Origin of the sequence: Caulobacter segnis, from assembly GCF_031454995.1 — a bacterium.
GTDB classification, from domain to species: Bacteria; Pseudomonadota; Alphaproteobacteria; order Caulobacterales; family Caulobacteraceae; genus Caulobacter; species Caulobacter segnis_E.
On record NZ_JAVDRV010000001.1, the window covers coordinates 1 to 908046 of the forward strand.

Here is a 908046-nt window from a genome sequence, read left to right on the forward strand (position 1 = left end):
GTCAGCGTCAATGATCCACTCCGTAGAGTGAACCGCCAGAGCGCCGCCGCCTGCGTTTCTCTTTCCAAATCAACAATGTCAAAGACCCGAACCGCTTCAGCGACCCCACCGTTTAGCGCCCGGTGTCGGCGGAGGCGGCTATCTATCCAACCTCGAATTCCGTGTCAAATCGTTTCTTGAAGAAACTCTCCGACTTTTTCCGCCAGCCGGCCCAGGAGGCTTTCGGCGGAGCCGGCAGCTTCTAAAGAAGTCACCGGAGCCAGTCAAGCATCTTTTTCAAAAGAAAGAGAAGCTCTTCTGGAGTGAAATACTTAAGCAACCTTGCGGCGGCTCGAGTATTTCAGGGAGGGCGGCTTCTAGCGAAACCGAATTCCCAGGTCAACCGCCTCTTTTTTCTTTTTCTCTACTTGAGGCCGAAGCCACTTTAGAGCGCAAAAGACACCCGAAGCGCGCCGTAAGGAGCGCCACAAGTTCGAAGAGATTCGATTGAGGCTGCGGAACTTAGCGATCTACTGTTCGAAACGCAAGCCCCGAAAGGCGAAGGTTTCGTTCAGCGGCCGCGGCCCCGAAGCGAGGGGCGGCTTCTAGAGGCCCTCTTCCCGCCCGACAAGCCTGAAATAGCCATCTTATCCCCAGATGGACCATTCCTCTGTGCATGAACATCGGCATGCGAGGCTTGCGTCGCGGCGAAGCGTCGCCCAGAAGGCTGAACGCTCTTTAAGAGACGCGCCCCGCGCGTTCGAACAAGGTCACCGGCGTCCATGTTGTCCCAGAAGGCGCGCTACGCCCTGCGCGCGATGATCGAACTGGCCCGCGAGAACGGGCAGGTCACGGCCGGCGAACTGGCCGAGCGCGCCGACGCGCCGCGCAAGTTCCTCGAGGCGATCCTGCTGTCCCTGTCGCGCGAGAGTCTGGTGATCAGTCGGCGCGGCAAGTTCGGCGGCTATGTCCTGGGGCGCGCGCCCGACCAGATCAGCTTCGCCGAGATCATCCGCCTGGTCGATGGACCCCTGGCCTTGACACCCTGCGTCAGCCGCACGGCCTTCCGCCGCTGCGAGGACTGCCGCGATATCGCCACCTGCGCCCTGCGCGAGGCCCTGCTGCGAGCGCGCGACGCCACCGCCGCCGTCCTGGAGGGCTATAGCCTGGCCGACGCCGTGCAAGGCGTCGGCGCGGAGTTGATCGAGGGCTGAGCGTTCAGCCCTCTCTTATATAGACGACCCTCGCCGTCACCCCGCGGCGATATAGGCCTTGAGGCCGTCGGCCTCGGCCAGCGCCTCGTTGATCTTGTGCTTCACGAGGTCGCCGATCGAGATGATGCCCGCCAGGCGCCCGCCCTTCACCACCGGCAGGTGGCGGATCCGGCGATCGGTCATGCGCTCGAGCAGGGCGTCGACCGTTTCGTGCGGCTCGGCGAAGATGACCTTGGCGCTCATGCAGCTGGAGATCGGCTTGGTCAGGGCCGCGGCCCCTTCCTTGGCGATCACCCGGACGATGTCGCGCTCCGAAAGGATGCCGACCACCGCCTCGGTCTCGTCGACCACCACCATGGCGCCCACGCGGCGCGTGTGCAGAAGGGCCGCGGCGGCGCCGACGGTCTCCTGGGGGGAGGCCGTGAACACCAAATCACCCTTGTCCTTGAGGATTTGAGAAATCAGCACTTAGCTACCTCCCTTGTTCTTTATGGAACGAGGGTCTCGCAAATGGGCCCCGGGATCAATGGGGATCGCGCGACGCGGGATCGGCGGACCCAGCCCACTGGGCGAAGGGGCCGATCAGCAGGACCCCGGCGGCGAAACCGATCAGGTGCGCCTCCCAGGCGACGCCCGCCCCTCCCCCCGTCAGCAGGCCGCCGGCGACCGCCATGACGAGATTGACGACCAGCCAGCCCAGCCCCAGCGACAGCACCTGGGGTCCGAACATGGGGCCAAGCCCGCCGCGCCCGTCCATGGTGCGGGCCGCCGCGCCCATCAGGCCCGAGACCGCGCCGGACGCGCCGACCACGGGACCGGCGCCGTCGGGGTGCAGCATCGCGTAGCCCAGTCCCGACACGATCCCGCACGCCATATAGAAGAGCCAGAAGATCGCCCCTCCCCGCGCGTTGGTTCCCAACAAGCGGGCGACCGGCGCGCCGAAGGCGATGGCGAAGGCCGAATTCATGAACGCGTGCAGCCAGCCGCCATGCACGAACATCATGGTGACGACGCCGGTCCAGTGTCCGGCCCAGAAGTCCCTCGGAACCAAGGCCAGCGAGAGGATCGTCGGCTCGTCCGCCCACATCAACAGCGCGGTGGAGACCAGGATCGAGGCGGCGGCCAGCAAGGCCGGCCAGGGCGCGTTGAAGATCGGTTCGGGACGTTCACGCGCCATCGTTACTCGAAATCCTTGGCCGGGCGTCTGAATCGAGGCCCGCGTCCCTAACGCTTATCTAGTGGGCTCCGGCGCCGGCACAAAGCCCGGCGCGAAGCAAAGACGGCGTGAGCGCGGTCAGGTCGAGCCGCCGCTGGACTGGGATCGCGCGTCGATGACGCGCCGCCCGCCCCAGCTCGTGATCTTCGCCAGCAGCGCGCGGGGATCGATGGGCTTGCCCACGTGATCGTCCATGCCGCTGGCGCGATAGAAGGCGATCTGGTCGGGCAGGACGTTGGCGGTCAGGGCGATGATCGGCGTCGAGGCCGCCTCGCCCTCGAGGTCGCGGATGGCGCGGGCGGCGGTCAGGCCGTCCATGCGGGGCATGTGCACGTCCATCAGCACGAGATCGTAGACGCCGGCGCGCGCCGCCTCGACCGCGGCGAGTCCGTCGGCCACCGTCTCGGCCTCGTGCCCCATCACCCGGACCAGCGTTCCGATCAATTCGCGATTGGCGTCGTTGTCGTCGGCGACCAGCAGTCTCAGCGAGCGCTCCGGCGCCAGCCGCGCGTCCTCCGCGGTCATTTCGGGCGGAGCCGCCACGGGAAGATCCAGCACGCACCAGAACCGCGCGCCCTCGCCCGCGATGCTGTCGACGCCGATTTGACCGCCCATCAGCTCCACGATCTCCTTGCTGATCGCGAGGCCCAGCCCCGTGCCGCCGAAACGACGCGACACGTCGCCCCCGCCCTGGGCGAACCGGTCGAACACGTGATCCAGCAGGGGCGCCGCTATGCCGACGCCCGTGTCCGACACCGACAGCTCCAGCCGCTCGAACCCCGGCGCCGCGCCCGGCAGCCGCTCGACCGCCAGGGCGACTCCGCCCGCGTCGGTGAACTTCACCGCGTTGCCGAGGAAATTGACCAGCACGTGACGCAGCCGTTCGCGATCGCCCTCCAGCCAGCGCGGGCAGTCGGGGGCGACGTGGACGCTTAGCGAGAGTCCCTTGCTCCGCGCGGCCGCCTCGAACATGCCCGCCGCCCGCGCGGCCAGTTCCGGCAGGTCGAACGGATCGCGCTCCAGATCGACGCCGCCGGCCTCGAGCTTCGAGAAGTCGAGGATGGCGTTGAGCGTCTCGAGCAGCATGGCGCCGGCGTCGCGAATCCGCTCCAGGTGACGCATCTGCGCGTCATCCAGCGTCGTGTCCTCCAGCAGTTCGGCGAAGCCGAGAATGCTGGTGAGGGGCGTGCGGAGCTCATGGCTCATATTGGCCAGGAACGCCTGGCGCGCGGCGGCGGCGGCTTCGGCGCGCTCCCGCGCGTCGGCCAGGGCGGCCTGGGCCTCGACCGCCTCTGTGATGTCTGTCTCGTTGACCAGCACGCAGGGCTCGCCCGTCATCGGATCGGGCGTCCGCCGGATGGTCAGGCTATGCCAGCGCGGCCCCCTGGCCGTGGCCATGCGATAGCCGCCCTCGACCACGTCGGTGTCCAGAAGCGCGGCCCATAGGATTTCGCCCGCGTCGGTGTCGGCGAACACGTCCGCGAAGCGCGCGCCGCGATCGGGATAGGTCGCCAGCGCGGCGGGATTTCCGAAGATGCGACAGCCGTCGGCGTCATAGAGCGAGACCAGCGCGCTGGTATGGCGAAGGGCCTCGATCGCGCGCTGTTCCTCGGCTTCGGGACTTAGCCTTACGCCCTCGCACAACATGGCCCAGCCGCCGTCCGCAAGGGTGATGCGCGAGATCATGGTGTTGACGGTGACCGCCGCGCCGTCGGGATAGAAGGTCCAGCGCTGCTCGGCGGTCCCGGTCTCAAGTCGCGCGGCCAGGTCGCTCATCCGGGTGCGCACCGCCTGGGACGCGTTCGAGAAATCCCGGGCGCGCAGAGCGTCCAGCGACGGCGCGCGCCAAAGCTCCAGCGCGGCCTGATTGGCGTATAGCGTACGCTTGCGGACGTCGTCGAAGACCCAGACCGGGCGCCGCAGGGCGTCGAAGTCCAGGGCGAGCGACGCCTGAACCTCCGAAGCCACGGTGCTTTCGACGCTCGACTTCAAGGTGGGGAGTCCCGCTTGGCGATGTAGAGCTTCTAGCAAAACCACCTTTGGCCAGCTGTTAACGGGGGATTTTGTCGCACCTGGGAGGGGCGAGGCCTCGGCGGGGTCGATTTGCCGTTTCCTCGGAGGCGCGCCTGCGATAGGGCCTCGCCTTCCGATCCTCCCGCTCCATATCCGTGACGACCATGGCCTCTCCTTCCCGCGCGCCCGTACTCGCCCTCAAGGACGTCCGTCTCGCCGACGGCGCCAAGCCCCTGTTCGACGGGGTCGATCTGGCGCTGGAGCCGCGGGTGCGCGCCTGTCTCGTCGGCCGCAACGGCGCGGGCAAGTCGACGCTACTGAAGATCCTCGCCGCCCAGGGCGTCGAGGCCGACAGCGGCGAGCGCTCGGTGCAGCCGGGCGCCAAGATCGTTTATGTCGGCCAGGAACCGGAGATCACCGGCGAGACCCTGCTCGACTACGCCACCGCCGGCGGCGCCCAGGACTACGAAGCCCAGGCCGCCCTGACCGATTTCGGTCTCGATCCCGACAAGGCCGCCAAGGGCCTGTCGGGCGGCGAGACCCGCCGGGCCGCCCTGGCCCGCGCCTTCGCCGAGCAGCCGGACGTGCTGTTGCTGGACGAGCCGACCAACCACCTCGACATCTTCGCGATCCAGACGCTGGAAGAGGAGTTGGCCGCCTCGAAGTGCGCCGTGCTGATCGTCAGCCACGACCGCGCCTTCCTGAACCGCGTCACCGAGCGCTGCTTCTGGCTGGAGCACCGCAAGATCCGCCGCCTGGACCGGGGCTTCTCGGAGTTCGAGGCCTGGGCGGACAGCGTGATGGCGGCTGACGCCGAGGAGGCGCGGCGGCTGGACAAGGTTCTGGAGCGCGAGAACGCCTGGCTGGCGCGCGGCGTCCAAGGCCGCCGGGCCCGCAACGAAGGCCGCCGCCGCGCGCTGCTGGCCCTCCGCGCCGAGAAGAAGGATCGCCAGGGCGATCAGCGCGGGACCATGACCATGGCGGTCGAGTCCTCGGGCATCTCGGGCAAGCGCGTGGTCGAGGCCAAGGGCGTCACCAAGCGGTTCGGCGAGCGGACCATCGTCGAGGACTTTTCGACCCGCATCCTGCGTGGCGACCGCGTGGCGCTGGTCGGCCCCAACGGCGCGGGCAAGACCACCCTGGTCAAGCTGCTGCTGGGCGAGCTGCCGCTGGACGCCGGCTCGGTGCAGCTGGGCGCCAATCTGGAGGTCTCGTACATCGACCAGGCGCGCATGGCGCTGTCGGACAAGATCACCGTCTGGGACTTCCTGACGCCGGGCGGCGGCGACTCCATCGTCGTGCGCGGCCAGTCCAAGCACGTGGCCGGCTACGCCAAGGAGTTCCTGTTCACCGACGCCCAGCTTCGCCAGCCGGTGACCAGCCTGTCGGGCGGCGAGCGTAACCGCTTGCTGCTGGCGCGCGCCCTGGCCAACCCCACCAACCTGATGGTGCTGGACGAGCCGACCAACGATCTCGACATGGACACGCTGGACCTGCTGGAGGACCTGCTGGCCGATTTCGAGGGCACGCTGATCCTGGTCAGCCACGATCGCGACTTCATCGATCGGTTGGCCACGTCGACCATCGCGCTCGACGGCCGGGGCAAGGTCGTCGAGACGCCGGGCGGCTGGACCGACCTGATGGACCAGAACCCCGGCTTCTTCAGCGCCGTCCGCGCGCCGATCACCGTCGCCGCGCCCAAGACCGCGCCGGCCGCGCCGCCGCCTCCGAAGAAAAGCGTGAAGCTTTCGTACAAGGATCAGCGCCGCCTGGAGGAATGCGAGGCCCTGATCGCCAAGAGTCCGGCGATCATCGCCAAGCTCGAGGAAGCGCTGACCGACCCCAATCTCTATAGCCGAGATCCCGCGACGTTTGATAAAACCATGAAAGCCTTGGACAAGGCGCGGGCGGATCTTGAACAAGCCGAGATGGAATGGCTGGAGCTTGAAGAGAAAAAGGAAAGCCTGGCGGCGAACTGATCGCATATGTTGCTGGGCGAGGTCTTGGCGCTCTAGTCCGTCGACCTCATACGACTATCGCCCCTTGAATTGCTCCACCCGACATGCATTGTCGCCGTGACCCATTACACGGGCGCGGCTGGGGCCAGTCGTGGGGCGTGGCGACCGCGGAGGCGTCCCGCGGCGAAACGACACATCCCCCGATAAGCAAGCAACCTAGCATCGCGTGGGCGTATTGAATGGTCGCGTCGCCCGCCGCGAAGCGGAAGCGGCGAACGCCTGATCCGCGCCGCTCCCCAAGGGCGGCCGTAGGGCGTGTTCGGGCTTTGCCGCCAGGCGCGGCGGACTGGGGGAAGAAACGCGTATGCCGCACGGGCTGGCGCAGCATGAGGGAAAGCGGCAGGCAGCCTTGCTGCAGGGCCTCTCCGTCGCTCTTCTGTGCGGCTTCTTCTTTAGCGAACAGCTGACCCGCACGCCCCTTGGAGTCGCCGCCTTCTGGCCCTCCAACGCCCTGCTGGCCGCGGGCCTCGTGGCCTTGACCCCAAGGCTTCGGCTGACCCTGGTCGCCGTCTTCGTGATCTTCCACATCGCCTCGAATCTGCTGGCCAGAGACGGCGTCGTCGAGAGCCTGCTCTATACGGCGATCGACACGCTCGAAGCGCTGGCCGTCTGGTGGGCCTGCGTGCGTCTCTGGGGGCGAGCGCCGCGCGTTCGGACCATGCGCGCCCTCGTCATCCTGCCCGCGGTGACCACGCCCATCGCGGCGACCTCGGCCTTGCTTTGCGCCTCGACGCTGTCGCTCTTCTTCGGCGAGCCGTTCCTCCGGACCTGGGTGGACTGGTTCCTGCGCGGCGCCCTGGGCCTGGCGGTCGTGCTGCCGGCGGCGCTCGTGCTGATCGACGCCCAGCATCGCCGGGCCTACCGCATCCCGTTACGCGAGCAGGGCGTCCTGCTGTTCGCGGTGGCGGCGGTCACCCTCCTCTGCGCGCATCCGCGATCGGGCGCGCCGCCGTTTCTGATCTTCCCCGTCGCCCTGTTCGCCGCCTATCGGCTCGGCGCCAGAGGCGCGACCATGGCGTCCATGATCGTGGCGCTGATCACCCTGCCGATCGCCATGTCGGGCGCTTCGCCGCGCTTCAACGCGATCCTGGGGCTGACGGCGCAAATCCGCACGATCCAGGTCTTCATCGCCGTGCTGTTCTACACCTGCATGGCCGCCAGCCTTGCCCTGACCCAGCAGGATCGCCTCAGGCGCCTGCTCCAGCGTCGTGAACTGTTGACGCGCGCGGCGCGCGCCCGCGCCTTGGCCGCCACGCAGGCCAAGACGGAGTTCCTGGCCACGATGAGCCACGAGATCCGGACCCCGCTGAACAGCGTGCTCGGCTTCGCCCAACTGCTGGCCAAGCGCGACGACCTCTCGCCCGACGCGCGGCGACAAGTGAACATGATCGACAGCGCCGGCGCCGCCCTGCTCGCCGTGCTGGACGATGTCCTGGACTTTTCCCGTGTCGAGTCGGGCCAGATCGAGCTGCAGCTCCAGCCGACCTCCGCGGCCGACCTCGTGCGCCATACGGTGGCGATCATGGCGCCCGAGGTCCGGGCCAAGGGGCTCGACCTCGATCTCGACATCGTCGATCCGACCCAGGGACACCACGCCCTGGACGCCGATCGCCTGCGCCAGGTGTTGATCAACCTGCTCAACAACGCCGTCAGGTTCACCAACCAGGGGCGCATCTCCGCGCGGTTGACCATCGAACCGGGGGTGGCCGCGGACAGGCTTCGTTTCGAGATCGTGGACACCGGTGTCGGTATTGGCCTGGAGAAGCAGGCCCTGCTGTTCCAGCGCGCCTCGGCCGATATCGCGCTGGGTCGGATGCCCGCCGGCGCGGGGCTGGGCCTGGCCATCTGCAGGGCGCTGGTCGCCGCCATGGGCGGCAAGATCGGCGTCGACAGCGCGCCCGAACGCGGCTCTTGCTTCTGGTTCGAGCTCTCGGCGCGGCGCGTGGAGCCGGCCGCCTCGCCGCCTCCCGCTCCGGCCAGGGAAGCGGCGGTCGGTCGTGTCCTCGTCGTGGACGATCATCCAATCAATCTGGAGATCGCCGCCACCCTGATGAGCATGGCTGGCTACGAGGTCGACCAGGCGGAAAGCGGAAGCCAGGCGATCGCGCGCGCCCGAAAGACGGCCTACGACCTGATCCTGATGGACATGCACATGCCCGAGATGGATGGGCTGCAAGCGACGCAAGCGATCCGCGCTCTGCCTCCGCCGTTCGGAACGGCGCCAATCATCGCCATGAGCGCCGACGCCCTGCCCAGCCAGGTCGAGCGCTGCTACGCCGCCGGCATGGTCGATCACATTCCCAAGCCGGTGCAACGCGAGGCGCTGTACGCCAAGGTCGATCGCTGGCGGCGCAAGCCCGCGGGCTGATCCGCTCGCCTTGGCGCTTGGAAGTCAGCCGCCTCGCCCCTAACTTCACCGCGAACCAAGGGGAGAGCCGCTCGATGCGCCGCCGCGCTTTTGTCGTCCTGGGGGCCGCGCTGAGCCTCGCCGCCCTGACCGCTTGCTCTCCCTCGCCCAGCAAGGACGCCGCGCCGGCCGGCGTCACCAAACTAAAGCTGGCGACCGACTGGCGGGCCGAGGCGGAGCTTGGCGGCTACTACCAGGCGCTGGCCACCGGCGAGTACAGGAAGCGCGGTCTGGACGTGACCCTGATCCAGGGCGGCCCGGCGGTGAACGTGCCTCAGCTCTTGGCCACCGGCGCGGTCGATGTCGGCGTCGGCTCCAACAGCTTCATCGTCATGAACCTGGCCAAGGAAGGCGCGCCGGTGAAGGCCGTGGCCGCCTTCATGCAGAAGGACCCGCAAGTCCTGATCGCCCACCCGGACCAGGGGATCAATTCGATCGCCGACATGAAGGGTCGCCCGATCCTGCTGGCCGACGCCTCGATCACCGCCTTCTGGGTCTGGCTGAAGGCCAAGTACGGCTTCGGCGACGACCAGGTGCGCAAGTACAACTATTCCAGCGCGCCGTTCCTGGCCGACAAGCGCGTGATCCAGCAGGGCTACGCCACCAGCGAGCCCTACCTGATCGAGAAGGAAGGCAAGATCAAACCGGCGGTCTTCCTGCTGGCCGACAGCGGCTATCCCGCCTACGCCTCGATGGCCCTGGTCCCCGACAGCCTGATCGCCAAGAACCCGGCGGCCGTGCGAGCCTTCGTGGAGGCCACCGCGGCCGGCTGGAGGTCGTATCTGTACGGCGATCCCAAGCCCGGCGACGCGGCGATCCTGAAGGACAATCCGGAAATGACCCAGGACGTGCTCGACCAGGCCCGCGAAAAGATGCGGTCGTACGGCATCGTCGGGAAAGACGGCGAGATCGGCCAGATGAGCGACGCCCGCTGGACCGAGTTCTTCAAGGTCGCGTCCGACCAGGGCGTCTACCCCAAGACCATGGACTATAAGAAGGCCTACACGCTGCAGTTCCTGCCCAAGGGCCAATGAGCAACCCCAAGAACAATAGGGGCGTCGCCAGCCTTGCCGGGGTCGAGGTCGACTACGCCCGGGGCCGCGCGCTGGGGCCCGTCGATCTGACGCTCGCGCAAGGCGAGATCGTCGCCCTGGTCGGACCGTCCGGCTGCGGCAAGTCGACGGCCTTGCGCCTGCTGGCGGGCCTGGAGACGCCGACGCGCGGCGCGGTGACGCGCGACGCCGACAAGGGCGAGACCTCGGTCGTCTTCCAGTCGCCCACCCTGGCGCCGTGGCTATCGGCGCGGGACAATGTCGCCCTGCCGCTGGAGCTGGCCGGGGTCGCCAAGCGCGAGGCGCTGACCGCCGCCGATGAGGCGCTGCGCAAGGTGGGCCTCGCCCAAGCGGTGGCCGCCCGGCCGGCGCAGCTGTCCGGCGGCATGGCCATGCGGGCGTCCCTGGCTCGCGCGCTTGTCACCCGCCCTCGCCTGCTGCTGCTGGACGAGCCGTTCGCCGCCCTGGACGAGATCACCCGCCGCGCCCTGGCCGACGACGTCCTGGCCCTGGCCGCCGAGCTTTCGCCCGCCGTCGTCTTCGTCACTCACAATGTCGAGGAGGCGGTCTACATGGCCCGCCGCGTCGTAGTCATGACCCCCGGCCCCGGCCGCATCGCCGGCGAGATCGCCATCGACGGCCCGCTGGTCCGCCCGCCCGGCTTTCGCACCACCGAGGCGTTTCGCGCCGCCGCCGAAACCGTCTCCGGCCTGCTGGCTCGCGCCACCGAGGCGGCGGCATGAAGCGGATCCTGGCCCCGTTGATCCTGATCGCCATCCTGCTGGGCGGCTGGGAGATCGCCTGCCGCGCCCTGGCCGTGCCGCCCTACCTGCTGCCCGCGCCCAGCGCGATCGGCATGGCGTTCGCGGAGTCCTGGCCGTTGCTGCTGAGCTCGGCCTGGGCGACCCTGTCCACGGCCCTGATCGCCCTGGTCATCGCCAGCCTCGTGGCTTGCGCCCTGGCTCTGGCCGTCAGCCTGAACACCCTCCTGGAGGACGCCGTCCGACCGATCGCCGTCACCTTGCAGGTCACGCCGCTGGTGGCGATCGCGCCGCTGGTGACCATCTGGGCCGGCATCGAGCATCCCGGGCGCGCCGTGACGGGGCTGGCGGCCGTGGTCGCGTTCTTCCCGATCTTCTCGGGCGCGCTCACCGGCCTCAAGGCCGTCGATCCCGACCTAGCCCGCCTGTTCGACCTCTATGGCGCGACGCCGTTTCAGCGCCTGGTCCGCCTGCGCCTGCCCTCGGCCGTTCCCGCCCTGCTGGAAGGGCACAAGGTGGCGGCGGGCCTGGCGGTGATCGGGGCTGTCGTGGCCGAGTTCGTGGCCGGCTCGGGCGGCGCCCAGGGCCTGGCCTGGCGCATCCTCGAAGCCTACAATCGTTTGCAGACAGCGAAGGTCTTCGCGGCCCTGGTGGCCCTGGCCATCCTCGGCGTCGGACTTAACGCGGCGATGGAGTTTGTCGAACGTCGACTTCTCAACACTTGGCGCGGTCGTTAGGCCAAGATTAAGCCGCCGCCTCTACGAACGTATCGACGTTCTTTCGGTTCGGATGTTCATGCGCGTCGCAGCTTTCACCGCCGCTCTCGCCGATCGGAAAGCTATCGCGCGTGGCGAGGCGCGCTGATGGAATCCCGCCTCCACGAACTGATCACCCTGGCCAACGAGCCCTCCAGCGAGAAGCGGCGCGAGCTGCTGCGCGGCGTCACCGACATGTTCTTCGCCGGCGACGGCCACAGCGCGCTGGAAATGGAGCTGTTCGACGACGTGCTGAGCCAGCTGGCCGGCGACATGGAAGAGGCCGTGAAGGCCGAGCTGGCCCAGCGGCTTGGCGACGCCCAAACCGCGCCACGCGGCCTGTCCCGGGCCCTGGCGTCCGAGACGATCACGGTGGCGGCGCCGATCCTGCGCGGGTCGGGCGCGCTGACGGATGAGGACCTGCTGCACGTCGCTCGCACCCAGGGCCAGGATCACCTGCGGGCGATCTCCCAGCGTCCCAGCGTTTCGAGTGTCGTCTCCGACGCCATCGTCGCGCGCGGCGATGACGACACCCTGGGCGTGCTGCTGCGCAACGAGGGCGCGGTGCTGTCGCGCGAGGCGCACGAAACCGTCGTCGACCGGGCCGCCGCCAACCCCGCGCTGCACGAGGCGGTGATCGACCGCCATAGCCTGCCCGTCGACCTGCTGAACGAGATGTACTTCGTCGCCGAGGCGCGACTGCGCGACCGCATCCTGGAGCGCAACGCCGACGTCGATGCGGCGACCCTGGAGGCCGCGCTCGCGGCGGGTCGCAAGCGGATCGCGGCCAAGGACGGCGCTCTGCCGCCCGACCACGCGGAGGCCGAGAAGGAGTTCCGCGCCCTGCGCGCCAAGGGGCCGATCTCGCCGCAGATCCTGGCCAACATGCTGCGCGCCAAGCGCACGACCCTGTTCCTGGTGGCCTTGGCCGACCTGGCCGACGTCGACTTCCACACCGCCCGCAAGATCCTGGAGCGGCGCGAGATGGACGCCCTGTCGGTGATCTGCAAGGCGGCCGACTTCGACCGCGCTCTGTTCCTGACCTTCGCCCTGCTGATCCTGGAACCTTCGGACGAGGTGATGGGCCGGGCCAAGGCCTATGGCGAGCTCTACGCCGCCCTGCCGCGCGAGGCGGCCTTGCGCACCATCCGCTTCTGGCGCCTGCGCCGGCAGACCGGCGACGTCGCCGCCGCCTGACCGCCAGGGACTAAAACCCGCCTTTGTCGCGCCTTGCGCCCGCCATGCGGGACAGCCAAGGTGCGACCTCCTTTTTCCTGCCTTGGATTCTCGATGATCAGCGCTTCGCGCTTGGCGCTTGTCGCCGCCGCCGGTTTCTCGCTCGCCGCCTGCTCCCACGTTCCTAGGCCGTCCCTGCCATCGCTGAAGCGCGAGCCCGCCATCGAGGCGCCCGCCCTGTCCGGCCCGCGCAAGGAAGACCTGAAGCCCGGACAGTGGGCGCAGGCCCTGTCGGACATCGCGCCCGATCCCGCCTGGCGCTTCGGCGTGCTGCCCAACGGCATGCGCTATGCGATCCGCAAGAACGCCACGCCGCCGGCGCAAGCGTCCTTGCGCCTGTGGATCGACGCCGGATCGCTGATGGAGGCCGACGACCAGCAGGGCCTGGCGCACTTCCTCGAGCACATGGCCTTCAACGGCTCCAAGAACGTGCCCGAAGGCGAGATGATCAAGATCCTGGAGCGCCACGGCCTGGCCTTCGGGGCCGACACCAACGCCCAGACCAGCTTTGACGAGACAAGCTATCAGCTGGACCTGCCCAAGACCGACGCGGACACGGTCGACACCTCGCTGATGTTGCTGCGCGAGGCGGCTAGCGAATTGACTATCACCCAGGACGCGGTCGACCGCGAACGCGGCGTCGTGCTGTCCGAGGAGCGCGCCCGCGACACGCCCGGCTATCGCGTCGCCATCAAGACCCTGTCGGCGCAGATGGACGGTCAGCTGCCGCCCAAGCGCATCCCGATCGGCAAGACCGAGATCCTCAAGAACGCCTCGGCCCAGCGCATCCGCGACTTCTACGAGGCCTATTACCGCCCCGAACGGGCGGTGCTGGTCGCCGTGGGCGACTTCGACGTCGACGCCATGGAGGCCAAGATCAAGGCCAAGTTCGGCGACTGGGCCGGCAAGGGCCAGCCGGGCAAGAACCCGGACGTCGGCGCGGTGGCCAAGCGTGGCCCGACCGCCAAGCTGATCGTGGAGGCCGGCGCGCCGTGGAGCGTCCAGATGACCTGGACCCGCAAGCCGGACGGCCTGGTCGAGACCAAGGCGCTGGACGAGCGCGATATGCTGGAGAACCTGGCCTTCGCCGTGCTGAACCGCCGCCTGCAGGCGCTGGGCCGCCTGGCCGAGCCGCCGTTCATCGCCGGCGGGGCCTTCAAGGGCGACCAGTACGGCGCCGTGCGCGTGACCACCCTGGGCGCGACCGCCCAGCCAGGCCAATGGCAAGACGCGATGCGGGCGCTGGACGCCGAGCAGCGCCGCGCCGCGCAATATGGCGTGCGCCAGGACGAGCTGGATCGCGAGATCGCCAGTCTGCGCGCGGGCCTGGCGGCCGCGGCCGCGGGCGAGGCCACCCAGCGCACGCCGGCCCTGGCCAATCAGTTGGTCGACACCCTGGGCGACGCCGAGGTCATCACCTCGCCCAGCCAGAACCTGGCCTTCTTCGACGCCCTGACCAAGGGCCTGACCGCCGAGCGCGTCAACGCGGTGCTCAAGTCGTCTTTCGCCGGCTCTGGCCCGCTGGTGGTCATCGCGGCGCCGAGCAACATCGAGGGCGGCGAACCGGCGATCCTCAAGGCCTATGAGGACCTGAAGGCCCAGCCCGTCACGCCGCCGGCCGCGCCGGGCGTGACCGTCTGGCCGTATTCCAGCTTCGGCCCCAGCGGCAAGGTGGTCGAGCAGAAGGAGGTCAGCGACCTCGACACCGTCTTCGTGCGGTTCGAGAATGGCGTGCGCCTGACGGTGAAGCCGACCAAGTTCCGCGACAGCCAGGTCGTGGTGAAGGTCCGCGCGGGCAACGGCCTGCTGGACATGCCGTCCGACAAGCAAAGCCCGCTGTGGTCGGGCTCGGCCTTCATCGAGGGCGGCCTCAAGCAGATCTCCGCCCAGGACATGGAGCGGGTGCTGACCGGCAAGATCTGGAACGCCCAGCTGGGCGTCGAGGACGACGCCTTCACCCTGAACGGCCGGACGCGTCCCGAGGACCTGTCGACCGAACTGCAGGTGCTGGCGGCCTTCGCCACCGAGCCCGGCTGGCGTCCCGAGGCGTTCAATCGCGTCAAGACCAGCTACGGCACGCTGCACGACCAGCTGCAGAGCACCACGGGCGGGGTCCTGGGTCGTGATCTGGGCGGCCTGATGCATGGCGGCGACCAGCGCTGGACCTTCCCCTCGCGCGAGCAGATCGCCAACGCGTCGCTCGACGACCTGAAGACCGCCGTCGCCAACCCGCTGACCAAGGACGACATCGAGGTGGTCATCGTCGGCGACACCACGGTCGACAAAGCCATCGCCGCCGTGGCCGACACCTTCGGGGCCCTGCCCGCCCGGGCCGAGCTGGCGGCCTCGGACGCAGCTCGCCAGGCGCCGTTCCCCGCGCCGTCGGCGACGCCCATCGTGCGCACGCACAAGGGCCGCGCCGATCAGGCCGCGCTGTTCATGGCCTGGCGCACCGACGACCTGTTCTCGAACCTGCAGCGCTCGCGCGATGTCTCGGTCCTGGGCCAGGTCCTGCAACTGCGCCTGATCGACGAGCTGCGCGAGAAGCAGGGCGCGACCTATTCGCCCAACGCCTCCTCGACCGCCAGCGTGGTGTTCAAGAACTGGGGCTATCTGGCGGTCAGCCTCGAGGTCCCGCCCGAGAAGTTGGACAGCGTGGTCGCCTCGATCCGCGAGATCGCCGCCGACCTGCGCGACAAGCCCGTCACCGAAGACGAGCTGGAACGCGCCAAGAAGCCGCGTATCGACCAGATCGAGAAGGCGCGTGTGACCAACGAGTACTGGGTGGGCGCGCTGTCGGGCGCCCAGACCGATCCGCGCCTGCTGGACGCCACCCGCTCGGTGCTGGCGGGCCTGGCCCGCGTCACGCCGGCCGACGTCCAAAAGGCGGCCAAGACCTATCTCGCCGACGACAAGTCCTGGCTGCTTCTGGTCAAGCCAGAGGCGGCGGCGAAGTAGAGTTCAAGGCGAAGGGCCTCGCTTCCGGCGGGGCCCTTTGTCTTTTGAAGGACTGGATTGTGCGCCAAAATGGGACAGTCCAGCCCTTGGCCCGGTTCCTCCAGCAAGCTCCGTGCGGCCCACCAGCGGCCGCGAAGGAGCTCGCCGGGGGACAAGGATGTTCCATCCCAGCACGGAACGACTGATCGACTACTGGCGCGAGCGCCGGGGCGAAGAGCCCTTGCCGCGCCGCGCCGACATCAATCCGGGGGACTTCCTGGAGCTGCTGCCCCAGGTGTTCGTGCTGGGCCGCGACGGCGCGCGTCTCCCGTTCCGTCTGGCGGGCGGCTTCGTCAGCGACCTGCACGCCCGCGATCTGCGCGGACAGGACGCTCTATCGCTGTGGGCCCTCGCCCACCGTCTCGAGCTGAAAAGCGCGCTCGACGTCGCGCGCAAGCGCCGCACGCCAGTGGTCGCCATCGCCGACATCCGCGCGCTGGGCGTCCCGTCGGTCGGCATGGAGGTGCTGTTCGCGCCCCTGCGCGGCGCCAAGGGCGAGACCGACCGGTTCCTGGGCCTCTATCAGCCGATCGGCGCGACGGCCCGTCTGATGGGCCGCCCCGCCTATGAGCTGGGCCTGCGCGAGGTCCGCCCGCTGGGCGAGGACAATCGCGACATGCCCCGCCTGCGCCTGGCGACTCTGGACGGCCGCCGGATCGCCTAGCCGCTAAGCCGCCACCGCCTGCTCGTCGCCGTAAACCGGCACGTCCAGCGGGGCCAGCGTCTGCTTGCCTCGGATCAGGTCCGACGCCCGCTCGGCGATCATGATCGTCGGCGCGTTGGTGTTGCCGCCGATCAGGTTGGGCATCACCGAGGCGTCGATCACCCTCAGTCCCGACAAGCCCTGCACCCGCAGCTGGTCGTCGACCACCGCCAGCGGATCGCCGGCCACGCCCATGCGGCAGGTGCCGACGGGATGGTAGATCGTCTCGGCCTTGGCGCGGATCCAGGCGTCGAGGTCGGCGTCGGTGCGCACGTCCGCGCCTGGCGCGTATTCGGCGTCGCGATAGGGGTCGAAGGCGGCCTGGGCCACGGTCTCGCGGGCGATCCGGACGCCTTCGCGGATGGCGCGGCGATCCTCGTCGGTCGACAGATAGTTGGCCAGGATGGTCGGATCATCGAACGGATCGGCCGAGCGTAGGCCGACGTGTCCGCGACTCTCCGGGCGAAGCTGACAAACGTGCAGGGTGAAGCCGTCCTTCTCGACCACGACCTTGCCGTGGTCCTGCATGATGGCCAGCACGCCGTGGATCTGCAGGTCGGGCCGGTCGAGATCGGGCCGCGACTTCAGGAACGCGCCGCTTTCCAGGAACTGCTGGCGACCGATGCCCTTGCCGAACAGCATGTAGTTGAGGCCAACGCCCAGCTTGTTCAGGCCTTTGTTGGCCGAATAGGCGGTCTTGAGGTTCTTGGCGGTCCACGAGACACAGACGTCCAGGTGGTCCTGGAGATTGGCGCCAACGCCCTTGGACTCGTGGACGACGCCGATGCCCTGGGCCTTCAGTTCATCCGGCGCGCCGACGCCCGACAGCTGAAGGATGTGGGGCGACTGCACGGCGCCGGCGCTGAGCAGCACCTCGGCGTCGGCATAGGCGGTCCGGCGCTCGCCGCCCTTGCCGGCGACATATTCGACACCGACGGCGCGACGCTTCTCGATGATGATCCGCGTGGTTCGGGCCTCGGTGACACAGGTCAGGTTCGGGCGCGACAGGGCCTGGGACAGATAGGCCATGGCCGCGCTCCAGCGCTTGCCGTCGCGGATCGTCAGATCGTAAGGGCCAAAGCCCTCCTGCTGGAAGCCGTTGAAGTCCTTGGTGGTCTTGTGGCCCGCCTGGCGGCCCGCCTCGACCAGGGCGGTGTAGAACGGGCTGTCGGACTCGCCCTTCGACACGTGCAGCGGGCCCTTGTCGCCATGATAGGCGTCGCCGCCGCCATGGTGGGTCTCCGAGCGTTTGAAGTACGGCAGCACCTCGGCATAGGACCAGCCGGTCAGGCCCATCTGCCGCCACTGGTCGTAGTCGCGGGCATGGCCGCGGATGTAGATCATCCCGTTGATGGCCGAGGACCCGCCCAGGCCCTTGCCGCGCGGCCACCAGAGCTTGCGGTTGTCGAGATGCGGCTCTGCCTCGGTCCAGAAGCCCCAGTTCTGCTCGCCCTTGGCCTTGATCAGCTCGCCCACCCCGGCTGGCATCTTGACCAGGACCGAGGTGTTCTTGCCGCCGGCCTCCAGCAGCAGGACCTTGATGTTGGGGTCTTCCGTCAAGCGCGCGGCCAGCACGCAGCCGGCCGACCCGGCGCCGATGACGACGTAATCATAGCGTTCGCTGGCCATGGCCTGGACGCCCTCCCTCGAAGGTTATCGTTGTTAAGGCGAGAGTGATCCGGCTTTGGCCAGCGCGCAAGCCGTGCCGCGACGTAACGCCGCGACCCGGAAAACGAGTGTCTCGCATTTTAACTCTACCCAGAACCTGCTATATACGACCTATGGATGAACGGGGCGCGATACAGCGCACCGTCCCTACCTTGCGGAAGACGCCTCTTGCAGGGTGGGTCCTTCCCGCGTTGGCCCTTCCCGCGCGGGAAGCGGGAGCGCCGCCTTGCGATCCCCCAAGCAGCAGGCGGCGCTCCCACGGCGTCTGGTTCCGAATTTGAACCCTAGGCTTCGACGCGCTTCAGATCGCGGGCGTAACGCTTCCAGTTCTCGACGTAGTGCAGGGCCGAGGCCTGCAAGATCATGGCGTGCTGCTCGCCGATCTCGCGCACCACCTTGCCCGGCGCGCCGACCACCATCGAGTTGTCGGGAATCTCCTTGCCCTCGGTGATCAGGGCGCCGGCGCCGATCAGGCAGTTCTTTCCGATCCGGGCGCCGTTCAGCACGATTGCTCCAATACCGATCAGAGACCCGTCACCGATCGTGCAACCGTGCAGCATCACCATGTGACCAATGGTCACGTTCGCGCCGATGGTCAGCGGCGAGCCAAGATCAGTGTGAAGCACCGAACCGTCTTGGATATTGCTGTTCTCTCCGACCGTGATCGGATCGTTGTCCCCGCGCGCCACCGCGCCCCACCATATACTCGCATTTCTCTTGAGAATTACATTACCCATCACGCTCGCCGTCGGCGCGATCCAGTATTCATCCTTGGGGGGCAGCGTCGGATTTAGCTCGCCCAGGGAATATACATTCATCCGTATGCCTCGTTTCTTGTCGGCGATTTCGAAATTAACGATCCGGAAACCCTATCGTCGCCATTGTAGTCTGGCGATTCAGGAGGGAACATTCCCCCAGCGGGAATCATTCTCCTGATCATGACGGGCCGGGGCGGAGACGCTCCCGCTCGCCCGCTGACGAAGACGAGGTGTCGCACTTGGCGTTTCGGCGTACAGCACCGTCCCCCGCCCACGGGGAGAGCTCCTCCGAGCCGCCCGGCCGCGTTCGCGGCTTCGTTCAAATCCAGCTCACCGCCAAGGACGACGCCTTACGGCCTCGTCCTTTTTTCATGCCCGAATGGAGGCTTTGATGACCAAGCGAGCCCTGAAGCGGATGGCGCGCGAAGGCGCGTACGAGACCGGTCAATATGACGACGCCAAGGTGCGCCGCCTGCCTGTCGATCACCGCGGCGGCTGGTCGCCTCTGCCCGATGAGGGAGGCGCGAGAGGGGATAGTCGGGACCAGAGCTATCTTAAAACCATAAAACCAAAATCGCCGGGTCAGGCCGAACTGATGGAAGCCATCGACGAGAAGAACCTCGTCATGGCCCTGGGTCCGGCCGGCACCGGCAAGACCTACATCGCCATCTCCAAGGCCGTGGAGGCGCTGGAGGCCGGTCGCGTCAGCCGCATCGTGCTCTCGCGCCCCGCCGTCGAGGCCGGCGAGTCGATCGGCTACCTGCCGGGCGACATGGAGGACAAGCTGGCCCCGTACCTGCGCCCGCTCTACGACGCCCTGACCGACCGCCTGTCGGTCAAGCGGATGCGGGCCCTGATGGCCGAGGGCGCGATCGAGATCGCTCCGGTCGGCTTCATGCGGGGCCGCACCTTGAACAACGCCTTCGTGGTGATCGACGAGGCTCAGAACTGCACGTACATGCAGCTGAAGATGCTGCTGACGCGCCTGGGCTGGCACTCGACCATGGTCGTCACCGGCGATCCCAACCAATCGGACCTGCTGCCGGGCATCTCGGGCCTGGCGGATGTCGCGGCGCGGTTCGAGGCGGTGTCCAACATCGCCGTCGTTCGCCTGGCCGACCGCGACATCGTCCGCCACCCGCTGGTCGCGGAGATGCTCGGCGTCCTGTAATTTTGTAACAACGATCTGAACTGAAGGCTTGAGTTCTGGGCGGTCGGACGTGCAAGGTCCGGCCGCCTTAATCGTTTTCTGGACATGTTCATGGCCGACTCGACCGCGCCGCGCAGCGAATTGACCCTCCGAGGGATACTCCTCGGCATCGCCATCACCCTCGTCTTCACCGCCGCGCAAGTCTATCTGGGCCTGAAAGTCGGCCTGACCTTCGCCACCTCGATCCCCGCCGCCGTCATCTCGATGGCCCTGCTGCGGGCGTTCAAGACCTCGACCATCCAGGAAAACAACATCGTCCAGACGATCGCGTCGGCGGCGGGGACGCTGTCGTCGGTGATCTTCGTCCTGCCGGGCCTCTTGATGATCGGCTGGTGGGCGAACGTGCCGTTCCTGCCCACCTTCGGCGCCTGCGCCGTCGGCGGCATCCTGGGCGTGATGTACACCATCCCCCTGCGCCGGGCCCTGGTGACCAATTCCAACCTCCCCTACCCCGAAGGCGTCGCCGCCGCCGAGGTGCTGAAGGTCGGCACCGGCTCGCGCGAGGGCGCGGCCGAGGGCAAGGCGGGCCTGGTCGCCGTCAGCCTAGGCGCGATCGCCTCGGCCCTGTTCGGCGCCCTGGGCGCGGCCAAGCTGTTCGCCGCCGAGGTCGCGGCCTACTTCAAGTTCAAGGCTGGCGCGGGCGCGACCGGCCTGGGCGCCTCAAGCTCGCTGGCCCTGATGGGCGCGGGCCACCTGATGGGCATCACCGTCGGCATCGCCATGTTCACGGGCCTGTTCATCGCCTGGGCGATCCTGGTCCCCATTCTCACCGTCGCCACGCCGATGCCGGACGCCGACGCCGCCACCCACGCCCTGGGCGTCTGGAAAACCCAGGTGCGCTTCCTGGGCGCGGGCGTCATCGGCGCCGCCGCCATCTGGACCCTGGCCAAGCTGGTCGGCCCGATCACGGCGGGCCTGAAGTCGGCCTTCGCCGCCGCCAAGCAGCGCAAGTCGGGCGGCGAGGCCCTGCCCCGCGTCGAGCAGGACATTCCGATCGGCATCGTCGGCCTGGTCTCGCTGATCCTGCTGGCCCCGGCCGGCTGGTTCCTGGCCCACTTCCTGGCGGGCGGCCCGATCGTCAGCCTGACCGCGCCGCTGGTCGCCATCGGCATCGGCTATCTGGTGTTCGCCGGCCTGCTGGCCGCCGCCGTCTGCGGCTACATGGCCGGCCTGATCGGCTCGTCCAACAGCCCGGTCTCGGGCATCGCCATCCTGAGCGTCCTGGGCGCCTCGCTGATGGTCGGCATGGTCGGCCGCGGCGTTATCGGCCCGGACGTGACCCAGGCCCTGATCGCCTTCGCCCTCTATGTCACCACCTGCGTCCTGGCCGTGGCCGTGGTCGCCAACGACAACCTGCAGGACCTGAAGACCGGCCAACTGGTCGACGCCACGCCGTGGAAGCAGCAGGTCGGCCTGATCATCGGCGTGCTGTCGGGCTCGATCGTCATCCCCTTCGTGCTGGAGCTGCTGAACCGTTCGAACGGCTTCGCCGGCGCGCCGAACCTGCACGCGATCTCGGACCAGCCGCTGGCGGCCCCCCAGGCCACACTGATCTCGACCCTGGCCAAGGGCGTGCTGGGCGGCGACCTCGATTGGGGCCTGCTGGGCGTCGGCGCCCTGATCGGCTTGGCTTTGGTCGCCGTCGACACGGTCCTGCGCAAGACCAGCAAGGACCGCTACAGCCTTCCGCCCCTGGGCGTGGGCCTGGCGATCTACCTGCCCAGCACCGTCACGGCTCCGGTCGTGGTCGGGGCCGTCGCCGGCTGGCTGTTCGAGAAGATCGTCGCCAAGGACCGCGCCGCCGAGCCGGCCAAGCGCCTGGGCGTGCTGATCGCCTCGGGCTTCATCGTCGGCGAGAGCCTGTTCAACGTCTCCCTGGCGCTGATGATCGTCTCGACCGGCAAGGGCGAGCCCCTGGCCGTCCCGTTCGCGCCGCCCGAGCACGTCGGCATGATCCTGTCGCTGATCGCCGCCGCGATCGTGGTCGTCGGCCTCTACCGCTGGGCCCGCAAGGCCGGCGCGAAGGCGTTGGAGGCGTAAGGGCCTCGATACTATCCCAGCGCGAGCCCCGGAAGGTCCAACCTTCCGGGGCTTTTCTTTGGGCGGCTTAGCGCCCCCTCCGTCTCGTCGCTTCGCGCCGATCCACCTCCCCCGCGAGCGGGGCAGGAGGGGGACCGCGTCCTCCTCACCCGAGAAACGGGGGAGGTGGCGCGATGCGGATACGCATCGTGACGGAGGGGGCGCTACGCCGACTTCACCACCGTGAACACCACCTCGCGCCGCCCCCGGTAGCCCAGCGACTCGTAGAGCCCGATCGCCGTGGCGTTGTCGGCGTAGCTGTGCAGGAAGGCCTGGTCGCCGCGCGCCAGGATCCTGGCCGTCACCTCGCGCAGCAGCCTGGCCGCGTAGCCCTTGCCGCGATGGCCGGGATGGACGCAGACGCCGCTGGCCTCGGTGTAGCCATCGGGGCGCATCCGCTCTCCGGCCATGGCGACCAACTGGCCATCGACCCGAACGCCGATGAACGCGCCCAGCTGGTGGGTGCGCGAAAAGAACGGGCCGGGCTTGGTCAGGGTGGCCAGGGCCAGCATCTCGGCCGCGTCGGCGTCACCCAGCGCCAGCATGTCGAAGGGAACGTCCCAGCCCGGCGCGACGGTCTCGGCCACCATCTGCAGGCAGACGGCGCTGGAGACGACCTCGGTTCCGGGAACGGGCGGTGGCGCGACCGGCTCGACGAGGCCCACGGGCCCCATCTGGCGCACCAGATCGCCGAGCGCGGCCAAGCTCTCGGGACCATCGTCGGTCATGGCGGCGAAAAGCCCGAAGTCGGGCGACATCCGGATCGCGGGGCCGTGTCGGACGGCGAGATCCGCCTGGCGTCCGTTCAGCGTGGCCCACACGGGGCGATCAAGGATGTGGGAGGTCATGTCCCCATTGAAGCGGGACAACGGACGGGGATCAACGCGTCAGCGCGCCCCGTCCGGTCACAAGTCGCCCGAAGGCCGGAGTTTTAGTCCAGGTCTTCGGCCAGGATGGCCATCTCGAACATGAACGAGCCGTCCTCGTCCTCGTCCTGGAAGATGACGCCGATGAACTCACCGGCGACTTCGACCTCGGCCGAGTCCTTTTGCTTGGGACGCGGCTTCAGCTGGATGTGCGGGTTCCCGAACGTCCGCTTCAGGTGCTTTTCGATCTTGGCGATGGTGTTGGCGTCCACGGGGGATCCTTATTCTTGGCTAGAAGCGCCCGGGGCGCGTCCTCGGGGCGAAACTAGCGTCCGGCGCGAGACTGGCAAGCCGCTTCCGGCGGAAGAGGTGTGGACGCTCCTTCCGCCAACAGCCAATCGCGGAACAGACCGGCCTCGGGCGAGGCTCCCTCCCGGGGGGTCAGCGCCACGATCCAGGTCTGGCCCGGCGCGAAACCAAGTGGCGCGACAAGGCGTCCGCTGGCGAGATCGCGCTGGGCGAACGCCCACGGCGCGACCGCCACGCCCAACCCGGCGGCGGCGGCCTCGAGCATGTAGAAGAAGTGGTCGAACTCCTGCTCGCGAACGGCCGGCGGCAGGCTTTCGGCGCCGGTGTCCCGGATCCAATCGCTCCAGCTCTGCGGATAGGTCCGCGTCTGGAGGCGTGGGGCGGCGCACACGGCCTTGAAGTCCAGGACCCGCCCGCCCGCGAATTCCGGGGCCATCACCGGGCCGTGGTAGTGACGCAGGAAGGGCTCGGCCACGGAATCCGGATAGTCGCCCTCGCCCGGTCGCCGCATCCGGATCGCCAGATCGATCTGGTCATCGCGGAAATCAAAGGGACCGTTCGACTCCGCGACCCGCACCGGGATGTCCGGATGCGCCGCCTGGAAGCGCGGCAGGCGCGGGATCAGCCACTTCATGGCGAAGGTCGGCAGGCAGGAGACCACCAAAGGCTTGGGGCCCGCCTCCACCGGACGGGGCGTGGCCGCTTCGATCTGGTCGAAGGCCGGCGACAGGGCCTGGGCCAGCTTCAGCCCCGCCTCGGTCATCCGCAGGCGCGTGCGTGGCCCCTCGGTCAGGGCGACGCCGAGATGTTGCTCCAACTGACGGATTTGGCGGCTGACCGCGCCGTGGGTCACGCATAGTTCGTCGGCGGCGAGCGTCATGCGTCCATGCCGTCCGAACGCCTCGAAGGCGCGCAGGGCGTTCAGCGGCGGAAGGGCGCGACGGGCCATGTGAAGAAACCTCACAGAAGCCTGACGGATAAGTCGTTATCCCCGGGCGCGCAATCACGGGATAAGGGCGACATGCCCTCCCCATCCCGCATCACACCGCCTCAGGTCCTGGCTTTGCTGGCGATCTGGGCGGCCGCGATATACGGCGCGCTGAAGCCGGCGGCGGGCTCCGACGTTCAATCCGCCGCCGCCAAGGCGCCGCCGAACGTCGCCTGCGCCAAGCCATTTCGGGAAAGCTGACCCCAGACAAGGTTGAGCCCTGGCGGCGATACGCGCGGCCAGGGCTCTGGTCCGCCCACTAGGTCGGGGGGGCGTAGGGGGGCGGACACGAGATTAACGCCATCCCCCAAACGTGGTTCCGTCTCAACGCGACGAAGCGGTCAATTTGATCTCGAAAAGTTTCGGCCACAGCTTGCCGGTCACGAACAGGCGGTCGGCGGCCGCGTCGTAGGCGATGCCGTTCAGCACGTCGTCGCGCTGGCCAGTGACGCCGGCTTCCTTCAAGAGGCCGCCCAGTTCGATCCAGCCCAGAACCTTGCCGGTCTTGACGTCGATGCGGGCGATGCGGGTCGTTTGCCAGACATTGGCCAGCAGCTCGCCCTTCACCCACTCCAGTTCATTGAGGTTGCGGACGGGAACGCCGTCGTCGGTGACCTCGACGCGGCCGGTCTCCTTCAGGGTGTCGGGATCCAGGAAGCGGATGAACGATGTGCCGTCGCTCATCATCAGCCGCTTGTCGTCGCGGGTCAGGGCCCAGCCCTCGCCCGGATAGCTGAACTCGCCGACCTTCTCGAAGCTGTCGATATCGTAGATGAAGCCCAGCTCGTTGGTCCAGGTCAGCTCGTACAGCCGGTTCTTCCAGTCGACGATCCCTTCGCCGAAGTAGCGGCTGTCGATCAGCCGCTCCTGCTCGACCGCCCCGGTCTCCAGGCTCCACTTGCGGATGAACGAGCGGCCCGCCAGCCCCGTGCTCTCGAAGATGAAGCCGTCGCGATAGAACAGCCCCTCGGTGAAGGCGGCCGTGTCGTGCGGATAGCCGCGCACGATCGTGTAGCCGCTGACCGGCGCGGGCGCGGCCTGGGCCGTGATGGCGAAGCCGAGGGCCAGGGCGGCGCACACCAGGCCACCGAGGCGAAGACGCTTGGAACTCAAGGGACCGGGCTCAGATCACGTAGTCGCCAGCGGCGTAGACCGTCTCGGCCAGGGTGTGGTCCATGGTCTTGGCCGGCTCTTCGCAGGTCGGGCAGTTGACCAGGCGCGCGGGCACGCCCGCGGCGGTGCAGTGGGCCGGCACGGGGCGCAGCACCACGGAACCCGAGGCGATCTTGGCGTAGTCGCCGACCGTGATGTTGCCCAGCACCTTGGCCCCGGCGCCCAAGAGGACGCCCTTGCCGATTTTGGGGTGGCGGTCGCCGCGCTCGGCGCCGGTGCCGCCCAGGGTCACGCCGTGCAGCATGGAGACGTCATCGCCGACCACCGCGGTCTCGCCGATGACGATGCCGGTGCCGTGGTCGATGAACACGCCCTTGCCGATCCTGGCGGCGGGATTGACGTCGACCTGGAAGACCTCGCTAGAGCGGCTCTGCAGGTAGAAGGCCAGGGTCTCGCGCCCCTCGGTCCACAGCCAGTGCGAGACGCGGTGGGTCTGCAGCGCCAGGAAGCCCTTGAAGAACAGGAAGGGCTGGACATAGCCCTTGCAGGCCGGATCGCGCTCGAACACCGCCTTCAGGTCGGCCTCGGCCGCCTCGACGATCGAGGGATCGCTCCTGAACGCGTCGGCGGCGAACTCGCGCGCCGTCATCGCCCGCATCTCCTGGTCGCCCAGCTTGCGCGCCAACTGGAAGGTCAGGGCGTCGGCCAGGTTGTCGTGGCTGAGGATCACCGCGTTGAGCAGCGACGCCAGGGCCGGCTCTGCCTTGGCGGCGTGTTCGGCCTGGTTGCGCAGGGCGACCCAGACGGGGGTTTCCGTCTCGGGGGTCACCACTTCCAAGTGCTTGGCCATCGGGCTCTCCCTTCCCAGCAGGCTGGGCGCGTGGCGCATCTATAGACCAAATGCTCCACAAATGCCGAACGGATGTTCAAGACATCCGCCCGGAGGCGCCCCGCTCAGATCAGGGCAAAAGCGCCGGCGTCAAGGTCTCGATGAAGAAAGACACGATGTCGCCGGTCCGTTCCAGCGGGTTCAGACCCTCCTCGCCCGCCGCCAGCATGGCCGAAAGCGTGCTGCTGGACTGGGCTTCGGGCCCGGCCGGAACGACGTCGGAGATCACCCCGCACTGGATCGCCCGCATCGTCCGCCCGGACGAATTGATCCGCGCCGCCGCGTAGAGGTGGGCGCAATCCAGATTGACGATGTCGCAGCCCTCCAGCCGATAGGCCTCCAGCATCGGGTCGTACTCGCGATAGATCGCATCGCCCGTGGCGACGCGGACGGGCTTCAACGGCGTTGGGCCGGGCCACAGCTCGAGCGCGGCGTCGACCAGCGCCTGGTCCGCCCGCAGGATGCGGGCTCCGGTGTAGTGCGGGGTCGTGCCGTCCGCCGCCAGGGTGTCCTCGGCCAGGTAGAAATCGCCCATGCCCACGTCGCCGGTCCCAAGTCCCCCGGCCAGGCCATAGGCCAGCACCAGCTCGATCCCGTAATAGGCCAGCTCCTCGGCCGTCGAGCTCGACACCGGGCCGCCGTAGACGTGGGCCAGCGACAGGAACTTTCGGCCGCCGTGGCTCAGCAGCCGCACGCTGTCGGGCGACAGGTGGATGAAGTGCTGCGCCTCGACGCGCTCGGGCTGGTAGCGATCGAGCGTGGAGGGCGGCGGGCAGTAGCCGACCAGGGCGACCTTCACGTCGCCGAAGATGTCGGGCGGAAACCGGCGACCGACCAGGCTTTGCGGGGTGAGATGGGGCGATTGCGTCATGACGATCCTGGCGACTCCGCAGGTGGGCGGGATCGGTTTTGAACCGGAACGCGACCGCGCGACACGATCAGGATCAATTCGCGGATGCGCTAGAGCATGAGAGCCGCCAAAGCCGCTGGCAGCTCGCCCCGCGCCGCCATCAGATGGGTCCGCAAAAGCAGCGCCACGGTGATGGCGTCGGGCATGTGACCGGCGATCGCCGCGTCCAGCGCGTCGCGGAACGGCACGCGGACCACGGCCAGGTCCTCGGTCTCGTCGGGCGCGGTCTCGGTCGGCGACAGGTCCATCGCCAGAAAGCCATGAGCGATCTCGTCGGTGACCGAGTTGGAAAGCTCCATCCGCAGGATCGGCCGCCAGTCGCGCGCCACGAGCCCCACCTCCTCGGCCAACTCCCGCTTGGCCCCGTCCACGGGATCCTCGCCGTGCGGCGCGCCGCCCTCGGGCAGCTCCCAGCTATAGTTGGCCAAAGAGAAGCGGTTCTGGCCAACCAGGGTCACCGTGCCGTCCTCGTGCAGCGGCACGATCCCGATCGCCTGGTTCTTGAAGCCGACCTTGCCGTACAGCGCGGGCCGGCCCGTCGGCGCGATCGCCTGGTACTCGGTGACCGTGATCCAGGGATTGTCGTAGACGACCTTGCTGGAGGCGACGCCCCAGGGCTTTCCGTGCGGCTTCAGCCAGGCGGGCTTGTCGGACATCGTCGCTCCAGACTTGAAGGCCGCTCATTTTTGCGAGCGCGCGGTTCCATCGGGGCCGCGCAAGGCCTAACTGAACGGGCTTACAACGCCGCAACGCCCATGAGGAGGCCGTCTTGGCCGGTTCCGTCCCCCCCGCTCCTGAATTTGGCGAAACCCTGCCGGTGGAAGCCTCTCCCGAGACCGTCGCCTTTCTGGCCCGCCGCCGTTCGGCCAGCGCCATGACCCTGACGGCGCCGGGGCCGGACAAGGCTGAGTTGACCGACCTTCTTCGCCTGGCCGTTCGCGTGCCCGATCACGGCAAGCTCGCGCCCTGGCGGTTCATCGTGCTGGAAGGCGACGCCAAGGCGGTGTTCGCCGAGCGCATCACCGCGCTGGCCCCCAGCCAGGCCAATCCGGCCAAGGCCACGGCCGCCCTGCGCAAGCTGACCAACCCGCCGGTCTGTGTCGCCGTGATCTCGCGCCACCTGCCCGGCGAAATTCCCGAATGGGAACAGCGCCAGAGCGCCGCGGCCGTCTGCCACCAAATCCTGCTGGCCGCCTCGGCCCTGGGCTGGGGCGCCAACTGGATCACCGACTGGTACAGCTACGACCCGCGCGCGTTGGACATCCTGGGCTGTGGCCCGGACGAGAAGGTCGCCGGTTTCCTGTATATCGGCACGGCGAGCGAGCAGCCGCAGGAGCGCCAGCGCCCGGACGCCACCGCGCTAACGAGTTGGTGGAGCCCTCGCTAGCCTCCACGCGTTGAAACTCCGACACCTAAGGAAAAGCTGAGATGGCGCGACGCAAGGACCCCTGGACCAGCCTGGCTTTCGACAGCTGGGCGCTAGGGCTGGAGGCGTCGACCGTGATCGGTCTGCGCATGATGAAGCTGGCCGCGGGCGGCGCGGCGGCGCAGGCGGAAGCTCAATTGATGGTCAGCGAGAAGGTCGCCGCCAGCGTGACCTTGCCCATGCTGGCCGCGACGGGTCAGCTGGGCGCGACTGGGCCGGCGATCGCCTCGGGCTCTCTCGCCCACCTGCGCCGCAAGGTCCGAGCCAACCGGCGCAGGCTGTCGAAGTCCTAGGCTCAGCCGCGACCGCGATAGGGCGCGACGCCTTGGTCCGGCACCCAGAGGCCCTCGGGCGCCGGTCCGGTCTGCCAGAACACGTCGATCGGGATGCCGCCGCGCGGGTACCAGTAGCCGCCGATGCGCAGCCAACGCGGCTCCGCGATCTCGACGATCTTGCGCGCCACCTTGACCGTGCAGTCCTCGTGGAACGAACCGTGGTTGCGGAAGCTGGTCAGATAGAGCTTGAGGGACTTGCTCTCGATCAGCCAGTCGCCCGGCGCGTAGTCGATCACGAGGTGGGCGAAGTCGGGCTGGCCGGTGACGGGGCACAGCGAGGTGAATTCCGGCGCGACGAAGCGGGCCAGGTACAGCACGTCGCTCTGGGGATTGGGCACGCGCTCGAGGACGGCGGCCTCGGGGCTGTCGGGCGCGTCGACGACGCGGCCCAGCTGGGTGACGTTCAGATCGGTCATCGCCGCGATTTAGGCCTCCCCCCCTCTCAAGACAAGATCGAGCGCCGCGAGACAAGCCGCGCGCCCCTCGCTACAACACCTCTAACAAGTGTTTGGGGAGAGAATGATGTCGGGGCGGGACTTCGAAGGCTTCACCGTGGTGATCACGGGCGCCTCCACCGGGCTTGGCCGGGCGATCGCCGTGGAGACGGCCCGACGGGGCGCCGGCCTCGTGGTCGTCAACTACGCCCGTAGCGCCGAGGAGGCCGAAGAGACCGCCCGGCTGGTCGAGGCCGAGGGCGCCCGGGCCGTGCTGGCGCGAGGCGACGTGGCCCAGGACGCGGACTGCCGCGAGATCGCCGCGGCCGCCGCCTCCACGGGCCGCATCGACGCCCTGTTCAACAACGCCGGCGTCACCAAGTTCGCCCCCAACCACGCCGATCTCGACGCGGTGAACGCCGAGGACTTCCTGCGGCTCTATTCGGTCAATGTGGTCGGCGCCTTCCAGATGGTGCGCGCGGCCCGCTCGCTGCTGGAGGCCGCGCCGGCGCCGGGCGCCGTGGTCAACACCGCCTCGATCGCCGGCGTGGTCGGCAATGGCTCCTCGGTGCCCTACGCGGCGTCCAAGGGCGCTATGACGACCATGACCCTGTCGCTCGCCCGCGCCCTGGCCCCCCGCATCCGCGTCAACGCCATCTGCCCCGGCTTCATCGACACCCCCTGGTTCGGCAAGGCGATGGACGCCGAGCGGGTCGATCGCCTGCGGGCCGGGGCGGCGGCCGCCACGCCGCTGAAGGTCGCCTCGACCGCCGAGGATGTCGCCGGCGCGGCTGTCTTCCTGGCCTCGCCCGCCTCGCGGCACGTCACCGGCGAGACGCTGCTGGTGGACGCCGGCCTGCACCTGGGCGGCGCCAGCCTCTCGATGCGCTAGAGGCCGCGCGGTCCGGGACTCGCCCCCGAGCGGCGGCTAAGGCGCCACACGACAAGCGAGTTTCACCTTTCCGTCGCCTGTTGCGCATGTGCGTACGTTCTGAAGCAAAATCGTCACACTCCGCTCAAACTTTAGGCGCGAGGCGCCCTTCTCACTGGCGCTTCGCCCGCCCCGATTGCAACTAAGGACTCGTGCACCGCTAATTGGCGGGGGACGCAAATGCGCTTGCAGGCGCGTCGGGGCTCGGGAACCAACCCGGGAGACGACACACAGAAGGGGATAACGAATGAAAGTCATGAAGATTGCGCTGGTCGCCGCCGCGGCCACGGTCGCCCTGAGCGGCGCCGCGATGGCCGAAGAGCTGAAGCTCTCCTACAACGTCGGCGTGACCAGCGACTACGTCTTCCGCGGTATCAGCAACACGCAAGAAGACCCGGCGGTCCAGGGCGGCGTCGACGCCACCTACGGCATCGGCTACGCGGGCGTCTGGGCCTCGAACGTCGACTTTGGCGTCGATGATCCGTCGGCCGAGATCGACCTGTACGCTGGCGTGCGTCCGACGATCAATGACGTCTCCTTCGACCTGGGCGTGATTTACTACGGCTACACCAAGGACAAGGGCCTGACGCCAGGTTCGTGGAGCTACGTCGAATTGAAGGCGGCCGCTTCGCGCGCCATCGGCCCCGCCACGGTCGGCGTCGCCTTCTACTACTCGCCGGAATTCCCGGGCAAAACCGGCTCGGCGACCTATGGCGAGCTGAACGCCTCGGCCCCGATCTACGAGAAGCTGACCCTCAGCGGCGCCATCGGCCGCCAGGAAGTTCAGAGCTCGGCCGACTATGCCACCTGGAACCTGGGCCTGTCGTACGCGCTGACCGACAAGCTGGCCGTCGATGTCCGCTACCACGACACCGACAAGCACAAGCTGGGCTCGACCTACGACAGCCGCGTGGCTGTCAGCCTGAAGGCGGCCTTCTAAGCCAAGTCTTCCATCGGTAAACGAGGAAAGCCGCTCCGGTCCGCCGGGGCGGCTTTTCTTTTGGCGTCTAGAGCGCTGGCGCCTTGGGCGGCCGCATCAGCAGCACCGCGACGAACACCACCGCCGTCACCGCCGCGAAAAGCTCGAAGGTCGGCGCGAAGCCGCCCAGTCGGTCCCGCATGGCGCCGGCGACAAAGGGCCCGGCGGCCGACACCGCGCCGACCAGGCAGGTCAGCGAGAACAGCTCCAGATTGCTTTGGCGACCGTAGTAGTTCAGCAGCAGCACGGTGACGGCCAGGACCGTCAGGCCAAAGCCGACCCCCGTCCCGACCGCGTAGACCAGCATCAGGCCCGGCGTCGCCGCCTTGGCCAGGGCCAGCAGGCCGACCACCAGCATCCCTTGCGCGAAGACCAGCAGCCAGCGCGGATCGATCCGGTCGCCCAGCGCGCCGCCGCCCAGCCGCGCCAGGGTCTGCATCAAGGACTCCAGGCTCAGCATCTTGGCGGCCAGGGCCCCCGCCGCGACCGCGCCGACGCCGGCGGCCACGCCCAGTTCCGTCAGGTGGGTGACCGAGACGCTGGCCACCGTCACGCCGACCAGCAGGTGGCTGAAATAGGCCGCGACTAGGATGTAGAACTGCGGCGTGCGCAGCGCCTGCGGCACCGTCCACTCATAGGGCGTGCGGTAGACGCGCGCGTCGGCGGACGCCTCGCGGGCTTCCTGCTCGACCTCGAGATCGACCTCGTGGGCGGCGGCGGCCAGCCACTTCGAGCCGCCCACCATCAGGGCGCAGACCGCGCCCACCACCGCCGCCAGGACGGCCTGAATGATCCAGTACTGCCGCCAGTCGCCGCCGCTGGCCCCCATCAGGGTCAGCGCCATCCAGGGTCCGGCCGCGCCGCCCAGCGAGCCGAAGGTGAAATAGATCCCGAACGGCAGGGCGCGCTTCTTGAACAGCGACGACAGCACGTGCGTGCCAGGGATCAGCGCCGCCATCTGGAAGCCGACGCCGCACGCCGCCGCGCCGGCGTAGTAGCTGAGCAGACTCTCGGCGTTGGCGATCCCGATAAAGCCCGCCGCGAGCACGACGGCGCCCGCCAGCAGCGTCCCGCGCACGCCGATCCGGCGGATCAGGATGGCCGGCAGCCAGGACGAGGCGCCGGTGAAGACGCCCAGCACGGAAAAGCCGAGGAAGGCCTTTTCGAAGCTCCACTTCAGCTCTCCGATCATCGCCGGCAAGACGACGCCCAGCGAGCCATAGGTCGAGGCGGTGATCAGGAACAGCAGCAGGCTGAACGCCGCCAGCAGCAGCCACGGGCGGAAGCGGTCTTCGGCTTGGGTCAAATCAGAACGTCCGCTTCAGGGTGGCCCGCCACTCGCGCCCCTTGCCAGGCAAGGCGCCGAGGTTGGCGTAGGTGTCGGCGTCGGGTGTCACATAGAACTTGTCGAACAGGTTATCGACATTGACCGACAAGGTGTAAGGCCCGCGCGCGACGAAAGCCGACGCATTGACCAGTTCATAGCTCGGATAGCGCACCGCGTTCTGGACCGTGCCCGCCGTGCGCCCCACATGGCTGACGCCCAAGGTCGCGCCCGCCTGCCCCCAATCGTAGCCCTTGCTGGTGTAGGTCCCATAGAGGCTCAGCACCGACTTCGGCGTCAGGGTGTAGGCGTAGTCGCCGCCACGCCCCGGCAGGCTGGCGAAGCTCCAGACGACGTAGGAGCCGCCATAGCCTTGCGCCCCCGGAACGCCCGCCGTGTAGGCCGGAATGTACTGGAACGAGGTGTCCGGTCCCTTCACCGTCGTGCGCTGGTTGTTGCCGGCGAAGGTGAAGGACAGGCGCTCGGACGCCAGCCAGCGCACCTCAAGCTCCACGCCCTTGGACCTCAGCCCCTGCACGGTCGGCGGCGAGATCGCGCCGGCGATCTGGGTGCGGCTCTGGCGATAGGCCGCCAGCGAGCCGATCAGCGTCCCGCGCAGCAGCTGGAACTTTACCCCGGCCTCGGAGAGGTCGGAGCTGGACAGCCAGGAGCCGTCGGCGACCAGACCCGGCGCGATATCGCCCGCCTGGCTCATCTCCAGGGCCGAGGCCTTGGCGTAGCTGGCGTAGGGCATCAGCCCGACCGGCAGCTTGTAAGTCAGGCTGGCGCTCCAGGTCGCCTTGTTTCGGTCCGCCGACTGGCGGCCCGCCGCCGTGTAGCTGAGAAAGCCGGTGTCCTCGCTATCGACCTCGTAGTGGTCCCAGCGACCACCCAGCACCAGGTTCCAGCGCCCGGCGACGATGTCGGAGGTGACGAAGGCCCCGGTCTGCTTCCAGGTCGAGCGGTTGTCGTTCTCCCAGCGCACGCCGATCCCGCCGGGTTCGTCGTCGAACGGACTGTCGATGGTGTCGGTCGCCGTGACGCCGAAGCTGATGTCGCGGCGGTCCAGCGCGATCAGGCCGCTGTTGTAGCTCTCGCGCCGCCGCCCATCGAACCATCGGCGCGAGACGCCCGCCAAGGTCCGCGCGCGCACCGGCCCGAGATCCGTCGGAAAGGCGTAGGTCAGGCGGATCTCGCTGACCTTGGCGTCGATCGCCGAGGGATAGCCGTACGAGACAAAGCGCTTGTTGTCCTGGCGGTCGTGGAACAGCTGCAGCTTCACGGAGCGGTCGCCGCCGAGGTCCTTGGCGAGGTCGAAGTACAGGGTCTGGGTGTTGGTCTTCGAGAAATCGGCCGGGCTGATATAGACCGTGCGGCGGTCCAGCTTGGTGGTCCCCACACCGACGTCCAGAGTGTGGACGGCGTCGCTCGTCGGAGACCCGTAGTAGGGCAGGTACAGCGCGCTGGCGTAGGGATAGAACCCGATCTCGTTGGGCGTGATCTTGCCGTTGCCGTCGGCGTCCCGCAGCGTCGTGTCGCGGCCCGTGACATAGGTCCGGTGGTCGATCAGGTCCTGGGTCAGGCGGTTCCAGCCCGGCGTCTGGACATCGCCCTCGCTATGGAAAGCCATGCCGCCAAAGGCGGTGCTCCAGCCGTTCCCGAAATCAAAGTCGGCCGAGGCCTCCAGCGTCTGGTGACGCGGATAGATCCCCCGATAGTAGCTGTGGCTGTCCTCGGCCTCGCCGTAGACATAAACGCCGCCCTCGGCCGCCCCCAGGGTGACCGGCGCGCCGAACTGCCCCGTGACCAGTTTCTTGTTGTAGCTGCCGAAGGTGGCCGTCACCTCGCCTTCCGGCTCGGCCAGGAAGCGCCCCTCGTCGCGGGCCGACTTGGGGATGAAGTTGACGAGGCCACCGACCTTGCCGGCGCCATAGACCGGCGTCGGCGGTCCGCGCAGGATTTCGATGCGAGCCGCCCCGCCGATCGGGGTGGAATAGGTTCCCCGGTTCTCCACACGCTTGAAGCCGCGGAAGTAGTTCTCGGCCAGGGCGCCACGAATGTTCAGCGATCCCGGCACGCCGTAGAAACTGGCGGTGTGGGTCCCCGGCGCGACCTTGGTGGCGCCGTCCAGCGACTGGACGCCGTAACGCTCCAGGGTGAGGTCGCTGACCAGGCTGGCCGAGCGCGGCGTCTCGATCAGCGGCTTGTCGAGACCGAACACCGTATTGCTGGGCGCCTTTTCCAGGAGACCGGCCTTGTCGCGCGCCACGATCACCACGGCGTCGACCTGATCGGCCACCTGGGTCTCGGCGCGCGCGCCAGTGGCGGAAACGGACAACGCCAGAAGGCTTACGGACAACATCAATCGTCGAGACGGCATTGGATCTCACCTCGCCGGCGAGAGGGAAGCTCGACGGTCGCGATCCGTTATCTGGGGATCGCTTGATCTTCGTCAAAATGCCTTCTGACATTTTAGACGAGATTGCGAAGGCACTGTGGCGACGAAGTCTCAGGTCACGCGAGGGAACTCGCGGCGCGCGGGCGGCGCTTAGGCGCGGCCCTGAGCTTCGGGCTGGACATCCAGGATCCGCAGCATCGCCTGGCGGGAGGCCTCGACGTCGCCGCCGCCGATGACTCGGGCCACCTCCCGGTGCTCCTCGATCTCGTCGATCAGCTCTTGCTCGCTGGCGCCGTTGAACGAGAAGACCCAGAAGCGCGCGGCCTTGTGCTGGAGCGGGATCAGGATACGGGCCAGGGCCAGATTGCCGGACGCGCGGGCGACGGCGGCGTGGAAGCGCAGGTCCATGGCCACCAGCGCGGGCAAGTCGCAGGTCCGGGCGGCCTCCTCCCCGTCCGCGAAGATGTCGAACATCGCCTGCGCCTCGGCCTTGGAGGCGTTGCGGGCGGCGAGGGCCGCGCAATGCGGCTCGATCAGCACCCGCGCCTCGTAGCCTTGGCGAAGTTCGACCAGATCGAGCGGCGCGACGGTGGTGCCCGACCGGGCCCGGCGCATGACGAGGCCCTCCAGCGCCAAGCGCCCCAGCGCGTCGCGAACGCCCGCGAGTCCGGCCTCGTAGCGAGCGGCCAGGAACTGCTCGTCCAGCCGCGAGCCGGCCGCCAGCTCGCCCAGGATCAGGTCCAGCAGGATGCGCTCGTAGACCTTGGTCTTTTGCAGCTCGGGCGCCCAGTCGTCGAGGCCCGACGAATTGGCGACATCGAGCACTAGCCGGGGGCCGGCGGGCGATTTCAGCGAGGGCGAGGCCATGGAGACTCCGAGGCGTGCGAGCGCTGATAGGTAAGGTGAAATGTTAGACAACGCCACACAATCCTACCCCTCAGGGGGAGGTGTCGGCTCGAAGAGACGACGGAGGGGGAAGAGGCAAGGTCAGCGGACTTCCCCCTCCGGTCCTTCGGACCACCTCCCCCGCTAGGGGGAGGATTTGGGCATCAGAACGCCGGCACCACCGCGCCCGAGTACTTCTTTTCGATGAACGCCTTCACCTCCGGCGAGGTCAGGGCCGCGGCCAGCTTCTTCACGCGGGGGTCGTCCTTATTGTCCGGACGGCCGACCAGGTAGTTCACATAAGGGCTGGTCTTGTCCTCGATGATCAGGGCGTCCTTGCTGGGGTTCAGCTTGGCGTCGAGGGCGTAGTTGGTGTTGATCACCGCGAGATCCACCTGGTTCAGCACGCGCGGCAGGGACGGCGCTTCCAGCTCCTTGAACTTCAGGTTCTTCGGGTTGCTGGTGATGTCCTTCAGGTTCGACAAGGCGTTGGTGGGGTCCTTCAGGGCGATGACGCCGTTCTTGGCCAGCAGGATCAGGGCCCGGCCCTCGGTGCTGGCGTCGTTCGGAATGGCGATGGTGGCGCCTTGCGGAACCTCTGCCAGAGACTTCCACTTGGCCGAATAGGTCCCGATCGGCTCGACGTGAACGCCCTGGATGGGGATCAGGTTGGTCCCCTTGTCGCGATTGAAGGTCTCCAGGTACGGCAGGGTCTCGAAATAGCTGACGTCGATCCGCTTCTCGGCCACCTGGACGTTGGGCTGGACGTAGTCGTTGAAGACCTTGATCTCGAGGTCCAGGCCCTCGGCCGCCAGCTTCGGCTTGATGAACTCCAGGACCTCGGCGTGCGGAATCGCGGTGGCGGCGATGGTCAGGGTGTTGGCGTCGCTGGCCTTGGGGGTCTTCTGGCCGCAAGCGGAGAGCATCATGCCAGAGATGGTCATGGCGGCGAGACCAAGGACGAGAACAGCGCGGCGGGCGACCATGAACGGCTCCAGAAGACGATCGTAGAGGTAGGCTTTTGCCCTGATACGGCCGGGCGAGGAAATCAGATTTCCTGAGCGTCCGTCGAGTTCCGTCGGCGCGGGCGCTTGACGCCGCCTCCGAACAGGCCGCTTGGATGGGGATGGCCAAGGAAACCGTCCACATCGTGCAAGCCTATGTCGCCGGGCGCGGCAAGGGCCTGAAGGCCGAACAGCAGATCGGCTGCAAGACGGCGGAAGAGGCGCGGCGTAAGGCCGAACGCCTAGCGCCTCTGCGCGAAGGAGTCGTCGCCTTCTCGGCCAGCGCCGACGTCGAATTGGGCGACTACGACGAGAACCCCGACATTCTGTTCAAGGCCGGCCGCCTGCCGTTCCCGTTCGATCAGGCCTGATCGAGCTCGTCGTCGAGGTCGTTGGCGACGTCCGGCGGCCCATGGATGATCCAGCTGGCCACGAAGTCGGGCTTGTCGCCGGCCAGGCTGATGACGCCGGCCTCGGCCGCCTTGATCGCCGAGGTCTGCGGCGGCAGCGTGTAGGTGTCGCCGTCGTGCTCGCCCAGCAGGTCGAGCGTGATCCCCTCGCCTTCATCGGCGTCGATGACCACGCCGAAGAACTGCTGGCGCTCCAAGACCTCGCCGTCGTCGTCGAGGAAGGTCAGGTTCATCAGCAGGGTCTTGCCGATCAGGCTGGCGGCGAGCGCCGGATCCCAGTGAAGGTCGGTGTGTTCGTCGGTCATGGCCCGCTCCTACCTGTGCGAAACGCGGCGTACCAGGGCGTCGCCGATCATCTGCAGCGCCTGGACCAGCACCAGCATCAGCACCACCGTCACGATCATCACGTCGGTCTGGAAGCGCTGATAGCCGAAGCGCACGGCCAGATCGCCCAGACCGCCCGCGCCGACGACGCCGGCCATGGCCGTGTAGCCCACCAGCGCGATGGCGGTCACGATCGCCGCGGCGATCAGGCCCGGCAGAGCCTCGGGCAAGAGCGCGCCCAGCACCACCTGCCGACGCTTGGCGCCCATGGCGAAGCTGGCCTCGACCACGCCCTTGTCGACCTCGCGCAGGGCGGTCTCGACCAGGCGGGCGAAGAACGGCGCCGCGCCCGCGACCAGCGGCGGGATCGCGCCGGCCACGCCTAGCGAGGTGCCGACCAGGGCCACGGTCAGCGGGATCATCACGATCAGCAGGATCACGAACGGCACCGAGCGCAGGATGTTGACCAGCAGCGACAGCGCGCTGTTGGCCAGCCGGTTCTCCAGCATCTGGCCCTTGCCGGTCAGGAACAGGATCACGCCCAGCGGCAGGCCCAGGGCGATGGTCAGCACCATCGATCCGCCCAGCATGGCCAGGGTGTCCAGGCTCGCCTGGCCGATCTCGCTCCAGTCGACGTTCGAGAAATCGAAGGTTCCTGCGCTCATCGGGCGGCCTCCCCGGTCAGGTCGTCGACACGGACGCCGGACGCCTCGAAGCTCTTGATCGCGGCGTCGACGTCGCCGCCGGTGAGCGCCAGGGTCAACTGGCCGTAGGGCGTCTCGCGCAGGCGGTGGATGCGTCCGCCCAGGATGGAATAGTCGACGCCGGTGACGCGGGCGACCTCGCCCAGCACCGGCTTGTAGGTCGCCTCGCCCTTGAAGGTCAGGCGCACCAGGCGGCCGCCGACGCCCGGCGCGGCGGTCACTTCGCCATCGGCCTCGCGCACGAAGCGGCGGGCGGTGTCGCTGGCCGGATGCAGGAAGACGTCTTCCACCGCGCCCTCTTCCACCACGCGGCCGGCCTCCAGCACCGCCACGCGATCGCAGACGCGGCGAACCACGTCCATCTCGTGGGTGATCAGCACGATGGTCAGGCCAAGCTCCCGGTTCAGGCCCGAGATCAGGTCCAGGATCTGCTCGGTGGTCTCGGGGTCCAGCGCGCTGGTGGCCTCGTCGCACAGCAGCACCTTGGGACCCGTGGCCAGCGCCCGGGCGATGCCGACGCGCTGCTTTTGGCCGCCGGAGAGCTGGGCCGGATATTTGTCGGCGTGGGCGGAAAGGCCCACGCGCTCCAGCAGCTCGGCCGCGCGCGCCTTGACCTCGGCGGCGGGGCGGCCGGCCAGCTTCAGCGGGAAGGCGACGTTCTGGGCGACGGTCTTGCCGGACAGCAGGTTGAAGTGCTGGAAGATCATCCCGACCCGGCGGCGCAGGGCCCGCAGGCCCTCGACGCCCAGGGCCGCCACGTCGTCGCCGTCGACGATCACCTTGCCGCCCGTGGGCGTCTCCAAGCCGTTGATCAGCCGGATCAGGGTCGACTTGCCCGCGCCCGACGCCCCGATCACCCCGAACACCTCTCCGGCGGCGACGGACAGCGACACGGCGCTAAGCGCGGCGTGCCCTCCCTGGGCGTAGGTTTTCGAGACGTCCTGAAAGGTGATCACGCGGCCAAGTCCAAACGGTTTTCGACGGCCCAAGGCCGCAGGCCGCCCGATTTAGGCGTTCAGTCGGTAAAGGTGAAGGGAAACCGACGCCCTCAGCCCGCGCGGCGCGCGTCGGCGGTGATGACCTGGGTAATCCCGTCCAGCAGAGTCGCTACCGTGATCGGCTTGGCCACATGCAGATCCGCCCCCGCCGCCAGGGCGTCCTGGCGGTGGCCGGCCATGGCGTTGGCGCTGAGCATGATGATCGGCGTACGCCACCTTCCGGCTTCATGGGCGCGGATCGCCCGGGTCGCCGCCAAACCGTCCATGACCGGCATCTGCATGTCCATCAGAACCACGTCGTAGGGGCGCGTCGCCATGGCCTCGACGGCCTGGGCGCCGTTCTCCACCACCGTCACGGCGGCGCCGCAGGGCTCGAGGATCAGCTGCACCACGCGCTGGTTGATCGGGTGGTCCTCGGCCAGCAGCACCCTCAACCCTTCGGCCTGGATCCCCGGCGTGATCGGATCGGCTTCGACAGCGGTCTCCGCCGCGGTGCGATGCAGCGGCAGGACCACCCGGAACAGGCTGCCCGAGCCCGGCTTCGAGCGCGCCGTGATCGCGCCCCCCATCATCTCCACCAGCGTCTTGCTGATCGACAGGCCCAGGCCAGAACCGCCAAAGCGACGGGTGATCGTGCTGTCGGCCTGACTGAAGCGCTGGAAGATCATCTCGACCTTCGCCGCGTCGAACCCGACGCCGGTGTCCTCGACCTCGACACACAGAAGAGACTCTTCTCCGCCCCGCTCCTCGACATCGACGCGGACGATGACCTCGCCCCGATCGGTGAACTTCACCGCGTTGGACATCAGGTTGTTCAGCACCTGGCCAATCCGGACGCTGTCGCCCAGGAAGCCGCCGCTCGCGGAAGGACCGCGCTCGACACGGACGCCCACGCCCTTCTCCTTGGCCCGCAGCCGCGTGACATCCAGCAGGCCGTCGAGTAGCCCGCCCAGGTCGAAGGCTTGCGTCTGGATGTTCATCTGCCCGGCCTCGATCTTCGAGACGTCCAGAATGTCCGAGACCAGACGCTCCAGCGTCTCGCCGGACCGCCGGATCAGGTCGACCATTTCGCCCTGCCGCGCGGTCAGCTCGGTCTCGCCGAGCGCCGCGGCGATGCCGATGACGCCGTTCAGCGGGGTGCGGATTTCGTGGCTCATATTGGCCAGGAAATCGCTCTTGGCCTTGTTGGCGGCCTCGGCGGCGTGACGAGCCTCGGCCATCTCGGCCTCGATCCGAAGGCGCTCGGTGACATCCCGCGCCACGCCAAACACCAGGTTGCCGCATCGCCGCGCCCGCCACTCCAGCTGACAGTAGGACCCGTCGGCGCGGCGATAGCGGTTCACGAACCCGTTCACGTCGCCATTGCTGTTGGCTTGGCCCATGTTGGCGCGCGTGGCTTCCAGATCGTCGGGATGCAGCAGGGACAGGAGGCAAGCCCCCTCCAGCGTCTCGATCGGATAGCCCAGGACCGTCTCCCAGGCCCGGTTCACCTTGACGAACCGCCCCTCCATGTCGCGGATGCAGAGCATGTCGGCCGACACCTCGAAGAAGCTCGAGAGGTTCTCCGCCGTCTCCAGGGCCTGCTGCGCCGAGAGCCGCGCGCGAACCTCGCTAGCCGCCAGCACCTCCTCGGCGCGCCGCCGGTCGATGGCGATCGCCGCCAGTTCGGCGGCGGCCTCGATGAAGGCGATGTCCTCCTCGTTCGGCGCGCGGGCCTCGCGGTGATAGATCGCGAAGGTGCCGACCACCGAGCCGTCGGTCGTCTTGATCGGCTGCGACCAGCAGGCGGCCAAGCCCGCGTCGGCGGCCAGCTGGCGATAGTTCGCCCACAGTGGATCGGACTGGATGTCCTCCACCACGACCCGACGGCCAAGATAGGCCGCGGTCCCGCACGACCCGACGTTGGGGCCGATCTCGACGCCCTCGATGGCCTGATTATAGGAGGCCGGCAGACTGGGCGCCGCGCCGACCGCCAGACAGCGCCCATCGGCGTCGAGCAGCACGATGCTGCAGAGGATCGCTGGATCCTCGGCCTCGACCGCCTGCACGATGGCCTGCAGCGCCAACGACAGGGATTTGCCGCCGGCGATCAGGTTCATTGTGCGTCGAAAAGCGCGGTGAGCGGATGTTCGGCTCATGGGGGCGTCTCCACAAAGACAACCTTGCCACCCGACCTACATACAAGCGGTCAACGCCAGTCAACTCACGCGCCAAAGAACGCGACATATTGAAGCGGCGGCCCCGGAGTTCAGGGCTGTTTGATCACGCTCCCGCCCTTGATCACGAGCATTGGCTTTTCCAGCACCGTCACGTCCGCCAGCGGATCACCGGCCACCGCGATCATGTCGCCGTACCGGCCGACGGCGACCTGCCCCACGTCCTTGGTCTGGCCCAGCGCCTCGGCGGCGGTGATCGTCGCGGCCTGGATCGCCTGCAGCGGCGTGGCGCCGTAGCGGACCATCACCGCGAACTGCTTGGCGTTGTCGCCATGCGGATAGATGCCGGCGTCGGTGCCGTAAACCATCTTCACCCCGGCCTTCAGCGCCTTCTTGAAGTTCTGCCGCTGGATCTCGCCGATATCGCGGTCCTTGCGCAGATTGTCCTCCAGCACGCCGTTCTTCTTGCCCTCGGCCTGGGTGTAGTCGGTGTTGTAGATGTCCATCGAGAAGTAGGCGCCCTTCTGGACCGCCAGCTTGATGCCCTCGTCGTCGACCAGGCTGGCGTGCTCGATGGTGTCCACCCCGGCGCGGACGGCCTCGCGGATGCCCGAGGCGCCGTGGGCGTGGGCGGCGACCTTGAGGCCGGCCATGTGGGCCTCGTCCACGACGGCCTTCATCTCCTCGTAGGTCAGCTGCTGCTGGCCAGGCTCGTTGCCGCGCGAAAAGACCCCGCCGGTGGCGCAGATCTTGATCACCTGGGCCCCGTACTTCTTGAGCGTCCGGACGACCTTGCGCGCCTCGTCGGGGCTGTCGCTGTTGAATGGGCTCTTCTCGTCCATCGACGGCGGGAAGAAGGTCGAGTCGCAATGGCCGCCCGTGGCGCCGAACGAGATGGCGGCGGTGACCACGCGCGGGCCCAGCACGTAGCCGGAGTCGATCGCCTCGCGCAGGCCCACGTCGTCATAGTCGGCCGCCCCGACATTGCGCACCGTCGTGAAGCCCGCTTCCAGCGTCTTCCGGGCGTTGGCGGTCTGCACCACGCTCCAGAAGCGGTCGCTGTACTGCAAGCCGTTGTAGCCGCCGATCTCGGCCAGGCTGTCGAGGTGGACGTGCATGTCGATCAGGCCCGGCAGCAAGGTCGCGCCCGGCAGGTCGACCACCTTGGCGCCGGCCGGAACGGCGTCGCCCTTCTTGCCGACGGCGGTGATCCGCCCGTCGGTGACGATCACCAGCGGATTGTCGACATACTTGCCGGACGCCACGTCCAGCAGCCGCGCGGCGCTGACCGCCGCGACCTCGGCCGCGCTGGCGGCGCCGCAGACCGATAGTCCCGCCACGGCCGCCGCCGTCGCCAGCGCCGCGGCCTTGATCCCTGTAAGCATCTTGAACGTCCCCTCGAATGACGGCGGAACGCTAGCACGTCGAGACCGGGCGTCGAGCGTCCGTTGACGCGCTCGACGACGCTCCTCGTCCAAGGCCGGAAAATCATCACCGCGCGCCCCGCCTCGACCCCGACGCCGCGATGGCTTAAGGGGTCGGGATGACGGGGACGTGGCGGAACGGTAGACGCGCCGGACTTAAAATCCGTTGGAGCAATCCGTGTGGGTTCGAGTCCCACCGTCCCTACCAGCCGTGGTTGGCGTAAGTTTTGGCCCGAAAACGATTTCTCACCCCGGAAGAAACTACTCATGGCCGAGTCGGCGAGACGACCTCCCGCATCGGCTGAATCGACGCTCTAAACTGCAATATTCATTTCTCGTTTGCTCGACTCTCGTCAGAATTGCGCCGTTTTCTAGGAGAGGCCGCGACGCGCGCGACGTTCGGTCGGCAAGCCCGATACGATCGCGCATGTCCCAAGCGCTCCTGGCGCGGCGAAAGGCTTGCCCGATCGCCGGGCACGACTATCGTCCGTCCTCTGTTGCGTTCGAGTGCTTGACCCATGGCTGATGACAAGACCCCCGATCCCGTCGACGTCCACGTTGGGCGCCGACTGCGCATGAGACGCAAGGATTTGGGCTATTCCCAGCAAGCGCTGGCCGACGCCCTGGGACTGACGTTCCAGCAGGTGCAGAAGTACGAGGGCGGCGCCAACCGCATCAGCGCCAGCAAGCTGCACGCGACGGCCATGTTCCTGAAGACGCCGATCGGCTTCTTCTTCGAGGGGCTGGACGATCCGGAAGGCGCCGACACCACCGCCGCCGACCTCGCCAACGAGATGGCCGAGTTCTGGTCCACGCCCGGCGGTCCGGAACTGGCGCGCGCCTACGTGGCGATCGAGTCGACCGGCATGCGTCGCCACCTGGCGGACCTGGCCAAGGCGATCGCCGACGACGAATAGGCCTGCTTAAGCCGGGTTCGCCACCAGCTCGATATTGTTGGCCCCGGCCTCTTCCAGCGCCGCCATCAGCTCGCTCACCGCCACGTCCAGCTCGGCCGCGTCGCGACCGCGCAGCACCAGGTTGGCGCCATAGACATCCGGCGGGCTGAAGAACGGATAGCTGCCCAGCGACATGTCGGGGTGAGCCTTGGCCACCGCTTCCAGCGGCGCGGCGATGACGCCCTCGCCCGTGCCGGTGACCCGCACGGTCTTCGACAACACCACCGCCCCGGTCCGCAGGCGCGGCCCCACGTCCTCCAGCATGCCGCGCATGATCGCCGGCACGCCCGCCAGGACGAAGACGTTCTCCTTCTGGAAGCCGGGCGGGCCCTGCACGGGGTTCTTCACCAGGCTGCCGCCCTCGGGCACATGCGCCATGCGGCGGCGGGCGGCGTTCGGCTCGCCCCAGCGCTCGCGCAGCATGGCCATGATCTCGGGATGCTCGGGCGCGGTGACGCCAAACGCCTTGGCGATCGAGTCGGCGGTGATGTCGTCGTGGGTCGGACCGATGCCGCCGGTGGTGATCACGTAGTCGTACTTGGTCCGCAGGGCGTTGACCGCGTCGATGATCTCTTGCTCGACGTCGGGCACCACGCGGGCTTCGCAGAGGTCGACGCCGTAGGTCGCCAGGTACTTGGCGATGGCCGAAAGGTTGGTGTCCTGCGTGCGGCCCGAGAGAATCTCGTCGCCGATGATCATCACCGCCGCCGTCACGCGCTCGGATTGGGTGGCCGTCATCGTCTGGATCCCCTACATCGCCGTCTGGTCTTCGAGGATCGACTTAGGCTTCGCATGCTGCTCCCGCAACCGCTCGTTCGCGGCCGACTGGTGTCGCGCTACAAGCGCTTCTTCGCCGACCTCGTCCTCGACGATGGCCAGGAAGTCACCGCCCACTGCCCCAACCCCGGCGCCATGCTGGGCGTGAAGGACCCCGGCCAGGTCGCCTGGGCCTCGTGGTCGCCCGATCCCAAGCGCAAGCTCGCCTACACCCTGCAACTGGTCGAGCAGGGAAACACGCTCGTCGGGATCAACACCCTGCTGCCCAACAAGCTGGTCGCCGAGGCCCTGGCGGCGGGCGCGATCCCGGAGCTGGCCGGCTACGACACCGTCCGGCCCGAGGTGAAGTACGGCGAGGCCAGCCGCGTCGACTTCCTGCTGACCGCCGACGGCCGCCCGCCCTGCTGGCTGGAGGTCAAGAACTGCCACTTCTCGCGCGTCCCGGGCCTGGCCGAATTCCCCGACTGCAAGGCGGAGCGCTCGACGCGGCACCTCGCCGAACTCGCCGCCCGCGTGGCGCTGGGCGAGCGGGCCGTGGCGCTGTTCGTGGTTCAGAGGGAGGACTGCGAGGCGTTCAGCGCCTGCGCGGACCTTGACCCGGCGTTCGCGCGGGGCCTGGAGGCGGCGGCGAAGGCGGGCGTGGAGGTGGTGGTCTATGCCTGCGCGATTAGCACGGGGGCCGTGCGGATCGCGCGTCGGATCAACTGGCGTGGCTAGGCGACGCCTGACGAGGCGCCGCGCGTGCGAAACCAGAGATAGGCCATACCGAGCGGGGCCACAAAGATAGCGAAGCTCCACAGCATTGCGTTGATCAAGAACTTGGCAAATACGACAATGATGGCATTACCGAAGAACACGGTGTCGCCGACGATGAAATCTCGCGCCTCGTTCCACACCAACTTGGAGAACGGGAACAGCAGGGTCGAAACGGCGAAAAGCAGGAATACAGGAACTGACCGCACTAAGTCATGGCTGGCTTGCAGCTGGATCCAAACCGTCATCGCGAAGAACAATGCGCCGAGGAAATAAGCGCGGGCCAGAAATCGAGGCTGCACAGCTCCGAACATACGGCTGATGATGTTCATGGTGCCCCCTGATGTTTGGACCTGAAGTGAAAGCCATTGGTTGCAACCAAACAACTATCAACCTTTGCGCTATTTAAAGGTTAGGTAGCATGGTAAATTTCGCGTTGCACATCCCTGGAGCAATGCTCACCTAACACCGATTTAAGCTGCATTCCCCACGGCTTGCGTTACCCCTTCACACACCCGCGCGAGAGGGGCGCGGTTGTGGGGGGGAGCGTATGAAGAGGACCGTCCTGGCTCTGACCGTCCTGGCCGTGGCCTTGGCGGGGTGCGGCCCCGCCGACCCGAACCAGCCCGAGAGCAAGATGATGACCGGCCTGCGCGCGATCTTCGCGTTCAAGGCCTGTGTCGGCGAGCTTGAGGACCGCTTCGATCTGAAGTCGGGCAGCAGCGTCAATTCGAACGACATGGACCCCCAGCCCACCGGTCGCCCGGGGGAGTGGGACGTCAAGTTCACCGCCGACGTCACCGAGAAGGGCACGGGCCGGATCACGCGCTACAAGGGCGTCTGCCACGTGCGGCGCGACAAGCCCACGACGCTGGACGCGACCTTCGTCAAGGAGGTCCACGCGGGCGACGGCGTCGTGCGGCGCCTCACCCCGTGACACTCTTGTCCGCCAAAGTCTTGAAATCCGTGCTAGGATGGCGAGATACGCCTTTCCCAGACAAGATCGCCGCCTCCGAGCGGCGGTGACGCCGAGTAGAGCATGACGTTGGACAACACCCTCGAGATCGAAGCCGAAACCCGCACCGGCCAGATCAAGATCCACAAGCCGGAAGACTTCGAGGGCATGCGCCGCGCCGGCAAGCTGGCGGCCGAGTGCCTGGACATGCTGATCCCGCACGTCCAGCCGGGCGTCTCGTCCGACGAACTGGACCGGCTGGCCCGCGAGTTCATCCTGGACCACAAGGCCCTGCCCGCCTGCCTCTATTACCGCGGCTATCCCAAGACGGTCTGCATCTCGCGCAACCACGTGGTCTGCCACGGCATTCCGGGCGACTGGAACCTGAAGGAAGGCGACATCGTCAACATCGACGTGACCGTGATCGTCGACGGCTGGCACGGCGACACCTCGCGCATGTACGGCGTCGGCGAGGTCGGTCCGCGCGCCCGTCGCCTGGTCGAGATCACCTACGAAGGCATGAAGCGCGGCCTGGAAGCGGTGAAGCCGGGCGCCACGCTGGGCGACATCGGCCACGCCATCCAGTCCTATGTCGAGGCTCAGCGCTGCGGCGTCGTCCGCGACTTCTGCGGCCACGGCCTGGGCAAGGTCTTCCACGACGCCCCGAACATCCTGCACTTCGGCCGCCCTGGCCAAGGCGCGGTGCTGAAGCCGGGCATGTTCTTCACCGTCGAGCCGATGGTGAACCTGGGCAAGCCCGCGGTGAAGGTGCTGCAGGACGGCTGGACGGCCGTGACCCGCGACAAGTCGCTGTCGGCCCAGTGCGAGCACTCCATCGGCGTGACCGAGGACGGCTACGAGATCTTCACCGCCTCGCCCGCGGGCCTGTTCCAGCCGCCGATCCTGGGCGGCTGATCCACCGATAGTTCCTCCCCCGCGACGCGGGGGAGGTGGCCCAGAGGGCCGGAGGGGGCAAGCTGGGCTTTCTCGGCACTAGCCCCCTCAGTCACTCCGTGACAGCTCCCCCGCAACGCGGGGGAGCATCTAAAACAACTAGACAACCCTAGATCGATCACGCCTACTACTCGCTCAGAGTCGAGGGCGGCATGGTCAGCGCTTCATCCCTGACGATCTCGGACGGCGCGGCGGATGAGACGCCCACGCTCGTCCCGGCCAAACCCGACGCGGCCAAGCCCACGCGCAAGTCCGCTCACGCCCACCACCTCGGTCACCGCGACCGGCTGCGCCAGCGGGCCAAGGCGGGCGGCTTCGTCGCCCTGCCCGACTACGAGCTCTTGGAGCTCTATCTCTTCCGCACCTATCCGCGCGGCGACGTCAAACCCTTGGCCAAGGCCCTGTTGACGCGGTTCGGCTCGCTGGGCGGCGTGCTGGGCGCGACGATCGAGGAGCTAGCCACCGTGCCCGGCGTCGGCGAGACGGCGGCCATGGACCTGAAGCTCCTGCACGAGGCGACCTTGCGCGCCGGCCGCGACAAGATCGTCAAGCGGCCGGTCATCTCGTCCTGGAGCGCCCTGCTCGGCTATGTCCGCGTGGCGCTGGCCAACGAGTCGCGCGAGCAATTTCGGGTCCTGTTCCTGGACAAGAAGAACCAGCTGATCGCCGACGAGGTGATGAACCGCGGCACGGTCGACCACGCGCCGGTCTATCCGCGCGAGGTGATGCGCAGGGCGCTGGAGCTTTCCAGCAGCAATATCATCACTGTCCACAATCACCCCTCGGGCGACCCGACGCCGTCACGGCCCGACATCGACATGACCAAGCAGATCGTCGAGGCCGGAAAAGCCCTGAAGATCGCCGTCCATGATCATTTGGTGGTCGGCCGCGAGGGCGTGGCCAGCTTCAAGGCGCTGGGATTGATGTGAAGCGGTAAGATGGGTTGACGGGTCCAAGCCAAGCCGTGAGCCTCGCCGGGCGAAATTGCTCCGGAGTCCGCCCATGCGTCGCCTGCTCACCGTTCTTCTCGGCTCGGCCGCCCTGCTGGGAGGCGTCGCCGACGCCCAAGCCCAGACAACGGCCAAGGCCAAGACTCCAGCGGCCCCGCCGGCGGTGTCCAAGGCCGACAAGGCGCTGCACGACAAGTTCCTGACGCTGGACACCCACCTCGACACCCCGACTCACTTCGCGCGGCCAGGTTGGAACATCACCGACCGCCACGAGGTCGAGCACGACTTCAGCCAGGTCGACCTGCCCCGCATGAACGAAGGCGGCCTAGATGGCGGTTTCTTCGTGATCTACACCGGCCAGGGCGACCTGACCGCCGCCGGCTACGAGTACGCTCGCGACTACGCCCTGCGCCGCGCGATCGAGATCCGCGAGATGCTGGCCGGCAACAAGACCGGCTTTCAACTGGCCCTGACCTCGGACGACGCGCGTCGGATCAACAAGGCCGGCAAGAAGTTCGCCTTCGTCAGCATGGAGAACAGCTGGCCGCTGGGCGAGGACCTGACCCTCTTGACCACCTTCCACAAGGAAGGCCTGCGGATGGCCGGGCCGGTCCACTTCCGCAACAACCAGCTGGCCGACAGCTCGACCGACCCCAAGGGCAAGATCTGGAACGGCTATTCGCCGCTGGGCCTGCGCTGGCTGGCCGAGGCCAACCGCCTGGGGATCGTGATCGACGTCAGCCACGCCAGCGACGACGTGGCCGACCAGTCCGTGGCCCTGTCCAAGGTTCCGATCATCGCCTCGCACTCGGGCCCCAAGGCGATCTACAACCATCCGCGCAATCTGGACGACGCCCGCATCAAGAAGATCGCCGACGCCGGCGGCGCGGTCTGCATCAACTCGATCTACCTGACCGACACCACGCCCAGCCCCGAGCGCAAGGCCGCCCTGGAAGCCCTGGGCCGCATGCCCGACATGAAGACGGCCACGCCCGAGATGGTGAAGGCCTATGGCGACAAGCGCGCCGCCATCGACAAGGCCTATCCGGCCCCGCGCGGCGACTTCGACCTCTACATGAAGAGCATGCTGCACGTCCTGAAGGTGGCCGGGCCCAAGGGCGTCTGCGTCGGCGCCGACTGGGACGGCGGCGGCGGCATGGACGGCTTCGAGGACATCACCGACCTGCCCAAGGTCACCGCCCGCCTGAAGGCCGAAGGCTATTCCGACGCCGACATCGAGGCCATCTGGAGCGGCAACGTCCTGCGCATCGTCGACGCGGCCCAGGCCTACGCGAAGAGCGTGGCGAAGTAGCCTTGGTTCGTTCCTCCCCCGCGATGCGGGGGAGGTGGCCCAGGGGGGCGGAGGGGGCTAGCTGGAGCTAAAGCCGAGTTCGCCCCCTCAGTCGCTCCGCGACAGCTCCCCCGCGGCGCGGGGGAGCATCTTCGATCTTCCCTCCCAAACCCGCCAAGCCATCAACGCCACGAACACCACGCCATAGACGATCGGCGGGCGGTGGTCGGCCTTGACCAGCAGGTAGTAGTGAACCACCCCCAGCGGGACGATCACATAGATCAGCTTGTGCAACCGGCTCCACGCCGCGCGGCCCATCCGGATCAACCAGCCGTTGGTCGAGGTCACCGCCAGAGGGATCAGCAGCAAAAAGCCCAGCATGCCCAGGGTGATGAAGGGCCGCTTGAGGATGTCCTTCCACAGCTGGCTCCAGTCGAAGAACAGGTCGACGCCGATATAGCTGAACAGGTGCAGCACGATGTAGCTGAAGGCGAACAGGCCGATGGTCCGCCGGAAGCGGACGAGCCGAGGCTGCTTGAAAATCCGCGCCGCCGGCGTGACGGCCAGGCCGACCAGCAACAGCCGCAGGCCCCAGACGCCCAGCTCGCGGATCAGCTTCTCGATCGGATTGGCCCCCAGCTCGCCCACGACGCCCCGCCACGCCAGCCAGACCAGCGGCGCGAAACACGCCAGCCAGACGAGGCCGTAGACAAGGTTGTCCCGGGTTTTCGAGGGGCGTTTGCGGGGGGAGCTCAAAACAACGCTCTCATGCTCGTGTCATCCCGGCCGCGGCGCATCGCGCGGAGAGCCGGGACCCAGGGGTTGACGAAACGCCGTGCGCGCCGCCCCTGGGTCCCGGATAGCCTCTCCGAGGCTTCCGGGATGACGCGCTGAAACAGAACCCGCACCTAATAGAACCGCTTCAGGTCCATGCCCCGGTACATATCCGCCACCCACTCGCCGTAGCCGTTGAACGGCAGGGTCTCGCGGCGGCGGAACTCGCCGATGCGGCGCTCGGTGGCCTGGGACCAGCGGGGGTGGTCCACGGCCGGATTGACGTTGGAATAGAAGCCGTACTCGCGCGGGGCCAGCTTGTTCCAGGCCGTCGTGGGCTGGGTCTCGACCAGGCTAATCCGCACGATCGACTTGATGCCTTTGAAACCGTACTTCCACGGCACGACCAGCCGCATCGGCGCGCCGTTCTGGTTGGGCAGGACGTCGCCATAGAGGCCGACCGCCATCAGGGTCAGCGGATGCATGGCCTCGTCGATCCGCAAGCCCTCGCGATAGGGCCAGTCCAGCGTGTTCCAGGCCTGGCCGGGCATTTCCGAAGGCCGCATCACGGTCTCGAACGCCACGAACTTGGCCTTGGAGGTCGGCTTCACCGAGGCCAGCAGGTCCTTCAGCGGGAAGCCGACCCACGGGATCACCATCGACCAGCCCTCGACGCAGCGCATGCGATAGATGCGCTCCTCCAGCTTGTTCGCGCCGATCAGATCCTCGATCCCGACCGTGCGGGGCGCCTCGCAAGCGCCATCGATGCGCACCGTCCAGGGACGCGGCTTGAAGCGGCCCGACTTCTCGGCCGGATCGCCCTTGTCGACGCCGAACTCATAGAAGTTGTTGTAGGTGGTGATGTCCTCTTTCGAGGTCGGCTTCTCGGTGGTCGAAAAGCCCTTGGTGAACGAGAGACCGGCCTGGGCCTCGCCCGCCGCGGCGCCGGCCAGACCCACGCCCGCCAGCCCCGCCATCAGCGTTCGGCGCTTCAGATAGAGACCCTGGTCGGTGACGTCATTGTCCGTCAGGTCGGGGGCGTGGCGGATCAGCATGGAAACGCTCCGTAAGCGGCTATCGCTACAGATACGAACGCGAACGCCCTTTGGTTACCCGCCGCGCGAAATTCAGTTCGCTCCGGCCATGGCGGCCCGTCGCGCGCCCAGCGGCGTGTAGACCTTCGCCAGGCCGTCGGCCAAGGCCGCGCGCTCCGGTGGCGACAGGGTCGCGGTGAAGGCGGTCAGGGCGGCCTCGACATTGGCGCGGGCCTGCTGGTCCAGATCGCGCGCCGTCGCCAGCCGGCGGCTGACCTCGGCTGGATCGTAGCCCGGCGCGCCGAGCGCGCTCAGAGCCGCCTGCCGCTCGGCGCGCGCCTGCTGGATAATCGGGCGGTTGCGGCGGTTGGCCTCGTTGAGCGCCTTGCGGAACGCCCGCCGGCTCTCGGGCGACAGCACCTCGCCGGCCGAGATCAGCGGCGGGCGCGGGGCGCCGACGACGACGGGCGCGGACGCGGCCTCCGGCGGCGCTTGAACGGGCGGAGCGCTGGCGGCGGGCGTCGACGCCGCGGGCCGGGGCGAAAGGCGGGGCGTCGGCTTGGGCGTCTCCACCGCGGGCGGGGGAGCCGGCCGAGCGCTTGGCGCGGCCGGGACGACGACCGGAGCCGCCGGCGGCGCAGCCGTGGCCGGCGTTGTCAGACGCACGAAGGCCATGCCCGCCACGCCGCCGATCAGAAAGACGTTGATCGCCGCCGAGGCGGCCAGGGCGATGATCCAGACGCGTGATCCGTTCATAGGGCGGCGGGCTCGAAGATGGCGTCCTGCAGGGACGAGGCGGTGTCGACCGCCGTCACCACCGGCTCGGCGGCGGTCGCGACGGCGACCGGCGCGGCCATCTGGGCTGGACGCCCGACCGTCACGCCGACAAGCACGCCAGCGAAGGCCGCCGCGGATAGGCCCAGAGCCGCGCTCAAGCCGGCGATCCAGCGCCGGCCGCCGCCGGACGGACGAGGCGCGGCCGAGATCAGACGGCCCATCAGGGCGGCGCTGGGGCTTTGGGCGGGCGCGAGGTCGAGCAAGCGATCCAGCTGGGCGGCGGCGGCCAGCAACGGCGCCAGGCGCGGAGCCTCGGCCGCCAGCAGGGCGCGCGCGGCCTCGCGCTCGCCTTCCGGCCAGCGGGCGATGTCGCCGCCATGGATATCGGCCAAGTCTTCGAACCTTTCGAGAGACATCATGACCACGCCTCCTTCACGATTCCGTCCATCAGGCCGCTCCCCGCAAATCCGCCAGCGACGCCTTCAGCGCCCGGCGGCCTCGCCCGAGCAGGCTTTCCAGGGCCTCGACGCTGATCTCCATCAACGCCGCGGCCTCGATATTCCCCAGTCCCTGATGGTGGCAGAGCACGATCGCCTCGCGCTGCCGCGCCGGCAGCGCCGCCAGCGCCGCCTCGACCCGTCGCGACAGCTCCGCCCCCATCAAGCCCGCGTCCGGCGCGGGTCCGGTGTCGACCTGCTCCGGCGGCGTGTCGGTCGCGACCTCGCGCCGACGCCGCAGGCGATCGTAGCATAGGTTCAGAGCCACCCGGTGCAGCCAGGTGTCGAACCGCGCGCCGCCCGGCTTCCAGGCCCTGGCCTGTTTCCAGGCGCGCAGGAAGGTCTCCTGCGCCACGTCCTCGGCCTCCCCGGCGTCGTTCAGCATCCGCCGAGCGAGCGCGAGGATGCGCGGCAGGCGTCGGTCCAGCAGCTGACGCACGGCGACGGGCTCGCCTCGGCTCACCCCCGCCAGCAGCACTTCGTCGGGATCGTTCCCGTCGGACAAGCTTCAACCCGCCGCGCACGCCGCCATCAGACCCCGACCTTGGCCTTGCCGCCCTTGGCCTGCAACTCCTCGATCGTCAGGATCCCGTCGTTGTTGGCGTCCATGCGCTTGAACCGCCAGGCCAACACGTCGCTGGCCTCGGCCCGCGACAGCGAGCCATCCTTGTCCTTGTCGAAGCGGGCGAACATCCGCTTGCCGCGCTTGCCGGCCTTGCTCGCCTGGGCGTCGGCCTTGGCGTTGCTCTCGCGGAAGGCGGCGAACTCCTCGGGCGAGATCTTGCCGTCCTTGTTGGCGTCCAGGCGCTCGAACATCTTGTCCGTGTTCTTGGTCTGGAACTGTTCGAGGGTCATGCCCGAAGCGGGTTGACCCGAAGGCGCGCTGGTTTGAGCCAACGCGGGCGCCGCCACGGCCAGCACGGCGCCGGCGGCGATCAGGGTGCGTATGATCATGTCTCTCAAGGTCTCCGAAGCTGGAAGGCCCGTCCCTGTGAGTGAAACGCGCGGGAAGGGGAATTCCGTCGCGCGGCCGTTCAGGTTTCTCGGCATCCATCCCGCCGTCATTCCCGCCCCCCGTGGCGGGAGCCTCTCTATCGACCGTGGGCAAGGGAGAGGCGGACGGTTGCTTGCGAATGATCAATGCGATCGTCGTGACTCCGAGATCTTGTGGCGCCGCACATGTCGTTTCGAAACTCAGACGAAATTCGAGCTTCGAGGCGCGGCTGAGAGACGGGCCAGATAGTCATGGGAACCACGCAACTGCATCGCGGTCGGCTCATCGACCACATCCAGCTGGTCGTCCGTGATCTCGAGGCCAGTCGAGAATTCTACACCGCCATTCTGAAGGTGCTGGAGATTCCCGTCATCGATACGCCCGACGGCTATTTCTGGGCTGATGAGCTTGTCGTGTCCTCGCCAGAAAGCGCGGCCAGCCAGGGCGCCCCGACGGGCCGACATCACCTGGCCTTTCAGGTCAAGGATCGCGCGACCGTCGACGCTTTCCATCGGACGGCGCTGGCCCATGGCGCGCGCGACAATGGCGCGCCGGGCGAGCGAGCCTATCATCCAGGCTACTACGCCGCTTTCGTGCTCGATCCCGACGGCAACAATATCGAAGCCGTGCACCACGGCGAGGCGCGGCGTAGCGCGCCATCGGTGGTGATCGATTTCTAAGAGGCTCGAGGAGACCGGACGCTACCCTCCCCCGCAGCCTCGGAGGGACAGGCGCCCCCTACCCCTTCACCACCGCCTCGTAGGCGGCCCGCGCCTCAGCCTTGGCCTTGGCCAACTTGGGCTTCAGCGACTTGAACTGGGCCACCCCGCCGGCCTTGGCCAGCAGGGCCTTGAAGGCCTTGGGCTCGGCCTCCGGATCGCCGCCGTCCTCCAGCGCCACCTTGATCAGTTGAGAGAGGTCCTGCTCCAACCGCCAGGCCGCCTCCAACCGCGACAGCGCCCCCTCATCGGCCAGCCCCGCCTCGCGCAGGGCGGCCAAGGCCTCGCCGGTGTTCTGGCGCAGCGGACCGTCGGCGGCGGCGTGGGCCAGTTGCAGGAACTGAGCGGCGAATTCGATGTCCACGAGACCGCCGGGATCGAGCTTCAGGTCCCAGTCGCCCTTGCCGGGCCGTTCGCGCTCCATCAGCTGGCGCATCTCCACGACGTCGGCCGCGGTTTTCTTCGGATCACGGGCCCGGCGCAGCGCCGCGGCGATCGCGGCCTCCGCCCGTTGTCGGAACGCCTCGGAACTGGCCCAGACCACGCGCGCGCGGGTCAGGGCCAGCAGCTCCCAGGTCTCGGCCTCGCGCTCGTAATAGTCCTCGAAGGCCGCGAAGCTGACCGCCACCGGCCCCTTGGTGCCCGAGGGCCGCAGCTTCAGATCGACCTCGTACAGCGTCCCCTCGCCCGTCGGCGCCGACAGGGCCGACGTCAGGCGCTGGGTGAAGCGGGCGTAGAAGACGTCGGCGCTCCACTCCTTGACCGCCGACATCCCCGCGGGATCGTCGGCGGCGTAGAGGGTCATCAGGTCCAGGTCCGACTTGGCGGTCATCTCGCGCGAGCCGGCCTTGCCTAGCGCCACCACGGCCACTTGGCCCGGGAAGGCGCCGCCCAGCCGCTCGACCTCGGCCAGGGCGGCCGGCGCGAGACCGTCGATGATCAGGTCGGCCAGCTCGGCGAAGGCCCGGCCGATGTCGCGGGCGTCGGCGCTGCCGCTCATCACCCGCACCCCGATCCGGAAGCTCTGGTCGCGGAACAGGCGCCGGGCGGCGTCCATCGCACCCTCGAAGTCCTCCGGGTCCCACGGCGCGAGGACGGGCGTCTCGATCGGGCCGAAGAAGCTGGGGTCCAGCAGAGCGTCCAGAGCCGTCGGCCGCTTGGCCATGGTGGTCGCCAACCGGGGGGCGAAGGCCATGACCTCGACGATCAACTCGAACAGGCGCGGCTGGGCCAGGAACAGCGACTGGATCTGCACGCCCGAGGACAGGCCCGCGAAGAAGTCGGCGAAGCGGTTGAAGGCCTGATCCGGCGCCCCCGTGGCGTTGGCGGCGTCGAGCAGGCGCGGGGCCAGGCGGGTGAACAGCTCCCGCCCCCGCTCGGTGCGGGTGGCGGCTATGTGGCCATGGTGCCAGCCGCGGATGGTGGCGGCCACGCGTTCGGGGCTGGAGAAGCCCATGCGCTTGAGGGTCGCCAGGGTCTCGGGATCGTCCTCGACGCCGGTGAAGACCAAGCTGCCGAAACGCGAGGACAGCTCCTCCTCGCCCGCGAACAGCCGGCCGTAGCGCAGATTGACGCCTTTGAGGATCTTGCCCACGGCCGCGTCGAACACGCGCAGGTTCGCCTCGCCCCACAGGGCCGCGACCTTCTTCCGCTCGACGTCGGACTCGGGAAGCTTGTGGGTCTGGTCGTCGGCGATCATCTGGGCGCGGTGCTCCAGCGCCCGCAGGTCCTTGTAGGCCTGGGTGAGCCAAGCGGCGTCCTCGGGGGTCACATGGCCGGCGGCGGCCAGGGCGGCCAGGGTGTCGAGCGTGCGCGGGCCGCGCAGGTCCGGCTGGCGGCCGCCCAGGATCAGCTGCTGGGTCTGGACGAAGAACTCGATCTCGCGGATGCCGCCGCGGCCCAGCTTCAGGTCCGCGCCCTTGGCGGTCAGGCGGTCGTCGACCTTGTAGGTGTGGATCTGGCGCTTGATCGAATGGATGTCGGCGATGGCCGCGAAGTCCAGGTTCCGTCGCCAGATGAACGGCTGCAGCCCCTCCAGGAAGGCGCGCCCCTCGGCGAGGTCCCCGGCGGCGATGCGAGCCTTGATGTGCGCCGCGCGCTCCCAGTTCTGGCCGACGCTCTCGTAGTAGTCCATGGCCGCGTCGACCGGCATGGCCGGCGGGGTCGAGGACGGGTCCGGGCGTAGGCGCAGGTCGATGCGGAAGACATAGCCGTCGCCGGTGCGCTCCTGCAGCACGCGGCCCAGGTGGTTGGCGATCCGCACCGCCACGGCCTGCGGCTCGTGCCCTTCGGCGACCGGCAGCTTCTCGGGCGCGTAGAAGATCGAGAAATCGATATCGCTGGAGTAGTTCAGCTCGAACGCGCCGTGCTTGCCCATGGCGACGCAGAAGAGACCCGGCGCCGGACCGTCCTCGCCATCTCCGACGCGGGTCAGGGCCCCGCGATCGACCTCCTGGCGCACGGCCTGGGCCAGGGCGGCGTGAAGCACGGCGTCGGCGAAGCGGGTCAGGGCGCCGGTGACCTGGTCCAGGTCCCAGACGCCCGACAGGTCGCACAGGGCCGTCAGCAGGTGCAGGTCGGCCTTAAGCTCGCGCAAGGTCCGGCGAGCGGTCTCGAAGTCGGGCTCGGCGGCGACGGCTTCGGCGGCGTCGAGGATTCGGGCTAGTCGCGCCTCGGGCTCGGCCTCCAGGATCGACGGCAGCCGCGCGCCGTCCCGCCGCGCCAGGCTGGTCAGATAGGGTGATGCGGCGAACACGGGCGCCAGGGCCGGCCAGGCGGCCTCGACCACCGGAAAGGCCTCGCCCACCCGCTTGGCGATCGCCTCGTGGGCGCGCTCGGCGGCCTTGGGATCGACGATGGGGCCGCGGGGCGTCAGTTGATCAGCGAGGCGAGTCATGGCGGCAACGTCGCGCGACGCCGCCGCCGGGGCAAGATCAGGTCGCGCGCGCCATGCGGCCGTACAACTCGGCGACGGTCATCACCGCCGCGCGGGCCTCTTCCAGATCGGGAACCTCGCGGTCGTCGCCATAGCCGTAGGCGTCGCTGGCGCCAACCTGCTGGAAGACGATCCCGTCCCGCCGCGGCAGCACCGAGACGTGCCTGTAGTAGAGGCCATAGCGCAGCTCGGGCTGAGGGATCAGCCAGGCGATCTGGCCGCGCACCGGGATGACGCTCTCGTCCTTCCACAGGGCCCTCGCGCCATATCCCGTGCAGTTGACGATGACCGGCTCCCTCAGCGCCGTGAGCTCACCGGGCGTTTTGAACTCGCGGACCTCGATGCGCCCGCCCGCCAGCAGGAAGTCGGTCATCAGCACGTGGGCGTATTCGGTGACGTTGAACTGCAGCGCCGCGCCCCGACGAACATTGGCGATCGGAAAGGGATTGTCCGCCGCCGCCAGCGGTGTCTGCCGAGGCATGATGTCCCGCACGCGATCGGCGTATTCGACAAAGCGTGGCGCGCCCCCGCCGCTGTCGTCATGGCGCGAGGCCGGCGGGCCGTCCGACAGGCTGTACCGGTCACTCCACTCCACCGGCGATCCGGCCAGGCCGACATAGTCCTGGAAGGTCCGGAACGAGGTTCGGCACATGCCTTCCCAGAGTTCGGGAAACCCGGCCACCACCTCGCCCTCGGCGGCGATGCGAGAGTCGGGAGACCAGGTGCCCGTGGCCCGCGACGAGCGCGTGTCGGCCAGGCGATCGGCGGCGTAGATGGTGACATTGGCGCCGGCGCGCCGCAGCACCGTGGCCGTGGTCAGGCCCAGAGCCCCGCAGCCGATCACCGCCACGTCGCGGGCGCCGCCGGCCAAGGCCTTGCGGGCGGCGATCTCCGCAGATCCCCAGGACAGCGACCAGCCGCTGCCGCCGTGGCCGTAGTTGTGGACGACGGTCTTGTCGCCGACGGCCTCGACGTCGAGGCGCGGTCCGGCCTTGCGGAACGGACGCAAGCACACGGTCACGCGGGTGATCCGATCCAGCTCGGCCCGGATGGCCGGCAACGGCGGACGTCCGCCGACGGGCGCGAGCCTCGTGGCCGAGCCGGTCACGCACCCCGCCAGGCCGGATGCGCCGAAACCGCCCAGCCCCGCCAGAACCGCGCGCCGCCCCAGTGTCGCCATCCCCATCGTCACGCCCGTTCGCGATTGTCCCAAGGTCCGCAGTGGAGCGTCATGGGCGACGGGGGTCACCAGGGCTGAAGCGACCGAAGCCCGATTTCCAGCGATCGCCAAGCGATTGAGCGCGTTTATACCGGTCAAGGCGCGCGCGGAGGCGCGAAGGCCTCACGCGACGGCTTGACGCGTCAAATTACAGTTGTAACCATCGCGTTCGAGGAAACGGCGGGAACCGTACGCGAATGATCGAGCTCTTCGCCCTAGCCCTGATCCGCGCCCAGGTGGCGGCCGCCGCGGCGGTGCTGCTGATCATCGCCTTGCGGCCGCTCGCGCGCCAGCTGTTCGGACCGCGCCGGGCCTACGGCCTGTGGATCATCGCGCCAGCCGCCGCCGCCGCCGCCTTCTTTCCCAGCCTGGCCGAGACCATGGACCTGGGCTCGCCCGCCAGGCCGCTGGGCGCTTGGGCGCCCAAGCTGGTGATGCTGTGGCTGGCCGGCTGCGCGATCGCCACGGCCGTCCTGGTGCTGCGCGAGCATCTCTTCCGCCGCAAGGTTCGCCAGGGCGTGGCCGGTCCTGCCGTCATGGGCGCCCTGTGGCCGCGGATCGTCCTGCCCGCCGACTTCGCCCAGCGCTTCGACGCCCGCGAGCGCGAGATGATCCAGCTGCACGAGCGCACCCACATCAATCGCGGCGACCCGATCGCCAACCTTGTCATCGCCGTGTTTGGAGTCCTGGGCTGGTGCAATCCCGTCGTGGCCCTGGCCCAGCGTTTCGTCCGCATCGACCAGGAGCTGGCCTGCGACGCCACGGTCGTGGCCCTACGCTCGGACATCCGGGCCGACTACGCCAAGGCGCTAATGAAGGCGCAGCTCAGCGTCTCGACGTCGCCCCTGGCTTGCGGCTGGGCGACCCATCCGCTGATCCTGCGGGTCTCGCTGCTGAATCGCCGCGAGCCCAGCCTGACGCGCGACGTGACCGGCTTTCTGACGATGACCTTCCTGGCGATCGCGGCCATGGCCCTCGTCTGGAGCGTCGCCCCGCGCGGTCCGGACTACCGCGATCTGCCGCCGGCCTACGCGCCGCAGATGGACCCGTACACCGGGGCGATCACCTGGGTGGCGGAGCGGTAGGCGACGAGACAAAGGGGGCGCTTAAGCCTTCCCCCCGCTACTCCACCCGCGGCAGCACCAGCGCCACCCGCAGACCGGGGCCCGTGCCATTGTACTCGCCAGGCCCTTCCGACAGCTCCAGCCGCCCGCCGTGCGAGGCGGCGACGGCCTGGACCAGCGACAGGCCAAGGCCCGCGCCCGGCTCGCTGCGGCTGTTCTCCAGGCGCACGAAGCGCTGCACCACCCGGGCGCGATCGGCCTCGGGCACGCCGGGACCGGTGTCGGTGACCGAGAACTCCAGCTCGCCCGACGAGGCGCGCCGCGCGCGCAGCATGATCGCGCCGCCCTCGGGCGTGTACTTGATGGCGTTGTCGAGGATGTTGGCCAGGGCCTGGGCCAGGAACTCGCGGTTGCCCTTGATCGACAGGGCCGGCGTGATCTCGGCCTTGAAGTCCAGACCCTTGTCCTCGCAGGAGAGCTCGTAGAGCTCGGCCATGTCGCCGGCCAGTTCCGAGGCGTCGAACACGCGCTGGTCGGGAGCCGAGCCGGCGGCTTGCAGGCGGGCGATGGCCAGCACGGCGTTGAAGGTCTTCAGCACCCCATCGGCGTCGGCCAGGGCGGTTTCGAGCGCCGCCACGGGATCGCCCTTGCCGTTCTCGGCGTCGATCAGGGCGACCTCCATCCGCGCCCGCAAACGGGTCAGCGGCGAGCGTAGGTCGTGGGCGATGGCGTCACCGGCGTGGCGCAGGCCGCCCATCAGGCGCTCGATCCGGTCGAGCATGTCGTTGAGGCCTTCGGCCAGCTCATCATATTCGTCGCGCGTGCCGCGCACCTTGGCGCGGGCGCGCAAATCGCCGGCCCGCACGTCGTTGACCACGTCGACCAGGCCCTGCATCGAGCGGCTGACATTGCGGCTGATCAGCACCCCGCCCGCCAGGCCCAGCAGGATGACCAGCGCCCCCGCGCCCCACAGCGCCCGGACGATCTTGCGGACATAGGCCTCGGACGCGTCGACGTCGGCGCCCACGAACAGGATCTCGCCATGGTCGAGCCGCTGCTGCACGCCGCGGGCGGCCGCCTTGACCTCGGCGCCGTCGGGATCGGTCTCGGTGACCTTGAAGCTGGCCCATTCGGGCCCGTCGCCCGAGAAGTTGGGGATCGGCGACTCCTCGATCGAGCCCGAGATGCGCTTGCCGGTCTGGTCGGCCAGGAAATAGAGGAACGGTCGCTCGCCCGTGGCCCGCTCGACGATGGTCTGATTCAGGGCGTTGACGCCGCCCTGGCGATAGGCCGCCTCCAGGCTCTCGAACTCGCGGCTGATCTCGGCCTGGGCGCGCCGGTTCACCTCGCCCGCCGTGGCCACGTAGATGTAGCCCAGGAAGGCGCTGGCCGCCGCGGCGAACAGCGCCAGGAACAGCAGGGTCAGCCGAAACGGCGTGGTGCGGAGAAGGCGCGGCAGACGCATGACGGTTCCGGCGGCTAGACCGCCGCCAATCTCCTACGGATCGAGCCGGTAACCGGCGCCGCGCACGGTCTGCAGCATGGCCCGATCGAAGCCCTTGTCGATCTTGCTGCGCAGGCGCGAGATGTGCACGTCGATGACGTTGGTCTGCGGGTCGAAGTGGTACTCCCAGACCTTCTCCAGCAACATGGTGCGGGTCACCGACTGGCCGGCGTGGCGCATCATGAATTCCAAGAGCTGGAATTCGCGCGGCTGCAGGTCGATCTCCTTGCCCTGGCGATGAACCGTCCGGTTGATCAGGTTCATCTCGAGCTCGCCGACCTTCAGGGTCGTGGCGACGGCGCCCGTCTCGCGGCGCCGCGACAGGGCCTCGACCCGGGCCATCAGTTCGGGGAAGGCGTAGGGCTTGACCAGATAGTCGTCGGCGCCGGCGCGCAGGCCGGTGACGCGGTCGTTGATCTCGCCCAGGGCCGACAGGAACAGCACGGGCGTCTGGTCGCCCTCGCGGCGCAGCGTCTCGACCACTTGGACGCCGTCCATCTTCGGCATCATCCGGTCGACGATCAGGACGTCGAAGCCGCCCTTCTGGGCGACGCCCAGGCCAGCCTCGCCGTCGGGCGCGTGCTCGACCTCGTAGCCGGCTTCGGTGAGGCCGTGCGCCATGGCGCCGGCGGCTTCCAGGTCGTCTTCGATAATCAGAATACGCATCAGCGAGCCCCTCATGCGCCTGGACGGAATGGCGGAACGTTCGACGTTCTCCCGATTCCGCGCCAACGCGCCACATTTGTCAGGGTTGATAGCGGTTTCGGCGATCGTCGTAACTTAAACCTTGGTCAGAAACGAAAAAGCCCCGCTCCGGAGACCGGAACGGGGCTGTCTCGTTCAGAAGGCCGTCAGCTTACGGCGCGATCTTCAGCGGCACGAAGACCGGGCGGTTCTGGCGGATCACCTTGACCAGGACGCTGGTCCGTCCGGCCTTCTTGGCGGTCGCGACGGCGGCGTTGACGTCGGCGGCGCTGGTCACCGGAGCGCCGTTGACGTTGGCCAGGACGTCGCCCTTGGCCAGGCCCTTCTCGCCGGCGTCGCTGTCGCCCTTCACGCTGGTGATCAGCAGACCCTTGATCTCGCTATCGATCTTGTAGGTCTGGCGCGCGGCCGCGTCGATCGGGGCCAGGGTCAGACCCAGGGCCTCGATCCGCTGGGTGGCGGGCTTGTCCGGGGTGGGAGCGCCGGCGCCGTCCTGGTCCTGATCGTCGTCATTGGCCGCGAGCGCGTTCTCGGAGGGGCGGACGCCCGACTTGATATCGATGACGCGCGGCTTGCCGTCGCGCAGGATCGACATCTTGATGATCTCGCCCGGACGCGCCCTGGACACCTCGCGGGTCAGCTCCGAACGGTCGGCGACCTTGACGCCGTTGACCCCGACCAGGATGTCGTCGGGCAGCAGGCCGGCCTTGGCGGCGGGACCGCCGGCGATGACCTCGGCGACGATGGCGCCCTTGACGTCCTTCAGGCCTTGGGCTTCGGCCATCTCGGCGCTGAAGTCCTGGATGCTGACGCCGATATAGCCGCGAACCACCTTGCCGCTGGAGATCAGCTGCTTGGCCGTCGCCTCGGCGATGTCGGCGGGAATGGCGAAGCCGATGCCGACCGAGCCGCCCGACGGCGAATAGATGGCGCTGTTGACGCCGATCACCCGGCCGTAGATGTCGAAGCTGGGACCGCCCGAGTTGCCCCGGTTAATCGGCGCGTCGATCTGGATGTAGTTCACGAACGACGAGGTCGTGTCGCCCAGGTTCCGGCCATAGGCCGAGATGATGCCGGCCGTGGCGGTGCCGCCCAGGCCAAAGGGGTTGCCGATCGTGATGACCCAGTCGCCGACGCGCGGCTTGGCCTGGTTCTCGAAGTCGACATAGGGGAACTCGGCGTTCTTGGCCTTGGGATCGACGACCTTGATCACCGCCAGGTCCGTGCCCTCGTCGCGACCGACCAGGGTGGCCTTCAGCTCGCGGCCGTCCTTCATCACCACCTGGATGTCGTCGGCGTCGGCCACGACGTGGTTGTTGGTGACGATGTAGCCGTCGGCCGAGATGAAGAAGCCCGAACCGGCCGATTGTTGCTTGGGCGTGGCGGGCGCGTCGCCGTCCTCGCCGTCCTGGCCTTGGCCGGGAGCCTTCTTGCCGCGCGGCACGATGTCGAAGCCCTCGAAGCCCGGGATCCGCAGCGGCTGCGGCGAGGCCTTGGACGTCACGTTGATCTGCACGACCGCGGGCGAGACCTTCTCGAAGATGTCGGCGAACGACATCGGCGCGCCTGGCGGCGGCGCGAAGGCCGGGGCGCTGGCGACGTTCGCGCGGACGACCTGGGCCTCGGCGGCGTCAGCCGTTCCCATGCGCATTCCAACGCCCGCCAGGGCCGCGCAGGCGACGCCCGCGCCGGCCACGGCGCCCACAATGAAACCCGACTTCCTAGCGGTCATTCTCGTCTTTCCTCACCCGCGCGTCACGCGCGCGGTCCCTTACGTCTCAAGCCGCGCCGGCGCGGCGCCTCTCGTCAAAGAACCTAGTCCCGCGCGTGAAAGGTGCAATGGCTCTCGACCAAGGTTTGACGCCCCGGCCCGCACTTCTTGCGGCCCCTTTTCGGCGCAATCGTGTCAATCGTCTTGAAGCAGCTGCCTCAGACGCTCCTCCTCGTCCCGCGAAAGCTCGCCCTGCGCCGGCTCGCGCCGACGCAGCAGGCCGACCATCAGGACGCCGCCAATCAGCAGGATCCCGATCGGGGCCAGCCACAGCACCGCGTTGCCGGCGGAGAACGGCGGCTTGAGCAGCACGAACTCGCCATAACGCTCGACCAGGAACGCGCGGATCTCGCGGTCATCGCGGCCGGCCTTGACCTGCTCGCGGACAATTCGCCGCAGGTCGGCGGCCAGCTGGGCCTCGGAGTCGTCGATCGACTCGTTCTGGCAGACCAGGCAACGCACCTCGCGGAACAGGGCCCGGGCGTGGGCTTCCTGCGCCGGATCGGCCAGGCGTTCGGAGGGCTCGGACGCGCCGGCCGTCAGGGCGATGGCGCACAGGGCGACGGCGGCGGCCTTCAACTTGCGGATCACGACACCGTCTCCCCCGTCCGACGTCCCACGCCCAGCCGCGCGCGGCGATCCGACAGCGAGACGACGCCGCCGATGGCCATCAGCAGCGGCCCCAGGAAGATCAGCCGCACCCAGGGGTTCACATAGGCGCGGATCAGCCAGGCCGGCTTGCCGCCCTCGCCCGCCCGACGCTCGCCCATCACGACATAGACGTCGTTGAGCAGGCTGGGACAGATCGAGACCTCGGAGGTGGTCTGGCCGCCGGTGGGATAGAAGCGGCGCTCGGGCGTGGCGCGGCAGACCAGGCGACCGGCCTTGTCGACGACGTCCACGACGCCGCGCTCGGCCAGGTAGTTGGGCCCCTCGACCGTGCCGACCTTCTTCAGGGTCAGGGTGTAGGCGCCCAGCGGCTGGCTGCCGTTCAGGCCGAGGGCTTGCGCCGCCTCGACCCGCCAGGCGGTCTCGAACGAGGCGCCGAGCACGAAAAGGCCAAGACCCGCGTGGGCCAGGGTCGTGCCCCAGGCGCCGCGCGGCAGACCCTTGGCGCGGCGGGCGCTCTCGGCGGCCGGGACGCGGAACAGCTTCAGGCGCTCGGACAGCTCCAAGAGCGCGCCGCCGATCAGCCAGAAGCCGACGACGAGACCGCCGCTGGCCAGGGCCTTGCGCGGCTGGACGACGGCGTAGGCGATCAGGCCCAGCACGACGGCGGCGGCCAGCACGATCCACAGCTTGCGGGCCACCCCGGCGGCGTCGCCGCGCTTCCAGGCCAGCAGCGGGCCGGCGGGCAGCACGGCGAAGGCCAGGATCATCAAGGGAACGAAGGTCAGATTGAAGAACGGCGCGCCGACCGAAACGGCCTCGCCGTCCATCGCCTCGCGGATCAGCGGAAACAGGGTGCCCAGCAGCACCACCGCCGTGGCCGTCGACAGCAGAATGTTGTTGAGCACGATCGCGCTCTCGCGGCTGATCGCGCGGAACTGGCCGCCGGGGTTCAGGGTCGGGGCGCGAAGGGCGAACAGCAGGAAACCCGCGCCGGCCGCCACGCCCATCATGATCAGCAGCAAGACGCCGCGCGTCGGGTCGACGGCGAAGGCGTGAACGCTGGTCAGCACGCCCGAGCGCACCAGGAAGGCGCCCAGCATCGAGAAGGTGAAGGCCGCCAGGGCCAGGAACGCCGTCCAGCCCGGCAGCGCGCCGCGCTTCTCGGTGACGATGGCCGAGTGCAGCAGGGCCGCGCCGATCAGCCAGGGCATGAAGCTGGCGTTCTCGACCGGGTCCCAGAACCACCAGCCGCCCCAGCCCAGCTCATAGTAGGCCCAGAAGGCGCCCAGGGTGATGCCGACGGTCAGCAGGCTCCAAGCCGCCAGGGTCCAGGGCCGCACCCAACGGGCCCAGGCCGCGTCGATGCGGCCCTCGATCAGCGCCGCCAGCGACAGCGAATAGACCACCGAGAAGCCGACATAGCCGGCGTAGAGGAACGGCGGGTGGAAGGCCAACGCCGGGTCCTGAAGCAGCGGGTTCAGCGACCGCCCCTCGATCGGCGCGTCCAGCAGGCGCTCCATCGGGTTCGAGGCGAACACCGTATAGGCCAGGAAGAGCACGCCCAAGGCGCCCTGGATGGCGATGGCGTAGGACCTAAGGCGCGGCGGCAGGCTGTCGCCGAAGAAGGCCATGGCCGCGCCGTAGCCGGTCAGCACCAGGCACCACAGCAGCATCGAGCCCTCGTGGCTGCCCCAGGCGCCGGCCACCTTGTAGAGCATCGGCTTGGCGGTGTGCGAGTTGGCCGCCACGTTGGCGACCGAGAAGTCCGAGACCACGAAGGCGTGGATCAGGCAGGCGAAGGCGACGGCCACGGCCAGGAACACCGCGACGGCCGCGCCGCGTCCAGCGCCGGCCAGCACCACGGACCGCCGCGCGCCGCCGACCGCCGACAGGCCGGTCTGGGCGACCGACAGCGTCAGCGCCAGGACGAGGGCGAAGGCGCCAAGCTCGGTGATCATTGGAACTCTCCCCTTCTCCCCTTGCGGGAGAAGGTGGCTGGCGAAGCCAGACGGATGAGGGGTCGAACGGACGGGATCGAGAACACCCTCATCCGTCGCTGCGCGACACCTTCTCCCGCAAGGGGAGAAGGAAACCGACGGGCGATCATTTCGGATACCCCTCGTAGGAAGGCTTCGCGCCCTCGCCGCGCCACTCGCCCTGCTCCTTCAGCGCCTTGGACACCTCGCGCGGCATGTAGCGCTCGTCGTGCTTGGCCAGGACCTGCTTGGCGACGAAGACGCCTTGGTCGTTGAACGTCCCCTCGGCGACGATCCCCTGCCCCTCGCGGAACAGGTCGGGCAGGTCGCCGTGATAGACGATCTTGGCGGTCGCCTTCTGATCGGCGACCACGAACTCGACATTGCCGTCCGGATGCTTGACCACGCTGCCGTGCTGGACGAGGCCGCCCAGCTGGACCTTGCGGCCCGGCTTGACGTGAGCCTCCTGGGCCTGGGCCGGCGTGTAGAACAGCGAAATGCTGTCGCGCATGCCGTACAGCGCCAGGCCGACGGCCAGGGCCAGCACGGGCGCGACGGCCAGCAGGATCGTCAGGCGCCGACGCGCCTTGCGGGACTTTGGTAGCAAGCTTTGGGGCCAGAAGCTCATTGCGCGGTCTTTGGGTCCTGGGTCTGGGCGGCCATGCCGGATTGCGGCGGCGTATCGGCCGCCTGGCGCAGGGCGGCCAGCACCTTGGGCTGATCCTTGAAGCGGGCGGTGGCGGTCGCCAGGGCCGCGTCGCGCTTGGCGGTGTCGCCCAGCACCGCGTAGGCGCGGACCAGCCGCACCCAGCCGTCGGGGTCGTCGGGCGATTGCGCCAGACGCGCGGCCAGGCCCTCGACCATGCCGGCGATCATCCCCTGAACCTCGGGGTTCTCCGACGCCTTGGGTTGGGCGGCGGGCAATCCCCCAGCGGCCTCGACCTCGGCGATCTCGCGGCCCAGCGCCGTGCGCGCCGGATCGTCGGCGGCGAGGCTGTTCAGCAGGGCGCGCCAGTCGCCCACGCCGCCGGCCACGTCGCCCTCGGCGATGCGGGCGCGGCCCAGATAGTAGCGGGCGCGCAGATCCTTGGGATCAACCTTCAGGGCGCGGTTGAAGGCCAGCTTGGCGTCGGCGCCGATGTCGCCCTTGGCCTCGATGACGAAGGTCTCGCCCAACAGGCTCCAGATGTCGGCGCGGCCTGGCGCGCGGTCCACGGCGCGGCGCAGGGCCTGCTCGGCCCCGGCCATGTCGCCGGCGGCGGCGCGGGCCTTGGCCAGGAACACCAGCGGCTCGGCGTCATTGGGCCGCTCGGCCGCGACGCCTTCCAGGACAGCGGCGATCTGGGCCGGATGCAGGGTCGCCGGATCGGCGGCCTTCCACTCGGCGACACGCTGGCGATAGGGCTGGTCGGAAAGCTCGGGATGACCCAGCCAGACATAGAGGCCGACGCCCGCGACGCAGGCCGCGCCGGCGATGGCGACCACCGCCTTACGGACGGCCATGCCGTCGCGCGCCCAGGTCTCGGCGTGGTCCGCGGCGGCCAGCAGGCCGCGGCCCGCCTCGGCGCGGGCGGCCTTGAGTTCGCCCTCGGCCAGAAGGCCATCCATGGCCAGGCGCTCGACCTCGGCCAGGCGCCGGCGATGCGGTTCCAAACGGGCCTGCGCGTCATCGACGGGCCGGGCTCGCGCGGCGCCGCGCAGCACCAGGCCCGCGGTCACGGCCGAAAGCCCGGTCGCGGCGATCCAGAATGCGATCATAATGGGCGTGTTAGCTTGTTCTGAGGCCGGCCGTTAGTGGGAAAAGCGCGTAAGGGGCGCAAAGCCTGGCTGGCCTAGGCCGCGATCGCGGCGGCCGCGCGGCGACGGACGATCTCGGCGGTCTTGTCGTCGCGGGTGTAGGCGATGAAGCTGGCGGCGACGTCCAGATACTGTCTGGCCAGGCCTGGATCGCCGCCGTCGCCGGTGCGAGCCACGTGCAGCACATCCTCGATATAGGGGTCGAGGCGGGCGTTCAGCTTCTCGAGGATCTTGAGGCGGCTGCTGCCATAGCCGGCCTTGTCGGCGCAGGCGCGCAGCTCGGCGATGAAGGCCAGGCCGCCCCGGGCGCGGTTCAGCATGGCCTCTTCGGGCTCGGCGACCAGCTTGGCCACGCCGCGCGAGCCCTTCTTGGCCAGCATCGAGATCGGACGGGTCGGCAGCGCCTTCTCCAGCTCGCGATCGATCTGGTCCATGCGCAGCTCGCAGGCCTTGGCCATGGTCTGCTTGAAGCGCGCCACGCGCCGGCCCCAAGGGCCGTCCTTGTTCAGGTCGACCGACTGCTGGAACTCGACGATCTGCAGCTGGACCTTCTGGGCGCGCTGGGCGGCCTCGCGTCCGGCCGCCTCGCCGCCGCCGAAGTCGAAGGTCTCGATATGGGCGATCGAGGCCTCGATGTCGGCCAGGACGCGCTCGCCCAGCCCCTTGACCTCGGACGAGGCCAGGTAGCGGTCGCTGGGCCGATCCATGACGGCCGAGATCACCCGCAGGATGCGCCACTCGTCGGGCAGATGGGCCGACAGGATATCCAGCAGCAGCGGACCGGCGTCCTCGCGGATCCGGCAGGCGTCGTTATAGGCCAGGCGCGCGGCGGCGGCGCGCTCGTCGGACATCCGGCTGACCCATTCCGACAGCCTGGGCAGGCAGCCGCGGATGATCGGGGCCAGTTGCAGGCACATGGCCAGCTCTTCGGGGTCGCACAGCGAGCGCACGCTGTCGAACGCGGCGTTCTCGGGATCGCGCAGCGCCGCCGCGCCGATCTTGCACAGCTCGTCGAAGACCAGCGGCGTCCCCTGCTCCAGATCCCAGGGATTGCACTTGACCGCCGCCTCCTGGGCCTCGCGCGGCGCGATCCCGCGCAGCGCGCGCCAGGTCCGCGCCAGCACCGGCGGGGGGAAGGCGATCACGCCCTCGTCCCGCCTGGCGCAAAGCGGCACGATGGGGGCCAGGACATTGTTGCGGACGAAGCGGTTGGCGGTCTCGTCCTCGACCAGTTCGCGCACGGGCGTGAAGATGCTCTGGGCGCTGGTCCCCGCCAGGGCCAGCTCCAGACTGCGCAGCGCCGCGTCCGGCGCGGTCTCGACCAGCGTCCGTATCAGCTGCAATTTATGGGCGGCAATGGCGGCCATGGTTCCCCATGTCGGCTCATGCGACCGACAGTTCCGTCAACCATGTTCGAAACGGGGTTAAGGATTTCCGAAACGCCGCAAAAAGTCGCGCGCCCGGCCCGAGCGAGTCACGGCGGGAAAGCTTAAGCGTGAAAGCGGCTTAGCCGCTCCCGGCGCGCCCTTCGCGCCCCGCGACGCGCCGACGATTCGTCAGGTTTCGGCGCGCGGCAGGTCCAGAGTGACGCGCAATCCGCCCAGCGCCGATTCACCAAGCTGGACCGACCCGCCATAGGCGCGCGCCAGTTCGTCGACGATCGACAGGCCAAGACCCGAGCCCGGCGCGTTCTCGTCCAACCGCTGACCGCGCTTGAGCGCCTGGGCGCGCTCCTCGGGCGGCAGGCCGGGACCGTCGTCGTCGACCGTGACGATCATCCGCGCCTCGCCCGAGGACGTGGCGTCGACTCGGATCCTCCCCCGGCACCACTTGCCGGCGTTCTCCATGACGTTGCCGACCAGTTCGAGCAGGTCCTGCTTCTCGCCCTGGAAGGCCAGGTCCTCGGGGCACCGCCAGTCGATCTCGATCCCCCGCCCGTCGGCCTTGTCCTGGAAGATGCGCTCCAGGGTCACGGCCAGCTCGTCCAGGATCGGCTCGACCGGCGTGCGCTCGCCGCTGGTCTGAGAGCGGGCCGCGGCGCGGGCGCGGCGCAGGTGATGGTCGACCTGCTCGCGCATGGTCTGGGCCTGGCGCTCGACCACCTCGGCCAGCTGGCCCGGCTGCTGGTTGGCTTCGGTCAGCATCACCGAGATCGGCGTCTTCAGGGCGTGGGCCAGGTTGCCGACGTGGGTCCGCTGACGCTCGACGACTTCCTGGTTGTGGGCCAGCAGGGCGTTGAGCTCGGTCGCCAACGGCGACAGCTCCTCCGGATAGACCCCCTCCACGCGCTCGGTCTTGCCGCGCCGCACCGAGGCGACCTCGCGGCGCAGGCGAAACAGCGGCTGCAGGCCAAAGCGCACCTGGACGACCATGCCCAGGATCAGGCCGCCGCCCAGGATCAGCAGGGCGAAGGCGGTAATGCGGGCGAAGCGGTCGGCGTCGGCGTCGATCGGCGAGCGGTCCTCGGCGGCCAGGAACACCACCGGGTCGGGATAGCCCGGCAGGCGCGTCAGGATGGCGGCCGCGCGCAGCGGCTTGTCCTGGGGTCCCCGCATGTCGAAGTACTGGGTCTTGCCCGGCGCGGCGTCCAGCTTGTCGATCTGGGTCGAGGACAGCATCAGGTCGCTGTCGAACAGCGAGCGCGAGCGCTCGATCGGCTTCATCGCCCCATCCGGCGACTTGTCCAGGATCACCCAGTAGCGGCCCGAATAGGCGCGCGTGGCCCGGATGTCGGTCAGGAACGGCGCCTTCAGCTGGCCCGCCTCGACCGTAGACCCCGCGTAGAGATCATCGGTCAGCACCGCCAGCGACTGATCGAACCGCCGGATGGCCGCGCCGCGGAACTGGGCGGTCAGGAACACGCCCGCGATCACCACGACCAGCAGGGTCCAGATCCCGGCGATCAGGATCAGGCGGCGGACCAGCGAACGGCGGCGCAGGTCCAACAAGGTTTAGGCGGCCTCTTCCCCGGGCAGCGGCGCCAGGCGATAGCCCAGACCCCGGACGGTCTCGATCCGCTCGGCGCCCAGCTTCTTGCGCAGACGGCCGATGAACACCTCGATGGTGTTGCTGTCGCGGTCGAAGTCCTGGTCGTACAGGTGCTCGACCAGCTCGGTGCGGCCGATCACCCGGCCCTGGTGCATCATCATGTAGTGCAGCAGGCGGTATTCCAGCGAGGTCAGGCGCAGCGGCTCGCCATTGACGCTGGCGCGGGCGGCGCGCGGGTCCAGGCGCAAGGCCCCGCACGACAGCGACGGCGCGGCGTGGCCGGCCGAGCGGCGTAGCAGCGCCCGCAGGCGCGCCAAGAGCTCCTCGGTGTGGAACGGCTTGGCCAGATAGTCGTCCGCGCCCGCGTCGAAGCCGGCGACCTTGTCGCTCCAGGCGCCGCGCGCGGTCAGGATCAGGACGGGCGTCGCCACGCTGCCGCGCCGCCAGCGCTCCAGCACCGAGACCCCGTCCACCTTGGGCAGGCCCAGATCCAGGATCACGGCGTCATAGGGCTCGGTCTCGCCCAGGAACTGGGCTTCCTCGCCATCGGGGGCGTGGTCGACGGCGTAACCGGCGTCGGCCAGGGCCAGCTTCAGCTGGCGCGTCAGATCGGGATCGTCCTCGACGAGCAAGATGCGCATGGCTTTAAGAAAACTCCTCAGCCCCCGCTGATGATCTGTCCGGTCTCGGCGTCGACGATGAAGTCGATGCGGCGACCGTCGGCGGCCGCCCAGCGGACCCGGTAGTTGCGGCCTTCAAGGCCCGCGTCCAGCACCCGGCCGGGCACGCGCGCCGAGATCATCTGGATCACGCGCGACAGCGGCACCAGACGCCCCGACTGCACGCCGCCACGCGCCTGATCCGACTGCGCGCGCCAGTCGGCGCCCAGCGAGTCAGGACCACGCCGCTGCGCCGAGGCCGCGCCCGGAAGGGCGGCGGCCAGCGCGGCGGCGACGAGGATGACGCGGATCGTTTTCATGCTCTCCGGTCTAAAGGAACGCGGCTGAATGGAGACTGAACGCCCAGCTTATGAACGGGCTGCGTCGTTCTGTCACGGCCGGACACGTTTTGCCGCCGGAGGCGAGCGACAACCCTACCTCCGCTTCGGCGCGTAAGGCTTCTGATCGCGCCAGGCCTGGGCGAATTTCTCGAGGTCCTGGTCGATCGTGTCGGGCAGGGTCACCACCAGACGCGCGAGCAGATCGCCGCGCTTGCCCTTGGCGTCGGCGAAGCCGCGGCCTTTCAGGCGCAGGGTCTGGCCGCTGTTGCTGCCCTTGGGGACGTTCAGCATCACATTGCCGTCGGGCGTCGGCGCCTCGACCTTGCCGCCCAGCACCGCGTCGGGAACCGAGATCGGCAGATCCATGACCAGGGCCTCGCCCTCGCGGCGATAGATCGGATGCGGCTTGATCACGAGCTCGATCAGGGCGTCGCCCGCCCCGCCGCGCCCAGGGCTGCCCTGGCCCTTCAGGCGCAGGGTCTGGCCTTCCTGGGCGCCGGCCGGGATGGTGACATCGATCGTGCGGGCGTCCGAGAAGGCCACGCGCTTCTTGCCGCCCTTGATCGCCTCTTCCAGGTCGATCTCGAGGCGCGCCTTCACGTCGGCGCCGCGCGGGGCGAAGCCGCCGGTCTGGCCGCCACCGCCGAAGGGTCCGCGACCGCCGCCGAACATCCCGCCGAACAGGTCCGAGAGGTCCATCTCCGCGCCCTCGTCGACGCGGAAGCCGCCCCGGCCAAAGCCGCCGGCGTTGAACGGGCCATTGCCGGGCTGGCCGCCGAAACCGCGCATGGTCTCGCGCCCGTCGGCGTCGATCTGGCCCAGGTCGAACTTCTTGCGCTTGTCGGCGTCGCCGATGATGTCGAAGGCGGCGCTGACCTGCTTGAACTTCTCCTCGGCCTTCTTGTCGCCGGGGTTGGCGTCGGGGTGATGCTGCTTGGCGAGCTTGCGGAACGCCTTGCGGATCTCGTCCGCGCTCGCGGTGCGGGAAACGCCGAGTTCCTGGTAGGGGTCACGCGCCAAGGAAGGTCCTCATCGAACTTGCGGGCAGGTTGGGGTAACGCCCTCCATCTAGAACGTCCAGCGCGGCGCGCAAGCCCCAATGTGGCATTTTTACCACAACCCTATCGTCGTCACCGCGCCCCAGCCGTAAAGGGCGTCGGCTTGAGCCACCTCGATCCGCGCGGCGGCCGAGGGCACGTCGGCCGCGCGCATCGCCGCCGTGTAGACGAAGACGGCGTCCGAAACCTCGGCCTCGCGCGACACCGACGTCCCGTCCAGAACCCGGACGCGATAGCGCGAGGCGCCCTCGACCAGCGGGACCTCGCCCGCCCAGACGTCGCCGCCGGCGCGGGCGCGGCGAATCCACCAGACCTTCAGGTCGCCGCCGACCATCCGCGTCCGGAGGTGGGCCGGCGCCAAGGGACGCAAGGCGCGACCGGACCAGACCGCCGTCGCCTCGGTCGTCCCCGCCCCCGCCGGAGGACCGCCGGCCGCGGCCGCGCGGATCTTCAGCGGAACGCCGCGCTCGAAGGCGGCCACCGCCATCGGGACCACCGCCTCGTCCAGCAGCACCACCGGCGCGCCGGCCAGAATCGTCGTCTCGCTGGCCGCCCCATCGCGCTGTCCCCGCAGCAGGCCGGACAGGCGCCAGACGTCGAGCGAGAGGAGCGCCGCGTCGCGGAAGCCGACGACCTCCCAGCCGCCGTCCGCCGCCTGGATCGCCAAGGCGTTGCGGCCGGCCAGGGCGGCGGCGAGCGACACGGAGGACAGGCTGCTTCCTTCCATACGAACCGTCACGCTCCCGGCGCGATCCACGCGGTGCGGCGAGGCGGGCGAAAGATCGGTCAGGGTCACGCCCAGGGTCGCCGGCTGGGGCAGGCGCGCTCTCACGCTCAGGGTGTCGAGGTCGGCGCCGGCGTGGATGTCCAGCGGCCGCCAAGGCTCGGCGGCCGCAGCGACCAGGGGCCGGGCGTCGTCTTCCAAGGCGCCATTCGACGGCAGGTCCAGCACCCACAGCATCGGCGGCGGCGCGGGCTCGCGCGGCGGGGCCGGCGTCCAGTCGAGGCCGCCCGCCACGCCCTGGCTCGCCACGACCGGAACCAGGGTCGCGCGGGGCCGCTCGTCGAGGTCCAGCCGCGACACCCGCCAGGCCCCGCCGTCGTGGGCCAGGCGGTCGCCGGGCTCCAGGCGCAGGGCGGCCGAGGGCGACAGATGCACGATCCGCGAGCGCCGCGCGGCCTCGTCGGCGGCCAGCATCCGGCGGGCGGCCGCCTCGGCGTCGGGCGCGGCCAGCACGATCGGCGCGTCGGCGTCCCGCGTCCCCGCCCCTTGTTCGCGGCGCGCGACCACCGCCCCGACCTGGTAGTCGCGGCCGGCGTCGAGGAAGCGCAGGCGCAGGGCTTCCGCGGCGGGCTCCAGCACGCGGATCTCGCGCTCGACCACGCCGTCGTCGGGCCGAACCAGATCGGCCTCGGCCAGAACGCCGGCCACGCGGCCCGAGCGGGCCATCATCCGCACATGGTCGCCGCGCTCGACGGGATCCAGCGCGAAGGCCTCCGTCAGGGGCGCGAGCGCGTCGCGCAGGCGCATCGGCCGGTCGACGACATAGCCGCCCACCGAACCGCCCGCCTCGCCCGGATCGATCGAAACGCCGGCCCGGGCGCCCAAGGCCCGGATCAGCTCGGGCAGCGGCGCGATTCCCGCCCGGCCGGTCAGCCAGTGACCCAGGGTCCACGAACTTCCGTCCGCCCAGACGTCCGAACGCGCCGGGAAGTCCGGGAACGGCCGCGCGTCCCAGCACCAGGCGCTGGCCGCCTCGATCATCGGTCCGCCATAGACCGGCGAAGGCGGATTGGCGGTCGGATCATCGATCCAAGCCAGCACCGCCTCCAGGAAGCGCCGCTGGCCGAAGTCGTCCCGCTCGCCGGTGGAATACGGCGGCAGGAAGCTCTCGGAGCTCTTGGGATCGATGAAGAGGTTGGGCGAATTGCTCCCCTTGTCGACGGCCGGGCAGCCGAACTCGGTCAGGCGGATCGGCTTGGACCGCGGAACCCAGGCCGTCGGCGTCGTCGCGCGCACGCCTCCAGGGCGGTCGTAATGCGCGTTGCTCCACCAGGCCCTCAGGTCCTTGGGCCGGAACATCCAGGGCTCGCCATGGGCGCCGTCGGTGATCGGGGCGCGAGCCTGAGCGTCACGCGCGGCCTGGCTCGGATAGTACCAGTCGAAGCCCTCGCCGCCCGTCAGGCCCGCGCGCAGATAGGCCGGATCGTGCGGCCCGAGGAAGCCGGCGGCGGCGTCCAGGTGCGTCTCGCCCTCCCGCCAGTCGGTGATCGGCGGATACCAGTCGACGCCGATGAAATCGATGTTCGGGTCGGCCCACAGCGGATCGAGGTGGAACACCGCGTGACCGCCGCCGTCGGCCGGCTGGTGGCCGAAATACTCGCTCCAGTCGGCGGCGTAGCCGAGCTTGGTGACGGGGCCCAGCACGCCCCGGACCTCGGCGGCCAGGCTTTTGAGCTTGGCGACCGCGGGATAGGTCCCGCCCGGCCCGCGCGTGGTGGTGACGCCGCGCAGCTCCGAGCCGATCAGGAAGCCGTCCACGCCGCCGGCTTGCGCGGCCAGGCTCGCTTGATGCAGCACCATCCGGCGCAGACCCCAGGCGCCGTCGAAGAAGGCGTTCACCTGGCTGGTCGCCGCGGTGGTTCCATCGGCGCCGGCCTCGCACGTGATCCGGCCGCGCCAGGGATAGGCCGGCTGGCCGGGCGGGGTGTCCATCAGGATAAACGGATAGAGCGTGACCTTCAGCCCGCGCCGCTTCAGTTCGGCGATCGCCTGGAGCACCACCGCGTCGGCCGGCGTGCCGCCATAGGCCGGTTTGCCGTCCTTCAGCGAGACCAGATGCGCGCCGGAGCGGTCGACGCCCGCCACGCTCCAGGTGATCGGCAGGGTGTCCTTGGCCGCCTGCTCGACGCCCGGCCGGATCTGGCACTGGCCGCAGCGCAGATCGGTCCCGAACCAGGCGACGACCAGGGTGACATGATCGACGCTCGGCAGCTGGGCCCGGAGCTGGTCCAGCGCCACGACGAGATCGGCGCGGCCGTCGGCGTTGTGGACGCTCTCGCTGGCCGCGCGGGTCAGGCCGTCGCGACGCAGCACGGCCTCGGTGGCGTAGACGAACTCGCCCGCGCCCGGGATCAGGCAGACGCCCTTCAGCCGCTCCTCCGGGCCCGGCGGATCGTCCGGCGCGCGGGGACGGCGGAAGACCTCGAACGACAGTTGCGGCGGGCGGTTTCCGAACGGCTCCAGCGGCAAGTCCTCGAACACGACATAGGCCACGCCGCGATAGGCGGGCGCCGAACCCTCGATGGCGGCGATCAGCGGATCGGGCGCTTGGTCCTCGGCCCCCAGGTGGACGCGCATGGTCGCGCCCGAGAGGTCCATGACCCGCCCGTCGGCCCAGACGCGGCCGATGCCGTCGATCGGCCCCTCGGCCACGGCGACGGCGAACGACAGGCTGTAGGCGTACGAGGTCGTCTTCTGCCCCTTGGAGCCGCCGACGCGGCCCTCGACCCGCTTCTCGCGAAAGCGCGCGGCCCAGATCACCTGGCCCCCGACCCGCGCGCGGCCGAACACGCACGGTAGGGCCGCGCCCTCGGCCGCGCCGGTCAGGCGCAGCTCCGGAATGCGCGGACCGACCGGCCGCGCCGGCGACAGGGCCGAGAGCGCCGCCTGGTCGACCGCCGCGCCCAGCGCCGCTCCCGCGACGGCGCCCAGAGGTCCGCCGATCGCCGCGCCGACGCTGGAGAGGATGACTTGAGCCATGAAATGCTCCTCAGACGGAGGGAAACCGGAACGCCGCGAGCAGGCGCTCGCGCCACCAGCGGCCGAGCGCGCTCTCGACGCAGGCCCGGCCCCAATAGGCGTGGATCATCCGGTCCTCGCCGGACTGGATCGCGCAGTGCTTGGCCACCGCGCCGGGCGCCATGCGGAAGACCAGGACGTCGCCGGGACGGGCGTCGGACAGCGGGACCGGCGTCAGCCAGCGGCCGAACGCCTCAAGCAGCAGCTCGCGCTCGCCGAGTTCGGCCCAGTCGGGGCGGTAGGGCGGCGGGGCTTCCGGCTCGACGCCGCGGATCGCCCGCCAGACGCCACGCACCAGGCCCAGGCAGTCGCAGCCCGCGCCGAGCGTCGAGGCCTGGTGGCGGTAGGGGGTTCCGAGCCAGAGGCGGGCGTGGGCGAGGACCAAATCCTCCCCCCAGCGGGGGAGGTGTCGGCCCGCCAGGGACGACGGAGGGGGAAGAGGCAAGCGCTCAAGCACTTCCCCCTCCGGCCCTTCGGGCCACCTCCCCCGCTGGGGGGAGGAGTTGCCGCCGCCCCTCACCGCCGCCCGCCGTCATTCCGCTCGCCCTCGACGGGGTACAGCGTCAGGAAGTCCTCGCCGGGCGAGGTGGGGAAGCCTCGGAAGTTCACGCCGTTGCCGAACACCCCGACGCACGTGCTCCAGCGCTTGTCGCAGGTCGCGCCGGGATGAGCCGAGAGATCGACCCCGCAGCGCCCATCGCCCAGCCTAGCGTCGCACAGCCGGGTGAAGGTCCGCCCAGCGATCCGCTCCAGCGCCGCGGCCGGTCCGGCCAGGGTCGCCTTGAACGCCTGGCCCTCGCGGCTCAGCGCCGCGATCGTCGCGGTCCACAAGCGCACCCGCCGCGACGGCGCGCTCCAGTCGACCCGCAGCGCCGAGACCTTGGCGCCGTCATAGAGCCCCGCGTCCAGATCGGCCTCCGAGATCCCCGCGTCGTCCAGCACGCCCAGGGCGGCGGCCTGGCTGGGCGCATAGCCGACGCCGGCCTCGCTGGCGCCGGGGCTCCAGCCGCCGCTGGCCTCGCAGGTCACGCCGTCGATGACGAGCTCGCGGTCGTGATCGGTGAAGCCCAGCTTCACGCCGTCGGCCCGCTCGACAATCCAGGCGTGGCACAGGCGGGCGAGGTCGATCCCCTCGGGTAGCGCCCGCATCAGTCGCGCACCTCGATCAGGCCGCAGGCGCTGACGCGTCCGGCGGCGAAGCCTTCCAGGGTGATGTCCAGGCGATCGGTGTCGAAGCGCACCGGCGTGTCGAACTCGAAGCCCGCCGTCACCGCCGCGCCGGCGGCTGGGGCGGAGGACAGCGTGACCAGGCCCGTCGCCACATCGACCGAGAAGGCGGCGGCCGTCAGGACCACGCCGCCCACCGCCACCTTGACCGTGCCGGCGACCGGCTTGGCGATCGGCCGCGCCAACGCCGTCTGGCCGCTCCCGTAGGTCTTGGTCAGCGGGAACACCTTGCGGCTTCCATCGCCCGTCCCGATCGGCTGATCGGTCGCGGCCGGCTGGGCCGAGGGCGCGCACGACTTGAAGTCGGCCGGGTCGCGGAAGCGGAAGCCCGCCAGCCGCCCCCGCCGCGCCTCGAAGAAGGCCAGCAGCTGGGCCAGCTCATCCAGAGGGCGAGTGGCGGTGGCGATCAGATAGCGCCGGCGGCCGCGCGCCCAGGCGCTGGTCCGACGCTCGTCGCCCGAGGCCAGGGCGACGATATCGGTGCGCCATTCGACGCCGCCGGCGCAGCCGAACGCCAGGCGCGCGGGCAGACGCGCCTCATGGAACTCGCTCATGGCGATCCTCACGAAAGGTTTTGCGAAAATTGGACGAGAAGCGCAGCCGTTACGGCCGAACGCCATTAAGTCTTGGTCATGACCCGCTTTTCACTTCATCAGCGGGTCGTCGGCTCCTACCTATGGAGTCGAGATTGGAGACCGATATGGATTGGAAGACCCTGTTCCTGTCGCCGGAAGGCCGGATTGGCCGCCAGGCGTTTTGGATCGGCTGGCTCGTCCTGCTGGGCGTGAACGTGGCGTTGGGCTGGCTGCCGGTGATCGGCGCCGTGATCAGCCTGGCGACGATCTATTCCAGCGTCTGCATCCATTCCAAGCGCCTGCACGACATGGGTCAGACCGGCTGGTGGCAAGTGCTGCCCTGGGTGCTGGGTCCGGTGCTGATCATGGGTTCGGCCCTGTCGGTCGGCGTCATGCCCGCGATCGCGGCCCTGACGAACGGCGAGCCCGAGATCGCGGCCCTGACCGCGCTGGGCGGCTTCTTCGTCTCGTGCTTCATCGCCTTCGCGATCTGGCTGGCCTTTACGCTCTGGGTCGGCTGCAGCCTGGGCCAACCGCGCGACAACCAGTACGGCCCGCCCGCGCCGAACACGACCGCGGTGGTGCTGTAGGGGCCTCAGGCGCTCCTCGGCTTCTATTCAATCGCCTTCCTGGGCCTTGTGCCCAGGACCCATGGCGGCGGCTAACTCTGATCTTCCGTTCGAGGCTAGGTCGAAAGTCCGAGGCGTCCGTCGGGCGTATTGCGAGCTGAACGATGGGTCCTGGGCACAAGGCCCAGGAAGGCGGGGTTTTTCGATGCGACTGGCTACAGCCGCCGCGCCCCGACACTCACCGCCCTAGCCAACGCCTGCGCGATCTGGGCGTCGGAGCGGATCAGGCCTCGGGCCTCGCCGCCCTGGACATTGATCGTCACCGACACCCCGCCGCCTCCGACCGGCTCGATGCTTCCGGCCGAGGCGGGTCGAAACACCTCCGGCCCGCGCTCGCCGACCAGATAGGCGCCGCCGGGCAGCACCGGACCGCCGTCGGCCCTGGCGCCGGCGAAGCTCTTCGACAGCGCCTCGGTGAGACCCCCGCCCTTCAGCGCCGCCCCGGCCGCGCCCAGCACGGCGCGCGCCAGTTCCGACAGCGACACCTGCCCATCGGACGCCGCCCGCGACAGCGAACGGACCAGCGACGCCCCGGCGCGGGCGAAGGCTTCGTCGATCGAGCGCGCCGCGCGCTCGGCCGGCGCCTTCAGCCCGTCGAGGGCGGCCGCCGCCTCGGCGGCGCGGGCGGGCACAGCGGCCAGATCGTTCTTGGAAAGGCCGTCCTGGTCGAAGCTCATGGCGGGGTCTCCTCGTCGGGATAGCGGGCGATCAGGGCGGAGAGGTCGGCGCGGGACGGCGCCGGCGCGGGCGGCGCCTCGGTGAGCGCGCGCCACTCCTTCAGCGACAGGCGCCAGAAGGCCTCGGGCGGCAGGCCCAGCGACACCGCCAGACGCAGCGGCGCGGACCAGGCGCTCATGCGCAGGCCACGAGGGCGGCGGCCAAGGCCGAGGCGGCTTCGGGGACGGTGGCGCGGGCGGCGATCTCGGGCGCCTCGCCGCCGCCCTCCAGCAGCGCGGCCAGCACGGCGGAAAGGTCGGCGGCGCCGAGCGTGGCGATGCGGTCGGGCAGCTGGGACCAGTCGGCGAGGTTCAACGCGGCCTCGATGCGCGCCAGGGCGCCCAGCGTCAGGCACAGCCGTCGCGGCGCGCCGGCCAAGGTCACGACGACCTCGCCGCGCGCGGGGTTTGGTGGGAGCATGGGGTTTCCTTTCAGGAGCGCCCCCTCCGTCTCGTCGCGTATCCGCGCCAATCCACCTCCCCCGTTGGCACGGGGGAGGATGAACATCCTCCTCACCCGCATCGCGGGGGAGGTGGCGCGATGCGAAGCATCGTGACGGAGGGGGCGCTTTTGCTGATCCTAAAGCGCCGTGAAGCTCACCGCCCCGGCGCTGGCCAGGCTGATCGCGAACGACGCCTCGCCGTCGTGCTCGCCGGCGTATTCCAGGGCCGCGACCAGGAACGGGCCCTCCAGTTGGCCGAAGTCCGGGATCACCAGACGCCAGGTCCGCGCCGACTGGTCGAAGAAGCTCGTCCGCACCTGGGCGTCCGAGGGAGCGTCACGGAAGATCCCCGAGCCCGACACGGCCACCGACTTGACCCCGGCCCCCGCCAGCAGCTCGCGCCAGCGGCCGGCGCTGTCGCTATCGGTGGCGTCGATGGTCTTGGCGTTGAGGCTTAGCGTGCGGGCGCGCAGGCCCGCGACGGTGTGGAAGGTCGGGCTCGCGGCCCCGTCGCTGATCTTCAGCAGCATGTCCTTGCCGGCTTGGGCGGCCATGGGTGTCTCCAGTTCAGGGGTTTTCGGTGACCGCCCGCACCCGGACGATCCCGAGCGTGGTCTCGCGGTCGGCGCCGGTGAAGCAGTCGGCGTACGGGACGCGCAGGTTGACGAGCCGCCGGCCGCTCAGGGCCGGCTTGGCGTCGTGCAGGGCCGCGCGGACGGCGGCGACCAGGGCCCGCGCCTCCTCCGGCCCGCCGAAGCGGCTGGCGCAGGTGAGCGTCAGCAGGTGCTCGATCGCGTCGCCTTCGGAGACCGGACGCCCCTCGGACCGCGTGACGACGACGCAGGGATAGGTCGGCAGGCGCGGCGCCGTGGCGTAGACGCGCTGGCCGGCGACGGCGGTGACGGCGGGCGCGGCCTTCAGCGTCGCGACCAGGGCGTCGATCAGGGGTTTGTCGGTCACAGCCGGGCCTTTCGGTAAGGGGTCAGCCACGGCTCGACGAGCGCCAGCGAGGGTTCGCCGGCGTCGCCCAAGGACGAGCGAAGCTCGTAGGCGTGGGCGACCAGGGTGAGGACGGCCAGACGCAGCGGCGCGGGGCTCGCGGCGGTCAGGGCGAGCCCGGCCGCGGCCGCGATCCGGGTCTCGGCGGCGTCGATCAGGAGGGTGAGGACCGTATCTTCCGCGGCGTCGGAGACGCGCAGGAACGCCCGGGCCTCGGCCAGGGTGAGGGATTGGGGCATGGGGGGCTTTCGAAAAAGGGAGCGCCCCCTCCGTCACGGCGCGTATCCGCGCCGCGCCACCTCCCCCGCTTCGCGAGGGAGGATGGGGGACATTCATCCTCCCCCGTGCAAACGGGGGAGGTGGATCGCCGCGCGCGCGGCGAGACGGAGGGGGCGCTAGGGACGACTAGCTCGCCGCGAACTTCAGCAGCTTGATCGCGTCGAAGTTCTGCACGCCGCCGCCCACGCGCTTGGTGGTGTAGAAGAGGACGTGGGGCTTGGCCGAGTACGGGTCGCGCAGCACCCGCACGCCGGCGCGGTCGACGATCAGGTAGCCCTTCTCGAAGTCGCCGAACGCCACGGCCAGGGCGTTGGCGGCCACGTCGGGCATGGCCTCGATCTCGGTGACCGGGAAGCCCAGCAAGCTCGCCGACTGGCCCGGCTGCAGGGCCGCGTTCCAGATGTAGTTGCCCTGGCTGTCCTTGAACTTGCGCACGGCGCTGACCGTGCGGCGGTTCATCACGAAGCGGCCGTTCTGGCGGTACTGGGCCTTGGTCGCGTAGATCAGGTCGATCAGCTTGTCGGTCGGGTTCGACGCCGTCCAGCCGCCCGCCACCCCGGTGGCCAGATAGCCGACCTGACCCCAGGTGTAGGACGCGTCCGGCGCGGCGGTGTAGGCCAAGAGGCCCTTGGGCTTGTTCATCCCGTCGCCCGACACGAAGGCCGTGGTCTCCTGGGCGGCGAAGGCGTCCTGCACTTCCTCGGCCAGCCACTCGTCGATGCTGACATAGGCGTCGTCCAGCAGGGCCTGGGTCGCGGCCGGGCTGGCGTAGAGTTCGCCGGCCGGGAAGTCGATGACGTCCAGGGTGGGGGCCGTGGTCTCGGGCCGCGCGGCGGTCTCGGCCACCCAGGCGGCGGCGAGGCCCGTCGGCGAGACCGGCTTGCGGAAGGTCCCGGCGCCGATCGTACGGACCTGGCAGATCTCGCGCATCGGCGAGGTGGCGGCCAGGCGCCGCAGGATCAGCCGCTCCAGCTCCGGCGGAGCGACATAGCCGCCGGCCGTGGCCGTTCCTTCCGACAGCCCCTTGGCTTCGAGCAGAGCCGCAGGGGTCTCGCCGGTCTTCACATAGCGGTCGAAGGCGGCCTTGCGCTCGTCCACCGTGACGACCGGCGCCTCGCCGCCGAGGGCGGGCCGGCGCAGGTCGGACAGGATGCGGTCCAGGCGATCCTGGGCGCGCGAGACGGCCTCGTCGATGCGGCCGACCTTCTCTTCCAAGAGGACGTCGGCCCGCTTGGTTTCGATGGCCGCCAGGCGCGCGTCGTTGGCGGCCTTGAAGCTCTCGAACGCGGTCAGGACGTCGGCCAGCGCCGCGCGGGCCTCGGGCGAGGCCGCGTGTTTGGTTTCCTTCATGGGGTTCTCCGGAAAAGCCCCCTCCCCTCGATGGGGAGGGGTAGGGGTGGGGTGACGCGGCCATGGCCGCGCCCCGAAGGGTGGGATGGGAGTCGCGGAACGGCCGCGCACCCCCATCCCCGCCCTTCCCCCATCAAGGGGGAAGGGAGTTCCGCGTGGGACTCATGCTAGCGTCGCCGCATGCCTGACCGCGCCACGCCGAATCTTCCGTCCAGCGACTTCGACGCGACCGAGAGCTTCTATGCGACCCTCGGCTTCGAGCGGGCCTCGCGCGATCCGGGCTGGATGGTGCTGGAGCGCGGCCGGCTGACGCTGGAATTCTTCCCGTTCCCAGGCCTGAAGCCGTCCACCAGCAACTTCGCCTGCTGCCTGCGGTTGGATGACCTGGAGGGCTTCTACGCCGTCTGCCAGGCGGCCGGGATCGAGGAGAAGACCGAAGGCTTCCCCCGCCTCCACCCGCCCGGCGACAAGAAGCTCATGGCCGCCCTGATCGACCCGGACGGCACCCTGCTCAGGCTGATCCGGAACTGAGGGTCAGGCGGGCTTGCGGCAGCATCGGGAAGGTGACGATCGACACCTCCCAGAGCTCGACGCGGGACAGCACGCGCAGGCGGCCCTGGGTGCGCGCCTTCACCTGACGAAAGCCGATCGACAGGCCGTCCAGCGCGCCGGCCTCGACCAGGGCGGCGACGAGGCGGCCACGCGGCGTCGTGCGTAAAATCCGCCCACGGACGAACAGCCCCTTTGCGTCCTCGACCACCTCGTCCCAGACGCCGATCGGCTCGGCCTCGTCGTGCTGGTGCAGCATCTTGACCGGCGCGCTGGCCGCCAGGCTCTCGGCGAAGGCGCCGGCGGCGGTGACGTCGTCATTGAGGTCGCGGATCCAGAACAGGGACGCGTAGCCTTCGATGGAAAGATGATCGGACAAGGAACAGGCCTTTCCTTTTCTGCGCCTTCCCAGGGCTTGTCCCTGGGACCCAGCGTTCCGCCGGCGCGGCGTAAGCCAGGCAGGCGCGGCGCGAGCGGCGACATGGGTCCTCGCCTCGAGGGCGAGGAAGGCGGGGTTGTGGGTGGCGGCTAGCGCGAACGCTCCAGCTTGGCTTCGATGCGGTTCAGCGACTGGCGGGTGGCGTCGGCCTGGGCTTCGAGGCGGGCCAGGCGTTCGGCGACCGGGGCCTGGGCTTCCAGCCGGCGCTGCATCTCGTCGATCCGCGCCGAGGCCTTGCCGGCCCACAGCAGGGCGGCGGCGGCCTGCAGCGCCACGGCCACCAGCACCGCGGCCGACACCTGGCGGTCCAACCGCCAGCGGGTGGGTTGGGTAGACATGTGCAAACTCCTCCCTTCCCCCTGGATGGGGGAAGGGTCGGGGATGGGGGTGATCGCGGCGGGGGAGGTTGGGCCAGACCTTGAACGGAGGTGGCGTAGCGGTCGCCCTATTCACCCCCATCCCAACCCTTCCCCCATCAAGGGGGAAGGGCTCTAACCGTGCTCCAGCCCCGCCAGCCGCCGACGCTCGGCGTCGGTGAGGAAGGACGCCGTTTCCAGCCGGCTCCACAGAGCGTCGCGCTCGGCCGACAGGGCCGGGACGGCGTCGAGGTCGGGGGCGATCCGCGCGCCGGGGAACTTCACGGCCAGCCAGGCGGTCAGGGCCCGCGCCGCCCGCTCGGCCAGCGGAACCGCCGTCCCGCGCCAGAAGGCGGCGTTGGCCTCGCGGTAGTTGGCGTAGGTGTTGTCGCCGGGGATGCCCAAGAGCTGCGGCGGGACCCCGAACGCCAGGGCGATCTCGCGGGCGGCGGCGTGCTTGCCCTGCGTGAAGTCCATCTCGGCCGGCGTCAGCGACATGGCCCGCCAGTCGAGCCCGCCCTCCAGCAGCAGCGGCCGACCAGCGTTGGCCTGGCCGGAATGGGCGTTGGCCAGCTCGGTCTTCAGCCGGTCGAACTGCTCGTCGGTCAGGCGATCGCCGGCGTCCTTGGACGAATAGACCAGCGCGCCCGAGGGCCGGGCGGAGTTGTCCAGCAGCGCCTTGTTCCAGGCGCTGGAGGCGTTGTGGACGTCGATCGCGAAGGCGGCGGCTTCCAGCGGCGAGAAGCCGTAGTGGTCGCTGATCGGGTTGAACAGCTTCAGGTGCAGCACCGGCAGCCAGCCGTCGCCGTCGCGGCCGATCCGCACCGTGCGCCCGGCGGCCTGATAGTCATAGGCCAGCGGCCAGCCGCGCGGGCCAGGGACAACGGTCATCCGGTCGGGCCGCAGGGTGTAGAGCTCAGCGGGCGCCCCCTCCCCGGCCGCCTCCAGATAGCCGTTGCCGGCGACCTGGAGGTTGCCAAAGAACGCCTCCATCAGATCCGGCCCGCCCTGCTCGGGATTGGGGCGATCGAGCAGGCGCTTGAGCGGGTGATCGTCGGCGCGACGGCCCTCGACGAACACCGCCAGGGTCGTGGCGGCGGCGGCCTCGGCGATCATCCGCACGCAGCGATAGGCCACGGGGTTCTTGGCGAACCCCTCGGCCGCCAGCGCGCCATAGTCCCGCGGCGTCCACTGCGGGCGACCACCCGTGGTCAGCGCGATCAGCCGCGCGGCGCGGGAGTCCTTGCGCTCGGGCGGGCGCGGTTTGGGGAAGAGCATGGGGCAGCGCTCCGGGATGGTTGAGAACGAAATGGGAACAATGTAGGGTGGTGGGGAAGGCGAAAACACACCCCTCTCCTCCCCCTCTCCTCCCCCTCTGGGGGAGGGGGACCGGCGAACGCCGGTGGAGGGGCCAGCCGGGGCAAGACGCCATGCAGACGCCAAGAGACACGGTCGCCCTCGCCCGCCGCCTTCGGCGAGAGATGTCGCCGCCGGAAGCGCGGCTATGGACCGCCCTGAGACGCGGCGGCTTGGACAGCCTGAAGTTTCGAAGACAGCATCCGATGGGGCGCTGCGTGTTGGACTTCTACTGCCCGGCCCTGAAGCTGGCGGTCGAGGTGGACAGCTACGCGCACTGCATCAACGAGCGGCCGGAACGCGACGCCGCGCGGGACCGGTGGCTGCTGAGCCAAGGTGTTCGCACCCTCCGCATTCCGGCGCACGATGTGTTGGAGTCCGTGGACGGCGCGCTAGGTCAGATCCGGGCGTTTATCGCGGCGAACAGGCCGAAGGCCCCTCCACCGCCGTTCGGCGGTCCCCCTCCCCCCGAGGGGGAGGAGAGTTATTTTATTGACCCTCACAGCGCCCTAAGCCTCGGCGTCTGCCGCCCGCCCAGCATCAACTCGCTCACCGCCCAGACCAAGGCGTCCGCGCGGTCGGGGCTGTGTTCCAGGTCGCCGGAGCCGAGCGCCATCAGCTCCTCCTCCAGCGCCACGAACGACCCGCAGTGCAGGACCCGGCCCTGTTCATACAAAGCCGCCACCGGCTCGGCCCGGGCGCGTTTGCCGACGCTGGCGCGGACCAGCTTCACGCGGCACGGCGGATCGGCCTGGGCCAGCACCGAGCGCACCATGTCGCCGCCCTGGTTGGCTTCGGCCACCAGCGCGTCGGCGGACCAGGCCCGCGCGGCCGCCACCGCCCTCGCCGCCCAGCCGGCGGGAGACAGGCCCCGCGCGGTCTCGTCGGCCAGAACGAAGGCGCGGTCGTCTCTTCGGCCCACGACCACGATCCCGCAGGCGTCGCCGCCGGCGGTCGCGGGCGGGTCGACGGCCACGACCACGCGGTCCAGGCGCGCGGGCCGCGCGGCGCGACAGCGGGCCAGATCCTCGGCGCGGAACAGGCCGCCGTCGGTCTCGACGATGACCCCGTCCAGCTCCTGGGCGGCCAGGCGCGTGCCGCCATAGAGGCTCTTCAGCGTCCGCAGGAAGGCGGGCGCCAGGTTGCCGGCGTTGGCGGACGTGCCCGCGCGGGTCAGGGAGACTCCGGGCTCGGCCATCAGCACCTTCAGGGCCCGATGGGGCTTGGGCGTGGTGGTCACCACCAGCCGCGGATCGGTCCCCAGGCGCAGGCCGAAACGCAGCATGGCCAGGGTCTCGCCGGGCTTGGGCCAGGCGCAGAACTCGTCGGCCCAGGCGGCGTGGAACTGCGGGCCGCGCAGGCTGTCCGGGTCCTCGGCCGAGAAGGCGTAGGCGGTCGCGCCGTTGGGCCACAGCAGGCGTCGGCGCGAGGCTTCCCAGCGGGGGCGTTCGTCGGGTGGCGAAAGCGCCTTAAGGCCGGAAGGCCCTTCGATCATCACCTCGCGCACGTCGTGGAAGGTGGGACCGACCAAGGCCAGCCGGGCGCCCGCCTTGGCCTGGTCGATCATCCAAGTGGCGCCCGCGTAGGTCTTGCCCGCGCCGCGTCCGCCCAGGAACAGCCAAGTGATCCAGGGGTCAGGCGGAGGGACCTGGTGATCCCCCCGGATGCGGAGCGTTCGAAGGCTCTCCGCCAGTTGGCTCGCCAAGTCCGGACGGTTCTCGTCGATCCCGCTCAGCCAGATATTTAAGCTCTCGGGATCCAGCAAACTTCGCCAGTCGCTCACGCACCTCGGCATGAAGCTCGGCGATACGCTGGGCGTTCCATGGGACGTCGTCATTCATCGCGGTCTCCGTATTGTTCCGGTCGGCGCCGGCCTCCGCCTTGTCGGCGCGCTGCAGGCTTGAGAGCGCTCGGCCGACCCGGCGGGCGCTCCCCCGGAACAGCTTGATGGCTCGGCCGGCCTTCGCGGCCTTGGCGGCGATCTCCATCCGCGCGTCGGAGGTCTTGTCCTCGCTGGCGGTCAGGATCTCGGACGCCGCCTTGGCGTAGGTCAGGGCCACCAACTCCTCGATGGCGCCGAGGGCGGCTTCGATGTCTTCGCTTTTCTGGGCCATGACACAAAGGTACGGCGCCAGCGGACGCGGATGATCCAGAAGGCTATAAAAGTGACAAGCCTCTGATTTCCCACAACTCCGTCTCGCCTACGCCGAGCATGGAGCGGCCTGAACGCTCGTACTTGCCCTCGCGGCCGGCTCGACAGCGGCCCGCGAGCCCGCCACGCTGCTCCGAAAAAGGGAGCGAGCATGATCGATCTTTCCGGAAGGACTGTGCTGGTCACCGGGGCCTCGTCCGGGATCGGGGCGCATCTGGCCCGCCGGGCCGCCGCCGCGGGCGCCAAGGTGGCCCTGGCCGCGCGGCGCGCCGACCGGCTGCAAGCGCTGGTCGACGAGATCGGCCCGAACGCGGCGGCCTTTTCGATGGACGTCGAGGACGAGGGCTCGATCATCGCCGGCTATGACGCGATCGAAGGCCGCCTGGGCGTCCCGGACACGGTGATCGCCAACGCCGGCATCAGCATCCAGGGCTCGGCGCTCGACATCGAGGCCGCCGACTTCGACAAGGTGATGGGCGTCAACACCCGGGGCGTCTTCCTGACCGCTCGCGAGGGGGCGCGGCGGATGATCCGGGCGGGCTCGGAAGCGAGCGGTCGCGGCCGCGTGCTGCTGATCGCCTCGATCGGCGCGCACAAGGTGCTGCCGGGCCTGACCGCCTATTGCACGTCCAAGGCCGCGACGGCCATGCTGGGCAAGAGCCTGGCGCGCGAATGGGCCCGCAAGGGGATCAACGTCAACGTCCTCTGCCCCGGCTATATCCGCACCGAGCTGAACAGCGACTGGTTCGACACCGAGGGCGGCCAGCGCCTGGTGGCCGGCTTCCCCCGCAAGCGGCTGATGGACGAGGAGGATCTGACGGGTACCGCGCTGTACCTGTGCTCCGACGCGGCGCGGGCGGTGACGGGCGGCGTGTTCACGGTCGACGACGGGCAATCGCTGTAAAAATCCTCCCCCTAGCGGGGGAGGTGGTCCGAAGGACCGGAGGGGGAAGTCCTGCTGCCCCTGCGTCTTCCCCCTCCGTCGTCTCTTCGAGCCGACACCTCCCCCGCTAGGGGGAGGATTTCCGATAAACCCACGCCCCCGGCAGCCCAAGGCGCTCGCAGGCCTCGTAGGGGGGCGCGCCGGGGATGGGGGCGCGGTCGGCGAGGCGGGCGGCGGCGCGGATCAGGGGGAGCTCCAGCGGCCTCGGCGACCACTCGCCCCCCAGGCCCAGCACCGCGCGGACCTCGCCCGGAACGAGCCCGACCGCCGCGCGGATCAGCGGATGCTGCAGCCGGCTCAAGGGCCCCGCGATCCGCACCCCGCGCATCAGGTTCAGGAACTCCAGCACGATCGCCGAGCGCTCCAGCCTGGGCAACATGGCCGCCAGCTGGGCCTTCCACGCGGCCTCGGACGTCGGCGCGCCCAGGGCCCCGTAGAGCCGCGCGGCCGGAGCGGCCTCCGCGTAAAAGCGGTCCCGATCGGCCGCCGACAGCGGCTCGACCAGGGCGTCATAGGCCGCGAGAAAGCCGAAGCTGGCCGTGGCCTGCACCCAGTCCAGCAGGGCGACCTCGTCGGCGCGATAGGCCTCGCCGCCGGGCGTCTTTCCGGCCACGCGGGCGTGCTGGCGGCCGACGCCGGCGATCATCGCCTCGGCGACCGAGCGCGCGCCATAGACCGTGACCATGGCCGCCAGGCCCGTGCGCTTGAGGCGGGTCAGCGGATCGGCGCGGAAGCTGGAATGCTCCCAGACGCCGGTGCGCACGCGCGGCTCGGCCAGTTCCAGGATCACGGCGGTGACGCCGCCCACGAACAGGCTGACCGGGTTCTTGAACACCCGCCAGGACACCGAATCCGCCGCGGCCAAGGCGGGCTCGCCCGCCGGCTGGCGGAAATCGACGCGCGGTCCGCCCTGAATCTCGAACAGGGACTTGGCGGCGTCGGCGAAACGGGCTTTCAAGGGGCGGCTCCGGGAACGGCTATGCGCACCCTAACGCTCAAAGCCGGACCGCGCGCATGGACTTGTCATGTTAGCGCTCCCATCTATAGCCATCGCAACGACAACACTCGCAGGACGACCAACGTGAATCTGACCGGCCAGCTTCTGATCGGCGGCGAAAGCCGCAAGGGGACCAACGGCGAGATCAAGGGCGTCAATCCGGCGACCGGCGAGATCCTGGAGCCCGCGTTCGGCGGCGCGACCAAGGCCGACGTCGACGCGGCCGCGGCCCTGGCGCACGAGGCCTTCGCCAGCTACCGCGCCCTACCCTACGAGACCCGCGCGACGTTCCTGGAGACGATCGCCGAGCACATCGAGGCGATCGGCGATGATCTGATCGTCCGCACCATGGCCGAGACCGGCCTGCCCCGCCCGCGCCTGGAAGGCGAGCGCGGCCGCACGGTCGGCCAGCTGCGCCTGTTCGCCGGCGTGCTGCGCGACGGCGGCTTCCTGGAAGCCCGCGTCGACCCGGCCATGCCGGACCGCAAGCCGCTGCCGCGTCCCGACCTGCGCCTGCGCAACGTGCCGCTGGGCCCGGTGGCCGTGTTCGGTGCCAGCAACTTCCCGCTGGCCTTCTCGGTGGCCGGCGGCGACACCGCCTCGGCGCTCGCGGCCGGCTGCCCGGTCATCGTCAAGGCTCACCCGGCCCACCCGGGCGCCTCGGAGCTGGTCGGCCGCGCCATCCAGGCCGCCGTCGCCGCCTGCGGCCTGCACCCGGGCGTGTTCTCGATGATCCACGACAGCGGCTACGAGGTCAGCCAGGCCCTGGTCGCCGATCCGCGCGTCAAGGCCGCCGGCTTCACCGGCTCGCGTCGCGGCGGTCTGGCTTTGCTGGCCATCGCCCAGGGCCGCCCCGAGCCGATCCCGTTCTACGCCGAGATGAGCAGCATCAACCCGGTGATCATGCTGCCCGCCGCCCTGAAGGCGCGCGGTCCGCAGATCGCTCCGGACTTCGTGGCCGCCCTGACCCTGGGCGCGGGCCAGTTCTGCACCAATCCCGGCCTGATCCTGGCGATCGAAGGCCCCGAGCTGGACGCCTTCGTCGAAGCCGCCGGCAAGGCGGTCGAGGCGGCGCCGGCCTCGGTCATGCTGACCCCCGGCATCTGCAAGGCCTTCGCCCATGGGGTCGCCGCCCTGACCGAAGCCAAGGAAGTGACCACGGTCGCGCGCGGCATCCCGGGTCCGGACGGCAGCCACACCGGCCGCGCGGCCCTGTTCAGCGTCGCGGCCAAGGACTTCCTGGCCAATCCGCACCTGCACGAGGAAGTGTTCGGCGCGGCCTCGGTCGTGGTCCGCGCCGCCGACCAGGCCGAGCTTGAGAAGGTCGTGGCCACCGTCGAAGGCCAGCTGACCATCGCCATCCACATGGACGAGGCCGACCATCCGATCGTCGCGGCCCTGCTGCCGACCCTGGAACTGAAGGCCGGCCGCATTCTCGTGAACGGCTTCGGCACCGGCGTGGAGGTGGCTCCGGCCATGGTCCACGGCGGCCCGTTCCCGGCCACCAGCGACGGCCGCACGACCTCGGTGGGGACACTCGCCATCGCCCGCTTCCTGCGCCCGGTCAGCTACCAGAACCTGCCCGAAGCCCTGCTGCCGGCCGAGCTGAAGACCGACAACCCGCTGGGCATCGCGCGGCGCGTGGATGGCAAGGTGAAGGTCGGCTGATAGCGGGCAAGCGATATTCTCTCCTCCCCCTCTGGGGGAGGGGGACCGCCGAACGGCGGTGGAGGGGCCAGCCGAAAGGTGCGGCCCCTCTTTCGTTTTCAGAACGGGTCTAGTTCGGCCTTCGACAGGATGTAGCCCCGCCTCTCAGGCCCCCTCCACCGGCGTTCGCCGGTCCCCCTCCCCCGAAGGGGGAGGAGAGATGGGTCAGGTCCGCCCCCTAGTGCCCCCCGGCGCTCGGCGGCTTGGCCATCTTGGCGACGTCCGCTTCCGTCACCGGCTTGGCATAAGCGTTGCCGAAGTGGGTGCGGACATAGGTGATCGCCTCGGCCATCTGGGCGTTGCTGAGCGTGCCCACGAAGCCGGGCATGGCGCCCTTGCCGCTGGTCACCACCATGATCGGATAGGCCGCGCCGGCCAGCTTGGGATTGCTCGCGAGCGCGGGAATGGTCCCCGCCCCCGTCCCGCCCTTGGCGTCGGCCATGTGGCAGGCCTGGCAGACCTGGGTATAGACCTGCTCGCCGGCCACCGGCTTGGCCGCGCGGACGATCCCGCCGCCGGTGTCGCCGCCGCCAGAAACGGGGGTTTGGGCGGGCGTCTGGGCCATGGCCGGGAAGGCCGCCAGCGCGGCGACCACCAGAATGAGCTTTCTCATGATCAAGCCTCCAGCGCGCGCTTGTGCAGACGGGTGATGGCGTCGATGGACGAGAGCAGCGCGCCCTCCATCCAGCAGCCGACGTAGCTGGCGTGCTCGCCGGCCAACACGATCCGGCGGTCCATGCCGACCAGGGTCTGGTAGTGCTGCTTGCGGGTGTCCTCGTTCCAGCGGGCGCAGCAGCCCAGGCTCCAGGGCACGCGGCTCCAGGCCACCGAGGCGCCCGAGGCGAACTCCTTGCGGTAGCTTTCCGGGTGGATCACCGAGCCTTGCGCCAGGGCGACCTCGATCCGCTGTTCGGGGGTCATGCCGGCCAGGCGATAGGCGCCCATCTCGCGGGCGAAAGCGCCCAAGAGCACGGCCGGGCCGTCCTTGAACATGTTGTTGTTCGGATAGGAGATCAGCGCGATCTCCTGGTCCGTGAAGCTGTGACCGCCATAGATGTAGTCGTCCTCTTCCCAGAAGCGGCGCTTCATCTCGAGGCCGATCTTGACCTGGCCGGAATACGGCACGGCCTTGATCGCGGCCATCATCTCGTCGGTGACCGCCAGGTCCATCTGTCCCAGCACGCCCAGCGGGATCGTGCAGACGCACCAGTCGGCCTTGGCGTCGGTCGCTTTGCCCGTGACGGTGTCGGTCCAGCTGACGGTGACGCCCTTGTCGTCCTGGGCGATCTTGCCGACCTTGGCGTTGTAGGTGATCAGGCCGTCCACCTGCTTGGCGAAGCCCTTGCCGATCATGTCCATGCCGCCGACGGGCTGGAACATGGTGGTCTGCATCTCGTGGTTCATGAAGAAGCCCATCGAGGTCCAGACCTGCGGGTCCAGCACGTCGTGCAGGCTGTAGAGGTCCTTGGAAGCGACCGGCGCGCCGTTGACGCCGCCGCCCGGCGGACGCTCGTAGCCCCGGTGCGACGAGGCCTTCAGGCTGGGCGAGTACTTGTAGTTGTTGTCCAGCAGGCCCCAGCCCTTCATGGCCTCCAGCAGCTTGTCGCGATCCTCGGCGGTGACGGTGTCGTCCAGCGCCTTGGCGTTGACCGACTTGGCCAGCAGCTCGGCGATATTGCCCTCGAAGTCGGCGGCGGCGGCGTTGAAGCGCACCGGCTTGCCGCCGAAGGCCTGGGACGAGTGGACCCAGCCGGAGTGGTTGAACTGGATGAACGGCTCCAGCGCCACGCCGAACGCCTTGCAGTAGTGAAGCAAGGTGCGGTGGTGGTGCGGGATCCGCCAGGGACCGGGGTTCAGGTAGTTGCCGGGCGAGAAGGCGACCTTCTGGGTCGCGCCGCCCAGCTCGGTGTAGGTGTCGCCGCCCCGCAGCGACCAGTTGCGGCCGCCGGGACGGTTCTGGAACTCCAGGATCTGAACCTTGTAGCCGGCCTTGCGCAGCTCATAGGCGGCCAGCATGCCGGCCAGGCCCGCGCCCAGCACGATGACGCTGGCGCCCGGGCGCGCGCCTTGCAGGTTCGGCGGGCCGTGGAACTGAGTCTCGGCCGCGTGGCCCAGCGTGGTCATCGCCTGATAGAGCGCCGCCGTCCCGCCGACCTTGGCGATGGCGGACAGAAGCTGGCGCCGCGTCGGCGCCCTGACACCCATGTCCATGTAAGCTCTTCCCCTCACGCGCCGCCGAATTCGGCGTGCGGATGAAAGGGCTATCAGCCGTCGCGCCCGCGGCGAGGGCTGGCTGGCCATCAAGCCGAACGATGCGGCCAAGGCTCCGATTTATCGGCGCCCGGACGGCTTGGCTGCGCGGGAACTGTGCAGCCTCAGGACCCCACCACCCGCAGCGACGGCCGCTGGTCGGACAGCCGCTCGAGCGGGACGACGAAGAAGAAGCTGGAGCCCTGCCCCGGCTCTGAGCGCACGTCGATCGATCCCCCCATCAGCTCGATCAGCTCGCGGCAAATCGACAGCCCCAGACCCGCGCCCTCATGCGACCGGGTCGTGGAGGAGTCGGCCTGCGAGAAGCGCCGAAACAAGCGGGGCAGCGATTGCGACGCGATGCCCGGACCGGTGTCCTCGACTTCGAAGCGCAAGCCCTTGGTCAGAGGACGAACGCGCACCGTCACGCCGCCGACCTCGGTGAACTTGATGGCGTTGGCCACCAGGTTGCCCAGCACCTGACGCAGCCGTATGGGGTCACCCGCCCACCGTCCGCGCGCCTCGGCCGCGACATCCACCTTCAGAGCGAGGTTCTTGGCCGCGGCCGCACCCGAGAAGGCCGAGCAGGCCGCGTCGACCATCTCGACCAGATCGAAGGGCTGATCGCGCAAGCGCATCGCGCGGCGCTCCAGCCGGGCGACATCGAGGATGTCGTTGAGCAGCGCCATCAGCGAACGCGCCGACTCTTCCAGAATGCGCAGGCGTCGGGCCTGGGGCTCGCTCAACGCATCGGCCGACATGACCTGGGCCATGCCCAGCACACCGTTCAGCGGCGTGCGAATCTCGTGGCTCATATTGGCCAGGAACAGCGTCTTGGCGGCGTTCGCGGCCTCGGCCTCTTCCTTGGCGGCGATCAGCTGGCGACGGCTTTCGCGGATCTGGTCCAGCGCCTCCATGACGCGCCGAAGCAGGAAGAAGGCGGCCAGGCTCATCACCAGGAAGCCGAGCGCGAGCCAGGGCGCCAGGCTCTTGATCAGGGACAGGCCCGGATCGGCGGCGTCCCACGACAACACCCCGATCGGCCGCCCGTTGATATCGGCGAGCTGCACGCGAGGCTTGAGGCCGGGAGGCGCGGCGAGCAGTTTGAGGTCCTCGAGGCCCAGGTCGCCGGCGAAGCGGCCGACGAAGCGCCCATCCATCCGCCGAGCGGCGACGACCACCGCCGACGGGCCGGCATAGGCGTCGGCGACCGCCCGGCTTTCGGGGGTCACGGACGCGAAAGCCACCAGATAGACCGCTCCGTCGACCTTCATCAGCCCCGTACGGGTCACCTCGGCGCCGGTGCTCAGGCGGCCCTTGGACAGGACGGCGGCGGCGTCCTTGGCCACCTGGGCGGCGATCGGCGCGGCCTGGGCCGGGAAGCCGCCCAACGCCCGCGCGTCGCCGCGCTTGCCGTCCCTCGACGCGTAGATCACCCTGCCGTCGCGCAGGACGAAGGCCACGTCGTGCTCGAACTGCTCCTTGTAGTAGGCGCCGAAATTGATGTCGGCCCAGGGCGCGTCGACCTTGGCCCCCATGGCGGTGTAGGCCGCGTCCCAAACGGTGGCCGAGGTCAGCTCGCGCGTCATGCGCTCCAGCGAAACCTCGATCGAGCGGCGGACAAGGCGGATCTCATCCCGCGCCTCGATGCGGTCCAGGGTGCGCGCCGTCAGGACCATCAGGCCCAGACCGCCAAGAATCGACACCACCACCAGAACGGCGACAGCGGCGACCATCCCCTGGATCAATCGCATCGGCCGCTTGAAAGGCCGGCGGGAAAAAGAAGACTTCCGCATCATCACCCACGCCTACGCCGCTAGGGATAGCGAAGCGTAAAACGCGGCTTTTGGCCACATGCGCCGTCCGCCGCGGTCTCTCGCCAGGCGAAGCGTTGGATCAATCCACCGCCAGCATGCCTTCCAGCTTCAGGCGGAAGATCAGCACGCTGTCGGGCGGAATCTCGCCCATGTCGCGCGAGCCGTAGCCGAGCTCGGCGGGGATGTAGAGCGTCCACTCGTCGCCCACATGCATCAGCGGCAGGGCGTCCAGCCAACCCTGGATCAGGCCGTCGGCGGGCATGATCGCCGCCTTGCCGCGCGCGAAGCTGCTGTCGAACACGGTCCCGTTCAGCAGCTTGCCCTCGTAGTTGACCTTGATGATGTCGCCCAGCTTCGGCGAGGGGCCGGTCTTGGGGCCGCTGGTCACGACCTTGTATTGCAGGCCGGACGGCAGGGTGACGACGCCCGGGGCCTTGGCGTTCTTCTCTAGGAAGGCCTTGCCGGCGACGGCGGCGGCCGAGGGCCCGGCGTTCAGTTGCGGCGGCGGCGAGGGCTGAGGGGTCTGGGCGTGGGCGGCGCCGGCGACGAGCGCGGCGGCGAGGGCCAGGGGAGCGAGAAGGCGCATGGGGACTTTCGGGACTCATTGGTCGGTGTCGATCAGCGACACCCTAGCGGGGGTTCACCCGAACTTCGCGGCGAAATTTGGGGGAGGACGTAAGCGCCCCCTCCGTCACGCCGCCTTCGGCGTCGCGCCACCTCCCCCGCTTCGCGAGGGAGGAGGACGAGTCATCCTCCCCCGTGCAAACGGGGGAGGTGGATCGCCGCGGATACGCGGCGAGACGGAGGGGGCGCTCTACCTACCGCTCCGCCCCGTGGGCATAGACGCCCAGCATGGTCCCGACGAAGCCGCCGGCGACCTTGGTGCTCAGAGAGGTCCCGTCGGCGCCGGCCTTCAGCGTTTCCCACTTCCCGGGCGCGGTCCCGTAGGCGAAGTCCAGCGCCCCCGCCTTGACGTCGATCTTCAGGTTCAGCGGTTGACCGTTCTTGAGGGAAACCGGCTTTTCAGCCACCACGACGCCGTCCACCGGGTCGTCCTTGCCGGTGCGCTTCTCGACCCGCACCAGCGTCTTGCCGCCGTCGCGGACCAGGCCCACGAACCAGTAGAAGTCGTCGGACTGCAGGGCCACCAGGCCCGCCTTGTCGCCGTCGGCCTTGGGCGTGAAGCGCACGGTGGTCGAGGCGGTGGCGTTCATGTGCTGCTGGCGGCGCGCCCAGATCGAGGGCTGCTGCTGGCCGCCCAGCTTGTCCTCGCGGGCTTCCAGATTCAGCGTCCCGCCCTTCACCGACCACCAGCGCGAGGTCGGGATGCGCATGGTCATCCAGCCAGGGGGCAGTTCGGGGCCCGCGAAGCTCTCGGCGGCCTTGAACGGACCCGAGGTCGGCGGGGCCGGCGTTTTCGGCAGCTTCGGCGCGTCGGCGACGTAGGGGATGGTCTTGCCGTTCTCCAGGATCACCGGCCAGCCGTCCTTCCACTCGACGGGCAGCAGGAAGGTCTCGCGGCCGGTGTTGTAGAGGTCGTCGCCATAGGGCCGCACGGCCAGGAAGGTCGCCCACCACTTGCCGTCCGGCGTGTCGACGATGTCGGCGTGGCCGGCCGAGGTGATCGGCAGCGGCCGGTCCTTGGGCAGGCCGCGCTGGGTCAGGATCGGGTTCTTCTCATAGGGGATGTACGGACCGGTCACCGCCTTGGCGCGCAGCACCACCTGGCTGTGGCCCTCGGCCGTGCCGCCCTCGGCGGCGGTCAGATAGTACCAGCCGTCCTTCTTCAGGATGTGCGGCCCCTCGGGCCAGATCGGCTTGGTCGAGGGATCCACGCCCTTGTCCAGCAGCACCGTGCGCGGGCCGATCGTCTTTTGGCTCTTGGGGTCGTACTCCTGGATCCAGATGGCGCGGTGGCCGCGGTATTCGGCGGGCCCGGGCGGTTCCTCGTTGTTGACGATCCAGCCGCGGCCGTCGTCGTCGAAGAACAGCGAAGCGTCGATGCCGCCCACCTGTGGCAGCCACACCGGATCCGACCACGGCCCCTTCGGGTCCTTGGCGGTGATCAGGAAATTGCCGCCGCAGTCGACGCAGGTGTTGAGGATGTAGAACAGGCCGTCGTGGTGGGTGATGGCCGGCGCGAACACCGCCCGCGACAGGCCCAGGCGCTTGAAGTCCAGCATGCCCGGCCGATCGATGGCGTTGCCGATCTGGGTCCAGTTGACCAGGTCGGTCGAGTGGTGGATCGGCAGGCCCGGGAACCAGGCGAAGGTCGAGTTGACCAGGTAATAGTCACCTCCCACCCGCGTGACGCTGGGGTCGGGGTAAAAGCCCTGCACGACCGGATTACGGTACTGGCCGGGGCCCACCTTGATCGCGTCGGACGGGTCGCTGCCCTGATAGACGAAGTTGCTGAAGGCGGCGGTGTTGGGCGCGGCGTTCGCGGCCAGCAGGGCCAGGGCTACGGTCAGTCTGATCATCCGCCTATTCCTTCAACAGTATAAAATGACGTGTCATCCCGGAAGCCTCGCAGAGGCTATCCGGGACCCAGGGAGTGCGGGAACGCCGCGCTTGCGGCCCCTGGGTCCCGGCTCTTCGCTTCGCTGCGGCCGGGATGACACGGATGTTTGGTGCGAGACCCCTACCGCGCCGGCGCGGCCCGCAGCGCGGCGGCCACGGCCCCGCGCAGGGGCTTGGGCTTGTAGTCGTCGTCGTAGAGGGTCGGGCGCTTGGGTTTCTTGTCCTCGCGCAGCCATTGGCCCTGCAGCCACGAGTACTTGTCGATCATGCCCCAGGCCAAAACCTCCTTGGTCTGGCGGTAGCTGAGCACCTGGTCGAGGAAGGCCTTGGCGTAGGCCGCCACCGCCGCGTCGCGCGGCGCGAACTCGGCCGGCAGGCCCTTGTCGTGGACGTCGAACTCGGTGACCAGCAGGTCGTAGCCCATGCCGGTGACGTCGTTCAGGAACGCCGTCCACTCCTTCTCCTGCGGCTTGCCAAAGCCGGTGAAACTATCTGCATTTTCCGCCCCGATGTGGCTCTGGATGCCCAGGGCGTCGACGGGCGTGCCGCGCTTCTTGAAGCCTTCCAGCAGCTTGAGCACGCCGTAGCGATGCTTCTCGTTGCCGACCTGCTGGCTCATGTAGTCGTTATAGACGAGGCGGGCCTTGGGCGCGGCCTGGCGGGCGACGTGGAAGGAGAGGTCCAGCACCTCCTCCTTGCCCATGGCGTCGGACAGGAAGGTCGAGCGGATCGAGCCGTCCTTGGGATCGACCGTCTCGTTGACCACGTCCCACGAGATCATCTGCGGATAGCGCTGGCACAGGGCCTGGATGTGCTCGGTGACCATCTTGGCCGCCGCCTGGGCGGGCTTGGCGCCGAAATCATAGGTCTTGGTCCAGGCCGGGAACCACTGCGGGTGGTGCCACAGCAGGGTGTGGCCGCGCAGGGCCTGGCCGTTCTCCTTGGCGAAGGCGGCGATGCGGTCGGCGCGGCTGAAGTCGAAGGCCTCAGGCCCGGCCAGGCGGACCACGTACCACTTCAGCTCGTTCTCGGGGACCAGCACCCCGCACTCGCGGGCCAGGATGGCGCGGTAGCGAGCGTCCTCGAACGGGCCGGTGGTCGCGCCGGGGGGGCCGGCCGGGACCGCCGAGCCGAAGTAGAGGCCCTTGGCCTGGGCCAGATCACGCAGCGGCGTCTCGTCGGCGAAGGCGCGGGGCGCGGCCAGGCTGGCGGCTGCCGCGGCGGCGAGTCCCAGGGCCTGTCGTCGCGTGGGGTCGATCGTGTTCGAAGCCATGGGCGCCTCCCGCTTATCGGCAGCTCGTTACCGCTACCATTTTGCAGGCAGATCACCCTAGGCCGGCGATGGGGTCAACCCATTAGAGCGCGCCTTTCCACACCTGCACCAACAGCCATGTCATCCCGGCCGAAGCGGAGCGGAGAGCCGGGACCCAGGGGGTGCGGGAACTCAGCGCTTGTCGCCCCTGGGTCCCGGATAAGCGCTGCGCGCTTTCCGGGATGACACGGGAGTTGGTGGCTGGAGTTTTACTTCCCCGTCACCGACAGCACGGCCAGGGTCATGGCCTCGACGCCCGTGCGGATGCTGGGCTCGGGCGTGGGGGCGAAGAACGGCGAGTGGTTGCTGGGCAGCGCCTTGCCCTCGGCCTTGGCCTTCTCGACCGTCGCGCGGTCGAAGCCGCCGATGCCGAAATACAGCGACGGCACGCCGGCGATGACGAACTCCGAATAGTCCTCCGACGCCGAGCCGGGCTTGGTCTGGGCCACCGCGCGGGCGCCGAAGGCGGCCTTGAACACCGCCGCCGTCCGATCGGTCAGGGTCTGGTCGTTGACCACCATCTTGCCGCCGGGGTTCAGCTTGACGTCGGCGGGCGGCGCGCCGGCCATGTCGACCACCGCCTTGGCCGTGCGCTTGACCCCGTCGAGGATCTTCTCGCGCACGGCGTCGTCCTGGGTGCGGACCGTGCCGCGCACCCGGGCCATGTCGGGGATGATGTTGCCGGCGCTGCCCGCCTGGATCGAGCCGATCGTGACGACGCCGAACGCCGAAGGGTCCTTCTCGCGGCTGATCACGCTCTGGACGTCGACGGTGAAGCGGGCGGCCATCATCACCGGATCGATCGTCGTCGACGGCATCGAGCCGTGGCCGCCGCGGCCGTTGAAGGTGATGTCGAGGCCGTCCGAGGTCGAGCTGATCACGCCGGCCTTATAATAGACCTCGCCGGCCACGCCGTTGCCCACGTGCAGGGCGAAGCCGTAGTCGGGCTTGCCGCCGATCTTGTCCCACAGCCCGTCGGTCAGCATGGCCTTGGCGCCGCCGATGACCTCCTCGGCCGGCTGCGCGACGAAGACCAGCGTGCCCTTCCACTTGGACTTCATGGCCACCAGCTGGCGGGCGGTCCCCAGCCAGGCGGCCATGTGGATGTCGTGGCCGCAGGAATGGGCGACGAAGGTCTGGCCGTCGCGCCAGGTCGCGGTCGCCCGGCTGGCGTAGGGCAGGCCCGACTTCTCCTCCATGGGCAGGCCGTCCATCTCGGTGCGGATCAGGACCTTGGGGCCCTCCCCGTTCTTGAGGACCGCCACCACGCCGGTCTTGCCGACACCCTCGGTGACGGTGAAGCCGAGAGCCCGCATCTCGGCCGCCAGGGTCTTGGCGGTCTGGACCTCCTGGAAGGCCAGCTCGGGATGGGCGTGGATCGTCTTGTAGACCGCCTCCAGCGCCGGATAGTCGCGGTCCAGCTGGGCGTCGATGACCTTCAACGTCGCCGGCGCGTTCTTGACCGCCATTTGGGGCGCGGCCTGGGCGCTGGCGGCGAGAACGAGGGCCAAGGCGGCGGCGGCGAACAGGGGCTTCATGGGACTCTCAAGCGAATGGCGTCGCTTAAGATGACGCATGGCGGACGCTGATCCGCCACCCTTATCGTCATCCCGCGCTTTATGCGCGGGACCCATTTATCCGCCGCACGGGCAGCGAAAACCCATCAGCGCACTTGCGAGCTGAACCATGGGTCCCGCGCATAAAGCGCGGGATGACGGTGGTTTATTAGGAGCCCCCTACTGACCGTTCCCCGGCGCCCAGCGGAACTTCAGGCCCTGATAGTACTCCAGCGGTTTTTCCGGAGGCTTCTCCCCCGCCGGCAGCGCGCGCTTGGAGAAGGTCTGGAACCAGGCGATCGAGGCGTCGCGCCACCACTGGGCCTCGTGGCGCTGGATCTTCAGGAAGTCGGCGACCTCGGCGTGGCGCGGGGCGTCGACATACGGCGCCAGGCTGGCCCACGCGCGGTTCATGCCGTCGACGTACGAGACGCCGCGCGAGTAGTGCTTGACCATGCCGTCCCACAGGGTGTCGCCGGACTTCAGGCGATAGTCCCAGGGCAGGTGGTGGAACCACAGCAGGTCCTTCTCGTCGACGCACTTGAGGTCGGCGAAGCAGGCCCCGACCGGCGGCGCGTACTGGCTGGTCGCGTCGCTGCCGGTCGGCGTGCGGTCGAAGCCGATGCCGTCGGCGCTGGCCTTGGCGTAGTAGACGCTGGTCCAGTCGGCGCGCGGACCGCCCGACACCCAGGGACCGGGACCGTAGTGGTGGCCCTCGCCCATCTGGTGGTGCAGGCCCAGCGGGGTCATGTAGTCCACCGCCGCCTCGCGCGAGCCCATCATCATGTCCACGGCGGGCTTCACGAAGCGCTCGTCGTTGGTGAAGGTCATCTTGGCCCAGTCGCGGGCGATGGCGCGGGTGTCGGCCTCCGGATCCCAGGCCAGGCGGCCGAAGACGTACCAGTTGGCCTGGTCGAACTGCGAGCCGCTCCAGTTGCGGTCGGAGCCGATGTTGGCCACGCCCGCCATCACCGTCAGCTTACGGCCGTCCAGCTGGCCGTCGACCACCTTGGCCACCGTCGAGCCCTTGCCCTTGACCATGGTGTCGGCCTTCAGGGTCTCCTCGAATAGCGGGCCCAGATAGACGAGGTGGGTGGCGAAGCCGAGGTATTCCTTGGTGATCTGGAACTCCATGCCGATGTTGCTCTTGGGCATGGCCCCGAACAGCGGGTGGAAGGGCTCGCGCGGCTGGAAGTCGATCGCGCCGTTCTTGACCTGGATGACCACGTTGTCGGCGAACTGGCCGTCGAACGCCTTGAACTCGGTATAGCCCTGCTTGGCGCGGTCGTCCGGCTGCTCGTGCGAGTAGACGAAGGCGCGCCAGATCACGACGCCGCCGTGCGGGCCCACGGCCTGCGCCAGCATGTTCGCGCCGTCGACATGGGTGCGGCCGTAGTCCTGCGGACCCGGCTGGCCTTCGGAATTGGCCTTCACCAGGAAGCCGCCGAAGTCGGGAATCTCTTTGTAGATCTCGTCGGCCTTGGCCTTCCAGAAAGCGCGGACGGCCGGGTCCAGCGGGTCGGCGGTCTTCAGGCCGCCGATCTCGATCGGGGCCGAGAAGCGGGCCGACAGATAGACCTTGATGCCGTAGGGGCGGAAGGTGTCGGCCAGGGCCGCGGCCTTGTCGATGAAGGGCGCGGTCAGGCTGTCGGCCTTGGCGTTGACGTTGTTCAGCACCGCGCCATTGATGCCAATAGAAGCGTTGGCGCGGGCGTAGTCGACCATGCGTGGGTCAACGTGGTCGGGCAGCTTCCACCAGTCGAAGATCGACTGGCCCGAATAGCCGCGCTCGACCGTGCGGTTCAGGTTGTCCCAGTGGTTGAGCATGCGCAGCTTGACCTTGGGCGCGCTGGCGAGGTCGAGGCTAGCGACCGGCTGGCGGGTCTGGATCAGCTCCAGATAGCGGAACACGCCATACAGCACGCCGATGTCGCGGTTGGCGGCGATCACCGTGGTCGCCTTGCCGTTCACCGGCAGGGTGCGGATCAGATAGCCGTCCTCGCCCAGGGCCTTCAGCGGCAGGTTCAGCTTGGCGATCGCGGGATCGGAGGCCGCGCCCAGCAGGATGACGCCGTCGCGCGTCCCGGCGGCGGCCTCGGCCGGCTTGCCGACGAGGCCAGTCAGGCCCCGCTCCAGCTCGGCGCGGGCGACCTTGATCGTGGGCGCGTCGCGGGTCGGGGCGATGGCGGCGGCGCGGGCGGCGTAGGCGCCCTTGGCCGAGGCCTCGACCGGCTTGTAGCGCAGCCACAGGTCATAGCCGTCCTCGGCGCGCGCGGCCGGAGCGGCGAGCAACAGCAAAACAGCCGCGAAAGCCATCAAACGCATCATCGTTTCCTACCCTAATCCCGGCTCTTATGACCTTCCGAACCCGGAAAGACGCGAGAACTCAAGCGTCTTCGGAGGTCCGGTCTTGTAGTCTTAGAGGTCAGACCACTGGGTTGACAACCTTTATGGTACCGGTACATCGATAAGCCAGGGAGGAAGTCTTGGATAGCTGGCGCGGCTTGCGCCTGGCGTCCCGTGCTTTCGGCCCAACCCTTTCACGCCCCCGCGGCCAGCCGAAGCGCCCCATGCCCAAGATCATCGCCGCCAAGACCATCGTCACCTGCCCGGGGCGCAACTTCGTCACGCTGAAGATCATGACCAGCGACGGCGTCTACGGCATCGGCGACGCCACGCTGAACGGCCGCGAGCTGGCGGTCGAGGCCTATCTCTCCCAGCACGTCATCCCCTGCCTGATCGGCCGCGACGCCCACCAGATCGAGGACATCTGGCAGTACCTCTATCGCGGCGCCTACTGGCGTCGGGGCCCGGTGACCATGGCCGCGATCGCCGCGGTCGACATGGCGCTGTGGGATATCAAGGGCAAGATCGCCGGCCTGCCGGTCTACCAGCTGCTGGGCGGCGCCTGCCGCTCGGGCGTGATGGTCTATGGCCACGCCAACGGCGAGACGATCGAGGAGACCCTCGACAACGCCGCCCACTACGCCGAGCAGGGCTACAAGGCCATCCGGCTACAGACGGGCGTTCCCGGGATGCCCGGCGCCTACGGCGTCTCCAAGGACAAGATGTTCTACGAGCCGGCCGACAGCGACCTGCCCAAGGAGACCATCTGGTCGACCGAGCGCTATCTGCGCGGCGCCCCCGCCCTGTTCGAGGCCGCTCGGGCGCGGCTGGGCGATGACCTGCACCTGCTGCACGATGTCCATCACCGCCTGACCCCGATCGAGGCCGGGCGCCTGGGCAAGGATCTGGAGCCCTACCGCCTGTTCTGGATGGAGGACGCCACGCCGGCCGAGAACCAGGCCAGCTTCCGGATCATCCGCCAGCACACGACGACGCCGCTGGCCGTGGGCGAGATCTTCAACTCGATCTGGGACTGCAAGCAGCTGATCGAGGAACAGCTGATCGACTACATCCGCGCCACGGCGGTGCACGCCGGCGGGATCACCCACCTGAAGAAGCTGGCCGCCTTCGCCGACCTGCACCACGTGCGCACCGGCTGCCACGGCGCCACGGACCTGTCGCCCGTCTGCATGGGCGCGGCCCTGCACTTCGACCTGTCGATCCCGAACTTCGGGGTCCAGGAGTACATGCGACACACCCCCGAGACCGACGCGGTCTTCCCCCACGCCTACACCTTCAAGGACGGGATGCTGCACCCCGGCGACGCGCCGGGCCTGGGCGTCGACATCGACGAGGCGCTGGCCGCCAACTACCCCTACAAGCGCGCCTATCTTCCGGTCGCCCGCCGCCTCGACGGTTCGATGCACGATTGGTGATCAGGGCGGCGGGAGCCTGTCAGGAGAAAACACGCCAAGCGTCGCCATGGTCCGTGTTAGAATCCGGACCTAGAGCCCGCCGCTTGTGATGGAACCATCACAAGCGGATAAACAGGCTCTAATTTCTGGTGATCGAGAGCGTGGCGGCCGCCGAAACCGCTTACACTTTCGGCTGCCACGCTCTCCACACCCCAGCGTCTTTCGGGCCCCTTCGCCGACCATGTCAGACAACGTCAAGCTCTACCGCAAGATCGCCGACACCGTGGCCGAGGCCATCGAGGCGGGGCAGTACCGGATCGGCGACCGCCTGCCGACCGAGCGGGAGTTGGCCGAGCAGTTCGGCGTTTCCCGCCCCACCCTGCGCGAGGCGATGATCGCGCTGGAAATGCTGGGCATGATCGAGGCTCGGCATGGCCTGGGCATCTATGTCACCGGCAATATCCGCCCGATCGCGCCCTCGGCCGACATCGACTTCGAGATCGGCGCCTTCGAGCTGATCGAGGCCCGCCGGCTGTTCGAGGGCGAGGCCGCCGCCCTGGCCGCCACCTCGATCTCCGACGAGCAGATCGACGAGCTGGAGACCCTTCTGCAACGGATGCACGAGGAGGAGGAGATCCGGGGCGAGGACGCCGACCGCGAGTTCCATCTGACCATCGCCCGGGCCACCGGCAACGGCGCGATCATCGCCACGATCGAGAACCTGTGGGACTGGCGCAACCGCTCGCCCCTGGCCCGCAACATCCTGACCCGCGCCCGCGGCATGGGCCTGGAGCCGCGCATCGTCGAGCACCGCCGCGTGGTCGACGCCCTGAAGGCCCGCGACTCCGCCGCCGCTCGCCAGGCCATGCGCGACCACCTGGAACGCGTCATCGACCACCTGCTCCACGCCACCGAGACCGAAGCGGTCCAGAAAGCCCAACAGGAAACCAAGGCCCGCCGCAGCGCGATCGCGAAGCGGGTGGCGATCTAGGGGCGAAGAACGCCCCCTCCGTCACGTCGCCTATCGGCGCCGCGCCACCTCCCCCGCAAGCGGGGCAGGATGGCGGTCACCCTCCTCACCCGTGCAACGGGGGAGGTGGCGCGATGCGAAGCATCGTGACGGAGGGGGCGCAAAGGCGCATGCTCAACCCATGCGATCATTAAGCCGGGCCCACACGCGCGCGAAGTCGCTACGTCGCGAGATGACGCCGCCCGAGGTCATACTCTGGGTTCGCCTCCGCGCGCGACAGCCCGGCGGACCTCGCATCCGGCGCCAGCACCCGATCGGCCCCTACATCGCTGACTTCTACTGTTCGGAAGCCCGACTGGTGATCGAGATCGACGGCTGGGGCCACAACATGGGCGGTCGGGGCGCTCGGGATGAGCGGCGCGACGCGTGGATGCTGGACCAAGGACTCGAGATCCTGCGCTACGCCGCTGATGACGTCATGCGCGATCCGACAAGCGTCGCGGATGGCATTTGGGATACCTGCATGGACCTGATGAGGCAACGCGCGGCGAAGAACGCCCCCTCCGTCACGTCGCCTATCGGCGCCGCGCCACCTCCCCCGCAAGCGGGGCAGGAGGGGTAAAGCCGCTTCCTCCTCACCCGTGCAACGGGGGAGGTGGCGCGATGCGAAGCATCGTGACGGAGGGGGCGTCTCATGCCACAGCTTGCCCATGCGCCTGCCCCCCCTGAAACCTGATTCCGACCAGATGCTGCACCTCGACGCCCTGCGGATCGTCGGGGCGGTCATGATCGTGGTGTTCCACTTCAACCGGTTCATCAACCTGGACGGCCACTGGCAGTGGGCGGACGATACGATCAAGAGCTTCAGCCTGATCGTGGACCTGTTCTTCCTGATCTCCGGCTATGTGATGGCGGCGATCTATACCGGGCGGCTGACGACCTTCGCCAAGTACCGGGACTTCCTGCAAAAGCGCGTGGCGCGGCTGGGGCCGCTGCACTGGCTGACCATGCTGGTGTTCATCGCCGTGGCCGCCGCCGGCGCGGCCGGCTGGATCCAGGACCGCGACCCGCGCCGCTATGACGTGGCCTGCATCGTCCCCAATATCCTGTTCGTCCACGCCTGGGGCGTCTGCCATTCCCAGACCTGGAACTTCGTCAGCTGGGCGATCAGCGCCGAGATGGGGATGTACCTGATCCTGCCGCTGCTGTTCGTGCTGACCGCGCGCGGCCCGTGGGTCACCCTGGCGGTGGCCCTGCTGTCGATCGTGGTCATGCTGCAGACCCCGCACGGCGACCGCCCCTTCCACCAGTGGACCTGGGACTATGGCGTGCTGCGCGCGGTTCCCGGCTTCCTGATCGGCATGGCCGCCTTCCAGCTGCGAGGGCCGCTGGCCAAGATCCCGCGCCCGAACCTGCTGATGTGGCTGCTGCTGGGCGCCTATCTGGTCGCCTCGTGGGCGGGGACGCCGCGCACGGCCCTGCTGTTCGTCGTCTACGCCATTGGCCTGCTGGGCGTGGCCGCCGACGCCAAGGGCGTTCAGGGCGGCGTCAGCCAGCGCCTGGCCCCCTGGGCCCAGCTGTCGTTCAGCCTGTACCTGCTGCACCCGATCGCCCTGAAGATGGGGCTGGCCTGGGTGGGCCTGGGGATGTGGAACCTGAACGGCGACCTGATGCGCCTGTGGGTCCTGTTCTGGGTCGTGGCCCTGTTCCCGATCGCCTATCTGTCGCTGGTGCTGTTCGAGCGCCCGGCGCGGGACTGGATGGCGGGGCTGGGGAAGAAGCGGGCGGCCTGAGCGCCCCCTCCGTCTCGCCGCGTATTCGCGACGAGCCACCTCCCCCGCATGCGGGTGAGGATGAACTGTCGTCCTCCTCACCCGTGCAACGGGGGAGGTGGCGCGATGCGAAGCATCGTGACGGAGGGGGCGCTCTAGGCGCGCGCCACCCCATCCACCCACGCCGGCAGCTCGCCGATACTGCCCAGCTCGACATAGCGGGGATGGTCCGCCGGCGCGTCGGCGGCCTCGTGCGACCAGACCAGCGGGTACGGGATCAGGGCGCCCCAGCAGCCGGCCTCCAGCGCGGGCAGGATGTCGGACTTCATCGAGTTGCCGGCCATCACGGCCTGCGCCGCGCCCGTGCCGTAGCGGTCGAACACCCGGCGGTAGGTGCCCACGTCCTTCTCGGAGACGATCTCGACGGCCACGAAGTAGTCGCCCAGGCCCGAGGAGGCCAGCTTCTGCTCCTGGTGCAGCAGGTCGCCCTTGGTGATCAGGATCAGGCGGTAGCGCTTGGAAAGCTCGGCCAGGGCGTTCTCGACGCCGGGCAGAGGCTCGATCGGCTCGGTCAGCATCTCGCGGCCGACGGCCAGGATCTCGCGGATCACGCGGGTGTCGACGCGGCCGTCGGTGACCTCCAGCGCCGTCTCGATCATCGACAGGGTGAAGCCCTTGGCCCCGTAGCCATAGACGCGAAGGTTACGCTTCTCGACGGCCGTCAGCTGGGCCTCGATCTTGTCGGGATCGCCGTGCTCGGACAGCAGGTCCAGGAAGCGCTGGTGGGAGAGACGGAACAGGCTCTCGCAGTGCCAGAGGGTGTCGTCGGCGTCGACGCCGACGGTAGTTATTGTATTCATTAATTTTTTATCGTTCTCGCCGCGCCGACTTGGCGGAAAAATCAGGCAACTTGCCTGACTTCGCTTCTCGCGCCGATAGACGGCCTTTTCTCGGTCGTAGAATTAGCAGGATCGGACGCGGTCAGCGAGATGCATCGTCGATCGAAAGGGGCAGAATTAGATTCCGATGGGCGACAAGTCGAAGAAGGGATGCCCTCCCTCACCGGCCTCCGCGCGGCTTAGAATTTTGTCCTCGTAATTTCTCGCCACGTTCATCCTCACGCCTCGATAGCGAATGCCATGCAGGATGTTTGTGCAGGCCACGGGACTTCCGTGCGGGATGCGACAATAGCTGTCGACCGAAAGCATGACAGCGCCAGGGAGCAGACCGTCATCATCCTTTTCCGTCGCCTCGGCAGCCATAATCGCGAACAGGTGGTCGACGTCTTCAAGCGTCATGGCGCTCGGCTAAGGCGATTCTCGCGGTCGCTTCCTCAGCTTCGCGCCTCATGCACAACTATCGATCTTGGCGCCAACCGCGGTTCAATGCCGCCCCTCTTTGCAGGCGCCATGTCATTCAACTTAGATGGCGGTCGCGAACAGCTGCCGGATCTGGTGAACTGCGCCCCTGCGACAGCCGAGACACGTTCAGGTCGCCGGGCCCGTGCGGACAATCCTGGTCCGCACGGGCCCGGCGCATCTGAGATCGCTGCCAGATCATCACCGCCGTCTCGCCGTCCTCGTCGGGCAGGAGGACCATCGAGATAGGCGCGGGAAAGAGAGGATCGTCTAGGTCCACTCGAACCATCGGGCGTGACGGCCGAGAGCGCGAATTGGCCTCCCAGGCGTCGCCGACATGCGACCACCCCACCATGACGCGAAAGGCCGGCGCGTTGGGGTGCGTCCGATCATCGTTAGGTTTTAGCCGCAGGCGAACATCGAGCGTCAGGGTCCGTAGGTCACCTTCCCATCCGCCTGAGCGGCTGCGCCGAAAATGGCCGATCAGCGACATGTCAGCCTGCCTTGGCCTTCGAGGCCTTCAAAACCCTGGCGAACTCGCGATCGCCCTCGATGTAGTCGGCCAGTATGTGCGGCGCGATGTCCGCGGCGCTGACCACCTGGCCGGTCTGGGCCGAGTGCCGTTCGGCATAGAGCCTCAGACGCTCGTCCAGTTCGGGCCAGAGGCTCAGGGTAAGCTTGCTGGGCGTGCGGTTGGGCAGCTTGCCCAGGCGAAGATCGGGCATTGGGTATCTCCTCTAGGACGGGCGCCAGGGGCGCAGCACGAGATCCTTGTGAACGATGACCTTCAGCGGCCACCCCGGTCGGACCCTCAGGGTCGGCTGGACGTCGAGCCGCCGGCTGACGATCTGCTGGCCAGCCTGGCTGATCGATTGTTGGGTCGAACGCTGAAGCGCGCGAACAAGGTCGCCGTCGTCATCCAACGAGAGCTCCGATCCAACGCCCAGCAGTGTCGACATCCCCACGCCTTGCAAAAGCCGCCAGGTGTGGAAGTCGACCCGGTCTCGAAGCCCCGCATAGCCGCGGGTGTCACTAGCCGGCAGGTTGTCGAGCGGCATCGACCAGCCATCGGGCAGAACAAGCCGCCGCCACACGACGAGGGCCCGCTTCTGCCCAAAGGCGACCACGCTGTCGTAGGACCCGATCAGCCGCGCGCCCTGAGGGATCAGCAGGAAGCGTCCTGTCACCGTGTCGTAGACGTTTTGCGTGACCTGGGCGATCACCACCCCCGGCAAGTCGGAATCCAGGCCCGTCACTAGCGCGGCCGAGATCACATCGCCGGCCATGACCTCGTAGGGCGACATCGGCGGCGCGAGGTCGTGGGCGTTTCGCACGACGCCAGCCCCTTGCCCTTCGAGGAAGCCAAGCTTGCCGGCTTGCCTGGCCGTGGTCGTTGTGGCGGTGTTAGCCTCCGCCATCGGCGCCGCCGGCCCGCCTGCAAGTTCCAAAGCCTGGACGGGTGGCTCGCCCCGCGCCGAGGTCTGGATGAGCAAACCAGACGCGCGCGCCTGCAGAGCCTCGGCGGCCAAACGCCCCCGCTCCTGCTCGGCCGCCTGCTGCGCGGGCGTCAAGGTTCGCGACGGCGTCGTGGGCGTCTCGCCGCGCCCCTGCTGTTCGACGATGGCCCGGCCAAGATCGCCCGGCAGCGGCGGTCCAAGCTTCGGCGCTCCAGATTGCGCATAGTCCTTGGGCAGCATCGACAGCGTCTCCTCGCCGCCGTTAGAGGCCAGGGTCGGCTGCGGCTCCCTGGCCTTGGGCGGCGCGGGCGAGGCCGATAGCGCCACCCAGGCCAACACCGACAAGCTCGCCGCGCCCAGGCCGGCGCCGCCGATCAACAGCCAGCGACGAAAGCGCGCGATCGGTCGAGGACGCGCGCGCAACACCAGCGGCTCAGCGGGCGCCTTGCCGCCATCACCGACCGCCTCCTCAGCCCCGGCGCTCATCGCCCGTCTCGCGCGCCGGCCGCGTCGTTGCGGGTTATGCGAACGACCTGCTGGGGCTTTTCGCCCAACCGCAACTCCGCCGCCGCGAAGAGGCGGTCGACCACGTAGCGGGCGCCCTGGACGCGATAGTTGACGAGCTGGTGGTCGCCCAGCGGCCCCACCACGAACAGCGGCGGCGCCTCGCCTTGATCGAGGCGAGCGGGAAACTCGACATAGACCTTCTGGCCGTCGTCGAAGACCTGGACGGGCCGCCAGGGCGGATTGTCCCCTGAGAGGACATAGCGAAATCTGAGCTGATCGACATTCACCGCCGGGCCCGCGGCCCGCTCGGCGCTTGTCGCCGCCTGCCGCTGCAGCGCCAGAAGCTGGTCCTTGGGATAGGTCCAGGACAGGGCGGCCATCGCTGTCGCCTCGGTGCTGACGAGGGACAGGTGGTAGGCGCGGCGATCGGTGGTGATCACCATGTTCGTGGACAGGCCCGCCGAGAAGGGCTTGACCAGCACATGCGCGCGGCGGGCCGCGCCGGCGCCGCTGGCGGTGTCACCGATCACCCAACGCGCCGTGTCGCCAGCCGAGACGGCCAGCAGTTGCTCGCCCGGCTCCAAGCCAATGTCGCTGACATGCTCGGGCGCGGTGAACAGGCGATAGAGCGCCCCTTCGCTCCAGGGATAGACCTGGACCGCGTTGACGTAGCCGGCGCTGGTCGGCTCGCGGATGGCCGCGCGGTTGGCCGCATCGACTCTCGCGATCGGCTTGGCCGCCTCTGGGCGGGTCGAGGGCGGCGCCAGCAACTGCCCCGGCAGGGGCAACGGCCTGGGCGTTTCGACCACAACGATCCGAGGCGGCGGCTCCTCGACGATCCGGGCCGGTTGGAAGGCGGCCGCGTCGAGGGGGATGGCCGGCGGCGGGCGATGATGGGCGCAGGCGCAGAGGCTGGTCCCAACGAGCAGGATGAGCATACGGGTCATGGCTGGGTGGCTCCTTGCGCGGTGAGGCCAGAGGCAGGCGGTGATGTCGGGCTAGTGGCCAGGCGGGCCGTTGACTGCTCGGACCAATCGATGTCGTCGACGAACAGGCCGATCGGATTGCGCTTCAGATCGGCCTTGGACTTGGGTTTGACCCGCCGCAGCGAGACCATCGCGGTCCAGTGGCGGGTCTCGGCCAAGGCACCGCGCTCGAAGGTCTGCTCGATCCAGTCGACGCGGAAGGAGCGGTCGGAGGCGCGCACCACGCTGGTCGGCTGGACCGAGACCGTGCGATCACCGATAGCGGCGAAGGGGTTGGCCCCGCGCGCATAGCCGTCGAGGAACACCCGTCCCCGCGCGGTGACCATGTCGTAAGCGTCCAGCCAGCGCTCGCGCACCACCACCGGATCGGAGGAGAGCGATCGAACATCAACGATGAAGCGCTGCAGCGCGCTGGCCACCACGGCGTCGCCAGGTTCCCAAGTCTGCTCGGCTGGCCCTATGGCCCTGGCATCGCCCAGCCGGTCGATCTCGACGACATAGGGCTCGATACGGCTCTGACCCGACTGCCAGAGATTGCCGGCCACCGAGGCGCCCGCCAGAGCCAGACAGCCAAAGAAGGCCAGCCGCCAATTGTAAGCCGCGGCGCGGGCCGTGCCGATCCGCTCGTCCCAGAGCTGCCCGGCGCGCTGGTATGGCGTCTCGGCAGGCGGGGTAACGCCATAGCGCTGCGGGGATCGCGAGAAGCGCATGGATCATGCCTCCTTGTTGCTGAGATCGGGATTGGCCGCGCCGCCTTGGCGGTCGCCCTCCTTGAGGGCCTGGATCGCGGCGTGGCGGCTGATGTCGGACGCTGGCCGCGCGCGCAGACGCTGCGCCCAGGCCGGCGCCACATCCACCCCCGCGCCGACCGAGGGGGTCGCGGCCTCGGCGCCACCTGTAACCGCGCTGGTTCCACCGCTCCCGCGCCAAGCCGCGACCCGGCCTTGCGCGGCGCTCTGGCCGAGCGCGGTTCTAGCGCGGTCGGCCATGTCGCCGGCGCCCTGGATCGCCGCGCCGCCGGCGGCTCGGGCCACGCCGCCAAGGCCGGCGCCGACACCTGCCGCGCCGGTCGCGCCGCTTGTTGCTTGCGCCAGGCGGTAGGCGGCGCTCGCCCCCGCGCCCATCGCCGTTCCGGCTCGCATCGCGGCCAGGCCGCCGCTGGCGGCCGCGCCGAGCGCGCGCGCGCCCAGGGCCGCGCCGCCGCCCAGCATCAGCGCCGCGCCGGCTGCTGTGCCGACCGCCGCGCCCGCCCCCAGTTGCGGCGCGCCCGAGACGAGCCCGGAGGCGATGCTGGGGCCGAAGATCGACAGGGCCGCCAGCGTCAGAGCCGCCAGGACCAGGGTCATGGCCGCGGCGAGATCGGGGTCTTCGCCCAGCGTGGCGACCAGCGGATCGAAGAAGTTGGCGCCGATGCCCACGATGATGGCCAGGACCATGACCTTGACGCCGCTGCTGACGACGTTGCCCAGCACCCGCTCGGCCAGGAAGCTCGACTTGTTCCAGAAGGCGAAGGGCACCAGCGTAAAGCCCGCAAGGCTCGTCAGCTTGAACTCCAGGATCGTGACCAGGAGTTGGATGGACATCACGAAGAAGGCCAGCACCACCAGGAGCCAGGCGACCATAAGCAGCACGATGGTCAGCAGGTTGACGAAGACCTCCGGAAAGCCAGTCAGTTGGCTGGCCTTGTCGATCAAGGGATGCGCTGCTGAGAACCCGACCCCGGCGATGCGACCAGGCCGCATCAGATCCTCGGCCGAGAGCCCGCCGCCGCCCGCCGTCAGGCCCAGGGTTGAGAACGACTTGAAGACGGTCTCGCTGAGGGTCTGGAAGTTGGTGAGGATGAAGGCGAAGGCGCCGATATAGAGCACCTTCTTGATCAGACGCCCCAGGACATTGTCGTCGCCCTCGCTTAGCCACCACAGCGCCGCGAGCGTCACGTCGAGCGCGATGAGGATGTTGCTCAACGCCCCGACCTTCGGCTGAACCAGCCCAAAGCCGCTGTCGATATAGGCGCCGTAGGCCGCCAGCAGGCGGTCGATGATGTTGAGGTCTGGAGCGACGTCCACGGGCGCGGCCCTTTCCAGGCTTGTGGGAGGGGCCGGCGGTCAGTCGGGCGTGTAGGCCTGGCGATCGCCGACGAAGGCGCGCGCCGAAAGCTTGCCCGCTTCGAGGATTTGCGACTGACGGGCCCGCTCCAGCGCATCGGCGCGAGCCTGGGCGACGATCAGCGCCTGAAGCTGGTGGTCCTGCTTGATCGCCAGGGCCTGCAGCTGATTGGCCGCTTGCTGGGCCTGAAGGCCGCCCTGCGCGCCCTGGCTTTGGGCCACGAGCTCGGCGATCAGCGGCGCGTCGGCCTGGAGGTTCTCGACGATCTGGGCCTGCACTTTGAGGCTCTGGCGATAGCCGTCCATGGCGGCTCTCGCCTGGGCGCGGGCGCGCGCGACCATCTGTCCGGTCGAGGACGCCCCGTCGAGCGAACCGAGGAGCTGATCCAGCGCCGCCTGTGTCGAGCGGACGTCCATCGCCACGCCCTCGGCGCTGGCGATCGTCTCGTCGATCCTGGACAGGGCTTCGCGCATGGGCGCCAGGGCGCTGTAATCCAGCGCCTTCAGTTGCAAGGCCTGGTTCTGCAGCATGCGGGCCTGGTTCTGCAGGGCCGCGATCTGGTTGTTGACCTGCTGCAGAGTGCGCGCGGCGGTCAGCAGGTTCTGGCTGTAGTTGCTGGGATCGAACACCGTGAACTGGGCGGCCGCCGGAGCGGAGCCGAGAGAGGTCGCCATAAGGGCGGCGCAGGCGCCGAGCGCGACGAGGCGATAACCGACGGTCATGACGTTTCTCCAGAGGATTGGGGAAAGTCGGCCGCCAGGTCGGCGGCCCAAGTCAGGCCGCGAGCGGCCAGGAAACGGACAAGGAAGGAGAGGTCCGAGGGCTTAGCCAAAAGCTGGTCGATGAGCGTCTGGTTCGCCGGATCGGAGGATCCGCAGAGGGCCAGGGCCACGGGCCCCAACTGGAGTTCGAACAGGCGGTTGCCGCGCCGCGACTGCAGGTAGTAGTCGCGCTTGGGCGTGGCCCTGGCGATCAGCTCGATCTGGCGATCATTCAGCCCGAAGGCTTCATAGGCCTGCCGCGACAGAGGCTCGACCGCCCGGTCGTTCGGAAGAAAAAGCCTCTGGGGACAGCTCTCGATCAAGGTCGGCGCGATGGCGCTGTTTTCGATATCGGCCAGCGACTGGGTGGCGAAGACCACGGCCACGTTGCGCTTGCGCAGTTCCTTGAGCCACTCGCGGATGCGGGCGGCGAAGACGGGGTTGTCGAGGAAAGTCCAGGCCTCGTCGAGCACCAGGAGACTGGGCCGCCCGTCGAAGCGCGCCTCCAGCCGATGGAAGAGGTAGGTCAGGACCGGCCCGACGACCGAGGGGGCGCCGACCAGGGCGTTGGTCTCGAAGCAGAGAACGTCGGCGAGCGCCAAATCGTCCTGCGACGCATCGAGCAGCCGGCCAAAGGGGCCATCGAGGGTATAGGCTAGGAGCGCGGTCTTGAGCGCGCGCGACGGCACAAGCATCGAAAGCCCGGTCAGGGTCCGTTCCTCGGCCGGCGCGCCCGCGAGGTTGTCCAAGGCCGACCAGAGCGCGTCCTTGGCCTCTGGCGTCACGCTAACGCCTTGCTGGACCAGCAGGTCGGCCAGCCACTCCGCGGCCCAGGCGCGTTCGGCGGGCTCGTCGATGTGGCGCAGCGGCTGGAACGCCAGGCCGCTGTCGACGGCGAGCGGGAAATGTTGGCCGCCCATGGCCAGCACCGCCGCGCGGGCCGACAAGCGCTTGTCGAAAACATAGACCTGGGCGCCAGGGTAGCGCCGAAACTGCAGGGCCAGGAGGCTGAGCAGCACGGACTTGCCCGCGCCGGTTGGCCCCACCACCATCAGGTGGCCGACATCGTCCACATGGGTCGAGAAGCGAAAGGGCGTCGCGCCGCTGGACTCAGCCAACAGCAGCGGCGGCCCCTCCAGATGGGCGTTGGCCGTCGGGCCAGCCCACACCGCCGACAACGGCGTCAGGTGGGCCAGATTCAGTGTGTGGACCAGCGGCTGGCGGACATTAGCGTAGACTTGGCCTGGCAAGGCGCCAAGCCAGGCTTCCACCGCGTTGACCCGCTCGCGAATGCAGGTCAGGCCAAGGCCGCCCAGGACGCGCTCGACCGCCCGCGCCTTCTCCTCGGCCGCCGCCGGCTCGCAGTCAGCGACGGTGATCGTCGCGGTCAGGTGGCCGAAGGCGACCAAGTCCGCGCCAAGCGCCTGCAGGGCCAGGTCGGCGTCGATGAGCTTGTTGTCGGCGTCGCTGTCGGTCAGCGGCGCGGGCTCGTTGCTGAGCACTTCGCGCAGGATTTGGACGACGGACTTTCGCTTGTTGAACCATTGGCGCCGGATACGTCCCAGCGCCTTCTCGGCGTCGGCCTTGTCCAGGGCGATAAAGCGCGTCGTCCAGCGATAGGCGAACGGCAGGTGGTTGAGGGTGTCGAGCAACCCCGGCCGCGTGGTGTTGGGAAAGCCCAGGACCGTCAGGGTCCTTAGGTGCAGGTCGCCAAGCATCGGTTCGATGCCGCTGCTCAGCGGCGTGTCGACCAGCAGACCATCCAGATACATGGGCGTCGGCGGGACGGCGACCCGATGTCGACGATCCGACACCGTCCCGTGCAGGAAGGTCAGGGTCTCCTCGTCGTCGAGGGGACGCGCCTCGGGCATGAAGCTCGCCAATAGGTCCAGCACGCGGTCGCTCGCCGCGACGAAACCGTCCAGTTCCTGCCGCCAGTCGCGGCCACCCGCGGGACGGACGCGCTCGATCAGCGCGTCCTCGGCCCTGCGAACCTGATCGGGCGGTGGCAGGAAGTAGAACGTGAGGTGCGCCAGGCTCTCGAAGTGCTCGCCGCGGCGCCCGTCGAAGGCGGCCCGGCGCTCTTCGTCGAGCAGCCAGGAGGCCGCGTCGGGAAAAGCGCTGACCGGATAGTCCAGGGCGGGCGCACGCTCGCAGTCGAAGAAGAGCGCCCAGCCAGAGCCCAGCCGACGCAGGGCGTTGTTGGCGCGCGCGCAGAAGGCCACCAGCTGCGCCTCGGTGGCGCTTTCCAGGTCGGGCCCGCGAATGCGGGCGGTGCGCTGGAAGCTGCCGTCCTTGTTGAGCACCACGCCAGGGGCGACGAGCGCGGCCCAGGGCACGTGGTCGGCGAGGCGGTCGGCCTTGTTGCGGTACTCCCGAAGGTTCAGCATGACAGCCAGGCCCTCTGACGAAGGTGGCGCAGCAGAACGGGCAGAAAGTCGGGATCACGCTTGGCGGCGAACACCGCCAGGGTGTGACCCACCAGCCAGAGCGCCAGGCCCGCCGCCCATTGCTGGAGGCCAAGCCCCAGAGCCGCCGCCAGCGTGCCGTTGAGGATGGCCACCCCGCGCGGCGCGCCGCCGAGCAGGATCGGCGTCGTCAGGGCCCGATGCAGCGGCGCCTCGAAACCCTCGACAGGACCTGGCGTTCTGGCCGGCCCGCTCATGCGACCAGCGCTCCGCCGCCAAACGAGAAGAAGCTGAGGAAGAAGCTGGAGGCGGCGAACGCGATCGACAGCCCAAAGACGATCTGGATCAGCTTGCGAAAGCCGCCCGACGTCTCGCCGAACGCCAGGGCCAGGCCCGTGGTGATGATGACCAGCACCGCCACGATCTTGGCCACCGGTCCCTCGACCGACTCCAGGACCTGTTGAAGCGGCGCCTCCCAGGGCATACCCGAGCCGGCCGCACGGGCCGAGATCGGGGCTAGGAAGACGCCGGCGACCAGGGCCGCGAGCGCGCCGTTCAGCGCCGTGGGGGCAAGCAGGCGCGACGTCAGGTTCGGTGACATCAGTTGTCTCCTCTGAGGACTTTCAGTTGCGGGGGGGCGAGGTCGGCGAGCAGGTAGTCGCCGTTGGCGTCAATACCGGTGACCCGGACGATGGTCTCCAGGCGGCGGCTGGTTCCCCGGCCGCTCAGATAGACGACAAGATCGACGGCCTCGGCGATCAGGCGGCGCGGCGCGACGGCGACCACTTCCTGGACGAGCTGTTCGAGGCGATAGAGCGCCGAGCGCGCCGAATTGGCGTGGATGGTGGCCAGGCCCCCGGGGTGTCCGGTGTTCCAGGCCTTCAGGAGATCAAGGGCCTCGCCGCCGCGAACCTCGCCCACCACGATGCGGTCAGGGCGCAGGCGAAGGGTCGAGCGCACGAGGTCGGCGAGGCTGACGAGGCCGCTGCGCGTGCGCAGAAAGACGCAATCTCGCGCCGCGCACTGAAGTTCGAGCGTGTCCTGCAGGATCACCACGCGCTCTTGGAGCCGACCGATCTCGGCCAGCAGCGCGTTGGCCAGGGTGGTCTTGCCCGAGGCGGTGGCTCCGGCGATCAGGATGTTGGCGCGCTCGGCGATCGCGCGGCGCAGCGTCTGGGCCTGGACCGGCGCCATCACCCCGCTTTGCACGTAGTCGTCGAGGGTGTGGACCCGGGTGGCGGGCTTGCGGATCGAAAAGCAGGGGGCGGGCGCCACCGGCGGCAAGATCCCCTCGAAGCGCTCGCCGGTCAGGCTGGGCGCCCTGGCCGGCAGCTCGCCGCTGACGATCGGCGCGTCGGCGTGGACCTCGACGCGCGCGTGGCTGGCCACGAGGCGGATGATGCGTTCGACATCGGCCGCGCCCAGCACCACGCCGGTGTCGGCGCGACCTTCGCTGAGACGATCGATCCAGAGCCGCCCGTCCGGATTGACCATCACCTCGACGACAGCCGGGTCGCCCAAGGCCTGGGCGATGGCCGCGCCCAGGGCGGTGCGCAGCATGGTGGCGCGACGGCTTTCGGTTTCAGCGCGCATAAGGCTCATCCCTCGCCTCCCTCAGGGTCTGGGAAGGTCGCGCGGCCGGCGGCCAGTTGGCGGCCGACCTGATCGACGAAGCGCTGGAATCGCTCGCGGCCGATCGCCTGGGCGGCCTTGTCGGCCTCGGGGAGCGGCGCGGTGACCGTCAGCTGGTAGCGCACGAACAGCGCCAAGCTCTCCAGCAGCACCTGCTGGTTGCGCTCCAGCCGTCCAAGCGCGCGGGTCATGCGGTCAAGGCGCAAGCGCAGCAGATCATCGACGGCGGCGGAGGCCTGGCGCTCGAAGAAGGCGCGCAAAGCCGCCGCGACGATGGCTGACTTGGACGCGCCGGGCTTGGCGCCCAGGCGATCGAGTTCGCCGCCCAGCGCCGTCTCGAGCCAGATCTGATGGCGATCCTTCATGATCGGCCCCTCAGAAATTGGGGAGAAGATCGTCGTGGTCGCGACCCTCCCCCTGGTTCATAGCGTGGGCTCGGACCACCGACCGCCGCGACGCGGCCTGATCGAAGGCGCGCTTGTCGGCGACCGCATCGCCGGCGCCGTCGTCAAAGGCCGATGTCCCATCGCCGGGATCGCAAGCGGCGTCGCTGACCGTCGTGTCGAACCCGGGATGGCGCTGCTGCTGCAGGCCGCCCTCGGCCTCCAGGCCGTGCTCGTCGTCGATCGCCGCCGCGAGGCCCGCATGGAGATCGCGCACCTGACCGCCCCAATCGTTGGGTCGCGGTGGCGGCCGATCAGCATAGACGCTTTCGGCCAGGGTCGGCGGCGGCGCGACACGGCGGGTGAAGTTGGCGTCCTCGAAGTAGCGCAGCTTCTTGGCGCGGATCGGCGCCAGACCCGAGACCAGCACCAAGGCGTCACTGGCCGGCAGTTGCATGACCTCGCCGGGCGTCAGCAACGCCCGGGCCGTCTCCTGGCGGCTGACCATGACGTGGCTGAGCCAGGGCGCCAGGCGATGGCCGGCGTAGTTACGCTGGGCGCGCAGCTCGGTCGCCGTGCCCAGAGCGTCGGATATGCGCTTGGCGGTGCGCTCGTCGTTCGAGGAAAAGGCGATCCGGACGTGGCAGTTGTCCAGGATAGCGTTGTTCTCGCCGTAGGCCTTGGAGATCTGGTTCAGGCTCTGGGCGATCAGGTAGGCCCGGATGCCGTATCCAGCCATGAACGCCAGCTGGGTCTCGAAGAAGTCGAGTCGCCCCAGGGCCGGGAACTCGTCGAGCATCAGGAGGAGCTTGTGCTTGCGCTGCTTGGCCGGATCGCCTTCCAACCGCTCGGTCAACCGCCGGCCGATCTGGTTGAGCACGAGACGCACCAGGGGCTTGGTGCGCGAAATGTCCGACGGCGGGATCACCAAGTAGAGGGTCACCGGAGCGGGCGCGTCGACGAGATCGGCGATGCGCCAGTCGCAGGCGGCCGTCACCGCCGCCACGGTTGGGTCGCGGTAGAGGCCCAGGAACGACATCGCCGTGGAGAGCACCCCGCTACGTTCGTTCTCCGACTTGTTGAGGACCTCGCGGGCCGCGCTGGCCACGACTGGGTGGACGCGCGGCGCGTCCGCCGTGCCCAGATGATTGGTGGCCATCATTCGCCGCAGGGTGTGGGCGAAGGAGCGCTGCGGATCCGACAAGAAGGTCGCCACCCGGGCGAGAGTCTTTTCCTCCTCGGCGTAGAGCACGTGGAGGATCGCGCCGACCAAGAGGCTATGGCTGGTCTTTTCCCAGTGCGATCGGCGCTCGAGCGCCCCGTCCGGATCGACCAGCACGTCGGCGATGTTCTGAACGTCGCGGACCTCGTCCAGGCCCTTGCGTACTTCCAGCAGCGGATTGTAGCGGGCCGAGCGCGGATCGGTCGGATTGAACAGCAGGCAGTGCGAGAACCGGGCCCGCCAACCAGCGGTTAGGGTCCAGTTCTCGCCCTTGATGTCATGGACCACGCAGCTGCCGGTCCAGGACAGCAGCGTCGGCGCCACCAGCCCCACGCCCTTGCCCGAGCGGGTCGGCGCGAAGGCCATGACATGCTCGGGCCCGTCGTGACGCAGATAGCGCTCACCTAGGCGGCCGAGAAACACGCCCGCCCCCTTGAAGAGACCGGCGGCGGAGACCTCCCCCGCCGTGGCCCAGCGTGACGAGCCGAAAGTCGTGGCCCGCGCGCTCTGGCGGGCGCGCCAGAGGGATCCGGCGATCGCGCAGGCGCAACCCAGGAACCCGCTGGCGCCCGCGATCAGCCCGGCCAGGTCGAAGACCCGCGGCGCATAGGCTTCGTAGTGGAACCACCAGTCGAAGAGCTGCCACGGGCGATAGACGGGCAGCCCACCCAGCCGCGTCCAGGGCGGGCCAAGCTCGGGCTGATAGCCGAGATGGGCGGCGGCCCACTGGGTGGCGAACCAGACACCCAGGATCACGACCGCGAAGACCGCGGCGATCTGGCCGATGAGGAGCTTTGTGGGCGTCACGGGGAAGGCTCCGTCGCCCGCCGCGACATGCGGCTGGGTCGGACGGAGACTCGGTCCGGCGCCTATTTTCCCTTAGATCGGCCAGGCCCCTCCAAGGCGCCCTCTGGGCGCAACGGGCCCAACGGCAAACCTCGCGGCGGGCTAAGGCGCGCCGCGCTCGACGACTCGCAGGTCCAGACCCGCCGCCAGGAGGACGGCCAGGACCTTGCCGAGCTGGACGGTCGGCTTGCCGCGCCTTTTTGCGCAACAAAATTTGCGCAAAGGCCTGCCACCCTTGCGCATAAAACAACACGAGTTGCGCAAACGCCCATTGCGCAACTATATTTGCGCAATGTCACGCCCCGCCTCAAACGATCTAATCCCAGCGATCCTGGCGGCCGTCGCCGCGGCGCCCGCCGGGTTGACCTTCGGCGAGATCACCACGGCGCTCGGTGAGAAGACGGTGCGGCGGACGCTGCAATATCGACTGCAACGCCTCGTCGAAACCGGCGAGCTCAGGATGAGCGGCAACAGGCGCTCGGCGCGCTATACCATCGCCGCCCCGCGCCAGGACGGCCCCGCGCCGCCTGCCGAGGTCGTGCCGATCTCGCCTACGGGTCGCGCGGCCCTAGACTACGTGCGCCAGCCCGTAGCGGCCCGCACGCCCGTCGGCTACGACCGCGCCTTTCTCGAAGCCTATCGCCCCAACGAGACCTTCTACCTTGCCGCCGGCGAGCGCGAACGGCTGGCCCGGATCGGCGCCCACGAAGGCGACGCCGCGCCGGCGGGAACCTACGCCAAGCGGATCCTCGACCGACTACTGATCGATCTGGCCTGGAACTCCAGCCGCCTGGAAGGCAACACCTACTCGCTGCTGGACACGCGCCGCCTTATCGACTTTGGCCAAGAAGCCGAAGGCCGGGCTCATCGCGAAGCCCAGATGATCCTGAACCACAAGGACGCCATCGAGTTTCTTGTCCAGTCGGCCGACGACATCGGCTTCAACCGCTACACGATCCTCAACCTGCACGCCCTTTTGGCCAACAACCTTCTGGCCGATCCGCAGGCGGTCGGGCGGCTGCGCCATATCGCCGTGGGCATCGAGCGCTCGGTCTTCCATCCTCTTGAGACGCCGCAGTTGATCGAAGAGTGCTTCGACCAACTGCTGGCCAGCGCCGAGGCGATCACCGACCCATTCGAGCAAGCCTTCTTCGTCATGGCGCAGTTGCCCTACCTGCAGCCTTTTGACGACGTGAACAAACGCGTCTCGCGCCTGGCCGCCAATATCCCCCTAGTCCGGGCCAACCTCGCCCCGCTGTCATTCACCGACGTGCCGGACGATCTCTACGCCCAAGCCATGCTGGCGGTTTACGAGCGCCAGGAGACCGACCTGCTGAAGGACGTATTCCTTTGGGCCTATGAGCGCTCGGCCGCGCGCTACGCGGCCGTTCGCCAATCGGTCGGCGAGCCCGATCCTTTCCGGCTGCGCCATCGCCAAGCGCTCCGCGACCTGATTAGCCAGGTCATCCGCCGCGGCCTCGGCCGCGTCGAGGCCGCCGACTATATCCGGGCGCAGGCCCAGGTCCTGGTCGAACCGGAGACGCGCGAGCAGCTGGTGGAGGTCGCCGAAACCGAACTTCTGGCGCTGCACGAGGGCAACTTCGCACGCTACCAGATCCGCCCGAGCCAGTACGTGGCCTGGCGCAAGATCTGGGATGCGTGACGGCGCTTTCTGGATTGGCAACAGGCCGCTGCACAATCGCTTGTTGAGCCCGCCTTTCGCTTCTGATCGCACAGCCGATTTTAATTATAGTCGCGGCAACAACTCAAATCGGTTGTCGCTACGACACCGACGGCCCTCGCTCGCGTCCGAAGCTCCAGCTGATCGAAGCGCCGCGCACCACGCCCGTCACCACCCGCCCTTCCCGCCCCTCCAACACCGGTCGCCACGGGACCAGCGTGAACTCCCGACTTTTCTCGACCAGGGCCATCGGCCCGCTATTGAGGTCGATCCGTCGCCGCAAGACGCCCTCGATCCGGTCGCCCTGGCGGGCCGCCGCGTAGGGAAGTCCCGTCTCGGCCGCGATGGCCTGGGCGATGTCGGCGCGCTCCATCCCCTCCAGCCGCCGCATCAGCCCGGCCCGCAATAGGATCCGCTCGCCGTCTTGCTCGGCCAGGTCCTGCTGCAGCAACCATTGACGCCGCTGGGCCAGGGCCTGGCGCGCCGCGCGGCCAAAGCCCGCGTCGCGCAACGGCTCGGGGGCCTGCGACAACAGCTCGCGATCAAGCCAGGTCGGCCCCAAGGCGCTGGCCTGGCGCTCGACCGACAGCGGCGAAAGCACCTCCACCACCACCGGCGCGTCCAGAGCCTTCCTGCGCTCGAAGGCGGCGGCGCGCGCGAGATGGTCGGCGGGAACGGTCCAGGTCCCATCCGCGCCGCGCTCGACACCGGCCCCGCCGCGCCGCAGCGCTTCGAGCCGTCGCAGATGCGCCTGCGCGAACCCCGCCGTCGCGGCCGGGTCGTGGGCCAGATGATGATCAAGGCTGTAGCGGCCGCCGTTAGCTCTGGCGACCTCCGCCACCGTCTGGTCGGCGACCGTGGCCTCCACCGAGCGCGGCGAGACGCGGACCACCGCGTCGTCGGGGATCATCTCGGTGGCCGCGCCCTTGCCGATGTCGATATAGTGCGCCCGGCCATCGCACCCATCGATGATCATAAAATGCCGATCGCCGACCTCGTCGGAAAGTCCGCGCCGCACCAGCCGCCCCACCAGCGGGCGTTGGCCGGGCGCCCTAGGCTCGAAGACCACCTGGTCGCTGGCCGCCCGCTCGACCCCAGCCTCCGCCAGGGCCCGGTAGAGCGTCTTCTGGATGTCGCCGCGCTCGCCCAGGGTCCGCAACGTCGCCTCGAGCCCCTCGTCCAGTCGCCAGAGGGTCGGCGCGACCTCGCGCGCCAGCCCCAGCCGGGCCAGCGTCTGAAGGCGGCCGGCGCGGGCGGCGTATTGCAGCGGATCACCGTGGCGCGGCGAGACCAACCCATCCTCGTCGACGGCGGCGAGCAGCCTGCGGTCGAGACTGGTCAAACGCTCCTGTTTCGCCTCGCGCGTCAGGCGCGCGACGATCTCCTGGTCGGAGATCGGGCCAAGATCGAAGGAGACCAGATCCTGGGCCCGTTCGCGCAGGCCGCGCGTCAGATAGTCCTTGGCGATGATCAGGTCACGGCCCCTCTCATCGCGGCCCCGGATCAAGACATGGGTGTGGGGATGGCCGGTGTTGTGGTGGTCCACCGCCACCCAGTCGAGCCGTGTTCCCAGGTCGATTTCGACCTGCCGCATCAACCGCCGCGTCAGCGGCTTGAGATCGTCGTACCGCGCGCCATCCTCGGCCGAGACGATCATTCTAAATTGCCGCGCGTCGCCGCCGGCCTGAGCGCGATCAAGAAAGGCGCGACCGTCGGCGCGGTCGGTGTCCGCCCCATAGAGCTGGCCAGGTAGCCCTTCGCGCGTGACGCCATCGCGCTGAATGTAGCGAAGATGGGCGCGGGCGGTGGCGAGGCCTTTTCCAGACAGTCTAGGCGTCGAGATCTTGATGACCACACGACGGCTTCGCAGCCCAGCGCGATGATCCCCTGTGGCAAGGACCGCCGCGACTCCGGCGCCCCGGCCGATGCGCGCGCCGGTGAAGCCCGTCCGCCCCGACGCGCGGCCGAACCGTCCGCCGCTGGCCAGCATCGCCGCGCCGAGCACGCGCGAGACATAGCTTTTGGCCCGTCCGCCAGCCGCCCGCGGCTTGCCCAGCCGCGGCTCGAACTCGTCGTCCCCACTCACCGACGCACCCGAGCGGCAGGCGGCGAGCGGCGCCAGAAAATCCCGTGCGATCTCGGGGCCTTGAGACCACACCGGCGCCAAACCTGCCTTAGCGGCGCCAAGCCGAGCGCCGGAAAAACGATGTGCAGACAACGCCTTGGGCCGACAGAGCGCAGCGTTGGCGCCATTGCTTTACCTTGCCTTCGCTCCCTCCAAGGCCAAGCTTGCCTTCGCTCCCTCCAAGGCCAAGCTTGCCCCAAGCCTCTATCGCCCCTCATCGCCGAGCCTCGCTCGCCCCGGCCGACAACGGCGCGAACAGCGGCGAGATCGGCGGCGGCGCATCGCCTGGCCTTGCCTGGGACACCGCGCCCAAGGGAAAGAAAAGCCGCGTCCCAGCCAGGCTCGCGGGCGGAGTGTCGCGGGTTGGCGCAAGGCCCGAAAGCGTGCGGATATAGGCCCGTGTCTCGGCCGGAAGCGCCCGCCCCTCGCGCAGGAACGCGGCGTAGCGGGTGGGACCGGCGTTGTAGGCGGCGAAGGCGCCGGGGTATCCGAACCGCGCGCGCATCTGCGCCAAATAGGCCGCGCCCGCCAGGATATTGTCGCGCGGATCATGCGGATCAGGACCCAGTCCGTGGCGCGCGGCGAGCATCCGGTAGGTCCTTGGCATCACCTGCATCAGCCCCATGGCCCCGGCCTTGGAGGTGATCGGCGCGCCGCCGATGTGGGTGCGTCCGCCGCTTTCGGCGGTCATCACCGCGACAATCCAGGCCCGCGGAACGTCAAAGCGCGCGGCCGCCTCAGCGATCCAGACGCGCCATCGCTCGACGCGCGGCGACGCCGTCGCGGCGTCCGCCACGACCACGGGCGGGGCGATCAGGGCAGCCATAGGGGTCTTGCCCGACCGATGATCGCCGCCCCTGAAACCGGCCCGAAATAGCGGCTGTCGAACGAGTCCGGGGCGGGATTGATCAACAGCGCCGCGCCCTCCGTGAGGCGCACGCAGCCGCGCCAGCCTGGCAGCGGGCGGCCCTGTCCGTCGCGCGGGCGGCCCTGTCCGTCGCGCGGGCGGCCGATGGCGACCACCGCGTCATTGACCCGGACGACGTGTCCGTCAGCGCAGACGGTGTCGCCCTCGATCGCCGCCACGGCCTTGAGCAGCGGGATGTTGAACGGCAGGTAGCCCCGCGCCGCCGCCAGGCGCCGCGCGGGCTCGGGGGCGAGGGCCAGGACCGTGTCGCCGGCCGCGATCGGCGCGCCGGGCGTGATCGCCCAGAGCCCGACCGGCGCGCTCGCCGTGGCGTTCCACACCAGGCGCGGCGCTGGATCAAGGCGCATAGGCGCGGCCAGGGCGACGAGCGCCAGGCCGCCGGCGACCATCACGCGGTCCCGGCTAGACATGGCGCGTCTCGGCCGCGACCGTGCGCGGCTGGCCGCTGGACCTGGACCAGGCGTCGAGGTCGTCGATGTGGTAGCGGATGAAGCGGCCGTGGCGGCGAAAGGCCGGTCCCTCGCCTTGGCCGCGCATGCTTTCGAGCGTGCGCTCGGCCAGGCCCACATAGTGCGCCGCCTGGGCGGTGTTGAGGAACGGGCTGCCCTTGCGCGCGCGGGCGGCCCGATTGATCGCATCCTCTTGGTCCATCATCGCCGTGCTCCTTCGTGTTCCTGGACGCGGCGGGTCGAAGGGCTTTGGCCGCGCCGGAGCGAGCAAACCGGGACGACGGCGCGGGCGGGACGTACGCAAACGCCCCTCGGGAAAATCGTTCCCCCTCTTGCCTTGCGGTCTTGGCGGGCGAGCAAGCCCCCGCGCCGGGTGGCGCGGGGGCGGGGTCGGCGTCAGCCTTCGGGGTTCCAGATCATGGCGTAGACGTTGTCGTCGTCCTGACCGGCGGCGCGGCCGAGATTGACCTTGTAGGCGCGCGGGCCAAGGTCGGGATGGGCCAGGGTCAGACTGACATACGTCTCGCCGGAGACCTGGCCGATGTTGTCCCAGCCGGCCCCGATCTCGACGCCCGAAGCCGTCACCCGGTAGTCGGGATGGGCGGGCGAGAGCTTGGCGCGGACGGGCACGACGTCGATCTCGGTGCGGATATTGAGGGTGTGGAGCGGGCCCCTGTAGGCGCCGGTTTCGGGGTTGAGGGTGAGGTAGCCCATGACGGTGGACATGGCGGAGTTCCTTCAAGGTCTTGGCGTCGGGGCCGATCCCCGGCGACCGGCGCCCCTGATGGACGGGCCGGACCGCCAGGACCCGGAGGCCTTGGCCGGAGGGCCGCAGCGCGGCGGAGGACCCGAGCGCGGGGCTTTTTTGAAAGCGAAGCGGCCGCGAGGAGCCGCGTCCCCTTGGGGGGCGCGGCGGGGAAAAAAGCCCCGCGCGACGGTTCTTGGCGGGCCGGGCCGTCCATAGGGTTCAAGCCATCGTCGTGGGTTCGTCGGCGACGTGGAGGCCGCGAAAGGACCCCGCCATGGCCGCTGTCGTGGGCTGCCCCGCCCTCAACCCCGAAGCCGGCGCCTACAGGGGCCCGCGCCGCGCGCGCGGCGGCCGCTTCAAATCCTAGGCCCCATCGGCGCCGAGCCCTCGCCCGCCTATCCTGGCGACCGGGTGAGCGCGTCGGCGCCGAGATCGGGGCCGGCTGGGACAACATCGGCCAGGTCTCCGGCGAGACGTATGTCAGCCTGACCCTGGCCCATCCCGACCTTGGCCCGCGCGCCTACAAGGTCAATCTCGGCCGCGCCGCCGGCCAGGACGACGACAACGTCCACGCCATGATCTGGAACTCCGCGGGCCGGCGGCGACCCGTCCCGGCGGAGCCCGGCGCGGGGCCTTGCTCGCCCGCCTCTTCGCCACGCCTAGCCCGCCCCCGCGCGTGGCGCGGGGGCGGGCTAGGCGGAGCGGGCCGCTCCAAGGTCACCAGGTTCATTCGGCCGCGAGGATGGCCGGGTTGGGATCGCACGTCAGGGCGACGTCCGGGACCGGGGCGGGCTCGACCGGGGGCCGTACGCGGCGCAGCAGCGGCGCGACGGCCTTGCCGCGTTCGGCCATCGGACAGGGCCGGCCGGTATAGGCCCCCGCCGGGAAGGTCAGCCACTTGGGCGTCCAGCGCTGAACCTTGGGCCGGTCGTTGGTCCCCTCCAGGAAGTCGCGGAGGATGGCCTTCTGGGTCTTGATCTTCTCGCCGACATTGCCGTCGGCGACCTTCTTGCCGCCGACCTCGGCGAGCATGGCGTTGATCGCCTCGCGGTCGCGGATCAGGTCGAAGAACGCCTGGTCGGGACTCCAGAAGGCGCCCATGTCCACCTTCAGGCAGAGTCCCGCCGCCTCGGCTTCCGCGCTTCCGGCGGCCAAGGTTTCGCCCATGACCACGGCGGCGAACGCCAGGACGTCGGCGTCGGGCAAGGACAGCAGCTTGGCGAAGAGCCCCGTCGCGCCGTCTGGACGCCGCGCGCCGACGATGTCGCCGTCGCCGGAGAGCCCGACGCGGGCGGCGACCGCCGCGCGCCTAGCGCGAAAAGCCGCCTCGCCGGGCGACGCCGCGAGGCTGGCGGCGATGGCCTCCGACGCGGCTTTGCGCGGATCGACCTTGGCCTGGACGTGGCGCGCCCCGGCCACGACGTGGGCGAGGAGCAGGCGCAGAGCCACGCCCGGATGGTCGGCGAGCACGGCCCGGACAGCGGCGTGGCGGTGCAGGTCGATATAGTTTTGCTGGGCGCTGGTGACCTCGGCCCGCTCCGAACCCGCGCTCGTCTCCCCCGCCTCGCCGCGCGCGGCCTTGGCGGCGGCGGCCTGGGCGCGCCTCACCTCCTTGGTCGACAGCCAGCCTTCATGCACGGTGACATCGCCGCGCGAATGGATGGCGATATAGACCTTGCCGCCCTCGGTTTTCGACGCGCGGACATGGTTGTAGGCGTCGAAGGGCTTGCCGATCTCCAGCACCTCGACCCCGCTCCAGCCGTCGGCCAAAAGCGCGTCGCGGCGGGCGGCCACCGCCGCGTTCTGATGGTGCCAGAAGAGGTCTGGCTCGGTGAAGTAGCTGTCCTCGCCAAAGAGGTCGCCCCGGATTTGACCCGGATAGTCATTGAGCGAAAAGAGCGCGCTCTTGGTCGCGATCGGCGCGCCGCCAAACAGCCAGGCCTTGAGCTGGGCGCCGGTGGGCGCGCGCTGGTCGGGATCGTCGAACAGCGCCAGCCATTCGCGCTGCTGGGCCTTGGTGGCCAGGGTCATCAGCCGCACGGTGGCGACCTCGATGGCCTCCTGGCGGTGGAGCGTGCGCAGGCGCGGCAGGAGATTGCCCAGCGCCAGGGTGCGCCGCACGACCGCGTCGCTCATGTGGAAGGTGGCGGCGATCTCCTCGGGCGTTCGGCCTTTCTTGATCAGCTTGGCGAAGGTCTCCCAGCAGGTGACCTCGTCGGGCGGCAGGTGCTGCAGGTTCTCGATTAGCGAGGCCTCGATGGCGGCGGCGTCATCGCCCGGCTCCAGGATGCCGATCGGCACTGGGTCGATATCGACGCCGGCCTTGATCGCGGCCATGGCGGCGAACCAGCGCCGCCGCCCGGCGACGATCTCGAAACGGCCAGGAACGACAGCGCCGTTTTCGACCTTCTCCAGGACGAGGAGGGCCAGGAGAACGCCGCGCTGGCGGATCGAGGCGTCGATGTCGCTCGTATCGGGCGCGGGGCGACCATGGCGCATGTTGAGCGGCGAGATGGTCATGTTGCGGGGGTCGGCGAAGGCGAGTTTCATGACAAAGGCTCCAGTCGGTAAGGAAAGCCGACCCCGCCGATGACGTCGCCCAAGGGCCGTTGAGGCCAGGGGCGAGGTCGGCGTTGCGCCGGGATTGGCGCGATCGACCAGCGGCGGGCGAACCCGACGCTGGAAGGGCGGGGTCAGGCGGCCTGGGACACAGCGAGGGGCGCGGCCAGCGCTTCTGTTTGGGCGGGCGGTGGCCCGGGGTCGGCCTGGAAGCTCAAGAGAAGGTCGGCGGCCTTGGAGGCCTGGGAAGCGGCGCGAAAGATGGCGCGATTATCCTCGCGCAGGGTCTCCAGCCACGCGCCCAGATAGTCGGCGTGGCGCACGGTGGGCGTGATCCCAAGGCTGGCGCAAACAAAGGCCGCGCCCAGTTCGGCGACCAACTCCTCGCGCCCATAGGCCTTGCCGCCATGGGGGCCGGACTGATCACGGGCCAGCCGCGAGGGATGCCCCGTCCAGTGCGTTAGCTCGTGGAAGGCGGTGCGGTAATAGTTGATCTGGTCGGTGAAGGCTGGTTGCGGCGGGACCCTCACGTAGTCGAGAGCCGGGGCGTAGTAGGCCCGCGCCCCGCCGATGCGGAAGTCCGCGCCCGTGGCGGCGATCAGCGCCTCGGCGACGGGAACGACCTGGCGTTCGGGGACCGGCGCCGGGTCCTTGTCGAGGCCTTCCAGCCCTTCGCATTGGGCGAGGTTGAAGACCTTGAAGCGCTTGAGGAAGGCGACTTGGCCGGGCTCATCGCCATCGCGGGCGGCGCGTTCCTGCTCGGCCTTGGGCGTGAAGCGGTCGGCGAAGACGACGGTGGTTCCATGCTCGCCGCGTCGCACCGCGCCCCCGGCGGCCAGGGCTTGGCGGAAGGTCACCCAGCCTTGCGAGGGATGGCCCTGCTCGATGACCGCGCCCCAGAGCAGCAGGATATTGACCCCCGAATAGCGGCGGCCGGTGAGCCCGTTGCGGGGCAAGGCCAGGGCCGGGCCTCGCGGCCGCCCCCAAGGCTGGACCCAGGGAAACCGGCCGGCCTCCAGCTGGGCGATGATCTTGCCGGTGACCTCGTCATAGAGACTGACGTCCGACCGGGCGGCGGAAGGCCGCCGAGACGGCGCGGCCTTGGTCGCGGACCGGCGGGAGGGAGCGGACGGGCGCATGAGCGAGCCTCCATCACCGCCCCAAAACCCCACGTCCTTTCCCCGGAAAGGGGGGTGGGCGGCGACGAAAGCCGGCTAGGCCCGCCGCAAGGCGGGGCGTCACCCGAAGGGCCGCAACGTGAGTGGAGGAGCCGGCCAAAGGCCGGCTTGGCGCCCCGTCGGGCGGGCCTAGACCGGCTCGCCGCCCACCCCGCTTGGAGGGGAAAGGAAAAGCAAGAGAGTCATCGCGCGCAGCGCGATGGCCTTATGCGGCGCCTCAGGTTGTCGCCCCCTCGCGCCCCCGGAAACACAGAGGCTGGAAGGGCCCGTCCCCCCGACGCCGTTTCCAATCTAGATCTTGGGTAATAGCCAATCGGCGCCAGCACGATCACCAGCGCTAACTCTGTGATCGATAGCGGCGCGATCGCGACGCCCAGACCTATCGGACCATCGTCAGCATCGCGGCGATACCACGATCGCCATTCGCGAATGGCGACGAACGCTTACAGGCGACGGACTGTTCGGCCGGTGACGTGGAGTCGCCAGCCGCCCAGGCCTACCAGCTGTAACGCAGCGTCGCCGTGACCGTCCGCGCCGCGCCGAAGTAGCAGCTGTTGTTGAACGGGCAGGCCGAGACATAGGTCTTGTCGAACAGGTTGGCCGCGTTCAGCGCGCCCTCCCAGCCCTTCAGACGCGCCGAGACCTGGCCCAGGTCATAGCCGATCAGCGCGTCCACCAGCACGAAGCCGTCCGTGCGGAAGCGCCGGAACTTCGTGACGTTATTGATCACGGCGTAGGTCGTCGTGCCGTCCGAACCGCCGACATAGCGAACGCCGGCGCCCAGCCGCAGGCCGGCCAGCGCCCCCGTCGCCCATCCGCCACGGCCGAAATCATACGAGACGAAGCTCGAGGCGCCCCACTCGGGAACGCCCAGTTGACGCGTGCCGGTCGTCGTGGGCGTGCCGCTATTGGTGGCGGTCGCCGCCACGGCGGGCGCGCCCTGGGTAATGATCGCGTCCGTATAGCTGACCGCGGCGACCACGCCGAGGCCGCGCGCGACCTCGCCGCGACCTTCCAGTTCGACGCCGCGCACCCGGACCTCGCCGATCTGCACCTGCGAGGTGCTGGGAATCCCATTCGTGCCGGCGAGCGGATCGGCGACCGGGACTTTCTGGCGCTCCAGTTCATAGGCGGCCAGGGTGAAGAGGGCGGACGTCCCCTTGGGCTGGTACTTCACGCCGCCCTCGATCTGTCGGCCGGTCACCGGCACGAAGGCCTCACCCTGCCAGGTGGTCCCCGCCTGCGGCTCGAACGATTCCGAATAGCTGACATAGGGCGCGAGGCCTTGACCCAGCTCATAGAGCGCGCCCAGCCGCATGGTGAAGGCGTTCTGCTTAAGCGTGCTGCTGGTTGCGGTCTTCTTGTTGTCGGTGACTTGCTCGTACCAGTCGTAGCGGCCGCTGGCGATCAGCCGCAGCCGACCGATCGACATCTGGTCCTGAGCGTAGAGGCCCTTCTGCTCGCGCCGAGTGTAGGTGTTCACATAGGCCGACGACAGTGTCTTCAGATCGAAGCTAGGCAGGGTCCCGCCATAGGTCGGGGCGAACAGGCTCAGGTTCGGGATGCTGGTCTGCGGGTTGCTGGTCTGGCCCGTGTTGAACTGCTGGAAGTTCTCGCCGGTGATCCGTTGATAGTCGAAACCGGCCAGCACCTGGTGCTTGACGACGCCAGTCGAGAATTGGCCGCTCAGCTGGTTGTCCAGCGTCAGGGTGTTGAAGTCCTCGTCCGCGCCGCCGCCGCCGCGGATGATGGTCGAATAGTCGGTGTTGCGGTTCGCGCCCGTCCCGGTCGTGGCGAAACCGGCGACATACAGCTGGCGATACGACAGCGTGTTGTTCTGGAAGCGGGCGTTGGAGCGGAAGGTCAGGTGCTCGTTGAGGTCGCGGCGGAAGAAGGCCGCCAGCGACTTGGCCTTGTGGTCGTAGCGCTCATAGCCTGGATCGCCGGTGTTGATGTCGCGCGGCAGCTTGCCGAACGGGTTGGCCAGCACCGAGCCATAGGCCGAAACCCCGGAATAGCCGCCGCCGCTGGGCGATTCCTGATAGGCCGCCACCAGGGTCAGGCTGGTGTCGGCGGTGGGCTCGAAGGTCACCATCGGACTGACGTGGAAGCGTTCGCTGAACGTCCCCTGGGTCAGGCCGTCGCCCTTTTGCCAGCCCGCGACCAGGCGGCCCAGCCACTTGCCCTGGCTGTCCAGCGGCGTGTTGAGGTCCGCCGCCACGCGCCGCGTATCGTAGTTGCCCAGCTGGCCCTCCACGCGGCCAAACCGGCCCTCCTCGGGCATCTTACTGGCCAGGTTGACCAGGCCGCCCGGCGTGGCGTTGCCGTAAAGCACCGAGGCGGGGCCCTTGACGATGTCGATATGGTCGATGCGATTGAAGTCGATCTGCGGCGTCGAGTACGGCCCAGCGATCAGACGCATGCCATCCAGGAAGACGCCCGGCGCGAAGCCCCGGATCACCAACTGGTCATAGCGGGTGACCATGCCGCCGCGCTGATTGGGGGCGACGCCGGCGACAAAACCCAGCGCCTGGTTGATCGACTGCACGTTGCGGCGCGACAACTCCGCGCCGTCGATCACGGTGATGCTCTGGGGCGTCTCGATCAGCGGCGTCTCGGTCTTGGTCCCGGCGGCGGCGCGACGCGCCTTCAGGCCGGTGATCTCAACCCTCTCGACGGCGTTTGGATCGCCGTCGGCCTCATCCGCCCCGGCCGCGCCGACGCACAGCCCCTGCAACGCGGCGGCGGCGGCCAACGTGATGGCCAGCCCTTTCCAGGCCTCCCGGCCGGCGGTCGCGCCGCGCGCGGACTTAGAACGGATGATCATGAACGCCCCTTACAGAGTATATTAAGATTGCGAATTAGTTGCAACTATAGAGGCGAGCCGTTAAACGCAAGCCAGCTTCTGGAGGGCGCGTGAGTCACGATCGACAGCCGAGAAAGACCGGCGCCTGGCCTGGCGCGGCGCGGATGACCGCGCGTGGACTCACCGCCTTGGTGGGCGGGTACGCGGCCGCCGCGGCCTTGTCCTCGCTGCTGGCCAGGCTGTTGCCCGGACCGCCCGCCGAGGCCTCGGCCTGGGGCATGATCGTGTCGTTCCCGCTGCTGGCCGGGCTCGGCCTGTGGGCTTTCCACGCGCGTCGGCTGGTCCATGTGGCGGCCGTGCTGTGGGGCGCGGCGCTGCTGGCCGGCGGCGCGGTTCTGCTGCTCGGAGTCAGGCCTTGAACATCAGGTGGAACCCGAATGAGAGCTCCCCGACCGTCCGGGGTCTTCGCCAGTCGATGGCCTGGATTCACGCTTGGCTCGGCTTGCTGGCGGGCTGGATCCTGTTCGCCATGTTCCTGACCGGCACGGCCAGCTACTTCCGGCCGGAGATCACCCGCTGGATGCAGCCCGAGTTGCGCTCGACCCGCGCCTCCGCCGAGCAGGCAGCCCAAGCGGCCATCAACCACCTGCAGGCGACCTCGCCGGGCGACCAGCAGTGGTTCATCTATCTGCCCGATGAGCGCACCGGGGTGACCCGGGTCTTCGCCCGCGCCAAGCCCAACCCCGCCAAGCCAGCGCCGCGTCGTCCCGAACTGAAGCTAGACCCGTTCACTGGTCAGCCGTTGACGGCCCGTGACACCAAGGGCGGCGAGCACTTCTACCGGTTCCACTTCCAACTCCAACTGCCCCATCCGTGGGGGCGGTGGCTGGCCGGGGTCTGCGCGATCTTCATGCTCGCGGCGATCATCTCCGGCGTGATCACCCACAAGCGCATCTTCGCGGACTTCTTCACCCTGCGCTGGCGCAAGGGCCAGCGCAGCTGGCTGGACGCGCACAACGCCTCGGCGGTGCTGGCCCTGCCGTTTCATGCCATGATCACCTACACGGGCCTGATCACATTGGTGGCGATGTACATGCCCTGGCCCGCCCAGGCGAACTTCAAGCGGTTCGAGGATTTCACGGCCGCGGCCTACGGCGCGCCGGCGGAAGGCAAGGCGTCGGGGCAGGCCGCGCCGCTGCGACCGGTGGGTCCGATGATCCAAGCCGCCGCGCGCGCCTGGGGCGGCGATCGGCCCCGCACCATCGTGATCCGCAATCCAAACGACGCGGCCGCCACGGTGACGGTTCTGCGCACCACGGCCAGCCGTCTGAACGCGCGGCCGGACTCGATCACCTTCTCAGGCGCGAGCGGCCAACAGCTCTCAAAATCGCCACCGCCCGGCCCGGCCATATCCACCGCCGGCGTCATGCTGGGTCTGCACCTTGGTCACTTCGCCGACCCCGCCCTGCGGTGGATCTGCTTCCTTCTGGGCTTGACCGGCGCGGCGATGGTCGGGACCGGCCAGGTCCTATGGGTGGTCAAGCGCCGCAAGGCGAACAATTCGCCTTTCTTCGGGCTGCGCCTGGTCGAACGCCTGAACATCGGCGCCATCGCCTGCCTGCCGGCGGGCATGGCCGCCTTCCTGCTGGCCAACCGCCTGATCCCCGCCGACTTGCCGGGTCGAGCGAACCTTGAAGTCTCGGCCATGTTCTGGACCTGGTTCGGCCTGGCGGCGCTTTCGCTGCTACGCCCCGCCCGTCGCGCCTGGATCGAGACCCTGGGGCTGGCGGCCGTCGCCTTCGCCGCGATTCCGGTCGTCAACGCCATGACCACCGATCGCGGACTGGTCGCCAGCCTGGCCGCCGCCGACTGGCTGTTCGTCGGCTTCGACCTGGCCATGCTGGCCGTCGCCGCGCTCTGCGGCTTCGGCGCGCTGAAGGCCGCCCGCAAACAGGAGCCGCGCTCCTTCGCGCCCGCTCGCCAGGTCCGAGCCGCGACGCCCAAGCCCGCGCCCGTTCGAGAGAACGCCGATGCCGTATGAGAGTGGCCTGATCAGCTACGCCGCCTTCGCCAGCCTGGCCCTGGCTATGAAGAAACACGGGAGCAGCCTGGGTTGGAGCGCCCTGCCCCCGCCGCGGGTTCTCCGGATACTGGGCTGGGCGCTGATGGCGCTGTCGGCCATGGCCGCCGTCGCGCGCTTGGGCCTGGCCTTGGGCGTCACCGCCTGGTTCGCCCAGATGTGCGTGGCCGCGCCGCTGCTGGTGCTGGTGCTGTCATGGCGGCCGAAGCTGTCGGCGATCCTGGCCGGCGTTGGCCTCGTCTGCGCCGTCCTCATCGTGATGCTCTGATCCCGACGTCCTAATCGCCAGCTTGGCGGCAAACCTCGCCATCACAAGCCTATCTGATCAACGCCTCCGGCGAGACCGACGGGCGGGAGATCAATCTGGACCTTGCGGTGGGGTCCGAGCCGATCGAGCGGCTGTCGGTCGGGGTGGCCGCTGGCCTGTCGTGGAAAGACGAGGCGCTGACCTCCTGACTGTACGGCCTGAGCGTGAAAGAGATCGGGGCGACAGGGGCCTTTGAATTTGGCCGCTCACCCCTGCCCCGTCGGGCGGCGCCTCGCTCGGCGTTCAGATCCGGCGCCAGCTCAGCTTTGGAGTTGACGCCTTAAGCTAGACCGCGCGCCAGCGACCTTGACCTTACGTTTCAAGCGCATCAGCGCGCGCGGCTTGCCCTGGAGAAACTCCAAAGGCGCGACGGTAAAGTCGCGCGAAGTGACTGAGATTGACGTAGCCGACCTGCAGCGCCGCGTCGGTGACGGTGACGCCTCGCTCGATCAGGAGCGTTCGGGCGGTCCATAGCCTCTGGTCTTGCAGGTAGCCGATCACCCCAACGCCAAAAAGTTGGCGGAACCCCTGTTTCAGAGTCTTTTCGCCAAGACCGACGCGGCGGGCCAGGGCGGCGATGGTCCAAGGATGGGCGAGATCGGCCCGCAGCAGCGCGGCGGCCTGCTCGACCTGACGTCGCCGGCGCGTATCGAGTCCTTCCTGGCGGACAGCCTCCCGCGGCGCGATCATTTCCATCGAGAGCATCAGGAACTCAAGGGCGCGCGCATCCAGCAGCAAATCATCGACATGATCGCCGCGCGCGATGGCGTGCAACTGCTCGCCGACCTGAGCCAAGGCGGGCGTCACGGGCGCGGCGGCGACCCATATCCCGGGCCTGGACATGCAGTGGCGCGGATGGCGGGCGTCCAGCGCCATCAGGTCTTCAAGCCGTCCGAGACGGTCCAGAAAGGCGTGTGAAATCCGCAACTCAACAAGTCGATAGCGCGACCCGCCGGGCGCGGTCGAGCGGCCCTTCAACGTCCGCGTCGAGAAACTGGCGTACCAGGTCATGGGGCCATAGCCGACACCGAGGTCCGGGCCGTCGGCGTCTCCGAGGATGACGCCCTCCCCTCGCCCTTCGAACATCAAGGTCAAGGCCAGGCAAGGCTCGGACTGTATCTCCTGGGCGCTAGCCTCCAGCACCTCGACATCATGCGCCAGCACGTCGAGCCCCTCGCGGGCGGCGAAGCGTCGGCTAAAGCCGGCGACCGGAATCCGCTCCGCGAAGTACTGCGCCGCGGGCATGCCCACGCACGCGGCAAGATCCCGCGCCGCATATTGAGCAAGGCGCCGCTCGCGAAGCTGAAAACGGCGAGGCAAGGCCGGTTGGGCGGCGTCAGTGAGCATGAGCGATCCTATTTGCGAATAGTTCTCAAAGTCAATTAATCCCCGATCGCGGTTGTCGGCGCCCCGATCCCGTTAGCCCCCTCCCGTGCGCGGGCTTAAGCGCGGCCCTACGAGAAAGGCGCGCTGTCGGGGCGACGCCGGTCACCAGGAATGCGATATGACGTCGATCAAGCTCTGGCTGCTGAGCGCCAGCCTTTTGACGGGCCTTGGCGCCCAGGCCCATGCGGAAGCCGACACCGGCTTCCAGTCCGAGACGCTGATCGTCACCGCCAGCAAGCGGGCCCAGAGCCTTGAGTCGCTGAATGGCCAGGCCGTGGTGATGCGGGGTGACGACATCGGCCTGTCTCGCGCCACCTCGGTCGATCAGCTGGGCGGGGTTATTGGCGACTTGACCGTTCGCCAGCGGGCCAGCAAGACCTATCTGAGCCTCACCCTGCGGGGCCAGTCGTCGGTCGACTTCTACAATCCCACCGTCCAGATCTATCTGGATGGAGTCCCTCAGGACCAGGCGACGTTCGGCCAAGCCCTGCCGCTGAATCTGCGGCAGGTCGAGGTCTTGTACGGCCCGCAGAGCACGCTCTATGGCCGGGGCGCGATGGGCGGGGTCATCAGCCTGGTCTCCAGCCCGCCGGACGGTCATACCGCCATCGCTCAGGGCGAGGTCGCCTCGCGTCTGCGCGCTGGATCCGCCCTGGCCAGCGCCACCTTGGGCGCCTCGACCTTTCTGGAGCTTTCGGCCGGCTATCGCGAGGAGGACGGCGAGTATCGTAGCCCGACGGACGGCTCGCGCCTGGGCGACAGCCGAAGCGTCAGTGGCCGCGCCCGCCTTCGCTTCGCCCCAGAAAGCGGCCCCGTCAGCGCGCTGCTGACCCTCTCGCGCATGGATGTCCGCTCCACCGAGGAACAGTACGTCCTGGCCTCCGACCAGGCGACCCGCACCGCCTATCCGGCCGACAGCCGCCACCGGCTGACCCATGACCTGGCCAGCCTGCGCCTGGATGCGGACCTTGGGCGGGCCAAGCTGACCTCGGTGACGGCCTACCAGGACCGCGACTACCAGCGCACTGTGCTCAGCACCTTGAGCCCCGAGACCCAGAAGACCCTCACCCAGGAGCTAAGGCTCAGCGACGATACGGCGATCGGCGGCGCGCTGTCCTACGTGGCGGGCCTGGCCTTCGAGCATACCGATTTCACCTTCGCCCGCCCCCAATACGCCCAGAGCGCGGCCCAGACGCTGAAGACCTACGCCGCGTTCGGCGAGGCGACCTACAAGCTGTCCGCACGCCTGGACATCACCGGCGGCCTGCGCCTGGACCAGCACAGCGTCGAGGCCACGGCCGGCCAGGGCGCTCTGATCCTGCAAAGCGACAAGGACTTCCACAGCGTCTCGCCCAAACTGGCGATCGGCTATCAGTTGCGCGAGGACACGCGGCTCTACGCCCAAGCCAGCAGCGGCTATAAGGCGGGGGGCTTCAGCCGGTTCGTCACGCCCGCGACGGTCGGCTTTTCCTACAAGCCCGAAAAGCTATGGAACCTCGAAGCGGGCTTGCGCGCCCGTCGGCTGGAGGGCCGGCTGCGCTTCACCGCCGCGGCCTATTTCACGCGCAGCGACGACTATCAGTACTATGTCGGCTTCGCCCCCAGTCAGTACCTGAGCAACGTTGGCAAGGTGGAGTCCAAGGGCGCCGAGGCGCGGCTGGACTGGGACGTGGACGCCGCCTGGCGGCTCGAGACGCGGGTCGCCTACAACAAGGCCAAGTTCACCGACTATCATAACGCCACCAATCCAACCGCGAACCTGACGGGCAATATCCTGCCCTATGCGCCAGGCTGGACAGGACGGGCGGCGCTCACGCGGCGCGTGGCCCTGCCCGGCGAGCTTGGCGGGCTAGAGGCGCAGGTCGGCGTGAGCTATTCGGGCCGTTCCTGGTTCGAGGAAACCAACATGCTTGGCCAGGCCGCCTTCGCGCTCTACGACGCGCGCCTCTCTTGGCGGCCGACGGACCGCTGGAGTCTCGACCTCTACGGCGAGAACCTGGGTGACACGCTCTATGCGCCCTATGGCGTGGCCTTCGCCCCCGGGGTCAATGTCTATCAGGCGGGACCCAGCCGCCAGGTCGGCCTGCGCGTCCGCGCGTCGTATTGAGGCCCGCCATGCGTTTCTGGATCTGGGCGCACAAGTGGTCGAGCCTCATCTGCACCGCCTTCCTGCTGGTGCTCTGCGTAACCGGTTTGCCCTTGATCTTCCGGGGCGAGATCGACCACGCCTTGGGGTATGGCGCCGGCGGTCAAGCCACGGCCAGGCCGGCCCCGCTGGCGGCGATCGAGGCGGCCGCCCAGGTCGCTCGGCCGCTTGGCAAGATCCACTTCCTGGTCTGGGAGCCCGACAAACCCGGCGTGATCACCCTGTCGATCGCGCCGCCGGGCGCCAAATCCTTCTTTGAAAATGAGAACGTGCTCGTTGACGCCGCCACGGCCAGCCCGCCATCGGGGGGGGACCGCGCCAGCCCCACCCAGTGGCTGATCGATCTGCACGGGACCCTGTTGCTTGGACCGATGGGGCCACTGGTGCTGGGCGTTCCCGCCGTCCTGTTCATCGTGGCCCTAGTCTCGGGGATCGTCATCTACGGTCCCTTCGCGCGCAAGGCGGGCTTCGCTCGCGTCCGCGTCGGCAGGACGAAGCGCACGGCATGGCTGGACCTGCACAACATGCTGGGCGCGGTGATCATGGCCTGGATGCTGGTGGTCGGTGCCACCGGCCTGATCAATACCTGGGGCGCCTCGATCATCCAGTTCTGGCAGATGAGCGAGCTTTCGACCTACGCCCAGCGCGGATCGCCGCCGACAGGCAAGACGGCGTCGATAGACGCGATCGTCGCCGCGGGGCGCGCCCGCTTTCCCGACTACCAGCCCTACTTCGTCGCCTATCCGGGCTCGTTGATGGCGGGCGAACGGTTCCACGCGCTGTATCTGCGGGGCCCCGACGGTCTGAAGGAGCACATCTTCCAGCCGGTCCTGGTCGACAGCGTCACCGCTCGCGTGATCGGCGCGCCTCGGCCGCCCTGGTACATTTCCGCGCTCGCCCTCTCCCAGCCGCTGCACTTTGGCGACTATGGCGGCATGCTGCTGAAGATTATGTGGGCGCTGCTGGATTTGGCGACCATCGCCGTGCTGATCAGCGGCCTGAAGCTGACCTTCTCCAAGGGCGGCAAGCGCCCGCGCGACATCGGCCCCGAGGTCCCCGCATGAAAACACCCCTCCTATTGGCCGCCCTTCTGGCGATCGCCATACTCGCCGGGCTTATCCTGGCGCTGCTTGGCGACGGAGCCTGGGATGTCGTCGCCTATGTCCTGATCGCTCCGGCCCTGCTTGTTGTCGCCCAAATTTCGATAAGGGCGATGCGCCATTGAGCAGACATTGTCCCCGTCAAGAATGAGACGTTCCACTCTGGTCACATCCCTGCTGATCTCGGTCGCTTCCAACGCGGCCGGCCTTTAGCCGGCTTGCGCGCCCTTGCGTTGATCCTCGATCGTGAACCTCGCTAGGCCTTTTGCGGCGCCCCGCGGATCGCCTTGGTCGGCGACGGCGCGGAGATCGACGCTGAGAACATCTGGAGTCGCTTCGATCAGGGTGTAGCCGGATCGCTCGATATCGGCGAAGCGGACGCCGGGGTTGCGGGCTCGAACCTGTCCGTAGCGGGAGGATGGCGCGTGACTGGCGGCCAGACAGGTGGTCACCAGTTCGGTCGCCGCTACCCCCTCCCCCGCGCCTGTCCGCAGATCGTTGACCATGAAGGCGTGGATGTCACCGCTGAGGACGACGGCGTTGCGCACCGACGGCTGGGTCAGCCCCGCAAGGAGGCGATCCCGCGCCGCGGCGTAGCCGTCCCACTGGTCCGACATGACGCCCTCGGGCGTGTCGATCGGCGCGACCACCGTCTGCTGGGCCAGCAAGGTCCAGCGGCCACGCTCGGCCTTCAAGGTCTCGTCCAGCCAGGCCTCCTGCGCCGCGCCCAACATCGTGCGTCGCGGATCCGCCATCGTCGGGCAGTCGCGGCGCGGACGATTGCCGCTTTGGCCCGGCGGGTTGCAGGCCTGGGCCGAGCGGTGCTGGCGCCCGTCCAGCACCGGCAGGCTCACCAAGTCGCCCCAGGCAAGCCGGCGGTAGAGGCGCGGGCCGCCCGGCCTGGCCCAAAGGCTGGGGCGGACCGGCAAGTGCTCGAAATAGGCTTGGTAGGCGGCGGCGCGGCGGCGCGCGAAGACCGCCGGATCCAGTCCTTTCAGATTGGCCAGGTCGGCATAGTCGTTCTCGACCTCATGGTCGTCCCAGGTGACCACCCAGGGTGCCTGGCGATGAGCCTCTCGCAAGTCGGGGTCGGACTTATAGATGGCGTGCCGGCGCCGATAACCCTCCAGGTCGACCGGTTCTGGCCCATCGAATTGGCGAACCTTTGGAAACTGGGCGTAGCTGTTCTCATAGATGTAATCGCCCAGCTGAACGACCAGGTCGGGTTGAGCGGCGACCATGTCGCGGTAGGCGCGAAACCACCCCAGCTCGAAGTGCTGGCAGCTGCTGACCGCGATCCGCGCCCCTGTCGCGTGTTCAGGCGCGGTGGCGGTGCGACCGACCGGGCTGACCGCGCCCAGCGCGTGGAAGCGATACCAGTAGGTCCGTCCGGGGCGCAGGCCCTCGATCTCGACATGCACGGCGTGGCCAAGAGCCGGGCTCGCCGCGCGCCGGCCGCGCCGCGCGATCCGACGGAAGCCCTCGTCCTCCGCGACCTCATAGGCCACGGGAACGGCCGGGGCGTCCAGCAACGCGCCGCCGGCGCTGAGACGGGTCCAAAGCACAAAACCGTCGGTCGAGGGATCGCCGCTGGCCACGCCCAAGGCGAAGGGTTGGGCGGGCGCGGCGCGGCGGATCTCCAGCCCCTGCGCCGCGGTCGCGCGGGCCAGGAAAAGGCCGGTCGAGGCGGCCATCACGGCGCGGCGCGAAAGCAGGGTCATCAGGGGCCGCTCCAGGAAGCGAAACGGAGGCGACCCGGTGAGAGACCGGGTCGCCTCCGCGGGGTCAGAAGTCGAACCGCGCGCCGACGCCGTAGGTGGCGGGCGCGCCAACGAGACGGGCGGCCCCGTTCAGCTCGGGGAAGTAGACCTCGTCGGTGATGTTGCGCCCGTAGGCGTAGAGGGTCCAGTTCTTCGGTGTCGCCAAGTCCAGGCGGGCGTTGACCAGGGTATAGGCCTTGGCTGTGTTCCCCGCCGTGGCGTTCAGACGATTGGACTCTTCGCCGTGATGGGTGACGCCCAGGCGGCTGCGCAGCGTCCAGCCGTCCTTCAGGGTGACGCTGTGGTTCAGGCTCGCCGTCGCCGAGACGTCCGGCGCGCCCGGCAACGGATCGCCGACCGTCTGCAGCACCTCGGCCACGCGGTTGGAGCTGAACGACAGCACCTCGGTGTCCAGCCAGGCGGAACTGACGTCGAAGGCCAGGCTCTGGCGCGGGGTGCGTAGAAGCTGAGCGCTCAGCGCGACCTCGATCCCCTTGCTGCTGGCCTTGCCGACATTGGCCCGGCCGTTCGTATCGTTGGCCAGGCGCGTGGTGGCCTGCAGCTCGCTGAAGCGGTAGTCGAAGGCGTCCAGCGACAGGCGCAGACGCGGCGCGCTCCAGCGCAGGCCGGCCTCGTAGGCGCGCACCGTCTCGGAGGCGAACGGCTTGGTTTCGGCGACGGTGAAGATCGAGGTGCCGTCAAAGCCGCCGCCGCGATAGCCGGTGCCGCCCGACACGAAGACGTTCAGGTTGGAGGTGACGTCGTACTTGACTGTCAGGCGGCCCGAGACGTTGTCGTCCTTGAACTTCTCGTCCCACGAAAACGGGTTCGTCGTGGCGAAGGTGGTCGTGAAGGTGCTGATGCCCCACGGATTGCGGTCGACGTTACGGCCGACATAGTGGGCGTTGTCACGGGTGTAGCGCAGGCCGGCCGACACCTGCAGGCGCTCGACCAGGCGGTAATCGACCTGGCCAAACAGAGCCAAGCTCTTGCGATCCTGATGGTGCAGGTTGTCGTACTGGGTCAGCGCCGAATAGCTGGTCCAGGCGGTGTTGAACTCGACGTCGTCGGCGACGTAGAAGGCCCCGGCGATCCAGTCGAGCTTGCCGCCGGTGTCGTCGGCGAGACGCAGCTCCAGCGACGACTGGCTCAGCTTTTCGTCGGCGTCGAAATATGAGGCCGGATAGGGCGAGCCGTCGCCGTTGCCTTGCACCGAGCGCTTGCTGCCCTGCCAGCCGCCGACGGCGGTGAAATTCAGGTTCTCCCGGACCTTGTGGCTGAGCGTGGCCGAACCGCCATAGATGTCGATGCGTTGCGTCGGATAGCCCGCCGAATAGAACTCGTAGGGATCGCTATTCTCGCCGGCGTTGGCGATGGTGGCGTCCTGGGCGCGCGCGATCCGATCGTACTGGCGGGTGTCGCCCCGGTCGCGGCTGCCGAACAGTTTGAGAACCAGATCGCTTTCCGGCGCCAGCTTGACGTCGAAGGTCGCGCGACCGGCCACGAGGTCCTTGTCGCCGAAGCCTTCCCGGCGGCCTGGATCGACAAGGGCCGGAACCTGGGTCTGTACGACGCCCTTCACCGATGGACGATAGCCGGCCAGCAGACCAGCGCCCGCGCCCGTCATGAAGCCGCCGCCGTTCTGGGCGAGGACGGCCAGGCGCACGCCAAGCGTGTCGCTGACCGGACCGCCGATCGAGGCCTCGGCTTCGGTGTAGCCGTAGCTGCCGCGTTCCAGCCGGGCCGAACCTTCGGTCACCGGGCCGGGTCCCCGCGTGATGGCGTTGATGACCCCGGCGGTCGTGTTGCGACCGTAAAGCGTACCCTGCGGTCCTTTAAGGACCTCGACCCGGTCCAGATCGAACAGCGGCATGCCCAGATAGGCGTTCGAGGTCTGGTAGACGCCGTCGACATGCAGGGCGACCGAGGGGTTGCCGTTGGGCTTGTAGTCGTCGGCCCCGCCGATGCCGCGGATGCTGATCAGGCCATAGTTCGTGCCCCCGAAAGCGTAGTTGACCGACACGCCCGCGATCTGGTCGACGAGGTCGACAACATTGGTGACGCCGCGCCGCTGAGCCTCGCCGCCGTCGAGCACGGTCACCGCGATCGGGACATCCTCGATCCGCGCCGAGCGCTTTTGCGCGGTGACGACGACTTCTTCGAGTTCGGCGACGACCGGATTTTCCTCCGCCGAGATCAGGAAGGTGCGGGGCCCGGTAGCCGTCGCCTTCAGGCCCGTCCCGGCCAGGAGGTCACGTAGCGCCTCGGCCGGCGGACGGGTCCCGACCACCGCATTGGCCCGCTTTCCCTTGACCAGGTTCGAGGCGTAAAGCACCTGCACGTCGGCCTGGCGAGCGAAAGCCGGCAGGGCCATTTCCAGGGGCTGGGCCTGCAACGAGAAGGCCGCGGGCGGCGCGCCGCCCTCCTGGGCCAGAGCCGGCGCGGCGGCGCCCAGAACGGCGATGGCGCAGCAGGCCATCAGGCCGCGCCGAAGGTTGGCGGCGTGGAAAACTCGGTTCGTCATCGTGCTGTCCTAGGCAATCCGGCCCCCGTCGACCGATCACCCCCAGGAACTTCGACGTGGCCGAAAGCCTCACTCTGTCTTGAAAATTTCATCGACCGCGAACATTCGGGCCGTCAGTCGCCGATTTCCCAGGTCGTCTCGTCCAGCTGGCGCATGCGCACCCCAAAGCCCGCCACCAGCGCCTGAGCGAACTCGCGCGTCCCGTCGTAGCGGAACGAGCCGGAGATCCGGATGGCGTCCAGCCGCGTGTCGGCGGCCAGGGCCAGGCGGTCGCTGGAATAGCGGTTGAAGGCGGCGACGACCTGCGGCAATGGCGCGTCGTTGAACACCAGCCGGCCGTCGCGCCAGGCGGTCAGCTGGTCCAGATCGGCCGGCGCCACGCGTCGCGCGCGCGCCGCGCCAGAGGCCATCTGCCCCGTCGTCAACCGCAGCCGCTGGCCGCCGCGGGCCGCCACCTCGAGGAGGCCGTCCTCAAGCAGGATCTGCGCCGTCTGACCTTGCTTGGTCACCTGGAAGCGGCCGCCGCTGCCCTCGGCGCGCTGGTCGCCGACGACGACCTCGAACGGCCGTCCGGGAACCGAGCGCGCGTCGAAATAGGCCTGCCCCTCGACCAGCCGCACGCGGCGGCGAGCCTTGTCGTATTGGACGCGGACGGTCGACAGCGGCGCCAGGGTCACGCTCGAGCCATCGGGCAAGGGCGCGGTCAGGCGCTCGCCAGCCTTGGTGCGGATCGTCGCCCCGGCCGCCCCGGCGATCAGCAGCGCCGCGCCCCCCGCTCCCGCCGCCGCGAGCCCGCCGCCGAGGCCAAGGATCGTCCGCCGCCGGCTAACGCCGGAGGCCTCGCGCAGGGCGGCCGCGCGCATCGCCATCAGGCTGTCGGCGCCCTTGGCCGCGCCCAGGGTCGACCAGGCGTCGGCCGTCTCCTGGTAGGCGTCGGCGTTGCCAGGCGCCTCCAGCCATTCGAGGAACGCCTTGCGATCCTCGCCGGTCAGCTGCCCGCGGTCGGTCTTGGCGAACCAGCGGGCGGCTTCATCCTCGCGGGACAGACCGCGCGCCATCAGCCCTGCTCCCGCAGCGCGTCTCGCAGCACGGCCATCGCCCGCACCAGATGCTTTTCGACAGCGCTGACCGAGATGTTCAGCCGGGCGGCGATCTGGGCGTGGCTCATGTCCTCGAAGCGGCGAAGGATGACGATGGCGCGCGCGCGCGGCGACAGTGCCTTGAGGGCGACGTGGATACGCTGAAGGCTTTGCCGCCCCCCGACGACATCCTCCGCGCCGGGAAGATCATCGGCGAGATTGATTCGGTCCAGATCCACCGCGCTGAGCATCGGACGCGTCCGCTCCCGTTTGACCTTGTCGCGAAGAAGGTTGGCCGCCGCCTCGAACACGTAGCCGTCGACGCTCTCTAGGCTCATTAGGCCGGGGCGGCGCAGCAGGCGCAGGAACAGGTCCTGGACCAGTTCCTCGCTGTCCGGCTGGGAGCCCGTGCGGCGCGTGAAATAGCGCATCAGCGGGATCCGCAGCCGTCGGGTCAGGGCTTCGAAACGCTCGGCGCCCGTGGCGCCGTCCGGCTCGCGCGCCGCCGCGGGATCAAAAGCAGGCAGGGACATGAGAGGGCCGCATGCCAGCGGCCGACGACAATCGTGTGAACCCCAGAGCCCCGCCCCCCGCTTTCAGCGGTGGTCGCGACCGTGACGCGCTGCTCTCACCGCATCCTTGCCCGCCTGCGTGTCGGCCGGACCCAGCGCGCCGTCTGGCTGGACCTGTACAACATGCTGGGCGCGCTGATCGTGGCCTGGATCCTATTGGTCGGCGCCACGGGCCTGATCAATACCTGGGGCGCCTCGATTATCCAGTTCTGGCAGATGAGCGAGCTTTCGACCTTTGCCGCGCAGGGCACGCCGCCGACGGGCAGGACCGCCCCGATCGATAGAATCGTCGACGCCGCCCGCGCCCGCTACCCCGCGTTCCAGCCCTATTTCGTGGCCTATCCTGGCTCGATCATGGCCGGCGAGCGGTTCCATGCCGTCTATTTGCGTGGCCCGGACGGGTTGAAGGAGCACATCTTCCAGCCGGTGCTGGTCGACAGCGTCACCGGCCAAGTTATCGCCGCGCCGACGCCACCCTGGCCGGCTTGGTCCTGACGCTGTTCAGCGCCGGCGGCTGGGATCTCATCGCTTACGCCCTGCTCTCCCCGGCTTTGATCCTGGCGGCCTCGTCCTGGCTCGGGCCGTCGGAGCCCTGAAGGCCTGAGCCCATCATCAAGAACTCGATATTGTTGCGAGTCATTCTCAACACGGCTATCTAGACCGCTATCGACGCGGTAGCGGACGACAGAGGAGCAGCCCATGGCCAGCCGGCAGACCCGATCGATGTCCTCCAGCCTGGCCGCCGTCGTGACGATGGCGATCGGCGTGGGCCTGCTGGGACTGGCGGTGCTGCGATGGCGCCAGAACGGTCCGGGCGCGCTGGTCTGGTTGGCGGCCCTGCTCGTCATGTTGGCGATCCGCACGCCCCACACGCTGCGCAACCGACGCAACGTCGTGGTGGATGCGCGCAAGGACGTCGCCGAGGCCGCGCTGCTGGCGGCCATGTTCCTAACCATGATGGTGCTGCCGCTCCTGCAACTGGCGACCGGCGTCTTGGGCTTCGCCGACTATCGGCTGCCTTCGGGCGCGATCGTCGCCGGCGCGCTACTCCAGGTTCCATGCCTCTGGCTGTTCTGGCGCTCGCACGCCGACCTCGGTCGCAATTGGAGTCCGGGGCTGGAGGTCCGCGAGGACCACAGCTTGATCACGCGTGGCGTCTATGCGCGCGTCCGCCATCCGATGTACGCGGCGATCTGGATCTCGGTCCTAGCCCAGCCCTTGCTGATCCAGAATTGGATCGCCGGCTTCCTCGTCGCGCCGGCCTTTGCAGCCATGTGGTTCATCAGGGTTCCCAAGGAGGAAGCCGTGATGCGCCTCCAGTTCGGCCAGGCCTGGGAAGCCTATTGCGTCCGCGCCGGACGTCTGCTGCCACGGTGGACGGCATGATCGATTTGCTGACCACGGCCACGCGGTGTTGGCGCCTGGCCCGCGACCAGCACGCGCCAACCCAGCAGCGCCTTCACGCGGTCCTTGCGACGCGGCGCGAGGAGATGCTGGCGCCCGTGTTCGACAGCATCATTCGCCTGCTGGAAGCGGTCTTGGGACGCCCGATCGCGGTCGGCGATTTGGCGCCCTCGGAGGACGAGCGTTTGCTGGCGGGACTGCTAGACGGCTCCCGCACCTACGACGCCAACATCCACTGCTCCGCGGGCCTGGCTGCCGCGCTGGACGGAGCGGTTAAGTCGATGCGGATCATGATGGCCATGAGCCCGTCCCCCTCGGCCGCGGCGTCGGCATGACGCCCGCCCCCTTCAAGGAGACCGCCGCGTGACGCCCCTAGAAAAGCTCTGCCTGGAACGCGGCGTCCGCATGACCGAACAACGGCGGGTCATCGTGCGGGTGCTTTCGGCGGCCGATGACCATCCCGACGTGGAAGAGCTTTACCGCCGAGCCCACGCCATAGACCGGCATATCTCGATCGCCACCGTGTACCGGACGATGCGCCTCTTCGAGGAGATCGGCGTGATCGAGCGGCGCGACTTCCGCGACGGGCGCGCCCGCTACGAGGAGGCGACCGACCAGCATCACGACCACCTGATCGACATGAAGACCGGCAAGATCGTCGAGTTCGTGGACGCGGAAATCGAGGCGCGGCAACAGGCCATAGCCCATAGGCTGGGATACAGGCTGGTCGACCACCGACTCGAGCTCTACGGCGTCCCTTCCGGTACTGCAGACTAGATGGCGTTGGGACCTCGGTCGACGCGCCGAGGACCTTGCCCGCCCGACGTCCCGTGCTCTCCGCGGACCCGGACCGTCCTGGCCAAATTGTCAGCGCCCGGCGTCGCGTCGCAAGGCGACGATTCCAGACAGAAGAAAGGCGACAATTCCGAGAAGCGGCGGCTTTGGTGATCGAGCCTAGCCAGGGGCTTTTCAACCCGCACCTTGGCCGACCGGTAGGCCGCCCTCGGCGCGTCGTCGGCTTGGACGAAATCCGGCGCGTCCACGGCTCTCCTCTTAGGTCGCCCTTAAGTAATGCGACTCATTTGCATTTGCAAATATGAGCCGTTAGAAGCCCCGCCACTCAACAAGCTCAAAGGGGTTAGAAGTGATGATCGGGATCAAAAGCCGCGTGATGCTGATGGCGGGCGCCAGCAGCGCGCTGTTGGTCGGCGCCGACCTAGCCCGCGCCGACGAAAGCAAGACGGACGTCAACCAGGTCGAACAGGTGGTCGTCACCGCCGCCGCCACCCAGCAGAAACTGACGGACGCGCCAGCCAGCATTTCGGTGGTCACCGAGGAGGACCTGCACCTTCGTCCGATCCGGGACCTGACCGACATCCTCGACCGGGTCGAGGGCGTGACCATCAACCGCTCAGGCAATCAGCGCACGATCCAATTGCGAGGCCTTGGCAGCGCCTACACGCTCTTCCTGATCGACGGCAAGCGCGTCAACTCCACCAGCGCCATGTTCCGCGGCAACGACTTCGACGCCGGCTGGGTGCCGGTCGAGGCGATCTCACGGGTCGAGGTGGTGCGGGGTCCAATGTCGTCGCTCTATGGCTCTGACGCCATCGGCGGCGTCGTCAACATCATCACCAAACCGGTCGGCAAGCATTGGACGGGCTCGGCCAGCCTCGACTACGTGCTGCAGGAGGACGGCGACGCTGGGGACGCCTACAAGGCTGGCTTCTTCGCCAGCGGCCCCCTGAAGGATGACGTCCTGGGCCTGAAAATCTACGGCGGTTACAACCGCCGCCTCAGCGACGCCAATACCGTCAACCCACCCACGGCGGCCGCCGGCACGCCGCTGTCCGGCATTCGTGACAAGCACGAGGGGTATGTCGATGGCACCCTCGCCTGGACGCCCGACGCGGCCAACACCGTGCTGGCTAACCTCGGCTGGAACCGCCTGACCCACGACAGCTTCCCGATGGAGCGTCGCGACTGGTCGCTCACCCACAAGGGCAAGTATGGCTTCGGGACGACTCAGCTGCGCGCCTATGGCGACCGCATCGAGAACGAGGTTGGCAACGTCACCGGTCAGAAGAACCCGAACAAGGCGACCAACGCCGCTGTCGACGGCCGCGTCACTCTGCCTTGGGACGCCGCGCGCCAGACCGTCACCCTGGGTGCGGAGTGGCGACGCCAGGAGCTGAAGGATCCCGCCAACCTGCGGGGCCTGCCGGGCACGCCAACCTACAACCAGAACCCGGTGACCCAAGTTGATCAGAAGGCCATCTTCATCGAAGACGAGGTTCGTTTCACCGATGACCTGCGCCTGACGGTCGGGGACCGCTATGACGATCACGAAAACTTCGGCGGTCACCACAGCCCGCGCGCCTATCTCGTCTTCCACGCCACGCCGAACATCACGTTCAAGGGCGGCGCGGCCAAGGCGTTCCGCGCGCCGACCCTGCTGCAGAACAGCCCCAACTGGGGTTCGGTCTCCTGCGGCAGCGCCACGACAGGCTGCTACATCATCGGCTCGACCGAACTGAAGCCCGAAACAGCCACCAGCCGCGAACTGGGCGTGCGCGCCGAGTTCGACCGGCTCAGCGGCGGGATCACCGTTTTCCGCAACGACTTGAAGAACATGATCGACATCACCAGCCGCACGCGCGACGTGACGCTGGCGCCGACCTATTCCAACTTCGTGGGCTTCCTGCCCGATGGTCGGCCGATCTTCCGCTATCAGAATATCGCCAAGGTCCGCTCGCAAGGCGTCGAGACGAACGCCCGTTTCCAAGTCAGCGACAAGATCGATGTGACCGCCAACTACACCTACCTCGACAGCAAGAACCGCAGCAATCCGGTCGAATTGGCGATGATCTATCAGCCCAAGCACTCGGCCAACGCCACGGTCAACATGCGCCCGACCGACGCCTGGTCGCTGTTCGCCACCTGGAACTATGTCGGCGAGCAGTTCCTGGCCGTCTATACGAACGCGGCCTACAACGTGAAGCGTCAGGGCTATGGCACGGTCGATATCGGCGCGGCCTACGCTTTGAATCCCGAGACCACGGTGCGGTTCGGCGTGCTGAACACCGCGGACAAGGCGATCAAGCGCCAGACATCGGACGAGTATAACGAGGAGGGACGGCGCTTCTTCGCCGCCGTGACGCGACGGTTCTGATGACCTCGCGCTCCCGGCCGATCCTTGCTGGCCTGGCGACGGGCGCCCTGACGACGGGCGCCCTAGCCGCGCCGCTGGAAAGCCAACGGCTTGAGGCCCTGCGCCAGACGCTGTCGGCGCCCGGAGCTGCGTCGGAGTTCTGGGCTGGCGTGAAGGTCAGCGGTGCGCCTCTGATCGAGTCCAGGCCTGACGGCTCGGCGCTGGTCACCTTCCTCTGGCGCGGCGAGTCCAATCGCGAGGTCGAGCTCGGTTGGCCGGTATGGACAGCGGACCGCCGCGAGAACCATCTCCAACGGCTGGCCGGCAGCGACGTCTGGTTCAAGACCGTGCGCCTGCCCGCCGGAACGCGACTGTCCTATCAGCTCGCGGCGGATCCCAAGCGCGGCGCCCCGGGCGACCGCGCCGCCTACCGCGCGGGACTGGTCGCGGCGCTGGCGCCCGATCCGCTAAATCCGCGTCGCTGGGAGAGATCCTCGGTGGTCGAGCTGCCCGGTGCGCCTCCCCAGCCCTGGGTCGCGCCGCGCGCTGTCGCCAAGGGCCGGCTGGCGACCAGCGTGTTCGAGAGCAAGGCCCTGGGCAACCGGCGCGAGGTGACACTCTATTCGCCGCCAGGCACGGCCAAAGCCACGCCGCTGATCATCGTCTTCGACGCCGATCGCTACCTGTCCTCGATCCCGACGCCGACCATCCTGGACAACCTGATCGCCGCCGGCGCCATCCCGCCGGTTACGGCGGTGTTCGTGGCCAATCCGACGCGAGAGTCGAGAGGGGGCGAACTCGCCTGCAACCCCGCCTTCGCCGACATGTTGGCCTACGAACTGCTGCCCTGGATCCGCGCGAGGGCGTCGGTCTCCGATGATCCGAACAAGACCGTGCTGGCCGGTTCCAGTTTCGGGGGACTGATCAGCGCCTGCGCGGCCCTGCGCCATCCCGAACGGTTCGGCGCGGCGCTCAGCCAATCCGGCTCCTTCTGGTGGGAGCCCGAAAACGGCAAGACCCCGCCAGACGCCGCCGGTTGGGTGGCCCGACAGGTCCAGGCGCAAGACCGCAAGCCCATCCGCTTCTATCTCGACGCTGGACTGCTGGAGGCGAACGGCGGATCGGAGAGCATCCTTTCGACCACTCGCAAACTGGCCGACGTCCTGCGGGCCAAGGGCTACGAAGTCCGGCAGGTGGAATTCGCCGGTGGTCACGACGACCTGGCCTGGCGTGGGACGCTTTCCGACGGATTGATCCATCTGCTTGGAGACGCGCGATGATCTCCCGACGTCATGCGCTGGCCATGCTGACCAGCCTGCCCGCCGCGCCGGCGCTCGCTCAGCCCGGAACAGGCCCTGCCGGCCCCGGCCTGTTCGAGACGGGCGCCACGACACACAGCGTAACGCGCCACGCCTTCCTCTCGGCCGACGGCCAGCGCCGCTATCGGGTCGATATGGCCATGCCCAAGCAAAGGCCCCCCGGGCGGGGCTGGCCATCCCTCTATCTCCTGGACGGCAACGCCGCCTTCACGATCCTGACGCCCGCGGATCTGGCGAGCGTTCCCAATCTGGCGCTCGTCGCCATCGGCTACGAGACCGAGCAACGGTTCGACAATCTGGCGCGGACCTTCGACTATACGCCATCCTGGTCCGGCCCACCCGAAACGCCGGGCCGTCCAGAGGGGGGATCGGCCGCGTTCCGCGAGCTGCTGCTGGGCGATATCCGGCCGCGCCTCGAACGTCTCGGTCGCCTGAATCCCAAAAAAGCGACGATCTGGGGGCATTCCTACGGCGCGCTCTTCGTAATGGACACCTTGCGGACGGACCCGGACGCCTTCCGAACCTATGTCCCGGTCAGCCCCTCGCTGTGGTGGCGCGACGGCGCGATCGCCGCCGCGCCGTTCCGCTCGCCGCGCCATTCTGTCCGCGTCGCCTTGATGGTTGGCGACCGCGAAGCGCGCCGGACCGGCGGCGGCGCGCCGCCCTCGCTGGATGACTTCGCCGCCTCTATCGCCCGCGTCCGCGCCCTCGGCGAAAGCTTGGCGGCCACGCCCCGACTGATCGTCGACGTCACCGTATTGCCCGGCCAGTCCCATGGCGGCGCCCTGACAACGTCCCTTCCCCTGGCCCTGCGCATAGCCGCCGAGGATCGCCCATGAAATCCGTCTCTTTCATCGCAAGCCTCACGCTCGCCGCCGTCCTAGCCCTCCCGGCCGCGGCCCACACACCCTATCTGCAACCCACCACCTTCGAACCCGATGGCGACCATGTGACGGTGATGACGGCCCTGACCAACGGCCGGTTCTTCGTCCCGGAGTTCCCGATCAAGGGCGACGACTTCCTGGTCACTGACGGCGCGGGCAAGACGATCGCGGGCAAGGGCTTGACCCTGCGCGACTTGGGGGTCTTCGAGGCTGCCCTATGGGGCCCTGGGACCTACCGCATCTCGACCGGCGAGCGGAATGTTCGCACGCTGAGCCTGGGTCAGGTCGGCGACACGTGGCGGCCGGTGAAGGACGCCAAGGACGGCCCGGTTCAGCCGCCGTTCGTCGATCGCGCCACCCTGCCCGCCGACGCGCGGATCGTGCCCGTCGCCACCATCGTTCGATCCGAAACCTACGTCACCAAGGGCGCGCCCTCCGCGACGATCCCGCCCGCCGTCGGCAAAGGCCTTGAGGTCGCGCCCAGGACCGCGCCCACCAGCGTGTTCGTCAACAAGGGCTTCGACTTCGACCTGCTGTTCGACGGTAAGACGATGCCGGACATGGCCTTCACGGTGTTCCGGGCCAACGACGCCTACGCCGGCAAGACCTTCGTCCTCAACGGCAAGACCGACGCCAAAGGCCGGGGTAACGTCACCTTCGATGGCCCCGGAATCTACGTCTTGGAGGCGCAGCACTCTTGGCTCTTGGGCGATCCCGCAGACGCCAGGACGCACCTCTACAGCCTGACACTGGAGGTGACGCCCTAGCGAGACCACCGCCAGCGACGTTGATCTCACATTTCAAGCATCAGCGCGCGTGGCTTGCCCCGGAGAAACACCGAAGGCCCCGCGGTAGAGTCGAGCGAATTGACTCAGATTGACGTAGCCGACCTGCAGCGCCGCCTCGGTGACACTAGCCCCTTGTTCGATCAGGAGAGTTCGGGCCGCCTGCAGACGCTGGTCTTGCAGGTAGCCGATCACCCCAACGCCAAGAAGTTGGCGGAAAGGCGCCAGGAGCCGACGTTGGCCTACCTCCAGAAATGCGACCTTCACTTGGGAAGCGTCACGCTAGCAGAGCTCGCTTGCGAGATCGCGACTTGCGGCCCCGCGCGATCTAGCGCCTTGGGTTTATCCACGCCTTCGCCAGAAGACCCGACTGCCCGCGTCAGGATGGGCCGCGGCGCCTCTCAGCCGTGGAGTTCCCAAAGCCTGATGCTCTCCTTACGATCGCCGCATGAATTCCTTCATCCGTGGTCGCGCCAAACTCTCGGTTCTCATGGGCGGACTTCTCGTGCCGTTCAATCGTGCCCTCGGCAACATCGTGCGATATTGTCGGCCGCTAGCGTTCCACAATGACGACGAGCACTACGACTTGTCGATGGCAGGCTCGGCGTTCCTGGTTCGGGTGTTGGGCAAGAACTACCTCTTTGCGACGCAGCACCAGCGTGGCGATGTCGGCGGACAACGTGACGCGTCCCAAATCGTGATCTTGGTCGCCGAGGGTGATCACCATGTGGGCGTCGCGCCAAACGAGTTGATCTCCGTCTGGCGCTCAAACAGCTCAGGCCGAACCTGTGACGACCTGATGGTTCTGCGCTACGACGATGTCCGCGAAGGACGCGACCTGACACCCCACTTCTTTCCCTTGCCCTTCGCGGCGCTGCTCGAAGCGGGCGAGCTGCCGTCTGAGTGCGAGGTAATCGCCCATGGCTTGATCGGCTTTCCGAGCCGCTTCACGGAGTACGACGTCAGCTGGGACGACGACGCCGACGCTCCTGGCCCCACGAGCGTGAAGTCAAAATGGAGCCGCTACTACCTGGCGCCGGCGGCGCGGACGGCCTGGGACGAAGACGACTTGACGCCCTACGTCTTGGAACCCTCAAGCCACCCTGGGGACATAGAACCTGATGGTCTGAGCGGCTCGCCGGTTTTGATGATCTACCGTGACGCCAACGGACAGGCCCAGTTCGCCTTCGCCGGCATCGCGCTGAAGGCCAACGCCAAGGGACGGTTCAACGTCTTTGGCGCCGCGCGTATCCGGGCGCTCTTCGACCAAGGCCTCGGCGAGGGGAGCTTTTAGATGGGTGGGACTGATGGTTGGCGTGAATATCAGGAGGACGCCGCCGAACTTTTTCGGGCGATGGGCTTCACCGCAACGGTTGAGGCCGACATTTCCGGCGCTCGCGCTCGCCATAAGGTGGACGTCGCCGCTCGGTTGACGATTGCCGGTGTCACGGTCCTTTGGATCGTCGAGTGCAAGCACTGGAAGTCCGCGGTCCGTAAAGAACAGGTGATGACCCTGGCGCAGATCGCCCAGGACGTCGGCGCCGATCGGGCATTTCTACTCTCCGAGAGCGGCTTTCAGTCGGGCGCGATCGCAGCCTCACGCCACTCCAACATCACTTTGAGCAGTTTGGGCGATTTGTCCGAAGCCGCGACGGACGCAATCAGCGCCCGTCGCCTAAGCGCCTTGCTCGGCGCGAAGGCCTCGCTGGAAAGAAGGCTGCGCAACCATCTGTATGACGATCAGGGCCGCTTTCCATCAGTCCTGGCCGTAGAGATGGATGAGGTCACCGATTTGCTCGGCGCCTGTTTCGCGGTGGGCATGGCGATCAACCAAGCGCTCGTCGACGAGTTTCCAGTTGTCGTCAGCAATATCCTGGACGACGGACCGGACGCCAGATTCTCCAAATCATCGGACTTGGTCGCGCACTTGGAGGCGCAGATCGGAGAGATTACGCTTCGAACGAACGCGATCGACGAAGCTGCGCCAGTCCAAAGAGACAGCCTGCTCGCCACTGCGGATCAGCTCGTCAGCGAGGTTGATGAACTTGTTCGTCTGACGGGGCTAGCGATCGATTTGAGTAATGACGAGGGCCGCTGTGCAGCGACACAGGGCCTTGGCCTCGCATCGATGCGAAAGATCGGCGACCTGGCCGAGATCGGCAGGCACCGGTTCAAGCACGATCTCCGCCATCAGCACTGGGCATTGATGGCCTTACTAGTCGACGGCGTCTATCTGGCGCTCGCCATGCCCCAGGCCCATGCGGAAGGTTGGACGAACCTTGCCGCCCGGACCAACGACCAGGCAAGCGCACTGGTCGCCGCCGTCAACGCTGTACGAAATGGCGAAGCGCCGTGATCTCCCACCTAGGTCGGGAGTCACGAGCCGAGTTGAACCGCACCAACGGCGAGAAATCTTGTCGCCGGAAAGCCGAGATCCTCAACCAGGTTTTGACCCAGGAAGCCTAGCGGGCAGCTCTTAAGGTCGAGCCATGCCGCGCACAGGCAGAGCGTCGCGATCAGACACCCCGCGTCTCGCATGACGAGGCTTTCGGGATGGGTGTAGGCCGCGCCGACCTTGTCCAGGTCGGCGACAAGACGGATCGTACATCCCTGGCTTCGACCCAGAACCTGCAAGACCTCAAGATCGTTTCTCTGGGGAATATCGCCCGCGGGCAGCATATGAAAGCTGTGCGTGAGGGGGTCATAGAGCGCTACCGTTCGTGCGGCGCAGTCGATAGCGACCAAACGGATCGGGTGCAGACCGCCCGCCGACGGCGCGGCCCGATGCTGGGTGGGAATAGCGGCGCGGCCCAGACCTAGCGGCGTGGCCGACCCGACATGCCACAACAGGTCGGAGACCCGCTCGAAACTGAGGGCTCCACCGACTCCTGAGCGGCGCTCGTAAAGGACGTCGGCGAATGGCGTGCTTGGGCTTGACGCGGGCGGCGCCGTCGCCTCGATCCGCAGCGAGGGTGGCCAGTATTCCTGCCAGGCCAGAGGCGGGACCCGCGGACGAGGCTCGTCAGTGGGGATCCCAGCCAAGCGCGCTCCAGGTCTTGTAGTGCTTGTTGCAACCGCGGCATCGGCCGCAGGCGAAGTTGCCGGTATGGCAGGAATGCGCCCAGCCTAAGATCTCCCGGCCGATGCCCGAAGCTTTGACCAGTTCAACAGCGTCCAGGGCGATGGCCGGCGCGGACACTGTCAGTCCCCCTTCCTGCATCGCCATTAGGTCGCTAATGCGCTCGATGAATTCGGCGCGGCCGTCCGCGTGTTCGCCGTCCGTGCGCAGAGCGCCGATCTGAAGCTCAGACACTCCGAGCTTGATCGCCGCCATTCCCGCTAGGGTCAGGATCAATTGGTTGCGAAAGGGCCACCACTCGGGCACCGGCGCAACGGCGGCGGCCGGTGCCTCGGCCATGTCTCCAGAACCTAAACTCGAACAGTCGACGACATAGCTTTCGTGCCTGATGTTCATCGCCGCACACGCCGCCAAGCCAGCCGCCTTTTCGGCTTCCGCTGCGCGTTGTCCGTAGTCGATGAAGATCGCGACCTCGGGCCGACGCCAGTACGCCAAGCTAATGGAATCCATCCCGCCGGACATCAGCAGGCCCTTCATGCCGGGAGTTTCCAGATGGCTCGGTAGGCGGCCGAGACGAAGTCGTCGCTGATATCGCAACCTGTGCCCGCGAACATCTTGAGATCCTCCTCTTTGATGTTCTGGGCGAGTGCCACGACGGGGATGCCCTTCTTAATTGCGTAGCCGACCTCGAAGATCGTGCCTGGATCCATGCCGTTGAGGATGGCGAACACCACGTCCGAACGTTCCAGGCCGGCGATATCTTCTGGCGCGACAATGCTCGCGGGTCCTGGCCCGACCTCGTGCACCGGCGAAAACACCTCGGCCCCGAGATTTTTCAGCGTCGCTCGGGCCTCATCGACCAACCAGCGCTGCCCCAAATCGAAGAACGGTCCCGCGAGATAGATCAGGCCGGAGCCCGGCGTAAGCGGGGCGAATGAAGAGGCGCGTAGGGCGTCGATCTGCGGTACGGGCAATGAACGGCTCGAGCAATAGGCCGCCGTCGCCCGCGATGCGAGGTCGGCGGCTTCAACATGCCCCAACCCCCGGGCTCCCCAAAGGGCGGCGAACGTGGCGGAAAAGACATCGCCAGAGCCCAGCTTGAAGACGCGCTCGGTCCTATAGAGCGGGACCTGACTATGCCCGTGTTGATCGACGACCATCGCGCCCTTGCCGCCCATCTTCAGAACGACGACCTCGGCGCCTTCGCGGCTCCGGATCGCTTTAGCGGCTTCAAAGGGTTCGTTTTCGCCCGTGAGGGCGTGCGCTTCAGCCCTGTTGAGCACAATGGCCAGACGCCTCGCCTGGGAGCCGTTCGCACCGAAAAACTGAGGCCCATAGGCTGACTGCGGATCGTAGACCGCAACGTCAGCATCGACGATCGCGTCGCCCTCGAGCATGCCGTATCGCAGCACGACGTCGCCCTCGACCCGTATGGGAGGGTTCTGTGCGATTTTCGACGGCACGGGTTGTATCGCCGGACGGGCCAGCGGATGGATATAGTCGAACGAGACATACTCGTTGGCCGCCACGGCCTTCAGTTCGGCGCCAGCGGTGTCGGCAAGGTACTTCGCGGCACCCGCCAGGGTCTCCGGCACATAGGCGACGAGCGTGAGCTTGCCTTCGGTCAGGGATCTGATCGCGTGGATCGCCCGCCCGGCCGAGCCATAGACAGCGTCCCAGAGTGGTTGGACGCATCGCTCAAGATAGACTCCGCCAACGACTGTCACGTCCGTCATAAGGCAGGATCAACCCGGACTTCGTAGACGCCTCCGGTGATGCTAACGAGCGTCGCTTTGTATTTGATGTCGCGCTCGATCATGCAGGCGATGATGTCGAGATAACCGTGAAACGTCAGCGACCCCGCGTCGACGCCAGGCGGCGCCGTAACGATCAAGACCGGCGAGGCATTGGAGCGATCGACCCTGACACCAAGGACCTGCCCGACTAACAGTGGGGCTAGGACCGCAGCTTTGGGGCTATTGATCGGTCCGCGCCACGTTCGAAGGCAGTCGTCGCGATCCTTTATCCCACCGTCGCCATCGTTCCTGACGGAGTCGTTTCCTGACATTCACCGGCGCCCCACTGGAGAAGTGGTAAACGCTCGCCGAAACAATCTTGAGTGTCAATGAGACTGGCGAGCATTCGTCTCCCCAATCTGCGCATCGTTCCCCACATCACCGCATCGAGAACTGAGGCCCGCACGCCGCCAACTTCACAAAATTCGAGGAAGCGGCGCTCAAGATCCATGTAGCTCCTGGCGAGATTAGCGCCGCGAGGAAATACGCCCATGTGCTCGCAGGCGCGGATGATGTGAACATCGAGAATGGCGACGCGGTCACTGGCGCGACGGTTTCTTACGATCCAAGAGGCGGTCTTGGGACCGATGCCCGGCAAGTCGCGCAGGGCGTCACGAAGCGCCAGATCGTCCAGCTCCTCATCCACGAGATGCCGAAGCCCTTCCAGGGCCCCGGTGAGATACTTCGCGCGCTGGCGCGCAAACCGGTAGTGGATCAGCTTGCCGTTCACCCAAAGCGGCTCAAGGAGCATTGTCTCGATCCGATCACGGCCGAGCACGCCATCAGCCTTTTCGGCAAGCGCATCCAGTACACGCTTCGACGCCGCCAGCCCCACTTCCGCCGGCGCGCCATGGCCGCCGAGCAGGCAATACACCACCTCTTCTCTAAGGGTCGGCGCCAGCTCGAATGACAGGTCGCCACCATCGTCCTGCAGCCAGGCCTGAGAAACCCAGAACGCCGGCGTCAGGGCGTGCTCGAACGATCCCCACCGGACACCCGGCATAAGGGCGACGGCCGGATCCGGCAGGTCCAGAAACCGGTACTTCCCGTGGCTTCCGCCGATCACCCGTTGCATGAGCAAATATCTCTATGTATTACATGATAAATTATGCATTTTTAACACCGGCCGTCAATGACTCCGAAGGACCTGATTGCGCAAGTTTCCGAACGTATGGACCGCGATCATGTCAGCCAACTTGTGTTGGCCGAGATGTGCGGCCTTTCGCAACCACACATCAGTAGAGTATTGTCTTTAAAGATAAATCCTGGACGAAAAACTCGACTTAAGCTGGAGGCATGGCTGGCCGCAACAGCAGCTGAGCGCGTCAGAGATCCGTCCGGGCAGATGGAATATCTCGCCCGACGCCTTGCTGACGCGTCACCTAAGAAGGCTATGCAAATTATGCAATTGCTGAGAGCGGTCGAGGACGTTCTGAGGAACTAGCTCTCGCCGATCGAAACGCCTCTCGGACAGGCCCCTCAGCTTGCGCCGCCCCGCCGACATCGTTGGATTTAGCCATGTTGTTCGCCGCAGCGCTCACCGCCATCATCGCGTGCAACGCCCTCGCCGTTCATGACGGCGACACCCTGTGCTGCGGTTCCGAGCGTGTGCGCCTTTTCGGCGTTGATGCGCCGGAGGTTAGTCGCGGTAACGCATCCGCCGAGCCGCTGGCCCATGAAGCGCGCGACGAACTGATCCGTCTCACACGCGGACGCGTCGGCTGCCGCTTCGTGGATCGCGACCGATACGGAAGGTTCGTGGGAAGGTGTTGGTCCGACGCTAGCCCCGACATCAACGCCGCCCTGATCCGGTCGGGACTGGCGACGGAGTATCGGCGCTACAGCAAGGGCGCCTATGCCGCAGCGGAGGATGAGGCGCAAAGCGCCGGCCGTGGAGCCTGGTCGAGAGCGATCAAATCAGGTCCCGATGAATCGAGGTAATGTACTCGAACGGAGAGTTGGAGGCCTTGGCCTCCTTCAAGCCAAGACCAACGCCAAGGGACCCGAAACGGGCGGCCGCCGCGACAAAGCCGCCTGTGAGAATAGCGGTCGCCAACGGAAGATGCGCCTGCAGCGCCACATTCGCTGCCGCACACCGATTTGTTAGCGGTGGACGAAATGCGGTCGTGGGCGGGTACGAGGGATATCGGCGACACGTTGATGGTGTCGCGACCCATTCAAGAGAAATATCCGCGATCGGACGCAAGTTTTCCGTTTGACCGTCCCCGGAATTCACCGAACATAACCCTTGGGTTCCTTGATGCTTTTGCTGAGGAAGCCGTTGTGACTGACCCCCGAAAACCCAAGGCCCCCAACAAGCTTCGATCGGACAGCGATAGGCTGACGGCGACCATCTGGCCACCGAAGGTCGAGGGAACGGGGCATGGGGTGAGGTTCGCGTTCTGGCTTGCGCTGGTGCTTTGCGCTCTCACCCTCGCCAATGTTTTGATTTTTGCCCTTCGCGGCTAGCGAACAGCGGTAGCTTAGGTGGGTGATTCAGCTCCGCTGAAGCGGACCAATGGTTCACGTTGCCAAAGATATTGACGTTCACCGTGTTCGGATGCGCTGGCAGATCGCCGCCAATAGATCGAGCGTGATCGCCTTGTTCACTGTGTCGTAACGAAGTTGCCGGACCGCGTAAGCGTACCCGGCCGCGAGCACTGCCAAGTCGGTGCCCGCCACGTCGTAGGCCCAGTCGCGGCACGCTCGGGCGAAGGCCGGAAAGGGATGCCGTGCGTAATAGTCGTCTGGGTCTGGCCAGGAAGACAGGGCCGGCGCGATTTTAGCTGAGAGACCAAGCTTTACCGCGTCGGGATGGAAGGCCGCGCTGAGCTCCAGCGTCACGGGATCGATGCACGAAGGGCCGTAGCCAACGTCGCCAAAATCAATCAGCACCGGCTGGTTACCGGGGTCCAAAAGAATGTTTGTACCGTGAAGATCGCCATGCAAACAGCTTTCGACGTACTGCAGGGCATTGGCCTCGATATCATCGAGGTTCAGGCCGTTGTCGGATACCACTTGTGCGAAGGTCTCGTCCCACAGTGTGCGTCTGCGGGCGTCGGCGATAGTCGCCCGGCGCATGGTCCTGGCGTTGATCCAGATCCCCATGCGCTCGCGCACGATGGCGAGCGCCCGTACGGCCGCAGCCTCGTCCTCAGCAAGAAGGTCAAATAGCGACCGGGCATAGCCTTCCGCCAGCGTGTAGAAGATCGCCGCTGCCCCGCAGGCCCCCTTATCCACCGTATCGGTAATTGGCGGGAAGAAGCCGATCGGTAGGCGCTTGGCATCCCTGTCGAACGCGGCGATTTCCGCCTGAATCTCGCCCAGTGAGCCGAGTTTGGCGACGGTCGCATGGAGCACCTGATCGGCGTCGTTCCGAAGTGTCGCCCTAACGACGCTAGCGCGGGAGAGACCGCCACTAAGGGGGACGACCTCGGCGATGCTCGCGCCCATCCGCCGGGCCGCAACACGAATGCATCGCTCGGCTCCCGGCGAGAGGCCAAGGTGTTTGCCACGCGTGTTGATGGTGACCGCGTTCACAGCGGTGACTTCTCGGGCGACATCCTCGACCTCGGTGAACAACCGGTCGGCGTTCTCCTTTTCGAAGTAGTCGAGAGTGTTTTTCTTGGCCCGCGCGCCCCAAAGATCAACCTGCTCACCGTGCCGGACCAGGCCCTTGATAAAGTCGTCCATCTCCGATCCCGTAAGTATGAAGATGGGGATGCCAGGGCATCTCTTGATGGCCTCGTAGAAAACTGCTTGGCCATGCTCGGGAGCGATGTCGAGATCGCCCTCATTTGCCGGGATCGTTAGATCCAGGATGAGAAGATCGTAAAATTCCCTGGTCAACGCCTCCAAAGCAAGCGCTTTGCTCCGGAATAGGTCTACGCGCTCGACACCGGTGATGTCGGCGAGCATGCCGGCCATGGAGGGGCCGAAGCTGAGATGATCCTCAACGAACAGGATCTTCATTGTCTCTGAACCAGCGGATTTCGAAATGAGCGCCGTCCTCGTCGTTCTTCAGAACAATGTCGCCCTGCATGGAAAGCATGGCCTGGTGGGCGAGCGCGAGACCATAGCCGACGTGACCGCTCTTGCTCGTTGCGCCGAGCTTGAGAGCAGCGGCGGGGTCGCCTCGGAAACCTGGGCCATTGTCCTTGATGACCACGAAGTTGTCGCTTTGCGTCGCGCCCCAGGTGATCACGATCCGGGCTGGAGTGCTGTCGGCGTAAGGCTTGACCGCTTCAAGCGCGTTCCGTAGCCCATTGCCGATGGCTAGAGTCAACTGGTCCTTATCGGCCGACACGATCAATCGCGAAGGACCAGCAGTCTGGATCAGAACACCGTCGGGATTGGGTGCTGCCGCGATAACTGCGCCAATCAGTTCGGCGATCTGAAAGTCCTTGTAGCTCGGGACGGCGTTGGCGCGCTTGAGCGCCCGGATGGCCGTCATCAGGCTGTGGAGTTGGTCGAGATAGACCCTCGACTGCGAGGCCTTGAAGGCTTCGTTCAGCTCTTTGGGCAAGACCACTCGTAGCAAGCCCACGACCGGCGCCAGTTCGTGAATAAGGCTGTCGGCGACTTCCTCGGCGGCTTTGGCGTAGATCTGCTGGGCGTCGAGGCCTTCAAGTGTCTCTGCGGCAGGCCGGTCAGTGGGCGCAACAGGGCCCGGTGGCTGATCGGCACGTGTCACGGCCGATTGCAGGGCTCGTTTGATCCAGGGAACGGTTTCTTTCCTTAGAGCCGCCTTGAGCCTTGTGCCATCCTCCGCATTAGCTTCGAATGAAAAGAAGCGCGCCGCCCGCAGGCGGACCTCGGTGGCGTCCGAACTGAGTGCTGCGATGGCCTCGTCACGCGTCATAGGAGGTGGTTGTCGTAGAACTTGGCGCGCTCGCGGAAGGCATCGATGCCCCCTTCCATCAACGAAGTAATCGCCTCCACTGCCGCTTCGTCGTCAAGCGGCTTGCAGACTTCAACCGAACCATTCCGGCCATCCGATGTCAGTTGCACGACCAATTTTGCGTCGCCTAGGACCGGAATGTTGGCGTTGTGCGTCGAAACGATCAGCTGCGAGTGCGGCGACCGCGCGCGCATCGCTTTGATGAGGCTGTCGGTGATGAAAGCGTTGTCGATGTGGTCTTCAGGCTGATCGATGATCAGGACCCGCTCGTCGTGCTGCAGTACGATGGGCAAGATGACAGTGCAACGCTGACCCGCCGATAGTGTAGCGATGTCCTTGTATTCGGCACCGTCAAGCAGGCGCAGCCGGCAGTTATCTTCAATGGCGCAGGTGACGATGTCACCAAGACCAATTTCTTGCAGGACGCCAAGCGCACGGGCGGCGCGATCGCGTGGTAGGCCGGTGGCTTGGGCAAGCTCGGCGAAAGCCTGATCTTCCACAAACCGCACCAGTTCGCGCGGGCTGACCGCCTCGGTGATTGCGGTCGCCAGGTCGTTGTACTTCAAGCCGCTGCCGCGAAAGGCCTCCGTCAACGCGCGAGTATATTCACCATACTGGCCGAACTTCTCGACGGTCACGCCGATGCGCGGCCCCAAGGCGTTGTTCAGTTTTTCGGCGACAGCGACACGGGCGCGGAAGCGTCGATCACGCACCGCCTCCAGATCGTTCAAGAGGTCGTCGCGGCGCCTACGTTGCGTCGCTAGGCGCGCGCGCCTGTCGGCGATTACCTTCTCAACCGCTTCGAGTTGGGCGATCTTGGCCCGCGTCGTCGAAAGTTGCCGGGTGATCGCACCGGCGCCCTCGACGAGCTTGTCCACTTCGCCGCGCAGTGCGCGCGCCTCCGTCTCAAGGGCTTGGCGCCCTGACGCTACTACGGCGCACTCGGCCTCCACGCGCTGTGACAACGCTTTGAACTTGGCACTGGCCGACCTGACATCGGCTAGTGCGGCGTCATATCCCGTTCGAAAGGCTCCGATGGGATCGGTGGTGCCTTCCCCTTCCCAGGGCTCAGGCCCGAAGTCCTCGTCCAGATAATCGTCCAAGGCGGCGGACCAATCGTTGAGCTGCTGCTTGAAGCGCTCGAGCGCGTCGGAGCGGACCGCGATCCGGGTGAGGTCAGTCGAAAGGGTCTCCAGGCGCTGGGATTTCTCCGCCGTTGCCGCCGATGTCGTGCTGACCTCGGCCGCACGCGCCTCCAGGGTGACTATCTGGGCTCGCAGGCTGGGCAACTCCTCCAGGCCTGTGGAGGTTCGGGCGATCTCGCCTTCCAGATTGGCGATCTCGCGGTAGAGCGACTTGATCGAATTGGCCAGTTCGGCTTCCTGGGCCCGCAGTTTGGAACGGTCCTTGACGAACCCGTCCAGCAGGCTCAGGCGCCCGGCCTCGCTGAGACCGATCGTCTCGATCTCTTTTTGCGAGAAGATGATCGGTGGCTGAAAGGTCTGGGTGGCGCGAGGCTCGGGGTCATCCGCGGCGCGCGACACGACGACGTCCTCGATGATGTCATCGAGCGTCACGGTGATCTCGCCGCCGTCCAGCGTGTGTTTGGCGTGCTCGATCGATTCCGCTCCGGCCTCGCTGGTGTGATTACGCGCGCCTAGACAAAAGCGGATCGCCTCGATCAGGGAGGTTTTGCCGGTGCCACGCGCCCCGATCACGGCCACGAGCCCTGGCGGCAAGCGAAGGTCGAGGCCGCTCAGGAAGCCTTCTTCGATTTGGATTCGGTTGATATGCACGGCGCCAGCTTATCTCGGCTTTGCCTACAAGCAAAAGTTCAGACATTGTTTTCGGGTGCCACCCGCGATTTGAATGAACGCGGCACGCCCTAAAGCGGCCCCTCCTAAGGTCGGAGAAGAGTCACGAACGGTCCAAGACAAAGCGTCAGCGATCGTCACCCGCATGGGCCGAGACCGCCGCGCGGGCTCGGCGGTGTCCGGCGCAGCCGGCACCGTAGAGCGCGATCGCGCGCGACAGCGCGCGAGACGCCCAGCTAAGCCCTAATCACAAACTCTAGGGTCGCCTTACCAAATCCGTTTCGGCGACGGAAAGCGCGACAGCCAGTCGCTCCAGAACACGCAGGCTGATGTTCCGCTTTCCGTTTTCAATGCCCGAGAGGTAGGTGGCGTGGATATCGGCGCGGTAAGCGAGCTCGTCCTGCGGGAGGCCTTTCGCCTCCCGCAGGAGGCGAATATTCGCTCCTACGACCACTCGGAGATCCATACTCCGAAGGCGCACGATCCCCCGGCGACACGGAATAGACTATGAGTAAAGTTGAGAAAAAGCCGAGGCAAACAATTCAGCGAACGACCTAGCGACGAATTACAAGATCCGTCTCGGGGACGCGTAGCGCTGCCGCCAGCCGCTCAAGCACTCTTATGCTGATATTTCTCTTCCCGTTTTCAACGCCAGACAAATAGGTCACGTGGATATCTGCTAGGTGAGCCAATTCGTCCTGCGGAAGGCCTCTCGCCTCTCGCAGGGCGCGAACGTTCGCTCCCACCACCGCCAGAAAATCCATGGCAGGAAAGCGCCCGGTCAGCGCTGGACTGTGAATAGACTATGAGTAAAGTGAAGGAATATCGTCGTGCGCTTGCGACGCCTCTCGCGGGCACGGTTCACCCCGGATTCCCCCGCATCACCTGGCCTGGAATGCGGCTCATGCCCCCGCTCGACACCAAACGCCCCGCCCCCACCGCTCATCGCGGAGACGCCGCGCGGGCCTCCGCGCGCGAAGCAGACCCAAGCGTCCCGCCGCCCCCCGCCCCGCCCCTGGCCGAGGCCTATCTCGTTCACCGTGACTGGCTGACCAGGGCGCTGGCCTGGCGCTATGGGCCCGAGGAGGCCGACGACATCGCCCAGGACACTTGGCTGAAGGTGCATGGCTACGCCCCACCGGGGCCCGTGCGCAGCGCCAAGGCGCTCTTGATGCGCATCGCCCGCAGCGTGGCGGCCAACCGCTCACGCAAGACCGGCCGCGAAAGCGCCACCGATCCGCGCGCGCCGCTGCTCGACCCCGCCGCGCCGGGCGAACAGGAGCAGGCGGTGGCTTTCGAGCAGATGATGCTCGCCTTACCGCCAAAGTTGCGCGATGTTTTTGCCCTGAACCATGTCAGAGGCCTGACCTACCGGGAGATCGCGCAACTGCGCGGGATTTCGGTCAAGGCGGTGGAAAAGCGGATGACCCAGGCGATCGCGCGCTGCGCCGAGATGATGCGGGGCTGACGGCCGCGCCATGAGCGAGCAGCAAGCCCAGGCCGGCGACGGCGGGACGGCGGAGGCCAAGGCCGCGCGCGCCGCGCGCGAGGCGGCGCGGTGGTATGGCCGCCTCAATAGCGGCAATCCCAGCTACCAGGACGTTGATGCCTTCTTCGCCTGGCGGGCCGAGACGCTGAACGACGTGGCCTATACCCGCATCGAGAGCCTGACGACGACGGCGCGGGCCCTGGCCGATGATCCAAGGCTGCAGGCGATCGCGCGGGCGGCCGCGCGGCGGCCGCGCGAGACCAGGGGCTGGCGCGGCGCGCTGACGCGCCGGCGCGGCCAGGTCCTTGGCGGCCTGGTCACGGCCGGCGTTCTGGCCGGCGCGTTCCTGATCCTTCAACCGCTAGGCCGGACATATGACACGGCGGTGGGCGAACGTCGGGCGATCAGCCTGGAGGACGGCTCGACCATCGAGCTCAACACCGACAGCCGGGTGCGGGTGCGCCTGACAAGGGGCGAGCGTCGCCTTTGGCTGGAGAAGGGCCAGGCGATGTTCGCCGTGGCCCATGACCAGGGCCGCCCGTTCATTGTCACGGCCGGAAAGACGGCGGTGCGGGCCCTGGGCACGCGGTTCGAGGTCTGGCGGACGGATCAGGCCGTGCGGGTGATCCTGGCCGAGGGCAAGGTCGAGGTCAGCGGCCCCGCCCCGCAAGCCGCGCCGGTCACCCTGACGCCGGGTCAGCGCCTGGAAGTGCGCCCAAACCGCCCCGCCAAGCCCGCCCCAGTCGATGTTGCGGCCGCCACGGGCTGGACGCGGGGCCGAGTGACGTTCCGCGACGTGCCCCTGGCCGACGCGGTGGCCGAGGTCAACCGCTACAGCCGCCGCCCGGTGGTGCTGGGCCCTGGCGCGCCGGCCGATGAGCGGGTCACCGGGGTCTTCGACACCGGCGACACCCAGTCCTTCGTCAACGGCGTCACGACAATGCTCGACCTCAAGAGCACGCCGCGCCCCGACGGCGGCGTCGAGCTGACCGCGGGCTGATCGGGCGCGCCGCCCACAGATCGTCACAAAAATTTCGCAAGGCTGGTAGGGTCGAAGGCCTTCCCAGGTGTCTCACCCGCGCCATGCCCGGCAGCGACCGCCAAGACGGCGGCCCCGAGGCGTGATGGGGGATCAGGAAATGCGTGTCAGTCCACGCCGTCGCTTGCTGGGTTTGAGCACACTGGCGCTGGCCGCCGGGGCCGCGCCCGCCGCCCTGGCCGCGCCCAAACCCGCGACCACCGCCGAGATCCATTTGCCGCCGGGCCCGCTCGACGCCGCGTTGCTGACCCTGGCCAAGCAGACCGGCGTGTCGATCGTCTTCACCAGCCAGATGGTCGATGGCCGGCAGGCGCGGGCGGTGGATGGACGCATGACGCCGCAGCAGGCGGTCACCCAGCTGATCGCCGGCACGGACCTGGAGATGCGCTTGGCCGGCGAGCGGGTGCTGGTGCTGCGCCCGCGCGACGCGGTTTTTCGGACGGCGACGTCCCCGGACGCCGCCGGGAGCGCCGCCGCTGATCCAGGCGAGGTCAAAGCCCAAGACGCTATTCCCACGGCGCAGGAACCGACGGTGGTGGCCGAGATCGTGGTCGGCAGCCACATCCGGGGCGTCAAGGACACCGCCTCGCCGGTGGTGGAGCTCAGCCGCGAGGACATCGACCGGGGCGGCTACGCCAGCGTGGCCGAGGCTCTGACCGCCCTGCCGCAGGCGTTTGGCGGCACGGTCAGCGAGGACAGCGTCTCGACCGGCGCTGATCCCAACGGGACCAACATCACGCGCGGCACGGGCGTTGATCTGCGGGGCCTTGGCGCCGACGCCACCCTGGTGCTGGTCAATGGCCGCCGTATGGCCGGGGCTGGCGTCTATGGCGACTTCTCCGACATCTCCTCGATCCCGTTCGTGGCCGTGGGCAAGGTCAATGTCCTGCTCGACGGCGCCTCGGCGCTCTATGGGGCAGACGCGGTGGGCGGGGTTGTCGACATCCGTCTGCGGAACAATCTCGACGGCGGCGAAACGCGGGTGTCGGCCGGGACCGCGACGCAAGGCGGCTATAGCCGCTACCTGGCCAGCCAGGCCCTGGGCCGCGCATGGCCCGGCGGTCACCTGTTGGCGGCCTATGAGTACACCCGCAACGACGCCCTGCGCGGCGCCGACCGCCCCTACACCGGCGACGCCGACCTGCGCCCCTGGGGTGGGAGCGACCGGCGCAGCGCGGTGGCCGGCGCGCCCGGCAACATCCTGCGGCTCAACGCGGCGGGCGCCTATGTGGCGACCTACGCCATTCCCGCCGGCCAGGACGGCACGAGCCTGAAGGCTGGCGACTTCACGGCCGGGACGGTCAACCGCACAAACCAGAAGGCCGCCTACGACGTCATTCCGCGCTCGACCCGCCACAGCGCGGTGATCGCCGCCGAGCAGGCGCTGGGCGCGGTGACGCTGAGCGGCGACTTGCGCTTCGCCCATCGCGAGATCGACGCCCGCAACGCCGCTCCAACCACCACGCTCGTCCTGACCGCGGCCAACCCCTACTTCGTCTCGCCGACAGGCCAGAGCGCCGAGCGCATCGCCTACGCGTTCCAGAACGAAGCCCCCGGCGTGCGCAACTGGGGCGAGGCCGAAAGCCTGGGCTTGAGCCTCGGCGCCAAGGCGCGGCTCGGGGCGGGGTGGAACGCCGACCTGCACGGCGCCTACGCCCAGGAGCTGGGGATCAGCCGCAGCGCCGGCCAGATCAACAGCACCAACCTCTCCGAGGCGGCGGGTCTTGCCGCCGACAGCCCGCTAACCGGCTTCAGCGCCGCGCGCGACGGCTATTTCAATCCCTATATCGGCCAAGGGTCCAACAAGGCCGCCGTGCTGGGCTTCATCCTGTCGGGCTGGGACCTTTCCAAGGTCCGCGGTCAGAGCAAGGCCGTGGACCTTGGCTTCGATGGCCCGCTGCTGCGCCTGCCCGGCGGTCTTGCGCGCCTGGCGATCGGCGGCCAGCTACGGCGCGAGGAACTGCGCACGGGCGGGGCGCGGTTCCTGTCGGGCTATGCGCCGACCGCCAAGGCCCCGGCGCGCTACAGCCGCGACGTACGCAGCGCCTATGCCGAACTCAACGCGCCGCTGGTCGGCCCAGGCAACGCCCTGCCGGCGATCGAGCGGCTGGAGCTGTCGCTGGCCGGACGGATTGAAGACTATGACGATGTCGGCGCCACCACCAACCCCAAGGTCGGGCTGATCTGGGTCCCGCGCCAGGGCCTAACGGTCAAGGCCAGCTATGGGACCTCGTTCCGGGCGCCGGCGCTGTCGGAACTCAACATCCCCTACACGATCACGCCGATCGCGGTCTCCGCCCAGGGCGGCCAGGTCCCGAGCCTCGTCTACCAGGGCGGCAATCCAAGCCTGCGTCCCGAGACCGCGCGATCATGGACGGCCGGCGTCACCGTCTCCCCCGACAGCGTCCCGGATCTGACCTTGAGCCTCTTTGTCTACCGCACCCGCTTCAAGGACCGGGTCGGCTCGCCGGTGGTGCTGTCCCAGGCCCTGACCTCGACGGAGTTCGCGCCGTTCCGCACCCTGCTCAGCCCCGCGACCAACCCGAGCGACCGGGCCAAGGTGCTGGCGGCGATGGCCGATCCCCACGCCGTGGGCCTTACGGCCTACGCGGTCGACACCTACGGGGCGATCATCGACCTGCGCTATGTCAACACCGGCAGCCTCGATGTGGCGGGACTGGACGCGAGCGCCGCCTGGAAGACCACCGTCAAGGGCGATCCCCTGGCGCTGAACGCCAGCCTCTCGTGGCTGACCCGCTACGCCCGCAAGCTGACGCCCGCCTCGGCCAAGACCCAGCTAGCCGGCCAAGCCGGCTATCCCGCTGACCTGCGGGCCCGCGTGTCAGCGACCTGGACCCACGGCCCGGCCTCGCTGACCACATCGCTCATCCATGTCGGCGATCTCAGCGCCGAGACCGGCGCGCGCATCGCGCCCTGGACCACCTTCGACCTGCAGGGCCGCTGGCAGGGCAAGGTGCTGGGCGCCCAGGGCCTGACCCTGACGCTCAATGTGCAGAACCTTTTCGACAAGGCTCCGCCGTTCTACGACAACCCGTTGGCGATCGGCTACGACCCCGCCAACGCCGACCCGCTCGGCCGCCTGGTTAGCCTGCAACTGACCAAGACCTGGTAGCCCACACCGGCGCCAAGCCCCCGTCATTTTCGGAGACATCCTCATGCGACGCTTCGCGGCGTTTGCGGTCGGCTGCGCGCTGGCCCCGCCCACGGCCGTTTCGGCCGCCCCGTTCACCGTCGATCGCCTGCTCAGCCTAGAGCAGCTGGGGTCGGCGCGGCTGGATCCGACCCGGCGCTGGCTGATCCTCCAGCGCTACGCGCGCTGGGACAGCGCCAGCGCCTACGACCTCGATTTCAACACCAAGCTTAGATTAGCGCGCATCCAGGCCTTCGACCTGCTGGCCGGCGGCGCGGAGGCCAAGCTCGATCTGCCGGAGGGGGCGGGCTACACCGCGCTGGGCGCCTCGCCCAAGGGCCGCCGCCTGGCGCTCGCGCGGCTCCGCGGCCACGCCTACGAGCTTGGCGTCGTTGATCTGGCCAGCGGCGAGGCGCGCTGGTTGGGGGTGAGCCCCCGGCAGGCGATCTGGGGACCGGCCGTCCTCTGGCGGGGCGAAGAGGAACTGCTAGTCGCCGCCCGGCCGGCGGACTTTCCGGACGTGACCTTTGGCTTTGGCTACCAGGGCCGCGCGCGGATCGGCCAGCAGTGGGCGGCGAGCGCGCGCGGCGACCTGGGGGCGACGGTGATTGGCAGCGGCCGCTACCGCGCCCTGCGGCCCAAGGCGCCGACCGTGGGCCTGCTATCGATCAACCTCAAGACCAACACCCAGCGGCTGCTGGTGGCGGGAAACATCCGCGATATGGCCCTGGCCCCGGGCGGTCGCACGCTCGCCGCGGTCGTCGAGGGCCAGGACATCCAGCCGACCACGCCCGAACCGACCAACGCCGCTACCGAACCCATGCGCAAGTCGCTGGTCCTGGCCGATCTCGACAGCGGCCGGGCCTTCACGCCCTGTCCCAATTGCGATCCGGCCGGGCGTTTCCTGTCCTGGTCGCCCAATGGCCGCGAGCTCTTGGTCTTCGCCCGGCAAGGCGAGGTCGCCTGGACGGATGGCCGCTTCTGGCGGCTGTCGGCGAGCGGCGCGGCCGCGCCGGTCGCCATCAACGGCCTGACGGCGGCGTTCGGCGCGACCTGGGATGTGGCGGGCGTGCCGTTGGCCGGCTGGCTCGATGGCGCGCCGGTGGTTCGGGCCCGGCCGGCCGGCGGCGGCCGGGCCGACTATTGGCGCATCGACGGAGCGCGACGCACGAACCTCACGGCCGCGCTCGCCGAGGACTTCCGGGCGATTGGCGCGGCCCCCGACGCCTGGGCGGTGGCCGCCGGCGGCCAGGTCTGGCGCGTCACGGCCAAGACAGCCCGCCCTTGGGGGATCGCGCCGGCCGCCGTGCAGTCGGTCGCGCCCCCCATCGATGGCTTTCGCGGGGCCATGAACACCGTGCCGGCCTTAAAGGACCTGGCCCTGGCCGATCCGGCGGCGAGGCCCGCCCTGCCCTGGCCGGGCCCGCGCCTGCCAAGGGCCGTCAACGGCGGCCGCATCGTCGACGTCGCCGCCCAAGGCGCGGTGGAGATCATCAAGGATCCGCATGGCGTGGAGTCGGTGGTGTTGGCCGCGAAAGACGCCGCGCCCCAGACCCTGGCGCGCGTCAACGCCAGTTTGGACGAGGTCGATTTCGCCGAGCCGGTCGCCATCCGCCATAAGGGCCTGGACGGCAAGGACCTGACCAGCTGGCTCTACCCGCCCCCCGGCGCGCGCCCGGGCGATCCGCCCCCGCCCGTGGTCGTGTTGCCCTATCCCGGCGACGCGCCCGCCGCCGCGCCGCGCGTGCAGCAGCCGGGCGTCCCGCAGATGTCGGTCAACGCCCGGGTCCTGGCCGCCCACGGCTTCGCCGCGATCGTCCCGGCCATGCCGTATATGGCTGGCAAGGAGCCGATCGAAGGGCTGGCCGACCAGATGCTGGCGCCGGTCGACGCGGCGGCCGCCCTAGGCCTGATCGATCCGGCCAAGATCGCGATCTGGGGTCACAGCTATGGCGCCTATGGCGTGCTGGGCGCGGCGAGCCAGAGCGCGCGCTTCAAGGCGGTGATCGCCACCGCCCCGACCGTCGACCTCATCAACAGTTATGGCCGGCTGGGTCCGATGGTCCACGCCGTTCCGGAATCGGGTCTGACGATCTTCGCCTCCTCCGGCTGGCAAGAGACTGGCCAGGCGCGGATGGGCGTTCCGCCCTGGAAAGATCCGCAGCGCTATCTGCGCAACAGCCCGCTGATCTACGCCGACAAGATCACCGCGCCGGTGCTGATCTTCCATGGCGACAACGACAAGGGCCTCGACCAGTCCCAAGCCTTGTTCAGCGCGCTCTATCGCCAGAACAAGGACGCGATCTTCGTCACCTATCGCGGCGAGGCGCACGTCTTCTATTCCCCGGCCAATGTCCGCGACTACTACCGGCGCGTCCTTGGCCTCCTGGATCGAACCCTCGGCCCGGGCGATCTGGCTTCCTCGCCCTAGGCGGCGGCCGGCCGGGCCCGCGCCAATCGCGCCTCCCAGCGTCGCACCCAGGCCTCGGCCGCCATCAGGACGAAGACCTCCGAGGTGATCGAGGTCCAGACGAGCTGGCCAACGTCGAGCGCCTGGTTAAGACGGTCGCGATCGATCAGGCCCGCCTCGACGAGGCGCCCGCCCAGCAGCCAAGCCCGCAAGGGCTCGAGGCTTTCGCCAAGCGCGCGGGCGAACCATGTCGTCAGGTCGCCCTTGCCCTGGCGCCCCAGAACCAAAGGCGGCAAGCGCTCGGCGAAGGCGGCGCGGGCGAAGGGGCGGTCGTTGTCGCCCACGGCCAGGCGCCCGGCGGCCACCGACAGGCAAAATTCCACCACCGGCTGGCTCATCAGCGGGTCGATGACGTCGCCGGCCTGGTGGCGCTGGCTTTCGCCAAAGGCGCTGAGACCGTTGACCAGGGCCAGGATCTGGAGCTGCTTGGCCGGCGCCAGGGCGCGCGCCTCCTCCAGCCAAGGATGCAGGCGCGCCGCGCCGGCCGCCGCCCCGTCCGTCAGGAACGCCCCCAAGCCAAGGCCCGCCGTCATATCCTGGGCCGACAGCCCCTGGCGCACCAGGCTCCAGACGGTGGTGGCGTTACGCCGCGCCAAAAGATCCAGGCCCCGCAGGCGGCCAACGCCAGCGCGGCCGGCCAGGACGTCGGGAACGAGGACCGGATGGCGGGACTGGTAGAACACCCCGTCGCCGCCGCGGCCGGTGAACATCGCCTCCACGTTCGGCGCGCGCAAACGCTGGGCCAGGTCGGCGTCATGGTCGGGATCGCCGCCAACATAGTTGAGCTTGGCGCCGCCGGCCGCGCCGGCCAGCTTGGCGGGATCGAGCCGGAGCGGCGCGCGCTCGACAACCTCGAGCCGCACGCCGATCGCGTCGGCCACGGCCTGGGCGTAGAGGCGCTCATCGCTTTCGGCGCGCGCGAAGGCGTGGTTGAGGCCGTAGAGCGGCGCGGCGCTGGTCCGCGCCAGGCTGGTGGCGACGATGGCCGAATCCAGGCCGCCGGAGATCTCGCAGAACACGCCTTGGCGCCCCAGGGCCCAGGCCGAGACCGCGCCGTCCAGCACGGCCCGGAGCCCGGCGGGGTCGGCGGCGGCTGGGCGGCGCGCGAACCGCGCGGGCGACCACAGACACGCGCCCTCGCCGTCTGGGCCCGACAGCACGCCCGGCCGATAGCTGACGACCCCAGCCAGGGGCGAGATCAAGCTGGCCAGGTTCTTCTGGCGCAGAATGGCGGCGAGGCGGTCGAAGTCGATCGCCAAAGCGACGGGCCAGAGCTCGGGAAGATCCGGCAGGCGCGAGGCGATGAAGCGCAGCGGTCCGCGCCGCCAGCCGATGGCCTCCATGACGCCGAGCGGATCGCGCAGGACCCGCGCGGGCCCCTCGCCGTCGTCGAGGATGGCGACGTAGCGCCCAAAGGCGCGGTCCGCCAGACGCTGTGCGATCGTGGCGGGATCGCCGCCGAAGCCCTGCGGTTCAAGCCGCGCGCCCACGCCGCGCCGAGCGGCGTCCGCATCGAAGACATCGCCGATCAGGGATCCGGCCACGTTGGGCAGATGGCGATAGGCCGGCGGCCGGGCCGCTTCAAGGAACACGGAAAACCCGCGCCGCTCGGCGACCTTACTCCAGCCGCCGCTGGCCAGGACCCGCGCCTCGCAGGCGCGCCAGGAACCGGTGTCCGCGCCGGCCGCCGTCTCGATCACCAGATAGTCGCGCATGGTCAGACCACCAGAATGGGAGAAAAGCCGGCGACATGGCTTGGCGTGTCGTCGAGCACGACCTCGCCGACCTGGAGCCAGCAATGGGCCTCGAACGGCCAGGTCCGCACGCCAAACACCCAGGCGGCGGCATGGCCGCGCCGCGCCAGGAAGAGACGCTGCTGGAGACTGCGCATCAGACAAAGGCCCGCGCGCGGCAGCCAGGGCGCCATGCGGGCGAAAGCAGCCGACGCGGCCAGGACCGAGGGCTTGGGCGCTTGCAGGGCGGCCGGATCGAGCTGGCCAGCCAGCGCCAACACCTCACGGAACGGAAGATCGGCGATCGCACGGGCGGCGATGTGATTGACCCTCACGGCCAGACCGATGGACGCCGGCGTCAGGGTCGCGGCGGGCCCCTCCAGGCCGCGCCGGACCGGTGGAAGGCTTGGCTTTGGGAGCCCCTGAGGACAACGCGCCACCAGGCCCGCCCGCCCCAGCTCCTCGGCGAGCGCCGCGCTCGTCAGCGCCACCGCGCCGCCGGGGCCAAGGCGAAGATCCTCAGCCGCGCCGGGCAGGCACAGATAGGCGTCAGCGCCGATGTCGAGGAAGACGATGTCGGTTTCCACGCGCGCGGCGCTCACGTCCGGCGCCAGCCAGATCCGCATGGTTTTCTCCCGGGGATCGAGGACCGGGCGATAGACCGCCCAGTCCGCTCTTCAGACGCCCCAGCAATCGGTGGGGTCTTGTGTCTCCAGCATGCCGGTGGGCAGCTGGGCCATCGTCAGGCGCTTGGCGGGGCCAAGCGTGATCAAAGAAATTCGGCGAGCGACGGTCATCAGCCGGCTCCTTGCTCGAGGGTTGAAGCGAACGCCGCCGGCGCGGCGGGGCGCCGGCGGCGGGCCGGGCCTTAGACGCCGTAGCGGTCGCTGGGGTCCTCGGCCTCGATCTGGCCGAACGGTAGTTGGGCCTGGGTGAGGGACTTGGCCGAGCCAAAGCGGATCAGCCGGATGGTTTGACGGGGGGTCATCATGGCCTCCTGGTTGCGAACGCCGCCGATCGCGGCCCTCCAAGCCAGCGCCCTCACGGTTCGATATTCAAAAGATATCCGGCTGATATTTGCGGTCATCGGCCAGGCGCACGATCGTGGCCGCCGCCTCCATCCGCCGGCGGTGATACTGGCGCGTCGCCGCGCGCAGGGCCTTGGCCTCGCCGGTCTCGAAGGCCGCGACCAAGCCGAGCGCCTCGGCGGCGGGGTTGTTTTCCAGCCGCGTCTCGATGGGCGCGAACGGCGCCAAGCGCGCGGCGGTGCGCTGGAACGCCAACGCAAGCGCCAGATCGTTGGCGCGCAGCACCAGCTCCAGGAACAGCGCATCGACCACCTGCGACGGCGCCGTCGCCGGATCGGCCAGTTGCGCCGAGAAGCTGAACGGCGCCCGCGCCGGCCAAGGACCGCGCCGCGATCGTCTCCGCGCCTCGGGCGAAAGCGCGGCGGCGATGTAAAGCAGGCGCATATTATAGAGTTCGGCCAGGGACGGCGGGTCGAGCTTGGGCCGCGTATAGGCATGACCACTCTTGTCGACGAGCTCCTCGCCCGCCAGGCGCGACAGCGCTTCGCGGACCGGCGTCGTCGATAGCCGCAATTCGGCGGCGATGAGATGGATCGGCAGGGGCGCGCCCGGCGCGTCGACGCCCTGGCGCAAGCGGCGCCGAAGGGCCTTGAGAGCCAGGCCAAAGGAGTCACGCGGTGGGGGCAAGGTCTGCGTCCTGCTCGGATCGCCAGTCTGCCCGCCCGCCGCCCGGGTCGACACCAAGATCGCCCCGGGGACGTGATCGACGTTGGCAGATCAGCCCTGGCGTCCACATGCCGGGATGATCCGTGCACGTCATACGCCCAGCGCGGCGGGAACTCCGCATGATCGGCGCCCCGAAAGCGGAACCGGCCGCGCGGATCGCGCAGACCCCGGACAATCAGCGCTCGACCACAGGGGCTGGAACCGGAAAAAAGGACGGGCGCGCCCCAAACGCAGGGTTGTACTTTGACCGAGCGTTCGCGGCGCGCTTTGATGGCGCAAGCAAGTGTCGAGTCCCGCTTTGGTCGAGAGCCCCTCCAACGATCTGGAGCAGCAGCGACAGCTCCTGTCGACAGTTCTGAAGACGATCCGCGATCTGCGGCGCCTGAAGGCGCGCGTCGTGGCCGCGCGCATGGGTATGAAGCTTCGCACCTACTACAGCTTCGAGGGCGGCGAGGGCCCGCTGATCATCGCCAGGATCTGGCGCTTCGCGGCCGCCACCGAGACCGACCCGGCTGGCATCATGGACGCCCTGATGACGGGCCGGATCGAATACGCCTTGCGAACCATGGACAACAAGGCCTCCACGATCCTTCTGGGCTCCTACCGGCAGTTCAACGACCGGGTCGGCGACCGGCTGACCACGATCACCTCGCCCGTGCTGATCGAGGCGTTCAAGCGGCCGTTCGATAGTCTGGAGGAACACATCGACCGGCGAGATCTCAGCGCCGAGCGTTGGCTCGCGGAAAACCTGTCGCGGATCGTGCCGCCGGAGGAGTAGTCGTCGCGCCCCGCGCCGGCGTGCGCCAGAGCGTACGATGATCGACCTTGGCCACTTCCGGATCCGTGGGACGGGCCAGGCCCCAATGCTCGGGAAGCGCCGCCAGCCGCCCGGCGCGAAGCGCTTGATAGTCCGCGACGTAGACGGGGTTGCGCCGCAGGAATTCCCAAGCCAAGGCGGCCGGCGCGAGCGCCCCGATCGCGCCGGTGAGCGCCTGGGTCTTCCCACCAATGACAGGAAAACTGGAGCTGACGGCGACGCGGGACTTTGCCATGCCTCATTGAAGCGCCTGATCGACGCGGGCCGGTAGCGCCGGGGTCGGGCAAGCGCCAGCCCGATCCGCAAAATCTTTTCGCCGGCTCGCCGCGCGCCGGCTAACGGCGGAAGAATACGGGTTTGCCGCACCCGCTTTACACAAGGCCGCACGGCTCGCGCAGGTATCCCGCACACAGCCACATTGCCCCCAGAAATATGCCAGTCATCACCGATGGGGCCGTCACGCGGCATCGCCAGGCGGCCGAGCGCCAGATCTCAACGACCTTCACGCGAGACGTTTGAGGTCGAACGCCTATCCCCAGAAGGCCTCGATAACCCCCGGCCGCGAGACGATCGGCCGTTCGCAGCAGGCGCTGGACGCGCATGCGCATGTAGTCCGACCGGCCGGCCCAGTCCTCGCGCACGCGCTCTTCGCCGAACAGCAAGGTCGCGATCTCACGGTGGCTAGCCCCGGCGCGGCGCGCGTCATGGGCTCGCAAGCTTTCCAGCCAGCGGCCAGCCCGGGCAGGCTCGCGCGGCGCGGCGGCCGGGAGTCGCCCCGTATCCCTAAGCGCGACCAAACCCCGAAGGCCTTCCAGCGCGGCGCTCGCGCCACCGGGGAGCGGCAGGGCGAGCCGGCAGGTCACGGGTCCGCCAAGGATGTCGCCTTCGATGACCGCCAGCCGCAGCCGACGCGGCCCGTCACAGACCAGCACCTGCTGGTCGCCATCCTCGATACGCGCCACGAGAATGGGAAGGTCGCAAGCGGCGATGTCCAGAGCGTGCCCGGTGTCGGCGGGCGCGGCGCTCACCGAGACCGCGGCGGCCGAAGGATCGGGCCGCCAGAGGACCGCGGGCGCCGGATCGCCAGCGGGACCAGGACCAACGTAGCAAAGGCCAGGGGGATCGACCACGTCCACCATGCGCGCGTCACGGGCCAGACCGCGCCGCGCGAACTCCCACGCCCAGACCGCCGCCTCGGCGCGTAGCAAGGGCCGGTAGGTGTCCGCCCGTCTCCAGTCGGGCGCAAAGGGGTGTTCATCCAGCATGGCGGCGCTCGCCGCCCCCCGCTGTGAACTGTTCCGTATCTGGCGCGACCTGTCGACTCCGCCGGAGGCTGCAAGCTCGTCATCGGCCCGCTTGCCGGTCTAAGCTCACGCGGGCGCCCAGAACCGGGAGCCGCGCGCCCTGACCGCCGAGGACCCTTTGACGCCGAAGCTCGATCAGCAAGTGACCGACGAAGCGCCGTGTGGCGACACGGTCACCGACTACGACCGCGCGCACCTGGTGACGTACCTGCGTCTGCTCGACGCGTCGCGAGAGGGCGCCGACTGGCGTGAGGCCGCGCGCCTGGTGCTGGACCGCGATCCCGATCATCCCGCTTCCCGCGCCTGCTGGGAAAGCCATATGCGCAGGGCAGAATGGATGACGCACACGGGATATAAGGATTTGGCGGGGCTTCAGAACCTCTAGCCGCGTGGCGCCAAGGCCCGCCTCCTCTGTCCGCCGCGACCGCCGCAGCACAACCAAGGTTGGCTGACCCGTCGCCCCGAACCTGGCGGCATCCTTCCCACCACAAGCGCGGCGGAGGCTTGCCGCGAAAGCCAAGTCGCCGCGGACAAAGAACCTGGTCCTGGCTATCGCGCCTCCTGCCTGGCCGTGTGACCGACGCAGGAATCGCAGGCTTTGGCCACATCGTCACGCTGTCCAAACTGGAACCAGATTTCGAACGCCGTGGTCGGCGACACGCCTGTGGGGGGCTTGGGAAACGGTCCCGCCCGCTGAACCGTGGCCATGGCTAACCGGTCCAACATAGGATCGCCGCTACCGCGCGTGATACGGATGTCGCAGGGCGCGCCACCCGGCATCAGATGGAAGGCGATCCCAACACCCCCGCGCAGGTGGCTCATCGGCGGGCGTCTCGCCATGATCATCCGCCAAATCAGATCTTGATAGCGCCTCAGAGCATCATCCTCGCCAGGCGACTTCGCGCCGGCGGCCATTTGAGGCGGAGATGGCGGGGCGGCGGTCAGTTCGGCGGGGAGTATCCGCGACGGCTCGACGACCGTCGGCGCACGCTCGGCCACACTCGACTCTCCGCCCCGTTCGGTTCGGGCCGAGACCCTACTGGCGGCCGACTGCGAGACCGGCCGCCGGTAGGGCTGGACCTTGATTTTAACGACCGGCGCGGGTTGGGGTTCGAGGCGGGCCCAATCGGCCGGGACCAAGCTGACCACCATGTCTGGCGGCGGCGCCCTTGGCGGGGTCGGCGCTTCAAAGGTCACCAGCGCGAGTTGGGCCGCGACAATACCGCAGGAAGAGACGAACGCGCCCCCCTTGGACAGTAGCGCCTGGAGGCGCCACTGTCGCAAGCCGATGGGACGCCCGGCGGCAAGAAGGCTGATCGGCGTCATGTTAGAATCTGGCGGTCAGCCCGACGTCGACCGAACGTCCCCGCCCCGGCGTCTGGCGCAACGCGCCGGTCGCGCCGTAGTCGCCCAGCGAGACGCCGCCCAGCGGCAGATCATAGCTTTGGTTGGCCAGATTCTCGACCGCTAGGCTTAGGGTCACCGTCTTCCACTGATAGGCCGTGCGGACGTTCAGGAGCTGATAGGCGGCCGTCTTTCGCTCGTTGCGAGTGGGATCGACGCGATCTTTCTCGGCGACCAACTCCAGTTCGACGGCGCTGGTCCAAGGGCCTTTAGCATGCCGCACCGCTATACGGCCATTCAGCGGCATCTGACGATAGAGCGGCGCGCCAGTGGCGCGGTTCTCGCCATGCAGGGCGCTGAACGTCGCGTCCAACCGCGCCTTGCCGAACGTTTCGCTCGACCACAACGGCGCTTGGGCGGATACATCGACGCCCCGGAACTCAGCGTCCACATTGACGAACTGCAGTTGGACGAAGCCGCTGGGCTTGCCCATCATGTTGGTCAGGTCGGCGATCTTGCGCGCGTCGATGAAGTCGGCGACCCGCGTGTAGAACGGCTCGACCGTCAATCGCCAACCGTCCTCGCCGCCGCCCGCGAACCGCACCGCGCCGCTGAAGGTGTCGGCCTTTTGCGACTTCAGCGCCAGATTGCCAACATAGCCGTTGCCGTCACCGTACCAGCCGATCATCTGGCTGGACATCGCGCCGCGCCCCCAAGCATACAGCTGGTAGAGGTTCGGCGATTGGGTCTTGCGCGCGTAGCCAGCCTCCAACGTCACGCCATCGATCGGCGCATAGCGGAGCAAGGCGGTCGCGCCCCAATTGCCATCATCGTGCTCGTGGTCAGCGGCGTTGAAGGCCTGGGCCGCCATGGCGTCCTTCATGCTCATCATGCCGGTGGAATAGGGCTGGACGTCGCCGGTGTTCATCGACACCGCGTCGTGGCGCACGCCGATCACGCTCGACAGCTTGTCGGACCAACGGGTGTCCAACTCGGCGAAAACGCCGAAACGGTCGCGGCGACCGTCATTGACGTTCAGATAGGTGTTGGGTCCCATCATCATGCTGCCGGCCACCGCGGGCCAGCTGTCGTCCAGCGCCTGATGGTGGAACTCGCCGCCGACGCGCAGGGTCTGGCGGGCGTCCAGAACGATGTCGGCCTTGGCTGTGACGCCGGTGGACTTTACCCAGGTGTCCATAGGCATGCCGCCGTCGGCGTCGCCGCCCTTGTCGTCCAGGAAGTTCATCTTGTGGCGGACGTCCCGATGATAGGCGGTGACCTCCAGCGCCCCCCAGGCGAACGCGCCCTGGTAGCGGCCAGTCAGCGCCCACGACCGGTTCAGGGTCATGTCCATCCACTGGTTGGGGAAGCCCTCATAGGGCGAATAGTCCAAGCTTCCCTTGACCGTGAACAGACCAACGCTCGTGCGGCGGCCAACCGTCAGGGCGTGGCTGGTCTTGGCGTATTCGGTCGACCGCACATGGCCATCCCCGGCGCCGCCCCGATAGTTCCGGGCCTTCGCGCCCGATCCGGCGTAGCCGACGCTCCACCGGTCGCTGGCGATGGTCGCCTGGACCGCGCCCCCCACGGCGTCGTCGTTGCTCCGATAGAAGACCGAAGTCTCGCCGGCGAACAGCCTCTGGCCGGCCTCGGCGAACTTGGGATCGGCCGAGCGCGCGGCGATGACGCCGCCGATATTGTCGCCGCCAAAGCTGACCGGCGAGACGCCCTTAACGACCAGAACCGAACCTAGGGTGAGCGGATCGACATAGGATAGCGGCGAGTTCATGAAGTTGGGACACGCCATATCGACCGGCGCGCCGTCGATGGTGACGATGACCTTGTCTTCGCCGATCCCTCGGATCGAGGGCAGACTGGAGAAGCCGCCGGCCCCTTGCGCCGCCACGCCAGGCGTGGCCCGCAGGATCTCCGTTAAGTCGCTTGATGAGACGGCTCGACGGCTGGCGGCGAGGTGATCGACAACATGGGTCGACAGCCCCGCCGTACCGCCATTGGGCTCGGCTTGGTTCGTCTCGACCTCGACATCACGCAATCGCATGGTCGTCTGGGCGGCGGCGGGGCTCGTCGCGAGGGCCGCGACAAGCGCCAGACACGAGGTCGTCAAGAAGGCAGTACGGGTCATGATACGCTATCCCATCAAGCACGGCGCAACCGGCGTGCGAGACACTTGTCTTTAGGAGGAAAGGGGGCTCAGCCTTGGACGTCGCGGATTGCGGCGCGGCGCGCGGGGCGCATGGTGCGAGCGCGGGCCTTCAGCAGACGGCTCAGGGCGCGAAGCGCCATCTGTTCGGCCACCGAAAGCGAAGTTTCGAGCGCGCAGATCATCACGTATCTCCCGGGTCAAGTCGCCCGACCGCGACCCTAGGACCTAGACATCGTTGGACATTGTTCGCGCTCAATGTCGCGATCGAGGACGCCTACTTAAGGCGCCGAGATCAATGGCCAGACCTTAGGCAGGTCCATCGACATCGCGAGCCAGTACGTCGCGTGAAGGAAACCACGCCCCCCTCCGGCCGCCCCACCGCCGCCGGACTTGGGCGGTGAGCTGGGCTGGCCCCGCAGATCGATGATCCGCGCCGGCGACCTTCAAGGGACTCTAATTTCTGCTTTTTCCGGCCCGAAAGCCGCTTCGAATCTATCGCAAAATACTCACGTGAGCGCCGACCGCGCCCCACGGGGTCCAAGCCCGTAGCCTATCGAATGGCAGCTCCACTGCGCCTTGCCATTGGAACATACGCCCCTCTGGGGCGCCCGGAGGCGCCCCAGAGGGGCGAGGAGGCAACGCTATTCCGCGGGCGTCAGGACGGCCGCCTCGCCCGACACGCGCCGCCGCGCGCCCAACACCAGCTTGCCGGCGAAGATCGCCAGGGTCAGCGCGCCACCCGCGAAGACGACGTCTCCCGGCACGCGCATCCAGACCAGAAACTGGACCAGGGGCGAGTGGACCACGGCCGGCGAGCGGGCGAACCACAGGCCATGGTCGATGCTGGCGATCGCCTGGATTACGCCCACCGGCAGCAGCGACAAGAAGATCATCATCGCCAGCCCGCCGTTGAGCAGCCAGAACGTCAGAGCCAGCAGCCGATCATCCCAAACAGCCCGACGCGACAGGCCGCGGAAACAGAACAGCAACAAGCCAATGCCCAGCATGCCATAAACGCCGAAGAGCGCCGCGTGACCGTGGGTGGCCGTCGTGTTCAACCCCTGGATGAAGTACAGGCTGACCGGCGGGTTGATCATGAAGCCGAAGACCCCCGCGCCCAGCAGGTTCCAGAACGAAACCGCGACGAAGAAGAAGATCGGCCAGCGATAGGTCGCGACCCAGGGCGCGGCCTTTGTATGCCTGAAGGTCTCGAAGGCCTCGGCGCCGATCAGGGCCAGCGGCACGACCTCGAGGGCCGAGAACACCGAACCGATGGCGATCACCGAAACCGGGGTGCCGGCGAAGTACCAGTGGTGCGCGGTGCCCAGCACGCCGCCGAACAGGAACACGATGGTCCCGAACAGCACCGCGCCATTGGCCGACTTGGCGCGCACCAAGCCCAGCTTCACCATCAACAGGCTGATGACGGCCGTGGCGAACACCTCGAAGAAGCCTTCGACCCAAAGGTGGACGACCCACCAGCGCCAGTACTCGACCATGCTGATGTGGGTATGCTTACCCCACATGAAGCCCGCGCCGTAGAACAGGCCGATGGCGATCGTCGACAGGAACAGGATCCAGAGGACGGGCTTGCTCTCCGACGGCGACTTCAGCGCGGGCCAGAGGGCGCGGCCGACCAGGACCAGCCACTTCATCAGACCCACGAACAGCAGGATCTGCCAGAAGCGACCCAGGTCGACATATTCCCAGCCTTGGTGGCCAAACCACCAGTTGGCGTTCAGGTCGAACACCTGCTGCACGCCCAGCCACTCGCCGGCCATCGAGCCCAGCACCACGACCACCAGGGCGACCCACAGGAGATCGACGCCCAGCTTCTGGCCCTTGGGCTCGTGGCCCGAGATCATCGGCGCGACATAGAGCCCCGTGGCGAGCCAAGCGGTGGCGATCCAGAAGATCGCCAGTTGGGTGTGCCAGGTACGGGTGACCGCGTAGGGGATGATGTCGGAGATCGGCACGCCGAAGAAGGCGTGGCCTTCCACCGAATAGTGGGCGGTGACCGCGCCCAAGCCCACCTGCAGCAGGAAGAGGCCAATCACGGTCAGGAAGTATTTGCCGGTCGCCTTCATCGATGCCGTCGGCTTGATGTCCGACAGGGGGTCTTTGTCCGGCGCGACCAGATGGTCTTCGGACTTCGTGCGGGCGTGCCAGAAGGCCAGCGCCCCGACGGCGGCGATGAGCAGGATGATGCTGGCTACCGACCAGACGATCGTGGCGGTGGTCGGCTTGTTGCCGATCAGCTCTTCATGCGGCCAATTGGCCGTATAGGTGATGTTCGAGCCGGGACGGTCGGTGCTGGCCGCCCAACCGGTCCACCAATAGAAGGCGCCGATGGCCGCGCGCCGCGCCGGATCCTTCACCGCGCCATTGGCGATGGCGTACTGCTCGCGCAGCTTCTCAAGCGCTGGGTCCGAACTCAGAAGAGCCTCATAGTGCGCGCGCACCTGGCGCATGGCCTGGGCGCGGTCGGCGCTGACCACGATCGTCCCAGTCTTGGGATCGTAGGTATTGGTCCGAACCTCGCCCTTCAGGCGCTCCCGCAGAGCCGCTTGCCGCTCCGGCGACAGGGCGTCGTAAGCCGCCTTGAAATCGCGCCGAGCCCAGATGTCGAGTAGGGCCGTAGCCTCGCGGTGGACCTGATCGGCCGACCAGTCCGGCGCCACGTAGCCGCCGTGCCCCCATATGGAGCCGACCTGTTGGCCGCCCATCGACTGCCAGGCCAGTTGCCCAGTCTCAATCTCGGCCTTGGTAATCAACACCCGCCCCGATGCTTCGACCACGCGGATCGGAATCGGCGGCGCTTGCCGGTGAATTTCACGTCCCATCAACCCCAGGACGGTGAACGACACCGCCATCACCAGGGCGAGGACGAACCATAGTCTTCGTGTGTTCATCTCGCTTACCCCTGCCGTTCGGGACTCTCCCACTCGGCGTTCGGGGACCACGAATGCGTCCAAGCTCGCGCGGGGACGTTGTCGGGGCGCAATCTCTTCGATCAGACGGCCTTGGCGTGACGCATCGCGGCCTGGGGCAAGCGCGCATCAAAGGCGGCGGCGACCACCCGCATCAGGCGGCGGGCCGGCTCCGGGATCGAGACCACCGCGTCGTCGCGGGTGCAGAGGCCCGCCAACCGCAAGGCATCGGTCGCCGCGAGGCCGTCGGCCAGATGATCCTCGGCGAAGGCGTGCTCTCGACAAACGGCCGCTACGTCAACCGTCATGTCGCACATCAGCCGCTCGATAACGGCCGCCCTCAGACGATCCTCGGCGTCGACGACAAGCGCCCGGTTCAGCGGGAGTTCGCCCCGGGCGATGGCGGCCGACCACTGGTCGGTCGGCACGTGGTTGCCAACAAACCCCTCGCGGAATTGACCGATCGACGACGGACCGATCGGAACGAGCACGGGCGCCGGATCGTCCGTATACCCCTGGAAATTGCGTCGCAGCCTTCCTTCCGCCGCCGCAAGCGACAGCGCATCGTCGGGCAAGGCGTAATGATCAAGCCCAATGCGAATATAGCCAGCCTCGACCAAGGCGATGTCTGCGGCTTCGGCCTGGGCCCAGCGACCGTCCAGATCAGCCAGATCGGCCTCGCGGATCATGGTCTGGTGCTTTTTCATCCAAGGCACGTGAGCGTAGCCAAACACCGCCACCCGGTCGGGCCGCAGTTGGACCGCCAGGCGCGCCGACTCGTGGACGTTCTCGGGCGTCTGGCCCGGCAGGCCGTACATCAGGTCGAAGTTCAGCCCCTTGACGCCCACCGCCCGGAGACGCTCGGTTGCGCGCGCCACATGGTCGTAGGGTTGAATGCGATTGACCAACGCCTGCACGGTCGGGTCGAAGGTCTGGACGCCCAGGCTGACGCGATTGACGCCCACGGCGCCGGCAGCGTCGACGAAGGCCTCGGACAGCATGCCCGGATCCAACTCGGCGGCGATTTCGGCGTCTGGACGCGATCGGAAGGCGGTCTTCAATTGGGTGACCAGCGCGACGAAGTCCTCGGGGCTCAGCGCGTTGGGACTGCCGCCGCCAAAGTGCAGGTGCGCCAGGCCGTCGTGCCGGCCAAGACGCTCGGCGACCAGATCGACCTCGCGCGTCAAGGTCTCGAAGAAGTTCCCGACTCGTTCATAGGTATGGGCGATCGAGGTATGGCAACCGCAATACCAGCACAGGCGCCGACAGAACGGCACATGCACATAAACCGATAGCCTGTCCTCGGGGTTCGTCCCCGCGATCCAGTCGTGGGCCTTCGACGCCTGCCGCGCGTCGAAGGCGAGCGCCGTCGGATAGCTCGTGTAGCGCGGCAGGTTACGCTCAGCGTGAACGCGCTGGGCGGGTGTCAGCAACGAGCGGCTCATGTGCGAAGTCCTATAGATCCGTCCCGCCCGGCTACTGGCGCGACGTGAGACAAGGGCCGGCGATCAAGTTCTGAGCGAAGCTCCTCGCCAGTCCGCGACAAGTAGAGAACGACGCCCGCTCTCACTTGATCGCGGCCCTACTTGATCGCGGCCCTACTTGATCGCGGCGAAGTCGACCGTCAGACGCTTGCGGGCCAGCGGCGGAGCCTTGGCGATGGCGGCTTCGGCTTCGGCCGCGTTCGGTTTGCCGTCGCCGACCTTGGCTACGAAGGTCATGCCCATGGTCCAGTGCGGCATGCATTTGAAGCCGTAGACGCCGGTCTTGGTAAGCTTCACGACGACTTCCTTGCCAAGCACGCCCTTCATCTCGGGAACACCGGCCGGCCACATTTCCTTAATGGTCTCGGCGTTGTGGCCCGGGTCGGTCGGAATGAAGCGCACGGTGTCACCGACCTTCAACTTCGCCGTCGCTGGCTCGAACACCATCATGCCTCGCGCGCCGGAGTTCAGCATCTTGACCTGAAGTTCCGCCGCGCCGGCCGCTCCGGCGACGGCCAAAGCGCCCACGACGGCGCCGACCAGGAGAACGGACTTGAGCATTTAAATCACCTTGCTTCGCGGCGGAAAGCCCGCTCGCTCGCCGTTGTCGATAGACTCGACGGAGAGGGGCGACATTGCGCCAGCGCAAGCGATCGCGGAGATTCGTGACGCAAGCGCCGCCGCCTCCAGCCGTCTGGGCTCGCGGAAGTCGTCCTAGCACGCCAGGATTTCCAGAGGATCGCGTTGGGCCGCACCATTCTGATCCGCGCTCTGGCGTGACGCGCGGACGACCTCCTTGTTCTTCGACAATTCAGACCGATGTCGAATCCTCCAACCTCTCCCATCCCTTGGTGACGGAGCAGGACCATGGCCTTCGACATTCCCCTCGCGGCGGAGATATGGGCCGCCAAGTACAGGTTCACGCCGGACGGTGGCGGCGGCGACGCCGGTGTCGAGGACAGTTGGCGACGGGTGTCGGAGGCTATCGCTCTGGCCGAACCCGAAGAGGTCAGGGAAGAGTGGCGCGAGCGATTCCTAGAAGCCCTGACCGACTTTCAGTTCCTGCCCGCCGGCCGGATCTTCGCCGGCGCCGGCACCGCCCGGGCCGTGACCCTGTTCAACTGCTTCGTCATGGGAACCCTACCCGACGACCTGCCGGGCATCTTCGAGCACCTGCGCGAGGCGGCGGTCACCCTGCAGCAGGGCGGCGGCGTGGGCATGGACTTCTCGACCATCCGCCCGGCCGGCGCGCCCGTGCGCGGGGTCGGCGCCGACGCCTCGGGCCCCTTGAGTTTCATGGATGTCTGGGATTCGATGTGCCGCACCATCCTATCGGCGGGCCAGAGACGCGGCGCGATGATGGGCTGTCTGCGCATCGACCACCCCGACATCGAGGCCTTCATTGACGCCAAGCGCGATCCCACCCGTCTGCGGAACTTCAACCTGTCGGTGCTCGTCACCGACGGGTTCCTGGAAGCCCTGCAGGCCAACGCCGAGTGGCCGCTGGTGTTCAACGGCGAGGTGTTCCGGACTGTCAAAGCCGCCGATCTCTGGACGCGGCTGATGACGGCGACCTACGCCTACGCCGAGCCCGGCGTGATCTTTGTCGATCGGGTGAACGCTCGCAATAACCTGGCCGCCTGCGAGACCATTAGCGCCTCCAACCCCTGCGGCGAGCAGATGCTCCCGCCCTATGGCGCTTGCCTGCTGGGCTCGATCAACCTAGCCCGCCTGGTGGCGACTCCGTTCGCCGGGGGCGCGGCTCTGGATGAGGAGCGGCTGGCCGCATTGACCCATGTCGCCATCCGCTTCCTGGACGATGTCATTGACGTTTCGCGCTTCCCCCTCGAGGCCCAGGCCCAGGAAGCGCGCGCCAAGCGGCGGCTGGGCCTGGGCGTCACGGGCCTCGCCGACGCCTTGATCTTCTGCGGCCAGATTTACGGCTCTGAAGAGGCCGCGCGGACCACAAAGCGCTGGCTGGGGATCATCAAGCGCGAGGCTTACCGCGCCTCGGCTCTACTGGCCGCCGAAAAGGGCGCCTATCCGGCCTACGACCCCGAGGTGCTTAGCCGACCCAACCTGATGGATCTGGACGAGACGACGCGCGCCCTAGTCGCCAAACACGGGCTGCGCAACGGCTGCCTGACCTCGATCGCTCCGACCGGCACCACATCGCTGGTGGCCGGCAACGTCTCGTCGGGGATCGAGCCAGTGTTCGCCTATGCCTACAACCGCAAGGTCCGCCAGCCTGACGGCTCGACCCGGCAAGAGGCGGTCGAGGACTATGCTCTAACAGTCTGGAAGCGTCTTCACGGCGACGCGGAGCCGCCGCGGGACGTCTTCGTCTCGGCTCAGACGCTGTCGCCGCGCGAGCATTTGGTCATGCAAGCCGCCGCCCAATCGATGATCGACAGTTCGATCTCCAAGACCGTCAATTGCCCGGCCGACATTGCCTTCGACGCCTTCTGCGACGTCTACCTCGAAGGCTGGCGCTCGGGGTGCAAGGGCCTGACGACCTATCGGCCTAACGCGGTGACGGGTTCGGTGCTGTCGGTCGACACGCCGCCGCCCGTCGAGGAGCCCGCGCCCGACCTTCCGCTGGCCGCGCGCGACGAGGCGTTGGCGGGCATGACCTACAAGATCAAGTGGCCCCACAGCGCTCACGCGGTCTACGTCACCGTCAACGACGCCGAGATCGACGGCCAGCGGCGACCGTTCGAGATCTTCGTCAACTCCAAGAACATGGAGCACTACGCCTGGACACTGGCTCTCACGCGGATGATTTCGGCGGTATTCCGGCGCGGCGGCGACGTCGGCTTCGTGGCCGAAGAACTGAAGGCGGTGTTCGATCCGCAGGGCGGCGCCTGGCTGTCGGGGCGCTATGTTCCGTCGCTGCCAGCCGCGATTGGCGGCGTGGTCGAGCGCCACCTGCGCCACGAGTTCATCGCCGCCACACCCCGGATCGGCGAGGCGGTAGAGCCGACCGATCACCCGCGTCACGCCGAAGCCGCCCGTCCGGCCGTCTGCCCGCGGTGCGGCAGCTCGGCCCTAATCCGCAAGGAGAGCTGCGACACCTGCACCGACTGCGGCTACTCCAAGTGCGGCTAATCGGCCATATTGAATGACCCAACAAAAAGGGCCCGCCTGGCGCGGGCCCTTCCTTTTTTGCGCCCTTCTCCAGGCTAGAGTTTGAAGTCCAGGCTGAGCCAGGCGCGCGTCGCGTCGGGATAGGTCGGCCCTTGCGTCTCGAACCGGGCCACGCCCAGTTCCAGGGTCCACCCCTTGGCCAGCGGCGTCGATACCAAGAAATCGATCTCTCGGCCCAGGTTCTGGCCGCCGACCGTGGTGTCGAAATCGTGCGCCTCGCCGCTCAGTTTCAGCGGCTGCTTGGAGCCAACCATCGTTGTCCCCCGCAGGAAGACGTCGCGCACGCCCTTGGCCGGCGTCGCGCCGATCACATCCGAAAGACCTTGGAACGAATGCAGCGTGGCCAACGGCGTCTGAAAGGCGTGGACGCCATCGCCTTCCAGCCGTTCCAGGTTCAGCGACGCCGCCGACCTTGCGGTCTTCAGTCCGGCCGAGACCAGATCGTAGTCGGCCGAGTAGCGCTGAGGGCTGCTTCCCCAATCCTTCTGATTGGCATGCTCCAGCTCCCAGGTCGCGCTGAGGCCGGGCTTAAGAACGCGGACTCCCGCCAGCCGAACGCCGAAGGTTTTTGAGGACTGGGTCGGGGCGTTTTTGAAGTCCATCAGAAAGGCGTAGGCGCTGGCCTTGCCGATCGCGCCCAGATCACTCTCCGCCAGGAACAGGTGCGCGTCACCGCGCCAGACGCCTTGGGACGACTTGTGTCCCAGCGGACGGCGCACACGGTCAACATAAGCGTAGGTGACGACGACCGTCTTGGTTGGCTTAGCCACCAGCTTGATGGCGTCAAAGGTCTGCTCATTCTGTCGCCAGCCGACATTGCCGACGAAACGCGCGTTGCCCAGAATGATCCGCTGCCGCCCGACATCGACGCCGAGCTTGGCGTTCGGACGCCACTCGACCACTGCGCGGTTCAGCTCAACGCCTTCCGGATCCTGGATCGTGGCCTTGCCAGGTCGGGCGTGGACGCCGTCGGCGTAGGCGTCCTCGATCGCACCGATAGCCTCCATCTCGATCAGGCCGGTAAGGGTCTTGGAGATGGGCTGTCGCCACCCCAGACGTAGGCGGGTGGTGATCGCCTCTGCGTCGACTCCATCGGGATCGTAGAACTCGTAGCGCGTCCGCGCCTCAAGCAATAGCTGACCAGAATTGGCGGGCGTCTCGGCGGCGATGACCGGCGGGCCGAAGGCTAGCGCGCTCGCCCCGGCGAAGGCCAACAGGACATGCTTTCTCATGGAATGAACCTGATTAACTGCCTAAGGAAGACGGGGCCGCGATCGCTCGCGGCCCCGCTATGCGCCGTCCTAGTGGCCGCCGCCCTTGTGCGGGTTCGGCGGGGCGTTGAACACCTCGAGATTGGCGGGACCCTCGACGGTGAGAATCCCGGCGCCGCCGCGTTCCAAACGGCTCAACGCATGGTCGACAAGAATGTAGTTGCCAGGCGCCTCGAGCTTGAAGTCCACGATGGTGGCGCCGCCGGGCGCGACCGTTACGGTCTGCACGTCATTGATGACCGGGCTGGTAGCCGAGCCGTAGGGATAGACGTGGTCGAAGATCTCGCCGATCACATGGAAGCTTGAGGTCTTGTTGGGACCGCCCACGCCGAAGAAGATCCGGACGGTCTCACCGACCTTGGCGCGCAGAGCCTTGTCGCCGGTCAGGGCTTTGGAGGCGCCGTTGAAGACGTAGTATTCGGGCTGTTCATTGAGCAGCTTCTCGATGCTCTCATTCAAGAGCCCCTGCGAGCCCAGGGCCTCGTCGGTATAGATTTCGCCCTGCACGACGTAGAACTCGTGATCGACCTTGGGCAGCCCCTCTTCGGGCTCGACCAATATGGCGCCATACATGCCGTTGGCGATGTGCTGAGCCACCATCGGAGTGGCGCAGTGATAGATATAGAGGCCCGGCGCCATGGCCTTGAAGGTAAAGGTTCGCGTCTCTCCCGGCGCCGCCATGGTGGCGACGCCGCCGCCGCCGGGGCCCGTCACGGCGTGGAAATCGACATTGTGCATGTGCTCGCTGTCGGCGGCGTTCTTCATCGAGACCTCAACCGTGTCGCCGACGCGGACCCGGACCATCGGACCGGGAACCTTGCCGTTAAAGGTCCAGAACTTGTAGCTGGCGCCGTCCGCCAGTTTGCCAACGATCTCCTGGGTGACCAGATCAACCTTGACCTTCGCAGGCGCGCGGCGGGTTATCGGCGACGGCAAATCGGTTGCGGGGCGAACGATGTCGGCGACGGCCGGGGCCGAAGCGTCGGGCGCGGCTGCGTGGGCGCCCGCGACCCCGGTCAGGGCGAGCGTCGCGGCGGTGGCGAAAAGAGCGAGGGCTTTCATAATCCTATCCTCCGGCGCCCGAGCGGCGCCGATGGGCCGATGCGTAGCCTTCCCCTCAACGCGTTCTTTGCGCGCGCGCAAACTGCTTCGGCGCGCCGCGCTTGCGGACCTGGCAAGCAGCCGAGATTTCACCGCGCGCGGCCGCGCGCTTCATAGGTCGATAGGAGCAAAACGCCTGCCAGCGGGACCTCGACGCGGCCGGAGCCGCACTGGAAGGACAGGAGACTTGGGGTCCCTGATCTCTGTTGCGGCGTCCCCTTACGTGGTCGCCCCATCCTCAATCCAGCCGTGGCTTGGCTCGTCATTGATGACGTAGTCTAAGCGCGACGGTTTCATCCGGCTGGTTGCGCGTCCGATGATCATGGTCGAAAGCTCGAAAGAGCTTCCGTCAACCCGCCAACCGCGCGGGCGCGTATCGCTCGGGGATGACGCCGAGCGCGGTCAGCGTCGACGGGACCGCCTCGCCGAGAATCTGGCTGGCCGCCAACAGGCTCACGGCGGGCGAGGTCTGGACGCCGAAGCCGCCAAGACCCGCCAACCAGAAATAGCCCTCGATCTCAGCCGACCAACCCACCACCGGCGCCTGGTCGGGGGCGAATGTCCTAAGGCCGGCCCAGCGACGCTCGATCCGCGTCAGTCGATGATCGCACATGGTCTCGAACCGCAGCACGGCGCGCGCGACGTCGGCGATATCAGGGGCTGGATCGCAAGGGGGCGAAGGACTTGCATCCGCGGGCGTGATCAGCAGAGCGCCGTGATAGGGTCGGAAATAAAACCGCTCGCGGACGTCCTTGAGGATCGGCCAACTCTCGAAACCTTCTCGCGCCACCGCCGCCCCCAAGACGACGGTCCGTCGCATGGGCGTCAAACCCAAGGGCGCGACGCCGCAACGCGCCGCCAGACTATCGGCCCAAGCGCCGGCCGCGTTGACGATGATCGGCGCCTCCAGCAAGCCTGACGGACTCCCGATGCGCCACGCGCCTGCGCTACGCTCCGGGGAGATTTCGCCAGCATCGACCTGCAGATAAGCTCCCGCGCCGAGGGCCATGCGACGAAACCGCTCCAACAGCGCCGCCACATCGATGTCGCCAGCTTGGGTCTCCAACCACGCGCCGTCGATCACGCTCTCGCGCAAGATCGGAAAAAGCTCGACAGCCTGACGGGGCGCAAGAGCTTGCAAGGCTAGGTCAGGGGCTCGCTCCTGGTCGAACGCCGTCAGATGCGGTTGGCGACCAATATGCAATGCATGGCGCGGCTTCAGAAGAGGCGCCGACGCATTCGGAGCCTCGGACAGGAAGGCCTTGCTCGCCAAGGTCAGCGGCGTGATCGCGGCCCCGCCATACGACGGTAGAAACATGGCCGCCGACCGCGCCGTGGTCATTGTCCCCAAGGCTGGCTCACGCTCGATCAGCGCCACCTTGAGGTGGGGCGCGAGTCGGGCGGCCAGGGCTACTCCGACGATACCGCCGCCGATGATGACGACGTCGAATCGCATGTCAGCGCTCCGCGACCGTCAGCATCCCGGCCCTGCCGTACAGATAGCCGTTGATCAAAGGCCCTGGCGGGCGCGTCGCCGTCACCGCCGCCCGCAGCCCCGCGCCGTCCAAATCTCCGCGAACAAAGGCCCCGAAGGCCGCCAAGACGCTGTGGACGTCGCCGGTGTGCGGCGAAATCCGCAGCGCCTTCACGCCCGCCGCCGCCAGGCGACCGACCTCCGCGTCGGCCAGGTGAACGCCATACGACAGGGTCTGGATGCCGTTGACCGCGAGGAATGGTTCGCCGTCGACCGTCCGGACAATCATGCCGTCCGGATCGGTCTCGCAGACGAACAGGCAACCGTCCTTGTGGGCCTTGTGGGCCCGCGCGTGATAGCAGCGGCCCGACAGCGCCAAGGGCAGCCGGCCATAGGCGAAGAGCTCGATCTCGACCTGGGGACAGGCCTTGGCGATCGCGGCGATGGCTTCCAGCGACAGCTCGACATTGGCGCAGATTCGCCGGCAGCCCCGCGCCGCCAAGGCCGCCACGGCGCTTTGGTTATAGAGGTTCAGCATCGGCCCGGCGACGAAGGCCGCGCCTTTGGGCAGGCTGGCCAAGGCCGCGACATCATTGACCTCAAGCAGAGCGCTGGCCTCGGCCAACTCGCGCACCGATCTCGCTTCGCGCGGCGTGGCCGGCAAGGCCTGGCTGGCCCAGACCACCGCTTTGCCAGCCTTGGTCAGCGCCTCTTCGGCCAGCAGCAATGGTTCCACGGTCAAGGGCGAACGCTTGCCGCAGACGACCTCGCCCAGATAGACGCGCGACACGTCCGGCGATGCGGCGATCGCGGCGTAGTAATCGGCGATGCGCTCCGGCGACCATAGGAACATCAACGGCCCAACCGTCAGTTCCAGCGCGCTCATCGCCACTTCCTCTTGTAGGCGCCTTCGGTTTCGCGCCCGCCCTCGGCCAGATCCGTCAGCATCCGGGCGAAAGGCTCGCAATCGCGGCCCGCGTCTAGAGCATCGATCGCCCCCCGGAAGGCCGCGGCCACGCGCCGGACATAGGTCTTGCCCCGTTGGCGGCCCTCGACCTTGATCGCCTTGACTCCCGCCGAGCGCAGGTCGCGCAGAACAGCCATGGCGTTCAAACTGACCGGATCCTCGAACAGGTATGAGGTCTCGCCCATCGCTTCGAACCGGCCCTTGCACAGGGTCGGATAACCAGCCGCTTCATGGGCGCCGAAACGGTCGATCGCCACCCCGGCCAGGCGCGGCGTCAGGCCGTTCGCGTCGGTCTCGAAGCTGACCGCTTCGGGCGGCGAGCAGACGCCCGACAGGTTGGGCGAGCGGCCGGTGGCATAGGACGACAGGGCGCAGCGCCCTTCGGCCATCACGCACAGGCCGCCGAACACGAAGGCCTCCAGCTCGACGCTGGTGGCCTTCACCAGGGTCGCGATCTCGGGCGCGGTCATCACGCGCGGCAGCACCACCCGGCGCACCCCGAAGGACTCGGCGTAGAAGGCGATCGCCTCGGCGGAGTTGGCGGCCGCCTGCACCGAGAGGTGCAGGCGCAGGTCCGGATAGGCCTGGCGGGCGTAGGACAGCACGCCGATGTCGGCGACGATCACCGCGTGGGCCCCGGCCGCGACCGCGGTATCGACCGACTGGCGCCAAGTTTCGTCGGCCCCGGCGCGGGCGAAGGTGTTGATGGCCACCAGCACCTTGGCGCCATGGTCTCGCGCGAAGGCGACGGCCTCGTTCATCTCGGCCGGCGAGAAGTTCAGGCCCGGGAAGTTGCGGGCGTTCGTCTCGTCGCGCAGGCCGCAATAGACGCTATCGGCGCCGGCCTCGACGGCGGCGCGCAGCATCGGCGGCGAGCCGGCGGGGCAGACCAGTTCGATCGACCCCATGCTCAGGCGCTCCGCCAGCGTTGGGTGGTCCAGGCCAGGCCGCGATTGACGAAATCCCGCGTCGGCTTTGGCGCGCCGACTAGATCGGCCAATGTGAGGTCAGCCGCTTCGAGCGCGTTGTGCAGGGCGACCACCGCGCTGGTGTCGCCCTCGACTTGAATGCGCCGCGAGAAAAAGGCCGCGTCGGCGTCCAGCGTTCCGTCGAACAGCTGCAGCAGATCCAGAAGCGGACCGCGCACTCGCACCGCCGCCTGTGGCGCGTCCTTTGCCACGACCAGCCGAATTTCGCCATCGGCTCCAGCCGGGCGGAGGCAGAAGGCCAGCGGCAGGTCGGTCGGCGCGATCAGATAGAGGCGCTGGCCGTACTCGCCCAGCCGGGCGAAGGCCTCGGGGTGAGCGCGCGCCAGTCGGCGCAGGCTGAAGGTCAAGAAGGCGCTTGGCGGCAGCAGCAAAGGACGCGCCAGCAGCGCCTCAAGGCGGCTTCCGCCTCCCTGTCGTCTTGCATCGGTCATGTCGCCTCCAAGCTTGGGGCGGCGACCCTAGTCCGCGCCGCCAGGCGGGCAATGACGCGGCTCAAGGGCGGGTTGGACACTTATCAAGTCGCCCGACCGGACAGCTCGATTTGGCGAGGAAAAGCGAGCCCTGTCGCGCGCCGCGCCACGCCATGATGGGGAGCCGTTCCGCATGAGGCTGGACGGTGTGTCCTCGTGTCTTGGTCGCGGCGCCGCGAGTTTGCCGGCGCGCAACGTTGGAGATCGCATCGCCGTCTAGGTTTGGGCCGAGAGGAGACCATCATGGACACCACCGCCCCCCTGCCCAGCCTCGCCGTTCGCGACATCGCCATCGGCCGCCCCGGCGCGACCGCCGTCTTTCGCCGCTTCAAGATCGACTATTGCTGCGCCGGCGACGCGACCTTGGCGGCGGCCGCCGAGAGGCGTGGCGTCGAGATCGAGGCGCTGGTCGAGGCGATCGAGGCGCTCGCTCCCGGTTCGGATAATGTACCGGTCGACACCGGCGCGTTGATCGACCACCTTCTCGAACGCTATCATGAGGTTCATCGGCGGCAGTTCCCCGAAGCGATCCACCTGGCGGCCCGGGTCGAGTCGGTCCATGGCGACAATCCCGACTGCCCTATAGGGCTCACACAGCACCTGGCCTTCATGTTCGACGACCTGGAGACGCATCATCAGAAAGAGGAAATGGGCCTCTTCCCGATGATCCGCCGCGGCGAGGTCCACGTGGACGGTCCGATCGCCTGCATGACGGCCGAGCACGAGGATGTCCTCGAACAATTAAAGGGTCTGGCGCGGTTGACCCATGACTTCACGCCGCCCGTCGGCGCTTGCAGCACGTGGCGGGCGCTCTACGACCTCTGCCAGGAGATCGACGCCGATCTTCGCGACCACATGCACCTTGAGAACAACGACCTCTTCCGCCGAATGGGTTGAAACGTCTTCCGACGATATGACGCTGGCGCCATGTCGGAAAAGGCGGCGACAAGAAAGAGGCGAGCCTAGAGCGCCGCCCGCCGCCGACCGCGCCAACGTCGGAGCGCGCACTGGGCGGAGAAGGACCGACAGGTTCATCCTATCCGCGCCCCGTCCAACATCCGTGACCGGGTCAAGGGCCTCCCGATGAACCGCTCAGGCGTCAGCGCGCTAACCAAGCTACGAGGCCTTTGCGGCGCCTAAACGCTGCTTCTGATCGACGGAAAACGCCGCAACTCGACCAGCGCCCGGTTTCATGGCGACGATTTCGACGCCGGATCGGTTCTGGTCGGGGCGATCTCGCACGTCAAGGTCGCCTGCCCCCCCATGTCATCGCTCTAGGTGTTCGGTCCCAGGGTTCGATAGCGCGCCGATCACGTCTGAAGTTGCGCCAGCGCAACTTCAGATCGGAACCGCCGTGCTATTTGCGATCGACTCTCAATCGCAAATGTTGCCCTCGATGCCCTATTCCGAGTTCCGCGTCCCCCGCCGACCTTCTCGCGATGCCGTCCCGCATCGACGAGAGCCGCACGCCGCCCTCGTCGCTCTGGCTGTCGCCGCTGGACTGGCGCCGGCGAGCGCCTTCGCCCAGTCGGCCAGCCCCGGAGCGGTGGTCGAGGAGGTGATCGTCATTGCACCCGACAACGCGGTGGCGCGACGGTTCTCCGCGACGCCCGGCGGCGGCGCGATCCTGACGGGCGACAAGATGCCCTCCAGCATCAACCTAACCGTCTCGCGCGCGCTCGCGGCGGCGCCAGGCGTTGTCGTCCAGGACTTCTTTGGAGGGCCGGATCAGCCGCGGATACAGATCCGAGGCTCGGGCCTGCAGCAGAACCCCGTCGAGCGAGGTGTTCTGGTTCTCGAAAATGGCCTGCCGTTGAACCGAGCCGACGGTTCCTATGTGGTCGGCTTCGCCAATCCCGGACAGGTGACGGCGCTGGAGGTCTACCGGGGCTATACGGCCAACCGGCTGGGCGCGACGGTGCTGGGCGGCGCGCTCAACTTCGTGACCCCGACAGGGCGCGATGCGCCAGGCGGAGCGCTCAGGGCCAGCGGCGGCAGCTTTGGCCAGTACGACGTGTCCGTGCGCCAAGGCGTCGCGAGTCCGCGCATGGACCTGTTGGCGCAAGGCGAGATCACCGGCAGGGATGGCTACCGCGAGTACAATAGGTCCCGCCGGGCGAGCCTTGGCGCCAATCTTGGGGTCCGCCTCTCGGAGACCGTGAGCGCGCGCCTCTTCGCGCGCTACGCCGATCTGGACTTCGACGTCTCGGGACCGCTGACGCGAGAGCAGTTGGATCGCGCGCCCGACAGCGTCTTCGCCGGTCCCACGGTGACCCCCACGGGCGCGATCAACCCTGGCCCCAACGTTCCGCGCGACCGGCCGCGCCGAGAGGCAAGTCAGGCGCAGTTGGGGGCGCGCGCGACGGCCACGCTCGGCGCGCACGTCCTCGACGTGGCCTTGGGCTATGTCCGAACCGATGATCGCTTCCGCTTTCCGATCTCGGCGGGCGAGCGGGTCACCGACGGCGGCGACGGCGCCGCGGTGCTGCGATACGCCTACAAGCCCGACGGCGTCCGGGCCCTCCCCCTGCTGGAAATGACGGCGCAGTATGCGGCCGGCGCCGCTGATCGCGAGTACTATTTGAACCGCTCGGGCCAAAGGGGCGCGCTTTTTGGACGCAACCGTTTGAAGGCCGACACCCTGGCGCTAAACCTCGGTCTGAACCTGCCGCAGGGCGAGCATCTGACGGTATCGCCTTCGCTATCTTGGTCTCACGCCACACGCGACAATGAGGATCGCTACGGCGCCGCCACGCGCCCCACGGCCGCCTACAATCCCGCCAAACCGGCCCTCGCCCTGCCCGATGGCGCGGTCCCGGCGCTCAGCACAAGCTACGCCAGGACCTACGAAGGCTGGAGCCCGGCCTTGGGTCTCTCCTGGCGCCTGGCGCCCCGCCAGACCCTATTCGCCGCGGCGAGCCGCAGCTTCGAGCCGCCGACGCATGAGGATCTGCTCGCCACGATCAACGGCACGCCCAACAGCAGCCCCGGTCGCCCCAATCCGGCCATGCCCAATCAACCCGCCGCCGCCTTCTCGACCCCGGCGCTCAAGGCCCAGCGGGCTCTAACGCTGGAAGCGGGCTGGCGCGGCGCGACCGAGCGCCTGACGTGGGACGCGGTGGTCTATCATGCTTGGCTGAGGGACGAACTCCTCAGCCTGAGAGACGAGACCGGGGTGTCCCTAGGCGCGGTGAACGCGGCCAAGACCCGTCACCTGGGCGTCGAGATAGGCCTCGCGGCGCGCCTGACGACGGCCCTCTCCGGCGATGTCGCCTACACCTACCAGGACTTCCGGTTCCACAACGACCCGGTCCGCGGCGACCATCGCCTCGCCGGCGCGCCGCGCCACTGGATCAATGCGAGCCTGAACTGGCGACCGGCCGACCGATGGACGGCTCAGGCCGCCCTGCATTGGTCCCCAGAGAAGACGCCGGTCGACAACCTCGGAACCCTCTACAACGACCCCTACGCGACCTTGGATCTGCGGGCCGAATATCGGCTGGCCAAGAGCATGACGGTCTATGCGGAGGTCACCAACCTGCTCGATACGACCTACGCCGCCTCGACCTTGATCGTCGATCAGGCCCGCCCCGACCAGGCGGTCTTTCTTCCCGGTGACGGCCGCGCGATCGGCGCGGGCGTGCGCCTCGCCTTCTGACCGCTCCCAGAAAAGGAACCTCTCATGAACCGCCCCCTTCTTGTTCTCGCCGCCTGCGCCGCCCTCGCGCCCAGCCTGGCGCTGGCCGAATCCACGCGGCTCGACCTCTCAAAGCTCCAGAGCGAAGCGATCGCCGAAGGCGCCCAAAGGACCATCTTGGCGCTCGGAGAGGATGGCCGGCCGCTGTCGGTCCTACTGCGCCTGAGCAAGGGGCAGGTCCTTCCGCCGCACGGAGGCGACGGCGGCGTGCGCTTGGTCACCGTGGTGAGCGGAACCCTGTCCTGGGGCGACGGCGCCGAGGTCTCTCCAGGCGCCGAGCACCGGTTTGGCCCCGGCAGCGTCGTCGTGGTTCCCGCCGAGGGCGGCGAGCATTGGGCCGCGGCCCGCCACGACGACGTGGTGATCCAGGTCGTCCGAGTCCCTACCAACGGGCTGACGCCCGCCGTCAAGGCGCAACTCGTCCCATGACATGGGCGAAATACTGGAACTTCCGCCCCACATCCCGCGCCCTATACTGGCGGCGGTCGACCTCGGGTCGAAAGGTTTGAACGATGGATGATCTGGCGCTGGCCCGCGCGCTGCACGTGTTGGGCGTCGTCATTTGGATCGGCGGGGTGTCGATGGCGACGACCATCGCTCTGCCCGCCGTCGCGCGCGGTGAACTGGGCGAGAATCGACTGAAGGCCTTCGAGGCCATAGAGCGGCGCTTTGTCTGGCAGGCGCGCGCGGCGGTCATCGTGGTTGGCCTAAGCGGATTCTACATGACCGCGCGGCTCGATCTCTGGTCCCGGTTCGCCGAAGCTGAGAGTTGGTGGATGACCGCGATGGTCGGCGTCTGGTCTCTGTTCGCGCTTCTGCTCTTTGTCGGCGAGCCCCTCGTCCTGCATCGGTTCTTCCCGATCTGGGCCAGCCAGCGGCCAAGACTCGCCTTCGCCGTCCTGCGGCTTGTCCACCAAGTGCTCCTTGGCCTCAGCCTCTTGACCGTGCTCGTGGCGGTCGCGGGGAGCCACGGATGGAGATTCACGTAGGCCCCCGTTGGCCAACGCGAACAAGGCGGCCGGATGCCTGAGCATCCGGCCTAGTCGTCCAGACGCGGGCATGACGCCACGTCTGACCGGGGGTGACGGCCTTGAGGCGGCATGGGCCGGCTCGAAGGTCGCGGACAGTTTCCACCGGAAGCCGAAAGGAACGTTGTTCGCCGACAATTTCGCGCGATTTTTCGCGCGGCGGTCGGGTGACGTCATCTGGCGGCGTGTTCTGACGCGAAGACGTGTTCGAGCGTGCAGATGCCTGGATCGCGCGCCCGCTAGAGCATTTTCCGATAAGTGTGAAACGGTTATAGGATCGAAAAATGCTCTAAACTTTGAATTAGAGCCCTTTTTATCCGATCTGATTGATGCGATCAGATCGGAAAGGGCTCTAGGTAGCCCTGCGTATACCGACCCGGATCAAAGAGGCCTAGAATACGGCTCTATTTCAGTGTGAGCGTTATGCCCAGATCCCTAGACACCCAAGCCCTCGCCGACGCTGATATGTTCTCTCATCTTGGTCGCGAGGCGCTGGAGGCGGTCATCGCGGCGGGGCGAATCCGACCGCTTGCGCCAGGCCGGGTGATTTTCAGTCAGGGTGAGCCTGGCCTATCCTGCCATTCACTGCTTGATGGTCGGGTCAAGATCGTCCAGGCCCGTCCCGATGGCGCCCAGTCGGTGATCCGGTTCATCGGACCTGGGGAAATGTACGGCACCGTGGCGGCGCTGATGGGACGCCCGTTCCCGGCCGATGCGGTCGCCGTCGTGGACAGTCTGGAGATCTATTGGCCGCTCAGCGTAATGCGTGAGCTCATGAGCCGCTATCCGGACATCGCCATGGGCTCGGCCGCAGCCGCGGGTCAGCGCCTGTTCGAGCTTCAGGATCGCGTAGGGGATCTGGCGGGTGAGCGGGTCGAACGACGCATCGCCCGCACCCTTCTGCGTCTGATCCGCCAAGCCGGCCGCAACACCAGCCTCGGCGTCGAGATCGACTTTCCCGTCACACGCCAGGAGCTTGCCGAGATGGCCGGCTCGACGCTTCATACCGTCAGCCGGACCTTGGCGGCCTGGGACGAGCGGGAGTTAATCGGCGGCGGACGGCGTCGCATCGTCGTCCGCGATGTGGCCGGCCTGACGGCCCTGGCTGGCCCGATGTAAGTCGAAATCGCCACGGCCTCCAAGGCCTACGGCGGGACACGGCGGTCCCGTCGCGTTAGAGCGCTCCTGGCCCGAGCATGAGCGGCCAAGCGCTCGGACGCGCTTCTTGGAGCCCTAAAGTTTAAGAGTGTTTTCCGATCGGATCATCGTTTCACACCCATCGGAAAACACTCCAGCGTATGAGGATAGACCGCGCGTTCAGGCGACCCTGATGAAGTCGATGACCACTCCGTCGTCGCCACGTTCCCTATACTCAACCGCTATGGCGGCGCCGAAGCGATCCTGCATCTGTCGGAGCAAGGGGATCGGGTCATGGTCATTGACGAAACGCATCGCCTCGCCCGGCTCGAGCGTGGCAAGCGCGCCGAAAATAGCCGCATGGCGAAAGCGCTTGGCGACGCCCCGCGCATCGAAGGGATAGGCCGCCAGCACGGCCGCGCCAACGGTCGACGATGAAGAATCGGCTTGAGTCATGGAAACTCCTGTCTGAAGGGATTTTCAGGATATGGCTGGCGCCGAAGACGCTCGTTGCGCGGCGACAACAAGCCCCCAGCGCAACCAGAATTCCCGCCGCGCCGCCCCATTCTTGAACAGGATCAAGGCCGTCGAGACACCGGACCGGATAGGCTTCGCCGACGAGAGGCGACCAAGCCATGACCGACCAGGATGAACACGATGCGGCCGAGGCGGCCTTCCTGGCCGAGGTTCGCGCCTTCCTCGACGAGAACCTCACCGAGGATCTGCGCGCGGCCGGACGACGCACGATCGGCCTCTTTTCCGATATCCAGGCCGGGAGGACTTGGCAGAAGCGTCTGCAGACTCAAGGCTGGGCGGCGCCATCCTGGCCCAAGGCCCATGGCGGCGCGGGCTGGAGCCCCCGTCAGCGCTTCCTGTTCGACCGGGAATGCGTCCTCAACGACGCGCCAGCGTTGTTCGCGGCCGGCGCGCGCAGCCTGGGCCCTCTGCTGATCGAGGAGGGGTCGGCGGCCCATCGCGCGCGCTATCTGCCCGCCATCCTCGCCGGCGACGACCTGTGGTGCCAAGGCTTTTCCGAACCTGACGCGGGCTCCGACCTGGCCGCGATCCGAAGCCGCGCCGACCGCGTCGGGGATCACTATCGTCTGCGCGGCTGCAAAATCTGGACGACAGGGGCGCACCTGGCCAACCGGATGTTCGCTCTGATGCGCACCGGTCCGGAGGGCGGCGGACGTGAGGGCTTGACCTTCCTGCTGATCGACATGGACAGCCCAGGCGTGTCGGTGGCGCCGGTCCTGGACCTTTCGGGGGAGCACGAATTCAATCAGGTCTTCTTCGACGACGTCCCCGTCCCGATCGGCCACCGCGTCGGGGCGGAGGGCCAGGGCTGGCGGGTCGCCAAGCGACTAATGCAGTTGGCTCGGTCGAACAACACGCCCGCGGCGTCCGTCCGTCGCGCGCTGCAGCAGATACGCGCCTTGGCGACCGGGCCTGAGTTCGCCCAGCGCCTGGCCGCGCTGGCGATCGACTTGGAGGCCTTCGAACAGCTTGAGCTGCGCCTCTTGCCCGGCGGGCAACCGCGCCCCGGCGACGACCTGGCCCCCTCGTTGCTCAAGCTGGTGGGGAGCGAACTTCGCCAGAACATCGCCGCCTTGGGTCTGGAGGCGGCGGTTCCGTTCGGAGCGATCCGTCACGGGTCTTCCGCGCCGGGGTCTTCATCGGACCTTGTCGCGACCGGCGCCGAGGCCACCGCGCGATATCTGGCCAGCCGCGCCAACACGATCTATTCCGGGACCAGCGAAATCCAACGCAATCTGATCGCTCGCGGGCTGGGCGCCTCTTGAGATCCGGCGCCCGGGCGCGACGCGCCCGCTATTTGTCGCCGCGCAAGGACAACCCGAAGCCGCCCGACTAGTCAGACGCTTCCGACAAGGCGAGGAGCGCGATGTCGACAGCCCAACAACGCCGCGCCTATGCCGGTCCGGCCATCTTTAGCCATGGCTTCCGCCCATTCTTTTTCGCTGGCGCGGTCTGGTCGGCCCTGGCCGCGCCCCTATGGATCTGGGGTCTCTTCGGCGGGCCCGCGGTCGTCGGAAGCCGGGACTGGCACGTCCACGAGATGCTGTTTGGCTTCCTGCCCGCCATTGTCGCGGGCTTCCTGACCACGGCGGTGCCCAACTGGACGGGGCGGATGCCCGTGATCGGCGCGCGCCTAGCCATACTGTGGAGCCTGTGGCTGTTGGGCCGCGTGGCCATGCTATTTCAGGATAGGCTAGGTCCGTTCGCGGCGCTCGCCGACAGTCTGTTCCTGCTAGCGTTCTCCGCCGTGATCTGGCGCGAGGTGACCGCGGGCCGTAATTGGCGCAACCTGCCCGTCTGCCTGATGACGAGCCTGCTTGCTCTGGCCAATATAGCCTTCCACCTCGACGCCGCGCTGGGATTGAACGGTCTCGGGGCCCGGTTGGCCATGGCCGCGGCCTGTCTCCTGCTGGCGCTGATCGGCGGCCGGATCACGCCGAGCTTCACGACCAACTGGCTGCGACAACGCAAGGCGACCGTCCTGCCTAAGGCCTTTTCGGTCGTGGACAAAATCGCTCTGGCGGCGACGGGCCTGGCCGTGGCGGGTTGGACCCTTGCGCCTCAATCCCTCCCCGCCGGCGCGGGCCTCATGATCGCCGGCGCGCTTTGCCTCTTTCGGCTCACCCGCTGGCGCGGCCTGCGGACTCTCGCCGAACCCCTGCTAGCAATTCTGCATCTTAGCCACGCCTGGCTGGGCTTTGGGCTCGGCTTGCTCGGCGCCAGCATCATCTGGCCCCAGCTTGTCCCCGGTCCGGCGGGGATACATGCGATCACGGCCGGCGCCGTTGGCGTCACTTGCCTTGCGGTTATGTGTCGGGCCAGCCTCGGCCACTGCGGACGGGCGCTAAGCGCCGACGGCGCGACGATCGCGATCTTCGCCGCGATCAACCTGGCGGCCGTAGCGCGGCTCATCGCGGCGCTGTGGCCCGCCCAGACCCCGACCTTGTTGGCCGCCGCCGCGCTCTTGTGGAGTCTGGCCTATGGCGGCTTCGCGCTCGCCTACGGTCCTTTGCTCTGGCGCAGGCGCCTCTGAGTCTGGCGCGCTCTGGGGCGGCTTGGCCGCCCACACCTAGACCTAACAGCCTGCTAGAGCATTTTCCGATAAGTGTGAAACGGTTATCGGATCGAAAAATGCTCTAAACTTTTGAATGAGAGCCCTTTTTATCCGATCTGATTGATGCAATCAGATCGGAAAGGACTCTAGCGCACGGCGTGATGCTCGAAGGCGGCGGCGCGGCTTGTCGACAAGACCGCCGAGGGCCCGGCCGCGGCGGCCAGAACCGGATCGGCGCACCCCTGGGCGCGGAAAGCCTGGGTCGCATAGCGCTTGACGCCCAAGGTTTGCAGTTGGCGCGCCAAGAGATCGAGATCCTCGCCCCTTAGTAAATCGGGATGCACCGTCGTGCGGACTTCGTAGTCGACTCCGCTGGCCAGGAGCCGCCTCAGGCTCTCGGCGGCCCGATCACCGCTGCCGACCACGCCGGTGACCGCATCATAGCCGGCGAACGGCGCTTTAACGTCGAAACCGACCCAATCGAGCAGCGGCAACAGGGCGCTCAGGCGCTCGGGATAGGGACCCGCCGTGTGGAGGCCGACCGCGAAGCCGAGCCCGCGCACGGCCCGCACCGCCCCGACGAGTTCGCCTTGCAGCGTGGGCTCGCCGCCCGAAAACACCACGCCGTCAAGAAGCCCCCGGCGGCGGGCCAGGAACGCCATGATCTCGGGCCATTCGGGGCCTTCGCCCGCCGTGGCGGGGATCAGGTGGGGGTTGTGACAATAGCCGCACCGCCACGGGCATCCCTGCAGAAAGACGGTCGCCGTCAGGTGGTCGGGCCAGTCGCAAGTCGACAGACGGGCCAGACCCCCGACGCGGAGCCTAGACCCGGCCATGGGGCTCGACGAAATTCACGCGCTGGGCGTGTTCGCCTTTCTTGCCGATATTGAACGAACTGACAGGGCGGTGATAGCCCATTACCCGGGTCCACACTTCGCAGCGTTGGCGTTCTTCCGGACGCAGATGGGATGCGGCGCGGGCGGTGTCGAACTGGCTCATGACATGGTCCTTTGGTTGGTTTGGGAAATCAGGCGGCCTGGGCGGCTCGGCGCGCTAACAGGGCCTCGTCGCACCGGGGGCAGAACTCGTGCTCTCCCTCCAGGTAGCCGTGGGTGGGGCAGATCGAGAAGGTCGGGGTGATGGTGATGTAGGGAATCTGGAAGCCCTCGAGAGCCCTCCGCACCAGCTTGCGGCACGCCTCGGTCGAGGTCAGCCGCGACCCCATATAGAGGTGCAGAACGGTGCCGCCGGTATATTTGCGCTGCAGCGCTTCCTGGTGGGCCAACGCCTCGAACGGGTCATCGGTGTAGTCGACGGGCAGCTGCGAGGAGTTGGTGTAGTAGGGCTGTTCCGCCGTCCCGGCCTGAAGGATGTCGGCGAAGCGCTTCTTGTCCTCCTTGGCGAAACGATAGGTCGCGCCCTCGGCCGGCGTGGCTTCCAGGTTGTACATGTGGCCGGTCTCGGCCTGGAACACCACGATCCGCGCGCGCACATGGTCGAGCACCCTCAGGGCGAAGTCGCGGCCCCATGGCGTGGCGATATCCTCGGCCCCGGCGGTGAAGTTGCGGATCATCTCGTTGAGCCCGTTCACCCCCAGGGTGGAGAAGTGATTGCGCAGCGTCCCCAGATACCGGGCGGTATAGGGGAATAGGCCATCGTCCATCAGCTGTTGAACCACCCGACGCTTGATCTCGAGGCTGTCGCGCCCCAGGTCCAGCAGAGCGTCCAATCGCTCAAGCAGCCCGGCCTCGTCGCCGCGGTGGACATAGCCAAGCCGCGCGCAGTTGACGGTCACCACTCCCAGAGAGCCCGTCTGCTCGGCGCTGCCAAACAGCCCATTGCCGCGCTTGAGCAACTCCGAGAGGTCCAGCTGCAGCCGGCAGCACATCGACCGGATCATGTTGGGCTTGAGTTCGGAGTTCACGAAGTTCTGGAAGTACGGCAGGCCATACTTGGCCGTCATGGCGAACAGACGCTCGGCGTTTTCGCTCTCCCAGGGAAAGTCCGGCGTGATGTTGTAGGTGGGGATCGGGAAGGTGAACACCCGCCCCTTGGCGTCGCCCTGGCTCATCACGTCGATATAGGCGCGATTGATCATGTCCATCTCGGCCTGGAGGTCGCCATAGGTGAACGGCATGTCCTCGCCGCCGATGACTGGCGTCTGTTCGCGCAGGTCCTCTGGGCAGATCCAGTCGAACGTCAAGTTGGTGAACGGGGTCTGGGTCCCCCAGCGCGAGGGGATGTTCAGATTATAGATCAGTTCTTGAACGCCCTGACGCACCTGCTCGTAACTCATGGCGTCCTTGCGGACGAACGGCGCCATATAGGTGTCGAACGAGCTGAACGCCTGAGCTCCGGCCCACTCGTTCTGCAGCGTTCCCAGGAAGTTGACTACTTGGCCCACGGCGCTCGAGAAATGCTTGGCCGGCCCACATTCAACGCGGCCGGGAACACCATTGAAGCCTTCGGTCAGCAGAGTGCGAAGCGACCACCCCGCGCAGTAACCGGCCAGCATGTCGAGGTCGTGGATGTGCAAGTCGCCTGAGCGGTGCGCCGCCCCAATCAACGCCGGATAGACCTCCGAGAGCCAATAGTTGGCCACCACCTTGCCGGAGACGTTGAGGATCAATCCCCCCAGCGAATAGCCCTGGTTAGCGTTGGCGTTCACGCGCCAGTCGCGTCGATGAAGGTACTCGTTAATAGACGCTCCGACCTCGATCGACACCGCGCTAGGCGTCGAGATCTCCGGGGCGGACTGTTTCGCCGCAACATTCACGATCGTCGTCGCGTCCATATCGACACCATATATTGGATATTTCTGACGGATGAACACTACATGTGGTGCCGATTCAGCAAAATGATCCAAGCCGATCGGGCGGCTGATGTTTATCAAGACAGGTCACGGCAAGCTTTGCCCCAGCGAGTTCGGCCCCGTCGTCCAAATGTTCAGCGCAAGCGGCGCCTGACCGCGCATGGCTTAACCCGACGCCAAGAGGGTCTCGGCGTTAGACCGAACATCCAACCGGATCGTGAAGGCTCGAAATCAATCATTGGAGCCCGCGCCGGACGCTTCCCTCGAAGGCCGGAGGTCTCTGAAGCCGGGTAGATTTGGGCGTGAGGGGCTGAACCGCTCGAATGCGCTAACTCGCTCGCTCCGCGAGCACCGACTCGGCGGCCTGCAACTCTTCGGGGCGATTGATGTTTAGAAAACGATCGGAGGCGCCCTGGTCCCAAGGGACCTCGACCGCGCCGACGAACGAGGCAAAGCCCTTCAGTGATCGGCGTCCCGTCGCGGCGTAAGCTTCCAGCCGCGCCATGCATGACGCGCGCCAGAGCCCGCAAACGGCCTGCAGCTCGCCCCCCACGACCGGCAGAGCCGCCAGCGCCGTTTCGCCAAGTCCCGCCAGAAGCTGGTCTGCCAGCTCGTCGGGGAGCCAAGGCATGTCGCATGGAATCGTCAGGACATGGGCCGCCGCCTGGGCGTCGGCGAACGTCAGGGCCGCGCCCAGTCCCGCGAGCGGCCCTTCCAGGCCCGGCGGATCGTAAATCTCGACCAGGCCGTCCAGCTCGGCGATTTGCCCTGGCCAGCGCACGCTGATCGCGATCGGTCCGCCATAGCCGCGAGCCCGCTCAAGCGCCCAATCGACGAGCCGCCGGCCGCCCAGCCCCCTCAAGGGCTTGTCTCCCCCAAGACGGGCGCCCTCCCCTCCGGCCAGAATGACGACGGGGTTTGGCGGCATTGAGCTCAGGGCCGACGTTGCATCAGCGTAAAGCGGCGCGGCTCTGCCCCCAGCGCGCGCTTCAAGATCGCGCCCAGACCAGCCAAGGCAGGATCCTCCGCGCCCTGGGCCGCCGAGATCAGGCGCGTCCAGGCGTCGTCGTCGGCCTCGCGGACAAAGGCGTCGGCTTGACGCAAGACCCAAGCGGCCAAGTCCAGCTCGGCCTCGGCCGCGGCTGTCCGCGCGCGAGCCAGCAAGGCTGGATCGCCCGCTTCCAACCAGGCTTCCAACCCCGCCGCCGCGCCAGGCGAGCGCATCAAGGCGCCAAGGGTCGCGCCACGCGGCGGTTCGGCCTCGTCCTCGACCTTCAAGAGGCCGCTCTGACGGGCTTCCGCGGCCAGGTCGGCGACATAGCGCGCGGCGGCCGCCGCCCAAGCGCGTCCCTCGAGGTTGAGACGAATCTCGGCCTCGACGCGCTCGAATGGCAAGGCCTGCCTAGGCGCCCGTCGGTCCAAGCGCAGGACGTGCCAGCCGAAGCGCGATCTGATGGGCTCGTCCGCGACTTCGCCCGGCTCCAACCGCGCCAAGGCCTGCTCGACTTCCGCGACCAGATCGCCTTGCGTCAACTGCCCCAGGAACCCACCCGCCGTGGCCGACGGGCAGGCTGAGTGGGCCTTAGCCAGTTCCGGGAACCGTTGAGGGGAAAGCGCCAAGTCTTGGATCAGACGTCGGGCCAGTCCGCTCGCCGCCTCGATATCCTCGGCCCGGTCGCCCGCCGGCGCCACCAGGATATGGGAAGCCTCGATCAGGCTGGGGCTCATGAACCGGTGGCCCTGGGCGACATAGACCTTGCGGCACTCCTCGGCCGTGGGCGGCTGGATTGCCACCTCAAGATCGAGCACGGCGCGGATCAACGCCTCCTCGGTCGTCTCCTCCCGCCCCTGGGCGTCAAATTCCGGCTCAGCGCTCAGACCCAAGGCCGCGGCCCGGTGCAATAGCAGCGCGCGAATGGCCAAGGCGTTGGCCGCCTCGCTCCAGGCTTGCGCCCCATCGCCGGCCGGGTGGTTCTGGGCTTCGCGCGCGATCAACGCCTCGGGAATCTGCACCCCGCCAATGACCTGGAACCGCATGCTCAGTCCTTCCTGATCCGGGGGGTGGAAGGGGGATAGACCGCTTGAACCGGGCCCGTTGGCCTGAACCGGGCGGGGCGGCTCCAGGGCATGGCGCGCTTGCTGCGGACAAGTTGCCAGCCACGCCGGCCCAAGAACCAGATCGGCGCGGACAACATATGCACCAGACGAGTGAACGGGAACACGAGAAGGATCGTCATGCCCAGCACCAGGTGCGCCTTAAACACAAGGCCCACATCGGCCACATGGTCGGCGACACGGGGCTGGAACGTGAAGACCCCCTGCGCCCAAGACATGAACTTGACCATCTCGTGGCCGTCGCGGTGTTCAAGCGAGGTCGGGATCGTCGCCAAGCCCAGGCACAGTTGGGCGACCAGCAAGACCAGGATGGCGATATCGCTGAAGCTCGAGGTCTTACGGATGCGAGAGTCGGTCAGACGGCGGTGCAGCAGGACAAGACCACCGCAGAGGCCCAGCACGCCAGCGATACCGCCGGCGACGATCGCCAGCATCTGCTTGGCGGAATGGGGCACGCCCAGCGCGTCGAAGATCCAGATCGGCGTCAACAGGCCCACAACGTGCCCAGCAAAGATCATCAGTACGCCGAGATGGAACAGCACCGAGCCCAGCATCAACTGCCGCCGTCGCAGCAACTGCGAGGAGCCAGAGCGCCACGTGTACTGCTCGCGATCAAACCGGACGACCGAGCCGATCACCAGCACCGACAGGGCGATATAGGGATAGACGCCAAAAAGAGCCTGATTGAGGTTCATGATCCTCTCCCGCCTAGGCCGTCGCCGCGGGCGACGACGGGTTCATGGCCGCCGTCGCGACCTTGGGACATCCAGCTTCGCCCGGCCCGAACGTGACGGCGGTCTCAGCCCATTGCTTGTCGAGCGCTGCCAGGTCAGCCGGATCATCGTCCGGTTCGTCCAGCAAGGCGGCCAGGGCCGCGGCGTCGGGAACCTGTCCGGCGAGGGCCGTCAGGGCTCCAAACACCGCGCGATAAGGACTGCCACGCTTGTGGAGACGCTCGCCGATCGCGGCCAGCACATGCAGGGCCTCGGCCAGAAGCGAAGCGGCCTTCTCGTCAGGCAGGCTGCTGAGGAAATCCAGAAACGCGGGCAGAAAGTCCGGCAGTTCGTTGGCCGCCAGTTCCAGGCCGTGCTGGCGGTAGAGCTCCAGCAAGGCGGCCATCGCCTGGCCGCGATCACGACTTTCGCCGTGAACGTGCTCATAGAGGTTTAGCGACAGCGATCGGGTGCGGTCGAACAGCCAGACATACTCTTCTTGCCGGTCGAGCAGATCACCCGCCGCCAACGTGGCGACAAGACGCGACAGCGCCTTACCGATCGGCGCGGGCAAGGCGGGATCGGCCAGAAGGGCGGACTCGATATCCGGCAGGCCGGCTCGAAGCTCATCGGACGGATAGGTCAACAGCAGTCCAAGAGCGCGATAGGTCAAAGCCATGGCTAGACCTCCATCGTCGGTTTGGCGCGCGAGCGCGTGTTGGAACCGAACAAGCCCACCTCCGTGCGACCGCCCGAACAGCCGTTGCCAAAGCTAAAGCCGCAGTCGCCGCGCATCTCGTAGGCGTCCTCGGCCCATTCTCGATGAGTGGTGGGAATGACAAATCGGTCTTCGTAGTTGGCGATGGCCATGTAGCGATACATGTCTTCGATCTGGGTCGCCGACATCCCCACGCGCTCGGCCAGTCCGTGGTCGATCCGCCCGTCGATGCTGCGCGCGCGCATATAGGCTCGCATGGCCAGCATCCGCTGAAGACCCAGGCGAACCGGAGCCTCATCGCCGGCCGTCAGCATGTTTGCCAGATAGCGAACAGGGATCCGCAGACTTGAGACGTCCGGCATGTCGCCATCGGTCTCAAGAGCGCCGACCGCCGCCGCGTGCTGGATCGGCGACAGCGGCGGGACGTACCAGACCATCGGCAGCGTGCGGTACTCCGGGTGCAGCGGGAAGGCGACCTTCCAGTCAACCGCCATCTTGTAGACGGGGCTATGCCGGGCGGCCTCAAGCCAGGCCTCGGGCACGCCGTCGGCGCGGGCCTGGGCGATCACCTTGGGATCGTTGGGGTCCAGGAAGACGTCCAGTTGCGCCTGGTAGAGATCCTTCTCGTCAGCCGCCGCAGCGGCCTCGCCAATCCGGTCGGCGTCATAGAGCAGGACCCCAAGATAGCGGATGCGGCCCACGCAGGTTTCCGAGCAGACCGTCGGCAGCCCCACCTCGATGCGGGGATAGCAGAAGGTGCACTTCTCCGACTTTCCCGATTCCCAGTTGTAGTAGATCTTCTTGTAGGGGCAGGCCGAGACGCACATCCGCCAGCCGCGGCACTTGTCCTGATCGATCAGGACGACCCCGTCTTCCTCGCGCTTGTAGATAGCGCCCGACGGACAGACCGCCACGCAGGCGGGGTTGAGGCAGTGCTCGCACAGGCGCGGCAGGTACATCATGAAGGTGTTTTCGAAGGCCCCGTAGATCTCCTTCTCGACGCCTTCGAAGTTGTAATCGACCGAGCGCTTGGCGAACTCCCCGCCCAGGATTTCCTCCCAGTTGGGTCCCCACTCGATCTTCTCCATCCGCTCGCCCGTGATCTTCGAGCGGGGGCGAGCAGTCGGAAACGCCTTCATTTCCGGAGCGTTTTGCAGGTGCGCGTAGTCGAAATCGAACGGCTCGTAGTAGTCGTCGATCTCCGGCAGGTCGGGATTGGCGAAGATCTTGGCCAGGATTCGCCACTTGGCTCCCATCCTGGGCTCGATCTTGCCATTGGCCTTGCGTCGCCAGCCGCCGTTCCAGCGCTTTTGGTTCTCCCAATCCTTGGGAAAGCCGATGCCTGGCTTGGTCTCGACGTTGTTGAACCAGGCGTATTCGACGCCGTCGCGATTGGTCCAGACGTTCTTACACGTCACCGAACAGGTGTGGCAGCCGATGCACTTGTCCAGGTTCAGGACCATGCCGATCTGAGCGCGAATTTTCATTGAGCGGCCTCCGTCTGAGCCCGGGGCGTATCCAGCCAATCGACCTTGGTCATCTTGCGCAACACCACGAACTCGTCGCGGTTGGAGCCGACCGTCCCGTAGTAGTTGAACCCATAGGCTAGCTGCGCGTAGCCGCCGATCATGTGGGTGGGCTTGAGCACCACGCGGGTGACCGAGTTGTGGATGCCGCCCCGTTTGCCGGTGATCTGCGACCCCGGCGTGTTCACGATCTTTTCCTGAGCGTGATACATGAAGGTGGTGCCTTCGCGGATCCGTTGGGAAACCACCGCCCGCGCCGTCAGCGCGCCGTTGGCGTTAAAGACCTCGATCCAGTCATTGTCCTGGATGCCGGCGCGCTTGGCGTCGACCTCGGAAATCCAGACCACCGGCCCGCCGCGATTGAGGGTCAACATCAGCAGGTTGTCGGAGTAGGTCGAGTGGATGCCCCACTTTTGGTGCGGGGTGATGAAGTTCAGAACGATCTCGGTCTCGCCGTTCGGCTTGTGGCCCTTGACCCAGGTGGTCTTCAGGTCGACCGGCGGACGATAGACACACAGGGCCTCGCCGAACGCCCGCATCCAAGGATGGTCCTGATAGAGCTGCTGACGGCCCGTCAGGGTTCGCCAGGGGATCAGTTCGTGAACGTTAGTGTAGCCGGCGTTGTAGCAGACGTGCTCGCTCTCGAGCCCTGACCAGATCGGCGAGGAGATGATCTTGCGCGGCTGGGCCAAGAGATCGCGGAAGCGGATTTTCTCGTCCTCCTTGGGCAGCGCCAGGTGGGTGTGATCGATACCGGTCTGGGTCGACAGCGCCGCCCAGGCCTTGACCGCAACCTCACCGTTGGTTTCCGGCGCCAGGGTCAGGATGGTCTCGCAGGCGTCGATGTCGGTTTCGATCCGCGGCAGGCCCTTGGCCGGCCCCTCGGCGACGACGCCGTTGAGACCGCCCAGCAGATCGACCTCGTGCTGCGTCCTCCAGGCCAATCCCTTACCGCCGTTGCCCGCCCGCCCCATCAACGGGCCTAGCGAGGTGAAACGGGCGTAGAGGTTGGGATAGTCGCGCTCAACGACGCTGATCTGCGGCATGGTCTTGCCGGGGATGGCCTCGCATTCGCCCAGGTACCAGTCACGCGGGCCGTAGGCCTGGGCCATCTCGGCGGCGCTGTCGTGCTGGATCGGCGTCAGGACCACGTCCTTTTCGACGCCCAGCACCTCCGGGGCGACCCTGGAGAAGGTCTTGGCGATCGCCTTGAAGATCTCCCAGTCCGACTTGGCTTCCCAGGCGGGGTCCACGGCCGCAGACAGCGGGTGGATGAACGGGTGCATGTCGGACGTGTTGAGGTCGTTTTTCTCGTACCAAGTGGCGGTCGGCAGCACGATGTCGGAATAGACCGCCGTAGTGCTCATCCGGAAATCCAGCGTCACCAGCAGATCAAGCTTTCCTTCGGGGGCCTCGTCCCTCCAGACAACGTCCTTGGGCTTTTCGTGTCCGGCTTCGCCAAGGTCCTTGCCCTGCACGCCGTGTTCGGCGCCCAGCAGGTGCTTCAAGAAGTATTCGTGCCCCTTGCCGGACGAACCCAAGAGGTTGGAGCGCCAGACGAACATGTTGCGCGGCCAGTTGGCCGGATCGTCGGGGTCCATGCACGACATTTCCAACTGCCGCGCCTTCATCGCCTCGACCGTATAGGCGATTGGGTCCTGGCCAGCCGCGGCGGCTGCCTTGGCCACCTCCAGCGGGTTGGTCTTCAGAGCCGGAGCCGATGGCAACCAGCCCATACGCTCGGCGCGAACGTTGAAGTCGATCAATGCGCCGTCCCAGGCCCCTTCAGGCGCGGTCGGAGACAGGATCTCCTTGGTCGACAGGGTCTCATAACGCCACTGGTCGGTGTGAGCGTAGAAGAACGAAGTGGAGTTCTGCTGCCGCGGGGGGCGGATCCAGTCGAGGCCAAAGGCTAGCGGCGCCCAGCCGGTCTGCGGGCGCAGCTTTTCCTGGCCGACATAGTGCGACCAGCCGCCGCCCGACTGACCGACGCAGCCGCACATCACCAGCATGTTGATGACGCCGCGGTAGTTCATGTCCATGTGGAACCAATGGTTCATGGCCGCGCCGATGATCACCATCGAGCGTCCATTGGTCTTTTCAGCATTGGTCGCGAATCCCCGCGCCACGGCGATGATCTGGTCGCGCGGCACGCTACTCACCGCCTCGGCCCAGGCCGGAGAATAGGGCTGGGGATCGTCGTAAGAAGCGGGCATGTGATCGCCGCCAAAGCCCTGATCGACCCCATAGTTGGCCAGGAACAGGTCATAGACGCAGGCGACCAGCGCCTCGCCGTCCTGCAGCTTCAAGCGCCGCGCAGGCACGTTGCGGGTCAGTACATCGGGGTGGTCGGTGGCGTCGAAGCCCTGCGGCGCGACATTGCCAAAGTAGGGGAAGCGGACCGGCGCGACCTCGTCATGAACGCCCTTCAGGCCCAGACGCAGTTTGGTGTCGCGACCACGGCCATCCTTCTCCTGCAGGTTCCACTTGCCGTCCTCCCCCCAACGGAAGCCGATCGAGCCTGACGGAGCGACAATCTCGCCGCTGGCCTCGTCGATGGCGACCGTCTTCCAGTCGGGATTGTTCGTCTCGTCCAACGCGCCGTCGAAGTCGGCCGCGCGCAGCAGGCGGTCGGGCGCATAGCCGTCGCCTTGCGGGACCAGCTTCACCAGCATCGGCAGGTCGCTGTAGCGACGCAGGTAGTCCTGGAAATAGGGCACCTGGCGATCGATGTGGTACTCTTTGAGGATGACATGGCCAAAGGCCATGGCCAGGGCCGCGTCGGTGCCCTGCTTGACCGGCAACCAAAGGTCGGAGAATTTCGAGGCCTCCGAATAGTCGGGGCAGATCACCACCGACTTGGCGCCGCGATAACGCGCCTCGGTATAGAAGTGCGCGTCGGGCGTGCGCGTCTGCGGCACATTCGAGCCCCACAGGATCAGGAAGCCGGAATTGTACCAGTCGGCGCTTTCCGCGACGTCGGTCTGCTCACCCCAGGTCTGGGGCGAGGACGGCGGCAGGTCGCAATACCAATCGTAGAACGAGCCGCAAACCCCGCCCAGCAACTGCAGATACCGCGCGCCGGCGGCGTAGGAGACCATCGACATCGCCGGGATCGGCGAGAACCCGAACACCCGGTCCGGCCCCCAGCGCTTGACGGTGTGGGCGTTGGCCGCCGCGACGATCTCGGTCGCCTCCTCCCATGTCGCCCGCACGAAACCGCCCGAACCGCGCATACGAGTGTAGCTTTCTCGCGCGGCCGGGTCGCCCTGGATGGCGGCCCAAGCCGCCACCGGCTGAAGCGTCGCCCGAGCCTCGCGCCAGAGCTTGAGAAGCCGGCCGCGGATGAGAGGGTATTTCACCCGGTTGGCCGAGTAGAGGTACCAGCTGTAGCTGGCCCCCCGCGCGCAGCCGCGCGGCTCGTGGTTGGGCAGTTCAGGTCGCGTGCGAGGATAGTCGGTCTGCTGGGTCTCCCAGGTGACGATGCCGCCCTTGACGTAGATCTTCCACGAGCACGAGCCCGTGCAGTTCACGCCGTGGGTCGAGCGCACGACCTTGTCGTGGCGCCAGCGCGAGCGATAGGCCTCTTCCCAGGCGCGATCCTCGTCGTTGGTGACGCCATGGCCGTCAGAGAAGAGTTCAGTCTTGCGGGTGAAGAAGGCAAGACGGTCAAGGGTGTGGCTCATGCCGCACGCTCCGCGGTTTGATTGGCGACGAGGGGACGCAGGATCGAACCGGGACGGGCATAGAACACCCAGTTGACGATCAGACAAAGGAAATAGAAGCCCAGGAAGATGTAGAGGGCGGTCTGCGGACCGCCGGTGGCTTTCAGAGAGTCGCCGAAGGCCTTCGGGATGAAGAAGCCCCCAAAGGCGCCGATCGCCGAGGAGAAGCCCACGATCGCCGCGGCCTCCATTTCCGAGGCCTTCAGGCGTTGGGCGACTGGCGCGCTGGCCATTCGCTTGGCCAGATCTCCGCGCACGATCGCCGGGATCATCTGGAAGGTCGAGGCGTTGCCCACGCCGGTCCAGAAGAACAGCCACAGGAAGCCGCCGAAGAACACCGGGAACGACGCGGCCGCGCCAAAGGCGCCGACGCCGTGGAGTACGATGGCCACGCCCGCCCCCAGGGCCAGGAACACCCAGTGGGTCACCCGCTCGCCCCCGAACTTGTCAGCCACCCAGCCGGTCATCGCCCGGGCTACGGCCCCCACCAACGGTCCCAGGAAAGCCAGCTGCAAGGCGTTTACGTCTGGAAACAAGGTTTTCATCAGCAGCGGAAAGGCGGCCGAAAACCCGATGAAAGACCCAAAGGTCCCCAGGTACAGCCAGCACATCAGCCAGTTGTGCATCCGCTTGAAGACCACCGACTGCTCGCTGAACGAGGCCTTGGCGTCGGCGATGTCGTTCATGCCAAACCACGCCATCAAAGCGGCGACCACGATGAACGGGACCCAGACATAGGCGGCGTTCTGCAGCCAAAGCTCGGTTGCGCCGCCGGCTTGGCCCACGGCCTGGGGGCCGCCCAGGAACGGCAGCACGCCGCCGACAGTGATCACGAGCGGAACCAAAAGCTGCATGGCGCTGACGCCCAGATTGCCGACCCCGGCGTTGATCGCCAGGGCGTTGCCCTTGGCGCGCTTGGGAAAGAAGAACGAGATGTTCGACATCGACGACGCGAAGTTGCCGCCGCCAAGCCCACAGGCCAAAGACAGGGCGACAAACACCCAATAGGGCGTGGTCGGATCCTGCACCGCCAAGCCAATGCCGATCGCCGGAACGAGCAAGGACAAGGTCGACAGCGTCGTCCACAGCCGCCCGCCGAAAACCGGCACGATGAAGCTGTAGAAGATCCGCAGGGTCGCACCCGACAGGGCCGGCAGGGCCGTCAGCCAGAAGAGCTGCTCGGTGGTGAACTTGAACCCCACCATTTTCAGCTTGGCCACGACCATCGACCAAACCATCCAGACCGCGAAGGCCAGAAACAGGTTGGGCACCGAGATCCAGAGATTGCGCCGCGCCACGGCCTGGCCGCGCTCAGCCCAAAAGGCTTCGTCTTCGGGCCGCCAGTCGACCAGCACGCGCTGACCAGCACTTTTCGAGAGGGACGATCTGTCCATGGGACGGTTCACTCTTCTAGGGGTTCTGGCCGCGGATCGCCGCAGTCAAGGCGCTGGGCGCGGGATGGAGGGTCTCCATCTCCGGCAGCTCCGGCAGGTTGGACAGTTGCGGCGTGCGGGCCCGCTCCATGCGGCGGACCGCCAGGTGCATCCAGATCAAGGCCGTCGCGACCAGCACGAACAGCAGCATAAAGCAGCTGGTCCACACGCCGGTCAGGTCGTTGAGCGCGCCGAACACGATCGGCAGAATAAAGCCGCCGACACCGCCGACCATGCCGACCAGACCGCCGACCGCGCCGATGCTGTCGGGATAGTAGACGGGGATGTGCTTGTAGACGGCCGCCTTGCCCAGGCTCATGGCGAAGCCCAGAACAAACAGCAGCGCAACGAACGGAGCAAGGCCGAGCGCCAGGCGGAAGCTGATCGGGCCGCGCACCCCCTCGATCACGTACTGCGTGGGTGGATAGGATAGGATGAAGGTGCAGATCACGCTCACCCCGAAGGTGATGTACATGACCCGCCGCGCGCCGATCTTGTCCGACAGCCAGCCGCCGACCACCCGGAACAAGGACCCCGGGATGGAGTAGGCCGCCGCCAGCAGGCCGGCCACCCGGATATCGAGACCATAGACTCCCACCAAGTAGTGCGGCAGCCACAGCGCCAGAGCCACAAAGGCGCCGAAGACGAAGAAATAGTAGAGCGCGAACCGCCAGACCTGCAGCTTGAGCAGCGGCGAACTTGCAGGCTTGACCGACGTCGCGTTTCGAGCGGCGACGCGACGCTCGGCCAAGCCCGGCTCGTCGCGGGTCAGCAGGAAGCTGACGATGGCGATCACCGCCAGGGCCAGCGCCCAAACCTCGGCCACCGCCTTCCAGCCAAACGCCAGCATCACCATCGGCGCCAAGAGCTTGGTCACCGCCGAGCCGACATTGCCCGCGCCGAACACGCCAAGCGCAGTGCCCTGACGCGACTTGGGAAAGAACTTCGAGACATAGGCGACGCCGACGGCGAACACCCCGCCCGCGACGCCGACGCCCAGCGCGCCCAAAAGGAATTGGAGATAGGTCTGGGCCTGGGTCAGCAGCAGCGTCGCGGCCGCCGCGCTCAGCATCAACCCCAAGCTCAAGCGGCGTCCGCCAACGCGGTCGGCCCACACCCCAAGCCCGACCCGGATCAGCGATCCGGTGAGGATCGGCGCCCCGGCCAGAAGCCCAAACTGAGCCTCCGTGAGGCCCAAATCCTTCTTAATCTGGACGCCTATGATCGAAAAAATGGTCCAAACCGCGAAGCACGCGGTGAATGAAAAGGTACTAAAACCCAGGGCCGCCGTCGCGCCAGGCGCGTTCTTTTCGGGACGAGCGCCATTCATGCGTCTGTTCCTCGACCAATGGCGACGCCTTACACGCAGCCTTCAATGGCGAAGTGCCCACCGGCAGCGTTCGCGCCATTGAGAAAAGTCAAAATCAGCACACGCCTCCCCCGAAAACAGAAGAGGACCGCAGTACGCCAAGACGTGACTTGATAAATATTGGGTGGTGACCCAGCAACCGTATGGTCGCACCCGAAAAACGTCAACCGCATATCCGCGATTTGCGCCAGATCAAGGCAACCTCTCTCGTCTCGCGGTTGCCTTGGTGAAAGCTCGGAGGTTACGCATGCCGTTGCACGGTCTCGATCTGGATCGTCTGAGATCCCACGCCCTTCTGGCGACGGCGTCGGACCAGACGGTGCAAAGACTCGCTTGCGGCGCCTTTCTGCAGAGCTTTCCCGCCGGAACCACGCTCCTGACGGAGGGCGAACCGGTTCACTTTCTCTATATTCTGCTTGAGGGACAGGTTGAGCTTCAGGGCACCTGGAGCGACCGGGAGACAACCCTGGCCGTCCTGCGCCCACCCGCCACCTTCATCCTGCCCGCGGTGATCATGGAGGCAGAGGCGCTGATGAACGCTCATACCATCGAGCGTTCGCGCCTAGCCATGTTGCCCGCCGAGGCGGTGCGGCGGGCGTTCGAGGATGACCCAGGCTTCGCCAAAGCGGTGGCGCATGAGCTTTCGGCCAACTATCGCGGCCTGGTGCGGGCGTCCAAGAACCAAAAGCTCCGGGTCGGCGCCGAGCGTCTGGCCAATTACCTTTTCTCCGAACAGGCGCGGCAAGGCGGCGCCGCGACGTTCGACCTGCCCCACAGAAAGACCGTCCTGGCCTCACTGCTGGGCATGTCGCCGGAGAACCTGTCGCGAGCGTTCGCGACGCTCGCCGACTATGGCGTGGGGGTCAGCGGACCCAGGGTGACGCTGACACGCAACGCCGCGCTCAACCGACTGGCCAAGCCTGACCCGCTGATCGACGAGGCGGCTATCGCCCACTCGGCCGGCGAGCCGCCCATGGGGAACGGGCGCACCGCCGCTTAGAGTGCGTTCGAGCGACTTACCCGCCCACAATTAAACCAAAGCGCTTGAGACCAGCTTGGCTGCGGCTCGAGTGTTCTGCGAAAGCCCTCTTCAGGAAGAGACGCCAGCACCCGGCTCAGGATGGCCGGGCGCTGGCGAAGTCGCGCGCGCATCTTCGCGGCGATGTCCAGAGAGTGAAACGTCGCCTGGAGGTTCGAAGACATCGACACCTTAGGCGGGTGGGCGGAACTTCGCCTTGACCCGCGGGCTTCCACGGCTTGACGAATGTGTGCCGCCTCACGCGCTTACCACGGCGCGCTTCCAGATGAAGTCATCCAAAGCCCAAGGGGCACGGATGCTTGGCTCCACCGCCTGTCTATCCCGTTACGGGGGTCCTTCTAACGAGGTAGGCGGAAGCCTAAAGGGCCAGGCAGGACACCCGCGCGCCGATCGGAGTCGACGCCCCTCCGCCGGCGAGGCGGATCAGCAGATCGGCCTGGGCCAGCGCCTTTTGTGACGCCGAGTCCTGATCCTCCAGCGGCTCGGCCCCGGCCGCCGTCAGGCGCGCGCGCACGAAGGTCTCGCGCGGCCCTGGCGCGGCTAGCGATGCGGCCAAGGACTGGTCACGCCAAACCAGAGCCTCGGTCGGATCTCCGCCGCCCAGGCCGACGATCAGAGGGACGAGCAGAAGGCGCGCGGTCACCAAGGCCGAGGTCGGGTTGCCGGGCAGGCCCACGATCCACCGCTCCCCCGCTCGCCCGCTCCAAACCGGTTTGCCCGGCTTGATCGCCACGCCCGCGAAGACCAGCCGGAAATCCGGACCGACGAAGGCCGATCGCGCATGATCGCGCTCGCCGACCGAGGCGCCGCCGATCAGCACCACCACATCGACGGTCTGCGCCAACTGGGCGGCCAGGGCTTGCAGAGTGGCGAGGTCATCGGACGCGCATCTGCGCGCTGTGACCTCGCCGCCCCAGGCCGCGATCAAGGCGGCGACCCCGAACGACACGCTCTCGCTGATCTTGTTGGGGTCGGCTCCGGCCTGGCCTGGTTCAGCCAGTTCGTCGCCAGTGGCCAGGATAGCCACCCGCGGGCGTCGCCAGAGGCAAACCGCGCCAAGATCGGCGGCCGCCGCGGCTGTGAGACGTTGTGGATTCAGCGTCAGCCCGGCGTCCACCAGGATCTCGCCGCGCCGAAAATCGCAGCCCGCCGGGCGGATATGTCGCTTGCCGCCCACCGCCTCCAAAAACTGCGCGCGCCCATCGACAACCGCGACCTCCTCCTGCAGGACAATCCGGTCGGCGCCGTCGGGAACCGGCGCGCCGGTGAAGACGCGCGCGCAGGCGCCGTCCGGCAGGCTTTGCCCAAGACCCCGTCCAGCATAGGCGGCCCCAATGATCGGCAAGGACCGGCTAACGCCCTTCAAATCTCCATCGCGTAGCGCATAGCCATCCATCGCCGAAACCGCCACCAGCGGGGCGTCGCGCGCGGCGATCACCGGCTTGGCCAGTCGTCGGCCGGCTGCGTCGGCGAGACCTATGGTCTCGATACCTAGCGGCCGGACCTGATCGATGATCCGGTCGAGGGCCTCCTGATAGGGGATCAAGGACAGATCCCTCGCAGCCGGGGCAAATTGCCCGCGATTGAGCAAGGTCGGAAACGGCTATCAAGCTCCTGGGCCAGGACGCCGTCCCAGGCGTCGCGGCAAGCTCCAGTCGAGCCGGGAACCGAGAAGACAAAGGCGTCGCCGATCTGGCCGGCGAAGGCCCGCGACTGCAGGGTCGAGACTCCCACCGTGCCAAAACTGACCTGGTGGAAGACCACCGAGAACCCCTCCATCTCCCGACTAAACAGCGGGCGAATGGCTTCCGGCGTGACGTCTCGCGGCGAAAAGCCCGTGCCTCCGGTCGTGAGGATGATCTCAACCCGCGGGTCGGCCACCCAGTCGAGAACCCGCCGCCGGATCACCTGGACATCGTCGGTGACGATGGCGTGGTCGATGAGGTGGTGCCCGGCCCCCGTCAGCCGTTCGACCAGCAATCCGCCGGATGTGTCGGTTTCGGGGGTGCGGGTGTCGGAGATCGTCAACACCGAGATTCCCAGCGGATGGAACTCTAGGCTGGGGTCGACGCCGGGCATGAGGAACCTCTTGGGCTGGGCCTTGCGGGCAAGGCGTAATCCGGAACGGCAGACACCGGCTTCGGCGTCGTGGCCAGGACCGCGCTGCTCTTGGCGCGGCTGAAGCGATGGGATAGCCGAAGGCCGAGCCTTTACCCTTGCGTCAGATCAACCACCGGGTCGATCCGTGAGGGTCTGGGCGCTGACCGGCGAAACCCAGTCGCCCGACTTACCTCCGGTCTTTCGGAGGAGGCGCACGGCCTCGATGACCATGCCCTTCTCGGCGGCTTTCAGCATGTCATAGATGGTCAGGCAGGCGACGGACGCGGCGGTCAGGGCCTCCATCTCGACACCGGTGGGGCCAGTGGTCTTGACTCGCGCGGTGACGCACAGTCCGCCCTCGGCCGCCTCCACCGAAACCTCCGCCTTGGACAGCGCCAGGGGATGGCATAGAGGGATCAGGTCCGAGGTCCTTTTGGCCGCCATCACCCCGGCCAACTCGGCGACGGCGCGGACATCGCCCTTGCGGACATCGCCCGACAGCGCCAACGCCAGGGTCTCCGGGCTCATCCGCACGAAACCGCTGGCAACCGCTTGGCGGGCCGTCGCCGCCTTATCCGAGACATCAACCATCCGCGCCCGCCCCTGCTCGTCGAGATGGGTCAGGCGTGGCCCGTTAAACCTGGATCGATCATCGGGCCGGCCAGTTCCGACGGGGGGCTCGTTCACGGCCGCGCCGCGGTCCCAGCGCAAGGCGTCGCGCCGATCCTGGTCGGTCGGCTCCACCCAGCGCGCGCCGCCTGGCCCATGCTCCTTCTTCCAAAACGGCGCCCGGCTTTTCAGATAGTCCATCAGACAGTCGCAGGCTTCGAAAGCGGCGCGGCGGTGAGCTGCGCCGGCGGCCACGAACACCACGGCCTCGCCGGGCGCGATCCGGCCGGTCCTATGGACCACCATGACGTCATCGAGACCAAAGCGCTCGACCGCCTCGCGCGCGAAGACAGCGATCGCCTGTTCGGTGAAGCCGGGATAGGCCTCCAGCTCAAGAGCGAGCGCCGCGCCGCCCTCGGCGCGCGCCAGGCCCACGAAGCTCGCCGCCGCGCCCATGTTCATTCGCCCCGCGCAAAACCGCGCCATCAGCGCGCCGGGGTCGAGCGGAGCCAGACTCAGGGCGACGTTCATCCGCCGCTCATGGGCGGCAGGAAGGCCACCTCGGTCTGGGGGCTCAGGAGGGCCTCGCCGCGCACCAGCGCCTTGTCAACCGCCACCTGAACCCCCGGCGCGACAAGCGCCTCACCCAAGCGAGGATTTTCCCCGGCCAGCACCGCGCGCAACGCGCCGAGATCATCGGCCGCGATCAGACGCTCGCGCCACCCGGCCTGATCGGCCAGGCGTCCAAACAGCAATACTCTGGCCATGGATCAGTCCCGTGCTCAGCCGCCCGTCGTCGACATATGCCGCGTAACAGCGGGGCGACTTCTGGTAATGTCGAAATCGTGTCCGCGCGGCTTGGCGTCCAGAGCCGCCCGGATCGCCGCCTCTAGGTCGCTATCCGACGCCCCCGACCGCAGCAGCGCGCGCAGATCAGTGGCGTCCTCATGGCCAAGGCAGGTGTGGAGCGTACCTGTACAGGTCAAGCGCACGCGATTGCAGGCCTCGCAGAAGTTGTGGCTCAGCGGGGTGATGAAGCCAAGCCGCCCCCCGGTCTCGGCCACCCGCGCATAGCGCGCCGGCCCGCCCGTCGTGTGGGCTAGGTCCTCTAGCGTCCAGAACGACGATAGCTCCTGGCGCACGGTCTTCAAGGACAGGAATTGATCGGTGCGGTCCTGCTCGACCTCGCCCAAGGGCATGGTTTCGATCAGGGTCAGGTCATGACCTTGGCCATGCGCCCACTGGATGAGTTCGGGCAGTTCGGCGGCGTTGTCGCGCTTCAACGCGACAGTATTGATCTTGACGGCGACGCCGGCGGCCTTGGCCGCCGCGATGCCGTCCATGACTTGGGCGAGGTCGCCGCCGCGGGTGAGGGTCCTAAACAGCGATGGATCAAGCGTGTCGAGCGAGACATTGACGCGTCGCACGCCATGACGCGCCAAGGCCTCGGCGAACCGCGCTAGCTGCGTGCCGTTGGTGGTCAGCGTCAACTCGTCCAAAGCGCCGGTGCGCAGGTGGCGCGCGAGCGTGGCGACCAGGTCCATCATACCCTTTCGCACCAGAGGCTCGCCGCCGGTCAGGCGCAGTTTGCGCACGCCCAGTCGGACAAAGGTCGAAGCCAGCCGGTCGAGCTCTTCCAACTGAAGGACCTGCGCCTTGGGCAGGAACGTCATATGCTCGGCCATGCAATAGTGGCAGCGCAGATCACAGCGGTCGGTTATCGACACCCGCAGATAGGTGACCGTGCGACCAAGACCATCGCTCAGGCGCGGGCGCGGCGTAATCGCGGGCGACATGGCGTCGAAGGGGGTCATGAGTCATATTCCACGATTTGGTCGACCGCCCCACCCGTTATCGTCGGCGACGGGTCCGAAGAGGTCCCGCCGGCGAGGCCAAACAGCCGCCAGCAGGGCTGCCCCGCGCATCGCGCGGATCACTCCGATGGATACATCGACCATCGAAGGTCTCGCCGAACCAAAGCCTCCGATCCAAATAGCGACAGTCATAGACCGAGCGCGATCAGGTCGCCGGTCATCGCACCGCCGGCTCTCCAGTGTTCCAGGCTGGGCGAGATCACGCACCGACCAAGCCTCTCGCGGGCCGCCCAAGTCCTATCGACCGGCGGACGAGGCCGACGCTCATGTGCGGACGAGGCAAGATGGTCTCCTATGTGCGTCGCGCCAGGACCGCTGTAACCTGAAGCCTATAGTTCCAGCGGAATCTCTTGACTTTGAGGCGCGTCAATTGAGGGCGGATGGATGAAGACAGACGGGCCATTGGGGCGTCGGCTGATTGAGGCGCGGCAGATGGGTATTGAGGCGGGCATGTCGTTGGCGCCGCGCCATCGCGAACCAGCCCTCACCCTTCGTGACGACGATGTCCGAGCAGCCCTCCTCATGGGTGTCGTTTTGCACCCTTGCGCATGATCAAGGCGGTTGGGGCGCCCCGCGCCTAGGGTCTCCTCGGCGCGCCTTGCGCCGACCGGGAAGGAAACGCCAGCATGAACGGCGCCGAGGCGCTCATCGCCACTCTCCGCGGGTGCGGGGTCGAGGTGTGCTTCGCCAATCCGGGCACCTCGGAAATGCAGCTGGTCAGCGCGATCGACAAACAAGAGGACATGCGCGCGATCCTCGGCCTGTTCGAGGGCGTCGTGACCGGGGCGGCCGATGGCTACGGCCGTATGGCGGACAAGCCCGCGGCGACCTTGCTGCACCTGGGTCCGGGTCTCGCCAACGGCCTAGCCAATTTGCACAATGCCAGGCGCGCCGGCGCGCCAGTCATCAACTTGGTCGGCGACCACGCCACCTACCATCTTCGCCACGACGCACCGCTCACATCGGACACAGCCGGCGTGGCGCGGCCGATGTCGGACTGGGTGCGGCTCTCGCAATCCGAACGCGATCTGGCCCAGGCTGGAGCCGAGGCCGTCCAGGTCGCCCAGACCTATCCGGGCCGCATCGCCACCGTGATCATACCCGCCGACCATGCGTGGAGCGAAGGTTCGGCGGCCGTCGCGCCGTTTTCACCGTTGGAAACGCCCTCGGCGCCCGCGTCCGTCATCGCGGCCGCCGCGCAAGCGCTGCGCGCCGAGTCAGGTCCGAAATGCCTGTATCTGGGCGGGCGGTCCCTGCGCGAGGACGCCTTGCTCCAGGCCGGTCGGATTGCGGCGGCCACCGGCGCGCGCCTTATCTGCGAGACTTTTCCCGCACGGCTGCAGCGCGGGGCGGGCCGCGTGAGCGTAGAGAGACTGCCCTATTTCGGAGAAATGGCCGAAGCCCTCCTGAACGGCTTTGGCACGATCATCTTTTGCGGGGCCGAGCCGCCGGTGTCGTTCTTCGCCTACCCTGGCAAGCCCAGTTGGCTGTCGCCGGGCGGGGCCAAACTCGTCCGCCTGGCCTCGATGCGCGAGGACGCGTTGGCGGCGCTATCGGAACTAGCCGACGCGCTGGACGCCCAGGCCCAAGCCCCCGCCCGGCAACCGCCGCGGACCTTCACGTCCGGCGAGGGCAAGCTCTTGATCGAGCATATTGGAGCGGCTCTATCCGATCTGATGCCAGAGCATGCCGTCGTCTCCGACGAATCCGCCACATGCGGCCCGGCGCTTTACGGCATGACAGCTGGGGCCGAGCCGCACGATTGGATATGCTTGACCGGCGGCGCAATCGGCCAGGGCCTGCCGGTGGCGGTCGGCGCGGCGGTCGCCTGCCCCGATCGCAAGGTCATCGCCCTGCAAGCCGACGGCTCGGGGATGTACACCAACCAGGCCCTATGGACGATGGCGCGCGAGCAGCTCGACGTTGTCACCATTCTATTGAACAACGGGTCTTACGCCATCCTCAACATCGAACTCATGCGAGTGGGCGTGCAGAACCCCGGTCCCAAGGCGCTATCGATGCTCGATCTACGCCGGCCCGAGATCAACTGGGCCCAGATGGCCGAGAGCCTGGGCGTGCCGGCGGTTCGGACAAACACCGGCGAGGCGTTTCGCCAAGCCCTGGCGGACGCCTTGGCGATCAAGGGCCCGCGCCTGATCGAAGCGCTGCTCTGAGGCGAGCGAAGAGGAAGGGTGGATCATGGGTTTGCTAGAGGACATCCGCGCTATCGTCGGTGAAGCTGGTCTCATCACCGGCGATGAGGTCGGCCAGCGTTCGGACTGGCGCGGCGTCGCTTGCGAAGCCAAGGCCGTGGTGCGGCCGCGCTCGACCGACGAACTCTCGGCGGTAATGCGGCTTTGCCATGCCGCCCGGCAGCCGGTCGCGCCGGCCGGCGGGCTGACCGGTCTAGTCCGTGGCGCCTATGCTTCTCCCCAAGAGATCCAGGTCTCGCTTGAGCGAATGCGCGCCATCGAGTTCGTCGATCCGGTAGGCCGGACCATGAGGGTCGAGGCGGGTGCGCCCCTGCAGGCCGTGCATGAAGCCGCGGCGCCGCACGGCCTGACCTACGGCGTGGATTTGGGCGCGCGCGGTTCATGCACGATCGGCGGCAATATCTCGACCAACGCAGGCGGCAACACCGTCATTCGATACGGCATGACCCGCGAGAACGTGCTGGGACTTGAGGCGGTGCTATCCGACGGGACGATCGTTTCATCGATGAACAGCCTTCTGAAAAACAACACCGGCTATGATCTCAAGCAGTTGTTCATCGGCAGCGAGGGCACGCTGGGGATCGTCACGCGCGCCGTTCTCCGCCTGCATCCCTCTCCGACCAGCACGGCCACGGCGATTCTAGCCGTTGATCGGTTCGACAATCTGACCAGACTCTTCGCGTTGGTTGGCCAGCGCCTTGGCGGTGCGCTGCTCTCATTCGAGGTGATGTGGAACAACTACTACGACCTGATCGCCGTGCGCAGCGGTCGCCACAAGCCGCCGCTGGCCTCGGGCCACGACTACTATGTGATCGTTGAGGCCGCCGGCTTCGATCCAGAGCGCGACGAGATTCGGTTCGCCGAACTCATGGTGGAGATTCTGGAACTGGACCTAGCCGCCGACGCGGTGATCGCCGCCTCAAGGGCGCAACGCGGCGCAATCTGGGCGATCCGCGAAGACGTCCCGGGTCAGATCATGATGATGGCGCCCGGTGTCTCATTCGATGTCAGCCTTCCGATCGACCATATGGACGCTTATACGCAAGGCCTACGGGCCTCCTTAGCCAATCTCTGCGGCGTGGAAGCAATGATGATTGTCTACGGCCATCTCGGCGACAACAATCTGCATCTGCTGGTCGCGCCACGTCCCTGGAGCGAAGCAGCCAGTGAGGCCGCCAAGGAGATGGTCTATCGCCCGCTGGAGGCTTTGGGCGGCTCGGTATCCGCCGAGCACGGCATTGGCCTAGACAAGCGTGAATGGCTGTCTCTGTCCCGCTCCCCCGAAGAGATCGCCCTGATGCGTCGCGTGAAGACGGCGCTCGACCCGCACGGCGTACTCAACCCGGGCAAGGTGTTCTGAGACGGGAGACGATTGAGATCTGGCGATCTGGCAATCGCGCTCGGCCGCATCGCCTAACAATTCGGCGATATATTCAAGGCTTTCCCTCCTGCGTAGGCGGGCTTCGCCAAGCCTAGAGCGTTTTCCAATCAGTGTGGAACGGTGGTCAGATCGGAAAGGTATAGCCTACCCCGCGCCGCGGATTTCAGGAGTCCGCCCTCTCGGCGAGGTTGACGAGTTCAGGCAGGACGTAGATGGCTGACTTGGGGCCAGCGCCTTCGCTCACCTCCACAATTTGTGACGTCCCATCACGCCTTTAGGCGCACTCCAGGGCCTCCGCTCGTGGTGTCGGCGGATGAGAGCATAACGACCCCCGCACGCTCGAAGGCTTGCACGATGGCCGCCACATTGGCCGCGGTGCTCCTGCCAGGACCGATATCGCCCTCCATCCGTCGAATGGTAGGTAGCGAAAGCCGGGCCGCTTCAGCGAGTTCGGGCTGGCTCCAATCCAATAGCGCCCTGGCCGCACGAATTTGACCGGCCGTAAGATTGTTATTGTTTTCCAATCATATTATCCTTTTATGTTGACGACTTTGATCTGATATGATAGGAAAACAATAGTTTCGGATTCTCGCAAATGCGCCACAACCCGTTCGTCGCAGATGGATTGAGATCCGCCGGCGCGTGGACTGTGGCTGGGTGTGGCGGGCTGCGCCGTGACTGGACTTGAAGGCGCACGCGATCAGATCGAGGCTTGGAGGCCCCCCCAAAGGTTGGCCACCATGACAATCGAACGCCTAGCCGCCTCCGACGGAGCTGAGCGCCACCACGTCACGGAGCCCGGCGACAAGGTCGCCTTCTCTCGCATTGAGGCGGCAGCCTACCTGGGCATTTCCACCGACACCCTCGACCGAATGCGCGCGGCTGGGGTTATCGAAGCCTTTCGCGCCGGGAGAAGGCTAGTCCGGTTCCGGAAATCAGAACTCGACGCCTTCATGTCACGAGAATGCATCTCGTCCGAACCAAGAACTCTCCCAACTGGTATGTGCAATGGCAGGAAGATGGCCGTTCGCAACGCCGCAGCACTGGGACGCCAAGCCGTCGCGAAGCTGAGACATTCCTCAAGGTCTTCCTCCTAGAGCAACAGACGCACCCCACGAGCGACCCAACCGTGTCGGAGGTTCTGGATTGGTACGTTGAGAACCACGGGCGCACCGTCGCCAGGCCCGACAATATCCTCCTTGGCGTACGTTATCTGAAGGAGTTCTTCGGCGTCATGCCGGTCAGTTCCGTGCGGCTCAGGCTGCAGCAAGCGTTTCTCGAAGATCGTAAACGCAAGGGCGCCGGACAGGAGAGTATCCGGCGGGATCTTTCGGTGTTGGCGGCTGCTCTCAGGCGCGCTGAAAAGTACGACCTGATCGATCGAGCGCCCCCCCTACTCACGCTTCCGCCATCGCCGCCCCGTGAGCGTTGGCTGACTCGCGAGGAGGCCGCCGCGCTCTATCGGCAACTCCGTTCTCCGCGACATCGGCACGTACTTCTCTTCGCGCGATTGGCCATCGCCACCGGAGCAAGATCAGCGGCGATCTTGGAGCTGACCTGGGACCGCGTGGACCTTCAGCGCGGTGTCATTGACTACAATGTCCCCGGCAGGCGGCAGACCAACAAGCGCCGCGCGATCGTCCCCATCGAGCCCCATATCATCAGGGCGCTCAGCCACGCCAAACGCCACGCGCGATGCGACCATGTAGTTTCTTGGGCCGGCAAACCGATCGTTCGGATCGCCGCGGCCTTCCGCCGGCAGGCGCACGAAGCTGGGTTGAAAAATCTATCGCCTCACACGCTTCGGCACACAGCTGCGACCTGGGCCGCACAGCGCGGCGTCTCCTTGTTTCTAGTTGGCGGCCTTCTTGGTCAGAACGTGGTGTCGACCACCGCCCGATATGCCAAATACAATCCTGACGCCCTGCGCCAGGTCAGCTCGGCAATTCGGCATGGAACACGTCAAACTTCTGGGAAAAAGGGGCATGGCCGATAGAGGAAAGAAGACTGACGCAAGTTGCCTGGACAGGTGCGTTTCAGGGCCATCTTCCGCCTATTTTTGCGGAGCCACCCCATAAAATATTATAATTTCTTCAACATCTTATGCACCACCACCCTGACAGTGCCAGAGGGTGTCGTCGGCGTCGACGCCGACGGTGGTGATGCTGGTCATGGCGCGGGATTTAGCATCGTCGCGCGCGGGACGCACCCGCCAGGAGACGTCAGAAGGTCAGGACCGCGAAGACCACCAGGCTGACCGGAACGGCGGCCGACAGCACCATGCCCACGAGGCCTTCAACCAGGGAAAAGACGAAGCGCGAGGCCGAGAACAGGTCTTGAGGCGGGTTGGGGATCATGGGTTTGGGCGCTCCTTTCCGGAAGACGTAGCCCGATCCTGGTTAAGGTTCCGGTAGCCGTCGGCCGCGCGAGGCCGCGACAGATTGTCCGCCTCGGCCGCGCCGCCCAAAAGAAAAGGCCCGGCGCGAGGCCGGGCCAGATGGTCTTGGGGGAGGAAGCGCGGTCCGGGCGCCGAAGAGCCCGGACCAGAAGTCGATGAGCCTAGAAGCTCATCCGCATGCCGACCACGTATTGGCGGCCGGGCTTGTAGTAGGTGAAGGTCGCGTTGTCGTACTGGAAGTACGAGCGCAGCGACTCGTTGGTCAGGTTGGTGACGTTGAAGGTCAGCTGCGGCGCGTTCTTCATGCCGAAGATCTTCTCCAGGTCGTAGCTCGAGGAGAAGTCCGTCTGCTTGTAGTCGTCCGAGAACAGGGCGGCTTGGGTCACGCCGTTCTGGTTGGCGCCGCTGGACTGCGAGCCCTTCCGGTAGACGTGGCTCAGACGCAGGCTGACGCCGTTGTGCTCGTAGTAGCCCGTCAGGTTGTAGGTGTACTTGGCCACGCCGTAGGCGGTCGCCGGACCGTTGCTGGTCTGGTCGACGATCGTGGCGTTGGCGTTGAAGCCCAGACCCTCGACGCCGAACCGGCTGGTCAGGAAGTCGAGCGGCTGCACCCACTGGAATTCCAGGCCGTTGATCGTGAGCTTGTTGGGCACGTTGATCTGCGACTGGATCTGAACCTGGGCCTGGGTCGGGCCGCCACGCGAGTTGATGGCCGTCTTCTGGGTGTCGTTCAGGGTGTCGTAGGTGATGCCGTACTGGGCCAGGGCCGAGAACGGTTGGGTCACGACGTTGTTGGTCGTGAAGCCGGTCAGCGACTTGCGGAACGCGTTGACCGCGATCACGCCTTCCTGGCCGGTGTAGAACTCGAAGCCCAGGTCGATGTTCTTCGAGAAGTACGGCTTCAGGGCCGAGTTGCCGATCGTGGCCTGGTCGGCCGACGGGGCGCCGAAGCTGACGCCCGGCAGCTGGGCGGCCGGATCCGGACGGGTCATCGTTTCCGAGACCGCGACACGGGCCACCGCGTGCTCGCCGACGTCATAGGCGATGTTCGCGGCCGGCAGCCACTTGGAGTAGGTGTTCTCGGTGTAGACGAAGTTGGTGACGTTCGGATAGCGCGCGCCGTCCGGCAGCTGGGCGCCGCCCGGCAGGGTGTTGCGCGGATCGGCCAGCGAGACGCGGCCGCCGATCGTCTGCTTGGTGTGAACGTAGCGGACGCCGACGTTGAAGCGCAGGTCGCTGTCCATCACTTGCGTGACGCCGTTCACCTCGGTGTAGGCCGCGCTGTTCTTCTCGTTGATGTAGCCGCCGCTGGCGCCGGTGTTGGAACCGCCCGACTCCGGCGAGTTGTCGTGGAACTGGTCGTACTTGGAGGCTTGCTTGACCTTGTCCCAATCGACGGTGACGAAGCCGGCCGGGCCGGGCTTCAGATAGCTGGCCAAGCCCGAGGTCGGGATCAGCGAGCCGCCATAGGTGAGCGTGCCGGACTGACCAGCCGTCGCGCCCGTGCCGTAGCCCGGATAGGTCGGATAGCCGGCCGGCGCGGCGCCCGGCTGGTTCAGGCCTTGGCAGGGCGGCTGGCCGTTGGGCGAGGTCAGGTTGAGGCTGGGGTTGTTGCCGCAGGTCGCGTTCTGCCAGGCGCCGCTGTTGTCGTAGCCGCGGATGGTGCGCGAGATGTCGTCGTAATTGGCGCCGAACTTCAGGTTCAGAGCCTCGTCGCCCCAGGTGACCACGCCGCGAGCGCCCTTGGTCTCATACCAGCGCTTCTCGTCCTGCATGTTCACGCGACCGCCGGTCCAGACGAAGTTGGCCGGGTTGTTCAGGTCGACGCTGCTCTTGATCGTCGGCGCGCCCTTGGGGTTGTAGGTGTAGTCCACCGTCGTGCCGACGCCCAGCGCGGTCACCGGACCGAAAGTCGGGCTTTCGCGGTGGAAGTTGCTCTTGGTGTAGTTGGCCTGGGCCTCGACCTTCAGCTTGTCGGTGATCTGCCACTCGCCGCCCGGATTGATCCCCCACAGCTCGGTCTTTTCGAGGTAGGGGCGGAATTCCAGGAAGAACTGCGAGTTGGCGTAGGTGCCCTGCGTGACCGTGCAGCCGGTCGAGCAGTCGGTCTTGTCGTACTTGGTGTTCGTCGGGATGATCGCGCCGTTGCGGACGATCCACATCATGTCTTCGCGGATCAGGTCGGTCTTCTTGTAGCCGTACATGCCGTCGACATAGAACTTCATGTCGTCGTTGGGCTGCCACTCGAGGCTGCCGACCAGGTTGATCCGGTCACGGGTGCCGTAGGAGGCCGACGGACGGCCCAGGCGCGGCAGCAGGCCGTTGTCGATCTGCTGGATCGTGGCGCCGGGGTTCTTGGAGAGCAGGAAGTCGCGGTCTATGACCGTGCCGGCCACCAGGCCACCGCCGGCGCCGACCGGCACCGTGCCCGGGATCGTCCAGTTGCCGCCGCCCGTGGCGTTACAGCCCGTGGCCGCGCCGCACTGGGCCGCCGACAGGTTCGGGTTGGTGTAGCCGATGGTTTCGTAGCCGCGGGTGTCGGTCTTCAGGCGCTGGCCCGAAACCCCGAACAGGACGCCGAAGTTGTCCCAGGTCTTGCTGGCGATCAGCGAGCCCTTGCCGCCCAGCTTGGCGCCGTCGGCCTTCACGCCCTGGATGTTCATGGTCAGGTGCTGGCCGGGACGGTCGAACGGACGGGCCGAGCGCATGTCGATGTTACCCGCCGCGCCGCCTTCCAGCAGGCCGGCCGAGTAGCTCTTGTTCACCGTCAGCTTGGTGAAGAGGTCGGTCGGGAAGAACGACAGGTCGACCGAGCGGTCGGTGCCTTGCGCGTCGGTCGCGCCCGACGAGGCCACGGCGATCGAGGCGCCGTTCAGCGTCACGTTGGTGAAGTTGCTGCCCAGACCGCGGATGGCGACGTTCGTGCCCTCGCCCGTGATGTCGCGGGTGATGGTGATGCCGGGAATGCGGTTGAAGGACTCGGCGATGTTCGAGTCCGGGAACTTGCCGATGTCCTCGGCGAAGATGGCGTCGGCGAAGCCGGTGGTCTCGCGCTTGGCGACCGTCGATTGCGCCAGGCTCTTGCGATAGCCGGTGACGACGATCTCTTCGACGGCGCTTTCATCGGCGGCGGCCGGAGCCTGGGTCGGAGCGGTCTGGGCGTGGGCGGCCTGGCCGATCGCCAAAGTGGTCAGGCAGGTCGCGCCGATCAGAGCTAGACGACGGGCGGAACGGTTTTGTGGAGTAGTCCGCATGTTTCTCCCCCTAAGGTTGGCGTCTCGCGCCAGTTCATTGTTCGCCGCGACCCGCCGGCCCTTTTTAGAGCCTGACGCACCGCCCGAAGGCAGTGGTAGCGGTCACACTGGAAGGGTTACGAGGTATGTCCTCATGTGTCAACGTGGTCAGACCTCGCCGCCCTAGGCCTGTCGGACCTTTGGTTGGCCACTGCGGCGCCGGCGCCACGGTGTTTGGTTAGGGAGAAATGAATCCCTCTCTTTTTGAGAGAGGGAGGGGCCCGCCGCCGCGGGCGGCGGGAGGGTGAGTGGTTTCGACGTCGGCGGGGAGAAGCGCCGATCGCTCTTCGGAGATCGTCGCGGCCAGCGTGTCTAGGTCGGAGTTTTAGCGTGAGAGCGCGGTCCTCCCACCCTCCCAAGCTTCGCTTGGGCCCCTCCCTCTCTCCATGAGAGAGGGATTTCTACGCCCACTCCGCCGGCCGCTCGCGCCCAGGCGTCGAGACGGGGGCCGCCGGCCGGTGCGCCTTCAGCACCCGTCTCAGCGAGGCCGGGAAGCGATGCAGCTGGACCTCCGGACGGATCGGGCGGGCGACCAGGCCGCCGCCGCAGTCGGGGCAGAGGTCGTCGAAGCGCAGCTCGGCGCAATCGGCGCAGAAGGTGTGCTCGAAGGTGCAGATTCGCGCCTCCGGACTGGCCGGCGGCAGATCGCGGTCACAGCACTCGCAATTGGGACGCAACTCGAGCATGGGCCGTCCTCCCGTGTCCGCCGCGCTTCGATGTCTGGAAGCCCTTTACTATAAAGCGTTTTCCGCCCCTCGCGCGAGGGCGCGCGTTCATCGATCACGGGAATGTGGAACCTCGGAAAATTCGTGTGATCGGCCAGGGGAAGACGAGGGGTTGACCCCCTCCCCCATACCCCCTAGACACCGCGCCGTTTGCGCGGCGGACGGGCCCAAAGCCCGTCCGCTTTCTTGCAAGGAGACGCCCCCGCGCGCGGGGGGCCGGCCGGGGGTTACCCCGGGTCCGCCTTTTTGCGAAAATGACCGCCCAATTCCGGGCCCGATTGCGTTCAGGAGCGCTCAACAGAATGTCCCAAGACCTTCTCCCCGGCGTCACCCTCCTTGAAGGCGTAACGGGCGTTCTGGCCCTGGCCGACGGCACGATCCTTCAGGGCGTCGGCTGCGGCGCGGTCGGCGACGCGGTCGGCGAGGTGTGCTTCAACACCGCCATGACCGGCTACCAGGAGATCCTGACGGACCCCTCCTACATGGCCCAGATCGTGGCCTTCACCTTCCCGCACGTCGGCAATGTCGGCGCCAATTCGGAAGACGTCGAGCAGATCACTGGCGTGGCCGAGACCGCCGCCCGCGGCGCCCTGTTCCGCGATGTCCCGACGCAGCAGGCCAACTGGCGCGCCGGCGGCGACTTCGACGCCTGGATGAAGGCGCGCGGCGTCATCGGCCTGGCCGGCGTCGACACCCGCGCCCTGACCCGCAAGATCCGCGAGACCGGCATGCCGCACGGCGTCATCGCCCACTCGCCCGAGGGCAAGTTCGACCTTCCCGCGCTGGTCGCCAAGGCCAAGGCCTGGGCCGGCCTCGAGGGCCTGGACCTGGCCAAGGACGCCTCGACCACCCAGACCTTCACCTGGGACGAGGGCCTGTGGTCGTGGCCGGAAGGCTACGCCAAGCTGGACAAGCCCAAGTACGAAGTGGTCGTCATCGACTACGGCGTGAAGCGCAACATCCTGCGCGCCCTGGCCCATGTCGGCGCCCGCGCCACGGTGGTGCCGGCCTCGACCTCGGCCGAGGACATCCTGGCTCGCAACCCGGACGGCGTGCTGCTGAGCAACGGCCCCGGCGACCCGGCCGCGACCGGCGAATACGCGGTGCCGGAGATCCAAAAGCTGGTCGCCAGCGGCAAGCCGGTGTTCGGCATCTGCCTGGGCCACCAGATGCTGGCCCTGGCCCTGGGCGCCAAGACCGTGAAGATGGAGCAAGGTCACCATGGGGCCAACCACCCCGTGAAGGACCTGACCACCGGCAAGGTCGAGATCGTCTCGATGAACCACGGCTTCACGGTGGACTCGGCCTCCCTGCCCGCTCCGGTGCAAGAGACCCACGTCTCGCTGTTCGACGGCACCAACGCCGGCATCGCCCTGGCCGACAAGCCGGTGTTCAGCGTCCAGCACCACCCGGAAGCCTCGCCCGGCCCGACCGACAGCCTCTATCTGTTCGAGCGCTTCGCGGGCCTGATGGACAAGGCGAAGTAGGGATCAAAATCCCTCTCTCTTTGAGAGAGGGAGGGGCCCGCGCCGCGGGCGTGGGAGGGTGAGAGGTTTCGCCGTCAGACGGCGTCCCTCGCCCTCGAATAGATCGATTTTGGTTTTTCGGAAGTCAGCCCGGGGTGTCTTTCCGGGAGAGCGTAACCTCTCACCCTCCCATCGCCGAGCGATGGGCCCCTCCCTCTCTCCAAGAGAGAGGGAGTTCATTAGGGGCCGCCTCCCGCAAACATAGGGGGCGCTGCGGGAGGCGGCGGCCAAGCGCCCTCGGCAAAAGGGGGCGCGCTTCGGGCGCTTGGCTGGGGGTAGAGTCGGGCCCTCGCCCGGCGAGCCGGGAGGGCGCGAACTCAAACGCGTGGAACGGACTTAAGCCTTGATGTTCAGCAGCGCGCCGGACATCTGGTCGGCGGTCTGAATGACCTTGGCGTTGGCCTTGAAGTCGTATTGAGCGCTGATCTGCTCGACACGTTCCTTGGCGTAGTCCACGTCCTTCAGTTCCTCGACCTTCTCGGCGTGCGCGTTGGACGACGCGACCCGTTGAGCGCTAGCGTTCAAGCGGTTGGCGGCGACCGTCATACCGGCGGCGGCGATAGCGAGAGCCTCCATAAGGCGTCCTCCATTCTCGTCGCGAGTTATCCGGGCGGTTGGGTTAAGCGGTCGCAACCAAAGATGGTAAAATTTACCCCTTGGTCATCTTTTTTAGCGGCGGTTAACCATAAAGCCGGTTCGCGCCCCACCCTCCGGCCGAGGTCGAAACGCCCCCTCGCCCTGAGGTAGAGAACAAGAACAGTCAAAGCCAAGGCCGGTGAAGGCGCGACTAGGCCTCGCGCCTGACCATGCCGCGCAAGATCCTGCCGAACATTACAAAACGTTCAGAGAGCCGCGCTCGACAAGCCGTCATCGTCCCGACATGGTTCGCGACCGCGCCCCGGAGCCCTTCGGCCCTGGGGCCCTGTTTTCGACAACCGTTTGGACGCGACCGAGGCCGATAGGCATGGGGGTGACGTCCCGAGGAGCCTCTTGAGAATGTCGTTCACGCGTCGCGCCGCGCTCGCCAGCGCAGCCCTGCTGATGGTCGCCCAGCCGGTCCTGGCGGCCGCGCCCGCCAAACCCGCCGCCGCCCATAAGGTCGCCCCGAAGAAGGCGGTCGCCGGTTCGGACTTCGTCCCCTCGCCCGAGGCGATCAAGGCGCACATGGGCTTCCTGGCCGACGACGCCCTGGAAGGCCGCGAGGCCGGCACGCGCGGCTACGACATCGCCGCCAACTATGTCGCCGCTCAATACGCCCTGCTGGGCGTCAAGCCGGCCGGCGACAAGGGAAGCTATCTGCAGCGCGTGCCGCTGCTGGCCTTCCGCCCCTCGGGCGAGGGCGCGGTGACCCTGATCGGCGCCGACGGCGCGGCCTCGGCTCTGAAGTACGGCGAGGACTATCTGCCGAACGCCCAGGCCCAGGCCGCCGATCTGACCGTCGAGGCGCCGCTGGTGTTCGTCGGCTTCGGCGTCGTCGACGCCACGCGCGGCCGCGACGACTACGCGGGCCTGGACGTGAAGGGCAAGATCGTCGTCATGCTGACGGGCGCCCCCTCCTCGATCCAGACCGAGGAGCGCGCTCACCTCTCCAGCCCCAACACCAAGCGGACCGAGGCCGCCAAGCGCGGCGCGATCGGCGTCCTGACCATTCCGACCACCAGCGGCGAGAAGCGCCGTCCGTTCGCGCGCGGCCTGGCAGGCATGAAGGAATGGCGGGTGACCTGGCGCGACGCCCAGGACGTCGGCGCCATCCGCGCGCCGGGCGCTCCGGCCCTGGCCCAGATCAGCCTGGCCGGCGCGGCCAAGCTGTTCGCTGGCGCGCCCGTCGCCCTGGACGCCGTGCTGGCCGAGGCCGAGAAGCCGGAAGGCGCGGTCAAGGGCTTCCCGCTGGCGAGCAAGGCCAAGGTCGACCTGAAGACCGAGATCGAGAAGCGCGACAGCAGCAATGTCGTCGGCCTGATCGAGGGCTCGGACCCGACACTGAAGGCCCAGACCATCATCCTGTCGGCGCACCTGGACCACATCGGCATCAAGGAGAACGCCAAGCCCGGCGAGGACCGCGTCAACAACGGCGCGCTCGACAACGCCTCGGGGATCGCGACCCTGCTGGAGGTCGCGCGCGGCTTCAAGAACACCAAGGTCCGCCCCAAGCGCTCGATCGTGCTGCTGGCGGTCACGGCCGAGGAGAAGGGCCTGGTCGGCTCGGACTACTTCGCCACCAACCCGACCGTGAAGAAGGCCGACATCGCCGCCGACGTGAACCTGGACATGCCGGTGCTGCTGTATCCGTTCACCGACGTGATCGCGTTCGGCGCCAATCGCTCGACCGTGGGCGAGGCGGTGGCGAAGGCCGCCGGCCGCGTGGGCGTGGGCCTGTCGGGCGACCCGATGCCGGACGAAGGCCTGTTCACCCGCTCGGACCACTACCGCTTCGTCGAGCAGGGCGTCCCGTCGGTGTTCCTGATGACCGGCTTCCAAAACGGCGGCGAGAAGGCCTTCACCACCTTCCTGAAGACCAACTACCACCACCCGGGCGATGATCTGAACCAGCCGATCGACTACCAGGCCGCCGCCAAGTTCGCCCTGGTCAACTACGAGATCGCCCGCGAACTGGCCAACGCCCCGGCCCGCCCCGTCTGGAAGAAGGGCGACTTCTTCGGCGCGGCGTTTGCTGCGGCGGGGCACCCGTCCGCGGCGAAGTAGCCAAGCCCAAAATAGCTCGTCATCCCGGAAGCCTCGAAGAGGCTATCCGGGACCCAGGGGCCGCCGCACGGCCGCTTGCCCCTGGGTCCCGGCTCTTCGCTACGCTACGGCCGGGATGACGAGAGCTTTATCGCAATGGGGCGGCCCCACGCCCATTGACCCCGCCCCCGCCCAGAGCGATTTTCAGCCTCCCCTTCCGCCCCGAGGCCTCTCCTTTGCTCCGCACCGGCGCTTTCCTGAAGATCGGCGTGATCGCGCCGGCCGTGATGGTGGCCGACGTGTGGATCGCCCAGCGGCTGTTCCCGGGCTTCGACGCCGGCGCGCAGTTCATCAGCGAGCTTGGTGGCCCCAAGGCGCCGATGCCGGAGGTGTTCAACATCGGCATGGTGATCGCGGGGATCGCCGGCCTGTTCGCGGGCGCCGGCTTCACCCATGCGCTGGAGCACGCCGGCGGCCGGCGGGTGGTCTCGGCCTTCGCCGGCCTGTTCGTGGCGCTGACGGGCCTGGGCGCGGTCTTCGCCGGGATCTTCCACTGGCCCGATCCGATGCACCGCGCCTGCGGCGTGGGCCTGGCCATCCAGTTCGCGCCGCTGTTCACCGCCTGGGCCCTGTGGGGCAGGCCCGAGCACCGGCGGCTGGCCAACTTCTCGCTGGGCTGGTTCATAGGCCTTTTTCTGGTGTTCGCCTTGCTGACGGGAGTCTGGAACGTCCGCACGGGCCACGACGTTGGCTACTGGCAGCGCGGCCATGCCTTCCTGGGCCTGCTGTGGCTGGCGGTGGCGGCCTGGACCCTGGAGCGGCACTGGAAAGCCGTCACGGCCCAGCCCGAACCGGCGGTCGCCTGACCACATCAGCGGGATACGCCATGACCGGACACTCACGCGCGGCGCTCGTCGCCCTGGCCGCTCTGACCCTGGCGGCCTGCTCGCCCCGGCCGACCGCGGAAAAGGCCGAGCCCGCCCCCGCGCCGGCGACCTCCGCGCCCGCGCCGACCGTCCCGGCTTCGGCGCCCGCCGCGCCGAGTCCAACCGTCGGCGGCGACGGCTCGCCGATCCAGCTCTCGGGGCTTGGCGCGGCCGACATGGACGCCAATTCGCTCGAGGGCGAGCTGGGTTGTAGTTTCAGCGCGGGAAACGCCCCGCCCCTCCTGATCGCCAAGGGCGATGTCGGTTCGCGTGACCCGGCCTTTGGCCTGGTCAAGGTCGGCGACTATGTCGAGCGCGTCGCCGCGCCCGGCGGCTTCGACGGCATGCTGAAGGGGGCGACCTTCAGCGGCGCCGGAAAGACCGTGACCATCGCCGTCACCGGCCCGGCGAGCGGCGGGGGCGAGTCGCCGCCCCGCCCCGCGACCCTGACCTATGATCGCGCCGACGGGGCCCGCCGGGTGATCGACGGCGAATGGACCTGCGGCCCCTAGCCCGTCGGACCTCGCCTCAGCGCATCGCCTTGGCCGCCGTGCGGAGCAGCACCGAAGGCGCGTGGTCGTGGCGCGTGACCGGCGGGATGGCGCGGTCGACGCCCATCAGCTGGTAGACGGCCGTCTGGGCCGCCCGCACCGAATATTCGACCGTGAAGACCACGTCGTCCGGGATCTCCACGAACTGGCTGATGAAGGCCAGGTTCGCCGAGGTCTCCGGGACCGGCGAGGGCCGGTCTTCCTTGCGGCGCGGCATGAACATCGAGGTGATGTAGGGCAGCCGGCAGGGCACGCAGGTGGCGGTCTCGAAGACGTCCATCTCCAGACCCAAATGGCCACACAGCTCCCTCAGAATCTCGCGCCCGCCGCACTCGCTCATCGGCTTGGCCACGAAGTCGCCGACCCGGTCGGGATGCAGGGCGTAGCCCCAGAACACCGACCAGCCCTCGGGCTGATCGCGGAAGTGCGGCTGGTGGTACAGCACCACCGACATCAGCCAGCGCGAGTCCTTGAAGGTCACCAGGCCGCCGGTCCCGGCCTCATTGCCGCTGAAGGCCTTCATGGCGTCGAAGAACCTGGGGTCGCGGCAGGTGACCGTGAACGACTCCCATAGGCTGCGGGTGATGGCGGTGTTGAAGGCGGCGGGGTTGCCGAACTCGGGGCGGCCGGCGGCGATCTTCTCCCACAGCGCCCAGCCCTGGCTGTCGGCCTTGGTCATGGCCGGCGGCGGGGCGTCCATGGTCCCCAGGCTGGTGGCGTCGGTCATCGAGCCGTTCTGGTAGAAGACCAGGTCATCCGCGGCCAAGTCGACCGTCTCGCGCCTGCCCTCGCGGTCCAGGGTCAGGCGGGTGACGCGGTGGCGGCCGTCCTCGGTGACGATATCCATGTCCGTGACGGCGGTGTCGCCGACGAAGTTGACCCCGCGTTCGCGCAGCCAGCGCTCCAGCGGCACGACGATGGCGTCATACTGGTTGTAGACCGTGCGCTTGACCCCGCCGAGCGTCTCGATGCGCGGGAACTCGTTCATGAAGCGGTGGAAGTAGCGCTTCAGCTCCACGGCGCTGTGCCAGGGCTGGAAGGCGAAGGTGGTCTGCCACATGAACCAGAAGTTGGTCTCGAAGAACGGCGGCGACAGCCAGTCGGTGATCGGATCGTCGCCCAGCGTCTCCTCGGGCGTCTGCATCAGCCGAACAAGCTCAAGCCGGTCCTGCATGGAAAAGCCCATGTGGGTCACGTCCACCTTGTGCAGGTTGCGATCGACCAGCCGCGCTTGGGAGTGGGCGACGACCTCCTTGTTGAAGGCGACCGTCTGCTCGCGCACCGTCTGGCCGGGCGCGTCGACGCTGGGGATGGTCGAGAGCAGGTCCCAGGTGCATTCGTAGTGGTCGGTGGTCAGCATCCGCCCACCGCGCAGCGAGTACGAACCGTCAGGCAGGCGCGAGCCGTCCAGCGCGCCGCCGAACACCTTGGGGTGCTTCTCGTAGATCGTGATGTCCGAGCCCCGCGCGCCCGCGTCGCGGATCAGGAAGGCGGCTCCGGCCAGCGCGCCCACGCCGCCGCCGACAAAATAGTGCTTCATGGCCCTCATCCTTCCGGTACGCGTGATCGAGGGCGGCATTCTCCGCCAGCGGGCGGCGCGGCTCCTTGAGGCGGGTCAACGATTGACGCGGGCGCCGGTCGGGCCCACCTGTACGACGGGTCTGGAGGGCGTTTCGATGGCTCGGGTGACGGTGTGGTTCGACGGCGCGTGCCCGCTGTGCGTCCGCGAGATCGCCCTGATGCGCCGGCTGGATCGTCGGGGCGCCATCAGCTTCATCGATGTCGCGAGCGAGGACGCCAGCTGCCCGATCGACCGCGCCGACCTGCTGGCCAAGTTCCACGCCCGCGAGGACGGCCAGCTGCTGTCCGGCGCGGCGGCCTTCGCGGCCATGTGGCGGGCGATCCCGGCGCTACGGCCCTTCGGCCTGCTGGCGCGGCGCCCCTGGGCTCTGAAGGCGCTGGACGCGCTTTACCGCCGCTTCCTGCGCGCGCGGCCGAAGCTGCAGAAGTTCTTCAAGCAGCGAGAGCTCGCTAACCGTTAGAGCAAAATCCCGCGTCATCCCGGCCGCGGCGAAGCGAAGAGCCGGGATGACACGGATTGAGGTTACTCCGCCGACTCCATCGGCGTCGGGTCGCCGTCGTGCGAGATCAGCACCGCCAGCCAGCGCAGGTCGTCATACTGGGCCAGGGCGTACATGACCGCCAGGGTCAGCGGGATGGCCAGAAACGCGCCCGGCACGCCCCACAGCACCGTCCACATGCCGACCGCGATCAGGCTGGCGGCCGGGTCGATGTTCTGGCTGTCGGCCTGCATCTTGGGCAAGACCAGATTGCCGACGATCGACGAGACGATCTGGATGCCGACGAACACGACGATCGCCGGCGTCAAGCCAGGGAACTGCAGCAGGGCGAACAGGGTCGGACCGATGCCCCCGGCCAGCACGCCCAGCACCGGCAGATAGGCGAACAGGAAGATCACCAGGCTCCAGAACAGCGCGTTGTCCAGACCCACGGCGGCCATGACCACCCACGACCCGGCGGCGATCATCAGGCCGGTGATCGACTGGACGTACATGTAGCTCTCGACGCCCGAGAAGCTGCGTTCCAGCACCGTGGCCAGGCCCCGTCCCCCGCGCGACGCGATGATCGACTGGACCCGTTTCTCGATCATCGACCGCGAGATCAGCAGGAAGAACAGGAAGATCAGGGTCAGGCCCAGGCCCGCCGACGCGTCCTGGACGCTGCTCAGCAGGCGGTCGGCCAGCGGTCCCAGCTCGACCTTCTGGGCGAGGGCCTCAAGGCTCAGCCTTCCGCCCGGCGCGGGGATCATCGCCAGCAGCTGGTCGATCCGCGCCAGCATGGCCGGCATCTTGATCACGATCCGCGAGGCCCCCTCGACCACCACCGCCATGCTGGCGACGATGATCCCGCCGACGATCACGGCGGTGATGACGAACACCGTCCAGCGCCGCGCCTTGGGCAGCAGGAGCACCACCCGCTCGCTCAGGGCGATGATCAGGATGGCCAGGACCAGCGCCAGGGTGAACGGCCACAGCACCGCGCGGAAGACGTACAGCAGGGCCGACGCCATGACGAAGTTCACCAGGAACGAGGTGCCGGGCTTGGTCATGCGGTCTCCGGGGGTCTGCGCTCGGGGGCGATACCATTTCCCTAGCGGCAAGCGCTACCGTCGAGAGGTTAGCGGATCGCTTTGGCTCACCGTTCTTTCGCCAAAGCCCCAAACACCCGACCTCCCCGGCGAACGCGGGGAAGGCCGAATTCATGGCGCCGGCTAGAGAACCAAGGCGCCCTTTATCGCCAGGCGTAGTTGAAGCTGACGCTGATGCGCTGCTCGTCGGCCTGGTTGGGCGTCACCTCGTGGCGCAGCCAGCTTTCCCACAACAGGATCGTTCCCGGCGCCGGCTGGACATAGACGAAGGGCTGCAGGCTCTCGGGCGCGTCGGCCAGGCGGTTGGGCGCGGCCATCATCATCGGCAGCCGCGGATCCTCGAACTTCAGGGCCGAGGCGCCTGGCGGGATGGTCACGTAGATCGTGCCGGAGATGACGCTGTGCGGGTGGATGTGGCCGGTGTGCTGGCCGCCCGGCTCCAGGATGTTGATCCAGAAGCTGTCCATGACCAGCTTGCCGGCCCCCAGGTCGAAGCACAGGTCCTTGGCGAAGGCGCCCGCGTGCTTGTCGAGCTTCTTCTTCAGGTCCGCGAACAGGCTGTCGCGTTGCGGCAGGTCGTTCAGCGAGGCGTAGGACGTGTAGCCCAGATAGCCCTTGTTATAGGCCCAGGCCTGGCCGGCCTCGTCCTCCTCGGCGATGGCGACGCAGGCGTCGTGCAGGTCGTCGATGAAGGTCTCGAAGCCCTTCTCGCCGGCGAGACTGGCTTGGTAGATCGGGGTGGCGAAGAGGCTGCGCGTGGTCATGGGGCGCGTCATACAGGCGCGGCGCGTTGACGACAAATAGGGAATGGAACATGATGAGAACATGCCTGACGGTGACCTCAACCTGAAAATCGATCCGGACCTCGCCGAGCGCCTGAGGGCTCGCGCCAACGCCGCCGGCCAGAGCGTGGAGGCGTATGCTCGAGACATCCTCTGGCGCGACGCCGAGCAATCGGGTCTCGCGGAGCGAGAACCGCGTTGGGACGGCCCCTTGGCGCGCTCTCCTGAAGAAGACCTCGACCAGGATTCCGAGGGCTATGCCGACTACCTCGACCGGATATGCGATGAAGCCGAGCGGACCGATGGCGTGCCTTTCGAGGTCTTCCGAGAACGTCTCCGCAATCTCGGCCAGCGCCGCTGATCCATGTACCGGGTCGTCGTCACTCCGGCGGCCATGGCCGATGTCGATTCTCTGGAAGACTGGCTTCTTGCCCGAGGTGCTCTTTATGCCCGCGAACTCGGCGATGCGCTCGGTGAGGCCGTGGATACGCTTGTCGACTACCCGGAGCGCGCGCCGATCAGCCGCAAGGGCCGCTATCGAGAACTTTACGTCACCTTTCACTCGAACCAGTACGTGATCCAATACCGAGTTCGCGGCAACTGGGTGACGATCGCCCGCATCCGACACAGCCTGGAACGTCGCTGAACGCGCCGGACTCGCCTATATCTGCCCCGTGACCGACACCACCACCGACACCTCGCCCGAAGTTGGCGCCTCTCCCCGCCTGACCGGCGCCGCCCTGATCAAGGACGAGGTCACGCGCCTGCCTGACGCGCCCGGCGTCTATCGCATGATCGGCGAGGGCGACGAGGTCCTGTACGTCGGCAAGGCCAAGAGCCTGAAGAAGCGGGTGATCCAGTACGCCCAGGGCCGCTTCCACACCAACCGCATCGCCCACATGGTCGACGCGACGCGGTCGATGGAGTTCGTGACCACCCGCACCGAAGCCGACGCCCTGCTGCTCGAGATCAATCTGATCAAGTCGCTGAAGCCGCGCTTCAACGTGCTGCTGCGCGACGACAAGAGCTTTCCCGAGATCGTCATCCGCCGCGACCACGACGCGCCTCAGCTCCGGAAGCATCGCGGGGCGCACACGATCAAGGGCGACTATTTCGGCCCCTTCGCCAGCGCCTGGGCGGTGAACCGCACGCTCAACACCCTGCAGAAGGCGTTCCTGCTGCGCTCGTGCAGCGACAGCGTCTACGAGAGCCGCGACCGGCCCTGCATGCTGCACCAGATCAAGCGCTGCGCCGCCCCCTGCACCGGCCTGATCGGCAAGGACGACTACCAGGCCCTGGTCGACCAAGCCGAGGCCTTCCTACGCGGCAAGTCCCGCGCGGTCATCGCCTCGATGGCCAAGCAGATGGAGGACGCCGCCGAGGACCTGGAGTTCGAGCGCGCCGCCCGCCTGCGCGACCGCATCCGCGCCCTCTCCAGCGTCGCCCAGGAGACCCAGATCAATCCCGAGACCGTGGACGAGGCCGACGTCGTGGCCCTGCACGTCGAGGGCGGCCAGGCCTGCGTGCAGGTGTTCTTCTTCCGCGCCGGCCAGAACTGGGGCAACCGCGCCTACTTCCCCCGGATCACCGGGGCGGCGGATGAGAGCGAAGAGGAAGGCGTCACCGAGGAGCAGCGGATCATCACCGCCTTCCTGGGCCAGTTCTACGACGACAAGCCGATCCCGCGCCTGATCCTGGCCAATGTCCAGCCGGCCGAAAGCGACCTGCTGTCCGAAGCCTTCGCGCTGAAGAGCGGCCGCAAGGTTGAGATCAGCGTGCCCAAGCGCGGCGAGAAGGCCGACCTCGTGCAGCACGCCCTGACCAACGCGCGTGAAGCGCTTGGGCGAAAAATGGCCGAAGGCTCGGCCCAGACCAAGCTCTTGGCCGGCGTCTGCGAGGCCTTCAAGCTGGAGGCTCCGCCCGAGCGGATCGAGGTCTACGACAACAGCCACATCCAGGGCACGAACGCCGTCGGCGGCATGATCGTGGCGGGCCCGGAAGGCTTCATGAAGGGCCAATACCGCAAGTTCAACATCAAGAGCACCGAGCTCACACCCGGCGACGACTACGGCATGATGAAGGAGGTGCTGCGCCGCCGCTTCGCCCGCCTGGTCAAGGAGGAGGAGGAAGGCGACGACGCCAACCGCCCCGACCTCGTCCTGGTCGACGGCGGCAAGGGCCAGTTGGACGCGGCGCTGGAGATCATGGCTGACCTGGGCGTCGACGACATCGCCGTCGTCGGCGTCGCCAAGGGCCCTGACCGCGACGCGGGGCTGGAGCGCTTCTTCCTGCCCGGCCAGCCGCCCTTCATGCTCGAGCCCAAGTCGCCGGTGCTCTACTACCTGCAACGCCTCCGCGACGAAGCCCACCGCTTCGCCATCGGCGCCCACCGCACTCGCCGGTCCATGGACCTGAAGAAGAACCCCCTCGACGAGATCGAGGGCGTCGGTCCGGGCCGCAAGAAGGCCCTGCTCCACGCCTTCGGCTCCGCCAAGGGCGTGGGCCGGGCCAGCGTCGAGGACCTCGTGAAGGTCGAGGGCGTCAGCCAGGCCCTAGCCGAGCGCATCCACGGATTTTTCCGGAAGGGGTGAGGGTCAGCAGGCGACGGTGGTCAGATAGTCGCCCCGCGCCCGCGAGAGGCCGAGAATGACCGCGTCACGCGTTGCTAGCGAAAACCCTCGCATCCGCGCCGTGGCGATCAGAAAACAATCGCCGGGGTCCTTGTGTCCCGTCTCGTTGACGACGCGCGCTGCTTCCAGAGATATCTTTTGCTGGATCGGCGCCAGTCTCGCGCCGAGGGCTCGGGTCGCCGACCTGAACCAGCGGTCTACAGGGTCGGCGCCCAGGTGCGGACGCCCGACCGCTCGGGGCTTCTGGGTCGCCACGGAGAGCTCCCAGGCGGATATGGGCGACACGAACAACGCCCCCGCCTCCTGGGCTCGGCCGACGGCGATCAGAGCTTCGTTCGACAGAGCCTCCTCGCCGCTCGCCAGCCAATAGAGGGCGTGCGTGTCGAGCAAGAGACTCGCCAAGCTCAGACTATGCCTTCGTGGGAGAATGGCCGCGCTTCAAGGCCTGCGACGCGATCGGCTTGGTTAGATCGACGCCCTTCTTGAGCGACAGCTGGCCTTTCAGGGCGCCAACGCCGCGCACGGTCACGAACTGGCCGGTGCGGGCATCGCGTACGCTGCGCGAGGTTCCTGCGGGATCATGTTCGATCGGCTTGGCCATGGGAGCAATATAGGTCGAGCCGATAGATCTGTCAGGCCCCTCGCCCGCTACCCTACAGATACTTCATCCACGCCTGCCCGCTCCGCCGCTTGAGGTCGCCGAACCAGCGGGTGGCCAGGCCGCAGGGGATCGCGACCAGCGCCGCCAGCAGCCACAGCGACGCGACGTTCGGCAAGCTGAACACCGCGCCCTGGTTGGGGCCGAACACCGTCAGGGCCGCCAGGTTCAACAGGTTCAGCGCGTAGATGTGGATCAGGTAGAAGAACAGCGGCGCGCCGCCGAACGCGACGAGGACGGCCGTCAGGCGGTCCGGCGCCCGCTCCAGCGCCGCCAGCAGGATCGCGCCGACGCTCAGGGTCAGCAGCAGGAAATCGGCCGAGGGCGGGTACTTGGTCACGTTCAGCACGCTCATGACCGTCAGCAGCGGTGTCGCTCCCTGGGTCCAGGGCGTGGGGTCGCCGTAGAGGTTGATCGCGCGCAGCACGGCTAGCAGCGCCAGCGACGCGGCGGCCAGGACCAGCAGACGCCAGCGGCGGGCCTGGGCCTCCATCCTGAACCACGGTCCGATCGCGTAGCCCAGCGCCGCCACGCCGATCCACGGCAGGATCGGGTAGGACGTCCGCGCGCGGCCGCCCCACGGCAGGTCGATGAAGCCGCGGTCGTGCAGGATCGCCCAGAGCGCGTGGCCCGGCGCGCCCTTCGGAATGGTCACCGGATCCAGCAGGTTGTGGCCCAGCACGATCACGAGGCCCACGGCGATCAGGGCCGGGCGCGGTAGGCGGACCAAGACCGCCAGCGCGATCATCGACAGGCCGATGGCCCAGATCACCTGCAGATAGATGATCTGGGGCGTCAGCGAGAAGGTCCAGCCGAAGTTGACCAGCGTGACCTCCAGCACGACCAGGAACAGGCCCCGCTTGAACAGGAAGTCGGCGGCCGCCCCGGCCCCGCCCGCCTTCTGGCCGTAGAGCCAGGCCGACACGCCCGTCAGGGCCACGAACACCGGCGCGCACAGGTGCGCCGACAGCCGCGTGAAGAACAGCGCCGGCGACGTCGTCGACAGGTCCATCGGGTCGGAGACCTGGGCGTGGATGAAGAAGGCCTCGCGCGTGTGGTCGACCAGCATCAGCAGCATGACGAAGCCCCTGAGGGCGTCGATGGCGGCGATGCGGCGGGACGCGGCGGCGAGGGACGAGACGGGAGTTGACAGCATGGCTTCGCCCGAATAGCCGATACTTTATAACATTACAACGGAGCTCTCCTTGCCCCTGCTCTCCAGCTGCGCCGCCGCCTGTCTGCTCGCGACCGCTGGCGCCGACGCCGCGCCCCCGACCGATGGCGCGGTCGACGAGATCGTCATCCTGGGCCGTCGCGCCGATCCGGCCGACGCCGCCCTTGGCGCGGGCCCGGTGACCCAGCGCATGTCGCCCTCCAGCCGCTCGGTCGAGCACGAGCTGATCGAGGCGGTCGGCGCCACGCGCCTGTCGGACGTGCTGGAGCTGGTCAGCGGGGTCAGCCAGCAGAACAACCGCGGCGGGGTGATGGACAACTTCGCCATCCGCGGCTTCCTGGGCACGCCGGACGGCGGGGCCGAGTACTATGTCGACGGCTTCCTGGCCAATCGCGGCCTGGCCCCGCCGCGCGACCCGGCCGTGGCCGAGCGCGTCGAGCTGCTGAAGGGACCGGCCGGCGCCCTGTTCGGCGACATCGACCCGGCCGGCCGCGTCAACATCGTCTCCAAGACCCCGCGTTTCACCCGGAGCCTCGAGGCCATGGCGACCGTCGGCTCGTTCGGCCTGCGCCGGGGCGAGCTGGACGTGGGGGGCCCGCTGAGCCAGGCGCTAGCCGGCCGCCTGGTCGTGGCGCGCGAGCACGCCGACGGCTGGCGCGACCATGTGACCATGGACCGCGCGACGATCGCCCCGTCCCTGACCTGGCGCCCCTCGGACCGGACGCGCCTGACCTATGTCGGCGAGTGGACCCGCTTCGACACGCCGTTCGACCGAGGCCAGCCGGCGGTGAACGGGGACGCGACCGCCCTGCCCGCCTCGCGCTTCTTCGGCGAACCTGGCGACGGTGTCACCCACTTCCGCAACCTGCGCCACCAGCTGACCGGCGAGGCCGCGCTGAGCGGCGAGTGGCGCCTGACCGGGGGCCTGGCCTGGCGCGAGGGCTCGCTGAAGGGCTTTTCCAGCGACCAGTCGCGGCTGGTCGGCGACACCCTGTGGCGCCAGCGCCGCCAACGCGACTACTCGGCCACCGACATCTCGGCGCGGCTGGAGCTGTCGGGCCGGATCGACAGCCCGCTGGGCGTGCATCGGCCAAGCCTGGGCCTGAAAGCCTACAGCCTGGACTATCACGAGGGTCTGATGCGCCGGAATCCCAGCGCCACGGCGACCTATGGGATCAACATCTTCAACCCGGCGTATGGCGGCCAGGCTCTGCCCCTGCTGCCGTTCACCGACAACCGCGAGACCCGTAGCGTCACGACCCTCTATGTCGAGGACCTGTGGGAGGTCACCGATCGGCTCAGCCTGACCGGCGGCCTGCGCTATGACGACTATGTCCAGAAGATCCGCAACCGCCGCACCGGGATCGCCGGCAAGGCCACGGGCCAGCCGCTGGACTACCGCCTGGCGGCCCGCTACCGCCTGACCGACGCCTGGGCGCTGCACGGCAGCTATGGGCAGTCGTTCGTGCTGAACTCGGGCCTGTCGCGCACCGGCGCCGGCTTCGCGCCCGAGCGCGGCAAGGGCGGCGAGCTGGGCGTGTCGGGCCACTGGAAGGGCGTCGACCTGGGCGTCACCGCCTTCGACATCACCAAGCGGAACATCCTGGCCAACGACCCGGTGGACTCGAACTACCTGGCCACGGTCGGCCGGCTGAAGAGCAAGGGCGTCGAGGGCGACCTGTCGGCCGAGCTGACCGCCGCCTGGCGGGTGGTGATCAACTACGCCTACACCCACGCCCGCGCCGACGACACGGCCTTCGCCACGAACGCGGTGCTGAACGTGCCCAAGCATTCGGGCGGCGCCTATCTGATCGGCCGCTTCCCCACCCGCCACGGCACGGAATGGTCGATGACGGCCGGCGCGGCCTATATCGGCGATCGGGCCGGCGCGATCGACGCCAGCGGCCTGCGCCTGCCGGCCTACTGGAAAGCCAAGGCGGCGATCGACTACGGCCTGACGCCGGCGGTGACCGTGCGCGCCGAGGTCGACAACCTGTTCGACGAGCGCTACGCGGCCAGCTCCTACAGCCCGGTCTGGATCTATCCGGGCGCGCCGCGGATCTTCAAGGCGTCGCTGCGGGTGGCGATGTAGCCCGGTCGCCGCGCCGACCATATAATTACAATCGTAATTAGTTTAAACTTGTAATTCCACAATCCTCCGCCATGCTGTCCTCATGGAGAGCGGCGCATGGCGGTCAAGGATTTCGGAACGCGGACGGTCAGGCGGTCTTGGACGCCGCTGGTCTTCTCGGGCCTGGCGGTCGTCGGGGCGCTGGGCGCGCTCCTGTTCACGGTGGTCGACCTGGCGCGCTTCGAGCGGGAGAACGCCTTCAAGCGCGCCCCCACGCCCGTCCAGCGCGCCCGCTACGCGCCGGTGGCGCGCGGCGAATGGCGGCAGGTCCGGGCCAATCTGGAAGCGCGGCTGAACCAGACCTTGCCGCTGGAGCTGGGCGCGGTGTGGGCCACGCGCTCGGGCCAGGTCTGCGGCCTGGTCAACGGCCGGGGCAGCTTCGGCGGCCTGACCGCCATGGCTCGTTTCTACACGGTCGACCAGCGGCCGGTGTTCCACCAGGACGTCGACCACATCGCCTTCCAGAAGGCCTGGTTCGAATGCCGCCGCGACCAATACGTGATGCTGCGCGAGGGCACGATGGAGCCCGGCTTCTGCGGCACCGAGCTGGGCAAGCGGCGGTGCTACGCGGTGAGGAACGGGGTTCGGGTGGAGTAGGTCAGGCTAGTTCCTCCCCCGCTTCGCGGGGGAGGTGGCCCAGAGGGCCGGGGGGGCCAGCTCGGCCTATGCGGCGTTCGCCCCCTCGGTCACTCCGTGACAGCTCCCCCGCAGCGCGGGGGAGCATCCTTGGATCACGCGTAGCTTTGCAGCGGACGCACGTCCAAGGACTCCGCCGGGGCGCCGGCGATGGCTTGGGCGGCGGCCAGGGCGCCAGCGCTGGTCGTGTAGTACGGCACCTTCATCATCAGGGCCGTGCGGCGGATCTCGAAGCTGTCTTCCAGCGCCTGCTTGCCCTCGGTGGTGTTGAACACCAGCTGCACGCCGCCGTTCTTCATCACGTCGACGATGTGCGGACGGCCTTCCAGCACCTTCTTGACGTGCTCGACCTGGACGCCCTGCTCGGCCAGATAGGCCTGGGTGCCCTCGGTCGACAGCACCTTGAAGCCGGCCGCCAGCAAGAGCTTCACCGGCTCGACGATCCAGGGCTTGTCGCTTTCCTTGACCGAGACGAAGGCCGCGCCCTTGGTCGGCAGCTTCACGCCGCCGCCCAGCTGGCTCTTGGCGAAGGCGCGGGCGAAGGCCGGGCCCATGTCGGTCTCGCCGTCACGCTTCCAGTCCAGGCCCATGACCTCGCCGGTCGAGCGCATTTCCGGGCCCAGCACCGTGTCGACGCCGGCGAAGCGGGCGAACGGGAAGACCGCTTCCTTGACCGCGATGTGGTCGTAGGGAACGTCCTTGAGGCCAAAGCTGGCCAGGGTCTCGCCGGCCATGATCTTGGCGGCGATGGCGGCCACCGGCTGACCGATGGTCTTGGCGACGAACGGCACGGTGCGCGAGGCGCGCGGGTTCACTTCCAGCACGTAGATGCGGGGGTTGTCGCCGTGCGGCTCCTCGATGGCGAACTGCACGTTCATCAGGCCACGGACGTTCAGGGCCAGGGCCATCTTCACCGTCTGGCGCTTCAGCTCCTCGACCGTCTCGGCCTTCAGCGAGAAGGGCGGCATCGAGCACGCCGAGTCGCCCGAGTGGACGCCGGCTTCCTCGATGTGCTCCAGCACGCCGGCCACGAACACGTCCTTGCCGTCGCACAGGGCGTCGACGTCGACCTCGGTGGCGCGGCTCAGATAGTGGTCCAGCAGGATCGGGTGCTCGAGCGAGATCTCGCCGGCCCCGGCGATGTAGCGCTCCATGGCCTCGTGATCACGGATGATCTCCATGCCGCGGCCGCCCAGCACGTAGGACGGACGCATCACGAACGGGAAGCCGATCTTGTCGCCTTCCGCCCGGGCTTCGTCCCAGCTGCGGGCGATGGCGTTTTCCGGCTGGGCGATCTCGAGGCCGTTCAGCAGCTGCTGGAAGCGCTCGCGGTCCTCGGCCAGGTCGATGGCGTCGGGGCTGGTGCCCAGGATCGGGATGCCGGCCTCTTCAAGAGCGTGGGCCAGCTTCAGCGGCGTCTGGCCGCCGAACTGGACGATGACGCCGGCCAGCGTGCCCTTGCTCTTCTCGACGTGCAGCAACTCCAGCACGTCCTCGGCCGTCAGCGGCTCGAAGTACAGGCGGTCGGAGGTGTCGTAGTCGGTCGAGACGGTCTCGGGGTTGCAGTTGACCATGATCGACTCGATGCCGATGGCGTCGAGCGCGAAGGCCGCGTGGCAGCAGCAGTAGTCGAACTCGATGCCCTGGCCGATCCGGTTGGGACCACCGCCCAGGATCACGGCCTTCTTGGCCGAGGACGGGTCGCTCTCGCACTCGGGGACCTGGCCCAGGGCGCCGGTCTCGTAGGTCGAGTACATGTAGGGCGTGCTGGCCAGGAACTCGCCGGCGCAGCTGTCGATACGCTTGAACACCGGGCGGACGGACAGCTCTTGGCGCAGGGACCGCACGGCGGCCTCGGTCTGGCCGGTCAGCTTGGCCAGGCGGGCGTCCGAGAAGCCTTGGGCCTTCAGGGCGCGGAAGCCGGCGGCGTCGGTCGGCAGGCCGCCGGCGCGGACCCAGCCTTCCTGGCGGATCAGCTCGGCGATCTGGCGCAGGAACCAGGGCTCGTAGGAACAGGCGGCGTTGACCTCTTCCACGGTCAGGCCGTGGCGGAAGGCCTGGGCGATCACGCGGATGCGGTCCGGGGTCGGCGTGCCGAGCGCGCGGACGACGGCGGCCTTGCCGGTGTCGGGATCATCGGCGCCGTGGATCTCGATCTCGTCGAAGCCCGACAGGCCGGTCTCCAGGCCGCGCAGGGCCTTCTGGACGCTTTCCTTGAAGGTGCGGCCGATGGCCATGACCTCGCCGACCGACTTCATGGCCGTGGTCAGCAGGGGCTCGGAACCCGGATACTTCTCGAAGGCGAAGCGCGGGATCTTGGTGACGACGTAGTCGATGCTGGGCTCGAACGAGGCCGGGGTCGCGCCGCCGGTGATGTCGTTCTTCAGCTCATCCAGGGTGTAGCCGACCGCCAGGCGCGCGGCGACCTTGGCGATCGGGAAGCCGGTGGCCTTCGAGGCCAGGGCGGACGAGCGCGACACGCGCGGGTTCATCTCGATGACGACCATGCGGCCGTCCTTCGGATTGACGGCGAATTGCACGTTCGAGCCGCCGGTCTCCACGCCGATCTCGCGCAGCACGGCGATCGAGGCCGCGCGCATCCACTGATATTCCTTGTCCGTCAGGGTCAGGGCCGGGGCGACGGTGATCGAGTCGCCGGTGTGGACGCCCATCGGGTCGATGTTCTCGATCGAGCAGACGATGATGCAGTTGTCCGCCTTGTCGCGGACGACCTCCATCTCGTACTCCTTCCAGCCCAGGACGCTCTCCTCGACCAGCACCTCGGTGGTCGGCGAGAGGTCGAGGCCGCGCTCGACGATCTCCTTGAACTCCTCGACATTGTAGGCGATGCCGCCGCCGGTGCCGGCCAGGGTGAAGGACGGACGGATGATCGCCGGCAGGCCGACGAACTCCAGGCCTTCCATGGCCTCGTCCAGGGTGTGGCAGGCGCGCGAGCGGGGCGATTCCAGGCCCAGCTTGTCCATGGCGTCGCGGAACTTCTGGCGGTCCTCGGCCTTGTCGATGACCTCGGCCTTGGCGCCGATCATCTCGACGCCGAATTTCTTCAGCACGCCCTGTTCTTCCAGGGCCAGGGCGGTGTTCAGAGCCGTCTGGCCGCCCATGGTCGGCAGCAGCGCGTCGGGGCGCTCCTTCTCGATGATCTTGGCGACCATCTCCGGCGTGATCGGCTCGATATAGGTCGCGTCGGCCACGTCCGGATCGGTCATGATCGTGGCGGGGTTCGAGTTGACCAGGATGATCCGGTAGCCCTCGGCGCGCAGCGCCTTACAGGCCTGGACGCCCGAATAGTCGAACTCGCAGGCCTGACCGATGACGATCGGGCCGGCGCCGATGATCAGGATCGAGGAGATGTCTGTTCTCTTGGGCATGGCTAACTCGCGCAAAGACACGGTCGCGCACATCCGCGCGCCCGCTGTCGACCATCTTGCAGGTTAAGGCGCCCGTGTAGAGACGGAGTCGGCTCGGCGCAACCCCGCATCTTATGAAGGGGTTAACGCCAGCTTTGCCGAACAGGGTTCAAGGAGCTTCGCAAGCCACGAGATCGAAGAACTGGCGGGGAATGCTCTGGCGCGGACGGTCCGCCGGAGGGTGCCGAAGGGCGTCATCCAGGGTCGGCAGCAGGAAGTGGACCGGGGCCGGCCCGCCCCGCGCCGGTATGGTCTCGAACAGACGATAGGTCTCGTCGAAGCCCAGATACTGAAGGTTCCCCAGCGGACGCGGGCCGCCGTCGGGATTCGGAGGCCTCCAGCCCGGCTGGGTGGGATCCAACGTCGAGGCCAGGTTCTGCTCGCCATTCGTCCCGCCGGCCCAAGGCAGGAACCAGTCACGACCGCCGTGGGCGTCGATCCTCAGCGCCAGTCCGGCGGGCCAGTCGCGGGTTTTCTCGACGGGCGCGAACCGCGCGGTCACCCCGGGCTCCGTCCTCAGCGCGTAGACCGCCTGCTCGGCGGGACAGGCGGTCACGGCGGCGGTCATCAGCAGCGCGGCGATCATGGCGGTTTCCAGGGAGCGGGAAAGCGCGATCACAGGATGTCAGCGGGGCGAAATCAAGACCGCGCTTTCGTTTCGGGATCGTCGCCTAGAGCCTGTCTGATCTAGATGCCTCCCCCCGAAACCCAGGGCGCTCTAGGCGGCGGCGAAGGGCGACGGCCGACGCCTCAGCCAGACCTCGGCCAGGAGCAGGTTGGGGACCCAGCACAGGAACGAGATGGCGCGGTAGGCCTCGACGAACGGGATCGGCCCCACGGCGGCCAGCGGCAGGTAGAGGCGCAGGGTCACCGCCGCCAGGGTCAGGGCCAGCGACCGGATCATCCAGGCCCGGTGCTCGACGATGCGACGCGCCATCGCCATGCGCCAGGCCTGCACGGTCGTTCCGATCCAGGCCACGGCCAGCAGGCCAAAGCCCGCCATGGCGATCGGCCCGGCGGTCGAGCCGAAGGCCAGGACCAGACCGCCGACACCGCCCGTCAGGCAACTGGCCACGTAGATCCGTCCGAGCACTCGGTGCAGGCCAGGACGGCGGGCGCGCAGACCAGGCAGGACCTGGAACGGCGCGATCAGCAGGGCGGTCGCCGCGCCGGCCACATGGACGACCAGGAACGGCGTGGCGAACAGGTTGGCCAGGACGTTGGGGGCCAGCGGTCCCACGTTCAGCACATAGCGATAAGCGGTCAGCGCCACCGCCAAGCTCAGCAGGGTCATCAGCGTCCAGGCGGGACGGGACAGGATTTTCGACATCTTCGGCTCCGGTTTCGGGCCGAGATTGCAAGGGTCGAGGAGCCGCGCTACGCCAAGCCCGTGAGCGGCGCCCATTCTGCGCGAACGGCGCCGCGGCGGAGAGACATGGGTTCCATCGCTAACGGTCTGCCCCTACGGCGCCTCGCCATCGACCTGGCGCTGCTGACCGCGCTCGGCCTGGTGCTGGCGGTCCTGGCGCCGTTCGACACCGCCAAGCTCACCCCGTCGGGGCGCGCCACGTACTGGTTCGAGTGCATCGTCGGCGGCGGCGTGATCGGCGTGATCGTCGACGAGCTGATCGGCCGACGGCTGGACGGCTTTTTGCGTCGGCTGCTGGTCGTCACCACCCTGATGACGCCGGGCGTGGTGCTGCTGGTCGGGGTCATCGACATGGGCGCCCACGGCCGCTTCATGGCGCCGCCGCTGCTCTGGTGGCGGGTGTGGGTGATCAGCGGCCTGGTCATGGCCGTGCGCATCCTGACGTGGCGCAAGCCGGCCGCCTCGGCGCCGCTGGTCGAGACGCGGGTGCTGGTCGAGCCGCCCCTGCCCGAGGCCGAGGCCGCCTTCCGCCGCCGGCTCTCGGCCAAGCGTCGGACGGCCAGGTTGATCGCCATCGAGGCGCACGATCACTACCTGCGGGTCCATACCGACACCGGCCCCGAGCTGCTGACCTTGCGCTTCTCCGACGCCCTGGCCGAGCTGGCCGGCGCCCACGGCTTCCAGACCCATCGCTCGTGGTGGGTGGCGGGCGAGGCGATCCAGTCGGCCCATTGGCGACGCGGCGCGGGCGAGCTGCGCCTGTCCGGCGATCTGACGGCGCCCGTCAGCCGGCGCCACGCGCCCGTCCTGCGCGCGGCGGGCTGGCTCTAGCCGGGCGTCTTCTCGCGCGTCGCGGCGGCCTTGACCTCCGCGGCGGGATCCGTCGGCGCGACCCAGGCCGCGCCCGACTGGCCCAGGTCATGGCCCAGCTTGAACAGCGCCCGCCGGCCCTCCGACGCGAAGTCCAGTCCCGAGAAATCGCCCTGGGCGTCGTCGGGAATGGCGGTGTAGCGGAACACCCCGCCGTTGCGCCGGGTGAAGGCGGCGTTGGCGGTCAGGTGGGTGCGCAGCTGGGCCTTGTTCATGGCGATCCACGACCGGCCCAGGATCGACAGGGCGTCGCCCTTGGTGAAGCCGAAACCGCCGTCGATCTGGCCGTTGACGATCACCGACACCTCGCCGGGGCCCGACTTCTCCTGGCCCGGCAGGATGGACAGCAGCAGGGTCTCGGGCGCGACGAAGAACGGCGTGGTGACGCTGCCGTCGACATGCATCTCCGAGAACTTGCGGTTGGCCCCCTCGACCTCGATCAGGCTGGGCGGGAAGACGCCGGGGATGCTGGCCGAGGCGACCAACACCTGACGGAACAGCTTCAGCGCCGCGTCGTCGCCGCGCGAGGCGATCGCCCCCATGTCCCAGATCATCGTCTGTTCGGTGTCGAGATTGGTGGTGGCGATCATCAGCCGCCGCCCCTTGGCGTGCTCGATCGCGACCGCGTAGAGCAACGGCGGGTCGACATACTTGGCCACCAGGTCGCGCAGGGCGTGGTTGCGGAAGATGCTGGGCGCGAAGAACAGATCCAGGCCCCGCTTCTGCAGGATCCGGTCGGCGGCGTCGCTGGTGTAGGCCTCGGTCAGGCGGCGGTCCCAGTCCTTGCCCAGATAGGCGAAGGGCGCGGTCAGGGCGCCGGTCGAGACGCCGGTGACGATGTCGAAGTCGGGCCGGTCGCCCGCCGCCGTCCAGCCGACCAGCACGCCCGCGCCATAGGCTCCGTTCGAGCCGCCGCCCGAGATGGCCAGCACATTGACCTTCCGCCCGGCCGTATAGCCATGGACCTCCTTGGCGAACTTCAGGCCGGCGGCCGGATCGGCGGCGCTGAAGCGCACGTCGGCCAGGCCGCGCGGCGCCACGGCTCCCAGATCCTGCGCCGTGAACGCGTCGCGCGACACGGTCCCACAGGCCGACAGGACGAGGGCCGACATCAGGGCGGCGAGGACCGCAAAGCCGCGCATCGAGAACGTCTCCGAAGGATCGCTAGATGATTAGCCGCCTCGGCCCCTTAGGGGAATTGCCGCCTTGCCATCGCTGATATTTGCGAGTCATTCTCAATATCAGCGGCAAGGAGTCGATCATGGTCTACCGAACGACGGGCGCGAGCGTGCTGGCTTGGATGATGCGGGCCGAGCGAAACCGGCGCGCGGCGCTGGAGCAGGATTTGTCCTGGCTGCTGCACGGACCGACGGATCCGGACGTGGTCGAGCCGGCGGACGAAGCTCCGGCCCCGTTGCTGGCGGCGGAGTAGATTCCGGCGCTCGCCCCCGCGGCCGCGGGGCTCTAGTCGCCGATCCGGTCGATCTTGAAGTGCTGCTCGACCAGGGTCGCGCTTCCCAGAATGGTCATGAACGCGATGTCGGCGGCGTCGCGCCCGGTCGCCACCCGGACCAGCCCGTCGATCGGCGCCAGGCCCGTGGCGTCGATCAGCCGCCATCGCCCGCCCAGATAGACCTCGGCGACCGCGTGCAGGTCCGGCGGCTCCAGCTTCCATGCATAGGCGCTGACCGCGCGGGCCGGAATATTGGCGGCGCGGCACAGGGCGATCACCAGGTGACTGAAGTCGCGGCACACGCCGGCGCGGTCGATGAATGTGTCGATCGCGGTCGTGCCGGAGTGACTGACGCCGGCTTCGTAGTCCACGTGCTCGGCGATCCAGCCCAGGATCGCCGTCACCTTTTGCCCGCCCCTCAGGGAGCCAAACTCGCGATCCACGAAGCGCAGCAGACGGTCGGACGGGCTGTAACGGCTGGCGCGCAGATAGGCGAGAACCTCGCTGGGAAGGTCGCGGACCGCCATTTCGGCCAGCTCGGCCAGGGCCTGATCGACCGGCGCGACCCGGACGGCGGCCCGATAGAGCGCGTTCACCCGGCCGGCGGCGGCGAAGACGGTTCGCCGCTCCCCCGTCACCGGGTCGTCGATCCGCGTCGCCTCGACCGGCGGCCAGAAGGTCAGCGCGTCGGAGACCACCTCCTGGCCCCGACCATGGGCCGCCTCCACGAGGAGCAGCACCTCGCAGGGCGTGGCGAAGTCGTAGGTAAGGGAAGCTTCGACCTCGAAGAGCATGGCCTAATCCTGGGGGCGTGAACGTCGCCGGCGCGACCGACAGCGTCGTCAACCCACCGGACGGCGCAAGGTTCAATGGCCAAATAAAACGACGCCATATCGCGTTACGCTATCATTCCACCCAAAAATGGCGCATGCTTATTTCAAGAAGTCGAACGACGAATTATTTCGAAAAATCCCTGCCTCGGCGCTGACGACGATGTATCTCGCGCCGCATATTTCTAGATTTCGATATGATCGCGCCATTCAATCCGCCGCTTACATTGAAGGAAAACTATAATGGCTCGCGAATCTCGATCCAACTTCGAACTCGTCAACCTGTCAGAAACGCTGCATCAACTGGCCGACCGCCTGCGGACGGACCGCAATGAATCGCGCTTTCTGGTGCACGAAACCCTGATGACCGCCTTCGCCACGCCCGCCGATCGACGCCCCGCGGGCGATCGGGGCCTGGCCCTGCGCCGCTGGATGGTCGCCCGTTCGCGGGCCAGCCGCGGCGCGGCCCCGACGCCCCGAGCGCGGGGTCAAGAATGACCGACGAGCCAGACGCCGTTTCCAGGCTGAGAGTGATTCCCGCGGCCGAGCACGATCCCAGCCCGTCGGGGCTGTCGGTCGACCTGCTGCGCACGCTCCGGCAGTTGGAACGGCGAACCCGCAGCGGCCAGCTGGAGGCGGTGAACATTCGGCACGCCCAGCAGCTGGCGGGCCAGGGCCTGGCCCATCACGGCCGAGGCGGATGGACGCCGACGCGCGAAGGGCTCGCCTATCTGGAAGACCTCGAGCGCGCCGGCCCGACGGGGGGCCGGGACAGCCAACCCGACCCCGGCTCCTGATCGGGCGCCGAACGGCACCAGAGCATTTTCCGACGGCCGCGAGCGGGCCACCGGATCACAAGGTGCTCTAGGCCTTTGAAATATAACCACTCCCACCCGAAACGATTGGTTCGATCGGATCGGAAAGGGCCCTGGCGTCCGCCGATGGCCGACGTTCTGGCCCACAGCCCTAGGACACCCATGCACAAGCCGCTTCTCCACCGCGTCGTCATCACGGTTTGCAAGAGCGAGGGCCTCTGGGCCGCCGAGGAGGGAGGCGTATTCTTCGGCGCCTCCGTCGAAAAGGACGTCGCCAAGGCCTCGGCGACCAAGCGGGCGCGAGAGCACATGCAGCAAGGCCAAGCCTGCCAGATCCGCGTTTGCGGCGAGCACGGCTTCGCCCTCTAGGCCGGACGACCGGGCCCGGGCCGGCGGATGCGCTGGCCTGGGGTCCGCACTCAATCAGCTAAGATCGTTCTCTTTCGTCATCGCGGACGAAAGACCGCCTGGCGTACCGCGGAGCCGGGATGACGAGGGGTCTGGTCCTCGCGGTATCGCGGCTTCGCCTCCGCGATCGAGACGGACCCTAGACCTCAAACAAAAGACCCTAGACCCCAAACAAAAGGCTGTTTTCACGTTGAGTGTGGGCGGGTTGGTTAACGGCTAAATGGACTTGGGTGGTGCTAACCGATTGCGTTCCGCCTCAAGCGCAGTGCGAAGCTCTCCGAGAGCTTTATCGGCCTCTTCCAGAGCTTTGATGGCGGCTTCCTCGATGGAGTCCGCCACCACATGAACATCGAACACATAATCGCGCGGTCTGGCGGTGGTCACCGTGACGGTGAGAACGCCATACCATTTCCGAGAGTGGCTGAGTTCGAGGCTGTCTCTACCAGTGATGGTTACAGGCATAATCATCCTACACGCTTGAACTAAGCGCGTGGTTATGTCCGAAGATAAATAGAATTATGAGGAAATCCGCACCGAAATGGAAGATCAGGCTTCTTGATTTGATCGCCCGAATGCTTGGCGTTCAGATTCGCATCGGCGCCACTGACTACGGACATATTACCGAAATTAGTGGAATGATGCTGGCAAGAGAGAAAAATAGATTTCTTAAGTCTCAGGAGAATTAAATCCAACCGGCCTTCCAGAAATTTCGGCTATGAACAAGCTGTCAATTTCTTGGTTAAACATATTTTCGAGATACAAATACATTTCAGATATATTGCGCTTTGTATCTACGATCCACGTTGAACCTTGAAGTCGGACGGCACCTAAAGAATCCATCTTATTGTCCAAGTCTGAATAACTGGCTTTGCTATCCTTATTGACATCATAGCAGACAATAAAAAGTGCCATTATCGGTCCTCAATAAGCCGCCAGAATTTCCCCCAAAAGATCATTACCGAACGGCTTGTGCTGGGTGATTCGACGCGCCCAACCAAAGTAGTTCATCAGGTAGCGAGTGCCTACACCCATACACCGCCGGTTGACTAAGTTCTCCACGTCCCGGTGGTAAGCGTCGATACGACCGATGCTCAGATTGCGGGTGTTCCCGCCACCGCTCCCCTTCTTTACGACCATGTGTTCGCAGCCGGTTTGACCAGCGACACGGGCATAGGCGCCGTTGCCGTCCGAACAGATCATCGACTCCGCTTCGACCCACGGCTTCATAGCACCGCCAATGGAATCCCATCGCGTATCGGGAAGCTGCGTCTGGAAAATCGTTCCTGAACGATCCAGAGCCGTCAGAACCGGAACTTGCTGATCGCCAAATCCGCGCTGGTCCGCACCGCCCCTGCGACGCATCTTGCGGTCCTGTGGACGCGCACCGCGCTTCCAGCCGCGAGAGCCCTTGAACGACGTGCGGAAGAACTTCTCGTCAGCTTCAATCAACCCCGCCAGCTTTTGGGCCGGATTAGCGATCAGAGCCGTCAGGAAACGGTGACGCCAGCGGTGCAGCGTCGGCAAGCTCAGGTCGATGCCGTGCTGTTCGCGCAGCTTGACCAGCGGAATGTGCGTGGTCATCAGGCCAAGATACTTGGCCCAAAGGTGGCGATTGCGGAGCCGATAGAGCGGCGTGCCCGTCGTCGCGCCGAACGTTGCCTTGCAGTTCCGGCACTTGAACCGCTGCGTTCCGCTGTTGGCGCGACCCCATTGGACAAGGCAGGCGAATCCGCACTGGATGCAGGCCGAACAACGCATGGTTTGGCTGCGCTTGGTCAGAGCGACTTGAACCGCTTGGTTCTGGACGTGATTGGCGATGAAGCTGCTGATGTCCAGAATATCGGACACCGGAAGCCTCGCTATCACACCTTTTATCGCGCTGATCTTTGACATATCACCTCATCTGTTCGCTACAGATGGGCAATATACATTGTAGTTACGTCAATATTGGACGTATGTATTTGGCGAATACGGTTAGCTGGCGATTAACCAGACCGCCCACACTCAACGTGAAAACAGCCAAACAAAAAGGGCTGGCGCATGCGCCAGCCCGTTCCGCGCGAACCCAGGGGTCCGCGAAAGCTTGAGCGGATTAGACCGCTTGAAGCTGACCAGCCGAGGTCTTGCCGCTGCGGCGGTCGACTTCGGGTTCGAACGACAGCTTTTGGCCTTCGTTCAGGCCGTTCATGCCGGCGCGTTCAACGGCCGAGATGTGGACGAAGATGTCCTGGCCGCCGTTGTCCGGCTGGATGAAGCCAAAGCCCTTGGCGGCGTTGAACCACTTCACGGTTCCAGTAGCCATGGTGAGTATCCTTGTAGGCATGTGTTCGCCGCCCGAAAACGTCTCGGCCGACGATCAAATTTCGTTGGAAGTTCGGAAGGCGCGTCCGGCGCTCCGGCACGCGGAGCAAGGAATAGCAGGCCGAGCGGCAGCGAATTCGATAGCCTTATCTTGGAGGACTTCTACGAAATAACAAGAAAAATATTTTCGAACGACTTTGGCGGAGGCCCGGACCCAAGCTGCGCTTCACGCGTTTTCATACGGAAGCAGCCGTCTCTCGACGTCGAACAGGAGCCTTCCATGACCCTTCTCGAAAAGATTCCCACGCTCCGCGACGCCGAACTGAAAGCCCTGCTGGCCAATGCTCGCCGCCTGGACGTCACCGGCACTCCCGAGCAGCGCCGCGCCGTCGCCGAGGTGATCACCCCGCTCGAGCGCGAGGCCTCGCGCCGCCGCTCGGTTGGCCGCGGCGGGCGCTAGAGGCGCGAAGCCTCCTTCCTTGAGAACCAATAAGCGTGTCATCCCGGACAGCCTCGCCAGGCTTCCGGGATGACGCCGTTTTGGGGCCCTGGAAACCGGCCCTCAGGCCAGCGCCTTGCGCGCCGCTTCCCAGTACTGAGCGCCCGTGATCAGGGTCACCACGGTGGCCAGCCACAGCAGGCCGTGGGCGACCACGGTGAAGCCGCCGATCACCGACGGTTCCTGCGACAGGCCAAAGGCGCCCCACGAGGCCAGGATCATCTCGGCGCCGATCGACACCAGCTGCAGCGTGGTCTTCCACTTGGCCAGCAGGGTGACCGGCAGCTTGACGCCCCTGCCCGCGCCGACCTCGCGCAGGGCGCTGACCGTGAACTCGCGGAACAGGATCAGGCCGGCCGGCAGCACGACCAACGGGTTGGGCCCCAAGGCCATCAGGCCCAGCAGCGCGCCGCAGACCAGGATCTTGTCGCCGATCGGATCGAGAATCGCGCCCCAGACACTGACCGCGTCCAGCTTGCGCGCCAGCCAGCCGTCGAAGAAGTCGGTCACCGCCGCGACGACGAAAGCGTAGAACGCCCAGCGCTCCAGGCGCAGCTGGGTCTCGGCGGTCAGCTGGTCGCTGACCCACGGGACCGCGCCGGCCGCGGCCGCCAGGGCCACGAACATGAACAGCGCCATCACGAGGCGCGAGCTGGTGAGGATGTTGGGCAGGGATTTCATGAGCTCTCATAACCCACAAAGCCGCGGCGGCGATACGGTTCCGCCGCGCCGAGCCCGACGAAGACCGTCGAGAGAAAACAGCGATTTTTGAGACGCCGTCGCCGACTCGCTTCGATATACAAGTGCGTGAGGGCGAAGCTGGGCCCTCGTCGAGGCGGGCGCGCCGACGAATGAAGGCACAGGATCGCGGCGATTTGGGCGACCGCCGTCGCGCCGGCACGGTGCGCGGACGGCTGGTGCTCCTGACGGTCAGCCTGTTGATCCCGGCCGTGGTTTCGATGGTCCTGCTGCTCGCCGGCGCGGACCGGGAATCGCGCGGCAAGCTCTATCAGCAGCTGGTCACCACGGCGCGCGCCCTCTCCGGCGCCGTCGATCGGCAGGCCGCCGTCGGCGTCGCGGTGGTCGAGACCCTGGCCAGCGACCAAGCTTTGATCAATGGCGACTGGGCCGACTTCCACGGCCGCGCCCAGCGCGTCATCCAGCGACGGCCCGGCTGGATCGTGGTGTCGGGCATCGACGGCCAGCAGATCCTGAACACGCTCAAGCCCTACGGCTCGCCCCTGCCGATCTCGCCCCGGGCCAACGAGCTGACCAGCGCCCTGCTGGCCGGGCGCAGCAAGATTTCCGACCTGCGCGAAGGCAAGGTCGCCGGCAAGCCGGTGATCACCGTCGCCACGCCGATCCTGGTCAAGGGCCAGCCCTACGTCCTGTCCTACGTCGTGGAGTCGGCCTCGTTCACCTCGGTGTTCCGCCAGCAACGCGTGCCCGACCGCTGGGTCGCCACCCTGCTGGACAACAATCGCCGGGTCATCGCCCGCTCGCGCCTGAACGAGCCGTTCACCGGCGCCCTGGCCCCCAAGGACATGGAGGAGAACCTGCGCCACTCCACCGAGGGCGTGAACAAGAGCGTGTCGCTGGAGGGCGTGCCGACCATGGTCGCCTACACCCGCTCTCCCCAGACGGGCTGGACGCTGGTGGTGGCGATCCCGAGGGACGAGCTGGCCAGCACGGTCAACCGCTCGGTCGCGATCGCGGGCGCGGTGTTCCTGGCGCTGCTGGCGCTGGGCATCACCCTGTCGCTGGCCTACGCCCGCCGGATCAATGGCGAGATGCGGCGGCTGGTCAGCGACGCCGCCGCCATCGGCCGAGGCGAGACCCCGCCCTCGTCGTCTCCCGACAGCCTGGAGGAGATCGCCGCCGTCCACTCGGCCCTGCGCGAGGCCTCGCGCGAGCTGAAGGCCCGCGAGGAGCGGCAGGTGGTGATGATCAACGAGCTGAATCACCGCGTGAAGAACACCTTGGCCACGGTCCAGGCCCTGGCCCGCCAGACCTTCCTGAAGACCGAGGGCGCGCCCGTCGACGTGTTCACCGAGCGGCTGATCGCCCTCTCCGGCGCCCACGACCTGCTGACCAAGACCGGCTGGCGCGAGGCCGACATGGACCAGCTGGTCCAGAAGGCCCTGGGCGCCCACGCGGGCCGGGTGCGCCGCGAAGGGCCGACGGTGGCCCTGGCGCCCCATACGGCGGTCGGCCTGTCGATGGTGTTCCACGAGCTGGCCACCAACAGCGCCAAGTACGGGGCCCTTTCGACTCCTGGCGGCGCGGTCGAGGTCTCGTGGCGACTGGATCCCGTCACCAACAATCTCGGCTTCACCTGGCGCGACGTCGGCGGCCCCCGCGTCTCTCCGCCCACGACCCGGGGCTTCGGCACCCGCCTGATCGAAAGCTCGATCCGCCGCGAGCAGAAGGGCCACGCCCGCTTCGACTTCCGCCCCGACGGCCTGGTGTTCGAGGCCAGCCTGCCGCTGCCCGAGACGGTGCGCTGGAACAACGCCTACTGATGGACTCCGAAGCCGCCATCATCGCCGCCTTCATCCGGGACGAGGGCCTGCCGGAGGGGTTCGCGGCGCTCGCCCAGCGCCTGCACCGGCCGCTGGCGACGCGGATCGCGGCCTGGGCGGCCGAGGGTCGCTCGCCCCTCGTGGTCGGCATCGGCGGGCCGCAGGGCTCCGGCAAGTCGACCCTGACGGCGCTGGTCGCCCGCCTGCTGACGGCGCGCGATCTGAAGGTCGCGGTTCTGTCGATCGACGACCTCTATCTGACCCGGGCCGAGCGGGCGCGGCTGGCGCGCGAAGTCCATCCGCTGCTGGCCACGCGCGGGGTCCCGGGCACGCACGATCCGGCCCTGGGGCTTGCGGTGCTGGACGCCCTGGGAAGACCCGGAACCATCGCCCCGCCCCGCTTCGACAAGGCCGCCGACGACCGCGCGCCGGAGGCCGCTTGGCCGCGCGTCGAGGGGCCGGTCGATGTCGTGCTGCTGGAGGGCTGGTGCGTCGGGGCGCGGCCTCAGCCGGCTTCGATGCTCGACGCGCCCGTCAACGCCCTGGAGCGCGACGAGGACCCGGGCGGCGTCTGGCGCGGCTTCGCCAACGCGGCGCTGGCGGGCCCCTACGCGCCGCTGTTTTCGCGGCTGGACCGGCTGGCGCTGCTGACCGCCCCGGACTTCGCCGTCGTCCGCGCCTGGCGCGGAGAACAGGAAGCCCGCCTGCGCGCGCGGCTCGAGGCCGAGGGCCGCGATCCGGCCCTCGCCATGGACGAGGCCGCCCTCGACCGCTTCGTCGCCCACTACGAGCGCCTGACCCGTTGGATCGCGGAGGACCTTCCCGGCGCCGCCGACGTGGTCATTCCGCTGGACGCGGCGCGGCGACCGACGCGGCCGCTCTAGGCGCCCGCCCGCGCGGTGGCTAACACCGTTCCATGAGCTACACCGACGAAGAGATCGCCGCCCTCGCCGAGGGTCTGGTCAGCCGCACCCTGCCCAAGGAGCGCTGGACGCACGCCGCCCACCTGGCCGCCACCCTGCGCCTGGTCCGTATCCGCGACGCGGGGCTGGAACGCGACCTGCCGGGGATCATCCAGACCTACAACGTCGCGGTTGGCGGGGTGAACGACGACACCAGCGGCTATCACGAGACCATCACCCAGGCCTATCTGGCCGCCATCCGCGCCTTCGTCGCGGCCCTGCCGGCCGGGACTAGCGACAGCGACGCCATCGCGCGCCTGCTGGAGACCCCGATGGGCGATAAGGCCTGGCCGCTGACCCACTGGTCCCGCGAGCGTCTGTTCTCGGTGGAGGCCCGGCGGGGCTGGGTCGCGCCGGATCTGAAGCCGCTGGAACATCCGCCCATGGTGGCGGCGGCCGGCGACGAATAACGTCCGATAACGACCCTTGGTCGGACGCCGCGCGAAATCCCTCTCTCTTAGAGAGAGGGAGGGGCCCAAGCGAAGCTTGGGAGGGTGAGTGGTTACACCCTCGGCCGGCGTGCCGGCACAGAGTCCCCAGCCGCGCCAGGATCGTCCTTGGGCTTCGCCTACCCACTCACCCTCCCACGCCTGCGGCGCGGGCCCCTCCCTCTCTCCATGAGAGAGGGATTCGGAAGGGCGGCTCCCCACCCTAAGTGGACTCAACGCGGGTCAGAAGTCTACGCGATGGTCAAACAGCACCGTGCTGGACACCAAGTCGCGCGACATGAAGACATAAACATGCCCTTCCGCCCGCTCCACCACCAGAATTTCGGCATTTTGCGGACCACAGTTCTCCTGCGCGGTTTTGCGCGCAGAGCAATAGATCTCAACAATTTTACCCATTTCGCCGCCGATCAAATCGGAACGAGACTTACCAAAGAATAGCTTTTCCACGCTCGGCTTAGCCTGAGCGCAGGCCGACATGAGCGCGACGATGCCGCTGAGCAATCCGATCTTTATGACACCCATCGAGCCGCCCCTAGAGCCACGCGCGTGTAATGCTGAGGGGGGAGGTCTGAACCGTCAACGGCGGCTCCCCACCCAAAGCAGACTTCAGGTCTTCAGTTTAGAGGCGAGCCTCGCGGCCAAGGCCGGCTAGGCTGGATCGGCCTTGGGCGCTCTCGGCTTGCGCTTGGGTTTGGCCGGCGCCTCCGGCGCTTCCGGAATCTCAACCCCAAGCCGCGCCAGGATCTCGCGCGCCGCGCGATCGGTCTCGTTGACCGGCTCGTAGGTCCAGCCGTGGAAGGCGCCGCCGTAGGGTCGGGCCGCGCCCATGCGCTCCAGCTCCTCGTGGAACAGGCGGAACTTCAGGCTGGAGCCGTCCATCTTCAGCACGAAGACCGGCTTGCCGGTCGAGGCCGCCTCGGTGGCCATGTTGGTCGAGTCCTCGGTGACGAGGATGTAGTCGGCGGCGGCCAGGAAGGCGAAGTAGGGGTTGGGCCCCTCCCCGTTCCAGATCACCCCCGGCACGTGGCGCAGGCGCGCGGTGATCAGGGCCCGCGCCGGCTCGGGCGTGCGGCGCGAGAAGGTCATCATCAGCGATCCGCCCTCCTGCTCCAGCGGGATCTGGATGGAGTGGGCGATCTGGGCCGCGCGCTCGCTTGAGAGGTCGAAGGCCTTGGACTTGCCGCCGATCAGCACCGCCACCCGAGGGCGCGGCAGCGGGTCGATCAGCGCCTTGAACGCCTTGGCCTCGCTGGCCAGGCGCTCGGGCGTCACCCGGTGCGGCGAGCCGGTGATCGGCAGGACGTTGTCGCCCGATAGGCGGTCGTGCTTGGGCGGGATGACCAGGTCGAACATGGTGGCCGGGACCCGCGGGTCCTGGATCTGCACGACATAGGTCTTGCCGCCCGACCAGCGCTTGGCGCGGATCGACAGGGGCAAGGTGGCGCGGCCGGCGGCCAGCCAGACGTCGGGCCAGGCCTCGCCGTCCTTGGGCCCGGGAATGTCGCTCTCGGGCGTCAGCCAGCGGCGGGGAAAGAGGTTCAGCCACCAGGGCAGCCGCCCCGTGCGGCCCGTCCAGGCGACGCGCTTGACCGTCACTTCGCAGGGAACCAGGCGCGACAGGGCGTCGGCCAGGCCCACGACCTGGGCCTCGATACCGGCGCGGCCGTCGGACACGGCCCAGACCTTCAGCGGAAGGGCGGGCGGAGATTTCGGCGTTTCGGCCAAGTCGTCACCCCGGGCAACGAAAACGAAACAAGGCCGTCCCCGGGCGGTGCGCCTGGAACGGCCTTGTCTAGTTCGGTCAGACTTGTGGCGTCGCTAAGGCGGAGAGCCCTAGAGCCACTCCACCTTGGTGATCTCGTAGGCCTTCACGCCGCCGGGCGTGTTGACCTCGACCACCTCGCCGACTTCCTTGCCGATCATCGCGCGCGACAGCGGCGAGGACAGCGAGATGCGGCCCGACTTCACGTCGGCCTCGTGGTCGCCCACGATCTGGTAGCGGGCCTCTTCCTCGGTGTCCTCGTCGATCACCGAGACGGTGGCGCCGAACTTGACCTGCTTGCCCGACAGCTTCGACACGTCGATGACCTGGGCGCGCGCGATCTTGTCCTCGATCTCGGCGATCTGGCCTTCGATCCAGCCCTGACGCTCCTTGGCGGCATGGTACTCGGCGTTCTCCGACAGATCGCCGTGCGAGCGCGCCTCGGCGATCGCGGCGATCACCGACGGACGTTCGATGGTCTTCAAACGCTTCAGTTCTTCGTCGAGGGTCTGATAACCCCCGACGGTCATCGGCACTTTTTCCATTGCGGATTTTAGCTCGGACGCCTTGGGAGGAAAGACTTCCGGTCGCGGGCGCTCGTGACCGGGGGCTGGGAGGATAGGCGCCCGGTTCTGGATAAGCAAGAGGGGCCGGGCTTGAGGTCAAGCTTGCGCCCAAGACTTCAATCCGACCTCTCCGGCGAACGCCGGGGGCCCAGGTTCATCCGTGACGTTCGCGGTTGAAGGGGCTAAACGCGCCCGCGCCCCATCGGTTCCACGCCTAGGCCCGCAAGCGCTCCATCGGCGAAGGGCCATGCGGCAGGTCGAACTGGTCGACGAGGTCGGCCAGCAGGGCGGCGTCGGCGTTCAGGGTCTGGGTCGCCTCGGAGGTCTCCTCGACCATGCCGGCGTTCTCGCGCAGCCCCTGGTCCATCTCGGCGACGGACGTATTGACCTGCGCCAGGCCCTGGGCCTGGGCCTGGGCCGAGCCGGCGATCTCCGACACCAGCGCGTCGATCTCCGAGATCTGGGTCACCATCCGCTGCAGAGCCTCGCCCGTGCGGCCGACCAAGCCGACGCCGGTCTCGACGTGCTGGGTCGAGGTCGAGATCAGCTGCTTGACCTCCTTGGCGGCCTCGGCCGAGCGCTGGGCCAGGGCCCGCACCTCCATGGCCACGACCGCGAAGCCCTTGCCGCTCTCGCCGGCCCGCGCCGCCTCGATCCCGGCGTTGAGGGCCAAAAGATTGGTCTGGAAGGCGATCTCGTCGATCACCCCGATGATGTTGGTGATCTCCTGGGACGAGCTTTCGATGGCGGTCATGGCCGCGACGGTCCGCTCGACCACCTCGCCCGAGCGCTCGGCGTCGTCGCGGGTGCGGGCCACCACGTCGGCCGCCTTCTTGGCGCCGGAGGCCGTCTGGCCGACCGTGGCGGTGATGTCGTCCATGGTCGAGGCGGTCGCCTGCAGGCTGGCGGCCTGGCGCTCGGTGCGCCGCGCCAGCGACTGCACGGCGTCGGCGATCTGATCGGAGCCCGAGCGCACGCCGTCGACCCGGCTTTCGATCACGGTCAGGGCGTCGGCCAGGCGGTCGGCGGCGGTGTTGTAGTCGGCGCGAAGAGCCTCGTAGGCCTCGGCGAACTGGGTGTGCAGCCGCGCCGTCAGGTCGCCGCGCGCCAGGTGGGACAGCGCCTGGCCCAGGGCCGCGATGGCGGCGTCGCGCTGGGCTTCGGCCCGTTCGTACGCCTCGGCGTGGCGCTTGCGGTTGTCTTCCTCGGAGCGCCTGGCCTCGACCGCCGAGTCCTGGGCGGCGCGGGCCTCGCCCACCGCCGCCTCTGCCTGGACGCGGGCCTGCTGGGCCAGGGTGAAGCGGTGATTGACGCTGGCGGCCACGGCGATCAGGGCGGCGGCCTCGACCACCACCACCACCGCCTGAACGATCAGCCGCCCCCAGGCCGCCGCGCCCTCGAACAGCGCGTGGGGCGCGAAGAACGACAGACCCAACTGAGACACCATGACGGCCGCGGCGGCGGCGGCGATCACCACCCAGTCGCAGTAGATGACGAGCAGCCCCAGGGCCGCGAAATAGGTCACGTGCATCTCGGCCTGCCAGGGATGGCCGGCCAGCGCGGGGATCAACAGCGACAGCTGCGCCATCAGCGCCACCCCGATCGCCATTCGGCCCAGCGAGCCTTCGCCGACGCGCAGCAGGACCACGGTCGAGGCCAGGGCGAGCGCGAGCGCCGCGGCGGCCAGGCCTATCGGCGCGCCGTGCGTCGCCAGGCGCGCGATCAGCAGCATCGGCACGATGCTCCAGATCAGGGCGACGACCAGCCGTCCCCCGGCTTGGCGCTGGGCCTCCAGGGTCGAAAAGATCAGCCCCACGGGCGCTTTCATCTTCGCGGCGACGCTCAAGGCGGGCGTGCTCCCTCTCCACGTCGCGGATGGACGCCGGGACGCTAAGGCCACGATTGCGCGGGCGCTGGTTTGCCAAGCCTTAACTTTAACGCCACGGCGACGCTTGGTCGCAGGCGGTCAAGCTCGCTAGGCGTAAGCGTAGGGCCCGCCGCGCTCCAGGGCCCTTTGATAGGCCGGGCGGGCGTGGATTTTGTCCAGGAACGCCTTGATGTGGGGACGGCTCGCCGCCCCGGCCCGGCTGGCGCCGGCTTCCAGCGGGAAGCTCATGGCGATGTCGGCGGCGGTGAAGTCCGAGCCGGCGAACCAGGGCGACTTGGCCAGCTCCGCCTCCCAGTAGTCGATGTGGGTCTTCAGCTGCGGATCGACGAAACCGGCCTGGGCCTTGGCGGCGATCGAGCGCACAAGCGGCTTCATCAGCCCCGGCGCGCGGTTGGGCAGGGCCGAGAACACCAGGGTCAGCAGCAGCGGCGTCATGGCCGAGCCCTCGGCGTAGTGCAGCCAGTAGGTATAGCGTAGCCGCTCGGACGTACCCGAAGCGGGGACGAGCCTTCCCTGGCCGTGAACCCCGGTGACGTACTCGATGATCGCGCCGGTCTCGGCGACGACCGTGTCGCCGTCGGTGATCACCGGCGACTTGCCCAGAGGGTGGATTTTCTTCAGCGCCGGCGGGGCCAGCATGGTCGCCGCGTCGCGCTCGTAGCGCTTGACCTCGTAGGGAACGCCCAACTCCTCGAGCAGCCACAGGACACGCTGGCTTCGAGAATTGTTCAGGTGATGGACGATGATCACGACGCGTTCCTCCGGCCTCTATGCCTAACCCATTCCCAGCCGTTCAACGTTCGGCAAGGTTTACCCAGTCTTGTGCGCCCCAGTAGAGTTGGGGGACTTGGGATGACCGGAGCGTTCAAGCGACTTTCGCTTGCCGGGAAGCTCATGGCCGCGGGCGGCGCGGCCTTGGGGGCCTTGCTGATCGTGGCCTCGCTGCTGATCAGCGTCGGCAGCGGCCAGGCCGTCCGAGGCCTCGCCGAACGCTACGCCGCCAGCATGACGGCCGAGACCGCCATGAGCGTCAAGAACGATCTGGACGACGCCGACGCCGTGGTGCGCGCGGCCGCCGGCGTGTTCTCGGCCTCGTACGCCTCGGGCCAGCGCGATCGCGCCGCCTACATGGCCCAGCTGAAGCCCGTCTCGGCCGCGTCGAAGGCGATGCTGGGCGGCTGGCTGATGTTCGAGCCCGGCGCCCTGGGCGACGACGCCGCCTTCGCCGGCCGCGCCGAGCTGGGCTCGACCCCGTCGGGCCGCTTCATCGGCTACTGGGTCCGCGACGGCCAGACCCTGACCGCCGAACAGGGCGAGGACGCCGAGTTCGGCCAGGACTTCTACACCACGAGCTTCCAGAGCGGTCGCCCCGCGATCCTGGAGCCCTATTCCGACAACGTGGCCGACGGCGGCCAGCGGAAGCAGGTCCTGATGACCTCGATCACCTATCCGGTGATCGCCGACGGCAAGACCGTGGGCGTGATGGGCGCGGACCTGGCGCTGAACGACATCGCCGCGCGCCTCAACGCCATGAAGCCGTTCGACGACGGCCGCGCCATGCTGGTCTCGCCCGGCGGCCTGTGGGTTTCGCACCCCGACGCGGCCCTGCGCATGAAGGCCTACGCCGATCCCGGCCTCGACGTGGTCAAGCAAGCCATGGCCTCGGGCAAGCCCGCCCTGATCGACGGCGTCAAGCTGAAGGGCCGCAAGGCCCAGCGCCTGGTGGCCCCGGTGCGCCTGGCCTCGGGCGCGACCTGGGCCGTGGTGGCCGACGTCAGCGAGGACGCCCTGCTCGCCCCCGCCCGCCGCCTATCGCTGGGCCTGGCCATCGGCGGGCTCGTGCTGCTGCTGGCCTCGCTGGCCGTGCTGGCGGTGGCCTCGCGCCGGCTGATCGCCCGCCCGCTGCTGACCCTGCGCGAGACCGTGAAGGGGCTGGCCGAGCACCGCTACGACCTGCCGGTGGCCGAGACCGAACGCGCCGACGAGATCGGTTCGATCGCCCGGGCGCTGGAGACCCTGCGCAGCGAGCTGGCCCGCGCCCAGGCCCTGCGCGACGAGCAGGACGCCCTGCGCCGCGCCGCCGACGCCGACCGCGACCGCGCCGCCGCCCTGTCCCTCTCGATCGACGAGCAGACCGGCGTGGTCCGCGAGGTCGGCGCGGCCCTGGCCGCCGTGGCCGAGGGCGACCTCTCGCGCCGCATCGCCGGCCCGTTCGCCGAGGTCTACGAACCGCTGCGCCAGGACTTCAACAAGGCCGTCGCCAGCCTGGAACAGGCGATCGGCGAGATCGCCGAGGCCGCCGACGCGATCGGCGCGGCCAGCGACACCCTCTCCAACGCCTCGGGCGAACTGGCCCGACGCACCGAGCGCCAGGCGCAAGGCCTGGAACGCGCGGCCGGCTCGCTGAACGCGGTGACCGGGGCCATGGGCGAGGTCGCCGGCGGGGCCGACGAGACCCGCCGCCTGGTCGCCTCGGCCCGCGCCGAGGCCGACGACGGCGGCGCCGTGGTCACCGAGGCCGCCCAGACCATGGGCGAGATCGACGCCTCCTCGCGCCGCATCGGCGACATCGTCGGCCTGATCGACGAGATCGCCTTCCAGACCAACCTTTTGGCCCTGAACGCCGGCGTCGAGGCCGCGCGCGCGGGGGAGGCCGGACGGGGCTTCGCCGTCGTCGCCCAGGAGGTGCGGGCCCTGGCCCAGCGCTCGGCGGACTCGGCCAGGCAGATCAAGGGGCTGATCACCCAGTCGGAGGCCAGCGTCGAGGCGGGCGTGGCCCTGGTCGAGAAGACCGGCGCCGCCCTGCACGGCGTGGCGGGCCAGATGGCCGGCATCGACGCGGCCGCCACGCGCATCGCTTCGTCGGTGCGCGAACAGGCCCAGGACCTGTCGACCGTCAACGCCGAGGTCGCCGAGATCGAGCGCTTCACCCAGCAGAACCTGGCCATGGTCGAAAGCGCCCGCGACGCCGACCAGGCCCTGGCCGGCCAGGGCGCGCGGCTGATGAATCTGGTCGGCCGCTTCCGCCTGGGGCGCGCCAGCCCGCGGCGGGCGGCGTAGGGGCGGCTGGCCTTTCCCCGCGAGACGCCCCATCATCCGCCCATGATCGTCGCCATCCTCCAGGCCCGCATGAGCTCCACCCGCCTGCCGGGAAAGGTGCTGATGCCGCTCGTGCGCCAGCCGATGATCGTGCGGCAGATCGAGCGCGTCTCCCGGTCCCGCAAGATCGACAAGCTGGTCGTCGCGACCTCCGAGAACCGCGAGGACGACGCCATCGAGAAGGCCGTGCTGCGCGAGGGGATTCCGGTGTTTCGCGGCTCGCTCCACGATGTCCAGGAGCGGTTCCTGGGCGCGCTGGACGCCCACCCTGCCGAGCATCTGGTGCGCCTGACCGCCGACTGCCCCCTGGCCGATCCCGACCTGATCGACGCCACGATCGACCTCTATCTCTCCAGCGACGCCGACTACGCCAACAATGTCGCGCCCGGACGCGCCTGGCCCAAGGGCACCGACATCGAGGTGATGCGCGCCTCGGCCCTGCGCGAGGCGGCCAAGGTCGCCACGCCCGAGGCGCGCGAGCACGTCACCTGGGACCTGCGCACCCAGCCCGAGCGTTGGCGGCAGGTGTTCCTGGCCTGTCATCCCGACCAGGGCGCGGTGCGCTGGACCGTGGATCGCCCCGACGACTACGCGTTCGTGGCCGCGGTCTATGACGCGCTCTATCCCAAGAACCGCGCCTTCACGTCCGACGACGTACGGGCCTTCGTGCGCGAGCGGCCCGATCTGGAAGAGTACGGGGGCGACCGGCGGGTATGAGCCGGATCCTGTTCGTCTGCGCGGCGGGCGCCAAGGTCGGCGGCGGCCACGTGATGCGGTCCCTGACCCTGGCGCGGGCGCTGGAACGGACCGGCGCGACCTGCGCGTTCCTGGCCAGCCCCGAGGTCGGCGCGGTGCTGGACGCCTTCGCCCCGGACATGGCGCGGGCGGCGGATGACGCGGGCTTCGACGCCCTCGTCTTCGACCACTACGGCCTGTCGGCCGACGACCACCGCGCCCTGGCCAAGGGCCGCCCCGCCCTGGCCCTCGACGATCTGGCCGACCGTCCGCTGGCCGCCGACCTGGTGCTGGACTCGGGACCCGCGCGGAAAGCCGAAGACTACGCGGGCCTGGTCCCTAGCCACGCCCGGCTGCTGCTGGGCCCAGCCTACGCGCCGGTGCGCCCGGCCTTCGCCGCCCTGCGGGCCGAGGCCCTGGCCCGGCGAGCGGAGCGACCGCCCGTTCGGCGCATCCTGGTGTCCCTGGGCCTGACCGACGTCGGCGGCGTCACCCAGCGCGTGGTCGAGCTGCTGCGGCCCCTCGTTGGCGAGGCGGCGCTGGACGTCGTGGTCGGCGGCGGCGCGTCCAGCCTGCCGGCCCTGCGCGCGCTCGCGGCCCAGGACCCGCGTCTCGCGCTCCACGTCGACGCCCAGGACATGCCGCGCCTGACGCTGGAGGCCGACCTCGCGATCGGGGCCGGCGGCTCCACCACCTGGGAGCGCTGCGTCCTGGCCCTGCCGACCCTGACCCTGATCCTGGCCGACAACCAGGCGCCCGCCGCCCGGGCCCTGGAGGCCGCTGGCGTCGCGCCCTGCCTGGACGTGGCCGCGCCGGACTTCGAGGCGGCCTTCGCGCGCGAGGTCTCCGATCTGCCGCGAAACGCCGACCGCCGCGCCGCGCTCTCGGCGGCGAGCGCCCAGGTCTGCGACGGTCTAGGCGCGCCGCGCGCGGCGGAGGCGTTTCTGGAGATCATCCGGCGAGGGCCTCCAGCGGCGCCGCGGTGACACGCCGCCGGCCAGCCCTCAGCGGGGCCGGGCTTGGGCGAGAGCCTGGGCCAGGGTTTCCAGCGAGAACGGCTTGGAGATGAATGGCCAGTCGCCGGCGCGAGCCCGGCTCTGGTCGCCGCCGACATAGCCCGAGCACAGCACCACCGGCAGGCCGGGACGCGAGACCGCCAGCTGCTCGGCCAAGTCGACGCCGCTCTTGCCGCCCGGCATGATCACGTCGCTGAGCACGAGCTGGACGCCCTCGTCCCGCTCCAGCCGCGAAAGCGCCTCCTCCACCCCGCTGGCGCGGACGACCGTGTGTCCCAGATCGCCTAGCATCGCCTCGAGCAGCTCGGCCACCTGCGGGTCGTCCTCGACCAGCAGCACCCGCGAGGGCGTCTGGGCGCGGATGGGGTCGATCGTCGTCGCGGGCTCTCGCGCCGGGTCGGCCTCGACCACCGGCAGCAGCAGCGAGACGGTCGAGCCCTGGCCCACCACGCTCTCGATCTCGACCGAGCCGCCGCTTTGCCGGGCGAAGCCATAGACCTGCGACAGTCCAAGGCCGGTGCCCTCGCCGGGCGGCTTGGTGGTGAAGAACGGCTCGACCGCGCGGGCGATCGTGGCGGCGTCCATGCCCGAGCCGTCGTCGCGCACCGAGACCTTCAGATAGGCGCCGGGCTCGAGCTCGCCGCTCCGCTCGGTGAGCGTCACCGCGTTCGACTCGATGGTCACGGTCCCCCCCGGCGGGGTGGCGTCGCGGGCGTTGACCACCAGGTTCAGCAACGCCGCCTCGAACTGGCCAGCGTCGATGCGCGCGGCGCGCACGCCGGCGCCCAAGCGCATCTTGAAATCATAGGCGTCGCCCAGGGCGCGCTTGAGCAGCTCCTCGCTCTCGGCGATCAGGCCGTCGACGCGACGCACCTCGGGCTTCAGCGGTTGGCGGCGGGCGAAGGCCAGGAGGTGCTGGGTCAGCTTCTCGCCGCGCCTGGCCGCGGCCAGGGCCGCGCCCATCATCCGCTCGCGCCGCGGGACGTCGTCGGGATGGCGCGCGACCGCGTCCAGCGCGCCGATCACCACGGTCAGCAGGTTGTTGAAGTCGTGGGCCACCCCGCCGGTCAACTGGCCGATCGCCTCCAGCTTCTGGGCCTGGAGCAGCGCCGCCTGGGCCGCGTCGCGCTCGGCCACCGCCGCGGCGGCCCGCTCGCTGAGCAGCTCGTTGATGTTGGTCAGCTTCGCCTCGGCCCGCTTGGCGTCGGTGATGTCGAAGGCGATGCCGACGAAGCCGGAGAAGGCGCCGGCGGGGTCGAAGCGCGGCTGCGAGAACGACTTCAGCCAGCGCCATTCGCCGTCGCCCCGCAGGTAGCGGCCCTCCAGGCTGAACGGCTCGCGCGAGGCCTCGCCCTCGATCTGGGCCTTCAGGATCAGCGGCAGGTCGTCGGGGAACAGCCGCGTGCGCCAGTCCAGGTTCAGCGCCTCGTCATAGGACAGGCCGGCGAAGTCGACATAGGCCTGGTTGACGAACTCGCGCACCCCGCCGGGGCGCGTGGTCCACATCAGGGCCGGGGAGCTGTCGGCCAGGCTGCGGAACCGCGCCTCGCTCTCGCGCACCTGCTCCTCGGCGCGGCGCCGGTTGGTGACGTCGAAGTTCAGGCCGATCATCCGCGTCGGCTTGCCGGTCTCGTCGCGGATCACCTCGCCCCGGCCATGGATCCAGCGCTCGCCCTGGCTGGTGTCGGCCAGACGGTATTCGACCTCGTACTCCTCGGACCCGGCCAGGGCCGCCCGAACGCGCTCTCGGGCCATCTCCTGGTCGTCGGGATGGACGTAGCCGGCCATGTCGGCCAGCCGGATCGGACCTTCCGGCGGCGCGCCCAGGTTCCGTCGCGCGGCGGGCGAGAGATAGAGCTCGCCGGTCTCCAGATCGAACTCCCAAGGGCCGACGCCCGAGGCGGTCTGGGTGACGCGCAGGCGGGCTTCGGCCTGTTCGAGCTCCCGCTTGGTCCGGGTCAGGCCGCGCATGGCGCCGCGCAGGCCCTCGGCGACGGTGACCACCATCGCGCCGCAGATCAGATAGATGACCACGGTGGCCAGTTCGTCCGGGGACAGGCGCGCGCCTTCGCGGCCGCCCCAAAGCCACCAGCCGAACACCGCCCCGCCCAGGGTCGGGACCAGGCCCCAGCGCCACCCGGCGTAGAGGGTGACCATCATGATGGCCGGGAAGAACGGCAGGGTCGCGCCCACGCCGCTGCTTAGGCCCAGCACCGCGACGCGGATCAGCACGGCCATCCCCAAGCCGATCAACGCCGCCAGCGCGCAAAGCGGCGCCGGTGGTGGAACCGGTGGGATCAGCCAAGCGCTAATCAGGCCGTGAATGCGTCCTTGCTCATCGGAGACAAGGGACGGGGGGTCTTTGTTCTCCATCTTCGTCCCGGCAAAGATGTCTTGCGCGAAAGATGGGCACGCTTACCTAAGACAAGCAACACGGGAGATCACGATGGCCGATGCTCTGAACACCGGATTGAGCGCCAAACAACGCTCCGACATCGCCGCGGCGCTGAACAAGGTGCTGGCCGACAGCTACGCGCTGTATCTCAAGACGCACGGCTATCACTGGAATGTTCGCGGCCCGAATTTCCAGTCGCTGCACGTTCTTCTGGAGGGCCAGTACACCGAGGAATGGACGGCGCTGGACGCCATCGCCGAACGCATCCGCGCCCTGGGCGAGCTGGCCCCGCAGGGCTACGCGGCCTTCGGCAACCTTTCGAGCATCAAGGACGGCAATCCCGAAAATGACTGGGAAGCCATGTTCAAGGAGCTGCTGGCCGACAACGAGACGGTGATCCGCACCCTGCGCGACAGCTTCCCGGTCGCCGACGACGCCGGCGACGAGGCCACGGCCGACCTCTTCACCCAGCGCCTGCAAGCCCACGAGAAGCACGCCTGGATGCTTCGCTCCACCCTCGGCGGCAAGTAGCCGCCAGAGAGGGGACGGGGTGGGGACCCTGAGCGCATCGCATGTTCGCAAGGCCGCCGCGACCCTGCTGGTCGTCGGCGGTCTTTGCGCGTGCTCGACCACGACCTACTACGTCGCCGCCGGCGAGGGCCGGGAGGCGGGGCTGGTGCGCGTGACCGGCAGCTTCAGCGACAAGGGCCTGGCCCGTTATGTCGCCGACTACGATCCGGCGATGCTGGCCCTGGCCAAGCGCCACGACCCACGTCCCCACAAGGACTACTGGGGGCGCGTCGAGGGCTGGGAGGTCATCGACCTCAAGGCCATTCCGCGCCTGGGCGACCGCGACCCGGATTTCGAGGAAGCGCGGATCATCAACGCGCTTCGCCCCGCCGTTCCCGAGGGGCTGGAGCCCGCCAAGCCGTTCGTGCTGACCGGCTCGGCCGACGCCCGCGCCAAGGCGCTGAGGTGCCTGACCCAGGCGGTCTATTACGAGGCGGGCTTCGAGCCGGGCGAGGGTCAGATGGCCGTGGCCCAGACCGTGATCAACCGCATGCGCCATCCGGGTTATCCGAAGTCGATCTGCGGCGTGATCTACGAGGGCGCGGCGCGGGTCACCGGCTGCCAGTTCAGCTTCGCCTGCGACGGGTCCCTGGCGCGCGAGCCCGTGCCCGTGATCTGGGCCAACGCCGAGGCCGTGGCGCGGCGCGCCCTGAAGGGCTTCGTGTTCAAGCCGGTCGGCACGGCCACCCACTACCACGCCGACTACGTGGCCCCGTACTGGGCCCCGACCCTGGTCAAGCTGAAGCAGTTCGGCCAGCACATCTTCTATCGCTGGACCGGTCCGTCCGGGATGCTGGCCGCGTTCAGGGGCCGCTATTCGGGCAACGAGACCGTCTCGGCCGACATCCTGATGGCCGCCGACCCGCGCACGCTGGAAGCCGCCCCGCCCGAGGTTCTGGCGGCCCAGGCCGCCCCGCCGCCGGCGGCGACCGGAGCGGTGGCCGATATGCTGGGGGTCTCGAACCTCATCCTGCCCAACGCCAAGCTGGTCAGCGTGCCCGACGCTAACTCGCCGACGGGCGAGCGGGTGGTGGCCCAGGGCGTCGTCGCCGGCCGCCGCATCCCGACCGCCGACGAGATCGCCAAGATCAACAAGGCGATGGAGGCCGTGTCGGAACCCGCGCCGCCCGCCGTCACGGCGCCGCCCGCGCCGCCGCCTCCGCCGCCCAGGCCCAAGCCCCGGCCGCCGAGTTTGCTGAATCCGTTGAATTAGGGGGAAAGCGCCCCCTCCGTCTCGTCGCTACGCGCCGATCCACCTCCCCCGCACGCGGGTGAGGATGATCCTTCCTCCTCACCCGTGAAACGGGGGAGGTGGCGCGATGCGAAGCATCGTGACGGAGGGGGCGCTGCCTAACTCACCAAACCCCGATCTTGTTCGCCTCGGCGTGGCTGATCGGGTGATGGGCTTTCTTATGGTCTTCCTCGGCCAGGAAGCGGACGGCTTCCAGGGCGGCCATGCAGCCCATGCCGGCGGCGGTGACGGCCTGGCGGTAGACGTCGTCGGTGACGTCGCCGGCGGCGTAGACGCCCTTGATCGCGGTCGAGGCCGTGCCCGGCTTGACCTTCAGATAGCCGCCCGGACCGGTGTCCAGCTGGCCGGCGAACAGCTCCGACGACGGCGCGTGGCCGATGGCGATGAAGACGCCGTCGCAGGCCAGGTCCGTGGTCGCCCCGGTCTTGATGTTCTTCAGGCGCACGCCGGTGACGCCCATCGGATCGGTGTCGCCCTTGACCTCGTCGATGACGCTGTCCCAGACCACCTCGATCTTCGGGTGGGCCAGCAGGCGCTCCTGCAGGATCTTCTCGGCGCGCAGCTCGTCCTTGCGGTGGACCAGGGTCACCTTGCTGGCGAAGCTGGTCAGGAACAGAGCTTCCTCGACGGCCGTGTTGCCGCCGCCCACCACCACGACTTCCTTGTTGCGATAGAAGAAACCGTCGCAGGTGGCGCAGGCGCTGACGCCGAAGCCCTGGAACTTGCTCTCGCTCTCCAGGCCCAGCCATTTGGCCTGGGCGCCGGTGGCGATGATGATCGTCTCGGCGATCCAGTCCTGGCCGCTGTCGGTCTTGACCGTGAACGGGCGCCGGGAGAGGTCGACCGAGGTGACGATGTCGTTGACCAGCTCGGTCCCGACATGCTCGGCCTGGGCGCGCATCTGGTCCATCAGCCACGGGCCCTGGATCACGTCGGCGAAGCCCGGATAGTTCTCGACGTCCGTCGTGATGGTCAGCTGGCCGCCGGGCTGGATGCCGGCGATCAGCACGGGCTTGAGCAGCGCACGCGCGGCGTAGATGGCGGCGGTGTAGCCGGCGGGACCCGATCCGATGATCAGGCAGCGGGTTTGGCGGGGAGCGGTCGTGGACATGGCGGATATCTAGGCGCGATTCCGCTTCCGCGCCAGATTGGCGCCCCTCCAGCGCGATCATGTCACGGTGAAGGTGCATGGACATAACCCTGGTTTTGGTGTGGACTTCCCCTTCAGTGGCGACAAAAGCCACCGGAGGAAAAACTCATGAAGCTCGGAGTCATGCTGGGCGTGGGTCTGGTCATCCTGTTCGCGGGGCTGGCCAATTTCTGGATCGGCGACGTCAAGCTGGGCTTGGCCCTGATCGCGGTCTTCGTCGCCCTGGCCGGCGTTTCAGCCCTTGTCGGCAAGCGCGAATACGAGGAACGGCGCGGCCGCCGGCCGCCGCTTCACGACTACGAACCGCATCTGGAATAGGGGCGAAGCCGATTGACGGCTCGTCCACCTTTGGCGGGTTAAGCTGACGGCAACCACGTTTCCGGGTGATCCGTCATGTCCGCCCCCTTCATCGAGATCGCCGGTCGCCGCATCGGCGCCGACTATCCGCCCTATGTGATCTGCGAGCTGTCCGGCAACCACAACGGCAGCCTGGACCGCTGCCTGGAGATGGTCGACGCGGCCGCCGACACCGGCTGCGACGCGATCAAGATCCAGACCTACACCGCCGACACCATCACGCTCGACGTCGACCGACCCGAGTTCAAGATCCATGGCGGCCTGTGGGACGGCCGCACGCTGTACGAGCTCTATCAGGAAGCCCAGACGCCGTTCGAATGGCACAGGGCGATCTTCGAGCGCGCCCACGAGCGCGGCGTGACCATCTTCTCAAGCCCGTTCGACGAGACCGCCGTCGACCTGCTGGACGACCTGGGCGCGCCGGCCTTCAAGATCGCCTCGTTCGAGGCCGTCGACCTGCCGCTGATCAAATACGCCGCCTCGAAGGGCAAGCCGCTGATCATCTCGACCGGCATGGCCAATCTCCAGGAGATGAAGACCGCCCGCGACACGGCCCTGGCCGCCGGCGCGGCGGGGGTGCTGCTGCTGCACTGCGTGTCCAGCTATCCGGCGACCTTCGCCGACGCCAATGTGCGGACCGTGCCGGACATGGCCGCCCGCTTCGGCTGCCCGATCGGCCTGTCGGACCACACGCCCGGCACGGCCGCCTCGGTGGCGGCGGTGACCCTGGGCGCCTGCTGCGTCGAGAAGCACTTCACCCTGGCCCGCGCCGACGGCGGACCGGACGCGGCCTTCAGCCTGGAGCCGGCCGAGTTCAAGGCTCTCGTGGACGACACCAAGAACGCCTGGGCGGCGCTGGGCGTCGCCCACTACGACGTCCTGGGCGCCGAGCGGGCCAACCTGCAGTTCCGCCGCTCGCTCTATGTCACCGCCGACGTCAAGGCCGGCCAGACCCTGAGCCGCGCCAACATCCGCTCGGTCCGCCCCGGCGCGGGCCTGCCGCCCGGCGAGCTCGACAAGGTGCTGGGCCGTCCGGCGACACGGGACATCGCGCGGGGCGAGCCGCTGGACTGGTCGATGGTGGGCTAGCGCCCTCCTCCTGACATCAACGCCGACTTGACTTATCCATAGCCAGAAAGTTATGGAATAATTCATAGCCAACAGGTTATGAATTCGATGCTCTCCGCCTCCGACGACCTCTTCCGCGCCCTCGCCGACCCGACCCGCCGGGCGCTGTTCGAGCGGCTGTGCCAGGACGGCGAGCAGACGGTCGCGGCCCTGACGGCGCGAGCCGGCGTCAGCCAGCCGGCGGTGTCCAAGCATCTGGCGGCGCTGAAGGCGGCGGGCCTGGTCAGCGACCGGCCGGAGGGACGCCAGACCCACTACAGCGCCCGCCCCCAGGCGCTGGCCCCGCTGATCGACTGGACGGGCCGCATGGCCGGCTTCTGGGAAGCCCGCTTCGACGCCCTGGAAGACCTCTTGAACAGGATGGACCAATGACCAGCCCCACCGGTCAGCTCAAGACCGTCGTGATCGAGCGCGAGATCGCCCACCCGCCCGAGAAGCTGTGGCGCGCCCTGACCCAGCCCCACCTGATGGCCGAATGGCTGATGAAGAACGATTTCCAGCCCCAGGTCGGCCACCGCTTCAACCTGCGCGGCGATTGGGGCGGGGTGCTGGACTGCGAGGTGCTGAGTGTCGAGCCGCCCAAGAGCCTGTCCTACACCTGGAACCACAAGCACGCGGATCCGGCCTACGACCTGACCAGCGTGGTGACCTTCACCCTGACGCCGACGGCGACGGGGACTCGCCTGCGCGTCGAGCAATCGGGCTTCCGTCCCGACCAGAAGCAGGCCTTCGGCGGCGCCCACGCCGGCTGGAAGGGCTTCCTCGACAAGCTCGAAACCCTGCTCACGAAGGAAGGATGACGCCATGAGCCGCCTGACGCGCCAGATCCACCGCTGGCTGTCGATCGCCTTCACCGCCGGGGTGTTGGGCTACATCATCGTGATGACCCAGGGACAGCCGCCATACTGGGTCGGGCTTTTCGCCCTGGTCCCCTTGATCCTGCTGCTGGTCACGGGGCTCTATCTGTTCGTCCTGCCCTACCTCGCCAAATGGCGAGGCGGGCGCGGCGCGAAGGCTTGAGGAGGGCGACGTGGTCGACAAGCCAGTGCTGCTGTCCGGCGGCAATCCGCGGATCGCCAAGGGCGGCGGCGACGGACCCGTCCAGGCCTATATCGCCGCCATGCCCGGCTGGAAGCGCGCCGTCGGCGAGCGGCTCGACGCCCTGGTGGAGACCGTCGTCCCTGGCGTCAGAAAGGCCGTGAAGTGGAACTCGCCGCTGTACGGCGCCGAGGACGGGACCTGGTTCCTGAGCGTTCACGTCTTCGCCCGCTACGTCAAAGTGGCCTTCTTCAAGGGCGCGCGCCTGGATCCCCAGCCGCCCGTCGCGTCGAAGCAGGCGGACGTGCGCTACCTCCATATCCACGAAGGCGAGACGCTGGACGAGGACAGGCTGACGGACTGGATCCGCCAGGCCGCCGCCCTACCCGGCCAGCGCCTGTGACCCGAAAGGAGCCTTGATGGGCAAGATGAAACCCGCGCCCGAGGGTGTCCCGGCCTCCGACCTGATCGACCGGGCCATCGCCGAGCTGGGCGACTGGCGCGGCGAGATCCTGGCCAAGCTCCGCCAGCTGATCCACGAGGCTGATCCCGACGTCGTCGAGGAGTGGAAGTGGGGCAAGCCGGTCTGGTCTCACGGCGGGATCCTCTGCACCGGCGAGACCTACAAGGCCTATGTGAAGACCACCTTCGCCAAGGGCGCGTCCGTGCCGGATCCCTCGGGCCTGTTCAATTCCAGCCTGGACGGCAACGTCCGCCGCGCGATCGACTTCCGCCGCGACGAAGCCTTCGACGAGGCGGCGTTCAAGGCCCTGGTGCGGGCGGCGGTGGCGGTGAATTTGGCGGGGCGTTCATAAACCCGACTTCCCCGGCGAATGCCGGGGAGGTCGGAAGAGGGGGCAATCGCGCACCGTGAGAGAAGGAAGCCTTCGCCTAACAAGTAAGTAAAACTTTCATTGAACTGACATCGAACCGGCCTATAGCGCGGGGCGTGATCCGCAATGGGCCCTGACGCGATGAGCCATCGCGCGCCCCGCTAGCGGCTCGCGTCTCTCGAACGACGGCCACAAGGCCGCGAACAAGGTCTCTCACATGCGTACCCAATCCTCCCTCAAGCTGGCGTGCCTCTTGGGCGTGTCCCTGCTGGGCGTCGCCTCGGCGGCCCAGGCCCGTCAGGCCGCCGAGCCCGCCACGGCTCTGGAAGAAGTCGTCGTCACCGCCGAGCGCCGCTCGGAAAACCTGCAGAAGGTGCCGCTGTCGGTGGCCGCCGTCGGCGGCGACCAGCTGCGCGCCGTCCAGGCCGGCGGCGAGGACATCCTGGCCCTCTCCGGCCGCGTCCCCAGCCTTTACGCCGAAACCACCACGGGCCGGATCTTCCCGCGCTTCTACATCCGCGGTCTCGGCAACATCGACTTCTACCTGGGCGCCTCGCAGCCCGTGACCATCATCCAGGACGACGTCGTCCTGGAGCACGTGACCCTGAAGTCGAACCCGATGTTCGACATCAAGCAGGTCGAAGTGCTGCGCGGCCCGCAAGGCTCGCTGTTCGGCCGCAACACCACCGCCGGCATCATCAAGTTCGACACCGCCAAGCCGACCCAGGACCTGCAGGGCCGCTTCTCGGCCTCGTACGGCAGCTACGGCACGACCACCTTCGACGGCGGCATCGGCGGCCCGATCGTTCAGGACAAGCTGGCCTTCCGCGTGTCGGCCCTCTACCAGCACCGCGACGACTGGGTGGACAACACCTTCTCGGGCGTCAGCGCCGACGGCACCGCCACGCCCAAGAAGAACGCCATGGGCGGCTATGACGAGAAGGACGTCCGCGTCCAGCTGCTGGCCACGCCGAACGACCAGCTGACCGTGCTGGCCTCGGCCCACGCCCGCGACTACGACGGCACCTCGACCCTGTTCCTGCGGAGCGCCCTGACCAAGGGCTCGAACAAGCCGAACGCCCCCCGCGACAGCGTCGCCTATGACGAGGCCGACAACAATCAGCAGGCCTATCAGATGGCCGGCGCCAGCCTGAACATCGCCTACGATTTCGGTCCGGTCACCCTGACCTCGATCAGCGCCTACGAGGCCGCCAAGGGCAAGAGCCGCGGCGACACCGACGGCGGCGCGGCGGCCAACTTCCCGGTCAATGGCGTGCCGAACGGCTTTGGCCAGTCGATGGGCCAGCTGAAGGACCTCGACCAGGTCAGCCAGGAAATCCGCCTGGCCAGCAACACCGAGGGCCGCCTGAAGTGGCAGGTCGGCGGCATGCTGTTCAGCTCCGAGGACCTGACCAACTTCTATCAGCGCGCCTACTTCACCAAGGCCAACCCCAACAACTGGGTGGCGCTGCGTAACGAGAACACCTCGTGGGCCGTGTTCGGCCAGGCCAGCTACAAGGTCACCGACAAGCTGACCGTCACGGCGGGCGCCCGCGAGACCAAGGACGTCAAGAAGACCAACCTGCTGAAGACCGCCGACACCGCCGCCGGCGTCGTCACCTACACGGGCCGCCGCTATGTGCGCCTGGCCGACACCCAGCCCAGCTGGGACCTGTCGGCCCTGTACGAAGCCACCGACGACTTCAGCGTCTACGCCCGCGTCGCCAAGGGCTTCCGCGGTCCGACCATCCAGGGCCGCTCGGCGGTGTTCAACGCCGACTTCACGACCGCGAACTCGGAAACGATCCTGTCGTGGGAAGCCGGCTTCAAGAGCCGCCTGCTGGACAACACCCTGCGCCTGAACGCCTCGGCCTTCACCTACGAGGTCAGCGACATCCAGCTGAACGGCAACGACAGCAACGGCAACGGCGTGCTGTTCAACGCCGACAAGGCCAAGGCTTACGGCCTGGAAGCCGACGCCGAATGGCGCCCGATCCCGAACCTGCTGCTGACCGCCGGCGCCAGCTGGCTGCATAGCGAGATCAAGGACAAGCGCGTCTACGCCCAGGTCTGCGCCCTGAACGGCGTGGTGGTCTGCACCGTGGAGAACCCGACGATCAAGGTCGGCGCCAACACCTTCGCCCAGATCGACGGCCAGCCGCTGCCGAACGCGCCGAAGTACAACCTGAACTTCACCGCCCGCTACGACGTGCCGGTGGCCGACGACCGCCGGGTGTTCATCGCCACGGACTGGAACGTCCAGGGCTATACCAACTTCGTGCTCTACAAGACCCGCGAGTTCTACTCGAAGGGCAACTTCGAGGGCGGCGTGAAGCTGGGCTACGAGAACCTGGACAAGGGTTACGAGGTCGCTCTCTTCGGCCGCAACATCACCAACGAGAAGAACCTCAAGGGCGTGATCGAGAACTACATGGCCGCCGTCTACAACGAGCCGCGCGTGATCGGCGTCTCGCTGAGCGCCAAGCTGAAATAACCCCCCCCGCCCCGTCGTCCTGGCGGGACGCCCCTACCGAGGCCCCGGCGCGCGAGCGCCGGGGCCTTTCCTTTGGCGACAATCCGCGCCAGACACCGGCCGCGCCAGACACCGGTCCGCGCCCGCGAAGGGCGGTCTTGATTTTGATGGGCCGCGCTGGCGCCACCGGCTTCTCGCCTTGCCTCGCGGCATGGGGAAGGCCACGTTCGAGCAAGCGCCGATTTCGAGCGCGTTCAATCGCTTTAGGGAGAAAACCATGCCCGCCGCCGATCCCGTCGTCATCGTCTCTTATGCTCGCACCCCGATGGGCGGCTTCCAGGGCGCGCTGGGCGGGGTGAAGGCGACCGAGCTGGGCGCGACCGCCGTGAAGGCCGCGATCGAGCGCGCCGGCGTGTCGGGCGACAAGGTCGAGCAGATCATCATGGGCTGCGTGCTGCCGGCGGGTCTGGGACAGGCCCCCGCCCGCCAGGCGGCGCTGGGCGCGGGGCTTCCGCTCTCGGTCGAGGCCACCACCGTCAACAAGATGTGCGGCAGCGGCATGCAGGCCGCGATCATGGCTCACGACGCCCTGGCGGCCGGCTCGGTCGACCTGGTGGTGGCCGGCGGCATGGAGAGCATGACCGGCGCGCCCTACCTGATGGCCAAGCACCGCGCCGGCGCCCGCATCGGCCACGACCAGATCTGGGACTCCATGTACCTGGACGGTCTCGAGGACGCCTACACGCCCGGCAAGCTGATGGGCGCCTTCGCCGAGGAGACGGCGGCCCAGTACCAGTTCACCCGCGAGGCGATGGACGCCTACGCCACGAAGGGTCTCGCCAAGGCCAAGACCGCCATCCAGAGCGGCGCCTTCAAGGGCGAGATCACGCCGGTCAGCGTCCAGACCCGCAAGGGGACCGAGGTCGTCGACACCGACGAGCAGCCGCTGAAGGCCGATCCGGCCAAGATCCCGACCCTGCGGCCGGCCTTCGCTCGCGACGGCGGCATCACCGCGGCCAACAGCTCCTCGATCAGCGACGGCGCCGCGGCCCTGGTCATGACCCGCGAGAGCGTCGCCAAGGCCCTGGGCCTGCCGATCGTCGCCCGCGTCGCCGGCCACGCCGCCCACGCCCACGAGCCTGGCCTGTTCACCACCGCACCGGTTCCGGCCATGAAGAAGGCGCTGACGAAGGCCGGCTGGAGCGTCGAGGACGTCGACCTGTTCGAGGTCAACGAAGCCTTCGCCGTGGTCGCCATGATCGCCCAGCAGGAGCTGGGCATCCCCGAGGACAAGCTGAACGTCAATGGCGGCGCCTGCGCCCTGGGCCACCCGATCGGCGCCTCGGGCGCGCGCATCCTCTGCACCCTGATCGCGGCGCTACAGGCGCGCGGCGGCAAGAAAGGGCTGGCGTCGCTCTGCATCGGCGGCGGCGAGGCCACGGCGATGGCGGTGGAGTTGGTTTGAACTCACAAATCCTCCCCCTAGCGGGGGAGGTGTCGGCTCGAAGAGACGACGGAGGGGGAAGAGGCAGGCTCTCCGGCACTTCCCCCTCCGGCGCTTCGCGCCACCTCCCCCGCTAGGGGGAGGATCGCAACGCCTCGGCCTCACTCGCGTTGGAAGCATCATGACCGACACCTTCCGCCACAACCCCGAACTCGCCCGCTACGAACTGGAGGTCGACGGCCTGCTGGCCTTCGCCGACTACCAGCGCTCGGGACATCGGCTAGTGATCCCGCACGTCGAGGCCGACCCCGCCCTGCGCGGCACGGGCGCGGCCGGCCGGCTGATGACCAAGGTCGCCGAGACCGCCCGCGCCGAGGGCATGCGGATCACCCCGCTCTGCTCCTACGCGGCGGCCTGGCTGAAGCGGAACGATCCGGACTTGATCGCTTAGACTCCTTCCGCGCCGACCTCCCCGGCGAAGGCCGGGGAAATCGGAAGAACTATTGGACTCGCGTCGCCATGAACGCCACGCGCTCCAGCACCTCGGGCCCCGCCGCCGGTCCGGCCGCGTAGGTGAAATGCTCCGGGGTGATCGGCTTGCCGCTGACCCGGTCCACCAGGATCGGCTCGGCGGGCTCGCCTGTCTCGCGATCGACCAGTTGCCCGGCGATCCCCTCGACCGCGAAGTGCCGGTTGCCGAAGGCCAGCATGGCCGTCAGCACGCCGCCGAAGTCGCGGCCCAAGTCCGTCAGCAGATACTCGTAGCGCGGCGGCCGGGTGCTGTAGGCGCGCTTTTCCAAGAGGCCGTTCTCGACCAAGGCGGCCAGACGCTTGGTCAGGATGTTCGGCGCCACGCCCAGGCTCTTCTGGAACTGATCGAAACGTCCAAGACCCTGACTGGCGTCGCGGAGGATCAAGAAGGTCCAGACATCGCCCACCCGCTTCAGCGTGCGAGCGACCGGACATTGGGTGGGGACGGGTTCGGATTTGCTCATGACGAAACATTTGGCAAGTGACTTGCGAAATGCAAGTTACTTCATAGCTAGGATGACAAGCCGGACCACTGGGGCCACGGCAAGGGACTTCAGAAAACGATGAGCGACATCGACATCCAAGGCGCGGCCCTGATCACCGGCGCTTCCACCGGCATTGGCGCGACCTATGCCGACCGCCTGGCCAAGCGCGGCCAGGACCTGATCCTGGTCGCCCGCGACGAGGCGCGCCTGAACGCCCTGGCCGAGCGCCTGCGCGCCGAGACCGGCGTCAAGGTCGAGGTCATCAAGGCCGACCTGACCAACAAGGCCGACCTTCTGAAGCTCGAAGAGCGCCTGGCGAGCGATGCGGCGATCTCCACGCTGGTCAACAACGCCGGCGTCGCGGGCGCGGGCGACTTCGTCGGGTCCGATCCGGAAGCGTTCGAGAAGATGATCCAGCTTAACGTGACGGCCGTGACCCGGCTGGCGGCGGCGGCGGCCCGAAACTTTGTCCCGCGCGACGCCGGGACGATCATCAACCTGGCTTCGGTGGTCGGCCTGGCGCCGGAGATGGGCTTGCCGGTCTACGGCGCGACCAAGGCCTATGTGATCTATCTGACCCAAGGCCTGCGGGCGCAACTGGCCAAGTCGGCGGTCCGCATCCAGGCGGTGCTGCCGGGCGCGACCCGGACCGAGATCTGGGAGCGGTCAGGCACGGACATCAACGCGATCGACCCGAACATCCTGATGGACGTCGACGACATGGTCGACGCGGCGCTCGCGGGCTTCGACCAGGGCGAGCTGATCACGATCCCGTCGCTGCCCGACGCGGCGGATTGGGAAGGCGCCATGGCCGCCAGGGCCAAGCTCTACCCCAACCTGTCCCGCAGCCAGCCGGCGGATCGGTTCAAGACGGCTTAAGGACGGATCGACATCCAAACACGACCTCGAAGCCAAAATCCTTGCCTTCCTGGGCCTTGTGCCCAGGACCCCTGTCGGAGGCGGGCTCGGCCGTTCAGGATAGCCAAGGCCGGGAGGCCCCGGTCACTGGTCAAAATCGGCGGCGGCGGAACGATGGGTCCTGGGCACAAGGCCCAGGAAGGCGGGATTGATCTCCGCTTCCAACGCCATTCCGTCCCAGGACGGAATCCTCGCCGGCGCGGCGCTCACTCCCGCGCCGGCGAGTCCGCCCAGGAGAGATGGCTCGGCTTGATGCCGACCGAGCCCTCCCTCCGGAACGCGGGGGAAACTAGCTAAGCACCATCACGACGACGCGGCGGTTCTGGGCTCGGCCTTCGCGCGTCTCGTTCGGGGCGACCGGAGCCTCCTGGCCGTAGGAGATCGTCGCCATCCGGTTCAGGGCGACGCCGTGCTGGCTGAGGAACTTGCGCACCGTCTCCGCGCGCTTTTCACCCAGCTCGTCGTTGTATTCCTTCGAGCCCGAGTTGTCGGTGTGACCCTGGATCTCGAGGTAGACGTTCTTGTTGTCGGCCTTCAGCTTCTCGGTGAACTCCGACAGACGTTGCTCGGCCTCGGGCGACAGGGTCGCGGCGTTGACCGGGAACTTCACGGAGTCGTCGGACAGCACGAGGGCGTACTGGAACTTGCCCTCGGCCAGCTTGCCGGCGGCGATGGCGCGGTCCAGGGCCTCCTTGGAGGTCTTGTCCAACTCGCCGATTTGGGTGTCGTGAGCGCTGACCCGCTCGTTGACCGCCCCGACCTGGGTGTTGACGTACTTCTTGGTCGCGCAGCCGCTGACCGTAAGGCCGCCCATCACCAGGGCGGCGGCGACCATCATGGTCTTGGTGCTTGCTATCATCTTGGCTCTCATCCGTAGTGGGCGCGAGGCGTCCTGCAACGCTCGCTGTTTCAAAACGGACAGCCGAACTTGGCTAAAGATAGGCGCGATTCCGGCGCTTCCGGGCCAAGCTTGAGCATTGAATTACAAGCACATTATAGCCGCGCGCGAACCCCGCCGACGCCATTTGGTTCCCATGAAAAATTATCCGTCTTCGGCCTCCGAAAGCCACGCCAGGAAGGCTTTCATCGCCTGAGTCGGCACCTTGGACTTCAGCCAGGCGAGCCAGTAGCGACCCGCGCCGACCTCGATGTCGAAGGGGCGGACCAGGCGTCCTTGGGCGAGATCCCGCGTAAACATATTGGGCGGCGCCAGCGCCACGCCAAGACCCTGGATCGCGGCCTCGACCATCACCCAGGAGCTGTCGAACACCGGCCCGCGGATCGGCGGCGGCGAGAGACCGGCGGCGGCGAACCAGTCGGGCCAGTCGGCGGCGCGGTAGCTGCGCAGCAGGGTCTCGCGGAACAGGTCCTGGGGTTCGGCGAGGCGCTCGGCCACCGCCGGCGCGCACAGCGGGCTCATGGGCGCGGGCAGCAGCGGCGCGGCCTCGGTCCCGTGCCAGGCCCCATCGCCGAAGCGGATCGCGCAGTCCAGCCCCTCCCCCGCCAGGTCGGCGCGGTTGTTGTTGGTGAAGAGGCGCAGGTCCACGAACGGATGCGCCTCGCGGAAGGCCGGCAGGCGCGGCAGCAGCCAGCCGACCGCGAAGGTGCCGACCACCCCGACGCTCAAGACCTCGGTGACCCGCCCGCCCTCGAACCGCGCCAGAGTGTCGTCGAGGCGGTCGAACGACTCCCGCACGCTGGGCAGCAGCGCCAGCCCCTCGTCGGTCAGGGCCAGCCCGCGCGGCAGACGCCGAAACAACGCCGCGCCCAGCCGGGTCTCCAGCCCCTTCACCTGATGGCTGACCGCCGCCTGGGTCACGCACAGCTCGATGGCGGCCTTGGTGAAGGACAGGTGGCGGGCCGAGGCCTCGAAGGCGCGCAGGGCATTGAGGGGCAGTTGGGCGCGGCTCACGCGTCAGACCCTAATCCAGCTAATGGGTGCGCCAAGCTATCGTCGTTTGCGCTGAAAGCCAGGCCTGGGCAGTTTCCGCGCCGAGGAGACCCCACATGCTGCATCGTAGAACCCTGATCACGGCCCTGACGGCCGCGCCCGCCCTGCTGTCCGCCGCCCGCCCCGTCCTGGCGGGCGACCGCGCCGCGGCGTCAAAAGCCCTTAGCTCACGTATTAACGAATTGGAGCGCGCCAGCGGCGGCCGGATCGGCCTGGCGGTGCTGGACACCCACGATGGCCGCCGTTTCGCCTGGCGCGGCGACCAGCGCTTCCGCATGTGCAGCACGATCAAGGCGCCGCTCAGCGCCGCCATCCTGCGCCGCGTCGACCAGGGCCGCGAGCGGCTGGATCGGCGCGTGACCTTCGGGCCCGAGGTGCTGATGGACAACTCGCCGATCGTCGAGAAACACGTCCGGGACGGCATGACGATCGGCCAGCTTTGCGAGGCGACCATCACCGTTAGCGACAACGCCGCGGCCAACCTGCTGTTCGAGGCCCTGGGCGGTCCGAGCGGCGGGCCGGCGGCCCTGACCCGATTCCTGCGGGCCGTCGGCGACCAGACCACCCGCAGCGACCGGCTGGAGCCGGAACTGAACCGCGGCGCGCCCGACGATCCGCGCGACACCACAACGCCCGCCGCCATGCTGGCGACCTGGAAGACCCTGCTGCTGGACGACGCCCTCTCCCCCGCCTCGCGCCAGCAATTTCGCGACTGGCTGATCGCCAACAAGACCGGCGACCGGCGGCTGCGGGCGGGCCTGCCGCCCGGCTGGCGCGTCGGCGACAAGACCGGCAACAACGGCCGCGACATCACCAACGACGTCGCCATCGCTTGGCCGCCGGGCCGGGGGCCGGTGTTGATCGCCGTCTTCCACGATCGCGGCGGCGACGATGCCGCCCGCAACACCGTCCACGCGAACGTGGCCCGGGCAGTCGTGAAGGCGGGGTTCGGGGGCTAGCGCGAAAAGTTATCCACAGGACGTCCTCTCCCCTTGCGGGAGAGGGTGGCCGGCCCCCGGGTCGCGCAAAGCGCGCGCCCGAGGATAAACTCCGGCGGTCGGGTGAGGGGTCACTCCGATCCGCCCGCTCAACCCCTCATCCGGCCCTTCGGGCCACCTTCTCCCGCAAGGGGAGAAGGATCCATTCCCGTACCTTTCCCCGCCTAGAAACGACCATTTCCGTCGCGCCACGCCGACCCAGACGAAAACGCAGGCTTCTTACGCACGGTGGTCGCGGCGCCCTCATGCTTTGACCTCATGAGCAAGCGACGGTAGCGGCTTGGCCGCCGTCGCTGGAAACCGTGAGACCCGACAGGGGTAAGCGAACGGGGCAAGCGAACCGAGCGCGCTAGACGCGAAGGCGCATGCCGTGGATTTCCACATAGGCCGGTCGATAGTCGTCGGGCCGTGAGCCGCGATCGGTCAGGAAGTCCACCGCCCTCTGAACGTTCGCATGCTTGAACTCGTAGTCTTCGCTGGCTTTCACCAGCGGCTCCAGTTTCGCCAGCAGCGCGCGAGCCTCCACGGGCGTCACCTGATCGGTGTCTCGACTATCGAGATCACGCCAAATCATCATGACCGCCTCGTGGTTGGCTCTGCCGGCCTCATTCTGAGCGACCAACCACGTCCGGTCTTCGGGCGTCAGGTTCTCGAAATCGATGTCTTTGATGGAGCGAGGCTTCGTCGGGGCCGACTCGGTCTTCGCCTCGGGCGCGGCCGTCGAAGGAGCCGCCTGAGGTTCCGGCTCGAGAGCGGGCGTCGCTGGCGTCGATGATGTCGGGGACGGGGACCGGACGCTAGAGTCCGGCCGCGCCTGGACGGCCGCCCGGGCCTGGGCCAGGGCCGTCTGGGCCGCCTGGCTCAACGAGACCGTGACCGCCGGCCGCTCGGTCGCTTTTGCCGGGAGCTCGGCTGCTTTAGCCGGGGCAGCCTTCATCGCGCGGTCGGCGCGCAAGGCGGCGGTGCGGATCAGATTGGCGGTGTCATCGCTCGAAGCGCCCAGCCGTCCTCGGCCCAGCAGCGCCGACATCGCCAGATAGGAATTGCTAACGCGGTTCACGGAACCCGTCCTCTCCGTTCGCGCCGAGGCGCATGGCGCTAGCCATGCACGACTCGGGCCAACCTGAAGGCGAGCGGCCAATCGCCGGGGTAGAGCGCTCTAGCTCCCCTCCTCGTCCACATAGATCACCACCGGCTTGCCGCGCGACAACGGCTCCCCAGCCGGCCTCGATGGCCGAGGCGATGGCCTTGGCGACGATACGGACCGGGATCCGCGAGGCTTCAGCGGCCGGGTTCGGGGCCTAGCGCGCCCAGCCTTGAGGACCAGGCGCGCGCCGTGGCGGTCGGCGGCTAGAACGCCTCGCCGACCATCTTCTCGCTCAACGCCCACAGGGCCTGGGCGCGCGCCGGGTCGACGGCGTAGGGACGGACGCCAGCGCGGAGCAACGAGTCGCTCTCGACCCGTTCGGCCACGTGACAGTCCTCGCAATAGCGTCCGCCGACGGACTCGGCAGGCGCCACGACCCCGGCCCACACGCTGGTCGCCGCGCCTTGCGGAATGGTCTTCATCTGGATCGGCGGCTGCCCCTGGGCGGCGGCCTCCGCGTTCAATTGGTCCAGCCACTGCTGGATGAAAGCCGGGTCCATGTGTCGGCTCAGCTCGGTATGGATGCCGCCCGGATGCACGGCGGCGGCCCGGACGCCGCGCGCCTTGTGCCGGCGGTCGAACTCGACGGCGAACAGGACGTTGGCGGTCTTGGAGCGGCCATAGGCGCCAAACGGCGTGTACTCGGTGGTCTCGAAGTTCGGGTCCTCGAGGTCGACGTCCGAGAAGCGATGGCCGGCCGAAGCCAGCGACACCACGCGCGAGCCCGCCTTCAGCAGGTCGGCGATGCGGTTGACGAACACGAAGTGGCCGAGGTGATTGGTCCCGAACTGGGTCTCGAAGCCGTCGACGGTCTTGCCGAACGGCGGGGCCATGACGCCGGCGTTGGCGATGACCAGATCGAACGGGCGCCCGTCCGTGACCAGGGCGTCGGCGGCGGCGCGGACGCTTTTCAGGTCCGCCAGATCAAGCTCGATCAACCGCAGCGAGCCGCCGCTCGCCTCGGCCGCTTGGCGCACGACGGCGGTCGCGCCCTCGGCCTTGGCCAGGTCGCGGGCCGCGCCGACGACATCCGCGCCGTGGGCGGCCAGGGCGCGGGCGGTCTCGACGCCCAGGCCAGCCGAAACGCCGGTGACCAGCACCCGCTTGCCCTTGAGATCGACGCCGGCCAGAACGTCGTCGGTGGTGGATGTGGCGCCGAAGGTATTGCTCATGGCTCTCTCGTCCCGCTGATGGGTTGTTGTCCGAGCCGATCCGGAGGATAAGTGGAGGAAGGCTCCGGATAGATATTCGGAGGCGCCCTCCGTTTTTCAAGGTCGATGCCGAAAGATTCTCAAACCCCAAAGGAAAAGGGGGTCCGCGGACCTCGCGCCGACAGCCTGCGCAACCGCGAGCGGCTGCTGTCCGCCGCCAAGACGGCTTTCGGCGAGATGGGCGCTGAAGCGCCCCTAGAGGAGATCGCCCGGCGAGCCGGCGTCGGCATCGGCACGCTCTATCGCCACTTCCCGACCCGCGAGGCGTTGGTCGCGGCCGTCTATGCGCGCGAGATCGAGCAGTTGGCCGCCTCGGCCGACGCGCTCTTGGCGCGCGAGCCGGCGGGCCAGGCCCTAGGGGCCTGGCTCGACCTGTTGATCGACTACGTGGCCACCAAGCGCGTCATCGCCCCCGCCCTGCGCGCCGATCCCGGCGAGGGCTCGCGGCTCTACGCCAGCTCGGGCGGAACGATCCTGGCGACCCTCCAGAAGCTGACCGACGCCGCTCACGACGCCGGCGACATCCGTCCGGACATCGGCTTCGAGGACATCCTGCGCATGATGAGCGGCCTTAGCCAGGGCTACGATCAGCCCGGCTGGGACGCCGGCGCGCGGCGGTTGCTGAGCGTGATGATGGCGGGGTTGCGCGCCAGCTAGGGCGCCCGCCGCCAGGTCCGGATCACGCCGTCGCCGGCGGCAGCGGCTGGGTCGGCGGTTGAGGCGGGACGCCCCCCGCCTGCCAGCCCGGCGCGCGCAGGTTGGCCGCCGCGATCAGTTTCGCGCGATAGAGGCCGATCATGTGGTCGTCGATCAGGGGGAACTTGCGCGAGAAGAACCACCAAACTCCGAACCAGGCGAAGCGCAGGACGAGCGAGATCGGCGTGCGCTCGTGCCGTCGCAGCTCGCCGGATCGGCTGAGCACGCGCACGTCGCCGCCGTGCGAGAACCCCATCCAGGGCGGCGGCACGGAAGGGACGACGTCGCGCGAATTGACCAGGCGGTAGTGCGGGCACTTCACCTCGGCGTCGAACCGCTTCTCGCCCACGCGCGGGGAGCCGAACGTGTAGCAGGCGGCCAGGGTGTCGCGCTCGAACGCCGCCGAGGCGATCTGGGCCAGGGCGCCGCCCAGGGAGTGCCCGGTGATGTACAGACCCTTGTCGACGGGCGTCTTGCGGGGATCGTCCAGGTCCGCCCGGATTTCCGCCTCGACCTTCTGGAAGGCTTCGAGGAAGCCCTGATGGACACGCACCGCGCCGACCATCGTGCTCAGCGGCGTCAGCCGCGCGGTCAGATTGACCGACCAGTCCCTCTGGTCCTGGGTGCCGCGGAAGGCCAGGACGGTCATCTGGTCGCTGGTCGCCAGATAGGCCTGGGTGCCGATCGGCGTGTCGTACACCCCGACCAGCTTGAACGCCCCGCTGTTCAGCCGAACCTTCATCAGGTCGAGGCCCGCGCCCGTCTGGTCCTCGAAATTATCGTAGGCGACCCCACACAGCGACGCCATCAGCGCGCAGGTGCGGTCCGAATAGGCCGCGCGCCAAGTCGGCGCGGCGGCGACCATGGCCGGCGTGATCGGACTGAGCTGGCCGGCGAGTTCTCGCGCGCGCCGAGTGACCTCGGCGAACTCCGCTTCGAGCGCCCGGACCGCCGATTGATCGCTCATGCCAAAGCCCCCGGCGGCACGTGAAAACGCTCAATGGTTGTCTTGAGACGTTAGCACCACCGAAGTCCAGATCAAGACGTCCCGGGCGAAGAGCGCCCTTAAGCCCCCTCCTCGTCGACATAGATCACCACCGGCTTGCCGCGCGACAGCGGTTCCCAGCCCGCCTCGATGGCCGAGGCGATGGCTTTCGCCACGACGCGCACGGGGATCTGCGAGGGCTTCAGCGGCGGGGCGCTGAACTTGGGCTTGGGGCCGGGCGGGAACTCGATCATCGCCTCGCGCTGGCCTTCCTTATGGCGGACAGCCAGCACCTTTCCGTGCCGCTCGGACGGGTCGTAGGACCACTGCGGCAGGCGGTGCAGCCGCCACACATAGGGGTCACCGTCGACCTCGATGTCGAACTCGACGATCAGCTTGTTGGGTTTAGCCATGAGCGGAGATAGCGCGAAGGGCGGCGGAGAAAAAGCCTCCCCCTTCTCCCCTTGCGGGAGAAGGTGTCGCTGAAAGCGACGGATGAGGGGGCGCGTGGACGAAACCCCTCACCCGACCCACTTCGCGGGCCACCCTCTCCCGCAGGGGGAGAGGGACCCATTTTCGCGCTTACTGCAGCACCGCCTTGCCGAACGACAGCTGCCCATCGGCGACGCCGACGGCGATGACGCCGCCGTCCTCGATCTCGCCGGCCAGCAGCTTCTTGGCGATCGGGTCGACCAGTTCCTTCTGGATCACGCGCTTCAAGGGGCGCGCGCCGTAGACGGGGTCATAGCCCTTGTCGGCCAGCCAGTTCAGGGCCTCGGCGTCCAGCGCCAGGCTCATGCGGCGATCGGCCAGCAGCTTTTCGACGCGCTGCAGCTGGATGCGGACGATGTCGCCCATGTTGTGACGCGACAGGCGCTTGAACAGGATGATCTCGTCGATCCGGTTCAGGAACTCGGGGCGGAAGTGGCCGCGCACCATGTTCATCACCATCGGCCGAACGGCCTCGACGTCCTCGCCCTCCTCCTGGTTGGCCAGGAATTCCGCGCCCAGGTTGCTGGTCATGATGATCAGCGTGTTGCGGAAGTCGACCGTGCGGCCCTGACCGTCGGTCAGGCGACCATCGTCCAGCACCTGCAGCAGCACGTTGAAGACGTCGGGGTGAGCCTTCTCGATCTCGTCGAACAGCACCACCTGGTACGGACGGCGACGGACGGCCTCCGTCAGCGCCCCGCCCTCGTCGTAGCCGACATAGCCAGGAGGCGCGCCGATCAGGCGGCTGACCGAGTGCTTTTCCATGTACTCGGACATGTCCATCCGGGTGATGGCCGCCTCGTCGGCGAACAGGAACTCGGCCAGGCTCTTGGTCAGCTCGGTCTTGCCCACGCCCGTCGGGCCCAGGAACAAGAAGCTGCCGATCGGCTTGGACGGATCCTGCAGGCCGGCGCGGGCGCGGCGGACGGCGTCGGAGACGGCCTCCAGGGCCTCGTCCTGACCGACCACGCGGCCGCGCAGCTGGTCTTCCATCTTCAGCAGCTTGTCGCGCTCGCCTTCCAGCATCTTCTCGACGGGCACGCCGGTCCAGCGGCTGACGACGGCGGCGATCTGCTCGGCGTCGACGACCTCGGGCGTGAGGGCCTGGGCGTCGCCCTGCTCGGCCTCGGCCAGGCGCTTTTCCAGGGCCGGGATCTCGCCGTACTGGATCTGGCCGGCGCGGGCGAAGTCGCCAGCGCGCTGGGCGTTGGCGAGGTCGGCGCGCAGGCGGTCGAGGGCTTCACGGGCTTGCGCCGCGCCGCCGACCTTTTCCTTTTCGGCCTTCCACTTGGCGGTCATCTCGTCCGACCGGAACTGCAGGTCGTCGATTTCCGTCTCGAGGTTCTCCAGGCGCTGGCGCGAGGCCGCGTCGGTTTCCTTCGAGAGGGCCTCGCGCTCGATCTTCAGCTGCACCAGGCGCCGGTCGATCTCGTCCAGCTCCTCGGGCTTGCTGTCGATCTGCATGCGCACGCGGCTGGAGGCCTCGTCCACCAGGTCGATCGCCTTGTCGGGCAGGAAGCGGTCGGCGATGTAGCGGTTGCTCAGGGTCGCGGCGGCGACGATGGCGCTGTCGCTGATCCGCACCCCGTGGTGGACCTCGTACTTCTCCTTCAGGCCGCGCAGGATCGAGATGGTGTCCTCGACCGTCGGCTCGCTGACGAAGACGGGCTGGAAGCGACGAGCCAGGGCCGCGTCCTTCTCGACGTGCTTGCGGTACTCGTCCAGCGTGGTGGCGCCGACGCAGTGCAGCTCGCCACGCGCCAGGGCGGGCTTCAAGAGGTTGGAGGCGTCCATCGCGCCGTCGCTCTTGCCGGCCCCGACCAGGGTGTGCATCTCGTCGATGAACAGGATGATCGAGCCCTCGGCCGCCGTCGTCTCGGCCAGGACGGCCTTCAGGCGCTCCTCGAACTCGCCGCGGTATTTCGCGCCGGCGATCAGGCTGCCCATGTCGAGGGAGAGCAGCTTCTTGTCCTTCAGGCTTTCGGGCACGTCGCCGTTGACGATGCGCAGGGCCAAGCCCTCGACGATGGCGGTCTTGCCGACGCCGGGCTCGCCGATCAGGACGGGGTTGTTCTTGGTGCGACGCGACAGGACCTGGATCGTGCGGCGGATCTCCTCGTCGCGGCCGATCACCGGGTCCAGCTTGCCGTCGCGGGCGGCCTGGGTCAGGTCGCGGGCGTAGCGCTTCAGGGCGTCATAGCCCTCCTCGGCGTTGGCGTTGTCGGCGGTGCGGCCCTTGCGGATGGCGTTGGCGGCGGTCTCCAGGCTCTGGGCCGAGACGCCCGCCTCCTTGAACAGCTTGGCCGCCTCGCCGCCTTCCTTGGCGAGGGCGATCAGCAGGCGCTCGGTGGTGACGAAGGCGTCGCCGGCGGTCTTGGCGGCCTTCTCGGCCTCCGCGAACACGCGGGCGGTGTCGGGTTTCATGTAGAGCTGGCCGCCGGCGCCGTCGACGCGCGGGGTCTTGGCCAGCAGGGTCTCGACGCCGCCGTCCAACTGGTCGGGGCGGCCGCCGGCGCTCTGGATCAGGGCGCGGGAAAGCCCGTCCTTTTCCTCGAGCAGGACCTTGAGAATGTGTTCGGGCGCGAACTGCTGATGGCCGCGCGCGAGGGCCAGGCTCTGGGCCGACTGAACGGCCTGCTTGGCGCGGTCGGAGTAGAGATCGATGTTCATAATGTCCCCTTCCTAGGCGGATCGGGACGCGTCGCCTTGATGAAGCACAACACGTCCTGACGGGCATTTAGGTGTGGCCATTCAGCCACACAAGGGCTACCAGCCCTTGCTGGCCAGATATCGTTCCAGAGCCTGGATCCGCACGGTGTCCGACGGGTGGGTCGAGCCCAGATCGCCGCCGCCCTGGCCCTTCGCCTGGTCCGCCGCCTGCATGTTTTCCCACAGCTTGACCGCCTCGCGGGGGCGGTAGCCGGCGCGCTGCATGAAGTCGACGCCCATGCGGTCGGCCTCCAGCTCCTGCTTGCGCGAGAAGGGCAGCAGCACGCCGTACTTGGCCGCGTCGTCGCCGTGGTCCTTCAAGAGCTTGCCGAAGTCGGTGCCGCCCGCCGCCGCGCCGGCGATGCCCAGCAGCACCTTGGCCGTGGTCTGCTGCGAGACCCGCTCGGCGGCGTGGCGGGCGACGACGTGGCCGGCCTCGTGGCCGATCACGGCCGCCAGCTGGTCGTCGTTCTCGACCATGGCCAGAAGGCCCACCGTGACCCCGACATGGCCGCCCGGCAGCACGAAGGCGTTGGGCGCCTCGTCCAGGAACACCGCGTAGTCCCAGGGCCGATCGGAAAGGCCCGCGGCGTTGATCACGCGCTGCCCGACGGCGCGCACGCGATCGTTCTTGCGCGGCTCCTTGGAGATGTAGGCCGTGCGCAGGGTGTCGGCCCAGGCCTTCTCGCCATCGCGGGCCAGGCTGTCGTCATTGACGATCAGCAGTTGGTCGCGACCGAGGTCGGCGTTGTAGGCGCAACCGCCCAGCGCCGTCGCGGCGGCGAACAGAAGCGGCAGGGTCAGGCGGCGCATGGCGATCAGTATGTTTCCAACTCGACACAAGCTTATCGGCGCCCGTATCCCTGACGCAACGGCCTCCGCTTCGCCTTACCGAAATGTCATGGCGAGGGGCGACAGACCGCGCGGCCGGTTCAGCGCCGCAGCTCCAGCAGGTCCAGCTTGGACTCCTGCTTGGGCCAGGGCAGGGCCAGGCGATAGCGGCCCGCGCCGATGCGCTCCATGACGCCGACCTGATCGCGCTCCGGGTCACGACCGTAGCGCGCGTAACCCTCGTCCGCGCCCCAGGCCACGGCGCCCAGGAACACCAGCCGGCGCGCGGCGTCCGGATAGAGATTGCCGTACTGTCGCTGCGAGCCGGTGACCTTTTCGAGCACCAGGTCGCCGCCCGGCGTCAGCTCCACCCGGCAGCGGAACCAGCCATAGGCCACGAACGGCAGGCCGTTGCTCGGCGAGCCCAGCTTGATCGTTCGGCAGCGGTAGTTTCCGGGCGTCGGTTGCGGGCGGGACAGCGAGACGCGCGGATCGGTCACCGCGCCCAGGGCCTTCACCTGCCGCCCGTAGCCGCCGGCGCGCGCCTGAGCCAGCGCTTCGCTCCAGGCCCGGTCCAGCCGCTCCAAGCGGCGGACGTCGCCGGACTTGGCGTCGGCGCGCCAGTCGCCCGACGCGGCGCCAAAGGCAGCCGAGGCCGGTCCGGCGACGGCGAGGGACAGAGCGAAGGCGGCGGCGAGGCGCATGGAGGGCTCCTGAGCTTGACGATCAGGGCTAACGCCAGGCGACGGCGGAAGTTCGGCGGTCCGGCGTTTTGGGCGCTCAAGAAAAAGGGAGCCGCTTTCACGGCTCCCTTCCAAGATGGCGACGATGGCGGCGTCCGGGGTCAGGCGGCCGCCGAGGCGCTCGCGAAGGCGGCGGCGCGCTGCTGAGCCTCGGCCACGGTCAGTCCGCCCGAAGCGCCGGGCCGACTGGCCGGAGCCTGAGTCGCGGCGCCCTTGCTCAGGTTGAAGCGCGCCACCAGGCTGGCCAGCTTCCCCGTCTCGCCGCGCAGGTTCGAGACGGCGGCGGTGGCCTCCTCGACCATGGCCGCGTTCTGCTGGGTGACCTGGTCCATCTGGTTCACCGCCTGGTTCACCTGGTTGAGGCCGGTGGCCTGCTCCTGGGACGACTGGGCGATCCCGGAGATCAGCCCGTCGATCTGGGCGACCTTGGAGACGATGTCGCTGAGCGCCTTCTCGGTCTCGCCCACCAGCTGGACGCCGCGCGAGACGTGGGCCGAGCTGCCGGCGATCAGCTCCTTGATCTCCTTGGCGGCCTCGGCCGAGCGCTGGGCCAGGGCCCGGACCTCCTGGGCGACCACCGCGAAGCCCTTGCCGGCCTCGCCCGCCCGGGCCGCCTCGACCCCGGCGTTCAGAGCCAGCAGGTTTGTCTGGAAGGCGATCTCGTCGATCACGCTGATGATGCTGTTGATCTGGGTCGAGCTCTGCTCGATCTCGACCATGGCCGAGACGGCGTCGCGCATGACCTTGCCCGAGCTGGAGGCGTCCCGCGTGGCCTGGGCGGCGGCGTCGGAGGCCTGGCGCGCGCCTTCGGCGCTGGTCCGGACCGTGGCCGTGATCTGGTCCAGAGCCGCGGCGGTCTCCTCCAGATTGGCGGCCTGCTGCTCGGTGCGGCGCGACAGGTCGTTGGACGCCACGGCGATCTCCTCGGAGCCGCCTCGGATGCCGCTGGTCGATTCCGAGATCGAGGCCATGGCGCCGCGCAGGCTTTCCACGGCCGCGTTGAAGTCGGCCTTGATCTGGGCGTACTGGCCCAGGAAGTCCGCTTCGATCTGGGCGGTCAGATCACCCTCGGCCAGGCGGCTGAGGCTGGCGGCCAGCGCCTTGACGACCATCTCCTGTTCGGCCTCGTGGGCGCGGCGCTGCTCGTCGGCCCGACCGCTGGCGACATCGGCTTCCGCCTTCAGGCGCTCGGCGTCGGCGGCCAGCGCCCGCGCCTTCAGTCCGTTATCCTTAAAGATCTGGACGGCCTGGGACATCAAGCCGACCTCGTCGCGACGCCCCTGCCCCGTCACCGCGACGTCCAGATCGCCGCCGGCCAGCCGCGCCATGTCGCCGGCCAGGGCCTTCAGCGGCCGGGTAATCGCCGTGGTCGACATCCAGAGGGCCGCGCCGATCGCGGCCACCACGGCCAGGCCCGAGACGATCAGCAGACTCCACGCCGTCTTGCCGGTGGCGTCGCTGAGGGCGCCGGACTCCTCGACGACGCTGTCGACGCTCCCATCCAGCATCTTGGAATTCAGCGCCGTGTAGTCCGCGACGATCGGAACAGCCCGTTCCAGAGCCGCGCTCGCCTCGGCCTGGCGCCCCTGCTGGACCAGCGCGAGCGCGGTGTCCATGGCGGCCGTGGCGCGCGCCAGCTTGCTTCTCAGCTCCGGAAAGCTGGCCGCCTGGCTGGGCAGGGCCTTCGCCGCCTTCTCCAGATTGTTGGACGCCCCGCTCCGCGCCACCCTGTAGCTCTCGATCGCCTCGGCCGCGTGCGCGGGGTTGGAACCGAGAACACCGAGCGCCGTCGAATAGCTCATCTGGCTGACCGAGCGGTTGGCGCGGGCCAGCGCCACCTGCCCAGGCCCGCGCACGTCGGTCATGACCGAATAGCCGCTGTCGACCTTCACGATCCGCTGGGCGCCATAGCCGGCCATCCCGAGACAGATCACCGCCAGGGCGATCACGAGAATTGAGATCTTCGTGCCGATTTTCAAGTTTTCCAAAGCGCGTACTCAGCCCCCACAGACGCGCCGGCATCGCCTCGGGGTCGAGCCGTCCCGTGCGCGCGATATGCAAAACTGATGTTTTGCATATCGGGTTAATATTCCATTGCCCCTACGTCACGCAGACCCCTCCAAACCCGAAATAGGCCACTCCAACGCGCCCTGCGGCCCGGGCGAGCGAAGGGCCATTTGACTTTCGGCAAGGGCTCAGAACATCGTTCGGCGATGAGACGGAGGTCCGAAGATAGCCAGCGCGAGGACGCGGCCCAGACGCGCGCCCGCCTGGTGGACGCTGGGGTGAAGGTGTTCGCGCGTCACACCTACGAATCGGCCAGCGTCCGCGACATCGCCGCCCAGGCCGGTGTCACCGTCGCCATGGTGGGCTATCACTTCAAGGGCAAGGAAGGCCTCTACCTGGCCGCCGCGGAGCACATCGCCGAGCGGGCGCTGAAGTTGATCGGCCCAGCCCAGGTCAAGGCGCGCGAAGTCCTGGCGAGCGGCGCGGCGGATCGCCCGGCTCTGATCGAAGCGACCGGCGATGTCCTGCGCGCGCTGCTGGAGGCTCGCAGCGAAGACGGCAGCCTGGACTGGGCGCGCATCCTGCTACGAGAGCAGATGCATCCGTCTCGGGCCGTCGACATACTGCACGAGCGGCTGACCGAGCCGTACATGACGGTTCTGGCGGCCTTGCTGGCGGCGCTCGACGGCCGCGCGCCGGAGCGTCGCGACATGATCCGCGCTTTCTCGTTGATGGGGCAGGCGATCATTTTCCGCAACGCGCGCCACGCCTCGATCAAGCTCTTGGGAGGCGAGGAAAGGAGCCAGGCCGATTACGACGAGATGATGCGCCTGATGGAGCGACAACTGCGGGACTGACGCGGCGCGCCGCTCGCCAGCGTCGAGACGAGGCGGCCCTAGCCCAGGACCTGGAGGATACGGGCCAACTGGCGGGGATCGATCGGCTTGGAGAGGATGGGGACGTCGCGCAGATCCGGTCGCACGCCCTGCTCGCCGTAGCCGGTGACGAAGGCGAACGGCACGCCGCGCGAGCGCAGCATCTCGGCGGTCTCGAAAGAGGTCTCTCCGTCGCCCAGGTTCACGTCCAGCAGGGCGAAGTCGAACACCTCGTCCTCCACGGCTCGGACGGCCGCGCGCGCCGAGGCGGCCGGGCCGACAACCCGGTACCCCAGGTCGCCCAACAGGTCCTCGACCAGCATCGCCACGAACAGCTCATCCTCGACGACGAGGATCCGAAGCGGATCAGGCCGCGCCGCTGATGAAACGGTTTGACTGGCCAGTGCGGGCAAGCTCCGCGTCGATCTCGCAGATGACACCCGCCGGTCGGTAGTCGAGAGCGACAGACCCGCCAAGCTCCCGCGCCAACCCGCCGGTGATAAGACGGGTGCCGAAACCCTGACGCGTCGGCTCGGTGACAGGCGGCCCATCGGTTTCCTCCCAGCGCAGTTGCAGTCGCTCGCCAGGCGCGCTCTCGGTCCGCCTCCAGGTCAGGCGCACCTGCCCATCGGGGTGAGAAAGCGCGCCGTACTTGGCGGCGTTGGTCATCAGTTCGTGCAGCGCCATGGACAGAGCCAAGGTCGCCTTCGGCGCCAGCCGCACCACGGGGCCGTCGACGCGGAACCGTTCCACCTCGCCGTGGGCGGCCACCACCGCGTCGACGATGTCGCCCAGATCGGCGCCGTCCCAGCTCTCGCGGGTCAGGATGTCATGCCCTTGCGCCAGCGCCAGAAGACGACAGGTCAGGCTCTCCCGAGCCCCCTCCAGGTCGTCGGCGTTGCGGAGCGTCTGTCCAGCCACGGACTGCACCGTGGCCAAGGTGTTCTTCACCCGGTGGTTCAGCTCGTTGATCATCAGCCGCTGCAGCTCCTCGGCGCGGCGGCGATCGGTGACGTCCCGCATGACGCCGGTGAAGAAGCGGTGCTCGCCGTCGCGCCATTCGGCGATCGACAGCTCCAGGGGAAAGGTCGTCCCGTCGCTACGCCGGCCGCTGACCTCGCGGCCTATGCCGATGATCCGGCGCTCGCCCGTGCCGCGGTAGCGCTCCAGATAGCCGTCGTGCTCGCCGTGATAGGGCTCTGGCATCAGCCGATTGACGTTCTGGCCGATCATGTCGGCCGCCGAATAGCCAAACAGGCGCTCGGCGGCGGGATTGAACGCCTCGATCCGTCCGCGTTCGTCGATGACGACGATGGCGTCGACCGCCGTATCGACGATGGCGCGATAGCGCGCGTCATCGGCGGCGGCGGCGCGCCGTCCAGCGAAAGGTCCAGGGGTAAGCTTACGCGCTCCGGCCATTGTCGGCTCCGCCCTGTTGGTGATTTGGACCCTATCTTGGAAGTCGGCGCCTCGCCAGGGCCTGTCGGACCGTCGGTGACGCTTCCCCCGAGACGGATCGACGCAGACAAGCCGCCAAAAGAAAAGGGAGCCGCTTTCACGGCTCCCTTCACATGGATCGATCCTCGAAGGATCAGCTTTCGTCGGAGCCGGCGGCCGCCGGAGCCGCCTCGCCGGCCTCGAAGCTGCGCGGGGCGCGGCGGCGGCGGGGCTTCTTGACCTCTTCGCCTTCGGCCGAGGCCTCCGGCGCGGGGGCGGAGGCGGGGGCGGGTTCGGCGACCCGTTCGGTCTTGCGGCCGAGGAACGCCGGGGCGTGGCTGACGGCGCCGTCCTGGCCACGCAGCAGGGGCGAGCCCTCGCTGGCCGGGGCCTCGGCGGTCAGGGGCGAGGCTTCCGGCTCGATCACGGCCAGCGGATCGCGCTCGCCGCGCGGCTGCCAGTCGCGATCGCGGCCGCGGCGGCGGCGGCTCTCGCGGAATTCGCCCTGCCCCTCGCCTTGCGGCTGCTCGCCCTCGGCGGCGGGACGGTCGTCGCGCGGACGGTCGTCGCGGGGGCGATCGTCACGCGGGCGATCATCACGGGGACGATCGTCGCGGTCGCGGAAGCGGTCTTCGCGGGGGCGGTCGTCACGGGGGCGGTCGTCGCGAGGACGGTCGTCGCGAGGACGGTCGTCACGGGAACGATCATCACGGGGGCGGTCGTCGCGGTTGCGATCGCGATCGTCGCGGTCGCGCCAGCGGTCGCGGCGGCCTTCGCCGTCGCGGCCGCGGTCGTCGCGCGGACGGTCATCGCGGTTGCGGTCCCGATCCCGGTTGCGATCGCGGTCGCGGCTTTCGAAGCGGTCGCGGCGTTGCTCGCCGCCCTCGCCCTCGGCGCCTTCGCCCTGAGCCTGGCCGTCGGCCGGGGTCTCGCCGACCTCCGGCTCTTCCGGCGGCTCGGCCTCGAAGTCGATCTCGTAGGCGGCGTAGACGTCCTTGCCGACGATGTCCGCGACCGGACGATTCGGCTGGATCGCGCGCAGGACGCGGAAATAATGCTCGGCGTGCTGGAGATAGTTTTCCGCGAGCACCCGGTCGCCGGACGACGAGGCGTCGCGAGCCAGCTGCTGGTACTTCTCGTAGACGCTCTGGGCCGCGCCGCGCACCTTCACGCCTTCCGGACCGTTCGAATCGAACGCGCGGTTAGCGTTGTGCTGCTGAGGCTTGCCGCCGTTGCCGCCGCGATTGTTGCGGCCGCGTTGGCGCTTCATGCCTTTGAAATCTCTCATGTTCTCTTCTGGACCTGTCCGGAGGGTCAGTCTTGAGGCTGGCGCATCCGGCCTTGTTGGTCTCTGGGCGGGTCGAACCCTGTTCGTTTCAGAGACACTGGTTTCCGTAGAGCCCCCGCCCTGCTCTTTGCGGCGCGGCGACCGGCGGACCGGGCGCGCCTGCCGAGGGGGTGTCGCGAGCGCTCGACGCGCTAACTTTTCCCGTCACCCGGCGATCTGGAAGGAGACATGACTCGTCTAACGGTTCACGCCCCGGTTTCCAAGGGATTTTTCACCCCGGTCACCACACGGTCGTGCGTCGACAGATCCTTGACCGTCCGGACACCTTGCGCGCCGGCGGCTTTGAACAGCGCCTCGACCGCCTTGGACTGGTCGTAGCCGATCTCCACCGCGAACATGCCGCCGGGCTTCAGCACCCGCAGGATCTCGGGCGCCAGCAGGCGGTAGGCCTCCAGGCCGTCCTCGCCGCCGTCCAGGGCCAGACGCGGTTCGTGGTCGCGAACCTCCGGCTCCAGGGTCTCGATCACGGCCGAGGGGATGTAGGGCGGGTTGGAGACCACGAGGTCGAAGCTGGCGTCGGCCAGGCCCGCCGTCCAGTCGCCGTGCATCAGGGCCGCGCGGTTGTTCAAATCCAGGTTGGCGGCGTTGTCGCGGGCCACGGCCAGGGCTTCGCTGGAGGCGTCGACGCCCAGCCCCTTGGCCGCCGGCCGCTCGGCCAGCACCGCCAAGAGGATCGTGCCCGAGCCGACGCCCAGATCCAGCATCGAGAACGGCATGGCCTCGGGGAAGGCCTTCAGCACCTCATCGACGATGACCTCGGTCTCGGGACGCGGGGTCAGGACGTTCTTGTTCACCTGCAGCAGGATCTTCCAGAAGCCCTTGCGGCCGATGATGTGGCTGACCGGCTCGCGGCGGGCGCGGCGGGCCAGGAACTCGTCGAGCATCGCGGCCTGCTCGGCGGTGAGCTCGCGATAGGGATCGGTGACGATCTCGGTGCGGGTGACGCCGGCGGCGACCTCCAGCATCAGGCGCGCGTCGATCGACGGCTGATCGATGCCGGCGTCCTTCAGACGATCCTTGGCGGCGGTCCAGGCTTTGACGAGGGTCTGGGTCATGGGCGGGGATTTAGCGCGTCGGCGGCCGGGAGGCGAGGTGTGTTTACGGCTCGGACGAGCTATCTTGGCGGCCCGGAGGATGTCCAATGGATCAACAGGCGAAAGACGCGGTGTACGAGGCGAAGCTGGCTAGGCTTAGAGCGGCGATCCAGGAAGGTCTGGACATCGGGCCGGCCGAAGAGTTTGACCTCGATGCGCTCATCGCCGAAATGCACGCGCTTCATCCCGAGTAAAATCTGCACGTCATCCCGCGACTTGTTCGCGGGACCCATTTGTCCGCCGCATGGGCGGAGCGGGGCGGCTCCTCACGTGTAAGCTGAACCATGGGTCCCGCGCATGAAGCGCGGGATGACGGGGGTTTAATTCACGACCACCCCATCCCCCTCGCCCACCGCGCCGCCGGCCGTCACGGTCAGGTAGATGCCGCAGAACATGTGGCCGTAGTGGTCGAACAGCGCCTTGACGAGGTCGGCGTCGCGCTCGCCCGTGTCGGGATCGACGTGGGTGGCGGCGCAGCGGACGATGGGCTTGAGGACCTGGGCGGTCGCCCCGCCGATCGTCAGCGTCCGGCCGGTCCAGTCGTTCTCGACCCAGGCCGGCCAGCCCTCGACATAGAGGTTGGCGCGGAAGCGAAGGGGATCGAGCTCACGGCCCACGCGCTGGGAAAGGTCGCGGACGCTGGCCAGGTTCACGATGGAGACGAAGCCGGACTTGCTGTCCATGAACCGGTGCGCGCCGGGACCTTCGATGAGCCGGAGGGGCCCCGAGGCGTCCTCGCCCAGAAAGTTCGCCAGCCAGGTCTCGAACGCCGCGCGACCACCCGGATCGCGCAGGTCGCCGGCGAAGTCCGGCTGCCCCTCGGCCTTGGCGGAAAGCACGCCGCTGGCCTCGTCGTAGGCGGTGCGCGCCCGCGCCACGGCCGGGATCTTGGCCAGGACCGTGAACTTCATCTTCGAAAGGTGCGCGGGCGCCGCCGGATCAAAACCGCTGGGCCCATCCTCGACCGCGTAGAGCCGATCGCAGGGAAAGCACGCCCCCGCCTCCAACGTGACCGAGGTCAGCCGCTCGGGCGTGAAGCCCTTGATGGGGTGGCGATAGAGCGAGGCGATCTTGGCGTCCATGGCGCGGCACCATCCGGCCCGACTCGCTCCATGGCAAGGCTTGGCTGGCCCAAGGCTGGCCCCGGGGCTGGAACGGAGCGGCGCGATCGGGGTTGTTGCAGGCTCGGAGGCGCTCCATGCCCGACGCGAAGCCGCGTCCGATCCTGTCCTGGCTGAAGTCGCGGCCCTATCACCTGGCGCCGTGGATCGTGCTGCTGGCCGCCGCGCCGTTCGCCCTGCCCCGCAAGCGGGTGGAGACCGAGCTGGTCGATCCGCCAGGCCTTTCCGAGGACCGGGCGATGCCGCCGCACGAATTCGACGCCGCCGAGCCGCGCCGAGGCCGCGCCGCGCGGCATCCCGCGCGCATCCCCCCGCTGGGCTGGCGCGACATCGTCTGGCGGACCTGGCGCGAGATCACCGTCGACCGACTTCCCGCCGTCGCGGGGGGCGTGACCTTCTACACCCTGCTGGCCTTGTTCCCGGCCATCGGCGCATTCGTCTCGCTGTACGGCCTGTTCGCTGACGTGCGGACGGTCGAGCAGCAGCTGCGCGACATGGCCGGCGTCTTCCCCCCGTCGGTGGTCAAGATCGTCGGCGAGCAGATGCTGCGCCTAGCCAGCCAGGGCGAGGCCAAGCTGGGCGTCGCGTTCGCCTTTTCCCTGCTGCTGTCGATCTGGAGCGCCAACGCCAGCATGCGCGCGCTCTTCGACGGGCTGAACGTCGCCTATGACGAGGAGGAGAAGCGCCACATCGTCCGGCGCACCCTGCTCAGCTACGCCTTCACCGTCTGCGCCCTCGTTTACGCGGCGGCGGTGTCGGCGGTGCTGATCGTCACGCCGTGGCTGCTGAAGGCCGCCCGGCTGTCGGCCCTGGAGGGCTTCTGGGCGCCGATCCGCTGGTTGATCGTGCTGGTCATGACCGCCGCCGCCTTCGCCGTGCTCTACCGCTTCGCCCCCAGCCGGGCGCGAGCCCGCTGGCGCTGGGTCTGGATCGGGGCCGCGACGGCCTCGGCGGGGTGGTTGGTCGGATCGCTGGGCTTTTCGGTCTATGTCAACCAGATCGCCCATTACGACGCGATCTACGGACCGCTGGGCGCGATCATCGCCTTCATGGTCTGGGTCTGGTTCTCGATCATGGCGATCCTGATCGGCGCCGAGCTGAACGCCGAGATCGAGCACCAGACCGCCGTCGACTCCACGACCGGGCCGGAGCGGCCGATGGGCGAGCGCGGCGCGGCCATGGCCGACACGGTTGGCCTGGCCTTCCACCCCTGGGAGTTCATCCGCCGCGAGGCCGGCGCGGTGAAGCGCATGACCGGCGGGGCCTGGCGGAAGGTGCGTCGACGCTAGAGCTGGATCCGGGACGGCTTGATGGCCCGCAGCGCGAACTTGAAGGTCTCGCCGTTGTCCTGGCTGAAGGCCAGGTCGTAGTCGGCCTGGTAGATGGCGCGATAGTCGGTCAGCGCGGTGATCCCGATCTGGGCGTATTGCGGCTGCTGCAGGAAGATCAGGGTCTCGGGCTGGATGACCCGCGTGTGGCCCGGATCGCCCCACGCCCAGCGCGAGGTCACGGACGGACAGGTGGCGCACAGCAGGCCGTCTGGCTTCAGGATGCGCCAGAACTCGCTGAACTGGGCGAAGAAGAACCGCCAGTCGCCCTGCTGGCCGGTATGCTCCAGCACCTCGTAGGCGTGGATCTCGTCGAATTGGTCGTCGGCGAACGGATAGGGCAGCACATTGAGGTCGTGGACGACGTCGGCGCCGGCGTTGGGATCGATGTCGAGCGTGGTCAACTCGGTCCAGTCGGGGCTGGACATGGATCCCACGCGCTTGTCACGGCGATTGCCGCAGCCGATCAGAAGCTCCGGCATCGTTTCCCCCAACGCCATCGAACACAGATCGCGAGGCTAGACGATTCTCGCGTGGCTTGGCTTGTCCCGCGCGCGCCGGCTACAAATCGCGTCATGTCGCCCGCCCTTGTCCCCGCCCTCGCCCCCGTCCAAGACGCCGAACTCGCCGACATCGTCGCCCTGGTGAACTCGGCCTATCGCGGCGCGCTGGCGACCCGGGGCTGGACCAGCGAGAGCGATCTTCTGGGCGGCCAGCGCACGGACGAGGAGACCCTGCGCGCCGATCTAGCCGCCAAGCCGGGCGCGGCGATCCTGACCTTCCGCGACGGCCCCGAGGACAAGCCCCACGCCTGCGCCTGGGTCGAGCCCACCGACGGCGAGGCGTGGTACGTTGGCATGGTCACCGTCTCGCCGCTCCGCCAGGACGGCGGCCTGGGTCGCGCCATGCTCGAGGCCTGCGAGGCCCATGCCAAGGCGCGCGGCGGCCGGCGGATGCGGATGACCGTCATCTCGGTGCGCGACACGCTGATCGCCTGGTACCAGCGCCGCGGCTACCAGCTGACAGGCGAGACCCAGCCCTTCCCCTATGGCGACGAGCGCTTCGGCCAGCCCCAGCGCGACGACCTGGCGTTCGTGGTGCTGGAGAAGACGCTCTAAAGCCCCGCATTACCGAAGCTTAAGTAGCCCCTCGCCGCGCGGCGCCGTCACATGTCGACGCTTTCCGCCGAGGGGTTTTCCATGTCATTCCCACACCGCGCCGCCGCCAGCGTCGCGCTCGCCGTCGCGCTCGTCGCGTCGGCCGCTAGCTCCGCCGCCTGGGTCGCGCCGACGCCTGTGTCGGTTGGCCAGGCCCTGGCGCGGTTCGACAAGCTCAAGCCGGCCACGCATCGCTATCTGCGCTATCGCCAGATGGGCGACACCATCACCCCCCTGGACGTCTGGACGCGCGAGATCCGCATCGAGCCCGACGCGGCCGGGGTCAAGCGCCTGCATATCGTCCAGCACTGGGACGGGTCGACGCCGGGGACGGTCAAGACCCTCGACTCCTGGTTCGAGCTCGGGACCTTCCGCCCGTTCAGCCACCAGCGCAGCACCACGGGTAAGGACGGCCAGACCAAGATCGAGGGCTTCGACTTCAAGCCCGACCGGATCGTCGGCCTCAAGGACCTGCCCGGCAACGCCCAGGCCGCCTACGACATGGCCTCGCCCCAGCCGGCCTTCAATTTCGAGACCGACATGGAGACGCTGCAAGCCCTGCCGCTGGCGGCGGGATACGAGGCGGAGATCGTCTTCCACCATCCGGGCGGCGAGGCGCCCGCGCCCTACCGCTTCAAGGTGACGGGCTCGGAGACCCTGACCAGCTCGGCGGGTGGCAAGGTCGACTGCTGGGTGGTGACCACCGACTACAATCACCCCGAATGGGCGCCGGCCCGCTTCTGGCTGGCCAAGGACAGCCAGGTGGTGGTCAAGGTCGTCTCGCCCGCGCCGGACGGGTCGATCTGGGTGAAGACGCTGCTCTGGTAAGGGCGATAGCCGCGCCCCCTCCGTCACGATGCGTATCCGCATCGCGCCACCTCCCCCGCTTCGCGAGGGAGGAGGAAGCTCCTCCTCACCCGTAGCGCAGCGTGCGGGGGAGGTGGCGCGGCGCCGATAGGCGACGTGACGGAGGGGGCGCTTCCCCGCCTCAGATCACCGCCCGCGACCGCTCGCCGACCTCGCTGGACAGCGCGCCGGCCACGATCTCCAGGCCCTGACGCAGCCTCGCGCGGTCGGGCGTCGCGCCCAGGCAGACGCGGACGCCGGTGACGAGGCCGGGCGTGACGATCGGGGCGTCGGGCGGGGTGACCTCGGCGCCGCCGCGCAGGGCGCGGCCGGCCAGGCGCTCGGCCTCCAGCTCGCTCATCGGCAGCCAGACGTGCGGGGCGCTGTCCGAGCGCGGCGGCTCGATCGCGGGTCCCAGGATTTCCCGCGCCAGGGACAGGCGCGCGGCCGCTTCCTCGCGCACCTCGGCGACGATCTGGTCGGCCGCGCCGTCCTCGATCCACTGGGTCGCGACCAGGCCGCCAAAGCCCGAGGGCGCGTAGGTCAGAGCCCGCACCGCCTCCAGCACCCGCTCGAACGCGGCCTGGTCGGGCGCCACGAGAAAGCCCCCGCGCAGGCCCGGCCCCAGGGTCTTGGAGACGCCCGAAACGTGAAAGGTCCGCTCCGGCGCCAGCAGGGCCAGCGGCGGCGGCGCGTCGGGGGCGTAGGCGCCGTAGATATCGTCCTCGATGATCGTCAGGTCGAGGCGACGGGCGACGGCGGCGATCGCCTCCCGCCGCGACACGCTCATGACCCGGCCCGTGGGGTTCTGCAGCGTGGGAATGACCGACAGCACCCGCGCGCCGGTCGCCTTGGCGGCGGCCTCCAGGGCGTCAGGCGCCAAGCCTTCCTCGTCCAGCGCCACGCCCTGAAGCCGCAGGCCCATATGGGCCGCCAGCGCCTTGACGCCATTGTAGGTCGAGGCCTCGCACAGCACGGTGTCGCCGGCCCGGGCGACCGCGCCCATGGCCAGGGCCAGGCCTTGCTGGGCGCCATTGCAGCAGACCAGCCGCGACCACTCGGCGCCCTCGTAGCCCCCGAAGCGTTGGAGCCATAGCGCCCCCGCCCGTCGCTGGGCCTCGTGCCCAGCCGCCGGGGCGTAGGCGAGATGCTCCAACAGGTCCGGCCGGCGGCGAAGCCGCGCCAGGGCCTCGGCGATGCGGCTGGCGGCGGGTCCGGCCGGCGCGATGTTCTGGGCCAGGTTGATCGGCCCCTCGCGCGTCGGCGCGCGGTGATCGGCCGGCGCGTTGACGAAGCTGCCGCGGCCGACATGGGCGCTGACCAGCCCCGCCTTCTCGGCCTCGACATAGGCCCGGGTGACGGTGCCGAGGCCAATCCCCAGGCGGTAGGCCAGGTCCCGTTGCGGCGGCAGCCGCGCCCCCGCCGCCAGCGCGCCGGACACGATATCGGCCCGCAGCGCCGAAACCAGCCGCTCATAGAGCGGGCCCTCGCCGTCGGGAATGCGGGGCGTCCAAGCCGAAACCACGCGAAGCCTCCGTTATTGTCATGATGACAATATGCAATTTGACTCCCGATACAATGGAAATCATCACGGTGACATTCTATCCTCCAAGGTCGAGACAAAGAGGTCACGATGACTCTGGAATTGCTACTCGCCTACGTCCTGTTCTGCTTCGCCACGGCCGGCACGCCGGGCCCGAACAACATGATGTTGCTAGCCTCGGGCGCGAACTTCGGCTTCCGCCGCACGGTGCTGCACATCCTGGGGATCAGCTGCGGCCTGGGCTTCATGGTGCTGTGCATGGGCTTTGGGCTGGGCGGCGTGTTCAAGGCCTTCCCCGTGCTGCACGAGATCCTGCGCTGGGTCGGGGCGGCCTACATGCTGTGGCTGGCCTGGAAGATCGGGACTTCCCACACCATCAGCGATCGCGAGGCCGCCAGCCGGCCGATGACCTTCCTGCAGGCCGCCGCCTTCCAGTGGGTCAATCCGAAAGCCTGGGCCATGGCCCTGGGCGCGGTGACGACCTACGCGCCCGAGGGCGGCTCGTGGACGATCGTGCCGCTTCTGGCCGGGACCTTCATGCTGGTCGGCGCGCCGTGCAGCGCGGCCTGGGCGGGGTTTGGCCAGGGGCTTCGCCCCTTCCTGGACCGCCCCGCGGTCCTGCGGACCTTCAACGTGACCATGGCGGTGCTGCTGGTGATCTCGCTGCTCCCGATGGTCCTCGACCATGGCAAGCCGCCGGCGTTCATGGCGCAAGACCTGCCGATCGCCGCGCCGCCGATCGTCGTGACGCCCTGGCGGGGCTGAGGCTCGACGCCAAAAGAAAAGGGCCGGCCCCTTTCGGAGCCGGCCCTCTGACTAACGACCCGAAGGTCGGCGGTCCTTAGTACTCGAAGCGCACGCCCACCTTGAACGTCCGGCCGATCAGGCCGGCGTAGTGCCAGGTGGTCAGGAAGTTCGGGCTGGACCCGTAGGCGCCCGGCGCGATCGGAGCCTTCTTGTCGAACACGTTGCCCACGTTGGCGTACAGTTGCACGCCGTCCTTGATCTGGGCCGTCGCGTTCATGTCGACGTTGATGAAGCTCTTGATCTTGCAGAACTTGTTGGCGGCGTCCGGGCTGCCCGAGCCACCGTACGGGTTGCCCGGAACGCATTCCGTGCTGCCGTTGGTGTCCGCGGCGACCGACTTGATGCTGCCGACATAGTAGGCCGTGGCCGACAGCGTGTACTTGTCGCCGAAGGCCAGGGTGTTCTGCCAGTTGCCCTTCCAGTCGGGCGTGCCGTTGCCCGACGACAGGTCGTACGGACCCAGCGTGCCAGCGTACTTCTGCACGCCGTCCGCAGTGTGCAGGTCGTACTTCAGGACGTGCGTCACTTCCAGGCGGCTGGTCCAACGGATGTCGCCCGGCAGGTTGAAGCGGCCCGTGGCCGAAACGTCGACGCCCGAGGTCTTCGAGTAGTCGGCGTTCACGTACGGGACGTTGATGATCAGCACGCGCGGCAGGGCGGTCGGGAACAGCGGATCGACGGCGTCGGTCACGTTGCACGAATAGCCCGCGCCCACGGCGGCGACGGCGGCGCAGGCGTCAGCCAGCGTCGTCTTGCTGTAGTAGGCCTTGACCGCGTCGCTGATCTTCGGACCGGACACGATCAGGTCCGACTTTTTGACGTCGTAGTAGTCGACCGTCAGGCTCAGCCAGCGGGTCGGCTCATAGATCGTGCCCAGCGTGAAGCTGCGCGACTTCTCCGGCTTCAGGTCCGGGTTGCCGACGACGCCGCGCCCCAGGCTGTAGGACTGCGAGTACGGGTTGGTCGGACCGCCATGCAGATTCTGGAAGGCGGCCGGCGGGGTCGTGGACACGAAGCCGGCGTACTGCGAACGCGGGCCCGATTCAGCGAAGGTCGGCGCGCGGAAGCCCTTGGAGTAGGTGCCGCGGAAGGCCAGTTGCTTGATCGGCGTGAACTTCGCGCCGAACTTCGGCGAGAAGTTGTTGAAGCCTTCCGAGTAGTCGTCGTAGCGGCCCGACACGTTCAGCTCGAGGCTGTCGAGGACCGGCGCGGCGACTTCGAAGAAGGCGGCCTTGACCGTGTGCTTGCCGAACGCCGAGGCGGTCGACAGGCCGTAGGTGTCCAGACGGGCGTTCTGGTTGTTGTTTTCCAGAACTTCCTTACGCGCTTGGGCGCCAACGGCCAGCATCATGTCGCCGCCCGGCAGGGCCCACAGACGCTTGGTGATCGAGGCGTCGATCGACATCAGCGACGAGTGCGACGGCGTCACCTTGTCCGGCGAGATCGCGTTGCGGACGGCGGCGCTGTTCTGCGACGGATCGACGAAGTTGTACGAGCCCGTGTTGATCGCGTTGGTCAGGGCCGCGATGTTCAGCAGGCCGTGTTGCGTCAGACGCAGGTTGTCGCGGGCGCCGACGGCTTCGACGCGCCAGTGCCAGTCGTCGCCGACCGAGCCGTTGAAGCCCATCGTGCCGCGGATGACTTCGTTGTCGCGCTCGCTGCCGGCCGGGATGTCGCCGAACAGGTAGTAGAGACGCGCGGCGCCGTTGGCCGGATCGGCGGCGAAGGCGGCCGCGTAGGGGTTGTTCGGGTTCAGGCGACGATCGACGGCGGTCGAGCAGTTCGTGCCGCTCGAGCAGACGTAGACCGGCAGGACGATCCCCGGGTTCGACGAGGCCAGCGACGGCGCGCCACCGAAGGGCTGGGTCGCGCGGACCGCCGAGGGCAAGCCCTTGATGCTGACATAGCTCTTCGAATAGCTGCCGGTCGCGTAGCCTTCGACGTTCTCGTTCAGGCGGAAGCTCAGGCGACCGTTAAAGGCGTAGCGCTTCTGCTTCGGCGCGATCTGGCGATAGGTGTCGACCAGGTCCCACTTACAGCCGACGCCACGATTGGTCAGGTTGGTCGAGGTGTACGAGCCGTTGGCGCAGTTCGAGTTCAGCGTGGTGTAGTTGTAGTAGTTTTGCGTCTTGCCCGCGCTGTCGACATAAGTGCCGCTCGCGATCAGCGCAGCGCCGCCCGCCAGCGGATTGTTCAGATCGCTCTGGGTCGTGCGGACGACCACGGCGTTCGGGGTGGCGGTGGTCAGCGAGCTGTCGGCGCTGTTGCCGTCCAGGCCACCGATCGAGCTCAGGTCCTGGGTGTTGTACGGGAAGCCGCGGCTGTGGTTGGTGACCCGGCCGTTCGTCTGATACTCGGCGTTCACATAGACGTTCCAGCCGGTCTCGGCGTAGTCGCCATAGCCCAGCGTGATGTCCGCGCGGCGGTGTTCGGCGTCGCCACGGTCGCTCTCGCCGGCTTCCATGCTGCCCTTCACGCCGACGAATTGCTTCTTCAGCTTCAGGTTCACCACGCCGCCGATGGCGTCGGCGCCGTACGACGACGACGCGCCGTCCTTCAGCACTTCGATCCGGTCGATCAGGCTGAACGGGATGGAGTTCAGGTCGACGTAGGCGTTGTGACCGTCATCGTTCAGCGGGAAGTTGGTCGAGCGCAGGCCGTCGACCAGAACCAGGGTCGAGGACACGCCCAGGCCGCGCAGCGACACGGCCGAACCACCGGCCGAGAAGCCGCTCTGGAAGCCGGTGCCGATCGAGCCAGCGCCGTCGGCCGAGATCGAGCGGATGGCGTCGGCGGCGGTGGCGATGCCCGCGCGCTCGAGGCTTTCCGAGGTCAGCACGGTGACCGGCGACGGGGTCTCGGTGTCGGTGCGGCGGAACAGCGAGCCGGTGACGACGATCTCTTCGACTTGCGTCTGGTCGCTGGCGGGCGCGGTCTGCGCGGCGGCCTGGCCGGCGAAGACCATCGTCGCGGCGGTGCAGATCATGGATGACGCGAGCAAGCGCATCCTGACAGACTTCGTTTTCACGGTGATAAACTCCCCTACATAGCGGCGCGCGACAAAAAATGATCGCACCCCGAACCCCTCTTCGAGTTCGAAGTCAGGGAGCTACGAAGCCAATCCATCCACGGTCAACGAACATTGATGTAAAGAAATAAACTCCAATCTGACTGTCGCATTATAGCCACATCATTACATTCGCGTAACGTCGTTACGCTTACAGCATAAATGAATATTGCTCCAACTCTTCAGAGATTATCCTCAAATCCATCGGCGGCGGCCCGGCCGTAAATCGATAGAGTTTGAACGAACCGACATCTGTACATTTAAAATTGCACGACAAGTCCAAGATAAATCTTTCTCCCATCCCGCCGAAGCGCGATCGCTACTTCACATTGCGGATAGGAAAGGATCAAATCTGGCCCTCACACAGCCAAATCGAGCAATCTTCGTGCCGATACCCGACAGACTTGGGGACGTCGTTCGCGCGCCTGTCACATCGGGCTCGACCGTTTGCATTTTCCGCGTGAAGCGCTATATGTCACTCGTCAGTTATGCTCAATTTCAGCATAACTCCGACGTCGGAGGCCTGGAAAAGGTCCCGGCGTTTTTTGAGGCCCTGGAAATGCTCACTTTGAGCATAACGGAGGATCAGATGGCCGACGGGTTCACGGCTCCGCTGGAGTTCACCGCCGAGATCGAGGCCGAGACCTCGCCGATCTGGGACAAGGTCAAGCACCACGTCACGCCGCTGGAATGGCGGACGCAGGCGCCGCTGATCGCCGAGATCAATCGGCTGAAGCGCGAGAAGAACGCCGCCATCCTGGCCCACAACTACATGACGCCGGACATCTTCCACGGCGTGGGCGACTTCGTGGGCGACAGCCTGGCCCTGGCCAAGGAGGCCGCCAAGAGCGACGCCCAGATCATCGTCCAGGCCGGCGTCCACTTCATGGCCGAGACCAGCAAGGTCCTTTCGCCCCAGAAGAAGATCCTGATCCCCGACCTGAAGGCCGGCTGCAGCCTCGCCTCCTCGATCACGGGCGCGGATGTGCGGCTGATCAAGCAGCGCTATCCCGGCGTGCCGGTGGTGACCTATGTCAACACCACCGCCGACGTGAAGGCCGAGACCGACATCTGCTGCACCAGCGCCAACGCCGTGCAGGTGGTGGAGTGGGCCGCCAAGGAATGGGGGACCGACAAGGTCATCCTGATCCCCGACGAGTTCCTGGCTCGCAACGTCGCGCGCCAGACGAACGTCAAGATCATCGCCTGGGCCGGCCACTGCGAAGTGCACAAGCGCTTCACCGCCCAGGACATCGCCGACATGCGCGCGGCCTGGCCGAACGCCGAGGTCTTGGCCCACCCCGAGTGCCCGGCCGAGATCCTGGAAGCGGCCGACTTCGCCGGCTCGACGGCGGCGATGAACGACTATGTGGCGGCCAGGAAGCCGGCCCAGGTGGTGCTGATCACCGAGTGCTCGATGGCCAGCAACGTCCAGGCCGAGAGCCCGGCGACCCAGTTCATCGGCCCCTGCAACATGTGCCCGCACATGAAGCGGATCACCCTGCAAAACATCCACGACGCGCTCGTTTACGAGCAGTTCGAGGTGACGGTCGACGCCGATGTGATCGACCGGGCGCGCCTGGCCGTTCAGCGGATGATCGACCTGCCGCCGCCGGTGACGCCCGCGCGTTACGACCTCGTGAAGGCCCGGCATCACGTGGATGTCGAGCTGATCTAAAGCCCCCTTCCCCTCGATGGGGGAAGGGTTGGGGATGGGGGTGACGCGGCCGGCCCGCTTCACCGCCCTCTCCGGACTTTCTCGATGAGGCTGAACCGTCGCGTTCACCCCATCCCCGGCCCTTCCCCATCAAGGGGAAGGGAGTGGAGCGCAGAATGACCACGCGTTTGGATTTCGACGGCCCGATCATCCTCGGCGCGGGCCTGGCTGGTCTCTCGGCCGCCCTGGCCGCCGGCAAAGCCCTCGTCCTGTCGCCGACGCCGCTGGCGACCGGCTGCTCCAGCGCCTGGGCGCAGGGCGGCATGGCCGCGGCGCTGTCGGGTGAGGACACCCCGGAGCTCCACGCCGCCGACACCGTCGCCGCCGGCGCCGGGCTCTGCGATCCGGACGCCGTCGCCCTGCTGACCCGCGAAGGCCCGCAAGCCGTCCGCGATCTGGCCGCCCTGGGCGCGCCATTCGACCGCAAGCCGGACAACGCCTTCGTCCTGAGCCTCGAAGCGGCCCACTCCAAGGCCCGTGTCGCCCGCGTGGGCGGCGACGGCGCGGGCGCGGCGATCATGGCGGCGGTGATCGCCAAGGTTCGCGCGACGCCCTCGATCGAGATCCGCGAGAACGCCCGCGCCCGCCGGCTGCTGCAGGACGCCAGCGGCCGCGTGGTCGGCGTCCTGGCCGAGATCGACGGCGCCCTGGTCGAGATCCGCGGCCCCGCGGTGATCCTGGCCACCGGCGGCGTCGGCGGCCTCTACGCGGTCACCACCACCCCGGCCGAGGTGCGCGGCGAGGGCCTGGGCCTCGCCGCCCTGGCCGGCGCGACGATCGCCGACCCCGAGTTCGTGCAATTCCACCCCACGGCCATCGACATTGGCCGCGATCCCGCGCCGCTGGCCACCGAGGCCTTGCGCGGCGAAGGCTCGATCCTGCGAAGCCAGGACGGCCGCGCCTTCATGGCCGACTACCACCCGGCCAAGGAGCTGGCGCCGCGCGACGTCGTCGCCCGCGCCATCCACGCCGAACGCATCGCCGGTCGCGGAGCGTTCCTGGACGCTACGGAGGCCGTCGGCGACCACTTCCCGCGGGAATTCCCGGCCGTGTTCGAGGCCTGCCAAAGCGCGGGGATCGATCCGCGCCGCGAGATGATCCCTGTTGTCCCGGCCGTGCATTACCACATGGGCGGGGTCGCTACCGACCTCGACGGCCGCGCCAGCCTGCCGGGCCTCTACGCCGCCGGCGAGTGCGCCTCGACCGGGGTGCAGGGCGCCAACCGCCTGGCTTCCAACAGCCTGCTGGAGGCGGCCGTGTTCGGCGCCCGCGCCGGACGCGCGGCGGCCAGCGAGGGAACCCATGGGGGCGAGCCGGTCAGCCTCGAGCCCCTGCCCGACCTGCCCGACGCCGCGCTTCAGATCCTGCGCAAGGCCATGAGCCGCGACGCCGGGGTGATCCGGGACGCCGCGGGCCTCGCGCGCCTGCTGGAACAGGTCGAGGCGCTGGAGCCGGCCTATGGCCCCTGTCCCACGGTCGTCGCCGCGCGCCTGATCGTCGAGGCGGCCCTGGCCCGCCAGGAAAGCCGGGGCGGCCACTATCGCGCCGACTTCCCCGCGACGGCCGAACCCGTCCGCACCTTCGTGACCTTGGAGAACGCGGACGCCGCCGTCCGCTACGCCGCCGAATGAGCATCGTTCCTCTGGACGACATCCTCGTCCGCCCGATCGTCGACCACGCCCTGGCCGAGGACCTGGGCCGCGCCGGCGACATCACCGGCCAGGCCTGCATCGACCCGGACGCCCGCCTGTCGGTGGTCTGGGCCAGCCGGCAGGATGGGAGGGTTTCCGGTCTTTCCTGCGCGCGTCTGTCCCTGGCCGCCCTCGATCCCACCGCGACCTTCGAGGTCGTGACGCCCGACGGCCACGACGCCGCGCCGGGCGCGATCCTGGCCCGCGCCGAGGGGAACGCCCGCGCCGTGCTGGCCGCCGAGCGCACGGGGCTGAACCTGCTGGGCCGCCTCTCGGGCATCGCCACCCTGACGCGGTCCTATGTCCGCCTGGTCGAGGGCACGGGCGCGACCATCGTCGACACCCGCAAGACGACGCCCGGCCTGCGCGCGCTGGAAAAGTACGCCGTCCGCTGCGGCGGCGGGGTCAACCACCGCTTCGGCCTGGATGACGCGATCCTGATCAAGGACAACCACGTCGCCGCGTGCGGCGGGGTGGGCGAAGCCGTCAGGCGCGCCCGCGCCCACGCCGGGCACTTGGTCAAGGTCGAGGTCGAGGTCGATGGCCTGGACCAGCTGGAAGAGGCGCTGAAGCACGGCCCCGACGTGGTCATGCTGGACAATTTCAGTCTCGACGACCTGAAGACCGCCGTCCGCCTCGCCAAGGGCCGGGCGGTGCTGGAGGCTTCCGGCGGCGTGAACCTGACCACCGTCCGCGCGATCGCCGAGACGGGCGTGGACGTGATCAGCGTCGGTGCGCTGACGCACTCGGCGCCAGTGCTGGATATCGGGCTGGACGCGGTCTAGATGCTCCCCCGCGATGCGGGGGAGCTGTCACGGAGTGACTGAGGGGGCGAGCTGGAGACTTGCCGCGCTAGCCCCCTCCGGCCCTCCGGGCCACCTCCCCCGCATCGGGGGGGAGGAATTGAGGCCCTAGAACAGCTTCATCAACTCCCGCACCACCATCCCCGCCAGCACGCCCGTGGACACCGCGAACAGCAGGAACCGCAGCGCCACCAGGTTGATGCTGACCTGCACCAGGCTGTGCAGCACGCGCAGGCCGACATAGACCCAGGCTAGGTGAACGGCCATGCCGTCGGCGTGGCCGGCGACCTGGATGGCCAGCGCCGCCGCGTAGAAGATCGTCGGCTGCTCCATCAGGTGATTGTAGTTGTCGGCCGCCTGCCGCGCCGCGTCCGGCAGCTTGTCCAGCGAGCCCGGAAACCGCGCGTCCTGCGGCTTGATCCCCGCCTTCTGCATGGCCGGGATCCGTTGGACGTACATCCAGACCCAAATCACCAGCGTCCAGGCCACCAGCGCCATCACCGGCGCGATCATCGAGTTCATCGCGAAGTCCTCCCCGCTCGGCGTCTAGCGCGCCAAAGCGGGGAGGTTATTCAAAGAACGACGTTACTTAAAGATATCCGCTAGGTCAGGCCGCGTTCCGGACGGCGTGCGCCCTTTCGAGCACGAAGGCCGACATCATCTCGTTCATGCCCCGCGCCTCGCGCGCCAGGGTGTTGGCCGCCGCGGTGGCTTCCTCGACCATGGCCGCGTTCTGCTGGGTCACGTTGTCCAGTTCGGTGATCGCCTCGGTCACCTGACCCAGACTGACCGACTGCTCGCGAGACGAGGCGGCGATCTCGTGGATGCGCTCGACCAGCGAGCCGACCCGATCGACGATCTCCTCGAGCGCCTCGCCTGAGGCCATCGACTTCTCGACGCCGTTCTGGACCTGGCTGTTGCTGTCGTTGATCAGCGCCTTGATCTCCCGCGCGGCCTCGGCCGAGCGTTGGGCCAAGGCGCGGACTTCCTGGGCGACCACGGCGAAGCCCTTGCCGCTTTCGCCCGCCCGGGCGGCCTCGACCCCAGCGTTCAGCGCCAGCAAGTTGGTCTGGAAGGCGATCTCGTCGATGACGCCGATGATCTTGCCGATCTCGTTGGCCGACCGCTCGATGCCCGACACCGCCTCGGACGTCTCCTGGACGATGTCGCGGGCCTTGGTGGCGACGCCGCGCATCTCGCCAAGATAGTCGCGGACCGAGCCGGCGGCGGCGGCGGCGGTCGTCACCGACTGGCTGACCTCGTGCAGGGCGGCGGCGGCTTCTTCCAGCGACGCGGCCTGGAGCTCGGTGCGACGCGCCAAGTCGTCGGCGGCCGACCGGATCTCGCCGGACGCCGATCCGACGCCGCCCGAGACCGCGATCAGGCTGGTCATGGTGGCGCCGAGGGTCTCGGCGGCCGCGTTGAAATCGGACTGCAAGGGACGGAAGGCTTCCGGCACGGCGCCGTCCACGCGCGTCGTCAGGTCGCCTTGAGCCAGGCGCTTGAGCGCGCCGCCGAAGGCGCTGTTGACCGCCGCCTCGCTGGCCGCCTGGGCCTGCAGGCGCGCGCGCTCCATGGCTTCGGCCGCCTCCGCCCGCTCGCGCTCGCGCTGGGCCTCGCCCTCGCGCCGAGCGCGCTCGTTGGCTTGGAACACCGTGAGGGTCGAGGCCATGGCCGCGAACTCGTCACGACGTGTCTTGCCAGGAATTTCGATGTCGATGTCGCCGTCGGCCAGCTTGCGCATCGCGCCCGTCTGCTCGGCCAGCGGTCTGAGAATGCTGGCGCAGACCCGGCCGCAGACGAACAGGACCACCGCGCCGCCCGCCAGGGTAAAGCCGATCGCCACCATCAGGCTGGTCAGCGCGTGCCGCGCCGCCTCGGAGGCCATGGCCCGCAGCGACTGGTTCTCCAACTTCAGGATCTCGCCGTACTGGACGATGCGCGCGGTGGCCGCGTCGAACCACTCCGGCCCCGTCACCGGCGCCTTGACGCCGTCGCGGACGGCGGCCAGCGCCTGGGCGCGCATCGCGATCACCTTGGCGCCGACCGGGCTGGCCTCCACGGCCTTGATCTGCTCGCAGACCGACGCCCGCTCGCGGCAGGCGTCGCCGATCCAGCCCTTCTGCTCGCCTTCGAGCGCCCGCATCTTGGCCAGGATATCGGCCGAGAACGCCTCGCCCGCGAAGCCCGCCGAGCCCGCCGCCCGCTCCTGACCCGCGGCTTCCTTGCTGCGCATCAGCGCGGAGTAGGCGTTGACCGCCTCCACCGTCTCGTGGCCCAGGTTGGAGACCTCGATCTCTTCCGCGGCGCTGATCAGGCCGTCGATGGCGCGGGTGTATTCCCCGACCACCTCCGCGCGATCGCTCCCCACGGCGTCGGCCTTCGCGCGCAGGGCTTTCACGCCCTCGACCCGGCTCCAGACCTTGTCGAGCGCCAGCTCCATCCCGCCGCTGTGGTCGCCCGCGTCGCGAATGTGGGCCAGGGCGACAACGGCGGCGTCCGCGGCGGCGCGGGCCTTGGTCACCTTGTCCACGAACACCGAGCGATCGGACGCGCCCATCATGCCGGAGGTCACGCCGCGCTCGACCTGCAGCGCGTCGACGGTCGCGCTGATCGGCCCCGCGGCCGCGATGGAGCCGGCCGCCGCGCTGGCCGAGCGGTACCGGCCCGCGAGCCCGACGCAAATACTGACGCTTAGAGCGGACAACACGAGAAGCGGCACGATGACGGCCGCGAGCATGCGATGCTTGATCAGCACTTTCGCCCCCCTTGGAAACCTGGCGGATGTGTGAGGGGGTAACGCTAACAGGCAGGCCGCCACGAAATGGTAAAACCACAGCGGTAGCGACCGATTGCCGCACGCCAAATACTTGTACGCGCGCCACCAGGATAGCGGGCAGTGCTCGCAAGAACACTACCCTATGGGCTCATCCTTAATTGGCGTGTTACGGACGCCGAAATGTCTCCCCATGAGGAAAGGCGGGCGGCGGACTTTACTGGCCTATAACGCAAGACGCCGCCGCTCATTACTTGGATGACGGCCAAGATCGAAGCGGTGGAACTGATAATCATTCCGAGTTTCTACGCTCGGCAAGGCGCCGACGGGCGCGAGAAACCGCTATTTTCCGCGATCCCTAAACGCGTCCGCCGGATAGACCCCCAGGATCTCGAACTTCTCCGAGAAGAACTTCAGTTCATCCAGGGCCAGGGCCAGGCTGCGATCCTCGGGCCGACCGTCGACCTCGGCGTAGAAGAAGGTGGCCGTGAAGTTGCCGCCCTCCATGTAGCTTTCCAGCTTGGTCATGTTGACGCCGTTGGTCGCGAAGCCGCCCAGCGCCTTGTAGAGCGCCGCCGGCAGGTTGCGGACGCGGAACACGAAGCTGGTCACGCAGCGGTGCGTGAACGCCGGGGCCGGCGGGTTCGCGTCGGCCGTCATCACCAGGAAGCGGGTGGTGTTGTGGCGCTCGTCCTCGATGTCGCGGGCCAGGATGTCCAGGCCGTAGATCTCGGCCGCCAGGGCCGGGGCGACCGCGCCGCGCGTCGGGTCGGGCTTGGCCGCCAGGTCCTTGGCCGCGCCGGCCGTGTCGCCCGCGGCCTCGGTGGCGACGCCCAGCTTCTTCAGGCTGTTGCGGCACTGGGACAGCGCGATCGGCATCGAGGCCACGGTCTTGATGTCGGCCAGCTTGACGCCCTTGTTGGCCATCAGCTGGAAGCGGATCGGCTTGAAGCGCTCGCCGATGATCTTCAGGCCCGAGGCCGGCAGCAGGTGGTGGACGTCGGCGACCCGCCCGGCGATCGAGTTCTCGATCGGGATCATGCCCAGCGCGGCGACGCCGGTCTTGATCGCCTCGAACGCCTCCTCGAACGTCTTGCAGGGATAGGCCTCGTAGTCCGGGAAGTAGGTCCGGCACGCCTCGTGGCTGTTGGCGCCGAGTTCGCCCTGGAAGGCGATCTTCTTGAGGATGCTCATGGGTTACTTTCCGGCGGCCGCGCGGGCCGCCTCGAGGTCGGAGGGATTGTCGACGGAGATCGGAGCGGTCTTGGCCACCGCCGCGCGAATGGTCAGGCCCAGCTCCATGGCGCGCAGCTGCTCCAGCTTCTCGCGCTTTTCCAAGGGCGACGGCGCGGCGGCGTTGAACGCCTCCAGCGCCTCGCGCCGATAGCCGTAGATGCCGATGTGGCGCCAGACCGGGCCGTCTCCATAGAGGGTCGAGCGGGTGAAATAGAGCGCGCGGCCGCTTTGGCCGTCGTCTTCCATGGTCAGGACGGCCTTGACGACGTCCGGATTGCTCCGGTCGGAGGGCGAGGATTCCGGGGCCACGACGGTGGCGATATCGGCGTCGCCAAACTCCTTAAGTATTCGCGCGCAGTCCGACAGCACGACCGGATCGACGAACGGCATGTCGCCTTGCAGATTGATCACCACGTCGTGCTCGAACCCCGGATCGAGTTCGGCGAGCGCGGCCAGGATGCGGTCCGAGCCGGACGGCAGGTCGGGATCGGTCAAAACCGCCGTCCCGCCAGCCTTTTGAACGGCCTCGACGATTTCGGGATCGCCCGCGGCCACGGCCACGGGACCAATCGCCGCGGCCCGGGCCTGGTTCAGCACCCGGACGATCATCGGCAGCCCGCCGATATCGGCCAGCGGCTTGCCCGGAAGACGGGTCGCCGCCATCCGCGCGGGGATCAGGACGATAGGGTTCATGGCCTCAAATCTTTGCTGCCCGGTTGCGCGAGGGGCGGTAGCGTGTAAGAGACGCGAGCGCAACATGACGCGCGTCGGGGACTCGCTTGCGGCCTCTCGCGCGTCGGGGAATCCGAGCCCGCCATCGGCGGGCTGGCAAGAGGCTGACAAGGCTGAGATGAGCGACCTGACGTTCAACAAGATCGCTGGCGGCGTGCTGCTGACCGGCCTCGTTATTTTTGGTCTCCGGGAAGCTTCGGACATCGTCTTCAAGAAGACCGAGGTCGAGAAGGCCGGCTACGAGATCGCCATCCAGGAAGAAAGCGCCGGAGGCGGCGCGGCCGCCGCGGACGTCCCGCCGGATTGGAACGCCGTGCTGACGCCGGCCAACGTGGCCGCGGGCCAGGCCGTCTCGGCCAAGTGCGCCGCCTGCCACAAGCTGGACGCCTCGAACGCCAACTCCACCGGCCCTGGTCTGTGGGACGTTGTGGGCCGCAAGCCGGCCGGGCACCCGGGCTTCAACTATTCGGGCGCGATGAAGGACTTCGCGGGCAAGCAGCCCATCTGGGACTACGACGCGCTGTACACCTTCCTGAAGGCGCCCGGTAAGGACGTCCCCGGCACCAACATGACCTTCGTGGGTCTGAAGAAGCCGGAAGATCGCATCGCGCTGATCGCCTACCTGCACAGCCTGGGCTCGACGCTGCCGGTTCCGCCGCCGCGTCCCGCCGCCGCCGCTGCTGATGCCGCGGCTCCTGCCGCCGAGGGCGCGCCCGCCGCCGACGCCGCCGCGCCTGGCGCTCCGGGCGGCACGACCGCTCCGGCCGCCGGCGCCGCCGCGGCCCCCGCCGCTCCGGCGGCTGGCGGTAATACGGCTCCGCCGAAGGCCTGATCGCTTCCTAGGCGGATCATCTAATCTGTAAGGGCCGCGAAGTTTTCTTCGCGGCCCTTTTCCTATTGTGGAGCTAGGAATTTCGGACCCATCGTCCGTTGAAAGCTCCAGTCCGATGAAGCTCCGCGCCCTGGCCGTCGCCGGCCTGATCGCCTTTTCCGCCGCGCCGGGCGTCACGCTCGCCGCCACCAAGGCCCCGGCCGTCGCCTTGCGGTCGATCGACGGCCTGCCGACGCCCCTGCCCTATCCTTACAACGAGACCGCCGACGCCGAGGCCGACCTCGCCGCCGCGATCAAGAAGGCCAAGGCCCACAAGAAGCTCGTCCTGATCGACCTGGGCGGCAACTGGTGCGGCGATTGCCGCGTCTTCGCCGGGGTGATCGAGCAGCCCGACGTCAAGCGTTGGGTCGACAAGCACTACGAGATCGTGGCGATCGACGTCGGCCGCTACAGCAAGAACATGCAAATCCCGGCCCGCTACGGCGTCGACAAGCTGAAGGGCGTGCCAAGCTTCCTGGTGGTCGACACCAAGGGCAAGCTGATCAACGACGGCGCCTTCTTCGCCCTGACCGACGCTCGCCACATGACGCCCCAGTCGATCGTCGACTGGCTGGCGCAATGGCCGAAGTAGGCGGCGTCCAACGTCCGGCGGGTATCCAGAATTTCCGACTCGCCCGCAGATCGGCGGATCGGGTGGGAGAGCAAGGATGAAGCGTTTCTGGGTGATCGCGGCGGCCATGGCGGCGCTGGCGGCGGGACCAAGCCTGGCCAAGGCCGCCGAGCTCAATCCCGCCTGCCGCGCGGCGGGCCGGCCGGTGTCCGAGGCCGGGTTCGTCGACATCGGCGGCATCCGCCAGTGGCTGACGATCGACGGCCAGGACTGCGCCAATCCGGTGGTGCTGATCGTCCACGGCGGCCCGGGCAATCCCAACACGCCCTTCGCGCACAACCTGTTCGGCGATTGGTCGAAGCGCTTCACGGTGGTCCAGTGGGACCAGCGCGGATCGGGCAAGACGTACGGCGCCAGCAAGCCCCCGGAGGACGAACCGCTGACCATAGACCGTCTGACCCAGGACGGCGTCGAGGCGGCGCGCTACGTCGCCCAGCGCCTGGGCAAGCGCAAGGTGATTATCATGGGCGGCTCGTGGGGTTCGGCCCTGGCGGTCAACATCGCCCAGGCCGCGCCCGAGCTCTTCAGCGCCTATGTCGGGACGGCCCAGTTGGTGAACTACCAGCTGGACATGAAGACCAGCTATGACCTTACCCTAGCCAAGGCCCAGGCGGCGGGCGACGCGGATGCGATCACCAAGCTGACCGCGCTGGGGCCGCCGCCCTGGACCGATCCGCGCGCGTTCGGGATCCTGCGCCGCATCACCCGCAAGTACGAGGCCCTGGCGACCGAGGCCCCGCCCAAGGGCTGGTTCGCGTTTGGCCCCGGCTACGACACCCCGGCCTACGAGGCCGACTACACGGCGGGCGAGGACTATTCGTTCTTAAACTTCGTCGGTCCCAAGGGCGACGGGATGGGCCCCAAGATCGACCTGCGCAAGCTGGGAACGACCTTCGCCATGCCGGTCTACATGCTGCAGGGCGAGGCCGACCTGGTCACGCCGCCGGCGGTGTCGAAGGCCTATTTCGACGAGATCCGCGCGCCCAAGAAGGAATTCGTCGTCCTGCCGCGCACCGGCCACGACCCCAACCGCATCATGATCGACGCCCAGTTCGCGGCGCTGACGAAGGCGCGGACCTCGACCGACGCCGGCCGGCGCTAGGAGCCCGCCTTCCGCGCCATCCAGTCCGCCGCCAGTCCGGGCCAGGCGGCCTGGGTCCCATCCAGGTGGCGCAAGCCGAAGCCGTGCGGCGCGGTTCCGAAGACGTGAGCGTCCAGGTCGAGGCCGGCGTCGCGGGCTGTCCGGATCAGGTTCAGCGCGTGCTCGACGGGCACGGCCTGGTCCATCAGGGCGTAGGCCAGGAACACCGGACAACGCGGCAGGCCATGCGGCTCCCCGGCGATCCCGATCGGCCAGGCGTCGTAGAAGGCCTGCTTCTCCGCCGGCGGATAGTCGGGCTTGCCCGCCGGCGCCTTGTAGGCCCGGTGATTGGCGTTGATCGGCGCATAGGCGATCAGCACGCCCGCCAGGTCCGCATCCGGCTGGCAGGCCAGCGCGCCGGCCAGATGGCCGCCCGACGACAGGCCCAGCACGAAGCGCGGCAGGTCGCGGGGGATACGCTCCAGCGCCGCCAGGCCGTCCGTCAGGGCGATGTCGAACGGCCAGACGCCCTCCCCGCCCGGCGCGCCGGGCAGGCGGTGCGCCAGCACATAGGCGTCATAGCCAAGGTCGTTCAGCCAGGCGGCGATCCGCGTCCCCTCGCTGTCGATCATCAGCCGCAGATAGCCGCCGCCCGGACAGACCAGCACCCGCCCCTTGGGCGCGGCGACGCGATAGGCCAGCAGTTCGCCGCGCGAGACGGTCTCGATCACGCGGTCGGGCGCCGCCCCCTCCAGCACATTGGCTGGACCGGGGCCAAGCGCCAGGACGTCGGGTTGGATCATGCGACGCGCCTGTAGCCCAGCGGCGCGCCGGTCGGCGTCGCCTCGATCCGCGCGATCGCCTCGGCCAGCGGCTCGATCGCCACGGCCATGTGGTGGGCGTTGGCGTGCAGGATGGTCGCGGGATCCAGCAGGATCGCCACGTGGCCCTTCCAGAAGACGAGATCGCCGCGCCGACGGTCGGCCTGCGCGATCTCCGGGAAGAAGCCGCGCTGCAGGTCGGTGTCGCGCGGGCAGGCCCGGCCGCAAGCATAGAGCGCCTGCTGAACCAGGGCCGAGCAGTCCAGGCCCAGGCTCTCGCGGCCGCCCCACTGATAGGGCGCGCCCAGGAACCGCTCGGCGACGGCGACATAGTCGGTCTCGAAACCGTTGCCGATCGGGGCCAGGTGATGCTCGACGAACCAGCCCGTCCGCGCGCCCTTCACGAAGCGCCCTTCCCGCGCCTGGACCGTGACCAGGGCGTTGAGGCTGTAGAGCCCGACGATGGCCGACTTGATGTCCGGCTCGGCGAAGGCGTAGGTCCGCGGGGCCGAGACCCGGTGCTCGGGCGTCAGCACCGGGGCCGACAGGGCCTCGACCGGCACATAGCCGACATAGCGGTCGCGGCGCGCCTGGCCGAAGGCGAACTCACCGGTCTCGAACAGCACGTCGAACAGCTCGCCGAACAGCAGCTGATCCTCCTGCTCGGCGTCGGGTGCGGGGGCCACGCGCAGGCTGGCGATGGGCGCGCTGACCTGCATCGGCCTCACCTCGACGAAGCGGTCGGCGGCGACGAGGCCCTCCAGGCGGCGATCGGCCAGGCCGTCGCGCACCAGCGTCAGGCGGCGATCCGGAACGCTCATCGGGCGAACCGCGCGCGCAGCATGGCGAAGACGGCGCGGATGGCCTGAACCTCGGCCCCGACCGGATAGCCGGGTCGCCCCTTCGGGTTCCAGGCGAAGACGTCGAAGTGCGCCCAGGGGCCGATGTCGTCTCCTGAAGGCGCGAAGCGTTGCAGGAACAGGGCCGCCGTCGTGGCCCCCGCCTGGGCCCAGCCGTCGGGGTCGTTCTTCAGGTCGGCGATGTCGCTGTCCAGCGCCTCGCGATAGGCCTGGGTCAACGGCAGGCGCCACAGCGGATCGGCGACGGCCTTCGAGGCCGCCTCGATCTGGCCGGCCAGCTTGTCGTCGGCCGTCCAGAACGGGATCACGAACGGGCCCATGGCGATGCGCGCCGCGCCCGTCAGGGTGGCGAAGTCCAGGGTCAGGGCCGGCTTCAGCTCGGCCGCGCGGGTCAGGGCGTCGGCCAGGATCAGGCGCCCCTCGGCGTCGGTGTTGCCGACCTCGACCGAGAGGCCCGCGCGGGTGGCCAGCACGTCGCCGGGCCGCATGGCGTCGCCGGCGATCGCGTTCTCGACCACGGGCGTCAGGATCACGAGGCGCACCGGCAGATTGGCCTCCATGACCATGCGGCCCAGCGCCAGGGCGTGGGCGGCACCGCCCATGTCCTTCTTCATCAGCCGCATGCCGGCCGAGGGCTTGATGTCGAGGCCGCCAGTGTCGAACACCACGCCCTTGCCCACCAGCGCCAGCACCGGATGCGAAGGATCGCCCCAGGTGACCTCGATCATGCGCGGCGCGCGCGAGGGAACGGCGGCGCGGCCGACCGCGTGGACGGCCGGGTAGTTCTCTTTCAGCAAGTCGTCGCCGCGCACCACCGAGAGCGTGGCGCCGTACTTCTGGGCGATCTCGCCGGCGATCGTCTCGATCTGCAGCGGCCCCATGTCGTTGGCCGGGGTGTTGACCATGTCGCGAGCCAGGGCGCAGGCGTGGGCCATGGCCGTGACGGCGGCGGCGTCGACACCCTTGGGCGCGACCAGGCGAGCGATCGGCTCGCCGTGTTTCTTGTAGCGGTCGAAGCGGTAGGTCCCGAGGGCGAAGGCCAGGGCCGCCTGCTCGGCGTCGATCCCCTTGGGCAGCTTGGCGAGCGCGTAGACGCCGGCGGGCAGCTTGCCGGCCAGGGTCCGCAGCAGCGACGGATCGACGCGGCCGCCCCCCAGCCCCAGCAGCACCTGCTCGACCGCGCCGCTGGCGCCGGGCACGGCCAGCACCTGCCCGAGCTTGCCCGAGAACGTGTTGGCGGCCGCGAAGGTCCGCACCGGACCGCGTTTGCGGGCCAGGAACGCCTCGACCTCGCTCTCGGCCAGCGGATGGACCGGAATGGCGCCGGTCTCGCCCTGGCTGAGGATCGGATGCGTCGCGTCGGACATCGGCGGCCTCTTCGAAAATTATGCTTAACGCTTCCTTTAAGGGCCCGCGCCAATCATGGCCGGGCTCTTTTCGGAGACTCGTCTTCCCATGTGTCGCAAGCGCGCGCGCCTCGCAACCGTTCTCGCCCCCGCCGCCCTGGCGCTGGCGTCGCTTTGCGCGAGCGGCGGCGCCCTGGCCGCCGACGCCCAGCAGCGCGCGGAAGCCCGGCGGCTGGATCCGCTGGCGCGCGCGGCCTTCTGGGGTTCGGAATTCCAGGCGAACGCCGCCGACGCCGAGGCGGGCGCGGGCCTGGCCCAGGCGCTGCGGGGCCTTGGCCGCGACGACGAGGCCGCCGAGGTGGCGGCCAGGGCCCTCGTGGCCCATCCCGACGACCCGTCGCTGCTGCTGGAGCTGGCCCGCGCCCACATCGCCCGCGGCCAGGGCTTCTACGCCATCGAGCCGGCCCGCGAGGCCGCCAGCCTCGCCCCCAAGGATTGGCGGCCGCTGACCCTGCTGGCCGTGGCCTACGAGCAGGCCGAACGCGGCGACGAGGCCGAGGCCGCCCACCGCCAGGCCCTGGCGCTGGCGCCCAGCGAGGCGACGCCGCTGACCAACTACGCCATGCACCTGGCCGCCAAGGGCGACCTGGCCGGCGCCGAGGCCCAGCTGCGCCGCGCCGTCGCCCTGCCCTCGGCGGGGATCCAGGCGCGCCAGAACCTGGCCCTGGTGATGGGCCTGCAAGGCCGCCTGCCCGAAGCCGAGAAACTGGCCCGCGCCGACCTGCCGCCCGAACAGGTCGCCAACAACCTGGCCTATCTCCGCGCGGCCCTCGGACAGAGCGGGCGGACGTGGGAAGCGCTGAAGGCCGGCGGCGGGCGGTAGAGCGGCGGGCCAGGGTCTGACCAGGCCCTTAGTGCTTGGCGAAGACGTCCTGCACCTTGATGATCGCCGGGCCCAGGATGACGATGAACAGCACCGGCAGGAAGAACAGGATCATCGGCACGGTCAGCTTGGCCGGCAGGGCGGTGGCCTTCTTCTCGGCGGCCGACAGGCGCAGCTCGCGGTTCTCCTTGGCCATCACCCGTAGCGCGGCGCCCAGCGGCGTGCCGTAGCGCTCGGCCTGGATCATCGCCGTGGCCACCGACTTGACGCCGGGATGGTTGGTGCGGCGGGCCAGGTTCTCATAGGCCTGGCGGCGCTCGGGCAGATAGGAGAGCTCGGCCGTCAGCAGGCTCATTTCCTCGGCCAGCTCCATCGACTGGGCGCCGACCTCCGACCCGACCTTGTGGATCGCCGCCTCGACCGACATGCCGCTCTCCACGCAGATCAGCAGCAGATCCAGCGCGTCGGGAAAGGCCGCGACGATCGACTCCCGCCGCTTCTGGGCGATGTTGGTGATGTAGACGTTGGGCGCGTAGTAGCCGAAGGCCAGGGCCGCGACGCAGGCGCACAGCTTCTGGATCGGCAGCAGGCCAAAGTCGTTGACCACGTAGAGATAGGCCGCCACCACCGCGGCGAACACGAACGGCGCCACGAAGCGGAAGAAGTAGAAGGTCGTCACCGGCCGGGGGCCGCGGAAGCCGGCCTGGGCCAGCTTGTCGACGACCTTGGGGTCCTCCAGCAGGCGCGACAGCTGCAGGCGTTCGACCACCTTCTTGTAGAGCCCCTCGTCCTGGTGGCGCAGCGTGCCGGCGGCGCTCCCGACGGCCTGCCGATGGGCCAGGGCCTCGCGCGAGCGGCGGCGCAGCTCCTCGCGGCGGCTGGCGACCGACTTCAGCCGCCCCTCCAGCCCCTTGTCGTCGCGCATCAGGGGCGAGGCCAGGGTGATGATCGTGGCGAACACCACCACCGCGATGAAGGCGGTCAGCAGGTTCGAGGGGTCGGTCAGGATCTCGACGAGCGTCATGCGGCGGTCCCCCTCAGAACTTGAAGTTGATCATCTTGCGCATCACGAACACGCCGATGCTCATCCAGATCGCCGCCGCCAGCAGCATCAGGTGGCCGCGCGGATCGGTGAACATCGGATGCATGTAGGCCGGCGAGGAGACGCTGATCAGCACCACCACGCCCGGCGGCAGGGCGCCGATGATGAAGGCCGAGGCGACCGCTTCGGCGGACAGGGCCTTGATCTTCTCCTTCATCATCTTGCGCGCCCGCAGAACGGCCGAGAGATTGCCCAGCGCCTCGGCCAGATTGCCGCCGGTCTTCTGCTGGATGGCCAGCACGATGGTGAAGAAGCGCAGCTCGTTGGTCGGCATGCGCTCGTGCATCTTCTCCAGCGCCGCGTCCAGCGGCACGCCCATCGCCATGTTCTCGGTCAGCATGCGGAACTCACCGGCCAGGGGCTCGGGGCTTTCCTGGCCGATGATGCGCAGGCAGTCGTGCAGCGGCAGGCCCGACTTGATGCCGCGGACGATGATGTCGATGGCGTCCGAGAAGGCCTCGGTGAACTTGCGGATGCGGTTCTGGGACAGGGCGGCCAGCACCCAGCGCGGCAGACCCAGCCCCGCCGCGAAACCGGCGCCCAGCGCGATCCACGCCGTCTGCCCCAAGGCCAGGAGGATCAGGATGACGCCGACGGCCAAGCCCAGGCTGACCAGCCAGAACATCCGGACGTTCGCGCCCAGACCCGCCGCCTGCATCCGCGCGGCGATACTCAAGGTGGCCTTCTTCTGCCGGCGCTCCTGCTCCTTCAGCGCCTTCAGGATGGTCTGGCGGCGAACGTCGTTCGGGTTGGCGGCGGACTTGCCCCGGGCGGCCTGACGGTCCGCGCCGCCCGCGCCGATCATCTGGGCGCGCTTGGCGGCCTTGGCCTTCTGCTCGTCGCCGCCCACGAACGCGAAGCCCAGGCCAGCGATGGTGATGAAGCCCAGGACCCCGGCGAGGATGAACAGCATCGCCTACTCCGCCGCGTCGAGGGCTTCGGCCAGCTCGCGCTCGAGACCGTAGTAGCGGGCGCGGTCCCAGAACTTGGGCCGGGCGATGCCGGTCGAGCGGTGGCGGCCCAGAACCCGGCCTTGCTCGTCCTCGCCGGTGATGTCGTAGACGAACAGGTCCTGGGTCACGACCACGTCGCCCTCCAGCCCCACGACCTCGGTGATGTGGGTGATGCGGCGGCTGCCGTCGCGCAAGCGGGCGGCCTGGATGATCACGTCGACCGAGCCGACGATCATCTCCTTGATGGTCTTGGAGGGCAGGCCGTAGCCGCCCATGGTGATCATGCTTTCGACCCGGCTCAGCGCCTCGCGCGGGCTGTTGGCGTGCAGCGTGCCCATCGAGCCGTCGTGGCCGGTGTTCATCGCCTGCAAGAGGTCGAAGGCCTCGGGACCACGCACTTCGCCGACGATGATCCGCTCGGGCCGCATGCGCAGGCAGTTGCGGACGAGGTCGCGCATGGTGACCGAACCCTGGCCTTCCAGGTTCGGCGGCCGCGTTTCCAGGCGCACCACGTGCGGCTGCTGCAGCTGCAGTTCGGCCGCGTCCTCGCAGGTCACGACCCGCTCGGTCGGGTCGATGAAGGCGGTCATGGTGTTGAGCAAGGTGGTCTTGCCCGAGCCGGTGCCGCCCGAGATGATCACGTTGCAGCGGCAGGCGCCGATCACGCCCAGCACCCGCGCGCCCTCGGGACTGATGGAGGCGTACTCCACCAAGTTCTTCATCGTCAGCTTGTCGCGTCGGAACTTGCGGATGGTCAGGGTCGGACCGTCCAGCGCCAGCGGCGGGGCGATGACGTTGACGCGGCTGCCGTCGGGCAGACGGGCGTCGCAGATCGGGCTGCTCTCGTCGACGCGCCGGCCGACCTGGCTGACGATCCGCTGGCAGATGTTCATCAGCTGCTGGTTGTCGCGGAAGCGAACATTGGTCAGCTGGACCTTGCCGCCCACTTCGATGAACACCCGGTGCGCGCCATTGACCATGATGTCGGCGATGTCGTCGCGGGCCAGCAGCGGCTCCAGCGGGCCATAGCCGAGGACATCGTTGGTGATGTCCTGGACCAGGGCCTCCTGCTCGGCCACCGACATCGAGACGTTCTTGATCGCCACCAACTCGGCGACGATGTCGCGGATCTCCTCGGCCGCCTGGCGCTGATCCAGTTGGGCCAGCTGCGACAGGTCGATCGTGTTCAGCAGGGCGTTGAAGATCGTCGTCTTGGTGACGTGGTAGTAGTCGCTCTGCTCACGGACGATCGGCGCGGCCAGCGGCGCGGCCTGGTTGGCCAGGGCGCGCGGCGGCGGACCGGTCACCTTGGGCGACGGCGCGACCGGCGCCGGCGCGGGCTCGGCGGGCTCGACGCGCCGGGGACGCGTGACGACCGGCGCGCCCTCGGCCGGGGTGGGCGGCGGCGCCTTCTGTTCGGCGGACGGAGCGCGCTTGCCGAACATCTCAGCTCTTCTTGAACAGCGCCGACAGCAGCGAGGCTTTCGGCGGCGTCGGCGGCTCGCGGCGGCTGATCAGCCGCGCCAGTTGCTCGATCCCCTCGGCCGCCTTCGAACGCGGGGCGATCTCGGCCAGCATCTGGCCGTTGTTGGCCGCCAGCCCGTAGGGCTTGGGATCGAACGGCAGCACCAGCGACGGCTCGAGGCCCAGGGCCTCGCCGAAGTCCTTGACCGGGATCTCCGGCCGCCCCGGCACGCCGACCTGATTGAGCACCAGGCGCGGCGGGGCGTCGTTGGGGCGCGCGGCGCGCACCAGGTCGATCATGTTCTTGGCGTTGCGCAAGGACGCCAGATCGGGCGTGGCCACCACCACCAGCTCGTCCGAGCCCAGCAGCACGCGGCGCGTCCAGGCGCTCCACACATGCGGCAGGTCCAGCACGACATAGGGCGCGGCGGCGCGGATACGGTGGGTGACCTCGTCGAAGGCGTCGGCCTCGATCTCGTAGTCGTCGTCCAGGGTCGCGGGGGCGGCGAACAGCGACAGGCGGTCGCCGCAGCGGACCATCATCCGGTCCATCAGCACCGGGTCCAGGCGGTCGGGCTGGTTGAGGGCGTCGAACACCCCCTGCACCGGGTCCTGGTTGAAGTCGAGGCCGGCGGTGCCGAAGGCCAAGTCGAGGTCCGCCAGCACGGTGGCCGTCTGCAGGCGCTCGGACATGGTCCAGGCGAAGTTGTGCGCCAGGGTCGAGGCCCCCACCCCGCCCTTGGCCCCGACGAACGCCACCTGGCGACCGACGAACGGCGCCGAAGGGTCGGCGTACAGGTCTGCGATCGCGCGGATGACCTGCAAGGGCGAGAGTGGCTGGGTCAGGTACTCGCTGACGCCGCGCCGCATCAGCTCGCGATAAAGCGCGATGTCGTTGGCCTGCCCGATCACCACGACCTTGGTGCCCGCGTCACACACTTGGGCCAGGGCGTCGAGGCCCTGCAGCAGGCGCTGGGCGTCATCCAGGGTCTCGACCAGCACCAGGGAGGGCGTCGGCTGGTTCTGGTAGCTATCGACGGCCGCGGCCAGGCCGCCCATGCGGACAACCGTCGTGGCCCGCGCCATGCGGCGATCCTTGGCCGCGTGCTCCAGCAGGGTGGCGGTATCGGTCCGGGCGCAGAAGGCGTGGATGGTCACGCGCGGGATCAGCGCCTCGCCGACGCCGTTGTCCGGCAAAGACGGCGGCGGGCCGACCGCGCTCGACGGCGCGCGCGGCGCCAGCGGATCCTCGAAGCCCCCGATGGTCGGCTCCAGCGCCGGCGGCGCCGATGGACGCCACGGATCGGAGCTCCCCGTCGTGAAGCTCTCGGCCTCCTCGAGGCCCAGGTTGAAGGGGTCGTTGTCGGCCGGGCTCATCAGGGGATCGCCCTGGAGATCGCGCCGTCGGCCTTGCCGTCGCGCGCCGCGCTGGTGACTTCGCCGCGCCGATACTTGCCCACCACCGTGTCACGACGGCCCGCGTCGGCGGGGGTCATGTCGCGTGGCCGAACCAGGTCCTCGGGATCGGCCACCTGAGCGGCCATGTTGGCGGCGACCGCGCAGCCGAAGTTCTCGTAGGCCCTGTTGTCGCGCGTGGCCGTCAGGCTCTCCCACGCCTGGCCGCACTTGGGAACGCGCGCCTCATGGCGGACGAAGCCGACGCGCAGGACAGGCTCGGGCGCGGCGACGGGATCGGCGCCGACGACGCGGACCTGGGCGGCGGGCGCGCCGAGGAAGATCAGGCGCTCGCGCACCTGGGCGGCCATGACGCCGGCGCCGCTGGGCGCGGTGACGACCAGCTCGCGCCCCTCGGCTTCCAACCAGCGACCGACCAGGTCCCGCAGCGCCGCGCGCTGATTGTCCGACAGGCCGGTGGCGTGGACCGCCAGCAGGATCTCGTCGGGCGTCGGCGTGACCTGGACCCGCTCGGCCCAGGCTTGCGTCTCGGTCGCGGCCCGGGGCGCGGGCGCGGGGGCGGGCGCCGAGGCGCAGGCGCAAAGACTGGCGACGGCGGCGAGCCAGAGGCCGGTCTTCAGGACGGTCTTGACGGAGGCGTTACGCGTCATGGCGGCCCTACTCGATCACGTAGCCCACGGGGCCCTGGTAGGCGCGCCCCGCGTTGGCGCCCGGCGGTGCCTTGACGACCTTGTTCAGTCGCCCGAACAGCACCGTGCTCATGTCGCCGGCGATCTCCAGGCCGTCGGCCGGGGTCTGCAAGTCCCGAGGCTTGGTCGGGTCGACGATGTAGGGCGTGACGATGATCACGAGCTCGGTCTCGCCATTGAGAAAATCGCGCGAGCGGAACAGCGAGCCCAGGATCGGCATGTTGGTCATGCCCGGCAGGGAGTCGATCGCCTGGCGCGTGGTCTGCTGCAGCAGGCCGGCGATCATCAGCGAACCGCCCGACGGCAGCTCGACCGTGGTCTCCGCGCGGCGCACCGAGAGACCCGGCACCGTCAGGGACCGCGACGCCGAGCCGTTGCTGAGCGTGAAGGCCCCCAGGTTGGAAAGCTCCGACACCTCGGTCGACAGCTTCAGCGAGATCCGGCCGCCCGCCATCACGACGGGCGTATAGCCCAGACCCACGCCGTAGGGCTTGAACTCGATCGCGATCCTGCCGGTGTTGTCGCTGCCGGTGGGCACCGGGAATTCGCCGCCGACCAGGAAGTGGCCGGCCTCGCCCGAGACCGCCGTCAGGTTGGGCTCGGCCAGGGTGCGCACCAGGCCCACGCGCTCGAAGGCCGACAGGCACGCGGAGAGGCTGTTGCCGGTGGTGGCCGACCACGCGGCCGACGCCGCGCTGCTGACCGCGTTGGTCACCAAGCTGGACGTTCCGTTGGCGGCGTCGCCGGTGGATGTGTTGACCGAGTTCTGGCTCGAGGCGTTGGCGCTGTTGCTGAAGTTGCTCTTACGGAGGTTGTCGCGGCCATAGCAGGCGCCGCCCCCGCCCACCAACGCGCCGTTCACGCCGAACGTGTTCTCGCGCCCCAGGGCGTAGGACTTGAAGCCGTCGTTGAGCAGATTGTCGGTGGAGACGCCCAGCTGCTTGATGACGTTGCGCTGCACCTCGACGATGCGGACCTGCAGCATCACCTGGTCCTTGCCGGCGATGCTCAGCATGTTCAGCACCTTGTCGGCCGCGCCCGTGAACTGGGCGGCGATCCGCGAGGCGGCTTCGGACTCGCCCGGCGTGCGGACCACGCCGCTCAGGACCACGCTGTCGCGGATCGGCCGGACCTCGATCCTGGCGTCCGGCAGCACGCGGTTCAGGGTGTCGGCCAGCTGGTCGACGGGCTGGGAGACCTTGATGGACAGCGACAGGATCCGGCGGCCGGCGTCGTCGAAGAAGGCCGCGTCGGTGACGCCTTGGGCCAGACCCACGATATAGACACGACGACGATCGCGCAGCACGGCGTCGGCGACGACGGGGCTGGTGACCAAGAGGTCGCGGACGTCCGACGGCAGCTCGACGATCGCCGACTTGCCCTTGGCCAACTCCAGGCTGGCGGCGGTCTGGTCGGCGGTCAGGACGACGCGGGCCACCTGCCCCCCGGTCGGGTCGGACAAGGCGACCGGCGCGGTCGAACGCGGCGCGGCGCGCGCGGCGGGCCGATAGACGTGGGTGCCGCCCGGAGCCCCGTCGGCGAACACCGGCGTCGCGGCGCTCAGCCCCACCAGGGCCGCCAAATGGATCGTCAGCAGGCGCCGGCTCACGGACGCACCGCCATGACGGTGGTCTGGCCGCCGCGGTTGATCCGCACGGCGGCCGCCTCGGCCGTCGCGCTGGCGAGGCCGCCCGAGGGCGCGCCGACGTCGGTATAGGCGCGCAAGGCCAGGGTGACCGGGCCGCCAGCCTTGGCGCTGGCCAGGGCCTCGGCGCCGGACGCGTCGACCTCCAGCGTGGCGGTGGCGGCGACCAAGGTCTTGGCGTCCTTGTCGGCGGCGGTCTTCTGGTCGAGAGCCAGGACGCGGACGTTGCGCAGCACCGTCTCGCCGATGATCACGCGGCCGCCGCCGGTCGGCATCGGCCCGTCGCGCGTCGAGAGCACGTCGACGCGGTCGCCGGGCAGGATGAAGCCGCCGGCCGTGGTGTCGGCCGAGACCGGCACGGCCACGGCCCGCTTGCCGGGAGTGAGCACGACCGACAGATAGCCGCCCTCGCCGCCGCGCACGATCTTGCGGGCGGTGATCGGCTCGCCGGTCAGGATGGGATCGCGGACGATCGCGCCCTCCAGCGCCTTGGCCGGATCGCCGCCGACGATCTGGCTGGCGACGGCGGCCTTGGCCTGGGCGACCGCGCCCTCGGCTTTCGGTGGAGCCGTCCCATTAGTGATGAAGGCGGCGTTGACGGAGTCCGACGGCCAGGCCTGCCAGCCGATGTCGGCCTCGGCCAGGCGGGCGCCGATTTCGAGATCACGCTTGGCCACCAGAACCTGGGTCATCGGCTTGGCCGGCGCGGCGATCGGCGTGGCGGTGGCGACCGGCTTGTCGGCCGAGCCGCCCAAGGCGTGCCGCAGCGCCACGGCCATGCCAATGGCCGACACGGCGGCGATCACGACGATCAGGAGACGGACGGGGCTCATGCGCGGCGGAACTCGTGCGGTCACTCTGGAAAACCGGGGCCGCCTCCGGGCGAACACGCGCGATTCAAAAACCGGCCTTTCTGGCCGAAGCGCATGGTCGTCCGCTTATAGTTAACGAGGGCTGAAATTCCGGTTAACGCCAGGTGGGCGCGGGTGCGGCGGGCTGTCGCGGGCTCAGCCCAGAACGCCTTGAGCCAAAAGCGCTTTTGGGAACGCGATCAGGGCGCCGGCGGCGATCGCCACGCCATAGGGGAGATCCCCGCCCGACCGCCCCAGACGACGCACCCAGGCGGGTCCGCCGGCCACCATCGGGGCCACCCATCCCGACCGCAGCGTCAGGAGGGCCAAGGTCAGGGCGCCGCCGGCCAACGCCGTGTACAGCAGGAACGGCGCCACCGCCGGCCAGCCCATCCACAGGGCGCAGGCGGCCAACAGCTTGCCGTCGCCGCCGCCGATCCAGCCGGCCGCGAACATGCCCATGCCCAGCACCAGCGCGCCGAGGCCCGTCGCCAGACACAGTCCGATCTGCGGAAGGCCAACACCGCCGGCCAGCGCCGCGGGGACGAAGGCGGCGATCAGGGCCAGCGAGATCCAGTTAGGGATCGTGTAGCTGGTCAGGTCCTTCAGCGCCCCGACGATGGCCAGGGCCGGAAAGACCAGCAGCAGCGAGATCTGGAGAATCTGCATCGCATCGGGCGCTTGTTGACGACGGACGCATTCTGCGACGCGACCCGTGAAGCAATGGTTTCGCCCCCAGGACATTCGCCCAAGACAAAGGGGCCGCGACGTCCCCACGCCGCGGCCCCTCTTTAGAGCGAGAAGAGCTTGAGCCCTATTCGCCGCCGAAGCCCACGCCGGTGACGCGCGCGGACGGGCTGAAGATGATGCCCAGGCCCGTCACGCAGGCGGCGGTGACCAGCGCGATCAGGGCGACGAAAAGGCCGTACTGGATGCCCGCGACGCCGGACTCGTCCTTGGCGAAGGCCTTGATAAGTTGGGTCACAGCGCGATTTCCAAAGGGTGATCCGATGAAATCGAAGCTACATTCAGCGCCGTGAATTTCACGTTATTCACCGAGGTTAATTGCATATTACCGAGTAAAGCCGAGGAGCCTCGGGCGCGGATTTCAAATAAAAAAGGCCGGGTTTCCCCGGCCTTTCTCGGTATGGGATTTAAACCCCGAAACTTAGCCGGCGGCGGCGGCCGGCGCGGGCGTCTTGATCGCGTCGCCAGCGGCTTTGAGCGACGTGTCGAGCTTGCCCCCGAGCGTCGTGACGGCGGTCACGATCACAACGGCGATCAGGGCGACGATCAGGCCGTATTCGATGGCCGTGGCGCCGGATTCATCCTTCAGGAAGCGCGTGACGAACTTGCTCATGACTTGGTCTCCAAAAGCAGGGCTTGCGGTTTGAGGCTTCCAAGTCAGTTCGACTTGCCACCCCTTTCTAAGAACACGATCAACTTCCCGCCCCGCACTTAATTGGTAGTAAATTGGAAATGGTTTATTTCATATTTAGCTAAGTTTATTCGAATTTACCATTATCAACACTTAACCATACCGCTGAGATCCAGCGCAAGCCGCTGAATCAAAGGACATTTTCGCTGGGACGGGCCGAACGTCTCCAGCGGGCCTTAGGTCTTTATTGACCAATCAGACCGATCCTCACCGGTGTCGGCAGCAGCCCAAGGCCCTCTATGCGTCGCCTCTCGTTCATCTTCGCCGCGCTTCTGATCGCCTGGAACGTCGACGCGGCCGCCCAATCGCGGCCCTTCGCCCTGCCCCTGACGAAGGGCCAGGCGATCTCCCTGCCGCTGGGCGCGGCCGCGCGCGACGTCGTCGTCGGCGACCCCGAGGTCGCGGACGTCAGCATCCTGAGCGACCGCGCCGTGATCGTGCTGGGGAAGAACCCCGGCGTCACGAGCCTGCTGATCTTCGGCGCCGACGGCCGCCCGCTGACCGAGCGCCAGGTGGTGGTCTCCGACGGCGGCGCCGCCGGCTCGGTCACCGTCTATCGCGGCGCGGCGACCAGCACCTATGCCTGCGGCCGCCAGTGCACGCGTCTCACGCCGCCCGCCGCCGGCTCGCCGCCCTGATCGTCTGAAAACACCTCTCTTTTCTAACCAGCGGTTAGGGCCGTTGCGCCTAGGCTGGCGGTCCGTTCACGAAGCGCCGCTCCGCATGGCCCATCGCCCTCTTCTCGATCGCGCCCCTATCGATCGCGCGCGGCGTCGGCTGGCCAGGCTCGGCCTGACGCGAACGGCCGTCCGCTTCGCGCGAGCCGAGCGCGGAGCGACGGCCGTCGAGTTCGCCCTGGTGTCGATCCCGTTCCTGCTGCTGGTCATGGCGATCATCGAGCTGGGCCTGGTGTTCCTCGTCTCCCTGACCCTGGAAAGCGCCATCATCGACGCCGGACGCACGATCCGCACCGGCGAGGTTCAAGGCGCCAAGACCACGGCGGCCGATTTCGAGACCGCGGTGTGCGGCAAGATGAACTGGCTGGGCGATCGCTGCGCCGGCGCCCTGACGTTGGACGTGCGCACCTATGCCGACTTCGCCAGCATCGGCGGATCGGCCGCCAACGCGACCGCGCCCGACCCGCCCGCCTGGGATCCGGGCCAGGCGGGGTCGATCGTGCTGGTCAGGGCGTATTACACCTGGCCGCTGGTCACGCCCCTGTTGAACACCGGCCTACAGAGCGCGGACGGCAAGCGGATCATCTACGCGGCCGCCGCCTTCATGAACGAGCCCTACGAGCAATGAGCGGTCGTCGCACAACCTCGCGGCGCTTCTGGCGCGACCGGCGCGGCGTATCGGCGGTGGAGTTCGCCCTGATCGCGCCCGTGCTGATCCTGCTCTATTGCGGCCTGGCCGAGATGACCCAGGCGATGATGGCCAAGCGCCGGCTGTCCAGCATCGCCTCCTCGATCGGCGACCTGACCGCCCAGGCGTCACAGACCGGCCCCACCCGGATGGCCGACATCTTCAACATCGGCGCGATCATCATGACGCCGTTCCCCACCACGGACCTGAAGATGTGCGTCGCCAGCGTCGTGTCGGACGCGAGCGGCAAGAACACGGTCGATTGGTCCCGAGCCTCGGCGACGGGCAAGGACGATTGCCCAGCCCAGGGCGCCATCCTGACCGACGTACCGGTCGACGTGCTGCCCGCCAACAGGAGCGTGATCCTGGCCCGCGCGTCCTACGTCTACAGCTCGCCGATCCAGCTGGTCATGCCCAGCCCGCTGACCTTCAAACGCACGCTCTATCTTCGCCCGCGCCGGGTGGACTCGGTGCTCTGGTCGAACGCGAGCTAGGCGTCAGGCCGGCAGCGCCTCGCGCAGGCGCTCCACGAGCGGATGCGGCGTGAAGCTCCGCTCGCCAAGACGCGAGACGGGACGCACGCCAATCAGGCTGTTGGTCAGGAACACCGCTTCGGCGCGCTCGATCGCCTCCGGTCCGACGGCGACCTCCTCGACCGCCTGGGCGGCCAGAAGCCGCGCTCGCGTGATGCCGGGCAGGACGCCGCAGTCGAGCGCCGGCGTGAACAGCCGCCCGCCCGAGACCCAGAAGAGATTGGCGGCCGCCCCGCAAACCACCTGGCCCTGGTTGTTCAGCATGATCGCTTCGTCGGCCCCGGCGGCGACCGCCTCGGTCCGCGCCAGGACGCTGTCGATATAGGACAAGGTTTTGAGCCGGGAGGCCGGCGAGCCTTCGTTGCGCCGAACGCTCGAGACGATGGCCCGCGCCGGGGTCGTCACCGCCGCCACCGCCGCCACGCGCGCGAACAGACGCGGCGTCAGGTCGGCGGGACGATCCAGCCCCCGTCCGCCAGAGCCGCCCGTCAGGGTCAGGCGCAGCGCCACCCGCCCCGTCGCCGGGATCATGCGGCGGCACAGCCCTTCCGCCTCGGCGCGATCGAACGGCAGGCCCAGCGCCGCGCAGCCGCCGGCCATGCGGTCGAGGTGGGCGTCCAGATGCCGGATCTCGCCGTCCACGGCCAGCAGGGTCTCGAACAGTCCCTCGCCCAGAAGCAGGCCCCTGTCGTCGAAGGGAATGGCGTCTTTGAAAGTGGCGGCGGGGGCGATCATCCAAGGCTCTCCGTCAGCGCGCGCCGGATGGCGGCGATCTTGGCCTCGGTCTCCAGCCGCTCGGCGCCGGGGTCGCTGTCGGCGACGATCCCCGCGCCGGCGCGCGCCTCGACCCGCCAGCCGGCGCCATCCTCGACCAAGGCGACGGTGCGGATCAACACGCTGGAGTCGAGTGCGCCATCATGACCCGCCCAAAACAGGGAGCCGCAGTATGGGCCGCGCGGCGGTTCCAGGCCCGCGATGACCTTCATGGCCTGAACCTTGGGCGCGCCCGTGATCGAGCCCGGCGGGAACGTCGCTCTCAACAGCTCGGCCACGCCCCGCCCCTTGGCGAGCCGCGCGGTGACCGTCGAGACCAGGTGGTGGACGTTGGCGAAGCTCTCGATCCTGAAAAGCTCGGGCGCGCGGACGCTGCCGGGGGGACTGACGCGCGCCAGGTCGTTGCGCATCAAGTCGACGATCATCAGGTTCTCGGCCCGGTCCTTCTCGCTGGCCAGCAGCTCGGCGGCGAGCGCCAGGTCCCTGGCCGGATCGCGGTCGCGGGGGCGGGTGCCCTTGATCGGCTTGGTCTCGATCGCGCCGTCGGCCTGGACCTTCAGGAAACGCTCCGGCGAGTTGGAGACCACCGCCCGCCCCGGCAGGCGCAGATAGGCCGCGAACGGCGCGGGGCTCTGGCCACGCAGCCGGGTGAACAGGTCGAACGGGTCGGCGCCGGTCGCCAAGCGACCGCTCCAGGCGCGGGCGATGTTGGCTTGGAAGATCTCGCCGGCCAGGATCCGCTCGACCACCTCCGCGACGGCGGCCTCGTAGGCCGCGGGGTCGTCGGCGATGAGGCCGGAGCACAGGGCGCCCTTGGGTTCCGGACGCGAGGCGGCCGGCGCGTCCAGCCAGGCCAGCGCCGCGCGGGCGCGGGCGTCCGCCTCGGCCTCGGTCGCGCCGCGTCCGATCGCCAGCACGTGGCGGGCGTGGTGGTCGAAGGCCAGCAGGGCCGGATAGCGGGCGCAGGCTAGGTCCGGCCAATCGGAGCGCGCGAGGCCCAGGCGCTCGATCCGGTCGCCCAGCTCGTAGGCGGCCAGACCCACCACCCCGCCCTGGAACGGCGGGCCCTCCGGATCGGCGGACTGGCGCGGCCCCAGCAGCTCGGCGAGCGCCGCGAAGGGATCGGCCGCGTCCTCGGCGGCGAGGCTGAAGGTGTGGTCCGGCGCGCGCAGCAGATACGACCACCGCCCGCCCTGGCCGCCCGACATCAGCGCGCAGGCGTACGGCTCGTCCCGGAAGGGCGCCATGGCCCACACCGGCTCGCGCCAGGGGGTGGTGAGGATGGCGACGCGGCGCATGGGGGCGTGTGTAACAGGCGGGAAGCGCCCCCTCCACCGCTTCGCGGTCCCCCTCCCCCGTTGCACGGGGGAGGATGAGTTATCCTCCTCACCCGCAAGGCGGGGGAGGTGGCGCGCGACGCCGTCGCGCGACGGAGGGGGCGCGCTAGGGTTCCCGTCCTCCGCCCTTCACGGTCGACAGACCCACCAGTCCCACCAGCATCAGCGCCAGGATCGGGATGAAGCCGGCGACCTGGGCCTGGAAGATCTTGGTCGCCAGGGCCACCAGCAGCGAGCCCAGCCACACCGTCGCCGTGCCCGACAGCGAGAACAGGCCAAAGAAGGCCGCGATGCGATCCGGCGGGGCCAGGCGAACCAGCAGGGTGCGGCTCGAGGCGTACTGGGCGGTGACGAACACCGCGATCATCAGGCCGCAGCCCAGATAGACGAGCTCCGGCAGGGTCTGGAACAGCGGGCCGCCCCACACCGGCGGATGGGCCGCGGCCGGCCAGGACCAGAAGAATAGGATCTTCTCGCGGCTGGTGCCGATCATGCCCAGCAGCATCAGGATACAGCCGGCGATCTCGACCTGCACGGCGCGGCGCGGCCCCAGCTTCCGGTCCAGCACCGGGGCGACAAGCCCCCCCATCACGCCGAAGATCGACAGCGAAATGCCATAGGCCAGCATCTCCAGCTCGCCCCAGCCCATAATCCCCGCCGCGAACAGGCCCCCGAAGATGATCATGGCCGTCATGCCGTCGCAGTAGAACATGCGCATGGCCAGGAACTTGGCGGCCTCGGCGTGGCCCTTCAGATTGGCGAAGGTGTCGATGATCAGGCGCACACCCTCCTTCAGCGAAGCGCCGATCGAGACGCCGGTGCGGGCCGCGTCACGGGTCCACAGGAAGAACGGGATCGCGCCCAGCAGCATCACCGCCGCCGACAGGGGCCCCGCCAGGCGGCTGGGTTCGTTGTCGGCCTGGCTGAGGCCGAACAGGGGCGTGTCGGGGACGAACGACCACGGGACCTGCCCCGGCAGCACGAAGGCCCACATCACGAAAATCAGCAGAGAGACCGACAGCCCGTTGGCGACCGCGTAGCCCAGCCCGGACAACACCGGCTCCTGCCCAGGCTCGGCCGCCCGCGACAACAGCGAGTTGTTGAGCACGTCGCCCAGGTTATAGGCCACGCCCAGGGTGATCAGGGCCGCGCCGACCAGACCGACCGAGAGACCGCCGGGGGTGGCGAACCACAGGGCCAGCAGGATCGGCAGCATGATCGCCAGGATCATGGCCATGAACGGCTTGCGCGGCCCGTAGCGCTCGATCGAGGCGCCCAGCAGCGGCGCGGTCAGGGCGGTGATGATCCCATAGACGGTCGAGATGTCGGCCACGACCGCCTGGCCCTTGACCGGATCGCCGACCAGCACCCGCGAGAAATAGGGCGCGAAGACATAGATGGTGACCAGGATGACATAAGGGTCACGGCTGCCCTGGTGCAGGATCCAGCTGAGCGCTCCGCGCGAGAGCCGTTTTCGCGGCGCCGGAACCAGGACGTCCTCGTGGCCCTTGGGACCCACGACCTCGCTCAAGCCCGGAGGCGACCCCGCCAACTCGCTCATTCCGCACCCTACTGTCACCGACCCTCTGACGGGGCCATGCGACGAGGCTGGACCTTAAACGAGCGTTTGTCACCGTATGAAATCCCTCTCTCATGGAGAGAGGGATCATAATAGGATATGCGCCCGCACCCGCTCGCGGGTGTCGTTGTCCAGCCCCACGACCCGCTCCAGATAGCCGTCCAGCGAGCCGCACTCGTCCTTGATCACCGCGAAGGCGGCGGCCAGGTAGCGAGCCTCGACCCCCATGGCCGCGCGCATGGCGGCTTCGTCGGGACGGCGGCCGGTCAGGTCCTGGATGTGGTCCATGAAGAGACGGCCGCGACGGTCGAAGCGGCTGGGATCGTTGGTCAGCAGGTAGTCGTCGATGACGTCGTCGTCGGCGACGCCGGCGATGTGGTGGGTCAGGGCCGCCAGCACGCCGGTCCGGTCCTTGCCCGCCGCGCAGTGGATCAGGGCCGGCCCCTTGCCTTCGGCCAAGGCCAGGAAGAAGCGGCGGAAGAGGTCGATGTGCCGCTCCTTGAACGGCAGGCGGCGATAGTACTCGTCCATGTAGTCGTGGACCGCGTCCTCGGTCAGATCCGTGCTCGTGACGAACTCGATCCAGGGGTCGGTCCCGGTCACGCCCAGGTCGTTGTCGATCACCTGGGCGGAAAAGCCGTTCCAGCGGCGCGACGGCGAGCGCTCGCGCTCGTTGGGCCGGCGCAGGTCGACCAGGGTGACGACGCCCAGGGCCGCCAGGACCGCGAGGTCCTCGTCGGTGGCCTCGGCCTGGTGGGCGGCGCGGAACAGCACGCCCTTCTTCAGCCGTCCCGCCCCGGCGGCGTAGTCGCCGAAATCGCGGAAGTTCTCGACGCCGTGCAGAGGGATCAGTCTGGTCATGCGGGGGGATTTAGCGGCGAGGACGGCCAATGGCGAGAGGGACGCGGGGGAAAGTCGCCGCTCGGCCAGTCACCACCATTTCGCCTTGCGGTCTTCCTCGGTCGCCGGCTTGGCGCGCCAGAGGAAGACGAAGTTTCGATGCTCGGCCCAGGTCTGGCCCTCCAGGCCGTCGGCGGCCTGGCAGACGCTGGTGTGATAGGGGCCCTGGCCGTCGGTGGTCCGGAAGCTGGCGCAGGTCCGCCCCTTGGAGGTCTTCCAGCGGCCGGCCAGGATCTCGCTGTCATAGAAGCCGCCGGTCACGCGGCCGTCCGCCTCCAGGCGTAGGCTCATGCCCTTGAAATAGGGCTGGTCGGGCCGGACCGAGAGGTCGACGACCCAATCGCCGGCCAGCGGCGTCGGCGGGATCGCCGCTTCGAGTGAAAAGGCGAGCAGCAGCGCTAGCATGGCATCCCTCCGACAGCTTGGACACCAGCGTTACGCGAGATCGGCGAGATCGGACGCCTAGCGCCTCAGCAGCGGGCGCAGCCGGTCCTGGATCGGCTGGTCGATATAGGTGTGGAACAGCCAGGCCGCGCCATAGGCCAGCGGGAAGCCGGCCAGCCACATCAGCCACTGCCAGCCGATGCCGATCGGCACGGTGTCGATCAGCTTGTGGATGGCGCTCCAATAGATCACCCCGACGAAGATGTGGGTGATGAACAGCGCGAAGGACAGCTTGGCCCCCTCCTCGATCCAGGCTTGGGGGCGCTTCACGGGCAGGCGCCCGGCGCCCAGCACGATCATGGCGATGGCCAGCAGCGACGGCGCGTCGAACATCCACGGCTTGGGCAGGGCGTAGCGGTCCAGCGGCTGGGTCACGACCAGCAGGGCCACGCCGCCCCACAGCAGGGCCTTGGCCGCGCCCTCGGAGGGCCAGCGCATGTCGACCGCCCGCGCCAGGCAGACGCCCAGGATGAACAGCGGCAGGGCTCGGACGACCCCGAACTGGAACTGCAGATCGGCCAGAGCGTGGTCGAAGACCACCTCGGCCAGGACTTCGAACGCCGCCAGCAACGCCAGGCCAAACAGCGGCAGCAGCCAAACGTGGCGAACCTTGCTGGCCGTCCGCCAGAACAGCGGGAACAGGGCGTAGCAGACGATCAGCGCCGACAGCGACCAGCTGGGCAGGTTCCAGCCGTCGCTTGGAAAGCCCCAGGCGTGGATCAGCAGGGCCTGGGTCGGCAGTTGGTCCCAGGCGAAGCGGCTGGGCTTGTGGGCGTCGGTGCCGAAGCTGTTCAGGATCAGCACCAGCACCGCCAGCATCGCCAGCACCACCAGGTGCCCCGGCCACACCCGCGCCGCGCGGCGGACCCAGAAACGCGGCGTGCTGATGTGGCCCTTCAACACCGAACCGCCATAGGCGCGGCCCAGCACATAGCCCGACAGCATCAGGAAGAAGTCGGTGGCCAGAAAGCCGCGCGAGAACACCTGGGCGAACCGCTCGATCCGCATCGGGCTCTCGGCGCCGTAGTGGTAGACCACGATCAGCAGCGAGGCGAGGAAGCGCAGGAAATCCAACGCGCCGCCGCGCACGACCTCCTTGCCGGCGGACGCGGTTTCCGACGAGGTCGGGGCGGACGGGGTAGGCGGCGCGGTCACGGCTCGCGCATACCAAAGCCGCTCGCGCCGGGAAAGGCTCCGTAACGGCGCCCCGTTGCGGTAGGACGTCGCGCCGCCTATCTGTAACTCAATCTGTTCCTAATGAGCACTCGCATGTCTCGCACCCCCGTCCTCTTCCTCGGCCACGGCTCGCCGATGAACGCCATCGAGGACAACGCCTGGAGCCGCGACTGGGCGCGCCTGGGCCGCGAGCTGCCGCGCCCGCGCGCGATCCTGATGATCAGCGCCCACTGGGAGACGCGCGGCGCCTCGGCGGTCAGCGCGGCGAGCGCGCCCGAGACGATCCACGATTTCGGCGGCTTCCCCCAGGCGCTGTTCGACGTGCGCTATTCCGCGCCCGGCGATCCGGCCCTGGCCGCGCGGGTGGCGGAGCTGCTGTCGCCCGATCCCGTGGTCCAGCACCCGACGCGCGGTCTCGACCACGGCACCTGGGGCGTGCTGAGGCCGATGTATCCGGACGCCGACATCCCCGTGGTCCAGCTCAGCCTCGATCGCGGCCGCCCGGACCGCTGGCACTACGAGGCGGGCAAGCGCCTGGCCCCGCTGCGCGACGAGGGCGTGATGATCCTGGGCAGCGGCGACATCGTCCATAATCTGCGCGCCATCGACTTCCGCCGGCCGGAGACCCTGCCCTGGGCCGAGCGCTTCAACGAGAAGGCCAAGGCCTTGATCCTGGCCGGCGACCACGAGCCGCTGATCGATTGGCGCAGCCTCGGCCCCGACGCCGAGGCCTCGATCAACAGCGCCGAGCACTACCTGCCGCTGCTCTACGTGCTGGGCGCGGCGGGCAAGGACGAGCCGATCACCTTCTTCAACGACGACGTCTTCGCGGCGATCTCGATGACGGGGGTGAAGGTGGGGTGAGGGGCGGCAGTCCCCTTCCCCCTTGATGGGGGAAGGGTCAGGGATGGGGGTGACCCGGCGGTTCCACCTGCACGGCTTTGCTCACCCCCACCCAACCCTCCCCCATCAAGGGGGAGGGCTCAAAAAAAATAGGCCTCACATCGCCGCCGCCGCCCGCTTCGCCGCCTCGACCCGCTCCCCCATCGCCTTGCCATAGAGCGCGGTGATCCGCTCCAGCACCTGGGCCGGCGCGGTCTCGGGACGGCCGGAGTCGAACGGCGGGGCGGGCGCGTACTCGACAGCCAGCTGGATGCCCTGGGCCATCTCGTCGCCCGCCAGTTCGGCGATCAGGGTCAGGGCGAAGTCGATGCCCGCCGTCACCCCGCCGCCGGTGATGTAGCGCCCGTCCCGCGCCACCCGCGAGGGATCCGGGATCGCGCCGAACAGCGCCAGCTGATCGCGCCAGGCCCAGTGGCAGGCCGCCCGCTTGCCCTTCAACAGCCCCGCCGCCCCCAGCACCAGCGAGCCGGTGCAGACCGAGCAGACATAGCGCGCGCCGTCCGCCAGCCGGCGGATTTCGGCGATGAAGTCGGGGTCGCCCATCGCCTCGGTGGTCCCGAAGCCGCCGGGCACGATCAGCACGTCGCAGGCCTCGATGTCCGACAGCTTGGGCAAACGCGCGAAGACCAGGCCGTCGGCCTCGATCTCGCCGCCCGCCAGGCTGGCGACCGTGACCTTGGCGCCCGGCAGGCGGCACAGCACCTGGTGCGGGCCGGTGAAATCCAGGTGGGTCACGCCCGGGAACAGGGCGATGACGATGGAGAGAGGCTGGCTCATGCGGTGGTCTCCGTCACGATTGACGTGGAGAACATGGTTCGATTAGCCTCTGGCGGAAATGACATAGTTCCCACGGTTTCAGCCAAGGCGCTGTCCATGCCCCGCGCGATCGGCTTCCTCGTCTATCCAGGCTTCCAGCTGCTGGACGCCACCGGCCCGATCGCGGCCTTCGAGATCGCCGCGCGGTTCTCGCCAGGCGCCTACAGCCTGCACTTTCTGTCGCTGCGCGGCGAGCCCACGCCCAGCTCCTCGGGCCTCGTCATCCAGACCACGGCGTTGAAGGACGCCCCGCCGCTCGACACGCTGATCGTTTCGGGCGGCGATGGGGTCAGGGTCCCGGCGACCTGCCCCGAAACCCAGGCCTTCGTCCGCAAGGCCGGCCGCGAGGCCCGCCGCGTCGCCTCGGTCTGTTCGGGAACCTATGTCCTGGCCGAGGCGGGCCTGCTAGACGGCAAGCGCGCGACGACCCACTGGAGCCGGACGAAGGACTTCCAGCGCCGCTATCCGAACGTCCGACTGGAGCCCGACCGCATCTGGATCCAGGACGGCAAGATGTGGAGTTCGGCGGGAATCACGGCGGGCATCGACCTGTCGCTGGCCCTGATCGGCGCCGACGAGGGCGAGGCGGTCGCCCGCCGCACGGCCCAGCAGTTGGTCGTCTATCACCACCGCCCCGGCGGCCAGTCGCAGCATTCGGCCCTAATCGACCTGCGCCCCGGCCGCTTCGACGCCCTGCTGTCGTGGGCGCGACAGAACTTGGCCGAGCCGCTCACCGTCGAGCAACTGGCCGACCGCGCGGCCATGAGCCCCCGCAACTTCGCCCGCCTGTTCGCCCAGGAGACCGGCGCCACCCCGGCCAAGGCCGTCGAGCGCCTGCGCGTCGAGGCCGCCCGCGCCCTGCTCGACAGCGGTCCGCTGCAGGTCGAGGACGTGGCGCTGGAGACAGGCTTTGGCGACCCCGAGCGCATGCGGCGGGCGTTCATCCGGGCGTTTGGTCAACCGCCCCAGGCGCTACGCCGGGCGGCGAAGGCGGGCTAGGCGCGCCGCGTCATCAGCTCGATGCGGTTGCCGAACGGGTCGTCGGCATAGACCCTGTCCCAGCCCTCCAGCGGCTCGTCCTCGACCACCCGCACCCCAGCCGCTTTCAAGCGCTTCGCCAGAGCCCAGACATCGTCGACGACCAAAGCCGGATGCGCCTTTCGCGCCGGATGAAAGTCAGCCTCAACGCCCAGGTGGATCTTGACCGGCCCGTCCTCGAACCAGCACCCGCCGCGCGCGGCCAGATGCGGCGGCTTGGGCTTCTCGGCGACGCCCAGCAGGTCGCGGTAGAACGCCCGGGCGGCGTCTTCCTCGCCTGCCGGCATGGCCAGCTGCACGTGCTCGATCGCCAGGATGGTCATGGACGCCTCCTTGCATGTCCGCGCTTGGCCCGGAACCCGGATCGGTCCAGGTTGGCGACCATGCTCTATCTCGTGGTCAAGGCCGCCATCTCGGGCGTGATCGTCGCCGCCGTGGCGGAGATTTCCAAGCGCTATCCCGGCCTGGGCGGTCTGGTCGCCTCGCTGCCGCTGATCTCGGTGCTGGGCATGATCTGGCTGTGGCGCGACACCCACGACCCCGTCCGGCTCGCCGACCATGCGACCGGGACGTTCTGGTTCGTGCTGCCGTCGCTGCCCATGTTCCTGCTGATCCCGGCGATGCTGAAGCGCGGCGCGCCGTTCTGGGCGGCCCTGACGGCGGGATGCCTGCTGACCATGGCGCTCTACGCGGCGATGGTCTGGGCGGGCCCGCGGTTTGGGCTGAAGCTCTAGCCCCGCGCCGCCCGCAGCCGCGCCACCTCGTCCTGCAGCACCGCCAGGCGCGTGGCGTGTTCGCGGCACAGGACCATCAGCTCGTCGCTGCGCAGGGCGTCCAGCTTGTCGATGACGCGCATGATCTCCAGCTCGGCCCGCAGATTGACGGCGTAGTCGTGCTCGGCGGTCAGGCGGTCCTTCGCCGCCTGGCGGTTCTGGCTCATCATGATCACCGGCGCCTGGATGGCCGCGACCGTCGACAGCATCAGGTTCAGGAAGATGAAGGGATAGGGATCGAACACCAGGCCCAGCGGCTTGGTCAGGACGTTCCAGGCGATCCACAGCAGCAGGGCCATCGAGAAGCCGCCGATGAAGCCCCACGAGCCGCCGACCGCGGCGACCTGGTCGGCCAGCCGCGTCCAGAACGCGCCCTGCTCGTCCAGCGCCAGGCGGGGATCCGACGGTTGCTCGGCCAGGATCAGGTCGATGACCCGCCTCTGAACGTCGTTGAGCTCGTCATAGCGCCGCCCCAGCAGGTCGAGGGACAGCTGGTCGAGATGGTCTTGGGTCATGCTTGGGGCTCTTGATGGCGAGGCCCGGATCATTCCCGGCGTCGGCCAAGCCTGGCAAGAGCGCGCGACACGGGCTTGACCCCTCGCGTCCCGCGGCATCTGATCGGCGATAACAAAGATATCGGGAGGGACGACGCCAATGACCGCCAACGGTCGAAAGAGCATCTTCATCACCGGCGCGGCCAGCGGCATCGGCCTGGCCTGCGCCAAGCGGTTCGCGGCCGAGGGCTGGTTCGTGGGCCTGTCGGATATCGACCAGGCGGGGCTGAAGGCCGCCCTGCTGGCGATCGGCGCCGCCAACGGCTCGATCCATCCGCTGGACGTGCGCGACCGGGAGGGCTGGGAGAACGCCCTGGGCGACTTCGGGCGCGGGACGGGCGGCAAGGTCGACGTGCTGCTGAACAACGCCGGCGTCGCGCGCTTTGGCGTGCTGGAGGACATGTCCGACGCCGATTGCGACATCCAGATCGACATCAACATCAAGGGCGTGATCAACGGCGCGCGGGCGGGGCTGCCCCCGCTGAAGGCGGCCGGCGGGCGGCTGATCAACGTCGCCTCGTGCGCGGGCCTCTATGGCTCGCCCAAGCTGGCCGTCTATTCGGCGACCAAGTTCGCCGTGCGCGGCCTCTCGGAAGCCCTCGACGTCGAATACGCCCGCCACGGTGTCAGCGTCGCCTGCGTGATGCCGTGGTTCATCGAGACGCCGATCCTGAACGCCGGGGCGTCAGGCACGAACGAGCACATGAGCGACGCCCTGCGCGCCGGGGGCCTGGAGGTCTACCCCGTCGAGGACGCCGCCCAGGTCGTCTGGGAAGCCGCGCGGGGCAAGGCCCTGCACTACTTCGTGGGCAAGCGGGCCAAGCAGATGCGCTTCGCCTCCAGCCACATGCCCGGCGTCGTTAGGAAGCAGCTCCGCTCCCGGCCCCTACTGTCGACTTGAGGCCGTCCAGCGGCGCGCGTTCGGTCGAGATCGCGATCGGCTTGGCGATGGCCTTGTCGGCGGTCGGAGCCGAGGCCGGCTCGGTCACCGGACCCAGCGGACCGCCCTGGCCGGCCGAGGTCGAGACCGGCTCGACACGGGCGATGGCGTTGGCGGCGTAGACGACCGGCGGCTTGCCGTCGGCGGTCAGGCTGGCGATGTCCGAAGGCGCGATATCGTCGACCGTCGGCAGGTGGGTCGGCGAGGCGGTGCGCCGGCCGAAGCGGTAGAAGATGTGCATCCCCACCTGGGTCACCCGCATCAGGCGCGGTCCCCAGACCGGCGAGACGTTGATGGTGTGGAAGTGGGTCGCCGAACCGACCTGGTTGCCGATCGCGCCCGACAGCGCGCGGGCGGCGACCTTGCGGGCCCGGTTCCAGGCGCTGACGTCGCGCGCGCGGCGCATCGAGCCGTCGCAAGCGAAGGAAAACTGGCAGCCGGTGCGGTGGTAGGCGCCCTGGAACACCACGCCGCAGATCGACTTGGGGAAGGCCGGGTGGCGCACGCGGTTCATCACCACCTGGGCCACGGCCGCCTGGCCGCTGGGGGTCTCGCCCCGGGCTTCGTAATAGACGGCGTCGGCCAGGCACTCGAGCTCGCGCGAGCTTTCCAGGGCGTTGCCCAGTTGGAACGGGCCGGGCAAGCCGGGACCGAAGGCGGAGTCGAAGCTGGCCCGCAGCATCAGCGGGCCGGTGCGGCCGCTCTGGCCCGGCATCAGGGTCGCGCCGGCGCCTTCGAGGCGGGCGGCCAACTGGGCCGATTGGCGGTCGCGCTGATCGACGGCGGCGAAGAGGAAGGGATCATGACGCTTGGCCACGGCGAGGGCGCCGGGGTCCATACGCGTAGCCGCGCTAACCATGGCCGCGTCCGAAAAGCTTCCGGAGGCGCCATCGGCCAAGCGGGTGACGCGGGCGTGGGTGGAGGCCGATTGAGCCAGGCCACCCATGAGGTAAACGCCGCCCAGGGCCAGACCCGTGATGGATCCGACCAATACGGCGCCGACCAGCCCGCGCGCATCCGCGCGCGTCTGCGACTTGATATACAAAACTCGTGTCCTGCGCGGCGAGGGCGCTCCGGCCCCCCGACAAAAACCGCTTCGAGATCCCCGGAAAAGCACTGTCGGGGAGGCCTTCGAAGCGGGGGATTGGCCGTATCACGACGTGGCCAAGATCCCGCTGTTAGCGGCTTATGAACGATTGGTGACCGACTCGCAAGCGCTCGCCCCCCCCCCTCCCCCCCGCCGCGCGCTCACGCCGCGGGGGTCAAATCGTTAATCCGTTGAATCCGCGTAAAAAGCTGGACGGTAGCGCGCGACGATTTTTTTCCCGCCGAAAACCCTTGCGCGGCCTGTTTTCCACTCATGGTGGCGCTGGCGGCGCGCCCTCGCCCGGCGCGGCCTGGGCGGGAAAAGGTTAATACGGAACCTTAAGCTTAGCTTTCCGAAGGGCGCTTTTCAGCGCCCTCGCGAGAGACGCCAACCATGGACCACGACCTTGGTCAGGTTGATGGCGGCGGCGACCCAGAGCGTGATTTCGAAGGTCAGGTCCAGGGTGCGTTGCAGGTTGGCGAGCCCCGCCTCGGAGGCCGCGGGCGCCAGGACCGTGACCAGGGGCTGAGCCGACCACAGCGCCCAGACCAGGGCGACGCCGCCCACCGCGCCCACGATCTCGGCGAGATTGCGAGCAACCGTCCAGCCCGGCTTGACCACCAGGAACAGCGACGAGACCACCTGCGCGATCGCGAGGGCCAGGATCGGCCAATAGAGCTGCTGGAACACCGGGGAAACTCGCAGGAACGCCTCGCCCCCTCGCGTCGTGATCACATTGCCCACGGGGAACGCGACGACCCCGGTCCACCAGCCGATGAACAGCAGCATCACCACCAACTCGAACAGCCCGTCGAAGCGGCTCTTCACGAACCACTCTCGACTGTCGGAGACGCGGGGCAACTCGCTGACCTTCCAACGCCGGAATCCGTCGGTCTTGATCCAGCCGCGCTCGATGGCGGCGGCGATCAGGGTGGCGGCGCCGATCAGGCCGAGCGCCGTTGGGATGAAGTCCTGCACGGTCCGGAAGACCAGGCGGGCGTCGCCATGGGCGGTGAGCAACGCCACGCCCGCGGGGACCGCCGCGGCCAGGGCGGCGATGGCCAGCAGGGCCTTCACCCCAAACAGCCAGAACGGATAGATTTCCGGCCCGACCAGGGCGCGCGCGGGTCCGTAGCGGCCCGCCACCGCGATCGGATGGCCGATCTCGCGCAGCAGGTCCTCCATCTCGCGCTTGTCGAGGGGGCGGCCGCGCTGGGCCTCGGCGTCCTCGACGCGGTTGAGGATCAGGTCGCGCAGCTCGGCGACGATGTCCTGGCGCGAGGCCTTGGGCAGCAGGGCGGCGACGGCGCCCAGGTAACGATCGACGAGATCGCTCATGTCATAGGGTCCTTCGGTGAGGGTGGCCGCTGTCACAACAGAGGCTCCAGGGCGGCGTTGATCCCGCGCCATTCGTCGGCGAGGCGCGCCAGCACGGCCCGCCCCTCCTCCGACAGCTGATAGAAACGCTTCTTGCGCTTGTCTTCCTCGCGCCACTCGCTGGCCAGGAGGCCCTGGGCTTCCAGCCGCCGCAGCATGGGATAGAGCGCGCCTTCGTCGATCTCGACACCGACCGACGAGAGGGCCTGGCGCAGGCTGTAGCCGTAGCGCTCCTCCCGCAGCTGGGCGAGGACGGCCAGGATCAGCGTCCCCCGCCGCAGCTCCTGGCGGAGCGATTCAAAGATGTCCGTATCGGTCGGCATAGAGTGTGCGCCACATAGTGTGCATCACATGGTGTGTGATACACACTGTATGTCACACAGTATAAACGCGCGTCAATGGCGTAACGTGGATCGCTCGGAGGCGACGCGTATTCTCCAGACGACCACCGCGACGGGAGCCGCCCATGGCCGACCTTTCCCGCTTCGTCGAGGCGCAGGCCACGACCTATCAGAGCGCCCTCGCCGAGCTGCGGCGCGGACGCAAGGCGAGCCACTGGATGTGGTTCATCTTCCCGCAGATCCAGGGCCTGGGCTCCAGTCCGACCGCGCGCCTCTACGCCATCGCCGATCTGGCCGAGGCCAGGGCCTATCTGGAGCATCCAGTGCTGGGGCCCCGCCTGCTGAAGGTCGTGGCGGCGATCAACGCCCTGCCCGGCGGCGACGCCCATGCCGTGTTCGGCGCGCCCGATGACTTGAAGCTGCGCTCAAGCCTGACCCTGTTCCAGGCCGCCGCGCCCGACGAGCCGGCGTTCGGCCAGGCGCTGGACAAGTACTTCGGCGGCGCGCCCGATCCGCGGACGCTGGAACGACTTGCGGTAAAACCGTAGGTAGTCGCCCCGACTGCGATCTCGCCGGGTCGGGCGTACTATGGCCGCCAAGAGCTTCAGCTCGGGGAGAACGCCATGGACACGATGATGAAGGCCGCCGTGGTGCGGGCCTTTGGCCAACCGCTGGTGATCGAGGATCGCCCGCGCCCCAAACCGGGTCGCGGTCAGGTGCTGGTCAAGATCGCCGCCTGCGGGGTTTGCCACACCGACCTGCACGCCGCCCACGGCGACTGGCCGATCAAGCCGTCCCTGCCCTTTGTCCCTGGCCATGAGGGCGTCGGCGCCGTGGTCGAACTCGGCGAGGACGTCGAGCACCTGAAGATCGGCGACCGCGTCGGCGTGCCATGGCTGCACACCGCCTGCGGCCGCTGCGTCCACTGCCTGGCCGGCTGGGAGACCCTCTGCGAGAAGCAACAGAACACCGGCTACTCGGTCGACGGCGGCTTCGCCGAATACGTCCTGGCCGACGCCGACTATGTCGGGCTGATCCCGGCCAACCTCACCTACGTCGAGGCCGCGCCGATCCTGTGCGCCGGGGTCACGGTCTATAAGGGCCTGAAGGTGCTGGACGCCAAACCGGGCGACTGGGTGGCGATCTCCGGCGTCGGGGGCCTGGGGCACCTGGCGGTGCAATACGCCAAGGCCATGGGCTTCAAGGTCGCCGCCGTCGACGTGGCCGAGGACAAGCTGGCCCTGGCCCGCGCGCTGGGCGCCGAGCTGACGGTCGACGCCAGCCGCGAGGATCCGGTCGCGGTGTTCCAGGCCAAGGTCGGCGGCGTGCAAGGCGTGCTGGTCACGGCCGTCTCGCGCGGCGCCTTCGCCCAGGCGCTGGGCATGGTTCGGCGCGGCGGCACGGTGTCGCTGAACGGCCTGCCGCCCGGCGACTTCCCGCTGTCGATCTTCGACACCGTGCTGCGCGGGATCACCGTGCGCGGCTCGATCGTCGGCACGCGGCTCGACCTGCAAGAAGCCCTGGCCTTCGCCGCCGACGGCCGGGTCAAGGCGACGGTCTCGACCGAGGGCCTGGACGCTATCAACAGCATCTTCCAACGCATGGAGCAGGGCGCCATCGAGGGTCGCGTGGTGCTGGACTTCGAGGCCGCCCGGTGAGAGCGGCCCTCCTGGCGCTGGGCGTGGCGCTGGTCGCCTCCCCGGCCTGGGCCCAGGCGTCCGCCGAGAACGGCGAGCGGATCGCCCGGCGCGCCTGCGGCGGCTGCCATGCCGTGCGCGGAACCAAGAGCCCCCTGCCCGACGCGCCGCCGTTCACGCGGCTTCACGCGCGCTATCACAAGGGCGGCCTCGACGCCCTGCTCGACGAGGGCATGCTGGCGCCCGCCGATCCCCCGGAGGAAGGCTCGCCCCGCACCCATCCGCGCATGCCGATGGTCAAGCTCGACGACGACCAGCGCGCGGACCTGAAGGCGTATCTGCGGAGCCTGGAGCCGAAGCGGTAGGGCTATAGGCCTGCGGCGTTGGAGCTAAGAACTCGCCCTCCTGGGCCCTGTGCCCAGGACCCATGCTGGCGGCTGGCTCTGATTTTGCGGATAGGCGAGGCGGACAGGCCCAGATCATGAGTCGATTTCAGCGACGACGGACCGATGGGTCCTGGGCACGGGGCCCAGGAAGGCGGGAATTGATCTCCACTTTGAATGTTGGTCCGCCATAAGACAGCGCCCCTAAACGTCCGGCATCGGCGGCGGCGGCCCCGGCGTGTCGTCGGCGTCGAGCGGGAAGCTGATCTCGCAGCGCACCCCCGCCGGGTCGTGCTCCAGGCGCACCTGGCCGCGCAGTTCCCGCGCCAGGGCCTGGGAGATCAGCCGGGTCCCGAAGCCCCTGCGGGTCGGGGGAACGACGGGCGGGCCGCCCTCTTCCGCCCAGAGGAACTCCAGCTGGCCCGCCGCCACGCGCCACGTCACGCGGATCAGGCCTTCCGGCGCGCTCAGCGCTCCATATTTCAGGGCGTTGGTGCTGAGCTCGTGCAACGCCATCGACAGGGCCAGCGACCGCGCCGGCGACAGGCTGACCGACGGCCCTTCGGCGATGAAGCGATCGGCGACGAACGGCTCGGCCGCCTGGCGCACCAGGTCGCCAAGCTCGGCGCTGGCCCAGCTGGACTGGGTCAGCAGATTGTGGGTCGCCGAAAGCGCCATCAGCCGCCGGTCGAACGCCTCGCGCGCGGTGGCCAGATCGTCCGACGAGCGCAGGGTCTGGGCCGCTAGGGACTGCACCGTCGCCAAGGTGTTCTTCACCCGGTGGTTCAGCTCGTTGATCAGCAGGCGCTGCAGCTCCTCGGCCCGGCGGCGCTGGGCGAGCTCGGCCTGGGCCGACTGATAGAGGCGGGCGTTGTCGATCGCGATGGCCGCGTGCGAGGCCACGCCCTCGGCCAGCCATTGGGCGCGTTCGTCGAACACGTCCGGATCCGAGTGGCCGAAGAACAGCCCGCCGATGACCTCGCCCGAGCGCGATCGGACGGGCACGGCCAGGTAGCTGCGCACCGGCAGGTGGCCCTCGGGCATGCCGCGATGCGGCGCGTTTTGGCCGTAGCGGGGGTCCTGGGTGATGTCGCCCGAACGCACCGTGCCCGTCCCCTCAAAGGTCGGGGCGAAAACCTCGGTGGGCCTGGGATGTCCGAAGGCCTCGAACGCCGAGCGCGGCGCGCCCGACAGGGCGTAGAGCATCATCGACCGCCCCTCGGCGTCCGGCGCGGTGTAGAAGAACGCCGCGTAGCGCGCGCGGGTCAGGGCCGCGCCGGCGTCGATCACAACCTGGACCGCGCGCTCCAGGTCGAGCTCGGCGGCGATCACCGCGCCGGTCTCGTTGAGCACCGCGAGGGCGGCGCTCTCGGCCTTGTAGCGGCTCTCGCTGCGTTCCAGGGCCTCGCGGCCGCGCCGCTCGCTGGCCACGGCCGCCAGGATCAGGGTCGTCGAGGCCATCACAGCCACGAACTGCTGGGTCAGCAGGATGGACCCGGCCGGCCCGGCGTTATGGAACGGTCCGCCGCCCTGCAGCGTCCCGACGAAGGCGCAAAGGCTGACGATCAACGTGGCGAGCGCCGCGCCCCGGGCGTCGAAGGCCAGGCCCGCCCAGACCAGCAACGGGAACACGAACCAGGCCCGCGAATAGGCCCCCTCGCCCCGCAAGAAGATCGCATAGGCCAAGGCGCCGGTCGCCACGCAGATCAGCGCCAGGTGGCCAAGGCGGGCGGGTGTCCACCGCTCTAGCGCCCCGCGCCAGGTCAGGAACGCCGGCGCGAAGGTCAGCACCCCGGTCACGAAGCCGAACCACCAGTTGACGAAGGCCTGATCGACCTTGCTCGGCGCCGAGCCCCCAAGCAGCAGCATCACCGCGCCCGCGCCGGCCGAGATGGTCGCCCCGCCCGCGCCGGCGCCGATCACCAGCCATAGAGCGCTCCGTAGGCTATCGAGCTTGGCGTTGGTCTTCAGACGATTGAGGATCAGAACGGGGATCAGCGCGCCGAGCGCCGTGGCGGTGGCGATCACCAGCTGGGCCCACGGAGGCTGAGGCGCGGCCATCACCCAGAAGGTCAGCAGACGGCCCAGCAAGGCCCCCAGCCACACGCGCGGCCCGTAATAGGCCACCGCCGCCAGGGCGATGCCGGCCGAGGGCCAGAACGCCGTCCCCGCGCCCGGCACCACGGCCCAGCGCAGGCTGATCACCGCGGCGACGCAGTAGATCAGCGCCAGGCTGGCGACCAGCAGCCATTCCCGAAGCGTGCGCGGCGTCAGATTGGCGCGCTCCAGCCAGCGTACGACCGACGTCACGCGCTCCGCTCCCGGCCCGTCCGCGCCCTCAAGATGTCCACACTCCCAAAGCCTACGTTCAGCTTATCGCCTTCCGCCGACTCGTCGCCATACGCCTTTTTGCTCGGACGGGCGCCCCTGCCGCCACCCTGCCGCCATTCCCTGTCAGCAGCCCCCCTAGCCGCCGGCCGTCCGCGCGCCTACCTTGGGGCCATGCCTCGCAGCCAGAACCCCGGCGTTTCGGACGTCTCCGCGCCCTTCGTGATGGATGCCGTCGCCGATGTTTCGGCTGGCGTCATGCCCATGCTGTGGACCCCGCACCGTCCCGCGCGGCCGGACAAGACCGAGGGCGGGCGCAAGTTCAAGCTGGTCAGCGAGTACCAGCCCGCCGGCGACCAGCCGACCGCCATCGCCGAACTGGTGGGTGGCCTCCAGAACGGCGACCAGGACCAGGTGCTGCTGGGCGTCACCGGCTCGGGCAAGACCTTCACCATGGCCAAGGTCATCGAGGCCACCCAGCGCCCGGCCTTGATCCTGGCCCCGAACAAGACCCTGGCCGCCCAGCTCTACAGCGAGATGAAGTCGTTCTTCCCGGAGAACGCGGTCGAGTACTTCGTCAGCTACTACGACTACTACCAGCCCGAGGCCTACGTGCCCCGGACCGACACCTATATCGAGAAGGACAGCTCGATTAACGAGCAGATCGACCGGATGCGCCACTCGGCCACCCGGGCGATCCTGGAGCGCGACGACGTCATCGTCGTGGCCAGCGTCAGCTGCATCTACGGTATCGGCTCGGTCGAGACCTACACCGCCATGACCTTCACGCTGGAGGTCGGGCAGCGGGTCGACGAGAAGCAGCTGATCGCCGACCTGGTGGCCCAGCAGTACAAGCGCAACGACCAGGCCTTCGAGCGCGGCGCGTTTCGCCGCCGCGGCGACACCATCGAGATATTCCCCGCCCACTACGAGGACCGCGCCTGGCGCGTGACCCTGTTCGGCGACGAGGTCGAGGCCCTGGCCGAGTTCGACACCTTGACCGGCAAGAAGACGGCCGACCTTGAGATGATCAAGGTCTACGCCAACAGCCACCACGTCACCCCGCGTCCCACGCTGCGCCAGGCGATCATCGCCATCCGCCAGGAGCTGAAGGAGCGGCTGGAGTGGCTGACCGCCAACGGCAAGCTCTTGGAGGCCCAGCGCCTGGAGCAGCGCACGACCTTCGATCTCGAGATGATCGAGACCACCGGCTCGTGCGCCGGCATCGAGAACTACAGCCGCTATCTGTCGGGCCGTAAGCCCGGCGAGCCGCCGCCGACCTTCTTCGAATACATCCCCGACAACGCTCTCCTCTTCACCGACGAGAGCCACCAGACGGTTCCGCAGATCGGCGCCATGTACAAGGGCGACCGCAATCGCAAATGGACCCTGGCCGAGTACGGCTTCCGCCTGCCCTCGGCCCTGGATAACCGGCCCCTCAAGTTCGAGGAGTGGGACGCCATGCGGCCGCAGTCGGTGCATGTCAGCGCCACCCCGGCCGACTGGGAGATGGAGCGGGCCGGCGGCGTCTTCGCCGAGCAGGTCATCCGTCCGACGGGCCTGATCGACCCGCCGGTCGAGGTGCGTCCGGTCTCCAAGGACGGCGCTTCCCAAGTCGACGACGTGGTCGACGAGATCCGCCAGACCATCGCCAAGGGCTACCGCACCCTGGTCACCGTGCTGACCAAGAAGATGGCCGAGGACCTGACCGAATATCTGAACGAACAGGGCATCCGCGTCCGCTACATGCACTCGGACGTTGATACTCTTGAGCGCATCGAGATCATCCGCGAGCTGCGGATGGGCCATATCGACGTGCTGGTCGGCATCAACCTGCTGCGCGAGGGCCTCGACATCCCCGAGTGCGGCTTGGTGGCGATCCTCGACGCCGACAAGGAAGGCTTCCTGCGCTCGGAGACCTCGCTGATCCAGACGATCGGCCGGGCGGCGCGGAACGTCGACGGCAAGGTCATCCTCTACGCCGACCGGATCACCGGCTCGATGGAGCGGGCCATGGCCGAGACCTCGCGCCGCCGCGAGAAGCAGCACGCCTACAACCTCGAACACGGCATCACGCCCGAGAGCGTCAAGCGCGACATCAAGGACATCCTCAACAGCCCCTACGAGCGCGGCGACCGCGTGCTGGTGCCGATGGGCATGTCCGAGACCGACGACCGTCCGTTCAGCGGCGACAACTTCAAGGCCGCGCTCAAGGACCTGGAGGCCAAGATGCGCGAGGCCGCCGCCAACCTGGAGTTCGAGACCGCCGCCCGCCTGCGCGACGAGATCAAGCGCATGAAGCTGATGGACCTGGAGTTCGCCAACGAGGTCCTGGCCGCCACCGGCGACGAGGTCGACAAGGCCGCGCCCAAGCGCCTGCGCGCCGAGATCCGCGAGGAGAAGGCCGCCGAGTTCCGCAAGAAGCGGCGCTAGCCTTGGCGACCGACGCCCCCGCGCCCCGGCCGCTTCCGGAGAGCATCCAGACGACCCTGGGCCGCAAGGCGCTGGGCCTGGCGCTGGCGTTCAGCCTGACCCTGCTTGGGCTGCTCGGGCTCCAGGCCGTCCAGACCCTGCTCGACCGGCCCAACGAGGCCGTCGTCGCCACGATCCCGGACGTCCTGGCCATCTGGCGCGAGGAGGAGTCGTCGGCCCTGTTCTGGGCGTTCCTGCTGATCATCATGCCGCCGCTGGTCCTGATCCCCAACGCGTTCGGCGTGCGTCATCGCCCGCCCGCCCCGGGGGTTTCCGCCCGGACCCGCTGGGCGATCGTGGCCCTGTCGGCCCTGATCGTGGCCGCCGGCGTCGGCGTGGGCGCCGTCTTCGGCCGCGCCGAGGTCGCCGTCGCCACCCCGGTCGGCGTCAGCTGGCTGAAGGACGGCAAGGTGCGCGAATACTGGTCCTGGGGCGCGGCGACGACCATCGCCGCCGCCTGTGTCCAGCGCGACGCCAGCGACGGCGGCGACAAGGCCGGCTTCGCCCTGAACTACGACGTCACCTTCCCCACCGGCCGCGAGGCCCGCCTGGTCCGCGCGCCGGACAAGCTCGCCGACCAGGTCCCGCGCCTGGCGGTGCTGGACCAGCGCCTGCGCGCGACGGGCGTCCCGCGCTTCACCAGCGCGGAGCCGGCGTGTTTGGAGCACTACGGGCGCGAGCTCGCGCCGGCGGAGCGGGCGACGCTAGGCGCCCTGCTGACGCGCTAGCCGTCACCCCCTCCCCTGGTTGGTTCGACGCGCCGACCTCAAATTGCCCGCGACGGCGGCCCGCGCAGGGCCTAAACAGCCGCCTCGTTCGAAAGGCCCGACCATGTCCCTCCACATCGCCCTGCTGCGCGGCGTCAACGCCACCGGGGGTCGCTTGATCACCGGCGACGAGTTGACGGGCCTGCTGACCGATCTCGGCCACACCGACGTCCGCATGGCCCCCAAGGTCGGCGACCTGGTGTTCGAGAGCGGCGAGCGCACGGGCGCGGAACTTCAGACCCAGATCGAAACCGAGCTTCTGGCGCGCCTGGGCCTGCGCACCGATGTCTATGTCCGCACCGCCGAAGCCTGGCGGGCGTTGATCGCGGCCAACCCGTTCCCGGACTTCGCGGCGGCCAATCCGGGCTGGCTGATGACTCTGTTCTGCAAGGACACTCCCGACAAAAAGGCCATGGGCGCCCTGCGCGCGGCGATCCGCGGCGCCGAGCAGGCGCGGGCTGAAAACCGTCAGATCTATGCGATCTACCCCGACGGCGTCGGTGGCTCGAAACTGACCAACAGCCTGGTGGAGAAGACCCTCGGCGCGCGGATCACGGGGCGGACGTGGACGGCGGTGCTGGCGCTCGCCGAGATGCTTGAGCCGAGCTAGTCCCTCGGTGTCTTTCTCGGCTCTATCGTCCCGCCCCTCCTGAACCGCGCTGGCTTCGGCGCCGGACGCCTTGCCCCTACGCCGCGACCGCCTCGCCAGGTTCGCCGATGATCTCGTGGCGATCACCGATCCAGCGCCCCACGAAACGGCCCGTTCGGTCATGGATCCAGACCTCGGCCTCGCCGCCGCGCGCGCGGACCTCGGACGCCAGGGCGCGGGCGCGGCGTTCGGCTTGGCCGCCGGTGTCGAAGACCATCGGCTCGCCGGCCGAGGACGTTCTGACGGACCATCCCCCATCGAAGGGGGAGACCACGAAAATACTCCGCATGGTTCTCTCCGCTCAAATGGATGCTTCCGAAGGAAGCGTGCTGAACGTAGGTGTCATTCGGGCGGTTCCAAGCCCCCATCCAATGATGGCGGCGCCGGCCGAGGCCCCCCGGAACCGCCGAGACGGCCGCCCGTTGCTGCACGGCGCTGGAGGCCGCCGGAGCGGTCGACGCTCGGATGCTCGCATGACACCCCTCGACTCGGACCGCCCCGCTCAAGACACGGCCTACGACGCCATCGTCATCGGCGCGGGCCCCGCCGGCCTGACGGCCGCGACCTATCTGGGGCGCTTCCTGCGCAAGGCGCTGGTGCTGGACGGCGGGCGCTCGCGGGCCAGTTGGATCCCCGAAAGCCACAACACGCCCGGCTTCCCGCACGGCGTCGGCGGCGAGGCGCTGCTGGACCGCCTGCGCGATCAGGCCGACCGCTACGGCGCGGAGCGGCGCGCGGGCAGGGCGCGGACGCTGCTGCGCGGCGCGGACGGCTTCGTCCTGGCGATCGATCAGGAGAACGCCGACGCGCCGGTGATCGCGCGCGCGCCGTTCGTGCTGCTGGCCACGGGGGTGGTCGACCGCCTGCCGGTCCTGGAGGGCGTGGAGGATGCGATCCGCGCCGCCCGCGTGCGCCTCTGTCCGATCTGCGACGGCTACGAGGCGAGCGGCCAGCGGATCGCCGTGCTGGGCGACGGCGAGCACGGCGCGCGCGAGGCGGCGTTCCTGACCACCTATTCCCCCGCGGTGACACTGCTGGACCTGCGGCCCGACGCCCCGATGGAGGGCGAGCGCGAGGGGGACGGCGCCTTCGAGCGGCTGCCGGTGAGTCTGGCGGACATCACGCTGGGGCCCGACGGGGTGATGGTCGGGGACCGGACCTTCGACTGCCTCTATCCAGCCCTGGGCTTCGACAGCCAACAGGCCCTGGCCCAGCAGGTCGACGCCGCCCGCGACGCCGACGGCCGCCTGGTCGTCAGCGCCCACCAGCAGACGTCCGTGGACGGGCTCTACGCGGCGGGGGACGTGGTGCGGGGCTTGAACCAGATCGCGGTCGCCACCGCCGAGGCGGCGATCGCCGCGACGGACATTCACAACCGGCTGAGAGCCTTGGCGCGGCCGGGCTAGCCGCCCGTCATCGGGCCATCCCGGAAGCGTCAAGCGCCACGGCCGGGATGAAACAGGAAAGGCCTACAGAGTCGCCTGCGGTTCCGGCTCGCCGACCGAGCAGATCTCGACCCACACGCGATAGAGTTCGTTGCGGGTGTCGTTGGCCAGGGCGGCGCGGCCGTTGACCACGATATAGGGCTGGAACTCGGCGCCCGCGCCCAGGCGGACCTCGCCGCACACGGCGACACGGCCTTGGCGGTGCTCGATATGCTCGTTGCGGAAGCCGACATTGTCCCAGACTTCCATCTGGCGCTTGACGGTCCATTGGGCGCCGCTGATCTCCATCTGGCGGATGCGCGGCAGGGCCAGGGGCGTCTCGATCTGAGCGGACTTGGCGCTGGGGTGGTAGCCGATCGCCATGAAGCCGACGAAGGCCAGCAGGATCAGATACGGCGCGAGCGAGCGGATAAGCGGCGTACGGAGCGTCGGCCCTTCCGCCATGTTTCCAGCCATCGGAAATCTCCGCCTATCGTCAAGCCGCCCCGGTGGGAAAAAGGGTCGGCCCACGTAAAACGTCGTTAACACGAAACGACGCCAAGAACCACGGCCGCCCGCCCCAAAACTAGTAAGAAGCAGGCGGATCCACACCGCTTTGAGTGTAATCAAAATCACACTCGCCGCCAGAACGAGCACTGACTCAGACTATATTTCAGATCGGCGTTATCCGCGCGGCGACCTAGTGGCGCACGGCGCGGCTCGCCGAACCATGATCAACGCTTCCGGCTCGACTTGCCCTTTTCACGGTGCTCGTCGGCGGCGATCTGGCTGAGGATCAGCAGGGACGAGGAATAGTAGTCTTCGTTCTGGATCCGGGCGGTCGAGGCCTTGCCGGTCAGGGCCAGGTCCGCGACGCTGGCCATGCCGACCGGGGCGGCGAACGGGGCGACCTCGCCGGTGCTCACGTCGATCCAGGCCGGGGCCGGCTTGCCCGCCGACCGGAACGAGGTCCACCAGCGCTTGACCGGATCCAGCGAGGCGTCGCCGCAGCGACCCGACCAGCACATGTAGAGCGGCACCCGTATGGCGTCGAAACCGAAGCGCGGCGGACGGTCGGGATCGGTCCACATCGCGCCGGCGGTGTCGACCTTGACCCAGTCCACGGGCAGGTCCGCCGCGCCGAAGCGGGCGTCGCGCAGGGCCTTCAAGGCCTGATCGCGCACCATCGGCCAGGGCGACTTGGGCTCGCGCGCGGCGAAGGCGTCGAGCGCGGGCATGATCGCGTAGGACGGGTTGAAGATCATCCCCTGGGCGTTGACGAAGCCGTCGACGCCCGGGACCAGCAGCGTCCGGTTCCCCTGCTTGACCAGCAGCTTGCTCAGGATCGCGCTGCGGATCTGGGCGCTGGCCTCCAGATACTCCGGACGCTTCCAGCGCTCGCCGCCGCGCAGCAGGGCCCAGGCGATCAGCAGGTCGCCGTCCAGGGCGTTGTTGGGATCGGGGGTGTGCAGATCCCCCGTGGGGATGTAGCGCCACTTGAACAGGCGCGTGTCCGGCCGCGACAGGGTCTGGTCGGTCCAGGTCCACATCTTCTTGAAGGTCGCCGGATCATCATAGGCCGTGGCCATGATCATCGCGAAACCCTGCCCCTCGGAGTGGCTGACATTGCCGTTGCCGGTGTCGACCACCCGTCCGTCGGACTGGAGGAAACGGGTCTTGTAGTCCGTCCAGTTGCCGGGCGTCGGCGCGGCGCAGGCGCTCATGGTCACGGCCTGGAGGCCCAGGGCGGCGACCACCAGCAGCATCGCGCGCCGATTAGAGGCCATAGGAGAATTCCAGGACGTCGTCGCTGGCGCCTTCGCGGTGGGTGGCGGTCATTTCCGGCCGGCCGCCCTGGCTTTGCAGCCAGACGGTGTAGACGCCTTCCAGCAGCGCGCTGAAGGCCCGGCGCCAGTGGCCGCTGGCGTCTTCCAGGTGCTGGCCCGGATAGGCGCGGTGACGGATGGCGATGGCGCTGTCGGCCAGGGCCAGCGAGACATAGCCCCAGTCCATCTCGGCCAGGACGACGTTCAGCGAGGCTTCCAGCTCGTCCAGGGTCTTGACCGGCGGCAGGGACACCGAGCGCGACACGCGCAGGCCGATCTGGCGATAGAAGCCCCACGCCTCCTGGGCGCTGAAGTTCTCGAACAGCTCGTCGGCCATGGCCAGCATCACGGCGCGCCACTGGGCGCTGAACTGGCGGGCGGCCAGATAGCGCAGGTCGGCGGTGTCGGCGACCTTGGCGGCTTCCGGCGCGACGGTCCGGGACGAAAGGCTCTTCAACATCGGTCGTTCCTATTGGCTAGCCAGGATCCGCCGCAGGTAGAAGCGGAACTTGTATTCGTTGTAGATCCCGAAGGTGTCGAGCGAGAGTTCGCCGCCGGCGGCCGAGCCGCCGCGGAACTTGTACTCGCCCAGGAGCTGGCCGGTCAGACCGATGCCGGTCTTGCTGGCCGAGTCATAGCGAGCCAGGACCGTGTTGTCGGCCGCCGCGTAGGACTCGATGGCCTGCTGGGCCGCCGGGTTGTTCGGGAAGATCGGCGAGCTGTCCTCGCTGTAGGCCTGCACGCCGACGCTGAAGCCCGCCTTGGCCCGCCAACGCTCGCGCTCCTTGGAGTACGACACCGGCAGGGCCACGCTGACGAACTGCTGCGGGCTGAAATAGCCGCCCTGGCCGAAGCTGAAGAAGCGCAGGTTGCGGTCGTAGGCCTGCATGTTGGCGTTGATGCCGATCTGCAGTTGGTCGCCATCGCTGTCGATCGGGCGGAAATAGGCGCCGGCATTGATCTCGTAGCCAGTGTTGCTGGCGACGTTGTGGCCCTTCAGCTGGCGGTAGGCGGCGTCCATGTACGCGCCGGCCGAACCGAAGTTGGCCGAGGCGCCCAGGCTGGCGTTGCGCTTGACCACCCCGCCCCACTCGACGCCCGTCAGCGGGTCGCGGTCGCCGGAATAGGCCAGGACGCTGTCGGTCACCGGACGCTGCTCGACCGTGAGGCGCACCTGGGCCTCGCCGATGTCGAGCCGGCCGGTCAGGCCGCCGGTGAAGCTCTTGCGCATGAAGCCCAGCGGCGTGACGCCGGCGTCCAGCGAGAACGGGCCCGTCTCGTAGAACATCGACATGCCCACGCCGGCGCGGCTGCGGCTGTCCAGGGCGGGCAGGACGATGGTCTCGCCCGCCACGATCGCCTCGGCGTTGACCAGCGGATTGGTCCCGATGATGGCGATGGCGGACTGCTTGGGCGCGCCGGCGCTGATGATCACCGGATTGACCGCGACGCCCAGGCGGCCGATCCCGAACGGCGAGACCGAGGCGGCGATGCGGGTGTTGGCCTCGAACAGGCGGCTCGTGCCCTCCTCGCCGCTGCGGGCGCGCAGATTGGCCGCGCCTTCGAACTGCGGCGCCGTCGACTGGCGCAGGGCGGCGATCTCGCGTCCGACCTTGGCCGGCAGCGGGGCGTTGGCCGGCAGCGGCGCGTTGCCCGACTTCGAGGCGTAGGCGCGCGGCGGCGTATAGGCCGGGGCGGGCGTCGGCATCGGGGCCAGGGCGGCGGGACCGGCGGCGTAGGGCGAGGCTTGATAGGCCGGAGCCGAATAGCTCGGCGGAGCGCCCGCGTCGGCATAGGTCGGCGTCACCGGCGCCGGGATCGCCGTCGGGTTCGAATTGGCCGGCAAGCTCGGTCCGCCGCTCATCGCGACCGGATCGCTTTGCGGCGAGTTCGACGGGATGGGCGCGAAGCTCTGGACCGGGGCCGGCGCATAGGACGCGTAGGCCTGGGGTTGCGCGGCCGCCGGGTTCGGCGGGCGCGGCAGGGCGAAGACCGAGGTCGACGCCGAGGCCGCCGGCGCGCCATAGGTCGGGGCGTCGGCCGCCTGGGCGATGGCGCGGGCGGCGAACGGGTTCGCCCCCAGGGCGCCGCCGACGGCGGCCGGAGCGCCAGGCTGCGCGCCCGCCCCCCGGGCCAGCAGGCTCTGAGCGCGCTCGAACGCCTTCAGCGCCGCGCGCTCACGCCCTCTGGCCTGCTCCATCTGGCCCAGCTGGTAGTAGAGGTCGGGGTTGTTCGGCTGGATCGCGATCGCCCGACGCAGCAGGTTGTTGGCGCGATCGTGGTCGCCCGTCCGGACCGCCACGCGGGCCGAGCCGGCCAGAGCTTCGTAGTCGTTCGGATTGATCGCCAGCAGGGCGTCATAGGTCTGGGCCGCCTGCGGCGCCAGGTCGCCAGTGTCGTAGAGGCGCGCCAAGGCCGACAGCAACATCGGATCGCGCGGCGCGACCGTGAAGCCTTGCGACAGGGTGTCGAAGGCCGAGGCGAAGTCGCCGGCCAGACGCAGGCGGTCGGCGCGGCGAGCGCTGTAGAGCGCCGCCAGGCTACGGTATTCGCCTTGCGGCTGTTGCTGGGCGGCGGCGTTGAGCAGGTTGAGCGCGGCGGCGTCCTGGCCCGTCTGGGCCAGCACCGCCAGGAAGCCCGAGGCCTCGGACGGCTTGAAGCTGGCGGGCGGCTGGCGGGCCGCTTCCAAGGCCAGGGCGGTCGATTGATAGCTGTCGCCCAGGTCCAGCAGGGTCTCGGCGATGCGGCCCCGCACGCCGAAGCTGGGCGAGGTGCGGGCCATCAGGCCGCGCAGCAGGCTGACGCCGTCGACGGGTCGGCCCTGCGCGCCCCAGCGCTTGGCCTGCTCGATCGTGCTGAGGGCGTCGACGCGGGCGATCAGATCCTTGACCGCGCGGGTGCGGCTGGCCTCGGGCACGCGGCGCAGCAGACCGACGGCTTCCTCGTTGCGGCCGCGCGATTCCGAGTACAGCGCGGCGGCTTGAAGGGCCTCCGGATCGCTGGACTGGTAGAGCGGGGCCATCAGCGACTGAGCCTCGGCCTCCTGCCCCTGATCGGCCAGGAACTTGGCGTAGTCGTAGCGCGACCACGGATTGTTCGGATTGGCGGTCAGCGCCGCGGCCAGCGCCGCGCCGGCGCCGAAGGTGTCGCCGCGCTTTTGCAGTTCGTTGGCGCGGGCGCGTTCGATGGCCGCGCGGGTCTGGCCGGCGGTCGGGCCGGTCAGGGTCGCGGCGACCTCGCTGGCTTCGTCATAGCGCTCCTGGTCGGCCAGGGCCTGGGCGAGGCCGGAGACGGCTTCGGGACGCCGCGGCGCGGTCGCCAGGACGGCGCGGAACGCGGTCTCGGCGTCGGCGGAGCGGCCCAGGGCGGCCAAGGATTGGCCCCACAGGACCTGAGCCTCGACGCGGTCGGGGTTCTGGCCATTGGCCAGCGGGCGCGCGTCCTGCTCGGCCTGGGCGTAGCGACCAGCCTCGTAGGCGGCGCGGGCCCGCGAAAGGGTCGAGAAGAATTGGGCCGAGCGCAACGCCTCGCCCCAACGCTGCTCGCCCGACGCGCCGCCGCTGGCGCGCTTGAGCAACGCCTCGGCGTCGGCGAACCGACCTTGCTGCAGGCGGATGATCCCCAGGCCGCCGGCCGCGTCCAGGTCGGTCGACCGCTCGCGCAGAGCCTGGTTGAACAGGCGCTCGGCGCCGGCGAGGTCCTTGCGCTCCAGCGCCTCGAAGCCGGCCGCGCGCGCGGCGCCGCTGGGATCGATCGGCGGGGAAGGCTTGGTCTCGGTCTTGCCCTGGGGGAGATCGACCACCGCCGTGTCCTGGCTGTTGGCGACCGAGTTGGCGACGGAGCTGGCGAAGCGCGTCTTCAGCGCCCTGTCCAGCGCCACGACCCGGGGGTCGGACGGGCTGGTGACGCCGCGCAGCTGCCGCAGCCAGCGATCGCCAGCCCCGACGTCGCCATCCTCGATGGCGTAGGTGGCCAGGCGCTGCAGCACCCGAGGATCGTTCGGGCTTTCCCGCAGAGCGCGCTGCAGGGCCTGCAGGCTGAGGTCGTTGCGGCCACGCTTGCGCTGGCTCGCCGCCTGGTTCAGCAGCACCTGCACCACCCCGCCCTGGCTCGCGCCTTGGGTGGGCGCGGGCGCGGTGACCTCCGGCTTCAGCGTCTTGGCCCCGGGGACCAAGGGCCGGGCCGCAGGCTTGTCACTGGGCAGACGGGGCTGGACCTGGGCGATGGCCGTCGAGGCCAACAGGCTCGACGCCAGCGAGATAAAGGCGATCTTCCTCATCGCGGGTCCACTTCCCTGTCGGACAGGCGCTTACGTTCAAGGGCGCGGAGCACGACCCAGAAGCCCAACCCGATAACCAGCGAGGCGCCGATCACCGCCAGGGCCAGCAGCAGCGGATTGCGGCTGCACCACCACATGACCGCCACCCACCACGGCAGGTGACCAGACCAGAAGCCCGGCGACACCTGGAAGCTATTGAAGCTCTTGTCGGTGGCGATGGCTAGATCGCCTTGCATGGCCGCGTTGGCTTCCGACTTGGCCATGGCGTCGACGATCTCGGGCAGGCGCGAGGGCGTCGCCGCCAGGACGGCAACCACCACGCGGCTCTTGTCGAACGGCGAGCGCCAGCTGGAGACGCCGGCGAAGTCGCTGACCGTCACCAGGGCCGCGTCGGCGGCGGCGGGATCGCGCTGATCGACGTTGGAGCCGAAGCGCGAGAACAGACGCGCGATCGGGGAGTTCGAGGACACCCGCAGTTGGCTGCCCTCGACGCGAACCGGAGCGCTTTGGAACAACTCCGAGGCCTGACCGGCGAGCGACAGCGGGCCAACCACCAGGACGTCGCGACCACGCAGGGTCGGCGCCTCGCCTGGGCGGGCGATGGTGACGCCGACGGCCGGGGCGCCGGTCGAGTCGCCGATGCGGCCGATCAGGGTGAACAGCGCCTGCAGGGTGTCCGGCGACGGTTGTTGCGGGATCAGCACCAGCGTCTCCGACAGGTCGGCGACACGGCTGAAGGGGAAGCCGGAGCTGGCGAAGAACGCCAGGTCGGGCATGCGCGAGAAGTGATGCGCGCTGGTCAGGTCCAGCTTGGAATCGGCGTCGATGCCGACTCGGATCCCCACCGGCAGGACGCCTTCGCAGGCGCCCTTCTTCTTGCTGTGCAGGTCGTAATAGAACTGCAGCTGGTTCTGGCCAAAGATGTTGTAGCCAGGGATGTCGACCGAGGCCGTGTTCTGGATGGCCGACAGGCCGATGGCGTCGCGGACCTTTTCGGCGGTCCGCTCCTGCCGCAGCGGGATCGAGCGGATGTACTTGTCGTTCGCCAGCACATCCAGACGCGACATCGAATAGTCGAGCCAGGGACCGGCCGGATAGCGATAGCCAAAGGTCAGCTTCGCGCCCGGACGGGGCCAGAAGAACAGGTCCGGCGCCGTGCGGAACTCGGCCGTCAGCAGGCCCGGGCGCAGACCCGCGCCCTCCAGGTTGGACTGGCCGACCAGGTCGCCCAGTCGGACGGGATGGTTGGTGTCGACCCAACGCGGCGCGTCATAGGGTTGCCGGCGCGCGATCGGTTGCGGCGTGATCTGGGCGCTCTGGCCCGACAGGCTCTTGGGCGAGGACGCCAGCACCCGGGCGGCCGCCAGCACGTCCTCGTCCGAGCCGCCGCTGATCACCAGCAAGGAGGCGTAGGGGTTGCGCGGGTTGCGGACGATGCTGATCACCGGCCCGGAGGCCTGCGGCGCGACCCAGCCGCCGATCTGGCTGCCGCCGCGCGCCAGGACGACCGCGTTGCCGTCCGGCAGGTCGTTCAGCAGCACCGGGAACGAGAAGCCGTGGAAGCTGGCGGTCATGCCGAAATACGAGGCCGTGGCCGCGCCCGCGGCGATCAGCTCGTTGGACGGCGCGCCGGCGAACACGAACGGCAGCTTCAGCTGGCGGCCTTCGGTCGAGTCGAAGAACGGACCGGGCAGACGCGAGAGCGAGTCGCCCACCGACAGCTGTTGCAGGGTCAGGGTCAGACGGCTGCGGGTGTTGCTGATGTTGGCCCACAGCGTCGAGTGCAGCGGGTCCTCGCAGCTGCGCGTGTAGTGGCTGACGAAGCGGAAGCCCAGGCGGTTTTCGCTGGTGAACAGGCCCGGATCGATCGGCAGGGTGACGACCACGCCGCCGGCGCCGTCCGGCGTCAGGGGCACGGTGCCGATCACCTCGTCGTTCATCAGCACGGTCAGGTGGCTGAGGTCGGCCAGCAGCGTCGGCGAATAGGCGAAGTTCAGGGTCAGTTGGGCGCCCGTGACCACCTCGTCCTGGCGCAGATTGACCGGGATGCCCGCCTCGCCGGCCGAACCGATCAGGCGCAGCGGCCGGTTAACCTTAAGATCCTCGAGCGTCATCGACAGGGTGCGGACCCCGCCCGGAACGGTCGCCTTGGCCGGCGCGGCGACGGTCGCGTCGGACGCCGCGGCGGGACGGGCCGCGGCGCGCGCGGACTGGGCGTGACCCTCGCTGGGGCTCAGCAGACCAAGGCCCAGTCCCAGGGCGAGCAGGAGGGCCGCGGTCGTGGCGCCCGTGCGCTTGAAGGCCACCGAGGCGCGCGGGGTGTCGCGATAGCGCCACCAGAGCAGGATCGAGATCGAGGCGCGCATCAGGTCCGTGAACGACTGCCAGGCCGACCAGGACACGTGATCGTCGATCAGCGGCCAGGCGTCGGCGCGGCCCATGACGACCCGCACCAGTTGCCGCCGCGACTCCAGCGTCATTTCCGTGAACATAAACCTCAGCCCGCCCTTCCCGCTTCCCAACATCTTGACCGGGAACCCAAACGTCTTTTCGGCCGCGAGCACCTCGACATGGGTCACGGTCCGTCCCTCGATAACCTCGTCGTCCGGCGCCGGAACCGCCATGCCACCCATCGAGATGTTCATCGTCTCGGTGGACAGCACGTGACCGTCATCGAAATAGAGCCGCGTGGGCAAAACAACGCCCAAGTGCTCGTGCTTGCGAATCTGACGGGTCTCGCGTCCCACCGCGATCGCCGTGATCAGGATCAGCAGGCTGAAACTGGACCAGCCGACGTTCAGCATGATCGTGCCCAGCTGCACATCGAAATACTGCGGAAGCAGCAGCTTGGCGATCCCCGCGCCGATGCCGCCGAACAGCAGCCCCGTGGTGATCAAAAGGGGCAGTAGCACCTTGAAGTCGAAATAGCCTTCCTCCAGCAGCCCGCCCTTGTCGGTGACGTTGAACTTACCCTTCTTGGGATCGAGCAACGGCAGGATGGTCGGCCCCACCAGGTGGAACGAGATCAGCGACTCGTAGACCTCGCCCCAGAACGCGCGGCGATATTTTCCCTGGATCCGCTCATTGACCAGCACCGACAGCAAGAGGTGCGGAATGGCGTAGGTGACGATCGTCCAGGCGGCCGCGGCGATGATGTTCTGCTCGAAGATCAGATACGCCAGCGGCGAGGTCAGGAACACGATGCGCGGCAGCGGAAACTGGAAGTGCAGCATCGCGTTCAGGTAACAGAGGCGCTGACCGATGGTCAGGCCCGGCCCCAACAGCGGATTGTCGATCCGGAAGATCTGGGTCATGCCGCGCGCCCAGCGCGCCCGCTGGCCGATGTGCAGCGCCAGGCGCTCGGTGGCCAGACCGGCCGACAGGCGCGTGTTCAGATAGGCCGTGTTCCAGCCCATGCGCTGCAGCTTCAGCGCGGTGTGGGCGTCTTCGGTCACGGTCTCGCCGGCGAAGCCGTTGGTCTGCTCCAGGGCCTCGCGACGGATCACCGCGCACGAGCCGCAGAAGAAGGTGGCGTTCCAGAAGTCGTTGCCCTTCTGGACCACGCCGTAGAACAGGTCGCCCTCGCCCGGGATGTCCTTCACGGCGCGGATGTTCCGCTGCACCGGATCGGGCGAGTAGAAGTAGTGCGGCGTCTGCATCAGGGCCAACTTGGGGTCGGCCTGGAACCAGCCCACGGTCAGCTGCAGGAAGGCGCGCGTGGCGACGTGGTCGGCGTCGAAGATGCAGAGCAGCTCGCCGGTCGTCTGCGGGATCGCGTTGTTGAGATTGCCCGCCTTGGCGTGCTTGTTGTCGGTGCGGGTGATGTAGCCGCAGCCGGCCTTGCGCGCGAATTCCTCGAACTCGGGCCGGCGGCCGTCGTCGAGGATGTAGACCTTGAAGCGATCGGGCGGATAGTCCTGGTCCATCGCCGCGAACACGGTGTCCTGCACCAGCTCGAGGCTTTCGTTGTAGGTCGGGATGTAGATGTCGACGGTCGGCCAGGTCTCTGGCGGACCGGAGATCTCGCGCACCTTGCGGTCCAGCGGCCAGACGCACTGCACATAGCCCAGCACCAGGATCAGCCAGGCGTAGAGCTCGGCCAGATAAAGACCTGTCCCCAGGCCGGCGGCCAGGGGATTGTCGAAGTGCAGGGTCTGGGTGGTTCGCCACCAAATGTAGCGGGTCGACAGGGCCGTCGAGACCACGACCAGGCCGACGGTCATCTTCCGGCTGTCGCTGAGCTGGCCGATGGCGGCGGAGATGGCGAAAACGCCAAGGCCGAAAATCAGCTGACCGTTGGAGTCCAGAGGCACGACCACGGCCAGCACCACGATCACGGCGGCCAGCGCGAAAATCGCGTAGCGCGCCGGCGCGGACGCCGCGACGCGGCCGAAAAGGCCTTCGCCGAGGTCCGATGCCCCCTTGATGTTCATGGTCAGTAGGGTCCCGGAGATGTCAGTCGATCAAGACTGGCCGCTATGCCGTCGATGTCGATGGCCGCCACGCTGCCGGGGGCCACGCCAACGACGGACTCGCCCCGCGCGGCCGCCTCGGCCAGCGCCTCGTCATAGTGCACGACGCCGATGAAGCGCTCGGCCGCGTGGGCCGAAATGAAGTCGGCGATGTCGCGGCTGAGCCGGCGACGGGGATCCACCTGGTTCAGGATCCCGAACGTGTCGGGCCGCTCGGCCATGGGGCGCAGCATCAGGCCGCCGCGATAGGTCGGCACCAGGGCCATCGAGCCGGCGTCGGCGAGCAGCACGATCAGCTTCAGGTCGGCCAGCGCCTCGAGACGCTCCTGCATGCGACCCTCGCCCGGCGTGGTGTCGACGATGACGATCTCGTCGGGCGAGCGGGCAAGGCTGGCCAGGGCCTCGGACAGCGCCTTCTCGACCAAGACGTCCTTCATGAGCAGGCGCTCGGCCGTGGTCGCCTCGCCATACGGCGCGACGCGCACGCCATCTTGGCCGCTGACGATGGCGTCCGACCAAGGCAGGCCGCGCGCGGTGCAGCGCGCTATGCCCAGCTCGCTCTCGTGATTGGGCGCCAGCAGGAAGCGCAGCGCGTTCTGGGAATCGAAATCAACGGCCGTGACGTTCCGCCCCCGCCGGCGCAGCGCCACGGCGAGATTGGCGACAAGCGTCGTCTTACCCACGCCCCCCTTGGGCGACGACACAACAACGAGAACCATTTTAGAGCGCCTTCCGCCCGATCCGCTCGAAGATCTCCGAAAGAGCCTGGGGCGCGTCTTGGGCGGGCTGAGCCGCGCCGTATCGGCTGAAGGCGGCGGCCTTGGTCGGCGTGGCGTCGGCCTGCAGGCGCTCGAACAACGACCCTTCGGCGGGCGCTTGGCTGACGAGGATGTCGGTCGCAACCGGGGTCGCCACGGGGGGCGCCGCGGGCGCCGCCGCCAGGGGGGCGTTGGCGGGAGCGATCCAGCCCGTCGGGGCCGCGACCGGAGCCGCCGTCACGGGGGGCGGCGTCACTGGGGCCAACGGCGCTGGGGCCAACGGCACGGGAGCCGGCGCCGCCATCACTTGAGAGGTGGGTTGCGACAGGGCGCTCTTGGCCCGCGCCATCTTTTCCAAGACGGGCCAAGCCAGGTCCCCGGCGCGCGGCGCGTCGAACTGCTTGTAGCTGACGGTCGCTTTCAACTTATCCATCAGGGCGCTTACGTCGCTCACCGGCCAAATCCTTCGTTCCAATCAAAGCGGCTATTGCCCGATTGGAGATGAACCCAAAACTCTTGATCTAATCCGACAACTTCAACGCACAAGGCTTGAAAGTGTTTTCCTTCCGCGCCGCCAACCCGACGAAACATTGGAACTGATAGAGACATCAGCATCGAAATTAGTAGCTGAAAAGTAAACCTACAACTCAAAGTTTATTATTATTAACGCCTTATTTACTCACCAGATCGAGCTCGAAGCATTCCAAGCACAACCCAACAAGGTAAACGCATGTACACTATCGCAGTCACCTTGGGTCAAGGGCCACAAGCTCACTAGAAGCCCGTGACAGCCCCAAAACGGGTAAACTCAAAGATATACTCAGATAAAAATACCACCTAGAAGTGAATTTCATTTCACGGGATGCCGTATTCCATCTGGGTATATTGCGAACTAGTTGCTTGCTCTAGGGCACATACTCCGCTCGGTCGATGATCATGGGTATACGAGTAGTGATCCGAACATCACAGGCTCAACCCGCGCGCTCTATTGTCGCATCTCCGACACACGCCGTCACGCCCCGCGCCACGCGAACCCAAGCGCCATAAGGGATCGCGACTCCGGCTTCCGCGAAGACGTCGGGCGGCAGCGCGCCCATGACGCAGGCCAGACCCGTCCGAAGTTTTGACTTAAAGCAGCTCTCTCACCATGCCGAATTCCCCCCGCGGTGACCGGCGATAACGGGACATGGGGCCCGGAGGCGACCTCCGGGCCCCATGAAAGGGCTCAACGAATACTTTGGGAAAGGCGGTCGGCGGATCGCCTTCCGCGCCGCGCTCTAGATGATCCCGGTCAGGGGATCGAACCCGGAAACCCCCTCGAGCACCACCACCGCGCCAACCTGGTGCGTCGCCAGCGTATCGGCGAACACATAGAAGTCCTCGCCGACCTGCACGCCGACATAGACCAGGGTCGCCTTGCTGGTGAAGGCGGCGTTGGCCTCCGCCAGCGCGCTGTCGAGCGTCGTCGCGCCGGTCAGCAGCTGGTAGTTCGTCGGCGTGGCCGCGGCCAGGCCCTGAAAGTCCAGCGCGTCCTCGCCGTCGAAGTCGAGGACGTGATCCGGGGCCGACGCCAAGGAGTCCGACGCGCCGAACACGAACACATCGGCGCCCGAACCACCGCTCAGGGTGTCCGCGCCCAAGCCGCCGGTCAGGGTTTCGTCGCCCGCGCCGCCCAGCAGGATGTCCTTGCCGACGCCGCCTTGGAGCACGTCGTTGCCCGCGCCGCCGTCCAGCGTGTCATCGCCGCGGCCGCCGATCAGGGTGTCGCCGCCCGAGCCGCCAAGCAGGCTGTCGTTGCCCGAACCGCCGTCGAGGACGTCCGCGCCCGAGCCGCCGGACAGGGTGTCCGCGCCCGAGCCGCCCTGCAGCGTGTCGCTTCCCGCGCCGCCGTCCAGCGTGTCGTCGCCGTCGCCGCCCATCAGGGTGTCGGCGCCGTCGCCGCCATCCAGGGTGTCGTTCCCGCCCGCGCCGTCCAGCGCGTCGGCGCCCACGCCGCCGACCAGGCGGTCATTCGCGTCGCCGCCGGTCAGGATGTCGTCGCCCGCGCCGCCGAACGCCGCGATCGCATGGGTCGCGGCGACGGCCGTGGGTTCGTAGAAGTCGTTCCCGACGCCGCCGACAACCAGATGCGAGCCGTCGGCGAACTTGATGCGGTCGGCGGCCGCCGCCGCGGGCAGGCCGAAATTGACGCCCGCCTGCGGGAAGGTCACCGAACGCGCGCCCAGCGTCAGCTGGTAGGAGCCGTAACCGTTCGACTGCGGATTGAAGGTGATTTCGACGTTCGTCGCCGATCCCGAGGTGAAGACCAGGGTGTCGTAGGTCAGGATGTTGAAGCGCTGAGCCTCGGCGGCGGTGATCTTGGAGAAAGTATAGGTCGCCATGGTCAAGCCCCCGGAGCGCGAAAATTCAGCCGTCGATGGTCGATAGAGGCTGACGCCCGGATCGTCGAGCCCTTCGCTCGGTCATTTTGTCACAGGGTCGGGTTTCTCAGGGAAATAACGCCGCGAACATCCCCAATGCGGGTAACAGCTTGGTTCGGTTAATAGAGCCAAGTAGACGCGGCGGCGGGAACTCTAGGCGGACCTTGACGACCGGGCGCGGAGGCCAGGCCTAGGACACCATCCCCGCCAGCCGCCGCCGGATCAGGGTCTCGGCCTCGGAGACGATACGGTCGACCAGGTCGCGCACGGTCGGCACGTCGTGGATCAAGCCCTGGACCATGCCGGCGGTCCAGACCCCATGGTCGACGTCGCCGCTCTCCAGCCCTTCCCGGCCCCGCGCGCCCTTCACGAGATCCGCGACGTCCTCGAACTTGGCCCCGCCGGCCCGCTCGATGGCGACCACCCGCTGGCTGATGGCGTTGCGGGCCACGCGGGCGGTGTTGTGCAGAGTGCGGAAGATCAGGTCCGTGGCGCGCTCGTCATTGGCGACCATGGCCCGCTTGAAGTTCTCGTGGATCGGCGCCTCGACCGTGGCGCAGAAGCGGGTGCCCATGTTGACCCCGTCGGCGCCGAGGGCCAGGGCCGCGACCAGGCCGCGCGCGTCGCCGAAGCCGCCCGAGGCGATCATCGGGATCTTCACCTTGTCGGCGGCGATCGGGATCAGGATCAGGCCCGGGATGTCGTCCTCGCCCGGGTGGCCGGCGCACTCGAAACCGTCGATCGAGATGGCGTCGACGCCCATCCGCTCGGCGCTGAGCGCATGGCGGACGGCGGTGCACTTGTGGATCACCTTCACGCCGTGGGCCTTGAAGTGGTCGACGTGCTCCTGGGGCTTGTAGCCGGCCGTCTCGACGATCTTGATCCCGCTCTCGATGATCGCCGCGCGGTACTCGGCGTAGGGCGGCGGGGTCATGGCCGGCAGGATGGTCAGGTTCACCCCGAACGGCTTGTCGGTCATCTCGCGGGTGCGGGCGATCTCTTTCGCCAGCGCCTCCGGCGTCGGCTGGGTCAGGGCGGTCAGGAAGCCCAGCGCCCCGGCGTTGGCCACCGCGCCCACCAACTCGGCCTTGCCGACCCACTGCATGCCGCCCTGGGCGATCGGGTGCTCGACGCCGAACAGCTCGGTGAAACGGGTCTTGATGGCCATGGCGCGCGGGCTCCCTCTGGTTTCGAGGGACTATGCCGAGGCGGCCCTTAGGTCAGGCAAGAACAAGATCGTCCCCCGCATCACGGGGGAGCATCTAACGAAGCCGCCGATACATCTCCAGCGCGTCGGCGCGGCGGGCGGTGTGGTCCAGCATGCAGGCATTGGCCTCGATGCGGGCCAGGCTGCCCCAGTCGGGATCGTAGACACTGGCGCAGTCGGCGTCGCGATAGGCGATCCAGGCCCGCTGGGCCTTCTTGAGCGCCGCCTTCTGACGAGGCAGGTCCACTCGCTTCATCGCGTCCTGGTAGGCGCGGTTCAGGCGCGCGTCCTGCAGCTTCAGCTCCGCGGCCGCGCACTGGATCATGCCGATGGTGCTCTCGCCCTCGGGCGAGGCCAGGCAACGGTCGTAGGCGGCGCTGTACTTGGGCTCGGCGGCCTGGCTCGCGACGGGCGCGGCCAGGATCGAAAGGCACAGCAGGGCGGGGGCGAAACGCATGCGAAGCTCCGGTTGGTCCCCCGACCTGATGAGATTGCTTACTGCAGGCCCGCGCGGCCGATCGCGTAGAAGCGGTCGGAGCGCTGCTTGCGAAGCTGCTCGGCGCTCATGCGCGCCATGGCCTTCAGCTCTTCCTCGACCGCGTCGCCGACCGCCTGGATCGCCACGTCCTGGTTCGAGTGGGCGCCGCCGGCCGGCTCGTCGACGATGCGGTCGACGATGCCCAGCTTGATCAGGTCCTGGGCGGTGATGCGCATCTGGGTCGCCGCGTCCTTGGCCCGGGCGCCGTCGCGCCACAGGATCGAGGCCGCGCCTTCGGGCGAGATCACCGAATAGATCGAGTGTTCCAGGATCAGCACGCGGTTGGCGCCGGCCAGCGCGATCGCGCCGCCCGAACCGCCCTCGCCCACGATCGTGGCGACCATCGGAACACCCAGGGTCAGGCAGCGCTCGGTCGAGCGGGCGATGGCCTCGGCCTGGCCGCGCTCCTCGGCGCCCAGGCCCGGATAGGCGCCGGCGGTGTCGACGAAGGTGATGACCGGCAGGTTGAAACGCTCGGCCATGTCCATCAGGCGGACGGCCTTACGATAACCCTCGGGACGGGCCATGCCGAAGTTGTGCTTCAGGCGGGTGGTGGTGTCGTGACCCTTCTCGTGGCCCATGACCACGACCGGCTGGCCGCGGAAGCGGCCGAGGCCGCCGACGATGGCCTGGTCGTCCGCGAACTTGCGGTCGCCGCGCAGCTCCACGAACTCGTCGATCAGGCCCGCGACATAATCGCGCAGGTGGGGCCGCTGCGGGTGCCGCGCGACCATGGTCTTCTGCCAGGCGTCGAGGTTGGCGTAGGCCTCCTTGCGGAGCTCCTGGGCCCGATCACGCAGGGCCTGGATTTCGAGGTCGAACGCGCCCGGGCCGGCGGTCTCGGAGAGCTTGGACAGCTCTTCGATCTTGCTTTCCAGGTCAGCGATCGGGCGCTCGAAATCGAGATAATGGGCGGCCATGGACTCTCAAACGTCGCCGTGAATGAAAGGGTGCGAACCTAGTGGCGGAATCCTCCGAGGGAAAGAGGCGAGATTCCGTCGGGGAACCGCCCCGAATCCGCCGGGTTTTATCCACAGCATCGATCAACAGGTGAGTCTCGATTCAGGACTCTCTTGATCTGGTGAATCGCGACATAGAGTCCTATGTTGTTTTGTAGCGGGGCGCGAAGCCGGCTCCGCGCCCACCGCGGCCCCCGCCATCGAATATGCGCGGTCCCGCCTGATGAGAGCGCACAGTTCCCATGCAGGTGTTCACCTTCTTCTGTGTCGAGTCCGACGGCTCGGTCCCCCGTTTCGACGTCACGCCCTGCGCGGACGACCGCGCCGCCCGCGCCCGCGCGTTCGAGCTGCTGGACATGCACCGCCGCTGCGACTTCGTGGAAGTGTGGCGCGGATCGCAGCGCGCCTTCGACGTATCGGCCCAGGCGGCGGCGGCCTAATTCACCGCGCGATGAATTATTGCGCCGCGACGTGAGCGGCGCTAGGCTATTTTTCCGGATGGGGCCTCTTTAGCGCCCCGCTCTCCGGAAGGCCGCTCCATGGACGTATCAGTCCGCGACGCCCAAATCCGCGACGCCCAGGCTTCTTCCGGGCCGCTGATCCCTCCCGCTCCGAAAGTTCACGCAAGGCCGCTGGGCGGCTCGCTGCTTGGCGAGTTGCGGATCGCCCGCGAGATGGGCCGCAGCCTGGTCGGGGCCTATTGCGAAGAGGATTTCAACGCCCTCTTCACGCCTTACAGCTTCTTCGGCCAGCCTGGCTTGGTGGTCAGCGACCCCGCCAGCGCCCGCCAGGTGCTGACCTCGCCGAACTACGTCCGGCCCATCAAGGCCAACCGCTCGCTGCGGCCGCTGGTCGGCCAGGGCCTGCTGCTGGCCGAAGGCGCGACCTGGAAGCGCCAGCGCAAGAGCCTCGCGCCCGTCTTCACCCCCGCCGCCATCGGCGGCCTTCTGCCTCACTTCCAGGACGCCGGCGCCGGTCTGGTGGCGACGTTGACCGGCCGCGCCCGCGCCAATCTGGCCGAAGCCTTCCATCAGGCCACGCTGGACGCGGTGCTGCGCGCCCTCTTCTCCCGTCGGGCCGACGCCGAGGGCGCGGTGCTGGCCAGCCTGGCCCGCCGCTATATGGAGGGTCCGGCGCACTTCAACCTGATGGACTTCGTCAGCAAGGGCGCGGACGACCTGACCTTCATGGACGGCGAACGCCGGCGGCTGGGCCGCCAGTGGCTGGACGCCGTGGACGCCCTGATCGCGTCGCGACGCGCGGCGCCTCACCCGGAGGTTCGCGACCTGCTCGACCGTCTGCTGGCCGCGCGCGACGAAGACGGCGCGGCCCTGTCGGACCAGGAAATCCGCGACCAGTGCAGCTCGATGCTGGCCGCCGGCTTCGAGACCACCTCGCGCCTGCTGTTCTGGACCACCCTGCTTCTGGCGTACGACCCGGTGACCCAGGATCGTCTGCGCGCCGAGATCCAGGCGTTCCCGGCCGAGCGGGTCTCTTGCCTGGACGACCTGAAGGCCTGGCCGCTGATGCGCTCGGTGCTGTTCGAGACGCTGAGGATCTACCCGTCCGTGCCGCTGATCGCTCGGACGGCCGTGGCGCGCGACGAGATCGGCGGCCATGCGGTCGTTCCGGGCTGCATGATCACCATCAGCCCCTGGCTGATCCACCGGCACCGCAAGCTGTGGGACGAACCGACCGCCTTCCGGCCCGAACGCTTCATCGACCAGCCGCACCCGTGGGGCATCGAGGCCTTTCTGCCGTTCGGGGCGGGCCCGCGCGTCTGCATCGGCGCCGGCTTCGCCCTGGCCGAGGCGCAGATCATCCTGGCCAGCCTGCTCACGTGCTTCGAGATCGGCCTGGCGAGCGAGCGGCCGGTGATCCCGATCGCCTCGATCACCCTCGGGCCCGACCACGAGCCGGACTTCATCCTGAACCCGATCGTGCAAGCGCGCCCCTGAACGCGATGGTAAGGGAGACGACGACCCACTTGAGGATCAGAGACGCCATGACCGAAGACCTCCGCACCCGCCCGTTCGCCACCGCCACCGACAGCGGCCATGGCGGCTTGCAGACCTTCGTCACGGCGGGGCCCTCGACCATCGTCGCCGACATCGCGGTGGCCCAGGGCGGTCTCGACCTTGGCCCCGATCCGCACGAGCTGGTCGCCGCGGGCCTGGCGGCCTGCACCAGCATGACCCTGCGCCTCTACGCCAACCGCAAGGGCTGGACGATCAGCCACATGCACGTCGAGGTCTTCTCGCACTTCGACAAGGACCAGACCCCGCACGAGCGCTTCGAGCGGGTGATCACCATCGAGGGCGACCTGAACGACGAGCAGCTGGAGCGCCTGTTCGAAATCGCCGACCGCTGCCCGATCCACCAGCTGCTGACGAATGGCGCGCGCGTGGTGACGACGGTGGGGGGGAATTAGGGACCAGTTCCTCCCCCGCGATGCGGGGGAGGTGGCCCAGAGGGCCGGAGGGGGCCAGTTCGGCCGCCACGGTGCTCGCCCCCTCAGTCGCTCCGCGACAGCTCCCCCGCATCGCGGGGGAGCATCTGGAAATCAAAACCCGTACAGCCCCGCGTACTCGGCGTCCTTCGCCGCGATCTGCTTGGCGCAATCGACCATCACCTTGGCCTGCTTCCAGGTCGCGTCGTCCTGCATCTTGCCGTCGATCATCGCCACGCCGGTGCCGTCGGGCATGGCCTCGAGGATCTTCTTGGCGAAGGCGACCTCGGCGGGGTCGGGGCTGAAGACCTTCTTGGCGATCTCGATCTGGCTGGGGTGTAGGCTCCAGGCGCCGGCGCAACCCATCAGGAAGGCGTTGCGGAACTGCTGCTCGCAGGCGACCGGGTCGTCGATCGCGCCGAACGGGCCGTAGAACGGCTTGATGCCATGCGCCGCGCAGGCGTCGACCATCTTGGCGAAGGTGTAGTGCCAAAGGTCCTGCTGCACCGAGGCGCGGGGCGAGCCATCGGCGTGCGGGTCCTCGATCACCCGATAGCCCGGATGACCACCGCCGACCCGCGTGGTCTTCATCGCCCGGCTGGCGGCCAGGTCGGCCGGGCCCAGGCTGATCCCCTGCATGCGCGGGCTGGCCGCGGCGATCGCCTCGACGTTCATCACGCCCTCGGCCGTCTCCAGGATGGCGTGCAGCAGGATCGGTCGCGTGACGCCGTGCTTGGCCTCCAGCGAGGCCAAGAGCTGGTCCATGTAGAAGATGTCCCACGGCCCCTCGACCTTGGGGACCATGATCACGTCGATCTTGTCGCCGGCCTTCTCGACGATGGTGGCGACCTCATCCAGGTGCCAGGGCGAGTTCAGGCAATTGATCCGTGTCCAGAAGCCGACGCCCAGCGCCTTGAAGTCCACCTCGCGCGACATGGCCACCAGGCCCGCCAGGGCGGCGCCCTTGGCGTCGGCGGGGATGGCGTCCTCCAGATTGGCCAGGATGACGTCGACGGTCGGGGCGATCTCGGGGATCTTGGCGCGCACCTTGTCCAGGTGCGGCGGCACGAAGTGGATCATCCGCTCCACGCGGGCGGGCAGCTCGCGATAGGGCGTCGGCGCGCCGATGGCCAAGGGTTTGAAAAAGCCGCGCGGCGTCTTCATGCCGGTCACTCCCCGTTCTGTCGCCGCCATCTTGAGCGGTCATTTCGCAATTGCGAGAAGATTGCGGCGGCGCGGCATTGAGGTCAAGACTGACGCTAGGCGAACATAGTCAGCCCCCAACCCCCGCCTCCCTGGGCCTTGTGCCCAGGGCCCATGTTTGAGGCGTGCGCGACCCCTCCGAATTTATGTCGCCGGAAGGCCAAGCGCACTTTCAAACGCCTTCGAAGCTGAAAGATGGGTCCTGGGCACAAGGCCCAGGAAGGCGTGTGGCTATAGGGCGCGAATTTCCTAAGTCAGCTCCTCGCGGCCGGCGGCGGCTTGGGGGCCTCTTCCGGATCCTCGCGTTCGAGGTCGGCGGCGGCGTCGTTGCTGGAGCCGGCCTTGGCGGCCTTGGCCTTGCGGCGACGGGCGGCGGGCTCCAGGCGCAGGCTGGTGAGCGCGTCCTCGCCCTCCTCGCCGAACAGGCCGCGCAGGCGCACATCGCGCTGCGGATAGGGGATCTCGATCCCGGCCCCGCGCAAGGCGTCGTCGATCAGCCAGGTATAGGCCGCGAAGATCGCCGCCGGTCGGCGCACGGCCTCGACCGTCGGCCAGACGATCAGTTCGAATTTCAGCGCGTGGTCGCCATAGCCCACCAGCCAGACCTGAGCCCGGCGCGTGGCGTCGTCGGGCGAGGTGAACGGCGCGGACTTGGCGGCCTTCAGCACCGCCTCGCGGACCTTTTCCTTGTCGACGCCAAAGGCCGTGACGAACGGCACCCGGATGCGGCGGTTGGTGCCGCGCAGGGTCCAGTTGATCACCTGATCGTTCACCAGCACCGAGTTGGGCACGATGATGTCGGTGCTGTCATTGGTGCGGATGCGGGTGGCGCGCGCGCCGATCGCGTGGACCACGCCGCGCCCGCCATTGGGCAGCTCCACGAAGTCGCCCACCGCCACCAGGCGTTCGAACACCAGGCTGACGCCCGAGGCGAAGTCCTTGATCACGCCTTGCAGGCCAAGACCGACCCCGACGCCCACGGCGCCGGCGAACACGGTCAGCGAGGTCAGGTCGACGCCCATGGTCGACAGGCCGACCACCACGCCGATGATCACCAGGCCGTAGGTCGCCACCTTCTCGACGACATAGAGCGAGGCCGCGTCGCCGGCCGCCCGCTCGCGCAGCCGTCGCAGGCCCGCCGAGGTCAGCCGCGCGGCGACCAGCGCCGCCCCGACGATCAGCACGCCCGCCGCCAGCCCGCCGACCGTCACCGACGCCTTGCCCAGCTTCAGAAGTTCGAAGGAGTCGAGCGTGCGAAGCGGATTGTCGGCCATGGGCGGAGTGTGGGCTCAGGTTGCGGCGGCGATCAAGCGCGGGCGTCAGCCAGGCGTGAACAGGCCCTGCACGCCGACGATCATGGCGATGACGCCGAACACGGCCAGCAGAAGACCCGGACCTCGCGCGGCGCTGTCGGGCAGGGCGCGGCCCACGCGCAGCCGCTCCCAGAGAAGCAGCACGCCGACCGCGATCCCGACGACCTCGAAGTGGAAGACATGCGGGCCGCTGGTCAGATGGACGATCAGGAAATAGCCGCCGCAGACCAGGGCGGCGATCCCGACGATCCAGCGGAACCGCGCCAGCCGCGCCGCGAAGCGTTCGAAATCGTCGCCGATGCGCGGGGCCAGCACCAACAGACCAATCGCCAGCAGGAAGCCGCCGAGGATGTTGCAGAGGTCGAGGATGAGCGAGAGCATGGGCCATCAATGCCCAAGCTCCGCAGGTGTTCCCGGCCGCTAGCGTCCCACCATCGCCAGACCCGCCTTGGTATAGCGCTCGCCTTCGACCGCCGTCTCCGGCACGGCCGCGGCGATGCGGGCCAGATCGTCGGCGGACAGAGACAAGTCGACCGCCCCGAGGTTCTCCTCCAGCCGCGCGGCCTTGGTCGTGCCCGGGATCGGGGCGATGGACTCGCCCTGATGCAGGATCCAGGCGAGCGCCAGTTGGGCCGGGGTCGCGCCCTTCTTGGCCGCGATCTCCGTCAGCGCCTCGACCAGCGACAGGTTCTTGGCCAGGGCCTCGCCTTGGAAGCGCGGCAGGTTGCGGCGGAAGTCGTTGTCGGCCAGATCGGTCTTCATCGCGCCGGTCAGGAAGCCGCGCCCCAGGGGGCTGTAGGGCACCAGGCCAATGCCCAGTTCGCGCAGGGTCGGCAGGACCTCGGCCTCCAGCTCGCGGAACCACAGCGAATACTCGCTCTGCAGGGCGGCGACGGGCTGGACGGCGTGGGCCTTGCGGATGGTCGCCGCGCTGGCCTCGGACAGGCCGAAATGCTTGACCTTGCCCTCGGCGATCAGGTCCTTGACCGTCCCGGCGACATCCTCGATCGGCACGTTCGGGTCGACGCGATGCTGGTAGAACAGGTCGATCACCTCGACGCCCAGGCGCTTCAGCGAGGCCTCGGCCACGGCGCGGATATGCTCGGGGCGGCTGTCGGTGCCGCGCATGCGCGAGAAGCCCTCGCCCGTCCCCTCCGGCGCGATGTCGAAGCCGAACTTGGTGGCGATCACGACCTTGTCGCGGAAGGGCTTGAGGCCTTCGCCGACCAGCACCTCGTTGGTGTAGGGGCCATAGACCTCGGCGGTGTCGAAGAAGGTCACGCCCAGCTCCACCGCGCGGGCCAGCAGCTTGTGGGCGTCGGCCGTCTCCAGCGCCGTGCCGTACACCTGGCCCATTCCCATGCAGCCAAGGCCGATGGCCGAGACCTCGAGGCCGTCGCCGAGCTTACGCGTCTTCATGGGATGCTCCTTGGTCTGGCGGCTGTCGCCGGCGCTTCGCAGATGGGGTCCGCGCGCGCGAGGCCTAGACGCCCGCTCGCCGATCTGGAGGATCAGGCAATCATCCCGGCGCGGGCGTCAATCAGCGCGGCTCTTAATTCCTCGGCCCCTGTCGGAACCATCGTAACCAGATCGTTCTAGGGTTCGGCAACGGAGGACGTCATGCCCAAGATCACCCCCTTCCTGTGGTTCGACACCCAGGCCGAGGACGCCGCCAAGCTCTACGTCTCGCTGTTCCCCAATTCCCGGATCACCGACGTCACCCACTATCCGAGCGATGCGTCCGGCGAGCGGGGCAAGGTCATGACGGTGGCGTTCGAGCTGGACGGTCAGAAGATCCTCGCCCTGAACGCTGGCCCGATGTTCAAGCTGGACGAGGCGTTCTCGTTCGTCATCGACTGCGACGGCCAGGCCGAGGTCGACCACTACTGGAACGCCCTCACCGCGGATGGCGGGACGGAGTCGCAGTGCGGCTGGCTGAAGGACCGCTTTGGCCTGTCCTGGCAGGTCACGCCGCGCCAGCTGATCGAGATGACCTCGGGCCCCGACCGCGACGCCGCCGGACGAGTGTTCCAGGCCATGATGGGCATGAAGAAGATCGACGTCGCCGAGCTGAAGGCGGCGTACGAGGCGGGGTAAGCGGAAAGCGCGCCCTCCGGCCCTTCGGGCCACCTCCCCCGTTTGCACGGGGGAGGATGAAACTGAACCTCCTCACCCGCATCGCGGGGGAGGTGGCGCGGCGCGAAGCGCCGTGACGGAGGGGGCGCTCTCCCGCCGCCCCTCAGGCCTTCTTGACGAACTCCGTCCGCAGGACCAGGCCCCGGACCTTGTCGACATTGGCTTCGATCTCGTCGGGGTCGCCGGTCAGGCGGATCTTCTTGACCACCGTGCCGCGCTTGAGCGTCACGCCGCCCGAGCCCTTGACCTTAAGGTCCTTGATCAGGGTGACGGTGTCGCCGTCGGCCAGGACGGTTCCATTGGAGTCGCGGGTTTCGTCCGACATGGCGGGCCTTTCGGGATAGGGCGGCCAATGAAGGCAAACCCGTAGATTTGGTGTGGGCTTTCCTAAGCGGTGGGCCCGCCGCGCGTCAATGCGGCGTCTTCTTGCGCCCCAGCGGATGCTTGGTCTGAACCACATGCGCCAGGTGTTCGCCCGCGACGTGGGTGTAGATCTGGGTGGTGGCGATGTCGGCGTGGCCCAGCAGGGTCTGGATCACCCGCAGGTCGGCGCCGCCCTCCAGCAGGTGCGTGGCGAAGGCGTGGCGCAGGACGTGGGGGCTGACCTTGTCGCGGTCGATGCCGGCGGCGATGGCCGCGTCGTCCAAGAGCTGTCCCACCCGCCGCGCCGTCAGCCGGCCCGAGCCGCCGCGCGAGGGAAAGAGCCAGGGGCTGTCCTTCTGGCCCTTCGGCAGGAAGGCCGGACGGGCGACCAGATAGGCCTTCACCGCCGCGCGGGCCGCGTCGTTCAGCGGGGCCAGCCGCTCCTTGCCGCCCTTGCCCTTGACGATCAGATAGGCCGGATCCCGCGCCAGAGCCGCCAGCGGCAGGGCCAGAAGCTCCGAGATCCGCAGGCCCGAGGCGTAGATCAGCTCGATGACGCAGGCCAGACGCAGGCCCTGGGCGCTGTCCTTGGCCGAGGCGGCGGCCAGGAGGCGCTCGATCTCGTCGCGCTCCAGCACCTTGGGCAGGGGCCGGCCGGCCTTGGGGGCGGCGACGCGGCGGGAGGGATCGTCGGTCCGCCAGCCCTCGCCCAGGGCGAAGCGGTAGAACTGCCGCACGGCGGAACGACGGCGCGCGGCGGTGGCGGGCGACAGGCCGCGCGCGCCCAGGTCCTGGAAATAGGCCTCGATGGCTTCGGCGTCGGCGTCGTCGAGGTCGCGCCGGGTCCGCCCGAGAAAGCCCCGGGCGTCCTCCAGGTCCTTGCCATAGGCCGTCAGGGTGTTGCGGGCGGCGGCACGCTCGACCGCCATCATCTCGAGGAACGCGTCGACCCAGCCGGACGCGGCCGCGCTCATTTGGCGTAGGCCAGGCCCAGCAGCCCCTCGACCACCACCGCCCGCGCGTCGACGGGCAGACCGGCGCGGTTCAGGGCGTGGGCGACGCGGGCGCGATCCACCGGCGCGAGACCGGGCGCGCCGGCGTCCAGCGCCAGCGACAGGGCCAGCAGCGCCGCCTCGCCCTTGCGCTTGGCGCCGGCGGCGTCCTCGACGAGCTGGACCCGCGCGGCCGAGGCTGCGGGGCGGCCAAGGTCGAAGGCGGCGAACTGGGTCCGCGTATCGGCGTCCATCGTCCCGCCCAGGCTGGACAGCATGACGGCGGCGGCTTGCGCGGACTTGGCGGTCGCGCCGCGGCTGACGAGGTTGCTCAGCACCTGATTATCGACCTTGCCCGAAGCCGCGCCGATCAGGGCGTCGAGGATCGCCAGGTCCGTCGCGGTCGCGCCGGGGATCACGTCCTGGGTCAGGCGACCCCGGATCGCCTGGGCGCTCTCGACGTCGCCCGCCGCCACGGCCGCGCGGGCCAGCAGCACCGGGTCCTGCAGCGGACCGCCGGCCTTGGCCAGGGCCGCGATCGAGGGGGCCGAGGCGCGCGCGGCCTCGATGAAGGCCGGCAGGGTCTTGGCCTGGCGCAGGAAGGCCAGGTCCGAGGCCTCGGCCGCGGTCAGGTCGTGGCCGATGTCGGCGATCTCGGCCGGCGGCGGCGCGACCACCCGCTTCAACGCCGGCGAAGCGGTGGCCAGGGCGGCGGCGGACTGGACGTCCAGGTTCAGACGGCGCGACAGGGCGTAGTTGAGTCCGGTCTTCAGGTTGGCGGCGCCGGGCGGGGTTCCGGCGAGGGCCGCGCCCATGAGCCGGGCGTAGTCGGCGTCCGCCCCGACCGGCTTTGGCGTCTGCGGCTGAGCCAGCTGGAAGGTCAGCTGGGCCGCGTCGGTCTGGCCGGCCTTCAGCTGGCAGAAGGCGCGCAGGCGCAGCCAGTAGGCCGCGCCGCGATCGACGGTCAGGGCCTGCTCGGCCTGGCAAGCCTTGTCGTCGTTGCCCGTGATCAGGGCCGCCTCGGCCTGGGCCATCGACAGCGCCGCGCTGCCCGCGCCGCCGGTGGCGCGATCGAGGATGGCGTCCGCGCCCTTGGCGTCGCCCAGGGCGATCAAGGCAAGACCCCGCGCCGCCCCCATCTCGACGTCGTCGCCGACGCCGGCCGGGCCGTTCGCGCCGGTCGATAGCACTCGCCGCGCCAGACTGGCGAAGGCCGGCGACAAGGGCTTGGGTCCCGCCAGCTTGGGCAGCACGTCGCGCATGATCCCCGGGGCGGTGTCTTTCCAGAGGTCGCTCGGAATTCCGGTGTCGGCGACGGCGCCGGAGAAGTAGTCCGGCGCGGCCAGGGTCTTGACCGTGACGTCTTCCTGGGCGCGCGCGGCTCCAGAAAGCGACAGAACGAGCGCGCTGGACAGCAGCAGCAGGCGCGAGGAACGCGGGGGCGAGATCATGGAACGGTTATGACGCATGACGAGGGTCTCGCAAACTTGGGCTTTGGCTAAGCCTCGTGTAAACCCGCGACCGCATCATGACCGAGTCCGCTCATCCTCCCGAAGACAAGGCGCTTCCCCCCGAAGAAAGGGCGTCGGCGCGCCAGGGGTCCGAAGACCTGGCGCCGCTGCGCCGCAAGACCATCGTGCTGGTCGGGCTGATGGGCGTGGGCAAGTCCAGCGTGGGACGCCGACTGGCCACGGCCCTGAACCTGCCCTTCCGCGACGCCGACAACGAGGTCGAGGCCGCCGCCGGCCGCTCGATCTCGGAGATCTTCGCCGACCTGGGCGAGGCCGCCTTCCGCGACGGCGAGCGCCGGGTGATCGCCCGCCTGCTGGAAGAGCCGCCGCACGTGCTGGCCACCGGCGGCGGCGCCTTCGTCAACGCCGAGACCCGCGCCCTGATCAACGAAAAGGCCCTGTCGGTCTGGCTGAAAGCCGATGTCGAGCTCTTGGCGCGTCGCGTCTCGCGCAAGGACACCCGGCCGCTGCTGAGGGGCAAGGACCCGGTGGCGGTGCTGACCGAGCTGGCCCGCGTCCGCGACCCCGCCTACGCCGAGGCGCAAGTGCACGTCCAGACCGGCGACACGCCGCACGGCGTCGCCGTCGACGCCATCCTGACCGGACTGCGCCAACACCTGGCGCGAGGAGTTTCCAACCCATGATCCGCACCGTCCCCGTGGGCCTGGGCGAGCGCGCCTATGACGTCGTCATCGGCCCCGGCCTGATCGATCGCGCGGGCGAGCGGATCGCTCCTGTTCTCGGCAAGCGCAAGCGCGTCGCCATCGTCACCGACACGATCGTCGGCGAGCACCACGGCGAGCGCCTGGCGGCGTCCCTGGAAAAGGCCGGCGTCGCGGTCGACGTCATCACCATCCCGCCGGGCGAGGAGAGCAAGAGCTTCGACGGCCTGGCCGATCTGTCCGATCACCTGCTGGCCCTGAACCTGGAGCGCGGCGACCAGATCGTGGCCTTCGGCGGCGGCGTCGTGGGCGACCTGGCCGGCTTCGCGGCGGCGATCTACAAACGCGGCATCGACTTCGTGCAGGTCCCGACCACCCTGCTGGCCCAGGTCGACAGCTCGGTCGGCGGCAAGACCGCCATCGACACCCCGCGCGGCAAGAACCTGATCGGCGCCTTCCACCAGCCGCGCCTCGTCCTGGCCGATCTCGACGTCCTGGCCACCCTGCCCGCCCGCGAGCTGTCGTGTGGTTACGCCGAGATCGTCAAGTACGGCCTGCTGGGCGACTTCGCCTTCTTCGAATGGCTGGAGACCAACGTCGCCAAGGTGCTGGACCGCGACGTCGACGCCCTGGTCCGCGCCGTCGGCCGTTCGGTGGAAATGAAGGCCGAGATCGTCGCCGAGGACGAGAAGGAAGCCGGCCGCCGCGCCCTGCTGAACCTTGGCCACACCTTCGGCCACGCGATCGAGGCCGAGATGGGCTTTGGCGACGCGCTCAAGCACGGCGAGGCCGTCGGCGTCGGCATGGCCCAGGCCTTCCGGTTCTCGGCGAGCCAGGGCCTGTGCTCCGGCCAGGACGCCGCCCGCGCCGAAGCCGCCATCAAGGCCGCCGGCCTGCCGACGAAGCTCGCGGACGTCCGCCCCGAGCCCTTCGACGCCGACGCCCTGGTCGCCCACTGCGGTCAGGACAAGAAGGCCGAGGGCGGCAAGCTGACCTTCGTGCTCGTGCGCGGCATCGGCGACGCGTTCGTGGCCAAGGACGTGGACCGCGCGGCGCTGAAGGCGTTCCTGGTCAGCGAGGGGGCCCGTTAGGCCCCCTCTCCCGAGACGTCCGCGCGACGCCTAGGCGCGCTTGCGACCCTTGAGGGTCAGAGCCACCGCCGAGACCAGGAAGTAGAACGCCCCGAAGCCCGCATAGGGCGCGATCTCGATCGGCGCGGGCGGATGGCCGCCATGCCGCAGCGACTGGGTGATCATGAACACCCCGGCCAACACAGACTGGGCGCCGCTCAGCACCATCGGCCATTGGCCGCCGACCGAGCGCCAGCGGCGCAGGCCCGCGACCAGCTGCAGAATACCCGAGAACCCGGCCCAGACGCCGAACACGGTCAGCACCCGGCGCGGCTCGACCTGCAGCGCGAGCAGCACCGCGGCCGCGACGAGCAGGCTGACGAACAGATTGAAAGTCTGCGGCGGATTGGCCGCGAAGCCGCCGTTGGATCGCGCGTCCATCGCGTTGGCCAGGGCGTCCCAGGCCGGATAGGCCACCAGCAGCACGCCGCCGAGCAGCGGGTTGCTCGTCCCGACCGCGACGGCGGCGAGGATCCAGGCGACCGACACAGCGGCCCGTAGGAAATAATAGCGCTTGAGACCGCGCTGGACGTCGTCGACCTGGGCCATGGCGGCCTCCCTGAAGCTGAAATTTCCATGTCGAGGCATTATATGTCGCGACATTTAATTCCCTCTATAGGGCCTCGCTCGGCGCGTCGAGTCATTATTTGTCACGACATCTAATTTCGCGGTACGAAAGAGGACGATCAGGAGCGCGCCGTGTCCGACTACATCCCGACCCTCGACCAGCAGCTGTGCTTCTCGCTGTACGGGGCCAGCATGGCGATCAACCGCGCCTACAAGCCGCTGCTGGACGCGCTGGAGATCACCTATCCGCAGTACCTGGTGCTGAGCGCCCTTTGGGAAACCGACGGCATGAGCGTCGGCGCGATCGGCGAACGGCTAGGCCTCGACTCCAGCAACGTCACGCCCCTGGTCAAGCGCATGGAGGGCGCGGGCCTGGTCAGCCGTGTCCGCAACCCCGCCGACGAGCGCCAGGTGGTGGTCAGCCTGACCGACGCCGGACGCGACATGCAGGCCCGCAGCACGTGCCTGGGCCAGACCCTGTTCGCCGCCGGCGGCATGAGCGTCGAGCGCCTCGTGCAACTGAACAAGGAAGTCCAGGCGTTTCGGGATTCGGTTTCGCGCTTCGTCAGCGAACAGCCCCGCGGGTAAGGCCTTCAATTGTGCCGCCTAGTCGCGCTCCAGCACTGGCGTTCCGCGCCCAGCCGGGGTAGCAGCCCCGCCCATGATCCGCCTCGACAACATCTCCAAGCAGAACGGCCACCAGATTCTGTTCATCGAAGCCTCGATGGGCATCCAGAAGGGTGAGAAGGTCGGGCTGGTCGGCCCGAACGGCGCCGGCAAGACGACCCTGTTCCGCATGATCACGGGGCAGGAGCAACCCGACGACGGCATCGTCTCGATCGATCCGGGCACGCGGATCGGCTATTTCAGCCAGGACGTCGGCGAGATGTCGGGCCAGAGCGCCGTGGCTGCGGTCATGGACGGCGTCGGCCCGGTCAGCGCCCTGGCCGCCGAGATGGCCACCCTGGAAGCGGCCATGGTCGATCCGGACCAGGCCGACCAGCTGGACGCCCTCATGGAGCGCTATGGCGAGGTGCTGGAACGCTTCCAGGAGCTCGACGGCTATGCGCTGGAAGCCCGCGCCCGCGAGGTGCTGGCGGGCCTGAGCTTCAGCCAGGAGCGCATGGACGGCGACGTCGGCCTTTTGTCGGGCGGCTGGAAGATGCGCGTGGCCCTGGCCCGCATCCTCTTGATGCGCCCCGACGCCATGCTGCTGGACGAGCCCAGCAACCACCTGGACCTGGAAAGCCTGATCTGGCTGGAAGCGTTCCTCAAGAACTACGACGGCGCGCTGCTGATGACCTCGCACGACCGCGCCTTCATGAACCGGATCATCGGCAAGGTGGTCGAGATCGACGCCGGCCAGCTGATCACCTATTCGGGCGACCTTGATTTCTACGACCAGCAGCGGGCGCTCAGCGAGGCCCAGCGCCAAGCGCAGTACGAGCGCCAGCAGGCGATGCTGGCCAAGGAAATCAAGTTCATCGAGAAGTTCAAGGCGCGCGCCTCGCACGCCGCCCAGGTCCAGAGCCGGGTCAAGAAGCTGGACAAGATCGAGCGCGTCGAGGCGCCCCGCCGTCGCCAGACGGTCCAGTTCGAATTCCAGAGCCCGCCGCGCTCCGGCGAGGACGTGATCAGCCTACGCGGCGTTCACAAGGGCTATGGCGAGCGGCCGATCTACCAGGACCTCGACTTTCTGGTCCGCCGCAAGGAGCGCTGGGCCGTGCTGGGCGCCAACGGCGCGGGCAAGTCGACGCTGCTGAAGCTGGTGGCCGGCGCGACCGAGCCCGACCAGGGCAAGGTCGCCATCGGGGCCAGCGTCAAGATGGGCTACTTCGCCCAGCACTCCATGGACCTGCTGGAGGGCGAGGAGACGATCTTCGAGTCGCTGGAGCGCTCGTTCCCGCAGGCGGGCCAAGGGGCCCTGCGCACCCTGGCCGGCTGCTTCGGCTTCTCGGGCGACGACGTCGAAAAGCCCTGCCGCGTGCTGTCGGGAGGCGAGAAGGCGCGTCTGGTCATGGCCAAGATGCTGTTTGATCCGCCCAACCTGCTGGTGCTCGACGAGCCGACCAACCACCTGGACATGGCGACCAAGGAGATGCTGGTGGCGTCGCTGGCCGACTTCGAGGGCACCATGCTGTTCGTCTCGCACGACCGCCACTTTCTGGCTGCCCTGTCGAACCGGGTGCTGGAGCTGACGCCCGAGGGCGTGCACCAGTACGGCGGCGGCTACACCGAATATGTCGCCCGCACCGGCCAGGAAGCACCGGGCCTGCACCCGGGGGGCTAACGCTCATCGCCGGCTTGGCCTAGAACGATCGATATTCAAAATAGGGCTCAAATCCCGCCTTCCTGGGCCTTGTGCCCAGGACCCATCTTTCCGTCACGACTGAATTCGACCAGCGACCTGGGCCTACCCGCCTGGCCATTTTCGACACCAGAGCCCGCCGTGGACATGGGTCCTGGGCACAAGGCCCAGGAAGGCCAGCTCTGGGCTTCGGAGTCGTGTTGGATCTCGATCCCATCTAAAACACCCCCATGTTCACCGCCCTGCTCGGCCTCGCGCCCATCGTCATCGCCCTGCTGACCCTCTCGGCGCTGTTCTCGGCGGCGGAGACGTCGATGACGGGCGCCAGTCGGTCGCGGATGCACCAACTGGAGCGCGACGGCGACGCCCCCGCCCGGCGGGTCAACAAGCTGCTGTCCGATCAGGAGACGATGATCGGGGCGGTGCTGCTGGGCAACAACCTGATCAACATCCTGGCCTCGGCCCTGGCGACCCAGGTGCTGACCACCCTGATCCCCGGGCCCTGGGGCGTGGCCCTGGCCACCGGCGTGATGACCGTGCTGGTCCTGGTCTTCGCCGAGGTGCTGCCCAAGACCGTGGCCATCGTCCGCTCCGACGACGTGGCCCGCGCCCTGTCGGCGCCGACCCTGTTCCTCGTCGGGCTGTTCGGCCCCGTGATCTACGCGGTGCAGTGGATCGTGCGCCGCACGCTGCGGATCTTCGGCGTCAGGCTGGACATGGCCGTCGACGTGCTGGCCGCCCACGAGGAGATCCGCGGCGCGGTCGACTACCACCACTCCGAAGGCCTGGTGGAGACCGACGACCGGCGGATGCTGGGCGGGGTGCTGGACCTGTCGGACATGGACGTCTCGGAGATCATGGTCCATCGCAAGTCGATGGTCCTGCTGGACGCCGCCCTCCCCGCCCGGGAGCTGGTCGACGAGGTGCTCGAGGCCCAGCACACCCGCGTGCCGGTCTATCGCGACGAGCCCGACAACATCGTCGGCGTTCTGCACGCCCGCGATTTGCTGAAGGCCCTGGCGGAGTCGCCCACGGGCGTCGAGGGCCTCGACATCGCCGCCATCCTGCGCGAGCCGTGGTTCATCCCCGACACCACCAACCTCAAGGACCAGCTGAACGCCTTCCTCAAGCGCAAGAGCCACTTCGCCCTCGTGGTCGACGAGTATGGCGCGCTGCAAGGCCTGGTGACGCTGGAGGACATCCTCGAGGAGATCGTCGGCGAGATCGACGACGAGCACGACACCGCGCTGGACGGCGTGCGCGAGCAGCAGGACGGCTCGGTGAATGTCGATGGCCACGTCACGGTCCGCGACCTCAACCGCGCCATGGACTGGCGACTGCCGGAAGGCGACGCGGTGACGATCGCGGGCCTTGTCATCCACGAGGCTCAGATGATCCCCGAGCCTGGCCAGACCTTCATCTTCCACGGGCATCGGTTCCAGGTCCTGCGTCGCCAGCGCAACCAGATCACCGCCCTGCGCATCAGCGCGCCCCTGAACGAGACGGACGTTTCATGACCCTCGTTTGAGAACGCTGGAACCGAGTCGACGCCCACGCGTTTCGCGCCATTGCTGGTCAGGGGCGGCCAGATTGGAGGGGCATGTTGGTCAGCGCGGTTAAGACCGAGATTCGCGGCGGTTCCGACGACGACACGCGCGCGCGGTTGGCCGAAGCGGAGGCGGCGTTGGCCGAGGAAATCCGTAAGTCGGAGGCCCTGGCGCGGGTCACCCAGGCGGTGGCCTCCAGCAACGATGTCGACACCTGCGTCCAGGCGGTGATCGACGGCGCCCGCGAGATCATCGGCGCGGCCTACGGCGCGTTCTTCCACAATGTCTTGAGCGCGGACGGGGAATCCTACGCCCTGTATCGCCTGTCGGGCGCGCCGCCCGAGGCGTTCGCCAACTTCCCCATGCCGCGCAAGGCCGAGATCTTCGCCCCCACCTTCGACGGCGTCGGGGTCGTGCGCTCGGACGACATCACCCAGGACCCGCGCCATCGTCGCGACGCGCCCTGGCGCGGCGCGGCGTCCGGTCACCTTTTGGTGCGCAGCTATCTGGCCATCCCGGTGATGACGCCGCGAGGCGGCGTCCTGGGCGGCCTTTTCTTCGGTCACGGCGAGCCTGGACGGTTCACGGCCCGCGACGAGGCGCTGTTGTTGGGCCTGGGCGCCCAGGTGGCGGTGACCATCGACTCCATCCGCGTCAACGCTAGCGCCCTGGACGAGCTGGACCAACGGCGGCGCGCCGAGGAGCGGCTGAAGTTCGCCCTCGATTCCGGCCGCATGGGTTCCTGGGACCTCGACGTGGCCACCCGCGCCTACGAAGCCTCGGACCTCTGCAAGGCCAATTACGGCCGGGCTCCCGACCAGGCGTTCACCTTCGCGGACCTGATCGCCGCGATCCATCCCGAGGACCGGCCGCGGATCATGGCGGCGATGGAAAGCGCGATCCGCGATGGCGCGGACTACGACGTCGAGTACCGCGTGATCCTGCCCACCGGGGAGCCGCGCTGGCTTCACGCCCGAGGCCGGGCGGCCCAAACCGCCGACGACGGCGGGGCCCGCCGGCTGGCGGGCGTGTCGCTGGACATCACCGAGCGCAAGCGGGCCGAGGAGCGCCAGATGCTGCTGGTCAACGAGCTGAACCACCGGGTCAAGAATAGCCTCGCCACCGTCCAGTCGATCGCCGCCCAGACCCTGCGCTCGATCACCTCTCCCGAGTTCTTCCGCGAGGCGTTCGAGGCGCGGCTGATCGCCCTGTCCCAGACCCACGACCTGCTGACCCGCGAGGGATGGGAAGGCGCCAGCCTGCGCGAGGTGATCGATGGCGAACTGCGCGCCATGGCTGGCGAGGATCGGGTCACGTTCCAGTACGCCAGCGACATTCGCCTGAACCCCAAGGCGGCCGTGGCGCTGGGCATGGGAATTCACGAACTGGCGACCAACGCGGTCAAGTACGGCGCCTGGTCGGTTCCCGGCGGGGAAGTGGTCGTCACCTGGCGACAGGACGCCCATCTGTTCCGCCTGACCTGGACCGAACGCGGCGGTCCGCCGGTCGAAAACCCCACCCGTCGCGGCTTCGGCGCGCGGCTTCTTGAACGCGGTCTCGCCGCCGAGCTATCCGGCGCGGTCGAGCTGACCTATGATCCCACCGGACTCGTCTGCCACATGGCGCTGCCCCCGCGCGCGCTGGAGCCCTGATCTATGAAGACACTCTCGTCCCTGAAGGTGCTGGTCGTCGAAGACGAAGCCCTGGTTTCCATGCTGGTCGAAGACATGCTGACCGACCTCGGCTGCACCGTCGTCGGTCCCGCCGCCGAGATCGAGGAGGCCCTCAAGCTGGCCAACTCGGCCGATATCGACGCGGCCCTGCTGGACGTGAACCTAGGCGGGCGGCCGATCTTCCCGGTCGCCGACGCCCTGCGCGGCCGCGGCGTGCCATACGCCTTCGCCAGCGGCTATGGCGAGGCGGGCATCAGCGAAGACCACCGCGGCTCGGCCGTTCTGCAGAAGCCCTTCCGCGAGGCCGACCTGCGCCGCGTGCTTGAGGGCCTGGTCGCTCAGACGGCCTAAAAAGCCCTCCGTCGACGCCATCGGGCGCCGCCTGGAGCGCGGACGAGAAGACGGCGCCCCCCCGCGCTTCCGGTCGATCGCGCCGTCACCCAGCGCTCGTTTCCGCGCGCCGGCGGGAACATCCTTGCGAGAAAATAGGTTCGAGAGCGGTTTGCCACCTGTCCTCTAGCGGAGAATGTGGTCGCCTCGCGCCGTCGGTCTTTCGGAACGCGCGCGCCCCAAACAAAAGCGGCGGGGAAACTTTCCCCGCCGCTTAAGCTGGAACGATGGCCGACCGCTCAGGCGGTCGGCCCGTTGAATATTACCACTTCTTGGTGACGGCCACGAAGATGCGGCGGCCGATCATGTCGTAGTTGCCGAGCTGCGCGGTGCCCACGCGGAACTGGCCAGACGAACCCGCCGGAGGCCGTTCGTCGAAGGCGTTGTTGACGCCGATCTGGGTCGACAGATCGCCGAACTGACGCTTCACCGAGAACGTATGGTACACGGTGAGTTCCGCGTGCAGGTTGTAGTAGGCGCAGGCGTTGACCGTGGCCGAGCAGTTCGTGGTCACGCCGTTGACCACGTCCGTGTACTTGTTCACGGGCAGCACGTCGGTCATGTTTTCAGGCTGATCGGTGTCGGACCCCTTACCGATCATGTTCACGCCCCAGTAGAAGGTCCAGTCATCCTTCTTCCACGTGGCGGAGATGTTACCCGAGAACCCCGGACCGTCGTAGTTATAGGTCGTGCCCAGTCGGTTCAGCGGCGTGGCGCCCCCCAGCAAGGTGACGACGTTCTTGGTCGTCCAGGTGAACTGCGAGTTGGTGCTCAGGCGACCGCCCAACAGGTCACGGCTGTACTGGGTGGTCAGGTCGATGCCGTGGTTCACCTGGTTGGCGACGTTCACGTAGCTGTTCTGCACCGAGAGGATGTAGAACTTGCTCGGATCGCGCGTGAACAGCGAGCAGAACGGGTTGGTCGGGAAGTCGGTCGAGTTGTAGCACTGCTTCAGGATGTTGGCGGCGCCGAACTGACGGACTTCGTTGTCCACGTTGATCGTGAAATAGTCGACCGCGACGTTTAGGTCCGCGAAGCGCGGCGACCAGACGATACCGAACGTGTTCGCGGCGGCCGTTTCGGCCTTCAGGTTGCCCTGACCGCCGGTGGAGAACACCGTCGCGCTGCTGCCGCCCAGGGCGTTGTAAGAGGTCGGGATGCCCTGCGACGCACAGTTGTTGCGGGTCGTCTGGCTGGCCGTGCTCGAGTTGCCAAGGTCATAGCAGGGGTCGATGACGCTCTGCGACGAGTAGCCGATCTGGTTGCCCAGATAGAGCTCGTACAGCGACGGCGCGCGGAACGACGTGCCGTGCGTGAAGCGCAGCGTGACCGAAGGCAGAACCTTCCAGTTCGCGCCGACCTTCCAGGTCGCATCCGAACCGTAGCTGTCATAGTCCGAATAGCGAGCCGACAGATTGACGTCGAGACGCTCCATGAAGCGCGCGTCGCGGACCAGCGGCAGGTCCAGTTCGCCGAAGACTTCCTTCGAGCTGTCCGAACCCTTGGTCTGACCGGCCGAGCTGTAGAGCGCCATGTTGCGGTTGGCGGCCTGGTAGCCCGGCTTGTCGTTGATGCGCTCCTTGCGGACCTGGAAGCCGAACGCGCCGGCCACGGGGCCGGTCGGCAGGCTGAACAGGTCGCCCGAGATCGAGCCTTCGACATAGGCGTGCGAGTACTCGGTCGTGCCTTCTTCTTCGAAGAACAGGAAGTCACGCTCGGCCTGGGTGAACTGACCAGCCAGCACGCGGTTCGACATCCACGGGATGCCGTTGGGCAGTTGCGAGCAGTTGAAGTTCGAGAAGTTGCCGCCAGCCGGGTTGTTGGTGCAGGCCACGTTCGGGCTGTTCAGGGCCGCGAAGCGGTCCAGATAGATACGCGGACCGAAGTCGTAGGTCGCGTCCGACTTCGAGTACTGGCCGAAGATGTCCCAGTCCCAGCCGCCGTTCCAGTCGATAGAGCCACGCAGGCCCGCGACCGCGCGATAGTACTTCACGTCCTGGTGGCCGTTGGACTCATAGGCCGCGACCGTGACGGCGTTCTGGCCAATGGTGTTGTTCGGGTTGCTGGCGGGCAGGTAGTTCAGCGCGCCGTTGAGGGTGTTGCGTTGCGCGAACGACTGGAAGATTTGCCCGACGCCGGTCTGCGAGGACTGGCGACGGCTGATCATCAGCTCGGTGTAGGCTTCGACGTTCGGCGTGATCTGATAGCCGCCATTGAAGGCCACCGTCGAACGGATTTCCGGGCTGACCGTGCTGGAGCGATCGTACAGCGGGCTCGTGGTCGGCGCGTAGGTGTAGGTGTCCGGATAGCCGATGCGGTTGAAGCGCGCGAAGCCCGGGATGGTCGAGTTGTTGCCTTGGGCGGCGCTAGGATAGTTGATGCCGCTGACGATCGGCACCAGGTTGACCGATCCCGTGACGAGCTGGACGTAGCCGTTCGTCAGGTTCAGGCACTTGTATTGGCCGGTGACGGCGTCCTTGTAATCCTTGCGGGCGCCGGTCTTCGGGTCGAACAGGTAGTCGGCGGCGCAAGCGGTGTCGTCACGGTCGCCGCGGCGCAGAATTTCCTGACGGAAGTATTCGCCCGAAACGTTGAAGTAGCCCTTGTCGAAGGTTTTACCGTAGGCGCCGGTCATCCGGTACGCCTTACCGCCCTTCTCAAGCGGGTTGCTGCCGTAGATCTTCAGCTCGCCGCCATCCAGCTTCTTGCGCGTGATGATGTTGACGACGCCGGCCACGGCGTCCGAGCCGTAGATCGAAGACGCCCCGTCCTTCAGAATCTCGACGCGCTCGACGATGGACTCCGGCACGACGCCGAGGTCGAAGGGACCGACTTGGCCGCGCACGCCGGCCGGACCGGCGCGGCGGCCGTTCAGCAGCACCAGGGTGCGGTTGGCGCCCAGACCCCGCAGCGAGACCGTGCTGACGCCCGGGCCGCCGGTGACGTTGTAGCCGGTGTACTGGTTGTTGATCTGGCCCGTGCCGGCGGCGAGGGTCGAATTTTGCAGGATCGCCGACATCGTGGCCGAGCCCTCAAGCTCCGCGCGCTCCGCGGTCAGCACCTGGATCGGCGAGGAGGCCGTGAACTCCGAACGACGGATGCGCGAGCCGGTGACAGTGATCGCCTCAAGTTCGTTGGCTTCAGCCGCGGGGGCGGCGGGCGCGGCGGTCTGAGCGTGCGCCGGAGCGGTTACGGCCATCAACGACAGGGCGCCGGTGATAACCGTCGTTCCCAGCAGAAAATTCTTATGCAAATTCAACCTAAGTCCCCTAAGGCGACGAAAACACAAAGGATGCGGCGGAGAACAAATTTGCCTCACCTTCCGCAGCGCGGCTGCGTAACACGGCGGTCACAATTGGGAACCAAGACAGACAGAAAACGGGCATCTTTTGCCCCTTTTTGCCAGAACGTGGCTATTTGAACACAAATCATAGCCTGATTGACGAACAGTGATCCGCGACGCTCACCGTCGGCGGCAGGCCAGAGCAAAAAATTGCCCTGGCAAAAAATCACCTCAAAATCAAAAGACAAATTCGCTCATATTTCCCTCAATAAGATAGAGAGGGGGAGCATCTTCCAATAACTCGGCGCCGACCATCTCAGCCAAGAGGGAAGCGCCAGTCTGGTTTTCAGTTGTGCTTAGTCCAGATCGCGCGGTCCGAACGATTGTGGCAGCAAGCTCCAGAAGGGCGTCCTTTGGGTCACCGCCCCGCCCTGCACGGAGACGATCTCGCAGGCTTCGCTCGCGAATTCGGCGATACGTTGGCGGCAGGCGCCGCAGGGCTGGACCACCGCGTCGGAGCCGGCGGCGATCAGCACCTTGGCGATGCGGCGCGAGCCCCCAGCCGTGATCATCGCCCCGATCGCCGTCTGCTCGGCGCAGGTTCCCGAGGGATAGGCCGCGTTCTCGACGTTGACGCCGTAGTGGGTCCGCCCCGCCTCGTCGATCACCGCCGCGGCCACCGTGAAGTTCGAATAGCGCGCGTAGGACCGCTCCAGCAGTCCGGGCAGGGCCCGGGCGGCGTCCTGTTCAAGGGTGTCGGCGATTAGGGTGACGTCGGCGCTCATGCTTGTCCTGCCTGCCCGGCCAAGGATCGCGCCGGGGAGAGAGGCAATCAGTCGCGGTCGCGCCACGCAAGCTCAAAATGCGGCGGGCTCAGGCCTCGCCCGGCGCGGTCGCCACGATCGACAAGGCGTGCACCGGCCCGGCCAGCTCCTCGGCGAGCGCCTTCATCACCATGCGCTGACGCATGACCCGCGCCTTGCCGGCAAAGGCTTCCGACTCGATCCGCAGGCTGAAGTGGCTCTCGCCCGCCCCGCTATGGCCCGCGTGGCCGTGGTGACGGTCGCTGTCGTCCGCCAGCTCCAGCCGCGACGGCGCGAAAGCGGCCTCCAACTTGGTGCGAATAGCTTCCGCAACGGCGCCCATGACGCGACTCCCGCATGTCAATCCTTGAACGGAAATAGCGCGGGCTTACTCTAAGCGCCATGAGCCGGCCGTTCGAGTATCGCCCTAAATTCTACGACATCCGGGTTCGCCCCCCGAAGGAAGGCGAGGACGAGGCTGTCCACGACGTGCTGCGCCTGAAGCCAGGCGAGAAGCGCTGCGACCATCCCGACTGCAGCCTGCCGGGCTCGGCCAAGGCGCCGAAGTCGCGCGACATTCCCGATCAGCACTACTGGTTCTGTCAGCGGCACGCGGCCGAGTACAACAAGAACTGGAACTTCTACGCCGGCATGAGCGAGGCCCAGATCCGGGCCGAGCAGGAATCCGAGCGCATGACCGGCGGCCGCCCGACCTGGAGCTTCAAGGCCGACGCCCGCTCGCGCGAAGCCGCCGCCCAGGCCGCTCGCGACGCCCGCGCCTTCGCCGACCCGTTCGGCATCTTCCGCGCCCAACAACGGCGGGCCGAATCGCAACGCACCGCCGCCGAGCGCGGCCTGGGCAAGCTGGAGCGTCAGGCCCTGGCCGACCTCGACCTGGAGGCCGGCGCCGACGGCGCGGCGATCAAGGCCAAGTACAAGGAGCTGCTCAAGCGCTGCCACCCCGACGCCAACGGCGGCGACCGCAGCGCCGAGCACAAGCTGCAGCGGGTGATCAAGGCCTACAAACAGCTGCAGAAGTCGGGGCTGGTGTAGGAAGCGGCGGACGAGCGCTTCCTCGCCGCCGTCACCCCACCTTCAGGTCGCCGAGCATCGCGCCTTCACGATGCGCCCGGGCGCGGTTACGCCGCGCGTCGATGGCTGTCGGCCAGACGGGCCGTGATATTGAAGCGCGCGATCAGTCGTTCCAGCTCGCAGGCCTCCATGCGCAAGTTCGCCGCCGCGGCGGTCGCCTCCTCCACCATGGCGGCGTTCTGCTGGGTGACCTGATCCATCTGGTTGACCGCGACATTGACCTCGCCGAGGCCCGTGGACTGTTCTCGCGAAGACTGCGCGATCTCGCTGATCAAGGTGTCGATCTCGCTGACCTTGCCGACGATCGAGCCCAGCGCGCGTCCGGTGTCGCCGACGAGCTTTACGCCACGTTCAACTTGCGCCGAGCTGTTGGCGATGAGGACCTTGATCTCCTTGGCGGCGTCGGCCGAGCGTTGCGCCAAGGCGCGAACTTCCTGGGCGACGACCGCGAAACCTCGGCCCGCTTCCCCGGCGCGGGCGGCTTCGACGCCAGCGTTCAGCGCCAGCAAGTTGGTCTGGAACGCGATCTCGTCGATCACGCCGATGATTTGATTGATCTGGGTCGAGCTTTCCTCGATGCCGTCCATGGCCGCGACCGCGCCACCCACGATCTCTCCGGATTTCGCCGCGTCGACACGCGCGCCAGAAGCCGCCTCCGAGGCGCGCTTCGCCCCCTCGGCGCTACGGCCCACCGTGGCCGTGATCTGATCAAGAGCCGCGGCCGTTTCTTCCAGGCTCGCCGCCTGCTGCTCGGTTCGACGCGAAAGGTCGTCCGACGCGGTGGAGATCTCATTGGCGCCAGCGGTGACATTTTGAGTGGCCGAGGCGACGGCGCCAATCGTCTCATCGAGCGCCGTCACGGCGCTATTGAAATCATCGCGGACGCGGGCGAACTGCGCGTCGATCGCGTCGGGCATACGATAGCTCAGGTCGTTCGCGGCCAGGCGCTCCAAGGCCATGGCGATCTGTTCGATCGCATTGACGCGCCCCGTCACTTCGGTGGCGAACTTGACGACCTTGGCCACCCGCCCCTTGGCGTCGAACACCGGATTGTAGGAGGCCTGGATCCAGACCTCCTTGCCGCCCTTGCCGAACCGCTTGAACTCTTCCGCCACGAACTCGCCGGCGTTCAGCTTGCGCCAAAACTCCGCGTAGGCCGCCGAGTCCGCATAGGCTGGATCGACGAACATGCGGTGATGCTTGCCCTTGATCTCCGAGAGGGCGTAGCCGACCACGCTCAGGAAATTCTCGTTGGCGTTCAAGATGACGCCTTCGGCCGTGAACTCGATCGTGGCTTGCACCCGTTCCACGGCGGCGAGCTTCGCCGTCCGCTCCGCCTCCGCCTCCTTTTGGGCGGTGATATCGGTCGCGACCTTTAGGATCTTCGTGACCCGGCCCGCGGCGTTCTTCACTGGATTGTAGGACGCCTGGATCCAGACCTCCCGACCGCCCTTGCCCAGGCGCATATATTCACGCGCGTCGAACTGCCCTTGAGCGAGTCGAGCCCAGAAGTCGCGGTAGGCTTGGCTCCCGGCGTACTCGGGCTCGAGAAACAGGGTGTGGTGCTTGCCGACGATCTCCCGCGCCTCATAGCCAAGCGCTTCGCAGAAGTTCGCATTGGCCGCGAGGATTGTTCCCTTCACGTCGAATTCGATCATCGCCAGAGATTTATCGAGCGCATCGATCTTGCTGGCGGCGTCGCCGCCAAGGCCCGCGCGGAGGTTGAGCATCACAACTAATCCCTACTTCTTCGCGAAAATCACGCCGCATGTAAGGTCAACGTCTCTTTTTGTGCTAAATATAGAGTGAATATAAGATCTGGCGCGACAATACGCCGTCCACAACCTCAAGACCCTTAGTACATCCCTGAGATGTACACCCATTCCAGCTCTTTACCCGCCATTTATTGTTAAAATACGCTCATTAAGCGCCGCAAGCACGTCTTGGCCAGCTTGACCGTACAGTGTCTGTCCGGCGCCGGCGCGCGAGCGGCCATTCGGCGTCCAGGCCCACCTCCAACGACCTCGGTCGTGGCCGAAGCGGCCCGCGAGCCGCCGCCGCCTCCAGGGCGCGCGCCGCCACGCTTCAATCCCTTGCGACGCACGGGGCGAATGGGCCATTGTCCCGCGCCGACACGTGGCGGGCGGGGACCCCTTTCGATGACAGTCAGCGATCCGGAGTGGCGCGCGCCGACCCAGGCGCCGACGCCGGTGACGCCGGTGCCCTTCGGCAAGCCGTGGAGTATCTGGGCCTGGGGCGGGCTGATCTCGACCGCTGGCCTGGCGCTGGCCGTGGCGCCGAACGCGGTGCTGCATCTGCTGAAGTCGCCGGTCGATCCCGCCGCCCTGCCGTGGGTGCGGTTCTGTGGCCTGCTGCTGCTGGCCTACGCCATGGGCTATCACGTCGCCGGCTGGACGGGCCAGCGGACCTATATGCGCGCCTCGGTCGTGCTGCGGGTGCTGTCGCTGGTGGTGATCGGCGCCTTCGTCCTGGCCGACTGGCTGCCCAAGGCCTGGCTGGCCGTGGGCCTGGCCGACTTCGCCGGCGCGGTCTGGACGACGCTGGAGCTCAGGTGGCGTCCGAAGCCGAAGACGGCTTGATCCGCCGCCGAACCAGATAGGCCGCCAGCCAGCAAATCATCGCCCACGCCGCGCCCACGCACCAGCCCGCCAGCACGTCGCTGGCCCAGTGGACGCCCAGATAGACTCGGCTGGCGCCGACCAGCAGGCTCAGCAGGACCGCCGCGCTGATCGCCAGCACCTTGACCCGCCGCCGGTCGGAAAAGCGCGCCGTCAGGACGCCCAGGGTCAGGAACACCACCGCCGACAGCATGGCGTGGCCCGAGGGGAAGCTGGCGTTGACCGCTTCCACCACGCGATAGGCTAGATCCGGCCGCTCGCGCCCGAACACCGCCTTCAGCCCTTGGCTGATGCTCACGCCCCCCACCGCTCCGCCCAGCAGCAGAACGGCCTCGCCCCAGCGTCGCAGGGACGCCAGCAGCGCGAAGGCCAGCAGGATGATCAGGCTCAGCACCGCCACCGAGCCCAGCGCCGTCACGTCGACGGCCGCGACGTGCAGCCACTCTGGTCCGACCGGGGTTCCAGGTTGGCCCTGAACCCTGAGGGTTCGCAGGACAGCCAGGTCCAAGGCGTGGGTCTCGCCCTCGGCGACCTCATCGGCGATGGCCAGGAACGCCATGGCGCCCAGGGCGGCGATCAGCAGGGCGGTAGCCAGCCCGATCTCTCGGACGGCCACGGCCACAAGTCTCTGAACATCCAGACGAAACAACGGGGCGCTTCTCCCAAGCAGACTCGATATCACCGACAGAGAGACATTCCCCTTTTGAGTCATGAACTTAATCCTAGCAAGTCTGTTGCGGCCGTGACCATGTGGGCGTTCCAGGCCGTCGGCCTGGACAAAGGAAGCCAAGATGAAACGCACTCTGACGGTTTCCGTCGCCATGCTGATGCTGGCCGGCGGCGCGGGAGCCGCCTCCGCCCAAGCGCACCAACACGACCGGCATGGCAACGCGCGGGATCAGATCTACGAGAACGTGCGCCGCGACCAGGCGCGCCGGGACGCCCGCCGAGACCTCCGCCAACATCGCCTCTGGGTGAAAGGACAGCGCCTGGACGCCCGCTATCTCGACCGCGCCTACTATGTCGGCGACTGGAAGCGCCACGGCCTGCGCGCCCCGCCGCGCGGCTATCAATGGCGCAAGATCGACGATCAGTTCGTGCTGGCGGCCGTCGCGACCGGCCTGATCGCCTCGGTGATCATCGCCAGCTACTAAAAAACGACGTGGAAAGGGCGTCGGGGCGCGGCGCCCTCTTCCCTCCCCCTGGGTCAAGGCGCTAATCGGAAAGCATGCCCGAGTTCGCCGAAACCAGCTCCGCCCAAGATCCGCTGATCACCCTGGTCCCCGACAAGTGGGTGACGCTGCGCGACGCGTTCGGCGTCGATAGCGACATGAAGGTTCCGGCCTTCAGCCACCGCGATCCGCACGTGCCGGAGATCGACGGCGCCTATCGCTTCGATCCCCAGACGACCAAGGCGATCTGCGCGGGCTTCGCCAAGGACCGCCGCGTGATGGTCCAGGGCTATCACGGCACCGGCAAGTCGACCCACATCGAGCAGATCGCCGCGCGCCTGAACTGGCCGCTGGTCCGCGTGAACCTGGACAGCCACGTCTCGCGGATCGACCTCGTCGGCAAGGACGCCATCGTCCTGAAGGACGGCAAGCAGGTCACCGAGTTCCGGGAAGGCATTCTGCCCTGGTCGCTGCAGCGCCCGATCGCCCTGGTGTTCGACGAATACGACGCCGGCCGTCCGGACGTGATGTTCGTGATCCAGCGCGTGCTGGAAGCCGGCGGCAAGCTGACCCTGCTGGACCAGAACCGCGTCATCCGCGCCAATCCCTATTTCCGGCTGTTCGCCACGACCAACACGATCGGTCTGGGCGACACCACGGGCCTCTATCACGGCACCCAGCAGATCAACCAAGGTCAGATGGACCGCTGGTCGATCGTCACGACGCTGAACTACCTCGAGCACGACGTCGAGGCGGCGATCGTGCTGGCCAAGAACCCGTCCTACGACACGACGGACGGCAAGCGCACGATCTCGGCCATGGTCCGCGTCGCCGATATGACCCGCAACGCCTTCATGAACGGCGACATCTCGACGGTCATGAGCCCCCGCACCGTGATCACCTGGGCCCAGAACGCCGAGATCTTCGATCACGACGTCGCTTTGGCCTTCCGCCTGACCTTCCTGAACAAGTGCGACGAGCTCGAACGCCCCACCGTGGCCGAGTTCTTCCAGCGCGCGTTCGGGACGGATCTTCCGGAAAGCGCGGCGCGGGTGAAGGTGGCTTAGAAGGTCATTTGGGCTGAACGGAGTCGGTGCGTCACGTCTTCGACCCCAGGAACGTCCAAAACCGATCGCCGGAAGACAAACCGGGGACGCGTCTCACGACTGGTGCGTAGGCCCGTCAAGACAGGAACTGGGACCAAAGCCGCGTATAGGACCGAGAAGTCCGCCTCGAAGATGACAGCAGCCAAGGTGTCAAAGGCGAGGAGTTCATCGCTGGGCATTCCGCCCAATTCGCACGAGCGGTTGGTCGGCGACAACCGGCGGCTCTTGACCTGATAGGTCTTCACGCCATCCGTGGCGTCGAACGCGTTGTTCGAGTTCGACGAAAGATCCCAATCAAAAGCACGCGCAAACAGGGTTTCGGCGTAGTCGCCGACGATGTTTTTCGTGCGAACAATCCGCCGTTCGTGCAACGCATCGATCGCAAAGCCATAAGCCCGCAAAAGATCGAGCGCGATCGCGCCTTGCTCCTCCATCTTGGTCACGCCGCCCGCGGCGTGATCTTCTCCAGCTCCGCGCCCATCTTCCGGCGCTGCTGCATCAGGTCGTAGTCCATCTGCAGACCTAGCCAGAAGCCCGCCGACAGACCCCAGTATCGGGCCAGCCGCAGGTCGGTGTCGGCGGTTACGGAGCGCTTGCCCAGCACGATCTCGTTGATGCGGCGCGGCGGCACGCCAATGGCCTTGGCCAGCGCCGTCTGGCTCATCCCGATCGGCTTGAGGAAATCTTCCAGCAGGATGTCGCCGGGCGTGGGATTGGGCAGCCAGTCCTCGGGCGGGATATCAATGGTAATCGCAGATCTCGACATCCTCGGCTCCTCCATCCCGCCAGCGAAAGCAGATCCGCCATTGGTCATTGATCCGGATGGAGTGTTGCCCGGCCCGATCACCGCGCAAGGCTTCCAGCCGATTTCCCGGCGGCGCGCGCAGTTGCTCCAGATGCGTCACCCGGTTCAGAACGCGCAGCTTCCGCATCGCCGCCGCCTGGATATCTCCCGGCAACCGACGCGAACGCCCGCCTTCCCAGATGCGCTCGGTCTCGCGACTGGCGAAGCCGCGGATCATTTATAACGCATAACGTTATAGGGATCAAACAAACCCAATCTCCAGGCATCGAGCCGAGAGAAAATACCACAGATTGCAAAATCGGGCGTAACTCTCCCTGAGCGTCTATCGACCTTGACGCCGCTTTCCTACAAGACAGCGTCATCGGAACCGTCCAGGTGGCGGATCGTTCGACGACCAGCTTCACGGAGACTCCTCATGACCCAAGTCACCTACATCATCGTCGAGCATGACGGCGGCTGGGCCTACAAGGTGGGCGACACCTTCTCCGAGACCTTTCCGAGCCACGACGCGGCGCTGAAGGCCGCCCAGCGCGCGGCCGGCGAACAGCGCCAGCCGGGCGAGACCGAAGGCATTGTCTACGAGGACAAGCAGGCGGTCTGGCATCAGGAGCTGTCGGCCGGCGACGATCGCCCGACGACCCGCGTCCAGGACCCGGAATAGCGTCGGGCGCCGGCGAAAAGCGCGCTTTTTCGGCGCCGAGGCGGGGCCTGTGGCGAGCGCGCCACGGGGTCCCGCTTTCACCGTCTCTCCCGGGAACGGTGATCCATGGTCAGGCTTTGTAGAAATGTGGGTCGATCGGATCGACCGTTTCTAGGAGCCCTCCACCCATGGCCGGCAAGCCGCTGAAAATCGTTTCGTCCCTATCGGGCGCGGCTGAGATTTACGACCTCGGGCGCGGCCCCGAATCCACGGCCGACCGCGTCAAACGCCTCCAGGCCGAAGCTCGCATGCTGGCTCGCGAGGAAGTGGAACGCCTCGAGCGCGATATGCGTCGTCTCGCCGAGCAGGCCCGCGCCATCGCCGAGGGCGGCGAGGCGTATCCGGCGGGCGTGCGCGAACTGACCGGCCGGATCTCGGTCGAGACCACGCAGAGGGCCGAGATCCTCCAGGCCCTCTTCCAGCGCCTGGCCTGATCCCGCCTCAGACCGCGTTGGCCATTCGCCGCAGGCGGCGCGCCAGGTCCTCCGGACGGTCGGCGATCTGATCGAACAGGGCCTGGACCTCCGCCTCGCCGAAGCCGGCCGCTCGCAGGGTGCGCCAAGCGCCCGCCAGCACCGCCTCGGCGATGTCCAGGCGATCCTCCGTCAGTCTCAGGCCCGCGCCGAACGGGGTGGACGCCAGGGAGGTTGGCGACAGGGAGGTTGACGAAAGAGGCGACGGAGTGAGCGGCGACATTCAGGCTCTCCTGCTGGCGGGGGAGTAATGTTCCTTTTTTGTTCTCATTCCACCAGAGAGTCGAGTCCCGCCAGGCTAAACCGCGACAAAAAGCCCCAGGCCCCGAAGGACCTGGGTGCTCCAGGCGGATCGCCAGCTCACGACGGCGACCCGATCGTCCGTATGTCTCAGCGGCACACGGTGCGTTCGTAGTAGCTGCCGCTCCAGCGGTCATACTCGCGGGTCGTCCAGCATTCGCGGTCGCCGTAGTACGGACGGGGAGCGTAGCCGTAGCCATAACCGTAATAGCGGGGGGGCGGCGGCGGGGGCGGCGCATAGACCCGGCGGCCGTAGTAGCGATCGTCGTAACGATCGCGCCGATCGTTGTCGGACAAGGCCGCGCCGACCGCCAGGCCCAGGACTCCGGCCGCGATGGCGGCCACCGCGACGTCGTCGCCGTTGCTCTTGTGATGGCGGTGATAATAGCGCGGATCGGCCGAGGCCGTCGTCGCGGCGGCGGCCAGCGACAGGGCCGCGACGCCGGCGCCGACCCGACCCAGAGTGTTGACGAACTTGCGGACCATGACGGCCTCCCTGACCTCTCTCGCTCTCGGCGCGGCGCGCCCTCGAAGCGTCACGAGAACGATCGGCCTCTCCGCCTGAACGACGCCTGAACGAAATTGTCGGGTTCCTGGAACCGGTTTGTTCATCTTTTTCCACGAGCGTGGGGATGACGAAATTCGCGCTCCCCGGAGGCCGCCATGACCACCACCGTGTCTTACGCCCAAGGCCAGGCCCTGCAGGTCCTGTCGTTCGAGGTTGGCGCCCAGACCTATTGCGTGCCCGTCAGCGCCGTTCGCGAAATCCGTGGCGTCACCCCGCCGACCCCGCTGCCCGACGCGCCGCCCTTCGTGCGCGGCGTCATCAATCTGCGCGGTCAGGTCATGCCGGTCATTGATCTGTCGCAACGCCTGGGCAAGGGCGCGGCGCAGGACGGTCCCCGCCAGGTGATCATCGTCGTCGAGAACCAGACCGACGTCGCCGGCCTGCTGGTCGACGCCGTCTGCGACAGCTTCACCGTCGAGGCCGACGCGATCAACCCGCCGCCGTCGCTCGGCGACGTCGAGGAATCCCCGCTGGTCTCGGCCGTGATCACCACGGGCGAAGGCGACATGACGGTCCTGCTGGCCGTCAGCCGCATCCTGCCCGAGCGCCCGATCGCCCTGGCGGCCTAAGCAAACAGCGCGAGCCGTCCCCGGCTTGCCACCTCACGACGCATCGAACATGTTGCCGCCTCCGGGCGCGACGAGGTTTGCTGCGTATGAACGATGCGAGGGTTGAACGCGAACCCGGCGAAACCGCCGAGTTGTGGCGGCTATGGAGCGCGCTGCATCGCCTGTTTCCGACCTGGGCCCTGATCCCCGAGAGCTTCGTCACACCCGGCGCCTGGGGCTATATGGGCCTGGACTTCCTCAGCGGCTTTCGGCGCAATCCCTCGACCCTGAAGGCGTTCACGCTGCTCGGCGACGTCAGCGATGAGCTGTTCGACGGGCTGACGGCGATGGCGGCCCTGAACGCGCGCCGGCAGGACCAGCTGCTGCGGGTGGTCATCGTGGGCTACCTGACCGTTCCGCTCTCGATTCTCGCCCTGGTCGCCGAACTCGCCGGCGCCAGCCTCATGACCTTCGTAAAGGCGCACCAGAACATCACGCTTTGGATCGCGCTCACCCTCGCCGCCGCGCCACTCGGCTACATGATGAGCGCCTGGCGCGCCAAGCAACTGATCGGCGTCTTGGACCTGATCCGCATCGAGCGCCAGCAACGGCCCTACACCGCGCTGGAACTCCGGGACGAGTAAGGCGGCTCGCGCCAAACATTTGTTCGAATAGCCCCTTCCACTCGCCCCGAGGGGGACGCTAGTCTCTCCTCGACAACAGGGAGACGAGCATGAAGGCCGCTGTTCTGCGCGAGGTGGGCAAGCCCCTCGAGATCGAGACCGTGGCCATCGGCAAGCCCGGCCCGCGCGAGGTGCTGATCCGCACCAAGGCCGCGGGCGTCTGCCACTCGGACCTGCACTTCATCGAGGGCTCCTATCCTCACCCCCTGCCCGCCGTGTTGGGTCACGAGAGCGCCGGGGTCGTCGAGGCGGTCGGTTCGGAGGTGCGGACGGTCAAGGTCGGCGACCACGTCATCACCTGCCTCAACCCCTATTGCGGCCATTGCGAGGTCTGCCTGACGGGGCACATGAACCTCTGCATCAGCCCGGAGACCCGGCGCGGCAAGACCGAGGAGCCTCGCCTCTTCAAGGAGGACCTGAACGGCGGGACAGGCCCGATGGCCCAGTTCCTGAACCTATCGTCGTTCGCCGAGATGATGCTGGTCCACGAGCACGCGTGCGTCGCGGTGCGCAAGGACATGCCGTTCGACCGCGCCGCCCTGATCGGCTGCGCGGTGACCACCGGCGTCGGAGCGGTGATCCAGACCTCCAGCGTCCGCGCGGGCGAGACCGTGGCGGTCATCGGCTGCGGCGGCGTGGGCCTGGCCACGATCAATGGCGCGGCGATCGTCGGTGCCGGCCGGATCATCGCCATCGACCGCGTGCCCGCCAAGCTGGAGCTGGCCAAGACCTTCGGCGCGACCGACGTGATCGACGGCTCGCAGGTCGATGACATCGCCAAGGCGGTGATCGAGCTGACCGGCGGCGGCGTGCAGCACAGCTTCGAGGCCATCGGCCTCAAGGCCACCGCCGAAGCCTCGTTCAAGATGCTCAAGCGCGGCGGCACGGCCAACATCATCGGCATGATCCCGGTCGGCACCAAGATTGAGCTGCACGGCCCCGACTTCCTGGGCGAGCGCCGGATCCAGGGCAGCTACATGGGCTCCAACCGCTTCCCGGTCGACATGCCTCGCCTGGTCGACTTCTACATGTCGGGCAAGCTGAAGCTGGACGAGCTGATCTCGCGCCGGATCAAGCTGGAGGACGTCAACTCGGCGTTCGACGAGCTGAAGCGCGGCGAGCTGGCGCGGTCGGTGATCGTGTTCGATTGATGGAAGACTGACGCCCCCTCCGTCACGATGCGTATCCGCATCGCGCCACCTCCCCCGTTGCACGGGTGAGGAGGAAGCCGCTCCCCTCCTGCCCCGCTTGCGGGGGAGGTGGATCGGCGCGAAGCGACGAGACGGAGGGGGCGCTATGACCTCCCCACATCTGGTCTAGTCCAGTTGTCACAGGACTGACGAATAAGCCGTGCTATTTCCGGCGGAGTTCATCGGAGTCCCGCCATGCCCCAGATCGATCGTCGCGGCCTGCTCGCCGCCATCGGCGCCCTGAGCCTGCCGCCCGCCCTGGCGCGCGCCGCCGCCATCGACGCCGACGTCCGCGCCGGCACGCTTCAGGACGTCGAGCACATCGTGATCCTGATGCAGGAGAACCGGGGCTTCGACCACTATTTCGGGACGCTGAACGGCGTGCGCGGCTTTGGCGACCGCTTCCCCGCGCCCGTCCGCGACACCGCGGGCCGCAAGGACGCCTCGGTGTTCGTCCAGGCCTATGACAAGGACAAGCTGCTGGCGCCGTTCCCGCTGAACAGCGCCCAGACCTTCGCCCACATGCGCGTCGAGGGCACGCCGCACAGCTGGACCGACGCCCAGGACGCCTGGGACCAGGGCCGCATGGACCGCTGGCCCGACGCCAAGCACCCCTGGTCGATGGGCTATTTCCAGCGCGCCGACATCCCGTTCCAGTACGCCCTGGCCGACGCCTTCACCCTCTGCGACGCCTATCACTGCGCCACCCAGACGGGGACCAACACCAACCGCCTGTTCCTGTGGACCGGGACCAACGACCCGGCGGGTAAGGCCGGCGGTCCGTCGATCTCGAACAGCCACGACAACTTCGCCGAAAAGGGCGGCTCCAAGGAGTCGTACAGCTGGACCACCTATCCCGAGCGGCTGCTGAAGGCCGGCGTCTCCTGGCGCATCTACCAGGACATGGCCGACAACTTCACCGACAACCCGCTGGCGGGGTTCAAGGCCTATCGCGACGCCTACAAGGACCTGCCGGGCTCGGACCAACGCCTGAAGCGGCTGGGCCTGTCGACCTGGCACCTGGACAAGCTGCGCGAGGACGTGGTGGCCGGCCGCCTGCCCCAGGTCTCGTGGATCATCGCCCCGGCCGCCGATTCCGAGCATCCCGGCCCCTCCAGCCCCGCCCAGGGCGCGGACTACACCGCCCGGGTGCTGGACGCCCTGACCGCCGATCCCAAGGTCTGGGCGCGGACGGCGTTCCTGGTGATGTTCGACGAGAACGACGGCTTCTACGACCACATGCCGCCGCCCTCGCCGGCCTGCCGCGGCGCTGACGGCAAGCCGCTGGGCGGCTCGACGGTGGACGAGACGGGCATGCACCACCACGTGCGCAACCCGACCGAGGCCAAGTCCGAGCGCGACGACCTGATGGGTCGGCCCTATGGCTTGGGTCCGCGCGTGCCGCTGTATGTGATCTCGCCCTGGAGCCGCGGCGGCTGGGTCAACAGCCAGGTCTTCGACCACACCTCGGTGATCCGCTTCCTGGAGGCGCGCTTTGGCGTCGCCGAGCCGAACATCGCCCCCTGGCGGCGGGCGGTCTGCGGCGACCTGACCACCTGCTTCGACTTCAAGACGCCGAACGCCAAGCCCTTCGCGCCTCTGCCGCCGACGGCCGAGGCGGCCAAGCGCGCCAACGCCCTGGGTCGCACCAAGCCGCCGACGCCGACGAGCGTGGTCGCGCCCGTTCAGGCCAAGGGAACCCGGCCCTCGCGCGCCCTGCCCTACGCGCTCGTCGCGGACGCCAAGGTCCAGGACGGCGCCGCGCGTCTGACCCTGACCAACACCGGCGCGGCGGCCGCCGTGCTGCACGTCTATGACCGCCTGCGGCTGGAGACGGTTCCGCGCCGCTACACCCTGGCGCCTGGGACCAGCCTGGAGGACGCCTGGCCGGCCGGCGCCTATGACCTGTGGGTGCTGGGCCCTAACGGCTTCCATCGCCGCTTCGCGGGCAACGACGAAGGCGTCGAGATCACCGCCCGCGCCGAGGGCGACACGCTGCGGGTCAGCGCCGTCAACACGGGCCAGACGCCCCGCGCCCTGTCGGTCGAGGTCCTGGACGGCGAAAGCCTGAACGTGACCCTGGCGCCGGGCGAGACCCGCTCCAAGGCCTTCCCGACCCGTCAGGGCTGGTACGACATCACCGCCCGCCTCGACGGCGTCCCGGCCTGGCTGCGGCGGGTCTCCGGCCGGATCGAGACCGGCAAGGACTCGGTCAGTGACCCGTGGATGGGCGGTCCGGCGCCGCTGAAGGTCTAGAGGCGTCAGGGCGCTTCGCTTCGCCCAAGCCGACGGTCTAGGGTGGCGGCGTTTCCAAGGATTCGCCGCCATGACCCTTCGCCACGCCGCCTCCCTCGCCGCCCTCGCCCTGGCCCTGACGGCCGCGCCGGCGATCGCCGCGCCCCCCATGGCGGCTTCGAAGGCCGACCCCGCCAAGACCGTCGGCAAGCTGGTCGCCTCGCCGGCCTTCCAGAAGGCGGTCGCCAAGCTCGACGCCGACTACGACCGCACGGTCGCCGACATCATCACCCTGACCGAGATTCCCGCCCCGCCCTTCAAGGAGGAGAAGCGGGCCAAGGCCTATCTCGAGATGCTGAAGGCCCACGGCCTGACCCATGTCGAGATGGACGCCGAGGGCAATGTCATGGGCGTGCGTCCGGGAACGGCGACCAAGGGCGCGGGCCCGTTCGTGGTCATCGCCGCTCACCTGGACACCGTCTTCCCCGAAGGCACGGACGTGAAGGTGCGCCGCGAAGGGACCAAGCTGATGGCGCCCGGGATCGGCGACGACACCCGCGCCCTCTCGACCCTGCTGGCCTATCTGCGAGCGATGGACGCCGCCGGGATCAAGACCAAGAAGGACATCCTGTTCGTCGGCAATGTCGGCGAGGAAGGCCCCGGCGACCTGCGCGGCGTCCGCTACCTATTCAACAAGGGTCCGTACAAGGGCCGGATCAGCGCCTTCTTCTCGATGGACGGCGCCAATCCCGAGCACATCGTCGACCAGGGAACGGGCTCCAAGCGCTATCGCGTGACCTTCTCGGGCCCGGGCGGCCACAGCTATGGCGCGTTCGGCATCGTCAACCCGATGGCCGCCATGGCCCAGGCCGTGACCGACCTCTACGCGATCCAGCCGCCCAAGGACCCCAAGACCACCTATTCGGCCAGCGTCACCGGCGGTGGCACCTCGGTGAACTCGATCCCGCACGATGTCTTCATGGAGTTCGACATGCGCTCGGAAAGCGCCGCCGAACTGGCCAAGCTGGACCAGTCCCTGATCGGCATCCTCGACAAGGCGGTCGCGGGCGAGAACGCCGCCCGCTCCACCCGAGCCGGCGCGGTGACCTATACGGCCAAGGTGATCGGCGAACGGCCGGCCGGCGCCACGCCCCGGACGGCGGAAATCTCGGTCCTGACCGAGGCGGCGATCACCAGCCTCGGCTACAAGCCCGCGCGCCACGCCGGCTCGACGGACGCCAACATCCCGATGAACCTGGGCGTGCCGGCCCTGACCATCGGCGCGGGCTTCCTGGGCGGTCGCGCCCACGCCCTCGACGAGTGGATCGACATCGAGAAGGCCCCGACGGTGAAGGGCATGAGCGTGGGCCTGGCCGCGTTGCTGGCCGTGGCGGGGGTGGACTGACTCGTCAGGTCGACAGGGCGATCAGCACCGTCGGGATCACCGTCCCGACGCCCAGCAGGATCCACGACAGTCTCTTCTCGCGCCCATAGGCGACGGCCATCCAGGCCCCCAGCACGGTGGCGGCGGCCAGCGCGATCGAGACCAGCAGGAAGATCGCCTTCAGCAGCGTCGTGGCCAGCTTGGGCTTGGTCGCCGGCGCCTTGGCTTCGGCCGGTTTCGCCGCGGCGGGGGCCGCCGTCACCTTGGCCGCTTCCGCGGCGGGCGGACCGGGCCGCTTCCCGCGCGCCTTGTAGACCTGGATCTTGTGGACCATGCCCAGCTTCTCGACCACGGGCGGCGGGACATAGCCCTCGTGCGCTTCGTGCAGCTTGTAGATCTGGACCGCGCCGGTAAGGGCGAAGAACAGAACGCTGGGGGCGATCAGCAGGCCAAGATAGGTGTGGATGCGGCGAACGGCTGCGAAGCGCAGCGCCGGATTGCCGCGACGCTTGGGGGCGACCATGGCATGTCTCCTGGGACGGATATCGCCACAGCATTCCGCCAAGGCCGCGCCCGCGCTTAGCGCCAGATCAAATTTCGGACGCGAAGACCGCGTCTCGCCTATTCGAGCGTCGCCAGCTTGGGCGTATCCATCACCGCCCCGCCATCCGCCAGCAGGCGGTCGATGTGGGCCTTTTGCGACCTGAAGGCGGCCAGCTCCGAGCCGGCCAGCACCGTGCCTTGCGGCACCTTCGCGCCGATCGGATTGACCCGCTGGCCGCGCTGCCAGATCTCGTAGTGAAGGTGCGGGCCCGACGCGAGGCCGGTCGAGCCGACATAGGCCACCACCTGACCCTGACGCACCTTCATGCCCGGACGAATGCCTGGGGCGTAACGCGAGATGTGGCCGTAGCCGGTGTCCCAATTGCCTGAGTGGCGGATGCGCAGCCAGTTGCCGTAACCGCCCCAGCGCTTGGCCTCCAGCACCACGCCGTCGCCGGCGGCCAGGATCGGCGTCCCCGTTCCCGCCCCGAAGTCGACGCCCTGGTGGGCGCGGGTGTAGCCCAGCACCGGGTGGCGGCGCATGCCGAACACCGAGGTGATCCGCGCCCCATCGACCGGCGTGCGCAGCAGGAAGCCTTTGATGTTCTTGCCCATCTCGTCGAAGAACTGGGTCTTGCCGTCCCCCCCACCGCTATTTGGGTCCCTGCGGTCGAAAGCGTAGAACTTCTGGCCCTTGACCTCGGCGTATTCCAGGTCTCCGGCCTCGATCGTGCGGCCGCTCTCGGTGACCTTGCGCTCGAACACCAGGCAGAAGCGGTCGCCCTCCTGGATGTCGCGCGAGAAGTCGATCTTGTGCGAGAACAGCTTGGCCGCCTGGCTGATCACCTGCGGGGTGCCGCCGACGCTGGCCACGCTCTCGTAGAACGAGCCGTTCATCTCGCCGCACGCGACCTTCTTCTCGTCGCGGACCTTCTCCTCCAGCTCGCGCAGGCGCAGGGCGCCGTCGAAGGTGCGCGAGACGGTCAGGGTCGAGGACGGGCTGGCGCGCATCGACAGGCCGATCAGGCGGGCCGGACCGCGCTGGTCGCGACGCTGGGCGATGGCGGTCTCGAAGGCCATGCCGGCCTTGATGTTGACGGTGTCGATCGCGCCCTGCAGGACCGAGACGACCTGGCGAGCGTCTTCCGGCGCGACGCCGGCGCGCTGGACGGCGCCCAGCAGGGTCTCGCCGGGCCGCACCTTGACCTCGACGTTCTCGGGACGCTCGAAGCCGGGCTGGGCCTCGGCGCCGGCGAAGGCGACATGCTGCAGGGCGGCCAGGGCGGCGGGATCCAGCGGCGCCTTGTCGGCGGGCGACTTCACGTCGTCGGCGGTCAGCTTCAGACCGAGCCCCAGCGCGGCCAGGCCGGCGATGGCGGTAAAGAGCCTCGGCGCCCAGCGCGTGGCGCTGCGTCGCGGATCGAATTCCTGCATCGTGCCCCCGTCGATATCGACGCCGCGCAACTCAGTCGCGTACGGCTGGGAAGCCCCCCAGTCGTTGTTTTCGCGCCGGACCATGGTCGCCCCAGCGGCCAGCTGGCAACGACTATTCGGCGCTTCGGTCGATTTGTCACGGGGCGGATCGACACGCAAGCTAAGCTATTGAGACAAAAAGAAAACGCCCGCCGTTTCCGGCGGGCGTCTTGGGTACGCTTACTCAAAAAGGGGCGGCTTAAGCCGCGTTGACCTGCTCGTTCGGGTCGCGCAGGACGTAGCCGCGGCCCCAGACGGTTTCGATGTGGTGCTTGCCGTGCGCCGAAGCGGCCAGCTTCTTGCGCAGCTTGCAGATGAAGACGTCGATGATCTTCAGCTCGGGCTCGTCCATGCCGCCGTACAGGTGGTTCAGGAACATTTCCTTGGTCAGGGTCGTGCCCTTACGCAGGGAGAGCAGCTCGAGCATCTGATATTCCTTGCCGGTCAGATGCACGCGGTTGCCGTTCACTTCGACGGTCTTGGCGTCGAGGTTGACGACGATGTCGCCGGTCTTGATGACCGACTGGGCGTGACCCTTCGAACGACGGACCACCGCGTGGATGCGGGCGATCATCTCGTCCTTGTGGAAGGGCTTGGTCATGTAGTCGTCGGCGCCGCCGGCGAACGTCTTGACCTTGGTGTCGATCTCGGACGAGCCCGACAGGATCATGATCGGGGTATTGATCTTCGCGACCCGCAGGGTGCGCAGAACATCGATGCCGCTCATGTCGGGAAGGTTCAGGTCCAGCAGGATCAGGTCGTAGTCGTAGATCTTACCCAGATCCACGCCTTCCTCGCCCAGATCGGTCGTGTAGACGTTGAAGCCTTCCGACTTCAGCATCAGCTCGATCGTCTGCGCGGTCGCGCTGTCATCCTCGATCAACAGTACGCGCATGAGCCCCTCCACGCCATTCAGGCGTAATTCGACGTCTTGGCGGAATGACCGCCGGTTAAACCCTTCGACCATCCTGCCGGAGAGTTAATTTAAGACTGGTTAATGGTGAATGTTCGTCTTGGTCGAATGGTTAATCTGATTTGCGAATCGGGTGCAAGCCGTCCGCTGCCGCTTTGGCACATTGGTCGCAGGCGTCGCACCCAGCGTTTCCGGGCCTTCCAAAACAAGCTCGCCCAGGCCGGAAACCGATAACCGCCAAGCATCACCGGGCGTCCGCAACCGTTAATCCACGGTCGTAGCACAAGGAGGCCGACCCGCTATTGCGGCGTTCTGTCGCGAGATTTCTGGGCGTTGCTTTGAGATGGCCAGCGCTCTTCTCACCGCCGTCGATCCAAGACCCGCGACGCCTCGACGCGGCGCTTCAGGTCAAGTTTTCGGCGACCAGCCAGCCCGCGGCGCGAAGCTTGGCCACCGAGGCACGGCTGACCGGCGCGGTCTGGCCGTCGACGAGGCGCAGACGCAGGTTGCGACCGTCGCGCTCGACGCCGACGATGGCCCGTCGCGCCACCCACCACGAGCGGTGGGTCTGGAGGCCCTCGACGCCGGAGAGCCCGGCGGTGACCCGCGCCAGCGGTCCCATCTCGAGTCTGGAACCGTGCTCGGTTCGGATCCGGACATAGTGGTCCTCCATCCTCAGATAGAGGACGGCGCCAGGATCGACGGTCGCGGCGGGCGCCGCCACCGGGACCAGCGCCTCGCGCGCGCGGGCGAGCGGTCGAATGCGGATGAAATAATAGGCCAGGACGATCGGCGTCGTGATCGCCACGCATTGGCCATACCACGCCAGCGGCGGGACCAGCTGGTCGATCTCCGGCCACAGGGCCACCGCGACGAGGCGCAGCGGCGCGCCTTGCAGCAGGGCGCCGATCAGCACGATAGGCGGCAACACCGCCCAGAGCGGCCAATCCCGACGCCAGGCGAGCGCTAGGCCCAGCCGCGCCAGCCAGCCGATCACCGCCATGCCGGTGACGACGCTGCCGACCCAGTAGGCGATCCGCACGGGAGCCCCGCCGTTGAAGAAACTGCCGAACGGCCCCATCAGCCCCAGCAACACGCCAATGCCCACGGCCACGACCAGATCGACCGCCCATTCGCGGGCGGTCCCCATCAGCGGCGCTGTCGAGCGGTGGACGGTCATGTCCCTCGTATAGAGCCAGGCTCGCCGGAGTCGCCAGCCCAGGCCCGTTCGCCCGCTCGCGAACCCGTTCGCCCGCTCGCGAACTCGTTCGCCCATTCGCGCGGAAGCGCTGGCGGAGGCCCGCTCGACCGGCGAAGGCGGCGACATCGTCATCCACTTGAAGGCTTCCCATGTCGCTCCGCGCCCTCCTCGCCGCCGCCCTGCTGACCGCGACCGCCACCCCCGTCCTGGCCGCCAACGCCGGCTTCATGACACTGCGACAGCCGCGCCCCGACGCGCCGCCGGTCGAGGTCGGGGTCTGGTATCCCACCGACGCCGCGCCCTCGCCGATGAAGCTGGGCCTCAACGCCCAGACCGTGGCGGCCGGCGCGCCGATCGTGGGCGGGCGCCTGCCGCTGATCGTCATGTCGCATGGCAACGGCGGCTTCTTCGGCGGCCACGCCGATACCGCCCAGGCGCTGGCGGAGGCCGGCTTCGTGGTCGCGGCCCTGACCCATCCCGGCGACAACTACCGCGACCAGAGCCGCGCCACGGCCATGGCGGACCGGCCCGCCGCCCTGTCGGCCCTGATCGGCTGGATGCTGGACAGCTCGCCCCTGAAGGCGAAGCTGGACCCGGACCGCGTCGGCGCCTTCGGCTTCTCGTCCGGCGGATTCACGGTGCTGGCGGCGGCGGGCGGAGAACCGGACCTGTCGCGCATGACCGACCACTGCCTGAGGTCTCCCGGCAACTTCGACTGCAAGCTGACCGCCAGCCGCCCGGCGCCCGCCGACTCCCTGGCCGCCCGCTGGGTTCACGATCCGCGCATCCAGGCCGTGGTCGCGGCCGCGCCGGCGCTCGGCTTCACCTTCGGCGAGGCCGGCCTGAAGGGAATCACCGCGCCCGTGCAGGTGTGGAAGGCCGCCGGCGACGAAATCCTGCCCGGCGACGACTATGCCGAGGCCGTGCACCGGAACCTCAAGCGTCCGCACGATTATCGCGTCGTCCCGAACGCGCGGCACTTCGACTTCATGGCCCCGTGCGTCACGACTCCGCCGGCCGATCTGGCCTATCTGTGCGCCAGCGCGCCTGGCCTTGACCGCCAAGCGTTCCACCGCGACTTCAACGCCGCCGTCGTCGGCTTCTTCACCGACCAATTGGTCGCACCTAAAGACGTCGCGCCCGGCCGCTGATTTCACACCTGGTTAACCACGTTGCCCGACTGTGGCGACACGGAGGCAACGGCCAAGTTCGGCGCCTTCGTGGGGTTTTCGGGGTCCAGCTTGCGCAGTCTCATCGCCGCCGTCGAACGTATCGACCCGCTGACGGTCTATGGTCGCGTGGCCGCCGTGAACGGCCTGCTGATCGAGGCGCGCGGCGGCCTCACCCGCCTGGCGGTCGGCGCCCGCGTCGAGATCGAGCGCCTGGGCCAGACCGCCCTGCCCGCCGAGGTCGTCGGCTTCCGCGAGACCCGCGCCCTGCTGATGCCCTTCGGCCCCGTCGAGGGCGTCGCGCCGGGCGCGGAGATCCGCATCGTTCCCGAAGGCGCCGTGGTCCGCCCGACCAAGGCTTGGCTGGGCCGGATCATCAACGCCTTCGGCGAGCCGATCGACGGCCTGGGCCCTCTGCCGCAGGGCGAGGTCCCCTATCCGCTGAAAACCGCCCCGCCGCCGGCCCACGCCCGCGGCCGGGTGGGCGAGCGCCTGGACCTGGGCGTGCGCTCGATGAACGTCTTCACCACCACCTGCCGGGGCCAGCGCCTGGGCATCTTCGCCGGCTCGGGCGTCGGCAAGTCGGTGCTGCTGTCGATGCTGGCGAAAGAAGCCACCTGCGACGCCGTCGTCGTCGGCCTGATCGGCGAGCGGGGCCGCGAGGTCCGCGAGTTCGTCGAGGAGACGCTTGGCGAGGAAGGCCTGCGCCGCGCCGTCGTCGTGGTCGCCACCTCGGACGAGCCGGCCCTGACCCGCCGCCAGGCCGCCTACATGACCCTGGCCATCAGCGAGTACATGCGCGACCAGGACCAGGAAGTCCTCTGCCTGATGGACTCGGTCACCCGCTTCGCCATGGCCCAGCGCGAGATCGGCCTGGCCGCCGGCGAGCCGCCGACCACCAAGGGCTATACGCCGACCGTCTTCACCGAGCTGCCCAAGCTGCTGGAGCGCGCCGGCCCGGGGCCCATCCGCGCCGACGGCACCACCGCCGCGCCGATCACCGCGCTCTTCACCGTGCTGGTGGACGGCGACGACCACAACGAACCGATCGCCGACGCCACGCGCGGTATCCTGGACGGCCACATCGTCATGGAGCGGGCCATCGCCGAGCGCGGCCGCTTCCCGGCCATCAACGTGCTGAAGTCGATCAGCCGGACCATGCCCGGCTGCCAGCTCCCGCACGAGCGCGACATCGTCAAGGGCGCGCGCCAGGTGATGGCCGCCTATTCGAACATGGAAGAGCTGATCCGCATCGGCGCCTATCGCGCCGGGGCCGACCCGGTGGTCGACCGCGCGATCCGCCTGAACCCCGCCATCGAGGCTTTCCTTAGCCAGGATAAGGAAGAGGCAACCAGTCTCGACGACTCTTTCGGCTTGCTGGGCCAGATCCTGCAGAGTGAGTACTGATGACCAAGTGGGCCGCCTCGCTGATCCGCATCTCCACCCACGAGGTCGAGACCCTGCAAAAGCGCCTCGCCGAGATCGTCGAGCGGCGCACGGCGGCCGAGCTGCGGGTGGCCATGCTGGACGCCGAGGCCGAGGCCGAAGCCCAGCGCGCCCAGGGCGACGCCTCGGCGGGCTGGTACATGATCGGCTATCGCGAAGGCCATAAGCGCCGCCGCGCCGAGGTTCTGCTCCAGATCGACCAGTGCCACGAGGAGGAGGTCGGGGCCCGCGACGCCCTGGCCGAGGCCTTCGAGAACCTCAAGAAGTACGAGCACGTCGCCGAGCAGGCCAAGGTCCTGGCCGCCAAGAAACAGGGCGCCTTCGAGTCCGCCCAGCTGGACGAGCTGGGCCTGCGCCGCAAGGCGGCCGGATTCTAGCCAAGCCCTCGCCGAGCCGAGACCAGACTAGTCGAAGCGCGCGAAGACCCTGTGCGCGAAGGACGCCAGGACATTGTCGACCTGATCCCAGGGGACCGTGCGCCAGCCGATCTCGGTGTCGTGCCGGTTGTGGTCCAGCGGGCCGGGATAAACGCCGCCGTAGATGACATCCACCAGGCCCACCTCTCCCGCCGAGAAGGCGATATAGGGTAGCGGCTGGTCGGCCGGGTGGTCGGGGCGCTTGACCTCCAAGCGATACTTCGACGCCTGCCCCTCGCCCGCGATCTCGAGACGCGCCTCGAAACCGTGGGCGCGGGCGCGATCGGCCACATCGCGCAGCAGGGGCTCCAGCTTTTCCTCCGCCGCCTCGCGAAACCCCGGCTGGACGGCGGGCCGTCGTTCGAGAGCCTCGTTGGCGCGCTCCGTCACGCGCGGTGTCGGCCCCGTCGCCCTTCTCGAGCCCCCGGACCAGGGCCCCCGAAATCCAAAGATCGACACGATACAGGTCACAACAAGCGCGAAAGCCAGAATGCCTGGCCATCCGCCCAACTCTTCTAGGTACATGGACGCCTCCGGCCTTCGGTAGGCCATCGGCGCCCCGATCGGACATTGTCCTAGATCAACCCGCGCGCCGCGTCGCGAGCGGCGCGGGGGCCATGCTCAAGGTTAATTCGAGGTCATGAAGGTCTTGTAAGTTGAGGCCCGAGTTTAGCGACCGTAAACCCCGCCCCTCGGCGCGTAACGCCGTTTTTTGAACAGCAATTTGACAAGCCTTGGCAAGGGCGCGGCGGTCGTCGCGCGTCCAGCGCCGCGCTTTGTCTAGTCATTAGGGATATATCGTGATCCACCATCTTTCCGTCAGCGCCTCGGATCCGAAGGGCGTGGCCGAATTCTTCGCCGACATCATGGGCGGCGTCGTCGTCGACTTCCCACCCAATCCGGGGAGCTACATGGTGTTCAAGGGCGACGTCCTGGGCACCGCCATCGAGATCTACCCCGCCGGTAGCGTCATGGTCCCGAACGGCGAGCCCGGCGCGGTCTTCGAACGCCAGGCCGAGGCCGCCGATCGCCGCTCGCCGACCCACTTCGCGCTCAGCGTCTCGCTGGCGCCGCGGGAGGTGCTGGACCGGGCCGCCGCCCGGGCCTGGCACGCCTATGTCTGCGATCGCGGCGGCTGCTTCCACGTGATCGAGGTGTGGGTCGAGAACGCCTGGCTGGTCGAGATCCTGCCCCAGGACTTCGCCGCCGAATATCTGAGCTTCGCCAACGCGGTGACCGAGATGGCCGATCCGAACACGGCTCTCGACACCCACCAGCCCCAGGCGCGTACGCTGGAGAACGCCTGAGGTGGAGGGGCGGCGACTCCTCCCCGAACGTCGCCCCCGCCGCACCCCGCATTACGGAGAGTTCACTTTCTTCGCTACAAGTGTAGCGCTACGACTGTAGCGAACCCGGTATCGGAGGCCGCCCTTGATCGACGCCCTGCCACGACGCGAACGCGAGGTCTTCGAGACGTTGTGCCGGCTCGAAACCGGCACGACCGCCGACGTCCGCTCCGGCCTCGCCGATCCCTTGAGCGATTCCGCCGTCCGCACCCTGCTGGCCCGCCTCGAGAGCAAGGGGCTGGTGGAGCGCTCGACCGGCGCGCACGGCGTCGCCTATCGCCCCGCCCAGGCCACCGAGACCGTCGCGGTCGGGGCCCTGCGGCGCCTGATCGACACCTTCTTCGCCGGCTCGGCCGCCAGCGCCGCCAGCGCCCTGCTGGGCCTGGGCCAGAAGCTGACGCCGGAAGAAGCCGCCGCCCTCGAGGCGATGATCGACAAGGCCGTGGTGACGAAGGACGGAGAGGACAAGCAATGACCTGGACGCTGCTGATCTCGCTGCTGGTCAAGTCCAGCCTGATCGCGGGCGCGGGCCTGGCCGCGTCTCGCCACCTCACCCAGCGCCCGGTCGAGCGGGTCGACATCCTGCGCGGGACCGTGTGCCTGCTGCTGGCCCTGCCGGTGATCATGAACGCCTTGCCGCCGATCGAGCTGGCGCTGCTGCCGCCGCTGACGGAAACCCCGGCCCTCGCCGTGGCGGAGGTCGCCAGCATCACCCCGCCGCCGCCCACCGCGCGCTGGGCGACGCCGGGCGCCATTCTGGGCGGTCTGTGGCTGCTGGGCGCGGCGCTGATCGGCGCGCGGCTGGCGCTGGGGCTGCGCACCCTGACACGCTGGACGCGGAAGGCCGCGCCGGTCACCTGCCCCGCCTGGCTGGCGCCGATCGAGGACCTGCCGCCGGCGGATCGTCCCAACCTGGTCTGCAGCGACAAGGTCGCCGGCCCCCTGAGCTGGGGCGTCGCGCCGGGCGCCATTCTGGTCGATCCGGCCACCCTGGCCGAGCGCCACACCGCCCAAGCGATCATGGCCCACGAGCTGGCGCACCTGCGTCGCCACGACTGGATCTTCCTGGTGATCTCGCGCGTGGTGCTGGCGATCTTCTGGTTCAATCCGCTGGTCTGGCGCCTGCACGCCGTCCTGCGCCAACGCTCCGAGGAAGCGGCGGACGCCGCCGCGCTGGGGACCGTCGATCGCGCGCTCTACGCCCGCACGCTGGTCCGCCTGGCCGCCCACCCCACGTCCCTGCTCGCGCCGGCCGCCTCGCTGCCGATGGCCGCCGACGCCCGGACCCTGAAATCGAGGATCGCCAGCATCATGACCGACGCCCCCGCGCGCCGCCGCCCCCTGACCGTCGCGCTTTGCATCGGCGCCATCGCGCTGGTCGCGACCCCGCTGGCCGCCTTCGCCGTGACCCGGCAGCTCGCGCCGCCGATCCCGCCTGTTCCGCCCGCCGGGGTCGCGAGCGCGCCCCTGCCGCCCCTGCCGCCCGCGCCGGCGGCCGAGCCCGCCGAAGCCGCGCCCGCCGCTCCGCCGGCGCCTGCCGCGCCTGCCGCGCCTGCCGCGCCTCCGGCTCCAGCAGCTGACGCGGCTGACGCCTACGACATGGCTCAGGCGCGAGCCCAAGCCGCCTGGGACAGGGCGCAGGCGCGAGCCGAGGCGCGGACTCAGGCGGCCTTTGACAGAGGCCAGGCGCAAGACCAGGCGCGCGCTCAGGCCGCTTGGGACCGGGCGCAAGCCCAGGCGCAAGCCGAATGGGCCAGGGCCCAGGCGGACGCCGCCCGCGTCAACGCCGACGAGATCCGCCGCCAAGTCGAAGCCCATCGCGACGAGATCCAGGCCGCCGCGCGGGTAGCCGCCGCCCAGGCTCGCGCCCAGGCGCGCGTCTACGCCGAACAGGCGCGTCTCTCGGCCGAGGACGCCCGCCGCATCGGCGAGGAGGCCCGCAGGGCCGGCGAGCACGCCCGCGTCGTCGCGATGAAGCAGGCCCGGCTCGACATGGCCAAGGGCGCCGAGCAGATGCGGGCCGGCGCGCGCCAGATGCGCGAGGAGGCCACGCGCCTGCGCGATCCGGCCTACCGCGCCAAGCAGATCGCCGACAATCGCGCGCGCGGCCAGACGGTTACGGACGAGGAGCTGAAGGCCCTGTCCCGGAGCCTGCCGAGCAAGGCCGACGACCTGGAACGCCGGGCGGATCGGTTGGAGGAACGGGCGCGGGAAGTGTCTTGAATTGATCCTTCTCCCCTTGCGGGAGAAGGTGTCAGCGAAGCTGACGGATGAGGGGTCGAGAAATCCATCCGGATAGCGAAGCGCGACCCCTCACCCGGCCCTTGGGGCCACCCTCTCCCGCATGGGGAGAGGGATTGGGGCTCCCCAGAACGAAAAACGCCCCGGTCCTGCGACCGGGGCGTCTTCGTTTGGCTGGCTCCTCGGGACAGGCCCGAGGACGTGCTTACGAGTCCAGGAAGCTGCGCAGCTTGCGCGACCGCGAGGGGTGCTTGAGCTTGCGCAGGGCCTTGGCCTCGATCTGACGGATGCGTTCGCGGGTCACCGAGAACTGTTGGCCGACTTCTTCCAGCGTGTGGTCGGTGTTCATGCCGATGCCGAAGCGCATGCGCAGCACGCGCTCTTCACGCGGGGTCAGCGAGGCCAGCACGCGGGTGGTGGTCTCCCGCAGGTTGCTCTGGATGGCCGCGTCGATCGGCAGGACGGCGTTCTTGTCCTCGATGAAGTCGCCCAGGTGGCTGTCTTCCTCGTCGCCGATCGGCGTTTCGAGGCTGATCGGCTCCTTGGCGATCTTCAGGACCTTGCGGACCTTTTCCAGCGGCATGGCCAGCTTTTCGGCCAGCTCTTCCGGGGTCGGCTCGCGGCCGATCTCGTGCAGCATCTGGCGGCTGGTGCGGACGATCTTGTTGATCGTCTCGATCATGTGCACCGGGATACGGATGGTCCGGGCCTGGTCGGCGATCGAGCGGGTGATCGCCTGACGGATCCACCAGGTGGCGTAGGTCGAGAACTTGTAGCCGCGGCGGTATTCGAACTTATCGACGGCCTTCATCAGGCCGATGTTGCCCTCCTGGATCAGGTCCAGGAACTGCAGGCCGCGGTTGGTGTACTTCTTGGCGATCGAGATCACGAGACGGAGGTTGGCCTCGACCATCTCCTTCTTGGCCTGACGGGCCTCGCGCTCGCCCTTCTGCACGGTCTGGACGATGCGGCGATAGTCGTCGATCGGCACGCCGGTCTCGGTGGCCAGCGCGGCGATCTCCTGACGGATGTCGCTGATCGAGCTGTTGTCGTTCTCGACGAACTTGGTCCAGCGCACGCCCATCGCCTTGACCTGCTCGCCCCAGGTCGGGTTCAGCTCCGAACCGAAATAGGCCTTCAGGAACTCGGCGCGGCTGATGCCGTAGCTGTCGGCCAGGCGCAGCAGGCGGCCTTCCAGGCCGATCAGGCGCTTGTTGATCGCATAGAGCTGCTCGACCAGAGCCTCGATGCGGTTGTTGTTCAGCTTCAGCGTCTTCAAGTGCTGGATGATGGTCGCCGACAGGCCTTCGTAGGCCTTGCGGTCGGCTTCCGAGAGGTCCTCGCCCTTCAGGCGGCTGCCGACCAGCTTGTCCTGCAGCTTGCGGAAGCTTTCGAACTCGCTGGCGATGGCGTCCAGGATGGCCATCACGCCTTCGCGCAGCTCGCCTTCCATGGCGCTGACGGTCGGACCGGCGCCGTCGTCGAAGTCGTCGTCGTCCTCGCCCTCGGCGCCCTCGGGCTTGGCCTCGCCGGCCTCGTCGTCGACCGGCTCGGCCGGACCTTCGTCATCCTCGGCGGCGGGCTGGGCGGCCACGCCGTTGATCGCGGCGTAGGTGCCTTCAAGGTCGATGACCTCGCGCAGCAGGATACGGCCCGAGCCTAGCTCCTCGCGCCACACCATGATGGCCTCGAAGGTCAGGGCGGACTCGCAGAGGCCGCGGATCATCGTGTCGCGGCCGGCCTCGATGCGCTTGGCGATGGCGATTTCGCCCTCGCGCGACAGCAGCTCGACCGAGCCCATTTCGCGCAGGTACATGCGCACCGGGTCGTCGGTGCGGTCGTAGGCGGCCGGCTTGTCGCTGGTGATGACGGTGGTGTTCTCGTCGCGCGTCGCGACTTCACCGCCCTCGCCGCCCTCGGCGTCCTCTTCGGCCTCGACGACGTTGACGCCCATCTCGCTGAGCATGGCCAAGGTGTCTTCGATGGCGTCGGGGGAAACCTCCTCCGACGGCAGCACCTTGTTCAGCTCGTCCATGGTGACGTAGCCACGGGCTTTCGCCTGCTTGATGAACTTCTTGACGCCGGCGTCGGTCAGGTCGAGCAGCGGACCATCGCCACCGGTGGTTTCCGGGGCTTCGGTCTCGGCCGAGGAATTGTTGCTCATCAAGCTCTCCGCAATCGACGTCGCCTCGGTCTTGCAAGGCGCGCGCCGAAAAAATCCGTATCGAAAAGGTTTGCCGGCCTCGTCCGCGCCTTTGATCAGCGCTTACCCAGGGATCACGTTCCCGTCAGATCGCCATCCTGCGCCCGTCGCCACGTGAGAACACTCCGCGAGAGACCCGTCGGAGACACAAGGCGATAAGCGCGGCCTGGCGCATCTCCCGAAGGGGTCAGCGACCGCTGGGGACTTGGGGCGGCGGCGAGGGTGACATCCTATTTCGATAAGGGCGCGCGCTCCGGCGGCCCGAGCGATGTCAATCAGCTGCGTGGCAAATCCTTGAGTCGGCATGTGGCTTTCGGAGGGCCTAGTGTCAAGATCAGAAGACACTCAAGCGCGAATATTCGCCAAGCCAAGGCCAGACCGCCGAGGCCTCGACGCCCCGTCTAGGCGATCCGCACGGGCAGCCTCGCCTCGACGCCCGACGGCGGGAAGATCAGCTCGGGCTTGCCGCCCAGGTCACCGACCAGGCCGCGCTCAAGCAGGCGCGCGCCAAAGCCCCGGCGCGTCGGCGCGATGACCTCGGGCCCGCCGCGCTCGCGCCAGGTGACAATGGCGTGCCTGTCGCCCTCCAGCGACCATTCGACGCTGACCCGCCCCCCTGGAGACGATAGGGCGCCATACTTGGCCGCGTTCGTGCCCAGCTCGTGCGCGGCGAGGGCCAAGGCCAGGGCCGCGCCGGGCTCGACCCGCAAGGAGGGCCCGTTGATGGAGATGCGCTCGGGATCCTGGTCGTCGGCGAAGGGGCGCAGGGCCTCGCGCAGGATGTCGTCGATGACCGCGCCCGACCAGCTCTCGCTGGTCAGCACGTTGTGGGCGGCCGACATGGCCATCAGACGCTCGATGAACTGGTCCCGCGCCCGCGGCGCCACATCGTCCGAGCGCAGGGTCTGGCGGGCGATCGACTGGATCGAGGACAGGGTGTTCTTCACCCGGTGGTTCAGCTCGTTGATCAGCAGCTGCTGATGGGTCTGGGCCGTCTTGATCTCGGTGAGGTCCATCGCCATGCCGACATAGCCCAGGAAGGCGCCGCTGGCGTCGATGCGCGGCTTGGCGTTGACCAGCATCCAGCGCCACCCCTCCGGCTGACGCCGGAACCTGGCCTCGAAGGTGTAGGGATCGGGCCCCTTCCGCGCCGCCTCGCGCCGGACCAGGATCTCGGCGACGTCGTCGGGATGGATCAAGGCGATCCAGGCGTGGCCCATCAGCTCGCCGCGACCGACATTGGCCAGTTCGGCGAAGGCGGCGTTGACGAACTCGACCTCGCCCGAGGGCTCCGTCATCCAGATCGGGGCCGGCGCCGCGTCGGCCAGGGTGCGGAACAAAGCCTCGCTTTCGCGCAGCTTGTCGGCGGCCGCCTTCTGCTCGGTGATGTCGGTGTGGACGCCGACCCACTCGCGGATCTCGCCGGTCTCCTCGAACAGGGGGACGGCGCGGATGCGACAATCACGCCATACGCCGTCGTGACGCCGCACCCTGTGTTCGAACTCGAACGCGCGTTTTTCGGCCACCGCGGCCAGCCAGGCCTTCAACGTGGGCTGGATATCGTCGGGATGCACGGCCTTGGTCCAGCCGAACCCATGGTACTCGGCGAGGGTCTGGCCGGTCAGGGCGCCCCAGGCCGGCTGCTCGCCTTCCATCTGGCCCTTGGCGTTGTTGGTCCACAGCACGCCCTGGACCGCGTCGACCGCCGCGCGCAACCGCGCTTCGTTGGCGACCACGTCCGACAGCGCCCCCTGACGCCCCGCGGTGTCGCGGGCGAAACCCAGGACCAGCTCCCCGCCCTCGTTCTCCGCCCAGCGGGTCATCGAGAGCTCGATCGAGACGGGGCCGCGGTCGCGACGGATCGCGATCAGGTCTCGCCGCGCGTCAAACACGAGCGGACACCCCGAGGCCGAGAACAACCCGTCGCCATGCTGGCCTGACGGCAGGATCAGGGCGCCGAGGGGCTGTCCGAGCACCTCCGCGCGGCGCCAGCCGAACAGCGTCTCTGCGCGCGAGTTCCAGTCGACCACGGCGCCTCGCGCGTCCATGACCACGATCGCGTCGAGGGCGGCGGTCAGGATCGGCTGCAGTCTTTCGAGGTCCGACACGCTGGTCTCGCAGTGATTTCCGACGCGCGGTCGAGGGGCTAGCGACCAAGCCTCCGACCGCGCCATCCCCCAACACACAACTCCAGCGATCGAAAGGCAACCGCGAAGGTGTAAGCCTCGGGTGACTCTAGTGCAGCACCTCGGCGACCAGGCTGGGATCGGTCCAGCCGCCGCTGTCGATCAGGCGCTTGACCGCGTCGCGCTCGGTCTTCAGGCGCAGCAAGGTCTGGAAATCGCTTTCGTCGGCGAGATCGGCCTTGGCGTCGTCCACGGCGCGCTCCAAGGCCGTCAGCCGCAACAGCAGGTCGAAGGCCTGGGACCATAGTCCGCGGATGGCGTCCTCGGGGCCATGGGCGGCGCCTTGGGTCGCGTGCAGCGCCGTCACGTGCGCGGCCGCGCGCTCCAGCGCCGCCAGGTTCTGATCGTCATAGCCAGCCGAGGCGAGGCGGCCGCGCACCACGCCCACCTCGATATGGTCGGCGTCCATGCGCAGATTGACCAGCTCCCGGGCGATGGCGTCCAGCCGCTGGTCGCCGAAGCCCTGGTTCATCAGCACCTCGATCCGGTCGTCGATCACCTTGGGATCGCGAATCGCGGCGATCAGCAGAGCGGCCGAGAACGGGCGGGGAGCCTGCTGTAGGGCGGCGGCGGCCTGGCGGCCTTCGGCGGTGGAGCCTTCCAGCCGCCCCTTGCCGCCGCGGCGCGCCGTGTTGTCCCAGCGCTGGCGCGAGAGGGCGCGGCCCGCGTCGCTGGCGTCGGCCTTGACCCGCCGCGCGGCGCGCATCTCGTCCAAGCGGTCGAGCAGCTCTTCCTTGTAGGCGTGGGCCAGGTCCTTGTCGGCGATGGTCGCCGCCAGGGTCCGCAGGCGCACCTTCAGGTTCGTGCGCTGCTCGGGCGTGTCGAAGGGCTCCAGCTCCTTCTCGCGCTCGAACAGGGCCTCGACGAACGGCTTGGTGTCGGCGATCTGGGCCTTCAGCGCCGCGGGCCCCTGCTCGCGCAGCACGTCGTCCGGGTCCTTGCCGCCGACGGGCATCGAGAACAGGAACGAACGGCCGGGCTTCAGCAGCGGCAGGGCGCGGTCGATGGCGCGGTCGGCGGCCCGGCGGCCGGCCTTGTCGCCGTCGAAACACAGGGTCGGGGTCGGATGCAGGCGCCAGAGGCCCTCCATCTGCTCCTCGGTCAGGGCCGTGCCCATGGCCGCCACGGCCGGGATCCCGGCGCGCTGGCAGGCGATGACGTCCATATAGCCCTCGACCACGACCATCGGCGGCTTCTCGCCCGCGCTCTGGCTGGCGTGCAGGATCTTGCGGGCCTCGAACAGGCCGTACAGCACCCGCCCCTTGTGGAAGAGGCTGGTCTCGGGGCCGTTCAGGTACTTGGCGCGGGCGGCGGGATCCATCGCCCGGCCGCCGAACGACACGACCTTCCCCCGGCTGTCGGCGATCGGGAAGATGATCCGGTCGCGGAAGCGGTCATAGGGCTGGCCGCCGTCCTCGGGCGAGATCAGCACGCCCGCGTCGACCAGATCGCCCGGCTTGGCGCCCTTGGCGATCAGATAGTCCTTCAGACCCGTGCGGTTGTTGGGCGCGAAGCCGATGCGGAAGCGGCTCCACTCTTTCTCGGGCAGGCCGCGCTTTTCCAGATAGGCGCGGGCGGCCTGGCCGACCGGGCGGCGCAGCTCGCTCTCGAACCAGGCGGCCGCCAGCTCCATCCAGTCGCCCAGCGACGAGCGCTTCTGCTCCTCGCGCGCGGCGCGGGGGTCGACCTCCGGCAGGCTCATCCCGGCCTCGGCCGCCAGCCGCTCGACCGCCTCGGCGAAGGTCAGCCGCTCGGTCTCCTGCAGGAAGCTGATGATGTCGCCGTGCTTGCCGCTGGAGAAGCAGTGGTAGAAGCCCTTCTCGTCGTTGACGAAGAACGAGGGGCTCTTCTCCTTCGTGAACGGCGACAGCCCCGCGTACTCGCGCCCCTGCCGCCGCAGCTTCACCGTCTTGCCGACGACGTCGGACGGGCGAAGGCGGGACTTCAGTTCTTCGAGGAAGCGGTCGTCGAAACGCATTGAGGGGTGAACGGTACTTCGCGGGCTTGAACCCTACACCTTATCTGGCGAGCCGCTTCGCCAGAACCGGACGTGGCGGTGTCGTCCCAAGCCATACCCCGAGTCCCCACAGGTTACCCACAGATTCACCGATCAAGCGCGGCATTAGGAACAGCCGTTCGCGTCCGTCCGTTTTCGTCTCGGAGCGCCTCGACGCGCTTTCCCCCTTCTGAACGTGACGGAGCAGACCCATGCCGCAACGATGGAATGACCGCGAAGGTCGATTTGATGTCGAGCCGGACGGCGATTTCGACCGCGATCGGGGCTACGGTTACGACGCCGCGCGGCGACGCGACCCGGCCTACGACACCCCGCGACACGACCGCCCCCATCGCTCCGGGAGCAGCCAGTTCCTGCGCGCGGCCCAGCAGGGCGGCGACTTCGGTTATGGGCGGATGAATTCGGGCGCGGACTATGGCGCGGGCGCTAGCGGTTACCGCCAGCCAGGCGACTGGGGCCGCGTCGGCGGCCACGACTTCGGCGGTGCCACGGGCGACTACGGGTCGAGCGGCTATTCCAGCCGCACCCCGGACTATGGCGATGAGCGCTACTTCGAACACCGCGAGCGGGAGGGCCGCGGCCGGGACGCCGCCTATGGCGCCTACGGCGACTATAACCCCTATCGCGCGTTCAACCCGCGCGACCGCGCGCGCCCTCGTGACGAGGAGCGCACCTGGTTCGACCGCGCCCGCGACGAGGTCTCCTCGTGGATGGGCGACCGCGACGCCATGCATCGGCGCCAGGCGGACGGCGAACACCGCGGCCGCGGGCCCAAGGGCTATCGCCGCTCGGACGAGCGCATCCGCGAGGACGTCAGCGACCGCCTGACCGACGACGCCTGGCTGGACGCCCAAGGCGTCGAGGTGATGGTCCAGGACGCCGAGGTCACCCTGACCGGCACGGTCCGCTCGCGCGAGGACAAGAAGCGCGCCGAGGCCATCGCCGAGACGGTCTCGGGCGTCGACCACGTCCAGAACAACCTGCGCGTCGATCGCGGGACGAGCATGACCGGAACGACCGCGACCACCGTGCCGCCGTCAGATCCGTTGGGCTGAGATAGGAAGGCTCCTCCCCCGCGGATGCGGGGGAGGTGGCCCAGAGGGCCGGAGGGGGCAAGCTGAGCTCCGGCCGGGTAGCCCCCTCAGTCGCTCCGCGACAGCTCCCCCGCCTCGCGGGGGAGCATCTTGTTTCGTTGCGCCCCCGTCGCTTCGTTTCACCCCTGAAACGCCACCCCATATTCCGCGTACGGAGGCCAACTTGGCCTCGACAAGCGGCCGCCGACGCCACAAACATCCCGGCTTCTCGTCGCGGGAGCACGCCCGCGCGCCGCATTGGGGTGTTTCGTGAAAGCGCTGTTCTTCTCCGTCTCCGTCCTGTCCCTGGCCGCGACCGCCGCGCTGGCGCAAGTCCCGAGCCCGATCGCGCCCCAGCCTTGGCCGGAGTCGGCGGCTCCGACCGCGCCGATCCCCGCGCCCCAGGACGTCCCCTACGCCGGCACGCTGAAGCTGTCCGTCGACGCCACCGATCTGGACCGCAAGATCTGGACCGTCACCACGACCATCCCGGTCAGCAAGGCCGGCGACTTCGTCTTCCTGTACCCGCAGTGGGTTCCGGGCGGTCACTCGCCGCGCAACGACCTGGACAAGCTGGCGGGCCTGGTGGTCACGGCCAATGGCAAGCGCATCCCCTGGACGCGCGACGTCGTCAGCGTCCACGCCTTCCATGTCGACGTGCCGACCGGCGTCAGCGAGATCCAGGTCAGCTACCAGTTCCTGACCGCCGTCGAGGCCAAGGTCGGCCGCACCGAGGTCACGCCCGAAATGCTGAACCTGCAGTGGCTGCAGGTGACGATGTACCCGGCCGGCTACTACACCCGCCGCATCCCGATCGAGGCCAGCGTCAAGCTGCCGGAAGGCTGGAAGCTGGCCTCCGCCCTGGAGACCGCCAAGGTCGACGGCCAGGTCACGACGTTCAAGCCGACCACGGTCGAGACCCTGGTCGACAGCCCGATCTTCGCGGGCAAGTACTTCAAGTCGATCGACCTGGATCCGACCGGCCCCGCGCCGGTGCGCCTGAACCTGGTCGCCGACAGCCCCGAGCTGCTGGACGCCAAGCCCGAGCACATCCAGGTCCACAAGGACCTCGTGCAACAGGCCTACAAGGTGTTCGGCTCGCACCACTACGACCACTACGACTTCCTGGTCGCCCTGTCGGACAAGATCGGCGGCATCGGCCTGGAGCACCATCGCTCGAGCGAAAACCGCGTCACGCCCAAGTACTTCACCGAGTGGGACAAGAGCTTCGTCGGCCGCGATCTGCTGAGCCACGAATTCACCCACTCGTGGAACGGCAAGTTCCGCCGCGCCGCCGACCTGTGGACCCCGAACCTGAACGTGCCCATGCGCGACAGCCTGATGTGGGTCTACGAGGGCCAGACCCAGTATTGGGGCAATGTGCTGGCCGCCCGCTCGGGTCTGCTGACCAAGCAGCAGGCGCTGGACTCGATCGCCGCCACCGCCGCCACCTACGACAACCGTCGCGGCCGCGACTGGCGCCCGGTGCAGGACACCACCAACGACCCGATCATCGCCAGCCGCAAGCCGCTGTCGTGGCTGTCGTGGCAACGCAGCGAGGACTACTATTCCGAAGGCCTGCTGGTCTGGCTCGACGCCGACACCCTGATCCGCGAGAAGACCGGCGGCAAGAAGTCGCTGGACGACTTCTCCAAGGCCTTCTTCGGCGTCGACAACGGCTCGTACGTGCCGCGCACCTATGTGTTCGAGGACGTGGTCTCCACGCTGAACGGCGTCTACGCCTATGACTGGGCGACCTTCCTGAAGACCCGCATCCAGGAGGTCCAGGAGAAGGCGCCGTTGGATGGCCTGGAGCGCGGCGGCTACAAGCTGGTCTACACCGCCACCCCGACCGAGTTCATGAAGTCGGCCGAGAGCCGCGCCAAGAGCACCGGCCTCAGCTACTCGCTGGGTCTTTCGGTCGGGTCGGACGGCGTGATCAGCGACGTCCAGTGGGGCGGTCCGGCGTTCAAGGCGGGCCTGACGCAAGGGCTGACGGTCGTGGCCGTCAACGGCGAGGCCTTCGACGGCGACAAGCTGAAGGCCGCCGTCACGGCCGCCATGAAGCCCGAGAACCCGCTGGTCGAGCTGCTGCTCAAGGACGGCTCGCGCTACAAGAGCGTCAAGATCGACTACCGCGGCGGCCTGCGTTATCCGCGCCTGGAGAAGATCGCCGGCGTCCCCAGCCGCCTGGACGACATCCTGACGCCGCGCAAGTAACCGCGAACGATTCTCAGCCTGCGACGAAATGGGGAAGGGCGGGAAAGCGGCCGATATGCCATTTTCCCGCCTGTTCATTCCCTCTGAACGCGTACCGAAGGGCCCGCTCCCCCCCCTCTCCCAAAGCGGGCCCTTCTTCGCGTCTGGACCCTGGACGCCCTCCCGACCCGCGGCGGAGCCATGAGACCGGTACCATTTCCGGCTTGAGTGGTCAGACAACTGCCCCCATAGTGCCCCGCGAAGGCGGCCCGAGAGCCGCCGCGCCATTCGCGTAGCCCCGGGGAAACGTCCAGATGACCACCGCCATCACCCGCCGCCTGTTCGGCGCGAGCCTCGCGGCTCTGTCCGCCGCCGCCCTTCCGGCCCTGGCTCAAACCGCCAACAACGCGCCGAGGACCTCGGGCGGCAAGCCGCTCTACAAGGACCCCTCCCAGCCGATCGACGCTCGCGTGCAGGACCTGCTGGGCCGCATGACGCTGGAAGAGAAGGCCGCCCAGCTGATCGGCATCTGGCTGACCAAGAACAAGATCCAGACCCCGGAGGGCGAGTTCTCGCCCGAGCAGGCCAGCAAGAACTTCCCCAATGGCCTGGGCCAGATCTCGCGTCCGTCCGACCGCAAGGGCGCCAAGCCGGTGACGGTGATCGGCGCGGCCGCCGGCGCCGACGACGGCGCGATCAACCGCAACGCCAAGGAAACCGCCCGCTACACCAACGCCGCCCAGAAGTGGGCGGTCGAGAAGACGCGCCTGGGCATCCCGATGCTGATGCACGACGAGGCCCTGCACGGCTACGTCGCCCGCGACGCCACCAGCTTCCCACAAGCCATCGCCCTGGCCTCGACCTTCGACACCGAGCTGACCGAGAAGATCTTCGCCGTCGCCGCCCGCGAGATGCGCGCCCGCGGTTCGAACCTGGCGCTGGCCCCGGTGGTCGACGTGGCCCGCGATCCGCGCTGGGGCCGCATCGAGGAGACCTTCGGCGAAGACCCGCACGTCTGCGCCGAAATCGGCCTGGCCGCCATCCGCGGCTTCCAGGGGACGACCCTGCCGCTGGCCAAGGACAAGGTCTTCGTCACCCTCAAGCACATGACCGGCCACGGCCAGCCCGAGAACGGCACCAATGTCGGCCCGGCCCAGATCTCCGAGCGCGTCCTGCGCGAGAACTTCTTCCCGCCGTTCGAACGCGCGGTGACCGAGCTGCCGGTCCGCGCGGTCATGCCCTCGTACAACGAGATCGACGGCGTGCCCTCGCACGGCAGCCGCTGGCTGCTGACCAAGATCCTGCGCGAGGAGTGGGGCTACAAGGGCTCGGTCCAGAGCGACTACTTCGCCATCAAGGAAATGATCAGCCGCCACAAGCTGACCAACGACCTGGGCGAGACCGCCGTCCGCGCCATGCACGCCGGCGTCGACGTCGAGCTGCCCGACGGCGAGGCCTACGCCCTCCTCCCCGAACTGGTGAAGGCCGGCCGCATTCCGCAGTTCGAGGTCGACGCCGCCGTGGCCCGCGTCCTGACCATGAAGTTCGAGGGCGGCCTGTTCGAGAACCCCTACTGCGACGAGAAGACCGCCGACGCCAAGACCGCGACGCCGGACGCCATCTCCCTGGCCCGCGAGGCCGCCCGCAAGGCCGTCGTGCTGCTGAAGAACGATAAGGGCGTGCTGCCGCTGGACGGCAAGAAGATCAAGCGCCTGGCCCTCCTGGGCACGCACGCCAAGGACACGCCGATCGGCGGCTATTCGGACATCCCGCGCCACGTCGTCTCGATCCATGAAGGCCTGACCGCCGAGGCCAAGGCCCAGGGCTTCGCCCTCGACTACGCCGAGGCCGTGCGCATCACCGAGCAGCGCATCTGGGCTCAGGACGAGGTCAAGTTCACCGATCCCGCCGTCAACGCCAAGCTGATCGCCGAGGCCGTCGAGGTCGCCAAGAAGGCCGACGTGGTCGTCATGGTGCTGGGCGACAACGAGCAGACCAGCCGCGAGGCCTGGGCCGACAACCACCTGGGCGACCGCGAGAGCCTGGACCTGATCGGTCAGCAGAACGACCTGGCCAAGGCGATCTTCGACCTGGGCAAGCCGACCGTCGTGTTCCTGCTGAACGGTCGTCCGCTGTCGATCAACCTGCTGGCCGAGCGCGCCGACGCCATCATCGAGGGCTGGTACCTGGGCCAGGAAACCGGCAACGCCGCCGCCGACGTGCTGTTCGGCCGCGCCAATCCGGGCGGCAAGCTGCCGGTCAGCATCGCCCGCAACGTCGGCCAGCTGCCGATCTACTACAACCGCAAGCCGACGGCCCGCCGCGGTTATCTGGGCGGCGACGTCACCCCGCTTTATCCGTTCGGCTTCGGCCTGTCGTATACGACCTTCGACATCTCGGCGCCGCGCCTGGCCAAGGCCAAGATCGGCCAGGGCGAGAGCGTCAAGGTCGAGGTCGACGTGGCCAACACCGGCAAGGTGGCTGGCGACGAGGTGGTCCAGCTCTACGTCCACGACGAGACCGCCACGGTCACCCGTCCGGTGCTGGAGCTGAAGCACTTCAAGCGCGTCACCCTCGCCCCCGGCGCCAAGACCACGGTGACCTTCGAGATCAAGCCGTCGGACCTGTGGATGTGGAACCTCGACATGAAGCGCGTCGTCGAGCCCGGCGACTTCTCGATCATGGTCGGCCCCAACTCGGTCGACCTGAAGAAGACCACGCTGACGGTGGCTTAGGGTTTAGCGCCCCCTCCGCCGGCTTCGCCACCACCTCCCCCGTTCACGGGGGAGGATAGGCCCTCCTCCTCACCCGCATCGCGGGGGAGGTGGCGCGGCGCGGATACGCGCCGTGACGGAGGGGGCGTCCCCGCCCTTAAGTAACAATCTAAAGCCAAGTTTGATCGCGGCGGGGTTCAGTCGCGGCGCTTAAGGGCCCATATCGCGGCCATGTCCGCCCCAGACCGCGCCCAGAATCCCCGCGCCCAGACCCGCGCCGACGCCGCTCCGTTCACGGACGAAGAGATCGACCTGCTCGTCGAGACCTTCTACGCGCGCATCCGCCGCCACCACCGCCTGGGCCCAATCTTCGAGACCGCGATCGGCGAGGACGGCTGGCCCCAGCATCTGGCGACGCTGAAGGACTTCTGGTCGTCGGTGCTGAATACCTCGGGCCGCTACAAGGGCCAGCCGGTGGCGGTCCACCAGCATGTCGAAGGCCTCACCGAGGGGCTCTTCATCCCCTGGCTGAACCTGTTCCACCAGACCTGCGTCGAGCTGTTCGACGCGCCGCGCGCCGCCATCATCGGCCAGAAGGCCGAGCGCATCGCGCGCTCCCTGAAGCTTGGTCTCTTCTTCAAGCCGGAAGCCGTGGCGTGAGCGCGCGCGCGGCGCTGGCCGCCGACGGCTTCGTCCGCTTCGAGGGCCACCAGACCCTGGCGCTGCTGGGCGCCGAGGCCGCCGGCGATTGGAAGACCTTCGCCGACAGCTGGAACGACCTTCCGCTGGACGGTTTCATGGCCGATGGCGGCCGCTATCGCCGGCGCCGGTTCGCGGCGTTCGCGGCTTCCCCCAATGAACTGGCCCGCAAGCCGCACCAGCCGCACTGGCAGAGCCGCGACTACAACCCGCTGAACGGCGGCGTGCAGCGCTGGTTCGAGCCCGTGACCGACGCGATCGCCGACCATCCGGTGACGCGCGGCTTGATCGCGGCGGGCCTCGGGCTCTTCCAGCCGCTGACCACCGATCCGCCCGTCGCCTGGCACGTCGAGCTGCATCAGTTCCGGATCGAGGCGCGGACCGGCATGGCCGGCCTGCCGACGCCGGAGGGCGCGCACCGCGACGGCGTCGACTGGGTCATCGTCATGCTGGTCGACCGCCGCAACGTCGACAGCGGCGTCACCGACATCTACGCGCCCGACGGGACCAGCCTGGGCTCCTTCACCCTCACCGCGCCGGGCGACATGGTCTGCGTCGACGACCACCGGGTGCTGCACGGCGTCACCGCGATCAGGCCCGTCGATCCGGCCCTGCCCGCCGTGCGGGACGTGCTGGTGGCGACCTTCCGACGTCCGGACGAACGACACATCCAAGCTTCGCCGTAACAGCGCGGCGACATTTCGACATCCGCGCGCCACCTGGGCGTCGGAAAAGCGATCAATCCGGCGCGAGGCCCGCCTTCGCGCTTGATATTGCAATTCGTTCTCAAGTAAGGACGAGCCTTCATCGCCAAGGTTCCTCGAACGCCCGTGAAGTCCGCCGCCGACCAGCACCGCCGCTCGTTCTGGCTGAAGCAGCTGCACCAGTGGCACTGGATCAGCGCGGCCGTCTCGCTCATCGGCATGCTGCTGTTCGCGATCACCGGCATCACCCTGAACCACGCCGGCCAGATCGAGGCCCAGCCCAAGGTCGTCAGCCGCACGGCGACCCTGCCGCCCGACCTGATGGCCTTGCTGGCCAAGGGTCCGGAAGAGGGCAAGCGCCCCCTGCCCGTCCCGCTGGAGCCTTTCCTCGACAAGGCCGTCGGCGCCGACGTCGCCGGCCGCGAGGGCGAGTGGTCGCCCGAAGAGGTCTATGTCGCCTTGGCCCGTCCCGGCGGCGACGCCTGGGTTTCGATCGACCGCAAAACCGGGGCGATCGAGCACGAGAAAACGACGCGCGGCGTCATCTCCCTGCTCAACGACCTGCACAAGGGCCGCAACTCGGGTAAGGCCTGGAGCTGGTTCATCGACATCTTCGCGGTCGCCTGCGTGATCTTCACGGTCACCGGCCTGATCCTGCTGCAGTTCCACGCCCGCGCGCGGCCCCTGACCTGGCCCCTGGTGGCCCTGGGCCTGGCCGCGCCGGTCATTCTCGTCATCCTGTTCGTCCACCTTTGAGGCAGACACCGTGAAGTCCAAGCTTTCGCTGCTCACCTTTGCCGGCGCCGCTGCGGCGGGCGCCCCGGCCCTGGCCGCCGACCTCAACGTCACCGTCGAGATCCCGCGCCTGACGGTCGCCGAGTATCACAAGCCCTACGTCGCCATCTGGATCGAGAACCCGGCCGACGCCAGCGCCGCCGGCACCCTGGCCGTCTGGTACGACGCCGACAACCGGGAAGATCACGGCGCCAAGTGGCTGAAGGACATGCGCCAGTGGTGGCGCAAGGCCGGCCGCGAGATGAGCTTCCCCGCCGATGGGATCAGCGGCGCCACCCGCGCGCCGGGCCCGCAGAAGCTGGTCTTCGCCGGCTCCAAGGGCGCCCTGAAGGCCCTGAAGCCCGGCCAGTACAACCTGGTCGTCGAGGCCGCCCGCGAGGTCGGCGGCCACGAGGCCGTCCGCGTGCCGTTCACCTGGGGCAAGCCCGGCAAGCCGGCTTCGGCCAAGGGCGCGGCCGAGCTGGGCGCCGTCACCGTTTCCGTGAAGTGAGAACAGCCATGACCTTCAAGAAGCGCCTTCTCGCCGTCGCCGCCGTTAGCGTGGCGCTCTCCCTGCCGATGTCGGCCTCGGCCCACCGGGGTTGGCTGCTGCCGGCCTTCACCACCCTGTCGGGCGACAACGCCTGGGTGACGGTCGACGCGGCCATCTCCAACGAGCTGTTCTATCCCGACCACCGCGCCATGCGCACCGACGGCGTCCAGGTGCTGGGCCCGGACGGCGCGGCCGACAAGATCCAGAACGCCTCGACGGGCCAGTACCGCTCGACCTTCGACGTCCAGCTGAGCAAGCCCGGCACCTACAAGATCTTCACGGCCAGCAACTCGGTCATGGCCAGCTGGACCGAGAACGGCGAGGTCAAGCGGTTCCGAGGTTCGGCCGACGACTTCGCCAAGCAGGTCCCGGCCGGCGCCGCCGACCTGAAGACCATCAAGATGGCCGGCCGCAACGAGACCTTCGTCACCCGCGACAAGCCCTCGACCGGCGCCCTGGCGCCGACCGGCAAGGGCCTGGAGCTGGTCCCGGTGACCAACCCGACCGACGTCGTGGCCACCGAGCCCGCCACCTTCAAGTTCGTGCTGGACGGCAAGCCGGCGGCTGGCCTCGACGTGACCTTCATCCCCGGCGGCGCCCGCTGGCGGGCCACGCCCGGCGAAATCAAGGTCAAGACCGGCGTCGACGGCGCGGTGAAGTTCACCCTGCCCGAAGCCGGCATGTACTGGGTCAACGCCACGGTCCGCTCCGGCGAGACCGGCCGTGGTCCGGGTGGCCCCGGCATGGGCGGTCCGGGCGGCGCGCCGCAAGGCCCGGCCACGCCACTCGCCGGCAACGGCATGAGCGCCAGCTATACCGCCGTCATCGAAGCCCAGCGGCCTTAACCCTCAAACAGCCGTGTCATCCCGGGCGGCGTAGCCGACCCGGGACCCAGGGGCCAAGTCCGGTGCGGGCGATCCTGGGTCCCGGCTCTCCGCTTCGCTGCGGCCGGGATGACACGGCTTCTTCTGTTTCTGAAAAGCCATGCCCCGCGTCCTCGTCCCCGCCCTGACCACGCCCCCCGCCTGCCCGGTGGGCGGCGCCGTGCGCGCGTTCGGCGGGGCGACCATGGGCACGAGCTGGTCGGCCAAGGCGGTGCTGCCGGCGACCGTCGACCTTCCGGCGCTCGAGGCCATGGTCCAGCGCGCGCTGGACGCCGTCGTCGCCGAGATGAGCCCGTGGGAGCCGCTGTCGGACCTTAGCCGCTACAATCGCGCGCCCGCCGGAAGCTGGGTTACGCTTCCCGAGGCGACCCTGACGGTCCTGCGCCGCGCGATCGAGGTGGCCGAGGCCAGCGACGGGGCCTTCGATCCGACCCTGGGCGCGCTGACCGATCTCTGGGGCTTTGGCCCCCGCCCCTTCTCCGGCGCGCCGCCCGAACGCGACGCCGTGACCGCCCTGCGCGAAGCCGGTGGCTGGAAGCGCCTGACGCTGGACGGCGAGGCCCTGTTCCAGTCCGGCGGCCTTCGCCTCGACCTCAACGGCGTCGCCAAGGGCTTCGGCGTCGACCAGGCCGCCGCCGCGCTCGATCGCGCCGGGGTGAAGAGCTACCTCGTCGAGGTCGGCGGCGAGCTGCGCGGGACGGGCGCCAAGCCCGACGGCCAGCCCTGGTGGGTCGAGCTGGAGCGGCCGCCGAGCGCCAACGACACGGAAAAGACCGTCGTCGCCCTGCACGACTTGGCCGTCGCCACCTCCGGCGACTACCGCCGCTTCTTCGACCACGAAGGCCGGCGCTACGCCCACACCCTGGACCCCGCCACCGGCGCGCCCGTCACCCACTCGACCGTCAGCGTCACGGTGCTGGCCAAGGACTGCACGGGCGCCGACGCTTGGGCCACGGCCCTGACCGTGATGGCGCCCGACGCGGCGCTGGCCTTCGCCGCCCGGAACGACCTGGCCGCCCTGATCGTCAGCCGCGCCGTCTCCGGCGGGCTGGAAGAGCGCCTGTCTCCGGCCTTGCGGGCCATGCTGGACTGATGCCCGACCTTTCCGCCTTTTCGCCCGAGGCCCGCCGCCTGCTGGCCGCTGGAGCCGTGGCCGGCGTCTACGCCCTGTTCTGCAGCGGGATCGCCCTGCGTGAAGCCCTCCGTCGCCGCGCGGTCGTGCGCGCGGCCGAAGCGCTGTCGCGAGGCGCGGGCGAGCCCGTGCTGGTCGCCTACGCCAGCCAGACCGGTTTCGCCGAGGAGCTGGCGAGCGCCACCGCCAAGGCGCTGTCGGACGCCGGCGCGCCCGTGACCCTGCGCGAGCTGTCGACCGTCACCGCCGCCGATCTCTCCGGCCCCGCCCTGTTCGTTGTCAGCACCACCGGCGAGGGCGACGCCCCCGACACCGCCCGCGCCTTCATCCGCGACGTCATGAAGGACGGGCTCGACCTCTCCGCCCTCCGCTACGGCGTCCTGGCGCTGGGCGACACATCCTACGCCCACTACTGCGCCTTCGGCCGGACGCTCGACGCCTGGCTGACCCACGCCAGCGCGCAACCCCTGTTCGACCGCGTCGAGGTCGACGACGGCGATCCGGCCGCCCTGCGCCACTGGCAAGGCAAGCTCTCGGTCCTGACCGGCGTCACCGACGCGCCCGACTGGAGCCGCCCCGCCTATGGCCGCTGGACCTTGGCCGAGCGCGAGCACCTGAACCCCGGCAGCCCGGGCGGCGAGGCTTGGCGCGTGCGCCTGACGCCGCCCGACGGCGCGAGCTGGCAGGCCGGCGACATCCTGGAGATCGGCCCGCGCAACGCGCCGGCCGAGGTGGTGGCGTTGGGCCTGCCGGCGGAAACAGCGGAGATCTTGTCGGGCTTGCGGCTGCCGCATGAGCCGGCCGCGATCGAGGCCTTGCGTGGTCTGTCCCCATCGGCCCTCGCCGAGCGCCTGACGCCGCTGCCGCATCGCGAGTATTCGATCGCCTCCCTGCCCGCCGACGGCGGCGTCGAGCTGATCGTGCGCCTGATGGTCGACGCCGAGGGCCGTCCGGGCCTCGGTTCGGGCTGGCTGTGCCGACACGCCGCGATCGGCGGGCCGATCGACGCTCGCGCGCGGACCAACCGAAGCTTCCACGCGCCCGATCCCGCCCGACCGATGATCCTGATCGGCTCGGGCACCGGCCTGGCGGGCTTGCGCGCGCACCTCAAGGCGCGGATCGCCGCCGGGACGACCCGAAACTGGCTGGTGTTCGGCGAGCGCACCGCCGCCCACGACTACTTCCTGCGAGACGAGATCGAGGGCTGGCTGGCCGCCGGCGCGCTGGAGCGCCTGGATCTGGCCTTCTCCCGCGATCAGGCCGAACGGCTCTATGTCCAGCACCGCCTGCGCGCGGCGGCCGAGACGCTGCGCCAGTGGGTGGCGGACGGCGCGGCGATCTATGTGTGCGGCTCGCTGGAGGGGATGTCGCGCGATGTCCACGCCGCGCTGCTGGAGGTGCTGGGCGCGGAGGCGGTCGAGCGGCTGACGGACGAAGGCCGGTATCGGCGGGACGTGTACTGAGCCGTTGAGCGCCCCCTCCGTCACGATGCTGCGCATCGCGCCACCTCCCCCGCTTTGCGTGGGAGGAGGAACTTCACCTCCTCACCCGTGAAACGGGGGAGGTGGATCGTCGCGAAGCGGCGAGACGGAGGGGGCGCTCAGCGGCGCGATAAAGCCCGAAACTCCTCCGGCGTATTGGCCCCCCGCAGCCGCGCCAGCGCGCCCTCGGGAACCGGCAGGGCCGTCAGCCCCGCCCGCTCGACGAGCCGGCGCAGCGGCCAGCCAGCTTCCGCGTCAACCGGCAAGGCGGACGCCTCGACCACCATCGGCACGGGCAGCCCTTCGTAGAACCCGCCCGCCGCCAGCAACGGCGCCAGGTCGTCGAGCGTCACCGTCGGCGCGTCGACCGCCAAGACTAACAACCGCGCCGTCCCCAGCGCCTTGGCCCCGGCCAGCACCCCGCCGACAGGCCCCGCGCCGGCCGCGTCGTCGGGAACCCACGGCAGGCCAAGATCGGCGCCGGCCGTGACCAGAGCTCGCGCCCCCGCCATCCGCGCCAGGTCGGCCACGCGGTCCACGGCCCGCCGGCCGTCCCACTCCAGCAACGCCTTGTCGCGGCCCATCCGCCGAGAGCCGCCGCCGCACAGAATGATCGCGCCGAGAGAGGTCATTCGGCTTGCCTATCGCCTCCGCCGTCCCGCGAGAAGACCTTCGACCTTCACCGTCTTCCAAGCCGCGCCCAAACCGGTCTAGTGTCCCGCCCGCATAGGGATACCCATAAGAAAATGAGCCAACCGCCCGAGCGCCAGCGTCGTCGCACGACCCAGAGCGCCACGATCCGCGACGTCGCCGCGCGCGCCGGCGTCTCGCCGATGACCGTTTCCCGCGTCATCAACCGCGAAAGCACGGTCAAGGAAGAGACCCGCGCCCTGGTCGAGCAGGCCATCGCCGAGCTCAACTACGCGCCCAATCCCGCCGCCCGCAGCCTGGCCGGCAGCGCGCCCTTCCGGATCGGCCTGCTCTACGACAACCCCTCCACCGGCTATCTGTCGGAGTTCCTGGTCGGCGCCCTGGACGAGAGCAGCCGCACCGGCTCGCAGATCGTCATCGAGAAATGCGCCGAGCCGGAGCTTGCCGGGGCCACCCTGGCCCGGCTGCTGAAGACCGGCGTCGATGGCCTGATCCTGCCGCCGCCGCTGTGCGAGTCCCCGCAGGTCCTGGCCGAGGTCAAGGCCGCCGGCGCGGCCGCCGTGGCCGTCGCGCCCGGCATGGCCAGCGCCGACATGGCCACCATCCGCATCGACAACGAGGCCGCCGCCCTGGAGTTGACCCAGCACCTACTGGCCCTGGGCCATAAGCGCTTTGGCTTCATCAAGGGCCACCCGAACCAGACGGTCAGCCAGCAACGGCTGGACGGCTTCATGTCGGCCCTGAAGGCGGCCGGCGTGCCGCAAGAGAATATTCGGGTCGAGCAGGGCTACTTCACCTATCGCTCGGGCCTGGAGGCGGCCGAGCGACTGCTGGCCGCCGAGCCCCGCCCGACCGCCATCTTCGCCGCCAACGACGACATGGCCGCGGCCGCCGCCGGGGTCGCTCATCGCCTGGGCCTGGACGTGCCGGGCGACGTTTCGATCGTCGGCTTCGACGACACCTCGATCGCCGACAACATCTGGCCGCCCCTGACCACCGTCCACCAGCCGATCGCGGCCATGGCCCGCGCGGCCGTGGACCTGGTGCTGGAGGAAATCCGCCGCCACCGCGACGGCGGCGGCGAGCCCCGCCAGTTGATGCATCCGCACACCCTGATCGTGCGGGACTCCAGCGGGCCGGTGGCGGAGTAGTCACCCTCTCCCACGCCTTCGGCGCGGGCCCCGCCCTCTCCCTTCGGAGAGGGTTTTGGGTATTGGTCTGACAACGCGCTTGCAGCCGAAACATGTTAGCGCTACCAAGCTTTCGACCAACGAGCGCCGCCGACGGTTTCGGCGCCTTCAGACGCTCGGCAAAGGGGAGACGACGCCGTGGGCGTAAGCGAATTCCTTCCGGATGACTGGAAAAACGCGACCCTGCTGGGCCGCATCGACTTCGGCGAAGGCCCGACGCCCGTGCTGGTGCGCGGCGGCCGCGTCGAGGACATGTCCAAGGTCGCGCCGACCGTCGCCGACCTGATGAACGCCTTCGGTCCCGGCGCGGCGATCCCGCGCGGCGAGGACAAGGGCCCGCTGGAAAGCCTCGACATCCGCCCGGTCTGGGAAGACCCCGACGGCGCCGCGCCGGTCAAGCTGCTGGCTCCCGTCGACCTGCAATGCCTGAAGGCCGCCGGCGTCACCTTCGCCGTCTCGACCCTGGAGCGGGTGATCGAGGAACGCGCCCGCGGCGACGCCGCCGCCGCCTTGAAGATCCGCGAGCAGCTGTCGGCCAGCATGGGCGGCGACCTGCGCGGCGTGAATCCGGGTTCGGAGGGCGCCGAGCGCCTGAAGCAGACCCTGATCAAGGACGGTCTCTGGTCGCAGTACCTGGAAGTGGCCATCGGCCCCGACGCCGAGATCTTCACCAAGGGCCCGACCCTGTCCTCGATGGGCTGGGGCGACCATGTCGGCGTCCGCTACGACAGCCACTGGAACAATCCCGAGCCTGAAGTCGTGCTGCTGTGCGACGGCGCGGGCCAGATCCGCGGCGCCTCGCTGGGCAACGACGTCAATCTGCGCGACTTCGAAGGCCGCTCGGCCCTGCTCCTCAGCAAGGCCAAGGACAACAACGCCTCGTGCGCCATCGGTCCGTTCTTCCGCCTGTTCGACGACACCTTCGCCCTGGACGACGTCCGCTCGGCCGAGGTCGAGCTGAAGATCACCGGCCGCGACAATTTCGTGCTCGACGGCAAGTCGAACATGAGCCTGATCAGCCGGGATCCGGCTGTGCTGGCCGGCCAGGCCTATGGCAAGCAGCACCAGTATCCGGACGGCTTCGCCCTGTTCCTGGGCACGATGTTCGCCCCGATCCAGGACCGCGACACCCCCGGCCAGGGCTTCACCCACAAGGTCGGCGACCGCGTCCGCGTCTCGACCCCCAAGCTGGGCGTGCTCGAGAACGAAGTCACCACCTGCGACAAGGCCAAGCCGTGGACGTTCGGCATCTCGGCCCTGATCCGCAACCTGGCCGGCCGCAGCCTGCTCTAATCTCGAGGAAACCGCGATGACCGACACCCTGCGCCACTACATCGGCGGCGAACGCGTCGCCGCCGACGCCCCGGCCGAGAGCCTGAACCCGTCCAACACCAACGACGTCGTCGCCAAGGTCCCGATGGGCGGCCAGGCCGAGGTCGACGCCGCCGTCGACGCGGCCAAGCAAGCTTTTCCAAGCTGGTCGGAAGCCTCGCCGGAAGTCCGCTCGGACCTGCTGGACAAGGTCGGCTCGACCATCATCGCCCGTAGCGCCGACATCGGCAGGCTGCTGGCGCGTGAAGAGGGCAAGACCGTCGCCGAAGGCGTCGGCGAGACCGTCCGCGCCGGCCGCATCTTCAAGTACTTCGCCGGCGAGGCCCTTCGTCGCCACGGCCAGAACTTGGAAAGCACCCGTCCCGGCGTCGAGGTCCAGACCTACCGCCAGGCGGTCGGCGTCTACGGCCTGATCACGCCCTGGAACTTCCCGATCGCCATCCCGGCGTGGAAGGCCGCGCCCGCGCTGGCCTTCGGCAACACCGTGGTGATCAAGCCGGCCGGACCAACGCCCGCGACCGCCAACGTGCTGGCCGACATCATGCAGGAATGCGGCGCCCCGGCCGGCGTCTTCAACATGCTGTTCGGCCGCGGCTCGATGGGCGACGCCCTGATCAAGCACAAGGACGTGGACGGGATCTCGTTCACGGGCTCGCAAGGCGTGGGCGCGCAGGTCGCCGCCGCCGCCGTGGCTCGCCAGGCCCGCGTCCAGCTGGAGATGGGCGGCAAGAACCCGCTGATCATCCTGGACGACGCCGACCTGGAGCGCGCCGTCGCCATCGCCCTGGACGGCTCGTTCTTCGCCACGGGCCAGCGCTGCACCGCCAGCTCGCGCCTGATCGTCCAGGACGGCATCCACGACAAGTTCGTGGCCCTGCTGGCCGAGAAGGTCGCCGCCCTGCGGGTGGGCGACGCGCTGGATCCCAACACCCAGATCGGCCCGGCCGTCTCCGAAGACCAGATGGAGACGAGCTACAAGTACATCGACATCGCGCGCGGGGAAGGCGGTCGCCTCGTCACCGGCGGCGATCGTCTCAAGCTCGACAATCCGGGCTGGTACGTGCAGCCGACCCTGATCGCCGACACCGAAGCTGGCATGCGGATCAACAACGAGGAGGTCTTCGGCCCTGTCGCCTCGACCATCCGGGTCAAGTCGTACGAAGAGGCCCTGGAGATCGCCAACGGCGTCGAGTTCGGCCTGTCGGCCGGCATCGCCACGACCTCGCTGAAGTACGCCCGCCACTTCCAGCGCCACGCCAAGGCCGGCATGACCATGGTCAACCTGGCCACGGCCGGCGTCGACTATCACGTGCCGTTCGGCGGCACGAAGAGCAGCTCGTACGGCGCGCGCGAACAAGGCTTCGCCGCCGTCGAGTTCTTCACCCAGACAAAAACCTCCTACTCGTGGTCGTAAGCAGCATGTCCTCAGCCATCTATCCCAGCCTGAAGGGCAAGCGGGTCGTCATCACCGGCGGCGGTTCGGGCATCGGCGCCGGCCTCGTCGCCGGCTTCGTTCGCCAGGGCGCCGAGGTGATCTTCCTCGACATCGTCGACGCGGACTCCCAAGCCCTGGTCGCCGAGCTGTCGAAGGACGCGGCCATCGCGCCCGTCTACAAGCGCTGCGACCTGATGGACATCGACGCGCTGAAGGCGACCTTCGCCGAGATCGGCGACGTCGACGTGCTGGTCAACAACGCCGGCAACGACGACCGCCACAGCCTGGCCGACCTGACGCCCGTCTATTGGGACAACCGCATCGGCGTGAACCTGCGCCACATGGTGTTCGCGGCCCAGGCCGTCGCGGACGGCATGAAGAAGCGGGGCGGCGGCGCGATCATCAACTTCGGCTCGATCAGCTGGCACCTGGGCCTGGAGGACCTCGTCCTCTACGAAACCGCCAAGGCCGGCATCGAGGGCATGACCCGGGCGCTGGCCCGCGAGCTGGGTCCGGACGACATCCGCGTCACCTGCGTGGTGCCGGGCAACGTCAAGACCAAGCGCCAGGAGAAGTGGTACACGCCGGAAGGCGAGGCCGAGATCGTCAAGGCTCAGTGCCTGAAGGGCCGCATCCTGCCCGATCACGTCGCCTCGCTGGTGCTGTTCCTGGCCTCGGACGACGCCTCGCTCTGCACCGGTCACGAGTACTGGATCGACGCCGGCTGGCGCTAAGGGTTGGGGATGGGGGTGACGTGGCGGTTCGGCCGCCGATGTCCTATCACCCCCACCCTACCCTCCCCATCGAGGGGGAGGGATTCGAAGAGGCTGATATGACCGCTGAACCGACCTGCGTCTGGGACCTGAAGGCCACGCTGGGCGAAGGCCCGATCTGGCATGGCGCGTCCCTGTGGTTCGTCGACATCAAGCAACGCAAGATCCACAACTACAATCCGACCAGCGGCGATCGCTTCAGCTTCGACGCTCCCGACCAGGTGACCTTCCTGGCGCCGCTGCCGGACGCCGGCGGCTTCGTGGTAGGCTTGAAGAGCGGCCTCCACCGCTTCCATCCCGACACGGGCTTCCAGTCGCTGGTCGAGGTCGAGGATCCCACCCTCGACAACCGTCCCAACGACGCCACCGTCGACGCCCACGGCCGCCTGTGGTTCGGCACGATGCACGACGGCGAGGAAAACAAGAGCGGCGCGCTCTACCGCATGGACGCCGAGGGCGTGGCGCGGATGGACCAGGACATCTGCATCACCAACGGCCCGTGCGTCTCGCCCGACGGCAAGACCTTCTACCACACCGACACCCTGGAAAAGACCGTCTTCGCCTTCGATCTGGCCGCCGATGGGACGCTGTCGAACAAGCGCGTCTTCGCCCAGATCACCGAGGACGACGCCTATCCCGACGGCTCGGTCGTCGACGCCGAGGGCCATGTCTGGACGGCGCTGTGGGGCGGCTTTGGCGCCATTCGCTTCTCGCCCGCCGGCGAGGTCGTGGACCGCGTGAAGCTGCCCGCGCCCAACGTCACCAAGGCTTGCTTCGGCGGGCCCGATCTGAAGACCCTCTATTTCACCACCGCCCGCAAGGGCCTGAGCGACGAGACCCTGGCCCAGTATCCGCTGGCCGGGGGCATCTTCGCGATTCAGGTCGACGTCGCGGGCCAGCCCCAACACGAGGTTCGCCTTGGCTGAACGCACGCCCCGCCGGTTCCGGTCTCGCGATTGGTTCGATAACCCCGACCACATCGACATGACCGCGCTCTATCTGGAGCGCTTCATGAACTACGGGATCACGCCGGAGGAGCTGCGAAGCGGCAAGCCGATCATCGGCATCGCCCAGACCGGCAGCGACATCTCGCCCTGCAACCGCATCCACCTCGACCTGGTGACGCGGATTCGGGACGGGATCCGCGACGCCGGGGGCATTCCCATGGAGTTTCCGGTCCACCCGATCTTCGAGAACTGCCGTCGCCCGACGGCGGCTCTGGACCGGAACCTCTCCTATCTCGGCCTGGTCGAGACCCTGCACGGCTATCCGATCGACGCCGTGGTTCTGACCACCGGCTGCGACAAGACCACGCCGGCGGGCATCATGGCCGCCACGACGGTCAACATCCCGGCCATCGTCCTGTCGGGCGGCCCGATGCTGGACGGCTGGCACGAGGGCGAGTTGGTCGGCTCGGGCACGGTGATCTGGCGCTCGCGCCGCAAGCTGGCGGCCGGCGAGATCACGGAAGAAGAGTTCATCGACCGCGCCGCCTCGTCGGCGCCGTCGGCCGGCCACTGCAACACCATGGGCACGGCCTCGACCATGAACGCCGTGGCCGAAGCCCTGGGCCTGTCGCTGACCGGCTGCGCGGCGATCCCCGCCCCGTACCGCGAGCGCGGCCAGATGGCCTACAAGACCGGCCAGCGGATCGTCGACCTGGCCTATGAGGACGTCAAACCGCTCGACATTCTCACCAAGAAGGCCTTCCAGAACGCCATCGCCCTGGTGGCGGCGGCCGGCGGCTCGACCAACGCCCAGCCGCATATCGTGGCCATGGCCCGTCACGCGGGCGTCGAGATCACCGCCGACGACTGGCGCGCGGCCTACGACATCCCGCTGATCGTCAACATGCAGCCGGCCGGCAAGTATCTGGGCGAGCGCTTCCACCGGGCCGGCGGCGCGCCGGCGGTGCTGTGGGAGCTTCTCCAGCAGGGCCGCCTGCACGGCGACGTGCTCACCGTCACCGGCAAGACCATGGGCGAGAACCTGCAAGGCCGCGAGACCAGCGACCGCGAGGTGATCTTCCCCTACCACCAGCCGCTGGCCGAGAAGGCCGGCTTCCTGGTGCTGAAGGGCAACCTGTTCGACTTCGCGATCATGAAGTCCAGCGTGATCGGCGAGGAGTTCCGCAAGCGCTACCTGTCCGAACCGGGCAAGGAAGGCGTCTTCGAGGCCCGCGCCATCGTGTTCGACGGCTCGGACGACTACCACAAGCGGATCAACGACCCGGCGCTTCAGATCGACGAGCACTGCATCCTGGTGATCCGCGGCGCGGGTCCCATCGGCTGGCCCGGCTCGGCCGAGGTCGTCAACATGCAGCCGCCGGATCACCTGCTGAAGAAGGGGATCATGAGCCTGCCCACCCTGGGCGACGGCCGTCAGTCGGGCACCGCCGACAGCCCCTCGATCCTGAACGCCTCGCCCGAGAGCGCGGTGGGCGGCGGCCTCTCGTGGCTGCGCACCGGCGACACGATCCGCATCGACATCAACACCGGGCGCTGCGACGCGCTGGTGGACGAGGCGACGATCGCCGAACGCAAGAAGGACGGCATTCCGGCCGTCCCGGCGACCATGACGCCGTGGCAGGAAATCTACCGCGCCCACACCGGTCAGCTCGAGACCGGCGGCGTGCTGGAGTTCGCGGTCAAGTACCAGGACCTGGCGTCTAAACTGCCGCGTCACAACCACTGACGGGCCCCAAATAACGGACCGCCACGGCGAACCTCGCGGTTCACCGTGGCGGCGTTCGTTCTCGGATCCGCCGCCGCCCTCCTTCATGAACGAAGCGCGGCGAGGAGCCGGTTAGAACCGGTTGCCGGTCGACGCGGCGTTGATATTGCCGGTCTGGGCCCCGAGGTTGTTGTCTCGGAAGTCGTTACCCACCACCAGCACCTCGGCGTTCGTGACGATGCCCCAGTCCTGCTGGCCACCGCCCGCGCGGGATCGAACGCCGGTGACGACGCCCGAACCGCTCTCGAAGTAGTAGATGCCGTTGGAGCGACCGGTGACCTTGCGACGCCCGTTCGCGATGAACTGGCCGCCGGTGATGGTCGTGTCCGGACAATTGACCAGGATGCCGTCCAGGCCATTGTTGACGAAGATGGTCGGTCCCACCTGAACCTGCCGGTTGTGATCCGACAGGTAGACCCCGCATTCCGTGGAAAGCTCGATGAAGCCGGGCTTGATCAGGTGCTGAGCGCCCCAGGTGTCGAGGTAGATGCCGTGGCCGCCGTCCTCGCCATAGAAGCCGCCGTCGATGCGGATGCTCGCGATAGGGTTGGATTGCGAACCATAGGCGCCGACGCCGTTACCGCCGTTCTTGTAGGTGACGCAGTTCTCCAGCGCGCCGACCGAGGTCGCGCCCGCCGTCCCGAAAGAGGCGTATCGATAGCCGTCGCCCCCGTTGAGCAGCGAGGCGCACTTGGTCAGATAGTACTGCACCGGGTTGGGGAAGAAGTTGGCGTCGGCCGTGAACCTGAACCCGTGCGAGACGTTGTTGTTCGCCCCGCAATTGACCAGCGTGGTGTAAGCCGTCATGCCCAGGTTCCAACCGATATGGTTGTAAGCGCAGCGCACGTTGGTGATCACACCGTTGTCCCAGCTGTATTGCAGGGACTTCTGCAGCTGAATGCCATCGCCCCCGGCCAGGGGCGTGACCCCCCGGTGGTCGGCGGTGAAATCCATCATCGTCACGTAGTCCGTGGCCGCCGGGATGAGGATCACGGGTTGGCTCGGATTGGTGGACCGCAGGAAGGTTACGCCGATCCCGCAGCCTTTCAACGCCGTGCCGCCGCGCGGAAACTGCACCGGCGCGCTGACCGTGTAGACCTTGGCGAGCATGCGCACCTCGTTCGAGGCCGCGAAGGCTCGTTGGAAGCTCAGCGTGTCGTCGGGATCGCCCGGCAAGCGATAGTCATCGGCGAAAACATAGTTCGTCATCTTAAAATTCTCCACAATATTACAGGCACTTAACCGCGAAATAGCGGCCCGACGCCTTGGCTTCGCTTGGCTTGTCCAAGGGCGTTGCGGGGATCAATCTGGGGTCCCGATGCGTCAGACTCGGACGCAGTTTGTTCTATTTTTGTTCTCATCTTCTAGGGCGGCGAGCGGGGGGGCGGCGGGTGCGCTCGCGGTCTGGTCTTGCGAGCCGCGCCACGTCAGGATGGCCGCCGGAGGACCCCGCCTTGCACGATTTCGAGCCGCTTTTTGTCGCCGCCCAGCAAGCCAGCGCCGCGGGTCATCCCGACCAGGCGCGGGACCTCTACGCCAAGGCGGCCGACCGAGCGCGCGCCGCCGGCGTCGCCCTGCCCTTGGCCCAGGCTCTGCGTCACCTGTCCGATCTGGATCGCGAGGCCGGAGAGACCCAATCCGCGCTCGCCGCCGCCGACGAGGCCGTCGCCCTCTACCGCGCGAGCCCCGACGCCACCGACCTGGACCTCGCCAACGCGCTTCGGCTGAGCGCCCTCGCGCGCGAGGCCTTCGGACAGGCCGCGACCGATATGTGGCGCGAGGCCGGCGCGCTCTATCAGGACGCGGACGTCGAGGCTGGCGTCGAGGAAGCCCGGCGGCGGCTGAACCTGGCGACCCGCGCCGCCGAGCCCGAGGACCTCGCGCCGCTCGCCCGGCTCTGGCGCCAGGGCTGGCTGGACGCGCATCAGGGTATCGTCCCCGACGATCTGGTCGCGCTGCGCACGCCCGAGAGCTTCGCCGAGCGGATGGCCGCCGCGCTCCCCCGCGTTCGGGCCCTGGGCCCAGTGGGCGCGCCGATCGGCTTTCATCTGATCAAGGGCGACGAGCTGAACCAGTTCTATCTGGCCGGCGCGGCGCGCGGCGCGGGCGCGGCCGGCGTGCTGATGGCCGACGCCGAGGCGCGTCTGGCCGAAGCGGGCGTCGCGACGGCCTGGCTGGCCTGCGCCATCGGCAACGCGCGCGCCGCCCGCTTCTACGAGAAGTCGGGCTGGACGCGAACGGGGGTCGAAACCGTGCCGACCGAGACGTCGGAAGGCCCTTTCCCCCTGGAAGTCTGGCGATACGAAAAGCGCTTGGCGGTCGACGGGCTATAGGTCGACCGCGCCAGCCTTAGAATTCCTCCCAGTCCTCGCTCTTGGCCGCCGCGGCCGCGCCGCCGGCGAACGCCGCCGCCCGTTGGCGAGCCTGATGGACAGGATGGCCGCCGGGACGCGTCACGGGAGCGGCCTTGGGCGCCGGCTCGGGCGCGGCGGGGCTGGCCGAGCGGGTGGGCGTCGACGCCGCGGAGCCGCCGCCGACATTGAACTTGGCGACCAGTTGCGAGAGCTCGGCGCCCTCGCCGTTGAGGCTGGCGGCGGCGGCCGTGGCCTCCTCGACCATGGCGGCGTTCTGCTGCGTCACCTGGTCCATCTGGTTCACGGCGGTGTTCACCTCGGCCAGGCTGTCGGCCTGTTCGGCGGCGGACCGGGCGATCTCGGAAATCAGCAGGTCAATCTGGCTGACCTTGTCGACGATGCCTTGCAGCGCCGCGCCGGTGTCGGTCACCAGCTTGGCGCCGCGCTCGACCTGGGTGCTGCTGTTGGAGATCAGGGTCTTGATCTCCTTGGCCGCGTCGGCCGAACGCTGGGCCAGGGCCCGCACTTCCTGAGCCACGACGGCGAAGCCGCGACCGGCCTCGCCCGCGCGAGCGGCCTCGACGCCGGCGTTGAGGGCCAGAAGATTGGTCTGGAAGGCGATCTCGTCGATTACCCCGATGATGCTGGTGATCTTGGCCGAGCTTTGCTCGATCTCGCCCATGGCCTCGACGGCCTGGCGCATGATCTCGCCCGAGCCCTCGGCCTCGGCCTTGGCGCCCGACGCGGCGCGGGAGGCCTCCCGGGCGCCCTCGGCGCTGCGCTTGACGGTCGAGACCACTTCGGTCAGCGCCGCCGCGGTCTCCTCGATGCTCGCGGCCTGTTGCTCGGTTCGGCGCGACAGGTCCGAAGAGGCGCTGGCGATCTCGTTCGAGCCGCCGCGCACGCCCTCGGCCGTCACGCTGATCGAGCTCATCGCCTTGCGCAGGCTGTCGATGGCGGCGTTGAAGTCGTTTCGGATCTGGGCGTACTGGCCGGTGAACTCCGCATCGATGCGCGCGGTCAGATCGCCCTGGGCCAGACGGTCCAGGCTCTTGGCCAAGGCCGTCACCACCGTGGCCTGCTCGGCCTCGGTCTTGCGCCGCTCCTCGTCGTTGCGAGCGCGTTCGGCCTCGCCGCTGGCGCGGGCCCGCTCGGCTTCCCCAGCCAGCTCCTTGGCCTTCAGGCCGTTTTCCTTGAACACCTGCACGGCCTTGGCCATCAGCCCGACCTCGTCCCGGCGCGCCTGGCCCTCGACCTCGACGGCGAAGTCGCCGCCCGCCAGCTGGTTCATCCGCCCGGCCAGAGCGTTCAGCGGCTTGGAAATCTTGAAGACCGCCATCCAGACACCGACGGCGACGCCCACCACGATCGCCAGGGCGGTGATCCCGATGAGAACGGCCATGTTGATGCGCGATTGCTTGGAGAGCTCGGCGCTGTCCTCGGCGATAGCCTGGGTCAAGGCGTCGTTCCGTTGCTTGATCTCGGCGCTGAGCTTGACGACCTCCTTGTCGTAGCTCTGCAGAAGCACCTTGGCCGCTTCATTGTCGTTGATCATGCCGGCGCGGATCACGGTTTGCCCCGCCTCGGTCACCGCGTTCAGCTTCGGTATGATCGAGTCGACGAACGGTCCCTGGTTCGGGTCCAGCGTCTTGGCCTTCGCCGCCGCGGTGTTGATCTCCTTGATCGCCTCCGCGCCAGCCTTGGCCGCCGCCTTCGCTTCCGCCGAAGCGCCGTCATAGACCAGCGTGCGGTAGGCGGCGTAGCTAAGCTTGTTCAGCGAGCGGTTAATACGCACGAGCTCGACGGCCGCGGGGGTCCGTTCATCGGTAAGGTGCGAATAGGCCTTGTCGACCTTCAAGATCTGCACCGCGCCGAAGATGGCGCCGCCCAACGCGAGCACGGCCAAGAGGCCGATAACGCTCATCAACTTGGTCAACAGTTTCCAGTTATCGATCATGGCCCAAGCCCGGGTTGGAGGTCGCGATTGCGCTCAATCTCCCCCCCGAGTCTCGCGAGAGACTTAACCGTGGCGGACAAAACGGTGCTCCGCGACCATCGGTCGCTGATGTCGCGGTTCGCGGCCGAAGCCCTCTCGGCGTCCCCGCCACACCGTCAAAAGCGGCGAGGAACTGGCGCCCTCGACCACGAGCCGCCACATTGGCCAGGTCACGAGCGCAGGAGATCCGCATGACCGACGCTACCTACGTCCCCCCCAAGGTCTGGACCTGGAACAAGGAGAGCGGCGGCCGGTTCGCGTCGATCAACCGGCCGATCGCCGGCGCCACCCACGACAAGCCCCTGCCGGTCGGCAAGCATCCGTTGCAGCTCTATTCGCTAGGAACGCCCAACGGCGTGAAGGTGACGATCATGCTCGAGGAGCTGCTGGCCCTGGGCCACGCGGGCGCCGAGTACGACGCCTGGCTGATCAATATCGGCGAGGGCGACCAGTTCGGCGGCGGCTTCGTCGAGGCCAACCCGAACTCCAAGATCCCGGCCCTGGTCGACCACAGTGGGTCCAAGCCGATCCGCGTCTTCGAGTCCGGCGCCATCCTCATGCATCTGGCCGAAAAGTTCGGGGCCTTCCTGCCGACCGAGACCGCGGCGCGGGCCGAGTGCCTGTCGTGGCTGTTTTGGCAGATGGGCAGCGCGCCGTTCCTGGGTGGCGGCTTTGGCCACTTCTACGCCTACGCGCCCTACAAGATGCAGTATCCGATCGACCGCTACGCCATGGAGGTGAAGCGCCAGATGGACGTGCTGGACCGTAATCTGGCCGAGCGCCCGTTCGTCGCCGGCGACGAGTACACCATCGCCGACATGGCCATCTGGCCCTGGTACGGCGGCCTGGCCAAGGGCTTGCTGTACGAGGCCGGCGAGTTCCTGTCGGTGCAGGACTACAAGAACGTCATCCGGTGGGCCGACGACCTGGCCGCCCGGCCGGCGGTGCGGCGCGGGCGGATGGTCAACCGCACCTTCGGCGAGCCATCCAGCCAGTTGCGCGAGCGCCACGACGCCAGCGACTTCGACACCAAGACCCAGGACAAGCTGGAGGCGAAGTAGGAGGGGGAAGCCCCCTACCCTGGCCCGCCAGCGCTGAAGTCGAACTGCTCGGGCCGGGACTTGCCACCGCCGAAGGCGTAGCTGAAGCCGAAGAACACCGAACGGACGTTGGCGGTGCGGCGCGTGCGGTCGCGCAGGGCCGGCGTGTCGGTCACGATGACCTCCTGGAAGTCGCCCATCACGTCCTGGGCGGTGGCGACGAACGAGAGCTTGTCGTTGACCTTCCGGCGATAGCCGAGGTTCACCATCTTGAACGGCTCGCGATAGCCTTGCGGCGTCAGGCGCTTGCCCGAGCTGAAGGCGTTCAGCTGGAAGAAGTCCTTGGGCGTGGCCTGCCAGTTCAGGTTCGCGCGGCCCGACAGCGCCGTGCCCGAGCGGGTCCCGGCGAAACCCAGATTGCCGGCGTCGATCTCGTTCCAGAACAGGTTGCCGCTGAGGTTATAGGTCAGCTTGGGCGACAGGCGGCCGTTGGCGACCAGCTCCAGGCCGCCGCTGCGGCTCTTGCCGAGATTGGCGCGGGAGGTCAGCAGCACGCCGCCGCCCAGGTCGCTGACCACGTCCGTGACGCTGTCGCGGGTGTCGCGGAAATAGGCCGTGGCCAGGTAGTAGGTCTGGCCTTTGCGGTACTGCCAGCCCAGCTCGTAGGAGTCGGTGATCTGCGGCTTCAGGTTCGGATTGCCCTGCCGGTAGTTGAACGGATCCAGATAGACCCGATAGGGGTGCAGATCCTGGGCGCCAGGACGTTGGACCCGCCGGCTGTAATTGGCGCTGAGGGTCTGGTTCTGGCTGAGCGTGTAGCCGGTGTGCAGGGTCGGGTAGACGCGGAAGTAGTCGTTCTGAGCGGTCGCGCCGTGAGTTACGTCGTTGACGTCGATCTGGACCTGCTCCGCCCGCAAGCCGCCCTGGACGGTGAAATCGCCGAACGGCCGCTCGTAGGTGACGTAGGCCGCGTAGACGTCCTGGTCGTAGTCATAGACGTTGGTGCGGGACGGATCGACGATAAGCCCGTCGGCCGTCGGCCCCGCGGCGCCGCGGTTCTTGTAGGCGTTGTTGGCCTGCTCGAAATCGAGGCCAGTCTTCAGCTTGACGTCCTTGGGCAGCGGCTTGGTGTAATCGACCTTCAGGTTGGCGCGGTTCTGGAAGATGTCCAGGCCGATGCGCTCGTACTGGTCGACGCCCGGACTGTTACGGGTGAAGGCGTTCGCCTCGCGGGTGAAGTCGGTGACCTCATATTCGAGGTGCGTGGTCAGCAGATGGTCCGCGCCCTTGAACTGACGACGCCAATCGGCGCTGACCGCGCCATTGTCGCGCTGGATCTCACCCGTCAGGTCGCGGACATAGGCCCGGGTCGGCGCGCCGGCGGCGTCCGAAGCGGCGTAGGTCTCGCGGTTGTCGGTGTCGAACGCTATGCGGCGCAGACGCAGCTCGCCGCTCAGGCGGTTGTTCTTGTCCAGATCATAGTCGACCGCGCCCCGCAGGTTGGTCATGCCGCCTTCGTTCTCGACGTCGGCGTCCTGCGTGCTGGAGGCGTAGCCCCCACCGGCCTGCCGCACCGACCGTTCGATCAGTTGGCGCGCCTCCTGCTTGTCGTGACGGTAGCTGGCGTCGCCGGTCAGGGTCAGCTTGCCAGCGCGGCGCGTGGCGCTGATCCCGCCATTGTGCCGGCCGGTCGTGTCGACGTTTAGCCGGACCGTGCCGTTCGTTCCGGGCTTCTGGGTCTTCTTGGTGATCAGGTTGATGATCCCCGCCGAGCCGTCGGGGCGATAGGCGGCCGAGGGGTTGGTCATCACCTCGACGCGGTCGATCTGGTCCGCCGGCATGGATTGCAGCGCGTCGCCCTTGCCCTCGCCCGTGAACTGGCTGCTGGGCTTGCCGTCGATCATGATCGTGACATTGGCGTCGCCGCGCAGACTGACATTGCCCTGCACGTCGACCTCGACCGAGGGGATGTTGCGCAGGGCGTCGGCGATCGAGCCCGTCTTGGCCGACAGGTCGTTGGTGACGCTGTAGCTGCGGCGGTCGATCGCGGTCCGCATCGCCGTCGAGTCGGAGGTGATCGTCACACCCTCGACGGCCGTCGGCGCGTCCTTGGCCGGGGCCTTGGGCGCGGCGGGCGCCGGGGCGGTCTGGGCCTGGACCAGGGTCGGCGACAGCGCGGCGACCACCGCCAGCAAAGCGTACTTCAAGCGCAAAGACGTCCCCCACGAGGCCGGAGCGGCGCGCCAACCAGGCTGGCGGCCAAAAGATTACAAAAAGTACATCTGTAAAACAGGGTGTTCAGCTCTTAGACCCGTGTTTCGCGAACAAGACAAATGTCTTTTCCGCAATGTTGGCGCTGCTGCTATCGATGGCGTCGGAGGTGAGTCCCACGCGCCAGTAAAAGGTCGCCAGAACCCGCGCTTGCGTGCTGATACCGGTAACACTAAGGTCGCGCCAACCAGAGACCCCTTAAGGGGTCGTAGGGGCGTCAACGGGCCGGAGTAGGCCCAATGGGAGGAAACCCGTGGCAAGTGTATCCAACGCCGGCCCCAGCGCGGGCATGAGCGCTGACGGCGCGAAGGTGAACATGGCCTTCGTGGCCGCGATCGTCGCGGTCGCCACGATCGGCGGCTTCATGTTCGGCTACGACAGCGGCGTCATCAACGGCACTCAGGAAGGCCTGAACAGCGCCTTCAATCTCACCGAATTCGGCACCGGCCTGAACGTGGCCGCGATCCTGATCGGCTGCGCCATCGGCGCGTTCGCGGCGGGCCGTCTGGCCGACGTCTGGGGCCGCCGCACCGTGATGATCATCTCGGCCGTGCTGTTCATCATCAGCGCCCTGGGCACCGGGGCGGCGCACACCTCGACCATCTTCGTCATCTTCCGCCTGATCGGCGGCCTGGGCGTCGGCGCGGCCAGCGTGCTGTGCCCGGTCTACATCTCGGAAGTCACGCCCGCCAACATCCGCGGCCGCCTGTCGTCCGTGCAGCAGATCATGATCATCACCGGCCTGACCGGCGCGTTCGTGGCCAACTACTTCCTGGCGGCCAAGGCCGGCGGCTCGACGGCCGAGTTCTGGCTGGGCCTGCCGGCCTGGCGCTGGATGTTCTGGATGCAGGTCATCCCGGCCGGCGTCTTCTTCCTGTGCCTGCTGACCATTCCGGAAAGCCCGCGCTACCTGGTCGCCAAGGGGCAGGACGCCAAGGCCGAGGCCATCCTCTCGCGCCTGTTTGGCGCGGGCGCGGGCGCGGCCAAGGTCGCCGAGATCCGCGCCTCGCTGAGCGCCGACCACAAGCCGAAGTTCTCCGACCTGCTCGATCCCGTCAGCAAGAAGATCCGCCCGATCCTGTGGGCCGGTCTCGTCCTGGCCGTGTTCCAGCAATTGGTCGGCATCAACATCGTCTTCTACTACGGCTCTGTGCTGTGGCAGTCGGTGGGCTTCACCGAGGACGACAGCCTGAAGATCAACATCCTGTCGGGCGCCCTGTCGATCGTGGCCTGCCTGGCCGCCATCGCCCTGATCGACCGCATCGGCCGCAAGCCGCTGCTGCTGATCGGCTCGGCCGGCATGGCCGTGACCCTGGGCGTCCTGACCTGGTGCTTCTCGACCGCCACCACGGTCAACGGCGCCCTGCACCTCGACGGCAACGTGGGCCCGATCGCCCTGGTCGCCGCCAACCTCTACGTGATCTTCTTCAACCTCTCCTGGGGTCCTGTCATGTGGGTGATGCTGGGCGAGATGTTCCCCAACCAGATGCGCGGCTCGGCCCTGGCCGTCGCCGGCTTCGCCCAGTGGATGGCCAACTTCGCCATCTCGTTCAGCTTCCCGGCCATGGCCAAGGTCAGCCTGGCGGCCACCTACGGCTTCTACGCCGTCAGCGCGGTCATTTCGTTCTTCCTGGTCCAGAAGCTGATCCACGAAACCCGCGGTCGCGAACTGGAAGCCATGGAGGGGTAAGAGTCCAAATCCTCCCCCTGGCGGGGGAGGATCTAGAGAATCCACAACGCCCGGAGGCTTGGCTTCCGGGCGTTTTCTTTGCGCCCGCCCCTTATGACACCGGTGGACAAAACCGCGCCACCGGCTAGCCTCGCGCCAAGAATTAAGTCCGCGTTGGGGAGAAACATCATGGTCGACATCAATCGCCGCGGCGCGCTGGGCTCGCTGCTGACCGGCGCCGGCCTGGCCGCCCTGCCCGCTTCCGGCGAGGCCGCCCAGATGGGCCTGCTTCCCGCCAAGCCCACCACGGGCCCGACCTGGGCCAAGGGGATCGAGGGCCAGCGCAAGGCCGACCTGGGCGACGGGACCTTCCTCAATCCGATCCTGGCCGGCGACCATCCCGACCCGTCGATCCTGAAGGACGGCGACGACTACTACATGACCCACAGCTCGTTCGACGCCTATCCGGGCCTGCTGATCTGGCATAGCCGCGACCTGGTGAACTGGACGCCGGTCACCACGACGCTGAAGACCAATGTCGGCTCGATCTGGGCGCCCGAGCTCTGCAAGCACAAGGGCCGCTACTACATCTACCTGCCGGCCAAGAAGCCGAACAACAACACCAGCTACGTGATCTGGGCCGACAGGGTCGAGGGTCCGTGGTCCGAGCCGATCGACCTGAAGCTGCCCCGCTACATCGACCCCGGCCACATCGTCGACGAGACGGGCCAGCGCTGGCTGTTCCTGTCCGGCGGCGACCGCATCAAGCTGGCGCCCGACGGCCTGTCGACGGTCGGCCAGCCCGAGCATGTCTATGACCCCTGGCGCTATCCGGACGACTGGGACGTCGAGGGCTTCTCGCCCGAGGGCCCCAAGGTCATGCGGCGGGGCGCGTACTACTACATGATCACCGCCGTGGGCGGCACGGCGGGCCCGCCGACCGGCCACATGGTCATCGTCGCCCGCGCCAAGTCGCTGGTGGGCCCTTGGGAGGACCATCCGCGCAACCCCCTCGTCCGCACCGTCGACAACAGCGAAAAGTGGTGGTCGCGCGGCCACGCCACCCTAGTCGAGGGGCCGGGCGGCGACTGGTGGACCGTCTATCACGGCTACGAGAACGGCTATTACACCCTGGGCCGTCAGACCCTGCTGGCGCCCGTCACCTGGACCGCCGACGGCTGGTTCGACGTTGGCGGCGGCGATCTCAGCCAGCCGATCCCGAAGCCGAAGGGCGGCAAGCCCGGCCCGCACGGCATGGCGCTGTCGGACGACTTCACCACCGACAAGTACGGCGCGCAGTGGAACTTCTTCGACCCGCGCCCCGACGAGCAGCAGCGTCTCACCCGCGCCGGCGGCGTCCTGGCCCTGAAAGGCGCGGGCGAGGCGCCGTCCAGCGGGGCGCCGCTGATCTTCGTCAATGGCGACCAGGCCTATGAGATCGAGTGCGAGATCGAGGTCGATCCCGAGACCCGCGCGGGCCTGATCCTGTTCTACGATCGCCAGCTCTATTGCGGCCTGGGCTTCGATGCGAAGGCCTTCGTCACCCATCAGTACGGCATCGAGCGCGGTCGCCCGGCCAATCCGCACGGGGCGCGGATGCTGATGCGCTTACGAAATACGCGCCACATCGTCGCCTTCCACACCAGCGGCGACGGCGGCCAGACCTGGAAGCGCTTCGACCGCGGCATGGAGGTCAGCGGCTACCACCACAACGTCCGCGGCGGCTTTCTCATGTTGAAGCCGGGGATCTACGCCGCGGGCAAGGGCTCGGCGCGGTTCCGGGGGTTCAAGTACCGGGCGTTGGATTGAGCTGCGACGAGACACTCAAAATCCGTGTCATCCCGGAAGCCTCGAAGAGGCTATCCGGGACCCAGGGGCCGGCGCATTGCGGTTGCCCCTGGGTCCCGGCTCTCCGCTACGCTGCGGCCGGGATGACACGGGAATTTTGGCCTAATGCCTCCCTACCCCCGATACGCCTCCAAGGCCGCCCGCAGCACATACAGCAGCCGCTCGCGGTCGGCGTCGTCGGGGGCGGCCTTCAGCGCCTCGCCGAGCGCCAGCTGGAAGGCGGCGCGCTGGTTGTGCCAGTCGAGCGAACCGGGCGCCCGCGGCGGCAGGCGGGGCGGCGCCTGATCGGCCAGGGTCGCCGGGCCCGCGCCCACCAGGAAGGTCTCGTCCAGCGCCGGGACCAGCAGGCGATCCTCGGGAAAGCCCGCCTCGGCCAGCCGGCGCTTGAGGCCCTGGGCGGCGTTGGGCTCGCCGTGGGCGATGAACACCGAGCCCGCCACGGGCCCGCGCGCCTTGGCCCAGGCCACCAGGCCGCTGGCGTCGGCGTGGCCGGAATAGGCGTCCAGCTGCCGGATCCGGGCCCGCACCCGCACCTCGTCGCCCCGTATCGAGACGCGCGGCGCGCCCTCGGCCAACAGGCGCCCCAGCGTGCCGGTGGCCTGGTAGCCGCACAGCAGCACCGTCGCCTCCTTGCGCCACAGCAGGCGCTTGAGGTGCTTGCGCACGCGGCCCGCGTCGCACATGCCGCTGGCGGCGAGGATGATGTGCCAGCCATCAAGGCGATCCAGGCCGTCGCTCTCGGCCGGCGAACTCAGGAACCGCAGGTGATCCGAGGGCCTCAGCGCCTCGAATGGATTGGACTGGACGCCCGGGCGCCAGCCGCGCGCCTGGAACACCTTGGTCGCCTCGATGGCCAGCGGCGAGTCCAGGAAGATGTCGCCCCGGGGGACCTCGCCGGAGTCCATCAGGTCCAACAGGTCGACCAGCAGCTCCTGGCTGCGCTCGACCGCGAAGGCCGGGATCAGCAGCGGGCCGCCGGCCTCGCGCGCGGCGCGGACCTCTTCGGCCAATTGCTGGCGACGCGAGGCGCTGTCGAAGCCGGTGCGCTCGCGGTCGCCATAGGTCGACTCGATGATCAGGTGGTCGACGCCGACCGGCGCGTCCGGATCGTCGACGAACGGGCTGCCGCCGGGACCCAGATCGCCGGAGAACAACAGGGTCTTGGTCTTGCCGGGCGGGCCCACCTCGACCGCGATCGAGGCCGCGCCCAGCATGTGGCCGGCGGGCCACCAGGTGGCGGTGATCCCTTCGGCGATCGTGACCGGCTCGCCCAGCTTGACCTTGTGGAACTGGGCGGCGACCGCCTTGCCGTCCTCGGCGGTGTAGATTGGCTGGACCGGCGGGATCCCGCGCCGCTGGTTGCGGCGATTGAGGCTCTCGACCTCGTTCTCCTGGATGCCGCCCGCGTCGACCAGCATGACGGCCGCCAGATCGCGGGTCGCCGCCGTGGCGTGGATCGGCCCCTCGAAACCGGCCAGCATCAGCTTGGGCAAGAGGCCCGAATGGTCGATGTGCGCGTGGGTCAGCAGGACCGCGTCGACCTTGCCCACATCGAACGGAAACGGCTGATAGTTCAGCGCCTTCAACGTCTTGGAGCCCTGGAACATGCCGCAGTCGATCAGCACCGTGGCGTGCTCGGTGACGAGGCGGGCGCAGAAGCCGGTGACGCAGCCTGCGGCGCCGTGGAAGGTCAAGGTTGGGGTCATCGCCACGCCATCATTAGGGAAACCTTGGCGAGCATGGCCGCTCCGGACGCCGTCTCGCCCTGATCCAGGTCAACCCCGCGAGCGGATTGCGTCATAGTCTGCCCCTCGACGCAAACCTTGAGTCTTTCCCGTGACCGAAGTCCCCCTGCCGACCGACGCCCCCGACAACCACGCGCAACTGACCTCGCCGTCCTACCGGCTGGCCGCGCTGGACCAGGACTTCCTGCTGGGCGACTCGATGCGCGGCGTGCGGTTCCTGCTAGAGTTCGCCAAGGCCGACGAGGCCTTGCGCCGCTGGGGCGTGCGCTCGACCGTGGTGGTGTTCGGCAGCGCGCGGATCCGCCAGGACGGGCCGCCAGAACAGGCGCGCTGGTACGAGGAGGCCCGGCGCTTTGGCCGCATCGTCTCCGAGCGTGGCGGGGCCAAGCTGGTCAACGGCGACCACGTTCGCGACAACGTCATCGCCACCGGCGGCGGTCCCGGCGCGATGGAGGCCGCCAATCGCGGGGCCTACGAGGCCGGCGCCCCGACCATCGGCTTCAACATCACCCTGCCGCGCGAGCAGACGCCCAATCCGTACTGCACGCCGGACCTGACGTTCCGCTTCCACTACTTCGCCATGCGCAAGATGCACCTGGCGATGCGTGCCAACGCCCTGGTGGTGTTCCCCGGCGGCTTTGGCACCTTCGACGAGCTGTTCGAGATCCTGACCCTGCGCCAGACCGACAAGGCCCCGCCGATCCCGATCGTGCTGTTCGACGAAGCCTATTGGCGCTCGATCATCAACTTCGAGGCCCTGGTCGAGCACGGCATGATCGCCAAGGAAGACCTTGATTTGCTGCACTTCGCCGACGACGCCGAGGAGGCCTGGGCCGAGTTGGTCAAGTGCGGCCTGAAGCTGCCCGAAGGAGACGCCTAGGCCGCCCCCCCTAGGGACGGGCCGCGGACCTCAGCACAGCAGGTAACGCACCGTGGAGCGCAGCACCTGGCTCAAGGCCTGGCGGTCCAGATCGGGGTGGTTGACGCCGCGCATCAGCAGGCCGTCGAAGATCAGGCCGATCGCCTCGCAGCGCGCCTGGAACTCGGCTTCGCTCCATTCGGGCTTGCGGCTGCGCTCCATCAGCGACCTGGCCATCTGCCGCTCCTGGTCGTCGGCCGAGCGCACGATGGCGGCGACCTTGGGGTTGCGCGCGGCCTCGGCGATGACTTCCAGCGCCAAGGCGGCCCGGCCGGGCTCGAAGCACTTGTCGATGCTCTCGGGCAGGTGTTCGTCGATCGCGTCCGCCAAGGTGCCTGGCTGGCTTTCGAGTTCGGCGAACTTGTCGCGCATCTCGGCCAGGTCCTGCTCGACGATGGCGGCGATAATCGCCTCCTTGTTCTCGAAGTAGCGATAGATCTGGCCCACGCTCAGGCCCGCCGCCTTGGCGATGTCCGCCATGCTGGCGCCATGGAAGCCGGACTGGCGCACGCGCTCGCAGGCGGCGTCCAGGATCTGCTGGCGGCGCGATTCCGGCGACGGTCGGCCCGCGTGGGCGTCATCAACCATTGAACTTCCTAGGCGACATTACATTTCCGTTAGGGCAGCTTCAGCGGCGGGCTTGAAGGTTGACATGCGATAGTCGCGCTCCTATGTCCAGCCCGCTTGAGAATGAACGTTCATTCTCAGATTGTTCATCATGCCGGGCTAGTCAAGAGCAATAGCTCGCTAGCCCATCGCATCCGGGGTCACATATGCACTTTCAACGCACCGCCGCCTCGACGGCCGTGGGACTTGCCGCCATCGCTCTCACCCTCGCCGCCTGCGGCCAAAAGGGCGGCGCGTCCGGCATGGGCATGGGCGGTCCGACGGAGGTGGGCTACATCGTGGTTCAGACCCAGTCGGTGGGCCTGAGCACCGAGCTCTCCGGCCGCACGTCGGCCTTCCTCGTCTCGGAAGTCCGTCCGCAGGTGGGCGGCGTGATCAAGGCGCGCCTGTTCGAGGAGGGCGCGATCGTCCGCGCCGGCCAATCGCTCTACCAGATCGATCCGGCCACCTACCAGGCGACCTACAACAGCGCCGCGGCCTCCCTGGCCCAGGCCCAGGCCCAAGCCCTGGCGGCCAAGCTGAAGGCCGACCGCTACAAGGCGCTGGTCGAGGGCGGCGCGGTGTCCAGGCAGGACAATGACGACGCCCAGGCCGCCGCCGCCCAGACGGCCGCGGCCGTGGCGGTGCAGAAGGCGGCGCTGGAAACCGCCCGCATCAATCTGAACTACACCAAGGTCGCCGCGCCGATCACCGGCCGCATCGGCAAGAGCGCCGTGACCCCCGGCGCCCTGGTCACCGCCAGCCAGGCCACGCCGCTGGCCACGGTCCAGGACCTGTCGAAGGTCTATGTCGACCTGACCCAGACCTCGGCCGAGCTCCTGAAGCTCAAGCAGCAGTTCGCCAGCGGCAAGCTGGGCCGCACGAACTCGGCCACCGTCAGCCTGAAGCTGGAGGACGGCTCGACCTATCCGACCCCGGGCACGCTGGAATTCTCGGACATCACCGTCGACGCGGGCACCGGCTCGGTCACGCTGCGCGCCGTGTTCCCCAACCCGAACGGCGTGCTGCTGCCGGGCATGTATGTCCGCGCCAGCCTGACGCAGGGCGTGGCCCCGAGTGGGATCCTGGTCCCGCAGACGGCGATCAGCCGCGACCCCAAGGGCGGCGCCACGGTGATGCTGGTCGGGGCCAAGGGCCCCGAGCCGCGCCCGGTCGCCCTGGGCCAGACGGTCGGCGACAAGTGGCTGGTCACCAGCGGTCTCCAGCCGGGCGACAAGGTCATCGTCGAAGGCCTGCAAAAGGTGCGCCCCGGCGCGCCGATCAAGGCGGTCCCCGCCGGCGCGGCCCCCGCCGCCGCTCAAGCCCAGCGCTAAGGCCAGGTTCAGATGCTTTCCCGCTTCTTCATCGACAGGCCCATCTTCGCGTGGGTCATCGCCATCGTGATCATGCTGGCCGGGGCGCTCGCCATCCGGACCCTGCCGATCGCGCAGTATCCTGAAATCGCCCTGCCGCAGGTGTCGATCTCGGCCAACTATCCCGGCGCCTCGGCCAAGACCGTCGAGGACAGCGTCACCCAGGTCATCGAGCAGAAGATGAAGGGCCTGGACGGCCTGGATTACATGTCGTCGACCAGCGACAGCTCGGGCTCGGCCACGGTCACCCTGACCTTCAAGGCCGGCACCGACATCGACATCGCCCAGGTGCAGGTCCAGAACAAGCTGCAGACCGCCACCGCCCTGCTGCCGCAGGAAGTGCAGCAGCAAGGCCTGACGGTCGCCAAGTCGGCGCGGAACTTCATGATGGTCGTGGGTCTCTTCTCGGAGAACCCCAAGACCACCAACACCGACCTGGCCGACTATCTGGCCTCGAACATTCAGGACCCCCTGAGCCGCGTGGACGGCGTCGGCGACATCCAGCTGTTCGGCGCTCAGTACGCCATGCGCATCTGGCTGGATCCGCAGAAGCTGGCCAGCTTCAACCTGACCCCGGCCGACGTGTCGGCGGCGATCAAGGCCCAGAACGCCCAGGTCTCGGCCGGTCAGCTGGGCGGCGCGCCCAACCTGCCGGGCACCGGGCTGAACGCCACGATCACGGCCCAGTCGCGCCTGCAGACGCCGGACCAGTTCCGCCAGATCATCGTCAAGAACAGCACCGGCGGCGCCACCGTGCGTCTGTCCGACGTCGCTCGCGTCGAGCTCGGCGCGGAGAACTACGGCTCGGTCGCCAAGTTCAACGGCAAGCCCGCCGCGGGTCTCGCCATCCGTCTGGCGCCCGGCGCCAACGCGCTGGACACCGCCGCGGCCGTCAAGTCGCGGATGGCCCAGCTCGAGAAGAACTTCCCGGCCAGCTACAAGTACGTCGTTCCCTATGACTCGACGCCGTTCGTGGAGCTGTCGATCCACGAGGTGGTCAAGACGCTGATCGAGGCCATCATCCTCGTCTTCATCGTCATGTTCCTGTTCCTGCAGAACTGGCGCGCGACCCTGATCCCGACCATCGCCGTCCCGGTCGTGCTTCTGGGCACGTTCGGGGTGCTGGCCGCCTTCGGCTACTCGATCAACACCCTGACCATGTTCGGCCTGGTGCTGGCCATCGGCCTGCTGGTCGACGACGCCATCGTCGTGGTCGAGAACGTCGAGCGCGTGATGAGCGAGGAGGGGCTCTCGCCCAAGGAAGCCACCCGCAAGTCGATGAACGAGATCACCGGCGCCCTGATCGGCATCGCCCTGGTGCTGGCCGCGGTGTTCGTGCCGATGGCCTTCTTCGGCGGCTCGCAGGGCGTGATCTATCGCCAGTTCTCGATCACGATCGTCTCGGCCATGGGCCTGTCGGTCCTCGTGGCCCTGGTGCTGACCCCCGCCCTCTGCGCGACCATGCTCAAGCCGGTCGAGGCCGGCCACAAGGAGCACCAGAAGGGCTTCTTCGGCTGGTTCAACCGCAGCTTCAACGACATGTCCTCGCGCTACCAGGGCTCCGTCCGCGGCATCCTGGGCAAGAGCGGCCGGTGGATGGCGGTGTACGCCGCGATCATCGTGGCCATGGGCCTGCTGTTCGTTCGCCTGCCCAGCGCCTTCCTGCCGGAAGAGGACCAGGGGATCATGATCACCCTCGTCCAGCTGCCCGCCGGCGCCACCGAGCAGAAGACGCAAGCCGTCCTGAGCCAGGTTCGCGACCACTTCCTGAAGGACGAGAAGGACGCCGTGCAGTCGGTGTTCACCGTCTCGGGCTTCAGCTTCAGCGGCGCGGGTCAGAACGCCGGTCTCGCCTTCGTTCGCCTGAAGGACTTCGAGCACCGCAAGGCCGCCCAGCTGAAGGCGCAAGCCGTCGCGGGCCGCGCCATGGGCGCCTTCAGCCAGATCCGCGACGCCATGGTGTTCGCCGTTATCCCGCCGTCGGTTCCGGAACTGGGCACCTCGTCGGGCTTCGACTTCCAGCTGCAGGACATCGCCGGCGTCGGCCACGACACCCTGATGCAGGCCCGGAACATGATGCTGGGCATGGCGTCGCAAGACCCGAACCTGGTCGGCGTGCGTCCCAACGGCCAGGACGACACCCCGCAACTGAAGATCGAGGTCGACCAGGCCAAGGCCGGCGCCATGGGCCTGACCACCGCCGACATCAACAGCGCGCTCAGCGCCGCCTGGGGCGGGTCGTACGTCAACGACTTCATCGATCGCGGCCGGGTCAAGAAGGTCTACATCCAGGCCGACGCGCCCTACCGCATGACCCCCGAGGACCTGAACCGGTGGTACGTGCGGAACGACCAGGGCCAGATGGTGCCGTTCCCCGCTTTCGCCACGGCCAGCTGGACCTACGGCTCGCCGCGCCTGGAGCGCTATAACGGCCTCCCGTCGATGAACATCCAGGGCTCGCCCGCGCCGGGCAAGAGCTCGGGCGACGCGATCGCGGCGATGGAAAAACTGGCGGCCAAGCTGCCGCCGGGCGTCAGCTTCGAATGGACCGGCCTGTCGGCTCAGGAGCTGGAATCCGGTAACCAGGCTCCGGCCCTGTACGCGATCTCGATCCTGGTCGTGTTCCTGCTGCTGGCGGCCCTCTACGAGAGCTGGTCGATCCCGCTGGCCGTCATCATGGTGATCCCGCTGGGCATCGTCGGCGCCCTGCTGGCCACCTTCGTGCGCGGCCTCAGCAACGACATCTACTTCCAGGTCGGCCTGCTGACGACCATGGGCCTGGCGTCCAAGAACGCCATCCTGATCGTCGAGTTCGCCAAGGACCTCTACGAGAAGGGCATGAGCCTGATCGACGCGACGCTGGAGGCCGTGCGCCTGCGCCTTCGCCCGATCATCATGACCTCGCTGGCCTTCGTGTTCGGCGTGCTGCCGCTGGCGATCTCGAACGGGGCCGGCTCCGGCGCCCAGCACGCGATCGGCACCGGCGTCATCGGCGGCATGATCTCGGCCACCCTGCTGGCGATCTTCTTCGTCCCGCTGTTCTTCGTGGTGGTCGAGAAGCTCTTCAAACCCAAGCACAAAGGCCACGACAAGCCTGTCGCCGAACACGGCGGCGAGGTCTCGTCGACGGAGGCCCACTGATCATGCTTCGTAATCTCTCCCTGATCCTGTTGGCCTCGACCGCGGTCGGCGCCTGCACCCTGGCGCCCAAATACGAGCGCCCGGCCCCGCCGATCGCCCAGACCTGGTCCACGCCGACCGCCGAGCCCACGGGCCAGGTCACGGCCGCCGACCTCGACTGGCGCCAGGTGCTGGTCGACGCCCGCCTGCAAGGCGTGGTCGACCTGGCCCTCAAGCAGAACCGCGACCTGCGCGTGGCGGTTCTGAACATCGAGCGCGCCCGCGCCCAGTACGGCGTCCAGCGCTCGGCCCTGTTCCCGACGATCAATGGCGTGCTCAGCGAGCAGCGCAGCCGCACGCCGCCCTCGACCTCGCAGACCGGCCAGGCGCTGGACGTCGAGGCCTATAGCGCCACGATCGGCTTCACGGCCTACGAACTGGACCTGTTCGGCCGCGTGCGCAGCCTGAACGCGTCAGCCCTGCAGAGCTTCTTCGCCGAGCAGGAAAACGCCCGCGCGGTGCGCGTCAGCCTGATCGCCGAGACCGCCAACGCCTGGCTGACCCTGGCCGCCGACCAGGATCGGCTGGCCCTGGCCAAGGACACCCTGGCGACCCGCGAGGAGTCGCTGGCCCTGATCCAGCGTCAGGTCGACGGCGGCGTCGGCTCGCTGCTGGACCTGCGCAACGCCCAGACCCTGACCGAGACCGCGCGCTCGGACGTCGCGACCTACACCGCCCAAGTGGCCCAGGACCGCAACGCCCTGGTGCTGCTGGCCGGCGGCGAGATTCCCGCCGACCTGCTGCCGCGAGGCGTCTCCGGGGGCGATCTGGCCTCGGCCAACATCCTGGCCGACCTGCCGGCCGGCGTGCCCTCGGACGTGCTGGTCCGCCGTCCCGACGTCCTGGCCGCCGAGCACCAGCTCGAAGGCGCCAACGCTAATATCGGCGCGGCCCGCGCGGCCTTCCTGCCGCGTATCGCCCTCACGGGCTCGACCGGCGCGGCCAGCGGCGACCTGGACGGCCTGTTCAAGAACGGCACGGGGGCGTGGAGCTTCACGCCGTCGATCAGCCTGCCGATCTTCGCCGGCGGGGCGAACGTCGCGAACCTGAACAGCGCCAAGGCCAGCCGCGACATCGCCGTGGCGACCTACGAGAAGACGGTGCAGACGGCCTTCCGCGAGGTGTCCGACGCCCTGTCGGTGCGCCAGACGGTGACCAATCGCGTTAACGCCCAGGAGCGCCTGGTGGCCGCGGCCGCCGACACCCAGCGGCTAACGCGGCAGCGCCGTGAGGCGGGCCTTGATAACGCCCTGACTCTGCTGGACGCCCAGCGCACGCTCTATTCGGCCCAGCAAGGCCTGATCACGGCGCGCCTGGACCGGGCCGCCAACCTAGTCACCCTCTACAAGACGCTCGGTGGCGGCGCCCCGGCCCGCTAGACGTCAAACCCCTTCCCCGGCCTCGGCCGGGGAAGTTCGCCGGCCATCATCCCCCCCCCCCCGGTGGTCGCGAACGGAGGGGGCGCGCTCCTCTCCCCCATTCCGGGAGCCGCCCCTTCCCCCCCCTTCTCTCGGCTCTGGCCGCCCCAACCCGATCCGGGGACGGGGTAAGTCGTGTATTACTGTTCGGTAATCCTTTTAGGTAAACGTTTGCACGTTAACGGTGTTTCCGCGCGCGCAGAAGCCAAGGCCGGAAGAGGATACCCATGACGACCAGAGCGAAGAACGATCAGACCACGAAACAAGCCGCCCAAGTGGCCGGCATCGTGCTCGCCAGCCTGCTAGCCCTCACCGCGGTCGTTTCCGCCGTGGTCGCGCCGACCGATCTGTCCGGCCGCCCGCTCTCCAGTCACACGCTCGACCACTAGAAGGCTCAGAGCGGCAACTGCACCGTGCTCTTGACCTCCTCGAGCACGGCGTAGGTGCGGGTCTCCCGCACCCCCGGCATCTTGACCAGGATGTCGCCCAGGAAGCCGCGATAGGCGTCCATGTCCTTCACGCGAGCCTTGATCAGATAGTCGAAGCCGCCGGCCACCATGTGGCACTCCAGCACCTCCGGGGCGCGCCGCACGGCGGCGGCGAAGTCCTCGAAGGTCTCGCCCGTGGTCCGCTCCAGCACCACCTCGACGAAGATCAGCAGCGCCCGGTCGACCTTGGCCGGGTCCAGCAGCGCCGCGTAACCGGTGATGTAACCGCGCTCCTTCAACCGCCGGACGCGGTCGAACGTCGCCGCCGGCGACAGATTGCAGCGCTTGGCCAGCTCGGCGTTGGTGATGCGGCCGTCGGCCTGCAAAACCTTGAGTAGTCGGCGATCGGTGTCATCCAGAGAGGAACTGGCCATAGTGATTTTCCGCCGAAGAAGCTTCGAAAAATAGCGCTCACAAACGGAGCACCTTCGACAAGCTTAGCGTTACACCCCCGATCGTTCCAGCCCACCCGCGCCACCCCCTCCTCCTCAGGGCGTCGGTGGGACGGCTTTGCCGTTCGGAACGTCGCGACGCTCGCCCCTCTCCCCCTAACCGGGCGTCGCGCTAGAGAGGAAGGGACGCAACCGTCTCCCCGACTGGCGTCCCTTCCTCCCTCCCCACTTCCAGAGCATTGTCGCTTCACGCCGCCCGCGTTCGCTGGAGCGGACGATCATTTTTGGCGCTCTAGCCGAAGCCCTATCGGCCTGGGCGATCAACAAACGAAGCACCTTTGGCGCAAGTCGCGTTAGACCGACGATATTCTAAATTCAGGGAACGCCATGTCCGCGATGAACTGGGATAGCCTCGACGACGGCAAGTATCGTGACGAAGCCGCCGTGATCGCCGACCTGCTGGCCTCGACGCCGCTCTCCAGCGAGGACCGCGCCGCCGTCCGCGCCGAGGCCGAAGCGCTCGTGCGCGGCGCCCGCCGCAGCGTCCGCAAGCAGGGCGTGGTCGAAAGCTTCCTGCAGGAGTTCAGCCTGGGCACCCGCGAGGGCCTGGCCCTGATGTGCCTGGCCGAGGCGCTGCTGCGCACGCCCGACGACGACACCCGCGACAAGCTGATCGCCGAGAAGATCGGTTCGGCCGACTGGGCCAGCCACCTGGGCGGCTCCGACAGCCTGTTCGTCAACGCCTCGACCTGGGGCCTGATGCTGACCGGCAAGATCGTCGAGCCCGACGACGAGGCCCGCAACGACATGCCCGGCTTCATCAAGAAGCTGGCCGGCCGCCTCGGCGAGCCGGTGATCCGCGCCGCGGTCGGCCAGGCCATCCGCATCATGGGCGAGCAATTCGTCCTGGGTCGCACGATCGAGGCCGCCATCAAGCGCGCCGCGAACGAGGACACCATGTGCTCGTTCGACATGCTGGGCGAAGGCGCCCGCACCGCCGCCGACGCCGAACGCTACGAAAAGGCCTATGCCGACGCGATCACCACCGTCGGCAAGCTGTCGAACGGCGCCGGCCCCGAGAAGGGCCACGGCGTCTCGGTCAAGCTGTCGGCCCTGTGCCCGCGTTACGAGGCCACCCACGAGGACCGCGTGTGGGAGGAGCTCTATCCGCGCACCCTGCGCCTGGCCGTGATCGCCGCGCGCTACAACATCAACTTCACGATCGACGCCGAGGAGGCCGATCGCCTGGCCCTGTCGCTGAAGCTGCTGGACAAGCTGTGCCGCGAGCCGGAACTCGCCGGCTGGACCGGCCTCGGCCTCGCCGTCCAGGCCTACCAGAAGCGCTGCGGCGAGGTGATCGCCCGTCTGCGCGCCCTTTCCGAGGAGACCGACCGCCGCCTGATGGTGCGCCTGGTCAAGGGCGCCTACTGGGACAGCGAGATCAAGCGCGCCCAGGTCGCCGGCCGCCCGGACTATCCGGTGTATACGACCAAGCCGGCCACGGACCTGTCGTACCTGGTCAACGCCAAGGCGCTGATCGACGCCGCGCCGGGGCTCTACGCCCAGTTCGCCACCCACAACGCCCACACCCTGGCCGCCGTGGTCCGCATGGCCAAGAACGCCGGCGTCCGCATCGAGCACCAGCGCCTGCACGGCATGGGCGAGGCTCTGTATAAGGCCGCCGACGACCTCTATGACGGCGTCACCCTGCGGGCCTACGCGCCCGTCGGCGGTCACGAGGACCTGCTGCCCTACCTGGTCCGCCGCCTGCTGGAGAACGGCGCCAACACCAGCTTCGTCCACGCCCTGCTGGACGAGCGGGTGCCGGTCGAGAAGGTCGTCACCGACCCGATCGACACGGTCGAGGCCCACCCCGACCGCCACGCCAAGATCCCGACGCCGATCGAGGTCTATGGCCCGCGCCGTCAAAACAGCGCCGGCCTTGATCTGTCCGTGAAGGCTGATCGCGAACGCCTGGCCGCGGCCGTTACGACGATCGACACCGAGACCCTGTCGGCTGGTCCGCTGGTCGGCGGCAAGCTGGCCGTTGGCACGCCGCCCCTGCCGGTGGTCGCCCCCGCCGACGACAACCGCGTGGTCGGCGCGGTGTCCGAAGCCCAGCTGCCGCAGATCGACGAGGCCTTCCGCCTGGCCCGCGCCGCGCAACCGGCCTGGGATCGCGCCGGCGGCGCCGCTCGCGCCCAGGTGCTGCGCGCCATGGCCGACGCTCTTGAGACCAACATCGAGCGCCTGATCGCCATCCTGGCCCGCGAGGCCGGCAAGACGCTCAGCGACGGGATCGCCGAGGTCCGCGAGGCCGTGGACTTCTGCCGCTACTACGCCGTGCTGGCCGAAGACCAATTCGGCGCCGGCGAGATCCTCAAGGGCCCGGTCGGCGAGACCAACAGCCTGCGCCTGGCCGGGCGCGGCGTCTTCGTCTGCATCAGCCCGTGGAACTTCCCGCTGGCCATCTTCACCGGCCAGATCGCGGCCGCCCTGGCCGCCGGCAACGCCGTCCTGGCCAAGCCCGCCGAGCAGACCCCACTGATCGCCTACGAGGCCGTGAAGCTCTATCACGCCGCGGGCCTCGACCCGCGCCTGCTGGCCCTGCTGCCGGGGCGCGGCGAGACCGTCGGCGCGGCGCTGGTCGCGCACGAGGGCCTCGACGGCGTCGCCTTCACCGGCGGCACCGACACGGCCTGGCGGATCAACCAGACCCTCGCTCAGCGCCAGGGCCCGATCGTCCCGTTCATCGCCGAGACCGGCGGCCTCAACGGCATGTTCGTCGACACCACCGCCCAGCGCGAGCAAGTGATCGACGACGTCATCGTCAGCGCCTTCGGCTCGGCCGGCCAGCGCTGCTCGGCGCTGCGCCTGCTGTTCCTGCCGTACGACACCGCCGACCACATCGTCGAAGGCCTGAAGGGCGCGATGGACGCCCTGGTCCTGGGCGATCCGGCCCTGGCCATCACCGATGTCGGCCCGGTCATCGACACCGAGGCCAAGACCGCTCTCGACAAGCACCTGGAGCGCCTGAAGCGCGAGGCCAAGGTGCTGCACGCCCTGGCCGCCCCCGCCGGCGGGACCTTCTTCGCGCCGGTCCTGGCCGAGATCCCCGCCGCCGACTTCCTGGAGCGCGAGGTGTTCGGTCCCGTGCTGCACGTCGTCCGCTACAAGCCCGAGGACCTGGAGCAGGTCGCCGGCGCCCTGGCGGCCCGTCGCTACGGCCTGACGCTGGGGATCCATTCGCGGATCGAGAGCTTCGCGGCCGACGTCCAGCGCCTGGTCCCCGCCGGCAACGCCTACGTCAACCGCTCGATGACCGGCGCGGTCGTCGGCGTCCAGCCGTTCGGCGGCGAGGGCCTGTCGGGCACCGGCCCCAAGGCCGGCGGCCCGCACGCCCTGCTGCGCTTCGCCGTGGAGCGGGCGCTCAGCGTCAACATCACCGCCCAGGGCGGCGACCCGGCGCTGCTGAACCTGTAAGACCACGGGCCAACTTCACAACCGTCGCGCGCGGGGCCTAAGCTTTCCGAAAACAGCCGGAGAGCTTCGACAATGGCCCTGTCGCGACGCGACCTCTTCCTCGCCGCCGCCCTGCCCCTGCTCGGCGCGGCGGCGAGGCCCGCCAAGGGCTTCGTCGCCGTCGAGAAGGGCCGCCTGTTCCTCGACCGCAAGCCCTACCGCTTCGCCGGCGCGAACCTCTGGTACGGCGCCTGGCTGGGCGCGCCGGCCGCCTTTGGCGACGTCCCGCGCCTGAAACGCGAGCTGGATCGGCTGAAGGCCCTGGGCGTCACCAACCTGCGGGTGCTGGGCGCGGGCGAGCGCTCGCTAGCCAAGGCCGCCGTCTCGCCGACCTTCCAGGAAGAGCCCGGCGTCTATCGCCAGGACCTGCTGAAGGGCCTGGACGTCCTACTGGCCGAGATGGCCAGGCGGGACATGAAGGCGGTCGTCTACGTCAACAATTTCTGGGACTGGTCGGGCGGGATGCCGGCCTATCTGAACTGGGTCGGGAACGGTCCCTGGTTCCAGCAGGGCGACCCCGCTCATCCGTGGCCGGAATATCCCGACTACGCGGCGCGGTTCTACGGCGACGCCAAGGCCAACGCGCTGTTCCTAGGCTATCTGCGCGGGCTGGTCGGCCGGGTGAACACCGTCACCGGCAAGCCCTATCGCGACGATCCGACGATCATGGCCTGGCAGTTGGCCAACGAGCCTCGCCCGGGCGGAACTCAGGCCTTCGGCGAGCGCGACATGGCCGTCTTCCAGCAGTGGGTCCGCGACACCTCCAAACTGATCAAGACGCTCGATCCGCGCCACCTGGTCTGCACCGGTAGCGAGGGCCTGAAGGGCTGCCTGGAGAGCGAGGCCTGCGTGCTCGACGCCCACCGGCCCGACACCATCGACTACGTCACCGCCCACGTCTGGCCCAACAACTGGGGCTGGATCGATCCCAAGAACCAGCCGGCGACCTATGAAGCCGGCGAGGCGCGCTGCCGCGACTATGTCGCCCGCCACATCGCCATCGCCCGCCAGCTGGGCAAGCCGCTGGTCATCGAGGAGTTCGGCCTGATCCGCGAGGCCCGCGCTTTCGCCCCCGGCTCGGCCACGGCCGACAAGGACCGCTTCTACCGGACGATCCACGGCCTGGCGCTGGCCGACATGAAGGCCGGCGGGCCGACGGCCGGGACCAACTTCTGGGCCTGGAACGGCGAAGGTCGCGCCCAGCATCCCGACGCCTGGTTCGCGGCCGGCGACAAGAGCTTCGTCGGCGATCCGCCGCAGGAGGAGCAAGGCCTCTACGGCGTCTTCGACACCGACGCCTCGACGCTGGCGGCGATCGCCGAGCACGCGGCGGCGGTGAAGGCGCTGGGGTGACAATAGGGATTGCCACCGGTGTCATCCATGCTACCGCTGGCATGAAGCTCGCTAGAAGCCGCCGGAGGAAGCCATGGAAACCACCCGCCGCACCCTGATCACCGGGGCCGCCGCCCTGGCCGCCTATACCGCCCTGCCCAGCGCTGGCTTCACGGCGGAGAGGCGCTCGCCGGTGGTCAAGACCACCAACGGCAAGGTGCGCGGCTATGTCGACGGCGAGGTCAGCGTCTTAAAGGGCCTGCGCTATGGCGCCGACACCGGCGGGGCGCGGCGCTTCATGCCGCCGGTCAAGCCCGAGCCCTGGACCGACGTGAAGGACGCCCTCGCCTACGGCCCGGCCTCGATGCAGACCGGCAAGGGCGAGGAAGGCGAGACGCTCTCGGAAGACTGCCTGTTCCTGAACGTCTGGACGCCCGCCAAGCCAGGCAAGAACGGCCTGGCCGACGGGGCCAAGCGGCCGGTGATGGTCTATATCCATGGCGGCGCCTACAACGGCGGTTCGGGCGCCAGCCCCTGGTACGAGGGGACCAAGTTGGCCAAGCGCGGCGACGTGGTGGTGGTGACGGTGAACCACCGCCTCAACGCCTTCGGCTATCTCTATCTGGCCCGCCTGTTCAACGACCCCAGCGTCGCTGACAGCGGCAACGCCGGCCAACTGGACTTGGTGCTGGCGTTGCGATGGGTGCGGGACAACATCGCCGCCTTCGGGGGCGATCCGGACCGGGTGATGCTGTTTGGCCAATCGGGCGGCGGGGCCAAGATCGCCACCCTGATGGGGATGCCGGCGGCCAAGGGCCTATTCCACCGCGCCGCCACCATGAGCGGTCAGCAGGTCACCGTCGGCGGCCCGTTCAACGCCACCCGGCGCGCCAAGGCCTTCCTGGACAAGCTGGGCGTGAAGGATCTCGCCGCCCTGCGCGCCCTGCCCGCCCAGGACATGCTGGCCGGCCTGAAGGCCATCGACCCGATCGCCGCCTCGGGCGGGGTCTATATGGGTCCGGTGCTGGACGAGCGGAGCCTGACCCGCCACCCGTTCTTCCCCGACGCCACGCCGCTTGGCCTGTCGGTCCCGATGATGTGCGGCAACACCCATGACGAGACCAAGGGCTTCATCGGCTTGGACGCCAACGCCTTCCCCCGGACCTGGGACGAGGTGATCGCCCGACTGCCGAGCCAGTTCAACGCTCGGATCGACATTGATCCCGAGACGGTGGTGGCCTTCTACCGCCAGACCTATCCAAGCTATTCGCCGGCCGACGTCTATTTCGCCGCCTCGACCGCCGGGCGCTCGTGGAAGGCCGCGATTATCCAGGCCGAGGAGCGGGCCCGCGCCGGCGCGCCGGCCTATGTCTATCAGGTGGACTGGAAGTCGCCGATCCAGGGCGGGATCTTCGGCGCGCCGCACGCGATCGACATCGGCCTGGTGTTCGGCACGCTGGACGCCAAGGGCTCGATCGTCGGGACGGGACCGGAGTCGGTCGCCATGTCGAACACGATGAGCGACGCCTTCATCGCCTTCGCCCGCGGCGGCGATCCAAACGGTGGAAGCTTGCCGCGCTGGGAGCCCTACAGCCTGCCCCGTCGTCAGACGATGGTGTTCGACAATGTCTCGCGCATGGAGGACGACCCGCGCGGAGCCGAGCGTGAATTCTTCAACCGCGTGCCGTTCACTCAGTTCGGGACCTGAGCTCGTAGGGCTCCGACGGCGGAAGGTGCTGAACCAGGATCCGAGCCGTCAGCTCGGCGTCGGCCTCGATCGGCGGCGGCTCCCCGAAGACGGCCCGCCATAGGTCCGCCAATACGCGACGCTTTTCTTCCGAACTCAATTCGAGACTCCTCGCGGAGCCGAATGTGTCCGTGAGGACAAGGTTGCTGGTTAACGGCGCGCTAACCTTGAAATCGTGCTGAAGCTCGAGACCGAGGCGCGATCCCCGCGCGCTCCGCCCTCCACGCAAAGAAAAAGGGCGAGCCCGAAGGCTCGCCCCAAGAGGCCGGCGCGAACGCCGACGCTCAGGTCTTCTTAGCGGAACAGGCTCAGGATCGACGAGCTCGACGAGTTCGCGATCGACAGCGCTTGCACGCCAAGCTGTTGCTTGGTTTGCAGCGACTGCAGCTTGGCGCTTTCCTTGGCCAGGTCGGCGTCCACCAGGTTACCGACACCGGCTTCCAGGCTGTCTTGCAGCTTGCCGACGAAGGTCAGGTGGGTGTCGAGACCGATCGAGGCGGTGCCCAGCGCGGCCAGCTTGTTGGTGGCGGTGCCGATGGCCTTGTCGATGGTGGAGATCATCGTCTTCGCCGCCGAGGCGTTGGCGAAGGTCGGCGTGGCGCTCAGGCCCAGACCACCAACGGTCAGGGTTTGAGCCGTCACGGTCAGGCCAGAACCGTCCGCGTTGGCCAGGAAGGCGAGCGACTTGGCGCTGGCGCCGACCAGGCTGACACCGTTGAACTTCGAATTGTCGGCGGCCTTGGTGATCTGCTTGTACAGCGAGTCAAAGTCCGACTTCAGCGCGTTGAACGAGGCGCTGTTCAGCGAGGTGTCGGAAGCGGCCAGGGCCTTTTCCTTCATCTTGCCGAGCAGGTCGGTGATGGTGTCGCCGGCGGCCAGGGCCACGTCGATGGTGGACTGACCGCGTTGCAGCGAGTCCTTCACCGAATTCATCGATTGGGCGGTGCCCGATTGCGTCTTGGACATGGCCCAGACGGCGCCGTTGTCCTTGGCGCTGCCCACCTTCTTGCCGGTGTTGATGCGCTGTTGGACGGTGCCGAGTTCGGCGTTGGTGGCGTTCAGGTTTTGCAGGGCGATCAGGGCCCCGGCGTTCGTATTGATGCTGTTCAGCGCCATAACGAAACAACTCCTATTCGAGGTGTTCCGGCGTCGTTTTGACTACCGGTGGGCGTTTTACCCACGACAAGTATCCAACAACGTACTTTCGACTTCGTTTAAAGAAGAGGGATAAAGAATTAAATAGAAGAGCTATTTTGTTAATGGTGAATATGAAATTTACCGCACCTATATTTAACTCGGTAATGAACTTGTCTCGATTTGATACACAAGCCCTACGCGGTATTGTTAATCTAGATTCAAGATCTCGCGCCCGCGCGTGTTGGCGACGGTTCCGGGACCACGGGCGGAACGCGGCGCGAGCGGCAGGGCTTGGCCGCCGCGCGGACGGTCACGAAGAACACCAGCGCCTTCCAGGCGTCGGACAGGATACGAAGGTGACGCATCGAGAGAACCTCCTTGCCTCTCCTTCCAACGAAGAAAAGGCCGGCGGGCTCCCTCGAAAACGCGCCGGCTATTTCCGGCGCGTCACCGTCACCGGCGTTCCGGCGTAGTCGATCGTCGCGTCGGTCTCGTCGAAGTCGACGGATTTCACGCCGGGCCCGATGAAGCGGACCTTGAACACGCGCCGCTCGACCATGCCCTCGAACCGGCCCGAGCGGGCGCCGATCGTCAGGCGGCCGCTGGCCTCGTCATAGCTGATCGGAATGCGGCTATAGGCGCCGCGCTGGTAAGCGGTCGACAGGCCATCGTCCTCGTAGAGCTCGAACCGACCATCCTTGCCCGTGTAGACGACGAAGGTGATCGGCGCGGCGGGCTTCTCGCCGACGTACTGCTGGACCTCGGTGGTCGGCACGATCGCGCCGGCCTTGACGAACAGCGGCATGCGCGACAGCGGCGCCTGGGCCTTGATCGTCTGCCCGCCCGCGTGGCGCTGGCCGGTCTCGAAGTCGTACCAGGACGCCCCCGCCGGCAGGTAGACCTCGCGCGAGCGGGCCTTGAAGCGGGTCACCGGCGCGACGAGGAACGATGGGCCGTAAAGGTACTGGTCGTCGATATTCCGGGCCTTCAGGTCATTGGGAAAGTCCATGACCAGGCCGCGCATGATCCCGCCGTCGCGGTGATAGGTCTCGCCGGCCAGGGTCAGGGTGTAGGGCATCAGCCGGTAGCGGAGCGCGTCGTACCAGGCCAGGCTCTGGTAGACCTCGGAGCCTTCCGGAGCCAGGTTGTAGATCTCGCGGTACGGGAACTCGCCGTGGCTGCGGAACAGGGGCGAGAAGGCGCCGAACTGGAACCAGCGCAGGTTCAGCTCTCGCCATTCCTCCAGGTGCTTGGGGTCCTGGTTCGTATAACGGTCCTCGACCGAGAAGCCGCCGATGTCGGTGGTCCAGTTGGGCACGCCCGACATCGAGAGGTTCACCCCCGCCGAGATCTGGTCGCGGAAGTCGTCCCAGCGGGCGACCACGTCACCGCTCCACAACGCCACGCCGTGACGCTGGATGCCGCCAAACCCCGAGCGCGACAGGATGAAGCCGCGCTTGTTGGGGTCGAGCTCACGCTCGCCCTCGAACACGCCGCGGGTGTGGATCAGCGGGTAGGAGTTGAAGAACTCGGCGCCCGGCCCCAGCGCCGTCGGGCCCATGCGCAGGGTGCGCTCGGCCACGTCGAGGTTGGAGTGCATGTCCGGCTCGTCGCTGTCCATCCACCAGGCGTCGACGCCGTAGCGCTTCAGGCTGTCCTTGACCTGGCGCCAATAGATGTCGCGCGCTTCCTTGGCGTATGGGTCGTAGAACGAATTGGCGTAGCCTGGCCCCACCCAGTCGACCGCGCCCTGCTCGATGTTGCGCTTGTACATGAAGCCCTTGGCGTCGAGCTCCTTGAAGTGGTCGGTCCACGGATAGAACTTGGGCCAGATCGAGATCATGAAATGGCCGTTCATCCCATGGATGTCGTCCAGCATCTTCTGGGGATCGGGGAAGCGCGTCTCGTCGAACGCGTGGCTGCCCCACTGGTCGTCCTTCCAGTAGCGCCAGTCCATCACGACGTTGTCGATCGGCAGCTTGCGCGCGCGGTATTCCTTGAGCACCCCGACGATCTGATCTTGCGTCTCGTAGCGCTGGCGGCTTTGCCAGAAGCCATAGGCCCAGCGCGGCAGGGCCTCCGCCTTGCCCGTCAGCTGGCGATAGCCAGACACCACCTGGTCGAGGTTGTCCCCCGAGACGAAATAGTAGTCGACCGCGTGGGCGACGTCCGAGGTCAGGGTCAGCGACTTCCGCTGGGCGGCGGGCAGCGGGTCATTGTGCAGCAGGGCGATGTAGCCGTCGTCGGGCGTCCATTCGATCCGCACCTTGTGGCGGGTCCCGGCCTTCATCGGCGCCGTGAAATTGTGGAACCACGGGTTCCAGTTCTGCCGCCAGCGGTCGATCTTCAGCTGGCCGTCGACCCAGAGCTTGGCATAGCTGGACGAGTACAGCTGAAACTTCTGGACGCCGGCGGCCTTGGGCTCGACGGAACCTTCCCAGACCACGCTGGCGCCCTTGAGCGGCTTCTTGTCGGCGCCCGTCAGCTCGCTCGGCCAGTTCGGCAGGTCCTTCAGGTACTGGTAGTTCACGTCCGTCTCGACGCGGGTCAGCTTCAGCTGGCCGTTCACGTAATACTTGGCGGTGAAGCCGCCGGGCTTGCCGGCCGCGTCGAAGATCTTCAGGTCGCGCGAGGCCAGGGCGTAGGGCGTCGGGTCGCCAAAGCGAGTGATCCCGTTGTTGTCCCACAGGAGCCCGTAGTTGCGGGTCGACAGCACGAACGGGATGGCGATGGCGCGATTGTACTGGGCCAGCTCGACGTCCTGGCCGTTGTAGTTCATCTGGCCGTTCTGGTGCTGCCCCAGGCCATAGAAGCCCTCGTCGGTGTTCGGGTTGAACCGCTGGCTGACCGCGTAGAAGCCCTTGCCGTCGATGGTCAGCGGCTTGAAGGCCGACCGGTCCCGCTCGGCCAGAACGGTCCGGCCCGAGGCGTCCTTGAACGAGACCGCGCCGTCCTTCAGCGCCACCTCGGCCGTCGCCTTGCCGGCGTTCAGCACGACCTTGCCGGCGGCCTGCTCGACCGTGAAGCCGGAGCTCTTCGGCGTGGCGATCACCATCAGGCTGGGCGGGACCTTGATCTCTTCGGTCGGCGAGGCGGTGACGCGGATGATCCGATCGCTCATCACCCGCAGCCGGACCGTCTTGGCCGGTCCCGTCGCGGGGGTGACGACCACGCCGTCGGCGGTCCGCTGGAAGCCCCCGTCCAGGGCCCAGGCCGAGGTCGACGCCATCAAGGCGCCCAAGGAAACCACCGCCGCCACACGCCAGGCGCCCATTCGCATCCTCCCTTGTCGAGCGCCACTTCCGATAGCGCTACCGCCCTTGCGAGCGACACTCGCCGCCCGGCGGCGTCTTGGCCAGACCCCAGATGGTCGTAAGCAGGTCGATTGCACCGAGCGATATTGTACTATAAATCCCCCCACACCGGGCGGCCCAAGGCCCGGCGCTAGGGACGATCATGAGCGACGGCAGCACAGGACGGCGACGCGCGGCGGCGAAGGTTCACGCTTGATGGACCAGGATGTCGTGATCGTCGGCGACTGGGGCACCTCCCGCCTCCGCCTGTGGCTACGCCAGGGCAAGAGCGTCATCCATCGCCGCGATGGCCCCGGCGTCTCGGCCCTGACCGACACCCCCGAAAAGACCTTCCTGGACCTCGTTGGCGACTGGCGCGAGGCCAATCCGAGCGGCGCGATCCTGTGCGGCATGGTCGGCTCCAGCATCGGCTGGACGCTCGCCCCCTACGCGCCCTGTCCCGCCGATCCGGCGGCGATCGCCGAACGGACGATCCGGCTCGAGGCCGACGGCCTGCCGGTGACGCTGGTTCCCGGCCTATCCTGCGTGAACCCGTTGGGCGGTCCCGACGTGATGCGCGGCGAGGAGACCCAGGTCTTCGGCGCCCTCTCCCTGAACCCCGCCCTTCAGACCGGCCGCCACCTGCTCGTCTTGCCCGGCACCCACAACAAGTGGACCGTGGTCGAGGACGGCAAGGTCACCGGCTTCGTCACCGCCCCGGTCGGCGAGACCTTCGCCCTGCTGAAGAAGCACTCGACCCTGGCGGCCGGCGGCGGAAGCCAGGCCGACGGCTCGGCCGAGGGTTTCGCCCTGGGCCTTTCCCGCATCGCCGAGCATGGCGCCGCGCGGCTGACCCACCTGATGTTCGAGACCCGCGCCCGGCAGCTGCTGGACGGCATGAGCCCGGCCGACGCCATGGGCTATTTGTCGGGCCTGTTGATCGGCGCGGACGTCGCCGCGGCCCGTGACTGGTTCGGGCCAATGCACGCCGTGACCGTGATCGGCGCGGGCGCCCTCAGCGACCTCTACGTCCAGGCCCTGGCCAAGATCGAGGTCGGCGCGTCCGTCGTCGATGGCGACTCGGCCGTTCTCGCCGGCCTTTCGGCGATTTCCAGATCTCAGCGAAAGTGAAGCTTATGACCAACGCCGCCCCGCCCCCCATCGTGGCCATCCTGCGCGGCGTCAAGCCGACCGAGATCCTCGACATCGCCGCGGCCCTGGTCGCCGCCGGGATCAAGGGCATCGAGGTGCCGATGAACTCGCCCGATCCGCTGGAGAGCATCGGCAAGCTGTGCGACGCCTTCGGCGACCAGGCGCTGTGCGGCGCCGGCACGGTGCTGTCGCCCGAAGTCGTGGACCAGGTCGCGGGCGTCGGCGCCAAGCTGATCGTCACGCCGAACATCGACGCCGACGTGATCCGCCGCACGGTCGAACTGGGCCTGACCGCCATGCCCGGCTTCGCCACCCCGTCGGAGGCCTTCGTGGCCGTGAAGGCCGGCGCCAAGGCGCTGAAGCTCTATCCAGCCACCTCGTTCAGCCCCAGCCACATCAAGGCGGTCAAGGACGTGCTGCCCAAGGACATTCTGGTCTACGCCGTCGGCGGCGTGGGCGCGACCAATCTTGAGCCCTGGCGCGCGGCGGGCGTCGCCGGTCTCGGGGTCGGGGGCGACATCTACCGGCCGGGCTACACGGCCCAGGAGGTCGGCGAACGAGCCGCCGCCCTGGTCGCGGCCTGGAACGCCTAACACCGACAAGAACAACAAGAGGGGGGAGACATCATGAACCTGGCCACGATCGACATCGCGGTTCTGGCGATCTACGCGGTCGCCATCTTCGGCCTGGCCCAATGGGTGTCGCGCGACAAGGGCGGCCACCAGAAGGACTCGACCGACTACTTCCTGGCCGGGAAGACTCTCCCCTGGTGGGCGATCGGCGCCTCGCTGATCGCCGCCAACATCTCGGCCGAGCAGATCATCGGCATGAGCGGCTCGGGCTACGCGATCGGCCTGGCCATCGCCTCCTACGAGTGGATGGCGGCCCTGACCCTGCTGCTCGTCGGGAAGTTCTTCCTGCCGGTGTTCCTGAAGAACGGCGTCTACACCATGCCGCAGTTCCTGGAGCAGCGGTATGGCCCCAGCGTGCGGACCCTGATGGCCGTGTTCTGGCTGGGCCTCTACATCTTCGTGAACCTGACCTCGATCCTGTGGCTGGGCTCGATCGCCGTCCACACCGTCACGGGCCTGGACCAGATGTGGGCCCTGGCCGCCATCGGCGTCTTCGCCCTGGCCTATCAGATCTGGGGCGGGCTTAAGGCCGTGGCCCTGACCGACATCGTCCAGGTGGCCCTGCTGGTCACCGGCGGCCTGATCATCGCCTGGCTGTCGCTGGGCAAGATCGGCGGCGGCGACGTCGTGGCCGGCTTCCACCACCTGACCACCCAGTTCCCCGAGAAGTTCGACATGATCCTCTCGAAGGACAGCCCGCACTACAAGGAGCTACCCGGGATCGCGGTGCTGGTCGGCGGGCTGTGGATCATGAACATCAGCTACTGGGGCTTCAACCAGTACATCATCCAGCGGGCGCTTGGCGCCAAGGACCTGGCCGAGGCCCAGAAGGGCATCGCCATGGCGGCCTATCTCAAGCTCTTGATGCCGGTGATCGTCGTGCTGCCGGGCATCGCCGCCCTGGTGCTCGCGCCGGAAGGCATCAAGCCCGACCAGGCCTATCCGGAGATGATGAAGCTGCTGCCGCCGGGCCTCCTGGGCCTGGTGTTCGCGGCGCTGGTGGCAGCGATCGTCGCCTCGCTGGCGGCCAAGATCAATTCGATCGCCACCATCTTCACCCTCGACATCTACGCCAAGGCCCGCCCGAACCAGAGCGAGGGCCGCTTGGTCGCCGTGGGTCGGATCACGGCCGTCGTCGCGGTGATCATCGGGATCTTGACCGCCAAGCCGCTTCTGGGCGGCGCCGAGCAGGCCTTCCAGTTCATCCAGGAGTTCACCGGCTTCTTCACGCCGGGGATCGTGGTGATCTTCATCCTGGGCATGTTCTGGAAGAAGGCGACCACCGCCGGGGCCCTGACCGCCGCGATCGGCTCGGCCGTCCTGTCGGGCCTGTTCTGGCTGCTGCAGGAGAAGGGGATCTACACGATGCCCTTCATGAACCGCGTCGGCGTGGTCTTCCTGTTGTCGCTGGCCGGAGCCGTCCTGGTCTCGCTGGCCGCGCCGCAGAAGAAGGCCGTCAGCGTCGTGACCCTGGAAGGCGTCAGCTACAAGACCTCGACCAGCTTCAACATCGCGGGCGTCGGCGTGATCCTGATCCTGATCGCGCTCTACGCCACCTGGTGGTGATCACGGCGGGAGCCAAGCGCGCGAAGGAATGGCGAATGCGGACACGCTCGCGATTTGGCCGTGCCGTTAGTCCGAACGCTCTTGCCCAAAGCGGACGGCGCGGTTGTATTCGGCTCGACGGATTCCGCTGCTTCGCGGGGCCCGGAACCATAGGGAGCGGCGGTCGTCTCAAGGCCGCCGCCACAGGAAAGAAGAAGAGTCCATGCGCACCCAGCCTGGCCTGAGCTTGACCTACGGCCTGGTGGAGCAGCTAGGACAAGCGATCGTCACCGGCGAATACGCGGCGGTGGGCTTTCCGACCGAGGGAGAGCTGTCCAAGCAGTTCGGCGCCAGCCGCACCGTGACGCGCGAGGCGGTCAAGATGCTGACCGCCAAGGGCCTGCTCAGCGCCCGCCCGCGCCATGGCACCGTCGTGGAGCCCGAGGCCGAGTGGAACATGCTCGACCCCGACGTGCTGCGCTGGCTGCTGGAGCGCAAGTTCTCGCTGCGCCTGCTGGCCGACTTCACGGAGATGCGCTTAGGGATAGAGCCCGCCGCCGCGGCCCTGGCCGCCCGCAACGCCGACGAGGCGGGGCTGGAGGAAATCCGCAAGGGGCTGGGTCGCATGAAGGCCGCCGCCGAGGGCGAGGACGATCCGCTGTCGGCGGACATCGCCTTCCACATCGCCATTCTCGACGCCACCAAGAACCCGTTCTATCGCGAGCTGCACGAGCTGGTGAACACGGCCCTGCGCATCTCGATCCGCTTCACCAACCGCATCAAGGGCCGCACCGCCTCGATCCCCTCGCACGAGGACGTGGCCGAGGCGATCATCGCCCGCGACGCGGATAGGGCCTCGTCGGCCATGCGCGAGATCATCGTCGACGTGCTGGAGCTGATCCGAGCGGCCTCGCCGAGCACGGAATCGGAGGCCGCGCGCCGCGAGGCGTAGGCCTTTCGAAAACGACTCGCGGGACCCATGGCCAAGGTTTAATGTGGCGACGCTTGGCCGAAAGGCGGCGGACCCTTAAAGTTCTTGCCATGGACAAGGGCGATCCCTCTGTGACGGACCAGGTCGAGGGTCTCGACCGTCTCACCGAGCGTGAGCGTGAGTGCTTGCGCCTGGTCGATCGGCACATGAGCTCCAAGGAAATCGCCCGCGAACTGGGCCTCTCCAAGCACACCGTCGACTGGCATCTCGACAAGGCTCGGCGTCGCCTCGGCGCGGCCGATCGCTATGACGCCGCCCGGCGGGTGTTCGATCGCGCGCATCGCGCGGACGCCCCCCCTGTCACGGCCCCTGTCACGACCCCTGTCACCCCCCCTCCGATCGCGTCGGGGTCCGATCCGGCGCGGCTAGGCGAACGTCCTTCTTCACGGTCTCCTGACCTGGCTGAGGAAGGAGCTTTCCGTGACCGAACTTACCCCCTACCAGAAAGAGGCGATTGGCCGGGCGACGTACATGCGCCAGGACATCATGAGCTTCCGGAACAGCTGGCCGGCTCTCAACTCGGCCGAGGCCCTGCCGCCCATCACCTGGAGCGAACTCGAGCGCCAGCTGATGAGCCTGTCGGCGACGCCGGATGGCGCGGCCATGGTCCACGACCTGGTGGCGGCCACGCGCAAGCAGGCCTCCTTCAAGCCCAGCGAGCTGGTGATGCGGGAGATCCTGTGCATCGCCAGCGCGGTGATGGACGAGACGTTCCCGTCGGACTTCTCGTCTTCGGACTCGGAAATGGACGACCTAACCATCTAAGCGTCCCGCTCCGGTTGGCTTTCATCGCCGCCGTGATGATCGTGACGGCCTTTGCGTTCGGCTCGATCCTCGCGGGACTTCACGCGCTGCAAGCCCTGTTTCCCTGATTGAGACGCCCCAAGGGCGTCTGCTTCCAACATTCACCCTTCTTGCAACGCGCCGGGACGCCCGGCGTGAAGGAGACCGCTCATGCTTAAGCAACGCCGCCTGGCCGCCGAGACCGTCGCCGAAGCCCTGTTCGCCGCCGAGAGCGCCATCGACGCCGCCATCGCCCGCACCGCCGCCCTTGCCGGTCTCATGCCGACCTCGCGCCAGGACGCCAATCTCTCGGCCCTGATCGGCCAGGACGCCATCATGTCCGCGATTTCCACGATGCAAGCCCTGGGCGTGGCTCGCGAGAACATCGTCACCACCCACAAGCACCTGACGGTCGCCCAGCGCGACATCGGCCTCGCGGCCGTTTCGTTCGGTCAAGCGCCCGAGAAGCCGGGGGACGGGGCGACGCGCACCGGCCGTCTCAGCGTCGCCGCCTAACGCGCGACTTGCTCATCCGCCAAGGCGCTCCCGCGCCGTCGCGCGCCCCTGGGCGGTTCCCGCCGCCGAGGGGCGTTGCAATCTGGAAGAACGGCGCCACCCTGGCGCGATGAACTTCAACCACCTCTATCAGTGGGCCAGCCTCGTTGGGCTGTTGATCACGACCGGCGCGGCGCTCTGGCGCGGCGGCCCGCCCGAGCGGCTCGCCGCCGTCGCGATGATCCTGGCCTGGTTCGCCACAGGCCTCTTCTACAAGAGCCACCTGTGGTTCGGCCCGCAGACGCCGGTGTTTCTCGTCGACATGACGCTGCTGGGAGTTCTGCTGTTCATCGCTCTGCGGTCGGATCGTTGGTGGCCCATGTGGGCCTGCGGCTTCCATGGCCTGACCCTGTTCCTGACCCTGGCCACCCTGGCCGATCCCAAAATCCCCAACCGCGCCAGCTTGATCGCGGGCGGCGGCATCTTCAGCTACCTGGCCATGACCGCGCTGTTTCTCGGCTCGATCCGTCGCCGAAACCCGCCCTCCCCTGACGCCGCGTCACCGCTGACATAGCCCCGAACGCCTGTTTCACTCTCCGCAACGCAAGCGCGTCAGGCGAAGTGTGAGCGGTTCGCCGCCCGGACGCGCGTCAAGGCAAAAGGGAGAGAACTCATGGGCGAAGCCTATATCGTGGCGGCCGCGCGGACGGCCGGGGGGCGCAAGGGCGGCAAGGTCTCGGGCTGGCACCCGGCCGATCTGGGCGGCGTCATTCTCGACGCCCTGGTCGATCGAACCGGCGCCGATCCGGCACTGGTCGAGGACGTGATCATGGGCTGCGTCGGCCAGGTCGGCGAGCAGGGCCTGAACGTCGCCCGCAACGCCATCCTCGCCTCCAAGCTGCCCGAGAGCGTGCCGGGGACCTCGGTCGACCGGCAGTGCGGTTCGTCGCAGCAGGCCATCCACTTCGCCGCCGCCACCGTGATGTCGGGCGCGATGGACATCGTCATCGCCGCCGGCGTCGAAAGCATGAGCCGCGTGCCGATGGGGCTGTCCTCGCAGCTGCCGTACAAGAACGGCTTTGGCACCTACAAGAGCCCGCGCATCGAGGACAAATACCCCGGCATCCAGTTCAGCCAGTTCATGGGCGCCGAGATGATGGCCAAGAAGTACGACCTGTCGCGGGCCGACCTCGACGCCTTCGCCCTCGAGAGCCACCAGCGCGCCATGGCCGCCACCAAGGCCGGCAAGTTCGCCGCCGAGATCGTGCCCATCGACGTGAAGCTGGAAGACGGCAAGACCGAGCGCCACGCGGTCGACGAGGGCATCCGCTGGGACGCTTCCATGGAGTCGATCGGCTCGGTGAAACTGCTGGCCGAGGACGGCCGCATCACCGCCGCCACCTCCAGCCAGATCTGCGACGGCGCGGCCGGGGTGATGATCGTCAACGAGCGCGGTCTGAAGGCCCTGGGCGTCGAGCCGCTGGCCCGCATCCACCACATGACCGTGATCGGCCATGACCCGGTGATCATGCTGGAGGCCCCGATCCCCGCCACCCTGAAGGCGCTTGAACGGGCCGGCATGAAGATCGGCGACATCGATCTCTACGAGGTCAACGAGGCCTTCGCCTCGGTGCCGACCGCCTGGCTGAAGGTCACCGGCGGCGATCCGGCCAAGCTGAACGTCAATGGCGGCGCCATCGCCCTGGGCCATCCTCTGGGCGGTTCGGGCGCCAAGCTGATGACCACCCTGGTCCACACCCTGAAGGACCGCGGCGCGCGTTATGGCCTACAGACCATGTGCGAAGGCGGCGGCCTGGCCAACGTCACGATCGTCGAGCGGCTGTAGGCCTCAAGACGATAAACACGTGTCATCCCGGAAAGCGCGGAGCGCTTATCCGGGACCCAGGGGCCGGCGCATCGCGGTCGCCCCTGGGTCCCGGCTCTCCGCTACGCTACGGCCGGGATGACATGGTTTAATTGGCTTGGTCAGATAGCCCCATGATCACCCTCTGGCACTGCCGCGACGCCCGCTCGTTCCGCCCGCTGTGGGCGCTGGAGGAGCTGGGGATCCCCTACGACCTGAGGCTCTTGCCGTTCCCGCCGCGGTTCCACGCGCGGGCGTATCTGGACGAGAACCCGCTGGGCACGATCCCGCTGCTGGTCGACGGCGACACCCGGATGACCGAGTCCGCGGCGATGATCGAGTACCTGTCGATGCGCCACGGCGAGGGCCGCCTGTCGGTGCGACCCGAGGAGCCGGGCTACGGCGCCTATCTGAACGGCCTGGTCCAGGGCGAGGCCACCCTGACCTTCCCCCAGACCCTGGTGCTGCGCTATTCGCGGCTGGAGCCCGAGGAGCGCCGCCAACCGCAAGTGGCCGAGGACTACGCCCGCTGGTTCCTGGCCCGGCTGAAGGGGCTGGAGGCGATCCTGGAAACCTCGGCCTTCGTCGCCGCCGACCGCTTCACCGGCGCCGACATCTCGGTGGCCTACGCGCTGTTGCTGGCGAGGGCCCTGAAGCTGGACGGCGGGTTCTCGCCCGCAGTCGCCGACTATTGGACTCGCATGAGCCAGCGGCCCGCCTTCGTCCGCGCCAAAGCGGCGCAAAGCCAGGCTCCAGCAAGCGTTTGAACGTTTTTATCGTCTTACGGCAAATTAACTCAGCGACCCGGGGTTTGTCGGCTAGAAGGCCGACGGACTAACAACAGTCGCTGGGGATGAACGTGCTTTACCGGATCAATGGGCGTCGCCCGACTTTGAGCGCGCTGGTCTTGGTCCTGGGGGTGAGCGCGATCGCCCTTTCTGGATGCGGCGACAAGAAACCCAAGAAAGCCAAGGCGCCGGCCGCGGCGGCCACCGTCAGCGTCGCCACGGTGACCAGCCAGCCGATCGCCCGCCAGATCAGCGCCACCGGCACGATCTCGCCCTGGGAAGAGGTGCCGGTCGGCGCCGAGACCGGCGGCCTGACGGCGCTGGCGGTCAACGCCGAGGAAGGCCAGGTCGTCCAGGCTGGCCAGGTGCTGGTCAAACTCAATGACGCCCTGATCAGCGCCCAGCTGCGGCAGCAGGAAGCGGCTGTCGCCAGCGCCCGCGCCACCCTGGCCGAGGCCCAGGCCGCGCTGGTCCGCGCCCGTGAGCTGCAAGCCAAGGGCTATCTGTCCCAGGCCTCGCTGGACACCGCCACCGCCAAGCAGGGCACGGCGAGCGCCAACCTGGCCGCCGCCGAGGCCGCGCGCGGCGAGACCGCCGCCCGCCTGGCCCAGACCTCGATCCGCGCGCCGGTCGGCGGCCTGATCAGCCGTCGCAGCGTCACCAAGGGCCAGATCGTCACCTCCGGCTCGGAGCTGTTCCGCATCGTCCGCGACGGCCGGCTCGAACTCGACGCCGACATCCCCGAGACCGAACTCGCCGCCGTGAAGGCCGGGATGCCGGCCACGATCTATTCCGACAAGGTCGGCGAGACGAGCGGCCGCGTGCGCATCGTCACCTCGGAGGTCAACGCCAGCAGCCGCCTGGGCGTGGCGCGCGTGGCGCTGTCGTCGATGGGCGGCTTCCGTCCGGGGATGTTCGCCCGCGTCCGCATCGACGCCGGGGATCAGCCGGCCCTCGTCGTGCCCAGCGCTTCGGTGCTGTACCGCGAGAACCGTCCGGGCGTCTTCGTGGTCGACAACGCCAAGAAGGTCCATTTCCGCCGGATCCAGATCCTGACCACCACCGGCGACCGCGTCGCCGCCACCGGTCTCGCGGCCGGCGACCAGGTGGTCGTGGACGGCGCGGGCTTCCTGGGCGAGGGCGACCTGGTGCGCGTCAGCGCCGCCACCACGCCCAAGTCCGCTCGCTAAGGACGCCCCGATGCGCAACATCTCGTCCTGGTCGATCAAGAACCCGATCCCCATCATCCTGCTGTTCCTGCTGCTGACCATCGCCGGGATCGCGGGCTTCCGCTCGATGCGGATCAACAACAATCCCGACGTCGACCTGCCGATCGTCGTCGTCACGGCCGTGCGCCCCGGCGCCGCCCCCAGCGAGCTGGAGACCCAGGTCACCCGCCTGATCGAGGACTCGATCGCGGGCCTTGGCCAGGTGCGGCACACCAACTCCACGATCGTCGACGGCGCCTCGACCACGGTGATCGAGTTCGAGCTGGGCGTGGACCACGAGCGCGTCACCAACGACGTGCGCAACGCCATGTCCAACCTGCGCGGCTCGCTGCCCCAGGACATGCAGGAGCCGACCGTCACCCGGGTCGACATCTCCGGCGACGACCTGATCACCTATGTGGTCAAGGCGCCGACCCTGACGCCCGAGCAGCGCAGCTGGTTCGTCGACAATGACGTCAGCCGCGCCCTGCTGGCGATCCGCGGCGTCGGCGAGGTCAACCGCCGCGGCGGCGTCAATCGCGAGATCGAGGTCGCCCTGGATCCGGACCGTCTGGCCGCGCGCGGCGTCACCGCCGCCGCCGTCAGCCAGGCCCTGGTCTCGTCGAACGCCGACCTGCCCGGCGGCCGCGTGACCATCTCCGGCGCCGAGCGCGCCATCCGCACCCTGGGCGCGGCCGGCTCGGTCGAGCAGCTGCGCGAGACCCGCGTGCCCCTGTCCGGCGGCGGCGCCGTGCGGCTGGCCGACCTGGGCCAGGTCACCGACCACTGGGCCGAGCCCCGCTCGCGCGCCCGCTTCGACGGCCAGGAGGTGGTGACCTTCTCGATGATCCGCTCGCGCGGCGCCTCCGAGGTTCAAACCGCCGAGAAAATCCGCAAGGCCGTCGAGAAGCTCGACAAGGAGCACCCCGAGGTCGAGATCGAGGAGATCACCTCGAACGTGAAGTACATCGAGGAGAGCTATCTGGCCTCGATGGAAGCCCTGATCATCGGGGCGATCCTGGCCGTGCTGGTGGTGCTGCTGTTCCTGCGCGACTGGCGCGCCACCCTGCTGGCGGCCGTGGCCATCCCGACCTCGCTGCTGCCGACCTTCGCGGTGCTGGCGCCGATGGGTCAGTCGCTGAACGGCGTGACCTTGCTGGCGCTGTCGCTGACCGTCGGCATCCTGGTCGATGACGCCATCGTCGAGATCGAGAACATCGTCCGCCACATGCGCGGCGGCAAAAGCCCCTACGCGGCGGCCATGGAGGCGGCCGACGAGATCGGCCTGGCCGTCGTGGCCACCACCTTCACCATCGTGGCGGTGTTCGCGCCGGTGGGCTTCATGCCGGGGATCATCGGCCAGTTCTTCAAGGCCTTCGCCCTGGCCGCCTGTATCTCGGTGCTGTTCTCGCTGGTCGTCGCCCGCCTGCTGACGCCGCTGATGGGCGCCTACATGCTGAAGGCCGACCACAAGCACGAGGACAAGGACCCGTCTTGGATGGGTCCGTACCTCAAGAGCCTGAACTGGGGCCTGAACAACCGCTGGAAGGTCCTGCTGATGGGCATTCCGCTGTTCCTGATCTCGATCTTCCTGGCCACCCGCCTGCCGTTCGAGTTCCAGCCCCAGGCCGACCGCGGCCGGGCCGAGTTCTCGATCGAGCTGCCGCCCGGCGCGACGCTGGACGAGACCGACGCCGTGGTGCAGCGCGTGACCAAGGCGCTTCTGGCCCGTTCGGAAGTGGTCAGCGTCTACGCCTCGGTGGGCCGCAACAACGCGGTCAACAAGGGCCAGGTCACCGCCGACCTGACCGAGAAGGGCCAGCGGATCAGCCAGCAGCAGTTCAGCCGCCAGATGGTCGACCAGTTCGCCGCCATCCCCGGCGCGCGGATCGGCGCGGGCAGCAACAATGGCGGCGGCCCCTCGAGCGGCGGCACGTACACCCTGAGCCTGGTCAGCGACAACGGCCCGGCCCTCGAAGCCGCCGCCCGCAAGGTCGAGGCCGAGATGCGCACGGTCCCGGGCCTGGCGCACGTGGTCAACACCGCCGCGATCGCCCGTCCCGAGATCGTCGTGACGCCGCGTCCCGACCAGGCCGCCCGCGCGGGCGTCTCGGCCGGCGCGATCTCGCAGGCCGTGCGCGTGGCCACGATCGGCGACGTCGACCAGAACCTGCCCAAGTACAATCTGGGCGACCGCCAGGTGCCGATCCGCCTACGTCTGAACGACGACGCGCGTGGCGACATCGCGGTGCTGCAGACCCTGCAGGTGCCCTCGGCCGACGGCGCGGTGCCGCTGAACGCCGTGGCCGACGTGCGGTTTGGCGCGGGTCCCTCGCAGATCGACCGTCGCGACCGCTCGCGCGTGGCGACGATCACCGCCGAGCTGGACGGCATCGTCGTCGGCGAGGCCGCCACCCGCGTCCACGCCCTGCCCTCGGTCAAGAACCTGCCGACCGGCGTCAAGGAAGTGGCCGCCGGCGACGCGGAGTTCATCCAGGAGATGGTCAGCGGCTTCCTGGGCGCGCTGATCACCGGCATCCTCCTGATGTACGTCGTGCTGGTGCTGCTGTTCCGCAGCTTCGCCCACCCGGTCACCATCATGGTCGCCTTGCCGCTGGCCATCGGCGGCGCCTTCGGCCTGCTGGTGCTGGCCAAGTCCAGCTTCTCGATCTCGACCCTGATCGGGATCCTGATGCTGATGGGCATCGCCGCCAAGAACTCGATCCTGCTGGTCGAGTACGCGATCATGGCGATGAAGGAGCACGGCATGGACAAGCGCACGGCCATCATGGACGCCGCCCACAAGCGGGCGCGGCCGATCCTGATGACCACCGTGGCCATGGGCGCGGGCATGCTGCCCACCGCCGTCGGCCTAGGCGCCGAGGTCGAGTTCCGGGCGCCGATGGCGATCGCCGTCATCGGCGGCCTGATCACCTCGACCCTGCTCTCGCTGCTCTACATCCCGGTGGTGTTCGTGCTGATGGACGGGCTGAAGACCCGCTCCGAGCGGATGATGCACCGCCTGTTCGGCCACCAGCACCACGCCGCCGCGCCGAAGGTGGTGGAGTAGACCTTAAAACCGTCATCCCGGCCAAGCGCGAAGCGCGCCGAGCCGGGACCCAGGGGCCGCCGCATCGCGCTTGGCCCCTGGGTCCCGGATAGCCTCTTCGAGGCTTCCGGGATGACCCGGGGGATATTTACCCCTTCAACGCCTTCGCCACGACAGGCGCCAGGCGTTCGGCGATGATGCGGGCGCCCTCGGCGTTGGGGTGGATGCCGTCGCTCTGCATGTAGCGCGAGACGCCGATCACGCCGGTGAAGAAGTCGGGCGCGTAGAAGACGCCAAGCTCCCGCGCCAGCGCCGGATAGATTTCGGTGAAGCGACGGGCGTAGTCGATCCCCAGCAGACCCGGCGCGCGCACGCCCGCCAGCACCACCCGCACGCCCCGCGCCTTCAGCCGCGTAACGATGGCGCGCAGGTTCTCGCGGGTCCAGGCGGGGTCCGCGCCCAGCAGAAGGTCGTTGCCGCCCAGGGCGACGACGCAGACGGCGGTCTCGGCGGGGATGCGCTCGACGCGGGACAGGCCGGCCTGGGTGGTGTCGCCGATCACGCCGAAGCCGAACACGCGGGCCTGGATCTTCATCCCGTCCAGCGCGCGCTGCAGCCAGGCCGGCAGGGCGCGGTCCTGGGCCAGGCCAAGGCCCGCGGTGATCGAGTCGCCCAGCACCGTGACGAGCGGCGGAGGCGGCGGGGCGATCTTGCGACGCGCCGCCTGGGCCGCGCCAGGAAGGCCAAGCGCCAGCAAGGCGCCGATGACAGCGCGACGATCGCGGAATGGGGTGTGGAACTTCTCCATGGATCGAACCGTATGAGTTGCCTGCCAACATGAAACGCGTTTGGCTTGAACGCGGGATGAAGGGGAGTGGCGGCTATGCGTCGCAGGTTTCGCGAAATCTTGATCATCGGCGTCGCCGCGGCGGCGTTGTCGGCCTGCGGCCAAGGCCAGTCCCAGACGGCTCCCGTGGGCTACGGCCCCAATCCCGCCCTGCCCGAGCCGCGCAAGACCCTGATCCCGACCGTTAAGGTTTCCGAGGTCGTCGGCTGGCCTTCGGGCGTGACGCCGACCGCGCCGGCCGGCTTCCGAGTCCAGCCGTTCGCCACCGGCCTGGACCATCCCCGCTGGCTGCTGGCGCTGCCCAATGGGGACGTGCTGGTCGCCGAGAGCGCCGCCCCGCCGAAGGCCGAGCCGCCGTCGGGCCTGCGCGGCTTCTTCCAGAAGATGCTGATGAAGAAAGCCGGCTCGGTCGTGCCCAGCGCCAACCGCATCACGCTGTTGCGCGACGCCGACAAGGACGGCGTGGCCGAGCTGAAGACGCCGTTCCTGACCAACCTCTATTCGCCGTTCGGCATGGCTCTGGTCGGCGAGACCCTCTACGTCGCCAACGCCGACGCCATCATCGCCTTCCCCTACAAGACCGGCGAGACGAAGATCACCGCCGCCCCGCGCAAGGTGACCGACCTGCCCGGCGGGCCGATCAACCACCATTGGACCAAGAACATCATCGCCAGCCGCGACGGCTCGAAGCTCTACGCGACGGTCGGCTCCAACAGCAATGTCGGCGAGAACGGCATGCAGAACGAGGTCGATCGCGCCGCGATCCTAGAGGTCGATCTGGCCACCGGCGCCAAGCGGGTCTTCGCCTCGGGCCTGCGCAATCCCAACGGTCTGGGCTGGAACCCGGCCAATGGCGAGCTGTGGACCGCCGTCAACGAGCGCGACGAGCTCGGCAACGATCTGGTGCCCGACTACATGACCTCGGTGCGCGAGGGCGGCTTCTACGGCTGGCCCTACAGCTATTTCGGCCGCCACGTGGACAAGCGGGTGAAGGACAGCGACCGCCGCCCCGACCTCGTCGAGCGCGCCATGGTCCCGGACTACGCCCTGGGCGCCCACACCGCCTCCCTGGGCCTGACCTTCTATGAAGGCGCCCAAAACCCACAAGGGGGCTTTCCGGCCCGCTACAAGGACGGCGTCTTCGTCGGCCAGCACGGCTCGTGGAACCGCAAGCCTCAGGCCGGCTACAAGGTGATCTTCGTGCCGTTCGCGGGCGGCAAGCCGGCGGGCCCGGTCGAGGACTTCCTGACCGGCTTCCTCGACAAGGACGGCAAGGCCCAGGGCCGCCCGGTGGGCGTGACCGTCGACACCGCCGGCGCGCTGCTGGTGGCGGACGACGTCGGCAACGCCGTCTGGCGGGTCAGCGCGAAATAAACCCTCTCCCGCCGGGAGAGGACGGGGCCCGTCGCGGAGCGATGGGAGGGTGAGGGATACCAACGCGGCGACACGAAGCGCTGACTCAACAGCCCCTCACCCCTACCCCTCTCCCAAGGGAGAGGGAGGCTCCTTAGCGGAAACTTGCACAACGAGACTAACCGGCCATACCCTCCTACCAAAATAAGGGAGGACCTCCGGATGAAACTCGAACGCCTACCGCCGGTGCGGACCTCGCTGTCGCCGACCAACCATCCGTACATGACGGGCGCGTGGACGCCGCAGCACGAGGAGGTCAACGCCTGGGACCTCGAGGTGCTGGAGGGCGCGATCCCCGCCGACCTGGACGGCGTCTATCTGCGCAACACCGAGAACCCGGTCCACGACCCGCTGGGCCGCTATCACCCGTTCGACGGCGACGGGATGATCCACCAGATCGAGTTCAAGGGCGGCCAGGCGACCTATCGCAACCGCTTCGTGCGCACCCGCTGCTTCGAGGCCGAGCAGGAGGTCAACGGGAGCCTGTGGGGCGGCCTGATGGATGGCCCTGGGACCTCGAAACGTCCCGGCTTCGGCGCCCATGGGTCCCTGAAGGACAGCGCCAGCACCGACATCGTCGTCCATAACGGCGAGGCGATCGCCACCTTCTACCAGTGCGGCGAGGCCTATCGCCTGGATCCGCTGACCCTGGAGACGCTGGGCGTCGCGTCCTGGGCGCCGCTGGACGGCGTCTCGGCCCATCCCAAGGTCGACGAGGCGACCGGCGAGTTGATGTTCTTCAACTACTCCAAGGCCTGGCCCTACATGCACTACGGCGTGGTCGGGCCGGACGGTAAGCGGAGCCTCTATCAGGGCGTGCCCCTGCCCGGCCCGCGCCTGCCGCACGACATGTGCTTCTCCGAGCACTGGGCGATCCTCAACGACCTGCCGGTGTTCTGGGACCAGGACCTGATGGCGCGCGACATCCACGCCGTGCGCCTGCACAAGGGCCTGCCCAGCCGCTTCGCCCTGGTCCCGCGCCACGGCGGCGAGCCGCGCTGGTTCGAGGCCGAGCCGACCTATGTGCTGCATTGGCTCAATGCGTACGAGGACGGCGACGAGGTGGTGCTGGATGGCTACTTCCAGGAAAAGCCGATCCCCCGCCCGCTGGAGGGCGCCCCCGACGGCCACGGCCACCTGATGGCCTATCTGGACGAGCACAGCTTCCTGCCCAAGCTGCACCGCTGGCGCTTCAACCTGAAGACCGGCGAGACGACGGAGAAGCATCTCGATGACCGGATTCTCGAGTTCGGCATGTTCAACCAGAAATACGCCGGCAAGCCCTATCGCTACGCCTATTCCACCACCGCCAAGCCGGGCTGGTTCCTGTTCAACGGCTTCGTCAAGCACGACCTGGAAACCGGCGAAAGCTGGTCGATCACCCTGCCCGAGGGCCGCTACGCCAGCGAGGCGCCGTTCGCGCCCAAGGTCGGCGCTACGCGCGAGGACGACGGCTATCTGGTCAGCTTCATCATCGACGAGAACCGGGGAACCTCGGAGTGCGCGATCATCGACGCGCGAGCCTTCGAGGTCGTCTGCCGCGTCGCCCTGCCCCACAAGCTCAGCAGCGGCACCCACAGCGTCTGGGCCGGGCGGGAGATGCTGCGGGGGTAGCGCGGCCGCTCCTTCCGCAACGTCCGCTTGCCGGGCCGGATAACGCCAGTACACTCACCTGAACAACGATAAGTCAGGAGGGTGGAATGGCGACCGGAATCCCCCAGGCGAGACCGCCGAAGGCCTGCGTGATCGGCGCCGGCTGCAGCGGCTTCACCACGATCAAGCGGCTGAAGGACCACGGGATCCCTTACGACTGCTTCGAGATGTCGGACGAGATCGGGGGCAACTGGTACTACAAGAACCCCAACGGACTGTCGGCCTGCTACGAGAGCCTGCACATCGACACCAGCAAGTGGCGCCTGGCGTTCGAGGACTTCCCCGTGCCGAAGGACTGGCCGGACTTTCCGCATCACGCGCAGCTCTTTCAGTACTTCAAGGACTATGTCGACCACTTCGGCCTGCGGCCGACCATCACCTTCAACACCCGGGTCGAGAAGGCGCGCCGCACCGCCGACGGCCTGTGGGCGGTGACGCTGTCGAGCGGCGAGACGCGGCTCTATGACGTGCTGTTCGTCTGCAACGGCCACCACTGGGATCCGCGCGTGCCGGAGTATCCCGGCGAGTTCGACGGCCCGGCCTTCCACGCTCACGCGTACTGCGACCCGTTCGATCCCATCGACATGCGCGGCAAGAACGTCGTGGTGGTCGGCATGGGCAACTCGGCCATGGACATCGCCAGCGAGCTGTCCCAGCGCCCCATCGCCAAGAACCTTTGGGTCTCGGCCCGGCGCGGGGTCTGGGTGTTTCCCAAGTACCTGAACGGCAAGCCCGCCGACAAATCCGCCATGCCGGCCTGGATGCCGCGCAAGCTGGGCGTCGCCTTGGCGCGCTCGGTGCTGAAGAAGACCATCGGCCGGATGGAAGACTACGGCCTGCCCAAGCCCGACCACGAGCCGCTGGAGGCCCACCCGTCCGTCTCGGGCGAGTTCCTGACGCGCGCGGGCTGCGGCGACATCAAGTTCAAGCCGGCGATCAAGGCGCTTGAGGGCAAGCGCGTGCGCTTCGCCGACGACAGCGTCGAGGACGTCGACGCCATCATCTTCGCCACCGGCTACAAGATCAGCTTCCCGTTCTTCGACGATCCGGACCTCAAGCCCGACGCCGACCACCGCTTCCCGCTGTTCAAGCGGATGATGAAGCCGGGCGTCCCGAACCTGTTCTTCATGGGCCTGGCCCAGCCGCTGCCGACCCTGGTGAACTTCGCCGAGCAGCAGGCCAAGCTGGCGGCCGCGTACCTGGCCGGCCGCTACGCCCCGCCGCCCCGCGCGGAGATGGAGAAGATCATCGCCAAGGACGAACAGCGCCACACCGGCCACTTCTACGAGTCGGCTCGGCACACCATCCAGGTCGACTTCAACGTCTATTGCGCCGACCTGAAGAAGGAGATCGCCAAGGGCGAGGCGCGGGCGCGGAGCCAGGGCGGGAAGCCGCCGGCGCCGGGCCGGGCGGGGATCAAAGGTGAAGCTTTGCCCGCTGAGTAAAAAACGTGTCATCCCGGAAGCGCGCAGCGCTATCCGGGACCCAGGGGCCGGCGGTATTGCGGTTGCCCCTGGGTCCCGGCGCTCCGCTACGCTGCGGCCGGGATGACACGCAGAAAGACAGAGCCCATGCCCAATATCACCTTCGACAAGGACACCCGCGCCAAGCTGGTCGCCGGCCTCTCGCACTATCTGAAGGACGAGCTGGACCTGGAGGTGAAGGGCTTCGACGCGGAGTTCCTGCTGGACTTCGTCACCGAGCGGCTGGGTCCCTACTGGTACAACCAGGGCCTCCACGACGCCCAGGCCCTGTACCGCGAGAAACTGGAGGCGATCAGCGAGGCCGTCTACGACATCGAACAGCCGGTCAAACCCTTATGATCGGGGGGGCTTGCCGGGCGGAGCGGAATGGGGGCACGTTCCTGACGGAGCGTCACGATCGCTCCCTCTTCGAGTCGGGGCCCATGTCGAACATCGCCTACTTCCCCAAGCCTCACATCGACCAGCGGCCGGGGAAGCGTGAGCGGACCAAGACCGCCAACCGCCAGGCCATCCTCGACGCCGCGCGCGAGGTGTTCGGCGAGCTGGGGTATGACGCCGCCACCGTGCGCGACATCATCCGCCGCACGGGTTTGGCCTCCGGCACCTTCTACAACTACTACAAGTCCAAGGAGGAGGTGTTCGACGCCCTGGCCGACGACGGCGCCCGCCGCTTCCGTCCGCTGCTGCGCGCCGAATCCGAGAAGGCTGACGATTTCCAGTCGTTTCTGCGCGGGGCCGTGCTGGCCTATTTCGAGTTCCTGGCCAAGGAGCAGGAGAGCTGGCACATCAATCGTCCCCCCGGCGAGCCGATCCCGCACGCGCGCTCCACGCCCGAGCTGGCCGCCGTGTTCGACGAGGTGCGCGAGGCTTTCGCCCGGGTGCTGGCGCACGACAACGCCCCGCCCGTCGATCTGGACTACCTGACCTCGGCCTGCATCGCGATCGCCCGCGAGCTGGGCGACAGGATGCTGGAGCGCCGCCCCGTCGATACGGCCACGGCCGCGGACTTCGCCGTCAAGCTGATCCTGGGCGGCGTACCCGCCCTGCCAAAACTGTAAGAAAACGGCGAAACTATAAAACAAAAGGAGGGGAAACATGGCCTCGGACGCCACGCAGAAAGCCATACTGAAGCTGATCCTGTCGCTGCCCAGCCCGATCCTGCGGGCCATGTCCGGCGGGGGCGTGGTCTACAAGGGCGGCCGGACCCTGGACCCGCGCTTCCAGTTCTTCGCCCACGCGGCCAAGAAGCTGCCCCCGATGTCCAGCCTGTCCCCGGCCGAGGCCGTGGCCGGCAGCGCCAAGGGCCTGGCCGCCGTGCAAGGGCCGCTGGAGCCGGGCGTGCGCACCGAGAGCCTGTCGGTGGAAGGCCCCCAAAATAGCGAAGGGAGGGGCGGCCCGATCCCCTGCCGCGCCTATCGCCCCGAGGTCCAGGACGTCCACGCCCCGCTGATCGTCTACGCCCACATGGGCGGCGGGGTGATCGGGGACCTGGAGACCTGCCACGCCTTCTGCTCGATCCTGGCCAAGATCGCTCGCACGGCGGTGATCTCGGTCGACTATCGCCTGGCGCCGGACCACAAGTTCCCCGCGGGACTGGAGGATGTCCTGGCCGCCTATCGCTGGGCGCGCGACAACACAGCCCGCTTTGGCGCCGCGCCCACCCCGCCGGCCATCGGCGGCGACAGCATGGGCGGCAACTTCTCGGCCATCGTCGCCCAGGAGATGAAGCGTACGGGCGAACCCCAGCCGGCCGCCCAGATCCTGATCTATCCGGCCGTGGACGTGGCCAGCGAGACGCCGTCCATGACCACCTTCGGCGACGCCTATCCGCTGACCCGGGAGACCATGGACTGGTTCATGGGCCACTATATGGGCGCCGACGCCGACCCGGCCGACCCGCGCCTGTCACCCGACCGGACCGAGGATCTTTCGGGCCTGGCCCCCGCCGTGATCGCGACCGCCGGCTTCGATCCGCTGACCGATCAGGGCGAGGCCTACGCCAAGCGCCTGCAGGCCGCCGGCGTGCGCGTGCGCTACCGCCGCTACGACAGCCTGGCCCACGCCTTCACCGCCTTCACCGGCGCCATCCCCGCGGCGGACGCGGCCTGCCGCGAGATCGCGGGCCTGGTGCGCGAGACGTTCGAGGCGGGGACGTAAGGCTCCAACCTCCATTCTTAATCGTGTCATCCCGGAAGCCTCGCAGAGGCTATCCGGGACCCAGGGGGTGACGAAGCGCTGTACGCACCGCCCCTGGGTCCCGGCTCTACGCTTCGCTACGGCCGGGATGACACTGGTTTTATGGAACCGAGTATGAGCATCCCCACCACCATGCGCGCCCTCGTCGTCGAGGCCCTGGCGCCCGACTTCGGCGGTTGCGCGGTTCGCGAGGTTCCGACGCCCACGCCGAGGCCCGGCGAAGTGCTGGTGCGCGTCCGCGCGGCCAGCGTGAACTTCCCCGACCTCTTGATGACGCGCGGCGAGTATCAGCTGAAGCCGCCCCTGCCCTTCACGCCCGGCCTGGACCTGTCCGGCGAGGTCGTCGCGCTGGGCGAGGGCGTCACGTCCCTGGCCATCGGCGACGCCGTGGTCGGCGGGGCGCGGCTGGGCGGCTTCGCGGAATACGCCGTGCTGCCGGCCGAGGCGCTGAAGCCCAAGCCCGCGCGGCTATCCTTCGCCGAGGGGGCGGCCCATGGCGCGGCCTATCTGACCGCCTATGTCGCCCTGGTCCGCCGCGCGCGGCTGGAGCCTGGCGAATGGGTGCTGGTCCACGGCTCGGCGGGCGGCGTCGGGCTGGCGGCCGTCGACATGGCCAGGGCCCTGGGCGCGCGGGTGATCGCCGCCTCGGCCTCCGACGACAAGCTGGAAGCGGTTCAGGCGCTCTACGCCCCCGACGCGGTGGTCAACGTGACCGGCGGCTTCCGCGACCGGGTGAAAGAGATCACCGGCGGCCATGGCGCGGACGTGATCTATGACCCCGTCGGCGGCGACGTCTTCGACGAGAGCGTCCGCTGCGTCGCCTTCGACGGGCGGTTGCTGGTGATCGGTTTCACCTCGGGACGGATTCCGACGATCTCGGCCAACATGCCGCTGATCAAGGGCTTCTCGGTCGTGGGCGTGCGGGCCGGCGAGTATGGCCGCCAGTTTCCGGAGAAGGGCCGCGAGAACAGCCAGGCCGTCTGGCGGATGGCGGACGAGGGCTTGATCCGTCCCCACGTGCATGCCGAGGTCCCGCTGGACCGCTGGCGCGAGGCGTTCAACCTGCTGGCCGAGCGCAAGGTGGTGGGCAAGGCGGTGATCGTTCCCTGAACCGACTCAGGTTGACATCCCGCGTCCGTTCTTTTATCCACCGCCCCTCACTCGCGGGGCCCTAGGCTTCGCGTCCAACGTTTTGCATTTCGGAGCCACGTCGTGAAGCGCACCTTCCAGCCGTCGAAGCTCGTGCGTGCCCGCCGTCACGGCTACCGCGCGCGTATGGCCACCAAGAATGGCCAAAAGGTCGTCGCGCGTCGCCGCGCCAAGGGCCGCAAGCGCCTGACCGCCTAATTGTTCTTCCTCCTTCGGGAGGCGAGACCATGATCAAAGCCGCCTTTTCCACAGACCTGGTCTCAGGTTCTCGCCGGAAAGGCGGCTTTTTTCATGCCTGACGCCATGTCCGAGGCCCCACTCCGCTTCGAGCGGCTTCGCAAGCGGCCCGACTTCCTGCTGGCGGCCAAGGCCCCGGCCCTGTCGCGCGGCGCGGTGTTCATCCAGATGCGCAAGCGCGACGACGGGAATTCGGTGGTCCGCGTCGGCTTCACCGCCACCAAGAAGATCGGCGGCGCCGTCGAGCGCAACCGCGCCAAGCGCCGCCTGCGCGAGGCCGCCAGGCTGGTCCTGCCCCTTCATGCGCGCCCTTCGCACGACTATGTGTTCATCGCGCGGGGCGGCACGGGCTCGCGCGAATGGGGACGTTTGCTTGACGATGTCAAAAGCGCGCTGATAAGCCTCGCCGCCGAGCACGATGGGGCGAAGGTCTCGCGGTCATCGTCCGGCGCATCCTCGAAAGCCGTCTCTTCCCAACAACCCGATCCCACAGTTTCCGGTTAAGCGCTCCATGCAGAACGACAACAAAAACACGCTGATGTTCATCGTCAGCGCGTTCGCGATCCTGATCGGGTACCAGTTCTTCATCCTGGGTCCGCAGCAGAAGAAGGCCGAGGCCGAGGCGCGCGCCAAGAAGGCCGCGCAGCAACAGGTCGCGACCCAGGCCGGCGTGCCGCTGGACGCCAACGGCAACCCCGCCCCGCTGCGCCTGTCGCGCGACGCGGCCAAGGCCCAGAGCCCGCGCGTCGTGGTCGACACCCCCGCGCTGTCCGGCTCGATCGCCCTGAAGGGCGGCCGTATCGACGACCTCTTCCTGCGCAAGTACGCCGAGACGACCGCCAAGAATTCGCCGCCGGTCGAGCTGTTCCGCCCCGAGGGCGCCGAGCACGCCTGGTTCGCCGATTTCGGCTGGGCGGGCGCCAACCTGCCGGGCCTGCCCGACAGCCGCACCGTCTGGACCGCCGCGCCGGGCCAGGTGCTGCGTCCCAATTCGCCGGTGACCCTGACCTATGACAACGGCATGGGCCTGACCTTCACCCGCGTGATCGCCGTCGACGACCAGGCGATGTTCTCGGTCACCGACAGCGTCAAGAACAACGGGACGGCCGCCTTCCAGCTGGCCCCCTACGCCACGGTCCAGCGCCAAGGCATCACCGACCACCTGGGCAAGAACCAGATCGTCCACGAAGGCGCCATCGGCGTGCTGGGCTCGGGCAAGGACCAGAAGCTGGAACTGGCCAAGTACCAGAAGTGGAAGAAGGACAAGCCTCTCCAGACGTTTGATTCCGTCGGCGGCTGGGCTGGCGTCACCGACAAGTACTGGCTGGCGGCCCTGATCCCCGGCCAGAACGAGGCCATCAAGGCCCAGTACCGCGTGACCAACGTGGGCGGCGTCGATGTCTATGACGTCAACTTCGTCGGCCCGACCCAGGCCCTGAACCCGGGCGCGACCCTGACCCAGACCACGCGCCTGTTCGCCGGCGCCAAGACCGTGCCGCTGCTGCGCAAGTATCAGTACGGCGGCGCCAAGCCGCCGGCGTGGTGGGAGTTCTGGAGCAACGCCAAGGCCGAGATCCCGCGCTTCGACTGGGCCGTGGACTGGGGCATGTTCTCCATGTTCACCCGCCCGATCTTCAACGTGCTGGAGATCTTCTACAAGCTGGTCGGCAACTTCGGTCTGGCCATCATGCTGCTGACCGTCGTGCTCAAGCTCGTCCTCTACCCGATGGCGGACAAGAGCTATGAGTCCATGGCCAAGATGAAGAAGATCGCCCCCGAGGTCGAGAAGCTGAAGGTCAAGCACAAGGACGACCCGGCCAAGCAGCAGCAGGAGATGATGGCGCTGTATCAGAAGGAGAAGATCAACCCGATGATGGGTTGCCTTCCGATGCTGATCCAGATCCCGGTCTTCTACTCGCTGTACAAGGTGCTGACCGTCACGATCGAAATGCGCCACGCGCCATTCTTCGGCTGGATCCAGGACCTTTCGGCGCCGGATCCGACCACGGTCTTCAACCTGTTCGGCCTGATCCCCTGGGATCCGGGTTCGCTGCCGCTGATCGGCGCCATGATCGCCCACCTGGGCGTCTGGCCGCTGCTGTACGGGATCACCATGTGGCTGACCACGGCCATGAACCCGCCGGCCGGCGACCCCATGCAACAGCGCATCTTCCAGCTGTTCCCGATCATCTTCACCTTCACCCTGTCGGGCTTCGCCGTGGGCCTGGTGATCTACTGGTGCTGGAGCAACGTCCTGACCATCGTTCAGCAGTACGTGATGATGCGCCGCTACAAGGTCGAGAACCCGATCGACCGCATCATCGCGCGCCTGCAGGGCAAACCCGCCAATGTGACGACGTAGTGGGCGACCTGATGAGCGAGGACCCGATCTTCACCGAGGACGAGATCGAGACGGCGCGGGTGTTCTTCGCCCAGCCGGTCTCGTTCATCATGGGCGCGGTGCGCATGGACGCCATGCCGCCCGCCGACCTGCCGGAAGTGGCCTTCGCCGGCCGCTCCAATGTCGGCAAGTCCAGCCTGATCAACGGCCTGGTGAACCAGAAGTACCTGGCCCGCGCCTCGAACGAGCCGGGCCGCACGCGGGAGATCAACTTCTTCCTGCTGGCCGAGCGGGTGCGCCTGGTCGACCTGCCCGGCTACGGCTTCGCCCGCGTCTCGCGCTCGATCGCCGACAAGTTCCAGGACCTGGGTCGCGCCTATCTGCGCGGCCGGGCGAACCTGAAGCGCGTCTACGTGCTGATCGACGCCCGCCATGGCCTGAAGACGGTCGACCTCGAGGCGCTGGACGCCCTGGACGAGGCCGCGGTCTCCTACCAGATCGTCCTGACCAAGGCCGACAAGATCAAGCCGGCCGAGGTCGACAAGGTCGTCGCCGACACCCTGAAGGCCATCGCCAAGCGCCCCGCGGCCTTCCCGCGCGTCCTGGCCACCTCGTCCGAAAAGGGCCTGGGCCTGCCCGAACTGCGCGCCGAGATCGTGCGGGTCTGCATCGACGAATAAGCCGAGCGCGTCCCCTCACGCCACGTGGGCTGGGGGATATTCTTGTCCCGTTAACTCTGCGCTAGGGTTCACCCGCCAGAACCCCGCCTCCCCGCTTTCCAGAAAAGTCTCCCGACCATGCACCGCCACGAACTGAAGACCTGGCCCAAGTACTTCGCCGCCGTCCGCTCGGGCCAGAAGCGCTTCGAGATCCGCCGCAACGACCGCGAGTTCAAGGTCGGCGACATCCTGGTGCTGCGCGAGTTCGATCCGGCCACCGACACCTATACCGGCCAGTTCGAGGAGCGGCAGATCACCTTCCTGCTGTCGGAAGAAGACTATGGCGGGGTGATCCACGGCTTCGTCGCCATTGGCTTCGGCGATGTGGCCCCGCATCCGGACGCGGCCGACGACCTGACGCCCGAGGCCCTGGCCGACTGGCACGAGACCGCCGCCTCCAACGCCGCCCTGCGCGCCCAGGAGGCCCGCAAGGTCTCGGAGAGCTACGCCGAGAGCAACATGGGCGTGGCCCGCGACCGCCACGCGGCCGTCGCCGACGCGGCCGAGGCCGAAGCCGGCTTCCACGCGGCCGCCGCGCGGATCGTTCGCAAGGGATGATGGGTGCTGGCGGTGAGGTTCATGATCTCCCGCCTCCCTAGGCCTTGTGCCTAGGGCCCAGCGTTCCGCTTTTTCGGGACATACAAAATGAAAGCGGCGGCGCCCCATTCCTCTGGAGAGGTTTGGAGCCACCGCCGCCATGGGTCCTGGGCACAAGGCCCAGGAAGGCCGTGCTTTTTGAGCTAACGCCCCTTAAGCCGCTTCGTGCACGACGGCGGGGAACACGTCGTCCATGCGCAGATAGGTGATCAGGCGGTTTTCCATCGAGATGATGGCCTGGATGTAGCGCAGCTCGTCGCCGACGTCCGGGGCCGGCTGCAGGCTGTCGCGCGGCACGGTGAAGGTCTCGGACACCGCGTCGACCAGGATGCCGGCCAGGCGGTCCTGGCACTCGACCACGACGATGACGTGGCGGGTCTCGGGGATGGTGACGCCCAGGCCCAGGCGGTTGCGCAGGTCGATGACCGGCATGATCGCGCCGCGCAGGTTGATGACGCCGCGCAGATAGGCCGGAGCGTGGGGGATCGGGGTGGCCGGAGTCCAACCGCGGATTTCGCGGACGGTCTTCACGTCGATGCAGAATTCCTGCTCGCCGATGCAGAACGAGATCAGCTCCAGAGCAGGCGCGGTGGTGTCGGTCATAAGCGGTCCCCGGGAACAAAGAGCTCGTCCCAGGGCCGCGGTTCGACGCGCTCCAGGACACCTTGCCAGATAAGCGCGCGCCCTCTTTAGCAAGCGTTAAGCCAAACCCATTCGGGGCGCGCCTAAATGTCGCGGCGCCCCGGAATGAGTCCTTTCGCGGCCCTTACGGCTCGGACAGCCCCTCGTCGCCGTCATCGGCCAGGTTGAACTCGTACCAGACGCCGTTGAGGACGCCGAAGGCGACGGCCAGGCCCAGGCCCAGGATCCAGGTGAAGTACCACATCGGATTGTCTCCTTCGGATCAGTAGAGGTCGGGGTTGGTGGCGAGCGCGCCGGTGGTGCTGCGGCCCCACAACACCTTGTAGACCCAGGCGGTGTAGAGCAGCACCAGCGGCAGGAAGACCGCCGTCACGATCAGCATGATGAACAGGGTCATGTGGCTGGACGAGGCGTTCCAGACCGTCAGGCTGGAGCGGGGGTCGAAGCTGCTGGGCAGGATGAACGGGAACATCGACAGACCGACGGTCCCGATGATCCCGACCGTCGACAGCGAGGAGCCGCCGAACGCCATCCACGCCTTGTTCCAGCGCATGCCGGCCAGGGCCAGGGCCGCGCCGACGAAGCCCAGCACGGGGGCCGTGATCATCCAGCCGTGGCGGCTGTAGTTGTCGAGCCAGGCGCCCGGGGCGCGCACGGCGGCGGCGCCGCGCAGCGGGTTGGACGGGCCGGCCGCGTCGGCCAGCCCCTCGATCCGGAAGCCCAGCCCCCCGAAGGCGACCCAGAAGCCGCCGGCCGCGAACAACACGATGCTGGCCAGGCCGGCGATCTCGCCGATACGGCGGGCGCGCTCGGTCACCGGGCCTTCCTCGCCCTTCACCGTGATCCAGGCCGCGCCGTGCAGCACCAGCATGGCCACCGACAGCAGGCCGCACAGCAGGGCGAACGGCGAGAACAGGCCCAGGAACGAGCCCTCGTAGAAGGCGCGTAGGTCCCCATCGAGGCGGAAGGGCGCGCCTTGCAGCACGTTGCCCAGGGCCACGCCGAAGCACAGCACCGGCACGAAGCCGCCGACGAACAGCGCCCAGTCCCAGAACGCGCGCCAGCGCGGGTCGGCGCGCTTGGACCGGTACTTGAAGCCCACCGGCCGCAGGATCATGGCCGTCAGGACCACGAACATGGCCAGGTAGAAGCCCGAGAAGCTGATGGCGTAGACGAAGGGCCAGGCCGCGAAGATCGCGCCGCCGCCCAGGATGAACCACACCTGGTTGCCTTCCCAGGTGGCGCCGATGGTGTTGATCACCATGCGGCGTTCCTTGTCGGACTTGGCGACGAAGGGCAGCAGGGCGCCGACGCCCATGTCGAAGCCGTCGGTGAGGGCGAAGCCGATCAGGAGGATCCCGACCAGGGCCCACCAGATGACGCGAAGCGTGGCGAAATCGACGGGGATATCCATAAGGTTCGCTCCTCTCAGGCCACGGCCGGTTCGGCTTCGACGGATTCGTCGAGCGCGGGTTCGTGGTGGGCGAAGGGGCCCTTCTTGACGGTCTTGATGATCAGTCCGATCTCGACGACAGCCAGGGAGCCATACAGCAGGGTGAAGACCGCGATGCTGGTCAGCAGCTGCGGGACGGTCAGGCTGGACGCGCCCAGGAAGGTGGGCAGCACGCCCTCCACGGCCCAGGGCTGACGCCCGACCTCGGCCAGCACCCAGCCCAGCTCGGTCGAGATCCACGGCAGCGGGAGGGCCGCCACCGCCAGATACAGGAACCACTTGGTGTCATGCTTGCGCAGGGTGACCAGCAGGAAGGCCGTGGCGAACAGGGCGATCATCAGGAAGCCGATGCCGGCCATGATGCGGAAGGCCCAGAACATCACCGGCACGGGCGGCACCGTGTCCCAGGCCGCCTTCTGGATCAGTTCGGGCGAGGCCTGGCGCGGATCGGCGACATAGCGCTTCAGCAGCAGGGCGTAGCCCAGGTCGCGGCGGTGCTGTTCGAAGGTCGCGCGGGCGGCCAGGTCGTTCGGGTTGACCTTCAGCGCCTCGACCGCGCCGTAGGCGATCGTGCCCGACTCGATGCGGTCCTGCGCCTTGGCGACCAGTTGGAAGATGCCCTCCACCGGCTTGTCGAAGCTGCGGGTGGCGATCAGACCCAGGACGTAGGGGATCTTGATCTCATGGTGGGTCTTGCGATCGGCCATGCTGGGAATGCCGAAGGCCGTCAGGCCGGCGGGCGCGGCTTCTGTCTCCCACATGGCCTCAAGCGCGGCGAGCTTCATTTTCTGGTTGTCGGTCAGGGCGTAGCCGCTCTCGTCGCCCAGCACGACCACCGACAGCGAGCCGGCCAGGCCGAAGGCGGCGGCGACGGTCATGGACCGCTTGGCCACGCCGATATACTTGCCCTTCAGCAGGTACAGCGCCGAGATGCCCAGCACGAAGACCGCGGCGATGACGTAGCCGGCGCTGACGGTATGCACGAACTTGGCTTGCGCCACCGGGTTGAACAGCACGTCGCGGAAGCTGGAGACCTCCATGCGCATGGTGTCCGGATTGAAGGCCGCGCCCATCGGGTTCTGCATCCAGCCGTTGGCGACCAGAATCCATAGAGCCGAGAGATTGGTGCCCAGAGCGGTCAGGAAGGTCACCGCCAGGTGGCCGACGCGGCTGAGCTTGTCCCAGCCAAAGAACATCAGGCCGACGAACGTCGCCTCCAGGAAGAAGGCCATCAGGCCCTCGATCGCCAGCGGGGCGCCAAAGATGTCGCCGACATAGTGCGAGTAGTAGGACCAGTTCATCCCGAACTGGAATTCCATGGTGATCCCGGTCGCCACGCCCAGCACGAAGTTGATGCCGAACAGCGTCCCCCAGAACCGGGTGACGGTGCGCCAGATCGGGCGCTTGGTCATGACATAGATGCTCTCCATGATGACCAGCATGACCGAGAGCCCCAGGGTCAGGGGCACGAACAGAAAGTGGTAAAGGGCCGTCAGCGCGAATTGCAGTCGCGAGAGGTCGATAACCGCGGGGTCCATGGACAACTCCGAGACGAACGGTCGATACGCATGCCGACCGAGGACGTCGTCCTAGACCTGGCGGTTGCGCCGATCCTTGACCGCGATCAAGGATCGGAGGAGACGGCACTCTACACTCAAGCCATGGGTTCCCGCATAGTACAGATTGTCCACCCCCTGCCTTCCAAAGCCTGGTTGAAGCGGCGCGACAGGATCGCCGGCCCCGCCTTGCGCCGCGCCCAGAGCCTCGGCCTGCTGGACGGTCTGGCCGCGATCGGCTTCGCCGGGGGGCTGGCTTTCGGCGCCGACGCCATCGCCAACCAGCGCCATCCCTTGGTCTTTTTCGCCAGCTTGATGGGCGTGCTGGCCGCCATGGTCTTGCGCGCGCTGCTGGCCTACGCCAACGCCCGCATGGGCGCCGAAGCGGCGGCCGGGGCCAAGGCCGACCTGCGCGCGGAGCTCGCGCGGTCGGTGTTCGGCGGCCCGCGTCGCCCGGCCGGCGAGGCGACCACGGCCCTGGTCGAGGGCGTCGAGGCGATGGACGGCTATTTCGCCCGCTTCCTGCCCGCGCGCCTGTCGGCCGCCGCCCTGCCGCTGTTGATGATCGCCGCCGCCGCGATCGCCAGCCCGATCTGCGCGGCGATCATGCTGGGCACCCTGATCCCCTTCATCGCCGCCATGATCCTGGCTGGAACCGCCGCCGCGGCCGAGACCCGCGCCCAGTTCCAGGCCCTGGAGCGGCTGTCGGGCCTGTTTCTCGACCGCGTCCGCGCCCTCCCCGTCGTCCTGGCCTTCGAGGCCGAGGGGACGACCACGACGGCCCTCGGCCGCTCGGCCTCGGCCCTGGCCGAACGGACCCTGAAGGTGCTGCGGGTGGCCTTCCTCTCGTCGGCCGCGCTGGAGTTCTTCGCCGCCCTGTCGGTGGCGCTGGTGGCCGTCTATTGCGGCTTCAACCTCTTGCGCCTGCTGCCTTTCCCCGTCCCCGAGCAGCTGGACCTGAAGCGCGCCTTCTTCGTGCTGGCCCTCGCGCCAGAGGTCTACGCCCCGATGCGGCGCCTGGCCGCCGCCTATCACGACCGCCAGGCCGCCGAGGCCGCCGCCACGCGGCTGTCGACCTTCGAGACGCCCGCCCCGGCGCCCGTCGTCGCCCCCCTGCCCGCCGCCCCGGCGATCCGCTTCCAAGGCGTGACGATCCGCTATCCGGAAGCCGACGCTCCGGCCGTGGCGGGCTTCGACCTCGACATTCCGGCGGGCGCGATCGTGGCCCTGGTCGGCGCCAGCGGCGCGGGCAAGAGCTCGATCCTGAACCTGCTGCTGGGCCTCTCGCCGCTGACCGAGGGGCGGATCCTGATCGACGGCGTCGAGCGCCCGGTCACGGCGGCCGACATCGCCTGGGCCGGCCAGTCGCCGTTGATCCTGCCCGCCTCGATCGCCGAAAATATCGCCCTGTCCCGCCGCGACGCCTCGCGCGACGAGATCGAGGCCGCCGCCCGCGAGGCGGGGCTCGGTCCGGCCTTGGCCCAGCGGCCCGGAGGCCTCGACTTCGTGCTGGACGAACGCGGCAGCGGTCTGTCGGGCGGCGAACGCCGGCGCCTGTCCCTGGCCCGCGCCATGCTCAAGCCCGCGCCGATCCTGCTGCTGGACGAGCCGACCGCCAATCTCGACGCCGCCGCCGAGGCCCAGATGCTGACGGCCTTGCGTCGCGCCGCCCAGGGGCGCACGACGCTGATCGCCACCCATTCCGACGCCGTCGCGGCCTTGGCCGATCGGGTGGCGCGGCTGTGAAGAAGACCTTGCCCACGCCCCTCGACGATCTGATCCGCGTCCAGAAGCGCGCTCGCGCCGGCGATCTGCGCCTAGCGATCCTGAGCGCCGTGGTGGTCGGCGCGGCCTCGACCCTGCTGCTCGGCCTCTCGGGTTGGTTCATCGTCGCCAGCGCCGCCGCCGGCGCGACGGGCCTGGCGGCCGCCCACGCCTTCAACGTGCTGCTGCCCAGCGCCGGAATCCGGCTGCTGGCCATCCTGCGCACCGTCGCCCGCTACGCCGAGCGCCTGACCGGTCACGCCGCCGCCCTGCGGGCGCTGGCCGCCATCCGCCCGGCGGTCTTCGCCAGCCTCGCCGCCGCGCCGCCCGCGGAGTCCCTGGCCTTGTCGCGGGGCGAGGCCTCGGCCCGGCTGGTGCAGGATGTCGACGCCGTCGAGACCCGCTTCGTGCGCCTGTCCGCCCCGTGGAGCGCCGTCGCCGGTCTGGGCGCGGGCCTGTTCCTGACCGCCTTCGCGGGATGGGCGCCCAGCCTCGTCATCCTGACCGCCGCCGCCGCGGCGATCCTGTCGGCCCGCGCCCTTGCCCGCCGCTTCTCGGCTCCCGCCCGCGCCGCCGTCCAGACCAAGGTCGGCGTCTTGAAGGACAGCGCCGCCGCGCTGGTCTCGGCCGCCGCCGAGTTGCGCGCCTACGGCTTGGAAGACTGGGCCGGCCAGACCCTGAACCACCGCGCCGCCGATCTGGAGGCCGCCCGCCTGGCCGCCGCCCGCGCCCAGGGCCTGGTTTTGGCCAGCCAGGCCGCGATCCTGGGCGCCGCCGTCGCCGCGGCCATGGCCGCCGCCGCCCCGGCCGGCGCGCCGCTGGCCGCCCTGGCGGGCCTGGCCGCCGCCATGAGCGTCGAGGCGCTGGCGGGCCTGGCCCACGCCTTCGACCAGGACGGCGCGGCGCGGGAAGCCCGCGAGCGGCTGAACGCCTTGTTGCGCCACGCGCCGCGCCCGACCTCGGCGCCCTTGGTTGAAGCGCCCGTCCTGACGATCCTGGACCACACCCTCCAGCCCGGCGCGCGCCTGGCCATCGTCGGCCCTTCCGGCTGCGGCAAGACCACCCTGGTCGAGACCCTGCTGGGCCTGCGCGAGACGCCCGCCCCGCTGCCCCGCGCCGCCTTCGCCTGGCTGCCGCAGGACGCGGGCCTGGTCGCCGGGACCGTGCGCGAGAACCTGCGCCTGGCCGCGCCTCAGGCCAGCGACGCGATGCTGTGGGAAGCGTTGGAGGACGCGGGCCTGGCCGATCGCGTCCGCGCCGCGCCGGGCGAGCTGTCGGCCTATGTCGGCGACGACGGCGAGCGGCTGTCGGGCGGCGAGCGCCGTCGCCTGGCCCTGGCCCGGGCCTATCTGCGCCAGGCGCCCTGGCTGCTGCTGGACGAGCCAACCGAGGGCCTGGATGCTCGAACCGAGGCCCGCGTGGTCGAGGGCCTGAAACGACGCCTGGCGCGCACCGGCCAGGGGCTGGTGCTGATCAGCCACCGCCCGGCGCCGGCCGCGATCTGCGATCGCGTCCTGCGCCTGGGCCAAGCATCAGGGCACGAAAAAGGCCCGACGGTCGAACCGCCGGGCCTCGTGACAGCGCCTTGAAGGACGCCCTATTTTAGGTTCACCCGGATATGAGTCGCGAACAGCGCCAGCGCGAAGGCGGCGAACGCCACGACCACCAGACCCAGATAAGCGGTTTGTCCGTCCGACATGAGCGTCTCCCTTGATTGAAGACAAGAGCTTGAACATCGCCACGACGGCTCGCCTTGACCTGCCTCAAACCACGTCGCCTATAAGGGCCGCGTTTCCGTCGGAGTGTTTGCGCGGATGAAGCCCGCCCGAGGTTGGTCCTCGACCCTGTTCAGCGATCCTCGCCCCGCCGCCTATGTCACCGCCCTGGTGTCGGTCATGGCGACGGCCGTCTCGCGCCTGTATATGCCCGAGGCCTTCACCGCGCCGTCGTCGTTCCTGCTGTTCGTGCCGGCGGTGCTGATCAGCGCCGCCCTCGGCGGGCTGTGGCCTGGCGTCTTCGCCACCATCCTGGCCTGGGCCGGCGTCTGGTGGATGACGCGGGACATTCCGTTCAACCTGGTCAGCGGTTTGTGCGCGGCGATCTTTCTGTCGACCGGCTTTGGCATGGCGCTGGGCGGCGGCTGGTTCCACGCCGCGCGCCGGCGCGCCGCCGCGGTCAACGACCACCTGCGCTCGATCCTCGACACCGTGCCAGACGCCGTGGTCGTTATCGACCGCCAGGGCCTGATGACCTCGTTCAGCCCCGCCGCCGAGCGGATGTTCGGCTGGAAGGAGCCGGAGGTGCTGGGCAAGAACGTCAGCCTGCTGATGCCCGAGCCGTACAAGGCCCAGCACGATGGCTATCTGGGGCGCTACGCCCGCACCGGCGAGCGCCGCATCATCGGCTCGGGCCGGATCGTGGTCGGCTGCCGCAGGGATGGCTCGACCTTTCCGATGGAGTTGGCGGTCGGCGAGACCAAGGGCCCGACGCCCTCGTTCACCGGCTTCATCCGTGATCTGACGGAAAGCCAGGAGACCGAGACCCGCCTCCAGGAGCTGCAGAACGAGCTGGTCCACGTCTCGCGCCTGACGGCCATGGGCGAGATGGCCTCGACCCTGGCTCACGAGCTGAACCAGCCGCTGTCGGCCATCGCCAACCTGCTGACCGGCTCGCGCCGTCTGATGGATCGCGGCCGCGAGGCCGACCAGGCAAAGATCCGCGACGCCATCGACCGCGCCGCCGCCCAGGCCCTGCGGGCCGGCGAGGTGATCCACCGCATGCGCGACTTCGTCCGCCGCGGCGCCAGCGAGCGCGAGGCCGAGAGCCTGTCCAAACTGATCGAGGAGGCCAGCGCCCTGGCCCTGATCGGCGAGAAGGAGCGCCAGGTCGACGTGCGCCTCAATCTCGACCCCAAGGCCGACGCGGTGTTCGCCGACCGGGTCCAGGTGCAGCAGGTGCTGCTGAACCTGATCCGCAACGGCATCGACGCCATGCAGGTCCAGGAGCCCAAGAAGCGCGCCCTCTTGATCAGCAGCGACCTGACCGACGAGGGCTGGTCGCGGGTCATCGTCGACGACACCGGCCCCGGCATCGCCGAGGCGGTGCTGGAGCGCCTGTTCCAGCCGTTCATGACCACCAAGCCGCAGGGCATGGGCGTGGGCCTGTCGATCTCGCGCTCGATCATCGAGGCGCACGGCGGCCGCATCTGGGCCGAGGCCAATCCGGCCGGCGGCGCCCGTTTCTGTTTTACGCTACCGCCCGCCGAACAGGCGGCCGCCAAGGAGACCGTCGATGAGTGACGCCCCCGTCGTGCATGTGGTCGACGACGACGAAAGCGCCCGCGAGTCCCTGGCCTTCCTGTTGGAGTCCGCCGACTTCGAGGTGGTGACCTACGCCAGCGCCCCGGCCTTTCTGGACGCCCTGGAGACCGCGACACCGGGGGTGATCATCACCGACGTGCGCATGCCCGAGATGAGCGGCCAGGACCTGGTCGCGCGGCTGGCGGCCCTGAAGGTGAAGATGCCGATCGTGATGATCACCGGCCACGGCGACATCCCGATGGCGGTCGAGGCCATGCGCTCGGGCGTCGTCGACTTCCTGGAGAAGCCGTTCTCGGAGTCGCGGATGCTGGACGCCCTGCAGCGGGCGTTCAAGTCGGTCGAGGCCGCCCCGGTCTCCACCGACCAGGCCGCCGTCCTCAAGCGCATCGAAAGCCTATCCGAGCGCGAGCGCCAGGTGCTGGACGGGGTGGTCGCCGGCCACGCCAACAAGGTCATCGCCCGGGAGCTCGGCATCAGCCCGCGCACCGTCGAGATCTACCGCGCCAAGCTGATGACCAAGATGCAGGCCGACAACCTGGCGGCCCTGGTGCGCATGACCCTGTCGGTGCGCGGGGATTAGCTAGGGCGCTGGCCTCGCCGAAGTTAGTGCTTGGCCAGCAGCGCCGCGACCTCGCGCCCCAGCGCGTCGTCCAGCAGCGGCTTTTCCACCACCGTGACGTCCTTGACGCCCTGGCGCTGGAAGCGCTGGGCGTCGCTGGTCAGGACGATGGTCGAGCGGCCGGGAACGGGCGGCGGCAGCGGCGCCGAGCCGTCGTCGATGATCACGCAGGCGGCGGCGCGGCAGTCCAGGCACGACGCGCAGCCGTCCGCGCACGGCGGCGCCGTCACGCTGTAGCCTTCGGTCTCCAGGGAGAACCGCAGCGCGTCACGCAAGGGCTCGTCCGAAACAAGCAAGAGGATCAGGGGTCGGACGTCGCCGTCCGACAGGTCGGGCCGGTCGCACATGACCGAGAACATCGCAGCCAGGCCCGTCGCTGACTTTGATCCGAGTCAAAACGCGTTTGTAAAGGGTCGCCGCATAAGGGGTTTCCCTTAGCGAGGCTTCCTTAGGCGGCTCCCCCGAATTTCGCGACTTTTGCTTTGGCGCAATAACCCTCGGGCAACCAGGGGTTTCCAATGCTGTCTCCGATCCGCGCTCAGAGCTTCGAACCGGCCGTCCATCTCGACGCCAGTCTCGACGTGGTCCTCTCCATGCCCTGCGCCTGCCCGCGCTTCGCTCGCGACGAGGAGATCTTCGGCGAAGGCGAAACCGCCGACTACGTCTATCAGGTCGTCTCGGGCGCGGTGCGGACCTACCGCATCCTGCGCGACGGCCGTCGCCAGATCGACGAGTTCCACTTCGCCGGCGACTATTTCGGCCTGGAGCTGGGCGAGGCCCACCGGGTCACGGGCGAGGCCATGACCGACACCACCATCCGCATGATCCGTCGGGGCGCCCTCAGCGACCTGGCCGCCAAGCGCGGCGACGCGGCCCGCGCCATCCTGCGCCTGACCGCCGAGGGCCTGCAACGCAGCCAGGACCACGTGCTGATGCTGGGTCGCCGCTCGGCCCAGGAGCGCGTCGCGGGCCTCTTGCTCGACATCGCCGAGCGCACGAACGCCAAGGCCGAGCTGGACGTGCCGATGAGCCGCCAGGACATGGCCGACTATCTGGGCCTGACCATCGAGACCGTCTCGCGCACGCTGACCAGCCTGCAGGACGAGGGCCTGATCGCCCTGCCCAGCGTCCGCCACGTGGTGCTGCAGGACCGCCGCGCGCTTGAGCGGATGACGGCCTAGCGCTCTAGACCCCGCCTTCGTCGCTACGCTCTAGTCCCGCCATCGTCGCCTCCTGCTCTGGCGAGCCCTGGCTGACCGAGCGCAGCATCGCCTGGCGCAGGGCGTAGACCAGCATGGCCAGCAGGATCAGGGCGTTCAGCACGAACGGCCCCCAGCCGACCTGCTCGTAAAGCAGCACGAACAGCGGCGCGACGACCACGTTCAGGCCGTTGATCGCCGCGATCGCGCCCGCCGCGCCGGCCTGGTCCTTGGCCCCGACCGACAGCGACGCCCCGGCCGTGAAGCCGGGCCGCGCGAAGCCGTAGCCCAGGCTGGCGATCGCGTAGCCGATGGCCACGGCCGCGTAGTCCGGCGCGAAGGCCACCACGACATTGCCCAGCACCGCCGCGGCCGCGCCCCAGCGCATCAGCTCGCGCGGGCCCATGCGGAACATGCGGATCAGGCCCCATTGGGCCAGCAGCCCGGCCACGGCGCCCGCCGCCATGGCCAGGGTGATGAAGCCCTGCGCCTTCACCGGCGGCAGGCCCAGCTTGTCGATGATCAGAAAGCCCAGGGTCTGGGTCTGGGCCGTCTGGCACGCGGCCACCAGGAAGCCGTAGATCAGGAAGGGCTTCAGCCGCGGATCGCGCCACAGCGCCGCCCCCTCGCCGCGCCACGGCAGGCCCATCTTGCTGCGCGGCGGGGCGTCGCCTCGTCCGGGCTTGAAGGTCTCGGGCAGGCCGCGATGCACGACCACCAGCATGATCGCGGCGATTAGGGCGAAGGCGAACATCGGCCCGGCCAGCCCCACGAACGGCAGCACGAACAGCGGCGCCAGCAGCGGGCCGACCACCGTGCCCAGGCCAAAGGCGCCGGCCAAGGTGGCCATGGTCTGGGTGCGCTCCTCGCGGCTGGTGCGATCGGCCATATAGGCCTGGGTGGCCGGATTGGCGGCCGAGCCCACGCCGCCGAACAGCGCTCGGCACAGCAGGAACAGCACGAAGATCACCATCGGCGGGGCCAGGTGATGCAGGCCGGCCGAGACGACGATCGCGCACAGCGTCATCGAGACGCAGAAGCCCGCCAGGCCCAGCATGATGAGAGGCTTGCGGCCGCGCAGATCCGACTGACGCGCCCAGAACGGCGACGTCACGGCCCATAGCACCGCCGACAGGGAGAAGATCGCCGCGACCATGGCGTCGGGGATGCCGATCTGCCGGCCGATGGCGGGCAGCACCGACAGCATGCCGGTGTTCCCCAGGGCCGTCGCCACCGACACGCCGAAGAGGATCGCGAACGCGCCGCGGTTGGTCCGGGCTTCTGATGTCTCCCCAGTCATCAAAACGATCGTTAGACCCGGTCGCGCGCCCGCGCAACGTGTCGCGGGGCCGCGCCGCCCTTAATCGTCGCGGCGAGAACCTTGGATTAAGCATTAACTCCGATGATGCGCGCTCAAACTCGGGGTCGGCTGCTCACCATGTTCCAGATCATTGGCATCGTCCTGCTGTTCGCCCTGGTGTTCGGCAGCTACCTGATGGGTGGCGGCAAGATGGACGTGATCCTGCACGCCGCGCCGCACGAACTGATGGCCATTCTGGGCGCCGGCATCGCCGCGTTCCTGATCTCCAACTCGATGACCGTGATCAAAGCCACGGCGGGCGGCTTCGGCAAGATCTTCGCCGGCCCCAAGTGGAAGGCCAGCGACTATCGCGACCTGCTGTCGCTGCTGTTCCTGCTGACCAAGACGATGAAGTCCAAGGGCGTCATCGCCCTGGAAAGCCACATCGAAAAGCCGCACGAGAGCAAGATCTTCGAGCGCTACCCGAAGATCACCCACGACCACTTCGCCGTCGACTTCATCTGCGACACCCTGCGGATGATGACCATGAACCTGGAGGATCCCCACCAGGTCGAGGACGCGATGGAAAAGCAGCTCGAGAAGCACCACCACGAGGCGCTTGAGCCGGCCCACGCCCTGCAGAGCATGGCCGACGCCTTGCCCGCCCTGGGCATCGTCGCCGCCGTGCTGGGCGTCATCAAGACCATGGGCTCGATCACCGAGCCGCCAGCCGTCCTGGGCGGCATGATCGGCGGCGCGCTGGTCGGCACCTTCCTGGGCGTGTTCATGGCCTATGGCCTGGTCGGTCCGATGGCCGCCCGCCTGCAGGCGGTCGTCAACGAGGACGCGGCCTTCTACAAGATCATCCAGGCCGTCCTGGTCGCCCACCTGCACGGCAACGCCGCCCAGATCTCGGTCGAGATCGGCCGCGGCAACGTCCCCTCGCCCGCCCAGCCCAGCTTCGCCGAGCTGGAAGAGGCGCTGGCCCAAATCCCGAACGAATAGATCCCGAATGAATAATGCGACACGTTCGGGCTCCCGCGTTTGCGCGGAGCCCTGAACGCGTTATGCCTTCCATGAAGACGTCGCGTTCCAGCGACGCGTCCACTCGGAAGGGAAACCTCATGCGCACCACCATGCTCCGCAAGCTGCTGATCGCCGGCATGGCCGTCTCGGCTTTGTCGCTGGCCGCCTGCGGCAAGAAGGACGAAGGCGGGGACGAGAGCGCCGCCGCCAAGGCCGCCGCCGCCGACGCCAGCACCGTGACCGAAGCCGCCTCGGCCCAGGACCAGGCCGCCGCCGACGCCAACAAGGAAGCCGCCGAGGCCGCCAACGCCCCGGTCGATCCGGCCGACGCCGCCGCCACCGGCGCGACCTCGACCACCGCTCCGGCCGACGCCTCGGCCACGGCCGCCGCGGACGCCAAGCCGGCCGAGAAGAAGGCCGCGCACTAGAGCCTCGCGCGTCCAAACGGAATCGGTTTGACGCGATAACGAGGCTCTAAATCAAACACTTAGAGCGTGACTCGCGCCGAAACCGGTTCCCACTTTCGGCGTCACGCTCTAGGCTCAACGCCCCTCGAGGTTCAAAGGGCCGCCTCCCGCGAGGCGGCCCTTTTTCGTTGACGCCCGCCCGCCGCCGGCGCTCTAGCAACCGCATGGATCCCACCGCCCCTTCCAGTCCGCTCGTCTGGCGCGAGGACGGCCTGCCGCAGTCCAGCCTGTATGGCGACGTCTACTTCTCCAGCGTCGATGGGCTGGCCGAGACGCGGGCGGTGTTCCTGCGCGGCTGCGGCCTGCCGGAACGGTTCGCGGGCCGGCGCGACTTCGTCGTCGGCGAGCTGGGCTTCGGCTCGGGGCTGAACATCGCCGCCCTGCTGGACCTGTGGCGGCGCGAGAAGCCGGACGGCGCGCGCTTGCGGATCTTCTCGATCGAGGCCCATCCGCTGGACCGCGAGGAGGCCGCCCGGATCCTGGCCCACTGGCCCGAACTGGGCGAAGCGTCGCAAGCGCTGCTGGACGCCTGGCCAGGCCGGGCGCGCGGTTTCCACCGGGTGGACCTGCCCGGCTTCGACGCGGTGCTGGACCTGGCCGTGATGGACGTGGTCGAGGCGCTGGAGGCCTGGGACGGCGCGGCCGACGCCTGGTTCCTGGACGGCTTCTCCCCCGCCTTGAACCCCGCCATGTGGCGCGAGGAGGTGCTGGCCGCCGTCGCCGCGCGATCGGCGCCCGGCGCGCGGGCGGCGACCTTCACCGTCGCCGGCGCGGTGCGGCGCGGTCTGCAAGCGGCGGGCTTCGAGATCGCCAAGCGCCCCGGTTTCGGCCGCAAGCGCGAGCGGCTGGAGGCCTGGCTTCCCGGCCAACGCGTGGTCCCCTCGCGTCCCCAAAGCCTGGCGATCATCGGCGGCGGGATCGCCGGCGCCGCGCTGGCGCGGGCGGCGCGGGCCGAGGGCCTTTCCGTCACGGTGATCGACGACCCGGACGGCGTCGCCGCCTCGGGCAATCCCACGGGCCTGGTCACCCCCGCCCTCGACGCCGGCGGCGGCCCGCGCGCGGCGCTGTACGCCCAGGCCCTGGCGCGCGCGACGGCGCTGTACGCCGCCACGCCCGGCGCCGTCGTGGCTCGCGAGGTGCTGCAACTGGCCAACGCCGAGCGCGATCCCGCCCGCTTCGCCGCCGTCGCCCTTCAGGACATCTTCGAGCCCGGCGCCATGACGCCCCTCGATCCGGCCAGGACGGAAGACCGGCTCGGCGAGGCGACGCCAGCGCTCGCCATGGCTTCGGCCCAGGTCGTCGAGCCGCCGACGATCCGCGCCGCCTGGATCGGCGGGACCGTCGCCGCGCGCGTCGCCCAGCTGGAGCGCGACGGCGACGCCTGGCGGCTGCTGGACGCGGCGGGGGGCCTGATCCTGCGCGCCGACGCCGTGGTCCTGGCCGGCGGCGCGGCCAGCGCGGCGCTTGATCCCGCCCTGCCCCTGCGACCGGTGCGGGGCCAGGCCAGCTGGGCCAGCGGCGTCGCGACGCCGGCGCCGGCGCCGGCGGCCTTTGGCGGCTATGCGATCCCGACCCGCGACGGCGTGCTGTTCGGCGCCACCCACGACCGCGACCAGACGGCGACGGATGTGCGGGCCGAGGACCATCTCCGCAACCTCGTCACCCTGGCCAAGGGCCTGCCCCGCCTGGCCCAGCGACTGGAGGGCAAGGCGTTGGAGGGCCGAGCGGCCCTGCGCGCCACCGTGCCCGACCACCTGCCGCTGGCCGGCGCCCGCGCGGACGGCCCTTGGCTGCTGACGGGCCTGGGCTCGCGCGGCCTCTGCCTGGCGCCGCTGCTGGCCGAACACGTGATCGCCGGCCTGCTGGGCGTCCCCTCGCCCCTCCCGCGCCAATTGTCGCACCTGGTGGATCCGGCCCGTTTCGACTCGCTCGCCGAAGCCGCCAGCGTATAGTCGAGCAAGGCTATCGACACGGTTCCATCGACACGCGGCCTGCGCCCTCATACCGGCCGCGTCGCGACGGCCGCCGCCCACTAGGCCCGCCGTCCAGGACGCTCCCGCCCCCATCGGGAGCGTCCTTTCGTTTAAGGCCGTCCCAAGCCAAGGCGCGAAAAAGAAAGGGCCAGCCTCGCGGCCAGCCCTAGCTGTCTGAAGAGAAGAGGGCTGGCCTCGCGGCCAGCCCTCCGGATCTTCCGAACGGAAAACCTTAGAAGTTGATCGACACCGTCGAACGGCGGTTCAGCGGTTCCTTGACGCCATCGCCAGTCGCGACGGCCGGAGCGCTTTCGCCCTTCCAGTCGACGGCCAGGGCCGTGGCGTTGACACCCATGCCCACCAGGCCATCGGCGACGGCCTTGGCGCGGCGTTCCGACAGGCGGCGGTTGTAGGCGTCCGAACCCGAGGTGTCGGTGTGACCCGTCACGACGATCTTGGTCGCGCCGCCACCCTTGGCGTAGTCAGCGGCTTGCTGGACCACGGCCTGGGCTTCCGGCGTCAGGACGTACTGATCGAACGGGAAGTAGACCACGAACTCACGCGACTCGTAGGCCGGAGCGGCCGGCGGCGGAGGAGGCGGCGGCGGGGGAGCTTCAGCCGGCGGAGGGGGCGGCGGGGGCGGAGGCGGGGGCGGCGGGGGCGGCGGCGGCGGGGCGCCGAACGTGTAACGCAGGCCCAGGGTCACCGAGGTGTCCTTGTAGCGGCCCGAGAAGGTGCCGACGTCGGTGATGAAGCCGCCGGCGGGACCGACGTTTTGCGTCACCGAACCCCAGTCGAGCTTGGTGGTGCGCAGGTAGCGGCCGGTCAGGTCCATCGACCAGTTCGGCGCGAAGTTCCAGCCCAGGCCGACGATGCCTTGCATGGCGAACGCCTGATCGACGTCGTCGAAGCTGGCGTTCTGGAAGCGCGCGGCGCCGGTCGGAACGCCCGACAGCTGGCCGTACACCTTGTTGTGAACCCAGGCGGTGCCGACGCCGGCGCCGATGAACGGGTTCAGGCTCGAGTTCGGGGCCATGTCGAAGATGACATTGGCCATCAGGGTCGTGGCCTTCATCTTGCCATCGAGCTCGCCGCACTCCGGAGCGGCGGGGCTACGGACCACGCCGGGGGCGCAGAGGCCGATCGGTTGGCCGGTCGTCGAACCGGCGAGGCCGGCGCCGCGAACGCTCTTGATGTCGTTCGGACGGTAGCCGTACTCGGCTTCAACGCGCCAGTTCGGGGTGAACTTGTAGCCCAGGCGGCCGAAACCGGCCCAGTCCTTGTCGCCGCCGAAGTTCCATTGATAGTTGTTGGTGGACGTGGCCTTGACGTCCTTGGACTCGTGATAGCCGACGTCCGCGCCGACGTACCAACCGCTCGTAGCGCTCTGGGCCAGAGCGCCCGAGGCGGCGCCCAGCGCCACCGTCGCCACGCCGACCAGCAACCGCATCTTCATTTGATATACCCTCTACTTTTCGAATGTCGCGGTCCCGACGTGTCTCAGCGGGACCCACGACGACAAACGCACTCGACCGCGATTTGGGTGTTGCTCGAAAGCAACAGAATGGGGCGAATTGTGAAATTTATGCGGCTCGTCGCCACGATGAGGCAGCGCTTAGCGCCACAGGGACACATCACGCCACTTTTTAAGTGGCTGATATCGCGGACATAATCAGCCTAGCTTGCACGCCCCGGCGGGGTCGAGGACGGGTTGAGGGGAACCAGGAACCCTTTCCTCTGACTCCTGACGATTTCGCGTGAACCGCCGGCCAGCCAAGAGGGCCAGGCGTGAATCCAATCCCGGCGCGGCGCGTTCTGGGAGGCGAGCCGCCGCTCCGGAGTCCTGGCATGCCTTACATCGTCCGCGCCCGCCACCTGCACGGCGGCCACGCCCGCCCCATCGATGAACCCACCGCCGAGGCCGCCGCGGTCGCCTATCTCGAGGCGTTCGGCCACGAGCCGGAGGAGGACGAGAATGGGAACGAGATCGTCAGCCTGATCGTCCGCGACGACGCGAGCGGCCATGAACAGTGCTTCCGGGTCGATCTGAACACGGGCCGGACGGAGCCGTGCGGCTAGCCCGTTAGCCGCGGTGGCCAAAGCCGATCGCCACCAGCAGGAAGCCCGCCACGCACGCGATGACGAAGGCCATGGCGATCAAGATCACGCCCCGGCCGCGTCCCTTGGCCTTGGGCGTCTCGGCGGGATCGCCGCTCATGACCGCCCCCGCGCGCGCGGGGCGACGCGGACGAGGATCGGGAAATGGACCATGCGGATCCTCCTGGCTGAAGACCGAATCCGTTCAGCGCGGATCAGGTTCCCAGGGTCCCGCGAAAGGCCGATGACGACCGACGCGCGCGCCATGGAAAATCCGCCCTCCGCCGCGCACGAACCGCATTGCCGAGACCGCCCCAATAACTCTATCGAACAGCTAGACTAATGATCGAGGATGCGCGGGTCGTCCGTCGGTCTTCCCGGGGGCGTCCATGCGATCCAATCCGAACTCAAGAAAGCGGACCTTCATGGCCGCGGCCAGCGCGCTGGGCGGCATGCTGGCCTTGGCCGGCCCGGCCCCGGCCGCCGAGGCCCCCGGCGCGGCGGACGACAACGCCGTGGACCAGATCGTCATCAGCGCCCGCCGCCGCGAGGAAAAACTCCAGGACGCGCCGATCACGGTCTCGGCCGTCTCGGGCCGGGTGCTGGAGACCGAGCGTCTCGACCGCGTGGCCGACTACGCCGCCAAGATCGCCAATTTCGCGGCCCTGCAGCAGAACGCGCGCGTGTCGACCCTGACCGTCCGAGGCGTGGGCGGCAACGCCAACAGCGACGGCTCCGAAGCCGGGGTTGGCCTGATGGTCGACGGCGTCTTCCTCACCCACCCCGGCTTCTCGTGGCTGGACTTCGTCGACCTGGACCATATCGAGCTGGCCCGCGGCCCGCAGGGCACGCTGCTGGGCAAGAACACCACCGTCGGCGCCCTGGTCGTCACCACCAAGGCGCCGTCGTACGCGCCGGAGGCCATGGTCGGCGTCACCGCCGCCAGCCGCGATCGCCGCCAGCTGCGCGTCAACCTCTCGGGCCCGCTCGTCGCCGACAAGATCGCCGGCCGCCTGACCCTGTACGGCGACACCGGCGGCGGCTGGGTCCGCAACAAGGCCGACGCAAAGCGCTATCTGGACAACCACCGCTGGGCCGTGCGTGGTCAGCTGCTGTTCGATCCCAACACGCGCTTCAGCGACCGCCTGATCGTCGAGCACTACGACACCCGGGAGTACAACAACTACACGCCCGCGGTGGCCGACCCGCTGACCTACGCCAATGGCGCGCCGCGCAACGGCTGGGCGCGCAGGCTGGCGACCGGCTTTGGCTACACGCCGTCCTATGATGTCGAGGACGCCAATTTCGACGCCCAGGCCCGCGCCATCGCGCGGACGGACGGCGTCTCGAACATCGCCACCTTCAAGCTGGGCGACCATGTCCTGACCTCGATCAGCGCCTGGCGGCGGTTCCATTACCGGCCCAACAACGACAGCGACGGCACGCCCTACCCGATCTTCCGCAGCGGCTATGACGTCGACGTCGATCAGTACTCGCAGGAACTGCGCCTGGCCTCGCCAGAGGGCGGCGCCGTCGACTGGCAGACCGGGATCTATCTGCTGAAGCAGGAGGCGCGCAGCAACTACCGCGTCCGCCTGCTCTCGAAGGCCACCGCCTTCTTCGTCTCGCCGCGGCTGCCCGACGCGGTGCTGGAGGGGGTCGAGGGCGACCAGATCGGCGTGGCCGACACCACCAGCGCGGCGATCTTCGCCCACGGAACCTGGCATGCCAGCGATCGGGCCGCCCTGGCCGCGGGCCTGCGCTACACCCACGAGGATCGCGAGGCGTCCAACACCGCCGTCTCGTTCGGCGGCGCGGCCCTGATCGGTCGCCTGGCGCCCTACGCCGCCTATCGCGCGGCCGTTACGGGCCCCGACTACGTCGTGCGGGGCCGGCGCGAGGACGGCTCGCTATCCTGGCTGATCAATCCCTCGTACCGGATCAGCGAGGGCGTCCTGGCCTACGCCAGTCTGAGCTATGGCGAGAAGTCCGGCGCGGCCAATCTGGGCGCCCGGCCGGGCGACCGGATCATCATCGATCCCGAGAAATCCACGGACTACGAGCTGGGCGTCAAGACCACCCTGGCCGGCGGCCGGGCGACCCTGAACGTCAACCTCTATCGCGACACGATCGACGGCTATCAGGCCCCCTACATCGACCCGGCCGGCGCGACCGCTCGCTCCTATCTCGCCAATGTCGGCAAGGTGCGGTTGCGGGGGATCGAGGCCGAGGGCGCCGCCCAGGTCACCCGACGTCTGAACCTGTCGTTCGCCGCCGCCTGGGGCGAGGCGATCTACGTCTCCTATGCCAACGCCCCGCCGCCCGCCGAGCTGACCTACGCCGGCGCCCCGCCCACGGCGGACCTGTCGGGCGAGCAAATGTCGTTCGCGCCGAATCTGACCGGCAATGTCAGCGCGCGGTGGGAGCAGCCGCTGGCCGGCGGTCTTCACCTGTTCGCCTACGCCAACGAGACCTGGCGCGGCCGAAGCGCGCTGACCCCGCTGTCGGCCTACGCCCGCCAGAGCGGCTACGCCCTGACCAACGCCGGCGTCGGCCTGCGCGGCCAGGGCGACCGCTGGTCGGCGACGCTGTGGGCCAAGAACCTGTTCGACAAGCGCTATGCCATCGGCTTCGCCGGCGCGACGTCCATCACGCCCTACGCCGCGATCCTGGGCGACCCGCGCACGGTCGGCGTGACGCTGACGGCGAGGCCGTTCTAGACAGCGCTTCACGAGCGCATGGCCGATCCGCGTTCGCGTGGCGCATCTCAGGCCAAATAAATTATCGCGATAACAATTATTGCGCTTGACGTGGGCGATGGGCGGGCGCAGATAGATATCACGATAACAAATATCACAGCAAATCACACCGAGGAGCCACCCATGTTGAAGTCCATCCTGCTCTCCACCGTCCTGGCCGCGGCCGCCACGGCGTCGGCCTTCGCTCAACCCACCGCGCCGGCGGTGAAGAATGTCGTCCTCGTGCACGGCGCCTTCGCCGACGGCTCGGGGTGGCGCGGCGTCTACGACCAGCTCACCGCCGACGGCTACAAGGTGAGCATCGTGCAGAACCCGCTGTCTTCGCTGGAAGACGACGTCGCGGCCACCAACCGGGTCATCGCGCGGCTGGACGGCCCGGTGATCCTGGTGGGCCACTCCTACGGCGGCGCGGTGATCAGCCAGGCCGGTGACAACCCCAAGGTCGCGGGCCTGGTCTACGTCGCGGCCTTCGCGCCGGACGTCGGCCAATCGGTGCTGGACCAGTACGCGGATATCCCGCCGCCGCCCAACTTCCAGCCCCAGGAAACCCCGGATGGCTTCGCCTTCCTCAAGGCCGAAACGTTCCGCGCGGGCTTCGCGGCCGATCTCTCCGAGAAGGACGCGGCCTTCCTACAGGCCTCGCAAAATCCCGTGGCCATGGCCGCGCTGAGCGCCAAGCTGACGGTCGCCGCCTGGAAGACCAAGCCGAGTTGGGCCGTGGTCGCGACCGAGGACGGCGCCATCGCGCCCGAGCTCCTGCGCAAGACCGCCCGTCGCATCGGCGCCAAGGCCACCGAGGTGAAGGGCAGCCACGTCGTCTTCGCGTCCCAGCCCAAGGCGGTGGCCGCGGTGATCGAAGCGGCGGCCCGGGGCGTCGTCAGCAAGTAGCCTTCATCGAGAAGCCCGAGCCCTTGGCTCGACAATTGGAAAGAGCAAGCCATGCGCAAGATCCTGGGCGTCGCCCTGGCCACCGCCTTCATCGGCTCGGCGACGCTCGCCGCGCCCAACCCGCCGCGTCCGGCCGTCGAACGCACCGACCTGCAGCGTCACGACCTGTCGATCCCCGGGCATGAGACGGTGCAGGCCCGCATCGATATCGCGCCCGGCGCCACCGCCCCCTGGCACCGCCATCCCGGCGAGGAGGTCATCTACGTGCTCGAGGGGGTGCTGGAGTATCAGCTCGAAGGCAAAAGCCCCGTGACCTTGCGGGCCGGGGAGGTGCTGTTCGTGCCGTCGGGCGTCGCGCACAAGGCGCGCAATCCCGGAACGACGAACGGCGCCGAGCTGGCGACCTACATCGTCAAGAAGGGCAGGCCGCTAGTGGAGCCCGCTCCGGAGGTCGCTGGATCTCGATAGTCGCTCGGCCTGACCAGATCCGTCGTTCGCCGCGTTCTAGAAGCGGACGACGGATCCAAGCCCGTCGAAACCAGCGGCGACGCTCGCCCCACCGACGCAACTGGCCGAGACCTGAAAGGGCAGGCTCCCAGGAGCGCTAGCTCGCCAACCGGACTTTCAACACGCCCGCTTCCGAGCGCGCCAGATCAGCCTTGCCGCCCACGCGACGCACGCCGGGCCGAAGCGAGCCTAGGGCTCGCCGACGATCAGAAAGACTGAGGGAGGATGGTGGACGCGACAGGGATTGAACCTGTGACCCCTACGATGTCAACGTAGTGCTCTCCCGCTGAGCTACGCGTCCGCCGAAGCGATCCGAAGCGCCTTCGTGAAGACGTCCCGGCCGGGAAGGTGTGGGGGTATAGCGGCGGCTTGGCCGGCGCGCAAGCCGCCCCCAAAACTTTTTCGGGTGGTTTTTTAGGCGGCCATCATCTTCTCCACCTCGGCGACCAGGTCGCGCAGGTGGACGGGCTTGGATAGCACCTTGGAGCCGGCCGGCGCGCGGTCTTGCGCCGACAGGGCCACGGCGGCGAAGCCGGTAATGAACATGATGCGCAGGCCCGGGTCGCGCGCGGCGGCCTGGCGGGCCACCTCGATGCCGTCCATGCCGGGCATGACGATGTCGGTCAGCAGCAGGTCCCAGTTGGTGTCGAGGTGCTGGACGGCTTCCTCGCCGTCCGCGCAGGCCGTCACTTCGAATCCGGCGCGTTCCAGCGCGCGGGCCAGGAAGCCGCGGAGGGAGTCGTCGTCTTCGGCGAGAAGGATGCGGGCCATGAGGTCACGTGTCCTGAAGATTAAGAAGTCGTAGCTTCCGACCACCTTAGCAAGTTCAGCGTAAATCGGGGATGAACCTAAACGTCGCGGCTGTGGACGGATCGGTTGGCGGCTTGATCCTCGACAAATCGCCATTTGACCCTGGGGGCGCGCGCTTCGATGATGGGCCATGAGCGTTGCGCGGCCGATCGTGTCCGAGAAGCTGGAAACCCTGACGGGACAAGCCTTCGATGTGCTGCGCGCGGCGCCGGCCGGCGCGCCGCCGCCGACGGCGCTGGTCTTCGCCTCGCCGCATTCGGGCGGGGTCTATCCGCCAGACATGGTCGAAGCCGCCCGCCTGCCCGTCGAAACGCTGCGCGCCTCGGAGGACGCTTTCGTCGATCGGATCATCGCCGGCGCCCCCGCCCTGGGCGCGTCCGTGATTCTCGCCCGCCTGGCCCGCGCCTATGTCGACCTGAACCGCGAGCCCTGGGAGCTGGACCCGGCGATGTTCGACGAGGACCTGCCGGACTACGCGCATGGCCGCACCGCGCGCGTGGCGGCGGGGCTGGGGGCGATTCCCCGGATCGCCGGCGAGGGCCGGCCGATCTACGCCCGCAAGCTGACCTTCGCCGAGGCCCGCGACCGGATCGAGCTGGCCCACCGCCCCTATCACGACGCCCTGGACCGCCAGCTGGCGGCGGCGCGCGCCGCGCATGGGTCGGCGATCCTGATCGACTGGCACTCGATGCCCGCCGCCGCCGCGCGCGGCGTTCGAGGCCGGGGCGGATCCTGCGACATCGTGCTGGGCGACCGCTTCGGCGCGGCCTGCTCGCCCAAGCTGACCGCCCTGGTCGAGCGCGAGCTGGAAGCCCTGGGCTATCGCGTCGCCCGCAACGCGCCCTATGCCGGCGGCTACACCACCGAGCACTATGGCCGCCCGGCCAAGCGCACCCACGCCCTGCAGATCGAGATCAACCGCGCGCTCTATATGGACGAGGACACGCGCGAGCCCACCGAGGGCCTGGAGAAGCTGACCGCCGACGCCGAGACCCTCACCCGGGCCTTGGCCGCGATGGATGTGGCTGAGCTGAAGTAGCTCCCAAGAAACCTCTCTCTTTGAGAGAGGGAGGGGCCCATGCGAAGCATGGGAGGGTGAGAGGTTTCGCGGTCGACGGCGAACCTCGGAACTTTCAGATCAAAGCTTTCGGAAGCGGGCTTGGCATCGCGGATTCGCGGCGGGCTTGGACGCTCAAGCCGGGCGGGTCCGTAACCTCTCACCCTCCCACGTCTTCGGCGCGGGCCCCTCCCTCTCTCAAAGAGAGAGGGTTTCACATCCCCGAACCCCTCCGAACCCGGCGCGTTGTCATGGATCAACGACGCCCGCGGCCGCTTGGGCCAAAAAAAAAGCCCGGCGAAACCGCCGGGCTAGTTCATTAGGGAGGAAACGCCCAGGAAGGGCAGAAGCGGCAGCGCCGCCTCACGGGATTGTTTATAGGGTGCGACGCAAAATTGGGCAAGCGGAAAATTGCGGTTCAATTCCTATTTTTTTGAGGGGGATTGGAGCAACGCCTTATGCGACAAGGGTTACCTAGGGTCGCCAAAAGATAGTGCATCATTTTTAGTCATGCTGCGCCGCACAATTCGTTACGACTGAAACCGTCTCTGCCGAGAACATCACGCAAAGCCAAGTCCGGTAAGGGTTTGGTGATGACACCGGTTACCAGCGACAAAGCATTCCGAGCGTCAGGGGTGGATAAATCGTGCGCGGTCGCGTAAAAGCCGCGCGCCTGACGCTTGACGCGTCATCCCGTATTCTTCCCGCCCAGATCTCCCGAAAGTCCGTCCGTTCCCATGAACATGCGAAATATCGCCATCATCGCGCACGTCGATCATGGCAAGACCACCCTCGTCGACCAGCTGCTGGCTCAGTCCGGCGTGTTCCGCGCCAACGAAGCCACGACCGAACGGGCGATGGACTCCAACGACCAGGAGCGTGAGCGCGGCATCACCATCCTGGCCAAGTGCACCTCGGTGCTCTGGAACGGTGAGGCGGGCGAAACCCGCATCAACATCATCGACACCCCCGGCCACGCCGACTTCGGCGGCGAGGTCGAGCGCATCCTGGGCATGGTGGACGGCTGCGTCCTGCTGGTCGACGCCGAGGAAGGCGTCATGCCGCAGACCAAGTTCGTGCTGACCAAGGCGCTGAAGATGGGCCTGCGCCCGATCCTCTGCATCAATAAGGTCGACCGCGCCCACGCCGATCCGGACCGCGTGCACAACGCAGCGTTCGACCTGTTCGCCGCCATCGGCGCCACGGACGAGCAGCTGGACTTCCCGCACATCTACGCCTCGGGCCGCGCCGGCTGGGCCACGCTGGACCTGAACCAGCCCAGCGACACGCTCGCCCCGCTGTTCGACCTGATCGTGCGCCACGTGCCGCCGCCCAAGGTCGCCGAGAACAAGGACAAGCCGTTCCAGATCCTGAACGTGCTGATCGAAAGCGACCCGTTCCTGGGCCGCCTGCTGACCGGCCGCATCGAGAGCGGCAAGGCCGTCCCCGGCATGGCCATCCACGCCCTGGACCGTAACGGCAACGAGATCGAGCGCGGCCGCATCACCAAGGTGCTGGCCTTCCGCGGCCTGAAGCGCCAGCCCGTCGACGAAGGCGCCGAGGCCGGCGACATCGTCGCCATCGCCGGCATGAGCAAGGCCACCGTGGCCGACACGCTGTGCGCCATGGAAGTCACCGACGCCCTGCCCGCCCAGCCGATCGACCCGCCGACCATCTCGATGACCGTCTCGGTCAACGACAGCCCGCTGGCCGGCCGCGAAGGCGACAAGGTCCAGTCGCGCGTCATCCGCGACCGCCTGCTGAAGGAAGCCGAGAGCAACGTGGCCATCCGCGTCACCGAGACCTCGGAAAAGGACGCCTATGAAGTCGCCGGCCGCGGCGAACTGCAGCTGGGCGTGCTGATCGAGAACATGCGCCGCGAAGGCTTCGAGGTGTCGATCAGCCGTCCGCGCGTGGTGTTCCAGACCGATCCGGAAACCGGACAGCGCCTGGAGCCGATGGAAGACGTGATGATCGACGTGGACGACGAGTTCACCGGCATCGTCATCGAAAAGCTGTCGGCTCGTAAGGCCGAGCTGAAGGACATGGGTCCGTCGGGCGCGGGCAAGACCCGCATCACCCTGCTGTCGCCGTCGCGCTCGCTGATCGGCTATCAGGGCGAGTTCCTGACCGACACCCGCGGTTCGGGCGTGCTGAACCGCGTGTTCAGCCACTACGAGCCGCACAAGGGCCCGATCGACCAACAGCGCAAGGGCGTGCTCGTCTCGAACTCGGATGGTGAAACCGCCGCCTACGCGCTGTGGAACCTGGAAGAGCGCGGCGTGATGTTCGTCGGCGCCGGCGAGAAGACCTACCAGGGCATGATCATCGGCGAGAACAGCCGCTCGGACGACCTGGACGTCAACCCGATGAAGGCCAAGCAGCTGACCAACGTCCGCGCCTCGGGCAAGGACGAATCGATCCGCCTGACCCCGCCGCGCCGCATGACCCTCGAACAGGCGATCGCCTACATCGAGGACGACGAGCTGGTCGAAGTGACCCCGAAGAACATCCGCCTGCGCAAGCAGCAGCTGAACCCCTCGTTCCGCAAGAAGCGCACGAAGGAAGACTAGAGCCTTCCGACGCGTCGCGTCGAACTGGACCAAGGCCGTCGCCCAGGCTGGGCGGCGGCCTTTTTTCTTGGCGCGCATCCCCGATGGGGCACGCCGCGCCCGTCGCCGTCTTTCGGTCACGACCGGCGGTCAGTCTCTCCGCCCGCCTTCATCGATGACGGAGCACAGTCATGCGTAAGATCGCCCTCGCCCTCGTGGCGCTCTCGACCCTCGCCGCGGCCTCCGGAGCGCTGGCCCAGGCCAAGCCCGCCGGCAAGTTCATCCACCCGGCCGACACCAACAAGGACCAGAAGATCGACAAGGCCGAGTGGGTGAAATACGGCCAGCCCGCCGCCGACTTCGCCAAGGCCGACGCCAACAAGGACGGCGGCGTCGATGGCCCCGAGTTCGTGAACTTCGCGCACCCGGAACTGGCCAAGCCCAAGTCCTGATCCCTGGACGTCGCTCGACGAGACGAGCGCCGTTTTTCCATCGGCGGGCGCGCGGCCGCCAGCGAACACGTGACCGCGCCAAAGCGGCATCGATAATTATCGATTGACAGAAACTTTTTTCTGCAAAACTGTGGCGTGAGGAGACGCGCCATGGCGAATGTTTTGCGATTGAAGCCGCTCTACCGACCTCCGCCCCCTCGGCCGGAAAGCGCGGCCCAGCGCCGCGTGCGCCTGGGTAGCCGCGCGGCGGTGTGGCTGTTCACGGGCCTCTTTTCCTTATCCAGCGCGGTTCTGGTCGCGGCGATCGCCATCATGCTGTTCTACAAGGGCGAGCTGGTCCGGATCGGCCCCGACAATTGCTATATCGGCGAGGGGCCGGCCAACTCGGTGGCGTTCGGCTCGCTGCCGCTAGTCCACCGCCTGGTCTATGTCGGCGTGGGCGTCGTTCGGGCCGCGCCCATACTGATGATCTTCTGGAGCCTTCGAGCGCTGTTCGCCGGCTACCAGCGGGGCGAGGTGTTCTCCGCGTCGGCCGCCCGCCGCTTCGGCGTGGTCGGCGCCTGGCTGTGCGCCTACGCCCTCTCGCCGCTCATTTGCCATCTCTTCCTGTCCGCGACCGGCTACGAGATCGACAAGAACTGGGCGCACATGGCCAGCCTGCAGGCGTTCGTCCTGGGCCTGCTCGTCTTCGTCGTCGGACAGGTCATGCAGGTCGGCCGAGAGATTGAAGAGGACCGGGAGGCCTTCGTCTGATGCCGATCATCCTTCGCCTCGACGTCATGCTAGCCCGCCGGAAGGTGCGCTCGAACGCCCTGGCCCGCGCCATCGGCATCACCGACGCCAATCTCTCCCTGCTCAAATCCGGCAAGGTGAAGGGCGTCAAGTTCGAGACCCTGGCCGCCATCTGCGACGTCCTGAACTGCCAGCCAGGCGACATCCTCGAATACCTGCCCGAACAACCGCCCGACGTCGTGGGCGAAGAGACCAGACGCGCCAGCTAACCGCGCCCTTTTTCGGAGACAAGGTCATGAAACTTTCAACGCCCGTTCGGGCGATCGCGATCGGCTGCGCGCTGGCCTGGGCCACTCTGGCGCGCGCCGGCGCCGGATTCGTCGCGGTTCCCGATGGCAAGCTCGCGTACGAGACCTGCGGCGCGGGCCCAACGACCGTCGTGCTGCTTCACGACGGCATCCTGCACTCGGTGGCCTACGACGACATCTGGCCCACGCTCTGCCAGCGCTTCAAGGTGATCCGCTATGATCGGCGCGGCTATGGCGCCTCGCCACCCGCCGACCAGCCCTATCGTCCCGTCGACGACCTCGCCGTCGTGATGAAGACCCTGGAGGTCAAGCACGCCGTCCTGGTCGGCTCGTCCTCGGGGTCCGGCCTGGCCGTGGACTACGCCCTGGCGCACCCCGAACAGGTCGATCGCCTGGTCCTGGTGGGCCCCTGGATCAGCGGCTTCGACGCCTCGTTCGGCTTCATCTTCCGCGCGCTGAAGCTGCTGACCCTGTACAAGCTTGGGCTGACGGACAGCGTGGCGCGCGACCCCTACATCCTGACCAAGTCCGCCGCGCCGCAGCGCGAACGGCTCAAGGCGATCCTCAAGGCCTATCCAGGCAACCTCACGGCAGGGACGCGCGAGCTGCCGCCCAGCTCGCCCGCCAGGCCGCGCCTGGGAGACATCCATGTTCCGACCTTGATCCTCGTGGGCGAGGTGGACATCAAGGACGTGCAAGAACAGGCCAAGGCCCTGGAGGCCGCCATCCCCGGCGCGCGGCGCGAGGTCGTCCCGAAGACAGGGCACCTGATGTATCTGGAGCGCCCCAAGGCGTTCGCCGAACGCGTGACACGTTTCATCGATCAATAGGGCCGCGTCGGCCGAGCCGCCTGTTGTTGACACGGCGGCTTTTTTCTCCGGAGGACCTCGAAGCGGCGGCGCTGGCCCACTTACGGGTTTAGGCGCGGTCACACTTAACCGCCAATTTACATAAACGACGGATATCTCTTCGCTTGGGGAGCGGACCGCCCCCGGGGGATCAGGGCACTTGCGTTCCACGATCAGCTTCGTCGGTCGAGAAACGACCGCGCTTTTGTATAGGATGCTGCCCGCCTTGCCCGAGGCGATGGCTGGCCGTGTCCGCATGGAGCAGGTGCAGAGCATCCTGCGCATGACGCCCGTCATGATGGGCGCCAACATCATCATCGCCATACTGGTCGCCTTCGCGGGACAAGGCAGTCCGCACGCGGACAGCTTGACGCTCTGGGCCTGCGCGGTGGTCGCCTACGCCCTGCTGGGCCTGCGCGGCTGGGTCGCCTCCCAGCGCCGGCGAAGCGCCAACCAGGTCGTCTCCGCGCGCGGCGTGCGCCGCGTCACCTGGCAGGCGGGCCTGCTGGGCCTGCTGTGGGCCGTCCTGCCGATCATGACCATGCCGGCCAAACAAGGCTTCCAGGGCTCGATGCCGATGATGGTCGCCTCGGTGATCGCCGGCATGATCGGCTGCGGCGGCTTCGCCCTTCTGACCCTGCCGGCCGCGGCCATCGCCTATTCGACGCCGATGGCGCTGGGCGCGCTGTGGGCCCTGTCGACCAGCCACGACCCGATTCTCTACGCCCTGGGCGGCCTCTTGATCTTCTGCCACGCCGTCGTCGTGGCCTCGTGCCTGTCGCACGCCCGGATCTTCGTCGACCGCCTGATCGCGTCCGAAGAGCTGGAGACCCAGCGCCAGGTCGTCAGCCTGCTGCTCAGCGACTTCGAGGAAGGCGCCAGCGACTGGCTATGGGAGGTCGACGCCCTTGGCCGCCTGACCTACGTCTCCGAGCGCATGGTCGCCGCGGCCGGCGTCGAGAAGGCCAAGCTTCTGGGCCAGCCGATGTCGGACCTGTGCGGCGCGGCCGAGGGCCCCGACGGCCCGGTCGCGGCCCTCTCGGCCCTGTTCGTCGAACAGAAGACCTTCCGCGACGTCGTGGTCTCGATCGAGGTCGGCGAGGAGACCCACTGGTGGTCGCTGTCGGCCAAGCCCGTCCACGACCTGGATGGCCACTTCACCGGCTTCCGCGGCGTTGGCGCCGACATCACCCAGGCCCGCGAGGATCAGGCCCGCATCTCGCGCCTGGCCCACTACGACGTCCTGACCCAGCTGCCCAACCGCCTGTCGTTCCTGCAGGCCCTGAGCCGCGCCTGGACCGAGCACGGCCGCGCCGACCGCGAACCGCGCGGCGCCGGCTGCGCCGTGCTGTGCCTGGACCTCGACCACTTCAAGGGCGTCAACGACAGCCTGGGCCATCCGATCGGCGACGACCTTCTGGTCCAGGCCTCGGCCCGCCTGCGCGACCGCGTCGGCGCGCACATCGGCGAGAGCGGCCTGGTCGCTCGCCTGGGCGGCGACGAGTTCGCCGTCGTCGTGGCCCCCTCGCCGGGCGCCGAGGCCCTGGGCGAGCTGGCCCGCGACATCGTCGAAAGCCTGTCGCGCCCCTACGACGTGCGCGGCAACCATGTGCTGATCGGCGCCAGCATCGGCATCGCCGAGGCCCCGCTGCACGCCGATGACCCCGATGGCCTGCTGAAGAACGCCGACCTGGCCCTGTACCAGGCCAAGGGCGACGGGCGCGGCGCCTATCGCTTCTTCGAGACCTCGATGGATCTGTGGATCCAGCAGCGCCGCGAGCTGGAGATGGACCTGCGCGACGCGCTGGAGAACAACGAGCTGAAGCTGTTCTTCCAGCCGCTGATCGGGCGCGAGGCCGGCCTGGTCACCGGCTTCGAGGCGCTATTGCGCTGGCAGCACCCGCGTCGGGGCCTGGTCGCGCCGGGCGAGTTCATCGAGTGCGCCGAGCAATGGGGCCTGATCGGCGAGATCGGCGAATGGGTGCTCAACGAAGCCTGCCGCACGGCGGTCGGCTGGCCCGCGCCCATGACCGTGGCCGTCAACCTCTCGCCGCACCAGTTCGTGTCCGGCGATCTGGTCGCCCAGGTGCGCAAGGCCCTGAAGACGTCGCGCCTGGCGCCGGCGCGCCTGGAGCTGGAGATCACCGAGGGCCTGCTGCTGCAGGACAGCGCCAAGATCCTGAAGCAACTGTCGGAACTGAAGAAGCTGGGCGTGAAGATCGCCATGGACGACTTCGGCACCGGCTATTCCAGCCTCTCGTACCTGTGGCGGTTCCCGTTCGACAAGATCAAGATCGACCGCTCGTTCGTGGCCGAGATGCAGGACAACCCGGCCATCGCCGACATCCTGCGCACCATCGCCCTGCTGGGCCGGACCTTGAACCTCGAGGTCACCGCCGAGGGCGTCGAGACCGTCGACCAGGCCCGGCTGCTGGCGGAGATGCGCTGCGACCACTTCCAGGGCTTCCTGTACGGCCGCCCGATGCCCGTCGGCGACATCCCCAGCTTCCTGCTGACCGCCACGGCGCGGCGGATGCGGGGCTGGGACCTCGGCGACGACTGGGACGAGGGTGAGGAAAGCTTCGGCTAGCGCCGACCTAGCGCTTGCGGACCAGACCCAGCAGCCACAGCAGGATGACCGCGCCCAGCGTCGAGATGAGCAGGCTGCCCAGCAGTCCGAACATGTGGATGCCCAGCAGGCCGGCCACGAACGAACCGAGCAACGCGCCGACCAGGCCGACGATCAGATTGGTCAGCAGACCGTGATCGCGCTTCATGATCTTCTCGGCGATCCAGCCGGCCAGAATCCCGATGATGATCGCCCCGATGAAGCCGACGCCGTTCATGATGTTGCACTCCGCATGGTGAGCCTCGTCAATGCGCGAGCTTGGCTTCTGGTTCATCCGCGGCCGCCGAGAGGCTAACCACCCCCATGGTCCATCCCGTCTTCGACAACCTGCCGACCACGATCTTCGAGCGCATGAGCGGCCTGGCCCGCCAGCACGGCGCGATCAATCTCGGCCAGGGCTTTCCGGACGACCAGGGCCCCCTGCCCGTCCGCGAGGCCGCGGCGCGGGCGTTGATCGAGGGGTCGAACCAGTATCCGCCGATGCGCGGCCTGCCCGAGCTGCGCGCCGCCGTCGCGGGGCACTACGCTCGGACGCAAGACCTCTCGCTGGATCCGGACACCGAGATCACCATCACCTCCGGCGCGACCGAGGCCCTGGCCGCGGCGTTCCTGTCGCTGATCACGCCCGGCGACGAGGTCGTGCTGTTCCAGCCGCTGTACGACGCCTACCTACCTTTGGTGCGCCGCGCGGGCGGCGTCCCGAAGCTGGTCCGCCTCTCCCCGCCGGATTGGCGCTTTGACCGCGAGAGGCTCGAAGCCGCCTTCTCGCCGCGCACGAGGATGGTGGTGCTGAACAGCCCCCTGAATCCGGCCGGCGTCGTGACGCCCGACCAGGACCTGGCCCTGCTGGCCGAGTTTTGCGTCCGCCATGACGTCATCGCCGTCTGCGACGAGGTCTGGGAGGCCGTGGTGTTCGACGGTCGCCGCCACCGCCCGCTGATGACCTTCCCCGGCATGCGCGAGCGGACGGTCAAGATCGGCTCGGCCGGCAAGCTGTTCGGCATGACCGGCTGGAAGGTCGGCTTCCTCTGCGCCGCCCCGCCCCTGACGCGCGCCCTGGCCGCCGCCCACCAGTTCCTGACCTTCACCACCCCGCCCAACCTGCAGGCGGGCGTGGCCTGGGGCCTAACGCACCACCGCGCCTGGTTCGACGAGATGCCGGCCGCCCTCCAGCGCTCGCGCGACCGCCTGACCGCCGGCCTGCGCGCGGCGGGCTATGTCGTGCTGGAGAGCCAGGGGACCTATTTCCTGAACGTCGACCTCGCCGCCTCGGGGATCGCGCTGGACGATGTGGCCTTCTGCGAACGCTGCGTCGCCGACTTCGGCGTGGCGGCGATCCCGGTGTCGGCGTTCTTCGCCGAAAATCCGGTCACGACCGTCGTCCGCCTCTGCTTCGCCAAATCCGACGCGACCCTCGACGCCGCCGTCGAGCGCCTGGCGGCGGCGCGGGAGGCGATGGCGGATTAGCCGTCGAGGAAGTCGCAGGCCGTGGCGGGCGCCGCCGGATCCAGCGTAAGCGTCTGGTAGCGCGCCGTTCCCGCGCCCCGCGGCAGGAAGTTGATCCGCCGCTCGCCGTCCGCCGAGCGGACAATCAGGTCGTAGGGCCGCGTCGAGTCGCCGCTGCTACCCGAGACCTTCCGCACGATGACCATGCCGTCGCGCAGGCCGGCGCGAAAGGCCGCGCTGTCGGGCTTTATCGCGGTGACCCAAAGCAGCCCGTCCGCGCCCGGACGGGGCTCGAAGCCCAACTCGAAGCTCGGAACCGTGACTGTCTCCAGCGTCCCGCAGGGGGCGAACACCGCGCCCGGCAGATCGATCGCCTCGCCCCGGTCGATATAGCGGGCCACGTCCGCGCCGACGTCGACTCCGGCCTTGGCCATGGTCGCGACGAAGAGGTCAGTCAGGGGCGCGTCGGGCTGCTCGCGGAAAGCCTCGGCCTGCGCCCGGATCACCGCGTCCAGGCTCTTGCCCTCCTGGCGCAACCGCCAGTCCCACAACGCCGCCAGCATGGCGCCGCGCTGATAGGGGATCCTTTCCGCGTCGGGGTCGCTCCAGAACGCCTTGGCGGCCTCGGCCCCGCCCATGGTCCTGGCCGACGAGACCCCGTAGGCGCGGAACATGTCGTTCCAGGCGTCCGCGAACCGCGCCGACGAGGTCAGCCCCGCGCGTCTCATCAAGCGGCGGGCGTAGAAGTCGGTGAAGCCTTCGCTGATCCAGTAGCCCTCCGGCCCGATTGGCCGTCCCAGGCGAACAGGGTTCCAGCCATGGAAAATCTCGTGAGCCAGATAGGCGCGCAGATCCGCCAGAGTCATGCCCTGGGTGGCGATCATGGCGAAGGCGTCGGCTTTCCCGACGCCCGAGAACGCCTGAGCCGCGCCCGGCGCGGAACTGGACGCGGCGACGAAATAGGGCGTGGTCGGATCGTCGCGGAAGAACGCCCGCTCGATGGCGACGATCCCCGCCAGGTCGGCGGCCAGCGTCGCGTCCGCGAAGGCATGGCGTCCACGGATCGCCAGGCGGACGGGGCCGCGGCTCACGACTCTCAGGTCGCGACCGCCGATCAGTAAGCCCCGCGTCGGATCGAACCCCGTCCGGCCGTCGAGGTTGGAGGCGTGGCCGAAACCCGCAGGCCAATTCCGCCAGACGAGCGTCGTCGCCGCTCCCTCCCTTCCCTCGACGGTCGCGAGGGCGCTGGCCCCGTCGATGAAGAACCAGTCGGGCCTGATCCAGGGCGCCTCGGGATAGCCGTCAGTGTCCGTCGGCTCATGATCGAGGCTCGAAACGATCCGATAGCGAACGGTGACGCGCGCGCCAGGCTTAGACCTGACCACCCGCTCGGCGTCGTCGCCCTCTAGCCGCGCGCCCTCGGCGCCCAATCCTCGCAAGCCTCGCCAGAGCTCGGAGCGGCTCATGTTCCGATGTGGCAGCTCCAGCCTGGTCACGCCGCTGGCGTCGGTCTGGAACCGCAGCGCCACGGCGATCTCCTTCAGCGCTCCAGTCTCGAACACCGGCGAGATCTCGTAGACGATCGGGGTTGGAGGGGGCGTCGCGGCGGCGACGGAGGCGATGGCGAGGGCGGCGGCTACCGAAACCCCGAACACAACGCGCCGCATCCGTCCTCCCCCCACGCCAACCTGGCGTGGAGCTTCGCGCGCGCGCCCCGGGCGCGCAAGCGACTACCCCGCCGTCTCGCGCGTGCGCGTCAGGCAGCGGTCCATCGCCGACAGCAGGTTGCGCAGGTCGATCGGCTTGGCGACGTGGGCGTCGCAGCCGGCGTCGAGGCAGGTCTTGATCTGGGCCGACATCACGTCGGCGGTCAGGGCGATCACCGGCAGGCGGTGCAAGCGTGGGTCCAGGCGCAGGCGGCGCGTGGCCTCCAGCCCGTCCAGCACCGGCATGTTCACGTCCATCAGCACGAGATCGATCGGCCGCTGGGCCAGGATATCCAGCGCCACCTGGCCGTTCTCGGCCTCGACCAGCTCGCAGTCGAACGGCTCGAGGAACAGGCGGATGACGCGGCGATTGACCGGATGGTCGTCAACCACCAGCACCCGCCGGCCATGCAGGGCGGCGAAGCCCTCGGCGGCCTCGGCGGCGGCCTCGGCGCCGACCGCCGGCTCGATCGGTTCGGCCGGGTCGACCAGCATCTCGATCGTGAAGATCGAGCCGCGCCCCTCCTCGCTTTCGACCTTGATCTCGCCGTGCATCATCTTGACCAGACGACGCGTGATGTTCAGGCCCAGGCCCGTGCCGCCGAAGTTGCGGGTCGTCGAGGCGTCGGCCTGGGTGAAGGGGCTGAAGAGCTTGGCGATCGTCTCCTGGCTCATGCCGATGCCGGTGTCCGAAACCCGCAGCCGCACGCGCACGCGGCCGCTATCCTCCGGATAGCAGGCGAGGCCAACCTCCACCTTGCCCTCGGTGGTGAACTTCAGGGCGTTGGAGACCAGGTTGGTCAGGCACTGGCGCACGCGCACGCCGTCGAACATCAAGGGACCCGGCGCCTCGCTCTCCAGCCGGAACGCCAGGGCCACCCCCTTCTCCCGAGCGGTGGGCTGATAGCCGCCGACCAGGCGCGCGCAACTGCCGACGAGGTCGCCCGTGGTCGGGGCGATCTCCAGCTTGCCGGCCTCGATCTTGGACAGGTCGAGAATGTCGTTCAGCAGCACCAGCAGGGTGTCGCCGCTGTCGAGGATCAGGTCGATCTGCTCGCGTTGCTCCGGCGTCAGCGTGTCGGTGCGCAGGGCCTGGGCCAGGCCCAGCATGCCGTTCAGCGGCGTGCGCAGCTCGTGGCTCATCACCGCCAGGAAGGCCGACTTGGCCTGGTTGGCGGCCTCGGCGCGCTCCTGGGCGCCCTTCAGACGGCGCGAGGCGCGTCGCTGGTGCAGCGCCCAGCCGACGCCGCCGGCCACCAGCACCGCCAGCAACAGGGCGATAACGGCCGAGGCTCGCACCAGGCTGCGCGACAGGCGCACCTGCTCGGCCAGACGCCGGCTCTCGTCGCGCTTGGCGCGCAGCTCGCCGTCCAGGGCCGCGGACATCTCGGCGACGTTGCGGGCGTGTTGCCGGGCCACGCGCAAGGCCTCGGCCTTGCGCCAGGCGTCCAGCTCGCGGAAAGCCTGGGTCGAGCGGCCCTCGGCCTGATCGATATAGGCCTTGATCAGAGCCTCGGCGGCCAGGTCGCGCGGCCCCAGCGCGTCGGGGAGCGCCTGCATCCGCTGAAGGTCGGCGCGCGCCGCCGACGCCTGGCTCAGCTGGGCCTGGGCGGTCGCGCGCAGGCCCAGCATGACCACCTGCAGCCGCCGCTCGGGCCGGTCGATCAGCGTCTTGGCTTCGGCCAGGCAGTCCAGCACCTGTCGAGGCCGGTCGGCCAGGTTGGCGATCTTGGCGCAGAGATAGCGATCCCAGGTCAGCAGGTCCGCGTTGCCCGAACTGGCCACCCATTGATGGTGGAGGGCCGCGAAGCCCCGCGCCTGATCCAGCGCGCCCAGATCGGCGGCGGTGTAGGCGATGTCGTAGAGCCGCTCGACCTTGCGGATGAAGAAGACGTCGCGCTCGTCCATCTCGGCCGCCCGGGCCATGTGGTCGAGCGCGCCTTCCTTGTCGCCCATGTCGGCCAAGGTGTAGCTGTGGATCTGGTGCAGCTCGGCCAGGACCGGATGGGCGATCTCGCCGGCGCGCTCGGCCTCGTTGGTCAGCTCGGTCGCCAGACGGGCCGCTTCGCGCCAGCGCCCCACCTGACCCAGGTGCCGCACCCGCTCGATACCGGCCATCAGGCGGATATCGGGCCCCGAGCGGTCCATGAACCGGCGCCAGTCGGCCTCGGTGAAGGCGCGGAAGCCTTGCGTCTCGTGGCGGAGGGCGATGGATTGAAGATCCACCAGGGCGGTCAGGGCCGCGTCGCCGTCGCGGCGCGCCGCTGTTCCGAACCGCTGGGCCCAGGGATCGAAACGGCGCCGAACCTGGTTGCTCTTATAGGCGTAAAGGACCCGCCAGGCGTCATAAAGCCGCTGGCGGTCGCGCTCTCGCAACGCGGCCTCGCCGGCGCGCTCGACGTCCTGGTTATCCGAGGTCGGACGGACCGCGCCGACGCCGATCGTCCGGCTCAACTGCTCCAGACGCTGGTCCAGGGGCGCGCCCGGCTGAGCCTGGACGGCACCCGCCGCCAAGGTCCCCAGCAGGACGAATGAAATCAACAAACGCCGCACGACGGCTCCCCGGAATCCGGGGCCACGTTTCGCGGGAACTGATGTAGGAGGCGTTAAGTCTATGGTCCCGCGGACGGCGTCAGATCGTCGCCCCGCCGTCCACGACCAGCGCCTGTCCGGTCATGAAACTCCCCGCCTTCGAGGCCAGGTAGACCGCCGCCCCCGCCAGCTCGTCCGGCTCGCCGATCCGGCGCAGCGGCACGCCCTGGGTGGAGCGCTTCAGGGTCTCGGGATTCTCCCACAGCGCCCGGGCGAAGTCGGTGCGGATCAGGCCGGGCGCGATGCAGTTGACCCGCACGTTGTCCGGACCGAACTCGTGCGCGAGGTTGCGCGCCAGCTGGAAGTCGGCGGCCTTGGAGATGTTGTAGGCGCCGATGATCGCGTTGCCGCGCAGGCCGCCGATCGACGAGACGATGATGATCGCGCCGTCCTTCCGCGCCCGCATCTCCGGCGCGGCCATGCCGATCAGCCAGTGGTTGCTGATGATGTTGTTGTCCAGGATCTTGCGGAACTGGTCGTCGGCGATCCCCTCCATCGGGCCGTAATAGGGATTGCTGGCGGCGTTGCAGACGCAGATGTCGACCTGGCCGAACGCCTCGCGGGTCTTGTCGACGAGGTTTCGCAGCTCATCCTTCGAGGCGATGTTGGCCGGGACCGCGATGGCCGTTCCCGCGCCATGCTTGGCGTTGATCGCCGCGGCGACCTCTTCGCAGGGGCCGGCCTTGCGCGAGGAGATCACCACCTTGGCCCCGTGCTCGGCCATCCGCTCGGCGATCGCCTTGCCGATCCCGCGCGAGGACCCGGTGATGATCGCCACCTTGCCGGAAAGGTCGAAGAGGCTCATGGCGCGCTCCCTAAACGTTTGTTTGAATTGTGGGCACAGTGCGGCGGGGCGCGGCGAGGGTCAAGCGAGGTTCGCGCGCTGTACGGATCCATACTCCCGCCCTCCTGGGCCTTGTGCCCAGGACCCATGCTGACGGCGGGCTCCGATTGCGAAGCGAGGCGAAATTGAAAGGCCTATGGCGCCGCCTGAACCTCCGAGACGCGGAACGATGGGTCCTGGGCACAAGGCCCAGGAAGGCGGGGAGTTTTCGCTGCGTTAGATTTTTCTCGCGCTCCCTGTCGGCCCTCGCGCCAGCGCCGCGTCCTTGAGGCAAGATCGACCCAAACCTGGAGACGCGCCATGCCGCTCGACACCGCCCCCGCCGCCCCAAAGAACGAGGAACAAGACCTGGACCTCGTCCTGGAGCGGATCATCGATGTTCCGCGCGAGACGCTCTACCAGTGCTGGACCTCGCCCGAGCTGCTGGCCCAGTGGTTCTGTCCCAAGCCCTGGTACGTCTCGGACGTGCGTCAGGACGTCCGCACCGGCGGCAACAGCTACCTTGTCATGAACGGCCCCAACGGCGAGCGCATGCCGCAGCCGGGCGTCTTTCTGGAAGTGGTCCCGAACGAGAAGCTGGTCTTCACCGACGCCTTCACCGAGACCTGGAAGCCTTCCGCCAAGCCGTTCATGGTCGGCATCGTCACCTTCGAGGACCTGGGCGGCGGCAAGACCCGCTACCGCGCCGTGGCTCGCCACTGGACGGCCGAGGACCGCGACAACCACGAGAAGATGGGCTTCCACGAGGGCTGGGGCGTCGCGGCGGACCAGCTGACGGCCCTGGCCAAGACGCTCTAGCGCAATTACGAATGTAAGAAATCGCTTGACGCCCAACCCCGCCCCTCGAGACTACCTCCGTAAACACGGGGCGGGGGCATATGGGGCGGCGGTCGGACTATCGGCGGGACATCGACGGACTGCGCGCGCTCGCCGTCCTGGCGATCACGATCCATCACGCCTTCCCGGGGTGGATTCCGGGCGGTTTCGTCGGGGTGGACGTGTTCTTCGTCATCTCCGGCTTTCTGATCACCCGGATCATCGCCGACGAGAGGGACGCCGGCGGCTTCTCGTGGGGCGGCTTCTACCTGCGGCGGGCCCGGCGCATCATCCCGGCCTATGTCGTGGTCGCGCTGGTCACCGCCGGGCTGGCGGCCTGGATCGAGATGCCGCGTCAGCTGGCCCAGACCGGCGCGACCCTGGCGGCCTCCGGCCTGTTCGCCGCCAATATCCTGCTCACCCAGAGCGCCGGCTACTTCTCGCCCGGCGCCCAGGAGAACCCGCTGCTGCACCTCTGGTCGCTGGGCGTGGAGGAGCAGTTCTATCTGGTCTGGCCCGCGCTGATCGCGGCGCTTTCGCTGAAGCGGCTCAGGCCCGTCCGGCCCTGGCTGGCGCTGGGCCTACTGGTCGTCTCTCTAGCCGGCGCGCAGGCGATGGTCATGGGCGGCCAGGGCGTCTGGGCGTTCTTTGGTCCGCCGGCCCGGGCGTGGGAGTTCCTGGCCGGCGCGGTCGTGGCCCTGGGCCTGTTCCGAGCGCCGGTCGGCCGCGCCGCCGCCAACGCCGCGGCGATCCTGGGCCTGACGCTTATCGCCGCGAGCCTGGTCCTGCTGACCGACGCCTCGCCCTTCCCGGGCCTGCTGGCCGTTCCCGCCTGCCTGGGGACGGCGCTGGTGTTGTGGAGCGGCCAGGCGGGCGAGGCCGCCGGCGCGGCGGTCCTCCGGCTTCCGCCGATGGCGGCGATCGGGCGCGTCTCGTACTCGCTCTATCTGTGGCACTGGCCCCTGCTGGTCCTGGCCGCCGACGTCGCCCAGCGTCCACTGACCCTCCTTCAACGCGCCGGCCTCGTGGCGCTGGCGGTCCTGCTGGCGACGGCCACCTGGTTCCTGGTCGAGCAGCCGTTCCGGAAGGGCTCCACGGACCGCCCCTGGCGTCGCCTGCTGGTCATGCTAGCGCCGCCGCTGGCGATCGTCGGAGCGGGCGCGCTGTTGTTCCTCACCCACGGCCTGCCGGCTCGCCTGTCGCCGGCAGCCCAAGCCGCCGCGGCGCTGGAGGAGAGCGACGTCAATCCGCTGCGCGAGACCTGCTTTGGCAACATCAAGCCGATCGGCTGCCGGATCGGCGCGGCGCCCGACGCCAAGGACTACGACGTGCTGGTCTGGGGCGACTCCCACGCCGACGCGATGACGCCGGGCGTCGTCGAGTGGGCGCGGAAACGCGGCTGGAGCGTGCGCGAAGCGGCCCAGGGCGGCTGTCCTCCCGTCATCGGCGTACGCGTCCACATGCAAAACGGCGTGGAGCTGAAATGTCCGCGCGCGGCCAAGTTGGCCATGGCCGAGATCGCCGCCAATCCGAAGCTGAAGCTTGTCGTGCTGTCGGCGCGCTGGCCGATGTACCGCGACGCGCCGCCCTTCTACGACGTCAACTCGCCCCGAACCGCGATGACCGCCGAGGGCGAGCGGAGCGAGACTCCGGCGCTGTCGAAGGTGCTGCTGGATACGGTGGACGCCATATCCGCCGCCAATCCGCGCGCCGTCGTGCTGATCATCGGCCCCACGCCCGAGCTCACCTTCACCCCGCCCGAATGCCTGGCCCAGGCGCGTCATCTGGGCCTGCGCGAGGCGGGCTGCTCTTCCGCGCCGTCCGACTTGATCCTGGCGCGCCTTCGTCCGACGGAAGCCGAGATCCGCGAGGTCCTGGCGCGGCGACCAGCGGTCCGGGCGGTGTTCCCTGGCGATGACCTCTGCCGAGGGGCGACCTGTGTCGGCGCCCTCGACGGCGAGCTCATCTATTTCGACGACGACCATCTCGCCGCCTCGGGGGCGCGGCGGCTGGTTCCCGGCTGGATGGACCGGGGCCTCAGCGACAAAGGGCGTAACCCGCTGGATTGAGGTGCAGGTGATCAGCGTGGGCGGCGTTGTAGTCCGGGCTCAGCACCACGCCGAACACCCGGCAGGCGCCGTCGCGGACCGCGCGGACGAAGCGGCCCTCGTCCGTCTCGCGCCGGAAGTCTCGCGCCACGGTGATCCGGCGGCCATCGGCCAGGCGGAAGCCAGCGATATCGAGGGCGTTGGCGCGGGCGTGCTCGCTGGGCCGCTCGCCGGGCCGGCCGTAGATGGTGCGACAGGCATAGGTCCCGAGGTGATCGACCCGGACCACCGCCTGACCCAGCCGCTCCCGCGCCGCCGGCGCCACCACCTGCCGCTCCCAGAGGGCGTAGCGCAGGGCCATCGGGCAGGTCATGACCGGCGCCGCGGGCGAGAGCTTGCCCGACGCGCGCACCGTGTCGCGGGTTGAGCAGAAGCCGTCGTCCTTCTCCGGCTGATCGACGACGGTCAGCCCGCCCGCGCGCAGCGCCGCGCGGCAAGCGATCGGGTCCGAGGCGATCCGCGACAGCTTTCCGGCCGTCGCCAGTCCGATCGGCTGGTTCAGCGAGAACGGCTTCCACGGCAGGTCCTGGGGCGGGGCGATCCGGTCGACCAGGATCAGCAGCAGCAGCCCGGCGAGGACCGCCTCCAGAAGGAGCGTCCATAGGCCGGCCAGCGCCAGGATTTCGGGGGATACCGGTTTCACCCCGTTCCAACGAAGCATCGCCGCGTGGGTTCACTTGCCCGCGCGGGCGGCGTACAGGCTGTCGCTCTTCGGCGGAGATGGCCCAACCGGCATGCGTTTGACGATCGACAAGGCCCTGGCCCCGCGCTTCGCCCTCCTGTGCCTGGGCATCTGGTTGAACGCCGCCGACACCCTGGTGACGGCGACGATCATGCCCAGCGTGGCGCGCGAGATCGGCGGCTACGCCTATTTCGGCTGGTCCGTGGCGGCCTATCTGACCGGTTCGATCGTGGCGGGCGCGTGCTCGGGCAAGCTGTCCCTGGCCCTGGGCCTGCGCCAGGCGACGGCGTTCAGCGGCCTCGTCTACGCGATCGGCTGCGCGATGAGCGCCCTGGCGCCGGAGTTCGTCACCTTCATCCTGGGCCGCCTGGTCCAAGGCCTTGGCGCGGGCGCCGTCGTGGCGCTCTGCTACGTGGCGATCACCGCCCTGTTCCCCGAGCGCCTGTGGCCGCGCGTTTATGGCGCCGTGGCCGGCGTCTGGGGCGCGGCGACCCTGCTGGGCCCGACCCTGGGGGGCCTGTTCGCCGCCGCTGGCTTCTGGCGCGGGGCGTTCTGGATGTTCGTCGCCCAGGCGATCATCTTCATCGCCGCCGTCATGGTCATGCTGCCGGCCGACAAGGGCGACGCCGCCCGAGGCCGCGTGCCGGTCCCGCAGCTGACCGTGCTGGTGCTGGCCGTCAGCCTGATCGGCGCGGCGGGAGTCGTCGCCTCGCCGCGGCTGGCGGTGGGGCTGGCGATCGGCGGCGCGATCGGCATGGCCGCCATGCTGGCGCTCAACGCCAAGACCCACGATCGCCTGCTGCCCAAGAGCGCCGCCGACCTCTCGTCCGCCACGGGTCTGGGCCTGCTGACCATCTTCTCGACCGAGGCGGCGGTGATCGGCTTCACCGTCTATGGACCCGCCTTCATCCAGGCCCAGCACCACGCCTCGCCGTTGTTGGCCGGCTATGTGGTCGGGGCGATCGCCGCGGGCTGGACGCTGTGCGCCATCCTGGTGGGCAAGGTGCCGGCCGAGCGGGATGGCCGCTTCGTGCGGGTCGGCGTCGTCGTGATCCTGCTGGGCGCGCTGGCCAGCGCCTGGGCGACGCCGCGCGGAACCCTGGTCGAGACCGCCTTGGCCCTGGCGGTGATGGGGGCGGGCTTTGGCCTGTGCCACGCCTTCATCGCCCGCCGGACGATCGGCGGCGCGCCGGCCGACGAGCAGGCCGTGGCCTCGGGCGCGGTGCCGACCTCGCAGCTGATCGGCGGCGCCACGGGCGCGGCGGGCGCGGGGGCGATGGCCAACCTGCTGGGCTTCAGTCACGGGATCGACCCGACCCTGGCCGCCGACCGAGGCCCTCTGCTGTTCGCGGCCTTCCTGCCGCTGGCGGTCGTGGGCGTGCTGGCGGCGTGGCGGCTGGGCGGGCGCTAGGCCTCCGCCAGCGCCGTCGCCTCCACCAGCTTCACCACGTCGCCCATGATCTGCGTGATCTTGAAGTCCTTGGGCGTGTAGATCCGCGACACGCCCATCTGCTTCAGGATCAGGGCGTCGGCCTCGGGGATGATGCCGCCGGCGACGACGGGGATGTCACCCAGGCCCTCGGCGCGCATCACGCGGATGACCTCCTGCACCAGATCCAGGTGCGAGCCCGACAGGATCGACAGGCCGATCACGTGGGCGCGGGTCTCCTTGGCGCGGCGGACGATCTCCTCCGGCGTCGAGCGGATGCCGTCATAGACCACCTCCATGCCGCAGGCCCGGGCGCGCGTGGCGATCTGCTCGGCGCCGTTGGAGTGGCCGTCCAGGCCGGGCTTGCCGACCAGGTAGGTGAGCGCGCGGCCCAGCAGCTGGGAGACCCGCTCGACCTCCCGCTTCACCGCCTCGACGTCCTCGGCCTCGCCAGTGGAGACGACCACGGCCACGCCCGTCGGGCCGCGATATTCGCCGAACACCTCGCGCAGGGCCCCGGCCCACTCGCCGGTGGTGACGCCGGCCTTGGCGGCGGAAATCGAGGGTTCCATGATATTCGCGCCAGAGGCGGCGGCAGCCTTCAGGGCGCTTAGAGCGGCCTCGACGGCGGCCGGATCGCGCGCCTCGCGCCAGGCCTTGAGGCGAGTGACCACCTCGGCCTCGAGCCGAGGGTCGACCGTCTCGATCGCGCCCTCGCCGGCCGAGAGCGGCGAGACCTCGGTGTCGGTCCAGCGGTTGACGCCGACCACGGTCAGGTCGCCGGTCTCGACCGCCCGCACCCGCTTGGCGTTGGAGGACACCAGCTCGCCCTTCATGTAGTCGATGGCGTTCTGGGCGCCGCCCATCTCGTCGATCAAGGCCAGCTGCGAGAGCGCGCCTTTCGACAGTTCGGCGACCTTGGCCTCGACCACATTGGAGCCGTCGAACAGGTCCTCGTATTCCAGCAGGTCGGTCTCGTAGGCGAGAACCTGTTGCAGGCGCAGCGACCATTGCTGGTCCCACGGACGCGGCAGGCCCAGGGCCTCGTTCCAGGCCGGCAGCTGCAGGGCCCGGCAGCGGGCGTCCTTGCTGAGCGTGACGGCCAGGGCCTCGATGAGAATCCGGTAGACGTTGTTCTCGGGCTGCTGCTCGGTCAGGCCCAGGGAATTGACCTGCACGCCGTAGCGGAAGCGGCGGGCCTTGGGGTCCTGGACGCCGTAGCGCTCCAAGAGGATCTGGTCCCAGAGCTTGGTGAAGCTGCGCATCTTGCACAGCTCGGTGACGAACCGGACGCCCGCGTTGACGAAGAAGCTGATCCGCGAGGCGACGATCTCGAAGTCCTCGTCGGGGACCTGGCCGCCGGCCTTGACGGTGTCGAGCACCGAAATGGCGGTCGCCAGGGCGAAGGCCAGCTCCTGCTCCGGCGTCGCGCCGGCCTCCTGCAGATGGTAGCTGCAGACGTTCATCGGGTTCCACTTGGGAACCTCGCGATAGCACCAGGCGATCATGTCGCCGATCAGCCGCAGGGACGGACCCGGCGGGAAGATGTAGGTGCCGCGCGACAGATACTCCTTGATCAGATCGTTCTGCGTCGTGCCCTGGAGCGTCTTACGATCCGCGCCCTGCTCGTCGGCCAGGGCGACATACATCGCCAGCAGCCAGGCGGCCGGCGCGTTGATGGTCATGGAGGTGTTCATCTTCTCCAGCGGGATCTCGCTGAAGAGGGCGCGCATATCGCCCAGATGGCTGATCGGCACGCCGACCTTGCCGACCTCGCCCCGCGCCAGGATGTGGTCGGGGTCGTAGCCGGTCTGGGTGGGCAGGTCGAAAGCCACCGACAGGCCCGTCTGGCCCTTGGCGAGATTGGCCCGATAGAGCGCGTTCGACTTCTGCGCCGTCGAGTGTCCGGCATAGGTGCGGAAGATCCACGGCGGATCGGGCGCATGCTGGTGCGGCGTCGAGGTCATGATCACTCCCGGGGGCTCTGGCGGCCTTTGATTATCGGCGATCATGATCCGGGATTTGCTGCGACGCAATATCCATTTCGCGAGTGCGAATAGGCATAGCGCCCCCTCCACCGCTTCGCGGTCCCCCTCCCCCGTTTCACGGGGGAGGATGAAGCGCACCTCCTGCCCCGCTCGCGGGGGAGGTGGATCGGCGCGGATACGCGACGAGACGGAGGGGGCGTTTTCTAGCGCCCCGCGAACACCGCCGCCCGTTTCCCCACGAACGCCGCCCGCGCCTCCGCATGATCCGCCGACGCGGCCAGCGCGGAAATCTCGGCCTCGGTGCGCGTCAGCCCTGACGCCACCCGCTTGGTCGCCGCCACCGCCAGGGGCCCGCGCGAGGCGATCAGCCGCGCCATGTCCAGCGCCGCGTCCAGCAGACCCGCCGCCGGATGGACCTCCGCCACCACGCCATCGGCCAGCGCCCGCGCCGCGTCGAACGGCGCGCCGGTCAGCAGGTGGACCTTGGCGCGGCTCTCGCCGATCAGCTTCACCAGCCGCTCGGCCGAGGCCGTCAGCCCCATCCGCACCGCGGAGCACGCCAGGCTGGCGCGGTCGCTGGCCAGGCGGATGTCGGCGGCCAGCGCCAGCTCCAGTCCACCGCCGATGCACCAGCCGTCGATCGCGGCGATCACCGGGACGCGGCAGGCGGCGACCCGGTCGCACATCGCCAGGAAATGCAGGATCGCCGCCGTCTGGGCCGCGACATCGCGAGTCAGGGCCTCGGCCAGATCATCGCCCGTGCAGAACGCCCCGTTGCGCCCCGTCAGCACCACCGCCCGGATCGCCGGATCGGCCTCTATCGTCGCGAAGGCTTCCAGCAATCGCCCGCGCTCGGACAGGGCCAGGACATTGGCCGGCGCGACGTCCAGTTCGACGAGGGCGATCGAAGGTTCGGGATGGGAAAGATGGATCATCGCCGCGCAGCGTGGCCCGCCGGGACGGCCGCCGCAACCTTTCCCTCACGGCGCCCCGACGGTCGATGTTGCGCCGCACAAGATTCCACTTGCCAGTTTCAAACATCTGTCTCAGCGTAGGGGTCTTCCGGAATGTTTTTTGCGTCCGGAAGCCAAAATGACCCGAAGGGGAGGTGTTTTTCGCGCCTTCACCACCCGGGCGCGCAGCCGAGTTTGGCCTTTACGCGTTGTTGCAGCGCGGAAGGAACGGGGAGTGAGATGACGACCGCGACGCCACTGGCGACACAAGACAAGTCCGTCCTGAAGGACCTGTACGAGATCGGTGAGATCCCGCCGGCCTTCCACGTGCCGAAAACCATGTACGCCTGGAGCATCCGCAAGGAGCGCCATGGCCCGCCCTCGACCGCCATGCAGGTCGAGGTGGTCCCCACATGGGAGATCGGCGAGGACGAGGTGCTGGTGCTCGTGATGGCCGCGGGCGTCAACTACAACGGCGTCTGGGCCGCGCTCGGCGAGCCGATCAGCCCGCTGGACGGCCACAAGCAGCCCTACCACATCGCCGGATCCGACGCCTCGGGCATCGTCTGGGCGGTGGGCAAGAAGGTCAAACGCTGGAAGCCCGGCGACGAAGTGGTCATCCACTGTAACCAGGACGACGGCGACGACGAGGAGTGCAACGGCGGCGACCCGATGTTCTCCACCAGCCAGCGCATCTGGGGCTATGAGACCCCGGACGGCAGCTTCTCGCAGTTCTGCCGGGTGCAGTCGCGCCAGCTGATGCCGCGCCCCCAGCACCTGACCTGGGAAGAAAGCGCCTGCTACGTCCTGACCCTGGCCACGGCCTACCGGATGCTGTTCGGCCACAAGCCGCATGAGCTGAAGCCCGGCCAGAACGTTCTGGTCTGGGGCGCGTCCGGGGGCCTGGGCGTCTTCGCCACCCAGCTGGCCGCCGTCGCCGGCGCCAACGCCATCGGCGTGGTCTCATCCGAGGACAAGCGCGAGTTCGTGCTGTCGATGGGCGCCAAGGCGGTGCTGAACCGGGGCGACTTCAACTGCTGGGGCCAGCTGCCCAAGGTCAACGGCCCCGAGTTCAACGACTACATGAAGGAAAGCCGCAAGTTCGGTAAGGCGATCTGGCAGATCACCGGCAATCGCGACGTCGACATGGTGTTCGAGCACCCTGGCGAGCAGACCTTCCCGGTCTCGGTGTTCCTGGTCAAGCGCGGCGGCATGGTCGTGATCTGCGCCGGCACCAGCGGCTTCAACCTGACCATGGACGCCCGCTTCCTGTGGATGCGCCAGAAGCGCGTGCAGGGATCGCACTTCGCCAACCTGATGCAGGCCAGCGCCGCCAACCAGCTGGTGATCGACCGCCGCGTCGATCCGTGCCTGTCGGAAGTCTTCCCCTGGGACCAGATCCCGGCCGCCCACGAGAAGATGCTGGCCAACAAGCACCTGCCCGGCAACATGGCCGTGCTGGTCTGCGCCCAGCGCCCCGGCCTGCGCACCGTCGAGGAAGTGCGGGAGCTGAGCGACGGGCGCTAGCCGACCGGCGAGCGGCGTCAAGATTACAAATATAAATCCCCCATTGCCTTAGCCGCGCGACGCCCCCAGCATGGCGGCGAGGGCATGGGGGACAAAGATGGCGAAGGATCGGATCGTCCTGCTGGACGCGCTGCGGGGTCTGGCGATCCTGGGCATCCTTCTGTGCAACATTCCGCTGGTCTTCGCGCCGGAGATCGTCGCCGAGAGCATCCCCTTCTGGCCGCACGGCCAGGCCCCGGCCAGCCTGGCGGTCTGGTGGGTCACGCAGGTGTTCTTCCAGCAGAAGTTCTACACGCTGTTTGGCCTGCTGTTCGGCGCCTCGATCCTGCTGGTCGGCGGCGAGGGCGGCGACCGCGATCGCACGGTGATGATCGTCAAGCGCCTGCTGGCGCTGCTGGCCATCGGCCTCTTCCACGGCTTCGTCATCTGGCAGGGCGACGTCCTGTGGACCTACGCCTCGGTGGGCCTGATCGCCCTTTTGGTCCGGGGCTGGAGCGCGCGCCGCCTGCTGACGGCGGGAATCCTCATCCACCTGGGGATCAACGGCTGGCAGTTCTGGCGGATAACCCGCCGCGCCGCCCAGTTCATCACCCCGCCGCCGCCCCAGGCGATCGCCCACATCCAGAAGGAGGCCCAGGCCCAGACCACCGCCTTCACCGGCGACTTCGCCACCTCCCTGGCCCAGACCGGCCACAACTACTGGGAGTTCGTCAGCAGCAGCTGGGCGGGCTTTCCGCGGTGGCCGGTGATCGTGCTGGGCCTGATGCTGATGGGCATGGGCCTGTTCAAGTCCGGCCTGCTGAAGGGCGAAGCCTCGCGCGGCGCCTACAAGACCCTGGTGGCCGTGGGGCTTTCGGCTCAGGCGCTGGTGGCGGCGGTCATGACGCTGTTCCTCGTCGTCCCCTCGCACCCCGGCGGCCTGGGCGGCCTGGCCCACTGGATGCAGAGCGTCACCGCGCCCGTCGTCAGCCTCGGCTATCTGGGCCTGATAGTCCTGGCGGCCGACGCCAAGGTCTGGCGGACGATCCCCGCCCTGCTGGCGCCGGTCGGCCAGATGGCCTTCACCAACTACATCTTCGAGTCGCTGGTCATGACGACCCTGGCCTTCGGCGGCCGCGGCCCCGTGCTCTACGGCAAGCTGGACCGCCCCGCCCTGGCCGCCATCGTCATCGCCACCTGGGCCTTCCAGATCCTGGCCTCCCGCTGGTGGCTGAAGCGCTTTTCCATGGGGCCGCTGGAATGGCTCTGGCGCCTCGCCTATCGCGGCCCAACGCCGCTACGACGCAAGCCCGCCTGAGCCTCAAGGTTAGCCGCACCGCGGCCGGCGCACGGCCGGAGGCGCCGGGAGAATGCGGCCGAATGTTGGGCGAACTGCGCGGAAGATGTCACAGAAGATCAAAAACCGACGTTTTCGTGTCGGAAATATTGCATTGCCGCGACGAAGCGAGTTGGCTCGACCAGCGGTGGGGCGTCGCGCGTTAGGGGACGTTTGACGGAGAAACTTGCCGCTCGGCCCTGAAATCAAAGGCGAGTTTCTGCATGCTCACCCAGCGCAAACATCTTTTAGCCTCCACCATCATCGCGGGCCTGACGGTCGGCGCGCCGGCCCTGGCCCAGGCCCAGGCCCAGGCGACGGCCTCTTCCTCCGATAGCGCCGAAGTCGAAGCGGTGGTCGTCACAGGCTCGCGGATCAAGCGCTCGGCGTTCAACAGCCCCGATCCGATCCAGGTCATCTCCGCGGAACAGGGCCAGCTGAGAGGCATCGCCTCCGCGACCGGCCTGCTGCAGTCCTCGACGATCGCGTCGGGCTCGCCGCAGGTGACCTCGGACATCTCCAGCGCCTTCGTCACCGACGGCGGCCCGGGGTCCGAGACCGTTTCGCTGCGCGGCCTGGGTCCCAACCGCACCCTCGTCCTGCTGAATGGTCGGCGCGCGGGCCCGGCCGGCACGCGTGGCGGCGTTTCGGCCTTCGACCTCAACGTCCTGCCGCTGTCGGTGATCGATCACGTCGACATCCTGAAGGACGGCGCCTCGTCGATCTACGGCTCGGACGCCGTGGCGGGCGTGGTGAACATCGTCACCAAGCGCAATACCGACGGCATCGACGCCTCGATGTTCTACAGCCAGCCCCAGAAGCACGGCGGCGAGCAGTATTCGGCCAGCGCCAGCTTCGCCAAGACCTTCGATCGCGGCTTCATCAGCCTGTCGTACGAGTACTTCAAGAAGGCCGAGCAGACGCGCGGTCAGCGCAGCTACACCAACTGCGGTCGCCAGTACATCACCGACTCGAACGGCAAGCGGAAGGACACGATCGATCCGCGCACCGGCAAGATCCAGTGCCAGGACCTGCTGTACGATCAGATCTGGCTGTATGACCCGACCTTCTCGGGCTTGGCCGGCAAGCTGCAGTACGACTACACCGGCAAGATCGCCGGCCTGATCCCGCCGTCTCCGGCGGGCGGCGGCTATCCGGGCGCCCCGGCGGGCTTCTATGTGGTCGGTTACAGCGACGACCCGTCCGCCCCGGACCGCGGCGTGCTGGACTTCAACAGCCCCTTCAACCTGGCGACGTCGCTGAGCCCGCGCACCGAGCGCAACACGGTGTTCGCGCAAGGCGCCTTCAAGATCAACGACAGCATCGAGGCCTATGGCGAAGCGCTGCTGAACCGCCGCGCCACCAAGACCCACGGCTATCGTCAGTTCTGGAGCTACTTCTACACCGAGACCGGCGGCCCCAACACGGGCGCCGATCCGTTCAGCGTGGGCTTCAGCGGCGACTACATCCTGTCGCCGACCCCGGTCACCAACCGCGCCCGCGACGGCCAGCGCGTCGACTACCAGCGCTATGTCGGCGGCCTGCGGGGCGACTTCGGCGGGATCGACTTCCTGAAGAGCTGGGACTGGGACGTCTTCGCCCAGTACAGCCACAGCAAGGGCCTCTACTCGCAGGACGTGATCCTCAACGACTCCGTCAACAGCAACGCCTTCCGCACGGGCTCGTGCGTCGGCACGGTGACGCCGATCAGCAAGAAGCAGTGCGTCGACGTCGCGTGGGTGTCGCCCGACTTCCTGGCCGGCAAGTACACGCCCGAGGAAGAGGCGTTCCTGTTCGACACCGAGACCGGCAAGACCATCTACAAGCAGCTGGTCTTCGAAGGTTCGGTCTCGGGCAACCTGTTCAAGCTGCCCGCGGGCGACGTGGGCGTGGCCATGGGCTTCCACTACCGCAAGGACTCGATCAACGACACGCCCGGCCCCATCACCCTGGCCGGCAACATCTGGAACTCGTCGGTGGCCGGCATCACCAAGGGCGACGACCTGGCCCGCGAAGTGTTCGGCGAACTCAGCATCCCGATCTTCCGGGACGTGTTCCTGGCCAAGAACGTCGAGTTGTCGCTGTCGGGTCGCCATACCAAGGTCAACTCCTACGGCGAGGACGACACCTACAAGATTGGCCTGAACTGGCAGATCATTCCGTCGGTGCGCCTGCGCGCCACGCGCGGCACCTCGTTCCGCGCCCCGGCGCTGTTCGAGCTGTACAAGAACGCCCAGACGTCCTTCGCCAATCAGCGCTCGATCGATCCCTGCATCCGCTGGGGCCAGAACCTGGCCCAGGGCAACATCACCCAGCGCATTGCCGACAACTGCCGGGCGTCGGGCGTTCCGGAGACCTATTCGGGCGCCGGCGCCAGCGCCACGATCGTGTCGTCGGGCGGCAAGGGCAACCTGGTCGCCGAAACGTCGCTGGCCAAGACCTATGGCCTCATCTGGACGCCGAAGTTCGCCGACCTCCAACTGGCCGTCGACTACTTCGACATCAACGTGAAGAACGAAGTCACCCAGCTGGGCGCGGCGACGATCGTCAGGGAGTGCCTGAGCTCGCTGAACTTCCCGAGCGACAAGCTGTGCAGCCTGTTCACGCGCAATCCGGGCTCGCACCTGATCACCAACATCACCAACAACTACATCAACGTCGCCGAGCAGGTTAACCGCGGCATCGACCTGACCGTCCGCTACGGCCAAGACCTGCCCTGGGACATCAAGATGGTGACCGAGCTGCAATCGACCTGGCAGCTGAAGGACACCGAGACCAAGTTCGGCGACACGGTCGAGGATCAGAACGGCTTCGTCGGCGATCCCGACTGGACCGGCCAGCTGAACATCAGCTTCCAGAAGGGCGACTGGACCGGTTTCTGGGGCGTCGACATGATCGGAAAGGCCTCGGACGCCGAGACCGAGGTCGACCGCAACACCGCGGGCACCACCTTCTACAAGATCCACACCGAGTTCACGGCGTACCACAACGTCTCGCTGCGGCGTGATTTCGAGGACTGGTCGCTCACGGGCGGCGTCTCGAACCTGTTCGACGAGCATCCGCCGGCGGTCACCCTCAGCCAGGGCAAGTACGACACGATCGGGACCTCGGTTCAGTCGTCCCAGTACGACTACCTGGGCCGGCGCCTCTTCGTGAACTTCCGGGCGCACTTCTAAGCGCGCCACGATCCACTAAGATCACGGCGGCGGAGCGATCCGCCGCCGTTTTTCTGTCCGGATCACCTAGACCCAAGGCTTTTCAAGCGTGAACGCCATCATTCGCGGCAAGCCCGACAACCTCGACGCCGTCGGCGAGCGCTTCGAGCGCGCCCGGCTGGCCCAGCCGGTCTTCCTCAACAGCGTGCCCAAGGCCGGCACGCATCTGATCCGGAACATCATGCGGATGTTCGTCGCGCCCGAGCAGCACTGGCGGCGCGAGTACATCCAGCACGCCCTGCTGACGCGCAGCCGCGACGCCTTCCAGCTGGACCAGCCGATGATCAGTTGGGGCCATCTGCTGTTCTCCGACGAGGCGGCGGTGGCTGTCCGCGACGTCCGGCACATCGTCCTGGTGCGCGACCCGTACGACTGGGTCCTAGCGCGCGCCCGGTTCTACCTCTCCGACGAATTCCAGGGGACGCTCAATCACATCAAGAACGGCGGGGCGACGGTCGAGGACGTCATCATGATGATGATCCTGGGCGCCCACGGACGCGTCCCGGACCTCCGCGACATCTTCACGATGAACGCCATCGCCTGGATGGGGTCCAAGGCGGTGATCGTCCGCTACGAGGACATCGTCGACAATCTCAAGGACCTGGGATCGAAGCGCGCCGAGGCCTTCTTCTCGGGCCTGCTGGAGGACTGCGGCCTCGCGCTCCCGACCGACTGGCGCGACCGCGTCGAGGCCGGCGCCGATCCTCGCGAGAGCCGTACGGCGCGAGAGAACCTGAAGGTCACGGTGGAGATGCCGACAACGCTTTCGGACATTCACAAGCGTGTCGTGGACTTCCATGCGCCGGGGCTGCGGTCGCTGCTCGGCTACGCTTGAAGCGCGCCGCGGCGGTCTTTTACGAAATACTCAACTCCGACTGGCAGGTTGGCCGCGTCTCGCCCGGGGGCTCATAGGGGGCTTGAACCCGGAGGCGCGAGACGGAGGCTCATCCATGCCAAAGCCCATCGAAGACCTCACCGCCATCCTACAGGCGGGCGGCGGTTTCGAAATCTCCGCCCTGGACTATGATCCGACCGTGCTCGCGGGCGTCATCGGCCAAATGAATCAGTCCTCGGTGCTGCGGGTTCGCGACGCGGCCCACTGGACCCAGGACCAGTTGATCAGCGTGGCCCAGAACGCCCCGCCCGGCGTGGCCGAGTTCGTCTTCTAGGCTTTAGACAGCCCGCTGGAATGCGTCCCGGATAGCCTCCTCGAGGCTTCCGGGATGACACGGGAGACGCACCCGTGGGGCCTCGCGCCCTCTACAACCGTCCGCGCGAACCGCCCTTCAGACAATGCAAGCGCCGCGACGGCCGCGCCTCGACGGGGGTCTCGCCCATAGGCTCGGGCGCCGGGAGCGACGTCGAAAGTCCGCCGCTTGGCCGCGCGGGCCTTGGCGCGGGGCTCATGGCGGCGATCTTTCGGGCCTGGGCGGCGAACTCGCCGCAGACCTTGGCCTTGTCGCGGGCGCGCTTGATCAGGGCGGGATCGTCGCTGGTCGCGATCGTCTCCCAGGCGGCGTCGAGGGCGGCCATCAGCTTGGCTTGCACGCGGTCGCACCAGGTTTGGGCTTGGACTTGGGTCATGACCCGAGTTTGAGGCCGCCCCGGACACCGTGCGTAGAAAACGTGCGTTTTCGTCTAACCCATTGATTATACGAAGATCGAGCTCAAAAAGTACGGGAATACGAGCCCGCGCCCGGCCGACCCTGTGGATAGATTTTCGCGTTCCACCAATTGCCAGAGCGCCCGCCCCACCGCACAGTCGTTTCCGATCTTCGGGGGAAGATCGCGGGGGGAGCGTGAACATGAGCTGGGGTGGCAGGGTCGCTTTGACCGCCGTGGGCCTGGTGCTGGGGGTGGCCGCCGTGGTCGCCGTCCGCACCGCGACGTTCGAGGCGCCGGCCCAGGCCGATCCGGCCTCGGTCCGGCTGGCGGGCTCGCGCCCCGTCGACGTGGCGAAGGCCGCCGACCATTTGGCCCAGGCCGTCCGCTTCCAGACGATCAGCCACCAGGACCAGGCCGAGGACCAGCCGGCCGAGTGGGACAAGCTGCACGCCTGGCTGCAAGCGACCTATCCGCGGGCGCACAAGGTCATGACCCGCGAGGTCGTCGCCAACCACACCCTGGTCTACACCTGGACCGGTTCGAACCCCGCCCTGCCGCCGATCGTGCTGATGGCTCACCAGGACGTGGTGCCGGTGACGCCGGGCAGCGAGGGCCAGTGGACGCACCCGCCCTTCGATGGCGTGATCGCCGAGGGCGCGGTCTGGGGCCGGGGGTCGATCGACGACAAGGGCTCGCTGGTCACCCTGTTCGAGGCGCTGGAGACCGTGGCGGCCGGCGGCTTCAAGCCGCTGCGCACGGTGATCATCGTCAGCGGCCACGACGAGGAGGTGCGCGGGGTCGGCGCGCGCGCCGCCGCCACCTTGCTGAAGTCACGCGGGGTCAAGGCCCAGTTCGTGCTGGACGAGGGCATGGCCGTGGTCGCCGACCATCCGGTCACCGGCAAGCCCGCCGCGATCATCGGCACGGCCGAGAAGGGCTATGCGACGATGAAGGTCGTGGCTCCGGCCACCGGCGGCCACTCCTCGGCCCCGCCCAAGGACGGCGGCGGCGTCGTGACCCTGGCCCGCGCCGTCGAGGCCATCCACGACCATGGCTTCCCGCTGAGGTTCCAGGGACCGGGCGCGGACATGCTGAAGGCGATCGCCCCGCACGCCTCGCCGGTGGTCAAGGTGTTCGCCGCCAACACCTGGCTGTTCTCGCCGGTGCTGGTGGCGGTCATGGCCAAGACCCCGGCCGGGGCGGCCATGCTGCACACCACGATCGCGCCCACGATGCTGAAGGGCTCGCCCAAGGAAAACGTCCTGCCCCAGGACGCCACGGCCTGGATCAACTACCGCATCGCCCCTGGCGACACCTCGGCCACGGTGATGGCGCGGGCCAAGGACGCCGTTGGCGACCTGCCGGTCGAGCTCTCCTGGAGCAAGACGCCGGACGAGCCCTCGGCGGTCTCCTCGACCAGCTCGGAAGCCTGGAAGATCCTGGCGGGCCTGGCCGGGGACGAGAGCGAGGCGCCGGTCGTGCCGGGCCTGGTCACCGCCGGCACCGACAGCCGCTACATGGGCGGCGTGGCCAGCAACGTCTACCGCTTCCAGCCCCTAGTGCTGAAGGTGGACGACACCAAGATGATCCACGGCACGAACGAGCGCCTGACCCTGGCCAACGTCGAGCGCATGGTCCGCTTCTACCAACGCCTGGTCGAGACCGCCGCGTCCCGTTGAACCGTCAGCGTCAGTACGATTGTCGCATTCGTCCGCGATAAGACCTTCTCCTTCCGGAACAAGCCGATGCCCGCCGACGACGCCCAGATCCTGGCTCGACCAGCCAAGCTTGCCGCCGACCGTTTCGGCGAGGGCTTTGTCCGCGACGCCTGGTACGTGGCCTGCCTGTCGCCCGACCTGAAACCGGGCAAGACCGCCAAGCACGAGTTCCTGGGCGAGCCGGTCTTGATGGGCCGCACGCGCCAGGGCGAGGCCTATGCGATCGGCGACCTGTGCCCCCACCGCGCGGCCGCCCTCTCGGCCGGTCGCGTCCATCGCGAGGCCGACGGGACCGACAGCGTCGAATGCCCCTATCACGGCTGGCGCTTCGGTCCGGATGGGGCCTGCAAGGCGATCCCGTCCCTGACCGCCGACAGCGAGTTCGACATCTCCAAGGTGCGCGTGCTCCGCTATCCGATCCTCGAGCAACAGGGGCTGGTCTGGATCTGGATGGCCTCGGACCCGCGCCGCGCGACGTCCCCGCCCGAGCCGCCGCCGACCATCCCCGGCGTCGTCGGCGGCCGGCCCAAGCTGGTCGACCGCCTGGACTACGACGTCCATATCGACCACGCGGTGCTGGGCCTGATCGATCCGGCCCACGGCCCCTACGTGCATCAGCAGTGGTGGTGGCGCAGCCGGGCCAGCCAGCACGAAAAGAAGAAGACCTTCCGCCCCTCGGAAGCCGGCTTCACCATGGTCCGGCACGAGCCGTCCAGGAACTCCAAGGCCTACGCCATTCTGGGCGGCGAGCCGCTGACCGAGATCACCTTCCGCCTGCCGGCCCTGCGCTGGGAGCATGTGACCGTGGGCAAGAAGCAGGTGCTGGCCCTGTCGGCCATGACCCCGCTCAACGCCGGCAAGACCCGGATGAACCAGATCATCTGGTCGGATCACTGGGCCTTCGTCGCCCTCTACCCGATCATCCGGATCGCCGCCCGCGCCTTCCTGCGCCAGGACGGCAAGATCGTCGACTGCCAGACCCCGGGCCTCAAGCACAACCCGCCGCTGATGTGGGTGGGCGACGCCGACGCCCAGGCCCGCTGGTACCACCAGTGCAAGCGCGAATGGGCCGGCAGCCGCCTGGAAGGCCGCCCCTTCCGCAATCCGGTCACCGAACAGACCCTGCGCTGGCGGACGTGAGCGCGTGAAAAAGCCCGCCCAGCTTGGGGCTGGACGGGCTCTCTCTCGGAACGCGCCTTGAGGGACGGGTCGGTCGCGCCCCGAAAACCAATCTCTAGACCGCGTTAGGCGCGGTAGACATAAGCGCTGGAGACGTAGCCGACGCCGACGCCGTCCTGGCCAACCAGGATCCACTTGCCGTCACCGGTGCGGCCCAGGGCCTGGAAGGTCTCGCCCGAGCTCACGGCGCCCAGACGCGGCGCGCGGGTCGTGGCGGCCGAGCGCAGGTTCAGGGTCGAGCGGGCGACGTACTTGTGGCCCACCTTGACCAGCGGCTCGGCCTCGACGTTCTGGGCGTAGCGGTAGCCGCCCGACTTGTAGATTCCGCCGACCTGCTTGGCCGCCTCGCTCTTTTGCATGTTGCAGCCGACCGCCGAGCCGGCGCCCGCGCCGATCACGGCGCCGATGGCCGTGCCCGTGCCGCGATCGCCCTTGCCGGCGATCTGGTTGCCGGCCAGGCCGCCCAGCAGGCCGCCCACGATGGCGCCGACTTCCTGCTTGCCGCCCGAGGCCTTACAGCCGACCACGCCGGCGCTGGCTTGGGGGGCGACGGCCATGCTCAGGGCCGCCGCGGCGGCGCCGATGGTCAGGGTGATGGTCTTGGTCTTGTTGCCGAACATGAGAGAGAACTCCTTCGTCCCTTTGAATGTGTCCGGGGTCATCAACCCCGTGAGACAGACAATGGCAGGGTGAAGCTGAACGGTGTCGGGGACCCGACTGACAGAGTTCGTTCATGTTGGATTTTTTTCGAACGCTTCCCTTTTTCAACGTCATTCCCGCCCTGAAACGAGCGGGCGGCGCCGTTGCCGGCAACGAGATTCGCGGCGCCGATCAGACCAAGGACTTCAGCCGGTCGATCCCAGTCGCCTGCCGAACGATCCGGGCCGCGAGCGCATTTCCGTTCGCGGCATTGGTGAAGACGACGATCGCTCGCCCGCGGCGGGCGTCACCGACGCCTAGCGTTTTGAAGATCCCGTAGTTGCTGCCGCTGTGCTGGAACAGCGGGCCCGCCGAGGATTGTTCGAGCTCCCAACCCAGTCCGCGCGAAATGTCGCGCCCGCGCACGTCGAGCTGAGGGGTGAGCATCGCCCGCCGGGTCGCATCGCTGATCTCCCAGTCCGCCCGCCCCGGCCGGTCGACCATCAGCAGCATGAACTTCGCATAGTCGGACGCGGTCGTCAGAAGCCCGCCCGCCGAATTGACCAGCAGGTCGTGCGTCGACGGCGCCGTCTCTGGAGCGGTCTCGCGCATCGCCGCGATCGAATCCTCGTAGGTCCATGACGCGATCGGCTTGCCCCACCGCGAAGCGACCGGAAGCAGCCGGTCGCCCAGCGCGCGCGTGGGCTGGGGGGGAAGCGCCCGCTCGCCTTCTGGAGGCTCGGAATGGCCAAAGACCGCCGATCTGGCGATCTGTTCGTCCCAGCCGAAGCTGCTGTGAGACATTCCAGCCGGGCCGAACAGCTTGGCCCGCATCACACCGCCAAGACCCATTCCCATGATCGTCTCGACGACCAACTGGAGCCAGATGAAGGCTTCGCCCGAATAGGTGTAGCTTGATCCGGGCGTTTGACTTGTGACGAGGGGCGCGGAAGCCCAGTTGGGCAAGCCGGTCGAATGCGCCAGCACATGCCGGGCCGTGATCCGTTCGAGATTCGGGTCATCACCCAGGTTCGCGGGCCGGCGGTACGCGACGAGCGGCGTGTCGAGGTCCAGGCGCTTTTCATCGACCAGCCGCATCACGACATAGGCGAAGACCGGCTTGGTCATCGACGCGGCTTCAAACAACGTGTCCTCCCGCACCGGGTCGCGGGTGAGAACGTTTTTCACGCCAAAGCCACGGCTCCAGGCGAGCTTTCCGCGGTCCACGACCGCAATGGCGACGCCAGGCACCCCGGCGATGCGCATCAAGCGCGGAAGCTCTTGCACCAAGTCTTCCGACGGAATCCAGGCGGCGTCTCGCGGACGGGCGCGGGCGGACGTCGCCCCGCCGCTGACGGTCAGCGCCGCGGATCCAATCAGCAAAGCCCGCCGCGCGAACATCGTTCCAGAAGGACTCATCTCGGTTTCCATGGGCCGGCGCGAAAGTCTCGCGGTCTGGCGACCGTATTTCAAGGACCGATCCGGAACCGCCGGCACAACGCCCGCCGGCTCGCGCCCTCCAGCATCGCCGGCCTCACGAACGCTCGCCGCTCTTCCGGCGCCGACACCTCTCGCCAATGGAGTCCTCACGCCCCCAGCGCGTAGGGCCCGCTCTTCTCCAGCGCCGCCTTCCAGGCCGGGCGGGCGTGCATCTTCTCTATCCAGGCGGCCATGTTCGGATAGTCCGCCAGCTTGCCCATGGCCTTGGCCACCTCGGGCACGAAGCTCATCTGGATGTCCGCGCCCGTCAGGCTGTTCCCGACGAAGAAGTCGCGGCCGGCCAGGCTCTGGTCGACGAAGGTCAGGTGGTTGGCGATCTCGGACTGGATGCGCGGGTGCAGCGGCGCGCCGGCCTCGCCCAGGCGACCGACATACATGTTCAGCAGCAACGGCAGCATGGCCGAACCCTCGGCGTAGTGCAGCCACTGCTGATAGAGGTCGTAGTCGGCGCTGGCCACGTCGGGGGCCAGACGGCCGCCGCCATGACGGCGGATGACGTAGTCGATGATCGCGCCGGACTCGATGATCACCTTGCCGGCGTCCTCGATCACCGGCGACTTGCCCAGCGAATGGACTGCGGTCAGCGACGGCGGCGCCAAGCGCGTCTGGGGATCGCGCGTGTGCTGGACGATCTCGTAGGGCAGGCCCAGCTCCTCCAGCAGCCAGAGGATCCGCTGCGAGCGTGACTCGTTGAGGTGGTGGACCTTCAGCATGGGGTCTCCCTTTTTCGCGAGATTATGTTGCAGCGCGGCATTGCTCGCAGATGCGAAATGCGCCACGTTAAAAGAAAACAATTGTTTGGCTTAAAACGCCTGTTTGGCCAAGGGGAGCAAGCCATGACCACGACGATCGCGCGGGACAACGCCGAAAACCTCGTCCTTCCGGGCCTGATGGGCCTTCTGCGCGAGGCAGCCGACGCGGCGGGGCTGTTCGTGGCCGAGGCCAAACCGGCCGTGCTCGCCCACATCGCGCCCGATGGCGGGAAAGTCGACCGCAAGCTGGCCGACGTTCATCAGCATCGCGTCCACGGCTATGGCTGGTACGCCGCCTACGCCGAGCTCCTGAACCAGGTCGCCGGCTGGGCCGAGCGGCTGGAGGCCGAGGGGCGCTTTGGCGAGATCGAGGCCCTGCTGGCCCAACTTCTGTTCTCCGAATACTGCGCCCAGTTGGTCGGCGGCGTGCCGATGAACCAGGGCGAGATCGTCCGCCCGGCGCATCTGGTCGAGGACCGCGCGGTGCTGAACCGCCTCTATTCCAACGGCCTGATGAAGCTGATGGTCGAGGGCGGGACCCAGGCCGTGAAGAGCCGGATCGCCCAGCGCCTGGCCGAGGCGCGCGGCCGGCCGACGCTGGAGAACACCGGCCTCGACGAGACCTTCGAGATGATCCGCGACCAGTTCCACGCCTTCGCCGAGGAAAAGGTCACGCCTCACGCCCACCAGTGGCACCTGAAGGACGAGCTGATCCCGATCGAGCTGGTTCAGGAACTGGGCGAGCTGGGCGTCTTCGGCCTGACCATTCCGGAGGAATATGGCGGCAGCGGCATGGGCAAGACCGCCATGTGCGTGGTGTCAGAGGAGCTGTCGCGCGCCTGGATTGGCGTCGGGTCCCTGGCCACCCGCTCGGAGATCGCCGGCGAGCTGATCCTGACCGGCGGCACGGAAGACCAGAAGCAGTACTGGCTGCCCAAGATCGCCAGCGCCGAGATCCTGCCGACCGCCGTCTTCACCGAACCGAACACCGGCAGCGACCTCGGCTCCCTGCGCACCCGCGCCGAGCTGAAGGGCGACCACTATGTGGTGACCGGGAACAAGACCTGGATCACCCACGCCGCCCGCGCCGACGTCATGACCCTCTTGGTCCGCACCGAGCCGGGCACCACCGACTATCGCGGCCTGTCGATGCTGCTGGCGCCCAAGCCGCGCGGGACCGACGCGGCCCCCTTCCCGGCCGAAGGCATGAGCGGCGGCGAGATCGAGGTGATCGGCTATCGCGGCATGAAGGAATACGAGCTGGGCTTCGACGGCTTCACCGTGCCGGCCGAGAACCTGCTGGGCGGCGTGCCCGGCCAGGGCTTCAAGCAGCTCATGGCCACCTTCGAGAGCGCTCGCATCCAGACCGCCGCCCGCGCCGTGGGGGTGGCCCAAGCCGCGCTGGAGACTGGCCTCGGCTACGCTCTGGACCGCAAGCAGTTCGGCCAGGCGATCTTCGAGTTCCCGCGCGTGGCCAACAAGCTGGCCATGATGGCGGCCGAGATCATGGGCGTGCGCCAGCTGACCTATTACGCCGCCCGCCAGAAGGACGAGGGCAAGCGCTGCGACCTCGAGGCCGGCATGGCCAAGCTGATCGCGGCCCGCGTCGCCTGGGCCGCCGCCGACAACGCCCTGCAGATCCACGGCGGCAACGGCTTCGCCATGGAGTACGCGGCCAGCCGCCTGCTGGCCGACGCCCGGATCCTGAACATCTTCGAGGGCGCCGGCGAGATCCAGGCCCAGGTCATCGCGCGGCGGCTGCTGGACGGCGGGAATTAGCGGCAAGGCAAGCTCCCTCTCTCTTGGAGAGAGGGTTGGGGTGAGAGGTTACGGCGTCAGACGGAGTGCCGGCACGCCGTCGACCAGCGTACCCACTCACCCTCCCACCGCTTCGCGGCGAGCCCCTCCCTCTCTCCGCGAGAGAGGGTTCATATTCATGCCCTTGTCCGCCGCCGGAGCATCAGCTTAGCCTCCATCCTTTCCCGCTTAAGGACGCCCCATGCTGACCACGACCCGCCGCTCCGCCCTCGTCTCGGCATTCGCGACCACGGGCCTGGCGGCGTTCGGGAGTCGGGCGTTCGCGCGGGAGACCGGCGGGGTCGCCGCCGCCATCGACCAGTACGCCCAGGACGTGATGGCCGCCTTCCCCGACCAGCCTGGCCTGGGGATCACCGTCGTCGAGAACGGCAAGGTCACCCTGGCCAAGGGCTATGGGGTCAAGACGCTGGGGACCCAGGACCGCTGCGACGAGAACACCATCTTCGGCATCGCCTCGAACACCAAGGCCATGACCGCCGCCTTGATCGGCATGCTGGTCGAGGAAGGCCGCCTTTCCTGGGACGATCCCGTCACCAGGCACCTGCCCGATTTCGCGATGAGCGATCCGATCGTCACCAAGCTGATGACGGTCCGCGACCTGCTGGTCCATCGCAGCGGCCTGACGCTGGGCGCCGGGGACCTGATGCTCTGGCCCTCGCCCACCCACACCCGGGCCGAGATCGTGGCGGGCCTCAAATACCTGCCGATCGGCGGCCAGTTCCGGGGCGGCTACGCCTATGACAACGTCCTCTATGTCGCCGCCGGGGCGGTGATCGAGGCGGTCAGCGGCCAGCGCTGGGAAGAGATGATCAAGACGCGGATCTTCGATCCGCTGGGCATGACCAGCACCGTCGCCAGCCCGGCCCTGGTCGATCGGTCCCGCCGCGCCTCGCCGCACGCGCGCCTGGGTCCGCCGACGCGCGGCCTGGGGCCCCAGAAGGTGCTGCCGTTCGACGCCAGCTTCGACGCGGCCGCCCCCGCCGGCGGGACCAACTCGACGCCCAAGGACATCGGCCGCTGGATGCTCGTCCAGCTGGGGCTGGGCATGCTGCCCGACGGCAAGCGCCTGTGGAACGAACCGACCGCCCGCGAGATGTGGAAGCCGCACACCATCACCAGCTGGTCGGACGGCCCCACGGCCGAGAACCCCGCGCGCCCCTCGATGCAAGCCTATGGCCTGGGCTGGTTCGTGCAGGACCATCGCGGCGAGCGCCTGCTGTGGCACACGGGCGGCCTGGCTGGCTTCATCTCCTATACGGGGCTGCTGCCGGGCCGGAAGTCGGGGATCATGATCATGACCAACGCCGAGGAGACGCCCGTGCTGCGATCCTTGCGCTTTGGCGGTCCCGACCGCCTGCAGGGCCGCGCCGACTACGACTGGATCGCCTCCAGCAAGCGCGTCCAGGCCGAGGCCGAAGCCCAGACCCTGAAGGATCTCGCCCGGGCCACCACGCCCTCGTCCGGCGCCAAGCCCAGCCTGCCGCTGGAAGCCTATGCGGGCGTCTATCGCGATCCCTGGTACGGCGCGGTGACGATCAGTGTTGTCGGCCCATCCGGAAAGAAGGGCGGCAAGACCCGGAGCCTTCGCGTCTCGTTCGACAAGACCCCCGCCCTGCGCGGCAAGCTCGAGCCCTTCGACGGCGAGACCTTCAAGACGGTGTTCGACGATCGCACGCAGGAGGACGCCTTCATCACCTTCGACCTGAAGGACGGGCGCGTCGTCTCGGCCCTGGTCAAGGCGGTCTCGCCGCTGGCCGATTTCAGCTACGACTACCAGGACCTGCGGCTGACGCGGGTGTCGTGAGCGGGCCATCGTCCTCGCCCCCGCGCGATCGGGAGGCCGGAAGCGCCAGGCCCCCGAGACGGAATAGGCCTCAGCGCGGCTTCCAGCCCTCGGCGATCATGGCGATCTGCTTGTCCATCGCCGACGACATCTGGGCCGCCGGAAGCGCGCCGCCCGCCGCGGCCGCCATCCGGTAGTTCCAGGCATAGGCGGCCTTCAGCGTGTCCACGATCAGCGGCAGGTCGAGGTCCTCGCGCACCTCGCCCTTGCCCATGCCCTCGCGCAGCACGTCGAGCAGCATCTCCGTCAGGCGCGAGTTGCGGCCATAGGGCGTCACGCCCGGATCGTTGCTCGGATTGTACGAGGCCGCGATGTGAGCCAGGAACAGCTTCACCCTCCGCGTCTCGAACGCGTAGTGGATGGCGAAGATCGAGCAAAGCTTGTCGGCCGTGCTGCCCCGCAGAAACGGGATCACCCTATCGAACTCGGCGTAGAGCTCGCCAAGCCTGTGGTCCATCACATGGCTCAGCACCTCGGCCTTGGAGGCGAAGGTGGTGAACACGCTGCCGACCGAGACCCCCGCCCGCTCCGCGATGGCGCGGATGGTGGTCTCGTCGTATCCGATCTCGTTGAAAAGGTCGCGCGCCGCCTCGAGAACCTTCTCGCGCGTCGCGGCCTTCTGTTCTTCCCTTACGCCCACGCACGTCCCCCTCGAACACGCCAGCGCCCTCGTTGACCTCAAAGACGCCCCGTCCCCCCCGGAACGGGATCGTCGATCGTCAGAGTCTGTCCATTTGTGATGAAAACATCACAAATGGATAAACAGGCTCTATCTCAAACACTTAGAGCGTGGCGAACGCCGAAACCGCTAACACTTTCGGCGGCCACGCTCTAGGCGCGAGCGCTCGCGAGAATGATCTTGAGTTGATTCGACAGACGCTCAAGCAGAGCATCCACCGACCACCCGTCGTAAACCGCGCGACGATAGTTGGCGAGATAAACGTCCCAGACGATTTCCGCCAACAGCTTGGCGTCGACATCGGCCTTCAGCTGCTTTTGCTCGACACCACGGCGCAGAGCCTCGTCGATCAACTGAAAGAGCGGCTTGATATCGGCGCGAGCGCGGCGCTCGGCGGCTTCCGAACGAGTCCAGGACACCGCGATGCTGGCGCGCAGCAGCGGCAGTTGCTCGACATGGAAGCTGTAGGCGACGCCGAACAGACCCATCAGCGCCTCGTCCACCGTCTTGGCGGCGCGGGCGGCCTGGGTCATCTGGGCGTGGATGACTTCGTAGTCGGCGGTCAGGATTTCCTCGAACAGCTCCGACTTGTCGGCGAAGCTGGCGAAGACGGCGCCGGTCGACATGCCGGCGGCCTGGGCGATGTCACGGATCGTGGCGCCCTCATAGCCGCGCTCGCTGAACAGGCGGCGGGCCGCGGCCAGGACGCGTTCACGGGTGCGCTGCTTGGCCAGCGCCCGGCGGGTCAGCTTCACCGGGGCCTCGGCGCCCTGGTCGATATTGACGGATACGAAGCTCATGCGGCGGCCTCCAGGCGGGCGAGAGCGGCTTCCGCCCGCTTCTCGAACTCGGTGCAATATTCATCGACGACGTTCTGAAGGACGTCGGCGTAACGGCGGGCCAGTTGGCGACCATCCTGCGCGGCGTCGCGCAGATCGGTGATCAACTGGCGGACTTCTGCCATGGCCTCTTCGCGCTCGAACGCGGAGGTCGCGGTCAGGTCCACAGAGCGGGCGCTCCGAGCCATGCGGTGTCTCCTACCCCCGCTGGGGTCAGTAAAAACGTTGCACGATCCGCGGTGGGGGAGGTTGATCGTGTTCAACGAACGCAGACTACTAAATAGGACGGGCGGGCCTTAACGCCAGGGAAGCGCGTTGGCAACCGCGAAAACCTGGGCGAAATGCTTAAGTGATCACGCTCAACCTAAGTATGTGAGCGCCACCTTAGCGTCACTGCGACAAATTACCGCCGAACAAGTTCGGCGAACGCACTCAACGGACGGTGGTCTACGGCGTCGGCGACACTATGGCGCGTCGCCGCGCGAGCCCTTATCCTGCGGCCATGTCCCACCTGTTCGACTTCCTCGTCCCGGCCGCCCTCCTGGCGGTTCTGATCGCCCTGGGGGCGGGCCTGTACGCCCTGTTCCGCGGGGGCGATTTCGGGCGCTCGTACTCCAACAAGCTGATGCGGCTGCGGGTGCTCCTGCAATTCATCGCCATCATCGTCCTGGTCGCCGCCGCCTTCTGGTGGCGGAAGGGCGCTTGAGACCAGCGCTCTAGATAACGCCACTCAGAGAACGAGAGTCCGCGACGCATGGTCACGCTGAACCGTATCTACACGCGCACGGGCGACGCCGGATCGACGCGCCTGGCGACCGGAGCGCCGGTCAGCAAGGCCTCGCAACGGGTCGAGGCGTATGGCGGCGTGGACGAGACCAACGCCGCGATCGGTCAGGCGCGACAGCATACCGCGGGCGATCCGGCGCTCGACGCGATCCTGGAGCGCGTCCAGAACGATCTCTTCGACCTGGGCGCGGACCTGGCGACGCCCGAGCAGCATGGCAAGCCGGAGTGGGAGCCGCTGCGCATCCTCGACAGCCAGGTCGAGCGACTGGAGCGCGAGATCGACCTGCTGAACGCCGAGCTCGAGCCGCTGACCTCGTTCGTGCTGCCGGCCGGCTCGCCCGCGGCGGCGGCCCTGCACGTCGCCCGCACCGTCTGCCGGCGGGCCGAGCGGGGCTGCGTCGCGCTCATGACCGTGGAGGGCGAGATCGTCGGCGCGCCCGCGATCAAGTATCTGAACCGCCTGTCGGACCTGCTGTTCGTCGCCGCCCGCTGGGCCAACGACAAGGGCAAGGCCGACGTGCTCTGGAAGCCCGGCGCGACGCGGTAGGGCGGACTATTTCTTGGGCTGGGCCGCCGGAGCCGTCGTCGGCGCGGCCGCCGCCTCGCCGTTCAGCGGCGGGGTGTTGGGCGGGCGGCGGGTCAGGGTCTCGATCGGATAGACCGTCGCGCACTTCATCCACTTGCCGGCCCAGGCGCCGCCGCGATCCTCGCAACGCTGCTTCGGCCAGACCCACAGGCCGTGATAGGCCAGGACGCTGGCGCTGGAGAGCAGGAACAGGCCCAGAAAGATGTACTTCAGGCGGGTGAAGGTCTTGTTCATGGCCGGCCCCTTAGCGTCTTTCCGTCCCTAAGGGAATGAGCCGCGCGCCCCCTCGCCTCTCTTCTCGCGCACGCGAAAAGCGGCAAGCCCCTACGATCGTTTGAACCGGCGCGAAGATAACGCATTACGCTTACGCCAAGGGAAACTTGCATTGCGGCGCACAAGCGCTAAGTCGGTTGGCAAGCAGGAGAAAACGCAAAACCTGGAGGCGGTGAAAACCGATGAAGGTCCTAGTCCCGGTCAAGCGGGTGATCGATTACAACGTGAAGGCCCGCGTTAAGGCGGATCAGACGGGTGTCGACCTCGCCAACGTCAAGATGTCGATGAATCCCTTCTGTGAGATCGCGGTCGAGGAAGCCGTGCGTCTCAAGGAAAAAGGCGTGGCGACCGAGGTCGTCATCGTCAGCATCGGCCCGGCCCAAGCCCAGGAGACGATCCGCACGGCGCTCGCCATGGGCGGCGATCGCGGCATCCTGATCACCTCCGACGCCGACCTCGAGCCGCTGGCCGTGGCCAAGCTGCTGGCCGCCGTGGTCGCCGAGGAGAACCCCAACCTGGTCGTCATGGGCAAGCAGGCGATCGACGGCGACAACAACGCCGTCGGCCAGATGCTGTCGGCCCTGCTGGGCTGGCCGCAGGCCACCTACGCCTCGGCGCTGGAAGTGTCGGGCTCGACCGCCAAGGTCACCCGTGAAGTCGACGGCGGCCTCCAGACCCTGGACGTCGACCTGCCGGCCGTGATCACCGCCGACCTGCGCCTGAACGAGCCGCGCTATGCGTCTCTGCCCAACATCATGAAGGCCAAGAAGAAGGAAATCGCGAGCAAGACGGTCGCCGACTACGGCGTCGACGTCGCGCCGCGCCTGAAGGTCCTGAAGGTCACCGAACCGCCGAAGCGCTCGGCTGGCATCAAGGTCGAGACGGCCGCTGACCTGGTCTCCAAGCTCAATACCGCGGGGGTGCTGTAATGGCTGTTCTCGTCGTCGCCGATAACGACAACGCGCACCTGCGCGACGCGACCCACAAGACCGTCACCGCCGCCCAGAAGATCTCGGGCGACGTCGACGTCCTGGTCCTGGGCAAGGGCGCCAAGGCCGTGGCCGACGCCGCCGCCAAGATCGCCGGCGTCCGCAAGGTGCTGCTGGCCGAGTCCGAGGCCCTGGGTCACGGCGTCGCCGAAGCCCAGGCCGACGCCGTCCTGGCGCTGGCCGGCAATTACGACGCGATCCTGGTTCCGGCCACCTCGGGCGGCAAGAACTTCGCCCCGCGCGTCGCCGCCAAGCTGGACGTCGCCCCGATCTCGGACATCGTCGAGGTCGTCAGCGCCGACACCTTCACGCGTCCGATCTACGCCGGCAACGCCCTGGAGACGATCCAGTCCAGCGACGCCAAGAAGGTGATCACCGTCCGTCCGACCGCCTTCGCGGCGGCCGCGGAAGGCGGCTCGGCCTCGGTCGAGACCGTTGGCGGCGCCGACGCGGCCAAGACCCGCTTCGTCAGCGAAGAGATGGTCAAGTCCGACCGTCCGGAACTGGCCGCGGCCAAGATCGTCGTCTCGGGCGGCCGCGCCATGGGCTCGGCCGAGGAGTTCCAGCGGGTCATCGAGCCGCTGGCCGACAAGCTGGGCGCCGCCGTCGGCGCCTCGCGCGCCGCGGTCGACGCCGGCTACGCCCCGAACGACTACCAGGTCGGTCAAACGGGCAAGGTCGTTGCGCCGCAACTCTATGTCGCCATCGGCATCTCGGGCGCGATCCAGCACCTGGCCGGCATGAAGGACTCCAAGGTGATCGTCGCGATCAACAAGGACGCCGACGCGCCGATCTTCCAGGTCGCCGACTTCGGCCTGGTCGCCGACTACAAGACCGCCGTGCCGGAGCTGATGGACGCCCTGAGCGCGGCCGGCAAGTAACGGTCTCCCCTTCTCCCGCAAGGAGAGAAGGAAAAATCATGAAAGGCCCGGAGGCGACTCCGGGCCTTTTTCGTTGCCGATTTGCCTCCCAGGCGGAAATCCCGCATATCCCCGCGCCTCATGCCCCCCGCAAAGACCCTTCGCGACGCCCGATCCCTGGTCGAGGCCCGCCTGGCTCCATCCGAACGCCTGCCGGCGCTGGAGGCGGTGGCGGCGCGCTACGCGGTGGCGATCACCCCGGCCATGGCCGAACTGATCGATACGGCTGATCCCCACGACCCGGTCGCCCGCCAGTTCGTGCCGGCGCCCGCGGAGCTGGTCTCCAGTCCGGGCGAGGACGGCGATCCGATCGGCGACGCCGTCCACAGCCCTGTGGATGGAATCGTCCATCGCTATCCCGACCGCGTGCTGCTCAAGCCCACCCACACCTGCGCGGTCTATTGCCGGTTCTGCTTCCGCCGCGAAATGGTGGGCCCCGAGGGCCTGTCGAACCTGACGCCGGCCCAGCTGGACGCCGCCTTCGCCTATATCGCCGCCCGGCCCGAGATCTGGGAGGTGATCGTCACCGGCGGCGATCCGTTCGTGCTGTCGCCCCGGCGCCTGGCCGAGCTGATCGACCGGCTGGAAGCGATCGACCACGTCAAGGTCGTGCGCTTCCACACCCGCGTCCCGGCCGTCGATCCAGTCGCCGTGACGGATGACCTGGTGGCGGCGCTCAAGCGCTCGACCAAGGCCGTCTACGTCGCCCTGCACGCCAACCACGCCCGGGAGCTGACGCCCGCCGCCCGCGCCGCCTGCGCGCGCCTGGTCGACGCCGGGATCGCCATGGTCAGCCAGACCGTGCTGCTGAAGGGCGTCAACAACGATCCCGAGACGCTGGCCGCCCTGATGCGGGCCTTCGTCGAGACTCGGATCAAGCCCTATTACCTGCACCATGGGGACTTGGCCCCCGGCACGGCCCACCTGCGCACGACGCTGGAGGAGGGCCAGGCGATCATGCGAGCCTTGCGCGGTAGCCTCTCGGGCCTGGCCCAGCCGACCTACGTGCTCGATATCCCCGGCGGCCATGGCAAGGCGCCGGTGGGTCCAACCTATCTTTCGGCGGGCGCGGTGGAGGATCCGAACGGCCGTCGGCACGCCTATCCGCCCCCCGCCGACCGAGACGAATAGCCGCCCTTCGGTTGCGACGCAGCAAAGCCTTGGCGGCGCCGTGGTTTCTCGTGCTAGAAAAGCCGGCACATTCGAAGGGCGTGGGCGCGAAAGCCCGGCGCGATATCGAGCGAAGGCTTGGCGTTCATGAGTGAGATCAAGACGGTCGGCGTGATCGGCGCCGGCCAGATGGGGGCGGGCATCGCGCATGTCGTCGCCCTCGCCGGTTACGGGGTGAAGCTGCACGACGTTTCGCGCGAGCGGATCGACGCTGGCATCGCCATCATCGAGAAGAACATGGCCCGCCAGGTCGGCCGGGGCATCATCGACGACGCCGCGATGAAGGCGGCCCTGGCCCGCATCTCGCCCGCCGAGGGGCTGGAGGCCGTGGGCGCCACGGACCTGGCGATCGAGGCCGCCACCGAGAACGAAGAGGTCAAGAAGTCGATCTTCCGCGGCCTGCAGCCGCACCTGAAGCCCGACACGCTGCTGGCCTCGAACACCTCGTCGATCTCGATCACCCGCCTGGCGTCGGCGACCGATCGGCCCGAGCGCTTCATCGGCCTGCACTTCATGAACCCGGTGCCGTTGATGAAGCTGGTGGAGATCATCCGCGGCATCGCCACCGACGTGCCGACCTACGAAACTGCGGTGAACTTCGCCAAGTCGCTGGGCAAGATCACCAGCAACGCCGAGGATTTCCCCGCCTTCATCGTCAACCGCGTGCTGGTGCCGATGATCAACGAGGCGATCTACACGCTGTACGAAGGGGTCGGCACGGTCGACGCCATCGACACGGCGATGAAGCTGGGCGCCAACCATCCGATGGGCCCGCTGGAGCTGGGCGACTTCATCGGCCTGGACACCGTGCTGAGCATCATGAACGTGCTGCACGAGGGCCTGGCCGACAGCAAGTACCGTCCCTGCCCGCTGCTGGTGAAGTACGTCGAGGCCGGCTGGCTGGGCAAGAAGACCGGTCGCGGCTTCTACGACTATCGGGGCGAGACGCCGGTCCCGACGCGCTAGCCTTCTCGGCCGCGCTTCAAAGAAGAGCGGAACCGCCGCGAATTCATCGATTCAAGACTGTTCCGCTCTCCCGAAGCCGGCGGAATGGGGTTCCGACAGCCAGGCCGCCGGGATCCTGGCGGTAGGACCGGCGACCATCTCCGCGGCTCGCCAATATTCCCCACCGGCGCGCCTCGAAAGCGCGCCTCTTCTCGCCCGCCAAAGCCAAGTTGTCATTGACCAGCGATCCACGTTCTCTTGACTTGCCGTCCGTTCAGGCGGTGTTATGCAAACGTTTCCCGCTTAGCGCGAAATGATAGAGCATGCGCGGCGTGATCTTTGGGTCCTGGACGCCCGCGAACGCATGGACGCGGCCCAGCGATATCGCGAGGCCTGCGCTCACCTGTTCGACGTCACCCTGCTGACGCCGGACGAGGTCTTCTACAATCGCATGGAGGGCTACAACCTCGCGGGCGTGGTCCTGGCGCGCTGCTCGGGCGTGCCTCAGCGCTTCGAGCGCAAGCCGTCGCACATCGCCGCCGACGCCACGGACTCGGTCATGGCCGTGCTGGAGTTGGAGTCGGCCGGCTGGCGAGGCGACTATGACGGCCGCGTGGCCAATAGCGAGATGGGCGCGATCCGCCTGATCGACATGGCCCGCCCCTTCGACATGGTCACCGAGACCTACGAGACGGTGCACCTTATCCTGTCGCGCACCGCCCTGGAGCCCCATACCGCCGATCTGAACTTCCATGGCTGCGTGGTCAGCGAGGACAGTCCCAGCGGACGCCTGCTGGGCTCGCACCTGCGGGCGACGTGGGCCGGCGCGGCGGCGATGTCGGCGACCGATCTGACCCTGGCCGGCAAGGCCGCCGCGGCGTTGGTCAGCGCGGTGATCCTGGCCCACGGCTCGCCGGCCGGCGACGACGTCCGCCCCGTCGAGAAGATGCTGCTCGCCTCGGCCCAGCGCTTCGTCACCCAGAACCTTTCGGATCCCGACCTGTCGCCGGAGGCCGTCCGCGATCACATCGGGGTCTCGCGCAGCCTGCTCTACAAGGTGTTCGAGCCGGTCGGCGGGGTCAGCGCCTTCATCCAGGCGCGGCGCCTGGACCAGGCCTTCGACGAGATCACGGGCGACCAGGCCAATCAGCGAACCCTCGCCGAGATCGGCTATCGCGTGGGCTTCCGCTCCGACGCCCATTTCAGCCGCGCCTTCCGCGCCCGGTTCGGCATGACCCCGGGCCGCCTGCGCCAGTTGGGCGAACCCGCGCGCCGCCAGGGATTGTCGGCCATCGAGCGGCCCGACGACGTGTTCGCGTGGTTGCGCGGACTTCTCTGAGCCCTACCCCGCCCCCAGCGCCACGGCGACGTGGTAGGTCACGAAGGCGGCCAGGTAGGCTAGGCTGACCATGTAGACGAACATCACGGTCGGCCAGACCCAGCTGTTGGTCTCGCGCTTGACCACGCCCAGGGTGGGCAGGCACTGCGGGGCGAAGACGTACCAGGCCAGGAACGACAGGGCGCTGGCCAGGGACCACTGGTTCTTCAGCAGGGTCGATAGCGCGCCCGTCTCGCCGTCCTCGCCGCTCACCGCGTAGACGGTGCCCAGCACCGCCACGGCGACCTCGCGGGCGGCCATGCCCGGGATCAGGGCCACGGTCATCTGCCAGTTGAAGCCGATCGGGGCCATCAGCGGGGCCAGGAACTGACCGAGGCGGCCGGCGATGCTGTAGTCGATGGCCGGCCCCGTCGCGCCTTCCGGCGGATAGGGGAAGGTCGACAGCACCCAGACCAGCACCATAAGCGGCAGGATGATGCGGCCGGCGCGAGCCATGAAGATGCGGGCGCGGGTCCAGAGGTTCATCGCCACGTTGCGCGGCTCGGGCCAGCGATAGGTCGGCAGCTCCATCATGAACGGCTCGACCGCCCCGCGCCAGAACACGCGCCGGATGACGAACGAGACCAGCAGCGCGCTGACGATGCCGCTGGCGTACAGGCCAAACATCACCAGCCCCTGCAGGGACAGGAACCCGGCCACGGTGTGCTGGGGAATGAAGGCGCCGATGATCAGGGTGTAGACGGGGATCCGCGCCGAGCAGGTCATCAGGGGCGCGACCAGGATCGTGGTCAGCCGGTCTTCCCGGTTGTCGATCACCCGCGTCGACATGATGCCGGGGATGGCGCAGGCGAAGCTGGACAGCAGCGGAATGAACGCCCGGCCGTGCAGGCCCGCGCCGCCCATGATCCGGTCCATCAGGAAGGCCGCGCGGGCCATGTAGCCGCTGTCCTCCAGCATCAGGATGAAGAAGAACAGGATCAGGATCTGCGGCAGGAAGACCAGCACGCTGCCGACGCCGGCGATCAGGCCGTCGGCGATGAAGCTGGTCAACAGTCCTTGCGGCAGATGGGTGTTGGTGAACGCCACGAGCGCGGCGAAGCCCGCGTCGATGCCGTCCATGGCCGGCGTGGCCCAGGTGAACACCGCCTGGAACATCACGAACAGCAGGGTCAGCAGGATCACCAGGCCCGCCACCGGATGCAGAAGCACGCCGTCGATCTTGCCGGTCACCGTGTCGGGCCGCTCGGGCGGCTTCACGCAGGCCTTGAAGATGCGCTGGGCCTCGGCGTGGGCGGCGCGGATCTCGGCGGCGGTCGGCTCGCGCCAGACGCTCTCGGCTTCGGGCTTCTGAGCGGCGATCAGGCCTTCGACCTGTTCCAGGAGCTCGGGCAGGCCGCGCTTGCGAGTGGCCACGGTGGCGACGATCGGCGCGCCCAACTCACGCGAGAGGCGCTCGAGATCGATGCGCAGGCCCTGGCGCTGGGCGATGTCGAACATGTTGAGGGCCAGGACGAAGGGCCGCCCCACCTCCTTGAGCTCCAGCACCAGGCGCAGCACCAGGCGCAGGTTGGTGGCGTCGGCGACGCAGATCAGCGCCTCGGGCGCGGCCTCGCCGGCCAGTCGGCCCAGCACCGCGTCGCGGGTCACGGCCTCGTCGGGGCTGCGGGCGCGCAGGGAATAGGTGCCGGGAAGATCGAGCACGCGCATCGGGCGGCCACTGGGAGCGGTCAGCACGCCTTCCTTCCGCTCGACGGTGACGCCGGCGTAGTTGGCGACCTTCTGGCGGCTGCCGGTCAGGGCGTTGAACAGCGCGGTCTTGCCGGAATTGGGGTTGCCGACCAGGGCGACCCGGGCGGGCTGAAGCGGCGCGGAGTTGGCGGACGTGTCGGTAACGGTGGCGGCGACGCCGATATCAGGGGTCAAGGTCTTAGCGTCCGTCGAACTTCACCGAGACGGCGCCGGCCTCGCGGCGACGCAGGGCCACGCGGGTGTCGTCGACGCGGACGGCGATCGGGTCGCGGCCGAACAGGCCCTGGTGCAGCACCTCGATCGTCGCGCCCTCGACGAAGCCCATTTCCAAGAGGCGGCGCTCCAGCTCCTCGGCGGCCACGGCCTCGGCCGCGCCAGAGACGCCAGTGACCTTGACGATCACGCCGCGGTCGCCCGGCCCGGCCACGGCCAGGGGGCGAACGCCGGCCGGATCCCCAGTGGGATCAACGGCGGCGGGCTCGAATTCTGAGGATAGAACAAACGCTTCGGACATAACCGCTCCGATAAGATTGCGAACGATTATCAGTCGAGCGCGCGAATGTCGATTCAGCGATCATACGGAAGTGGGTGTATGATCCCCGTTAAGGATCCTTGGGACCGTTTGGCGCAGGGGCGTTAATCTATTCGACTTCTGGCGTTCGGATCGGTCTGATGATCCGTATCGATTCGTATGGGCGAAATGATGCGTAAGCTTATGCTGGCGCTCCTGACGGGGGCCTATCTTTGTCTGGCCTTGATCGTCTCCCTCTTCCTCTGGAGGATGGGCGCGACCCCCGCTGTCGGCGTCTCGGCCTTCATCGGCATGCTGGGCCTTTGCTTTGCGTTCCACGGCCTGCTGGCCCAGACCTTCCTGGGCGCGGCCCTGCGCATGGACATCGACACCGTCCGCGAGGCCCACGCCATCCTGCTGGACCAGGTCGAGAAGGTGGACGCCCGCGTCACCGACCTGATGGACGTCGTCGCGGCCGACGCCCAGCGCCGCGCCGAGGCCCTGTCCAGCGAAGTCAGCCATCTGGAAGACCTCGTCCACAAGATGAACGACCGGCTGGAGCGCCAGCTGAGCCAACCGGCCGCCGCCGCGCCGCGCGGGCCTCTGTCCGATCGCGCCCCGCAGGGTGATCGCCTGCTGCGGATGGTGCAGGAGGCCCTGGCCGACAACCGCGTCGACCTCTACCTGCAGCCGATCGTCAGCCTGCCCCAGCGCCGCACGGTCTATTACGAGAGCTTCTCGCGCCTGCGCGACGAGACCGGCCGCGTCATGATGCCCGCCGAATACCTGGCCGTCGCCGAGCCGGAAGGCCTGATGGCCAATATCGACAACCTGCTGCTGTTCCGCTGCGTGCAGATCGTCCGTCGCCTGGCCAAGCAGGACCGCAAGGTCGGCATCTTCTGCAACATCTCGCTGGCCAGCCTGGGCGACGAGGCCTTCTTCCCGCAGTTCCTGGAGTTCATGCAGGAGAACAAGGACCTGGCCGGCGCGGTGATCTTCGAGCTGGGTCAGGACGCCTTCGAGCGCCGCGGCCCGGTCGAGGCCCGCCACATGTCGCGCCTGGCCAGCCTGGGCTTCAGCTTCAGCCTCGACAAGGTCGTCGATCTCGACATCGACTTCCAGGACCTGGCCCGCGCCGACGTGCGCTACCTGAAGGTCGCCGCCCAGATGATGCTGAACGAGCTGGAGGAGCAGGACGGCAAGCTGGTCATCGCCTCGCTGCCCGACCTGAACGCCGCCGACTTCGCCTCCCTGACCCGCCGCTACGGCATCGAGGTCATCGTCGAGAAGGTCGAGGCCGAGAAGCAGGTCGCCGAGATCCTCGACCTCGACATCGGCTATGGCCAGGGCAACCTGTTCGGCGAGCCGCGCGCCATCCGCGACGCGATCCTGGCCGAGGCCGAACCGCCCTCGGACTTCATGCGGGGCGCTCCGCGTCGCCGGGCCGTGGGCTGGTAGGCTAGCGGGGTCGCCGCAAGCATCGGAATGACGCCGCTCCGCGTTGGCGGCAGGGTCTCCCGCGAAAGGAGCCCACCATGTCCCTCTACGACACCGAAGACGCCCGCTGGGCCGCCTGGGAGGCGCGAGACCGCGCCGCCGATGGCGCCTTCTTCGTCGCCGTGCGCACCACCGGCGTCTATTGCGTCGCCAGCTGCGCCGGCCGGCCGCTGCGCAAGAACGTCGAGTTCCACGACACGCGTGAAGGAGCCCGCGCCGCCGGCTTCCGCGCCTGCCTGCGCTGCAAACCCGACCGCGAGGCCGCGTGAGTCTCGACTGGACGCGCATCGGCGCCGAGCTGGACGCCCGCGGCTGGGCCCTGACCGGCCCGCTGCTGAAGCCGGAGACCTGCGCCGCGATCGCCGACCTCTACCCGCTGGATGCGCCGTTCCGGAGCCGGGTGGTGATGGCGCGGCACGGCTTTGGACGCGGCGAATACAAGTACTTCAGCTATCCCCTGCCGGACGTGGTGCAGCGCCTGCGCCAGGGCCTCTACGGCCCGCTGGCGCGGATCGCCAATCGCTGGGCCGAGCGTCTCGGCCAGGACCACCGCTTTTCCGAGGCGCTCGACGAGATGCTGGCGCGCTGCCACGCGGCGGGACAGGTTCGGCCGACGCCGCTGCTGCTGACCTACGGTCCCGGCGACTACAATTGCCTGCACCAGGACCTGTATGGCGAGCACGTCTTCCCACTGCAGGCGGCGTTCCTGCTCGACGAGCCCGGCCGCGACTTCGACGGCGGCGAGTTCGTCATCGTCGAACAGCGCCCCCGCCAGCAGTCCGCGCCCCAGGTCGTGCCGCTGCGCCAGGGCGAGGGCGTGATCTTCGCGGTCCGCGAACGGCCGGCCGAGGGGACGCGCGGCGTGCATCGCCGGATGCTGCGGCACGGGGTGAGCGAGGTGCGGTCGGGGCGGCGGCGGACGTTGGGCGTGATCTTTCACGACGCGACGTGACGCAAGCGCCATCTCTCCTCCCCCTCTGGGGGAGGGGGACCGGCGAACGCCGGTGGAGGGGCCCTGTGAGGCGGCGAGCGCACCACCGCTTCGCGGACCCCCTCCGTCTCGATGCGTATTCGCATCGATCCACCTCCCCCTAGTGGGGAGGAGGGTTGAGCACGACGCGACCTAGCGCCCCTCACCCCATCGGCGAGACGCCGAACAGCCCTCGGTGCAGCCCCAGCACGAACAACGCGTAGAGCACCGTCCCCGCCACCACCGCGATCAGGTCGGCTATCGGCTTGGTGACCACCGGCGCCGGCTCCTTGCGGTTCACCGCCGAGATCAGGTCGACGATCGCCCAGGCCAGGAAGGCGCCGAACAGGATCGTCGAGGCCAGGTCGCCATTGGCCAGCAGGTGGCCGCTGGCCCAGGCGATGGTTCCCAGCAGCATCGGGTGGCGCACGGTGGCCTTGATCCGTCCGACCGGTCCGTTCGAGCCGGCCAGCAGCACGAAGGCGACCCAGACCAAGCCCATGGCCGCGTGCCGTCCCCAGGTCGGCGGGTCGTAGACCTGGGGCGCGGTCGGCCGGGCCGCGATCCAGCCCAGGACGATCAGCACGAAACCCAGCCCCGCGATCAGCGCATAGAGCCCCTTCCAGCGTTTTTCATTGGCGGCGATCTGGCCGTCCCGCAGCGGCGCCGCCACGATCCGCACCGAATGGACGCCCAGGAACACGACCAGACCCAGGATTAGTATCGTCATCGGCCCCTCCCAAGGTTGTGGGAGCATAGTCATGGAACGCCGGTCTTTAGAAGCTTGACTTGGCCGATCTTGAATTCGGGCGCGCGCGAGAACAGCTAAGGCCCCGCGACATTGACGCCCCGCCTTCGGACCGGTACCGCCGCAGCATGATGGATTTCCCGCCTGGCCTTAGCGCCCTTTCCGACCGCTACGACGTCGTGCTCTGCGACGTCTGGGGCGTGATCCACAATGGGGTGAAGAGCTTCCCCGAGGCCTGCGAGGCCCTGACGTCGTGGGGTCGGGAGAAGGGCCCGGTGGTTCTGATCTCCAACTCGCCGCGCCCGTCCGCCGACGTGGTGGCGCAGCTGGACGGCCTCTCCGTGCCGCGCTCGGCCTGGAGCGGCTTCGTCACCTCGGGCGACGCGACGCGAGCGCTCTTGAAGGCCAACGCCCCCGGCAAGGTCTGGAAGGTCGGGCCGGCGCGGGACGACGTGCTCTATGACGGCATCGACCTGACGGCCGCCGGCTGCGAGGACGCCGACTTCATCTCCTGCACCGGCCTCTACGAGGACGAGAAGGAAGTCCCCGAGGACTATCGCGACCGCCTCAAGGTCGCCGCCGACCGGGGTCTGCTGTTCATCTGCGCCAATCCCGACCGCGTCGTGCAGCGGGGCGATCGCCTGATCTTCTGCGCCGGCGCCCTGGCCGATCTCTATGAAAGCCTGGGCGGCAAGGTCGTGATGGCCGGCAAGCCCTATGGCGCGATCTACGACCTGGCCTTGGAGCAGGCCGAGCGCCTGCTGGGCCGCCCCGTCGACCGCGACCGGGTGCTGTGCGTCGGCGACGGCGTCATCACCGACGTCAAGGGCGCTCACGACCAGAAGCTGGCCTGCCTGTTCATCGCCAAGGGCATCCACGGCGAGACGGCGATCGGCCCGGACGGCAAGCTGAACCCGGAAGCCGTGCTCGCGCTCCTCGAGGCCGAGCAGGTCGGCGCGACCCACGCCGTTGGCGATCTGGTCTGGTGATCGGGTTTCGGAACGCTATGCTGTGTGCAACGCACAATAAGAACCCGAGGGGAAAGCGTCGTGCAGGGTAAGTTTCTGGAAGAGCTGAGCGTTGGCCAATCGGCCGAACTGGTCCGCGTCGTCGGCGAGGCCGACATCGAGGCCTTCGCCGAGGTGACCGGCGACAACAATCCCGTCCATCTGGACGCCGAGTACGCGGCCAAGACCAGCTTCGGCGAGCGCATCGCCCATGGCATGCTCTCGGCCGGCTACATCTCGGCGGTGCTGGGCGCCAAACTGCCCGGCCCGGGCGCGATCTATCTGAGCCAGACGCTGCGCTTCAAGCGGCCGGTCAAGATCGGCGACGAAGTCACCGCCCGCGCCACCATCACCGAGATCGACGAGGCCAAGGCCCGCGTCACCTTCTCGACCGTCTGCCTCGTGAACGGCAAGCCCGTCGTCGACGGCGAGGCCGTGGTCATGGTCCCCCGCAAGGCCGCCTGATGCCCCTGAAGACGATCCAAGCCTGGAAGGACCTGCCCCCCGAAGCGCGCGGCGCGTCCGTGGCGCTGGGCAATTTCGATGGCGTCCATCGCGGCCACCAGCAGGTGATCGCCCAGGCCGCGAAAGCCGCCCTGGCCGGCCAGACGCCGCTGGGCGTGGTCAGCTTCGACCCGCATCCGCGCCGCCTGTTCCGTCCCAGCGAGCCAGCCTTCAAGCTGATGACCCACGCCCAGCAGGCCCGCGCCCTGGCCGGCCTGGGCGTCGATGTCTTCTATCTGCTGCCGTTCGACTTCGAGATGGCTAGCTATGGCGACCGCGAGTTCGTCGAGAAGGTGCTGGTCCAGGGCCTGGGCGTGAGGCACGTGGCCGTCGGCTTCGACATCTCGTTCGGCCGCGGTCGCACCGGCAGCGCCGAGCTGATGAAGGCCTATGGCGAGGAGTACGGCTTCACCGTCTCGGTGGCCGAGCCGGTGTCCGATGTCTTGGCGAGCGGCGATGGCGAGAAGTTCTCGTCGACCGGCGTGCGCGAGGCCCTGCGCGACGGCCATCCCGACCAGGCCGCCCGCATCCTGGGCCGCCCGTTCGCGATCGAGGGCGTGGTCCGCCGCGGCCAGCAGCTGGGTCGCCAGTTGGGCTTTCCCACCGCCAATGTCGAGGTCGAGGACTATGTGGTCCCCAGGCTCGGCGTCTACGCCACCCGCACGCGCCTGCCCGACGGCCGCGAGGTGCCGGGCGTGGCCAACCTCGGCAACAACCCGACCACCGGCATCGTCGAGACGCGGCTGGAGACCTGGCTGTTCGACTTCGACGAGGACCTCTACGGCCAGATCATCGAGACCGACCTGATCGCCTTCCTCCGGCCCGAGCTGAAGTTCGACAGCCTGGACCTGATGATCGAGCAGATTCGGCGGGACGAGCAAGCCGCGCGGGCGATCGTCGCGCCGGCGTTTTAGATCCTCCCCCTAGCGGGGGAGGTGTCGACTCGAAGAGGCGACGGAGGGGGAAGAGGCAAGGTCAGCAGAACTTCCCCCTCCGGTCCTTCGGACCACCTCCCCCGCTGGGGGGAGGATTTGGCGCCGCCCGCCCGAAGCCTTTGCGCCACGGGCCTCCCTCTGCTATCCCGCTGCCCCATGAGTTCCGTTCGGAAGATTTCGCGAATTATCCGCCCGGCGTGACGCCGCCGGACGATCCTCCAGCGCGCGCCGGGTTCTCCCGCCCTCTTCCGACACCTTTTCAGAGCCGGACTTAAATTCCATGGCCGACGACGCCACGCCCGCCCGCGACTATCGCGAGACCGTCTTCCTTCCCGACACCCCGTTCCCGATGCGCGCGGGCCTGCCCAAGAAGGAGCCCGAGATCCTGGAGGGCTGGGCGGCCCTTTCCGACAAGGGCCTGTACGGCGCGGTGCGCGCCAAGCGCCAGGCCGACGGCGCGCCGCTCTACGTGCTGCATGACGGCCCGCCCTACGCCAACGGCGCGATCCACATCGGCCACGCGCTGAACAAGATCCTCAAGGACTTCGTGGTCCGCAGCCGCTTCGCCCTCGGCTACGACGTCGACTACGTCCCGGGCTGGGACTGCCACGGCCTGCCGATCGAGTGGAAGATCGAGGAGAAGTTCCGTAGCCAAGGCCGCCGCAAGGACGAGGTCCCGGCCGAGGAATTCCGCCGCGAGTGCCGCGCCTATGCCGGCCAGTGGATCGAGGCCCAGAAGACCGAGTTCCAGCGCCTGGGGGTGCTGGGCGACTGGTGGAACCGCTACGCCACCATGGACTTCAGCAGCGAAGCGACCATCGTCGCCGAGTTCCACAAGTTCCTGGCCAGCGGCCAACTCTATCGCGGCTCCAAGCCGGTGATGTGGAGCCCGGTCGAGCGCACCGCTCTAGCCGACGCCGAGATCGAGTACCACGACCACGTCTCGCCTACGATCTGGGTGAAGTTCCCGGTCGTCGAGGGCTCGGAGGCCGCCCAGGGCGCCAAGCTGGTGATCTGGACGACCACCCCGTGGACGATCCCGGCCAACCGCGCCGTCTCGTACAATCCCGACATCCCCTACGCCGTCTTCGAGGTGAAGGCGCTGGAGGAAGGTCTCGAGTTCGAACCCTGGGCCAAGCCGGGCGACCGCCTGATCATCGCCGAAAAGCTGGCCGGCGATGTCTTCAAGGCCGCCAAGGTCGCGGCCTGGGAGAAGGTCGAGAGCGTCGATTGCGAAGGCATGGTCCTGACCCACCCGCTGGCCGACCTCGACGGCCACTACGGCTTCGCGGTGCCGATGCTGGCGGGCGACCACGTGACCGACGACGCCGGTACGGGCTTCGTCCACACCGCCCCGGGCCACGGCGCCGACGACTATCAGGTCTGGCTGGCCCACGGCCACCGCGAGATCCCCGAAACGGTCGATCCCGACGGCGCCTACTATCCGCATGTCGCCCTGTTCGGCGGCCTCAAGGTGCTGGAGACCGAGGGCAAGAAGGTCGGCAAGTTCGGGCCCGCCAATGGCGCGGTCATGGAGAAGCTGATCGAGGCCGGCAACCTGTTGGCGCGGGGCCGCGTCGAGCACAGCTATCCGCACAGCTGGCGCTCCAAGGCCCCGGTGATCTTCCGCAACACCCCGCAGTGGTTCATCCGCATGGACCACGCGGTGGACAGCCTCGGCGGCAAGACCCTGCGCGAGGTCGCGGTGCAGTCGCTGGCCGACACCGCCTTCCACCCGGACGCCGGTCGCAACCGCATCGGCGCGATGGTCGAGACGCGTCCGGACTGGCTGATCAGCCGCCAGCGCAACTGGGGCACGCCCCTGGCCATGTTCGTGGACAAGCACACCGGCCACCCGCTGAACGACCCCGAGGTCAACGCCCGGATTCTCGCCGCCATCCGCGAGGGCGGCGCCGACGCCTGGTTCACGCGTCCCGATAGCGACTTCCTGGGCGTCCACGACCCGGCCCAGTACGAGAAGATCACCGACATCCTCGATGTCTGGTTCGACTCGGGCTGCACCCACGCCTTCACGATCGAGGGCCGCGCCGACAGCCACTGGCCGGCGGACCTCTATCTGGAAGGCTCCGACCAGCACCGCGGCTGGTTCCAGTCCAGCTTGCTTGAAGGCTCGGGCACCCGTGGCCGCGCGCCCTACAAGGCCGTCCTGACCCATGGCTTCACCATGGACGAGAACGGCGAGAAGATGTCCAAGTCCAAGGGCAACACGGTCGAGCCGCAGAGCATCACCAAAGAGTCCGGCGCGGAAATCCTGCGCCTGTGGGCGGCGATGGTCGACTATTCGGAAGACCAGCGGATCGGCAAGACGATCCTGGCCACCACGACCGACGCCTATCGCAAGCTGCGCAACACCATGCGCTACCTGCTGGGCGCCCTGGCCGGCTTCGACGAGGCCGAGCGCGTCACCGACTATGCCGACTTCCCGCCGCTGGAGAAGTACATCCTGCACCGCCTGTGGGAGCTGGATGGCCAGGTGCGCGAGGCCTACGAGAGCTACCGCTTCTCGGACGTGATCCGGCCGCTGATCGAGTTCTGCCAGGGTGACCTGTCGGCTCTGTACTTCGACGTCCGCCGCGACAGCCTCTATTGCGACCGCCCCGACGCCCTGAAGCGCCGGGCCTATCGCACGGTGCTCGACCACGTCTTCGACCGCCTGACCATCTGGCTGGCCCCGCTGGCCAGCTTCACGATGGAAGAGGCGTGGACGACGCGCTTCCCCGAAGCCGGTCCGGTGACGCTGCGGGTGATGCCGCGGCGCGTCGACGCCTGGCGCAACGACGCCGAGGCCGCCCGCTGGGCCAAGGTCGAGACGGTCACCTCCGTCGTGACCGGCGCCCTGGAAGTCGAGCGCCGCGAAAAGCGCATCGGCTCGGCCCTGGAGGCCGCGCCGGTGGTGCACGTCGCCGACGCCGACCTGCTGGCCGCCTTCGAGGGCCTGGACGCGGCCGAGGTGTTCCGCACGTCCTCGGCCACGCTCGTGGCGGGCGACGCTGGCGCGTTCCGCGTCGACGAGGTCAAGGGCGTGTCGGTCGATCCGAACAAGGCCGAAGGCAGCAAGTGCGCCCGCTCGTGGCGCATCCTGCCGGAGGTGGGAACCGATCCGCGCTATCCGGAGCTTAGCCTTCGCGACGCCGACGCCGTGGCCCATTGGGACGCGACGCACGGTTAAAGAAGTCTCCCTCTCCCATGGGGAGAGGGGTAGGGGTGAGGGGGTAAGCCGTCGGCCGGTGTAACCCCTCACCTCCCGTCGCCTTCGCGGCGGGTCCCTCCTCTCCCGATGGGAGAGGATTTCGAAGAGGGGATGACCAGCTTTGAAAATCACCCGCCTCGGCTGGACCGCCTACGCGATCGCCGCCGCCGTCCTGGTGCTGGACCAGCTTTCCAAGCTCTGGATCCTGGGCTTCCTGGGCCGCGAGCAAGGCGCCAGCGTCCCGTTGCTGGGGCCGCTGCACCTGACCATGGTCCATAACTACGGCATGAGCTTCGGCTTGCTGAAGAACAGCGATTGGGGCCGCTGGCTGCTGATCGGCTTCTCGGTCGTGGTGGTGATCGGCCTGGCGATCTGGGCGCGCAAGGCGACCAAGCTTCTCCCGGCCCTGGGGATCGGCATGATCATCGGCGGGGCGATCGGCAACAACCTGATCGACCGGGTGCTGTACGGCTATGTCGTCGACTTCATCGACGTCTCGCGGCTCTATTTCCCCTGGGTGTTCAACGTCGCCGACTCGGGTATCTCGATCGGGGTGGCGCTGCTGCTGCTGGACAGCTTCCTCTCCGAGGAGAGCAAACAGTCGCACCGGACGGAGTAGTTTTGGCCGATTGCCGCCGCAATCGCGTGGGACATTGGCACCCGCGCGAGGATGTCGTATCGAGAGCGTCCGAATTTTGGGCCGGGGGTCGGCTCTGCTGGAGCATGGTTTGATGAGTTTCAACCGGGTCGCCGCTGTTAGCGCCCTGACCGTCGTGGCCGCGATCGGCCTGGCTGGCTGCACCTCGACCAAGAAGGCCCTGGGGATGGACAAGGTCGTCCCCGACGAATTCCGCGTGGTCAGCAAGGCCCCGCTGGTGGTTCCGCCGGACTATTCGCTGCGTCCGCCGGCGCCCGGCGAGCCGCGCCCGCAGGAGCTGCAGCCCGAAAGCGCGGCCCGCGCCGCCCTGATCGGTCAGAGCAACGCCGCCGGCCGCTCGGAAGGCGAGAAGCTGCTGGTCGCCCGCGCTGGCTCCGACAAGGCCGACCCGCTGATCCGCTTCGTCGTCGACGACGAGACCGGCGACCTGGCCCACAAGGACGAGAGCTTCGCCAGCAAGGTGATGTTCTGGAAGAAGGGTCAGAAGACCACCAACGTGACGACGGCGGCCGAGGCCGGCGCCAACGCCCCGATGGAAGTCGACGCCGCCGCCGAGGAGGCTCGCCTCAAGAAGCTGGTGGGCGATGGCGGCGTGGTCATCAGCCGCGAGAAGAAGGGCGGCATCAAGCTGCCGGGCCTCTAAGGCCGGACTTCAATCAAGACACGAACGGCCCGGAGCCTCGCGGTTCCGGGCCGTTCTTCGTTTTGGGGCTTCGCGGGGTCCTAGCCCTCCCCCGGCGTCCGCACCGTGATCCCCCGCGCCCGCAGCTTGTCCAGCACCCCGTTTTCGGCGACCAGGGCGCGCAGGGGGAAGTAGGCGACCGCGTGGCCGGGGGTCTTCAGCAGGTTCGTCAGGCCCTCGACCTCGTCATCGACCAGTTGGCGCTTGAGATCCGCCACGCCCGGCAGCAACAGCTCGCATCGCTCGGCGCCGCGCGGGCCGGCCAGGGCGTCCTTGACCCGGCCTTGCGACCAAGCCTCGGCGGCGGCGCGGATCGGCGCGGCCCCCGCCTCGACCGCGTCGAGCGTCTCGTCCAGGCAAGTCAGCCCCGCTGCCTCGCCGTGCTCGCGCACCACGGCCTTCAGCATCGGCATGGCCTTGTGGGTCGCCGCCGGCCGCGCCTTCACGCGCTTCTCGCGGGCGAGTTCCGCGATGTCCTTGTCCGGCCGCGAGGTCTGGAGCTTGGCCTGGGCGCTGGCCTTTCCGTTCAGTTGGAGCGCGACGAGCAGCGGCTTCCACTTGCGCCAGCCGTCGGCGTGCTTGGGATCGACGGCGGTCCAGGCGCGCTGGGTCCGCGCCGCCAGCGCCGGGGACCGCGCCGCCCATTCGCCATCGTCCTTGAGGCTGTTGCGTAGCCTCAGCATGGCCGGAATGTCGGTCAGGCCCGCCCGCCAGACGGGCGGCGTCAGCAAGGCGAAGGCGCCGTCCAGGCGGCGCTCCAGCACCGACCGGTCCCACGGCTGGCCCTTGGGCAGCGCGCTCGGCACGCCCAGCACATAGATCGTCGTGTCGCCGTCGGAGACCCGCCACCAGGCCGGGCCAGGCAGCTTGGCGCTGACCACCAGCGCCTCGACCACATTGGCCTGAGGATCATCGATCGCCTGGGCGTGGGCCGAAGATCCCATGACCGCCGCGCCCAAGGCCAAGCCCGTCAGGACTGCTCGCATCGCCCCCTCCCCGTGTCGCGGCTCAACCCTCGCGGGACCGTGTGGCGGAAGCTTGACCTTATTCGGGCGCTGTCACGGTGAAGCCCTTGGCGCGCAGGCGATCCAGCACCCCGCCTTCGGCCAGCAGCGAGCGCAGCTCGATGACCGCCACGGCCTTGCCGGGTTTCTTGAGCGCCGACGTGATCGCGCCGACCGCATCGTCCTGACCGTCCTTGAACTGGCGCGCGATCCAGGGCGTGGAGGCCAGGCATCGCTGATAGCCGCGCTCGGCCGCAACGACCTGACGCACCTGGCCCTCGGCCCATTGGTCGGCGGTCTCGCGGACGCTGGCCAAGCCGTTCTCGGCCTCCTTCAGGCCAGCGTCGAGGCACAGCTCCTGCAGGGGCTGGGGCGCCTCGGCCAGCGACTTGACCATGCCGATCAGGTCGTAGTCGCCCAGCTTCTTCACCCGAGGCTGGACCGCGACCTCCTTGCTCTTGGCCAGGTCGCGGATCTTGTTGGTCAGGTCGCCCACGGTGATCGAGACGCCGCCGCCCCGCTCGTTGGCGATGACGAAGCCCGCCAGCGCCGGCTTCATGTCGTCGTGCTCGTCGAGCGCCTTGCCGCGGGCCTTCAGTTGCTTCTCCAGCCGCGCGCGCAGATCGGGCGGGAGGGTCTCGCGCATCGGCCTGTCCACCTTGAACTGCTTGCCGCGCCCGGGGATCAGGGACAGCAGGCTCAAGATCCTGACCTCCGGCTCCTGGCCGATGATCAGGATGTTGGCGCCGTCCAGGCGGCGGCGCAGCACCGACGTGTCGAAGTCCAGCTTTCGAGGGGTGAAGGCCGGCATGCCCATCACATAGACGGTGGTGTCGGCGTCCGAGACCTTCCACCAGGCCGGACCGGGCAGACGGGCGTTGACGATCAACTCCTCGACCAGGTTGGCCTGGCTGTCGACCGGCGTCAGGTCCACGGGCTTGGTTTGGTGGATCGAGACCTCGTTCCTGCCCCCCATCTGGGCCCGAGGGACCTGAGCCAAGGCCGAACCGCCGCACAACAACGAAAGCGCCAGGCCGGCGGCGGCGAAACGGATCGGCGTCACTATCTGTCTTCCTCGAACGATGGCGGAATCGAGCTAAGTTCCCGATCTTCCTCTGGTTGGCCGATCGGCTTTCGTTCGGCAACTTAAGGAGTTGCAATGTCGGCGCCCCGCCTCACGCGTGGTCGCCGGCCTGCTTCGTGAAAGTCCGCTTGATGCCCATCCGCCGCCTGCCGCCCGAGACCGTCAACCGCATCGCCGCCGGCGAGGTGGTCGAGCGGCCCGCCAGCGCCATCAAGGAGCTGGTCGACAACGCCATCGACGCGGGCGCCACGCGGATCGAGGTCGAGGCCCACGGCGGCGGCCTGACCCGCATCCTGGTCGCCGACGACGGCTGCGGCCTGTCGGCCGAGGAGCTGCCGGTGGCGATCGAGCGCCACGCGACCTCCAAGCTGGCGCCGGACGAAGACGGCCTGTGGGACCTCCTGCGCATCCACACCATGGGCTTCCGGGGCGAGGCCCTGCCGTCGATCGGCTCGGTGGCGCGGCTTTCGATCAGCTCGCGCGCCAAGGGCGAGAAGGACGCCTTCTCGATCCTGGTCGAGGGCGGCCAGGTCGGCGACGTCGCCCCCGCCGCCTTCCCGGGCCCGCACGGCGCGCGGATCGAGGTGCGGGATCTGTTCTACGCGACACCAGCCCGTCTCAAGTTCATGAAATCCGAGCGCGCCGAGGCCCTGGCGATCACCGAGGAGATCAAGCGCCAGGCCATGGCCAACGAGAGCGTCGGCTTCTCGCTGGACATCGACGGCCGCCGGGTGCTGCGCCTGCCCCCCGAGCATCCCGGACCGCAAGGACGGCTGGCGCGTCTGGCCGCCGTGCTGGGCCGCGAGTTCCAGGAGAACGCCCTGGAGATCGACCAGGTCCGCGACGGCGTTCGGCTGTCGGGCTTCGCGGGCCTGCCGACCTACAACCGCGGCAACGCCGCCCACCAGTACCTGTTCGTCAATGGCCGGCCGGTGCGCGACCGCCTGCTGCAAGGCGCCCTGCGCGCGGCCTATGCCGACTTTTTGGCGAGGGACCGCCACCCGACGGCGGCGCTGTATGTGACGCTCGACACCAGCGAGGTCGACGTCAACGTCCACCCCGCCAAGGCCGAGGTGCGCTTCCGCGATCCGGCCCTGGTGCGCGGCCTGATCGTCGGCGCCCTGCGCCACGCCCTGGCCGGCGCGGGCCACCGCGCCTCGACCACGGTCGCGGCCCAGGCCCTGGACAGCATCCGCGCCCAGCAGAGCCCGTTCCCGGGCTATCAACCCGGCCCTTCGCCCGCCGGCTTCTCGGCCTGGCGCGAGGGCGGCTGGACGCCGCCAACGCAGCGGCCCCTAAACATGCAAAGCATGGACTTGCCGGGGCTGAACGAGGTGTCGGCCAGGGTCGAGCCGAGCTACTCGCCTGGTTTTGGGGGAGAGTTGGCCAAGGTGGCGCGCGAGGCCTACGCGTCGGCCGCTTTCGAGGATCGTCCGATCACGGACTATCACTCAGGCGCCGCGCCCTTCGACCCGGTGGACTACCCGCTTGGCGCGGCTCGGGCCCAGGTGCACGAGACCTATATCGTCGCCCAGACCCGCGACGGCATGGTCATCGTCGACCAGCACGCCGCCCACGAGCGCCTGGTCTATGAACGGATGAAGGGCGAGATGGCGGCCGGCGGCGTGGCGCGCCAGACGCTGCTGCTGCCCGAGGTCGTGGACCTCGATCCCGCCGAGGCCGAGCGCGTCGTCGCCCGCGCCGAGGAGTTGGCGAGCCTTGGCCTGGTCATCGAAAGCTTCGGCCCCGGCGCGGTTCTGGTGCGCGAGACGCCGGCCCTGCTGGGCAAGACCGACGCCGCGGGCCTGGTGCGCGACATCGCCGATGATTTGGCCGAGAACGGCGCGGCCCTGGCGCTGAAGGAGCGGCTGGAGGAGGTCTGCTCGACCATGGCCTGCCACGGCAGCGTCCGCGCCGGCCGCCGCCTGAACGGGGCCGAGATGAACGCCCTGCTGCGCGAGATGGAGGCCACGCCTCACTCGGGCCAGTGCAACCACGGTCGCCCGACCTATGTCGAGCTGAAGCTAGCCGACATCGAGAAGCTGTTCGGACGACGCTAAACCGCGCCCTACCCCAGGGCGATCGGCGCGCCCTCGGCGGCGGCGATCGGCTTGTCGAGCAAGGTGGTGATCGCGGGCCCTTGGACGCGGGTGAGCCCCCCGGCGCGGCACGCCTCGAGCTCGGCCCGCGTGGCCACCCCGGCGACGCCCTGCATCACGCCCTTGCCTTCGTAGGTGTTCTTGCGTTCGGCGAACCGCTGGATCGTGCTCATCCGGTCGAATTCGGTCTCGCCGGTCAGCAGCAGGGTGACGCTGTCGATCAGCTCCGGCGGCAGACCGTGGATCGGGAAGGTGGCGTCATCGACGCGCAGATCCATGAAGGCGAAGCTGCCCTTCAGGAAGGCGCGCATCTGCTGCAGCATGCCCAGCGAGGCCTCGCGCGGCGTGCCGTAGATGGTGGCGACCAGACGCGGCTGCTGGTCCAGCGGATAGCGCGACAGACGGCTCTTATAGGCGTCCTGGGACGACGGCGTCGTCAGGTTCCAGAAGCCAAACGGCACCAGGATTTCGCCGAAGGTCGCCGCCTTCAGCGCGGCCTGCGCGTCGGTCAGACAGATCAGATCGCGCTTGAGGAGCTTGTCGTCGTCCTCTGGCGCCGGCTGCAGCAGGTCGGCGCGCATGCCGATCAGGGAGGCCACGAAGGCGTTGGCGGAGAGGTCATAGACGCCCCACCAGCCCGTCTGGGGCGGCGGAGGCGGCGGAGGCGGCGGTGGCGCCTTGGGCGCGACGGACGCCTTCGCGGCCTGGGCTGGCTTGTCGGCCAGCGGCGTTTCCGCGACCTGCCCGGACGCCGCCTTTTCGGCCGCCAGGGCCTTGGCCTCCTCGTGCGTGCTGGGCACCGACTCGACCGCGTCGACGGTGATCACGTGGACCCGACCGGCGGCGCCGCCATAGCCCTTGCCGGCGACGAGGCCCGCCAGCTCCTTCTGGGACAGACTGGCGAACTTCAGAACCGCCGTCTCGTCGCCCTGGAAGGTCATCAGGCAGACTTGCCCGCCGTCCCCGCCAGGAAACAGCACCTGCTCAAGCTCGCCGGCCAGGGCCTGCATCTCGGCGGGATCCAGCGTCTCCACGCGATTGTCCGCCAGCACGAAGGCAAGCGGAGCCACCGCGCCGCACTTGCGGGGCGCGCGCCATCGCGCCTTGAGAAAGGCGTCGGCCACGGCCTGCGCCTTCGACTTGGGCACTTCGCCGGGCTGGCTCTCGCCGGCGTTGAACAGGATTCGGAGGCAGGCGATGGCCGTCATGACTGCAACATTAGGTAGGAATCCTCGCCAATTCGTTGAGGAGTCCGGCGAAACGGGGGAGAGCCCGTCGGGTCTGGAGAGAACAATCCCAACCCCACGAACAGGCTCTGGCTCATATACGCGGGGCGGCGGCCGGGCGGCGCGTTGGCCCCCACGCGCCTCTCCGCGGCCCTACACGGCCAGCGGAAGCTCATCGATCGGCGCCTCCTGCTCGGCCACCGGGGCGGCGAACAGGCCGCTAATGAAGGGACCCTTGACCGTATTGGCGCCCATGCGCCGCGCCAGCTCCAGTTCGCGCGCGTTGCGCACGCCAGCCAGGCCTTGGCGCAGGCGGCGCGCGGCGTAGACCTTCCGGTCGGACAGGAAGCGATGGACCTTCCGCAGGCGGGCCTTCTCGTCGTCGCCCTCCAACTGCAAGACCACGCCGTGCGCCAAACCCTCGGGCACGGCCTGACAGTAGAAACCGGGGTCAAGGACCCTCAGGTCGACACGGGCGAAGTTGGGTAGGACCAGGTCACGCAGAGGCGCGATCGCCGAGAATGGCAGGTCGCGCGGCACCTCGTAGATCACGGCCGCCATCCGCTCGCGGACGCTGGGCGAGAGAGCGGTGAAGCGCGCCTGATAGGCTTCGCGGATGCCCGCGCGGACCACGCTCCACATCCGCACCCCGACCCAGGCCTTGAGACCATGATCGGCCTCCAGCGCCGTCACGGCGCGATCGAAGGCCAGCAGATCGTGCTCGGCGAACTCGGCGTCGTCCTGCGGCTCCGGCGCGCCGGGCTTGCGCGCGACCATGATCTCGGAACTCTCGAACTTCTGGCCGCCCAGGTTGTAGACGCCGCGCCAGCCCAGTTGGATCGGGATCGGCGCCTCGACCTTGGGCTTGGCCGCGACCACGCGCGGCGTCGAACCCCAGGGCGCCAGCTCGGCGACGCCATCGCCGCGGATAACGCGCGTGCGGCCCTCGGGCGGCGGCGGCTTGCCCCCACGCATGGCCAGCAGCTCTTCCTCGGTCAGGGTGGAGAACTTGAGGACCTGCTCCTCATCGCCCTCGAAGGTGAGCATGCAAAGATCGTCGCGCCCTTGGGTGCCGAACAGCCGCAACTGCAGCTCCTGGGCCATGCCGCGCAGTTCGTCGCCGTCCAGATAGTCGGTGTGCGGATCGACCAGCACATAGGCACCGGGCGCCACGCGGCCATGGCGCCTTGGAGGCGGCCAATGGGCGTCGATATAGGCGGAGGAAATCTTGTCGATCTTCGCCGGAGTCACGCCTTCGACGGCCGACTCGCGCGCGCCGTGCTCAATGCAGATTCGAAGACATGCCATCCCGCCCATACGACGGAATTTATACCGTCTAGTATTGAGAATTGCTTCTCGTAACTAACGGCGCGACAACTCGCCACAGACCTTAGACGAATGCCTCGGACAACCTGAAATCCAGGCGCTGGCGGACGCCCGGCCAGTCGTAATCGGTGATCGAAAAGATGGCCGTGTCGCGGACGTATCCCGTCCAGGTGATCTTGTGATTCCGCAGGACGCCTTCCTTGGTCGCGCCCAGTTTCTGGATGGCCGCCTGGCTGCGCGCGTTGCGCACGTCGGTGACCAGCTCGACCCGGATCGCGCCGCGGTCGAAGGCATGGCCCAACATCAGGCGCTTGCTCTCCGGATTGACCGGGCCCGAGCGCGCCTCCGGATTGAGGAAGGTCGCGCCGATCTCGAGACCGCAGTGGACGCGGCGGATGTTCAGGTAGCTGGACGTACCGACCACCTTGCCATCGGATAGGCGACGGACGGCGAAGCCGATGCGCTCGCCCCGATCCGTCTCACCCTGAAGCGCGCCCCAGAAGTCGTCGAAGCCTTCGCCGCAGCCGTTGACGGACATGATCTCCCAGCTCTCGGGATCGCAGTCGATGGCGGCCTTCAGCTCGTCGCGGTGATCGACGGTGACGGGTTCGAGCCGGACGTGGCGGCCCTGCAGGATTTCAGCGGTCAGGTTCAGCATGTCGCCGTTGTCCGACAGGCGCGGGCCGATGACAACCCGCCGCCCAACAACTTAAGCCATCGCGCGCCGACCTGCCCGCTTGCCGCGCGCGGCATGCCGGTCTACAAATGCTTCAAACAAGTGTTTGAGACAAGCCGAGCGGGCAGAGGGAACGCCATGGACTTCGACATCTCCCCCAAGCAACGGGTCTTCCTGGATCGCGTCACCGCGTTCATGGACGAGCACGTCTATCCGGCGATCCCGGCCTACGAGGCCGAGATGAACGTCCTGGGCGCCGAGCGCTGGAAGGTCGTCCAGGTGCTGGAAGAGCTGAAGAAGAAGGCCAAGGCCGAGGGGCTGTGGAACTTCTTCATGCCGCCGCATAGCGGCCAGACCCATGTCGACGACACCTTCCAGTTCGAAGGCGAGCAGCTGACGAACCTGGAATACAGCCTGATCGCCGAGCACATGGGCAAGGTCGGCTTCGCGTCGGAGGTCTTCAACTGCTCCGCGCCCGACACCGGCAACATGGAGGTGCTGATGCGCTACGGCACGCTGGCGCAGAAGGAGCGCTGGCTGCGCCCGCTGATGAACGGCCAGATCCGCTCGGCCTTCCTGATGACCGAGCCGGCCGTGGCCAGCTCCGACGCCACCAACATCGAGACCCGCATCGAGCGCGACGGCGACCACTATGTGATCAACGGCCGCAAGTGGTGGAGCTCGGGCGTCGGCGATCCGCGCTGCAAGGTGGCGATCGTGATGGGCAAGACCGATCCGACCGCCTCGCCCCACAGCCAGCAGAGCCAGGTCCTGGTGCCGCTGGACGCGCCGGGGATCGAGATCGTCCGCATGCTGCCGGTGTTCGGTTATGACGACGCCCCGCACGGCCACGCCGAGGTGATCCTCAAGGACGTCCGCGTGCCGGTCGAGGAAGCCCTGCTGCTGGGCGAGGGCCGCGGCTTCGAGATCGCCCAGGGGCGCCTCGGTCCCGGCCGCATCCACCACTGCATGCGCACCATCGGCGCGGCCGAGGTGGCGCTGGAGAAGATGATCAAGCGCCTGATGACCCGCAAGGCGTTCGGCAAGTACCTGTCCGACCACTCGGTCTGGGAGCAGCGCATCGCCGAGGCCCGTATCGACATCGAGATGTGCCGCCTGCTGTGCCTGAAGGCCGCCGACATGATGGACAAGGCCGGCAACAAGTCGGCTCGCCTCGAGATCGCGATGATCAAGGTCGCGGCCCCGCGCATCGCCCTGAAGGTCATCGACGACGCCATCCAGGCCCATGGCGGCGGCGGCGTCACCACCGACTTTGGCCTCGCCAAGCTCTATGCCGGCATCCGCACCCTGCGCCTGGCGGACGGTCCCGACGAGGTCCACTGCCGCACCATCGCCCGCATGGAAATGTCCAAGTACGGCGACCTGGCCTACAAGCAGAAGGCCGAACGCGACGCGGCCCTGCACGTGCCGGGGATTCGGTAGGCGCGGGCCCAAATCCTCCCCCTAGCGGGGGAGGTGTCGGCTCGAAGAGACGACGGAGGGGGAAGAAACCGGATAGCCCGCTCTTCCCCCTCCGGCCTTCGGCCCCCTCCCCCACGGGGGGAGGATTATCCGACCGCAAAATCCGGGCGGACAGCCTCGTCGCGCGAGGCGATCATCGCCTCATGACCCGCCCCATTCGCCTGTTCCTCGACCGCGCCCCCTCGCCGATCGGCGAGCTGCTGATCGTCACCGACGAGACCGGCCTGCTGCGCGCCGTCGACTTCCACGACTTCGAGCCCCGGCTGCGTCGGCTGCTTGGCCTGCACTATGGCGGCCTTCCTCTAGAGGCCGGCGCGGCGCCGCCCGAGACCCGGGCCGCCTTCGCCCGCTACTTCGCCGGCGAGCTCTCCGCCCTGTCCGCTCTGGCCTGGGACACCGGCGGCACGCCGTTCCAGCGCGCGGTCTGGCGGGCCTTGGCCGCCATCCCGCCGGGTGAAACCGTCACCTATTCCGAGCTCGCCCGCCGCGTGGAGCGCCCCGCGGCGATCCGCGCCGTCGGAGCCGCCAACGGCGCCAATCCGCTCAGCCTCGTCGCGCCCTGCCACCGGGTGATCGGGATGAGCGGCGCGCTCACCGGCTATGCTGGCGGCGTCGAGCGCAAGCGCTGGCTGCTGGCCCACGAGGGCGTGCTTCAGGCCAGGCCGGCGCCCCGGGCGACATAGCGGCCGACGGTGAAGAACGGCAGGCTCAGCGTGATCCCGATCAAGGCGTTGAAGACGATCGAGCCGGCGTTGAAGCGGCCCGCCGAGCCATCGATGGCCGCCGAAAGCGCTCGCGCCGCCGCCGCGCCCAGCCAGCCGACCGCCAGCACCATGGCCATGGCCGCGCCCAACCTGGGCTGATAGCCAAGATAAAGCGCCGCGATCCCGTGCGAGGCGATCAGCATGCCGCCGAACGCGCGGCCCTCGGCGAACAGCGGCGACTTCGGCGTCTCCTCGTCGGCCAGCCCGGCCAGCCCCAGCATCGTCTGCGGCCTTGCCAGGATCATGCCGCCCAGGGCGCCGCCGATGATACAAGCCACCACCGCCAGGAACAGGGACAGGACGTAGCTGGACATCGGCTCTCCTTGGACGCCCGGTCAGGCTGGCGCGTGACAGACGGCCTCGACGTTTCGACCGTCCGGGTCAAGAACGAAAGCGGCATAATAATTGGGATGATAGTGAGGCCGAACGCCCGGCGCGCCATTGTCGGTCCCGCCCGCGGCCAGGGCCGCGGCGTGGAACGCGTCGACCTGCGCGCGGTCGGACGCTCGGACGGCGATGTGCATGGGCCCCGTCGGGGCGGCGCCGTCCGTGATCCAGAGATACGGCTTTCCCGCTGGGAGATCGGGTCTCCCCGCCGTCCCGCCATAACCGATGTGCGCCGAGCCGCCGGTTTCCGCGGCGCTCACGCTCATCACCTCGGCGATGCCCAAGGGGGCGAACGCGGCGTCGTAGAAGGCCTTCGAGATCTGGAGATCCCGCACCGTCACGCCCATATGGTCGATCATAAAAGCCACTCCCGTTCACGACGGCGAAAAAAACTTCACCCTAGGCGTTCTTGACTCCCCGGAGGGCGGCGCCTAACTGACGCTCGTCGTTAGCACTCGGAGGGAGCGACTGCTAACAGCACCGCTCCCCCTGCCGACGAAGCCTTTAAATCAAACCGTTCCGACGGAGAACCACAATGAAATTTCGTCCCCTGGGCGACCGCGTCCTCGTGAAGCGCGTCGAAGAAGAGACCAAGACCAAGGGCGGGATCATCATCCCCGACACGGCGAAGGAAAAGCCGCAAGAAGGCGAAGTCGTCGCGGTCGGCCCGGGCGCTCGCAATGACAAGGGCGAAGTCGTCGCCCTGGACGTCAAGGCTGGCGACCGCATCCTGTTCGGCAAGTGGTCGGGCACCGAAGTGAAGGTCGACGGTCAGGACCTCCTGATCATGAAGGAAAGCGACGTCCTGGGCGTGGTCGAGGCCTAAGGCCTCCCCGCTCCCGCGCTTTCTCTCAGCTAACCTCTTTCCAGAAAGGCACCGAAAATGGCCGCCAAAGACGTCTATTTCTCCTCCGACGCGCGCGACAAGATGCTGCGCGGCGTCAACATCCTCGCCAACGCGGTGAAGGTGACCCTGGGCCCCAAGGGCCGCAACGTCGTCATCGAAAAGTCGTTCGGCGCTCCGCGCACGACCAAGGACGGCGTCTCGGTCGCCAAGGAAATCGAACTGGCTGACAAGTTCGAGAACCTCGGCGCGCAGATGATCCGCGAAGTCGCCTCGAAGACCAACGACAAGGCCGGCGACGGCACCACGACCGCCACGGTCCTGGCCCAAGCCATCGTCCAGGAAGGCCTCAAGTCGGTCGCCGCCGGCATGAACCCGATGGACCTGAAGCGCGGTATCGACAAGGCCGTCCTGGTCGCCGTCGAGGAAATCAAGAAGTCCTCGAAGAAGGTCACCACCAACGCCGAAATCGCCCAGGTCGGCACCATCTCGGCCAACGGCGACAAGGAAGTCGGCGAGATGATCGCCAAGGCGATGGACAAGGTCGGCAACGAGGGCGTCATCACCGTCGAAGAAGCCAAGACCGCCGAGACCGAACTCGACGTCGTCGAAGGCATGCAGTTCGACCGCGGCTACCTGTCGCCGTACTTCATCACCAACGCCGACAAGATGGAAGTTCAGCTGGAAGAGCCGCTGATCCTCCTGTTCGAAAAGAAGCTGTCGTCGCTGCAGCCGCTGCTGCCGGTGCTGGAAGCCGTCGTCCAGTCGGGCCGTCCGCTGCTGATCATCGCCGAGGACGTCGAAGGCGAGGCCCTGGCCACGCTGGTCGTCAACAAGCTGCGTGGCGGCCTGCGCGTCGCCGCCGTCAAGGCTCCGGGCTTCGGTGACCGCCGCAAGGCCATGCTGGAAGACATCGCGATCCTGACCGGCGCTCAAGTCGTCAGCGAAGACCTCGGCATCAAGCTCGAGAGCGTCTCGCTCGACATGCTGGGCCGCGCCAAGAAGGTCTCGATCACCAAGGACGACACCACGATCGTGGACGGCGTCGGTGAGAAGGAAGCGATCGAAGCGCGCATCAGCCAGATCAAGCGCCAGATCGAAGACACCACCTCGGACTATGACAAGGAAAAGCTGCAAGAGCGTCTGGCCAAGCTGGCCGGCGGCGTCGCGGTCATCCGCGTCGGCGGCTCGACCGAAGTCGAAGTGAAGGAAAAGAAGGACCGCGTTGACGACGCCCTGAACGCGACCCGCGCGGCCGCCGACGAAGGCATCGTCCCGGGCGGCGGCACGGCTCTGCTGAAGGCCTCCAAGGCCCTGGCTGGCCTGACCGGCGACAACGACGACCAAACCGCCGGCATCGCGATCGTCCGTCGCGCCCTGCAGGCTCCGATCCGCCAGATCGCCGAGAACGCCGGCGTCGAAGGCTCGATCGTGGTCGGCAAGATCCTGGAAAACGACAGCAGCTCGTTCGGCTTCAACGCCCAGACCGAGCAGTATGTCGACCTGGTCGTCGACGGCGTCATCGACCCGGCCAAGGTGGTTCGCACCGCCCTGCAGAACGCCGCTTCGGTGGCGGGCCTGATGATCACGACGGAAGCCGCGATCGTCGAAGCCCCCAAGAAGGGCGGCGGCGCTCCGGCCGGCGGCGGCATGCCGGGCGGCATGGGCGACATGGACTTCTAAAACTGTCATCCCGGCCCACGGAGGGACCGCGCAGCGGTCCCGAAGGCCGAGCCGGGACCAGTTCGAAGTGCTGATCGAGGGCGGGGCCGAAAGACTCCGCCCTTTTTCTATCCACCGCCTATCCACCGGAATCCTTGGTGAATGCGAAAACGCACGCATCCAATCGCCCCCATCGGCGTTAGGCTACGGCTTCGCTAGCATGGAGGCCGTGATGTCGTTCGTGCGTGAGTACCCCGCCCCGCGTCGCAGACGCGCTCCGCGGACACCCCTGAGTATCGTGGTTCTGGGTCTTTCGGCTTGGTTGGTGCTGGGCTTGCTAAGCCAGGCGGCCTTCCAGCTTATCGGCTGACCGTCGGCTAAAGGCCCTTACAGTTCAGGGCGGAACGCCCTAAACGCGGAGCCATGTTCCGCCAGCGCCCCGACGCCGATCTGATCGTTCAAGGCTGGGTCATCGGCGTCATGGTCGAGGTCCCGGGCGAGCGCGTCCCCGTGCGCCACTACTTCGCCGTCGGCAAGGCCGACCGCGCCCAGGCCGAATGGACCGCCACCGACCTCGCCCAGGCCGAGGGCGCGATCGCCTCCAGCCCCGTCAACGGCCAGGAGCCGGTCGAGACCATGCGCGAGATCGTGGCCTACCGGATGCGGGACCTCGGCCTGAAGCCCGGCGAGGCGCGGCGCCTGGGGGACAAGTATCCCCGCCGCTGGCTGTTCTAGCGCCCGGTCGCGATTAGCCCTTGGCGCGCGAGCGTCTTTCCGGTCATCCTCCGCGCCAAACAGGCGTTCGAACGCGGGATGAGGGGAAGAGCATGACCAGGACGAGGCTGGCCGCCATGGGCTTGGCGGCGATGTTGACCATGGGCGCATCGGCCTGCGCCCAGACGACGCCCGTCCCCACGACGCCAAACGACTACGCCAAGCCCGAAAACTGGCTGTGCCTGCCCGGCCGCCAGGACGCCTGCGCCTCCGACCAGACCACGACCATCGTCGAGGCCGACGGCAAGACGTCGATCGAGCCGTTCAAGGCCGCGGCCGCGCCGGCCTATGACTGCTTCTACGTCTATCCGACCGTCTCGACCGACTCTGGCGGCAATAGCGACATGGTCATCGACGAGGCCGAGCGGCGCGTGGTCGACCAGCAGCTAGCGCGCTTTTCCTCCAAGTGTCGGGTGTTCGCGCCGATGTATCGCCAGGTCACCTTGGCCGCGCTGCGGTCGGTCATGCTGGGCCGCCCGTCGCCCGGCGATGGCGAGCTGGCCTATGCCGACGTCCGCGACGCCTGGCGCTGGTATCTAACTAATGAAAACAACGGCCGGGGCGTCGTCTTGATCGGCCACAGCCAGGGCTCGCGCATCCTGCTGAACCTGCTGAAGGCCGAGATCGACGGCCAGCCGGCCCAGAAACAGATGATCTCCGCCCTGGTGCTGGGCATGAACACGCCGGTGGACGCCGCGGGCAAGTACGGCTCGATCCCGTTGTGTACGAAGGCCGACCAGGCAGGCTGCCTCGTCACCTACGTCTCGTTCCGCGCGACCAGCCCGCCGCCGGCCAACAGCCGCTTTGGCAAGACGGACGCCGAGGGTCATCGTTCGGGCTGCGTGAACCCCGCCGCTCTGCTGGCCGGCAAGGCCTCATCCGAGGACACGCCGCTCCACGCCTATCTCAGCAGCAAGGGCTACGGCGCGGTCGCCGGCCAGCCGGCTAAGCCGTTCGCGGAGGGGCTGACCGTCTCGACGCCGTTCGTCTCGACGCCCGGCCTTCTCTCGGCGCGCTGCGTCAGCGACGGTGAGTTCACGTATCTGTCGGTGAAGGTCAACGCCGACCCGGCCGATCCCCGCGCCGACGACATCGGCGGCGACATCGCCGTCGCGGGTGTCGTGCTGAAGGACTGGGGTCTGCACCTGATCGACGTGAACCTGGCCATGGGGGATCTGGTGGCGCTGGTTGATCGGCAGGCGGCCGCTTACGGCGTGAAGTGAGGACATAAAAAATCCTCCCCCCGTGGGGGAGGAGGCCGAAGGCCGGAGGGGGGAGTCGCAAGGTCAGCGGAACTTCCCCCTCCGTCCGCTTCGCGGACACCTCCCCCGCTAGGGGGAGGATTTTCGACAGCCCTATTTCGGCCCGCTCACGGCCTTGAACACGGTGGTCCCCAGCAGCAGCAGGATCACGAAGCCGATCAGGAACAGGAAGAACAGCAGCTTGGCGACGCCGGCGGCGGCGCCGGCGATGCCGGTGAAGCCCAAGGCGCCGGCGATGATGGCGACGATGGCGAGAATAATGGCCCATTTGAGCATGATGGTTTCCCTCCGCGGGCGCCCAAACGGCGCCGTCGAAAAATCAACGCCCCTTCATCGCGCGGCGTTCCTTGTCTTCGCCGCCCGAGGCCGGTAACCCAGTCGCCATGGCCTCCAAGCCCGAAAGCCCGACCGAACCCTTCAAGCGCGCGCTAGCCCACGCGGCCCGTTCGCTCGCCGAGACGCCCGACCTGGAGGTCGTGTTCTCGGGCGATGGTCCGCAGCTGTTGGGCAACCGGGCCGTGCTGCCGCATCCGCCGCGCGATCTGTCGGGCAAGGAAGCCGCGCGCATCCGGGGCCTGGCCGACCAGATGGCCCTGCGCCTGGCGCACCACGACCCGATCGCCCACGCCCGCGCCCGCCCCGCCTCGCCCGACGGCCAAGCCGCCTTCGAGTCGATCGAGCAGGCGCGTCTGGAAGCCATCGGCGCCAACGCCCTGGGCGGCGTGCGCGCCAACCTGACCGCCGCCCTTGAGACCCGGCTGGAGAAGCAGGGCCTGACCCGCGCGGTCGCCACCGACACCCAGTCCGCCCCGATGGCCGAGATCCTGGGCCTCTTGGTCCGCGAGCGTCTCACCGGCGATGCGCCCCCCGACGGCGCCAAGGCCCTGGTCGATATCCTGCGCGCCGACATCGAGGCCCGGGCCGGCAAGGACCTGGACCGTCTGGCCGCCGCCATCGACGACCAGGCCGCCTTCGCCCGCGTCAGCCGCGACATCCTGCGCGACCTCGACCTGAGCGAGGAAATGGCCGACGCCACCGACAGCGCCGACGAGGACGACGGCGAGGAGGACGACTCCCCGACCGAAGGCGACGACAACGAGCAGGGCGAGGGCGAAGGCGAACAGCCCGAGGGGTCTTCTCCGCAAGAAAGCGAGGCCTCCGATCGCGAGTCCGAGGCCGGCGACGAGGAGATGGTCCAGTCGGACCAGGACGGCGAGGTCGAGGAGACCGACGAGGCGCCCGACATGGGCGACGGCGCCAAGCCCGCCCGTCCCGATCCCGGTCAGGCCCAGGGCGGCGAGCCGCTCTACAAGATCTTCACGACCGAGTTCGACGAGATCGTCCAGGCCGAGGACCTGTGCGACGCCGAGGAGCTGACGCGCCTGCGCGCCTATCTCGACCAGCAGCTCTCGGCCCTCTCCAGCGTCGTCTCGCGCCTGGCCAACAAGCTGCAGCGCCGCCTGCTGGCCCAGCAGAACCGCGCCTGGACCTTCGACCTCGAGGAAGGGATGCTGGATGTCGCCCGCCTGACGCGGGTGATCATCGACCCGACCGCGCCGCTCTCCTTCAAGCAGGAGGAGGACCAGGAGTTCCGCGACACGGTCGTCACCCTGCTGATCGACAATTCCGGCTCGATGCGCGGGCGGCCGATCATGGTGGCGGCGATCTGCGCCGACATCCTGGCTCGCACGCTGGAGCGCTGCGGGGTCAAGACCGAGGTGCTGGGCTTCACGACCCGCGCCTGGAAGGGCGGCTCCAGCCGTGACGCCTGGATCAAGTCCGGCAAGCCGGCCGCGCCGGGTCGCCTGAACGACCTGCGCCACATCGTCTACAAGGCCGCCGACGCGCCTTGGCGGCGGGCCCGCAAGAACCTTGGCCTGATGATGCGCGAGGGCCTGCTGAAGGAGAACATCGACGGCGAGGCCCTGATGTGGGCGCACCAGCGCCTGGTCGGCCGGCCCGAAGCTCGCCGCATTCTGATGGTGATCTCCGACGGCGCGCCGGTGGACGACAGCACCCTGAGCGTGAATTCGGGCCACTATCTGGAGCGCCACTTGCGCCAGGTCATCGCCGAGATCGAGGGCAAGAGCCCCGTCGAACTGATCGCCATCGGCATCGGCCACGACGTCACGCGCTACTACCGCCGCGCCGTCACCATCGTCGACGTCGAGCAGCTGGGCGGGGTGCTGGTCGAGCAGCTGGCCGCCCTGTTCGAGGAAGAGCCGCGCCAGATCGCCCGCGCGCGGGGCCTGCTGGCCCCGCCGCCGGTCGTGACGCCGCAGGCGGCCAAGCCCGCCAGGACGCCCGCGTGAGGGCTCGCTGGGCGCTGACCCTGGCGCTGGCCGGCGGCCTGGCCGCCGGTTGCGCCCGGCACGCCGCGCCGCCGCCCGTCATTCCCGCCGCGCCGGTCAAGGCCGGCCCCGAGATCACCGTCGTCGCCACGCCCATCCCGATGGACGCCGCCGATCCGACCAAGGTCACGGCCGAGGGCGGCTTCACCTATGCCGGCGGCCTGGTGCTGACCAGCTCGGACACGACCCGACTCCACGGCCTGTCGGACCTGCGCATCGGCGCGGGCGACGTCCTGACGGCGATCAGCGACGAGGGCGACGTCTTCGAGGCCAAGATCCAACTGGACGCGGCCGGACGCCTCGCGGGTCTGACCGCCGGCAAGCTGTTCCCGCTGCCTGGCCTCGACGGCCAACCCCTGCAAGGCAAGCGCGCCGCCGACGCCGAGGGCCTGGCCGTCATGCCCAACGGCGATCGCCTGGTCAGCTTCGAGGGCGATCATCGCATCTGGCTCTATCCGGCCCAGGCCGACGGCGGCTGGGGAACACCCCGCCCCGTCCCCAAGCCCGCGACCATCCTCCCCGACAACGAAGGCATGGAGGCGCTGTCGGCCTATCCGGCCGCCGGCCCAGACGCCTACATCGTCGGCGGCGAGGAGGGCGAGGTCTGGCTTTGCCGCCTGTCGGGAGACTGCAAGTCTCTGCCGCCGCAGTCGGGACCCGACTTCACCTGGGGCCTGACCGCCTTCGCGCCGTTCCAAGGGACGGCCGTGGCCACCCTGCACCGAGGCTTCGATCCGATCCGCGGCTGGCGCGCCATCGTCCGCTTCGTCTCGGACCCCACCTTGCCGCTCGCCCGCCAACGCACCGCCGCCTCGCTGCGCATCGACGGCGCCATGCCACGCGACAATTTCGAGGGCCTGGCGCTCTCGACCTCACCGTCCGGCGCGATCCGGATCTACGTGCTCTCGGACGACGGCGCCGTCAGCGCCAAGCAGCGCACCCTGCTGCTGGCCTTCGACTGGACGCCGCCGCCTCCCCCGCCGCCGGCTCCGGCCAAGCCGCCCAGGAAGCCGGTCCGCAAGCGCTGAGCCTTCGCGCTCGCACACCTTAACGAAAATCAACCAAGTCACTGAAATCGTTTCGTTGGCAACGATATGGTACCGCTAACATTTTTTCGCTCGAACGGCGTTTTCGCACTTGCGGCAGACAACGTTGTCAGTCATTCCTAGCTTGACGGTCGATGAGGCGAGAACCCACGGGCCGTCAGAGGAACGCGCCGGGAGGCGGTTGAACCCAACCTCCTTTCCGGGACTATCAACATGATCCGTCTGCTCGTTATCGCCGTCAGCGCCCTGATGGCCACCACCGCCGCCACCTCGGCCAGCGCCGGCGAAATCACCATCAAGGTGCGCGGCCGCCCGACCGCCGAGGTCCACGCCGAAATCATCCAGGCCGCCAAGCAGCTGTGCCGGGAAGACCTCGCCGGCAACCCCGCCGCCAGCGATCTGGCCCCCTACTGCGTGCGGGAAATCACCCGCGACGCCGTGGCCCGCACCAACAGCCCCGAGCTCGCCACCTTCAACAAGGCTCAGGGTCGCTCGGTCTACACGATGCGCGTCGCCAGCCGCTAAGAAGGCAAGGAAGGCCCGCGAGACGACGCTCTCGCGGGCCTTTTCCGCACCGAAAACACGGTCGCGGCGCAAGCTTGGCCCCGCCGACCCCATTTTAGGGTGCATCGCAACATTATCGTTGATCACCCAACAGAACGTCGCTATATCGACCCGGACGGATCCAGCGAGCGGAAGACCTCGGCGACCGTCAGAGGAACGCGTCTGGAGGTGGTTGCGCACAACCCCTTTCGGAACAATCGACATGATCCGCTCCATCATTCTGGCCGCCTCGGCCATCGCCCTGGCCGTCGCCGCCCCGGCTTCGGCCGCTGAAATGCGCGTCAAGGTCGCCGGCAAGTCGGCCGCCGAAGTCCGCGCCGAAATCGTCAAGGCGGCCTCGACCGTCTGCTGGCAGGACATCCGCGGCGAAGCCCTCGCCGGCTACATGTACCCGGCCTGCATCCGCGCCTCGGTCAACGACGCCGTCGCCAAGATCAACAACCCGGCTCTGACGGCCTACAACGCCTCGAACCCGGCCTCGACCGTCTCGCGCTAAGCGCCACCCGTTTAGTACCCAGCGTAACAGTACAGCGTTCCGAGTACTCCGCGTCACAGTACCAAGCGTAACAAACCCGCCGCGGCCCAAGCCGCGGCGGGTTTTGTTTTGGGGGGAGCAGGCCGGGAGGTCGACTGTCGCCCCGTGTGAGACGTCGCGCGAAAACCCTCTCTCTTAGAGAGAGGGATTTTGAGTGTCCGCCACCCACCCATCTCAGGCATCCGACGAGCCGCCCTTCCCGCGGGAGCGGCTTAACTCCACGCGCCCTTCCATCACCCGCCGCGCAACGAAAAACCCGCCGGGATCACTCCCAGCGGGTCTTCGAAACTCAGCCTTGAAGGGCCGTAAGCCTTAGGCGGCTTGAGCGGCGGCCTTGGCCTTGGCCTTCACCTGGGCCTTGATCTTCAGGGCGCGCGGCGACAGCTGCTCGTCCTTGGCGCCCAGCAGGAACGTGTCCAGGCCGCCCTTGAAGTCCAGGGTGCGCAGGGCCGCGTTGCTGATGCGCAGCTTGAAGCTCTGGCCCAGCGACTCCGACTGGAGCGTGGCGGGCGACAGGGCCGGCAGGAAGCGGCGCTTGGTCTTGATGTTCGAGTGGCTCACATTGTGGCCGACCATCGGACCGATACCGGTAAGTTCGCAACGGCGCGACATGGTGGTTACCTTGGCTTGGGCGAAGCCCCGCTCTCTTGAGAAGAGCCTGGCCCGCTAAGATATGAATTCGGGCACGCGATCCGGACGAGCTGGCCGCGCGAGAGCGGGCGATATAGGCGAAGGCCGCCCCCTGAGTCAAGGCTGGTATGGCCTTCTCTTCGCGCTCGCGATGGAACACCCCGCCCAACGTCCGCCTTCAAGCAGGGTTCATCTGGCTCTCTATATATGGAGCCGCATGAAGGAGACCCGCCGTATGCGTTCGACCGCCCTCGCCGCTTCCATTCTGGCCCTGGCCGCCGCCCTGCCGCTGGCCGCCTCGAGCCAGGCCCGCCCGACCACCGCCGCCGCGCCGGCGCGGACGATTCTGCCCGGTCACTGGGAGTACGACTATCGCGTCGGTCCGATTCCGGCCGGCAGCGAGAGCAAGTGCCTGAAGCCCGCCGACGTCGAGCAGTTCTCGCGCGGGATCTGCACGCGCAAATACCGCTGCGACTACACGACCAACGTGGTCTCCAACGGCAAGATCAAGCTGAAGGGCACCTGGACCGACAAGAAGGACCGCGTGGCCCCGGTGACGGCCGACGGCTCGTACACGCCCGAGAGCTTCACCCTGAACATCCACATGAAGACGATCAACGGCTTGCCGCTGGCTGGGGTGATGACCGCCAAGCGCGTCGCGGCCGAATGCCCCGCCGAACAAGCCGCGAAGTAGCCGTATGGCGAAGCTTCGTTTGTGGTTAACGCGAATTGAGATACAATAGCTTGTAGGGAACAAACACTGAATCGGCGAACGTCGCTGATTCGGTCATGATTCGTTTCGCCCCTGTTCGGCTAAGGGTTAGCCGGCGTTAAGGGTAGGCGAAGAGGCGCATTTCCCTTCACCGCGTCAGCGCACGACCACCCTCTCCCCTTGCGTGAGAGGGCGGCCCGCGAAGCGGGGCGGGTGAGGGTTGAAGATGGCGTCAGCCGTGGCGATGGGGTCCAGCCCCTCCAGCCGATGAGATTATAGACCGCTCATCCGTCGCCTTCGGCGACACCTTCTCCCGCAAGGGGAGAAGGAACGCGCGCGCGCCGCGGCGGCGCGACCGAGAACTCCAGGTCGAACAGGGTCGGGACGGCGTCGGTCTTGGCCTTCTCCAGCGTCAGCAGCCGGGCCTTGGTCGCCCCGCCGCCGGACGCCGAGAACCCGCCGATGCCGCCCGAGGCCGACAGCACCCGGTGGCAGGGCACGACGATCGGCCAGGGGTTCTCGCCCAGGGCCTTGCCGACCGCCCGCGCGGCGCCCGGTTCGCCCATGGCCTTGGCGACCTCGCCATAGGTGGTGGTCTCGCCCGGCGCGACGGCTCGGGCGATTTCGTAGACCCGCAGGTTGAAGGCCGACTGGCCGCCGAGATCCAACGGCACGTCGGTCAGGTCGTCGCGTCCGCCCGACAGCAGATCGCGGATCCGCTCGATCACCATCTCGACCTCGGGCGGAGGCTCGGACTCGACCGCTTCGGGGAAACGCCGCCGCAGCCGCGCCCAGGCCGCGCCGGGCGTGCTCTCGGGCAATTGCAAGCCGATCAGGCCGCTGGGCCCCCAAGCGAGGCCACAGCGCCCGATGCTGGTGTCGAAAAGGGCGAAACCCTGGGTCGGCATGGGGAAAAAGTAGCAGGACTGTTGCCGCTGGCGAAGAACCGCCCATACGATTTTAAGAAACTTGCCCTGGAGATCGCCTTTGCGCCGCCTCGCTCTCGCCGTTCTGCTCGTCGCTTCGGCGGCCGCCGCTCCGCTCTCGGCCGCCAAGGCCGGCGACCTGCTGATCCATGGCGGTCCGATCCACACCGGCGTCGAGGCCGCGCCGACCGCCCAGGCCGTGCTGATCCGCGACGATAAGATCCTGTTCGTCGGCGACCTCGCCGCCGCCAAGGCCAAGGCGGCCCAGGATGTCCGCGACATCGACCTGAAGGGCGCGGCCGCCTATCCGGGCTTCGTCGACGCCCACGCGCACCTGACCGGCATCGGCCTGCGCGAGCTGACGCTCAATCTCGACCAGGTGAAGTCGGTCGCCGAGCTGGTCGCCGCCGTGAGGGCCTACGCCGCGGCCCACCCCGAGGGCGCGATCTACGGCCGCGGCTGGATCGAGACCCATTGGCCCGAGAAGCGCTTCCCCACCAAGGCCGACCTGGACGCCGCCGCGCCGGGGCGGATCGTGGTGCTGGGCCGCTCGGACGGCCACGCCAGCGTCGTCTCCAGCGCGGCCCTCGCCAAGGCTGGGATCACCGCGGCGACGCTCGCTCCCGCTGGCGGCCAGATCCTGAAAGGCGCCGACGGCCAGCCCGACGGCATGCTGATCGACCACGCCCAGAGCCTGGTGAAGGACGTCATCCCGCCGCCCAGCGAGGCGCTCAAGCGCGAGGCCCTGCGCAAGGCCGGCCAGCTCTACGCCTCGCGCGGCTGGACGGGCCTTGGCAACATGAGCGTCATGGCCGACGACCTGGCCTTGCTGCGCGACGAGGCGGCCAAGGGGACCTTCCACATCCGGGTCGACAATTACATGGACCCCAGCGGCGCGGCCGAGGTGCTGGCCAAGGGGCCGCAGACCGACGCCACGGGCCTGATCCGCGTGCGCGGGATCAAGCTCTATATGGACGGCGCCCTGGGCTCGCGCGGCGCGGCGCTCCTTGAACCTTACAGCGACGCCGAGGGGCTTGGATTGCAGCTGACCCAGCGCGACCAGGGCCTGGCCCTGATGAAGAAGGCCAAGGCGGTCAACGCTCAAGTCGCCATGCACGCCATCGGCGACCGCGGCAACCGCATGACGCTGGACTGGTTCGAGGAAGCGCTGGCGGGGGACGCGAAGGCCCGCTGGCGGATCGAGCACGCCCAGATCGTCGCCGACACCGACCTGCCGCGCTTTTCCAAGCTGGGCGTCATCGCCTCGATGCAGCCCAGCCACGCGATCGGCGACCTCTATTTCGCGCCGGCGCGCCTGGGCAAGGACCGCCTGCACGAGGGCTATCGCTGGAAGGACTTCCTAAACGCGGGCGTGGTCGTCGCGGCGGGCTCGGACGCCCCCGTCGAGGTGGGCGATCCGCGCATCGAATTCTACGCCGCCGTCTATCGTCATTCCCTGGACGGCTTCGCCAACGCCGACTGGCATCTGGAGGAGGCCGTCACCCGCGCCGAAGCGCTGCGGATGCTGACCCTGGCGCCGGCCTACGCCGCCTTCCGCGAGAAGGAGCTGGGCACGCTGGAGGCCGGGAAAAAGGCCGACCTGACGGCCTTCGACAAGGACCTGATGACGATCGAACCCAAGGCCATCCTGACGGCCCAGCCGGTGCTTACCATCGTGGACGGAAAGGTAGCGTTCTCGCGCTGAACCGCTTCATCCACAGGCAAGGAAAAAGGTTCACATCTCAGGGTGGCGATTAAGGATTCCTGGTTACGTGGTGGAAACCAGGGTTTTCCAAAAGGTGCGGACCGATGTGAGCCAACCCTAGGGTTTAGTGATGGACCTTACCGAAGAAGCGCACGCGCACGCCCGGATCTATGACGCGCTGGTCGACGCCGTCGCCGACAAGCGCCAGGTCGACGCCGCCGCCTTGCGCGCCGACCGCCAGTGCACGACCGGCCAGTGGCTGCATGGGCCGCTCCAGCAACGCTGGGCCGGCAACCACACCTATCTGAACTGCGTGGAAGCCCACCGCGAGTTCCACCACGCCGCCGCCGAGGTGGCCGAGCTGATCAACCGCGGGGAATACGCCGAGGCAAACCGTCGCCTGCGCAACGGCGCGCGCCTGTCGATGGCGGCCTCGGGCCTCACCACCGCCTTCCGCCGGCTGCGCCTGGCGCTGGAGACGGTCACGGCCTGATCACGGCGTCGGGTCGCCTAGAGCCTGTCCGTTTCCGATGGAAACTCAGAAACGGATAACAGGCTCTATCTCTATAACCTTGAGCGTGGCGGGCGCCGGAACCGCACACACTTTCGGCCGCCACGCTCTATGCCTCCTCGGGAAACCGCGCGTGCCGAGGCAGCGACCCGATCGTCTCCCACCAGGTGGGCGCGTCGGCGACCTGGATCACCTCCGTCGGTGGGAGCGCATCGGGATCATCGAGCGTCCCGGTGCTGACATCGACCTCGCCCGGGAACAGCGACGCGCTGCGATAGAACAGGCCCGTGCCACACCGCGGGCAAAAGGCGCGCTCTATATCGCCCGAGGAATTGTAGCCGGCGGTCCGGCCGGTGATCGTCAGCGACGCCTCGGCCACCGACGCCCAGCCCACGATCGGCGCGCCCGCGCTGCGTCGGCAGTCGACGCAGCAGCACAGCGAATGACGGCGCGGCGGCGCGGTGATCACGTAGCGCACGGCGCCGCACTGGCAGCCGCCGCCGAGGGGCGTGAAGGCTTCCGGGTTCGATACGCTCATGGCGACCTCCATCGATGGAAACATAGCGTCATCGCGCTCTGGCCTCCACGGCCGCGGCGCCGCTTGCCCCGGCACGATTCCCGCCCCACTTTCGGATCATGAGTGACCGTTCGACCGGCCTGGCCCCTTCGAAACTGACCGCGGTCCTGGGGCCCACCAACACCGGCAAGACGCACCTGGCCGTCGAGCGGATGCTGGGTCACGCCTCGGGCATGATCGGCCTGCCGTTGCGCCTGCTGGCGCGCGAGATCTATGACCGCGTGGTCAAGCTGCGCGGAAAGGCCAGCGTCGCCCTGATCACCGGCGAGGAGAAGATCGTCCCGGCCCGCGCGGCCTATTTCGTCTGCACGGTCGAGGCCATGCCGCTGGCGCGCGAGGTCGAGTTCCTGGCCGTCGACGAGATCCAGCTGTGCGCCGATCCCGAGCGCGGCCATATCTTCACCCACCGCCTGCTGCACGCGCGCGGCAAGTTCGAGACCATGTTCCTGGGCGCGGGAACCATGGCTCCGCTGGTCCGCCGCCTGCTGCCCGACGCCGAGATCGTCAGCCGCGAGCGGTTCAGCAACCTCTCCTACGCCGGCTCCAAGAAGCTGACCCGCCTGCCGCGCCGCACGGCGATCGTCGCCTTCTCCACCGACGCGGTCTACGCGATCGCCGAGCTGATCCGGCGTCAGCGCGGCGGGGCGGCCGTGGTCATGGGCTCGCTCTCGCCCCGCACCCGCAACGCCCAGGTGGCCCTGTATCAGTCCGGCGAGGTCGACTTCCTGGTCGCCACCGACGCGATCGGCATGGGCCTGAACATGGACGTCGACCACGTGGCCTTCGCGGGGCTGCGGAAGTTCGACGGCAAGCGCACGCGCTGGCTCTACCCGCAAGAGGTCGGCCAGATCGCCGGCCGCGCCGGCCGCTACACCCGCGACGGCACCTTCGGCGTCACCGGCGACTGCGAGGAGATCGACGAGGACCTGGTCGAGGCGGTTGAAAGTCACACCTTCGAGCCCATCGTCGCCGCCGAGTGGCGCAACGCGCGTCTGGACTTCGGCTCCCTGCCCGGCCTGCTGCGCTCCTTGGCCGAGACGCCCCAGCGGGGCGGCCTGAAGCTGTCGGACGAGGCGCTGGACGAGCGCACCCTGCGGGCCCTGGCCCAGCAGGAGGACGTCATCAAGCGCTGCAAGGCCGACCGCTCGGCCCTGATCCGCCTATGGGAGGTCTGCCAAACGCCGGACTTCCGCAAGACCACCGACGACGAGCACCAGCGCATGGCGCGCACCCTGTTCGACGACCTGACCACGGGCCGCAAGCGTCTGCCCGAGGACTGGGTCAACGGCCAGTTCAAGGCGCTGGATCGCACCGATGGCGAGATCGACAGCCTGGCCGCGCGGCTGTCGGGCGTGCGCACGCTCAGCTACATCGCCAACCGCCCGGACTGGGTGGCCAATCCCGCTCACTGGCAGGGCCAGACCCGCCAGCTCGAGGACCGGATCAGCGACACCCTGCACGAAAAGCTGATGGCCCGGTTCATCGACCGCCGCACCAGCGTCTTGATGAAGCAGCTGGGCGAGCGCGAGACGCTCTATGCCGGCGTCGGCCAGGACGGCGAGGTCACGGTCGAGGGCCATGTGGTCGGCCATCTGTCGGGCGTGGCCTTCACCCCGGCCAAGGCCGCCTCGCCGCTGGAGGAGAAGGCCCTGCGCAACGCCGCCCAGCGCGCCGTCGGCCCCGAGATCGCCCGCCGCCTGGGCGTCATGGCCAGCGAAGCCGACGACGCCTTCGCCCTGACGCCCGATGGCATGATCCTGTGGCGCGGCGAGGCGGCCGGCGCCGTTCGCCGCGACCTGCCCCTCCTCTCGCCCCGCGCCCGCCTGCTGGGCGAGCTGGGCCCCGCCGCCGTGCGCGAGCGGGCCGAGCGACGGCTGGACGCCTTCCTGGCGTCCGAGGTCGACCGGCATCTGGCGCCGCTGCGCAAGCTGGAGCGGGCCCTGGCCGGCGGCGAACTGCGGGGCCTGCCGCGCGGCATCGCCCACCGCCTGCTGGAAGCCGGCGGCGTGCTGGACAAGCGCCCGGTCGATCCCGAGCTGAAAGCGCTCAGCCAGGCCGAGCGGCGCACGCTGAAGAGCCTGGGCGTGAGGATCGGCGCCTTCAGCCTCTATAGCCCCGGCGTGCTGCGGGCCGAGGCGGTCGCCTGCGCGCGGGCTCTGAGCCCCTCCGGATGGCGCGGGGCTCTGACGACGCTTGAGAAGCTGCCCTCGCCCGAGCCCAGCGCCCGCGAACTGTCGGCCAGCGGCCTGCGCGCGGTGGCCGGCTTCAGCATCCCGGTCGAGCAGCTCGAGACGCTGGACGCCCTGCTGCGCGCCGAACAGCGTCCCGGCGGGGTGGTGCTGACCGACGCGGCGCTGGAAAAGCTGGGCTGGACCGCCGCCCAGGCCTCGACGGTGCTGCGCGCGCTGGACTACACGCCGGCGATCCGCGCCAAGCCCGACCAGCCGATCGTCTGGAAGCGCCGCGGCGCGGCCAAGCTGGAGCAGAAGCCGGTCAAGGCCCGCCCGGACTCGCCGTTCGCGGCGCTGGCCAAGCTGACCGAGCCGCCGCCCGCGCCCGCGCGCCGCAAGCGGCCTCGCCGCCGGAAGACCGCCGCGGCCAAGCAGGTCGCCTCGTGAGCGACGCGGCCTCGAACGACGCCGCTCGCGCCGATGTCTGGCTCTGGCGCGCCCGCTTCTTCAAGACCCGGTCGCTCGCCGCCAAGTTCGTCGACGAAGGCCGCATCCGCCTGACCCGCGCCGGCGCCGAAAGCCGCGTCGACAAGCCTTCGCGGACCCTCAAACCGGGTGATGTTCTGGTGTTCGGCCTCGCGGGCCGCCTGATCGCGATCCGGGTTCTGGATTGCGGCGAACGCCGGGGCCCGGCGACGGAAGCGCGGGGACTGTACGAGACGGTGGAAGGCTAGAACCAAATCCTCTCCCCGTGGGAGAGGTGTCGGCCCGGCCGACGGAGAGGGGCGTAGCCGGTTCGGCGAGACCTTCCCCCTCCGGCGCTCGCGCCACCTCCCCCGCTAGGGGGAGGATCGAGGCCTATCCCCCAAACCGCTCCAAGAACCCCACCACCTGCTCGGCCGGCATTGGCTTGCCGAAGTAGTAGCCCTGGATCTGATCACAGCCGTAGCGGATGAGCGCCTCCAGTTGCTCGGCGTCCTCCACGCCCTCGGCCACCACCTTCATGCCCATGGAGGCGCCCAGGGTGATCACGGCCTTCACGATCGCCTCGTCCTCGGCGTTCTGGACGAAGGACTTGTCGATCTTCAGGCGGTCGATCGGGAACTGGCGCAGGTTGGCCAGGCTGGCGTAGCCGGTGCCGAAGTCGTCCAGCGCGATCATCACGCCCGCCGCGTGCAGCCGGCTGATATTGCCGCTGACGAGATCCGAGCCCCAGCCCATATAGACGTTCTCGGTGACCTCGATGGTCAGGCATTCGCAGGGCACGTTCCAGCGCGCCAGGCGCTCCCGCACCTCTTCGGCCAGACAGCCGCTCCGGAACTGGGCGGCGGAGATGTTGACCGCGATGCGGCCAAAGTCGACGCCCTGGTCCAGCCAGCTCCGCATCTGGCGCAGCGAATGCTCGAGGGCCAGGTCCCCCAACCGCAACGACAGCTCCTGGTCATCGAACGCCGCCATGAAGCGCGCGGGCGTCAGCACGCCCTGTTCGGGATGAATCCAGCGCATCAGGGCTTCGAAGCCCACGACCCGCCGCTCGCGGATATCGACGACGGGCTGGTAGAAGAGGGTGAACTCGTTCGCCATGATGGCCGCCCGGACATCGCGCAGCAGCTCGACCCTTCGCTCCAACTCGGTCCGCATCGCGGGTTCGAAGATGATGCTCCGGTTCCGGCCGGCCTCCTTGGCGTGATAGAGCGCGATGTCGGCGTTCTTGATCATGTGCGCCGGATCCGCCTCGGGATCGCCGTGCAGCGCCGCCCCGATGCTGGCCGTGGCCGTGAAGCTGCGGCCGGCGTACTCGATCGGCCGCTGCAGCAGCTCCTGCAGCTTGTGGATGGGCCGCATCATGTCGGCCTCGCCTCGCAGGCCCCGCAGAATGACCGCGAACTCGTCGCCCCCCAGCCGCGCCACGGTGTCGCCCGATCTGAAAGCCCGCTGAAGCATGCCCGCCAGACGTTTGAGCAGCACGTCGCCGGCGTCGTGCCCCAAGGTGTCGTTGATGTCCTTGAAGTGATCGACGTCGATCATGATCAGGCCGAACATCTCGCCCAGGGTCTCCGAGGCGGAGACCGCTTCGTTGAACCGGTGCTGGAACAGCGCGCGATTGGGCAGGCCGGTCAGCGAATCCTTGAAGGCCAGGTTTTCGACGACTTCCGTCCGGCGACGGCGGTCGGTGATATCCTTGAACAGGTTCACCAGCTTCTCCGGCTGGCCGTCCTGGTCGCCGAACACCTTGCCCACGGCGCGGACCCAGGTTTCGACTCCGTCGTCGCGATTGAGGCGGAACTCGAACACCTCCGTCTCGCCGACCCTGCGCGAGGCGACCACGTCCGCGCAAAGCCGCCGGTCTTCGGGATGGACGATCTCCAGCGGATCGTCTTTGAACACGCACCATTTCCGCAGGTCGGGCGCGGTGTCGGAGAAGTACATCTCGCCCGTGCGCAGATCGTATTCGCGCACCAGCAGGTCATCGAGCTCCAGCGCCATCCTCAGGCGCTGTTCGTCGCGCTCGGCGCGCAGCACGCTCTCGGCGAACCCCGTGACGTCGCGGGCCGTGACCATGACCGCGTAGACGCCGCCGTCGTCGTGGCGACAGGCGTTGAACTCCGTGCGCCAGAACCGTTGGGAGCCATCCTCCGCCGCGTCGTGCAGATGGTGGGAGAAGTCGATCCCGTCGCGCGCGCAGGCCCGCAGCGCCGCCTGGTCGTCCAAGGCCACGATGCCGCTGGCGTCGGAGCCCATCGTCAACGCTGGCGTGACGCCTTGCGCCACCCACGCCGGACTGACCGCGACAAGGGCCAGATCCAAGTCCAGCAAGGCTAGCGGAAACGGGGCCTCGCGCACCAGCGCGCCGACCGTCAGCACCCGAGCCCGGTCGCGCTCACGCGCATCCATGTCCGGACCGTAGTTGATGGCCAGCCCCTTCTCCATCAGCTCAACTTCCTAGCTTTGATTTCGTTGGATATTTGAAAAATCCCAAGCGGGCCCCCACTCAATAAAAGATTGTTTTGGGGCCCGCGTCGACTACCAAAGGGCGAGCGTCCTGACCTCGCCTTCAGAATTCCTGGGCGCCTACGCGATCACGCCGCATTGACAAGCCGGCCCCAGGCTTCGAAAACGCGCGCGCCGAACTTCGTCCCCGATATCATTCGAGTTTTCGATGACCTATATCGTCACCGACGCCTGCGTCCGCTGCAAGTTCATGGACTGCGTCGAGGTGTGCCCGGTCGATTGCTTCTATGAAGGCGAGAACTTCCTCGTCATCAATCCCGATGAATGCATCGACTGCGGCGTCTGCGAACCCGAGTGCCCGGTCGACGCGATCAAGCCCGACACCGAGGACGAGGCCGACGGCAAGTGGCTGCGCGTCAACGCCGACTACGCCAAGGTCTGGCCGAACATCACGGTCAAGGGCGTGCCCCCGGAAGACCGCGAACAGTTCGAGCGCGAGACCGGCAAGTTCGAGAAGTACTTTAGCGAAAAGCCCGGCAAGGGCTCCTGATCCCACCGCGAATTCTGAAGCTTGCAACCCCGCCGCGACGCGAAAGCTTTGCGGCGCGATCGGGCATGTCTGGACGCAACCCTTTCTTCGAGCTGAATTTTATGCTATTGTCTTCGCCGACGTGACGGTTGCGGCTATTCGCGACGGCCCGTCTTGGCGAATAAGCCGGCTTCAGAGTCATTCTGGCCGGCTCGCCCGATGAAGGCGAAGGGTGTCTTAGAGCTCTATTCCAAATCCTGACAGGCTTGGCCCCGCGACCAGTATTCCGCGGAGCGGGAAGCTGTCGCCTTTGGTTTGGCGCGGAAGACGGCGTTCGGACCCCATGGGGTCCGCATTGATGAGGACGAACATGAGCAAGACTGGTCTGGAATTCTCGGTCGGCGATCACGTCGTTTATCCCGCGCACGGCGTGGGCAACATTCAGGCGATCGAGACCCAGGAAGTGGCCGGCATGTCGCTCGAAGTCTACGTCATCACCTTCGACCACGAAAAAATGACCCTGCGCGTCCCGACCAAGAAGGCCAAGACGGCCGGTCTGCGCCCGCTGGCCGAAGGCGGCACCGTCTCGCAGGCCCTGACCACCCTGAAGGGCCGCGCCCGCGTGAAGCGCACCATGTGGTCGCGTCGCGCCCAGGAATACGAAGCCAAGATCAACTCGGGCGACCTGATCTCGATCGCCGAGGTGGTCCGTGACCTGCACCGCGCCGAGAACCAGCCGGAACAGTCCTATTCGGAACGCCAGCTGTATGAATCAGCCCTGGACCGCATGGCCCGCGAAGTCGCCGCCATCGAGCGCATCGACCGCGAAGCCGCGATCGGCATCCTGACCAAGTCGCTGGTCAAGGCCGCCTAAAGACCTCCGGTTCACCGGATCGAAGACGCCCCTCCCTCGCGAGGGGCGTTTTTGTTCGCGCCCGCTTTTGTTTGCGCCCATTTTTTGTTTGTGGACGAGGCGGCCGCGCGGCGACTTGAGGCCTTGGCTGACCGCGCGCGGGCGCCCATAAGAACAGCATCCCTATCGCCGCCGAGAGTCGATCGCCCGTGCCGGACCCGCAGGACCCGATCTCCGCCCCCAAGATGTCGCGCCGCAAGTGGCTGGCGGCGGGCGGACTGGGCCTGCTGATCGCGTGCGGCGCCCTGGCGGTCCATTTCCGCGCCGCGACGCCGGTCGCCGCCCTGACCTCGGCCCACGCGCCTGTCCCGCCGCCGATCGTCCCGCCGACCAAGCCCGAGGATTGGCGCGGCCGCATAGACTATCGCGCCCTCGATCAACGGCTGGCCGAGATGGCCGCCCAGCGCTCGATGGAAGGCCTGGCGGTCGCCGTCGTCGAGGACGGACGGCTGTCGTTCGTGCAAGGCTATGGCCTGACCTCGGCCAAGGACGGCGAGCCGGTGGACGCCTACACGGTCTTCCGCTGGGCCTCGCTGTCGAAGACGGTCGCCGGCGCCCTGACCGCCAAGCTCGCCGCCGACGGCCTGCTGTCGCTGGACGAGCCCATCGAGACCTTCCACACGACCCTGCGCCTGCCGCGCGACGCCCAGCGCGAGCTGACGGTCGAGCAGTTGCTGTCGCAGCGCACGGGCCTGCCCAAGAACGCCTATGACGATCGCCTGGAGGACGGACAGGACCCGGCGATGATCCGCCACGCCCTGGGCGACGTGCCGGTCGCCTGCGCGCCGGGGCGCTGCCACACCTACCAAAATGTCGCCTACGACACGATCACCGAGATCCTCGCGACCCGCACCCACGAGGCCTACGACCAAACCGTCCAGCGGAAGCTTTTCGCGCCGCTGGGCATGACCAGCGCCACGATCGGCCAGGCCGGCCTGGTCGGCGCCGCCCACTGGGCCCGCCCCCATCGCGAGGGCCGGGTCCTGCCGATGTCCGAGGCCTACTACCGGGTGCCGGGCGCCGCCGGCGTCAACTCGACCATCGTCGATCTCGCGGTGTGGATGCAGGCCCAGATGGGTCTTCGCCCGGACGTGCTGCCGCCAGCGGTGCTGGACGCCGCCCAGCGCCCGCGCATCGGCACCGCCGCGCCCTACGGCCGCGCGCCGTTCGCCCGCGAGATCAAGCACGCCGGCTATGGCCTGGGCATGCGCAGTTTCGACTATCGCGGTCATCGCGTGGTCGGCCACAGCGGCGCCGTCTCTGGCTATCGCTCGACCATGGTGTTCGACCCGGCGACCAAGACCGGCATCGTCATGCTGTGGAACAGCGACGCGGGTCTGCCCTTCCGCTTCCAGGCCGAGTTCCTCGACCGCGCCTACGGTCTGCCCTTCACCGATTGGCTGGACCTCAAGACCGTCTCCGATCAGCGGCTGGCCCAGGCGCGCCATCTCCGGTTGCGGGAGATGGACGAAGCGGGCTAGCTGGAACGCCTCGCGGCGACCCTCGTTGGTTCGCCTCAAGCTTGCCTGGTGTTGAGCAGACGCCACGCCGCTCTCTTATCCGGAGGAGACCCCGATATGGCCCTGCGCGCGATCAGCCGCCGCGCCCGCGAGACGCTGGCGGATTTCCTGGCGAACGAGGCCGCTGGCGGCTACGTGCTGATGATCGCCGCGGGCCTGGCGTTGGTCGTGGCCAACTCGCCGCTCGCGCCGGCCTATTTCGCGGTGCTGAAGACCCATCTCGGCTTCGCGATCGGCCCGGTCCATCTGGACGAAAGCGTCCTGCATTGGATCAACGACGGCCTGATGGCCCTGTTCTTCCTGCTGGTGGGGCTGGAGATCAAGCGCGAGGTGCTGGACGGCCAGCTGTCGCGGCCCGCCGACGTGATCCTGCCCGGCGCCGCCGCGCTGGGCGGGGTGGCGCTGCCGGCGGCCATCTATCTGTTCTTCAATCTGCGCCACGCCGACAGCGTCGCCGGCTGGGCGATCCCCTCGGCCACCGACATCGCCTTCGCGCTCGGCGTCCTGGCGCTGCTGGGCTCGCGCGTCCCGACCTCCCTGAAGGTGTTCCTGACCGCCATCGCGATCATGGATGATCTGGCGGCGATCATGATCATCGCCCTGTTCTACACCGACCAGCTGCACCTGATGGCCCTGGCCGGCGCGGGCGCGGTGCTGGCGGCCCTGGTGGTTCTGAACCGCCTGAAGGTCATCAGCCTCTGGCCCTATCTGCTGCTCGGCGTCGTGCTGTGGTTCCTGGTGCTGGAGTCCGGCGTCCACGCCACCCTGGCCGGCGTCGCCCTGGCCCTGACCATCCCCCTGCGGTCCGACGAGCGCTGCCCGCTGCACCGGTTGGAGCACGCCCTGCACAAGCCGGTCGCCTTTGGCGTCACCCCGATCTTCGGCTTCGCCAACGCGGGGCTTTCGTTCGCCGGGATCGGGCTTTCCGCGCTGCTGGACCCGGTGCCGCTGGGCGTGGCTCTGGGATTGTTCCTGGGCAAGCAGCTCGGCGTCTTCGGCGTCGCCCTCGGCATGATCCGGATGGGCTGGGCGCGCCTGCCCGCCGGCGCGTCCCTGGCGCAGCTCTACGGCGTGTCCGTGCTGTGCGGGATCGGCTTCACCATGAGCCTGTTCATCGGCGGCCTGGCGTTCGCCGATCCCATGCTGATCGACGAGACCAAGATCGGCGTGCTGGTCGGCTCGCTGGCCTCGGCGCTTCTAGGCGTCGCGATCCTGCGACTGGCCAAGCCCCCGCCCCCGACGCCAGCTTGAGCCGCTCGCGGTTTGGCGCGAGGATATCCCTCGGGGGACGCCTGACTGGAGTTGAAGACCATGCGTAAGCAGGCCCAATCCATCGCTTTTTCCGCGCTGCTCCTGGCCGCGCCGACGCTCGCCGCCGCCCAAGGGGACACCGCCCAAAAGCCCAAGAGCGAGCGCTCCTGTTTCCGCGCTCAGGACATCGACGGTTTCAACGCCGTGGACAAGGAGACCGTGGACGTCTCGGTCGGCGTGCGCGACGTCTATCGCCTGACGCTGTTCGCGCCTTCGCCGGATATCGACTGGACCCAGCGGATCGGCGTCGAGTCGCGCGGTAGTTCCTGGATCTGCTCGGGCATCGACGCCACGATTATCGTACCGGGCGCGATCGGCGTTCAGCGCTATCCCGTCACCGCTATCCGCAAGCTCGCGCCCGAGGAGATCAAGGCCCGCAAGGCGCGCTGAATGTTCGGAGCCGTGGGCGCGGCCTATTGATGCCTGTCGCCCAGGGCGTTCCGAATGACGCGATTGGCCGCCTCGCAACGGCTCTCGCCGAACTCGCGCTCGATCTTGATGGTTGGCGCCAGGCGCGCTCGCAGCTCCTCCGCCATCGCCCGAGCCCGGCCGGCCGCTTGCCGGGCCTCGGCCAAGCGCGCGCGCGTCAGGGCCAGTTCCGCGATGACGCTGTCGCGATGCGCCGCCAGGCCATCTGCTTCCTGGCGCGCCTCGGCCAACTGGGCGCGAAGGCGCGGGACATGCGCGCCCAGCCATCCGGCCACGGCCGCCGCGATCAACGCCAGCACCGCGGCGGCCGTGAAGATCACGGGGCTATACAGGACGCTCAACAGGGCGGACATGTCATTCTCCAGCGGTAGGGACCAGACTGCGAAGAACCCGGACAGCCATGCCGTCCAGGTTCCTCGCGACGAACGCGGCCTCACGGCGCGAACAAGGGCGTTCGTCGACCGCCGCCCCAATCCCCACCAGGGCGGCATGTCTCAAAATGGGTGTTTCCGACTATCGAGCCGCTCTAGCGAGGCGCGGCGCGCGCGCGGAGCCTGTTTCTAGGCGCTCAGGATCGCTCGAGGGCCGCTGTCGCGCACGGTCGCCTGCGCGAAATCCAGTACGTCCCGCGTAATGGCGGAGACGTGCGCTTCGGCCACGCCCTGCTCGCGAGCCCAGATGATCAGGGCGTGTCGGAGGAAGGTGTTGCCGACTTCGGCTTGGGCGAAGGGCTTCTCACCCACGAGGGCATTATTCAGGGACATCGCGCGACTCCCGATGCGACCGAGGCCAGCGCCCCGGAGTGGTTTGAGAAAATGGACCCGACCGGCGGGTGGTCGGGCCCCAGTCTGTTCACGCGGCCGGTGGCTGCTGGCATGGGAGCCCGCCGCCGCCGGTCGACACAGGGACCATCGGCGGTGCCGGCGCTATTTGGATGTGCGGATTTTCACATCGAGAAAAATAGCGGTTTTTCTCTCGTCCGCCTGGTCGCGTTTCAGGCGCGGGAGAGATTGAAGATGGGCGTGGCCGGAAAGCCCTTCCGTTCCTGGGTGCGCCCGACATAGCCGCAACGCACGCGGTCGCCATGGAACGTCGCCAAGGCGCCGGCGAGCGCCTCGCTGACATAGGCCGAGCCCGGCGCGGCGTTGGGCTCGATGCGCGCGGCGACGACCACGTGCGCGCCAACGACCGCCGGAGCCTTGGTCAGCGGGTTGGTGCCCAGGTGCACCGGGCCGTAGTGTCCGCCGATCCGAAGACCCAGGCCGCGCGGCAAGCCGAGCGCCCCAAGGTCCAGCGCGCGATAGGCCTCCAGCAGGGCCAGCGCCGCCAGGGCCGCGTCGATCGGCTGGTCGAAGACCAGGAACAGCCCGTCCCCCCAGGTCTCGATGTGGCGCGGGCGGGCCTCCAAGCCCTCGACGACCTCGGCCATTCGGCCCATCACCCCTTCCATGAAGGCCGGGATCTGATCGTCCCGCAGGGCGCCGAAGCCCTGCACGTCGGCGAACAACATGGCCTTCATCGCCCGAGAGCCGATCTCGGCGGGCTGAGAGACGCGCGTGACGGGAACCGGCCTGTCGACCTCGATCACCACGCCTCGGCGACCGCTTCGGGTCCAGTAGGCCATGTCCGCCGAGACGCCCGCGGGCCCAGGCGCCGGGCGGCGGTCCCAGGCCGCCAGCTGCACCGCCTCGGTCGCCAGGGTCTGGGCGCGAAGCACCGCGCAGCCCATGGCGAACTGACTGGCGTAGGCGAAGACCTGCTCGTCGCCGAGATAGGGGTCCCGCGAGGCGTAGCGGATCGAGGCCGCGCGGGTCATGCAACGCTCGAAGCGCTCCACCCAGGTCTCGCCGAAGGGCGCGACGGAGACCTCGACGAAGGCGGCGCGGTTGATGGGCAGCACCACGTGCAATTCGCCGCCCGCGTCCAGCAGGGCCTCGGCGAAGACGATGTCGGCGCCGGCGGCCAGGCCGCCGTAGCCGAACCCGACCCGCGCGGCGGCGAGCGCCTCGTCGACGCGCGGGCGAAGGACCTTGTCGCACACATTCTGGATATGGCCGGTGAAATGCGCGCAGACGGGCGGACGGAACGGCGCCAGCCAGTCCGCGTCGAGGCCCAGCTCGCGGCACAACATCTCCATCTGGCGGAGCGTCGAGGCATGGGCGGCGTAGGCGCGCGGCGCGAAAGCCAGCGCCTGCTCCATGCGGCGGCGCGCGGCCTCCAGGTCGCCGACCAGGAAGAACGCCTCGGCCCGGCTGGCGGCCTCATAGTAGGCGGCCTCGCCGGTCAAGCCCCGCGACGGCGCTCGCAGCACGACCGCCGCGCGCTCGACGGCGCCGGCGCGATCGCCCGCGACCAGGGTCATGGTGGCGGCGTTGATCGCGCCATAGACGCCCCCGAAGCGATGGGACAGCGTCTCGTAGCGGAGGCGCGAGGCCTTGGCGAAGGCGATCCGCCGGGGGCCTTCGCTGGCCAGGGCGACATCCTTCAGAAGCCGCGCGCCCAAGGCGATCGTGTCGGCGTCGTCGTCGGCGGCGAGACCGAGGCGGACATATTCGGAACGCGCGAAATCCAGGGCTCCCGCCCGCGCCAGGCACAGCACCGCGGCATAGGCCGCGCCGGGCGGCGCGGCCTCGCCGTCAAGCGCGGCGTGGGCGATGTCGTAGGCCGCGAGAATCTCGCCGCGCCGGATCAGCGCGGCGATCTCCTCGCGGTCGAACGGCTTGCCCTGGGTCAGGGAACCTGGCCCGTGCCGTTCTCGACATCCGGATCGAGAGTGATCTTCTGAAGCAGGGAGTCGAGCATGAACAGGCTGTAGGTGTAGATGCCCATCCGCGCGCACTCGTAGATGATCTTGAAGCCCGTATGCGCGGGAATGGCCTTACCCTTCGGCCCGGTGGTGACCCACATGTAGCTCGAGAAGTTGACCCCGTAGTCGTCGTTGACCTTGATGGGACGAGGCTGGAACCTCCATCCCGCCGTGACCAGTTCGTCGCTCAGCCGGAAGAACAACTCGCAACGCTCGCTCAGATCCAGTTTCAGCGGCGTCGGATGCTTCGGGTCGAGGAAGTTCATGAAGTTGAAGTTGTCGCGATGATTGAGGCCAATCACGATCTCGACGACCTTGGTCGGTGTAGGTTCAGTCACTTTGCGCCTCCCGAAATGGAAGCTCCACCAGAAAGAGAGTCTCTCCAGAACGCAAGGAATCCGGGGTGCGCGTAGCCCACTTTCGCGAGATCACGCACGATCACGCCCGCCTCGTCCCGACGCCCCACGCCCATCAAGGCGCGAGCCAGCACGTCGCGGCTCGCCGATGACATGGACGTTCGCCAAGGCCAGAGAATCTCGATCGCCGACGCGGGCCGTCCGGCCGCCAGCTGCGCGAATCCATAAAGGCTGGCGGCGTTAGCGTCCTTGCGCCACGCGCTCGTCTTCATGCGCTCGGCCAGGGCCTCGGCCAGCTTTCGGGCGGTTTCCGGATGTCCGGTCTGTCGCGCCAGAACAATCGCCTGCTGTTCCAGGCGGCCTTCGAACCTGTCGCTCCAAGGCTCGGCCTTGGGGCCCGAACTTCGGCCAGCGAGAATCCTGGCCGCTTCGGCGTTCGCGGCCTTGGCGTCGTCGCTCCGTCCAGACCATAGCGCCATATCGGCCTGATCCATGAGGCTGCTGGCCAGATACTCCCGCCAGCGGGCGTTGGTCGGATCCAGGGCCGACAAGCCGCGCAGCCGCTTGAGATTCTCATCGGACCGAGCCAGCGCCGAGTCCACCCGCCCAAGATCCAGCTCCAGCCGCGCCAGCGCCACCTGAGCGGCCACGGCGCGCGCCGTCAGGCGCTTGTCCGCGGCGTTCTGGGCGAGCGCTTCCTCGAGAAGGCGGACGGACGCCGCGCGCTCGGCGTAGGCCTCTCGGGGACGCGCCATGCGCAGCAGGCTGTCCGCCGCCCAGGCCCGCGAGTTGGCCAGGCCCTCGCTCAGCTTCTGATCATTCGGCGTTCGCGCCAGTTCGGCCTGGAACACCGACGAGGCCTCGCGGAAGGCGGCCAGGGCCTCTTCCCCCCGCGCCTGCTCGAAGAACAGGGTGCCCAGGTTGTTCTTGGCGTAGGCGACCTCGATCCGCCAATCGGGCCGGTTGGGATCCAACGCCACCAGCCCGCGGGCCAGTTCGGCGTAGCGCTTGAAGCGGCGTTCGGCCCCCGCCACATCGTCGCGTCGCCACTGGACGTAGCCCAGCCAGAAGACGTTCTGCGCCTCGTCGAAGACGTGGTCGCCGTTGCGCGGATTGCGTTCGACCAGGGTGTGGGTGGTCGCGGCCGCCTGAGAGAAGGCATGCTCGGCGCCGGCCAGATCGCCCCGCTGCTCGCGGATGGTGCCCAGCAGGGTCTGGGCCTTGGCGCGCTGGCCCAGGGCCTTGTCGTCCAACCTGTCCGTCTGAGCCTTGGCGTAATAGGCCAGCACCTTGGCGCTGACGCTGTCCAGCACGTCCAGCCGGCCCACCGGCTCAAGCTGTTGACGCAGATCGCCCAGCATGAAGGCCACCAGAGCCTCCGTCTCGTCGCGCTGCTGCCTGGCGATTTGGCGGGACTTCAAGGTCACCACGGTCATGGCGCCCATGCCGATCGCCAGGGCCACCGCCGCCGTCGTGAACGCCGCCATGACCTGTAGACGTCGTCGGGCGTCGCGCTGGACCAGCTGATCGAGGCCCACGCCCAGCAAGCGCGCGGCGATCTTCAAGCGCGCCAGGCGTCGGCCATCGCCATGCGGCCGCAGGTCCACCGCCAACGGCTCCGCGCCCGGCGGCAGCGCCGCGCGCAGCGACGAGGGCAGTATCGCGGCCAGATCGGTATTCGCCCCGACCTCCGGCGTGATCACGCAGACGATCCTCTCGGGCGCGGCGCCCTTGAGGAAATAGTCGACCTCCTGGTCCACCCAGCGCGAGGCCGCCGACGCCTCGGAGCACAACACGATCAGCGCGTCCGAGCGCTCGAGCGCCGTCCTGATGGCCTCATTGAGATCGAGGGATGCGCTCAGCTCGTCGCGGTCGCGAAAGATGGGGCGCAGCGTGGCCTTGGACAGGTCATTTCCGCCCTTGGCGAGCAAGCGCGGAGGGCGATAGGTCTCTAGCGCGCGGTGCAGCCATTCAGCGGCTTTGCGATCGCGGTGACTATAACTGATAAACGCCTTGTACCGCTGTCGGCTATCCATCCATCGCCCCCGATCGACAGCAGGAGCGTCCTTTGATGAAAACGATTTCTCCATCGCTCGCCCCCGCGCCGTCCCATACGCCGAAAGAAGCCTGGCCTAAAGACTATCGCGCAAATCGTGTATTTCGACACATGGTTCAGCCTGAGATTGAAGCCCTGGCCCCCTCGGTCGAACATCTGAACTACGGCAAGGGCGAGATGATCCTGCACCGTCACGACCAGGAGGGCGGCATATACCTGCTGCTGGAGGGCGTCCTTCTGGCCAACCTGTACGCGAAGTCCGGCCGCGAGGTCGGCTACCGACGCATCACCGCCGGGAGCTACTTCGGCGAGATCTCGGCGATCGATGGCCTGCCCCGCTCGGTCAACATCGTGGCGCTGGAGGACTCCCGCATCGCCCGTATTCCCCAGTCGCTGGTGCGTCGGCTGTTCGAGGAATCGCCGCGCTTCATGAAGGCGCTGCTGGAGGACATGGCGGGGCTGGCGCGGTCGCTGACGGACCGGCTCTTCGAGCTGACCGCCGTCTCGGTGGCTTGCCGCGTCGATATCGAGCTGCTGCGGATGGCCAGCGCCGCCAGCCTCGACGGACGCCAGGCGGTGATCAGCCCTTGCCCCACGCACGCGGAACTCGCCGCGCTGCTGGGCAGCCAGCGCGAGCCGGTGACCCGCGAGCTCAACCGCCTAGCGGGCCTGGGCATTGTCCGTCAGACCGGCCGGACCCTGCACGTTCTGGACCTGCTCGCCCTGACCGGAGAGGTCGAACGCATCGGCGGCGAGGTCTGAGGCAGGCGTGTCGACCGTCCCGTAGCGTCCGCCCGCGCTCTCGAGTGCGTCGGATAGCCCCGCCGCCCTAGTCGCGCGAGCCCTGCCCTCGCGCGGGAGGAGCGATACCTTCGAGGCCAAGCCAGCGCGCGTCGTGGCGCGCTGGCTCCAGAAGCGAGGGCCTTGGTCCTTACTTGATCGCGGCGAAATCGGCCGTCAGGCGCTTCTTGGCCATGCTCGGCGCGGTGGCGATGGCGGCCTCCGCCGCGGCGGCGTTCGGCTTGCCGTCACCGACCTTGGCCACGAAGGCCATGCCCATCGCCCAGTGCGGCATGCACTTGAAGCCATAGATGCCGGGCTTGGCGACCTGCACGACGACTTCCTTGCCGATCAAGCCTTTGACGGGCGCGACGCCGGCCGGCCACATGCCGGGGATCGTCTCGACATTATGGCCGATGTCGGTCGGGATGAAGCGGATGGTGTCGCCCACCTTCAGCTTCGCGGTCGCCGGTTCGAACACCATCATGCCCTGCGAGCCCTGGTTCAGCATCTTGACCCGCAGTTCGGCCGCGCCAGCGGTCCCGGCGATCGCCACCGCGCCGATCATGGCTCCGGCGACGAGAACGGACTTCAACATCTTCACTCACCTTTGTCTGGGCGCGGGCGAGCCGCCCGCTCGCCGCCCCGGATAGACCTGGCGGGAGCGGGAAACCTTGCTCCAGAACAAGGCGACGCGAATTCGCGTCAGCCTACTTGGCGGCGACGCCCCCCTCGTCCGACCGGGCGCCCGCGTATTCACCCCGCGCGACAGGGCGTGATGAACCTGACATCCCCCAAGGCGTCGGCGAGCGCTCTCGACCGGGAGCAACAGGCAAGAACAATAAATACCTAAGATTGATATCCACGCGCGTGAATATCATTAGCAACTGGAAATACTAACCCCTTACAGACATGGGTTTCGCGCCACATACCGCGCGAAACCTCAGTTAGGCGCGCGATTTGTCGCACCCAATACTTCGCCATTTCGAACAACCGTTCATAGATAAGTTACCGCGACGACCTCATTGCCGGCTTTCAAAGAAATTTTTCTAGTACTGAAATCGGGGATTAGAAATGAAGTATCTGTTGGTGTCCGCGGCGATCGCGCCGTTCCTGCTGATCACGCCGGCGGCCGCTCAGACCACCCCGGCGGCGAAGCCCGCCGAAAAGGTCGTTCAGGGCGCCGGCGCGAAGGCGAACGCCGAAGCGGCGTTCTCGACCGGCGTCGCCAAGGGCCGCGACCGGCTCGACAGCGCGACGTCCACGAGCGCCCTGCGCGCCTCCGAGATCGAGACGCTGGGCGCGCGCTCCTTGGGCGAGGTGCTGCGCAACATCCCCGGCATCCGCGCCGAGTACGCGATCGGCGAAGGCAACGCCAACTACTCGATCCGCGGCCTGCCGCTCTCCGGCACCGGCTCGAAGTACGTGCAGCTTCAGGAAGACGGCATGCCGGTCCTGGAGTTCGGCGACATGTACCAGTTTGGAACCGACATGTTCATGCGGGCCGACCTTAACCTCGCCGCGGTCGAGACGATCCGCGGCGGGTCGGCCTCCACGTTCGCCTCCAATTCGCCGGGCGGCGTGATCAACCTGATCTCGAAGACGGGCGACACGGAAGGCGGCTCCGTCGCGGCGACCTACGGCCTCGACTACGGCGAGAAGCGCGTCGACGGCGAGTACGGCTACAAGATCAGCGACACTCTGCGCATGCACGTGGGCGCCTTCTACCGCCAGGGCGAAGGCCCGCGCGACATCGGCTACACGGGCTACAAGGGCGGGCAGATCAAGGCCAACGTCACCAAGACGTTCGAGAACGGCTACGTTCGCGTGTCCGCCAAGTACCTGAACGACCGCACGCCCGGCTACCTGTTCGTGCCGCTCATGGTCTCCGGCTCGAACGCCGATCCGAAGTTCACGGGTCCGGCCAACTTCAACCCGAAGACCGACTCGCTGTTGTCGATCCACAACAGCAACGTCCTGACTCTGGACCGCAACAACAACATCGCGAACGACGACGTGCGCGACGGTCTGCACGCCGTGGTCAAGTCGGTCGGCCTCGACGCCCAGTTCGACGTGGGCGGCTGGACCATCAGCGAGAAGTTCCGAGCCTCCGACATCTCGGGCGGCAACCTGACCATCCGGCCGATCGCCGTGAACCGGGCGGCCACGCTCGCGACCACTTACGGCGGCCCCGGCGGGACGCTCAGCTATGCCACCGGCCCCCTGGCGGGCCAGGCGATCGCCAGCCCGGCGACCCTGAACGGAAATGGCCTGCTGACGTCCTCGCTGCAGCTGGACTCCAAGATCAAGAGCCTCGACAACATCGCCAACGACATCCGCGCCAGCCGTGTCTGGCGGGTCGGGCTCGGCGACCTGACCACCACGGCCGGCTTCTACAAGTCGTCCCAGGATTACGCGACGTACCTGTCGTTCCTCAACGTCCTGGCCAGCGTCGCCGGCGACGGCCAATCCACGCTGATCAACGTGGCGACGGCCGCGGGCGTCCCCTTCACGCAGGACGGCTACCTCAACGGTCTGGGCGGCTTTGGCCACCGCGTCTACGACATGAACTACGACGTCAGCGCGCCCTATGCATCGGTCAACTACCGCGTCGGCAAGATCGCGGTGGGCGGCAGCCTCCGCTACGACATGGGCAAGGTGAACGGCACGCTCTACGGGTCGGAGTTGGGCGGCGGTCGCGTCGGCGTGACCTCGTTCGACATCAACCGCAATGGCGTGATCTCGACGGCCGAAACCAAGGTGGCCATCCTGCCGCTGGGCCAGCCGGGCAATGTCGACTACGACTATCACTATCTGAGCTATTCGGCGGGCGTGAACTACCGCATCGCGGAGCCCCTGGCCGTCTTCGCCCGCTATAGCCGCGGCGGTCGCGCTTCGGCGGACAAGATCCTCTTCACCCCGGCCGTCAACTACGACACCGGCAAGCTGGTCAATTCCGATAGCGCCTACGACACCGTCAAGCAGGCCGAACTCGGACTGAAGTACCGGGCGGGCGGCGTGACGGTCAACGTCACGGGCTTCTCCGCCAAGACCGGCGAACGCAACTCCCAGGTCGCCAGCGGCGCCGATGGCTCCGCCCAGATCCTGAACATCGTGCGAAGCTACAACGCCAAGGGCGTCGAACTCGAGGCCGCCGTCCGCCGTGGGCCGTTCAGCGTCACCGCTGGCGCCACCTACACCGACGCCAAGATCTCCAGCGACGCCACAAACGCGGCCCTTGTCGGCAACAAGCCGCGCCACCAGGCGGACTTCATCTATTCGGTGACGCCGCAGGTCGAGCTGAAGAACGTGACCTTTGGCGCGAACGTGATCGGCACCACCAGCAGCTACGCGCAGGACACCAACCAGCTGAAGCTGCCGGGCTACAAGCTGGTCAACGCCTTCGTGCAGGTTCGTCCGACCGAACGGGTGCAGTTGATGCTGACCGTCAACAACCTGTTCAACAAGCTCGCCCTGTCGGATGTCGAGCAGGCCGCGATCCCCGCCACCGGCGTCGTGCTTGGCCGCGCCTACGCCGGTCGCACCGCCTCGGCGACGCTGCGGTACACGTTCTGATCCGATCTTGCCGGGACACCACCGTGTCCCGGCCCCGAAACGACAACGCCCCGTCGGTCGAGAGACCGGCGGGGCGTTTTCATTCGTCTCGCGCCGCCCCCGCTTCCAGACGCATCGGCGATCTTCAAGGTCTGGCCCGACCGGCCGCTTGCCGCCTCGCCGATCACCCTCCGTTTACCGCGTACGGGAACCTTGACCCAATCGTCGAGGACGTTGGACTCTCGCGCTCACACGAGACCCGCTAGGCCACCGTCTTGAACGGCGCGACCGGGGCCTCGGGCGGCGGCGCGGGGCAGTTCTTGGCCAGGAACTCGCCGTGGCTGGGCAGGCCCGCGACCTGGGCCGCCAACATCGGCGCCGACTGGTCCAGGGTCTGGCTGATCACCTCGTACGGGATGGTGTCGACCAGCTGCTGGTAGCGCCGCGGCCGCACGCCCATGCCCTCCATCACCGACTGCCAGGAGGGATCGCGGAACATGTCGTCCGCGCCCTCGCGCAGCACGCCGGCGCCCTCGAACAGGGCCACGCGCGCCTTCAGGCTCTCGGGGATCGGCGCCGCGCGAACCGCGCGCCAGAACGGCGTGTCGTCGCGCTGGGTCTTGCAGTAGTGCAGGACGATGAAGTCGCGGATCTCCTCGTAGTCCGCGACCATTCGGCGATTGTACTCCGCCCGAAGCGCCGGATCGAAGTCGCGGTCGGGGAAGAAGCGCAGCAGGAAGTCGACGCCGCGATAGATCAGGTGCAGGGCCGTCGATTCCAGCGGCTCGATGAAGCCGCCCGACAGGCCCACCGCCACGACGTTCTTCTCCCACAGCCGCTGGCGCACGCCCGTCTTGAACGGGATGAACATCGGCTCCATCAGCGGCCGGCCTTCGAGCTGGCTCAGCAGGGTGGCGCGGGCCTCGTCGTCGCTGACGAACCGCGAGCAGAAGACATAGCCGTTGCCCGCCCGGTGCTGCAGCGGGATGCGCCAGCGCCAGCCGCCGGCCTCGGCCTTGGACAGGGTGTAGGGATGCGGCGCGCCGACGTTTTCGGTCTGCACCACCACCGCGCGGTCGCACAGCAGCATGTCGGACCAGTCGTCGAACGGCGTCTCCAACGTCTTGCCGATCAGCAGGGATCGGAAGCCCGTACAGTCGACGAAGAGGTCGCCCTCGATCTCGCGACCATCCTTCATCCGCACCTTGGCGACCGAGCCGTCGGCGTGGGTGATCACGTCGGAGACGATGCCTTCGGTCCGCTTGACGCCGCGCGCCTCGGCGAAGTCGCGCAGGAAGCGGGCGACCAGCCGCGCGTCGACGTGCAGGGCGTAGCTGGCCCCGGCGATCAGCGTCCCTCGCGCCTTGAAAGGCAACATGAACTTGCCCTGCCCGGCCATGACCGACCCCGGCGCGAAGTCCTGGAGCTTCGAAGGATGGCCGGCCGCCTTGGCCCGCAGCCAGCATTGGTAGAACTCATGCGGACCGATCGCCCCGCCGATCGCGCCGAACGGATGGTGATAGCGCTCGCCCACGGCCTTCCAGTCCTCGAAGCGGATGCCGAGCTTGAAGCTGGCCTGGGTCGCCTGGATGAACGCCTGCTCGTCGATCCCGAGGCTGGCCAGTAGCTGAAGGAACGGCGGGATCGTCGATTCCCCGACGCCGATCGTGCCGATCTCCTCGGACTCGACCAGCTCGATTTCGCACCCGCCGCGCTGAAAGTAGTGGCTGAGCATGGCCGCGGTGATCCAGCCGGCCGAGCCGCCGCCGACGATGACGATCTTGCGGATGGCGTTGGGATGGGTGTGGGTCATCGCTACGAGTCCTAATGCGCGCCCAAGCGCTCGGGCGCGTTCACGGGGGAAGCGGGGGCGGGACGGCAATACTGGTCCAGGAAGGCGGCGTGCGGCGGCGCGGAGGCCACGACCTCGGCGATCGCCTTGCGCATTTCGGCGAGCGGCGCGCTCAGCGCCTGGGCGTCGATGCCGTCGAGCGCCGGATCGACCGTCTCGGGCAAGAGCTCGAAGCCGGCGTAGATCGCCATCCAGCTGGCGGGTTGGAACATCTCCCAGCGATAGCGGACGAAGTGACCGCGCTGGCGGAAGAGCTCGACCTTGCGGCGCAGGCTGTCGGGCAGCGTCACGGCGTTGCAGTCACGCCAGAAAGCGGTGTCGCCTGCCTTGGACCGCTGGTTGGCCCAGTAATGCAGGATGATGAAGTCGCGCACGCGCTCCATCTCGCGACGGGACCAGTCATTGAATTCGTCGACCAGCTCGGGCGCGAAATCCTTGTCGGGGAACAGCGCCTTGATCTTCTCGATGCCCGTCTCGATCAGCGCGATCGAGGTGCTTTCCAACGGTTCGAGGAAGCCGGACGACAGGCCCAGAGCGATGACGTTTCGGTTCCAGGCCTGCTTGCGGCGGCCGGGATTGAAGCGGATCAGGCGCGGCTCGTGCAGCAGCCGGTCGGGCACGGAAGCCTTCAGCTCGGCCAGCGCGGCCTCGTCGCTGATATGCCGCGAGGAGAAGACATAGCCGTTGCCATAGCGGTGTTGCAGCGGGATCCGCCAGCGCCAGCCGGCCGTCTGGGCCTTGACCTCGGTATAGGGGGCGGGATCGCCGACGCCCTCGCTCTGGACGGCGAAGGCGCGGTCGCAAAGCAGCAGGTCGCTCCAGGACTCGTAGCCGGTCTCCAACGCCTCCTCGATCAGCAACCCTCGGAAGCCAGAACAGTCGATGAAGAGATCGCCCTCGACGGTGGCGCCGGTGTCGAGATCCAGGGAGGCGACGAAGCCGTCCTCCGGACGCAGGTTCACCTTGGTGATCCGGGCGTCGATGCGGCGGACGCCGTTGTCCTCGGCCACACGGCGCATCAGCTGGGCGAACAGGCCCGCGTCCAGGTGCAGCGCCCAGTCGAAGATCGACAGGCTGTTGGCCGGATTGCGCGGCGGGGCCATGAACTTGCCCGCGGCCGCCAGCGAGGCGCCGAGCGAGTAGTCCTGGATGTTCGTCGGCTCGCCGCCCTGGGCCAGCTTGCGCCAATAGTGGTGGAACGGGACGCCCCGCAGGTCCTGGCCGAACAGGCCGAAGGGGTGAATGAAGGCGTGGCCCTCGCGCAGCCAGCCGTCGAAGCGAATGCCCAGCTTGCAGGTCGCCTGGGTCGCGCGCATGACCTCGATGTCGGAGAGGCCCAGCTGCTGATAGAAGCCGCGGATCGTGGGGATGGTCGCCTCGCCCACGCCGATCGTGCCGATCTCGGAGCTTTCGACGAGGGTGATCTCGAGCGGTCCGCCCTGGAAATGCCGACGCAGCGCCGCGGCCGCCATCCAGCCCGCGGTCCCGCCGCCGACGATCACGAGCTTGCGGACTCTGTTGTCCCGCATAGGACCTTCCCCAATGACTGTTCAGGATCCGGATCTGGCGCCCGGTGGTCAAGGCTAGCGGCTCGCCGCGTCGCCCGACAGGTCTCGCCTCGCGAAAAAAGCGGCCGCCGCAAGGGGGAACGCGGCGGCCGGCAGGAGGTGAGAGGAAACGCTTACCAGCGCGCGCGGACACCCAGCGTGTAGCGGGGCTCGAACTCGTTCTGGCGGATGTACTGGGTCTTACCCTTGGCGAAGCGAGCGTAGTAATCCTCGATCTCGCCGGTGACGTTCGACCCGTTGAAGTACAGGGTGACGTTGTCGCGCAGGTTATAGCTGACGTTCACGTCCACATAACCGGTGCTGTCCTGGTAGATCGGGATGTTGTTGCTCATCACCTCGGCCAGACGATCGGTGCGATAGTTGTAGGCGACGCGCGCCTGCAGCTTGTCGTCCTGGTACCAGCCGATCAGGTTGAACTGGTGCTTGGAGTTGTCCTGGAAGGGCAGCTTCTCGCCGTCCAGACCGGTGCGCGACTCCTTGCTCGGCGAATAGGTGTAGTTGGTGTCCACGCCGAAGTTCGAGAAGATGCCGGCGTCGGGCAGGAAGTCGCTGACCGCCAGCTTGGCGCCCAGTTCCAGACCCTTGACCTCGCCGCCGTCGCCCTGGATCGGCAGGGTGACATTGACCGTGCGGCGGATCACGCCGTCCTGGTCGGGGAAGCGGCCCGTGGTCACGCCGCTGGTCACGAAGCTGTCGATCTTCAGCTTGAAGGCCGAGATGTTCAGCATCGAGGCGCGGCCGAAATAGTACTCGATGGCGCCGTCGAAGTTCGTCGACCGCCAGGGATCCAGCATCGGGTTGCCGGAGGCCTCGGCGCTGGTGACGCATCGAACGTTCGGCAGAGCCGCGCCGCAGTCGGCGGTGTTGATCTTCAGACCGCCGCCATAGTTGCCCAGGTCGAGAGGCTGCATGGTCTTGCTGTAGGCGAAGCGGAACTTCAGGTGTTCGTTGAAGTCGTAGGAGACGTTCAGCGACGGCAGCCAGTCGGTGTACTTGCGCTCGGTGACCTGGTCGCCCGCGTCGGCGTTGGTGTCGCCGTAGTTGCGGGTGTCGCCGGTCAGGTTCTGCTTCACGCGCAGCTCGGTCTCGATGACGCGCAGGCCGAAGATGCCCGACAGGCCGCCCAGCTCGAAGCTCGTCGAACCATAGGCGCTCTGCTCGTTGAGAGACACGTCATAGGTCTGGCCCGGCACCTGGACGCGAATGGCTCCGCCGAACACCTTCTTGTGGAAGGCTTCCGCGTCGTCGAAGTCACGCGGGTCGATGGCCCAGAAGCCGGGAATGCCGCTGGTGACGCCGCCCAGGTCGTCGACCCAGACCACGTTGTTGTAGGTGTCCAGGCGCGTCGGCTGGTTGACCGTGTAGCCTTGGAACACCGGCAGGCCGGTGACCGGATCCGGCACGAACTCGCCAGCCTGGCACTGGTTCTGGTTCATGACGACGTCGATGGCCTTCCACTGGGCCTCGCAGCCGCCGGCCGGAACCGGCGCGCCGTTGGCCTGCACCGCGCCCGGCGTGCCGCCATAGAAGCCCGAGAACAGGTGGAACTGCTCGACCTCGACCGTGCGCTTGCTCTGGCGGACGCCGCCGTCGACCTTGGTGATGAAGCCCAGGAGCTTGTCGTCGAACTTGTAGTGACCGTCGGCCCGGAACACGTTCATGTCCGAGTTGACCTCGTTGTTGCCTTCCGACGAGAAGGCGCCGATGGCGTAGCTGTCCTTGTTGGCCATGTAGTCCTTGAGGGACTTGCCCGCGCCCAGGCCGCCGACCAGCGGACGGTCGAAGCCCGACCACACCGGATGGTCGCCGCTGATGTCGTAGTGCAGTTGCGGGTTGGCGCCGTAGCCCAGCGGGTTCGGATCCAGATAGCAGCCGCCGGCGCTGCCGGTGACGCTGTTCGTGCGGCGCGAGGCGGAGAACTTGTCGCAGATGGCCTTGGGATAGAAGGTGCCGCGCGTGCGGTCCGCCGGGTCGCGGAACAGATTGAAGCGGCCGTCGCCATAGCGCCAGTTCGAAAGGTCGCCCTGGGCCTGACCGTTCATGCTGAGACGGTTGCCATCGGCGCGGATGGCGCGGGCCTCGAAGGTGAACGGACCGCCGTTGTCGTAGTCCAGGCCGAGGTTGTAGTTCTTGGTCTTGGACTTGGTGGTGCGGTTGACGCTGAAGGAGTTCACCCACCAGGCGTTGATGTCGTACTCGTCGACGGCCAGCCAGTTGCCGATGCCGACCGGGGTCGAGGCCGTCGGCTGGTTCCAGGTCCCGAAGGCGCCGCCATCCCAGCGGTTGGAGATGTTGATGCCGACGGCGCGATTGTGCTCGGTGAGCTTGGCGTAGAAGCCCTCGGCGATCAGGGTGAAGCCCTCGCCCAGATCAGCCTCGAACGCGGCGTTGACACCCAGACGATCGCGCTCGACCACGCGGTTGAAGCTCTCGTAGCCGTGCGGCGAGATATAGCTGTTCGCGAAGCCGCCGCCCCAGTCGTTGTTGCCCGATAGGCCGACGGTGCCCGAGTAGTTGTTGCCCAGGTTAGACTTGCTCTTGGCCGCGCCGACCATCAGGCCGACCCGGTCGTTGCGCCAGTTGACGACGCCGTTGACCAGATAGTCGTCCTTCTTGGTGCGGTCGCCGCGTTGGGCCTCGGCCGCGCCAGTGAAGGTCAGGCCTTCCTTGAACTGGAAGGGCCGGCGCGTGCGCAGGTCGATCGTGCCCGAGATGCCCGACAGCGCGTTGCGCGGGTCGGTCGACTTGTAGACCAGCACCTGGTTCATCAGCTGCGAGGGCACGTCCAGCAGATCCGGCTGGGCCGAGCCCATGTTGCCGGCGCTGAGATACTGTTCGCCATTCAGCAGGGTGATGACCTGGCGCAGACCGCGGATATTGACGGTCTTGCCCTCGCCGGCGTCGCGCTGGATCTGGATGCCCGAAATGCGCTGCAGCGAGTCGGCGATGGTGACGTCCGGCAGCTTGCCGATGTCTTCCGACGAAATGGCGTCGACGATGGCGGCCTCGCGGCGCTTGACGTCGACCGACTTCATCTGAGAGCCGCGGACGCCGGTGACGACGATCTCCTCGACTTCCGTGTTGGCGGCGCTTTCCTGCGCGAAGGCGCTCGTGGCCAGCGCCAGCTGCGATGCGCCAGCGACAAGCGCCAGCGTCAGACCGCGCGCGAGCACGGCTTTCCTTGCTTCCTGAGACAATTCCTCGCTCCCCAATAGTCGTTCTTATTGGCCGCCCGCCCGGTCCCGCGCCGGCGCTCCACGCGTCGGTCGGCGAGGCGCGTCGGGGGCTTTCGCGGGCTTGCCCAACCGCCTGACCGGCGCTTGTCCAAACCCCTGGCGCCCCTAGCGCCCGGACATCCGATTCCGGTCTTTCGCCTTCACCGAACGTTGGCACATTTCAGAAATGTCCCGGACAAGTCAACAAGAATGTCAACGTTGTCATTCCAGTCGGACAAGGCGTTATGCGCCGCAACCTCGGCCTCGCCGGGAAGGTACCGGTCACATGCCATGGGAACATTCTGGTCGCGAATATCCCTTACAGGGCTTGAAAAATGAGGGTTCTACCTTCCCACCCCCGGTCGCGCCCCCTCCCGCGCGCCGACGAGACCCAGCCACCAAGGCCGCGCGGCGGCGGCACGGAAAGTCGCGCGACGGCGGGCGCGAGGGTGTCGATAATGTCCCAATATTGTCCGCTAAAATGACCTGAAAATGTCCCAAGGCATGACAGGCGGGACATCATCGGCTAGAGCAATCGGCGTTCGTCGTCCGGCTGGCCGCCTTTCAATGGGGGGAACCCCGGCTTAGCTTGACGCCCGAACGGACGCGGGGGCCCATGACGACGATCAATGACGTGGCTGAACGGGCGGGCGTTTCGCCCAAGACCGTTTCTCGCGTTCTCAACGATCATGAGAGCGTCAGCACCAAGACGCGCGATCGCGTCCAGGCGGCCATGCGCGACCTTGGCTACCAGCCCAGCGCCGCGGCCCGCGGCCTCCGCGCGCAGGGGTCGGGCTCGGTCGGCGTGCTGATGGGCGACCCGTCCGGCGGCTACCACACCCGCGTCCACCACGCCCTGCTTCTGGCCTGCGTCGAGACCGGCCGCCACCTGACGGTCGATCTGTCGGAGGGGCCCGTCCCCGGCTGGCGGGATCGCGTCCGCGCCTTCGTCCGCGACGGCGGCCTGCGCGAGATGATCCTGCTGCCGCCCGAATGCGACTTCGGGCCGATGAAGGATCTGATGCGCGAGCTGGACGTGCGCTGCGTCCTGATCTCGCCGACCACGCCCGATCCGCGCTTTCCCGCCATCGCGATGGACGACCGCGCCGCCGCGCGGGAGGTGGTCGAGCACCTCTTCTCGCTGGGCCACACGCGGATCGGCCACATCGCCGGCCATCCCGACCACGCGGCCAGCACGCATCGGCGCAACGGCTTCTACGAGGCCTACGCCGCGCGCGGGCTGCCGCGTCCCGGGCCCGAGCTGGTCGTCGAAGGCCAGTTCACCTTCAAGACGGGCCTCGACGCGGCCAAGACCCTGCTCGACATCGCCGATCCGCCGACCGCCATTTTCGCCGCCAACGACGAGATGGCCGCGGCCACCTGCATGGAGGCGCAACGCAGGGGCTTGCGCATCCCCGACGACCTCTCGGTGGTGGGCTTCGACGACCAGCCGATCGCCAGCGTGATCTGGCCCAGCCTGACCACCATTCGCCAACCCTTCGAACAGATGGCGCTTCGCGCGCTGCAGACCTTCGCGGCGTGGAACGCCAACGAGGGCGCGGGCAAGACCAACGCGCCCTTCCTGGCGCGGCACTCCCTCGTGGCGCGCGAGTCCACCGGCCCCGTGTCGACCAGCTCACCGCCCCGCCGGAAACCCTGACATCACCCCGCGACCAAAAGGCCGCGCGGCCAACGAGACGAACAAGACAAAAGAAGACGGAGGACACATGACCCGGACGACATGGCGCGGCCTGACGCTAGCCCTGCTGATCGGCGCCTCGGCGCCGGCCCTGACCGCCACCGCCGCCCTCGCCCAGGCGGCCTCGCCTTCGGCCCGTCCCTGGCTGGACGCCAAGCTGGACGCCGACAAGCGCGCCGACCTCGCCTTGGCCGCTATGACCAACGACGAGAAGTTCACGGTGATCTTCGGCTACTTCGGCGCCGACATGAAGCCGAAGTACACGCGCCATCCCGACTCGCTGGACGCCTCGGCCGGCTACGTGGCGGGCGTGCCGCGCCTGGGCATTCCGGGCCAGTGGCAGACCGACGCCGGCGTCGGCGTCGCCACCCAGGGCGCCCGCCAGGACCTGCGCGCGCGCACCGCCCTCCCCGCCGGCATCGCCACCGCCGCCACCTGGAACCCCGAGCTGGCCGAGAAGGGCGGCGCCATGATCGGCAAGGAAGCCCGCGACTCCGGCTTCAACGTCCAACTGGCCGGCGGCGTGAACCTGGTGCGCGAGCCGCGCAACGGCCGGAACTTCGAGTATGGCGGCGAAGACCCCTGGCTGGCCGGCGTGATGGTCGCGGCCCAGATCCGCGGCATCCAGTCGAACAACATCATCTCGACCATCAAGCACTACGCCCTGAACGCCCAGGAGACGGGCCGCTTCGTGCTCAGCGCCAACATCGGCGAGGCGGCGGCCCGCACGTCGGATCTGCTGGCCTTTCAGTTCGCCATCGAGCAGTCGGACCCGCACTCGGTCATGTGCGCCTACAACCGCTACAACGGGACCTATGCCTGCGAGAACGACTGGCTGCTGAACACCGTCCTGAAGAAGGACTGGGGCTACAAGGGCTATGTTATGTCCGACTGGGGCGCGGCCCACACGTCGGCCAAGGCGGCGAACGCCGGCCTCGACCAGGAGTCGGCGGGCGACGCCTTCGACAAGCAGCCCTTCTTCGCCGCTCCGCTGAAGGCGGACCTGGCCGCCGGCCGCGTCAGCCAGGCGCGGATCGACGACATGGCCCGTCGCGTGCTGCGCGCCCTGTTCGCCAGCGGCGCGGTCGATCACCCGGTCCCCACGCCGACCTCGCACGATCTGCCGGCCGCCACCCTGGCCGCGCACGCCAAGGTCACCCAGGCCGACGCCGAGGAAGGCATCGTCCTGCTGAAGAACGACGGCGGCCTGCTGCCCCTGGCCAAGACCGCCAAGACCATCGCCGTGATCGGCGCCCACGCCGACGTCGGCGTGCTGTCGGGCGGCGGCTCGTCCCAGGTCTATCCGGCCGGTGGCCGCGCGGTGAAGGGCCTCGAGCCCGCCACCTGGCCGGGCCCGGTGATCTACTATCCGTCGTCGCCGCTGAAGGCGCTCCAGGCGCGCTACCCCAACGCCAAGCTCGTCTATGACGACGGGACCGATCCGGCCCGCGCCGCCAAGCTGGCCGCCCAGAGCGAGCTGGCCCTGGTGTTCGCCGACCAGTGGACCACCGAGTCCGTCGACGCCGAAACGCTGAACCTGCCCAAGAACCAGGACGCCACGATCGACGCGGTGGCCTCGGCCAACAAGAAGACCGTGGTCGTGCTGATCACCGGCGGTCCCGTGGTCATGCCGTGGCTCGACAAGGTCGGCGCCGTGGTCGAAGCCTGGTTCCCGGGCACGGCCGGCGGCGAGGCCATCGCCCGCGTGCTGACCGGCGAGGTCGACGCCTCGGGCCGCCTGCCCGTCACCTTCCCCAAGAGCGTGGCCGACCTGCCCCGCCCGAAGCTGGATGGCGATCCCAACAGGCCCGACGACCTGTTCGACGTGAACTACGACATCGAGGGCGCCGCGGTCGGCTACAAGTGGTACGACCTCAAGAAGATCGAGCCGCTGTTCCCGTTCGGGCACGGCCTGTCCTACACGCGGTTCGCCTATTCGAACCTGGCCGCCACCGCGGCCCGCGACAAGGTGACGGTCAGCTTCGACGTCAAGAACGTCGGCGCCCGCGCCGGCAAGGACGTGCCGCAAGTCTATGTCTCGCCCAAGGCCGGAGGCTGGGAAGCGCCCAAGCGTCTGGCCGGCTTCAAGAAGGTCTCGCTGGCGCCGGGCGCGACCCAGCGCGTGACCCTGACGGTGGATCCCCGCCTCCTGGCCACCTGGGACGAGACGGCGCGCGGCTGGTCGATCGCGGCGGGCCAATACGACATCGCGCTGGGCGCTTCGTCAAAGGCCCTGGTCGCCACCACGCCCGTCACGCTGACCAGCGCCAAGCTGCCGGTGTCCCCGAAAACACGCTGAGGACTCCGAGATCCAGGGCGCGCCAAGCCGTCCCGACCAGGTGGCTTGGCGCGCCGCTGGAGCGCGTGGTCGGCGCGGACCTCGCCCTGCCCGGCGACTTCGGCGAGACCCCGGCTTGGTCAGCGGCTCGCGGAGCGAATTCCCGCGTAACCCGCCTCGGACAACCGGTGCGCGCCCCCCCTCACTGGAGCGGCGAGGGACGTGGCGTGAACACGGTCGCGAGCGCCGCCGCGCCACCGGCCTGGATACCCAGGGAAATCCCGACCAGGGTTATGATATCGCCAAACGAGCCCCACGCGGGATCGCTGGCCCAAGTCGCTTGCACGGCGAGCAGGCTGGCAACGATCCATATGACCGCCACCGTCATGACGTCGAACAGGCATCGATAGTGTCGCGGCGGCGCCCAGCCGATCTCTGCCGGGGCCTTCGGCGCGAGCGGCGGCACGAGGGCCCGGCTCATCGCGATCGGCTTCTGGGCTTCGAGCATGGCGTTCTGCAGAGCGTCCAGGGCCGCCTGTACGACCGCGTTGTCCTTTTCAGGATCCGTGAGCACCGACGCGGCCTTGGCGCGGGCGTCGGCCAGAGGCTGACCCGCGAGCTTGGAGGCCTGGATCTCTTCCTCGCGATCGAGCCACCATTCGATCAGCTTGAGCCGACGGGCCGCGTTCCGCAGGGGCGTCTCCCAATCGACAAGGCGGTCCGCGTCGATATCGTGAATCAAGCTCCCGAGATCGCGGATCCACGGTCCCAGATCGCCGCACTTCAGCTGCTTCGCCGTCGCCGCCAGGGGCCGCGCGATCCGAAGAAGGCGTTCGGCTTCTTCCAAACCCAGCGCGCGTCGCCGGCCCGTTGCGCGCCACCATTGCACCACGGCGCCGACGCTCGAGCCGATGGCGGCGATCAATAGCGCTATCCACAACGGGTAGCGCTTTATGAATTCGAGCGAAGCCGTGGCGGGTTCTCCGTCCGGACCTCCGACCTGGGTCTGGACTTCATAGGCGCCAGGGCCGACCTTGGGCAGTTCGAGGGTTGCATCGCATGCCTCTCCCGGCGCGAGGTTCACGAGTCGGGTCATCTTGTCCGGCTCGGAATTGCAAGCGAGCGCGCCTTTCGTTTCCTCGTCGAGGATGACGCCCTCCGGGGTTTGACCATCCACCACGCGGCTCAATCCGATCAGGACCGGCGGCGTCAGCGGCAGCGCCCGCTGGTCAACGTTGCGCACCCTGAAGGTCAGTTTCGTCTTGCTTCCGGTGGACGAGACGGAAGGCGCCGCGGGCGCCAGGATGCTGACCGGTTTCACCGCGCCCTTCTGCCGGTCGAGCAGCACCGCGCCGATTTCACCCGACCCGCCCTTCGGACGGATCGAGGCGACGTAGAGCCCGGGCGCGCCGGCGTCGGCCTGGAGCAGCATGGCCAGGCTGGATTTCGGCGCCAGCGTAACCTCGGTCACCGTCTGATTGCTGTCCAGCCGCCGCCAGACCGTCTCTCGCGCCTTCCCGTCGAGCTTCAGGTCGCCCAGCAACAACGTCATGCCATTCGGCGTCGTGTTACGCAGCGTGTAAGCCAAGCTGATGCTGGCCGATGTCGAAGCAGGGATTTCAGGGGTGGCCGCCTGCACCACGAGAGCGGGCGCCGAACCGCCCGGTTGGGCAAGCGGCTGGGTTGTCGTCGTGACCGCGAGAAGCAAGGCCAGTACGCTCATGGGAGTTCTCCTGGTTCCTTGGGAGGATCGCGCCGGCTCGTTCAGAGCCGCGCCGCGTCGGGGACGCCGGCCCCCACGAACTCGCGCGGGAAGCCCCGGCGATCGCAGGCTTGCTGAAGCAGGAGCTGGATCTGTTGGGCCCGGTAGCGATCGCGAGGCATGCGGTACACCTCCGGATCGCGCGACAGCAGGCAGGCAGCGGCGCCGGCCGCGACCGGGGCGGCCATGGAGGTGCCGCTCATCGGGCCATAGCGATGGTTCGGAAGCGTCGAAAGGAGGGCCACGCCGGGCGCGGCGACGGCGATCTGCGGGCCGTAGTTCGAGAAGCCGGCGATGAAGTCGTCCTGGTGGCTGGCGGACAACGGCGGGCGGAGCACGTCTGCCTCGGCCAGCGAGCCCGGCGGGAAGGAGCCGACGAAACCCCATGCCGATACGGCGGTGGCTCCGCTATACGCCGCTGGATTGCTGACCGGCCGGCGCCCCTCGTTGCCCGCGGCCACCACGACGAGCATGCCATGGTCGCGGGCGTCCTCAACCGCTTCCATGACGATGGGCTCGACCGGCCCGCCGCCAAGGCTGAGGTTGATGATGTCGCAGCCGTCGTCGGCGGCTAGGATCATCGCCTTTAGGATGGCGTAGTTGGTCGCTCCCCCACCGTTCTGTCCGAACACTCTGTAGACGTTGATCTCGACGCCCGGCGCCACGCCGCGCAGCGTGGTCGCGGATGCGCCGATCAGGCCGGCGACATGGGTGCCGTGACCGAACCAGTCATCGGCCAGGTCGGCGGCTTCGCCGGTCACGGTGTTACGCCGCTTGCCAATGCGCAGATCATTGTGCGGACCGACTCCCGTGTCGATGACGCCCACCTTCACCGGCGTGGCGGCGTCGAAGCGGGTCTGGCCATACAGGGCCCGCACGGCGTCTGGGTTGCTCAGCAAGACGGGGTGGATCCCGACGTCGATCCGCCCACCGGCGACGATGGGGATGTCCCGCCGAAACGCGCCCCAATGCGAGTCCGGGGAGATGACATAGAGACGTTCGATCCGAGCGCCGCGAAGGGTCAGGCTCACCTGTCCGGTCGCGCCGGTGGTGGCCTCGGCGCCGATCCGGCGCTCAAAGTCCTGGAAGGCGACGACACGGCAGTCCGCGAGCGGCGCGCCGGAAGCGTCGTCGTGGCAGGCCACGGTGAAGGTCCTCGACCGCGCCGCGGCCAGCGCCTCGTCGACGGCGTCGTTCAGGCCGTCGAACCAGCGGGTCGACCGTTCCGGCAGGCCGTAGGAGACCACGGGCAGCGCCCGCAGGGGCGTCGGCGACAGCGTGATCGCGTCGGCCGCCTCCTGGGTCATCTCGACCAGCTTGGCGCCGTCCTCCCGCAGGGTGTCGATCACCTTCATGGGGGCGTCGGGAATGCCATCGACCGAAAGGGTGAAGTCCGCGGGCCGAAGCATGCTCGTCGTCCGCGGCAGCGCGCGAAGCAGGTCCTTGGCGGTGTTCGCGAGCGCGTCGCCGACGTTCCGTTCAGGCAGCAGGATGTATTGGGCGGAGGACATGGTGTCCGCTCCTCTTCCGCGTTTCGGGGATGGGTTGGGGTGTCAGGTCTGCGGGCGCGCGAACCGCAGGCTCACCCTGATCCGGGTGTCGTGATCGCCCGGCTTGGCGGCCGAGGCGCCCGAACCGGCTTTCACTTCCAGCCAGGTTTGACCCAGGAGGTCGTTCTTCGGCAGCGCCTGGGTCAGGGTCGCCCCCCAGAAGCCGCTCTTCTTGTCCGCGAAGGGCCCGACAGGACCGTAGTCGAGGCGCTCGTAGCCGGCCTCGAGCGAGAGCTTGAAGCCCCGATCGGGAAGGTCGTATCCGCCGACAGCCGCCAGCGTCAGGTGGTCGTAGTCCTGGAACACCCCGGTCGTGACCTCGGTCTTGCGGTCGACGTCGTAGCGGGCGAACAGGACGCCATAGTAGGGGGCCGTGCCGATCGGCTGCCGATAGGCCGCCCAGAACGAGCCGCCGTCGGAGTCCAGGTGGTCAAAGCCACCCTCCTTGGACTTGAACGCCCAGGCGCCGGCTACAACGAGACTGGTGCGCTTGGCGTACCGTTCCTTGGCCTGGTCTCTGCACGTCTGCACGCCGCCGTTGCTCTTGAAGGCGGCGACCTCTTGGTTCTCCTGCTTATCGACGATGCTGTTGGCCAGGACTCTGAGCTCCATGGTCTGGGCGTTGGTGAGCTGGTTCGCGTCCCACCCTTTCTCCACAATCGCGGTCGCGGTCGCCGCGGCGCGCCGGGCGCCGCGTTGCGCCAATTGGCTGGCTGTCAGCGCGGAATAGACATTGCCCACGCATTCGTAGATTTTGAGATCCCGTCGGTAGTCGCCGCCATCGAGCACGTCGAACGTGAAGCCGACGCCCAGCTTGTCCGGCTGGCCATCGCCTCCGTCCGCCACGCCCGCCGTGACCTGCGTCCGGGCGAGGACCTTCGAGATCCCCGTCAGATCGCGGTAACCCCGCAGCGTCAGGTTCGGGTTGAGCCAGAGATAGGGCGTGCCGCCGACGGCGAAACCGGGCTTCAGGTTGCCCTTCTCGTCCACATAGCCAGCTATGGTGCTGAGCGTGACCCGAGTGGCGGAGGGGTCGATCACCTGGGTCGGCGCGAGGCCGATGACGGCGAAGCCCGACGATTCCGGGATCGCGGTGTCCGTTTCCATCGCCTTCGCGTTCAGGCGCGAGGCGGCCGCCGACTGGTCCGACGTAAGAGGCGCGGCCTGAGCCAAGGCGCTCGCGGGGGCCAGCACGATCGCGCCGGCGCCGAGCAGGGCTACTGTCGATTTCATGGGAGGTCCTTTCGACGGAAAGTGGCGGCCGCTAGGCTTCGACGAAGACCGCGTGCGAGCCGCGGCCGAAGGAGGGTTGGAGTTCACCGATCTTGCAGGGAACGGCGTTGGGGTTTGAGCTGCCGACTCCAGTGAGCCGTTCGCCGTCCTGGTCGGTCACCTCGATGATGGCGGGATAGATCCACTGGTCGTGCTGGGGCTCGAAGGCGTTCCAGAAGACCGTCAGGTCGAGCAGGCCACCCTGCTGGGGCGCGGGAATATCCGACCAGGTCGCCGTCGAGGCGTCCTCCCCGGAAACCGGGATCTGGCCATCATGTCCGTTGATGAAGTGCCACAGCTCCGGGTTTGCGAGCTGCACCGTGTTGCCCAGGGTCAGGGTGACGGTGATCGTCTCCGTGGTCGGAAGCGTACGCACATGCATGGCTTGGTCCTTCCTCGCAGCCCACCCTCTCGGTGGACGATGGAAGCAGCATCGCCGGCCCTGATCCGCGCGGCGTCGACTGAAGCCACATCACAACTGTGAGTTTTCCCACATTTGGCGTTCGCTGTTTCCGAGCGCCTTGCTAGCCTGGGACGGGCGCGGGAATGGGGGCGACGATGGCGGGACGGGAGCGACAGGCGGCGCTTCGCCCTCACGTGCCATGGCGCCTCCTGGCCCGGACGCTCGAGGCCGAGGCGCGGTGCGGCGAGGCCGCGCCGTTCGCCGGCGCGCTGCTGTTCGCTGACATCGTGGGCTCCACGGCGATGACCGATCGCTTCTCCGCTCGGGGCGCGCGGGAGGTGGAGCGTCTGGGCGCGGTGTTGAGCGCCTATTTCGCGACCTGTATCGCCGTCATCGAACGGCTCGGGGGCGAAGTGGCGCGGATCGACGGCGACGCCATCATCGCCATATGGCCCGAGAATGGCGCCCCTTCAGCGGCCGTGGCGCGCGCGATGGCGGCGGCCGAGGCGCTGCGGGCCAGCACGGCTCCGCCATTCGCCGGCGAAGCAGCCATTCGGCATCGGCTGGCGGTTGATTTCGGTCCGTTACAGGCGACCACTCTTGGCGAACCGGGCGCGCGGCGCTTCCTGGTGCTTACGGGCGCGCCCTTGACCCGTATGGCCGCCGGAACGCTCAGGGGAGCGCCGGGCGAGGTTCTGGTCTCCCGCGAAGCCGCGAGGCGGCTAGCCGGCGTGACCGGGGAAACCGCCGTGAGTCCTGTCCTCTCGGAGCGCGGTGGGCGGCTGCCCGCCGGTTGGGTCGACTTCGTTCCCCCCGCCGTGAAGGTCCATGACCGAGCGGGGGACCTGGCCTGGTTGCCGGAGTTCCGGCAGGTGACGGCCGGCTATCTGAAGCTTGGTGGTCTTGGCGGGGATCGCGACCGGCTGGCGCGCGCATATGCTCTGGCGCGCGGAGCGCTGGATGACGTCGGAATTCCGTTGTCGGACGTGATCGTGGGCGACAAGGGCGTGGTGTTCAAACTCACCTGCGGACTGCCGCCCCACGCTCGGGAGGACAACGCGCTCGCCGCCGCGGAGGCCCTGACGCGGGTCCAGGCCAAACTGAGGGAGGTTGGGGAAAGGTCCGCGGCGGGTCTCGCCAGCGGACCGGTCTTCAGCGGCCTGGTCGGCGGGCCGACGCGGCGCGAATTCATCGCCGTCGGTTCGGTGATGAACTATGGCGCGCGGCTGATGGAGGCGGCCGGGCGCGGCATGATCTGTGACACGGCGACGGCCGGTCAGATCGCGCGCGCCTTCGATCTGGGACCAGCCCGAGACCTGGCTCTTTCGGGCCGAGACGCGCCGTTGACGGTCCGACGCGTGATCAGACCCAGGGTGGCGCTCCGATCGCCGGGGCCGCCGCGGGCGCGGGCGCCTCTGGTTGGCCGTCGCCCGGAGCGTGGAGTGATCGTCGAGCGCCTCGAGGCGTTCGCCGCCGGCGTGGCGCGCCCCCTGCTTGTCGAGGGAGAGCCCGGCGTGGGCAAGAGCCGGCTGCTGATCCACGCGGGCGAGGCGGCGGCCGCGAGGGGGCTGCGCGTGGTTGCCTCCGCCGCTCATCCGCTGGGGCGCAACATGCCCTTCAGCTTCTGGCGAGCGGTCATCCCAAAACTCTATGGCGCGCGGAGCCTGAGGCGAGCGGTGGAAGCGGCGTTGGTCCACCATCCCGACGCCGCGCGGCTGGACTTGCTGGAGGACGTGTTGCCTCTCGGCGTTCCGATCGGTCGCGCGGCGGCAGAAATGGAAGGCGCGCCGCGGCGCGAGGCGATCGAACGGCTTTTGGTCGCGCTCGTCCGGCGCGCGCCCGCGCCTTGCGTGCTGATTGTCGACGACCTGCAATGGCTGGACGCCGCCTCGGCCGGCGTGTTCGCCAGCCTGGTGACTGGAGCCGGCGGGCCTCTCGTCCTGGCGGCGGGGCGTCCCAATCCAGGGGCGCCCTATGACGCCGTCTTCTCCGAGGCGGACCGGTCGCCGTTGGCGCGCCTCGATCGGGAGGGAACGGTCGAACTCGTCCGCCGAACCCTGGACGTCGACCGCCTGCCCCAACGTCTGGCCGACCACCTTTGGCGTGGATCGGGAGGACTGCCGCTTCTCGCCGAGCAGCTGGCGCTGGCGCTTCGCGATACTGGTCAGATCGCCATCTCGGGCCGGAGGAGTCGAATCGTCGCCGCGCCCCTAAGGGGCGCCAGCGCCCCTGACATTCTGCGCGACGTTATCATTGACCGGGTCGACAGGCTCGGCGGCGACTCGCGGATTCTCCTGAAGGTGGCCAGCGTGATCGGCCAGCCTTTCGAGCTCGCCCTGCTGGCCAAGCTCGAGCCGATGCCGCGACGCCGGATGATGGCGGCGGCGGCCCAACTCGTCGCGGGCGGATTTCTCGAGAGAGACGGGCATGGGCGCCTGGCGTTCGGCCATGGGCTCGTTCGGGACTGCGTGTACGAACTCCTCACCTTCGAGCAGCGGGCGCGGCTTCACGCCAACCTCGCCGAGCGTCTCGAGGGCGCGTCGGCGGTGATGGCCGGATACGGCGCCGCCGAGATCGCGGAACACTGGGAGCGCGCCGGCCGGCCGGGGAACGCGATCGAGCACTGGCTCAGGGCCGCGGAGTTCGCGCTGGCGCGATACGCCAGCGAGGACGCGCTGGACCATCTGGCGCGGACGGAGGCCGCGTCCACGGCGGCGAAGCTGTCCTCGGAGGCTTCCCAGCCTCTGCGGCGGCTGAAGTTGCGCGCCGATGCGTTGCAGGAACTATCCCGATTGGACGAGGCCGCCGTCACCTACCGCGATTGCGCCCGCGTGCTTGGGCTTCGGATGCCTAGGTCACCCATCGGCCGCCTTGCCGAGATTGTTTGGCGGTTGGCCGCGCGAACCATGCTCCCTCGAATAGGCGGGCTGGTCTCTCGGCCCTATCTGACGTCGGAGCGGGATCGCCTCGCCGCCCACCTCTACATGCGAATTGCCGAGCACGCCTATTTCGCCAATGACGCGCTCGGGGTGCTGCACGGCACGGTCGCGGCGCTCGATCATGCCGAGCGCGCCGGCTCTCCACGCGAGACCGCGCTGGGTTATGGCGGCCTGGCGATCGGATTCGGCGTGGCGGGGTTGGACGGCGTGGCGCGTGGCTGCGCCGTTCGGTGCCTAACGGCCTCCCGAGCTGGCGGTCGTCTCGACCAAGGGCTCGCGCACCTGATGTTCGCCGTCTACGGGTTCTCCGGCGGCCATTGGGCCGAGACGGCCGACCATTGCCGCGAGGGCGCGATGGTGTTCGCGGGTCTGGGGGAAACCTTCCGTCGCCAATCGTGCGAGACGATCGGCGCTTTCGTCTCCGTCGCCACCGGCGAACTGGCCGAGGCCGAGCGCGCTCTCACGGCCTACGGACCGGCCGCCGCGGCGGTGGAAAACGCCGCCGTCCGCGCCTGGGTGCTGGCCGGGCGAGCGTCTCTCGACATCGTGCGAGGGCGTACGCCAAGGGCGAAGGACGCCGCCATGGACGGCGTTTCCGTCGACGAGCTGCACGCGGGAGAACGCCTGATGCGGTTGGGGCTGCTAGCGGCGCGGCATCTCCGCCGAGGCGACCGGGATGCGGCCGGCGCGACGGCCGCGGCCGGCCTCCTGGCGATGCAGGCGACGGCGCCCACGATCGGCATCGGCTTCGTCGCCATCCCCCAGATCGCCGATGTCCTGGCCACGTTGGCGGCCGAAGGAGCGCCCGGTGTCGGGGCGCGGGCCCACGCCGCGTGCCGCGCCGTCCGCGGCTACGCCCGTAAGATTCCCGCCGCGCGCCCGCGCGCGGAACTGGCCGCCGGCCGGTTGGCCCTGGCCGAGGGGCGCGTTGCGTTAGCTCGCCAGTGCTTGCGACGCGGGATGGCGGCGGCTCAGCGGCTGCGCATGCCGCTCGAAGAGACGCTTTGCCGGTCAATGCTGGCGGAAGTAGCGAAATAGGCTGGACTCTAGCTTTGATTGCATGAAACTAGACCGGTCGGCGGAAGAGTTCAGTCGCCGGGCGGCCACGCGCCGATCCCGCAATCCGCTCGATCACCGGACAATCGGCCAGGCGGGGGCGCGGAATGGCCAGGAAGAAGATCGCGATCCTAGGCGGCGGGATGGCGGGGCTAACGACAGCCTACTATCTCACGAAGACACCGGAGCTGCGGGCCCAATACGAGGTCACGGTCCACCAGATGGGCTGGCGACTGGGTGGCAAGGCGGCGAGCGGCCGCGACCGCCAAGGGCGGAACCTGGAACATGGGCTCCATGTCTGGTTCGGCTACTACGACTGCGCCTTCCGGCTGCTCCAGGAAGTCTACGCCGCCTACACGCCGCCAGAGACTTCTCCCTTCAAGACGTGGACCGACGCCTTCAAGCCGCAGAAACACACCGGTATTGGCATGCTGGTGGATGATCGCTGGACCCACCTCTCCGTCGATTGGCCCGAGAACGATGGCCAGCCCGGCGATCCCAAACCGATCCCGCCGCTCGGCGGCGCTCTGGCCCTCCTTCTGGGATGGTTGCGCGACGCCATCCTGGACCGGCTGCCCGGATGGGAGCCGCTGCTCGAGGAGCAGGACCCCGAGGCCTCGGACTCGCTGCTTTTCCTGGCCGCGGCGAGGACGGCGTTCGGGTTCGACAATGCCGCGCTGGCGTTCGCCGAAGCGGTCGTCGTCCAGCCGCGGCTGAGCCTTCCCCAGGCGATGAAGGTCCTGTCGTTGTGGCTGCATGCGCTCGGCGGAGATCTCACCGGCCTGGGTCATGCTCACCTGGACGCCATCGTACGCCTGCTCAGGTTGATCGACGCCCAGTATCGAGCCTTTCATCAGGGCTCGAATGATCCCGCCGTCATCATGATCGGACACTTGCTGAACGTGTTCGCCGCGACGATGGCGGGGGCGGTGGCCGACCTGATCAAGCCCAATCTATCCTTCGAAACCATCGACGATTGGGATTTCAGCGACTGGCTGATCTACCACGGCGCGGACGAGGTCATCGCGCGCACCTCGAGCCTGGTGCGGATCATCTACGACATTTCGTTCCAGTACACGGACGGCGACCCCGCCCGCCCGACGTGCGCCGCCGGTTCTGGGCTAGGCTCGGTGGTGCGCATGCTCGCGACCTACAAGGGCGCGATGATGTACCATGTCCAGGGCGGCTTCGGCGACGCGGTGATCGCACCGCTCTACGCCGTCCTGAAGGACAACGGCGTCAAGTTCGAGTTCTTCCACAAGGTGACCGCGCTTGAGCGCGACGGTGATCGCGTCGGTCGGGTGAGAATGGAGGTGCAGGCGGCGGTGAGCGCCCAGCCCTACCGTCCCGAGTTCGAGATCTGCGGCCTGACGTCCTGGCCCACCGAGCCGCATTGGGATCAGCTTGTCGATGGCGACAGGCTGCGGGACGCGGGCGTGAACTTCGAGAGTCACTGGTGTCAGGAGCCGCCCATAGGCGAGGTCGTGCTGAAGGCCGACCAAGACTATGACCAGGTGGTGCTGGCGATTCCGCTGGGGGGCTACAAGCCCATGGAAGGCGACCCCGGCATCTGCGCCGACCTCTTCACGGTGGAGAGCCCGCTGCGGCGGTTCGCCGAAAACGTCGACATAACCCCGACGCTCGCATTCCAGTTCTGGAGCGATCGCACGCTCCCCCAGTTGGGCTGGACAACCGGCAAATCGGCCACCGTTTCCGGGCCCCAGCCATTCGACATCTGGGCGGACATGTCCCAGGTCCTGGACGTGGAGCCCTGGCCGGAGGGGGCTGGCCCGAAGACGCTGCACTATTTCTGCGGTTCCTATCCTACCCGGCTCTATGCCGCGCCCCCGAGCGACGCGGGCGTGCCGGAACGGGCCGCGACGGAGCTCCGGGTGATGGTCGAGGCTTGGCTAAAGACCGGCGCCGAGGCCTGGTTTCCCTTGGCGAGCCGAAACGGAACCTTCGACTGGACGGCGCTTTGGGATCCCTCGGGCGCCACGGGCTCGGCGCGCCTGAACAATCAGTTCCTGCGGGCGAACATCGATCCCACGGAATGTTGCGTCTCCTGCGCCGCCGGGCAGACGCGCTATCGCCTCTATCCGCTGCAGTCGGGGTTTTCGAACCTGGTCCTCACGGGCGAAGGAACTCGCCATGGGTTGAACGCCACCGCCGTCGAAGCCGCGGTGATGTCGGGAATGGCGTCCGCGCGCGCGATTAGCGGATCTCCGAGACAGATCCCCGGCTACGACTTCTTGAGCAGAAAGCCGATACCGGAGAGCTGAGATGGCGCGTTACATTGATTGGACGGGTCATGGAGCCATGGCCATCGCTCCGCCGGCTGTGTTCACGGGCGCGCACGCCGCGGCCTTCGCATTCCATCACGATGGAGACGCCGTACAGGCGCTTGTGGACAAGCTGCTTACGCCGGGTGGCGGTGGGCTTGTCAGGTACAAGCCTCTTGGCGGCCTCGCGGTCGTCAGCTTTATGCGCATCGCGCGATGCGCCTCTCCGCGGCGCAACGGTTGGGCCCCCGGTCGCGAATGCGCGGTGTGGCTGCCGCTCCTGGAGTTCCGGCAAGGGCGACCGCTCCCCAGGCCAGTGTTATGGGCGCCGTATGTCTTCATCGACTACTCCATCGGCCTGGTGACCGGTCGCGAGGTGTGGGGGTGGCCCAAGGCCCACGGAACCATCCTCGCGCCGGGCGAGGCGGGGCAGTCGGACTTTTCCTGCGCCACCATGATTTTCCGCGACACGGATCGGGACGACGAGGGTCGTGTGGAACGGCTGCTCACCGTGGTGAATACCGGGTCGGTGGTGGCCGATCCGAACCTGAACGGGGACATCGCGGCCTCGCGCTTTAGCGACCTTTTGCTACGGGGGGAGCCGCGGGCGGCCGAGGTCGGCGGCTTTGGAGCCGTGGTTCCGGCCATCGCCCTGAAGCAGTTTCCGGACTCCAACCGCCCATCGGAGGCCTGCTTTCAGGCTATCGTGAATTCGCCCTGCCGCATGACGGCGTTTCATCGCGGTGGAAGCTTCGGCGGCGACCCCACCCTGCTGATCGCCAACTGCAAGAGCCATGGGATCGCCGTCGACATCCTGGCCGCGCCGGTCGCCGTGAGCGGCCACACCACGGTCGGGATCGCTTGGAGCGCGTGGTTCGAGTTCGATTTCGAGGCGCTTCCCGCGTCGGCGGTCGCGCCCTAGGCTCCCCCGAGAGAGGCGTCCCCGCTAACGCGGCGCGCGGCGATCAGACCGGATTCCACGGCGTTCTCGACGCAGCCGCCGCTGAAACGCATGCGCGTCCAATCGCCCGCGAGGGTCAGGTTGGCGTAGGGCGTCTGATCGGGCGGCAGGCGATGGGCGATTTTCCCCGGCAGGGCCAGCACGTAGCGTTCGGAGCCCCGCGTGTTGGCGCGCACATAGGTCGAGACCGTGAGGTTCGCGGGGGTTCCATTCCAGATGTCGTCGAGCGGCCCTGACGTCCATCTCGCGGCCTCTTCTTCGGCGGCCACGATGTCGCCGCCGTCGGCCAGCGGTCCGCAAAAGTAGTGCACGGACGCGGGCTTCCGGCGCGCGGGCCAGCCTTCCCAGCGCAACACGTGGCTCATGTCGGCCCAGGTCGCGAATGGCGCGGCGAAGGTCGACATCACCATGCCGGAGGACCAGCCGAGACTGGGCGTGGCGCCGCGCGCCCAGATCTGCAGGGCCTGGGTCGCCACGGAGTCGCTGTGGGCGAGCATGCCGGTCCAGGCGGGCTGGGTCAGTCGGGCGGTGGTCGCCTTCAGCACCTCTGGCGGGACGGCGAGGACCAACGCGTCGAAACCGTCCGGCGCGCCGTGGCGCAGGCGCATCTCGCCGACATGGACGTCACAGTCGTCTCGCTCGAAATCAACGCAGCGCGCGTCCAGGACCTCGCCGTCAACCAGCTGGCTCCAGTTTGGTTGGTTGGGCCACCAGTCGGCTCCGTTGTCGCGCAGGAAGGGCTGATAGGCCTTGCCCACCAGGTCGGCCTGACGACGGAAGGCGATCTCCTCGATTGCTCCGTCCCTCGCCGTCACCTCGGTGAGGCGATGGAAGAACCTTATCTCCACGCCCCGTTCGACGAGCACCCGATAGAGCGGGGCGAAGACGACGTCGCCCATGCCGCCGTTGAGTCGGAAAAACGGGGCGCCGCGATAGTCCATCATCCGCAACGCCAGGCCGATGGCGGCGCCGGCCGCCAAGGCGCCACGGTCCGTGTCGCCCTTTGGGAAGGCGAACGCCAATTCATAGAGCGCCCGAACCGGCGCGCTCCGCGCCGTGATGTCCAGCGCGCCGTGATCGCCAAGCCAATTGGCGAAGTCCTTCTGGGCGTCCAGGCGCTCAAAGGCCCCCTCGGGGTTTGGGGCCGCCAAGATGTCGCGCGCCAGGCCCGCGCCGAAGGCGACGGCCAGGTTGGCCAGGATCAGGCCGCGCCGGAATGGGGAGTTGACGACTCTCGCGGACGAGAGGGCCGCGCTGATCGCCTGATTGAGACCTTCCAAAGCCTCGGCGGCTTGCAACGCCGCGCCGGGGACCAGCCCTTCGCCAGCCTTGCGCAGTTTGTCGAGCGCTGACCGTAGCTCCGCGGAGAGAACATCCGGCAATTGCTTGGCGATATAGGCCTGGGCCACGTCGGCGAAGTTCATGACCAGGCCGGAGAGCGCGTAGGGGGCGAGCTCGTCGGGATAGCCGTCACGCGGCGTGAACCGGAAGGGCCAGGGCTTCCAGCTGCTGGCCTCGCGCTCCTGCAAGGTCAATTCGAGGACGGGCTTGAAAGCGTCCTCCACGGTCGGCGTGGGGCTCGGCTGGGGATCGGCGGCGAGCGCTTCACGCATCAGCTGGAAGGCGCGACGGTAGCAACCCATCCACAGGTGCAGGCCGTGCTCCTCTATCCGTTGATGGATTTCGGGGTTGCGCCCGCTCGCGCCCTTGCCGCCGAGCCGCCACCCGTGAGTGTAGAGCGTCACGTGGAACCGAGAGCGCAGGGCGGCGCTGCTCGAAAGCCAGAACGCCGCGGCCACGCCTCCGCAGCCGCCCCCGACGATCGCGACGCGCTGGAGCGGCGGGGCGTCTATCATGGGCTGTCGAACGGTTCGGCGAACACGCCGACCGCCTGGCCCACGAAGTGTTCGAGACGCGGCACGTCGAGGAATTCCAGCGAGCGGCGTCGCGCCCGGATGACGTTGTGCTCCACGAGTGAACGCATCTCCCGGGTGACGGCCTCGCGGTGCGCGCCTATGCGGTTGGCGAGCTCGGCGTGGGTCGGGGCCGGTTCGATGATCAGGGGCGCCGGATGGTCGGGACCGCCCTTGGCCATTCGCAGCAGCTCGCAGTGCAGGCGCGCCTGCACGTTCAGCGCGCTGAGTTCGAAGACACGTTCGGTGAGGCGGCGAACTTCCGTCACCAGGCGGCGCGCCAGCCATAGGACGCTCGCGGGCGAGCTCTCCAGGCAGCGTAGGAAGTCCTTGCCGCTGATCTGCAGCAGCCGCAACTCGGTGAGGGCGATAACCGTAGCCGATCGCGCCTCACCGTCCAGGGCGGCCAGTTCTCCAAAAATGCCGCCAACGCCGATCTGACGCACCGAAACCTCGCGGCCGGAACGCGAGTAAAGTAGCACCTGTGCTTCTCCCTCAAGCACAAGGAAGACGTCGGTGGATCGCGTACCGGCCACGGCGAGCGTGCGTCCCCGCTTGGCGCGGACGATGCGCATGCGGCTCTCCAGCTCCCGGCGCACCGAAGGCGACACGGTGTCAAGGAACTGATCGCAGACCTCCGCAACCATGTTCAGCACTCCCGCCTCAGAGGACAATAACTGAGCGTTCGGCGCAAGTCCGCCCCCATCGCTAGAGGCCGCGTTCGGGAGAGGCGCTGTAGGGTTGATCGCTAAAGGTTCCGAACGCGGTCGGGCCGCTCCGGCGATAGGCAGAGCGCTGGGTCGCGGAGCGCCGCCAATAGGCTCGCGATGGCGGGTGGCGTCGCAGGCCTCCTAGCCGTCCGGGCCGAGGGTCACGCGGGGAAGCCCGACCTGAATCCAGCGGCGGCACGCCCATACCGCATGCGTTGGCGCGGTGGATACGCTCGAAGCCTTCGACGACGCTGGCCAGGCGCGCGGCCCATACGGCGTAGCCAAGGCCCAGCGCCGCGGAGCATCGCCATCTCGGCCCGCCGCGAATGCCCCATGACAAGCCTCAGTTCGGGCAGGACGTGACGTCCGCGCGAGGGCGTGTTTCGCTGATCTTGTTGCCGAACCGGTCGTAGCCGAAGCAGGTGCGCAGGCTCGCGCCGTTGGCCGTCATCACCATGCCGCGCGGCAATAGGGCGTTCTCGACGGCCCCGGCGGGATACTCGTAGGTGGTGACGGTCTCGTCGGCCGACGATCCGCAGGCGGGGTTGGCGAGGTCGCCGTTGAACGTGCTCTTGCAGACGATCTCGTTGGTCAGCATCGAGACCGGCGTGGCCGCCGCGACCATGCCGCCGGAAGCGTTCTTCACATAGGCGTACTTGTCGGCGTAGGTCCAACGCCGCAGAGGTCGCACGCCGTTCTGATTGGCCGGCCCGATCTCGACAGTCTTCTGGCCATGGGTGTTGTAGCGGTATTCGGTCACGGCGCCGCGCGCGTCGGTCACGGTCAGCGGCAAGGCGCAGGTCACCACGTTCATGGCGCACGCGCCATAGGTCCGGCTCAGCGTCAGGGTCGCGCCGTTGCCCTTGGAATGGGTGATTTCTTGCGTGACGCGACCGAAACCGTCGCGCTGGAACTCCGTGAAGTTCCCTTCCGGCCAGGTCGCCTTGGTAACTTGGCCATTGGAATTGTATTCGAACTTCGTCTCGCGGCTGTAGGGATCCGTGACGGACCACACGCCCAGCACGTTGGAACCTTGTGACTTGAAGACGTTGGTGATCCCGCCAGGATCCGTCGTCGTAATCTGGTTGAAATAGGTGGGATTGCTGTTGCCCCCGTAGCTGTAAGACGTCGAGCGATCCGGCGTGACCACGTTAGCGACGCGAGACCCATACCCCATCGAACAGAAGGTGTGATCGGTGACAAAATCACACGGTGACGGGATATACGCATAGTAGAATGTCTTACTCGGCGTGGAATATCCCGGCAGCGTAATCGAATAGTTGGCGTTGGCCCCGCCCACGTTCGTATACTGAGTCGCGCCGCCCTTAGGGTCCGTGACGCTCAACGTGTTTGTCGAGCCCGAGCTCGTCTTCGCATAGGACGTCGTCGGCCAAGCCTGAGAGAGTGTGCAATCGTCGGCCGCCGGGTTGCAGTATTCGACTCCCATATTGATGCCCACAACGGAAGTCGGCTCATAGAAGCCGGCCTGATTGGGGTCGTTGGTCGAATACCGGAACTTGATCTGATAGCCGGTGTTGCTGGTCACCGATTGAATGCGCGAGAGTGGCAGGATGCCTACGGTTTCAAGCCGATAATGGACCGTCAGTTTCACGCCGCTGGGATAGGTTACGGTGTCGGCTAGGCGATAGATGTCTTCGGAGTTGTCGCCGTAGCTATTGAAGTGATGCCATATGAATGTGTTGAAGGTGACGATCGTCCCGTCAGCGGACTGATACCTGTAGGCGCCCTCATCAATGAAGGAACCGAGCGGACTAAAATTCGTCGCGAACGAATCCCCAACATCACCGAACGACGCCGCGACGCTATGAAAGCCATCAGCGAGGTTGATCATATAGTAGGTGCTAGCGAAGGAGTGGCGAGTGACACCTTCGGCATGATGTCGGCCTAGATGAAGCCCCATCTCCCCCTCGGGGCCAATATCGAGTTCGCGGGCTGACCACAGCTCGTTGCCGGTTCGCGCATCAACGCCGTTTCGATCAGCCGACACCTCTTTGGGCGGTGGGGGAAGCTGCGCCAAGACGTTAGTTGGCCAAGTCGTCCCAGAGGCGAGCAGAGTTGCCGAGAGGCAAAATGTCGGAACCACCGCGCCGAATTGCTTCGCTAGAGCCAAGACACATCCCCTTCACTATTAGATTACCGTGTTCATGACGAACAAGGAGACAAGTGCGGGGCCTAAAGAAACGCCGCTGAGCAGCACATTCAAACAAGCCCCGCAAATTCAACCCAAACCCGCATGAACACCCCTGATCAGTTCTGCGAATAATTAAATCCGGCCCGCCAGCTGGGATACTCAATCGACCCTCATAGCATCGATCTTTTTAAGTTTCGGCCATATCAACCAAACACCAACCGGAAGAAAAACGACGGATACAGCCGACATACACAGTGATCCCAAAGAAATTTTTCCAGATCCCAATCTTGACTCCACAGCTATTACGACCTTCAGCGCACACATTAGCAACAATATTACGCCAACAGCGGTAATCATTTTCGGCACATAAGAATATTCACCGTTCAGCAATATGCTCATATTTTCATAGCGCTGAAGAAACTTCTGCAAAGAAAAGGCAACAGGAGGCGCCACGAACGCAGCAGCATCAGCCACCCTCAAGGAGCCTGCGGGACTCGCAACGTTGAGCGCCGACCACAGCCAAGCCATGGCAAGCGAATAATAGAATAAAGACACCGAGATTATAATCATAGTTGAGAATATATACTGCCCCGGAAGAACTGGCAAAAACGTACTAAAAAGCGCAGATATCAGCAATGACAAAGTAATAAGAACGGGGTTTCTTAGAGAAAGTCTCACCTAGATAATTCCCTATTTTGGGCACTTTTGGCCAGGAGTGACAAGATCATACCCCGCCTTTAATTCACCACCAAGCACCAGAGCGCCCCCCACCTTCATGCCGACAAAGGGGTCCCTACCTAGCTGCCACGCAAATTTCTTGCTCCCCCCCTTCCCGAGCGTCGCCTCACGCTGAATTTTTCCCCCAAGCAGGGTCGCGCCGCCTGAAGAGAAAGAAAAATCGACACCCTGAGTGGCCCGACCACTAAATTTTCCGCGGAGAAGATCAAAAGCTACTCTAGCACTGCCGAAGTCGATGCTACCCGCGCCTTCAATATCGTGAGACATCCCCTTGATTTCACCGACAGCGCCGGCGACGAGCTCTATAGTAGCAACCGGACACATTCCGGCGGCGCTCATACTATTAGCTACGCCCGAAATCGCCTTCTTGGCGGTTACGGTGACAGCTTCAACAGTCGTATTTACAGTATTCATGGCTAACTTCGCAGCCGCCATGGCCTCCCGCTCCATTGATCGGCGCAGTAACTCCTCGGGGCTAATACCAGGAACAATGACGGGACCGACCTCCGCCAAACCATTCGGGTCATACTTATTTATCGGATCATTGCCTACATACGCATACCAGCTCAAGCCATCGTCGTATCCCGTTGGGTCGACTTGCAGAAAGCGTCCATAAAACGGCGAATAGGCGCGCGCTTTGTAGTGATACAATGAAAGATCGGCGAGAAAGATTTGCCCCGTGTACTGAAAAAGTCCGTCATTGCCTCCACCAGGTGCCCCATATTCGTCGTAAACATCTTTGACGGTCACCACGCCGACGTTGTTTGTTGTAGCAATGATCGAACCCTGATAATCGGCCAGCAACCACTCGGCGCTCGTGCCGGAGCCGACGTAGCGAGCCAGAGGCTCGTCCTCTTCGGGTCCATGGACATAGCGGCGCAGAAGGCCATTCGAACTATTGTACTCGCCGATGATGTCGACGTCGTCATAGAGGTAGCGCGTGACAGTCCCGCTGCCCGTGGTCGTCTGATAGAGCCTGCCCAGCGGATCATAGAGGTGGCTCGCGCCCGCGGTGTTGCCGCGCAGGCGGTTCTCGGCGTCGTAGACCCAGGTGGTCACGCCATCGGACAGCAGATTGCCGCGCCCGTCATAGCTGATGCTGGTCGCGCCGGCCGACGTCATCTGGTTTAGGCCGTTGGCGCCATACGCCCGGTCAACCGGAGTCGGGCTGGCGATGACATAGGCGCTATTGCTGATCGTCCGCAGGGTGATCTGGCTGGCCGGGTTGTACTGGAAACCGTAGGTGACGTTGTCCGCCGCGTTCGCCGTGGTCTGGCTCAGGCTCTGCAGGCGCAGCGCGGCGTCGTAGCCATAGGCCGTCGTGACATTGTTGCCCCGTAGCAGGCCCGTACGCCGCCCGAGATTGTCGTAGGTCAGTTCCGCGATCTTGTCGCTGGCGCTGGCGCTGCCAGCGCGGCGGATGAACTTCAAGGAGTCGACGTTGTCGTACTCGTAGGTGACGTTGAAGCTGTCGGGCCAGGTCAGCTGGTCGCGGCGACCGCCGGCGTCGTAGTGGTAGCTGACCGCCCCGATCGGTCCCGTCTCCGAGGTCAGGCGGCCAAAGCCGTCATAGGCGCGGGTGACCGTCCTGCCGCCCTCGGAGGCCGAGATTTTGTTGCCGAGATTGTCGTAGTCGTAGCTGAAGCTGGCGGCGGCGACGCCGCTGGTGGCGGGGACAGACTTGGTGATCTGTCGGTTCTGGGCGTCGAAAGTGGCGGTGATCGTCGAACCATCGCGTCGGCGCAACGACGTCACGTTGCCGTTGTTGTCGTAGCCGTATTCTTGATAGTCGCTGGGATTGTGCGTGTTGGCGTGCGCCGTGGGCGAAGGATAGTAGGTTCGCTTGAGGCGATCGAACGCGTCGTATTCGTGACGCGTCGTGTTCTGCTCGCCATCGGTCTCGGTCAGCAACAGGCCGTTATTGGTATAGGTGTTCTCGCGCAGCACCATGGCCTGGACGCCGTAGCCGGAGGTCACCTTCTTCAGCGCCCCGTCCGCGAAGTACTCGTTGCGGGTGATGCGGTCGGGGCCTTGGGGTCCCTGCGGTCCTAGCGAACAGGCGGCCGTGCCTTGGCTGAACTGCGCGGTGTTCATTCTGACCGCGGCGCATTCAAGCTGTCCGAAGACGTCGTAGCTGTATTGCGTCAGCGCGTAAGCCGTTCCGCCGGCGCTAGCCGTCTCGCGGATCTTGCGACCCATCGCGTCCGGAACGATGTCGACCTGCTTGAGCACGGTAAAGCCGGACCAGCTAGACGGCGCGACCGCCTCGGACTGCCAAGCCGAGAGCGTGCCGGTCTCGACCTTGGTGAGGCGACCAGCGGCGTCGTAGGTATTGCGCGTGGCGCGATACAGGAGCGAACCGCCGCCATCCGGGTCGGGCGAGATGAGCCCCACCAGCTGCCGTTTGGCGTCGTAGCGGTATCCAGTTGTGTAGGCGCCCGGCGACGTCTGAGCCAAGACCAGCGTGGGCGCGGCCAGGGCCAACATCGTGGTAGCCATTAAGCCGGCGCCCAAGGTCTTGATCGACATAGACGTTCCCCTTCCCTGGACCCTGACGTTCAACAAGCCAGATATTTGTTGGCGCCGCCCCCGCCCGCGGCGGAGTTGAGCCGCGCGATCCGCGGTCCGAACGCGGCCCGAGCCGAGCCCGCCGCGCGACGCCACTTCGGCCGTGAGACCTCACGCGTCGGCGTAATGGCGCCATGCGGACGGCAGTCGAAGCGCGCAACCATGGATTGGTCCCCAACCCCACAAAGCGGCTAATTGGTGGTAGCTTGATCGAACAACCTAGCTCGCGTCAATATTGCAAAGTTAAAAATTCAATGTAAGGCTGCGCTCGATCTTTGGAGGGGAGCGGCTGGCCATGGCGCGATTTGGTGGGGCGGCGAGTGCTCTCGCTATTCTGGTCACGCTCTCGACTTCGGCCGATGGTCAGGCGCAGTCCGTTCAGAGCGACTATGCTTATGACGTTCACGGACGGTTGGTGAAGGTCACGCGGCAGGGCAAGGTCACGGACTACACCTACGACAACGCTCAGAACCGCACCCGCGTCGTGATCTCCGCCGGCAACAGCATCCCGGTTGCTAACGCCGACAGCCTCACCGCCTCGGCGGGAGGGGCGGCGGTCTCGATCAATCCGCTCTTGAACGACACCGACTCCGACAGCGACCCCCTCACCGTCACCGGCGTTGGCAACGCGGCCCAGGGCAAAGGCTCGACCGCCTACACGGCCAACTCGGTCACCTACACCGCCTACAGCGGCCAGACGGGAACCGACAGCTTCACCTACACGATCTCCGACGGCAAAGGCGGAAGCGCCACCGGCACGATCAACGTCACGATCAACGCGGCGGTCGCCCCGCCCGTCACATCCGCCTCGACGACCACGGTCACCGCCAACTACGGCGGCGGCACGACCAGCTATCCGCTGAACCTCAGCATTTCTGGCGGCACGCCCACCAGCCTGACGATCACCTCGGCCCCGCCGGCCAGCGCCGGCGCGGCTGTCGTCAGCGGAACCTCGATCCTTTTCACGCCCGTGAACGTATACAGCGGGCAGACCCAACTGCAGTACACCGCCACGAACGCCGGCGGGACCAGCTCCGCCGCCACGGCCACCATCAACGTCAAGCCGGTCGTCTCGAACGTCTCGGGAACGGCCGCCACGGGCTCGCCCTCGAGCTTGGCGCTCAACCCGCGCACCAACTACACGTCGATGAACCTGGCCAGCCAGCCAAGCTACGGGACGGCCAACATCAGCGGTACGACCGTCGTCTACACACCCAACCCCGGAACGGCGGGACTGACCGACAGCTTCTCCTACACCTCGACAAGCGCCGGTGGGACGTCGGCGGCAGCCTCAATCAGCTTCAATATCACCCAAGGCAATCGGCCACCCAACGCCGTCGACGAGTTCAATCCGGCCGACGACATGTATCAGTCGACGACCGCCACGCTCTATCCGCTCAGAAACGACAGCGATCCGGACGCGGGAGACAGCATCTCCCTGCAATCGATCGGACCGCTTGAGTTCGTCTACGGCAGCGGCAGCCCGCCATCAAATCTGGGAACCATCACCAAGACTGGCAACACCGTCAGCTACACCGCCCCTCCCGTTTGTAACTGCGCCGCGCGCTCGCAGTACCACGTCATTCGTTTCAACTACACGATCGTCGATAGCCATGGCGCGACCTCCACCGCGAGGCATGCCGTCGCCGTCTACTCGAACCAGCCGCCGGTCGCCGTTCCCGACACGACCGACCACATACCTCAGTCCACGTCCAGGACCATCGACCCACGCGTCAACGACACCGATGGCGACGGCGACCCGTTGACGATCATCTCGATCGACGCGCCCTATGTCGCTTACGCGATGATCAACGGCGTCTACTATCCCTCGCGCGAGACCGTTCCCGCCGCGTACCTCGGCTCGGCGAGCTTCACCGGAAGCTCGATCACCTACAACGCGCCGTTCCTGACCAGCAGCGGCGCGACGAACAGCTCCTATATGGCCGCTGTCGTCTGGTACACCATCTCCGACGGTCGAGGCGGCACCGCCCGCTCCTACCAGGTGTTCAACATCTATGGCCCGCAGTAAGCCAGCCAGCGCCCAAGCCAGGAAGCCTTTGCAATGCTGGCGAGGTTTCATTGATCATGAATCCTAGCCCTGCGAGCACATCAAATTGCTCGTAGGGGAGGAAGCACGGGCGGGGTATAAATCCGCGAGCCATGCAGACTTCATCGTCACCTCTCCAACTCGGCGGCTTGGCGCCTACGAGCAGCTCGCCTGCCTGGCGTCGCAAAATGCTATGGACCCTGGGAGCTCTGGTCGTTCATCTGGCTCCGCTAGCGATGCTGTTGGGCGCTCTTCCCCCCAAGCCGAAAGACTTAGGCGGCGCGTTCGGGGCGCCGGTGAGCATTACCCTCGTATCATCCGCGCCATCCTCGGCGGCCGCCACCTCAGCGTCGAGGAGCGCGGCGCAGCCTGCCTTCGCGCGAATGGAGCGGAGGCTTAGTGATCAAACACCCGATCTATCCGCGGCCTCGCCACGCCCAACCTCAGCGCAAACGACCCGTCTTTCCGACCTGTTTTCTCCCGAAGGCGACGCCACCACCCATACGGCGGCCAAGGGGCCGCCAAGCCCTTTGATGGGGGGCGATGACGATCCTTTCGCGCGCGCGTCGGTTTCCTATCGGGGAGACGATCCCGGCAAGGCCGCGCGCCTGCAAGCCAAGGCGCGAAGATGCGCTAGAGCGGCTAAATCCACTCGCTTTCTGCTGATCATCAATTCCGAGGGCTATCTCGTCGCTAGGCCAAGACCATTAGGCGGGAAGACCGAAGACAAATCGGTCGCCAAGCTCATCGCCGCCGTCGCGGGATGTGGCCCGTTCACGGACGCCGCCACGCCAGGCCCGCCGCGTTCATACGAGATCGACGTCGGCTAGCCGAGCGCCGCGCCGCCCAGCGAGCTAACACCGGAGAGCAGGCTGGCCATGATAAGCCCGACCAGCCCGCCAAGCCCCACGATCAACGCGGGCCCAAGGATCTGACCGACCTGCTCGATACGGCGGATGGCGGTTTCCTCTTCCAGACGCCCCGCGCGCGCGAGCATCGGCCCTAGCGAACCCGTGGCCTCGCCGACGGCCGCGAGACGTGAGATCGCGCTTGGAAAGCCCTTTACGCGTTCAAGCGCCCCAGACAACGCCTCGCCTTGACGCACCTCGTGGAGCACGGGTTCCAGACGCTTCTTGGCCGCCGGTGAACTCACCGCCCGGATGGCTAGACGCAACGTCTCGCTCATCGGAGCCCCGGCGCTCAGCATGCCGCCGATGGCGATCGAAAAGCCGCCGAACACTAGGCTTCTCGCGGTGCGCTTGGTCGGACCTTCCAACAGAACGCGGTCGACTAAGCGTTGAAGAGCCCCCGTGCGGGCACCGATTAACAGAAGACCCGCGAGCACGGCCGCCATGACTCCAAGCAACGTGAGATTGGCCCGCAGGGCGTCGCTAAGGGCGATCAAGACCGCTAACGCCATCGGGGGCTCGGCGCCGGTATCGGCGGTGAGCGGCGCGAGCATCGGGATCACGAAGAGCAGCAGGATAAAGACCGCGGCGACCGTGCTCGCGAGCACGAAAGCGGGATAGGCCAAGATCGAAGTCAGCTTCTCCTGGAGCTTCAGCTTAGCCTGAATGAGATCGGCGGCGCGGGTGAGGCCTCCGGAAAGATCACCAGCGGCCTCGCCCGCCGCGACCAGCGCGCCCACGAGCGCCCCTCGTTTGCCCACGTGACGAGCGAAAGCGACGTCCAGCGCTTCCCCGCCCCCGATATCCCCGGCCAAGTTCCGGCAGAGCGCGGCGATCGCGGGCCTCTCGGCCCGAGCCCCCAAGATTGACAAGGCGGTACGCATATCGGCGCCGGCTTTGAGAAGCTCCGCGAGATTGCCGACAATCTCTCCGACCTCGCGGTCCTTCAGGGGCGCCCCCTTGGTTCTGCGGGGATCACCTCGATCGCGCCGCAACGACAGGGGCGATAGGCCCTGTAGACGAAGCCTTTCAAAGGCGCGAGCCTCATCCTTGGCCGTGACGACGCCTCGAACGCGGCGCCCGGCGCTCGAGACGGCGACATATCTAAAGGCCGCGTCGGTCTCAGCCATGCACGGCCGCCACGACCTCATCGAAGGTCGTAACGCCTCGGGCGATCTTCTCCAGCCCATCGGCCATCATGCTGGTCAGTCCCTCTTGGCGAGCGATGACTCCAACGTCGGCCAGGCTTCGATGCTCGGCCACCGCGCGCAAGATCGCCTCATTGGCGAGGAAGCCCTCGCCGATCGGAATTCGCCCCCGAAAGCCAACGCCCTTGCAGTGCTCACATCCAAGGGCGGCGAACGTCTTGGTTGGCGCCGGAAGCCCCGCCGCCTGGCAAGCCAGGGTCACGGCCTGACTTGTTTCTTCTTCACGTCTGCAGTGGGGGCAGAGTCTGCGCACGAGGCGCTGAGCGACAACACCCCTGAAGCCCGCGGCCAGTTGGTAGGGCTCGACACCCATGTCTTGCAGGCGGGGTAGCACCGAAAGCGCGTCGTTGGCGTGCACCGAGGCCAAGACGAAGTGACCCGTCATGGCGGCCTGGATCGCGACGGCGGCGGTTTCAGGATCTCGAATTTCCCCCACGAGGATCACATCCGGATCCTGACGAAGGAATGACCGCAGCGCCGCGGCGAAGGTCAGGCCAAGGGCTGGCGCGACCTGCGTCTGCGTCACGTGCTCGAAGTGATACTCGACCGGATCTTCGACGCTCAGCACCTTGCGATCGGATTTGGCGAACGTCTGTAGCAGGCCGTAGAGCGTGGTCGTCTTGCCGCTGCCGGTCGGCCCCGTGACAAAGAAGATGCCATGCGGAGACCTGGCCGCTTGCGTTAGGCATGCCTTAAGGTAGTCGCTGAGCCCCATCGCGTTGAGATCGAGAGGAACGGTGGCGCGATCCAGAATCCGTAGGACCGCGCTTTCGCCGAAAACCGTGGGCGACGTCGCCACGCGCACGTCCACTTGCTTTCCGTTGACGATGAAGGTCGTGCGCCCGTCCTGAGGAAGACGCCGCTCACCCAGGTTCAGATTGGCGATGACCTTGACGCGCGATACCGCTGGCGCGGCCAAGTCAGCTGAAACCACCTGATGATCGAGGAGACGCCCATCGACCCGCAGCCGGATCCGAAGATCATGACGGCGCGGCTCGAAGTGAATGTCCGAGGCCCCAACCGCGATAGCCGCCTCAAATACGCTCTGGACGAGGCGAGCCCCGCCGCCCTCCACGGCGTTATCGGAGATGAGGTCCACCTCACGATCAAGCCGACGCTGATCGGCCGTGACGGGGGTGTTCTCCAAAGGACCAAAAGCCAGGTCGAAGCCGCGCCGCAGGTCGCTTGGGCGAGCGACCTGGATCGAAACCGGCTTTCCCGTGGCGAAGACTAGTCCCGACAACGCCTCGTCGTCGAGGGGGTCGGCCACCGCGATCAGCAGGGAGCTGTTTGGCGATTTCAGCGGCAGCAGACGCGCGCGACGCAGATACTCAGCCGATACGCCAAGCTCGCTCAGATCAGCGATAAACGGGGTCTTTTCGGGATCCCATACGGGACATCCCACGACCTCTGAATACACGCTAACCAGGTCGTCATCCGGAAGCGCCCCCAACTGATTGAGCACCAACTCGATGGGCTGCCCGGTCCTTGTCGCGACAAGTTCAGAGCGCGCGATAGCCGCCTCGTCCACGAGCCTTCGGTCGCGCAGCTTTTCGAGGACCGCGCCGCGCTGACGCAACTGCGGCTCAAATACCTGAGCGGTGACTACAGTCGCGGCCATATCCCCGCCTCCAGTAGCAGACCGATCGCAAAACCCGAGACCGCGATCATCGGCCCCATGACGATCTTTCGGTCAATAGGCGGCGAAACGGCGGCCACCACCAACCCCAAGACCATGGACGAAAGAACCATCCAGGGGCTCGCCGCGCCGAGCCAAAGCGCAAGGGCCGCGAACAGCTTCACATCCCCCATTCCCAAGCCGACAGCGCCTCGCCGCCGCTCGTAGATCAGCGAAAAGCCACCTAGGATAAGAAGCGTGGCCGCGCCGGCGACAACGCCCTCAAGCCAAACATCCAGCCCGTGCAACGCCGCGAGAGATGTCCCGCAGATCGCCACGATCGCGACCATCAGATCGGGCAAGATCCGGATCGATAGGTCGACGACCGAAGCGGCCAGCAAAACGGCCGCGAGAACGACAACACCAACGGCGCGATGGTCAGGCGTGGCCCACGCGGTCGCGACGGCGGCCAGTAGGCCGCAGGCTTCTCCCAGCGGATGAAGTACAGGGATAGGGGCCTCGCACGTACGGCAGCGACCTCTGAGCCATGCGTATGAGATGAGAGGCGTCGTCTCGCGCCAACTCAGCCGCCGTCCGCAGCCGTCGCAGCATGAACGCGCACCGCGAGGCCCTCCTTCCGTCACCGAGCGCACAGCCGCCGTGGTGACATAGCTTCCGACGACAGGGCCGAGCGCCGCCGCCGCGACCATGATCATTGGGTTCACTTGCCGCTCGCGGCGGCGGCGGCCTGGATCGGCGCCTGCAGGTCAAGGTTTGGCCCCACCCCTCCGACCTTGCCGTCCGCGCCGAGGCTCGTAACCGCGAACGTCTCGGCATCGGCCGCGAGCTCGTATCGGATTTCGCGATTCCAGGGATCGTTGAGCGTCTTGGCGTCTTTCAGGTAGGGACCAGTCCACCCCTCGATCGTCGATCCGTTGGTCAGAAGGGCCTTTAGTCCTCCTTCCGCGCTCGTCGGATAGTGTCCGACATCGGAACGGAACATCTCGACGGCGGAAGCGATATTGTCGACCTGAACCCGTCCGGCTTTCGCGCGCGCGCGCTGCATCTGTCCCATGAGGCTAGGCACCAGCACGGCGGCGATCAAGGCGATGACGCCGACCACCACGAGCATTTCGGTCAGAGTATAACCGGCCGAGCCCTTCAGCCGGCGGCGAGCAGGGTTTCGCATGCCAGATTGTCCTTCCATCCGCGTGTAAGCCGCCGGGAGATCACGGCGGCGGGGTTTAAGCCATTGCCGGTGAAGCGAACGATGCGTTCATCGCGCCAGCCGTCCTCGTCCGTGACCGAGATTCGCCAGACCTCGCCAGCGCGCCATTTGCTGTCGTCCTTACCAGCATCGGGCTCGACGTAGCCGAGGGCTGGGGCAAAGGACGCCGCGCCATAAAAGGAGATCAGCGCGCCCGCGCAGGCTTTCCAATTCTTGGAACTGTCCGCATCGGCCGCCCAGGGTAGCCCCTCGACATTTGGCAGACTTGAAAGCCTGGCTCGCAGGGCGTCGTGGTCGGTGACGCCAAGTCGGTCCAATGTATCGTCATCGAGGCTTGGAGCATTCGAGAGCGCCATCTTTGGCCGCTCGGGTTCAGCCGCCACGTCGAACGCCTTACCAAGACTTGGAACGGTCCATCGATAGGGCGGCGCGCGACTACTGGTCGCGATCGCCAGCAGAGCCACGTTATGGGCGCCCGCGAGCAGATACTCCGTCTGCGTCTTCTGAAAGTCGGCTCGCGCCAGACGGAGCTCCGATACCGACCTCGATACGAAGGCGATCGTGATGACAGCCAAGGCCGTCCCGATCATCGCCGCGGCCGGCGTCGCATAGCCATCTTGGCTAGAGCCCCCCATCAAGAAGCCCTCGCGCGTTTAGTTCTCGCATATCGTTGAACAGGTTGCGCATCGCCGTATCGGATTGGTCCGCCTCGGTCATCACGCGCGCGCGCAACAACACGATCAGTTCGGTGCGGGCCGTGTCCCTGGTAGCCGTCTTGAAAAGACGCCCCACCCCCGGGATATCCTTCAGTACCGGAACCCCTGAATTGCCTTCGTTACGCGTGCGGCTGATGAGCCCGCCCAAGGCGACGACGCCGCCATCCCGCAACGTCAGCGTGCTCTGGAACTTGCGCTGCTGGATGGTGGGAGAGTCGATACCGGAGCTCCGGGTCTGGATCACCGAACTGACTTCTTGCGACACATCGAGAATGATGCGGTTTTCCCCGCTGATCCGAGGCGTCACGCTCAGGATCACGCCGCTATCGCGATAATCGACATTGTTGATGATCGCCGTGTTGTTGCTCTGCGTGCTCTGAGAGCTCTGGGTCACGACCGGCACCTGATCGCCGACCTGGAGCTTGGCCATCTTGTTGTCGAGCGTGATGATCTTCGGCGCCGAGACCACTTCGACGCCCGTGCGCGCCCCCAGGGCATTGATCGCCGCCTGGAAGTCCGAGCTGAGGAACGTGATCGAGAATCCCGGATAGGTGGGTCCGATCGTCCCGGTCGTACCTGTCGTGTTTGTCGCCCGAATACGTCCGTTATCGCCCAGAACCGACCAATCGACGCCGAACTTGAAATTGTCGCCGAGCGTCACCTCGAGGACGGAGGCCTCGATCAAGACCTGACTTTGAGGCTTGTCGAGTTCGGCCAGGATCTTTTGGATCTGCACCCATCGCCATGAGGGCGCGGACACCAGCAGCGTATTGGTGTCCTTATCGACCGCCGCACGGGCTGTCTCATTGTTGAGCGAGGCGACGCCGAGGGTGGAGTTGGCCGTGGTGACGTTGGGCGCGGCATCACCGGCGCTGACAGTGGTTTGGCCGATCGTGTCACGCGTTGCCGGCGTACCGCTCGTCGTGGAGCTATCGATGCCGCCCTGCCCGCCGAGCACCGCGTTGAGCGTCTTGCCAAGAGACTCGGCCGAGGTGTTTCGAGGGTGATAGACCCACAAGGAGGTCGCCGTGTCCTTGGTCGGCGCATCGAGGCGATAGACCCAAGGAGTGATATCGTTAAGCGCCTTCTCGGTCCGCCCAAAAACAAGAATGCCATTGAGTCGCTTCAGCGGCAGGACGTTGAGACCCGAAATACCCGCGGCCTTGACCATCCCCTCGAGCTCGCCCGCCACCGTCGCGGCCGACGCATTGCTCAAATCGAACCAGCGCAAGCGAGCCTCGCGCAAGCCGCTTTGATCGAGCAGTTGTAGCGTGTCGAGCGCCGACTTGAGCTCCTGGCCGCCGCCCGCCAGGACGATCAATCCAAGATGATCATCCGCGTGCAGCACCAAACCCTTGCCCGAGATCGCGTCGAGCGCCTTGGCGACTTCGGTGGGCACGGCGAAGGACAGCGGAACGGCGACAACCTCGTAGCCGAGGCTACGAGGACTATCGCCGATGGAACGCAAGCCTGACACCGAACGGGCTCGAGCCTTGGCCGTCACGATCAGGCTGTCGCCATTGCGGACCAGGGCGATGTCGTTGGCGGCCAGCGCTGCTTCGAAGGCCTGCAGGAGCTGCGCTTTGGTCAGCCGCTGCTCGATGCGAAAAGAGATCTTGCCGCTAACGGACGGATCTATCGTGTAGGCCACGCCGATGGAGTCTAAGACCTCGCGCGCGGCCTGCCCGACATCCGCGTCCTGAAACGCGAAGCTGTAAGACGCTTCTTGGTCGGCTCGGACAGCTTGCGCCCACGCCACGTCGGGCAGCGCCGCGACCAAGCCGGCGGCTTGAAGCGCGAGCGCGCCACAAGCGCTCATCATCGCCGAACGGATCGAATAACCACTGGAGAGAAAAAGAGTCACACGAACCATCACTGAGGCATGCCTGGCGCGCTCGCCGGCGGCGGGGGAGACCTGAACCCTGGCGGCGCCCCGGCAGCGGCTTGTTCCGATGATCCTGGCGTGGAAGCGCCTAGGATGACTTCCCGCTCGCCAATCGGCGTCGCGATCACGGCGCTCGAACCCGAAACAGCCTTAAGCGTGACGCCATTTCTCGTCTCGCCAACCGAGAACCATTCGGCCGTCGCGCCGCCAACCGACAAAAGCGCGCCCGTTCGGACGGGTGTCCGGACAAGGCCGAACACCTGAACGGCGACATCGGCTTGCCCTTCGCCCAGGGGCGCGGGCGTCGCGAACAGCGGCTTGGCTAGGATTTGCGCGAGCGCGTCGCTGGGACGCTGAGGTGGGCTGCGGGCCCCCGTGGAGATTTGGCTCATGCGAGCGTCGAGCGCGTCTATCGCCTCGCCCTGCGCGTGACCTCCAGACAGCGCCCAAAGCGCGCCGCCGGCGACAAGTCCCGCCAGGCTCGCCGCGCCGATGCTGATCAGCCGCGCGTCCAACAGAACACCTTTCCCGAAAGCGATAGCCGCGCGCCCGCGCCCGCGGCGGTAATGTCGGCCGTATCCACGAACACCGCTGGAGCGCCTCGGCTCAGGCGATCCATGAAGGAGGCGATCTTTTCGTACGGCCCCTCGACCTGAAGGCTGAGCGGTAGAGGAGCAATTCGCGCGCCCGCGTCGATAGGTTCGCCCCAAGCGATCTGCATGCCTTGCAGACCTTCCGCGACGGCGGCGTCCTCGAAGTCCTGGCGGACCTTCTGAAAGCCCCTGTCGCTAAGACCTTCGCACACCGCGCCTTTGGGATAGGCGGCGCTATCGCCCGGCATCCGCGCCAAGCGCTCGGCGCGAGTCACCTTCTGCTCCAGAGCCGCCACTCGCTCGTCATAGCCGTCCGGAGTGGCCACGAACTTCAGCGCGCCAGCGGTGGCGGTCGTCACGACCAGGGCGGCGATGACGCAGCTCCCGATCCATACGGGACCCAATGGACGCTCCATCAGCGCACCTCGCTTTCGGCGCGCGGGCTGGCCGCGACCGGCTCGGGCACCGAGGGCCTGATCGTCCGCTTCTCGACGGCCCAGAGGAAGACGCCGGATCGGATCGGCTTGAGGGATCGCCGCAATTTCCGATCACCAAACACCGCGATCGGAGCCTGGGCGCCCCCGGCCTCCACGGCAAGAAGGTCTTGCTCCCAGTGCACCCCCTCGATCTGGGCGCTCCCGGTCTTCACGTTGCTGATCCAACCAAGGTCGGCCATGAGGTCGCTCAACGGCTGTCCCTTGTCGCGCCATTGCCTCAGCGCATGATCCTGGGCCTTCAAACGCGCCTTGGCTGAGGCGGCGCGCAGCTTGGCGTCGGCCTGCTGCTCTGCGATGGCGAGCTTGCCTTCCAATTCGACGCGCCGCCCAATGGCGAGGCTGACGGCGAGCACCAGCGCGAAGACGATGACCCCGGCCGCGAGCCCCACGGCCGCGAGGCGCTTGGCGCGCGCGGCGGAAACATAGGCGGACTCGAAAATGACGCTGACATCACGTCCGTCGACCTGCGCGCGAGTCTCGAGCCGGCCGTCGACGTCTCGCGCCAGAACATAGAAGGCGGCGAACCGCGCCGGGGCGCCAGGTCGCCAGGCTTCCAGCCGGCGGAGCTGATAGACGACGTCTCCAGCGGGCAAGGGCGAGCTGAGGCGAACATCGAGCTCCGCCGTTCTCGTTTGCTCCCAGGGCATGCCAGGGGGCGCCAGGACCGTCCGGACGAACACCTTGGGCTCGGGCTTCTCGACGGGGGCGGGCTTTGGCGCGACGTCGTCGGGCTCATCCACCAGGCGGAGACTACCGGGCTGGATCATGGCGCGCCCCTGCAGTCTTGGATCACGACATCATACTCGCAGTCGGCCCGCTGCTGACGCCAGACCTTGGCGAGGGCCAGCGTCTTCTCCTTGGCGTCCGCCTGGCCGAGGATCGCCACGCCATCGAGGGACTGCCACGCTGGCGCGGGCGGCGGCATGGGCGCTGGAGGCCAGACGTCGCTAGACTGATAGGAGCCGAGATAACGGAACTTCGGGGTCTCCCCCTCGGGAAGCTTCAGGCTTGTCTCCTGGCCGTCCCGATCGCGAACGACAAGACGCTCGTCTTCAATGCGAACAGCGCAGCGCTGGGCGCCGCCGCAATCGACCTCGAGCCCACGCTCGTCGCCGACCAGATGAGCGACCTGGTCGGACCTGAACGGCGCCTCGCGCGCGAGAAGTCGCTCCAGCCGCTGATCGATCGATCTTTGCAGCATCGATTGTTCGACCCGTTCTCGGGCTTTCAGCTGCCCCTTGGCGATGAGCCCCAGGCTGGTCGTCAGGCCGCCCATCGCCAGGCCCAGAATAGCCAAGGCCGCCAAGGCCTCGGCCGCCGTGTATCCGTCCTGGCCGCTCATGACTCGAGCGCCGCGGGGCAGACGGCGTTGGTCCGCGCCTCGAACCGGCGGTTGTCGCGCGCGCCCGTGAGCACCACGCGCCGCTCGCAGATCGCGCCCGAGCCGAATGTGCCCACCGGTTCGGACACGGTCCTGGTCCAAGCGAAATCGGCGGACTGGCCGCTCGTTTGACCGGGTTCGGCCGGGGCCGTTTCGAGAAGATAGGCCGACATCTCGCTGGCCCGGCGGAATTCCAGGGCGAGATCCGCGGCCTCCCGGCTTCCATGGGTGGCGGTGATCGAGGAGACGAGAACGGCGGCCAGGATCATCAGGGCCACCAGAGCGTCGACGGCGGCATAGCCGGCCTTATCGCGGAGCGCGTCCCGGCGCGGGCGCGCTCGCACCACACACGACCTTGACGCCCCCACACTCACGCTCGGCACCCCATCCCGTCGCCAGGCTATCCGGCGAGGCCACCATCTAGCGTCAAGCCGGGACGGGTTTCAAGGTTAGGTTGTTTGGAGGGAGACTTCGTCCATTGGGGGGGGGGGGGGAATAGGGCGCCTGAGACAGCTGTGATACGATCCACGCTGGGCTAAGAAATTTAGCTTTGCGGTTGCGCGCCGAAAGTAAAAACGAGAATTCACATTCTCCGCTCCGGCAGCAAAGAAGATTGAGTGCTTCAAAAGTCAAGCGCACCGCGCCTTCTGAGCAACACGCCGCCACCGACAGCGCCCTCACCCGTGCGGTTATTAAATCCAGTTTCCCGTGACCTGCATATTCACAATAAATATCATAAAGAAGGCCAAAGCGCTCTGAAGAGTTCCTATCGAGGCCGCAGCCAACCGCACCCCGCGAAGCCAAACTGTCACACAGATACCCAACACTACGCTGACAATGAAGGCTACGTTCGGAGCCTCCAACAACCATATCGGGCGTTGCACTGGAGCGCGGCTTGGATCCACTACGAAAACACCCCCCCAAACAGCACTGAAGATTACCGGCAGCGCCAAGACCAACGCCAACGTGGGGCCGAACGGTCGATCAGACCTCGAAAAAAACCTCCAACCTAAATAGAGCAAAAGGATTTCTATAATCGCCAAGGCAAAGTGATACCGCATCAAATTTATTTCCAATAATTAGAGCACTGCGGTGGCTCATTTATCGCCCCGTGCTCGCCTCACGAAATACTTTTACTATCGACATGAGAGCCCGTCAGGCGTCGGCTTACCACCGTTCGTGCACATTATAGCTTCGCCTACATAACCGCCGCCCCGGCGATCGCTAACGGGATTCCACCCAAAAAACGGCAACAGCCACGACCGAGTATCATATGGATTTACCGTATCCGGGAATGGCACGCCAGCCGCCAAGAGGCTCTTCTGGACAAGATCTCCGCAGTTGCAACCTATAAAGTCATAGTCCTTCACAATTTCTTGTCTTGCAGCTTTCCGCATCGCTTCATCCTGGCTCGGAGTTGTCTTCCGACGCACACGATCTTCATAGCGATCCAGAAGAGGGTCTTTCAAAATATCCTTGATCTTGGTTGGAACTCGACCACTCGGTGTATCGGTTTGAAAATCGACGACCTTGTAATCCGAGGGACCATGCAGGCCGCCGCCGACCGCGCCATCCTTTGAGAAGTAGGTCCATCCATTCCGATCGTCCCCAACCAGCAGGGCCTGATGGTCCATCTTGATACCGTACTGACTCATAAATGTATCATTCAGAGCGATAACGTCGGTGCCCGTTGGATCAGCGTAGTTTACCGGATCATTTCCCACATAGGCGTACCAGTTCATACCATCGTCGTAGCCGATGGGGTCGGTTTGGAGGAACCGGCCATGGAAGGGTGAATAGGCACGGGCCTTATAGTGATAGAGTGACAAGTCGGGCAGATAGATCTGTCCCGTGTATTGGAAGAGGCCCTGGTTGCTCCCGCCTGGCGCGCCGTATTCGTCGTAGGTATAGATCAGTCGGATCGTGGAGTTGCTCACCGTCGTGGTGGCGATCGCGCCGCTGGCGTTGGTGACGGCAACGATCGATCCCTGATGATCGGCATGCAGCCATTCGGCCTTGGTGCTCGCGCCAGCATATCGCACGAGAGGCTCGTCGGCCCCAAGGCCATGCACGTAACGGCGCAGCAACGTGCCGGTGTTGCTATATTCTCCGATCACTTTGGAGCCATCGTAGAGATAGCGCGTCACCGTACCGGCGGCCGTCGTCTGATAAAGGCGGCCCAGCGGGTCATAAGAGAGGCTCGCACCAAACGTATTCCCCCTCAGGCGATTTTCCGCGTCGTAGGTCCAGGTCGTGGAGCCATCGGACCGTAGATTGCCGCGCGCATCATAGTTGATGCTCGTCGATCCGGCCGAGGTCATTTGATTAAGGCCGTTGGAGCCATAGACGCGATCGCCCGGATCGGGCTGAGGGAAGACGTAAACCGGGTTGCTGACTGTCCGTCTCGTGATCTGCCCTGAGGCGTTATACGACATCCCGTAGGTGACGCTGTCCGCCGCGGCGGCGGGCACACCATGGCTCAGGCTACTCAGAAGCAGATTGGACGGATCATAGCCATAGTTGGTGGTCGCGCCGTTGCCACGCGTAAGACTCGCGCGGCGCCCCAAGGCGTCGTAGGTGAAGCTGACCAGCGTGTCGCTGCCGGCTCGAAGAATAGCCCTCAGCGCTCCAGCGTTGTCATAGTCGTAGGTGACGAAGAAGCTGTCTGGCCAGGTGAGCTTGGTGCGCCGGCCCGCCGCGTCGTACTCATTGCCGACCCTGCTGGCCGTTCCTAGCGCGTCGTCCTGCTCCCACAGCATTCGGCTCAGCGCGTCATAGCTCCGGCTGGTGGTGCGCGTTCCGTTCGTGATCGAGATTGGATTGCCGAAGTTGTCGTAGGTGTAGGTGTAGCTCGCGCCGGCCACGTCAGCGCTCGGCGTCGTTTGGGTGCGTAGACGCCCCAGATTGTCGTAGCTGCTAGTAATGGCCGTTCCACCGCGCAGGGCGCGTGAAGTGACGTTGCCGGCGCTGTCATAGGCATACTCTTCGTAGTCAGCGCCGTTGGATCCGCCCGAGCCCTTGCTCGGGCTCGGGTAGGTCACGCGCTGCAGGCGGTCCAGACCATCATACGCATAGGTCGTGACGTTGCCCTCGCCGTCCTTTTCGGTCTCGACCTTGCCGTTGGCGGTATAGGTCGTCCGACGATCGTAGAGAGGCGCCACCCCCATGCCCGACCGCACCGCGATCACCTGATTATAGGCGTCGTAGGTCATCTGGGTGATGCGATCGGGATCCGGGCCGGTCGTGTTCACCGAGCAAGCGTCCGGCCGGCCACCGAACGCGGCCATGCGCTGAGCGACACAATTGACGCGGCCGAGGCTGTCGTAATTGGTTTGGGTCACGGCGTAGGCCGAGCCGCTGGCGTTCATCGACACTTTCGCCGCCGGTCGCGCGTAGCTGTCGTACTCGGCCGTCACGGAGCTTTGCGTCTGGAAGCTGTTATTGAACGTCGCGTCAGAGCGATCGGTCACCACGCCCGTCTGGACCATCTGCACCTGCCCGTCCGCGCGATAGGTGGTCTTGCTCGCCCGGTACTTGGTCGAACCGTCGATCGTGACCGCCTGCCCCACCGTTCCGACAACCCAACGCGAGGCGTCGTAGCGCGTCTGCACGAGATCGCCGTTGCCCGGCAGCGGACCATCGGCCTCGATCACGTCGCCGCGGACGTTATAGGCATAGGTGGTCGTTGAACTGACGCTGGCGTCGCCGGCTCGCGTCGTCACCGAGATCGGGCGCGCGTTATGATAGGATCCGGTTCCGCTTTCATAGGCGTATTCCGTGATCAACTCGTCCGCCGTGCCCGCGCAACTGGATTGCGTGCGACAGGACGAGGTCGATTGCAGACGCCAAGCCGGCGCTCCCGAAACAACCGCGCCGTCCTTGATGTAGGTCGCGCTCACCTGAGTGTAGAAATAGCGGGTTTGCGGGCGAACTCCGTTGGGCCCCGCCGGCAGGGTCATTGTCGCGACCAGGCCGTTGTTGGAATAATAGGTGTAGTCGGTCTGCTTGCCGTTCTCGTCGCGCGTCCAATCGGGCTTATTGCAGATCGTCGTCGCCGGCGTCGTGATTGTTCGACAGCTATAGCTCGCCGTCATTTCCGTCACCGACAAGCTCGATCCGCTTTTGGGATAGTGCTTGCGGCTCGTGATGTTGGCGTATGTGTCGTACAGATACTCATACGCGTCACCACCCGGCAACGTCACTTTCTTTAGCCGACCGAAACCCAAGCGGCTGCTCGTGGCGTCATTCACATAGGCATAGGTGGTGGTCAAACCGCTGGGATTTTGCCCGGTCACGCCCTGCTGGTCGGTCAGCACATGTCCGTTGCCAAGGCGCGCGCGAACAATCCGCTGCACCCCGTTTGGCGCCGTGACCGTCGTGGTCAGAACGCCGTCGATCGCATCACCCGCCGCGGAGTCTTGGGTGAAGGCATAGCTATAGGTCCAAGTGGCGCCGCCGACCGCCGCGGACGTGACACGATAGCTCGTATCGCCGGTGAAAAGCGGTGTCTTCGTGAGAACGAAGGTGCGGACGCCATCGCCCAATGCGCTCGAGACCGTATAGGTGTAGCTTTGCCCGGACGGCGTCGTCGTTGGGACCTGGATGGCGCGGCCCAGCGCATACTGGCCGCTAAATTTGACACCGCCGCAGTCGGTGTCCGTGCAATTCCCGGTCGTCAAGTTAGAGGCGAAAGCGTTGATGCCGCCCTGGTCACTGATAATGACGTATCCTAGGCTACTTTCGACCTTTATCGTTGTTCCATTCCGGGTATAATTTAAAATCTCACCCGTCGGATACTTCAATGATCTTATGAATCCAACCTTAGGAACTATCTGATGATCCTTATCCTGGTCATCCCGATAGAAGATGTAGTCGAATACCGCCTTTGTGCCGTCAGGCGCCGTGTATATTACGCCCGAGGTCGCATCCGCATCCGTATTAAAATCTCCGACGCCATCATCCATTGGCGTCGTCATATCGGTCCCCGCGAAGCCCGAGAAATCCCGGGTCCTTCCGTCAAGAACCAGAATTGTGTGCAAGTTCCTTATGGTTCCATAAGCCTTAATGTATGAGTACAGCGAAAATACCGCGCTGCCAGATGCGTTTATATTTTTGACAGCATTTATAGATCCACCGCCAGATCCTATGCTGTTGCTGATCTGGGAGAATGAAACGTCGCCCGAGACCAGATCGACCCCATTGGGATCCACGGCCGTATTCCTCGGCGGCGGGATTTCGGTTTGCTGAGCCACGGCGGGCGCGCAAAAAACTGTCGCGACAAAGAGGGAAAAGGCCGCCTTGCGCGCCCCGCCGACGACGCGTCCCGCAAATCCTCGGAAGTTACAGCCCATCGATCGCCCCTAGCGTGCTAACGCGCCAAATGACGGGAGCATTGCCGGGCGATTTCACTCACGTCAACATTGCAAATTCAAAAATTCAATGTCAGGTTCATCTTGATTTTCACGTCCAGGGAAGTGCTGGCATGGCGCGGTTTGGTGGTGCGGCGAGTGCTGTTGCGATCTTGGTCGCGCTCTCGACTTCCGTTGACGGTCAGGCCCAGTCCGTACAGACCGGCTATACTTACGACGTCCACGGACGATTGGTGGGGGTCACCCGCCCAAGTTCAACAACCACCTATACCTACGACAAGGCCCAGAACCGGACCCGCGTGGTCACCGCCGCCGGCAACAGCGCTCCCGTCGCCAACAACGACAGCGTCAGCGTCTCCACCGGCGCGGCCGTATCCTTCAATCCGCTGTCCAACGACACCGACGCCGACAGCGACGCCTTCTTCCTGACCAGCGTCAGCGGCTGGAACACCAGCAAGGGCTCGGTGTCCTACACGGCCAACTGCCTGCGCACCGCAGCGACCTGCGTCACCTACGCCGCCAACAGCGGCGCCAGCGGAACCGACAGCTTCACCTACGCCGTCTCCGACGGCAAAGGCGGGACCGCCACAGGCACGATCACCGTCACCATCAACGCCGCCGTCGCTCCTCCAGTGACCTCGGCCTCCACCACGACGGTCGTGGGCAACTACGCCGGGAGCTCGAATTCCTATCCACTCAGTCTCAATATCTCTGGCGGGACGCCTACTAGCCTGACGATCACCTCGGCTCCGCCGTCCAGCGCGGGAACGGCCAGCGTCAGTGGAACCTCCATCTTCTTCACGCCCGCGAACAACTACACCGGCCAGACCTCGTTGCAGTACACCGCTTCCAACGCTGGTGGGACGAGTTCTCCGGCCACCGCGACCATCACGGTCACCCCATCCGCAGGCGCCCCGGTCGCCCGCGACGACAACATCACCGTGCCCCCTGGCACTGGGATCACCTTCCAACCCAAGAACAACGACACCGGCTCCGGTCTTCGGATCACGGCCGCCACGCAACCTTCGATCGGTCGCGTCGCCTTCGATGACGACAACATTTGGGTCGGCGACATGGGCGCGGGCGGCTTCAACACCAGCTTCCAATATACCATCACCGACAACAGCGGCCGAAGCTCCACCGCCACGGTCAACGTCACCGCCGCAACCAGCCCGCCGCCCGTCGCCAACAACGACAGCATCACCGTACCCTACGGTTCGGGGATCACCTTCCAACCCAAGAACAACGACACCGGCTCTGGCCTTCGGATCACGGGCGCCACGCAGCCCTCCGTGGGCCGAACCGCCTTCGATGACGATAACATCTGGGTCGGCGACATGGGTGCGGGCGGCTTCAACACCAGCTTCCAATATACCATCACCGACAACAGCGGACGGACCTCCACCGCCACGGTCAGCGTCACCGCCGCCTCGAACCCGAACCCGCCGCCCGTCGCCAACAACGACAGCATCATCGTACCCTACGGTTCGGGGATCACCTTCCAACCCAAGAACAACGACACCGGCGCTGGCCTGCGAATCACGGGCGCCACGCAGCCCTCCGTGGGCCGCACCGCCTTCGACGAAGACAACATCTGGGTCGGCGACATGGGCGCGGGCGGTTTCAACACCAGCTTCCAATACACCATCACCGACAACAGCGGCCAAACCTCCAGCGCCACGGTCAACGTGGCCGCTGCGGCCAACCCCAACACCCCCAACAACACCGCGCCCGTCGCTAACGACGACAGGCTCGGCGGGTTGAGCGTAGGAGAATCAGAGAACGTATTGGTTCTTGAGAATGATACTGACGCCGACGGAGACGCCCTGACCATCACCAGCATCAGCACCACGAATGGTTCCAAGGCGTACTATGGGAACAACGGCTCGAGTATTGAGGTAACGGCCAAAGCCAAGGGCTCCGAGACGATCACGTATACTATTTCTGATGGCCGCGGCGGCACCGCCACGGGCATGCTCACGGTCACGGTTGTCCGCTTCTGACCTTCAGGAACCTTCGGAGTATATCTGGGGAGCTCTGACCAGATAGGCGGCTTTGTCCGCGGCGGGCCAGATCGAAAGCACGACTGCTCGCCGGCGGCGGCTTTTGAACAGCTTCCAGACGGGTAGCCGGACATTGAAGCCGAAAAAGCTCGGGCCGGGGCCGGGGCTCTGCGAACCACCATCGGCCTGGCCCTGAACCACCGCAATGTCGACGCACAAGGCCACCGACTCGCATCGGTTGAAGCGCCACGGTCACTACGTCCAAAGTTGACGCAACAAACCGGAACAATATGAGAACAAATGGCCCTCTCAGGGCCACCCGAACAGCGCGCGGGGGGTACGCGCTGCCGTCTCGGAGATCGCCAAAGAAGACCGGCGTCTTCCTGCCAAGCTAGGTGCCTGAAGTGAGTGACATTTTTATCCCGAACATCTTTGGAGTGTCGGTGCATCTGGAGTGGCGTCGATGGAGTGGCGCTGTCTACGCCATCTCCCGGGGTTCCTCCTTGCAATTCGCGGTGGGTTGGGTAACAGGGGTCATTTCGCGTTCGCGCAAGTGCAAGCGCCTCACAGCCGAGCAATGGATTCAAACCCATGCCAATCTCGCCGCCCACGCTGAAGGTGCAGCAACTCTCCAACGTGATGGAGGAGTTCCTGAGTCTGGATAGCAACATGCCGGTAGTCCAGGCCCTCATCTTCCTGTTTGTCGCCTCTCGTGATCTCGCCCAAGGCGTTGGGCCGACGGGTCAGGATATCAGCGAGGCCTTGAAGATCGACGCCAGCCGCGTGTCGCGAAACCTAGCTCGCTTGGCGGAGGCCGGTCTGGTCGAACGCGAACGCGGCGATATGGGCGTCAAGCGCAACACCATCACCACGACTGGGCGCAAGTACCTGAACCACCTCACCAACCTCATCCGGTAAGTCTCGCCCGCAGCGACACGATCTTGAAAGTTACGCAGCCGAATCAATGTCAATTGCGCAATCGCGATTAAGTTGCCGCAAAGGGCTCTCTTCGTGAGCAGCGTCGGCGGTACCTTCCGGACGCGAACCCGGACATCTCGCGGCAGCGCGTTTTATCGCGCGGCGACCGTGAGAGGTGTGGGCGAGATCGCGACACATCTAAATTATCCCTTTTATATCAATAAGTTATAGAATACCAAGTCTCTTGACTGTCCGCGCGGAGCTATCAAACGCCACCGCGACCCACACTCCAAGAAAACTTCAGATAACTGACAGGCGCGCCATGATCGAACCCCCACTGATTGCAGCTCTCGACCAGGTCGCCGCCGAACTCGCCGACCCCGCCGCTGCCAGACAATTCGAGCTTGAGGTGGAAATGATCGAGCAGGGCCGGCACAAGTTCTGGGATCACGTGTCGCGCGCGCGCCCTAGCCTGACCAAGGACGGCCGCTTGCGAGAACGGGAGGAAAGTCGCGCGCCGACCTCTCAAGGCCTTATGCGGATCGCTCTAAACCCCGTTCGAGACGGTATCATAGACTTTCTGCGTCGCGCCGGGAACGGCGGGGCCGGACGACGCCCAATGGCGGTCAAGCGCCTCGCGTTGATCGAACCGGAGGTCGCGGCGTTCCTGGCCGTGAAGCTGTGCTTGGACGCTTTCTCGCTGTCGCTCTCTCAGACTTCGCTCTGTATCCGCCTAGGTCGCGCGATCGAGGACGAGGTCCGCATCAGGGTCTTCGAGGCCAAAGCCACAAACCTTCTGGCAAAGATCCGCGAGCGGTTCACCACGTCGAGTTCCAGACACCATCGCCGGGTGTTGAACGCCCTAGCCAGGCGCCACGACATCGACCTGGGCGAGCATTGGCCCGAGACCGAGGCGCTGCACGTCGGCGCCGCCCTGCTCACGCAGGTGATCGAGCGCACGGGGTTGTTCGAACTTGTCACTGAACAGTCGGGCGGCCAGACCCGCTCCATCGTGCAACCTACCGCAGCGACCTTGGCGTGGGTCCGCAAGCGCGAGGCCGCCGCGCAGTTCCTGTTGCCGGCCTACATGCCTCTGATCATAAAGCCTCGGCCGTGGACCACTCCGACGGACGGCGGATATCATTACAACCTCGCCGGAAAGCTGCGCCTGGTGAAGAACAGGGACCGAGGCTATCAGTCGGCGCTGCGTCGATGGGACATGCCGCTGGTCTATCGCGCGATAAACGCGCTGCAGGACACGCCCTGGTCGGTGAACACCGACATCCTACCGCTGATGCTCGACACCGCGCGCAAGGGCGCCGCGTTGGGCGGACTGCCCGAAACAACGACCATCGACGTTCCGCCCGCTCCCACCAACATTCCGGCCGAGAAGGAAGCCCGCTCCGAGGAGCAACAACAGCGCCTCGTCGCCTGGAAATCCAGGGCTCGCGCGATCCATATGGAAAACTTGGAGCGCCGCCAGAAAGGCCTCGTCCTGGCCCGAACCCTGGCGATCGCTCAGAAATACGCTGAAGAGCCAGCGTTGTTCTTTCCCTACACGCTGGACTTCCGCGGACGGGCTTATCCCGCGACCTCCTTCCTACAACCGCAGGGCTGCGACTATCAGAAGGCGCTACTACGCTTCTCCGTGGGTAAGCCCGTGGGCGAGCAGGGTGCCGCTTGGCTGGCGATCCATGGCGCGAACCTGATGGGCCGAGACCCGATCACGAACCTGAACCTCGGCAAGCTGCCCCTCCAGGCGCGCATCGACTGGGTATTCGCCAACGAGGCCAGGATTCTGGCCGCCGCCGCGAATCCGAAAGTTTCCGACTGGTGGGCCAAGGCTGGCGGACCGTGGCAGTTTCTGGCGTTCTGTCACGAGTGGGCGGGTTATGCGCGCGAGGGGGGCAGCTTCCGAAGCCACCTTCCCGTCGCCCTTGACGGCTCCTGCAACGGCCTCCAACACTTCTCGGCGATGCTGCGCGACGAGGTCGGCGGGGCGGCCGTGAACCTCGTTCCACACCCGCTGCCAGCCGACATTTACGGGATGGTGCGCGACCGCGCCCTGACCCAAGTCGAGGCGGACGCCCGTTGCGAGATGCTAGCGGCGCCCGATGTGCCGAAGGATGAGGCCGGCCGCAACATTGATTCTCCCGAACTTCAGGCGGCGCGGAAGCGCAACGCCGACATCGCCGCGGCGCGGGCGTGGGTGGCGTCCGGCCAGCTCGACCGCGAGCTTTGCAAGCGCCCGGTCATGACCATGCCCTACGGCTCCAAGGTGTTCGGCATCAAGGACCAGATCATGGAGGAGATCCGCCGGCGCGGCGTCCTGCTAGTCGACCCGGCGACAGGCGAGGCCGGCGACGGTTGGAACGAATGTGGCTACATGGCCAAGGTCATTTGGCAGGCGCTGGGCTCCGTGGTGGTAAAGGCTCGCGAGGCGATGGACTGGCTCCAGACATGTGCTGGGTTGGCGGCGGCCGAACAGCAACCCATCAACTGGGTTACGCCCGACGGCTTCTGGGTCCAGCAGGACTATCGCGAAACTCACTCTCGCCGGGTCAAGTCCCAGGTCGCGGGCGCCATATTCTGGCCGCGCCTGGCCGAGGAGAGTCCGACCGTGTCCAGGTTGCGCCAGCAGAACGGTGTCGCCCCCAACTTCGTGCACTCGATGGACGGCGCGGCCATGCGGCTTTGCGTCATCACAGCCATGGACATGGGCATCGCCAGCTTCGCGATGATCCACGACAGCTACGCCACGCACGCCGCCGACACTGGAGCCCTCTACGCGTGTATTCGCTCTTCGTTCATAGACATGTACTCACGGCACGACGTGCTCAAGGACTTCCGGGTCCAACTCGAGAGTCAGCTCTCCGTAGAGAGCGCTGGCCACATTCCCACTCCGCCGCGGCCCGGTACGCTAGATCTCGCGGGCGTGGCCTCCTGCGACTTTTTCTTCGCGTGACGAATTGCGATCGCGCGATCGACATTTACTGCCAATCGCAACCGCCCGGGACGTCGCGGACACGTGTACGGCCTTCAAGGAGACTAAAATGTTCCAAGACCACATCGCCCATTTGCGAACGCTGGCCATCAACGCCGCCGATCAGTTCTGGAAGCACGGACAGCCGGTCCCCACGCTCATCCTGATACGGCTCAACGCGCTCGGCCTGAACGTTCGGACGCTAGAAGCCCGCTACGCCATCAATCAAGGGAATAATTGCAATCGCACAATCACAACGCCACTTCGACGCCGTGAACCCCAGGACGCCGCCCTGTTCCCGACCTGACCGGACGCGAGTCTCACGCTGTTTCACAAACGCAAGACCATCGACGTGCTGGTGGTTCACTGCTCGGCGATCACAACGTTGGAGGGCGCGAGGAGATCGACAAGATCCACCGCGCGCGGGGACTTTCCGCCATTGGCTACCACTACGTCGTTCGACGCGACGGCGCCGTCGAGGCTGGCATCCCGTCGACGGCGCCGTCGGCGCGCACGTGGAGGGCTTCAATGGCCCATCGGTCGGCATGCGCCTGATCGGTGGCGTGGCCCCAGCGGGCAAGACGCCCGAAAACAACTTCACGCCCGCCCAATTCTAGGGCTCGGCCCTACGCGGGCCAGCTTCAGGCAAGCCTTTCGCCTCGCTAGGAGTGTCGGCCATCGGGACCTGTCGCCAGGCCTAAATCGCGACGGGAAGATCACCCCGAGCACGTCGCTGAAAGCCTGCCCGTCATTCGACGTCGTCGCCTTGGTCAAGTTCACGGGACTCCGGTCCCTAACCGAAAGATCCGCCATGCGAACCTCCGTCAACACCACCCCCGCTCAACTGTCCGCCATCAAACAGGTGCAAGCCGACGGCACGCCTCAGCAAAGGACAGTGTTGGCCCACCTAATGGACTGGCGCGACAAGGGTCTGTCGCAACTCGAAGCGCGACACCTCTATCGCATCGCCGCCCTGCCACGCCGAATTGCCGACTTGGTCGAGGTCGGGGTGCCTATTCGTAAAGCGCGAGACCAGATCCCCGGGGAGCGCGGCCACATCCGCTACTCCCTTGATATCTAGTCGTCTCGCCCGGCAACTTAATTGCGATTGCACCATCGCAATTAAGTTGCCGCTAAGGACAATCTCACGAGGCTATCATGCAGACACCGCCCCTCGCGGCCCTCTCACGGCGTCTGGTCGAGAGGGTCCTGCAGGTTCTCACGGGCGCGGACAACAAGACGCTGGCCATCGGCCGGGTCATGTCCGTTCCCTACCTGCTCGCCACCCTGGCGCTTCCCTATGTCCTGCTCCGCCTCGGTCGCGAGTTCTCGCTGACCGAGGCGGGCGTCTACATCACCGCCTCCGCTGGAGGCTTCATGGCGCTCGTCCGAGGGACCGACTGGACCGAGCCCGACCCGAACTGAATCTCAAGCGCCCCTCCGTCCAACGGGGCATGCGCTGAGCGGGATGACTCCGGCGCGATGCGTCGTCCAGTCCGAAGAGCCCGCTTTGAGATGGACCAGGCGATCAATGCCTAAGCCAAGGTAGCGCTCGATCGCCCAGCAAGGCTCGGCGCAAACGAGCCCTCAAGCCCACCTCGATCGCGCGGCGCGAAACGCCCGCCCGCGCTTCCAATTTCGAAATCGCCTTCAAAGGCGTCACGACAGGATCCCCTATCATGAACACAACCATCCGCTTCCAGCGAGGAGCGCTCGCCCATGTCGGCTAACCTGAAATCGCTGGGCGATTACGGCACGTTGGATCCGACCGGCGTCACCGACGTCAAGGCGCTGTTCGACGCCGCCACGGCCGACACCACGGTCGATCGCGTCTACATACCCGAAGGCATCCATTACAATTCGGGCTCGATCGACAATCTGCGCAAGGGCTTCTGGGGCCCCGGCAAGATTCGGCTGGGCAACGGCACGGTTCTGCCAGCCGACTTCGCCTTCATGGCCACCGCCCCCGCTCAGTACCCGCAAGCCTACACCACCCCCTGGCCCCCGAACGCCACGCCGTGGTTCGGCGGCGACAACAAGTTCACCCGCCCGCAATGCGTGATCATCGGTCAGAACGTCCGCCGGGGCCTGGATGAGCGCTATTTCGAAGGCTCCACCATTCCCCGTAACGGCTGGATGGAAACCGGGGCCGGCTGGTCCGGCGCCTCCGCTCACCTGTCGGCGGCCGCCAGCGCCGGCGCGACCAGCGTCCAACTCAACAGCGCTGTCGGCTTTAGCGTGGGCGATGTGATCGGCTTCTCGACGCTGGGCGGCGTCGGCGGCGGCACCGCCTCCAACATCGTCGACCGCGTGACCCTGACCGGGGTCTCCGGCAACACGATCTCGTTCACCCCCGCGCTGACCACGGCCTACGCCGTCGGCGCGACGGTGACTCACGGCACCCGCACCCAGCACGTGTTCGATCACATCATGGTCGAGACCACGGGGGGCGGCGACAGCTACGGCTCCACCGTCCGTATGCGCCACAAGTACCAACCTCTACCCGGCCAGACGCACGTCTTCGAAGGCGCGACCGCCAGCCAGTATGGCGGCTCGATCATCTATTACGGCGACGGCCAGTTCGGCACTGGTTTCGAGACCCAGTTCAAGTGCCAGGGCGGCGATTTCGACGTCGGCAACATTGGGATGGTGCAAAGCTTCCTCCGCAACAACGATACCGGCGCCCGTTCAGCCACCTGGCTGGGCACCCTGTTCAAGAGCGAAGGGACCAAGCCCGGTGACGCCTGCCACGTCGTCTCCGGCAGGTGGCGGGTCGGCTTGGACACGGTCAAGGCCGACTTCAGCGGTGACGGCCAGGCCGCCATCCAGCTGAAGACCGCTCAGCGGATCTATCTCAACGCCTCCGAGAACAGCACCTCGGGCCGCGGCTCTGACGCCACGGGCAACTATCCGGTGCTGTACGGCAACGTCGCCGGCGACAGCTACATCACCCACTCGGTCGACGGCACGGGTCCGATGGTCGAGATGTACTGCGGTCCCACTTACCGCATGCGTCTGCGCGCCAACGGGACGCTGAACTTCAACGGCAACATCAACGCCGGCGGCGCTCTGCAAGCCACCACCGACATCTCCGTCGGCGCGACCGGCATCCTGGGCTGGGCGGGCTCCAGCACGATGATCTTCAAGTCGGGCTCGACGCTGCGCTATTCGGAAGACGGCGGCGCCACCTCGGTGCCCCTGGCGGGTGGCGGCGCGACCACCCTGGCTCGAGGCTCGATCTTCGGCCTGATCCTCTCGAACAACAGCTCCGCGCCCAATACCCATCTGAACATCGCCGCCGGCCAGGCCCGGGACAGTTCGGACGTCTACGACCTTCGCCTCACCACCGGCCTTACGAAGCGTCTGGACCAGACCTTCGCGGCCGGTACGGGCAATGGCGGCCGGGACACCTCGGCGGCCATCGTGGCCAACACCAGCTACCATGTGTTCCTCATCCGCAAGACGTCGGACGGCGCGCTGGACGTGCTATTCTCGACCTCGGCGCTGTCGCCGACCTTGCCCACCGGTTACGCGGCCTTCCGCCGTCTCGGCGCGGTGATGACGGACGCCTCGGGCTTCATCAAGAAATTCGTCCAGCACAACGACTACTTCGAGCTGGCGACCCGAACCGCCGACTTCGCCGGGGTCGGCAACGGATCGGGTCCTTACCTGCGTCAGATCAGCGTTCCGCGCGGCGTGCCGGTTAAGGCCCGCATCTTCATGCAGAGCAATGGCGGCACGCAGGCCGTATCGTTCAGCGGGGTCTACGATCCAGCGCTGGGCGTGCCGCAACTGACCACGTTGAAGCGCGCGCAAATCCGCCGAGGCATCTACAAGAACGCCTCGAACTCCGACGAAACCTACGCCGTCTGGGACGGCGACGTCTGGACCGACAGCAACGCCCAAGTCTACACGCACTCGGACAACGCGTCCGACACGCTGGCGCTGGGCGTCTACGGCTGGACCGACGAACGCGGACAATACCTATGATCCGCGCGCCCTACTCCGTGGCGTGCTACGGCACGTCCCTCACGACGGGGCGTTTTTCGACGTCCTGGACCAGCCGCTTGGAGAGAAATCTCCAGGCGGTCGCCGGCCGGCCGATCCGCGTCTATGACGTCGGCGCCGGCTCGACGACCTCGCAATGGGGCATCGAGAATGTCTTCCGGGTCACCCAGCACAAGCCGACGGCGTGTCTCTTCGAAACCTTCTCGATCAACGACTCGGTCACCGACAACGGCATCTCCATCAGCCAGGCCCGCGCGAACAAGGTCGCCATCAAGGACGCCTTGCTAGCCGCCAATCCAGCGATGCGGATCTTCGTGCTGACGATGAACGGCGTGCCGGACACCACGCTGCGGCCGAACCTCGAAGCCTACTATCAGGACGACAGAGACTTCGCCGCCGCCCATGGCCTGACGCTTCTGGACATCCGCGCCGCCTGGGGAACGCCGAACCTTACGGACACGCCTGACAGGCTTCACCCCACCCAGGAGGCCGTCGATCGCGTGCTATTGCCCGCCGTGACGACCGCTCTGTCTCCCCTCGTTCTCTAACCTTCCACGCCAGGCGCGTGGAGCAAGGGCCGCTTCTCATCGCGAGAGGCGGCCCTATTTTTTTCACCCCCTCCGATGGAAGGAGCCCCCATGAACGAGCCATCGATCGCCTCTGAAGTCCTAATGGCCATGGGCCGGGTCGAGGGGCGCGTGGAACAGTTTCTCAATCAGCAAGCGCGGCAGGACGAGCGCTTGAACAACCACGCCGAACGCCTGTCCGTCCTCGAGCGCGGCCATGCGCGTATCCTGGGCTGGGCCGTGGGAGTCGGCGCCGCGGCCGGCGCGCTATGGGCCGCCATCGGTCTGGCCCTGAACCATGGCAAGATCGGCGCGTAACGCCACCACGGCATCCTATCGGGATGCCGACACCTTAACGCTGGCGCGGAAACCCACTCGACAATCCAGCGCTGTCCCTGGACCCGGAGCGTGTCCCGAAGGGCCTCTCGTTCAAACGTCACCGGCTTCCGCCCGAGATCATCCGCACGCGAACTGGCTCTACTTTCGCTTTCGACCGAGCCTTCGTGATGTCGAGGCGTTGCTGACCAAACACGGCGTCGAAGCCAACTTCGAGACGATCCGAGGCTGGGCCAGGAAGTTTGGATCCGCGATCGCGCGCCGCCTGAAGGCGCCGCGGCCGAAGCCATCGTCGCGCCGGTGTCTTGATGAAATGGGCCGCCGGGTCGGTGCGAGCCCGTCCACCTCTGGCGCGCCGCGGACGATGGGGGCGAGGTGCTCGACATCCTCGTTCAGCGGCGCCGGGACGCCGATGCGGCCAGGCCATTCCTGGTGAGATTGTTGCGCGGCCAGCCCATTGAGCCGGAGCGGATAACGACCGACGGGCTCAGATCCTACGCCGCGGCGTTGAAGGATCTGGAGCGCGGCCACCTCCATCTTTCGGGTGGCCCGCGCGAGAACAACAGGGTGGAGAATTCACACCTGCCGATCCGGCAGCGGGAGCGAAGGATGCAGGGCTTCAAGAGTCCGGCCTCCGCTCAGCGCTTTCTCACCACACACGCCGCCGTCTACAACACCTTCAACACCCAACGTCACCTGGTCAGCCGCCCAACGCTTCGGCGCTTCCGTGCCGAGGCCCACATCGCGTGGGCGACGGCTACCGCCTGAGGCGCCCAAGTATTCGGGCTCTGCAACCTCACGCGATTAAACGTGATAGACCCGTTGGACGTTAGGTCGGCCTTTCTTCTGATAACTGGAACGAGCACGACCTTAATGCAGCATCTCAGCGTCGAGCCAACGGCGAACCTTAGGGTCGACCGACCAAAGCAATTCGCCGTCTCCGCGCCCCCAATGCAGATCGTCGCGTGAAACGCCGCAATAGACTTGCGCCGCCTCCACAGCCACGTCGCGAACAACCTCGTTGTCAGCATTTAAGGCCAGTTTCAATTTTTGTCTGGCAAGCTCTGCGGGAGCGAGCCCCGGCAACGCCGAGAGCGAAGCAAGACGTACATAGTCTCGATCGTCTCCCGGTATACCTTCAGCGTATTCAAGCACAATTCTGCGAAAATCATCAGATACCCAGCCCTGATAGCTAAGCCCCTTAATGATTTCCGAGCGCACATAGGCGCTCGGATGCGAAACTAACATCTTCATCAAGAGTTGAATGTTTGGACTTCGCACACCTCTTATATATGACGAGATCGCTCGCTCCGTAAATTCAATCTCATTTCTAGAAAAAATGCGCTCGACCTCCATCAAGTCTGACGAAGTTGCAAAGCCGCTGCGCAACCGATCAACTAGCTCCATCATCTCGGCACAAACTGTTTTGAGTAGTCCAAAGCCTTCGAAGCCTTGCTCAGCTCAGCTTCATAAAAGGCGCGATTCTCGGGCGAAAGATTGGGACGAGACAACACCCTCTTGAAGAGATTGATTTCGTTATAAAGCCCATTTTGGGCATCGCGAACTTCTTTCACGTGGTCATATGGCGTCCCATTCCAACGCCTTGCGACAACCTCCCCCCTCAGTTCGCGCCGAGCTGCATCAAGATCTTTAGCCGTGAGGTGATCTTGGATGATGCGATCCGTCGGTGTACGCGCGGTATCCCCTTTAAGGGTGACCGCAGCAGCAGCAAGAACACCACACAGTATTGGATTTGCAGCGCAACCGGAGGCAACCCCCTCCAAAGGTGGCCCTCCGTTATGCCCCATTGGAGCGGCACCGAGAACGAGCGTACCAGCGGAGCCACTCGAATTTCCACCGCCACCATCGCCGCCATCGCCGCTCAAGATAATCGTCGAGCAATTGTCACCGACGCCACAGATGCTGCCGCTACCGGTGGTCAGACCCTCGCTGAGATTGCCGGTCGGGTCCGACCGGTTCAGCGGATCGTTCCCCACATAGGCGTACCAGTTGAGGCCGTCGTCATAGCCGGTGGGGTCGGTTTGGAGGAACCGTCCCAGGGTCGGGGAATAAACACGAGCCTTGTAGTGGTAGAGCGACAGGTCCGAGAGGTAGACCTGCCCGGTGTACTGGAAGAGGCCAGCGTTGCCAGATCCGGGCACGCCATACTCGTCATAGGTCAGCTTCGACGTCACCGCGCCATTGCTGTCGGTCGCGGCGATGATCGAACCCTGGTGATCGGCCAGCAGATACTCGGGCGTCGTGCCCGAGCCCGAGTAGCGCGCCAGCACCTCGTCGGCGCCGTCGCCGAACACATAGCGGCGCAGCAGCGTTCCCGAACTGTTGTATTCGCCGATGACGTTAGGCCCATCGTAGAGATAGCGCGTCGTGGTGTTGCCCACGGTCGTCGACGAGAACAGACGCCCCTGAGGATCATAGCTAAGGCTTGCCCCAGCCGTGGTGCCCCGCAACCGGCTCTCGACGTCGTAGAAATAGCGGATCGTCGGATTGGTGCAGGCCGGCGCGGCGGCGGCGATGCAGACGAGGTTACCCCGCCCATCATAGCCATAGGCGTTATAGCCCGACTGCCCCGACGTGCCGATATCGACGATCCTGTTCAGGCCATCCGTCCCATAGGGACGATCAATGCTCGTCCCGCTGGGGTTCGCCCAGACGTAGGCGGCGTTGCTGATGGTGCGCAACGTGACCTGTCCGGGGGTATTGTACGCGAAGCTAAAGCTGACCGCGTTGCCACTGCTGGACGGCGTCTGGGTCAGGCTTTGAAGCCGCAGGTCCGAAGCGTTGTACGCGTAGCTGGTGGTGACCTTGTTGTCGCCGCGCGTGACGCTGACACGGCGCCCCAGATCGTCGTAGCTAAAGCCCGCGATCCTGTCCGAGGCCGAGCCGCTCCCCGCGCGCCGGATCGCCGTCAGGGCGTCCGTGTTGTCATAGTCGTAGGTCACGAAGAAGCTATCGGGCCAAATCAGCTTCGTTCGCCGCCCCGCGACGTCATACTCGTAGCTCACACGGCTGGCTGCCCCCAGCGCGTTGTCCTGCTCCCAGGTCAGGCGGCTCAAGGCGTCATAGCTTCGGGTCGTCGTGCGCGTTCCGTCGCTCACCGAGGTCGGATTGCCGAAGTTGTCGTAGGCGTAGCTGAAGCTTGAACCCGACGTCATCGCCGTCGCGGTCGTCGTCTTGGTGCTCGGCCGGTTCAGCGCGTCATAGGTCGTGGTGATCGTACCGCCGTCGCGGCGGCGCCAAGAGGTGCGATTGCTGTTGTTGTCGTAACCGTACTCGTCATAGTCGTTGGGATTGTGGGCGTTGGCGTTCTTGGCGCTCGATGGATAGTAGGTCCGTCTCGGACGGTCGTATGGGTCGTATTCGTGGAGCGTGGCATTTTGCTCGCCATCGGCCTCGGTCTTCAGGCGCCCATTGTCGGTATAGGTATTCTCCCGCACCACCATCGGCTGGACGGCATAGCCCGACGTTACCTTTTTGACTTGGCGATCGGCGAAGTAGTCGGTCCGAGTAATTCGATCCGGATCCCCCCCACTGGCTGGCGTCGTAGGGGCGCAGGCGTCGTTGTTGGTCAGGCTGAACTGAAGCGGATTCGACTGGAACGCCGCGAGGTTCATCCGGACGGCGACACAATCGTATAAGCCGGCGTCGCTATAGCTATATTGGGTGAGCCCTATGGCGGCGCCGCCACCGTAAGAAATTTCGCGAATTCGCCGGCCTCGACTGTCGTAGCCGATGTCCATCCGCTTCAGCACCGTAAAGCCCGACCAAGCCGATGGCGCGACCGCCTCGGATTGCCAGGACGAGAGCGTGCCGGTCTCGACCTTGGTCAAGCGTCCGGCGCTATCGTAAGTGTTGCGGGTGGCGCGAAACAGCAGAGAACCACCGCCATCGGGATCGGGCGAGATTCCGCCGACCAGACGTTGCGCCGCGTCGTAGCGGAAGCCGGTCGTGTAGGGACTGGCCGAGGCCTGGGCCAGGGCCGAAGCCGGAGCGACGGCGAATAGCATCGTGGTCGCTAACAGGGCGCCGAGGGTTCGGATCGACATGAGCGTTCTCTCTCCTGAACCTTGGCGATTACGGGCAGGACGCGAGGCCAGCGCGCGCGTTGGTCTCGGAAATCTTGTTGCCTTGGGCGTCGTAGCCGTAACAGACCCGCAGAGTGGTTCCGCCAGCCGTGACCGCCTTGCCGCGCGGCAGCAGGGTGTTAGGCCCGGAGTCGGGACCGTACTCGTACGTGGTGATAACCTCTTCGGAAGAGCCGTTGGCGCAGCTGTTCCCGGCGACGTTGGTCGCGCCGGTCTTGCAGGCGCGGTCCTCGGAGGGGAGCCAGATCGCGGGCTCGGCCGAATAGGTCCCACTGGAGTTCTTCACCCAGGCCGTGCGTTGAACATAGGCGTGACGCACGACCGCTTGGACACCGGCGTTGTTGGCCGGTCTGGTCTCGGTCAGCACCCCGCCATGCGTCTGGTCATAGGTGAAGGTGGCGACGTTGTTGTTCCCATCGGTGATCGTCAGAGGCAAATTGCAGGTGATACGGTTCGCGCAGTCGCCCGTCGGAAAGGTCTTGGCGTTCTGAGTGATGTTGGGATAGCCGCTAACACCCGTCTTGCCACCGGTGAAGACATCGCCCGAGAAGATGCCGCGGTTGGTGATATTGGCGTACCAGCGGTTGCCCTCAGGCTGACTCATTCCGCTGAGTTGGCCACTATAGAAGTAGACGAAGCGCCGTTTGCCGACCTGGTCAAAATATTCAGTAATCACGCCGTCGTTGAGATCGAAGCCGACACTCGCGCCCGAAGGGTCCGTCCAACTCGTGCCATCGACCTGGGATGGCCCCTCCGCCAGCCCATGGGCATAGACGCATGTGCAACTAAATGACCAGAACGTCCCGTCGGCCAGGGTCTGCTTGGTGACCTGGCTCGGCTGACCGTTCATATACTCCATTGTATACTTACAGGCGGCCTCCCCAGGTTCCGTCAGGCACTTGAGCTGGGATCCGCTATAGTAGGTGTAATTCGCGACATCGCCCATGACGCTTGTCGCGCTGGTCAGGTTTCCGGAGGTGTATCCGTAGCTCGTTTTGATCGTCGCGGAAGCACAGGTCGTGCTGGTCGTGACGTAAGTGACGGCGCGGTTGAAGCCACAGGCGGCCGTTACGTTGCCCGCGCCATCTAGGTCAAAGATCAGAGCATAGCCCTGGTTGCTTGAGACCATTTTCAAGCGCGAGGATCCATTGTACGAAAATGTCAGGACAACCCCGTTCGGGTATGTGACCGAGTTCACGCGTCCATCAGTCGCCGAATTGAAACGATACTTAGTCCCGTCACGATCGGTGAACATGATGAGCCCGTTTTCGAGCTCGACCCTTGTGCCGTCGCTTCCTCCGCTCGGCAGGCCGTCCATAAACGGCGTCGCGCTTGCCTGGGTATCAAACATGTAGGTCTTTCGGCCGATGACGACACGTGTCATCGGGCGAGGATTGGGTCCCAAAATTCCAATGGTCATGGAAAAGGCCCACATGTCGAAGTTGTGAGTCCAGCCGTAGCCAAAATAGTGCCGGGACCGCTCCGCGCCGCCGTAGTAGCTGCGCTCGAGCTTCAGCGGGCCCATCGCCAAATCCGTCGTCGTGTAAGTTAGCGTGGTGTCCGTCATGCTGACGCCCGTCGGACTCATCATCGGAATGTCCGGAGGGGTCAGTGGCGCGGTCTGGGCCGCCGCCGTCCCGGCCAGCACGCTCGCGGCGACGAGTCCAGAAGCGGCGACACGCACCAACTTATTCACAATCCCGAGGCGGCTGTGGCGCCTTGCCGACCAAACCATGGATTGCCCCCAAGCACCGCGAATGCGGCTAATCAATATGAACTTGGCCGCGCCCCCGCGCTCAAGTCAACATTGCAAAATCAATTTTTCAATGCCAGGCTGTGTTCCGATTTCAAGTTGGGGAATGGGTGGGCATGGCGCGCTTTGGTCACGCTGCGAGTGCTGTTGCGATCTTGGTCGCGCTCTCGACTTCCGTTGACGGTCAGGCCCAGTCCGTACAGACCGGCTATACTTACGACGTCCACGGACGATTGGTGGGGGTCACCCGCCCAAGTTCAACAACCACCTATACCTACGACAAGGCCCAGAACCGGACCCGCGTGGTCACCGCCGCCGGCAACAGCGCTCCCGTCGCCAACAACGACAGCGTCAGCGTCTCCACCGGCGCGGCCGTATCCTTCAATCCGCTGTCCAACGACACCGACGCCGACAGCGACGCCTTCTTCCTGACCAGCGTCAGCGGCTGGAACACCAGCAAGGGCTCGGTGTCCTACACGGCCAACTGCCTGCGCACCGCAGCGACCTGCGTCACCTACGCCGCCAACAGCGGCGCCAGCGGAACCGACAGCTTCACCTACGCCGTCTCCGACGGCAAAGGCGGGACCGCCACAGGCACGATCACCGTCACCATCAACGCCGCCGTCGCTCCTCCAGTGACCTCGGCCTCCACCACGACGGTCGTGGGCAACTACGCCGGGAGCTCGAATTCCTATCCACTCAGTCTCAATATCTCTGGCGGGACGCCTACTAGCCTGACGATCACCTCGGCTCCGCCGTCCAGCGCGGGAACGGCCAGCGTCAGTGGAACCTCCATCTTCTTCACGCCCGCGAACAACTACACCGGCCAGACCTCGTTGCAGTACACCGCTTCCAACGCTGGTGGGACAAGTTCTCCGGCCACCGCGACCATCACGGTCACCCCATCCGCAGGCGCCCCGGTCGCCCGCGACGACAACGTCACCGTGCCATTTGGCAGCGCCGCGCTCTTTCAGCCCAAGAACAACGACAGTGGCACCGGCCTCAGAATCACGGCCGCCACGCAACCTTCGATCGGTCGCGTCGCCTTCGATGACGACAACATTTGGGTCGGCGACATGGGCGCGGGCGGCTTCAGCACCAGCTTCCAGTACACCATCACGGACTATAGGGGCCGAAGCTCCACCGCCACGGTCAACGTCACCGCCGCAACCAGCCCCCCACCCGTCGCCAACAACGACAGCATCACCGTGCCCTACGGCAGCGCCGCGCTCTTTCAGCCCAAAAACAATGACACCGGCACCGGCCTCAGAATCACGGCCGCTACGCAACCCTCCGTGGGCCGAACCGCCTTCGATGAAGACAATATCTGGGTCGGCGACATGGGCGAAGGCGGCTTCACCACCAGCTTCCAGTACACCATCACCGACAGTAGCGGCCGCACCTCCACCGCCACGGTAACCACCACCGCCGCGCCAAACCCTAATCCCCCGCCCGTCGCCCGCAACGATAGCGTCATAGTCCCCAAGGACAGCGCCGTTCTCTTCCAACCCATGGAGAACGATAGCGGCAACCAGATCACGATCCTATCGGTCACCAATCCTGGGGTCGGACGCATGGCCCACGACCTTGGTAACATCTGGCTAGGCGACATGTACGGATGGACGGGCTCAGGATCGTTCCAGTACACCATTCAGGACAATCAAGGCCGAACCTCCACCGCCACCGTCTATTTCACCTCGCAATAGAGGCGTCCCGCGCCGTCTCAGCCCTTAGCCGGGTCCTCAACGACGAGGGCGAGGTGCTCGACAGCCTCGTTCAGCGCCGCCGCGACGCCGACGCGGCCAGCCATCGAACCGGAGAGGATTTGAAGCATGGCCACCTGCATCTTTCGGGCGGCCTGCATGAGAACAACAGGGCGGAAAACTCACACCTGCCGATCCGACAGCGAGAGCGGAGGATGCGGGGCTTTAAGAGCCCAGCCTCCGCTCAGCGCTTTCTCACCACCCACGCCGCCGTCTACAAGACCTTCAACACCCAACGTCATCTGGTCAGCCGCCCAACGCTTATGCGCGCAGGCTCGCGCCGCGTGGGCGGCTACCGCCTGGGGTGGCCAGGTATTCCCCCTGTGCGGCCGGGCGCGTTTAACGTGACAGCCCAAGAGCACAAAGGCGCGCGCCTCCGGCTCGCGAGGGTTTAGCGCTGAGCTGGAATTCAGCTCTCATTTACGCCAGACCATCGCGATAGCTTGGTGATCGCCCAAATTTCGCGCGCGGGCGGCGGGACCATTCGACCGCAATGCGCCATGAGTTGTCGTCGACACGGCTCCAGAAACGCGACTTTTGCTTCTGGCGGCGACCTGCAGGTTGGAGGTCGATCTTCTTGGACACCCGCGCCCCCCTTCGCCCCACGGGCCGCGGGCGCCCCGGAAACAAGAGCCGGAATGTCGATGCCCACCGTCAACAAGGCGTCATACTTTAATCGTATGTGAAATACGGTCTCATTTGTATTTTTGATATCTCGTTCGTAAGGGGGCTTCACGAACGACGCAACGCGGACGGGACCCAGCCTCGCACATCTCTCCCTGAACGGTCCGTTGCCGGGCCTTCAGGTCGCTAGCCCGTAGGCGTTCGCCGGCGGGAGGGGACGGCGCGCGCCTGGGCGGGCGTCGGGACACATTCAACGGAGTTATCCATGTTCAGCCCGCCATCGCGCGTCAAGCTCGCGGCCCTGACCGGCGCCAGCCTATTCGCACTTGCCTTCGTTTCGGCCGCTCATGCTCAGTCGGCGAATAATCAAAGCCAGAAGAACCAGGCCAAACCGGCGACCGACGACACCGTCAGCGAAGTGGTCATCACGGGTCAGCGCCTGTCGACCGCCAACTCGTTGCAGGACCAGAAGAAGGCCACCGGCGTCGTCAACGTCATCTCCGCCGACGATCTGGGCAAGCTGCCGGACGCGAACGTGGCCGACGCCCTGGCCCGCATCCCGGGCGTCAACGTCGTCGTCAACCAGGAGACCGGCGAAGGCGAATACGTCTCGATCCGCGGCCTGGCCAGCACCTACAACGCCTATTCGATCAATGGCGTGCGCGTGGCGCTGACCGACTCCGGCTCGCGCAAGATGTCGATGACGGTGCTGCCACCCAACGGCCTAAAGGCGATCTCGGTCAACAAGACCCTGACGCCGGACCTGGACGGCGACGCCATCGGCGGGTCGGTCAACTTCGTCACCCCGACCGCGTTCGACTTCCGCAAGCCCACCCTGCGCGTCTTCGCCTCCTACGGCCTCAATGATCGCGCCCAGAAGCAGGACGAGCCGGCCGGCAGCGGCCAGATCCAGATCGACGGCGCCCGCAAGTTCGGCAATGGCGACTTTGGCCTGTTCGGTTCGGTCTATTACGGCAAGAGCCACTACACCAACGAAGAGTCCGAGAACGACGGCGAATGGGAGCCCTACCGCTGGCGGAAGGACTCGACGGAAGCTATCGACAGCCGCTCAATGTACCTGCCGGGCATCGATCTGGACTTCCGTCGCGGCGAACAGGAACGCTTTGGCGGCAACTTCTCGGCCGACTATCAGATTGACCAGCACAACTTCTATGTCCGCGGCCAGTACGCCAAGCTGAACCGCACCGGCACCAACGATTACACCGACTTCCGCAGCCGTCCGACCAAGCGCCTGACGCAGGTCAATCTGGAAGACACCAACCTGTCGCAGCCGGAGCAGGTGATCACCGGCCGCGATCCGGTGAAGGGCAACATCTACGGCTACACCGTCGGCCAGATCGTCGACACGGACAAGGACGGCCTGATCACCGACGCCGACCGTGCGTCGGGCAACTCGTACTGGTCGCTGTTCGGCCGCTCGGGCGTGTGGAACCCGCGGGCGTTCCAGTTCGCCCGCACCCACGAGTCCCAGGACCAGAAGTCCTCGCTCTACACGATCAACGCCGGAGGCCAGAGCCGCTTTGACCGCCTATCCCTCGACTACGACCTGAGCTACTCGTACGGCGAGAAGGGCACGCCGCTGTATTACGGCATCGGCTACAACTGCGATAAGTGCTCGACCGACCCGATGTTCACCTCGACCGGCATCCTGTGGTCATCGGCCGATCCGCGCTTCCCGCTGGCGCAACTGCCGGCCTATGCGGCCAATGTCGATCACCGCGACGACCTGCTGCCGTTCGACGGCGCATCGATGAACAAGGACAAGCAGTCCGACGCCCGCACCGCGCTGAAGCTCGACGCGCGATACGAGGTCAGCGGCCTGTTCGACTATGTGAAGACCGGCTTCAAGTACCTGAAGTCGGAGCGTGAGTACGACTCCACGCCGATCTGGGAAGGCGATCTGTCCGGCACCCCGCTGAACGGCAAGTCGCTGGCCGCCTCCGGCCTGGTCGAGCGCCAGGTCGATGGCTTCTTCAAGGACCGCTACTACTACGGTTCGATCCTGAGCCGCGAACGGGTCATTTCCGCGGTGAACGCCGCGCGCGCCGCCAATCCGGTGACCTATTCGACCGCCGACCTCAACAAGGACGACAAGAAGGGTTCGGAGACCATCTACGCCGGCTACGCCCTGGCCCACCTTCGGTCGGGCGGGCTCGAGGTCGTCGGCGGCGCTCGCGTCGAACACACCAAGGTGGAAACCACCGCCTGGATCACCGACGCCACGACGTCGGGCTTCGGCAAGACCAACCGCGACTACACCAACGTCCTGCCCAGCATCACCGCCGTCTACCGTCAGGGCGAGACCCTGGTCTATCGCGGCGCGATCTGGACCAGCTTCTCGCGTCCGGAATATTCGAACATCTCGCGGGGCGAAAGCGTGACCCGCGACCCCGCGACCAAGGAAATCATCGCCATCAGCCGCGGCAATCCGGACCTCAAGCCCGGCGAGTCGGTCAATTTCGATCTGTCGGCCGAATGGTATCCGGATCGCTCCAGCGTGGTGTCGATCGGCGTCTTCCACAAGAAGATCAAGAACTTCATCTTCACCAACGGTCGCTCCGTCAGCGCTCCGACCAAGGAGGGCATGATCACCATCACCCAGCCGCAGAACGGCGAGGACGCGACCCTGACGGGCGTGGAGCTGAACCTGATCAAGTCGTTCGAAGGCCTTTCGGCGCCGTTCGACGGCTTCGGCGTCGAGGCCAACGTCACCTCGCAGACGTCCGAGGCCGAAACGGGCCTCACCTATCGTCGCGGTCACCCGATCACGTTCCTGCAGGCGCCGGACCTGATCTACAACACCTCGCTGACCTATCAGAAATACGGCATCGAAGCCAAACTCAGCTATCAGTATCAAGGCGCCTACATCGAAGACACGCGCGACAACGCGGTCGACAAGTGGGTGCAGCCGAACAAGTCGCTCGACCTGCACACGCGCTACAACATTCGTCAGGGCCTGACCGTCGACTTCGACGTGCAGAACATCCTGGATGGTCACCGTTACTACACGACCAAGGGCAAAAACCCGACGTATCAGAAGGATTATATGGAGCCGGGCCGGAACTTCATCCTGCGCGTCGCCTATTCCTACTGATCCGACCCGATCTTCTCGATTGCCCTTCCGGTTCGCGCCGGAAGGGCTTTTCTTTGGCCGCGAGGCCAGTGACTGCCTGTTGGGCCGCGTCTGTTTGAGTTTCCGGTCCTGATTTGTATGGTCCGGGCCTGTCACCTATCGAAGAGAGAATCATGGCCGTTTCGCCAGACGATGGCGCCGAGCGTACCCGCCGCCGCGAGACCGGCAGCCTGTCGATCGGGGCGCTGAAGGCCTTCGTCACGGTCGTCGATCAAGGCTCCTTCTCACGCGCGGCCGCGGTGCTGGGCGTTTCCCAGCCAAACATTTCCAATCAGATCAACGCGCTCGAGCAGATCTGCGGCGTTCGGCTTCTGAACCGACGCACTCAGAACCAGAACCTGACCGACGCCGGCCGCGAGCTCTATACGCGGGCGCGATTGGTCATCAGCCGTGTCGACGACTTCGAGATGACCGCCAATCTCTTCAGCGGATTGAAGCGGGGGCGTATGTCGATCGGCTTTTCGACGCCGCCCGCGACTATGCAGCTGATCAGCCAGTTCCGGCGCACCTACCCCGACATCGAGATTTCCACGCGGCTGGGCAATACGCGCTCGCTGACCCAGGACGTGATGGAATGCCGGGCCGATGTGGCGATCATCTCGCTGTTGGAGCCCGACCCGGTCCTGGCCTGCCACCTGGTTTTCGAACAGTCGCTGAACCTGATGGTCCCCGTCGATCACCCCTTCGCCCAACGCGAGCACATCGACGCGCGCGAACTTGGCGGCCTGCCCTTGGTCCTGCGCGAAGAGGGCTCGGTGACGCGCGCCCTGACGGAGATCGCCCTGGGACGCAGCGCCAACAGCGTGGAGCGCGGCTTCATCGTCGAGAGCCGAGAAGCGGTCAAGGAAGCCACCGCCCACGGCATTGGCTTCGGCTGCATTCTGGACGGCGAGACCGGGCACGACGTTCGGCTTAAGGCCCTGCCCGTCCAGGGCATGCCGCGCACCGGCGGCGTCTACATCGTCACCCTGCGGGAAAACATGGAGATTCCGGCGGTGTCGGCCTTTATTCGCCTTGCTGGGCTCAGGAAGGACGCGATATAAGAATATCGAATATCATCGTGTGATGGATTTGATATTTTTATGACAACGCCGGCACCAACTCAAGTCCTGTTCGACGAAATCCGGGACATCTATCTGGGCAACGCCCGACGCCCCTACGGCCTCTATGGCATCAACCAGCTTCAACACGCCCTTCAGTCGGCCGCCCATGCCGAGGCGCAGGCGCTGTCGCCCTCCCTCGTGATCGCCTGCCTGCTGCACGACGTCGGCCACATGATCCACGACCTGGGCGAGGCTCCGGCGGAAGAGGGCGTCGACGATCTTCACGAAGCCCTCGGGGCCGATTGGGCGGCGGAGCGCTTCCCGCCGTCGGTCAGCGAGCCCATCCGCCTGCACGTGGCCGCCAAGCGCTATCTGTGCAGCGTGGAGCCCGGCTATATGGACGGCCTATCGAAGGATTCCCGCATTTCCCTGGCGCTGCAAGGCGGGGCGATGGGTGACGCGGAGCAACTGGCCTTCCTCAACGAACCCTTCGCCGATCAGGCGATCGCCCTGCGCCGGATCGATGAGCTGGCCAAGGACAAGGACGCCGTCACCGACGACCTCGACGACTTCCTTGAGCGCCACCTCCTGGCGGCGCTCAAGGAGTAGGCGACGCCGTCACGAGATCATTACATCGCTACAATATACCAACAGCATCATAAGTAGATATTATGTTGGGCGGGCCATCGGGGGACCGTGGGTGGCGCGGCCTGGTCTTGTGCAACAAGGCCGGCCGTTCACACCCGCGTACCGGGGCCGGCGCATCAAACGTGTCACGGGTCTATCCTGTCGGTGACAGCCAAACCGGCTTGGCCGACATCGCTCACGTCTCCGTTCCAGTGATCCGCCCATAGCCGAGGGATGTCGCCATGACCGCTGACCGCCGCCATTTCCTCAAGGCGCTGGGCGCCGCCGGCTTGAGCGCCGCCACGCTGGCGACGCTGGAAAAGGCCATGGCCACCCCGGCCAATAACCGCACCGGGACGATCATGGACGTCGAGCATGTGGTGATCCTGATGCAGGAGAACCGCGCCTTCGACCACTATTTCGGCGACTTCCCCGGCGTTCGCGGTCTGGGCGATCCGCGGCCCTTGCGTCTGCGCAATGGCCATACCGTCTGGCGTCAGCCCAGCGACCAGCACCCGGACGGCTATGTGCAGCCCTATTGGGCCGATTCAAGGACGGCCAACGCCTATGTCGTCGACGGCGCGGATCAGGGGCACGGCGCCGCGACGATCATCGTCAATGGCGGGCGTTTCGATCAGTGGGGCGTTTCCCGGCAGCTGCAGCACAGGATGACCTACTACAAGGCCTCGGACCTGCCCTACTACCACGCCCTGGCCTCGACCTTCACGATCCTCGACGCCTACCACTGCTCGACCCTGACCCAGACCTATCCCAACCGCCTGCATCTCTGGACCGGCTGCAACGGCGGTGGGCGCGTGGGCGGCGATCCGGTGATGAGCAACTACGGCGAGGACGAAACCCCTTCGGCCGACATGGCCACGGATCGGCCGATCAAGGCCTATGAGTGGACGACCTATGCCGAGCGCCTGGAGGCGGCGGGGGTGAGCTGGAAAGTCTATCAGGAATACGACAATTTCGGCGACAACATCCTGTCGGTGTTCAAGCCCTTCCGCCCTTGCGACAAGGCCTCCAACCTCTACAAACGCGGCCGCGCCTGGGTGTCCGAGCACAAGGACGGTCCCGACCGCACCCGGTCGGACGGCAAGCAACTCGTCGAAGCCTTTCGCGCCGATATCGCCGCCGGGCGCCTGCCACAAGTGTCGTGGATCGTCACGGCGGCCGCGCTGTCCGAACACCCGCGCTGGACGCCCGCCGACGGCGAGAACCTGACCGCCAAGCTGATCGAGGCTCTCGTCGATCATCCCGAAGTCTTCTCCAAGACCGTCTTCATTCTCAACTACGACGAAGCCGGCGGCCTGTTCGATCATATGCTGCCGCCCATGCCCGCCGCGGACGAGACGCGGGGCTACAGCGGCGTCAGCGTGGCCGGTGAGTTCAAGGACTACGACAAACATCCCCATCCTGGCGTCCGCGGTCTGCAACCGCTGGGCCTTGGCATTCGTGTTCCGGCCATCGTCGTTTCGCCGTGGAGCCGTGGCGGCTATGTATGCTCGCAGGTGTTCGACCACACCTCGACCTTGAAGTTCCTGGAAAAGCGCTTCGGCGTGCTGGAGCCGAACATCTCGGACTGGCGGCGCGCGGTGTCGGGCGATCTGACCTCGTGCTTCGATTTCAAGACGCCAAACGCGCGGAGCGTCGAGTTGCCGTCCACCGACGACTACACGCGGCGCCTGGCTCATGCCGCGCGCCAGCCCGCCCTGAAGATCCCCACGGTCCAGGTTCCCGCCGAGCAGCCCCGAACCCAAAGGCCGGCGCGACCGCTACCCTATCGCCTGGGGGCGGACCTGCGACCGAACGGGGAAGACCTGCTGGTCGAGCTGGCCAATACCGGCGGCCAGGCGGCGGTCTTCACCATCCACGACTACGCGCCCTATGGCCTGAACGCGCCCTGGCACTACACGCTGGTCGCGGGCGAGCGCCACACGGCGGCGCATTGGAACGACAAAGACAAGGAAGCCTACGATCTGGCCGTCCACGGCCCCAACGGTTTCTACCGCCATTTCCGCGGCCGGCCGTCCAAGAGCGGCTATGTCCGGGTCGCTCTGCGCGAAGATCCGGCCGCCGGAAAGGTCATTCTGAGCCTGCGCAATGACACCTCGGGCGAGGCAATGCTCTCCCTCGGCGTCGACCCGCGTTATCCCGTCGCTCCGGGCGCCTCGCGTCAGCGGACGATCGCCTTGAAGCCAAACGAACAGCGTGAAATCGACCTCGATCTCGCCGCCAGCGACCTGTGGTACGATTTCACTCTGACCGACACGGCGAACGCCGACAGCCTGTGGCGCTATGCCGGCCGCGTCGAAACCGGCAGGCCGGGCCGCACCGACCCCGGCATAGGGGCGATGGTGTTGGCTCTCTAAGGGGGAGATGCGGTCAGCCTCCGCGACCCAGCGCGACTAGCGCGACAGCCTCGGCGGAGGCAGCCGCGCCCGTTGAGGTCCATGACCCCTCCGGGCGCTTGGCCGGGGCGCCGCCCCTAGAAGCGGTAGCTGACCCCCAGCTTGTACGAGGCGCCATACCGATAATAGCCCTGGGGCAACATGGGGTTGCCGTTGATGCTGTAGGTGTTGGCTTCGTCCAGGAGGTTCTGGCCTTCCAGCGAGATGTCCACGCGGTCGTTGATCTTGTAGGCGGCGTGGGCGGTGACCCAGGTGATGGAATCGGCCTTTTCGTTGTAACCGGCGCCCAGTACGTTGACCGCCGTGGTGAAGCCTGCGGTGCGATCGGCCGAGACGCTGAGCGACACCGGTCCCCGGTCGTAGAAGACGCCGAGCGAATAGACCGACGGCGCGATGCCCTCCAGCGGCCGCTCCTGGTCGCCGACCCAGCTCTTGGCCCAGTTGCGGGTGTATTGGGCCCGCACGCCCAGGCCGTTGTCCAGGAAGTGCTGCAGCCCGACCTCGACGCCCTTGACCTTGGCGTAGTCGCCGTTGATCGGGCGGCTGATATTGAACAGGTGGCCCGGCACGCCGATGTCCTGGCCAGGCTCCCAGCTGGTGGTGATCTGGTCGGTAATGTGCTTGCGGAACACCGCGACGTTGAACACCGAGTTGGGTCGGAAATAGTACTCCAGGGACAGGTCCAGCTGCTTGGCCTGATAGGGTTTCAGCTTGGCGTTGCCGCTGTAGATCTGGGTGAACTCGCCCCACGAGACGCTTTCGGTCGTGTTGGTCGGCGCCAGGGTGGCGACCGACGGACGCGCCATCGTCTTGGCCGCGCCGAAGCGCAGGCGAAGCTCGTCGGTGAAGCGGTAGTTCAGGTTCAGCGAGGGCAGCGCGTAGGTGTAGGAGTTCTTCTGCTCGACGACCGTCGGCGCGGCATAGACAGCCGTGTAGTTGAACGCGCCGTTCTCGATGACCTGTAGGATCTTGGCGTCCCAGGCCTGGGCGTTCGTCTTGGTATGCACGACCCGCAGGCCGATATTGCCGCTCCAGCGTTCGCCCTGCAGGTTGGCCTGGGCGTAGCCGGACCACGTCTCTTCGCCGACCCGATAGCTTTGCAGGGGATTCCAGACCGGCGCGGCCTTCGAATAGTCGTACACGCCGCCGCCTGGACGCGGCTTGCCGTTATAGGCCTCCAGGGCCTTCTGGTAGCTCGGGACGTCGAACGCCAGGAAGGTGCGCGGGAAGGTCGAGTCGACCTTGTTCATGAAGTTGGGCAGCGAGAAGCTGTTGGAAATGACGTCGCCGCCCAGCGCGCCGACATTGATGGCGTAGTTGCCGGAATAGTAGTCCGCGCCGCCCGTCAGCGCGTTGTTGATCAGGTCCCGCGACTTCTTGCGGTCGGTGTAGTTGACCCCGAACTGGACGTTGTCCAGCCAACCCATCCGCGTCTCCCAGGCGCCCTTGAACGCCGCGCCCGTGATCTTGTCGTCGATGTTGTCGCCCGCGAGCGAGAAGTAGTGGGTGTTGAAGTCGGCTTCGTTGAACTGCCCGTTCCGCAGCCCGCTGGCCAGCTCTCGGCCGTCCGCCAGATTGACCGTGACATTGGGCACGCGCTGGCCCGTCAGTTCGATATGGGCCGTGTTGGGCTGGTTCATGCGCAGGACCACGTAGCTGTCCTGACCGCCCGAATGACGCTTGGAGGTCGAGCGATAGACATCCCCGGTGATCGTCAGTCGATCCGACACGATCCATTGGGCGTTGGCGCCGTAGAGCTGGGTTTCGACGACGCGATAGGACGTCTGGTTCAGCAGCTCCGGATTGAGGCGCAGCTCCGGATCCGGATTGTTCATGTCGAAGCTGGTGACGATCCCGTCCTTGACCACGATGTTCGACCACCGGTTCGGCGCGTAGAGCGGGTAGAACGACTGCTGATAGCCGACCTGCGGCGAGTCGAGCTTCGTCGTCAGGCCGTCGACCACGAGCGTGAAGCTGTCGGTTGGCCGCCATTCCAGCTTGCCGGTGAAGGCGCGCCGCTTCTTCTTTTCAAGGATGGAGCCCACACGGAACTGGCCGGGCCCGATCAGACCGTATTCCTCGGGATCCAGCACGCCGTTGCCGTTCGGGTCGATCGACCCGCCCCAGGCGTTGCCGTACAGCCAGCTCTCGTCGGTCGGGTCGGCGTTGCGCGTCCAGCCGCCGTCGTTGCCGGCCACGTCGCTGCGGTCGTCACGCTTTTCCAGCACCATGCCGAGCAGGAGGCCAAGCGTGTCGCCGGCGAAGGTGTTGCTGTAGACGGCCGACAGCTTGCGGCCGTCCAGTTCCGACATCTGGTTGCGATCACCCTCAAGGCGCGCGATGCCGTGCTGGCCGCGCCGGTCGAACGGACTGGCCGATCGCAGGTTGATCAGACCGCCGATCGCGCCCTCGGTGTTGGCGGCCTCGGCCCCCTTGATCACGTCCGCGCCGCTGATCACGTCGGCGGGCAGGACGTCGTAGGCGAAGTCGCGTCCCGCGCCGTCCGTGGCGAGGATGCGGCCGTTGAAGGTCGACAGGGTGTATTCTGGTCCCAGGCCGCGGACGCTGACCTTCTGGCCCTCGCCGCCCGCCGTGCGCGAGATCGAGACGCCGGTGATGTGGCTGAGGGAGTCGGCGACGTTGTCGTCCGGGAACATGCCCAGTTCGAGGGCGCTGATCGAATCCTGCACCGTAGTGGCGTCGCGTTTCAGCTTCACGGCCCGGGCCACGCTGGCCCGCACGCCGACCACAACGACCTCCTCGACCGTTTGGTCCTCGGCGACCTGGGCGGGCGCTTGCGCCGCGGCGACGCCGGCCCAAAGCAGAGCGGCGACGCCCGCGCCGGCCATCATGGATCCCCGTTGATTTGGACGACGCGACATCCGCAACCCCTTTCCTCACCTTGTGAGATGCAAATTCCGAAACTTTCGGTTTGCATCATATTTATGTCTCAATGAGTAACAATGCTTTCGAATGCCTGTCAAATCGCTACTTAACGAAAGCGCGATTGGAGGGCAGTTCCGTTGCACAAATGTCGATCTTTCGCGCACGGACGGGGGCGTGGGGCCCGTAGGCTCCCGATGCCCAGGCTCAGGCGTCGGCCGGCGGCCGCATCGGGCGACCGCTCAAGCGCGCCGCGTAAAGCGCCGCGCCGAAGGCGGGGCTGTAGCGGGGCTTCACCAGGCGATAGCCCGACGAATAGGCCTCGAGCTGTTGGCGGAAGGGCTGCAGGATCAGCTCGCCGCCCTGGAACACGCCGCCCGAATAGGAGAGGCTGACCGTCTCGCCTGCCTCGTATCGCAAGCGCCCGCGGATCGCCTCGACGATCGCCGCGAGTTCTCGGCCGGCCTCGGTGAAGATGCGGCGCGCGGCCTCGTCACCCAGGGCCACCGCCCGGGCCACGAGTCGCGAGAGCGCCGCGATCCGGTCCCGCCGCGGACTCGTCTCGCCATAGACATAGGCGCACAGTTCCAGATCGTTCTTGAGATCCAGTTCGGTCGTCAGCAGGTCGTACAGGGGCCCACGCGGCAGGCGGCCGTCGGCCATGCGCGAAAAGGCGTTCAGGCCTTGGACAGCGATCCAGTAGGCCGAGCCTTCGTCGGAGAAGACCTCGCCCCAGCCGCCGCCTCGGGCCGACAGGCCCTGGCGCTCGCCATAGCCGATCGAGCCGGTGCCGGCGACGATGTTTATGCCGTCCTCGCCCCCTAGCGAACCGGCCCAACCGCAGATCATGTCGTTGCCGCAGGCATAGCGACGATGGCCCAGCACGGCCTCGGGAATGACGTCCAGGAAGGGCTGGACCTGAGCGTCCTCGCCGTGGGCCGGCAGGCCGAAGAAAGCGAAGTCGACGGCGTCCGCCGAGACGCCGGCCTTGCCCAGCACCGCCAGGACCCCGTCCTGCAGCAGGGCGTGGAGCCCCTCGAAACCCACCTGGATATGATAGCTGGACCCACCCTCGTGACGGGCCAACTCGCGGCCTTCGCCGTCGGTGAGGACGAAGGACGTCTTGGTGCCGCCGCCGTCCACGCCCAGGAAATAGCTCGAACGCGAGGTCATCTCACCCATCGTCAACCCAGCTCGTGGATGCGAACGCCCTGCACGACCCGATTGACCGTGCCCGACGTGTTGGGCTTGTCGGGCGTCAGGCCCAGGCGCAGCGACGCGAAGAAGGCGAAGATCTGGGGCGCCACGACATAGGGGAAGAGCAGTTCGGCGTCGTCCGCGTCCTTGAGCCCCTGAACGGTGATCTCGTCATCGCTCGGAAGTCCCAGCCCGTCCTGAGCGGTGATGGCGACGACGCGCGCGGCGTCGTTGTCGCGCTGCAGCTCGCCCAGGAGGTCGAAATCATAGCTGCGGGTGTAGGCGTTGTTCGAGAAGAAGACGACGACCAGCGTCCGGCCGTTGACGATGGTCTTGGGCCCGTGCCGGAAGCCCAGCGGCGAGTCGAACATGGTCACCAGGGCGCCGTTGGTCAGCTCCAGAAGCTTCAGGCCCGCCTCTCGCGCCAGCCCCTGGAAGATGTGGCTGCCCAGATAGACCACGCGCTCGTAGCCCTCCGCCGCCACGGCCCGCATGACGGCGGTGTAGTCGACGACCACCCGCTCGGTCGCCCGCGCGATCGCTTCGATCCGCGCCTCCATCGTCGTCACGCCGCTGAACACCGCCAGCGCCGCATAGGTCATGCACGAAAAGCTGGAGGTCATGGCGAAGCCGCGGTCGTGCGTCGCCTCGGGCAGATCGATGGTCAGCCCCCGGGCGCCCTGGCCGTAGGCCGCCAGCGCGCCCTCGGCGTTGCAAGTGATCACCAGGTGATGGAGCGTCGTGACCAGCCGGTCGGCCAGCTGGGCCGCCGCCACGCTCTCGGGACTGTTGCCGGACCGTCCGAACGACACCAGCACGGTGGGGGTGTCGGCCTCGAAATAGAGCTGCGGCGCGCAGACCAGATCGGTTGTCGGAATGGCCTCGACACGACGGCCCAGCCGCGAGGCCAGGACCGGCGCCAGGCACTGGCCGATGAAGGCCGACGTCCCAGCCCCCGTCAGGATGATCCGTAGGCCGGGCTGGGCCAGCAGGGGCGCCAGGAACGCCTCGATCCGGGCGCGATGGCCCATCAGCAGCGCCTGGGTTTCCCTCAGCATGGCCGGCTGCTGGACGATCTCGCGCGCGGTCCAAAGGCCGCCGCGGCGCTCGAGTTCGGCCTCGTCCAGGCCCAGGAAGATGTCGTCACGCATGGGCAGGTTCCGATTCTGGCGCGCAGGCCGCGCGATAGGCCTCGAGGGTCGCGCCAATATGGGCGATCACCAGATGGGAAGGGGTCGGCGTCAAGGCCGCGTTGCGGATGGCCGCGTAGGCCTCCGGCAAATATTGGCTGATCAATGCCAAGGGCGGCGGATTGTCGGTGAGGTTGGCGAACATCGCCTCTTGCGCGGCCATGATCCGCGGATCGGGCCAATAGTAGCGGATGCGGTCGGACAGGCTGTACTGCAAATCGAACTGAAGCGCCGCGCCGGTGGCGTGATAGTACTTGTCCCAGTTGCGCGGATCGGCCCGCATGCGCTCGATGGCGATCTGGCGGAAGCGCGACGCGCGATCCTCGCCGACCCACTCACGCTCGATGGCGTCAAGCGCCCAGAAGGCTTCGCGCAGCGCGAAGGTGACGCCCGGCCCGACCTTGAGAATGGCGAAGTGGTCCTCGACCAGCGCTTTCAGCGCCTTGGGCGTCTGGTAGTCGGTCGAATGAGCCTCGAACACGATGTGAGGCTGGCCGTCGAGCGCACGGCTCAGGCGCGCGGCCTTGGCGCGGTCGTAGTCGATGACCTTGTGATGATCGAACTCGACGCCGGGCTGGACCACCGCGGCGATCACCCGAGGCCACGCGTCCTCCAGTCCCTCGGCGGCGAAGATCGCGCGGTGCGCCTGGATGGTGGCCAGGGCGGCTTCCGGCGTGGTCGCCTCCAGTTCCGGCAGGTCCTCGGCCGCGCCGCCAGGCACCGGCACCTCGGTTCCGATCACATAGACGCAAGGCTCGCCGCCGACTCGCTTTTGCGTCGCCTCGGCGACCGCGATCAGGCGCGCGGCGCGGCGGGCGATGGTGTCCTCGGGCAGGGGCGTGGGGTCGTCAGCGCACGACATCGAGCAGTCGGCGTGGATCTTGCGGAAACCGGCGGCGACATACCCCTCGATGAGCACCTCGGCCTTGGCCATGGCCTCGTCCGCGTTCAGGCGAGTCCAGGGATTGGGCCCCAGGTGATCGCCGCCCAGGAGAATCCGCTCCCGCGCCAGCCCGACCTTGTCGGCGATCGCGCGCACGAAGTCGCGGAACAGGTCCGGGGTCATGCCGGTATAGCCGCCGTCCTGATTGACCTGATTGCAGGTGGCCTCGATCAGCACGACGTCGACCCCGGCGCCTAGCGCGTGAACGAACGCCGCCTCGATGACCAGGGGGTGAGCCGAGCAGACCGAATATATCCCGCAGGCCTGACCGGACTTATGCCGGGCGATCAGGTCGAGCATCGCCTTCATCATGAAACCCTTCGTGAATGAAGCGCAACCTACCCCGCAAGATAACGCAACGCAACCAAAGCAATGAAAACGAAAGATCGAAATTTCGCTTTGAGGCTCGCGCGCGCAAAAAAAGGAGAGCGACCGCGCAGGAGACGGCCGCTCTAAGGAAACAGGGGGGAGGGGATGCGGGGCGCGGTCAGGCGCGCGGAAAAGACGTCAGGGCGCGAGGGCCAGCAGGGCCGAGGCGATCACCGCCAGCGCCAGCCCGGCCATCTTGAACTCGCCGGGCACGACCCCGGCGACCAGCAGCGAGATCACCGCGGTGATCAGGGGGCCGCCGGCGTTGGTCAGCGGCGCCACCACGATCGCCTTGCCATGGCGGAAGGCGTAGACCAGGGCCAGGGCGCCGATGGCGTTCAGCATCTGGATGCCCGCCGCCAGCCAGGGTCCGTCCCAACCCCAGTTGATGGGCTTGGAGAAGTCGGTCATGGCGATGGCCGCCGGCGCGACCAGCAAGCCGCTGATCATCATGTAGAAGAAGATGCTCTCGGCGCTCATGCGCGCGTTCGCCAGCTTCATGAAATAGGCCTGGACGCCCCAGCACAGCATCACGATCAGGGCCAGGGGGAACCAGGCCGCCCCTTGCGCGAACGAAAAGCCCTTCGGCGAGAAGTCGAACAAAGGCAGGGCGACCAGCGCCAGCACGACGCCCAGGGCGCCAAGCCGGGTCGTGCGCTCCTTCAGCAGCACGAACGACATGACGATCGTGACGAGCGGGGACAGGGAGATGATGGGGAAGACCAGGTAGGCCGGCCCCGTGGTCACGGCGTAGAACAGGATCATCTGTCCGCCGGCCCCGGTCAGACCGATCAACAGGCCGTGCAGGATCGAGCGCGGATCGCGGTCGAGTTTCCACTTCTCGCGGTGCATGACGATCACGGCTGGCGCGATCATGGTCAGGGCCCAGACGCAGTAGACGAGGGTCTCGGGAAAGCCGCGCTGGGCCGAGACGCCCGCGAAGGCGCCCCAGACGCCCCACAGCACGACGGTCAGGGCCGCGAAGCTCAGCCAGCGGCGCGGAGGCGCGGCGGGCGTGACGGCGGCGGAGGTGTCGGTCATGCGCGGGCGCCCTTCAGGGGAACGGCCTCGATCAGCAGAAACTTCTCGAACATCGCGGGCAGGCGCGGGTTCTTGGCGCTGACCCTGCCGAGGTCCTTGCCGTGGAAATAGTCGGTCAGGCGGTACTCGCCCTCGCCCAGCCCGCGCAGCTCGATGGGGCCGTCCCACCGCGGCGCATAGAAGGCGTAGTAGAGCCGTCCGTCCTTTTCGATCGCATGGGCTTCGGGCTTGTCGAAGCCGATGTCGTAAAGCTCGCCCAGGTATCGGCCCTTCGGCAGCATCTTGGCCGAATACAGATCGGCCCATTTGCGCCACAGCGCCTCGCGCTCGGGCGTCAGGCGGAAGTTGGCGTCCTTGCCGCGCCCTTCGTTGGGCCAGGTGAACTTGGTCGAGATGACCGCGCCGATCCCGACGCTGGAGGCGAAATCGGCGCCGCCGTCGCTGAGTTCGACATGGTCGCCGGCATAGGCCGCGTCGCGCCCCATCAAGGCCTTCAGCGACTTGCCCTTCAGGCGCACCTGCCAGGACGACAGCGGATCGGAGGCCGGGACCTGGTTTGTATAAGGCAGGTTGTGGAAGGCGTAGGAGGTGCCGCACGGGCAGAACTCGACCACCGCCTCGGGATTGGCCTCGCGCGCGGTGTCGTAGACCATCTTCCAGAAGTCCTGCAGCCTCTCGACCGATTCCTCTGGGCGCACGTGCTCGTGGGCGGGGTTGTGGCAGGGCGCCACGCCGTTCATGTGCTGGCCGTCCAGCTTCAGACCCTCGTAGCCCCATTCGCCGATGATCTTGCGCACCAGCTTCTGGGTGTAGTCGCGCGTCGGCTGATAGGCGGGACAAAGGTAGAAGGCGTTCCACCACGTCACGTTCTGCACCGCGCCATTGGCGTCCAGCAGCAGCATGTCGGTATGGTCGTGCAGCAGGTCCGAACCCGGATCGACCGCCAGCGGCGCCAGCCACAGCTTGGGCTTCAAGCCCGCCGCGCGGATCGCCTTGACGAAAGCGACCATCTCCGCCTCCGAGCGGAACTTGCGCGGATCCAGCGCCCAGTCGCCCTCGTTGGTCTGCCAGCCGTCGTCGAGCACGGCCCATTTGAAGCCCAGCTCGCGGACCTTGCCGTACGTGCCCTCGACCTCGGCGACGGTGAAGTCGCGGTCGTAGCCCCAGGCGCACCAGATCGGCTCGTAGGCGCCTTCCGGAGGCTTGGGCGCGGCCAGGCCGTGATCGGCCATCACCCGGCGATAGGCGTCGAGGGTCGCGTAGTAGTCGCGCTGGTGGACCGCGATGAAGCTGTCCAGCGAAACCAGCGACTCCCCCGGTTTCAGCGTTGTCGCCCTCGCCTCGACCAGCGCCACGGTGACGCCGGCCGGCGAGGCGATGATGGGCAGGGAGATGAGCTTGGGCGTGGTTTCGACATGGCCGACGGCCAGGCCGAAATCAGGCCGCCAGACATCGGCGATCGGCGTGCCCGACCCATAGTCGGACGCGTTCATGCCCATGAAGTTGTCCTGCTCGAAACCGTCCTTGACCGGCTGAACCCAGTCCCGCCGGTCTTCGTGGGTCGAGCCGGACCAGGACCAGAATCCCGCGCCAGACGATTTCAGCGAATGGGCGCCCAGGCGCCAGCTCTCGATGTCGAGCGGCGCGCGTCCGGTGTTACGCCAGGCGACCGTTACCAGGGGAAAGCCCGGATAGCGCTCGTGGAAGGTCAGGGTGACGGTCTTTTCGAGCCCCTCGGGCGATACGCCGCGCACCGTATGGCGAACCCCCGCCCCGTGCGCGTCCTTGACCGGCGCCTTGAGGTGTTCGGCGAAGTTGAAACGGTCGACGGCGCGGCCGCCCTTCAGCGTCACGGTCTCCGACGGGCCGAAGTCGGTCAGCGCGACGGCCTTGCCGCCGAGGCCGCAGATCAGTCGGCTGTTGAGCGCCGTGTCGAATTCGATCGTCAGGGCCTGGTCGCCCGCGCGGGCGACCGCCACCGCGGCCCAGGCGCGACCGCCGCCCAGCGCTCCGGCGGCCAGAACGGTGCCGCCAAAGAGGCTCAGCATGCCGCGCCGGCTCACAAGCGGTTTCGTGATCATTCGCGGCCTCCCTGCGTACGAAAATGATCTTGCATAGGCCGGTTTTAAAAGGCAAACAAAAAGACGCACAAAACGAAAGCATAAGTTTCGCTTTGTTGTTTTAGGGTGCGCATCAAAACAGGGTGGATTGGCTCATGAGGCTGGATCGGCGTTTGCTACTCACCATGGCCGCCCCGCTCGCGCTGCTCGTCGGCGCGTCCGCCGCGCGAGCCGCTACGGAGACCTATGGCGTCGCGGACTTCGCCACGGTGCGGAAGTTCGACGCCCACGTTCACGTCAATGTCCAGGACCAGGCGTTCCTGGATCAGGCGGCCGCCGACAATTTCGAGATCCTGTCGATCAACGTCGACTATCCGGCTTTCCCGTCCATCCAGACCCAGGCCGACGTCGCCCACCACTTCACCAAGGCCGATCCCAAGCGCTTTCACTACGCCGCCACCTTCTCGATGAAGGGGTTCGGCGATCGGAACTGGGCGCGCGAGACCAACCAAGCTCTCGACGCCGAGTTCGGCCAGGGCGCCCTGGCCGTCAAGGTGTGGAAGAACGTCGGCATGGTCGAGCGCGACGCGAAGGGCCAGCTGATCTTCATTGACGACAAGGGCTTCGATCCGGTCCTCGATCACCTGGTGGCCCGGCACATCCCGCTGATCGCGCACCAGGGCGAGCCTCGCAACTGCTGGCTGCCGATCGAGGAAATGACGACCAAGAACGACAAGCTCTATTTCAGCGCCCACCCGGAATACCACATGTATCTCCACCCGGAGATGCCCAGCTACGAGGCGCTGATGGCCCGTCGCGACGCCATGGTCGCCGCCCACCCCAAGCTGCGCTTCGTCGGGGCCCACATGGCCAGCCTGGAGTGGAGCGTCGACGAGGCCTCGAAATTTCTCGACGCCCATCCGAACGCCGTGATCGAGCTGGCCGCCCGCATGGCCCAGATCCAGTACCAGTCGGTCCGCGACCACGCGAAGGTCCGCGCCTTCTTCGTCAAATATCAGGATCGGATCCTCTACGGCACCGACCTGACGCTGAACCCCGGCGAGGACGCCCAGGCGTTCCGGACCGCGGCGCACGACTACTGGCGATCGGACTGGACCTATCTGGCGACCGCCGAGACCCAGCGCGTGGCCGACATCGACGCCGACGCGCGCGGCCTGGCCCTGCCCAAGGCGGTGATCGACAAGATCTACTACGCCAACGCCCGGCGCGTGTTCTTCGCCAACCGCCAGCGCTGATCGGACGCCCCATGATCATAAGGTCCCTGCTGGCGTCCGCGGCCATGGCTAGCCTGCTCGCCCTGTCCTCGCCGGTCGCGGCCCAGACCGACCCGTTGGCGCCGACGGGACGCTGGTCGATCCCCGAGCGCGCCCAGGCGCGGACGCCGCCGATGGGCTGGAACTCCTGGAACGCCTTCCGGACCCAGGTCGACGAGGCCAAGGTGATGGGCGCCGCCAAGGCCCTGGTCGACAGCGGCCTGGCCAAGCTGGGCTACACCTACGTCAATATCGACGACGGCTGGTGGCTCAAGCGCCGGTCCTCGGACAGCCGCCTGGAGATCCGCACGGCGATCTTCCCGTCCGCCAAGGTCGCGGGACGAGACACCAGCTTCCGACCCTATACCGACCAGTTGCACCGTATGGGCTTGAAGGCCGGCATCTACACCGACATCGGCCGCAACGCCTGCTCGCAAGCCTATGACCTGCACTCCCCCAACCTGCCCGAAGGCACGGCGGCCGAACGCGAGGTTGGGCTGCATGGCCATGTCGACCAGGACATCGCGCTCTATTTCCAGGAGTGGGGCTTCGACTACATCAAGGTCGACGCCTGCGGGATCGACGTCTACGGCCCCGGAACCGCGCTCGTGCGCGAGCAGGGCTATCGTCCCCTGACGCCCTTGATCGACCAGGCGGCGATCAGCCGGACCGATACGCCGGCCGTCCGCGCCCTCTACGAGCAGGTGGCCCAGGCGCTCAAGGCCCACAACCCCGACGGAGACTATGTCCTGGCGATCTGCAACTGGGGTTCGGCCGATGTGCGCTCTTGGGGCAAGAATGTCGGGCACCTGTGGCGCACCAGCGGCGACATCACGCCCACCTGGACGCGCATGTTGCACAATTTCGACAGCGCCTCGACCCGCGCCCTCTACGCCAAGCCCGGCGCCTGGAATGACCCCGACATCCTGTTCATCGGCCACGGCGACTTCGACCAGGCGCACCTGACCGAGGCCCGGTCGCACTTCTCGCTCTGGGCCATGATCAACGCGCCGCTGCTGATCAGCTACGACCTGCGCCAGGCGCCGCGCGCGCTGATGGACATCTGGGGCGCCGCCGACATCGTGCGGCTCAACCAGGACCCGGGCGGCCATCAAGGCGTGATCGCCTACGCCTCCGACGACGTTCAGATCATCGTCAAGACGCTGTCGAACGGCAAGAAGGCCGTCGCCCTGTTCAACCGCGGCCTGGCCGAGACCCGCGTGACTCTGACGGCCGCCCAAATGAAGTTCGCCGCCGACGCGCCCATCGCGCTCAGGAACCTGTGGGACGCGACGCCGCCGACCTCGTTCGTCGGCGAGACGGACTTCACCCTGGCCCCGCGCCAGACGCTGGTCTTCGAGGCCTCGGGCGCGCGCCAGCTCGCCGACGGCGTCTATCTGTCCGAGATCCCAGGCGATGTGAACGTCGCGGTCGACGGCGTGATCGCGCCCCAGCCCGACCCGCTCGTCCACCGCATGCGCAACGCCTGGGGCGAGACGCGCGGCTCGGGCGAGCGTCCGACCTATGCCGGCTGGGGCGGCGCCCAGGCCGACGCGACGCCCTATGACCAATCTCTGCGGGTCAGCGGCCGAAGCTTCGACACCGGCCTTGGTGTTTTGACCAATTCGCGCATCGAGGTGCGCAACGCTGGACATGCCCGGTTCGAGGCCAAGGTCGGGGTCGACGACTCCACCCTGAACACCAAGGACAAGGCGCGCTTTCTGGTCTACGGCGACGGCAAGCTGTTGGCCCAGAGCCCGCCGATGGGCTTTGGCCAGGCGGCCCAACCGCTGAGCGCCAACATCAAAGGCGTCAAGATCGTCGAGATCGTCGCCCGCTCCGAACGCCTGAGCACCGACCTGCCGCTCGTCGTCACCTGGGCGGAGGCGTCCCTGCGGCGCTGACGGCTCAGGCCTTGTAGAGCTCCACGCCCAGGCGCAGCATCGCCTGGTCGATATGGTCCGGCGCGCTCGCGTCCGTGATCAGGGCGTCGAGCTCTTCCACGTCGATGATGCGGTGCAGGCAGACCTTGCCGAACTTAGAGGCGTCGGTGACGGCGATCACCTCTCGCGCCGTCTCGACCATCTTGCGGTTGAGCTGCGCCTCGGCCTCGTGATGGGTGGTGATGCCCCGCGCCACGTCGAAGCCGTCGACGCCGAGGAACAGCTTATCCAGCAACAGGTCGTCCAGCGCCGCGACGGTCTGAGCCCCGTAGAAGGCCATGTTGCGGCGGCGCAGCTCGCCGCCCAGCATGACGATCTTGATCTTGCGCTTCTGGTTCAGAACGCCGAGGACGTCGAAGTCATTGGTGACGACGGTGATGTCTTCCTCATCGGGCAGGAAGCGCGCGATCTGAAGCGTCGTGGTGCCGGAATCGAGCATGATCGAGTCGCCGCTCTTGACCATGCCGGCCGCCAGCTTGCCGATCCGTTCCTTTTCCGAGGTGTGGCTGATGCGCTTGGTCTCGATCGCCGGCTCGACTCCCGCGTTCACGACCTCCGACGAGATGGCGCCGCCATAGGCGCGCGTGGCGACCCCGTGCTCCTCGAGATAATGCAGGTCCTTGCGGATGGTCTGCATCGAGACGCCGAACAGTTCGGACAGCGCGGTGACCTGAACGCTACCCCGCGAGCGGAGCATGGTGGTGATTTCACGCCGGCGCTCGGATGTGTCCCGAATAGCCTTCCCCGAGCCGTCCGCCATGAACTTCTTCTCCCAATTACCGCGACGGCTTTCGGTATAGCGCGCATTCGCAAGTCTTTTAAGCTCGCAGCCCGCGATAAGCAGCGAATGCGGCCGTCGCCGCGGCGCCGCGCCCAAAGGCGCTCTCGGACCGCCATCCTCGCCTTCAACTTGGACGTGGCGGCCGGGGAATGTCGGTGTCGCGACAGCCAGCTCTGTCCCAACCATCGCTGTTGATGAGGAAAATGCGTTGGTCTCTTCCGGCGGCCGCGCTGAACGTCGCCTCGAAGAGGCTTAGTGTTCCCCTGAACTACCGGAAAGCGACTTCTGGGAACGCGCGAGCAGGAAGGGGACTAACGAACTGAACTGGCGTTGACAGTCGGTTTGCTAGCTAACATATATTGTTAGATGGCTAACAAGAATGAGCATTCGCGGTACGCCTCGGTCGGGGCGTGGGCCAAGCGCTGCTATCTGGCGGGGCGGTCGCTGATGGACAGCGCCCTGCGCCCGCACGGGCTGGGCGCGACCCAATGGTACGTCCTGCATCAGTTGGCTGAAGTCGGCCCGACCATGCAACGCGATCTGGCGCGCCTGCTTCAGATCGAGCGCGCGACCTTGAGCATTGTCGTCACCGCCCTGGTTCGGAAGGGGCTGGTGGAACAGGCTGAGGACACGGTCGATCTACGTCAGAAGCAGCTGCGCCTGACGCCCGCCGGCCGATCGCTCTGGGGCGAACTGCCTGATTTGGGCTTCATCCAGGACGTCGCGTTCGATGGATTTTCGAACAGCGAAATCGAAACCGCGGCGCGGGTGCTCAGGCTGGCGACCGAGCGCCTCCAGCGGCACGCCAAGGGAGTAAAGACATGAAGGTTCTTCTGACGGGAGCGACCGGACTCGTCGGCGAACGCCTGGCGCCGCGCCTCGTGGCCGCCGGTTTGGAGTGTCGCGCCCTTGTCCGCCAGGGCGGCAAGGTTCCGCCCGGCGTCGTGGCCGTCCAGGGCGATCTCTTCGATCGGGCGTCCCTAGCCAGGGCGGTCGAAGGCGTCGAGGCGATCATCCATCTGGCCGCCGTGTTCCGGACCCAAGACGTCGATCTGATCTGGAAGAGCAATCTGGAGGGGACGCAAAACCTGATCGCGGCGGCGCGGGCGCATGCCGGCGCGGCGCGGTTCATCCTGGCCAGCACGAGCAACGTCTATGATCGCCAGGGCGCTCGCCCGGCGCGCGAGAGCGATGTCGTCGCGCCACGGCAGGCCTATCCGGCCAGCAAGGTCGCGGCTGAAGAGGCGTTGAGGCGGAGCGGGCTGAACTGGTCGATCATCCGGTTTCCGTTCGTCTATGGCGACGCCGATGGGCATCTGGAGGCGCTGCCGCGCCATGTGGAAGGCTTCGGCTTCCATCCCGGCCACCGGATGAGCACGATCCATCATCGCGATATCGCCACCGCCATGGAGATGGCGCTGGCCGGCGCCTTCGACGGACGCACCGTCAATATCGCCGACGACGCGCCCCTTTCGATCTACGAGCTGGTCGAAGTTGTGGGCGGCGCGATGACGCCGTCGGCCGAGCCGACTCAAGATCCGTGGTTCCTGCACGTCGACGCTTCGCTCGCCCGCGGCCTTGGCTTTCAGCCAAAGGTCGGCACCGTCCATCAGGCGGCGCGGGACGGCGTCCTCTAGGTCCGATCGGCATCAGGGTTTCAGGCGAGACGAGAGCCGAGATGCGCACCTCGACAGACAGAGCCGTGACCGACTTCTATGAACGGTGCATCGCCCGCCTGAATGCCCGCGCGTGGAATCGCCTGGGCGACTTCGTGGCGGCGGAGGTTGTCGGTGCACTCCCGCGCGCGCTCACCAAGTGATTGATATCGCTGAAAAGGCCTTTTCTTACAACTTAAGGAAAACAACCTAACGCGTGCCCTATGGGCGTAATTCCAACTTAAGACGTGCCTCGGCCCCACCGGGACCGCCTAAACCCACGCCTCTTCAAGAAGTGGGGGTTTCTCTGAATGTTAGTAGCGCTTAGCCTTCGGCCAACCGATCGCGGGTTCCGACTATGGGAGCCGTTATCGTCAAGTCCGATAACCGGATGTATAATTCCCCGATAGGAGTTAGTCCGATGGGCCCCTCTTACGAGCTTGTGAATTGGATTATGCTCGCAGGAGCAGCGGTCCTCGGTGTCGCTATGGTGCTCAACTATTTGGCCCTGCTTGTAGCCCGCAGACAAAGCCGCAACTTGGCCGCTGACAAATCCGACGAAGCCCCTCCGCTGGACCGAAACTCCGAAGGGCCGGTCGTATACCCGTCGAACAAGCCATCAGCTCGTTCACAGAGGAAATCCTCATGGTGCTCACAATAGATCGAGATGTAGTCACGGGAGCCCCGGCAGACAGCGGCAAGCAAAACCACGCCATACTGGTGCTGATAGCGATAGTTGCGTTCGGTTTGGTCGCCGGGATCAACGCTGCGTGTGGCCTCAATGCGGGCCTTTGGCGTTGCGTCCCTGGCCTTTGATCCGCCGTCACTCAACCGTGCCGACTTTCTTATTATTGGTCATGTCGCCCCCCGCGCTCCGCAACACGTTACTCGCGAGAAGGTTTTCGAACAACCTTCACACGCTAAGCGCGATTTTGAGCGGGCTGGCGGGGGATTGGGTCGGCAGATTAGCCGCCGCCCGTCAGTCCCCTCAAGGACGGGGGGGGGGCGCTCTCGCTGGCGGCGATGGCCTAGCACTCATCTTCGGATCATCAACGACTAACGGGTATCAGCCCAATAGCTTTGACGCGGTTCCAGTCACGATTGACTTCCACTGAACGTCGCGTTTCTGGGGCCGCGCCAAGGTCAGCATTTGGCGCTAACGGGACCTTGAAGCCGCCACATTTGCGACCGCCTCGCATTATTGAATGTCTTAAGTTGGAAATGGGCACGTCTTAACGTGCAACGACAGACACAGCGCTGGCGGCCCGGGAGGATGTCCTAAATTCCAATTATTACAATGAGATGCGTTGTCTAACACGTCTCTTGTGGCCCTTTGATACACAAAGGGTTTTTCGCGAAGCGTCTAACTTCATGGGCGCGCCGCTATGAGCCTACAAGCAATCATCTGGGCGTTTGGCACCCCGGTCGACAACGTCGGTGCCAAGTTCGTGTTGGTCGCCCTGGCCGAACATGCGCGCGAAGATCAGCGGACGGCCTGGGCGTGCTTTCCCTCGGTGAAGCGACTTGCCAGCTTCACCGCTCAATCCGAGAGAACCGTCGAGCGACATCTAGCCTGGCTAGTCCAAAACGGCTGGATCTCGCGTCAACGGCGGAGCTCTCGGGGCGGTAACGCTGGCGCCTTCACGTACACGTTCGGACCCGACAAATTGTCGGGCCACGATCCTTCCTCAACCCGACAAACTGACGCTCCAGACCCGACAAAAACGGCATCGTCACCCGACAATCTGTCGCTTCCCAATAAGAGAGAACCTTCCAAGGAGCCGGTAACAGAACCTGCGCAGAACGATCGAGACTTCGAAACCTGGTGGGCGGCTTATCCGCGCAAGGTCGAGAAGTTGGGCGCAAAGGCTGCCTACCGTCGCATCGTGGACAATCGGCTAGGAACGGCCGACCAACTGCTCTCCGGCGCCAAGCGGTATGCGGCCGAAGTGAGGTTGCGCGACCCCCAGATGGTCAAGCATCCCTCACGGTGGCTAAACCTGGGCTGCTGGACTGATGGTGGCGCCAGTACCGGCCTGCGCTTGGTTGGCGTCGCCGATCCCCATCCACACGCCTTCGGCGGCCCGCCCGAGCTATGGCGCGCTGCGGTGGCGCGACGCGGCGAGGACTGGGCGAAAAGCTGGCTTGCCCCCTGTACGTGGGCCAGCGACCGGCGCGAAGTGCAGGCGCGCACCAGATTGGCGGCTGATCGAATTAGCGAGGAGTTGGCCGGAGAGGCTAACGCTCTTGGGATCGCGATCACCGTCGCGACGCGTGCTGAAAGCACCGTAGCGCGCGCAGCGCCGAACGACCTTTGCGCCAGCAAAGGTGTAGTGAGTACACCTTCGCTGCGCTCAGGCTGGCGGTGACTCCAATGGCATACGCAATACTACGCACGGCCAAGCTCAAGAGCTTCGGTGAGATCGGCGGCTCCCTGGCTCACACGTTCAGAGAGCGAGAGACCCACAACGCCGATCCGGCGCTAAAGCTGGCGAACGAGCACTGGGGCGCCGAGACCGGAGCCGGCGCGCTGGCGGCAATCCGCGCTGCGCTTCCGGCGAGGTACCGCTCTGACGCCGTGCTATGCATTGAGTACTTCGTCGGCCACAGTCCGGAATGGCGAGGTGACGACACCGCTTACTTCCGAGGAGCGCTGCAATGGCTGCGCGACCGGCATGGCGCGGAGAACGTCATAAGCGTCCATGTTCACCGCGACGAGAAAACGCCGCACCTGGTCGCCTACGTCGTGCCCCGGGATGGCGACAAGTTGAACGCCAAGAAGTGGCTGGGTGGAAAGAAAACCCTCTCGGAAATGCAAACCGACTTCTGGCAACGCGTCGGTCGCGAACATGGCCTCGAGCGCGGCATAGAGGGCAGCGTCGCCCGCCACCAGACCATCAAGGAGTACTACACGGCGATCTCGCGAGCGACGGAAGTCGAGCGCGACGTCAACTTCCCGAAGGAACGTCAGGTGCTCGAAAAGGGCGTCCTGACCACAACGCTAGAAACCGACGCGGCGTTTGCCTCACGCGTGGCTGAAAGCGTGGTGGAGCAGTTGAAGCCGGCTGCACAAAAGGGCGTCGAAGCGGCGCACCTGGCGCGTCGGGAGCGAGAGCAGGCCCGCGAGGTCGGCCGCCTGAAGAAGGCCCTCGACAAGGCGCACAAGCGGCTGAACGCTTTCGAGCGCGTGTTCGACGGGCTGAATTCCGACCAGGCTCGAGAACTGTTTCATTCGCTTCGGCGTGCGGCCGATCGGATGAAGGAGACCGCTCGCGAGGTGGTGGGCTGGTTCAAAGGGTTGGCCCCGAGCCGATCGGGAGGAGAGTTGCAAATCACGCTTGAGGAGCGAGGTACCGGCAGAACGATGACATTCCTATCGACCAGGGCGGCGAAAGCGCTGGAGACGGCGGGTGTCCGCGCCGGTGATCTCGTAAAGGTGTCATCAGCCGGCGCCGAAATCTTGGAGCGGCGGCAGCGGCGGGATTTGGAGCGGTAGGCTGGTAAAGCCTTGCCCGGCGACGTCGGCTCTTTGCACAGCGCCAGGTGCTAGGTAGTGTGTGAGCCGCCCAAAAGGCAAAGCCCCCCGGGGTCTAGATTGAAGCGGAAGTGGGCGAGGCAGCGCGATGCGTCCCGCCCACTTCTTTCTCGGCACTGATTGCTGCGTCTGCTTGCTCAAGTAGGGCATTGATTGCGTTTATCGGCGTGGCGCCAAGTTGCCGACTTTAGACGCCCGGAGTTAGCGGGAGCGGAGTCCCATCCCGGTCAGTGCCGATCTTGCGTGAAACTGCAGTCACGTCCAACTCTTTGGACATGAAGCCCAGACGGTAGCCGTGATGCCGGCCGACGATGAAAATCCGCAAAGCCCTCCAAAGAGGGCGTGGGGCCAGCTGCCGTCCCTGAGTGACACCTATGTCGGGGAGTTGAGAGAACGCGGACGGTGGGTGGTAGCCAATCTTTCAGGCTCTCTGCCATGGCCGACCCAGGTCCAAAAAGCCAGCTATCGTAGTTTCGACATCTTCTACCTGCCGCCGACGCAGGAGGAACATCTCCCGGCGCTGGCTGTGAAAGTACCGTCAGGCGCTTTGGACGGCGACGCTCGCCGGGCAATTATGGGCTTCCTCAGTGCCCTCTGCTGGGTGAAGCAGCATGCGGGCGCGCGGGTTGAAGGTTGGACCGGCGGCAGCGGGCCGTTTCGCATGTTGGGCCGCAGACCTGGGATGTTGAATGCAAATGCTTTCGAGCTGGATTATCTGCCCGATCCCGCAGACCCGAAAGCGCGCTTAGCGCTGGCGCTTTGCCGAGAAGCGGCCTCCATTAACATGGCAACCTACGCAGTCATCTCATACTTCCGGGTCTTTGAGACATACTTCCAAGGCTATGCGCGCGAGATCAAAGATTGGCTCAACGCCAATTGTCCGTTGGTCGCTGACCGACAGGCCAAGGAGGTCTTTGACCGCCTGAAGGCGACCGAGCCCAATATCGGGGATTACCTTCACTCAGCCTGCCGGTCGGCCGCCGCGCATGGTAAAATCGGCTCCCAAACCGTAATCGACCCGGATGATCCCGAGGACGAGCGTCGCCTGACGCAAGACCTGCCTCTGATACGAGCTATGGCAATCAAGCTCACAGAGGAAATTCTCGGGATCCAGACTACTTCGACGGTCTATCGAGAACACCTCTACGAGCTGGCCGGGTTTAAACCACTTTTCACCCAGGAAGCATTGGAAGCGTTCGCGGGAGGCCTTGCCTGCCCAGAAGGTCAGTCCGTCGATCTTCCGATAGTCAATATCGGCCTATCGGGTAAGCCTCCATTTGCCGCTCTAAGCGGCCTCGAACCGGTCCACCTTCAGGCGGTAGTAGGTGGCGCGAAGGTGGCTTTTCGCCGACCTGACGGCCTCGTCGAGTTCCACGTCCTGTTAGATATCAAGAACGAGCGCCTGGAGTTCGAAATCGAGCGCGACCTGGTGTTATTTGATGATGGATCGCCGGAGGCCATGGAAGTCGCCGCCAGCGCTATGGAATTTCGCAAGTTCTACTACCTGAACGGCAAGCTACGAGTGGTTGATACAGAGACCGGTGAATTGCTAGCCCGCAAAGACGCTTTCGTGCCCGTGAACTTGATAGTTCGGCCTGAGGGCTTTGACTTAGAAATCAAGCGCTACCGGGACACGGCTGAGCATCGCCGCGAGTTGGGCCGCTATCGCTGGCGCGCGCGGGTATCCCCCAACAACGTCAGTTATTCGATGGATGGTGTGTCCCGTCCTGCACAGGCGTCACAGCGTTCGGACAGCCCGGCCAGGGCCTAGGCGACGAACTCTTCGACTTAGACCCCTGGGATAGAACGAGAATGGGTTTTCTAGTGGCCTGGAACGGCCGCGACTGCTGGCCAGAGCTTGACTAGGGACACGGAGGCGAAGCACCCACTGTGTTGGAGTCGCACGGAGGCAATGGTGCGTGAAGCGTTTGCGCAGTTTGTTCAGGAATACCCGCGAAGGCCCGTTAGAAACGACGGTACCTTTGCTGGCAACTCGCTAAGGGTCTTAGTCGAGACGCAGCTGGTCGACTCGGTGAAGGCGGCGCTTGGTGACCGGGCGAAGCGCTACCTTGTTCGTGGAAGTGTCGGGAAAGGCGATTGGACGCACACGCCATGGCTCGTGGTGCTAGACCCGGCCGTCACAACAAGTCCTGAACGTAACTACTACGTTGTATATCTCCTAAGCCTGGGGTGCGAGCGCCTCTATTTATCGCTTGCCCAGGGCTGCACGACGCTGAAGGATGCGGTCAGCGTTCCAAAGGCGAAAGTGGAGCTAGCCCGGCGTGCGGCGGTAATGCGTGCCCGCGCTCACACCCTTGCCACTAGGCTAGCTCCGCTGGAGATGGACCTCGGGGTGGATAGGACAGTTTGGCGAGGCAAACTATACGAGGCGGGTTCGGTGCTGGGGCAAGTCTACGACACCCGCAAACTGCCGTCAGACGCAGACATGATCGCCGACCTGGTCGAGGCGCTGGACATCTACGCGCATCTGAAGCGAGAGGGTGGCTGGGCCGCTGAGGACACTATCGTTGAGGAAGCGGAGGCCGACGAAATTCCTAACAAGGGGCTGCTGCAGTCGAAGACCTATCGCCAGCACCGAACGATCGAGCGGGATCGCGGCCACTCTCGCGAAGTAAAAAGGCAGCAGGGTACCCGGTGTCGCGGCTGCGGCTTCGAGATGTCGGAGATTTACGGCGAAGACGCGGTGGGCCTATGCGACGCGCATCATCTGGTTCCGCTCAGTTCACTGGAAAAGGGAGTGACGGTCACCTTCGACCCCGTACGCGACTTTGCGGTCCTCTGCCCAAGCTGTCATAGAGCTATTCACCGAATGAGCGACTCCAGTGATCTTGAAGCTTTGCGCATGGCCGTGAGGTCTGGAGTGCTCGCCCCTTTACTAGACCGCTAGATGGGTTCGCGCTTAACTCAGACTTCCTAGCCAGGCCTAGTTGTGGACACGCTCAGCATTTGAGGTACAAAATGCAGGATGAGCGCAGAAGCTGAATCGCCGCCACTCCCGCCAGTCTACCATTTGTATCTTGACGACTCTGGCAGCCGGCATCTTGATAAGCTTGCTAAGACGGCCAACCAACATCCAACGTGGTTTGCGCTGGGCGGCTTTGTAGTAAGAGCGGATGACGAAGATACATGTCGAACCGCCTATGATGCTTTCTGCCAATCCTGGCCTCAAATGAGCCCACCGCTTCACCTCACCGACATGCGGGCACGGCGAAAGAATTTCAACTGGTTGGAAAAGCTAAGCACTTCTGAAAGAGAGCGCTTTTGGCAGGACTATCACGCGTTTCTTACGTCACTGCCTGTAATTGGAACGGCCTGCGTAGTTCACCGGCCTGGCTACTTGGCGCGCGGGTATGGTTCAAGGCCCGGCGACTCCAAATGGGATCTGTGTCGCACCGCCTTCAACATCGTTGTCGAGCGAACTGCCAAATTCGTCGCTTCGAAGGGAGCTCGCCTTCGTGTGAAGTTCGAAGGATGCGACATCAAATCTGATCAGCTGACGAAAGGCTATTTCGCGCTCTTGAAGGCCGGTAACGGCTTGCAGTTTGATGCTGAACGCTCAGCTAAATATGCGCCAATGGAAGAAGCTGAACTTGTAAAAACGCTGATAGATCTCGAGCGTAAAGATAAGCGTTCAAAGCTCATGCAGATCGCAGACACTTATGTTTACGCCATTGCGCGTGGGCGTTACGAGGCTGACTTCCCGATGTTCGCAGCGATCAATAGCGCGGGCAAGCTGATCGACAGTCAGGTAGGTACGGATGCTGCCGTCCTCGGCGTCAAATATTCCTGCTTTGATGGGATCTAGATACGACAAGAGCCGGGGTTTTGCCCCGGCTCCAGCGCGGCCCCCATGCGGAAGACCTCTAGGCATTGCCTGTGGCCATAAATGCATACGAAAGTTGACGCTTCAATAGCAGGCCACGTCAGACTCGGTCGCACCGCGCGATTTGAACCTTCTGGTGCATGAAAGACTCACTGGGACGGCCTTAGCATTTTGCTGTCCCAAACCTCCTCTTTCTGATGGCGTAGGCATACAGAGAGGCCGGCCAACGTTAGGAACCCGCATCGGGACCGGCGCGCTTTCAACTGCAGGGCATCTCCCTACTTAGCTGCTGATCCAGGCTGCGCTTTGGCTCATATTGTGCCCGGCGCGGGCGATTTCCCGCAAGCGGTGCCCTGTTCTACAACGTCGACATGCCTGCTCGCTCGTCACCGCCTCCATCCATCCTGAACCCGTCCGCCGCCCCGCGCGCTGCGTTGCTGGCCATGCTTCGGGAGTGGGACCCACCTGCCGGAGAAAATGGTTTCGAGGGCTTGGTCGCTCAAGCCTTGGCGACATTTACGGGCCTAACCTTCCGACTCGCGAAGTCGGGCTCGCAGTTTGGTCGCGATGGCGGCACTCCCAATGCCCCCTTCGCGATTGCCATGGAGGCCAAGCGGTACAAGGACTCTGTTCCACTGCAGGAGTTAGCTGGAAAGGCGACGCTTGCGGCTTTCGAGTTGACCAAGGGCGTCGATCTATGGGCGCTCGCAGCGACCGTGGAAGTCGGCGAACCAACGGAACGCAAGCTGGAAGATATTCTGGAGCGCGGCGGCATCGCTCTATTGACGCTTGACTGGCCGAATACAGGCCTGCCGCCGCTGGCAGTTCTTCTCGCGGCCGTCCGCGCTGAAATTCTCCCGTGGGTCGAGGCTCGCCGGCCGCCTGAGGAAGTAGCCGCCTTTCGCGCCGGCCTCGACGACATCGCTGCGGATCCGGCCTTTGAGGCCCAGCTTGCCCAGCTCCACAGCAAGCTCTCGCCCGCCTCTCTTGGCCTCGACGCATTTCGTGCGGCAAATGCGAATTGGTGCGAGGAGAAGCTTGCCAGCCGCCAACGCGCACAGCGCCAGTTCTCTCAGTTTCTGGCCCCGCTGGAATCGCCTTCTCTGACGATCGATCGTCCGCTTATACGCGCCGCGATCGCGCAAGCCGTCGAGACCGCCAAGGCGGATAGCGAAGGTGATGCGCTGGTCGCCGTTTTGGGAGGCGAGGGATCGGGTAAGACCTGGGCGGTCGCCAACTGGTGGGTCAACGCGACCTTCAGGCCCATCCTCTTGTTGTCGGTCGGACGCGCTGCCAACAATCTTTCCGAAACCGCCACCGCGCTAGACATGCTGAGCCACCTCGCGGCCGACCAAGAGCCGGGCGGCGAAAGCGAACTCACGTTCGCGAAATGGCGACGACGGATCGAGCGGTGGTCGAGAGGAGCGTCCTCACGCGACCGTTTCGTAGTGCTTCTTGATGGCCTGAACGAAACAAGCGGCAAGCCTTGGGCGGAGGTACTGCGCATTCTTCTGCCCGCCGTGCGCGAACTTGGTGGTGTGGTCGTCGCAACCAGTCGCCGGGTCTATTGGGATCGCGAAGTCGCCAGCCGTCTATCCTTCGAGACCGTCCTGCCTGTGCACGTCGGCGACTATAGCAACGACGAGTTCGCGGACATTATGGGTAAGAACAACGTCGCCCTCGAGGAGCTGACGCCACGAGTAAACGCGTTCATGCGCAATCCGCGGATCTGCTCTCTGGCGATTGCGGTGCTTCCAGCCCTCGCACACATTGATGACCTCACCATCGACCGGCTCCTGCTGGAATATTGGCGCTCGCGGCTCCGCGAGCGCGGCGATCTTGTCGGTCACAGCGACCTCGACTTCCGGGATCTCCTGGTTCGCCACGCCCGCGAATATCGGGAACGGCCCGACATGGATTTCAACCGTGATGAGTGGCGAACCCGCTCGGGAGCCGCCCAACGCAACGATGGCCGAAACATCGCCAACGACCTCACCGACATCGAGGAGGGGCGCTTCTTCGATTCCGACAGCGGGAGCTATCGGTTCCGACGGGAGACGCTTCACTTCGCGTTGGGTCTTCTCGTTGCGGACGAGATGCGCAGCGCCCTTCGCTCGCGACCAGAGCAGCTCGAAGAGGCGATGGCTTCGATCCTTGATCCAATCAGGGGATTCGACATCGTCTCCGACATCATGACTGCGGCGATCGCGACTGCCACCCTGGATCAGAACTGTCCTGATAAGGGTATCACCGCGCTCGTACTTGGCTGGCTGTCGCTGCAAAATCTATCTGACGAGGCCTTTGATGGGCTCCTGCCCTATATCACCGCCCGGCCCGATCCCTTCCTTGACGCATTCGAAGCCCGCAATGCCGAACGTGACGACGGCCGCTATTTGCAGATGCTCTTTGAGGCCTCGGACCGCGAGGGGGTCGGGCGCGCGCTGAAGGCGCGGATCAATCGCTGGCTAGGAAGCTGGACACGGTTGCTTTCAAATTGGGGCGATTCCGCAGATCAGAACCGCCGACAGCAAGAGCTAGAGGCTCGCATCGAGCGAAATCTAGCAGCGTTGACGGACGAAGAACGTGGCTTCTTCAAGGAGCACTGCGTCCAGCTTCCAAATGCACCGGCGCTGGTCTCGGCCGTAGCGAACTACCTTACCGGCCTTCCCCAGGCAGAGTTTGCGCCGGGCCTAATAGCGTTCGCACTGACCCTCAAGGTGGTCGGAGCTTCGAGAGCCTACGAAGATCTGGCTTGGGCCATTCGGCTCAACAGGATGGACCATGTTGAACTTTCAGCAGCCGTCCGCCGAGAGGCAGTGCGGTTCTCAAACACTGAGGCATCGCCACTGGCGAAGGACGCGGCGGCGGCCGTTCTCCGGATGCTTGGCACATTGGATGCCGACCGGGACGCGCAGCAACTAAACCCGGCGCAGTTCAGCAGGACCTTTGACAAAGAAGAAAACACGCCTGACCCGCTCGATCCAATGTCCGACGGGCGATCGGACGCCGATCAGGTCACCGCGCAGCTTGCAAACACCGCTCCGACGGCTTTCTGGAACCACATGAGCACGACAGCTGAGGATCATGACCTCGACCGCAATCGTGACTATCTGATCCGCTTTGATCCTGATGGCGTTCTGGACGTCTTCGATGGAATCGCCCGCACAGTAAGCGACCGCACCGGCCTGCCGCTCCGCCAACTCGGCTGGCATTTACCCTGGCTTTCGCCAATTCTCAGTGAAGAAAGCTTGGCGGCGATCCGCACACGGATTGCTGACCTCGGGATGGACCCCAGCCTTGCACCCGAAGGAGACGTCCAGTTCATCACCGGTATGCTCGTAGAGGCTGCCCTTCCGTCACTTGACGCAGCGGAACAGATTGACCTGATGCTGTCTCTGCCACCTGATGCGAACTTTTATGTACGCTACATAGACCTTCTGAAGCCACTTCCCGCCGAAGTAGCTGTTGCCCGGCTCCAATCTCTGCATTCTGGCGAGCCGCGACTAGTTGAGCGAATGCTTCTGGCCATGGCGTCAGCACCTGGGCCGCTGTCACAAGCGCTCAGGAAGCAAGTGATCGATTGCCTTGGCCAGGAGAGCACAGCCATCAACTCAGCAGCCGCGGCCTTTGTTCGCGCGCACGACGACGCTGAACTTGACGCTGCGGTGCTCAAAAGGTGCCCGCCCGAAGACACGGACCTTGAAGGGCGCGCGGCCAGCCTCCGTAGCGCGTTTGCCGAAGCTATTGCCAGGCGCCAGCGGGTGGATCTGGTGGAGGAGATTCCGGACGAGCACCTTGACTGGGTCGCCGCGAGACTGCCGGCTGCTCGCGAGCCGTTGGCCGACATGATCGAGGCCATTATCGATCGGCTCGCGAGGCCGATCGCGGTTGAAGCTCCAAGCGAGGCGATCATCACGCTCGAGGTAGAGAACGATCCAGCGACCTCCCGCTACAATCTGGTCGATCGCGGAGAGAAGTTCGATAATCCCATGGAGGGCCTCGCAGCCGAGTTGGCCGACACGACCGGCCAGCGCTTCACCAGGCGTCGGCAATTACTCACCGAGCAGCTCAACCGCTTTCTAACCGGGCTCGCGAGTGAGGGAGCTCTCGTGGCCGCAAAGCGCCCCTACACCATGGCCCTTGCCGACCTAGCGAGCGAACAGCGCGATCGCTATGCCGCATGGCTGCGATCCATTCTGGCCGTCCGCGATGAAGGGCCGCTGCGCCACCTTCAGAACCTCGGCTTCGTCTTGGCTCAGAACTACGCTCGGATCGACGCGGACCTTGCTGGGAAAACCTTCATGCACCTGTGGTCCGTCGAGCCGCATGTAACGGTGCTTGTCGGCAACGCAAAGCATCCCATCCGTGACCTAGCCCTCTTCTCGATGGTGCCTTCACCCGAGATTGAACTTCTCCGAGAGCAGGCATTCGAGGCTGCGGCCAGCGACAAAGAGATCGAGGGGCTGGTGATGGCCGCCGAGGGCGCTTACGCCCGTCCCTGGCTCGACAATTTCGTCGCCACGCGGCTGGCATCCGTCTTTCCTGCAGATCAGGCGCTGGCGCTGACAGTGGCTTCGTATCGGCCGAAGAACGCCCAATCCGATGCGGTCCTTAGCCAGGATTGGGGCGGAAGCTTTCTCGGCGGGGCGGCGCGATCCGGAAACATCCGATATCGTCAGGCGGAGCGCGCGGAGCACTGGTTCGAACGGGCTGCGGAAGCAAATGATAAGCGCGATCGCTGGCGCTACCTGCAACTCGCCATCGCCTGCTCCGACCGGCGGCAGGTTCTCTCGTCGCACTTGTTTGAGCCGAAGTTCGTCAAGATTGGTGGCGATTTCCAGGAGCAGCTTATCAAGGCCGCTGATCGAGCGTCCAAGGAGGGAACGAAGACACTTCTAGGCTCCCGAAAGCCGACCCGTCACTGAGACGTAAGCCTACGACCTGCGGCTTCGGCGTCCGCTACTGGACCGGCAGCGCGGGAGCGAGGCCAGCCAAAAGAATTACACGTGCCCAATAAAGATGTTGGGCAATAGCCCATTTTTATGCGATACTTTATGCATGGAGGCTCACATGCATGGTTTGCAGATCAAGTCGGAAGAGCTAATCGACGCGATTTCCGCAGCGACCCGGGTCGGCTCTACCCATTTAACTGAATGCGCTCGACGGTTGCGCGAGGCGGAGCGCGGTGACTTACCGCCGCTATACATCCGCGAAAGACGGGGTGATGGAAGCCCCCTACAGGGAACTCGCCAAGCGGCGAACCTCCTCTTTGCTTCACTTCAAACCGCGTCTTCCCGAGGCATGGCAGACGCAATTGAGCGAGCGGAACACACCCGGATTACTGGCGACTACAGCGAGGTGCTGAAGATCGCAGACGCCAACGCAGCACCATGGATTCGCACAGACTTACCAATCGAACATGTTCTGATGGGGCACGAAAGTACACTAGCCCGTCTAATGGACAGCCATATCTCGTTCATTCGCGCACTCGAGTTCGCGATCATTGCGGCATGTGCTGCCCCCGATGCGTTCGCCGCTACATGGTCGCCCATGCGGATAGTGTACGACGGCGACCGCAACGAAGGGCGAATTGAGGCCGACTTTGCCGGTCGCGATCCAAGCAGCGCCGCGATTGTGTTTCGATATGCTGATCCAGAAATTCCGCACCAGTCGCAAGGCGTGCATCGCGAAAGCTGGCTCCGGGGCGAGGTCGTAGCAGATGTGGGGAGAGCGTTCCGCACCGCCAATGCGAAGCTAGCTAGAAGGGGAGCACGCGTTGGGTACGGAGCATAACGCAAGCCTGCCTGCCTCATCTCGCACAAGAACAGTTAGTCAACGGGACATCACGCGTGCGGTGAAGGGCGCGCAGGCTGCCGGCATGCAGGTCACTGAAGTCATCTGTCTGCCAAACGGTGAAATCCGCCTGAGGAACAAAGCTGCCGACGGCTTGGTCGGTCGCGCCAACGATTTTGATGGGGAGTTCGGATGACCAAGCGCCGTCCCCCTCACGTCAGCAAGTACCTAGACCGGCACGGGAAGACTCGCTGGCGTTTCCGCCGTTCTGGGTCGCCGGAGTGTCAAACAACCCTGCCCTTTGACAGCGCCGAATGGTGGGAATGGTACTTCGCTGCTGTGCAGGGCCAGAAGCACGAGATCGGTTCCGGACGTACCAATCCCGGCACCTTCAGCGCGTTGATCGTGGCCTATTATCAATCGTCTGCTTGGAAGCTCCTAAAGGCTCCAACGCAGAAGGCCTATCGCGGCGAGATCGAACGTTTTCGCGCAAAGCATGGCGACAAGCGCGTCGGTGATTTGAAGGCTTCGCACATCGCTAAGATGATGGACCTGAAAGCCGAACATCCGGCGGCAGCGAACAATCTGCTCCGCATCCTGCGGGTGCTTCTTTCGTTTGCAAAGACGCGGGGCTGGCGAACCGACAATCCCGCGCTGGAGGTGCGAAAGCTCGCCTACCGCACTGACGGCTTCCATAGCTGGACAGACGCCGAAATTGCCACGTTCGAGGCGAGGTGGCGTCTAGGTACGAAAGAGCGCCTGGCGTTCGATCTGTTGCTCTTTACGGGGCAACGCAGCTCAGACGTTAGGATAATGACCGCGAACCAGGTTCGCGAAGGCATGATCTCGCTGCGCCAGGAGAAGACAGGGGAAGCCCTGGACATTCCCATCCACGCGGCGCTGGCGGCATCTCTTGCGGCCCACCGTAGCGAACAGCTTGTTCTCGTTGCCACGGCTTACGGGCAACCCTTTACCGCAAAGGGGTTCGGCAACTGGTTTTCTGCTGCGGCTAGGCGGGCGGGGTTGCCAGCTGGCTGTAGCGCGCACGGGCTGCGCAAAGCGGCTGCTCGGCGCCTGGCTGAGGCTGGCTGCACAGCGCACCAGATCGCCGCGATTACTGGCCACCGCTCTCTCAAGGAAATCGAACGGTACACCCGCGCCGTCGATCAAAAACACAACGCCCGCGCCGCGATGGCGAAGGTGCAAGGGGCAGATCAAGAACGAAAGCTTGTCTAACCACCCTGAAAAGTTAGACAAAACAGGAGCTAAGCAATTGAACAATATCGAGAAATTCTCGGCGCTGGCGGCCCGGGAGGGACTCGAACCCCCGACCTTCGCTTTAGGAAAGCGCTGCTCTATCCTGCTGAGCTACCGGGCCGCGGCGCGCGCGGGTCAGGGTGCATAGCGCAAGTTGGCGGGCGTGCGAACCCCCAGGACGGCGCGAGGAGAAGGCCTTCATAGACGAAGCGCCGTGGGCAAGATCGGCCCTTCATCATTCGTGGGCGTCGCCGCCCGCGCCTCGGCGCGCTCCACCGCGATGCTCAGCTTGCGGCGGAAGGCCTCGGGATCAATGCTGAAAGGCTGCTTCCGCGGTTCAATCGAATGAAGCCGCGCCTGGCCGTCCCTCGGCAGGATGTAGCCGATATCGTGACGGCGGAAATTGGCGATCCGCGACTGCACGTCCGCCACCCAATTCAACGACACCACCTGGCAGCCAGCCGGCGAGAGCAAGGCGTTGTGGAGGCCCGAGCCGAACTCACCCGCCACCACGCGGGCCCGCGAGAAGATCCGCGCCTGCCGCTCCCAGGACAGGGTTTCCGGCCGCAACAAGGTCAGGCCCAGGTCCTTGGCGATCGCCTCGATCTCGGCCTCGTTCTCCATCTCGCGGAAGGACCAGGGCGTGCGCACCCCGGCGCGGCTGACGAACACCTTCTCGAAGCCGCCGCTCATCGGCTGCTTCCGAGCCTCCTGTTCGAGTTCCGAGCGCAGGACGTCATGAAAATAATAGTCCTTGTGCAGCATGTGCGGCAGCAGGACCGTGCCGACCTCGACGGCCTGACGGCGGGTATTGTAGGTGATGATCTCAAGGCCCGGGATCATCGAGCGGGCGATCTTGGCCATGTAGGCGGGAGCCGAGGCCGGCAGTAGCAGCGGAGCGACAATGCCCGCACTGATCAGCATACGGATCAAGAAGAGCTTCGGGTACATCTCGGTCAGCCAATGACCCCAGACGTAGTTGAAGTGCGTGATCACGAAGGCCCTGGGAAGCATGAGCCGGATCGGCGCGCGGAAGTTCCAGGCCTCGGGCGTGAGGTCGTGATCGTACCAATGCTTGATGTAGAAGGGGTAGGCCTGTTCCGCGTAGACGGGCCTATCGTCCAGCTTGAGATGCGCGCCCATGCCGCCGACGATGGCGCGGTGAACGACCAGCAGGTCGATATCCGGCGTGATCGCCGGGCCGAGGTCATGCGGCGCGTTCAGGAGATCGCCTTCGCAGGGCCACGACATCGGTCGCGCCGGGATGGCGCCGCTCGACGGCATGAGCTTGACCCGCGCCGCGCGATGCGCGCCGCCCATCGCCTCGGCCAGCGGGACTCGTTCGGCTTGGGAGAGATCGATCGAAGCGGCCATCACGCGCCCACTAGGGCATATCGACGGATGGCTAGGGACGGGTCGACGACGGCGCCCCTCACAAATCGAAGCTCGCGCGATACCCCGCTCGGGCGACGACGGCGGCGGTGAGCCGCTCGATCGCGTGCGCCGGGGTCCCATCGACGCGGCCAAGCTCGACCCCGAAATCGATGTCGTCGACGCTCATCGCCAGGAGCGGCGCGAACGCCTCGATCCGCCCCCAGAACATCGATCCAGCCGCGAACGGCGTCGCCGGACCGATCGACAGCTTCATCGTTCGGGCCAGGCGCTTCACGTGGGTCTCGTTGTTGGCCATCACGCCGGGCTCGCCCAAGGTCATGCGGGCGGTGGCGGCGGCGAGCAGGCCCAGGCGCCCGTCCTCGTCGAAAGCCTCCAGCGCGCGGCGGGTCGCCGCCGGGCCGACGAGGCCGCCGACCAGCGTGTCCCGCCAAGCGTCGCCATCGGCGCGGTGCGGCGAGCGTTTGGTGTGCAGCTTGCAGAACACCTCGAAGCCGTGCTCGCGCGCGGCGTCCAGCGCCATGAGGAAGGGTCCCAGATCGCGCCCGCGGTTGGGCGCGACGATGATCAGGGCTTCGGGGAAGGCGGCGCGAGCGGCCGCTAACTGAGCCTCAGACCACGTCTCGGGCGCCGTCAGGATGACGTCGGCCTGGTCCTGGATTCGCGCCAGTCTTTCGGCGAACCACGCCGTCAGCTCGGGATAGTAGAGATGCAGCAGGACGGCCGCGCGCGAGCGGCGTCGAAACGCCTGGGCCGCCTCCGCCACGATCGGGTGATCGGCCGCGACGCGGCGGGCATAGGGCGCCATGGCCGCGCGGGTCGCGTGCAAATAGGCGTGGCCGAACCAGCGGTCGGGCTCTAGATAGGCGCCCTCGCCCCACTCGTTCCAGGCGTTGACGAAGACCAGCGCCTCGCCGGGCGGCCGCGTCCGTTGGGCGTGAGCCAAGGCTCCCGAGAGCCAGTCTTGGTAGAGGGCGGGCTCGGCGCCGTGGAAGGTCTTGCCGCCGCCAGGCTTCCGCGCCTGATTGTCCCAGCCTGGCATGACCCCGGGCACGAAGCCGGCATCCGCGATCGCCAGAGCCCGAAGCTTGGCCTGAACGACGCCGCCATAGTCATAGACCTGGCCGTGGAAGTCGTGGTGGAGCGGCCGCACCTTGCTGGTGATCTCGGCGACCTCGACGCCATGCGGCGGAAAGTCGATGACGCCGTCGAAGCCGCAACCAGCATAGTCGGAGAAGCCAAACGCGGTCGTGGCGTGGAGGATGATCTCGCCCAGGCCGAGTTCCCGCGCCAAGTCGCGCCAGAGCCGCGCCGTGGCTTTCGGGTCCGGCAGCAGATCGGGACGATAGACGACGAGGACAGGACGGCCGCCGACCCGCAGATAGCGTGGATCGGCCATGTAGCGAGCCATGTCGCGGAACACCGCCGCGTCATCCTCCGGAGAGTGGTTCTGGCCGATCAGCACATCGTCTTCGTCGCCGTCCCAGCGCCGGGTCCAGTTCTCGTTGGCCCAGCAAAGGGCGAACGGGAGGTCCAGGCTGGGATCGGCCAGATAGGCCTCGATCGGCGCCTCCAGCAGGCGCTTTCCGTCGAACCAGTAGTAGTGGAAGCAGAAGGCGGACACCCCAGCGTTCCTGGCCAGCGAAACTTGCCGCGCCATGACGTCGCGAACCCGCAGGTCGTAATAGCCCAGATCGGCGGGAAGACGCGGCTGATAGTGGCCCAGGAACTGGGGCTGGGCCTTGGAGACGTTGGTCCATTCGGTGAAGCCCTTGCCCCACCAGGCGTCGTTCTCCGGGATCGGATGGAACTGGGGCAGGTAGAACGCCACCACCTTGGGCGCGTCCGCCGCGAGGTCGATGGGCTCGACGATCGGGCCCGCGAAATGATCGCTCCGGGTGTTCCGCGCCACGTCCAGGGCATGGTCGTAGGTGCGTTGCCACGCGCCGCCGCCCCCGGAAAGCGAACGGCGAACCGAACGGCGCGCGGCGCGGGCGGCGCGCCACGTCGCCGCGACGGGACGGCGGAGCGGGCCGAGCACGCCCTTGACGCCCTCCGCGATCGCCCCCAAGGCGCCGCGCGGGTCGGGTTCCAGCTTGCCGCCGCCAGTGATGTCGAAATGCTCCACGGCGACGCTGCGGATATCCCCGCTCAGGACCAGTCGCGCGCCGCGTAGACGGCGGCCCCGAGCCGGCAACACCGCGAACAGACCACCGCCCCGCGGCTTCAGACGACCACGCGACTCTTCCGAATAGCCCGCGCCCCAATCGGCTTCGACCACGACGCCCGCGAGATCGCCGGCGATGACCTCCAGGCGAAGCTCCACGCGCAGCGTTCGGATTTCGGCCAGGCTTCGCAGCCGCGCCTTGTCGGGCGTCCATTCGAGGACGACGCCGCCTCCCTCTCCGATCAGAACGGCGCGCCCACTCGCCGGCGTCCGCCAGGCGCCGCCCTGGATCGGGCGCAGGTCCGGGCCGCCCTCGCTCATGCGGCCTGGGCTTCCCGGTAGGCGAGCCAGTCCTGGGTCGATCCCAGGAAAGCGATACGGCCGCTCTTCAGCTCGCAGACCCGGTTGCAGACGCGCCGGACCAGCTCCAGATCGTGAGTGGCCAAGACCACGATCTTGGCTTCCTCGACCATCCGCTGCATGCGCAGGCTGGCCTTCTTGACGAAGTCGGCGTCACCGGCGCTGAGCCATTCGTCCAGCACCAGGATGTCGGCCTCGAATTCGGTGGCGACCGAGAACATCAGGCGCGCCTGCATCCCCGCCGAATAGGTGCGCACCGGCAGGTGCAGGAAATCGCCCAGGCCCGAGAACTCGGCGATGGCGTCCACGCGCGTGTCGATCACCTTGCGCGGCAACCGCCGCATCAGGCCCAGCTTGTGGATGTTGCGAAGGCCGGTGGCTTCCAAGTCGATTCCGGCGTTGATGGCGATCATCGAGGTGATGTCGCCGTCGATATGCAGGTCGCCCCGCGTCGGGTGGTAGATGCCGGCGATCACCTTCAGCAGGGTCGTCTTGCCCGAACCGTTGTGACCGACCAGGGCGATGCGGTCGCCTTCGTTGATCTCGAGGTTGATGTCCGCCAGCGCCTTGACCGCGGCCACGTCGCCGGCGGCCTTGTACATCTTGCCGCCCACGGCGAGGTTGAACACGGCGCTGCGCAGCGACTGCGAGCGCAGGCTGTAGACGAAGTAGTCGAGATCGACGTCGGTCAGCTTGATCTGGTGGGTCATCGCCGTCTCCTACAGCCAGAAGACCACGCGCTTGCGGAACATCGCCAGCAACGCGAAAGCGATGAGGGCCAGGACACCGATCGTCCCCAGAACCCAGATCCATTCGCTGGGGTTGGGGGCATGCCCCAGCAGCGGCGCCCGCAGCAGTTCGACCTGGTGGGTCAACGGATTCAGCTCCACGATCGGCCGCCACTTGGCACTGATGTTGTCGGCCGCCCAAAACACGGGCGTGACGTAGAAAAGCAGCTGCACCACATAGCTCATCATATAGGCCACGTCGCGGAAGCGGGTGGATGGAATGGCGATGATGAAGCCTTGAAAGAACACGATCAGCAGAACCAGCGCCACGGCCGGAATGAGGGTCCAGTGCGGAACCTCGAACTTTCCTAGCACCAGCATAACCACCCAGAAGGCGATCAGCTGGGTCAGGAAGTTGGTCATCGCCTTCAGGGCGTGCAGGAAAACGTAGAAGGTCAGCGGCAGCCTTTGGCTCTGCATCAGGCCCGCGTTGTAGAGGAAGATCGCCTGGGCTTCGGCGATCGTGGTGCCCACCAACGACCAGGCCAGCAGGCCGGCCAGGACCAGCGGGAAGCTCTTGGACATGTCCACGCCCATCAGGGCGCTGACCACGAACGTCAGGGCGAACGCGATGACCAGCAGGTTGCAGGCCATCCAGAACGGCCCGAGCACCGACCGCTGGAAGCGGGAAACCGTCTGATCCAGGCCGAGCCGCCACCACAGAGGTGCCAGACGAACGCCGTCGGCAACGTCCTTGAGGGCCGCCATCACTGCGCTAGACATCCGGATCCTTCCTCGGGGCCCTTGGGCGGGCCGGAATTCAACATCATCGCGACGAAATCAGGGCGGACGGGGCCACGGTCGTCGGCTTCCGGCGCTTGCTTACAGAGCGCCGCGCCACCCGACAATGGTTCGGCGCGTCATCAACCATCGGTCTTCGAGAAGCCCGCGCCGCCTTTACGGCAAATTCGCACATTCGCGCCATGCTGGCGCATAACCCTCCGCGGCGGTTTCATGTCCTCTTCTTCCCTGGCCCTAAAAGCCTCTTCCGCGCCATCCCCCGCCGACCGGGCTGGCGCCTGCCTCGAGGCGGCGCGTAGCGCGATCGAGGGACGTTTTCTCGAGGTGAGCGACGTGCTGTCGCGCGCCGTCGATGGAATGAACGCGCTGATCGCCGCGCTCGACCGCATGAAGGAAAGCCTGGACGGCGACAGCGTCGCCACGGCCGCGCGGGAGCTGGCGCAAGCCTCGGACACCCTGCGACAACTTCCCCAAAGCATCGAGGGGCGCTTCGAGACGCTGAGCGGCCTCGTCAAGGTCGGCGCGGACCTGACCAAGTGCATCGAAGATATGTACAAGCACCTGGCCTACCTCCGGGTGTTCGGCGTCAACATCAAGATCACGTCGGGCGGCATCGCCGCCGCGGGCCCCGAGTTCGCGATCTTCGCCCAGGAAATCTGCGACTGCATCGAGCTGGGTCGTAGCCAGCTGGACACCTTCCGCGCCGATCTCGGCGCGCTGGACGGCGACCTTCGCCAAGCGCTGAGCCAGGAAGCCGATCTCGCGCGGCGCTGCGACGAGCTGCTGCCCGCCGTTCCGGACTCCCTGGTCAGCCAAGTGTCGGCGATCACCGCCCACCAGGCGCGGATCGGCCAAATCAGCCAGCAAGTTTCCAACCTGGCGCGCGAGGTGCGCAAGAAGGTCGGCTCGGCTCTCGCGGCGCTGCAGATCGGCGACATCACCCGGCAGCGTATCGAGCACGTTCAGTTCGGCCTTTCCCTGCTGGAGGCCCCAGAGGTCCGCGCCCTGCCCTACGAGCCGCGCGAGCGACTTGAGACCTTCATGCGCCAGCTGTTGATCGCGCAGCTAGAGGCCACGACGCGGGATTTCCGGCGGGATGTCTCCCGCATAGGCCTCAACGTCGGCGCGATGGCCGCCGACGCCAGCGAGATCCTGCGTCTGCGCGACCACGCCGAGGGCCAAGGCGGCGAGGGCAATTTCCTGCGCGGCCTTGAGGCCAACGTGGGCAAGGCCTTCGCCCTGGTGGACGACATCGAGGCCGGCGAACGCTCGGCCGAGACGGTCAGCCGCTCGGCCGCCCGCTCGGCCCGCGACCTCGCCGCCCAGGTCGCCGCGATCCAGAACATGCGCGCCGACGTGCAGATGATGGCGATGAACACGACGCTGAAGTGTTCGCGCATCGGCGAGACGGGGAAGCCGCTGGGCGTCATCGCCATCGAGCTGCGTCAGCACGCCACTCATCTCGAGACTTCCGCGGGCCATACGATGGCGGCGTTGGAGTCGCTTTTTGGATCGGCGGCGGACGACGCGACGGACGAGGGCGAGGCGCTGGCGGAGCGTCAGGCGAGCGCGGCCTCGGCGGCCGCGGAGGCGCTCCGCGACGCCGTGGATCGGATCCGCAAGACCGGGGACGAGGTCGAAGGCGATCTCTCCAGCGCCGCCCGCCAGGGCGGCGAGGTGGTGGACATGCTCAGGCAGGCCGCGGCGCGTTTCGATTTCGACCGCCAGGTCGGCGGCCATATCGAAGAGGCCTTGGATCTGCTGAAGCGCGACGCGAGCGGTGAAGGCTCCATCGACGATCTCACCGGGACCCTCGCGCCGCTGATGGCCAAGCTGTCGCGCATCTACACCATGGCCCAGGAGCGGGAGGTCCACGCGCCGTTCGCGGATCGGGTCGGAGAGATCCCGGAACTGAACCCGCACGCCCAACCACCCGCCGCGCAGAGCGACGACGACGTGCTTTTCTAGAACGCGATAGGTCTGGGCGTGAGCGCCCAGACCTATCGAACGCGCTTCAAGTCCGTGACCTAGAGCCTGTCCATTGGGGGAGGCTCCCTCCGAACCAAACCACTCTAGCGCTTGGCCGCCTTCAGGATTTCGGCGGCGATCTGGTGCAGGGGAGCAATGCGATCGACGCAGCCCAGCGCGATCGCCTCCTTGGGCATGCCGAACACGATCGAGGTGGCTTCGTCCTGGGCGATCGTGACGGCGCCGGCCTGCTTCATCTCGTCGAGACCCCGCGCCCCGTCGTCGCCCATGCCGGTCATGATCACGCCGACCGCGTTCGAGCCGGCCGAGCGGGCGGCGGAGCGGAAGAGCACGTCCACCGAGGGACGATGCCGCGTGACGAGGGGACCGTCCTTGACCGAGACGAAGTAACGCGCGCCGCTGCGCTCCAGCAGCGTGTGTTTGTTGCCAGGCGCGATCAGAACCCGGCCGCGCAGCACCGTGTCGCCATCCTCGGCCTCCTTGACCGAAACGGCGCAGATGCTGTCCAGCCGTTGGGCGAACGAGGCGGTGAAGCGTTCGGGCATGTGCTGGACGATGACGATGCCAGGCGAATCCGGCGGCAGGGTTTCCAGCACCGCTCGCAGCGCTTCGGTGCCCCCGGTGGAGGCGCCCATGCAGATGATCGTCTCGGTCGTCCGGGCCATCGCCTTGCTTCCCGGCGAGGCCTTGGGCGGCGGCGGCAGCATGGCGTCGGCGGTCAGCTTGCGCTCGGGCTCGTAAAGCGGCCGGGTTATCGCCATCGGCGGCCGTCGCGCGCCGGACACCCTGGCGCTCGCCGCGGCCTTGACGGCGTCGCAGATGCGGATGCGCGACTCCAACAGGTGCTCGGCGACGCCGACCTTGGGCTTCAGCACGATGTCGACGGCGCCAGCCTCGAGCGCCTGCATCAACGTCTCGCCGCCCTCCTCCACCAGCGACGAACACATCACCACCGGGACGGGGTGCTGGGACATCAGCTTGCGCAGGAAGGTGATGCCGTCCATGCGCGGCATCTCGACGTCCAGGGTGATGACGTCCGGAATCTCATCGCGGATGCGGCGGGCGGCCACGAAGGGATCGGAGGCGACGCCGATCACCTCGATGTCGGGATCGGATCCGAGCACGCTCGTCAGCGTCTGCCGCACGGTGGCGGAGTCATCAACGATCAGGACACGGACTTTTCGACCAGCGGACACGGCTAGGGCTTCTGGAATACGGTGTTGGCCACCTGACGGATCGGCAGGTCGAGCCCGACGATTGACTCAGAATGGCCTAGAAACAGATATCCGCCAGGGACCAGATGGTCGCAGAGCCGCGACAGCACCTTGGCCTGCGTCGGCTTGTCGAAATAGATCAGGATGTTGCGGCAGAAGATGATGTCGATGTCGCGATCGACGGGGTAGGCGTCGTCCATCAGGTTCAGCCTGCCGAAGGCGACCTTCGAGCGCAGCTGGGGCCGGATACGAACCTCCCCCACCGAAGGTTCCTTGGACTGCATGAGATACTGCCTGCGGCGGGCCATGGAGACCGGCTCGATCATCGCCTCCGGATACCGGCCGGCCACGCCCCTCTCGAGGACATCCGTGCAGATGTCGGTCGCCAGGATGCTGTAGTCGAGGCCCGATCGCTCGGCCACGAAGTCCTCCAGGACCATGGCCAACGTATAGGCCTCGGCGCCGATCGACGCGGCCGCGCTCCAGATCCGGATCGGCTTGCGACGTCCTTGGGCCAGGGCCGGCAGGCCCGTCTCCTCCAGGAAGTCGAAGTGCGAGGGCTCGCGGAAGAACTCGGTCTTGTTGGTCGTGACGACGTCGATCAGGTGGACCGTTTCGGCCTCCAGTCCTCCGTCCTCGAACAGGAACCGGCAATAGTCGTTCAGATTGGCGTGGCCGAAGACCCGCATCCGACGGCGCAGGCGCCCCTCGAGCATCGTGCGCTTGTTGGGCGGCATCTTGATGCCGCTATAGGCATGGATGAAGGCGGACAGCCGCGCGAAGTTCTTGGCGGACAGCTGGTCCGAATGCGGATCGACGGGCGGCGCGAGAAAGGCTTGCGTCACGTATTTTACCTTCGTCAGGCGCCGAAGCGCCGGCGTATCAGGCGGCCTGGGCGATGAGGGCGGCGTCCTGATTTGTCAGCAGCCGGGGCAGGTCGAAGATCACGACGAAGCCCTGGTCGCGCCGGACCACCCCCTTGATGTAGTCCGAGCGCCACGGCACGCCGATATCGGGCGCGGCCTCGACCTCGCCCGGCTCGAACGTCGCCACCTCGATGACGCGGTCGGCGACCAGGCCCAGGGACAGGATGCGATCGTCCACCGGCACGTCCAGCACCAGGATGCGCGTCGCCAGGTTCGGCTCGACGCGGGGCAGGCCCAGCTTGGCGCGCAGGTCCAGGGTCGGCGTGCCCCGGCCCCGCACGTCGGTCAGCCCCAGCAGATAGGAGGGGCCTTCCGGCAGGGCGGAAGGGGCGCTGTAGTCCAGGATCTCGCGCACGAAGGCCACCGGCACGGCGAACACCTCGGCGCCGAGGCCGAGCGTCACGCACTGACGCTCGAGAAAGGCTTCGCTCACGCGACATACTCCTTGAACTCGCCGTCCTGGTCATCGGGACCGCCGCTGGTCAGGTCCAGCGCGAAGCCAGCCGCGCGGGCCTGCTGGGCCGCCACCGGAGCACGAGCCGGAGCCTTGGCCTTGGCGGGCGCCTTGGCGACCGGCGCCGGGCGCTTGGCCGGCGTACGGACCGGCGCGCGTCGAGCCTCGCCGCTGCCTTCGGTGCGGAAGTACGAGATCGAGGCCTGCAGCTCCTCGGCTTGAGCGGCGAGTTCCTCGGACGTCGCCGACATCTCTTCGGAGGCCGACGCGTTCTGCTGAGTGACCTTGTCCAGTTGCTGGATGGCGTCATTGATCTGGCTGGCGCCGATGTCCTGCTCGCGGCAGGCGGCGCTGATCTCCGAAACCAGGTCGGCGGTCTTGCGGATGTTCGGCACCAGGGTGGTCAGCATCTCGCCGGCCGTCTGGGCCGCCTTGACGGTGTCGGTGGACACCGCGCTGATCTCGGCGGCGGCGGTCTGGCTGCGCTCGGCCAGCTTGCGCACTTCCGAGGCGACCACCGCGAAGCCGCGACCGTGCTCGCCCGCGCGGGCGGCCTCGACGGCGGCGTTCAACGCCAGGAGGTCGGTCTGACGAGCGATTTCCTGAACGATGGTGATCTTCTCGGCGATCGTCTGCATGGCGTCGACGGCCTTGCTGACCGCCTGGCCCGAAACCTCCGCGTCCTGGGCCGACTGGCGGGCGATCTTCTCGGTCTGGCTGGCGTTGTCGGCGTTCTGCTTGATGTTGGCCGTCATCTCCTCCATCGAGGCCGAGACCTGCTCGGCGGCGGCGGCCTGCTCGGTCGCGCCCTGGCTCATCTGCTCGGAGGTGGCCGACAGTTCCTGGCTGCCCGACGAGACGTTGTCCGAAGCCGAGATGGCGTCGGCCACGATGCCGCGCAGGCGATCGACCATCCGCTCGAGCGCGATGCCCAGGGTGTCCTTGTCCGACAGCGGCCGCGGCCGCACGGTAAGATCGCCGTCGGCGATCCGATCCGCCAGCCCCGCGGTGTCGCGCAGATTGGCGGTCATCTGGTTCACCGTCGTGACCAGATCCTTGATCTCGTCGTCGGTATTGACGGAGACTTCGTTGTTGAGATCACCGATCGCGACCGCTTCGATCGCTTGAGAGACCTTCCTCAGGCCGGTGGTGACCGTGCGGGAAATCCACAGAGCCGCCGCGGCGCCGACGATCAGCGCCAGCGTGACGACTCCGATGAACATCAGCCGCGCGTCGGCGAAGACCTTGTCGCCGTCGGCGCTGGCGGCCTTGCCGCCCGCGACGTTCAAATCGACCAGCCGCAAGGCGTCGTTCGACATGTCGTCGTAGAGCGCCTTGTTCTCCTTCAGCGCGGCGGCGGCTTCCTGGTTCTTGTTCTGACGAGACAGCGCGATCGCCTTGTCGGCTTCCCGCAAGTACGATTCATACTTCCGGCCGAACGCATTGTAGATGTCCCGCTCCCCGGTGGAGGAGATCATGGGCTCGTACGTCTTCCGCATCTGAGCGATCGCGTCGATGGTATCCCGCATATCCTTCTCCACGATCGCCATCTCGGCTGGATCGGTGGAGGCGACATGGGCGTAGTGCTCCGCGCGAAGATCGGATGTGGCCGTGTTGATGCGATGCACCGCGTCGATGCTCGGCATCCAGTTATCGGCGATGATGGTCGACTGGTCGTTCACCGTCGACATCTTCACCACGCCAACAACGCCGAGGATCGCGGCCAGAGACAGAACGGCGGCGAACGCCCCGGCTAGCTTCAATTTGATGGTTGGACGCATCTTGAGCCCCCTTCGGGCGAATGTTCAGCAGGGTTGGTTCAGGCGTATTCACGGAAATCGGCGTCGTCCGCGTCGGGGCCACCGCTGGTCAGGTCCAGGGCGAAGCCGGCCGCGCGGGCCTGCTGGGCGGCCACCGGGCTCCGGACGGGCGCCTTGGCGACCGGCTTGGCGGCGGACGTCGGACGCCGGGCGGCTGGACGAGCCGCCGGACGGCGACCGTGGCCGCCGCTGTCGGTGCGGAAGTACGAGATCGAGGTCTGAAGCTCCTCGGCCTGGGCCGCCAGCTCCTCGGACGTCGCCGACATCTCTTCCGAGGCGGCGGCGTTCTGCTGGGTGACCTTGTCCAGTTGCTGGATGGCCTCGTTGATTTGGCTGGAGCCGATGTCCTGCTCGCGGCAGGCGGCGCTGATCTCCGAGACCAGCTCGGCGGTCTTGCGGATGTTCGGCACCAGGGTGGTCAGCATCTCGCCGGCCGTCTGGGCCGCCTTGACGGTGTCGGTGGACACCGCGCTGATCTCGGCGGCGGCGGTCTGGCTACGTTCGGCCAGCTTGCGCACTTCCGAGGCGACCACCGCGAAGCCGCGACCGTGCTCGCCCGCGCGGGCGGCCTCGACGGCGGCGTTCAACGCCAGGAGGTCGGTCTGACGAGCGATTTCCTGAACGATGGTGATCTTCTCGGCGATCGTCCGCATGGCGTCGACGGCCTTGTTGACCGCCTGGCCCGAAACCTCCGCGTCCTGGGCCGACTGGCGGGCGATCTTCTCGGTCTGGTTGGCGTTGTCGGCGTTCTGCTTGATGTTGGACGCCATCTCTTCCATCGAGGCCGAGACCTGCTCGGCGGCGGCGGCCTGTTCGGTGACGCCCTGGCTCATCTGCTCGGCGGTCGCCGACAGCTCCTGGCTGCCCGACGAGACGTTCTCCGAGGCCGAGATGGCGTCGGCCACGATGCCGCGCAGGCGGTCGATCATGACATTGACGTTGCCCAAAAGGTCGCCGATCTCGTCGCGCGTGGTGATTTCGACCGTCTTGGTCAGATCGCCGTCGGCGACGGTGCGGACGGCCTCGGTGGCGCGGGCCAGGCCTTTGCTGACCACGGCGCCGATGTAGACAGCCGCGCCAATGGCCGCCAGCAGCGACACGATCGAGACGCCGATCAGAACGTTGCGGGTCGCCGCGAAGTCCTCGTCGGACTTGGCGGACGCGGTTTCGAGCTGAGCCTTGGACAGTTCGACCAGCTCGTCCGAGCGCGCGCTGGCCTCGGTCACGACCTTGCGCCCTTCGCCCATCGACAGCGCCGCGGCGCCCGTGGCGTCACCCGCCAGGCTCAGTTGCAGGACCTTGGCATGCACGTCGGTCAATTGCTCGAAGGCCGAGCCGAGCGCTTCCCACTTCGGCCTACCCTCCGCCGTCGCCATGCCTTCGGTCTTGGTCAGCAGGGCGTCAAACGCCTGGCGCTCCTTTTCGAACGACGCCTCGAGCTTTCGCACCTCGTCGGGCGAGCCAACGAGGATCATGTTCTTCTCGGCTCGCACCATGTTCAGCAGATGGATTTCAAGCTGCTGGGCGGCTTCCAGCCGGCTGGCCGGACCCTTGATCATGGCGTCCATCTCGCGGTTGGCCTTCGACAGGCCGTTCAAACCGAAGAGATTGCCGACCAGCAGCAGGACGATGATGAACCCGAAGGCCAGGGCGAGTTGCAGTTTGATGGTCAGACGCATGGGAAAACTCCGGCCGCTCAGCGGGTTTGAGTCGGATGAAGGGACGTGACCGAAGCCATCTGGCCCCGAGCGGAGAAAATCTGGTCAAGGTCGGGGATCACGATCAGATCCCCGTCGCGCCGGGCCAGCCGGCGGATGAAATCGGTGCGCCAGCGAAGGCCGATCCGAGGAACATCCTCGGTGGTTTCGTGGGTGATCGTCGTGACCTCGTGCACCTTGTCGGCGCGGAGGCCGATCAGGGCGGGCTCGCCGTCCAGGGGATGCTCGATCACCACGATCCGCGTGTCGATCGTGGGCGCGGCGCGCTCCATTTCGAACGCGAAACGCAGGTCGACCAGAGGAATGATCCGGCCACGGAAGTTTATGACCGCGCCGACGAACGGCGGCGCGCCGGGGACCTCGGTCTCGGGCAGCAGGTCCAGGACCTCGCGGACCAGGCCGGCTTCCAGGGCGAAGGTCTCGCCTTGCAGATCAAAGGTCAGGGCCTCGATGGCATGTTGGGTCATGTCGCGCTCCGCCTAGCCCGCCACGCGCATCTGGGCGTCGTGGCGCTGGCCCAGATTGACCAAGGGGGGGATGTCGAGGATCAGGGCCACGCCGCCATCGCCCAGGATCGTCGCGCCCGAAAAGGCGCCGACATCGGCATGGAAGCTGGACAGCGGCTTGATGACCGTCTGGTGGTCGCCCAGGATCTGATCGACGACCAGGCCGACGCGGTCCTGGCCGGTCGAGACCACGACGATCTTCTGGTGCGGATCGGGCGCGCTGCCCGTGTTGAACTGTTCGCGCAGGCGGATGAACGGCACGAGCTCGTCGCGCAGCGTGATCAGGCTGCGGCCGGTCGAGCGCAGGTCTTGGGCCGGGGACAGCTCGACGCATTCCTCGACATTGGCCAGCGGAATGACGAAGCGGCTGGCGCCGACGCGGACCAAGAGCCCGTCGATGATCGCCAGGGTCAGCGGAATTCGCAGCGAGACCACCGAGCCTTCGCCAGGGTTGCTGGCGATGTCCAGCGAACCGCGCAGGCCCTCGATGGTTTTCTTGACGACGTCCATGCCCACGCCGCGCCCGGACAGGTTGGTGATCGTCGCCGCCGTCGAGAAGCCCGGCGCGAAGATCAGGTTCAGCAGTTCGTTGTCGGTCAGGGCCTGGCCCGGGGCGATCAGGCCGTTTTCCTCGGCCTTGGCGCGCACCCGATCCCGGTCCACGCCACGGCCGTCGTCGGTGATGGTGATCAGCACCTCCGCGCCGGACTGGACGGCGGAGAGCCGGATCAGGCCCGCCTCGGACTTGCCGGCGGCGAGACGTTGCTCGGGCGTTTCCAGGCCGTGGTCGGCGGCGTTGCGAACCAGGTGGACCAGAGGGTCGGCCAGGCGCTCGATCACGGTCTTGTCGAGCTCGGTCGTCTCGCCTTCGATCTGCAGTTCGATCTTCTTGCCGGTGTCGTGCTGCAGGTCGTGGATCAGGCGACGGAAGCGTCCGAACAGCTGAATCACCGGCACCATGCGAACGACCATCATGGTGTCGCGCATCTCGGCGGCCAGACGCTCGATCTCCTCGGCGACGGCGCGCAGGGCGGTGTCGAGGCTTGAGGAGGCCAGCTGCTTGAGGCGGGATTGGGCGATGACCAATTCGCCAACGCGATCCATCATCTCATCCAGCCGCTCGGCCGGAACGCGGACGGTCTCGCCGCCAGCCTTGGCGGCGCGGGCGTCCTGCGGGGCCGAGGCCTCGGCGGACTTTTCGGTCGGCGCGGCCTGGGAAGGTTCGGCCGTGTCGGCCGAGGCGGTCTCCGCTTCCCGAGAGGCCGTGAGCTCCTCGACCTCGAGCGTCATCTCGTCGATGACGAAGATGAAGACGTCGTCGATGGCGTCGCGGCCATGCGGGGTGGTCAGCAGGACATCCCAGGCCAGATGGCACTCCGTGGGGACCAGGTCCTCCAGCATCGGCAAGCCGTCGGTGATCACCCGGACCTGACACTCGCCAAGCTCGCGCAGCTCGTCGAGCAGCGGCAGGGGGCGAGCGCCGTTGACCAGGGCGTCGGCGGGCAGGCTGAAGCGAATCTTCCAGACGCGGGCTGCGGGCCCGGCGGGCTCCGCGATCGCGGCGGCGACCGGCGCGTCGGCGCCGTCCACGGCGGCGTGCAGGTCGGCCAGCAGCGCCTCGCCGGCGCCGGGCTCGACGGGCCGGCCCTCCGCCAGGGCGCGCATGTGGTCCTGGGCGGCCAGCACGCAGGCGACCAGACGCGGCGTGGCCGGGACCTCGCCCTTGCGCACGCGGTCGAAGGCGGTCTCGCAGTGATGGGTGAAGGCGGCCAGGGCGTCGAAGCCGAACATCGCCCCCGACCCCTTCAGGGTGTGCAGTCCACGGAAGACCGCGTCGATCAGGTCTCGATCCCCGGGACGATGCGCCAGGTCGAGCAGGCCCTGCTCGACCTGCTCCAGAAGCTCCTGGGCCTCCTGACGGAACGTCTCGATGGGATCGAGGCCGCTCATTTGGCGAGGACCTTCTTGACGACCCGGACCAGCTGGTCGGGCTCGAACGGCTTGGTTAGCCAACCGGTGGCGCCCGCGGCCTTGGCCTGCGCCTTCACGTCGGCGTCGGACTCGGTGGTCAGGAAGATGATCGGCACGCCGGCGCCCGCGGGCTTGGCGCGCAGTTCACGGATCATGGTCAAACCATCCATGACCGGCATGTTGAGATCGGTGACGATCAGGTCGAAGCCGCCGGCCGAGGCCTTGTCCAGGCCCTCGGCGCCGTTGGCCGCCTCGGTGACGGCGTAGCCCTCGCTGCTCAGGGCGATCTTGATCGCCGCGCGGATGCTCGCCGAGTCATCGACGGTAAGGATGGCGCTCATGACTGTGTCTTTCCCCCAGACCAAAAATTCAGGCGTTCGGAGTCGTCCGGCTCCAAGAATCCGCCGCGTTGCAGAACCTGGAGCAACGCGCCCTCGGCGGGCTTCTCCAGGCGGATCCGCTGTCCCCTGGCGGCCGCCGTGCGGCGCGCCGCCTCCAGAAGTTGAGCGAAGGTCAGGTCGGCGTCGGCCACGTCATCGAGGTTAAGGACGACCGCGCCCTCGCGCTCCATGGCCTCGGCGAGAGCCGCATGGGCGTCGACAATATTCGAGATCGTCAAATTTCCTGAAAATTTGACTGAATATTCCAATGAGTCCGACACCAGCTTCCCACTCAAATGAAATATACCCCGGCCTCATTCGGCGGAGATTTCACGGGTGAGATCGTGATCTATTCAATCTTAAATCGAAGTAAATTTGCGATCAGCAGCATGAGTGGCGTCACGCCGCATGCGGCAAGATGTCACATCATCTAAATACCGCCGTTACACAAGGCAAAGAAAGCTCTGCAATATAGGGGGCGTAGCTTGGTTCGTTGGCCACGCTCGCCACCGCCCGTCGTCCTCCGCCGAACACCCGCCAAGAGCCGACAATCCATCGTTGTACGGAAACGGAAGGCGGCGATGCTCCCCAAAACGGGTAAACCATAATCTCGCTCAAAGCCCCCTGTAGGGGTCAACGCGGGGACCGCGCCGACCACCGAGGAGAGCCGCGGAAGCCTTGTTTCCCGCTGGGCCTGAAGGTCGCGCCCGGCGCCGATCCCGCGGCAAGCCGCGAAAAGCGCTCGCGCGCGAGGCAGGACGCGCCGCCTCATTCAGCAGCGCCCCCGAATCCAGGCAACTCAAGTAACAGCCTTCTTATTTACGCCGCGACGCGCCCCCCCAACCGCTATGCCCTTCCCGGAAGGGTCGCGCCTTTTCGCGAGCGCCACGCGCGAAGCTCGCCATGGCCCACGCGAAGGCGCGCTGAACCCTTCGAAGCATCGGGGAAGACGAATGAGCGGTGAGACGGCGCGTCGCGCGCCAGAAAAGATGATCGCGTTGGACCGCTTTTTCGGGATCAGCGCGCGCGGCTCCAGCGTGCGCACCGAGATCCTGGCGGGAGCGACGACCTTCGTCGCCATGGCCTACATCATCATGGTCAATCCGGCGATCCTGTCGGACGCTGGCTTGCCGGTCGCGGCGGTGGCCGTCGCCACCTGCATCACAGCGGGCCTGGCGACCCTGGCCATGGGCCTCGTCGCCAACGTTCCGCTGGCCCTGGCGCCGGGAATGGGGCTCAACGCCTACTTCACCTACACCGTTGTTCAGCAGATGGGCGTGCACTGGCCCGTGGCGCTGGGCTGCGTCTTCCTTTCGGGCGCGATCTTCCTGCTTCTGACGGTGGCGGGCATTCGGCAGATGATCATCGCGGCCATTCCCGTGCACCTTTTCGCCGCCGTCGCCGGGGGCATAGGCCTCTTCATCGCCTTCATCGGTCTCAAGAACGCCGGGATCGTGGTCAGCAACCCCGCGACGTTCGTGGCCGTCGGCGACCTGCGCCAGCCCGGTCCGGCCCTGGCGCTGTTCGGTTTGGTGCTGATCGCGGGCCTGAACGCCTGGCGGGTCAAGGGCGCCCTGCTGATCGGCATCGTCGTCACCAGCCTTGTCGCCTGGCTGTGCGGCCAAGTCTCGATCACGCCCCAGCCCTATAGCCTCGGCGCGGTGGCAGAGACCGCCTTCAAACTGGACATCGCCGGCGCGCTTGGCTTTGGCGGCAAGCATGGCCTCGGCCTGGTCGAGATCGTGTTTGTCTTTCTGTTCGTCGACATCTTCGACAACATCGGCACGCTGGTGGCGGTGACAAAACGCGCCGGGCTGGTCGACGCGGCGGGGAAGATCCCGGGCCTCAACCGCATCCTGACCACCGATTCGGTGGCCACCATGGCCGGAGCCATGGTCGGGACCAGCACCGTGACCAGCTATGTCGAAAGCGCCGCCGGCGTTCAGGCGGGCGGGCGCACGGGTTTGGCCTCGGTGGTGACGGGTATCCTCTTCCTGCTGGCGGTGCTTGTCGCCCCTTACGCTCAGCTGGCGCCGGCCGCGGCCACGGCCCCGGCGCTGATCATCGTCGGCGGATTGATGATGGCGCCCCTGGCCGAGATCGACTGGGACGACGCCTATACCGCCGTGCCCGCCTTCCTCACGCTGATCATCATTCCCCTCACCTTCTCGATCGCCAATGGCCTCGCCTTCGGGATCACCACCTTCGCCGCGCTGAAGCTCGTCCGAGGTCAAGCCAAGCCGGGGGACTGGCTTCTGTTCGTGCTGGCTGGCCTGTTCGTGGCGCGCTTCGCGTGGATGTCGGCGGGCTAGGCGCCGCCAGGCCTCACGGCGCGAGCTTCGCGACGATCGCCTTCATCTCGGTTTCGAAGGCGTCGAAGGCTCGCTCCAGCCGCCATTGGTCGCGCGCCTTGGGGCTGGCCTTCAAGATGGCCGCGCAGGGCGCCGAGGGCGCGGCGCCCTTCACCGAGGCGCAGGGGCCATCCCACAGGCTGGCGCCCTGCAGGAACGAATAGGTCAGGCTGTCGCGCGACATCTGCTTGAGCCGGCCATAGCCAACGCCCTGTTCGACGACGGCGCGCAGGTACTCGTTGGTGAGGTCGCTGCGCGAGACCCCCAGATCGTCGGTCGAGAGGGTCACCGGCACGCCGGCGGCCAGATAGAGCGGCAGCGGATGATCCTTGCCCTTCACGCCCAGGATCACGTCATTGCTGGTCAGGTTGATCTCGACGGCGATCTTGTCGCGAGCCATGCGCGCCAGGAGCTTGTCGGCGTCCTCCTCATGGGCGATCGACACCCCGTGGCCGATCCGTCGCGCGCCAGCGATCTCCACGGCCTCGGTGATGTGGAAGCGCATGTCGCGCGGCGGGGTCAGGCCCACGGCCAGTTCGCCGGCATGCAGGGTCAGCGGCACATCGGGATAAAGCGTCCTGAAGAAGGCGAACAGGCGCATGTGCAGCCTGTAGTCCCGCAGCGACACGGGGCCGTCCTCGGGTTCCAGAATGTTGATGCCCACATAGCGCGGATCGGCCTTCACGAGGGCGAAGGCGGCCGCCATCTGGCCGAACACCACCTCGGGCGGACGCTGTCGGAAGATCGACAACAGGTAGCGCAAGGTGACCGCGCAAGCGGGCTCTGGCTTGGCCGTCCCGCAGCGATTGAGGGCCGCGATCGCCTTGTCGTTGGCGTTGGCCACGACCGTGGAAGCCGCCGTCGCCTTCGCGATCACCGGCTCAAGCCGATCGAGGCGTTCGCGGAGAATTCTAGCGTCCAGACGATCGGGCGGCGAACCGTCCGCGGTCTTGATCCACGGATCGACCCAGGCCATCGCCGCGGACGCCTCGATCACGGGACGCGAGGCGCTCGAGCCCGCCATCAGCTCCAGATAGAGCGTGTTGTCGAGCGCGGCCTGGCGTAGCGCCTCGGCCTGGATGCGCACGCCGCGGTCGGCGCCGCCCCCCCAACCCGAACGCCCGAAGGTGCGGAAGAACCGGCGATGGCCGGAAATTTCCGGATCGCCCACGCCCTGTTCGAACCGTCGCGTGGAGAGCGCGTCGACGATATCGCTGTAGAGGTCGGGATCACGCTCGGGGAGCCCCCGAAGCGGCGTGAGATCCGCGTTGCCCGCGCAAGGTCCCGGCTCCAGGGATTGGGTCGACTTCGAGAAGCAGCCGTCGGCCTCCGCCGCCCAGGCGATGAAATCCTCGGCATAGGTCCCGCCGCCGGCGTGATTATGCAGGTCCGCGCCCTTGGGCAGCTTGGTCAGCAGGATGCGCAACAAGGGGCGCGATGTCGCCGCCCGGGCGAACACGGCGTCCAGATCGGCGTCCGCCGCCGACTGGGCCCAGGCCGTCCCTGCGGAAGCCAGACACGCGGCGGCCATCAAGGCCGCCAAGCTCTTCTTGTACGCTGACGTCATGGGCCACCCCTCGGCTCGAAAACGGCCTCGACGCATGCGCCGAGGCCGTGGCTTCAAGTCAAGCAGATCAGAATTCGAAGCGCACCCCAAGTCGGGCGCGCCACACGCCCAGTTGGGCGTTCGGCTGAAGCGTCGGCTTGGTGAAGGCCGTGTAGTTGTAGCGGGCGCAGCTGGCGCCGGCCTGTTGGGCGCAGGCGACGTTCACGACCGAGGTCAGCGGGTTGTACGTCCGGTAGGAGCCCCAATCGCTGTTGATCAGGTTCAGGAGATTCTCGACGTCGCCGAACACCTTGAACCGCGCCCCGCCCAGGAACGGCGCGGGCACCTCCTGTTCCACGTGCAGGTCGACCTTGAAGTAATCAGGCGACTTCTCGCTGTTCTTCTCGATGATCCCCTGTTTCAGGCCGTTGGCCTGAACGAAGTCGCGGAAGGCTTCGTAGACGGCCGTGGAGGCGTAGGAGACCTTGGAGTCGGCCGTGATGCTGGAGACGTCCGGCACATACAGCAGGTAGCGGTTGGAGACGCCGGTCGTGCCGAACAGGGTCGAGCGGCTGTTGGAGGTGGTCGTGTTCATCGTCAGGCTGTAGGGCGAGCCCGAGCGCAGCTCGCCGAACAGGTTGAAGCTGGTCTTGTAGTCGCCGAAGAAGGCGTGGCTGTAGTCCAGATTGAACTTCCAGTTGTCCCGGACCTCGTAGCTGGACGTGCCATAGGCGGGCTGGTTCGGATCGACCATCGGCTGGGCGCCGTAGGTGCCGCTAGCCGTCGAGCCGCCCGAGGCGTAGGTGCCCATGTCCGACAGGGACTTGATGTCCGAGTAGGTGTAGCTGACGCCGGCGTCGAGACCGAAGTCGAAGGTCTTGCTGGCCCGGGCCACGGCGATCAGCGACTTGCCGCGATCGGTGTGCTTCATCGCCAGATCGCTGTTGGCCGTGTTGGTGTAGGTGTCGGCGTAGATCGGACGGCCGTCCGGCGCCGTGCCCACCTGGGTCAGGCGGAAGTCGGTGTAATAGGCGGCGCTGTCGGTGTGGCCATAGAACAGATCGCCGCCGAAGCGCCATCCGTCGCCCAGCATCGAGCCCAGGTCGGCCGCGTAGTCGACCGACAGGTTGGCCTTCCACTGCGCGGGGAGCTTGAAGCCCGGCAGCATGAACGAGGTCGGCGAGGCGCCCAGGGCGGAGGTGTTGGTTTGTAGATAGCTGGCGACCAGCGGGTCGATCTTGTTGCCTTGCACATTGTTCAGCGCCGCCGCGCAGATGGCCGCGGCGTTGGGCACGCTGACGGGGATCGTGCAGCCCGTGGGGCCCGCGGCGCGTCCCACGGTGATGGTGTTGGTGTAAACGCCGGCCGCCGAGAAGCTGTTGCCGACGAAGACGTCCGGCGAGCCGCCGTTGAACAGGCCAAAGCCGCCGCGAACGGTCAGGCGGTCGGACGGACGCCAGGTCAGGCCGACACGGGGCTGAACCACGAGCTTGCCATCGATATTGGCGTTGTTGGCGAAGCCATAGCGGTTGAGGAAGGACTGCTTGAGCGGAGCCTCGTCCTTCATCTTGTAGCCGTCAGCCCGGATGCCCACGGTGACGTTGACGTCGGGCGTGACGTCCCAGCTGTCCTGGGCGCCAAAGGTCAGCTGATCATAGTCGAAGCTGGCGCTGGCGTCCGAAAGGTTGCCCGTGATCGAATACTGGTAGAGGAGCTGGCCGGCCTGCCGCGCCTGGAAGTCGGCCAGAGAGTCGAAATAGTAGGCCCCCAGCGAGTTGGCGACGAAGGTGTTGGAGATCTTCAGCCGGCTGTAGGCGGCGTGCAGCTTGAAGGCGTGATCACCAAGGTTGTAGCGGGCGATGAACTCGGCTCCGTACTGCTTCTGGCCGACGACATCGGCGTGGCTGAACGCCTCGGTGCCGAAAAGCAGGCGTGGGGTCCCGGTCTGGGTGCACTGGTTCAGGGAGCCGACCGCGAGCGGGTCGAGGCAGACCGTGATGTCGCTATAGCCCGGCGAGCCGAACGACACCGGGATCTTCATCGACTCGCGATAGTTCGCGCGCAGCTCGGTGCTGAACGCGTTGGTCCACTTCGAATTCAGCTGCAGGACGTGGGTCTTGACCCGCTCGGGTTCGTGCGTGGCGTAGGAGCCAAGGCCCAGGCCCGGCGAGGTGTTCGACGAGCTGCCGCCGCTGAGCGCCACCGTCTCGCCCTTGTTCTGGATCGTGGAGTAGGACAGGCGGTGATCGTCGTTGATGTTCCAGTCGAGTTTCAGCGTCCACTTGCGATCCTTCTCGGGACGGCTGGTGAGCACGCCGAGCGTGTCATAGCCGTAGACGCTCTTGGCGATGGACGTGACCTGGTCGATCTGGCCCTGGGTCAGGTTGGGAACCGCGTTGCCGGAGCCGGGCGGGCCGAAGACGGACGGAACGGTCTCGTTCAGCTTCTCGTAGGCGAAGGCGAAGAACAGCTTGTCCTTGATGATCGGGCCCGACAGGAACGCGTTGCGCGTCTTGGAGGTCATGTCCTGCGAGAACGCGGTTCCCTTGGACTTGGTCCCCATCAGGCTGTCGTTCGAATAGGTGTAGCCCGCCGCGCCGGTGAAGCGGTTGCCGCCCGAGCGCAGCACCACGTTGATCGAACCACCCTGGAAGTCGCCTTCGGAGACGTCATAGGGCGCGATCTTGACCGAGAGCTGCTCGATCGCGTCCAGCGGGATCGGGCCACGGGCGCTGGGCAAGCCGCCCTGGTTGAGGCCGAAATTGTCCGAGAAGCGCACGCCGTCGACCGAGAACCGGTTGGTCCGGCCGTTCTGACCGGCGATCGACACGCCCCGCGTGCTGGGATTGAACGACGCGAACGGGTCACGCCGGGCGATATCGCGGATGTCGCGAGACACCGAGGCGACGCTGGCGATGCTGTCGCGGTCGAACACCGAGACCAGCGGTCCCGAGCGTTCGGCGCGAGCGGCCGTGACGACGAGCTCCTCGACTTGGCTGTCGCCGACGAGGATCGGCAGGTTGTAGGGCTGCCCAACGCTCAGAAAGATGTTCTGCGAGGTCACCGGCGAAAAGCCCGGCGCCGTGACGGTCACCGTATACGGACCACCTGGGCGCAGGCCCGTCAGATTGAAGGCGCCGGCGCTGTTGGTCGTGGCGCTGGCCGTCGTGCCCGAGGGTTCGTGCACGGCGCTGACACTGGCGCCGACGGCGGCCGAACTTCCGGCGGTCACCGAACCGCGGATCGAGGAAGTCGTCTCCTGGGCGACAACCGCCGTGGCGGTGGCCGACAGAGCGAGCGCGATGGCGCTCGCGGCATAAAGATGTCGCATCGTAGTCCCCCTAGATGATGGTGCGCCGCGGTCCCCCCGAGCCGCACCGAACTGAAGCCGTTTCGCCGCCCGCCCCCGGCGGCGCGACGATGCGCGGCCAGCCACGAGGCCAGGATCTCCGGTCGCTTCCCCCACGATCGGGACGCTTGTCGCGTCCTCATGGCTAGGCCGACGGTCCGTCGGTTCGCCGTCTTAAAAACTCACCGCGCGACGCTCGGAACCGTGTCGCGATAGACGCTCCAATTGGCCGTGAGGGTGTCGACGACCTTTCCGGCCACGGCGTGGGCGGCATAGGCGGCCGCGTCGCCAACGCCGGCATAGGGACGGTTCATGCTGTCGACCGCGTTTTCACCGGGTGCCTGCTGGGAGTAGTTGCTGGCGGTGCGGAGCACGAGCAGCCGGTTGTAATCGGCCTTGCCGACCGTGGTGAGACGGCGCAGCGCGTTCGCCACGCCGGTGTCCTCCATGGCGGTCATCACGAACCGGCTCTTGCCGCCGCTGTAGTCGCTCGCCAGCTTGGCGTAGCGCTTCGTCAGCATCGCGCCGTGCCAATAGGATTGGCCGGAGATCTCGTCGCCGGTCAGCACGAACGGCGGCTTGTAGCCGTTTGGATAGCTCGAGAACGGCGCGCGGGCCTTACGCAGCGCCTCGGTGTCGGGCAGCGGCGTGGCCTTGGTCAGGTCGTAGGCCCAGTCGCGCAGGCCGATGTTGAGCGGGTAGTAGACGCTGTCGGACCGGCCCGGACGCGGCGGTTCGAACGGCGGATAGCCGCCTGTCCAATTCGCCGGCGCCTCGCGCGGGTCCACCCATTTGCCGAAGTCGACATCGATGACATTGCCGATCCAGGCGGCCGAGCCGGGCGAGGCCTCATCCGGATTGACCCCGGCGATGGCGGCGATCACCCAATAGGCCTTGGACAGGTCAAAGCGCGGATCGGTCGCCAGGGCGAAGGTGGTGATGGCGGCGTGGTTGGTGCCCACGCCGGTGCGCACGATCAAGACGCCCTTGTCGGGGTCGTAGCCCAGCGGCGCGACGCCGTTGGGAAACTCAAGCGTCCGCGGCGCCCGCGCCATCCAGGCCTTGTCTTCCAACGCATAGGCGGTGACGACCACGACGCGGATCGGAATAGGCGCGGCGGCGCTGGCCGAAGCCGGCGCCGAGGCGGGCGCCTGAGCCAGGGCCGACGTGGCGGCCATCCCCGCGAGGGCCGCCGCCAGCAACGTCCGACGTGTTCGCACGACCAGGCTCGACATGTTCTCGAAATCTCCGAACTCACCGTTCGATCACTGACGAACGCACCCTCGCCGGGCGGCGAGGCGCCCCGAAAGGTCGAGGCGTGGCGTCCCGTGATCGCAAGGGATGCAAAGGGCGCGGGGGGCCGTTCGGGGTCAAGCGCGCCCCCAAGTGAAATAAAATCTTACTTCAGTGTGACACCGGACTAAGCATCTTGGGCGGCGCGTGCCGCTTTGGACGGCGGCCTTTCCGCCTCCCCCGCGCGCGATTCCGCCATGTCTGGCGCCGCAGGTTGCAATGCATCACGGTCGGGCGCCCAAAGGGGCGGCAGGTTGGGTGGCGGGTGAGTCGAGCGTAACGGAATGAGATATCGAGCCTATGCGCGCGCCCTGCTGCCGGCGCTTCTCCTCCTCACGGGCGCCGCGCCAAGCGCGCCCGCCTTCGACCTCGTGCCCCTGGGCGTCAACGGCGGCGTCGAGGAGCCCACGAGCGCCTATCACATCACGGCTCGGGGGGCGCGATCGGGGGTGATGTGCGACGCCGGCACACTCGCCGCCAGCATCGACCAGGCGCGCCGGCGCGGCCGCTACCCTCGCGCCGCTTCACGCCAGGAGGTCATGACCTCCATCAGCGCCTACCTGATCACCCACGCCCACCTCGACCATGTCGCGGGCCTCGTCCTGGCCTCTCCGGACGACACGAAGAAGGACATCATGGCGCTGGCGCCGGTGAACCAGGCGATCGCGGATCACTATTTCAACTGGAGCGCCTGGCCCAACATGGGCGATCGCGGCGCTTCACCTCGCCTGGCCTTGTATCACTACCGCGACCTCGAACCGGGTGGCCCGCCGACGGCGATCGCCGGAACGGGGATGAGCGTCACCGCCTATCGGCTTTCACACGCCGGCTCTCCGTCCACGGCGTTTCTGCTCCAGAATGGCTCGGAGGCGCTGCTATGCCTGGGCGACACGGGTCCCGACGCGGTCGAGGGCTCCACGCGCCTGAATGAACTTTGGCGCGCGGTGGCTCCGCTCGCGCGGCAAGGGCGGCTGCGCGGGATCGTGATCGAGGCCTCCTACCCCGACCCCGTCCCGGACGCCCGGCTCTATGGGCACCTGACCCCCTCATGGCTCGGCAAGGAGCTTCAGACCTTGCGAGGCATGGTCGGCGACGACACGCGCATGAAAGCGCTGCCGATCCTCGTCACGCACATCAAGCCTTCGCGAACATCACGATCGAGCCGCGTTGACGTCAGCCGGCAGCTTAAAGACCTCGGCTTCTTCAACTTCATCGTTCTGCGACAGGGCCGGGCGTACGCTCTCTAGACAGCCAGCACCTCGGCCGCGCGGGAACGCGCCGCTCTCCGACGCCAACCGGAGAGGCTGAAACCCAATGATCACAGGGGGGAGAAAATGGCGCGCCCGGAACGATTCGAACGTCCGACCCTCAGATTCGTAGCGGCTCAAGGCAGTTGACCCATGTATTCGCCACTTTACGCCAGAGCCCTATAAACTATTATAACGCCTAGACTTTCTCACGAAATCATCGCAGTTCGGCGAACGATTGGAAAGGGCGACTGGAAGACTGTGGACCCCAGTTCCCCAGTACAAACCAGACCCCAGAACAAAAGTTCTCCAGAACAATTTGATTTGTGATCACGCCTAGGGACCCTCAAAAATGGATGAGAAGCGGATCCTCCTGACCGACCGGGTCGTCGCCCAACTGCCGCTCGCTGCCAGCGGCCGCTACAAGGTCCGCGACACCGAGGTGTCCGGCTTCATGGTCATCGTCGGCCGTCGCCGCAAATCCTACACCGCCCAGGCAGAACGCTGGGTCCATGGCGTGCGCGAGAGCAAGAGCGTGGTCATCGGCTACGCGGGCGAGATGAACGCCCGCGACGCCAGGGTCCAGGCCAAGCTCCTCATTGGGAAAGTCACAGCCGGCGAGGCCATCATCTATCCCAAGAAGAAGGCCGTCGAACCTGAGGCCAACGCCGGCATCACCTTGCGGCAAGCCTGGGAGCGCTATCTGACCTCGCACATGCAGCGCAAGAACCGCAGTCCATCGACGATCGCGGGCTACGCCGACCACGTCGAGCGCTTGATGGCTGATTGGGTCGACCAGCCCTTGATGGAGCTAGCCGACGATCCGGAGAAGGTGGCCAATTATCACGACCGCCTGACCGAGCTGAACGGCCCATCGGCGGCCAATGGCGTGATGCGGACGTTGCGCGCGATCTACAATCACGCGCGCAAGACGCAGCGTTACCTGCCGGCGGAAAATCCGACCCTCGGCGTAGACTGGAACCCCGAGACCCGTCGCAACACGGCGATGGGCCTGGAGGACCTGCCCGCCTGGTTCGCCCAAGCGCGCTTGATGCGCCATCCCGTGCGCCGTGAGTTTCATCTCTTCAGTCTGCTTAGTGGCAGCCGCCCGGGCGCGCTGCTGGAAGCCCGCCTCGAGCACCTCAATATCCGCAAGCGTATCCTCCACATCCCGCGCCCCAAAGGCGGCGCGGATCGCGCTTTTGACATCCCCCTCTCCCGCGCGATGATCCTCTGCCTGATCCGCGCCCTGCGTGCTGGGCGAATGCTGATGCCCGACAACAAGGAGGGCTGGATCTTCATGGGCGAGAGCGCCGAAGGCCGGATGGTCGAGCACAAGGAAAACCGCAAGGTGCTCTCCAAGTGGGGCAACGACCTGCGCCAGACCTACCGGACGCTGGGCCAGATCGCCGGGCTGTCGGAGATCGACCTGCACCTCTTGATGAACCACAGCCTCCCGGGCGTGAACGCCGGATACATCACGCGCGCCAAACTGATCAGCGGCCACCTGCAGAACGTCCAAGAGAAGCTCACCGAGACTGTTCTGAGCAACGCCGCGCTCGACAACCGCCGCTGGCCAAATATCCCCTCCCGCTTGATCGGCCACAGCCGCCGTGATCCGCCGCCGCCCGATCCACGATCAAACCAAGCGCGCGAGGCTCGCTTCTGGGCGATCGAAGCGCCCAAGCTCCTCAAGCGCGCGCAGCGGCCAGAGCCAACAGCAACCACGCCAGCACCCCCAGTCGCGCAGCCCGCGCCGCAGGCCGCCGCCATCGCAGCGGTCTGGGCGCCCGTGTTGCCATCACCTCCGCCGAGCCCACCCCCTTCGACGCAGGCCGAAGCGTTAGCGCGCCTGTCTCCGCGCGAGCGGATGATCTCCAAGCTGCAGGCCAATCGCCGGACAGAACAAGCGCCCGCCCAGGCGCAGACCGCCCACGTCTACCAAACATCGCGCTACTAGATCATGGGCGCGCCGAAAGCCGTTCAGGCCGCCAGGATCGCGATATACTTCTCGTACTTGGCCACCCGTTCGCGATCCTTGTCGGTGGGATTGGGGATGCGCGAGAGATCCGAATTGTCGCGCATGTCGGCCAGCTTCACCTGGGTGGCGAGCGGGTTCATGCCCACCCGGAGAATGAAGTCGCCATAGGGCTCGAGCGGCTGCTTCGTCAAAGCATCGAGCGCCTCGAGGATCTTGGGGCTGAAGCCGGCCTCCCTGACCATCCATACGTGGTCAGGACAGTCCTCGAGCACATCGTGCAGGACAGCCACGATCCTGGCCTCTTCGCTCTTGACCGCGAGCATGACCCGGATCGGATGCATGATGTAGGGGTTGCCGCCCTTATCGACCTGACCGGCGTGAGCCGCGAGGGCGATGGTGATGGCGCGGTTCAGATCACTCATGATCGCCACTTTAACATGCCTTCAGGCCTGGCGCGCTAGCCGCGCTTGCAAGCCCGTCGAAGATCTCAGCCGCCGACCTGGACGTAGCTTTCGACGCCTTGGGTCTTGCCCGACAGCCCAGGCACTTCGTCCAGCTGTCGAAGATCGGTGAAGCGCCCGCGTTCCTCGCGGTAGCGCACGATCTCGAACCCGTGCCCCTTCAACAGGTCGACAGCGTCCAGATCCTCGGCCGTGGCGCTGTTGATGTCGATCATGGTCCGGGCCTCTTGCGGGGTTGAGCTAGATGCCCAACCCCGACGCCGAGCGATGGTTCACCGCCCGCACTCGCATCGGCCATGCTCCGACCTCAGGCCTGATCAGCCAGGGCCCGCAGGACGTCGGCCGACCGAATGGGGATGTGCCGTAAACGCACGCCGACCGCCCTGAAGATGGCGTTGGCGATGGCCGGCGCCACGACGGTCGTGGCCGGCTCGCCAAGGCCGACCGGGACCTCGGCGCTGTCGACGAACTGCACGTCGATGGGCGGCCGATCGGACATGCGCAGCGGCGTGTAAGTGTCGAGATTGCGATCGACGACCTCGCCGTTGACGAACTGCGTGCCCTCGAAGAGGGCCATGCTCATCCCCCAAAGCGTCGCCCCTTCGGTTTGGGCGTGGGCGCCGTCCGGATCGACGATCGTGCCGGCGTCCACGACCACCGACAGCTTCTGCACGGTCACCACGCCGGTGGCGCGATCGACATGCACCCTGGCCACGCACGCGACCCAGGTCGGCATCTCGCGTTCCTGGCCAAAGCTGGTCGCCAAGCCCAGCCCCGTATCCTTGGGCATGGCCTGGCCCCAGCCGCCGGCCTGCGCGGCGCGTCGTACGACCTCGGCCTGGCGGCGAGCCCCGCCCTTGGCGGCGCCCTCCCCGCCGGCGTTGGCGCCGTGGCCGGACAGCAGACGCAAGCGCAGGTCCACGGGGTCGACCTTGAGGTGGTGGGCGGCCTCGTCGACGAAGCTCTCGCCAGCCCAGTTGGTCCAGCCCGGTCCCACCGATCGAAGCCAGCCGGGACGGAAGGCCTTGTGGGCCAAGTCGTTGTTGATCGCCCGCACCTTGTGGGCGCCGACCTCGTACCAATGATCGGCGCCGGAAATGGCGAAGGGGTCATAGGCCACGCCATTGGCAGCCTTGGGCATCAGGAACGGGGCGTTGGCCAAGATGGGCCAGCCCGCCGCGGCGTGATGCTCCTGGGCCAGGACCTTTCCGGCGCCGTCGAACGCCATCCGCACGGTCTGGACCGAAGGCGAGCGCACGGAGTCGAAGCGCGCGTCGTCCTCGCGCGTGAACACCAGCTTCACCGGCTTGCCGAGCGCCTTGGCGGCCAGGGCCGCGGGCACGGCATAATCGCCGTTCAGACGCCGCCCAAAGCCGCCGCCAAGCATGTAGGTGCGCATGATGATGCTGGCCTCGGGCCGGTCCAGCGCCTTGGCCAGGACCGGCATGATCAGGCTCTGCCACTGGTTTCCGGTGTGGACTTCCATCACCCCGTCCTTCTCGAAGGCCAGGGCGTTCAGCGGCTCGAGTTGGAAGTGCAGCACGGTTGCGGTGGTGTAGGTCCGCTCCAGCACCGACTTGGCCGCTTTGAAGGCGGGAGCGGTATCGGCGGTCTTGGTGTCCAGCAGCGCCCCGCCATCGGGCTTTGCGACGAGGGCGGCCGCATGGTCCTGGAGATCCTTCTCCGACACCTTCGCGCCCGGACCCGCCGTCCACCGCACCTTCAGCAGGTCGGCGGCGCGGATCGCGGCCGGATAGGTTTCGGCGATGGCCAGCACCCAGCCGGGAACAGTTCCCGACGGATCCTCCAGCGTCAGGTATCGCAGGTACCCCTTGATCGATCGTGCGGCGCTGTCGTCGACCGTGAGCACACGGGAGCCCAGGCGCGTGGGCGGAAGCTTGGGACGGGCGTACACCATGCCCGGGACTTTTGCGTCGATGCCATAGACCGTCGCGCCAGTGGTCTTGGCGGCGATGTCCAGCGCCTTGACCGCCTTGCCGACCAGCTTGCGCTCGCCGGCCGGCTTGATCGGCAAGTGTTCAAGCTCGGCGGGCGTGAACTGCCGCGCGACCCCACCGCGCCGGACGATGTCGCCGTACGAGATAGAGGCGCCGCCGACATGAACCACGCCATCGCGCGCGACCCCGCCAGCCGGGGAGACCTTCAACAGCTTGGCCCCAGCTTCAATCAGGGCAATGCGGCCGGCCGCACCGGCACGGCTGAAGATCGGGAAGGTCTGCCAGACCGACCAGCTGCCGCCGGTGATCATCAGGCCCCACTTGGGATCGGTGTCGACATGGACGATCCGCACCTTTTCCCAGGCCACTTCCAGCTCGTCGGCCAGGATGCGGGCCAGGGCGGTGCCGATGTGCTGGCCCATCTCCGCGCGGATGATGTTGACGGTGACGACGCCGTCCTCGTCGATGGCAAACCACAGGGTCGGCGCAAACTGCGGACCGGCGGCGACATGCGGCGCGCCGCCTGGCGCGGCCGGATCCATCGCCGCCTCGACCAGGGCCGAGAACCCGAAGGCCAGCCCCGCGCTGGTCGTGGCGATCAGGAAATTGCGGCGAGACAGCACGCTGTCGGGTTCGCCCCGGGATGGCAAGCGGCTCACAGCTTGCCGCCCGTCATGCGCGAGGCCTGGGCCCGGATCGTCCCGGCGGCCTGTTTGATGGCGGCGCGGATGCGGCCGTAGGTCATGCAGCGGCAGAGGTTGCCGCTCATCGTCGCGTCGATGTCCTCGTCCGTGGGCGCGGGGAAATCCTTCAGCATGGCCACGGCCTGCATGATCTGGCCCGACTGGCAGTAGCCGCACTGCGGAGCCTGGAGCTCCAGCCAGGCCTGCTGCACCGGGTGGCGGCCGGCAGGATCCAGGCCTTCGATGGTCGTCACCGCGGCGCCCGCCACCGCGCCGAGCGATGTAATGCATGAGCGCGTGGCCCGCCCGCCGACATGCACGGTGCAGGCGCCGCACATGCCGATGCCGCAGCCGAACTTGGTGCCGGTCAGGCCAAGCTCGTCCCGGATGACCCAGAGCAGAGGCGTATCCTCCTCGGCCTCGACGCTGACCGACCGGCCGTTGATCGTGAACACGGTCCTCACGGGGTCACCTTCTCTTCCTCGCGGATAGCCGCGACCTTCTTCTCGAGATTTGGCCAGGCGGCCTTGTCGGTGCGGGTGGCGCGCAGGTAGGCCGCAAGGCGCGCGATCTCGGCGTCGCTGAAATGGCCAAAGGCCGGCATCACCACGCCCGGCGCGCCCTCCTTGGCGGCCACCCCGTGAAGGATCACCCGCAGGAGATTGGTCGGGTCATCGAGATTGACGGCGCTGTTGAGGGCCAGGTCCGGGCGCAACGGGGCGGGCCCGCCTTGGCCGTTGTAGTGGCAGGAAGCGCAGGCGGCCGTATAGAGCCGAGCCGACGGATCGCTTTGGCGACCGACATTGAGGCGGTTGGCGACGGCGGCGCGCCGCAAGGCCGCTTCAAGCTCGCCGTCGCGGGACGTCGCGCCGCCCTGCTCGGCGAAGTAGACCGCCAGCGCCCTGATGTCCGCGTCCGGCAGTTGGCTCACTCCGTCATGGACGACCGGCGCCATCGGCCCGGCGGCGACGCCATGATAGCGGCTGACGCCGGTGCGCAAGTAGGCGGTCAATTCGGCCTGGTCCCAGGGCGCGGGCGAAGGATTGGCGCGGTTCAGCGGAGGGGCGAACCACCGGTCGATCGGGGCGCCGGCATAGGCTTGTCCGCGCTTTTCGGCGCCCAGCAGGTTGCGAGGCGTGTGGCACGCGCCGCAGTGGCTGACGCCTTGGGCGAGGTAGGCGCCGCGGTTCCAGTCGGCGCTGCGCGTGGCGTCGGCCTCGAAGCGTCCGGGCCGGAAGAACAAGAGCTTCCAGCCGGCCTGCAGGGCGCGAATGTTCAGCGGAAAGGGGATGCCGTTACGACGGCTCGGCGCTTCGATGGCGGGTCGCGTCATCATGTAGGCGTAGAGGGCGTCGACGTCGTCATCGGTGAGCTTGGTGAAGTGGTTGTACGGAAAGGCCGGCAGGAGGTGGGCGCCGTCGCGGCGGACGCCCTCGTGCATCGCGCGCCGGAAGGCCTGCGGAGACCACGCCCCGATCCCGGTCTTGGGATCGGGCGTGATGTTGGTCGAGTAGATCGTGCCGAACTGCGTCTCCATGGCGTAGCCGCCGGCGAAGGGCTCTCCCCCCTTGGCGGTATGACAGCTGGCGCAATAGCCCGCTCCGGCCAGCGCCTGTCCGCGCGCGACCAGCGCCGGCGCGAAGCTGGAGGGCGCGGGTGTCTCGACCCTGGCGATGGCCGGCCGCCAGGCCAGCGCGCCAAACCCCGCCAAGCCGAGGACCACGGCGACGAGCAGTCCTATGATCACGCGCTTGCGCATCTGGTCCCCCTTAATGCTCGGCGCCGGCGGCCTGGGCCGCCAGACGGCGCGGCTCCGGAGCCTCGCGCCACCCGCCGCCAAGGCTCTTGAAGACGCCGATCTCGGCTTCGGACAGGTCCTGCACGACTTGGGCGAGCGCCGCGCGCGCCTGGACACGATCGCGCTCGGCCTCCAGCAGCGGCAAGGCGCCGTCGGCGCCCGAGGAAAACCTCATTCGGCTCAGTTCCGCGGCGCGGGTGCTGGACTCTTCGGCGCGGCGCAGAAGACCGGCGCGCTCACGCAGCGCGACATAGCGCGACAATGCGTCCTCGGTTTCGCGCAGCGCGTTGAGGACGACGCCGTCGAACTGGGCCAACGCTGCGTCGGCGCCGGCGCTGGCCTGACGCACCTGAGCGCGGGCCGCGGCCTGGTTGGGGAAGTTCCAGGAGACCAGCGGACCGACCGAGAAGGCCAGGCCGGGCGACTTCAGGAGCTCGCCGCTCCCGCGGCCGCTGCTCGAGACGCTGCCCCCGAACACCACGGACGGATAGAGCGCCGCCGTCGCCACGCCGATCCTGGCGGTCTGGGCGTGCAAGCGACGCTCGGCAGCGCGTACGTCGGGCCTGCGCGCCAGGAGGCCCGCGCTATCGCCGACCGGCAAGGGCGCGTCCAGGAACAGCGGCTCGATGCAGGCCTGGGCTTCCCCGTCGATGTCCTGGGGCGGCCGGCCCGTGAGGGTGGCCAGGGCAAAGAGCGCCGAGCGTCGCTCTGCTTCGATCGTCGGCACGACCGCCTGGCTCTGGGCCAGCAGGACGTCGGCGCGATCGACGTCACGCCGGCCGCTGCGTCCGGCCGTATCCAGCGTGCGCATGAGATCCAGGGTTCGCGTCTGCAGCGCCACGGTCTCGGCCGCGACCTTGGCCCGGAACCCCGCGCCGCAAGCGGCCGCATAGGCGTTGGCCGTTTCGGCCGCGATCGAGACCCGGGCGGCGTCGAGCTCGGCCTTGGCCGCGTCGGCGTCGGCGCGGGCCGCCTCGATGGCGCGGCTGACGCCGCCGAAGAGGTCGGCCTCGTAGGCGACGTCGAAACCGGCCCGGTAGAGACTGATTTCCTCCGGCCCGGCGCGGCCCTGCCCGGCGGCTAGTCGCTCGCGGGTCGCCGCGACGCTGGTCTGGGTGCTGGGCAGGCGGTCGGCCCGGCGCTCGCTAAGCGCAGCCCGAGCCCGGGTCAGGTTGGCGGCAGCGGTGCGCAGGTCTGGATTGTGAGCCAGGGCGTCGGCCACCAGACGCTCCAGGACCGGATCGTGATAGAGGCTCCACCAGCGGTCCGGGGCAGGTTCATTGCGCACGGCCTGCGGGTCGAGCGCCATGGCCAAGCCGGCGGCCCCCGTCCCGGCCGCGCTCGGCACGGACGGAGCCTGGTAGTCGGGGCCGACCGCGCAGCCGGCCAGGGCCAGGCAGCAGAGAAGAACGCGCGTCTTCATGGCGTGGGGGCCTCCTTGGCCGGGTCCGCAAGGCTTGGCTTGCGCCTGACATGCGCGGCGATCCAGTCGCCTGCCGTCCGGCTGAGGACGTAGAAAGTGGGAGTGAAGACGAGGCCAAAGATCGTCACGCCGAGCATGCCGAAGAACACCGCCACCCCAAGGGCGCTACGCATTTCCGCGCCGGGGCCCTTGCCCAGGATCAGCGGAAGCACGCCCAGGATGAAGGCCAGCGAGGTCATCAGGATCGGCCGCAGCCGCTGCTCGGCCGCGTGGCGCGCGGCCTGGCGAGTGTCCATGCCCGACAGCTCGTTCTGGCGCGCGAACTCAACGATCAGGATGGCGTTCTTGGCCGCCAGGCCGATCAGAACGACGAGGCCGATCTGAGTGAGGATGTTGTTGTCGCGGCCCATCAGGTTGACGCCGAGGATGGCGGCCAGAAGGCACATGGGAACGATCAGGATGACTGCGAACGGCAGCACCAGGCTCTCGTAGTTGGCCGCCAGCAGCAGGAAGACGAAGAGCACGGCTAGGCCGAAGACCAAGGTGCCGGTGTCGCCAGCCTGTTGCTGCTGGTAGGCCAGGTCGGTCCACTCGAAGGCCATGCCCTTGGGCAAGATCTCGTCGGCCAGCTTGGTGAGCGTGGCCAGCGACTGGCCGCTGGAATAGCCCGGCGCGGTGTCGCCCTGCAGTTCGGCGGTGGGATAGAGGTTGTAGCGGACCACGCGGAAGGCGCCGCTGTCGTCCTTCAGCCTCAGGACCGCGTCGAGCGGCACCATCGCGCCCGATTGGGCGCGGGTGCGAAGGGCGCCGACATCGGACGTCTGGTCGCGATAGGCCGCGTCAGCTTGGGCGGTGACCCGATAGGTGCGTCCCAGGTAGTTGAAGTCGTTGACGTAGGTCGAACCGAGATAGGTGCTCAGCGTGGAGAAGACGTTTGAGACCGGCACGCCCAGTTGCTCGGCCCGCTCGCGGTCAATGTCGGCATAGAGCCGAGGCGTGCGGGTGTTGAAGAGCGTGAAGCTGGCGGCCAGGCCATCGGTCTTGTTGGCGCGGGCGGCCATCTGGGTGGCGACCGATTCCAGGGCCTTGTAGCCGAGGTTGGAGCGATCCTCGATCATCAGCTTCCAGCCGCCGCCGTTGCCGATGCCGCGCACCGGCGGGGGGCGGATGAGCAGCACCTTGCCGCCGTTGAAGCCGGCGAAGGCCTTCTTCAGCTCGCCGCTCACCACGTCAAGGTTGGCGCGCGTGCCCGGCGCCTTGAGCGGAATGAACATGGCCGCCGAATTAGGTGAACCCGTCAGGGTCGCCCCGTCCAGGCCCGCGAAGGCCACAGTCGCCTTGGTCGCCGGGTTCTTCAGGGCCACGGCGCTGACCTTGTCCATCAGTTCGGTCGTGCGTTGCAGCGATGCGCCCGGCGGCAGCTGGATCGCCGCGATCAGGTAGCTCTGGTCCTGCGCGGGAATGAAGCCGGTCGGCGTCTCGGCAAAGCGCCAGGCGGTCAGCGCCAGCAGCCCTGCATAGAGCACCACCATGATGGCCAGGGATCGCACCGCGCGGGCCGTAAAGCGTCCAAACCGCGAGGAGAGCGCCTCAAAGCCCCGATTGAACGCGCCCGCGAAACGGCCCGGCGCGCCGCGCCATCCCACCCGAGGCGCGACGGCTTTCTTAGGCTTCAGGAGCAGGGCCGCCATGGCCGGCGAGAGCGTCAGGGAGACGAAGCAGGAGATCAGCGCCGCGGAGGCGATGGTCAGCGCGAACTGCTTGTAGAACTGGCCGGAGATCCCGGGAATGAAGGCTGTGGGAATGAAGACCCCGCACAGCACCAGCACGATGGCCACCAGCGCGCCGGAGACCTCGTCCATGGTCTCGTGGGCGGCCTCCCGGGGGCTCAGGCCCTTCTCATGCATCAAGCGCTCGACGTTCTCCACCACGACGATGGCGTCGTCGACGACGATCCCCACCGCCAGCACCAGGCCAAAGAGCGAAAGGTTGTTGAGGCTGAAGCCAAACCCGGCCAGGACCGCCAGGGCGCCGATCAGCGAGATGGGTACGGCCACCAGCGGGATGATCGCCGCGCGCCAGCTCTGCACGAAGAGGATGACCACGAGCGCGACGAGGACGATGGCTTCGACCAGGGTGTGGTAGACGCCCTCGATCGAGGCGGAGATGTACTCGGTCGGATTGTAGGGCACGGTGTAGGTCAGGCCCTGGGGAAAGCCCTTCGAGGCCTGGGCCATCTCTTCCTGGATCGCCTCGGCCGTCTTCAGGGCGTTGGAGCCTGGCAGCTGGTTGATCGCCAGGGCGACCATGGGCTTGCCGCTGAGCACGGCGTTGATGCCGTACTCGCGCGCGCCCATCTCCAGGCGCGCCACGTCGCGCAGCCGGGTCAGCCGGCCTTGGGCGTCGCGCTTGACGATGACGGCGCCGAACTCCTCAGGCGAATTGAGCCGGCCCTTGGCCTGGATGCCCAGCTGGAAGGCCGATCCGCCCTGGTTGTAGGGCGGCTGGCCGACGCTGCCGGCGGCGACCTGCACGTTCTGGGCGCGGATGGCGGCGGTGATCTCGTCGACCGTCAGGTCGCGCTCGGCCGCCTGGCCCGGGTCAATCCAGACGCGCAGGCTGTAGTCGCGCCCGCCCAGGACACGCATGCCGCCGACCCCCTCGATGCGGGAGATGCGATCGATCAGCTGGGTGGTGGCGTAGTTGGAGATGTATTGCGGCGAGAGCGAGCCGTCCGGCGAGGACAGGGCGACGACAAGAAGGATGTCAGGGGAGTTCTTGACGACGGTCACGCCGATCTGGCGGACCTGGTCGGGCAATCGCGGCAAGGCGGTGGAGACCCGGTTCTGGACCAGGACCTGGGCGGTGTCGACGTCGACCCCCTGCTTGAAGGTTACGGTGATCGCCAGTTGGCCATCGCCGGTGGCCGAGGACGACATGTAGAGCATGTCCTCGACGCCGTTGATCGCTTCCTCGAGCGGCGCCGACACGGTCTCGGAAAGCGTCTCGGCGGTGGCGCCGGGATAGCTGGCATTGACCACCACCGTCGGCGGCGCGACCTCGGGGTATTGGGCGACGGGCAGCGTCGGGAACGCCACCAGGCCAAAGACCACGATCATGATCGACAGGACCGCGGCGAAGATCGGTCGCTGGATAAAGAAGTGAGGGAACTTCATGGGCGTTAGTCCACCGTCGCCTGGGCCGCGGGAGGGGCGGTCTGGGGGCTGGCCGCGGGCGAGGTGTCTTGTGTCCGCGGGGTGATCGCTGCGTGCTTGGCCTTTACCGCCAGGCCAGGGCGAAGGCTGGTGACGCCCTCGACGACGACTTGGTCGGTGGGGGCAAGCCCCGCCTTGATCACCCGCAGCCCCTGGACCATCGGGCCGGTTTCCACCACGCGCGGCTGGGCCGCGCCCTGGCGGTCGACGACGAAGACAAGGCGTCGGGTCTGGTCGCTGACCACGGCCTCGTCGGGGACGAGCAGGGCCTTGTAGTGGCCCGAGCCCACCAGGCGCGCCCGGCCAAAAAGGCCCGGCGTCAGGAAGTTGCCCGGGTTGCTGATTACCGCATGGGCACGGATGGTGCCCGAGCCGGTATCGATGGCGTTGTCGACGAAGCTCATCTTCCCCTGCCACCGATAGGCGGTCTCGTCGGCCAGTTGGACGAGGACGGGGTTGGGGGCGTCGCGCGAGGACCCGCGTTGGCCGGCCTGGGCCTGGCGCATGTACTTCAGGTATAGGCTCTCGGCGCCGTCGAAGGAAAACCAGATCGGGTCCAGCGAGACCACGCGGGTGAGCACCGTCGAGCCGGCCGAGGCGAAGTTGCCCACGCTGACGCGTCGGTCCGACACGCGGCCTGAGACCGGCGCGCGCACCGTCGTGAAGTCGAGATTGAGGTGTGCTGCGCGCACATTGGCGCGCGCGGCGGCGAGATCGGCGGCGGCCACACCGACGCTGGCCTGCTTGGCCTCGAATTCCTCGCGCCCGATTGCCTGCGCCTGGACGAGAGTCTCGGCGCGGTCGACCTCAGCCCGGGCGTTGGCGAGGATCGCCGCGGCCCGGGCGTCCTGAGCTTGGGCCTGGGCCAGAACAGCGGCGTAGGGCTCGGGGTCGATCACGAACAGCGGCTGGCCGGCGCGCACGCTCTGGCCATCGCTAAACAGCACCCGGACAATCGTTCCCGAAACGCGCGGCCGCAGCTCCACGTCCTGGATCGCCTCGAAGCGGCCGACATATTCGTCCCAGTCGACGATGTCGCGCTGCAGCGGCGCGGCGGTCGTGACGTGGACCAGCGGCGGCGTCGCGGGCTTGGCCTTGGGGGCGCACCCCGCCAAACCCATGGCCAGAGCCGCAGCGACCGAACCGAGAAGGCTGGCGCGCTTGAAGCTTAAACCCCGCGACAGCGAGCGGGGCGCCGCAGCAAGCAGTAGCGTAGCTGGAAGGCTAGGTCCGCGGCGCTGGCGGCAGAGGCGCTGAACGCGCGCTGGCTGGGCATGCAGCCCCATGTGTCGTCTCCACCGATCATGTCTTTGGATGCGACCCTAGGCGCAACGCCGGCGCGACGGCCGTAAAGCGGCGTAAAACCGGGTAGTACGTGGTGGATCTGGCGTCGGACGGCCCGCCAGGACTGAGGAACCCAGTGGGCGCGCAATGCGCCATCGCCCGTCACCCGCTCATCAGGCGGCAAGGCGCAAGGGCCCGCTACTCCGCTTTCAGCCGGGCAAAGTGGCTGGCGCTACCAGCTTTTACGCGGCTTTACGCCAGGGCCGGATGGCCTGGCATAGAGTTGGAGCCACGCGGCCCTTGAGGCCCTCCCAGAATGCCCCAGCAAACGGAACACCCGATGGCAGACTCCTCGACGACCACCGCCCCCGACATGGATGCGATCCAGGTGCATGAAACCGGCGCCGGCCTCTTCCAAGTCGAGATCCAGGCCCGGGGCGCGCGCTTTCTAGCCGACGAGCCGGTGGCGTTCGGCGGGATGGGGTCCGGCCCCGATCCCTATGACCTGCTGGCCTCGGCCCTGGGCGCCTGCACCACCATGACCTTGCGGCTTTACGCGCGCCGAAAAGGCTGGCCCCTGGAGTCGGTCTCGGTGCGGGTATCCCACGCGCGTGCGAGCCTGAACGCCCGCGACAGCTTCACGCGCGAGGTCATCGTCACGGGCGACTTGGACGAGACCCAGAAGACCCGGTTGGCCGAGATCGCCGATCGCTGCCCTGTGCATCAGACGCTGGATCGCGGCGCCGATGTCGTCACGCACTTCGTGGCCCCGGTTCCTGCCACTCAGGAGACCGGTACGGGTCTACACATGCGGCACATGAGCGAGGCGTGCGGATCGGAAAGGGCTTAGACGTCGGGTCGCCAAGCGATGCGATCGCGCGATACGACGCCCTACATCGGCCTAACCATCAACCGGACCGCGCCATGACCAAGCCTATAAAGATCGATTTTGTCTCGGACGTCGCTTGTCCATGGTGCGTCGAGGGTCTGGGCGAGCTGGAGACGGCGCTCGAGCGGGTTGGAGATCTCGTTGATGCCGAGATCCGCTTCCAGCCTTTCGAGCTGAACCCTAACATGTCTCCGGAAGGCCAAAATAGGATCGAGCATGTCGCTCAGAAGTATGGGTCGACGCGCGCGCAGATGGACGCCAACCGCAAGGTGATCCGCGATCGCGCCGCGGCCGTGGGCTTCACCATGACCTTCGGTGAGGGCAGCCGCATCCACAATACGTTCGATGCGCATCGCCTGCTGCACTGGGCAGGACTTGTCGGCAAACAAACGGCGCTGAAGCATGCGCTGTTCGAGGCCAATTTCACCGCCGACGACAGCCTCGCCGATCCGCAAGTGCTCGTTCGCGCGGCGGTCAAGGCAGGCCTGGATCCGGCAGAGGCTCGCGATGTGCTGACAGCGGGGCGCTACGCCGATGAAGTTCGCGAGGCTGAGCACACCTGGCGAGCGGCAGGCATTAGCTCAGTGCCGGCCGTTATCATCAACGACCGCTACCTGATTTCTGGCGGCCAGCCAGCGGAAGTCTTCGAGCAGGCGCTGCGCCGAGTCGCGGCGGAATCCTGATCAACACTGGGATGACGCTAACGCGTCTCTGACTCCGTGCACGACGGGATCAATCATCCTGTCGATCGATATCGGCCGCGCCGCCTTCCGAGGCCTTGTTCAGGAAGTGTTCGGCCACGAGCCAGGCCTTGACCGGACGAAGGGTCGCAAGGCAGCCGCCGAGCAAGGCTGGCAGGACCGTCGCGAACTGCACCCACAAGGCCGGCTGGGCCGCCACGACCCACCATGCCCAAACGCCGGTGACCAGGATGCCCACGCCCGTCATCACGAAAAATGCAGGCCCGTCGGCGGGATCGGCAAAGCCGTAGTCCAGGCCGCAAACGCTGCAACTCGTGGCCAGCTCAAGGAAGCCGCAAAACAGGGCTCCCCGCCCACAGCGCGGGCAGCGGCAGGTCAAGCCCGAGCGCCAGCTAGGCGGAAGCGCACCTTCATTCAGCACGGCAACTGTCCTCGTCGCTCGTTCGACCGCCGTTGTCGGCTGACAGGCAGGGCCGATCAGCCATTGGCCTGCAGGTGATCGTCATGCCGCTGGCGCACCCACTGCGCCTCGTCGCTTTCGGCCAGCTTGCGCATGGCGTAGGCCCGCGTTGTGTCGAGCAGGCGGTAGGTGACCGCGCCGCCGACCAGCTCGGCGGTCACCAAGGACTTGTCTACCAGGCTGGCCAGGGTCTCGATCGGGCTGGTCAGTTCGCAGCCGGTCTCGGCGATCTCGCACGCCGATCTCAAGGTGAAGCCGGCGGGGAACACCGACAGTCGGCGCAGGACCAGGCGCTCCTCCTCGGTCAGGAGATTGTAGCTCCAGTCGATCGCCGCGGTCATGGTCTGGTGACGGTCGGGCCACGAGCGCAGTCCGCCAAGATGCTTGAAGCGACCATCAAGCAAGCCTAGCAGCTCTCGGACGCCGAAGGCGCTGGCGCTGTTGGCCGCCAATTCGATCGCCAGGGCCAGGCCGTCCAGGCGCTGGCAGATTTCGGCGACGATCGGGGCATCCTCGTCCTGGATCTGGAAGCCCCGGTTCCTGGCCGCTGCGCGCTCGATGAAGAGCTGAGTGGCGGGAAAAGCCAGGAGCGCCCCGGCTTGAAGGCTGGATTCGATGGGCGGCGCATCGAGCGGCGGAAGGCGGTAGACGCCTTCGCCCTTGATCCGCAGGGGCTCCCTGCTGGTGGCCAGGATCCTCACCTGCGATGCTTCCGCGAGGATCTGCTCAGCGCAGATGGCGACGGCTTCGATGAGATGTTCGCAATTGTCCAGGACCAGGAGCAGCTTGCGCTCACGCAGGTGCTCCAGCAATTCGGCGCGTCCGGTCTGTTCCTGAGACGGCAAGCCCAGCGCCTTGGCGATCGCCCCGTGCACCTGCGCCACGTCGTCGACGCTCGACAGGTCGACGAACCAGGCGCCGTCGCTGACGCAGCCTGCGAAGCCTTCGGCGACCGCGACCGCGACCGTGGTCTTGCCCATGCCACCGGCGCCGACGATCGAGACCAGGCGGTCGGTTTCCAGCCCCTTCTGGATCTGAGCTATGTCGCCCGTACGCCCGACGATGCCGGCGAGCGCCGGCGGCAGGTTGCTCTGCGCGCCGGTGGGGCGGCTCTGGGGCAAGGCGGCCTCGGGCTGGCTGGTGCGCACAGGCGCCACGAAGCGGTAGCCACGCCCGATGACCGTGGCGATGTACTGGAGGCTGCCGGCCTTCTCGCCGAGCGCGCGGCGCAGCGCGGCGATGTTGACCTTCAGATTGGCCTCCTCGACCGCCAGCCCTGGCCATCCTCGCGCCAGCAACTCGTTCTTCGAGAGGACGACGCCCGGCTGTTCGACGAGCGCGGTGAGCAGGTCGAACGCGCGACCGCCAAGGGCCACCGGCGTCTCGTCTTCGATGAGCATCTGCTGCTCGGGATTGAGAACGAAGGGACCAAAGGCGAAGGACCTTGGCTGTGCAAACTGGAGCGTCATCAGGAGGCCTCCGATCCGGGTTCGGGACGCTGCCCTGCGAGAAATGCTGCGAGGCGAGCGCGTTGGACCTCGGAGACGCACGGCTTTTGAAAACCCGTAAGCCGATCGTCGCTTTTACATCTCTTTACCGGAGGGCGGCGGCGCGAGCGGGTAGTGTCCGCATCGGGCGCTTGGGGATGAAGATTGAAGGCTGGAGTTGCGATCTTGGCTTTGGCCGCTGTGCTGAGCCTCACTTCAAACGCCCAAGCGCGTTCTCCGGTTGGCGGCGGGCTCGTCCTGAAGGAAGGCCGCCTGGCGGACGCATTGCGGGACCTGTCCGTTAAGAGCGGTTCTGACCTGCTGTTCGCCCCTGATGTCGTGGGCGACCTGCGAAACCGGCGTGTCTCGGGGCCGATCGACGTCGAAGCCATTCTGGCGCGCCTGCTCGACGGCACAGGTCTTGGTTATCGCCTGGTCGGCCCGGGCGTCTACATCGTTTACCGGCTTGAACCCGAACAGCCGACCGCGCTGCCAGAAGTCCTCGTGGTCGGCAAAAAGACCCAGAACGCCGACATCCGTCGTAGTCGCAACGACATCCAAGGCTATCGCGTGGCGACGAGCGAGGACATCCAGGCCGCGCACAGCGACAATCTCGATCAATTCATGCGAAGTCGGCAGACCAACAATGCCGAGAGCTTCGGCCCCTCCAGCAATCCGCGCGGGGAATACGCCACCAATCGTTCCGAAGTGGATTTTCGCGGCTTGGGGCCAAGCCAGACGCTGGTGCTCGTGGATGGCGTGCGCATGCCCAGCACCCTATCGCACAACTACGATCTGGACTTGAACCAGCCCGACCTCAACGGCCTGCCGCTCCTGGCCATCGATCGGATTGAAAGTCTTACGGGCACGGCTGGCGGAATCTACGGTCCTGGAGCGACCGGCGGCGTCGTCAATATCGTGCTCAAGCGTGATTATCGGGGGGCCGAGATCAGCGCCACCTATGGCGCCACGGACCGGGGCGATGCGGTGCGTCGGCGCGTCGACGGGCGCATCGGCTTTACCCCCGATCATGGCGCGACCGATGTCATGATCAATTTCTCACGCGCCGAGAGCGATGGCCTGCGATTTGGTGATCGCGATTTCGCCGTCCGCAGCCGCCAGCGGCGCACCGCGCTGAACGGGCCCGATCCTGGCGCGATCGCCAACGGGATCGGCATTCGTAGCGTCTATGACGAGATCCTGACCCTGAGCCCCGCGCTCGGCGGCAAATCCCTTGGCTCGACCTACACCTATCTGCCGCTCAGCGCCGCCGGCGCCGGGGACGGGTCGATCCTGCTCGCCAACGCCGGGAAAGCGGCCATGGAGCTAGCTCCCGACGGCAACGGGGCTCTGAGGAGCCTGACCAGTTCGACGACGGTCACCTCCCTCCTGGTCAACGCTCGCCATCGTTTCAGCCCACACATCGAGGGCGTGCTCGACTTCATCGGGTGGGAAAATGAGGGGCGGTCGGTCTCCGGCTTCGCCATCACCGGATTCCAGACCGGCTTGCCGGCCCTGATGCAGCGCCCGCCCGGCGGGGGCGCGAGCGACAATTTTCCGTTCAGCCAGATGGTGGAGATCTCCATGCCCTTCCCGGGCATGGACGCCAACGTGACCAACCGCCTGCGCACCACGCGCGCATCCGCCAAGCTGATCTTCGATCTCCCAGGCGCCTGGCGTGGCGACATCAACTATACGGCCGGCGCATCCCGCGCCCGGGTGAGTGAACAAGGCTGGGCCTTCGACCAGAACTTTCCGCTTTCGCTCTTCATGATGCAGCCTGGCGCCCACGGCGAGCCGACGCCCGAGCCCTTTGGATCCTGGGACAAGTTCGTCGCCGCGATGCAGGTGTACAAGATCCGGAACACCGTCCGCTTCGAGCGAAAACTGCGCCTGCGCGACGCGGCGATCCGTGTGGCCGGTCCGGTCGCGCGTGGAGCCGCTGGCGACATCGCCTTGTCGCTCCAGGCCGAGCGCCGGGAGGAACGGGCGACCATAACCCCCTGGGAGGAAAGCGCAGGCTCTACCTTTCCTGAAGGCGAAGATCCCTCGTTCTTCGTCGCCACGACCTCGTTCTTCGGCGAGCTTCGCGCACCGATCTTTCCGGCCTCGTCCGGCCACGGCCCGTTGCGCGGGCTCGAAGCGCAGCTAGCCGCTCGCCACGACGCCATCCGCGCCAACATACCTGGCCTGTCGACCAGCGACCGGGGACGCTACCGCTATGACCGCAACGCCACCGTCTACACCGCCGGCTTGCGCGCCTTCCCCCTGGACCGCCTTCTAGTGCGCGCCAGCCTAGCGACCGGAGTCCTGCCGCCCACGCCGCAGCAAATGCGTCCGAGCAGCTTCATTTTCACGGCAGGTCCCGGCTATGGCTTGATCGACTCTCGTCGCGGCAACGAGAAGGTCGGACTGAACAACGACGTCCTGGTGCTGACCCGCGGTTCTACCAACCTTCGCCCCGAGGCGGCGACCACGGTCGCCATTGGCCTCGTGCTCAATCCAAACGGTGGTCGCGGTCCGCGCGTGTCGCTCGACTATACGCGCACGGAAAAGCGGCGGGAGATCAACGAGCTTGGCGGCGCCGACTACTTTCTCGACAACGAGACGGCCTATCCCAGCCGGATTGTCCGGGGTCCCTTGTCGCCGGCCGACATCGCCAAGGGCTATTCGGCGGGGGCGATCACGCAGATCGACGCGACCTATGTGAACGCCAGTCGCACGATCGTCGAAGCCGTCGACCTGAACGTGGATCAGCTCATCCGGCTCGGCGAGGATAGCCGGTTGAGGCTCTTTGGCAGCCTGACCTGGACGCCGCGCCTGACCCGCCAGCTCGCGGCCGACAGGCCCGTCCTCGACTATGTCGATACTGCGGAGGGCCCCCTGCGTTGGCGCGGATCAGCCGGCGCGGACTGGCAGAGCGGCGACCTCTCGCTCCGGGTCGAAACGCAGTATTTTGACGACTACCTGGCGCTTTCGCCGAGCTTCAAGAGGGCCGCCAAGCCGTCGCGCATACCGCCGCAGCTTTATCTAGACCTCTCTACGGCCTACCGGGCGCGGATCGGCGGCAGCCTTGGCGCTCGTGACGTCGACATCAGGCTCGGTATCCAGAACATCCTTGGCCATAGGCCGCCGGTCGAGCTGTCCGACTATGGGTACAGTCCCTACGGCGATCCCCGCGGTCGACGGTTCGAGCTCTCACTCAGGTCCCAGTTCTAAAAAAAGCAGCGACGTTTACGGGTTTCGGCCAGGCGTGCGTCTCGGGGGCATAAGGAACGCCACCCCATGTTCGCAACGCCCGACGGAGCTCTGAGTCTACAGGATGATCGAGCCAGACCTTTGCCCATGTCGGACGCAGCCCCACGCCCCAAGCCCAGCCACGCGGTCGGCCAGCAGTTTCGTGACGCCCGCGGCAAACTCCTGGGCTGGCTCAGGCGCCGCGTGCCTGATCCCTCGGAGGCCGAGGATCTCCTGCAGGACACCTTCCTGCGGGTCAGCCAACGTGACCCGGCCGAGGACGTGGCCCACTTCGAAGGCTATCTCTATCGCACCGCCGAGAGCGTGCTGGCCGACCGTTACAGACGGCGCAGCGTCCGGCGCGCCGATGCCCATATCGCCTTGGAGCCCGAAGTTCATCAGGTCGAAGACGCCGACGCCCTTCGCGCGCTCCTGGCGCGCGAGCGCCTCCGCGCGGTATCGGCAAGCCTGATGGCCCTTCCCGAACGGACCCGCACCATCTTCGTCCTGCGCCGGCTCGAGGGTCTGCGCTATGGCGAGATCGCCGCCCGCCTCAAGGTCTCGCTGAGCACGGTCGAGAAGGACATGGCTCGGGCGATTGATCATCTGATGCTCGAGGGAGAAGCGGCATGAACGCCGACCTGCCCTCCCCCGCCTACCTCGAACAGCTGGGCCCCAAGGCGGCCGCGGCGCTTTGGCTCGAACGCCTCCAGCGCGAGCCGTCGGCCGAGGGCGACGCGGCCTTCGCCAGATGGCTCGACGCCAGCCAGGCCAATCGCGACGCCTGGGAACAGGCCCGCGAGTTCTGGGATATTTTCGAGGATCCGCAGACGGACGAGATGCTGGCGTCCCTGAGGAAAGAGGCGCTGTCTCTGCGGACCCGGCGAGATCCTTCACCAGCGCCCTGGTATCTGGCCGCAGCAGCCATCGCCGCGGCCGTCGTGGGCGGCGTGATGTTCACGAGCTTGGGCGGGGAAGGCTACACGCCCGGCTCCGTCCAGGTCGCCAGCAACCAAGGGCGAAATCTCGGCGCCTTTGGCCAGAACGACTATGAGACCGGCGCTGGCCAGCGGTTGAACGTGCGCCTGGACGACGGCACCCGCCTGGCGCTTTCACCCGACAGCGCCGTGGATGTCGCCTATGCCGGCGGTCAACGGCTTGTCCGCATGACCCGGGGCGAGGTCATGTTCGACGTCACCCACGACGAGGCTCATCCGTTCAGGGTCGCGGCCGGCGAACGCGTGGTGTCCGATCTCGGCACGCGCTTCAACATAAAGGTGCGTGAGGGCGAAACCCGCGTGCGCCTGGACGAGGGATCTCTGGGCGTGACGGTCGGGCGCGATCCTGGAAAGGTCACGGGCGCGCCCAAGATCCTGGTGCCAGGCCAGGAACTCATCGCCCGCCGAGGCCAGGTCGACAACATCATCCAGGCCAAGGCGACGTCGAACCAGGAACACAAGGTCATCCAGTTCGACGATGTGACCCTGGCCGAGGCCGTCACCCAGATGAACCAGTACACGAGCCAGACCCTCGTGGTCATCGATCCCAAGGTGGCCAGACTGAGAGTCAGCGGGGCGTTCCGGACCAACGATCCGGCCCGCTTCGCCATGACCCTGACCACGCTCTATCCCGTCCGCCTGGTGCCCCTGGCCGACGGCCGCATCGAAATCGCCGCGCGCGGCAAGGCCAAGCGATAGTCGGCCGCAGGCAGCCTGGAGACGACATGAAGTACCGCGTGCTCGCCATGATCGTAGGCGTCATGTCGACCCTGCCCGCCCACGCTGGCCCCCGGTTTGGCGCGTTCGGCGTCGATCTGACAGCCCGCGACCTGACCGTGCGGCCGGGTGACGACTTTTGGGCCTATGCCAACGGCGGCTGGTCGGCGCGCGTCGCGATCGCCGGCGACATCGACGCGGTGGGCGTCTCGCCCGACCTGGCGCGCGAGGGCGAGGCTCGCGTGCGGCGCCTGCTTGAGGATCTGGCCCGATCGGGCGGAAAGGACACGAACGGCCGCCGTGTCGGCGATCTTTACGCCAGCTGGATGGATGAGGCTCAACTGGAACGGCGAGGGCTCGCCCCAGCGCGCCCCTTCCTGGCCAGGATCGCCAAGGCTAAGTCGCGCGCGACCCTGCAGGCGCTCATGGCCAATGTCGACTACGCCGCGCCGATCGCGCTGGGGGTCAGCGCCCATCCCACCGAACCCACGCGCAACATCGTGACGGTCGCCCAGGGGTCGCTGGGCATGCCCCGAGACTATTTCCTCAACCCCGATGCGCGCTACATCGCCATTCGCCGGGACTACGCCGCCTACACCGCGCGCATCCTGGCCGCCGGCGGGTTCGCCGATCCTGAGGCCAAGGCCGCCAGGATCGTCGCGCTCGAAACCCGGATTGCCCAGGCGCAAAGCACGCCGGCGCAACAGCGTGACGAAAGCCTCAGCCGCATCATGACCCTTCAGACGCTGCAGGCGGAGTTGCCGCAGTGGAAATGGAGTCAACTCCTTGATGCCGCCGGTCTAGACGGCGCCGTCGAAGCCCAGGTCAGCGACGTGCCAGCCCTGCGGACGCTCGGCGTCCTCATAGCCGAGGAACCAGCGTCGTCATGGAGGGACTATCTCGCCTACCGCTTCCTGAGCGAACACGCCGAGTCGCTTCCGAGCACCTTTTCCGTCGCACGCTTCGACTTTTACTCCAAGAGCCTGTCTGGCGTGGCGACGCCGCCTCCCCGCTGGCGACGCGGCGTCACGCTGATGAATCAGATCTGGATGGGTGATGCGGTCGGCCAGCTGTATGTGAGCCGCCATTTCCCGCCTGAAGCCGAGCATCAGGTCCGGATGATCTTCGACGACGTCAAGGAGGCCTTTCGCGCGCGCATCGAGCGGTCGCCGTGGATGGACGGGCCCACGCGGACGGGCGCGCTCGCGAAACTCGCGACCCTGACGGCGCGCATCGGCTCGGCCGGTCAGGTCCAGGACTATTCGGCGCTACGGATCGACCGGGCCGACCTCCTGGGCAATGTCCTGCGGCTGGCGCGTTTCCGGCGTGAACAGGCGCGCCTGAGCCTGGCGGCCACCAACCCGCCGGACTATCCGGTCAATCCAGTGAGCGGCAATGGCTACTACTATGCAGCGGCCAACAGCATCACGCTGGAGGCGGGCCTGCTGCGTCCGCCCTTCTTCGATCCGGCCGCCGATCCTGCCGTGAACTATGGGGCGATCGGGGTCTTCATCGGCCACGAAATGGGCCATGCCTTCGACGACCAGGGCAGCCGTTACGACGCGGACGGCCGGGTGCGCGACTGGTGGACCGCGTCCTCGCGGGCCGCCTTCGACCAGCGGATTGCGGCTCTGAAGGCCCAGTACGGCGCCTATGAGGTTCTGCCAGGCCTCAAGGTCGACGGCGCGCTGACGCTCGGGGAGAACATCGCCGACCTCGGAGGCCTGGAAGCCGCCTACGCCGCGTACCAGCGCTTCCAGGCCAGGACAGGACCAGCCCCCGTCCTGGATGGCCTGACTGGCGAGCAGCGCTTCTTCCTGGCCCAGGCTCAGACGCGCCGCACAAAGCTTCGGCCGGATGTCGCCCGGCAGTTGGCCACGATCGACACCCACGCGCCGTCCGTGCTGCGCGCCAATGGTGTCATGCGCAACAACGACGCCTGGTACGCCGCCTTCGGGGTCGGTCCGACGCACCGCCTCTATCTTTCGCCAACCGAGCGTGTGCGCATCTGGTGATCCTGGCCGGACGGGCGCCGAGGCTGGGTGGCGTCTTTTTACAAGAAGCCGCGCTGCAAAGCCGAGATGGTGCGCCGCGCTAGCCACTTCATTCTCGTGGGAGTTTCCATGTCCCGACCACCCCTTCCGCCCTTCACGCGGGAAACCGCACTGGAGAAGGTCCGCCTGGCCGAGGACGGCTGGAACAGTCGGGACGCGACGAAGGTCTCCCTGGCCTATTCGCTCGACACGAGCTGGCGCAATCGGGCCGAGTTCCTGCACGGCCGGGAGGAAGCAGAGGCTTTCCTCCAACGCAAGTGGGCCAAGGAACTGGACTACCGGCTGATCAAGGAACTTTGGGCGTTCGAAGGCAATCGCATCGCGGTTCGCTACGCCTACGAATATCATGACGATAGCGGCAACTGGTTTCGCGCCTACGGCAACGAGAACTGGGAGTTCGACGATGACGGCCTGATGCGCCGGCGCCACGCCAGCATCAACGAACAGCCGATCCGCGAGGCCGACCGCGAGTTTCTTTGGTCCCTCGGACGCAGACCCGACGATCATCCTGGCCTCAGCAGCTTTGGCTTCTGATCCCGCGGCCGGCGACCACGACCACCCCTTTCGTTCAAGCCGGCGTCGCCTGACCATGGTCTCGTCGCCGGGTTTTCGAGACACCAGGAGAACAAGATGAAAATAGTCAGGACCGGATCGGCCGCTTGGAGCGGCGGGATCAAGGACGGCAAGGGCTCGATCTCGACCGAGAGCGGCGCGCTTCAGACCTATCCGTATGGTTTTTCCAGCCGCTTCGAGGGCCAGCCGGGCTCCAATCCCGAGGAACTGATCGGCGCGGCCCACGCCGCGTGCTTCACCATGGCGCTCTCCCTGGTGCTCGGCGAAGCGGGCCTGCGCGCCGACCAGATGGACACCTCCGCCAAGGTCACGCTCGAGCAGGTCGAGGGCGGCTACGCCATCACCGCTTCGCACCTGACCTTGAAGGCCAGGATCCCCGGCGCCGACCAAGAGACCTTCGAGAAACTCGCCGCCGGCGCCAAGGCCAACTGTCCGGTATCCAAGCTTCTCAACGCCGAGATCACCCTGGACGCGGCCCTGGTCGAATAGACCGACCGCGCCCGACCAACGCGATGAGGGTCGCTTCGTGAGCCGATACAGCTTCCTGGACCTGGCCACCTCGCCGAGCGTGCGCGCCGCTCAGGCGGAGATGGGCGTCGACCATCTATGGAACCCTGGGCGGGTCGATCGGCAGATGGAGACGTTCACCGAAAACGAAGCGGCCTTCATCGCAGAGCGAGACAGCTTCTACATGGCCAGCGCATCGCAGAGCGGCTGGCCATATGTCCAGTACCGGGGCGGGCCGGCGGGCTTCCTGAAGGTGCTCGACGAGACGACGCTGGCGTTCGCCGATTTTCGCGGCAACCGCCAGTACATCAGCGTCGGAAATCTCGACGCCGACGACCGTGTCGCGCTGATCATGGTCGACTATCCCCGGCGCGCGCGGCTGAAGATCCTCGCCCACGCCGAGCGGCTGGCGCTCGACGCCGAGCCGGGCCTGTTGGAGCGGGTGACAGATCCGAACTATCGCGCCAGGCCCGAGCGGATCTTCCGGCTAAAGCTGGCCGCGTTCGACTGGAACTGCCCCCAGCACATCGTCCCGCGCTTCACCGAGGCGGAGATCTCACGCGCCGTGCAGCCGCTGCGCGAGCAGATCCAATCGCTCGAAGCGGAGAACCGCGCCCTTCGCGCGCGCCTGGCCGAACACGGCGGTTGAGGAAAGGCGCTTCCTGGGACGCGGGACCTTGGCGCGGTGTCCACAGGCCAGTGCGTCATCGTCGAAACTGCGCCCCTCGCCAGGCGTTCTTCCACCGGAGCGGAGGCGCTCTTCCCAAGGAAACTCTGTATGCGTTTGAAGACTACCGCGATTGCCCTGGCGTCGCTCGCCGCCGCCTGCACCACCGCCACGGCGGTCCAGGCCTCAAGTCCCGGCGCCTGGGCCGAATTCAACCAGCGCGTCACCCGCAGTTGCCTGGCCGCGGCGGGCTACCGCAACGGGCGCCCCTCGCCGATCATCGGCTTCGACGATCGGGTCGGCAAGGTCGCGATGCTGGTCTCGGATCGCTCGCGCGGCTCCAACAACGCCAGGCTCTGCCTCTACGACAAGGCCAGCCGCAAGGCCTTCATCGACAACGCCGACGGCTGGGTCGCCCCGCCCGCGCCCCGATAGGCTCCGGCGCCGTCCAAAGTACGGGCGCCGATCGAGACGGCGAGCGCCGCCTTGATCGGCGCACCGACCTAGCTGGCCTGCCGATCGAGGAACTCGCCGATAGCGTCGGCAATCTCGGTTCCATGCGTCTCGAGCGCGAAATGGCCCGTGTCGAGGAATCGAATCTCGGCCTGCGGAAGATCGCGCCGGAAGGCTTGCGCGCCAGCCGGCAAGAAGAAAGGATCCTTGTCGCCCCAGATGGCCAGCAGCGGCGGCTGGCGCTCGCGAAAGTACTGGTGAATGCGGGGATAGAGGGCGACATTGCTCTGGTAGTCAGCGATGAGGCCCAGCTGGATCTCGTCGTTTCCCGGTCGCGACATCAGGGCGTAGTCCAGCCAGTAGCCCTCCGGCGCCACCTGTGTCCCGTCGGGCGCGCCGTGGGTGTATTGCCAGCGCGTCGTCTCCAGGGTCAGCATCCCCCGCATCGCCTCGCGATTGACCGCCGAGGGGTCAGCCCAGTAGGCGCGGGTCTGGGCCCAACCGTCGCTCATGCCTTCTTCGTAGGCGTTGCCGTTCTGAGAGATGATCGCGGTGATCGCTCCGGGCCTGGCCATGGCCAGGCGCAGGCCGACCGGCGCGCCGTAGTCGAAGATGTAGATCGTATATCGGTCGAGGCCGATCGCGTCGGTGAAGGCGGCCATGGCTTCGGACAGGCTCGCGAAGCTGTAGGCGAAACCCTCCGGCGCAGTCGTGAAGCCGAAGCCCGGCAGGTCCGGCGCGACGACGTGAAAGCGATCGGCCAGAAGCGGGATCAGGTGGCGAAACTGGTGCGATGACGTCGGAAATCCGTGGAGCAGCAGGATGGTCGGACGATCGCGATGGCCAGCTTCACGATAGAAAATCGAGACATCGCCGACTTCAGCGCGGCGCAGGACGGTTTCGGACGGGTCAGGCTGTCGCGGCATCGGGCGCCTCTTTGTGGTTGGCTCCCGCCGATGATGGCTCCACGCCCGTCCAGACGACAGTAAAGCGCTGTAAGCTGCGGTAGCGAGGTCACCATTGGCGGCCATCGAAACAATCGCCAAACTGTCACGCGCCTGACATCGACCGCGCCTAGCGACGGCCGACCCGATGCAGGACGGCCAAGCCTTGTCGCACCTTCGCCCTATCGACGAATGGTTCATGGACCAGATCCTGCCGCTGGAACCGATGCTGCTGGCGTCGGCGCGCAAGCTTGTGGACGATCCGGACGCAGCGCGCGACCTGGTGCAAGACGCTTTACGCGCCTACTGACCGTGGACGGCTGGGCCCAGATTGAGGCGCCGCACGCCTATTTGCTGCGGATGATGCGCAACCTGGCGTTCGAGAAGCTGCGTCGCGCCAAGATCGCGCGCTTCGAACAATTGACCCTGGCCGAGGACTTCGACGTCATTGACGAAAGCCCCGACGCCTTCCGCGTTATCTCCGGCCGCGAGCAGCTGTCCCGACTGGACGCTGCTCAAGGACCTTCCCGAGCGCTGTCGCCGCGTCTTCGTCATGCGGCGCATCGAGGAGCGATCGCCGCGCGAGATTTGCTTCCGCTCCAGGGTGAGCTGTTCCATGTCCAAGGCATGGATCTCGACGCTCGGCACATCTGGGTGACCTCCGTCGATACTCGTGAACACAAGGGTTACATCCACCAGTTCGATCGGCGCAGCGGGCGGTTCCAGCGCCGGCTCGAGATCACCGACGGCGTACGCTATCACCCCGGGGGCATGGCGATGCACGGCGGCTCGATCTGGGTCCCGTTGGCGGAGTGCAAGGCCAACAGCTCGGCCGTCCTTGTCGAGATCGACAAGAACACCCTGACCGTCCGTCGCCGGATCGCGGTCGCCGATCATCTGGGTTGCGTGGCGGTGTCGGGTCGCGGTCTGGTCGCCGGCAACTGGGACAGCCGCCTGCTCTATGTGTTCGACCGCCGCGGACGGCAGGTCCGGGTGGTCGCGAACCCCTCGCCAACCCGCTATCAGGACATGAAGTTCGAACAGGGCCGCCTGGTCGGCTCAGGCGCGCGCGGCCCCAGGGCCGGCGCCATCGACTGGCTTGCCTGGCCGTCGCTGAAACTGATGGACAGCCGAAACACCGGCGCGACCGACCGGGGCGTTCGCTATACCGAGGAGGGCATGACCCTTAAAGGGCGCGACCTCTATCTCGTCCCCGAGGACGGCCCCAGCCGGATGTTCCGGTTCAAGCTGACCGGGCGCTAGCGGGGCGGGCAAACGCCCGCCCTCGCCGCTCTCCTAGGCGCTGGTCCGGACCACCGCCTGGGCCTTCTGGAAGCTCTCCATCACCGCGGCGTAGTTGGGGGCGACCAGACCATAGAGCTTGGCCAGCTCGGCGGCTTCCGGGCGCGCCCAGGTGCGGTGCAGTTCGCTCAGCAGCGCGTTGGTCGAGGTCGGCTTGACCCCGCCCTGCACGAAGCGCGCCAGGCTCGTGCGCGAGGCCATCTCGCTGGGGTCGCCCGAGGCGTCGATGACGGCATAGACGTCGTAGCCGGCCGCCACCGCGTCGAGCGCCGGAAACATCACGCAGACGCTGGTCCAGACGCCGGCCATGATCAGGGTCTTGCGGCCGGTGGACTTCACCTGGTCGACGAAGTCGCCATTGTCCCAGGCGTTCACCTCGCCCTTGCGCGGCACGTAGACGGCGTTAGGCGCCAGTTCGTGGATTTCCGGCATCAGCGGGCCGTTGGACCCCGACGGCTCGGAGGCGGTCGTGATCACCGGGATGTTCAGCAGGGTCGCCAGCCGCGCGACCATCTCCACGTTGCGGCGAAGATCCGCCACGGGGATGTCCTTGACGGTCTGGAACAGGCCCGACTGATGGTCCAGCAGCAGGATCGCCGCATCGGCGGGATCGATGAGCGCAGCGCCGCCACCGGTGGGCAGGACGCTCGATTTCGGCTTCGGCGACGTGGTCATGGGATTTCCTCGAAATGGCCTGCGCTTTGTGGGCATCCTCCGGAACGCCCTGCGCAAATGGATCATTCCGCCTCGCGCCAGCCGGAGCCAGTAAAGCCCGGTAAATTGCAGCGCATCGCCAATGGCCCCAAACTTTACTTCCCTATTCGCCTACCGCGTGCCGGGCCATGACCCCACGCCTTTACGTATTCATCCCCTGCAACTCCAGCCTTGACCGCCCTTTACCACGCCTAACCCCACGACCGCCTCCAAGGGACTATTCCTGTTGACCAACGCCCACCCCGGGCTCGGTCGTCCCCAGGAGAACACAATGAAGCGCGCAGTCGTTGGAATGATCGCGGCCATGGCCGCCGCAGCGCCGGCCGGCGCGGCCTTTGCCGCCGACGCCACCGAGAAGCCGGTGTCCATCGTCCTAGTCCATGGCGCCTTCGTGGACGCCTCGGGCTGGCGTCCGGTCTACGAGCTGCTGGAGAAGAAGGGCTACGAAGTCCTGATCGTCCAGAACCCGACCATCACCCTGGAGGGCGACGCCACGGCGGCCCGGGAGGCCATCGCCAAGGCCAAGCACCCGGTCATCCTGGTGGGACATTCCTACGGCGGCGCGGTGATTACCGAGGCCGGCGCCGACCCCAAGGTCAAGAGCCTGGTCTACCTGGCAGCCTTCGCCCCTGACGCTGGAGAGTCCGTGCTGCAGCTGGCCAGCACGCCGGTCCCCGGCGCCCCGCCGGCGCCGCTGCTGCCGCCCAAGGACGGTTTCATCCAGATCGACCCGACCAAGTTCGCCTCGGCCTTCGCCGCTGACGTCGACCCGAAGGTCACCCACTTCATGGCCGCCTCGCAGGTGCCGTGGGGCCTGGGCGCGGTTGGCGCCAAGATCACCGCTCCGGCGTGGAAGGCCAAGCCCAGCTACTACCTGCTGGCGACGCAGGATCTGATGATCCCGCCGGCGGCCCAGCGCGCCATGGCCGTGCGGGCCAAGGCCACGCTCGTCGAAACGCCGAGCAGCCACGCCGTCATGCTCTCCAAGCCCGGCTACGTCGCCGACTTCATCTCGATGGCGGCCGACGCCAAGTAGCCGGCCCGCCAGGCGATCTCGCCACGCCACCGGCGCGGCGAGCCTTCCTTCCCTTCGTAGCATCAAAGAACCAGGAGATTTCCCATGTCCCGCCTGCTCATGACCGTGGCTGCGGCCGCCATCGCCCTGTCCACCGCGACCCTCGCGGCCGCCCCGAACGCCATGGCCGCGCCCGCCGCCAAGGCCGCCGCCACGCGCCTTTCTCCCCCGGTCATCCACTACAAGACCGCCACCATCGACGGCGTGAAGGTCTTCTATCGCGAGGCCGGCCCGGCCGACGGCCCGGTGGTCCTGCTGCTGCACGGCTTCCCGACCTCGTCGCACATGTTCCGCAACCTGATCCCGCTGCTGGCCGACAAGTATCGCGTGATCGCGCCGGACTATCCGGGCTATGGCCAGAGCGACGCGCCCGACCACAAGCAGTTTTCCTACACCTTCGCCAACCAAGCCGACGTGATGGAGAAGCTGACCAACGAGCTGGGGCTGAAGCGCTACACCATGTACGTCATGGATTACGGCGCCCCGATCGGCTATCGCCTGGCCCTGAAGCACCCCGAGCGCGTCAGCGGCTTCATCGTCCAGAACGGCAACGCCTATACCGAAGGCCTGGAATCGCCGTTCTGGGATCCGATCAAGGTCTACTGGAAGGATCGCTCGCAAAAGAACCGCGAGGCCCTCAACAACCTTGTCACGCTTCCCATCACCAAGTTCCAGTACACCGACGGCATGGGCGACGTGGCGCGCATCAGTCCCGACAACTGGGTCCACGACCAGGCGCTGCTCGACCGGCCCGGCAACCGCGACGTCCAGCTGGACATGCTGGGGGACTACGGCTCCAACGTGCCGCTCTACCCCGACTTCCAGAAGTTCTTCCGAGACTATAAGCCGCCGATGCTGATCGTCTGGGGCAAGAACGACAAGATCTTCCCCGAGGCCGGCGCCCATCCCTATCTGCGCGACCTGCCCAAGACCGAAGTGCACATCCTCGACAGCGGCCACTTCGCCCTGGAAGACCGCCTGAGCGAGATGGCCCCGCTGATCCACGACTTCCTGGATCGCAAGGTGGCCAAGTAGCGGTCTGCCTCATCTAACGAAGTAGCCGCGGCGCTCATGGCGTCGCGGCTATCGCGCGTCGGCGATGGGCGAACATGTCGTCGATCCAGGCCTCGTCTCGCGGCGTCAGTTCGATGAACAGGATGCGGCGTGGCGGCCCCGCCGTCGGATCCCCTGTCTGACCCACAGGCACGTCGATGACCGTCGAAGGCATGGTCCGCGCCAGGAGCGCGAGCGCCTCCTGGAAACTCCCGTACGTCGGGCTTGCGGCGGCGAGCTCGGCTGCCACGGTCAGCGGTTGCGGAGGCGGAACGCCCGCCGTCAGCGCCTCGCCGATCTCAACCGGCGCGACAAAGCGATAGCCGCGCCCGTTCACCGTGGCGATGTATCGGGACGCGTCGACATCATCTTCCAGGGCGCGGCGCAGCGCGGCGATGTGGACCTTCAGATTGCCTTCGACAACCGTGGTGCTGGGCCAGGCTTCCTCCAGCAGTTCGCGCTTGGTCAGGAGCTCGCCTGGACGCTGGACGAAGGCCGTCAGCAGATCGAGCGCCCGGCATCCAACGCGAACGATCGCGCCGTTCTTCAGGAGCATCTGGCGCCCTGGAACGAAGAGGTAGTCTCCGAAGGCGAAGGTGGGGGCCGGCGTCATGACGCCAGCGACCTGGAAGGAGGGGCCGAGCCGGCGCCGCCGGTCCGGAAGGGGTAGTTCGAACGGTTCGACACGCCACCCTCCTTCAAACTGGACGAACGAAGGTACCGCTCCCGAGCATCGAGCTTCAATTCTTCCATGGTCGAGCTTCCCTCGCCCAAAGAGATATGGGGCTCGACCTTGGTCTAGTCGCGTACTCGCGCGCAGAGCCCGGCGACCTAGGTCTTGAGCGTTGGGTGAGGCGCCAAGTCAGCGCGGCTCGGCTGAAGCGTCGCTTGACCCGCGTTTCCCATGTCGCCCGACGGTCGTCGCCTAGCCTTTCGTCGAGCCGAGCTAGACCTTGGTTGAGGTGGAAGCCGCGCTTTGATCACGGTAGGCTGCGGCCGCGTCGGAGAGACGCGACAAAGGGCTCCTTGTGGCACCTCCGCACGTCATGCCGCCGGCGGCCGAAAGTCCGACCCTGCAACAGCTCGAAGACGACCTTGAGCGCCTGGGCCAGCTTCCTGACAGCTGGGCGGGCCTGGATCCAACTTCCATCGCCGAAAGCGTGATCGAGACCTTGCTCGACATGCTTGCGCTGGATTTCGTCGGCCTGCGCTTCAGTGACACCACGCATGTCTTCCTGCGCGTCGCGCCCGACCTCGCCGGCACGTGCTCTGCTGGAGACGTCCGCGCGGCGCTGGAGACCTGGGCCGATGACGGCGAAGCGGAGACGCAATTGCCTTTGGGCCCATGGTCGGTGTCGGCGGTTCGATGTCCGCTGGGCGCCACCGCCGGCATCGGCGAGATCCTGGCCGGCGCGCGCCGCGACACCTTTCCGACCCGGCAGGAGCGCTCCAAGCTCAAGCTCGCCGCGGCGCAAACGGGCCTGGCCTGCCGGGAGATGCGTGAGCTCAGCGACCGCCGCCCCCCGGAGGATTCGCGCGCCGCGCCGCCTTCCGCCGAGGCCGTGGCGGAAAGCGAGTGGCGTCTGCACCTGACCACCAACACCATCCCGGCGATGGTCTGGACGACGACGCCAGACGGCCTGATCGATTTCTGCAACCAAACCTTCGTCGACTATATTGGGTGGACCGCCGAGGAGATCAGCGGCCAGGGCTTCTGGCCGATCTTCCACCCCGACGACACCGCTCACCTGCTGGCGTCCTGGCAAGAGATCATGGCCACCAAGCGTCCGCGCGCGGTGGAGGGCCGCCTTCGCCGGGCCGACGGCGAATATCGCTGGTTCGTCCTGCGGCAGAACCCGTTGTTCGACGCCGAAGGCAACGTCATCAAGTGGTACGGGGCCGGCACAGACATCGAGGACCGAAAGCGCGCCGAGACCGCGCTTGAGGAGGCCCAGGCTGCGCTGCTCGCCAGTCAGCAAAACCTCGACCTCATCGTCAACTCCTTGCCGGTGCTGGTGTGGTCGGCCCGTCCCGACGGCAGCGCCGATTTCATAAACCAGAGCTGGCGCGACTATGCCGGCGAGCCGGCCGACAAGATCCTGGAATGGGGCTTCCTGGATCTCTATCACCCGGACGACGTCCCGGGCATGATGGAGATCTGGACGCGGGACATCGCCCAGAACGATCAGACCGCGCTCAAGGGCCGCATCCGCGGCGCGGACGGCCAGTACCGCTGGTTCTATTTCGCCGGCCGCAAATTGACCGACGCCAATGGCGTGGTGCGCTGGTTCGGATGCAACGTCGACATCGACGATCTGATGAGGACCCAAAACGCCCTGCGCGAGAGCGAGGCTGCGCTACGCGAAAGCGAGCGCGCCTTGAGCCTGATGATCGACACAATCCCCGGCATGGCCTGGTCGACGACCGCCGAGGGATATGCCGACACCTTCAACAAGCAATTCGTCGACTTCATGGGAAAGCCCGTGGAGGACCTGCTGGGCCCAGGCTATCTCGAAGCATTTCATCCCGACGACCTGGGCCGAACGCTCGAGGAGTGGGGGCGGATGATGGCCTCCAAGACGGGAGGCGATATCGAGGGGCGGGTGCGGCGCGCCGATGGCGAGTACCGATGGCTGATCTTCCGCTGCAACCCCTTGCTCAACGCCGACGGGGACGTCGTCCGCTGGTACGGCGTCAATCTGGACATTGAGGACCGCAAGCGCGCCGAGGCCGCGCTCGTCGCCAGCGAGCGCAACGTCAGCCTGATCCTGAATTCCCTGCCCGTGCTGATCTGGTCCGCCAAGCAGGGCGGCAGCGCCGACTTCGTCAACCAGAGATACCTCGACTTCGTCGGCCTCCCCGCCGAAGCGATCCTCGACTTTGGTTTCGCCGACGTCATCCATCCCGACGATGTGGATGGTTTGATGACGGCTTGGCGCGAAGCGCAGGACAAGGACACCTCGCTGGCCCAGGCCCGGATTCGAAGGTTCGACGGTGAGTATCGCTGGTTCTATCTGGCCGGCCAGAAGCTCACCGACGCCAACGGCGCGGTCCGCTGGTTCGGATGTAACTTCGACATCGAGGATCTGCGGCGGGCCGAGGGCGCGTTGCGGGAAAGCGAAGCTGCGCTGAGGGATAGTGAGCGGGCTTTGAGCCTCACGATCAGCACCATTCCCGCGATGGTCTGGTCGACGAAACCCGATGGCGTTCTGGACTCTTGGAACCAACGTCTTCTGGATTTCACGGGCGTAGCGTCTGAAGAGTTCGCGGACGGCGGCCATTTTCGGCTTTTCCATCCCGAGGACCTGGAGTCTCTGCGCTCGACTTGGAACGAGGTCGTCGACTCAAGGCGCCCCCAGGAAACCGAAGGCCGCATGAGGAGCCGCGACGGCGAGTACAGGTGGTTTGCCTTTCGCCAGAATCCGTTGTTGGACAACGACGGAAACGTTCTCAAGTGGTACGGTATCGTCGTCGATATCGAGGACAGGAAGCGAGCAGAGGGCGCCCTGCTCGCCAGCGAGGCCGCGCTGCGCGACAACGAGCGCCGGCTCGAGCACATCATCAACGCCGTCCCTGGGCTTGTCTGGTCGGCGGATCCGGACGGCGCGATCACCTTCCTCAGCCAGCAATATCTAGACTATATCGGCATCGACGCGGAGCGCGCTCTGGCGGGCGCCTGGGCCGACGCCATCCACCCCGACGACGCCGAAGGGCTGTTGGGGGCCTGGGCCAGCGCGATGAGGCAAGAGCGCGCGCACGAGCACGAGGCGCGCCTGCGTCGCGCGGACGGCAGCTACCGCTGGATGCTCTTTCGGGCCAGTCCCCATGTCGATGGTCACGGACGGGTCGTGGAATGGTTCGGGGTCAATATCGACATCGAGGATCGCAAGGACGCCCAGGATGCTTTGGCCGACAGCGAAGCGGCGCTGCGTGACAGCGAGCGCGAGTTGCAGCAGATCCTCTCGTCGATCCCCGGCCTGACCTGGGCGTCCGACGCGAACGGCGCGACGCGGTTCTGGAGCCAGCAGTATCTCGACTATGCGGGCGCGCAGCTCGAGGACGTGCTGGGATTCAAGTTCGCCGACTACATCCACCCCGACGATCGCGAACCCATCCTGGAGATGTGGACCCAGATCATCGCAGCCGGCACGCCAGGCGAGGCGGAGCTGCGCCTTCGCAGGGCCGACGGGGCGTACCGCTGGTTCCTGATCAGGGCCTGTCCGTTCTTCGACGAGCAGGGTAATCTCACCCAGTGGTTCGGCGTCAATGTCGATATCGAAAACCGCAAGCGCGCCGAGGAAGAGCTGCGTCAAAGCCAGAGCGACCTGGCCCACGTCACGCGCATGACCACGATCGGCGAATTGGCCGTCTCGATCGCTCATGAAGTCAATCAGCCGCTGATGGCCGTGGTGACCAACGCCGGCGCTTGCCTGCGCTGGCTGGACGGCGCCCAGACCGACATCGCCATGGCGCGCCAGGCCGTGGAGCGCATCGTGCGCGACGGCCATCGCGCCGGCGACATCATTACGAGCCTTCGCAACCTCGCCCGCAAATCTGCTCCGCGCATGGACCCGGTCAGTCTGGAAGACGTCGTCCAACCCGTCCTCGACCTCCTGCAGGGCGAGTTCAAGCGTCGTGACGTCGTCGCCAAGGCCGAGCTGGACGAAGGATCGACCGTCATTCTCGGCGACACGACCCAGCTGCAGCAGGTGCTCCTCAACTTGATCATGAACGGGGTCGAGGCGATGGCCGGTACGACCGATGTTGCTCGGCGCCTGACGGTCAGCGCGCGGACGCGAGACGGCCAGGCGCTGGTGAGCGTGACCGACACCGGACCGGGCGTGGGAGCCGACGATCCGGACCGTCTGTTCGAGGCCTTCTTCAGCACCAAGGCCGAAGGCATCGGGATGGGCTTGGCGATCTGCCGCTCGATCATCGAGGCCCATGGCGGCCGTATCTGGGCGGCCAATAACGCCACGCGTGGTGGCGTCTTCAGTTTCACCCTGCCCCTGGCGGAAGGATACGGCGTAGATGTTTCCAGGCGCTAAGGACAGCGAAGCCCCCGTCGTCGTGATCGATGACGACGAAAGCGTGCGCGAGGCCCTGCGCGGACTGTTCCAGTCCGTGGGCCTGGCGACCGAGATCCATGGATCGGTGCAGTCGTTCCTCGACGCAGGCCCCGTGGAGCGCGCCGGGTGCATCGTGCTGGATATCCGGCTCCCGGGCCGCAGCGGCCTGGAGTTCCAGGAGACCTTGAGCCGAACCGACATGGCTCAATCGGTCGTGCTGATCAGCGCCCACGTCGATGTGCAGATGGCGGTGCGAGCCATGAAAGCCGGCGCCGTCGACGTCCTGACCAAACCGGTGCGCGAGCAGGACCTGCTGGAAGCGGTCAACCGGGCGCTGGCCAACCATCGGGCGCGCAGCGGCGAGGCCGCACTCGATCTGACCCTGCACGCGCGCTACGCCACCCTGTCGGAGCGTGAACGACAGGTCTTCGGGCTCGTCGCGGCCGGCCTGCTCAACAAACAGATCGCCGAGCGCACCGCGATCACCGAAGCGACGGTCAAGCTCCATCGCAGCCAGGTGATGAAGAAGATGGAAGCCGAGTCCCTGCCCGAACTCGTGCGCATGGCCGATCGCCTGGCCAGGACCGGAACGAACCCTCAGATCTGAGCGACGGGCCGGCAGCGGACGTTCCGCCGCCGGCCAGCGCCTCAAGCCTCGTTCATGAAGGCGCGCAGCAAAGCGTTATACTGGGCAGGCTTTTCGTTCATGGTCAGGTGCGAGCATCCTGTCATCACCGCCAGGCGGGTCTGGCCGGCGATCCCGTCGTGCAGGGTCTGGTGGCAGTCGAGGGTGATCTCGTCGAACTCGCCCGTGGTGATCAGGGTCTTCTGGGTGATCGCCTTGAGGTCCTTTCGCCGGTCCCAGTCCTTGATCTTGCCGACGATGGTGAATTCATTGGGCCCGTTGAGGACGCGATAGGCAGGGGATTTGGCCAACGACTCGAGCGTCGCCACCACCTCGGGGGTCGGAGGCACACGCAACACAAAGGCGTCGTAGAACTTCTGGACCAGCTCGGCATATTCTGGCGTGCCCGTCTTGCCAGCTTTTTCCATCGCATGGATCTTGTCGCCCCAACCGTCCGGCATGGTGGCGAAGAGACGCTCGAAGCCCGCCATGACCTGGGGGATGCTGGCCATCGCGCCGCTCAGGACCAGGCGCTCGACGCCTTTTCCTCGCCCCTGGCACAGGTATTCGACGGCCAGAAGCGCCCCCCACGAGTGGCCAAGGAGCACGACCTGGTCGAGTCCCAAGGCGGCGCGCACGGCGTCGACCTCCTCGACGGAACGCTGGATCGAATAGGCGTTCTCGTCCTGCGGCGCGTCGGCCCGACCACAGCCGAGCTGATCGTAGAGGATGACCGGGCGCTCGTCGGCCAGCGCCTGCAGCGGCAGAAGGTAGCTATGCGAGGCGCCGGGACCACCGTGCAGGGTCAACAGCGGCGTCTTGCCGCCCGCCCCGAACTTGCGCCAGTAGATCTTGCCGCCAGGGACCTTGGCGTAGCCCTCGCTCTGCGGCACGCCGGCCATCGCCGCACCGCCGCCGCCAGCGATCAGTCCGGCGCCCAGCAGACCGGCCGCGGCCTTCATGGTTCCACGTCGTGTGAGGCTTGCGTCCGTCATGGCGATACTCCTGTCACTGGCGCTTGTGCGTGGCTTGCGGTCTAAACTCCGCATTTTCGCTCGCAACGCCTCTTTGGTTTCAGCTGTAATAGTCGCCGCTTTCGCGTGGCGGCCTTCGTGTCAGCCCCAGGTCCGTTGGACATTGTCAGAAGCGCAATTGCACAATGGCCATGGCGAAATCGACGTCATGGCCGCCCGCCGCCTCGACCGCCGCGCCGACGGCTGAATGAACGGCCTCGACCGAGAGCTTGACGTTGCGGTTGACCTGCCAGGCCACATCGACCTGCCAGTCGCGGCTGACGCCCTTGGCCATCGCGGAGCCGGCGCCCACCAGCACGGCATAGGGTTGTAGGTAGATCGCGTCTGGCCGGGCCTGGCGACGGCGGTCGGTGTGGCTGAGCGCGGCCGTAACCGCCCTGGTCGGTGTGGCGTCCAGGCCGATCCGCCAAGCCGAGAGGTTGCTCCAGCTCACCAGCCCCGCCTCGCTGAAATAGGCGCCCTTGGGAAACAGCGGGTTGAAGGTCGCCAGCTTGCCGTCGGTGGGATCATGGTCGCCCGAGCCGAGATCGCGCCGCACCGACAGGCGCGGCTTCCAAGGCGCGGCGAAGGTGTAGCCGGCCCCGGCCCCGCCGCCCCAGGCGCGGATGTCCTGGCCGGCGAACCGGCCGCGCTGGGCCATGGCCTCGACCTCGTAGTCGATCGCGCCGGTGTTGCCGGCGAAGCGCGCGCCGAGGCTGCGGCGGCGCTCGTCGCCGGTGACCGCGCCGAAACGGACCCGGTCGCGGTCGAGGTTCAGGCTGTAGACGTCCAGCCCGCCGGGCAGCGTGGCGTAGACGCCCCAGAACGCCTGGCCGGCGTTGTGGCTGTCGTTGAGGGCGCCCGGCTCGATGGCGATCGGGTGGGCGTAGAAGGCTTCGAGCTTCGCGCCCTTGGCCGCATATGTCAGCCGCGCGCCGTCGAAGCTCTGGCGGACGTTGGGCCCTTCGCGCACCGAGACGAAGCGCTGCGTGGCGTTGAAACTGAGCTCCTGGCGGCCCAGGCGCAGTCGCCATGCGCGGGAGGGGACGATGTCGGTGAACAGCACCTGGGCGTCCAGGCCGTCGCGGTCGGTGACGGCTGGCGCCTCGCGCTTGCCGAGATCGCGGTGAAGACCCAGCTCGCCGTAGACCCGGACGACCGGGTTCAGGTGCAGATCGGCGCTGACCAGGCCGCGCGCCAGGGCGAAGCTGTCGGCCTGCGCGCCGCCGACGCCAAAGCGCGGGGCGTCCATCGTGTCGAACCGCAGACGGGCCTCGCCGCCCAGCGAAAGGTAGCCGTCCGTCCCGACCGGGATGTAACGCAGCGGATCGAGGCCGGTGCGGTCTTTGTCCCGCAGATAACCGTAGTCCTCGTCGGCGCGGATCAGCTTGAAAGCCGGCGGCTGAGCTGCGGCTTGCAGCGCGCCAAAAGCCAGAAGGGCGGCGATCATGCCTGCACGGCGCGGGGCTTGTGGGCGTAGAGGCCGCCCAGGATGGCGACGACGACGGCGGCGGGCAGAAGGCTCCAGGGACCGGCCAGGATCACGCCGACCGCGCCGCCGATCGCGCCGACCGCGAAGGCCATGACCGGCGGCCAGGTCTTGACGATCCGGGCGCGCAACGCCTCGTCCAGGCCGGTCTTCGAGCTCAGCAGATCCACCAGGTCGATGGCGATCTGGGTGACGTTGCCGGTCATGATCGTGGTCGGGGCCAGGTGGCTGAACACCACCCGCGCGCCGACATTCTGCACGGCCATGGCGCAGACGCCGACAAGGCCCGCCAGCATCACCTTCGGGGCGTCGGCGTTCTCGGCCGGCAAGGCCGCCACGGTCAGCAGCATGAACACCGCCAGCATCACAGCCTGCGCCAGCAGCACCGCCGCCTCGTTGGCCTGGCCGCGCGCCCGGCGCCTGCAGATCATCACGTAGGTGGCGGCCGCCGCGGCGATGAACACCGGCAGGGACAGGAGCTTGGTCGCCAGGCCTTGGCCACCGCCCGCCAGCGAGACGCCCAGCATGACGAGGTTGCCGGTGGCGTGGTTCACGAACAGGCCGAACAGCAGGACGAAGCCGACCACGTCGACATAGCCGCCGACCAGGGCCATGCCGACGCCGGTGGCGCCCGCAAGCCAGGGAGGTTGCGCGCTTATGCCCACTTCTCCCGCTCGACCAGGATCGCCGCCAGCATGAGGCCCCCGATCAGGCCGATGTGCTCGAGAAAGGCGTTCAGCGCGTGGAAGCGCGCCATCGGATCGGCGAGCGTCCAGTAGGGATGGGCGATCAGGGTGGCCAGGGCCGTAAAGACGGCCAGGGCGCCAGCCGCCAGCCAGCCGAGGCGGCCGAAGATCAGCAGCAGCGAGCCGCCCAGCTGGACGATCACGGTGGCGGCGACGACCAACCAAGCCGGCTGGAGCCCGAAGTGAGCGGCCTCACCCAGGGCGTCCTTTAGGTGCGTGAGCTTGTAGAGACCGGCAAACCAGTAGGGCAGGGTCAGGACCGTCCGCGCGACCGGACCGAAGGCCGGGGCGCGCAGCAGCACGGCGATGGGAGCGGGAGTCTCCACGATCACACCGCCCAGCAGCCGCAGCCCATCGCGCCCCAGAACGAGCGCGCGTCGCTGGTCGGGGCTTCTCGCGTGTAGGCCGAGGCGTGGTCGTGGCCGTGGACGTTGCAGCTGCTGGCGCAGCCGCAGGCGCTGGCCAGAGCGCGCGCGTGGTTGCGCGAGCGGTCCTGGTAGCCGCCGAAGGTTCGCACAGGCGACCAGTCGGGCATCGGCGGGGGCAGGGACGGCGACAGCTTGGTGAAGTCGCCTTCGCCATGCACCACCTTGCCGCCGAGCAGGGTCAGCAGGGCCGAAAGGTGCGGGATCTCGTCTTCCGGCACGGTCATGTAGTCGTCGCTGAGCACGGCCAGGTCCGCCAGCTGGCCGACGGCGATCTGGCCCTTCTTGCCTTCCTCGTTCGAGAACCAGGTGTTGGCGGTGGTCCACAGGCGCAGGGCCTCCTCGCGGTCCACGCGGTTGGCCGGCGGATAGAGGCGCGTGCCGCCCACCGTCTTGCCGGTCACCAGCCAGTGCAGCGAGACCCACGGATTGTAGCTGGCCACCCGGGTCGCATCCGTACCCGCGCCGACGGGGACCCCGGCCTTCAGCATCTTGGTGATCGGCGGGGTCGCCTCGGCGGCCTTTGCCCCGTAGCGCTCCATGAAGTACTCGCCCTGGAACGCCATCCGGTGCTGCACGGCGATGCCGCCGCCCAGGGCCGCGATGCGGTCGATGTTGCGCTCGCTGATGGTCTCGGCGTGGTCGAAGAACCAGTGCAGGCCGTCGAACGGCATGTCGCGGTTGACCTTCTCGTAGACGTCCAGCGCCCGCGTGATGGTCTCGTCGTAGGTGGCGTGCAGCCGCCAGGGCCAGCGGTTCTCCACGAGGTGGCGGATCACCGGCTCCAGGTCGGTTTCCATGTTGGCCGGCATCTCGGGACGCTCGACGCGGAAGTCCTCGAAGTCGGCGGCGCTGTAGACCAGCATCTCGCCCGCGCCGTTGTGGCGGTACTTGTCGTCTCCCTGGCCGGGCCTGACCTGCTTGGACCAGCTTTGGAAGTCCGACAGCTCGGCCTTCGGCTTCTGGGTGAAGAGGTTGTAGCTGATGCGCAGGGTCAGTTCGTCGTCGATGTGCAGCTTCTCGATGATGGCATAGTCGTCGGGATAGTTTTGGAAACCGCCGCCGGCGTCGATCACGCCGGTCACCCCCAGGCGGTTGAGCTCGCGCATGAAATGGCGCGTCGAGTTCAGCTGGTACTCGGGCGGAAGCTTGGGCCCCTTGGCCAGGGTGGCGTAGAGGATCGCGGCGTTGGGCCTGGCCAGCAGCAGGCCCGTCGGCTCGCCCGAGGCGTCGCGCTGGATCTCGCCACCCGGCGGGTTGGGCGTGTCCTTGGTGTAGCCGACGGCGCGCAGAGCGGCGCGGTTCAGCAAGGCGCGGTCGTAGAGGTGGAGAATGAACACCGGCGTCTCGGGCGCGGCGGCGTTGATCTCGTCCAGGGTCGGCAGGCGCTTCTCGGCGAACTGGTGCTCGGTGAAGCCGCCGACGACGCGGAGCCATTGCGGCGGCGGGGTGTTGGCGGCCTGCTTCTTCAGCATGGCCATGGCGTCGGCCAGGGTCGGCACGCCGTCCCAGCGCAGCTCCATATTGTAGTTCAGCCCGCCGCGGATGATGTGGGTGTGGCTGTCGATCAGGCCTGGGATCACCCGCCGACCGCCGGCGTCGATCACTTGGACGTCGGCCCGCGCCGCGGCGCGCACCTCACCCTCCTCGCCGACGACGACGAACCGTCCCTCCCGGATCAGGACCGCCGTCGCCCTGGGCTGGCCTCGATCGAGCGTGGTGATCTTGGCGTTGCGGAGGATGAGATCGGGCATGGCGCCCCTTTCGGTGAAAGCGGAACTGGAAAGAAAAGCGGCGCCAAGCGCCAGGGTGCGGCGACGATCGAGCGTCATGCCCGCACCGGGGGCTCGTCATCTTCGCCGGGCTTGGCCGCGTGCGGGCCTAGGACCTGTGCGGCGCAGTCGGTCCTGATGAAGGCTGCCACCGGCGCGCCCGCGACGAGGCGCTTGACGATCGGCACGGCTTGTTCGCCGAGCAGGATTCCCAGCAGACCAATGAGCGCGATGGCCGGCGGCGCAGGTGAGCGGACGTTGAGCAGGGCGTAGATGATCCCCACGAGAAGCCCCGCGCCGAGCGAGAGCAGGTAAGGTTTCATGGGGTGCTCCATCAAGGGCGATCGGCGGCGTGGCGCTCGCGAGACAATGGGGCCGCCAGCGGGCATGCCCGACAGGCAGCGACGTCGCCAGGCTCGGCGTTCGAAGGCGATATGGCTTGAATGGATCGGTCGACGGCGTTGCGTTCGTCACACAGCGTGCCCGAGGTCATGTCTTGGCGGGGCGGAGGACAGCCATTTTTACCGGGCCTTGACCGCGCAATCCTATAGTTCACTGGCCTTTACTGCGCTTTACGCGTGCTAGGCCGCTTAGCCTCCTAAAGTCACTGGCGAACACCTTTCGACAGTGGAGATAGCGCATGGCGCAGATGGAAATGACTGCGGGCCTGGGCCTGGGGCTCGCCAGCCCTATGGTCATCCCCGTAGGACATGCGGCGAGCGCTCCCACCCCTGCCCGCTGTGAGGGGCTTTTGCCCTGGCAGGCGCGCCGGGTGAGGGCCTATGTCGACGGCGACTTGGGCGGAAGGCCCAGCATCCGTACCGCGGCCGAGCACGCCAAGCTCAGCCCAAGCTACTTCGCCCGTCGGTTTCGCCAGTCCTTTGGCCAGACGTTCTCGCAGTTCGTGGCCCACCGCCGCATCGAGCGCGCCCAGGCCATGATGGTGAGGAGCACCTCGAGCCTGTGCCAGATCGCGCTGGACTGCGGCTTCACCGATCAGGCCCACTTCACCCGCACGTTCGGCGGCGTGATCGGCTCGACGCCATCGCGGTGGCGTCGGTCCGCCGTGTCCGCATCGCTCAAGTCCGGCGCGATGGGCACTTGCTGACGATACTACGGTCGCAATGCCTCGCCGACCGATGCGTTACCGCTGAAATCATCGTCGCGTTGCCCGTGCGGGCGACGCGGCCGAAAGATAACGACAAGAAGCGCCGACCCGCCGCCGCACCGCCGCGGCTCATCAAGGTCGAAGCGTTCGTCCGGCCTGGCGCCCTCCCCCCATAAGCCAGGCCAACTTCGAGGCCATGCGGCGAGCCCATGGCCTCGGGTTTCTCGGCCAGCGATGCGTCTTCTCCCCCGACCGACGCGTCCCTCGCCCGAACCTGGACCCCTCAAGGCGTGGCCGAGATGGCGGCGGGACTGCAATCCCGCCGCCGATTTCATGCGGTCGATCCCGGCACAAGGCGCGGACGGCCTCATGGGCCGGGGCGCGCTTTCAGGCGCTGGGCGGCGTTTGGGCGATCACCTGCGCTAGGTCCGCGGCCGTCAGGGCTCCCGAAACCAGTCGGCAATGACCCAAGGACGCCGCCAGCGCCCTCAGCGGCGCACCGGCTCGTGGGCGCGCGTCGGAGAGCAGAACCAGTCCAAGGTTCGGCGCGGCCATGCGAAGCGCCGTCGCCAACTCGGGCTCGTCGGTGCGTGCGACCATGACGTCGAAACGCTGGGGCCAGGCCCGCAAGGCGGCGATCGCCCGCTCGATCTCGGTGAATCCGACCGGCTCGTACCCGAGGACGGCGATGTGCTCCTCATCCTGGCACTGACGATCGGCGTCAGACAACAGCAACACGGTCTCGCCGCGCCCCGGCGCTGGGGTCGAGCCTTCGGGGGCCTGTCCCGTGTCGGGCAGCCAGACCTCGAACACAGAGCCCTTGCCTAGCGACGAGCGGACGCTGACGGCGCCACCCAGGTCTCGCACCGTCTCCGCGGTTGTCGCCAAGCCCAGGCCATTGCCTTCCGGCCGCGTGGTGAAGAACGGCTCGAACACCCGCGCGCGCGTCGCGGCCGACATCCCGACACCATGGTCTTCGACGCTAAGGACGACGTATTCCCCGGCCAGCAGGACCCCGCTGGCCTTCTCCGTGGGCGTGCGGTTGGCGCGACGCCTGAGCTTCAGGGCCACCTCGCCCTGGCCGCCCATGGCCTGGATGGCGTTGGAGGCCAGGTTCAAGACGATCTGTTGGAGCCGCGACGGATCGCCCAGCACGCGATAATCCTCCCCGGCGACGTCGATGGTGAACCGGGCGGCCTGGCCATGGGCGGCGCCAAGCAAGGACACGCTTTCCTCGAGCAGCGCCCGTAGGTCGACGCGCTGGCGCGCGGGCGTCGAGCGCGCGCCGTAGAGCAGGATCTGGTCGACGAGCCTGCGCGCTCGCCCGACGGCCAGGCCGATCTCGCCGACATAGCGTGCGATCTTCGGAGGGATCGAGGGACCAGAAGCGGCCATCTCCACATAGCCGGCGATGGCGCTCAGAATATTGTTGAAGTTGTGGGCGATGCCGCCGGCGAAGGCCCCGATGGCTTCGGTCCGGCTGGCCTGCTGCAGGCGGATCTCAAGGGCCGAGCGCTGCTGCTCCATGCGTGAGCGACGCACGCCGCCAGCCAGCACGTCGAGAGCCAGGCGCATGACGCCCAGGTCCTCGTCCCGGATCTGAACCTTGCCCGAAAAGCGCGCAAAACCCAGGACGCAATGATCGCCCTGTTCGTTGACCAACGCCATCGCGACAAGGTGGGCGCGGCGAGGCAGGGCCGCTTCGCCCTCGGGCCAAGGCCAGCTTGCGACGCCGCGGAAGACGCCGTCGGGGCGGCTCTGGGCCAGGCGCGCCAGGGCGTCGGCGGCCGGGGCCCAGTCGGGTTCGCCCGCCTGGTAGGGCTTGGGCCAGATCCGAGCGCACGCATAGTCACCCTCGCCGAACAGGAAGGCGGTGTCGGCCTGGACATGCAGCGCGAGGCGGGCAAGTCCGCTGTCGAAGCGCGCCTTGGCCTCCTCCGGCCGCGCCGCGACGATCTCGGCCGACATTTCCGCCAGGCCGCGCTCGAACGCGCTCCGGCGTTCGAGACGAGCCATGTCCACCGCCAGGCGTACGCCCAGCGCCGCCAGCGTCATGGCGAGAGCGACAGCGGCGCCATAGAGGCCATAGCGGTAGCGCTGGGCGCGCCTTTCGGCCTGGCCCCGCTCCTGGACGACCCAGGCGCGTAACTGCGCGCGGGCCTGGACATTGTCTTCGGCGAGCAGGGCCGCCAGTCGGGCGTCGGTCCTTGGCAGGAGACGGCGCAGAAGTCGCGCATGGCTGAGCAACTGCGAGCGCGCCTGCCGATCCCTGGCCGATTTGGCTGGCCTCGCCGCGTAATCGGCAATGCGGCGGTCGACGAGCGCCTGGGCGTCCGGCGAGGTGTTCAGGGCCAGGCGAAGCATCGCTCCAGTCAGCCGTCCGGTCTCGACATCGGTCCGGTCGAAGATGTGATTGCTGGCGCTGAGCGTACCGAAGTAGGTCAGGCTGCTTCGGAGCAGGGCGCTGTCGCTCCTGAGCCCTTCGGTCAGCGCCTGCTGGCGCGAAGCCGAGGCCTTGAGCGCCTCGATGAGGCTTCGGTTCTGGGCCGTCTGCGCTATGGCGTCCAGCGGCGCCAGGGCCGCGTGCAGGGCGCCGACCTCTGCCTCCATCGGATCGTAGGATTGCAGGATGCCGGCCCGAACGCTGATCACGTCACGGCGAAGCATGTGCTGGGCGGTCTCGAACCGTTCGAGGGCGCGCTGCATCGTGTCGATATCGCCCGTGCGCGGCTGCAGAGCGTTCCGCAACAGGGCCGTCAGCAACACGATGACCACAAGCGCCAGGACGAAGGGGAACGCCCGTTTCATCACCAGGCCATCGCGCTAGTTGCGCTGCCGGAGCGCGCGTTGATGTGGCCCCGATCGGTCGGCCGTCTCATGGCGCCTCGACCTGCGCCTTGAAGATATAGCCGACCCCACGGATCGTCTCGATGAGCCGAGGTTCGCTCGGGTCGGTCTCAAGCTTGCGCCGCAGGCGCAGGATCTGGACGTCGATCGAGCGATCAAAGACGTCGTCATGGACCCGGGTCGCGCGCAGGAGGTGTTCACGCGAGAGCGGGCGATTGGGCGATTCGAGGAAAGCCAGCAGCAGGCCATATTCGCCCTTTGTCAGGATGATCGGATCCTGGTCGCCGCGCTGCACGGCGTGGCCGCCACGATCGAGTTCCCAGGACCCGAACCGGATGCGATTGCGGCCCCGCCCCCGCTTGAGGTCACCGCCGCCGCGCCGGAGGATCGCGCGAACCCGGGCCAGGAGCTCGCGCGGACTGAACGGCTTGGTCACATAGTCGTCCGCACCGAGTTCGAGGCCGACGACGCGATCGATCTCGTCGCGGCGATGGCCGGTGGTGATGATCACCGGCACGTCCGACTGGGTCCGGATCAGACGCAGGAGGTCCAGGCCATCGTCCTCGCCCAGCTTCAGGTCCAAGATCACGACGTGCGGCCCGGCCCGGAGGCGATCGACCATCTGAACCCGGTTGGCGGCGATCAGGGGCTTGAGGCCGCTATTGGCGAAGTACTCGCTCAACATCGCCTGCATGGCGCGGTCGTCATCGACGATCAGGATCCTGGCCGGCGCCGCCACCACGCTCGGCGCTGGGAAGGTGGTCGTGGACATGGATCATCCTGGCTGGCGTGGAAGGAAGGCGCGTCCTGCGGGGACGGACCGCTGGTCGATGTCGATGCCTCCCGGCCGACGGCTTGGTGGGTCAGCCGTCTTGGATCCTCGACTTCCGGTTTGGCGAGCCGGCTGGGCCAGCGGCGCTTGGCGCCGGGCGAGGTCGGATCGGCCCAGACGAACGGCTTAGCGCGGCTTGCCGGGCCTAGCGGGTAAATTCTGGTAAGGCGTGGAAAGCGCTGAGACTATCGCTCGATGAGACCGGCGCCCCTGACCCTGTAGTCGTCGAACCAAGCCTTGTGCGAGGGGCCTGGTCGCGGCGCCGGAGCGAGCCTCTTTTGTGCGGCGTCGCCATCCACGCCCGTCCTGCAGCAGGCGCCAGGCTTGGTATGCGTCGCGCCTATCGCGTCGGCAGTTGGACGGGTCTGCCGCTCGCCGGGACGCACGCCCTGCGTCGTCGTCTCGGCCGCGGCGCAAACCATGGGAAGCATCATCGCCGCGACAAGGGCGCTGCGGGTCGTCGTCGAGAGAAAGCCGCGAGGCATGGGCGCTCCAGGTCTGGCCGCCGCGGGATCGGCGGATCTAGAAGCGCAGGTCCTAGACCTGGAGGCCATCGCGCGTCGGGCGACTTGGTTACAGCTGTCACGCGGGCGCCGACCTCGCGCTACGGCTGTCATAAAACGCCTTACGCAAGGCGGCTCCGATCAGCAGCAGCGAAAGCCGCCTTTCCCGCCCCCACCGTAGCGGGCGTCCTGGCGCTCGCGGAAAAATGCCTCGTAGCTCATCGGCGGCTGCCCAGGATGGGTCTTAGTCATGTGGGCGACATAGGCGTCGTAGTTGGGAACGCCGACCATCAGGCGTGCGCTTTCGCAAACGCAGCGGCCGACCAGCATCAGGCGCTGGCTCCAGGACCCGGCCATCTATTCGGCTCCGGTCGCTTGAGACACGAGCGCCTCCTTGGCGGTCCACTCGGGTTGGCCAAGCGCCACGAGGCAGGCGCGTACGCCGTAGACCAGAATGCAGCCAACCACGAGGATGAAGATCGTGCACAGCACGGCGTTGATGCGATCGTTCAGGACGATCTGGTGCATGTTGGCCATCGACTTGGCCGGCGCCAGGACCGTGCCCTCGGCGATCGCCGCCGAGTAGCTGCGGGCATGGGCCAGGAAGCCCACCGATGGCAGCGGCGAGAAGAGCTTCATAGCGCCGGCGGTCATGGTGCAGGCCACCAGCCAGGCGGCCGGGACGATGGTGACCCAGGCATGGCGCTGGCGCTTCATCTTGAAGATGACCACCGTGCCCAGGATCAGCGCCACCGCGGCCAGCATCTGGTTGGAGATGCCAAAGAGCGGCCACAGCGTATTGATGCCGCCCAAGGGATCGGTGACGCCCTGGTAGAGGAAATAGCCCCAGGCCGCGACGCAAAGGCCTGACGCGGCGAGGCTGGGCGCCAGGGCCGAAGTGTCCCGGAACTTCGGGATCACCGTCCCCAGGAGGTCCTGCAACATGAACCGCCCGGCGCGGGTGCCCGCGTCCACGGCGGTGAGGATGAACAGGGCCTCGAATAGGATGGCGAAGTGGTACCAGAAGGCCATCATCGCCTTGCCGCCGACCACGTGCGAGAAGATCTGGGCCATGCCCACGGCCAGGGTCGGCGCGCCGCCGGCGCGCGAAATGATGGTCGTCTCCCCCACGTCCGTCGCGGTCTGCTGGATCGTCGAAGCGGCGATCGGGAAGCCCATCTTGCCGACGGCGGCCGAGGCTGTCTCCGCGCTCGTCCCGACCACGGCCGGTGGGCTATTCATGGTGAAGTAGACGCCCGGATCGATGATCGAGGCCGAGACCAGGGCCATGATCGCGACGAAGGATTCCACCAGCATCGCGCCATAGCCGATCAGCGGCGCGTCGGTCTCCTTGGCGATCAGCTTGGGCGTCGTGCCCGAGGCGATCAGGGCGTGGAAGCCCGAGACCGCGCCACAGGCGATGGTGATGAACAGGAAGGGAAACAGCGGCCCCGACCAGACCGGGCCCGTGCCGTCGATGAACCTGGTCATGGCCGGCATGCGCAGATCCGGCCCCATGATCAAGATGCCGATCGCCAGGGCGGCGATGGCCCCGATCTTCAGGAAGGTCGACAGGTAGTCGCGCGGCGCCAGCAGCAGCCAGACCGGAAGCACCGAGGCGACGGCGCCGTAGCCGATCAGGATGAAGCACAGCTGGATCGCCGTCAGGGTGAACAGCGGCGCCAGGACCGGTGATGCGGCGACCGACTGGCCAAAGACGATGGCCGCCATCAACAGCAAAAAGCCAATAAGCGACACCTCGCCGATCCGGCCCGGCCGCAGGAAACGGGTGTAGATACCCATGAAAACGGCGATGGGGATGGTCATGCCGACCGTGAACGCGCCCCAGGGGCTGGCGACCAGCGCCTTGACGACGATCAGCGACAGCACCGCCAGGATGATGACCATGATCATGAAGGCCCCGAACAGGGCGACGACGCCCGGCACGGTCCCCACCTCGGCGCGGATCAGTTCGCCCAGTGAGCGACCGTCACGGCGCATCGAGATGAACAGGATCATGAAGTCCTGTACCGCCCCGGCCAGGACGACCCCGGCCAGGATCCACAGCACGCCGGGCAGGTAGCCCATCTGGGCGGCGAGCACTGGGCCGACCAGTGGGCCAGCGCCGGCGATGGCCGCGAAGTGGTGGCCAAACAGCACGCGCTTGTCGGTCGGCACGAAGTCGAGGCCATCGTTGCGGCTCACCGCCGGCGTGGCGCGCGCCGGGTCCAGTCTCATCACCGACTTGGCGATGTAGCGGCTGTAGTAGCGATAGGCCACCAGGTGCACCGAAAGCGCCGCGGCCACCACCCAGAGGGCGTTGACAGGCTCGCCGCGGCTGGTCGCCAGGACGCCGAGCGCCACCGCCGCCAGCATGGAAAGCGCAAACCAGACGGCGTGGCCGCGGATGAGTTTGGTCATCGACATCGGTGTCCTGCGCGGGGCCAGCAGCGGCCGGGGTCTTCAAGGTCATAGTTCACGCCGGCCGCGCGGGCGACCGGCAAGGCGTAAGCCGACCGCGGCTCTGCGATCAGCGCGCCCAAGCCCTGCGGACTTCGTCGGCGACGCCGTCCGCTGCGCCAGCACGCCGCTCTAGGCGCGGGTCGAAGACGGAATAGGACAGGCCGGCGCAGCGGTACTGGCTGGTTCGGTAGGGCGACTTGTGGGCGTTGAACGGGGCGGTGACCAAGCGGCAGGGATTGTGGTGGACGTCCCGGACGGCGGCGGGGGCGGCCAGGGCCGCCGGCGGCGCGGCGGTCGCGAGAACGAAGGCGCCCAGCAGGACGGGCTTGGCTTTGAAGAACATGCGGGCTCCGGAAGGACAGGGCCGCCTGAACTTGGGCGGCGGGAGAGCGCCGGTCCTTAAGGTCTGGCCCTGCCACGCGGGAGCATGCGTCCGTTACAGCGGTCACATTCGGTAGCTCGATTGGCTACGCCTGTCGCCAAGCGCCCGACCCGCGACGGATCGGGCCGGACCGGGGCCGGCTTGGTTACCGCTGTAGCCAAACACCTTCGCCTCGAAACCAAGGCGTATGCGCTCTGGCCTAACCTTGCCCGCCAGGCCGCGTCCTTCTGGCGCCATGGCCCGTCAGTTCAATCGGAGCGCGGCGCTCGCCGCGATGGGCCATGAAGATGATCGTCGCGTACGTCAAACCGTTCAAGATCGAAGCGGTGCGAGCGGCGATGATCGGGGCTGGGGCCGAGGGCCTGACCATCGCCGAGGTGCGGGGATGCGGGCGCCAAGGCGGCGGCACGAGGATCTATCACGACGGCGCGCAAGGCGTCGTCCTCGTCCCGAAGGTCAAGGTCGAGGCCGTCGTGCCGGCCACGGCTCTGAAGGGGGCGATGGCCGCGCTTGCCGACGCCGCGGCGACCGGCGCGATCGGCGACGGCAAGGTGTTCGTGCTGGATGTCCTGTCGGCGATGCGGATCCGGACCGGCGAGACCGGTCTGGCCGCGCTTTGAGCCCTCGCCCCGAGACAAAACCCAATCATTCAGACGCTTCACGGAGACAATCATGGCCAAGCCGTCCGCACGCGCCTCACTGCGCCTCATGCTCTGCGCCGCGGGCTCGGCGCTGGCGGCGGCCTTCGTGACGGCGGCGAGCACGGCCTGGAGCCATCCGATCGAGGGGGTCGGCGTCGCCGAGTTGCTGCGCAGCGCCACCACGACCTCCGGCGCGCCCATCACCTTGCCCGAAGGTCCGCTCGAGGCCGTGGTGTCGCGCTATTCCATCGCGCCCTACGCCGCGCTTCCGGTGCACAAGCATCCATATGTCCGCCTGGGCTATGTGATGTCGGGCAAGCTGGAGGTGACCAATGTCGAGACCAAGCATTCGCGGGTGTTCAAGGCGGGCGAAGCCATCGTCGAAGACATCGACCAATGGCACGCGGCCAAGAACCACCACCCGCAACCCGTCGAACTGCTGGTGATCGACCTGGCGCCCCTGGGCGCCAAGACGACCCTCCAGCGCACAGAGCCCTGACCGGATCGCGGCGCCGCCAGATGCGCCTGCAAGACTTCGGGCAGATCTCGCCACCAAGCGCCTGGCCGGGGCGGTGGAAAGGCCTGCGAAGACCCCCAGGGTTTTAGCGCGGGCGCCTGGACATGCCGCCGGGCGCCCCGGCCAGACCGCTCTGGGTTAGCGTCCCCGGTCGGCGAGGTCAAAGCCCCGCCGGCCCTTGACCTACGCCATCGCCTGTCTTTTCACGCCAGGCCGCGATCGCCGCCGAAAGATCCTGGCGCAAGCGGTTCGCCCCGCCTTCATCCTGGCCCATGCAGGGTTCGAAGGTCCTCTGGTTCACGGCGATCCTCGTCGTCGCCGTCACGCTCGGCGCGGTCTGGGGAGCCACCCAATGGACGGCGGCGGCGCTGGGCTACCACCCGGGGCTCGGGCCGCCCTGGTTCTTCCTGGCCGAAAGGCCCGTCTACCCGCCGCCCGCCTTCTTCTGGTGGTGGTTCGCCTACGACGCCTATGCGCCCACCGTCTTTCATCGCGGCGCGGCGATCGCCGCCAGCGGCGGCCTGCTGTCGGCGGCCATGGCCATGGCGCTGTCGGTGTGGAGAAGCCGCGAGCATCGCCGCGCCTCGACCTTCGGCACCGCGCGGTGGGCCACCGACCAGGAGGTCCGCGCCAACCATCTCCTCGACGACGCCGGGGTGGTGCTTGGCCGCTGGAAGCGGGCGTACCTTCGCCACGCCGGCGCCGAGCATGTGCTGTTCTTCGCGCCCACCCGCTCGGGCAAGGGCGTCGGCGCGGTGATCCCCACCCTTCTGACCTGGCCTGGCTCGACCATCGTCCACGACATCAAGGGCGAGAACTGGACCCTGACCGCCGGCTTTCGCGCCCGCCTCGGGACCGTGCTGCTGTTCGATCCGACGAACCTGGCCTCCTCGGCCTACAACCCGCTGCTCGAAGTGCGTCCCGGCGAGACCGAGGTGCGCGACGTGCAGAATATCGCCGACATCCTGGTCGATCCGGAAGGCAGCCTCGACAAGCGTAGCCATTGGGAGAAGACCTCCCACGCCCTGCTGGTCGGAGCGATTTTGCACGTCCTCTACGCCGAGGCCGACAAGACCTTGGCGGGTGTGGCGACCTTCCTGTCGGACCCACGTCGGTCCATCGAGCAGACCCTGGCGGTGATGATGCGCACGCCGCACCTGGGCGAGGCTGGCGCCCACCCGGTCGTGGCCAGCGCGGCGCGCGAGCTCCTGAACAAAAGCGATAACGAAAGATCGGGGGTGCTCTCCACGGCGATGACCTTCCTGGGTCTCTACCGAGATCCGGTGGTCGCGGCGGTCACCGCGCGCTGCGACTGGCGGATCGCCGACCTCGTGAAGGGCCCCTGCAGCCTCTACCTGGTCGTGCCGCCGTCGGATGTGAGCCGCACGCGCCCCCTGATCCGGCTCATCCTCAATCAGATCGTCCGACGACTGACCGAAACGCTGGAGGGCGTGGCCGAGCGGGAAGAACTCCTGCTGATGCTCGACGAATTGCCGGTCCTGGGGCGCCTGGATTTCCTGGAGAGCACGCTGGCCTTCATGGCCGGCTATCGCGTGCGGGCTTTCCTGATCACCCAGTCCCTCAACCAGATCGAACGCGCGTACGGGCCCAATAACGCCATCCTCGACAACTGCCACGTCCGCGTCTGCTTCGCCGCCAACGACGAGCGGACGGCCAAGCGGATCTCAGAGGCCTTGGGCACCGCGACCGAAGAGCGCGACACCCGCAACTATGCGGGCCATCGCCTGTCGCCCTGGCTCGGACACGTAATGGTCTCCAAGGCCGAGTCCGCCCGGCCGTTGCTGACCCCGGGCGAGATCATGCAGCTGCCGCCTGACCAGGAGATCGTCATGCTGGCCGGCGTGGCGCCGGTCCGGGCGCTCAAGGCTCGCTACTACACCGACCCTCGCCTGGCGGCCCGGATCCGCCCCCCGCCGGCGCCGGGCCGCGTGGCCGCGGCCCCCGCCAACGACTGGTCCGGTCGCCCGCTCATCGGCGCGGACGCGACGCCCGCGATGGTCCGGCAGAGCCAGTCCGACGGCGATGGCCCCGAGCCCCGCGCGCTGTCGCCTTTGCTCGACGCCCCCGAGCCGCCCGCTCCTCTCGACGAGTTCGCCTTCGAGGAGGCCGTGGTCGACGACCTGGTGGTGACCGAGGCCGCGCGCCTGGACCGGCGACGCGCGGGCGCGGCGCGGCAGGCCTCGCTGGATCCCGACGACGGCGTGGAACTCTAGCAATGCGGATCAAGCATACATTTCGCCTTCCCCCATCCCTTGGCGCGCGTCTGGCCGAATACGCCCTGCGGCGTCGGATCTCCCAGGCGCTGGTCGTGGAGGCGGCCCTGGAAAGCTTCCTGTCGCCGGACGGGGCCGAGCAGCTTGAAGCGGCCTTGAGCCGGCGCCTGGACCGCTTGTCGCGCCAGGCCGATCGGATCGAGCAGGTGGTGGGCATCGTGCTGGAGGCGCTGGGCCTCTTCGTGCGGTTCTGGCTGGCCAACACCCTGGCCCTGCCGGAAGCCGCGCTGGCGGCTCAGCAGGCCAAGGGCCGCGAGCGTTACCAGAACTTCCTGACGGCCCTGGGCCGCCGGCTGGCCAAGGGCGCGAGCCTGCCGCGCGACATCGAGGCCAGCGCTACCGATCCGGCTGGAACCGACGCCCCTTAGGTCAGGTCATCGCCATCGAAGGCGCCGAACGCCTTGAGCCGGGCCTGCTGCTCGAGCGCCGAACGGTTGATCGCCCCTTCGAGCAGAGCGCAGGCCTGGTCCATCGCCCTGCCATCGTCGCGGTAGTTCACCACGAGGGCCGCGCCCAGCATCTCGACCAGGGTGTCGACCACGACCCCGATCTTGGCGGGGTCGCGGTTGGCCAGGGCCAGTTGGGACAGCACCAGGCTGCGCAGGTTGTCGGTGAAATCCATGCGTCCTCCTGGCCGACACCATCGGTCTGACGCCCACAGCCACGCAACCCCGGCGACAACCAGAGCGGCCGCTTTTCGCCAGCGCCTGTCTTTGCACGCCAGGCCCCGACGCGACCTAACCTCTTGTTGCGGCGCGTGAATTTCCGCCCTGTGTAGGGAGCCTCCGCCCGGTCTGCCGGGCTTTTCGAGGCTTCCGGCCGTGTCGGCTCTTCCCTCCGCCAACGACGCCCTCGCCCGCGCCGCCCGCATGCTGCGCAGCGCCTTGGGGCCTGACGTCCTGGCCTGGCTCTCCCAGGACGACGTCGTCGAGGTCATGCTGAACCCGGACGGCCGCCTGTGGGTGGACCGGCTCGGCGAGGGCCTCTCCGACACCGGCGTGACGCTGGGCGCGGCCGAGGGCGAGCGGATCATCCGTCTCGTCGCCCATCACGTCGCCAGCGAGGCCCACGCCGGCAGCCCACGCGTCTCGGCCGAGCTGCCCGAGACGGGCGAGCGGTTCGAGGGCCTGCTGCCGCCGATCGTAGCCGCCCCAGCCTTCGCGATCCGCAAACCGGCGATCCGCGCCGTGACGCTGGGCGACTACGTGGCGCAGGGCGTGATGAGCCAGGAGCAGGCCGACGCCCTGGCCGCCGCGGTCGCCTGGCGCCGCAACATCCTGGTCGCCGGCGCCACCGCGAGCGGCAAGACCACCCTGGCCAACGCCCTGCTAGCCGAGTTGGCCGGATCCAACGAGCGCGTCGTCGTGCTGGAGGACACGGTCGAGCTGCGCTGCCCGGCCGCCAACACGGTCGGTCTGCGCAGCAAGGACGGCGTGGCGTCCTTGACCGAGCTCCTGCGCTCAACGCTGCGGCTGCGCCCCGACCGCATCGTCGTCGGCGAGGTTCGCGGTCCCGAAGCCCTCGACCTGGTCAAGGCTTGGGGCACCGGCCACCCCGGCGGCGTGGCCACCGTGCACGCCGGCTCTCCCCTGGGCGCGCTCCGCCGGCTCGAACAGCTGATCGCCGAGGCCGCCGTGGCCGTGCCGCGCGAGCTGATCGCCGAGACGATCGAAGTCATCGCCGTCCTCACTGGCCGCGGGTCCGCGCGTCGCCTGACCGATCTCGTCGCCGTCCAGGGCCTGTCCGACGGCGCCTACCGCTTCATCCCCATCGGAGACGCACCATGACGACCCCTCGCGCGGCGAAGGGCCGCTTGCGCATGCGCCTGATCCAAGCCCGCGCCGACGGCTGGCGCCGGCGGCTCCTCCTGGCCGGCGCGCTCCTCTACGCCGCGCCGGCGTGGGCCGCTGGGTCGTCAATGCCGTGGGAAGCCCCGCTGCAGTCGATCCTGGAGTCGATCGAGGGGCCGGTGGCCAAGATCGTGGCGGTGATCGTCATCATCGTCACCGGCCTTTCCCTGGCGTTCGGCGAAACCTCCGGCGGCTTTCGCCGGCTGATCCAGATCGTCTTTGGCCTGTCGATCGCCTTCGCCGCCTCCAGCTTCTTCCTGTCGTTCTTCTCGTTCGGCGGCGGCGCGCTGATCGCCATGGCCGCCGCGGGCGGGCTCGCATGACCGCCCTCGATCTGCCGCCAGGGTATTTCGCGCCGGTCCATCGGGCCCTGGTCGAGCCGATCCTGCTGGGCGGCGCGCCGCGCACCGTGGCCATCGCCAACGGCACGCTGGCCGCGGCGGTGGGCCTTGGCCTGCGGCTTTGGCTCGTGGGTCTGGCGCTCTGGCTGGTCGGCCACGCCCTGGCGGTGTGGGCGGCCCGGCACGATCCGCAGTTCGCCGAGGTCGGGCGCCGCCACCTGCGCTATCCGCCCTACCTGCGGGCCTGACGGCGATGATGGCCCTCTCGCCCTATGTCGACGCCACCCCGCGCCTGGCCGACTTCCTGCCCTGGGCCGCCCTGGTGGCCAAGGGCGTGGTGCTCAACAAGGACGGCTGCCTGCAGCGCACTGCGCGCTTCCGGGGACCGGACCTGGACAGCGCCACGCCCAGCGAGCTGGTGGCGGTCACCGCCCGGCTGAACAACGCCCTGCGCCGCCTGGGATCAGGATGGGCGGTGTTCGTCGAGGCGCGGCGCGATCCCGCGCCAGGCTATCCGGCCTCCCGCTTTCCCGACGCGGCCAGTGGCCTCGTCGACCTGGAGCGTCGCGAGCAGTTCGCCGAGGCCGGCGCGCACTTCGAAAGCCGTTATTTCCTGACCTTTGTCTGGCGCCCGCCGGCCGAGGACGCCGCCCGGGTCAGCGGCCTGATGATCGAGGGCCGGGCTGAGCGCGGCCTGGACGCCTGGGAGCAGGCCGAGGGCTTCATCCAGCGCACCGACCGGGTCCTGCAACTGATCGAAGGGTTCATGCCGCTGATGGCCTGGCTCGACGACGCTGAAACCCTGTCGTTCCTGCACGGGGCGGCCACAACCACCCGCCAGGCCGTCCGCGTCCCCGAGACGCCGATGTACCTGGACGCCCTGCTGGCCACCGCGCCCCTGACCGGCGGGCTGGAGCCGCGCCTGGGCGAGCAGCACCTGCGTGTCCTGACCGTCGTGGGATTTCCGACCGCCACCTTCCCCGGCCTGCTGGACGACCTCAACCGCCTGGCCTTCCCCTACCGCTGGTCGACCCGGGCCCTGATGCTCGACAAGACCGATGCGGTGCGCCTGCTCTCGCGCATCCGCCGGCAATGGTTCGCCAAGCGCAAGTCGGTCGCCGCCATCCTCAAGGAGGTGATGACCAACGAGGCCGCCACTCTCGTGGACACCGACGCGGCCAACAAGGCCGCCGACGCCGACGCGGCCCTGCAGGACCTGGGCTCCGACGAAGTCGGCCAGGCCTTCGTCACCGCCAATGTCGTGGTCTGGGACGAGGACCCCCGCGCGGCCAACGAGAAACTGCGCCTGGCCGAGAAGACGATCCAGGGCCGCGATTTCACGGTCGTGGCCGAAACTCTCAACGCCGTCGAGGCCTGGCTGGGCACCCAGCCTGGCCATGTCTACGCCAATGTGCGCCAGCCGCCGGTCTCGACCCTGAACCTGGCGCACATGCTGCCGCTCTCAGCGGTGTGGGCCGGCCCCGAGCGCGACGATCACCTGGCTGCGCCGCCGCTGCTGCTCGCGCGCACGGCCGGCTCGACGCCCTTTCGCCTGTCGCTGCACGTCGGCGATGTCGGCCACGCCCTGGTCGTGGGGCCGACCGGGGCCGGCAAGTCGGTGCTCCTGGCCATGATGGCGCTGTCGTTTCGGCGCTACCGCCACGCCCAGATCTTCGCTTTCGACCATGGCCGCTCGATCCGCGCGGCCACCCTGGCCATGGGCGGGGTGTTTCACGACCTGGGCGGGGACGCCGCGCCCTCGCTCCAGCCCCTGGCCCGGATCGACGACCCAGCCGAGCGCGGCTGGGCGGCCGAATGGCTGTCGGCCCTTCTGGGCCGGCACGGCGCGGGGCCCACGCCCGAGGGCCGCGAGCGGCTGTGGTCGGCCCTGGGCGCCCTGGCCAGCGCCCCCATCGAGCAGCGCACCATCAGCGGCCTGATCGCGCTCCTCCAAGACAGCGCCCTGAAGCTGGCGCTGAGGCCCTACGCTGTCGGCGGCCCCTCGGGCCGCTTGCTGGATGGCGAGCGCGAGACCTTGCAAACCGCCTGCCTGGAGACCTTCGAGACCGAAGGCCTGATGGGTTCGGGAACGGACACGGCCGGGGCCGGCGCGGTTCTGGCCTATCTCTTCCACCGCATCGAGCACCGGCTGGATGGCCGTCCCACCCTGGTCATGGTCGACGAGGGCTGGCTGGCGCTGGATGATCCCCAGTTCGCCGGCCAGCTTCGCGAGTGGCTCAAGACGCTGCGCAAGCGCAACGCCAGCGTCGTCTTCGCCACCCAGTCACTGGCCGACATCCAGCAGAGCGCGATCGCCCCGGCCCTGATCGAGAGCTGCCCGACGCGGCTCTTCCTTCCGAACCCGCGCGCCCTCGAGCCCCAGATCGCGGCCATCTACCAGCGCTTTGGCCTCAACGCCCGGCAGGTCGAGATCATCGCCAGGGCCACGCCCAAGCGCGACTACTACTGCCAATCTCCGGCCGGCGATCGCCTGTTCGACCTGGGGCTTGGCGAGGTGGCGCTGGCCTTCGCCGCCGCAGCCTCCAAGGCCGACCAGGCTCAGATCGACGCGGTTCTGGCCACCGCGCCGGACGACTTCGCCGCCGTCTGGCTGCGCGCGCGCGGCCTGCCCTGGGCCGCCGACCTTCTCGCCACCCTTGACCTGGAGTCCTGACATGACCTCCCGCCTCACCCGGCGGCGGCTGCTCGCGGCTGCGTCGTTCGCCCTGAGCCTTCCGCTGGCCCCGACCGCGGCCCACGCCCAATTCACGGTCTTCGACCCGTCCAACTACGCCCAGAACCTGCTGACCGCCGCGCGCACCCTCGAGCAGATCAATCACCAGATCACCGCGCTGCAGAACCAGGCCCAGTCGCTGGTCAACGAGGCGCGCAACCTCCAGGCCCTGCCGTTCTCGGCCCTGCAGACCCTGCAGGCGCAACTGGCCCAGACCCGCGCCCTGATCGACCAGGCCAAGGGCGTGGCCCTGCGGGTGAGCGACATCGACGCGGCCTTCAAGGGCGCCTACCGCGCCGCCGACCTGTCGACCAGCAACCAGGGCCTGGTCGAGGGCGCCAAGGCCCGCTGGACCAACAGCGTCGCGGCCTTCCAGGACGCCCTCAAGGTCCAGGCCGGGGTGGTCGGCAACCTGGACGCCTCCAATGCCGAACTGGGCCAGTTGGTCACCGCCAGCCAGTCGGCGTCGGGCGCTCTCCAGGCCGCCCAGGCCGGCAACCAGCTCCTGGCGCTGCAGTCCCAGCAGCTGTCGGACCTCCTGGTGCTGCTGGCGGCCCAGGGCCGCGCCCAGACGCTCGAGGCGGCCCAGCGCGCGGCGGCGCAGGACCAGGCGCGCGAGCAGCTTAAGCGCTTCCTGACGCCCGGGGCCGGCTACCAGCCTGGCGCGGCCAAGATGTTCAACCGGCCATGAGCGGGCCGCTGGCGTTCCGGCTGGCGGCGGCCGGCTTCGCGCTCCTGGCGATCCTGGTCGCGGCGCTGCAAGCCCGGCGCCCCGCGCCGTCGGCGCCCGCCGCCGCGCCGATCCAAGCCCCGCGGCCCGTCGATGCGCAACTGGCGCGATGCCAGACGCTCGGCGCGGCCGGCGCGCAGGACCCGCAATGCCTGAAGGCTTGGGACGAGGCCCGCGCGCGCTTCCTGGGTGCGCCCAAGGCGGAGCGCTGACATGGAGGGGCCCGGTGTCGTCGACCGCTTCCTGGGGGTTTTCACCACTTACATCGACTCAGGCTTTGGCCTGCTCGGCGGCGAGGTGGCGTTCATCGCCACCACCCTGATCGTCATCGACGTGACCCTGGCGGCCCTGTTCTGGAGCCTAGGCGAGGGTGAGGACGTCGTCGCCCGCCTGATCCGCAAGACCCTGTTCATCGGCGCCTTCGCCTATCTGATCGGCAACTGGAACACGCTGGCGCGGATCATCTTCGAGAGCTTCGCGGGCCTGGGCCTCAAGGCGTCGGGCACTGGCTTCACGGTCGATGATCTCTTGCGCCCCGGCCGGGTCGGCCAGGCCGGCATCGATGCGGGCCGCCCGCTCCTGGAGAGCATCTCCGGGCTGATGGGCTACGTGGCCTTCTTCGAGAACTTCATCCAGATCGCCGTGCTGCTGATCGCCTGGCTGATCGTGGTCCTGAGCTTCTTCGTGCTGGCCGTGCAGCTCTTCGTGACGCTGATCGAGTTCAAGCTGACGACGCTGTGCGGCTTCGTGCTGATGCCGTGGGGCCTCTTTGGCAAGACCGCGTTCCTCGCCGAGCGGGTGCTGGGCAACGTGGTGGCCTCGGGCGTCAAGGTGATGGTGCTCGCCGTGGTGGTGGGCATCGGCTCGACGCTCTTTTCCCAATTCACGGCCGGCTTCGCCGGCGCCGACCCGACCATCGAGGAGGCGTTGAGCGTGGTCCTGGCCTCGCTCTGCCTCCTGGGCCTTGGCCTCTTCGCTCCCGGCATCGCCAGCGGCCTCGTCTCGGGCGGACCCCAGTTGTCGGCCGGCGCGGCGGTCGGCAGCGTCGCGGCCGCCGGCGGGGCCCTGGCAGCCGGCGGCGCCCTGGCGGGCCTGGCGGCTGGCGGCGCTGCGGGCCTTGCGGCCGGGGCCGCGCGCGGGGCCGCGAGCCTGGCCGGCGCCACGGTCGGCGCTGCCCAGGCCGGCGGGGCGATGGGCGTGGCCAAGGCCGCCGGCGGCGCGGTCGCCAGCCCGCTCCGGCAGATGGCCCAATCCCTGGGTCAGCGGTTCGAGTCCGCACGTCAGCAACAGGTTTCGCCGGACGCGGAGCAACCGTCCGCGCCGGCCACGGGTCAGGCGGCCTCCGCCGCTCAGCCGGCCTGGGCCAAGCGGGCCCAGCAGCGCCAGGCCATCGCCCACGGCGCGACCACGGCGGGCCATGCCGCCTCGTCGAGCCAATCGGGCGGCGGCGCGTCCGTCGACCTTTCCGAGGAGTCCTGACCGATGTTTCGACGACCCGAGATCCGCTACGGGACGACGCCGGAACCCGACACGCCCTATCGCCGGGCAAGGCAGGTGTGGGATGATCGCGAGGGCCGCCTGGCCGTCACCGGCCGCAGGGCCTGGGCCGTTGCGCTCGTCCAGGGCGGGGTCATCGCGGCCCTGGCCGGGGCGCTGGTCTGGCAAGGCGCGCGCGGCCATGTCGTGCCGTGGGTGGTGGAGGTCGACCGGTTCGGCGAGGCCCGCACGGTCGGGCCCGCCACGGCCGACTTCAAGCCCAGCGACTTCGTGATCGCCGCGCGGCTGCAGCGCTTCATCGAGGAGGTCCGCTCGGTCTCCTCCGACCCGGTGGTGGTGACCCAAAACTGGCTGTCGGCCTACCGGTTCACCACCGAGAACGGCGCCGCGGCCCTGACCGCCTACGGCAAGCTCAACGACCCGCGCGAGCGGGTCGGCAAGGAGCAGGTGTCGGTGGACGTGGCCAGCGTACTGCGCGCCTCGCCGACCAGCTTCCGGGTGACCTGGACCGAGCGCCACTACCAGAACGGCGCCCTGGCCGCGACCGAGCGCTGGTCGGCGATCCTGACCCTGGTCGATCGCCCGACCAACAAGGTCGAGCGCCTCAAGCAAAACCCCCTCCACCTCTATGTCGACGCGATCGACTGGTCCAAGGAGATGACGCCGTGACCCGCTCCATCCAGGGAGCCGGCGTCGCCGGGCTCCTCCTTTTCGCCCTGCCCGCCTCGACCACGGCCGCCGCGCTCAGCGGCCGGCCCCCGGCCCAGGTCGTGGCGGCCAACGCCGCCGCGCGCGTCCAGCCTCGCCTGGACGCGTTCCAGGGCGCGATGCAGCGCTTTTCCTGGAGCGAAGGCGGCCTCTACCAGGTCTACACGGCGCCCGGCCGGGTCACCGACATCGTGCTGGAGCCGGGCGAGCAACTGGCGGGCGCAGGCCCGATCGCGGCTGGCGACACGGCGCGCTGGGTGATCGGCGACACCGAGAGCGGCCTCGACGCCGCCAAGCGCGTCCATGTCCTGGTCAAGCCCACCCTGGCCAACCTTTCCACGAACCTCGTCATCAACACCGATCGGCGCACCTACTATCTGGAGCTTCGGGCGGGCGCCGCCACCTACATGGCGTCGGTGGCCTGGACATATCCAAAGGACGCCCTGATCGCGATCGCGCGGCCCTCCATCCCGCGGCCGGTCGAACCGCCGAGCGTTGCCCCGCCCGCGGCCGGCGCGGATCTGGCCAAGCTGAACTTCGACTACCGCATCTTCGGCGACAAGGTCGGCTGGCGGCCCCAGCAGGTCTTCGACGACGGCGCCAAGGTCCACCTCGTCTTCGCGCAGGGGGTGGGCGCAGGTGAGTTGCCGCCGCTCTTCGTGCTCGACGCCGCGGGCAAGGCCGGCCTGGTCAACTACCGGGTCGAAGGCCGCCAGCTCATCGTCGACCGCCTGTTCGACCGCGCAGAACTCCGGCTGGGCGACAAGAAATCATCCCGCCGGGTCCGGATCGAGCGCATCGGGACCCGCGCCCCATGAGCGCCGCGGACAAGGCGACGGCGCAGGAAACCGTCCGGCTGCGGGCCGCCCCGCCCCGGGTCGCGCGCCTCTCGCGGCCCGCCATCGCGGTCCTGGCGGGATTGGGCGCGGCCGGTCTCGGCGCGGCGCTCGCCCTGGCGCTGCAGCCTCATGCCGCCAAGCCGGTGGTGATCAAGGCCGACGAGACTGACGGCAAGACGCCGCAAGCGATCGTCACCGGGCCAAGGACTTATGCGGAGGTCCCGAAACTGGGCCCGCCGTTGCCCGGAGACCTTGGCCGGCCGATCCTGTCGGCCCAGGCCCGTGGCCAGGAGGTGCCAACGCCGCCGATGGGCGCCCCCGCGCCCGACCCGGCCGCGGACGCGCGCCGGCAAGCCCTGGCCGCCGCGCGGAGCAGCGGCGTCTTCACCGCCAGCAAGGCCGCGAGCGCCACGCCCCTCGCATCGGCGGCCTCGCCGCCCCAGGCCGCCCCACAAACGATCGGCTTATCGCCGATCTCGCAAATTCCCCCGACCGGCACCGCTCCGACGTCGTCAAACAGCCGCCGCGCCTTCCTGGACGAGCGCAACGCGCCGCCCACGACGAGCGCGTTCCAGCCCGCCCCGCCCGCGGGGCGCCATGTGCTGCTGGCTCAGACGATCATCCCGGCGGCCCTGGTGACGGCGGTCAGCTCCAATTTGCCGGGCCCTATCGCCGCCCAGGTGACCCGCAACGTCCATGACAGCCTGACCGGCCGCCACGTCCTCATTCCGCAGGGCTCCAAGCTGATTGGGTCCTATGACAACCAGGTCGCCTTTGGCCAAAAGCGGGTGCTGTTGGCCTGGGACCGCGTGATCTTCCCGGACGGCCGCTCCCTGCAGCTGGACCGGCTGGTCGGCGCGGACACCGCGGGCCGCTCGGGGCTCTCAGACAAGACCGACGCCCACTGGGGTGCCATGGGCAAGGCGGCCTTGCTGTCCAGCGTCCTGGGCGTCGGCGCAAGCCTTGGCTCAAGCGAGGACAGCGACATCGCCCGGGCGCTTCGCCAAGGTGTGCAGGATACCTTCAACCAGACCGGCCAGCAGGTCGTCAGAAAGCAGCTCGACGTCCAGCCGACGCTGACCCTGCGGGCCGGCCTGCCGCTGACCATCCTGGTGACCCGCGACATCATCTTCGACGACTAGCCTGGCAGCAGCGCCATCAGACGCCGAAGAACCGGCTTTTCCGGCCGTCGACCCGATACCGCATGGAAGGTCAGGAAGGCTCGGGCCAACGGCCGGTAGAGCACGCCCGTGACACGAGCTGCGTCGCCCTCGTTGACCAGACCCAGGCCCTGACCCAGGGCCACCAGCCTGGCCACGCTCGCCGGCGTCGGCGCCGCATCAGTGGCCGACAACGAAGCATGTCCCGCTCGCCTGCCCCGCACTTCTTCGATCACAGCCCCGATCGAGCCGGCGACGATCAGGCGATGGCCAGAAAGCTCACCCCAGGACAGGGAGCGCAGATCGGCCAGCCGATGCTCCACCGGCGCCGCGACAAGCAGGCGCTCGCGCCAGGCCAGCCGCGTCTCCAGCCTCGCCGGGACCTGCAGCAGGAAGGCGACGTCGAGCTGGCCGTGGGCGAGGCGCGCGGCCAGTCCGCGGGCCACATCCTCAACGATCTGAACCGCTAGGCCGCCCTCGCCTTCGATCAGCTTTCGCAGGAGTTCCTGAAGGACGCCGCCGCCCAATCCCGCCAGCACACCGACCCGCAAGATGGCCTGGTCCCCGCGCGCCGCGTCGGCCGCACGATCGACGGCCAGGTCCAGCTCCCCGACCGCGCCCTGGGCGCCGCGGACAAAGTCCTCGCCGGCGATCGTCAGACGCACGCCGTGGGGTCCGCGCTCGAAGATCGGCGCGCCCAGCCGATCCTCCAGCTCCTGGATGCGCCGCGACACCGCCGACTGTTGGACGCCTAGGTGCCGAGCCGCTCGCCTGAAGCCGCCGTGCTCGGCGGCGGCCAGCACGTAACGAAGCTGGTGAAGCCCGACACCCGCGCGGGCGCTGGCTTGGCCAAGGCTTGCAGCGACGAGATCCGGCATGGTCGGCGGCACGAAGAGCCCAGGCGACGCGGCCCCGCCGGCCGCATCGCCATGCAAGACGCGCTCCGGCGCGCCCGACCACTCTATAGAGCGAATATAGGCGGAATATTTGACGCCTCCGCGCAACGAACGGTGGCGCCGACACCGCCCGACGCCCTAGACTCCACCTGCAACCGCTACGCGCCAACGGACCCATGAAGACCTCGCTCGACCATCTTCCCGCCGCCAAACGCAAGGAGCTGGATTTCGTCGTCCAGACCCTCCGCGACGGGTTCGCCGAGGCCATCAGCCGCCGAACCATGCCGCGGTTCAGAAGCGGCAAGCTCCTGAAGATCATCCTGTTCGGCAGCTATGCCCGCGGCGACTGGGTCGAGGATCCCAAGGGCCGCTACTTCTCGGACTACGACATCCTGGTGGTGGTCAACCACGAGGACCTGACCGATCTTGAGAAGTTCTGGGGCGGCCCTGACGAAGCCCTCCTGAAGGAACTGGCCTCTGGTGAGCGCCTGCGTACCCAGCCCAATTTCATCGTCCACAGCCTCGACGACGTGAACGAGCAGCTGCGCCTCGGCCGCTACTTTTTTACGGACATCCTGAGAGACGGGATCACGCTTTTCGAAGAAGCCGGATTTCCGTTCGTGCGGCCGGAGGCGCTCTCGGCCCGAGACGCCTTCGCCGAAACTAAGGGCTACTTCGAGAAGTGGTCCCTGCGGTCCGAAAACTCGCGAATTCTGTCTCAAGACGCGCGCGCCAGAGGCATGGCGAATGACGCTGCCTTCCTGCTCCACCAAGCCGCAGAGCGCGCATATCACGGGCTAATCCTTACCCTCACGCTTTACAGCGCCAAGACCCACCGGTTGAACTTGCTGCGCGACCGTGCGGAGGCAATGGACCAACGGTTGGTCGGCATCTGGCCGGGCCGCAACAAATTTGAGCGTCAGGGGTTCGACCTGATCCGCCGCGCCTACGTCGAAGCGCGATATTCTGACTTCTACGAGATATCGGACGATCACCTGATCTGGATGGATGATCAGGTGTCGAGGTTGCAGGCCGCCTTTGCGACCATAGCGCGCGAGCGGATAGAGGCCCTTCAGCGGGCGGCCGCCTAGCGCCATTTGCTGTCGTTGCCGCATGGCCTGGACCGAACGTTCAGCGCCCAGGCTAAACGAGATCACGCTCCACCCCGTGGGAGGCAGCTTGTCGGCGGGGACCATGATGGTAGCCTTCCCCGATCGGAGGGAGCCGACGTGGATTGGGTCGCCATAACAGGGGAGCTTCGGGCGGCGACGGTGGCGGCCGTCGACATGTTAAGTGCCGTACTCGAGGGGCAAAGCCTCTATGCCGTCTGCCTCCAGACAGCGGATGACGGCATGAGCGTCAGTTTCTGCGCGAATACCGAGGAAGGCTATGCCGAGAAGCGCGCCTCCGAGGCGAAGATCGAGGACATGAGCCCCGGCTACGCGGCCTATCTGCGCTGGGCGCCCGCCGAGTGGCGATACGAGGGCTTTGGCAATGAGCCTTTCGCGGACATCAATCGCGACCTCACCGCGGCAAGCCTCGCTTTGGACGGTGGTTTCAACCTCTATCTCGACCATCTCATTCACGCGATGATCGACGCCTTGGCCCATCTGCGGGTGGAGCGCGCGCAGACGCTTGAAGGCGTGACATTGTTCGTGACGATCTCCGATAGCGAGGCCGCCCAGAGCGTCGAGCAGCAATCGATCCATCGCCTCAATCGGTCAACGCTCGCTGCTGAATTCGGCCAGTGTCCGGGTTGAGTCAGCGTGGCGCCATGAGCTGCCGTGGGCGCGCCTCCAGGAACTGGACGTTTCACGATAATCGCCGCGGTGAAGCGCGAGCTATGCGGCGCAAATACCGAGCAGAAGGTCTGCAGCCATTCCAATTGGGCCATCGGCCAAACGGCGAACGGCTGGGCGCCCACGATGCGCTCGGGCGAAAACTGCTGGTCAGGATCAAGACTGCGGCCTTCAGCGTGACGGCGGCGTTTAGCCCGCAGTGTAGCGGATCAGGAGCCAATCACGGCCCACCACCAGTCGCGCCAACGCGTCCGCCGCGCCCCTAGGCGTGTCGGTATAAAGGGCGCCGAGTTCGGTCGCGAGGGCGCACGCGTCGTCTTCGCCCAACGGGTCGGATCGACGGAATCCAAGGAAGCGAGAGCCAACGCCAAACAGCGCGAGGCGATACCGAGCTTCAAGATGCTGGGCCAAAACGTAATTCTGCATCGGATTGAGATCAGAAGCGAAGTAGCCGTTGGGAAACGCAGCTATGGTGGCCGCAGCGTGCTCAACCGGGACAAACTGAAAGAGAACCTTCGCTTCTCGGTCAATTTCAAGAGCGGCATCGGGGTCTCGGTTGATCGTGACGAGGTCGGCCCCGTCACCTTCCCAGTCGAGCAGCCCGCAGACCTGAGCCAACTGCACGCTTCGTGCATGCTCGACGAGATTGGCTAGGCGTATCGGGAACTCCGCGGTCGTACTTAGATAGCCTCGGTGTTCGCCGTTCTCGAACACTTCAGCGCTTAGTCCCGAAAGGTCGTGACCCGCGACGCTGTCAAGATCATGCGCTTCGACGCAATGCCCTGACGTGTACCCGGCTTGGCCGAGATCATCGAGAGACGCCAGGACGCGAACCCGAGGGTTCTCGCCCTGCAGGCGGGCGTGCTGGGCGAGCAGGTCAGCCAAAGTCGCAAGGCCATGAGCCGTCACCCCGTCACACAGGAGTGGAGTGAAGGTGCGAGGCCGAACCTCCTCGAACGAGACGAGTTTGATGGATTGCCTCCTGCGAAACCATCCAAGCATGGCGCAATCACGACAGCGCGCTGGAGGTTGTCAACAACAGCGGACGAAATGCGCCATGACCTGACGTTGGAGCCCCTCCAGGAACGCGACGTTCAGGCCGCCGTCGTCGTACGCCGCTTTCGACCCCTTTGCCGATATTCTTACGTTGCTAGAGGCGCTCTTAAATGAGGGGCTGCGGGTCGCAGCCGGCCAGACCGACTGTTCATTAGTTACGACCCAGCCCACCGATAATGCGCCTTTCGACCTCTCGACTGACGCGAAGTTCATCGTCGGTGAAATTCTGGAGGAAATGGCGCCGTCGGGACCAGACGAGCTCGATCGGATAGCAAGGGAATGCGATAACGGGGCCAACACCTTCGATGGCGGTGCGGCGCTGGCCATGAAGTCGCAACCGAGCTGCGTCGACGCGCGACGGCGATGAGAAACGCGGGTTTTTGACCTGTCGCTCCTGTGAGCCCAGCCGAGAACGGCAACTTCCAGCGTCGGCGCCGATTTCGTCTCGCGATCCGTTGCGGCCCTGGCCCGCGACCCGCCAAAACTGTGGAAAACGTCACTGCGAAAACCGGTCGGAAACCATCCTGCGCGAAAACGCCGCAATTGGATTGAGCCGAGAGGTTTGGTCATGGATTTCCAGGAACAAGCACACCAACACACCCAAATCCGCGAAGCGCTCGCCGCGGCGATCAACGAGCGCCATCCGATCAATCTCGACGCCCTCCGCTCGGATAGACTCTGCCCCACAGGATGCTGGTTGCACGGCGAGGGCGCCAGGCGTTGGGCCGGCCATCACGCCTTCCTGGGCTTGCTCGAGACCCATCGCGCATTCCACCAGCAAGCCGCATCAATCGCCGACCTGATCAATCGAGCGAAGTGGTCCGAGGCCCAGAAGGCGCTACGCACGGGATCACCGTTCGCTCTGTCGCTCGCCGACCTGAATGCGGCTCTGCGTCGGATGCGAGCGACGGCCACCACCCTCGCCGCCTAAGCAGGCTAGGCGCGCAGCGTCAACGCCGCTTCCGCCCAGCTCAAATAGGGTGGGAAAAGGAAGCGGCCAGCGCGCGCGCCGTCCCGCAGGCGGATTTCCAGAACCACCGGCTCGCCGGCATCGGCCAATTGATGAGCAAGGTCACGCGCGGCCTGCTCGGCGCGGGCGCCGGTGGAGAATTCCTGGGGGCTGTTGCTGAAGTCGCCGCGAACGATCCAGCTCCCATCGGAAGGTTCGACAAAGATAAAGCAAGGCATGGTCACGAACTAAGGATTGACTAGCGGCGATAGCGGTCGGCCCTCCGCTGGCCGACCGCCCGCCCCAACTCAAGCGAACGCGTCTCGATCCAGGCGGCGCAGCGCGGAAAGGACCTCGCTGAGCGCCACCGGCGCGGGCGTTCCCAAGAGCCATCTCTGACTGGGCCGATGTTCCACCGCGCTCGCGTCGGAGGCCCACGCCGCCAAAATCTCGCGCTTTTCGGTGGAGTCGAGCTCCTGATCCTTGACGACTTCCAACGGATGGAGAAAGCCGACCGCAGGCCGCAATCGCCAGGACCGCGGCCGCTCAGCCCATTGTGCATCCGTGTGCATGGCGCGCTCCCTAGGCGGCTTTGCGGACCTTGGCCGGCTTCAGATCCAGCGCTGGCTGGACCCCGCCCACCCCAATGGGAATTTGCCGCGGCTTCAAGGCTTCCGGCACCTCCCGGGCGAGGTCGACCGACAGGACGCCATGGGCATGGCTGGCGTCCTTCACTACCACGTAGTCGGCGAGTTCGAACCGACGCTCGAACGCGCGCTGGGCGAGGCCCTGATGCAGGAACGTCCGTGCGCCCTGCCCTTCGCTGGTCGTCTTTCTGCCCTTGATCACCAAAAGGTTGGGCTCTGCGACGATTTCCATATCCGACGGCGCAAAGCCTGCTACCGCCAGCGAGATGCGGTAGCTGTCCTCGCCGGTCTTCTCGATATCGTAAGGCGGATAGCTGGCGCCAGCCTCGGTGCGCAGCGCGGTCTCGACCAGATCGACCATGCGATCGACACCGATCATCGAGCTATAAAGCGGGGTGAAATCAAACGCGTTGCTCATTTCCATCTCCTCGCAAGCAAGTTGGACATGAGGGACGCTGAGCCGAGAGCTGCGCGCCCCAGGGCCAGGCCCTGTCGGCGCCCGGCAAGCACGGGATGAATTAGGACACAGCAAACAGCCGTCAAGAGGTCTCTATTCGAAACATTGCGCGGTTGGATGCCTGCCGGGCCTATGGTCGGCTACCCAGCGGTGCGGGCGTCCGACTGCCGGGAACAGGCCTCGGAGGCGCGGGACCTCGCCAAGGCTGCGCCTGACGCGAAAATTCGTGACGTTATCCTCGCAGGGCCGAAACCTGGGAAGACCTTGCTGAAGAGTGTGAGCGCCAAGTGCTCGAGCAGGAGACCAGCCCGCCAACGTAGCGCAGCGCCGGTAGAGCCCCTCTCGTAAGGTCCCGCTGCTGGATCTCGCAGGTCGACCGAGGGGCGCGAAGCTTGGTCGGGAACTAGACAGATCCACCCGCGTCCGCCGCGACACCAGCAGTTACAGGCCATGCTTGTTATCGAGATCTATCGTGAACGGTTCGGTTGGTGCGTCCAACCGCGAGGCGGGTTTCCGATCGCGAGGCGGGTTTCCGATCGCGAGGCTGTCCTCGCTTGAGCAGGCGCGCTGTCGGGCGCAATGGGCGGCCGCACGAGCTGCGTCGCAGAACCAACGCCGGAAATTCGAGTGTTTGCCGCCGCGCCGAGCCGCCGAGAGCCGTTAGCGCCGACCGAGTTGAGCGCCACCGTCCCCAGCCGGACAGCGCCACTTGCGGACATTAGGTCTGCTCCAGGATCCGGACACTCAGGTGCGGATCGCATGAGGTATGGGATTTCAGGGCGCAACCGATGGCGCGAGGAGGCTGCCTCTCGCGCGGCAGTTCAGGCGCTAATGCCGCCATCAACAAGAATGCCCGAACCCGTAACGTAGGCGGCGCCAGGCCCGGCGAGGAAGGCGATCGCTTCGGCAACTTCCCTCGCCTGACCGTAGCGGGCGATCGACAGGCTTGGCAGGATGGATGGCGCCAGGGCTCCATCGGCAGGATTCATGTCGGTGTCGATCGGACCGGGGCGGACCAGATTGACGGTGATCTCCCGCGGTCCCAGTTCACGCGCAAGACCACGCGTGAAGCTTTCCAACGCGGATTTGGTAGCGGCATAGACGGCTATGCCGGCGAACGGAACAGACAGGCCCGCATTGCTGCCGATACTGATGACGCGGCCCCCGTTCGGAATGTACTCCAGCGCGGCCTGGGTAATTAGGAAGACGCCCCGCACATTGACGTTCAATTGCAGATCGATCTGCTCAAGCGGCTGCTCGGAAAATTCACCCGCGAAGAGGACGCCAGCGTTATTGACCAGGATATCGAGGCCACCGAGGTCGGCGACGGTCTGCTTCACCACCGCCTTGGCGGCGTCGCTGCTCGCGGCGTCGGCCTGGATGGCGACAGCCTTGCGACCCAAGGCGTGAAGTTCAGCGACGAGAGCCTCGGCCTTTTCCGCGGACTTCTCATAGGTGATGGCGACGTCCGCGCCATGTTCGGCCAGCTTCAGCGCTATGGCCGCGCCTATGCCTCGGGCCGCACCGGTAACAAGCGCGCGTTTGCCCGCGAGACGAAGAGAGGCGACGTTCATGTTTGTATTCCTGTGCAAAATTGTTTCTGCGGTGCTCAGGACAGAGCGGGCTACCGGCCGCTGATGTGGAGACGCGCTCCTCGACAGCAACGAGGACTTGAGCGAGGCCTCAAACAGCTTGATCGGGTTACGGCCGGTCGCTCTTCCCAAGGACTGCAGGGGCGCTGGACAGCCATCCGGCAATCAGAAGACAGGTAGCGATCGCAAGGGCCGCGACGCTGTAGGCATGCGCGAAGGATCCACCGTCGGTGGCCGATCCAAGCACCGAGAAGAACAAGCCGCCGATCAACGCGGCTGCCAGCGCCGCGCTGATCTGGAACGTCGAATTGACCAGGCCGGCCGCCAGCCCCGCCTGCCTCTTATCGATCCCACGAACAACGGTCTGGACGAGATTTGGCAGCGCGATCCCCTGCCCCACGCCGATGAAGAACAACGCGACAAACAGAAAGCGGGGAGCGTCGACCGAAATGAGAACCGCCGTGGCAGCCAGCCCCCCAGCTTGCACGCCCATTCCGGCGGCCGCGGCATATCGCCCGAATACCTTCAGCGCCCGCCCGCTGACAAAGGGGCCCAGAAAGAAGCCCGCTGCGGCCGGCAGGATCGCCAGCCCGGCGGCGAAAGGCGTCCGCCCCAGCCCCCCTTGTTGGTAGATCGAAAAGATCAGCCAGAATGCCGCGACGACGTAGAAGAACAGGGCGGCAAGCAGCCCTCGCATGAGGCCGGGAGCCCGAAGCAGGCTTGGCGTCAGGATCGGGTCGCCGCCGGCGATCTCCAGCTTTCGCTCAAATCGCCAAAACGCCAGCAACAGCGGGACGGCGGCGGCCAGCATGACGAAGGCCCACCAGGGCCACCCTTGCTCACGCCCTTCGATCAGCGGCGCGATGAGCGCGAAAAGGCCAAGCGCGAGCAGCACGGCGCCGCCGACGTCCAGCTTGCTGGGGCGATCCGATCGCGTCTCCTTCACCAGGAACAGCGCCGCCGGCGCGGCGATCGCGATCACGGGCAGGTTGACGAGGAATATGCTTCGCCAACCGAGCCCGAAGATATCGAGCGCGATCAGGGCCCCGCCGAGAAACAACCCCGCCATCGACGCCAGTCCAAAGGTCATCGCGTACAGGCTCAGGGCCTTCGGTTTTTCGTCTTCCGGAAAGATCGCATTGATCGAGGCCAGGGCCTGGGGCGCCATGATCGCGGCCGACACGCCCTGCAGGATCCGACCTACAATTAGGGCCGGGGCGGCCGAGGCCCATCCGCACAATGCCGATGAGGCAGCAAAGCCCGCCATGCCGATCAGGAAGATGTTCCGGCGCCCGTAAAGATCGCCCAGCCGCCCGCCGGTGACCAGCATCACTGCATAGGCGGTCGCGTAGCCCGAGATGACCAGCTGCATCACGGCCGTGGAAGCATGGAGGTCCGCGCGGATCGAAGGCAACGCCACATTGACGATGAAAAAATCCAGCGGAGGCAGAAACGCCCCGGCCAAGAGGACGATCAGGGCAGTCCATCTGCGGGGATCCCGAGTGACGTCATTGCTCAGGGCGCGCTTCAAGAGCGTCTCCTTTCGACTTTATCGGCTTATGGGATGGGTCGCGACGGGAGCAGACCTCGGACGAGGTCACGAAGTCGACGGCAGCCGGGCGGCAGCGGGCGCAGGTCCAGATTAGCCGCGGCGCGGAGGCGGCGGAGCGGGTATGCCGTCCGCCTCAAGCATCCGGGAAGTCGGTACTGATCGTCAGGTTCTCCCAAGCCCCGATCTCGGACTCGACCGCCGCGAGTTTGGCGCGAGCCCGACGCAGCGCGTCGGATCCGAGCAGCAGATGCAGCGGCGGATCGGGCGCGTCGACGATGCGCAGCAGCGCCTGAGCCGCGCGATCTGGATCGCCGAGCTGCTGGCCCGCCATCGACGAGAAGGCTGCGGTGGCCTTGCCGGCCGTGGCCTCATAGCCCTCGGCCCGCGTCTCGCTCAGCCTGATCGAGTGGGCCGACAGGAAATCCGTCCGGAATGCGCCCGGCGCGACAGCGGTCAGCTTGATCCCGAGCGGCGCAACCTCTTGGCTCAGCGACACCGTCAGGCCCTCGAGGGCGAACTTGGCCGCCGCGTAAAGCGCCGACGCCGCCCCCGGCGCGCGGCCGGCGATCGAGGTGATGTTGAGGATGCGCGCCTCTTCTTGCATGCGCAGCCTGGGCAGGGCCGCGCGGATCACCTTGAACGGGCCGAAGACGTCGGTGGCGAACAGGCGCTCAACTTCGGCGTCCGTAGCGTCTTCCAGCGCGCCCAGCAGGCCGTAGCCGGCGTTGTTGACCACGACGTCCAGTCGCCCGTCGGCAAGGTGGAAGGCATCATCCACCGCGCGCTCGATCGCCGCGCCGTCCGTGACGTCTAGCGTCAGGACGTGCAGCGTCCCCGGCCCCGTGTCGATCGGCGGCGCTCCCGATCGGGTCGTGCCGATCACAGTGTCGCCCCGCGCCAGCGCCGCCTTGGCGAGCGCGAGACCCAGCCCGCGCGAAATCCCCGTGATGAACCAACGCTTCGTCATCGCATGCTCCTTGTCCGGCGCGTCTTGTGCGCCCTGGCAAGGCCCTTCAAAATATCCTCAATTCTGATCGAGTTTGTAAGACTGACTAAAGAATGACCCAGGCGACAGCTGACGCGATGTTGACGGGCGGCGACTTCGCCCACCTTCGAGCCTTCGTGGCGGTGGCCCAGGCCTTGAGCTTCACACGCGCGGCGGAAGCGCTGGGCGTCACGCCGTCGGCCCTCAGCCAGATCGTGCGCGTCTTCGAAGACCGGATCGGCGTCCGCCTGCTAAACCGCACCACGCGCAGCGTTTCCCTGACCGAGGCCGGCGAGACCCTGCTTCGCCGCGTCGCGCCGGCCGTGGCCGAGCTCAGCCAAGCGATCGGGCAGGCCCGTCTTTATCAAGAGCGCCCGTCAGGGACCGTTCGGGTCCACGTGTTCCGCTCGGCCGCCGATCTCTACGTCCAGCCGATCCTGCCCACGTTCCACCGGGCCTATCCGGAGGTCGTCTTGGACATAACGGTCGATGACGAGGTGGTCGACACGGTGGCGTCTGGTTTCGACGTCGCCATCCGCATCGGCGAGGTGATCGAGCGCGATATGATCGCTGTGCCTCTGGAGCCGCCGGTGCGCCAAGTACCCGTTGCCGCTCCCAGCTATGTCGCCGAGCGCGGCTTGCCGGCCCATCCTCGCGACCTGCTGGCCCACAGCTGTATTCGCTGGCGCTGGCCGGGCCGCGCCCAGCCCTATCGCTGGGAGTTCTTCGAGGATGGCTCCTGGTTCGAGGTCGAGGTCGACGGGCCGCTAGTCGTCAACAGTAAGGACATTGCCTTGCAGGCCGCCATCGACGGTGTCGGCATCGCCTTCTCCGTCGAGCGAACCGCCCGTCAGGCCATCACCGACGGCCTGCTCGTCCCGATGCTGGAGGCTTGGTGTGAGCCCTTCCCGGGCCACCATCTGTGCTTTCCCCAGCAACGACAGATGAACCCGGCCTTGCGCGCCTTCATCGACACGGTACGCGAAGGCGCTTCGTCTACCGGCTGAGCTAATCCGCTGGTGGCGGGGCAGCGCCATGACCGGACCTTGGCGCGCCTTCAGAAACTGGACATTGTCCGCCAGCGCTAACGGGGACGTCCGACCCAGGCTCCTTTGTTGTTGGTCGATCGTCCGGACACCACCCGTGCCGCTCAGAAAAGGGCCGGCACGCTCGCCTTGAATCCGTTGGCGGCTTCAGCAGCGCGGGCGAGAAGAACCGGGTTCGAAACGCCCTGACCATCGAAGCGAGGCGTATAGGGCGCCTCAAGTCTCGCGACTTCCTCGTCAGTCAGGTTGATCGAGAGTGCGGCGACAGCATCGTCAATATGTTTCGGCTTCAGGGCGCCCACGAGCGGTGCGCCGACGACGGGGTTGCGATGCAGCCACGCTAAAGCGATCTCGGCTTGAGACACGGCGCGCTCCCTAGCGACGGTCGCGACAGCCTCGATGATTTTTTGATCGCTCTGCGCCGTCGCCGGGTTCTGCGCGGCACCCGAAGGTTCAGCTTTCGTGCGAGCCGTGGTCTGGCCCCATGGCCGCGCCAGACGACCGCGAGCGAGTGGGCTGTAGATCAGCGTCTGCACGCCCTGGTCAGCGCAAAGGGGCAGCATTTCGCGCTCCTCCTCGCGGGCCAGCAGGTTGTAGTTGTCCTGCATCGACACAAATCGGGTCCAGCCGTTCTCCTTCTGGATATGAAGGGCCTTGCTGAACTCCCAAGCCATCATCGACGACGCGCCGATGTAACGGACCTTGCCCATCTTCACGACATCATGCAGCGCTTCGAGCGTTTCCTCCCAGGGTGTCCGCTGGTCGCGACGGTGAATCTGGTAGAGGTCAATGTAGTCCGTGCCTAGCCGACGCAGGGAGTGATCGACTTCGGTCATAATGGCTTTGCGCGACAGGCCGCTGGCGTTGGGGCCATTGCGCATCGGCGCGGAGATCTTGGTTGCGATAACCACGCTGTCTCGATTGATGAAATCATTGAGCGCCCGCCCGACGATTTCTTCGCTGGAGCCGTTCGAATAGAGGTTCGCCGTATCGAAGAAGTTGATCCCTGCCTCAAGAGCATGGCGGATCACGGCTCGGCTGGCATCTTCATCCAATGACCAATGGGGATGGCCTTGAGCGGGATCGCCAAAGCCCATGCAGCCGATGGCAATAGGGGAAACGTCCAGACCAGACCGGCCTAGCTTTTTATATTGCATGAGAAGTCTCCAGGTGGAACCATAAGCGGACAGCTCTCCACTTTTATAACCGGAGAACTCTCCGTTTCGTCAATAGATTTCATGCCCGATCTGAATTCTTCCCTGCGCGCCGATGCTCAGGCCAACCGAGACCGTATTTTGGAAGTAGCGCGCGCGGCGTTCGCCGCCGACCCGAACGTGTCTCTGAACGCGATCGCCAAGAGCGCGGGAGTGGGCGCCGGCACGCTCTACCGGCACTATCCTACTCGCGAGGCTCTGGTTCAGGCCGTTTACAGCCGGCAGATAGAAACGCTCGTCGAATTGGCCCCGAGCCTTCTTGGGAGACATCGACCGCTGGCTGCCTTCCGGATTTGGTGCGAGCAACTTGCCGAATTTGGCAGGGAGAAGCATGGCGTCTCGGCGCTGCTCAAATCGCCGCCCTCCGATCGCGAGCTTCAGGATTTCTACGGACCGCTTCTGGCTGCTGTTACCGAGCTGCTTCGGGCTTGCGAAAACTCCGGCGACATTCATCCTGGCGTTACGGCGATGGATTTTCTGATGCTCGTGAGCTTCCTCTGGCAGATCCCGCCAGACACGGCAGGAAAAGTGCGAACGGCGCGGCTTCTTGAATTAGTCTTCAGAGGCATGAAGACGAATCCTTAAAGGGCACGGACTCCAGCCTCAGAGCTTGCCCAACTCATTCGTCGCGGGTCATCGCGAAAGGGCCAGCGCAGCAGATCGATCTGCTGCGGGCGACAAGCGGGATCAAAGCAGCGCCGCGAGATCGCGCGATGAGGGCGGCCGCACGCGCGAGATCGGCGGACTTCGAGAGTATCAGCTTCCCGCCAACTGGGATGTTTGGACAAGATTGCTCTTATCAAATGCCTCCCTCGCCGTTCGGAAGCTGTCTGCGTTCTCAACGATCCAGGTCCATAGCGGCACCATCCGCACCAACAGCTCCATGCCCGTATCGGACAGCTGATACTCGACGTGAGGCGGCACTTCGTCGAAGTCGTGTCGGATCACCAATCCGTCGCGCTCCAATTGGCGAAGCGTGCGCGTCAACATCCGCTGGGTGACGCCATGCATGCGTCGGCCAATGTCCGCATGGCGCAGCTGACCATACACCCCGAGCGTATGAATGACGCCGAGCGACCAGCGACTGCCAGCATGCGCCAGCACCTCCCGCCGTACCCCGTCATCGTCGTCCCTGAGGCCGTCGCAGATGGTCTGGGAGTACTTGAGAACCTCGTCGCGGTTCAACGATCTGACCCCGGTATCACGCGTGTACCTTCTTTCGATCTTGCCAATGGATTGCCAGATCAGGGCGGCAACCACTCCTGGAAGGTACCAACGATGAATGACGCCGTCTCCGCCGTGAAGTCTCGAAACATCCTTGTGCTCGGCGCGGGAGAATTGGGGATGCCGGTCCTGCGCAATCTGGCGCGCCGCGCCAAGTCTATCGACGGCGCCAAGATCAGCGTGCTCCTGCGCGCCAGCGCCGTCGCGTCCGAAGAGCCGAGCAAGAAGCGCGATATCGACGAGATCCGCGATCTGGGAATCGAAATCGTCGTGGGCGACCTGGTGAAGAGCTCTATCGACGAACTCGCGTCGGTCTTCGCGCGGTATGACACCGTCATCGGCTGCGCGGGTTACGCCGCCGGGATCGACACGCCCATGAAGCTGGCAAAGGCCGCGTTGCAGTCGGGGATTCCCCGCTATTTCCCCTGGCAGTTCGGCGTCGATTTCGAAGCGATCGGTCGCGGCGGCCCGCAGGACATCTTCGACGCGCAGCTCGACGTTCGTGAACTGCTCCGTTCGCAAGACAAGACCGAGTGGGTCATCATCTCAACCGGGATGTTCATGAGCTATTTGTTCGAACCGGACTTCGGCGTCGTCGATCTGGAAAACAGCGCGGTTCGCGCCCTGGGCAGCTTCGACACCGCCGTCACCCTGACGACGCCCGATGATATCGGGAAGCTGACCGCCGAGATCGTATTCTTCGAGCCGACCATTCGAAACGAGATCGTGTTCCTGGCCGGCGACACCGTCACCTACGGAGAGGTGGCGGATAAGCTGGAAGCCTTGCTCGATCGTCCCTTCGGTCGCTCGGAATGGACCGTCCCCTTCCTGATGGAGGAACTGGCGCGCGATCCGGGGAACATGATGCGCAAGTATCGCGCGGCCTTCGCGATCGGGCGCGGGGTTGCCTGGGACAAGGCTGGAACCTTCAACGCGCGGCAGGCGATCCCGGTGACCGATGTGACGACGTGGATCGGCGCAAACCTAATAACGCCTCCAGACGCATAGCCAAGCTTGGCGGCGGTGGAGCTGGATTGCGCCATGAGCTGCCGTTGGCGCATCTCCAGGAACACGACATTCAGGCCTTGGTCGGCGACGCGAGCCGGCAACCTTACCTCATAGGTGCCGTGTCCAATGTTCCTCAGAAACGATCGAGATCGGCTTTCCCTCGTCTCGCCATTCACTGGCCTGCAAGATCTTGTTGCCGAAGCTCGAATGCTTCCAGGAATCGGTCGCGTAGGCGCCGATCACGAGCACCTCGGTCTTGCGGCTAAGCCCGCCACTCACACCGCCACGCTCGACGACGGCGCGTTCGCAGGCTTTGCGCTGGCCGTAGATGAAGGTCCCCGTGAAACAATAGGTTCTGCCCGTAAAGGACAGCGTGGGCGGCGGATCACACAGCGGAAGCGTTGATGACTTCAGAACCTCTCCCAGTTCGAAGTCACGATTTGAGAAGCTGCCCAGCGTTTCCAGCAACGACGCCTTTTCCTCATCGTCCAAGACGCCGTCCGCCAGAGCTTCATTGATACGCTCATAAAGCGTCCGGATGAGCGGCTGCTGGCTGATGGCGATGTTGGCCGCGAGCCACTTCTGAAGAAACTCGGCTTCCGCCTGATTGATATCGCCGTCTGCCGCCACGCCACGCGTGAGACCGACCAGCTCGTCGATCTGACGCGAGGCAATCCGATCACCGCCGAAGCGATTGAGAAGTTCGTCGTCCATCGTCATCCCCGATTTCCAATGATTAGTGCGCGAAGTGATCCCGCACGTACGCTGCGACCTGATCCAAGGGGATCTCTGGCGACGACGCGCCGGCGCGTACGACCAACCGCTTGGTCGCTGGGCCATTCCCCTCCGACAACGCGAGGTAGACGGGCGTCCGGGATCGTTTGACATCGACGCGACAAACCAACTTGTCACCCAGCATCGGATAGCTGACGGAAACGCATCCAGCCCTGAAGCTCTCCGAAAAGCGATGCTTTATAAGATCTGTTAGGTACAGCTCGAATTTGTCTCGGACGCCGCCGAAGCAAGCAAGGTCTTGACCGATCCCTCGAATGGTCCCGTCGTCCCGAACCCCGATCAGTAGAACGCCGCCGCTATGATTGCTGAAGGCGGCGATCGCCTTCATGGCGCTGTCTTCCAGCTTCTTGTTCACAAGGCCCTGGCGTAGATCCCAGCGCAGTGTTTCCTTGAACTCCAACCGTTCGCCTTCCCCTTCCGCGATCAGCATTTCCAGCGCGGGCCTTTCAGGCTCCCGCTTCGGCTCGGGCGCATTAGGACCGACCTCGATCAACGTATCCCGTCGCGCGAGAACGCCCTTTTCGAGCGCGCGCTCGACCACGACGCCGAGCACGTCACGCAGCTGGGTGCTGGTCGCCTTGAAGCCGAAGGCTCGCGAGACGGCCTGAATGGCTTGGTCCTCGGTGGCGCCGAAGTTTCTGGACACCACATCGACCAACGCAGCTTCGATCTCGGCGGGCGGCAGCATGTCGGGCCGACGCAGTGTCGGTGAAGCCGCCTCGCCACGGTCGCGCACGAGGATATCGGCGCCTGGCGTCGAGAAGAACTCTCCTTCCGCCACGATCCGGCCCATGCGGGTCGAAGTGTCGACGGCGCGGCGTATCGCATCGCGAATTCGACCGCCTGCCCGGCCGGCGCCCCAGGCGGTGCGCATGCGCACGACGATTTCGTCGAAGTGGATGGGCCCTTCGCCTTGAACCACGGCTTCCGCCAGTTGTGACAGGACCCCCGTCGGCGTCTCATGGATGTCGCCGAAGACATGGGCTGGGCGCGTCACGACCGTCTCGACATAGGGTTGCGAAAGAGCCGCCTCTTCGGCGACGCCTGCCAGCCCCATTTCCGTGACGTCCTCGCGCTCCACGGAAATGATCTCGTAGGGCGCAAGACGCGCCGCGGCCGCGCCATCGCGAACCAACTCGACCTTGGCGGCTTCGATGGCGGCTATGGTTCGCTCGAGCTGCTCCTGCGGACGCTTGAACCAGTCGCCGCTCCAGATGCGGTGAACGATCCAGCCTTGGCTCTCCAGAACGCTGCGGCGCAAGCGATCGCGGTCACGCGCGGAACGCGCGCCCTTGTAGGACGGCCCGTCACACTCGATGGCCAAAAGATATCGGTCCGGATGATCCGGCGAGGCGACGGCGATATCGATGAACAGGCCCGACACGCCCACGTCCTGGTGAACCTGGTAGCCACGGCTGTGCAGGGCTTGAGCCACCTGGGCCTCGAAGACGGGATGCCTATCACGGCCGATCGACTCGGCCAGAGACATCCGCCCAGTGCGAGCGAAGTGCATGAACAGTTTCAGCGCGAACACGCCTTTGCGTGTCGAAGCGAAGTCAGGGTCGATATCCTCGTCGGTCAGGGAGGCGAAAACCTCGCACCGCCGCTTGGCCCGGCTGATCAACACGTTCAGGCGACGCTCGCCGCCGTCTTGTCCGACGGGCCCAAAGCGCATCGGCGGCTTGGCGCCGAGCGCCGTAGGTCCATAGCCGATCGAGATCAGGATGACGTCGCGTTCGTCCCCCTGAACATTCTCCAGGTTCTTGATGAAGAACGGCTCGGTCGGGTGAAGCTGGAAGAAGGCCTCGTCCGCCGGTGTCAGCTGTCGACGCAGGAGCTCCAGCTGCTCCATGACCGCCTTGCGTTGCGCCGCCGAGAAGGCGACCACACCCAGGGATAGTTCCGGCGTGGTGCGGGCGTGATGGACGATGGCCTGGGCGACGGCCTTGGCTTCCACGGGATTGGTGCGAGAGGCGCCGGTCTCGAACACGCCGTCCTTGATATGGTGGAAACGCAGACCCAGTCCAGATTGCGCCGTGAACGGACTGGGAATGATCACCAGCTTGTTCTCATAGAACTGGCGGTTCGAGATCGCGATCAGGGACTCGTGACGGCTGCGGTAGTGCCAGCGCAGCATGCGCATCGGAAGTCCACGCGCCGTGAACAGTCCCAGGATGCTCTCGATATCAGCCACCTTGGCGGCGCCATCGTCGTCGTCTCCGTCGGCCTGCCCCGTCATCTTTGAGAAGAAGGCCGTCGGCGGCAGTTGCTGCGGATCGCCGACCACCACGACTTGCCGGCAGCGCGCGATAGCGCCCAGGGCGTCCACCGGCTGAATCTGGCTGGCCTCGTCCATGACCAGAAGGTCGAACGTCAGCTCACCCGGCGGCAGGAATTGCGCCACGGAAAGCGGGCTCATCATGAAGACGGGCTTCAACGCCTGCACCGCGGGGGCGGCCTTCTGCATCAGCTGGCGGATCGGCATGTGCCCCCGCCTACGCGCCATTTCACCTTTCAGGACGCCCAGCGGGCCGACCGCGCCGCCGACCAAAGGGGGAATCTTTCGATGATGCGCCCGCGCAACCTGCATGGCCGCCAGGCGAATGCGCTGCTGGTCTAGATCGACGAACTCACGAACGCGGCGGCCTTGAATCTCCCCGTCGAACACCGCCAGTTCGGGATCTGCCTCGACCTGCTGCTCCAGCACCGCTTCGAAGAAGGCCTGTTCGAAGTGGTCATGCACGGCGACGGGCGCGAGCCGGCCATCGTGCAGGCGCTCGACAATGTCGCTCAAGCCGTGTGCGGTGGCCTTTTTGGCGCACGCGCGATAGTCCACCCAGGACGTCAGCCGCTCGCCGCCGTCTCGCCAGGCCGCCAGATGGGCGCCCAAGATGGCGACCGGCGTCGTCAACAGATGTTCAGCCACGACGGCCGCCTCGCCGCTGGCCTTGAGATCGTCGAGCAAGGCGCTGACGTCAGCGGCCCAGACGTCCCGTGCCGCCAGGCTCGCTTCCCAGCGGCTCGTCAGTCCAGTCCGGTCGGCGATCCGCGAGGCCAGCGCGCGAATGTCTCCGTTAGCTTTCAGCCACGACGCCGCCTGAAAAAACTCGGTCCAATCCGACGCCTCGGCGCGCCATCGAGACCCGAACGCCGCCCGCCCTTGCGCGTCGGCAGAGACCAGAGCTGCGCGGCGGCCCTGGCCCTTCGAAAGGTCATCCAGATCACGCAGGCGGACGGCCAGCGAGGGTTCATCCTGAAGGCGCAGCGCCAACAAAGCCCGGTGCGCGCCAACGACGACATCGCAAGCCTGCGCCAAGGCGGCGAGGTCGGTCAAAGCTGGCTCTTCCGCTGAGCCGAACAGCTCCCGTCGACCGCTTCCCACCTCGTCCCAGAGCCGATTGACCTCTGTCCGGAGCGTATCCAAGTCACGCGCCAGCGCCACCGTAAGATCGGCGATGCGCCGGCGATCCGGGCTGGCGCTGACGATGAGGCGCGGCTCCGCGCCCAGACCACGCAGGCTGCGCATCCACTCAACCAGCGCCGTAAGCGGCGCGGCCGCCGACCGCTCTCCTCGCCAGTCACCAGCGAAGGCGCTACGGCCAAACTCGGCATCGTCCCGGATGAGCTTCAGGGCCGCCTGTCCGCGCGCTAGAGTGTCCAGAAGCGCCAACTGGCGCGCCAGCGGCGTTTTTGGGTCGGTCAGGAACGACCGGACCAGCCGGTCTGCCGCCCGCCACTCACCGCTGAACAGCCTGAAGAACGACGACCCATGGGCCGCGAGCACGCCGCGCGCCGCTGCCAGATCGGCCGACCAGCCAGCATCGCTCAGGGCCGCACCGATCTCGCGACGCGCTTCTTCCAAGGCTTGAACCGCGCTTGCGAGGTCTGCCGCTCGCTCGACTCCGCTGTTCCAGAGGTCCTGGGCGAAAGCGGCCGGATCCGCATCCGGCGCCGCTCCCACCCGCTCGCCGATCTGGGCCAGATCCGCCAATCCCTTGACGTCTGTCGGTCGCGCCTGACGTCCTAGCGCCTCGGCAAGCCGGCGTCCCTGCTCGAGCAGGGCCGGGACACGGCTGACGATCACGTCGGCCCGATCGAAAGCCTCGTTCGACATGGCCGGGTCGAGCGGTGCAAGCACTGTCCGCAGCGGCTCCAGATCGACCGACCAGGCCTCGCTCGAAAAGATCGGAGCCAGCTGAGTTGTCAGCGCCGTATGCTCGACGCCGTTAGCGAGCAGATCGCGCACCACGCTCGGCGTGTCCCAGATCTCGGACGCCAAGGCCTCGGCGTCGAGCGACGGCGCTTTGGCGAGACGGCGCGCCAAGACCGCCAGGGGTTCAAGTCCGGTCAACGTCTCCGGCTCGCCCGCCTCAAGCAGGCTCGCGATGGCGACATTCTCTTCGCGTATAGCGACCAGGCGCAGGTACAGCGCCCCCAGCTGCTCTTCCAGCCGGGCAATGTCCGTCGGCATCGCCCTGTCCAGTTCGACGCCACGCCACAGATGTTCGCCCGGCGCGCCAATGTCGAGAACGCGTTCGGCCAATTCCCCCAGCAGTCGTGAACGCTCCTCGAACGCCGCCTTGGTCCAGGCTTCCACGCCGTCGAGACGCAGATAGCCCGGCTTGACCCCCGCCTGTCGCAGACGAACGAGATGGCCGATCACCTCGTAAGGCGTCAGTTGCGACGCGCCCAGCGGCCTATGCAGCCGCTCCGCGTGCGTGTTCAGTTGATCCCGAGCGTCCGTCAGGCGCGCGTTCAGTGCATCCAGATTTTCGGCCTTCGGCGCGCCCAGTTCCCAGGTCCGACGAAGTTCTTCGAGGACGGCGCGCTTGTTGGCCTTGTTGCTGTGCAGTTCGAGGCAGGCATCGCCGACGCCCGCGGAGTCCAAGCGGCGCTTGACCACCTCCAGCGCGGCCATCTTTTCCGCGACGAACAGGACCGTCTTACCATCGGCGATCGCTGAAGCGATGACATTGGCGATGGTCTGGGACTTGCCGGTGCCCGGCGGCCCCTGGATCACTAGGTCGCGACCGCGACGCACTTCTTCCACCGCCAAAGTCTGAGAACTGTCGCTGTCGACGATATGGATCATCTCCGACGGCGAGATATGAGCGTCGATCGGCTCGTCTTCGGACAAGAGGGCTTCACCTTCGGGGAAGCCATCAGACACCAGAGGGCGGATCAGCGCGTGATCGGCCAGCTTCGCGCCCGCCGGCCAGGTAGCCGGGTCTAGGTCGCGGTACATTAGGAACTTGGCGAAAGAGAAGAAGCCGAGGACGATATCGTCCGAGTCGACGGACCACCCTTCCTTCGAGGAGATGGCGTCGGCGACCGCCGCGGCGTAGACGGACGGGTCGAAGTCGTCGCTCGCCTCGAACGTCGGCAACTTCAGGCCGTGGACACGCTCCAGATAGGCTTCCAGAGACAGGTTCGCGGCGAAGTCCTCCAGCCGTGCTCGCAGCTTGAATTTCTCGGCTGCATTGCCGCGCTCCAGCTCGACCGGAACCAGAATGAGCGGCGCATACCGGACGGCGGTCGCGTTGTTCGGATCAATCCACTTCAGAGTTCCTAGCGCCAGGAAGAGGATGTTGACGCCCTGCTCCTCTTCCAAGGTTCTGGCGTCGTAATAGAGGTCCAGGAGCTTCTTTTGCAGGCCTGCGGGAGTCAGCCGGGTTTGGAGCCGGGTGTCCGCATGACGGTTGGCGACGCCGCGTGCATCGACCCCGTCGTCCTCGGGCTGTGCCAACTCCGCGAGCTCAATTTCATCATCGTCCTGCTCGGTCGTCGCGCCTTTGCCGGCCAGGAAGGTGAAGGCCTTTCCATCCTTGACCAGCAGTCGGAAGACCTCGGCCGTGCGCTCGTCGATCACCTCGAGCGTCTTGGCGCTCTTTGCCGAACGCGGAATGTTCAGAAGTCGGTTGCGGGCTGAGAGATCTAGCAGCTCCGTCCTGGCGCGCTCCAGCTTCGCATCCAGCGGAAGATCGCTTTCGAACACCGATTGGCGCTCGCCCGCAGCAGTTGCAGCAACATCAGTCATATTCGCCCCCGTTGTGTTTCACTCTACGGGGGCGAGGTGCATCGTCTAGAGGGTTAACCGCAAATTGAGCATAGCCTAGACGGACGGATCGGCCAGGCGGTCGTCGATCGAGGTGTCGAGGGGCGGCGCCATTTCAGCCTCGGCGCCGGCAATAGCCGCGGCGAGGTTCGCCTCGAAAGCTTTCGGAAACGGCGGCGCGCCCCAGGCCCTCGGCGGGAACGGCGTATGGATCAGCCAGTATTCGAGATCATCATAGATTGTCTTGAGCGTACGTTCGGCGCGGCGAAACTGCGCGGCGAAGTCGGGCTCCAGTCGTTTGTCCTGCCCCATCAGCGCCGGGACGACCTTGGGACCCCAGAGGTTCGTCTCGGGATCGAACATCGTCACGCCGAAGATCGTGTGAGCGGCGAGATTGCGATTGGACGAGACCTCTTCGAGACGCTTGAGCAGCTTCGTGAGTTTGACGAGGTCATCTTGGGTCAGGCCCACAACTTGCGCCACGATCTTGACCATGCCGCGCTGGGCCGCGTCGGACTTGTGACTGAAGAAGATCGCACTGGCTAACGGGTCTTCTAGGCCCGTCAGGTGACAGAAGATCCGCAGCAGCTGGTGAACGGTATGGTTCCAGGCCAGCGTCACCTCGCCGACTAAGGCGGCATGCTCACGCCATTCTGTTTCGCCGATCGCGGGCATGTCGCGGCTAGCCTCTGTTGCTGGTTCTAATCACCGAGTTCAATCTCGCCAAAGCGGACGAGGGGCGCGGCGTTGGCGAGTTCCACTCTGTCGACGGTGACTTGGTCTGGCTCGTCCAGCGGACCATCGAGCGTGACGACAAGATCATCGATGATCGTGATGCTGGCGTTGAGATTTTCGCGCCCCATGGTGACGTATTCACGATCGACGTTGTCGAAGTGCTGAAGCGAGAACGTCGCACTAACCGTCAGCTCGGCCCAGATGGGCAGGGTGAAGATCGTCTTGGATTCCTCGACGCCCACGACAGTCAGGTCGAATTCCTCACCGTCGGCCACGCCGGTGATGCCCCAGTCGTCGATCGTGATCCCGGTCAGCTCCTCCTCGAAATAGAACCGCGAGGTCGCCTCGATCTCAAGCTCGAGGTTCTCCAGTAGCCCCTCGGTCAAGAGGTCGAATTCCGCCCTCAGGTCCGGCGCGTGACCGCCGATCATGGCTTCCACCAGCGTCGTCAGCAGACGCACGGCGGTCTCGCGCTGTTCTTGGGACTGGAGTTCGGCCAACGCCTTCTTGAGATCGACGACATCAAGATGTTTGGAGATTTCGCCGAAGGCCTTCCAGCCGCCGTCACCCGAGATGACCATGACTGGACCGTTTGCCTTGGCCCAGCCTTCGAGCGCCGACAAGGCGATCGCGTCGGGAAACTCGTCCTTCTTTCGCGGCTCGAACGGCGGCACAACATCGAAATACCGGCGCGTTACCTCGGCGATGTCGGCCAAGCTGTCGGGTAATGGCGTGGCGCCGGTTACGGCGATCAGCGTGTCGATGGCCGCCTGCGCCGAGGTTTCAGGCGTCACGAGACTGGCTTGGAGCGCTTCGATCGTGGCGATCGGCGCAAGTCGCTTTCCACGAGCCTCCTCCAGCGCCGCCATGACCGTCACGTGGCTTTCTTGGGCTTGCTCGAGCGCGCGACGATGGAGCTCACGCCGGACGACGTCGCTCAGGAGAAATGGCACAGACGCGGTCTTGAATTGCCCAAGCTCGGCCAGCAGTCCTCGGTTCAGATCGTGGATGCGTTTGTAGAGAATATTGCTGTCGATTGAGAATGCGGCGTAGGCCATGGCGGGATCCTGGGAGGGGGCGACCCTGGGCGATGAATATCAGATAGGTAACTTAGTCTACGATCGCGCGGAGTCGCTCGTCCGCAAGCCGTCTCGGCGACCTACCAGGGCGCTAATCTCAATCCGCAGTCAGCTTCTTTCACGCGAGCTTGGCAAGGGGATTGAGATTGGGTTCGGCGACCTTGAAGAGTATGTTTTCGTTGCGGTAATCGAAGGGCGTGGCTGCGCCGTGGACGGTCAGCGTGCTGTGGGTGAAGTTCCAGGCTTTTCCCGGTAGGCGCGACTGCTAAGCTCGGCGGATGAGCGAACAGACACTGCGACTTGGCATGTTCCGCAACATGGGTGAGCCGATCCGGATCACCGAATTCAATTTCGCCGGCGTGAACGCTAAGGCTTGCCGTGGTGGCGAGAGCGCGTCGGTCTGGACCCAGCTGGCGCTCACCTCCGACGAGGCTCTGTTCCATCAGATCGTGCCCAACCTCGCAGCCGCGATCGAGCTCGCGGTGAGCCGGTCCGGCGGGTCGGTGTCGTTGGCCCGCGCCGACACGGTCCTCCTGGTGCTCAGACCCGATGATAGCGGCGAGGTCTGGGCCGACACTGCGGCAGTGACGATGCAGACGGCGCTGAAACGGCCCGGCCCCATCCCAGCGGGCTCGGTTCTGTTCGAGCACGACGTGGCCGACATCACGGGCATGTGGTTTCCTCTCGTCGAGGTCGGGCCCAATGACCGTATCCTTTGTCTCTTCCGAGAAGGCTGGCGCTTTGCCCTCTTCTTCGACGTCGACCGGCATCGGGGCGGCGAGCTATCGATCGAGGCTGCCCAAAAGACGCTGGGATCGCTCTACCGGCGCATGAAGTACGCCGATCTCTATGCCGCGCTCGCTGACCAGCCGACCTTCGAAGGTCTGGTGTCGAAGGGGTGGTTTCCGTTCCTGGAGCTGATGAGCGGCGAGTTCAAGACACTCCTCCTGGCTCAGCAGGCTGGCTGGGACCTGGCCGACACCGAGGCCGCGCTGATCGCGAAGTTCGATGACGCGCGACTTGAACGTCTCTTCGCGCGCTGGATGGAGCGAGCCGTGCTCGAGGCCAAGGCAGCGATCCTCCGGTCGGCGATCGACGCCTTCAAGCGGCAAGATCCGGTTGCCGTGATCAAGATCCTGCTCAGCGAGATCGAAGGCGTGATGGCCGCTGGCTACCATACCGCCAAGGGCGAACGCACCCACAGGATCGAAAAGCTCCTGGCCTTTGTCCTGGAGACCGCCGAACAACACGCGGGCGGCAAAGATACCCTGTTCTTCCCCGTCGAGTTCGGAAGATACTTGAAGGACTACACCTATGTCGGCTTCGCGCCCGGCGACCGTCGCGCGGCCGGCTCTCGGCACGCAGTCGGGCATGGCGCGGTGGAAGCCGAGGATTACACGATGACCCGGGCCTTGCAGGTCATCCTCACCCTCGACCAGATCGCCTTCCACGGCTGAGGCGGCGATGATCCTCTACAAATACATGTCGTTCGAGCTGGCCAAAATCGTCCTAGCGACCAGCACGCTGCAGTTCAGCCGTTGCGATCGCTTCAACGACCCCTTCGACACGCCGCGGTATCCGTCCTATCCGCAGGAGTTCGAGCCTGCGGAAGTGTTGGCCCGGATGACACGGGAGATGGACTGGCGTGGACGAACAGGCCTTCTTTGCCTGACCCGGACGCCCACCAATCCCCTGATGTGGGCACACTACGCCGACAGCCATCGCGGCGTGGCCATTGGCATCGACGCAACGAGCGCCGGACTGACCAATCCGATAAACAACCTGATCCCCGCTCAGTTTGGTTCGGTGGTCTACGCATCCAGGCGTCCTGACTGGCTCTTTTTCTCGGGCCATGAACCGCGTTCGGTCGGCGAAGTCATCGGCTTCGACAACGCCAATTTCGAGCGACTGCAGCGCCTCTTCCTGACCAAGCCCATCCACTGGGCCTACGAGGAGGAAGTTCGGGTCGCCAAATGCCTCCATGGCGTCGCCGACGATGGCGACACCCTAAACCTGGCGGGCGACTGGTCGGTCCAGGGCAAGGGTGCCGAAGCGCGCCATTTGTTACGTTTGCCACCTGGAAGCTTTCGGGAGGTGCATTTCGGGATCCGGACCGACACGCAGGAAAGTGACGACCTCCGCTACGCGGCTTCCAAGGTCCATCCCGACATCAAGTGGCTGGAATGCGCGCTTGTCCTCGACGCGCACACGATCGAGGCGCGCGATCACGTCACGGTTGCCGAGGCCATGGAAATCTAGAGCGGCAGGCCCGGCCTTCGACGACGTGACCGGATCGCACGGTGGCGTTGGGCGATGGCGAGAGGCCTGTCATACTGTCGACGACTCAACTGAAGGTTCCCAAGCGTGGATGACCTCGACTGGGCTTGGCAGGAGATGGCGCTCAAGGTGAGGCTGAGCGAGATCGACGGCGACGCCTTCGAATCCTTCTTCGCGGCCATCGCCAAGGCCGCCTGGGGCGACGACTTTCAGGCCACGATCCCGATGGGGTCGCGCGGCGACCTCAAGTGCGATGGCTATCGTCGGTCCGAGGGCCGGGTATTCCAGCTCTATGGGCCGCGCTACGGTCAGGCCAAGGTGGACGACGCGCTCAAGAAGATCGACGAGGACTTCAGAGGTGCCAAGGCCCATTGGGGCAGCCAGATGCGATCCTGGACCTTCGTGGCGGGCCTTTATGCCTCGCGCACACCATCGGAGATCCTCCTGAGCGTAGCGGACCTCGACACCAAGCTTGGTGTTCCGGCCAAGGTCTGGTCCCGGGATGACATCATCGCCTTGGCCAAGACGCTTTCGTCCGAGGATCGCCGCCGCTTGCTGGGCGCGCCGCCGCAAAGGGCCGACATGGTGCGCCACGTCACCTACGAAAACATTGGTCGAGCGCTGACCTATGTTCGCGGCCACCAAGCGGACTCGGATCTGGCGCCCGTCTCGCTGCCGCCGCCGATCGACGTCAAGGCCCAGTACAACCTGTTGTCCGCGCCGGCCAAAAGGTTCCTGAGCGTTGGCCAAACCGGCGCCGCGCACGTTCAGCGCTACCTTTCCGACCAGGTCGATCCGTCCGAGGCGCAGCGTATGGCGGATGGCTTCTCGACTCGTTATAAGGCCGTCGTCGCCGAGGGCGCGGAACCGGACGCCGCGTTCGGAGCGATGGTCGGCTATGCAGGCGGCGGCTCGACGGACATGGCGCGAGAGGCCGCCGCGCTTGCGGTCGTCGCGCATTTCTTCTCAACCTGTGAAATCTTCGACCGTCCTCCTGCCGACTGGCAGCCCGCCACATGATCCTTCCGACCCGTAACATCGCGCCCGACCGGGCCTTGCTGACCGTCTCTGGCGAGGTGTTCCAACTCCTCGCCCAGCCCGAGACCGTGTCCAGCCTGTGGGATCGGGTCCGCGGCGCCAACGCCAACCGGCCCATCGCCTACAGCTGGTTCTTGCTAGCCGTGGACCTGCTCTTCACCATTGGCCTGGTGAATTTCGACGAGCAGGGCTTGCTCGCGCGCTCGCTCAAGCAGCCGTCATGATTCTTTCGCTCGAAGCCAGCGATCGGAGGTTCAAGGCGCTGTCGTTCCGCGCGGGGCTCAATATCCTGCTAGCCGATCGCGCCGACGACGAGGACGACGCTCCGTCGCTGGTCAAGCAGCGCCGGACGCGAAATGGCGCCGGGAAATCCAGTGTCATCGACCTTGTTCACTTCCTGTTGGCCGGCCGCGCCGAAGGCGCGTTGAAGGCCGACGCCCTCGCCGACTGGGCGTTCAGCGGCGAATTTAGCGGGCCCGTCGGCGTCGGCTTGGGCGTGGATCGTTCGCTGTGCAATCCGAGCGTCGTCCAACGCCGGGTCCGGGGCAAGGCCGGGCAACTCTCGACGAGCGCGCTGGCACAAGAGCTTGGCGAGGACTGGTTCAAGCTTGGGGAAAAGCAGGGTCCTGGCGGGCCCAGCTTCAGGCAGATGATGCCCTATTTCGCGCGGCGCCGTCGCGACGGGGGATATGACCACCCCGCCCGATCCTCGCGCGCCCAGACGCCGGCGGCGTCCGAAATCAATCTGGCGCATCTCTTCGGCCTGGACGCCGAGATCGTTCGTCGGCTTCACGTCGCCAAGGCAGCCCTCAAGCAGAACGACGCCGCGCGGAAGGTCCTGCGGGATCTGGACAAAGCCGCGAGCGGAACCACGCGGGCGGACCTTGAGGCTCAGCTTTCCGCGCGTATCGCCGCAGCGTCGTTGGCCAGCGACACCCTCAGGGAGAAGATCGAGACCTTCAACGTCCTGCCCGCCTTTCGTGAACTCGAGCGCGAGCTATCGAGCCTTCACCAGGAGGCGCGGGACTTGTCGGACGCCGACGTGCTCGATCAGGAGGTGATCGAGCTTAATCTTCGCGCGCTTGGCGCCGAGCAACCGCTCGCGCCCACCAACCTCGAGAGCTTGTTTGGGGAGGCCAACGTGGTGTTCCCCGACCTGGTGGCGCGACGCTACGACGAGGTCGCCCAATTCCATGCCCGCTTGGTGGAAAACCGGCGCGAGCACCTGACAAGCGAGATCGAGGCGGCGCGGCGGCGCATCCAGATCCGGGCGGCCTTGCGTGAGAGCGTGGAGGCCCGTCGCCGCTCCATCACGGCCTCGCTTCGAGTCAGCGGGCCGGCCGAGGAGTTGTTGGCGTTGCGCGACGAGCTGTCGGCGCGGGAGGCCGAGGTGCGCAATCTCGAAGGACGCCTGGCCGAGGCCCGAAGCCTAGACGAACGGGGCGAGGCCCTCGAAAGGGACATCGACGAGGCCATTCGCGCGCTCAGAGCCGATCGCCGGGAGCGGTCGTCGATCGTCGACGACGCCAGCAAGACGTTTTCGTCGATCTCGCAGCGCCTGTACGAACGACCCGGCGAGCTTGCGATCTCCGCCACCGACGCGGGACTGAAGTTCCTTCCCTCGACGCCTTCGGATAACAGCGCGGGGGTCATGAGCATGGAAATCTTCTGCTTCGACTGGACCATTGCCACGCTTTGCGCGCGACGGGGCATGGGGCCTGGCTTCCTGATCCACGACAGCCATCTGTTCGAGCCCGTGGACGGGCGTCAATTTGGCAAGGCGCTCGCGCTTGGCGCCCGATTGGCGCAGGAGACGGGCGTCCAATACATTGTCACCTTGAACTCCGACGAGCTGCAGCGCGCCGAGATCGAGTCGGGAGAGGCGCTTGCATCCTATGTCGTGGAGCCGCGACTGTCGGATGAGCCCGATGGCGGGCTGTTTGGCATCCGCTTCGACTAGTGGGAGCTGGCCTGCTCGAGGCTCGAGTTGGGTCTAGAAAGCGCCCCCCAACTACACACCCGTCGCGCCTTGGGGTCGGGAGGCGGGCACGAACGACTGGTAGCCCATCTTCCTGCGCGCGGGTTGCTGGTGCCCAGGCCCAGCGTGGCCGCCCGCAAGGTCGCGCGGATCGGCCATGAGCGCCTTGGTGTCTCCTGCCCCCTGCGTGCAACCACACCGTCGCCGATCAGATCCGGTCAATACCCTCACCAAAGCTTAAGCTGCCACGCGCCGGGGTCCGTCGTCGAGTTGAGCAACGGCATGTCCGCACAGCACTGGTGCCGAGGAAGGTGCCGAACAGCGGTCATTGTGAACTTCGCCTTAGAGTCAGATGTCTCCGTTCCAGGATCCACGTCGTCGGCCCATTGATCACGACCAGAAAGCAGACCTTCCCAAGGTCAGCGAAGAGTCAGGCCAAGACCGCGTCAGCGATCGTCACCCGAACGGGCCGAGACCGCCTCCGCGGGCTCGGCGGCGCCCAGCGCCGTAGAGCGCGACCGCGCATCGCTGCGGGACGCCCCCCTTCCGCTTCCTCCCTCAGCCCCCTACTCTCCCCCAGCGGGCGCCGCCCTATAGGCGCCGACCTAGAGCCGGGGGTCATCGGCGGCGGTCGGCGCTGAAGTCGGCGGGCCTTCGTCATCGCAAGGTTTCCAACGCCCGCCCCTTTCCCTTTTTCGCCTAACAGCGATCCTCGTCTTGCGCCCGAGTCCCGATTGATTCAGGATTTCAGCGCCGGCGCCTTCGAGCGCGGGTGGGGCGTGGAAACCCCGTGCGATGCCTAAGAGCCATAGCGGCGAGCCGATCACAGCGGCTCGGCGACAGCGCCCGCGCCCCCGGGACGCGCCCCGTGTCCGCAGTTCCGCGGCCGCGCGCCCTTGCCCGCCCTCGTGTTTCCAAAAGTGCCCCGTCAACCGACGGAGTAGGCGATGAACCGCAAGCTTCCACGCGCGGCGACCCAGCCCGAGGGCGACTGGGACGACCGCGACGACCTTGACCGGACCTACAGGCGCGACGCGCCATGGCTGAAGGCCAGCCTGCGGCGCTGGTTCGGCCCGCGCATCGAGGCCGACGCCGAGGACCTAGTGCAGGAGGCGTATCTGCGACTGGCCCAGGCGCGGCCGGCGCAGATCGCCGAACCCCGGGCGTTGCTGACGCGAGTGGCGGCCAACCTGGCGAAAGACTTGCTGCGTCGCCGCGCGGTCCGTGCCCAGCACGCCCAGCGGGTCCACGGCGAGGCCAAGGATCCTCAGATCGCGGCCAGCGCGCTTGATATTCTCCTGGCGAAGGAAGCGATCCTGTCCCTCCCGGAGGCCTATCTGGAGGTCTTCGTCTTGAGGCGTTTCCATGGCTTGACCTATGAAGAGATCGCCACACGCTGCGGTTTAACAGTTAAGGGCGTAGAGTGGCGCTTGGCGAGGGCGGTCGAACATGCTCTTGCAGCACAGGCAGGACTGAGCGGAAGAAGCGACACATGAGCCCGTCGGCGGTTCCATCGCAGCAGGCCAGGGCCGAGGCGGCCGACTGGTTCGCGCGCCTGAACAAGCGCGACGTCCCTATCGGGGACATGGACGACTTCAACACCTGGCTGCGCGCGCCAGGCAACAAGCTGGCATATGACGAGGTCGACGCCTTCTGGCGCAAGGGCGAGGCCCTCAAGGACGATCCGGATATCCAAGCGACGATGGCCGCCGTCCTGGCCCGCACGTCGCCTAAGGCGCGCGCCCCGCGCACGCGCCGTGGCGGCTATGGCCTGGCGTTCGCGCTCGTTCTTCTGGCGGCGGCCGGCGGCTACATCGTCCTAGGCCCCAAGACCTATGCGACCGGGGTAGGCGAACAACGGACCGTTCAGCTCGCCGACGGCTCGACGGTCGTGTTGGACACCGACAGCCAAGTCGTGGTGCGCCTCGGCGGATCGCGTCGTGACATCCGGCTCAGCCGTGGCCAGGCCCTGTTCGACGTCGCCCATGATGCCGCTCGCCCGTTCGTGGTCACGGCCGGCGCCACGTCCGTCACGGCGCTGGGGACCAAGTTCGACGTACGTCGCGAGGCCAGCGGCGCCACCGTCACCCTGGTGCGCGGGGCCGTCGAGGTTCGTGACCAGACAGCCGGCGGCGCGGCCCAGGTCTGGCGCCTGGCGCCGGGCCAGAGAGTCGCCACGCACGCGGCTGCTCCATCGCCCAGACCCGCCGATGTCGACACGGCCACCAGCTGGGCCTCGGGCCGGCTGATCTTCCGCGCCGTGCCGCTGCGGGCCGCCGTGGCCGAGTTCAATCGCTATGAGCGCAAGAAGATCGAGGTCGCCGACGGCCCGGTCGGCGACGAGTTGATCACCGGGGTCTTCGCCGTGGGCGACGCCGACACTTTTGTCGGGTCGGTCGCCGACGTCCATGACCTGACCGTCCAGCGTTCCGACAAGGATGGCAGCGTTCGACTGACCCGCGCGGGAGACGGCGACGTCACCCCGTAAGTTTTTTCATCGGTCCGCCAGGGAAACGGTTCGGGTGACGCGTCAATCCCCCGACGCCATGCGCCGTGCACAGAAGATCCGTCCCACGACGGACGCCGGCGCAGCGTCCAGGGGGGTCCCTTTCGTGCTGCAATCATCCCTTCGCCGCCGGTTGCTGATCGGCTTGGCCACGTCCGTCTTCGTGTCACCGGCCCTGGGCGCGCCGGCCCTGGCCGCGCCTAAGGAGGCCTCTAAGGAGGCGGTGCAGACCGTCGCGTTCGACATTCGCGCCGGCACGCTCGACGGCGCGCTGATCGCGTTCGCCACCCAGAGCGGCCGCACGGTTGCGTACTCGCCGTCGCTGGTCGCGGGCCGCCAATCGGAGGGCCTGCGCGGGCGCTTTACGCCGGAGGCGGCGCTGGACCGCCTGCTGGCCGGCGGAACGATCGAGGTCCATCGCCGTGGCGAGAAGGGATTCGTGCTCAAGCCCCGCAAGGTCGGCGCTGTCCCGGCCGCCAGCCTCCAGCCGGATGATCCGCTGCAGGGCGTCTCCGCCGATGGACCCAGCCAACTGTCAGAGCTCGTGGTCACCGGCTCGCTGATCCGCGGCCCGGCCCGGGGCGCCTCGCCCGTCGTGACTGTGTCGCGAGACGACCTTGACCGGACGGGCAAGTCGACGGTCGCCGACATGCTCACCGACCTGCCCCAAGCCTTCGGCGGCGCGGCCTCGGCCGACACCAACCTTGCCAACACCGACGGCTCCGGCACCAATCCGAGCGTCTCGACCGGGATCAACCTTCGCGGCCTGGGCGCCTCGGCCACGCTGGTGCTAGTCGATGGCCGGCGCATGGCGGGCAGCGGGCTGAACGGCGCCTTCGCCGACGTCTCCACCCTGCCTACCGCCGCGGTCGACCGTGTCGAGATCCTGCTCGACGGGGCCTCGGCGCTCTACGGCTCGGACGCGGTCGGCGGCGTGGTCAATGTTATCCTGCGCAAGGATTTCGAAGGAGCGGAGACGCGACTGCGGATCGGCGGCGCGACCGGCGGCGGTGCCTCCGAACGCCAATTTGCCCAGACGGTCGGCAAGACCTGGGCGTCGGGCCACGCCCTGGTCAGCTACGAGCACTGGCAGCGCGACCATGTGGCGGCGGAAGACCGGCCCTACACGGCCAGCCCCGACCTTCGCCCGCTGGGCGGAACCGACCATCGCCTGTTCTACAGCCACCCCGGCAACATCCTGGCGCTGGTCGGCAACGCCTACGTGCCGACCTGGGCGGTTCCGGCTGGACAACTGGGCGTCGGGCTCACACCGGCTAGCTTTAAGGCTGGCACGGTCAACTACGAGAACCAGCGCAGCCAGTCGGACATCATGCCCGAGCAGAACCGTGACGCAGTCTATGTCGCGCTCGGCCAACGACTGACGTCCCGCGTAGAGCTGAGCGGGGACCTGCGCTTGAGCAAGCGCAAGTACGAATTGGCCCTGCCCGGCACGGTGACGATCTTCGCCGTCACCAACGCCAACCCCTACTTCGTCTCGCCTGACGGCAGCTCGTCCAACGTGATCGGCTACGCGTTCACCGACGAGCTGGGACCGTTGCGCGCGAGCGGCAACGCCACCAGCGTCGCTGCCTCGCTTGGGGCCGAGATCGACCTTGGCCGATCCTGGCGGGCCAATATCTATGGCGCCTACGCCCAGGACGTTACGCGGCGCGACGGTCGTGGGCGGTTGAACAGCCGGTTCCTCAGCGAGGCCCTGGGAACGATCCCCGACGATCCCGCCACGAGCTACAGCGCCCCGCGCGACGGCTACTTCAATCCCTATGGCGACGACGGAACGAACCCGAAGGCGGTGCTAGACTTCATCGGCGGCGGCTACACGCTGACCCGCTACGTCAGCACGGTGAAGACGCTGAACGGCCAAGCCGACGGGACTCTGCTGTCCCTCCCGGGCGGGGCCGTCAAACTGGCGGTGGGCGGCCAGTACCGCGAGGAGCATTTCGACACCCGCACGATCTCGATGACCTCGAGGGCGACCCCGACCACGACCCTGACCGGACCCTTCGATCGCAAGATCCTGGCCGGATTCGCCGAGCTGCGGATACCGCTGGTTGGCGAAGGCAACGCCCGGCCTGGCCTGCAGCGCCTGGAGTTGTCGCTGGCCGGTCGCATCGAGCACTATGACGACGTCGGAACGACCACCAATCCCAAGGTCGGTGTGGTCTGGACGCCGGTGGAGTCAGTGAACGTCAGGGCCAGCTACGGCACCTCCTTCCGCGCGCCCTCCCTACCGGAGGTGTTCCAGACCCAGGATGGCGGCCCCAGCTTCCTAGCCCAGGGCGCCACCAGCAAACTGGTCTTCCTGCGCTACGGCGGAAACACGGACCTGCAGCCCGAGAGCGCGACCTCCTGGACCGTCGGCATCGACTACTCCAGCCGCGCCGTCCCGGGCCTGAAGCTGTCGGCGACCTGGTTCGACACCGCGTTCGAGGGCCAGATCGGCACCCCTGTCTTCGAGAACATCGACAATGTGCTCGGCAATCGCGCCTACGCTCCGTTCGTCCAGACGCTCGACCCGGCCAACGCCGCCGACCAGGCCAGGCTCGCCGCCCTGCTGGCCGGCACGACGAGCGCGGGCCTCTATCCGACGACCGCCTATGCGGCGATCGTCGATGGACGCAACGTCAACACCGGCGGCCTCCACGTCCAGGGCGTCGACCTCACCGCGCGATACGGCCTGCCGCTCGGCGGCGGGGTGCTCGATCTTACCGGCAACGTCAGCGTCCTGCTCGACTACGAGCGCAAGGTCACGCCGGGCTCGGCCTGGCTGTCGCTGCTCAACCAGGCGCGCCAACCCGTCGATCTGCGGGCCAAGCTCGGCGCGTCCTGGACTCGTGAGGCCTGGTCGCTGACCGGCGGCCTCAACCATGTCGACGACTACAAGACCGCCCTGGGCCAGCCGATCGACAGCTGGACGACCCTGGACGCCCAACTCAGCTGGAGGGCGCAAGGCGCTGGCTGGACCAAAGGCCTTTCGGCCGCGCTTTCGGTGCAGAACCTGTTCGACACCGACCCGCCCTTCTATGACGATCCGCAGGGCGTGGGCTACGACACGGCCAATGCCGACCCGCTCGGCCGCTTCGTCTCGTTCCAGCTGACCAAGCGCTGGTAGGCCGGGGCTCACCATGACGTTCAAACCGATGTTGCTGGGTCGCCTCACGGCGGCCTGGCTGGTCATGGCCGCGCCCGCGGGCGCAGCCGAGACCTTGACCCTGGACCGCCTGCTGAAGATCGAAGAATTCGGCGCGGCGGCCCTCTCGCCCGACGGGCGCCACCTAGTCGTGGAGACCCGCGCTCCGTTCGATACGGCGGCGGCTTTCGACACCGATAATCCAGCACCAAGGCTCGGCCGTCTGATGGTCGCGGACCTTTCGACGCCTACGCCGGCCAGACCGCTGCTGGCCGCCGAGACGGGCGCGGGCTACACCGCCGGGCCGTTCTCGCCGGACGGCCATCGCATGATCATCTCGCGCTGGAAGGCGTACCGCTACGAGGCCGGCGTTGTCGATTTGCGGAGCGGCGACATCCGCTGGATGGGCTTTGGCCTTGAGCAAGCCAACTACGGGCGCAGCCTGCAGTGGCTGTCGAACACCGCCTTCGTGACCCTGGCGCGCGATCCGGCCGACCCGACGCTCAAGCTGAAGCTGGGATGGCAAAACCAGAAGCGCCTGGGCGTCCTGTGGGCCCGGCAGGCCGCCGGCAAGGTCTCCAGCGTGCAGGCCATCGGCAGCGGAAGGGCGCGTCGTCCCGAACCAATGGACGACCGGCGGCTGATGCGGGTCGATCTGGCGACCGGGGCCCAGACCGAGCTGGCGAGGGGCGGGTTCTTCGACATGGAGCTGTCGCCCAGCGGCCGCTATGTCGCCCTGCTCGAAGAAGCCGAACGCGTCGGCCTGGCCGCCACGCCGGCGGTGCGGATGATGGCGCCGTTTCGCCGCCGCGCCCTGTCCATCGTCGATCTGCGGACCGGCGCGGTAACGCGTCCCTGCCCGCGCTGCACCACCCTGATCGAGCCGATGGTCTGGGCGCCGGGCGCGGATCGACTGCTGGTCTTCCAGCACCCGGCCGACCAATTGGAAGCCGCCGGTCATCTGGCCGTGATCGACGCCGCGGGCGGCGGGGTACAGACGGTCGGCGCGGACCTTGAGTTTTCGTTCGACTATGGCGGCGAGGGCGCGGCGCGGGTGCGGGCCGACTGGCTCGGCGGCCATCCGATCGCGCTGGCCAAGGCCGCGGGCGCGACGCGCAGCGACTGGTACGACATTGAGGGCAAGGACGCCGTCAACCTGACCAAGGCCCTGCCCTCCGCGCCGGGCAGCGTCGTCCTCGGGGGCGGCAAGACCCTGCTGGCGCTGGTCGACGGCCAGGCCTGGCGCATCGGCGCTGACGGCGCGGCGACGCGACTTTCGGCCGGCGGCTCTGGTTGGGCGAGGCCGTCGGCCTTCGGCGTGGGGCTGCGGCCGCGATCGGCGCCGTGGCGGACCGACCAGCCCATCCTGCGCACGCCGACGGGTCTGGCGAACCTCTTCGGTCATTCCAGTGCCCTGCCATCCGAAGCGACCCCCATCGCGACGGTTGGCGAGATGACGGTGTGCGTCGACATGCCCGAGAGCGGGGCCCGTTCCATTGCTCTGCTGGACGGCATGGGGAGGCGGCGCGACCTAGTCACCCTGGACGGCGACCTGGCCAGGCTGGACCTCGGCTCGGTGCGGACCGTCGCCTCGCGCGCTGCGAACGGCCAGATGCTCAAGAGCTGGCTCTACCTGCCGCCGCGCTGGCGGCCGGGGGACAAGCCAGCCTTGATCGTCGTGCCCTATCCGGGCTCGGCGCCGCAAACCTCGCCGGCGCGGTTCTACCTGTCGACCGACGCCCTGACGCCGAACCCTGCGCTGCTCGCGGCGCAGGGCTACGCCGTGCTGCTCCCGGCCCTGCCGCGCGATCGCGATCGCGGCGAGCCGGGCGAGAACCTCGCCGCCGAAATCTTGTCGGTGGTGGACGCTGTCGTTGCGGAGGGGCTGGCGGATCCCGACCGTCTGGCGCTGTGGGGCCACAGCTTCGGGGGATATGCGGCCCTGGTCACCGCCACCCAGACCCAGCGCTTCAAGGCGATCATCGCCCAGGCCGCGCCGTCCGAGTTCATCTCCAACTGGGGGACGGTCGATCCGCACTTCGTCACGGCGCCGGAGGACGGCGCCCCCAATCCCATGGGGCTGGCGTTCAACGAGACCGGACAGGGCGCGCTCCTGGGGCCGCCGTGGGCCCAGACCGAGCGCTATGTGCGCAACAGCCCGCTGCTCCAGGCCGACAAGGTCATGACGCCCCTGATGTTGATCTATGGCGACCAGGACTTTGTCGGCCTGAACCAGGGGCAGGGCATGTTCATGGCCCTCTACCGCCAGGACAAGGACGCCACGTTACTGACGCTCTTTGGCGAGCGACACCTGCCGATGAGCCCGGCCAACGTCCGGGCGATCTATGGCGAGGTCTTGCCCTGGCTGGCCGATCGCCTGGGCTCGCCACCACGCGCTCCGGAGGCCAAGGCCGAAGCCGCCCGGCCTTCCCAGTAGCGAACGAAGGCCTCGATCGCGATGATCTCGTAGAGACGCGGATAGTTGCCCGCATGGATCATTCGATCGGGATCGAGGCCTTCCTCCAGCCCCTTGACGTCCAGGACGCCTTGGGCGGCGAGCCGCCCCTCCAGCAGAAAGGGTCTCAGGGTCGGCAGGCTGCGCAGCACCATGCGGCCGTAATAGGCGGTCAAGTCGCCCTTCGAGCGCCGCGCGCGGACGAGTTCCGGAATGCGGTCCTCGAAGGCGTCGCGGGCCAAACTACGGCCTCGCCCGCCGCGCGCCAGATCAATGACCGGGGCGGCCAAGGTCGCCTCGAGCACCGGCTGGTTCAGCAGAGGATGGACCAGTTGGGCCTCTCGCCCGCGACGGCTGGCGCCGTTGAACAGGGGCTGCAGGTGGATGAGGTTGGAGATCTGGCGCCGCTTGGCGGGCGCCACCGGCCGGTCGAGCCAAGGATGCTGGCCTAAGTCCCGGCGGGGACGTCGGAAGGTTTCTCGAACCGCCTCGCCGATCAGGGACCAAGTCGAACCGCGGTTCCAGCGTGCGGCGTCCTCCATCTGGCGCCAGGCCGGATCGGCGCCGGGCCGCCGGGCCCAGCGTCCCCAAACCTCTGTCCCGATCTTTTCCGAGGGCGACTCGTAGAAGACCATGTCGCCGCCCTGCCCGGTCAGGATGCGGCGAGCCCCCAGGGCTCGGACCAGGTCGACCTGGCTCTGGTCGTAGTGGCGATCCAGGGCGTTGTTCGACGCCCGTGCGCCGACCGGCATGTCTCGCAGCGCCGCCTCGTCAATCCGCAGTTCCGGTTTTACGATTTTCATCAGCGGCACGCCGATGCGCTCGGCCACCGCATGGGCAAACCGCCGCTCGTCGCCCCCTGGATCGTCGATGTGGTAGTGGACGAACCGGGTGCGTTCGCCAGCGCCGAGCTTGACCAGCGTGCTGGCGACGATCGCCGAATCCAGGCCGCCCGAGATCTCCGCCAGCAGGACCTCGCCGGACGCGGATTCCGCCATCAGACTCTCGTCGACGGCCGCGAGCACGGCGCGGCGGGAGGCTTCGTAGGACGGATGCGGGTCGACCGCGAAGGCGGAAGGGTCCCAGACGACGCGATCGATCGGCGTATTGGTGAAGGTCCGTAGCGCGCCAGGCCGAAGAGCTTCCAGGCCGCGCAAGGCCAGGCGCCCGCCCATGGCGTTCTCGTCGCCGAGCATGTCGGCGATCGTCGCCCAGTCGATCTCCAGGGTTCTCGGCAGCGCGCTAGCCGGAAGATCGTCCGGGAGGTCCGACCCCACGATCCAGGCCGTGGGCGAGTGCCAGACCAGGGCGTCGAGGTGACCGGACGGATCGCGGAAGACGGCGCGGTCGGCGGGGAAGACGGCGACGTAGCGGCCCCAGAAACCCCGGGCTAGCCGCTCGCACTGGCCTTGGATGCCAAGATCGGGTGACTGGAGCGCATCCGGCGCGATCGCGGCGGGCCGCCCCGTTCCGCGCTCGAAGAGCTCGCCCACCACCCAGCCGCCGGCTAGGTCGCGCACCTGAAGGTCGCCGCGGATCCACAGCGTCGTCGTCCCGGCCGAGCGCGCCTGGCGCCATCCCTGCACCTCCAGAGACAGGTCGTCGTCGGCGGGTCGCGCGCCCAGGAAGCCGAAGCGAGCATCAAGCAGGAAGCCGTCCATCAAACCACCATGATCGGGGTGAGGCCTTGCAGGCGATCGGCGGTGTCGTCCAACGCCGTATCGCCGATCTGCAGCCAGCAATGGGCGTGAAAAGGCCAGGTGCGCACGCCGAACACCCAGCGCGCATCATGGCCGCGCCATCGAAGGACGCGGAGCAAGAGAAAGGAGCGGTAGAGGCAGACGCCCTGGAACGGCAGCCACGGCAACACGCGCTCGAAGGCGGCGATCAGGGTTCTAGCGTCTTCGGCGAGCCTCTCGGCGCGGCCAGCGCGACGCCCTCGGTGGGCGGCGGCGACGACGCGGTCGAAACGCACCAGGTGGTAGTCGAGGAGCATCGTGGTCCAGGCCGCCAGGATCAGGAGGACATCGCCCAGCCGAACCCGTGCGGCGACCTTCAGGCCGAGATCTCGTGCGGGCCTGGGCGTCTGCGCAACGCGCGGTCGCTGCGAAGCCTCGACCAGCAGGCCGGCCTGCTCGAACTCCTCGGCCAAGTCGGCATCCCCGAACTCAACGCCATCGGGCCCGATCCGCAGGTCCCGGGCCGCGGCGGCCAGGCAGAAGTAGGTGTTTGTGCGCGTGTCCAGCACCACCACGTCGTCGCCGATCGCGACCAGGTGGGTCGTGGGCGAAAGGTGTCGGGCCATAGCGCTCTCCGGGTAAAGGGTGCGGCGCCGGCGCGTCGGACACGCCGGCGCCGCGAGCTCGTGTCAGGCGACCCGCAGCTTGTGCGTGATCAGCTCGTCGCCCTGGCCGAACTCGCCCTTGGTCAGGCGCTTGGCGTCGCCCAGGCGGACCAGGCGGGTCTTGGCTTGCTTCTTGGTCATCGTCGTCTCCTTGACGTGAGGTCCTGGAGGAACGGGCGGCCTCACGGCCGCCCTGGACCACCGGCGAGGCGCCGGAAGCCCTTGGGTCAGGGCTGAGGCCGGCGCATGGTCACCAGTTCGTCGCCGGGACCCCATTCGCCCCGCGTGAGGGCCTTGGCGTCGCCGAGGCGAACGAGGCGGAGTTTGCGGGTCTTGGTCATGACACGCTCCTTCGGGAGAAAAGCCGCGTGATTGCGGCCTCTCCATCAAGCGCACCGCCCAATCTGCATTGGCAGTATATTGCAGCTATAAGGACGCTATATTCGCCCCCGCGCGCATGGCGCGCACGACGTCCGGCGCGTGCCGGCGACGCTCGTCGTGCATCCGCTCCAGGGCCACCGCCAAGCGGTCCCGCTCTAGGAGCGCCTCGCGCAAGCCGGCGACTTCCTCCGACAACGGAAAAACCTCAGGCTCGACACGGACGCAGGACGCCAGCCGCTCGCCGACCTGGCGATAGGCGTCGAAGAGCGCCCGGTTGCCGGCTCGAGCCACGATCCAGTCGAGGAACTGTCCGAGCTGAGCACAGGATGAAAGGGCCGGGTCCGGAGCTTCGGGCGGTGACAGCGGGACGGCCTCGCCGCTTTCTGCGAGCGCCTCGGCCAGGTATAGGCGCCGCAGGCCATACAACTCGACCACATCGGAGACATCGAGGCGCGGCGCGAAATACCCACGGCCTCGGCGATCCTCGATCAGGCGCTCGCCGGCCAGGCGCGACAAGGCTTCCCGCACCGGCGTTGCGCTAAGACCAAGGTCATGGGCCAGATCGGTGATGGTCAGGGGCTCGCCCGAAACGAGACGGCCGTTTCTCAGTTGGTCGCGCAGGGCCTCCAGAGCGGCGCTGAACGGGTCCTTGGGCTTGCCGGGCGCGCCTACTCTCACGCGATTCTCCAGAAAAGGAGATCGCACGCCAGATTTCGACACGACTCTCCACGACCACCCAAAGTAGTCTTGACGCCTTACTTGCGCAACAACTACGAAAACGCCAACTCTATGCAGGTCAGCGCAAAGTATCTGCACCTTTGCGCAATTATTATGCGCCCTTCCATTTTACCAGCATTTACTGGATGACGTCGGCGAGAACTGTCCCTATGGCACGCCCTGGTCGCAAGGACGCCATAAGGCAACCGTGACGGTTACGGCTTTCGCTACACCGCCAAGCCTTGTTACACCTAGGGTAGATTACTTATGCGTGATTTGGATGAGCGGTAAGGACTCCGAGAACGACAAACGCTCGCTCCTGTCGCGCGCCCTAAGGGCGGTCCGCGCCATACGTAAAATCAAGCCTCGCGCCCTCGCCGCGGCGCTTGGCCTGTCCCTGCGCGGCTACCAGAATTTTGAAGCCGGCGGGGGCCAACTCAATATCGACCACGTCATGGCCTTCGCCCGGGCCAACGACGCCGACCCGATCGGCATCCTGGCCGCCGTGCAGATCGGCAAGCCGGAGTTCGCCGCCTGGGTGGCGCAGAACAAGGCGATGATCGCCTTCATGATCACCCTGCAGGAGTTCGCCGAGGACACTGGCGAGGCGATGACCCGGCTGGAGACCACGACTTGGGTCTCGGCCTATCGCGAAATGTTCAAGGGCCTGTCCGAGAAGGCCCTGGCCAGCCAGGCCCAGGACGCGGCGTGGCTGGCCCAGAACGCCGGCCGCCTTGGCCTGGGCGCCGAGCCGCCGCTTCAGGCTGAAGGCGACGATGCGGCCAGCGACGAGGACGAGGCGGAGGACGACGACCCGGCTGGCGACGATCGATAAGGCGCCGCCGGAGGCCGGCTACAGGCCCGGGCCGCGCGTGCGTCCCAGCGTCCAGGTCATGCCGTCCGGCTCCAGCACGCCGCTGACCGTCTGCCCGCGGCGCGCCTCCAGGGCCGGCCGCCAGGGCGCCAGCTGGAAGCCCATCCCGTCGTCGAGCACGGCGAACCGCCCCGAGGCCAGGTCGAGTCGTCGCTGGTAGACCCCTTCGACCGCATCGCCCGACGCGATCGGCCGGACGGGCCGACCGGTTTCGCGGGCCAGGCGCGCGGCCGCGCCCTCCAGGTCCTGGGCCTGGAGGGTGGCCAGGAGGCCGGGGGCCAGTACGAGACGACCATCGCGCACCGACGCCAGGCCTCTGCCGACCAGGACGCCGGCCCGCTTGGACATGGCCGCGGCCGCCTCGCTGGCGAAGCCCGAAGCGCCGTTGTCGGGCGCGCGCTTGAGGATCTGGCGATCGAGCCAGGTGGCGCCGTGCGCCTGCACCTGCGCCTCCAGGGGAAGGTCGCTGCGGACGGCCAGGGCGCGGCGCGTGGCGCCCTCGCGATCGACATAGCCGCGCAGCTCCACGATCGCGCCCACCGGAGCGTCGATGGTGTCGGCCAGGTGCGGGAAGGTCAGGTGATGCTGGCGGCCGTCCAGGCCATCGACCAGCACATAGGCCGAGCCGGACAGCTCATCGGCGAGACCGCGATCGACCAGGCGGCCGACGATCGCGGGCGCGGCCGCCTGGTCGTGGATGACGAGGCGCTCTGGAGTCGGATGGCGGTCCCCTCGGGCCATGGCCTGGTGATAGGTCTTGATGATGTCGCCGCGGACCGACAGCTCGCGCAGGCGCGGCTCCAGGTCGTCGGCCAGGCGCCAGCGTCCTGGCCCCTCGGGCTTTGCCAAGCCGAGCGCCTCTAGGTTCGCGGCGCGCCCGACCAGGCGCAGGGCGTCCAAGCCGCTGTTGGCGTCTGGCCGCAAATCGACCACCCGGTCGGCGGGATCGGCGGCCGCCACCAGGGCGCGGTCCAGGCGCGTCCAGCGCTCGGCGGCGACGTCGGCGTCCAGGTCCGCCTCGATCTCGCGCTGGCTTCTGGGACCCAGCTCCAGGGTGACGAGGTCCTGGGCGCGCTGGCGCAGGCCGCCGGCGATGTAGTCGCCAGCGATCACCAGGTCCCTGCCCTCGTCGGTCCGCCCGCGGACCAAGACGTGCAGGTGCGGGTTGTCGGTATTCCAATGGTCGATGGCGACCCAGTCCAGGCGCGTGCCGAGGTCCTGCTCGGCGCGGCCCATCAGGTCGCGGCAGAAGGCCCGCAGGTCGGCAAGTTCAGCGGCGTCCTCGGGTGAGACGATGAACCGGAAATGATGGCGGTCGTCCTCGCAGCGCTCGGCGAAGGCGGCGACATCGGCGGCATCGCCGTGGGCGTCGAACATCTTGGCCGACGTCTCATCGCGGGTGACGCCCTCGCGCTGCAGGTAGGCGATGTGCCGCGACAGCGGCGCGGCGCGGTAGCGACTGCCGGACTGGCGCACGATCCTGGCCTTGACCACCACGCGGCGGCCGGCCTGCCCGGTGTCGCGCGCCCGTCCGGCGCCGCGCGCCAGGCGTCCGCCGGGCCGGCTCCTTGAGCCGGCGCGCCGCCCCCCGCCCGCATCACCGGCCGCCTCCACGGCTCGCCGGACCTGGCCGATGAACCGCGCGGGCTTGGCCGAGCGGTCCGCGCCGATGCGCCCCGGGCGCAGCAGGAATTCGTCGTCGAACTCGCTCATGGCGGGGCCGACGGCGCAAAGGCCGTTGAAATCGCGAGACAAAGCGATGAGCACGCCAGCCGCGCCCGTCGGGCGACGGCGCAAAAAACCCAATCCAACCAACGACATGCCGCCCGTCCGACGGCGCGGCTTTTATCTGGCCATCCCCGTCGTCTCCGCTGGAACCCGTCCCGCTTCGCCACCCTCCTCATTCGATGCTCCGGCCGGGGACCACAAACAGTCCGGTGTCCGCCGCCATCGCCGGGCCCGAGCTCCCTAGTGTCCCGCCGCCGCTCGCCTCGCCCAGGCCGCGGGACCAGGCCGGCGGGAAGAGGCCGGTGGTGCGCCAGTCGGAGCCGTAGGCGCCGACCACGCCCGGCTGCCCGGTGATCCGAGCGACATAGGCGCGCGTCTCCAAAGGCAGGGGCCGCCCCGCCAGGCTGGCCTCGTACCGGCCAGGCCCAGCGTTGTAGGCGGCCAGGAACCCCGGCGCGCCGTAGCGGTCGCGCAGCTGGCGCAGATAAGCCGCGCCGGCCAGGATGTTGTCGGCCGGATCGAAGGGGTCAGACCCAAGCCCAAGGCGGATCCGCAGCTCGCCCCAGGTGCCCGGCATCAACTGCATCAGGCCCATGGCGCCGGCCGGCGAGACCGCCCGTTCCCGCCCCGCACTCTCGGCGGCGATGACGGCCTCGATCAGCTCGACCGGCAGCCCAAAGCGCGCGGCGGCGGTCTCCACATGGGTTCGGACCGGGGCCTGCCCGTGGGCGGGTCCGGCCACCACCAGCAGGACGATCGCCAGGACGAGGCGCCTCACGGCGTTCCCTTCCCGCCGGACACCAGCAGCGGATGGGCCTTTGCCTGAACCTGGGCACCGTCGGTGATCCCGAAATAGCGGCCGTCCAGGCTCGCCGGCGCCGGGGCCAGCAGAAAGACCTCGCCCGTACCCAGGATCCGGCAACCGCTCCAGAACGGCAGCCGCCCCCCGCGCCCATCGCGTAGCAGGGCGCGCGCCACCGTCCGGCCGTCGATCGCCAGGTCCTGGTTCCGACGGCAAACGGTCTGGCCGGCCACGGCGGCCACCGGCTTGATCAGCGGCACCCCGCGCGGCAACCAGCCGCCTTCATCGAGGAAGTCGGCCAGGCCAGGCTCGGGGGTCACGACGACGAGGTCGCCGACTTGTGGCGTCCGGATCGGGACCACGCGATAGAGCCCGACCGGGACGCTGGCCGTCGTGTTGAGCAGCAGAAGCGGCCTCGGCGTGACGGACAGGGCCAGGCAAGCCAGCAAGCCGGTAGCCAGGACAGCCCACCTCACGACGTCACCCGCGCCCGTAGGCGCCAGGCGCGATGGCGGCGCGCATCGTATGGCCGGGGCCGCAGGCCGGCGGCCAGGCGATTGTGGACGTGGCGCCAGTAGTCGGGCGCGATGGCGTGCGGCGCATAGCCCGCGGCCTCGACCGCGTCGATCGCCGCCAGGCCACGCTGCACCCGTGTCCAGCCGAGCAACAGGACGAGCGGCTCGCCACCGGGGCGCACGCCCGGGAAACTGACGCAGGCCTCGCCCGGGCCTGGCGCGCGCAGCACCTCCAGAGCCGAAGCCGTGGTACCGTAGTCGCCGCCGGTCCAGCGCACCCGGGCGAACATCGCCCCGGGCGAGAAGACCAGGGTGCGCCGGCGGCGGTCCTGAAGGATCTCCGCGCGCGGCTGGCCAAAGCGCAGCCAGTCCTCAACCCGGCCCTGCCACCAGGCCAGGTCGACCTCCGTCCCGACGCTCATGTCGGATCCTCCGGGAACTCACGATCGAGCAGGGCGCGGACCATGTCGGCAACGGTCTGGCCGCGCGCGAACGCGGCGATCTTGATCCGGCCCCGGCTGGCGGGCGTGACGTCGATGGTCAGGCGCGCGGTGAAGGGGTTCTGGTGCGCGGCGGGCTCGCCCGATTGCTCGCGGACCCAGGCCTCGGCGCTGGTGGGCCGGGCGGCGAAGGGCTTGGCGCTCATCGGTCCAGCGCCTCGATCTCGGCCCCGACGGCGGCGATCTCGGCCGCCGCCGGCCCATCCGGCTCCAGTTCGGCGACGGTCTGCCCACAGGCCATGGCCTGGGCGAACAGCACCCGCTGGCCCACCGTGCCGCGAAGGGCGCCGGTGTCCTGGGCGGCCAGGGCTTCTTGGGTCTCGCGGGCGATCACCGTGCGGGCGGCGCAGCGATTGAGCACGAACCGGGCGCGCAGGGTCGGGCGGTAAAGACGCGCCTCGTCGAGCAGGCGCAGCATCTCGGCCGACGCCCAGCCGTCGAGCGGCGAGGGCTGGACGGGAACAATCACCAAGTCGGCGGCCAGCAAGGCCGAGCGCAGCAGCGGCGCCACGCGCGGCGGCCCGTCGATGACCAGGTGGTCGGCGCCGCGCGCCAGGTCCGGGACCTCCTGGTGCAGGGTTTCACGGGGCAGGCCCACGACGCCGAAGGCGCGCGAAAGGCCAGCCTGGCTTCGGGCCTGGGCCCAGTCCAGCGCCGAGGCCTGCGGGTCGGCGTCGAGCACGGTAACCCGGCGGCCCTGATCGGCCCAAAGGGCGGCGAGGTTGAGGGCCAGGGTCGTCTTGCCGACGCCGCCCTTCTGGTTGAGGAAGGCGACGATCATCGGCCCGGCTCCGCGCCAAGCACGGCGGCCGCTAGAAAGTTAGAGTCCGAGTTAGAGTCCAAGTTAGGCGCGCGGGAATCCCTTGCGCCAGAAGGGCTTGAGGTCGGCCCCTGCGCCCGATCTCCCGACAGGGGCGCGCCCGATGTCCCGATATCGGCTGCGCCCGATGTCACGACCCCGTCCACAGGGGATGGCAGCGCGATCTCCACGACCAGCGGCAGGATCCGCAGGCGCTCGCGGCCCTGGCCGCGCTCCAGCATCAGCCGGTAGCCCGGCAGGGGCTGGCGGGCGACGATGCGGCGGATGTCGAGGGCGAAGTCGGACGGCCGGGCCAGGCTGCCGGACTTGTGGTGCAGGTGGGCCAGCTCGAACACCCAGCCACCGACCTGGCGGCCGGCATGCTTCCTGGCCACGCGATAGAGCCAGCGCTCGATCCCGCCGGTCAGCCGGAAATAGTGCGGGTCGATGGTCAGGACGAGCGAGCGGTCGACCACGCCCCGGTAGAACCATTCGGGCAGAACGACCTCGACGCCTTCGACACGGCCCTGGCGGTTGGCGCGCTCCTCCCACTCGTTGATCCAGGAGAACTGCTGGCGACGCCACTGCTCGCCCTGGCGGATGGTGGTGGCGACCACGGTCGACTGCAGCCGGCGCAAGGCGGCCTTGAACAACCGGTACTCGGTCGCGCCGGTGGCCCGGCCGACCCCGGTGAGCAGTTGGTAGGGCGTGAACCGCAGCAGGCGCGAGGTGGGCAGGCCACGGTTCTCGGCGTCGACGATCTGGGAGGCGGCCCAGATCAGGACATCCGCGTCCCAGATGGTGGCCATGCCATGCTCGGGCAGGCCGTGGACATGGACCTCGACCTCCCCGGCCCGATAGAGGATCGGCCGGACCCGGCGGGACTTCGACAGCGAGAAGAACGGCCGCTCCATCAGGTCGCGCTGATCGCGGGGGCTGGCGTCGCCGGCGACGATCACGAATGGATCGAGCCGCGCGGGCTCCTCGGCCCGGAACAGGGATTGGCGCGCCATGCTCAGGGCCGCTCGGCGAGCGCGGCGTGGCGCTTGGCGGGCAGGACCTCGCCGACACCGGTGTCGGTCGTCGAAAGCCGAGCGCCGCGATCGGCCCAGGCCTGGAGGTCGTCGATGGCGTAGAGCACCCGGCCGCCGAGCTTGCGGTAGGCTGGGCCGGTTCCGTAGGTGCGGTGCTTCTCGAGGGTGCGGTGGGACAGGCCCAGATAGGTGGCGGCCTGCTGGGTGCGCACGAAGCGCGGCGCGCCCGGGGTCAATGAGGCGGACACTGGCGGTCTCCCTGGTCTCCTGGCGCGGAGCCGGATGGCGCGGCGCGGACCGGGGAAGGCTGGCGAACGGTTGCTCGGACGAGGGAGTGCGAAGGTGGGCGCGGGATTTTCGCACCCCCTTGGTCGGGGCGCGCACAGGCTCGCGGCTCAGGCGGCGAAGGGCGGACGGCGTGCGCCGAGCAGGCCGACATAGCCGCCGTTCACCAGCGCCCCACCGTCACGCACCAGGCGCAGGGTGGCGTCGCGCAGGGATGAGGTCTTCCACGGCTGGTCGGTGACGCGGCCGTCGCCATAGAGGGCGGCGGCGATCTCGCGATAGGGCGCGCCGCTGCTGCGACCATCATGGGCGCGCAGCATCGCCTTCAGGCGTTGGCGCCGTTGCGGCGTGATGGGATCAGGCGGCGGCGGATCACCCTCCAGGTGCCGCATGAGCCGCGCCAGGGCGCGCAGGCGGATCGGCGCGGCTGCGTCGAGCGGCACGATGGCGGCCAGCGGCTGGCCGGGATCGGCGGCCGCCTCCAGCAGCGCCAGGCGGATCTTGTCGCGGCCACGTCCCAGCGACCACCAAGCCTCGCCGGCCGCACGCGGCTCGGGCGCGGTCAGCCGCGAGGCGGCGCCGGCGGGCGCGGGCTGCAATTGGATCAGTTCGTCGTCGACCTCGGGTCGCCACCAGACCTCGGCGCGGTCGGCCTCAAGCGACGGATCGACGGGGAAATCGCAAGCCCCAGCGGGCGCTCAGGGTGTCTTGTCCCTGCCCCTGGCTCGCGGTTTGGAATTCGTTCTGGTAGTCTGGATTGCGACGGAGATATTCCCAGGCCAGGTCCGCCGCCGATAGCTCGTCCAAGTAGTCATAGGCGTCCGCGGACCGCCACCGCGAGGCGTCTGGCGACATGAAGAACCTCCGACAAGGTTCGCTCTAAGATTGAGCGCAAGTCGGTTTTTCCGGTGCACGGAGTCGGCGGGAAGCCAGGGCAGCGTGAACGGCCGATGCCGCCGTGGCATCACCCTGCAGGACGTCCCTTCAGGATATGGCGATAGCCGGCGCTGGCCATCCAGCGCGCGCGCTCGAGATGAATGTCGTGAATACGCCGGGCGCGTTGCGCATCGGCCTCCACGTCGAGGCCCAGGACGAGGGCCGCCGCCTCGCGCCAGTCGGCGTGGGCGGCGGCGGCGTCCAGCAGGCGCAGGTAGGCTTGCATGTGCGCGCGGTCGTAGGGCGTGACCTCGCCGTCCTGGATCGGCGTGTCGCGCAGGTCGCCGTCGATCATGACCATCCCCGTGTTCCCCCTGGAACGATCCTAGCGGATATCGACGGGGACGGGACGGTTCTCAATCCGGATCGGGCGATGCGCTGGCGGCATCGCCTATCGGAGGCGCTTAGGTCGGCGGGCGGGGTTTGGCGTCTTCGGCCGGCTTGTCGCCGGATCGCTCGGCCCGTTGGCGAATCCAGACCAGCGGGTGGGGCTCCTCTCCGGCCATCAGGCGCGCATTGACCGGCTCGGCCCAGGTCGGGTCGTCCAGTTCCAGATTGAGGATCGCGCCGCTGGCTGGGTCTAGCGGTCGCCAGGCTGCGCCGCATTCGGTGTCGCCGACGAACGCGCGGAAGGCCGGGGCGCGGGGCGAAAGCTTCTCGATCGGAACCAGGCGCACGGCCGCGTCGATCTGCAGGGTGGCCAGGCGCCCGACGAAGGTTTCGCCGTCGCGCCGGAAGTAGCCGATGGTGGTCATGGAGCCTCCTGTTGGCGAGGGGCGACGGCGCAAGACCAGGTGGGGGGCGACCTTGCGCCGTCGCGTCGCTCCGGTTGCGGAGCGGCATGCCGCCCCGTCTCGGGGCGGCCGCGCGACGATGTTGGTCCCGCGCCCCGACCTCAAGGCGCGATGGCCGCTCGTGCGGCAAAGACAGGCGCTGGCGTGCGCTGGCGAAGGCGGCGCGCGCCTTTCCCGCCGCGCCGTCCAGGGATCCGGAGCGCCTGGCGCGTCAATGGACCCGCGACGGCGCTGGCCGTCGCGCCGTCGGAGCCTCCTTTGAAATCGCCCCTCGCCCCACACCCCGTCGACGTCCATGTCGGGGCCCGCCTTCGCTTGGCCCGGACCCTGAAGGCCCGCTCTCAGGACGACCTGGGCCATGGGCTCGGGGTCACCTTCCAGCAGATCCAGAAATACGAGAGCGGCGCCAACCGGATATCCGCCTCGGCGCTTTTCCGGCTTTCCGTAGTCCTGGAGCGCTCGGTGGAATGGTTTTTCGAGGGCCTGGAGCCCACCGACCCCGGCCGCGCCGACGGCCCCGAGCGCTTGGGCGCGCTGATGCACAGTCGCGATGGCGCGCAGATGGCGCTGGCCATGGCGCGGCTATCGCCGTCCATGCGCCGAAAGGTGCTCGCCGTAGTGCGCGCATTCGTGACAGACGACCTGGCGGACGACCGACCTGGGGCCTAGCGGTGTCGACCGGAGTCTCGCGACGGGCGGGACGCCCCTTGCGGGGCGTCCCTTGGGCGTCAGTCGGCCTTGGCGGTGCTGCGCGACCAGACCAGGGTGTGCTCGCCGTCGATGACGACCAGGGCGGCGTTGACCGGTTCGCCGAAGCTGATGTCGTCCAGCTTCATCGACAGGTACTCGTTGTTGTCCTTGCTGGTCTTCTTCCAGGCCGCGCCCAGGTCCGCGCCCTCGGCCGACACCCGGTAATCGGGGCCGCGCTCGCCGGTCTTCTCGCAGGGACGGATACGGACGTTCTTGACGTTGAGGGTGAGGGTGCGGATGGACCCCGAGAACGAACCGTCGGCATTGGCGGTGAAGGTGCCGATCGTAGCCATTGAAGTCTTCCTTCTGTCTTCGGGCCGCGACCATCGCGACCTCGATGGCGATCCCAGGACCGGGGAAAACAGGAGGTCCGGCAGCGCGCCGCGCGCGCCCGCAGGCTTGCCGGAGGACCGATGGCGGCGAGTTTCTTGGATCGCGAGGAATGGCGGCGCGCCGCCAGGGGAAGAAAGTCGCTCGACGAGGTTGCCGGGCCTCCGGCCCCGGTCAGATCGGGCCATGAGAGATCGCGGATGGACGCGCCCCAAGCCAGCCGGAAGGCTTCCAGGCGAGATCGGCCCTTCATTGCCAATGCCGACGGTCCATTTCTCGGGGTCCATCCGCGCCCTCACGCTCTGCGCCAGGATCGGCCGATCCGATCCGGCGAGAAGACGCGCGAGCGCGGCCCCGATTACCGGGTGTCGGCCGAGGGCGCGGACCTTGGCGTGGCCTGGAGAACGACTTGCTGGGGCGACGACGCGCCTTGCCGGTGAGGCCGACGACGTCGGCATCGGCGAACCGGTCAATGCCGCCCTGATCGTCGGCGATGGCGAGGACGCCCTCGGTCTGGCCGCGCAGCGCCGCCAAGGCCGCTGACGCCCAAGGGACGCCCCGCAAGGGGCGTCCCGCCCGTCGCGAGACTCCGGTCAACACCGTCGAAGCCGGCTGCCCGCCATGAGAAGGCGCGGCCGATCCCAAAGGATCGGCCGCGCACCGAGCTTGGCGGGGCGGGCAATGCGCCCGCCCCGCCTGACCTTAAGCCGCCGCGCTCCGGTCCTCGACCGCTTCAGCCGGGTCGGGAGCCTCCGCCTCGTCCGCCTCATCAGGCGCCGTGCCGGGCTCGGCCGTCTTCGCCTCGTCCGCCGCCTGGACCCAGGGCAGAGGCCGGCCGGGCGTGCGCAGGCAGGCCGGAAGCCAGCGCGCGGCGACCAGTTGAGGCTGGGCGGCAGCGATCATCTCGGTCTTGCGCAGGCCCGTGAGGCGCTCCGCCGCCTCGGGCGACACCCCTTCGGCGACCGCATCGACGATCTGGCCCTTGGTCACCGCGCCCAGGTAGCGCTCGGCGGTCGGCGACCACCAATCGCTCATGTCCAGGTCCAGCGCGCTGGCCAAGCGGTCGGCGTGCTTCCAGGCCATCGGCCGGTTGTCCCAGCCACGCACCGCGTCGAGCGACAGGCTGACGCAGTGGGCCATCAGGCTCATGCGGCTATCGACATCGAGCCCGACCACGAAGGCCCAATAGGCTTCGGGGTCGCTGGGCATCTGCCGCGCCCAGGCTTCGTGCCGCTCGGCATTGGCCCGCGCGGCGGCGCCGTCCTCGATCCCGACGCCATCGGCGGCGAGATTGCGCGAGCCGAGCTTGACGTCGAGGCACGAGGCGTAGCCGCCCACGCCCCGGAAGACCCGCAGCAGCAGGGCGTGGGTCAGGGCGACCAGGGCGAGGTCGGGGTCCTGGGCCAGGGCGTTGCGCAGGGCCATGCTGCGATGGGCCGTCAGGTCGGCGCGGATGCGCGGCGAGATCGGGGCGTTGGCCTCGCCGAGCGGCTCCTCGACTTCGCCCGGCCCGTCATCGTCGTCCTCGTCGCCGCCTTCCGGGTCCGCCTCGTCGGGCGCCGGGGCTTGGCCATCGGTCGCGGCTTCGGGTTCGACTTCGGCCGGGGGTTCGTCCTCGGGCCGAACATAGCCGCGCTCGATCCGGGCCTCGCCGTCATTGGCCAGCACCACGAAGGCGCCCGCCCGCGCCTTCTCCTGCGGGTCGAAGCCGAAGGTGTTGGCCAGGGCGTCGAGGTCTTCCTCGATCTGGCTGAGCCGGGCCTCGGCCTCCTCGGTCAGGTCGGCGACCTCCGGATAGCCGTCGATCAGGTCCTGGCGCTCGGCTTGCAGGGCTTGGCGCTCGGCCTCTTCCTCCGGCGGGCGCGGCAAGGCCTGCTCCCAGATGCGGCTGCAGCCGTGGTCGTGTGGATAGGTCAGATAGGCGGCGGTCCACTTCCAGCCCTCGGCCTCGCGCAAGGCGACCGCCTGAGCCTGGAGCTTCTCGGCGACGAGGCGGTCGAGCAGCGCGACGTCCTCCAGCCAGCCTTCGCCCGCCTCGGTGAAGAGGTCGACGAGCAGCGCGCCGCCGGCCGCGACATAGGCGTCGACACCGACATAGAGCGCGCGCGGATCGTCGGCGGCGACCTTGGCCTCCGTCATCGCCCGGCGAATGGCGTAGGTCTGGCGCTGGTGTGGGGCGAGTTGGGCGTAGACCTGCATCTGCCGCTCGGCGTCGGGACTGACGGCGAAGGCGGTGACTTGGTCGAGGGTCAGTCCCCCCTCGCGATAGATGTCGAGCAGGGCCGGGGCGACGGCGCCCAGGCGCAGGCGCTGGCGCACGATCTTGGGCGAGACGCCCGAGCGCGCGGCGATCTCCTCGACGCTGTAGCCCTTGCGCTCGGACAGGTCCTTCCAGGCTTCGAACTCGTCGGCCGGGTGCATGTCGCAGCGCGAGGTGTTCTCATCCAGGGAAATCTCACCGGGATCGTTGAGCGTATCCACCACGCAGCGCACCGGTTCGGCCTTGCTGAGCAGCTTGCGCTTGGCCAGCAGCCGAAGCGCTTGGCGACGGCCTTCGCCGATCGTGACGAGGTAGAAGCCGCTGGCCCCGCCGCCCGCGTCGAGCTCGGGCTCGACCACCAGGGGCTGGAGCAGGCCCTTGTGTCGGATGCTGGCCGCGCGGGCTTCGATGTCCTGGGCGCTGTGGCCCACGCGCCGGACGTTGCGAGGCGAGGCCTTGAGCTTGTTGAGGGCGATCTCCAAGACCTCGCCGGTCTGGATCGGAAGCCGCTGGGCCTTCGGTGCGGGAAGAGCGTGCTGGGCTTGGGTGGTCATGTCTGCCTCCTTGGGGCTGGTCGCAGGCGCAAGGCGCGCCTGCGGCCCTGCCCGGTGGCGAACCCGGGGGTGCAAGCGGAGGGGCGGCTTCGCGGGGACCCGGCTGCAGGGCGTGCTTGACGATCTGGCGAGGCGGCGCGGCGCGCCCGAAGCTGGGCGGAAGGCGGTCCGAAGCGCGCTGGGGGCGGAGCCCCAAGCCACGGCCGCGGAAGCGGCGAGGAAACAAGAAGAGCGCAGCGTGGGCGACGTGGCGTCGTCGCCCCCGCGACAATCTGACCCGCGCCGCGCGCCGCCGCCGGCCTGGAGAATAGGCAGCGAATTCCTATCTAAGACCCTGAGAACGCAAGGGAGTTTCGATAGGAATGGCAGGCGGCTGGACACACGACGGGGGCGTCCTTGACCAGATCGAAGACACCGTGACCGACGGCGTGTTGCATGCTCGCGCTCGGCTGCCCGTGGGCGAAAGCGCCCTAGTCTGCGCCGAGTGCGACGAAGACATCCCCGAGGCGCGGCGGAGGGCCCTGCCGGGTGTCCGCACCTGCGTCACCTGCCAGGCCGGGCGCGACAAGCGCATCGTCATCGGCGGCATCAACCGCCGTGGCAGCAAGGACAGCCAACTGCGCTGATCACACGAGATTGGGGATCTTGCGCCCGCCTGTCGGCGGCTGCGCGGTCCCCATGGGCTCGGGACGGATCCGCCGTTTGAGAACACGCGGCGGCGATACCTGGAGCCCGGCCCGAGGCCAAGCGCCTCGGGCCACCCCTTCACCGGCGACTCGAGAGACTCGCCATCCGCCCACTATCGTTCTATGTTTGTTCCCATGAACCACGCACACCCCGTCACCGCCAAGCCGCTGACCGCCGTGGAAATCGACGGCATCCTTGGCAAGCCCGACTACCTGGACACTCTTCCCGCCGTCCGACACGTTGGCGCGTGCCGCGAGGGCGGCCTGGTCGTCTGGCTCGAGAGCGGGCTCGATGATGAGCCGACCCTCGACGAGGTCAGGCCGGATCGGGCGCCCGAGGTCGAATTGCACGGCCAGGGCGCGCCCTGCTCGGCGCTTGTGGACCATCCTCGCGCCCAGCATGTGGAGATGTTCTTCGACGGCCTCGGCGACCCCGAATGCGCGCCCCGAGGCTGGTGGCACGCCAGGATCTGGCTCAGGGCCGCCTGAAGCCGATCATCAACGCCTTTGCAGCCGCGCATCCGATCGCTAGCGTCGGCGATCGGATCGCCGGGAGACGTTTTCGCCGATGTGCAATCTCTACGCCTTGATGAAGGCGCGCGCCGAGGTCGCGGCCCTGGCCCGCGCCATGAGCGACCTCAACAACAACCAGCCGCCCATGCCGGGCATCTATCCCGACTATGCCGCGCCGATCATCACCCATGGGGAGGATGGCCAGCGGATGATGCGCGATGCGCGCTGGGGAATGCCTTCCTCCAAGCAGGCCCTGATGGAAGCGGCGACCCTGCGCGCCGACAAGCTTCGCGCCAAGGGCACGGAGTTCGACTTCGCCGAGCTCCTGAAGATGGAGCCCGACAAAGGCACCACCAACATCCGTAACACCACCAGCACCAAGACCGGCCGCACGAACCAGCACTGGGCGCCATGGCTTGGCGCCGGCAACCGCTGCCTGGTGCCGTTCACGTCATTCGCCGAACCCGACCAGGATCATGAGCGGACACGCAAGAATATCTGGTTCGCGCTCGACGAAAGCCGCCCTATCGCCTTCTTCGCCGGCATCTGGACGCCGCACGCGTGCGTGCGGATGAAGACCAAGGGTTGGGAAGAGATCATCGCCTATGGCTTCCTCACCACGGACTCGGCCGAGCCGGTGAAGACCTACCATTCCAAGGCGATGCCGGTGATCCTGACCGAGCCTGAGGAATGGGACCTGTGGATGAGCGACGCGCCGTGGACCGAGGTCGCCCAGTTGCAGCGTCCCCTCCCCGATCGCCTGAAGATCGTCGCTGTCGGCGGCAAGAGCGACGAGGTCGTCCCCGCCTAGCGCCCTGCGCCTAGTGATCGTCGGCTGGCGGAGTCCACGACCAGGGTCCGTCGTAGAGGTGGGGGAAGACGGCCACGTCCGTCGCCCCGCATCCCTCTTCACCACCGCAGGACAGCCTCGCGGCGATATCGGCGATCTTCACGTGGGTCCGGTCGCCGAACTTCTCGACCAGATCCTCTGGCGTCCACTCGATCAGCCGTGGACATTCGCGACAGCAGATGGCCAGCGAATAGCCTTTGGTGAGGTACGTGCGGACGGTGTCGTTGCCCACCTGGCCCAGGTGAAAGCGGCGGATAAGCTGTTCTTGCGGACGCTTCAACGTCGAGGGCGGTCGGTTCGGCATTCAGGGCATTCTGCGCAAAACGGAAGAGTAGGCTAGGGCTGCGGGATGGGTTCGTCCTCCGTCGGGATGAGCGGCCCCGTCTTCGAAATCGCGCGCAGGTCTTTGACCGCGCGGTCGATCAGACGCCCGGCAAATTCCATGCAGGCCTGCATGGCGCCGGCCTCATAGGTGTTGAATTCGCCATTGCACCGCCCCTGGTCCTCGACGCGAATCCAGGAAACGGTCCCGGTGTGAACGAACGCGCTGAGGTATCGATAGAACTTGCGAAAATCGTCCCGATCGATCTCGAGCCGCTCGACCACGTCGTCGTGGATGAACGGCGTCTTGAGGCCCTTGAGAATTTCCTTCTGCTGGGAAGCCGTGAGCGCCTGGAAATTCCGCGTGACCGCGATGTGTTCGGCCATGGACTTCTGGGCGCTGACGAATTCCTCCGGCTCGGGCTGGCCCTCGACCTCCTGGGTCAGGCGATAGCGGCTACGGTTGTCCATGATGGACAGGGCCTTGAACCTGAACAGCCATAGGTCCTGGTCCTCGGTTTCCACGCAGAGCCAGTGAAGCAGAATGTAGTTCTCGGCCAGAACGCGCACCAAGGTCGCCACCGAACCAAGGTCCCAAAGGTCCTTTGAGGCCGGCGAGGCGATCTTGGGGATGATCTTGTCCAAGGTCATGGCGCCCAGGGTCAGCTTGGCCGCCAGGATCGACGACCAGTACTGGCGGCCATGTCCGCTCGGCGTCCCGTTCATACGGGCCGACAGCGCCACGATTTTTCCGACCGACCGGCTGAACCGTTCGCGAGACCCCGCGTAGCCCTGTGGGCGATCCCTCAGCTTTGCCATCCCTGCCCTCGATCGGACGCCGCGCCACGTCCGCCTGGTGTCCTATCCGCGATCCTTGCGACTCAGTGTCCGCCCTCGACCCAAGGCACGCCCGCGTTACGAAACGCCTGGGCCAAAGCCGCCTCCAGCGACTCCCACTGGCGCATGGGATTGAGATGCTCGGTCAGCGTCGGCGCCAGACGCACGCCGAACCGCCTGGCCGCGCCGCTGGCCTTGTAGCCGGTCTTGTGCTGGTCGAAGCGCAGGTCGGAATCGCGCGAGGTTTGGCCGACATAGAGGCCCCAGGGATCGGCGCGTCGCGCGTCGTGCAGCAGGATCACGTAGACGGAATGCTTCGCGCCCTTGGCCTTGCGGCTGGTGGCCTTGAAGGCCAGCGCCGCGCGCTCGGCCTTGGACCACCAGGAGGGACCGCTTGGTTGAACCATGGCGCCAGCCTAGGGGCCCAGCGGCGCCATGCCAATCGCACTGCGCGCGCCCAGTCCAGCTTGCGTCAAACTCGGTCGCCACCAAAAAATTCTGATTCCTCTCAAACCCTTGGCCCGCCTGCATCTTGGCCTTGGCGCGCGCCTGCGTCGCACCCCGGGCCCCGTTGACTCTGCTGGAGCGACGAGAACAAAGATGGAACAAGAACATTCTGTAAGCATGACTCCCAACCGCACCCCTGCCGCGCTCGACGCGCTCCGCCGCCAGGTTCGTGCCCTCGAGATCGAGGGCCAGGCCAGCCGGGCGATGCTGCCGTTCGGCGTCCCCGAGATCGATGATCGCCTGCCCGGCGGCGGCCTGCCGGTTGGGGCGCTGCACGAGGTGGCTGGCGGGGCGGACGGAGCCCTGCATGGCGCGGCCGCCGCCAAGTTCGCCGCCGGCCTGCTGGCGCGGATGGACGGCCCGGTGCTGTGGTGCCGCCGCCATCCCGATCTCTTCGCTCCGGCCCTGGCCCGGGTTGGCCTGCCCCCCGACCGGATCATCTTCGCCGACGCCGGCGACGAGGACGGGGTGCTGGCCTCGATGGAGGAGGGCCTGCGCTGGCCGGGCCTGGCGGGTGTGGTCGGCGAGGTCTCCAAGCTCTCCATGACCGCCTCGCGGAGACTGCAACTGGCGGCCGAGAAGAGCGGGCAGATGGCCATCGCCATCCGGCGGTGGAAACGGACCGCCGACGCCGCCGACCTCGGCCGGCCGACGGCGGCCTACAGCCGCTGGCGGATCTCGGCGATGCCGTCCTCACCCCTACCCACCGCTGGCGTTGGTCCCCCGCGCTGGTTTCTCGAACTTTTCCGTTGCCGCGCCGGGCAAGCCTTCGACCTTGAGATAGAAGCCTGTGACGCAAAGGGTCATCTCCGTCTTCCTGCCCCACTGGCCAACCGATCGGCTGGCGCGCACGCAGGCCAAGACCATGGGCAAGGCCGCGCCGCCGCCTGAAACGCCGGTTGTCATGGTCGGGCGCATCGGCCGGCGCCGCGCCGTCGCCGCGATGAACCCGGCCGCCGCTCAGGCCGGCCTGCGGATCGGTCAGGCGGTCGCACAAGCCACCGCCATGACCAGGGGTCTGCTGCTGCACGACCTGGACGCCGAGGGCGATGCGGCCGCGCTGCTGCGCCTAGCGCTGTGGGCCCAGCGCCATTTCTCGCCGGTCGTGGCCCCGGATGGCGCCGACGGCCTGGTCATCGACGCCACTGGCTGCGCGCACCTCTTCGGCGGCGAGGAGAAGATGCTGGTCGCTCTGCGAGATCGGCTGGCCAAGGCCGGCTACGCCGCCCAACTGGCGATCGCCGACAGCTGGGGCGGCGCGCACGCCTTGGCCCGCTATTCCCGCCGCTCGATCTTCGTGGTCGCGCCCGGCCGCACGGGCTGGGAGCTAAAGGACTTGCCGGTGGCGGCGCTGCGGTTGCCCGCCGATCTCGTCCAAACCCTCTCGCGCCTGGGATTCGACACCATCGGCGAGTTGGAAGCCACCAAGAAGGGACCGCTGGCCCATCGCCTGGGCCTGGAGCCGGTGCGGCGGCTGGACCAGGCGTTCGGACGCACGGCCGAGCCCATCGAGCCGGTGTTGGCGCCCGAGACCCTGCGCGTGCGCCGCGTGTTCGCCGAGCCCATCGGCGCGCCCGAGACCATGGCTCGGTACCTGGGCCAGCTGACCGGCGAGATCTGCGCGGCCCTTGAGGCGGTCGGTCTGGGGGCGCGGCGCCTGGACGCCTACTTCATGCGGGTCGACAACCGTATCGAGACCGCGCGGATCAGCCTGGCCCAGCCCTCGCGCGACGTCCCGCGCCTGACCAAGCTTTTGTGCGAGAAGCTGGAGACAGTCGACCCGGGTTTCGGGGTCGAGACCTTGCTGCTGGCTGCTCCCGGCGCCGAGCCGCTGGCCTGGCGTCAGGGCGACGTCGTCGGTGACGTCCGCCCCGCCGCCGGCGTCGCCGGCCTTGTCGATACTCTCAGCGTGCGGCTCGGTCCCGAGGCGGTCTACCGGATCGTCAATGTGCCCAGCGACCTGCCCGAGCGCTCTGTGCGCAAAGCCCCGGCGCTCTCGCCGCCCGACCCCGGCGAGGCCACGCCCTGGCCGCGGCCTGAGCGCCTCTTCCGTCACCCCGAGCCGATCGAGACTTTGGCGGCCCTGCCCGACCACCCGCCGGTGGCCTTCACTTGGCGCGGCGTGCGCCGCCGGGTCGCCCGGGCCGACGGCCCCGAGCGCCTGTTCGGCGAATGGTGGCGCTCGGACGCCGAACTGACCCGGTCGCGGGACTATTTCCAGGTCGAGGACGACAGCGGCGAGCGCTTCTGGATCTTCCGTGACGGCGATGGGGAGGACGCCGCCTCCGGTTCGCAGCGCTGGTTCCTCCACGGGGTGTTCGGATGAAGGCCGCTGCCTCGCCGGCCGATCTGGGCGACTATGTCGAGCTCCACTGCGCCTCGCACTTCTCGTTGCTGCGCGGCGTCTCCTCGCCCGGCGAGCTCTTCGAGGAGGCCGCGCACCTGGGATATCGTGCGCTGGCGATCTGCGACCGCAACAGCCTGGCCGGGGCCGTGCGCGCCCACGTCGCGGCCAAGGCGACGGGCGTGCGCCTGGTCATCGGCTGCGAGCTGGCGCTGCGCGACGGCATGGTCGTGCTGGTCTTCCCCACCGACCGCGCGGCCTATGCGCGTCTCTGCCGCCTGCTGTCGCTTGGCAAGGCCCGGGCCGGCAAGGGTGCCTGCGATCTTGGCCTGGAGGACCTGGCCGCCCATGCGCAGGGCCTCATCCCGATCCTCGTGCCCAAGGAGGCCGATGAGACCTGCGCGGTGCAGCTCAAGAAGCTCACGGCGATCTTCGGCGCCGACACCCATCTGGCCCTCACCTTGCGCCGCCGGCCAGGCGAGGCCCTGCGGCTGCACGACCTCGCCGCCCTGGCCAAGGCCGCTGGCGCCACGGCGGTCGCCACCAATCGCGTCCTGATGCACGACAAATCCCTGCGCCTGCTGCAGGACGTCGTCACCTGTATCCGCGAAAAGACGAAGATCGACGACGCGGGCTTTCGGCGCGAACGCGAGGCCGACCGCTACTTGAAGGCGCCGACCGAGATGCAGCGCCTGATGACGCGCCACCCGGAGGCGATCGCCGCGTCCGTCGCCTTGGCCCGGCGCTGCGGCTTTTCGCTGGATGAGCTGACCTATCAATATCCGCACGAGGTCGCGCAACCCGGTCGCACCGCCCAGGAGACGCTTGAGCGCCTGACATGGGAGGGAGCGGCGAGGCGCTTCCCCGATGGGGTGACACAGGAGGTGCGCCGGCTGCTGGACCATGAACTGAAGCTGATCGGCCAGCTCGGCTACGCGCCCTACTTCCTGACCGTCAATTCCATCGTCGTCTTCGCCCGCAGTCAGGACATCCTCTGCCAGGGGCGCGGCTCGGCGGCCAACTCGGCGGTCTGCTACGTGCTCGGGATCACCAGCATCGACCCCGAGCGCAACGACCTGCTGTTCGAGCGCTTCGTCTCCCAGGAACGCGACGAGCCGCCCGACATCGATGTCGACTTCGAGCACGGCCGGCGTGAAACCGTCATGCAGTGGGTGTTCGAGACCTATGGTCGTCATCGCTCGGCCATCGTCGCGGTCGTCCAGCGTTTCCGGCCGCGCGGCGCGGTCAAGGACGTGGGCAAGGTGTTGGGCCTGCCCGAGGACATGACCGAGGCCCTGGGCAACCAGGTCTGGAGCTTTTCGCGCGAGCAGATCGAGGACAAGCACGCGCGCGAGATCGGCCTGGACCTGACCGACCGGCGCCTGCGGCTGACCTTGGAGCTGGCCAGCCAGCTCCTCAACACCCCGCGCCACTTCTCCCAGCATCCGGGCGGCTTCGTCCTGACCCAAGACCGGCTCGACGAACTCGTTCCGATCGAGCCGGCGCGCATGGACGGGCGGCAGATCATCGAATGGGACAAGGACGATATCGACGAACTGAAGTTCATGAAGGTCGACTGCCTGGCGCTTGGCATGCTGACCTGCCTCAAGCGCGGCCTGGACCTGCTCGCGCAGCACAAGGGCGAGATCCGCGAACTGGCCACCATCCCGCCGGAGGACCCACGCACCTATGCGATGATCCGCCGGGCCGACACCCTGGGCGTCTTCCAGATCGAGAGCCGCGCCCAGATGGCCATGCTGCCGCGGCTGAAGCCGCGCAGCTTCTACGACCTGGTCATCGAGGTGGCGATCGTCCGCCCTGGCCCGATCCAGGGCGACATGGTCCATCCCTATCTTCGCCGGCGCGAGGGCAAGGAGCCGGTCAGCTACCCCCGGCCGGAGCTGGAAAAGGTGCTGGGCAAGACCCTCGGGGTGCCGCTCTTCCAGGAGCAGGCCATGCGCGTGGCCATCGAATGCGCGGGGTTCACCCCGGGCGAGGCCGATCAGCTGCGCCGGGCCATGGCCACCTTCAAGTTCACCGGCGGGGTCTCGCACTTTCGCGACAAGCTGGTCGGCGGCATGGTGGCGCGTGGCTATGACGAGGCCTTCGCCCGGCAGACCTTCGCCCAGCTGGAGGGGTTTGGCAGCTACGGCTTTCCGGAAAGCCACGCCGCCAGTTTTGCGCTCTTGGCCTACGCCTCGTCCTGGCTGAAGTGCCACCACCCCGACATCTTCTGCGCGGCCCTGCTCAACAGCCAACCGATGGGCTTCTACCAGCCCAAGGAGATCGTTCGCGACGCCAAGGAGCACGGGGTCGAGATCCGGCCGGTCTGCGTCAACGCCTCGCGCTGGGACTGCACCTTGGAGCCGCTGGGCGACAGCGGCCGGTTCGCCGTGCGGCTGGGCCTGCGCCTCGTGCGCGGCCTGAAGGAAACGGACGCGGCCCAGCTTGTCATGGCGCGCGGCGAGGAACCCTATCACGCGATCGACGACGTGGCCCGGCGCGCGGGGATCGGAACCGGCGCCCTGGACACCCTGGCGCGGGCTGACGCCTTCGGGCCTGAACTCCAGCAGCAACGCCGCCAGGCCGGGTGGGCGATCAAGGCGCTACGCGACGCGCCGTTGCCCCTCTTCGATCATGCCGGCGCCCCAGAGCTCAACGAGGCCCAAGCAGACCTGAAGCCGATGACCGAGGGCCGCGAGATCATCGAGGACTTCAGCCACTTGGGCCTGACTCTCAGACGCCACCCGCTGGCCCTGTTGCGCGAGGATCTCCAGATTCTGGGTCGCGCGCCGTGCAAGACCGCGGCGAGCGCCAAGGACGGCCGGTTCGTCAAGACGGCCGGCCTCGTGCTGGTCCGCCAAATGCCCGGCACGGCCAAGGGGGTGATGTTCATGACCATCGAGGACGAGACCGGCGTGGCCAATCTCGTGATCTGGAAGACCCTCTACGAAAAGCAGCGGCGCATCGCCCTGTCGGCGCATCTGATCGGCGTCGACGCTCGGGTCCAGCGCGAGGGCGACGTGGTCCATCTGGTCGCCTATCAGCTCCACGACCTCAGCGACGTGCTGGGCAAGCTACAGTCCAAGTCCAGCGACGCGGGCGATCTGTCCTGGGCCCGGCGCAGCCGCAACTTCTGCTGACCCGATGACGGCGTCGGCGCTTGGGCCGGCGTGCTATGCGTCGTGGCTTGGATTATCGGACGGCTTGGAGACCAGGTCCATCTCACGGGCCGCTCGCGCCGGCGCGGGCCGAATGGCCCGAACGCCGTCGCGCGCGATCACCTCCCAGAGCGCGTCGTCGCGCCAGACTTCCACGGCCGCGGCCGCGGCGTGCTCACGCAGGAGGTGGAAAGCCTGCCGTCGGTAGGTTTCGGGGGGTAGGCTCAGCACTTGGCGGTGAACGGCGACCTGATTGTCGGCAAGGCAGACGAAGGTGATGGCGGCGTCCATGAGGCGAGCCTAGCAGGGGCCGCGAAGCTTTACCGTCGAAAATCGACTATGGGCTGACCTGATCGGCGGCGCGCTGGAATCCGATCAGAAACGCCTCGATCAAGGGCCGGGCCAGAGCCTCGAAGCGATCGGCCGCCGTCGATGGAATGCGCGCGAGAAGCCCGCCGGGAAATTTCGCGATCGCGCCGCCGGTCAGGGCGACGACCAGCTGCAGTTGGTCGCGAGCATCGCGTTGCGTCTGCGGCGCGCCGAGCGCCGCAGCGGTGGCCCCCTCGGGAATGGAGAACTCGTATAGGGCCACTTGGCTTGAGGCGGCCGCATAGGCCTCGAAGCGGGCGCGGCGCTCGGCGATTTCGAACTGCAGGATCTGGGCTGTCGAGGGGTCGGCGGCCGGGGTGCTTTCCGGCGGCGCCCTTTCGGCGGTCTTGGCCATGACCAACAGATGGGGTTGGTCCACCTTGCCCGACAGTCCGGCGTTTCGTCGCAGGCTTAGACCCCGGCCTTGCAAAGCAAGCCGCCGCCGCGCACTTCGTGGAAACCTGGGGCCAGGCCGAGGCCGAGGACAGGCCGCGACCGTTTCCTTCTCACGGGACACGGCGACGCGCGCCCGACAGCAGCCCATCGCCTTGCCGCGGCCGCTAGGCCTTCTGGCGGTCGCCCTTGTCGCCTTGGCCGCGGCCCGCGTCGTGCTTGGCATGCTGGCGCTGGTCGGCCGCGAGCGACTTGCCCACGTCAACCTGCTCGGAGAACTGGCCGTTCTCGTCACGGCGGGCATAGCGCTTGTCGCCGGGGGTCGGTTCGATGAGTTCGCGTTTGGACATGGCGTTGCTCCTCCTGTGCCAGACGAATCCGCGACGCCGCCGAACCGTTCCATCGCCGCTCGGCCCGCCATCCTCAGTGGACGGAACGCCGACGCGACCTCACGCGTAGTTTCCAAGCGCCAGCGAGGGAACCGCCCAGCGTCTCCCGGCCGGGCGCCATGGTTTTTCGAGGAGGTTCGACGATGTGCACGCAACGTTGCGACAGTCGTAGATCGACCGGCCGGACGGTCTTCCTTGCAAGGCGAGCCGATCAAGCCTCACGCCGCCGAGCGCAAGCCTCCCTCTTCAAGTAGGTTTTGCCCGGCGCCGCGCGCCGGGCCGCTTCCGACATCGAGGTGCTTGGCCTCCCGCTCGCCGCAAGGCTTGAGCGAACACCGCGCCCCGGCCCTGGCCGGGGCGCCTTCACATGTCTCAGGGCTTGAATCCTTCCGCGCCGTGATGCGTTGAAAGACGAGGAGTCGCCCAATGTCCAAAGCCGCCGCCAACGACGATCGCCGCTTCAGCGTCCATGCCGACCACGCCGGGCCCCATCACGCGCGGGTCATTCACGAGCCGACCTTCGAGGCCGCGGCCGTGGCCTATGTCGAGGACCTGGCGATCGCGCCGGAGGACGACGAGGCCATCCGGGTGATCGTGCGCGACCTGGATGGCGGGGGAGAGCATTGCTTCCGCATCGACCTGGAGACCGGCGAGACCGCGCCTTGCGGCTGACCGAAACGAATCATCTGGACCGTCGTTGAGTCCCAGCGCCCTCGCACACGGGCGCCGAGGATCAAACGCATGGCTTACCGTCCGACCTGGCAGGGGCACCTGCGCCTCTCGCTCGTCACCTGCCCGGTGGCGCTCTACACCGCCACCAACAGCGGCGGGGAGGTGCACTTCAACCTGATCAATCCGGACACCAACAACCGGATCAAGATGGTCACGACCGATCCCGACACCGGGCCGATCGAGCGCTCCAAGCTGGTCAAGGGCTACGAAGTCTCCAAGGGCGAATACATCCTGATGACCCAGGATGAGATCAACAGCGTCAAGCTGGAGTCGACCAAGACCATCGACATCGAGCGCTTCGTGCCGGCCGAGGACATCGACCGGCGCTATTGGGACAACCCCTATTACTTGGCCCCGGACGGCAAGCTGGCCCAGGAAGCCTTCGCGGTCATCCGCGAGTCCATGGCCCGATCCGGCCAGATCGCGCTCGGCCGCGTGGTGATGTCGACCCGCGAGCGCCTCCTGGCCCTGGAGCCGCACGACAAGGGCATCCTGGCCTACACGCTGCGCACGGACGCCGAGGTTCGCAATGAGGCCGAGGTGTTCGGCTCGATCAGCGACGCCAAGCCGGACGAAGCGATGATCTCCATCGCCCAAAAGATCATCGAGCAGAAGGAAGGCCCCTTCGATCCCAGCCAGTTCGTCGATCGCTACGAAGAGGCGCTGAAGGACCTGATCAAGGCCAAGCAGAAGGGCCACAAGGTGGCCAAGGTGGCAGAGCCCGAGGACACCAACGTCGTCGACCTGATGGAAGCCCTGCGCGCCAGCCTGGGCGCCAAGGCCGGCGCACCGGCCAAGTCCGGCAAGTCGGCCGCCAAGGGCAAGACGGCGAGCAAGCCGCCCGCCCACGCCAAGGCCAAGGCTCCGGCCAAGACCGCGCACAAGAAAGCGAGCTAAGCCTCGCCGCCGGCGGCGCGATACGCCCTGCGAGCTTTCTCCAACTCGGCTTCGGCCGCCTTGCGGTCCTTGATCCAGCGCTGGCGTGACGCGATTTCGTCGGCCTCCAACGCCGCGCGCCGCTCCGCCAAGGCCGCCTCCTCATCCAGGCGGCGGATGTTGATGGCGGTCAGGGCCTTTTCGGCGGCGGCGAGCTTGGACCGATCTGGAGGCGGGGCCTTGGGCGCAGGCGCTGGCGCGGCCTTGACCACCTTCGGGTCGGGCGCCTTGCGCTTGGGCGCTTCGGGCACGTCGGGCAGGCCCGGCTCCAGGCTGAAAGGATCCTTCGACCCGACCGCCCGGCGCAGCGGGACTTCGGGATGGGCCAAGGCCACGGCGATGGCCTCGGGGTCGTCGGTGACCTTGGCCCGGCCCTCGGCGAAGAGGTTCTGGCGCGTACCCCAGGCGGCCAGGGCCGCGGCCTGGCTGCGCGCGGCCACCACGCTGTCGTGAAAGCCGAACTGGGCCGCGTAGACCTTGAGGCGGGCGGCCATGCTCAGACCTTGCCCAGGCGGCGAATGGCGTCCTCAAGCGGGCGCTCGCCATCGCAATAGTCTTCCCAAGCGGTGAGCTTGCCGACGAGCGCCGGGGCGGTGCGCACGGTGTACTTGGCCGGATCCAGGCCCTTCTTTACCTGGGTCCAGGACAGCGGCATGGAGACCGGCGCGCCAGGCCGCCCGCGCGGCGACAGGGGCGCCACCGCCGTGGCCATGCGGTCGTTGCGCAGGTAGTCCAGGAAGATCTTCCCACCGCGCTTGGCCTTGGCCATGACGATCAGGTAGCGGGCTGGATCATCGGCCGCCATCGCCTTGCAGACATCGCGCGCGAAGGCCTTGGCGATATCCCAGTTCAGCCCCTCGGCCGACAGCGGCGTGACGACATGCAGGCCCTTGCCGCCCGTGGTCTTGCAGAACGAGACAAGCCCCAGGTCGGCGAGCCGGTCACGAACCTCTCGCGCCCCTTCGATCACCCACTCGAAGGGCACGTCGGGCGCGGGGTCGAGATCGAAGACCAGGCGCCCCGGCTGCTCGGGGAGAAAGGGCTCGCTGTTCCAGGGGTGCAGTTCCAGGGCCCCGACCTGGGCGGCCGCGACCAGCGCCTCGACGCTGTCGAACTGCAGGTAAGGCTTGCGATCGCCCCAGACCTCGACCTCGGTAATCAGCGACGACTGGCCCGCGCTGGTATGGCGCTGGAAGAAGTTCTGCTTGCCGTTGATGCCGTCGGGCATGCGGATCATCGAGCAGGGCCGGCCGCGCACATGGTCGATCATCCAAGGCCCGACCACCTCGTAATATCGCGCCAGCTCCAGCTTGGTGACCGGCCGGCCATCGCCCGCGTCCGGCCACAGTGTCTTGCCGGCGTTGGAGATCGTCTGGCCCATGACCACGGCCGAGCCCCGTGGGCTGACCGTGGCCGACCTAACCGCGATTGAGCTGGTGGCGGGCTTGGCCTTTTGGGCCTTGGGCTCGGCCAGGGGCGTGTCGGCCGGCGCGGGCTCCACGGTGTCGACTTCCGCGGCGGGCTTGTCCTCGCGCAAGCCCTTGAACGCGGCCTGGCGCAGCTGGCCGTCGGCGGTGAAGCCCTCGTACTCGATCTCGGCGACGAGTTGCGGCTTGACCCAATGCACCTCGCCAAGCCGTCCGGCGCGGCTGGGGCCTTCCTTGCCCTCGAACGGCGACTTGGCGATTTCCAGGGCCTTCAGCCTGGGCAGGATGTCCGCCACCTTGTCGCGGCCAAAGCCCGTGCCGATCCGGCCAATGTGCAACAGCTTGCCGTCGCGGTTCACGCCGGCGATCAGCGAGCGGAAGGCGCCGTTGGTCGTGGTGTAGCCGCCGATGACCACCTCATGGCCGGCGCGGCATTTGGACTTGGTCCAGGTCTCGCCGCGCCCGGAGCGATACGGGGCGTCAAGGCGCTTGGATACGATGCCTTCCAGGTCCATGCGGCAGGCCGAAAGCAGGACCGCATCGCCGGCGGTGATGAAGTGGTCGACATAGCGCAGGGTCGGTCCGGCGCCCTCGAGGTTGCTCGCCAGCCGATCCTTGCGCTGGGCCAGCGGCAGGTCGCGCAGATCTTCCAGGCCATCGAACAATTGGTCGAAGACGAAGAACACCAGCTGCGCGGTGTCGCCTGAAGAGATCGCCGCCTGCAGGGCGGCGAAGTCCGGCGCGCCGGTCTGGTCCAGGGCGACGACCTCGCCGTCGATGATTCCGTCGCCAAGCCCGGCGCCGGCCGTTGTGATCTCGGGGAATTTCGCCGACCAGTCCAAGCCCTTTCGGGTGCGCAAGATCGCCTTGCCGCCTTGCGTGCGCAGCTGCATGCGATAGCCGTCGAACTTGATTTCGTGCGCCCAGCCAGGACCAGCCGGCGGCTTATCGACGGGCTTGGTCAGCTGCGGCTCGATGAAGTCGGGCAGGACCTTGACCTTCGCGCCCTTGGCCGCGGCCTTGGCTTTCAGCGGCTGGATCAAGCCCGCCGGCGCGCTGTCGTCGCGATTGGACTGCCAGACCGCGCCGGCGTCGGCCCCGGCGGCCGTCATGAAGGGGATGGCCGCCCTTCCCTTGCCGTTGGCGATCTCGACCATGGTCCGCCCTGAGGCGATGGAACGATCCTCGTCGGTGGGCCCCTGCGGGTTGCCCGGCGCGGCGGCCTCGTCGCGATGCTTGATCAGCATCCAGCTGGCGCGTCCCCGACTGTCGCGCTTGGTGCGCACCAAGACCCAGGAGCCGTGCATTCGCCCGCCTTCCATGACGAATTTGAGCTCGCCCTTGGCCAGCGCCGCGCCGATCTTCTCGAAGCCCTTCTCGGGCGCCCAGTAACCGCGATCCCACAGCATCACCGTGCCGCCGCCGTACTGGCCCTTGGGGATCGTGCCTTCGAAGTCGCCGTAGTCCAGCGGATGGTCCTCGACCTCCATGGCCAGGCGCCGGTCGGCGGGATCGAGGGACGGACCCTTGGGCACCGCCCAGGACCGAAAGGTCCCGTCATATTCGAGGCGCAGATCGAAGTGCAGGTGCGAGGCCGCATGCTTCTGGATGACGAAGCGCAAGGCCTGCGAGGGCACGACCTTCTCGTTGCCCGACGGCTCCGCCGTACGGGAGAAGTCGCGCATTTCCTG

General features: G+C 67.8%; 798 protein-coding genes, 3 tRNA genes and 34 pseudogenes (1 of these 835 only partly in view). 394 read left to right on the plus strand and 441 right to left on the minus strand.

The window, feature by feature from the left end:
* The first annotated feature begins 761 nt into the window (after positions 1-761).
* Positions 762-1193, plus strand: coding sequence for an RrF2 family transcriptional regulator (locus J2728_RS00005; RefSeq protein WP_309994910.1), 432 nt, complete (start codon positions 762-764; stop codon positions 1191-1193).
* Between the two features lie 36 nt (positions 1194-1229).
* Here the strand turns inward: J2728_RS00005 and J2728_RS00010 are convergent, their stop codons facing one another.
* From J2728_RS00010 to J2728_RS00020, 3 genes are all read right to left on the minus strand, one after another.
* Entirely contained in the window at positions 1230-1661 is a 432-nt protein-coding gene (locus tag J2728_RS00010; protein ID WP_013078241.1) for a CBS domain-containing protein, read from the minus strand.
* Between the two features lie 55 nt (positions 1662-1716).
* Positions 1717-2370, minus strand: coding sequence for a rhomboid family intramembrane serine protease (locus J2728_RS00015; RefSeq protein ID WP_309994919.1), 654 nt, complete (start codon positions 2368-2370; stop codon positions 1717-1719).
* A gap of 117 nt (positions 2371-2487) precedes the next feature.
* Positions 2488-4401: a hybrid sensor histidine kinase/response regulator gene (locus J2728_RS00020; RefSeq protein WP_309994921.1), complete on the minus strand. Its 1914-nt coding sequence runs from the start codon at positions 4399-4401 to the stop codon at positions 2488-2490.
* A 185-nt stretch (positions 4402-4586) separates the two neighbouring features.
* Between J2728_RS00020 and J2728_RS00025 the strand changes: the two genes are divergently transcribed.
* From J2728_RS00025 to J2728_RS00060, 8 genes are all read left to right on the plus strand, one after another.
* Positions 4587-6401, plus strand: coding sequence for an ABC-F family ATP-binding cassette domain-containing protein (locus tag J2728_RS00025; RefSeq protein WP_309994923.1), 1815 nt, complete (start codon positions 4587-4589; stop codon positions 6399-6401).
* 343 nt (positions 6402-6744) lie between these two features.
* Positions 6745-8808, plus strand: coding sequence for an MASE1 domain-containing protein (locus tag J2728_RS00030; RefSeq protein ID WP_309994925.1), 2064 nt, complete (start codon positions 6745-6747; stop codon positions 8806-8808).
* Positions 8809-8882: 74 nt separating this feature from the next.
* Positions 8883-9881, plus strand: a complete 999-nt coding sequence (locus J2728_RS00035; protein ID WP_309994927.1) for an ABC transporter substrate-binding protein — start codon at positions 8883-8885, stop codon at positions 9879-9881.
* Complete coding sequence (locus tag J2728_RS00040) at positions 9878-10642, plus strand: ABC transporter ATP-binding protein (protein ID WP_309994928.1); 765 nt, start codon at positions 9878-9880, stop codon at positions 10640-10642. The genes J2728_RS00035 and J2728_RS00040 overlap by 4 nt, the downstream gene beginning before the upstream one ends.
* A complete protein-coding gene (locus J2728_RS00045; RefSeq protein ID WP_309994930.1) occupies positions 10639-11397 on the plus strand; it encodes an ABC transporter permease in 759 nt (252 codons plus the stop codon). Before J2728_RS00040 ends, J2728_RS00045 begins: the two co-directional genes overlap by 4 nt.
* 126 nt (positions 11398-11523) lie before the next feature.
* Complete coding sequence (locus tag J2728_RS00050) at positions 11524-12612, plus strand: DUF2336 domain-containing protein (RefSeq protein ID WP_309994932.1); 1089 nt, start codon at positions 11524-11526, stop codon at positions 12610-12612.
* A 93-nt stretch (positions 12613-12705) separates the two neighbouring features.
* The gene (locus J2728_RS00055; RefSeq protein WP_309994934.1) at positions 12706-15609 is read left to right on the plus strand and encodes a M16 family metallopeptidase; all 2904 of its coding nucleotides are present in this window, start codon (positions 12706-12708) and stop codon (positions 15607-15609) included.
* A 157-nt stretch (positions 15610-15766) separates the two neighbouring features.
* Positions 15767-16312: a PAS domain-containing protein gene (locus J2728_RS00060; protein ID WP_309994936.1), complete on the plus strand. Its 546-nt coding sequence runs from the start codon at positions 15767-15769 to the stop codon at positions 16310-16312.
* 3 nt (positions 16313-16315) lie between these two features.
* Here the strand turns inward: J2728_RS00060 and J2728_RS00065 are convergent, their stop codons facing one another.
* Together J2728_RS00065 and J2728_RS00070 are read right to left on the minus strand one after the other, a co-directional pair.
* Positions 16316-17980: a choline dehydrogenase gene (locus J2728_RS00065; RefSeq protein ID WP_309994938.1), complete on the minus strand. Its 1665-nt coding sequence runs from the start codon at positions 17978-17980 to the stop codon at positions 16316-16318.
* 323 nt (positions 17981-18303) lie between these two features.
* The gene (locus tag J2728_RS00070; protein ID WP_309994941.1) at positions 18304-18837 is read right to left on the minus strand and encodes a gamma carbonic anhydrase family protein; all 534 of its coding nucleotides are present in this window, start codon (positions 18835-18837) and stop codon (positions 18304-18306) included.
* A 319-nt stretch (positions 18838-19156) separates the two neighbouring features.
* Between J2728_RS00070 and J2728_RS00075 the strand changes: the two genes are divergently transcribed.
* From J2728_RS00075 to J2728_RS00085, 3 genes and pseudogenes are all read left to right on the plus strand, one after another.
* Positions 19157-19948, plus strand: coding sequence for a PhoH family protein (locus tag J2728_RS00075; protein ID WP_309994943.1), 792 nt, complete (start codon positions 19157-19159; stop codon positions 19946-19948).
* 84 nt (positions 19949-20032) lie between these two features.
* The gene (locus J2728_RS00080; protein WP_309994945.1) at positions 20033-22027 is read left to right on the plus strand and encodes an OPT family oligopeptide transporter; all 1995 of its coding nucleotides are present in this window, start codon (positions 20033-20035) and stop codon (positions 22025-22027) included.
* Positions 22028-22096: 69 nt separating this feature from the next.
* Positions 22097-22253 (plus strand): annotated as a pseudogene (locus tag J2728_RS00085) (hypothetical protein); the annotation flags it as partial.
* Here J2728_RS00085 and J2728_RS00090 read toward each other — a convergent pair.
* The 3 genes from J2728_RS00090 to J2728_RS00100 form a co-directional block, all read right to left on the minus strand.
* Positions 22231-22914, minus strand: a complete 684-nt coding sequence (locus J2728_RS00090; RefSeq protein ID WP_309994948.1) for a GNAT family N-acetyltransferase — start codon at positions 22912-22914, stop codon at positions 22231-22233. The pseudogene J2728_RS00085 and the gene J2728_RS00090 sit on opposite strands and share 23 nt — an antisense overlap.
* Positions 22915-22997: 83 nt before the next feature.
* Positions 22998-23204 (minus strand): DUF3126 family protein, encoded by a 207-nt coding sequence (locus tag J2728_RS00095; protein WP_013078225.1) that lies wholly within the window; start codon positions 23202-23204, stop codon positions 22998-23000.
* 53 nt (positions 23205-23257) lie between these two features.
* Positions 23258-24190, minus strand: coding sequence for a LysR substrate-binding domain-containing protein (locus tag J2728_RS00100; protein WP_309994951.1), 933 nt, complete (start codon positions 24188-24190; stop codon positions 23258-23260).
* A 72-nt stretch (positions 24191-24262) separates the two neighbouring features.
* On the opposite strand from J2728_RS00100, the gene J2728_RS00105 reads away from it, so the two are divergent.
* On the plus strand, positions 24263-24430 hold the full coding sequence (locus tag J2728_RS00105; RefSeq protein WP_309994953.1) for a hypothetical protein: 168 nt from the start codon (positions 24263-24265) through the stop codon (positions 24428-24430).
* A 123-nt stretch (positions 24431-24553) separates the two neighbouring features.
* Here J2728_RS00105 and J2728_RS00110 read toward each other — a convergent pair whose 3' ends face one another.
* The 4 genes from J2728_RS00110 to J2728_RS00125 all read right to left on the minus strand — a co-directional run bounded on the left by J2728_RS00110 (position 24554) and on the right by J2728_RS00125 (position 27797).
* Positions 24554-25342, minus strand: coding sequence for a glutaminyl-peptide cyclotransferase (locus J2728_RS00110; RefSeq protein ID WP_309994955.1), 789 nt, complete (start codon positions 25340-25342; stop codon positions 24554-24556).
* A 10-nt stretch (positions 25343-25352) separates the two neighbouring features.
* A complete protein-coding gene (gene cysE / locus J2728_RS00115) occupies positions 25353-26192 on the minus strand; it encodes a serine O-acetyltransferase (protein ID WP_309994957.1) in 840 nt (279 codons plus the stop codon).
* Positions 26193-26301: 109 nt separating this feature from the next.
* Positions 26302-27102, minus strand: coding sequence for a phosphorylase family protein (locus J2728_RS00120; RefSeq protein WP_309994958.1), 801 nt, complete (start codon positions 27100-27102; stop codon positions 26302-26304).
* Between the two features lie 89 nt (positions 27103-27191).
* Positions 27192-27797: an NUDIX domain-containing protein gene (locus J2728_RS00125; protein ID WP_309994960.1), complete on the minus strand. Its 606-nt coding sequence runs from the start codon at positions 27795-27797 to the stop codon at positions 27192-27194.
* Between the two features lie 113 nt (positions 27798-27910).
* Between J2728_RS00125 and J2728_RS00130 the strand changes: the two genes are divergently transcribed.
* Together J2728_RS00130 and J2728_RS00135 are read left to right on the plus strand one after the other, a co-directional pair.
* Positions 27911-28528, plus strand: a complete 618-nt coding sequence (locus J2728_RS00130; protein ID WP_309994962.1) for a nitroreductase family protein — start codon at positions 27911-27913, stop codon at positions 28526-28528.
* 41 nt (positions 28529-28569) lie between these two features.
* Entirely contained in the window at positions 28570-28860 is a 291-nt protein-coding gene (locus J2728_RS00135; RefSeq protein WP_309994963.1) for a hypothetical protein, read from the plus strand.
* 2 nt (positions 28861-28862) lie between these two features.
* On the opposite strand, the gene queF is transcribed toward J2728_RS00135, so the two are convergent.
* Complete coding sequence (gene queF / locus J2728_RS00140; protein ID WP_304276487.1) at positions 28863-29318, minus strand: preQ(1) synthase; 456 nt, start codon at positions 29316-29318, stop codon at positions 28863-28865.
* An 88-nt stretch (positions 29319-29406) separates the two neighbouring features.
* Between queF and J2728_RS00145 the strand changes: the two genes are divergently transcribed.
* Together J2728_RS00145 and J2728_RS00150 are read left to right on the plus strand one after the other, a co-directional pair.
* Positions 29407-30228: an SDR family NAD(P)-dependent oxidoreductase gene (locus J2728_RS00145; protein ID WP_309994967.1), complete on the plus strand. Its 822-nt coding sequence runs from the start codon at positions 29407-29409 to the stop codon at positions 30226-30228.
* Between the two features lie 286 nt (positions 30229-30514).
* Entirely contained in the window at positions 30515-31207 is a 693-nt protein-coding gene (locus tag J2728_RS00150; RefSeq protein ID WP_309994969.1) for a TorF family putative porin, read from the plus strand.
* Positions 31208-31274: 67 nt separating this feature from the next.
* On the opposite strand, the gene J2728_RS00155 is transcribed toward J2728_RS00150, so the two are convergent.
* The 4 genes from J2728_RS00155 to J2728_RS00170 form a co-directional block, all read right to left on the minus strand.
* Positions 31275-32552, minus strand: a complete 1278-nt coding sequence (locus J2728_RS00155; protein ID WP_309994971.1) for an MFS transporter — start codon at positions 32550-32552, stop codon at positions 31275-31277.
* Between the two features lies 1 nt (position 32553).
* Complete coding sequence (locus J2728_RS00160) at positions 32554-34950, minus strand: TonB-dependent siderophore receptor (protein ID WP_309994972.1); 2397 nt, start codon at positions 34948-34950, stop codon at positions 32554-32556.
* A 168-nt stretch (positions 34951-35118) separates the two neighbouring features.
* A complete protein-coding gene (locus tag J2728_RS00165) occupies positions 35119-35835 on the minus strand; it encodes a GntR family transcriptional regulator (protein WP_309994973.1) in 717 nt (238 codons plus the stop codon).
* 182 nt (positions 35836-36017) lie between these two features.
* On the minus strand, positions 36018-36839 hold the full coding sequence (locus J2728_RS00170) for a MetQ/NlpA family ABC transporter substrate-binding protein (protein ID WP_309994975.1): 822 nt from the start codon (positions 36837-36839) through the stop codon (positions 36018-36020).
* A 140-nt stretch (positions 36840-36979) separates the two neighbouring features.
* Between J2728_RS00170 and J2728_RS00175 the strand changes: the two genes are divergently transcribed.
* Complete coding sequence (locus J2728_RS00175) at positions 36980-37228, plus strand: hypothetical protein (RefSeq protein ID WP_082769639.1); 249 nt, start codon at positions 36980-36982, stop codon at positions 37226-37228.
* On the opposite strand, the gene J2728_RS00180 is transcribed toward J2728_RS00175, so the two are convergent.
* The 5 genes from J2728_RS00180 to J2728_RS00200 all read right to left on the minus strand — a co-directional run bounded on the left by J2728_RS00180 (position 37219) and on the right by J2728_RS00200 (position 42834).
* On the minus strand, positions 37219-37572 hold the full coding sequence (locus J2728_RS00180) for a hypothetical protein (protein ID WP_309994979.1): 354 nt from the start codon (positions 37570-37572) through the stop codon (positions 37219-37221). The two genes, J2728_RS00175 and J2728_RS00180, sit on opposite strands and share 10 nt — an antisense overlap.
* A 9-nt stretch (positions 37573-37581) precedes the next feature.
* Positions 37582-38256 (minus strand): methionine ABC transporter permease, encoded by a 675-nt coding sequence (locus J2728_RS00185; protein ID WP_309994981.1) that lies wholly within the window; start codon positions 38254-38256, stop codon positions 37582-37584.
* Positions 38253-39251, minus strand: a complete 999-nt coding sequence (locus J2728_RS00190; protein WP_309994983.1) for a methionine ABC transporter ATP-binding protein — start codon at positions 39249-39251, stop codon at positions 38253-38255. Before J2728_RS00190 ends, J2728_RS00185 begins: the two co-directional genes overlap by 4 nt.
* Positions 39252-39343: 92 nt before the next feature.
* The gene (locus J2728_RS00195; protein WP_309994986.1) at positions 39344-41431 is read right to left on the minus strand and encodes a hybrid sensor histidine kinase/response regulator; all 2088 of its coding nucleotides are present in this window, start codon (positions 41429-41431) and stop codon (positions 39344-39346) included.
* 110 nt (positions 41432-41541) lie between these two features.
* On the minus strand, positions 41542-42834 hold the full coding sequence (locus J2728_RS00200; RefSeq protein ID WP_309994988.1) for a Xaa-Pro dipeptidase: 1293 nt from the start codon (positions 42832-42834) through the stop codon (positions 41542-41544).
* Positions 42835-42997: 163 nt separating this feature from the next.
* Between J2728_RS00200 and J2728_RS00205 the strand changes: the two genes are divergently transcribed.
* Positions 42998-43081: transfer RNA gene (locus tag J2728_RS00205), tRNA-Leu, on the plus strand.
* Between the two features lie 310 nt (positions 43082-43391).
* Entirely contained in the window at positions 43392-43790 is a 399-nt protein-coding gene (locus tag J2728_RS00210; protein ID WP_309994989.1) for a helix-turn-helix domain-containing protein, read from the plus strand.
* A 6-nt stretch (positions 43791-43796) separates the two neighbouring features.
* Here J2728_RS00210 and J2728_RS00215 read toward each other — a convergent pair whose 3' ends face one another.
* A complete protein-coding gene (locus J2728_RS00215) occupies positions 43797-44567 on the minus strand; it encodes a competence/damage-inducible protein A (RefSeq protein ID WP_309994991.1) in 771 nt (256 codons plus the stop codon).
* 54 nt (positions 44568-44621) lie between these two features.
* Between J2728_RS00215 and sfsA the strand changes: the two genes are divergently transcribed.
* A complete protein-coding gene (sfsA, locus tag J2728_RS00220; protein WP_309994993.1) occupies positions 44622-45323 on the plus strand; it encodes a DNA/RNA nuclease SfsA in 702 nt (233 codons plus the stop codon).
* On the opposite strand, the gene J2728_RS00225 is transcribed toward sfsA, so the two are convergent.
* On the minus strand, positions 45320-45691 hold the full coding sequence (locus tag J2728_RS00225; protein WP_309994994.1) for a hypothetical protein: 372 nt from the start codon (positions 45689-45691) through the stop codon (positions 45320-45322). The genes sfsA and J2728_RS00225 overlap by 4 nt on opposite strands.
* A gap of 218 nt (positions 45692-45909) precedes the next feature.
* On the opposite strand from J2728_RS00225, the gene J2728_RS00230 reads away from it, so the two are divergent.
* The 4 genes from J2728_RS00230 to J2728_RS00245 all read left to right on the plus strand — a co-directional run bounded on the left by J2728_RS00230 (position 45910) and on the right by J2728_RS00245 (position 49530).
* The gene (locus J2728_RS00230; RefSeq protein WP_309994996.1) at positions 45910-46296 is read left to right on the plus strand and encodes a hypothetical protein; all 387 of its coding nucleotides are present in this window, start codon (positions 45910-45912) and stop codon (positions 46294-46296) included.
* 102 nt (positions 46297-46398) lie between these two features.
* Positions 46399-47229, plus strand: coding sequence for a type I methionyl aminopeptidase (map, locus tag J2728_RS00235; RefSeq protein WP_309994999.1), 831 nt, complete (start codon positions 46399-46401; stop codon positions 47227-47229).
* Positions 47230-47420: 191 nt separating this feature from the next.
* Positions 47421-48197, plus strand: coding sequence for a RadC family protein (gene radC, locus J2728_RS00240; protein WP_309995000.1), 777 nt, complete (start codon positions 47421-47423; stop codon positions 48195-48197).
* Positions 48198-48270: 73 nt separating this feature from the next.
* On the plus strand, positions 48271-49530 hold the full coding sequence (locus tag J2728_RS00245; RefSeq protein WP_309995002.1) for a dipeptidase: 1260 nt from the start codon (positions 48271-48273) through the stop codon (positions 49528-49530).
* 87 nt (positions 49531-49617) lie between these two features.
* On the opposite strand, the gene msrQ is transcribed toward J2728_RS00245, so the two are convergent.
* The 6 genes from msrQ to J2728_RS00275 all read right to left on the minus strand — a co-directional run bounded on the left by msrQ (position 49618) and on the right by J2728_RS00275 (position 53545).
* Positions 49618-50265, minus strand: a complete 648-nt coding sequence (gene msrQ / locus J2728_RS00250) for a protein-methionine-sulfoxide reductase heme-binding subunit MsrQ (protein ID WP_309995004.1) — start codon at positions 50263-50265, stop codon at positions 49618-49620.
* A 152-nt stretch (positions 50266-50417) separates the two neighbouring features.
* Positions 50418-51338, minus strand: coding sequence for a protein-methionine-sulfoxide reductase catalytic subunit MsrP (gene msrP / locus J2728_RS00255; protein ID WP_309995006.1), 921 nt, complete (start codon positions 51336-51338; stop codon positions 50418-50420).
* A gap of 72 nt (positions 51339-51410) precedes the next feature.
* Positions 51411-52073 (minus strand): periplasmic heavy metal sensor, encoded by a 663-nt coding sequence (locus tag J2728_RS00260; RefSeq protein ID WP_309995008.1) that lies wholly within the window; start codon positions 52071-52073, stop codon positions 51411-51413.
* Positions 52070-52513: a hypothetical protein gene (locus tag J2728_RS00265; RefSeq protein ID WP_309995010.1), complete on the minus strand. Its 444-nt coding sequence runs from the start codon at positions 52511-52513 to the stop codon at positions 52070-52072. The genes J2728_RS00260 and J2728_RS00265 overlap by 4 nt, the downstream gene beginning before the upstream one ends.
* A gap of 28 nt (positions 52514-52541) precedes the next feature.
* The gene (locus J2728_RS00270; RefSeq protein WP_309995012.1) at positions 52542-53096 is read right to left on the minus strand and encodes an RNA polymerase sigma factor; all 555 of its coding nucleotides are present in this window, start codon (positions 53094-53096) and stop codon (positions 52542-52544) included.
* A gap of 26 nt (positions 53097-53122) precedes the next feature.
* Entirely contained in the window at positions 53123-53545 is a 423-nt protein-coding gene (locus tag J2728_RS00275) for an EF-hand domain-containing protein (RefSeq protein WP_309995014.1), read from the minus strand.
* A 291-nt stretch (positions 53546-53836) separates the two neighbouring features.
* Between J2728_RS00275 and J2728_RS00280 the strand changes: the two genes are divergently transcribed.
* Positions 53837-54265: a VOC family protein gene (locus J2728_RS00280; protein WP_309995015.1), complete on the plus strand. Its 429-nt coding sequence runs from the start codon at positions 53837-53839 to the stop codon at positions 54263-54265.
* A gap of 58 nt (positions 54266-54323) precedes the next feature.
* Here J2728_RS00280 and J2728_RS00285 read toward each other — a convergent pair whose 3' ends face one another.
* Both J2728_RS00285 and J2728_RS00290 read right to left on the minus strand, forming a co-directional pair.
* Positions 54324-57200, minus strand: coding sequence for a bifunctional [glutamine synthetase] adenylyltransferase/[glutamine synthetase]-adenylyl-L-tyrosine phosphorylase (locus tag J2728_RS00285; protein ID WP_309995016.1), 2877 nt, complete (start codon positions 57198-57200; stop codon positions 54324-54326).
* A gap of 37 nt (positions 57201-57237) precedes the next feature.
* Positions 57238-58425, minus strand: coding sequence for an FAD-dependent oxidoreductase (locus J2728_RS00290; protein WP_309995018.1), 1188 nt, complete (start codon positions 58423-58425; stop codon positions 57238-57240).
* Between the two features lie 230 nt (positions 58426-58655).
* On the opposite strand from J2728_RS00290, the gene J2728_RS00295 reads away from it, so the two are divergent.
* The gene (locus J2728_RS00295) at positions 58656-59543 is read left to right on the plus strand and encodes a M56 family metallopeptidase (protein WP_309995019.1); all 888 of its coding nucleotides are present in this window, start codon (positions 58656-58658) and stop codon (positions 59541-59543) included.
* Positions 59544-59580: 37 nt separating this feature from the next.
* Here J2728_RS00295 and uczS read toward each other — a convergent pair whose 3' ends face one another.
* From uczS to J2728_RS00375, 16 genes and pseudogenes are all read right to left on the minus strand, one after another.
* Complete coding sequence (gene uczS / locus J2728_RS00300; protein ID WP_309995022.1) at positions 59581-60987, minus strand: two-component system sensor histidine kinase UczS; 1407 nt, start codon at positions 60985-60987, stop codon at positions 59581-59583.
* 33 nt (positions 60988-61020) lie between these two features.
* Positions 61021-61692, minus strand: coding sequence for a two-component system response regulator UczR (gene uczR / locus J2728_RS00305; RefSeq protein ID WP_013078185.1), 672 nt, complete (start codon positions 61690-61692; stop codon positions 61021-61023).
* 190 nt (positions 61693-61882) lie between these two features.
* The gene (locus tag J2728_RS00310; RefSeq protein ID WP_309995027.1) at positions 61883-63463 is read right to left on the minus strand and encodes a Do family serine endopeptidase; all 1581 of its coding nucleotides are present in this window, start codon (positions 63461-63463) and stop codon (positions 61883-61885) included.
* Positions 63464-63637: 174 nt separating this feature from the next.
* Entirely contained in the window at positions 63638-64090 is a 453-nt protein-coding gene (locus J2728_RS00315; RefSeq protein ID WP_309997543.1) for a cytochrome c-type biogenesis protein, read from the minus strand.
* Positions 64090-66072: a heme lyase CcmF/NrfE family subunit gene (locus J2728_RS00320; RefSeq protein ID WP_309995029.1), complete on the minus strand. Its 1983-nt coding sequence runs from the start codon at positions 66070-66072 to the stop codon at positions 64090-64092. Before J2728_RS00320 ends, J2728_RS00315 begins: the two co-directional genes overlap by 1 nt.
* Positions 66073-66217: 145 nt before the next feature.
* Complete coding sequence (gene ccmE, locus J2728_RS00325) at positions 66218-66718, minus strand: cytochrome c maturation protein CcmE (RefSeq protein ID WP_309995031.1); 501 nt, start codon at positions 66716-66718, stop codon at positions 66218-66220.
* Entirely contained in the window at positions 66715-67848 is a 1134-nt protein-coding gene (gene ccmI, locus J2728_RS00330; RefSeq protein WP_309995032.1) for a c-type cytochrome biogenesis protein CcmI, read from the minus strand. Before ccmI ends, ccmE begins: the two co-directional genes overlap by 4 nt.
* Before the next feature lie 74 nt (positions 67849-67922).
* On the minus strand, positions 67923-69254 hold the full coding sequence (locus J2728_RS00335) for a hypothetical protein (RefSeq protein WP_309995034.1): 1332 nt from the start codon (positions 69252-69254) through the stop codon (positions 67923-67925).
* A gap of 189 nt (positions 69255-69443) precedes the next feature.
* A complete protein-coding gene (locus J2728_RS00340) occupies positions 69444-70835 on the minus strand; it encodes an ATP-binding protein (RefSeq protein ID WP_309995036.1) in 1392 nt (463 codons plus the stop codon).
* Between the two features lie 3 nt (positions 70836-70838).
* Entirely contained in the window at positions 70839-71516 is a 678-nt protein-coding gene (locus J2728_RS00345; RefSeq protein WP_309995038.1) for a response regulator transcription factor, read from the minus strand.
* A 17-nt stretch (positions 71517-71533) separates the two neighbouring features.
* Positions 71534-71854, minus strand: coding sequence for a PepSY domain-containing protein (locus tag J2728_RS00350; RefSeq protein WP_309995041.1), 321 nt, complete (start codon positions 71852-71854; stop codon positions 71534-71536).
* Positions 71855-71968: 114 nt separating this feature from the next.
* Complete coding sequence (locus tag J2728_RS00355; protein WP_309995043.1) at positions 71969-72895, minus strand: J domain-containing protein; 927 nt, start codon at positions 72893-72895, stop codon at positions 71969-71971.
* A 90-nt stretch (positions 72896-72985) separates the two neighbouring features.
* Entirely contained in the window at positions 72986-76696 is a 3711-nt protein-coding gene (locus J2728_RS00360) for a baseplate multidomain protein megatron (protein WP_309995045.1), read from the minus strand.
* Positions 76697-76706: 10 nt separating this feature from the next.
* A pseudogene (locus J2728_RS00365) lies at positions 76707-77255 on the minus strand (NlpC/P60 family protein).
* Positions 77252-77884, minus strand: coding sequence for a baseplate hub domain-containing protein (locus J2728_RS00370; protein ID WP_309995046.1), 633 nt, complete (start codon positions 77882-77884; stop codon positions 77252-77254). The pseudogene J2728_RS00365 and the gene J2728_RS00370 overlap by 4 nt, the downstream one beginning before the upstream one ends.
* Positions 77884-78516, minus strand: coding sequence for a DUF2460 domain-containing protein (locus tag J2728_RS00375; protein WP_309995049.1), 633 nt, complete (start codon positions 78514-78516; stop codon positions 77884-77886). The genes J2728_RS00370 and J2728_RS00375 overlap by 1 nt, the downstream gene beginning before the upstream one ends.
* 146 nt (positions 78517-78662) lie before the next feature.
* Between J2728_RS00375 and J2728_RS00380 the strand changes: the two genes are divergently transcribed.
* Positions 78663-79127, plus strand: a complete 465-nt coding sequence (locus J2728_RS00380) for a DUF805 domain-containing protein (RefSeq protein WP_309995051.1) — start codon at positions 78663-78665, stop codon at positions 79125-79127.
* A gap of 194 nt (positions 79128-79321) precedes the next feature.
* Here the strand turns inward: J2728_RS00380 and J2728_RS00385 are convergent, their stop codons facing one another.
* The 7 genes from J2728_RS00385 to J2728_RS00420 all read right to left on the minus strand — a co-directional run bounded on the left by J2728_RS00385 (position 79322) and on the right by J2728_RS00420 (position 82953).
* Complete coding sequence (locus J2728_RS00385) at positions 79322-79843, minus strand: phage tail tape measure protein (protein WP_309995053.1); 522 nt, start codon at positions 79841-79843, stop codon at positions 79322-79324.
* Positions 79840-80022 (minus strand): phage tail assembly chaperone, encoded by a 183-nt coding sequence (locus J2728_RS00390; RefSeq protein ID WP_309995054.1) that lies wholly within the window; start codon positions 80020-80022, stop codon positions 79840-79842. The genes J2728_RS00385 and J2728_RS00390 overlap by 4 nt, the downstream gene beginning before the upstream one ends.
* Entirely contained in the window at positions 80019-80303 is a 285-nt protein-coding gene (locus tag J2728_RS00395; RefSeq protein ID WP_309995056.1) for a GTA-gp10 family protein, read from the minus strand. The genes J2728_RS00390 and J2728_RS00395 overlap by 4 nt, the downstream gene beginning before the upstream one ends.
* Before the next feature lie 159 nt (positions 80304-80462).
* Positions 80463-80879 (minus strand): phage major tail protein, TP901-1 family, encoded by a 417-nt coding sequence (locus J2728_RS00405; RefSeq protein WP_099445234.1) that lies wholly within the window; start codon positions 80877-80879, stop codon positions 80463-80465.
* A 13-nt stretch (positions 80880-80892) separates the two neighbouring features.
* Complete coding sequence (locus tag J2728_RS00410) at positions 80893-81285, minus strand: DUF3168 domain-containing protein (RefSeq protein WP_309995059.1); 393 nt, start codon at positions 81283-81285, stop codon at positions 80893-80895.
* Entirely contained in the window at positions 81282-81563 is a 282-nt protein-coding gene (locus tag J2728_RS00415; RefSeq protein WP_309995062.1) for a head-tail connector protein, read from the minus strand. Before J2728_RS00415 ends, J2728_RS00410 begins: the two co-directional genes overlap by 4 nt.
* A 166-nt stretch (positions 81564-81729) precedes the next feature.
* Positions 81730-82953 (minus strand): phage major capsid protein, encoded by a 1224-nt coding sequence (locus J2728_RS00420; RefSeq protein ID WP_309995064.1) that lies wholly within the window; start codon positions 82951-82953, stop codon positions 81730-81732.
* A gap of 180 nt (positions 82954-83133) precedes the next feature.
* Here J2728_RS00420 and J2728_RS00425 point away from each other — a divergent pair, with 180 nt between their 5' ends.
* Positions 83134-83484, plus strand: coding sequence for a bleomycin resistance protein (locus tag J2728_RS00425; RefSeq protein ID WP_309995066.1), 351 nt, complete (start codon positions 83134-83136; stop codon positions 83482-83484).
* On the opposite strand, the gene J2728_RS00430 is transcribed toward J2728_RS00425, so the two are convergent.
* From J2728_RS00430 to J2728_RS00440, 3 genes and pseudogenes are all read right to left on the minus strand, one after another.
* Complete coding sequence (locus J2728_RS00430) at positions 83465-83881, minus strand: HK97 family phage prohead protease (protein WP_309995067.1); 417 nt, start codon at positions 83879-83881, stop codon at positions 83465-83467. The genes J2728_RS00425 and J2728_RS00430 overlap by 20 nt on opposite strands.
* 149 nt (positions 83882-84030) lie before the next feature.
* On the minus strand, positions 84031-84279 hold the full coding sequence (locus J2728_RS00435) for a hypothetical protein (protein ID WP_309995069.1): 249 nt from the start codon (positions 84277-84279) through the stop codon (positions 84031-84033).
* Between the two features lie 153 nt (positions 84280-84432).
* Positions 84433-85729 (minus strand): annotated as a pseudogene (locus J2728_RS00440) (phage portal protein).
* Positions 85730-85778: 49 nt separating this feature from the next.
* Here J2728_RS00440 and J2728_RS00445 point away from each other — a divergent pair.
* Both J2728_RS00445 and J2728_RS22160 read left to right on the plus strand, forming a co-directional pair.
* Positions 85779-86009: pseudogene (locus J2728_RS00445) on the plus strand (endonuclease domain-containing protein); the annotation flags it as partial.
* 79 nt (positions 86010-86088) lie between these two features.
* Positions 86089-86166 (plus strand): annotated as a pseudogene (locus J2728_RS22160) (hypothetical protein); the annotation flags it as partial.
* On the opposite strand, the gene J2728_RS00450 reads toward J2728_RS22160, so the two are convergent.
* Positions 86153-87358 (minus strand): DNA-packaging protein, encoded by a 1206-nt coding sequence (locus tag J2728_RS00450; RefSeq protein WP_404979673.1) that lies wholly within the window; start codon positions 87356-87358, stop codon positions 86153-86155. The pseudogene J2728_RS22160 and the gene J2728_RS00450 overlap by 14 nt on opposite strands.
* Positions 87288-87767 (minus strand): hypothetical protein, encoded by a 480-nt coding sequence (locus J2728_RS22165; RefSeq protein WP_404979674.1) that lies wholly within the window; start codon positions 87765-87767, stop codon positions 87288-87290. Before J2728_RS22165 ends, J2728_RS00450 begins: the two co-directional genes overlap by 71 nt.
* A gap of 189 nt (positions 87768-87956) precedes the next feature.
* Here J2728_RS22165 and J2728_RS00455 point away from each other — a divergent pair, with 189 nt between their 5' ends.
* Positions 87957-88709, plus strand: a complete 753-nt coding sequence (locus J2728_RS00455; RefSeq protein ID WP_309995071.1) for an SDR family oxidoreductase — start codon at positions 87957-87959, stop codon at positions 88707-88709.
* Between the two features lie 106 nt (positions 88710-88815).
* Here the strand turns inward: J2728_RS00455 and J2728_RS00460 are convergent, their stop codons facing one another.
* Entirely contained in the window at positions 88816-89706 is an 891-nt protein-coding gene (locus tag J2728_RS00460; RefSeq protein ID WP_309995073.1) for an oxygenase MpaB family protein, read from the minus strand.
* A gap of 123 nt (positions 89707-89829) precedes the next feature.
* Here J2728_RS00460 and J2728_RS00465 point away from each other — a divergent pair, with 123 nt between their 5' ends.
* Positions 89830-91413 carry an aldehyde dehydrogenase (NADP(+)) gene (locus tag J2728_RS00465; RefSeq protein WP_309995075.1) on the plus strand — a complete coding sequence of 528 codons (1584 nt, stop codon included), beginning with the start codon at positions 89830-89832 and terminating at the stop codon, positions 91411-91413.
* Here J2728_RS00465 and J2728_RS00470 read toward each other — a convergent pair.
* The 9 genes and pseudogenes from J2728_RS00470 to J2728_RS00515 form a co-directional block, all read right to left on the minus strand.
* Positions 91406-91492: pseudogene (locus J2728_RS00470) on the minus strand (hypothetical protein); the annotation flags it as partial. The gene J2728_RS00465 and the pseudogene J2728_RS00470 sit on opposite strands and share 8 nt — an antisense overlap.
* Positions 91493-91630: 138 nt before the next feature.
* Entirely contained in the window at positions 91631-92065 is a 435-nt protein-coding gene (locus J2728_RS00475) for a c-type cytochrome (protein ID WP_309995077.1), read from the minus strand.
* A 2-nt stretch (positions 92066-92067) separates the two neighbouring features.
* Positions 92068-93663 carry a flavin monoamine oxidase family protein gene (locus tag J2728_RS00480; protein WP_309995079.1) on the minus strand — a complete coding sequence of 532 codons (1596 nt, stop codon included), beginning with the start codon at positions 93661-93663 and terminating at the stop codon, positions 92068-92070.
* A gap of 164 nt (positions 93664-93827) precedes the next feature.
* Entirely contained in the window at positions 93828-95456 is a 1629-nt protein-coding gene (locus J2728_RS00485; RefSeq protein ID WP_309995081.1) for a sensor histidine kinase, read from the minus strand.
* Between the two features lie 142 nt (positions 95457-95598).
* A complete protein-coding gene (locus J2728_RS00490) occupies positions 95599-96105 on the minus strand; it encodes a BamJ family beta-barrel-assembly machinery protein (RefSeq protein WP_309995083.1) in 507 nt (168 codons plus the stop codon).
* A 232-nt stretch (positions 96106-96337) separates the two neighbouring features.
* On the minus strand, positions 96338-97999 hold the full coding sequence (locus J2728_RS00495) for a glycoside hydrolase family 43 protein (protein ID WP_309995085.1): 1662 nt from the start codon (positions 97997-97999) through the stop codon (positions 96338-96340).
* A 161-nt stretch (positions 98000-98160) separates the two neighbouring features.
* Positions 98161-99312, minus strand: coding sequence for an endo-1,4-beta-xylanase (locus J2728_RS00500; RefSeq protein ID WP_309995087.1), 1152 nt, complete (start codon positions 99310-99312; stop codon positions 98161-98163).
* A gap of 248 nt (positions 99313-99560) precedes the next feature.
* Positions 99561-100889 carry an amidohydrolase gene (locus J2728_RS00510; RefSeq protein ID WP_309995089.1) on the minus strand — a complete coding sequence of 443 codons (1329 nt, stop codon included), beginning with the start codon at positions 100887-100889 and terminating at the stop codon, positions 99561-99563.
* Between the two features lie 198 nt (positions 100890-101087).
* A complete protein-coding gene (locus J2728_RS00515) occupies positions 101088-103232 on the minus strand; it encodes an alpha-glucuronidase family glycosyl hydrolase (RefSeq protein WP_309995091.1) in 2145 nt (714 codons plus the stop codon).
* 245 nt (positions 103233-103477) lie between these two features.
* Here J2728_RS00515 and manD point away from each other — a divergent pair, with 245 nt between their 5' ends.
* The 3 genes and pseudogenes from manD to J2728_RS22170 form a co-directional block, all read left to right on the plus strand.
* On the plus strand, positions 103478-104689 hold the full coding sequence (gene manD, locus J2728_RS00520) for a D-mannonate dehydratase ManD (RefSeq protein WP_309995094.1): 1212 nt from the start codon (positions 103478-103480) through the stop codon (positions 104687-104689).
* 220 nt (positions 104690-104909) lie between these two features.
* On the plus strand, positions 104910-105659 hold the full coding sequence (locus tag J2728_RS00525) for a FadR/GntR family transcriptional regulator (protein WP_309995096.1): 750 nt from the start codon (positions 104910-104912) through the stop codon (positions 105657-105659).
* Positions 105641-105730 (plus strand): annotated as a pseudogene (locus J2728_RS22170) (hypothetical protein); the annotation flags it as partial. The gene J2728_RS00525 and the pseudogene J2728_RS22170, both read left to right, overlap by 19 nt.
* On the opposite strand, the pseudogene J2728_RS00530 reads toward J2728_RS22170, so the two are convergent.
* Positions 105690-105829, minus strand: a pseudogene (locus J2728_RS00530) (hypothetical protein). The pseudogenes J2728_RS22170 and J2728_RS00530 overlap by 41 nt on opposite strands.
* On the opposite strand from J2728_RS00530, the pseudogene J2728_RS00535 reads away from it, so the two are divergent.
* A pseudogene (locus tag J2728_RS00535) lies at positions 105820-106146 on the plus strand (endonuclease domain-containing protein); the annotation flags it as partial. The pseudogenes J2728_RS00530 and J2728_RS00535 sit on opposite strands and share 10 nt — an antisense overlap.
* Positions 106147-106213: 67 nt before the next feature.
* Here the strand turns inward: J2728_RS00535 and J2728_RS00540 are convergent.
* A pseudogene (locus J2728_RS00540) lies at positions 106214-106334 on the minus strand (hypothetical protein).
* Between the two features lie 14 nt (positions 106335-106348).
* Between J2728_RS00540 and J2728_RS00545 the strand changes: the two are divergent.
* A complete protein-coding gene (locus tag J2728_RS00545) occupies positions 106349-107431 on the plus strand; it encodes an acyltransferase family protein (protein ID WP_404979676.1) in 1083 nt (360 codons plus the stop codon).
* Positions 107431-107565, plus strand: a pseudogene (locus tag J2728_RS22175) (hypothetical protein); the annotation flags it as partial. The gene J2728_RS00545 and the pseudogene J2728_RS22175, both read left to right, overlap by 1 nt.
* Here J2728_RS22175 and J2728_RS00555 read toward each other — a convergent pair.
* From J2728_RS00555 to J2728_RS00620, 15 genes are all read right to left on the minus strand, one after another.
* Entirely contained in the window at positions 107566-108270 is a 705-nt protein-coding gene (locus tag J2728_RS00555; RefSeq protein ID WP_309995098.1) for an HAD family hydrolase, read from the minus strand.
* Positions 108271-108426: 156 nt separating this feature from the next.
* Positions 108427-108708 carry a hypothetical protein gene (locus J2728_RS00560; RefSeq protein WP_309995100.1) on the minus strand — a complete coding sequence of 94 codons (282 nt, stop codon included), beginning with the start codon at positions 108706-108708 and terminating at the stop codon, positions 108427-108429.
* 118 nt (positions 108709-108826) lie between these two features.
* Positions 108827-109261 carry a DUF736 domain-containing protein gene (locus J2728_RS22180; RefSeq protein WP_404979677.1) on the minus strand — a complete coding sequence of 145 codons (435 nt, stop codon included), beginning with the start codon at positions 109259-109261 and terminating at the stop codon, positions 108827-108829.
* Between the two features lies 1 nt (position 109262).
* Entirely contained in the window at positions 109263-109493 is a 231-nt protein-coding gene (locus tag J2728_RS00565) for a DUF2274 domain-containing protein (protein WP_309995103.1), read from the minus strand.
* A 12-nt stretch (positions 109494-109505) separates the two neighbouring features.
* A complete protein-coding gene (locus J2728_RS00570; protein WP_309995105.1) occupies positions 109506-110711 on the minus strand; it encodes a TraB/TrbI/VirB10 family type IV secretion system protein in 1206 nt (401 codons plus the stop codon).
* Positions 110708-111679, minus strand: a complete 972-nt coding sequence (gene trbG / locus J2728_RS00575) for a P-type conjugative transfer protein TrbG (RefSeq protein WP_309995107.1) — start codon at positions 111677-111679, stop codon at positions 110708-110710. The genes J2728_RS00570 and trbG (J2728_RS00575) overlap by 4 nt, the downstream gene beginning before the upstream one ends.
* Entirely contained in the window at positions 111676-112428 is a 753-nt protein-coding gene (gene trbF, locus J2728_RS00580; RefSeq protein ID WP_309995109.1) for a conjugal transfer protein TrbF, read from the minus strand. The genes trbG (J2728_RS00575) and trbF (J2728_RS00580) overlap by 4 nt, the downstream gene beginning before the upstream one ends.
* 3 nt (positions 112429-112431) lie before the next feature.
* A complete protein-coding gene (trbL, locus tag J2728_RS00585; RefSeq protein WP_309995111.1) occupies positions 112432-113784 on the minus strand; it encodes a P-type conjugative transfer protein TrbL in 1353 nt (450 codons plus the stop codon).
* Positions 113785-113823: 39 nt separating this feature from the next.
* On the minus strand, positions 113824-114546 hold the full coding sequence (gene trbJ / locus J2728_RS00590; RefSeq protein WP_309995114.1) for a P-type conjugative transfer protein TrbJ: 723 nt from the start codon (positions 114544-114546) through the stop codon (positions 113824-113826).
* Complete coding sequence (trbE, locus tag J2728_RS00595) at positions 114543-116975, minus strand: conjugal transfer protein TrbE (protein WP_309995116.1); 2433 nt, start codon at positions 116973-116975, stop codon at positions 114543-114545. The genes trbJ (J2728_RS00590) and trbE (J2728_RS00595) overlap by 4 nt, the downstream gene beginning before the upstream one ends.
* Positions 116969-117250, minus strand: a complete 282-nt coding sequence (locus tag J2728_RS00600) for a VirB3 family type IV secretion system protein (RefSeq protein ID WP_309995118.1) — start codon at positions 117248-117250, stop codon at positions 116969-116971. The genes trbE (J2728_RS00595) and J2728_RS00600 overlap by 7 nt, the downstream gene beginning before the upstream one ends.
* The gene (locus J2728_RS00605; protein WP_309995119.1) at positions 117247-117594 is read right to left on the minus strand and encodes a TrbC/VirB2 family type IV secretion system protein; all 348 of its coding nucleotides are present in this window, start codon (positions 117592-117594) and stop codon (positions 117247-117249) included. Before J2728_RS00605 ends, J2728_RS00600 begins: the two co-directional genes overlap by 4 nt.
* Complete coding sequence (gene trbB, locus J2728_RS00610) at positions 117594-118595, minus strand: P-type conjugative transfer ATPase TrbB (RefSeq protein WP_309995121.1); 1002 nt, start codon at positions 118593-118595, stop codon at positions 117594-117596. The genes J2728_RS00605 and trbB (J2728_RS00610) overlap by 1 nt, the downstream gene beginning before the upstream one ends.
* A complete protein-coding gene (locus tag J2728_RS00615) occupies positions 118592-118990 on the minus strand; it encodes a CopG family transcriptional regulator (protein ID WP_309995122.1) in 399 nt (132 codons plus the stop codon). Before J2728_RS00615 ends, trbB (J2728_RS00610) begins: the two co-directional genes overlap by 4 nt.
* 10 nt (positions 118991-119000) lie before the next feature.
* Positions 119001-121037, minus strand: a complete 2037-nt coding sequence (locus J2728_RS00620; protein ID WP_309995123.1) for a conjugal transfer protein TraG — start codon at positions 121035-121037, stop codon at positions 119001-119003.
* A gap of 331 nt (positions 121038-121368) precedes the next feature.
* Between J2728_RS00620 and J2728_RS00630 the strand changes: the two genes are divergently transcribed.
* The gene (locus J2728_RS00630) at positions 121369-122739 is read left to right on the plus strand and encodes a Fic family protein (protein WP_309995125.1); all 1371 of its coding nucleotides are present in this window, start codon (positions 121369-121371) and stop codon (positions 122737-122739) included.
* A gap of 118 nt (positions 122740-122857) precedes the next feature.
* Here the strand turns inward: J2728_RS00630 and rlxS are convergent, their stop codons facing one another.
* From rlxS to J2728_RS00655, 5 genes are all read right to left on the minus strand, one after another.
* Entirely contained in the window at positions 122858-124843 is a 1986-nt protein-coding gene (rlxS, locus tag J2728_RS00635; RefSeq protein WP_309995127.1) for a relaxase/mobilization nuclease RlxS, read from the minus strand.
* 253 nt (positions 124844-125096) lie between these two features.
* Entirely contained in the window at positions 125097-125708 is a 612-nt protein-coding gene (locus J2728_RS00640; RefSeq protein WP_309995129.1) for a lytic transglycosylase domain-containing protein, read from the minus strand.
* A complete protein-coding gene (locus tag J2728_RS00645) occupies positions 125696-126220 on the minus strand; it encodes a S26 family signal peptidase (RefSeq protein WP_309995131.1) in 525 nt (174 codons plus the stop codon). The genes J2728_RS00640 and J2728_RS00645 overlap by 13 nt, the downstream gene beginning before the upstream one ends.
* Positions 126213-126464, minus strand: coding sequence for a helix-turn-helix domain-containing protein (locus J2728_RS00650; protein WP_309995133.1), 252 nt, complete (start codon positions 126462-126464; stop codon positions 126213-126215). Before J2728_RS00650 ends, J2728_RS00645 begins: the two co-directional genes overlap by 8 nt.
* Before the next feature lie 191 nt (positions 126465-126655).
* Positions 126656-126985, minus strand: coding sequence for a DUF736 domain-containing protein (locus J2728_RS00655; RefSeq protein ID WP_309995135.1), 330 nt, complete (start codon positions 126983-126985; stop codon positions 126656-126658).
* Here J2728_RS00655 and J2728_RS00660 point away from each other — a divergent pair.
* Positions 126920-127534, plus strand: a pseudogene (locus J2728_RS00660) (hypothetical protein); the annotation flags it as partial. The gene J2728_RS00655 and the pseudogene J2728_RS00660 sit on opposite strands and share 66 nt — an antisense overlap.
* A 199-nt stretch (positions 127535-127733) precedes the next feature.
* On the opposite strand, the gene J2728_RS00665 reads toward J2728_RS00660, so the two are convergent.
* From J2728_RS00665 to J2728_RS00675, 3 genes are all read right to left on the minus strand, one after another.
* Complete coding sequence (locus tag J2728_RS00665) at positions 127734-129557, minus strand: ParB/RepB/Spo0J family partition protein (protein WP_309995137.1); 1824 nt, start codon at positions 129555-129557, stop codon at positions 127734-127736.
* A gap of 143 nt (positions 129558-129700) precedes the next feature.
* Positions 129701-130705 (minus strand): ArdC family protein, encoded by a 1005-nt coding sequence (locus J2728_RS00670; RefSeq protein WP_309995140.1) that lies wholly within the window; start codon positions 130703-130705, stop codon positions 129701-129703.
* A 535-nt stretch (positions 130706-131240) separates the two neighbouring features.
* Complete coding sequence (locus J2728_RS00675; protein WP_309995142.1) at positions 131241-133571, minus strand: TonB-dependent siderophore receptor; 2331 nt, start codon at positions 133569-133571, stop codon at positions 131241-131243.
* A gap of 89 nt (positions 133572-133660) precedes the next feature.
* Between J2728_RS00675 and J2728_RS00680 the strand changes: the two genes are divergently transcribed.
* The 3 genes from J2728_RS00680 to J2728_RS00690 are packed head-to-tail and all read left to right on the plus strand — an operon-like array spanning position 133661 to position 135898.
* Positions 133661-133969: a hypothetical protein gene (locus J2728_RS00680; RefSeq protein ID WP_309995144.1), complete on the plus strand. Its 309-nt coding sequence runs from the start codon at positions 133661-133663 to the stop codon at positions 133967-133969.
* On the plus strand, positions 133966-135591 hold the full coding sequence (locus J2728_RS00685; protein ID WP_309995145.1) for a PepSY-associated TM helix domain-containing protein: 1626 nt from the start codon (positions 133966-133968) through the stop codon (positions 135589-135591). Before J2728_RS00680 ends, J2728_RS00685 begins: the two co-directional genes overlap by 4 nt.
* Positions 135581-135898 carry a DUF3325 domain-containing protein gene (locus tag J2728_RS00690; RefSeq protein ID WP_309995147.1) on the plus strand — a complete coding sequence of 106 codons (318 nt, stop codon included), beginning with the start codon at positions 135581-135583 and terminating at the stop codon, positions 135896-135898. The genes J2728_RS00685 and J2728_RS00690 overlap by 11 nt, the downstream gene beginning before the upstream one ends.
* Positions 135899-136249: 351 nt before the next feature.
* Here J2728_RS00690 and J2728_RS00695 read toward each other — a convergent pair whose 3' ends face one another.
* A complete protein-coding gene (locus tag J2728_RS00695) occupies positions 136250-137284 on the minus strand; it encodes a helix-turn-helix transcriptional regulator (protein WP_309995149.1) in 1035 nt (344 codons plus the stop codon).
* A 157-nt stretch (positions 137285-137441) separates the two neighbouring features.
* On the opposite strand from J2728_RS00695, the gene J2728_RS00700 reads away from it, so the two are divergent.
* From J2728_RS00700 to J2728_RS00710, 3 genes are read left to right on the plus strand one after another with little or no spacing between them, the layout of a single operon-like run.
* Positions 137442-139430: a TonB-dependent receptor gene (locus J2728_RS00700; protein WP_309995151.1), complete on the plus strand. Its 1989-nt coding sequence runs from the start codon at positions 137442-137444 to the stop codon at positions 139428-139430.
* Between the two features lie 8 nt (positions 139431-139438).
* Positions 139439-140533, plus strand: a complete 1095-nt coding sequence (locus tag J2728_RS00705) for a PepSY-associated TM helix domain-containing protein (protein WP_309995153.1) — start codon at positions 139439-139441, stop codon at positions 140531-140533.
* 14 nt (positions 140534-140547) lie between these two features.
* Positions 140548-140694, plus strand: a complete 147-nt coding sequence (locus tag J2728_RS00710) for a hypothetical protein (protein ID WP_309995155.1) — start codon at positions 140548-140550, stop codon at positions 140692-140694.
* An 84-nt stretch (positions 140695-140778) separates the two neighbouring features.
* Here the strand turns inward: J2728_RS00710 and J2728_RS00715 are convergent, their stop codons facing one another.
* The 4 genes from J2728_RS00715 to J2728_RS00730 form a co-directional block, all read right to left on the minus strand.
* Positions 140779-142290 carry an alkaline phosphatase D family protein gene (locus J2728_RS00715; protein WP_309995157.1) on the minus strand — a complete coding sequence of 504 codons (1512 nt, stop codon included), beginning with the start codon at positions 142288-142290 and terminating at the stop codon, positions 140779-140781.
* A gap of 64 nt (positions 142291-142354) precedes the next feature.
* Positions 142355-144853 (minus strand): TonB-dependent receptor, encoded by a 2499-nt coding sequence (locus J2728_RS00720; RefSeq protein WP_309995159.1) that lies wholly within the window; start codon positions 144851-144853, stop codon positions 142355-142357.
* Positions 144854-144966: 113 nt separating this feature from the next.
* Positions 144967-145911: a FecR family protein gene (locus J2728_RS00725; RefSeq protein WP_309995161.1), complete on the minus strand. Its 945-nt coding sequence runs from the start codon at positions 145909-145911 to the stop codon at positions 144967-144969.
* Complete coding sequence (locus tag J2728_RS00730; RefSeq protein ID WP_309995162.1) at positions 145911-146465, minus strand: RNA polymerase sigma factor; 555 nt, start codon at positions 146463-146465, stop codon at positions 145911-145913. Before J2728_RS00730 ends, J2728_RS00725 begins: the two co-directional genes overlap by 1 nt.
* A gap of 81 nt (positions 146466-146546) precedes the next feature.
* On the opposite strand from J2728_RS00730, the gene J2728_RS00735 reads away from it, so the two are divergent.
* The 8 genes from J2728_RS00735 to J2728_RS00770 all read left to right on the plus strand — a co-directional run bounded on the left by J2728_RS00735 (position 146547) and on the right by J2728_RS00770 (position 154029).
* Positions 146547-146999, plus strand: a complete 453-nt coding sequence (locus tag J2728_RS00735) for a hypothetical protein (protein WP_309995164.1) — start codon at positions 146547-146549, stop codon at positions 146997-146999.
* 204 nt (positions 147000-147203) lie between these two features.
* A complete protein-coding gene (locus J2728_RS00740; RefSeq protein ID WP_309995165.1) occupies positions 147204-147890 on the plus strand; it encodes a protein-S-isoprenylcysteine O-methyltransferase in 687 nt (228 codons plus the stop codon).
* A complete protein-coding gene (locus J2728_RS00745; protein WP_309995166.1) occupies positions 147887-148243 on the plus strand; it encodes a hypothetical protein in 357 nt (118 codons plus the stop codon). Before J2728_RS00740 ends, J2728_RS00745 begins: the two co-directional genes overlap by 4 nt.
* Before the next feature lie 28 nt (positions 148244-148271).
* On the plus strand, positions 148272-148685 hold the full coding sequence (locus J2728_RS00750; protein ID WP_309995168.1) for a Fur family transcriptional regulator: 414 nt from the start codon (positions 148272-148274) through the stop codon (positions 148683-148685).
* A gap of 370 nt (positions 148686-149055) precedes the next feature.
* Positions 149056-151080 carry a TonB-dependent receptor domain-containing protein gene (locus J2728_RS00755; RefSeq protein ID WP_309995170.1) on the plus strand — a complete coding sequence of 675 codons (2025 nt, stop codon included), beginning with the start codon at positions 149056-149058 and terminating at the stop codon, positions 151078-151080.
* Positions 151080-152339, plus strand: coding sequence for an enterochelin esterase (gene fes / locus J2728_RS00760; RefSeq protein WP_309995172.1), 1260 nt, complete (start codon positions 151080-151082; stop codon positions 152337-152339). The genes J2728_RS00755 and fes overlap by 1 nt, the downstream gene beginning before the upstream one ends.
* Positions 152336-153217, plus strand: a complete 882-nt coding sequence (locus J2728_RS00765) for an alpha/beta hydrolase (RefSeq protein ID WP_309995174.1) — start codon at positions 152336-152338, stop codon at positions 153215-153217. The genes fes and J2728_RS00765 overlap by 4 nt, the downstream gene beginning before the upstream one ends.
* On the plus strand, positions 153214-154029 hold the full coding sequence (locus tag J2728_RS00770) for a DUF4198 domain-containing protein (RefSeq protein WP_309995177.1): 816 nt from the start codon (positions 153214-153216) through the stop codon (positions 154027-154029). The genes J2728_RS00765 and J2728_RS00770 overlap by 4 nt, the downstream gene beginning before the upstream one ends.
* Positions 154030-154062: 33 nt before the next feature.
* Here J2728_RS00770 and J2728_RS00775 read toward each other — a convergent pair whose 3' ends face one another.
* Positions 154063-154314 carry a helix-turn-helix transcriptional regulator gene (locus tag J2728_RS00775; protein WP_309995179.1) on the minus strand — a complete coding sequence of 84 codons (252 nt, stop codon included), beginning with the start codon at positions 154312-154314 and terminating at the stop codon, positions 154063-154065.
* Positions 154315-154495: 181 nt separating this feature from the next.
* Between J2728_RS00775 and J2728_RS00780 the strand changes: the two genes are divergently transcribed.
* Positions 154496-155341 carry a hypothetical protein gene (locus tag J2728_RS00780; RefSeq protein ID WP_309995181.1) on the plus strand — a complete coding sequence of 282 codons (846 nt, stop codon included), beginning with the start codon at positions 154496-154498 and terminating at the stop codon, positions 155339-155341.
* On the plus strand, positions 155342-156403 hold the full coding sequence (locus tag J2728_RS00785; protein WP_309995183.1) for a restriction endonuclease: 1062 nt from the start codon (positions 155342-155344) through the stop codon (positions 156401-156403).
* A 20-nt stretch (positions 156404-156423) separates the two neighbouring features.
* Here J2728_RS00785 and J2728_RS00790 read toward each other — a convergent pair whose 3' ends face one another.
* From J2728_RS00790 to J2728_RS00805, 4 genes are all read right to left on the minus strand, one after another.
* Complete coding sequence (locus tag J2728_RS00790; protein ID WP_309995186.1) at positions 156424-157089, minus strand: nitroreductase family protein; 666 nt, start codon at positions 157087-157089, stop codon at positions 156424-156426.
* Positions 157070-157663 carry a 7-cyano-7-deazaguanine synthase gene (locus J2728_RS00795; RefSeq protein WP_309995187.1) on the minus strand — a complete coding sequence of 198 codons (594 nt, stop codon included), beginning with the start codon at positions 157661-157663 and terminating at the stop codon, positions 157070-157072. Before J2728_RS00795 ends, J2728_RS00790 begins: the two co-directional genes overlap by 20 nt.
* Positions 157660-158862 carry a PfkB family carbohydrate kinase gene (locus J2728_RS00800; protein ID WP_309995189.1) on the minus strand — a complete coding sequence of 401 codons (1203 nt, stop codon included), beginning with the start codon at positions 158860-158862 and terminating at the stop codon, positions 157660-157662. Before J2728_RS00800 ends, J2728_RS00795 begins: the two co-directional genes overlap by 4 nt.
* A gap of 286 nt (positions 158863-159148) precedes the next feature.
* Positions 159149-159997 (minus strand): endonuclease III domain-containing protein, encoded by an 849-nt coding sequence (locus J2728_RS00805; protein WP_309995192.1) that lies wholly within the window; start codon positions 159995-159997, stop codon positions 159149-159151.
* Between the two features lie 443 nt (positions 159998-160440).
* On the opposite strand from J2728_RS00805, the gene J2728_RS00810 reads away from it, so the two are divergent.
* Positions 160441-160863, plus strand: a complete 423-nt coding sequence (locus tag J2728_RS00810; protein ID WP_309995194.1) for a thermonuclease family protein — start codon at positions 160441-160443, stop codon at positions 160861-160863.
* A 606-nt stretch (positions 160864-161469) separates the two neighbouring features.
* Here the strand turns inward: J2728_RS00810 and J2728_RS00815 are convergent.
* The 5 genes from J2728_RS00815 to J2728_RS00835 all read right to left on the minus strand — a co-directional run bounded on the left by J2728_RS00815 (position 161470) and on the right by J2728_RS00835 (position 166400).
* A complete protein-coding gene (locus J2728_RS00815; protein WP_309995195.1) occupies positions 161470-162894 on the minus strand; it encodes a phosphotransferase in 1425 nt (474 codons plus the stop codon).
* Positions 162875-163783, minus strand: a complete 909-nt coding sequence (locus tag J2728_RS00820) for an ATP-binding protein (RefSeq protein WP_309995197.1) — start codon at positions 163781-163783, stop codon at positions 162875-162877. The genes J2728_RS00815 and J2728_RS00820 overlap by 20 nt, the downstream gene beginning before the upstream one ends.
* Complete coding sequence (locus tag J2728_RS00825; protein ID WP_309995199.1) at positions 163780-165618, minus strand: AAA family ATPase; 1839 nt, start codon at positions 165616-165618, stop codon at positions 163780-163782. Before J2728_RS00825 ends, J2728_RS00820 begins: the two co-directional genes overlap by 4 nt.
* 274 nt (positions 165619-165892) lie before the next feature.
* Complete coding sequence (locus tag J2728_RS00830) at positions 165893-166117, minus strand: helix-turn-helix domain-containing protein (protein WP_309995201.1); 225 nt, start codon at positions 166115-166117, stop codon at positions 165893-165895.
* Positions 166118-166190: 73 nt separating this feature from the next.
* Positions 166191-166400, minus strand: coding sequence for a helix-turn-helix domain-containing protein (locus tag J2728_RS00835; protein WP_309995203.1), 210 nt, complete (start codon positions 166398-166400; stop codon positions 166191-166193).
* A 41-nt stretch (positions 166401-166441) separates the two neighbouring features.
* On the opposite strand from J2728_RS00835, the gene J2728_RS00840 reads away from it, so the two are divergent.
* The 4 genes from J2728_RS00840 (at position 166442) to J2728_RS00855 (ending at position 173746) form a co-directional block, all read left to right on the plus strand.
* A complete protein-coding gene (locus tag J2728_RS00840) occupies positions 166442-167104 on the plus strand; it encodes an RNA polymerase sigma factor (RefSeq protein WP_309995205.1) in 663 nt (220 codons plus the stop codon).
* Between the two features lie 10 nt (positions 167105-167114).
* The gene (locus tag J2728_RS00845; RefSeq protein ID WP_309995207.1) at positions 167115-168125 is read left to right on the plus strand and encodes a FecR family protein; all 1011 of its coding nucleotides are present in this window, start codon (positions 167115-167117) and stop codon (positions 168123-168125) included.
* 139 nt (positions 168126-168264) lie between these two features.
* Positions 168265-171297, plus strand: a complete 3033-nt coding sequence (locus J2728_RS00850; protein WP_309995209.1) for a TonB-dependent receptor — start codon at positions 168265-168267, stop codon at positions 171295-171297.
* Between the two features lie 43 nt (positions 171298-171340).
* Entirely contained in the window at positions 171341-173746 is a 2406-nt protein-coding gene (locus J2728_RS00855) for a S9 family peptidase (RefSeq protein WP_309995211.1), read from the plus strand.
* On the opposite strand, the gene J2728_RS00860 is transcribed toward J2728_RS00855, so the two are convergent.
* From J2728_RS00860 to J2728_RS00875, 4 genes are all read right to left on the minus strand, one after another.
* Positions 173743-175500, minus strand: coding sequence for an asparagine synthase C-terminal domain-containing protein (locus J2728_RS00860; RefSeq protein WP_309995213.1), 1758 nt, complete (start codon positions 175498-175500; stop codon positions 173743-173745). The two genes, J2728_RS00855 and J2728_RS00860, sit on opposite strands and share 4 nt — an antisense overlap.
* A gap of 2 nt (positions 175501-175502) precedes the next feature.
* Entirely contained in the window at positions 175503-176144 is a 642-nt protein-coding gene (locus J2728_RS00865) for a lasso peptide biosynthesis B2 protein (RefSeq protein WP_309995214.1), read from the minus strand.
* A 242-nt stretch (positions 176145-176386) separates the two neighbouring features.
* Entirely contained in the window at positions 176387-176509 is a 123-nt protein-coding gene (locus J2728_RS00870) for a hypothetical protein (protein WP_309995216.1), read from the minus strand.
* A 64-nt stretch (positions 176510-176573) separates the two neighbouring features.
* Complete coding sequence (locus tag J2728_RS00875; protein ID WP_309995218.1) at positions 176574-177233, minus strand: GntR family transcriptional regulator; 660 nt, start codon at positions 177231-177233, stop codon at positions 176574-176576.
* A gap of 322 nt (positions 177234-177555) precedes the next feature.
* Here J2728_RS00875 and J2728_RS00880 point away from each other — a divergent pair, with 322 nt between their 5' ends.
* Complete coding sequence (locus J2728_RS00880; RefSeq protein WP_309995220.1) at positions 177556-178050, plus strand: XRE family transcriptional regulator; 495 nt, start codon at positions 177556-177558, stop codon at positions 178048-178050.
* Here the strand turns inward: J2728_RS00880 and J2728_RS22185 are convergent.
* Both J2728_RS22185 and J2728_RS00885 read right to left on the minus strand, forming a co-directional pair.
* Positions 177992-178324, minus strand: a complete 333-nt coding sequence (locus tag J2728_RS22185) for a transcriptional regulator domain-containing protein (protein WP_404979679.1) — start codon at positions 178322-178324, stop codon at positions 177992-177994. The two genes, J2728_RS00880 and J2728_RS22185, sit on opposite strands and share 59 nt — an antisense overlap.
* A 136-nt stretch (positions 178325-178460) precedes the next feature.
* On the minus strand, positions 178461-179354 hold the full coding sequence (locus tag J2728_RS00885) for a DNA -binding domain-containing protein (protein WP_309995222.1): 894 nt from the start codon (positions 179352-179354) through the stop codon (positions 178461-178463).
* Positions 179355-179511: 157 nt separating this feature from the next.
* Between J2728_RS00885 and J2728_RS00890 the strand changes: the two genes are divergently transcribed.
* The gene (locus J2728_RS00890) at positions 179512-179778 is read left to right on the plus strand and encodes a DNA -binding domain-containing protein (protein ID WP_309995223.1); all 267 of its coding nucleotides are present in this window, start codon (positions 179512-179514) and stop codon (positions 179776-179778) included.
* 164 nt (positions 179779-179942) lie between these two features.
* Here J2728_RS00890 and J2728_RS00895 read toward each other — a convergent pair whose 3' ends face one another.
* From J2728_RS00895 to J2728_RS00920, 6 genes are all read right to left on the minus strand, one after another.
* The gene (locus J2728_RS00895) at positions 179943-180719 is read right to left on the minus strand and encodes an energy transducer TonB family protein (RefSeq protein ID WP_309995226.1); all 777 of its coding nucleotides are present in this window, start codon (positions 180717-180719) and stop codon (positions 179943-179945) included.
* 1 nt (position 180720) lies between these two features.
* Positions 180721-182880, minus strand: a complete 2160-nt coding sequence (locus tag J2728_RS00900; protein ID WP_309995228.1) for a TonB-dependent receptor — start codon at positions 182878-182880, stop codon at positions 180721-180723.
* Positions 182881-182948: 68 nt separating this feature from the next.
* Positions 182949-183083 (minus strand): hypothetical protein, encoded by a 135-nt coding sequence (locus J2728_RS00905; protein WP_309995230.1) that lies wholly within the window; start codon positions 183081-183083, stop codon positions 182949-182951.
* A gap of 459 nt (positions 183084-183542) precedes the next feature.
* Positions 183543-185813, minus strand: coding sequence for a nitric-oxide reductase large subunit (locus J2728_RS00910; protein ID WP_309995233.1), 2271 nt, complete (start codon positions 185811-185813; stop codon positions 183543-183545).
* A 101-nt stretch (positions 185814-185914) separates the two neighbouring features.
* Entirely contained in the window at positions 185915-187276 is a 1362-nt protein-coding gene (gene hemN / locus J2728_RS00915) for an oxygen-independent coproporphyrinogen III oxidase (RefSeq protein ID WP_309995235.1), read from the minus strand.
* Between the two features lie 153 nt (positions 187277-187429).
* Positions 187430-187876: a pseudoazurin gene (locus J2728_RS00920; protein WP_309995237.1), complete on the minus strand. Its 447-nt coding sequence runs from the start codon at positions 187874-187876 to the stop codon at positions 187430-187432.
* Between the two features lie 306 nt (positions 187877-188182).
* On the opposite strand from J2728_RS00920, the gene J2728_RS00925 reads away from it, so the two are divergent.
* Entirely contained in the window at positions 188183-190423 is a 2241-nt protein-coding gene (locus tag J2728_RS00925) for an adenosylcobalamin-dependent ribonucleoside-diphosphate reductase (protein WP_309995240.1), read from the plus strand.
* 74 nt (positions 190424-190497) lie between these two features.
* Here the strand turns inward: J2728_RS00925 and J2728_RS00930 are convergent, their stop codons facing one another.
* From J2728_RS00930 to ubiT, 6 genes are all read right to left on the minus strand, one after another.
* Positions 190498-191694, minus strand: a complete 1197-nt coding sequence (locus J2728_RS00930) for an alginate export family protein (protein ID WP_309995242.1) — start codon at positions 191692-191694, stop codon at positions 190498-190500.
* A gap of 69 nt (positions 191695-191763) precedes the next feature.
* Positions 191764-192795 (minus strand): copper-containing nitrite reductase, encoded by a 1032-nt coding sequence (nirK, locus tag J2728_RS00935; protein WP_309995244.1) that lies wholly within the window; start codon positions 192793-192795, stop codon positions 191764-191766.
* Between the two features lie 388 nt (positions 192796-193183).
* Entirely contained in the window at positions 193184-194290 is a 1107-nt protein-coding gene (locus J2728_RS00940) for an NAD(P)/FAD-dependent oxidoreductase (RefSeq protein ID WP_309995246.1), read from the minus strand.
* A gap of 1 nt (position 194291) precedes the next feature.
* Positions 194292-195194: a ubiquinone anaerobic biosynthesis protein UbiV gene (ubiV, locus tag J2728_RS00945; protein WP_309995248.1), complete on the minus strand. Its 903-nt coding sequence runs from the start codon at positions 195192-195194 to the stop codon at positions 194292-194294.
* The gene (gene ubiU / locus J2728_RS00950; protein WP_309995250.1) at positions 195191-196183 is read right to left on the minus strand and encodes a ubiquinone anaerobic biosynthesis protein UbiU; all 993 of its coding nucleotides are present in this window, start codon (positions 196181-196183) and stop codon (positions 195191-195193) included. The genes ubiV and ubiU overlap by 4 nt, the downstream gene beginning before the upstream one ends.
* 2 nt (positions 196184-196185) lie before the next feature.
* Positions 196186-196695, minus strand: a complete 510-nt coding sequence (gene ubiT, locus J2728_RS00955) for a ubiquinone anaerobic biosynthesis accessory factor UbiT (protein ID WP_309995252.1) — start codon at positions 196693-196695, stop codon at positions 196186-196188.
* Positions 196696-196977: 282 nt separating this feature from the next.
* Here ubiT and J2728_RS00960 point away from each other — a divergent pair, with 282 nt between their 5' ends.
* The 5 genes from J2728_RS00960 to J2728_RS00980 all read left to right on the plus strand — a co-directional run bounded on the left by J2728_RS00960 (position 196978) and on the right by J2728_RS00980 (position 202578).
* Positions 196978-197631, plus strand: a complete 654-nt coding sequence (locus J2728_RS00960) for a DUF542 domain-containing protein (RefSeq protein WP_309995254.1) — start codon at positions 196978-196980, stop codon at positions 197629-197631.
* Positions 197632-198118: 487 nt separating this feature from the next.
* The gene (locus J2728_RS00965; protein WP_309995256.1) at positions 198119-200392 is read left to right on the plus strand and encodes a TonB-dependent receptor family protein; all 2274 of its coding nucleotides are present in this window, start codon (positions 198119-198121) and stop codon (positions 200390-200392) included.
* 24 nt (positions 200393-200416) lie between these two features.
* Complete coding sequence (locus J2728_RS00970; protein ID WP_309995258.1) at positions 200417-200860, plus strand: cupin domain-containing protein; 444 nt, start codon at positions 200417-200419, stop codon at positions 200858-200860.
* 83 nt (positions 200861-200943) lie between these two features.
* Positions 200944-201420: a hypothetical protein gene (locus J2728_RS00975; RefSeq protein ID WP_309995259.1), complete on the plus strand. Its 477-nt coding sequence runs from the start codon at positions 200944-200946 to the stop codon at positions 201418-201420.
* Positions 201421-201924: 504 nt separating this feature from the next.
* Positions 201925-202578, plus strand: coding sequence for a Crp/Fnr family transcriptional regulator (locus J2728_RS00980; RefSeq protein ID WP_309995260.1), 654 nt, complete (start codon positions 201925-201927; stop codon positions 202576-202578).
* 198 nt (positions 202579-202776) lie between these two features.
* Here the strand turns inward: J2728_RS00980 and J2728_RS00985 are convergent, their stop codons facing one another.
* Complete coding sequence (locus J2728_RS00985) at positions 202777-203052, minus strand: DUF2249 domain-containing protein (RefSeq protein ID WP_309995262.1); 276 nt, start codon at positions 203050-203052, stop codon at positions 202777-202779.
* Between the two features lie 179 nt (positions 203053-203231).
* Between J2728_RS00985 and J2728_RS00990 the strand changes: the two genes are divergently transcribed.
* Together J2728_RS00990 and J2728_RS00995 are read left to right on the plus strand one after the other, a co-directional pair.
* Positions 203232-204398: an acyl-CoA dehydrogenase family protein gene (locus J2728_RS00990; RefSeq protein WP_309995264.1), complete on the plus strand. Its 1167-nt coding sequence runs from the start codon at positions 203232-203234 to the stop codon at positions 204396-204398.
* 101 nt (positions 204399-204499) lie between these two features.
* Positions 204500-205666 (plus strand): NnrS family protein, encoded by a 1167-nt coding sequence (locus J2728_RS00995; protein WP_309995266.1) that lies wholly within the window; start codon positions 204500-204502, stop codon positions 205664-205666.
* A gap of 167 nt (positions 205667-205833) precedes the next feature.
* On the opposite strand, the gene J2728_RS01000 is transcribed toward J2728_RS00995, so the two are convergent.
* The 11 genes from J2728_RS01000 to J2728_RS01050 all read right to left on the minus strand — a co-directional run bounded on the left by J2728_RS01000 (position 205834) and on the right by J2728_RS01050 (position 220059).
* Entirely contained in the window at positions 205834-206523 is a 690-nt protein-coding gene (locus J2728_RS01000) for an anaerobic ribonucleoside-triphosphate reductase activating protein (protein WP_309995268.1), read from the minus strand.
* A complete protein-coding gene (gene nrdD, locus J2728_RS01005; RefSeq protein ID WP_309995271.1) occupies positions 206510-206686 on the minus strand; it encodes an anaerobic ribonucleoside-triphosphate reductase in 177 nt (58 codons plus the stop codon). The genes J2728_RS01000 and nrdD overlap by 14 nt, the downstream gene beginning before the upstream one ends.
* A gap of 28 nt (positions 206687-206714) precedes the next feature.
* On the minus strand, positions 206715-208481 hold the full coding sequence (locus J2728_RS01010) for a ribonucleoside triphosphate reductase (protein ID WP_309995273.1): 1767 nt from the start codon (positions 208479-208481) through the stop codon (positions 206715-206717).
* Positions 208482-208827: 346 nt separating this feature from the next.
* Positions 208828-209427 carry a molybdenum cofactor guanylyltransferase gene (gene mobA / locus J2728_RS01015; protein ID WP_309995275.1) on the minus strand — a complete coding sequence of 200 codons (600 nt, stop codon included), beginning with the start codon at positions 209425-209427 and terminating at the stop codon, positions 208828-208830.
* A gap of 5 nt (positions 209428-209432) precedes the next feature.
* Positions 209433-210536, minus strand: a complete 1104-nt coding sequence (locus J2728_RS01020; RefSeq protein WP_309995277.1) for a peptidylprolyl isomerase — start codon at positions 210534-210536, stop codon at positions 209433-209435.
* A gap of 2 nt (positions 210537-210538) precedes the next feature.
* Entirely contained in the window at positions 210539-211309 is a 771-nt protein-coding gene (narI, locus tag J2728_RS01025) for a respiratory nitrate reductase subunit gamma (protein ID WP_309995279.1), read from the minus strand.
* A 13-nt stretch (positions 211310-211322) separates the two neighbouring features.
* Positions 211323-212006 (minus strand): nitrate reductase molybdenum cofactor assembly chaperone, encoded by a 684-nt coding sequence (gene narJ, locus J2728_RS01030; RefSeq protein WP_309995281.1) that lies wholly within the window; start codon positions 212004-212006, stop codon positions 211323-211325.
* A 2-nt stretch (positions 212007-212008) separates the two neighbouring features.
* Complete coding sequence (narH, locus tag J2728_RS01035) at positions 212009-213532, minus strand: nitrate reductase subunit beta (RefSeq protein ID WP_309995282.1); 1524 nt, start codon at positions 213530-213532, stop codon at positions 212009-212011.
* A complete protein-coding gene (locus tag J2728_RS01040) occupies positions 213529-217257 on the minus strand; it encodes a nitrate reductase subunit alpha (RefSeq protein WP_309995284.1) in 3729 nt (1242 codons plus the stop codon). The genes narH and J2728_RS01040 overlap by 4 nt, the downstream gene beginning before the upstream one ends.
* Positions 217254-218690 (minus strand): NarK family nitrate/nitrite MFS transporter, encoded by a 1437-nt coding sequence (locus J2728_RS01045; protein WP_309995286.1) that lies wholly within the window; start codon positions 218688-218690, stop codon positions 217254-217256. The genes J2728_RS01040 and J2728_RS01045 overlap by 4 nt, the downstream gene beginning before the upstream one ends.
* A 16-nt stretch (positions 218691-218706) precedes the next feature.
* Positions 218707-220059 carry an MFS transporter gene (locus J2728_RS01050; protein ID WP_309995288.1) on the minus strand — a complete coding sequence of 451 codons (1353 nt, stop codon included), beginning with the start codon at positions 220057-220059 and terminating at the stop codon, positions 218707-218709.
* A gap of 286 nt (positions 220060-220345) precedes the next feature.
* On the opposite strand from J2728_RS01050, the gene J2728_RS01055 reads away from it, so the two are divergent.
* Positions 220346-221098, plus strand: coding sequence for a cyclic nucleotide-binding domain-containing protein (locus J2728_RS01055; RefSeq protein ID WP_309995291.1), 753 nt, complete (start codon positions 220346-220348; stop codon positions 221096-221098).
* Between the two features lie 397 nt (positions 221099-221495).
* Here J2728_RS01055 and J2728_RS01060 read toward each other — a convergent pair whose 3' ends face one another.
* The 6 genes and pseudogenes from J2728_RS01060 to moaA all read right to left on the minus strand — a co-directional run bounded on the left by J2728_RS01060 (position 221496) and on the right by moaA (position 225660).
* On the minus strand, positions 221496-222683 hold the full coding sequence (locus J2728_RS01060; RefSeq protein ID WP_309995294.1) for a molybdopterin molybdotransferase MoeA: 1188 nt from the start codon (positions 222681-222683) through the stop codon (positions 221496-221498).
* Positions 222680-223216, minus strand: a complete 537-nt coding sequence (moaB, locus tag J2728_RS01065; RefSeq protein WP_309995296.1) for a molybdenum cofactor biosynthesis protein B — start codon at positions 223214-223216, stop codon at positions 222680-222682. The genes J2728_RS01060 and moaB overlap by 4 nt, the downstream gene beginning before the upstream one ends.
* Before the next feature lie 147 nt (positions 223217-223363).
* Entirely contained in the window at positions 223364-223924 is a 561-nt protein-coding gene (gene moaC / locus J2728_RS01070) for a cyclic pyranopterin monophosphate synthase MoaC (protein WP_309997545.1), read from the minus strand.
* Between the two features lie 3 nt (positions 223925-223927).
* Positions 223928-224377: pseudogene (locus J2728_RS01075) on the minus strand (molybdenum cofactor biosynthesis protein MoaE); the annotation flags it as partial.
* A complete protein-coding gene (locus J2728_RS01080; protein ID WP_309995298.1) occupies positions 224374-224613 on the minus strand; it encodes a MoaD/ThiS family protein in 240 nt (79 codons plus the stop codon). The gene J2728_RS01080 and the pseudogene J2728_RS01075, both read right to left, overlap by 4 nt.
* Positions 224614-224628: 15 nt before the next feature.
* Positions 224629-225660: a GTP 3',8-cyclase MoaA gene (gene moaA, locus J2728_RS01085; RefSeq protein ID WP_309995300.1), complete on the minus strand. Its 1032-nt coding sequence runs from the start codon at positions 225658-225660 to the stop codon at positions 224629-224631.
* A 686-nt stretch (positions 225661-226346) separates the two neighbouring features.
* Here moaA and J2728_RS01090 point away from each other — a divergent pair.
* From J2728_RS01090 to J2728_RS01100, 4 genes are all read left to right on the plus strand, one after another.
* Positions 226347-227894 carry an acetolactate synthase large subunit gene (locus J2728_RS01090; protein WP_309995302.1) on the plus strand — a complete coding sequence of 516 codons (1548 nt, stop codon included), beginning with the start codon at positions 226347-226349 and terminating at the stop codon, positions 227892-227894.
* 25 nt (positions 227895-227919) lie between these two features.
* Positions 227920-229293, plus strand: a complete 1374-nt coding sequence (locus tag J2728_RS01095) for an FAD-binding oxidoreductase (RefSeq protein ID WP_309995304.1) — start codon at positions 227920-227922, stop codon at positions 229291-229293.
* Between the two features lie 761 nt (positions 229294-230054).
* Positions 230055-230411 carry a helix-turn-helix domain-containing protein gene (locus J2728_RS22190; RefSeq protein WP_404979681.1) on the plus strand — a complete coding sequence of 119 codons (357 nt, stop codon included), beginning with the start codon at positions 230055-230057 and terminating at the stop codon, positions 230409-230411.
* Between the two features lie 32 nt (positions 230412-230443).
* On the plus strand, positions 230444-231310 hold the full coding sequence (locus J2728_RS01100; RefSeq protein WP_309995306.1) for a tyrosine-type recombinase/integrase: 867 nt from the start codon (positions 230444-230446) through the stop codon (positions 231308-231310).
* Between the two features lie 226 nt (positions 231311-231536).
* On the opposite strand, the gene J2728_RS01105 is transcribed toward J2728_RS01100, so the two are convergent.
* The 3 genes from J2728_RS01105 to J2728_RS01115 all read right to left on the minus strand — a co-directional run bounded on the left by J2728_RS01105 (position 231537) and on the right by J2728_RS01115 (position 235691).
* Positions 231537-231671 (minus strand): hypothetical protein, encoded by a 135-nt coding sequence (locus J2728_RS01105; RefSeq protein ID WP_309995308.1) that lies wholly within the window; start codon positions 231669-231671, stop codon positions 231537-231539.
* 202 nt (positions 231672-231873) lie between these two features.
* On the minus strand, positions 231874-234966 hold the full coding sequence (locus tag J2728_RS01110) for a TonB-dependent receptor (protein WP_309995310.1): 3093 nt from the start codon (positions 234964-234966) through the stop codon (positions 231874-231876).
* Between the two features lie 440 nt (positions 234967-235406).
* A complete protein-coding gene (locus tag J2728_RS01115) occupies positions 235407-235691 on the minus strand; it encodes a DUF1272 domain-containing protein (protein ID WP_309995312.1) in 285 nt (94 codons plus the stop codon).
* A 341-nt stretch (positions 235692-236032) separates the two neighbouring features.
* Between J2728_RS01115 and carA the strand changes: the two genes are divergently transcribed.
* Positions 236033-237217, plus strand: a complete 1185-nt coding sequence (carA, locus tag J2728_RS01120) for a glutamine-hydrolyzing carbamoyl-phosphate synthase small subunit (protein ID WP_309995314.1) — start codon at positions 236033-236035, stop codon at positions 237215-237217.
* 375 nt (positions 237218-237592) lie between these two features.
* Here carA and J2728_RS01125 read toward each other — a convergent pair whose 3' ends face one another.
* Complete coding sequence (locus tag J2728_RS01125; RefSeq protein ID WP_309995315.1) at positions 237593-237832, minus strand: flagellar basal body rod C-terminal domain-containing protein; 240 nt, start codon at positions 237830-237832, stop codon at positions 237593-237595.
* 420 nt (positions 237833-238252) lie between these two features.
* Here J2728_RS01125 and J2728_RS01130 point away from each other — a divergent pair, with 420 nt between their 5' ends.
* The 3 genes from J2728_RS01130 (at position 238253) to J2728_RS01145 (ending at position 241376) form a co-directional block, all read left to right on the plus strand.
* Complete coding sequence (locus J2728_RS01130; protein ID WP_309995317.1) at positions 238253-239959, plus strand: M20/M25/M40 family metallo-hydrolase; 1707 nt, start codon at positions 238253-238255, stop codon at positions 239957-239959.
* A 215-nt stretch (positions 239960-240174) separates the two neighbouring features.
* The gene (locus J2728_RS01140) at positions 240175-240804 is read left to right on the plus strand and encodes a DUF998 domain-containing protein (RefSeq protein WP_309995319.1); all 630 of its coding nucleotides are present in this window, start codon (positions 240175-240177) and stop codon (positions 240802-240804) included.
* Positions 240805-240824: 20 nt separating this feature from the next.
* On the plus strand, positions 240825-241376 hold the full coding sequence (locus J2728_RS01145; RefSeq protein WP_309995320.1) for a hypothetical protein: 552 nt from the start codon (positions 240825-240827) through the stop codon (positions 241374-241376).
* A gap of 16 nt (positions 241377-241392) precedes the next feature.
* Here the strand turns inward: J2728_RS01145 and J2728_RS01150 are convergent, their stop codons facing one another.
* Entirely contained in the window at positions 241393-242955 is a 1563-nt protein-coding gene (locus J2728_RS01150) for an oleate hydratase (protein ID WP_309995322.1), read from the minus strand.
* Between the two features lie 136 nt (positions 242956-243091).
* Here J2728_RS01150 and J2728_RS01155 point away from each other — a divergent pair, with 136 nt between their 5' ends.
* Positions 243092-243457, plus strand: coding sequence for a thiol-disulfide oxidoreductase DCC family protein (locus J2728_RS01155; RefSeq protein WP_309997546.1), 366 nt, complete (start codon positions 243092-243094; stop codon positions 243455-243457).
* A 62-nt stretch (positions 243458-243519) separates the two neighbouring features.
* On the opposite strand, the gene J2728_RS01160 is transcribed toward J2728_RS01155, so the two are convergent.
* Both J2728_RS01160 and J2728_RS01165 read right to left on the minus strand, forming a co-directional pair.
* Positions 243520-244545 carry an AI-2E family transporter gene (locus J2728_RS01160; RefSeq protein ID WP_309995324.1) on the minus strand — a complete coding sequence of 342 codons (1026 nt, stop codon included), beginning with the start codon at positions 244543-244545 and terminating at the stop codon, positions 243520-243522.
* Between the two features lie 182 nt (positions 244546-244727).
* The gene (locus J2728_RS01165; RefSeq protein WP_309995325.1) at positions 244728-245348 is read right to left on the minus strand and encodes a TIGR02466 family protein; all 621 of its coding nucleotides are present in this window, start codon (positions 245346-245348) and stop codon (positions 244728-244730) included.
* A 61-nt stretch (positions 245349-245409) separates the two neighbouring features.
* Between J2728_RS01165 and J2728_RS01170 the strand changes: the two genes are divergently transcribed.
* From J2728_RS01170 to uvrC, 3 genes are read left to right on the plus strand one after another with little or no spacing between them, the layout of a single operon-like run.
* Positions 245410-245727 (plus strand): FitA-like ribbon-helix-helix domain-containing protein, encoded by a 318-nt coding sequence (locus tag J2728_RS01170; protein WP_309995327.1) that lies wholly within the window; start codon positions 245410-245412, stop codon positions 245725-245727.
* 3 nt (positions 245728-245730) lie between these two features.
* The gene (locus J2728_RS01175) at positions 245731-246012 is read left to right on the plus strand and encodes a type II toxin-antitoxin system RelE/ParE family toxin (RefSeq protein WP_309995330.1); all 282 of its coding nucleotides are present in this window, start codon (positions 245731-245733) and stop codon (positions 246010-246012) included.
* Positions 246013-246040: 28 nt separating this feature from the next.
* Positions 246041-247957 carry an excinuclease ABC subunit UvrC gene (uvrC, locus tag J2728_RS01180; protein WP_309995332.1) on the plus strand — a complete coding sequence of 639 codons (1917 nt, stop codon included), beginning with the start codon at positions 246041-246043 and terminating at the stop codon, positions 247955-247957.
* Between the two features lie 3 nt (positions 247958-247960).
* On the opposite strand, the gene J2728_RS01185 is transcribed toward uvrC, so the two are convergent.
* From J2728_RS01185 to J2728_RS01195, 3 genes are read right to left on the minus strand one after another with little or no spacing between them, the layout of a single operon-like run.
* A complete protein-coding gene (locus J2728_RS01185; RefSeq protein WP_309995334.1) occupies positions 247961-248386 on the minus strand; it encodes a type II toxin-antitoxin system VapC family toxin in 426 nt (141 codons plus the stop codon).
* Positions 248387-248405: 19 nt separating this feature from the next.
* Entirely contained in the window at positions 248406-248597 is a 192-nt protein-coding gene (locus tag J2728_RS01190) for a hypothetical protein (RefSeq protein ID WP_309995336.1), read from the minus strand.
* A 52-nt stretch (positions 248598-248649) separates the two neighbouring features.
* A complete protein-coding gene (locus J2728_RS01195) occupies positions 248650-249810 on the minus strand; it encodes an acetyltransferase domain-containing protein (protein ID WP_309995338.1) in 1161 nt (386 codons plus the stop codon).
* 49 nt (positions 249811-249859) lie between these two features.
* On the opposite strand from J2728_RS01195, the gene J2728_RS01200 reads away from it, so the two are divergent.
* Together J2728_RS01200 and J2728_RS01205 are read left to right on the plus strand one after the other, a co-directional pair.
* On the plus strand, positions 249860-251920 hold the full coding sequence (locus tag J2728_RS01200; RefSeq protein ID WP_309995340.1) for a TonB-dependent siderophore receptor: 2061 nt from the start codon (positions 249860-249862) through the stop codon (positions 251918-251920).
* Positions 251921-252016: 96 nt separating this feature from the next.
* Positions 252017-252556 carry a hypothetical protein gene (locus J2728_RS01205; protein ID WP_309995342.1) on the plus strand — a complete coding sequence of 180 codons (540 nt, stop codon included), beginning with the start codon at positions 252017-252019 and terminating at the stop codon, positions 252554-252556.
* 134 nt (positions 252557-252690) lie between these two features.
* Here the strand turns inward: J2728_RS01205 and carB are convergent, their stop codons facing one another.
* The 3 genes from carB to J2728_RS01220 all read right to left on the minus strand — a co-directional run bounded on the left by carB (position 252691) and on the right by J2728_RS01220 (position 257353).
* Positions 252691-255984, minus strand: coding sequence for a carbamoyl-phosphate synthase large subunit (gene carB / locus J2728_RS01210; protein ID WP_309995344.1), 3294 nt, complete (start codon positions 255982-255984; stop codon positions 252691-252693).
* Between the two features lie 148 nt (positions 255985-256132).
* On the minus strand, positions 256133-256609 hold the full coding sequence (locus tag J2728_RS01215) for a hypothetical protein (RefSeq protein ID WP_309995346.1): 477 nt from the start codon (positions 256607-256609) through the stop codon (positions 256133-256135).
* Positions 256610-256741: 132 nt separating this feature from the next.
* Entirely contained in the window at positions 256742-257353 is a 612-nt protein-coding gene (locus J2728_RS01220) for a DUF2306 domain-containing protein (RefSeq protein WP_309995348.1), read from the minus strand.
* A 105-nt stretch (positions 257354-257458) separates the two neighbouring features.
* Here J2728_RS01220 and J2728_RS01225 point away from each other — a divergent pair, with 105 nt between their 5' ends.
* A complete protein-coding gene (locus J2728_RS01225) occupies positions 257459-258223 on the plus strand; it encodes a LytTR family DNA-binding domain-containing protein (protein ID WP_309995350.1) in 765 nt (254 codons plus the stop codon).
* On the opposite strand, the gene J2728_RS01230 is transcribed toward J2728_RS01225, so the two are convergent.
* A complete protein-coding gene (locus tag J2728_RS01230; RefSeq protein ID WP_309995351.1) occupies positions 258220-259404 on the minus strand; it encodes a patatin-like phospholipase family protein in 1185 nt (394 codons plus the stop codon). The two genes, J2728_RS01225 and J2728_RS01230, sit on opposite strands and share 4 nt — an antisense overlap.
* 119 nt (positions 259405-259523) lie before the next feature.
* Between J2728_RS01230 and J2728_RS01235 the strand changes: the two genes are divergently transcribed.
* Positions 259524-259694, plus strand: coding sequence for a hypothetical protein (locus J2728_RS01235; RefSeq protein WP_309995352.1), 171 nt, complete (start codon positions 259524-259526; stop codon positions 259692-259694).
* 32 nt (positions 259695-259726) lie between these two features.
* Here the strand turns inward: J2728_RS01235 and J2728_RS01240 are convergent, their stop codons facing one another.
* Positions 259727-260509, minus strand: coding sequence for a transglutaminase-like domain-containing protein (locus J2728_RS01240; RefSeq protein WP_309995354.1), 783 nt, complete (start codon positions 260507-260509; stop codon positions 259727-259729).
* A 279-nt stretch (positions 260510-260788) separates the two neighbouring features.
* Between J2728_RS01240 and J2728_RS01245 the strand changes: the two genes are divergently transcribed.
* The 3 genes from J2728_RS01245 to J2728_RS01255 all read left to right on the plus strand — a co-directional run bounded on the left by J2728_RS01245 (position 260789) and on the right by J2728_RS01255 (position 261729).
* Positions 260789-261043: a hypothetical protein gene (locus J2728_RS01245; protein ID WP_309995356.1), complete on the plus strand. Its 255-nt coding sequence runs from the start codon at positions 260789-260791 to the stop codon at positions 261041-261043.
* Complete coding sequence (locus tag J2728_RS01250) at positions 261040-261342, plus strand: hypothetical protein (RefSeq protein ID WP_309995358.1); 303 nt, start codon at positions 261040-261042, stop codon at positions 261340-261342. The genes J2728_RS01245 and J2728_RS01250 overlap by 4 nt, the downstream gene beginning before the upstream one ends.
* A 144-nt stretch (positions 261343-261486) precedes the next feature.
* Positions 261487-261729: a hypothetical protein gene (locus J2728_RS01255; RefSeq protein ID WP_309995360.1), complete on the plus strand. Its 243-nt coding sequence runs from the start codon at positions 261487-261489 to the stop codon at positions 261727-261729.
* Between the two features lie 255 nt (positions 261730-261984).
* Here J2728_RS01255 and J2728_RS01260 read toward each other — a convergent pair whose 3' ends face one another.
* The 3 genes from J2728_RS01260 to J2728_RS01270 all read right to left on the minus strand — a co-directional run bounded on the left by J2728_RS01260 (position 261985) and on the right by J2728_RS01270 (position 264070).
* The gene (locus J2728_RS01260) at positions 261985-262230 is read right to left on the minus strand and encodes a hypothetical protein (RefSeq protein ID WP_309995362.1); all 246 of its coding nucleotides are present in this window, start codon (positions 262228-262230) and stop codon (positions 261985-261987) included.
* A gap of 459 nt (positions 262231-262689) precedes the next feature.
* The gene (locus J2728_RS01265) at positions 262690-263661 is read right to left on the minus strand and encodes an IS1595 family transposase (protein ID WP_309995364.1); all 972 of its coding nucleotides are present in this window, start codon (positions 263659-263661) and stop codon (positions 262690-262692) included.
* Positions 263662-263860: 199 nt separating this feature from the next.
* On the minus strand, positions 263861-264070 hold the full coding sequence (locus J2728_RS01270; RefSeq protein ID WP_309995367.1) for a cold-shock protein: 210 nt from the start codon (positions 264068-264070) through the stop codon (positions 263861-263863).
* Between the two features lie 279 nt (positions 264071-264349).
* On the opposite strand from J2728_RS01270, the gene J2728_RS01275 reads away from it, so the two are divergent.
* On the plus strand, positions 264350-264529 hold the full coding sequence (locus tag J2728_RS01275; RefSeq protein WP_099538325.1) for a hypothetical protein: 180 nt from the start codon (positions 264350-264352) through the stop codon (positions 264527-264529).
* Positions 264530-264631: 102 nt separating this feature from the next.
* Here J2728_RS01275 and pgsA read toward each other — a convergent pair whose 3' ends face one another.
* Positions 264632-265249 carry a CDP-diacylglycerol--glycerol-3-phosphate 3-phosphatidyltransferase gene (gene pgsA / locus J2728_RS01280; RefSeq protein WP_309995370.1) on the minus strand — a complete coding sequence of 206 codons (618 nt, stop codon included), beginning with the start codon at positions 265247-265249 and terminating at the stop codon, positions 264632-264634.
* A 170-nt stretch (positions 265250-265419) separates the two neighbouring features.
* Here pgsA and J2728_RS01285 point away from each other — a divergent pair, with 170 nt between their 5' ends.
* Genes J2728_RS01285 through J2728_RS01295 form a run of 3 tightly spaced genes read left to right on the plus strand, consistent with a single transcriptional unit; the run spans position 265420 to position 268462 of the window.
* Positions 265420-267090, plus strand: a complete 1671-nt coding sequence (locus tag J2728_RS01285) for a sensor histidine kinase (RefSeq protein ID WP_309995372.1) — start codon at positions 265420-265422, stop codon at positions 267088-267090.
* The gene (locus J2728_RS01290; protein ID WP_309995375.1) at positions 267090-267974 is read left to right on the plus strand and encodes a kinase; all 885 of its coding nucleotides are present in this window, start codon (positions 267090-267092) and stop codon (positions 267972-267974) included. Before J2728_RS01285 ends, J2728_RS01290 begins: the two co-directional genes overlap by 1 nt.
* A gap of 32 nt (positions 267975-268006) precedes the next feature.
* Positions 268007-268462, plus strand: a complete 456-nt coding sequence (locus J2728_RS01295) for a hypothetical protein (protein WP_309995377.1) — start codon at positions 268007-268009, stop codon at positions 268460-268462.
* 261 nt (positions 268463-268723) lie between these two features.
* Here the strand turns inward: J2728_RS01295 and J2728_RS01300 are convergent, their stop codons facing one another.
* From J2728_RS01300 to J2728_RS01320, 5 genes are all read right to left on the minus strand, one after another.
* Entirely contained in the window at positions 268724-269023 is a 300-nt protein-coding gene (locus tag J2728_RS01300) for a hypothetical protein (RefSeq protein WP_309995379.1), read from the minus strand.
* 126 nt (positions 269024-269149) lie between these two features.
* Positions 269150-270226, minus strand: a complete 1077-nt coding sequence (locus J2728_RS01305) for a mitochondrial fission ELM1 family protein (protein ID WP_309995381.1) — start codon at positions 270224-270226, stop codon at positions 269150-269152.
* Positions 270227-270334: 108 nt separating this feature from the next.
* Positions 270335-270808, minus strand: a complete 474-nt coding sequence (gene greA / locus J2728_RS01310; RefSeq protein ID WP_041538194.1) for a transcription elongation factor GreA — start codon at positions 270806-270808, stop codon at positions 270335-270337.
* Positions 270809-271043: 235 nt separating this feature from the next.
* Positions 271044-272645, minus strand: a complete 1602-nt coding sequence (locus tag J2728_RS01315; protein WP_404979711.1) for a methyl-accepting chemotaxis protein — start codon at positions 272643-272645, stop codon at positions 271044-271046.
* Between the two features lie 159 nt (positions 272646-272804).
* Positions 272805-273467 carry a glutathione S-transferase family protein gene (locus J2728_RS01320; protein WP_309995386.1) on the minus strand — a complete coding sequence of 221 codons (663 nt, stop codon included), beginning with the start codon at positions 273465-273467 and terminating at the stop codon, positions 272805-272807.
* A gap of 102 nt (positions 273468-273569) precedes the next feature.
* Between J2728_RS01320 and J2728_RS01325 the strand changes: the two genes are divergently transcribed.
* Genes J2728_RS01325 through pseG form a run of 3 tightly spaced genes read left to right on the plus strand, consistent with a single transcriptional unit; the run spans position 273570 to position 277537 of the window.
* Complete coding sequence (locus J2728_RS01325) at positions 273570-275777, plus strand: methyl-accepting chemotaxis protein (RefSeq protein ID WP_309995388.1); 2208 nt, start codon at positions 273570-273572, stop codon at positions 275775-275777.
* 42 nt (positions 275778-275819) lie between these two features.
* On the plus strand, positions 275820-276533 hold the full coding sequence (locus J2728_RS01330; RefSeq protein ID WP_309995390.1) for a cytidylyltransferase domain-containing protein: 714 nt from the start codon (positions 275820-275822) through the stop codon (positions 276531-276533).
* Positions 276530-277537 carry a UDP-2,4-diacetamido-2,4,6-trideoxy-beta-L-altropyranose hydrolase gene (gene pseG, locus J2728_RS01335; RefSeq protein WP_309995392.1) on the plus strand — a complete coding sequence of 336 codons (1008 nt, stop codon included), beginning with the start codon at positions 276530-276532 and terminating at the stop codon, positions 277535-277537. Before J2728_RS01330 ends, pseG begins: the two co-directional genes overlap by 4 nt.
* Before the next feature lie 18 nt (positions 277538-277555).
* Here pseG and J2728_RS01340 read toward each other — a convergent pair whose 3' ends face one another.
* Complete coding sequence (locus J2728_RS01340) at positions 277556-279940, minus strand: hybrid sensor histidine kinase/response regulator (RefSeq protein WP_309995394.1); 2385 nt, start codon at positions 279938-279940, stop codon at positions 277556-277558.
* 73 nt (positions 279941-280013) lie between these two features.
* Here J2728_RS01340 and J2728_RS01345 point away from each other — a divergent pair, with 73 nt between their 5' ends.
* The 3 genes and pseudogenes from J2728_RS01345 to J2728_RS01355 form a co-directional block, all read left to right on the plus strand.
* A complete protein-coding gene (locus J2728_RS01345) occupies positions 280014-280493 on the plus strand; it encodes a Dps family protein (protein WP_309995397.1) in 480 nt (159 codons plus the stop codon).
* Positions 280494-280512: 19 nt separating this feature from the next.
* On the plus strand, positions 280513-281745 hold the full coding sequence (locus tag J2728_RS01350; RefSeq protein WP_309995399.1) for a cell wall hydrolase: 1233 nt from the start codon (positions 280513-280515) through the stop codon (positions 281743-281745).
* Between the two features lie 3 nt (positions 281746-281748).
* Positions 281749-281886: pseudogene (locus J2728_RS01355) on the plus strand (hypothetical protein); the annotation flags it as partial.
* Position 281887: 1 nt separating this feature from the next.
* Here the strand turns inward: J2728_RS01355 and trxB are convergent.
* Positions 281888-282895 carry a thioredoxin-disulfide reductase gene (trxB, locus tag J2728_RS01360; protein ID WP_309995400.1) on the minus strand — a complete coding sequence of 336 codons (1008 nt, stop codon included), beginning with the start codon at positions 282893-282895 and terminating at the stop codon, positions 281888-281890.
* A gap of 147 nt (positions 282896-283042) precedes the next feature.
* On the opposite strand from trxB, the gene J2728_RS01365 reads away from it, so the two are divergent.
* From J2728_RS01365 to J2728_RS01410, 10 genes are all read left to right on the plus strand, one after another.
* Positions 283043-283252 carry a hypothetical protein gene (locus tag J2728_RS01365; RefSeq protein ID WP_309995402.1) on the plus strand — a complete coding sequence of 70 codons (210 nt, stop codon included), beginning with the start codon at positions 283043-283045 and terminating at the stop codon, positions 283250-283252.
* Between the two features lie 75 nt (positions 283253-283327).
* Positions 283328-284380, plus strand: a complete 1053-nt coding sequence (gene pseI / locus J2728_RS01370; protein WP_309995404.1) for a pseudaminic acid synthase — start codon at positions 283328-283330, stop codon at positions 284378-284380.
* A gap of 87 nt (positions 284381-284467) precedes the next feature.
* A complete protein-coding gene (locus J2728_RS01375; protein WP_309995406.1) occupies positions 284468-284791 on the plus strand; it encodes an ArsR/SmtB family transcription factor in 324 nt (107 codons plus the stop codon).
* Complete coding sequence (locus tag J2728_RS01380) at positions 284788-285219, plus strand: SRPBCC family protein (protein WP_309995407.1); 432 nt, start codon at positions 284788-284790, stop codon at positions 285217-285219. The genes J2728_RS01375 and J2728_RS01380 overlap by 4 nt, the downstream gene beginning before the upstream one ends.
* A 4-nt stretch (positions 285220-285223) precedes the next feature.
* Positions 285224-285439, plus strand: coding sequence for a hypothetical protein (locus J2728_RS01385; protein ID WP_309995409.1), 216 nt, complete (start codon positions 285224-285226; stop codon positions 285437-285439).
* A gap of 10 nt (positions 285440-285449) precedes the next feature.
* Positions 285450-285860 carry a DUF1801 domain-containing protein gene (locus tag J2728_RS01390; protein WP_309995411.1) on the plus strand — a complete coding sequence of 137 codons (411 nt, stop codon included), beginning with the start codon at positions 285450-285452 and terminating at the stop codon, positions 285858-285860.
* A 16-nt stretch (positions 285861-285876) separates the two neighbouring features.
* On the plus strand, positions 285877-286272 hold the full coding sequence (locus J2728_RS01395) for a DUF1801 domain-containing protein (protein ID WP_309995412.1): 396 nt from the start codon (positions 285877-285879) through the stop codon (positions 286270-286272).
* A gap of 235 nt (positions 286273-286507) precedes the next feature.
* On the plus strand, positions 286508-288784 hold the full coding sequence (locus J2728_RS01400) for a TonB-dependent receptor (protein ID WP_309995414.1): 2277 nt from the start codon (positions 286508-286510) through the stop codon (positions 288782-288784).
* 256 nt (positions 288785-289040) lie between these two features.
* Positions 289041-290228 (plus strand): acetyl-CoA C-acyltransferase, encoded by a 1188-nt coding sequence (locus J2728_RS01405; protein ID WP_309995416.1) that lies wholly within the window; start codon positions 289041-289043, stop codon positions 290226-290228.
* Between the two features lie 160 nt (positions 290229-290388).
* Complete coding sequence (locus J2728_RS01410) at positions 290389-290658, plus strand: GNAT family N-acetyltransferase (RefSeq protein ID WP_309995418.1); 270 nt, start codon at positions 290389-290391, stop codon at positions 290656-290658.
* Positions 290659-290707: 49 nt separating this feature from the next.
* On the opposite strand, the gene J2728_RS01415 is transcribed toward J2728_RS01410, so the two are convergent.
* Entirely contained in the window at positions 290708-291202 is a 495-nt protein-coding gene (locus J2728_RS01415) for a winged helix-turn-helix transcriptional regulator (protein WP_309995420.1), read from the minus strand.
* A gap of 99 nt (positions 291203-291301) precedes the next feature.
* On the opposite strand from J2728_RS01415, the gene J2728_RS01420 reads away from it, so the two are divergent.
* Positions 291302-292102: an SDR family NAD(P)-dependent oxidoreductase gene (locus tag J2728_RS01420; RefSeq protein ID WP_309995422.1), complete on the plus strand. Its 801-nt coding sequence runs from the start codon at positions 291302-291304 to the stop codon at positions 292100-292102.
* 328 nt (positions 292103-292430) lie between these two features.
* Here J2728_RS01420 and J2728_RS01425 read toward each other — a convergent pair whose 3' ends face one another.
* Together J2728_RS01425 and J2728_RS01430 are read right to left on the minus strand one after the other, a co-directional pair.
* Positions 292431-293000, minus strand: a complete 570-nt coding sequence (locus tag J2728_RS01425) for an OmpA family protein (protein WP_013080478.1) — start codon at positions 292998-293000, stop codon at positions 292431-292433.
* Between the two features lie 183 nt (positions 293001-293183).
* Positions 293184-294053 carry a LysR family transcriptional regulator gene (locus tag J2728_RS01430; protein ID WP_309995428.1) on the minus strand — a complete coding sequence of 290 codons (870 nt, stop codon included), beginning with the start codon at positions 294051-294053 and terminating at the stop codon, positions 293184-293186.
* 95 nt (positions 294054-294148) lie between these two features.
* On the opposite strand from J2728_RS01430, the gene bla reads away from it, so the two are divergent.
* Positions 294149-295051: a class A beta-lactamase gene (gene bla, locus J2728_RS01435; protein WP_309995430.1), complete on the plus strand. Its 903-nt coding sequence runs from the start codon at positions 294149-294151 to the stop codon at positions 295049-295051.
* A gap of 388 nt (positions 295052-295439) precedes the next feature.
* Here the strand turns inward: bla and J2728_RS01440 are convergent, their stop codons facing one another.
* The 3 genes and pseudogenes from J2728_RS01440 to J2728_RS01450 form a co-directional block, all read right to left on the minus strand.
* On the minus strand, positions 295440-296150 hold the full coding sequence (locus J2728_RS01440) for an RAD23 family protein (RefSeq protein WP_309995432.1): 711 nt from the start codon (positions 296148-296150) through the stop codon (positions 295440-295442).
* Positions 296151-296249: 99 nt separating this feature from the next.
* Positions 296250-296367: pseudogene (locus tag J2728_RS01445) on the minus strand (hypothetical protein); the annotation flags it as partial.
* 73 nt (positions 296368-296440) lie between these two features.
* Positions 296441-297409: an SDR family NAD(P)-dependent oxidoreductase gene (locus tag J2728_RS01450; protein ID WP_309995435.1), complete on the minus strand. Its 969-nt coding sequence runs from the start codon at positions 297407-297409 to the stop codon at positions 296441-296443.
* Between the two features lie 105 nt (positions 297410-297514).
* Here J2728_RS01450 and J2728_RS01455 point away from each other — a divergent pair, with 105 nt between their 5' ends.
* Entirely contained in the window at positions 297515-298105 is a 591-nt protein-coding gene (locus J2728_RS01455; protein WP_309995437.1) for a TetR/AcrR family transcriptional regulator, read from the plus strand.
* A 22-nt stretch (positions 298106-298127) separates the two neighbouring features.
* Here the strand turns inward: J2728_RS01455 and J2728_RS01460 are convergent, their stop codons facing one another.
* A complete protein-coding gene (locus tag J2728_RS01460) occupies positions 298128-299111 on the minus strand; it encodes a lipase family protein (protein WP_309995439.1) in 984 nt (327 codons plus the stop codon).
* Positions 299112-299209: 98 nt separating this feature from the next.
* Complete coding sequence (locus J2728_RS01465) at positions 299210-299542, minus strand: hypothetical protein (RefSeq protein WP_309995440.1); 333 nt, start codon at positions 299540-299542, stop codon at positions 299210-299212.
* 51 nt (positions 299543-299593) lie between these two features.
* Here J2728_RS01465 and J2728_RS01470 point away from each other — a divergent pair.
* A pseudogene (locus J2728_RS01470) lies at positions 299594-299698 on the plus strand (hypothetical protein); the annotation flags it as partial.
* A 13-nt stretch (positions 299699-299711) separates the two neighbouring features.
* Here J2728_RS01470 and clpB read toward each other — a convergent pair.
* The 5 genes and pseudogenes from clpB to J2728_RS22200 all read right to left on the minus strand — a co-directional run.
* Positions 299712-302291, minus strand: a complete 2580-nt coding sequence (gene clpB, locus J2728_RS01475; protein ID WP_309995442.1) for an ATP-dependent chaperone ClpB — start codon at positions 302289-302291, stop codon at positions 299712-299714.
* 96 nt (positions 302292-302387) lie between these two features.
* Complete coding sequence (locus J2728_RS01480) at positions 302388-303143, minus strand: M48 family metallopeptidase (protein ID WP_404979683.1); 756 nt, start codon at positions 303141-303143, stop codon at positions 302388-302390.
* 119 nt (positions 303144-303262) lie between these two features.
* Positions 303263-303865 (minus strand): DUF4893 domain-containing protein, encoded by a 603-nt coding sequence (locus J2728_RS01485; RefSeq protein WP_309995443.1) that lies wholly within the window; start codon positions 303863-303865, stop codon positions 303263-303265.
* Between the two features lie 140 nt (positions 303866-304005).
* Positions 304006-305010, minus strand: a pseudogene (locus J2728_RS22195) (methyl-accepting chemotaxis protein); the annotation flags it as partial.
* A 132-nt stretch (positions 305011-305142) separates the two neighbouring features.
* A pseudogene (locus J2728_RS22200) lies at positions 305143-305892 on the minus strand (HAMP domain-containing protein); the annotation flags it as partial.
* Positions 305893-306117: 225 nt separating this feature from the next.
* Here J2728_RS22200 and J2728_RS01495 point away from each other — a divergent pair.
* Complete coding sequence (locus J2728_RS01495) at positions 306118-306768, plus strand: CerR family C-terminal domain-containing protein (protein WP_309995447.1); 651 nt, start codon at positions 306118-306120, stop codon at positions 306766-306768.
* 38 nt (positions 306769-306806) lie between these two features.
* Here J2728_RS01495 and J2728_RS01500 read toward each other — a convergent pair whose 3' ends face one another.
* The 5 genes and pseudogenes from J2728_RS01500 to prmC all read right to left on the minus strand — a co-directional run bounded on the left by J2728_RS01500 (position 306807) and on the right by prmC (position 310626).
* Entirely contained in the window at positions 306807-307142 is a 336-nt protein-coding gene (locus J2728_RS01500; protein WP_404979712.1) for a response regulator, read from the minus strand.
* Positions 307143-307152: 10 nt separating this feature from the next.
* A complete protein-coding gene (locus J2728_RS01505) occupies positions 307153-308205 on the minus strand; it encodes a sensor histidine kinase (RefSeq protein WP_309995451.1) in 1053 nt (350 codons plus the stop codon).
* A gap of 172 nt (positions 308206-308377) precedes the next feature.
* Positions 308378-309511 (minus strand): DUF4167 domain-containing protein, encoded by a 1134-nt coding sequence (locus tag J2728_RS01510; RefSeq protein WP_309995453.1) that lies wholly within the window; start codon positions 309509-309511, stop codon positions 308378-308380.
* Positions 309508-309719 (minus strand): annotated as a pseudogene (locus tag J2728_RS22205) (hypothetical protein). The gene J2728_RS01510 and the pseudogene J2728_RS22205 overlap by 4 nt, the downstream one beginning before the upstream one ends.
* A gap of 37 nt (positions 309720-309756) precedes the next feature.
* On the minus strand, positions 309757-310626 hold the full coding sequence (prmC, locus tag J2728_RS01515) for a peptide chain release factor N(5)-glutamine methyltransferase (RefSeq protein ID WP_309995455.1): 870 nt from the start codon (positions 310624-310626) through the stop codon (positions 309757-309759).
* Between the two features lie 86 nt (positions 310627-310712).
* Between prmC and J2728_RS01520 the strand changes: the two genes are divergently transcribed.
* Positions 310713-310859, plus strand: coding sequence for a type II toxin-antitoxin system ParD family antitoxin (locus J2728_RS01520; protein WP_309995457.1), 147 nt, complete (start codon positions 310713-310715; stop codon positions 310857-310859).
* 126 nt (positions 310860-310985) lie between these two features.
* Here J2728_RS01520 and J2728_RS01525 read toward each other — a convergent pair whose 3' ends face one another.
* Entirely contained in the window at positions 310986-311747 is a 762-nt protein-coding gene (locus J2728_RS01525) for an MOSC domain-containing protein (RefSeq protein WP_309995459.1), read from the minus strand.
* 116 nt (positions 311748-311863) lie between these two features.
* Between J2728_RS01525 and J2728_RS01530 the strand changes: the two genes are divergently transcribed.
* Positions 311864-313075 carry a YihY/virulence factor BrkB family protein gene (locus J2728_RS01530; protein ID WP_309995461.1) on the plus strand — a complete coding sequence of 404 codons (1212 nt, stop codon included), beginning with the start codon at positions 311864-311866 and terminating at the stop codon, positions 313073-313075.
* On the opposite strand, the gene J2728_RS01535 is transcribed toward J2728_RS01530, so the two are convergent.
* Positions 313072-313596 (minus strand): methyltransferase domain-containing protein, encoded by a 525-nt coding sequence (locus tag J2728_RS01535; RefSeq protein WP_309995463.1) that lies wholly within the window; start codon positions 313594-313596, stop codon positions 313072-313074. The two genes, J2728_RS01530 and J2728_RS01535, sit on opposite strands and share 4 nt — an antisense overlap.
* Positions 313597-313689: 93 nt before the next feature.
* Here J2728_RS01535 and J2728_RS01540 point away from each other — a divergent pair, with 93 nt between their 5' ends.
* From J2728_RS01540 to J2728_RS22210, 3 genes and pseudogenes are all read left to right on the plus strand, one after another.
* Positions 313690-314232 carry a GNAT family N-acetyltransferase gene (locus J2728_RS01540; RefSeq protein ID WP_309995465.1) on the plus strand — a complete coding sequence of 181 codons (543 nt, stop codon included), beginning with the start codon at positions 313690-313692 and terminating at the stop codon, positions 314230-314232.
* A gap of 81 nt (positions 314233-314313) precedes the next feature.
* On the plus strand, positions 314314-315099 hold the full coding sequence (locus tag J2728_RS01545) for a DUF3108 domain-containing protein (protein WP_309995467.1): 786 nt from the start codon (positions 314314-314316) through the stop codon (positions 315097-315099).
* A gap of 12 nt (positions 315100-315111) precedes the next feature.
* Positions 315112-315229, plus strand: a pseudogene (locus J2728_RS22210) (hypothetical protein); the annotation flags it as partial.
* Between the two features lie 30 nt (positions 315230-315259).
* Here J2728_RS22210 and J2728_RS01550 read toward each other — a convergent pair.
* Entirely contained in the window at positions 315260-316642 is a 1383-nt protein-coding gene (locus J2728_RS01550) for an aminotransferase-like domain-containing protein (RefSeq protein WP_309995468.1), read from the minus strand.
* A gap of 108 nt (positions 316643-316750) precedes the next feature.
* On the opposite strand from J2728_RS01550, the gene J2728_RS01555 reads away from it, so the two are divergent.
* Positions 316751-317425 (plus strand): LysE family translocator, encoded by a 675-nt coding sequence (locus J2728_RS01555; protein WP_309995470.1) that lies wholly within the window; start codon positions 316751-316753, stop codon positions 317423-317425.
* A gap of 76 nt (positions 317426-317501) precedes the next feature.
* Here J2728_RS01555 and J2728_RS01560 read toward each other — a convergent pair whose 3' ends face one another.
* Positions 317502-320453 (minus strand): TonB-dependent receptor plug domain-containing protein, encoded by a 2952-nt coding sequence (locus J2728_RS01560; RefSeq protein WP_309995472.1) that lies wholly within the window; start codon positions 320451-320453, stop codon positions 317502-317504.
* A gap of 670 nt (positions 320454-321123) precedes the next feature.
* Between J2728_RS01560 and nadA the strand changes: the two genes are divergently transcribed.
* The 3 genes from nadA to nadC all read left to right on the plus strand — a co-directional run bounded on the left by nadA (position 321124) and on the right by nadC (position 324727).
* Complete coding sequence (gene nadA, locus J2728_RS01565) at positions 321124-322212, plus strand: quinolinate synthase NadA (RefSeq protein ID WP_309995474.1); 1089 nt, start codon at positions 321124-321126, stop codon at positions 322210-322212.
* Between the two features lie 155 nt (positions 322213-322367).
* Positions 322368-323882 carry an L-aspartate oxidase gene (locus J2728_RS01570; protein WP_309995476.1) on the plus strand — a complete coding sequence of 505 codons (1515 nt, stop codon included), beginning with the start codon at positions 322368-322370 and terminating at the stop codon, positions 323880-323882.
* The gene (gene nadC, locus J2728_RS01575) at positions 323879-324727 is read left to right on the plus strand and encodes a carboxylating nicotinate-nucleotide diphosphorylase (RefSeq protein ID WP_309995478.1); all 849 of its coding nucleotides are present in this window, start codon (positions 323879-323881) and stop codon (positions 324725-324727) included. Before J2728_RS01570 ends, nadC begins: the two co-directional genes overlap by 4 nt.
* A gap of 126 nt (positions 324728-324853) precedes the next feature.
* On the opposite strand, the gene J2728_RS01580 is transcribed toward nadC, so the two are convergent.
* From J2728_RS01580 to J2728_RS01595, 4 genes are all read right to left on the minus strand, one after another.
* Entirely contained in the window at positions 324854-325267 is a 414-nt protein-coding gene (locus tag J2728_RS01580; protein WP_309995480.1) for an MAPEG family protein, read from the minus strand.
* 85 nt (positions 325268-325352) lie between these two features.
* Positions 325353-327503, minus strand: coding sequence for a methyl-accepting chemotaxis protein (locus J2728_RS01585; RefSeq protein ID WP_309995482.1), 2151 nt, complete (start codon positions 327501-327503; stop codon positions 325353-325355).
* A gap of 360 nt (positions 327504-327863) precedes the next feature.
* Positions 327864-328715: a prephenate dehydratase gene (locus J2728_RS01590; RefSeq protein ID WP_309995484.1), complete on the minus strand. Its 852-nt coding sequence runs from the start codon at positions 328713-328715 to the stop codon at positions 327864-327866.
* A 3-nt stretch (positions 328716-328718) separates the two neighbouring features.
* Positions 328719-329450: a 3-deoxy-manno-octulosonate cytidylyltransferase gene (locus J2728_RS01595; protein WP_309995486.1), complete on the minus strand. Its 732-nt coding sequence runs from the start codon at positions 329448-329450 to the stop codon at positions 328719-328721.
* A gap of 157 nt (positions 329451-329607) precedes the next feature.
* Between J2728_RS01595 and J2728_RS01600 the strand changes: the two genes are divergently transcribed.
* The 3 genes from J2728_RS01600 to J2728_RS01610 all read left to right on the plus strand — a co-directional run bounded on the left by J2728_RS01600 (position 329608) and on the right by J2728_RS01610 (position 332093).
* The gene (locus J2728_RS01600) at positions 329608-330321 is read left to right on the plus strand and encodes a c-type cytochrome (protein ID WP_309995488.1); all 714 of its coding nucleotides are present in this window, start codon (positions 329608-329610) and stop codon (positions 330319-330321) included.
* A gap of 115 nt (positions 330322-330436) precedes the next feature.
* Positions 330437-330952 carry a thioredoxin family protein gene (locus J2728_RS01605; protein ID WP_309995490.1) on the plus strand — a complete coding sequence of 172 codons (516 nt, stop codon included), beginning with the start codon at positions 330437-330439 and terminating at the stop codon, positions 330950-330952.
* A 76-nt stretch (positions 330953-331028) separates the two neighbouring features.
* A complete protein-coding gene (locus J2728_RS01610) occupies positions 331029-332093 on the plus strand; it encodes an alpha/beta fold hydrolase (protein ID WP_309995492.1) in 1065 nt (354 codons plus the stop codon).
* Here the strand turns inward: J2728_RS01610 and J2728_RS01615 are convergent.
* Genes J2728_RS01615 through J2728_RS01625 form a run of 3 tightly spaced genes read right to left on the minus strand, consistent with a single transcriptional unit; the run spans position 332090 to position 335120 of the window.
* A complete protein-coding gene (locus J2728_RS01615; protein WP_309995494.1) occupies positions 332090-332875 on the minus strand; it encodes an alpha/beta hydrolase in 786 nt (261 codons plus the stop codon). The genes J2728_RS01610 and J2728_RS01615 overlap by 4 nt on opposite strands.
* Positions 332872-333714: a C40 family peptidase gene (locus J2728_RS01620; protein WP_309995496.1), complete on the minus strand. Its 843-nt coding sequence runs from the start codon at positions 333712-333714 to the stop codon at positions 332872-332874. Before J2728_RS01620 ends, J2728_RS01615 begins: the two co-directional genes overlap by 4 nt.
* Entirely contained in the window at positions 333711-335120 is a 1410-nt protein-coding gene (locus J2728_RS01625; RefSeq protein WP_309995498.1) for a leucyl aminopeptidase family protein, read from the minus strand. The genes J2728_RS01620 and J2728_RS01625 overlap by 4 nt, the downstream gene beginning before the upstream one ends.
* An 88-nt stretch (positions 335121-335208) precedes the next feature.
* Between J2728_RS01625 and J2728_RS01630 the strand changes: the two genes are divergently transcribed.
* Entirely contained in the window at positions 335209-335982 is a 774-nt protein-coding gene (locus J2728_RS01630; RefSeq protein WP_309995501.1) for a tetratricopeptide repeat protein, read from the plus strand.
* A 28-nt stretch (positions 335983-336010) separates the two neighbouring features.
* On the opposite strand, the gene J2728_RS01635 is transcribed toward J2728_RS01630, so the two are convergent.
* The 10 genes from J2728_RS01635 to J2728_RS01680 form a co-directional block, all read right to left on the minus strand.
* Positions 336011-337006 carry a type II secretion system F family protein gene (locus J2728_RS01635; protein WP_309995503.1) on the minus strand — a complete coding sequence of 332 codons (996 nt, stop codon included), beginning with the start codon at positions 337004-337006 and terminating at the stop codon, positions 336011-336013.
* A 13-nt stretch (positions 337007-337019) separates the two neighbouring features.
* Positions 337020-337997, minus strand: a complete 978-nt coding sequence (locus tag J2728_RS01640; protein ID WP_309995505.1) for a type II secretion system F family protein — start codon at positions 337995-337997, stop codon at positions 337020-337022.
* Positions 337998-338000: 3 nt separating this feature from the next.
* Positions 338001-339482 carry a TadA family conjugal transfer-associated ATPase gene (locus J2728_RS01645; protein WP_309995507.1) on the minus strand — a complete coding sequence of 494 codons (1482 nt, stop codon included), beginning with the start codon at positions 339480-339482 and terminating at the stop codon, positions 338001-338003.
* A gap of 1 nt (position 339483) precedes the next feature.
* A complete protein-coding gene (locus J2728_RS01650) occupies positions 339484-340878 on the minus strand; it encodes a CpaE/TadZ family protein (RefSeq protein WP_309995509.1) in 1395 nt (464 codons plus the stop codon).
* Positions 340878-341567, minus strand: coding sequence for a CpaD family pilus assembly lipoprotein (locus J2728_RS01655; protein ID WP_309995511.1), 690 nt, complete (start codon positions 341565-341567; stop codon positions 340878-340880). The genes J2728_RS01650 and J2728_RS01655 overlap by 1 nt, the downstream gene beginning before the upstream one ends.
* A 7-nt stretch (positions 341568-341574) precedes the next feature.
* A complete protein-coding gene (locus tag J2728_RS01660; RefSeq protein WP_309995514.1) occupies positions 341575-343215 on the minus strand; it encodes a type II and III secretion system protein family protein in 1641 nt (546 codons plus the stop codon).
* Positions 343212-344084 (minus strand): Flp pilus assembly protein CpaB, encoded by an 873-nt coding sequence (gene cpaB, locus J2728_RS01665; RefSeq protein ID WP_309995517.1) that lies wholly within the window; start codon positions 344082-344084, stop codon positions 343212-343214. Before cpaB ends, J2728_RS01660 begins: the two co-directional genes overlap by 4 nt.
* Positions 344085-344258: 174 nt before the next feature.
* A complete protein-coding gene (locus tag J2728_RS01670) occupies positions 344259-344771 on the minus strand; it encodes an A24 family peptidase (protein WP_309995519.1) in 513 nt (170 codons plus the stop codon).
* A gap of 145 nt (positions 344772-344916) precedes the next feature.
* On the minus strand, positions 344917-345087 hold the full coding sequence (locus J2728_RS01675) for a Flp family type IVb pilin (protein ID WP_309995521.1): 171 nt from the start codon (positions 345085-345087) through the stop codon (positions 344917-344919).
* Positions 345088-345270: 183 nt separating this feature from the next.
* On the minus strand, positions 345271-345462 hold the full coding sequence (locus J2728_RS01680; RefSeq protein ID WP_309995523.1) for a Flp family type IVb pilin: 192 nt from the start codon (positions 345460-345462) through the stop codon (positions 345271-345273).
* Between the two features lie 317 nt (positions 345463-345779).
* Here J2728_RS01680 and J2728_RS01685 point away from each other — a divergent pair, with 317 nt between their 5' ends.
* The 3 genes from J2728_RS01685 to J2728_RS01695 all read left to right on the plus strand — a co-directional run bounded on the left by J2728_RS01685 (position 345780) and on the right by J2728_RS01695 (position 347399).
* Positions 345780-346178: a pilus assembly protein N-terminal domain-containing protein gene (locus J2728_RS01685; RefSeq protein WP_309995526.1), complete on the plus strand. Its 399-nt coding sequence runs from the start codon at positions 345780-345782 to the stop codon at positions 346176-346178.
* 85 nt (positions 346179-346263) lie between these two features.
* Complete coding sequence (locus J2728_RS01690; RefSeq protein WP_309995529.1) at positions 346264-346845, plus strand: TadE/TadG family type IV pilus assembly protein; 582 nt, start codon at positions 346264-346266, stop codon at positions 346843-346845.
* Entirely contained in the window at positions 346842-347399 is a 558-nt protein-coding gene (locus tag J2728_RS01695; RefSeq protein ID WP_309995530.1) for a TadE/TadG family type IV pilus assembly protein, read from the plus strand. The genes J2728_RS01690 and J2728_RS01695 overlap by 4 nt, the downstream gene beginning before the upstream one ends.
* 3 nt (positions 347400-347402) lie before the next feature.
* On the opposite strand, the gene J2728_RS01700 is transcribed toward J2728_RS01695, so the two are convergent.
* The 6 genes from J2728_RS01700 to J2728_RS01725 form a co-directional block, all read right to left on the minus strand.
* Complete coding sequence (locus J2728_RS01700; protein ID WP_309995532.1) at positions 347403-348173, minus strand: aminotransferase class IV; 771 nt, start codon at positions 348171-348173, stop codon at positions 347403-347405.
* Complete coding sequence (gene pabB / locus J2728_RS01705) at positions 348170-349510, minus strand: aminodeoxychorismate synthase, component I (RefSeq protein ID WP_309995534.1); 1341 nt, start codon at positions 349508-349510, stop codon at positions 348170-348172. The genes J2728_RS01700 and pabB overlap by 4 nt, the downstream gene beginning before the upstream one ends.
* 145 nt (positions 349511-349655) lie before the next feature.
* Entirely contained in the window at positions 349656-351110 is a 1455-nt protein-coding gene (locus J2728_RS01710; protein WP_309995535.1) for an MFS transporter, read from the minus strand.
* A gap of 105 nt (positions 351111-351215) precedes the next feature.
* Entirely contained in the window at positions 351216-351989 is a 774-nt protein-coding gene (locus tag J2728_RS01715) for a tyrosine-protein phosphatase (RefSeq protein ID WP_309995536.1), read from the minus strand.
* A gap of 69 nt (positions 351990-352058) precedes the next feature.
* On the minus strand, positions 352059-352433 hold the full coding sequence (locus tag J2728_RS01720; RefSeq protein ID WP_309995538.1) for a hypothetical protein: 375 nt from the start codon (positions 352431-352433) through the stop codon (positions 352059-352061).
* A gap of 57 nt (positions 352434-352490) precedes the next feature.
* Positions 352491-353627 (minus strand): acyltransferase family protein, encoded by a 1137-nt coding sequence (locus J2728_RS01725; protein ID WP_309995541.1) that lies wholly within the window; start codon positions 353625-353627, stop codon positions 352491-352493.
* 114 nt (positions 353628-353741) lie between these two features.
* Between J2728_RS01725 and ygiD the strand changes: the two genes are divergently transcribed.
* Positions 353742-354512 (plus strand): 4,5-DOPA-extradiol-dioxygenase, encoded by a 771-nt coding sequence (ygiD, locus tag J2728_RS01730; protein ID WP_309995543.1) that lies wholly within the window; start codon positions 353742-353744, stop codon positions 354510-354512.
* 135 nt (positions 354513-354647) lie between these two features.
* Here ygiD and J2728_RS01735 read toward each other — a convergent pair whose 3' ends face one another.
* Positions 354648-355328 (minus strand): DJ-1/PfpI family protein, encoded by a 681-nt coding sequence (locus J2728_RS01735; RefSeq protein WP_309995545.1) that lies wholly within the window; start codon positions 355326-355328, stop codon positions 354648-354650.
* A 96-nt stretch (positions 355329-355424) separates the two neighbouring features.
* Between J2728_RS01735 and J2728_RS01740 the strand changes: the two genes are divergently transcribed.
* The gene (locus J2728_RS01740; protein ID WP_309995547.1) at positions 355425-356366 is read left to right on the plus strand and encodes a GlxA family transcriptional regulator; all 942 of its coding nucleotides are present in this window, start codon (positions 355425-355427) and stop codon (positions 356364-356366) included.
* Here the strand turns inward: J2728_RS01740 and J2728_RS01745 are convergent.
* Positions 356363-356728, minus strand: coding sequence for a VOC family protein (locus J2728_RS01745; protein WP_309995549.1), 366 nt, complete (start codon positions 356726-356728; stop codon positions 356363-356365). The two genes, J2728_RS01740 and J2728_RS01745, sit on opposite strands and share 4 nt — an antisense overlap.
* A 60-nt stretch (positions 356729-356788) precedes the next feature.
* On the opposite strand from J2728_RS01745, the gene J2728_RS01750 reads away from it, so the two are divergent.
* Complete coding sequence (locus tag J2728_RS01750) at positions 356789-357139, plus strand: DUF3147 family protein (protein ID WP_309995551.1); 351 nt, start codon at positions 356789-356791, stop codon at positions 357137-357139.
* On the opposite strand, the gene J2728_RS01755 is transcribed toward J2728_RS01750, so the two are convergent.
* Complete coding sequence (locus J2728_RS01755) at positions 357136-357693, minus strand: DUF1003 domain-containing protein (protein ID WP_309995553.1); 558 nt, start codon at positions 357691-357693, stop codon at positions 357136-357138. The genes J2728_RS01750 and J2728_RS01755 overlap by 4 nt on opposite strands.
* A 139-nt stretch (positions 357694-357832) precedes the next feature.
* On the opposite strand from J2728_RS01755, the gene J2728_RS01760 reads away from it, so the two are divergent.
* Positions 357833-358633 carry an SDR family oxidoreductase gene (locus tag J2728_RS01760; protein WP_309995555.1) on the plus strand — a complete coding sequence of 267 codons (801 nt, stop codon included), beginning with the start codon at positions 357833-357835 and terminating at the stop codon, positions 358631-358633.
* On the opposite strand, the gene J2728_RS01765 is transcribed toward J2728_RS01760, so the two are convergent.
* The 3 genes from J2728_RS01765 to J2728_RS01775 form a co-directional block, all read right to left on the minus strand.
* Positions 358593-359717: a cell wall hydrolase gene (locus J2728_RS01765; RefSeq protein ID WP_309995557.1), complete on the minus strand. Its 1125-nt coding sequence runs from the start codon at positions 359715-359717 to the stop codon at positions 358593-358595. The two genes, J2728_RS01760 and J2728_RS01765, sit on opposite strands and share 41 nt — an antisense overlap.
* 408 nt (positions 359718-360125) lie before the next feature.
* The gene (locus tag J2728_RS01770; protein WP_309995559.1) at positions 360126-361097 is read right to left on the minus strand and encodes a hypothetical protein; all 972 of its coding nucleotides are present in this window, start codon (positions 361095-361097) and stop codon (positions 360126-360128) included.
* Positions 361098-361129: 32 nt separating this feature from the next.
* On the minus strand, positions 361130-361459 hold the full coding sequence (locus J2728_RS01775; protein ID WP_309995560.1) for a PadR family transcriptional regulator: 330 nt from the start codon (positions 361457-361459) through the stop codon (positions 361130-361132).
* 143 nt (positions 361460-361602) lie between these two features.
* On the opposite strand from J2728_RS01775, the gene J2728_RS01780 reads away from it, so the two are divergent.
* From J2728_RS01780 to J2728_RS01790, 3 genes are all read left to right on the plus strand, one after another.
* Entirely contained in the window at positions 361603-362025 is a 423-nt protein-coding gene (locus J2728_RS01780; protein ID WP_309995561.1) for a DUF1810 domain-containing protein, read from the plus strand.
* Positions 362026-362100: 75 nt separating this feature from the next.
* Entirely contained in the window at positions 362101-363135 is a 1035-nt protein-coding gene (gene adhP / locus J2728_RS01785; RefSeq protein ID WP_309995563.1) for an alcohol dehydrogenase AdhP, read from the plus strand.
* The gene (locus J2728_RS01790; protein ID WP_309995565.1) at positions 363132-363479 is read left to right on the plus strand and encodes a c-type cytochrome; all 348 of its coding nucleotides are present in this window, start codon (positions 363132-363134) and stop codon (positions 363477-363479) included. Before adhP ends, J2728_RS01790 begins: the two co-directional genes overlap by 4 nt.
* Before the next feature lie 222 nt (positions 363480-363701).
* Here the strand turns inward: J2728_RS01790 and J2728_RS01795 are convergent, their stop codons facing one another.
* Positions 363702-365807: an HWE histidine kinase domain-containing protein gene (locus J2728_RS01795; protein WP_309995567.1), complete on the minus strand. Its 2106-nt coding sequence runs from the start codon at positions 365805-365807 to the stop codon at positions 363702-363704.
* A 192-nt stretch (positions 365808-365999) separates the two neighbouring features.
* On the opposite strand from J2728_RS01795, the gene uvrB reads away from it, so the two are divergent.
* From uvrB to J2728_RS01810, 3 genes are all read left to right on the plus strand, one after another.
* Positions 366000-368258 (plus strand): excinuclease ABC subunit UvrB, encoded by a 2259-nt coding sequence (uvrB, locus tag J2728_RS01800; RefSeq protein ID WP_309995569.1) that lies wholly within the window; start codon positions 366000-366002, stop codon positions 368256-368258.
* 2 nt (positions 368259-368260) lie between these two features.
* Positions 368261-369025, plus strand: a complete 765-nt coding sequence (locus J2728_RS01805; protein WP_309995571.1) for a hypothetical protein — start codon at positions 368261-368263, stop codon at positions 369023-369025.
* A gap of 103 nt (positions 369026-369128) precedes the next feature.
* Positions 369129-369674 (plus strand): DUF1697 domain-containing protein, encoded by a 546-nt coding sequence (locus J2728_RS01810; protein ID WP_309995572.1) that lies wholly within the window; start codon positions 369129-369131, stop codon positions 369672-369674.
* Positions 369675-369750: 76 nt separating this feature from the next.
* On the opposite strand, the gene J2728_RS01815 is transcribed toward J2728_RS01810, so the two are convergent.
* Positions 369751-370002: a DUF2188 domain-containing protein gene (locus J2728_RS01815; protein ID WP_309995574.1), complete on the minus strand. Its 252-nt coding sequence runs from the start codon at positions 370000-370002 to the stop codon at positions 369751-369753.
* A 184-nt stretch (positions 370003-370186) separates the two neighbouring features.
* Between J2728_RS01815 and J2728_RS01820 the strand changes: the two genes are divergently transcribed.
* Entirely contained in the window at positions 370187-371119 is a 933-nt protein-coding gene (locus J2728_RS01820; protein ID WP_309995576.1) for an NAD(P)/FAD-dependent oxidoreductase, read from the plus strand.
* Between the two features lie 63 nt (positions 371120-371182).
* On the opposite strand, the gene J2728_RS01825 is transcribed toward J2728_RS01820, so the two are convergent.
* The 11 genes from J2728_RS01825 to J2728_RS01875 form a co-directional block, all read right to left on the minus strand.
* The gene (locus tag J2728_RS01825) at positions 371183-371614 is read right to left on the minus strand and encodes a hypothetical protein (protein ID WP_309995578.1); all 432 of its coding nucleotides are present in this window, start codon (positions 371612-371614) and stop codon (positions 371183-371185) included.
* Between the two features lie 257 nt (positions 371615-371871).
* Complete coding sequence (locus J2728_RS01830; protein WP_309995580.1) at positions 371872-372924, minus strand: family 8 glycosyl hydrolase; 1053 nt, start codon at positions 372922-372924, stop codon at positions 371872-371874.
* A complete protein-coding gene (bcsD, locus tag J2728_RS01835; protein WP_309995582.1) occupies positions 372914-373423 on the minus strand; it encodes a cellulose biosynthesis protein BcsD in 510 nt (169 codons plus the stop codon). The genes J2728_RS01830 and bcsD overlap by 11 nt, the downstream gene beginning before the upstream one ends.
* Before the next feature lie 9 nt (positions 373424-373432).
* Positions 373433-377242 (minus strand): cellulose synthase subunit BcsC-related outer membrane protein, encoded by a 3810-nt coding sequence (locus J2728_RS01840; protein WP_309995584.1) that lies wholly within the window; start codon positions 377240-377242, stop codon positions 373433-373435.
* On the minus strand, positions 377239-381675 hold the full coding sequence (gene bcsA / locus J2728_RS01845; RefSeq protein WP_309995586.1) for a UDP-forming cellulose synthase catalytic subunit: 4437 nt from the start codon (positions 381673-381675) through the stop codon (positions 377239-377241). The genes J2728_RS01840 and bcsA overlap by 4 nt, the downstream gene beginning before the upstream one ends.
* A 2-nt stretch (positions 381676-381677) precedes the next feature.
* Positions 381678-382433 (minus strand): cellulose biosynthesis protein BcsQ, encoded by a 756-nt coding sequence (gene bcsQ, locus J2728_RS01850; RefSeq protein WP_309995587.1) that lies wholly within the window; start codon positions 382431-382433, stop codon positions 381678-381680.
* Position 382434: 1 nt separating this feature from the next.
* Positions 382435-382926 carry a hypothetical protein gene (locus J2728_RS01855; RefSeq protein ID WP_309995590.1) on the minus strand — a complete coding sequence of 164 codons (492 nt, stop codon included), beginning with the start codon at positions 382924-382926 and terminating at the stop codon, positions 382435-382437.
* Between the two features lie 823 nt (positions 382927-383749).
* Positions 383750-384853 (minus strand): calcium-binding protein, encoded by a 1104-nt coding sequence (locus J2728_RS01860; protein ID WP_309995592.1) that lies wholly within the window; start codon positions 384851-384853, stop codon positions 383750-383752.
* Between the two features lie 229 nt (positions 384854-385082).
* The gene (locus J2728_RS01865; RefSeq protein WP_309995594.1) at positions 385083-386060 is read right to left on the minus strand and encodes an NAD(P)H-dependent flavin oxidoreductase; all 978 of its coding nucleotides are present in this window, start codon (positions 386058-386060) and stop codon (positions 385083-385085) included.
* Positions 386061-386154: 94 nt separating this feature from the next.
* Positions 386155-386556, minus strand: a complete 402-nt coding sequence (locus tag J2728_RS01870; RefSeq protein WP_309995595.1) for a lysozyme inhibitor LprI family protein — start codon at positions 386554-386556, stop codon at positions 386155-386157.
* 38 nt (positions 386557-386594) lie between these two features.
* Positions 386595-387557: an acetyl-CoA carboxylase carboxyltransferase subunit alpha gene (locus J2728_RS01875; protein WP_309995598.1), complete on the minus strand. Its 963-nt coding sequence runs from the start codon at positions 387555-387557 to the stop codon at positions 386595-386597.
* 281 nt (positions 387558-387838) lie between these two features.
* Here J2728_RS01875 and J2728_RS01880 point away from each other — a divergent pair, with 281 nt between their 5' ends.
* From J2728_RS01880 to J2728_RS01890, 3 genes are all read left to right on the plus strand, one after another.
* Positions 387839-388036 carry a hypothetical protein gene (locus J2728_RS01880; protein ID WP_099445035.1) on the plus strand — a complete coding sequence of 66 codons (198 nt, stop codon included), beginning with the start codon at positions 387839-387841 and terminating at the stop codon, positions 388034-388036.
* A gap of 99 nt (positions 388037-388135) precedes the next feature.
* Entirely contained in the window at positions 388136-389554 is a 1419-nt protein-coding gene (locus J2728_RS01885; protein ID WP_309995602.1) for a cytochrome P450, read from the plus strand.
* A gap of 47 nt (positions 389555-389601) precedes the next feature.
* Positions 389602-390027, plus strand: coding sequence for an OsmC family protein (locus J2728_RS01890; RefSeq protein ID WP_013080566.1), 426 nt, complete (start codon positions 389602-389604; stop codon positions 390025-390027).
* Positions 390028-390159: 132 nt separating this feature from the next.
* Here the strand turns inward: J2728_RS01890 and J2728_RS01895 are convergent, their stop codons facing one another.
* The 4 genes from J2728_RS01895 to J2728_RS01910 all read right to left on the minus strand — a co-directional run bounded on the left by J2728_RS01895 (position 390160) and on the right by J2728_RS01910 (position 393980).
* Positions 390160-391218: an HpcH/HpaI aldolase/citrate lyase family protein gene (locus tag J2728_RS01895; protein WP_309995609.1), complete on the minus strand. Its 1059-nt coding sequence runs from the start codon at positions 391216-391218 to the stop codon at positions 390160-390162.
* Between the two features lie 284 nt (positions 391219-391502).
* The gene (locus J2728_RS01900) at positions 391503-392522 is read right to left on the minus strand and encodes a mechanosensitive ion channel family protein (protein WP_309995612.1); all 1020 of its coding nucleotides are present in this window, start codon (positions 392520-392522) and stop codon (positions 391503-391505) included.
* Positions 392523-392567: 45 nt separating this feature from the next.
* A complete protein-coding gene (locus tag J2728_RS01905) occupies positions 392568-392942 on the minus strand; it encodes a hypothetical protein (protein WP_309995614.1) in 375 nt (124 codons plus the stop codon).
* Between the two features lie 39 nt (positions 392943-392981).
* Entirely contained in the window at positions 392982-393980 is a 999-nt protein-coding gene (locus J2728_RS01910; RefSeq protein ID WP_309995617.1) for an aldo/keto reductase, read from the minus strand.
* Between the two features lie 201 nt (positions 393981-394181).
* On the opposite strand from J2728_RS01910, the gene J2728_RS01915 reads away from it, so the two are divergent.
* On the plus strand, positions 394182-394658 hold the full coding sequence (locus J2728_RS01915; protein WP_309995620.1) for a VOC family protein: 477 nt from the start codon (positions 394182-394184) through the stop codon (positions 394656-394658).
* Positions 394659-394800: 142 nt separating this feature from the next.
* Here J2728_RS01915 and J2728_RS01920 read toward each other — a convergent pair whose 3' ends face one another.
* The 3 genes from J2728_RS01920 to J2728_RS01930 form a co-directional block, all read right to left on the minus strand.
* Positions 394801-395022, minus strand: coding sequence for an alkylphosphonate utilization protein (locus J2728_RS01920; RefSeq protein ID WP_099443188.1), 222 nt, complete (start codon positions 395020-395022; stop codon positions 394801-394803).
* Between the two features lie 85 nt (positions 395023-395107).
* Positions 395108-396034, minus strand: a complete 927-nt coding sequence (locus J2728_RS01925; RefSeq protein ID WP_309995627.1) for a site-specific tyrosine recombinase XerD — start codon at positions 396032-396034, stop codon at positions 395108-395110.
* Positions 396031-397521, minus strand: a complete 1491-nt coding sequence (locus J2728_RS01930) for a hypothetical protein (RefSeq protein ID WP_309995630.1) — start codon at positions 397519-397521, stop codon at positions 396031-396033. The genes J2728_RS01925 and J2728_RS01930 overlap by 4 nt, the downstream gene beginning before the upstream one ends.
* Positions 397522-397580: 59 nt before the next feature.
* On the opposite strand from J2728_RS01930, the gene J2728_RS01935 reads away from it, so the two are divergent.
* Together J2728_RS01935 and aroB are read left to right on the plus strand one after the other, a co-directional pair.
* Positions 397581-398207: a shikimate kinase gene (locus tag J2728_RS01935; protein WP_309995632.1), complete on the plus strand. Its 627-nt coding sequence runs from the start codon at positions 397581-397583 to the stop codon at positions 398205-398207.
* Entirely contained in the window at positions 398204-399316 is a 1113-nt protein-coding gene (gene aroB, locus J2728_RS01940; protein ID WP_309995634.1) for a 3-dehydroquinate synthase, read from the plus strand. The genes J2728_RS01935 and aroB overlap by 4 nt, the downstream gene beginning before the upstream one ends.
* Before the next feature lie 30 nt (positions 399317-399346).
* On the opposite strand, the gene J2728_RS01945 is transcribed toward aroB, so the two are convergent.
* On the minus strand, positions 399347-399904 hold the full coding sequence (locus J2728_RS01945) for a DUF308 domain-containing protein (RefSeq protein ID WP_309995636.1): 558 nt from the start codon (positions 399902-399904) through the stop codon (positions 399347-399349).
* A gap of 150 nt (positions 399905-400054) precedes the next feature.
* Between J2728_RS01945 and J2728_RS01950 the strand changes: the two genes are divergently transcribed.
* The 5 genes from J2728_RS01950 to J2728_RS01970 all read left to right on the plus strand — a co-directional run bounded on the left by J2728_RS01950 (position 400055) and on the right by J2728_RS01970 (position 405801).
* On the plus strand, positions 400055-400510 hold the full coding sequence (locus J2728_RS01950) for a MarR family winged helix-turn-helix transcriptional regulator (protein ID WP_309995638.1): 456 nt from the start codon (positions 400055-400057) through the stop codon (positions 400508-400510).
* A 73-nt stretch (positions 400511-400583) separates the two neighbouring features.
* Positions 400584-402212 carry an ABC-F family ATP-binding cassette domain-containing protein gene (locus J2728_RS01955; RefSeq protein WP_309995640.1) on the plus strand — a complete coding sequence of 543 codons (1629 nt, stop codon included), beginning with the start codon at positions 400584-400586 and terminating at the stop codon, positions 402210-402212.
* Positions 402213-402460: 248 nt separating this feature from the next.
* Positions 402461-403747 (plus strand): HlyC/CorC family transporter, encoded by a 1287-nt coding sequence (locus J2728_RS01960; RefSeq protein ID WP_309995642.1) that lies wholly within the window; start codon positions 402461-402463, stop codon positions 403745-403747.
* A gap of 83 nt (positions 403748-403830) precedes the next feature.
* A complete protein-coding gene (locus J2728_RS01965) occupies positions 403831-405429 on the plus strand; it encodes a sensor histidine kinase (protein ID WP_309995645.1) in 1599 nt (532 codons plus the stop codon).
* Between the two features lie 3 nt (positions 405430-405432).
* A complete protein-coding gene (locus J2728_RS01970) occupies positions 405433-405801 on the plus strand; it encodes a response regulator (protein WP_309995648.1) in 369 nt (122 codons plus the stop codon).
* Positions 405802-406102: 301 nt separating this feature from the next.
* On the opposite strand, the gene J2728_RS01975 is transcribed toward J2728_RS01970, so the two are convergent.
* From J2728_RS01975 to J2728_RS01985, 3 genes are all read right to left on the minus strand, one after another.
* The gene (locus J2728_RS01975) at positions 406103-409093 is read right to left on the minus strand and encodes a TonB-dependent receptor domain-containing protein (RefSeq protein WP_309995650.1); all 2991 of its coding nucleotides are present in this window, start codon (positions 409091-409093) and stop codon (positions 406103-406105) included.
* Between the two features lie 386 nt (positions 409094-409479).
* Positions 409480-409908: a cytidine deaminase gene (gene cdd, locus J2728_RS01980; RefSeq protein ID WP_309995652.1), complete on the minus strand. Its 429-nt coding sequence runs from the start codon at positions 409906-409908 to the stop codon at positions 409480-409482.
* Between the two features lie 88 nt (positions 409909-409996).
* Positions 409997-410269 carry a BolA family protein gene (locus J2728_RS01985; RefSeq protein ID WP_309995654.1) on the minus strand — a complete coding sequence of 91 codons (273 nt, stop codon included), beginning with the start codon at positions 410267-410269 and terminating at the stop codon, positions 409997-409999.
* Positions 410270-410328: 59 nt separating this feature from the next.
* On the opposite strand from J2728_RS01985, the gene J2728_RS01990 reads away from it, so the two are divergent.
* Positions 410329-410979 (plus strand): J domain-containing protein, encoded by a 651-nt coding sequence (locus tag J2728_RS01990; protein WP_309995655.1) that lies wholly within the window; start codon positions 410329-410331, stop codon positions 410977-410979.
* Between the two features lie 86 nt (positions 410980-411065).
* On the opposite strand, the gene J2728_RS01995 is transcribed toward J2728_RS01990, so the two are convergent.
* Complete coding sequence (locus J2728_RS01995; RefSeq protein ID WP_309995658.1) at positions 411066-412748, minus strand: methyl-accepting chemotaxis protein; 1683 nt, start codon at positions 412746-412748, stop codon at positions 411066-411068.
* A gap of 429 nt (positions 412749-413177) precedes the next feature.
* On the opposite strand from J2728_RS01995, the gene J2728_RS02000 reads away from it, so the two are divergent.
* Positions 413178-413618 carry a hypothetical protein gene (locus J2728_RS02000; protein WP_309995661.1) on the plus strand — a complete coding sequence of 147 codons (441 nt, stop codon included), beginning with the start codon at positions 413178-413180 and terminating at the stop codon, positions 413616-413618.
* On the opposite strand, the gene J2728_RS02005 is transcribed toward J2728_RS02000, so the two are convergent.
* Positions 413587-414306, minus strand: a complete 720-nt coding sequence (locus J2728_RS02005; protein WP_309995663.1) for a phosphatase PAP2 family protein — start codon at positions 414304-414306, stop codon at positions 413587-413589. The genes J2728_RS02000 and J2728_RS02005 overlap by 32 nt on opposite strands.
* Before the next feature lie 142 nt (positions 414307-414448).
* Here J2728_RS02005 and J2728_RS02010 point away from each other — a divergent pair, with 142 nt between their 5' ends.
* Together J2728_RS02010 and cobS are read left to right on the plus strand one after the other, a co-directional pair.
* Positions 414449-414811 (plus strand): RcnB family protein, encoded by a 363-nt coding sequence (locus J2728_RS02010; protein ID WP_309995665.1) that lies wholly within the window; start codon positions 414449-414451, stop codon positions 414809-414811.
* Between the two features lie 74 nt (positions 414812-414885).
* The gene (gene cobS / locus J2728_RS02015; RefSeq protein WP_309995667.1) at positions 414886-415896 is read left to right on the plus strand and encodes a cobaltochelatase subunit CobS; all 1011 of its coding nucleotides are present in this window, start codon (positions 414886-414888) and stop codon (positions 415894-415896) included.
* Here cobS and J2728_RS02020 read toward each other — a convergent pair.
* Genes J2728_RS02020 through J2728_RS02030 form a run of 3 tightly spaced genes read right to left on the minus strand, consistent with a single transcriptional unit; the run spans position 415893 to position 416957 of the window.
* A complete protein-coding gene (locus J2728_RS02020) occupies positions 415893-416378 on the minus strand; it encodes a hypothetical protein (RefSeq protein ID WP_309995670.1) in 486 nt (161 codons plus the stop codon). The two genes, cobS and J2728_RS02020, sit on opposite strands and share 4 nt — an antisense overlap.
* Positions 416375-416701, minus strand: a complete 327-nt coding sequence (locus J2728_RS02025; RefSeq protein WP_309995672.1) for a HigA family addiction module antitoxin — start codon at positions 416699-416701, stop codon at positions 416375-416377. The genes J2728_RS02020 and J2728_RS02025 overlap by 4 nt, the downstream gene beginning before the upstream one ends.
* On the minus strand, positions 416676-416957 hold the full coding sequence (locus J2728_RS02030; RefSeq protein WP_309995675.1) for a type II toxin-antitoxin system RelE/ParE family toxin: 282 nt from the start codon (positions 416955-416957) through the stop codon (positions 416676-416678). Before J2728_RS02030 ends, J2728_RS02025 begins: the two co-directional genes overlap by 26 nt.
* 198 nt (positions 416958-417155) lie before the next feature.
* On the opposite strand from J2728_RS02030, the gene J2728_RS02035 reads away from it, so the two are divergent.
* Together J2728_RS02035 and J2728_RS02040 are read left to right on the plus strand one after the other, a co-directional pair.
* On the plus strand, positions 417156-417401 hold the full coding sequence (locus tag J2728_RS02035; protein ID WP_309995678.1) for a DUF2188 domain-containing protein: 246 nt from the start codon (positions 417156-417158) through the stop codon (positions 417399-417401).
* Between the two features lie 167 nt (positions 417402-417568).
* Entirely contained in the window at positions 417569-417874 is a 306-nt protein-coding gene (locus tag J2728_RS02040) for a hypothetical protein (RefSeq protein ID WP_309995680.1), read from the plus strand.
* Between the two features lie 7 nt (positions 417875-417881).
* Here J2728_RS02040 and J2728_RS02045 read toward each other — a convergent pair whose 3' ends face one another.
* Together J2728_RS02045 and J2728_RS02050 are read right to left on the minus strand one after the other, a co-directional pair.
* Positions 417882-418136: a hypothetical protein gene (locus tag J2728_RS02045; protein WP_309995683.1), complete on the minus strand. Its 255-nt coding sequence runs from the start codon at positions 418134-418136 to the stop codon at positions 417882-417884.
* A gap of 167 nt (positions 418137-418303) precedes the next feature.
* A complete protein-coding gene (locus J2728_RS02050; protein ID WP_309995685.1) occupies positions 418304-418699 on the minus strand; it encodes a hypothetical protein in 396 nt (131 codons plus the stop codon).
* A 177-nt stretch (positions 418700-418876) separates the two neighbouring features.
* Between J2728_RS02050 and J2728_RS02055 the strand changes: the two genes are divergently transcribed.
* The 6 genes and pseudogenes from J2728_RS02055 to J2728_RS02080 all read left to right on the plus strand — a co-directional run bounded on the left by J2728_RS02055 (position 418877) and on the right by J2728_RS02080 (position 424842).
* Positions 418877-419350 (plus strand): chemotaxis protein CheW, encoded by a 474-nt coding sequence (locus J2728_RS02055; RefSeq protein WP_013080596.1) that lies wholly within the window; start codon positions 418877-418879, stop codon positions 419348-419350.
* Between the two features lie 86 nt (positions 419351-419436).
* The gene (locus tag J2728_RS02060; protein WP_309995690.1) at positions 419437-419973 is read left to right on the plus strand and encodes a hypothetical protein; all 537 of its coding nucleotides are present in this window, start codon (positions 419437-419439) and stop codon (positions 419971-419973) included.
* Positions 419974-420062: 89 nt separating this feature from the next.
* The gene (locus tag J2728_RS02065; protein ID WP_309995692.1) at positions 420063-421163 is read left to right on the plus strand and encodes a Zn-dependent alcohol dehydrogenase; all 1101 of its coding nucleotides are present in this window, start codon (positions 420063-420065) and stop codon (positions 421161-421163) included.
* An 11-nt stretch (positions 421164-421174) separates the two neighbouring features.
* Positions 421175-421289: pseudogene (locus J2728_RS02070) on the plus strand (hypothetical protein); the annotation flags it as partial.
* 108 nt (positions 421290-421397) lie between these two features.
* Complete coding sequence (locus tag J2728_RS02075; RefSeq protein ID WP_309995695.1) at positions 421398-423458, plus strand: phosphocholine-specific phospholipase C; 2061 nt, start codon at positions 421398-421400, stop codon at positions 423456-423458.
* A gap of 70 nt (positions 423459-423528) precedes the next feature.
* Entirely contained in the window at positions 423529-424842 is a 1314-nt protein-coding gene (locus J2728_RS02080; protein WP_309995698.1) for a M20/M25/M40 family metallo-hydrolase, read from the plus strand.
* Between the two features lie 4 nt (positions 424843-424846).
* Here the strand turns inward: J2728_RS02080 and J2728_RS02085 are convergent, their stop codons facing one another.
* The 4 genes from J2728_RS02085 to J2728_RS02100 form a co-directional block, all read right to left on the minus strand.
* Positions 424847-425344 carry a hypothetical protein gene (locus J2728_RS02085; RefSeq protein WP_309995700.1) on the minus strand — a complete coding sequence of 166 codons (498 nt, stop codon included), beginning with the start codon at positions 425342-425344 and terminating at the stop codon, positions 424847-424849.
* Positions 425345-425442: 98 nt separating this feature from the next.
* Positions 425443-426798: a M23 family metallopeptidase gene (locus J2728_RS02090; protein ID WP_309997548.1), complete on the minus strand. Its 1356-nt coding sequence runs from the start codon at positions 426796-426798 to the stop codon at positions 425443-425445.
* Between the two features lie 238 nt (positions 426799-427036).
* Entirely contained in the window at positions 427037-427732 is a 696-nt protein-coding gene (gene ctrA, locus J2728_RS02095; RefSeq protein ID WP_010920871.1) for a response regulator transcription factor CtrA, read from the minus strand.
* A gap of 421 nt (positions 427733-428153) precedes the next feature.
* Entirely contained in the window at positions 428154-428930 is a 777-nt protein-coding gene (locus tag J2728_RS02100; protein ID WP_309995710.1) for a LytTR family DNA-binding domain-containing protein, read from the minus strand.
* Positions 428931-429100: 170 nt separating this feature from the next.
* Here J2728_RS02100 and J2728_RS02105 point away from each other — a divergent pair, with 170 nt between their 5' ends.
* From J2728_RS02105 to J2728_RS02115, 3 genes are all read left to right on the plus strand, one after another.
* Positions 429101-430102: an alpha/beta hydrolase family protein gene (locus tag J2728_RS02105; protein WP_309995713.1), complete on the plus strand. Its 1002-nt coding sequence runs from the start codon at positions 429101-429103 to the stop codon at positions 430100-430102.
* Between the two features lie 90 nt (positions 430103-430192).
* Positions 430193-431527 carry a flagellar protein export ATPase FliI gene (gene fliI / locus J2728_RS02110; RefSeq protein ID WP_309995715.1) on the plus strand — a complete coding sequence of 445 codons (1335 nt, stop codon included), beginning with the start codon at positions 430193-430195 and terminating at the stop codon, positions 431525-431527.
* Positions 431527-431943, plus strand: a complete 417-nt coding sequence (locus J2728_RS02115) for a flagellar export protein FliJ (protein WP_309995718.1) — start codon at positions 431527-431529, stop codon at positions 431941-431943. Before fliI ends, J2728_RS02115 begins: the two co-directional genes overlap by 1 nt.
* 27 nt (positions 431944-431970) lie before the next feature.
* On the opposite strand, the gene J2728_RS02120 is transcribed toward J2728_RS02115, so the two are convergent.
* Positions 431971-432372 carry a hypothetical protein gene (locus J2728_RS02120; protein ID WP_309995721.1) on the minus strand — a complete coding sequence of 134 codons (402 nt, stop codon included), beginning with the start codon at positions 432370-432372 and terminating at the stop codon, positions 431971-431973.
* A 410-nt stretch (positions 432373-432782) separates the two neighbouring features.
* Here J2728_RS02120 and J2728_RS02125 point away from each other — a divergent pair, with 410 nt between their 5' ends.
* The 3 genes from J2728_RS02125 (at position 432783) to J2728_RS02135 (ending at position 435551) form a co-directional block, all read left to right on the plus strand.
* Complete coding sequence (locus tag J2728_RS02125; protein WP_309995724.1) at positions 432783-433289, plus strand: hypothetical protein; 507 nt, start codon at positions 432783-432785, stop codon at positions 433287-433289.
* 124 nt (positions 433290-433413) lie between these two features.
* Positions 433414-433803, plus strand: coding sequence for a BlaI/MecI/CopY family transcriptional regulator (locus J2728_RS02130; RefSeq protein WP_309995727.1), 390 nt, complete (start codon positions 433414-433416; stop codon positions 433801-433803).
* Positions 433800-435551: a M56 family metallopeptidase gene (locus J2728_RS02135; protein ID WP_309995730.1), complete on the plus strand. Its 1752-nt coding sequence runs from the start codon at positions 433800-433802 to the stop codon at positions 435549-435551. Before J2728_RS02130 ends, J2728_RS02135 begins: the two co-directional genes overlap by 4 nt.
* A gap of 223 nt (positions 435552-435774) precedes the next feature.
* Here J2728_RS02135 and rpoD read toward each other — a convergent pair whose 3' ends face one another.
* The 3 genes from rpoD to dnaG all read right to left on the minus strand — a co-directional run bounded on the left by rpoD (position 435775) and on the right by dnaG (position 441936).
* Positions 435775-437733 (minus strand): RNA polymerase sigma factor RpoD, encoded by a 1959-nt coding sequence (gene rpoD, locus J2728_RS02140; protein ID WP_309995734.1) that lies wholly within the window; start codon positions 437731-437733, stop codon positions 435775-435777.
* A 440-nt stretch (positions 437734-438173) separates the two neighbouring features.
* Positions 438174-439880, minus strand: a complete 1707-nt coding sequence (locus J2728_RS02145; RefSeq protein WP_309995738.1) for a sensor histidine kinase — start codon at positions 439878-439880, stop codon at positions 438174-438176.
* Between the two features lie 127 nt (positions 439881-440007).
* Positions 440008-441936, minus strand: a complete 1929-nt coding sequence (gene dnaG, locus J2728_RS02150; protein ID WP_309995741.1) for a DNA primase — start codon at positions 441934-441936, stop codon at positions 440008-440010.
* Positions 441937-442166: 230 nt separating this feature from the next.
* Between dnaG and J2728_RS02155 the strand changes: the two genes are divergently transcribed.
* The 3 genes from J2728_RS02155 (at position 442167) to J2728_RS02165 (ending at position 447982) form a co-directional block, all read left to right on the plus strand.
* Complete coding sequence (locus J2728_RS02155; protein ID WP_309995745.1) at positions 442167-443030, plus strand: BON domain-containing protein; 864 nt, start codon at positions 442167-442169, stop codon at positions 443028-443030.
* A gap of 276 nt (positions 443031-443306) precedes the next feature.
* Positions 443307-445268 carry a M61 family metallopeptidase gene (locus J2728_RS02160; RefSeq protein WP_309995747.1) on the plus strand — a complete coding sequence of 654 codons (1962 nt, stop codon included), beginning with the start codon at positions 443307-443309 and terminating at the stop codon, positions 445266-445268.
* Positions 445269-445561: 293 nt separating this feature from the next.
* A complete protein-coding gene (locus J2728_RS02165) occupies positions 445562-447982 on the plus strand; it encodes a glycoside hydrolase family 3 N-terminal domain-containing protein (RefSeq protein WP_309995749.1) in 2421 nt (806 codons plus the stop codon).
* Positions 447983-448041: 59 nt separating this feature from the next.
* On the opposite strand, the pseudogene J2728_RS02170 reads toward J2728_RS02165, so the two are convergent.
* Positions 448042-448113 (minus strand): annotated as a pseudogene (locus tag J2728_RS02170) (hypothetical protein); the annotation flags it as partial.
* 79 nt (positions 448114-448192) lie between these two features.
* On the opposite strand from J2728_RS02170, the gene J2728_RS02175 reads away from it, so the two are divergent.
* The 7 genes from J2728_RS02175 to J2728_RS02205 all read left to right on the plus strand — a co-directional run bounded on the left by J2728_RS02175 (position 448193) and on the right by J2728_RS02205 (position 454170).
* Entirely contained in the window at positions 448193-448621 is a 429-nt protein-coding gene (locus J2728_RS02175) for a group III truncated hemoglobin (RefSeq protein ID WP_309995752.1), read from the plus strand.
* Positions 448618-449346, plus strand: a complete 729-nt coding sequence (locus tag J2728_RS02180; RefSeq protein ID WP_309995756.1) for a 2OG-Fe dioxygenase family protein — start codon at positions 448618-448620, stop codon at positions 449344-449346. The genes J2728_RS02175 and J2728_RS02180 overlap by 4 nt, the downstream gene beginning before the upstream one ends.
* Positions 449347-449490: 144 nt before the next feature.
* The gene (locus tag J2728_RS02185) at positions 449491-450120 is read left to right on the plus strand and encodes a PepSY-associated TM helix domain-containing protein (RefSeq protein WP_309995759.1); all 630 of its coding nucleotides are present in this window, start codon (positions 449491-449493) and stop codon (positions 450118-450120) included.
* Between the two features lie 10 nt (positions 450121-450130).
* A complete protein-coding gene (locus J2728_RS02190; RefSeq protein ID WP_309995761.1) occupies positions 450131-450649 on the plus strand; it encodes a DUF2271 domain-containing protein in 519 nt (172 codons plus the stop codon).
* Positions 450646-451536 carry a DUF4198 domain-containing protein gene (locus tag J2728_RS02195; protein ID WP_309995764.1) on the plus strand — a complete coding sequence of 297 codons (891 nt, stop codon included), beginning with the start codon at positions 450646-450648 and terminating at the stop codon, positions 451534-451536. Before J2728_RS02190 ends, J2728_RS02195 begins: the two co-directional genes overlap by 4 nt.
* Before the next feature lie 187 nt (positions 451537-451723).
* Positions 451724-452668, plus strand: a complete 945-nt coding sequence (locus tag J2728_RS02200; RefSeq protein ID WP_309997549.1) for an FAD:protein FMN transferase — start codon at positions 451724-451726, stop codon at positions 452666-452668.
* Positions 452668-454170, plus strand: a complete 1503-nt coding sequence (locus J2728_RS02205; RefSeq protein WP_309995767.1) for a sulfite reductase subunit alpha — start codon at positions 452668-452670, stop codon at positions 454168-454170. The genes J2728_RS02200 and J2728_RS02205 overlap by 1 nt, the downstream gene beginning before the upstream one ends.
* Positions 454171-454307: 137 nt before the next feature.
* Here J2728_RS02205 and mobA (J2728_RS02210) read toward each other — a convergent pair whose 3' ends face one another.
* Positions 454308-454820 carry a molybdenum cofactor guanylyltransferase gene (gene mobA / locus J2728_RS02210; RefSeq protein ID WP_309995770.1) on the minus strand — a complete coding sequence of 171 codons (513 nt, stop codon included), beginning with the start codon at positions 454818-454820 and terminating at the stop codon, positions 454308-454310.
* Between the two features lie 114 nt (positions 454821-454934).
* Between mobA (J2728_RS02210) and J2728_RS02215 the strand changes: the two genes are divergently transcribed.
* The 6 genes from J2728_RS02215 (at position 454935) to xylD (ending at position 462263) form a co-directional block, all read left to right on the plus strand.
* A complete protein-coding gene (locus J2728_RS02215; protein WP_309995773.1) occupies positions 454935-455990 on the plus strand; it encodes a LacI family DNA-binding transcriptional regulator in 1056 nt (351 codons plus the stop codon).
* A gap of 177 nt (positions 455991-456167) precedes the next feature.
* On the plus strand, positions 456168-457322 hold the full coding sequence (locus tag J2728_RS02220; RefSeq protein WP_309995775.1) for a fumarylacetoacetate hydrolase family protein: 1155 nt from the start codon (positions 456168-456170) through the stop codon (positions 457320-457322).
* A gap of 16 nt (positions 457323-457338) precedes the next feature.
* Positions 457339-458775 (plus strand): aldehyde dehydrogenase family protein, encoded by a 1437-nt coding sequence (locus J2728_RS02225; protein WP_309995777.1) that lies wholly within the window; start codon positions 457339-457341, stop codon positions 458773-458775.
* A 5-nt stretch (positions 458776-458780) separates the two neighbouring features.
* Positions 458781-459530: a D-xylose 1-dehydrogenase gene (gene xylB, locus J2728_RS02230; protein ID WP_309995780.1), complete on the plus strand. Its 750-nt coding sequence runs from the start codon at positions 458781-458783 to the stop codon at positions 459528-459530.
* Between the two features lie 98 nt (positions 459531-459628).
* Complete coding sequence (xylC, locus tag J2728_RS02235) at positions 459629-460495, plus strand: D-xylonolactone lactonase (protein ID WP_309995783.1); 867 nt, start codon at positions 459629-459631, stop codon at positions 460493-460495.
* Positions 460488-462263, plus strand: a complete 1776-nt coding sequence (gene xylD / locus J2728_RS02240; protein WP_309995786.1) for a xylonate dehydratase XylD — start codon at positions 460488-460490, stop codon at positions 462261-462263. The genes xylC and xylD overlap by 8 nt, the downstream gene beginning before the upstream one ends.
* Positions 462264-462374: 111 nt before the next feature.
* Here xylD and J2728_RS02245 read toward each other — a convergent pair whose 3' ends face one another.
* The gene (locus tag J2728_RS02245) at positions 462375-463511 is read right to left on the minus strand and encodes a hypothetical protein (RefSeq protein WP_309995788.1); all 1137 of its coding nucleotides are present in this window, start codon (positions 463509-463511) and stop codon (positions 462375-462377) included.
* Positions 463512-463756: 245 nt separating this feature from the next.
* Between J2728_RS02245 and J2728_RS02250 the strand changes: the two genes are divergently transcribed.
* Positions 463757-464635 (plus strand): GNAT family N-acetyltransferase, encoded by an 879-nt coding sequence (locus tag J2728_RS02250; protein WP_309995791.1) that lies wholly within the window; start codon positions 463757-463759, stop codon positions 464633-464635.
* Positions 464636-464651: 16 nt separating this feature from the next.
* On the opposite strand, the pseudogene J2728_RS22215 reads toward J2728_RS02250, so the two are convergent.
* Positions 464652-465725, minus strand: a pseudogene (locus tag J2728_RS22215) (methyl-accepting chemotaxis protein); the annotation flags it as partial.
* A gap of 132 nt (positions 465726-465857) precedes the next feature.
* A pseudogene (locus J2728_RS22220) lies at positions 465858-466613 on the minus strand (HAMP domain-containing protein); the annotation flags it as partial.
* Positions 466614-466843: 230 nt separating this feature from the next.
* Between J2728_RS22220 and yghU the strand changes: the two are divergent.
* On the plus strand, positions 466844-467713 hold the full coding sequence (gene yghU / locus J2728_RS02260; protein ID WP_309995796.1) for a glutathione-dependent disulfide-bond oxidoreductase: 870 nt from the start codon (positions 466844-466846) through the stop codon (positions 467711-467713).
* Positions 467714-467727: 14 nt separating this feature from the next.
* On the opposite strand, the gene J2728_RS02265 is transcribed toward yghU, so the two are convergent.
* A complete protein-coding gene (locus J2728_RS02265) occupies positions 467728-469899 on the minus strand; it encodes a TonB-dependent receptor domain-containing protein (protein WP_309995799.1) in 2172 nt (723 codons plus the stop codon).
* Positions 469900-470216: 317 nt separating this feature from the next.
* Here J2728_RS02265 and J2728_RS02270 point away from each other — a divergent pair, with 317 nt between their 5' ends.
* Positions 470217-471653 carry a sugar porter family MFS transporter gene (locus J2728_RS02270; RefSeq protein WP_309995801.1) on the plus strand — a complete coding sequence of 479 codons (1437 nt, stop codon included), beginning with the start codon at positions 470217-470219 and terminating at the stop codon, positions 471651-471653.
* A 168-nt stretch (positions 471654-471821) separates the two neighbouring features.
* Positions 471822-473441, plus strand: a complete 1620-nt coding sequence (locus J2728_RS02275) for a family 43 glycosylhydrolase (protein WP_309995804.1) — start codon at positions 471822-471824, stop codon at positions 473439-473441.
* Positions 473442-473494: 53 nt separating this feature from the next.
* On the opposite strand, the pseudogene J2728_RS02280 reads toward J2728_RS02275, so the two are convergent.
* Both J2728_RS02280 and J2728_RS02285 read right to left on the minus strand, forming a co-directional pair.
* Positions 473495-473587 (minus strand): annotated as a pseudogene (locus tag J2728_RS02280) (hypothetical protein); the annotation flags it as partial.
* Positions 473588-473593: 6 nt separating this feature from the next.
* Positions 473594-475186 carry an MBL fold metallo-hydrolase RNA specificity domain-containing protein gene (locus J2728_RS02285; protein ID WP_309995805.1) on the minus strand — a complete coding sequence of 531 codons (1593 nt, stop codon included), beginning with the start codon at positions 475184-475186 and terminating at the stop codon, positions 473594-473596.
* A gap of 130 nt (positions 475187-475316) precedes the next feature.
* Between J2728_RS02285 and J2728_RS02290 the strand changes: the two genes are divergently transcribed.
* Complete coding sequence (locus J2728_RS02290) at positions 475317-476105, plus strand: LOG family protein (protein WP_404979685.1); 789 nt, start codon at positions 475317-475319, stop codon at positions 476103-476105.
* Positions 476106-476135: 30 nt separating this feature from the next.
* Here J2728_RS02290 and J2728_RS02295 read toward each other — a convergent pair whose 3' ends face one another.
* Positions 476136-476732, minus strand: coding sequence for a TetR/AcrR family transcriptional regulator (locus J2728_RS02295; protein WP_309995806.1), 597 nt, complete (start codon positions 476730-476732; stop codon positions 476136-476138).
* A 185-nt stretch (positions 476733-476917) separates the two neighbouring features.
* Between J2728_RS02295 and J2728_RS02300 the strand changes: the two genes are divergently transcribed.
* From J2728_RS02300 to J2728_RS02315, 4 genes are all read left to right on the plus strand, one after another.
* Complete coding sequence (locus J2728_RS02300; RefSeq protein WP_309995808.1) at positions 476918-478084, plus strand: efflux RND transporter periplasmic adaptor subunit; 1167 nt, start codon at positions 476918-476920, stop codon at positions 478082-478084.
* 12 nt (positions 478085-478096) lie between these two features.
* Positions 478097-481264: an efflux RND transporter permease subunit gene (locus J2728_RS02305; protein WP_309995810.1), complete on the plus strand. Its 3168-nt coding sequence runs from the start codon at positions 478097-478099 to the stop codon at positions 481262-481264.
* 2 nt (positions 481265-481266) lie between these two features.
* Positions 481267-482682 (plus strand): efflux transporter outer membrane subunit, encoded by a 1416-nt coding sequence (locus J2728_RS02310; RefSeq protein ID WP_309995812.1) that lies wholly within the window; start codon positions 481267-481269, stop codon positions 482680-482682.
* Between the two features lie 266 nt (positions 482683-482948).
* Positions 482949-483110, plus strand: coding sequence for a hypothetical protein (locus J2728_RS02315; protein ID WP_309995814.1), 162 nt, complete (start codon positions 482949-482951; stop codon positions 483108-483110).
* A gap of 5 nt (positions 483111-483115) precedes the next feature.
* Here J2728_RS02315 and J2728_RS02320 read toward each other — a convergent pair whose 3' ends face one another.
* Positions 483116-483583, minus strand: coding sequence for an Lrp/AsnC ligand binding domain-containing protein (locus tag J2728_RS02320; RefSeq protein WP_309995816.1), 468 nt, complete (start codon positions 483581-483583; stop codon positions 483116-483118).
* A gap of 414 nt (positions 483584-483997) precedes the next feature.
* Between J2728_RS02320 and putA the strand changes: the two genes are divergently transcribed.
* The 3 genes from putA (at position 483998) to J2728_RS02335 (ending at position 490163) form a co-directional block, all read left to right on the plus strand.
* Positions 483998-487084, plus strand: a complete 3087-nt coding sequence (gene putA, locus J2728_RS02325) for a bifunctional proline dehydrogenase/L-glutamate gamma-semialdehyde dehydrogenase PutA (protein WP_309997551.1) — start codon at positions 483998-484000, stop codon at positions 487082-487084.
* 72 nt (positions 487085-487156) lie between these two features.
* On the plus strand, positions 487157-488476 hold the full coding sequence (locus J2728_RS02330; RefSeq protein ID WP_309995820.1) for a glycoside hydrolase 5 family protein: 1320 nt from the start codon (positions 487157-487159) through the stop codon (positions 488474-488476).
* A gap of 73 nt (positions 488477-488549) precedes the next feature.
* Positions 488550-490163 carry a carboxylesterase/lipase family protein gene (locus J2728_RS02335; RefSeq protein WP_309995823.1) on the plus strand — a complete coding sequence of 538 codons (1614 nt, stop codon included), beginning with the start codon at positions 488550-488552 and terminating at the stop codon, positions 490161-490163.
* Positions 490164-490496: 333 nt separating this feature from the next.
* On the opposite strand, the gene J2728_RS02340 is transcribed toward J2728_RS02335, so the two are convergent.
* The 3 genes from J2728_RS02340 to J2728_RS02350 all read right to left on the minus strand — a co-directional run bounded on the left by J2728_RS02340 (position 490497) and on the right by J2728_RS02350 (position 494613).
* Positions 490497-491318 carry a flagellin gene (locus J2728_RS02340; RefSeq protein WP_309995826.1) on the minus strand — a complete coding sequence of 274 codons (822 nt, stop codon included), beginning with the start codon at positions 491316-491318 and terminating at the stop codon, positions 490497-490499.
* A gap of 239 nt (positions 491319-491557) precedes the next feature.
* Positions 491558-491704, minus strand: a complete 147-nt coding sequence (locus J2728_RS02345; RefSeq protein WP_309995829.1) for a hypothetical protein — start codon at positions 491702-491704, stop codon at positions 491558-491560.
* Positions 491705-491772: 68 nt separating this feature from the next.
* Complete coding sequence (locus J2728_RS02350; protein ID WP_309995832.1) at positions 491773-494613, minus strand: glycoside hydrolase family 31 protein; 2841 nt, start codon at positions 494611-494613, stop codon at positions 491773-491775.
* Positions 494614-494848: 235 nt separating this feature from the next.
* Here J2728_RS02350 and J2728_RS02355 point away from each other — a divergent pair, with 235 nt between their 5' ends.
* The 9 genes and pseudogenes from J2728_RS02355 to J2728_RS02395 all read left to right on the plus strand — a co-directional run bounded on the left by J2728_RS02355 (position 494849) and on the right by J2728_RS02395 (position 502076).
* Positions 494849-495763, plus strand: coding sequence for a 2-dehydro-3-deoxygalactonokinase (locus tag J2728_RS02355; protein WP_309995835.1), 915 nt, complete (start codon positions 494849-494851; stop codon positions 495761-495763).
* A 5-nt stretch (positions 495764-495768) separates the two neighbouring features.
* Entirely contained in the window at positions 495769-496377 is a 609-nt protein-coding gene (locus tag J2728_RS02360) for a 2-dehydro-3-deoxy-6-phosphogalactonate aldolase (RefSeq protein ID WP_309995838.1), read from the plus strand.
* Between the two features lie 33 nt (positions 496378-496410).
* Positions 496411-497982, plus strand: coding sequence for a sodium/sugar symporter (locus J2728_RS02365; protein WP_309995841.1), 1572 nt, complete (start codon positions 496411-496413; stop codon positions 497980-497982).
* 202 nt (positions 497983-498184) lie between these two features.
* Positions 498185-498913, plus strand: a complete 729-nt coding sequence (locus J2728_RS02370; RefSeq protein ID WP_309995843.1) for a FadR/GntR family transcriptional regulator — start codon at positions 498185-498187, stop codon at positions 498911-498913.
* A 185-nt stretch (positions 498914-499098) separates the two neighbouring features.
* Positions 499099-499152, plus strand: a pseudogene (locus tag J2728_RS02375) (hypothetical protein); the annotation flags it as partial.
* A 271-nt stretch (positions 499153-499423) separates the two neighbouring features.
* On the plus strand, positions 499424-499717 hold the full coding sequence (locus J2728_RS02380) for a hypothetical protein (RefSeq protein ID WP_309997552.1): 294 nt from the start codon (positions 499424-499426) through the stop codon (positions 499715-499717).
* Positions 499718-499906: 189 nt separating this feature from the next.
* A complete protein-coding gene (locus tag J2728_RS02385; protein ID WP_309995846.1) occupies positions 499907-500251 on the plus strand; it encodes a hypothetical protein in 345 nt (114 codons plus the stop codon).
* A gap of 109 nt (positions 500252-500360) precedes the next feature.
* Positions 500361-500804, plus strand: a complete 444-nt coding sequence (locus J2728_RS02390; protein WP_309995849.1) for a hypothetical protein — start codon at positions 500361-500363, stop codon at positions 500802-500804.
* A 99-nt stretch (positions 500805-500903) separates the two neighbouring features.
* On the plus strand, positions 500904-502076 hold the full coding sequence (locus J2728_RS02395) for an acetyl-CoA C-acetyltransferase (RefSeq protein WP_309995852.1): 1173 nt from the start codon (positions 500904-500906) through the stop codon (positions 502074-502076).
* Between the two features lie 48 nt (positions 502077-502124).
* Here J2728_RS02395 and J2728_RS02400 read toward each other — a convergent pair.
* Positions 502125-502220 (minus strand): annotated as a pseudogene (locus tag J2728_RS02400) (hypothetical protein); the annotation flags it as partial.
* Between the two features lie 8 nt (positions 502221-502228).
* On the opposite strand from J2728_RS02400, the gene J2728_RS02405 reads away from it, so the two are divergent.
* The 3 genes from J2728_RS02405 (at position 502229) to J2728_RS02415 (ending at position 507160) form a co-directional block, all read left to right on the plus strand.
* On the plus strand, positions 502229-502861 hold the full coding sequence (locus J2728_RS02405; RefSeq protein WP_309995855.1) for a glutathione S-transferase family protein: 633 nt from the start codon (positions 502229-502231) through the stop codon (positions 502859-502861).
* A 152-nt stretch (positions 502862-503013) separates the two neighbouring features.
* Positions 503014-504072, plus strand: a complete 1059-nt coding sequence (locus J2728_RS02410) for an efflux RND transporter periplasmic adaptor subunit (protein WP_309995858.1) — start codon at positions 503014-503016, stop codon at positions 504070-504072.
* A gap of 10 nt (positions 504073-504082) precedes the next feature.
* Positions 504083-507160, plus strand: coding sequence for an efflux RND transporter permease subunit (locus J2728_RS02415; protein WP_309995860.1), 3078 nt, complete (start codon positions 504083-504085; stop codon positions 507158-507160).
* Between the two features lie 127 nt (positions 507161-507287).
* Here J2728_RS02415 and J2728_RS02420 read toward each other — a convergent pair whose 3' ends face one another.
* Positions 507288-507947 carry an arylesterase gene (locus J2728_RS02420; RefSeq protein WP_309995863.1) on the minus strand — a complete coding sequence of 220 codons (660 nt, stop codon included), beginning with the start codon at positions 507945-507947 and terminating at the stop codon, positions 507288-507290.
* A 75-nt stretch (positions 507948-508022) separates the two neighbouring features.
* On the opposite strand from J2728_RS02420, the gene J2728_RS02425 reads away from it, so the two are divergent.
* From J2728_RS02425 to J2728_RS02455, 6 genes are all read left to right on the plus strand, one after another.
* On the plus strand, positions 508023-509360 hold the full coding sequence (locus J2728_RS02425) for a PQQ-dependent sugar dehydrogenase (RefSeq protein WP_309995866.1): 1338 nt from the start codon (positions 508023-508025) through the stop codon (positions 509358-509360).
* A 201-nt stretch (positions 509361-509561) separates the two neighbouring features.
* Positions 509562-511013: a carotenoid oxygenase family protein gene (locus J2728_RS02430; protein WP_309995870.1), complete on the plus strand. Its 1452-nt coding sequence runs from the start codon at positions 509562-509564 to the stop codon at positions 511011-511013.
* Positions 511014-511099: 86 nt separating this feature from the next.
* Positions 511100-512497: a flavin-containing monooxygenase gene (locus J2728_RS02435; RefSeq protein ID WP_309995873.1), complete on the plus strand. Its 1398-nt coding sequence runs from the start codon at positions 511100-511102 to the stop codon at positions 512495-512497.
* Positions 512498-512623: 126 nt separating this feature from the next.
* Complete coding sequence (locus J2728_RS02445) at positions 512624-512875, plus strand: DUF2164 domain-containing protein (protein WP_309995875.1); 252 nt, start codon at positions 512624-512626, stop codon at positions 512873-512875.
* A gap of 83 nt (positions 512876-512958) precedes the next feature.
* Positions 512959-513594, plus strand: a complete 636-nt coding sequence (locus J2728_RS02450) for a TetR/AcrR family transcriptional regulator (protein ID WP_309995877.1) — start codon at positions 512959-512961, stop codon at positions 513592-513594.
* 37 nt (positions 513595-513631) lie between these two features.
* Positions 513632-514693: an alpha/beta hydrolase gene (locus J2728_RS02455; RefSeq protein ID WP_309995879.1), complete on the plus strand. Its 1062-nt coding sequence runs from the start codon at positions 513632-513634 to the stop codon at positions 514691-514693.
* A gap of 52 nt (positions 514694-514745) precedes the next feature.
* Here the strand turns inward: J2728_RS02455 and J2728_RS02460 are convergent.
* Positions 514746-514826, minus strand: a pseudogene (locus tag J2728_RS02460) (hypothetical protein); the annotation flags it as partial.
* A 20-nt stretch (positions 514827-514846) separates the two neighbouring features.
* On the opposite strand from J2728_RS02460, the gene J2728_RS02465 reads away from it, so the two are divergent.
* From J2728_RS02465 to J2728_RS02490, 6 genes are all read left to right on the plus strand, one after another.
* Positions 514847-515842, plus strand: coding sequence for an NADPH:quinone oxidoreductase family protein (locus J2728_RS02465; protein WP_309995881.1), 996 nt, complete (start codon positions 514847-514849; stop codon positions 515840-515842).
* A gap of 102 nt (positions 515843-515944) precedes the next feature.
* Positions 515945-516079 carry a 50S ribosomal protein L34 gene (gene rpmH, locus J2728_RS02470; RefSeq protein ID WP_004622337.1) on the plus strand — a complete coding sequence of 45 codons (135 nt, stop codon included), beginning with the start codon at positions 515945-515947 and terminating at the stop codon, positions 516077-516079.
* 105 nt (positions 516080-516184) lie between these two features.
* Positions 516185-516622: a ribonuclease P protein component gene (gene rnpA, locus J2728_RS02475; protein WP_309997553.1), complete on the plus strand. Its 438-nt coding sequence runs from the start codon at positions 516185-516187 to the stop codon at positions 516620-516622.
* Between the two features lie 7 nt (positions 516623-516629).
* Positions 516630-518480 (plus strand): membrane protein insertase YidC, encoded by a 1851-nt coding sequence (gene yidC, locus J2728_RS02480; RefSeq protein ID WP_309995906.1) that lies wholly within the window; start codon positions 516630-516632, stop codon positions 518478-518480.
* A gap of 11 nt (positions 518481-518491) precedes the next feature.
* Positions 518492-519139, plus strand: a complete 648-nt coding sequence (yihA, locus tag J2728_RS02485; RefSeq protein WP_309995907.1) for a ribosome biogenesis GTP-binding protein YihA/YsxC — start codon at positions 518492-518494, stop codon at positions 519137-519139.
* Positions 519140-519256: 117 nt separating this feature from the next.
* Positions 519257-519736, plus strand: a complete 480-nt coding sequence (locus tag J2728_RS02490; protein WP_309995910.1) for an ASCH/PUA domain-containing protein — start codon at positions 519257-519259, stop codon at positions 519734-519736.
* Positions 519737-519928: 192 nt separating this feature from the next.
* On the opposite strand, the gene J2728_RS02495 is transcribed toward J2728_RS02490, so the two are convergent.
* The 4 genes from J2728_RS02495 to J2728_RS02510 form a co-directional block, all read right to left on the minus strand.
* On the minus strand, positions 519929-520378 hold the full coding sequence (locus tag J2728_RS02495) for a chemotaxis protein CheW (RefSeq protein ID WP_309995913.1): 450 nt from the start codon (positions 520376-520378) through the stop codon (positions 519929-519931).
* Between the two features lie 163 nt (positions 520379-520541).
* The gene (cydX, locus tag J2728_RS02500; RefSeq protein WP_013080671.1) at positions 520542-520661 is read right to left on the minus strand and encodes a cytochrome bd-I oxidase subunit CydX; all 120 of its coding nucleotides are present in this window, start codon (positions 520659-520661) and stop codon (positions 520542-520544) included.
* 18 nt (positions 520662-520679) lie between these two features.
* Positions 520680-521831 carry a cytochrome d ubiquinol oxidase subunit II gene (cydB, locus tag J2728_RS02505; RefSeq protein ID WP_309995916.1) on the minus strand — a complete coding sequence of 384 codons (1152 nt, stop codon included), beginning with the start codon at positions 521829-521831 and terminating at the stop codon, positions 520680-520682.
* 14 nt (positions 521832-521845) lie between these two features.
* Positions 521846-523408, minus strand: coding sequence for a cytochrome ubiquinol oxidase subunit I (locus J2728_RS02510; protein WP_309995918.1), 1563 nt, complete (start codon positions 523406-523408; stop codon positions 521846-521848).
* 123 nt (positions 523409-523531) lie between these two features.
* Between J2728_RS02510 and cydD the strand changes: the two genes are divergently transcribed.
* The 4 genes from cydD (at position 523532) to fixJ (ending at position 529090) form a co-directional block, all read left to right on the plus strand.
* Positions 523532-525172 carry a thiol reductant ABC exporter subunit CydD gene (cydD, locus tag J2728_RS02515; protein ID WP_309995919.1) on the plus strand — a complete coding sequence of 547 codons (1641 nt, stop codon included), beginning with the start codon at positions 523532-523534 and terminating at the stop codon, positions 525170-525172.
* A gap of 8 nt (positions 525173-525180) precedes the next feature.
* On the plus strand, positions 525181-526779 hold the full coding sequence (locus J2728_RS02520; protein WP_309995922.1) for an amino acid ABC transporter ATP-binding/permease protein: 1599 nt from the start codon (positions 525181-525183) through the stop codon (positions 526777-526779).
* Positions 526780-527004: 225 nt separating this feature from the next.
* Positions 527005-528489, plus strand: a complete 1485-nt coding sequence (locus J2728_RS02530; protein ID WP_309995929.1) for a PAS domain S-box protein — start codon at positions 527005-527007, stop codon at positions 528487-528489.
* The gene (fixJ, locus tag J2728_RS02535) at positions 528482-529090 is read left to right on the plus strand and encodes a response regulator FixJ (protein ID WP_309995931.1); all 609 of its coding nucleotides are present in this window, start codon (positions 528482-528484) and stop codon (positions 529088-529090) included. Before J2728_RS02530 ends, fixJ begins: the two co-directional genes overlap by 8 nt.
* Before the next feature lie 23 nt (positions 529091-529113).
* On the opposite strand, the gene fixT is transcribed toward fixJ, so the two are convergent.
* Positions 529114-529488: an oxygen-responsive sensory/signaling system negative regulator FixT gene (gene fixT, locus J2728_RS02540; protein ID WP_309995933.1), complete on the minus strand. Its 375-nt coding sequence runs from the start codon at positions 529486-529488 to the stop codon at positions 529114-529116.
* Positions 529489-529647: 159 nt separating this feature from the next.
* On the opposite strand from fixT, the gene fixK reads away from it, so the two are divergent.
* Positions 529648-530310 carry a transcriptional regulator FixK gene (fixK, locus tag J2728_RS02545; RefSeq protein WP_309995936.1) on the plus strand — a complete coding sequence of 221 codons (663 nt, stop codon included), beginning with the start codon at positions 529648-529650 and terminating at the stop codon, positions 530308-530310.
* 4 nt (positions 530311-530314) lie between these two features.
* On the opposite strand, the gene J2728_RS02550 is transcribed toward fixK, so the two are convergent.
* On the minus strand, positions 530315-531628 hold the full coding sequence (locus J2728_RS02550; protein ID WP_309995939.1) for an MFS transporter: 1314 nt from the start codon (positions 531626-531628) through the stop codon (positions 530315-530317).
* A 138-nt stretch (positions 531629-531766) separates the two neighbouring features.
* On the opposite strand from J2728_RS02550, the gene motA reads away from it, so the two are divergent.
* From motA to mnmC2, 3 genes are all read left to right on the plus strand, one after another.
* Positions 531767-532633 carry a flagellar motor stator protein MotA gene (gene motA, locus J2728_RS02555; protein WP_309995942.1) on the plus strand — a complete coding sequence of 289 codons (867 nt, stop codon included), beginning with the start codon at positions 531767-531769 and terminating at the stop codon, positions 532631-532633.
* A 119-nt stretch (positions 532634-532752) separates the two neighbouring features.
* Positions 532753-533082, plus strand: a complete 330-nt coding sequence (locus J2728_RS02560) for a hypothetical protein (protein ID WP_309995944.1) — start codon at positions 532753-532755, stop codon at positions 533080-533082.
* Between the two features lie 203 nt (positions 533083-533285).
* Entirely contained in the window at positions 533286-535073 is a 1788-nt protein-coding gene (gene mnmC2 / locus J2728_RS02565) for a tRNA (5-methylaminomethyl-2-thiouridine)(34)-methyltransferase MnmC2 (RefSeq protein WP_309995945.1), read from the plus strand.
* A gap of 253 nt (positions 535074-535326) precedes the next feature.
* Here mnmC2 and J2728_RS02570 read toward each other — a convergent pair whose 3' ends face one another.
* A complete protein-coding gene (locus tag J2728_RS02570) occupies positions 535327-536550 on the minus strand; it encodes an OmpA family protein (RefSeq protein ID WP_309995948.1) in 1224 nt (407 codons plus the stop codon).
* Between the two features lie 392 nt (positions 536551-536942).
* Here J2728_RS02570 and J2728_RS02575 point away from each other — a divergent pair, with 392 nt between their 5' ends.
* Positions 536943-537173, plus strand: coding sequence for a DUF5961 family protein (locus tag J2728_RS02575; protein WP_309995950.1), 231 nt, complete (start codon positions 536943-536945; stop codon positions 537171-537173).
* Between the two features lie 4 nt (positions 537174-537177).
* On the opposite strand, the gene J2728_RS02580 is transcribed toward J2728_RS02575, so the two are convergent.
* Complete coding sequence (locus tag J2728_RS02580; protein WP_309995952.1) at positions 537178-537312, minus strand: hypothetical protein; 135 nt, start codon at positions 537310-537312, stop codon at positions 537178-537180.
* 304 nt (positions 537313-537616) lie between these two features.
* Here J2728_RS02580 and J2728_RS02585 point away from each other — a divergent pair, with 304 nt between their 5' ends.
* The 3 genes from J2728_RS02585 (at position 537617) to J2728_RS02595 (ending at position 541306) form a co-directional block, all read left to right on the plus strand.
* A complete protein-coding gene (locus tag J2728_RS02585; protein WP_309995955.1) occupies positions 537617-539911 on the plus strand; it encodes a TonB-dependent receptor in 2295 nt (764 codons plus the stop codon).
* Positions 539912-540073: 162 nt separating this feature from the next.
* A complete protein-coding gene (locus J2728_RS02590) occupies positions 540074-540838 on the plus strand; it encodes an alpha/beta fold hydrolase (RefSeq protein ID WP_309995958.1) in 765 nt (254 codons plus the stop codon).
* Positions 540839-540889: 51 nt separating this feature from the next.
* Positions 540890-541306, plus strand: coding sequence for a cupin domain-containing protein (locus J2728_RS02595; RefSeq protein WP_309995960.1), 417 nt, complete (start codon positions 540890-540892; stop codon positions 541304-541306).
* 265 nt (positions 541307-541571) lie between these two features.
* On the opposite strand, the gene J2728_RS02600 is transcribed toward J2728_RS02595, so the two are convergent.
* Both J2728_RS02600 and cpdR read right to left on the minus strand, forming a co-directional pair.
* A tRNA-Val gene (locus J2728_RS02600) sits at positions 541572-541646 on the minus strand.
* A gap of 113 nt (positions 541647-541759) precedes the next feature.
* The gene (gene cpdR / locus J2728_RS02605; RefSeq protein ID WP_066681226.1) at positions 541760-542116 is read right to left on the minus strand and encodes a cell cycle two-component system response regulator CpdR; all 357 of its coding nucleotides are present in this window, start codon (positions 542114-542116) and stop codon (positions 541760-541762) included.
* A 169-nt stretch (positions 542117-542285) separates the two neighbouring features.
* Here cpdR and J2728_RS02610 point away from each other — a divergent pair, with 169 nt between their 5' ends.
* From J2728_RS02610 to J2728_RS02640, 7 genes are all read left to right on the plus strand, one after another.
* Entirely contained in the window at positions 542286-543194 is a 909-nt protein-coding gene (locus J2728_RS02610) for an N-formylglutamate amidohydrolase (RefSeq protein ID WP_309995963.1), read from the plus strand.
* Positions 543195-543949: 755 nt separating this feature from the next.
* Entirely contained in the window at positions 543950-545785 is a 1836-nt protein-coding gene (gene typA / locus J2728_RS02615) for a translational GTPase TypA (RefSeq protein WP_309995965.1), read from the plus strand.
* Between the two features lie 170 nt (positions 545786-545955).
* Positions 545956-546216 carry an EF-hand domain-containing protein gene (locus J2728_RS02620; RefSeq protein WP_309995968.1) on the plus strand — a complete coding sequence of 87 codons (261 nt, stop codon included), beginning with the start codon at positions 545956-545958 and terminating at the stop codon, positions 546214-546216.
* A gap of 150 nt (positions 546217-546366) precedes the next feature.
* Positions 546367-546969 carry a DUF2975 domain-containing protein gene (locus tag J2728_RS02625; RefSeq protein ID WP_309995971.1) on the plus strand — a complete coding sequence of 201 codons (603 nt, stop codon included), beginning with the start codon at positions 546367-546369 and terminating at the stop codon, positions 546967-546969.
* Positions 546969-547217, plus strand: coding sequence for a helix-turn-helix domain-containing protein (locus tag J2728_RS02630; protein WP_309995973.1), 249 nt, complete (start codon positions 546969-546971; stop codon positions 547215-547217). Before J2728_RS02625 ends, J2728_RS02630 begins: the two co-directional genes overlap by 1 nt.
* Before the next feature lie 26 nt (positions 547218-547243).
* The gene (locus J2728_RS02635) at positions 547244-548086 is read left to right on the plus strand and encodes an alpha/beta fold hydrolase (RefSeq protein WP_309995976.1); all 843 of its coding nucleotides are present in this window, start codon (positions 547244-547246) and stop codon (positions 548084-548086) included.
* Positions 548087-548318: 232 nt separating this feature from the next.
* Entirely contained in the window at positions 548319-550694 is a 2376-nt protein-coding gene (locus J2728_RS02640) for a putative bifunctional diguanylate cyclase/phosphodiesterase (RefSeq protein ID WP_309997554.1), read from the plus strand.
* A gap of 7 nt (positions 550695-550701) precedes the next feature.
* Here the strand turns inward: J2728_RS02640 and J2728_RS02645 are convergent, their stop codons facing one another.
* Positions 550702-550950, minus strand: coding sequence for a GlsB/YeaQ/YmgE family stress response membrane protein (locus J2728_RS02645; RefSeq protein ID WP_309997555.1), 249 nt, complete (start codon positions 550948-550950; stop codon positions 550702-550704).
* A gap of 86 nt (positions 550951-551036) precedes the next feature.
* Here J2728_RS02645 and J2728_RS02650 point away from each other — a divergent pair, with 86 nt between their 5' ends.
* The gene (locus J2728_RS02650; protein ID WP_309995979.1) at positions 551037-552200 is read left to right on the plus strand and encodes an aminotransferase; all 1164 of its coding nucleotides are present in this window, start codon (positions 551037-551039) and stop codon (positions 552198-552200) included.
* Here the strand turns inward: J2728_RS02650 and J2728_RS02655 are convergent.
* From J2728_RS02655 to J2728_RS02665, 3 genes are all read right to left on the minus strand, one after another.
* The gene (locus tag J2728_RS02655) at positions 552197-553846 is read right to left on the minus strand and encodes a M61 family metallopeptidase (protein ID WP_309995981.1); all 1650 of its coding nucleotides are present in this window, start codon (positions 553844-553846) and stop codon (positions 552197-552199) included. The genes J2728_RS02650 and J2728_RS02655 overlap by 4 nt on opposite strands.
* Before the next feature lie 63 nt (positions 553847-553909).
* Positions 553910-556438: an ATP-binding protein gene (locus J2728_RS02660; RefSeq protein WP_309995984.1), complete on the minus strand. Its 2529-nt coding sequence runs from the start codon at positions 556436-556438 to the stop codon at positions 553910-553912.
* A gap of 79 nt (positions 556439-556517) precedes the next feature.
* Positions 556518-557282 (minus strand): SDR family oxidoreductase, encoded by a 765-nt coding sequence (locus J2728_RS02665; RefSeq protein ID WP_309995985.1) that lies wholly within the window; start codon positions 557280-557282, stop codon positions 556518-556520.
* 339 nt (positions 557283-557621) lie between these two features.
* On the opposite strand from J2728_RS02665, the gene J2728_RS02670 reads away from it, so the two are divergent.
* Together J2728_RS02670 and J2728_RS02675 are read left to right on the plus strand one after the other, a co-directional pair.
* Positions 557622-558119: an SRPBCC family protein gene (locus J2728_RS02670; protein ID WP_309995988.1), complete on the plus strand. Its 498-nt coding sequence runs from the start codon at positions 557622-557624 to the stop codon at positions 558117-558119.
* An 80-nt stretch (positions 558120-558199) separates the two neighbouring features.
* Positions 558200-560206 (plus strand): acyltransferase family protein, encoded by a 2007-nt coding sequence (locus tag J2728_RS02675; protein ID WP_309995991.1) that lies wholly within the window; start codon positions 558200-558202, stop codon positions 560204-560206.
* Here J2728_RS02675 and J2728_RS02680 read toward each other — a convergent pair.
* Positions 560175-560888, minus strand: coding sequence for an extensin-like domain-containing protein (locus J2728_RS02680; protein WP_309995993.1), 714 nt, complete (start codon positions 560886-560888; stop codon positions 560175-560177). The genes J2728_RS02675 and J2728_RS02680 overlap by 32 nt on opposite strands.
* A gap of 91 nt (positions 560889-560979) precedes the next feature.
* Here J2728_RS02680 and J2728_RS02685 point away from each other — a divergent pair, with 91 nt between their 5' ends.
* Entirely contained in the window at positions 560980-562338 is a 1359-nt protein-coding gene (locus J2728_RS02685; RefSeq protein ID WP_309995995.1) for an MFS transporter, read from the plus strand.
* Here J2728_RS02685 and J2728_RS02690 read toward each other — a convergent pair.
* The 3 genes and pseudogenes from J2728_RS02690 to J2728_RS02700 all read right to left on the minus strand — a co-directional run bounded on the left by J2728_RS02690 (position 562335) and on the right by J2728_RS02700 (position 565279).
* Positions 562335-564323, minus strand: a complete 1989-nt coding sequence (locus tag J2728_RS02690) for a methylmalonyl-CoA mutase family protein (protein WP_309995998.1) — start codon at positions 564321-564323, stop codon at positions 562335-562337. The two genes, J2728_RS02685 and J2728_RS02690, sit on opposite strands and share 4 nt — an antisense overlap.
* Before the next feature lie 125 nt (positions 564324-564448).
* Positions 564449-564548: pseudogene (locus J2728_RS02695) on the minus strand (hypothetical protein); the annotation flags it as partial.
* Complete coding sequence (locus J2728_RS02700) at positions 564548-565279, minus strand: enoyl-CoA hydratase/isomerase family protein (protein WP_309996001.1); 732 nt, start codon at positions 565277-565279, stop codon at positions 564548-564550. The pseudogene J2728_RS02695 and the gene J2728_RS02700, both read right to left, overlap by 1 nt.
* 258 nt (positions 565280-565537) lie before the next feature.
* On the opposite strand from J2728_RS02700, the gene ccrA reads away from it, so the two are divergent.
* The 5 genes from ccrA (at position 565538) to J2728_RS02725 (ending at position 572523) form a co-directional block, all read left to right on the plus strand.
* Positions 565538-566824 (plus strand): crotonyl-CoA carboxylase/reductase, encoded by a 1287-nt coding sequence (gene ccrA / locus J2728_RS02705; RefSeq protein ID WP_309996003.1) that lies wholly within the window; start codon positions 565538-565540, stop codon positions 566822-566824.
* 97 nt (positions 566825-566921) lie between these two features.
* Positions 566922-568121 (plus strand): DUF418 domain-containing protein, encoded by a 1200-nt coding sequence (locus J2728_RS02710; protein WP_309996006.1) that lies wholly within the window; start codon positions 566922-566924, stop codon positions 568119-568121.
* 242 nt (positions 568122-568363) lie between these two features.
* The gene (locus J2728_RS02715; RefSeq protein WP_309996007.1) at positions 568364-571315 is read left to right on the plus strand and encodes a TonB-dependent receptor plug domain-containing protein; all 2952 of its coding nucleotides are present in this window, start codon (positions 568364-568366) and stop codon (positions 571313-571315) included.
* A gap of 88 nt (positions 571316-571403) precedes the next feature.
* Positions 571404-572189, plus strand: coding sequence for a hypothetical protein (locus tag J2728_RS02720; protein WP_309996010.1), 786 nt, complete (start codon positions 571404-571406; stop codon positions 572187-572189).
* 115 nt (positions 572190-572304) lie between these two features.
* Entirely contained in the window at positions 572305-572523 is a 219-nt protein-coding gene (locus J2728_RS02725; protein ID WP_309996012.1) for a hypothetical protein, read from the plus strand.
* A 91-nt stretch (positions 572524-572614) separates the two neighbouring features.
* On the opposite strand, the gene J2728_RS02730 is transcribed toward J2728_RS02725, so the two are convergent.
* Complete coding sequence (locus J2728_RS02730; protein WP_309996014.1) at positions 572615-572938, minus strand: hypothetical protein; 324 nt, start codon at positions 572936-572938, stop codon at positions 572615-572617.
* Positions 572939-573159: 221 nt separating this feature from the next.
* On the opposite strand from J2728_RS02730, the gene J2728_RS02735 reads away from it, so the two are divergent.
* Together J2728_RS02735 and J2728_RS02740 are read left to right on the plus strand one after the other, a co-directional pair.
* Positions 573160-574638, plus strand: coding sequence for a M20 family peptidase (locus tag J2728_RS02735; RefSeq protein ID WP_309996016.1), 1479 nt, complete (start codon positions 573160-573162; stop codon positions 574636-574638).
* Between the two features lie 66 nt (positions 574639-574704).
* Positions 574705-575817, plus strand: coding sequence for an aromatic ring-hydroxylating dioxygenase subunit alpha (locus J2728_RS02740; RefSeq protein ID WP_309996019.1), 1113 nt, complete (start codon positions 574705-574707; stop codon positions 575815-575817).
* Between the two features lie 104 nt (positions 575818-575921).
* On the opposite strand, the gene J2728_RS02745 is transcribed toward J2728_RS02740, so the two are convergent.
* The 3 genes from J2728_RS02745 to J2728_RS02755 form a co-directional block, all read right to left on the minus strand.
* The gene (locus J2728_RS02745) at positions 575922-576476 is read right to left on the minus strand and encodes an SH3 domain-containing protein (RefSeq protein ID WP_309996022.1); all 555 of its coding nucleotides are present in this window, start codon (positions 576474-576476) and stop codon (positions 575922-575924) included.
* Positions 576477-576687: 211 nt separating this feature from the next.
* The gene (locus tag J2728_RS02750) at positions 576688-577968 is read right to left on the minus strand and encodes a serine hydrolase domain-containing protein (protein ID WP_309996025.1); all 1281 of its coding nucleotides are present in this window, start codon (positions 577966-577968) and stop codon (positions 576688-576690) included.
* 113 nt (positions 577969-578081) lie between these two features.
* Positions 578082-578708, minus strand: a complete 627-nt coding sequence (locus J2728_RS02755; RefSeq protein WP_309996028.1) for a glutathione S-transferase family protein — start codon at positions 578706-578708, stop codon at positions 578082-578084.
* Between the two features lie 123 nt (positions 578709-578831).
* Here J2728_RS02755 and J2728_RS02760 point away from each other — a divergent pair, with 123 nt between their 5' ends.
* From J2728_RS02760 to J2728_RS02765, 3 genes and pseudogenes are all read left to right on the plus strand, one after another.
* Positions 578832-580526 (plus strand): acyl-CoA dehydrogenase family protein, encoded by a 1695-nt coding sequence (locus J2728_RS02760; RefSeq protein WP_309996030.1) that lies wholly within the window; start codon positions 578832-578834, stop codon positions 580524-580526.
* 85 nt (positions 580527-580611) lie between these two features.
* Positions 580612-580674: pseudogene (locus J2728_RS22225) on the plus strand (hypothetical protein); the annotation flags it as partial.
* 72 nt (positions 580675-580746) lie between these two features.
* A complete protein-coding gene (locus tag J2728_RS02765; protein WP_309996031.1) occupies positions 580747-582369 on the plus strand; it encodes a serine hydrolase in 1623 nt (540 codons plus the stop codon).
* A gap of 70 nt (positions 582370-582439) precedes the next feature.
* Here J2728_RS02765 and J2728_RS02770 read toward each other — a convergent pair whose 3' ends face one another.
* Positions 582440-583048 (minus strand): TetR/AcrR family transcriptional regulator, encoded by a 609-nt coding sequence (locus tag J2728_RS02770; RefSeq protein ID WP_309996034.1) that lies wholly within the window; start codon positions 583046-583048, stop codon positions 582440-582442.
* Between the two features lie 114 nt (positions 583049-583162).
* On the opposite strand from J2728_RS02770, the pseudogene J2728_RS02775 reads away from it, so the two are divergent.
* Positions 583163-583240, plus strand: a pseudogene (locus J2728_RS02775) (hypothetical protein); the annotation flags it as partial.
* Here the strand turns inward: J2728_RS02775 and J2728_RS02780 are convergent.
* Positions 583240-583887 carry a TetR family transcriptional regulator gene (locus tag J2728_RS02780; RefSeq protein ID WP_309996036.1) on the minus strand — a complete coding sequence of 216 codons (648 nt, stop codon included), beginning with the start codon at positions 583885-583887 and terminating at the stop codon, positions 583240-583242. The pseudogene J2728_RS02775 and the gene J2728_RS02780 overlap by 1 nt on opposite strands.
* Positions 583884-584114, minus strand: a complete 231-nt coding sequence (locus tag J2728_RS02785; RefSeq protein WP_309996038.1) for a CC0731 family SpdR-regulated protein — start codon at positions 584112-584114, stop codon at positions 583884-583886. Before J2728_RS02785 ends, J2728_RS02780 begins: the two co-directional genes overlap by 4 nt.
* Before the next feature lie 314 nt (positions 584115-584428).
* Between J2728_RS02785 and J2728_RS02790 the strand changes: the two genes are divergently transcribed.
* Both J2728_RS02790 and J2728_RS02795 read left to right on the plus strand, forming a co-directional pair.
* The gene (locus tag J2728_RS02790) at positions 584429-584632 is read left to right on the plus strand and encodes a twin transmembrane helix small protein (protein ID WP_082769664.1); all 204 of its coding nucleotides are present in this window, start codon (positions 584429-584431) and stop codon (positions 584630-584632) included.
* A gap of 48 nt (positions 584633-584680) precedes the next feature.
* Entirely contained in the window at positions 584681-585259 is a 579-nt protein-coding gene (locus tag J2728_RS02795) for a cob(I)yrinic acid a,c-diamide adenosyltransferase (protein ID WP_309996043.1), read from the plus strand.
* A gap of 6 nt (positions 585260-585265) precedes the next feature.
* On the opposite strand, the gene J2728_RS02800 is transcribed toward J2728_RS02795, so the two are convergent.
* Positions 585266-585532: a hypothetical protein gene (locus J2728_RS02800; RefSeq protein ID WP_309996046.1), complete on the minus strand. Its 267-nt coding sequence runs from the start codon at positions 585530-585532 to the stop codon at positions 585266-585268.
* Positions 585533-585753: 221 nt separating this feature from the next.
* Here J2728_RS02800 and J2728_RS02805 point away from each other — a divergent pair, with 221 nt between their 5' ends.
* The 5 genes from J2728_RS02805 to J2728_RS02825 all read left to right on the plus strand — a co-directional run bounded on the left by J2728_RS02805 (position 585754) and on the right by J2728_RS02825 (position 590934).
* Positions 585754-586500 (plus strand): electron transfer flavoprotein subunit beta/FixA family protein, encoded by a 747-nt coding sequence (locus J2728_RS02805; RefSeq protein ID WP_309996049.1) that lies wholly within the window; start codon positions 585754-585756, stop codon positions 586498-586500.
* The gene (locus J2728_RS02810; RefSeq protein WP_309996052.1) at positions 586500-587441 is read left to right on the plus strand and encodes an electron transfer flavoprotein subunit alpha/FixB family protein; all 942 of its coding nucleotides are present in this window, start codon (positions 586500-586502) and stop codon (positions 587439-587441) included. Before J2728_RS02805 ends, J2728_RS02810 begins: the two co-directional genes overlap by 1 nt.
* Before the next feature lie 120 nt (positions 587442-587561).
* Positions 587562-588611, plus strand: coding sequence for a lysine-2,3-aminomutase-like protein (locus J2728_RS02815; protein ID WP_309996055.1), 1050 nt, complete (start codon positions 587562-587564; stop codon positions 588609-588611).
* Positions 588612-588737: 126 nt separating this feature from the next.
* On the plus strand, positions 588738-589616 hold the full coding sequence (locus J2728_RS02820) for a 3-hydroxybutyryl-CoA dehydrogenase (protein ID WP_309996057.1): 879 nt from the start codon (positions 588738-588740) through the stop codon (positions 589614-589616).
* Between the two features lie 292 nt (positions 589617-589908).
* Complete coding sequence (locus J2728_RS02825; protein WP_309996059.1) at positions 589909-590934, plus strand: helix-turn-helix domain-containing protein; 1026 nt, start codon at positions 589909-589911, stop codon at positions 590932-590934.
* Between the two features lie 3 nt (positions 590935-590937).
* Here the strand turns inward: J2728_RS02825 and feoB are convergent, their stop codons facing one another.
* Both feoB and J2728_RS02835 read right to left on the minus strand, forming a co-directional pair.
* Complete coding sequence (feoB, locus tag J2728_RS02830; protein ID WP_309996062.1) at positions 590938-592857, minus strand: ferrous iron transport protein B; 1920 nt, start codon at positions 592855-592857, stop codon at positions 590938-590940.
* 4 nt (positions 592858-592861) lie between these two features.
* Positions 592862-593197, minus strand: coding sequence for a FeoA family protein (locus J2728_RS02835; protein WP_309996066.1), 336 nt, complete (start codon positions 593195-593197; stop codon positions 592862-592864).
* 189 nt (positions 593198-593386) lie between these two features.
* Between J2728_RS02835 and tipF the strand changes: the two genes are divergently transcribed.
* The 3 genes and pseudogenes from tipF (at position 593387) to J2728_RS02850 (ending at position 595643) form a co-directional block, all read left to right on the plus strand.
* Entirely contained in the window at positions 593387-594652 is a 1266-nt protein-coding gene (gene tipF, locus J2728_RS02840) for a flagella assembly cyclic-di-GMP phosphodiesterase TipF (protein ID WP_309997557.1), read from the plus strand.
* Between the two features lie 77 nt (positions 594653-594729).
* Positions 594730-594945, plus strand: a pseudogene (locus J2728_RS02845) (Ada metal-binding domain-containing protein); the annotation flags it as partial.
* An 11-nt stretch (positions 594946-594956) separates the two neighbouring features.
* Positions 594957-595643 (plus strand): 2OG-Fe(II) oxygenase, encoded by a 687-nt coding sequence (locus J2728_RS02850; RefSeq protein ID WP_309996071.1) that lies wholly within the window; start codon positions 594957-594959, stop codon positions 595641-595643.
* Positions 595644-595824: 181 nt separating this feature from the next.
* Here the strand turns inward: J2728_RS02850 and J2728_RS02855 are convergent, their stop codons facing one another.
* Positions 595825-596391 carry an NnrU family protein gene (locus tag J2728_RS02855; RefSeq protein ID WP_309996074.1) on the minus strand — a complete coding sequence of 189 codons (567 nt, stop codon included), beginning with the start codon at positions 596389-596391 and terminating at the stop codon, positions 595825-595827.
* A gap of 146 nt (positions 596392-596537) precedes the next feature.
* On the opposite strand from J2728_RS02855, the gene J2728_RS02860 reads away from it, so the two are divergent.
* From J2728_RS02860 to J2728_RS02890, 7 genes are all read left to right on the plus strand, one after another.
* Positions 596538-597398, plus strand: a complete 861-nt coding sequence (locus tag J2728_RS02860; RefSeq protein WP_309997559.1) for a TIGR01459 family HAD-type hydrolase — start codon at positions 596538-596540, stop codon at positions 597396-597398.
* Between the two features lie 36 nt (positions 597399-597434).
* A complete protein-coding gene (locus J2728_RS02865; protein WP_309997561.1) occupies positions 597435-597881 on the plus strand; it encodes a MaoC family dehydratase in 447 nt (148 codons plus the stop codon).
* Positions 597881-598834 carry a bifunctional riboflavin kinase/FAD synthetase gene (locus tag J2728_RS02870; protein WP_309996077.1) on the plus strand — a complete coding sequence of 318 codons (954 nt, stop codon included), beginning with the start codon at positions 597881-597883 and terminating at the stop codon, positions 598832-598834. The genes J2728_RS02865 and J2728_RS02870 overlap by 1 nt, the downstream gene beginning before the upstream one ends.
* A 177-nt stretch (positions 598835-599011) precedes the next feature.
* Positions 599012-599056: a hypothetical protein gene (locus J2728_RS02875; RefSeq protein WP_181242883.1), complete on the plus strand. Its 45-nt coding sequence runs from the start codon at positions 599012-599014 to the stop codon at positions 599054-599056.
* Between the two features lie 79 nt (positions 599057-599135).
* A complete protein-coding gene (gene ileS / locus J2728_RS02880; protein WP_309996079.1) occupies positions 599136-602045 on the plus strand; it encodes an isoleucine--tRNA ligase in 2910 nt (969 codons plus the stop codon).
* A gap of 142 nt (positions 602046-602187) precedes the next feature.
* Positions 602188-602685 carry a signal peptidase II gene (gene lspA / locus J2728_RS02885; protein WP_309996082.1) on the plus strand — a complete coding sequence of 166 codons (498 nt, stop codon included), beginning with the start codon at positions 602188-602190 and terminating at the stop codon, positions 602683-602685.
* A 112-nt stretch (positions 602686-602797) separates the two neighbouring features.
* Positions 602798-603367 (plus strand): DUF3035 domain-containing protein, encoded by a 570-nt coding sequence (locus J2728_RS02890; protein WP_309996085.1) that lies wholly within the window; start codon positions 602798-602800, stop codon positions 603365-603367.
* Positions 603368-603447: 80 nt separating this feature from the next.
* Here J2728_RS02890 and J2728_RS02895 read toward each other — a convergent pair whose 3' ends face one another.
* Both J2728_RS02895 and J2728_RS02900 read right to left on the minus strand, forming a co-directional pair.
* Entirely contained in the window at positions 603448-604392 is a 945-nt protein-coding gene (locus J2728_RS02895; protein WP_309996088.1) for a TraB/GumN family protein, read from the minus strand.
* Between the two features lie 58 nt (positions 604393-604450).
* Positions 604451-605473 carry a TraB/GumN family protein gene (locus J2728_RS02900; protein WP_309996090.1) on the minus strand — a complete coding sequence of 341 codons (1023 nt, stop codon included), beginning with the start codon at positions 605471-605473 and terminating at the stop codon, positions 604451-604453.
* 152 nt (positions 605474-605625) lie between these two features.
* Here J2728_RS02900 and mutL point away from each other — a divergent pair, with 152 nt between their 5' ends.
* Complete coding sequence (gene mutL / locus J2728_RS02905; RefSeq protein ID WP_309996093.1) at positions 605626-607554, plus strand: DNA mismatch repair endonuclease MutL; 1929 nt, start codon at positions 605626-605628, stop codon at positions 607552-607554.
* An 8-nt stretch (positions 607555-607562) separates the two neighbouring features.
* Here the strand turns inward: mutL and J2728_RS02910 are convergent, their stop codons facing one another.
* The 3 genes from J2728_RS02910 to J2728_RS02920 all read right to left on the minus strand — a co-directional run bounded on the left by J2728_RS02910 (position 607563) and on the right by J2728_RS02920 (position 610803).
* Positions 607563-608801 (minus strand): hypothetical protein, encoded by a 1239-nt coding sequence (locus J2728_RS02910; RefSeq protein ID WP_309996096.1) that lies wholly within the window; start codon positions 608799-608801, stop codon positions 607563-607565.
* A gap of 171 nt (positions 608802-608972) precedes the next feature.
* Positions 608973-610127, minus strand: coding sequence for a hypothetical protein (locus J2728_RS02915; RefSeq protein ID WP_309996099.1), 1155 nt, complete (start codon positions 610125-610127; stop codon positions 608973-608975).
* An 82-nt stretch (positions 610128-610209) separates the two neighbouring features.
* Positions 610210-610803, minus strand: a complete 594-nt coding sequence (locus tag J2728_RS02920; protein WP_309996102.1) for a GNAT family N-acetyltransferase — start codon at positions 610801-610803, stop codon at positions 610210-610212.
* 156 nt (positions 610804-610959) lie between these two features.
* On the opposite strand from J2728_RS02920, the gene J2728_RS02925 reads away from it, so the two are divergent.
* Together J2728_RS02925 and J2728_RS02930 are read left to right on the plus strand one after the other, a co-directional pair.
* Entirely contained in the window at positions 610960-612264 is a 1305-nt protein-coding gene (locus J2728_RS02925; RefSeq protein ID WP_309996105.1) for an acyl-CoA dehydrogenase family protein, read from the plus strand.
* Between the two features lie 182 nt (positions 612265-612446).
* Positions 612447-612986: a methylated-DNA--[protein]-cysteine S-methyltransferase gene (locus J2728_RS02930; protein ID WP_309996107.1), complete on the plus strand. Its 540-nt coding sequence runs from the start codon at positions 612447-612449 to the stop codon at positions 612984-612986.
* Here J2728_RS02930 and J2728_RS02935 read toward each other — a convergent pair.
* Both J2728_RS02935 and J2728_RS02940 read right to left on the minus strand, forming a co-directional pair.
* Positions 612956-613381, minus strand: a complete 426-nt coding sequence (locus J2728_RS02935; protein WP_309996110.1) for a DUF4345 family protein — start codon at positions 613379-613381, stop codon at positions 612956-612958. The genes J2728_RS02930 and J2728_RS02935 overlap by 31 nt on opposite strands.
* 21 nt (positions 613382-613402) lie before the next feature.
* Positions 613403-613813 (minus strand): VOC family protein, encoded by a 411-nt coding sequence (locus J2728_RS02940; RefSeq protein WP_309996113.1) that lies wholly within the window; start codon positions 613811-613813, stop codon positions 613403-613405.
* A 176-nt stretch (positions 613814-613989) separates the two neighbouring features.
* Between J2728_RS02940 and groES the strand changes: the two genes are divergently transcribed.
* The 4 genes from groES (at position 613990) to J2728_RS02960 (ending at position 617957) form a co-directional block, all read left to right on the plus strand.
* Complete coding sequence (gene groES / locus J2728_RS02945) at positions 613990-614280, plus strand: co-chaperone GroES (protein WP_013080760.1); 291 nt, start codon at positions 613990-613992, stop codon at positions 614278-614280.
* 57 nt (positions 614281-614337) lie between these two features.
* Positions 614338-615981, plus strand: a complete 1644-nt coding sequence (gene groL, locus J2728_RS02950; protein WP_309996123.1) for a chaperonin GroEL — start codon at positions 614338-614340, stop codon at positions 615979-615981.
* A 402-nt stretch (positions 615982-616383) separates the two neighbouring features.
* Positions 616384-616695 (plus strand): hypothetical protein, encoded by a 312-nt coding sequence (locus J2728_RS02955; protein ID WP_309996126.1) that lies wholly within the window; start codon positions 616384-616386, stop codon positions 616693-616695.
* 92 nt (positions 616696-616787) lie between these two features.
* Entirely contained in the window at positions 616788-617957 is a 1170-nt protein-coding gene (locus tag J2728_RS02960) for a DUF3089 domain-containing protein (protein ID WP_309996128.1), read from the plus strand.
* Between the two features lie 132 nt (positions 617958-618089).
* Here J2728_RS02960 and J2728_RS02965 read toward each other — a convergent pair whose 3' ends face one another.
* Positions 618090-618272, minus strand: a complete 183-nt coding sequence (locus J2728_RS02965) for a DUF1328 family protein (RefSeq protein ID WP_309996130.1) — start codon at positions 618270-618272, stop codon at positions 618090-618092.
* 107 nt (positions 618273-618379) lie between these two features.
* Here J2728_RS02965 and cobT point away from each other — a divergent pair, with 107 nt between their 5' ends.
* From cobT to J2728_RS02985, 4 genes are all read left to right on the plus strand, one after another.
* A complete protein-coding gene (gene cobT, locus J2728_RS02970) occupies positions 618380-620308 on the plus strand; it encodes a cobaltochelatase subunit CobT (protein ID WP_309996132.1) in 1929 nt (642 codons plus the stop codon).
* Positions 620305-621375, plus strand: coding sequence for an esterase-like activity of phytase family protein (locus tag J2728_RS02975; RefSeq protein ID WP_404979686.1), 1071 nt, complete (start codon positions 620305-620307; stop codon positions 621373-621375). The genes cobT and J2728_RS02975 overlap by 4 nt, the downstream gene beginning before the upstream one ends.
* A 231-nt stretch (positions 621376-621606) precedes the next feature.
* Positions 621607-621918 (plus strand): hypothetical protein, encoded by a 312-nt coding sequence (locus J2728_RS02980; RefSeq protein WP_309996133.1) that lies wholly within the window; start codon positions 621607-621609, stop codon positions 621916-621918.
* A gap of 241 nt (positions 621919-622159) precedes the next feature.
* On the plus strand, positions 622160-622453 hold the full coding sequence (locus tag J2728_RS02985) for a hypothetical protein (protein ID WP_309996136.1): 294 nt from the start codon (positions 622160-622162) through the stop codon (positions 622451-622453).
* A 351-nt stretch (positions 622454-622804) separates the two neighbouring features.
* Here the strand turns inward: J2728_RS02985 and rpmB are convergent, their stop codons facing one another.
* Positions 622805-623104 (minus strand): 50S ribosomal protein L28, encoded by a 300-nt coding sequence (gene rpmB, locus J2728_RS02990; RefSeq protein ID WP_010918547.1) that lies wholly within the window; start codon positions 623102-623104, stop codon positions 622805-622807.
* Between the two features lie 253 nt (positions 623105-623357).
* Between rpmB and J2728_RS02995 the strand changes: the two genes are divergently transcribed.
* A complete protein-coding gene (locus J2728_RS02995) occupies positions 623358-623816 on the plus strand; it encodes a DUF3617 domain-containing protein (RefSeq protein WP_309996142.1) in 459 nt (152 codons plus the stop codon).
* Positions 623817-624118: 302 nt separating this feature from the next.
* Here J2728_RS02995 and J2728_RS03000 read toward each other — a convergent pair whose 3' ends face one another.
* Positions 624119-624742, minus strand: coding sequence for a methylated-DNA--[protein]-cysteine S-methyltransferase (locus tag J2728_RS03000; RefSeq protein WP_309996145.1), 624 nt, complete (start codon positions 624740-624742; stop codon positions 624119-624121).
* A 79-nt stretch (positions 624743-624821) separates the two neighbouring features.
* Between J2728_RS03000 and J2728_RS03005 the strand changes: the two genes are divergently transcribed.
* The gene (locus J2728_RS03005) at positions 624822-626465 is read left to right on the plus strand and encodes an amidohydrolase (protein ID WP_309996148.1); all 1644 of its coding nucleotides are present in this window, start codon (positions 624822-624824) and stop codon (positions 626463-626465) included.
* Positions 626466-626595: 130 nt separating this feature from the next.
* Entirely contained in the window at positions 626596-626958 is a 363-nt protein-coding gene (locus J2728_RS03010) for a CZB domain-containing protein (RefSeq protein WP_309996150.1), read from the plus strand.
* A 127-nt stretch (positions 626959-627085) separates the two neighbouring features.
* Here the strand turns inward: J2728_RS03010 and J2728_RS03015 are convergent, their stop codons facing one another.
* Positions 627086-627514 carry a GFA family protein gene (locus J2728_RS03015; RefSeq protein ID WP_309996152.1) on the minus strand — a complete coding sequence of 143 codons (429 nt, stop codon included), beginning with the start codon at positions 627512-627514 and terminating at the stop codon, positions 627086-627088.
* 98 nt (positions 627515-627612) lie between these two features.
* Between J2728_RS03015 and J2728_RS03020 the strand changes: the two genes are divergently transcribed.
* Together J2728_RS03020 and J2728_RS03025 are read left to right on the plus strand one after the other, a co-directional pair.
* On the plus strand, positions 627613-630171 hold the full coding sequence (locus J2728_RS03020; protein ID WP_309996156.1) for a helicase-related protein: 2559 nt from the start codon (positions 627613-627615) through the stop codon (positions 630169-630171).
* Positions 630168-630458 (plus strand): RNA-binding S4 domain-containing protein, encoded by a 291-nt coding sequence (locus J2728_RS03025; RefSeq protein WP_309996159.1) that lies wholly within the window; start codon positions 630168-630170, stop codon positions 630456-630458. Before J2728_RS03020 ends, J2728_RS03025 begins: the two co-directional genes overlap by 4 nt.
* Before the next feature lie 124 nt (positions 630459-630582).
* Here the strand turns inward: J2728_RS03025 and J2728_RS03030 are convergent, their stop codons facing one another.
* Positions 630583-632655, minus strand: a complete 2073-nt coding sequence (locus J2728_RS03030; protein WP_404979687.1) for a putative bifunctional diguanylate cyclase/phosphodiesterase — start codon at positions 632653-632655, stop codon at positions 630583-630585.
* A 229-nt stretch (positions 632656-632884) separates the two neighbouring features.
* Between J2728_RS03030 and fdxA the strand changes: the two genes are divergently transcribed.
* The 5 genes from fdxA to J2728_RS03055 all read left to right on the plus strand — a co-directional run bounded on the left by fdxA (position 632885) and on the right by J2728_RS03055 (position 637339).
* Positions 632885-633226, plus strand: coding sequence for a ferredoxin FdxA (gene fdxA, locus J2728_RS03035; protein WP_099443031.1), 342 nt, complete (start codon positions 632885-632887; stop codon positions 633224-633226).
* Positions 633227-633575: 349 nt separating this feature from the next.
* Positions 633576-634079, plus strand: coding sequence for a CarD family transcriptional regulator (locus tag J2728_RS03040; RefSeq protein ID WP_013080781.1), 504 nt, complete (start codon positions 633576-633578; stop codon positions 634077-634079).
* 188 nt (positions 634080-634267) lie between these two features.
* A complete protein-coding gene (locus J2728_RS03045) occupies positions 634268-635599 on the plus strand; it encodes a serine hydrolase domain-containing protein (RefSeq protein WP_309996165.1) in 1332 nt (443 codons plus the stop codon).
* A 96-nt stretch (positions 635600-635695) separates the two neighbouring features.
* Positions 635696-636889, plus strand: a complete 1194-nt coding sequence (nhaA, locus tag J2728_RS03050) for a Na+/H+ antiporter NhaA (RefSeq protein WP_404979689.1) — start codon at positions 635696-635698, stop codon at positions 636887-636889.
* 60 nt (positions 636890-636949) lie between these two features.
* Positions 636950-637339, plus strand: coding sequence for a DUF6491 family protein (locus J2728_RS03055; RefSeq protein WP_309996168.1), 390 nt, complete (start codon positions 636950-636952; stop codon positions 637337-637339).
* Positions 637340-637362: 23 nt separating this feature from the next.
* Here J2728_RS03055 and J2728_RS03060 read toward each other — a convergent pair whose 3' ends face one another.
* The 5 genes from J2728_RS03060 to J2728_RS03080 all read right to left on the minus strand — a co-directional run bounded on the left by J2728_RS03060 (position 637363) and on the right by J2728_RS03080 (position 642576).
* Complete coding sequence (locus J2728_RS03060) at positions 637363-637731, minus strand: hypothetical protein (RefSeq protein ID WP_309996171.1); 369 nt, start codon at positions 637729-637731, stop codon at positions 637363-637365.
* A 207-nt stretch (positions 637732-637938) separates the two neighbouring features.
* Positions 637939-638142: a hypothetical protein gene (locus J2728_RS03065; protein ID WP_309996175.1), complete on the minus strand. Its 204-nt coding sequence runs from the start codon at positions 638140-638142 to the stop codon at positions 637939-637941.
* A gap of 230 nt (positions 638143-638372) precedes the next feature.
* On the minus strand, positions 638373-640034 hold the full coding sequence (locus tag J2728_RS03070; RefSeq protein ID WP_404979714.1) for an adenylate/guanylate cyclase domain-containing protein: 1662 nt from the start codon (positions 640032-640034) through the stop codon (positions 638373-638375).
* A gap of 74 nt (positions 640035-640108) precedes the next feature.
* Entirely contained in the window at positions 640109-640522 is a 414-nt protein-coding gene (locus J2728_RS03075) for a hypothetical protein (protein WP_309996182.1), read from the minus strand.
* On the minus strand, positions 640519-642576 hold the full coding sequence (locus tag J2728_RS03080; RefSeq protein WP_309996186.1) for a TIR domain-containing protein: 2058 nt from the start codon (positions 642574-642576) through the stop codon (positions 640519-640521). Before J2728_RS03080 ends, J2728_RS03075 begins: the two co-directional genes overlap by 4 nt.
* 131 nt (positions 642577-642707) lie before the next feature.
* Here J2728_RS03080 and J2728_RS03085 point away from each other — a divergent pair, with 131 nt between their 5' ends.
* On the plus strand, positions 642708-643358 hold the full coding sequence (locus tag J2728_RS03085) for a Crp/Fnr family transcriptional regulator (protein WP_309996189.1): 651 nt from the start codon (positions 642708-642710) through the stop codon (positions 643356-643358).
* Positions 643359-643527: 169 nt separating this feature from the next.
* On the opposite strand, the gene J2728_RS03090 is transcribed toward J2728_RS03085, so the two are convergent.
* Complete coding sequence (locus J2728_RS03090) at positions 643528-643974, minus strand: pseudoazurin (protein WP_309996192.1); 447 nt, start codon at positions 643972-643974, stop codon at positions 643528-643530.
* Between the two features lie 476 nt (positions 643975-644450).
* On the opposite strand from J2728_RS03090, the gene J2728_RS03095 reads away from it, so the two are divergent.
* Entirely contained in the window at positions 644451-646952 is a 2502-nt protein-coding gene (locus J2728_RS03095) for a TonB-dependent receptor domain-containing protein (RefSeq protein WP_309996195.1), read from the plus strand.
* 241 nt (positions 646953-647193) lie between these two features.
* Here the strand turns inward: J2728_RS03095 and J2728_RS03100 are convergent, their stop codons facing one another.
* The 3 genes from J2728_RS03100 to J2728_RS03110 form a co-directional block, all read right to left on the minus strand.
* Positions 647194-648744 (minus strand): tryptophan halogenase family protein, encoded by a 1551-nt coding sequence (locus J2728_RS03100; protein ID WP_309996198.1) that lies wholly within the window; start codon positions 648742-648744, stop codon positions 647194-647196.
* An 11-nt stretch (positions 648745-648755) separates the two neighbouring features.
* Positions 648756-650312, minus strand: a complete 1557-nt coding sequence (locus J2728_RS03105; protein ID WP_309996201.1) for a tryptophan halogenase family protein — start codon at positions 650310-650312, stop codon at positions 648756-648758.
* A 152-nt stretch (positions 650313-650464) separates the two neighbouring features.
* A complete protein-coding gene (locus tag J2728_RS03110) occupies positions 650465-653548 on the minus strand; it encodes a TonB-dependent receptor (protein ID WP_309996203.1) in 3084 nt (1027 codons plus the stop codon).
* A gap of 634 nt (positions 653549-654182) precedes the next feature.
* Between J2728_RS03110 and J2728_RS03115 the strand changes: the two genes are divergently transcribed.
* On the plus strand, positions 654183-655226 hold the full coding sequence (locus J2728_RS03115; RefSeq protein WP_309996206.1) for a LacI family DNA-binding transcriptional regulator: 1044 nt from the start codon (positions 654183-654185) through the stop codon (positions 655224-655226).
* Positions 655227-655293: 67 nt separating this feature from the next.
* A complete protein-coding gene (locus tag J2728_RS03120; protein WP_309996210.1) occupies positions 655294-657564 on the plus strand; it encodes a beta-glucosidase family protein in 2271 nt (756 codons plus the stop codon).
* Positions 657565-657745: 181 nt separating this feature from the next.
* On the opposite strand, the gene J2728_RS03125 is transcribed toward J2728_RS03120, so the two are convergent.
* The 4 genes from J2728_RS03125 to J2728_RS03140 are packed head-to-tail and all read right to left on the minus strand — an operon-like array spanning position 657746 to position 662509.
* Positions 657746-659266, minus strand: coding sequence for a hypothetical protein (locus J2728_RS03125; protein WP_309996213.1), 1521 nt, complete (start codon positions 659264-659266; stop codon positions 657746-657748).
* Between the two features lie 41 nt (positions 659267-659307).
* Positions 659308-660816 carry a S8 family serine peptidase gene (locus J2728_RS03130; protein WP_309996216.1) on the minus strand — a complete coding sequence of 503 codons (1509 nt, stop codon included), beginning with the start codon at positions 660814-660816 and terminating at the stop codon, positions 659308-659310.
* Positions 660817-660858: 42 nt separating this feature from the next.
* On the minus strand, positions 660859-662088 hold the full coding sequence (locus J2728_RS03135; protein ID WP_309996220.1) for a hypothetical protein: 1230 nt from the start codon (positions 662086-662088) through the stop codon (positions 660859-660861).
* Positions 662089-662119: 31 nt separating this feature from the next.
* Positions 662120-662509, minus strand: a complete 390-nt coding sequence (locus J2728_RS03140) for a hypothetical protein (protein WP_309996223.1) — start codon at positions 662507-662509, stop codon at positions 662120-662122.
* Between the two features lie 215 nt (positions 662510-662724).
* Here J2728_RS03140 and J2728_RS03145 point away from each other — a divergent pair, with 215 nt between their 5' ends.
* The 3 genes from J2728_RS03145 to J2728_RS03155 all read left to right on the plus strand — a co-directional run bounded on the left by J2728_RS03145 (position 662725) and on the right by J2728_RS03155 (position 669729).
* Entirely contained in the window at positions 662725-666507 is a 3783-nt protein-coding gene (locus J2728_RS03145) for an AAA family ATPase (protein ID WP_309996226.1), read from the plus strand.
* 125 nt (positions 666508-666632) lie between these two features.
* Positions 666633-668807, plus strand: coding sequence for an FAD-dependent oxidoreductase (locus tag J2728_RS03150; protein WP_309996229.1), 2175 nt, complete (start codon positions 666633-666635; stop codon positions 668805-668807).
* A 37-nt stretch (positions 668808-668844) separates the two neighbouring features.
* Positions 668845-669729 carry an acetoacetate decarboxylase family protein gene (locus J2728_RS03155; RefSeq protein ID WP_309996232.1) on the plus strand — a complete coding sequence of 295 codons (885 nt, stop codon included), beginning with the start codon at positions 668845-668847 and terminating at the stop codon, positions 669727-669729.
* On the opposite strand, the gene J2728_RS03160 is transcribed toward J2728_RS03155, so the two are convergent.
* The 5 genes from J2728_RS03160 to J2728_RS03180 all read right to left on the minus strand — a co-directional run bounded on the left by J2728_RS03160 (position 669726) and on the right by J2728_RS03180 (position 677810).
* Positions 669726-671624, minus strand: coding sequence for an FAD-dependent oxidoreductase (locus tag J2728_RS03160; RefSeq protein ID WP_309996235.1), 1899 nt, complete (start codon positions 671622-671624; stop codon positions 669726-669728). The genes J2728_RS03155 and J2728_RS03160 overlap by 4 nt on opposite strands.
* The gene (locus J2728_RS03165; RefSeq protein WP_309997570.1) at positions 671621-672328 is read right to left on the minus strand and encodes a Crp/Fnr family transcriptional regulator; all 708 of its coding nucleotides are present in this window, start codon (positions 672326-672328) and stop codon (positions 671621-671623) included. The genes J2728_RS03160 and J2728_RS03165 overlap by 4 nt, the downstream gene beginning before the upstream one ends.
* 406 nt (positions 672329-672734) lie before the next feature.
* Positions 672735-674429, minus strand: coding sequence for an RHS repeat domain-containing protein (locus J2728_RS03170; RefSeq protein ID WP_309996237.1), 1695 nt, complete (start codon positions 674427-674429; stop codon positions 672735-672737).
* 273 nt (positions 674430-674702) lie between these two features.
* Entirely contained in the window at positions 674703-675221 is a 519-nt protein-coding gene (locus J2728_RS03175) for a hypothetical protein (protein WP_309996240.1), read from the minus strand.
* Positions 675222-675233: 12 nt separating this feature from the next.
* Positions 675234-677810, minus strand: coding sequence for an RHS repeat domain-containing protein (locus tag J2728_RS03180; protein ID WP_309996243.1), 2577 nt, complete (start codon positions 677808-677810; stop codon positions 675234-675236).
* A gap of 334 nt (positions 677811-678144) precedes the next feature.
* Here J2728_RS03180 and J2728_RS03185 point away from each other — a divergent pair, with 334 nt between their 5' ends.
* Entirely contained in the window at positions 678145-679878 is a 1734-nt protein-coding gene (locus J2728_RS03185; protein WP_309996246.1) for an Ig-like domain-containing protein, read from the plus strand.
* Between the two features lie 314 nt (positions 679879-680192).
* Positions 680193-680726: a hypothetical protein gene (locus tag J2728_RS03190; RefSeq protein ID WP_309996248.1), complete on the plus strand. Its 534-nt coding sequence runs from the start codon at positions 680193-680195 to the stop codon at positions 680724-680726.
* On the opposite strand, the gene J2728_RS03195 is transcribed toward J2728_RS03190, so the two are convergent.
* From J2728_RS03195 to J2728_RS03250, 12 genes are all read right to left on the minus strand, one after another.
* Positions 680723-681934: a type II secretion system F family protein gene (locus tag J2728_RS03195; protein ID WP_309996251.1), complete on the minus strand. Its 1212-nt coding sequence runs from the start codon at positions 681932-681934 to the stop codon at positions 680723-680725. The two genes, J2728_RS03190 and J2728_RS03195, sit on opposite strands and share 4 nt — an antisense overlap.
* Positions 681927-683633: a GspE/PulE family protein gene (locus J2728_RS03200; RefSeq protein WP_309996254.1), complete on the minus strand. Its 1707-nt coding sequence runs from the start codon at positions 683631-683633 to the stop codon at positions 681927-681929. Before J2728_RS03200 ends, J2728_RS03195 begins: the two co-directional genes overlap by 8 nt.
* The gene (locus J2728_RS03205) at positions 683618-684346 is read right to left on the minus strand and encodes a prepilin peptidase (RefSeq protein ID WP_309996257.1); all 729 of its coding nucleotides are present in this window, start codon (positions 684344-684346) and stop codon (positions 683618-683620) included. Before J2728_RS03205 ends, J2728_RS03200 begins: the two co-directional genes overlap by 16 nt.
* Before the next feature lie 5 nt (positions 684347-684351).
* On the minus strand, positions 684352-684819 hold the full coding sequence (gspG, locus tag J2728_RS03210) for a type II secretion system major pseudopilin GspG (RefSeq protein ID WP_309996258.1): 468 nt from the start codon (positions 684817-684819) through the stop codon (positions 684352-684354).
* Positions 684792-685433, minus strand: coding sequence for a hypothetical protein (locus J2728_RS03215; RefSeq protein ID WP_309996261.1), 642 nt, complete (start codon positions 685431-685433; stop codon positions 684792-684794). The genes gspG and J2728_RS03215 overlap by 28 nt, the downstream gene beginning before the upstream one ends.
* A 46-nt stretch (positions 685434-685479) precedes the next feature.
* The gene (gspD, locus tag J2728_RS03220) at positions 685480-687438 is read right to left on the minus strand and encodes a type II secretion system secretin GspD (RefSeq protein WP_309996264.1); all 1959 of its coding nucleotides are present in this window, start codon (positions 687436-687438) and stop codon (positions 685480-685482) included.
* Positions 687439-687446: 8 nt separating this feature from the next.
* Positions 687447-687974, minus strand: a complete 528-nt coding sequence (locus J2728_RS03225; protein ID WP_309996267.1) for a hypothetical protein — start codon at positions 687972-687974, stop codon at positions 687447-687449.
* Positions 687959-688456 carry a type 4a pilus biogenesis protein PilO gene (gene pilO / locus J2728_RS03230; RefSeq protein ID WP_309996269.1) on the minus strand — a complete coding sequence of 166 codons (498 nt, stop codon included), beginning with the start codon at positions 688454-688456 and terminating at the stop codon, positions 687959-687961. Before pilO ends, J2728_RS03225 begins: the two co-directional genes overlap by 16 nt.
* Positions 688457-688467: 11 nt before the next feature.
* On the minus strand, positions 688468-689316 hold the full coding sequence (locus J2728_RS03235) for a hypothetical protein (protein WP_309996273.1): 849 nt from the start codon (positions 689314-689316) through the stop codon (positions 688468-688470).
* Entirely contained in the window at positions 689313-689891 is a 579-nt protein-coding gene (locus J2728_RS03240; RefSeq protein ID WP_309996276.1) for a hypothetical protein, read from the minus strand. The genes J2728_RS03235 and J2728_RS03240 overlap by 4 nt, the downstream gene beginning before the upstream one ends.
* Positions 689888-690274 carry a hypothetical protein gene (locus J2728_RS03245; RefSeq protein WP_309996279.1) on the minus strand — a complete coding sequence of 129 codons (387 nt, stop codon included), beginning with the start codon at positions 690272-690274 and terminating at the stop codon, positions 689888-689890. Before J2728_RS03245 ends, J2728_RS03240 begins: the two co-directional genes overlap by 4 nt.
* A gap of 792 nt (positions 690275-691066) precedes the next feature.
* Positions 691067-695281, minus strand: a complete 4215-nt coding sequence (locus tag J2728_RS03250) for an RHS repeat-associated core domain-containing protein (protein ID WP_309996282.1) — start codon at positions 695279-695281, stop codon at positions 691067-691069.
* A 251-nt stretch (positions 695282-695532) separates the two neighbouring features.
* On the opposite strand from J2728_RS03250, the gene J2728_RS03255 reads away from it, so the two are divergent.
* From J2728_RS03255 to J2728_RS03300, 10 genes and pseudogenes are all read left to right on the plus strand, one after another.
* A complete protein-coding gene (locus J2728_RS03255; RefSeq protein ID WP_404979690.1) occupies positions 695533-697302 on the plus strand; it encodes an Ig-like domain-containing protein in 1770 nt (589 codons plus the stop codon).
* Between the two features lie 591 nt (positions 697303-697893).
* Positions 697894-698220: a MarR family transcriptional regulator gene (locus J2728_RS03260; RefSeq protein ID WP_309996288.1), complete on the plus strand. Its 327-nt coding sequence runs from the start codon at positions 697894-697896 to the stop codon at positions 698218-698220.
* Between the two features lie 322 nt (positions 698221-698542).
* Positions 698543-701185, plus strand: coding sequence for a DNA-directed RNA polymerase (locus J2728_RS03265; protein ID WP_309996291.1), 2643 nt, complete (start codon positions 698543-698545; stop codon positions 701183-701185).
* An 88-nt stretch (positions 701186-701273) separates the two neighbouring features.
* Positions 701274-701510, plus strand: coding sequence for a hypothetical protein (locus J2728_RS03270; RefSeq protein WP_309996294.1), 237 nt, complete (start codon positions 701274-701276; stop codon positions 701508-701510).
* Positions 701511-702014: 504 nt separating this feature from the next.
* Complete coding sequence (locus J2728_RS03275; RefSeq protein ID WP_309996297.1) at positions 702015-702284, plus strand: helix-turn-helix domain-containing protein; 270 nt, start codon at positions 702015-702017, stop codon at positions 702282-702284.
* Between the two features lie 77 nt (positions 702285-702361).
* Positions 702362-702628, plus strand: coding sequence for a hypothetical protein (locus J2728_RS03280; RefSeq protein ID WP_309996301.1), 267 nt, complete (start codon positions 702362-702364; stop codon positions 702626-702628).
* A 294-nt stretch (positions 702629-702922) separates the two neighbouring features.
* Positions 702923-705193, plus strand: coding sequence for a hypothetical protein (locus tag J2728_RS03285; protein ID WP_309996305.1), 2271 nt, complete (start codon positions 702923-702925; stop codon positions 705191-705193).
* Positions 705190-705759: an SGNH/GDSL hydrolase family protein gene (locus J2728_RS03290; protein WP_309996308.1), complete on the plus strand. Its 570-nt coding sequence runs from the start codon at positions 705190-705192 to the stop codon at positions 705757-705759. The genes J2728_RS03285 and J2728_RS03290 overlap by 4 nt, the downstream gene beginning before the upstream one ends.
* 90 nt (positions 705760-705849) lie before the next feature.
* On the plus strand, positions 705850-706095 hold the full coding sequence (locus tag J2728_RS03295) for a hypothetical protein (protein WP_309996311.1): 246 nt from the start codon (positions 705850-705852) through the stop codon (positions 706093-706095).
* A gap of 77 nt (positions 706096-706172) precedes the next feature.
* A pseudogene (locus J2728_RS03300) lies at positions 706173-706881 on the plus strand (IS6 family transposase).
* A gap of 102 nt (positions 706882-706983) precedes the next feature.
* Here the strand turns inward: J2728_RS03300 and J2728_RS03305 are convergent.
* Genes J2728_RS03305 through J2728_RS03315 form a run of 3 tightly spaced genes read right to left on the minus strand, consistent with a single transcriptional unit; the run spans position 706984 to position 711903 of the window.
* Positions 706984-707523, minus strand: coding sequence for a HEAT repeat domain-containing protein (locus tag J2728_RS03305; RefSeq protein WP_309996313.1), 540 nt, complete (start codon positions 707521-707523; stop codon positions 706984-706986).
* Positions 707520-710180 carry a polymorphic toxin type 28 domain-containing protein gene (locus J2728_RS03310; protein WP_309996316.1) on the minus strand — a complete coding sequence of 887 codons (2661 nt, stop codon included), beginning with the start codon at positions 710178-710180 and terminating at the stop codon, positions 707520-707522. Before J2728_RS03310 ends, J2728_RS03305 begins: the two co-directional genes overlap by 4 nt.
* A 28-nt stretch (positions 710181-710208) precedes the next feature.
* Positions 710209-711903 carry a hypothetical protein gene (locus J2728_RS03315; protein WP_309996320.1) on the minus strand — a complete coding sequence of 565 codons (1695 nt, stop codon included), beginning with the start codon at positions 711901-711903 and terminating at the stop codon, positions 710209-710211.
* A 305-nt stretch (positions 711904-712208) separates the two neighbouring features.
* Here J2728_RS03315 and J2728_RS03320 point away from each other — a divergent pair, with 305 nt between their 5' ends.
* The 6 genes and pseudogenes from J2728_RS03320 (at position 712209) to J2728_RS03345 (ending at position 721561) form a co-directional block, all read left to right on the plus strand.
* Complete coding sequence (locus J2728_RS03320) at positions 712209-713678, plus strand: Ig-like domain-containing protein (protein WP_404979691.1); 1470 nt, start codon at positions 712209-712211, stop codon at positions 713676-713678.
* A 155-nt stretch (positions 713679-713833) separates the two neighbouring features.
* Positions 713834-713998, plus strand: a pseudogene (locus tag J2728_RS03325) (DDE-type integrase/transposase/recombinase); the annotation flags it as partial.
* A 626-nt stretch (positions 713999-714624) separates the two neighbouring features.
* Positions 714625-717474, plus strand: a complete 2850-nt coding sequence (locus J2728_RS03330) for a TonB-dependent receptor (RefSeq protein WP_309996327.1) — start codon at positions 714625-714627, stop codon at positions 717472-717474.
* Positions 717475-717626: 152 nt separating this feature from the next.
* A complete protein-coding gene (locus J2728_RS03335) occupies positions 717627-718556 on the plus strand; it encodes a LysR substrate-binding domain-containing protein (protein WP_309996330.1) in 930 nt (309 codons plus the stop codon).
* A gap of 39 nt (positions 718557-718595) precedes the next feature.
* Positions 718596-719165, plus strand: coding sequence for an HD domain-containing protein (locus tag J2728_RS03340; protein WP_309996333.1), 570 nt, complete (start codon positions 718596-718598; stop codon positions 719163-719165).
* A gap of 260 nt (positions 719166-719425) precedes the next feature.
* Positions 719426-721561 (plus strand): phosphocholine-specific phospholipase C, encoded by a 2136-nt coding sequence (locus J2728_RS03345; RefSeq protein WP_309996336.1) that lies wholly within the window; start codon positions 719426-719428, stop codon positions 721559-721561.
* Positions 721562-721677: 116 nt separating this feature from the next.
* Here the strand turns inward: J2728_RS03345 and J2728_RS03350 are convergent, their stop codons facing one another.
* The 6 genes from J2728_RS03350 to J2728_RS03375 form a co-directional block, all read right to left on the minus strand.
* Entirely contained in the window at positions 721678-724482 is a 2805-nt protein-coding gene (locus J2728_RS03350; protein WP_309996338.1) for a TonB-dependent receptor, read from the minus strand.
* Between the two features lie 208 nt (positions 724483-724690).
* The gene (locus J2728_RS03355; RefSeq protein ID WP_309996340.1) at positions 724691-725656 is read right to left on the minus strand and encodes an N-acetylglucosamine kinase; all 966 of its coding nucleotides are present in this window, start codon (positions 725654-725656) and stop codon (positions 724691-724693) included.
* A gap of 11 nt (positions 725657-725667) precedes the next feature.
* Positions 725668-726831, minus strand: coding sequence for an SIS domain-containing protein (locus tag J2728_RS03360; RefSeq protein ID WP_309996341.1), 1164 nt, complete (start codon positions 726829-726831; stop codon positions 725668-725670).
* Entirely contained in the window at positions 726824-728125 is a 1302-nt protein-coding gene (locus J2728_RS03365) for a D-tagatose-bisphosphate aldolase, class II, non-catalytic subunit (protein WP_309996343.1), read from the minus strand. The genes J2728_RS03360 and J2728_RS03365 overlap by 8 nt, the downstream gene beginning before the upstream one ends.
* Positions 728126-728320: 195 nt before the next feature.
* Complete coding sequence (locus tag J2728_RS03370; RefSeq protein ID WP_309996346.1) at positions 728321-729223, minus strand: EamA family transporter; 903 nt, start codon at positions 729221-729223, stop codon at positions 728321-728323.
* The gene (locus J2728_RS03375) at positions 729220-731304 is read right to left on the minus strand and encodes a glycoside hydrolase family 36 protein (protein ID WP_309996350.1); all 2085 of its coding nucleotides are present in this window, start codon (positions 731302-731304) and stop codon (positions 729220-729222) included. The genes J2728_RS03370 and J2728_RS03375 overlap by 4 nt, the downstream gene beginning before the upstream one ends.
* A gap of 134 nt (positions 731305-731438) precedes the next feature.
* Here J2728_RS03375 and J2728_RS03380 point away from each other — a divergent pair, with 134 nt between their 5' ends.
* Positions 731439-732539 carry an amidohydrolase family protein gene (locus J2728_RS03380; protein WP_309996352.1) on the plus strand — a complete coding sequence of 367 codons (1101 nt, stop codon included), beginning with the start codon at positions 731439-731441 and terminating at the stop codon, positions 732537-732539.
* A gap of 11 nt (positions 732540-732550) precedes the next feature.
* Positions 732551-734461 carry an NPCBM/NEW2 domain-containing protein gene (locus tag J2728_RS03385; RefSeq protein ID WP_309996355.1) on the plus strand — a complete coding sequence of 637 codons (1911 nt, stop codon included), beginning with the start codon at positions 732551-732553 and terminating at the stop codon, positions 734459-734461.
* A 4-nt stretch (positions 734462-734465) separates the two neighbouring features.
* Here the strand turns inward: J2728_RS03385 and agaR are convergent, their stop codons facing one another.
* Positions 734466-735260, minus strand: coding sequence for a transcriptional repressor AgaR (agaR, locus tag J2728_RS03390; protein ID WP_309996357.1), 795 nt, complete (start codon positions 735258-735260; stop codon positions 734466-734468).
* 387 nt (positions 735261-735647) lie between these two features.
* On the opposite strand from agaR, the gene J2728_RS03395 reads away from it, so the two are divergent.
* Positions 735648-736106, plus strand: a complete 459-nt coding sequence (locus J2728_RS03395; RefSeq protein WP_309996360.1) for a MarR family winged helix-turn-helix transcriptional regulator — start codon at positions 735648-735650, stop codon at positions 736104-736106.
* On the plus strand, positions 736103-736918 hold the full coding sequence (locus J2728_RS03400) for an NAD-dependent epimerase/dehydratase family protein (protein ID WP_309996362.1): 816 nt from the start codon (positions 736103-736105) through the stop codon (positions 736916-736918). Before J2728_RS03395 ends, J2728_RS03400 begins: the two co-directional genes overlap by 4 nt.
* 516 nt (positions 736919-737434) lie before the next feature.
* Here the strand turns inward: J2728_RS03400 and J2728_RS22230 are convergent.
* On the minus strand, positions 737435-737767 hold the full coding sequence (locus tag J2728_RS22230; protein WP_404979693.1) for a dsDNA nuclease domain-containing protein: 333 nt from the start codon (positions 737765-737767) through the stop codon (positions 737435-737437).
* A 554-nt stretch (positions 737768-738321) separates the two neighbouring features.
* On the opposite strand from J2728_RS22230, the gene J2728_RS03405 reads away from it, so the two are divergent.
* From J2728_RS03405 to J2728_RS03440, 8 genes are all read left to right on the plus strand, one after another.
* Positions 738322-739305 (plus strand): helix-turn-helix domain-containing protein, encoded by a 984-nt coding sequence (locus tag J2728_RS03405; RefSeq protein WP_309996365.1) that lies wholly within the window; start codon positions 738322-738324, stop codon positions 739303-739305.
* A 5-nt stretch (positions 739306-739310) separates the two neighbouring features.
* Entirely contained in the window at positions 739311-740432 is a 1122-nt protein-coding gene (gene mobV, locus J2728_RS03410; protein ID WP_309996368.1) for a MobV family relaxase, read from the plus strand.
* A gap of 337 nt (positions 740433-740769) precedes the next feature.
* Entirely contained in the window at positions 740770-742242 is a 1473-nt protein-coding gene (gene mauJ / locus J2728_RS03415; RefSeq protein WP_309996370.1) for a methylamine utilization protein MauJ, read from the plus strand.
* A gap of 141 nt (positions 742243-742383) precedes the next feature.
* Positions 742384-743379: an MrcB family domain-containing protein gene (locus tag J2728_RS03420; RefSeq protein ID WP_309996371.1), complete on the plus strand. Its 996-nt coding sequence runs from the start codon at positions 742384-742386 to the stop codon at positions 743377-743379.
* 78 nt (positions 743380-743457) lie between these two features.
* Positions 743458-744297 carry a DUF3800 domain-containing protein gene (locus J2728_RS03425; RefSeq protein ID WP_309996374.1) on the plus strand — a complete coding sequence of 280 codons (840 nt, stop codon included), beginning with the start codon at positions 743458-743460 and terminating at the stop codon, positions 744295-744297.
* A 452-nt stretch (positions 744298-744749) separates the two neighbouring features.
* Positions 744750-749240: a hypothetical protein gene (locus J2728_RS03430; RefSeq protein ID WP_309996376.1), complete on the plus strand. Its 4491-nt coding sequence runs from the start codon at positions 744750-744752 to the stop codon at positions 749238-749240.
* Between the two features lie 145 nt (positions 749241-749385).
* Positions 749386-750108 carry a hypothetical protein gene (locus J2728_RS03435; protein WP_309996379.1) on the plus strand — a complete coding sequence of 241 codons (723 nt, stop codon included), beginning with the start codon at positions 749386-749388 and terminating at the stop codon, positions 750106-750108.
* A 192-nt stretch (positions 750109-750300) separates the two neighbouring features.
* Positions 750301-751344, plus strand: coding sequence for a tyrosine-type recombinase/integrase (locus J2728_RS03440; protein WP_309996382.1), 1044 nt, complete (start codon positions 750301-750303; stop codon positions 751342-751344).
* Positions 751345-751409: 65 nt separating this feature from the next.
* Here J2728_RS03440 and J2728_RS03445 read toward each other — a convergent pair.
* From J2728_RS03445 to J2728_RS03465, 5 genes are all read right to left on the minus strand, one after another.
* Positions 751410-751486 (minus strand) — tRNA-Arg (locus tag J2728_RS03445).
* A gap of 77 nt (positions 751487-751563) precedes the next feature.
* The gene (locus J2728_RS03450; RefSeq protein ID WP_309996385.1) at positions 751564-752739 is read right to left on the minus strand and encodes a glycosyltransferase family 61 protein; all 1176 of its coding nucleotides are present in this window, start codon (positions 752737-752739) and stop codon (positions 751564-751566) included.
* A gap of 58 nt (positions 752740-752797) precedes the next feature.
* Positions 752798-755245: a glycoside hydrolase family 99-like domain-containing protein gene (locus J2728_RS03455; RefSeq protein ID WP_309996388.1), complete on the minus strand. Its 2448-nt coding sequence runs from the start codon at positions 755243-755245 to the stop codon at positions 752798-752800.
* Positions 755242-755994 (minus strand): ABC transporter ATP-binding protein, encoded by a 753-nt coding sequence (locus J2728_RS03460; protein ID WP_309996391.1) that lies wholly within the window; start codon positions 755992-755994, stop codon positions 755242-755244. The genes J2728_RS03455 and J2728_RS03460 overlap by 4 nt, the downstream gene beginning before the upstream one ends.
* Positions 755995-756003: 9 nt before the next feature.
* Positions 756004-756795 (minus strand): ABC transporter permease, encoded by a 792-nt coding sequence (locus J2728_RS03465; protein ID WP_309996393.1) that lies wholly within the window; start codon positions 756793-756795, stop codon positions 756004-756006.
* Positions 756796-757026: 231 nt separating this feature from the next.
* Between J2728_RS03465 and J2728_RS03470 the strand changes: the two genes are divergently transcribed.
* A complete protein-coding gene (locus tag J2728_RS03470) occupies positions 757027-758781 on the plus strand; it encodes a hypothetical protein (protein WP_309996397.1) in 1755 nt (584 codons plus the stop codon).
* A gap of 104 nt (positions 758782-758885) precedes the next feature.
* Here J2728_RS03470 and J2728_RS03475 read toward each other — a convergent pair whose 3' ends face one another.
* The 9 genes from J2728_RS03475 to J2728_RS03515 are packed head-to-tail and all read right to left on the minus strand — an operon-like array spanning position 758886 to position 768060.
* Entirely contained in the window at positions 758886-759998 is a 1113-nt protein-coding gene (locus tag J2728_RS03475; protein ID WP_309996398.1) for a protein-glutamate methylesterase/protein-glutamine glutaminase, read from the minus strand.
* Positions 759999-760000: 2 nt separating this feature from the next.
* Complete coding sequence (locus J2728_RS03480; RefSeq protein WP_309996400.1) at positions 760001-760861, minus strand: CheR family methyltransferase; 861 nt, start codon at positions 760859-760861, stop codon at positions 760001-760003.
* A gap of 37 nt (positions 760862-760898) precedes the next feature.
* On the minus strand, positions 760899-761375 hold the full coding sequence (locus J2728_RS03485; protein WP_309996403.1) for a chemotaxis protein CheW: 477 nt from the start codon (positions 761373-761375) through the stop codon (positions 760899-760901).
* The gene (locus J2728_RS03490; protein WP_309996405.1) at positions 761372-763177 is read right to left on the minus strand and encodes a methyl-accepting chemotaxis protein; all 1806 of its coding nucleotides are present in this window, start codon (positions 763175-763177) and stop codon (positions 761372-761374) included. The genes J2728_RS03485 and J2728_RS03490 overlap by 4 nt, the downstream gene beginning before the upstream one ends.
* A 38-nt stretch (positions 763178-763215) precedes the next feature.
* Positions 763216-764895, minus strand: coding sequence for a methyl-accepting chemotaxis protein (locus tag J2728_RS03495; protein ID WP_309996408.1), 1680 nt, complete (start codon positions 764893-764895; stop codon positions 763216-763218).
* A gap of 17 nt (positions 764896-764912) precedes the next feature.
* Entirely contained in the window at positions 764913-765401 is a 489-nt protein-coding gene (locus J2728_RS03500) for a chemotaxis protein CheW (RefSeq protein ID WP_309996411.1), read from the minus strand.
* Positions 765402-765413: 12 nt separating this feature from the next.
* The gene (locus J2728_RS03505) at positions 765414-767390 is read right to left on the minus strand and encodes a chemotaxis protein CheA (protein WP_309996415.1); all 1977 of its coding nucleotides are present in this window, start codon (positions 767388-767390) and stop codon (positions 765414-765416) included.
* Complete coding sequence (locus J2728_RS03510; RefSeq protein WP_309996418.1) at positions 767387-767752, minus strand: response regulator; 366 nt, start codon at positions 767750-767752, stop codon at positions 767387-767389. Before J2728_RS03510 ends, J2728_RS03505 begins: the two co-directional genes overlap by 4 nt.
* Positions 767749-768060, minus strand: a complete 312-nt coding sequence (locus tag J2728_RS03515; RefSeq protein ID WP_309996421.1) for an STAS domain-containing protein — start codon at positions 768058-768060, stop codon at positions 767749-767751. The genes J2728_RS03510 and J2728_RS03515 overlap by 4 nt, the downstream gene beginning before the upstream one ends.
* Before the next feature lie 684 nt (positions 768061-768744).
* Between J2728_RS03515 and J2728_RS03520 the strand changes: the two genes are divergently transcribed.
* Positions 768745-770103: an NCS2 family permease gene (locus J2728_RS03520; protein WP_309996424.1), complete on the plus strand. Its 1359-nt coding sequence runs from the start codon at positions 768745-768747 to the stop codon at positions 770101-770103.
* Positions 770104-770116: 13 nt separating this feature from the next.
* Here J2728_RS03520 and J2728_RS03525 read toward each other — a convergent pair whose 3' ends face one another.
* The 3 genes from J2728_RS03525 to J2728_RS03535 all read right to left on the minus strand — a co-directional run bounded on the left by J2728_RS03525 (position 770117) and on the right by J2728_RS03535 (position 776272).
* Positions 770117-771709 (minus strand): adenosine deaminase family protein, encoded by a 1593-nt coding sequence (locus J2728_RS03525; protein WP_309996427.1) that lies wholly within the window; start codon positions 771707-771709, stop codon positions 770117-770119.
* A gap of 67 nt (positions 771710-771776) precedes the next feature.
* Positions 771777-775019, minus strand: coding sequence for a TonB-dependent receptor (locus J2728_RS03530; protein ID WP_309996429.1), 3243 nt, complete (start codon positions 775017-775019; stop codon positions 771777-771779).
* A 200-nt stretch (positions 775020-775219) separates the two neighbouring features.
* Complete coding sequence (locus tag J2728_RS03535) at positions 775220-776272, minus strand: purine nucleoside permease (RefSeq protein WP_309996433.1); 1053 nt, start codon at positions 776270-776272, stop codon at positions 775220-775222.
* Positions 776273-776614: 342 nt separating this feature from the next.
* On the opposite strand from J2728_RS03535, the gene J2728_RS03540 reads away from it, so the two are divergent.
* Both J2728_RS03540 and J2728_RS03545 read left to right on the plus strand, forming a co-directional pair.
* Complete coding sequence (locus tag J2728_RS03540; protein WP_309996437.1) at positions 776615-777577, plus strand: MBL fold metallo-hydrolase; 963 nt, start codon at positions 776615-776617, stop codon at positions 777575-777577.
* A 352-nt stretch (positions 777578-777929) separates the two neighbouring features.
* A complete protein-coding gene (locus J2728_RS03545; RefSeq protein ID WP_309996439.1) occupies positions 777930-779537 on the plus strand; it encodes an integrase in 1608 nt (535 codons plus the stop codon).
* 23 nt (positions 779538-779560) lie between these two features.
* On the opposite strand, the gene J2728_RS03550 is transcribed toward J2728_RS03545, so the two are convergent.
* The 8 genes from J2728_RS03550 to J2728_RS03585 form a co-directional block, all read right to left on the minus strand.
* A complete protein-coding gene (locus J2728_RS03550) occupies positions 779561-779980 on the minus strand; it encodes a hypothetical protein (protein WP_309996441.1) in 420 nt (139 codons plus the stop codon).
* A 65-nt stretch (positions 779981-780045) separates the two neighbouring features.
* The gene (locus J2728_RS03555) at positions 780046-780234 is read right to left on the minus strand and encodes a ComEA family DNA-binding protein (RefSeq protein WP_309996444.1); all 189 of its coding nucleotides are present in this window, start codon (positions 780232-780234) and stop codon (positions 780046-780048) included.
* Positions 780235-780326: 92 nt separating this feature from the next.
* Positions 780327-782636: a xanthine dehydrogenase family protein molybdopterin-binding subunit gene (locus tag J2728_RS03560; RefSeq protein ID WP_309996446.1), complete on the minus strand. Its 2310-nt coding sequence runs from the start codon at positions 782634-782636 to the stop codon at positions 780327-780329.
* The gene (locus tag J2728_RS03565) at positions 782633-783124 is read right to left on the minus strand and encodes a (2Fe-2S)-binding protein (RefSeq protein WP_309996449.1); all 492 of its coding nucleotides are present in this window, start codon (positions 783122-783124) and stop codon (positions 782633-782635) included. Before J2728_RS03565 ends, J2728_RS03560 begins: the two co-directional genes overlap by 4 nt.
* Positions 783121-784419 (minus strand): cytochrome c, encoded by a 1299-nt coding sequence (locus tag J2728_RS03570; protein WP_309996452.1) that lies wholly within the window; start codon positions 784417-784419, stop codon positions 783121-783123. Before J2728_RS03570 ends, J2728_RS03565 begins: the two co-directional genes overlap by 4 nt.
* A gap of 10 nt (positions 784420-784429) precedes the next feature.
* A complete protein-coding gene (locus J2728_RS03575; RefSeq protein WP_309996454.1) occupies positions 784430-785881 on the minus strand; it encodes an efflux transporter outer membrane subunit in 1452 nt (483 codons plus the stop codon).
* Positions 785878-789057 (minus strand): efflux RND transporter permease subunit, encoded by a 3180-nt coding sequence (locus J2728_RS03580; protein ID WP_309996457.1) that lies wholly within the window; start codon positions 789055-789057, stop codon positions 785878-785880. Before J2728_RS03580 ends, J2728_RS03575 begins: the two co-directional genes overlap by 4 nt.
* 5 nt (positions 789058-789062) lie before the next feature.
* A complete protein-coding gene (locus J2728_RS03585; RefSeq protein ID WP_309996460.1) occupies positions 789063-790217 on the minus strand; it encodes an efflux RND transporter periplasmic adaptor subunit in 1155 nt (384 codons plus the stop codon).
* 503 nt (positions 790218-790720) lie between these two features.
* Here J2728_RS03585 and J2728_RS03590 point away from each other — a divergent pair.
* Positions 790721-791230: an OsmC family protein gene (locus J2728_RS03590; RefSeq protein ID WP_309996463.1), complete on the plus strand. Its 510-nt coding sequence runs from the start codon at positions 790721-790723 to the stop codon at positions 791228-791230.
* Between the two features lie 74 nt (positions 791231-791304).
* Positions 791305-791952, plus strand: coding sequence for a DsbA family oxidoreductase (locus J2728_RS03595; RefSeq protein WP_309996467.1), 648 nt, complete (start codon positions 791305-791307; stop codon positions 791950-791952).
* A gap of 49 nt (positions 791953-792001) precedes the next feature.
* Here J2728_RS03595 and J2728_RS03600 read toward each other — a convergent pair whose 3' ends face one another.
* Both J2728_RS03600 and J2728_RS03605 read right to left on the minus strand, forming a co-directional pair.
* Positions 792002-792391: a DUF983 domain-containing protein gene (locus tag J2728_RS03600; protein ID WP_309996468.1), complete on the minus strand. Its 390-nt coding sequence runs from the start codon at positions 792389-792391 to the stop codon at positions 792002-792004.
* A 56-nt stretch (positions 792392-792447) separates the two neighbouring features.
* On the minus strand, positions 792448-793899 hold the full coding sequence (locus J2728_RS03605; RefSeq protein ID WP_309996471.1) for an ATP-binding protein: 1452 nt from the start codon (positions 793897-793899) through the stop codon (positions 792448-792450).
* 204 nt (positions 793900-794103) lie between these two features.
* Here J2728_RS03605 and J2728_RS03610 point away from each other — a divergent pair, with 204 nt between their 5' ends.
* The 8 genes from J2728_RS03610 to J2728_RS03645 all read left to right on the plus strand — a co-directional run bounded on the left by J2728_RS03610 (position 794104) and on the right by J2728_RS03645 (position 803105).
* Entirely contained in the window at positions 794104-797136 is a 3033-nt protein-coding gene (locus tag J2728_RS03610) for a TonB-dependent receptor (protein ID WP_309996474.1), read from the plus strand.
* Between the two features lie 126 nt (positions 797137-797262).
* On the plus strand, positions 797263-797787 hold the full coding sequence (locus J2728_RS03615; protein ID WP_309996476.1) for an RNA polymerase sigma factor: 525 nt from the start codon (positions 797263-797265) through the stop codon (positions 797785-797787).
* Positions 797784-798851 carry a FecR family protein gene (locus J2728_RS03620; protein ID WP_309996478.1) on the plus strand — a complete coding sequence of 356 codons (1068 nt, stop codon included), beginning with the start codon at positions 797784-797786 and terminating at the stop codon, positions 798849-798851. The genes J2728_RS03615 and J2728_RS03620 overlap by 4 nt, the downstream gene beginning before the upstream one ends.
* A 26-nt stretch (positions 798852-798877) precedes the next feature.
* Positions 798878-800884 carry a M13 family metallopeptidase gene (locus J2728_RS03625; RefSeq protein ID WP_309996480.1) on the plus strand — a complete coding sequence of 669 codons (2007 nt, stop codon included), beginning with the start codon at positions 798878-798880 and terminating at the stop codon, positions 800882-800884.
* Between the two features lie 108 nt (positions 800885-800992).
* On the plus strand, positions 800993-801457 hold the full coding sequence (locus tag J2728_RS03630) for a nuclear transport factor 2 family protein (RefSeq protein ID WP_309996483.1): 465 nt from the start codon (positions 800993-800995) through the stop codon (positions 801455-801457).
* 96 nt (positions 801458-801553) lie between these two features.
* Positions 801554-801985: an OsmC family protein gene (locus tag J2728_RS03635; protein ID WP_309996484.1), complete on the plus strand. Its 432-nt coding sequence runs from the start codon at positions 801554-801556 to the stop codon at positions 801983-801985.
* Positions 801986-802022: 37 nt separating this feature from the next.
* Positions 802023-802652, plus strand: a complete 630-nt coding sequence (locus J2728_RS03640; protein ID WP_309996487.1) for a pyridoxamine 5'-phosphate oxidase family protein — start codon at positions 802023-802025, stop codon at positions 802650-802652.
* Between the two features lie 129 nt (positions 802653-802781).
* On the plus strand, positions 802782-803105 hold the full coding sequence (locus tag J2728_RS03645; RefSeq protein WP_309996489.1) for a hypothetical protein: 324 nt from the start codon (positions 802782-802784) through the stop codon (positions 803103-803105).
* Positions 803106-803173: 68 nt separating this feature from the next.
* Here the strand turns inward: J2728_RS03645 and J2728_RS03650 are convergent, their stop codons facing one another.
* The gene (locus J2728_RS03650; RefSeq protein WP_309996491.1) at positions 803174-804049 is read right to left on the minus strand and encodes an alpha/beta fold hydrolase; all 876 of its coding nucleotides are present in this window, start codon (positions 804047-804049) and stop codon (positions 803174-803176) included.
* A 330-nt stretch (positions 804050-804379) separates the two neighbouring features.
* Between J2728_RS03650 and J2728_RS03655 the strand changes: the two genes are divergently transcribed.
* Positions 804380-805330 carry a DUF6454 family protein gene (locus J2728_RS03655; protein WP_309996493.1) on the plus strand — a complete coding sequence of 317 codons (951 nt, stop codon included), beginning with the start codon at positions 804380-804382 and terminating at the stop codon, positions 805328-805330.
* Between the two features lie 33 nt (positions 805331-805363).
* On the opposite strand, the gene J2728_RS03660 is transcribed toward J2728_RS03655, so the two are convergent.
* Positions 805364-806044 carry an isochorismatase family protein gene (locus J2728_RS03660; RefSeq protein WP_309996495.1) on the minus strand — a complete coding sequence of 227 codons (681 nt, stop codon included), beginning with the start codon at positions 806042-806044 and terminating at the stop codon, positions 805364-805366.
* Between the two features lie 310 nt (positions 806045-806354).
* On the opposite strand from J2728_RS03660, the gene J2728_RS03665 reads away from it, so the two are divergent.
* Both J2728_RS03665 and J2728_RS03670 read left to right on the plus strand, forming a co-directional pair.
* On the plus strand, positions 806355-807119 hold the full coding sequence (locus tag J2728_RS03665) for an alpha/beta hydrolase (RefSeq protein WP_309996498.1): 765 nt from the start codon (positions 806355-806357) through the stop codon (positions 807117-807119).
* A gap of 84 nt (positions 807120-807203) precedes the next feature.
* A complete protein-coding gene (locus tag J2728_RS03670; protein WP_309996500.1) occupies positions 807204-808193 on the plus strand; it encodes an alpha/beta fold hydrolase in 990 nt (329 codons plus the stop codon).
* Positions 808194-808227: 34 nt separating this feature from the next.
* Here J2728_RS03670 and J2728_RS03675 read toward each other — a convergent pair whose 3' ends face one another.
* Complete coding sequence (locus J2728_RS03675) at positions 808228-808824, minus strand: winged helix-turn-helix domain-containing protein (RefSeq protein ID WP_309996502.1); 597 nt, start codon at positions 808822-808824, stop codon at positions 808228-808230.
* 415 nt (positions 808825-809239) lie between these two features.
* Here J2728_RS03675 and J2728_RS03680 point away from each other — a divergent pair, with 415 nt between their 5' ends.
* Together J2728_RS03680 and J2728_RS03685 are read left to right on the plus strand one after the other, a co-directional pair.
* The gene (locus J2728_RS03680; RefSeq protein WP_309996505.1) at positions 809240-813259 is read left to right on the plus strand and encodes a PAS domain-containing sensor histidine kinase; all 4020 of its coding nucleotides are present in this window, start codon (positions 809240-809242) and stop codon (positions 813257-813259) included.
* Positions 813243-813887: a response regulator transcription factor gene (locus tag J2728_RS03685; protein ID WP_309996509.1), complete on the plus strand. Its 645-nt coding sequence runs from the start codon at positions 813243-813245 to the stop codon at positions 813885-813887. The genes J2728_RS03680 and J2728_RS03685 overlap by 17 nt, the downstream gene beginning before the upstream one ends.
* A gap of 41 nt (positions 813888-813928) precedes the next feature.
* On the opposite strand, the gene J2728_RS03690 is transcribed toward J2728_RS03685, so the two are convergent.
* From J2728_RS03690 to J2728_RS03715, 6 genes are all read right to left on the minus strand, one after another.
* A complete protein-coding gene (locus J2728_RS03690; protein ID WP_309996512.1) occupies positions 813929-814900 on the minus strand; it encodes a proline iminopeptidase-family hydrolase in 972 nt (323 codons plus the stop codon).
* 145 nt (positions 814901-815045) lie between these two features.
* A complete protein-coding gene (locus J2728_RS03695; RefSeq protein ID WP_309996514.1) occupies positions 815046-816368 on the minus strand; it encodes an alginate export family protein in 1323 nt (440 codons plus the stop codon).
* Positions 816365-817072 carry a YoaK family protein gene (locus J2728_RS03700; protein WP_309996516.1) on the minus strand — a complete coding sequence of 236 codons (708 nt, stop codon included), beginning with the start codon at positions 817070-817072 and terminating at the stop codon, positions 816365-816367. Before J2728_RS03700 ends, J2728_RS03695 begins: the two co-directional genes overlap by 4 nt.
* Positions 817063-817479, minus strand: coding sequence for a DoxX family protein (locus J2728_RS03705; protein ID WP_309996519.1), 417 nt, complete (start codon positions 817477-817479; stop codon positions 817063-817065). Before J2728_RS03705 ends, J2728_RS03700 begins: the two co-directional genes overlap by 10 nt.
* 2 nt (positions 817480-817481) lie before the next feature.
* Positions 817482-819332: an amidohydrolase gene (locus tag J2728_RS03710; protein ID WP_309996521.1), complete on the minus strand. Its 1851-nt coding sequence runs from the start codon at positions 819330-819332 to the stop codon at positions 817482-817484.
* 74 nt (positions 819333-819406) lie between these two features.
* Positions 819407-819673: a DUF1427 family protein gene (locus tag J2728_RS03715; RefSeq protein WP_309996524.1), complete on the minus strand. Its 267-nt coding sequence runs from the start codon at positions 819671-819673 to the stop codon at positions 819407-819409.
* Between the two features lie 449 nt (positions 819674-820122).
* Between J2728_RS03715 and J2728_RS03720 the strand changes: the two genes are divergently transcribed.
* The gene (locus J2728_RS03720; protein ID WP_309996526.1) at positions 820123-820458 is read left to right on the plus strand and encodes a helix-turn-helix domain-containing protein; all 336 of its coding nucleotides are present in this window, start codon (positions 820123-820125) and stop codon (positions 820456-820458) included.
* A gap of 387 nt (positions 820459-820845) precedes the next feature.
* On the opposite strand, the gene J2728_RS03725 is transcribed toward J2728_RS03720, so the two are convergent.
* From J2728_RS03725 to J2728_RS03745, 5 genes are all read right to left on the minus strand, one after another.
* Entirely contained in the window at positions 820846-823266 is a 2421-nt protein-coding gene (locus J2728_RS03725) for a two-component system VirA-like sensor kinase (RefSeq protein ID WP_309996527.1), read from the minus strand.
* Positions 823267-823333: 67 nt separating this feature from the next.
* Positions 823334-824077, minus strand: a complete 744-nt coding sequence (locus tag J2728_RS03730; protein ID WP_309996530.1) for a response regulator — start codon at positions 824075-824077, stop codon at positions 823334-823336.
* Positions 824078-824781: 704 nt separating this feature from the next.
* Positions 824782-824997: a YbdD/YjiX family protein gene (locus tag J2728_RS03735; protein ID WP_473701032.1), complete on the minus strand. Its 216-nt coding sequence runs from the start codon at positions 824995-824997 to the stop codon at positions 824782-824784.
* Positions 824998-827061, minus strand: a complete 2064-nt coding sequence (locus J2728_RS03740; RefSeq protein ID WP_309996532.1) for a carbon starvation CstA family protein — start codon at positions 827059-827061, stop codon at positions 824998-825000. It lies immediately after the preceding gene.
* Between the two features lie 109 nt (positions 827062-827170).
* Complete coding sequence (locus tag J2728_RS03745; protein WP_309996534.1) at positions 827171-827446, minus strand: hypothetical protein; 276 nt, start codon at positions 827444-827446, stop codon at positions 827171-827173.
* Between the two features lie 320 nt (positions 827447-827766).
* Between J2728_RS03745 and J2728_RS03750 the strand changes: the two genes are divergently transcribed.
* The 4 genes from J2728_RS03750 (at position 827767) to J2728_RS03765 (ending at position 831305) form a co-directional block, all read left to right on the plus strand.
* Positions 827767-828105 carry a P-II family nitrogen regulator gene (locus J2728_RS03750; protein ID WP_309996537.1) on the plus strand — a complete coding sequence of 113 codons (339 nt, stop codon included), beginning with the start codon at positions 827767-827769 and terminating at the stop codon, positions 828103-828105.
* Positions 828106-828157: 52 nt separating this feature from the next.
* On the plus strand, positions 828158-828625 hold the full coding sequence (locus J2728_RS03755) for a cupin domain-containing protein (protein ID WP_309996539.1): 468 nt from the start codon (positions 828158-828160) through the stop codon (positions 828623-828625).
* 290 nt (positions 828626-828915) lie between these two features.
* Positions 828916-830877, plus strand: coding sequence for a conjugal transfer protein TraG (locus J2728_RS03760; RefSeq protein ID WP_309996542.1), 1962 nt, complete (start codon positions 828916-828918; stop codon positions 830875-830877).
* A gap of 2 nt (positions 830878-830879) precedes the next feature.
* Positions 830880-831305 carry a CopG family transcriptional regulator gene (locus J2728_RS03765; RefSeq protein ID WP_309996545.1) on the plus strand — a complete coding sequence of 142 codons (426 nt, stop codon included), beginning with the start codon at positions 830880-830882 and terminating at the stop codon, positions 831303-831305.
* Here J2728_RS03765 and J2728_RS03770 read toward each other — a convergent pair.
* Positions 831302-831559 (minus strand): hypothetical protein, encoded by a 258-nt coding sequence (locus tag J2728_RS03770; protein WP_309996548.1) that lies wholly within the window; start codon positions 831557-831559, stop codon positions 831302-831304. The two genes, J2728_RS03765 and J2728_RS03770, sit on opposite strands and share 4 nt — an antisense overlap.
* Positions 831560-831806: 247 nt before the next feature.
* Between J2728_RS03770 and trbB (J2728_RS03775) the strand changes: the two genes are divergently transcribed.
* The 10 genes from trbB (J2728_RS03775) to J2728_RS03820 are packed head-to-tail and all read left to right on the plus strand — an operon-like array spanning position 831807 to position 840778.
* Complete coding sequence (gene trbB, locus J2728_RS03775; RefSeq protein ID WP_309997573.1) at positions 831807-832724, plus strand: P-type conjugative transfer ATPase TrbB; 918 nt, start codon at positions 831807-831809, stop codon at positions 832722-832724.
* 32 nt (positions 832725-832756) lie between these two features.
* Positions 832757-833110: a TrbC/VirB2 family type IV secretion system protein gene (locus J2728_RS03780; RefSeq protein WP_309997576.1), complete on the plus strand. Its 354-nt coding sequence runs from the start codon at positions 832757-832759 to the stop codon at positions 833108-833110.
* Positions 833107-833376, plus strand: coding sequence for a VirB3 family type IV secretion system protein (locus J2728_RS03785; protein WP_309996550.1), 270 nt, complete (start codon positions 833107-833109; stop codon positions 833374-833376). The genes J2728_RS03780 and J2728_RS03785 overlap by 4 nt, the downstream gene beginning before the upstream one ends.
* A gap of 5 nt (positions 833377-833381) precedes the next feature.
* Positions 833382-835802 carry a conjugal transfer protein TrbE gene (gene trbE / locus J2728_RS03790; RefSeq protein ID WP_309996553.1) on the plus strand — a complete coding sequence of 807 codons (2421 nt, stop codon included), beginning with the start codon at positions 833382-833384 and terminating at the stop codon, positions 835800-835802.
* A 1-nt stretch (position 835803) separates the two neighbouring features.
* Positions 835804-836553 (plus strand): P-type conjugative transfer protein TrbJ, encoded by a 750-nt coding sequence (gene trbJ / locus J2728_RS03795; RefSeq protein ID WP_309996555.1) that lies wholly within the window; start codon positions 835804-835806, stop codon positions 836551-836553.
* Complete coding sequence (gene trbK-alt / locus J2728_RS03800) at positions 836550-836804, plus strand: putative entry exclusion protein TrbK-alt (RefSeq protein WP_309996558.1); 255 nt, start codon at positions 836550-836552, stop codon at positions 836802-836804. The genes trbJ (J2728_RS03795) and trbK-alt overlap by 4 nt, the downstream gene beginning before the upstream one ends.
* 1 nt (position 836805) lies before the next feature.
* A complete protein-coding gene (trbL, locus tag J2728_RS03805) occupies positions 836806-838071 on the plus strand; it encodes a P-type conjugative transfer protein TrbL (protein ID WP_309996561.1) in 1266 nt (421 codons plus the stop codon).
* A gap of 3 nt (positions 838072-838074) precedes the next feature.
* The gene (trbF, locus tag J2728_RS03810; RefSeq protein WP_309996563.1) at positions 838075-838758 is read left to right on the plus strand and encodes a conjugal transfer protein TrbF; all 684 of its coding nucleotides are present in this window, start codon (positions 838075-838077) and stop codon (positions 838756-838758) included.
* Positions 838755-839615, plus strand: coding sequence for a P-type conjugative transfer protein TrbG (gene trbG / locus J2728_RS03815; RefSeq protein WP_309996566.1), 861 nt, complete (start codon positions 838755-838757; stop codon positions 839613-839615). Before trbF (J2728_RS03810) ends, trbG (J2728_RS03815) begins: the two co-directional genes overlap by 4 nt.
* Positions 839612-840778, plus strand: a complete 1167-nt coding sequence (locus J2728_RS03820; RefSeq protein ID WP_309996568.1) for a TraB/TrbI/VirB10 family type IV secretion system protein — start codon at positions 839612-839614, stop codon at positions 840776-840778. The genes trbG (J2728_RS03815) and J2728_RS03820 overlap by 4 nt, the downstream gene beginning before the upstream one ends.
* On the opposite strand, the gene J2728_RS03825 is transcribed toward J2728_RS03820, so the two are convergent.
* A complete protein-coding gene (locus J2728_RS03825) occupies positions 840775-841731 on the minus strand; it encodes a LysR family transcriptional regulator (protein WP_309996572.1) in 957 nt (318 codons plus the stop codon). The genes J2728_RS03820 and J2728_RS03825 overlap by 4 nt on opposite strands.
* A 137-nt stretch (positions 841732-841868) precedes the next feature.
* Here J2728_RS03825 and J2728_RS03830 point away from each other — a divergent pair, with 137 nt between their 5' ends.
* Together J2728_RS03830 and J2728_RS03835 are read left to right on the plus strand one after the other, a co-directional pair.
* Complete coding sequence (locus J2728_RS03830; protein WP_309996575.1) at positions 841869-842783, plus strand: HEPN domain-containing protein; 915 nt, start codon at positions 841869-841871, stop codon at positions 842781-842783.
* Positions 842784-842921: 138 nt separating this feature from the next.
* On the plus strand, positions 842922-843452 hold the full coding sequence (locus J2728_RS03835; protein ID WP_309996578.1) for a DUF4303 domain-containing protein: 531 nt from the start codon (positions 842922-842924) through the stop codon (positions 843450-843452).
* Positions 843453-843680: 228 nt separating this feature from the next.
* Here J2728_RS03835 and J2728_RS03840 read toward each other — a convergent pair whose 3' ends face one another.
* The gene (locus tag J2728_RS03840) at positions 843681-844376 is read right to left on the minus strand and encodes a hypothetical protein (RefSeq protein WP_309996580.1); all 696 of its coding nucleotides are present in this window, start codon (positions 844374-844376) and stop codon (positions 843681-843683) included.
* A 739-nt stretch (positions 844377-845115) separates the two neighbouring features.
* Here J2728_RS03840 and J2728_RS03845 point away from each other — a divergent pair.
* Positions 845116-845478: a CZB domain-containing protein gene (locus tag J2728_RS03845; protein ID WP_309996583.1), complete on the plus strand. Its 363-nt coding sequence runs from the start codon at positions 845116-845118 to the stop codon at positions 845476-845478.
* 5 nt (positions 845479-845483) lie between these two features.
* On the opposite strand, the gene J2728_RS03850 is transcribed toward J2728_RS03845, so the two are convergent.
* From J2728_RS03850 to J2728_RS03875, 6 genes are all read right to left on the minus strand, one after another.
* The gene (locus J2728_RS03850; protein ID WP_309997577.1) at positions 845484-845735 is read right to left on the minus strand and encodes a hypothetical protein; all 252 of its coding nucleotides are present in this window, start codon (positions 845733-845735) and stop codon (positions 845484-845486) included.
* Positions 845736-845804: 69 nt separating this feature from the next.
* Complete coding sequence (locus J2728_RS03855; RefSeq protein WP_309996586.1) at positions 845805-846068, minus strand: hypothetical protein; 264 nt, start codon at positions 846066-846068, stop codon at positions 845805-845807.
* Between the two features lie 10 nt (positions 846069-846078).
* A complete protein-coding gene (locus J2728_RS03860) occupies positions 846079-846561 on the minus strand; it encodes an Hsp20 family protein (protein WP_309996588.1) in 483 nt (160 codons plus the stop codon).
* Positions 846562-847421: 860 nt separating this feature from the next.
* Positions 847422-848174: an SDR family oxidoreductase gene (locus J2728_RS03865; protein WP_309996591.1), complete on the minus strand. Its 753-nt coding sequence runs from the start codon at positions 848172-848174 to the stop codon at positions 847422-847424.
* 127 nt (positions 848175-848301) lie between these two features.
* A complete protein-coding gene (locus J2728_RS03870; RefSeq protein ID WP_309996593.1) occupies positions 848302-849723 on the minus strand; it encodes an MFS transporter in 1422 nt (473 codons plus the stop codon).
* 154 nt (positions 849724-849877) lie between these two features.
* A complete protein-coding gene (locus J2728_RS03875) occupies positions 849878-850711 on the minus strand; it encodes an SDR family NAD(P)-dependent oxidoreductase (RefSeq protein ID WP_309996595.1) in 834 nt (277 codons plus the stop codon).
* A gap of 92 nt (positions 850712-850803) precedes the next feature.
* Between J2728_RS03875 and J2728_RS03880 the strand changes: the two genes are divergently transcribed.
* Positions 850804-851736 (plus strand): LysR family transcriptional regulator, encoded by a 933-nt coding sequence (locus J2728_RS03880; protein ID WP_309996598.1) that lies wholly within the window; start codon positions 850804-850806, stop codon positions 851734-851736.
* A 143-nt stretch (positions 851737-851879) separates the two neighbouring features.
* Here J2728_RS03880 and J2728_RS03885 read toward each other — a convergent pair whose 3' ends face one another.
* Positions 851880-852932, minus strand: coding sequence for an aldo/keto reductase (locus J2728_RS03885; protein WP_309996601.1), 1053 nt, complete (start codon positions 852930-852932; stop codon positions 851880-851882).
* 81 nt (positions 852933-853013) lie between these two features.
* Here J2728_RS03885 and J2728_RS03890 point away from each other — a divergent pair, with 81 nt between their 5' ends.
* A complete protein-coding gene (locus tag J2728_RS03890; protein ID WP_309996603.1) occupies positions 853014-853574 on the plus strand; it encodes a TetR/AcrR family transcriptional regulator in 561 nt (186 codons plus the stop codon).
* Between the two features lie 171 nt (positions 853575-853745).
* Here J2728_RS03890 and J2728_RS03895 read toward each other — a convergent pair whose 3' ends face one another.
* Positions 853746-854249 (minus strand): winged helix-turn-helix transcriptional regulator, encoded by a 504-nt coding sequence (locus tag J2728_RS03895; protein WP_309996605.1) that lies wholly within the window; start codon positions 854247-854249, stop codon positions 853746-853748.
* A gap of 18 nt (positions 854250-854267) precedes the next feature.
* On the opposite strand from J2728_RS03895, the gene J2728_RS03900 reads away from it, so the two are divergent.
* Positions 854268-855221, plus strand: coding sequence for an aromatic alcohol reductase (locus J2728_RS03900; protein WP_309996607.1), 954 nt, complete (start codon positions 854268-854270; stop codon positions 855219-855221).
* 108 nt (positions 855222-855329) lie between these two features.
* On the opposite strand, the gene J2728_RS03905 is transcribed toward J2728_RS03900, so the two are convergent.
* The 4 genes from J2728_RS03905 to J2728_RS03920 all read right to left on the minus strand — a co-directional run bounded on the left by J2728_RS03905 (position 855330) and on the right by J2728_RS03920 (position 863864).
* The gene (locus tag J2728_RS03905; protein ID WP_309996612.1) at positions 855330-855941 is read right to left on the minus strand and encodes a BRCT domain-containing protein; all 612 of its coding nucleotides are present in this window, start codon (positions 855939-855941) and stop codon (positions 855330-855332) included.
* A 16-nt stretch (positions 855942-855957) separates the two neighbouring features.
* Positions 855958-862053 carry a DUF3320 domain-containing protein gene (locus J2728_RS03910; protein WP_309996614.1) on the minus strand — a complete coding sequence of 2032 codons (6096 nt, stop codon included), beginning with the start codon at positions 862051-862053 and terminating at the stop codon, positions 855958-855960.
* 75 nt (positions 862054-862128) lie between these two features.
* Positions 862129-862746 carry a hypothetical protein gene (locus J2728_RS03915; protein ID WP_309996616.1) on the minus strand — a complete coding sequence of 206 codons (618 nt, stop codon included), beginning with the start codon at positions 862744-862746 and terminating at the stop codon, positions 862129-862131.
* A gap of 26 nt (positions 862747-862772) precedes the next feature.
* Positions 862773-863864 (minus strand): PIN domain-containing protein, encoded by a 1092-nt coding sequence (locus J2728_RS03920; RefSeq protein WP_309996619.1) that lies wholly within the window; start codon positions 863862-863864, stop codon positions 862773-862775.
* A 299-nt stretch (positions 863865-864163) separates the two neighbouring features.
* Between J2728_RS03920 and J2728_RS03925 the strand changes: the two genes are divergently transcribed.
* The 9 genes from J2728_RS03925 (at position 864164) to J2728_RS03965 (ending at position 877269) form a co-directional block, all read left to right on the plus strand.
* Complete coding sequence (locus J2728_RS03925) at positions 864164-865342, plus strand: hypothetical protein (RefSeq protein ID WP_309996622.1); 1179 nt, start codon at positions 864164-864166, stop codon at positions 865340-865342.
* A 7-nt stretch (positions 865343-865349) separates the two neighbouring features.
* Positions 865350-866144: a DUF2971 domain-containing protein gene (locus tag J2728_RS03930; protein ID WP_309996625.1), complete on the plus strand. Its 795-nt coding sequence runs from the start codon at positions 865350-865352 to the stop codon at positions 866142-866144.
* A 105-nt stretch (positions 866145-866249) separates the two neighbouring features.
* Positions 866250-867182 carry an ABC-three component system protein gene (locus tag J2728_RS03935; protein ID WP_309996626.1) on the plus strand — a complete coding sequence of 311 codons (933 nt, stop codon included), beginning with the start codon at positions 866250-866252 and terminating at the stop codon, positions 867180-867182.
* Complete coding sequence (locus J2728_RS03940) at positions 867179-867424, plus strand: ABC-three component system middle component 6 (RefSeq protein ID WP_309996629.1); 246 nt, start codon at positions 867179-867181, stop codon at positions 867422-867424. Before J2728_RS03935 ends, J2728_RS03940 begins: the two co-directional genes overlap by 4 nt.
* Positions 867425-867600: 176 nt before the next feature.
* Positions 867601-869160, plus strand: coding sequence for a DUF2326 domain-containing protein (locus J2728_RS03945; protein ID WP_309996631.1), 1560 nt, complete (start codon positions 867601-867603; stop codon positions 869158-869160).
* Positions 869161-870125: 965 nt separating this feature from the next.
* Positions 870126-870674 (plus strand): RNA polymerase sigma factor, encoded by a 549-nt coding sequence (locus J2728_RS03950; RefSeq protein ID WP_309996633.1) that lies wholly within the window; start codon positions 870126-870128, stop codon positions 870672-870674.
* A complete protein-coding gene (locus J2728_RS03955) occupies positions 870671-871666 on the plus strand; it encodes a FecR family protein (RefSeq protein WP_309996635.1) in 996 nt (331 codons plus the stop codon). The genes J2728_RS03950 and J2728_RS03955 overlap by 4 nt, the downstream gene beginning before the upstream one ends.
* 124 nt (positions 871667-871790) lie before the next feature.
* Positions 871791-874814 (plus strand): TonB-dependent receptor, encoded by a 3024-nt coding sequence (locus tag J2728_RS03960; protein ID WP_309996638.1) that lies wholly within the window; start codon positions 871791-871793, stop codon positions 874812-874814.
* A gap of 13 nt (positions 874815-874827) precedes the next feature.
* A complete protein-coding gene (locus J2728_RS03965) occupies positions 874828-877269 on the plus strand; it encodes a S9 family peptidase (RefSeq protein ID WP_309996639.1) in 2442 nt (813 codons plus the stop codon).
* Here J2728_RS03965 and J2728_RS03970 read toward each other — a convergent pair.
* The 3 genes from J2728_RS03970 to J2728_RS03980 all read right to left on the minus strand — a co-directional run bounded on the left by J2728_RS03970 (position 877176) and on the right by J2728_RS03980 (position 880690).
* Entirely contained in the window at positions 877176-878948 is a 1773-nt protein-coding gene (locus J2728_RS03970; RefSeq protein WP_309996642.1) for an asparagine synthase-related protein, read from the minus strand. The genes J2728_RS03965 and J2728_RS03970 overlap by 94 nt on opposite strands.
* The gene (locus J2728_RS03975) at positions 878948-879592 is read right to left on the minus strand and encodes a lasso peptide biosynthesis B2 protein (protein ID WP_309996646.1); all 645 of its coding nucleotides are present in this window, start codon (positions 879590-879592) and stop codon (positions 878948-878950) included. Before J2728_RS03975 ends, J2728_RS03970 begins: the two co-directional genes overlap by 1 nt.
* Positions 879593-880057: 465 nt before the next feature.
* Complete coding sequence (locus J2728_RS03980) at positions 880058-880690, minus strand: GntR family transcriptional regulator (RefSeq protein ID WP_309996648.1); 633 nt, start codon at positions 880688-880690, stop codon at positions 880058-880060.
* Between the two features lie 319 nt (positions 880691-881009).
* On the opposite strand from J2728_RS03980, the gene J2728_RS03985 reads away from it, so the two are divergent.
* Positions 881010-881564 carry a hypothetical protein gene (locus J2728_RS03985; protein ID WP_309996651.1) on the plus strand — a complete coding sequence of 185 codons (555 nt, stop codon included), beginning with the start codon at positions 881010-881012 and terminating at the stop codon, positions 881562-881564.
* Between the two features lie 18 nt (positions 881565-881582).
* Here the strand turns inward: J2728_RS03985 and J2728_RS03990 are convergent, their stop codons facing one another.
* From J2728_RS03990 to J2728_RS04045, 12 genes are all read right to left on the minus strand, one after another.
* Positions 881583-883316, minus strand: a complete 1734-nt coding sequence (locus J2728_RS03990; RefSeq protein ID WP_309996654.1) for a relaxase/mobilization nuclease domain-containing protein — start codon at positions 883314-883316, stop codon at positions 881583-881585.
* Positions 883317-883503: 187 nt separating this feature from the next.
* Complete coding sequence (locus J2728_RS03995) at positions 883504-884109, minus strand: lytic transglycosylase domain-containing protein (protein ID WP_309996656.1); 606 nt, start codon at positions 884107-884109, stop codon at positions 883504-883506.
* Entirely contained in the window at positions 884106-884609 is a 504-nt protein-coding gene (locus J2728_RS04000) for a S26 family signal peptidase (protein ID WP_309996659.1), read from the minus strand. Before J2728_RS04000 ends, J2728_RS03995 begins: the two co-directional genes overlap by 4 nt.
* Entirely contained in the window at positions 884606-885070 is a 465-nt protein-coding gene (locus J2728_RS04005) for a DUF2840 domain-containing protein (RefSeq protein WP_309996662.1), read from the minus strand. The genes J2728_RS04000 and J2728_RS04005 overlap by 4 nt, the downstream gene beginning before the upstream one ends.
* Positions 885067-885294, minus strand: a complete 228-nt coding sequence (locus J2728_RS04010; protein ID WP_309996665.1) for a ribbon-helix-helix protein — start codon at positions 885292-885294, stop codon at positions 885067-885069. The genes J2728_RS04005 and J2728_RS04010 overlap by 4 nt, the downstream gene beginning before the upstream one ends.
* The gene (gene parA, locus J2728_RS04015; RefSeq protein WP_309996668.1) at positions 885291-885929 is read right to left on the minus strand and encodes a ParA family partition ATPase; all 639 of its coding nucleotides are present in this window, start codon (positions 885927-885929) and stop codon (positions 885291-885293) included. The genes J2728_RS04010 and parA overlap by 4 nt, the downstream gene beginning before the upstream one ends.
* On the minus strand, positions 885926-886960 hold the full coding sequence (locus J2728_RS04020) for a replication initiator protein A (RefSeq protein WP_309996671.1): 1035 nt from the start codon (positions 886958-886960) through the stop codon (positions 885926-885928). Before J2728_RS04020 ends, parA begins: the two co-directional genes overlap by 4 nt.
* Positions 886961-886962: 2 nt before the next feature.
* On the minus strand, positions 886963-887229 hold the full coding sequence (locus J2728_RS04025; protein WP_309996674.1) for a helix-turn-helix transcriptional regulator: 267 nt from the start codon (positions 887227-887229) through the stop codon (positions 886963-886965).
* A 147-nt stretch (positions 887230-887376) separates the two neighbouring features.
* The gene (locus J2728_RS04030) at positions 887377-887865 is read right to left on the minus strand and encodes a DUF2285 domain-containing protein (protein ID WP_309996676.1); all 489 of its coding nucleotides are present in this window, start codon (positions 887863-887865) and stop codon (positions 887377-887379) included.
* A gap of 55 nt (positions 887866-887920) precedes the next feature.
* Positions 887921-888121, minus strand: a complete 201-nt coding sequence (locus tag J2728_RS04035) for a transcriptional regulator domain-containing protein (protein ID WP_309996679.1) — start codon at positions 888119-888121, stop codon at positions 887921-887923.
* Between the two features lie 109 nt (positions 888122-888230).
* Positions 888231-888503, minus strand: a complete 273-nt coding sequence (locus J2728_RS04040) for a DNA -binding domain-containing protein (protein WP_309996680.1) — start codon at positions 888501-888503, stop codon at positions 888231-888233.
* A 103-nt stretch (positions 888504-888606) separates the two neighbouring features.
* Positions 888607-888957 carry a DUF736 domain-containing protein gene (locus tag J2728_RS04045; protein WP_309996682.1) on the minus strand — a complete coding sequence of 117 codons (351 nt, stop codon included), beginning with the start codon at positions 888955-888957 and terminating at the stop codon, positions 888607-888609.
* Positions 888958-889311: 354 nt separating this feature from the next.
* Between J2728_RS04045 and J2728_RS04050 the strand changes: the two genes are divergently transcribed.
* Positions 889312-889665 carry a helix-turn-helix domain-containing protein gene (locus J2728_RS04050; protein ID WP_309996685.1) on the plus strand — a complete coding sequence of 118 codons (354 nt, stop codon included), beginning with the start codon at positions 889312-889314 and terminating at the stop codon, positions 889663-889665.
* Positions 889666-889724: 59 nt separating this feature from the next.
* On the opposite strand, the gene J2728_RS04055 is transcribed toward J2728_RS04050, so the two are convergent.
* Positions 889725-890039, minus strand: coding sequence for a DUF736 domain-containing protein (locus J2728_RS04055; RefSeq protein WP_309996687.1), 315 nt, complete (start codon positions 890037-890039; stop codon positions 889725-889727).
* 424 nt (positions 890040-890463) lie between these two features.
* Here J2728_RS04055 and J2728_RS04060 point away from each other — a divergent pair, with 424 nt between their 5' ends.
* Positions 890464-890619: a hypothetical protein gene (locus tag J2728_RS04060; protein ID WP_309996689.1), complete on the plus strand. Its 156-nt coding sequence runs from the start codon at positions 890464-890466 to the stop codon at positions 890617-890619.
* A gap of 159 nt (positions 890620-890778) precedes the next feature.
* Here J2728_RS04060 and J2728_RS04065 read toward each other — a convergent pair whose 3' ends face one another.
* Complete coding sequence (locus J2728_RS04065) at positions 890779-892890, minus strand: ParB/RepB/Spo0J family partition protein (RefSeq protein WP_309996691.1); 2112 nt, start codon at positions 892888-892890, stop codon at positions 890779-890781.
* A gap of 362 nt (positions 892891-893252) precedes the next feature.
* Between J2728_RS04065 and J2728_RS04070 the strand changes: the two genes are divergently transcribed.
* From J2728_RS04070 to J2728_RS04080, 3 genes are all read left to right on the plus strand, one after another.
* Positions 893253-893516: a DksA/TraR family C4-type zinc finger protein gene (locus tag J2728_RS04070; RefSeq protein WP_309996694.1), complete on the plus strand. Its 264-nt coding sequence runs from the start codon at positions 893253-893255 to the stop codon at positions 893514-893516.
* Between the two features lie 195 nt (positions 893517-893711).
* Positions 893712-894065: a hypothetical protein gene (locus J2728_RS04075; protein WP_309996697.1), complete on the plus strand. Its 354-nt coding sequence runs from the start codon at positions 893712-893714 to the stop codon at positions 894063-894065.
* 79 nt (positions 894066-894144) lie between these two features.
* A complete protein-coding gene (locus J2728_RS04080; RefSeq protein WP_309996701.1) occupies positions 894145-894900 on the plus strand; it encodes an SOS response-associated peptidase family protein in 756 nt (251 codons plus the stop codon).
* Positions 894901-894910: 10 nt separating this feature from the next.
* Here J2728_RS04080 and J2728_RS04085 read toward each other — a convergent pair whose 3' ends face one another.
* From J2728_RS04085 to J2728_RS04095, 3 genes are all read right to left on the minus strand, one after another.
* Entirely contained in the window at positions 894911-895243 is a 333-nt protein-coding gene (locus J2728_RS04085; RefSeq protein WP_309996704.1) for a hypothetical protein, read from the minus strand.
* Between the two features lie 32 nt (positions 895244-895275).
* Positions 895276-896079: a DUF5677 domain-containing protein gene (locus tag J2728_RS04090; protein ID WP_309996707.1), complete on the minus strand. Its 804-nt coding sequence runs from the start codon at positions 896077-896079 to the stop codon at positions 895276-895278.
* Between the two features lie 62 nt (positions 896080-896141).
* Positions 896142-896504, minus strand: a complete 363-nt coding sequence (locus tag J2728_RS04095) for a hypothetical protein (RefSeq protein WP_309996710.1) — start codon at positions 896502-896504, stop codon at positions 896142-896144.
* A 217-nt stretch (positions 896505-896721) separates the two neighbouring features.
* On the opposite strand from J2728_RS04095, the gene J2728_RS04100 reads away from it, so the two are divergent.
* From J2728_RS04100 to J2728_RS04110, 3 genes are read left to right on the plus strand one after another with little or no spacing between them, the layout of a single operon-like run.
* On the plus strand, positions 896722-897495 hold the full coding sequence (locus J2728_RS04100) for an ImuA family protein (RefSeq protein WP_309996713.1): 774 nt from the start codon (positions 896722-896724) through the stop codon (positions 897493-897495).
* Positions 897395-898930 (plus strand): Y-family DNA polymerase, encoded by a 1536-nt coding sequence (locus J2728_RS04105; RefSeq protein WP_309996716.1) that lies wholly within the window; start codon positions 897395-897397, stop codon positions 898928-898930. Before J2728_RS04100 ends, J2728_RS04105 begins: the two co-directional genes overlap by 101 nt.
* Positions 898927-902091, plus strand: a complete 3165-nt coding sequence (locus tag J2728_RS04110) for an error-prone DNA polymerase (protein ID WP_309996719.1) — start codon at positions 898927-898929, stop codon at positions 902089-902091. The genes J2728_RS04105 and J2728_RS04110 overlap by 4 nt, the downstream gene beginning before the upstream one ends.
* Before the next feature lie 33 nt (positions 902092-902124).
* Here the strand turns inward: J2728_RS04110 and J2728_RS04115 are convergent, their stop codons facing one another.
* The 3 genes from J2728_RS04115 to J2728_RS04125 all read right to left on the minus strand — a co-directional run bounded on the left by J2728_RS04115 (position 902125) and on the right by J2728_RS04125 (position 903221).
* On the minus strand, positions 902125-902400 hold the full coding sequence (locus J2728_RS04115) for a hypothetical protein (protein WP_309996722.1): 276 nt from the start codon (positions 902398-902400) through the stop codon (positions 902125-902127).
* Positions 902401-902446: 46 nt separating this feature from the next.
* A complete protein-coding gene (locus J2728_RS04120) occupies positions 902447-902857 on the minus strand; it encodes a hypothetical protein (protein ID WP_309996726.1) in 411 nt (136 codons plus the stop codon).
* Positions 902858-903038: 181 nt separating this feature from the next.
* Entirely contained in the window at positions 903039-903221 is a 183-nt protein-coding gene (locus tag J2728_RS04125; RefSeq protein WP_309996728.1) for a hypothetical protein, read from the minus strand.
* Between the two features lie 465 nt (positions 903222-903686).
* On the opposite strand from J2728_RS04125, the gene J2728_RS04130 reads away from it, so the two are divergent.
* On the plus strand, positions 903687-903932 hold the full coding sequence (locus J2728_RS04130) for a DUF5961 family protein (protein WP_309996730.1): 246 nt from the start codon (positions 903687-903689) through the stop codon (positions 903930-903932).
* Between the two features lie 69 nt (positions 903933-904001).
* The gene (gene ku, locus J2728_RS04135; protein WP_309996733.1) at positions 904002-904889 is read left to right on the plus strand and encodes a non-homologous end joining protein Ku; all 888 of its coding nucleotides are present in this window, start codon (positions 904002-904004) and stop codon (positions 904887-904889) included.
* Here the strand turns inward: ku and J2728_RS04140 are convergent.
* A complete protein-coding gene (locus J2728_RS04140; protein WP_309996736.1) occupies positions 904886-905422 on the minus strand; it encodes a hypothetical protein in 537 nt (178 codons plus the stop codon). The two genes, ku and J2728_RS04140, sit on opposite strands and share 4 nt — an antisense overlap.
* Positions 905423-905424: 2 nt before the next feature.
* A protein-coding gene (gene ligD / locus J2728_RS04145) for a DNA ligase D (RefSeq protein ID WP_309996739.1) crosses the window boundary here: on the minus strand, positions 905425-908046 show its 3' portion. Its footprint extends 27 nt past the window's final position; the window shows 2622 of its 2649 coding nt (coding positions 28-2649); its start codon lies beyond the right edge, outside the window; the stop codon is at positions 905425-905427.

What these genes read in the sequence shown, in the direction of transcription:
- J2728_RS00005 (WP_309994910.1), top strand. Translation starts at nt 762, where the DNA reads ATGTTGTCCCAGAAGGCGCGCTACGCCCTGCGCGCGATGATCGAACTG.
- J2728_RS00015 (WP_309994919.1), bottom strand. Translation starts at nt 2,370, where the DNA reads ATGGCGCGTGAACGTCCCGAACCGATCTTCAACGCGCCCTGGCCGGCC.
- J2728_RS00025 (WP_309994923.1), top strand. Translation starts at nt 4,587, where the DNA reads ATGGCCTCTCCTTCCCGCGCGCCCGTACTCGCCCTCAAGGACGTCCGT.
- J2728_RS00030 (WP_309994925.1), top strand. Translation starts at nt 6,745, where the DNA reads ATGCCGCACGGGCTGGCGCAGCATGAGGGAAAGCGGCAGGCAGCCTTG.
- J2728_RS00035 (WP_309994927.1), top strand. Translation starts at nt 8,883, where the DNA reads ATGCGCCGCCGCGCTTTTGTCGTCCTGGGGGCCGCGCTGAGCCTCGCC.
- J2728_RS00040 (WP_309994928.1), top strand. Translation starts at nt 9,878, where the DNA reads ATGAGCAACCCCAAGAACAATAGGGGCGTCGCCAGCCTTGCCGGGGTC.
- J2728_RS00045 (WP_309994930.1), top strand. Translation starts at nt 10,639, where the DNA reads ATGAAGCGGATCCTGGCCCCGTTGATCCTGATCGCCATCCTGCTGGGC.
- J2728_RS00050 (WP_309994932.1), top strand. Translation starts at nt 11,524, where the DNA reads ATGGAATCCCGCCTCCACGAACTGATCACCCTGGCCAACGAGCCCTCC.
- J2728_RS00055 (WP_309994934.1), top strand. Translation starts at nt 12,706, where the DNA reads ATGATCAGCGCTTCGCGCTTGGCGCTTGTCGCCGCCGCCGGTTTCTCG.
- J2728_RS00060 (WP_309994936.1), top strand. Translation starts at nt 15,767, where the DNA reads ATGTTCCATCCCAGCACGGAACGACTGATCGACTACTGGCGCGAGCGC.
- J2728_RS00065 (WP_309994938.1), bottom strand. Translation starts at nt 17,980, where the DNA reads ATGGCCAGCGAACGCTATGATTACGTCGTCATCGGCGCCGGGTCGGCC.
- J2728_RS00070 (WP_309994941.1), bottom strand. Translation starts at nt 18,837, where the DNA reads ATGAATGTATATTCCCTGGGCGAGCTAAATCCGACGCTGCCCCCCAAG.
- J2728_RS00075 (WP_309994943.1), top strand. Translation starts at nt 19,157, where the DNA reads ATGGAGGCTTTGATGACCAAGCGAGCCCTGAAGCGGATGGCGCGCGAA.
- J2728_RS00080 (WP_309994945.1), top strand. Translation starts at nt 20,033, where the DNA reads ATGTTCATGGCCGACTCGACCGCGCCGCGCAGCGAATTGACCCTCCGA.
- J2728_RS00090 (WP_309994948.1), bottom strand. Translation starts at nt 22,914, where the DNA reads ATGACCTCCCACATCCTTGATCGCCCCGTGTGGGCCACGCTGAACGGA.
- J2728_RS00100 (WP_309994951.1), bottom strand. Translation starts at nt 24,190, where the DNA reads ATGGCCCGTCGCGCCCTTCCGCCGCTGAACGCCCTGCGCGCCTTCGAG.
- J2728_RS00105 (WP_309994953.1), top strand. Translation starts at nt 24,263, where the DNA reads ATGCCCTCCCCATCCCGCATCACACCGCCTCAGGTCCTGGCTTTGCTG.
- cysE (WP_309994957.1), bottom strand. Translation starts at nt 26,192, where the DNA reads ATGGCCAAGCACTTGGAAGTGGTGACCCCCGAGACGGAAACCCCCGTC.
- J2728_RS00120 (WP_309994958.1), bottom strand. Translation starts at nt 27,102, where the DNA reads ATGACGCAATCGCCCCATCTCACCCCGCAAAGCCTGGTCGGTCGCCGG.
- J2728_RS00125 (WP_309994960.1), bottom strand. Translation starts at nt 27,797, where the DNA reads ATGTCCGACAAGCCCGCCTGGCTGAAGCCGCACGGAAAGCCCTGGGGC.
- J2728_RS00135 (WP_309994963.1), top strand. Translation starts at nt 28,570, where the DNA reads ATGGCGCGACGCAAGGACCCCTGGACCAGCCTGGCTTTCGACAGCTGG.
- queF (WP_304276487.1), bottom strand. Translation starts at nt 29,318, where the DNA reads ATGACCGATCTGAACGTCACCCAGCTGGGCCGCGTCGTCGACGCGCCC.
- J2728_RS00150 (WP_309994969.1), top strand. Translation starts at nt 30,515, where the DNA reads ATGAAAGTCATGAAGATTGCGCTGGTCGCCGCCGCGGCCACGGTCGCC.
- J2728_RS00160 (WP_309994972.1), bottom strand. Translation starts at nt 34,950, where the DNA reads ATGCCGTCTCGACGATTGATGTTGTCCGTAAGCCTTCTGGCGTTGTCC.
- J2728_RS00165 (WP_309994973.1), bottom strand. Translation starts at nt 35,835, where the DNA reads ATGGCCTCGCCCTCGCTGAAATCGCCCGCCGGCCCCCGGCTAGTGCTC.
- J2728_RS00170 (WP_309994975.1), bottom strand. Translation starts at nt 36,839, where the DNA reads ATGGTCGCCCGCCGCGCTGTTCTCGTCCTTGGTCTCGCCGCCATGACC.
- J2728_RS00175 (WP_082769639.1), top strand. Translation starts at nt 36,980, where the DNA reads ATGGCCAAGGAAACCGTCCACATCGTGCAAGCCTATGTCGCCGGGCGC.
- J2728_RS00180 (WP_309994979.1), bottom strand. Translation starts at nt 37,572, where the DNA reads ATGACCGACGAACACACCGACCTTCACTGGGATCCGGCGCTCGCCGCC.
- J2728_RS00185 (WP_309994981.1), bottom strand. Translation starts at nt 38,256, where the DNA reads ATGAGCGCAGGAACCTTCGATTTCTCGAACGTCGACTGGAGCGAGATC.
- J2728_RS00195 (WP_309994986.1), bottom strand. Translation starts at nt 41,431, where the DNA reads ATGAGCCGAACATCCGCTCACCGCGCTTTTCGACGCACAATGAACCTG.
- J2728_RS00200 (WP_309994988.1), bottom strand. Translation starts at nt 42,834, where the DNA reads ATGCTTACAGGGATCAAGGCCGCGGCGCTGGCGACGGCGGCGGCCGTG.
- J2728_RS00210 (WP_309994989.1), top strand. Translation starts at nt 43,392, where the DNA reads ATGGCTGATGACAAGACCCCCGATCCCGTCGACGTCCACGTTGGGCGC.
- J2728_RS00215 (WP_309994991.1), bottom strand. Translation starts at nt 44,567, where the DNA reads ATGACGGCCACCCAATCCGAGCGCGTGACGGCGGCGGTGATGATCATC.
- sfsA (WP_309994993.1), top strand. Translation starts at nt 44,622, where the DNA reads ATGCTGCTCCCGCAACCGCTCGTTCGCGGCCGACTGGTGTCGCGCTAC.
- J2728_RS00225 (WP_309994994.1), bottom strand. Translation starts at nt 45,691, where the DNA reads ATGAACATCATCAGCCGTATGTTCGGAGCTGTGCAGCCTCGATTTCTG.
- J2728_RS00230 (WP_309994996.1), top strand. Translation starts at nt 45,910, where the DNA reads ATGAAGAGGACCGTCCTGGCTCTGACCGTCCTGGCCGTGGCCTTGGCG.
- map (WP_309994999.1), top strand. Translation starts at nt 46,399, where the DNA reads ATGACGTTGGACAACACCCTCGAGATCGAAGCCGAAACCCGCACCGGC.
- radC (WP_309995000.1), top strand. Translation starts at nt 47,421, where the DNA reads ATGGTCAGCGCTTCATCCCTGACGATCTCGGACGGCGCGGCGGATGAG.
- J2728_RS00245 (WP_309995002.1), top strand. Translation starts at nt 48,271, where the DNA reads ATGCGTCGCCTGCTCACCGTTCTTCTCGGCTCGGCCGCCCTGCTGGGA.
- msrP (WP_309995006.1), bottom strand. Translation starts at nt 51,338, where the DNA reads ATGCTGATCCGCCACGCCCCCGACCTGACGGACAATGACGTCACCGAC.
- J2728_RS00260 (WP_309995008.1), bottom strand. Translation starts at nt 52,073, where the DNA reads ATGAACGGATCACGCGTCTGGATCATCGCCCTGGCCGCCTCGGCGGCG.
- J2728_RS00265 (WP_309995010.1), bottom strand. Translation starts at nt 52,513, where the DNA reads ATGATGTCTCTCGAAAGGTTCGAAGACTTGGCCGATATCCATGGCGGC.
- J2728_RS00275 (WP_309995014.1), bottom strand. Translation starts at nt 53,545, where the DNA reads ATGATCATACGCACCCTGATCGCCGCCGGCGCCGTGCTGGCCGTGGCG.
- J2728_RS00280 (WP_309995015.1), top strand. Translation starts at nt 53,837, where the DNA reads ATGGGAACCACGCAACTGCATCGCGGTCGGCTCATCGACCACATCCAG.
- J2728_RS00285 (WP_309995016.1), bottom strand. Translation starts at nt 57,200, where the DNA reads ATGACTCGCCTCGCTGATCAACTGACGCCCCGCGGCCCCATCGTCGAT.
- J2728_RS00290 (WP_309995018.1), bottom strand. Translation starts at nt 58,425, where the DNA reads ATGGGGATGGCGACACTGGGGCGGCGCGCGGTTCTGGCGGGGCTGGGC.
- J2728_RS00295 (WP_309995019.1), top strand. Translation starts at nt 58,656, where the DNA reads ATGATCGAGCTCTTCGCCCTAGCCCTGATCCGCGCCCAGGTGGCGGCC.
- uczS (WP_309995022.1), bottom strand. Translation starts at nt 60,987, where the DNA reads ATGCGTCTGCCGCGCCTTCTCCGCACCACGCCGTTTCGGCTGACCCTG.
- uczR (WP_013078185.1), bottom strand. Translation starts at nt 61,692, where the DNA reads ATGCGTATTCTGATTATCGAAGACGACCTGGAAGCCGCCGGCGCCATG.
- J2728_RS00310 (WP_309995027.1), bottom strand. Translation starts at nt 63,463, where the DNA reads ATGACCGCTAGGAAGTCGGGTTTCATTGTGGGCGCCGTGGCCGGCGCG.
- J2728_RS00320 (WP_309995029.1), bottom strand. Translation starts at nt 66,072, where the DNA reads ATGATCACCGAGCTTGGCGCCTTCGCCCTCGTCCTGGCGCTGACGCTG.
- ccmE (WP_309995031.1), bottom strand. Translation starts at nt 66,718, where the DNA reads ATGAGCTTCTGGCCCCAAAGCTTGCTACCAAAGTCCCGCAAGGCGCGT.
- ccmI (WP_309995032.1), bottom strand. Translation starts at nt 67,848, where the DNA reads ATGATCGCATTCTGGATCGCCGCGACCGGGCTTTCGGCCGTGACCGCG.
- J2728_RS00335 (WP_309995034.1), bottom strand. Translation starts at nt 69,254, where the DNA reads ATGGCCGCCATTGCCGCCCATAAATTGCAGCTGATACGGACGCTGGTC.
- J2728_RS00345 (WP_309995038.1), bottom strand. Translation starts at nt 71,516, where the DNA reads ATGCGCATCTTGCTCGTCGAGGACGATCCCGATCTGACGCGCCAGCTG.
- J2728_RS00350 (WP_309995041.1), bottom strand. Translation starts at nt 71,854, where the DNA reads ATGAAAACGATCCGCGTCATCCTCGTCGCCGCCGCGCTGGCCGCCGCC.
- J2728_RS00360 (WP_309995045.1), bottom strand. Translation starts at nt 76,696, where the DNA reads ATGGCTCAAGTCATCCTCTCCAGCGTCGGCGCGGCGATCGGCGGACCT.
- J2728_RS00370 (WP_309995046.1), bottom strand. Translation starts at nt 77,884, where the DNA reads ATGCGGGCGCTACCCGAGGGGATCGACCTCGCCCGCCTGTGCCACGCC.
- J2728_RS00375 (WP_309995049.1), bottom strand. Translation starts at nt 78,516, where the DNA reads ATGAGCGAGTTCCATGAGGCGCGTCTGCCCGCGCGCCTGGCGTTCGGC.
- J2728_RS00380 (WP_309995051.1), top strand. Translation starts at nt 78,663, where the DNA reads ATGGATTGGAAGACCCTGTTCCTGTCGCCGGAAGGCCGGATTGGCCGC.
- J2728_RS00385 (WP_309995053.1), bottom strand. Translation starts at nt 79,843, where the DNA reads ATGAGCTTCGACCAGGACGGCCTTTCCAAGAACGATCTGGCCGCTGTG.
- J2728_RS00390 (WP_309995054.1), bottom strand. Translation starts at nt 80,022, where the DNA reads ATGAGCGCCTGGTCCGCGCCGCTGCGTCTGGCGGTGTCGCTGGGCCTG.
- J2728_RS00395 (WP_309995056.1), bottom strand. Translation starts at nt 80,303, where the DNA reads ATGCTCCCACCAAACCCCGCGCGCGGCGAGGTCGTCGTGACCTTGGCC.
- J2728_RS00405 (WP_099445234.1), bottom strand. Translation starts at nt 80,879, where the DNA reads ATGGCCGCCCAAGCCGGCAAGGACATGCTGCTGAAGATCAGCGACGGG.
- J2728_RS00415 (WP_309995062.1), bottom strand. Translation starts at nt 81,563, where the DNA reads ATGCCCCAATCCCTCACCCTGGCCGAGGCCCGGGCGTTCCTGCGCGTC.
- J2728_RS00420 (WP_309995064.1), bottom strand. Translation starts at nt 82,953, where the DNA reads ATGAAGGAAACCAAACACGCGGCCTCGCCCGAGGCCCGCGCGGCGCTG.
- J2728_RS00425 (WP_309995066.1), top strand. Translation starts at nt 83,134, where the DNA reads ATGCCTGACCGCGCCACGCCGAATCTTCCGTCCAGCGACTTCGACGCG.
- J2728_RS00435 (WP_309995069.1), bottom strand. Translation starts at nt 84,279, where the DNA reads ATGTCTACCCAACCCACCCGCTGGCGGTTGGACCGCCAGGTGTCGGCC.
- J2728_RS22165 (WP_404979674.1), bottom strand. Translation starts at nt 87,767, where the DNA reads ATGGCCCAGAAAAGCGAAGACATCGAAGCCGCCCTCGGCGCCATCGAG.
- J2728_RS00455 (WP_309995071.1), top strand. Translation starts at nt 87,957, where the DNA reads ATGATCGATCTTTCCGGAAGGACTGTGCTGGTCACCGGGGCCTCGTCC.
- J2728_RS00475 (WP_309995077.1), bottom strand. Translation starts at nt 92,065, where the DNA reads ATGAGAAAGCTCATTCTGGTGGTCGCCGCGCTGGCGGCCTTCCCGGCC.
- J2728_RS00480 (WP_309995079.1), bottom strand. Translation starts at nt 93,663, where the DNA reads ATGGACATGGGTGTCAGGGCGCCGACGCGGCGCCAGCTTCTGTCCGCC.
- J2728_RS00485 (WP_309995081.1), bottom strand. Translation starts at nt 95,456, where the DNA reads ATGCGATTGATCCAGGGGATGGTCGCCGCTGTCGCCGTTCTGGTGGTG.
- J2728_RS00490 (WP_309995083.1), bottom strand. Translation starts at nt 96,105, where the DNA reads ATGCGCCTTCTCGCTCCCCTGGCCCTCGCCGCCGCGCTCGTCGCCGGC.
- J2728_RS00495 (WP_309995085.1), bottom strand. Translation starts at nt 97,999, where the DNA reads ATGATCAGACTGACCGTAGCCCTGGCCCTGCTGGCCGCGAACGCCGCG.
- J2728_RS00500 (WP_309995087.1), bottom strand. Translation starts at nt 99,312, where the DNA reads ATGGCTTCGAACACGATCGACCCCACGCGACGACAGGCCCTGGGACTC.
- J2728_RS00510 (WP_309995089.1), bottom strand. Translation starts at nt 100,889, where the DNA reads ATGAAGCCCCTGTTCGCCGCCGCCGCCTTGGCCCTCGTTCTCGCCGCC.
- J2728_RS00515 (WP_309995091.1), bottom strand. Translation starts at nt 103,232, where the DNA reads ATGCGTTTGATGGCTTTCGCGGCTGTTTTGCTGTTGCTCGCCGCTCCG.
- manD (WP_309995094.1), top strand. Translation starts at nt 103,478, where the DNA reads ATGCCCAAGATCATCGCCGCCAAGACCATCGTCACCTGCCCGGGGCGC.
- J2728_RS00525 (WP_309995096.1), top strand. Translation starts at nt 104,910, where the DNA reads ATGTCAGACAACGTCAAGCTCTACCGCAAGATCGCCGACACCGTGGCC.
- J2728_RS00545 (WP_404979676.1), top strand. Translation starts at nt 106,349, where the DNA reads ATGCGCCTGCCCCCCCTGAAACCTGATTCCGACCAGATGCTGCACCTC.
- J2728_RS00555 (WP_309995098.1), bottom strand. Translation starts at nt 108,270, where the DNA reads ATGAATACAATAACTACCGTCGGCGTCGACGCCGACGACACCCTCTGG.
- J2728_RS00560 (WP_309995100.1), bottom strand. Translation starts at nt 108,708, where the DNA reads ATGACGCTTGAAGACGTCGACCACCTGTTCGCGATTATGGCTGCCGAG.
- J2728_RS22180 (WP_404979677.1), bottom strand. Translation starts at nt 109,261, where the DNA reads ATGTCGCTGATCGGCCATTTTCGGCGCAGCCGCTCAGGCGGATGGGAA.
- J2728_RS00565 (WP_309995103.1), bottom strand. Translation starts at nt 109,493, where the DNA reads ATGCCCGATCTTCGCCTGGGCAAGCTGCCCAACCGCACGCCCAGCAAG.
- J2728_RS00570 (WP_309995105.1), bottom strand. Translation starts at nt 110,711, where the DNA reads ATGAGCGCCGGGGCTGAGGAGGCGGTCGGTGATGGCGGCAAGGCGCCC.
- trbG (WP_309995107.1), bottom strand. Translation starts at nt 111,679, where the DNA reads ATGACCCGTATGCTCATCCTGCTCGTTGGGACCAGCCTCTGCGCCTGC.
- trbF (WP_309995109.1), bottom strand. Translation starts at nt 112,428, where the DNA reads ATGCGCTTCTCGCGATCCCCGCAGCGCTATGGCGTTACCCCGCCTGCC.
- trbJ (WP_309995114.1), bottom strand. Translation starts at nt 114,546, where the DNA reads ATGACCGTCGGTTATCGCCTCGTCGCGCTCGGCGCCTGCGCCGCCCTT.
- trbE (WP_309995116.1), bottom strand. Translation starts at nt 116,975, where the DNA reads ATGCTGAACCTTCGGGAGTACCGCAACAAGGCCGACCGCCTCGCCGAC.
- J2728_RS00600 (WP_309995118.1), bottom strand. Translation starts at nt 117,250, where the DNA reads ATGAGCGGGCCGGCCAGAACGCCAGGTCCTGTCGAGGGTTTCGAGGCG.
- J2728_RS00605 (WP_309995119.1), bottom strand. Translation starts at nt 117,594, where the DNA reads ATGTCACCGAACCTGACGTCGCGCCTGCTTGCCCCCACGGCGCTGAAC.
- trbB (WP_309995121.1), bottom strand. Translation starts at nt 118,595, where the DNA reads ATGAGCCTTATGCGCGCTGAAACCGAAAGCCGTCGCGCCACCATGCTG.
- J2728_RS00615 (WP_309995122.1), bottom strand. Translation starts at nt 118,990, where the DNA reads ATGAAGGATCGCCATCAGATCTGGCTCGAGACGGCGCTGGGCGGCGAA.
- J2728_RS00630 (WP_309995125.1), top strand. Translation starts at nt 121,369, where the DNA reads ATGTCACGCCCCGCCTCAAACGATCTAATCCCAGCGATCCTGGCGGCC.
- J2728_RS00640 (WP_309995129.1), bottom strand. Translation starts at nt 125,708, where the DNA reads ATGGCTGCCCTGATCGCCCCGCCCGTGGTCGTGGCGGACGCCGCGACG.
- J2728_RS00645 (WP_309995131.1), bottom strand. Translation starts at nt 126,220, where the DNA reads ATGTCTAGCCGGGACCGCGTGATGGTCGCCGGCGGCCTGGCGCTCGTC.
- J2728_RS00650 (WP_309995133.1), bottom strand. Translation starts at nt 126,464, where the DNA reads ATGATGGACCAAGAGGATGCGATCAATCGGGCCGCCCGCGCGCGCAAG.
- J2728_RS00655 (WP_309995135.1), bottom strand. Translation starts at nt 126,985, where the DNA reads ATGTCCACCGTCATGGGCTACCTCACCCTCAACCCCGAAACCGGCGCC.
- J2728_RS00665 (WP_309995137.1), bottom strand. Translation starts at nt 129,557, where the DNA reads ATGAAACTCGCCTTCGCCGACCCCCGCAACATGACCATCTCGCCGCTC.
- J2728_RS00670 (WP_309995140.1), bottom strand. Translation starts at nt 130,705, where the DNA reads ATGCGCCCGTCCGCTCCCTCCCGCCGGTCCGCGACCAAGGCCGCGCCG.
- J2728_RS00675 (WP_309995142.1), bottom strand. Translation starts at nt 133,571, where the DNA reads ATGATCATCCGTTCTAAGTCCGCGCGCGGCGCGACCGCCGGCCGGGAG.
- J2728_RS00690 (WP_309995147.1), top strand. Translation starts at nt 135,581, where the DNA reads ATGCCGTATGAGAGTGGCCTGATCAGCTACGCCGCCTTCGCCAGCCTG.
- J2728_RS00695 (WP_309995149.1), bottom strand. Translation starts at nt 137,284, where the DNA reads ATGCTCACTGACGCCGCCCAACCGGCCTTGCCTCGCCGTTTTCAGCTT.
- J2728_RS00700 (WP_309995151.1), top strand. Translation starts at nt 137,442, where the DNA reads ATGACGTCGATCAAGCTCTGGCTGCTGAGCGCCAGCCTTTTGACGGGC.
- J2728_RS00705 (WP_309995153.1), top strand. Translation starts at nt 139,439, where the DNA reads ATGCGTTTCTGGATCTGGGCGCACAAGTGGTCGAGCCTCATCTGCACC.
- J2728_RS00715 (WP_309995157.1), bottom strand. Translation starts at nt 142,290, where the DNA reads ATGACCCTGCTTTCGCGCCGCGCCGTGATGGCCGCCTCGACCGGCCTT.
- J2728_RS00720 (WP_309995159.1), bottom strand. Translation starts at nt 144,853, where the DNA reads ATGACGAACCGAGTTTTCCACGCCGCCAACCTTCGGCGCGGCCTGATG.
- J2728_RS00725 (WP_309995161.1), bottom strand. Translation starts at nt 145,911, where the DNA reads ATGGCGCGCGGTCTGTCCCGCGAGGATGAAGCCGCCCGCTGGTTCGCC.
- J2728_RS00730 (WP_309995162.1), bottom strand. Translation starts at nt 146,465, where the DNA reads ATGTCCCTGCCTGCTTTTGATCCCGCGGCGGCGCGCGAGCCGGACGGC.
- J2728_RS00740 (WP_309995165.1), top strand. Translation starts at nt 147,204, where the DNA reads ATGGCCAGCCGGCAGACCCGATCGATGTCCTCCAGCCTGGCCGCCGTC.
- J2728_RS00745 (WP_309995166.1), top strand. Translation starts at nt 147,887, where the DNA reads ATGATCGATTTGCTGACCACGGCCACGCGGTGTTGGCGCCTGGCCCGC.
- J2728_RS00755 (WP_309995170.1), top strand. Translation starts at nt 149,056, where the DNA reads ATGATCGGGATCAAAAGCCGCGTGATGCTGATGGCGGGCGCCAGCAGC.
- fes (WP_309995172.1), top strand. Translation starts at nt 151,080, where the DNA reads ATGACCTCGCGCTCCCGGCCGATCCTTGCTGGCCTGGCGACGGGCGCC.
- J2728_RS00765 (WP_309995174.1), top strand. Translation starts at nt 152,336, where the DNA reads ATGATCTCCCGACGTCATGCGCTGGCCATGCTGACCAGCCTGCCCGCC.
- J2728_RS00770 (WP_309995177.1), top strand. Translation starts at nt 153,214, where the DNA reads ATGAAATCCGTCTCTTTCATCGCAAGCCTCACGCTCGCCGCCGTCCTA.
- J2728_RS00780 (WP_309995181.1), top strand. Translation starts at nt 154,496, where the DNA reads ATGAATTCCTTCATCCGTGGTCGCGCCAAACTCTCGGTTCTCATGGGC.
- J2728_RS00785 (WP_309995183.1), top strand. Translation starts at nt 155,342, where the DNA reads ATGGGTGGGACTGATGGTTGGCGTGAATATCAGGAGGACGCCGCCGAA.
- J2728_RS00795 (WP_309995187.1), bottom strand. Translation starts at nt 157,663, where the DNA reads ATGAAGGGCCTGCTGATGTCCGGCGGGATGGATTCCATTAGCTTGGCG.
- J2728_RS00800 (WP_309995189.1), bottom strand. Translation starts at nt 158,862, where the DNA reads ATGACGGACGTGACAGTCGTTGGCGGAGTCTATCTTGAGCGATGCGTC.
- J2728_RS00805 (WP_309995192.1), bottom strand. Translation starts at nt 159,997, where the DNA reads ATGCAACGGGTGATCGGCGGAAGCCACGGGAAGTACCGGTTTCTGGAC.
- J2728_RS00810 (WP_309995194.1), top strand. Translation starts at nt 160,441, where the DNA reads ATGTTGTTCGCCGCAGCGCTCACCGCCATCATCGCGTGCAACGCCCTC.
- J2728_RS00815 (WP_309995195.1), bottom strand. Translation starts at nt 162,894, where the DNA reads ATGAAGATCCTGTTCGTTGAGGATCATCTCAGCTTCGGCCCCTCCATG.
- J2728_RS00820 (WP_309995197.1), bottom strand. Translation starts at nt 163,783, where the DNA reads ATGACGCGTGACGAGGCCATCGCAGCACTCAGTTCGGACGCCACCGAG.
- J2728_RS00835 (WP_309995203.1), bottom strand. Translation starts at nt 166,400, where the DNA reads ATGGATTTTCTGGCGGTGGTGGGAGCGAACGTTCGCGCCCTGCGAGAG.
- J2728_RS00840 (WP_309995205.1), top strand. Translation starts at nt 166,442, where the DNA reads ATGAGTAAAGTGAAGGAATATCGTCGTGCGCTTGCGACGCCTCTCGCG.
- J2728_RS00845 (WP_309995207.1), top strand. Translation starts at nt 167,115, where the DNA reads ATGAGCGAGCAGCAAGCCCAGGCCGGCGACGGCGGGACGGCGGAGGCC.
- J2728_RS00850 (WP_309995209.1), top strand. Translation starts at nt 168,265, where the DNA reads ATGCGTGTCAGTCCACGCCGTCGCTTGCTGGGTTTGAGCACACTGGCG.
- J2728_RS00855 (WP_309995211.1), top strand. Translation starts at nt 171,341, where the DNA reads ATGCGACGCTTCGCGGCGTTTGCGGTCGGCTGCGCGCTGGCCCCGCCC.
- J2728_RS00860 (WP_309995213.1), bottom strand. Translation starts at nt 175,500, where the DNA reads ATGCGCGACTATCTGGTGATCGAGACGGCGGCCGGCGCGGACACCGGT.
- J2728_RS00865 (WP_309995214.1), bottom strand. Translation starts at nt 176,144, where the DNA reads ATGCGGATCTGGCTGGCGCCGGACGTGAGCGCCGCGCGCGTGGAAACC.
- J2728_RS00870 (WP_309995216.1), bottom strand. Translation starts at nt 176,509, where the DNA reads ATGATGACCCCCCGTCAAACCATCCGGCTGATCCGCTTTGGCTCGGCC.
- J2728_RS22185 (WP_404979679.1), bottom strand. Translation starts at nt 178,324, where the DNA reads ATGGCAAAGTCCCGCGTCGCCGTCAGCTCCAGTTTTCCTGTCATTGGT.
- J2728_RS00885 (WP_309995222.1), bottom strand. Translation starts at nt 179,354, where the DNA reads ATGCTGGATGAACACCCCTTTGCGCCCGACTGGAGACGGGCGGACACC.
- J2728_RS00895 (WP_309995226.1), bottom strand. Translation starts at nt 180,719, where the DNA reads ATGACGCCGATCAGCCTTCTTGCCGCCGGGCGTCCCATCGGCTTGCGA.
- J2728_RS00900 (WP_309995228.1), bottom strand. Translation starts at nt 182,880, where the DNA reads ATGACCCGTACTGCCTTCTTGACGACCTCGTGTCTGGCGCTTGTCGCG.
- J2728_RS00905 (WP_309995230.1), bottom strand. Translation starts at nt 183,083, where the DNA reads ATGATCTGCGCGCTCGAAACTTCGCTTTCGGTGGCCGAACAGATGGCG.
- J2728_RS00910 (WP_309995233.1), bottom strand. Translation starts at nt 185,813, where the DNA reads ATGAACACACGAAGACTATGGTTCGTCCTCGCCCTGGTGATGGCGGTG.
- hemN (WP_309995235.1), bottom strand. Translation starts at nt 187,276, where the DNA reads ATGAGCCGCTCGTTGCTGACACCCGCCCAGCGCGTTCACGCTGAGCGT.
- J2728_RS00920 (WP_309995237.1), bottom strand. Translation starts at nt 187,876, where the DNA reads ATGCTCAAGTCCGTTCTCCTGGTCGGCGCCGTCGTGGGCGCTTTGGCC.
- J2728_RS00925 (WP_309995240.1), top strand. Translation starts at nt 188,183, where the DNA reads ATGGCCTTCGACATTCCCCTCGCGGCGGAGATATGGGCCGCCAAGTAC.
- J2728_RS00930 (WP_309995242.1), bottom strand. Translation starts at nt 191,694, where the DNA reads ATGAGAAAGCATGTCCTGTTGGCCTTCGCCGGGGCGAGCGCGCTAGCC.
- nirK (WP_309995244.1), bottom strand. Translation starts at nt 192,795, where the DNA reads ATGAAAGCCCTCGCTCTTTTCGCCACCGCCGCGACGCTCGCCCTGACC.
- J2728_RS00940 (WP_309995246.1), bottom strand. Translation starts at nt 194,290, where the DNA reads ATGCGATTCGACGTCGTCATCATCGGCGGCGGTATCGTCGGAGTAGCC.
- ubiV (WP_309995248.1), bottom strand. Translation starts at nt 195,194, where the DNA reads ATGAGCGCGCTGGAACTGACGGTTGGGCCGTTGATGTTCCTATGGTCG.
- ubiU (WP_309995250.1), bottom strand. Translation starts at nt 196,183, where the DNA reads ATGGGGTCGATCGAACTGGTCTGCCCCGCCGGCTCGCCGCCGATGCTG.
- ubiT (WP_309995252.1), bottom strand. Translation starts at nt 196,695, where the DNA reads ATGACCGATGCAAGACGACAGGGAGGCGGAAGCCGCCTTGAGGCGCTG.
- J2728_RS00960 (WP_309995254.1), top strand. Translation starts at nt 196,978, where the DNA reads ATGGACACCACCGCCCCCCTGCCCAGCCTCGCCGTTCGCGACATCGCC.
- J2728_RS00965 (WP_309995256.1), top strand. Translation starts at nt 198,119, where the DNA reads ATGTTGCCCTCGATGCCCTATTCCGAGTTCCGCGTCCCCCGCCGACCT.
- J2728_RS00970 (WP_309995258.1), top strand. Translation starts at nt 200,417, where the DNA reads ATGAACCGCCCCCTTCTTGTTCTCGCCGCCTGCGCCGCCCTCGCGCCC.
- J2728_RS00975 (WP_309995259.1), top strand. Translation starts at nt 200,944, where the DNA reads ATGGATGATCTGGCGCTGGCCCGCGCGCTGCACGTGTTGGGCGTCGTC.
- J2728_RS00980 (WP_309995260.1), top strand. Translation starts at nt 201,925, where the DNA reads ATGTTCTCTCATCTTGGTCGCGAGGCGCTGGAGGCGGTCATCGCGGCG.
- J2728_RS00985 (WP_309995262.1), bottom strand. Translation starts at nt 203,052, where the DNA reads ATGACTCAAGCCGATTCTTCATCGTCGACCGTTGGCGCGGCCGTGCTG.
- J2728_RS00990 (WP_309995264.1), top strand. Translation starts at nt 203,232, where the DNA reads ATGACCGACCAGGATGAACACGATGCGGCCGAGGCGGCCTTCCTGGCC.
- J2728_RS00995 (WP_309995266.1), top strand. Translation starts at nt 204,500, where the DNA reads ATGTCGACAGCCCAACAACGCCGCGCCTATGCCGGTCCGGCCATCTTT.
- J2728_RS01000 (WP_309995268.1), bottom strand. Translation starts at nt 206,523, where the DNA reads ATGGCCGGGTCTAGGCTCCGCGTCGGGGGTCTGGCCCGTCTGTCGACT.
- nrdD (WP_309995271.1), bottom strand. Translation starts at nt 206,686, where the DNA reads ATGAGCCAGTTCGACACCGCCCGCGCCGCATCCCATCTGCGTCCGGAA.
- J2728_RS01010 (WP_309995273.1), bottom strand. Translation starts at nt 208,481, where the DNA reads ATGGACGCGACGACGATCGTGAATGTTGCGGCGAAACAGTCCGCCCCG.
- mobA (WP_309995275.1), bottom strand. Translation starts at nt 209,427, where the DNA reads ATGCCGCCAAACCCCGTCGTCATTCTGGCCGGAGGGGAGGGCGCCCGT.
- J2728_RS01020 (WP_309995277.1), bottom strand. Translation starts at nt 210,536, where the DNA reads ATGCGGTTCCAGGTCATTGGCGGGGTGCAGATTCCCGAGGCGTTGATC.
- narI (WP_309995279.1), bottom strand. Translation starts at nt 211,309, where the DNA reads ATGAACCTCAATCAGGCTCTTTTTGGCGTCTATCCCTATATCGCCCTG.
- narJ (WP_309995281.1), bottom strand. Translation starts at nt 212,006, where the DNA reads ATGGCTTTGACCTATCGCGCTCTTGGACTGCTGTTGACCTATCCGTCC.
- narH (WP_309995282.1), bottom strand. Translation starts at nt 213,532, where the DNA reads ATGAAAATTCGCGCTCAGATCGGCATGGTCCTGAACCTGGACAAGTGC.
- J2728_RS01040 (WP_309995284.1), bottom strand. Translation starts at nt 217,257, where the DNA reads ATGAGCCACACCCTTGACCGTCTTGCCTTCTTCACCCGCAAGACTGAA.
- J2728_RS01045 (WP_309995286.1), bottom strand. Translation starts at nt 218,690, where the DNA reads ATGGACAGATCGTCCCTCTCGAAAAGTGCTGGTCAGCGCGTGCTGGTC.
- J2728_RS01050 (WP_309995288.1), bottom strand. Translation starts at nt 220,059, where the DNA reads ATGAATGGCGCTCGTCCCGAAAAGAACGCGCCTGGCGCGACGGCGGCC.
- J2728_RS01055 (WP_309995291.1), top strand. Translation starts at nt 220,346, where the DNA reads ATGCCGTTGCACGGTCTCGATCTGGATCGTCTGAGATCCCACGCCCTT.
- moaB (WP_309995296.1), bottom strand. Translation starts at nt 223,216, where the DNA reads ATGCCCGGCGTCGACCCCAGCCTAGAGTTCCATCCGCTGGGAATCTCG.
- J2728_RS01080 (WP_309995298.1), bottom strand. Translation starts at nt 224,613, where the DNA reads ATGGCCAGAGTATTGCTGTTTGGACGCCTGGCCGATCAGGCCGGGTGG.
- moaA (WP_309995300.1), bottom strand. Translation starts at nt 225,660, where the DNA reads ATGACCCCCTTCGACGCCATGTCGCCCGCGATTACGCCGCGCCCGCGC.
- J2728_RS01090 (WP_309995302.1), top strand. Translation starts at nt 226,347, where the DNA reads ATGAACGGCGCCGAGGCGCTCATCGCCACTCTCCGCGGGTGCGGGGTC.
- J2728_RS01095 (WP_309995304.1), top strand. Translation starts at nt 227,920, where the DNA reads ATGGGTTTGCTAGAGGACATCCGCGCTATCGTCGGTGAAGCTGGTCTC.
- J2728_RS22190 (WP_404979681.1), top strand. Translation starts at nt 230,055, where the DNA reads ATGACAATCGAACGCCTAGCCGCCTCCGACGGAGCTGAGCGCCACCAC.
- J2728_RS01105 (WP_309995308.1), bottom strand. Translation starts at nt 231,671, where the DNA reads ATGATCCCCAACCCGCCTCAAGACCTGTTCTCGGCCTCGCGCTTCGTC.
- J2728_RS01110 (WP_309995310.1), bottom strand. Translation starts at nt 234,966, where the DNA reads ATGCGGACTACTCCACAAAACCGTTCCGCCCGTCGTCTAGCTCTGATC.
- J2728_RS01115 (WP_309995312.1), bottom strand. Translation starts at nt 235,691, where the DNA reads ATGCTCGAGTTGCGTCCCAATTGCGAGTGCTGTGACCGCGATCTGCCG.
- carA (WP_309995314.1), top strand. Translation starts at nt 236,033, where the DNA reads ATGTCCCAAGACCTTCTCCCCGGCGTCACCCTCCTTGAAGGCGTAACG.
- J2728_RS01125 (WP_309995315.1), bottom strand. Translation starts at nt 237,832, where the DNA reads ATGGAGGCTCTCGCTATCGCCGCCGCCGGTATGACGGTCGCCGCCAAC.
- J2728_RS01130 (WP_309995317.1), top strand. Translation starts at nt 238,253, where the DNA reads ATGTCGTTCACGCGTCGCGCCGCGCTCGCCAGCGCAGCCCTGCTGATG.
- J2728_RS01145 (WP_309995320.1), top strand. Translation starts at nt 240,825, where the DNA reads ATGACCGGACACTCACGCGCGGCGCTCGTCGCCCTGGCCGCTCTGACC.
- J2728_RS01150 (WP_309995322.1), bottom strand. Translation starts at nt 242,955, where the DNA reads ATGAAGCACTATTTTGTCGGCGGCGGCGTGGGCGCGCTGGCCGGAGCC.
- J2728_RS01155 (WP_309997546.1), top strand. Translation starts at nt 243,092, where the DNA reads ATGGCTCGGGTGACGGTGTGGTTCGACGGCGCGTGCCCGCTGTGCGTC.
- J2728_RS01160 (WP_309995324.1), bottom strand. Translation starts at nt 244,545, where the DNA reads ATGACCAAGCCCGGCACCTCGTTCCTGGTGAACTTCGTCATGGCGTCG.
- J2728_RS01165 (WP_309995325.1), bottom strand. Translation starts at nt 245,348, where the DNA reads ATGACCACGCGCAGCCTCTTCGCCACCCCGATCTACCAAGCCAGTCTC.
- J2728_RS01170 (WP_309995327.1), top strand. Translation starts at nt 245,410, where the DNA reads ATGCCTGACGGTGACCTCAACCTGAAAATCGATCCGGACCTCGCCGAG.
- J2728_RS01175 (WP_309995330.1), top strand. Translation starts at nt 245,731, where the DNA reads ATGTACCGGGTCGTCGTCACTCCGGCGGCCATGGCCGATGTCGATTCT.
- J2728_RS01190 (WP_309995336.1), bottom strand. Translation starts at nt 248,597, where the DNA reads ATGGCCAAGCCGATCGAACATGATCCCGCAGGAACCTCGCGCAGCGTA.
- J2728_RS01195 (WP_309995338.1), bottom strand. Translation starts at nt 249,810, where the DNA reads ATGCTGTCAACTCCCGTCTCGTCCCTCGCCGCCGCGTCCCGCCGCATC.
- J2728_RS01205 (WP_309995342.1), top strand. Translation starts at nt 252,017, where the DNA reads ATGGCGGTCAAGGATTTCGGAACGCGGACGGTCAGGCGGTCTTGGACG.
- carB (WP_309995344.1), bottom strand. Translation starts at nt 255,984, where the DNA reads ATGCCCAAGAGAACAGACATCTCCTCGATCCTGATCATCGGCGCCGGC.
- J2728_RS01215 (WP_309995346.1), bottom strand. Translation starts at nt 256,609, where the DNA reads ATGATCGCCGCGCTGCTGATGACCGCCGCCGTGACCGCCTGTCCCGCC.
- J2728_RS01220 (WP_309995348.1), bottom strand. Translation starts at nt 257,353, where the DNA reads ATGTCGAAAATCCTGTCCCGTCCCGCCTGGACGCTGATGACCCTGCTG.
- J2728_RS01225 (WP_309995350.1), top strand. Translation starts at nt 257,459, where the DNA reads ATGGGTTCCATCGCTAACGGTCTGCCCCTACGGCGCCTCGCCATCGAC.
- J2728_RS01230 (WP_309995351.1), bottom strand. Translation starts at nt 259,404, where the DNA reads ATGCGCGGCTTTGCGGTCCTCGCCGCCCTGATGTCGGCCCTCGTCCTG.
- J2728_RS01235 (WP_309995352.1), top strand. Translation starts at nt 259,524, where the DNA reads ATGGTCTACCGAACGACGGGCGCGAGCGTGCTGGCTTGGATGATGCGG.
- J2728_RS01240 (WP_309995354.1), bottom strand. Translation starts at nt 260,509, where the DNA reads ATGCTCTTCGAGGTCGAAGCTTCCCTTACCTACGACTTCGCCACGCCC.
- J2728_RS01245 (WP_309995356.1), top strand. Translation starts at nt 260,789, where the DNA reads ATGGCTCGCGAATCTCGATCCAACTTCGAACTCGTCAACCTGTCAGAA.
- J2728_RS01250 (WP_309995358.1), top strand. Translation starts at nt 261,040, where the DNA reads ATGACCGACGAGCCAGACGCCGTTTCCAGGCTGAGAGTGATTCCCGCG.
- J2728_RS01255 (WP_309995360.1), top strand. Translation starts at nt 261,487, where the DNA reads ATGGCCGACGTTCTGGCCCACAGCCCTAGGACACCCATGCACAAGCCG.
- J2728_RS01260 (WP_309995362.1), bottom strand. Translation starts at nt 262,230, where the DNA reads ATGCCTGTAACCATCACTGGTAGAGACAGCCTCGAACTCAGCCACTCT.
- J2728_RS01265 (WP_309995364.1), bottom strand. Translation starts at nt 263,661, where the DNA reads ATGTCAAAGATCAGCGCGATAAAAGGTGTGATAGCGAGGCTTCCGGTG.
- J2728_RS01270 (WP_309995367.1), bottom strand. Translation starts at nt 264,070, where the DNA reads ATGGCTACTGGAACCGTGAAGTGGTTCAACGCCGCCAAGGGCTTTGGC.
- J2728_RS01275 (WP_099538325.1), top strand. Translation starts at nt 264,350, where the DNA reads ATGACCCTTCTCGAAAAGATTCCCACGCTCCGCGACGCCGAACTGAAA.
- pgsA (WP_309995370.1), bottom strand. Translation starts at nt 265,249, where the DNA reads ATGAAATCCCTGCCCAACATCCTCACCAGCTCGCGCCTCGTGATGGCG.
- J2728_RS01285 (WP_309995372.1), top strand. Translation starts at nt 265,420, where the DNA reads ATGAAGGCACAGGATCGCGGCGATTTGGGCGACCGCCGTCGCGCCGGC.
- J2728_RS01290 (WP_309995375.1), top strand. Translation starts at nt 267,090, where the DNA reads ATGGACTCCGAAGCCGCCATCATCGCCGCCTTCATCCGGGACGAGGGC.
- J2728_RS01295 (WP_309995377.1), top strand. Translation starts at nt 268,007, where the DNA reads ATGAGCTACACCGACGAAGAGATCGCCGCCCTCGCCGAGGGTCTGGTC.
- J2728_RS01300 (WP_309995379.1), bottom strand. Translation starts at nt 269,023, where the DNA reads ATGGGTGTCATAAAGATCGGATTGCTCAGCGGCATCGTCGCGCTCATG.
- greA (WP_041538194.1), bottom strand. Translation starts at nt 270,808, where the DNA reads ATGGAAAAAGTGCCGATGACCGTCGGGGGTTATCAGACCCTCGACGAA.
- J2728_RS01325 (WP_309995388.1), top strand. Translation starts at nt 273,570, where the DNA reads ATGACCGGAGCGTTCAAGCGACTTTCGCTTGCCGGGAAGCTCATGGCC.
- J2728_RS01330 (WP_309995390.1), top strand. Translation starts at nt 275,820, where the DNA reads ATGATCGTCGCCATCCTCCAGGCCCGCATGAGCTCCACCCGCCTGCCG.
- pseG (WP_309995392.1), top strand. Translation starts at nt 276,530, where the DNA reads ATGAGCCGGATCCTGTTCGTCTGCGCGGCGGGCGCCAAGGTCGGCGGC.
- J2728_RS01340 (WP_309995394.1), bottom strand. Translation starts at nt 279,940, where the DNA reads ATGGAGAACAAAGACCCCCCGTCCCTTGTCTCCGATGAGCAAGGACGC.
- J2728_RS01345 (WP_309995397.1), top strand. Translation starts at nt 280,014, where the DNA reads ATGGCCGATGCTCTGAACACCGGATTGAGCGCCAAACAACGCTCCGAC.
- trxB (WP_309995400.1), bottom strand. Translation starts at nt 282,895, where the DNA reads ATGTCCACGACCGCTCCCCGCCAAACCCGCTGCCTGATCATCGGATCG.
- J2728_RS01365 (WP_309995402.1), top strand. Translation starts at nt 283,043, where the DNA reads ATGAAGCTCGGAGTCATGCTGGGCGTGGGTCTGGTCATCCTGTTCGCG.
- pseI (WP_309995404.1), top strand. Translation starts at nt 283,328, where the DNA reads ATGTCCGCCCCCTTCATCGAGATCGCCGGTCGCCGCATCGGCGCCGAC.
- J2728_RS01375 (WP_309995406.1), top strand. Translation starts at nt 284,468, where the DNA reads ATGCTCTCCGCCTCCGACGACCTCTTCCGCGCCCTCGCCGACCCGACC.
- J2728_RS01380 (WP_309995407.1), top strand. Translation starts at nt 284,788, where the DNA reads ATGACCAGCCCCACCGGTCAGCTCAAGACCGTCGTGATCGAGCGCGAG.
- J2728_RS01385 (WP_309995409.1), top strand. Translation starts at nt 285,224, where the DNA reads ATGAGCCGCCTGACGCGCCAGATCCACCGCTGGCTGTCGATCGCCTTC.
- J2728_RS01395 (WP_309995412.1), top strand. Translation starts at nt 285,877, where the DNA reads ATGGGCAAGATGAAACCCGCGCCCGAGGGTGTCCCGGCCTCCGACCTG.
- J2728_RS01400 (WP_309995414.1), top strand. Translation starts at nt 286,508, where the DNA reads ATGCGTACCCAATCCTCCCTCAAGCTGGCGTGCCTCTTGGGCGTGTCC.
- J2728_RS01405 (WP_309995416.1), top strand. Translation starts at nt 289,041, where the DNA reads ATGCCCGCCGCCGATCCCGTCGTCATCGTCTCTTATGCTCGCACCCCG.
- J2728_RS01410 (WP_309995418.1), top strand. Translation starts at nt 290,389, where the DNA reads ATGACCGACACCTTCCGCCACAACCCCGAACTCGCCCGCTACGAACTG.
- J2728_RS01415 (WP_309995420.1), bottom strand. Translation starts at nt 291,202, where the DNA reads ATGAGCAAATCCGAACCCGTCCCCACCCAATGTCCGGTCGCTCGCACG.
- J2728_RS01420 (WP_309995422.1), top strand. Translation starts at nt 291,302, where the DNA reads ATGAGCGACATCGACATCCAAGGCGCGGCCCTGATCACCGGCGCTTCC.
- J2728_RS01425 (WP_013080478.1), bottom strand. Translation starts at nt 293,000, where the DNA reads ATGATAGCAAGCACCAAGACCATGATGGTCGCCGCCGCCCTGGTGATG.
- bla (WP_309995430.1), top strand. Translation starts at nt 294,149, where the DNA reads ATGCTGCATCGTAGAACCCTGATCACGGCCCTGACGGCCGCGCCCGCC.
- J2728_RS01450 (WP_309995435.1), bottom strand. Translation starts at nt 297,409, where the DNA reads ATGAGCAATACCTTCGGCGCCACATCCACCACCGACGACGTTCTGGCC.
- J2728_RS01455 (WP_309995437.1), top strand. Translation starts at nt 297,515, where the DNA reads ATGCCGAAAGATTCTCAAACCCCAAAGGAAAAGGGGGTCCGCGGACCT.
- J2728_RS01460 (WP_309995439.1), bottom strand. Translation starts at nt 299,111, where the DNA reads ATGAGCGATCAATCGGCGGTCCGGGCGCTCGAAGCGGAGTTCGCCGAG.
- J2728_RS01465 (WP_309995440.1), bottom strand. Translation starts at nt 299,542, where the DNA reads ATGGCTAAACCCAACAAGCTGATCGTCGAGTTCGACATCGAGGTCGAC.
- clpB (WP_309995442.1), bottom strand. Translation starts at nt 302,291, where the DNA reads ATGAACATCGATCTCTACTCCGACCGCGCCAAGCAGGCCGTTCAGTCG.
- J2728_RS01480 (WP_404979683.1), bottom strand. Translation starts at nt 303,143, where the DNA reads ATGCGCCGCCTGACCCTGCCGCTTCTGTTCGCCGCCGCGACGGCGCTG.
- J2728_RS01485 (WP_309995443.1), bottom strand. Translation starts at nt 303,865, where the DNA reads ATGCGCCTCGCCGCCGCCTTCGCTCTGTCCCTCGCCGTCGCCGGACCG.
- J2728_RS01495 (WP_309995447.1), top strand. Translation starts at nt 306,118, where the DNA reads ATGAGACGGAGGTCCGAAGATAGCCAGCGCGAGGACGCGGCCCAGACG.
- J2728_RS01505 (WP_309995451.1), bottom strand. Translation starts at nt 308,205, where the DNA reads ATGGCCGGAGCGCGTAAGCTTACCCCTGGACCTTTCGCTGGACGGCGC.
- J2728_RS01510 (WP_309995453.1), bottom strand. Translation starts at nt 309,511, where the DNA reads ATGAGAGATTTCAAAGGCATGAAGCGCCAACGCGGCCGCAACAATCGC.
- prmC (WP_309995455.1), bottom strand. Translation starts at nt 310,626, where the DNA reads ATGACCCAGACCCTCGTCAAAGCCTGGACCGCCGCCAAGGATCGTCTG.
- J2728_RS01520 (WP_309995457.1), top strand. Translation starts at nt 310,713, where the DNA reads ATGGATCAACAGGCGAAAGACGCGGTGTACGAGGCGAAGCTGGCTAGG.
- J2728_RS01525 (WP_309995459.1), bottom strand. Translation starts at nt 311,747, where the DNA reads ATGGACGCCAAGATCGCCTCGCTCTATCGCCACCCCATCAAGGGCTTC.
- J2728_RS01530 (WP_309995461.1), top strand. Translation starts at nt 311,864, where the DNA reads ATGCCCGACGCGAAGCCGCGTCCGATCCTGTCCTGGCTGAAGTCGCGG.
- J2728_RS01535 (WP_309995463.1), bottom strand. Translation starts at nt 313,596, where the DNA reads ATGCCGGAGCTTCTGATCGGCTGCGGCAATCGCCGTGACAAGCGCGTG.
- J2728_RS01540 (WP_309995465.1), top strand. Translation starts at nt 313,690, where the DNA reads ATGTCGCCCGCCCTTGTCCCCGCCCTCGCCCCCGTCCAAGACGCCGAA.
- J2728_RS01545 (WP_309995467.1), top strand. Translation starts at nt 314,314, where the DNA reads ATGTCATTCCCACACCGCGCCGCCGCCAGCGTCGCGCTCGCCGTCGCG.
- J2728_RS01555 (WP_309995470.1), top strand. Translation starts at nt 316,751, where the DNA reads ATGACTCTGGAATTGCTACTCGCCTACGTCCTGTTCTGCTTCGCCACG.
- J2728_RS01560 (WP_309995472.1), bottom strand. Translation starts at nt 320,453, where the DNA reads ATGATCTGCACCGCCGCGACGATGGTCTTCGCCGGCCAGGCCGCCGCG.
- nadA (WP_309995474.1), top strand. Translation starts at nt 321,124, where the DNA reads ATGGCCGACGGGTTCACGGCTCCGCTGGAGTTCACCGCCGAGATCGAG.
- J2728_RS01570 (WP_309995476.1), top strand. Translation starts at nt 322,368, where the DNA reads ATGACCACGCGTTTGGATTTCGACGGCCCGATCATCCTCGGCGCGGGC.
- nadC (WP_309995478.1), top strand. Translation starts at nt 323,879, where the DNA reads ATGAGCATCGTTCCTCTGGACGACATCCTCGTCCGCCCGATCGTCGAC.
- J2728_RS01580 (WP_309995480.1), bottom strand. Translation starts at nt 325,267, where the DNA reads ATGAACTCGATGATCGCGCCGGTGATGGCGCTGGTGGCCTGGACGCTG.
- J2728_RS01590 (WP_309995484.1), bottom strand. Translation starts at nt 328,715, where the DNA reads ATGAGCATCCTCAAGAAGATCGCCTTCCAGGGCGAACTCGGCGCCAAC.
- J2728_RS01595 (WP_309995486.1), bottom strand. Translation starts at nt 329,450, where the DNA reads ATGAACCCTATCGTCCTGATCCCCGCGCGGATGGCGGCGACCCGTCTT.
- J2728_RS01600 (WP_309995488.1), top strand. Translation starts at nt 329,608, where the DNA reads ATGAGCGACCTGACGTTCAACAAGATCGCTGGCGGCGTGCTGCTGACC.
- J2728_RS01605 (WP_309995490.1), top strand. Translation starts at nt 330,437, where the DNA reads ATGAAGCTCCGCGCCCTGGCCGTCGCCGGCCTGATCGCCTTTTCCGCC.
- J2728_RS01610 (WP_309995492.1), top strand. Translation starts at nt 331,029, where the DNA reads ATGAAGCGTTTCTGGGTGATCGCGGCGGCCATGGCGGCGCTGGCGGCG.
- J2728_RS01615 (WP_309995494.1), bottom strand. Translation starts at nt 332,875, where the DNA reads ATGATCCAACCCGACGTCCTGGCGCTTGGCCCCGGTCCAGCCAATGTG.
- J2728_RS01620 (WP_309995496.1), bottom strand. Translation starts at nt 333,714, where the DNA reads ATGAGCGTTCCGGATCGCCGCCTGACGCTGGTGCGCGACGGCCTGGCC.
- J2728_RS01625 (WP_309995498.1), bottom strand. Translation starts at nt 335,120, where the DNA reads ATGTCCGACGCGACGCATCCGATCCTCAGCCAGGGCGAGACCGGCGCC.
- J2728_RS01630 (WP_309995501.1), top strand. Translation starts at nt 335,209, where the DNA reads ATGTGTCGCAAGCGCGCGCGCCTCGCAACCGTTCTCGCCCCCGCCGCC.
- J2728_RS01635 (WP_309995503.1), bottom strand. Translation starts at nt 337,006, where the DNA reads ATGACGCTCGTCGAGATCCTGACCGACCCCTCGAACCTGCTGACCGCC.
- J2728_RS01640 (WP_309995505.1), bottom strand. Translation starts at nt 337,997, where the DNA reads ATGCTGTTCATCCTCGCCGGGGTCCTGGGCTTCATCACCATCGCTGGC.
- J2728_RS01645 (WP_309995507.1), bottom strand. Translation starts at nt 339,482, where the DNA reads ATGTTCGGCAAGCGCGCTCCGTCCGCCGAACAGAAGGCGCCGCCGCCC.
- J2728_RS01650 (WP_309995509.1), bottom strand. Translation starts at nt 340,878, where the DNA reads ATGAGCCCGGCCGACAACGACCCCTTCAACCTGGGCCTCGAGGAGGCC.
- J2728_RS01655 (WP_309995511.1), bottom strand. Translation starts at nt 341,567, where the DNA reads ATGACGCGTAACGCCTCCGTCAAGACCGTCCTGAAGACCGGCCTCTGG.
- cpaB (WP_309995517.1), bottom strand. Translation starts at nt 344,084, where the DNA reads ATGAGCCCCGTCCGTCTCCTGATCGTCGTGATCGCCGCCGTGTCGGCC.
- J2728_RS01670 (WP_309995519.1), bottom strand. Translation starts at nt 344,771, where the DNA reads ATGCAGATTCTCCAGATCTCGCTGCTGCTGGTCTTTCCGGCCCTGGCC.
- J2728_RS01680 (WP_309995523.1), bottom strand. Translation starts at nt 345,462, where the DNA reads ATGAGCAAGTTCGTCACGCGCTTCCTGAAGGATGAATCCGGCGCCACG.
- J2728_RS01685 (WP_309995526.1), top strand. Translation starts at nt 345,780, where the DNA reads ATGCGTCGCCTCTCGTTCATCTTCGCCGCGCTTCTGATCGCCTGGAAC.
- J2728_RS01690 (WP_309995529.1), top strand. Translation starts at nt 346,264, where the DNA reads ATGGCCCATCGCCCTCTTCTCGATCGCGCCCCTATCGATCGCGCGCGG.
- J2728_RS01695 (WP_309995530.1), top strand. Translation starts at nt 346,842, where the DNA reads ATGAGCGGTCGTCGCACAACCTCGCGGCGCTTCTGGCGCGACCGGCGC.
- J2728_RS01700 (WP_309995532.1), bottom strand. Translation starts at nt 348,173, where the DNA reads ATGATCGCCCCCGCCGCCACTTTCAAAGACGCCATTCCCTTCGACGAC.
- pabB (WP_309995534.1), bottom strand. Translation starts at nt 349,510, where the DNA reads ATGCGCCGCGTCGCCATCCTCACCACCCCCTGGCGCGAGCCGGTGTGG.
- J2728_RS01710 (WP_309995535.1), bottom strand. Translation starts at nt 351,110, where the DNA reads ATGAGCGAGTTGGCGGGGTCGCCTCCGGGCTTGAGCGAGGTCGTGGGT.
- J2728_RS01715 (WP_309995536.1), bottom strand. Translation starts at nt 351,989, where the DNA reads ATGACCAGACTGATCCCTCTGCACGGCGTCGAGAACTTCCGCGATTTC.
- J2728_RS01720 (WP_309995538.1), bottom strand. Translation starts at nt 352,433, where the DNA reads ATGCTAGCGCTGCTGCTCGCCTTTTCACTCGAAGCGGCGATCCCGCCG.
- ygiD (WP_309995543.1), top strand. Translation starts at nt 353,742, where the DNA reads ATGTCTCGCACCCCCGTCCTCTTCCTCGGCCACGGCTCGCCGATGAAC.
- J2728_RS01735 (WP_309995545.1), bottom strand. Translation starts at nt 355,328, where the DNA reads ATGAGCCAGCCTCTCTCCATCGTCATCGCCCTGTTCCCGGGCGTGACC.
- J2728_RS01740 (WP_309995547.1), top strand. Translation starts at nt 355,425, where the DNA reads ATGCCCCGCGCGATCGGCTTCCTCGTCTATCCAGGCTTCCAGCTGCTG.
- J2728_RS01745 (WP_309995549.1), bottom strand. Translation starts at nt 356,728, where the DNA reads ATGACCATCCTGGCGATCGAGCACGTGCAGCTGGCCATGCCGGCAGGC.
- J2728_RS01750 (WP_309995551.1), top strand. Translation starts at nt 356,789, where the DNA reads ATGCTCTATCTCGTGGTCAAGGCCGCCATCTCGGGCGTGATCGTCGCC.
- J2728_RS01755 (WP_309995553.1), bottom strand. Translation starts at nt 357,693, where the DNA reads ATGACCCAAGACCATCTCGACCAGCTGTCCCTCGACCTGCTGGGGCGG.
- J2728_RS01760 (WP_309995555.1), top strand. Translation starts at nt 357,833, where the DNA reads ATGACCGCCAACGGTCGAAAGAGCATCTTCATCACCGGCGCGGCCAGC.
- J2728_RS01770 (WP_309995559.1), bottom strand. Translation starts at nt 361,097, where the DNA reads ATGAGCGATCTCGTCGATCGTTACCTGGGCGCCGTCGCCGCCCTGCTG.
- J2728_RS01775 (WP_309995560.1), bottom strand. Translation starts at nt 361,459, where the DNA reads ATGCCGACCGATACGGACATCTTTGAATCGCTCCGCCAGGAGCTGCGG.
- J2728_RS01780 (WP_309995561.1), top strand. Translation starts at nt 361,603, where the DNA reads ATGGCCGACCTTTCCCGCTTCGTCGAGGCGCAGGCCACGACCTATCAG.
- adhP (WP_309995563.1), top strand. Translation starts at nt 362,101, where the DNA reads ATGGACACGATGATGAAGGCCGCCGTGGTGCGGGCCTTTGGCCAACCG.
- uvrB (WP_309995569.1), top strand. Translation starts at nt 366,000, where the DNA reads ATGCCTCGCAGCCAGAACCCCGGCGTTTCGGACGTCTCCGCGCCCTTC.
- J2728_RS01810 (WP_309995572.1), top strand. Translation starts at nt 369,129, where the DNA reads ATGTCCCTCCACATCGCCCTGCTGCGCGGCGTCAACGCCACCGGGGGT.
- J2728_RS01815 (WP_309995574.1), bottom strand. Translation starts at nt 370,002, where the DNA reads ATGCGGAGTATTTTCGTGGTCTCCCCCTTCGATGGGGGATGGTCCGTC.
- J2728_RS01820 (WP_309995576.1), top strand. Translation starts at nt 370,187, where the DNA reads ATGACACCCCTCGACTCGGACCGCCCCGCTCAAGACACGGCCTACGAC.
- J2728_RS01825 (WP_309995578.1), bottom strand. Translation starts at nt 371,614, where the DNA reads ATGGCTGGAAACATGGCGGAAGGGCCGACGCTCCGTACGCCGCTTATC.
- J2728_RS01830 (WP_309995580.1), bottom strand. Translation starts at nt 372,924, where the DNA reads ATGGCCTCTAATCGGCGCGCGATGCTGCTGGTGGTCGCCGCCCTGGGC.
- bcsD (WP_309995582.1), bottom strand. Translation starts at nt 373,423, where the DNA reads ATGTTGAAGAGCCTTTCGTCCCGGACCGTCGCGCCGGAAGCCGCCAAG.
- J2728_RS01840 (WP_309995584.1), bottom strand. Translation starts at nt 377,242, where the DNA reads ATGAGGAAGATCGCCTTTATCTCGCTGGCGTCGAGCCTGTTGGCCTCG.
- bcsA (WP_309995586.1), bottom strand. Translation starts at nt 381,675, where the DNA reads ATGAACATCAAGGGGGCATCGGACCTCGGCGAAGGCCTTTTCGGCCGC.
- bcsQ (WP_309995587.1), bottom strand. Translation starts at nt 382,433, where the DNA reads ATGGTTCTCGTTGTTGTGTCGTCGCCCAAGGGGGGCGTGGGTAAGACG.
- J2728_RS01860 (WP_309995592.1), bottom strand. Translation starts at nt 384,853, where the DNA reads ATGGCGACCTATACTTTCTCCAAGATCACCGCCGCCGAGGCTCAGCGC.
- J2728_RS01865 (WP_309995594.1), bottom strand. Translation starts at nt 386,060, where the DNA reads ATGGCCATCAAGACCCGTTTCACCGAGCTGTTCGGCGTCGAGCACCCG.
- J2728_RS01870 (WP_309995595.1), bottom strand. Translation starts at nt 386,556, where the DNA reads ATGCGTTTCGCCCCCGCCCTGCTGTGCCTTTCGATCCTGGCCGCGCCC.
- J2728_RS01875 (WP_309995598.1), bottom strand. Translation starts at nt 387,557, where the DNA reads ATGGCCGCCCATTATCTCGATTTCGAGCGCCCGATCGCTGACCTGGAA.
- J2728_RS01880 (WP_099445035.1), top strand. Translation starts at nt 387,839, where the DNA reads ATGCAGGTGTTCACCTTCTTCTGTGTCGAGTCCGACGGCTCGGTCCCC.
- J2728_RS01885 (WP_309995602.1), top strand. Translation starts at nt 388,136, where the DNA reads ATGGACGTATCAGTCCGCGACGCCCAAATCCGCGACGCCCAGGCTTCT.
- J2728_RS01890 (WP_013080566.1), top strand. Translation starts at nt 389,602, where the DNA reads ATGACCGAAGACCTCCGCACCCGCCCGTTCGCCACCGCCACCGACAGC.
- J2728_RS01900 (WP_309995612.1), bottom strand. Translation starts at nt 392,522, where the DNA reads ATGGCCGACAATCCGCTTCGCACGCTCGACTCCTTCGAACTTCTGAAG.
- J2728_RS01905 (WP_309995614.1), bottom strand. Translation starts at nt 392,942, where the DNA reads ATGCTCTCGCTCATCCTCGACCTCTGCAACATCCTCGGCGGCTTCCTG.
- J2728_RS01910 (WP_309995617.1), bottom strand. Translation starts at nt 393,980, where the DNA reads ATGAAGACGCGTAAGCTCGGCGACGGCCTCGAGGTCTCGGCCATCGGC.
- J2728_RS01915 (WP_309995620.1), top strand. Translation starts at nt 394,182, where the DNA reads ATGCCCAAGATCACCCCCTTCCTGTGGTTCGACACCCAGGCCGAGGAC.
- J2728_RS01920 (WP_099443188.1), bottom strand. Translation starts at nt 395,022, where the DNA reads ATGTCGGACGAAACCCGCGACTCCAATGGAACCGTCCTGGCCGACGGC.
- J2728_RS01925 (WP_309995627.1), bottom strand. Translation starts at nt 396,034, where the DNA reads ATGAGCGCGGCCGCGTCCGGCTGGGTCGACGCGTTCCTCGAGATGATG.
- J2728_RS01930 (WP_309995630.1), bottom strand. Translation starts at nt 397,521, where the DNA reads ATGCGTCATAACCGTTCCATGATCTCGCCCCCGCGTTCCTCGCGCCTG.
- J2728_RS01935 (WP_309995632.1), top strand. Translation starts at nt 397,581, where the DNA reads ATGACCGAGTCCGCTCATCCTCCCGAAGACAAGGCGCTTCCCCCCGAA.
- aroB (WP_309995634.1), top strand. Translation starts at nt 398,204, where the DNA reads ATGATCCGCACCGTCCCCGTGGGCCTGGGCGAGCGCGCCTATGACGTC.
- J2728_RS01945 (WP_309995636.1), bottom strand. Translation starts at nt 399,904, where the DNA reads ATGGCCCAGGTCGACGACGTCCAGCGCGGTCTCAAGCGCTATTATTTC.
- J2728_RS01955 (WP_309995640.1), top strand. Translation starts at nt 400,584, where the DNA reads ATGATCCGCCTCGACAACATCTCCAAGCAGAACGGCCACCAGATTCTG.
- J2728_RS01960 (WP_309995642.1), top strand. Translation starts at nt 402,461, where the DNA reads ATGTTCACCGCCCTGCTCGGCCTCGCGCCCATCGTCATCGCCCTGCTG.
- J2728_RS01965 (WP_309995645.1), top strand. Translation starts at nt 403,831, where the DNA reads ATGTTGGTCAGCGCGGTTAAGACCGAGATTCGCGGCGGTTCCGACGAC.
- J2728_RS01970 (WP_309995648.1), top strand. Translation starts at nt 405,433, where the DNA reads ATGAAGACACTCTCGTCCCTGAAGGTGCTGGTCGTCGAAGACGAAGCC.
- cdd (WP_309995652.1), bottom strand. Translation starts at nt 409,908, where the DNA reads ATGAGCGCCGACGTCACCCTAATCGCCGACACCCTTGAACAGGACGCC.
- J2728_RS01985 (WP_309995654.1), bottom strand. Translation starts at nt 410,269, where the DNA reads ATGGGCGCCGTTGCGGAAGCTATTCGCACCAAGTTGGAGGCCGCTTTC.
- J2728_RS01990 (WP_309995655.1), top strand. Translation starts at nt 410,329, where the DNA reads ATGAGCCGGCCGTTCGAGTATCGCCCTAAATTCTACGACATCCGGGTT.
- J2728_RS01995 (WP_309995658.1), bottom strand. Translation starts at nt 412,748, where the DNA reads ATGCTCAACCTCCGCGCGGGCCTTGGCGGCGACGCCGCCAGCAAGATC.
- J2728_RS02000 (WP_309995661.1), top strand. Translation starts at nt 413,178, where the DNA reads ATGACAGTCAGCGATCCGGAGTGGCGCGCGCCGACCCAGGCGCCGACG.
- J2728_RS02010 (WP_309995665.1), top strand. Translation starts at nt 414,449, where the DNA reads ATGAAACGCACTCTGACGGTTTCCGTCGCCATGCTGATGCTGGCCGGC.
- cobS (WP_309995667.1), top strand. Translation starts at nt 414,886, where the DNA reads ATGCCCGAGTTCGCCGAAACCAGCTCCGCCCAAGATCCGCTGATCACC.
- J2728_RS02025 (WP_309995672.1), bottom strand. Translation starts at nt 416,701, where the DNA reads ATGTCGAGATCTGCGATTACCATTGATATCCCGCCCGAGGACTGGCTG.
- J2728_RS02030 (WP_309995675.1), bottom strand. Translation starts at nt 416,957, where the DNA reads ATGATCCGCGGCTTCGCCAGTCGCGAGACCGAGCGCATCTGGGAAGGC.
- J2728_RS02035 (WP_309995678.1), top strand. Translation starts at nt 417,156, where the DNA reads ATGACCCAAGTCACCTACATCATCGTCGAGCATGACGGCGGCTGGGCC.
- J2728_RS02040 (WP_309995680.1), top strand. Translation starts at nt 417,569, where the DNA reads ATGGCCGGCAAGCCGCTGAAAATCGTTTCGTCCCTATCGGGCGCGGCT.
- J2728_RS02045 (WP_309995683.1), bottom strand. Translation starts at nt 418,136, where the DNA reads ATGTCGCCGCTCACTCCGTCGCCTCTTTCGTCAACCTCCCTGTCGCCA.
- J2728_RS02050 (WP_309995685.1), bottom strand. Translation starts at nt 418,699, where the DNA reads ATGGTCCGCAAGTTCGTCAACACTCTGGGTCGGGTCGGCGCCGGCGTC.
- J2728_RS02055 (WP_013080596.1), top strand. Translation starts at nt 418,877, where the DNA reads ATGACCACCACCGTGTCTTACGCCCAAGGCCAGGCCCTGCAGGTCCTG.
- J2728_RS02060 (WP_309995690.1), top strand. Translation starts at nt 419,437, where the DNA reads ATGAACGATGCGAGGGTTGAACGCGAACCCGGCGAAACCGCCGAGTTG.
- J2728_RS02065 (WP_309995692.1), top strand. Translation starts at nt 420,063, where the DNA reads ATGAAGGCCGCTGTTCTGCGCGAGGTGGGCAAGCCCCTCGAGATCGAG.
- J2728_RS02075 (WP_309995695.1), top strand. Translation starts at nt 421,398, where the DNA reads ATGCCCCAGATCGATCGTCGCGGCCTGCTCGCCGCCATCGGCGCCCTG.
- J2728_RS02080 (WP_309995698.1), top strand. Translation starts at nt 423,529, where the DNA reads ATGACCCTTCGCCACGCCGCCTCCCTCGCCGCCCTCGCCCTGGCCCTG.
- J2728_RS02085 (WP_309995700.1), bottom strand. Translation starts at nt 425,344, where the DNA reads ATGGTCGCCCCCAAGCGTCGCGGCAATCCGGCGCTGCGCTTCGCAGCC.
- J2728_RS02090 (WP_309997548.1), bottom strand. Translation starts at nt 426,798, where the DNA reads ATGCAGGAATTCGATCCGCGACGCAGCGCCACGCGCTGGGCGCCGAGG.
- ctrA (WP_010920871.1), bottom strand. Translation starts at nt 427,732, where the DNA reads ATGCGCGTACTGTTGATCGAGGATGACAGCGCGACCGCGCAGACGATC.
- J2728_RS02100 (WP_309995710.1), bottom strand. Translation starts at nt 428,930, where the DNA reads ATGACCGTCCACCGCTCGACAGCGCCGCTGATGGGGACCGCCCGCGAA.
- J2728_RS02105 (WP_309995713.1), top strand. Translation starts at nt 429,101, where the DNA reads ATGTCGCTCCGCGCCCTCCTCGCCGCCGCCCTGCTGACCGCGACCGCC.
- J2728_RS02115 (WP_309995718.1), top strand. Translation starts at nt 431,527, where the DNA reads ATGACCAAGTGGGCCGCCTCGCTGATCCGCATCTCCACCCACGAGGTC.
- J2728_RS02135 (WP_309995730.1), top strand. Translation starts at nt 433,800, where the DNA reads ATGACCTGGACGCTGCTGATCTCGCTGCTGGTCAAGTCCAGCCTGATC.
- rpoD (WP_309995734.1), bottom strand. Translation starts at nt 437,733, where the DNA reads ATGAGCAACAATTCCTCGGCCGAGACCGAAGCCCCGGAAACCACCGGT.
- dnaG (WP_309995741.1), bottom strand. Translation starts at nt 441,936, where the DNA reads ATGCGTTTCGACGACCGCTTCCTCGAAGAACTGAAGTCCCGCCTTCGC.
- J2728_RS02155 (WP_309995745.1), top strand. Translation starts at nt 442,167, where the DNA reads ATGCCGCAACGATGGAATGACCGCGAAGGTCGATTTGATGTCGAGCCG.
- J2728_RS02165 (WP_309995749.1), top strand. Translation starts at nt 445,562, where the DNA reads ATGACCACCGCCATCACCCGCCGCCTGTTCGGCGCGAGCCTCGCGGCT.
- J2728_RS02175 (WP_309995752.1), top strand. Translation starts at nt 448,193, where the DNA reads ATGTCCGCCCCAGACCGCGCCCAGAATCCCCGCGCCCAGACCCGCGCC.
- J2728_RS02205 (WP_309995767.1), top strand. Translation starts at nt 452,668, where the DNA reads ATGCCCGACCTTTCCGCCTTTTCGCCCGAGGCCCGCCGCCTGCTGGCC.
- mobA (WP_309995770.1), bottom strand. Translation starts at nt 454,820, where the DNA reads ATGACCTCTCTCGGCGCGATCATTCTGTGCGGCGGCGGCTCTCGGCGG.
- J2728_RS02215 (WP_309995773.1), top strand. Translation starts at nt 454,935, where the DNA reads ATGAGCCAACCGCCCGAGCGCCAGCGTCGTCGCACGACCCAGAGCGCC.
- J2728_RS02225 (WP_309995777.1), top strand. Translation starts at nt 457,339, where the DNA reads ATGACCGACACCCTGCGCCACTACATCGGCGGCGAACGCGTCGCCGCC.
- xylB (WP_309995780.1), top strand. Translation starts at nt 458,781, where the DNA reads ATGTCCTCAGCCATCTATCCCAGCCTGAAGGGCAAGCGGGTCGTCATC.
- xylC (WP_309995783.1), top strand. Translation starts at nt 459,629, where the DNA reads ATGACCGCTGAACCGACCTGCGTCTGGGACCTGAAGGCCACGCTGGGC.
- J2728_RS02245 (WP_309995788.1), bottom strand. Translation starts at nt 463,511, where the DNA reads ATGACGAACTATGTTTTCGCCGATGACTATCGCTTGCCGGGCGATCCC.
- yghU (WP_309995796.1), top strand. Translation starts at nt 466,844, where the DNA reads ATGACCGACGCTACCTACGTCCCCCCCAAGGTCTGGACCTGGAACAAG.
- J2728_RS02275 (WP_309995804.1), top strand. Translation starts at nt 471,822, where the DNA reads ATGGTCGACATCAATCGCCGCGGCGCGCTGGGCTCGCTGCTGACCGGC.
- J2728_RS02285 (WP_309995805.1), bottom strand. Translation starts at nt 475,186, where the DNA reads ATGACCCCAACCTTGACCTTCCACGGCGCCGCAGGCTGCGTCACCGGC.
- J2728_RS02295 (WP_309995806.1), bottom strand. Translation starts at nt 476,732, where the DNA reads ATGGTTGATGACGCCCACGCGGGCCGACCGTCGCCGGAATCGCGCCGC.
- J2728_RS02300 (WP_309995808.1), top strand. Translation starts at nt 476,918, where the DNA reads ATGCACTTTCAACGCACCGCCGCCTCGACGGCCGTGGGACTTGCCGCC.
- J2728_RS02305 (WP_309995810.1), top strand. Translation starts at nt 478,097, where the DNA reads ATGCTTTCCCGCTTCTTCATCGACAGGCCCATCTTCGCGTGGGTCATC.
- J2728_RS02310 (WP_309995812.1), top strand. Translation starts at nt 481,267, where the DNA reads ATGCTTCGTAATCTCTCCCTGATCCTGTTGGCCTCGACCGCGGTCGGC.
- J2728_RS02315 (WP_309995814.1), top strand. Translation starts at nt 482,949, where the DNA reads ATGACGACCAGAGCGAAGAACGATCAGACCACGAAACAAGCCGCCCAA.
- J2728_RS02320 (WP_309995816.1), bottom strand. Translation starts at nt 483,583, where the DNA reads ATGGCCAGTTCCTCTCTGGATGACACCGATCGCCGACTACTCAAGGTT.
- putA (WP_309997551.1), top strand. Translation starts at nt 483,998, where the DNA reads ATGAACTGGGATAGCCTCGACGACGGCAAGTATCGTGACGAAGCCGCC.
- J2728_RS02330 (WP_309995820.1), top strand. Translation starts at nt 487,157, where the DNA reads ATGGCCCTGTCGCGACGCGACCTCTTCCTCGCCGCCGCCCTGCCCCTG.
- J2728_RS02335 (WP_309995823.1), top strand. Translation starts at nt 488,550, where the DNA reads ATGGAAACCACCCGCCGCACCCTGATCACCGGGGCCGCCGCCCTGGCC.
- J2728_RS02340 (WP_309995826.1), bottom strand. Translation starts at nt 491,318, where the DNA reads ATGGCGCTGAACAGCATCAATACGAACGCCGGGGCCCTGATCGCCCTG.
- J2728_RS02345 (WP_309995829.1), bottom strand. Translation starts at nt 491,704, where the DNA reads ATGCGTCACCTTCGTATCCTGTCCGACGCCTGGAAGGCGCTGGTGTTC.
- J2728_RS02350 (WP_309995832.1), bottom strand. Translation starts at nt 494,613, where the DNA reads ATGGGCGCCTGGCGTGTGGCGGCGGTGGTTTCCTTGGGCGCCTTGATG.
- J2728_RS02355 (WP_309995835.1), top strand. Translation starts at nt 494,849, where the DNA reads ATGGACCAGGATGTCGTGATCGTCGGCGACTGGGGCACCTCCCGCCTC.
- J2728_RS02360 (WP_309995838.1), top strand. Translation starts at nt 495,769, where the DNA reads ATGACCAACGCCGCCCCGCCCCCCATCGTGGCCATCCTGCGCGGCGTC.
- J2728_RS02365 (WP_309995841.1), top strand. Translation starts at nt 496,411, where the DNA reads ATGAACCTGGCCACGATCGACATCGCGGTTCTGGCGATCTACGCGGTC.
- J2728_RS02370 (WP_309995843.1), top strand. Translation starts at nt 498,185, where the DNA reads ATGCGCACCCAGCCTGGCCTGAGCTTGACCTACGGCCTGGTGGAGCAG.
- J2728_RS02380 (WP_309997552.1), top strand. Translation starts at nt 499,424, where the DNA reads ATGCGCCAGGACATCATGAGCTTCCGGAACAGCTGGCCGGCTCTCAAC.
- J2728_RS02385 (WP_309995846.1), top strand. Translation starts at nt 499,907, where the DNA reads ATGCTTAAGCAACGCCGCCTGGCCGCCGAGACCGTCGCCGAAGCCCTG.
- J2728_RS02390 (WP_309995849.1), top strand. Translation starts at nt 500,361, where the DNA reads ATGAACTTCAACCACCTCTATCAGTGGGCCAGCCTCGTTGGGCTGTTG.
- J2728_RS02395 (WP_309995852.1), top strand. Translation starts at nt 500,904, where the DNA reads ATGGGCGAAGCCTATATCGTGGCGGCCGCGCGGACGGCCGGGGGGCGC.
- J2728_RS02405 (WP_309995855.1), top strand. Translation starts at nt 502,229, where the DNA reads ATGATCACCCTCTGGCACTGCCGCGACGCCCGCTCGTTCCGCCCGCTG.
- J2728_RS02415 (WP_309995860.1), top strand. Translation starts at nt 504,083, where the DNA reads ATGCGCAACATCTCGTCCTGGTCGATCAAGAACCCGATCCCCATCATC.
- J2728_RS02420 (WP_309995863.1), bottom strand. Translation starts at nt 507,947, where the DNA reads ATGGAGAAGTTCCACACCCCATTCCGCGATCGTCGCGCTGTCATCGGC.
- J2728_RS02425 (WP_309995866.1), top strand. Translation starts at nt 508,023, where the DNA reads ATGCGTCGCAGGTTTCGCGAAATCTTGATCATCGGCGTCGCCGCGGCG.
- J2728_RS02430 (WP_309995870.1), top strand. Translation starts at nt 509,562, where the DNA reads ATGAAACTCGAACGCCTACCGCCGGTGCGGACCTCGCTGTCGCCGACC.
- J2728_RS02435 (WP_309995873.1), top strand. Translation starts at nt 511,100, where the DNA reads ATGGCGACCGGAATCCCCCAGGCGAGACCGCCGAAGGCCTGCGTGATC.
- J2728_RS02445 (WP_309995875.1), top strand. Translation starts at nt 512,624, where the DNA reads ATGCCCAATATCACCTTCGACAAGGACACCCGCGCCAAGCTGGTCGCC.
- J2728_RS02450 (WP_309995877.1), top strand. Translation starts at nt 512,959, where the DNA reads ATGTCGAACATCGCCTACTTCCCCAAGCCTCACATCGACCAGCGGCCG.
- J2728_RS02455 (WP_309995879.1), top strand. Translation starts at nt 513,632, where the DNA reads ATGGCCTCGGACGCCACGCAGAAAGCCATACTGAAGCTGATCCTGTCG.
- J2728_RS02465 (WP_309995881.1), top strand. Translation starts at nt 514,847, where the DNA reads ATGAGCATCCCCACCACCATGCGCGCCCTCGTCGTCGAGGCCCTGGCG.
- rnpA (WP_309997553.1), top strand. Translation starts at nt 516,185, where the DNA reads ATGTCCGAGGCCCCACTCCGCTTCGAGCGGCTTCGCAAGCGGCCCGAC.
- yidC (WP_309995906.1), top strand. Translation starts at nt 516,630, where the DNA reads ATGCAGAACGACAACAAAAACACGCTGATGTTCATCGTCAGCGCGTTC.
- yihA (WP_309995907.1), top strand. Translation starts at nt 518,492, where the DNA reads ATGAGCGAGGACCCGATCTTCACCGAGGACGAGATCGAGACGGCGCGG.
- J2728_RS02490 (WP_309995910.1), top strand. Translation starts at nt 519,257, where the DNA reads ATGCACCGCCACGAACTGAAGACCTGGCCCAAGTACTTCGCCGCCGTC.
- J2728_RS02495 (WP_309995913.1), bottom strand. Translation starts at nt 520,378, where the DNA reads ATGACCGACACCACCGCGCCTGCTCTGGAGCTGATCTCGTTCTGCATC.
- cydX (WP_013080671.1), bottom strand. Translation starts at nt 520,661, where the DNA reads ATGTGGTACTTCACCTGGATCCTGGGCCTGGGCCTGGCCGTCGCCTTC.
- cydB (WP_309995916.1), bottom strand. Translation starts at nt 521,831, where the DNA reads ATGGATATCCCCGTCGATTTCGCCACGCTTCGCGTCATCTGGTGGGCC.
- J2728_RS02510 (WP_309995918.1), bottom strand. Translation starts at nt 523,408, where the DNA reads ATGGACCCCGCGGTTATCGACCTCTCGCGACTGCAATTCGCGCTGACG.
- cydD (WP_309995919.1), top strand. Translation starts at nt 523,532, where the DNA reads ATGGGTTCCCGCATAGTACAGATTGTCCACCCCCTGCCTTCCAAAGCC.
- J2728_RS02530 (WP_309995929.1), top strand. Translation starts at nt 527,005, where the DNA reads ATGAAGCCCGCCCGAGGTTGGTCCTCGACCCTGTTCAGCGATCCTCGC.
- fixJ (WP_309995931.1), top strand. Translation starts at nt 528,482, where the DNA reads ATGAGTGACGCCCCCGTCGTGCATGTGGTCGACGACGACGAAAGCGCC.
- fixT (WP_309995933.1), bottom strand. Translation starts at nt 529,488, where the DNA reads ATGTTCTCGGTCATGTGCGACCGGCCCGACCTGTCGGACGGCGACGTC.
- fixK (WP_309995936.1), top strand. Translation starts at nt 529,648, where the DNA reads ATGCTGTCTCCGATCCGCGCTCAGAGCTTCGAACCGGCCGTCCATCTC.
- J2728_RS02550 (WP_309995939.1), bottom strand. Translation starts at nt 531,628, where the DNA reads ATGACTGGGGAGACATCAGAAGCCCGGACCAACCGCGGCGCGTTCGCG.
- motA (WP_309995942.1), top strand. Translation starts at nt 531,767, where the DNA reads ATGTTCCAGATCATTGGCATCGTCCTGCTGTTCGCCCTGGTGTTCGGC.
- J2728_RS02560 (WP_309995944.1), top strand. Translation starts at nt 532,753, where the DNA reads ATGCGCACCACCATGCTCCGCAAGCTGCTGATCGCCGGCATGGCCGTC.
- mnmC2 (WP_309995945.1), top strand. Translation starts at nt 533,286, where the DNA reads ATGGATCCCACCGCCCCTTCCAGTCCGCTCGTCTGGCGCGAGGACGGC.
- J2728_RS02570 (WP_309995948.1), bottom strand. Translation starts at nt 536,550, where the DNA reads ATGAAGATGCGGTTGCTGGTCGGCGTGGCGACGGTGGCGCTGGGCGCC.
- J2728_RS02575 (WP_309995950.1), top strand. Translation starts at nt 536,943, where the DNA reads ATGCCTTACATCGTCCGCGCCCGCCACCTGCACGGCGGCCACGCCCGC.
- J2728_RS02580 (WP_309995952.1), bottom strand. Translation starts at nt 537,312, where the DNA reads ATGAGCGGCGATCCCGCCGAGACGCCCAAGGCCAAGGGACGCGGCCGG.
- J2728_RS02585 (WP_309995955.1), top strand. Translation starts at nt 537,617, where the DNA reads ATGGCCGCGGCCAGCGCGCTGGGCGGCATGCTGGCCTTGGCCGGCCCG.
- J2728_RS02590 (WP_309995958.1), top strand. Translation starts at nt 540,074, where the DNA reads ATGTTGAAGTCCATCCTGCTCTCCACCGTCCTGGCCGCGGCCGCCACG.
- J2728_RS02595 (WP_309995960.1), top strand. Translation starts at nt 540,890, where the DNA reads ATGCGCAAGATCCTGGGCGTCGCCCTGGCCACCGCCTTCATCGGCTCG.
- cpdR (WP_066681226.1), bottom strand. Translation starts at nt 542,116, where the DNA reads ATGGCCCGCATCCTTCTCGCCGAAGACGACGACTCCCTCCGCGGCTTC.
- J2728_RS02610 (WP_309995963.1), top strand. Translation starts at nt 542,286, where the DNA reads ATGAGCGTTGCGCGGCCGATCGTGTCCGAGAAGCTGGAAACCCTGACG.
- typA (WP_309995965.1), top strand. Translation starts at nt 543,950, where the DNA reads ATGAACATGCGAAATATCGCCATCATCGCGCACGTCGATCATGGCAAG.
- J2728_RS02620 (WP_309995968.1), top strand. Translation starts at nt 545,956, where the DNA reads ATGCGTAAGATCGCCCTCGCCCTCGTGGCGCTCTCGACCCTCGCCGCG.
- J2728_RS02625 (WP_309995971.1), top strand. Translation starts at nt 546,367, where the DNA reads ATGGCGAATGTTTTGCGATTGAAGCCGCTCTACCGACCTCCGCCCCCT.
- J2728_RS02630 (WP_309995973.1), top strand. Translation starts at nt 546,969, where the DNA reads ATGCCGATCATCCTTCGCCTCGACGTCATGCTAGCCCGCCGGAAGGTG.
- J2728_RS02635 (WP_309995976.1), top strand. Translation starts at nt 547,244, where the DNA reads ATGAAACTTTCAACGCCCGTTCGGGCGATCGCGATCGGCTGCGCGCTG.
- J2728_RS02640 (WP_309997554.1), top strand. Translation starts at nt 548,319, where the DNA reads ATGCTGCCCGCCTTGCCCGAGGCGATGGCTGGCCGTGTCCGCATGGAG.
- J2728_RS02645 (WP_309997555.1), bottom strand. Translation starts at nt 550,950, where the DNA reads ATGAACGGCGTCGGCTTCATCGGGGCGATCATCATCGGGATTCTGGCC.
- J2728_RS02650 (WP_309995979.1), top strand. Translation starts at nt 551,037, where the DNA reads ATGGTCCATCCCGTCTTCGACAACCTGCCGACCACGATCTTCGAGCGC.
- J2728_RS02655 (WP_309995981.1), bottom strand. Translation starts at nt 553,846, where the DNA reads ATGCGGCGCGTTGTGTTCGGGGTTTCGGTAGCCGCCGCCCTCGCCATC.
- J2728_RS02665 (WP_309995985.1), bottom strand. Translation starts at nt 557,282, where the DNA reads ATGAGCCTCTTCGACCTTTCCGGCAAGGTGGCGATCATCACCGGGTCC.
- J2728_RS02670 (WP_309995988.1), top strand. Translation starts at nt 557,622, where the DNA reads ATGCCGCTCGACACCGCCCCCGCCGCCCCAAAGAACGAGGAACAAGAC.
- J2728_RS02675 (WP_309995991.1), top strand. Translation starts at nt 558,200, where the DNA reads ATGGGGCGGCGGTCGGACTATCGGCGGGACATCGACGGACTGCGCGCG.
- J2728_RS02685 (WP_309995995.1), top strand. Translation starts at nt 560,980, where the DNA reads ATGCGTTTGACGATCGACAAGGCCCTGGCCCCGCGCTTCGCCCTCCTG.
- J2728_RS02690 (WP_309995998.1), bottom strand. Translation starts at nt 564,323, where the DNA reads ATGACCTCGACGCCGCACCAGCATGCGCCCGATCCGCCGTGGATCTTC.
- J2728_RS02700 (WP_309996001.1), bottom strand. Translation starts at nt 565,279, where the DNA reads ATGATCCATCTTTCCCATCCCGAACCTTCGATCGCCCTCGTCGAACTG.
- ccrA (WP_309996003.1), top strand. Translation starts at nt 565,538, where the DNA reads ATGACGACCGCGACGCCACTGGCGACACAAGACAAGTCCGTCCTGAAG.
- J2728_RS02710 (WP_309996006.1), top strand. Translation starts at nt 566,922, where the DNA reads ATGGCGAAGGATCGGATCGTCCTGCTGGACGCGCTGCGGGGTCTGGCG.
- J2728_RS02715 (WP_309996007.1), top strand. Translation starts at nt 568,364, where the DNA reads ATGCTCACCCAGCGCAAACATCTTTTAGCCTCCACCATCATCGCGGGC.
- J2728_RS02725 (WP_309996012.1), top strand. Translation starts at nt 572,305, where the DNA reads ATGCCAAAGCCCATCGAAGACCTCACCGCCATCCTACAGGCGGGCGGC.
- J2728_RS02730 (WP_309996014.1), bottom strand. Translation starts at nt 572,938, where the DNA reads ATGACCCAAGTCCAAGCCCAAACCTGGTGCGACCGCGTGCAAGCCAAG.
- J2728_RS02735 (WP_309996016.1), top strand. Translation starts at nt 573,160, where the DNA reads ATGAGCTGGGGTGGCAGGGTCGCTTTGACCGCCGTGGGCCTGGTGCTG.
- J2728_RS02740 (WP_309996019.1), top strand. Translation starts at nt 574,705, where the DNA reads ATGCCCGCCGACGACGCCCAGATCCTGGCTCGACCAGCCAAGCTTGCC.
- J2728_RS02745 (WP_309996022.1), bottom strand. Translation starts at nt 576,476, where the DNA reads ATGTTCGGCAACAAGACCAAGACCATCACCCTGACCATCGGCGCCGCC.
- J2728_RS02755 (WP_309996028.1), bottom strand. Translation starts at nt 578,708, where the DNA reads ATGCTGAAGGTCCACCACCTCAACGAGTCACGCTCGCAGCGGATCCTC.
- J2728_RS02760 (WP_309996030.1), top strand. Translation starts at nt 578,832, where the DNA reads ATGACCACGACGATCGCGCGGGACAACGCCGAAAACCTCGTCCTTCCG.
- J2728_RS02765 (WP_309996031.1), top strand. Translation starts at nt 580,747, where the DNA reads ATGCTGACCACGACCCGCCGCTCCGCCCTCGTCTCGGCATTCGCGACC.
- J2728_RS02780 (WP_309996036.1), bottom strand. Translation starts at nt 583,887, where the DNA reads ATGAGCTTCGTATCCGTCAATATCGACCAGGGCGCCGAGGCCCCGGTG.
- J2728_RS02785 (WP_309996038.1), bottom strand. Translation starts at nt 584,114, where the DNA reads ATGGCTCGGAGCGCCCGCTCTGTGGACCTGACCGCGACCTCCGCGTTC.
- J2728_RS02790 (WP_082769664.1), top strand. Translation starts at nt 584,429, where the DNA reads ATGTCCCACCTGTTCGACTTCCTCGTCCCGGCCGCCCTCCTGGCGGTT.
- J2728_RS02795 (WP_309996043.1), top strand. Translation starts at nt 584,681, where the DNA reads ATGGTCACGCTGAACCGTATCTACACGCGCACGGGCGACGCCGGATCG.
- J2728_RS02800 (WP_309996046.1), bottom strand. Translation starts at nt 585,532, where the DNA reads ATGAACAAGACCTTCACCCGCCTGAAGTACATCTTTCTGGGCCTGTTC.
- J2728_RS02805 (WP_309996049.1), top strand. Translation starts at nt 585,754, where the DNA reads ATGAAGGTCCTAGTCCCGGTCAAGCGGGTGATCGATTACAACGTGAAG.
- J2728_RS02810 (WP_309996052.1), top strand. Translation starts at nt 586,500, where the DNA reads ATGGCTGTTCTCGTCGTCGCCGATAACGACAACGCGCACCTGCGCGAC.
- J2728_RS02815 (WP_309996055.1), top strand. Translation starts at nt 587,562, where the DNA reads ATGCCCCCCGCAAAGACCCTTCGCGACGCCCGATCCCTGGTCGAGGCC.
- J2728_RS02820 (WP_309996057.1), top strand. Translation starts at nt 588,738, where the DNA reads ATGAGTGAGATCAAGACGGTCGGCGTGATCGGCGCCGGCCAGATGGGG.
- J2728_RS02825 (WP_309996059.1), top strand. Translation starts at nt 589,909, where the DNA reads ATGATAGAGCATGCGCGGCGTGATCTTTGGGTCCTGGACGCCCGCGAA.
- J2728_RS02835 (WP_309996066.1), bottom strand. Translation starts at nt 593,197, where the DNA reads ATGTCCGAAGCGTTTGTTCTATCCTCAGAATTCGAGCCCGCCGCCGTT.
- tipF (WP_309997557.1), top strand. Translation starts at nt 593,387, where the DNA reads ATGCGTAAGCTTATGCTGGCGCTCCTGACGGGGGCCTATCTTTGTCTG.
- J2728_RS02855 (WP_309996074.1), bottom strand. Translation starts at nt 596,391, where the DNA reads ATGACGATACTAATCCTGGGTCTGGTCGTGTTCCTGGGCGTCCATTCG.
- J2728_RS02860 (WP_309997559.1), top strand. Translation starts at nt 596,538, where the DNA reads ATGATGGATTTCCCGCCTGGCCTTAGCGCCCTTTCCGACCGCTACGAC.
- J2728_RS02870 (WP_309996077.1), top strand. Translation starts at nt 597,881, where the DNA reads ATGCCCCTGAAGACGATCCAAGCCTGGAAGGACCTGCCCCCCGAAGCG.
- ileS (WP_309996079.1), top strand. Translation starts at nt 599,136, where the DNA reads ATGGCCGACGACGCCACGCCCGCCCGCGACTATCGCGAGACCGTCTTC.
- J2728_RS02890 (WP_309996085.1), top strand. Translation starts at nt 602,798, where the DNA reads ATGAGTTTCAACCGGGTCGCCGCTGTTAGCGCCCTGACCGTCGTGGCC.
- J2728_RS02895 (WP_309996088.1), bottom strand. Translation starts at nt 604,392, where the DNA reads ATGCGAGCAGTCCTGACGGGCTTGGCCTTGGGCGCGGCGGTCATGGGA.
- mutL (WP_309996093.1), top strand. Translation starts at nt 605,626, where the DNA reads ATGCCCATCCGCCGCCTGCCGCCCGAGACCGTCAACCGCATCGCCGCC.
- J2728_RS02910 (WP_309996096.1), bottom strand. Translation starts at nt 608,801, where the DNA reads ATGACGGCCATCGCCTGCCTCCGAATCCTGTTCAACGCCGGCGAGAGC.
- J2728_RS02915 (WP_309996099.1), bottom strand. Translation starts at nt 610,127, where the DNA reads ATGGCATGTCTTCGAATCTGCATTGAGCACGGCGCGCGCGAGTCGGCC.
- J2728_RS02920 (WP_309996102.1), bottom strand. Translation starts at nt 610,803, where the DNA reads ATGCTGAACCTGACCGCTGAAATCCTGCAGGGCCGCCACGTCCGGCTC.
- J2728_RS02925 (WP_309996105.1), top strand. Translation starts at nt 610,960, where the DNA reads ATGGACTTCGACATCTCCCCCAAGCAACGGGTCTTCCTGGATCGCGTC.
- J2728_RS02930 (WP_309996107.1), top strand. Translation starts at nt 612,447, where the DNA reads ATGACCCGCCCCATTCGCCTGTTCCTCGACCGCGCCCCCTCGCCGATC.
- J2728_RS02935 (WP_309996110.1), bottom strand. Translation starts at nt 613,381, where the DNA reads ATGTCCAGCTACGTCCTGTCCCTGTTCCTGGCGGTGGTGGCTTGTATC.
- J2728_RS02940 (WP_309996113.1), bottom strand. Translation starts at nt 613,813, where the DNA reads ATGATCGACCATATGGGCGTGACGGTGCGGGATCTCCAGATCTCGAAG.
- groES (WP_013080760.1), top strand. Translation starts at nt 613,990, where the DNA reads ATGAAATTTCGTCCCCTGGGCGACCGCGTCCTCGTGAAGCGCGTCGAA.
- groL (WP_309996123.1), top strand. Translation starts at nt 614,338, where the DNA reads ATGGCCGCCAAAGACGTCTATTTCTCCTCCGACGCGCGCGACAAGATG.
- J2728_RS02955 (WP_309996126.1), top strand. Translation starts at nt 616,384, where the DNA reads ATGTTCCGCCAGCGCCCCGACGCCGATCTGATCGTTCAAGGCTGGGTC.
- J2728_RS02960 (WP_309996128.1), top strand. Translation starts at nt 616,788, where the DNA reads ATGACCAGGACGAGGCTGGCCGCCATGGGCTTGGCGGCGATGTTGACC.
- J2728_RS02965 (WP_309996130.1), bottom strand. Translation starts at nt 618,272, where the DNA reads ATGCTCAAATGGGCCATTATTCTCGCCATCGTCGCCATCATCGCCGGC.
- cobT (WP_309996132.1), top strand. Translation starts at nt 618,380, where the DNA reads ATGGCCTCCAAGCCCGAAAGCCCGACCGAACCCTTCAAGCGCGCGCTA.
- J2728_RS02980 (WP_309996133.1), top strand. Translation starts at nt 621,607, where the DNA reads ATGATCCGTCTGCTCGTTATCGCCGTCAGCGCCCTGATGGCCACCACC.
- J2728_RS02985 (WP_309996136.1), top strand. Translation starts at nt 622,160, where the DNA reads ATGATCCGCTCCATCATTCTGGCCGCCTCGGCCATCGCCCTGGCCGTC.
- rpmB (WP_010918547.1), bottom strand. Translation starts at nt 623,104, where the DNA reads ATGTCGCGCCGTTGCGAACTTACCGGTATCGGTCCGATGGTCGGCCAC.
- J2728_RS02995 (WP_309996142.1), top strand. Translation starts at nt 623,358, where the DNA reads ATGCGTTCGACCGCCCTCGCCGCTTCCATTCTGGCCCTGGCCGCCGCC.
- J2728_RS03000 (WP_309996145.1), bottom strand. Translation starts at nt 624,742, where the DNA reads ATGCCGACCCAGGGTTTCGCCCTTTTCGACACCAGCATCGGGCGCTGT.
- J2728_RS03010 (WP_309996150.1), top strand. Translation starts at nt 626,596, where the DNA reads ATGGACCTTACCGAAGAAGCGCACGCGCACGCCCGGATCTATGACGCG.
- J2728_RS03015 (WP_309996152.1), bottom strand. Translation starts at nt 627,514, where the DNA reads ATGAGCGTATCGAACCCGGAAGCCTTCACGCCCCTCGGCGGCGGCTGC.
- J2728_RS03020 (WP_309996156.1), top strand. Translation starts at nt 627,613, where the DNA reads ATGAGTGACCGTTCGACCGGCCTGGCCCCTTCGAAACTGACCGCGGTC.
- J2728_RS03030 (WP_404979687.1), bottom strand. Translation starts at nt 632,655, where the DNA reads ATGGAGAAGGGGCTGGCCATCAACTACGGTCCGGACATGGATGCGCGT.
- fdxA (WP_099443031.1), top strand. Translation starts at nt 632,885, where the DNA reads ATGACCTATATCGTCACCGACGCCTGCGTCCGCTGCAAGTTCATGGAC.
- J2728_RS03040 (WP_013080781.1), top strand. Translation starts at nt 633,576, where the DNA reads ATGAGCAAGACTGGTCTGGAATTCTCGGTCGGCGATCACGTCGTTTAT.
- nhaA (WP_404979689.1), top strand. Translation starts at nt 635,696, where the DNA reads ATGGCCCTGCGCGCGATCAGCCGCCGCGCCCGCGAGACGCTGGCGGAT.
- J2728_RS03055 (WP_309996168.1), top strand. Translation starts at nt 636,950, where the DNA reads ATGCGTAAGCAGGCCCAATCCATCGCTTTTTCCGCGCTGCTCCTGGCC.
- J2728_RS03060 (WP_309996171.1), bottom strand. Translation starts at nt 637,731, where the DNA reads ATGTCCGCCCTGTTGAGCGTCCTGTATAGCCCCGTGATCTTCACGGCC.
- J2728_RS03065 (WP_309996175.1), bottom strand. Translation starts at nt 638,142, where the DNA reads ATGTCCCTGAATAATGCCCTCGTGGGTGAGAAGCCCTTCGCCCAAGCC.
- J2728_RS03080 (WP_309996186.1), bottom strand. Translation starts at nt 642,576, where the DNA reads ATGGATAGCCGACAGCGGTACAAGGCGTTTATCAGTTATAGTCACCGC.
- J2728_RS03085 (WP_309996189.1), top strand. Translation starts at nt 642,708, where the DNA reads ATGGTTCAGCCTGAGATTGAAGCCCTGGCCCCCTCGGTCGAACATCTG.
- J2728_RS03090 (WP_309996192.1), bottom strand. Translation starts at nt 643,974, where the DNA reads ATGTTGAAGTCCGTTCTCGTCGCCGGAGCCATGATCGGCGCGGTGGCG.
- J2728_RS03095 (WP_309996195.1), top strand. Translation starts at nt 644,451, where the DNA reads ATGAAGTATCTGTTGGTGTCCGCGGCGATCGCGCCGTTCCTGCTGATC.
- J2728_RS03100 (WP_309996198.1), bottom strand. Translation starts at nt 648,744, where the DNA reads ATGACCCACACCCATCCCAACGCCATCCGCAAGATCGTCATCGTCGGC.
- J2728_RS03105 (WP_309996201.1), bottom strand. Translation starts at nt 650,312, where the DNA reads ATGCGGGACAACAGAGTCCGCAAGCTCGTGATCGTCGGCGGCGGGACC.
- J2728_RS03115 (WP_309996206.1), top strand. Translation starts at nt 654,183, where the DNA reads ATGACGACGATCAATGACGTGGCTGAACGGGCGGGCGTTTCGCCCAAG.
- J2728_RS03120 (WP_309996210.1), top strand. Translation starts at nt 655,294, where the DNA reads ATGACCCGGACGACATGGCGCGGCCTGACGCTAGCCCTGCTGATCGGC.
- J2728_RS03125 (WP_309996213.1), bottom strand. Translation starts at nt 659,266, where the DNA reads ATGAGCGTACTGGCCTTGCTTCTCGCGGTCACGACGACAACCCAGCCG.
- J2728_RS03130 (WP_309996216.1), bottom strand. Translation starts at nt 660,816, where the DNA reads ATGTCCTCCGCCCAATACATCCTGCTGCCTGAACGGAACGTCGGCGAC.
- J2728_RS03135 (WP_309996220.1), bottom strand. Translation starts at nt 662,088, where the DNA reads ATGAAATCGACAGTAGCCCTGCTCGGCGCCGGCGCGATCGTGCTGGCC.
- J2728_RS03140 (WP_309996223.1), bottom strand. Translation starts at nt 662,509, where the DNA reads ATGCATGTGCGTACGCTTCCGACCACGGAGACGATCACCGTCACCCTG.
- J2728_RS03150 (WP_309996229.1), top strand. Translation starts at nt 666,633, where the DNA reads ATGGCCAGGAAGAAGATCGCGATCCTAGGCGGCGGGATGGCGGGGCTA.
- J2728_RS03155 (WP_309996232.1), top strand. Translation starts at nt 668,845, where the DNA reads ATGGCCATCGCTCCGCCGGCTGTGTTCACGGGCGCGCACGCCGCGGCC.
- J2728_RS03160 (WP_309996235.1), bottom strand. Translation starts at nt 671,624, where the DNA reads ATGATAGACGCCCCGCCGCTCCAGCGCGTCGCGATCGTCGGGGGCGGC.
- J2728_RS03165 (WP_309997570.1), bottom strand. Translation starts at nt 672,328, where the DNA reads ATGGTTGCGGAGGTCTGCGATCAGTTCCTTGACACCGTGTCGCCTTCG.
- J2728_RS03180 (WP_309996243.1), bottom strand. Translation starts at nt 677,810, where the DNA reads ATGTCGATCAAGACCTTGGGCGCCGGCTTAATGGCTACCACGATGTTG.
- J2728_RS03185 (WP_309996246.1), top strand. Translation starts at nt 678,145, where the DNA reads ATGGCGCGATTTGGTGGGGCGGCGAGTGCTCTCGCTATTCTGGTCACG.
- J2728_RS03195 (WP_309996251.1), bottom strand. Translation starts at nt 681,934, where the DNA reads ATGGCTGAGACCGACGCGGCCTTTAGATATGTCGCCGTCTCGAGCGCC.
- J2728_RS03200 (WP_309996254.1), bottom strand. Translation starts at nt 683,633, where the DNA reads ATGGCCGCGACTGTAGTCACCGCTCAGGTATTTGAGCCGCAGTTGCGT.
- J2728_RS03205 (WP_309996257.1), bottom strand. Translation starts at nt 684,346, where the DNA reads ATGATCATGGTCGCGGCGGCGGCGCTCGGCCCTGTCGTCGGAAGCTAT.
- gspG (WP_309996258.1), bottom strand. Translation starts at nt 684,819, where the DNA reads ATGCGAAACCCTGCTCGCCGCCGGCTGAAGGGCTCGGCCGGTTATACT.
- J2728_RS03235 (WP_309996273.1), bottom strand. Translation starts at nt 689,316, where the DNA reads ATGATCCAGCCCGGTAGTCTCCGCCTGGTGGATGAGCCCGACGACGTC.
- J2728_RS03240 (WP_309996276.1), bottom strand. Translation starts at nt 689,891, where the DNA reads ATGAGCGGCCAGGACGGATACACGGCGGCCGAGGCCTTGGCGGCCTTG.
- J2728_RS03250 (WP_309996282.1), bottom strand. Translation starts at nt 695,281, where the DNA reads ATGGGCTGTAACTTCCGAGGATTTGCGGGACGCGTCGTCGGCGGGGCG.
- J2728_RS03260 (WP_309996288.1), top strand. Translation starts at nt 697,894, where the DNA reads ATGCCAATCTCGCCGCCCACGCTGAAGGTGCAGCAACTCTCCAACGTG.
- J2728_RS03265 (WP_309996291.1), top strand. Translation starts at nt 698,543, where the DNA reads ATGATCGAACCCCCACTGATTGCAGCTCTCGACCAGGTCGCCGCCGAA.
- J2728_RS03270 (WP_309996294.1), top strand. Translation starts at nt 701,274, where the DNA reads ATGTTCCAAGACCACATCGCCCATTTGCGAACGCTGGCCATCAACGCC.
- J2728_RS03275 (WP_309996297.1), top strand. Translation starts at nt 702,015, where the DNA reads ATGCGAACCTCCGTCAACACCACCCCCGCTCAACTGTCCGCCATCAAA.
- J2728_RS03280 (WP_309996301.1), top strand. Translation starts at nt 702,362, where the DNA reads ATGCAGACACCGCCCCTCGCGGCCCTCTCACGGCGTCTGGTCGAGAGG.
- J2728_RS03285 (WP_309996305.1), top strand. Translation starts at nt 702,923, where the DNA reads ATGTCGGCTAACCTGAAATCGCTGGGCGATTACGGCACGTTGGATCCG.
- J2728_RS03290 (WP_309996308.1), top strand. Translation starts at nt 705,190, where the DNA reads ATGATCCGCGCGCCCTACTCCGTGGCGTGCTACGGCACGTCCCTCACG.
- J2728_RS03295 (WP_309996311.1), top strand. Translation starts at nt 705,850, where the DNA reads ATGAACGAGCCATCGATCGCCTCTGAAGTCCTAATGGCCATGGGCCGG.
- J2728_RS03305 (WP_309996313.1), bottom strand. Translation starts at nt 707,523, where the DNA reads ATGATGGAGCTAGTTGATCGGTTGCGCAGCGGCTTTGCAACTTCGTCA.
- J2728_RS03310 (WP_309996316.1), bottom strand. Translation starts at nt 710,180, where the DNA reads ATGTCGATCCGAACCCTCGGCGCCCTGTTAGCGACCACGATGCTATTC.
- J2728_RS03330 (WP_309996327.1), top strand. Translation starts at nt 714,625, where the DNA reads ATGTTCAGCCCGCCATCGCGCGTCAAGCTCGCGGCCCTGACCGGCGCC.
- J2728_RS03335 (WP_309996330.1), top strand. Translation starts at nt 717,627, where the DNA reads ATGGCCGTTTCGCCAGACGATGGCGCCGAGCGTACCCGCCGCCGCGAG.
- J2728_RS03340 (WP_309996333.1), top strand. Translation starts at nt 718,596, where the DNA reads ATGACAACGCCGGCACCAACTCAAGTCCTGTTCGACGAAATCCGGGAC.
- J2728_RS03345 (WP_309996336.1), top strand. Translation starts at nt 719,426, where the DNA reads ATGACCGCTGACCGCCGCCATTTCCTCAAGGCGCTGGGCGCCGCCGGC.
- J2728_RS03350 (WP_309996338.1), bottom strand. Translation starts at nt 724,482, where the DNA reads ATGTCGCGTCGTCCAAATCAACGGGGATCCATGATGGCCGGCGCGGGC.
- J2728_RS03355 (WP_309996340.1), bottom strand. Translation starts at nt 725,656, where the DNA reads ATGACCTCGCGTTCGAGCTATTTCCTGGGCGTGGACGGCGGCGGCACC.
- J2728_RS03360 (WP_309996341.1), bottom strand. Translation starts at nt 726,831, where the DNA reads ATGCGTGACGACATCTTCCTGGGCCTGGACGAGGCCGAACTCGAGCGC.
- J2728_RS03365 (WP_309996343.1), bottom strand. Translation starts at nt 728,125, where the DNA reads ATGATGAAGGCGATGCTCGACCTGATCGCCCGGCATAAGTCCGGTCAG.
- J2728_RS03370 (WP_309996346.1), bottom strand. Translation starts at nt 729,223, where the DNA reads ATGACCGACACCTCCGCCGCCGTCACGCCCGCCGCGCCTCCGCGCCGC.
- J2728_RS03375 (WP_309996350.1), bottom strand. Translation starts at nt 731,304, where the DNA reads ATGATCACGAAACCGCTTGTGAGCCGGCGCGGCATGCTGAGCCTCTTT.
- J2728_RS03380 (WP_309996352.1), top strand. Translation starts at nt 731,439, where the DNA reads ATGAGGCTGGATCGGCGTTTGCTACTCACCATGGCCGCCCCGCTCGCG.
- J2728_RS03385 (WP_309996355.1), top strand. Translation starts at nt 732,551, where the DNA reads ATGATCATAAGGTCCCTGCTGGCGTCCGCGGCCATGGCTAGCCTGCTC.
- agaR (WP_309996357.1), bottom strand. Translation starts at nt 735,260, where the DNA reads ATGGCGGACGGCTCGGGGAAGGCTATTCGGGACACATCCGAGCGCCGG.
- J2728_RS03395 (WP_309996360.1), top strand. Translation starts at nt 735,648, where the DNA reads ATGGCTAACAAGAATGAGCATTCGCGGTACGCCTCGGTCGGGGCGTGG.
- J2728_RS03400 (WP_309996362.1), top strand. Translation starts at nt 736,103, where the DNA reads ATGAAGGTTCTTCTGACGGGAGCGACCGGACTCGTCGGCGAACGCCTG.
- J2728_RS03405 (WP_309996365.1), top strand. Translation starts at nt 738,322, where the DNA reads ATGAGCCTACAAGCAATCATCTGGGCGTTTGGCACCCCGGTCGACAAC.
- mobV (WP_309996368.1), top strand. Translation starts at nt 739,311, where the DNA reads ATGGCATACGCAATACTACGCACGGCCAAGCTCAAGAGCTTCGGTGAG.
- mauJ (WP_309996370.1), top strand. Translation starts at nt 740,770, where the DNA reads ATGCCGGCCGACGATGAAAATCCGCAAAGCCCTCCAAAGAGGGCGTGG.
- J2728_RS03420 (WP_309996371.1), top strand. Translation starts at nt 742,384, where the DNA reads ATGGTGCGTGAAGCGTTTGCGCAGTTTGTTCAGGAATACCCGCGAAGG.
- J2728_RS03425 (WP_309996374.1), top strand. Translation starts at nt 743,458, where the DNA reads ATGAGCGCAGAAGCTGAATCGCCGCCACTCCCGCCAGTCTACCATTTG.
- J2728_RS03435 (WP_309996379.1), top strand. Translation starts at nt 749,386, where the DNA reads ATGCATGGTTTGCAGATCAAGTCGGAAGAGCTAATCGACGCGATTTCC.
- J2728_RS03440 (WP_309996382.1), top strand. Translation starts at nt 750,301, where the DNA reads ATGACCAAGCGCCGTCCCCCTCACGTCAGCAAGTACCTAGACCGGCAC.
- J2728_RS03450 (WP_309996385.1), bottom strand. Translation starts at nt 752,739, where the DNA reads ATGGCCGCTTCGATCGATCTCTCCCAAGCCGAACGAGTCCCGCTGGCC.
- J2728_RS03455 (WP_309996388.1), bottom strand. Translation starts at nt 755,245, where the DNA reads ATGAGCGAGGGCGGCCCGGACCTGCGCCCGATCCAGGGCGGCGCCTGG.
- J2728_RS03460 (WP_309996391.1), bottom strand. Translation starts at nt 755,994, where the DNA reads ATGACCCACCAGATCAAGCTGACCGACGTCGATCTCGACTACTTCGTC.
- J2728_RS03465 (WP_309996393.1), bottom strand. Translation starts at nt 756,795, where the DNA reads ATGTCTAGCGCAGTGATGGCGGCCCTCAAGGACGTTGCCGACGGCGTT.
- J2728_RS03470 (WP_309996397.1), top strand. Translation starts at nt 757,027, where the DNA reads ATGTCCTCTTCTTCCCTGGCCCTAAAAGCCTCTTCCGCGCCATCCCCC.
- J2728_RS03490 (WP_309996405.1), bottom strand. Translation starts at nt 763,177, where the DNA reads ATGCGTCCAACCATCAAATTGAAGCTAGCCGGGGCGTTCGCCGCCGTT.
- J2728_RS03495 (WP_309996408.1), bottom strand. Translation starts at nt 764,895, where the DNA reads ATGCGTCTGACCATCAAACTGCAACTCGCCCTGGCCTTCGGGTTCATC.
- J2728_RS03500 (WP_309996411.1), bottom strand. Translation starts at nt 765,401, where the DNA reads ATGACCCAACATGCCATCGAGGCCCTGACCTTTGATCTGCAAGGCGAG.
- J2728_RS03505 (WP_309996415.1), bottom strand. Translation starts at nt 767,390, where the DNA reads ATGAGCGGCCTCGATCCCATCGAGACGTTCCGTCAGGAGGCCCAGGAG.
- J2728_RS03510 (WP_309996418.1), bottom strand. Translation starts at nt 767,752, where the DNA reads ATGAGCGCCATCCTTACCGTCGATGACTCGGCGAGCATCCGCGCGGCG.
- J2728_RS03520 (WP_309996424.1), top strand. Translation starts at nt 768,745, where the DNA reads ATGAGCGGTGAGACGGCGCGTCGCGCGCCAGAAAAGATGATCGCGTTG.
- J2728_RS03525 (WP_309996427.1), bottom strand. Translation starts at nt 771,709, where the DNA reads ATGACGTCAGCGTACAAGAAGAGCTTGGCGGCCTTGATGGCCGCCGCG.
- J2728_RS03530 (WP_309996429.1), bottom strand. Translation starts at nt 775,019, where the DNA reads ATGCGACATCTTTATGCCGCGAGCGCCATCGCGCTCGCTCTGTCGGCC.
- J2728_RS03535 (WP_309996433.1), bottom strand. Translation starts at nt 776,272, where the DNA reads ATGTCGAGCCTGGTCGTGCGAACACGTCGGACGTTGCTGGCGGCGGCC.
- J2728_RS03540 (WP_309996437.1), top strand. Translation starts at nt 776,615, where the DNA reads ATGAGATATCGAGCCTATGCGCGCGCCCTGCTGCCGGCGCTTCTCCTC.
- J2728_RS03545 (WP_309996439.1), top strand. Translation starts at nt 777,930, where the DNA reads ATGGATGAGAAGCGGATCCTCCTGACCGACCGGGTCGTCGCCCAACTG.
- J2728_RS03550 (WP_309996441.1), bottom strand. Translation starts at nt 779,980, where the DNA reads ATGAGTGATCTGAACCGCGCCATCACCATCGCCCTCGCGGCTCACGCC.
- J2728_RS03555 (WP_309996444.1), bottom strand. Translation starts at nt 780,234, where the DNA reads ATGATCGACATCAACAGCGCCACGGCCGAGGATCTGGACGCTGTCGAC.
- J2728_RS03570 (WP_309996452.1), bottom strand. Translation starts at nt 784,419, where the DNA reads ATGCGCAAGCGCGTGATCATAGGACTGCTCGTCGCCGTGGTCCTCGGC.
- J2728_RS03575 (WP_309996454.1), bottom strand. Translation starts at nt 785,881, where the DNA reads ATGAAGACGCGCGTTCTTCTCTGCTGCCTGGCCCTGGCCGGCTGCGCG.
- J2728_RS03580 (WP_309996457.1), bottom strand. Translation starts at nt 789,057, where the DNA reads ATGAAGTTCCCTCACTTCTTTATCCAGCGACCGATCTTCGCCGCGGTC.
- J2728_RS03585 (WP_309996460.1), bottom strand. Translation starts at nt 790,217, where the DNA reads ATGGGTTTGGCGGGGTGCGCCCCCAAGGCCAAGCCCGCGACGCCGCCG.
- J2728_RS03590 (WP_309996463.1), top strand. Translation starts at nt 790,721, where the DNA reads ATGGCAGACTCCTCGACGACCACCGCCCCCGACATGGATGCGATCCAG.
- J2728_RS03595 (WP_309996467.1), top strand. Translation starts at nt 791,305, where the DNA reads ATGACCAAGCCTATAAAGATCGATTTTGTCTCGGACGTCGCTTGTCCA.
- J2728_RS03605 (WP_309996471.1), bottom strand. Translation starts at nt 793,899, where the DNA reads ATGACGCTCCAGTTTGCACAGCCAAGGTCCTTCGCCTTTGGTCCCTTC.
- J2728_RS03615 (WP_309996476.1), top strand. Translation starts at nt 797,263, where the DNA reads ATGTCGGACGCAGCCCCACGCCCCAAGCCCAGCCACGCGGTCGGCCAG.
- J2728_RS03620 (WP_309996478.1), top strand. Translation starts at nt 797,784, where the DNA reads ATGAACGCCGACCTGCCCTCCCCCGCCTACCTCGAACAGCTGGGCCCC.
- J2728_RS03625 (WP_309996480.1), top strand. Translation starts at nt 798,878, where the DNA reads ATGAAGTACCGCGTGCTCGCCATGATCGTAGGCGTCATGTCGACCCTG.
- J2728_RS03630 (WP_309996483.1), top strand. Translation starts at nt 800,993, where the DNA reads ATGTCCCGACCACCCCTTCCGCCCTTCACGCGGGAAACCGCACTGGAG.
- J2728_RS03635 (WP_309996484.1), top strand. Translation starts at nt 801,554, where the DNA reads ATGAAAATAGTCAGGACCGGATCGGCCGCTTGGAGCGGCGGGATCAAG.
- J2728_RS03645 (WP_309996489.1), top strand. Translation starts at nt 802,782, where the DNA reads ATGCGTTTGAAGACTACCGCGATTGCCCTGGCGTCGCTCGCCGCCGCC.
- J2728_RS03650 (WP_309996491.1), bottom strand. Translation starts at nt 804,049, where the DNA reads ATGCCGCGACAGCCTGACCCGTCCGAAACCGTCCTGCGCCGCGCTGAA.
- J2728_RS03660 (WP_309996495.1), bottom strand. Translation starts at nt 806,044, where the DNA reads ATGACCACGTCGCCGAAGCCGAAATCGAGCGTCCTGCCCACCGGTGGC.
- J2728_RS03665 (WP_309996498.1), top strand. Translation starts at nt 806,355, where the DNA reads ATGAAGCGCGCAGTCGTTGGAATGATCGCGGCCATGGCCGCCGCAGCG.
- J2728_RS03670 (WP_309996500.1), top strand. Translation starts at nt 807,204, where the DNA reads ATGTCCCGCCTGCTCATGACCGTGGCTGCGGCCGCCATCGCCCTGTCC.
- J2728_RS03675 (WP_309996502.1), bottom strand. Translation starts at nt 808,824, where the DNA reads ATGACGCCGGCCCCCACCTTCGCCTTCGGAGACTACCTCTTCGTTCCA.
- J2728_RS03685 (WP_309996509.1), top strand. Translation starts at nt 813,243, where the DNA reads ATGTTTCCAGGCGCTAAGGACAGCGAAGCCCCCGTCGTCGTGATCGAT.
- J2728_RS03690 (WP_309996512.1), bottom strand. Translation starts at nt 814,900, where the DNA reads ATGACGGACGCAAGCCTCACACGACGTGGAACCATGAAGGCCGCGGCC.
- J2728_RS03695 (WP_309996514.1), bottom strand. Translation starts at nt 816,368, where the DNA reads ATGATCGCCGCCCTTCTGGCTTTTGGCGCGCTGCAAGCCGCAGCTCAG.
- J2728_RS03710 (WP_309996521.1), bottom strand. Translation starts at nt 819,332, where the DNA reads ATGCCCGATCTCATCCTCCGCAACGCCAAGATCACCACGCTCGATCGA.
- J2728_RS03715 (WP_309996524.1), bottom strand. Translation starts at nt 819,673, where the DNA reads ATGAAACCTTACCTGCTCTCGCTCGGCGCGGGGCTTCTCGTGGGGATC.
- J2728_RS03725 (WP_309996527.1), bottom strand. Translation starts at nt 823,266, where the DNA reads ATGAAACGGGCGTTCCCCTTCGTCCTGGCGCTTGTGGTCATCGTGTTG.
- J2728_RS03730 (WP_309996530.1), bottom strand. Translation starts at nt 824,077, where the DNA reads ATGTCCACGACCACCTTCCCAGCGCCGAGCGTGGTGGCGGCGCCGGCC.
- J2728_RS03735 (WP_473701032.1), bottom strand. Translation starts at nt 824,997, where the DNA reads ATGGCCGGGTCCTGGAGCCAGCGCCTGATGCTGGTCGGCCGCTGCGTT.
- J2728_RS03740 (WP_309996532.1), bottom strand. Translation starts at nt 827,061, where the DNA reads ATGACCAAACTCATCCGCGGCCACGCCGTCTGGTTTGCGCTTTCCATG.
- J2728_RS03745 (WP_309996534.1), bottom strand. Translation starts at nt 827,446, where the DNA reads ATGTTCTTCAAAGCCAAGCCCGTCCTGCTGGGCGCCTTCGTTCTCGCG.
- J2728_RS03750 (WP_309996537.1), top strand. Translation starts at nt 827,767, where the DNA reads ATGAAGATGATCGTCGCGTACGTCAAACCGTTCAAGATCGAAGCGGTG.
- J2728_RS03755 (WP_309996539.1), top strand. Translation starts at nt 828,158, where the DNA reads ATGGCCAAGCCGTCCGCACGCGCCTCACTGCGCCTCATGCTCTGCGCC.
- J2728_RS03760 (WP_309996542.1), top strand. Translation starts at nt 828,916, where the DNA reads ATGCAGGGTTCGAAGGTCCTCTGGTTCACGGCGATCCTCGTCGTCGCC.
- J2728_RS03765 (WP_309996545.1), top strand. Translation starts at nt 830,880, where the DNA reads ATGCGGATCAAGCATACATTTCGCCTTCCCCCATCCCTTGGCGCGCGT.
- J2728_RS03770 (WP_309996548.1), bottom strand. Translation starts at nt 831,559, where the DNA reads ATGGATTTCACCGACAACCTGCGCAGCCTGGTGCTGTCCCAACTGGCC.
- trbB (WP_309997573.1), top strand. Translation starts at nt 831,807, where the DNA reads ATGCTGCGCAGCGCCTTGGGGCCTGACGTCCTGGCCTGGCTCTCCCAG.
- J2728_RS03780 (WP_309997576.1), top strand. Translation starts at nt 832,757, where the DNA reads ATGCGCCTGATCCAAGCCCGCGCCGACGGCTGGCGCCGGCGGCTCCTC.
- J2728_RS03785 (WP_309996550.1), top strand. Translation starts at nt 833,107, where the DNA reads ATGACCGCCCTCGATCTGCCGCCAGGGTATTTCGCGCCGGTCCATCGG.
- trbE (WP_309996553.1), top strand. Translation starts at nt 833,382, where the DNA reads ATGATGGCCCTCTCGCCCTATGTCGACGCCACCCCGCGCCTGGCCGAC.
- trbJ (WP_309996555.1), top strand. Translation starts at nt 835,804, where the DNA reads ATGACCTCCCGCCTCACCCGGCGGCGGCTGCTCGCGGCTGCGTCGTTC.
- trbK-alt (WP_309996558.1), top strand. Translation starts at nt 836,550, where the DNA reads ATGAGCGGGCCGCTGGCGTTCCGGCTGGCGGCGGCCGGCTTCGCGCTC.
- trbL (WP_309996561.1), top strand. Translation starts at nt 836,806, where the DNA reads ATGGAGGGGCCCGGTGTCGTCGACCGCTTCCTGGGGGTTTTCACCACT.
- trbF (WP_309996563.1), top strand. Translation starts at nt 838,075, where the DNA reads ATGTTTCGACGACCCGAGATCCGCTACGGGACGACGCCGGAACCCGAC.
- J2728_RS03820 (WP_309996568.1), top strand. Translation starts at nt 839,612, where the DNA reads ATGAGCGCCGCGGACAAGGCGACGGCGCAGGAAACCGTCCGGCTGCGG.
- J2728_RS03830 (WP_309996575.1), top strand. Translation starts at nt 841,869, where the DNA reads ATGAAGACCTCGCTCGACCATCTTCCCGCCGCCAAACGCAAGGAGCTG.
- J2728_RS03845 (WP_309996583.1), top strand. Translation starts at nt 845,116, where the DNA reads ATGGATTTCCAGGAACAAGCACACCAACACACCCAAATCCGCGAAGCG.
- J2728_RS03850 (WP_309997577.1), bottom strand. Translation starts at nt 845,735, where the DNA reads ATGCCTTGCTTTATCTTTGTCGAACCTTCCGATGGGAGCTGGATCGTT.
- J2728_RS03855 (WP_309996586.1), bottom strand. Translation starts at nt 846,068, where the DNA reads ATGCACACGGATGCACAATGGGCTGAGCGGCCGCGGTCCTGGCGATTG.
- J2728_RS03860 (WP_309996588.1), bottom strand. Translation starts at nt 846,561, where the DNA reads ATGAGCAACGCGTTTGATTTCACCCCGCTTTATAGCTCGATGATCGGT.
- J2728_RS03865 (WP_309996591.1), bottom strand. Translation starts at nt 848,174, where the DNA reads ATGAACGTCGCCTCTCTTCGTCTCGCGGGCAAACGCGCGCTTGTTACC.
- J2728_RS03875 (WP_309996595.1), bottom strand. Translation starts at nt 850,711, where the DNA reads ATGACGAAGCGTTGGTTCATCACGGGGATTTCGCGCGGGCTGGGTCTC.
- J2728_RS03880 (WP_309996598.1), top strand. Translation starts at nt 850,804, where the DNA reads ATGACCCAGGCGACAGCTGACGCGATGTTGACGGGCGGCGACTTCGCC.
- J2728_RS03885 (WP_309996601.1), bottom strand. Translation starts at nt 852,932, where the DNA reads ATGCAATATAAAAAGCTAGGCCGGTCTGGTCTGGACGTTTCCCCTATT.
- J2728_RS03890 (WP_309996603.1), top strand. Translation starts at nt 853,014, where the DNA reads ATGCCCGATCTGAATTCTTCCCTGCGCGCCGATGCTCAGGCCAACCGA.
- J2728_RS03900 (WP_309996607.1), top strand. Translation starts at nt 854,268, where the DNA reads ATGAATGACGCCGTCTCCGCCGTGAAGTCTCGAAACATCCTTGTGCTC.
- J2728_RS03905 (WP_309996612.1), bottom strand. Translation starts at nt 855,941, where the DNA reads ATGACGATGGACGACGAACTTCTCAATCGCTTCGGCGGTGATCGGATT.
- J2728_RS03910 (WP_309996614.1), bottom strand. Translation starts at nt 862,053, where the DNA reads ATGACTGATGTTGCTGCAACTGCTGCGGGCGAGCGCCAATCGGTGTTC.
- J2728_RS03915 (WP_309996616.1), bottom strand. Translation starts at nt 862,746, where the DNA reads ATGCCCGCGATCGGCGAAACAGAATGGCGTGAGCATGCCGCCTTAGTC.
- J2728_RS03920 (WP_309996619.1), bottom strand. Translation starts at nt 863,864, where the DNA reads ATGGCCTACGCCGCATTCTCAATCGACAGCAATATTCTCTACAAACGC.
- J2728_RS03925 (WP_309996622.1), top strand. Translation starts at nt 864,164, where the DNA reads ATGAGCGAACAGACACTGCGACTTGGCATGTTCCGCAACATGGGTGAG.
- J2728_RS03930 (WP_309996625.1), top strand. Translation starts at nt 865,350, where the DNA reads ATGATCCTCTACAAATACATGTCGTTCGAGCTGGCCAAAATCGTCCTA.
- J2728_RS03940 (WP_309996629.1), top strand. Translation starts at nt 867,179, where the DNA reads ATGATCCTTCCGACCCGTAACATCGCGCCCGACCGGGCCTTGCTGACC.
- J2728_RS03950 (WP_309996633.1), top strand. Translation starts at nt 870,126, where the DNA reads ATGAACCGCAAGCTTCCACGCGCGGCGACCCAGCCCGAGGGCGACTGG.
- J2728_RS03955 (WP_309996635.1), top strand. Translation starts at nt 870,671, where the DNA reads ATGAGCCCGTCGGCGGTTCCATCGCAGCAGGCCAGGGCCGAGGCGGCC.
- J2728_RS03965 (WP_309996639.1), top strand. Translation starts at nt 874,828, where the DNA reads ATGACGTTCAAACCGATGTTGCTGGGTCGCCTCACGGCGGCCTGGCTG.
- J2728_RS03970 (WP_309996642.1), bottom strand. Translation starts at nt 878,948, where the DNA reads ATGGACGGCTTCCTGCTTGATGCTCGCTTCGGCTTCCTGGGCGCGCGA.
- J2728_RS03975 (WP_309996646.1), bottom strand. Translation starts at nt 879,592, where the DNA reads ATGGCCCGACACCTTTCGCCCACGACCCACCTGGTCGCGATCGGCGAC.
- J2728_RS03985 (WP_309996651.1), top strand. Translation starts at nt 881,010, where the DNA reads ATGAGCGGTAAGGACTCCGAGAACGACAAACGCTCGCTCCTGTCGCGC.
- J2728_RS03990 (WP_309996654.1), bottom strand. Translation starts at nt 883,316, where the DNA reads ATGAGCGAGTTCGACGACGAATTCCTGCTGCGCCCGGGGCGCATCGGC.
- J2728_RS04005 (WP_309996662.1), bottom strand. Translation starts at nt 885,070, where the DNA reads ATGAGCGTCGGGACGGAGGTCGACCTGGCCTGGTGGCAGGGCCGGGTT.
- J2728_RS04010 (WP_309996665.1), bottom strand. Translation starts at nt 885,294, where the DNA reads ATGAGCGCCAAGCCCTTCGCCGCCCGGCCCACCAGCGCCGAGGCCTGG.
- parA (WP_309996668.1), bottom strand. Translation starts at nt 885,929, where the DNA reads ATGATCGTCGCCTTCCTCAACCAGAAGGGCGGCGTCGGCAAGACGACC.
- J2728_RS04020 (WP_309996671.1), bottom strand. Translation starts at nt 886,960, where the DNA reads ATGGCGCGCCAATCCCTGTTCCGGGCCGAGGAGCCCGCGCGGCTCGAT.
- J2728_RS04035 (WP_309996679.1), bottom strand. Translation starts at nt 888,121, where the DNA reads ATGTCGCCAGACGCCTCGCGGTGGCGGTCCGCGGACGCCTATGACTAC.
- J2728_RS04040 (WP_309996680.1), bottom strand. Translation starts at nt 888,503, where the DNA reads ATGGTCATGATCGACGGCGACCTGCGCGACACGCCGATCCAGGACGGC.
- J2728_RS04045 (WP_309996682.1), bottom strand. Translation starts at nt 888,957, where the DNA reads ATGACCACCATCGGCTACTTCCGGCGCGACGGCGAAACCTTCGTCGGG.
- J2728_RS04055 (WP_309996687.1), bottom strand. Translation starts at nt 890,039, where the DNA reads ATGGCTACGATCGGCACCTTCACCGCCAATGCCGACGGTTCGTTCTCG.
- J2728_RS04065 (WP_309996691.1), bottom strand. Translation starts at nt 892,890, where the DNA reads ATGACCACCCAAGCCCAGCACGCTCTTCCCGCACCGAAGGCCCAGCGG.
- J2728_RS04070 (WP_309996694.1), top strand. Translation starts at nt 893,253, where the DNA reads ATGGCAGGCGGCTGGACACACGACGGGGGCGTCCTTGACCAGATCGAA.
- J2728_RS04075 (WP_309996697.1), top strand. Translation starts at nt 893,712, where the DNA reads ATGAACCACGCACACCCCGTCACCGCCAAGCCGCTGACCGCCGTGGAA.
- J2728_RS04080 (WP_309996701.1), top strand. Translation starts at nt 894,145, where the DNA reads ATGTGCAATCTCTACGCCTTGATGAAGGCGCGCGCCGAGGTCGCGGCC.
- J2728_RS04085 (WP_309996704.1), bottom strand. Translation starts at nt 895,243, where the DNA reads ATGCCGAACCGACCGCCCTCGACGTTGAAGCGTCCGCAAGAACAGCTT.
- J2728_RS04090 (WP_309996707.1), bottom strand. Translation starts at nt 896,079, where the DNA reads ATGGCAAAGCTGAGGGATCGCCCACAGGGCTACGCGGGGTCTCGCGAA.
- J2728_RS04095 (WP_309996710.1), bottom strand. Translation starts at nt 896,504, where the DNA reads ATGGTTCAACCAAGCGGTCCCTCCTGGTGGTCCAAGGCCGAGCGCGCG.
- J2728_RS04100 (WP_309996713.1), top strand. Translation starts at nt 896,722, where the DNA reads ATGACTCCCAACCGCACCCCTGCCGCGCTCGACGCGCTCCGCCGCCAG.
- J2728_RS04110 (WP_309996719.1), top strand. Translation starts at nt 898,927, where the DNA reads ATGAAGGCCGCTGCCTCGCCGGCCGATCTGGGCGACTATGTCGAGCTC.
- J2728_RS04115 (WP_309996722.1), bottom strand. Translation starts at nt 902,400, where the DNA reads ATGGACGCCGCCATCACCTTCGTCTGCCTTGCCGACAATCAGGTCGCC.
- J2728_RS04125 (WP_309996728.1), bottom strand. Translation starts at nt 903,221, where the DNA reads ATGTCCAAACGCGAACTCATCGAACCGACCCCCGGCGACAAGCGCTAT.
- J2728_RS04130 (WP_309996730.1), top strand. Translation starts at nt 903,687, where the DNA reads ATGTCCAAAGCCGCCGCCAACGACGATCGCCGCTTCAGCGTCCATGCC.
- ku (WP_309996733.1), top strand. Translation starts at nt 904,002, where the DNA reads ATGGCTTACCGTCCGACCTGGCAGGGGCACCTGCGCCTCTCGCTCGTC.
- J2728_RS04140 (WP_309996736.1), bottom strand. Translation starts at nt 905,422, where the DNA reads ATGGCCGCCCGCCTCAAGGTCTACGCGGCCCAGTTCGGCTTTCACGAC.